At 44.1% G+C, this 922,746-nt stretch carries 876 protein-coding genes, 15 tRNA genes, 2 other RNA genes, 10 pseudogenes and 2 riboswitches (2 of these 905 running past the window's edge); of the genes and pseudogenes, 528 read left to right on the forward strand and 375 right to left on the reverse strand.

Going from position 1 to position 922,746, the window contains the following annotated elements; all coding sequences use genetic code 11:
• From GQ367_RS00920 to lpxC, 13 genes are all read left to right on the forward strand, one after another.
• Window positions 1-625, forward strand: partial view of a UDP-N-acetylmuramoyl-L-alanyl-D-glutamate--2,6-diaminopimelate ligase gene (locus GQ367_RS00920; protein ID WP_251370171.1) — the final stretch only. 926 nt of this gene lie to the left of the window's left edge; the window shows 625 of its 1,551 coding nt (coding positions 927-1,551); its start codon lies off the left edge, out of view; its stop codon occupies window positions 623-625.
• Between the two features lie 11 nt (window positions 626-636).
• A complete protein-coding gene (murF, locus tag GQ367_RS00925) occupies window positions 637-2,052 on the forward strand; it encodes a UDP-N-acetylmuramoyl-tripeptide--D-alanyl-D-alanine ligase (RefSeq protein ID WP_215291821.1) in 1,416 nt (471 codons plus the stop codon).
• On the forward strand, window positions 2,052-3,221 hold the full coding sequence (gene mraY, locus GQ367_RS00930) for a phospho-N-acetylmuramoyl-pentapeptide-transferase (protein WP_215290683.1): 1,170 nt from the start codon (window positions 2,052-2,054) through the stop codon (window positions 3,219-3,221). The genes murF and mraY overlap by 1 nt, the downstream gene beginning before the upstream one ends.
• 8 nt (window positions 3,222-3,229) lie before the next feature.
• Window positions 3,230-4,804, forward strand: coding sequence for a UDP-N-acetylmuramoyl-L-alanine--D-glutamate ligase (gene murD / locus GQ367_RS00935; protein WP_371818539.1), 1,575 nt, complete (start codon window positions 3,230-3,232; stop codon window positions 4,802-4,804).
• On the forward strand, window positions 4,801-6,066 hold the full coding sequence (gene ftsW, locus GQ367_RS00940; protein ID WP_215290685.1) for a putative lipid II flippase FtsW: 1,266 nt from the start codon (window positions 4,801-4,803) through the stop codon (window positions 6,064-6,066). The genes murD and ftsW overlap by 4 nt, the downstream gene beginning before the upstream one ends.
• Window positions 6,063-7,145, forward strand: coding sequence for an undecaprenyldiphospho-muramoylpentapeptide beta-N-acetylglucosaminyltransferase (gene murG / locus GQ367_RS00945; protein WP_215290686.1), 1,083 nt, complete (start codon window positions 6,063-6,065; stop codon window positions 7,143-7,145). The genes ftsW and murG overlap by 4 nt, the downstream gene beginning before the upstream one ends.
• Window positions 7,142-8,575 (forward strand): UDP-N-acetylmuramate--L-alanine ligase, encoded by a 1,434-nt coding sequence (gene murC / locus GQ367_RS00950; RefSeq protein WP_215290688.1) that lies wholly within the window; start codon window positions 7,142-7,144, stop codon window positions 8,573-8,575. The genes murG and murC overlap by 4 nt, the downstream gene beginning before the upstream one ends.
• A 4-nt stretch (window positions 8,576-8,579) precedes the next feature.
• Window positions 8,580-9,554: a D-alanine--D-alanine ligase gene (locus tag GQ367_RS00955; protein ID WP_215291825.1), complete on the forward strand. Its 975-nt coding sequence runs from the start codon at window positions 8,580-8,582 to the stop codon at window positions 9,552-9,554.
• Window positions 9,551-10,369, forward strand: a complete 819-nt coding sequence (locus tag GQ367_RS00960; RefSeq protein ID WP_215290690.1) for a cell division protein FtsQ/DivIB — start codon at window positions 9,551-9,553, stop codon at window positions 10,367-10,369. The genes GQ367_RS00955 and GQ367_RS00960 overlap by 4 nt, the downstream gene beginning before the upstream one ends.
• A gap of 5 nt (window positions 10,370-10,374) precedes the next feature.
• Entirely contained in the window at window positions 10,375-11,604 is a 1,230-nt protein-coding gene (ftsA, locus tag GQ367_RS00965) for a cell division protein FtsA (RefSeq protein ID WP_215291826.1), read from the forward strand.
• A 70-nt stretch (window positions 11,605-11,674) separates the two neighbouring features.
• Window positions 11,675-12,985 (forward strand): cell division protein FtsZ, encoded by a 1,311-nt coding sequence (gene ftsZ / locus GQ367_RS00970; RefSeq protein WP_215290692.1) that lies wholly within the window; start codon window positions 11,675-11,677, stop codon window positions 12,983-12,985.
• Window positions 12,986-13,174: 189 nt separating this feature from the next.
• Window positions 13,175-13,675, forward strand: coding sequence for a peroxiredoxin (locus tag GQ367_RS00975; protein ID WP_215290694.1), 501 nt, complete (start codon window positions 13,175-13,177; stop codon window positions 13,673-13,675).
• A 14-nt stretch (window positions 13,676-13,689) separates the two neighbouring features.
• Window positions 13,690-14,604: a UDP-3-O-acyl-N-acetylglucosamine deacetylase gene (lpxC, locus tag GQ367_RS00980; protein ID WP_215290696.1), complete on the forward strand. Its 915-nt coding sequence runs from the start codon at window positions 13,690-13,692 to the stop codon at window positions 14,602-14,604.
• Window positions 14,605-14,616: 12 nt separating this feature from the next.
• Here lpxC and GQ367_RS00985 read toward each other — a convergent pair whose 3' ends face one another.
• On the reverse strand, window positions 14,617-15,141 hold the full coding sequence (locus GQ367_RS00985) for a DUF721 domain-containing protein (protein WP_215290698.1): 525 nt from the start codon (window positions 15,139-15,141) through the stop codon (window positions 14,617-14,619).
• On the opposite strand from GQ367_RS00985, the gene secA reads away from it, so the two are divergent.
• Genes secA through GQ367_RS01005 form a run of 4 tightly spaced genes read left to right on the forward strand, consistent with a single transcriptional unit; the run spans window position 15,140 to window position 20,529 of the window.
• Entirely contained in the window at window positions 15,140-17,890 is a 2,751-nt protein-coding gene (gene secA / locus GQ367_RS00990; RefSeq protein WP_215290700.1) for a preprotein translocase subunit SecA, read from the forward strand. The two genes, GQ367_RS00985 and secA, sit on opposite strands and share 2 nt — an antisense overlap.
• 47 nt (window positions 17,891-17,937) lie before the next feature.
• Window positions 17,938-19,173 (forward strand): bifunctional glutamate N-acetyltransferase/amino-acid acetyltransferase ArgJ, encoded by a 1,236-nt coding sequence (argJ, locus tag GQ367_RS00995; RefSeq protein ID WP_215290702.1) that lies wholly within the window; start codon window positions 17,938-17,940, stop codon window positions 19,171-19,173.
• 38 nt (window positions 19,174-19,211) lie between these two features.
• Complete coding sequence (locus GQ367_RS01000; RefSeq protein WP_215290704.1) at window positions 19,212-20,078, forward strand: ATP-binding protein; 867 nt, start codon at window positions 19,212-19,214, stop codon at window positions 20,076-20,078.
• Between the two features lie 4 nt (window positions 20,079-20,082).
• The gene (locus GQ367_RS01005) at window positions 20,083-20,529 is read left to right on the forward strand and encodes an NUDIX domain-containing protein (protein ID WP_215290705.1); all 447 of its coding nucleotides are present in this window, start codon (window positions 20,083-20,085) and stop codon (window positions 20,527-20,529) included.
• Between the two features lie 9 nt (window positions 20,530-20,538).
• Here GQ367_RS01005 and zapD read toward each other — a convergent pair whose 3' ends face one another.
• The 7 genes from zapD to GQ367_RS01040 all read right to left on the reverse strand — a co-directional run bounded on the left by zapD (window position 20,539) and on the right by GQ367_RS01040 (window position 26,967).
• Window positions 20,539-21,288: a cell division protein ZapD gene (gene zapD, locus GQ367_RS01010; RefSeq protein ID WP_215290707.1), complete on the reverse strand. Its 750-nt coding sequence runs from the start codon at window positions 21,286-21,288 to the stop codon at window positions 20,539-20,541.
• A 53-nt stretch (window positions 21,289-21,341) separates the two neighbouring features.
• Window positions 21,342-22,013, reverse strand: coding sequence for a dephospho-CoA kinase (gene coaE, locus GQ367_RS01015; RefSeq protein ID WP_215290709.1), 672 nt, complete (start codon window positions 22,011-22,013; stop codon window positions 21,342-21,344).
• Window positions 22,001-22,456, reverse strand: coding sequence for an A24 family peptidase (locus GQ367_RS01020; RefSeq protein WP_251370174.1), 456 nt, complete (start codon window positions 22,454-22,456; stop codon window positions 22,001-22,003). Before GQ367_RS01020 ends, coaE begins: the two co-directional genes overlap by 13 nt.
• On the reverse strand, window positions 22,453-23,457 hold the full coding sequence (locus tag GQ367_RS01025; protein ID WP_215290711.1) for a type II secretion system F family protein: 1,005 nt from the start codon (window positions 23,455-23,457) through the stop codon (window positions 22,453-22,455). The genes GQ367_RS01020 and GQ367_RS01025 overlap by 4 nt, the downstream gene beginning before the upstream one ends.
• Entirely contained in the window at window positions 23,454-24,575 is a 1,122-nt protein-coding gene (locus GQ367_RS01030; protein ID WP_215290713.1) for a GspE/PulE family protein, read from the reverse strand. The genes GQ367_RS01025 and GQ367_RS01030 overlap by 4 nt, the downstream gene beginning before the upstream one ends.
• Complete coding sequence (locus GQ367_RS01035; RefSeq protein WP_215290714.1) at window positions 24,568-25,845, reverse strand: HlyC/CorC family transporter; 1,278 nt, start codon at window positions 25,843-25,845, stop codon at window positions 24,568-24,570. The genes GQ367_RS01030 and GQ367_RS01035 overlap by 8 nt, the downstream gene beginning before the upstream one ends.
• Before the next feature lie 132 nt (window positions 25,846-25,977).
• On the reverse strand, window positions 25,978-26,967 hold the full coding sequence (locus GQ367_RS01040; protein WP_215290716.1) for a polyprenyl synthetase family protein: 990 nt from the start codon (window positions 26,965-26,967) through the stop codon (window positions 25,978-25,980).
• A 195-nt stretch (window positions 26,968-27,162) separates the two neighbouring features.
• On the opposite strand from GQ367_RS01040, the gene rplU reads away from it, so the two are divergent.
• The 4 genes and pseudogenes from rplU to proB form a co-directional block, all read left to right on the forward strand.
• Window positions 27,163-27,474, forward strand: coding sequence for a 50S ribosomal protein L21 (gene rplU / locus GQ367_RS01045; protein WP_089515160.1), 312 nt, complete (start codon window positions 27,163-27,165; stop codon window positions 27,472-27,474).
• A gap of 21 nt (window positions 27,475-27,495) precedes the next feature.
• Window positions 27,496-27,756: a 50S ribosomal protein L27 gene (gene rpmA, locus GQ367_RS01050; protein WP_215290718.1), complete on the forward strand. Its 261-nt coding sequence runs from the start codon at window positions 27,496-27,498 to the stop codon at window positions 27,754-27,756.
• A gap of 83 nt (window positions 27,757-27,839) precedes the next feature.
• Entirely contained in the window at window positions 27,840-28,934 is a 1,095-nt protein-coding gene (obgE, locus tag GQ367_RS01055; RefSeq protein ID WP_215290720.1) for a GTPase ObgE, read from the forward strand.
• Window positions 28,935-28,961: 27 nt separating this feature from the next.
• A pseudogene (gene proB, locus GQ367_RS01060) lies at window positions 28,962-29,747 on the forward strand (glutamate 5-kinase); the annotation flags it as partial.
• A 29-nt stretch (window positions 29,748-29,776) separates the two neighbouring features.
• Here the strand turns inward: proB and GQ367_RS01065 are convergent.
• Both GQ367_RS01065 and GQ367_RS01070 read right to left on the reverse strand, forming a co-directional pair.
• Window positions 29,777-30,307, reverse strand: coding sequence for a CNP1-like family protein (locus GQ367_RS01065; RefSeq protein WP_215290722.1), 531 nt, complete (start codon window positions 30,305-30,307; stop codon window positions 29,777-29,779).
• Window positions 30,304-30,894, reverse strand: coding sequence for an RNA pyrophosphohydrolase (locus GQ367_RS01070; protein WP_215290724.1), 591 nt, complete (start codon window positions 30,892-30,894; stop codon window positions 30,304-30,306). The genes GQ367_RS01065 and GQ367_RS01070 overlap by 4 nt, the downstream gene beginning before the upstream one ends.
• A gap of 84 nt (window positions 30,895-30,978) precedes the next feature.
• On the opposite strand from GQ367_RS01070, the gene GQ367_RS01075 reads away from it, so the two are divergent.
• The gene (locus tag GQ367_RS01075) at window positions 30,979-32,712 is read left to right on the forward strand and encodes a proline--tRNA ligase (protein WP_215290726.1); all 1,734 of its coding nucleotides are present in this window, start codon (window positions 30,979-30,981) and stop codon (window positions 32,710-32,712) included.
• A gap of 96 nt (window positions 32,713-32,808) precedes the next feature.
• Here GQ367_RS01075 and ffh read toward each other — a convergent pair whose 3' ends face one another.
• Window positions 32,809-34,173: a signal recognition particle protein gene (ffh, locus tag GQ367_RS01080; RefSeq protein ID WP_215290728.1), complete on the reverse strand. Its 1,365-nt coding sequence runs from the start codon at window positions 34,171-34,173 to the stop codon at window positions 32,809-32,811.
• A gap of 20 nt (window positions 34,174-34,193) precedes the next feature.
• Between ffh and GQ367_RS01085 the strand changes: the two genes are divergently transcribed.
• The 5 genes from GQ367_RS01085 (at window position 34,194) to GQ367_RS01105 (ending at window position 41,020) form a co-directional block, all read left to right on the forward strand.
• On the forward strand, window positions 34,194-35,051 hold the full coding sequence (locus tag GQ367_RS01085) for an inner membrane protein YpjD (protein WP_215290732.1): 858 nt from the start codon (window positions 34,194-34,196) through the stop codon (window positions 35,049-35,051).
• Complete coding sequence (gene ampD, locus GQ367_RS01090) at window positions 35,048-35,857, forward strand: 1,6-anhydro-N-acetylmuramyl-L-alanine amidase AmpD (RefSeq protein WP_371818540.1); 810 nt, start codon at window positions 35,048-35,050, stop codon at window positions 35,855-35,857. The genes GQ367_RS01085 and ampD overlap by 4 nt, the downstream gene beginning before the upstream one ends.
• Before the next feature lie 298 nt (window positions 35,858-36,155).
• Window positions 36,156-39,107 (forward strand): ribonucleoside-diphosphate reductase subunit alpha, encoded by a 2,952-nt coding sequence (locus tag GQ367_RS01095; protein WP_215290734.1) that lies wholly within the window; start codon window positions 36,156-36,158, stop codon window positions 39,105-39,107.
• 56 nt (window positions 39,108-39,163) lie between these two features.
• The gene (locus GQ367_RS01100) at window positions 39,164-40,351 is read left to right on the forward strand and encodes a ribonucleotide-diphosphate reductase subunit beta (protein ID WP_215290736.1); all 1,188 of its coding nucleotides are present in this window, start codon (window positions 39,164-39,166) and stop codon (window positions 40,349-40,351) included.
• A gap of 357 nt (window positions 40,352-40,708) precedes the next feature.
• Window positions 40,709-41,020, forward strand: a complete 312-nt coding sequence (locus GQ367_RS01105) for a hypothetical protein (RefSeq protein ID WP_371818541.1) — start codon at window positions 40,709-40,711, stop codon at window positions 41,018-41,020.
• A gap of 209 nt (window positions 41,021-41,229) precedes the next feature.
• Here GQ367_RS01105 and GQ367_RS01110 read toward each other — a convergent pair whose 3' ends face one another.
• From GQ367_RS01110 to GQ367_RS01130, 5 genes are read right to left on the reverse strand one after another with little or no spacing between them, the layout of a single operon-like run.
• Complete coding sequence (locus tag GQ367_RS01110; RefSeq protein WP_215290738.1) at window positions 41,230-42,189, reverse strand: carbohydrate kinase family protein; 960 nt, start codon at window positions 42,187-42,189, stop codon at window positions 41,230-41,232.
• 48 nt (window positions 42,190-42,237) lie between these two features.
• A complete protein-coding gene (gene prmA, locus GQ367_RS08660; RefSeq protein WP_215290739.1) occupies window positions 42,238-43,782 on the reverse strand; it encodes a 50S ribosomal protein L11 methyltransferase in 1,545 nt (514 codons plus the stop codon).
• 28 nt (window positions 43,783-43,810) lie between these two features.
• Window positions 43,811-45,181: an acetyl-CoA carboxylase biotin carboxylase subunit gene (gene accC / locus GQ367_RS01120; RefSeq protein ID WP_089515173.1), complete on the reverse strand. Its 1,371-nt coding sequence runs from the start codon at window positions 45,179-45,181 to the stop codon at window positions 43,811-43,813.
• A 29-nt stretch (window positions 45,182-45,210) separates the two neighbouring features.
• Window positions 45,211-45,669: an acetyl-CoA carboxylase biotin carboxyl carrier protein gene (accB, locus tag GQ367_RS01125; protein ID WP_215290741.1), complete on the reverse strand. Its 459-nt coding sequence runs from the start codon at window positions 45,667-45,669 to the stop codon at window positions 45,211-45,213.
• Window positions 45,670-45,689: 20 nt separating this feature from the next.
• Window positions 45,690-46,229, reverse strand: a complete 540-nt coding sequence (locus GQ367_RS01130) for a TlpA disulfide reductase family protein (protein WP_215290742.1) — start codon at window positions 46,227-46,229, stop codon at window positions 45,690-45,692.
• Between the two features lie 64 nt (window positions 46,230-46,293).
• Here GQ367_RS01130 and mpl point away from each other — a divergent pair, with 64 nt between their 5' ends.
• The 6 genes from mpl (at window position 46,294) to mtgA (ending at window position 53,112) form a co-directional block, all read left to right on the forward strand.
• Window positions 46,294-47,712: a UDP-N-acetylmuramate:L-alanyl-gamma-D-glutamyl-meso-diaminopimelate ligase gene (gene mpl, locus GQ367_RS01135; protein WP_215290744.1), complete on the forward strand. Its 1,419-nt coding sequence runs from the start codon at window positions 46,294-46,296 to the stop codon at window positions 47,710-47,712.
• Window positions 47,713-47,787: 75 nt separating this feature from the next.
• Complete coding sequence (fabG, locus tag GQ367_RS01140; protein WP_251370175.1) at window positions 47,788-48,546, forward strand: 3-oxoacyl-ACP reductase FabG; 759 nt, start codon at window positions 47,788-47,790, stop codon at window positions 48,544-48,546.
• Window positions 48,546-50,657 carry a ribonuclease catalytic domain-containing protein gene (locus GQ367_RS01145; RefSeq protein WP_215290746.1) on the forward strand — a complete coding sequence of 704 codons (2,112 nt, stop codon included), beginning with the start codon at window positions 48,546-48,548 and terminating at the stop codon, window positions 50,655-50,657. Before fabG (GQ367_RS01140) ends, GQ367_RS01145 begins: the two co-directional genes overlap by 1 nt.
• Window positions 50,629-51,477: an energy transducer TonB gene (locus tag GQ367_RS01150; protein ID WP_215290748.1), complete on the forward strand. Its 849-nt coding sequence runs from the start codon at window positions 50,629-50,631 to the stop codon at window positions 51,475-51,477. Before GQ367_RS01145 ends, GQ367_RS01150 begins: the two co-directional genes overlap by 29 nt.
• Window positions 51,478-51,503: 26 nt before the next feature.
• Complete coding sequence (aroE, locus tag GQ367_RS01155) at window positions 51,504-52,412, forward strand: shikimate dehydrogenase (protein ID WP_215290750.1); 909 nt, start codon at window positions 51,504-51,506, stop codon at window positions 52,410-52,412.
• A gap of 4 nt (window positions 52,413-52,416) precedes the next feature.
• Window positions 52,417-53,112, forward strand: coding sequence for a monofunctional biosynthetic peptidoglycan transglycosylase (gene mtgA, locus GQ367_RS01160; protein ID WP_215290752.1), 696 nt, complete (start codon window positions 52,417-52,419; stop codon window positions 53,110-53,112).
• A 44-nt stretch (window positions 53,113-53,156) separates the two neighbouring features.
• Here mtgA and GQ367_RS01165 read toward each other — a convergent pair whose 3' ends face one another.
• The 3 genes from GQ367_RS01165 to pyrF are packed head-to-tail and all read right to left on the reverse strand — an operon-like array spanning window position 53,157 to window position 55,053.
• Entirely contained in the window at window positions 53,157-53,657 is a 501-nt protein-coding gene (locus GQ367_RS01165; protein WP_371818542.1) for a CinA family protein, read from the reverse strand.
• The gene (locus GQ367_RS01170; RefSeq protein WP_215290753.1) at window positions 53,654-54,199 is read right to left on the reverse strand and encodes a phosphatidylglycerophosphatase A; all 546 of its coding nucleotides are present in this window, start codon (window positions 54,197-54,199) and stop codon (window positions 53,654-53,656) included. The genes GQ367_RS01165 and GQ367_RS01170 overlap by 4 nt, the downstream gene beginning before the upstream one ends.
• 5 nt (window positions 54,200-54,204) lie before the next feature.
• The gene (pyrF, locus tag GQ367_RS01175; RefSeq protein ID WP_215290755.1) at window positions 54,205-55,053 is read right to left on the reverse strand and encodes an orotidine-5'-phosphate decarboxylase; all 849 of its coding nucleotides are present in this window, start codon (window positions 55,051-55,053) and stop codon (window positions 54,205-54,207) included.
• Window positions 55,054-55,217: 164 nt separating this feature from the next.
• Here pyrF and corA point away from each other — a divergent pair, with 164 nt between their 5' ends.
• Window positions 55,218-56,183 carry a magnesium/cobalt transporter CorA gene (gene corA / locus GQ367_RS01180; protein ID WP_215290757.1) on the forward strand — a complete coding sequence of 322 codons (966 nt, stop codon included), beginning with the start codon at window positions 55,218-55,220 and terminating at the stop codon, window positions 56,181-56,183.
• Between the two features lie 26 nt (window positions 56,184-56,209).
• Here corA and thiL read toward each other — a convergent pair whose 3' ends face one another.
• Window positions 56,210-57,244 carry a thiamine-phosphate kinase gene (gene thiL / locus GQ367_RS01185; protein ID WP_215290759.1) on the reverse strand — a complete coding sequence of 345 codons (1,035 nt, stop codon included), beginning with the start codon at window positions 57,242-57,244 and terminating at the stop codon, window positions 56,210-56,212.
• Between the two features lie 224 nt (window positions 57,245-57,468).
• Between thiL and GQ367_RS01190 the strand changes: the two genes are divergently transcribed.
• Together GQ367_RS01190 and GQ367_RS01195 are read left to right on the forward strand one after the other, a co-directional pair.
• The gene (locus GQ367_RS01190) at window positions 57,469-59,790 is read left to right on the forward strand and encodes an NADP-dependent malic enzyme (RefSeq protein WP_215290761.1); all 2,322 of its coding nucleotides are present in this window, start codon (window positions 57,469-57,471) and stop codon (window positions 59,788-59,790) included.
• A 126-nt stretch (window positions 59,791-59,916) separates the two neighbouring features.
• Entirely contained in the window at window positions 59,917-60,459 is a 543-nt protein-coding gene (locus GQ367_RS01195; protein ID WP_215290763.1) for a barstar family protein, read from the forward strand.
• Between the two features lie 91 nt (window positions 60,460-60,550).
• Here the strand turns inward: GQ367_RS01195 and GQ367_RS01200 are convergent, their stop codons facing one another.
• Complete coding sequence (locus GQ367_RS01200) at window positions 60,551-61,303, reverse strand: 16S rRNA (uracil(1498)-N(3))-methyltransferase (protein WP_215290764.1); 753 nt, start codon at window positions 61,301-61,303, stop codon at window positions 60,551-60,553.
• Window positions 61,304-61,443: 140 nt separating this feature from the next.
• Here GQ367_RS01200 and tkt (GQ367_RS01205) point away from each other — a divergent pair, with 140 nt between their 5' ends.
• The 17 genes from tkt (GQ367_RS01205) (at window position 61,444) to GQ367_RS01285 (ending at window position 79,310) form a co-directional block, all read left to right on the forward strand.
• Window positions 61,444-63,402 carry a transketolase gene (tkt, locus tag GQ367_RS01205; RefSeq protein WP_251370216.1) on the forward strand — a complete coding sequence of 653 codons (1,959 nt, stop codon included), beginning with the start codon at window positions 61,444-61,446 and terminating at the stop codon, window positions 63,400-63,402.
• 25 nt (window positions 63,403-63,427) lie between these two features.
• Complete coding sequence (gene gap / locus GQ367_RS01210; RefSeq protein WP_215290768.1) at window positions 63,428-64,444, forward strand: type I glyceraldehyde-3-phosphate dehydrogenase; 1,017 nt, start codon at window positions 63,428-63,430, stop codon at window positions 64,442-64,444.
• Window positions 64,445-64,565: 121 nt separating this feature from the next.
• A complete protein-coding gene (locus GQ367_RS01215; protein WP_215290770.1) occupies window positions 64,566-64,838 on the forward strand; it encodes a type II toxin-antitoxin system CcdA family antitoxin in 273 nt (90 codons plus the stop codon).
• Window positions 64,838-65,155 (forward strand): CcdB family protein, encoded by a 318-nt coding sequence (locus tag GQ367_RS01220; protein ID WP_215290772.1) that lies wholly within the window; start codon window positions 64,838-64,840, stop codon window positions 65,153-65,155. The genes GQ367_RS01215 and GQ367_RS01220 overlap by 1 nt, the downstream gene beginning before the upstream one ends.
• 217 nt (window positions 65,156-65,372) lie before the next feature.
• Entirely contained in the window at window positions 65,373-65,948 is a 576-nt protein-coding gene (locus GQ367_RS01225; RefSeq protein ID WP_215290774.1) for an outer membrane protein assembly factor BamE, read from the forward strand.
• An 82-nt stretch (window positions 65,949-66,030) separates the two neighbouring features.
• Window positions 66,031-66,840, forward strand: a complete 810-nt coding sequence (dapB, locus tag GQ367_RS01230) for a 4-hydroxy-tetrahydrodipicolinate reductase (protein WP_215291835.1) — start codon at window positions 66,031-66,033, stop codon at window positions 66,838-66,840.
• A gap of 124 nt (window positions 66,841-66,964) precedes the next feature.
• Window positions 66,965-69,595: a leucine--tRNA ligase gene (leuS, locus tag GQ367_RS01235; protein WP_215291836.1), complete on the forward strand. Its 2,631-nt coding sequence runs from the start codon at window positions 66,965-66,967 to the stop codon at window positions 69,593-69,595.
• Window positions 69,596-69,654: 59 nt separating this feature from the next.
• Entirely contained in the window at window positions 69,655-70,221 is a 567-nt protein-coding gene (gene lptE, locus GQ367_RS01240) for an LPS assembly lipoprotein LptE (protein WP_215290776.1), read from the forward strand.
• A 2-nt stretch (window positions 70,222-70,223) separates the two neighbouring features.
• A complete protein-coding gene (gene holA / locus GQ367_RS01245; protein WP_215290778.1) occupies window positions 70,224-71,306 on the forward strand; it encodes a DNA polymerase III subunit delta in 1,083 nt (360 codons plus the stop codon).
• A gap of 101 nt (window positions 71,307-71,407) precedes the next feature.
• On the forward strand, window positions 71,408-72,703 hold the full coding sequence (locus GQ367_RS01250) for a glutamate-5-semialdehyde dehydrogenase (protein WP_251370176.1): 1,296 nt from the start codon (window positions 71,408-71,410) through the stop codon (window positions 72,701-72,703).
• A 76-nt stretch (window positions 72,704-72,779) separates the two neighbouring features.
• Window positions 72,780-73,238, forward strand: coding sequence for a CopD family protein (locus GQ367_RS01255; RefSeq protein WP_251370177.1), 459 nt, complete (start codon window positions 72,780-72,782; stop codon window positions 73,236-73,238).
• Between the two features lie 67 nt (window positions 73,239-73,305).
• On the forward strand, window positions 73,306-74,739 hold the full coding sequence (locus tag GQ367_RS01260) for a class I SAM-dependent RNA methyltransferase (RefSeq protein WP_215290780.1): 1,434 nt from the start codon (window positions 73,306-73,308) through the stop codon (window positions 74,737-74,739).
• Between the two features lie 78 nt (window positions 74,740-74,817).
• Window positions 74,818-74,988, forward strand: coding sequence for a rubredoxin (locus GQ367_RS01265; RefSeq protein WP_088812539.1), 171 nt, complete (start codon window positions 74,818-74,820; stop codon window positions 74,986-74,988).
• Between the two features lie 82 nt (window positions 74,989-75,070).
• Window positions 75,071-76,375, forward strand: a complete 1,305-nt coding sequence (gene hemL / locus GQ367_RS01270; protein WP_215290782.1) for a glutamate-1-semialdehyde 2,1-aminomutase — start codon at window positions 75,071-75,073, stop codon at window positions 76,373-76,375.
• 2 nt (window positions 76,376-76,377) lie between these two features.
• Window positions 76,378-77,547 (forward strand): nucleotide sugar dehydrogenase, encoded by a 1,170-nt coding sequence (locus tag GQ367_RS01275; protein WP_215290784.1) that lies wholly within the window; start codon window positions 76,378-76,380, stop codon window positions 77,545-77,547.
• 3 nt (window positions 77,548-77,550) lie between these two features.
• The gene (locus GQ367_RS01280; RefSeq protein WP_215291839.1) at window positions 77,551-78,384 is read left to right on the forward strand and encodes a symmetrical bis(5'-nucleosyl)-tetraphosphatase; all 834 of its coding nucleotides are present in this window, start codon (window positions 77,551-77,553) and stop codon (window positions 78,382-78,384) included.
• 47 nt (window positions 78,385-78,431) lie between these two features.
• The gene (locus GQ367_RS01285; protein WP_215290786.1) at window positions 78,432-79,310 is read left to right on the forward strand and encodes a hypothetical protein; all 879 of its coding nucleotides are present in this window, start codon (window positions 78,432-78,434) and stop codon (window positions 79,308-79,310) included.
• Here the strand turns inward: GQ367_RS01285 and GQ367_RS01290 are convergent.
• Window positions 79,307-80,824: a deoxyribodipyrimidine photo-lyase gene (locus GQ367_RS01290; RefSeq protein WP_215290788.1), complete on the reverse strand. Its 1,518-nt coding sequence runs from the start codon at window positions 80,822-80,824 to the stop codon at window positions 79,307-79,309. The two genes, GQ367_RS01285 and GQ367_RS01290, sit on opposite strands and share 4 nt — an antisense overlap.
• A gap of 125 nt (window positions 80,825-80,949) precedes the next feature.
• Between GQ367_RS01290 and GQ367_RS01295 the strand changes: the two genes are divergently transcribed.
• The 6 genes from GQ367_RS01295 to GQ367_RS01325 all read left to right on the forward strand — a co-directional run bounded on the left by GQ367_RS01295 (window position 80,950) and on the right by GQ367_RS01325 (window position 85,283).
• Window positions 80,950-81,552: a YqgE/AlgH family protein gene (locus GQ367_RS01295; protein WP_215290790.1), complete on the forward strand. Its 603-nt coding sequence runs from the start codon at window positions 80,950-80,952 to the stop codon at window positions 81,550-81,552.
• Entirely contained in the window at window positions 81,552-81,923 is a 372-nt protein-coding gene (ruvX, locus tag GQ367_RS01300; RefSeq protein ID WP_215290792.1) for a Holliday junction resolvase RuvX, read from the forward strand. Before GQ367_RS01295 ends, ruvX begins: the two co-directional genes overlap by 1 nt.
• Before the next feature lie 86 nt (window positions 81,924-82,009).
• Window positions 82,010-82,522 (forward strand): bifunctional pyr operon transcriptional regulator/uracil phosphoribosyltransferase PyrR, encoded by a 513-nt coding sequence (gene pyrR, locus GQ367_RS01305; protein ID WP_215290808.1) that lies wholly within the window; start codon window positions 82,010-82,012, stop codon window positions 82,520-82,522.
• A gap of 100 nt (window positions 82,523-82,622) precedes the next feature.
• A complete protein-coding gene (locus GQ367_RS01310; RefSeq protein WP_215290810.1) occupies window positions 82,623-83,597 on the forward strand; it encodes an aspartate carbamoyltransferase catalytic subunit in 975 nt (324 codons plus the stop codon).
• A 174-nt stretch (window positions 83,598-83,771) separates the two neighbouring features.
• Window positions 83,772-84,422 (forward strand): carbamoyltransferase C-terminal domain-containing protein, encoded by a 651-nt coding sequence (locus tag GQ367_RS01320; RefSeq protein ID WP_215290812.1) that lies wholly within the window; start codon window positions 83,772-83,774, stop codon window positions 84,420-84,422.
• Window positions 84,423-84,521: 99 nt separating this feature from the next.
• On the forward strand, window positions 84,522-85,283 hold the full coding sequence (locus GQ367_RS01325) for a glycosyltransferase family 2 protein (protein ID WP_215290813.1): 762 nt from the start codon (window positions 84,522-84,524) through the stop codon (window positions 85,281-85,283).
• A gap of 42 nt (window positions 85,284-85,325) precedes the next feature.
• Here the strand turns inward: GQ367_RS01325 and GQ367_RS01330 are convergent, their stop codons facing one another.
• Together GQ367_RS01330 and GQ367_RS01335 are read right to left on the reverse strand one after the other, a co-directional pair.
• Complete coding sequence (locus GQ367_RS01330; protein WP_215290815.1) at window positions 85,326-85,913, reverse strand: recombinase RecT; 588 nt, start codon at window positions 85,911-85,913, stop codon at window positions 85,326-85,328.
• Window positions 85,910-86,866: a YqaJ viral recombinase family protein gene (locus tag GQ367_RS01335; RefSeq protein WP_215290817.1), complete on the reverse strand. Its 957-nt coding sequence runs from the start codon at window positions 86,864-86,866 to the stop codon at window positions 85,910-85,912. The genes GQ367_RS01330 and GQ367_RS01335 overlap by 4 nt, the downstream gene beginning before the upstream one ends.
• Before the next feature lie 71 nt (window positions 86,867-86,937).
• Here GQ367_RS01335 and GQ367_RS01340 point away from each other — a divergent pair, with 71 nt between their 5' ends.
• The 8 genes from GQ367_RS01340 to GQ367_RS01375 all read left to right on the forward strand — a co-directional run bounded on the left by GQ367_RS01340 (window position 86,938) and on the right by GQ367_RS01375 (window position 94,691).
• Window positions 86,938-87,171 (forward strand): helix-turn-helix transcriptional regulator, encoded by a 234-nt coding sequence (locus tag GQ367_RS01340; RefSeq protein WP_215290819.1) that lies wholly within the window; start codon window positions 86,938-86,940, stop codon window positions 87,169-87,171.
• A gap of 17 nt (window positions 87,172-87,188) precedes the next feature.
• Window positions 87,189-88,229 (forward strand): hypothetical protein, encoded by a 1,041-nt coding sequence (locus GQ367_RS01345; protein ID WP_215290821.1) that lies wholly within the window; start codon window positions 87,189-87,191, stop codon window positions 88,227-88,229.
• A 133-nt stretch (window positions 88,230-88,362) separates the two neighbouring features.
• Complete coding sequence (gene rfbB / locus GQ367_RS01350; protein ID WP_215290823.1) at window positions 88,363-89,433, forward strand: dTDP-glucose 4,6-dehydratase; 1,071 nt, start codon at window positions 88,363-88,365, stop codon at window positions 89,431-89,433.
• A gap of 10 nt (window positions 89,434-89,443) precedes the next feature.
• Window positions 89,444-90,466, forward strand: a complete 1,023-nt coding sequence (gene rfbD / locus GQ367_RS01355) for a dTDP-4-dehydrorhamnose reductase (protein WP_215290832.1) — start codon at window positions 89,444-89,446, stop codon at window positions 90,464-90,466.
• Window positions 90,457-91,011, forward strand: a complete 555-nt coding sequence (gene rfbC, locus GQ367_RS01360) for a dTDP-4-dehydrorhamnose 3,5-epimerase (protein WP_215290834.1) — start codon at window positions 90,457-90,459, stop codon at window positions 91,009-91,011. The genes rfbD and rfbC overlap by 10 nt, the downstream gene beginning before the upstream one ends.
• A gap of 65 nt (window positions 91,012-91,076) precedes the next feature.
• Entirely contained in the window at window positions 91,077-92,519 is a 1,443-nt protein-coding gene (locus GQ367_RS01365; RefSeq protein WP_215290836.1) for a mannose-1-phosphate guanylyltransferase/mannose-6-phosphate isomerase, read from the forward strand.
• A 25-nt stretch (window positions 92,520-92,544) separates the two neighbouring features.
• Window positions 92,545-93,681, forward strand: coding sequence for a GDP-mannose 4,6-dehydratase (gmd, locus tag GQ367_RS01370; RefSeq protein WP_215290837.1), 1,137 nt, complete (start codon window positions 92,545-92,547; stop codon window positions 93,679-93,681).
• A gap of 35 nt (window positions 93,682-93,716) precedes the next feature.
• Window positions 93,717-94,691, forward strand: coding sequence for a GDP-L-fucose synthase (locus tag GQ367_RS01375; RefSeq protein ID WP_215290839.1), 975 nt, complete (start codon window positions 93,717-93,719; stop codon window positions 94,689-94,691).
• A gap of 59 nt (window positions 94,692-94,750) precedes the next feature.
• On the opposite strand, the gene GQ367_RS01380 is transcribed toward GQ367_RS01375, so the two are convergent.
• Genes GQ367_RS01380 through aepX form a run of 3 tightly spaced genes read right to left on the reverse strand, consistent with a single transcriptional unit; the run spans window position 94,751 to window position 98,266 of the window.
• Window positions 94,751-95,851, reverse strand: coding sequence for a phosphonoacetaldehyde reductase (locus tag GQ367_RS01380; RefSeq protein ID WP_215290840.1), 1,101 nt, complete (start codon window positions 95,849-95,851; stop codon window positions 94,751-94,753).
• The gene (gene aepY, locus GQ367_RS01385) at window positions 95,841-96,965 is read right to left on the reverse strand and encodes a phosphonopyruvate decarboxylase (RefSeq protein ID WP_215290842.1); all 1,125 of its coding nucleotides are present in this window, start codon (window positions 96,963-96,965) and stop codon (window positions 95,841-95,843) included. The genes GQ367_RS01380 and aepY overlap by 11 nt, the downstream gene beginning before the upstream one ends.
• On the reverse strand, window positions 96,965-98,266 hold the full coding sequence (gene aepX / locus GQ367_RS01390) for a phosphoenolpyruvate mutase (RefSeq protein WP_215290844.1): 1,302 nt from the start codon (window positions 98,264-98,266) through the stop codon (window positions 96,965-96,967). Before aepX ends, aepY begins: the two co-directional genes overlap by 1 nt.
• A gap of 321 nt (window positions 98,267-98,587) precedes the next feature.
• On the opposite strand from aepX, the gene GQ367_RS01395 reads away from it, so the two are divergent.
• The 14 genes from GQ367_RS01395 to GQ367_RS01460 all read left to right on the forward strand — a co-directional run bounded on the left by GQ367_RS01395 (window position 98,588) and on the right by GQ367_RS01460 (window position 113,432).
• Window positions 98,588-100,321, forward strand: coding sequence for an ABC transporter ATP-binding protein (locus GQ367_RS01395; RefSeq protein WP_215290845.1), 1,734 nt, complete (start codon window positions 98,588-98,590; stop codon window positions 100,319-100,321).
• 69 nt (window positions 100,322-100,390) lie between these two features.
• Entirely contained in the window at window positions 100,391-101,137 is a 747-nt protein-coding gene (locus tag GQ367_RS01400; protein WP_371818554.1) for a phosphorylcholine transferase LicD, read from the forward strand.
• Window positions 101,134-102,120, forward strand: coding sequence for a glycosyltransferase (locus tag GQ367_RS01405; protein WP_215290849.1), 987 nt, complete (start codon window positions 101,134-101,136; stop codon window positions 102,118-102,120). Before GQ367_RS01400 ends, GQ367_RS01405 begins: the two co-directional genes overlap by 4 nt.
• A 59-nt stretch (window positions 102,121-102,179) precedes the next feature.
• Entirely contained in the window at window positions 102,180-102,842 is a 663-nt protein-coding gene (locus tag GQ367_RS01410) for a methyltransferase domain-containing protein (protein ID WP_215290851.1), read from the forward strand.
• Window positions 102,839-103,687, forward strand: coding sequence for a polysaccharide deacetylase family protein (locus GQ367_RS01415; protein ID WP_215290852.1), 849 nt, complete (start codon window positions 102,839-102,841; stop codon window positions 103,685-103,687). Before GQ367_RS01410 ends, GQ367_RS01415 begins: the two co-directional genes overlap by 4 nt.
• The gene (locus GQ367_RS01420) at window positions 103,677-104,861 is read left to right on the forward strand and encodes a glycosyltransferase family 2 protein (protein ID WP_215290854.1); all 1,185 of its coding nucleotides are present in this window, start codon (window positions 103,677-103,679) and stop codon (window positions 104,859-104,861) included. Before GQ367_RS01415 ends, GQ367_RS01420 begins: the two co-directional genes overlap by 11 nt.
• 4 nt (window positions 104,862-104,865) lie before the next feature.
• Window positions 104,866-105,795 (forward strand): hypothetical protein, encoded by a 930-nt coding sequence (locus tag GQ367_RS01425; protein WP_215290856.1) that lies wholly within the window; start codon window positions 104,866-104,868, stop codon window positions 105,793-105,795.
• Window positions 105,792-106,973 (forward strand): glycosyltransferase, encoded by a 1,182-nt coding sequence (locus GQ367_RS01430; RefSeq protein ID WP_215290858.1) that lies wholly within the window; start codon window positions 105,792-105,794, stop codon window positions 106,971-106,973. Before GQ367_RS01425 ends, GQ367_RS01430 begins: the two co-directional genes overlap by 4 nt.
• A complete protein-coding gene (locus GQ367_RS01435) occupies window positions 106,970-107,854 on the forward strand; it encodes an alpha-1,2-fucosyltransferase (protein ID WP_215290860.1) in 885 nt (294 codons plus the stop codon). The genes GQ367_RS01430 and GQ367_RS01435 overlap by 4 nt, the downstream gene beginning before the upstream one ends.
• 4 nt (window positions 107,855-107,858) lie before the next feature.
• A complete protein-coding gene (locus tag GQ367_RS01440) occupies window positions 107,859-108,986 on the forward strand; it encodes a hypothetical protein (RefSeq protein ID WP_215290862.1) in 1,128 nt (375 codons plus the stop codon).
• Complete coding sequence (locus tag GQ367_RS01445) at window positions 108,979-109,827, forward strand: glycosyltransferase family A protein (RefSeq protein WP_215290864.1); 849 nt, start codon at window positions 108,979-108,981, stop codon at window positions 109,825-109,827. The genes GQ367_RS01440 and GQ367_RS01445 overlap by 8 nt, the downstream gene beginning before the upstream one ends.
• Entirely contained in the window at window positions 109,820-110,968 is a 1,149-nt protein-coding gene (locus tag GQ367_RS01450) for a glycosyltransferase (RefSeq protein ID WP_215290866.1), read from the forward strand. Before GQ367_RS01445 ends, GQ367_RS01450 begins: the two co-directional genes overlap by 8 nt.
• 14 nt (window positions 110,969-110,982) lie before the next feature.
• On the forward strand, window positions 110,983-111,543 hold the full coding sequence (locus GQ367_RS01455) for a sugar transferase (protein ID WP_215290868.1): 561 nt from the start codon (window positions 110,983-110,985) through the stop codon (window positions 111,541-111,543).
• Window positions 111,540-113,432 (forward strand): nucleoside-diphosphate sugar epimerase/dehydratase, encoded by a 1,893-nt coding sequence (locus GQ367_RS01460; RefSeq protein WP_251370179.1) that lies wholly within the window; start codon window positions 111,540-111,542, stop codon window positions 113,430-113,432. The genes GQ367_RS01455 and GQ367_RS01460 overlap by 4 nt, the downstream gene beginning before the upstream one ends.
• Here GQ367_RS01460 and GQ367_RS01465 read toward each other — a convergent pair.
• The 3 genes from GQ367_RS01465 to GQ367_RS01475 form a co-directional block, all read right to left on the reverse strand.
• Window positions 113,397-114,359 (reverse strand): glycosyltransferase, encoded by a 963-nt coding sequence (locus GQ367_RS01465; RefSeq protein WP_215290870.1) that lies wholly within the window; start codon window positions 114,357-114,359, stop codon window positions 113,397-113,399. The genes GQ367_RS01460 and GQ367_RS01465 overlap by 36 nt on opposite strands.
• Window positions 114,360-114,568: 209 nt before the next feature.
• Window positions 114,569-115,777 (reverse strand): O-antigen ligase, encoded by a 1,209-nt coding sequence (locus GQ367_RS01470; protein WP_215290872.1) that lies wholly within the window; start codon window positions 115,775-115,777, stop codon window positions 114,569-114,571.
• The gene (locus GQ367_RS01475) at window positions 115,774-116,445 is read right to left on the reverse strand and encodes a glycosyltransferase family 25 protein (RefSeq protein ID WP_251370180.1); all 672 of its coding nucleotides are present in this window, start codon (window positions 116,443-116,445) and stop codon (window positions 115,774-115,776) included. Before GQ367_RS01475 ends, GQ367_RS01470 begins: the two co-directional genes overlap by 4 nt.
• 196 nt (window positions 116,446-116,641) lie before the next feature.
• Between GQ367_RS01475 and galE the strand changes: the two genes are divergently transcribed.
• Together galE and GQ367_RS01485 are read left to right on the forward strand one after the other, a co-directional pair.
• A complete protein-coding gene (galE, locus tag GQ367_RS01480) occupies window positions 116,642-117,655 on the forward strand; it encodes a UDP-glucose 4-epimerase GalE (protein ID WP_215291841.1) in 1,014 nt (337 codons plus the stop codon).
• A 27-nt stretch (window positions 117,656-117,682) separates the two neighbouring features.
• Window positions 117,683-118,981, forward strand: a complete 1,299-nt coding sequence (locus GQ367_RS01485; RefSeq protein ID WP_215290876.1) for a hypothetical protein — start codon at window positions 117,683-117,685, stop codon at window positions 118,979-118,981.
• A 100-nt stretch (window positions 118,982-119,081) separates the two neighbouring features.
• Here GQ367_RS01485 and GQ367_RS01490 read toward each other — a convergent pair whose 3' ends face one another.
• Complete coding sequence (locus GQ367_RS01490; RefSeq protein WP_215290878.1) at window positions 119,082-120,014, reverse strand: DUF6492 family protein; 933 nt, start codon at window positions 120,012-120,014, stop codon at window positions 119,082-119,084.
• 3 nt (window positions 120,015-120,017) lie between these two features.
• Window positions 120,018-120,362, reverse strand: a complete 345-nt coding sequence (locus GQ367_RS01495) for a zinc ribbon domain-containing protein YjdM (protein WP_215290880.1) — start codon at window positions 120,360-120,362, stop codon at window positions 120,018-120,020.
• Window positions 120,363-120,438: 76 nt separating this feature from the next.
• On the opposite strand from GQ367_RS01495, the gene waaC reads away from it, so the two are divergent.
• Both waaC and GQ367_RS01505 read left to right on the forward strand, forming a co-directional pair.
• Window positions 120,439-121,554 (forward strand): lipopolysaccharide heptosyltransferase I, encoded by a 1,116-nt coding sequence (gene waaC, locus GQ367_RS01500; protein WP_215290882.1) that lies wholly within the window; start codon window positions 120,439-120,441, stop codon window positions 121,552-121,554.
• A 37-nt stretch (window positions 121,555-121,591) separates the two neighbouring features.
• The gene (locus GQ367_RS01505; protein WP_215290884.1) at window positions 121,592-124,066 is read left to right on the forward strand and encodes a Tex family protein; all 2,475 of its coding nucleotides are present in this window, start codon (window positions 121,592-121,594) and stop codon (window positions 124,064-124,066) included.
• 229 nt (window positions 124,067-124,295) lie between these two features.
• Here GQ367_RS01505 and GQ367_RS01510 read toward each other — a convergent pair whose 3' ends face one another.
• Window positions 124,296-125,777, reverse strand: a complete 1,482-nt coding sequence (locus tag GQ367_RS01510) for a TolC family protein (protein ID WP_215290886.1) — start codon at window positions 125,775-125,777, stop codon at window positions 124,296-124,298.
• Window positions 125,778-125,941: 164 nt separating this feature from the next.
• On the opposite strand from GQ367_RS01510, the gene GQ367_RS01515 reads away from it, so the two are divergent.
• The 4 genes from GQ367_RS01515 (at window position 125,942) to GQ367_RS01530 (ending at window position 130,145) form a co-directional block, all read left to right on the forward strand.
• Window positions 125,942-127,228 (forward strand): efflux RND transporter periplasmic adaptor subunit, encoded by a 1,287-nt coding sequence (locus GQ367_RS01515; protein ID WP_215290888.1) that lies wholly within the window; start codon window positions 125,942-125,944, stop codon window positions 127,226-127,228.
• Window positions 127,229-127,249: 21 nt separating this feature from the next.
• A complete protein-coding gene (locus GQ367_RS01520) occupies window positions 127,250-127,996 on the forward strand; it encodes an ABC transporter ATP-binding protein (protein WP_305848919.1) in 747 nt (248 codons plus the stop codon).
• Window positions 127,993-129,213, forward strand: coding sequence for an ABC transporter permease (locus GQ367_RS01525; protein WP_215290889.1), 1,221 nt, complete (start codon window positions 127,993-127,995; stop codon window positions 129,211-129,213). The genes GQ367_RS01520 and GQ367_RS01525 overlap by 4 nt, the downstream gene beginning before the upstream one ends.
• Before the next feature lie 62 nt (window positions 129,214-129,275).
• The gene (locus GQ367_RS01530; RefSeq protein WP_215290891.1) at window positions 129,276-130,145 is read left to right on the forward strand and encodes an undecaprenyl-diphosphate phosphatase; all 870 of its coding nucleotides are present in this window, start codon (window positions 129,276-129,278) and stop codon (window positions 130,143-130,145) included.
• On the opposite strand, the gene GQ367_RS01535 is transcribed toward GQ367_RS01530, so the two are convergent.
• A complete protein-coding gene (locus GQ367_RS01535) occupies window positions 130,146-130,562 on the reverse strand; it encodes a polymer-forming cytoskeletal protein (RefSeq protein ID WP_215290893.1) in 417 nt (138 codons plus the stop codon).
• Window positions 130,563-130,678: 116 nt separating this feature from the next.
• On the opposite strand from GQ367_RS01535, the gene trmB reads away from it, so the two are divergent.
• The 3 genes from trmB to GQ367_RS01550 all read left to right on the forward strand — a co-directional run bounded on the left by trmB (window position 130,679) and on the right by GQ367_RS01550 (window position 132,752).
• On the forward strand, window positions 130,679-131,479 hold the full coding sequence (trmB, locus tag GQ367_RS01540) for a tRNA (guanosine(46)-N7)-methyltransferase TrmB (protein WP_215290894.1): 801 nt from the start codon (window positions 130,679-130,681) through the stop codon (window positions 131,477-131,479).
• A gap of 85 nt (window positions 131,480-131,564) precedes the next feature.
• The gene (locus GQ367_RS01545) at window positions 131,565-132,026 is read left to right on the forward strand and encodes an XRE family transcriptional regulator (protein ID WP_215290896.1); all 462 of its coding nucleotides are present in this window, start codon (window positions 131,565-131,567) and stop codon (window positions 132,024-132,026) included.
• A gap of 24 nt (window positions 132,027-132,050) precedes the next feature.
• Complete coding sequence (locus GQ367_RS01550; protein ID WP_215290898.1) at window positions 132,051-132,752, forward strand: nucleotidyl transferase AbiEii/AbiGii toxin family protein; 702 nt, start codon at window positions 132,051-132,053, stop codon at window positions 132,750-132,752.
• 23 nt (window positions 132,753-132,775) lie between these two features.
• Here the strand turns inward: GQ367_RS01550 and GQ367_RS01555 are convergent, their stop codons facing one another.
• Complete coding sequence (locus tag GQ367_RS01555) at window positions 132,776-134,167, reverse strand: NAD-dependent succinate-semialdehyde dehydrogenase (RefSeq protein WP_215290900.1); 1,392 nt, start codon at window positions 134,165-134,167, stop codon at window positions 132,776-132,778.
• A 472-nt stretch (window positions 134,168-134,639) separates the two neighbouring features.
• Between GQ367_RS01555 and GQ367_RS01560 the strand changes: the two genes are divergently transcribed.
• Complete coding sequence (locus GQ367_RS01560) at window positions 134,640-135,437, forward strand: transglycosylase SLT domain-containing protein (protein WP_215290902.1); 798 nt, start codon at window positions 134,640-134,642, stop codon at window positions 135,435-135,437.
• A 50-nt stretch (window positions 135,438-135,487) separates the two neighbouring features.
• On the opposite strand, the gene nusB is transcribed toward GQ367_RS01560, so the two are convergent.
• From nusB to GQ367_RS01600, 8 genes are all read right to left on the reverse strand, one after another.
• Window positions 135,488-135,982 carry a transcription antitermination factor NusB gene (gene nusB / locus GQ367_RS01565; RefSeq protein ID WP_215290904.1) on the reverse strand — a complete coding sequence of 165 codons (495 nt, stop codon included), beginning with the start codon at window positions 135,980-135,982 and terminating at the stop codon, window positions 135,488-135,490.
• A 30-nt stretch (window positions 135,983-136,012) separates the two neighbouring features.
• The gene (ribH, locus tag GQ367_RS01570; RefSeq protein ID WP_215290906.1) at window positions 136,013-136,504 is read right to left on the reverse strand and encodes a 6,7-dimethyl-8-ribityllumazine synthase; all 492 of its coding nucleotides are present in this window, start codon (window positions 136,502-136,504) and stop codon (window positions 136,013-136,015) included.
• A 49-nt stretch (window positions 136,505-136,553) separates the two neighbouring features.
• Window positions 136,554-137,687: a bifunctional 3,4-dihydroxy-2-butanone-4-phosphate synthase/GTP cyclohydrolase II gene (gene ribBA / locus GQ367_RS01575; protein ID WP_215290908.1), complete on the reverse strand. Its 1,134-nt coding sequence runs from the start codon at window positions 137,685-137,687 to the stop codon at window positions 136,554-136,556.
• A 119-nt stretch (window positions 137,688-137,806) separates the two neighbouring features.
• Entirely contained in the window at window positions 137,807-138,439 is a 633-nt protein-coding gene (locus GQ367_RS01580) for a riboflavin synthase (protein ID WP_215290910.1), read from the reverse strand.
• Between the two features lie 16 nt (window positions 138,440-138,455).
• Window positions 138,456-139,592, reverse strand: a complete 1,137-nt coding sequence (gene ribD, locus GQ367_RS01585) for a bifunctional diaminohydroxyphosphoribosylaminopyrimidine deaminase/5-amino-6-(5-phosphoribosylamino)uracil reductase RibD (protein ID WP_215290912.1) — start codon at window positions 139,590-139,592, stop codon at window positions 138,456-138,458.
• Between the two features lie 57 nt (window positions 139,593-139,649).
• A complete protein-coding gene (locus tag GQ367_RS01590) occupies window positions 139,650-140,258 on the reverse strand; it encodes a Tfp pilus assembly protein FimT/FimU (protein ID WP_215290914.1) in 609 nt (202 codons plus the stop codon).
• Complete coding sequence (locus GQ367_RS01595; RefSeq protein WP_215290916.1) at window positions 140,255-140,746, reverse strand: hypothetical protein; 492 nt, start codon at window positions 140,744-140,746, stop codon at window positions 140,255-140,257. The genes GQ367_RS01590 and GQ367_RS01595 overlap by 4 nt, the downstream gene beginning before the upstream one ends.
• Window positions 140,697-141,350: a PilW family protein gene (locus tag GQ367_RS01600; protein WP_215290918.1), complete on the reverse strand. Its 654-nt coding sequence runs from the start codon at window positions 141,348-141,350 to the stop codon at window positions 140,697-140,699. Before GQ367_RS01600 ends, GQ367_RS01595 begins: the two co-directional genes overlap by 50 nt.
• 379 nt (window positions 141,351-141,729) lie before the next feature.
• On the opposite strand from GQ367_RS01600, the gene GQ367_RS01605 reads away from it, so the two are divergent.
• Window positions 141,730-141,939 carry a BrnA antitoxin family protein gene (locus GQ367_RS01605; RefSeq protein ID WP_089515263.1) on the forward strand — a complete coding sequence of 70 codons (210 nt, stop codon included), beginning with the start codon at window positions 141,730-141,732 and terminating at the stop codon, window positions 141,937-141,939.
• Here the strand turns inward: GQ367_RS01605 and nrdR are convergent, their stop codons facing one another.
• Both nrdR and glyA read right to left on the reverse strand, forming a co-directional pair.
• Window positions 141,940-142,386 (reverse strand): transcriptional regulator NrdR, encoded by a 447-nt coding sequence (gene nrdR, locus GQ367_RS01610; protein ID WP_089515264.1) that lies wholly within the window; start codon window positions 142,384-142,386, stop codon window positions 141,940-141,942. It lies immediately after the preceding gene.
• 21 nt (window positions 142,387-142,407) lie between these two features.
• Window positions 142,408-143,655 carry a serine hydroxymethyltransferase gene (gene glyA / locus GQ367_RS01615; protein ID WP_215290920.1) on the reverse strand — a complete coding sequence of 416 codons (1,248 nt, stop codon included), beginning with the start codon at window positions 143,653-143,655 and terminating at the stop codon, window positions 142,408-142,410.
• Window positions 143,656-143,761: 106 nt separating this feature from the next.
• On the opposite strand from glyA, the gene GQ367_RS01620 reads away from it, so the two are divergent.
• The 8 genes from GQ367_RS01620 to queC all read left to right on the forward strand — a co-directional run bounded on the left by GQ367_RS01620 (window position 143,762) and on the right by queC (window position 149,968).
• A complete protein-coding gene (locus tag GQ367_RS01620) occupies window positions 143,762-144,520 on the forward strand; it encodes an SDR family oxidoreductase (protein ID WP_215291843.1) in 759 nt (252 codons plus the stop codon).
• Between the two features lie 54 nt (window positions 144,521-144,574).
• A complete protein-coding gene (gene tolQ, locus GQ367_RS01625) occupies window positions 144,575-145,231 on the forward strand; it encodes a protein TolQ (RefSeq protein WP_215290922.1) in 657 nt (218 codons plus the stop codon).
• A 17-nt stretch (window positions 145,232-145,248) separates the two neighbouring features.
• Entirely contained in the window at window positions 145,249-145,671 is a 423-nt protein-coding gene (locus GQ367_RS01630; protein ID WP_215290924.1) for an ExbD/TolR family protein, read from the forward strand.
• 40 nt (window positions 145,672-145,711) lie between these two features.
• Complete coding sequence (gene tolA, locus GQ367_RS01635; protein ID WP_215290926.1) at window positions 145,712-146,512, forward strand: cell envelope integrity protein TolA; 801 nt, start codon at window positions 145,712-145,714, stop codon at window positions 146,510-146,512.
• 28 nt (window positions 146,513-146,540) lie between these two features.
• Window positions 146,541-147,827, forward strand: a complete 1,287-nt coding sequence (gene tolB / locus GQ367_RS01640; protein ID WP_215290928.1) for a Tol-Pal system beta propeller repeat protein TolB — start codon at window positions 146,541-146,543, stop codon at window positions 147,825-147,827.
• Window positions 147,828-147,975: 148 nt separating this feature from the next.
• On the forward strand, window positions 147,976-148,452 hold the full coding sequence (pal, locus tag GQ367_RS01645; RefSeq protein WP_215290930.1) for a peptidoglycan-associated lipoprotein Pal: 477 nt from the start codon (window positions 147,976-147,978) through the stop codon (window positions 148,450-148,452).
• Between the two features lie 32 nt (window positions 148,453-148,484).
• Complete coding sequence (gene ybgF, locus GQ367_RS01650; RefSeq protein ID WP_215290932.1) at window positions 148,485-149,228, forward strand: tol-pal system protein YbgF; 744 nt, start codon at window positions 148,485-148,487, stop codon at window positions 149,226-149,228.
• Window positions 149,229-149,239: 11 nt separating this feature from the next.
• A complete protein-coding gene (gene queC / locus GQ367_RS01655; RefSeq protein ID WP_251370181.1) occupies window positions 149,240-149,968 on the forward strand; it encodes a 7-cyano-7-deazaguanine synthase QueC in 729 nt (242 codons plus the stop codon).
• A gap of 87 nt (window positions 149,969-150,055) precedes the next feature.
• Here the strand turns inward: queC and adk are convergent, their stop codons facing one another.
• The 6 genes from adk to GQ367_RS01685 all read right to left on the reverse strand — a co-directional run bounded on the left by adk (window position 150,056) and on the right by GQ367_RS01685 (window position 154,120).
• Window positions 150,056-150,721 (reverse strand): adenylate kinase, encoded by a 666-nt coding sequence (adk, locus tag GQ367_RS01660; RefSeq protein ID WP_215290934.1) that lies wholly within the window; start codon window positions 150,719-150,721, stop codon window positions 150,056-150,058.
• 144 nt (window positions 150,722-150,865) lie between these two features.
• Window positions 150,866-151,627 (reverse strand): 3-deoxy-manno-octulosonate cytidylyltransferase, encoded by a 762-nt coding sequence (gene kdsB, locus GQ367_RS01665; protein WP_215290936.1) that lies wholly within the window; start codon window positions 151,625-151,627, stop codon window positions 150,866-150,868.
• A gap of 20 nt (window positions 151,628-151,647) precedes the next feature.
• Entirely contained in the window at window positions 151,648-151,821 is a 174-nt protein-coding gene (locus GQ367_RS01670) for a Trm112 family protein (protein WP_089515273.1), read from the reverse strand.
• 72 nt (window positions 151,822-151,893) lie between these two features.
• Window positions 151,894-153,018 (reverse strand): tetraacyldisaccharide 4'-kinase, encoded by a 1,125-nt coding sequence (lpxK, locus tag GQ367_RS01675; RefSeq protein WP_215290938.1) that lies wholly within the window; start codon window positions 153,016-153,018, stop codon window positions 151,894-151,896.
• A 10-nt stretch (window positions 153,019-153,028) separates the two neighbouring features.
• Window positions 153,029-153,490 (reverse strand): biopolymer transporter ExbD, encoded by a 462-nt coding sequence (locus tag GQ367_RS01680; RefSeq protein ID WP_215290940.1) that lies wholly within the window; start codon window positions 153,488-153,490, stop codon window positions 153,029-153,031.
• 9 nt (window positions 153,491-153,499) lie between these two features.
• Complete coding sequence (locus GQ367_RS01685) at window positions 153,500-154,120, reverse strand: MotA/TolQ/ExbB proton channel family protein (protein ID WP_215290941.1); 621 nt, start codon at window positions 154,118-154,120, stop codon at window positions 153,500-153,502.
• Between the two features lie 295 nt (window positions 154,121-154,415).
• Between GQ367_RS01685 and xseA the strand changes: the two genes are divergently transcribed.
• Window positions 154,416-155,648 carry an exodeoxyribonuclease VII large subunit gene (xseA, locus tag GQ367_RS01690; protein WP_215290943.1) on the forward strand — a complete coding sequence of 411 codons (1,233 nt, stop codon included), beginning with the start codon at window positions 154,416-154,418 and terminating at the stop codon, window positions 155,646-155,648.
• A gap of 49 nt (window positions 155,649-155,697) precedes the next feature.
• Window positions 155,698-156,276 carry a superoxide dismutase [Fe] gene (sodB, locus tag GQ367_RS01695; RefSeq protein ID WP_089515277.1) on the forward strand — a complete coding sequence of 193 codons (579 nt, stop codon included), beginning with the start codon at window positions 155,698-155,700 and terminating at the stop codon, window positions 156,274-156,276.
• 112 nt (window positions 156,277-156,388) lie between these two features.
• Here sodB and GQ367_RS01700 read toward each other — a convergent pair whose 3' ends face one another.
• Window positions 156,389-156,874, reverse strand: a complete 486-nt coding sequence (locus GQ367_RS01700; RefSeq protein WP_089515278.1) for a YajQ family cyclic di-GMP-binding protein — start codon at window positions 156,872-156,874, stop codon at window positions 156,389-156,391.
• Between the two features lie 49 nt (window positions 156,875-156,923).
• Between GQ367_RS01700 and murB the strand changes: the two genes are divergently transcribed.
• Window positions 156,924-157,943, forward strand: a complete 1,020-nt coding sequence (murB, locus tag GQ367_RS01705) for a UDP-N-acetylmuramate dehydrogenase (RefSeq protein ID WP_215290945.1) — start codon at window positions 156,924-156,926, stop codon at window positions 157,941-157,943.
• 66 nt (window positions 157,944-158,009) lie between these two features.
• Here murB and GQ367_RS01710 read toward each other — a convergent pair whose 3' ends face one another.
• Window positions 158,010-158,900, reverse strand: a complete 891-nt coding sequence (locus tag GQ367_RS01710) for an AEC family transporter (protein ID WP_215290947.1) — start codon at window positions 158,898-158,900, stop codon at window positions 158,010-158,012.
• A 26-nt stretch (window positions 158,901-158,926) separates the two neighbouring features.
• On the opposite strand from GQ367_RS01710, the gene xerD reads away from it, so the two are divergent.
• Together xerD and plsY are read left to right on the forward strand one after the other, a co-directional pair.
• A complete protein-coding gene (gene xerD / locus GQ367_RS01715; protein ID WP_371818543.1) occupies window positions 158,927-159,922 on the forward strand; it encodes a site-specific tyrosine recombinase XerD in 996 nt (331 codons plus the stop codon).
• Entirely contained in the window at window positions 159,919-160,530 is a 612-nt protein-coding gene (plsY, locus tag GQ367_RS01720) for a glycerol-3-phosphate 1-O-acyltransferase PlsY (protein ID WP_251370182.1), read from the forward strand. Before xerD ends, plsY begins: the two co-directional genes overlap by 4 nt.
• A 95-nt stretch (window positions 160,531-160,625) precedes the next feature.
• On the opposite strand, the gene GQ367_RS01725 is transcribed toward plsY, so the two are convergent.
• Window positions 160,626-161,054, reverse strand: coding sequence for a universal stress protein (locus tag GQ367_RS01725; protein WP_215290949.1), 429 nt, complete (start codon window positions 161,052-161,054; stop codon window positions 160,626-160,628).
• A 129-nt stretch (window positions 161,055-161,183) separates the two neighbouring features.
• Window positions 161,184-161,594, reverse strand: coding sequence for a DUF2237 family protein (locus tag GQ367_RS01730; protein WP_215290951.1), 411 nt, complete (start codon window positions 161,592-161,594; stop codon window positions 161,184-161,186).
• A gap of 126 nt (window positions 161,595-161,720) precedes the next feature.
• Here GQ367_RS01730 and GQ367_RS01735 point away from each other — a divergent pair, with 126 nt between their 5' ends.
• Entirely contained in the window at window positions 161,721-162,164 is a 444-nt protein-coding gene (locus tag GQ367_RS01735; RefSeq protein ID WP_215290953.1) for a thiol-disulfide oxidoreductase DCC family protein, read from the forward strand.
• Between the two features lie 195 nt (window positions 162,165-162,359).
• Window positions 162,360-163,676, forward strand: a complete 1,317-nt coding sequence (locus GQ367_RS01740) for a tyrosine-type recombinase/integrase (RefSeq protein ID WP_215290955.1) — start codon at window positions 162,360-162,362, stop codon at window positions 163,674-163,676.
• A 2-nt stretch (window positions 163,677-163,678) separates the two neighbouring features.
• Here the strand turns inward: GQ367_RS01740 and GQ367_RS01745 are convergent, their stop codons facing one another.
• Together GQ367_RS01745 and GQ367_RS08665 are read right to left on the reverse strand one after the other, a co-directional pair.
• Window positions 163,679-163,864 (reverse strand): hypothetical protein, encoded by a 186-nt coding sequence (locus tag GQ367_RS01745; RefSeq protein ID WP_215290957.1) that lies wholly within the window; start codon window positions 163,862-163,864, stop codon window positions 163,679-163,681.
• Window positions 163,864-164,058: a ribbon-helix-helix domain-containing protein gene (locus GQ367_RS08665; RefSeq protein WP_215290959.1), complete on the reverse strand. Its 195-nt coding sequence runs from the start codon at window positions 164,056-164,058 to the stop codon at window positions 163,864-163,866. Before GQ367_RS08665 ends, GQ367_RS01745 begins: the two co-directional genes overlap by 1 nt.
• 74 nt (window positions 164,059-164,132) lie before the next feature.
• Here GQ367_RS08665 and GQ367_RS01755 point away from each other — a divergent pair, with 74 nt between their 5' ends.
• A complete protein-coding gene (locus tag GQ367_RS01755) occupies window positions 164,133-164,687 on the forward strand; it encodes a hypothetical protein (RefSeq protein WP_215290961.1) in 555 nt (184 codons plus the stop codon).
• Here GQ367_RS01755 and GQ367_RS01760 read toward each other — a convergent pair.
• Window positions 164,679-165,194: a hypothetical protein gene (locus tag GQ367_RS01760; protein WP_215290963.1), complete on the reverse strand. Its 516-nt coding sequence runs from the start codon at window positions 165,192-165,194 to the stop codon at window positions 164,679-164,681. The genes GQ367_RS01755 and GQ367_RS01760 overlap by 9 nt on opposite strands.
• A gap of 167 nt (window positions 165,195-165,361) precedes the next feature.
• Complete coding sequence (locus GQ367_RS01765) at window positions 165,362-165,661, reverse strand: hypothetical protein (RefSeq protein WP_215290965.1); 300 nt, start codon at window positions 165,659-165,661, stop codon at window positions 165,362-165,364.
• A 160-nt stretch (window positions 165,662-165,821) separates the two neighbouring features.
• On the opposite strand from GQ367_RS01765, the gene GQ367_RS01770 reads away from it, so the two are divergent.
• Genes GQ367_RS01770 through GQ367_RS01780 form a run of 3 tightly spaced genes read left to right on the forward strand, consistent with a single transcriptional unit; the run spans window position 165,822 to window position 167,158 of the window.
• Window positions 165,822-166,556: a hypothetical protein gene (locus GQ367_RS01770; protein WP_215290967.1), complete on the forward strand. Its 735-nt coding sequence runs from the start codon at window positions 165,822-165,824 to the stop codon at window positions 166,554-166,556.
• 11 nt (window positions 166,557-166,567) lie between these two features.
• Complete coding sequence (locus GQ367_RS01775) at window positions 166,568-166,828, forward strand: hypothetical protein (protein ID WP_215290969.1); 261 nt, start codon at window positions 166,568-166,570, stop codon at window positions 166,826-166,828.
• Between the two features lie 48 nt (window positions 166,829-166,876).
• Complete coding sequence (locus GQ367_RS01780) at window positions 166,877-167,158, forward strand: hypothetical protein (protein ID WP_215290970.1); 282 nt, start codon at window positions 166,877-166,879, stop codon at window positions 167,156-167,158.
• A gap of 42 nt (window positions 167,159-167,200) precedes the next feature.
• Here the strand turns inward: GQ367_RS01780 and GQ367_RS01785 are convergent, their stop codons facing one another.
• Window positions 167,201-167,662 (reverse strand): hypothetical protein, encoded by a 462-nt coding sequence (locus GQ367_RS01785; RefSeq protein WP_215290972.1) that lies wholly within the window; start codon window positions 167,660-167,662, stop codon window positions 167,201-167,203.
• 590 nt (window positions 167,663-168,252) lie between these two features.
• Here GQ367_RS01785 and GQ367_RS01790 point away from each other — a divergent pair.
• Both GQ367_RS01790 and GQ367_RS01795 read left to right on the forward strand, forming a co-directional pair.
• On the forward strand, window positions 168,253-168,909 hold the full coding sequence (locus GQ367_RS01790) for a recombinase family protein (RefSeq protein WP_215290974.1): 657 nt from the start codon (window positions 168,253-168,255) through the stop codon (window positions 168,907-168,909).
• Between the two features lie 310 nt (window positions 168,910-169,219).
• Window positions 169,220-170,026: a hypothetical protein gene (locus GQ367_RS01795; RefSeq protein WP_215290976.1), complete on the forward strand. Its 807-nt coding sequence runs from the start codon at window positions 169,220-169,222 to the stop codon at window positions 170,024-170,026.
• Here GQ367_RS01795 and GQ367_RS01800 read toward each other — a convergent pair whose 3' ends face one another.
• Entirely contained in the window at window positions 170,027-170,608 is a 582-nt protein-coding gene (locus GQ367_RS01800; RefSeq protein ID WP_215291847.1) for a site-specific integrase, read from the reverse strand.
• A gap of 304 nt (window positions 170,609-170,912) precedes the next feature.
• Window positions 170,913-171,869: a GlxA family transcriptional regulator gene (locus GQ367_RS01805; protein WP_215290978.1), complete on the reverse strand. Its 957-nt coding sequence runs from the start codon at window positions 171,867-171,869 to the stop codon at window positions 170,913-170,915.
• A gap of 75 nt (window positions 171,870-171,944) precedes the next feature.
• Here GQ367_RS01805 and GQ367_RS01810 point away from each other — a divergent pair, with 75 nt between their 5' ends.
• A complete protein-coding gene (locus GQ367_RS01810; protein ID WP_215290980.1) occupies window positions 171,945-172,628 on the forward strand; it encodes a DJ-1/PfpI family protein in 684 nt (227 codons plus the stop codon).
• A gap of 4 nt (window positions 172,629-172,632) precedes the next feature.
• Here GQ367_RS01810 and GQ367_RS01815 read toward each other — a convergent pair whose 3' ends face one another.
• Complete coding sequence (locus tag GQ367_RS01815; protein ID WP_215290982.1) at window positions 172,633-172,965, reverse strand: hypothetical protein; 333 nt, start codon at window positions 172,963-172,965, stop codon at window positions 172,633-172,635.
• 114 nt (window positions 172,966-173,079) lie between these two features.
• Window positions 173,080-173,328, reverse strand: a complete 249-nt coding sequence (locus GQ367_RS01820) for a hypothetical protein (RefSeq protein WP_215290984.1) — start codon at window positions 173,326-173,328, stop codon at window positions 173,080-173,082.
• 429 nt (window positions 173,329-173,757) lie between these two features.
• Here GQ367_RS01820 and GQ367_RS01825 point away from each other — a divergent pair, with 429 nt between their 5' ends.
• Window positions 173,758-174,201: a DUF6641 family protein gene (locus GQ367_RS01825; protein WP_215290986.1), complete on the forward strand. Its 444-nt coding sequence runs from the start codon at window positions 173,758-173,760 to the stop codon at window positions 174,199-174,201.
• A gap of 175 nt (window positions 174,202-174,376) precedes the next feature.
• Window positions 174,377-174,553 carry a hypothetical protein gene (locus GQ367_RS01830; RefSeq protein ID WP_215290987.1) on the forward strand — a complete coding sequence of 59 codons (177 nt, stop codon included), beginning with the start codon at window positions 174,377-174,379 and terminating at the stop codon, window positions 174,551-174,553.
• Window positions 174,554-174,583: 30 nt separating this feature from the next.
• Here GQ367_RS01830 and GQ367_RS01835 read toward each other — a convergent pair whose 3' ends face one another.
• Both GQ367_RS01835 and GQ367_RS01840 read right to left on the reverse strand, forming a co-directional pair.
• Window positions 174,584-174,973: a 4-oxalocrotonate tautomerase family protein gene (locus GQ367_RS01835; RefSeq protein WP_215290989.1), complete on the reverse strand. Its 390-nt coding sequence runs from the start codon at window positions 174,971-174,973 to the stop codon at window positions 174,584-174,586.
• Window positions 174,974-175,040: 67 nt separating this feature from the next.
• A complete protein-coding gene (locus tag GQ367_RS01840) occupies window positions 175,041-175,457 on the reverse strand; it encodes a MarR family winged helix-turn-helix transcriptional regulator (RefSeq protein WP_215290991.1) in 417 nt (138 codons plus the stop codon).
• A 158-nt stretch (window positions 175,458-175,615) separates the two neighbouring features.
• Between GQ367_RS01840 and GQ367_RS01845 the strand changes: the two genes are divergently transcribed.
• The 3 genes from GQ367_RS01845 to GQ367_RS01855 all read left to right on the forward strand — a co-directional run bounded on the left by GQ367_RS01845 (window position 175,616) and on the right by GQ367_RS01855 (window position 176,751).
• Window positions 175,616-175,906, forward strand: a complete 291-nt coding sequence (locus GQ367_RS01845; protein WP_215290993.1) for a hypothetical protein — start codon at window positions 175,616-175,618, stop codon at window positions 175,904-175,906.
• Window positions 175,907-176,008: 102 nt separating this feature from the next.
• Window positions 176,009-176,338: a multidrug efflux SMR transporter gene (locus GQ367_RS01850; RefSeq protein ID WP_215290994.1), complete on the forward strand. Its 330-nt coding sequence runs from the start codon at window positions 176,009-176,011 to the stop codon at window positions 176,336-176,338.
• Window positions 176,339-176,547: 209 nt separating this feature from the next.
• Window positions 176,548-176,751: a hypothetical protein gene (locus GQ367_RS01855; protein WP_215290996.1), complete on the forward strand. Its 204-nt coding sequence runs from the start codon at window positions 176,548-176,550 to the stop codon at window positions 176,749-176,751.
• A 222-nt stretch (window positions 176,752-176,973) separates the two neighbouring features.
• Here the strand turns inward: GQ367_RS01855 and GQ367_RS01860 are convergent, their stop codons facing one another.
• From GQ367_RS01860 to tsaE, 4 genes are all read right to left on the reverse strand, one after another.
• Window positions 176,974-178,368, reverse strand: coding sequence for a hypothetical protein (locus GQ367_RS01860; protein ID WP_215290998.1), 1,395 nt, complete (start codon window positions 178,366-178,368; stop codon window positions 176,974-176,976).
• A gap of 112 nt (window positions 178,369-178,480) precedes the next feature.
• Window positions 178,481-178,556, reverse strand: a tRNA-Lys gene (locus tag GQ367_RS01865).
• Between the two features lie 44 nt (window positions 178,557-178,600).
• Window positions 178,601-179,935 carry an N-acetylmuramoyl-L-alanine amidase gene (locus tag GQ367_RS01870; protein WP_215291000.1) on the reverse strand — a complete coding sequence of 445 codons (1,335 nt, stop codon included), beginning with the start codon at window positions 179,933-179,935 and terminating at the stop codon, window positions 178,601-178,603.
• Window positions 179,935-180,489, reverse strand: a complete 555-nt coding sequence (gene tsaE, locus GQ367_RS01875; RefSeq protein WP_215291008.1) for a tRNA (adenosine(37)-N6)-threonylcarbamoyltransferase complex ATPase subunit type 1 TsaE — start codon at window positions 180,487-180,489, stop codon at window positions 179,935-179,937. The genes GQ367_RS01870 and tsaE overlap by 1 nt, the downstream gene beginning before the upstream one ends.
• Window positions 180,490-180,522: 33 nt before the next feature.
• Between tsaE and queG the strand changes: the two genes are divergently transcribed.
• Genes queG through GQ367_RS01890 form a run of 3 tightly spaced genes read left to right on the forward strand, consistent with a single transcriptional unit; the run spans window position 180,523 to window position 182,766 of the window.
• The gene (gene queG, locus GQ367_RS01880; RefSeq protein ID WP_251370183.1) at window positions 180,523-181,653 is read left to right on the forward strand and encodes a tRNA epoxyqueuosine(34) reductase QueG; all 1,131 of its coding nucleotides are present in this window, start codon (window positions 180,523-180,525) and stop codon (window positions 181,651-181,653) included.
• 41 nt (window positions 181,654-181,694) lie between these two features.
• Window positions 181,695-182,402: an AzlC family ABC transporter permease gene (locus GQ367_RS01885; protein ID WP_215291012.1), complete on the forward strand. Its 708-nt coding sequence runs from the start codon at window positions 181,695-181,697 to the stop codon at window positions 182,400-182,402.
• The gene (locus GQ367_RS01890; protein WP_251370184.1) at window positions 182,395-182,766 is read left to right on the forward strand and encodes an AzlD domain-containing protein; all 372 of its coding nucleotides are present in this window, start codon (window positions 182,395-182,397) and stop codon (window positions 182,764-182,766) included. The genes GQ367_RS01885 and GQ367_RS01890 overlap by 8 nt, the downstream gene beginning before the upstream one ends.
• 38 nt (window positions 182,767-182,804) lie before the next feature.
• Here GQ367_RS01890 and GQ367_RS01895 read toward each other — a convergent pair whose 3' ends face one another.
• The gene (locus GQ367_RS01895; protein WP_215291014.1) at window positions 182,805-182,993 is read right to left on the reverse strand and encodes a DUF2892 domain-containing protein; all 189 of its coding nucleotides are present in this window, start codon (window positions 182,991-182,993) and stop codon (window positions 182,805-182,807) included.
• Between the two features lie 10 nt (window positions 182,994-183,003).
• Window positions 183,004-183,342, reverse strand: a complete 339-nt coding sequence (locus GQ367_RS01900; protein ID WP_251370185.1) for a helix-turn-helix transcriptional regulator — start codon at window positions 183,340-183,342, stop codon at window positions 183,004-183,006.
• A 196-nt stretch (window positions 183,343-183,538) separates the two neighbouring features.
• On the opposite strand from GQ367_RS01900, the gene GQ367_RS01905 reads away from it, so the two are divergent.
• Window positions 183,539-183,946 carry a heme-binding protein gene (locus GQ367_RS01905; protein WP_215291016.1) on the forward strand — a complete coding sequence of 136 codons (408 nt, stop codon included), beginning with the start codon at window positions 183,539-183,541 and terminating at the stop codon, window positions 183,944-183,946.
• Window positions 183,947-184,015: 69 nt separating this feature from the next.
• Entirely contained in the window at window positions 184,016-185,389 is a 1,374-nt protein-coding gene (locus tag GQ367_RS01910; protein ID WP_215291018.1) for a DEAD/DEAH box helicase, read from the forward strand.
• 49 nt (window positions 185,390-185,438) lie between these two features.
• Here GQ367_RS01910 and gluQRS read toward each other — a convergent pair whose 3' ends face one another.
• The gene (gluQRS, locus tag GQ367_RS01915; protein ID WP_215291020.1) at window positions 185,439-186,353 is read right to left on the reverse strand and encodes a tRNA glutamyl-Q(34) synthetase GluQRS; all 915 of its coding nucleotides are present in this window, start codon (window positions 186,351-186,353) and stop codon (window positions 185,439-185,441) included.
• Window positions 186,354-186,488: 135 nt separating this feature from the next.
• Here gluQRS and GQ367_RS01920 point away from each other — a divergent pair, with 135 nt between their 5' ends.
• Both GQ367_RS01920 and dnaE read left to right on the forward strand, forming a co-directional pair.
• On the forward strand, window positions 186,489-187,172 hold the full coding sequence (locus GQ367_RS01920) for an FkbM family methyltransferase (RefSeq protein ID WP_215291022.1): 684 nt from the start codon (window positions 186,489-186,491) through the stop codon (window positions 187,170-187,172).
• 56 nt (window positions 187,173-187,228) lie between these two features.
• Window positions 187,229-190,735 (forward strand): DNA polymerase III subunit alpha, encoded by a 3,507-nt coding sequence (gene dnaE / locus GQ367_RS01925; protein ID WP_215291024.1) that lies wholly within the window; start codon window positions 187,229-187,231, stop codon window positions 190,733-190,735.
• Between the two features lie 31 nt (window positions 190,736-190,766).
• On the opposite strand, the gene GQ367_RS01930 is transcribed toward dnaE, so the two are convergent.
• The 3 genes from GQ367_RS01930 to GQ367_RS01940 are packed head-to-tail and all read right to left on the reverse strand — an operon-like array spanning window position 190,767 to window position 193,414.
• Window positions 190,767-191,870 (reverse strand): glycosyltransferase family 9 protein, encoded by a 1,104-nt coding sequence (locus GQ367_RS01930; protein WP_215291026.1) that lies wholly within the window; start codon window positions 191,868-191,870, stop codon window positions 190,767-190,769.
• Window positions 191,871-192,656: a glycosyltransferase family 2 protein gene (locus tag GQ367_RS01935; protein WP_215291028.1), complete on the reverse strand. Its 786-nt coding sequence runs from the start codon at window positions 192,654-192,656 to the stop codon at window positions 191,871-191,873.
• A complete protein-coding gene (locus tag GQ367_RS01940; protein WP_215291030.1) occupies window positions 192,653-193,414 on the reverse strand; it encodes a glycosyltransferase family 2 protein in 762 nt (253 codons plus the stop codon). Before GQ367_RS01940 ends, GQ367_RS01935 begins: the two co-directional genes overlap by 4 nt.
• A gap of 39 nt (window positions 193,415-193,453) precedes the next feature.
• Between GQ367_RS01940 and msbA the strand changes: the two genes are divergently transcribed.
• The gene (gene msbA / locus GQ367_RS01945; RefSeq protein WP_215291031.1) at window positions 193,454-195,256 is read left to right on the forward strand and encodes a lipid A export permease/ATP-binding protein MsbA; all 1,803 of its coding nucleotides are present in this window, start codon (window positions 193,454-193,456) and stop codon (window positions 195,254-195,256) included.
• Between the two features lie 22 nt (window positions 195,257-195,278).
• Here the strand turns inward: msbA and rng are convergent, their stop codons facing one another.
• From rng to GQ367_RS01985, 8 genes and pseudogenes are all read right to left on the reverse strand, one after another.
• Entirely contained in the window at window positions 195,279-196,748 is a 1,470-nt protein-coding gene (gene rng, locus GQ367_RS01950; RefSeq protein WP_215291033.1) for a ribonuclease G, read from the reverse strand.
• 51 nt (window positions 196,749-196,799) lie between these two features.
• Window positions 196,800-197,444 (reverse strand): annotated as a pseudogene (locus GQ367_RS01955) (nucleoside triphosphate pyrophosphatase).
• A 26-nt stretch (window positions 197,445-197,470) separates the two neighbouring features.
• Window positions 197,471-197,914, reverse strand: coding sequence for a 23S rRNA (pseudouridine(1915)-N(3))-methyltransferase RlmH (rlmH, locus tag GQ367_RS01960; RefSeq protein WP_089515317.1), 444 nt, complete (start codon window positions 197,912-197,914; stop codon window positions 197,471-197,473).
• Window positions 197,915-197,943: 29 nt separating this feature from the next.
• Complete coding sequence (gene rsfS / locus GQ367_RS01965) at window positions 197,944-198,345, reverse strand: ribosome silencing factor (protein WP_089515318.1); 402 nt, start codon at window positions 198,343-198,345, stop codon at window positions 197,944-197,946.
• A complete protein-coding gene (gene nadD / locus GQ367_RS01970) occupies window positions 198,345-199,061 on the reverse strand; it encodes a nicotinate (nicotinamide) nucleotide adenylyltransferase (RefSeq protein ID WP_215291035.1) in 717 nt (238 codons plus the stop codon). Before nadD ends, rsfS begins: the two co-directional genes overlap by 1 nt.
• A gap of 8 nt (window positions 199,062-199,069) precedes the next feature.
• Entirely contained in the window at window positions 199,070-199,999 is a 930-nt protein-coding gene (hemF, locus tag GQ367_RS01975) for an oxygen-dependent coproporphyrinogen oxidase (protein ID WP_215291037.1), read from the reverse strand.
• A 13-nt stretch (window positions 200,000-200,012) separates the two neighbouring features.
• Window positions 200,013-201,287, reverse strand: coding sequence for a phosphoribosylamine--glycine ligase (purD, locus tag GQ367_RS01980; RefSeq protein WP_215291039.1), 1,275 nt, complete (start codon window positions 201,285-201,287; stop codon window positions 200,013-200,015).
• Between the two features lie 81 nt (window positions 201,288-201,368).
• Window positions 201,369-202,091, reverse strand: coding sequence for a YebC/PmpR family DNA-binding transcriptional regulator (locus tag GQ367_RS01985; RefSeq protein WP_215291041.1), 723 nt, complete (start codon window positions 202,089-202,091; stop codon window positions 201,369-201,371).
• A gap of 155 nt (window positions 202,092-202,246) precedes the next feature.
• Between GQ367_RS01985 and GQ367_RS01990 the strand changes: the two genes are divergently transcribed.
• The 6 genes from GQ367_RS01990 (at window position 202,247) to GQ367_RS02015 (ending at window position 210,516) form a co-directional block, all read left to right on the forward strand.
• A complete protein-coding gene (locus GQ367_RS01990) occupies window positions 202,247-203,302 on the forward strand; it encodes a site-specific integrase (RefSeq protein WP_215291043.1) in 1,056 nt (351 codons plus the stop codon).
• Window positions 203,303-203,400: 98 nt separating this feature from the next.
• On the forward strand, window positions 203,401-205,299 hold the full coding sequence (locus GQ367_RS01995) for a site-specific DNA-methyltransferase (RefSeq protein ID WP_215291045.1): 1,899 nt from the start codon (window positions 203,401-203,403) through the stop codon (window positions 205,297-205,299).
• Window positions 205,296-207,911, forward strand: a complete 2,616-nt coding sequence (locus GQ367_RS02000; protein WP_215291046.1) for a DEAD/DEAH box helicase family protein — start codon at window positions 205,296-205,298, stop codon at window positions 207,909-207,911. Before GQ367_RS01995 ends, GQ367_RS02000 begins: the two co-directional genes overlap by 4 nt.
• 7 nt (window positions 207,912-207,918) lie before the next feature.
• Window positions 207,919-208,368, forward strand: a complete 450-nt coding sequence (locus GQ367_RS02005; RefSeq protein ID WP_215291047.1) for a hypothetical protein — start codon at window positions 207,919-207,921, stop codon at window positions 208,366-208,368.
• Between the two features lie 688 nt (window positions 208,369-209,056).
• Window positions 209,057-209,410, forward strand: a complete 354-nt coding sequence (locus GQ367_RS02010; RefSeq protein ID WP_215291048.1) for a ribbon-helix-helix domain-containing protein — start codon at window positions 209,057-209,059, stop codon at window positions 209,408-209,410.
• Between the two features lie 2 nt (window positions 209,411-209,412).
• Window positions 209,413-210,516 (forward strand): relaxase/mobilization nuclease domain-containing protein, encoded by a 1,104-nt coding sequence (locus tag GQ367_RS02015; RefSeq protein ID WP_215291049.1) that lies wholly within the window; start codon window positions 209,413-209,415, stop codon window positions 210,514-210,516.
• 3 nt (window positions 210,517-210,519) lie between these two features.
• Here the strand turns inward: GQ367_RS02015 and GQ367_RS02020 are convergent, their stop codons facing one another.
• Genes GQ367_RS02020 through GQ367_RS02030 form a run of 3 tightly spaced genes read right to left on the reverse strand, consistent with a single transcriptional unit; the run spans window position 210,520 to window position 213,882 of the window.
• Window positions 210,520-212,307, reverse strand: a complete 1,788-nt coding sequence (locus GQ367_RS02020) for an ATP-binding protein (protein WP_215291050.1) — start codon at window positions 212,305-212,307, stop codon at window positions 210,520-210,522.
• 6 nt (window positions 212,308-212,313) lie between these two features.
• A complete protein-coding gene (locus GQ367_RS02025) occupies window positions 212,314-213,438 on the reverse strand; it encodes an SIR2 family protein (protein WP_215291051.1) in 1,125 nt (374 codons plus the stop codon).
• Between the two features lie 39 nt (window positions 213,439-213,477).
• Window positions 213,478-213,882, reverse strand: coding sequence for a hypothetical protein (locus GQ367_RS02030; RefSeq protein ID WP_215291052.1), 405 nt, complete (start codon window positions 213,880-213,882; stop codon window positions 213,478-213,480).
• A 306-nt stretch (window positions 213,883-214,188) separates the two neighbouring features.
• On the opposite strand from GQ367_RS02030, the gene GQ367_RS02035 reads away from it, so the two are divergent.
• The 3 genes from GQ367_RS02035 (at window position 214,189) to GQ367_RS02045 (ending at window position 216,229) form a co-directional block, all read left to right on the forward strand.
• Window positions 214,189-215,178: a quinone oxidoreductase gene (locus GQ367_RS02035; RefSeq protein WP_215291053.1), complete on the forward strand. Its 990-nt coding sequence runs from the start codon at window positions 214,189-214,191 to the stop codon at window positions 215,176-215,178.
• Between the two features lie 36 nt (window positions 215,179-215,214).
• Window positions 215,215-216,093 (forward strand): NAD(P)-dependent oxidoreductase, encoded by an 879-nt coding sequence (locus tag GQ367_RS02040; protein WP_215291055.1) that lies wholly within the window; start codon window positions 215,215-215,217, stop codon window positions 216,091-216,093.
• Window positions 216,094-216,143: 50 nt separating this feature from the next.
• Window positions 216,144-216,229, forward strand: a tRNA-Leu gene (locus tag GQ367_RS02045).
• Window positions 216,230-216,284: 55 nt separating this feature from the next.
• Here the strand turns inward: GQ367_RS02045 and GQ367_RS02050 are convergent.
• Window positions 216,285-216,506 (reverse strand): hypothetical protein, encoded by a 222-nt coding sequence (locus tag GQ367_RS02050; RefSeq protein WP_215291057.1) that lies wholly within the window; start codon window positions 216,504-216,506, stop codon window positions 216,285-216,287.
• 110 nt (window positions 216,507-216,616) lie between these two features.
• Here GQ367_RS02050 and GQ367_RS02055 point away from each other — a divergent pair, with 110 nt between their 5' ends.
• Together GQ367_RS02055 and GQ367_RS02060 are read left to right on the forward strand one after the other, a co-directional pair.
• Entirely contained in the window at window positions 216,617-216,955 is a 339-nt protein-coding gene (locus GQ367_RS02055; RefSeq protein ID WP_215291059.1) for a hypothetical protein, read from the forward strand.
• Between the two features lie 36 nt (window positions 216,956-216,991).
• Window positions 216,992-217,819: a 23S rRNA (adenine(2030)-N(6))-methyltransferase RlmJ gene (locus tag GQ367_RS02060; protein WP_215291060.1), complete on the forward strand. Its 828-nt coding sequence runs from the start codon at window positions 216,992-216,994 to the stop codon at window positions 217,817-217,819.
• Window positions 217,820-217,837: 18 nt separating this feature from the next.
• Here GQ367_RS02060 and GQ367_RS02065 read toward each other — a convergent pair whose 3' ends face one another.
• The 3 genes from GQ367_RS02065 to lptF all read right to left on the reverse strand — a co-directional run bounded on the left by GQ367_RS02065 (window position 217,838) and on the right by lptF (window position 221,193).
• Complete coding sequence (locus tag GQ367_RS02065; protein ID WP_215291062.1) at window positions 217,838-218,779, reverse strand: CysB family HTH-type transcriptional regulator; 942 nt, start codon at window positions 218,777-218,779, stop codon at window positions 217,838-217,840.
• 123 nt (window positions 218,780-218,902) lie between these two features.
• Window positions 218,903-220,063, reverse strand: a complete 1,161-nt coding sequence (gene lptG, locus GQ367_RS02070) for an LPS export ABC transporter permease LptG (RefSeq protein WP_215291064.1) — start codon at window positions 220,061-220,063, stop codon at window positions 218,903-218,905.
• A 2-nt stretch (window positions 220,064-220,065) separates the two neighbouring features.
• Window positions 220,066-221,193, reverse strand: a complete 1,128-nt coding sequence (lptF, locus tag GQ367_RS02075) for an LPS export ABC transporter permease LptF (protein WP_215291066.1) — start codon at window positions 221,191-221,193, stop codon at window positions 220,066-220,068.
• Between the two features lie 74 nt (window positions 221,194-221,267).
• Between lptF and GQ367_RS02080 the strand changes: the two genes are divergently transcribed.
• The 7 genes from GQ367_RS02080 (at window position 221,268) to GQ367_RS02110 (ending at window position 228,806) form a co-directional block, all read left to right on the forward strand.
• Window positions 221,268-222,818 carry a leucyl aminopeptidase gene (locus tag GQ367_RS02080; protein ID WP_371818544.1) on the forward strand — a complete coding sequence of 517 codons (1,551 nt, stop codon included), beginning with the start codon at window positions 221,268-221,270 and terminating at the stop codon, window positions 222,816-222,818.
• Window positions 222,819-222,821: 3 nt separating this feature from the next.
• Window positions 222,822-223,286 carry a DNA polymerase III subunit chi gene (locus tag GQ367_RS02085; protein ID WP_215291067.1) on the forward strand — a complete coding sequence of 155 codons (465 nt, stop codon included), beginning with the start codon at window positions 222,822-222,824 and terminating at the stop codon, window positions 223,284-223,286.
• Window positions 223,287-223,338: 52 nt separating this feature from the next.
• Window positions 223,339-224,118 carry a prolipoprotein diacylglyceryl transferase gene (gene lgt / locus GQ367_RS02090; RefSeq protein ID WP_215291069.1) on the forward strand — a complete coding sequence of 260 codons (780 nt, stop codon included), beginning with the start codon at window positions 223,339-223,341 and terminating at the stop codon, window positions 224,116-224,118.
• A gap of 69 nt (window positions 224,119-224,187) precedes the next feature.
• On the forward strand, window positions 224,188-224,880 hold the full coding sequence (locus GQ367_RS02095) for a GntR family transcriptional regulator (RefSeq protein ID WP_215291071.1): 693 nt from the start codon (window positions 224,188-224,190) through the stop codon (window positions 224,878-224,880).
• Window positions 224,877-226,163, forward strand: coding sequence for a malonyl-CoA decarboxylase (locus tag GQ367_RS02100; protein ID WP_251370186.1), 1,287 nt, complete (start codon window positions 224,877-224,879; stop codon window positions 226,161-226,163). Before GQ367_RS02095 ends, GQ367_RS02100 begins: the two co-directional genes overlap by 4 nt.
• A gap of 86 nt (window positions 226,164-226,249) precedes the next feature.
• Complete coding sequence (locus GQ367_RS02105; protein WP_215291073.1) at window positions 226,250-227,254, forward strand: tripartite tricarboxylate transporter substrate binding protein; 1,005 nt, start codon at window positions 226,250-226,252, stop codon at window positions 227,252-227,254.
• Between the two features lie 31 nt (window positions 227,255-227,285).
• The gene (locus GQ367_RS02110; RefSeq protein WP_371818545.1) at window positions 227,286-228,806 is read left to right on the forward strand and encodes a malonyl-CoA synthase; all 1,521 of its coding nucleotides are present in this window, start codon (window positions 227,286-227,288) and stop codon (window positions 228,804-228,806) included.
• 81 nt (window positions 228,807-228,887) lie between these two features.
• Here GQ367_RS02110 and GQ367_RS02115 read toward each other — a convergent pair whose 3' ends face one another.
• The 4 genes from GQ367_RS02115 to GQ367_RS02130 form a co-directional block, all read right to left on the reverse strand.
• Window positions 228,888-229,709, reverse strand: a complete 822-nt coding sequence (locus GQ367_RS02115; protein ID WP_215291075.1) for a sulfite exporter TauE/SafE family protein — start codon at window positions 229,707-229,709, stop codon at window positions 228,888-228,890.
• 10 nt (window positions 229,710-229,719) lie between these two features.
• Window positions 229,720-230,031, reverse strand: coding sequence for a hypothetical protein (locus tag GQ367_RS02120; RefSeq protein WP_251370187.1), 312 nt, complete (start codon window positions 230,029-230,031; stop codon window positions 229,720-229,722).
• 206 nt (window positions 230,032-230,237) lie between these two features.
• Window positions 230,238-230,588: a cell division protein ZapA gene (locus tag GQ367_RS02125; protein ID WP_215291077.1), complete on the reverse strand. Its 351-nt coding sequence runs from the start codon at window positions 230,586-230,588 to the stop codon at window positions 230,238-230,240.
• Window positions 230,585-230,821, reverse strand: a complete 237-nt coding sequence (locus GQ367_RS02130) for a hypothetical protein (protein ID WP_251370188.1) — start codon at window positions 230,819-230,821, stop codon at window positions 230,585-230,587. The genes GQ367_RS02125 and GQ367_RS02130 overlap by 4 nt, the downstream gene beginning before the upstream one ends.
• Before the next feature lie 13 nt (window positions 230,822-230,834).
• A riboswitch (cobalamin riboswitch) is annotated at window positions 230,835-231,061 on the forward strand.
• 82 nt (window positions 231,062-231,143) lie between these two features.
• Here GQ367_RS02130 and GQ367_RS02135 point away from each other — a divergent pair.
• From GQ367_RS02135 to GQ367_RS02145, 3 genes are read left to right on the forward strand one after another with little or no spacing between them, the layout of a single operon-like run.
• Complete coding sequence (locus tag GQ367_RS02135; protein WP_215291080.1) at window positions 231,144-232,979, forward strand: TonB-dependent receptor domain-containing protein; 1,836 nt, start codon at window positions 231,144-231,146, stop codon at window positions 232,977-232,979.
• Between the two features lie 4 nt (window positions 232,980-232,983).
• Window positions 232,984-233,943, forward strand: a complete 960-nt coding sequence (locus GQ367_RS02140) for an iron ABC transporter permease (protein WP_215291082.1) — start codon at window positions 232,984-232,986, stop codon at window positions 233,941-233,943.
• Complete coding sequence (locus GQ367_RS02145; RefSeq protein WP_215291084.1) at window positions 233,943-234,731, forward strand: ABC transporter ATP-binding protein; 789 nt, start codon at window positions 233,943-233,945, stop codon at window positions 234,729-234,731. The genes GQ367_RS02140 and GQ367_RS02145 overlap by 1 nt, the downstream gene beginning before the upstream one ends.
• A gap of 28 nt (window positions 234,732-234,759) precedes the next feature.
• Here GQ367_RS02145 and GQ367_RS02150 read toward each other — a convergent pair whose 3' ends face one another.
• The 6 genes from GQ367_RS02150 to metG are packed head-to-tail and all read right to left on the reverse strand — an operon-like array spanning window position 234,760 to window position 240,972.
• A complete protein-coding gene (locus GQ367_RS02150) occupies window positions 234,760-235,656 on the reverse strand; it encodes a cobalamin-binding protein (RefSeq protein WP_215291086.1) in 897 nt (298 codons plus the stop codon).
• Window positions 235,657-235,661: 5 nt separating this feature from the next.
• The gene (gene panC / locus GQ367_RS02155) at window positions 235,662-236,510 is read right to left on the reverse strand and encodes a pantoate--beta-alanine ligase (protein ID WP_215291087.1); all 849 of its coding nucleotides are present in this window, start codon (window positions 236,508-236,510) and stop codon (window positions 235,662-235,664) included.
• A 25-nt stretch (window positions 236,511-236,535) separates the two neighbouring features.
• Complete coding sequence (locus tag GQ367_RS02160) at window positions 236,536-237,372, reverse strand: ScpA family protein (protein WP_215291089.1); 837 nt, start codon at window positions 237,370-237,372, stop codon at window positions 236,536-236,538.
• Window positions 237,369-237,551 (reverse strand): DUF3460 family protein, encoded by a 183-nt coding sequence (locus tag GQ367_RS02165; protein WP_215291091.1) that lies wholly within the window; start codon window positions 237,549-237,551, stop codon window positions 237,369-237,371. The genes GQ367_RS02160 and GQ367_RS02165 overlap by 4 nt, the downstream gene beginning before the upstream one ends.
• 29 nt (window positions 237,552-237,580) lie before the next feature.
• Window positions 237,581-239,308 (reverse strand): SulP family inorganic anion transporter, encoded by a 1,728-nt coding sequence (locus tag GQ367_RS02170; protein WP_251370189.1) that lies wholly within the window; start codon window positions 239,306-239,308, stop codon window positions 237,581-237,583.
• The gene (gene metG / locus GQ367_RS02175; RefSeq protein ID WP_215291093.1) at window positions 239,305-240,972 is read right to left on the reverse strand and encodes a methionine--tRNA ligase; all 1,668 of its coding nucleotides are present in this window, start codon (window positions 240,970-240,972) and stop codon (window positions 239,305-239,307) included. The genes GQ367_RS02170 and metG overlap by 4 nt, the downstream gene beginning before the upstream one ends.
• Before the next feature lie 62 nt (window positions 240,973-241,034).
• Between metG and apbC the strand changes: the two genes are divergently transcribed.
• From apbC to GQ367_RS02255, 16 genes are all read left to right on the forward strand, one after another.
• Window positions 241,035-242,123 carry an iron-sulfur cluster carrier protein ApbC gene (gene apbC, locus GQ367_RS02180; RefSeq protein ID WP_215291095.1) on the forward strand — a complete coding sequence of 363 codons (1,089 nt, stop codon included), beginning with the start codon at window positions 241,035-241,037 and terminating at the stop codon, window positions 242,121-242,123.
• A gap of 3 nt (window positions 242,124-242,126) precedes the next feature.
• On the forward strand, window positions 242,127-242,648 hold the full coding sequence (locus GQ367_RS02185; protein ID WP_215291097.1) for a DUF3305 domain-containing protein: 522 nt from the start codon (window positions 242,127-242,129) through the stop codon (window positions 242,646-242,648).
• Window positions 242,648-243,328: a DUF3306 domain-containing protein gene (locus GQ367_RS02190; protein WP_215291099.1), complete on the forward strand. Its 681-nt coding sequence runs from the start codon at window positions 242,648-242,650 to the stop codon at window positions 243,326-243,328. The genes GQ367_RS02185 and GQ367_RS02190 overlap by 1 nt, the downstream gene beginning before the upstream one ends.
• Before the next feature lie 80 nt (window positions 243,329-243,408).
• Window positions 243,409-245,520: a 4Fe-4S dicluster domain-containing protein gene (locus tag GQ367_RS02195; RefSeq protein ID WP_215291100.1), complete on the forward strand. Its 2,112-nt coding sequence runs from the start codon at window positions 243,409-243,411 to the stop codon at window positions 245,518-245,520.
• Window positions 245,521-245,528: 8 nt separating this feature from the next.
• A complete protein-coding gene (locus GQ367_RS02200) occupies window positions 245,529-246,176 on the forward strand; it encodes a molecular chaperone (protein ID WP_251370219.1) in 648 nt (215 codons plus the stop codon).
• A gap of 215 nt (window positions 246,177-246,391) precedes the next feature.
• Window positions 246,392-246,589, forward strand: a complete 198-nt coding sequence (locus tag GQ367_RS02205) for a formate dehydrogenase (RefSeq protein WP_215291104.1) — start codon at window positions 246,392-246,394, stop codon at window positions 246,587-246,589.
• A gap of 110 nt (window positions 246,590-246,699) precedes the next feature.
• Window positions 246,700-249,621 (forward strand): formate dehydrogenase subunit alpha, encoded by a 2,922-nt coding sequence (locus tag GQ367_RS02210; protein WP_251370220.1) that lies wholly within the window; start codon window positions 246,700-246,702, stop codon window positions 249,619-249,621.
• Window positions 249,622-249,646: 25 nt separating this feature from the next.
• Window positions 249,647-250,276: a formate dehydrogenase FDH3 subunit beta gene (fdh3B, locus tag GQ367_RS02215; RefSeq protein ID WP_215291108.1), complete on the forward strand. Its 630-nt coding sequence runs from the start codon at window positions 249,647-249,649 to the stop codon at window positions 250,274-250,276.
• A complete protein-coding gene (locus tag GQ367_RS02220) occupies window positions 250,273-250,506 on the forward strand; it encodes a hypothetical protein (protein WP_215291110.1) in 234 nt (77 codons plus the stop codon). The genes fdh3B and GQ367_RS02220 overlap by 4 nt, the downstream gene beginning before the upstream one ends.
• A gap of 26 nt (window positions 250,507-250,532) precedes the next feature.
• Entirely contained in the window at window positions 250,533-251,576 is a 1,044-nt protein-coding gene (locus GQ367_RS02225; protein WP_215291112.1) for a formate dehydrogenase subunit gamma, read from the forward strand.
• 19 nt (window positions 251,577-251,595) lie between these two features.
• Window positions 251,596-251,883, forward strand: a complete 288-nt coding sequence (locus GQ367_RS02230; protein ID WP_215291114.1) for a hypothetical protein — start codon at window positions 251,596-251,598, stop codon at window positions 251,881-251,883.
• 69 nt (window positions 251,884-251,952) lie between these two features.
• Window positions 251,953-252,786, forward strand: coding sequence for a formate dehydrogenase accessory sulfurtransferase FdhD (locus GQ367_RS02235; protein ID WP_215291116.1), 834 nt, complete (start codon window positions 251,953-251,955; stop codon window positions 252,784-252,786).
• Window positions 252,770-253,366: a molybdenum cofactor guanylyltransferase MobA gene (mobA, locus tag GQ367_RS02240; protein ID WP_215291118.1), complete on the forward strand. Its 597-nt coding sequence runs from the start codon at window positions 252,770-252,772 to the stop codon at window positions 253,364-253,366. Before GQ367_RS02235 ends, mobA begins: the two co-directional genes overlap by 17 nt.
• A gap of 75 nt (window positions 253,367-253,441) precedes the next feature.
• Window positions 253,442-253,744, forward strand: coding sequence for a DsrE family protein (locus GQ367_RS02245; protein WP_215291120.1), 303 nt, complete (start codon window positions 253,442-253,444; stop codon window positions 253,742-253,744).
• An 88-nt stretch (window positions 253,745-253,832) separates the two neighbouring features.
• Window positions 253,833-254,402 (forward strand): dCTP deaminase, encoded by a 570-nt coding sequence (gene dcd, locus GQ367_RS02250; RefSeq protein WP_089515362.1) that lies wholly within the window; start codon window positions 253,833-253,835, stop codon window positions 254,400-254,402.
• 244 nt (window positions 254,403-254,646) lie between these two features.
• Window positions 254,647-256,896 carry an arginine/lysine/ornithine decarboxylase gene (locus tag GQ367_RS02255; protein ID WP_215291121.1) on the forward strand — a complete coding sequence of 750 codons (2,250 nt, stop codon included), beginning with the start codon at window positions 254,647-254,649 and terminating at the stop codon, window positions 256,894-256,896.
• 142 nt (window positions 256,897-257,038) lie between these two features.
• On the opposite strand, the gene argH is transcribed toward GQ367_RS02255, so the two are convergent.
• Complete coding sequence (gene argH / locus GQ367_RS02260) at window positions 257,039-258,469, reverse strand: argininosuccinate lyase (protein ID WP_215291123.1); 1,431 nt, start codon at window positions 258,467-258,469, stop codon at window positions 257,039-257,041.
• Window positions 258,470-258,504: 35 nt separating this feature from the next.
• On the opposite strand from argH, the gene hemC reads away from it, so the two are divergent.
• From hemC to GQ367_RS02280, 4 genes are read left to right on the forward strand one after another with little or no spacing between them, the layout of a single operon-like run.
• Complete coding sequence (hemC, locus tag GQ367_RS02265; protein WP_215291124.1) at window positions 258,505-259,458, forward strand: hydroxymethylbilane synthase; 954 nt, start codon at window positions 258,505-258,507, stop codon at window positions 259,456-259,458.
• A gap of 12 nt (window positions 259,459-259,470) precedes the next feature.
• A complete protein-coding gene (locus GQ367_RS02270; protein ID WP_215291125.1) occupies window positions 259,471-260,265 on the forward strand; it encodes a uroporphyrinogen-III synthase in 795 nt (264 codons plus the stop codon).
• A gap of 8 nt (window positions 260,266-260,273) precedes the next feature.
• Window positions 260,274-260,981: a uroporphyrinogen-III C-methyltransferase gene (locus tag GQ367_RS02275; RefSeq protein WP_215291127.1), complete on the forward strand. Its 708-nt coding sequence runs from the start codon at window positions 260,274-260,276 to the stop codon at window positions 260,979-260,981.
• Window positions 260,981-262,177, forward strand: coding sequence for a heme biosynthesis HemY N-terminal domain-containing protein (locus tag GQ367_RS02280; protein WP_215291128.1), 1,197 nt, complete (start codon window positions 260,981-260,983; stop codon window positions 262,175-262,177). The genes GQ367_RS02275 and GQ367_RS02280 overlap by 1 nt, the downstream gene beginning before the upstream one ends.
• An 18-nt stretch (window positions 262,178-262,195) precedes the next feature.
• Here GQ367_RS02280 and GQ367_RS02285 read toward each other — a convergent pair whose 3' ends face one another.
• A complete protein-coding gene (locus GQ367_RS02285) occupies window positions 262,196-263,587 on the reverse strand; it encodes an aldehyde dehydrogenase family protein (protein ID WP_215291129.1) in 1,392 nt (463 codons plus the stop codon).
• Between the two features lie 161 nt (window positions 263,588-263,748).
• On the opposite strand from GQ367_RS02285, the gene msrA reads away from it, so the two are divergent.
• Window positions 263,749-264,288 (forward strand): peptide-methionine (S)-S-oxide reductase MsrA, encoded by a 540-nt coding sequence (msrA, locus tag GQ367_RS02290; RefSeq protein WP_215291130.1) that lies wholly within the window; start codon window positions 263,749-263,751, stop codon window positions 264,286-264,288.
• Window positions 264,289-264,303: 15 nt separating this feature from the next.
• Here the strand turns inward: msrA and pdxH are convergent, their stop codons facing one another.
• Window positions 264,304-264,939, reverse strand: a complete 636-nt coding sequence (gene pdxH / locus GQ367_RS02295; RefSeq protein WP_215291132.1) for a pyridoxamine 5'-phosphate oxidase — start codon at window positions 264,937-264,939, stop codon at window positions 264,304-264,306.
• Between the two features lie 65 nt (window positions 264,940-265,004).
• Between pdxH and GQ367_RS02300 the strand changes: the two genes are divergently transcribed.
• The 7 genes from GQ367_RS02300 (at window position 265,005) to GQ367_RS02330 (ending at window position 272,016) form a co-directional block, all read left to right on the forward strand.
• Entirely contained in the window at window positions 265,005-266,909 is a 1,905-nt protein-coding gene (locus GQ367_RS02300) for a DUF294 nucleotidyltransferase-like domain-containing protein (RefSeq protein WP_215291134.1), read from the forward strand.
• A gap of 1 nt (window position 266,910) precedes the next feature.
• Window positions 266,911-267,549 carry a PolC-type DNA polymerase III gene (locus tag GQ367_RS02305; protein WP_215291135.1) on the forward strand — a complete coding sequence of 213 codons (639 nt, stop codon included), beginning with the start codon at window positions 266,911-266,913 and terminating at the stop codon, window positions 267,547-267,549.
• A gap of 162 nt (window positions 267,550-267,711) precedes the next feature.
• Window positions 267,712-268,008, forward strand: a complete 297-nt coding sequence (locus tag GQ367_RS02310) for a hypothetical protein (protein ID WP_215291136.1) — start codon at window positions 267,712-267,714, stop codon at window positions 268,006-268,008.
• The gene (locus tag GQ367_RS02315; protein WP_251370190.1) at window positions 268,005-268,583 is read left to right on the forward strand and encodes a tetratricopeptide repeat protein; all 579 of its coding nucleotides are present in this window, start codon (window positions 268,005-268,007) and stop codon (window positions 268,581-268,583) included. Before GQ367_RS02310 ends, GQ367_RS02315 begins: the two co-directional genes overlap by 4 nt.
• Before the next feature lie 99 nt (window positions 268,584-268,682).
• Entirely contained in the window at window positions 268,683-268,946 is a 264-nt protein-coding gene (locus tag GQ367_RS02320) for a DUF4212 domain-containing protein (protein ID WP_215291138.1), read from the forward strand.
• A gap of 2 nt (window positions 268,947-268,948) precedes the next feature.
• The gene (locus tag GQ367_RS02325; RefSeq protein WP_215291140.1) at window positions 268,949-271,066 is read left to right on the forward strand and encodes a sodium:solute symporter family protein; all 2,118 of its coding nucleotides are present in this window, start codon (window positions 268,949-268,951) and stop codon (window positions 271,064-271,066) included.
• 92 nt (window positions 271,067-271,158) lie between these two features.
• Window positions 271,159-272,016 (forward strand): ThiF family adenylyltransferase, encoded by an 858-nt coding sequence (locus tag GQ367_RS02330; protein WP_215291142.1) that lies wholly within the window; start codon window positions 271,159-271,161, stop codon window positions 272,014-272,016.
• Between the two features lie 22 nt (window positions 272,017-272,038).
• Here GQ367_RS02330 and cphA (GQ367_RS02335) read toward each other — a convergent pair whose 3' ends face one another.
• On the reverse strand, window positions 272,039-274,603 hold the full coding sequence (gene cphA, locus GQ367_RS02335) for a cyanophycin synthetase (protein ID WP_215291143.1): 2,565 nt from the start codon (window positions 274,601-274,603) through the stop codon (window positions 272,039-272,041).
• A 12-nt stretch (window positions 274,604-274,615) separates the two neighbouring features.
• Window positions 274,616-276,760: pseudogene (gene cphA / locus GQ367_RS02340) on the reverse strand (cyanophycin synthetase); the annotation flags it as partial.
• A gap of 172 nt (window positions 276,761-276,932) precedes the next feature.
• On the opposite strand from cphA (GQ367_RS02340), the gene GQ367_RS02345 reads away from it, so the two are divergent.
• The 5 genes from GQ367_RS02345 to ald all read left to right on the forward strand — a co-directional run bounded on the left by GQ367_RS02345 (window position 276,933) and on the right by ald (window position 283,593).
• Window positions 276,933-279,206, forward strand: a complete 2,274-nt coding sequence (locus tag GQ367_RS02345) for an ABC transporter ATP-binding protein (protein ID WP_215291856.1) — start codon at window positions 276,933-276,935, stop codon at window positions 279,204-279,206.
• Window positions 279,207-279,210: 4 nt separating this feature from the next.
• Window positions 279,211-279,675 (forward strand): DUF1854 domain-containing protein, encoded by a 465-nt coding sequence (locus GQ367_RS02350; protein ID WP_251370191.1) that lies wholly within the window; start codon window positions 279,211-279,213, stop codon window positions 279,673-279,675.
• Between the two features lie 7 nt (window positions 279,676-279,682).
• Window positions 279,683-280,828, forward strand: a complete 1,146-nt coding sequence (locus GQ367_RS02355; protein WP_215291149.1) for a hypothetical protein — start codon at window positions 279,683-279,685, stop codon at window positions 280,826-280,828.
• A gap of 279 nt (window positions 280,829-281,107) precedes the next feature.
• Window positions 281,108-282,481 (forward strand): amino acid permease, encoded by a 1,374-nt coding sequence (locus GQ367_RS02360; protein WP_215291151.1) that lies wholly within the window; start codon window positions 281,108-281,110, stop codon window positions 282,479-282,481.
• Window positions 282,478-283,593: an alanine dehydrogenase gene (ald, locus tag GQ367_RS02365; protein WP_215291153.1), complete on the forward strand. Its 1,116-nt coding sequence runs from the start codon at window positions 282,478-282,480 to the stop codon at window positions 283,591-283,593. Before GQ367_RS02360 ends, ald begins: the two co-directional genes overlap by 4 nt.
• A 78-nt stretch (window positions 283,594-283,671) precedes the next feature.
• Here the strand turns inward: ald and GQ367_RS02370 are convergent, their stop codons facing one another.
• From GQ367_RS02370 to GQ367_RS02380, 3 genes are all read right to left on the reverse strand, one after another.
• The gene (locus GQ367_RS02370) at window positions 283,672-284,658 is read right to left on the reverse strand and encodes a class 1 fructose-bisphosphatase (RefSeq protein WP_215291154.1); all 987 of its coding nucleotides are present in this window, start codon (window positions 284,656-284,658) and stop codon (window positions 283,672-283,674) included.
• A 13-nt stretch (window positions 284,659-284,671) separates the two neighbouring features.
• Window positions 284,672-287,284, reverse strand: a complete 2,613-nt coding sequence (gene pepN / locus GQ367_RS02375; protein WP_215291155.1) for an aminopeptidase N — start codon at window positions 287,282-287,284, stop codon at window positions 284,672-284,674.
• Window positions 287,285-287,347: 63 nt separating this feature from the next.
• The gene (locus tag GQ367_RS02380) at window positions 287,348-287,926 is read right to left on the reverse strand and encodes a TMEM165/GDT1 family protein (protein ID WP_215291156.1); all 579 of its coding nucleotides are present in this window, start codon (window positions 287,924-287,926) and stop codon (window positions 287,348-287,350) included.
• A gap of 198 nt (window positions 287,927-288,124) precedes the next feature.
• Here GQ367_RS02380 and GQ367_RS02385 point away from each other — a divergent pair, with 198 nt between their 5' ends.
• The 3 genes from GQ367_RS02385 to GQ367_RS02395 all read left to right on the forward strand — a co-directional run bounded on the left by GQ367_RS02385 (window position 288,125) and on the right by GQ367_RS02395 (window position 290,646).
• Window positions 288,125-288,553, forward strand: a complete 429-nt coding sequence (locus GQ367_RS02385) for a rubrerythrin family protein (RefSeq protein ID WP_089515387.1) — start codon at window positions 288,125-288,127, stop codon at window positions 288,551-288,553.
• A gap of 136 nt (window positions 288,554-288,689) precedes the next feature.
• Window positions 288,690-290,027, forward strand: a complete 1,338-nt coding sequence (locus GQ367_RS02390) for a heterodisulfide reductase-related iron-sulfur binding cluster (protein WP_215291157.1) — start codon at window positions 288,690-288,692, stop codon at window positions 290,025-290,027.
• Window positions 290,028-290,061: 34 nt separating this feature from the next.
• Window positions 290,062-290,646 carry a DUF3501 family protein gene (locus GQ367_RS02395; RefSeq protein WP_251370192.1) on the forward strand — a complete coding sequence of 195 codons (585 nt, stop codon included), beginning with the start codon at window positions 290,062-290,064 and terminating at the stop codon, window positions 290,644-290,646.
• A 96-nt stretch (window positions 290,647-290,742) separates the two neighbouring features.
• Here GQ367_RS02395 and GQ367_RS02400 read toward each other — a convergent pair whose 3' ends face one another.
• From GQ367_RS02400 to GQ367_RS02410, 3 genes are all read right to left on the reverse strand, one after another.
• Entirely contained in the window at window positions 290,743-291,441 is a 699-nt protein-coding gene (locus GQ367_RS02400) for a metal ABC transporter ATP-binding protein (protein ID WP_215291161.1), read from the reverse strand.
• The gene (locus tag GQ367_RS02405) at window positions 291,434-292,129 is read right to left on the reverse strand and encodes an ABC transporter permease (RefSeq protein ID WP_215291163.1); all 696 of its coding nucleotides are present in this window, start codon (window positions 292,127-292,129) and stop codon (window positions 291,434-291,436) included. The genes GQ367_RS02400 and GQ367_RS02405 overlap by 8 nt, the downstream gene beginning before the upstream one ends.
• Before the next feature lie 95 nt (window positions 292,130-292,224).
• Window positions 292,225-293,043, reverse strand: coding sequence for an extracellular solute-binding protein (locus tag GQ367_RS02410; RefSeq protein ID WP_215291165.1), 819 nt, complete (start codon window positions 293,041-293,043; stop codon window positions 292,225-292,227).
• Window positions 293,044-293,115: 72 nt separating this feature from the next.
• On the opposite strand from GQ367_RS02410, the gene GQ367_RS02415 reads away from it, so the two are divergent.
• The 5 genes from GQ367_RS02415 (at window position 293,116) to GQ367_RS02435 (ending at window position 297,787) form a co-directional block, all read left to right on the forward strand.
• The gene (locus tag GQ367_RS02415) at window positions 293,116-294,132 is read left to right on the forward strand and encodes a substrate-binding domain-containing protein (RefSeq protein WP_215291167.1); all 1,017 of its coding nucleotides are present in this window, start codon (window positions 293,116-293,118) and stop codon (window positions 294,130-294,132) included.
• A gap of 84 nt (window positions 294,133-294,216) precedes the next feature.
• Complete coding sequence (locus tag GQ367_RS02420) at window positions 294,217-294,603, forward strand: DUF2946 domain-containing protein (RefSeq protein WP_215291168.1); 387 nt, start codon at window positions 294,217-294,219, stop codon at window positions 294,601-294,603.
• Window positions 294,604-294,686: 83 nt separating this feature from the next.
• Complete coding sequence (locus GQ367_RS02425; protein WP_215291170.1) at window positions 294,687-295,265, forward strand: Crp/Fnr family transcriptional regulator; 579 nt, start codon at window positions 294,687-294,689, stop codon at window positions 295,263-295,265.
• Between the two features lie 49 nt (window positions 295,266-295,314).
• Window positions 295,315-297,273, forward strand: a complete 1,959-nt coding sequence (locus tag GQ367_RS02430; RefSeq protein WP_215291171.1) for a TonB-dependent copper receptor — start codon at window positions 295,315-295,317, stop codon at window positions 297,271-297,273.
• A 28-nt stretch (window positions 297,274-297,301) separates the two neighbouring features.
• On the forward strand, window positions 297,302-297,787 hold the full coding sequence (locus tag GQ367_RS02435) for a copper chaperone PCu(A)C (RefSeq protein ID WP_215291173.1): 486 nt from the start codon (window positions 297,302-297,304) through the stop codon (window positions 297,785-297,787).
• A gap of 106 nt (window positions 297,788-297,893) precedes the next feature.
• Here the strand turns inward: GQ367_RS02435 and ilvD are convergent, their stop codons facing one another.
• On the reverse strand, window positions 297,894-299,579 hold the full coding sequence (ilvD, locus tag GQ367_RS02440; protein WP_215291857.1) for a dihydroxy-acid dehydratase: 1,686 nt from the start codon (window positions 299,577-299,579) through the stop codon (window positions 297,894-297,896).
• A gap of 185 nt (window positions 299,580-299,764) precedes the next feature.
• On the opposite strand from ilvD, the gene GQ367_RS02445 reads away from it, so the two are divergent.
• Entirely contained in the window at window positions 299,765-301,012 is a 1,248-nt protein-coding gene (locus GQ367_RS02445; protein ID WP_215291175.1) for an aminoacetone oxidase family FAD-binding enzyme, read from the forward strand.
• On the opposite strand, the gene GQ367_RS02450 is transcribed toward GQ367_RS02445, so the two are convergent.
• Together GQ367_RS02450 and GQ367_RS02455 are read right to left on the reverse strand one after the other, a co-directional pair.
• Window positions 300,998-302,410, reverse strand: a complete 1,413-nt coding sequence (locus GQ367_RS02450) for an MBL fold metallo-hydrolase RNA specificity domain-containing protein (RefSeq protein WP_215291177.1) — start codon at window positions 302,408-302,410, stop codon at window positions 300,998-301,000. The genes GQ367_RS02445 and GQ367_RS02450 overlap by 15 nt on opposite strands.
• Window positions 302,411-302,441: 31 nt before the next feature.
• Complete coding sequence (locus GQ367_RS02455; RefSeq protein WP_215291179.1) at window positions 302,442-302,993, reverse strand: TIGR00730 family Rossman fold protein; 552 nt, start codon at window positions 302,991-302,993, stop codon at window positions 302,442-302,444.
• A gap of 103 nt (window positions 302,994-303,096) precedes the next feature.
• Here GQ367_RS02455 and crcB point away from each other — a divergent pair, with 103 nt between their 5' ends.
• Both crcB and GQ367_RS02465 read left to right on the forward strand, forming a co-directional pair.
• Entirely contained in the window at window positions 303,097-303,474 is a 378-nt protein-coding gene (gene crcB / locus GQ367_RS02460; RefSeq protein ID WP_215291181.1) for a fluoride efflux transporter CrcB, read from the forward strand.
• Between the two features lie 28 nt (window positions 303,475-303,502).
• Window positions 303,503-303,802 carry an antibiotic biosynthesis monooxygenase gene (locus tag GQ367_RS02465; RefSeq protein ID WP_215291183.1) on the forward strand — a complete coding sequence of 100 codons (300 nt, stop codon included), beginning with the start codon at window positions 303,503-303,505 and terminating at the stop codon, window positions 303,800-303,802.
• A 29-nt stretch (window positions 303,803-303,831) separates the two neighbouring features.
• On the opposite strand, the gene GQ367_RS02470 is transcribed toward GQ367_RS02465, so the two are convergent.
• From GQ367_RS02470 to GQ367_RS02485, 4 genes are all read right to left on the reverse strand, one after another.
• Window positions 303,832-304,713, reverse strand: a complete 882-nt coding sequence (locus tag GQ367_RS02470; RefSeq protein ID WP_215291185.1) for a transglutaminase family protein — start codon at window positions 304,711-304,713, stop codon at window positions 303,832-303,834.
• Between the two features lie 105 nt (window positions 304,714-304,818).
• Entirely contained in the window at window positions 304,819-306,120 is a 1,302-nt protein-coding gene (locus GQ367_RS02475; RefSeq protein ID WP_089515402.1) for a U32 family peptidase, read from the reverse strand.
• Between the two features lie 151 nt (window positions 306,121-306,271).
• The gene (locus GQ367_RS02480) at window positions 306,272-307,006 is read right to left on the reverse strand and encodes a pseudouridine synthase (RefSeq protein WP_215291187.1); all 735 of its coding nucleotides are present in this window, start codon (window positions 307,004-307,006) and stop codon (window positions 306,272-306,274) included.
• A 60-nt stretch (window positions 307,007-307,066) separates the two neighbouring features.
• Window positions 307,067-308,845 (reverse strand): cation:proton antiporter, encoded by a 1,779-nt coding sequence (locus tag GQ367_RS02485; RefSeq protein ID WP_215291189.1) that lies wholly within the window; start codon window positions 308,843-308,845, stop codon window positions 307,067-307,069.
• Between the two features lie 41 nt (window positions 308,846-308,886).
• Between GQ367_RS02485 and GQ367_RS02490 the strand changes: the two genes are divergently transcribed.
• Window positions 308,887-310,806 carry an ATP-binding cassette domain-containing protein gene (locus GQ367_RS02490; protein ID WP_215291191.1) on the forward strand — a complete coding sequence of 640 codons (1,920 nt, stop codon included), beginning with the start codon at window positions 308,887-308,889 and terminating at the stop codon, window positions 310,804-310,806.
• Between the two features lie 45 nt (window positions 310,807-310,851).
• On the opposite strand, the gene GQ367_RS02495 is transcribed toward GQ367_RS02490, so the two are convergent.
• Window positions 310,852-312,228, reverse strand: coding sequence for a ferric reductase-like transmembrane domain-containing protein (locus GQ367_RS02495; RefSeq protein WP_215291193.1), 1,377 nt, complete (start codon window positions 312,226-312,228; stop codon window positions 310,852-310,854).
• Between the two features lie 174 nt (window positions 312,229-312,402).
• Here GQ367_RS02495 and GQ367_RS02500 point away from each other — a divergent pair, with 174 nt between their 5' ends.
• The 4 genes from GQ367_RS02500 (at window position 312,403) to GQ367_RS02515 (ending at window position 316,183) form a co-directional block, all read left to right on the forward strand.
• Complete coding sequence (locus tag GQ367_RS02500) at window positions 312,403-313,371, forward strand: SLAC1 anion channel family protein (RefSeq protein ID WP_215291195.1); 969 nt, start codon at window positions 312,403-312,405, stop codon at window positions 313,369-313,371.
• A gap of 127 nt (window positions 313,372-313,498) precedes the next feature.
• A complete protein-coding gene (locus GQ367_RS02505; protein ID WP_215291197.1) occupies window positions 313,499-314,506 on the forward strand; it encodes a ChuX/HutX family heme-like substrate-binding protein in 1,008 nt (335 codons plus the stop codon).
• A gap of 54 nt (window positions 314,507-314,560) precedes the next feature.
• Window positions 314,561-314,919, forward strand: a transfer-messenger RNA (tmRNA) gene (ssrA, locus tag GQ367_RS02510).
• A gap of 109 nt (window positions 314,920-315,028) precedes the next feature.
• Entirely contained in the window at window positions 315,029-316,183 is a 1,155-nt protein-coding gene (locus GQ367_RS02515; RefSeq protein WP_215291199.1) for a hypothetical protein, read from the forward strand.
• Between the two features lie 13 nt (window positions 316,184-316,196).
• On the opposite strand, the gene GQ367_RS02520 is transcribed toward GQ367_RS02515, so the two are convergent.
• The 6 genes from GQ367_RS02520 to ompA form a co-directional block, all read right to left on the reverse strand.
• Window positions 316,197-317,411, reverse strand: a complete 1,215-nt coding sequence (locus GQ367_RS02520; protein WP_215291201.1) for a class I SAM-dependent methyltransferase — start codon at window positions 317,409-317,411, stop codon at window positions 316,197-316,199.
• Complete coding sequence (gene mnmH / locus GQ367_RS02525) at window positions 317,404-318,462, reverse strand: tRNA 2-selenouridine(34) synthase MnmH (protein ID WP_215291203.1); 1,059 nt, start codon at window positions 318,460-318,462, stop codon at window positions 317,404-317,406. Before mnmH ends, GQ367_RS02520 begins: the two co-directional genes overlap by 8 nt.
• Before the next feature lie 80 nt (window positions 318,463-318,542).
• Window positions 318,543-319,856 carry a chromate efflux transporter gene (chrA, locus tag GQ367_RS02530; RefSeq protein WP_215291205.1) on the reverse strand — a complete coding sequence of 438 codons (1,314 nt, stop codon included), beginning with the start codon at window positions 319,854-319,856 and terminating at the stop codon, window positions 318,543-318,545.
• Window positions 319,857-319,862: 6 nt separating this feature from the next.
• On the reverse strand, window positions 319,863-320,561 hold the full coding sequence (locus GQ367_RS02535) for an HAD family hydrolase (protein ID WP_215291207.1): 699 nt from the start codon (window positions 320,559-320,561) through the stop codon (window positions 319,863-319,865).
• Window positions 320,561-321,256: a bifunctional 2-polyprenyl-6-hydroxyphenol methylase/3-demethylubiquinol 3-O-methyltransferase UbiG gene (ubiG, locus tag GQ367_RS02540; protein WP_215291209.1), complete on the reverse strand. Its 696-nt coding sequence runs from the start codon at window positions 321,254-321,256 to the stop codon at window positions 320,561-320,563. The genes GQ367_RS02535 and ubiG overlap by 1 nt, the downstream gene beginning before the upstream one ends.
• A gap of 131 nt (window positions 321,257-321,387) precedes the next feature.
• The gene (gene ompA, locus GQ367_RS02545) at window positions 321,388-321,957 is read right to left on the reverse strand and encodes an outer membrane protein OmpA (protein ID WP_215291211.1); all 570 of its coding nucleotides are present in this window, start codon (window positions 321,955-321,957) and stop codon (window positions 321,388-321,390) included.
• A gap of 106 nt (window positions 321,958-322,063) precedes the next feature.
• Between ompA and gyrA the strand changes: the two genes are divergently transcribed.
• The 16 genes and pseudogenes from gyrA to cysM all read left to right on the forward strand — a co-directional run bounded on the left by gyrA (window position 322,064) and on the right by cysM (window position 339,416).
• A complete protein-coding gene (gene gyrA / locus GQ367_RS02550) occupies window positions 322,064-324,778 on the forward strand; it encodes a DNA gyrase subunit A (RefSeq protein ID WP_215291213.1) in 2,715 nt (904 codons plus the stop codon).
• Complete coding sequence (serC, locus tag GQ367_RS02555) at window positions 324,771-325,862, forward strand: 3-phosphoserine/phosphohydroxythreonine transaminase (protein WP_215291215.1); 1,092 nt, start codon at window positions 324,771-324,773, stop codon at window positions 325,860-325,862. The genes gyrA and serC overlap by 8 nt, the downstream gene beginning before the upstream one ends.
• On the forward strand, window positions 325,852-326,931 hold the full coding sequence (gene pheA, locus GQ367_RS02560) for a prephenate dehydratase (protein WP_215291217.1): 1,080 nt from the start codon (window positions 325,852-325,854) through the stop codon (window positions 326,929-326,931). The genes serC and pheA overlap by 11 nt, the downstream gene beginning before the upstream one ends.
• 16 nt (window positions 326,932-326,947) lie before the next feature.
• Window positions 326,948-328,084 (forward strand): histidinol-phosphate transaminase, encoded by a 1,137-nt coding sequence (gene hisC, locus GQ367_RS02565; RefSeq protein WP_215291219.1) that lies wholly within the window; start codon window positions 326,948-326,950, stop codon window positions 328,082-328,084.
• A 2-nt stretch (window positions 328,085-328,086) separates the two neighbouring features.
• Complete coding sequence (locus GQ367_RS02570) at window positions 328,087-328,968, forward strand: prephenate dehydrogenase/arogenate dehydrogenase family protein (RefSeq protein WP_251370193.1); 882 nt, start codon at window positions 328,087-328,089, stop codon at window positions 328,966-328,968.
• A 14-nt stretch (window positions 328,969-328,982) separates the two neighbouring features.
• Complete coding sequence (gene aroA / locus GQ367_RS02575; RefSeq protein ID WP_215291858.1) at window positions 328,983-330,293, forward strand: 3-phosphoshikimate 1-carboxyvinyltransferase; 1,311 nt, start codon at window positions 328,983-328,985, stop codon at window positions 330,291-330,293.
• A gap of 11 nt (window positions 330,294-330,304) precedes the next feature.
• Window positions 330,305-331,420: an NAD(P)/FAD-dependent oxidoreductase gene (locus GQ367_RS02580; protein ID WP_215291223.1), complete on the forward strand. Its 1,116-nt coding sequence runs from the start codon at window positions 330,305-330,307 to the stop codon at window positions 331,418-331,420.
• A gap of 74 nt (window positions 331,421-331,494) precedes the next feature.
• Complete coding sequence (gene cmk, locus GQ367_RS02585; protein WP_215291224.1) at window positions 331,495-332,166, forward strand: (d)CMP kinase; 672 nt, start codon at window positions 331,495-331,497, stop codon at window positions 332,164-332,166.
• Window positions 332,167-332,273: 107 nt separating this feature from the next.
• A complete protein-coding gene (gene rpsA, locus GQ367_RS02590; RefSeq protein ID WP_215291226.1) occupies window positions 332,274-333,950 on the forward strand; it encodes a 30S ribosomal protein S1 in 1,677 nt (558 codons plus the stop codon).
• 88 nt (window positions 333,951-334,038) lie between these two features.
• Window positions 334,039-334,344 (forward strand): annotated as a pseudogene (locus GQ367_RS02595) (integration host factor subunit beta); the annotation flags it as partial.
• Window positions 334,345-334,370: 26 nt separating this feature from the next.
• Window positions 334,371-334,610: a lipopolysaccharide assembly protein LapA domain-containing protein gene (locus GQ367_RS02600; protein ID WP_215291228.1), complete on the forward strand. Its 240-nt coding sequence runs from the start codon at window positions 334,371-334,373 to the stop codon at window positions 334,608-334,610.
• Window positions 334,611-334,616: 6 nt separating this feature from the next.
• The gene (lapB, locus tag GQ367_RS02605; protein WP_215291859.1) at window positions 334,617-335,828 is read left to right on the forward strand and encodes a lipopolysaccharide assembly protein LapB; all 1,212 of its coding nucleotides are present in this window, start codon (window positions 334,617-334,619) and stop codon (window positions 335,826-335,828) included.
• A gap of 66 nt (window positions 335,829-335,894) precedes the next feature.
• Entirely contained in the window at window positions 335,895-336,836 is a 942-nt protein-coding gene (gene rfaE1, locus GQ367_RS02610) for a D-glycero-beta-D-manno-heptose-7-phosphate kinase (protein ID WP_215291230.1), read from the forward strand.
• The gene (gene rfaD, locus GQ367_RS02615; RefSeq protein WP_215291232.1) at window positions 336,833-337,852 is read left to right on the forward strand and encodes an ADP-glyceromanno-heptose 6-epimerase; all 1,020 of its coding nucleotides are present in this window, start codon (window positions 336,833-336,835) and stop codon (window positions 337,850-337,852) included. Before rfaE1 ends, rfaD begins: the two co-directional genes overlap by 4 nt.
• 88 nt (window positions 337,853-337,940) lie before the next feature.
• Window positions 337,941-338,435 carry a ComEA family DNA-binding protein gene (locus tag GQ367_RS02620; RefSeq protein WP_371818546.1) on the forward strand — a complete coding sequence of 165 codons (495 nt, stop codon included), beginning with the start codon at window positions 337,941-337,943 and terminating at the stop codon, window positions 338,433-338,435.
• Between the two features lie 63 nt (window positions 338,436-338,498).
• On the forward strand, window positions 338,499-339,416 hold the full coding sequence (gene cysM, locus GQ367_RS02625; protein ID WP_215291234.1) for a cysteine synthase CysM: 918 nt from the start codon (window positions 338,499-338,501) through the stop codon (window positions 339,414-339,416).
• A gap of 35 nt (window positions 339,417-339,451) precedes the next feature.
• On the opposite strand, the gene mltB is transcribed toward cysM, so the two are convergent.
• Window positions 339,452-340,549: a lytic murein transglycosylase B gene (mltB, locus tag GQ367_RS02630; RefSeq protein ID WP_215291236.1), complete on the reverse strand. Its 1,098-nt coding sequence runs from the start codon at window positions 340,547-340,549 to the stop codon at window positions 339,452-339,454.
• Window positions 340,550-340,580: 31 nt separating this feature from the next.
• Between mltB and GQ367_RS02635 the strand changes: the two genes are divergently transcribed.
• The 3 genes from GQ367_RS02635 (at window position 340,581) to GQ367_RS02645 (ending at window position 342,669) form a co-directional block, all read left to right on the forward strand.
• Window positions 340,581-340,724 carry a hypothetical protein gene (locus tag GQ367_RS02635; RefSeq protein WP_215291238.1) on the forward strand — a complete coding sequence of 48 codons (144 nt, stop codon included), beginning with the start codon at window positions 340,581-340,583 and terminating at the stop codon, window positions 340,722-340,724.
• A 253-nt stretch (window positions 340,725-340,977) separates the two neighbouring features.
• The gene (locus tag GQ367_RS02640; RefSeq protein ID WP_215291239.1) at window positions 340,978-341,727 is read left to right on the forward strand and encodes an electron transfer flavoprotein subunit beta/FixA family protein; all 750 of its coding nucleotides are present in this window, start codon (window positions 340,978-340,980) and stop codon (window positions 341,725-341,727) included.
• Window positions 341,728-342,669 carry an electron transfer flavoprotein subunit alpha/FixB family protein gene (locus tag GQ367_RS02645; RefSeq protein WP_215291241.1) on the forward strand — a complete coding sequence of 314 codons (942 nt, stop codon included), beginning with the start codon at window positions 341,728-341,730 and terminating at the stop codon, window positions 342,667-342,669. It begins immediately after the preceding gene.
• A 75-nt stretch (window positions 342,670-342,744) separates the two neighbouring features.
• On the opposite strand, the gene GQ367_RS02650 is transcribed toward GQ367_RS02645, so the two are convergent.
• Both GQ367_RS02650 and GQ367_RS02655 read right to left on the reverse strand, forming a co-directional pair.
• Window positions 342,745-343,185 (reverse strand): hypothetical protein, encoded by a 441-nt coding sequence (locus GQ367_RS02650; protein ID WP_215291243.1) that lies wholly within the window; start codon window positions 343,183-343,185, stop codon window positions 342,745-342,747.
• Window positions 343,186-343,253: 68 nt separating this feature from the next.
• Entirely contained in the window at window positions 343,254-343,745 is a 492-nt protein-coding gene (locus GQ367_RS02655; RefSeq protein WP_215291245.1) for an META domain-containing protein, read from the reverse strand.
• Between the two features lie 78 nt (window positions 343,746-343,823).
• On the opposite strand from GQ367_RS02655, the gene rpsP reads away from it, so the two are divergent.
• From rpsP to GQ367_RS02685, 6 genes are all read left to right on the forward strand, one after another.
• Window positions 343,824-344,069, forward strand: a complete 246-nt coding sequence (gene rpsP / locus GQ367_RS02660) for a 30S ribosomal protein S16 (RefSeq protein ID WP_215291247.1) — start codon at window positions 343,824-343,826, stop codon at window positions 344,067-344,069.
• A 26-nt stretch (window positions 344,070-344,095) separates the two neighbouring features.
• Complete coding sequence (rimM, locus tag GQ367_RS02665) at window positions 344,096-344,662, forward strand: ribosome maturation factor RimM (RefSeq protein WP_251370194.1); 567 nt, start codon at window positions 344,096-344,098, stop codon at window positions 344,660-344,662.
• Window positions 344,663-344,682: 20 nt separating this feature from the next.
• Window positions 344,683-345,432, forward strand: a complete 750-nt coding sequence (gene trmD / locus GQ367_RS02670; protein ID WP_215291862.1) for a tRNA (guanosine(37)-N1)-methyltransferase TrmD — start codon at window positions 344,683-344,685, stop codon at window positions 345,430-345,432.
• 78 nt (window positions 345,433-345,510) lie between these two features.
• Window positions 345,511-345,897: a 50S ribosomal protein L19 gene (gene rplS, locus GQ367_RS02675; RefSeq protein ID WP_215291249.1), complete on the forward strand. Its 387-nt coding sequence runs from the start codon at window positions 345,511-345,513 to the stop codon at window positions 345,895-345,897.
• 91 nt (window positions 345,898-345,988) lie between these two features.
• Complete coding sequence (locus GQ367_RS02680; protein WP_371818547.1) at window positions 345,989-346,723, forward strand: CoA pyrophosphatase; 735 nt, start codon at window positions 345,989-345,991, stop codon at window positions 346,721-346,723.
• On the forward strand, window positions 346,720-347,664 hold the full coding sequence (locus GQ367_RS02685; RefSeq protein ID WP_215291251.1) for a CobD/CbiB family protein: 945 nt from the start codon (window positions 346,720-346,722) through the stop codon (window positions 347,662-347,664). Before GQ367_RS02680 ends, GQ367_RS02685 begins: the two co-directional genes overlap by 4 nt.
• Here GQ367_RS02685 and rsgA read toward each other — a convergent pair.
• The 5 genes from rsgA to GQ367_RS02705 all read right to left on the reverse strand — a co-directional run bounded on the left by rsgA (window position 347,642) and on the right by GQ367_RS02705 (window position 351,783).
• Window positions 347,642-348,601, reverse strand: coding sequence for a ribosome small subunit-dependent GTPase A (rsgA, locus tag GQ367_RS02690; protein WP_215291253.1), 960 nt, complete (start codon window positions 348,599-348,601; stop codon window positions 347,642-347,644). The two genes, GQ367_RS02685 and rsgA, sit on opposite strands and share 23 nt — an antisense overlap.
• 4 nt (window positions 348,602-348,605) lie before the next feature.
• Window positions 348,606-349,862, reverse strand: coding sequence for a M48 family metallopeptidase (locus GQ367_RS02695; protein ID WP_215291255.1), 1,257 nt, complete (start codon window positions 349,860-349,862; stop codon window positions 348,606-348,608).
• Window positions 349,863-349,968: 106 nt separating this feature from the next.
• Complete coding sequence (locus tag GQ367_RS02700) at window positions 349,969-350,781, reverse strand: hypothetical protein (RefSeq protein ID WP_251370195.1); 813 nt, start codon at window positions 350,779-350,781, stop codon at window positions 349,969-349,971.
• A 2-nt stretch (window positions 350,782-350,783) separates the two neighbouring features.
• Window positions 350,784-350,942, reverse strand: a complete 159-nt coding sequence (locus GQ367_RS08620) for a hypothetical protein (RefSeq protein ID WP_251370196.1) — start codon at window positions 350,940-350,942, stop codon at window positions 350,784-350,786.
• A gap of 52 nt (window positions 350,943-350,994) precedes the next feature.
• Window positions 350,995-351,783, reverse strand: a complete 789-nt coding sequence (locus tag GQ367_RS02705; RefSeq protein ID WP_215291257.1) for a hypothetical protein — start codon at window positions 351,781-351,783, stop codon at window positions 350,995-350,997.
• 265 nt (window positions 351,784-352,048) lie between these two features.
• On the opposite strand from GQ367_RS02705, the gene orn reads away from it, so the two are divergent.
• Both orn and GQ367_RS02715 read left to right on the forward strand, forming a co-directional pair.
• On the forward strand, window positions 352,049-352,633 hold the full coding sequence (gene orn, locus GQ367_RS02710) for an oligoribonuclease (protein ID WP_215291259.1): 585 nt from the start codon (window positions 352,049-352,051) through the stop codon (window positions 352,631-352,633).
• A 54-nt stretch (window positions 352,634-352,687) separates the two neighbouring features.
• On the forward strand, window positions 352,688-353,569 hold the full coding sequence (locus tag GQ367_RS02715) for an AEC family transporter (protein WP_215291864.1): 882 nt from the start codon (window positions 352,688-352,690) through the stop codon (window positions 353,567-353,569).
• A 59-nt stretch (window positions 353,570-353,628) separates the two neighbouring features.
• Here the strand turns inward: GQ367_RS02715 and mog are convergent, their stop codons facing one another.
• The gene (gene mog, locus GQ367_RS02720) at window positions 353,629-354,267 is read right to left on the reverse strand and encodes a molybdopterin adenylyltransferase (RefSeq protein WP_215291261.1); all 639 of its coding nucleotides are present in this window, start codon (window positions 354,265-354,267) and stop codon (window positions 353,629-353,631) included.
• 26 nt (window positions 354,268-354,293) lie between these two features.
• Here mog and pmbA point away from each other — a divergent pair, with 26 nt between their 5' ends.
• Window positions 354,294-355,646, forward strand: a complete 1,353-nt coding sequence (pmbA, locus tag GQ367_RS02725; protein WP_215291263.1) for a metalloprotease PmbA — start codon at window positions 354,294-354,296, stop codon at window positions 355,644-355,646.
• 62 nt (window positions 355,647-355,708) lie between these two features.
• Here pmbA and GQ367_RS02730 read toward each other — a convergent pair whose 3' ends face one another.
• Genes GQ367_RS02730 through GQ367_RS02740 form a run of 3 tightly spaced genes read right to left on the reverse strand, consistent with a single transcriptional unit; the run spans window position 355,709 to window position 358,085 of the window.
• Window positions 355,709-356,188: a dihydrofolate reductase gene (locus GQ367_RS02730; RefSeq protein WP_371818548.1), complete on the reverse strand. Its 480-nt coding sequence runs from the start codon at window positions 356,186-356,188 to the stop codon at window positions 355,709-355,711.
• A 13-nt stretch (window positions 356,189-356,201) separates the two neighbouring features.
• A complete protein-coding gene (locus tag GQ367_RS02735) occupies window positions 356,202-356,996 on the reverse strand; it encodes a thymidylate synthase (protein ID WP_215291265.1) in 795 nt (264 codons plus the stop codon).
• A gap of 12 nt (window positions 356,997-357,008) precedes the next feature.
• Window positions 357,009-358,085, reverse strand: coding sequence for an ABC transporter ATP-binding protein (locus tag GQ367_RS02740; RefSeq protein ID WP_215291267.1), 1,077 nt, complete (start codon window positions 358,083-358,085; stop codon window positions 357,009-357,011).
• Between the two features lie 18 nt (window positions 358,086-358,103).
• On the opposite strand from GQ367_RS02740, the gene GQ367_RS02745 reads away from it, so the two are divergent.
• Window positions 358,104-359,672, forward strand: a complete 1,569-nt coding sequence (locus GQ367_RS02745; protein WP_251370197.1) for an iron ABC transporter permease — start codon at window positions 358,104-358,106, stop codon at window positions 359,670-359,672.
• Here the strand turns inward: GQ367_RS02745 and GQ367_RS02750 are convergent.
• Window positions 359,669-360,712: an NAD(P)/FAD-dependent oxidoreductase gene (locus GQ367_RS02750; RefSeq protein ID WP_215291271.1), complete on the reverse strand. Its 1,044-nt coding sequence runs from the start codon at window positions 360,710-360,712 to the stop codon at window positions 359,669-359,671. The two genes, GQ367_RS02745 and GQ367_RS02750, sit on opposite strands and share 4 nt — an antisense overlap.
• Window positions 360,713-360,733: 21 nt before the next feature.
• Window positions 360,734-361,057 carry a ferredoxin FdxA gene (gene fdxA / locus GQ367_RS02755; RefSeq protein WP_215291273.1) on the reverse strand — a complete coding sequence of 108 codons (324 nt, stop codon included), beginning with the start codon at window positions 361,055-361,057 and terminating at the stop codon, window positions 360,734-360,736.
• Between the two features lie 163 nt (window positions 361,058-361,220).
• On the opposite strand from fdxA, the gene GQ367_RS02760 reads away from it, so the two are divergent.
• A complete protein-coding gene (locus GQ367_RS02760) occupies window positions 361,221-362,201 on the forward strand; it encodes a D-glycerate dehydrogenase (RefSeq protein ID WP_215291275.1) in 981 nt (326 codons plus the stop codon).
• Between the two features lie 49 nt (window positions 362,202-362,250).
• On the opposite strand, the gene GQ367_RS02765 is transcribed toward GQ367_RS02760, so the two are convergent.
• The 4 genes from GQ367_RS02765 to GQ367_RS02780 form a co-directional block, all read right to left on the reverse strand.
• Entirely contained in the window at window positions 362,251-362,568 is a 318-nt protein-coding gene (locus GQ367_RS02765) for a hypothetical protein (protein WP_215291277.1), read from the reverse strand.
• A 146-nt stretch (window positions 362,569-362,714) separates the two neighbouring features.
• The gene (glp, locus tag GQ367_RS02770) at window positions 362,715-364,010 is read right to left on the reverse strand and encodes a gephyrin-like molybdotransferase Glp (protein WP_215291279.1); all 1,296 of its coding nucleotides are present in this window, start codon (window positions 364,008-364,010) and stop codon (window positions 362,715-362,717) included.
• 33 nt (window positions 364,011-364,043) lie between these two features.
• Window positions 364,044-365,159 carry a GTP 3',8-cyclase MoaA gene (gene moaA, locus GQ367_RS02775; RefSeq protein WP_215291281.1) on the reverse strand — a complete coding sequence of 372 codons (1,116 nt, stop codon included), beginning with the start codon at window positions 365,157-365,159 and terminating at the stop codon, window positions 364,044-364,046.
• Between the two features lie 22 nt (window positions 365,160-365,181).
• Window positions 365,182-367,791: an Rne/Rng family ribonuclease gene (locus tag GQ367_RS02780; protein WP_215291283.1), complete on the reverse strand. Its 2,610-nt coding sequence runs from the start codon at window positions 367,789-367,791 to the stop codon at window positions 365,182-365,184.
• 392 nt (window positions 367,792-368,183) lie between these two features.
• Between GQ367_RS02780 and GQ367_RS02785 the strand changes: the two genes are divergently transcribed.
• From GQ367_RS02785 to GQ367_RS02800, 4 genes are all read left to right on the forward strand, one after another.
• The gene (locus GQ367_RS02785) at window positions 368,184-369,041 is read left to right on the forward strand and encodes an RluA family pseudouridine synthase (protein WP_251370198.1); all 858 of its coding nucleotides are present in this window, start codon (window positions 368,184-368,186) and stop codon (window positions 369,039-369,041) included.
• Complete coding sequence (locus GQ367_RS02790; protein WP_215291286.1) at window positions 369,038-369,913, forward strand: fumarylacetoacetate hydrolase family protein; 876 nt, start codon at window positions 369,038-369,040, stop codon at window positions 369,911-369,913. The genes GQ367_RS02785 and GQ367_RS02790 overlap by 4 nt, the downstream gene beginning before the upstream one ends.
• Window positions 369,914-369,918: 5 nt before the next feature.
• Window positions 369,919-370,578, forward strand: coding sequence for an HAD-IA family hydrolase (locus GQ367_RS02795; protein WP_215291288.1), 660 nt, complete (start codon window positions 369,919-369,921; stop codon window positions 370,576-370,578).
• An 82-nt stretch (window positions 370,579-370,660) separates the two neighbouring features.
• A complete protein-coding gene (locus GQ367_RS02800) occupies window positions 370,661-371,599 on the forward strand; it encodes a S49 family peptidase (protein ID WP_215291290.1) in 939 nt (312 codons plus the stop codon).
• Between the two features lie 12 nt (window positions 371,600-371,611).
• On the opposite strand, the gene GQ367_RS02805 is transcribed toward GQ367_RS02800, so the two are convergent.
• Complete coding sequence (locus GQ367_RS02805) at window positions 371,612-372,376, reverse strand: SAM-dependent methyltransferase (protein ID WP_215291291.1); 765 nt, start codon at window positions 372,374-372,376, stop codon at window positions 371,612-371,614.
• 9 nt (window positions 372,377-372,385) lie between these two features.
• Window positions 372,386-373,018, reverse strand: coding sequence for a Maf family nucleotide pyrophosphatase (locus GQ367_RS02810; RefSeq protein WP_215291293.1), 633 nt, complete (start codon window positions 373,016-373,018; stop codon window positions 372,386-372,388).
• 13 nt (window positions 373,019-373,031) lie between these two features.
• Between GQ367_RS02810 and GQ367_RS02815 the strand changes: the two genes are divergently transcribed.
• The 19 genes from GQ367_RS02815 (at window position 373,032) to nagZ (ending at window position 389,429) form a co-directional block, all read left to right on the forward strand.
• Window positions 373,032-373,628, forward strand: a complete 597-nt coding sequence (locus GQ367_RS02815) for a YceD family protein (RefSeq protein ID WP_215291295.1) — start codon at window positions 373,032-373,034, stop codon at window positions 373,626-373,628.
• A gap of 42 nt (window positions 373,629-373,670) precedes the next feature.
• The gene (rpmF, locus tag GQ367_RS02820; RefSeq protein ID WP_089515462.1) at window positions 373,671-373,850 is read left to right on the forward strand and encodes a 50S ribosomal protein L32; all 180 of its coding nucleotides are present in this window, start codon (window positions 373,671-373,673) and stop codon (window positions 373,848-373,850) included.
• A 66-nt stretch (window positions 373,851-373,916) separates the two neighbouring features.
• Window positions 373,917-374,954, forward strand: coding sequence for a phosphate acyltransferase PlsX (plsX, locus tag GQ367_RS02825; RefSeq protein ID WP_215291297.1), 1,038 nt, complete (start codon window positions 373,917-373,919; stop codon window positions 374,952-374,954).
• Window positions 374,955-374,966: 12 nt separating this feature from the next.
• Window positions 374,967-375,965 (forward strand): beta-ketoacyl-ACP synthase III, encoded by a 999-nt coding sequence (locus GQ367_RS02830; protein WP_215291299.1) that lies wholly within the window; start codon window positions 374,967-374,969, stop codon window positions 375,963-375,965.
• A 62-nt stretch (window positions 375,966-376,027) separates the two neighbouring features.
• The gene (gene fabD / locus GQ367_RS02835; protein ID WP_215291301.1) at window positions 376,028-376,966 is read left to right on the forward strand and encodes an ACP S-malonyltransferase; all 939 of its coding nucleotides are present in this window, start codon (window positions 376,028-376,030) and stop codon (window positions 376,964-376,966) included.
• A 72-nt stretch (window positions 376,967-377,038) separates the two neighbouring features.
• Complete coding sequence (fabG, locus tag GQ367_RS02840) at window positions 377,039-377,779, forward strand: 3-oxoacyl-ACP reductase FabG (protein ID WP_370624412.1); 741 nt, start codon at window positions 377,039-377,041, stop codon at window positions 377,777-377,779.
• 63 nt (window positions 377,780-377,842) lie between these two features.
• Entirely contained in the window at window positions 377,843-378,079 is a 237-nt protein-coding gene (gene acpP / locus GQ367_RS02845; RefSeq protein WP_089515466.1) for an acyl carrier protein, read from the forward strand.
• Between the two features lie 6 nt (window positions 378,080-378,085).
• Window positions 378,086-379,330: a beta-ketoacyl-ACP synthase II gene (gene fabF, locus GQ367_RS02850; RefSeq protein ID WP_215291303.1), complete on the forward strand. Its 1,245-nt coding sequence runs from the start codon at window positions 378,086-378,088 to the stop codon at window positions 379,328-379,330.
• Window positions 379,331-379,528: 198 nt separating this feature from the next.
• Complete coding sequence (locus tag GQ367_RS02855) at window positions 379,529-381,040, forward strand: DegQ family serine endoprotease (protein ID WP_215291305.1); 1,512 nt, start codon at window positions 379,529-379,531, stop codon at window positions 381,038-381,040.
• Between the two features lie 157 nt (window positions 381,041-381,197).
• Window positions 381,198-383,006 (forward strand): translation elongation factor 4, encoded by a 1,809-nt coding sequence (gene lepA, locus GQ367_RS02860; RefSeq protein ID WP_215291313.1) that lies wholly within the window; start codon window positions 381,198-381,200, stop codon window positions 383,004-383,006.
• Window positions 383,006-383,812 (forward strand): signal peptidase I, encoded by an 807-nt coding sequence (gene lepB / locus GQ367_RS02865; RefSeq protein ID WP_215291315.1) that lies wholly within the window; start codon window positions 383,006-383,008, stop codon window positions 383,810-383,812. The genes lepA and lepB overlap by 1 nt, the downstream gene beginning before the upstream one ends.
• A gap of 20 nt (window positions 383,813-383,832) precedes the next feature.
• Window positions 383,833-384,636: a ribonuclease III gene (rnc, locus tag GQ367_RS02870; RefSeq protein WP_215291867.1), complete on the forward strand. Its 804-nt coding sequence runs from the start codon at window positions 383,833-383,835 to the stop codon at window positions 384,634-384,636.
• 22 nt (window positions 384,637-384,658) lie between these two features.
• Window positions 384,659-385,564 (forward strand): GTPase Era, encoded by a 906-nt coding sequence (gene era / locus GQ367_RS02875; RefSeq protein ID WP_215291317.1) that lies wholly within the window; start codon window positions 384,659-384,661, stop codon window positions 385,562-385,564.
• 6 nt (window positions 385,565-385,570) lie between these two features.
• Entirely contained in the window at window positions 385,571-386,296 is a 726-nt protein-coding gene (gene recO, locus GQ367_RS02880) for a DNA repair protein RecO (RefSeq protein WP_215291868.1), read from the forward strand.
• Window positions 386,297-386,343: 47 nt separating this feature from the next.
• A complete protein-coding gene (locus GQ367_RS02885) occupies window positions 386,344-386,601 on the forward strand; it encodes a type II toxin-antitoxin system Phd/YefM family antitoxin (RefSeq protein WP_215291319.1) in 258 nt (85 codons plus the stop codon).
• A 10-nt stretch (window positions 386,602-386,611) separates the two neighbouring features.
• Window positions 386,612-387,016, forward strand: coding sequence for a type II toxin-antitoxin system VapC family toxin (locus GQ367_RS02890; RefSeq protein ID WP_215291321.1), 405 nt, complete (start codon window positions 386,612-386,614; stop codon window positions 387,014-387,016).
• A gap of 26 nt (window positions 387,017-387,042) precedes the next feature.
• On the forward strand, window positions 387,043-387,804 hold the full coding sequence (gene pdxJ, locus GQ367_RS02895; protein WP_215291323.1) for a pyridoxine 5'-phosphate synthase: 762 nt from the start codon (window positions 387,043-387,045) through the stop codon (window positions 387,802-387,804).
• Window positions 387,805-387,832: 28 nt separating this feature from the next.
• On the forward strand, window positions 387,833-388,273 hold the full coding sequence (gene acpS, locus GQ367_RS02900) for a holo-ACP synthase (protein WP_215291325.1): 441 nt from the start codon (window positions 387,833-387,835) through the stop codon (window positions 388,271-388,273).
• 79 nt (window positions 388,274-388,352) lie between these two features.
• A complete protein-coding gene (gene nagZ / locus GQ367_RS02905) occupies window positions 388,353-389,429 on the forward strand; it encodes a beta-N-acetylhexosaminidase (protein WP_215291326.1) in 1,077 nt (358 codons plus the stop codon).
• Window positions 389,430-389,433: 4 nt separating this feature from the next.
• On the opposite strand, the gene GQ367_RS02910 is transcribed toward nagZ, so the two are convergent.
• Window positions 389,434-389,619: a hypothetical protein gene (locus GQ367_RS02910; protein ID WP_215291328.1), complete on the reverse strand. Its 186-nt coding sequence runs from the start codon at window positions 389,617-389,619 to the stop codon at window positions 389,434-389,436.
• 193 nt (window positions 389,620-389,812) lie between these two features.
• On the opposite strand from GQ367_RS02910, the gene GQ367_RS02915 reads away from it, so the two are divergent.
• Both GQ367_RS02915 and GQ367_RS02920 read left to right on the forward strand, forming a co-directional pair.
• Complete coding sequence (locus GQ367_RS02915) at window positions 389,813-390,367, forward strand: YeeE/YedE thiosulfate transporter family protein (protein WP_215291329.1); 555 nt, start codon at window positions 389,813-389,815, stop codon at window positions 390,365-390,367.
• Between the two features lies 1 nt (window position 390,368).
• Window positions 390,369-390,899 carry a YeeE/YedE thiosulfate transporter family protein gene (locus GQ367_RS02920; RefSeq protein WP_215291331.1) on the forward strand — a complete coding sequence of 177 codons (531 nt, stop codon included), beginning with the start codon at window positions 390,369-390,371 and terminating at the stop codon, window positions 390,897-390,899.
• A 290-nt stretch (window positions 390,900-391,189) separates the two neighbouring features.
• Here GQ367_RS02920 and efp read toward each other — a convergent pair whose 3' ends face one another.
• Together efp and earP are read right to left on the reverse strand one after the other, a co-directional pair.
• A complete protein-coding gene (gene efp, locus GQ367_RS02925; protein WP_215291333.1) occupies window positions 391,190-391,750 on the reverse strand; it encodes an elongation factor P in 561 nt (186 codons plus the stop codon).
• A complete protein-coding gene (gene earP, locus GQ367_RS02930) occupies window positions 391,747-392,883 on the reverse strand; it encodes an elongation factor P maturation arginine rhamnosyltransferase EarP (protein WP_215291335.1) in 1,137 nt (378 codons plus the stop codon). Before earP ends, efp begins: the two co-directional genes overlap by 4 nt.
• On the opposite strand from earP, the gene uvrC reads away from it, so the two are divergent.
• Window positions 392,882-394,756, forward strand: coding sequence for an excinuclease ABC subunit UvrC (gene uvrC, locus GQ367_RS02935; RefSeq protein WP_215291337.1), 1,875 nt, complete (start codon window positions 392,882-392,884; stop codon window positions 394,754-394,756). The genes earP and uvrC overlap by 2 nt on opposite strands.
• A gap of 12 nt (window positions 394,757-394,768) precedes the next feature.
• On the opposite strand, the gene GQ367_RS02940 is transcribed toward uvrC, so the two are convergent.
• Window positions 394,769-395,092, reverse strand: a complete 324-nt coding sequence (locus GQ367_RS02940; protein WP_215291339.1) for a DNA-binding transcriptional regulator — start codon at window positions 395,090-395,092, stop codon at window positions 394,769-394,771.
• Between the two features lie 176 nt (window positions 395,093-395,268).
• On the opposite strand from GQ367_RS02940, the gene pgsA reads away from it, so the two are divergent.
• From pgsA to GQ367_RS02955, 3 genes are all read left to right on the forward strand, one after another.
• Window positions 395,269-395,847 (forward strand): CDP-diacylglycerol--glycerol-3-phosphate 3-phosphatidyltransferase, encoded by a 579-nt coding sequence (gene pgsA / locus GQ367_RS02945; protein ID WP_215291341.1) that lies wholly within the window; start codon window positions 395,269-395,271, stop codon window positions 395,845-395,847.
• Between the two features lie 130 nt (window positions 395,848-395,977).
• Window positions 395,978-396,053: transfer RNA gene (locus GQ367_RS02950), tRNA-Gly, on the forward strand.
• A 53-nt stretch (window positions 396,054-396,106) separates the two neighbouring features.
• A tRNA-Cys gene (locus tag GQ367_RS02955) sits at window positions 396,107-396,180 on the forward strand.
• A gap of 42 nt (window positions 396,181-396,222) precedes the next feature.
• Here the strand turns inward: GQ367_RS02955 and GQ367_RS02960 are convergent.
• Both GQ367_RS02960 and GQ367_RS02965 read right to left on the reverse strand, forming a co-directional pair.
• The gene (locus tag GQ367_RS02960; RefSeq protein ID WP_251370199.1) at window positions 396,223-397,065 is read right to left on the reverse strand and encodes an EamA family transporter; all 843 of its coding nucleotides are present in this window, start codon (window positions 397,063-397,065) and stop codon (window positions 396,223-396,225) included.
• Window positions 397,062-397,946, reverse strand: coding sequence for a LysR substrate-binding domain-containing protein (locus GQ367_RS02965; protein WP_215291343.1), 885 nt, complete (start codon window positions 397,944-397,946; stop codon window positions 397,062-397,064). Before GQ367_RS02965 ends, GQ367_RS02960 begins: the two co-directional genes overlap by 4 nt.
• Window positions 397,947-398,121: 175 nt before the next feature.
• Between GQ367_RS02965 and phnD the strand changes: the two genes are divergently transcribed.
• The 7 genes and pseudogenes from phnD (at window position 398,122) to GQ367_RS03000 (ending at window position 405,247) form a co-directional block, all read left to right on the forward strand.
• Window positions 398,122-399,000 carry a phosphonate ABC transporter substrate-binding protein gene (gene phnD / locus GQ367_RS02970; RefSeq protein ID WP_215291344.1) on the forward strand — a complete coding sequence of 293 codons (879 nt, stop codon included), beginning with the start codon at window positions 398,122-398,124 and terminating at the stop codon, window positions 398,998-399,000.
• On the forward strand, window positions 398,997-399,758 hold the full coding sequence (phnC, locus tag GQ367_RS02975; protein WP_215291346.1) for a phosphonate ABC transporter ATP-binding protein: 762 nt from the start codon (window positions 398,997-398,999) through the stop codon (window positions 399,756-399,758). The genes phnD and phnC overlap by 4 nt, the downstream gene beginning before the upstream one ends.
• 76 nt (window positions 399,759-399,834) lie before the next feature.
• A pseudogene (phnE, locus tag GQ367_RS02980) lies at window positions 399,835-400,606 on the forward strand (phosphonate ABC transporter, permease protein PhnE).
• A gap of 10 nt (window positions 400,607-400,616) precedes the next feature.
• Window positions 400,617-401,702 carry an iron-containing alcohol dehydrogenase PsrA gene (gene psrA, locus GQ367_RS02985; protein WP_215291348.1) on the forward strand — a complete coding sequence of 362 codons (1,086 nt, stop codon included), beginning with the start codon at window positions 400,617-400,619 and terminating at the stop codon, window positions 401,700-401,702.
• 52 nt (window positions 401,703-401,754) lie between these two features.
• The gene (gene phnA / locus GQ367_RS02990) at window positions 401,755-402,984 is read left to right on the forward strand and encodes a phosphonoacetate hydrolase (RefSeq protein WP_215291350.1); all 1,230 of its coding nucleotides are present in this window, start codon (window positions 401,755-401,757) and stop codon (window positions 402,982-402,984) included.
• Between the two features lie 37 nt (window positions 402,985-403,021).
• On the forward strand, window positions 403,022-404,452 hold the full coding sequence (gene phnY, locus GQ367_RS02995) for a phosphonoacetaldehyde dehydrogenase (RefSeq protein ID WP_215291352.1): 1,431 nt from the start codon (window positions 403,022-403,024) through the stop codon (window positions 404,450-404,452).
• Between the two features lie 411 nt (window positions 404,453-404,863).
• Window positions 404,864-405,247, forward strand: coding sequence for a hypothetical protein (locus GQ367_RS03000; RefSeq protein ID WP_215291354.1), 384 nt, complete (start codon window positions 404,864-404,866; stop codon window positions 405,245-405,247).
• 37 nt (window positions 405,248-405,284) lie between these two features.
• Here the strand turns inward: GQ367_RS03000 and GQ367_RS03005 are convergent, their stop codons facing one another.
• On the reverse strand, window positions 405,285-405,935 hold the full coding sequence (locus GQ367_RS03005) for a DsbA family oxidoreductase (RefSeq protein ID WP_215291356.1): 651 nt from the start codon (window positions 405,933-405,935) through the stop codon (window positions 405,285-405,287).
• Between the two features lie 195 nt (window positions 405,936-406,130).
• On the opposite strand from GQ367_RS03005, the gene GQ367_RS03010 reads away from it, so the two are divergent.
• From GQ367_RS03010 to GQ367_RS03030, 5 genes are all read left to right on the forward strand, one after another.
• The gene (locus tag GQ367_RS03010; protein ID WP_215291358.1) at window positions 406,131-406,529 is read left to right on the forward strand and encodes a DUF1924 domain-containing protein; all 399 of its coding nucleotides are present in this window, start codon (window positions 406,131-406,133) and stop codon (window positions 406,527-406,529) included.
• Between the two features lie 12 nt (window positions 406,530-406,541).
• Complete coding sequence (locus tag GQ367_RS03015) at window positions 406,542-407,006, forward strand: diheme cytochrome c (RefSeq protein WP_215291359.1); 465 nt, start codon at window positions 406,542-406,544, stop codon at window positions 407,004-407,006.
• Window positions 407,003-407,611 carry a cytochrome b/b6 domain-containing protein gene (locus tag GQ367_RS03020; RefSeq protein ID WP_215291361.1) on the forward strand — a complete coding sequence of 203 codons (609 nt, stop codon included), beginning with the start codon at window positions 407,003-407,005 and terminating at the stop codon, window positions 407,609-407,611. Before GQ367_RS03015 ends, GQ367_RS03020 begins: the two co-directional genes overlap by 4 nt.
• Window positions 407,612-407,704: 93 nt before the next feature.
• Complete coding sequence (locus GQ367_RS03025) at window positions 407,705-408,889, forward strand: GNAT family N-acetyltransferase (RefSeq protein ID WP_215291363.1); 1,185 nt, start codon at window positions 407,705-407,707, stop codon at window positions 408,887-408,889.
• A gap of 20 nt (window positions 408,890-408,909) precedes the next feature.
• Window positions 408,910-409,251: a hypothetical protein gene (locus GQ367_RS03030; protein ID WP_215291365.1), complete on the forward strand. Its 342-nt coding sequence runs from the start codon at window positions 408,910-408,912 to the stop codon at window positions 409,249-409,251.
• Window positions 409,252-409,263: 12 nt separating this feature from the next.
• Here GQ367_RS03030 and GQ367_RS03035 read toward each other — a convergent pair whose 3' ends face one another.
• From GQ367_RS03035 to GQ367_RS03050, 4 genes are all read right to left on the reverse strand, one after another.
• Window positions 409,264-411,570 (reverse strand): nitric oxide reductase activation protein NorD, encoded by a 2,307-nt coding sequence (locus GQ367_RS03035; protein ID WP_215291366.1) that lies wholly within the window; start codon window positions 411,568-411,570, stop codon window positions 409,264-409,266.
• 17 nt (window positions 411,571-411,587) lie between these two features.
• On the reverse strand, window positions 411,588-412,391 hold the full coding sequence (locus GQ367_RS03040) for a CbbQ/NirQ/NorQ/GpvN family protein (RefSeq protein WP_215291368.1): 804 nt from the start codon (window positions 412,389-412,391) through the stop codon (window positions 411,588-411,590).
• Between the two features lie 75 nt (window positions 412,392-412,466).
• Complete coding sequence (locus tag GQ367_RS03045; RefSeq protein ID WP_215291370.1) at window positions 412,467-413,846, reverse strand: ribulose-bisphosphate carboxylase; 1,380 nt, start codon at window positions 413,844-413,846, stop codon at window positions 412,467-412,469.
• Window positions 413,847-413,978: 132 nt separating this feature from the next.
• Window positions 413,979-414,890: a LysR family transcriptional regulator gene (locus tag GQ367_RS03050; RefSeq protein ID WP_215291372.1), complete on the reverse strand. Its 912-nt coding sequence runs from the start codon at window positions 414,888-414,890 to the stop codon at window positions 413,979-413,981.
• A 110-nt stretch (window positions 414,891-415,000) separates the two neighbouring features.
• On the opposite strand from GQ367_RS03050, the gene GQ367_RS03055 reads away from it, so the two are divergent.
• From GQ367_RS03055 to rpe, 10 genes are all read left to right on the forward strand, one after another.
• Window positions 415,001-416,062, forward strand: a complete 1,062-nt coding sequence (locus GQ367_RS03055) for a class 1 fructose-bisphosphatase (protein WP_215291373.1) — start codon at window positions 415,001-415,003, stop codon at window positions 416,060-416,062.
• 29 nt (window positions 416,063-416,091) lie between these two features.
• Complete coding sequence (locus GQ367_RS03060; RefSeq protein WP_215291375.1) at window positions 416,092-416,964, forward strand: phosphoribulokinase; 873 nt, start codon at window positions 416,092-416,094, stop codon at window positions 416,962-416,964.
• A 62-nt stretch (window positions 416,965-417,026) separates the two neighbouring features.
• Window positions 417,027-419,018: a transketolase gene (gene tkt, locus GQ367_RS03065; protein ID WP_215291377.1), complete on the forward strand. Its 1,992-nt coding sequence runs from the start codon at window positions 417,027-417,029 to the stop codon at window positions 419,016-419,018.
• A gap of 40 nt (window positions 419,019-419,058) precedes the next feature.
• On the forward strand, window positions 419,059-419,715 hold the full coding sequence (locus GQ367_RS03070) for an HAD-IA family hydrolase (RefSeq protein ID WP_215291378.1): 657 nt from the start codon (window positions 419,059-419,061) through the stop codon (window positions 419,713-419,715).
• Window positions 419,715-420,899, forward strand: coding sequence for a phosphoglycerate kinase (locus tag GQ367_RS03075; protein ID WP_215291379.1), 1,185 nt, complete (start codon window positions 419,715-419,717; stop codon window positions 420,897-420,899). Before GQ367_RS03070 ends, GQ367_RS03075 begins: the two co-directional genes overlap by 1 nt.
• Before the next feature lie 31 nt (window positions 420,900-420,930).
• On the forward strand, window positions 420,931-421,995 hold the full coding sequence (gene fba / locus GQ367_RS03080) for a class II fructose-bisphosphate aldolase (RefSeq protein ID WP_215291380.1): 1,065 nt from the start codon (window positions 420,931-420,933) through the stop codon (window positions 421,993-421,995).
• Entirely contained in the window at window positions 421,992-422,750 is a 759-nt protein-coding gene (locus tag GQ367_RS03085; RefSeq protein WP_215291381.1) for an HAD-IA family hydrolase, read from the forward strand. Before fba ends, GQ367_RS03085 begins: the two co-directional genes overlap by 4 nt.
• Before the next feature lie 111 nt (window positions 422,751-422,861).
• A complete protein-coding gene (gene gap, locus GQ367_RS03090) occupies window positions 422,862-423,872 on the forward strand; it encodes a type I glyceraldehyde-3-phosphate dehydrogenase (RefSeq protein WP_215291382.1) in 1,011 nt (336 codons plus the stop codon).
• Window positions 423,818-426,625: a phosphoenolpyruvate carboxylase gene (gene ppc / locus GQ367_RS03095; protein WP_215291383.1), complete on the forward strand. Its 2,808-nt coding sequence runs from the start codon at window positions 423,818-423,820 to the stop codon at window positions 426,623-426,625. Before gap (GQ367_RS03090) ends, ppc begins: the two co-directional genes overlap by 55 nt.
• Before the next feature lie 38 nt (window positions 426,626-426,663).
• Window positions 426,664-427,359, forward strand: a complete 696-nt coding sequence (gene rpe, locus GQ367_RS03100; protein ID WP_215291384.1) for a ribulose-phosphate 3-epimerase — start codon at window positions 426,664-426,666, stop codon at window positions 427,357-427,359.
• A gap of 9 nt (window positions 427,360-427,368) precedes the next feature.
• Here rpe and GQ367_RS03105 read toward each other — a convergent pair whose 3' ends face one another.
• On the reverse strand, window positions 427,369-427,713 hold the full coding sequence (locus GQ367_RS03105) for an HNH endonuclease (RefSeq protein ID WP_215291385.1): 345 nt from the start codon (window positions 427,711-427,713) through the stop codon (window positions 427,369-427,371).
• 84 nt (window positions 427,714-427,797) lie between these two features.
• On the opposite strand from GQ367_RS03105, the gene GQ367_RS03110 reads away from it, so the two are divergent.
• The 3 genes from GQ367_RS03110 (at window position 427,798) to GQ367_RS03120 (ending at window position 430,203) form a co-directional block, all read left to right on the forward strand.
• Complete coding sequence (locus tag GQ367_RS03110) at window positions 427,798-428,283, forward strand: LexA family transcriptional regulator (protein ID WP_215291386.1); 486 nt, start codon at window positions 427,798-427,800, stop codon at window positions 428,281-428,283.
• 2 nt (window positions 428,284-428,285) lie between these two features.
• The gene (gene umuC / locus GQ367_RS03115) at window positions 428,286-429,596 is read left to right on the forward strand and encodes a translesion error-prone DNA polymerase V subunit UmuC (RefSeq protein ID WP_215291387.1); all 1,311 of its coding nucleotides are present in this window, start codon (window positions 428,286-428,288) and stop codon (window positions 429,594-429,596) included.
• 70 nt (window positions 429,597-429,666) lie between these two features.
• The gene (locus tag GQ367_RS03120; protein ID WP_215291388.1) at window positions 429,667-430,203 is read left to right on the forward strand and encodes a hypothetical protein; all 537 of its coding nucleotides are present in this window, start codon (window positions 429,667-429,669) and stop codon (window positions 430,201-430,203) included.
• A 50-nt stretch (window positions 430,204-430,253) separates the two neighbouring features.
• Here the strand turns inward: GQ367_RS03120 and GQ367_RS03125 are convergent, their stop codons facing one another.
• From GQ367_RS03125 to GQ367_RS03135, 3 genes are all read right to left on the reverse strand, one after another.
• The gene (locus GQ367_RS03125; RefSeq protein ID WP_215291389.1) at window positions 430,254-430,634 is read right to left on the reverse strand and encodes a hypothetical protein; all 381 of its coding nucleotides are present in this window, start codon (window positions 430,632-430,634) and stop codon (window positions 430,254-430,256) included.
• Complete coding sequence (locus GQ367_RS03130) at window positions 430,631-431,899, reverse strand: MFS transporter (RefSeq protein WP_215291390.1); 1,269 nt, start codon at window positions 431,897-431,899, stop codon at window positions 430,631-430,633. The genes GQ367_RS03125 and GQ367_RS03130 overlap by 4 nt, the downstream gene beginning before the upstream one ends.
• 64 nt (window positions 431,900-431,963) lie before the next feature.
• Window positions 431,964-432,599, reverse strand: a complete 636-nt coding sequence (locus GQ367_RS03135) for an LON peptidase substrate-binding domain-containing protein (RefSeq protein ID WP_215291391.1) — start codon at window positions 432,597-432,599, stop codon at window positions 431,964-431,966.
• Window positions 432,600-432,662: 63 nt separating this feature from the next.
• Between GQ367_RS03135 and GQ367_RS03140 the strand changes: the two genes are divergently transcribed.
• The 3 genes from GQ367_RS03140 to GQ367_RS03150 all read left to right on the forward strand — a co-directional run bounded on the left by GQ367_RS03140 (window position 432,663) and on the right by GQ367_RS03150 (window position 433,383).
• Entirely contained in the window at window positions 432,663-432,872 is a 210-nt protein-coding gene (locus GQ367_RS03140; protein WP_215291392.1) for a DUF3820 family protein, read from the forward strand.
• 115 nt (window positions 432,873-432,987) lie between these two features.
• Window positions 432,988-433,155, forward strand: coding sequence for a hypothetical protein (locus tag GQ367_RS03145; protein ID WP_215291393.1), 168 nt, complete (start codon window positions 432,988-432,990; stop codon window positions 433,153-433,155).
• Window positions 433,156-433,164: 9 nt separating this feature from the next.
• Window positions 433,165-433,383 carry a hypothetical protein gene (locus GQ367_RS03150; RefSeq protein ID WP_215291394.1) on the forward strand — a complete coding sequence of 73 codons (219 nt, stop codon included), beginning with the start codon at window positions 433,165-433,167 and terminating at the stop codon, window positions 433,381-433,383.
• Window positions 433,384-433,398: 15 nt separating this feature from the next.
• On the opposite strand, the gene GQ367_RS03155 is transcribed toward GQ367_RS03150, so the two are convergent.
• The 3 genes from GQ367_RS03155 to GQ367_RS03165 all read right to left on the reverse strand — a co-directional run bounded on the left by GQ367_RS03155 (window position 433,399) and on the right by GQ367_RS03165 (window position 435,027).
• A complete protein-coding gene (locus GQ367_RS03155) occupies window positions 433,399-433,830 on the reverse strand; it encodes a hypothetical protein (RefSeq protein WP_215291395.1) in 432 nt (143 codons plus the stop codon).
• Window positions 433,831-433,930: 100 nt separating this feature from the next.
• Window positions 433,931-434,419 carry a low molecular weight protein-tyrosine-phosphatase gene (locus GQ367_RS03160; RefSeq protein ID WP_215291396.1) on the reverse strand — a complete coding sequence of 163 codons (489 nt, stop codon included), beginning with the start codon at window positions 434,417-434,419 and terminating at the stop codon, window positions 433,931-433,933.
• On the reverse strand, window positions 434,419-435,027 hold the full coding sequence (locus GQ367_RS03165) for an MOSC domain-containing protein (protein ID WP_215291397.1): 609 nt from the start codon (window positions 435,025-435,027) through the stop codon (window positions 434,419-434,421). The genes GQ367_RS03160 and GQ367_RS03165 overlap by 1 nt, the downstream gene beginning before the upstream one ends.
• A gap of 38 nt (window positions 435,028-435,065) precedes the next feature.
• On the opposite strand from GQ367_RS03165, the gene GQ367_RS03170 reads away from it, so the two are divergent.
• Window positions 435,066-435,833 (forward strand): hydroxypyruvate isomerase family protein, encoded by a 768-nt coding sequence (locus tag GQ367_RS03170; RefSeq protein ID WP_215291398.1) that lies wholly within the window; start codon window positions 435,066-435,068, stop codon window positions 435,831-435,833.
• A gap of 106 nt (window positions 435,834-435,939) precedes the next feature.
• Window positions 435,940-436,710, forward strand: coding sequence for a 2OG-Fe dioxygenase family protein (locus GQ367_RS03175; protein WP_371818555.1), 771 nt, complete (start codon window positions 435,940-435,942; stop codon window positions 436,708-436,710).
• A 17-nt stretch (window positions 436,711-436,727) separates the two neighbouring features.
• Here the strand turns inward: GQ367_RS03175 and GQ367_RS03180 are convergent, their stop codons facing one another.
• Window positions 436,728-437,333, reverse strand: coding sequence for a histidine phosphatase family protein (locus GQ367_RS03180; RefSeq protein ID WP_215291402.1), 606 nt, complete (start codon window positions 437,331-437,333; stop codon window positions 436,728-436,730).
• Between the two features lie 5 nt (window positions 437,334-437,338).
• The gene (locus GQ367_RS03185; protein WP_215291404.1) at window positions 437,339-439,918 is read right to left on the reverse strand and encodes a penicillin acylase family protein; all 2,580 of its coding nucleotides are present in this window, start codon (window positions 439,916-439,918) and stop codon (window positions 437,339-437,341) included.
• Window positions 439,919-440,048: 130 nt separating this feature from the next.
• Between GQ367_RS03185 and GQ367_RS03190 the strand changes: the two genes are divergently transcribed.
• From GQ367_RS03190 to GQ367_RS03220, 7 genes are all read left to right on the forward strand, one after another.
• Window positions 440,049-441,173 carry a TRAP transporter substrate-binding protein gene (locus GQ367_RS03190; protein WP_215291406.1) on the forward strand — a complete coding sequence of 375 codons (1,125 nt, stop codon included), beginning with the start codon at window positions 440,049-440,051 and terminating at the stop codon, window positions 441,171-441,173.
• 90 nt (window positions 441,174-441,263) lie between these two features.
• The gene (locus GQ367_RS03195) at window positions 441,264-441,851 is read left to right on the forward strand and encodes a TRAP transporter small permease subunit (protein ID WP_215291408.1); all 588 of its coding nucleotides are present in this window, start codon (window positions 441,264-441,266) and stop codon (window positions 441,849-441,851) included.
• Window positions 441,852-441,853: 2 nt separating this feature from the next.
• Window positions 441,854-443,782: a TRAP transporter large permease subunit gene (locus GQ367_RS03200; RefSeq protein WP_215291410.1), complete on the forward strand. Its 1,929-nt coding sequence runs from the start codon at window positions 441,854-441,856 to the stop codon at window positions 443,780-443,782.
• 189 nt (window positions 443,783-443,971) lie between these two features.
• Window positions 443,972-444,059: transfer RNA gene (locus GQ367_RS03205), tRNA-Leu, on the forward strand.
• A 26-nt stretch (window positions 444,060-444,085) separates the two neighbouring features.
• Window positions 444,086-444,694: a phospholipase D family protein gene (locus tag GQ367_RS03210; protein ID WP_215291412.1), complete on the forward strand. Its 609-nt coding sequence runs from the start codon at window positions 444,086-444,088 to the stop codon at window positions 444,692-444,694.
• Between the two features lie 12 nt (window positions 444,695-444,706).
• A complete protein-coding gene (locus GQ367_RS03215; protein WP_215291414.1) occupies window positions 444,707-444,844 on the forward strand; it encodes a DUF2256 domain-containing protein in 138 nt (45 codons plus the stop codon).
• Between the two features lie 22 nt (window positions 444,845-444,866).
• Window positions 444,867-445,127, forward strand: coding sequence for a TIGR03643 family protein (locus GQ367_RS03220; protein WP_215291416.1), 261 nt, complete (start codon window positions 444,867-444,869; stop codon window positions 445,125-445,127).
• A gap of 28 nt (window positions 445,128-445,155) precedes the next feature.
• On the opposite strand, the gene GQ367_RS03225 is transcribed toward GQ367_RS03220, so the two are convergent.
• Genes GQ367_RS03225 through GQ367_RS03245 form a run of 5 tightly spaced genes read right to left on the reverse strand, consistent with a single transcriptional unit; the run spans window position 445,156 to window position 449,283 of the window.
• Window positions 445,156-445,572, reverse strand: coding sequence for a biopolymer transporter ExbD (locus GQ367_RS03225; protein ID WP_215291418.1), 417 nt, complete (start codon window positions 445,570-445,572; stop codon window positions 445,156-445,158).
• Between the two features lie 2 nt (window positions 445,573-445,574).
• Window positions 445,575-446,288: a MotA/TolQ/ExbB proton channel family protein gene (locus GQ367_RS03230; RefSeq protein WP_215291420.1), complete on the reverse strand. Its 714-nt coding sequence runs from the start codon at window positions 446,286-446,288 to the stop codon at window positions 445,575-445,577.
• 4 nt (window positions 446,289-446,292) lie between these two features.
• Complete coding sequence (locus GQ367_RS03235; protein WP_215291422.1) at window positions 446,293-446,904, reverse strand: energy transducer TonB; 612 nt, start codon at window positions 446,902-446,904, stop codon at window positions 446,293-446,295.
• A gap of 17 nt (window positions 446,905-446,921) precedes the next feature.
• Window positions 446,922-447,734 carry a glutamate racemase gene (murI, locus tag GQ367_RS03240; RefSeq protein WP_215291424.1) on the reverse strand — a complete coding sequence of 271 codons (813 nt, stop codon included), beginning with the start codon at window positions 447,732-447,734 and terminating at the stop codon, window positions 446,922-446,924.
• A 28-nt stretch (window positions 447,735-447,762) separates the two neighbouring features.
• Complete coding sequence (locus GQ367_RS03245) at window positions 447,763-449,283, reverse strand: fumarate hydratase (RefSeq protein WP_089515524.1); 1,521 nt, start codon at window positions 449,281-449,283, stop codon at window positions 447,763-447,765.
• A 234-nt stretch (window positions 449,284-449,517) separates the two neighbouring features.
• On the opposite strand from GQ367_RS03245, the gene acs reads away from it, so the two are divergent.
• Together acs and GQ367_RS03255 are read left to right on the forward strand one after the other, a co-directional pair.
• Window positions 449,518-451,500 carry an acetate--CoA ligase gene (acs, locus tag GQ367_RS03250; protein WP_215291426.1) on the forward strand — a complete coding sequence of 661 codons (1,983 nt, stop codon included), beginning with the start codon at window positions 449,518-449,520 and terminating at the stop codon, window positions 451,498-451,500.
• Window positions 451,501-451,590: 90 nt separating this feature from the next.
• Window positions 451,591-453,648: a sodium:solute symporter family protein gene (locus GQ367_RS03255; protein WP_215291428.1), complete on the forward strand. Its 2,058-nt coding sequence runs from the start codon at window positions 451,591-451,593 to the stop codon at window positions 453,646-453,648.
• 5 nt (window positions 453,649-453,653) lie between these two features.
• Here GQ367_RS03255 and GQ367_RS03260 read toward each other — a convergent pair whose 3' ends face one another.
• Window positions 453,654-454,202 (reverse strand): DUF1415 domain-containing protein, encoded by a 549-nt coding sequence (locus tag GQ367_RS03260; protein ID WP_215291430.1) that lies wholly within the window; start codon window positions 454,200-454,202, stop codon window positions 453,654-453,656.
• A 41-nt stretch (window positions 454,203-454,243) separates the two neighbouring features.
• Between GQ367_RS03260 and GQ367_RS03265 the strand changes: the two genes are divergently transcribed.
• A complete protein-coding gene (locus GQ367_RS03265) occupies window positions 454,244-455,872 on the forward strand; it encodes an NAD(P)/FAD-dependent oxidoreductase (RefSeq protein WP_215291432.1) in 1,629 nt (542 codons plus the stop codon).
• A 2-nt stretch (window positions 455,873-455,874) separates the two neighbouring features.
• Here the strand turns inward: GQ367_RS03265 and GQ367_RS03270 are convergent, their stop codons facing one another.
• The 3 genes from GQ367_RS03270 to GQ367_RS03280 all read right to left on the reverse strand — a co-directional run bounded on the left by GQ367_RS03270 (window position 455,875) and on the right by GQ367_RS03280 (window position 458,273).
• Complete coding sequence (locus GQ367_RS03270; RefSeq protein ID WP_215291434.1) at window positions 455,875-457,218, reverse strand: DUF3422 domain-containing protein; 1,344 nt, start codon at window positions 457,216-457,218, stop codon at window positions 455,875-455,877.
• 181 nt (window positions 457,219-457,399) lie between these two features.
• Complete coding sequence (locus tag GQ367_RS03275) at window positions 457,400-457,852, reverse strand: rhodanese-like domain-containing protein (protein ID WP_215291436.1); 453 nt, start codon at window positions 457,850-457,852, stop codon at window positions 457,400-457,402.
• A gap of 112 nt (window positions 457,853-457,964) precedes the next feature.
• Window positions 457,965-458,273: a c-type cytochrome gene (locus GQ367_RS03280; protein WP_215291437.1), complete on the reverse strand. Its 309-nt coding sequence runs from the start codon at window positions 458,271-458,273 to the stop codon at window positions 457,965-457,967.
• 275 nt (window positions 458,274-458,548) lie between these two features.
• Here GQ367_RS03280 and GQ367_RS03285 point away from each other — a divergent pair, with 275 nt between their 5' ends.
• From GQ367_RS03285 to GQ367_RS03295, 3 genes are all read left to right on the forward strand, one after another.
• Entirely contained in the window at window positions 458,549-458,935 is a 387-nt protein-coding gene (locus GQ367_RS03285) for a DUF423 domain-containing protein (protein ID WP_251370201.1), read from the forward strand.
• 79 nt (window positions 458,936-459,014) lie between these two features.
• A complete protein-coding gene (locus GQ367_RS03290; protein WP_215291439.1) occupies window positions 459,015-459,590 on the forward strand; it encodes an Rrf2 family transcriptional regulator in 576 nt (191 codons plus the stop codon).
• A gap of 108 nt (window positions 459,591-459,698) precedes the next feature.
• Window positions 459,699-460,415, forward strand: a complete 717-nt coding sequence (locus GQ367_RS03295) for a Crp/Fnr family transcriptional regulator (protein ID WP_215291441.1) — start codon at window positions 459,699-459,701, stop codon at window positions 460,413-460,415.
• Between the two features lie 27 nt (window positions 460,416-460,442).
• Here GQ367_RS03295 and GQ367_RS03300 read toward each other — a convergent pair whose 3' ends face one another.
• From GQ367_RS03300 to GQ367_RS03320, 5 genes are all read right to left on the reverse strand, one after another.
• Window positions 460,443-461,246 carry an enoyl-CoA hydratase/isomerase family protein gene (locus tag GQ367_RS03300; RefSeq protein WP_215291443.1) on the reverse strand — a complete coding sequence of 268 codons (804 nt, stop codon included), beginning with the start codon at window positions 461,244-461,246 and terminating at the stop codon, window positions 460,443-460,445.
• A 3-nt stretch (window positions 461,247-461,249) separates the two neighbouring features.
• Complete coding sequence (locus GQ367_RS03305) at window positions 461,250-462,482, reverse strand: CaiB/BaiF CoA-transferase family protein (protein WP_215291445.1); 1,233 nt, start codon at window positions 462,480-462,482, stop codon at window positions 461,250-461,252.
• Window positions 462,482-463,468: a tripartite tricarboxylate transporter substrate binding protein gene (locus GQ367_RS03310; RefSeq protein WP_215291446.1), complete on the reverse strand. Its 987-nt coding sequence runs from the start codon at window positions 463,466-463,468 to the stop codon at window positions 462,482-462,484. Before GQ367_RS03310 ends, GQ367_RS03305 begins: the two co-directional genes overlap by 1 nt.
• A gap of 136 nt (window positions 463,469-463,604) precedes the next feature.
• On the reverse strand, window positions 463,605-466,610 hold the full coding sequence (locus GQ367_RS03315; protein WP_215291447.1) for an FAD-binding and (Fe-S)-binding domain-containing protein: 3,006 nt from the start codon (window positions 466,608-466,610) through the stop codon (window positions 463,605-463,607).
• A 10-nt stretch (window positions 466,611-466,620) separates the two neighbouring features.
• Complete coding sequence (locus GQ367_RS03320) at window positions 466,621-467,307, reverse strand: GntR family transcriptional regulator (protein WP_215291448.1); 687 nt, start codon at window positions 467,305-467,307, stop codon at window positions 466,621-466,623.
• Window positions 467,308-467,507: 200 nt separating this feature from the next.
• Between GQ367_RS03320 and GQ367_RS03325 the strand changes: the two genes are divergently transcribed.
• The 4 genes from GQ367_RS03325 to GQ367_RS03340 all read left to right on the forward strand — a co-directional run bounded on the left by GQ367_RS03325 (window position 467,508) and on the right by GQ367_RS03340 (window position 471,361).
• Complete coding sequence (locus tag GQ367_RS03325; protein WP_215291449.1) at window positions 467,508-468,692, forward strand: alanine--glyoxylate aminotransferase family protein; 1,185 nt, start codon at window positions 467,508-467,510, stop codon at window positions 468,690-468,692.
• 21 nt (window positions 468,693-468,713) lie between these two features.
• Complete coding sequence (locus GQ367_RS03330; protein WP_215291450.1) at window positions 468,714-469,127, forward strand: heme-binding protein; 414 nt, start codon at window positions 468,714-468,716, stop codon at window positions 469,125-469,127.
• A gap of 131 nt (window positions 469,128-469,258) precedes the next feature.
• On the forward strand, window positions 469,259-470,035 hold the full coding sequence (locus tag GQ367_RS03335; protein ID WP_215291451.1) for a ferredoxin--NADP reductase: 777 nt from the start codon (window positions 469,259-469,261) through the stop codon (window positions 470,033-470,035).
• Window positions 470,036-470,212: 177 nt separating this feature from the next.
• A complete protein-coding gene (locus GQ367_RS03340; protein WP_215291452.1) occupies window positions 470,213-471,361 on the forward strand; it encodes an MBL fold metallo-hydrolase in 1,149 nt (382 codons plus the stop codon).
• A 64-nt stretch (window positions 471,362-471,425) separates the two neighbouring features.
• On the opposite strand, the gene GQ367_RS03345 is transcribed toward GQ367_RS03340, so the two are convergent.
• Window positions 471,426-471,516: transfer RNA gene (locus GQ367_RS03345), tRNA-Ser, on the reverse strand.
• 44 nt (window positions 471,517-471,560) lie between these two features.
• Window positions 471,561-472,349 carry an enoyl-ACP reductase FabI gene (gene fabI, locus GQ367_RS03350; protein WP_215291454.1) on the reverse strand — a complete coding sequence of 263 codons (789 nt, stop codon included), beginning with the start codon at window positions 472,347-472,349 and terminating at the stop codon, window positions 471,561-471,563.
• Between the two features lie 58 nt (window positions 472,350-472,407).
• Between fabI and GQ367_RS03355 the strand changes: the two genes are divergently transcribed.
• From GQ367_RS03355 to GQ367_RS03375, 5 genes are read left to right on the forward strand one after another with little or no spacing between them, the layout of a single operon-like run.
• Window positions 472,408-474,291 carry an extracellular solute-binding protein gene (locus GQ367_RS03355; RefSeq protein WP_215291455.1) on the forward strand — a complete coding sequence of 628 codons (1,884 nt, stop codon included), beginning with the start codon at window positions 472,408-472,410 and terminating at the stop codon, window positions 474,289-474,291.
• On the forward strand, window positions 474,288-475,370 hold the full coding sequence (locus GQ367_RS03360; protein ID WP_371818549.1) for a microcin C ABC transporter permease YejB: 1,083 nt from the start codon (window positions 474,288-474,290) through the stop codon (window positions 475,368-475,370). Before GQ367_RS03355 ends, GQ367_RS03360 begins: the two co-directional genes overlap by 4 nt.
• Window positions 475,367-476,422 (forward strand): ABC transporter permease, encoded by a 1,056-nt coding sequence (locus GQ367_RS03365; RefSeq protein WP_215291464.1) that lies wholly within the window; start codon window positions 475,367-475,369, stop codon window positions 476,420-476,422. The genes GQ367_RS03360 and GQ367_RS03365 overlap by 4 nt, the downstream gene beginning before the upstream one ends.
• Window positions 476,419-478,044, forward strand: a complete 1,626-nt coding sequence (locus GQ367_RS03370; RefSeq protein WP_215291466.1) for an ABC transporter ATP-binding protein — start codon at window positions 476,419-476,421, stop codon at window positions 478,042-478,044. The genes GQ367_RS03365 and GQ367_RS03370 overlap by 4 nt, the downstream gene beginning before the upstream one ends.
• A gap of 46 nt (window positions 478,045-478,090) precedes the next feature.
• Complete coding sequence (locus GQ367_RS03375) at window positions 478,091-478,705, forward strand: C40 family peptidase (protein ID WP_215291474.1); 615 nt, start codon at window positions 478,091-478,093, stop codon at window positions 478,703-478,705.
• Between the two features lie 7 nt (window positions 478,706-478,712).
• Here GQ367_RS03375 and GQ367_RS03380 read toward each other — a convergent pair whose 3' ends face one another.
• A complete protein-coding gene (locus tag GQ367_RS03380) occupies window positions 478,713-479,558 on the reverse strand; it encodes a patatin-like phospholipase family protein (RefSeq protein ID WP_371818550.1) in 846 nt (281 codons plus the stop codon).
• 87 nt (window positions 479,559-479,645) lie between these two features.
• Between GQ367_RS03380 and GQ367_RS03385 the strand changes: the two genes are divergently transcribed.
• The 10 genes from GQ367_RS03385 to GQ367_RS03430 all read left to right on the forward strand — a co-directional run bounded on the left by GQ367_RS03385 (window position 479,646) and on the right by GQ367_RS03430 (window position 488,701).
• Entirely contained in the window at window positions 479,646-480,707 is a 1,062-nt protein-coding gene (locus GQ367_RS03385; RefSeq protein WP_215291478.1) for an extracellular solute-binding protein, read from the forward strand.
• Between the two features lie 27 nt (window positions 480,708-480,734).
• Window positions 480,735-483,203, forward strand: a complete 2,469-nt coding sequence (locus GQ367_RS03390) for a heavy metal translocating P-type ATPase (RefSeq protein WP_215291480.1) — start codon at window positions 480,735-480,737, stop codon at window positions 483,201-483,203.
• A 36-nt stretch (window positions 483,204-483,239) separates the two neighbouring features.
• Window positions 483,240-483,440, forward strand: coding sequence for a cbb3-type cytochrome oxidase assembly protein CcoS (ccoS, locus tag GQ367_RS03395; RefSeq protein ID WP_215291482.1), 201 nt, complete (start codon window positions 483,240-483,242; stop codon window positions 483,438-483,440).
• A 101-nt stretch (window positions 483,441-483,541) separates the two neighbouring features.
• Window positions 483,542-484,987 carry a cytochrome-c oxidase, cbb3-type subunit I gene (gene ccoN / locus GQ367_RS03400; protein ID WP_215291484.1) on the forward strand — a complete coding sequence of 482 codons (1,446 nt, stop codon included), beginning with the start codon at window positions 483,542-483,544 and terminating at the stop codon, window positions 484,985-484,987.
• A gap of 18 nt (window positions 484,988-485,005) precedes the next feature.
• Window positions 485,006-485,662: a cytochrome-c oxidase, cbb3-type subunit II gene (ccoO, locus tag GQ367_RS03405; RefSeq protein WP_215291486.1), complete on the forward strand. Its 657-nt coding sequence runs from the start codon at window positions 485,006-485,008 to the stop codon at window positions 485,660-485,662.
• A gap of 19 nt (window positions 485,663-485,681) precedes the next feature.
• Window positions 485,682-485,861 carry a CcoQ/FixQ family Cbb3-type cytochrome c oxidase assembly chaperone gene (locus GQ367_RS03410; RefSeq protein ID WP_215291488.1) on the forward strand — a complete coding sequence of 60 codons (180 nt, stop codon included), beginning with the start codon at window positions 485,682-485,684 and terminating at the stop codon, window positions 485,859-485,861.
• A complete protein-coding gene (gene ccoP / locus GQ367_RS03415) occupies window positions 485,858-486,781 on the forward strand; it encodes a cytochrome-c oxidase, cbb3-type subunit III (protein ID WP_215291490.1) in 924 nt (307 codons plus the stop codon). The genes GQ367_RS03410 and ccoP overlap by 4 nt, the downstream gene beginning before the upstream one ends.
• Window positions 486,781-488,241: a cytochrome c oxidase accessory protein CcoG gene (ccoG, locus tag GQ367_RS03420; protein WP_215291492.1), complete on the forward strand. Its 1,461-nt coding sequence runs from the start codon at window positions 486,781-486,783 to the stop codon at window positions 488,239-488,241. Before ccoP ends, ccoG begins: the two co-directional genes overlap by 1 nt.
• 14 nt (window positions 488,242-488,255) lie before the next feature.
• Window positions 488,256-488,444, forward strand: coding sequence for a hypothetical protein (locus tag GQ367_RS03425; RefSeq protein ID WP_215291494.1), 189 nt, complete (start codon window positions 488,256-488,258; stop codon window positions 488,442-488,444).
• Entirely contained in the window at window positions 488,441-488,701 is a 261-nt protein-coding gene (locus GQ367_RS03430; RefSeq protein ID WP_215291496.1) for a hypothetical protein, read from the forward strand. Before GQ367_RS03425 ends, GQ367_RS03430 begins: the two co-directional genes overlap by 4 nt.
• Window positions 488,702-488,792: 91 nt before the next feature.
• Here the strand turns inward: GQ367_RS03430 and fnr are convergent, their stop codons facing one another.
• On the reverse strand, window positions 488,793-489,542 hold the full coding sequence (gene fnr / locus GQ367_RS03435; protein WP_215291498.1) for a fumarate/nitrate reduction transcriptional regulator Fnr: 750 nt from the start codon (window positions 489,540-489,542) through the stop codon (window positions 488,793-488,795).
• Between the two features lie 115 nt (window positions 489,543-489,657).
• On the opposite strand from fnr, the gene GQ367_RS03440 reads away from it, so the two are divergent.
• The 13 genes from GQ367_RS03440 (at window position 489,658) to GQ367_RS03500 (ending at window position 503,853) form a co-directional block, all read left to right on the forward strand.
• On the forward strand, window positions 489,658-490,407 hold the full coding sequence (locus tag GQ367_RS03440; RefSeq protein ID WP_215291500.1) for a sulfite exporter TauE/SafE family protein: 750 nt from the start codon (window positions 489,658-489,660) through the stop codon (window positions 490,405-490,407).
• A 171-nt stretch (window positions 490,408-490,578) separates the two neighbouring features.
• Window positions 490,579-491,223, forward strand: a complete 645-nt coding sequence (gene scpB / locus GQ367_RS03445; protein WP_251370202.1) for an SMC-Scp complex subunit ScpB — start codon at window positions 490,579-490,581, stop codon at window positions 491,221-491,223.
• On the forward strand, window positions 491,216-493,102 hold the full coding sequence (locus GQ367_RS03450; protein WP_251370203.1) for a pseudouridine synthase: 1,887 nt from the start codon (window positions 491,216-491,218) through the stop codon (window positions 493,100-493,102). The genes scpB and GQ367_RS03450 overlap by 8 nt, the downstream gene beginning before the upstream one ends.
• A gap of 174 nt (window positions 493,103-493,276) precedes the next feature.
• Window positions 493,277-493,771, forward strand: a complete 495-nt coding sequence (gene rimP, locus GQ367_RS03455; RefSeq protein WP_215291503.1) for a ribosome maturation factor RimP — start codon at window positions 493,277-493,279, stop codon at window positions 493,769-493,771.
• Entirely contained in the window at window positions 493,768-495,243 is a 1,476-nt protein-coding gene (gene nusA, locus GQ367_RS03460) for a transcription termination factor NusA (RefSeq protein WP_215291505.1), read from the forward strand. Before rimP ends, nusA begins: the two co-directional genes overlap by 4 nt.
• Window positions 495,244-495,259: 16 nt before the next feature.
• The gene (gene infB / locus GQ367_RS03465; RefSeq protein ID WP_215291507.1) at window positions 495,260-498,031 is read left to right on the forward strand and encodes a translation initiation factor IF-2; all 2,772 of its coding nucleotides are present in this window, start codon (window positions 495,260-495,262) and stop codon (window positions 498,029-498,031) included.
• An 18-nt stretch (window positions 498,032-498,049) separates the two neighbouring features.
• Window positions 498,050-498,403: a 30S ribosome-binding factor RbfA gene (gene rbfA, locus GQ367_RS03470; protein ID WP_089516499.1), complete on the forward strand. Its 354-nt coding sequence runs from the start codon at window positions 498,050-498,052 to the stop codon at window positions 498,401-498,403.
• Between the two features lie 2 nt (window positions 498,404-498,405).
• Entirely contained in the window at window positions 498,406-499,353 is a 948-nt protein-coding gene (gene truB / locus GQ367_RS03475; protein ID WP_215291509.1) for a tRNA pseudouridine(55) synthase TruB, read from the forward strand.
• A gap of 28 nt (window positions 499,354-499,381) precedes the next feature.
• Window positions 499,382-501,202, forward strand: coding sequence for a translational GTPase TypA (typA, locus tag GQ367_RS03480; protein ID WP_215291873.1), 1,821 nt, complete (start codon window positions 499,382-499,384; stop codon window positions 501,200-501,202).
• Window positions 501,203-501,295: 93 nt separating this feature from the next.
• The gene (locus GQ367_RS03485) at window positions 501,296-502,192 is read left to right on the forward strand and encodes a pseudouridine synthase (RefSeq protein ID WP_215291511.1); all 897 of its coding nucleotides are present in this window, start codon (window positions 501,296-501,298) and stop codon (window positions 502,190-502,192) included.
• A 9-nt stretch (window positions 502,193-502,201) separates the two neighbouring features.
• Complete coding sequence (gene dusA / locus GQ367_RS03490) at window positions 502,202-503,284, forward strand: tRNA dihydrouridine(20/20a) synthase DusA (RefSeq protein ID WP_215291513.1); 1,083 nt, start codon at window positions 502,202-502,204, stop codon at window positions 503,282-503,284.
• Window positions 503,285-503,299: 15 nt separating this feature from the next.
• A tRNA-His gene (locus GQ367_RS03495) sits at window positions 503,300-503,375 on the forward strand.
• An 88-nt stretch (window positions 503,376-503,463) separates the two neighbouring features.
• Window positions 503,464-503,853 carry a cytochrome c5 family protein gene (locus tag GQ367_RS03500; protein ID WP_215291515.1) on the forward strand — a complete coding sequence of 130 codons (390 nt, stop codon included), beginning with the start codon at window positions 503,464-503,466 and terminating at the stop codon, window positions 503,851-503,853.
• Window positions 503,854-503,944: 91 nt separating this feature from the next.
• Here the strand turns inward: GQ367_RS03500 and GQ367_RS03505 are convergent, their stop codons facing one another.
• On the reverse strand, window positions 503,945-504,319 hold the full coding sequence (locus tag GQ367_RS03505) for a coiled-coil domain-containing protein (protein ID WP_215291517.1): 375 nt from the start codon (window positions 504,317-504,319) through the stop codon (window positions 503,945-503,947).
• Between the two features lie 132 nt (window positions 504,320-504,451).
• Between GQ367_RS03505 and GQ367_RS03510 the strand changes: the two genes are divergently transcribed.
• On the forward strand, window positions 504,452-505,339 hold the full coding sequence (locus GQ367_RS03510; protein ID WP_215291518.1) for a lipid A biosynthesis acyltransferase: 888 nt from the start codon (window positions 504,452-504,454) through the stop codon (window positions 505,337-505,339).
• Between the two features lie 42 nt (window positions 505,340-505,381).
• On the opposite strand, the gene lexA is transcribed toward GQ367_RS03510, so the two are convergent.
• The gene (gene lexA, locus GQ367_RS03515) at window positions 505,382-506,041 is read right to left on the reverse strand and encodes a transcriptional repressor LexA (RefSeq protein WP_215291520.1); all 660 of its coding nucleotides are present in this window, start codon (window positions 506,039-506,041) and stop codon (window positions 505,382-505,384) included.
• 56 nt (window positions 506,042-506,097) lie between these two features.
• Here lexA and GQ367_RS03520 point away from each other — a divergent pair, with 56 nt between their 5' ends.
• The 8 genes from GQ367_RS03520 (at window position 506,098) to GQ367_RS03555 (ending at window position 511,754) form a co-directional block, all read left to right on the forward strand.
• On the forward strand, window positions 506,098-507,075 hold the full coding sequence (locus GQ367_RS03520; protein ID WP_215291522.1) for an asparaginase: 978 nt from the start codon (window positions 506,098-506,100) through the stop codon (window positions 507,073-507,075).
• Between the two features lie 92 nt (window positions 507,076-507,167).
• Window positions 507,168-507,539 (forward strand): 30S ribosomal protein S6, encoded by a 372-nt coding sequence (gene rpsF / locus GQ367_RS03525; protein WP_089516507.1) that lies wholly within the window; start codon window positions 507,168-507,170, stop codon window positions 507,537-507,539.
• 21 nt (window positions 507,540-507,560) lie between these two features.
• Window positions 507,561-507,848, forward strand: a complete 288-nt coding sequence (gene priB, locus GQ367_RS03530; RefSeq protein WP_215291524.1) for a primosomal replication protein N — start codon at window positions 507,561-507,563, stop codon at window positions 507,846-507,848.
• Between the two features lie 12 nt (window positions 507,849-507,860).
• Window positions 507,861-508,139 (forward strand): 30S ribosomal protein S18, encoded by a 279-nt coding sequence (rpsR, locus tag GQ367_RS03535; protein ID WP_088812045.1) that lies wholly within the window; start codon window positions 507,861-507,863, stop codon window positions 508,137-508,139.
• 12 nt (window positions 508,140-508,151) lie between these two features.
• Window positions 508,152-508,604, forward strand: coding sequence for a 50S ribosomal protein L9 (rplI, locus tag GQ367_RS03540; RefSeq protein WP_215291526.1), 453 nt, complete (start codon window positions 508,152-508,154; stop codon window positions 508,602-508,604).
• A gap of 42 nt (window positions 508,605-508,646) precedes the next feature.
• Window positions 508,647-510,044: a replicative DNA helicase gene (gene dnaB, locus GQ367_RS03545; RefSeq protein WP_215291528.1), complete on the forward strand. Its 1,398-nt coding sequence runs from the start codon at window positions 508,647-508,649 to the stop codon at window positions 510,042-510,044.
• A gap of 73 nt (window positions 510,045-510,117) precedes the next feature.
• The gene (locus tag GQ367_RS03550; protein WP_215291530.1) at window positions 510,118-510,744 is read left to right on the forward strand and encodes a DUF47 domain-containing protein; all 627 of its coding nucleotides are present in this window, start codon (window positions 510,118-510,120) and stop codon (window positions 510,742-510,744) included.
• Window positions 510,744-511,754 carry an inorganic phosphate transporter gene (locus tag GQ367_RS03555; RefSeq protein ID WP_215291532.1) on the forward strand — a complete coding sequence of 337 codons (1,011 nt, stop codon included), beginning with the start codon at window positions 510,744-510,746 and terminating at the stop codon, window positions 511,752-511,754. The genes GQ367_RS03550 and GQ367_RS03555 overlap by 1 nt, the downstream gene beginning before the upstream one ends.
• A gap of 72 nt (window positions 511,755-511,826) precedes the next feature.
• On the opposite strand, the gene GQ367_RS03560 is transcribed toward GQ367_RS03555, so the two are convergent.
• From GQ367_RS03560 to GQ367_RS03575, 4 genes are all read right to left on the reverse strand, one after another.
• Window positions 511,827-512,390 carry a C40 family peptidase gene (locus GQ367_RS03560; protein WP_215291533.1) on the reverse strand — a complete coding sequence of 188 codons (564 nt, stop codon included), beginning with the start codon at window positions 512,388-512,390 and terminating at the stop codon, window positions 511,827-511,829.
• A complete protein-coding gene (locus GQ367_RS03565; protein ID WP_215291535.1) occupies window positions 512,371-514,050 on the reverse strand; it encodes a PhoH family protein in 1,680 nt (559 codons plus the stop codon). The genes GQ367_RS03560 and GQ367_RS03565 overlap by 20 nt, the downstream gene beginning before the upstream one ends.
• 116 nt (window positions 514,051-514,166) lie before the next feature.
• Complete coding sequence (locus tag GQ367_RS03570; protein WP_089516682.1) at window positions 514,167-514,631, reverse strand: peroxiredoxin; 465 nt, start codon at window positions 514,629-514,631, stop codon at window positions 514,167-514,169.
• 77 nt (window positions 514,632-514,708) lie between these two features.
• Window positions 514,709-515,083, reverse strand: coding sequence for an Mth938-like domain-containing protein (locus GQ367_RS03575; RefSeq protein ID WP_215291537.1), 375 nt, complete (start codon window positions 515,081-515,083; stop codon window positions 514,709-514,711).
• An 88-nt stretch (window positions 515,084-515,171) separates the two neighbouring features.
• Between GQ367_RS03575 and GQ367_RS03580 the strand changes: the two genes are divergently transcribed.
• The 7 genes from GQ367_RS03580 (at window position 515,172) to moaE (ending at window position 521,837) form a co-directional block, all read left to right on the forward strand.
• Entirely contained in the window at window positions 515,172-516,401 is a 1,230-nt protein-coding gene (locus GQ367_RS03580) for a pyridoxal phosphate-dependent aminotransferase (protein ID WP_215291539.1), read from the forward strand.
• Window positions 516,402-516,486: 85 nt separating this feature from the next.
• Window positions 516,487-517,797 carry a homoserine dehydrogenase gene (locus GQ367_RS03585; RefSeq protein ID WP_215291541.1) on the forward strand — a complete coding sequence of 437 codons (1,311 nt, stop codon included), beginning with the start codon at window positions 516,487-516,489 and terminating at the stop codon, window positions 517,795-517,797.
• 12 nt (window positions 517,798-517,809) lie between these two features.
• Entirely contained in the window at window positions 517,810-519,255 is a 1,446-nt protein-coding gene (thrC, locus tag GQ367_RS03590; protein ID WP_215291542.1) for a threonine synthase, read from the forward strand.
• 3 nt (window positions 519,256-519,258) lie between these two features.
• Complete coding sequence (gene mobB / locus GQ367_RS03595) at window positions 519,259-519,855, forward strand: molybdopterin-guanine dinucleotide biosynthesis protein B (protein ID WP_251370204.1); 597 nt, start codon at window positions 519,259-519,261, stop codon at window positions 519,853-519,855.
• A gap of 51 nt (window positions 519,856-519,906) precedes the next feature.
• Complete coding sequence (gene glp, locus GQ367_RS03600) at window positions 519,907-521,118, forward strand: gephyrin-like molybdotransferase Glp (protein ID WP_215291875.1); 1,212 nt, start codon at window positions 519,907-519,909, stop codon at window positions 521,116-521,118.
• Window positions 521,119-521,127: 9 nt separating this feature from the next.
• Window positions 521,128-521,385, forward strand: a complete 258-nt coding sequence (gene moaD / locus GQ367_RS03605; RefSeq protein ID WP_215291544.1) for a molybdopterin converting factor subunit 1 — start codon at window positions 521,128-521,130, stop codon at window positions 521,383-521,385.
• Between the two features lie 2 nt (window positions 521,386-521,387).
• Window positions 521,388-521,837, forward strand: coding sequence for a molybdopterin synthase catalytic subunit MoaE (gene moaE, locus GQ367_RS03610; RefSeq protein WP_089516518.1), 450 nt, complete (start codon window positions 521,388-521,390; stop codon window positions 521,835-521,837).
• A gap of 28 nt (window positions 521,838-521,865) precedes the next feature.
• Here the strand turns inward: moaE and dinG are convergent, their stop codons facing one another.
• Window positions 521,866-523,962, reverse strand: coding sequence for an ATP-dependent DNA helicase DinG (gene dinG, locus GQ367_RS03615; protein WP_215291546.1), 2,097 nt, complete (start codon window positions 523,960-523,962; stop codon window positions 521,866-521,868).
• Window positions 523,959-524,198, reverse strand: a complete 240-nt coding sequence (locus GQ367_RS03620; protein WP_215291548.1) for a GIY-YIG nuclease family protein — start codon at window positions 524,196-524,198, stop codon at window positions 523,959-523,961. Before GQ367_RS03620 ends, dinG begins: the two co-directional genes overlap by 4 nt.
• A gap of 95 nt (window positions 524,199-524,293) precedes the next feature.
• On the opposite strand from GQ367_RS03620, the gene clpB reads away from it, so the two are divergent.
• The 4 genes from clpB to aceA all read left to right on the forward strand — a co-directional run bounded on the left by clpB (window position 524,294) and on the right by aceA (window position 530,217).
• Entirely contained in the window at window positions 524,294-526,888 is a 2,595-nt protein-coding gene (gene clpB, locus GQ367_RS03625; RefSeq protein ID WP_215291549.1) for an ATP-dependent chaperone ClpB, read from the forward strand.
• Window positions 526,889-526,949: 61 nt separating this feature from the next.
• Window positions 526,950-528,161 carry an MFS transporter gene (locus GQ367_RS03630; RefSeq protein ID WP_215291551.1) on the forward strand — a complete coding sequence of 404 codons (1,212 nt, stop codon included), beginning with the start codon at window positions 526,950-526,952 and terminating at the stop codon, window positions 528,159-528,161.
• A 20-nt stretch (window positions 528,162-528,181) separates the two neighbouring features.
• Window positions 528,182-528,676 carry a ribonuclease E activity regulator RraA gene (gene rraA, locus GQ367_RS03635; protein ID WP_215291553.1) on the forward strand — a complete coding sequence of 165 codons (495 nt, stop codon included), beginning with the start codon at window positions 528,182-528,184 and terminating at the stop codon, window positions 528,674-528,676.
• Between the two features lie 242 nt (window positions 528,677-528,918).
• Window positions 528,919-530,217, forward strand: coding sequence for an isocitrate lyase (aceA, locus tag GQ367_RS03640; RefSeq protein ID WP_215291555.1), 1,299 nt, complete (start codon window positions 528,919-528,921; stop codon window positions 530,215-530,217).
• A gap of 81 nt (window positions 530,218-530,298) precedes the next feature.
• On the opposite strand, the gene maiA is transcribed toward aceA, so the two are convergent.
• The gene (gene maiA, locus GQ367_RS03645; RefSeq protein WP_215291876.1) at window positions 530,299-530,952 is read right to left on the reverse strand and encodes a maleylacetoacetate isomerase; all 654 of its coding nucleotides are present in this window, start codon (window positions 530,950-530,952) and stop codon (window positions 530,299-530,301) included.
• Between the two features lie 88 nt (window positions 530,953-531,040).
• Here maiA and GQ367_RS03650 point away from each other — a divergent pair, with 88 nt between their 5' ends.
• The 3 genes from GQ367_RS03650 to GQ367_RS03660 are packed head-to-tail and all read left to right on the forward strand — an operon-like array spanning window position 531,041 to window position 532,551.
• Window positions 531,041-531,469, forward strand: coding sequence for an HIT family protein (locus GQ367_RS03650; protein ID WP_215291557.1), 429 nt, complete (start codon window positions 531,041-531,043; stop codon window positions 531,467-531,469).
• A 15-nt stretch (window positions 531,470-531,484) separates the two neighbouring features.
• Window positions 531,485-532,123 carry an endonuclease III gene (gene nth / locus GQ367_RS03655; protein ID WP_215291558.1) on the forward strand — a complete coding sequence of 213 codons (639 nt, stop codon included), beginning with the start codon at window positions 531,485-531,487 and terminating at the stop codon, window positions 532,121-532,123.
• A 2-nt stretch (window positions 532,124-532,125) separates the two neighbouring features.
• Window positions 532,126-532,551, forward strand: coding sequence for a DUF1841 family protein (locus tag GQ367_RS03660; protein WP_215291877.1), 426 nt, complete (start codon window positions 532,126-532,128; stop codon window positions 532,549-532,551).
• Window positions 532,552-532,577: 26 nt separating this feature from the next.
• On the opposite strand, the gene rsxB is transcribed toward GQ367_RS03660, so the two are convergent.
• The 3 genes from rsxB to GQ367_RS03675 all read right to left on the reverse strand — a co-directional run bounded on the left by rsxB (window position 532,578) and on the right by GQ367_RS03675 (window position 535,953).
• Window positions 532,578-533,264 (reverse strand): electron transport complex subunit RsxB, encoded by a 687-nt coding sequence (gene rsxB, locus GQ367_RS03665; protein ID WP_215291560.1) that lies wholly within the window; start codon window positions 533,262-533,264, stop codon window positions 532,578-532,580.
• Complete coding sequence (locus GQ367_RS03670; protein WP_215291562.1) at window positions 533,257-534,588, reverse strand: polyhydroxyalkanoate depolymerase; 1,332 nt, start codon at window positions 534,586-534,588, stop codon at window positions 533,257-533,259. The genes rsxB and GQ367_RS03670 overlap by 8 nt, the downstream gene beginning before the upstream one ends.
• Before the next feature lie 168 nt (window positions 534,589-534,756).
• Window positions 534,757-535,953 (reverse strand): amino acid aminotransferase, encoded by a 1,197-nt coding sequence (locus GQ367_RS03675; protein WP_215291564.1) that lies wholly within the window; start codon window positions 535,951-535,953, stop codon window positions 534,757-534,759.
• A 49-nt stretch (window positions 535,954-536,002) separates the two neighbouring features.
• Between GQ367_RS03675 and uvrB the strand changes: the two genes are divergently transcribed.
• From uvrB to fdx, 9 genes are all read left to right on the forward strand, one after another.
• Window positions 536,003-538,105: an excinuclease ABC subunit UvrB gene (uvrB, locus tag GQ367_RS03680; protein WP_251370206.1), complete on the forward strand. Its 2,103-nt coding sequence runs from the start codon at window positions 536,003-536,005 to the stop codon at window positions 538,103-538,105.
• 2 nt (window positions 538,106-538,107) lie between these two features.
• Entirely contained in the window at window positions 538,108-540,153 is a 2,046-nt protein-coding gene (locus tag GQ367_RS03685) for a site-specific recombinase (protein WP_215291567.1), read from the forward strand.
• Between the two features lie 135 nt (window positions 540,154-540,288).
• Window positions 540,289-540,858: a Fe-S cluster assembly transcription factor gene (locus GQ367_RS03690; protein ID WP_215291569.1), complete on the forward strand. Its 570-nt coding sequence runs from the start codon at window positions 540,289-540,291 to the stop codon at window positions 540,856-540,858.
• A 79-nt stretch (window positions 540,859-540,937) separates the two neighbouring features.
• A complete protein-coding gene (locus tag GQ367_RS03695) occupies window positions 540,938-542,158 on the forward strand; it encodes an IscS subfamily cysteine desulfurase (protein ID WP_215291878.1) in 1,221 nt (406 codons plus the stop codon).
• A 59-nt stretch (window positions 542,159-542,217) separates the two neighbouring features.
• Window positions 542,218-542,601: a Fe-S cluster assembly scaffold IscU gene (gene iscU, locus GQ367_RS03700; RefSeq protein WP_215291571.1), complete on the forward strand. Its 384-nt coding sequence runs from the start codon at window positions 542,218-542,220 to the stop codon at window positions 542,599-542,601.
• Between the two features lie 2 nt (window positions 542,602-542,603).
• Window positions 542,604-542,927: an iron-sulfur cluster assembly protein IscA gene (gene iscA, locus GQ367_RS03705; RefSeq protein ID WP_215291573.1), complete on the forward strand. Its 324-nt coding sequence runs from the start codon at window positions 542,604-542,606 to the stop codon at window positions 542,925-542,927.
• Entirely contained in the window at window positions 542,893-543,426 is a 534-nt protein-coding gene (gene hscB, locus GQ367_RS03710; RefSeq protein WP_215291574.1) for a Fe-S protein assembly co-chaperone HscB, read from the forward strand. Before iscA ends, hscB begins: the two co-directional genes overlap by 35 nt.
• Window positions 543,427-543,441: 15 nt before the next feature.
• Entirely contained in the window at window positions 543,442-545,307 is a 1,866-nt protein-coding gene (gene hscA / locus GQ367_RS03715; RefSeq protein WP_215291576.1) for a Fe-S protein assembly chaperone HscA, read from the forward strand.
• Window positions 545,308-545,319: 12 nt separating this feature from the next.
• Window positions 545,320-545,658: an ISC system 2Fe-2S type ferredoxin gene (fdx, locus tag GQ367_RS03720; protein WP_215291579.1), complete on the forward strand. Its 339-nt coding sequence runs from the start codon at window positions 545,320-545,322 to the stop codon at window positions 545,656-545,658.
• A gap of 92 nt (window positions 545,659-545,750) precedes the next feature.
• Here fdx and lysS read toward each other — a convergent pair whose 3' ends face one another.
• The 4 genes from lysS to GQ367_RS03740 all read right to left on the reverse strand — a co-directional run bounded on the left by lysS (window position 545,751) and on the right by GQ367_RS03740 (window position 551,114).
• Complete coding sequence (lysS, locus tag GQ367_RS03725; protein ID WP_215291581.1) at window positions 545,751-547,280, reverse strand: lysine--tRNA ligase; 1,530 nt, start codon at window positions 547,278-547,280, stop codon at window positions 545,751-545,753.
• Window positions 547,281-547,325: 45 nt separating this feature from the next.
• Window positions 547,326-548,430, reverse strand: a protein-coding gene (prfB, locus tag GQ367_RS03730) for a peptide chain release factor 2 (protein WP_215291583.1) whose coding sequence is annotated in 2 segments (ribosomal slippage) — window positions 547,326-548,348 and window positions 548,350-548,430 — 1,104 coding nt in all. Because the reading frame shifts where the segments join, the coding sequence is not laid out codon by codon here.
• A gap of 9 nt (window positions 548,431-548,439) precedes the next feature.
• Window positions 548,440-550,185 (reverse strand): single-stranded-DNA-specific exonuclease RecJ, encoded by a 1,746-nt coding sequence (gene recJ / locus GQ367_RS03735; RefSeq protein WP_215291585.1) that lies wholly within the window; start codon window positions 550,183-550,185, stop codon window positions 548,440-548,442.
• Entirely contained in the window at window positions 550,182-551,114 is a 933-nt protein-coding gene (locus GQ367_RS03740) for a hypothetical protein (protein ID WP_215291587.1), read from the reverse strand. The genes recJ and GQ367_RS03740 overlap by 4 nt, the downstream gene beginning before the upstream one ends.
• Window positions 551,115-551,152: 38 nt before the next feature.
• On the opposite strand from GQ367_RS03740, the gene GQ367_RS03745 reads away from it, so the two are divergent.
• From GQ367_RS03745 to GQ367_RS03795, 11 genes are all read left to right on the forward strand, one after another.
• The gene (locus GQ367_RS03745) at window positions 551,153-552,424 is read left to right on the forward strand and encodes a lipoprotein-releasing ABC transporter permease subunit (RefSeq protein ID WP_215291589.1); all 1,272 of its coding nucleotides are present in this window, start codon (window positions 551,153-551,155) and stop codon (window positions 552,422-552,424) included.
• 10 nt (window positions 552,425-552,434) lie between these two features.
• Window positions 552,435-553,112, forward strand: a complete 678-nt coding sequence (gene lolD, locus GQ367_RS03750) for a lipoprotein-releasing ABC transporter ATP-binding protein LolD (RefSeq protein ID WP_371818551.1) — start codon at window positions 552,435-552,437, stop codon at window positions 553,110-553,112.
• Between the two features lies 1 nt (window position 553,113).
• Window positions 553,114-553,950: a TatD family hydrolase gene (locus tag GQ367_RS03755; RefSeq protein ID WP_251370207.1), complete on the forward strand. Its 837-nt coding sequence runs from the start codon at window positions 553,114-553,116 to the stop codon at window positions 553,948-553,950.
• A 5-nt stretch (window positions 553,951-553,955) separates the two neighbouring features.
• Window positions 553,956-556,433 carry a DNA internalization-related competence protein ComEC/Rec2 gene (locus GQ367_RS03760; protein ID WP_215291593.1) on the forward strand — a complete coding sequence of 826 codons (2,478 nt, stop codon included), beginning with the start codon at window positions 553,956-553,958 and terminating at the stop codon, window positions 556,431-556,433.
• 117 nt (window positions 556,434-556,550) lie between these two features.
• Complete coding sequence (locus tag GQ367_RS03765) at window positions 556,551-558,200, forward strand: CTP synthase (RefSeq protein WP_215291595.1); 1,650 nt, start codon at window positions 556,551-556,553, stop codon at window positions 558,198-558,200.
• A 33-nt stretch (window positions 558,201-558,233) separates the two neighbouring features.
• Entirely contained in the window at window positions 558,234-559,091 is an 858-nt protein-coding gene (kdsA, locus tag GQ367_RS03770; RefSeq protein WP_089516548.1) for a 3-deoxy-8-phosphooctulonate synthase, read from the forward strand.
• Window positions 559,092-559,109: 18 nt separating this feature from the next.
• A complete protein-coding gene (gene eno / locus GQ367_RS03775; protein WP_089516549.1) occupies window positions 559,110-560,396 on the forward strand; it encodes a phosphopyruvate hydratase in 1,287 nt (428 codons plus the stop codon).
• Window positions 560,397-560,429: 33 nt separating this feature from the next.
• A complete protein-coding gene (gene ftsB / locus GQ367_RS03780) occupies window positions 560,430-560,750 on the forward strand; it encodes a cell division protein FtsB (protein WP_215291597.1) in 321 nt (106 codons plus the stop codon).
• A 50-nt stretch (window positions 560,751-560,800) separates the two neighbouring features.
• Window positions 560,801-561,028 carry a hypothetical protein gene (locus GQ367_RS03785; RefSeq protein WP_215291599.1) on the forward strand — a complete coding sequence of 76 codons (228 nt, stop codon included), beginning with the start codon at window positions 560,801-560,803 and terminating at the stop codon, window positions 561,026-561,028.
• Between the two features lie 168 nt (window positions 561,029-561,196).
• Window positions 561,197-561,475 (forward strand): type II toxin-antitoxin system RelE/ParE family toxin, encoded by a 279-nt coding sequence (locus GQ367_RS03790; RefSeq protein WP_215291601.1) that lies wholly within the window; start codon window positions 561,197-561,199, stop codon window positions 561,473-561,475.
• A complete protein-coding gene (locus GQ367_RS03795) occupies window positions 561,475-561,798 on the forward strand; it encodes a HigA family addiction module antitoxin (protein ID WP_215291603.1) in 324 nt (107 codons plus the stop codon). The genes GQ367_RS03790 and GQ367_RS03795 overlap by 1 nt, the downstream gene beginning before the upstream one ends.
• Here the strand turns inward: GQ367_RS03795 and GQ367_RS03800 are convergent.
• Entirely contained in the window at window positions 561,795-562,775 is a 981-nt protein-coding gene (locus GQ367_RS03800) for an Hsp33 family molecular chaperone HslO (RefSeq protein ID WP_215291605.1), read from the reverse strand. The genes GQ367_RS03795 and GQ367_RS03800 overlap by 4 nt on opposite strands.
• Before the next feature lie 36 nt (window positions 562,776-562,811).
• Between GQ367_RS03800 and GQ367_RS03805 the strand changes: the two genes are divergently transcribed.
• From GQ367_RS03805 to GQ367_RS03825, 5 genes are all read left to right on the forward strand, one after another.
• The gene (locus tag GQ367_RS03805) at window positions 562,812-564,032 is read left to right on the forward strand and encodes a YbfB/YjiJ family MFS transporter (protein WP_215291607.1); all 1,221 of its coding nucleotides are present in this window, start codon (window positions 562,812-562,814) and stop codon (window positions 564,030-564,032) included.
• A gap of 27 nt (window positions 564,033-564,059) precedes the next feature.
• A complete protein-coding gene (gltX, locus tag GQ367_RS03810) occupies window positions 564,060-565,469 on the forward strand; it encodes a glutamate--tRNA ligase (protein WP_215291609.1) in 1,410 nt (469 codons plus the stop codon).
• 50 nt (window positions 565,470-565,519) lie between these two features.
• Window positions 565,520-565,595 (forward strand) — tRNA-Ala (locus GQ367_RS03815).
• A gap of 56 nt (window positions 565,596-565,651) precedes the next feature.
• A tRNA-Glu gene (locus GQ367_RS03820) sits at window positions 565,652-565,727 on the forward strand.
• A 7-nt stretch (window positions 565,728-565,734) separates the two neighbouring features.
• Window positions 565,735-565,811: transfer RNA gene (locus GQ367_RS03825), tRNA-Asp, on the forward strand.
• Window positions 565,812-565,888: 77 nt separating this feature from the next.
• Here GQ367_RS03825 and GQ367_RS03830 read toward each other — a convergent pair.
• Entirely contained in the window at window positions 565,889-567,268 is a 1,380-nt protein-coding gene (locus GQ367_RS03830) for a DEAD/DEAH box helicase (RefSeq protein ID WP_215291611.1), read from the reverse strand.
• 270 nt (window positions 567,269-567,538) lie between these two features.
• Here GQ367_RS03830 and GQ367_RS03835 point away from each other — a divergent pair, with 270 nt between their 5' ends.
• Entirely contained in the window at window positions 567,539-569,554 is a 2,016-nt protein-coding gene (locus GQ367_RS03835) for an ABC-F family ATP-binding cassette domain-containing protein (protein WP_215291613.1), read from the forward strand.
• 1 nt (window position 569,555) lies between these two features.
• Here the strand turns inward: GQ367_RS03835 and GQ367_RS03840 are convergent, their stop codons facing one another.
• Window positions 569,556-570,425: a transporter gene (locus GQ367_RS03840; RefSeq protein ID WP_215291614.1), complete on the reverse strand. Its 870-nt coding sequence runs from the start codon at window positions 570,423-570,425 to the stop codon at window positions 569,556-569,558.
• 173 nt (window positions 570,426-570,598) lie between these two features.
• Between GQ367_RS03840 and GQ367_RS03845 the strand changes: the two genes are divergently transcribed.
• Entirely contained in the window at window positions 570,599-571,069 is a 471-nt protein-coding gene (locus GQ367_RS03845; RefSeq protein ID WP_215291616.1) for a glycine zipper family protein, read from the forward strand.
• Window positions 571,070-571,110: 41 nt separating this feature from the next.
• Here GQ367_RS03845 and GQ367_RS03850 read toward each other — a convergent pair whose 3' ends face one another.
• From GQ367_RS03850 to trxA, 5 genes are all read right to left on the reverse strand, one after another.
• Window positions 571,111-572,490, reverse strand: coding sequence for an MATE family efflux transporter (locus GQ367_RS03850; RefSeq protein WP_215291617.1), 1,380 nt, complete (start codon window positions 572,488-572,490; stop codon window positions 571,111-571,113).
• Window positions 572,480-574,216 carry a glycosyltransferase family 39 protein gene (locus tag GQ367_RS03855; protein ID WP_215291619.1) on the reverse strand — a complete coding sequence of 579 codons (1,737 nt, stop codon included), beginning with the start codon at window positions 574,214-574,216 and terminating at the stop codon, window positions 572,480-572,482. The genes GQ367_RS03850 and GQ367_RS03855 overlap by 11 nt, the downstream gene beginning before the upstream one ends.
• Before the next feature lie 101 nt (window positions 574,217-574,317).
• Window positions 574,318-574,584, reverse strand: coding sequence for a type B 50S ribosomal protein L31 (locus tag GQ367_RS03860; RefSeq protein WP_089516560.1), 267 nt, complete (start codon window positions 574,582-574,584; stop codon window positions 574,318-574,320).
• 150 nt (window positions 574,585-574,734) lie between these two features.
• Complete coding sequence (rho, locus tag GQ367_RS03865) at window positions 574,735-575,997, reverse strand: transcription termination factor Rho (protein WP_215291620.1); 1,263 nt, start codon at window positions 575,995-575,997, stop codon at window positions 574,735-574,737.
• A gap of 175 nt (window positions 575,998-576,172) precedes the next feature.
• Complete coding sequence (trxA, locus tag GQ367_RS03870) at window positions 576,173-576,499, reverse strand: thioredoxin TrxA (protein ID WP_089516562.1); 327 nt, start codon at window positions 576,497-576,499, stop codon at window positions 576,173-576,175.
• Between the two features lie 103 nt (window positions 576,500-576,602).
• Between trxA and GQ367_RS03875 the strand changes: the two genes are divergently transcribed.
• Both GQ367_RS03875 and GQ367_RS03880 read left to right on the forward strand, forming a co-directional pair.
• Window positions 576,603-579,431: a PD-(D/E)XK nuclease family protein gene (locus GQ367_RS03875; RefSeq protein ID WP_215291622.1), complete on the forward strand. Its 2,829-nt coding sequence runs from the start codon at window positions 576,603-576,605 to the stop codon at window positions 579,429-579,431.
• Window positions 579,428-582,841 (forward strand): exodeoxyribonuclease V subunit beta, encoded by a 3,414-nt coding sequence (locus GQ367_RS03880; RefSeq protein ID WP_215291630.1) that lies wholly within the window; start codon window positions 579,428-579,430, stop codon window positions 582,839-582,841. The genes GQ367_RS03875 and GQ367_RS03880 overlap by 4 nt, the downstream gene beginning before the upstream one ends.
• Before the next feature lie 76 nt (window positions 582,842-582,917).
• Here GQ367_RS03880 and ffs read toward each other — a convergent pair.
• Window positions 582,918-583,015: signal recognition particle sRNA small type (gene ffs, locus GQ367_RS03885), an RNA gene on the reverse strand.
• Between the two features lie 39 nt (window positions 583,016-583,054).
• Here ffs and dnaX point away from each other — a divergent pair.
• The 9 genes and pseudogenes from dnaX to rlmD all read left to right on the forward strand — a co-directional run bounded on the left by dnaX (window position 583,055) and on the right by rlmD (window position 591,267).
• Window positions 583,055-584,731, forward strand: a complete 1,677-nt coding sequence (gene dnaX / locus GQ367_RS03890) for a DNA polymerase III subunit gamma/tau (RefSeq protein ID WP_215291632.1) — start codon at window positions 583,055-583,057, stop codon at window positions 584,729-584,731.
• A 39-nt stretch (window positions 584,732-584,770) separates the two neighbouring features.
• A complete protein-coding gene (locus tag GQ367_RS03895) occupies window positions 584,771-585,094 on the forward strand; it encodes a YbaB/EbfC family nucleoid-associated protein (RefSeq protein WP_215291634.1) in 324 nt (107 codons plus the stop codon).
• Between the two features lie 21 nt (window positions 585,095-585,115).
• A complete protein-coding gene (gene recR, locus GQ367_RS03900; protein WP_215291636.1) occupies window positions 585,116-585,742 on the forward strand; it encodes a recombination mediator RecR in 627 nt (208 codons plus the stop codon).
• A gap of 14 nt (window positions 585,743-585,756) precedes the next feature.
• Window positions 585,757-586,539 (forward strand): 5'/3'-nucleotidase SurE, encoded by a 783-nt coding sequence (gene surE, locus GQ367_RS03905; protein ID WP_215291638.1) that lies wholly within the window; start codon window positions 585,757-585,759, stop codon window positions 586,537-586,539.
• Between the two features lie 39 nt (window positions 586,540-586,578).
• Window positions 586,579-587,211, forward strand: a pseudogene (locus GQ367_RS03910) (protein-L-isoaspartate(D-aspartate) O-methyltransferase); the annotation flags it as partial.
• A gap of 41 nt (window positions 587,212-587,252) precedes the next feature.
• Window positions 587,253-588,053, forward strand: coding sequence for a peptidoglycan DD-metalloendopeptidase family protein (locus GQ367_RS03915; protein WP_215291642.1), 801 nt, complete (start codon window positions 587,253-587,255; stop codon window positions 588,051-588,053).
• Between the two features lie 2 nt (window positions 588,054-588,055).
• On the forward strand, window positions 588,056-589,015 hold the full coding sequence (rpoS, locus tag GQ367_RS03920) for an RNA polymerase sigma factor RpoS (RefSeq protein WP_215291661.1): 960 nt from the start codon (window positions 588,056-588,058) through the stop codon (window positions 589,013-589,015).
• Between the two features lie 63 nt (window positions 589,016-589,078).
• On the forward strand, window positions 589,079-589,912 hold the full coding sequence (locus tag GQ367_RS03925; RefSeq protein WP_215291663.1) for a 3'-5' exonuclease: 834 nt from the start codon (window positions 589,079-589,081) through the stop codon (window positions 589,910-589,912).
• A complete protein-coding gene (rlmD, locus tag GQ367_RS03930) occupies window positions 589,909-591,267 on the forward strand; it encodes a 23S rRNA (uracil(1939)-C(5))-methyltransferase RlmD (protein WP_215291672.1) in 1,359 nt (452 codons plus the stop codon). Before GQ367_RS03925 ends, rlmD begins: the two co-directional genes overlap by 4 nt.
• Window positions 591,268-591,329: 62 nt before the next feature.
• Here rlmD and GQ367_RS03935 read toward each other — a convergent pair whose 3' ends face one another.
• Complete coding sequence (locus tag GQ367_RS03935) at window positions 591,330-592,031, reverse strand: Bax inhibitor-1 family protein (protein WP_215291681.1); 702 nt, start codon at window positions 592,029-592,031, stop codon at window positions 591,330-591,332.
• Window positions 592,032-592,303: 272 nt separating this feature from the next.
• Between GQ367_RS03935 and ndk the strand changes: the two genes are divergently transcribed.
• The 15 genes from ndk (at window position 592,304) to rlmB (ending at window position 609,507) form a co-directional block, all read left to right on the forward strand.
• The gene (gene ndk, locus GQ367_RS03940; RefSeq protein WP_089516575.1) at window positions 592,304-592,729 is read left to right on the forward strand and encodes a nucleoside-diphosphate kinase; all 426 of its coding nucleotides are present in this window, start codon (window positions 592,304-592,306) and stop codon (window positions 592,727-592,729) included.
• Between the two features lie 12 nt (window positions 592,730-592,741).
• A complete protein-coding gene (rlmN, locus tag GQ367_RS03945) occupies window positions 592,742-593,899 on the forward strand; it encodes a 23S rRNA (adenine(2503)-C(2))-methyltransferase RlmN (protein ID WP_215291880.1) in 1,158 nt (385 codons plus the stop codon).
• Window positions 593,896-595,152, forward strand: a complete 1,257-nt coding sequence (gene ispG / locus GQ367_RS03950; protein ID WP_215291683.1) for a flavodoxin-dependent (E)-4-hydroxy-3-methylbut-2-enyl-diphosphate synthase — start codon at window positions 593,896-593,898, stop codon at window positions 595,150-595,152. Before rlmN ends, ispG begins: the two co-directional genes overlap by 4 nt.
• Window positions 595,153-595,240: 88 nt before the next feature.
• Window positions 595,241-596,506 (forward strand): histidine--tRNA ligase, encoded by a 1,266-nt coding sequence (hisS, locus tag GQ367_RS03955; protein ID WP_251370226.1) that lies wholly within the window; start codon window positions 595,241-595,243, stop codon window positions 596,504-596,506.
• Between the two features lie 10 nt (window positions 596,507-596,516).
• Window positions 596,517-597,161, forward strand: a complete 645-nt coding sequence (locus GQ367_RS03960) for a tetratricopeptide repeat protein (protein ID WP_215291687.1) — start codon at window positions 596,517-596,519, stop codon at window positions 597,159-597,161.
• Window positions 597,161-598,294 (forward strand): outer membrane protein assembly factor BamB, encoded by a 1,134-nt coding sequence (gene bamB, locus GQ367_RS03965; RefSeq protein ID WP_215291689.1) that lies wholly within the window; start codon window positions 597,161-597,163, stop codon window positions 598,292-598,294. Before GQ367_RS03960 ends, bamB begins: the two co-directional genes overlap by 1 nt.
• A gap of 68 nt (window positions 598,295-598,362) precedes the next feature.
• The gene (gene der, locus GQ367_RS03970) at window positions 598,363-599,715 is read left to right on the forward strand and encodes a ribosome biogenesis GTPase Der (protein ID WP_215291691.1); all 1,353 of its coding nucleotides are present in this window, start codon (window positions 598,363-598,365) and stop codon (window positions 599,713-599,715) included.
• A gap of 118 nt (window positions 599,716-599,833) precedes the next feature.
• Window positions 599,834-600,079: an RNA chaperone Hfq gene (gene hfq / locus GQ367_RS03975; RefSeq protein WP_215291693.1), complete on the forward strand. Its 246-nt coding sequence runs from the start codon at window positions 599,834-599,836 to the stop codon at window positions 600,077-600,079.
• Window positions 600,080-600,085: 6 nt separating this feature from the next.
• Window positions 600,086-601,309, forward strand: coding sequence for a GTPase HflX (gene hflX / locus GQ367_RS03980; RefSeq protein WP_215291695.1), 1,224 nt, complete (start codon window positions 600,086-600,088; stop codon window positions 601,307-601,309).
• Window positions 601,302-602,639, forward strand: a complete 1,338-nt coding sequence (gene hflK / locus GQ367_RS03985; RefSeq protein WP_251370208.1) for an FtsH protease activity modulator HflK — start codon at window positions 601,302-601,304, stop codon at window positions 602,637-602,639. The genes hflX and hflK overlap by 8 nt, the downstream gene beginning before the upstream one ends.
• A gap of 15 nt (window positions 602,640-602,654) precedes the next feature.
• Entirely contained in the window at window positions 602,655-603,554 is a 900-nt protein-coding gene (hflC, locus tag GQ367_RS03990) for a protease modulator HflC (RefSeq protein WP_215291881.1), read from the forward strand.
• Complete coding sequence (locus tag GQ367_RS03995) at window positions 603,554-604,720, forward strand: ATP phosphoribosyltransferase regulatory subunit (RefSeq protein ID WP_215291699.1); 1,167 nt, start codon at window positions 603,554-603,556, stop codon at window positions 604,718-604,720. The genes hflC and GQ367_RS03995 overlap by 1 nt, the downstream gene beginning before the upstream one ends.
• A 44-nt stretch (window positions 604,721-604,764) precedes the next feature.
• Entirely contained in the window at window positions 604,765-606,111 is a 1,347-nt protein-coding gene (locus tag GQ367_RS04000) for an adenylosuccinate synthase (protein ID WP_215291701.1), read from the forward strand.
• Window positions 606,112-606,235: 124 nt separating this feature from the next.
• A complete protein-coding gene (rnr, locus tag GQ367_RS04005; RefSeq protein WP_215291703.1) occupies window positions 606,236-608,713 on the forward strand; it encodes a ribonuclease R in 2,478 nt (825 codons plus the stop codon).
• Between the two features lie 62 nt (window positions 608,714-608,775).
• On the forward strand, window positions 608,776-609,507 hold the full coding sequence (rlmB, locus tag GQ367_RS04010) for a 23S rRNA (guanosine(2251)-2'-O)-methyltransferase RlmB (protein ID WP_370624440.1): 732 nt from the start codon (window positions 608,776-608,778) through the stop codon (window positions 609,505-609,507).
• An 11-nt stretch (window positions 609,508-609,518) separates the two neighbouring features.
• Here the strand turns inward: rlmB and tal are convergent, their stop codons facing one another.
• Window positions 609,519-610,478, reverse strand: a complete 960-nt coding sequence (gene tal, locus GQ367_RS04015) for a transaldolase (protein WP_215291707.1) — start codon at window positions 610,476-610,478, stop codon at window positions 609,519-609,521.
• Window positions 610,479-610,548: 70 nt separating this feature from the next.
• Here tal and rpiA point away from each other — a divergent pair, with 70 nt between their 5' ends.
• Window positions 610,549-611,241 (forward strand): ribose-5-phosphate isomerase RpiA, encoded by a 693-nt coding sequence (rpiA, locus tag GQ367_RS04020; protein ID WP_215291709.1) that lies wholly within the window; start codon window positions 610,549-610,551, stop codon window positions 611,239-611,241.
• A 69-nt stretch (window positions 611,242-611,310) separates the two neighbouring features.
• Here rpiA and GQ367_RS04025 read toward each other — a convergent pair whose 3' ends face one another.
• Together GQ367_RS04025 and argA are read right to left on the reverse strand one after the other, a co-directional pair.
• Window positions 611,311-611,583, reverse strand: a complete 273-nt coding sequence (locus tag GQ367_RS04025) for an oxidative damage protection protein (RefSeq protein WP_215291712.1) — start codon at window positions 611,581-611,583, stop codon at window positions 611,311-611,313.
• A 32-nt stretch (window positions 611,584-611,615) separates the two neighbouring features.
• Window positions 611,616-612,953 carry an amino-acid N-acetyltransferase gene (gene argA / locus GQ367_RS04030; RefSeq protein WP_215291714.1) on the reverse strand — a complete coding sequence of 446 codons (1,338 nt, stop codon included), beginning with the start codon at window positions 612,951-612,953 and terminating at the stop codon, window positions 611,616-611,618.
• 1 nt (window position 612,954) lies between these two features.
• Here argA and hrpA point away from each other — a divergent pair, with 1 nt between their 5' ends.
• The 10 genes from hrpA (at window position 612,955) to xth (ending at window position 626,492) form a co-directional block, all read left to right on the forward strand.
• Entirely contained in the window at window positions 612,955-616,893 is a 3,939-nt protein-coding gene (gene hrpA / locus GQ367_RS04035) for an ATP-dependent RNA helicase HrpA (protein WP_251370209.1), read from the forward strand.
• 40 nt (window positions 616,894-616,933) lie between these two features.
• Window positions 616,934-617,935 (forward strand): cytochrome D1 domain-containing protein, encoded by a 1,002-nt coding sequence (locus GQ367_RS04040; protein WP_215291716.1) that lies wholly within the window; start codon window positions 616,934-616,936, stop codon window positions 617,933-617,935.
• A 3-nt stretch (window positions 617,936-617,938) separates the two neighbouring features.
• The gene (locus GQ367_RS04045) at window positions 617,939-618,736 is read left to right on the forward strand and encodes a polysaccharide deacetylase family protein (protein WP_215291717.1); all 798 of its coding nucleotides are present in this window, start codon (window positions 617,939-617,941) and stop codon (window positions 618,734-618,736) included.
• The gene (locus GQ367_RS04050; protein ID WP_215291718.1) at window positions 618,733-619,701 is read left to right on the forward strand and encodes a sterol desaturase family protein; all 969 of its coding nucleotides are present in this window, start codon (window positions 618,733-618,735) and stop codon (window positions 619,699-619,701) included. The genes GQ367_RS04045 and GQ367_RS04050 overlap by 4 nt, the downstream gene beginning before the upstream one ends.
• Before the next feature lie 43 nt (window positions 619,702-619,744).
• On the forward strand, window positions 619,745-620,533 hold the full coding sequence (locus tag GQ367_RS04055; RefSeq protein ID WP_215291719.1) for an EI24 domain-containing protein: 789 nt from the start codon (window positions 619,745-619,747) through the stop codon (window positions 620,531-620,533).
• Window positions 620,523-621,347 carry a molybdopterin-binding protein gene (locus GQ367_RS04060; RefSeq protein ID WP_215291720.1) on the forward strand — a complete coding sequence of 275 codons (825 nt, stop codon included), beginning with the start codon at window positions 620,523-620,525 and terminating at the stop codon, window positions 621,345-621,347. Before GQ367_RS04055 ends, GQ367_RS04060 begins: the two co-directional genes overlap by 11 nt.
• 204 nt (window positions 621,348-621,551) lie before the next feature.
• Window positions 621,552-622,970, forward strand: coding sequence for a type I glutamate--ammonia ligase (glnA, locus tag GQ367_RS04065; RefSeq protein ID WP_215291721.1), 1,419 nt, complete (start codon window positions 621,552-621,554; stop codon window positions 622,968-622,970).
• A 30-nt stretch (window positions 622,971-623,000) separates the two neighbouring features.
• A complete protein-coding gene (gene glnL, locus GQ367_RS04070; protein ID WP_215291723.1) occupies window positions 623,001-624,131 on the forward strand; it encodes a nitrogen regulation protein NR(II) in 1,131 nt (376 codons plus the stop codon).
• A gap of 15 nt (window positions 624,132-624,146) precedes the next feature.
• Entirely contained in the window at window positions 624,147-625,592 is a 1,446-nt protein-coding gene (gene ntrC / locus GQ367_RS04075; RefSeq protein WP_215291725.1) for a nitrogen regulation protein NR(I), read from the forward strand.
• A gap of 69 nt (window positions 625,593-625,661) precedes the next feature.
• Window positions 625,662-626,492: an exodeoxyribonuclease III gene (gene xth, locus GQ367_RS04080; RefSeq protein ID WP_215291883.1), complete on the forward strand. Its 831-nt coding sequence runs from the start codon at window positions 625,662-625,664 to the stop codon at window positions 626,490-626,492.
• 3 nt (window positions 626,493-626,495) lie between these two features.
• On the opposite strand, the gene GQ367_RS04085 is transcribed toward xth, so the two are convergent.
• The 4 genes from GQ367_RS04085 to GQ367_RS04100 are packed head-to-tail and all read right to left on the reverse strand — an operon-like array spanning window position 626,496 to window position 632,637.
• Window positions 626,496-628,598 carry a M3 family metallopeptidase gene (locus tag GQ367_RS04085; RefSeq protein ID WP_215291727.1) on the reverse strand — a complete coding sequence of 701 codons (2,103 nt, stop codon included), beginning with the start codon at window positions 628,596-628,598 and terminating at the stop codon, window positions 626,496-626,498.
• Between the two features lie 59 nt (window positions 628,599-628,657).
• A complete protein-coding gene (gene folD, locus GQ367_RS04090) occupies window positions 628,658-629,509 on the reverse strand; it encodes a bifunctional methylenetetrahydrofolate dehydrogenase/methenyltetrahydrofolate cyclohydrolase FolD (RefSeq protein WP_215291729.1) in 852 nt (283 codons plus the stop codon).
• Window position 629,510: 1 nt separating this feature from the next.
• Window positions 629,511-630,134 (reverse strand): response regulator transcription factor, encoded by a 624-nt coding sequence (locus tag GQ367_RS04095; protein WP_215291731.1) that lies wholly within the window; start codon window positions 630,132-630,134, stop codon window positions 629,511-629,513.
• Between the two features lie 4 nt (window positions 630,135-630,138).
• Window positions 630,139-632,637, reverse strand: a complete 2,499-nt coding sequence (locus tag GQ367_RS04100; RefSeq protein ID WP_215291733.1) for a PAS domain S-box protein — start codon at window positions 632,635-632,637, stop codon at window positions 630,139-630,141.
• Between the two features lie 240 nt (window positions 632,638-632,877).
• Between GQ367_RS04100 and aceE the strand changes: the two genes are divergently transcribed.
• From aceE to lpdA, 3 genes are read left to right on the forward strand one after another with little or no spacing between them, the layout of a single operon-like run.
• Window positions 632,878-635,574, forward strand: a complete 2,697-nt coding sequence (gene aceE / locus GQ367_RS04105) for a pyruvate dehydrogenase (acetyl-transferring), homodimeric type (RefSeq protein WP_215291735.1) — start codon at window positions 632,878-632,880, stop codon at window positions 635,572-635,574.
• Between the two features lie 10 nt (window positions 635,575-635,584).
• Complete coding sequence (gene aceF, locus GQ367_RS04110) at window positions 635,585-637,210, forward strand: dihydrolipoyllysine-residue acetyltransferase (protein ID WP_215291737.1); 1,626 nt, start codon at window positions 635,585-635,587, stop codon at window positions 637,208-637,210.
• An 11-nt stretch (window positions 637,211-637,221) separates the two neighbouring features.
• Window positions 637,222-639,003 (forward strand): dihydrolipoyl dehydrogenase, encoded by a 1,782-nt coding sequence (gene lpdA, locus GQ367_RS04115; protein ID WP_215291738.1) that lies wholly within the window; start codon window positions 637,222-637,224, stop codon window positions 639,001-639,003.
• A gap of 169 nt (window positions 639,004-639,172) precedes the next feature.
• Here lpdA and GQ367_RS04120 read toward each other — a convergent pair whose 3' ends face one another.
• Complete coding sequence (locus GQ367_RS04120; RefSeq protein WP_215291740.1) at window positions 639,173-639,709, reverse strand: phasin family protein; 537 nt, start codon at window positions 639,707-639,709, stop codon at window positions 639,173-639,175.
• A gap of 116 nt (window positions 639,710-639,825) precedes the next feature.
• On the opposite strand from GQ367_RS04120, the gene GQ367_RS04125 reads away from it, so the two are divergent.
• The 3 genes from GQ367_RS04125 to GQ367_RS04135 are packed head-to-tail and all read left to right on the forward strand — an operon-like array spanning window position 639,826 to window position 642,692.
• Window positions 639,826-640,731, forward strand: coding sequence for a histone deacetylase (locus GQ367_RS04125; protein WP_251370210.1), 906 nt, complete (start codon window positions 639,826-639,828; stop codon window positions 640,729-640,731).
• Window positions 640,732-641,613 (forward strand): DMT family transporter, encoded by an 882-nt coding sequence (locus tag GQ367_RS04130; protein WP_215291742.1) that lies wholly within the window; start codon window positions 640,732-640,734, stop codon window positions 641,611-641,613.
• A gap of 59 nt (window positions 641,614-641,672) precedes the next feature.
• A complete protein-coding gene (locus GQ367_RS04135) occupies window positions 641,673-642,692 on the forward strand; it encodes a serine hydrolase (protein ID WP_215291744.1) in 1,020 nt (339 codons plus the stop codon).
• 14 nt (window positions 642,693-642,706) lie between these two features.
• Here GQ367_RS04135 and GQ367_RS04140 read toward each other — a convergent pair whose 3' ends face one another.
• From GQ367_RS04140 to GQ367_RS04175, 8 genes are all read right to left on the reverse strand, one after another.
• Entirely contained in the window at window positions 642,707-643,477 is a 771-nt protein-coding gene (locus GQ367_RS04140) for an IclR family transcriptional regulator (protein ID WP_215291745.1), read from the reverse strand.
• A 52-nt stretch (window positions 643,478-643,529) separates the two neighbouring features.
• Window positions 643,530-644,564, reverse strand: a complete 1,035-nt coding sequence (locus GQ367_RS04145) for a quinone-dependent dihydroorotate dehydrogenase (RefSeq protein WP_215291747.1) — start codon at window positions 644,562-644,564, stop codon at window positions 643,530-643,532.
• A gap of 21 nt (window positions 644,565-644,585) precedes the next feature.
• Window positions 644,586-645,323, reverse strand: coding sequence for an arginyltransferase (locus GQ367_RS04150; RefSeq protein WP_215291749.1), 738 nt, complete (start codon window positions 645,321-645,323; stop codon window positions 644,586-644,588).
• Window positions 645,320-646,060 carry a leucyl/phenylalanyl-tRNA--protein transferase gene (gene aat / locus GQ367_RS04155; RefSeq protein ID WP_215291750.1) on the reverse strand — a complete coding sequence of 247 codons (741 nt, stop codon included), beginning with the start codon at window positions 646,058-646,060 and terminating at the stop codon, window positions 645,320-645,322. The genes GQ367_RS04150 and aat overlap by 4 nt, the downstream gene beginning before the upstream one ends.
• Before the next feature lie 5 nt (window positions 646,061-646,065).
• Entirely contained in the window at window positions 646,066-646,638 is a 573-nt protein-coding gene (locus GQ367_RS04160) for an NUDIX hydrolase (protein ID WP_215291752.1), read from the reverse strand.
• 14 nt (window positions 646,639-646,652) lie between these two features.
• Window positions 646,653-648,476 carry an aminodeoxychorismate synthase component I gene (gene pabB, locus GQ367_RS04165; RefSeq protein WP_215291754.1) on the reverse strand — a complete coding sequence of 608 codons (1,824 nt, stop codon included), beginning with the start codon at window positions 648,474-648,476 and terminating at the stop codon, window positions 646,653-646,655.
• Window positions 648,477-648,479: 3 nt separating this feature from the next.
• Entirely contained in the window at window positions 648,480-649,031 is a 552-nt protein-coding gene (locus GQ367_RS04170) for a peptidylprolyl isomerase (protein ID WP_215291756.1), read from the reverse strand.
• A gap of 92 nt (window positions 649,032-649,123) precedes the next feature.
• Window positions 649,124-649,200, reverse strand: a tRNA-Met gene (locus GQ367_RS04175).
• A gap of 139 nt (window positions 649,201-649,339) precedes the next feature.
• Between GQ367_RS04175 and GQ367_RS04180 the strand changes: the two genes are divergently transcribed.
• The 4 genes from GQ367_RS04180 to radA all read left to right on the forward strand — a co-directional run bounded on the left by GQ367_RS04180 (window position 649,340) and on the right by radA (window position 654,205).
• The gene (locus GQ367_RS04180) at window positions 649,340-650,290 is read left to right on the forward strand and encodes an MBL fold metallo-hydrolase (protein ID WP_215291758.1); all 951 of its coding nucleotides are present in this window, start codon (window positions 649,340-649,342) and stop codon (window positions 650,288-650,290) included.
• Window positions 650,291-650,402: 112 nt separating this feature from the next.
• Window positions 650,403-652,304: a potassium transporter Kup gene (locus tag GQ367_RS04185; protein ID WP_251370228.1), complete on the forward strand. Its 1,902-nt coding sequence runs from the start codon at window positions 650,403-650,405 to the stop codon at window positions 652,302-652,304.
• A 42-nt stretch (window positions 652,305-652,346) separates the two neighbouring features.
• The gene (locus GQ367_RS04190) at window positions 652,347-652,841 is read left to right on the forward strand and encodes a hypothetical protein (RefSeq protein WP_215291762.1); all 495 of its coding nucleotides are present in this window, start codon (window positions 652,347-652,349) and stop codon (window positions 652,839-652,841) included.
• Complete coding sequence (radA, locus tag GQ367_RS04195) at window positions 652,841-654,205, forward strand: DNA repair protein RadA (RefSeq protein WP_089516619.1); 1,365 nt, start codon at window positions 652,841-652,843, stop codon at window positions 654,203-654,205. Before GQ367_RS04190 ends, radA begins: the two co-directional genes overlap by 1 nt.
• A gap of 20 nt (window positions 654,206-654,225) precedes the next feature.
• Here radA and prmB read toward each other — a convergent pair whose 3' ends face one another.
• From prmB to dapD, 3 genes are read right to left on the reverse strand one after another with little or no spacing between them, the layout of a single operon-like run.
• On the reverse strand, window positions 654,226-655,107 hold the full coding sequence (gene prmB, locus GQ367_RS04200) for a 50S ribosomal protein L3 N(5)-glutamine methyltransferase (RefSeq protein ID WP_215291764.1): 882 nt from the start codon (window positions 655,105-655,107) through the stop codon (window positions 654,226-654,228).
• Window positions 655,108-655,130: 23 nt separating this feature from the next.
• The gene (gene dapE, locus GQ367_RS04205; RefSeq protein ID WP_371818552.1) at window positions 655,131-656,288 is read right to left on the reverse strand and encodes a succinyl-diaminopimelate desuccinylase; all 1,158 of its coding nucleotides are present in this window, start codon (window positions 656,286-656,288) and stop codon (window positions 655,131-655,133) included.
• 22 nt (window positions 656,289-656,310) lie between these two features.
• Complete coding sequence (gene dapD, locus GQ367_RS04210; protein WP_215291766.1) at window positions 656,311-657,144, reverse strand: 2,3,4,5-tetrahydropyridine-2,6-dicarboxylate N-succinyltransferase; 834 nt, start codon at window positions 657,142-657,144, stop codon at window positions 656,311-656,313.
• A 122-nt stretch (window positions 657,145-657,266) separates the two neighbouring features.
• On the opposite strand from dapD, the gene smc reads away from it, so the two are divergent.
• From smc to ligA, 3 genes are read left to right on the forward strand one after another with little or no spacing between them, the layout of a single operon-like run.
• On the forward strand, window positions 657,267-660,782 hold the full coding sequence (smc, locus tag GQ367_RS04215; RefSeq protein ID WP_215291768.1) for a chromosome segregation protein SMC: 3,516 nt from the start codon (window positions 657,267-657,269) through the stop codon (window positions 660,780-660,782).
• Entirely contained in the window at window positions 660,782-661,849 is a 1,068-nt protein-coding gene (locus GQ367_RS04220) for a cell division protein ZipA C-terminal FtsZ-binding domain-containing protein (RefSeq protein WP_215291770.1), read from the forward strand. The genes smc and GQ367_RS04220 overlap by 1 nt, the downstream gene beginning before the upstream one ends.
• A gap of 6 nt (window positions 661,850-661,855) precedes the next feature.
• On the forward strand, window positions 661,856-663,859 hold the full coding sequence (gene ligA / locus GQ367_RS04225) for an NAD-dependent DNA ligase LigA (RefSeq protein WP_215291772.1): 2,004 nt from the start codon (window positions 661,856-661,858) through the stop codon (window positions 663,857-663,859).
• On the opposite strand, the gene GQ367_RS04230 is transcribed toward ligA, so the two are convergent.
• Complete coding sequence (locus tag GQ367_RS04230; RefSeq protein WP_215291774.1) at window positions 663,856-664,464, reverse strand: alternative oxidase; 609 nt, start codon at window positions 664,462-664,464, stop codon at window positions 663,856-663,858. The two genes, ligA and GQ367_RS04230, sit on opposite strands and share 4 nt — an antisense overlap.
• Window positions 664,465-664,716: 252 nt before the next feature.
• Here GQ367_RS04230 and GQ367_RS04235 point away from each other — a divergent pair, with 252 nt between their 5' ends.
• Genes GQ367_RS04235 through GQ367_RS04245 form a run of 3 tightly spaced genes read left to right on the forward strand, consistent with a single transcriptional unit; the run spans window position 664,717 to window position 667,194 of the window.
• Window positions 664,717-665,838 (forward strand): hypothetical protein, encoded by a 1,122-nt coding sequence (locus GQ367_RS04235; protein WP_215291775.1) that lies wholly within the window; start codon window positions 664,717-664,719, stop codon window positions 665,836-665,838.
• Window positions 665,838-666,707, forward strand: a complete 870-nt coding sequence (locus tag GQ367_RS04240; protein ID WP_215291777.1) for a hypothetical protein — start codon at window positions 665,838-665,840, stop codon at window positions 666,705-666,707. The genes GQ367_RS04235 and GQ367_RS04240 overlap by 1 nt, the downstream gene beginning before the upstream one ends.
• Window positions 666,700-667,194 carry an NUDIX hydrolase gene (locus GQ367_RS04245; RefSeq protein ID WP_215291779.1) on the forward strand — a complete coding sequence of 165 codons (495 nt, stop codon included), beginning with the start codon at window positions 666,700-666,702 and terminating at the stop codon, window positions 667,192-667,194. Before GQ367_RS04240 ends, GQ367_RS04245 begins: the two co-directional genes overlap by 8 nt.
• On the opposite strand, the gene GQ367_RS04250 is transcribed toward GQ367_RS04245, so the two are convergent.
• Together GQ367_RS04250 and map are read right to left on the reverse strand one after the other, a co-directional pair.
• Complete coding sequence (locus tag GQ367_RS04250) at window positions 667,191-669,755, reverse strand: [protein-PII] uridylyltransferase (RefSeq protein ID WP_215291780.1); 2,565 nt, start codon at window positions 669,753-669,755, stop codon at window positions 667,191-667,193. The genes GQ367_RS04245 and GQ367_RS04250 overlap by 4 nt on opposite strands.
• A gap of 11 nt (window positions 669,756-669,766) precedes the next feature.
• Window positions 669,767-670,615, reverse strand: a complete 849-nt coding sequence (gene map / locus GQ367_RS04255; protein WP_251370211.1) for a type I methionyl aminopeptidase — start codon at window positions 670,613-670,615, stop codon at window positions 669,767-669,769.
• A gap of 156 nt (window positions 670,616-670,771) precedes the next feature.
• Here map and rpsB point away from each other — a divergent pair, with 156 nt between their 5' ends.
• The 16 genes from rpsB to GQ367_RS04335 all read left to right on the forward strand — a co-directional run bounded on the left by rpsB (window position 670,772) and on the right by GQ367_RS04335 (window position 685,526).
• Window positions 670,772-671,521, forward strand: a complete 750-nt coding sequence (rpsB, locus tag GQ367_RS04260; RefSeq protein ID WP_215291782.1) for a 30S ribosomal protein S2 — start codon at window positions 670,772-670,774, stop codon at window positions 671,519-671,521.
• Window positions 671,521-672,402, forward strand: a complete 882-nt coding sequence (gene tsf / locus GQ367_RS04265; protein ID WP_215291784.1) for a translation elongation factor Ts — start codon at window positions 671,521-671,523, stop codon at window positions 672,400-672,402. The genes rpsB and tsf overlap by 1 nt, the downstream gene beginning before the upstream one ends.
• Window positions 672,403-672,496: 94 nt before the next feature.
• Window positions 672,497-673,207, forward strand: a complete 711-nt coding sequence (gene pyrH, locus GQ367_RS04270; protein WP_089516630.1) for a UMP kinase — start codon at window positions 672,497-672,499, stop codon at window positions 673,205-673,207.
• Window positions 673,208-673,218: 11 nt separating this feature from the next.
• On the forward strand, window positions 673,219-673,779 hold the full coding sequence (gene frr / locus GQ367_RS04275) for a ribosome recycling factor (protein ID WP_215291786.1): 561 nt from the start codon (window positions 673,219-673,221) through the stop codon (window positions 673,777-673,779).
• A gap of 22 nt (window positions 673,780-673,801) precedes the next feature.
• Window positions 673,802-674,578: an isoprenyl transferase gene (locus GQ367_RS04280; RefSeq protein WP_215291788.1), complete on the forward strand. Its 777-nt coding sequence runs from the start codon at window positions 673,802-673,804 to the stop codon at window positions 674,576-674,578.
• Between the two features lie 6 nt (window positions 674,579-674,584).
• A complete protein-coding gene (locus GQ367_RS04285; RefSeq protein ID WP_215291790.1) occupies window positions 674,585-675,427 on the forward strand; it encodes a phosphatidate cytidylyltransferase in 843 nt (280 codons plus the stop codon).
• 3 nt (window positions 675,428-675,430) lie between these two features.
• Window positions 675,431-676,630 (forward strand): 1-deoxy-D-xylulose-5-phosphate reductoisomerase, encoded by a 1,200-nt coding sequence (gene ispC, locus GQ367_RS04290; protein ID WP_215291792.1) that lies wholly within the window; start codon window positions 675,431-675,433, stop codon window positions 676,628-676,630.
• On the forward strand, window positions 676,627-677,697 hold the full coding sequence (locus GQ367_RS04295) for an RIP metalloprotease (protein ID WP_215291794.1): 1,071 nt from the start codon (window positions 676,627-676,629) through the stop codon (window positions 677,695-677,697). The genes ispC and GQ367_RS04295 overlap by 4 nt, the downstream gene beginning before the upstream one ends.
• Window positions 677,694-679,997, forward strand: a complete 2,304-nt coding sequence (gene bamA, locus GQ367_RS04300; RefSeq protein ID WP_371818553.1) for an outer membrane protein assembly factor BamA — start codon at window positions 677,694-677,696, stop codon at window positions 679,995-679,997. Before GQ367_RS04295 ends, bamA begins: the two co-directional genes overlap by 4 nt.
• Before the next feature lie 18 nt (window positions 679,998-680,015).
• Window positions 680,016-680,552 carry an OmpH family outer membrane protein gene (locus GQ367_RS04305; RefSeq protein WP_251370212.1) on the forward strand — a complete coding sequence of 179 codons (537 nt, stop codon included), beginning with the start codon at window positions 680,016-680,018 and terminating at the stop codon, window positions 680,550-680,552.
• Window positions 680,553-680,568: 16 nt separating this feature from the next.
• Window positions 680,569-681,636 carry a UDP-3-O-(3-hydroxymyristoyl)glucosamine N-acyltransferase gene (lpxD, locus tag GQ367_RS04310; protein WP_215291796.1) on the forward strand — a complete coding sequence of 356 codons (1,068 nt, stop codon included), beginning with the start codon at window positions 680,569-680,571 and terminating at the stop codon, window positions 681,634-681,636.
• 24 nt (window positions 681,637-681,660) lie between these two features.
• Complete coding sequence (gene fabZ / locus GQ367_RS04315; RefSeq protein ID WP_089516638.1) at window positions 681,661-682,110, forward strand: 3-hydroxyacyl-ACP dehydratase FabZ; 450 nt, start codon at window positions 681,661-681,663, stop codon at window positions 682,108-682,110.
• Between the two features lies 1 nt (window position 682,111).
• Window positions 682,112-682,912, forward strand: a complete 801-nt coding sequence (gene lpxA, locus GQ367_RS04320; protein WP_215291798.1) for an acyl-ACP--UDP-N-acetylglucosamine O-acyltransferase — start codon at window positions 682,112-682,114, stop codon at window positions 682,910-682,912.
• Between the two features lie 55 nt (window positions 682,913-682,967).
• A complete protein-coding gene (lpxB, locus tag GQ367_RS04325) occupies window positions 682,968-684,080 on the forward strand; it encodes a lipid-A-disaccharide synthase (protein WP_251370229.1) in 1,113 nt (370 codons plus the stop codon).
• Window positions 684,073-684,711, forward strand: a complete 639-nt coding sequence (rnhB, locus tag GQ367_RS04330; RefSeq protein ID WP_215289318.1) for a ribonuclease HII — start codon at window positions 684,073-684,075, stop codon at window positions 684,709-684,711. The genes lpxB and rnhB overlap by 8 nt, the downstream gene beginning before the upstream one ends.
• Window positions 684,708-685,526: an RNA methyltransferase gene (locus tag GQ367_RS04335; RefSeq protein ID WP_215289320.1), complete on the forward strand. Its 819-nt coding sequence runs from the start codon at window positions 684,708-684,710 to the stop codon at window positions 685,524-685,526. Before rnhB ends, GQ367_RS04335 begins: the two co-directional genes overlap by 4 nt.
• 26 nt (window positions 685,527-685,552) lie before the next feature.
• Here the strand turns inward: GQ367_RS04335 and GQ367_RS04340 are convergent, their stop codons facing one another.
• Window positions 685,553-686,377 (reverse strand): pyruvate, water dikinase regulatory protein, encoded by an 825-nt coding sequence (locus GQ367_RS04340; protein WP_215289322.1) that lies wholly within the window; start codon window positions 686,375-686,377, stop codon window positions 685,553-685,555.
• A gap of 117 nt (window positions 686,378-686,494) precedes the next feature.
• On the opposite strand from GQ367_RS04340, the gene ppsA reads away from it, so the two are divergent.
• The gene (ppsA, locus tag GQ367_RS04345) at window positions 686,495-688,876 is read left to right on the forward strand and encodes a phosphoenolpyruvate synthase (protein ID WP_215289324.1); all 2,382 of its coding nucleotides are present in this window, start codon (window positions 686,495-686,497) and stop codon (window positions 688,874-688,876) included.
• Between the two features lie 50 nt (window positions 688,877-688,926).
• Here ppsA and smpB read toward each other — a convergent pair whose 3' ends face one another.
• Window positions 688,927-689,385: an SsrA-binding protein SmpB gene (gene smpB / locus GQ367_RS04350; RefSeq protein ID WP_215289326.1), complete on the reverse strand. Its 459-nt coding sequence runs from the start codon at window positions 689,383-689,385 to the stop codon at window positions 688,927-688,929.
• A 27-nt stretch (window positions 689,386-689,412) separates the two neighbouring features.
• On the opposite strand from smpB, the gene GQ367_RS04355 reads away from it, so the two are divergent.
• The 10 genes from GQ367_RS04355 to GQ367_RS04400 all read left to right on the forward strand — a co-directional run bounded on the left by GQ367_RS04355 (window position 689,413) and on the right by GQ367_RS04400 (window position 699,560).
• The gene (locus GQ367_RS04355) at window positions 689,413-689,850 is read left to right on the forward strand and encodes a type II toxin-antitoxin system RatA family toxin (protein WP_215289328.1); all 438 of its coding nucleotides are present in this window, start codon (window positions 689,413-689,415) and stop codon (window positions 689,848-689,850) included.
• Complete coding sequence (locus GQ367_RS04360; RefSeq protein ID WP_215289330.1) at window positions 689,850-690,200, forward strand: RnfH family protein; 351 nt, start codon at window positions 689,850-689,852, stop codon at window positions 690,198-690,200. Before GQ367_RS04355 ends, GQ367_RS04360 begins: the two co-directional genes overlap by 1 nt.
• 43 nt (window positions 690,201-690,243) lie before the next feature.
• Window positions 690,244-691,707 (forward strand): IMP dehydrogenase, encoded by a 1,464-nt coding sequence (gene guaB / locus GQ367_RS04365; RefSeq protein WP_215289332.1) that lies wholly within the window; start codon window positions 690,244-690,246, stop codon window positions 691,705-691,707.
• A 19-nt stretch (window positions 691,708-691,726) separates the two neighbouring features.
• On the forward strand, window positions 691,727-693,334 hold the full coding sequence (guaA, locus tag GQ367_RS04370; protein WP_215289333.1) for a glutamine-hydrolyzing GMP synthase: 1,608 nt from the start codon (window positions 691,727-691,729) through the stop codon (window positions 693,332-693,334).
• A 26-nt stretch (window positions 693,335-693,360) separates the two neighbouring features.
• Window positions 693,361-695,256: a radical SAM protein gene (locus tag GQ367_RS04375; RefSeq protein WP_215289334.1), complete on the forward strand. Its 1,896-nt coding sequence runs from the start codon at window positions 693,361-693,363 to the stop codon at window positions 695,254-695,256.
• Between the two features lie 50 nt (window positions 695,257-695,306).
• Window positions 695,307-695,960 carry a 7-carboxy-7-deazaguanine synthase gene (queE, locus tag GQ367_RS04380; protein ID WP_215289335.1) on the forward strand — a complete coding sequence of 218 codons (654 nt, stop codon included), beginning with the start codon at window positions 695,307-695,309 and terminating at the stop codon, window positions 695,958-695,960.
• A 12-nt stretch (window positions 695,961-695,972) separates the two neighbouring features.
• Window positions 695,973-696,425: a 6-carboxytetrahydropterin synthase QueD gene (gene queD / locus GQ367_RS04385; RefSeq protein ID WP_215289336.1), complete on the forward strand. Its 453-nt coding sequence runs from the start codon at window positions 695,973-695,975 to the stop codon at window positions 696,423-696,425.
• Window positions 696,418-696,882, forward strand: coding sequence for a tRNA adenosine(34) deaminase TadA (gene tadA / locus GQ367_RS04390; protein WP_215289337.1), 465 nt, complete (start codon window positions 696,418-696,420; stop codon window positions 696,880-696,882). Before queD ends, tadA begins: the two co-directional genes overlap by 8 nt.
• A gap of 55 nt (window positions 696,883-696,937) precedes the next feature.
• Window positions 696,938-697,861: an LD-carboxypeptidase gene (locus GQ367_RS04395; RefSeq protein ID WP_215289338.1), complete on the forward strand. Its 924-nt coding sequence runs from the start codon at window positions 696,938-696,940 to the stop codon at window positions 697,859-697,861.
• A 91-nt stretch (window positions 697,862-697,952) separates the two neighbouring features.
• A complete protein-coding gene (locus GQ367_RS04400) occupies window positions 697,953-699,560 on the forward strand; it encodes an ABC-F family ATPase (RefSeq protein WP_215289340.1) in 1,608 nt (535 codons plus the stop codon).
• On the opposite strand, the gene GQ367_RS04405 is transcribed toward GQ367_RS04400, so the two are convergent.
• Both GQ367_RS04405 and GQ367_RS04410 read right to left on the reverse strand, forming a co-directional pair.
• Window positions 699,557-699,796, reverse strand: coding sequence for a DUF1289 domain-containing protein (locus tag GQ367_RS04405; protein WP_215289342.1), 240 nt, complete (start codon window positions 699,794-699,796; stop codon window positions 699,557-699,559). The genes GQ367_RS04400 and GQ367_RS04405 overlap by 4 nt on opposite strands.
• Before the next feature lie 25 nt (window positions 699,797-699,821).
• A complete protein-coding gene (locus GQ367_RS04410; protein ID WP_215289344.1) occupies window positions 699,822-700,139 on the reverse strand; it encodes a hypothetical protein in 318 nt (105 codons plus the stop codon).
• Between GQ367_RS04410 and GQ367_RS04415 the strand changes: the two genes are divergently transcribed.
• A complete protein-coding gene (locus tag GQ367_RS04415) occupies window positions 700,132-700,794 on the forward strand; it encodes a SprT-like domain-containing protein (protein WP_215289349.1) in 663 nt (220 codons plus the stop codon). The genes GQ367_RS04410 and GQ367_RS04415 overlap by 8 nt on opposite strands.
• An 18-nt stretch (window positions 700,795-700,812) precedes the next feature.
• Here GQ367_RS04415 and gloA read toward each other — a convergent pair whose 3' ends face one another.
• From gloA to mltG, 7 genes are all read right to left on the reverse strand, one after another.
• A complete protein-coding gene (gloA, locus tag GQ367_RS04420) occupies window positions 700,813-701,199 on the reverse strand; it encodes a lactoylglutathione lyase (RefSeq protein ID WP_215289351.1) in 387 nt (128 codons plus the stop codon).
• A gap of 53 nt (window positions 701,200-701,252) precedes the next feature.
• Window positions 701,253-701,672: a DUF3293 domain-containing protein gene (locus GQ367_RS04425; RefSeq protein ID WP_215289353.1), complete on the reverse strand. Its 420-nt coding sequence runs from the start codon at window positions 701,670-701,672 to the stop codon at window positions 701,253-701,255.
• Between the two features lie 73 nt (window positions 701,673-701,745).
• Window positions 701,746-702,459 (reverse strand): ankyrin repeat domain-containing protein, encoded by a 714-nt coding sequence (locus GQ367_RS04430; RefSeq protein ID WP_215289355.1) that lies wholly within the window; start codon window positions 702,457-702,459, stop codon window positions 701,746-701,748.
• A 57-nt stretch (window positions 702,460-702,516) separates the two neighbouring features.
• Window positions 702,517-703,296 carry a TatD family hydrolase gene (locus tag GQ367_RS04435; protein ID WP_215289357.1) on the reverse strand — a complete coding sequence of 260 codons (780 nt, stop codon included), beginning with the start codon at window positions 703,294-703,296 and terminating at the stop codon, window positions 702,517-702,519.
• A gap of 29 nt (window positions 703,297-703,325) precedes the next feature.
• A complete protein-coding gene (gene holB / locus GQ367_RS04440; RefSeq protein ID WP_215289358.1) occupies window positions 703,326-704,432 on the reverse strand; it encodes a DNA polymerase III subunit delta' in 1,107 nt (368 codons plus the stop codon).
• Between the two features lie 58 nt (window positions 704,433-704,490).
• Complete coding sequence (gene tmk, locus GQ367_RS04445) at window positions 704,491-705,174, reverse strand: dTMP kinase (RefSeq protein WP_215289361.1); 684 nt, start codon at window positions 705,172-705,174, stop codon at window positions 704,491-704,493.
• A 42-nt stretch (window positions 705,175-705,216) separates the two neighbouring features.
• On the reverse strand, window positions 705,217-706,260 hold the full coding sequence (gene mltG / locus GQ367_RS04450) for an endolytic transglycosylase MltG (protein ID WP_215289363.1): 1,044 nt from the start codon (window positions 706,258-706,260) through the stop codon (window positions 705,217-705,219).
• 50 nt (window positions 706,261-706,310) lie between these two features.
• Between mltG and GQ367_RS04455 the strand changes: the two genes are divergently transcribed.
• Window positions 706,311-707,330, forward strand: a complete 1,020-nt coding sequence (locus GQ367_RS04455; RefSeq protein ID WP_215289365.1) for a folate-binding protein YgfZ — start codon at window positions 706,311-706,313, stop codon at window positions 707,328-707,330.
• A gap of 14 nt (window positions 707,331-707,344) precedes the next feature.
• Window positions 707,345-708,193 carry an NRDE family protein gene (locus tag GQ367_RS04460; RefSeq protein ID WP_215289367.1) on the forward strand — a complete coding sequence of 283 codons (849 nt, stop codon included), beginning with the start codon at window positions 707,345-707,347 and terminating at the stop codon, window positions 708,191-708,193.
• A gap of 4 nt (window positions 708,194-708,197) precedes the next feature.
• Here the strand turns inward: GQ367_RS04460 and GQ367_RS04465 are convergent, their stop codons facing one another.
• The 3 genes from GQ367_RS04465 to GQ367_RS04475 are packed head-to-tail and all read right to left on the reverse strand — an operon-like array spanning window position 708,198 to window position 711,141.
• Window positions 708,198-708,884 (reverse strand): response regulator transcription factor, encoded by a 687-nt coding sequence (locus tag GQ367_RS04465; RefSeq protein ID WP_215289369.1) that lies wholly within the window; start codon window positions 708,882-708,884, stop codon window positions 708,198-708,200.
• Window positions 708,869-710,698, reverse strand: a complete 1,830-nt coding sequence (locus GQ367_RS04470; protein WP_215289372.1) for a 7TM-DISM domain-containing protein — start codon at window positions 710,696-710,698, stop codon at window positions 708,869-708,871. The genes GQ367_RS04465 and GQ367_RS04470 overlap by 16 nt, the downstream gene beginning before the upstream one ends.
• Complete coding sequence (locus tag GQ367_RS04475; RefSeq protein ID WP_251370123.1) at window positions 710,698-711,141, reverse strand: PaaI family thioesterase; 444 nt, start codon at window positions 711,139-711,141, stop codon at window positions 710,698-710,700. The genes GQ367_RS04470 and GQ367_RS04475 overlap by 1 nt, the downstream gene beginning before the upstream one ends.
• A gap of 90 nt (window positions 711,142-711,231) precedes the next feature.
• Between GQ367_RS04475 and GQ367_RS04480 the strand changes: the two genes are divergently transcribed.
• From GQ367_RS04480 to GQ367_RS04500, 5 genes are all read left to right on the forward strand, one after another.
• Entirely contained in the window at window positions 711,232-712,677 is a 1,446-nt protein-coding gene (locus tag GQ367_RS04480) for a YdiU family protein (protein WP_215289374.1), read from the forward strand.
• A 69-nt stretch (window positions 712,678-712,746) separates the two neighbouring features.
• A complete protein-coding gene (gene msrB / locus GQ367_RS04485) occupies window positions 712,747-713,133 on the forward strand; it encodes a peptide-methionine (R)-S-oxide reductase MsrB (protein WP_215289376.1) in 387 nt (128 codons plus the stop codon).
• Window positions 713,134-713,197: 64 nt separating this feature from the next.
• A complete protein-coding gene (locus GQ367_RS04490) occupies window positions 713,198-713,746 on the forward strand; it encodes a septation protein A (RefSeq protein ID WP_215289378.1) in 549 nt (182 codons plus the stop codon).
• A gap of 3 nt (window positions 713,747-713,749) precedes the next feature.
• Window positions 713,750-714,028, forward strand: coding sequence for a BolA family transcriptional regulator (locus tag GQ367_RS04495; RefSeq protein WP_215289380.1), 279 nt, complete (start codon window positions 713,750-713,752; stop codon window positions 714,026-714,028).
• 62 nt (window positions 714,029-714,090) lie between these two features.
• On the forward strand, window positions 714,091-714,897 hold the full coding sequence (locus GQ367_RS04500) for a peptidylprolyl isomerase (protein ID WP_215289382.1): 807 nt from the start codon (window positions 714,091-714,093) through the stop codon (window positions 714,895-714,897).
• A gap of 87 nt (window positions 714,898-714,984) precedes the next feature.
• Here GQ367_RS04500 and GQ367_RS04505 read toward each other — a convergent pair whose 3' ends face one another.
• The 3 genes from GQ367_RS04505 to GQ367_RS04515 are packed head-to-tail and all read right to left on the reverse strand — an operon-like array spanning window position 714,985 to window position 716,537.
• Window positions 714,985-715,872, reverse strand: coding sequence for a hypothetical protein (locus GQ367_RS04505; RefSeq protein WP_215289384.1), 888 nt, complete (start codon window positions 715,870-715,872; stop codon window positions 714,985-714,987).
• Window positions 715,873-715,931: 59 nt separating this feature from the next.
• Window positions 715,932-716,393 (reverse strand): hypothetical protein, encoded by a 462-nt coding sequence (locus GQ367_RS04510; RefSeq protein WP_215289386.1) that lies wholly within the window; start codon window positions 716,391-716,393, stop codon window positions 715,932-715,934.
• A gap of 6 nt (window positions 716,394-716,399) precedes the next feature.
• Window positions 716,400-716,537 (reverse strand): hypothetical protein, encoded by a 138-nt coding sequence (locus tag GQ367_RS04515; protein WP_215289388.1) that lies wholly within the window; start codon window positions 716,535-716,537, stop codon window positions 716,400-716,402.
• A gap of 166 nt (window positions 716,538-716,703) precedes the next feature.
• On the opposite strand from GQ367_RS04515, the gene GQ367_RS04520 reads away from it, so the two are divergent.
• Complete coding sequence (locus tag GQ367_RS04520) at window positions 716,704-717,654, forward strand: YqaJ viral recombinase family protein (RefSeq protein ID WP_215289390.1); 951 nt, start codon at window positions 716,704-716,706, stop codon at window positions 717,652-717,654.
• 17 nt (window positions 717,655-717,671) lie between these two features.
• A complete protein-coding gene (locus GQ367_RS04525) occupies window positions 717,672-718,331 on the forward strand; it encodes a recombinase RecT (RefSeq protein WP_215289392.1) in 660 nt (219 codons plus the stop codon).
• Here the strand turns inward: GQ367_RS04525 and GQ367_RS04530 are convergent.
• The 11 genes from GQ367_RS04530 to GQ367_RS04580 all read right to left on the reverse strand — a co-directional run bounded on the left by GQ367_RS04530 (window position 718,283) and on the right by GQ367_RS04580 (window position 760,981).
• A complete protein-coding gene (locus GQ367_RS04530) occupies window positions 718,283-718,531 on the reverse strand; it encodes a RodZ family helix-turn-helix domain-containing protein (protein WP_215289394.1) in 249 nt (82 codons plus the stop codon). The genes GQ367_RS04525 and GQ367_RS04530 overlap by 49 nt on opposite strands.
• Window positions 718,532-718,539: 8 nt before the next feature.
• Window positions 718,540-718,965, reverse strand: a complete 426-nt coding sequence (locus GQ367_RS04535) for a polymer-forming cytoskeletal protein (RefSeq protein ID WP_215289395.1) — start codon at window positions 718,963-718,965, stop codon at window positions 718,540-718,542.
• Between the two features lie 165 nt (window positions 718,966-719,130).
• The gene (locus GQ367_RS04540; protein WP_215289396.1) at window positions 719,131-719,544 is read right to left on the reverse strand and encodes a biopolymer transporter ExbD; all 414 of its coding nucleotides are present in this window, start codon (window positions 719,542-719,544) and stop codon (window positions 719,131-719,133) included.
• An 11-nt stretch (window positions 719,545-719,555) separates the two neighbouring features.
• Window positions 719,556-720,200: a MotA/TolQ/ExbB proton channel family protein gene (locus tag GQ367_RS04545; RefSeq protein ID WP_215289398.1), complete on the reverse strand. Its 645-nt coding sequence runs from the start codon at window positions 720,198-720,200 to the stop codon at window positions 719,556-719,558.
• A 55-nt stretch (window positions 720,201-720,255) separates the two neighbouring features.
• A complete protein-coding gene (locus tag GQ367_RS04550; RefSeq protein WP_215289399.1) occupies window positions 720,256-720,942 on the reverse strand; it encodes an energy transducer TonB in 687 nt (228 codons plus the stop codon).
• Between the two features lie 46 nt (window positions 720,943-720,988).
• On the reverse strand, window positions 720,989-751,450 hold the full coding sequence (locus GQ367_RS04555; RefSeq protein WP_215289400.1) for an autotransporter-associated beta strand repeat-containing protein: 30,462 nt from the start codon (window positions 751,448-751,450) through the stop codon (window positions 720,989-720,991).
• Between the two features lie 3 nt (window positions 751,451-751,453).
• Window positions 751,454-753,214: a ShlB/FhaC/HecB family hemolysin secretion/activation protein gene (locus GQ367_RS04560; RefSeq protein WP_215289401.1), complete on the reverse strand. Its 1,761-nt coding sequence runs from the start codon at window positions 753,212-753,214 to the stop codon at window positions 751,454-751,456.
• A 307-nt stretch (window positions 753,215-753,521) separates the two neighbouring features.
• Window positions 753,522-754,496, reverse strand: coding sequence for a LuxR C-terminal-related transcriptional regulator (locus GQ367_RS04565; protein ID WP_215289402.1), 975 nt, complete (start codon window positions 754,494-754,496; stop codon window positions 753,522-753,524).
• A gap of 683 nt (window positions 754,497-755,179) precedes the next feature.
• Window positions 755,180-756,130: a spermidine synthase gene (locus GQ367_RS04570; protein ID WP_215289403.1), complete on the reverse strand. Its 951-nt coding sequence runs from the start codon at window positions 756,128-756,130 to the stop codon at window positions 755,180-755,182.
• An 18-nt stretch (window positions 756,131-756,148) separates the two neighbouring features.
• Window positions 756,149-760,183 carry a phosphoribosylformylglycinamidine synthase gene (gene purL, locus GQ367_RS04575; RefSeq protein WP_215289405.1) on the reverse strand — a complete coding sequence of 1,345 codons (4,035 nt, stop codon included), beginning with the start codon at window positions 760,181-760,183 and terminating at the stop codon, window positions 756,149-756,151.
• A gap of 102 nt (window positions 760,184-760,285) precedes the next feature.
• Window positions 760,286-760,981: an ABC transporter ATP-binding protein gene (locus tag GQ367_RS04580; RefSeq protein ID WP_215289407.1), complete on the reverse strand. Its 696-nt coding sequence runs from the start codon at window positions 760,979-760,981 to the stop codon at window positions 760,286-760,288.
• 110 nt (window positions 760,982-761,091) lie between these two features.
• Between GQ367_RS04580 and GQ367_RS04585 the strand changes: the two genes are divergently transcribed.
• Window positions 761,092-761,700, forward strand: a complete 609-nt coding sequence (locus GQ367_RS04585; RefSeq protein WP_371818556.1) for an arylesterase — start codon at window positions 761,092-761,094, stop codon at window positions 761,698-761,700.
• A 25-nt stretch (window positions 761,701-761,725) separates the two neighbouring features.
• On the opposite strand, the gene GQ367_RS04590 is transcribed toward GQ367_RS04585, so the two are convergent.
• The 7 genes from GQ367_RS04590 to tig form a co-directional block, all read right to left on the reverse strand.
• Window positions 761,726-763,171: a sensor histidine kinase gene (locus GQ367_RS04590; RefSeq protein ID WP_215289409.1), complete on the reverse strand. Its 1,446-nt coding sequence runs from the start codon at window positions 763,169-763,171 to the stop codon at window positions 761,726-761,728.
• Window positions 763,172-763,286: 115 nt separating this feature from the next.
• Complete coding sequence (locus GQ367_RS04595) at window positions 763,287-764,702, reverse strand: peptidylprolyl isomerase (RefSeq protein WP_215289411.1); 1,416 nt, start codon at window positions 764,700-764,702, stop codon at window positions 763,287-763,289.
• 77 nt (window positions 764,703-764,779) lie between these two features.
• Window positions 764,780-764,855, reverse strand: a tRNA-Val gene (locus tag GQ367_RS04600).
• A 123-nt stretch (window positions 764,856-764,978) separates the two neighbouring features.
• On the reverse strand, window positions 764,979-767,405 hold the full coding sequence (gene lon / locus GQ367_RS04605) for an endopeptidase La (protein ID WP_215289412.1): 2,427 nt from the start codon (window positions 767,403-767,405) through the stop codon (window positions 764,979-764,981).
• A 249-nt stretch (window positions 767,406-767,654) separates the two neighbouring features.
• Window positions 767,655-768,944 (reverse strand): ATP-dependent Clp protease ATP-binding subunit ClpX, encoded by a 1,290-nt coding sequence (clpX, locus tag GQ367_RS04610; RefSeq protein ID WP_215289414.1) that lies wholly within the window; start codon window positions 768,942-768,944, stop codon window positions 767,655-767,657.
• Window positions 768,945-768,971: 27 nt separating this feature from the next.
• Window positions 768,972-769,592 carry an ATP-dependent Clp endopeptidase proteolytic subunit ClpP gene (gene clpP, locus GQ367_RS04615; RefSeq protein WP_215289416.1) on the reverse strand — a complete coding sequence of 207 codons (621 nt, stop codon included), beginning with the start codon at window positions 769,590-769,592 and terminating at the stop codon, window positions 768,972-768,974.
• 44 nt (window positions 769,593-769,636) lie between these two features.
• The gene (gene tig, locus GQ367_RS04620; protein ID WP_215289418.1) at window positions 769,637-770,968 is read right to left on the reverse strand and encodes a trigger factor; all 1,332 of its coding nucleotides are present in this window, start codon (window positions 770,966-770,968) and stop codon (window positions 769,637-769,639) included.
• A 257-nt stretch (window positions 770,969-771,225) separates the two neighbouring features.
• Here tig and mscL point away from each other — a divergent pair, with 257 nt between their 5' ends.
• Together mscL and GQ367_RS04630 are read left to right on the forward strand one after the other, a co-directional pair.
• A complete protein-coding gene (gene mscL, locus GQ367_RS04625; RefSeq protein ID WP_215289420.1) occupies window positions 771,226-771,654 on the forward strand; it encodes a large conductance mechanosensitive channel protein MscL in 429 nt (142 codons plus the stop codon).
• 9 nt (window positions 771,655-771,663) lie between these two features.
• A complete protein-coding gene (locus tag GQ367_RS04630) occupies window positions 771,664-772,011 on the forward strand; it encodes an FKBP-type peptidyl-prolyl cis-trans isomerase (protein WP_215289422.1) in 348 nt (115 codons plus the stop codon).
• A gap of 118 nt (window positions 772,012-772,129) precedes the next feature.
• Here the strand turns inward: GQ367_RS04630 and ispF are convergent, their stop codons facing one another.
• Complete coding sequence (gene ispF / locus GQ367_RS04635) at window positions 772,130-772,618, reverse strand: 2-C-methyl-D-erythritol 2,4-cyclodiphosphate synthase (RefSeq protein ID WP_215289424.1); 489 nt, start codon at window positions 772,616-772,618, stop codon at window positions 772,130-772,132.
• Window positions 772,615-773,385: a 2-C-methyl-D-erythritol 4-phosphate cytidylyltransferase gene (gene ispD / locus GQ367_RS04640; RefSeq protein WP_215289427.1), complete on the reverse strand. Its 771-nt coding sequence runs from the start codon at window positions 773,383-773,385 to the stop codon at window positions 772,615-772,617. Before ispD ends, ispF begins: the two co-directional genes overlap by 4 nt.
• Window positions 773,386-773,410: 25 nt before the next feature.
• On the opposite strand from ispD, the gene mfd reads away from it, so the two are divergent.
• From mfd to GQ367_RS04655, 3 genes are all read left to right on the forward strand, one after another.
• Window positions 773,411-776,965 (forward strand): transcription-repair coupling factor, encoded by a 3,555-nt coding sequence (gene mfd, locus GQ367_RS04645; RefSeq protein ID WP_215289429.1) that lies wholly within the window; start codon window positions 773,411-773,413, stop codon window positions 776,963-776,965.
• Window positions 776,962-777,813 carry a phosphoserine phosphatase SerB gene (gene serB, locus GQ367_RS04650; protein ID WP_251370124.1) on the forward strand — a complete coding sequence of 284 codons (852 nt, stop codon included), beginning with the start codon at window positions 776,962-776,964 and terminating at the stop codon, window positions 777,811-777,813. Before mfd ends, serB begins: the two co-directional genes overlap by 4 nt.
• 124 nt (window positions 777,814-777,937) lie before the next feature.
• Entirely contained in the window at window positions 777,938-778,144 is a 207-nt protein-coding gene (locus GQ367_RS04655) for a hypothetical protein (RefSeq protein ID WP_215289431.1), read from the forward strand.
• Between the two features lie 46 nt (window positions 778,145-778,190).
• Here the strand turns inward: GQ367_RS04655 and GQ367_RS04660 are convergent, their stop codons facing one another.
• From GQ367_RS04660 to GQ367_RS04690, 7 genes are all read right to left on the reverse strand, one after another.
• The gene (locus GQ367_RS04660; RefSeq protein ID WP_215289433.1) at window positions 778,191-779,372 is read right to left on the reverse strand and encodes an acetyl-CoA C-acyltransferase family protein; all 1,182 of its coding nucleotides are present in this window, start codon (window positions 779,370-779,372) and stop codon (window positions 778,191-778,193) included.
• Window positions 779,373-779,524: 152 nt separating this feature from the next.
• Window positions 779,525-780,883, reverse strand: coding sequence for a 30S ribosomal protein S12 methylthiotransferase RimO (gene rimO / locus GQ367_RS04665; RefSeq protein WP_215289435.1), 1,359 nt, complete (start codon window positions 780,881-780,883; stop codon window positions 779,525-779,527).
• On the reverse strand, window positions 780,884-781,438 hold the full coding sequence (phaR, locus tag GQ367_RS04670; protein WP_215289437.1) for a polyhydroxyalkanoate synthesis repressor PhaR: 555 nt from the start codon (window positions 781,436-781,438) through the stop codon (window positions 780,884-780,886). It abuts the gene before it with no gap.
• 88 nt (window positions 781,439-781,526) lie between these two features.
• Entirely contained in the window at window positions 781,527-782,267 is a 741-nt protein-coding gene (locus tag GQ367_RS04675; RefSeq protein WP_215289440.1) for a 3-ketoacyl-ACP reductase, read from the reverse strand.
• A gap of 40 nt (window positions 782,268-782,307) precedes the next feature.
• Entirely contained in the window at window positions 782,308-783,936 is a 1,629-nt protein-coding gene (phaC, locus tag GQ367_RS04680; RefSeq protein WP_215289441.1) for a class I poly(R)-hydroxyalkanoic acid synthase, read from the reverse strand.
• A gap of 127 nt (window positions 783,937-784,063) precedes the next feature.
• On the reverse strand, window positions 784,064-784,783 hold the full coding sequence (gene pgeF / locus GQ367_RS04685) for a peptidoglycan editing factor PgeF (RefSeq protein WP_251370125.1): 720 nt from the start codon (window positions 784,781-784,783) through the stop codon (window positions 784,064-784,066).
• 83 nt (window positions 784,784-784,866) lie between these two features.
• Window positions 784,867-785,892: an RluA family pseudouridine synthase gene (locus GQ367_RS04690; RefSeq protein WP_215289445.1), complete on the reverse strand. Its 1,026-nt coding sequence runs from the start codon at window positions 785,890-785,892 to the stop codon at window positions 784,867-784,869.
• Between GQ367_RS04690 and GQ367_RS04695 the strand changes: the two genes are divergently transcribed.
• Window positions 785,886-786,761, forward strand: a complete 876-nt coding sequence (locus GQ367_RS04695; RefSeq protein ID WP_215289447.1) for an outer membrane protein assembly factor BamD — start codon at window positions 785,886-785,888, stop codon at window positions 786,759-786,761. The two genes, GQ367_RS04690 and GQ367_RS04695, sit on opposite strands and share 7 nt — an antisense overlap.
• 53 nt (window positions 786,762-786,814) lie before the next feature.
• Here the strand turns inward: GQ367_RS04695 and alr are convergent, their stop codons facing one another.
• A complete protein-coding gene (gene alr, locus GQ367_RS04700) occupies window positions 786,815-787,918 on the reverse strand; it encodes an alanine racemase (RefSeq protein ID WP_215291891.1) in 1,104 nt (367 codons plus the stop codon).
• 50 nt (window positions 787,919-787,968) lie between these two features.
• Between alr and lplT the strand changes: the two genes are divergently transcribed.
• Window positions 787,969-789,318, forward strand: coding sequence for a lysophospholipid transporter LplT (gene lplT, locus GQ367_RS04705; RefSeq protein WP_215289449.1), 1,350 nt, complete (start codon window positions 787,969-787,971; stop codon window positions 789,316-789,318).
• Between the two features lie 45 nt (window positions 789,319-789,363).
• On the opposite strand, the gene GQ367_RS04710 is transcribed toward lplT, so the two are convergent.
• Genes GQ367_RS04710 through aceB form a run of 4 tightly spaced genes read right to left on the reverse strand, consistent with a single transcriptional unit; the run spans window position 789,364 to window position 792,774 of the window.
• A complete protein-coding gene (locus tag GQ367_RS04710; RefSeq protein ID WP_215289451.1) occupies window positions 789,364-789,912 on the reverse strand; it encodes a hypothetical protein in 549 nt (182 codons plus the stop codon).
• A gap of 27 nt (window positions 789,913-789,939) precedes the next feature.
• On the reverse strand, window positions 789,940-790,422 hold the full coding sequence (gene rimI / locus GQ367_RS04715; protein WP_215289452.1) for a ribosomal protein S18-alanine N-acetyltransferase: 483 nt from the start codon (window positions 790,420-790,422) through the stop codon (window positions 789,940-789,942).
• Window positions 790,423-790,440: 18 nt separating this feature from the next.
• Window positions 790,441-791,196, reverse strand: a complete 756-nt coding sequence (gene tsaB, locus GQ367_RS04720) for a tRNA (adenosine(37)-N6)-threonylcarbamoyltransferase complex dimerization subunit type 1 TsaB (RefSeq protein ID WP_215289453.1) — start codon at window positions 791,194-791,196, stop codon at window positions 790,441-790,443.
• Window positions 791,197-792,774 (reverse strand): malate synthase A, encoded by a 1,578-nt coding sequence (gene aceB, locus GQ367_RS04725; protein WP_215289454.1) that lies wholly within the window; start codon window positions 792,772-792,774, stop codon window positions 791,197-791,199.
• Between the two features lie 195 nt (window positions 792,775-792,969).
• Between aceB and GQ367_RS04730 the strand changes: the two genes are divergently transcribed.
• Window positions 792,970-793,140 carry a hypothetical protein gene (locus tag GQ367_RS04730; protein WP_180738109.1) on the forward strand — a complete coding sequence of 57 codons (171 nt, stop codon included), beginning with the start codon at window positions 792,970-792,972 and terminating at the stop codon, window positions 793,138-793,140.
• Between the two features lie 83 nt (window positions 793,141-793,223).
• Here GQ367_RS04730 and GQ367_RS04735 read toward each other — a convergent pair whose 3' ends face one another.
• The 7 genes from GQ367_RS04735 to scpA form a co-directional block, all read right to left on the reverse strand.
• Window positions 793,224-793,493: a type II toxin-antitoxin system RelE/ParE family toxin gene (locus GQ367_RS04735; protein WP_215289455.1), complete on the reverse strand. Its 270-nt coding sequence runs from the start codon at window positions 793,491-793,493 to the stop codon at window positions 793,224-793,226.
• Complete coding sequence (locus tag GQ367_RS04740) at window positions 793,477-793,701, reverse strand: DUF6290 family protein (RefSeq protein WP_215289456.1); 225 nt, start codon at window positions 793,699-793,701, stop codon at window positions 793,477-793,479. The genes GQ367_RS04735 and GQ367_RS04740 overlap by 17 nt, the downstream gene beginning before the upstream one ends.
• Before the next feature lie 132 nt (window positions 793,702-793,833).
• Window positions 793,834-794,295 carry a VOC family protein gene (locus tag GQ367_RS04745; RefSeq protein ID WP_215289459.1) on the reverse strand — a complete coding sequence of 154 codons (462 nt, stop codon included), beginning with the start codon at window positions 794,293-794,295 and terminating at the stop codon, window positions 793,834-793,836.
• Between the two features lie 8 nt (window positions 794,296-794,303).
• Window positions 794,304-796,301 (reverse strand): acetyl-CoA carboxylase biotin carboxylase subunit, encoded by a 1,998-nt coding sequence (accC, locus tag GQ367_RS04750; protein ID WP_215289461.1) that lies wholly within the window; start codon window positions 796,299-796,301, stop codon window positions 794,304-794,306.
• 17 nt (window positions 796,302-796,318) lie between these two features.
• On the reverse strand, window positions 796,319-797,851 hold the full coding sequence (locus GQ367_RS04755; protein WP_215289463.1) for an acyl-CoA carboxylase subunit beta: 1,533 nt from the start codon (window positions 797,849-797,851) through the stop codon (window positions 796,319-796,321).
• Window positions 797,852-797,878: 27 nt separating this feature from the next.
• On the reverse strand, window positions 797,879-798,820 hold the full coding sequence (gene meaB, locus GQ367_RS04760; protein ID WP_215291892.1) for a methylmalonyl Co-A mutase-associated GTPase MeaB: 942 nt from the start codon (window positions 798,818-798,820) through the stop codon (window positions 797,879-797,881).
• Between the two features lie 119 nt (window positions 798,821-798,939).
• Window positions 798,940-801,108 carry a methylmalonyl-CoA mutase gene (gene scpA, locus GQ367_RS04765; protein WP_215289465.1) on the reverse strand — a complete coding sequence of 723 codons (2,169 nt, stop codon included), beginning with the start codon at window positions 801,106-801,108 and terminating at the stop codon, window positions 798,940-798,942.
• A gap of 93 nt (window positions 801,109-801,201) precedes the next feature.
• On the opposite strand from scpA, the gene GQ367_RS04770 reads away from it, so the two are divergent.
• Window positions 801,202-801,846: a GntR family transcriptional regulator gene (locus tag GQ367_RS04770; RefSeq protein ID WP_215289467.1), complete on the forward strand. Its 645-nt coding sequence runs from the start codon at window positions 801,202-801,204 to the stop codon at window positions 801,844-801,846.
• A 115-nt stretch (window positions 801,847-801,961) separates the two neighbouring features.
• Here GQ367_RS04770 and GQ367_RS04775 read toward each other — a convergent pair whose 3' ends face one another.
• Window positions 801,962-802,312 carry a cytochrome c gene (locus tag GQ367_RS04775; RefSeq protein ID WP_215289469.1) on the reverse strand — a complete coding sequence of 117 codons (351 nt, stop codon included), beginning with the start codon at window positions 802,310-802,312 and terminating at the stop codon, window positions 801,962-801,964.
• A 15-nt stretch (window positions 802,313-802,327) separates the two neighbouring features.
• Window positions 802,328-802,678 carry a cytochrome c gene (locus GQ367_RS04780; protein WP_215289471.1) on the reverse strand — a complete coding sequence of 117 codons (351 nt, stop codon included), beginning with the start codon at window positions 802,676-802,678 and terminating at the stop codon, window positions 802,328-802,330.
• Window positions 802,679-802,902: 224 nt separating this feature from the next.
• Between GQ367_RS04780 and GQ367_RS04785 the strand changes: the two genes are divergently transcribed.
• Window positions 802,903-803,361, forward strand: a complete 459-nt coding sequence (locus tag GQ367_RS04785; protein WP_089515715.1) for a RidA family protein — start codon at window positions 802,903-802,905, stop codon at window positions 803,359-803,361.
• Between the two features lie 18 nt (window positions 803,362-803,379).
• Here the strand turns inward: GQ367_RS04785 and GQ367_RS04790 are convergent, their stop codons facing one another.
• Window positions 803,380-804,342, reverse strand: coding sequence for a sodium-dependent bicarbonate transport family permease (locus tag GQ367_RS04790; protein WP_215289473.1), 963 nt, complete (start codon window positions 804,340-804,342; stop codon window positions 803,380-803,382).
• Window positions 804,343-804,470: 128 nt separating this feature from the next.
• Here GQ367_RS04790 and GQ367_RS04795 point away from each other — a divergent pair, with 128 nt between their 5' ends.
• Window positions 804,471-805,367 carry a LysR family transcriptional regulator gene (locus GQ367_RS04795; RefSeq protein WP_215289474.1) on the forward strand — a complete coding sequence of 299 codons (897 nt, stop codon included), beginning with the start codon at window positions 804,471-804,473 and terminating at the stop codon, window positions 805,365-805,367.
• Window positions 805,368-805,439: 72 nt separating this feature from the next.
• Here GQ367_RS04795 and parC read toward each other — a convergent pair whose 3' ends face one another.
• On the reverse strand, window positions 805,440-807,788 hold the full coding sequence (gene parC, locus GQ367_RS04800) for a DNA topoisomerase IV subunit A (RefSeq protein WP_215291893.1): 2,349 nt from the start codon (window positions 807,786-807,788) through the stop codon (window positions 805,440-805,442).
• 77 nt (window positions 807,789-807,865) lie between these two features.
• Entirely contained in the window at window positions 807,866-809,857 is a 1,992-nt protein-coding gene (locus GQ367_RS04805; RefSeq protein WP_215289476.1) for a DNA topoisomerase IV subunit B, read from the reverse strand.
• Window positions 809,858-809,893: 36 nt separating this feature from the next.
• Between GQ367_RS04805 and GQ367_RS04810 the strand changes: the two genes are divergently transcribed.
• The 4 genes from GQ367_RS04810 (at window position 809,894) to GQ367_RS04825 (ending at window position 812,608) form a co-directional block, all read left to right on the forward strand.
• Window positions 809,894-811,114 (forward strand): CaiB/BaiF CoA-transferase family protein, encoded by a 1,221-nt coding sequence (locus GQ367_RS04810; RefSeq protein ID WP_215289478.1) that lies wholly within the window; start codon window positions 809,894-809,896, stop codon window positions 811,112-811,114.
• Window positions 811,111-812,364 (forward strand): MFS transporter, encoded by a 1,254-nt coding sequence (locus tag GQ367_RS04815; protein ID WP_215289480.1) that lies wholly within the window; start codon window positions 811,111-811,113, stop codon window positions 812,362-812,364. The genes GQ367_RS04810 and GQ367_RS04815 overlap by 4 nt, the downstream gene beginning before the upstream one ends.
• 11 nt (window positions 812,365-812,375) lie before the next feature.
• Window positions 812,376-812,513, forward strand: coding sequence for a hypothetical protein (locus tag GQ367_RS04820; RefSeq protein ID WP_215289482.1), 138 nt, complete (start codon window positions 812,376-812,378; stop codon window positions 812,511-812,513).
• A 20-nt stretch (window positions 812,514-812,533) separates the two neighbouring features.
• A tRNA-Arg gene (locus GQ367_RS04825) sits at window positions 812,534-812,608 on the forward strand.
• 6 nt (window positions 812,609-812,614) lie between these two features.
• On the opposite strand, the gene GQ367_RS04830 is transcribed toward GQ367_RS04825, so the two are convergent.
• The 4 genes from GQ367_RS04830 to GQ367_RS04845 all read right to left on the reverse strand — a co-directional run bounded on the left by GQ367_RS04830 (window position 812,615) and on the right by GQ367_RS04845 (window position 817,726).
• Complete coding sequence (locus tag GQ367_RS04830; protein ID WP_215289484.1) at window positions 812,615-813,922, reverse strand: TAXI family TRAP transporter solute-binding subunit; 1,308 nt, start codon at window positions 813,920-813,922, stop codon at window positions 812,615-812,617.
• 22 nt (window positions 813,923-813,944) lie between these two features.
• A complete protein-coding gene (locus tag GQ367_RS04835) occupies window positions 813,945-816,359 on the reverse strand; it encodes a DUF748 domain-containing protein (protein WP_215289486.1) in 2,415 nt (804 codons plus the stop codon).
• 56 nt (window positions 816,360-816,415) lie between these two features.
• Window positions 816,416-816,856 (reverse strand): hypothetical protein, encoded by a 441-nt coding sequence (locus tag GQ367_RS04840; protein ID WP_215289487.1) that lies wholly within the window; start codon window positions 816,854-816,856, stop codon window positions 816,416-816,418.
• Between the two features lie 429 nt (window positions 816,857-817,285).
• Window positions 817,286-817,726: a Rieske 2Fe-2S domain-containing protein gene (locus GQ367_RS04845; protein WP_215289488.1), complete on the reverse strand. Its 441-nt coding sequence runs from the start codon at window positions 817,724-817,726 to the stop codon at window positions 817,286-817,288.
• A 98-nt stretch (window positions 817,727-817,824) separates the two neighbouring features.
• Between GQ367_RS04845 and GQ367_RS04850 the strand changes: the two genes are divergently transcribed.
• The 4 genes from GQ367_RS04850 (at window position 817,825) to GQ367_RS04865 (ending at window position 822,242) form a co-directional block, all read left to right on the forward strand.
• Window positions 817,825-818,640, forward strand: coding sequence for an NUDIX domain-containing protein (locus GQ367_RS04850; RefSeq protein WP_215289489.1), 816 nt, complete (start codon window positions 817,825-817,827; stop codon window positions 818,638-818,640).
• A 14-nt stretch (window positions 818,641-818,654) separates the two neighbouring features.
• Window positions 818,655-819,233 (forward strand): nicotinamide riboside transporter PnuC, encoded by a 579-nt coding sequence (pnuC, locus tag GQ367_RS04855; protein ID WP_215289490.1) that lies wholly within the window; start codon window positions 818,655-818,657, stop codon window positions 819,231-819,233.
• Window positions 819,234-819,242: 9 nt separating this feature from the next.
• The gene (locus tag GQ367_RS04860) at window positions 819,243-819,827 is read left to right on the forward strand and encodes an AAA family ATPase (protein ID WP_215289491.1); all 585 of its coding nucleotides are present in this window, start codon (window positions 819,243-819,245) and stop codon (window positions 819,825-819,827) included.
• 22 nt (window positions 819,828-819,849) lie between these two features.
• Window positions 819,850-819,947, forward strand: a riboswitch (TPP riboswitch).
• A 36-nt stretch (window positions 819,948-819,983) separates the two neighbouring features.
• Window positions 819,984-822,242, forward strand: a complete 2,259-nt coding sequence (locus GQ367_RS04865; RefSeq protein WP_215289493.1) for a TonB-dependent siderophore receptor — start codon at window positions 819,984-819,986, stop codon at window positions 822,240-822,242.
• Window positions 822,243-822,254: 12 nt separating this feature from the next.
• Here the strand turns inward: GQ367_RS04865 and GQ367_RS04870 are convergent, their stop codons facing one another.
• Window positions 822,255-822,680 carry a GNAT family N-acetyltransferase gene (locus GQ367_RS04870; protein WP_215289495.1) on the reverse strand — a complete coding sequence of 142 codons (426 nt, stop codon included), beginning with the start codon at window positions 822,678-822,680 and terminating at the stop codon, window positions 822,255-822,257.
• Between the two features lie 132 nt (window positions 822,681-822,812).
• On the opposite strand from GQ367_RS04870, the gene GQ367_RS04875 reads away from it, so the two are divergent.
• From GQ367_RS04875 to GQ367_RS04885, 3 genes are all read left to right on the forward strand, one after another.
• Window positions 822,813-822,888, forward strand: a tRNA-Asn gene (locus GQ367_RS04875).
• Window positions 822,889-823,030: 142 nt separating this feature from the next.
• Window positions 823,031-824,413: a phage integrase SAM-like domain-containing protein gene (locus GQ367_RS04880; RefSeq protein WP_215289497.1), complete on the forward strand. Its 1,383-nt coding sequence runs from the start codon at window positions 823,031-823,033 to the stop codon at window positions 824,411-824,413.
• A 49-nt stretch (window positions 824,414-824,462) separates the two neighbouring features.
• Complete coding sequence (locus GQ367_RS04885) at window positions 824,463-824,939, forward strand: hypothetical protein (protein ID WP_215289499.1); 477 nt, start codon at window positions 824,463-824,465, stop codon at window positions 824,937-824,939.
• Here the strand turns inward: GQ367_RS04885 and GQ367_RS04890 are convergent.
• Genes GQ367_RS04890 through GQ367_RS04900 form a run of 3 tightly spaced genes read right to left on the reverse strand, consistent with a single transcriptional unit; the run spans window position 824,936 to window position 826,536 of the window.
• Window positions 824,936-825,514: a hypothetical protein gene (locus tag GQ367_RS04890; protein ID WP_215289501.1), complete on the reverse strand. Its 579-nt coding sequence runs from the start codon at window positions 825,512-825,514 to the stop codon at window positions 824,936-824,938. The genes GQ367_RS04885 and GQ367_RS04890 overlap by 4 nt on opposite strands.
• A complete protein-coding gene (locus tag GQ367_RS04895) occupies window positions 825,507-826,073 on the reverse strand; it encodes a hypothetical protein (RefSeq protein WP_215289503.1) in 567 nt (188 codons plus the stop codon). Before GQ367_RS04895 ends, GQ367_RS04890 begins: the two co-directional genes overlap by 8 nt.
• A complete protein-coding gene (locus tag GQ367_RS04900; RefSeq protein ID WP_215289505.1) occupies window positions 826,066-826,536 on the reverse strand; it encodes a hypothetical protein in 471 nt (156 codons plus the stop codon). The genes GQ367_RS04895 and GQ367_RS04900 overlap by 8 nt, the downstream gene beginning before the upstream one ends.
• A 164-nt stretch (window positions 826,537-826,700) precedes the next feature.
• On the opposite strand from GQ367_RS04900, the gene GQ367_RS04905 reads away from it, so the two are divergent.
• Window positions 826,701-827,651 (forward strand): hypothetical protein, encoded by a 951-nt coding sequence (locus GQ367_RS04905; RefSeq protein ID WP_215289514.1) that lies wholly within the window; start codon window positions 826,701-826,703, stop codon window positions 827,649-827,651.
• On the opposite strand, the gene GQ367_RS04910 is transcribed toward GQ367_RS04905, so the two are convergent.
• On the reverse strand, window positions 827,648-828,214 hold the full coding sequence (locus GQ367_RS04910; RefSeq protein ID WP_215289516.1) for a site-specific integrase: 567 nt from the start codon (window positions 828,212-828,214) through the stop codon (window positions 827,648-827,650). The two genes, GQ367_RS04905 and GQ367_RS04910, sit on opposite strands and share 4 nt — an antisense overlap.
• A gap of 312 nt (window positions 828,215-828,526) precedes the next feature.
• On the opposite strand from GQ367_RS04910, the gene GQ367_RS04915 reads away from it, so the two are divergent.
• Window positions 828,527-829,864 (forward strand): hypothetical protein, encoded by a 1,338-nt coding sequence (locus tag GQ367_RS04915; protein WP_215289518.1) that lies wholly within the window; start codon window positions 828,527-828,529, stop codon window positions 829,862-829,864.
• Window positions 829,865-830,413: 549 nt separating this feature from the next.
• Here the strand turns inward: GQ367_RS04915 and GQ367_RS04920 are convergent.
• Window positions 830,414-830,749: a hypothetical protein gene (locus GQ367_RS04920; protein WP_215289520.1), complete on the reverse strand. Its 336-nt coding sequence runs from the start codon at window positions 830,747-830,749 to the stop codon at window positions 830,414-830,416.
• Between the two features lie 133 nt (window positions 830,750-830,882).
• Between GQ367_RS04920 and GQ367_RS04925 the strand changes: the two genes are divergently transcribed.
• The 3 genes from GQ367_RS04925 (at window position 830,883) to GQ367_RS04935 (ending at window position 832,154) form a co-directional block, all read left to right on the forward strand.
• Window positions 830,883-831,323, forward strand: a complete 441-nt coding sequence (locus GQ367_RS04925) for a DUF6641 family protein (RefSeq protein ID WP_215289522.1) — start codon at window positions 830,883-830,885, stop codon at window positions 831,321-831,323.
• A gap of 90 nt (window positions 831,324-831,413) precedes the next feature.
• Window positions 831,414-831,779, forward strand: a complete 366-nt coding sequence (locus tag GQ367_RS04930; protein ID WP_215289524.1) for a DUF6876 family protein — start codon at window positions 831,414-831,416, stop codon at window positions 831,777-831,779.
• Window positions 831,780-831,794: 15 nt separating this feature from the next.
• Window positions 831,795-832,154 (forward strand): hypothetical protein, encoded by a 360-nt coding sequence (locus GQ367_RS04935; RefSeq protein WP_215289525.1) that lies wholly within the window; start codon window positions 831,795-831,797, stop codon window positions 832,152-832,154.
• Window positions 832,155-832,331: 177 nt separating this feature from the next.
• On the opposite strand, the gene GQ367_RS04940 is transcribed toward GQ367_RS04935, so the two are convergent.
• Together GQ367_RS04940 and GQ367_RS04945 are read right to left on the reverse strand one after the other, a co-directional pair.
• Window positions 832,332-832,847, reverse strand: a complete 516-nt coding sequence (locus tag GQ367_RS04940) for a hypothetical protein (protein WP_015421826.1) — start codon at window positions 832,845-832,847, stop codon at window positions 832,332-832,334.
• A 41-nt stretch (window positions 832,848-832,888) separates the two neighbouring features.
• Window positions 832,889-835,069: a heavy metal translocating P-type ATPase gene (locus GQ367_RS04945; protein ID WP_215289526.1), complete on the reverse strand. Its 2,181-nt coding sequence runs from the start codon at window positions 835,067-835,069 to the stop codon at window positions 832,889-832,891.
• Between the two features lie 98 nt (window positions 835,070-835,167).
• Here GQ367_RS04945 and GQ367_RS04950 point away from each other — a divergent pair.
• Window positions 835,168-835,311: pseudogene (locus GQ367_RS04950) on the forward strand (MerR family transcriptional regulator); the annotation flags it as partial.
• Here GQ367_RS04950 and GQ367_RS04955 read toward each other — a convergent pair.
• Window positions 835,295-835,480: pseudogene (locus GQ367_RS04955) on the reverse strand (MBL fold metallo-hydrolase); the annotation flags it as partial. The pseudogenes GQ367_RS04950 and GQ367_RS04955 sit on opposite strands and share 17 nt — an antisense overlap.
• Here GQ367_RS04955 and GQ367_RS04960 point away from each other — a divergent pair.
• Complete coding sequence (locus GQ367_RS04960; RefSeq protein ID WP_215289527.1) at window positions 835,439-835,678, forward strand: DUF1289 domain-containing protein; 240 nt, start codon at window positions 835,439-835,441, stop codon at window positions 835,676-835,678. The pseudogene GQ367_RS04955 and the gene GQ367_RS04960 overlap by 42 nt on opposite strands.
• Window positions 835,679-835,692: 14 nt before the next feature.
• On the opposite strand, the gene GQ367_RS04965 is transcribed toward GQ367_RS04960, so the two are convergent.
• Window positions 835,693-836,676, reverse strand: coding sequence for an MDR family oxidoreductase (locus GQ367_RS04965; RefSeq protein ID WP_215289528.1), 984 nt, complete (start codon window positions 836,674-836,676; stop codon window positions 835,693-835,695).
• Window positions 836,677-836,763: 87 nt separating this feature from the next.
• Here GQ367_RS04965 and GQ367_RS04970 point away from each other — a divergent pair, with 87 nt between their 5' ends.
• The 3 genes from GQ367_RS04970 to GQ367_RS04980 are packed head-to-tail and all read left to right on the forward strand — an operon-like array spanning window position 836,764 to window position 838,261.
• Window positions 836,764-837,066, forward strand: a complete 303-nt coding sequence (locus GQ367_RS04970; protein ID WP_215289529.1) for a hypothetical protein — start codon at window positions 836,764-836,766, stop codon at window positions 837,064-837,066.
• A 21-nt stretch (window positions 837,067-837,087) separates the two neighbouring features.
• Window positions 837,088-837,576, forward strand: a complete 489-nt coding sequence (locus GQ367_RS04975; RefSeq protein ID WP_215289531.1) for a flavin reductase family protein — start codon at window positions 837,088-837,090, stop codon at window positions 837,574-837,576.
• A 58-nt stretch (window positions 837,577-837,634) separates the two neighbouring features.
• Window positions 837,635-838,261, forward strand: a complete 627-nt coding sequence (locus GQ367_RS04980; protein ID WP_251370127.1) for a glutathione S-transferase family protein — start codon at window positions 837,635-837,637, stop codon at window positions 838,259-838,261.
• Between the two features lie 67 nt (window positions 838,262-838,328).
• Here the strand turns inward: GQ367_RS04980 and GQ367_RS04985 are convergent, their stop codons facing one another.
• The 8 genes and pseudogenes from GQ367_RS04985 to GQ367_RS08670 all read right to left on the reverse strand — a co-directional run bounded on the left by GQ367_RS04985 (window position 838,329) and on the right by GQ367_RS08670 (window position 848,272).
• The gene (locus tag GQ367_RS04985; protein WP_215289534.1) at window positions 838,329-841,364 is read right to left on the reverse strand and encodes an efflux RND transporter permease subunit; all 3,036 of its coding nucleotides are present in this window, start codon (window positions 841,362-841,364) and stop codon (window positions 838,329-838,331) included.
• Window positions 841,365-841,371: 7 nt separating this feature from the next.
• Window positions 841,372-842,511, reverse strand: a complete 1,140-nt coding sequence (locus GQ367_RS04990) for an efflux RND transporter periplasmic adaptor subunit (protein ID WP_215291894.1) — start codon at window positions 842,509-842,511, stop codon at window positions 841,372-841,374.
• A 169-nt stretch (window positions 842,512-842,680) separates the two neighbouring features.
• A complete protein-coding gene (locus GQ367_RS04995; RefSeq protein WP_215289536.1) occupies window positions 842,681-844,216 on the reverse strand; it encodes an efflux transporter outer membrane subunit in 1,536 nt (511 codons plus the stop codon).
• Window positions 844,217-844,360: 144 nt separating this feature from the next.
• Window positions 844,361-845,224 (reverse strand): pirin family protein, encoded by an 864-nt coding sequence (locus tag GQ367_RS05000; protein WP_215289539.1) that lies wholly within the window; start codon window positions 845,222-845,224, stop codon window positions 844,361-844,363.
• 30 nt (window positions 845,225-845,254) lie between these two features.
• Window positions 845,255-845,812, reverse strand: a complete 558-nt coding sequence (locus GQ367_RS05005; RefSeq protein ID WP_215289542.1) for a flavodoxin family protein — start codon at window positions 845,810-845,812, stop codon at window positions 845,255-845,257.
• A 2-nt stretch (window positions 845,813-845,814) separates the two neighbouring features.
• Window positions 845,815-846,237, reverse strand: coding sequence for a MarR family winged helix-turn-helix transcriptional regulator (locus GQ367_RS05010; protein ID WP_215289544.1), 423 nt, complete (start codon window positions 846,235-846,237; stop codon window positions 845,815-845,817).
• Between the two features lie 156 nt (window positions 846,238-846,393).
• Window positions 846,394-846,933, reverse strand: a pseudogene (locus GQ367_RS05015) (SIS domain-containing protein); the annotation flags it as partial.
• Window positions 846,869-848,272, reverse strand: coding sequence for a hypothetical protein (locus GQ367_RS08670; RefSeq protein ID WP_371818515.1), 1,404 nt, complete (start codon window positions 848,270-848,272; stop codon window positions 846,869-846,871). The pseudogene GQ367_RS05015 and the gene GQ367_RS08670, both read right to left, overlap by 65 nt.
• A 509-nt stretch (window positions 848,273-848,781) precedes the next feature.
• Here GQ367_RS08670 and GQ367_RS05020 point away from each other — a divergent pair.
• Entirely contained in the window at window positions 848,782-849,375 is a 594-nt protein-coding gene (locus GQ367_RS05020) for a hypothetical protein (RefSeq protein WP_215289546.1), read from the forward strand.
• A 133-nt stretch (window positions 849,376-849,508) separates the two neighbouring features.
• On the opposite strand, the gene GQ367_RS05025 is transcribed toward GQ367_RS05020, so the two are convergent.
• Genes GQ367_RS05025 through GQ367_RS05040 form a run of 4 tightly spaced genes read right to left on the reverse strand, consistent with a single transcriptional unit; the run spans window position 849,509 to window position 852,823 of the window.
• Window positions 849,509-850,048 (reverse strand): hypothetical protein, encoded by a 540-nt coding sequence (locus GQ367_RS05025; protein WP_215289548.1) that lies wholly within the window; start codon window positions 850,046-850,048, stop codon window positions 849,509-849,511.
• Window positions 850,049-850,083: 35 nt separating this feature from the next.
• Complete coding sequence (locus GQ367_RS05030) at window positions 850,084-851,460, reverse strand: efflux transporter outer membrane subunit (RefSeq protein WP_215289550.1); 1,377 nt, start codon at window positions 851,458-851,460, stop codon at window positions 850,084-850,086.
• An 8-nt stretch (window positions 851,461-851,468) separates the two neighbouring features.
• Window positions 851,469-852,425, reverse strand: coding sequence for an HlyD family secretion protein (locus tag GQ367_RS05035; protein WP_215289552.1), 957 nt, complete (start codon window positions 852,423-852,425; stop codon window positions 851,469-851,471).
• Between the two features lie 2 nt (window positions 852,426-852,427).
• Complete coding sequence (locus tag GQ367_RS05040; RefSeq protein ID WP_215289554.1) at window positions 852,428-852,823, reverse strand: DUF3302 domain-containing protein; 396 nt, start codon at window positions 852,821-852,823, stop codon at window positions 852,428-852,430.
• A 186-nt stretch (window positions 852,824-853,009) separates the two neighbouring features.
• Here GQ367_RS05040 and GQ367_RS05045 point away from each other — a divergent pair.
• A tRNA-Leu gene (locus tag GQ367_RS05045) sits at window positions 853,010-853,093 on the forward strand.
• Window positions 853,094-853,151: 58 nt separating this feature from the next.
• On the opposite strand, the gene GQ367_RS05050 is transcribed toward GQ367_RS05045, so the two are convergent.
• On the reverse strand, window positions 853,152-854,087 hold the full coding sequence (locus GQ367_RS05050) for a 3-hydroxyacyl-CoA dehydrogenase family protein (RefSeq protein WP_215289556.1): 936 nt from the start codon (window positions 854,085-854,087) through the stop codon (window positions 853,152-853,154).
• Window positions 854,088-854,384: 297 nt separating this feature from the next.
• Between GQ367_RS05050 and GQ367_RS05055 the strand changes: the two genes are divergently transcribed.
• The 5 genes from GQ367_RS05055 to GQ367_RS05075 all read left to right on the forward strand — a co-directional run bounded on the left by GQ367_RS05055 (window position 854,385) and on the right by GQ367_RS05075 (window position 859,867).
• Window positions 854,385-855,332: a TAXI family TRAP transporter solute-binding subunit gene (locus GQ367_RS05055; RefSeq protein ID WP_215289558.1), complete on the forward strand. Its 948-nt coding sequence runs from the start codon at window positions 854,385-854,387 to the stop codon at window positions 855,330-855,332.
• Between the two features lie 70 nt (window positions 855,333-855,402).
• On the forward strand, window positions 855,403-857,424 hold the full coding sequence (locus GQ367_RS05060) for a TRAP transporter fused permease subunit (protein ID WP_215289559.1): 2,022 nt from the start codon (window positions 855,403-855,405) through the stop codon (window positions 857,422-857,424).
• Complete coding sequence (locus GQ367_RS05065) at window positions 857,421-858,356, forward strand: dihydrodipicolinate synthase family protein (protein WP_215289562.1); 936 nt, start codon at window positions 857,421-857,423, stop codon at window positions 858,354-858,356. Before GQ367_RS05060 ends, GQ367_RS05065 begins: the two co-directional genes overlap by 4 nt.
• Window positions 858,356-859,141, forward strand: coding sequence for an SDR family oxidoreductase (locus tag GQ367_RS05070; protein WP_215289565.1), 786 nt, complete (start codon window positions 858,356-858,358; stop codon window positions 859,139-859,141). The genes GQ367_RS05065 and GQ367_RS05070 overlap by 1 nt, the downstream gene beginning before the upstream one ends.
• Before the next feature lie 9 nt (window positions 859,142-859,150).
• Entirely contained in the window at window positions 859,151-859,867 is a 717-nt protein-coding gene (locus GQ367_RS05075; protein WP_215289568.1) for a ribonuclease activity regulator RraA, read from the forward strand.
• Between the two features lie 54 nt (window positions 859,868-859,921).
• On the opposite strand, the gene GQ367_RS05080 is transcribed toward GQ367_RS05075, so the two are convergent.
• Together GQ367_RS05080 and GQ367_RS05085 are read right to left on the reverse strand one after the other, a co-directional pair.
• Entirely contained in the window at window positions 859,922-860,974 is a 1,053-nt protein-coding gene (locus GQ367_RS05080; protein WP_215289571.1) for an Ldh family oxidoreductase, read from the reverse strand.
• Window positions 860,956-862,092 carry a mandelate racemase/muconate lactonizing enzyme family protein gene (locus GQ367_RS05085; protein WP_215289574.1) on the reverse strand — a complete coding sequence of 379 codons (1,137 nt, stop codon included), beginning with the start codon at window positions 862,090-862,092 and terminating at the stop codon, window positions 860,956-860,958. Before GQ367_RS05085 ends, GQ367_RS05080 begins: the two co-directional genes overlap by 19 nt.
• A gap of 269 nt (window positions 862,093-862,361) precedes the next feature.
• Between GQ367_RS05085 and GQ367_RS05090 the strand changes: the two genes are divergently transcribed.
• Window positions 862,362-863,279: a 3-hydroxyacyl-CoA dehydrogenase family protein gene (locus GQ367_RS05090; RefSeq protein WP_215289577.1), complete on the forward strand. Its 918-nt coding sequence runs from the start codon at window positions 862,362-862,364 to the stop codon at window positions 863,277-863,279.
• A 34-nt stretch (window positions 863,280-863,313) separates the two neighbouring features.
• Here the strand turns inward: GQ367_RS05090 and GQ367_RS05095 are convergent, their stop codons facing one another.
• On the reverse strand, window positions 863,314-864,123 hold the full coding sequence (locus GQ367_RS05095) for a ferritin-like domain-containing protein (protein WP_215289579.1): 810 nt from the start codon (window positions 864,121-864,123) through the stop codon (window positions 863,314-863,316).
• Window positions 864,124-864,214: 91 nt separating this feature from the next.
• On the opposite strand from GQ367_RS05095, the gene GQ367_RS05100 reads away from it, so the two are divergent.
• Window positions 864,215-865,438: a nitrate/nitrite transporter gene (locus GQ367_RS05100; protein WP_251370128.1), complete on the forward strand. Its 1,224-nt coding sequence runs from the start codon at window positions 864,215-864,217 to the stop codon at window positions 865,436-865,438.
• 10 nt (window positions 865,439-865,448) lie between these two features.
• Window positions 865,449-865,655: a DUF1653 domain-containing protein gene (locus tag GQ367_RS05105; RefSeq protein ID WP_215289582.1), complete on the forward strand. Its 207-nt coding sequence runs from the start codon at window positions 865,449-865,451 to the stop codon at window positions 865,653-865,655.
• On the opposite strand, the gene GQ367_RS05110 is transcribed toward GQ367_RS05105, so the two are convergent.
• Entirely contained in the window at window positions 865,644-866,555 is a 912-nt protein-coding gene (locus GQ367_RS05110; RefSeq protein ID WP_215289585.1) for a DMT family transporter, read from the reverse strand. The genes GQ367_RS05105 and GQ367_RS05110 overlap by 12 nt on opposite strands.
• A 123-nt stretch (window positions 866,556-866,678) precedes the next feature.
• On the opposite strand from GQ367_RS05110, the gene GQ367_RS05115 reads away from it, so the two are divergent.
• Window positions 866,679-866,885, forward strand: a complete 207-nt coding sequence (locus GQ367_RS05115; protein WP_215289588.1) for a SlyX family protein — start codon at window positions 866,679-866,681, stop codon at window positions 866,883-866,885.
• A 17-nt stretch (window positions 866,886-866,902) separates the two neighbouring features.
• On the opposite strand, the gene aroQ is transcribed toward GQ367_RS05115, so the two are convergent.
• The gene (aroQ, locus tag GQ367_RS05120; protein ID WP_215289590.1) at window positions 866,903-867,352 is read right to left on the reverse strand and encodes a type II 3-dehydroquinate dehydratase; all 450 of its coding nucleotides are present in this window, start codon (window positions 867,350-867,352) and stop codon (window positions 866,903-866,905) included.
• A gap of 84 nt (window positions 867,353-867,436) precedes the next feature.
• The gene (locus GQ367_RS05125) at window positions 867,437-867,997 is read right to left on the reverse strand and encodes a YaeQ family protein (RefSeq protein ID WP_215289593.1); all 561 of its coding nucleotides are present in this window, start codon (window positions 867,995-867,997) and stop codon (window positions 867,437-867,439) included.
• A 51-nt stretch (window positions 867,998-868,048) separates the two neighbouring features.
• Between GQ367_RS05125 and GQ367_RS05130 the strand changes: the two genes are divergently transcribed.
• Window positions 868,049-868,372: a DUF615 domain-containing protein gene (locus tag GQ367_RS05130; protein ID WP_215289595.1), complete on the forward strand. Its 324-nt coding sequence runs from the start codon at window positions 868,049-868,051 to the stop codon at window positions 868,370-868,372.
• A gap of 26 nt (window positions 868,373-868,398) precedes the next feature.
• Window positions 868,399-869,025 (forward strand): YbhB/YbcL family Raf kinase inhibitor-like protein, encoded by a 627-nt coding sequence (locus tag GQ367_RS05135; protein WP_215289597.1) that lies wholly within the window; start codon window positions 868,399-868,401, stop codon window positions 869,023-869,025.
• 19 nt (window positions 869,026-869,044) lie between these two features.
• Here GQ367_RS05135 and GQ367_RS05140 read toward each other — a convergent pair whose 3' ends face one another.
• Window positions 869,045-869,977, reverse strand: coding sequence for a DMT family transporter (locus tag GQ367_RS05140; RefSeq protein ID WP_215289607.1), 933 nt, complete (start codon window positions 869,975-869,977; stop codon window positions 869,045-869,047).
• Window positions 869,978-870,115: 138 nt separating this feature from the next.
• Between GQ367_RS05140 and GQ367_RS05145 the strand changes: the two genes are divergently transcribed.
• Window positions 870,116-872,512, forward strand: a complete 2,397-nt coding sequence (locus GQ367_RS05145; RefSeq protein ID WP_371818516.1) for a YgiQ family radical SAM protein — start codon at window positions 870,116-870,118, stop codon at window positions 872,510-872,512.
• A 22-nt stretch (window positions 872,513-872,534) separates the two neighbouring features.
• Here GQ367_RS05145 and GQ367_RS05150 read toward each other — a convergent pair whose 3' ends face one another.
• The gene (locus GQ367_RS05150) at window positions 872,535-872,846 is read right to left on the reverse strand and encodes a DUF167 domain-containing protein (protein ID WP_215289611.1); all 312 of its coding nucleotides are present in this window, start codon (window positions 872,844-872,846) and stop codon (window positions 872,535-872,537) included.
• A gap of 45 nt (window positions 872,847-872,891) precedes the next feature.
• On the opposite strand from GQ367_RS05150, the gene GQ367_RS05155 reads away from it, so the two are divergent.
• Entirely contained in the window at window positions 872,892-874,181 is a 1,290-nt protein-coding gene (locus GQ367_RS05155; protein WP_215289613.1) for an amidase, read from the forward strand.
• Window positions 874,182-874,204: 23 nt separating this feature from the next.
• Here the strand turns inward: GQ367_RS05155 and GQ367_RS05160 are convergent, their stop codons facing one another.
• The 5 genes from GQ367_RS05160 to GQ367_RS05180 form a co-directional block, all read right to left on the reverse strand.
• On the reverse strand, window positions 874,205-874,930 hold the full coding sequence (locus GQ367_RS05160) for an LrgB family protein (protein WP_215289615.1): 726 nt from the start codon (window positions 874,928-874,930) through the stop codon (window positions 874,205-874,207).
• Window positions 874,917-875,270, reverse strand: a complete 354-nt coding sequence (locus GQ367_RS05165; protein ID WP_215289617.1) for a CidA/LrgA family protein — start codon at window positions 875,268-875,270, stop codon at window positions 874,917-874,919. The genes GQ367_RS05160 and GQ367_RS05165 overlap by 14 nt, the downstream gene beginning before the upstream one ends.
• A 9-nt stretch (window positions 875,271-875,279) precedes the next feature.
• Complete coding sequence (locus GQ367_RS05170; RefSeq protein WP_089515795.1) at window positions 875,280-875,813, reverse strand: gamma carbonic anhydrase family protein; 534 nt, start codon at window positions 875,811-875,813, stop codon at window positions 875,280-875,282.
• 100 nt (window positions 875,814-875,913) lie between these two features.
• The gene (locus GQ367_RS05175) at window positions 875,914-876,360 is read right to left on the reverse strand and encodes a DUF2721 domain-containing protein (RefSeq protein ID WP_215289619.1); all 447 of its coding nucleotides are present in this window, start codon (window positions 876,358-876,360) and stop codon (window positions 875,914-875,916) included.
• A gap of 101 nt (window positions 876,361-876,461) precedes the next feature.
• Window positions 876,462-877,607 carry an alpha-hydroxy acid oxidase gene (locus GQ367_RS05180; RefSeq protein WP_215289621.1) on the reverse strand — a complete coding sequence of 382 codons (1,146 nt, stop codon included), beginning with the start codon at window positions 877,605-877,607 and terminating at the stop codon, window positions 876,462-876,464.
• 85 nt (window positions 877,608-877,692) lie between these two features.
• On the opposite strand from GQ367_RS05180, the gene GQ367_RS05185 reads away from it, so the two are divergent.
• Window positions 877,693-878,427, forward strand: coding sequence for a pseudouridine synthase (locus GQ367_RS05185; RefSeq protein ID WP_215289623.1), 735 nt, complete (start codon window positions 877,693-877,695; stop codon window positions 878,425-878,427).
• A 95-nt stretch (window positions 878,428-878,522) separates the two neighbouring features.
• Complete coding sequence (locus GQ367_RS05190) at window positions 878,523-878,651, forward strand: DUF3149 domain-containing protein (protein WP_215289625.1); 129 nt, start codon at window positions 878,523-878,525, stop codon at window positions 878,649-878,651.
• Here the strand turns inward: GQ367_RS05190 and GQ367_RS05195 are convergent, their stop codons facing one another.
• The gene (locus GQ367_RS05195; RefSeq protein WP_215291896.1) at window positions 878,652-879,251 is read right to left on the reverse strand and encodes an isochorismatase family protein; all 600 of its coding nucleotides are present in this window, start codon (window positions 879,249-879,251) and stop codon (window positions 878,652-878,654) included.
• Window positions 879,252-879,325: 74 nt separating this feature from the next.
• On the opposite strand from GQ367_RS05195, the gene GQ367_RS05200 reads away from it, so the two are divergent.
• Window positions 879,326-879,724: a hypothetical protein gene (locus GQ367_RS05200; protein WP_215289627.1), complete on the forward strand. Its 399-nt coding sequence runs from the start codon at window positions 879,326-879,328 to the stop codon at window positions 879,722-879,724.
• A gap of 34 nt (window positions 879,725-879,758) precedes the next feature.
• Here GQ367_RS05200 and GQ367_RS05205 read toward each other — a convergent pair whose 3' ends face one another.
• From GQ367_RS05205 to acnB, 4 genes are all read right to left on the reverse strand, one after another.
• The gene (locus GQ367_RS05205; RefSeq protein ID WP_215289629.1) at window positions 879,759-880,391 is read right to left on the reverse strand and encodes a hypothetical protein; all 633 of its coding nucleotides are present in this window, start codon (window positions 880,389-880,391) and stop codon (window positions 879,759-879,761) included.
• Window positions 880,391-880,669: a hypothetical protein gene (locus GQ367_RS05210; RefSeq protein WP_215289631.1), complete on the reverse strand. Its 279-nt coding sequence runs from the start codon at window positions 880,667-880,669 to the stop codon at window positions 880,391-880,393. The genes GQ367_RS05205 and GQ367_RS05210 overlap by 1 nt, the downstream gene beginning before the upstream one ends.
• A gap of 2 nt (window positions 880,670-880,671) precedes the next feature.
• A complete protein-coding gene (locus GQ367_RS05215) occupies window positions 880,672-881,724 on the reverse strand; it encodes a nitronate monooxygenase family protein (protein ID WP_215289633.1) in 1,053 nt (350 codons plus the stop codon).
• A gap of 140 nt (window positions 881,725-881,864) precedes the next feature.
• Entirely contained in the window at window positions 881,865-884,450 is a 2,586-nt protein-coding gene (acnB, locus tag GQ367_RS05220; RefSeq protein ID WP_215289635.1) for a bifunctional aconitate hydratase 2/2-methylisocitrate dehydratase, read from the reverse strand.
• Between the two features lie 188 nt (window positions 884,451-884,638).
• On the opposite strand from acnB, the gene GQ367_RS05225 reads away from it, so the two are divergent.
• Window positions 884,639-884,788, forward strand: a complete 150-nt coding sequence (locus GQ367_RS05225) for a hypothetical protein (RefSeq protein WP_215289637.1) — start codon at window positions 884,639-884,641, stop codon at window positions 884,786-884,788.
• A gap of 30 nt (window positions 884,789-884,818) precedes the next feature.
• Here GQ367_RS05225 and GQ367_RS05230 read toward each other — a convergent pair whose 3' ends face one another.
• From GQ367_RS05230 to soxC, 15 genes and pseudogenes are all read right to left on the reverse strand, one after another.
• Window positions 884,819-885,241, reverse strand: a complete 423-nt coding sequence (locus GQ367_RS05230; RefSeq protein ID WP_215289639.1) for a thioesterase family protein — start codon at window positions 885,239-885,241, stop codon at window positions 884,819-884,821.
• A 49-nt stretch (window positions 885,242-885,290) separates the two neighbouring features.
• Window positions 885,291-888,383, reverse strand: a complete 3,093-nt coding sequence (locus tag GQ367_RS05235; RefSeq protein ID WP_215289640.1) for an efflux RND transporter permease subunit — start codon at window positions 888,381-888,383, stop codon at window positions 885,291-885,293.
• The gene (locus GQ367_RS05240; RefSeq protein WP_215289642.1) at window positions 888,383-889,264 is read right to left on the reverse strand and encodes an efflux RND transporter periplasmic adaptor subunit; all 882 of its coding nucleotides are present in this window, start codon (window positions 889,262-889,264) and stop codon (window positions 888,383-888,385) included. Before GQ367_RS05240 ends, GQ367_RS05235 begins: the two co-directional genes overlap by 1 nt.
• A 9-nt stretch (window positions 889,265-889,273) precedes the next feature.
• On the reverse strand, window positions 889,274-889,750 hold the full coding sequence (locus GQ367_RS05245; protein ID WP_215289644.1) for a DUF2244 domain-containing protein: 477 nt from the start codon (window positions 889,748-889,750) through the stop codon (window positions 889,274-889,276).
• Window positions 889,751-890,554: a sulfite exporter TauE/SafE family protein gene (locus GQ367_RS05250; protein WP_215289646.1), complete on the reverse strand. Its 804-nt coding sequence runs from the start codon at window positions 890,552-890,554 to the stop codon at window positions 889,751-889,753.
• Between the two features lie 4 nt (window positions 890,555-890,558).
• On the reverse strand, window positions 890,559-890,999 hold the full coding sequence (locus tag GQ367_RS05255; RefSeq protein ID WP_371818557.1) for a TIGR01244 family sulfur transferase: 441 nt from the start codon (window positions 890,997-890,999) through the stop codon (window positions 890,559-890,561).
• Window positions 890,976-892,076, reverse strand: a pseudogene (locus GQ367_RS05260) (YeeE/YedE family protein); the annotation flags it as partial. The gene GQ367_RS05255 and the pseudogene GQ367_RS05260, both read right to left, overlap by 24 nt.
• A 50-nt stretch (window positions 892,077-892,126) precedes the next feature.
• On the reverse strand, window positions 892,127-892,819 hold the full coding sequence (locus tag GQ367_RS05265; RefSeq protein WP_215289647.1) for a hypothetical protein: 693 nt from the start codon (window positions 892,817-892,819) through the stop codon (window positions 892,127-892,129).
• 6 nt (window positions 892,820-892,825) lie between these two features.
• Window positions 892,826-894,547 (reverse strand): thiosulfohydrolase SoxB, encoded by a 1,722-nt coding sequence (soxB, locus tag GQ367_RS05270; protein WP_215291898.1) that lies wholly within the window; start codon window positions 894,545-894,547, stop codon window positions 892,826-892,828.
• A 73-nt stretch (window positions 894,548-894,620) separates the two neighbouring features.
• Entirely contained in the window at window positions 894,621-895,229 is a 609-nt protein-coding gene (soxX, locus tag GQ367_RS05275) for a sulfur oxidation c-type cytochrome SoxX (RefSeq protein WP_215289650.1), read from the reverse strand.
• A gap of 17 nt (window positions 895,230-895,246) precedes the next feature.
• Window positions 895,247-896,047 carry a sulfur oxidation c-type cytochrome SoxA gene (gene soxA, locus GQ367_RS05280; RefSeq protein WP_215289651.1) on the reverse strand — a complete coding sequence of 267 codons (801 nt, stop codon included), beginning with the start codon at window positions 896,045-896,047 and terminating at the stop codon, window positions 895,247-895,249.
• A 64-nt stretch (window positions 896,048-896,111) separates the two neighbouring features.
• A complete protein-coding gene (gene soxZ, locus GQ367_RS05285; RefSeq protein ID WP_215289652.1) occupies window positions 896,112-896,423 on the reverse strand; it encodes a thiosulfate oxidation carrier complex protein SoxZ in 312 nt (103 codons plus the stop codon).
• Window positions 896,424-896,478: 55 nt separating this feature from the next.
• Window positions 896,479-896,934, reverse strand: coding sequence for a thiosulfate oxidation carrier protein SoxY (gene soxY / locus GQ367_RS05290; protein WP_215289654.1), 456 nt, complete (start codon window positions 896,932-896,934; stop codon window positions 896,479-896,481).
• A gap of 64 nt (window positions 896,935-896,998) precedes the next feature.
• Window positions 896,999-898,060 (reverse strand): c-type cytochrome, encoded by a 1,062-nt coding sequence (locus GQ367_RS05295; RefSeq protein WP_215289656.1) that lies wholly within the window; start codon window positions 898,058-898,060, stop codon window positions 896,999-897,001.
• Window positions 898,044-899,393, reverse strand: coding sequence for a sulfite dehydrogenase (gene soxC, locus GQ367_RS05300; protein WP_215289658.1), 1,350 nt, complete (start codon window positions 899,391-899,393; stop codon window positions 898,044-898,046). Before soxC ends, GQ367_RS05295 begins: the two co-directional genes overlap by 17 nt.
• A gap of 235 nt (window positions 899,394-899,628) precedes the next feature.
• On the opposite strand from soxC, the gene modB reads away from it, so the two are divergent.
• Genes modB through GQ367_RS05315 form a run of 3 tightly spaced genes read left to right on the forward strand, consistent with a single transcriptional unit; the run spans window position 899,629 to window position 902,385 of the window.
• Window positions 899,629-900,270: a molybdate ABC transporter permease subunit gene (gene modB, locus GQ367_RS05305; RefSeq protein WP_371818517.1), complete on the forward strand. Its 642-nt coding sequence runs from the start codon at window positions 899,629-899,631 to the stop codon at window positions 900,268-900,270.
• Complete coding sequence (locus GQ367_RS05310) at window positions 900,270-901,370, forward strand: ABC transporter ATP-binding protein (protein WP_215289660.1); 1,101 nt, start codon at window positions 900,270-900,272, stop codon at window positions 901,368-901,370. Before modB ends, GQ367_RS05310 begins: the two co-directional genes overlap by 1 nt.
• Window positions 901,371-901,380: 10 nt before the next feature.
• On the forward strand, window positions 901,381-902,385 hold the full coding sequence (locus GQ367_RS05315) for an MBL fold metallo-hydrolase (protein ID WP_215289662.1): 1,005 nt from the start codon (window positions 901,381-901,383) through the stop codon (window positions 902,383-902,385).
• Window positions 902,386-902,417: 32 nt separating this feature from the next.
• On the opposite strand, the gene GQ367_RS05320 is transcribed toward GQ367_RS05315, so the two are convergent.
• The 22 genes from GQ367_RS05320 to sdhC form a co-directional block, all read right to left on the reverse strand.
• Window positions 902,418-903,620 carry an O-succinylhomoserine sulfhydrylase gene (locus GQ367_RS05320; RefSeq protein WP_371818519.1) on the reverse strand — a complete coding sequence of 401 codons (1,203 nt, stop codon included), beginning with the start codon at window positions 903,618-903,620 and terminating at the stop codon, window positions 902,418-902,420.
• Between the two features lie 9 nt (window positions 903,621-903,629).
• Window positions 903,630-905,171, reverse strand: coding sequence for an amidophosphoribosyltransferase (gene purF, locus GQ367_RS05325; protein ID WP_215289664.1), 1,542 nt, complete (start codon window positions 905,169-905,171; stop codon window positions 903,630-903,632).
• Window positions 905,172-905,192: 21 nt separating this feature from the next.
• A complete protein-coding gene (locus GQ367_RS05330) occupies window positions 905,193-905,708 on the reverse strand; it encodes a CvpA family protein (protein WP_215289666.1) in 516 nt (171 codons plus the stop codon).
• Window positions 905,709-905,727: 19 nt separating this feature from the next.
• Window positions 905,728-906,450 (reverse strand): SPOR domain-containing protein, encoded by a 723-nt coding sequence (locus GQ367_RS05335; RefSeq protein WP_215289668.1) that lies wholly within the window; start codon window positions 906,448-906,450, stop codon window positions 905,728-905,730.
• A gap of 33 nt (window positions 906,451-906,483) precedes the next feature.
• Window positions 906,484-907,785 carry a bifunctional tetrahydrofolate synthase/dihydrofolate synthase gene (gene folC / locus GQ367_RS05340; RefSeq protein ID WP_215289670.1) on the reverse strand — a complete coding sequence of 434 codons (1,302 nt, stop codon included), beginning with the start codon at window positions 907,783-907,785 and terminating at the stop codon, window positions 906,484-906,486.
• Between the two features lie 14 nt (window positions 907,786-907,799).
• Entirely contained in the window at window positions 907,800-908,672 is an 873-nt protein-coding gene (gene accD / locus GQ367_RS05345; RefSeq protein ID WP_215289672.1) for an acetyl-CoA carboxylase, carboxyltransferase subunit beta, read from the reverse strand.
• Window positions 908,673-908,674: 2 nt separating this feature from the next.
• Window positions 908,675-909,472: a tryptophan synthase subunit alpha gene (gene trpA / locus GQ367_RS05350; protein ID WP_215289674.1), complete on the reverse strand. Its 798-nt coding sequence runs from the start codon at window positions 909,470-909,472 to the stop codon at window positions 908,675-908,677.
• An 8-nt stretch (window positions 909,473-909,480) separates the two neighbouring features.
• Entirely contained in the window at window positions 909,481-910,674 is a 1,194-nt protein-coding gene (gene trpB, locus GQ367_RS05355) for a tryptophan synthase subunit beta (protein WP_215289675.1), read from the reverse strand.
• Between the two features lie 10 nt (window positions 910,675-910,684).
• Window positions 910,685-911,362, reverse strand: a complete 678-nt coding sequence (locus GQ367_RS05360; RefSeq protein ID WP_215291901.1) for a phosphoribosylanthranilate isomerase — start codon at window positions 911,360-911,362, stop codon at window positions 910,685-910,687.
• An 11-nt stretch (window positions 911,363-911,373) separates the two neighbouring features.
• Entirely contained in the window at window positions 911,374-912,192 is an 819-nt protein-coding gene (truA, locus tag GQ367_RS05365; protein WP_215289677.1) for a tRNA pseudouridine(38-40) synthase TruA, read from the reverse strand.
• Between the two features lies 1 nt (window position 912,193).
• The gene (locus GQ367_RS05370; protein ID WP_215289679.1) at window positions 912,194-913,543 is read right to left on the reverse strand and encodes a FimV/HubP family polar landmark protein; all 1,350 of its coding nucleotides are present in this window, start codon (window positions 913,541-913,543) and stop codon (window positions 912,194-912,196) included.
• Window positions 913,544-913,547: 4 nt separating this feature from the next.
• Window positions 913,548-914,681 (reverse strand): aspartate-semialdehyde dehydrogenase, encoded by a 1,134-nt coding sequence (gene asd, locus GQ367_RS05375; RefSeq protein ID WP_215289681.1) that lies wholly within the window; start codon window positions 914,679-914,681, stop codon window positions 913,548-913,550.
• 62 nt (window positions 914,682-914,743) lie between these two features.
• Window positions 914,744-915,811, reverse strand: a complete 1,068-nt coding sequence (leuB, locus tag GQ367_RS05380; RefSeq protein WP_215289683.1) for a 3-isopropylmalate dehydrogenase — start codon at window positions 915,809-915,811, stop codon at window positions 914,744-914,746.
• Between the two features lie 24 nt (window positions 915,812-915,835).
• Window positions 915,836-916,483 carry a 3-isopropylmalate dehydratase small subunit gene (gene leuD, locus GQ367_RS05385; RefSeq protein WP_215289685.1) on the reverse strand — a complete coding sequence of 216 codons (648 nt, stop codon included), beginning with the start codon at window positions 916,481-916,483 and terminating at the stop codon, window positions 915,836-915,838.
• The gene (locus GQ367_RS05390) at window positions 916,483-916,668 is read right to left on the reverse strand and encodes a hypothetical protein (RefSeq protein ID WP_215289687.1); all 186 of its coding nucleotides are present in this window, start codon (window positions 916,666-916,668) and stop codon (window positions 916,483-916,485) included. Before GQ367_RS05390 ends, leuD begins: the two co-directional genes overlap by 1 nt.
• 18 nt (window positions 916,669-916,686) lie before the next feature.
• Window positions 916,687-918,099 carry a 3-isopropylmalate dehydratase large subunit gene (gene leuC / locus GQ367_RS05395; RefSeq protein ID WP_215289689.1) on the reverse strand — a complete coding sequence of 471 codons (1,413 nt, stop codon included), beginning with the start codon at window positions 918,097-918,099 and terminating at the stop codon, window positions 916,687-916,689.
• Window positions 918,100-918,111: 12 nt separating this feature from the next.
• Window positions 918,112-919,422, reverse strand: a complete 1,311-nt coding sequence (gltA, locus tag GQ367_RS05400) for a citrate synthase (protein ID WP_215289691.1) — start codon at window positions 919,420-919,422, stop codon at window positions 918,112-918,114.
• Between the two features lie 78 nt (window positions 919,423-919,500).
• Window positions 919,501-919,764 carry a succinate dehydrogenase assembly factor 2 gene (locus GQ367_RS05405; protein WP_215289693.1) on the reverse strand — a complete coding sequence of 88 codons (264 nt, stop codon included), beginning with the start codon at window positions 919,762-919,764 and terminating at the stop codon, window positions 919,501-919,503.
• The gene (locus GQ367_RS05410) at window positions 919,764-920,471 is read right to left on the reverse strand and encodes a succinate dehydrogenase iron-sulfur subunit (protein WP_215289695.1); all 708 of its coding nucleotides are present in this window, start codon (window positions 920,469-920,471) and stop codon (window positions 919,764-919,766) included. The genes GQ367_RS05405 and GQ367_RS05410 overlap by 1 nt, the downstream gene beginning before the upstream one ends.
• Window positions 920,472-920,489: 18 nt before the next feature.
• Complete coding sequence (gene sdhA, locus GQ367_RS05415; RefSeq protein ID WP_215289697.1) at window positions 920,490-922,268, reverse strand: succinate dehydrogenase flavoprotein subunit; 1,779 nt, start codon at window positions 922,266-922,268, stop codon at window positions 920,490-920,492.
• A 3-nt stretch (window positions 922,269-922,271) separates the two neighbouring features.
• Complete coding sequence (gene sdhD, locus GQ367_RS05420) at window positions 922,272-922,634, reverse strand: succinate dehydrogenase, hydrophobic membrane anchor protein (RefSeq protein WP_215289699.1); 363 nt, start codon at window positions 922,632-922,634, stop codon at window positions 922,272-922,274.
• Between the two features lie 9 nt (window positions 922,635-922,643).
• Window positions 922,644-922,746, reverse strand: the 3' portion of a protein-coding gene (gene sdhC / locus GQ367_RS05425) for a succinate dehydrogenase, cytochrome b556 subunit (protein ID WP_215289701.1). It continues 284 nt past the right edge of the window; the window shows 103 of its 387 coding nt (coding positions 285-387); the start codon falls outside the window, past its right edge; it ends in the stop codon at window positions 922,644-922,646.

Here is a 922,746-nt window from a genome sequence, read left to right on the forward strand (position 1 = left end):
TGAGGATGCTGGTTTGATTCAAACTCGCATGGTGGGTGCTTTTAATGTCAGCAATGCTTTGGCAGTGTTTGCTTGTTTGTTGGCTGGCGGAAAAACAATCAAGAGTGCTAAAAGTTCTATCGAGGCATTGCAAGCTGTTCAAGGACGTATGGAATTAGTCGCTCGAGCAACTGCTCAGCAGCCTATGGCAGTGATTGATTTTGCACACACCCCCGATGCTCTAGAGCAAGTTCTAAAAACATTGCGCGATATTGCAAAGCAAAGAGCTGGTCAACTTTGGTGTGTGTTTGGTTGTGGCGGTGATCGTGATCCACTGAAGCGACCAATCATGGGTCGAATTGCAGAAAGTATCGCTGATCATGTGATGGTGACGAGTGACAACCCTCGCAGCGAAGTGCCAGAAAAAATCATGGCTGATATCTTGAGTGGTTTCGAGGTGCCTGAGAAGGCGCAAGTGAATGCTGATCGCGCAACAGCCATCTTGCAGACAATCAGACAGGCCAAACCAGAAGATGTGATTTTAATTGCGGGTAAAGGTCACGAAGAAATTCAAGAGATCGCAGGTAAAAAACATCCATTCTCTGATCGAGTGCATGTGCAATTGGCCATGGGGGGTATCGCCTGATGAGCCTCAACATGCAATACATGCCTTTATCGATGATTTCAGAGTTTTTGCCAGATGCTCAGTTGTTGAACATGCCATCAATCGATCAAGCCATCAAGCGATTCATCAGCGACAGTCGACAAGTTGCAGCTGGCGATTTATTCATTGCCTTGCGCGGTGAAAAATTCGATGCGCATGACTTTTTAAGTGATGTGCAGGCCAAAGGAGCGATAGCTTGCTTGGTGAGTTCGGTTGAGAAATTACCTAAAGATTTTCCAGCGGTTGTGGTCAAAGATACTCAAGAAGCTTTGCAAACCTTATCAAGCAACTGGAAGCAGTACTGTAGTCAGCGCAATTTAAAGCAAGTTGTGATTGTTACGGGTAGCAATGGTAAGACAACTGTGAAGGGCATGATTCAAAGTATTTTTGAATCTGCTGTTGGCATTGATAAAGCGCTTGCGACCCAAGGTAATTTCAATAATGAAATTGGTTTGCCTTTGACGCTCTTGCGCCTTGATTTGAATCATGAGTTGGCGGTCATTGAGCTGGGTATGAACCATCCAGGCGAAACAGCCTTATTAGCAAGTATTGCAAAACCAACAATTGCATTGATCAACAATGCTCAGCGTGAACATCAAGAGTTCATGGAGACCGTTGACGCTGTGGCACAAGAGCATGCTTTGGCGATTAAGGCATTGCCTACAAATGGCGTGGCTGTTTATCCCGCTGATTCTGAATACAGTGTTTATTGGAAAAAAATATCTAATCAACGAACAGTGATTGATTTTGCATTTAATCAAACAGCGACTGTTTGGGGTGAGTGGCTTGATCAACCCACTGGTCTGATGGCGATTCATACGCCACAGGGTGACATCAAAGTGATGTTAAAGATCTTGGGAGATCACAACGCTTGCAATGCTGTTGCTGCATCAGCTGTGGCAATTGCGGCAGGGATATCGCCAGCGATGATTCAAGCGGGATTGGAGTCTTTCTTACCAGTCAACGGCAGAATGCAAAAGCATTCACTGAACAATGACATCACTGTCATTGATGACAGTTACAACGCCAATCCTGATTCTGTTCGAGCTGCCATTGATGTTTTATCCAATATCAAAACAGCTGCTTGGCTTGTTTTGGGTGATATGGGTGAAGTGGGTAATCAAGGGCCAGAGTTCCATCGCGAAGTTGGTCATTACGCTGGTGAAAAAGGCATTCAAAAATTATTTGCTTTGGGCGACTTAAGTAAAGAAGCTGTACTTGCTTATCAAGCGACTGCCACTCAGGGAAATGTGGCTCAGCACTTTGCTGATGTTACAGAGCTTTGCACAGAATTGAATAAATCATTGCACGCAAAAAAAAATCATGAAGAAGTGACTCTTCTGGTTAAGGGATCGCGCTTTATGCGCATGGAAAGAGTTGTTAAAGCTCTCGCAGAGGAGATGAACTGATGTTGTTATGGCTTGCACAATTACTACAAGATGACTTTGGGTTTTTACGTGTCATCAACTACATCACTCTCAGAGCCGTGATGGCGACCCTGACGGCTGGATTGATCGGATTGTTTTTTGGCCCTTGGGTCATTCGTCGTTTAACAGCCATGAAAGTAGGTCAAGCAGTTCGCACCGATGGTCCGCAAACTCATTTGGTGAAAACTGGAACGCCCACAATGGGTGGTGTGTTGATTTTGATTGGCATTGCGATCTCAACATTGCTCTGGGCTGATCTATCCAATCGTTTCATTTGGATTGTGTTGATTGTGACTTTGGGTTTTGGCGCTATTGGTTGGGTTGATGACTATCGCAAAGTTGTTTATCGCGATCCCAAAGGCATGGCCTCTAAAGAGAAATACTTTTGGCAGTCATTGATTGGTTTATTTGCTGCTATTTACTTGGCGTTCTCTGTTTCAGAAGTGAATAACCTAAAGGTTTTAGAACTTTTCATCAATTGGGTGCAGAGCGGTTTCTCAATTGATTTGCCAGCCAAATCAAATTTATATGTGCCTTTCTTTAAAGAAATCAGCTATCCACTGGGTGTGCTTGGTTTCATCGTTCTGACGTATTTAGTGATTGTTGGAAGTTCGAATGCCGTCAACCTAACAGATGGTTTGGATGGCTTGGTGATCATGCCGGTGATTTTGGTGGGTGCAGCATTGGGCGTGTTTGCTTATGTGATGGGTAACGCGATTTACACCAAGTATCTTTTATTTCCATACATTCCTGGCGCCGGCGAGCTGATGATTTTCTGTGGTGCCATGAGTGGCGCTGGTTTGGCATTTTTATGGTTCAACACGCATCCCGCGCAAGTCTTCATGGGTGATGTTGGTGCTCTTGCACTTGGTGGTGCTTTGGGCACTGTGGCTGTGATCGTGAGACAAGAAATTGTTTTGTTCGTCATGGGCGGAATTTTTGTGGCTGAAACAGTGTCCGTGATCATGCAAGTGGTTTGGTTCAAGTTCACCAAAAAGGTGTACGGCGAAGGTCGACGGATTTTCAAGATGGCACCTCTGCATCACCACTTTGAATTAAGTGGTTGGAAAGAAACACAGGTAGTGGTGCGCTTTTGGATCATCACCATTTTGTTGGTGTTGATTGGTTTATCTAGCTTGAAGTTGCGATAGGAAAAAGAGTGATTCAATTACAGCATCCATTTGGCAAAGAGCGCCCTCAGGCAATGAGGGTCTTGGTGCTTGGCTTGGGAGAGTCAGGCGCTGCCATGGTGCGTTGGTGTGTTGCTCAAGGTGCGAAGGTATCGGTGGCTGATACCAGATCCATTGAGCAGTTATCTGAGGGTGCGAAAAAATATCATCAAGTCGTCAAAGACTTGGGTGTCAAAGAGATTCATTTGGGTGGATTGTCTGCAGAGTTGTTGAACGCCACAGACGTGATTGCAATCAGTCCAGGTCTATCGCCATTGCAAGAGCCAGTTCAATCATTTTTAGCGAATGCTGCAGAAAAAGAAATTCCAGTGTGGAGTGAAATTGAATTTTTTGCTCAAGCGATTCAAGCATTAAAAGACGAACAAAACTACGCTGTCAAAGTGATTGCCATCACTGGTACGAATGGCAAAACAACGACCACGGCATTAACAGGCTTACTCTGTGAAAGAGCGGGCAAGTCTGTGGCAGTCGCAGGCAATATCAGTCCGGCCGCTTTAGATAAGTTATTGGATATCGAAGAATTGCCAGATGTTTGGGTTTTAGAGCTTTCTAGTTTCCAGCTTCAGCACACTTACAGTCTTCATGCGGATGCCGCGACTGTTTTGAATGTGACCCAAGACCATTTGGATTGGCATGGTGATTTTGAACAATATGCGGCAGCAAAGGCCAGAATTTTCAGCCCTAATACGATCGCTGTATTAAATCGCGATGACAACAGTGTGATGAATATGCAGTCTGATATGAATCGCACGATCACCTTTGGAGTTGAAGCGCCTACTGAAGAAGATGCATTTGGTGTATTCCATGATACGGCTGCTGGTGGTATCGATTGGTTGGTATGGGCTGAGCCTGATGCAGAAGCTCTGGAGCTAAAAGCAAAGCGTCGTCGCAAAAAAGCCGATGTGGATGATGAGCCTTTGAGGTTGAAGCGCTTGATGCCGGCAGATGCTTTGCGCATCAAAGGAAGACATAACGCAAGTAACGCCTTAGCAGCTTTGGCACTCAGTATTGCTATTGATATTCCGATGGGCCCTCTATTGCATGGTTTGCGTGAGTACAAGGGTGAGCCACATCGCATGCAGTCAGTGGCCATCGTTGAAGGTGTTGAGTACATCGATGATAGTAAAGGCACCAATGTTGGTGCTACCTTGGCTGCCTTGAATGGTTTGGGTCAGTCCGGCTCAGGTTCAGTATCAAGTGCAACGGCAAAAATCATTTTGATTGCAGGTGGTGAAGGCAAGGGGCAAGATTTCTCTCCATTGAGCCAAGCGCTTGCACGTCATGCCAAAGCGATCATTTTGATTGGTCGAGATGCGCCAGCCATCAGAAGTGCTATTGAATCATCGGGTGTTGCCATCCGTGATGCTGATACTTTGGAACAGGCCGTCGAATCAGCGGCTGAGATGGCGGAGTCAGGTGACTTGGTCTTGCTGTCACCAGCTTGCGCAAGTTTTGACATGTTCAAAGATTACGCGCACCGCGCTCAAGTCTTCGTTGATGCGGTGAGTGAGTTAGCTAGCTTGAAAGGTCAGGTGAGCGCATGATTCAATTCTTCAAACGTTTCAGTGCCAATGGCATCAGTGGTGTCAAAGGTGGCATCAAAGAAGGTTTCGAAGATTTTCGTTTGGGATTGCGTGACGCCACAACCGTGGTTCGTCCAACTCGTTCACGCATGATGGAATATGACCAACCATTGTTATGGGCTGTTTTGATTCTCGTGACATTGGGTCTTGTGATGGTTTATTCGGCATCGATTGCTTTACCCGATGGTCCTAAATATGCCAAATACAGCACCAGTCACTTTTTGGTTAGACATGGCATCTCTATTGCAATTGCTTTCACGGTAGGTATTTTTGCTTTCAAAGTACCTCTTAAAGTTTGGGATCGTTTAGCGCCCGCCATTTTTGCTTTGGCATTCATCATGTTGATCTTTGTTTTGATTCCAGGGGTTGGTAAAGGGGTCAATGGTGCAAAGCGTTGGATTCCATTGGGCATCACAAATTTCCAACCATCAGAATTGATGAAGTTAGCAGTTGTTTTATTTGCTGCTTGGTACACCGTCCAGCGTCAAGAGTATTTGCACACCTTGGTCAAAGGTTTGTTGCCGATGGGTGCTGCGGTGATAGCGGTGGGTGTCTTGCTGCTATTACAACCTGACATGGGTGCTTTCATGGTGATTGCCGTGATTGCGATGGGCCTATTATTTTTAGGGGGCATCAACGCCAAATTGTTTGGTGCGCTGACAGCTTTGGCCATTGGCAGTTTTGCATCCATCATCATCTTTTCTGAATTTAGAAGACAGCGGATTTTTGCTTACCTTGATCCTTGGAATGAAGAGTTTGCTGCTGGTAAAGCCTATCAATTAACACATTCACTCATGGCATTTGGCCGAGGGGAGTGGTTCGGAGTTGGTTTGGGCGGAAGTATTGAAAAACTTCATTACCTTCCAGAAGCGCACACAGATTTTATTTTGGCAGTGATTGGCGAAGAGTTGGGATTCGTTGGCGTCGCTGTTGTCATCGCAATTTTCTATTGGATTATTCGACGTGCATTCTTGATTGGTCGAACAGCTTTGCAATTGGATCGAAGTTTTGCTGGCTTGGTTGCAAAAGGCATTGCGATTTGGATTGGTTGGCAGGCGTTCATCAATATGGGCGTTAACTTGGGCATCTTGCCGACCAAGGGCTTGACCTTACCGTTTGTTAGTTTTGGTGGCTCAGGTTTGATGATGAACGCAGTTGCGGTTGCGATCTTGTTAAAGATTGACGTTGAGAACAGAGTGTTGATGAGGGGTGGCAAGTTATGACGCACTCACCCACCTTATTGGTCATGGCTGGCGGTACTGGCGGGCATATTTTCCCAGGCTTGGCTGTGGCTGAATATTTGCGTGAGCATGGTTGGAATGTTTCTTGGTTGGGGAATGCCAAGGGCATGGAATACCGCTTGGTGCCGCCTCGCGGTTTTGCTTTTGAATCCATTCAGTTTGGTGGCTTAAGAGGCAAGGGAATCAAAACATTGGTGTTGTTGCCATTTAATTTATTACGAGCATTTTGGCAAAGCATTCAAGTATTGCGTCGAGTAAAGCCCGATGTTGTGTTGGGCATGGGTGGTTATGTCACATTCCCGGCTGGAATGATGAGTGTTTTATTGGGTAAGCCATTGGTTTTGCATGAGCAAAATTCAATTGCTGGTTTAGCCAATAAAGTATTGGCCAAAGTTGCAGACAAAACTTTGTGCGCATTTCCAAATGCATTGCCGGGTGCTGTTTGGTTGGGTAATCCATTGCGTGCTGGTATGAGTCAAATTGAATCTCCACAAGCTCGTTACTCAGCAAGATCTGGTCGTTTACAGATTTTGGTGGTGGGTGGTAGTTTGGGAGCTGCAGCATTGAATGAAGTGGTCCCAGAAGCCCTTGCAAAAATCCCAGTTGAATCTAGACCATCGGTGATCCACCAAGCAGGTGAGAAACACCTTGATCAATTGCGCCAGAAATACGCGAGCTTGAATGTTGAGGCAGAAGTTGTGCCATTCATTGATGACATGGTGACAGCTTATGCAAAAGCAGATTTAGTGATTTGTCGAGCAGGTGCCATGACTGTGGCAGAAATTTCAGCGGTGGGCGTGGCCTCGTATTTGGTGCCCTTCCCATACGCTGTGGATGATCATCAAACGTCGAATGCAAAATTTCTTTCAGAGGCTGGCGCTGCTGTGTTGATGCCGCAAGCTGATATGACAACAGATTCATTGGCTGTTTATTTGCAAACAGTTGATCGCGCAGAGTTATCAAAAATGGCTGAACGCGCTTTGAGTCAGGCCAAGCCAAATGCAACCAAAGATGTTGCAGAAATATGTCAAATGTTATCTAAGAGAGCGGTTCAGTCATGAAGCACATTCTTCATCAAATTCATTTTGTCGGCATTGGTGGTGCAGGCATGAGCGGTATTGCTGAGGTGTTACTCAATCTTGGTTACAAGGTGAGTGGCTCAGACATGGCTGAAAGTGCAACCACCAAACGTTTGCGTGAGTGTGGTGCAGAAATCACCATTGGTCATCATGCCAAGAATGTGGGTAGTGCAGAGGCAGTTGTTATTTCAACAGCCGTTACTGGAGACAACCCAGAAGTCTTGGCTGCCCGTGCGGCGCGTATTCCAATTGTGCCAAGAGCTGTGATGCTGGGTGAGTTGATGCGCTTAAAGCAGGGCATTGCTATTGCAGGCACTCATGGCAAAACAACCACGACCAGTTTGTTGGCTTCAGTTTTGGCTGAGGGTGGTTTGGATCCAACCTTTGTGATTGGCGGAAAATTAACGTCTGCTGGTGCAAATGCACGTTTAGGCACTGGTGATTTTATTGTGGCCGAAGCCGATGAATCAGACGCATCCTTCTTAAACTTATTGCCAGTGATTGAAGTGATCACCAACATTGATGCTGATCACATGGACACTTATCAGCACGATATGGCTAAGTTAAAACAAGCCTTCGTGCAATTCACGCAACGCATGCCGTTTTATGGTGTTGCTGTGTTGTGCGTTGATGATCAAAACGTGCGCGATATTTTGCCGTTTGTGTCACAACCAATTCTTGGGTATGGCTTATCTGAAGATGCTGATGTGCGCGCTATTGATGTTGTTGCCGATGGTCCTCAGATGCATTTCACAGCCTTGCGACACACCGTGCGTCGTCATGGCGATACGCCAGGGCCATTGAAGGTCACATTGAATTTACCAGGCTTACACAATGTGCGTAACGCACTTGCAGCGATTGCCATTGCCACTGAGTTGGGTGTGAGTGATGCAGCCATCGTGAAAGCCTTGAAAGAATTCCACGGCGTTGGCCGCCGTTTCCAGCGTTATGGAGAAGTGAAGTTGCCTCAGGGTGGTACATGCACTGTGATTGATGATTACGGTCATCATCCTGTAGAGATGGCAGCAACACTCTCTGCAACCAGAGGAGCCTTCCCAGGCCGTCGATTATTGCTGGCATTCCAGCCACATCGTTACACCAGAACGCGTGACTGCTTTGGTGAGTTTGTGCGAGTTCTTCAAGGTGTGGATGCTTTGGCTTTAACCGAAGTTTATCCAGCGGGTGAGGCTCGAATTTCCGGTGCTGATGGAGAGGCTTTGATCAAAGCTTTGGCAAAGGCCAAAGAAGAAGGTCGCTTATTGGATGTTGCTAATACTAAATTTATAAAAGATGTGAATGAATTGCCGAATTTGGTGATGAGCATGGCGCGCGATGGTGATGTGATCATCACCATGGGTGCAGGATCCATCTCTGCTGTTCCAGGAAAGTTGGCGGGAGGTTCAAATGCCTAATCTGATGAATTGGAGCGAAGAAGTACAAAAAGATTTGTCACAAGTGAATGTTGCTGCCTTGGGCAAGGTCGGAGTGTTGCTTGGCGGTAAATCAGGTGAAAGAGATATTTCTTTGATGTCAGGCAAAGGTGTTTTAGATGCTTTGATTTCAAAGGGTGTGAATGCTCATGCTTTTGACCCAGGCCAACAAGCCATCACAGAATTAGCTGCGCAGAAATTTGATCGAGTCTTCATTGCCCTCCATGGTCGTTATGGTGAAGACGGCACGATGCAAGGTCTGCTGGAGCAAATGAATTTGCCTTATACCGGCAGTGGTGTATTGGCTTCTGCTCTTGCGATTGATAAACAAGCGACCAAGCGATTATGGTCCAGCTTTGATTTGGCCACACCTCGATTTGCAATGTTAAATGCCAAGAGTGATTGGCAAAAAATTATCCAAGATCTTGGACTGCCGATCATTGTGAAGCCAGCCAGAGAGGGATCATCTCTTGGTTTGAGCAAAGTCATGAAGGCAGAAGATTTGCCGGCAGCGTATGCATTGGCAGCGAAGCTTGATCGTGATGTGATGGCAGAGCAATGCATCATCGGTGAAGAGTTAACTTGTCCAATCGTGGGTGATGGCGAGAATGCGCGAGCATTGCCGGTCATCAGAATCGTGGCCCCAGACTCTAATTACGATTATCACAATAAATATTTTTCTGACGACACCAAATACTTGTGCCCAACAGGTTTGGATTTGGCGCTTGAGACAAAAGTACAAGAACTTGCTTTAAGTGCATACCGTGCCTTAGGCTGTAAAGGTTGGGGTCGTGCGGACGTGATGATTGATCAAAAGACCAATCAACCTTATTTATTAGAAATGAATACAGCGCCTGGTATGACTGGTCATTCATTGGTGCCAATGGCGGCCAAGGCAGCCGGTGTTGAATATGCTGATTTGGTGTTGTGGCTATTAAGCAAGGCAGGTATTCATTCATGAAATTCTTGCGCATCTTCTTCGGCTTTTTAGGTTCTATGAGTGCCACGGTGTTTGGCCCGATCTGGAATCACGCCAAGATGATGCGTGCGATGGCAAATTTCTTGTTATTGATTGCTTTGTTGGTGACGTGTGGATGGCTTCTATTCTGGTTAGGTCAAAAACCAGTTTTCACTTTGAATCACTTAACGGTTGAGTCACTCGATGGTCGTGAGCTCAAGCACGTGAATTTGCCAACAATTAAAACCCGTGCATTGGATCAAGTGAAGGGCAATTTTTTCACGATTCGTTTAGATCAAGCAAGACAGTCATTTGAAACGATGCCGTGGGTGCGTCGAGCCAGTGTGCGCCGTGAGTGGCCTAACGGAATTGTGGTCGCGATCGAAGAGCATCAAGCTTTGGGAGTGTGGGTTAGTGAAACGCCTAAATTGATCAATACCTACGGTGAAGTATTTATCGCAAATATGGCAGAAGCAGAGGACAGCGCTTCATTGTTGAGATTCAGCGGTCCAGAAGGAAGTAATAAAGAGGTCTTTAGAAAATACCAGCAACTGAATCTTTGGTTTGAGCCTTGGCAAGCAAGTGTGAAAAGTCTTGAGCTCTCTTCTCGTTATGCCTGGAAAGCCAAGTTGAGTAATAACTTGAATATTGAATTGGGTCGAGAGCTCGATGAGCGCGATGCAAAGCAGATTCAATTAAGTGTTGAGCGTTTGATTAAGAGTTGGCCACAGGTTCAAGAGAAATGGGGCCAACGAGTGGATTCAATTGACCTTCGTTATGCCAATGGCTATGCCATCAATATAGGAAAAAAACTGTGAGCGTTATCAGTAAAGACACAAAAGATTTAATTGTTGGCTTGGATATCGGCACATCCAAAGTGGTTGCTTTGGTGGCCGAGTTAAATCCAGATGGTCAATTCAATGTCGTGGGTCTTGGTCAAGTCAGTTCTAAAGGGTTGAAAAAAGGTGTGGTCGTCAATATTGAGGCCACTGTTCAGTCCATTCAAAAAGCTCTTGAAGAAGCTGAGGTGATGGCTGATCGTCGCATTGCGCAAGTGTTCACCGGTATCGCTGGAAACCACATTCACAGTTTTAATTCAACAGGCATGGTGGCAATCCGTGACAAAGAGGTTTCAGCAGGTGATGTTGAGCGAGTGATTGAAACAGCTAAAGCGATCAATATTCCAACCGATCAACAAATTCTTCACATCCTCACGCAAGAATTCATCATTGATGGACAAGAAGATGTGCGTGAACCAATTGGTATGAGCGGTATTCGTTTAGAGGTCAAGGTGCACATCGTGACTGGTGCTGTCAGTGCTGCGCAAAACATTGTGAAGTGTGTGCGCCGTTGTGGTCTAGAAGTGAATGATCTGATTTTGCAGCCTTTGGCTTCAAGTGTTGCGGTCTTGACTGAAGACGAAAAAGAATTGGGTGTTGTGTTGGTCGACATCGGTGGCGGTACAACCGACATCGCGATCTTCAGTCAGGGAGCGATTCGTCACACAGCAGTGATTCCAATTGCTGGTGATCAAATCACCAATGACATTGCAATGGCTTTGCGCACTCCAACCATCGATGCGGAAGATCTCAAAATTCATTTTGGTATTGCACGTCAAAGCATGGCCAATCCAAATGAAACCATTGAGGTTCCGGGTGTTGGTGATCGCGAAGCTCGGTCTATGTCACGCCAAGCTTTATCTGCAGTGATCGAGCCACGTGTTGAAGAGTTATTGAGTTTGGTTCGTCAAGTGGTGCGCGAATCAGGCATGGAAGATTTGGTTTCCTCAGGAGTTGTTTTAACTGGCGGCACGGCCTTGATGCCGGGAGTTGTTGAATTGGCAGAAGAAGTTTTTGCTAAGCCAGCGCGCGTTGGTTTCCCTGAGTACAAAGGACATTTGAGTGAAATTTTAAGAAGCCCAAGATATTCAACAGGCTTAGGTTTGTTGATGGAGGGGCGTGTGCAGTTAGTGCGTGGTCGCCGAGTTGCGCAATCTGGAACCATACAAAACATCGTGGCGCGCATGCGCGAATGGTTCATGGGAAATTTTTAAGAATTTAGAAGTATTAGAAGATTTTTAGTTTTATTTTTGTCGTCGTCAACCGTAGTTATAAGGAGGTAGTATGGAATTTGAAATGTTAGATGCAGAACCGGCGGGTAAGACCATTATTAAAGTGGTCGGCGTGGGCGGTGCAGGCGGTAACGCTGTGCAGCACATGATTCGTCGTGGTGTACAAGGTGTTGAGTTCATTTGCATGAACACAGATGCGGGTGCACTTCAACGTTCTAAAGCTGGCGTCAATATTCAGTTGGGTGCAACAGGTTTGGGTGCTGGTGCCAAGCCTGAAGTGGGTGCATCTTCTGCTGTTGAAGCTAAGGCACGCATTGCTGATGCATTGCAAGGTGCACACATGGTCTTTATCACAGCCGGTATGGGTGGTGGTACAGGTACAGGCGCAGGTCCGGTGGTTGCTCAAGTTGCCAAAGAAATGGGTATCTTGACAGTTGGTGTGATCAGCAAGCCATTTGATTTTGAAGGTGCAAAGCGCGGTAAAGTGGCTGAAGCTGGTGCTCATGAAATTGAAAACTATGTTGATTCATTAATTGTTGTTCTTAATGAAAAACTATTTGAAGTCATGGGTGAAGATGCTGAGATGGACAAGGCCTTTGGTTGTGCAGATGATGTATTGCACAACGCTGTTGCCGGTATCGCAGAAATCATCAACGAGCAAGGTTTGATCAACGTTGACTTTGAAGACGTTAAAACAGTGATGAGTGAGCAAGGTAAAGCCATGATGGGAACAGCCACTGTTTCTGGTATGGATCGTGCTCGTTTAGCTGCTGAAGCTGCTGTTGCATCACCATTGCTTGAAGGTGTTGATTTGTCAGGAGCGCGTGGCGTATTGGTGAACATCACAGCAAGCCGTTCATTGAAGTTGTCAGAGACTCGTGAAGTAATGGGCGCTATTCGTGGATATGCTGCTGAAGATGCCACAGTGATCTTTGGTACTGTTTACGATGAAAGCTTGGGTGATGCTTTGCGTGTCACAGTGGTTGCTACTGGTTTGAATGGTGGCAAGCGCAAAGAAAAGCAGCCTGAAGTTATTTGGCGTAATACACAAGCCACAGGCACTTATGATGCAGCACCAACCATGGCTGATTTAAGTACTTTCGCACCACAAAGTGCAACAGCAACCATGGCGATGGCAAATACAGCCAGCAACGTGAATGCCGCAAGCATGACTGCGCCAGCGATGCCGGTGGGATCTGCCAGTGATTACGCAAAATATGATGTACCAAAAGTGTTTCGCAGCAATCGTGAATCAAATGAGCCGCGTTTGGGCGCAAATAGCTCACCAGAAGCGCAAGCAATGATGGATAAGGGTGCTGATTACTACGATATTCCAGCTTTTTTACGTAAGCAAGCTGATTAAGAATTAGTCGTAATTAGAAAAAAGCATAAAAAACAATGGCATACAGATGCCGGTGGTAACGCGCCTCCTGCGAAATGACGACGCATGCGATACCATCGGTGTTCTGGCAAAAATAAATGCCAATAGTTATAAACAAAAATTACTATTTAAATTAGTTAATTTAAAGACCCTTATTGAATGGAGAAGACAATGATTGCAGTAGGACAACAACTACCAAATGCCACAATTCATGAATTTTTAGAAGTTGCTACAGAAGGTTGTTCTGTAGGACCAAATGCTTTTGAAGTGAGCAAATTAACAGCAGGTAAAAAGATTGTTATTTTTGGCTTGCCAGGTGCATTTACACCAACATGCTCAGCTCAGCACGTTCCAGGTTACGTGGCTAACTTTGATGCGATCAAAGCCAAGGGTGTTGACGAAATTTGGTGCTTATCAGTGAATGATGCATTTGTGATGGGTGCCTGGGGTAAAGACCAAAAGGTGAATGGAAAAGTTCGCATGATGGCTGATGGCGCAGCAGAATTGACTAAGAAGCTTGGTTTGGAATTTGACTTAACAGCTCGCGGTATGGGTGTTCGTTCACAACGTTATTTGATGATTGTTGATAATGGCGTAGTGAAGCATTTGGCCGTTGAAGCAGCTGGTAAGTTTGAAGTGAGTGATGCAGCTTCTGCACTAAAAGCACTTTAATCTACAGATAAATCATGTTGAAACAGCGCACCATTGCAGCCCCTGTAAAAACCGTTGGTATTGGATTACACACGGGCCGCAAGGTGACGCTTAAATTAATACCTGCACCAATTAATACAGGCATTATTTTTCATCGCGTCGATTTACCGAATGCCCCTGGCATCAAGGCTGATGCGCACTTGGTGACTGATACACGTTTGGCCACGGTGTTACAAAATGGTGACACCCGAGTTTCTACTGTAGAACATTTGTTATCTGGCTGCGCAGGTCTTGGCATTGATAACTTGATCATTGAATTAGATTGCGAAGAAGTGCCCATCATGGATGGCAGTGCGGCTTCATTTTTGTTTTTGATTGAATCAGCAGGCCTTCAAGAACAAGAGGCTCCACGTCAGTTCATTGTGATTAAAAAGCCAGTTGAAATTAGAGAGGCTGGCAAATTAGCACGCTTGGAACCTTTCGATGGATTCAAGTTAGATTTCACGATTGATTTCAAACACCCTGCAGTCGATAAGACTGGTCAAAGACATGTGATTGATTTTGCAGACAGCACGTATGCAAGAGAAATTGGAAGAGCTAGAACATTTGGTTTTGCTCATGAAGTAGAAGCTCTGCGCGAAATGGGTTTAGCTCGCGGCGGTAGTTTGGATAACGCGATTGTGTTGGATGAGCACCGAATTTTAAATAATGAAGAATTGCGCTATGACGATGAATTCGTGCGTCATAAGATTTTGGATGCGATTGGTGATTTGTATTTAGCAGGTCATCCGATTGTGGGCGCTTATATTGCTGAAAAGTCAGGTCATGCTTTGAACAATGCATTGCTCAGAGCTTTATTTGCAGACCCAAGCAGTTACGAAATAAAAGGCTTCGACGAAGCCAGCGCGCCAGAAGCTTATCAATTAAAAAATAAGCCTTTGTTTGCCTAAAAATTAGGCAAATCAGCCTTTTTCCCGATTTTTTAAGAGTTTTTCAACCGCGATCCGCAGCGGAGAACTTTCATCGAGCTGATTCATTAATTTAGACCAAGATTTTTCAGCGCTTGAGGGAAAAACAGGGGGTTTTTCAGTGCTTTGAACCTTGTTTGGGGCTGGTATTCCAAGCCCTCCAGGAGCCTGTTTAATGGCCAAAGAACGGGCTGGATAACCTTGTTCTTGAAGTTTTAAGAGTATTGAGGGGGCTTTTTGACTGATTCGGGTTGCAATGGCTGCATTTGATACCAACAAGGTCAATTGCCCAGTTTCATCTGAAAGGCCACCGGCTTTAACCAAGCCAATAGCCTTCTGAAGCCCATTTTGATTGAGGCTCAGGTCAATCGCTTGCTGAACTAAAAGATTGTTTTCTGCCCTTTGCAGGAGGTCTCCCAGAGGGGTATTTTTTTCAATGCAAGCTAATGCATCACGGGCATTCGCAGATGTCCGTCTGGGTGCTAAACTTTGAGGCTTAAATTTCCTCGCAAAAGTCATGGTTACTGGTCTTCTTAAGAAAATATTTGGCAGTCGAAATGATCGACTCTTAAAACAATATAAGCGCATTGTCGCTCAGATTAATAGTCTGGAGCAGGGCATTGCCTCGCTTGACGATGCTGCATTGCAAGCAAAGACAGCTGAATTCAAGTCAAAACTGGCTGCAGGCCAAACAATTGATGAAATCTTGCCAGAGGCCTTTGCGGTTGTTCGTGAGGCCAGCAAGCGTGTCATGAACATGCGTCATTTTGATGTTCAGATGATTGGTGGCTTGGCTCTTCACCAAGGAAAAATCTCTGAAATGAGAACCGGTGAAGGTAAAACCTTGACCGCAACTCTCCCTGTGTATCTGAATGCCTTAACAGGTAAAGGTGTTCACGTTGTGACGGTCAACGATTACTTGGCAGAGCGTGATGCTGAGTGGATGGCAAAGCTCTATAACTTCTTGGGTCTAAGTGTTGGCATTAATTTGTCACAAATGGAACATGAAGCTAAGAAAAAAGCTTACAACTCAGATATCACCTACGGAACAAATAACGAATTCGGTTTTGACTATTTGCGCGACAACATGATTCAAGAATTGGATCAGCGTGTGCAGCGTGGTTTGGCATACGCCATTGTTGACGAAGTTGACTCGATTTTGATCGACGAGGCTCGCACGCCTTTGATCATTTCTGGTCAAGCAGAAGATCACACAGAAATTTATGTGGCGATGAATGCATTGCCACAATATTTAACTCGTCAGTACGGCGAAGAAAAAGCAGATGGTTCAGGTGTCATCACCCCAGGTGATTACATCGTTGATGAAAAATCTCACCAAGTATTTTTAACTGAAGCGGGTCACGAAAAAGCTGAGATTGCTTTGGCTCAAATTGGTTTGATCAAAGAAGGGGAGTCTTTGTATGCTCCTCAAAACATCACTTTGATGCACCATGTGTATGCCGCTCTAAGAGCTCACACACTATTTAATAAAGATCAGCATTACGTTGTACAAAATGGTGAAGTTGTCATTGTTGATGAATTCACCGGACGACTCATGCAAGGACGTCGTTGGTCAGATGGTTTGCATCAAGCGGTTGAGGCAAAAGAGGGTGTAGCGATTCAACACGAAAATCGCACCTTGGCGACGATCACCTTCCAGAACTATTTCCGTATGTACAGCAAGCTCGCTGGTATGACCGGTACAGCTGATACAGAAGCTTATGAGTTCCAAGAGATCTATGGTTTGGAGACAGTGATTGTTCCTCCAAATCGCATCAACGCCAGAATTGATAGGCAAGATCAAATCTATCGCTCATCGATGGAGCGTTATAACGCTGTTATCAAAGATATCCAAGATTGCTATGAGCGCGGTCAACCGGTGTTGGTTGGTACCACATCGATTGAAAACTCAGAGTTGATTTCATCACTATTGGATAAGGCGAAGTTGCCTCATCAAGTATTGAACGCCAAGCAACATGCCAAAGAAGCTGAAATCATTGCGCAAGCGGGTCGTCCAAAGATGATCACCATCGCAACGAACATGGCTGGTCGAGGCACGGATATTGTGTTGGGCGGTAACGTTGAAAAACAAGCTGGCTTGATTGAGCAAGATGCTGCGATTTCTGCACAAGATAAAGCTGCTCGCATTAAACAGTTGCATGATGAATGGCAAGGTTTGCACGACCACGTGGTGAGTGCAGGTGGTTTGCACATCATCGGTACTGAGCGTCATGAAAGCCGTCGTGTTGATAACCAGTTAAGAGGTCGTGCTGCACGTCAGGGTGACCCAGGTTCATCAAGATTCTATTTGTCATTGGATGATGCTTTACTTCGCATCTTTGCTGGTGAGCGTCTGAAGTCCATCATGGATCGCTTGCGCATGCCTGAGGGTGAGCCAATTGAAGCCGGCATGGTGACTCGCTCAATTGAATCTGCACAGCGCAAAGTGGAAGCCAGAAACTTTGATATTCGTAAGCAATTATTGCAATACGACGATGTGGCCAATGATCAGCGTAAAGAAGTTTATCGTTTGCGCAATGAGGTTCTTGAATCAAAAGATGTTGGTGATTTAGTTGCCAACTTGCGTGAATCGTTTTTCACAGATTTGTTCCATGATCATATTCCTGCTGAATCTGTGATTGAGCAGTGGGACGTTGCTGGGTTGCAGCAAGTGTTATCGAACGATTGGGGCTTATCAGTTGATCTGCAAGCCATCATTGATGCTGCAGACACTATCGAGCCAGAAGATCTGCTTGCCAAAGTATTGGAAAGCGCTAAGAGTCTTTACGATGCAAAAGTTGAATTGGTCGGTAGAGAATCTTTTGCTAAGTTTGAATGTTCAGTGATTTTGTATGCTCTAGATACTTCTTGGAGAGAGCATTTAGCCGCTTTGGATCATTTGCGTCAGGGCATTCATTTGCGCGGCTATGCACAAAAAGATCCTAAGCAAGAATATCGCCGTGAAGCATTTGAATTATTTGCTCGCTTGCTAGACACAGTGAAGTTAGAAGTGACTCGCACCATCATGGTGGTCAGAATTGAAACTGCTGAAGAGTTAGAGCGTGCCTCAGAGTCCATCCAAGAAGATTTGGCGGATGTGAAGGGTGTGCAGTATCAACATGCCAGCGCTGATCAATCAGAGGATGAGCCTTCTGCACGTGCTGCTGCCCCTCAAGCTGCTCAGGCTGGCCCTAAGGTGGGTCGTAATGATCCTTGCCCATGTGGTAGCGGGAAAAAATACAAGCACTGCCATGGGCAGCTCAGTTAATTGAATGTTTGTTTGAATCATTGACTCATTTTTAGAGATAAAACACCATGCCAGTGAATTCCCCATTACCGATTGCCAGTGAATTAAGCCCTGTGAATGGTGTCCGTTTGGGGCATGCAGAAGCTGGCATTAAAAGACCTGGTCGTAAAGACGTTCTGATTATTGAACTCAATGAAGGTTCTAGCGTTGCTGGTGTTTTTACGAAAAATCGCTTTTGTGCGGCGCCGGTGCAAATTTGTAGAGAGCACTTGCAGGTATCAGCAAACAGTGGCGCGGATATTCGAGCATTGATCATCAACACAGGTAACGCCAATGCAGGCACAGGTGAGCCTGGTTATAAAAATGCGATGCGCACATGTGAAGAGTTGGCAAAGTTAATGGGTTTGAAAAAAGAGCAAATCTTGCCTTTTTCAACCGGAGTCATTCTTGAGCCTTTGCCAGTAGAAAAGGTGATTGCTGGTATGCCTCAAGCGATCAGCAATTTAAATTCGGATAACTGGTTCAATGCTGCTCATGCCATCATGACCACTGATACTCAGGCAAAAGCATATTCGAAGCAAGTTGAGATCAATGGTCAAGCCATCACCTTGACTGGTATCAGCAAGGGTGCTGGCATGATTCATCCGAACATGGCCACCATGTTGGGCTATGTGGCAACTGATGCAAAAGTATCGCCCGCTTTATTGCAGCAATTAACAACAGCCGCTGCTGATTTGTCTTTCAATGCCATCACGATTGATGGTGACACATCGACCAATGATTCTTTCATTGTCATGGCCAGTGGCGCAAGCCAAGTAGAGATTCCAGCTTCTGGTCAGGCACATGACATCTTCCGCCAAGCATTGATTGAAGTCTGTCAAAAATTAGCTCAAATGATTGTGCGAGATGGTGAGGGTGCGACTAAATTCATCACGATTCAGATTGAAGGCGGTAAGACCGATGCTGAATGTAAATTGGTGGCTGAAGCGATTGCTCACTCACCGTTGGTGAAAACCGCATTTTTTGCCAGCGATCCTAACTTAGGTCGTATCTTGGCTGCGATTGGCTATGCCGGTATTACAGATCTTGATGTTGGACGTGTGCAGTTATGGTTGGATGATGTTTGGGTTGCCAAAGATGGTGGCCGTCATCCTGAATATAAAGAAGAAGATGGACAGCGTGTGATGAAGCAAGCAGAAATCACGGTTCGCGCTAACTTAGGTCGAGGTCAAGCGACTCAAACTGTCTGGACCTGCGATCTATCTCATGAATATGTTTCTATCAATGCAGACTATCGCTCTTAATGCGATTCCGCTGAATTCACAAAGATCATAGGAAAGTCATGTCTGATAAGTTTGATCGCTTAGATAATCTATTGCAAAGACTTGATGAGTGGATGCCAAAATCTTTGACAGAAAAAGATTGGAATTCTGCGGTTGCTTTTAGGTGGCGTCGCAAAGATACGCTTTTGGGTAAGTTGGGCTATCTACAAGCTGTGCATCATATCTCTGGCATCACATTCAAAGATCTTCAGCACATTGAGCGTCAAACAGATCTCATTTATAACAATACCAAGCACTTTGTTGAAGGTAAGCCTGCTAATAATGTTTTGTTAACGGGCGCTAGAGGCACTGGTAAATCATCTTTGATCAAGGCTTCTTTGAATGAGTTTGCTGCGAAAGGTTTGCGTTTGGTTGAAGTCGATAAAGAACATTTAACAGATCTTGGTGACCTCACTGATTTGTTGGCAGCTCGACCTGAAAAATTCATCATCTTTTGTGATGACCTGTCTTTTGAAGATGGAGAGTCAGGTTATAAATCTTTGAAGTCTGCTTTGGATGGTTCTATTTCTGCGCAGGTCGATAATATTTTGATTTACGCAACATCTAACCGTCGTCATTTGTTGCCTGAGTACATGTCAGACAATGAGTCATACCAACATGGCGCTGATGGAGAGTTGCATCCTGGTGAGGTGGTTGAAGAAAAGATATCTTTATCTGAAAGATTTGGTTTGTGGATTTCTTTTTACCCTCCAAAACAAGATGAGTACCTTGATATCGTGGCGCACTGGCTCAAACATTTTGGCTTGAACGCAGAAAAAATTGCTGCAGCAAAACCAGAGGCTTTGATTTGGGCTTTGGAAAGAGGCTCAAGATCAGGACGTGTGGCTTGGCAGTTCGCACGCCATTGGGCTGGACAGCAGGATTAATACATTGACTGCTGAGCAAGAGCCGACATCATCTAGACCTGTTGTAGAGGTTGCAGTAGGTGTTTTGATCGATGGTGCCGGGGCTGTATTGCTTGGCCAGCGCCCAGAGGGCAAGCCTTATGCCGGTTACTGGGAATTTCCTGGTGGAAAAGTAGAGGCTGGTGAAACTCTTTTCGCAGCTCTTTCTCGAGAACTTCAAGAAGAAATTGATGTGCGCATTGATCAAGCAGATGAGTTCATGGTTTTAGAACATGACTATCCTCATGCGTATGTGCGCTTACATATTTGTTTCGTGAAGTCTTGGCAGGGTCAGCCACGTGGATTGGAAAATCAAGCGCTGGGATGGTTGAACATCAAAGATATTGATCAGCTTGGTATCGCAGGATTTGATCCTGTCTTACCTGCCACACTACCAATTTTAGAAAAGCTAAAGGGCTTAAAAGTTTTTTAGAAGTTATTTTTAGAAATTACAAAGAGATAGTTCAAAAGGAACATCTTCTGCAAAAGCTCGTGGCTTAGCTTCACCATCACAAGTCATGAAGCGAGTCCAAAGCATGTACTTGTTGGCACTGATTTCTGGAATCAAGTGTGATTGATGAATGCCAACACGCATCAATTGATATGTTTTACCAGAAAGCATTTGTTGGTAGGAGCCTTTAGACGCAAGCGTTTCAGCAGGCTTGCCTGAGCCTCTCAATAATTTTAAGAATAGCTGGCTGGCATATTTCCATGACATCAACGGCTCTACAAATTTCTTTAAATTCGCACGACGAATATTTGCGTCTGTAAATTGCCATGCGTAATACGCTGGTAAATCTACTGGGCTGGTGCCGCCTGGAATGCTCAAGCGTGAACGAATCAAATTCAACCATTCACTCTCTAAGATCTGAGCATTGGTCTTGCCGGTCTGATTAATCTTGCCCCAGATGATGTTCATTTCTTCAAGCGTGTTGAGCAAAGCATCTTGATCGATGTTGCTAGAGTTCTTTAAAGATAACAAACTATTTTTTTGGCGATCAAGTTCTTTCATAAGACTTGATTTCAAATCTGCGCGTGCAGTGATCTCGCCTAGGTCAAATAATATTGAAATGGCTTGATGCTGATCTCTTGCATCATCTTTTTCTACGAAGTACTCGAAACGATCAAAGAGGTACTCCAGTCTCAAAAGACTGCGCACCAGTTCATTGAAGGGGTATTCGTAAATAATCACAGATTCATATTCTAGACTGAAATTCTGTGATTTTTGGCAAAAAAAGAGCCTTTTTAACTACTTTTATGCCTCAAAAGTATTTGATGAAGTCGTTGGGCCTCAATCTTTAAATCTTCAATCCCTTGATTGTTTTCAATCACGTGATCGGCAATCACCAGTCTGTCATGACGACTGGCCTGACTGGCAATGATCTTTTGAATCATGCCTATTTCAAGACCATTTCTCTCTTGGACCCTAGCAATTTGCTGGGTTTCTGGGCAATCAACCACCACAATACAGTCCAAAGCTTTTGGGGATTGATTGATCCAAAAGCTCGATTCGACCAATAAAGGCACCACGTAAACAAGGTAAGCGGGGTTCTTGGCTTGATGTAGATCACTCAAGCGCTTGGTTTCTTGATAAATCAAAGGGTGGGTGATCTTTTCAAGCTTTTCTTTGGCTTTGGGGTCAGCAAAAACAAGCTCTCTCATCTTTTGCCTGTCTAAAGAGCCATCTTTGAGTAAAAACTCAGGACCAAAAGATTGCTCAATGGCGCTCATGGCCAAACCGTTGGCTTTGGTGATGTCATGAGCAATGAGGTCGGTATCGATGATGGCAGCACCACATTTCTCTAGTTCTGTGGCAACGGCACTTTTCCCGCTGCCAATACCTCCGGTCAACCCAACCCTTAAAAGATGAGAGGGATGAGCGGGGCTATTCGAAGAGTTGTTCTTTAAATCTGCCATAACAAAACAATGATGCCACCAAATGCAATAAAAGGACCAAAAGGAAATGCATGGCTGTGTTCTTGTTGATGGATTTTTAGCCATGCGTAGCCACCAATCAGGCCAGACAATGAGGCAATCAAAAGTATGTAAGGCAAACTTTGAATGCCTAAGCAAGCACCAAGGCCAGCCAGCAACTTTGCATCCCCCATACCAATGCCGTGATGTCCTCTGATTTTTAGATACAGCTGGTTCAGTGCGTACAGACTCAGAAAACCAAACACGGCTCCCAAAATAGATGATTCAGTATTGGCCCAAGCAAGCCCCAGGAAAATATTTGCGAGAAGCCCGTAAGCAATCAACCCATAGGTCAGGTAGTCGGGCAAGATAAAAGTCTTGAAGTCGATCCAAGACAGCATCAATAGTGCACCAATGATGATGATGGCGGAGAAAATTTCAATCAAAGAATCTGTCCCATTTCAAAAATTGGCAAATACAAAGAAATGACCAAGCAAGCAATGATAAGCCCCATGATGATCATCAGACATGGCTCAATGCTTTGAGCCAATTGATCAATCATGTGGTCTAAGTGATCTTCTTCTTGATTGGCGATATTGGCAAGCATTTGAGGTAAATCTCCTGAAACTTCACCCACTTTGATTAATTGAAGTTGCTCTTTTTGGCTTAACAGAGATTGTCCGGATATTTGCTTGATAGATTCTGAGAGTGACCAACCTTGTGCCAAGGAAACATTGATTTGTGCGCAAAAGTTAAAGCTGACCCAGTCATTTGAATGTAGGGCCGTTTGTTTTAAGGCTTCAAGAATCGGTACGCCTCGAGAAGTTAATAATGAGATATTCCGACTCCACTGAATCAGCAAAGAGCTTCTTCGAATCGACCCAATAATGGGAAGAGTCAGTAAGAGGTGATCAACCACCTGTTGCGTTTGAGTGTGACGTCTCCAAATGAAATGAAATACTCCGATGACACTTACAAGTGCAATCGCTACCATCAGAGAATAATTTTGCACCCAGTGAGAGCCTTGAATTAACAATCTGGTTGGCCAGGGCAGTTCTGCCTGAAAATTGGCAAACATATTTTCAAAGCTTGGTATCACCCATTGAAACATGGCCACTAGAACAAAGCTTGAGACAAAGAGAACGATGCATGGGTAACTCAGTGCTTTTTTAATCTTCTTTTGAAGCTTGATTTGTTTCTCAAGATAAATCGATGCTTGTGACAGGCTGTCTAAAAGATTCCCAGTGGCTTCTCCTGTTTGCATCAAGCTGACACAAAATGGATGAAGCCCCATTTTCGATAAAGAGTAAGAAAGACTGTTGCCATTGGCCAAAGATTTTTGGATGTTGGTAAGCCCCATCATTTGAATGGCATCTAACAAAGACAAACCAGACTTCAAGAGTGAATGAAGTTGTCTGATCAGGTGAAGTTGAGAAGCTTCTTTCATGCGATGTGACGCCTGATTTCATCTTCAGAGCTCATTCCTGACTCAACAAGAGTTTGCGCAGACTCTTTCAGGGTTGATATTTTTTCAGTGTGACATTGAGTTTGTATGGCACTTAAGGGAGCTTCGCTTTCAATCAGTTGTCGGAGTTGGTCGGATAGGCGCATGACCTGATGAACAGCCTTTCGACCATGAAAGCCACTACCGTTACAAATGGAGCATCCTGTTATCAGGTCTTTTGATGAATTTCTTGAGCAGGCTGTGCAAAAAATGCGCACCAATCTTTGAGCTGTGATGCAGTTGACATTGTTCGCAATGTCACCGTGCGAGCATCCCAATTGTTTTAATCTGAAGATTGCGCTGGGCGCATCGTTGGCGTGCAGCGTCGCCAAAACCAAATGACCTGTTTCTGCAGCTTGCAATGCAATCTTTGCTGTGACAGCATCTCTGATTTCTCCGACCATGATGACATCAGGATCTTGTCTCATCAATGCCCTTAATGCTACATCAAAGCGTAAACCTGCTTTCTCATTGATCGGAACCTGATTAATGCCCTGTAGTTGAATTTCAACAGGATCTTCAATGCTCGTGATGTTACGGCTGCCATCCATCAAATACTTGAGGCAGCTATAAAGCGTTTGAGTTTTGCCACTACCGGTTGGGCCGGTGACCAAGATCATTCCTTGAGCCTGATCAAGGCAGTGCAGTAAATGTTGTTTTTGAGTTTGATCAAGACCAATCTTATTGATATCAAGATCGTCTTCTTGCTTGCTCAAGACCCTTAAAACAATTTTCTCGCCATGCAGGGTGGGTAAAGTTGAAACACGGCAATCGATGTTATTGATCTGTGCGCTCTGCGAGCTGCTCAATAACATTTGACCATCTTGAGGCAAGCGTTTTTCAGAAATATCCAAGCGTGCCAAAATTTTGATCCGACTAGATAGTCGGTCATGCCAATGTGCAGGGGAGCTGTTTAAGTGACTCAGGCAGCCATCAACGCGCAAGCGCACATGGCTTACTCCGTTTTCTGGCTCAATGTGAATGTCGCTGGCTTTTGCCAGGAGTGCTTGATCAACAATGTCTTGCCAGTAATGAATGATGACATCATCTTGTTCAATCATTCGGCTGATAAATGCGAACCGTCTTAATGATCTGTTCATCCACCTGGATGATTTCCATGACCACACCGCCTATTTTGACGCTCACGTTGTTGTCGGGAATGTCTTCGAGTGTCTCAATCAATAAACCATTCAAAGTCTTAGGTCCATCGGTGGGAAGATCAAGATTTAAAAGACGATTCAAATCACGCAAACTGGCAGTGCCATCTGCAATGTAGGTCTCGTCTTCAGACCATTTTGTTTTGATCGCAAGGTCTGGCAGAGAGGTTGTGAATTCACCAATCAACTCTTCTAAGATGTCTTCAATCGTCACAAGTCCTTGAACAATGCCGTATTCATCGACAACGAGTCCAATGCGTTCCTGATTTTCTTGGAAGAATTGAAGCTGTTGCAAGACGGGGGTGCCACTTGGAATGAAATAAGGCTCGCTCAATAATTCTTTAAAGTTATCGTGCTGTAGATCTTCATCACCCAATAAGCTCAGAGCTTTTCTAACGGCCAAGATGCCAATCACTCGATCAGAGTCTTCATCGCAAACCGGTAGCTTGTTGTGATAACAGGTCTCTAGTTGATGGATTACATCTTCAATTGATTTTGAAAAATCGAGAACTTCCATGCGTGATCTTGGCGTCATCACATCATCCACCTTGATGCTTTCAAGGTTGAATAAATTAACCAAGATGCTTCTGTGTTTATTTGGAATGAAATGGGTTGACTCAAGAACGACTGAGCGCAATTCTTCTGGCGTCATTTGAGTGTTTTGATTTGCTTTTGTGTTCACTCTTAAAACTTTGAGTAAGCCGGATACAAATAAATTGATTAACCACATCGCGGGTTTTAGGATCACGATCAAAGGTCTGATCACCCAGCTTGTGAAAATAGCGAATCTTTCTGGATAAGTTGCGCCGATCACCTTTGGGGTGATTTCACAAAAAATAATGATCAATACAGCGGCAACACCCGTGCTGATTGAAAGAACGGAGGCGTTGTTGCCAAAAGCGTGCATGGCGATGGCAGTCAATAAAACTGGCAGGATCGTATTGACGACGTTGTTACCAATCAAGATGACTGATAACAGTTCCTCTGTTTTTGAAAGAAGTGTTTGTGTGTTTTTTGCTCCGCGATTGCCGCGGTTAGCTAAGTGCCGGATTCTGTGACGGTTGGCTGCCATCATGCTGGTCTCAGTGATTGAGAAAAAAGCAGAAATAGCCAAAAGTAAAATTACTAAACCAACTTGCGCCCACCAAGGCCAATCATTGAGCCACGAATCCATGAATGCTTTCTTAAGCAAAGAACATGAGGGTGACTATAGCAAACTAAACTTGGTTTGTATTGTTAAAGCCTTACAAATACTGGTGTGAAACGCTGATTCTCTTGTCAGAAAGATCTGACAAGGAAAAAAGACTTAGCTTGAGCGTTTCAGCGAGTAATCACAAAGATCGATCAAACTTTGTGTCGCTGCGTTTTGAGGGAAGCATTTCAAAGATTCTCTTGCCAATTGAGCTTCACGCAAGGCTGCAGCTTCTGTGTACTTGATGGCATCAGAATTCATGATCGCTTGGTAGACCTGTTGAAAGAGATCTTCGGGCAACTCTTCTGCTTGTTCAATCGCTGATCTGATCAAAGATTTTTGTTCGGGAGTGCCGTGATCGAGAAGATAAATCAATGGCAAGGTTGGCTTTCCTTCGCGCAAATCATCACCAGCATTTTTGCCCATCTGTTCTGCACTGGCGGTGTAGTCAAGAATGTCATCAACTAGTTGGAATGTGGCCCCGATGTGCTTGCCGTAAGCCTGTGCAGCAGCATATTGTTCTGGAGTGGCTTTTGCCAAAAGAGCGCCAAGAGCAGATGACGCTTCAAACAACTTGCCAGTTTTAAAGTGAATCACTTGCATGTAACGTGCTTCATTGACATCAGGATCGTGCATGTTCATTAACTGCAACACTTCGCCTTCAGCAATTGTGTTTGTGGCATCAGCGAGTATTTCCATGATTCTGATGTCGTTGGGCGCCACCATCATCTGAAATGCTCGTGAATATAAAAAATCACCCACCAAAACACTGGCAGCGTTTCCAAATGCAGCATTGGCTGTTGCTCTGCCGCGACGTAAATGAGACTCATCCACCACATCGTCATGCAACAAGGTAGCGGTGTGGATGAATTCCACCACGGCTGCCATGTCTAGATGATGTTTTAAGGGGGTGCCGTTTGAGATGGCCTGACTGGTTAACAGTAGGAGGGCCGGGCGTATTCTTTTGCCGCCAGCTTCAATGATGTAGGCGGAAATTTGATTAATCAGGGCTACTTCAGAGCTTAAGCGTGAGCGAATAACGTCATTCAGCGACTGCATATCGGCTGAAATAGGACTTAAAATTGTCTGTAAGTTAGTGCTCATTAACTATTTATACTTCCCTGTTTTTAACTCTTATTAGTTTAACTCATTGAATTAGTTAAGTTTTATTATAAAAAACATGAGAATGTCTCTTAGATTCATCTGAATTTTACTTTTTGACTAGAAATATAGCTAGAGCTATAATTTAGGGCTCTACACGGCACGGGGTCGTGTGGATATTTATAGAAAGATTTCAATATGTACGCGGTCATAAAAACCGGTGGCAAACAATACAAGGTTGCTGCTGGTGAAAAATTGAAAATAGAACAGATACCAGCGGATGTAGGCAGTGAAATCACTATTGACCAAGTTCTCGCCGTAGGCGAAGGCGAATCACTGAAGTTTGGTGAGCCATTGGTGAGTGGTGCAACTGTTAAAGCCACTGTTATTTCTCAGGGTCGTCATGACAAAGTGAAGATTTTTAAGATGCGTCGACGCAAGCATTACCAAAAGCGTCAAGGACATCGTCAGAACTTTACTGAGATTTTGATTAACACGATCAAGGCCTAATAGGCAGAGGCGGAGTAGAAAATGGCACAGAAAAAAGGCGGCGGTTCCACACGTAACGGCCGTGACTCAGAGTCAAAACGATTAGGCGTTAAAGTTTATGGCGGTCAAGCCATCAACGCAGGCGGCATCATTATTCGTCAACGCGGTACACGCGTTCACCCAGGTGTGAACGTTGGTTGTGGCAAAGATCACACATTGTTCGCATTGGTAGATGGTCATGTTCAATTTGGCGTTAAAGGTGCAGATAAGAAATCATTCGTTTCTGTACTTCCGACAGCTTAATTAGCCTTAACTGAGATAACGAAGAACATTCAGAACTCAGCATAAGGCCTCGCCAAATAGCGAGGCCTTTTTTATTGGATCTTATGAAATTTATCGACGAAGCTCGTATTGAAGTAGTGGCAGGCCATGGCGGCTCTGGAAGCGCTTCGATGCGTCGCGAAAAATTTATTGAATTTGGCGGACCAGATGGTGGTGATGGCGGTCGAGGCGGTAGCGTTTACGCCATCGCTGATCGAAACATCAATACCTTGGTGGATTATCGTTTTGCCAAAAAACATTTAGCGCAAAATGGTGAGCCAGGTAGAGGCGCCGATTGTTATGGTCGCGCAGGTGAAGATATTGAATTGCGCATGCCAGTGGGCACCATCATTCATGAGATGGATACCAATGAAGTCATCGCAGATTTAACTTATCACGGTCAGCGTTTGTGTTTGGCCAAAGGTGGAGCCGGTGGTTGGGGAAATTTACATTTCAAGAGCAGTACCAATCGTGCGCCAAGACAAAAGACCAGTGGTTTGCCTGGTGAAGAACACAAACTCAGATTAGAACTAAAGGTGTTGGCTGATGTTGGATTGTTGGGTATGCCTAATGCTGGCAAGTCAACATTGATCACAGCAGTCTCGAATGCACGACCTAAGATTGCAGACTATCCCTTCACAACTTTGCATCCTAATTTAGGTGTTGTGCGAGTAGGCGCTGAGCGAAGCTTTGTGATTGCTGATATTCCAGGATTGATTGAAGGTGCAGCAGAAGGTGCTGGCCTTGGGCATCGTTTCTTGCGACATTTACAGCGTACCAATTTGTTATTGCATTTGGTCGATATGGCTCCATTTGATGACAATGTCGATATTGTTGGAGAAGCCAAAGCGATTGTGAATGAGTTGAAGAAATACGATGAGTCTTTGTATGACAAACCTCGTTGGTTGGTTTTGAACAAGGTCGACATGATTCCTACTGAGGAACGTGCTACCAAAATCAAAGCTTTCATCAAGGCTTATGGTTGGAAAGGCCCTGTCTTTGAAATCTCAGCTTTGACTGGAGAAGGTTGCCAACAACTTTGTTATGCCATTCAGACCGATTTGGATGCTAAAAAAGCCCAGCGAGATGAGGCCGAAGAACATGATGCTGATCCTCGTTTTCAGAATCAAGATTTGGATGACGACGAAATTAACGACTAAAAAATATATGTATTCAAGGAGTGCCTGGTGAGCAAAGCAATACAAGATGCCGATTGCATCGTGATCAAAGTGGGTTCAACACTGGTGACCAATCGTGGTCAGGGACTTGATCATGCGGCGATTGGTCGTTGGGCTGCTCAAATGGCTGAATTGCGTGCGATGGGCAAGCAAGTGGTGATGGTCAGTTCCGGTGCGATTGCAGAGGGCATGCAACGCTTGAATTGGACCAAGCGTCCTACCGATATTCATGAATTACAAGCTGCAGCTGCTGTTGGTCAAATGGGTTTGGTGCAAGTGTATGAAACTTGTTTTGCTCAATACGGAATTAGAACGGCACAAGTGTTGCTCACCAATGCTGACTTGGCAGATGAGCAAAGAAATCAAAATGCACGCATGACTTTATTGACTCTTTTAAAGCATGGTGTGGTACCTATCATCAATGAAAACGACACAGTGGTCACTGATGAAATCAAATTTGGTGACAACGATACTTTAGGTGCTTTGGTGACCAATTTGATTGAAGCGGATGCTTTGATTATTTTGACTGATCAGGGTGGCTTATTCAGCGCTGATCCACGCAGCGATTCAAATGCACATTTGATTCAAGAAGCACAAGCGGGTGACCCTGCTTTAGAAAAAATGGCCGGTGGTGCAGGCAGTGATATTGGTAAAGGTGGCATGCTCACTAAGGTGTTGGCAGCAAAGGTTGCTGCTCAGTCTGGGGCTGACACTGTGATTGCTTCTGGTCTTGAAGACAATGTTTTGGTTCGTCTGGCTAAAGGAGAACCTATCGGCTCTCAGCTCACAGCTAAGAAGTGAGCAAGTCTAAATAAATCTTAAGCTTAAGGTTGTAGCAAAGGAATAATTTCTTTTGCGCTTCTGCGTGGAATCGCATTGTCACAAAAGGCATCCTTGACCAAGGCTGCGTGATAAGAGTTATAGCTGGTGTTCTTAATCACTTGCCAACGACTGTTAGCAGTTTTATGCCAAGCACCATCTTTTTGCATGGTCGCATACAGGCGCCACTCATATTTTTCGCAACGAATTCCTTCGTAACTAACTTGTTGGGCGCCACTGGGTGAAGTGATGACAACAACATAGCGAATCACTTCATCTTTGCCAAAAGCAATCGAAGGTGCATCTAAAGCAAATTTCAGTTGAGTAGTAGCTGAAACGTAAAAAGATTTGAGATCTTTTGATGGGGGTGCTGTCGGAATCTTGACTTCAGTCTCTTCCCAAAATCGAGGAGCATCCGGATCATTTTCATCTGCAGGATCAGCTGTTCTGTATTGAGCGTGAGCAGTGATGCTCATCATGACTGATAAGCTCAAAAGAACTTTAAAAATAGTCTTAAAAATTGAATGTTGGCTCAAGAGGGCTCCGAATCTTGTTTGGACTCATGTAATGGGGATTTATAAAGATCTAACGGTGAACCCCAAGGCATCATCATCATGCGCGGTCCGCGCGAGATATACCTGGCCAACTCCGATAAGGCCAATTCATATACTTCGCGTTTGAAATCAATCACCACATCCAACGGAATCCAATAAGGACTCCAGCGCCAAGCATCAAATTCTGGGTGGTCTGTGGCTCGCAAACAAACGTCGCTGTCACGACCCACCATGCGTAAAAGGAACCAAATTTGCTTTTGGCCACGGTAAGCTTGGCGTGTTGAGCGACGGGCAGTGTTTGCTGCAGATGGACGACGCAAAAACTCCTGTGGCACGTCATAACGTAGCCATTCACGGGTTCGTCCAATAATTTGGACGTGTTGCGGCTCTAGACCGATCTCCTCATGCAACTCGCGATACATTGCCTGCTCTGGGTTTTCACCGTGTTGGATACCACCTTGTGGGAACTGCCAAGAGTGCTGGCCAACACGTTTCCCCCAAAATACTTCGTTGCGTTGATTGAGTAGAACGATGCCGACGTTGGGTCTGTACCCTTCTCTGTCGAGCATATTCGTGCCTTAATCCTTTAATCCTTTAAAATCAATAAATTGATTATAGCTATATAGCCTATCCATTATTTTATAAAGTGAACCATGAAAGCCAGTCAATTTTTTATCCGTACCTTAAAAGAAGCCCCAGCCGATGCGGAAATCGTTTCCCACAAGCTCATGATGCGTGCTGGCTTGATACGAAAGCTGGGCGCCGGCATCTACAACTATATGCCTATGGGTCTTAAGGTTATTAGGAAGGTCGAGGGCATCATCCGTGAAGAGATGGACAAGGCTGGAGCCGTTGAGCTTTTAATGCCAGTGGTTCAGCCAGCTGAACTATGGCAAGAAACAGGTCGTTGGGACAAGATGGGCCCAGAGCTATTGCGCATCAAAGACCGTCATGACCGCGACTTTTTGATTCAGCCTACTTCTGAAGAAGTGGTGACTGACATTGCTCGTCATGAAATCAAGAGTTACAAGCAGTTACCCGTCAATTTTTATCAAATTCAAACAAAATTCAGAGATGAGCGTCGTCCACGCTTTGGCATCATGCGCGGTCGTGAGTTCAGCATGAAAGACGCTTATTCTTTTGACAGAGATGTTGAAGGCATGAAAGTGTCTTACGCCAAAATGTTTGATGCTTATACCCGTATTTTCCAGCGCTTAGGACTCAACTTCAGAGCCGTTAATGCAGATAACGGTGCCATTGGTGGCACAGGCAGTCAAGAGTTCCACGTGATCGCAGATACGGGAGAGGATGCCATTGCATACTGCCCAAGTTCTGACTATGCAGCAAATATTGAAACTGCAGAAGCGCTTTCATTGATTGCAAGCAGAGGTACTGCTACTCAAGCAATGGCCTTAACCCCGACACCTGGTCAGGTGAAGTGTGAAGAGGTGGCGCAATTCTTAAAGTGTTCGATTGAGAAAACAGTTAAGTCAATTGTCTTGGCGGTTGATCAAGAAGAGAGTGCGAAGCTATTTTTATTATTGATTCGTGGCGATCATGAATTAAATGAAATCAAAGCAAGCAAAGTGCCAGGCTTAACAGACTTCCGTTTTGCCACAGAAGCAGAGATCATTGAGTATTTTGGTACTCCTCCTGGCTATTTAGGCCCAGTGAAATTGAATAAGCCATTGACCATTGTGGCCGATAGAACAGTTGCCAATATGAGCGATTTCATTTGCGGCGCTAATCAAGAAGGCCATCATTTAACAGGTGTTAATTGGGGTCGTGATTTACCTGAGCCAATCGTTGCTGATTTGCGCAACGTGATTGCTGGTGATGCATCACCAGACGGTAAGGGTGTTCTAGAAATTTGTCGTGGTATTGAAGTGGGCCATGTGTTTCAGCTAGGTACCCGTTATTCAGAGTCGATGAATGCTGTTTATTTGGATGAAAAAGGTCAGTCTCAACCAATGGTGATGGGTTGTTATGGCATTGGGGTGACTCGTTTATTGGGTGCTGCGATTGAGCAACGTTTTGATGATCGCGGCATCATGTGGCCAGTATCGATTGCACCGTTCCAAGTGGTTTTGTGCCCAATGGGTTATGACCGTTCTGACATGGTTCGCGAAGCTGCTGACAAACTCTACCAAGACTTAATGTCTGCAGGCATCGAGGTGATCTTGGATGATCGCGGCGAGCGTCCAGGCGCGATGTTTGCAGATTGGGAATTGATCGGCGTGCCATACCGTGTGGTGATTGGTGAGCGTGGCTTGAAGGAAGGTCAGTTGGAGTTTCAAGCTCGCACCGATGCTGAGGCATCAGTGATACCAGTTGGTGATGTGGCTAAAAAAGTGACTGATTTGGTGAAAGCTCAATTAGCATCTTGAGGATTCATTCAAATCAAAAGTAAGGCCCACAAAAAAGCCAGATCATTGATCTGGCTTTTTGTTTGGATGCTTAAGTGAAAGTTAAGTGAAAAATATTTAGCGCTTGAACATATTCCCCATGCCCTTGGCTGCCATGCCGCCGAGCATCTTGGCCATCTTGCCGCCTTTGAATTGTTTCATCATGGATTGCATTTGTTCAAATTGAGCCAAGACACGATTCACTTCTTGTACTTGTACTCCCGCACCAGCAGCAATGCGACGTTTTCTACTTGCTTTAAGAAGTTCAGGTTTCCTTCTTTCTGCTGGCGTCATGCTGTCGATGATGCCTTGTGTGCGTGCCACTTGTTTATCAGCAACACTCATGTCTTGCTTGGCGGCTGCTTGCGCAAACTTTGCAGGTAACTTGTCAATCATGCTACCTAAACCACCCATTTGGCGCATTTGAGTGATTTGCATGCGGAAATCATTTAAATCAAAGCCACCCTTTTTAACTTTGTCAGCTAATTTTTGAGCTTGGTCAAAGTCAACATTCTTTTGTGCTTGTTCAACCAATGCCAGAATGTCGCCCATGCCCAAAATGCGGCTGGCCATTCGATCCGCATCAAATGGTTCAAGACCATCTAGCTTTTCGGCAACACCCGCAAACTTGATTGGCACACCAGTGATGTGTTGAACTGAGAGTGCCGCACCACCGCGTGCATCACCATCGAGCTTGGTGAGAATCACACCCGTTAATGGCAGTGCTTCGTTGAATGCTTTGGCTGTGTTGACAGCATCTTGACCCAACATCGCGTCGACCACAAAGAGTGTTTCGATTGGGTTCAAGATTTGATGCAAGGAACTGATTTCTTGCATCATCATTTCATCAATACCCAAGCGACCAGCCGTATCCACAATCAAGACATCGTGATAGTGGCGTTTGGCCCAGTCCAAAGCATCGCGCGCAATGTCTTTGGGCTTTTGGTTTTCATCGCTAGGAAAGAAATCTGCGCCAGCTTGCTCGCTGACCATTTGTAATTGTTTGATCGCTGCTGGACGGTAAACGTCGCAAGACACGGTCAACACTTTTTTCTTTTGTGTGTCTTTGAGCCATTTGGCTAATTTGCCAGCAGAAGTGGTTTTACCCGCACCTTGCAGACCTGCCATCAAAATAATGGCCGGTGGTTGAGCTGCTAAGTTGAGTCGACCCGCGCTTGGATTGCCCATGATCGCGGTGAGTTCTTTTTGAACAACACCCACCAATGCTTGACCAGGGCTTAAACTATCAAGAACCTCAACTCCAAGAGCTTTTTGTTTGATGTTATTGATGAGTTCTTTGACAACAGGGAGTGCAACGTCAGCCTCTAATAGGGCTAAACGTACCTCGCGAAGCATTTCGGCGGTATTTTCTTCGGTCAGTCTGGCCTGACCTCGCATGGTTTTAACCACACGACTTAAACGATCTGTTAGATTTTGAAACATATGAGCATTAAACTGTAGATATGAACATTTTAGGTCACCCCAGCTTCGCATGGATACCCAGCGCTTTATATTTCTTGTTTTTTTTACGAGAAATCAGGGTTTACTCGCAAAATTCTGAAAAGAATCAAGACTCTCCAGTGGTGTCGAGTCTTTCTCAATGGCTTTTATTGCCAATCTTAATTCTGCATGGCGTCACTTTGCATGAATCGATCTTTACTCAGCAAGGCTTTATTTTTGGTTTTGCCCAAGCCCTATCAACCATGGCTTGGATTGGGGTTACATTTTTTTGGTTTGAAAGTTGGTATTTGCCGATCAAGGGCTTAAGAGCCATCATTTTGTTGGCGGCCTGTGTCACAGCGATTTTGCCAGTCATTTTTTCTGGATCAGTACTATCAGCTCGCTCCATTGATGATCCATGGTTCAGAGCTCACTTCATCGTAGCGAATGTGGCCTACGGTTTATTGAGTTTGGCCGCGCTTCATGCCATTTTGATGCATTGGCAAGATCGTCATTTGCACATGCCAACTCATGACAAGGCCAATAGTTTTTTTGCTAAATGGGGTAATCGTTTGCCGCCATTGATGAGCATGGAAAGCATTCTTTTTAGAATCATCACCGTTGGATTTGCTTTGTTAACTTTGACTGTGTTCTCTGGATTGTTTTTCAGCCAAGCATTGTTTGGGCGCGCTTTATTTTGGGATCACAAAACAATTTTTGGATTCTTATCTTGGGTGATGTTTGCTGGATTGTTGATCGCACGTTGGCGTGTTGGCTTGCGAGGTTTAACAGCCGTTCGTTGGGTGCTGGGATCTTTTGCAGTTTTGTTGATGGCTTATGTGGGTAGTCGTTTTGTTTTAGAGGTATTGATCCAACGATGAAGTGGTTGCTCTTCACCTTGATCCTCACCGGTTTGATCATTTGGTGGCGTTATGCGCAAATTTCTCAAAACAATCGATCAAGTGCTAAGCCACAAGCAAAGCCAGCATCCAAGGCCTCATCTTCAGCCAAAACAGCGCAACCTAAAAATATGGCGCAGTGCCCCCATTGTGGCTTGAGGTTTCCGCAAGGTGAAGGAGTCGGTACCTATTGCTCTCGTGAGCATCGTTCCAGTATTGATCCTAAAGGCTGGTGGGGTGAAGCAGAGTGGATCAAATCACCAAACTATGATTCAAGACCTGAAGGGATTCCGGTTGAGTTGGTGTTGATGCATCACATCAGTTTGCCGCCAGGTCAATTTGGTGGAAATCACATTGCTGATTTTTTTCAAAATAAATTAGACCCCAAAGCACATCCTTATTTCGCGGAAATTGCCGATCGACAAGTGTCGAGTCATTTTTTGATTCGACGCGATGGTCATGTTCAGCAATTTGTATCAACTTTGAACCGTGCTTGGCATGCAGGCGTCTCTGATTATTTTGGGCGCCAGCGCTGCAATGATTTCTCAATTGGTATTGAATTGGAGGGCAGCGATGATGTCCCTTTTGGCCCAGCTCAGTACACGGCACTGAAAGAATTGGTCGCCGCTTTGCAAAAATTTCATCCAATTTCTGCCTATGCTGGTCACAGTGATGTGGCTCCTGGTCGAAAAACTGATCCAGGAATTCACTTTGAATGGCAAAGATTTGCTCAGGATGCCAATATCCCGACAAGGCAACTTCCCTACGGTCTTGAAAACAGAAATTAGGCTTTTCAAATGAGTCTTGCCTCATTGGGTTAGTAAGCACTAACCACCCAAATATTTATTCTAAAAAGCCCTAAAACGGTGCCAAAAAATCAATAAAAATTGGCTCAGATTAGGGATTTCGATAGGTATTTTTGACAAAAAATCCTTATCAAAATAATCATAAATACCCTATACTTAGTACCGTTGTCGCAGGAAAAACACTAAATGTAGTGTTCTTTACAGCGAATAGCCGTTGAAAAAAATCAAAAAAATAGACTTTTTACCCAATTAATACATATATATAGATACAGGAGTTCGAATGACCTACGTAGACCCACAAGTTTCAGGCCAAACATCTAATCCATTTTCTGGCCAATCAACTGGTCAAGTTAGTCAAAATCCTTCAGAGGGATTTGTGGCCGGTGGCGTGGGTGGTGCGCAAACAACACAACTCAGCGATTACAAAATCATTCGTCGCAATGGTTCAGTTGTAGCGTTCGAACCATCAAAAATTGCAATCGCTGTTACAAAAGCATTTTTAGCGGTGAATGGTGGCCAGGGTGCCGCATCTGCACGAGTGCGTGAGCAAGTAGAGCAATTAACCCAAGTGGTTGTGCGCGCTTTATTGCGCAGCCGTCCTAATGGCGGAACTTTCCACATTGAAGATATTCAAGACCAAGTTGAATTAGCGTTGATGCGCAGTGGTGAGCACAACGTGGCACGTGCTTATGTGCTTTATCGTGAAAAGCGCAATCAAGAGCGTGCAGCACAAGTGGCAGCTCAGCCAGTAGCTCCAATCGTTGATCACCCAGGAATCAACGTGAGTGACAACGGTGTGATCAAGCCATTGGACATGGTTGCATTACAAATGGTGATTCAGGCTGCTTGTGAAGGTTTGGGTAATGCAGTGAATGCAGAGCCAATCATCAAAGAAACTATCAAAGGTTTGTACGAAGGCGTGCCAATGGCTCAGGTGTATGACTCAGCTATTTTGGCCTCACGCACATGGATTGAAAACGATCCAGCCTACAGCCAGGTGACCGCACGTATTTTGATGCACACCATCCGTAAAGAAATCCTAGGCCGTGAAGTACCACAAGGTGCCATGGCTGCTGAATACATCAGCTACTTCCCACAATTCATCAAGCAAGGCGTGGATGCAGAGTTACTAGACAAGCGTTTATTGACTTATGACTTGGTTAAGTTGGGCGCCGCTTTGAAAGCCGATCGTGATTTGCAGTTCAACTATTTGGGCTTGCAGACTCTGTATGACCGTTATTTCTTGCACATTGAAGATCACCGCATTGAAATGCCTCAGGCATTCTTCATGCGCGTGGCGATGGGCTTGGCATTGAATGAAGTTAATCGTGAAGAGCGTGCGATTCAGTTCTATGAAATCTTGTCAACATTCGATTTCATGTCCAGCACACCAACCTTGTTCAACTCAGCTACATTGCGCTCACAGTTGTCTAGCTGCTACCTCACAACAATTCCAGATGACTTGGATGGTATTTACGAAGGTTTGAAAGAAAACGCTTTGTTGTCTAAGTTTGCAGGTGGCTTGGGTAACGACTGGACGAATGTGCGTTCTTTGGGAAGTCATATCAAAGGAACTAACGGTAAATCTCAAGGCGTTGTACCGTTCTTGAAGGTAGTGAACGACACAGCCGTTGCGGTTAACCAAGGTGGTAAGCGTAAAGGTGCAGTTTGTGCCTATTTAGAAACTTGGCACTTAGATGTGGAAGAGTTCCTAGAGTTGCGTAAGAACACTGGTGATGACCGTCGTCGTACGCATGACATGAACACAGCTAACTGGATTCCAGACTTATTCATGAAGCGTGTGATGGAAAAAGGCGAGTGGACATTGTTCACACCATCAACTTGCCCAGATTTGCACGATAAGTTCGGTTTGGAGTTCGAAAAAGCATATTTGGCTTATGAGCAAAAAGCAGCCAACGGTGAAATCAAGCCATTCAAGAAAGTTAGTGCCTTGGATATGTGGCGCAAGATGTTGGGTATGTTGTTTGAAACAGGCCACCCATGGATCACTTTCAAGGATCCATGTAACGTTCGCAGTCCTCAGCAGCACGTTGGCGTGGTTCACTCATCAAACTTGTGTACAGAAATCACTTTGAACACTAATGAGACAGAAATCGCTGTTTGTAACTTGGGTTCAGTGAACTTGGCTGTTCATTTGAAGGCAGATGCTAGCGGCAATTTAGTGCTTGATCACGAGAAACTCCAAAAAACCATCCGCACAGCGATGCGCATGTTGGATAACGTGATTGATATCAACTACTACGCTGTAGCTAAAGCTCGGAACTCAAACATGAAGCATCGTCCAGTTGGTATGGGCATCATGGGCTTCCAGGATTGCTTGCACATGTTGCGCATTCCTTACGCCAGTGATGCGGCGGTTCAATTCGCTGATGAATCTATGGAAGCTGTTTGCTATTACGCTTACTTGGCCTCAACAGAGTTGGCGGAAGAGCGCGGCACTTATGAGACTTACAAGGGTTCTTTGTGGGATCGCGGCATCCTGCCACAGGATTCAGTGAAATTGTTGGCTGAACAGCGCGGTGGCTATGTTGAAGTCGATATGTCTTCTAAGATGGATTGGACTTTGGTGCGTAATCGTATCAAGCAGTTCGGTATGCGTAACTCAAACTGTGTGGCGATTGCGCCAACAGCGACAATCTCTAACATCATTGGTGTTTCAGCTTGTATCGAGCCAACCTATCAGAACTTGTTTGTGAAATCTAACCTTTCAGGTGAGTTCACCGTGGTGAACGACTATTTGGTTCGTGATTTGAAGGCTCGTGGTTTGTGGGATGAAGTGATGATTGCCGACTTGAAGTACTTTGACGGCTCATTGTCAAAAATCGATCGCATTCCTCAAGATTTGCGTGATTTGTACGCAACAGCTTTTGAAGTTGAGCCTCAGTGGTTGGTTGAAGCTGCATCACGTCGTCAAAAATGGATCGATCAAGCTCAGTCATTGAATATTTACATGGCTGGTGCATCTGGTAAGAAGTTGGATGACACCTACAAGCTTGCTTGGTTACGTGGTTTAAAAACAACATATTACTTGCGCACGATTTCTGCCACTCACGTTGAGAAATCAACGGTCAAAGGTGGTGCTTTGAACTCAGTGTCAAACGGTGATCCAACTTTGGCAGCCGCTGCGGCAGCAGCAGCTGAAGCAGATGGTCCGGTTTGCACAATGCGCCCAGGCGATGCTGGCTTTGACGAATGCGAAGCTTGCCAATAAGTCGTATAGTTGATGCTTATAAAAATGCAATTTAAAAAGAATTTGGAGAACACATTATGTTGAATTGGGAAGAAGAGACGGCCGCAACACCAGTTGCAAAAGCAGCGCCAGTAATGAACCCATCTGTTACTGCGGAAAACAGCCCCTTGCCAAACCGCCCAATGCCGATGCCAATGTCATCAGCATCAGCTCCTTCAGCAACGATTGATCCAGAAGATGCTGCTGCTCGTCGCGTGAACGTGGCTGATAAGCGCATCATCAACGGTTCAACAGATGTGAACCAATTGGTGCCATTTAAATATAAATGGGCTTGGGAGAAGTATTTGGCTGGTTGCGCAAATCACTGGATGCCTCAAGAGATCAATATGACTCGCGACATCGCTCTTTGGAAAGACCCTAATGGTCTGACTGAAGATGAGCGCCGCATCATCATGCGTAACCTAGGATTCTTTGTGACAGCTGACTCATTGGCAGCCAATAACATCGTTTTAGGTACTTATCGCCAGATCACTGCCCCAGAATGCCGCCAATATTTATTGCGTCAGGCTTTTGAAGAGGCGATCCACACCCATGCTTATCAATACATTGTGGAATCTTTGGGTCTAGACCAGGCTGAGATCTTCAATGCGTACCATGAAGTGAAGTCAATTCGTGACAAAGATGAGTTTTTGATCCCATTCATCGATGTTTTGACTGATCCATCATTCAAAACAGGTACTCCTGAGAACGATCAGAAGCTATTGCGCTCACTCATTGTGTTCGCCTGCATCATGGAAGGTTTGTTCTTCTATGTTGGTTTTACGCAAATTTTGGCAATGGGTCGTCAAAATAAGATGACTGGTGCCGCAGAGCAGTATCAGTACATCTTGCGTGATGAGTCATTACATTGCAACTTTGGCATCGACATGATCAACCAGATCAAGTTGGAAAACCCACACTTGTGGACGCCAGAGTTCAAAGAAGAGTTGCGCGGTTTGTTCGAAAAAGCGGTTGAGTTGGAGTACCGCTACGCCGAAGACACTATGCCTAGAGGGGTTCTAGGCTTGAACGCGCCAATGTTCAAAGGTTACTTGCGCTACATTTGCAACCGCCGTTGCATGCAAATTGGTCTTGAAGCAATGTTCCCGAATGAAGAAAATCCATTCCCATGGATGAGCGAAATGATCGACTTGAAGAAGGAAAGAAACTTCTTTGAAACTCGCGTTATTGAATATCAAACTGGTGGTGCGTTGAACTGGGAGTAAATTTTTTTTAAAATAATTAATGACAACGCATCTCTTAAGTTGTACTATCACGAAAGTTATAAAAACACTAGGAGAAAAAACTGTTGATAGGTAGTAGCCAACAACACGGATTAAAACCGAAAACTCTGAATCATCAGAGCGAGTTGTCATCTATTTCTTTTGATAGTTCTAAACGTTCTTCTGACTTATTTAAAAAGCCGTCACCTGCAGAGGTCACGGCTTTTTTTCCAAGATTCATTAGCGTGCGACGTGTAGTGAGTGGCGCGCCGATGAATGGCTCGCTCACACGAAGTTGGTGTGGTCGGGTTTCTTTAATCAGTAGTATTAGTAAATCACTCTCACGTGAAGGAGTTTAATATGGCAACTGCCAAGAAAAAACCTGCTGCAAAGAAACCAGCTGCTAAAAAAGTAGCTGCAAAGAAACCAGCTGCTAAAAAAGTAGCTGCTAAGAAGCCTGCTGCTAAGAAAGCTGCTGCTAAGAAGCCTGCTGCTAAAAAAGCTGCTGCTAAGAAGCCTGCTGCTAAAAAAGCTGCTGCTAAAAAGCCTGCTGCTAAGAAAAAAGTAGCTGCTAAGAAGCCTGCTGCTAAAAAGCCTGCTGCTAAGAAAAAAGTAGCTGCTAAAAAGCCTGCTGCAAAAAAAGCTGCTAAAAAAGTAGTAAAAAAAAAGTAAGTAAGCCTGCTGCTAAAAAGCCGGCTGCTAAAGCTGCTCCTGCCTCAACAGCAAAGACAGTTTTAAATCCGGCTGCTGCTTGGCCTTTCCCAACGGGTTCTCGTCCTTAATTTATTAGGGACTGGTTCCCAGAGGGAATCAAACCCGCTATAGCTTAACGCCTTAGCGGGTTTTTTCTTTGGTAAGACTCTAAGTTTGTAGTCTAGGACTTAGTAGCTGTAGCCAAATGCTTGTTTGAACTGCATTTGAATGGCTTCTTGAGATGGGCAATGATTTTGAGGGCCTTGGCTGGCAATTTTGATGGAGCCCATCAAGCTTGCTAAGCGACCGGTCACTTCCCAATCAAATCCTTGCTCGATACCGTAAAGCAATCCACCCCTGAAAGCATCCCCGCAACCCGTTGGATCAATGGCTTTTCCGACAGGCACCACTGGAATTTCGATTTTCTTACCTTGGGTATGGATTTCTGCTCCTTGAGCACCTTTGGTGACAATTAAAGCTGAGACCCGTTCTGCGATCTTTTCTAAAGATAAGCCGGTTCTTTGAGCCAGCATTTCACCTTCATAGTCATTCACGGCCACATAGGTCGCTTGCTCAATGAAAGCCAAGAGTTCTTGACCGTCAAACATTGGTAAGCCCTGGCCTGGATCAAAAATGAATGGAATCTTTGCATCTGCCAATTGCTGACAATGTTCAACCATGCCTTGTCTGCCATCTGGAGCCACAATCGCAATTTTTGGCAATTCAAGTTGCTTCTTCTGGCGGAAATTGATCACCTCAGCCACTGTGTTCAGATGTGACTCACCCATGGCGCCGGGATGAAAAGCGGTGATTTGATTGTTATCACGATCAGTTGTGATCATCGCTTGAGCGGTGAAAGCTTCTGGTAATTCACGGATATGATCAGCGCTGATGTTGTATTTGGCTAATTGATCAAAGTAAGAGCCAGCATCGCCACCAACAGTCGCCATGATGATGGGCTCACCACCCAATAGTTTGTGGTTGTAGGCAATATTGCCAGCACATCCACCGAATTCTCGACGCATGCTTGGAACTAAAAAGGCAACGTTCAAGATATGAATTTGGTCTGCCAAGATTTGATCTTGAAAGCGACCTTCAAAATTCATGATGGTGTCGTAGGCGATAGAGCCACAAATTAAGCTAGACATAGAGTTCCTTGGGTGGGTAAATTGGTTTAAATGAATGAAATGTGCGGATTATTGGGATGATGTTTCCGTTGGCCTGTCATCAACATAGAGCAGGCGCACTCTAAATCCAGCAGCTTGTTGGGGTAAGCTCAAGAAAACATTGCTTGAGACTTCCTGAAGCGCTTGTGAACCCTTTGGAGTGATTTTGGCATTATCTTCTGGTAACCAATCTTGAGGGCTGAGAAGTTTCTCTGAGATCACCGCATCATTGGCATCCGTGATGGAGAGCATGACATGTGGCCAAGTGATGACCAAAGGCAATTTATTGCGGATTTGTAGTTCTAGTATTCCGGTGGCGGTTTGATTATTGCCAGGATTGATTTTTAGATTGGCTAATTCAATGGCCCAAGCAGAAAAGTCTCTTAAGGGGATGTCTTGGCAAGCAAACTGTTTGCAAAGTGACGCATCGATAGATTTGAATGCTTTAAACAAAGGTTCTTGAATACCAGCAGGCGCTTTGGAGATTTGTAGTGCAATGGCATGTCTACCAAGGTGCAATAGTTGTAAAACAATCACCACCATTAATGCAGCTAAGCTGACCCAGCCAAACGAAGTAAGAAATTGATTCTTTTTTGACGAGTTACCCGACTTGCTTAAGTTTTCGCTAGTTTTTGCTGTTTTTTTTTGAGTGTCAGAAGCTTGGCTTGTTTGATCTGAAGTTAATTGACCAGTTAAGCACACCCAACCATCACATTCACGCCAAACATGGAGTTGAATCCATGGTTGATAGGTTGCAATGACTTCTTCAGCTTGGCGCTCAAGAATGCCTGATAAAACAATGTGACCATTTGGTGCAATGCGCTGGCAAAGTGCTGGGGCAAGAACTTGAAGTGGATTGGCCAAGATGTTTGCAACCACCACATCGTGCTGGCTATGAGTGCTATCTTCTTCTGGCAATCTAAAGTCAACAGTTACTTCATTGCGCTTTGCATTATCTTTGGCGGAAATGACTGCTTGAGGATCAATATCAACCCCGAGAGCTTCACCGCAGCCCAAACGTTTGGCAGCAATCGCCAAAATGCCTGAGCCACAACCGTAATCTAAAAGTGTTTTTCTGGCTAAATCAGGGTGCTCTTCCAACCATTGCATGCATAACTTCGTGGTTGGATGACTGCCTGTACCAAAAGCAAGTCCAGGATCAACGGCCAAACAAACCGCGTTTGGATCATTGGGGGCATCGTGCCAAGATGGCACAATCCACAAACGTTGGCCTACTTGAATAGGTTCAAACTGTGATTGTGTGAGACGCACCCAGTCTTGCTCTTCAACACTTCTTTCTAGAGGTGCGCTGACCTGAAAGCCTGCTTCAGTCAGAGTTGAAGAAATTTCTGTAGCACTCAAACCTTGTTCATCAAAGAGCGCTATGACTTGAGATTGTTCCCAAGCTTGTCGATCAGGCGTTAGACCTGGTTCTCCATACAAGGGTTTTTCAGACTCAGTGTCGGCAGCTGCATCACTGACCGAAATCGATAGGGCACCCAATTCCATGAGAGCATCCCCGAGATCTTCTGCAAGATCTTCGGAGACGGTAAATACAAGTTCACGAAATGCCATGGAAGAGTCAGTAGCTAATGGCTATGAATTACTTCGTGTTGCCACGTTTTGATGCTGCTTGTTCCTCAAGCTTGTGCTCTAGGTAGTGAATGCTCGTACCACCTTGTTCAAACTTTGGATCTAACATCAATTCACGATGCAAAGGAATGTTGGTCAAAATGCCATCGATCGCAACTTCAGATAAAGCGATGCGCATGCGGCGAATCGCTTGTTCACGGGTTGCGCCGTAGGCAATCAATTTGCCAATCATTGAGTCATAGGTCGGTGGCACAAAGTAGCCAGCATAAGCATGTGAGTCAACGCGAATACCAGGACCGCCAGGCATGTGCCAAGATTGAATGCGACCTGGGCTTGGCATGAATTTCACAGGATCTTCAGCATTGATACGGCATTCAATAGCGTGGCCTCTGAATTCAATGTCTTTTTGACGGAAAGGTAACTTTTCGCCAGCCGCAATGTGAATTTGTTGTTGAACCAAGTCAATGCCAGTGATCAATTCAGTCACTGGATGCTCAACCTGAATACGGGTGTTCATCTCGATGAAGTAGAACTCGTCGTTTTCATATAAAAACTCAAAAGTACCCGCGCCGCGATAACCAATTTTTCTACAGGCTTCAGCACAACGCTCACCAATTTTGGCAATTAAGCGACGATCAATGCCAGGTGCTGGAGCTTCTTCAATCACTTTTTGGTGACGACGTTGCATAGAGCAATCGCGCTCACCTAAGTACACGGCATTTTTATGGGTATCAGCCAGAATTTGAATTTCTACGTGGCGAGGGTTCTCTAAGAACTTCTCCATATAGACTTCTGGATTACCGAAAGCACGACCAGCTTCTTCGCGAGTCATGTTGACCGCATTGATCAAGTGCGCTTCAGTGTGAACCACACGCATACCTCGACCACCACCACCGCCAGCGGCTTTGATGATGACTGGGTAACCAACTTTTTTAGCTGTGGCCAAAATTTCTTTTGGGTTGTCAGGCAAAGCGCCTTCTGAACCTGGAACGCATGGCACTCCTGAACGAATCATGGCTTGCTTGGCAGACACTTTGTCACCCATCAAGCGAATCGATTCTGCTGTTGGGCCGATGAACACAAAACCAGACTGTTCAACGCGCTCAGCAAAGTCAGCGTTTTCTGACAAGAAGCCGTAACCTGGGTGAATCGCTTGAGCATCGGTCACTTCTGCAGCAGAAATGATCGCTGGCATGTTCAGATAGCTGAGAGCTGATGGTGCTGGACCGATACAAACAGCTTCATCGGCTAATTTGACGTATTTGGCATCGCGGTCAGCTTCAGAGAAAACAACCACCGTTTTGATGCCCATCTCGCGACAGGCTCTTTGAATACGAAGTGCAATTTCGCCGCGATTGGCGATAAGAATCTTTTCAAACATTGGGTAACCTTTGTGAGCTTTAGCTTGAATTAGCCAATAATGAAAAGAGCCTGACCGAATTCAACGCCTTGGCCGTTCTCACACAAAATTTCTTTAACGACACCTGATTTATCAGATTCAATTTCGTTCAATAGCTTCATTGCTTCAATGATGCAAAGTGTTTGACCTTCTTTGACAGTGTCGCCAATCTTCACAAAAGAATCGGCGCCTGGTGTTGGAGAGCGATAGAAAGTACCGACCATCGGAGATTTGACTGCATGACCAGTTGGTTCTGCAGGAGCCGCTTCTGCTGCAGGTGCAGCCGCCGCTGGCGCTGGTGCTGCCGGAGCCGCTGCTGGAGCTGCGGCATAAACTTGTTGGACAGGTGCTGCGATTGGGGCTGGATTTTTAACGATTCGGACTTTGTCTTCACCTTCTGTTACTTCTAGTTCTGAAACGCCAGATTCGGCTACTAAATCGATCAAAGTTTTGAGTTTTCGTAAATCCATGATGCCCTTCCTGTAAATTTTTACTGAGAAGTGATTATAGCGTTATCTATCCATGAACTGAGCTCATCTTCGCTTATTTTGCCTAGTTTCGTCTTAATAATGGCTCCTTTGCGGTCTACCATCACCGTAAAAGGCAAGCCTGAGCTGGGATTTCCCATATTTTTAGCCCAAGTTGCCCCATCCAAACCGCCTAAAACAATGGGGTAGTTAACAGGGGTTTTTTCTAGAAATTCGCGTATGTTAGATGGTGAATCGACACCGATACCGACAAATAGAACATTTTTAGCGGCATATTTGGTCTGTGATCGCACCAATTCAGGCATTTCTTCAACGCAGGGCGGGCACCAAGAAGCCCAGTAATTGATGATGAGGATTTTTCCGCGCCAATCGGATGTTTGATGCATTTTTCCATCTGGGGAGCGCAATTCTCTGTTTAGTAATTCTTCGATAGCGGTATCGCTGGCTTTTTCGACCCTGTATTTATAGCTCGACAAACCCATGCCTAAAACTGCAGCCAGTGCTCCAGCGATCAAGATCAAACCCCATTGGCGTTTATTCATGTTTTTCTTTCCGTTTTTCAATGAATTACCTTATTTTGCACGGATGTTTGGATAAAATCTTGGCATGCATCTTCATATCCTAGGTATTTGCGGTACTTTTATGGGCGGTATTGCCGCCATCGCACGTCAGGCAGGTCATCGAGTGACTGGTTGTGACGCCAATGTTTACCCACCAATGAGCACTCAACTCGAGGCTCAGGGCATTGAACTGATCGAGGGATTTTCTCCAGATCAAATCTCTTTAAAACCCGACTTATTCATTATTGGTAATGTGGTTTCTCGCGGCAATCCATTGATGGAGGCCATTTTGGATCAAGGTCTTCCTTACCAATCTGGACCTCAATGGTTGGGTGAGCAGGTGTTACAGGGCAAGCATGTTTTGGCTGTTGCTGGCACTCATGGAAAAACTACCACGACTGCGATGCTCACTTGGATTTTGCAAGCGAATGGCTTAGAGCCTGGGTATTTGATTGGCGGTGTACCAAATAACTTCGACTTATCTGCGCGCTTGGGTAAAAAGACAGGTGATCAAGCCGATGCTCCTCATTACTTTGTGATCGAGGCTGATGAATATGACACAGCGTTTTTTGATAAGCGCAGCAAATTTGTTCATTACAGGCCACGAACAGCTATTTTGAATAACTTAGAGTTTGATCATGCGGATATCTTTGCTGATATCACTGCCATCGAAACTCAATTTCATCATTTGGTGAGAACTGTTCCAAGCGCAGGTCGTTTGATAGTGAATGGCGCTGAACAAAGTTTAGAGCGAGTGGTGCAGCGTGGATGTTGGTCAAGTCTAGAGCGATTTGCTTTACCCGAGCAATCAATCAAGACTCAAGATTGGTCTTTGATTGATACAACAAAAGATGGCTTCAAAGTCATATATAAGGGCCAAGAGGTCGCAGAGGTTTGTTGGGATGAGGATGCATCTGTCACTGGTCGACACAATCAATTGAATGCTTTAGCGGCCATCGCTGCTGCGCATCATGTGGGCATTTCTGCACAAAAAGCCGCGCAAGCATTGGGCACATTCAAGAATGTGAAACGTCGCATGGAAGTGATTGGCCGAGTCAATGGCATCACCATCTATGATGATTTTGCACACCATCCAACAGCGATCACCACCACGGTGGATGGCTTAAGACGTCGAGTAGGGCGTGATGCCAATACACGTATCTTGGCCGTACTGGAGCCACGTTCAAACACGATGAAGTTGGGCGTGATGAAAAGTCAGTTGCCTGATAGTTTGCAAGACGCTGATTTGGTTTTTGGTTACGGCTCAGCCACTGGTAAGGATGCATTGGGCTGGGACTTGAAAGAGTCTTTGGCGCCGCTCGGTTCAAAAGCTCAAGCGTTTGATGATTTAAATCTTCTCATGGCAGCAGTGAAGCAAGCAGCAAAACCTGGCGATCATATTTTGGTGATGAGCAATGGTGGTTTTGGTGGTGTGCACCGCAAGCTTTTAGAGTTGTTGAAATAAAAATTATTCTTTGATAGAAATTAATTCTTTGGTAGAGATTCATTCTTTGATGACTGAACTTAAGAAGGTAAAAAAATGACAAAAAATATGGCCAAGCGTTTAGAGAATAAAGTTTGCATCATCACTGGCAGCGCCAATGGTATTGGTTTTGCCACTGCACAAAAGTTTTGTGATGAAGGTGGTATTTCAATCATTTGTGACATGAATGACGCACAAGTTCAAGCGGCTGTTGATCAACTGAAATCGGCGGGTGGTCAGGCTGATGGCTTTGTGATGAATGTCACGAATCGTAAAAATATTGATCAGGTCGTGGCAGCAGTGATCGAGCGTTACGGCCGCATCGATGTTCTCATCAATAACGCTGGTATCACCAAGGATGCACGCTTGGTCAATATGACTGAAGAGCAATTTGATGCGGTGATCGATGTCAATCTAAAAGGTGTCTTTAATTGCACCCAGGCAGTTGTGCCGCACATGTTGCAAGCTGGACGCGGTTCGATTGTGAGCGCCTCAAGCGTGGTTGGTTTGTATGGCAACTTTGGTCAGACAAACTATGCCGCTACCAAATATGGTGTGATTGGTTTTACAACCACGTGGGCCAGAGAGTTGGGCCCTAAAGGCATCCGTGTAAATGCCGTTTGTCCTGGATTTGTGGAAACAAATATTTTGGCATCTATGCCTGAAGATGTTTTGAAAGGTATGAAAGATCGTTCATGGTTACGCCGCCTAGGTAAGCCAGAAGAGTTGGCCAATGTATACGCATTTTTAGCCAGCGATGAATCAAGTTACATCAACGGCATCGCCTTAGAGGCCAGCGGCGGGATATCTCTTTAATGCATTTGTTGTATGAGGATGGCGGCGACATAAAAATTGCCACCCTGATGGCTCAAGCCTCAGAGGGTGAAGCGTTGGCCGTTGAAAGTTTGGGCGGTAAACGTGGCAAGCTAAAAGCCAAAGATGTTTGGTTGCGTTTTGAAGATTCAAAACCAGAAGAGTTATTGGCATCAGCTAAAAAACAAGCTGAAGAGATTGATTTGGATTTTTTGTGGGAATGCGCTGGACCTGAAGAATTTATTTTCACTGATTTGGCCAAAGAGTATTTTGGTGAGACATCCAGTCATATTCAAAAAATCAGTTTGGCGCTGGCCTTGCACAGTGCCCCCATTTATTTTCGACGCAAGGGCCGCGGTCAGTTCATGCGCGCTCCAGAAGATCAGCTCAAAGCAGCACTCTTAGCAGTTGAAAGAAAAAAAGCGGAGTTGATCAAGCAAGAGTCATGGGAAGCTCAGTTAAAACTAGGTCAGTTACCCGAAGAGATCGCACCGCTGGTCAATGCTCTTTTATTCAATCCTGATAAAAACTCAATAGCCTATAAAGCTGTTGCAAATGCGGCGCAGACTTTAAAGGGTGGAATACCTGAGTTATTTTTAACTTGTGGTGTTTTGAGTTCTGCCTTGGCTTATCACGAAGGTAAATTTTTAAAAGAACATTTTCCGAAGGGTGTTGGTTTTCAGGTTCAGCTCCAGGCCAATGAGCAATCGGCTTGGGAGGAAGCGCTTCAGAAGCTACCTGTGGCGGATGTCAAAGCTTTTTCAATTGATGACGCCAGCACCACTGAAATTGATGATGCTTTTTCTGTGAGCACTCTTGATGTTGCAGGTATTGGTCAGTGTTACCGTGTCGGCGTTCATATCGCAGCACCTGCTTTGGCGATTCATCGAGGTGGTGCCTTGGATGAGGTGAGTCGAAAAAGATTGTCAACAGTCTACTTCCCGGGTGGCAAAATCACCATGCTGCCAGACGAAGTGATTGATGTGTTTTCTTTGCACGCTGCAGATTCAGCATCACTTGATTTACCTTTGAGACCCACGGTCTCTTTGTATGTGACCTTGAATGCTGACGGTCTTCCAATCTTAGAGGGTGACCATGCACCAGTAACCAAGGTTGAGAGAGTGCCGATGGCATCAAACCTTCGTTTGGATGATTTGGAGCATTTGATCACTGAAGAATCTTTGATGGATTCAAAAAATGCAGCAGCGATTCCTTATCAATGTGAGCTGAATATTCTCTGGCAATCCGCAAAACAATTGCATGCCAAGCGACAAGAGCAACGCCTTGCCAATGGATTGAAAGAGGAAGCCCTGGGATTACCAGATCCAACGGCATTACCGCGCGACTTTAATTTCAAGGTCACAGAGGGCGTGGTTGAAATCATGCCTCGTGGGCGAGGGTCGGTGCTTGATTCAATCGTTGCTGAATGGATGATTTACTGCAACAGCACGTGGGGTAACCAACTAGCCAGCCACAGCGTCCCAGGAATTTATCGTGCGCAAAAGGGCTGGGGCCCGCATCGCACGCGCATGCAAACAATGCCCGGACCGCACGAAGGTTTGGGAGTTGAGAATTACGCTTGGTGCACTTCACCACTGAGACGCTATGTTGATTTGGTCAATCAATGGCAATTGATTGCCATGGCACAACATGGTGTGACTGCCAAATTAGTTGCACCCTTCAAGCCAAAGGATGCTGATTTGATGGCGATTGCAGCTGATTTTGATGGCACCTATGCTGCTTATGGGGAACATCAAAATCAAATGGAAAACTATTGGTGTTTGCAGTATTTAAAGCAAAAGGGTTTGCCGTGGAGAGGTGTGGTGAGACATCTCAAGGAAGGGCAGGCTCGAGTCGAAGAAATTCCTTTGCGCTTGAGCGTTCCAGAATTGGCTGAGCAAGCAAGAGGAGCTAGGGCTGAAATTGAAGTGGTGGATATTGATTTCTTGGCTTTGGTGGCAAGTGTGCGTTACTTGGGTTTAATTCAATCTGATGCAATTGAAAATGAAGAATTAGATGAATTTGATGAGCTTGAGGGTGCAAAGAATTCTCAAGATGCTGATGCATTAAAAGCGGTTCCTGAAAATGATGTCAAGCCAAGTAACGCTGAATAAGTTTTTAAACATCGATTGGCAAGATTGGAAAAAGCCAATTGTTTATGCACTGCTTGCTTCATTTGTATTGCATGCAATCCTATTGGCGTTCAAGTGGCACGCTGAATCAGAGCAAGAGCGACGCTTAAAAACCCCGTTGAGTGTTGTGTTGGTCAATGCCAGCAGTCCAGTAGCACCTGTCAATCCAAAGCGATTGGCTCAAGTTAATTTAAATGGTGGTGGTGAGTTAACTGAGGGGCAAGCAAGTGCTCTGCGTCGTGCCGATCCCAAGTTGGCCGAACAGTTAGAGAAAATGCAGGCTGATCAAAAACGATTGCTGTCACAGGTTCAGGCCGGGCGAGAAAATCAAGCCAGTACTTTGCAAGGTAAAAGTAATTTAGCAACATCAGAATCAAATCCACTTGAAGCAGAGTTGGCCAAGCGTTTACAAAAACAAGGTCAGCAACCAAGACGTGCCACAGTCACTGCCACCAGTGCCAAATCAGTGGTGTTTGCACAGTATCACGATGCCATGCGTCGTCAAATTGAGGCCCACGGCACAACTCACTTTCCAAGGGTTGGTGATAAAGCTTTATACGGCAGCTTGGTCTTGATGGTCAGTGTTGATCAACGTGGCAGACTCAGTAAAGAGGGTGTGACAGTGATGAAGTCTTCTGGTAATCAGGAGTTGGATCGCCAGGCGATCGCCATCATTCGATCTGCGGCCCCTTTTGGGCGATTCACGGATGCGATGAGGCAGCAAATAGATGTTTTGGATTGGGTATCAACCTTTGACTTCACCAGAGATGGCGGTGAAGTAAAGCTAGATTTGAAAAATTGATACACTGACTCAAACAGATGAACACCATGAGCCAAGCAATGACTGATCAAGTGAACCCCAAGGATTACCCAGGCAAAGATGCCTACGCGGTGATTGGGAATCCTATTGCTCATAGTAAGTCACCATTGATCCATGAGTTTTTTGCAAAGCAAACTCAGCAAGCCATCCATTACGGTCGAATTTTTTCAGGGCTGGATGATTTTAAAAAAACAACCCAAGAATTTTTTGAGCGCGGTGGTAAGGGTTTGAATGTCACCATTCCGTTCAAGTTACAAGCCTATGAGTTAGCTCAACATAAAACGCCGCGTGCCCAGTCTGCACAAGCGGCGAACATGTTGTGGGTTGAAAACGGTCAATTATGGTGCGATAACTCTGATGGCGAAGGTTTGATGCGAGACTTGCGCCGCTTGTTGAAGCAGCGCTCTGGAGCTGCCTTGAATGGCATCAATGTTTTAATTTTAGGTGCTGGTGGAGCTGCGCAAGGGGTGATAGAGCCTTTGATGGGTGCTGGTGTTGCCAGCATCACCGTGTTTAATCGCACCCATGAAAAAGCTGAAGCGCTGGTCAAGCAATTCACGGGCTTGGCAGCTCAAGCCAAAGTTCATTTGAAGGCGCTGCCTTTGGTTGAGCTTAAGAGTGGCTCATATGATTTGATCATCAATGCAACTGCAACTGGCTTGAGTAACGAGTCACCAATTGCCAAAGATGTTTTGCAAGCCATCATTCATCCTGATACTTTGGCTTATGACATGGTTTACGGTAAAGAAACCTGTTTCATGCAAGATGCCAAAGCTCTGGGCATTCAGGCAGTCGATGGCTTGGGCATGCTGGTTGAGCAAGCGGCACTTGCTTTTGAAACTTGGCGTCAAAAAGATCTAGAGAAGACTCCCTTGGATATCAATGGCGCCATTGCTGCTGTGAGAGCCAGTTATTAATTCAATGAAATATTTGCGTTATTTCATCATTGTTTTTATTGCCAGTGTTATTGCTTTACAAGCTTTTTTCTTTATACAGATTCTTGCTTGGCAATGGGTCAATCCCAGTGTCACAGCATTCCAATTAGCCGAGCGTCATCGCTTATGTGGTTGGAGCACTCCTTATATCCATTCTTGTGAAATTAAACGAGAGTGGATTGAGTTTAAAAAAATACCCAAGCATTTAAAGCGTGCGATCACCATCAGTGAAGACAGTGATTTTTACCGTCATCCTGGTTTTGAGCCGCAAGCGATGAAAGATGCTTGGGATCGAAATCAAAAAAATAACAAACATTTAAGAGGTGGTTCAACCATCACGCAGCAACTGGCAAAAAACTTGTTCTTGTCTGGCGAGAAAAATTATGTGCGCAAAGGGCAAGAGTTCATCATCACCGGCATGTTGGAGTTGGTTTTATCCAAAGATCGTATTTTTGAGATTTATCTCAACAGTGTTGAGTGGGGTGAAGGGGTGTTTGGTGTTGCTGCAGCTTCGCAACATTATTTTGCAGTCAAGCCTGATCAGCTCAGTGTTGAGGAGGCGGCATCATTGGCTTCCGCTTTGCCGGCGCCTAAGTGTTATGACAAGGTGAAATATTGCAGTAAAGCCAGAGTGAATTTTCCGGCAAGGATTGATTTCATTTTAGAAAGAATGAATAAGTGATCTGCATTGCAAATGAATGCTGCAATATAAAAACTAGGCAGTGACTAGGCAACAACTAAGCTCAGAAGTTTTCTCAAAGAAAAATCGCAAGCTTGCTGACGTATCTGCTGACGATTGCCTTCAAAGTGTTTTGTTTCGCTGACTATCTGATCATTGGCTAAAGCCCATGCAAAACAAACGGTGCCGATTGGTTTTTCTGGACTGCCACCGGTAGGACCTGCAATCCCTGTGATGGAAAGAGAAAGATCGGAGCAGCTGTTTTGTTTGGCACCAAGAGCCATGGCGCGCGCCACTTGATCGCTCACTGCACCATGCTGCTCAATCAAGTTTTGTGACACATCAATGTCTTCAGATTTGGATTGATTGCTATAAGTGACATAGCCACGCTCAAACCACTCACTGGATCCTGTCAACTCGGTGATGCTGGCGGCCACCATGCCGCCTGTGCAAGATTCAGCAGTGCTGAGATGCCAGTTATTTTTTATGAGCACCCTTGCTAAATCTTGAGTGATCTCATGAAGATCAATGTTCTGTGGGGTATTCAAAATACTCTTACCCAAATGGCAATCACCAACAGTGTGGCGATGGCTGCCGCGATGTCATCAATCATCACGCCAAAACCACGCACCACCCAAGAAGGTATTTTTTTAGGTTGATCTAAGCGTTCAACCTTGGGTTGCCATGTTTTGAAATAACGATCAATCGTTTTGATCGGGCCTGGTTTGACCGCATCAAAAAATCGAAATAACAGAAATGCGCCTAGTTGACCCCAAATATCTGTTGGCATGATCATGAACAGAATCAACCAGAAAGCAATGAACTCATCCCAGACAATGCCGCCGTGATCAGGCACACCTAATTCTTCGCCGACCTTGCCGCAAATCCAGATGCCGGCAATCGCACCAATGGCAATGATCCATGCAATCGTGTGAGTCGAAAAAAGAATTTCAAATAATAAATAGAATGCCCAAGCGTAGAGAGTGCCGACTGTTCCAGGGGCTCTGAAGGAGAGGCCTGAGCCAAACCCAAAAGCTAAAGCACGCTCCGGTCTAGACCAAATCCAAGTGCGTTGCGGTTGAATATTCATTTGGTTTATTTAGCTTGTCGCAATGCATCGCGTGTGGCGATGGCAGCTTGTCTTGCAGCATCTGCAAAGTTTCCATCTTGACTCGCATACAGAATGGCTCTTGAAGAATTAATGATCATGCCTGTGCCAGGAGCGTTTGCGATCGTGCCTGCTTGAACCGTTGCAGGAATATCGCCACCTTGAGCACCGATGCCAGGAATGAGTAGTGGCATCTCGCCAACAATCTCACGTACTTTGGCAATTTCTTCTGGGAAGGTGGCTCCGACCACCAAACCTAATTGTCCGGTTTTATTCCACTGACTGCTGGCCAAGCGAGCCACGCGTTGGTAGAGCAACTCTTTGTCAGCTTGACCTTTTTCATTAACTTCTAAAAACTGCAAATCTGAGCCACCTGGATTGGAGGTGCGACACAAAACAATCACACCTTTGTTGGTGTATTTCAAATAGGGTTCTACAGAATCAAAGCCCATATAGGGGTTCACTGTCACAGCATCTGCTTGATAGCGATCGAATGCTTCGATGGCATATTGCTGCGCCGTGCTGCCAATGTCGCCACGCTTGGAATCTAGGATCACTGGCACTTGTGGGTGTTGATGATGAATGTGATCAATCAGCTGTGCCAACTGATCTTCTGCACCATGGGCTGCAAAGTAAGCGATTTGGGGTTTGAATGCGCAAACCAAATCGGCAGTGGCATCAACGATTTCTCGACAGAAAGCCAAAATAGCGCCACCTTTGCCCTTGATTGAAGCGGGAAACTGTTTTGGATCTGGGTCGAGTCCAACGCACAGCATGCTGTCTTGGCTAGACCAAGCATGGGCCAGTTGTTCGGTGAATAAAGGACGGTTTTTCATGGCTATTTCATCAATCTTTCATCTAATCACATTAATATCTCATGAAAATCTCTAAAGAATTGAATGTGATGCTTTAGTTTTCTCAGACTATAGGATAAACTCCGCGAACCCCTGTGGCTAACTCCTCAACATAAATAGTTGAAAAACAAGATCGGAGCCCCGGCATGATCAACCTATTCGTATTACAAAAAGGTCGCCTAGCCCAGGAGCAGGTGGATGACCGTCAAGAACTCCTAAAGCACCATAACCCTATTTGGATTGATGTTGTTGACCCTGAAGAGGAAGAGCTTCAGTGGATCAAAGAAGCCTTTGGCGTCTCCCTGCCCGAACTAGAAGATCTAGGCGATTTAGAAGCATCCGCTCGTTATTTCGAAGCGGAAGACGGCCATTTGCACATCCGCACGGATTTCATTTTGGATGATGATGAAAACCCACGCAACGTGCGAGTCGCTTTTGTTCTGACTGACAATATTTTGTTCTCGATTCATGAACAAGATTTACCTGTGTTCCGCTTGGTTCGCTTGCGCGCTCGTTTGCGCCCGGGCTCAGTGAGAAACGCTAAAGATGTTTTATTGGATTTGTACTCAACAGATGCTGAGTATTCTGCGGATGCTTTGGAAGAGGTTTATGAAAACCTTGAAGAGGCAGGTAAGCGCGTGTTAACCCACGACGTGACCGACAGTGATGCTGCTGGTGTTTTGGAAACAATTGCCAAAGAAGAAGATTTGAACGGCCGCATTCGTCGCAATGTGATGGACACGCGCCGCGCCTTGTCATTCTTGATGCGCAGCAAGTTGTTATCTGATGAGCAACAGGAAGAAGCTCGTCAGATTTTGCGAGACATTGACTCATTAGAAAACCACACGGCTTTCTTGTTCGACAAGATCAACTTCTTGATGGATGCCACCGTTGGTTTTATTAACATCAATCAGAATAAGATCATCAAGATCTTCTCCGTGGTATCGGTTGCTTTGATGCCGCCAACCCTATTGGCCAGCGTTTGGGGTATGAACTTCGAACACATGCCTGAATTGCGTTCGACCATTGGCTACCCAATGGCCATCATCGTGATGTTGATTTCATCAGCCATTCCTTTGATTTACTTCCGCAAAAAAGGTTGGATGAAGTAAGTGGTTATTTAGCTTGAGTACGGCAATTACTTAAAGTGATCAAAAGACTTTAAGTATTGCTCGCTCAGCGAACTCGAGAGTTCTTGATTATTACCATCGATCAGTCGGACCAATCTTTCAGTTCGCTCGGTGATCGATCCAATCTTAGTCAATGCAAGACCTAGGCGTGAAGCTAATTCTTCTATTTGCGCAGATTTTTCTTTGGCTGCCGTGAAACACAATTCATAGTCATCGCCGCCGGTCAATTGACATAAACGTTGTAGTTCAATGGATTTACCATTGAGGATCTTCGAACCTGGCACCTGGTCAATCAAAATATCTGCGCTGACCGATGATTGACGCAAGATGTGACTTAAATCACCCAGCAATCCATCAGAAATATCAATCGCTGCATGAGCAATACCAAGCAAGCTTTGCCCGAGTTCTGTTCTGGGGGTCGGGTTGTGCATGCGCTGACTGACTTCTGCAAACTCTTCAGTAGATAAAGACCACTCTTGACGCAAAGCGCCAAGACTCAGTCTGGCATCACCCACTTCATGGGAGACCCAAATATCGTCGCCGACATGAGCTTTATTTCGGCTCAAAGATTGATCTTTCGGCACTTGACCAAAAATCGTGATGCTGATGGTGAGTGGTCCTGCGGTGGTGTCTCCACCAATCAATTGACAATCATGTTCATTGGCCATGTCCCACAGGCCATTAGAAAAAGACTCTAGCCAGTCAACTTTGACTTCTGGCATGGCAATCGCCAGGGTAAATCCAAGGGGGCTTGCGCCCATGGCGGCAAGATCCGATAAGTTAACTGCCAAGCATTTGCGTCCAAGCAGATAGGGGTCTGCACCCACTAAGAAATGGCGGCCCTCAACCAACATATCCGTGCTGATCGCGATTTGTTGATGATTGCTGGGGTTGATCAATGCGCAATCATCGCCAATGCCCAATGCTATCCCTGAGTTTGGATGGTTGACTGAGCGCTGTTTAAAAAAGCGCTCGATCAAATCAAACTCTCCCGGCGTGCTGCTGGAGGGGGATGTGCGTGTTTGAGATTGTTCTTGACCCATGTATTCATTGTATGACCATTGCTCAAAAGGGATCTTCCCCCTACAAAATAAGGGTAGGAATCTGAGGGATTGGACGGTTTTGTCAGAACAGGACTAGAATCTAGCTACAAATTAAAAAAGTATCAAAAATAGTAAGACATAAGACTAAGAAACAAGAGCAAGAGACAAACATTCAAAATAAAACTCAACATACCCACTTTGTTTGGGATTGAAAGAATTATTCAATGACAACAGCTGACAATAAAAAAAGTTCTAGTGATCAACAAAAAGAAGCGCTTCGCAAAGCCGCTCTTGAGTACCACGAGTTTCCAACACCGGGCAAGATTGCCGTTACACCCACCAAACAGTTGACCAATCAACGTGACTTGGCTTTGGCTTATTCCCCAGGTGTTGCAGCGGCTTGTGAAGAAATCGTTAAAGATCCTAGCAATGCGTTTCGTTACACATCCCGTGGCAACCTCGTGGGTGTGGTGACCAACGGTACAGCTGTTTTAGGTTTGGGTGATATTGGTCCTTTAGCCAGTAAGCCTGTGATGGAAGGTAAGGGCGTGCTCTTTAAGAAGTTCGCCGGCATTGATGTATTCGATATTGAAATCAATGAAAAAGATCCTGATAAGTTAATTGAAATCATTGCCTCGATGGAGCCAACTTTTGGCGGTATCAATCTAGAGGACATCAAGGCTCCGGATTGTTTCTACATTGAGCGCAAGTTGCGTGAGCGCATGAAGATTCCAGTCTTCCATGATGACCAACACGGCACAGCGATCGTGGTGGGTGCGGCGATCATGAACGGTTTAAAAGTCGTTGGTAAAGACATTAAAAAAGTGAAGTTGGTGACTTCAGGTGCTGGTGCTGCGGCCTTGGCATGTTTGGATTTATTGGTTGACTTGGGTATGCCCATCGAGAATATTTGGGTGACTGACTTGGCGGGCGTGGTTTACAAAGGCCGCAAAGAGTTGATGGACCCAGATAAAGATCCATTTGCGAAAGAAACCAATCAGCGCACTTTGGCTGAAGTGATTGAAAAAGCGGACGTATTTTTAGGTTTGTCTGCAGGCGGTGTTCTAAAGCCTGAGATGGTGGCAAAGATGGCAGTAAAGCCTTTGGTTTTTGCTTTGGCCAATCCAACGCCTGAAATTTTGCCGGAAGAAGTGAAGGCTGTGCGTGATGATGCAATCATCGCAACTGGTCGCACGGACTATCCGAATCAAGTGAATAACGTTTTGTGCTTCCCGTTTATTTTCCGTGGTGCTTTGGATGTTGGTGCAACCACCATCACCCGTGAAATGGAAATTGCCGCCGTGACTGCGGTTGCTGAGTTGGCTCAAGTAGAGCAAAGCGATGTGGTTGCTTCTGCTTATGGCGCAAGCAATTTATCGTTTGGCCCAGAGTATTTGATTCCAAAACCATTTGATCCTCGTTTGATCGCCATCATTGCCCCAGCGGTAGCAAAAGCTGCGATGGATTCTGGTGTGGCTACACGCCCAATCAAAGATTTCGCGGCCTACAAAGATCAGTTGCAGCAGTTCGTGTACCACTCTGGCACGATCATGAAGCCTTTGTTCTCTGTTGCCAAAAAAGTTCCAATGGGCAATAAGCGCATTGTTTTCTCTGAAGGTGAAGATGAGCGCGTATTGAGAGCGGTTCAAGTGTTGATCGATGAGAAGATTGCCAATCCAATTTTGATTGGTCGTCCGGCAGTGATCACACGTCGCATCGAACGTTTTGGTTTGAGAATGACCCCTGGCGTTGATATTGAGATTTGTAACCCTGAGCAAGATGATCGCTATCGCGATTACTGGCAAAGCTATCACCGCATGACTGAGCGCAAAGGTGTGACAGAGTCATACGCTCGTTTAGAAGTGCGTCGTCGCAATACTTTGATTGGTTCTTTGATGGTTCAAAAAGGTGAAGCAGATGGATTGATCTGCGGCACGATTGGACAAACAGGTGCGCACTTGCACTACATCGATCAAGTGATTGGTCATGAAGCTGGTGCCAAGACTTACGGTGCCATGAATGCTTTGGTATTACCAGGTCGCCAAGTTTTCTTGGTTGATACGCACATCAATATTGATCCAAGTGCAGAGCAGTTAGCAGAGTTGACGATTTTGGCGGCTAAAGAGTTGCGTGCTTTAGGTATTGAACCAAAAGTAGCTTTGTTGTCACACTCTAATTTTGGTTCTAGTGATGCGCCATCAGCCATCAAGATGCGCGACACCTTGACGATTTTGCGTGAAAAAGCACCTGAGCTAAAAGTGGATGGTGAAATGCACGGTGATTGTGCTTTGGATGAATCAATCCGCAAATCAATCATGCCGGAGTCGACATTGAATGGCGATGCCAATTTATTGGTCTTGCCAAACATCGATGCTGCCAATATTTCTTATAACTTATTGAAAACTGCGGCAGGTAACGGTATTGCGATTGGCCCAATTTTGTTGGGTGCAGCAAAACCGGTGCATATTTTGACGCCATCTGCCACTCCACGCCGAATTGTGAACATGACAACCTTGGCAGTTGTAGAGGCAGCGCAGCAGAAATAACTCTTAAATCATATATGTGAGCGAATGCTCACATATTTATTTTAGTATATAAAACAATGGCTTACTAAAAATAAGCCATTGCGTCACTTGTTTTTGGGGGTTAAAAAGGGTACTCTACTCCCCATCATGACGACGAATATTTCAGAAAACAATCTTTACGGCCAGCCTGCTCTGGCCAATCTGAGCTCGTCTGTTGCTAATACACAGCCCTCAGGGCCAAAAACTGCGCCTACTTGGCGCACTGCCCTTGCCGCACGCGAAGCAGGCCCTACAGCCGCTTTACGCGCTGTACGCACCAATATTGTTCAATCGATTCGTGCATTTAGAACTGCTGACTTGATGGAAGCCGCGGAAGAACTGGGTAATCATTTCATTTATGCCAATGCAACCGAGGCCATCACCAAGTCAGAAGTCTTGGATCGAATTGCCAAGGGTTTTTATTTCCCAAGACAGCAGGCAAAAAATTTCGACAACTTATTGGATTCATTGACAACTTTGATTGACCGTTCTGGACCGCAGCCTGGTTTCGTGATCGTTCTTGAAGGTTTGCCATGTACTCATAAGTTTGACAAAGAAGCGCGTGAAACTCTTTTAGATGTTTTCAGAGACGCCGTTGAGTTCTGGGCTGATCGTCGCGTATCTTGCAGAGTTTTTTACTCGTTCGCGTGATTTCAATTCAGAGTTAAATCAAACCAGATCTAATCAAATCAAATGAAAAAGCCGCTTAATCACTAAGCGGCTTTTTTGTATCTTAGTTTTATTAAAACTGATTCCAAATCGTGTGGATTGCTGCCAAGGCCACAATGCCAGCCGTTTCAGTTCTCAGAATGCGTTGCCCCATAGATACCGGAATGAAGCCCGCTCGTTTGGCTTGCTCTTCTTCTGACTCACTCAAACCACCTTCAGGACCAATCAACAAGGTCAGGGCTTGAGGCGTGCAACGCTTTAAAACACTGAGCATCGCTTGATCAGCGCGAGGTGACAGCATGATGCGCAAGGCTTGATCATGTGGATTAAGACTGGCCAACCACAGGGGTAAATTTTGTACTGGTGCCAGCTGGGGAATCACTGTTCTGCCTGATTGTTCTGAGGCGGCCACCAGAATGCCTTCCCAGTGGATGCCTTTTTTGGCAGCACGTTCGCCATCGAGTCTCACCACTGAGCGCTCGGTGTGCAATGGAATCACAGAAGAAATGCCCAGTTCGACTGACTTTTCAATGAGCCAGTCCATTTTGTCGCTGCTGGCCATGCCTTGGGCCAAGGTGATGGGGGATTTTGTCTCGGTGCGGCGATTTTCTGAAATCTCAGAAAGACGGACAACCGCGGTCTTTTTATCCATGGCCACCAAGCAAGCATTAGCCGTTAAGCCTTTGCCATCAAAGACTTGGAATGTTTCGCCTGAGTCAATTCTACGAACCCGCAAATGATGGGCTAATTTGACATCCAGGATCATTTCATCGCTGATGTCGACGCCAGGTTTTGGCCAAGGGCCAGGAAGATAAAAATGAGACATAAAACAATCATAAGCGATGAGGCGCCAATGATAAAATGCTGAGCTTTGAGGGATAGAGACTTTTTCTGTGTTTTTGGCAGAAAAATGGCTTTCATCTAAAACAAGCCGCAGGGAAAAACATGTCGTCACAGCAAAAAAATATGGCCAATGCAATCCGTGCATTAGCAATGGATGCAGTTCAACAAGCCAATTCTGGACACCCAGGTATGCCGATGGGCATGGCAGAAATTGCGGTAGGTCTGTGGGGACAGCATCTCAAACACAACCCTAAAAATCCACTGTGGATGAATCGTGACCGTTTTGTTTTGTCCAATGGTCATGGCTCGATGTTGTTGTATGCCTTGTTGCATTTAACTGGTTACGACTTGCCGATGCAGGAGTTGAAAAACTTCCGTCAATTGCACAGCAAAACAGCGGGCCATCCTGAGTACGGCATCACACCAGGTGTAGAAACCACGACCGGTCCATTGGGCCAAGGTATTACAAATGCCGTAGGTATGGCTCTTGCTGAAAAACTATTGGCAGAAGAATTCAATCGTCCTGGTTTGGATATTGTTGATCATCACACGTATGTGTTTTTAGGTGATGGTTGCTTGATGGAAGGTATCAGTCATGAAGCGTGTTCGTTAGCGGGCACTTTAAAACTAAATAAATTAATTGCTTTGTGGGATGACAACGGTATTTCGATTGACGGCAAAGTGGTCAATTGGTTTGCTGAAGACACACCTAAACGTTTTGAAGCTTATGGCTGGAATGTGATTCGCAATATCAATGGTCACGATGCTGATGCAGTGGCTGCTGCGATTGCCAAAGCTAAAAATAGTGACAAGCCAACTTTCATTTGTTGCAAAACTTCGATTGGTCAAGGTTCTCCTAATTTGGCAGGTACTGACAAGGTTCACGGCGCTCCTTTGGGCGCCGCAGAGATCGCGGCAACACGTGCTGCAATTGGTTGGAATCACGGGCCTTTTGAAATACCTGCTGATGTTTATGCATCATGGGATGCAAAAATCAAAGGTGCTAATTTAGAAACAGAGTGGAACAGTAAGTTTGGTGCTTATCGCGCCAAATATCCAACAGAGGCGCAAGAGTTTGTGCGTCGTATGTCAGGTGAGTTGCCTGGTGACTTTGATAAAACTGTCAGTGCTTATTTAGAGACTTGTGCGCAAAAAGCTGAAACGATTGCGACGCGCAAAGCCAGTCAAAATGCGATTGAAGCTTTGGCTCCAGCGTTGCCAGAGTTCATGGGCGGTTCTGCTGACTTAACAGGTTCAAATTTAACCAACTGGTCAACTTGCAAAGCGGTTCGTGCAGACCAGTGGGGTAATCACATCAATTATGGTGTTCGCGAATTCGGTATGAGCGCTATCATGAACGGTATTGCATTGCATGGTGGTTACATTCCATTCGGTGCAACCTTCTTGACCTTCTCGGATTACAGCCGCAATGCTTTGCGCATGGCAGCATTGATGAAGTTGCGCAGCATTTTTGTGTTCACACACGATTCGATTGGTTTGGGTGAAGATGGTCCAACACATCAATCTGTTGAGCACGTGGCCAGCTTGCGTTTGATTCCTAATATGGATGTTTGGCGTCCTTGTGACACCACTGAAAGTGCTGTCGCTTGGGCCCATGCGGTGAAGCGCAAGAACGGCCCATCTAGTTTGATTTTCAGTCGTCAAAACTGTCCGTTTGTGAAGCGTGATGCCAAGCAAACTGAAGCAATCCAGAAGGGTGCTTATGTGATGCGTGATGATAAGAATGCCAAAGCTGTGTTGATGGCCACTGGTTCTGAAATTGCCATTGCCTTGGAAGCAGCAGAACTATTAAAGCAAGAGGGTATTGCGGTGCGCATTGTGTCAATGCCATCAACCACTGTGTTTGATCGCCAAACTAAAGCTTATAAAGATTCAGTGTTGCCAGCAGGCTTGCCACGCATTGCGATTGAAGCAGGTGTGACTGATTACTGGTGGAAGTATGCCTGCGCCGCAGTTCATGGCGTTGATACATTTGGTGAATCAGCTCCGGCCGGCGTGCTTTACAAGCATTTTGGTTTGACTGCTGAGTCAGTGGCTAAAACAGTGCGTCAATGTATTTAAAAGAATTTAGATAAAGGGAGTTGTTATGACGATTAAAGTCGCAATCAATGGTTATGGTCGTATTGGTCGCATGGTGGTGCGCGCGATTTATGAAGAGAAGCGCGATGACATCAAGGTCGTAGCGATCAATGGTTTGGGTGGTATTGATATCAATGCTCACTTGACACAATATGACTCAGCCCACGGTCGCTTCCCAGGTACTGTGGTGGTGGACGGTGATCACATGGTGATCAATGGTGACCGTATCAAGATTTTTTCAACACGCAATCCTTTGGAAACCAATTGGGGTGATTTAGGCGTTGATGTTGTTTTAGAGTGTTCTGGTGCTTTTACTTCAAAAGAAAAAGCCATGGTGCACATTCAGCAGGGCGCTAAGAAGGTTGTTATTTCTGCACCAGGCGGTAAAGACGTGGATGCCACGATTGTTTATGGTGTGAACCATCAAGTTCTGAAAGCCAGCGATCAGGTCATTTCTAATGCCAGCTGTACGACCAACTGCCTGGCTCCGATTGTTAAGCCTTTATTGGACTCAATCGGTATTGAATCAGGTTTGATGACCACGATTCACTCATACACCAATGACCAAGTACTAACCGATGTGTATCACAGCGATATGCGCCGTGCCCGTTCAGCCACGATGAGCATGATTCCAACAAAGACAGGTGCCGCCGCCGCTGTAGGTTTGGTATTGCCAGAGTTACAAGGTAAGTTTGATGGGTTTGCGATGCGCGTGCCAACAATCAACGTATCTGTAGTTGATTTGACATTCACGCCAAGCAAAGCCACAACAGTGGAAGAAGTGAATCAATTGATCAAGATGGCGAGCGAAAGCGGTCCATTGAAGGGCATCTTGGGTTACAACACCTTGCCTTTGGTTTCAATTGATTTCAATCATGATCCACGCCCAAGTATCTTTGATAGCACTCAAACTCGTGTGTCCAAAGATGGCAAGCTTGTCAAAATCCTTTCTTGGTATGACAACGAATGGGGTTATAGCTGCCAGATGTTGAATGCCACAAAGGCATTAATGGCTGCGAAGTAATTTTCTAAGCACCCGAATCAAAAAAGGCCTCATTGAAATGAGGCCTTTTTCTTTTGTTTAATTTGTTGTGTAAAATATACGCATATTTAATGCGCATAATAAATGTGTATGAAAGGGTGTTATGGCGATAGTCAAAGATACGTCAACTCAATACATCGTTGATCAAACAAACATTACAAAGAAAGCAACCAACTTGACCTTAAGTATTGATGTTATTGAAGATGCAAAACTATTGGGAATCAATATTTCTAAGGCTTGCGATGAGTTTTTGCGGGGTTTAATTCGGGAAGAAAAAACCCGTAAATGGCAGCAAGAGCACGCGGATTATGTTGCAAGATCTAATCAGATTGTGGAGGAGCGTGGCTTACCCCTTGAAGAATGGAGAAGCTTCTGATGGCAAGATTTGATGTGTATCGAAATCAGGGTAAAAGTAAGCAATTTGTTCCTTATTTGGTCGATGTTCAAAGTGAACTGCTAAGTCACCTCAATACAAGGATGGTGATACCCATGTATCACTTGAATCAATTTTTAGGGGTCAATATTCCCAAAGATCTATCCCCAATCTTTAAAATTGAGAATCATGAGTGCGTCTTACAAACGTCTGAAATGGGAAGTATTTTGTTGAGCGCTTTAAAGCATCGCGTCGATAACATAGCTAAAAAGCAACATGTCGTTACAGGAGCTATGGACATGCTTTTTCATGGTTTCTAATGGCGGCCTTTATTAAGTTGTTGAGTTACTGAGCTGATTACCCTTATTTTGGCCATTAATCACTGAATTCTGGGGTTTGACTCAGTCAAAATAACTTGGAACAAGTTAGACTGTCATTGATTCAAAAGCTTTTAAGCTAAGCCTTAACTCTTAAATTATTTAGGGAAATGTGCTTCTCATAGCGGTAAAATCAACTTTCTACAAGATACGGCTTACTATGCAAATGTACTTAAACATCAAAAATACATCAGGCGCTACTTTTACTCTAGGCAAGTGGGTCTTAATGGCTTGCGCCCTAGCAGGTTTAACTGCTTGCAAAAGTATGACGACTTTCTCTGAAGATTCCAAAAGCAAATTAGGTAAAGTTTTGAAACCATATCGTCCAGACATGGTTCAAGGCAACTTTATTTCTAAAGAGCAATTAGAAAGACTCAAGCTTGGTATGGATCGAGAAGAAGTCAAAGTAGTTTTAGGTACGCCATTGATCACCAGTGTGATGCACCCAAATCGTTGGGACTATGTTTTTGCATTTAAGCGTGGCGACACTCAATTAGTAGACCAGCGTCAAGTGACTTTGATTTTTGAAAAAGATTTATTGAAAAAAATCAATGCTGATGATCTACCGACTGAATATGAATTGATTGCAGAGATTGACGGCATCAAAGGTTCTCGTCGACCACAGCGCAAGGCTGTTGCGCCAGAGCTAGAAAGCCAGCATGCTGCTCCAACAGTGCAAACGATTCCAAACCCAACGCAAGGCGTTGGAATTCCACGTGGCGACACCAGAAATTGATCAAGGCCTTACTTTTAAGTAACAAATTTAAGAATCAAATAAGAACACAATAAAAATAAGCAGAGATATAAAAATGACAACTTTGAAATTTGCCATTGCAGGTGCTTCTGGACGTATGGGGCGCATGTTGATTGAAACAGTTCTAAATACGCCTGATGCTCAGTTGGTGGGTGCTTTGGATATTCCGGGTAGTCCGCAGCTTGGCCAAGACCCGGCAGCTTTTCTAGGAAAAAATACTGGCATCAAAATCACTGCAGATCTCAAAGAAGGTTTGAAAGACGCTGATTTTTTAATTGATTTCACAAGGCCTGAAGGTACTTTGGTTCACCTAGAGGTGGCGCAAACATTGGGCGTGAAGATGATCATTGGTACCACTGGATTTACTGATGTGCAAAAAGCAGCACTCAAAAAAGCCAGTGAAAAAATCGCGATTGTTTTTGCGCCAAACATGAGTGTGGGTGTTAATGCCACATTCAAGCTATTAGAAGTTGCTGCAAAGATATTGAATTCAGGTTACGACATCGAGATTGTCGAAGCTCATCACAAGCACAAAGTGGATGCCCCATCAGGCACGGCGATTGGTATGGGTGAAGTGATCGCCAAGGCTTTGGGTAAAGAATTAAAGGATTGCGCGGTTTATGCCAGAGAAGGTCATACTGGTGAGCGTGAAGAGGGCACGATCGGTTTTGCCACCATCCGTGGCGGCGATATTGTCGGTGATCACACGGTCATGTTCTGTGGTGATGGTGAGCGCATCGAAGTCACGCACAAATCTGCCAGCAGAATGTCTTACGCGCAAGGTTCTGTGCGAGCAGGTCGTTTTTTAGCCAATCAAACCAAGGGTCTTTTTGACATGCAAGATGTCTTGGGGCTGAAGCAAATCAAAATTTAATTGATTGCGAAATGATTTATTTGATTTGTTCGATGTATTAGATGTTCCATTCAGTACATTTTTAAGCAATTTTCATTCTTAAGAAAAATACAAGGGTCTTGTTTTGAGTTCAGAAGTGACAGCAGTGAGTAAAGATTACGATCACCGTGCCATTGAAGCTGCGGCGAATGCACAGTGGAAATCTGGCGATGTTTATCGCGTGGATGAACAGGCCAAAGATCAAAAAGGCCAACTCAAGAAAAAATACTACGCTTGCTCAATGTTGCCTTACCCATCTGGAAAGTTGCACATGGGCCATGTGCGCAACTACACCATCAATGATGTGATGACTCGCCAGTTGCGTATGCAAGGCTATAACGTTTTGATGCCAATGGGCTGGGATGCTTTTGGTATGCCAGCTGAAAATGCTGCGCTCAATAACAATGTGCCACCAGCTGCTTGGACATACGACAACATCGCATATATGAAAAAGCAGATGGATGCGATGGGTTTGGCCATTGATTGGTCTAGAGAAATCACCACCTGTAAACCTGATTACTATCGCTGGAATCAATGGCTCTTTTTGAAGATGTTGGAAAAGGGTGTGGCGTATCGCAAGACTCAGGTTGTTAACTGGGATCCGATTGATCAAACAGTCTTGGCCAACGAACAAGTGATTGATGGTCGTGGTTGGCGTTCAGGTGCTTTGGTTGAAAAACGAGAAATCCCTGGTTACTACTTGAATATCACAGCCTATGCTGAAGAGTTGTTAACTGGTTTGGAAGGTTTGGGTTGGCCTGAGCGCGTGAAGTTGATGCAGCAAAACTGGATTGGTAAGAGTTTTGGTGTGCGTTTTGCCTTTACTCATCAAATCAAAGATGACGCTGGTCAATTGATCCAAGATGGAAAAATGTTTGTCTTCACTACCCGCGCTGATACGGTGATGGGGGTGACTTTCTGTGCAGTGGCTGCAGAACATCCTTTGGCGTTACACGCTTCAAAAAATAACCCTGCTTTGGCAGCCTTCATTGAGAAATGCAAACAAGGCAGCGTGATTGAAGCAGATTTAGCGACTCAAGAAAAAGAGGGTATGCCCACTGGCTTGAAAGTCACTCATCCTTTAACTGGTGAAGAGGTTGATGTTTGGGTGGGTAATTATGTTTTGATGAGCTATGGTGATGGCGCCGTGATGGGTGTGCCAGCTCATGATGAACGTGACTTTGCATTTGCCTTGAAGTACAAGATTGCTATCAAGCCAGTGATGGCAATCGATGGCCAAACATTCAATGCCAGTGCTTGGCAAGATTGGTATGCGGATAAAGAAACTGTTAAGGCTGTTAACAGTGGCAAATATGATGGCTTAAGCCATTCCGATGCAGTGCACGCAGTGGCCAAAGATTTGGCTGCATTGAATTTAGGAGAATTGAAAACCACCTATCGCTTGCGCGATTGGGGTATTTCTCGTCAACGCTACTGGGGCACACCGATTCCAATCATTCATTGTGAATCATGCGGTGAAGTGCCTGTGCCTGAAAAAGATTTACCGGTTGTTTTGCCTGAGGATTGTGTTCCAGATGGATCAGGCAATCCGCTCAATAAGCGTGAAGACTTTTTAAAGTGCTCTTGCCCTAAGTGTGGCAAGCCAGCGCGTCGTGAAACCGATACCATGGATACTTTTGTTGATTCAAGCTGGTATTTCATGCGCTATACATCACCAGGGGCGAATGCCATGGTGGATGAGCGCAATGATTACTGGATGCCGATGGATCAATACATTGGCGGTATTGAGCACGCAATTCTTCACTTGCTCTATGCACGCTTCTGGACCAAAGTGATGCGCGATTTAGGTTTGGTGAAGTTTGATGAGCCATTCAGTAATTTGCTCACGCAAGGCATGGTCTTGAATGACACCTATTACATCGATGAGCTGAATGGTCGTAAAACTTGGATCAATCCTGATGATGTATTAGTTGAAACAGATGACAAGGGTCGTCCGGTATCAGCCAAACATAAAACATCTGGCAAAGCTGTGAACATTGGCGGTGTCGAGAAGATGGCCAAGAGTAAAAATAACGGGATTGATCCTCAGTCATTGATTGATCAATACGGTGCAGATACGGCTCGTTTGTTCACGATGTTTGCTGCTCCCCCTGAGCAACAATTGGAATGGTCAGGTTCTGGTGTTGAAGGGGCTTCGCGCTTCTTGCGTCGTTTATGGTCGTATGGTGCTTCTCATGCAGCAACGGTTCAACAGGCCAGTGACAAATTATCTGCAAACTTGACTGAAGCAGATCAAGCTTTGCGTCTTGAAATCCACAGTGTTCTTAAGCAAGCGAATTTTGACTACCAGCGCAAGCAATACAACACGGTGGTATCTGCCACCATGAAAATGCTCAATGCTTTGGAGCAAGCAAAGACGATCAGTCCTGAAGTGCGTCGTGAAACATTGGGTATTTTGTTAAGAGTTTTATACCCAGTGGTTCCGCACATCACTTTCACACTTTGGAATGCTGCCGGTTATGCTCAGCAATGGGGTGATTTATTGGATGCTCCATGGCCAGAAGTTGATGAGTCTGCCTTGGTGCAAAATGAAATCACCATGATGATTCAGGTCAATGGCAAGTTAAGAGGCCAAGTTTTGGTGCCAACTGATGCTGATAAAGCAAGTATTGAAGCACTGGCCTTGGCCAGTGAAGCGGCGATCAAGGCAATGGATGGTGCACCTGCTAAAAAGGTCATCATCGTTCCTGGCCGATTGGTCAATATTGTTATTTAATGATGATTGTCAACCATTGATTTTGAAACAGAGCATAAATAGAGCAAAATGAGCACATCATGAAAAAAACCACCTCCATTTATTCAATCGGGCGACGTCAGCTCTTAGGCGGTGGTTTATCAATTTTGGCCATGAGTGCTCTTAATGCTTGTGGTTGGCGTTTGCGCGGTAAAGTTGATTTACCTTATAAAAGCATTCTGATCAGTGGTAATTTGACACAAGAATTGCGCGATGACTTGGATATGTTGCTTCGAGTCAACGATATTCAGGTTGTTAAAGCTGCCAAAGATGCCGAGCTTATTCTTGAGATCATATCTGAACAAAATGCTCGGCAAGTGCTTTCTTATAACGGGGCAGGTCAAATCACTGCTTATCGGATCATTTCTAGGGTTGTTTTTAGAGCCTTTGATCCGAATGGGATTGAGTTGATGCCTGAATCAGATATTTATTTGACACGTGATATCGACTTCAATCAGTCCAATGTTCAAGCGTTTGATCAACAAGTCGCTGATTACGTCAAAGATATGCGCATGGATATTGTGAGTCAATTGATGCGCCGTTTGGCATCAATCAAGCAACTACCATCTAAACAAACTCCATCGGAGTCACAGCCAAAGAGTCGCTAAGTATGCAAAAGGCAGATGCTTTTGGCGCACATTTAGCACAAGCTAAAAAAACTGGACCGCATCCTCTATATGTGTTGTGTGGTGATGAGCCTTTACTTGTGATGGAGTTACAAGACCAATTGCGCGCCATGGTGATTGCTCATGGACACACCGAGCGTGAAGTGATGATGCATGAGAAAGGTTTTGATTGGTCAGCACTCATGAACGCAGGTCAAACCATGTCTTTGTTCGGGGATAAGCGTTATGTTGAGTTACGCATACCCACAGGCAAGCCTGGTCGCGATGGTTCTGATGCCATCAAACAGTTTTGCGCTCAGATTGATGCTCAAGTCAAAACTAAAGAACCAGTTGATACAGTGACCTGTATCTTTTTACCAAGAGTGGATTTTCAGACGCAGAAATCAGCTTGGTTCACTGCCTTGGACGAGTCTGCAATTGCGGTGCGCATTGACCCCATTGATAGAACTCACTTACCTAACTGGATTGCTGGTCGTTTGAAGCAGCAAAAGCAACAAGTTGAGGCTGGTGAAGCTGGACAACGGGCTTTGCAGTTTATGGCCAATCAGATCGAGGGTAATTTGATTGCGGCCCATCAAGAAGTTCAGAAGTTGGGTTTGTTATATCCAGAAGGAACACTCACAGAAGAGAACATCCGTGACGCTGTTTTAAATGTTGCCAGATATGATGTTTTTCAACTGACTGAATCATTGTTGGTTGGAGATTTGGCACGCTTTAATCGCATGGTCGATGGCCTAGAAGGTGAGGGTGAACCTTTGGTCTTGATTCTTTGGACAGTCACTGAAGAAGTGCGATTACTCAATCGACTGCGTCAGGCTGTTGATCGTGGTGACAATTTGCAAATGTTGATGAAGATGAATCGTGTTTGGGGTAATAAAGAGCGTTTAATTCCACAAGCCCTTCAAAGACTCAGCGCTGATCGTTTGCAAAAAGCTTTGATGGTGACCAGTGGTCTTGATCAACAATCCAAGGGTTTGCAAATCCGCAAAGGGGCCGGTCCGATTTTGGAAAAACTACCCAGTGATCCATGGGATGGTTTGAGGATGTTGGGACGCTTGTTTGTTTAGCTTTAGATGATAGAAGGTAGCACCTTCGGTTTATTTAAGCTATCTCCTTGAAAATCCTCAAGAATTCGTTCAAACCCCTGATTTCAGTTAAAGTAATGCCTATGAGCACCCAAAACAACACACATTCAGACGCAGTGACCCTGATGAAGGGCATTGGTCAAAAAGCCCGTGCAGCCTCGCGCGCGATGGCTCGTGCCAGCACAGCTTCAAAAAATGAGGCTTTGATGCACTTGGCAGCTTTGGTTAGAAAAAATGCAGAAGCTTTGAAAGTGGTGAATGCCAAAGATGTTGAGCGTGCAAAAGCCAATGGCCAAGATGCTGCTTTCATTGATCGTTTGACACTCACGGATAAAACTATCGCTACCATGGCTGAAGGTTTGGAGCAAATTGCCAAGTTATCAGACCCAATTGGTGAAATGAGCAATATTCGAAAAATGCCATCAGGTATTCAGGTGGGGCAAATGCGCGTGCCTTTGGGCGTGATTGGCATCATTTATGAATCTCGTCCTAATGTGACGATTGATGCTGCAGCCTTGTGCCTGAAGTCAGGCAACGCAACTATTTTGCGTGGTGGTTCAGAAGCGATTAATTCCAATACGGCATTGGCCAAGTTGATTCAAGAGAGTTTGTCTTTAGCAGGCTTACCATCAGACGCAGTGCAAGTCGTTGAAACAACTGATCGTGCTGCCGTGGGCGCCATGATCACCATGAACGAATACATTGACGTGATCGTGCCACGTGGTGGCAAGAGCTTGATCGAGCGTTTAATGGCGGATGCCAGAGTACCGATGATCAAGCATTTGGATGGTATTTGTCATACCTACATCGATGTCTTGGCTGATCCTACCAAGGCCATCAAGGTGTGTGATAACGCTAAAACTCAACGCTATGCTCCATGCAACACCATGGAAACATTGTTGGTGCATGAAGCTGCGATCAAAGATTCTTTATTACCTTTGTGCAAGATTTATCAAGACAAAGGTGTTGAGTTACGTGTTTGTAAAAAAACCAAGCAAGCTCTTGAAGCAGCGGGTGTGAAAAATTTGATCGATGCCACTGAGGAAGATTGGTCTACCGAATATTTGGCTCCAATTCTATCGATCAAAACTGTCAGCAATATGGATGAGGCGATGGAGCACATCAATCAGTATGGTAGTCACCATACTGATTGCATCATCACTGAAGACTATTCAGCGGGCATGCGTTTTTTAAGAGAAGTGGATAGTGCCAGTGTGATGATCAATGCCAGCTCTCGTTTTGCGGATGGCTTTGAGTATGGCCTAGGTGCTGAGATTGGTATTTCAAATGATAAGTTACACGCCAGAGGACCAGTTGGTCTTGAAGGTTTGACTTCAATGAAATACATCGTGTTTGGGCAGGGCGAAATCAGAACCTGAGTTAGAACTTGATAGTAAAAGTAGTAACGGTAGTAAAAATTAATATCAGAAATGTAAACCTAAAGGGATGGTTGAGATGAGTGATTCAGTGAATGTGGTGATGGGCAGTGCGTATTTGTATGTGAAAGCATTTCACATATTGTTTGTGGCTTCATGGTTTGCCGGTTTGTTTTATTTGCCGCGCATTTATGTGAACATGGCCCAAGAAACAAATCCTCAAGTTTTAGAGCGCCTTTTAGGCATGTCTTATCGCTTGTATCGCTTCATGACAATCTTGATGGTTCCTGCGGTTATTTTAGGTTTGATACTTTGGTTGTATTACGGCGTGGGTAAGGGCCCTGGCTCTGGTTGGATGCACGCCAAGCTATTCTTAGTGTTTGTCTTGTTGGGTTATCACCACGCTTGTGGTTCTATTTATAAAAAATTCAAAGCAGGCATCAATCAACGCTCTCACGTTTGGTACCGTTGGTTCAACGAAGTGCCAGTGATTATTTTCTTGATCGTGAGTATTTTGGTGGTGGTGAAACCTTTTTAAGCGACTAGCTAAAAAGAGTGAATCCAGCGTTATCAAATTTAATCATCAAAATATTCAAGGTTAATCAATGAAGTTTTTTATTGTGTGTCCACGTGGGCTTGAGATTCCTTTGGCAGAAGAGCTCAAGGAAATTTCTGAGCGCTCTGAAGTCAAAGCTCTAGGCGCATGGGTCATTGATCCCCCGCCATTAAATAACACCGGTGGTTTGGGTGTTGCGGGGCCAATGTCCGTGGCCTTGGCGATTAATTTGCATTCTCGGATTGCCAGTCGTTGTTTATTACAAATGACGCATGTGGCGTATCGCAAAGAAGATGATATTTATAAAGCTGCTCGCTCTTTGTCTTGGGAAGATTGGATCACTCCCGATCAAACCATGCGGGTTGATTTAACTGCGCATCGTTCGCCACTCACGAGCTTGAACTTTGTGACCCTCAGAATCAAAGATGCGGTGTGCGATCGTTTGAGAGAAGTCAAAGGCGCGCGCCCCAATATCGATACTGAATTGCCGGATGTTCGAGTGCAAGCCCATTTAACTGCGACTCATGCCACTATTTATTTAGATACCAGCGGCCAGTCTTTGTTTAAGCGCGGTTGGCGTGATGACAAAGGTGCTGCACCTCTGAAAGAGAATTTAGCTGCTGGTATTTTGGCTTTGACAGGATGGAAGCCAGAGCAACCTTTGTTTGATCCTATGTGCGGTAGTGGCACTTTTTTAATTGAAGCCGCTTATAGAGGATTAGGTATTCCATCTGGCTCGATACGAGCAGGGCTGATGAACCCTCAACAAGATGCAGTTCAATCTGCCCGGGCTCATAACCAAGCTGTGAAGTCTGTAGATAAATCTGAGCCTTCTAAATTTACCCGTTATCGCCCAACGCGTGTTGATTTGGTGGGCGCTGATCAAGGGTTTGGGTTTCAGAGATTGAAGCCATTCAATACGCCTGATTTAAAAAAACAGTGGGATGGTTTGTGTGAAGTCGCCAAGAAAAACATTGAGCAAGGTTTGGCCAATGCCAATAAGCTCAAGATGGCTGCTTGTGACATTAATGAGAACATGATCACAATTGTTAAGAACAATTGGAAGCGCGCTGGCTTGCCAGCGCAATCAGGTGTTCTATCGAATGTTCGTCAAATTGATGCCTTGGTGGCCAAGACACCGTTTGCTGAGCCAGGCGTGGTGCTCTTTAATCCGCCTTATGGTGAGCGTCTGGAGATCAAGGGTGGTCGTGATGGCAGTGAGCGTGTCAAAGGTCGTGGCGCGCGTGATGCTTTGCCAAAGAACAATAACTCGCCAGAGTTCATGGAGTTTCTGAATCAGTTCGGTAAGCATCTCAAAGATAACTTCCAAGGTTGGCAAGTGGATGTCTTAACAGCCGATATGGGTTTACCAGGTCAAGTGCGCATGAAAGAGTCTAAGCGTACGCCCTTATTCAATGGCCCCTTAGAGTGTCGCTTGTTCAGGTTTGATATGAAAAAGCCAGATGTTTTGAGTAAGTCTTGATCTAGGGCAGATCAATTTGTGGGACTTTGGCAGAAATGAGTTGAGTCCTAGTAAAATACAAAAAACAGGAAAGAGATCATGGAATTTAAAACTTATATGTGTTTGATTTGTGGCTGGGTCTACGATGAAGAGGCTGGCTTGCCTGATGAGGGTATTGCTCCTGGTACATTGTGGAAAGACGTACCAATGAACTGGACTTGTCCTGAGTGCGGTGCGCGCAAAGAAGATTTTGAGATGACTGTCATCTAAATCAACTAGATTCATAAAGCCACCTTCGGGTGGCTTTGAAGTTTTAAATGCATCATTTTTGATATTTAAAGAATTTAAAGATATGAGCAAAAACGAAGAGCTATTCCTCCGAGCCCAAAAAACCACACCAGGTGGCGTGAACTCTCCAGTGAGAGCATTCCGTCAGGTGGGTGGTGTGCCACGCTTTATCAAGCGTGCGCAAGGCGCTTATTTCTGGGATGCAGACGATAAGCGATATATCGACTGTATTGGCTCATGGGGTCCGATGATTGTTGGTCATGCTCATCCTGAAGTTGTGAAGGCTCTGCAAGAGGCTGCAGTTCATAGTTTTAGTTATGGCGCTCCGACTGAAGGTGAAATTGTGATGGCAGAGCGTATCTGTCAGTTGGTACCTAGTATTGAGCAAGTGCGTTTGGTTTCCAGCGGTACCGAAGCCACGATGAGTGCTTTGCGTTTAGCGCGTGGCTTTACTGGTCGCGATCTGATCATTAAATTTGAAGGTTGCTACCACGGCCATGCTGATAGCCTGCTGGTCAAAGCTGGTTCAGGTATGTTGACCTTTGCCGATAGCACACAAAATGCACCATCATCAGGTGGGGTGCCACAAGATTTGGTGAAACATACATTGGTGCTGCCATTCAATGATGTAGAAGCTCTTGAACTGGCGTTCAAACAAAATTCTGGCAAGATTGCAGCGCTGATTGTTGAACCAATTGCTGGCAATATGAATTTGATTCAGCCAAGCTCCGTCTTTGTTAAAGCAATGCGTGATCTCACTACCAAAGAAGGTGCTGTGCTGATTTATGACGAAGTGATGACGGGCTTTAGAGTGGCTTTGGGTGGCGCACAAAGTTTGCATGGCATCAAACCAGATTTAACATGCTTAGGTAAAGTCATGGGCGGTGGTATGCCAATGGCTGCCTTTGGTGGCCGTGCTGACATCATGAATAAGTTAGCCCCTTTGGGCAATGTTTATCAAGCAGGTACTTTGTCCGGCAATCCATTGGCAGTTGCAGCTGGACTAGCCAACCTAGACATCATCACGCGACCAGGCTTTTATGATTGCTTGACCACTCAAACTAAGAAGTTTGTGAATGGTATGCAAGAACGAGCCAATCAGGCAGGTGTTCCATTCTCGGTTGATAGCGTGGGCGGTATGTTTGGTTTGTATTTCTCTAAAGAGGTGCCAACGTCTTATGCTGCTGTCACTGCCAGTGATATTGAGGCGTTCAAGAAATTCTTCCACTTGATGCTAGACAATGGTGTGTATTTAGCACCATCTGCTTATGAAGCTGGCTTCTTATCAATTGCACACGATGATGCAGTTTTAGATGAAATGTTCAAAGCAGCAGAGGTCGCTTTCCACCAAATGATACACAAAGCCTGATCATGAAAATAGCCATCGCAGGTTTGGGTTATGTGGGTTTATCCAATGCAATTTTATTGGCTCAGTCTCATGAAGTGATTGCGGTTGATGTCGATGCTCGCAAAGTGACTGATTTAAATAATAAAATCAGCTCTATTGATGATGCTGATGTAGAGCATTACTTGGCCAGCAAGCCGCTCCAATTAAAAGCGACTCAGCAAGCGGATGAGGCTTATGCAGGCGCTCAATACATTATTGTTGCCGTACCTACTAACTATGATGTGGATACGAATAGTTTTAATACCACATTGATTGAAGCAGTCATTGCGAATGTTTTGAAAGTCAATCAGGCAGCAATGATTGTCATTAAATCAACGATTCCAGTCGGTTACACAAAAAAAGTTCGGCAACAGTTTGGGTATGACCGAATTATTTTCTCTCCGGAGTTTTTGAGAGAAGGCAAAGCTCTTTGGGATAACCTGCATCCATCAAGAATCATTATTGGGGATCAGTCAGAGGCAGCTCAAACATTTGGTCTGATGCTCAAGCAAGCAGCACTTAAACAAGACACACCACTTCTGTTTATGGATTCAACCGAAGCTGAAGCCATCAAGTTATTTGCGAATACTTATTTGGCCATGCGGGTGTCATTTTTTAATGAATTAGATAGTTATGCGCTCAGTCATGGCCTCAGCACCCAAAAGATTATTGAGGGAGTCTCCTTAGATCCTAGGGTGGGCATGTATTACAACAACCCTTCGTTTGGTTATGGCGGTTATTGTTTGCCCAAAGACACCAAGCAGTTATTGGCGAATTATGAGGGCGTGCCTCAGAGTTTGATCGGTAGTATTGTGCAAGCCAATGCGGTTCGAAAAGACTACATTGCCCAAGATATTCTTTCTAGAGAACCTAAGGTCGTGGGTATTTTTAGATTGATCATGAAGAGCGGATCAGATAATATTCGCGAATCCAGTGTGCAAGGCATCATGAAGCGTATCAAGGCCAAGGGTGTTCGTGTGATTGTTTACGAGCCTCTTTTAGATGGGCAAGACCATTTTTTTGGCTCAGATATTGTGGCTGACTTGTCTACATTTAAAAAAATGTCAGATTTGATCGTGGCAAATCGCTTATTTAAAGATATTCAGGATGTGCAGGAAAAAGTTTATACCAGGGATTTATTTGGGTCGGATTAGATGATGGATAGTATTTTTGCCATAGGTGATGTTCAGGGCTGCAATCAGCAGCTGAAGCAACTCATCAAAAAATTACCCAAAGACTCAAAAATCATTTGTGTGGGTGATTTGGTGAATCGTGGTCCAGATTCCTTAGGTGCTTTGCGAACCCTTAAGGCATTGCAAGAGTCGGGACAAGCAGAATGCATCTTGGGTAATCATGATTTACATTTGCTGGCAAGAGATGCCGGAATACGTGATCCCAAATCATTGGATACCTTGGATGACATCCTCAAAGCACCTGATCGAAAAGAATTGATTGATTGGTTAAGACATCGCCCGATGGCTTTGTACAGCGGCAAAGAAAACTTGAATACTCTTTTTGTGCACGCAGGTATTTTGCCGCAATGGAGTGTCACTAAAACTCTTGAGTTGGCCCACGAATTTGAAAAAGTCTTGCGTCATAAAAATTATGCCAAGTCCTTGGTTGAAATATATGGCAACACACCGAATCAATGGAATGACAAACTCAAAGGTGCAAAGCGCTTAAGGGTCATCATTAATTCATTTACACGCCTGCGCTTTTGCACTGCCAGGGGAGTGATGGAGTTTGAAAGTAAAGAGGGTGCTGGTGATGCCCCCAAAGGTTATATGCCTTGGTTTGATGTTCCGAACAGAAAAACTCAAGATGCCAAGGTTGTTTTTGGCCATTGGTCTACTTTGGGATTACTCAAGAAAAAAAATGTGGTTGGTTTAGATACTGGCTGTGTTTGGGGTGGTCAGTTAACTGCCATGTCCTTGGGCAAGAGACCACAGTTTATTCAGGTGCTTGGATTAAAAAGACCTGTACGTTATTAGGTGCTGTATGATTTTGTTGACTATTGCTAACTGGCTTGGAGAGCTTCTTGAAATATATTCGTTTTTTTAAAAATCCTCTTTTAATTATTGCTTTCATTAAGCAAAGAGTTAGGAAAATTCTATTTAGAGAATATATCAGCGCTCGAGGCAATAGATCAGAGAGCGATGATAACGGGCTATATATTTATGCTGTTCAGCGAGCCGTTAAAAGTTATAAATACTTTTCAACTTTTAAGCAGGATCCTGATTATCAAGCTATTCTCGAGCATGTTAGCAAAAAACAGGGGGAGGATTATCTTGATAGTGTTCGTAAAGATAATCCCTGCTTAATCAATAGAATCAATGATTTTAAGAAAAATGATTTGGTTGGCGGTCCAACTCTACATCAGTATCCTGAGGTTGGACTGATCAGCCCGACAACTTTGCGTTACACAAAAGTAGCATCAGATCTATTAAAATTTTTTGGGGACTCTGTCGGCGATAAGGTTGTAGAGATTGGCGCTGGTTATGGTGGCCAAGCCTTGATAAATGATATGACATTCAAGATTAAGGAGTACGAATTTTTAGATTTGCCGCCAGTTTTAAATTTGGTCTCTAAATATTTAGAGAGTCATATTCTTAATTGTGGATATAAGTTATCAACCCTTAATCAAAAGACCGGGGAAGACTCCTATGATTTAGTGATAAGTAATTATGCATTTTCAGAGCTACCCACACATTTGCAGATTAAATATATTGATAAAGTCATTAACCAGTGTCGTCGAGGGTATATGACAATGAATAGCGGAATGGGGAATGCTCATCAAATTAGTAAATTATCTTTAGATGAACTTAGGAAGCGCTTACCTAATTTTGAAATTTTCCCTGAGTATCCGCTGACGGCGCCTGATAATTACATTATTGTGTGGGGACATCACAGAGGTTAAAGATTTTTTTTGACTATTGAGTACCTAATTAAAGTATTTTTTCTCGCTTCATCATGGTGCACTATTGGTGGAGGATAATCTCGCCCCAAGCGAACTCCTGCAAGATCTAATTCAATATCACCTGCTAACCAGGGAGCATGAATCGCTTTTTTGGATAGTTTGGATAACTGGGGCAAATACTTTTTAATGAATTTACCCTCAGCATCAAATTTTTCAGATTGGGTGATAGGGTTAAAGATGCGAAAGTAGGGTTGTGCATCACAACCACTGGATGATGCCCATTGCCAGCCGCCATTGTTGGCTGCAAAGTCAAAGTCATTCAAGTGATCGGCAAAGTATTGTTCACCCCAACGCCAATCAATGCCTAAATCTTTGATCAAGAAGCAAGCCACGACCATGCGCAAACGATTGTGCATGTAGCCACTTTGATTGAGTTGATGCATGGCTGCATCAACCAATGGGTAACCAGTTTTACCCTCACACCAGGCTTTGAATAACTTTTGAGCTTTAGGACCGCTTTCCCAAACAATTTTGTCGTAATCGGGTTTGAATGATTGATGTCCGGCTGTGCTGTGGATCAGTGATTTTTTACCCAAAGTTGGAGCCAATCTTGGGTGATTGCTCAAAATCATGAAATAAAAGTCACGCCAAATCAGTTCTGATAACCAGATGGTGGCACCCATGCTGCCAGCCAACATTCTTTGGTACGCTTCGCGCACCAGCGCTCGAATAGAAATCGTGCCAAAGCGAGAGTGCACTGATAAATAGCTAGGTCCTTTGACCGCTGGAAAGTCACGGGTGGCATGGTATTGATCCATACGATCTAAGAACTGCTCAAATAGCTCCGATGCACCTGACATACCAGTGGGTAGATACGATTCAATGCCGGTGGGTTCAAAGCCCATTGATTCTAGCGATGGGAAAGGAAGATTTAATGGTTTTGGTATGGCTGCAAATTGGCCACTATCTAAATCAACAGCATGTGCATCAAGATCTGTGGCTTGTAGTTTTTTAAGCCAGGCATTTTTAAACGGTGTGAATACAGAGAACACTCCGCCTTGTCCTGTGAGTACTTGTTGATGCTCAAAGATCACTTGATCTTTATAACCATGAAAAGCAATAACTTTTGCTTCAAGTGCGAGTGAGACCAGGCGATCGCGTTCTATGGCTGCAGGCTCATAATCTTTATTGGTGTAAACCGCTTGAACACCTAATTCGGTGGCAAGCTGGGGAATGATGTCGATTGCTTTGCCATGACGCACAATGAGTCCGCCACCTTTGGTCTTGAGTTCAGTGTTGATTTCTTGTAATGATTGCCAAATGAAATCAATGCGGCGATCTTTTGTAAGGCCTCTATTCAAGAGGTGGGACAAAATGTCCGTATCAAATACAAATACCACCCAAACTTGCTTGCAAGCTTTTAGAGCCATGCGCAGGGCATGGTGGTCGTGAAGTCTTAGGTCACGGCGCAGCCAGACCAAGCCTTTTGAACCAGAGCTATTGCTAGCAGTCATATTTTTATCTCCTAAGGCATCATTATTGATGATTCATGATTCTCTATGCCTTTGATTGTCATTTTATAGAGATATCCAGTTTTATGGTTAGGGTGGGTAAGGCCTTAATCAGATAAAATCTGCTTATGACTCAAAAAACAGGAGATGTTCAGCATCTCGCCAATCAGTTCTTAATTGCTATGCCTGGCATGGTTGATGAGAACTTTGCTGGTTCTGTTATTTACCTCTGTGATCACTCTTCTACTGGTGCCATGGGCTTGGTCATTAATAAGCCCACTGATGTTGATTTAGCCACTGTTTTTGACAAGGTCGATCTCAAGTTAGAAATTCAAACCAAAGCCATTGAGCCTGTTTATTTTGGCGGCCCTGTCCAAACGGATCGTGGCTTTATCTTGCATGAACAAAAGCAGGGTGAGCACACCACTCATTACAACTCCTCGTTGAGAATCCCAGGTGGTTTGGCCATGACCACTTCTAAAGATGTTTTAGAAGAAGTGGCCGCTGGTCATGGACCCTCACGTTTTTTAATGACATTGGGTTATGCGGGTTGGAGTGCAGGTCAGCTCGAAGATGAAATTGCACGCAATGGTTGGCTAAATGTTCCAGCCCCTACAGAAGAAATGGCCCACATCATTTTTGATACCCCTGATGAATACAAGTATCAAAATGTTTTGGGTCTATTGGGCATTGATCTTGGTTTTCTTTCAAGTGATGCGGGTCATGCCTGATGACAAAAACCATCTTGGCCTTTGATTTTGGAGAAAAGCGCATTGGTGTTGCTGTGGGCAACACCATCACCAAAACCGCTGAAGCTTTGAAGATCATTCAAGAGAAAAATCAAGACGAAAAATTCAAAGCAATCGAGGCACTCATCCAAGAGTGGCAACCAGAATTACTGGTGGTGGGTTTGCCCACTCATCCGGATGGTGCGGAGCATGAGGTGACTCTAAAAGCTAAACGCTTTGGCAATCAACTGCATGGTCGTTTCCAAAAGGAAGTGGTTTGGGTCGATGAGCGCTATACCTCTGTTTCTGTTCAAGATGGGAATGATGCCTTGGCAGCTCAATTGATCTTGCAGCAGTATCTCGATACCCTGTAAGATAAAAACACAAGAAACATCAGAGTAAGATACTTGTATTGAGATTGTTGAATTAAAAGTAACTAGCAAACATTGAATGAAAGCTTATGTCATCCATTCCTAACGCAGAAGACCTTTATCAAACTCTTTTAAATCAATTAAAAGAGCAAAAGAGAATCAGTCCTGATTTTCAATTGGCTGGTTTGGCCAGTGGTGGTGCTTGGGTGGCGGAGCGCTTGGCCAAAGATTTGGGTTTATCTGCTCATGGCGTCATCAATGTGTCATTCCATCGTGATGACTATGCTGAAAAAGGCATCAAGGCTCTCAATAGCTCAGAGGGTATGTCCACCAAATTACCTTTCGAGGTAGAAGGTGCTCACATTATCTTGGTTGATGATGTTTTAGACACCGGTAGAACCGTTCGAGCAGCTCTCAATGAGTTATTTGACTATGGGCGTCCGGCCAAAGTTGATTTAGCCGTTCTGGCGGATCGTCATAGAAGACAGTTGCCAGTCGATGCGACTTTTAAGGGGGCTAAAGCCCAGGTGGAAGATGATCAGATCTTGGTTTTAGAGCAATTGGATGATGGGCGCTTTAGCTTTAGCGCCGAGGCTCAATAAAGAGTTAAGCGGAATCAATTAAAAATTCAGCTAATGAACGAAAAAGATAATAAAAAGACAACATAAGAACTAACAGAAAAGATTAAAATACTGACCTAAGATGCCAAAAACCTCTAAGACTGCCAGCCAACTACAGCTCAATGATCAAGGCGAGCTCACTCATTTGTTGACCTTAGAAGGTTTATCTAAAGAACATATTCTTCATATCCTCGATACGGCTCAACAGTTTGTGGCTGTGAGCGATTCAGATCGAGAAGTTAAAAAAGTTCCATTGCTGCGCGGTAAGAATGTTTTCAATCTTTTCTTCGAGAACTCCACTCGCACCAGAACCACTTTTGAAATCGCGGCCAAACGTTTATCGGCTGATGTTGTTAACTTAGATATTCAAACCTCATCAACGGCCAAGGGTGAGACCTTGCTCGACACCATTGATAATTTGGTGGCGATGCAAGCTGATATTTTTGTGGTGCGTCATAAAACCACGGGTGCTGCTGTTGAGGTTGCTCAACATTTACCACCGCATGTGCATGTGATCAATGCGGGTGATGGTACCAATCAGCATCCAACGCAAGGTCTACTGGATATGTACACCATGCGTCACTTCAAGCAAGATTTCACAAAGATCAAAGTGGCCATCATTGGTGACATTGTTCATAGTCGTGTGGCCAAATCAAATATTCATGCATTGACCACTTTGGGTTGCCCAGAGATCAGAGCGATTGGCCCTGAGAGTTTGTTGCCTAAAGACCTGAACATGATGGGCGTCAAAATCTACAACAACATCGAAGAAGGTTTAAAAGGTGTGGATGTGGTGATGACACTTCGTATCCAAAAAGAGCGCATGGAAGCTGGTCAAGTACCAGAAGGCGATGAGTTCTTTAAGCAATGGGGTTTGACCAAAGAAAGACTTCAATTAGCTAAGCCCGATGCCATCGTGATGCATCCAGGCCCCATGAACCGTGAAGTGGAAATCGCCAGTGATGTGGCTGATGGTCCGCAAGCAGTGATCCTCAAACAGGTCACTTTTGGTATTGCGGTGCGCATGGCCGTGATGTCAATCGTCGCTGGCAACTAAAACTCCTGTAATTAATCAGTTCTTTGACCATTTTCCGTTCACTCTAGAGCTATTATTTATAAAAATACGCCATTCAAGAAGCTTTATATACAGCCTGCCGCAGGAGATGCTGGAGGGGCTATTGGCGCGGCTTATACTGTTTGGCATAGATTGGGTGGTAAGCGAAGCTTCTTGATGAATCACTCCTATTGGGGACCACATTTTACTGCTGATCATTTGAAAAAATTGCTATTCAATTACACAAATCAGTTAACGGAGCAAGGATGCAAAGTCATCCAGTTTTTAGATGAGGAGAAGCTTTGTCAAAAGACAGCGGAAGCAATTTCAGAAGGTAAGGTTGTAGGTTGGTTTCAGGGGCGAATGGAGTGGGGTCCACGCGCTTTAGGTAATCGTTCTATTCTTGGCGATCCTCGTCGTGCTGATATGAAAGAAGTCCTTAACATTAAAATCAAACGCCGTGAATCGTTTCGTCCTTTTGCGCCATCTATTCTTTCCGAGGCTGTTGCTGATTGGTTTGAGCAGTACGATGATGTACCTTTCATGATGCAAGTATATCCAGTCCGTAAGGATAAATATCATTTTATACCTGCAGTCACACATGTGGATGGAACTGGGAGATTGCAAACTGTAAATTCCGATACAAATCCACGTTATCATCGATTAATAAGTACGTTTGGTAAGTTAACTGGCGTACCTATTTTGCTTAATACGTCTTTTAATGAGAACGAACCGGTTGTTTGTTGTCCTGAAGAAGCGATTGATTGCTTCCTTAGAACGAAAATGGATTTATTAGTTCTTGGAGATTCGATTATTTATCGAACTTAACCTGTTGAGTTTTTTTGGAATCTACAACTAAATTTTCATAAAAAAATATTAAGGAAGTCGATATGCGATGCTAGTCAAGCATTTCTGATGCTGTAAATAATGTCAACAAATATAAAAATCTCAATCATTACTGCTACTTATAATTGTGTAAATACATTGACTGACTGTTTTTCCGCAGTTTCTCGACAAGATTATTCAAATTATGAACATATAGTGGTTGATGGCGCAAGTACTGATGGTACAGTTGATTTGATTCATCAGAACATTCATCAAATCAAAGTTTTTACAAGTGCACCAGATAAAGGTATTTATGATGCCTTGAATAAGGGGCTAGCCCTGGCTAGTGGTGATGTTATTGGTTTTTTACATGCAGATGATTTATTTGCGAGTGATAACGTGTTATCAAAAATTGCAGCTGTTTTTGATGACCCATCAGTGTGTGCGGTATATGGTGATTTGCAGTATGTGAGTAAGAAAAATATATCTAATCTAATACGTTGCTGGAGGTCTAGCACATTTGATAAAAGTGATTTAGTTTGGGGTTGGATGCCGCCCCATCCAACACTATATGTTCGGCGTGAGTGGTATCAATATATAGGTGCCTTTGATATCAAATACCAAATTTCTGGGGATTATGTAAGTATTTTGAGGCTTTTTAGCCAGCCTGATTTTAAGTCTGTTTATGTGCCAATGGTTTTTGTTTTGATGCGTACGGGTGGGAAAAGTAATAGATCAGTTCGGGTAATCTTAAAAAAATCTATGGAAGATTGGCGGGCACTGCGTGCTTTTGGTTTTGGTATCTTTGGTGCTGTTTGTGCACTTTTATGGAAAAATATCAGAAAAGTCGAGCAGTTATGGTAAATGAATTTTAAATTTCACTTGTACTTAAAAGATATTGTAGATTTATAAATCTAACAATTTTTCTTTAAGTGCCATTACTTGGTTTTTGCTGGTTGAATTGATAGGCGTCATATTCATTATATTTTCTTTGTTGAGGCTATTTTGATAACGCTCAGAACTTGAAATATTAAATGCCAGTCTCGCACATTGCTGAATCACTCGATGTCTCAGCATGCGCCTTGGCATCTGTTGCCACGATGGGTGATCGGTTCTGACTTCTTCGAAGTATTCCTTGATTACAATAGGTAGGATTCGATCATTTCTATAGATGGTGCACTCCATCCATGAAGGAATGCCATCGATTAGTTCTGTGGAGTCTCTCAAACTCATCCCCGCATATTGAGGATGATGGTTGATAAGCTTGGACCAGCCATCAATGGTGATGAATGTTTGATAGCTCTGATCAGGTCCCTGAAGTAAAGAAATCTCATCCGATAGGGGATCTAACTGGTACTTATTGGCTAGTCTCAAAAGTTGTACCTGAGGATAAAGTGGTAGACCTAGGTGTTGATCTAACCAGAGTTGGATTTCTTCTGGATCAAGAGCCATTGTTTGGCAAAGGGTATTAATGGATTGTTGAAGTGCTTTCATGAGAGCTCCTTAATCACTAAGCGACGACTGTTCTGGATAGGTACTTGGTATTGATGGACTAAATCAGGATGTTCTTCAGAGAGTCTTTTGGCATCTAGCCTTAGTGAAGGTTTAGGTGCTTTCCAAGTGGCCAAGGTTTGACCATGGTAGGTCAGCACTTCCGCATCCTGCATCTGTCCCATGATGCTTTGCTTGATTTGGCTGATTTGTGCTTCATGGTGTTCTACTTGTTCATTAAGAGATTTGAGCTTCTTAATCAGTTCACAAGTCTGGGCAGAAGCCTCAACCGACTTACCCACCTTGGACTTGCCGAACAGCGTCTTATAGTCAGACTCAGAATTGGCTGGAGGAGGGATGTCTTTTAAAACATGGTTCTCCCAGAATGACTTGGCTCTTTCCAGAACCATCTGTTCTAGCTCTAGGTCTCGACTGATCTCATAGATCCTAAAGTCGGCATTACCAAATAGAACTGCTAGATCAGTTCGATCTATATTGGTGAGCATCATGTACCAAACACATTGCACTAAATAAGAGAGTGGTACTTGATCACTACCTGCTTCTCCCCACTCTGATTGAGTAAAAGGATTCGCTGTCTTACATTCCAGAATACGTGAGGCCATGAGGCGACCATCTTCAGCAATCAAGGGTAAATCACTAGACATAACAAACCGATCAATATGCCCATGCATATAGTCATACTCAGGATGAATCACCGCCGCATCATGAGTCGCCAAAGATAAACCAGTCGCTAGAGCATATTCATAAGCGACAAAGGATTCCGCAAATAGACCAAATCGAAGCGGTAAAGAATCCCTAACTGCAATCTCTTTACCAGTCTTCTCCATCCAAACATCCACAGCGCTGCGGTACTTCGATAAACCCAATACCGCGCCGACATCAGACCCACCTAGACTTTTAGCTCGCAACAGGGCAAAATCTTGATTATTAAGCATTTTTTATCCTCATATATAAAACAAAGTATTAAATATTGATAACTTTGATCTCATTATAAGGTACTTTTATCTTGATTACAAGTGGTCAAATTAAAGCGGCTCGCGCATTAGTTGATTGGACAGCTAGAGAATTGGCTACAAAAGCGGAAATAGGTTTTTCAACATTGATTCGTCTAGAGTCTGCTAATGGTGTGCCGGCTGGAAACATCAAAACTATTGATGCTGTAAAAAAAGCTTTAGAGGATGCAGGTATTGAGTTCATCGGCACTCCGGAAAATGGTGCTGGAGTTAGGTGGCGTAGCTAGGTGCTTAAAAGAACTATATGTCAATAAAGAAAAAAAGCGGACCCAAAACAATTGCTGGTAAAGCAGTATCTTCGAAGAATTCAACTAAGCACGGATTAACCACGCAAACACCATCATCGGTGAAAGAAAAAGAAATCGTTAGTGCTTATATTCAAGAATTAACTATCTACTACAAACCGGAATCTCCGCTAGAAAAAATACAAATTGAGCGTATAGCTATTTGTAAAGCAAAATTAGATCGGCTTTATGAAGTAGAGGGCTTGCAGTTAGATTTAGTTGTGGAAAAATTTATCCAAGACCCAGGTCAAATATTGGATCAAATCCCTATGGCTAGAGGTGCGACTAGAGGTATGGTCAAGGAATTGATTCAGTATGGTGAAATTACTTTACCCTGCAAATTAAAAATTAAAGATCTGGAGATCATTTGTGAGGAGATTATTCATCACAGAAAAAATGTTCTTAAGGAACCTGATTTAGAAGTCTATTGGCCGAATCTAACAAGGTTCTTAAAGTCATATAAACCCATTTATCTTTCAGACGCCAATAGCAACCTTCTTGAAAAATTAGCATTAATTTCTGAGGGGATCGAACATTCTTTGGGTCATCAAGATAAATATTTTGAGCGATATCAGGACCTCATTGAAATTGCTCTCAGATTAAAAGAGCAATCGGAGTCTGAATCTGAGGATGATTCTTTAAATGATGACCTTGAACTTGAAAAGTTAATTGAAGAAAAAAATGCGGTTCGAGAAGCTCAAAGACAGAAACGATACCCAAATAACAAAGAGCCAGAATTGGTGATTCCCCAAGAGCCGCTCATTGATCAAGAAAAGTTAACTCAGCAATTAAAATCATTTGCAAATTTATTAAGAATTCACAATTTGAGCCTAGAGGTTTATGAACAATATCAATCAATGAAAGAGTTGATGGTTCAAGGTGTTATTCTCCCCCAGAGAGAGTCGGACTTGTTCATGCGTTATCAAACAACGTTGGATCGCAGACTTTCCACGGCAATCGGTGAATTACTACATTTGCAAACAAAAAGAAATTCATCGTGAGTGATTCAAAAACACTGATTTTGCGAAACGAACTTCTTAAGTTATTGATTTTATTAAGTCCGGTTAATCGCCACTGCGTATTAGATCTAAATTCACAGCAGCTAATCAATAATGTTCGTCAAGGTATTGACCCATGATTTTGGTGACAGGTGGCGCAGGTTTTATTGGTGGGAATTTTGTCTTGGATTGGTTGGCTAATCCAAGTGCGGAGGGCATCGTTAATCTAGATAAATTGACCTATGCAGGCAATCTTGCCACTCTTCAATCTATATCCTCTGATTCGCGCCATGTGTTTATTCAGGGTGATATTGGCGATTATGAGTTGGTTCTCTCTTTATTAAGGAAGCATCAGATTCGTGCGGTAGTGAATTTTGCAGCAGAGTCACATGTTGATTGCTCAATAGACAGTCCTGTTAATTTTATTCAAACAAATGTTATAGGAACTTTTCATTTGCTAGAAGCCGTTAGAGCTTATTGGTCGGATTTACCACAGCGGCACCAAAAAAATTTCCGATTCTTGCATGCCTCTACTGATGAAGTTTATGGATCTTTGATGTCTGACGAAGCCCCATTTTTAGAGATAACGTCGTATAAACCTAATAATCCTTATTCAGCCTCAAAAGCTGCGTCGGATCATTTTGTGAGAGCGTGGCACCATACTTACAATTTACCAGTGATAACCACTAATTGCTCTAATAACTATGGACCATATCAGCATACAGAAAAACTCATTCCTTGCATGATTCAGAATGCGCTAACTGGACATGCATTGCCTATTTATGGTGATGGGCAACAGATTCGTGATTGGTTGCATGTGAAGGATCATTGCGTGGCCCTTCGTCAAATATTGGAAAGTGGTGTGGTGGGGCAGACATACAATATTGGCAGCAGGAATGAGAGGAAAAATCTGGAAATTGTGCGTATGATTTGTGCCTACCTAGATGAGCTTAAACCCAAGGTAAGTGGTGAAAGTTATGCATCTCAAATTTCTTTTATCAAAGATCGCCCTGGACATGATCAACGTTATGCAATAGACCCTAAAAAGTTAGAGGGTCAGTTGGGTTGGAAACCTACTCAAGATTTTGAGGAAAGTTTAAAGTCCACGGTGCAGTGGTATTTGGATCATCAGGAATGGGTTATTGAAGTTTGCAACTCTACTATTAAAAATAGTCCAAAGAGTTTTGCCAAATCTTTAGGCCAGTAAATATTCAAATATGGTCGATAACTTATATCAAGTCTCTGATAAAGCTAAACCAGTATTGGTATTCGGTCGTAATGGTCAAGTTGGGAGGGCGTTGCAAAGATGCTTCTCCAATCTTGATGTACCTGTTGTTTTTTTGGGGCGTGCAGAATGTGATTTGGCTAATGAAGATGAGATTATTAAGACATTAAATCTGTATCAACCTCAGGTCATCATTAATGCAGCAGCTTATACAGGGGTTGATAACGCTGAAAGCGAGCGCGAGCTCGCTTTTGCCATTAATGCGAAGGGGCCAGCAGTCATGGCGCATTACATGGTTAATGTGGCTCATGGTATTTTGGTGCATTACTCTACCGACTATGTCTTTGCTGATACAAAACAAACATCCTACTTAGAAACCGATATTGCAGGGCCTTTAGACCAGCTGAGTGTTTATGGCCAAAGTAAATTAGCGGGTGAAGAAGCCATTAAAAAAACTTTTAATTTGGCACATGATTCTGGAGATGGTAAATATCAAGAAAATTTTTCTAGATATTTCATTTTACGAACATCTTGGGTTTATGGTGATGGTGAGAATTTTATTCAGAAGATATTGCGCTTAGCTGGTGAGCAAACTCAACTCAAAATTGTGAATGATCAAATTGGAGTGTCTACCTCTGCTCAATGGTTAGCAGAAATGAGTGTGAAAATGATTGATTCAAATATTGAGTCTGGCATTTATCATGTGGTACCTGATGGTGAAACTTCTTGGTATGAATTGGCAAGATTCGTAATTGAGACAGCTTCGAGGTCTAGTGAGGGCATTGATATTAAGTTAACAAATATCTTGCCTGTAGCCACCGTAGATTATTCAATGCTGGCCAAGCGACCTCACAACTCTCGGTTAAATAATGTTAAATTCAAAAAAGCATTATCAAAGATAGCTTTTGTCGAACAATATCCTCAGTGGCAAGAACAGGTAAAGGCCTACGTTAAAGAAAGTGTTACCACCCCTCCACGAGCTGGTGAAGTTGATGGGATTTATGTATGCCAATAACTGTGATATCTACCAAAATACCTGATGTATTGATCATTGAGCCTAAAGTTTATGATGATGATCGTGGTTGGTTTTATGAATCATTTAATGAAAAAGAATTTTCAGCCGCTGTTGGATGCAACATAACTTTTGTTCAAGATAATCACTCATCTTCCAAGAAGGGTGTTTTGCGGGGTCTTCATTACCAAACTCAACAAACGCAGGCTAAGTTGGTGCGTGTCTGCCGTGGAATTGTTTTTTCTGTGGCGGTAGACTTACGCAACTCATCGCCAACATTTGGCCAATGGGTTGGGGTAGAGCTTTCAGATGAAAATAAAAAACAACTTTGGATACCAGAAGGCTTTGCCCATGGTTTCTTAGCGCTCTCTGATGAAGTAGAGTTCTTGTATAAGACGACTGATCACTGGCATCCCTCTAGTGAGCAATGCATTGTCTGGAATGATCCAACCTTGGATATTCAGTGGCCTCAGATTGGGATGGAGCTAATTTTGAATGCTAAGGATCAGCAAGGACTTTCTTGGAGTCAGGCTCCTAAATTCGATTAGGCTGAAAGCTTAATTTATATCGGTATTTGGCTTAAATCCTTTAATATTTCATATAAAATTTGGGGATGTCTAGTAATATCAAACCAGTTATTCTGTGCGGGGGTTCAGGTACTCGTTTGTGGCCACTTTCTCGCGAATCTTTCCCTAAGCAATTTGTTCCCTTAATTGGTGGTCAAAGTCTTTTGGGTTTAACCGTAGGGCGTGTCAAAAAGCTGGGTTTTCCTGTTTGCATTACAAACGAAGAGCATCGTTTCTTTGTTCAAGACTTATTAACTTCATCGCTTAATGGTGCTACCGATGCTGGCGCTAATGTTCTTTTGGAGCCAGCGGGTCGTAATACTGCTGCTGCCATGGCAAGCGCTGCTTTAATGCCAGGTATTGCTAGTTCAGATTTGTTGCTTTTTTTGCCATCAGATCATTTTGTGCCAGATGTTGATGCATTTATTTCAACGATGCAGTCCGGAGTTGATGCTGCTCGTTCCGGTTATATCGTTACCTTTGGTGTTCAGCCAACCTTCCCAAGCACGGCTTATGGCTACATTCAGCAGGGCAGCTGCATCAAAGACTTAAGTGCTAGCCCTAGTGCTAGTGCAGCTTATGCTGTGGAGCGTTTTGTGGAAAAGCCTCAGCTTGATAAAGCACAGGAGATGTTGTTGTCTGGCAATTATCTTTGGAATGCAGGTATTTTCTTGTGTCAGGCATCTACTTTGCTTGACGCCCTCTCTAAGCATGCACCAGATATTTTGCAGTCTTGTCAAGCAGCAATGCAGGTTGCCAAAGTTGATGGCTCTTTTGTCCGACCTAACAAAGAAGCTTTTTTAGCTTGTCGCTCAGAGTCTATTGACTATGCAGTGATGGAGTATTTTGACAAAGTCGCGGTTATTCCATTTAATGGCGCCTGGAGTGATGTGGGCAGTTGGAATGCTGTTGCTAACCTATCCCCAGCAGATGAAGCGGGCAATCGTATCAATGGTCAAGGTTTGGCAGTGCAATCAACCAACACCTATATCAATGCACCTCATCGACCTGTGGTGGCATTAGGCACATCGGATTTGGTGATTGTGGATACGCCCGATGCAGTTTTGGTGGCTTCCGCTGACAAGGTGGAGCAGGTGAAAGAAGTGGTGGCTCAGCTTAAAAAAGACGGTGCTTCACAAGCGGTGATGCATCGTCGCGTTGCTCGTCCTTGGGGTTGGTACGACTCTATTGATATGGGGGAGCGTTTTCAGGTGAAACGTATTGCTGTTAAACCAGGCGCCAGCTTGAGTTTACAAATGCATCATCATCGTGCTGAGCATTGGATAGTGGTCAAGGGTACGGCCAAGGTGACTAATGGCGAAGATGTTTTCTTACTAGAAGAAAATCAGTCGACTTATATTCCGATTGGGGCTAAGCACCGTTTAGAAAATCCAGGTAAAACAGACCTAGAGATGATTGAGGTTCAATCGGGGGGGTATCTGGGAGAGGATGACATAGTTCGCTTTGAAGATACCTACGGCCGTAGTTAAGAATTGGATTAAAGAAAATATAGATATGACAAACAACAAACAACAAAAAGTAGCTTTGATCACAGGTGTGACCGGCCAAGATGGTTCTTATTTGGCAGAGTTTCTATTGGAGAAAGGTTATGTTGTTCACGGCATTAAGCGCCGAGCATCTTTATTTAATACCGATCGAGTGGATCATCTCTATCAAGACCCTCATATCGATCATCGCAACTTTGTATTGCACTATGGTGATTTGTCTGATTCTTCCAATTTGACGCGCATCATTCAGCAGACTCAGCCTGATGAAATCTATAACTTGGGTGCGCAAAGTCACGTAGCAGTGTCTTTTGAATCACCAGAGTACACAGCTGATGTAGATGGTATGGGAACGCTTCGCATCTTAGAAGCCATTCGTATTTTGGGCCTAGAGAAGAAGACGCGTTTTTATCAAGCATCGACCTCTGAGTTATATGGTTTAGTTCAGGAAATTCCTCAAAAAGAAACTACGCCGTTTTATCCACGATCTCCTTATGCGGTAGCAAAGCTCTATGCTTATTGGATCACGGTCAATTACCGTGAGGCTTATGGCATGTATGCATGTAATGGTATTTTGTTTAATCATGAGAGTCCCCGTCGTGGTGAGACTTTTGTGACTCGAAAAATCACTCGTGGTTTGGCGAATATTGCCCAAGGTTTAGAGCAATGTTTGTACATGGGCAATATGGATGCGCTTCGTGACTGGGGTCATGCGAAAGATTATGTGCGTATGCAGTGGATGATGTTACAACAAGATCAACCTGAAGATTTTGTGATTGCCACGGGTATTCAATATTCTGTCCGAGAGTTTATTGCCAAGAGCGCAGCTCAGTTTGGGGTCACTCTTAAATTTGAAGGGCAAGGTATTGATGAAAAGGCAGTGGTATCCGCAATTTCTGGTAACGATGCACCAGCTTTGAAAGTGGGTGATGTGATTGTCAAAGTTGATCCGCGCTATTTCCGTCCTGCCGAAGTAGAAACACTGTTAGGTAATCCTGCTAAGGCTAAGCAAAAACTAGGTTGGGTGCCAGAGATTACTTTGGATGAGATGGTTCAAGAAATGGTGGCGCATGATTTGGAGCAAGCAAAGCAGCATGCACTACTAAAAGATCACGGCTATGCTGTTCATGTGGGTAAAGAGAATTAATCATGACTAGCTGATGAACCAGACTAATAAAAATTATGAGTATCAATAAAAACACTAAAATTTATGTGGCTGGCCATCGAGGCATGGTGGGCTCAGCCATTGTTCGTCAATTGCAGGCGAAAGGCTTCAATAATTTGGTGATGCGAACTCATGCAGAGTTGGATTTGACCAATCAACAAGCTGTTGCCGATTTCTTTCAAAAGGAAAAACCTGAGCAGGTTTATTTGGCGGCAGCAAAAGTGGGTGGTATTCATGCTAATAATACTTACCCAGCGGAATTCATTTATCAGAATCTAATGATGGAAGCTAATGTGGTTCATCAAGCTTTTCTGGCAGGCGTTAAGAAACTACTCTTTTTGGGTTCAAGTTGTATCTATCCAAAGATGGCACCACAGCCAATGGCTGAAGAAGCCCTGTTAACTGGCAAGTTGGAAGCGACTAATGAGCCTTATGCGATTGCTAAGATTGCAGGCATTAAATTATGCGAGAGTTATAACCGACAATATGGTCAATCACATGAGATTGATTACAGATCCGTGATGCCAACCAACTTATATGGGCCAGGTGACAATTATCATCCTGAAAATAGTCATGTGATTCCCGCTTTGATTAGACGTTTTCATGAGGCTAAAGAAAGTAATATGCCAGAAGTTGTCATTTGGGGTACGGGTACTCCGAGGCGCGAATTCTTGTATGTGGATGATATGGCTACTGCTTCTGTATACGTGATGGAATTAGATAAAGCCACTTATGATTTGCATACTGAGCCGATGCAAAGTCACATCAATGTTGGTGTTGGGTCAGATGTGATGATTAAAGAGTTAGCTGAGACTATTGGTAAAGCTATTGGTTATCGAGGAAAACTTTTCTTTGATTCAAGTAAACCAGATGGCACTCCTAGGAAGTTGATGAACAGCGCTAAAATTAAGGGAATGGGTTGGCGAGCTGAGGTTGATTTGTATGATGGTTTAGTTATTGCTTATCAAGATTTTTTACTTCAACAGACATAAAGTCTTATGCTCACAATTGGTGATATATTAATATTAACTCTAGCCTCGGAGACTTAGAATTATCTCAACGTACTCTTGAGTAGTATTTCTCTTAAATTTTCTGCTCCTAACCCGCAAAAATTATCTAATCTTTCGCGCGTTATCATCTTTTCTTGTAAATCAAGTAATTGTTGCTGGTTTAAAAATTTATTTATTCTACTTGGAAGCCCAAGACTCATTAGTAATTCTTGAGTACTCTTCAAAATTTCATGTGTGTAGCTGTCGATAGATAACTTAGTAAGGTTGTAACTAAGTAATGCTGGTAACGTAAAGCTACATGCTAGTCCATGGGGCACACCATAATGAGTTGTTAGTGGGTATGATATTGAATGTGCGAGAGCTGTCTTAGTTTGGCTTATTGCTAAACCGCTAAGTAGACTAGCATTTTGTAAATTTTTTCTTGCTTCAATCGACTGAGGTTTGTTTACTGCATCTAAAAGATATAGGTTGGACAGGCGCAATGATTCTGTTGCAAATAAACGAGTAATGGGCGTACAGTTTTTATTCCATAACGATTCTATCGCATGAGATATTGAATCTAAAGCAGGATAAATTGTGTTTTCTTCGTTTAGTGTTAGTGTTAATTTTGGATCGTATAGGGCGACATCTGAAAACATAAAATCACCCATTAAAGAATATTTTTTATTCTTTTCGTAATCCCAAATTGTTGCAAAAGGAGTAACCTCTGAACCGCTGCCAGAGGTGGTTGGTATTAAAGTTAGGGGTAAGCGATTTAACCAAGGCATTTTTATTTTTGATTGAAAGATATCAACCAAAGAAATATTTGTTTGGTTAGGCAGTAAAGCTACAGCTAATATTTTTGCTGAGTCTAGTACGCTTCCTCCACCTAAACCTATAACGTTATCAATATTTATTTTTTTAAGGTTTGAAATAGCAGCATCTAGGTGTTTAATATCTGGATTAGGTTTAACGTCATCCCATACTGTAATCTTATTGGGCCTCAGTATCTTCGAGATTGACTGTGCTAAACCTCTCTTAATGAATCCTTGTGATGTAACTAGTAACGTATGCTTTGAGTGAAGTGGAGTGGTTAGGCTGTCAATAGAGCTTGATATGATTTGAACGGGAACAAAATGTGACCATGCTGTTTTAAGAAGCATTTGCAGCTTTCATGAAAGCTAATTTGTTTTCTTCCGGGGTATTTTTTGGTCTGCCCAAATCATCTCTGGCACCGTTTTTTATTTTTAATTCCAAAAAACTTGGACCATCAGTATTTACTAGTTTTAACCAAGATTTTTTGAGACTTATCAAATCTGTCGCCAATTGGTAGTTTGAGTAACCGCAACCCTTTGATATTTTTTTAAAATCAAGGTTCCCTGCCACAGTGGGTTGCCCTCCGACTGACTCATGACAACCATTATTAAATAAAACGTGGATAAATTTATTTGGTTTATAGTTCCCTATCACTGGAAGTGAGCCCATGTGCATCAGGAGTGAGCCATCGCCATCTAGACATATGACACGTTTTTTGGGTTGGCCAATCGCAACCCCTAGGGCTATAGAAGATGTGTGCCCCATTCCGCCGACTGTTAAAAAATCACACTGGGCTTCATTTCTCTTGGATCTTAGTTCATATAACTCTCTAGATGTTTTTCCTGTGGTCGAAATAATTAGGTCATTTGAGGCGCATAAATTTAATAGCTCTGATAGAGCTTCTTCTCTTATTAAATTGGATAACCCAGCAGATTTTTTGGTGGATTTATATTTTGTAAATGTGTCTTTACATATGACTAATGCTACTGGACCATTGCGAGACTGCATGGTTTTAAATGTGGTCTCAAGAGTTTCTAAGATATTGGTGTTGGGATTAATTATCAAATATGGAATCTCAAGAGTGTCAAGTTGATGTAGTGTAATTCTGCCTTGTTTAATGTGTTGTGGTTCATCTGCTATTTCAGGTTCTCCCCGCCAACCAATAATGAGAAGAATCGGTATTTTATACACTTCAATATCGGCAAGTGATGTGAATGGATTAATTATGTTACCTATACCAGAGTTTTGCATGTACACGGCGGCCGTTTTACCAGTCGATAAATGGTAACCCATAGCTAGCGCCAAAGCATTTCCTTCATTTGCGGCAATTAGATGTTTTTGTTTTTCTACGTGATCGTCTACATAAGAGCAGAAACTTGAGAGTAGTGAATCTGGCACTCCAGCATAAAAGTTGACGCCATGCTTCTCTAAGTGATTAAAAAAGTCTTCTGGTGCGATCATTATTTTGTACCTGGAATTAATTCAAGAATATCCTTTATGGGTAAAAGGTGTGCGTCAGCTTCTGCAGATCTTGCATTTGTTAAAATTAATTTTGCGGTATTAAGCATGGCCGGGTAGGCGCTGCGCAGTAAGTGATTTGCATAAATAACAATATTTGCACCATGAGAGGTTAGTTCGTCTTCTGTAACCATGTTGTAGCTAGATGGAACAACAACTAAGGTTTTACGATTTGGCAATTGGTTATAGAGGTTGCAAAATTTAAAAATTTCATCGGGAGATGTTTTACGGCTGTGAATCATGATGCCATCTGCCCCAGCATCAAGGTAGGCCTTGGCTCGTATAAGAGCATCATCCATGCCCTTATCTAAAATCAAGCTTTCTATTCGGGCAATAATCATGAATTCGTCTGTTGCCTGAGATTGTTTCCCTACGCGAATTTTTTCGCAAAAATTAGAGATTTCATCCTGCGTTTGAATTACATCGTTTCCAAAAAGTGAATTTTTTTTGAGACCAGTTTTATCTTCAATTATGATTGCCGAAATTCCTAATCGTTCCAGTGTGCGCACAGTAAAAATAAAATGCTCTGCTTGGCCGCCTGTGTCGCCATCGTAGATAATTGGTTTGGTTGTAACTTCTAAGACTTCGTTTAGAGTGCTTATGCGTGCGCTAAAATCCACAGCTTCTATATCTGGTTTACCTTTAGCCGTTGAGTCTGTTAGACTGCTGCCCCACATGCCATCAAATTCACGTATAGTTCCATCGGGCAATGTAATCGTTGTATTTTCGATAATTAACCCAGTTAGCGCATTGTGTATATCAAGGAAACGTACTATTGGTTTAACTTGTAGGAGGCGTCTTAGGCGGTTGCGACGAATATCGGGAGTAGTCCCCATTTCCTTTAGTGTTTTTTGAATTGCGGTTGACGAGATTCCATCTGTATATGGCACCTCAATTAATTCCCCACCCCATTCTGCCAGAGTGTCAATAACTCGTTGACGTGTTTCACGCTGAATACCTTCTTTCCAATCGTCACCGTGAACAACAAAATCTGGTTTGAGAAGGCGTAAATTTGCAGAATAATCTAGCGTGGATTGAGTGATGACGTGACTAACACCTTTGATATTTTCAATGACCATCTTTCGTTGTTCAAATTTCATGAAGGGAAGGCGTTTATAGCTCGTAATTGCTGAGTCTGTTAGTAAGCCTACGGTTACTTCACCATATTGAGCAGCCACTTTAAGAATGTTTAGGTGGCCTGGATGAATAAGGTCTGCGCTCATGCCAACGTATACTTTTTTCATTGAGTTTTAATATTGAAGTTAATTTTTTGGTTTTAGGTGTGGGTGTGGGTGATAATTTCTATTATTTGGATAATATAAATATTTTTTCATTTTAATGGTAATGCAATTTCACTTAATTGTTGTGATGCATAATGAGCCTTTAATTGCGTATTGCTAGAGTTGGTTTGTCATTGGATATATACGCAAATCAGCAAGCCATTTTCGCACGATTTTTTTGATAGGGCACGATAATTTACTGTTGGTTAAAAAATGCTGAATTTCAATAGAATTATAAAGTTACTAACTCTCAAGGAAAAGCTACAGGCTTTATTGTTACTTATCATGATTATTATCATGGCTTTTCTCGATGTTATAGGTGTTGCATCAATCATGCCATTCATGGCTGTACTAGCTAACCCAAAGATTATTGATTCAAACCAACTATTACAATTACTTTATAAATCCCTGGGGTATGAAACTGCTAGTGGTTTTTTATTTTTTCTGGGAGCGGCTGTTTTTTTATTAATGGTGGTGTCTTTGGTTTTTAAGATGTTTACTAATTATGCGTTGATTCGTTTTTCTTTAATGCGCGAACACACATTAGCCATTAGATTAGTTAAGTTATATCTTAATCAGAGCTACGATTGGTTTTTATACAGAAATAGTGCCAATTTGGGAAATACAATTCTTTCGGAGCTCAATCAAGTTATTGGTGGCGCCTTTATTCCTTTGATGCAATTAATTTCAGGGCTAGCAGTTATCGCTGCTATGTTGTTATTTTTGATATTTATTGACCCCGTGCTTACTTTGATGATATTTGCATTTATGGGGGGTGTTTACATCATTTTATATTGGCTGATATCTTCGTATTTGGCAAGAATTGGTGAAAGAAGGCTATTTGCTAATCAGCAGAGATTTGGAATACTAAGCGAGGCATTTGGTGGTATTAAAGATATTAAAGTTGCTAACTTGGAGATCGAGTATCTAAAGAGATTTACTGAGCCCTCAAAAATTTATGCGAAGTATCAGTCAATTTCAGCACTTATTGGTCAATTGCCTAGATATTTTTTGGAGGTAATTGCCTTTGGAGGCATTTTATTAATAATACTTTTTCTTTTAAAAGAAACTGGGGATGTTGGTCAGGTGCTGCCGATTGCTACGTTATATGCTTTGGCTGGCTACAGGTTTATGCCGGCGCTTCAACAAATTTATGCCGCCAGCACTAGCCTCAAATTTACAAGTGCTTCATTGGATGCTTTGTATAAAGATTTCCTTGAGGTCTCAAAAGTTGAAAGTTCAATTTTGGCGCCCAACTCTATATCTAGGTTAGTGTTTAAAACTAAAATTTCAATAAATAATGTGTCGTATCGCTACCCCCAAGCAAACAATTACGCTCTGTGTGATATGACATTTGATATTTATGCTAATACAACAGTTGGTCTCGTTGGGGTTAGTGGTAGCGGTAAGTCAACTTCAGTGGATCTCATTATGGGTCTTTTGGAGCCTAGTTCTGGGTCTGTCTTAGTTGATGATGTAACACTTTCTAATCAAAATAAAGCATCATGGCAAAAATTGATCGGGTATGTTCCTCAGCAGATTTTCTTGGCTGATGACAGTATTGCATCAAATATTGCATTTGGGGTAAGGTCTGACCTAATTGATATTGATCTTTTGGCTCAAGCAGCAAAAATGGCAAATCTACATGATTTTATTATCAATGAGTTGCCTAATGGTTATGATACGTTTGTGGGTGAGAGGGGCGTTCGATTGTCGGGTGGTCAAAGGCAAAGAATAGGAATAGCAAGAGCACTTTATCGAAAGCCGAGTATTTTAATTTTGGATGAGGCAACTAGTGCGTTAGATAATTTAACTGAGCAAGCAGTCATGGATGCTGTTAATCAATTAAGTGGGCGATTAACTTTAATTTTAATTGCGCATCGGTTGTCGACCGTAGAGAAGTGTGATCAATTATTTGTGTTTGATCATGGAAAGATTGTTGCTCAAGGAAAATTTCACGACTTAGTTGAGCAAAGTCAGTTATTCCGATCCATGGTCAATCGTCACGTGGAGATTTAAATCATTAAAAGCGAAGATGACGTGATCAATTCAAGCGATATACCTATGTTGCGTATGAAGCAATTGCGTATGCTTGATGTTTTTGTTGATATTTGCAATAAGAACCATTTAAATTATTGGCTCGACTTTGGTACGTTATTAGGCGCTATAAGACATCAAGGTTTTATTCCTTGGGATGATGATGTAGACGTTTCTATGCCATTGAGTGACTATTATAGATTCATCGAGATTGCAGAAAAATATCTACCCGATGACATTTTCCTTCAAACACCACACACAGACCCAGGATTTAAGCAAGCATTCATTAAGCTACGTGATCATAATTCAACATTTATCGAGTTTCATGAGACGGGGCTAATGCCCTACCATCAAGGTATTTTTATAGATATATTTCCATCATATGAATACTCCAAAATTCCCACGTTGCTGAGAAAAATAATGCAACGCACTACGGTTTTTTCTCGTTACTTCTTATGCGTCACAAGAAAGAAGGTTTTTTTAAATTGGCCTCTATATCAATTTTGTAAATTATTTTGGTTTTTTGCTTCGTTATTTAAAAAGGTGGCATTTGGTCAAATTCCTGAAGATAATGGCTATATGTATGCTAGTCCGTTGACTAATTTGTATCCATTGGGCCAGTGTAATTTTGAAGGTAAAACATATAACTGCCCGGCTCTGCCTCATGAGCATTTGTCCGTTTTATATGGAAAGCATTACATGACTCCACCCAATGTCAGCAATCGAGTTCCTCATGCAAAGTTAATTCTACCTAATGAACCTTGCCCTCAGTCTAGATTAAAATTGAGCGTTAATTGAGTGATAAAGTGAATCATTTTGCACCGGTAGCTGTATTTGTATACAACAGACTTCAAAATACAATTGAAGTTATTGAGGCTTTAAGAAAAAATCGTTTGGCCATGCAAACAGAGGTTTATTTTTTTTCAGATGGCCCAAGACATAAAAAAGATGAATCTTCAGTTCAAGAAGTCAGAAATTATTTAAGATCGGTGAATGGTTTTAAAAAAATTCATCTAGTGGAGCGCGAACAAAATTACTATATTGAAAAAAACATAATTTTGGGTGTCACCTATGTTATTAATAAGCATGGGTCCATCATTGTTTTGGAAGATGATGGCGTGACTTCAGAAGACTTTTTAGAGTTTATGAATGGAGCCCTAGATTTTTATAAGACTTTTAAAAAGGTCATGCATGTTGCCACCTTTACCTTCATAAATATGCCAAATGGTTTTAATAAAACATTTTTTTGGCGCTACACTGAAAACACTGGCGGTGGTTGGGCAACTTGGAAAGATAGATGGGCTAAGTTTGAGTATTTTCAAACAAAAGAACAAGCATTGAGTTCAATGTCTGAGACTGAAAAGGACTGGGTTGAGATGTCTGGTGAATATAAGTGCTTAGATCTACTAAGGTTACAGCCTATACCTTGGGATTTGTGTTGGTATATTTCAGTTGCAAAAAATCAGGGCTTGGCAGTGCAAGCCCCCTGGGCCTTGACTGTTAATAATGGCCTTTATAACGGCACCCATTTTAATTTCTTTAATAGATTATTAGGGCGCAGCCCATTTGAAACTAATTTATCAGCACCACGAAAAATCATTTTTAGTGAGGATGTGGTCGAAGATAAGTATGCTCTTGGCCAACTTATCAAGTTTTATAAAGAAATGCAGAGTAATAAAAGGGCTAAGGCAATACATTTTCTGCTGAGAATATTAATCTATTTAAAAGTTACGAAAATAGTTAAGTTCATCTTGAAAATTTATAGAGGATCAGTCAGTTGAGATCATTCATACATGAATTAATTGACAGATATGATCCATCTAGAATATTTAGGCGATGGTTGACACGTAATTTCTTGAAGTCTAAATATCCATATCTCGTTTTAAATAAGCCCCATCCTATTAGTGAATGGTGTGGTTTTGACCGTGGCACACCAATGGATCGCTACTATATTGAATACTTTCTCGAGAGTCAGCAACAGTTGGTAAGGGGAGTATGTCTTGAGGTTTTAAATAACACTTATACGACTTATTATGGTGGTGATAATGTGCTAAGTTCTGATGTTTTAGATATTGATGCGTCTAATAGAAATGCAACGATAGTGGGTGATATTAGACAGCTTGATGCTGTTGATGATGAAACGTTTGATTGCATCATACTTACCCAAGTTCTTCAATTTATCGATAATTTAGATGCGTCGATAAGTGAGTGCAATAGAGTTTTAAAGACAGGTGGTGTTTTGTTGGTTACTTTGCCCGCAATTGGTAGGGTTGATTCTATTTCTGGAGTCCATGGAGATTATTGGCGGTTTACTACTGCTTCTGCAAAGTATATATTTGAGAAAAAATTTTCTAGAGATAAAGTTTTAATTAAATCATTTGGCAATGTTCGTTCCGCAATGTTGTTTTACGCCGGTATGGCTATTGAAGATATTTCAAAGAGTGTTTTAGATGTTGTGGATGAGAATTTCCCAATGATTATTGCTGTAAAGGCTATAAAGTGAAATTTTTATTGAAAGAATTATTTAAAAAAGTCCCATTTTTAATTTTTTTTTATAGACTTTTAAATAGGACAGCATATTTATTATTAGAATTGTGGAGGCTAATTGAATCTTGGTTGATAAAAAACACCCAGCCTTCTGCGATCATACTTTTATATCATCGTGTCGCTGAGGTTAAATCTGATCCTGCGAAGCTAGCAGTCACACCGATTTGTTTCGAACAGCACATAATTTTTTTGAAAAAAAATTATGAGGTCATTTCCTTAGAAGAGCTTATCGAAAGGTGTCAAAGTAACTCCTTAGTTGGCAAAGAGGCAGTTATTACTTTTGATGATGGTTACCAAGATAATTTAAATGTTGCTTTGCCTCTCCTTGAGAAGTACCAGGTACCTGCAACTATTTTTGTCACAACTGGAATGATAGGAGAGGTTCCGAATTTTCAGTGGAGTGCTGATTGCTTATCTGAAGATCAGCCAAGATATTTAACGAGTGATGAACTTGTTTTTTTAGCTAATCATCCTTTAATCAGCATAGGTGGCCATACCAAAAATCATGCCAGATTGTCCGACCTTAATTTTATTGATCAATACGATGAGATTTCCAGTAACAAAAAACATCTTGAAGAAATCATTGGCAAAGATGTAAACCTCTTTGCATATCCATATGGCAGATTTTTTGATTATGATCACAATAGTGTGAGAATAGCGCGACAATTAAATTTCATATGTTCTGCCGAAAATATGCCGGGTTTAATTACGTCTAAGTCTGACTTGTTTAGATTGCCTAGATTCAATGTCAGAAATTACACGATTGATGAACTCTCTAGGCTGGTTTTTCATGAAAGATAAATCTGGCATGATAAAACTATCAATAATAATTCCTTGCTTCAATAGTCAAAAAACATTGCTTGAGGCAGTTCAATCATGTTACATGCAAGGTTTTGATTTGCAAGATTTTGAGGTTGTTATTGTAGATGATGCATCCAGTGATGCAACAAAAGAAGTTATTGAGCAGCTACTAGATCAGTACTCAAATGTAAAAGCTTATTTTCATGATCAAAATATGGGTGGAGGGGCGGCAAGAAATACTGCGGTCTCAAGGTCAGTGGCGCCGGTAATATTTTGTTTGGATAGTGATGATATTTTACCTTCGGGAATGTTAAGAAAGATGTATGAGCATCTTCTGTCGAATAAATTGGACGGAATTTTATTTTCTGAGACAAGGTTCTTTGAAAAAAATATTAATGAAACTGAGGTGGTTTCCAATAAAGGAGTTGGTTCATTAATAACTTTTTGGGATTTATATGAAACGGGTTCTGGATTTTTAACCCAGGTTAATTTTATGTATACATCAAAGGCATTTGGTGTTCTAGGTGGTTATCCAGTTAGCCACGGTTTTGACACCCAAGGTTTTGGGTTTAATTTTTTAGCGCAGAATCTTAGAGTTGCAGTTTGTCCTGAAACTTATTATTTTCACAGACGACAGCAAGCAGGAAGTAAATCATATTATGAGCGTGAATATGAGAAGGGGTTGCTTTCAATTAATACTTACCTTTGCATTGAAAAGGCGCTCAACAGATTTGATGAAAACTTGATTTCTTTGATATTAAATTATGATATTTTTAAAAAAAATACACATGGAACAAATGCTAATCTTCATGATGCGATTGCTTATAGTTACAGGAATCGGGGCTTCGCTATAGCTAAAAATAACGATAAACGTAATGTTAGAGAGATTTTTATTCAACTATGCAATTTTTTGGATGGCGAAGATTATTTGTCAGCCAATGAGAGCTATGTAAAGTGCTTGAGATTGCTGGGTGTTGTTACGCCAATCATGCTCTTTATGCAATTAAGAATTGCCTATGGCCTAATGGGTGTCGGACTCCAAAACAGAGATAAATTTGCAATTAAATATTTGCTAGAGTTGAATGTTTTTCAGAAGAGAAGGATGAAGAGATTGCCGTCTTTTTTGATTAAGTTTAAGAATCTTTTAGTGCAATTTATTCCCAAAAATATATAAATATATGAATTATCCATTGCATCTGGATATTCCAGTTTTGGTAATTTTCTTTAATCGACCAAGTAAGTTAAAGGAGAACTTGCAGCAACTTTCAAAAGTAAAGCCTAGAAATATTTATTTTACTTGCGATGGTCCAAGAAATAATTCTAATCAGGATCTGGTTCTTATAAGGGAGTGCCAAGATTTAATTGACAATTATGTTACTTGGGAATGTACTGTAAATACCTATTATTCTAATATTAATTATGGTTGTGATGAATGGGTGCCTAGGTCTATCACATGGTTTTTTTCGCACGTTGATCGCGGTATTATTTTAGAAGATGATTGTCTTGTTGGGGAGAGCTTTTTTATTTTTTCTCAGGAGTTGCTTACTCTATTTCAAAATAATTCTAAAGTAATGAATATTTCTGCAGCTAATTTTCAGAGTGTAAAGTTCGGTGACGCAGATTATTACTTCTCAAAATACCCGGCTAATTGGGCTTGGGCTACATGGAAAAGAGCTTGGGATTTATACGATTCATCGGTTGAAGGATTGGATGATTTTTTTAAAAACACAAATAATTTATCCACCATCTTAAAATCTTCTTCTGAGAGAAAGTATTGGAGGAGATTTTTTTTGGGGCTTAAATCTGGCAAGTATACATTCTGGGATGCCAAATGGCTTTACTCAATCTGGAAAAATAATGCCTTGTCCATATCTCCAAACATTAATATGGTAAAAAATATAGGATTTGGATCTGACGCCACTCATACCCAGAATTTATCCGATGATATGAATATGAGGATTTCCGATTTAACATCCTCAATATCTCATCCAATTTTGCCTCTTGAAGTTAATGCAGATGCAGATTATTTGCTATTTAAAAATCGCTATAAGCCTAAGCTATTGGCTAGAATTAAATTTACTCTCTTGAGGATTTGGCGAGCATTATGAAGATCTTGACAATTAATGCTAGTGATAATTCAGTTGGTGGTGCTGCTAGGGTTGCCATAACTCTACACAAAGCTATCAACGATATTCAAGGTTCAAGGTCAGATATGTTTGTTGGTAGAAAATACTCAACAGATTGCCGAACAAAAGAAATCCACAGAACGTCTTTCTCGAAATATTTGGCCTATTTTCTTTCTAATGATATTGATTTTTTTTCAACAAAATACTTATTGAGAAGCCCTGAATTTATATCCGCAGACATTGTTCATCTTCACAATATTAATGGTTGGTATTTCAATTTGAAAACATTAATTGAAATGTCAAAACTGAAACCAATAGTTTGGACTTTACATGATTTTTGGGCCTTAACTCCTCACTGCTCAGCCACATCTAGCCGTGATCTTAGCAATGGCCTATATAAGTGTTCGAATGCATCTATTTATCCAAGTATGCTTTGGAATAATGACAGATACTTATCTTGGAGAAAAAGTAATTTGTATGGTGAATTGAGCGCTAATATTGTGACGCCTTGTTCATGGCTTAAAGACGCGGTGACTTTAACTTCATTAGGTAGCCAAGAGATTAGTGTTATACATAATGGGATTGACACAAATATCTTCCGCCCTTATACAGATTTATCAGATATTCGATCTGAGTTAAATTTATCTAACAAGCCCATTATTTTGTATGTCGGCGCCGTGCAAGATGAGAATTTAATTAAAGGTTTTTGTGATTTTGTTTGGATTTCAAAGAATTGGAAAGGTTGTAATGTTCAGTTTGTAGCCATTGGCGGCGAGACTGATGGTGTTAGGGATGGAATTCACTTTATTAAGAAAATAGCAGATCAAAAATTGATGGCCAAATACCTAAATGTCGCTACGGTATTGGTACTTCCATCTAGATATGAAATTTTCCCATTAGTCGTTCTAGAGGCTTTGGCATCTGGCACTCCAGTGGTTGCTTACGATGTGGGGGGGGTTAAAGAGTGCTTGGGTAATATTGAGGGCTGTTTTGTTGTTGAGAAGGAAAATAAATTGGCTCTTTTAGCTTCGGTGAGGCAAGCAGTAGAGGCAAATATTAGGTTAAGTGATAGGGTAACTCAGTTGATGGTTGATAAATTTTCATCTGAAATAATGGTTGCTCGGTATTTATCTTTATATAGAGAAATAATTAGTCAATGATATTAGTTAGATTGAATGGTGGTTTAGGTAATCAGCTTTTTCAGTATGCTGCAGGGTATGCCCTTGCAAAGAAGAATAATGTTGAACTAAAGATTGATTTGTCATCATATTCTGAAAATAGATCTAGGCTGCCTGAAATTTTGAAATTATCAATATCAGCAAAAATTGCAGATATTGATGAGGTTAGGCGGTACAGAAATCCTTATGGGATTATTTCAAAAGTAAAAAGATTTATATCTCAAAAAATATATAAAAAATACTATGTTGATTGGGAGCCAAGTGTGTTGAATAAGTCTGGAAATATATATTTAGACGGTTATTTTCAGAGTGATTTATATTTTAGTCACTGTACTCAAGATCTAGTACGTGAATTTCAAATATCGCAGCAAAGATTAGACAACATATCCGATACCATAAGTTTAATTCACGGCTTACCTAACTGCGTCTCAATTCATGTGCGAAGGGGGGATTACGTGACCGATCATAGGACCAAATTTTTACATGATATTTGCGGTAATTCTTATTTTGGGGAAGCAGTTGCAAAAATAGAAAGCATTCTTGAGAGCTGTAATTTTCTGGTATTTTCGGATGATATTGATTGGGTAATGAAAAACATGGATTTACCACAATCAACTCATTATATATCTGGGCGGACTCGTTATGATGGCAACGTTCTTGATTCTGTGGACGAGTTATATTTAATGAGTATTTGTAAGCATCACATCATATCTAACAGCACATTTAGTTGGTGGGGTGCTTATCTAAATTCAAGTGCTGAAAAAAGAGTAATCTATCCCAGTTTATGGAACAGAAGCTCATCTTTTAAGCATAGATATATTATTCCTACAACTTGGAATTCTCATAAAATAATAACTTATTAAAGATATGCTCAAAAATTTTTTTTGGGGTAGGGTGAATAACCACTATACAAATTACCTCGCTCCAATTGTTTTTTTACCATATTGTTTGGATGTTTTGCTTCATGTCTTTTTTGATGCTACTAGCATATTTAAGTCAATACATGGGGCTTTTGCAGTTTCTATATTGATTGCAATTGCACTTTATTTTTTCATGAAAAAAAATTGGCATATTAAATTTGATGTTGTGTCGATTTGGATTATCTTGATGATGTGTCAAGTAGCCTTATCAACAATTTGGAGTTTCCAGAATGTTGGGTGGTTCAATATAGTCTTATTTGTTTGCTTAACTCTGATTTATTTAAAAAGACCAAGCCTCGTTGAGATTGATTTTGCTGTCCAAATATTTATGTCATTGATGGGGTTATCAATATTGTTAAGTTTAATTTTCAGTATTAACGAGTGGGGCTGGACACAACATAATATTCGTCATCCATGGGTAAGATTATTGGGTTTTGAGATTAAGAGATTGGCTGGGCTTTTCCCTGGCCCTGGCATGCTAGGAATGACCTCTGCAATTCTATTAATATACAGCGCTGTTAATGTACAGAAAAGTACTTTATGTGCAATTTCTTTATTTGGGTTATTGTTGGCAGATTCAAAAGCCGCGTTCGTTGCAATTTTTTGTAGCGCTCTTTTACTTATTTTTTGTATGCGAGGTGATAATCATCGCCACAAAAATCGGTTAATTCTTATTGTTGTAGGTGTCATCATGTATATGATTGCAATTCCAGCGAGTCTCTCATTGGAAAGCAATGAACATCGTTTATCAATATGGGGTTTGTCTTTTTTGGGTGGTGGTTTGACTTCTGGATCTCACCAGGGAGAGTGGGGGGTGGCAAGCCATCATCATAATTTTATTTTAGATGCTATCTATCGAGATGGTTTTTTGTTGACTGCTATTTACACCCTGATTTTTCTTGTCATGTTAGTTTTTTTAAAACAAGCAACCAACAAGAGAAATTATTTATTTTTGAGTTTGCTTATGCCGGTTGTGGTTTATTCCATGTTTGACCTAGGCATTATTTGGGGCAAGCTAAATATTGCAACTATGACACTAATCCTAGCAATGCTTGGTGAGAGTTCTGATGACTAGTTGTAATTCAAACTTCGATCAAAAAAGAATATCTGTTAGTGTTGTAATTCCCTGTTATAGGTCAAGTCAAACACTTTGGCGAGCTATTAGCTCAATTAAGCGACAATCTGTATTGCCTTTAGAGGTACTATTGGTTGACGATTGTAGTGATGATAATGATGCTACATATCAGTTATTTCAAGAAATCAAGCTTGACGCAGAGAGGCATCGGTTATTTGATGTTGTTTTGCTGTCGCTCAGCGTCAATTCTGGCCCTGGCTGTGCCAGAAATCTTGGCTGGGACGCGGCTCGTGCTGACTACATTGCATTTTTAGATGCCGATGATTCATGGCATCCGCTTAAGCTAAAGATTCAATATGAATTTATGATCTCAAATAAAAATATTGACTTATGTGCACACGGATCGGTCTCAAAAGTTGGTGGCGAATCTACTTTAGGCATCTATGATGGGCATTATCCCACTAAGTCAGTTAAATTATTTCCTATGTTGTTTAAAAATAATATTGCTACTAGAACTGTAATGCTTAAAAATAATTGCAAGGAGAAATTTCATAATCTTATGCGTTACGCAGAAGATTATGATTTATGGCTGAGAATTATTGGCTCAGGTGGCCGGGTTGTATATCTTGATATTAATTTAGCTTATGTTTACCGGTCAGAGTGGAGTTCTGGTGGTTTAAGTGGAAATTTATGGGCTATGCAAGTGGGGGAAAGTAAGGCGCTATTTAATCTTTATAGGTGCAAAAAAATTTCCTTTCCAGTTTTACTTATCGCAGAAGTTTTTTCGTGGATAAAATTTTTACGAAGAGTATTCATTAAGAGAGTGATTGGAAATGAATAGCTCTAAATCAAAAATTTGTATTGTTTGCGCTACTCCCTTGACCGTTCATTTTTTCTTTAAAAGACATATTGAAGGACTTGCCAATTTTTCAGATGTAGATTTGCTCATCAACTTAAGTAATGAAAAATTTACGCCAGATATAGATTTGCCAATTAAGGTGATTGATTTTCCAATTACGCGTCAAATTAAACTTATTTCAGACATAAAAGTACTGCTTATATTAGTCAAGCATCTCATATTGAATAAGTATGATTTGGTCTGGGGTATTGGCCCTAAAGCTGGATTGATATCTATGCTGGCTTCTTGTATTTGCCGCGTTAGATGTCGTTTATTTATATTTCAGGGCGAAGTCTGGGCATCTAAACAGGGTATAGGTAGATTTTTATTGAAAAAATTGGATCGGTTGACGGTCCGTCTTGCCACTTCAGTTTTGGCGGTTGGATTTTCTGAGAAGAAATACTTGGAATCTCAGGGCGTAGCCAAGAAGGATCAAATTCAAATTCTTGGTTCAGGGTCAATTTGCGGGGTTGATTTAAAGAAATTTAACGTCAATCGAGATGTGAAGGAAAAGCTCAGGTCTGATTTATCTATTCAATTGCAGGCTCGAGTGTGCTTATTTTTGGGGCGCATCAACAGAGATAAGGGTATTTTAGATTTAGTGGATGCCTTTAAATTGGCTCATCAAAAATCACCCAATCTATTTCTATTGATCATTGGACCTGATGAATTCGGATTGAATCAACTGATTCAATCTGAGTTGGTTGGTTATGAAAACTCTTACAAAATATTAGATTTTGTAACTGATACGGAAAAATATTATTCAGTAGCAGATTTTTTCTGTTTACCCAGTTATCGCGAAGGTTTTCCTATCTCAATTTTAGAGGCGGCAGCATCTGGGATTCCAACGATTGGATCTGATATTTATGGAATCAATGATGCATTAATTAATGGCGTGACAGGTATTCAATTTCCGGTTGGTGATATCGCAGCATTAGCAAATTCCTTGTTGAAATTCTCTGATAACTCTGAATATTGTGAGGGATTAGGTATTTCAGCCAGGAATCGTGTTGTATTGAACTATGAGCAAAGTATGGTCTGCGATCGCTACGTCAATTTTATGAGGGAATTGCTTAAAAATTAGCGATAATCACGACTATGAAGAGATTCCTTGATATCTTATTGGTCGTACTTTTTGCCCCCATTTGGCTACCTGTTTATGGCTTGGTTTTTTTCGTGGTATTGATCAGCTCCGGGCTCCCTGTTATTTACTGGTCAAAGAGAGTAGGTAAAGACAATGTTATTTTCTTAATGCCAAAATTTCGCACCATGAAGCTTGGTACGCCAACAGTTGCTACAGATCTATTAGTCAATCCTCAGCAGTATTTGATTCCTTTGGGCGGTTTTTTAAGAAAAACCAGCCTAGATGAATTGCCGCAATTGATCTCTGTTATTAAAGGGCAGATGTCTATTGTGGGACCAAGACCAGCTCTATTTAATCAAGATCAGTTGATTAAACTAAGAAGTTCAGTGGGCGTTGATCTATTGAGGCCTGGTTTAACGGGATGGGCTCAAGTCAATGGTCGCGATGATTTAAGTGACCAGCAAAAAGTTACTTATGATCATGAGTATTTGCAACGTCAGTCATTGCTATTCGATATCAAGATTATTGGGTTAACTGCACTAAAAGTGATTAAAAGTGGCGGGGTGGCACATTGAGTAAAAAAAATACGCCAGCCTATTTGCAAAATTTATTCATTGAATTGCCTCGACCACTAAAAAAGACTTTTGTTTTAGTGGTCGATGGGTTCTTGATCTTGTTGGCGACATGGCTAGCCTTCTCATTACGTTTAGATAGTTGGGATGTTCCTAAAGACAGTCATTATTGGGCGTACTACTTGGCATTGGCTTTCTCATTACCAACTTTTATTGCTTTTGGCTTGTATCGAGCAATTTTTCGTTATGCGGGCCAATTTACCATTGTGGCCATTGCCAAGTCGTCAGCTCTTTATGGCGTTGCTTTATTTGTAACTCTGAATTTGTTCTTTAAGCCAGAAGAAATCCCTCGCAGCATTGGCATCATTCAACCAATCTTGGCTTTCCTAGTAGTAAGTGCTAGCAGGTTCTCGGCTAGATTTCTATTGGGTCAAGTTTATCGGAATATTTTTGCGTATCAAGAGAGGCCTAAAGTCTTGATTTACGGGGCTGGTCAATCAGGAAGGCAGGCTGCTTATTCAATCCGGGCTGCTGAGACCATGACGGTCGTCGGTTTTATTGATGACAATAAAACATTGCAGGGCGGTACGATTGATGGCTTAAAAGTTTATGGAGCAGAGCAACTCTTGCGATTAAAAGAAGTGGCTGGCGTGAGTGATGTTTTATTAGCGCTGCCTTCTACCAAAAGATCACGCAGAAGTGTAATTCTGGCCGAACTATCAAGACATCATGTGCACGTGAGATCACTTCCTAATCTAGCAGATTTTGCTGATGGCACTTTACACCTCAGCGATTTAAAGGAGGTAGATATTGATGATTTACTTGGTAGAGATGTTGCTTTAGAGCTTGATGTTAAGGACACGCTTCATCAAGGCAAAGTTGTTTTAGTTTCCGGGGCCGGTGGTTCAATAGGTAGTGAATTATGTCGGCAAATTATTCTTTTGAAGCCTAAGAAAATAGTTCTGTTAGATCACAGCGAATTTAATTTGTACACCATTGAGCAAGAATTGTCGGAATTCACTCAGCAGCAGGGCCTAAAAATTGATTTACTGCCTAAATTAGTGAGTGTTTTAGATTATAAGAACCTACATGATGTTTTAAAGGCTGAAAAAGTTCAGATTATTTATCATGCTGCAGCTTACAAGCATGTACCCTTGGTTGAATCTAATATCGCTACATCAGTTAATAACAATGTTTGGGGAACTCTGAATCTAGCCAAGATTGCCCTTGAATCGGGTGTTGAGAAATTTATTTTGATTAGCACTGATAAAGCTGTTAGACCAACCAATGTGATGGGAGCAAGTAAACGCATCGCAGAGATGATTCTTCAGTCTCTAGCAGATAGAGGTGCCAACACTTGTTTCTCAATGGTACGGTTTGGAAATGTGTTGGGATCTTCTGGTTCAGTGATTCCGCTGTTTAGAAAGCAAATCCAAGATGGGGGACCAATCACATTAACAGATCCCGAAGTTACCAGATACTTTATGACCATTCCTGAGGCTGCCCAGTTAGTTCTTCAGGCAGCTAGAATGTCTCAGGGTGGAGAGGTATTCATTCTAGATATGGGGCAGCCTGTAAAGATTTTAGATCTAGCCAAGAGGTTGATTGACTTATCAGGCCTTAGTTTTAGGGATGATAAGAATCCTCATGGCGATATAGAGATTCAGGTGACTGGGTTAAGGCCTGGTGAAAAGTTGTATGAAGAATTATTGATTGGAGATAACCCTGTATCTACCAATCACCCCAGAATCATGAAGGGGCTTGAAAATTTCATGGCTTGGGATCAGCTAGAACTACAGCTTGCTCAATTAAGCGATGCTATATTAATCAATGACGAATCTGCAATTAAAGGCCATTTAAGGACGTTGGTTGCTGGCTATGTCACGCAATAGACTCATTAATTGGTGAGCTATTTTTTGCGACGAGAAATTCTGTGAAAATAACTTGGATTCTTCAGCATAATTTTTTCTAAGTGCGGCATTATTGCTAATTTCAAACATGGCTAAACCAAGTTCATCGGGATTATCTTCAGTGAAAGAAATCAGTTTCCCTAATTTGCCATTTTGTAGGATATCTGTAGGCCCGGTTGGGCAGGCAAGAGAGATGATGGGGCATCCCAAGGCCATACCTTCCAGCAAGCTCACAGGAAAACCTTCTTCACGAGAGCTCATGACAAAACCACCTGCTTTAGCCAAGTAAGGGTGCGGATTGGTTTGGTAGCCTAAAAAGTAAACAGCTTCCTCTAAACCTAATTTTTTGCTCAGGTCAAGTAAATCAACCCTATCTTCACCATCTCCAATAATTGCCAATGACCATTTGCAACCAAGTTCACGGGCTTTTGCAAATGACCTCAGTAATAAATGAATGTTTTTTTGATGGGTGAGTCTTGCTACAGAAACAAAGTACTCCCCAGGGGTGAGGTTTTCTGGAAAATCAATCGAGCACGCTGATTTTTTTAGAAGCGAATCTAAGTCTACTGGATTGGGAAGTACAAGGAGCTTATCTTTGAGATGGGGCCATACAAAACAAGCTTCTTCATACATTTCATCGCAAAGAACAACTAGTTTTTGATAATGCTTGAGGCGTTCTCCAATACGGCGAAGCTTGTTTGTGCCACCATTTCTAAAACGTTTGGGTCTAAAGTGGAAAAACCCAATTTTGGGCGCACCAATTAGGTGTGCGGATCTCAATAGAGATAAATCATAGTCAACCACTATATCTGCATGATGCTGATTGATGTGTTTGGCAATCAGCTTATGAATTTCAAATAATCCAATGGCATCAAGTAACTTATGGGCGATGCTTTTTTTTCGATTCATGTGCAAGTTTCCCCAAAAGCTCGTGCGGGGAAGCGCGCAATCATGATTCACAGCATCACTAATTTCTGATAAAAATGGGCTCTTGTGGTCTAACTCATAAATTTGATGGAGGATGAATGTGTTATCTGCTCGTGGTAGTTCTAAAAGAATATTGGTCAGGGCACGCTCAATACCGTGCTTTCCAAAGACTCCAGTGTTGAAAAGTATTTTCATTTTTCGGATGCCAACATGGCCCCTAGCCAAAACCAAATAAAGTGACCTTCGTGAAAGGTTGAGAAGTGTGAGTTTGCAAGACTGGTGGCGCACCATCCAATCAGCACTGTTAAGCCAATCATGCGATAAGGTTGGCTGACATTTTTGGTGATAAAGGCTGAAAAGATGATTGCCAAAAGTGCTAAAAATCCAATCACACCTTGTTCAACCAATATTTTTAAAAATTGATTATGTGGATCATTGGTTTTTGTTGCTGCTGGGCCAGTCAGATCTTTGATTTCATTATCTAATCCAACGGCAAAAGCTCCCGTACCAATGCCCAAAACCGGATTCTTTTGAATCATTTCAATGCTGTGTTTCCACCAATAAGTTCTGACCCCAATAGATCCGGCGTCTCCAGAACTTCTGGGTTGAGTCATCTCTTGAATACCTTCTAAGATTCTATTTCTAGATTTTTCAGCAGTAACAAAGAGGCCACTGGACATCACAATACTAGCTATCAAAACTAGAGTTCTTTTCTTGACTGATAAATTCCTGGTTTGATAAATCAAAAAAGAAATCAAGCAAATGAATGTGATGACATAGCCACTCCTTCCGTGAGTGACCGTTAAAATATTGATAAAAAATATCAAACTAGTAAAATACAAGGCAATCGATTGAATGTCAAAGATTGGTGACTTAGATGCCTTGGTGAGGCAAATGAGCATGGCTATTCCAAAAAACATGCCTTGCGTCGCATGATTTTTGACAATGATTCCAGCGGAGGTTGTGTAAAAAAATGTACCTGGGAAGTTATAGCTTAAAAACGACCATGCTAAGCAAGCAATAGACGTTATAAGAAAAGTTTGAATTATTAAATCTTTGGATGCTGTTTTAAAAAGAGCTACATAAGCAAATGGCAATATGAGAATTTTTCTCCAGCCATTGACCATGCCCCAAGCTTCATTGGATGGAGCAATGCTGTAGATTGCAGCAATAATAATAATTGCATAAAAAAGTAGGGCTGTGATACATATGGGTGAATTGAGCGCCTTAATGAGTCGATTTCTTAATGTCTTAGAGCTGATCACACTCAGTATGAGTAGGCCTTCAAGGATGTTGACAACTGGGGCAGAGAAAAACAAAGCAATCGTTAGGCCAGCCGCAATCCATTGAGTGATTTTTACTTGTATATCTTCCAATGAATGAATGGCTAAAGTGTTCATATTTTCTTAAAAAAATTGATTATGTCGTAATACGTTTGAGGACAAGTTCTGCGCTTAAATTTTTTCCACTCAAACAGTAATCTGTTAACTGATGGACTTTTGCGGCTACGGTTTTTATCTAAGGTGGTGGGGAATAAGCCAAAGACACTGCCTTGGGTCACCAATGATTTTTTGGGCCAGTACTGTGTAATTGAGCAATCTTGATCAATTTTAACGGTTGCATGGTCGGCCGGTAATGAAATGCGGTGCTTTTCTAACCACTCCATCCTTAATTTTATGGCCGTTAGGTCGGTGATGTAGGCTTCAGCAGTCGGCATGCTTAATTCATACAGATCATCTTTGTATTTAAAGAATTCTTTGGGCACTTTGGTATCGGCACCACCTAAAAAAATTAGATAGCCAGGGCTGATGTTATTTGCAGCCCGTAATACATTTTGTAGCTTTGTTGAAAAGTTGTCATCAAGAACGACATCATCCTCAAAAACTAAAATTTGTTGATGCTTGTTGTGCAGGGCTTTTTTCCATGCACAAATATGTTTGAGCGTGATTGATTTGGCGGCTGGTGATAACGTTGAAGGTTGCGAAAAATATTGCTGATCAACGGCGTCGTTAATTGCGTATATGTCGTAATCAAAAATAAACTCAAACGCAAGTTGATGCTTTGCCATCTCTTGTCGGACATGGTTGATTCTGTCAGTGAATGTCTTGACAGATAAAACATAGATGGGCGGTAGTGAAATTGACACGTTTTAGGTTTTTGTTTGATATTCCAAGTATTATAAGTGATGAAAATGCTTGATTTAAGCAGTTTTTCAGGTAAGGCGACTTAAAGGTCCTAAATCCTGATTTGTCATTAATTTTGAGATATTTGCCATGATTTTGCTAACGGGTGCTACAGGTTACATTGGATCTCATACATGGGTTGAGCTACTCAATGCTGGACATGAGGTTATTGGAATTGATAATCTTTGTAATTCCAGTGAAAAGTTATTAGCTCGAGTTGAGTCAATCACCAATATCAAGCCAAACTTTATCAGGGGTGATATTCGGAATATTGATGTGCTTAGAAAAATTTTTCAATCTCACAATATTGATTGCGTTGTTCATTTCGCAGCACTAAAAGCCGTTGGCGAATCGGTTGAAAAACCCCTTGAGTATTACGATAATAATATTAATGGCTTGCTACAGCTTTTGCGGACATGCAATGAGTTCTCTTGTGAAAATTTTGTTTTTAGTTCATCTGCAACTGTTTACCACACTGAAAATAATCCGCCATATTTTGAAAATATGGCTTTAGGGCCTGTCAATCCCTATGGTTGGACCAAGATGATGAGTGAGCAGATTTTACGGAATTTTGAGGTTGCCTCTCTTTCCACTAGAGTTGCCTATTTACGTTACTTCAATCCTGTTGGAGCTCATGCCAGCGGTTTAATTGGAGAAAATCCATTAGGTGCACCCAATAATTTGATGCCTTACATAGCTCAAGTGGCCGTTGGTAGAAGAGAGCTTCTATCTATCTATGGCGGTGATTGGCCAACAGTAGATGGAACAGGTGTCCGTGACTACATTCACGTTGTTGATTTGGCAAAAGGTCACATGGCAGCAATTGACTATTTGACTCAGCAAAAGAAATCATTGACGGTTAATCTTGGAACGGGGGTGGGTACGAGTGTCTTGCAACTGGTGCATGCCTTTGAGATTGCAAGTAAGAAAAAAATACCTTATGAAATAGTTTCAAGGCGAGTTGGCGATATTGCTGTTTCTTACGCCAATACAGATTTGGCTAAAAAACTAATGGGCTGGTCGGCTCATATGGGTGTTGACCAAATGTGCCAAGATGTCTGGCGCTGGCAATCCAATAACCCTTCAGGTTATTGATTTAACTCGCCTGATGATACTGAGCTCATGAAAAAAAATTGGTTGATTATTTCTCACGCTTTCAATATGGATGGAAGGGCTGCCAGTCAAACCATCACTGATAAGATTCCTGATTTGTTGCATTCAGGAATCAATATTGAAGTTCTGAGTGCTAAGACTGGAGCTAAAGATTTAACCCTTAACCACATACAGCTTTTTCCATGGGGACCTTCTGCGCTGCGCTTTGACTTTAGGCACTTCATTAGTTTGCGATTTGGAAAAGGGCTTTTTTATCGAGTATCAACCGGATTAGCGGGAGCCTTGCTTGCCCCATTTGTTTTACTCGAAAAGTCTCTCATTGGACTTTCTAGCCAGTGGTCATGGTTTATGCCAGCTACTTTCGTGGGCATTTTCAAAGTTATTTTTGGGCGTGTTGATATTGTTTATTCGACGGGTGGTGCATGGTCTGCACATTTGGCAGGATGGTTAATAAAAACTCTAACTAATGTCACTTGGATTGTTGAAATTCATGATCCATTGGTATTTGCATCAGATCAGCATAAAAAAAGTATCGGTAGCCATCGCGATTTAGCGACACAAAAATGGCTTGAGTCAAAAATAGCTGATAAAGCTGATGTAGTCTGGTGGTTCACAAAAGGAGCTTACCAAGCCGCCTGCACAAGACATCCTAAATTCATAAAAACTGGTTTTTGTATTTTGCCTGGAGTGAAGCCGCCATTGGATATCTTTCATCAATACGAAAAGCGATTGTGTATGAGCTTTTCTCATTTTGGATCTTTATCGAGTACCAGATCATTAAAACCTTTTTTAAGCGCTTTACATAATTTTCTAAAAAAGTATCCTGAGCGGCTAAGCGAATTTTCTGTTGATGTATATGGCTCTGATTTGGATGAGCTCTCTAAAGAATATTTAAAGAATAATCTTTTAGCTTCTCTGGTTAAAGTACATGGGCGATTAGAGTTTAATCCTAATTCTGGAATGTCTGGACGTGATCAAATTTTAAGAAAAATGCATGAATCCGATGTTCTCCTTTTAATGCATGGCGATACTGATTGGTGTTCTGAATATATACCCTCAAAGGTCTATGAGTATTTTTATGCCAACCGTCCAGTATTAGCAGTGACACACCTTAATAAAGAACTGGATCAAATTATTTTGGATAGAAATGGGTATGTAGCTAAAACAATTGATCTTGATTCAATAGAGTTGGCAGTATTAAACGCTTATGAAGATTGGCGCATTAACAAAAAGTATCAACCCACTTATCCGCCATTTAATGTTACTGATTGCGTAGAAAAGATAATTGATCGAGTCGGATTGCTTTAATTACTTATGATGCCAGCACTCAGACAAAGAATAGTCATGCTTATGCTCTATACATTTTCTATCGAGTGGGTGAGGAAATTCTTTTAAATAATTTTCAAGATTAGATTTTGAATAAAGTATTGATGATTAAATTTAACTTAAATTTCAACTTTTTAAGTTGACGTTTACATCTTCGTAAAGTTCTGGAAAGTATATTTTTTTTACTTTTTCCAAAGTCTTCCCATGTTTGCCAGTTAGATTGATAGACCACGCCTAATGAATTTTTTGAAATATATTTTTCTGTGTATCCTGCAGCCAAATCTAGCCACATTTGATGCTCATAGTGATAGTGCTTAAATAGCTGTTCTCTTGGAAAGATTGGTATGGCTTGATATTTCATTAGGGATTCTCCGTACCATGTAAATTCAGATCCAACTTTAAGTACTGCATCTAAAAAACTCATGTTATTAGGGGATAGATAATGCATATCAAAAGATGCCCAAACTTTTTTATTCCATAAAAATGGAGCGTAGCCATAGTCATAGGTGATACCTGAACGCCCAAGTGCAGCTTGAATTGGATTTCTGTCGTTTAAGAAATTCTGTCTATTCTTCTTTGGGCCAAATCTATCTGTAGAAATTAATACGTCCTTACCTTCATGAATAATTGAGTACGGAATCTCATCGTGCACAATAAAATCAGCGATGTAAAAGTCCCGGAGAAATATGCAATCTGCATCAATTACTAAATAATTATCAGATATGCCAAGTCGCCAGAATTCAGATTTAATAACTTGCTGTCGTAGTCCACCCCTAATTGAGTAGATTTTATCTAAATCAATTTTTGGATTCTTTTTCAAAATATCTAGTTCGCTGAAAACTGTTACAAAGCTAGCTGGGATATTTTTTTTGAATAAATCTACCTCATCTTCAGGTACTGATATATACAGGGGGATTTGATCTTTATTATGTTTTTTTATGCTTTCAATCATTCTCAAAGTTCGATTTAAATCTTTTGAGAAAGTACAGCTATAAAGCACTATCTTTGCAGTCATTATTTAAACCCTCTTCATATACTCGGACTTAAGTAACATGCTCTGACCATCGACTTTGCAATCAATGTCATGGTCGCCGTCGACCAAGCGGATGTTTTTGATTTTGGTGCCACCTTTGATGACCAAAGATGAGCCTTTGACTTTTAGATCCTTGATGAGGCTGACTGTATCTCCATCATTCAAGATATTGCCATGAGCATCTTTATGTGTTCTTTTTTCTTCTACCTCAACTGATGGGTTGTTTGCTGACCACTCGTGCGAGCAATCAGGGCAAATTAAGTTTTCACCATCAGGATAAGTGTTTTCCATGCCGCAAACAGGGCATGCTGGGATTGAGTTATTAGGCATAAGGTGATTTTAGTCTTTTAAGCTTGGTCATTTGAAAAAACCTATGTGGTTTGGTATTTAAGCGAAAATAGAGCCCATGAAGATTTTGATCGTTAAATTGTCCTCTTTGGGTGATGTTTTGCACAATTTGCCCATGGTTTGGGATCTGCGCGCCAGATATCCAGATGCCCAAATTGATTGGGTGGTTGAAGAGGGCTATGTGGGCTTGTTAGAACCCCTTAAAACAACTATTGCTACTACTTCACTTGCCTCGTCTACTTTTGCTGGCATTGACCGCATCATTCCTTTGTCATTTCGTCGTTGGAAAAAGGCGTTAAAGCGCGGTGAATTCATTCGCAGCATTCAAGAGTACATCGCGTTCAAGGCGGATATTGCTGCTACCCCATATGATCTGATCATTGAAACCCAGGGTTTACTCAAGTCTGCTTGGGTAACCCATTTAGCCAATCCAAACAAGACTGCTTCAGTCTTTGGTTTGGCCAATCAAACCGAATTTTCTGGTTATGAGCCTTGGGCTCGTCGTTTTTATACTGATCCAGTACAAGTGCCGTTTCATTGTCATGCGGTTGATCGCTCGCGTTGGGTGACTGCCGCTGCACTTGATGTATCTGTGCCTGATCGGATCGCTTCACCTCCTCAGTTTTATCCGCCAGCCTATGTTCAGTCTTTAGTCGATGCTGCTAAGCTAGGTTTTGCATCCACTAGAGTGGATTTGGGGTTTGATGTTTCTAAGCCTTACGTGATGTGTTTTCATGCAACGGCTGGTAAATCTAAGCGTTGGTCAGATGATGCCTGGGTGGCTGTGGGTAAAGAGCTGATCGGGCGCGGTATACAAGTGATCTTGCCGTGGGGCAATGACAAAGAAAAAGAAGTCAGTCAGCAATTGGCGAAGGAGATGGCAGGTCAATACACATTGGCAGGCTTGGTTGGTTCTAAAGCAATTGTGCCGAATGCGTTTTCAATTGCTGATGCCTTTGGTTTGGTGGCAGGTGCCAAGATGACCATTGGTGTTGATACAGGCTTGACTCATTTATCTGCCATTTTAGGTATGCCAACGATTGAGTTGTATTGTGATTCTCCTCGTTGGAAGACTGAAGGCTATTGGTCTTCAAATATTCATAACTTGGGTGATAAGGGTGAGCCACCGACGACCCAGGAAGTTATCAATATCATCCAGTCTCACTTCTCTTAAATCACTTTTAATTAATCCCAATCATTTGAGTAAGCCCATGGATTTAAATTTGCCTTCGGCAGAGCAGATTGCTTTGCGCATTAATAACCAAATCGCCAAAGAAATGAAAGTGCGACCTCAGCAAATTGGGGTGGCTGTTGGTTTGATGGATGAGGGTGCTACGGTGCCGTTTATTGCGCGCTATCGTAAAGAGGTCACAGGTGGTTTGGATGACACACAATTGCGCAATATTGAAGAACGTTTACTGTATTTGCGTGAGCTCGAAGAGCGTCGTGTGGCGATTCTGAAATCAATTCATGAACAAGGTAAGTTAACCGATGCTTTGATGACATCTATTGGCGCTGCCGATACCAAGCAGACTTTAGAAGATCTTTATTTGCCTTATAAGCCAAAACGTCGTACCAAAGCGATGATTGCGCGTGAAGCAGGATTAGAGCCTTTGGCTCGAGCTTTGATGGCTGATCCTACTTTGGATCCTCAAGTTGAAGCTATTAAATATATCAATATTGATCCAGCTGCTTATGCAGCTCTCAGTGCTGAAGATATTAAGAAGTCTCAAGCTGGCGATGAGAGTGTTCATGGTGGTCAACCATTGGTGCCCGATGTAAAGACAGCTTTAGATGGTGCCAGAGATATCTTGGCCGAAGAGTTTTCTGAGATGGCGCCTTTGCTAGCCACGCTTCGTGACTTCTTGTGGTCACAAGGTTTGATGACGTCTAAAGTTGCTGATGGCAAAGAGATGGCAGAAGAGGAAAAGTTCCGTGATTACTACGCTTATTCTGAACCGGTTCGTTTGGTACCTTCACACCGTGCCTTAGCACTTTTTAGAGGACGTCAGTTAGGAGTATTACAACTCAAATTGTCCTTAGAAGATTCTCAGGAGGCACTGGTGCCTCATCCTTGTGAAGTGATGATTGCCAAGCATGTCGGCATTGAGTCATTGGGTCGTTCAGCAGATAAGTGGTTAGCAGAGGTATGCCGTTGGACATGGCGTGTAAAAACATCTTTATCTTTAGAAATGGCGCTATTCACACAATTGCGCGAAGCTGCTGAGACAGAGGCCATCAAAGTTTTTGCACGCAACCTCCACGAACTTTTATTGGCTGCTCCTGCTGGCCCGAAAGTGGTGATGGGGGTTGACCCTGGAATTAGAACGGGTTGTAAAGTGGCTGTCGTTGATGCCACTGGTAAGTTACTAGAAACTTCAACTATCTACCCACATGAACCGCGTAAAGACTGGGATGGTTCTTTGGCAGTCTTGGGAGCTTTGTGCGTCAAACATCAGGTGTCTTTGGTGGCCATTGGTAATGGCACTGCTAGTCGTGAGACTGATCGCTTGGTGAAAGACTTGATGAAACTTTTATCAGTCAAAAAAGGTGATCAAGATACTTTGCAGAAGATTGTTGTGTCAGAGGCTGGCGCTTCTGTGTACTCTGCCTCTGAATTAGCAGCCCTTGAGTTTCCGGAGCTGGATGTATCGCTTCGTGGTGCTGTGTCGATTGCGCGTCGTTTGCAAGATCCATTGGCAGAATTGGTGAAAATTGAGCCCAAGGCGATTGGTGTGGGTCAGTATCAGCATGATGTGAACCAATTTCAGCTGTCTAGAACTTTGGATGCTGTTGTAGAGGATTGCGTGAATGCTGTGGGTGTTGATCTGAATACAGCATCAGTGCCATTACTGTCCAAAGTATCTGGTCTGAATGCTGGCTTAGCCAGAAACATTGTTGCTTTTAGAGATAGCAAAGGTCGCTTTAATAATCGTGAGGCTTTGAAGGAAGTGCCGCGTTTAGGTGATAAAGCCTTTGAGCAAGCCGCAGGATTTTTGCGCATCAGCGGTGGTGATAATCCACTGGATCAATCTTCTGTTCATCCCGAGTCTTATCCGCTGGTTGAGAAAATGTTGAAGCAATTGGGTCAACCGGTGACTGAAGTGATTGGTAATAAAGAATTGCTCAAGAAAGTGGCTGCTAATGATGTGATTCAAAAGCTGGTGGATGACAAATTTGGTGTTGTGACCATCAAAGATATTTTGGCTGAGTTAGAAAAGCCTGGCCGTGATCCACGACCAGAATTTAAAACGGCGACCTTCGAAGACGGCGTGGAAGATATCAATCAATTGATCCCGGGCATGATTTTGGAAGGCGTTGTGACCAACGTGGCAGCCTTTGGTGCTTTCATAGACATTGGTATTCATCAAGATGGTTTGGTGCACGTCTCTGCGTTGGCAGATAAGTTTGTTAAAGATCCTCATGAGGTGGTTAAAGCCGGTCAAGTGGTCAAAGTAAAGGTGCTTGAAGTCGATGTGAAGCGCCGTCGCATTGGCTTAACGATGAAGTTGAATGATTCTGCACCGTCGAATGCTGCGGCTCGTTCACAGCCCGGCGAGAGAGTTAGTAATAATGGAGCGAAGGGTTCGGTAAAGCCCTCGAGTCAAAGACAGCAGGGTTCATCTGCACCAGTAGGGAATACTGCTTTTGCTGAAGCTTTTTCTAAGTTGAAGGCAAAAAACTAAGTTCATTAGGCCAACTTAAGAAGCTATTCTTAGAATTTTATTTACTAGAACAGGCGCTTATTTAGCTATCAAGACTTCAATTAATTGCACTTTAATGCAATTAATTGAAGGATGTTTTTGTACTATGATGCAATAATTGATTCATTAGTTAGCAATCGGTAACTAATGAATCAGAAGAAGTGATTTTTTTATTTTGTTACCGTTGGGTAATCTTTTTAATGCTTACTTCTTACTTCAATAAAGCATTCACAGCCTGTAGGTCTTCATCGCTAAGTACTGCTGCTTGAGCTTTGAGCTTGAGACCATTCAAGATGGTGTCATAACGGGCCTTCGCCAAGTCTCTGCGAGTCGTGAACAAAGTGTCTTGAGCATTCAGTACATCGATGTTGATGCGCACACCCACTTCGTAGCCAAGCTTATTAGATTCCAAGGCGCTCAGAGCTGAGATCTCAGCAGCTTCATAAGCTTTTACTTGAGCCAAACCATTGTTGAATCCTAAATACGCTTGGCGTGTGGTTTGCGCCACAGATCGACGGGTGTTTTCTAAGTCGGCTAATGCTTTATTTGCCAAGGCAGATTTTTCTCGAACCACAGATTGGTTGTAACCACCTGAGAAGAGCGGTACTGTCAATTGAATGATGGCTTGAGTTGAATAGGACCGAGTGTTGAGCATCGTGCCATCAGAGGAGAGAGTGTTTTCACTATCGCTATAGCCACGCTGACTAATAAAATCAACATAGGGTGCATGACCTGCATAAGCGCGCTGCGTTTCTTTCGTGGCCACTTCATACGTTAATTTGCTAGCAATAATGCTGTAGCTCACATCTTCAGCTTGTTTGACCCAATCCTGAATCGTCTGTCCAGGTTGAACTGCCACCACTTGTTGAACATTCACAGGAGTAGGCTTTTCACCTTTTTTAAGTTTGACTTTTCTGTCCTTGGCCACCGCATCAATTTTGGCCGTATTGCTCAATGATCTGAGTTGGGTGATTTGTTTGCCAGTGATTTGCTCTAAAGCACCACGTTTGATTGTTAAATCAGCTTCAGCAGCTAATTCTTGGGCAACCACTAAGTCATAACGAGATTGTGCTTCATGTGTGTCAGTGATGGTCGATGTGCCCACCTCAAAATTACGTTTCGCTTGTTCTAGTTGTTCTGCAATCAACGCTTTTTTATTTCTGGACAGATTTAAAGAGTCTTCGGCATTTAAAACATTGAAATAAGCTTCGGTGACTCGTATCACCAAATCTTGTTCTGCAGCGGCAAATTGAGCCTCTGAAATATTAGCGTTTAAGTCACCTTGTCTGAACTGTGCCCATTTGTCCCAACTAAAAAGAGGTTGGGTTAGTTTGACAGTCCAAGCTCTGGACATCAAATCATTGCTACGAGTTCCAAGTCTGGCATTGAAGACATCACTTTTTGTTTCGCTACCAGTTGCAACCACCTGAGGAGCTAAAACAGATAAACCTTGCCAACGTTTTTCTTTGCCGGCCATGTAACTGTATTTGGCAGCATTGAAAGTTGGATCATTGAAAGCCGCTTCACGATACAAGCTGAGCAAATCCAATACTTCAGTGTTGAGATTGTTTTGTTTGACTTGGGTGGCTGGATTACTTGTGCTTACCGTGCTGGGTGGCACAGTAGATACTGAGCCTTGAGCAAAGACTGAAAGACTGGCCACTGATCCTGCGAAAGCTAATGCAATCAGCATTACCAGCTTTTTTTGTGCAAAGTGCTGAGGAAGGCAAAGAGTATTTGATTTCATGCTGTCATTTTGCATCAAAAATGAGCTGTTTGCAGTTGAAAAACCCCACCCCGATACCAAATTTGACCTTTGTCACATGGATTTTCTTATAAAACCCTATACTTGCAATTATGAAGACTCTACTGAGCCGCCTTGGCAGTCAATTGAAAGCAAGGCTAGAACAATTCAAGACCTTTTTGCAAGCCCATGCGTGGTTTCGTCGAGGGGTTTATTTCACTCTAGCCGTTTTGGTGTTTTGGATACTTTGGAAGATATTGAGTTCAGTCTTTGGTTGGAGTGATCCAGAATATAAAACTGCTCGAATTGAAGAGGGACCTTTGGCTGTAACGATCAGTGCCAGTGGCACACTGAATCCTGTGAAGTCAGTGCAAGTGGGTACGCAAGTATCTGGCATGGTCCAAGAAATTTATGTGGACTTTAATGATGTGGTGAAAAAAGACCAAGTCATTGCACGGATTGATCCACGTGAATGGCAGGCTCGATTTGAGCAAGCTGAAGCTAATTACATTTTGGCTAAACGCAATCACGATAACAACATCAAACTGATTGAGAAAAAATTCATTTCTCCTGCAGCATTTGATCAAACTCTCAGCGCTTATAAAAGTGCCAAAGCTTCTTTGACGATGGCCAAGAAAGCTTTGGATGACACAGTGATTCGTTCACCCGTCAATGGTGTGGTGGTCAAGCGCAGTGTTGAGCGAGGTCAAACCGTAGCAGCCAGTTTGCAGGCCCCAGAGTTATTCATCATTGCGCAAAACTTGGCTGACATGCAAGTTGAAACAGCCATTGATGAATCAGATGTGGGTCGCATTGTGGAAGGTATGGCGGCGACATTCACAGTCGATGCGTTCCCCGGCAAGGTGTTTCAAAGTCAGGTCAAACAAGTGCGCAAGGCACCCATCAATGTACAAAACGTGATTACTTATACCGTTTTACTCAGTGCTCAAAATACTGATCTGAAGTTGTTGCCAGGAATGACTGCCAATACTTCGATCATCACAGAGCAAAAAGAAAAAGTTTTGCGTATCTCGAATGCTGCTTTGAGATTCAAGATGCCTAATACCAGTGGTTCGGCAAAGAATGAATCAGCCAATCTATCTAGAGGTTCAGGTGCGACAGGATCTACACCAGCATCTGCACCAATGACTGGTAAGCCATCTGCCATCAGGGATGTCAAAGTGACCACGCGTAAAGTTTGGGTGTTGGAAAAATCAGGCTTAAAAGATAAGCCTGTTCAAAAAACCATTCGTGTGGGTTTGAGTGACGGTAATGCCAGTGAAGTATTGCCAGGCGAAGATGCGGCAGCCACCCTGCAGGTGGGTGATTTGGTCATCATCGGCGTTTCTGGCCCAGGCAAAGCAGGCGCAAGTCGCCCCTCGGGTCCACGACTCTTCTAAAGACTGACAAAGACCAAGAGCATGACTTTGATCAAAACGCATCATTTGGTGAAAACCTATGGCGTGGGTGAGCAAACAGTTCAAGCTTTGGATGATGTGTCGATCACCATTGATCAAGGCGAATTTGTTGCGATTGTTGGTGCATCTGGATCAGGTAAATCAACTTTTATGAACATGATTGGGTGTTTGGATCAGCCGACCACTGGCTCTTATTTATTGGGTGGAGAAAATGTCGCCACCATGTCCAGTGATGAGTTGGCAGATTTACGCAATCGGCGCATTGGATTTGTGTTCCAACAATTCAATCTCTTGGCCAGAACTTCTGCCATTGAAAACGTTGCCTTGCCTTTGCTGTATGCCCGGGTAGGCACTTTGGCAGGACTCACCAAAGAGCAGCGGTATGAGCATGCGAAACAACGTTTAGAACAAGTGGGTTTGGGGGAGCGTCTTCACAACACACCCTCTCAGTTATCAGGTGGTCAGCAACAGCGAGTCGCCATTGCCAGAGCCTTGGTCAATGATCCTGATTTAATTTTGGCGGACGAGCCTACCGGGGCACTGGATTCTAAAACCAGTGCTGAAGTGATGGCGCTCCTAACGCAACTCAATCAACAAGGGATGACTGTTGTGGTAGTCACTCATGAACCTGATGTGGCAGCTTATGCATCTCGCACCATCACATTTAAAGACGGCAAGGTCTTAAGTGATACTCATCCAAATGGCAAGACTGACGGATCATCAACGACCAATTTGGGTGCTTTGTCATGAACTTACCGATTGCCCTTCAAGCACTTCGTGTGAACAAACTGCGTTCTGGTTTGACTATGCTGGGCATCATCATCGGTGTGGCTGCAGTGATTGTGATGATTGCCGTAGGAAGTGGTGCGCAAGCGCGGGTGAAAGAGCAAATTGCTGGCTTGGGTTCTAACTTGATGATCCTGTGGGCAGGCTCAGTGACAACCGCTGGTGTGAGAGGTGGCACAGGTACAGCACAAACTTTGGTTGAAGAAGATGCTTGGGCTGTCATGCGAGAAATATCAGAAATACAAGTGGCTGCACCTACGCAACGTGGCAGTGGACAGATTGTGTGGGGGAATACGAACTGGTTGGCGGCAATTGTGGGAGCCACGCCCGAGTATTTTGAGGCGCGTGATTGGGCTCTTGTGAGTGGCCGCTTATTTGAAGCTGGTGAAATGTCTAGTGCCGGCAAAGTAGCCATCATTGGTCAAACGGTTGCCAGAGAGTTGTTTGGTGACAATGATCCAGTGGATCAAATCATCCGCGTGCGCGGTGTGCCTTTCACCGTGATTGGATTGTTGGAGCGCAAAGGTCAAAGCATGATGGGGCAAGATCAAGATGACATCGTCATCATGCCTTTGTCCACTGCTCGTAACAAAATCTTTGGCGCTCTTCAGGGTCGAATTGGACGAGTCAGCTCCATTTTCATTAAAGCTCGTGAGGGTGTTGATATGAAAGAGGCTGAAGAAAAAGTCAGAGATCTTTTGCGTCAACGCCATCGCTTGAGTGGTAATACCCCAGATGATTTTTCTTTGCGTAATTTGACAGAAATACTTCAAGCCCAAGAAGCTGCCAGCAAAGTGATGGCCATCCTATTAGCAGCCGTTGCATCAGTTAGTTTGTTGGTGGGTGGCATTGGCATCATGAACATCATGCTGGTCTCAGTAACAGAGAGAACTCGAGAAATCGGTTTGCGTTTGGCTGTTGGTGCCAGAAGCAAAGATATCTTGTCGCAATTTTTGGTGGAAGCCATCACGCTATCTACCATTGGTGGTGTGCTGGGAATCCTATTAGGAGGCCTAGGAACTTGGTTGGTTGCTGAGTTGGCTGAATGGCCAGTGCAACTTTCAGTTCTGTCAGTGATCTTAGCGGTGGGCTTCTCTGCGGTGATTGGCATTTTCTTTGGCTACTATCCTGCTCGGAAAGCATCATCGATGCAGCCAATACAAGCCTTGAGATACGAATAAGCCTTTAAGAAAGTTGGTCAATAACAGTTCTTGCTGACGGATTAATTGTTTATCATCACTCCATGGATATCTATTTAATTCTTAAAGCAGTCATCTTGGGCTTGGTAGAGGGTTTTACTGAGTTTTTGCCAATCTCATCGACGGGTCATTTGATTTTGGTGGGTGACCTATTGGATTTCAATGACGACAAGGGCAAAGCTTTTGAGGTCATTATTCAGTTTGGTGCGATCTTGGCAGTTTGTTGGGAGTACCGTCAGAAACTCATCGGTGTGGTCACTGGTATTGCTTCAAGAAGAGCATCACAACGTTTTGCTGTGAATGTCATCATCGCCACAATTCCAGCCATTGTCTTGGCTTTGTTGTTTGGCAAATATATTAAGAGCGCATTGTTTTCTCCGATTCCTGTTGCCACGGCATTCATTGTGGGTGGCTTCATTATTTTTTGGGCGGAGGCTCGTCAAAAGAAGCTAGAGTCTGAAGTAGGTAATGGTGTATTGATTTCTCGAGACATCGATAGTGTGGATGATCTCAATTGGCGCGATGCATTGAAGATTGGTTTGGCGCAATGCGCTGCTTTGATTCCAGGCACTTCTCGCTCTGGTGCAACCATCATCGGCGGCATGTTGTTTGGCTTGCCAAGAAAAGTTGCCACAGAGTTTTCTTTCTTCTTGGCTATTCCCGTGATTGCAGGTGCAACACTCTATGAGTTAATCAAACTGCGTCATGTTTTAGGTGATGCTTCATGGAGTACTTTCGGTCCGACCTTGGGCATTGGCTTCGCAGTCTCTTTTGTGTCTGCCTTTGTGTGTATCCGTTGGTTGATCCGTTATGTGGCCACCCATGACTTTAGGGTTTTTGCTTGGTACCGAATTATTTTTGGAGTTTTAGTTTTGCTGACTGCTTGGACGGGCGTCGTCCAGTGGTCGCATTAATCAAGCTTTTAGATCTGATCTAAGTTGAGTTGATTGTGGGTTTCTAACTTTACGATTGGCTTGAAGCATCGTGCCTTCAATCACTGCACCAGTGGCGATGGTGAATGCTTCAGCGCTGATATCTCCGTGAACCACGGCACACTCAGATAAGACGATTAATTCTTTGGCAAAAATATTACCGATCACTTTGCCAGCGATATACGCTTTATTGCAATGAATGTTGCCTGTGACAACTCCACTTGGACCAACCGCAATCGAGCAAGGGTATTTGTCTGCTGGTTCTAAGTTCCCAAATACTTTGCCATCAATGCGTAGGCTGTCGTGCACAGTCATACGACCATGAATCACTGAGCTTTTACCTACCAAGGTATCAAAGCTCTCCATCCCTTCAGCGCGCGGTTTTTTCTTTTTAAACAAAATATGATAAATCTCTAATAATTGTCATAAGTATAAATCATTAGCTCTATGGGGAATAAGATTGGCCTTGGGGTGAGGATGGAAGGCAATGCAGCTTGGGAGATTAAAATAAGCGCATGTCAGAAAAGAATTCAGAATCTCCGCGTTTACATCAATCCTTTGAGCAAGCCAAAGAAGCCTTTGCTACAGAGTCTAAGGACTCTGAGCATTACTTGCATCGCATCAAGTCTTTTGTTTTACGCACCGGGCGTTTGACTCCTGGCCAAGCTCGCGCGATTGAAACCCTGGGCCCTGAATTTTTATTGCCCTTCACTGGTCAAGCCATTGATTGGGATAAAAGTTTTAAATCCAATTCTGCTGATCAAGCTGATTCAAGTAAGACGGCTAGACCAAAAATCCTTGAAATAGGTTTTGGCATGGGGGAGACCACTGCCAAGATCGCTGCAGCGAGAACTGCTGATGATTTTCTGGCCATCGAGGTTCATGAGCCAGGAGTGGGCGCATTACTTAAGTTAATAGGTGAGCAAGGGCTCACTAATTTAAGGCTCATGCGCCATGATGCCGTAGAAGTTGTTGAAAACATGATCCCAGAATCTTTTTTAGATGGTGTTCATGTTTACTTTCCAGACCCGTGGCATAAAAAACGCCATAACAAGCGTCGTTTGATTCAGCCAGAATTTGTATCACTATTAAGTAGCCGAATTAAACCAGGTGGCTATTGGCACTTGGCCACCGATTGGCAAGAATATGCTGAGCAGATGATGGAAGTGTTATCTGCAGAGCCTACCTTGGTCAATACTGGTGTCTTAGCAGGTGGGTATGCAGAACGTCCAACTTACCGCCCGGTGACCAAGTTTGAGAATCGAGGGATTCGTCTTGGGCACGGGGTTTGGGATTTGGTGTTCAAGAAAGTGTGATTTTAGGGCTTTCTTCGGTTCAAATCATATAAAATTGTTTCTTATTATATACAAATAGTTTATTTTGTATATAATAAGAAACATTATGGAATTAAATTACAAAGAATTTCTTCAGCAAGAGTTTTTGGCAAGTTTGGGCCAAAGAATCCTCTTGCAACGAAAAAAGCTAAAGGTGGCCGCTGAATCAGTTGCACTGGCTGCCGCAATTTCACGGATCACTCTTCACCGCATCGAAAAAGGTGAACCTGGTGTCAGTATGGGTGCTTATATGAGCGTCATCATTGCTCTAGGGTTAAGTTTGAGCATCCAAGAAGGGGCTCCCAAGCTGAATGATCTTGAGGAAGATAATCATCTCAGTGAAATTGCCATCAAAGATTACCCACAACTGAAGTTGATCAGCTGGCAATTAAAAGACGATGCAATTTTAAATGCTGTAGAGGCTAAAAATATGTATGAAAGAAATCAAAAGTACATACGGTTCAATGAAATGACAGAGCAAGAAAAAAAATTGATCAATCAATTGGGCATCGTGTTTGATGATCATTGAACATAGAAATAGGAAAACTTTTTAATGCAATTTATTCGAGACCATCATCAAAAAATTGCTCATGTACTCAGCGCGCTGAATCATGAAAAGCTAAGTAATGCTCACTGTTATTTCGGGGGCGGTACTGCTATAGCCCTGAAGTATGGTGAATACCGAGAATCGGTAGATATTGATTTCATGGTCTCTGATATTGATGGGTACAGGCAGTTGCGCAGCGATGCAACAGATCCAGGTGGCTTGGCTAATCTTTTTGCAAATGTTGGTCAGATTGATACCAGTCAAGATGTGAGAGCTGATCAATATGGCATCAGATCCGTTGTGACACTCATGGGGTCACCGATTCGATTTGAGATTGTCTTGGAAGGACGTATTTCATTTGATCAACCAAGTGATGCCGACAAAATACACGGTGTTCAATGCTTAACTGTGACAGACCTGATTGCCAGTAAATTATTAGCTAACTCGGATCGTTGGGGAGACGCTTCAGTATTCAGCAGAGATTTGATTGATCTGGTGATGATGAAATTCACCATTGATGAGTGGCGACGAGCTTTAGAAAAATCAAAAAAAGCTTACGGTGAATCAATTGAAAAAGATTTAATCAAGGCCTGTAATGCTTTTATTGAAAAGCCCATTCATGTTCAAGGCTGTTTATCAAAACTAAAAATTAACTTACCGCCAACGGTATTGGTCGATAAGGTCAGAGATTTGAAAAAGTTTTTTTGACTTAGTCATTGATTTGTCTGTTGTTAAAGCCCCAAGCAAACGTACTTCATTTCTAAGTACTCATCCATTCCCCAAACACTGCCTTCTCTGCCAAGGCCTGATTGTTTAACACCGCCAAAAGGTGCCACTTCATTTGAGATCGTGCCGGTATTCACGCCGACCATGCCAAATTCCAAGGCTTCAGCAACTCTCCAAATACGACTGATGTCTTTGCTATAAAAATAGGAAGCCAAGCCGTACTCGCTGTCATTGGCCATCTGGATCACTTCTAACTCTGATGTGAATGGAATCACAGCAGCCACAGGGCCAAAGGTTTCTTCTTCGGTGATCAGCATGCCTTTTTTTACGCCTGCTAATACAGTGGGTTCATAAAAGGTGCCACCCAAAGTGTGGCGCTTGCCACCAGTCATCACACGGGCGCCTTTTGCAACCGCATCTTGAACGTGTTGCTCAACTTTATCAATAGCTTGTTGATCAATCAATGGACCTAATTGAACGCCTTTATCTAATCCTGGACCAATCACCAAGCGTTTACTGGCTTGAGCCAGTTTTTCTACAAATGCATCGTGCAAGCTTTCGTGAACGTAAAAACGGTTGGTGCAAACGCAGGTTTGGCCGGCATTGCGGTATTTGGATTGCATGGCGCCACTCACTGCTGCATCTATATCAGCATCTTCAAACACAATGAAGGGGGCATGGCCACCGAGTTCAAGGGCCACCTTCTTAATAGTAGGGGCACATTGCTCCATCAAGATTCTGCCAACCGGGGTTGAGCCTGTGAAAGACAAATGGCGAACCAAAGGAGAGTCACAAAGGGCTTTGCCAATCGCTACAGAATTCTTAGCATCGGCTGTCACGATATTGATGACGCCATCAGGGATTCCGGCTTCTTTGGCCAGTTCTGCCAGTGCCAGGGCTGATAAAGGGGTTTGTTCAGCCGGTTTGATCACAATCGTGCAGCCAGCAGCAATGGCTGGGGCTACTTTGCGGGTGATCATGGCCAAAGGGAAGTTCCATGGGGTGATCGAAACGCAGACCCCAATGGCTTGCTTGAGGACCATCATGCGTTTATCAGACCAAGGGCTGGCAGGAATAGCTCCCATCACGCGCTTGGCTTCTTCGGCAAACCACTCAATGAATGACGCCGCATAAGTGACCTCACCTTTGGCTTCCATCAATGCTTTGCCTTGTTCTTCAGTCATCAAACGGGCCAAGCGATCGGCATCGCGGTTCATGAGTTCGAACCAGCGTCTTAATAGTTGCGATCTGTCTTTGGCAGTCTTTGCTTTCCAGGTAGGAAGTGCTGCGTGAGCCTGATCTACTGCGCGCAAGGCATCTGCTGGGGTCATGTTGGGGACCTGAGCAATGATTTGTTGATTGGCCGGGTTGTTTACTTCAAAGAATTGGTTTGTCATAGCTTGAGATTTTGCCCTAAGTTATTGAGTCCTTCTGCATCGATTGAATTTTTTGGATCATCGAGATGCTCTGATTCAAGACCAAGCACTCCAATTGAATAGCAGAATGAAAGATCAGTTAAAACCCTGAGATTTCAAGATGATTGAATCAATCTATGGTTTTTAATGCAAAAAAAATCACTAAATGTAGTTTTTTCAGAATATAAAATTAGTGCTCACTAACATAAAATTTACCCTTATACGTCAATGAGTCACCCACCTTATCCACAGGGGGTATGATTCTTTATACAGTCTTTTAATAACTAAAAATAGTGTAAATAATTTTCTATATGCTTGACAGTGTATATAACCTTTCCTAATATGCATCAACTCAAAGAGATGTTGCAGTGCACAATTTTCAATGCTTTAGTTGCTTTAGGTTTTAGGGCTTTACTTTGAATCAGTGAACGAAACACTTTTTAAGAAGGTAGAAATGAATACAAACACTTTGAAGATGGTTAACACAGGCATACAGGACAGAGACAGCTCTGCGCCCGTTGACTTGCTTTCTATTGCCAAAGCAAAGTTCAAGGGCGTGATGAGCTCCTTGGGCGTTCTAGCTTCCTTCATGGTCCTGGCCATGTGGATGAACCAGCCTTTGCGTGTTGAGTTGGCCTCTTGGCTGATCCCAGCTGAGGCTTATCAAATATTCCAGAGTAGTTTTGACCCTGTCCCATCTGTGGCGCCTCAAGCAGCCAAGATCCCAACAAGCTTGGTTGATGCAGAAGCCTTGGATGCAAAAATTCTAAAGTCTGGAGCAGAGCGTCAAGCTGTTGCTTCATACATATCTAGTAAATACAAGATCGCCCATTCAGCGAGCTTGGAGTTTGTTGATAAAGCCATGACAGTGAGTCGTGAGGTGGGTCTAGACCCAACCTTGATTTTGGCTGTCACAGCGGTTGAATCAAGTTTTAATCCTTTGGCCGAGAGCAAAAAGGGTGCCCAGGGTCTGATGCAAGTGATGACCCGGGTTCACGTAGAAAAGTTTGAGTTATTTGGCGGCCATGAAGCAGCCTTGGATCCAGACGCTAATATGCGTGTGGGTTCTTTGATTCTTCGTGAGTACATCGCCAAAGGTGGTTCATTACACGCTGGATTACGTTTGTATGTGGGCGCCTCATCCATCTTTATCAATGATGGTGGTTATGGCGAGAAGGTCTTGGCTGAAAGAAATCGTTTAAGACAAGCTGCAGCTTTGAGAATTGCTAGCTTAGGCCAGAGCCTTAATTAATTTAGTTGTTTTTGAGTTCTATCTCTAGAGCTGCTGGGCCCTTAGCGCTATTAGCGCGGCATCTCATGAGGTCTGAGTTCTTGGGCCAACTTATCTAGAACACCATTCACATACTTGTGGCCATCTGTGCCACCAAATACTTTAGCGAGTTCTACAGCTTCATTGATGGCTACCTTGAACGGTACGCTGATATCTTGAGCTAATTCAAAGGCAGCAATGAGTAAGGCGCCATATTCAACCGGTGACAACTCTTCCATTGGGCGATCAATATGTTTTTTGATGTGGTTTTCAAGGATGTCATAGTGGTTCACGACCCCAGAAAACAAATGATCAAATAATTCTTTTTGGGCTTTTTTAAAGCCAGGGTCTTCACCGAGTTGCTTGGAAATTGTGGCGTGATCTGCAAAGCCACCAGCTGCTTTGATCACCAACCATTGATAAACACCTTGTAGTGCGTATTCGCGTGCACGACGACGTGGCGTCAAAGACCGTTTCACCGTGACAGATGAAATCGGTTTATTGAGTTGTTGGGGATCAAAGTTCATAAGCTGCTAAATATTTATATTTGGTATTGATTAGTCTTCTTCAACTTCATCATCAGGTGTTAGGCCAATGGATAGGTTGGCCATTTCAACAGCTGTGCGTGCGCAATCACGACCTTTTTCAAGAACACGTGCTTGAGCTTGTTCATCTGTTTCACAAGTAAGAACACCGTTTGCAATCGGAATACCGTAATCAAGACCAACGCGTGAGATGCCAGCACCTGATTCATTTGAAACAAGTTCAAAGTGATAAGTTTCGCCACGAATCACTGCACCCAAAGCAATCAGGGCGTCAAACTCGCCACTCTCAGTGAGTTTTTGAAGTGCTAGAGGAATTTCTAAAGCACCTGGAACAGTTGTGATCACAATGTCAGGCTCAGCAACACCAAGAGCTAATAATTCTTTGACACAAGCTTCTGTTAAAGCCTCGCAAATCGGGGCATTAAAACGCGCTTGCACAATACCGATGCAAAGGTCTTGACCGTTTAAGTCTGCTTCAATTCGATCAATGTTGGTGAGTGACATAGGAACCTTTGTGTGTGGTGGTGATAAAACTAAAAAATACGAAAACTAATTATGTTGCTTGGTATGGCAAATGTCCGGTGACCTCTAAGTCGTAGCCGGCCATGGTTGGTAACTTACCAGGCTTGGCGAGTAACTTCATTTTACGGATGCCCAAATCTTTCAAAATTTGCGCGCCAATACCGTAGGTGCGAAAATCAGTTTTTCTTTGAGGGTTCACTGGGGCAATGCCGTCCAATTTACCCAGCTGATTGAACCAAGCATCCGTGTTCACGGCAGCTGTGCCGGCGCAATTCAATAAGACGATTGCACCAGCTTCACTCTCAGCTATTGTTTTAATCGCTTGAGCTACAGGCCATGAGTGGCTGGCAGATTCTGTTTCAAGTAAATCAAGAATGGTGGCGGGTTCATGAACGCGCACCAAAGTTTCTTGATTTGGATTTGGTTGACCTTTGACCAATGCCAAGTGCGCGCAACCTGTTGGACTGTCTTTATAAGCAATGCCTTGTAAAGGTCCCCATGGGGTATTGAATACGCGCGTGCCTTGACGGCTGATGATGCTTTCATTACGACTGCGGTAATGGATCAAGTCAACGATGGTACCAATTTTTAATTGGTGAGCTTTAGCGAATTCAACTAAGTCAGGTAAGCGAGCCATCTCGCCATCGTCTTTCATGATTTCACAAATCACAGCGGCTGGACTGCATCCTGCTAGTTCTGCTAAATCACAGCCTGCTTCAGTGTGACCAGAGCGCACCAAAACACCGCCAGCTTGCGCCATGAGCGGGAAAATATGACCAGGCATCACGATGTCACGAGGTTTGGCTGTTGGAGATACCGCCACTTTGACTGTGTGTGAGCGATCGGCAGCAGAAATACCGGTGGTAACACCTTCAGCCGCTTCAATCGATACCGTGAAATTAGTACCTAGAGCTGCGGTGTTATCACGCACCATCAAAGGTAAATTCAGTTGCTCGCATCGTTCGCGAGTCAGGGTCAAGCAAATCAAGCCACGACCATGTTTGGCCATGAAGTTAATGGCTTCAGGTGTGACATGATCAGCGGCCAGCACTAAGTCGCCTTCGTTTTCACGATCTTCTTCATCGACTAAAACGACCATCTTGCCGGCACGCATGTCGGCAATGATTTCTTCAGTAGAGGCGAGGGAATAGCTTGTGCTTGGCATAGAGCGGTGATTTTAAAGCTTTTTTGAGCGTATGCCGAGTTTTTAGCTATCTTTTAGCTGATGCACCCGCCTTTTAGTCGCTCAGGACTCACCTACGACTCATTCAAGCTTAATTTGGCTTAGTTGGGCTTTAGCATGCGCTCTACATAGCGCGCAATCAAATCAACCTCTAGATTCACTAAAGAGCCGGCCTTCAGGTATTGAAGGGTGGTGTTTTGAAGTGTGTGAGGGATGAGGTTGATGTGCATCAGGCAGCCATCTTTAAGATCCTCAACTTTGTTGACGGTCAATGATGTGCCATTAACAACGATCGAACCTTTGTAGGCCAAGTACTTGGCTAAAGACAGAGGCGCTTTGATGACCAAATGCCATGAGCCTTCATTGTTTTGAGATTCATTGGTTTTAATTTGTTCGACTTGTTCAAAAAGTGTCACCGTGCCCATGCCATCCACGTGACCGCTGACCAAGTGACCGCCCAAGCGATCATTGAAGCGCAATGCTTTTTCAAGATTGATGTGACCAGGTTTATCCAAGCCTGTGGTTTTATCCAAAGACTCTGCTGAGATATCGATCGCAAAATGTGAGTCAGTCATCGAAACCACAGTCATGCATGCACCTTGAAGCGCAATGCTGTCGCCCAATTGAACATCACCCATGTCTAATTTTCCGGCGTTGATGTGTAGACGAAAGCCATCACCGAGTTTTTCAACGGTATCGATGTGTCCGATTGCTTGAATGATTCCAGTGAACATAGGTTTTCTTTATAAGTTACTTTTTTATAAGGCGCAAGCGTAAATCATGGCCAATGGTTTGATGATCGATCATATCCCAAGCATCAACGCCATCAAGGCTTGTGAGAGCAGGTAGATTGGCCATGCCTTGAGCATCGCCTAAAAGTTTTGGTGCCATGTAGATCAATAGCTCATCGACGCAATTTTCGCGAAGCAACGAGCCATTGAGTTTGAAGCCCGCCTCAACGTGCACTTCATTGACGTGACATTTCTCTGCCAAGTAAGTGAATAAGGCGGATAAATCAACTTTGCCTTTTGGATTGGATGTGTCAGCCATTTTTACCAGGCGGACGTTCTTAGTTTTTAAAGCAGTTTCCATTTTTGAAAAGTGAGCATCATCCACTTGTCCGCAAACAACCAAGGTTTGACCACCGATGGTCTCATCCAAAATTTTTGCGTTGAGCGGAACTTCCAAAAATGAATCAATCAAGACTCGCATTGGTTGTCTTGCGAAAATATCTTTTGGATGAACGTCTCTGACATTCAATTGAGGATCATCTTCTTTGACGGTGCCGATGCCTGTGAGGATGCAGCAAGCTCTGGCGCGCCATAGATGACCATCGTGTCTGGCCTCTGCACTGGTGATCCATTGGCTCACGCCATTGTGAAGAGCGGTTTTACCATCGAGACTTGCAGCAATTTTCATGCGCACCCAAGGTTTCTTTTGCGTCATGCGTTTAATGAAGCCAGGATTGAGTTCCATGGATTCTTTTTCTAAAAGACCGCAACGCACTTCAATGCCTGAGGCTCTGAGTGATTCTAATCCTTGTCCTGCTACCAAAGGATTGGGATCCGTCATAGCGGCAATCACGGTTGATACTTTGGCAGCGATCAAGCTATCAGTGCAAGGAGGCGTGCGCCCATGATGACAGCATGGCTCCAGTGTGACGTACACCGTTGCACCTGTCACATCTTTGCCTTTCGCTTTGGCATCTTTGAGTGCATTGATTTCTGCATGGTCTGAGCCGACCACTTGTGTATGACCTACTCCCAGTATTTCGTTGTTTTTAACAATGACACAACCTACCCGAGGATTTGGGTTACTCACGAACATGGATTTCTTGGCCTCTGCCAAGGCCATGGTCATGTAGTCATGATCACTGGGGGTGTACATAAATAGTTTTAATAGAAAGCTGAAGGGATGCTTTATTTTAGAGGTGATTCAAATACTTTACAGACATTTTTGATTATCCCTATTGGGATTGCAGCTTCGCCAACGTCCACCAGGACCGAGAACCACATGCATTTGTAGCTGGGGGTACTGTCGGTGTTGCCAAATGATGCGATTGGCCACAAAGCCTCCATTGCTTAGCAGTGCCACATTGCCTGATTGAAAGCTGATGTGCCGAGCTTTATGCGGTGCACTCATGTCGGTGAATTGCTGACTGTCTTTCAATGAATCATGAGCTATCTGTATACGACCTTTTAAATGGCCACCATGCAAAGGATATTGCTTGAGTGTTTTAAATGCTTCTTCTGAAGAAAATACATCTTGAGTGATTTCCCAGCCATCAGACCAGTTTCTGAATTCATTATTACCCAGTGGTTTGAGTGTCACAGTTTGATTGGTTTGTCTTGATAGTTGCCGGGCTAATTGCGCATCTTGAATGAATGCTTGGCTGACTTCATCCAGTTGTAAGAGCGCAATTTGTTCGCTGAATAAATGTGTAGCAATCCCTGACATAGCAGCCATCATTGCAAGACAGATCAATACCTCGATCAATGTGAAGCCTTTAGTTGAATGATTGGCGAATCGAGTAAAAGCAGTTAAGGCAGTCAAGGCTTTTTCCATTCAAGGCGTTGCACGGTTCTCTCATTTTTTCTCGGTGTTGCAGATGCTTTTTTGGAACTTGAAGAACTTTCTTTTGGAACATCCACTCTGATGATGCTTTGGATTTTTGTCTTACCATACTGATGATCGGTGGTGGCTGTTAATTTGTAATGTTGACTGCTGATGCCAGCCTTGCTTCTGAAGTTCTTTGGTCGGGAGGTCTCCGTTTCAACCAAGTGATCAGCCTCAAGCCCCTGAGCTATCAATCTTTCAGCGCTGATTAACTTTTGCTCGGTTAGTTTGAAATTTTCTAAATATGATTTTTCACTACCCAGTATTCTGATCTGAGTGACAGTCATATTGAGGATGGCTGCTATGGATAGGGTGGTCAGCAGAATAAAGCTCAGCACACCGATCAATATGAAGCCAGTCGAGTCATTGATTGGTTTATGGATTGATGGCTGGATGACGCAAGGTGTAGATCTTTTCAAGTTCAAGTGAGTGACGTCCTTTCTGAAGTTTTAAATAAATTTTTACTGCTTTCACTTGTTTCCAGTGAGGATTGTTTTTGCTTGAGCGCTCGCTGATTTGATAAGGCTCGTACCACTGAATCAAACCATTCTCTTTGATGCCTGCTTGTATTTGCATTGATTGAATATGACCAATCAATGCGTCGTTCTGTAGTTGAGATTTTTTATTTTTGGTTTGTAAATACAGCACGCCATCACGTTGCTGATGGTGTCCTTGCATTTGCACAAAAAAGGCTCGGTAGTTCATCTCTTCTTCTTTGTTGGTGGTGAAGAACGCATCAGAGCTGTCCATGCTGGCCGAGCCTTTCCTGATCTGAAATTGACCTGCTTGAGCATTGCTCATCGATGCGCTGTCTTTGATCATTAATCGTGGGATCTTCGATCCTTTGGGATTGCTGGCCATCTGAATGGCTTCGCCCATCATTTGCAATGCTTGCAGAGCTTCACTTTGAAGCCTTGCTTTGGCCGCTTGCTGATCCAGTGAGGCATAAATTTGATGTCCTGATTGAGTTAGGCTCATCAGAATCAGACTGCCCGCGAGGCTGCTGATCAATATTTCTAAGAGATTCATTGATGGTCCTCATCCATTAGCGCTATTGCTAATTCGTGATCATCGCTCGCGTGCAGAATTTCTAGAAATTGAATCTCCAATTTAAGTGAGTGGCTGGTAAGAAATTGTTGTGTGGAAAAAATAACAAAGTAAGAGCCACTCAATAGGCCGAGCGCAATCAAAATTTCAATGAAGGTGAAGCCGAGTTGTTTAAAAGATGTGGTCGACGACATCAATCAATGATGCCAAGTCAGGACCTTCTTGAAAATCAGCTACGGATGATTGGCTTGTAGGAAATGTCTGAAAATATGAATGTAGTTAAAAAATAACTACAATTTATTTTTAGAATACCTAAAATTTAGGGTCGTTAATAAAAACTTTCATCCATAAAGGTGAATATATGCGTAAGAACTACGACTTCTCTGGGGCTAAGAAAAATAGTTATGCAGCTGCGCTTAAAAAACAAATAACTATTCGACTTGATGAGGACTCAATTTCATACTTCAAGGGAATCTCTGAAGAAGTTGGAATACCTTATCAGAGCTTGATTAATTTGTACCTCAGAGATTGTGCAACGTCTAATCGAAAATTAAATCTTAAGTGGGCTTAATTATTTAAGCTCTTTAAGCGCACTTTCGAATGACTCGATGTCTGCAAAGCTCTTGTAAACAGAGGCAAAGCGGATGTAGGCGACTTTATCAAGGCGCTTGAGTTCGCGCATCACAAGTTCACCTACTCGGTCGCTAGCAATTTCTTTTTCGCCGGTAGCTAGTAAGCGCTCTTCGATATTTCTGATCGCTTCTTCAACGGCTTCTGCGGAAACAGGGCGCTTACGCAGTGCAATGCCCATCGAGTCAACAATCTTGCTGCGATTGTATTCAACACGACTGGCATTCTTTTTAACAATGGCTGGGAGTGCCAATTCAGGACGCTCATACGTTGTAAAACGTTTATCGCACTTTTCGCAACGACGACGTCGTTTGATGACGTCGCCTTCCTCCGATACGCGAGTGTCTAGAACTTGTGTATCAGAGTGTTTGCAAAAAGGACAATGCATGAGCTTCTTTTATTCCCTGGATTAGTTGCTGTAAACAGGGAAGCGTTTGGTGAGAGCGGATACCTGCTCACGAACCTTAGCAATGTTGGCAGCGTCGTTAGGATTATCTAGAACATCAGCAATCCAGTTAGCCACTTGAATCGCTTCAGCTTCTTTGAAGCCGCGAGTGGTCATCGCTGGTGAGCCCAAACGAATACCGCTTGTTACAAATGGTTTTTCAGGATCGTTAGGGATTGCATTTTTGTTACATGTGATGTGCGCTTCACCCAAAACACGTTCTGCTTCTTTGCCAGTGATTTTCTTGGCGCGAAGATCCACCAACATCACGTGTGATTGTGTTCCTGAAGAAACGATGCGCAAGCCGCGCTTGATCAATGTTTGTGCCATTGCATTGGCGTTCACCAATACTTGCTTTTGGTACTCTTTAAAGCTTGGCTCTAAAGCTTCTTTGAAAGCAACAGCTTTAGCAGCAATCACGTGCATCAATGGACCGCCTTGCAAGCCAGGGAAGATGGCTGAGTTAATGGCTTTCTCGTGTTCCGCTTTCATCAAAATGATGCCGCCACGAGGACCGCGCAAACTCTTGTGAGTTGTAGATGTCACGATGTCTGCGTGAGGCACTGGGTTTGGATAAACACCCGCAGCAATCAATCCAGAGTAGTGCGCCATGTCCACCATGAAAATCGCACCCACTTCTTTAGCCACTTTGGCAAAACGCTCAAAGTCGATGTGCAATGAGTAAGCAGATGCACCAGCAATGATTAGTTTTGGTTTGTGCTCACGCGCCAAACGCTCCATCGCGTCGTAGTCGATTTCTTCACGAGCATTCAAGCCATAAGAAATGGCATTGAACCACTTGCCGCTCATATTAAGAGCCATGCCGTGGGTCAAGTGACCACCTTCGGCCAGGCTCATACCTAGAATCGTGTCACCAGGCTTTAAAAACGCTAAAAATACCGCTTCGTTGGCAGATGCGCCACAGTGAGGCTGAACGTTGGCTGTTTCAGCGCCATAAATCTGTTTCAAGCGATCAATCGCCAATTGTTCGGCAACGTCTACATACTCGCAGCCACCGTAATAACGCTTGCCAGGGTAGCCTTCAGCATATTTATTGGTTAATTGTGAGCCTTGAGCCTCTAAAACCGCTGGAGAGGTGTAATTTTCTGAGGCAATCAGTTCAATATGGTCTTCTTGACGCTTATTTTCAGCTTGGATGGCATCCCACAATGCGGGATCAGTTTTGGCCAATGTTTCACTACGTTTGAACATGATGTGGGCTTTCTATGGGAATCAAGTAATTTGTCGCAAGCATACGCTAAACTCTGCAGACCTAAATGATACAAAAAAACCAGTAAGGAGACCAAAAATGACTAAGTTGACAGTATTAGTGACAGGCGCCACCGCAGGCTTTGGCCAAGCGATCGCTAAGCGTTATTTGGCTGAAGGCCATAAAGTAGTGGCAGCAGGTCGTCGCGCAGACCGCCTAGAGGCCTTAAAAAAGTCTTTGCCAGCCGATCAGCAGGCCCGTTTACACACTGAAATTTTGGATGTGACCAATAAAGACATGGTTTTTGCCTTGCCAGCAAAACTGCCTAAAGATTTTGCAGGCGTGAATGTTTTGGTGAATAACGCTGGTTTAGCTCTTGGTTTAGAGCCAGCACACCGAGTTGATTTGGATGATTGGGAGCAAATGGTTGATACCAACATCAAGGGTTTGATGTACATGACACGCGCATTTTTGCCAGGCATGGTTGAGCGCGGTGCAGGCCATGTATTTAATTTGGGTTCTATTGCTGGTCGCTACCCATACCCAGGTGGCAACGTTTACGGTGGCACAAAAGCATTTGTGCGCCAATTCAGTTTGAACCTCAAGTCTGATTTATTGGGCACACCTGTACGCGTGACTGATGTTTCACCAGGATTATGTTCAGGCACAGAGTTTTCAAACGTGCGCTTCAAGGGCGATGATGAAAAAGCATCTAAGGTGTATGACGGTGTCCAAGCGTTGACTGCGACTGACATCGCTGAATCAGTTTATTGGGCATCAACATTGCCAGCGCATGTGAACATCAACGTCATTGAAATGATGCCAGCGTGTCAGGCATCTGGTCCTTTGGCTGTTCATCGCAAGTAATTAAACGAATCACCTCACTTAACCCTAAGTTCAACCCTACGGAAATTAACGCTTATGCACGCTACTCAAGATTTATCAATTCTGTCATTGATTTTGAACGCCAGTATTTTGGTGCAATTGGTCATGTTGTTATTGGTCGGTCTGTCAGTGGCCTCATGGACAATTATTTTTAGAAAAGGTTTGGCTCTTAAAGCGGTTCGTCAAGAGACGGAACGTTTCGAAAGAGACTTTTGGTCGGGTGGTGATTTGAATACTTTGCTTCAAGGTGCTATGCGCAATAAAGACCAATCAGCCAGTCTTGAGCGCATCTTTGAAAGCGGTATGCAAGAGTTTTTAAAGGGTAAAGAGATTGATGGGGCTCGACGCGCCATGAAAGCTGCTTACCAGCGTGAGATGGATACCTTGGAGGCGAACTTGCCTTTCTTGGCTTCGGTTGGTTCTGTATCACCTTACATTGGTTTGTTCGGAACCGTGTGGGGCATCATGAATTCATTCCGAGGTTTGGCCAATGTGCAGCAAGCTACTTTGGCCAGTGTTGCTCCCGGTATTGCTGAGGCATTGGTAGCCACTGCGATTGGTTTGTTTGCGGCGATTCCGGCGGTGGTTGCATACAACCGCAATGCAGCTGACATTGATCGCCTAGCGATTCGCTTTGAAACTTTCATTGAAGAGTTTTCAAATATTTTGCAGCGTCAACAGCAAGTTCGTTAAACGGAGATTGCTCATTCATGGCTAGTATCTCTAGAAAATCTGGTGGTCGTCGGCGCGCAATGGCTGACATCAACGTGGTGCCATACATTGATGTGATGTTGGTGTTGTTGGTGATCTTCATGGTCACCACCCCAATGGTCAATCCAGGCATTGTCAGTTTGCCAACAGTGGGTGGTGCACAAGTGCAACCAATGCCACCGGTCCTGATCAATATTTCTGCAGAAGAAGTTATCTTGATCAAGAGCGAAGGCAAGGCAGATAAAACTGTCACAAGAGCTGAGCTTGGTGCGTTTGCTCGTGAGCGTGCTGAATTAACACCTGATCAACCGATGGTGATTGCTGCCGATAAATCCATCAAATATGAGATTGTGATGGACGTGATGGCGCGCTTAAAAGAGAACGGTATCAAGCGCGTAGGGTTGGCAGTTAAGAGCAACTGACAAATCACTGAGAGATGAATTGAGCGCAGCAGCATTTCCAATGAATCCCCTTAGAAACCGAATTCAGGCAGAACCTGGAACCGGCAAAGCCTTTGTGTGGGCTTTGGGGATGCATCTTTTATTGTTTGGATTTTTAACCTTTGGTCTGAGTTGGAAAAGCCAAACGCCTGCTGGTCTTGAAGCGGAGATTTGGGACAATGTTCCGGTCATCAAAAGCGCTCCACCAAACATTGATCCAAAAATCGATGCTGATGAAAAAGCAGACATTGCTTTGAAAAAGAAAAAAGAAGCAGTGAAAAAGCCTGAGCCTAAAGAAGAGGTCAAAGCGGCTAAAAAAGTTGATCCAAAAGAACTACAAAAGCAAAAAGCTGAACAAGAAAAACTAGCCAAACAAAAACAAGAGCAAGCCAAAGAAAAAGCCAAAGCCGAAGCTGAGCGCAAAGAAGCCTTGGCGCAACAAAAAGCACGCTCTGATCAGTTGGCTCGCTTGAGGTCTGCTGCAGGTAAAGAAGGTGCTGCGGGTGGTCGAGGAGGTGTGGTTGGGGACGGTGTGGGTGGTGGCGGTAATGCCAAGCCTGGCTATGCAGACAAAGTGCGTAAAAAGATACTTCCTTTGATTGTGTTCAATCCATCTTTAGTAGCTGGCAATCCAGCGGTAGAGGTTGGCGTGGAGTTAGCGCCTGATGGCACAATCATGAATAGAAAAGTTTTAAAGAGCAGTGGTGATGCTGCTTGGGATCGTGCTGTTTTAAGAGCTGTTGATGATGCTCAAACTTTGCCTAAAGATGATGATGGCAAAGTGCCTAAACAAATACGTTTGACTTTTAAACCGAAAGATTAAATCGATTGATGAGATTGGTGAAGCAAAGATGAAGACAACACTGACTAAAAACTTTTTGATGATATTTGCTTTGATGGCATTTTCAGTTGGTGTCAAAGCACAAATGAATATTGAAATCACGGGTGTGGGTCAGTCGCTGTTCCCGGTGGCTGTGATGCGCTTTGTTGGTGAAAATCAATTGCCCGTCAAGGTAACGGATGTTGTTCGCTCTAACTTGACTCGCAGTGGAGCGATTCGAAATGTCGAGAGTGGCTCTGCTGAGTTAGGTTGGGACATCAACCCTGACTACAAGTCATGGTCTGCGCGTGGGGCTGATGCTCTAGCAGTTGGAAATGTCACCAAGTTATCAGATGGTCGATTTGAGATTCGCTATCGTCTATTTGATATTCGCAAAGGCGAAAGCTTGGGTGGTTTGGTTGTTACTGTGGGTGTTGAAGATTTGCGTTTGGCAGGTCACAAGATTGCTGATGACATCATTCAAAAGATTTTGGGTGAGCGCGGTATTTTTTCTACACGCTTATCGTATGTGATTCGTTCTGGTAAGAGCCATCGCTTAGTAATCTCTGATTCTGATGGTGAAAATGCCAAGCCTGCATTGGCAAGTAATGAGCCCATCATCTCGCCGAACTGGTCACCTGATGGCAAAAAAGTGGCCTACGTTTCTTTTGAGGCCCGCAAGCCAGTGATTTACGTTCATGAGTTGGCAACTGGGCGCCGCACGATTCTTTCTAACCAGAAGGGCAATAACAGTGCGCCTTCTTGGTCAGTGGATGGCAGTCAACTCGCGATGGCCCTATCAAAAGATGGAAATACACAGATTTATAAAATCAATGCCAATGCCACTGGACTTCAGCGTTTGACCAGAGGTTCATCCATTGATACAGAGCCACAGTGGTCGCCAGATGGCCAGTCAATTTATTTCACGAGTGATCGTGGCGGTAGTCCACAGATTTATAAGATGTCGACTGCCGGCGAATCCGCTGGTGCGGCACAACGGGTGACTTTTAAACATTCATTTGTGACAAGTCCGCGTTTATCCCCAGATGGTAAAAATTTAGCTTACATCGCTCGTGTGTCAGGTGCTTACCGTTTGCACCTTCAAGATTTGGCAACTGGCGAGGTCACACCTTTGAGTGATGGCGCCCGAGATGAAACTCCTACTTTTGCTGCCAATGGCCGATACATTCTTTACGCTACTCGCTCAGCAGGTAAGCCAGTATTGATGGCCGTATCAATTGACGGTAAAAATAAGCAAACCTTGAGTTTGCCAGGCGCTGACATACGTGAGCCTGCCTGGGGCCCATTTATGGACTAACTTTGCAAAAAGCAAAGTATTCATCTTAATTTGGTACGATAGGGCTTAATTCATCGAATTAAGCCTTTTTTGATGAAAATTAACCAATAAAAACAAGTAACTAATAAGTGCATAGATTAATTAATAAATATTTAGATAGGAGAAAATCATGAAACAATTTTCAATCGCTCGTCGTGCAACATTATTGTTGTCAGTAGCTTTGTTAACAGCTTGTGCATCTGGTGTGAAGTTGGATGACGTGAATGGTAAGGGCGGTACAGATTACAGCTCACAACCATGGAACGATCCTAAGAGCCCATTGTTTAAGCGCAGCGTTTACTTTGACTTTGATAGCTACGCTGTTAAAGCTGAGTACCAAGCAACATTACAGGCTCATGCTAATTATTTGAAGGCCAACAAAGATCGCAAGATCAAAATTGAAGGCAATACTGATGAGCGCGGTACAACTGAATACAATTTGGCATTGGGCCAACGTCGTTCAGAGGCTGTGCGTAAATCATTGTCATTGCTCGGCGTGCCTGATTCACAGATGGAAGCTGTGAGCTTTGGTAAAGAAAAGCCAAAGGCACAGGGTAGCAACGAAGCAGCTTGGAAAGAAAATCGCCGCGCTGACATCGCTTATTAATTGACTTAAATTAATTTAAGAAAAGAATACTCATGCAGCAATCAAAGTGCTTTAGTTTTCTGCACAAAACAACAGCGGCTTTGGCCGCTGTTGTTTTTGTAGGCCTATCTTTCACATCCACTGCTAGCTTTGCTTTCATGGAGGATGGTGAAGCGCGACGCGCTATTTTAGATTTGCGAGAACAGCTCTCGTCTAGTCAAAAAGCCCAAGTGGAACTGCAAGGTCGTCTTGACGAATTGAATCAAGAGACGGCTAAGTTACGTGGTCGTTCAGAAGTCTTGGAAAAGCAAGTTGAAGAATTAACTGCGCAACAGAAAACTTTTTATCAAGATCTTAATGATCGGATGAAAAAACATGAGCCTCAAGTGATGGAGATTGAGGGCGTTCAAGGCAAAGTTCAACCTGGTGAAAAAGAAGCCTATGACGCCGCTTTGAAGGCTTTTCAGGATGGTAATTTAAAGAGAGCTGATACAGGGTTTCAGTCTTTTGTTAAAAAGTACCCGAACAGTCCTTATTGGCCATTGGCTCAATTCTGGTTAGGTAATTCAGAGTACGCACAAAAAGACTATAAGTCAGCGATTGCAACGCTCCAATCGATGGTGAAACGCTATCCTTTGCATGGACGAGTGCCTGATGCACTGTTAACTTTGGCCAATAGTCAGATCGAAGCAGGGCAAAAACCTGCTGGTAAAAAGACCTTAGAAAATTTAATTGCCAAGCATCCAGATACTGAGGCTGCTGATTTGGCTAAACAGGCGCTCAAACGCTTGAAGTAATCGAAAATCGTATGTCCGTTAATTTTGAGATGATGCATGCCAGGAAGCCGAATGTTCCAGCCGTTGTTTTGTTATCGGGTGGTTTGGATTCGGCAACTGTTTTGGCGATTGCAAAAAAACTTGGTTACGCTGTCTATGCCTTGTCGTTTCGTTACGGCCAGAGACATTCTTCTGAATTAGATGCTGCGACAAGAGTCGCAAAATCTTTGGGTGCAGTGGAGCATCAAATCATTGATTTAGATCTGCGCCGCTTTGTGGGTGGTTCTGCTTTGACAGATGATGCCTACGATGTTCCAACCAGTCCTGGCGCCAACAATGAAATACCTATCACCTATGTGCCTGCGCGCAACACCATCATGCTCTCAGTGGCCTTGGGTTGGGCCGAAGCTTTGGGTGGTTTAGATATTTTCTTTGGCGCTAATGCGGTTGATTACTCTGGCTACCCAGATTGTCGGCCTGATTACGTGAAATCATTTGAAGCAATGGCCAATTTGGCCACCAAGGTGGGTGTTGAGTCTCATCAAGAGTCCACGCGCTTCAGAGTTCACGCTCCCATCATTCAGATGAGCAAGGCGCAAATCGTTCAAACAGGCATGTCATTGGGTGTTGATTTCTCTCAAACGGTGTCTTGTTATCAGGCTAATGCTGAGGGCTTGGCTTGCGGTCAATGCGAATCATGTCGCCTTCGCAAAGAAGGTTTCCAATCGGCGGGCATTCCGGATCCCACGCACTACCTTTGAGACTTTAGAAACTAGAATTTAAAAATAAAAGATAAAAAAGCCGGTCAAGCTAATGCTTCACCGGCTTTTTTATTAAGGCTTTTTGATTTATTTCAGTGCAGCAAAAACGCTTGCTGTGATGGCATCAACTGAACCAGTGCCTTCAATCTTGCGATAGGCAGGAGCTGGAACTTTCGCTGCTGGATCACCATTCTTAGACCAGCCAGAATAGTACTCAACCAATGGTCGAGTTTGAGCGTCATAAACATCTAAACGCTTTTTAACTGTTTCTTCTTTGTCATCTTCGCGCTGAATCAATTCTTCACCAGTTTCATCATCCTTGCCAGCCACTTTTGGCGGGTTGAATGTGACATGGTAAGTACGGCCTGAAGCAACGTGTACGCGACGACCGCTCATGCGATCAATGATGGCGCTGAAAGGCACGTCAATTTCAAGAACGTAATCAATCGGCACGCCCGCATCTTTCATCGCTTGTGCTTGAGGAATGGTGCGTGGGAAACCATCAAATAGATAGCCCTTGGCGCAATCAGCTTGAGTCAGACGATCTTTGACAAGACCAATGATGATTTCATCCGAAACCAAACCACCAGAATCCATGACTTTTTTAGCTTCGATGCCAAGCGGAGTGCCAGCTTTAACAGCTGCACGTAGCATGTCACCAGTAGAAATTTGGGGGATACCAAACTTCTCACAAATAAATTTAGCCTGCGTGCCTTTTCCAGCGCCTGGTGCGCCCAATAGGATCAATCGCATGGTTAACTCCCTTTTTATTATTGAATCAGGTAATACAAAATTTAAAAAAGTATAAGAGTAGGCTGATTGTTTGACAGCTTGCTGACTCTTTCTAATATCTGGGAGATTTTCCCATTATTTGCCCTTGAAGGCTAATTTTTGAGCCTAGGATTTACCCAGGCTGTTAAAAACCTGGCGAACTCGCTCTAAATCCTCAGCTGTATCAACGCCTGGGGGCGGGGCTTCATCAGTTAGTAAAACTTGTATAAGGTGACCATGCCACAGGGCTCTGAGCTGTTCTAAAGCTTCGGCTTCCTCGATGGGGGCTGGGGGAAGTTGCGAGAATTTCTTCAAAAAACTGGCTCGATAGGCGTACATCCCAATATGTCGATAACACTGCGCTTGGTATTGCTCAGGATTGCGACTAAATGGGATGGCGGAGCGTGAAAAATAAAGTGCCTGTTGAAACTGGTTCATGACCACTTTCACCACATTGGGATTGTTTACTTCGGCAAGATCATGAATCGCTAGAGCCGTGGTTGCAATCGATGCTTGAGGATGTTCTGAGAGTGTTTGTGCAACATCAGTGATCAAGTCTGACGGTATCAATGGTTCATCACCTTGTACGTTGACAATGATTTCATCATCTTGCAAATTGAGTTTGCTGACCACTTCACTCAATCGATCAGTGCCTGTTGGGTGATCTTTGCTGGTGAGCATCACATCTAAGCCATGTGCTTTACAGGCATCAAAAATACTTTGATCGTCAACCGCAATCACCACTCGTGAGGCCCCAGACATCAGGGCACGCTCTGCCACTCTGACCACCATTGGCTTGCCAGCAATGTCAGCCAATGGTTTGTTGGGTAAGCGAGTCGAGGCTAAGCGCGCAGGAATCACAACCAAGAATGGGGTGTTAGGCTTCATTGAGTTTTGCTTGTTTAGTTTTATTTGGAAGCGTTCAGTTCGCGTGCTTCATTCACCAGCATGACTGGGATGTCGTCACGAATTGGGAAGGCCAATTGATCGGCTTTGCAGATTAATTCATTGGTCTGGCCATCGTGATGTAAAGGAGATTTGCAAATTGGGCAGACCAAAATATCAAGTAAACGTTTGTCCATGATGTGTCAGCTAAAGAGTTATTGGATTATCTTAAGAAGCGGTGAATGAATCTAATGCTTTAAGTATTTGTGTCAAGGCTTTGGTCTTTTTAAAATCTCAACCATTTGTTCAACAAAGTCTTTTGGCAAATCCACCGTGATAGGCAAAATCCAGATACGCTCATCATCCTTATAGTCGTTGAGTTGTTTGCATTTTACGGCATCCTTCTCAGTGATGAGTATCACTTTCGCAGTATTTTCTTTGAATGGATTGGTGGCAAAGTCAAAATGATCTGGTAACGCCATTTCTTGAAACTTCAAACCAGTTGATCTCAATAAATCAAAGAATTTCTTCGGATTGCCCAAGCCTGCTGCAGCTAACAACTGTTTCTCAGAATCTTCGCTTGGATCGAGCAGTTGAGTGATTTCACTCAAAGCCATTCGATGACTTGGTGTTGCCAACTGATAAAGCCAATCGGTTTTAACGGGCAGTACAAAATTTGGGGCATCCTGAAAGTAGGGCGGCAAAGCTTTGCTTGTGTCTTCGGCGCCAACAATGTTCAAGGTGAAGTCGCGTGCACGCTGAGGTTTTTCTCGTAGCGGTCCGGCAGGCATCAGCCATTGATTACCTTCTCCTCTGGCATCGCGAACGACCAGTTCAATGTCTCTGCCACCTTCTCGTGCAGGCCAACGTTTCAGCTTGTAATGCTGAAGGCCATCATCACTGATGATCACATTCACATCAGGATGTTTGATCATCAATGCTTTTGCTGCATTCACGCGATGGCTGTGAACCATCACCGGAATTTTTTGATCAGCCAATTCTTGGGCCATATAGCAAGGCTCATCACCGTGCTCGATTGGTGAAGATTCTGGAGTGACTTCTTCTGGAGCTGACTGAGCATTTGATGAATTGCTTTGATAGCCACGAGAAATGATGCCTGGCTTAAAACCATGAAGATGCAAAGTTTTTGCAATGGCTAAAACTGTGGGTGTTTTTCCGGTGCCGCCAACGCGAATATTTCCAACGATCACCAGGGGCACAGAGATCGCTTCACTTCTAAGTATACCCATGGCATACAGAGCTTTTCTGAAGCCTGTGAGCCAGCTAAAAATAAGAGATGCTGGCCATAGCAAAAGCGCTTTTAAACCTCTTTTTTCCCAAAAGGTAGGCGCTTGAAGAGCTTGTGTGTTTTGAGTAATTTTTTGTTGGCTCATATTGCCAATGCTACTTTGACTTTGATTGAGTGGCAAACACGATGTTCGGCAAATTTGCATTGCGCGCGGCTTCCATCACTTGCATCACAGCTTGATGAGGCGCTTTACCGTCGGCAGCAATGATCACCATGGGGCCATTGTCGCCACCAGTGTTTTTTGCTGATTGACTCAAGCTTTGGGTCAGCTGTTCCATCGCTACTCGTTTGCCATCAATCGCTACTCGACCATCTGAAGAGATTGCAACAGAGATATCTTTTGGTTTGCTTTTTGATGCAGCACCTTCTGCAGCTGGCAAGGTGATTGATAGTTCTTGATAGCGTGTGAAAGTTGTAGAGATCATCAAGAAGATCAATATCACCAACAGAACATCGATGAAAGCAATTAGATTGATTTCAGGAGCTTGTTGCTGACTATTGGGAGCGCTTGATTTCCCTGAGGAAAAAAGGCTGCGATGATTTTGACGAAAGAGCATGAGGGCTAGTTATATGCTGTTCAAGTGAGCGAGTAATTTTTTTGCAGCAACATCACACTCACGTTGGCGCTTTTCAGCCATGGCTTTGAGACCTCTCCAACCTGCGTATGCTGGAATGGCAATTAACAAGCCAAAGGCGGTGTTATACAAAGCAATTGAAATACCGTTGGCCAATTGTTGAGGGTTGGCACCAACACCTTGCTGGCTGCCAAAAATTTCAATCATGCCAACAACCGTACCAAACAAGCCTAAAAGAGGCGCAATCGTTGCAATCGTTGCCAGGGCACCTAAATAGCGTTCCAACAAAATAGTGACGGATTCGGCGGCATCTTGCATCGCTGCAATGATTTTGTCCTCTGAGCCACCGTTTGCTTTTTCCAATAGGGCCGCAGCCAAAATCTGTCCAAGGGGCGCAGCATCTGATAATGCTTTGGTAGCGTCTTGAGCGGTTTTAGGCTGTTTTAGAGCCCCAGAACTGGCTAATTGGATAGCGCCTTCTAATAATTGGGGTGGTGTGATCCGTTTGGCCTGTAAAAACCAGATTCTTTCCAAAAGAATCGCCAAAGCAAGGATGGATGTGATCAATAAGGGCCAAACTGGCCAGCCAGCGGCAATAAGAATTGTGTACATACCCTATACTTTAAACGATGGAGTTGTGTGGGGCTCAAAGGTCTGTGGGAAAAAGCATCAAGCTTGTGGATAACTATGTGAAAAACTTTCTTTAAGATGTGTGCTAAGCCCTTGATTCTTGGTTGTGAGCTCAAATTTTCAAAAATTATAAATTGAATATTTATATTAAAATCAATAACTTGCATGATGGCGATTGATTCTGATCGGAGTTTAAGCAAAACACTCCAGTTTTTAATTGGCCCTGTGGATAGTTATTAACCGCGAAGCCATGTAGTTACTAATTTGACTTGGACAAATGACGGAAATATCAAAAGAAATTATCGGTGTTGGAGATCTGAACCGCGCAATTGCCAGTGTTTTGGAAGAGGGCATCGGTAGCGTCTGGGTTCGGGGGGAGGTTTCTAACTTCAAGGCTTATGACAGCGGACATTGGTATTTCTCTTTAAAGGATGCCGAAGGTCAAATTCGTTGCGTCATGTTCCGCGGTAGGAATGGCCAAGTAGGCTTTTTGCCCAAAGAGGGTGATTTGGTTGAAGTGGCCGCTAACATTTCTATATACGTTCCACGCGGAGACATTCAGTTAAACGTTGGCATGATGCGCAGGGCCGGTCAGGGTGGTTTGTACGAGGCCTTCTTGAAGCTCAAAGATAAGTTGAGTAAAGAGGGTCTGTTTGATGAGGATGCCAAGCGTTCGCTGCCCAAACACCCCAGACGCATTGCAGTGATCACATCACCGCAAGCAGCCGCCTTGAAAGATGTGCTCAGCACCTTGGCCAGGAGAGCGCCTCACATACCCGTCACAATCTTTCCAAGCTTGGTCCAAGGGGTTGATGCACCCCCAGCTCTGATCAAAGCCCTGGAGGCTGCTTATGCGGCTTCTAAAGTCGATGAGATTGATGTCATCCTCTTGGTCAGAGGTGGCGGCAGTATTGAAGATTTATGGGCATTCAATGATGAGGGCTTGGCCCGAGTGATTGCGCAATCGCCTGTTCCTTTGGTTTCTGGGGTCGGGCATGAGACAGATTTCACCATCGCAGATTTTGTGGCTGATTTACGTGCCCCAACACCAACTGGTGCCGCAGAGTTAGTCACCCCTGATCGACAAGCTTTGTTGCAAGACTTGAGTGCGCTTAGTCAAAAAATGTCGACGCGGGTGAGTCAAAGAATTGACAAAGAAGCGCAACGTTTAGATCAACTGTCATTGAGACTTTCTCATGCCTTGCCAAATGCTGATCGCATGAAAGAAAAGATTGAGCAATTAACAATGCGCTTAGATCAATCATGGCAGGTCAGGATCAATGCGTATTCAGAAAAACACCGCAGTTGGGCCAGTCATTTAGAACTTTTAAGCCCACAAAGAACCTTGGACCGTGGGTATGCAGTTCTTTTGAATAAGCAAGGTCAAGCTTTGCGTGATCCTAAGAGCATCGATCAAGGCGATCAAGTGGATGTTCATTTGGCCTTGGGCAGTGCTCAGATTGAAATATCAAAAGTGAGCCTTTCGGCAAAGATAATTTCAAAAGAATAGAATAGAGTTTTAGTTCAGTCACACCACTCAAAGATCAATAGGAGATTTTATGGAACACACATTGCCGCAGTTACCTTATGCACTAGATGCATTGGCACCACACATTTCTAAAGAAACTTTGGAATTCCATTACGGTAAGCATCATCAGACTTATGCCACTAACTTGAATAACTTGATCAAGGGCACAGAATTTGAATCAATGAGCTTAGAAGACATCGTGAAAAAGTCTTCAGGTGGTGTGTTCAATAACTCTGCTCAGGTTTGGAACCACACTTTTTACTGGATGGGTTTGAAGCCAAACGGTGGCGGTGCTCCAACAGGTGCATTGGCTGATGCCATCAATGCAAAGTTTGGTTCTTTTGATAAATTCAAAGAAGAGTTCACAAAGTGTGCGGTTGGCACATTTGGTTCAGGTTGGGCTTGGTTGGTGAAGAAGTCAGACGGTACTCTTGATTTGGTTTCAACCAGCAACGCTGCAACACCTTTGACAACAGACGCCAAGCCTTTATTGACTTGTGATGTTTGGGAGCACGCTTACTACGTTGACTACCGCAATGCCCGTCCAAAATATGTTGAGGCATTCTGGAACTTGGTTAACTGGGACTTCGTAGCAAAGAACTTTGCTTAAGGTTTGAATTTGAAGTTCTAAGTTTTAAGTTCTAAGCGCTAAGTAACATTAAACAAAAAACCTCTTGGTTGAATAGACCAAGAGGTTTTTTTATTGCTGAATTTTTTCTAAATTAGTCTCTGAAGTTATTAAAGTTCAGTGGAGCTTCCTCTACATCCTTGCGAAGCATCGCCATGGTTGTTTGAAGGTCATCTCTCTTAGCGCCTGTGACGCGCACAGCATCACCTTGAATGCTTGCTTGGACTTTGATCTTACTGTCTTTGATGATGCGGACAATCTTCTTGGCAAGTTCCGTGCTGATGCCTTTTTGAATTTCAACAATTTGCTTGAGCTTGTCGCCTGAAATCTTTTCAAGCTTGCCGTCTTTTAGAAAGCGCACATCCACATTGCGCTTGGCTAATTTGGCCAACAGCACATCACGCACTTGTCGTAACTTAAAGTCATCGTCACCAAAAAGAGTGAGTTCTTCACCTTTATGTTCAATTCTGGCATCAGAGCCTTTGAAGTCAAAACGCGTAGAAATTTCTTTATTGGCTTGTTCCAGAGCATTTTTTACTTCAATCATGTCTGGTTCACATACAACGTCAAATGAGGGCATGGGTCACCTAAAAATCAATTGAAAAGTTAATCACAGTTAAGATTGTGGCATGAAGATTGAATTAAATGCCACATTACGCGAACACAACACCTTTGGTTTTGATGTGTCTGCCCAATATTTGGTGCATTTGACCGAAGTTGTGGATGTGCCTGAATTGATTCAAAAAGCCCAAAAAGACAATGTCCCTTGGCAAATCTTTGGGGGTGGAAGTAATTTGGTGCTCGCTAAAGATTTGGCTGGCTATACCGGTTTGATGGAAATCAAAGGGCGCCAACTGTTAAAAGAAACTGCCACGCATTTTTATATTGAAGCGATGGCTGGTGAATCTTGGCATGAGTTGGTGTCTTGGTCTTTGGAAAATAACTATGAGGGGCTTGAGAATCTAGCCCTGATTCCAGGAACAGTGGGTGCAGCACCGATTCAAAATATTGGCGCTTATGGTTTGGAGTTGGCCCAAGTGTTTGATAGTCTTTGCGCGTTTGATACTTTGAGCAATAAGTTCATCAAGCTATCTAAAGAGCAATGTGATTTTTCATATAGAAACAGTGTTTTTAAAAAGCAGCCGGGACGCTATGTAGTTGTTTCAGTTTGTTTTGCACTTCCCAAAGAATGGAAGGCCAATCTTTCTTATGCAGAGTTGAATAAAGCTTTTCAAGATCAAGCAAAGGTTTGCGCCAAAGATATCTTTGAAAAAGTTTGCTCGATTCGTCAAGCGAAGTTACCAGACCCTCAAGTGATTGGTAACGCAGGTAGTTTTTTCCATAACCCTGTTGTGGGTTATCAGCAGCATCTTGAATTAAAGAAGCAATTCCCATTGATGGTGAGCTACCCAACTGATGCAAGTAATCTTGAAGGTGATTGGAAATTAGCTGCGGGCTGGTTGATTGATCAGTGCGGCTTCAAAGGTCAGCGTCAGGGCCATGTGGGTGTGTATGAAAAGCAAGCTTTAGTCTTAGTCAATCATGGTGCTGGCACGGGACTTGAATTACTTGGCTTGGCTGATGCGATCAAACAAAAAGTTAAAGAAACATTTGGTGTTTCTTTAACGATTGAGCCAATCATTTATTAATGATCTAAGATCTTGTTACTAAGTGCTAGATTGAAAAATCTGTTGATCAGAAAAAGATTTTGATGATTAAAGCAGCAGTAGCCACAGCGGTAGCGTGACTGCAGCAGCAATCGTCATGATTGAAATGCACACTGCCACCAAAGCTCCATCTCCACCCATCCGATTAGCTAAAACATAAGCTGTTGTGGCAGTTGGCATCGCAGCAAATAGCACTACACTGTTCAATTGCCCTTGAGACAAGCCCATGTAGCGACCCAGAATAATTGCCACAGCTGGCATGGCCAATAATTTAATCGCACTCCAATAAGCAATCAGAGCCCCATCTTTTTTGCTCTGAATCCACATCAAGCCTGATCCAACGGTGAGAAGGCCCAAGCCAATCGATGCCGCTCCTAGGCGCGACATGCTAAGAGCGATGGGTTCTGGCAGTTTTAAGCCTAGAACGTTGCTGATCAATCCCAAAGTGGTTGCGATGATCAAAGGGTTCTTTAAGAGCTCTTTGAAAATGTGAGATTCAGAATTTTTCGCCAAGGCCCAAACGGCAAAACCATTCGCGACTGGTACAAAGCATCCAGTGGTGATCGCCATCAATGCCACACCCTCTTCGCCAGCTAAGCGACCAGCCGCAGCAAAGGCGATGTAAGAGTTAAAACGAAACGCTGTTTGAAAACCTGATGACCAACTCATGGAAGATGGTTTGAAAATCCATTTAGCTGCAAAGCTAAGACCCATGGCGCTGAAAAAAGCCACAGCAGCAACCAACAACATATTGCTGGTACCGCCCCAATCAAAATAGGTTTGATTGATGGAGTGGAATAAAAGGGCAGGGAAAAGCACGTAATAAACCAGCTTTTCAACACTCTCCCAGACTGTTTTGTCTAAAACTGTGTAGCGCACCAGCAAGAAACCCAGCAAAATGAGCAGGAAGTCTGGAAGCAGTAAAAATGCAGGATTCACAGTGTCTCTTTTAGAATAAAAGCTCAATGGTAGTCAAAAAAACAACTTCTGGCAGAAAAACTGATATTGATCAGCAATTTCAGGATGATGCCCCTATGAGTAAAGTCTTGATCAGGAGCATGGAAGCTGTTGATATCTTCTGTGATGCTTGTTGGCTTGAAGATGGCTTATCTAAAAATACATTGAGTGCTTACCGACAAGATTTGAATATTTTTTCTAAATGGTTAGATGTTGATCGCCAAAAGTTTATTTACGATGCCAACGCGGCAGATGTGATGGCCTACATTGCTCATAGACGATCAGACAAAGCCACCACGGCCAATCGTCGTTTGACTGTCTTAAGACGTTTTTATCGTTTGGGTATTCGCAAGAATTTAATCAAGGCAGATCCCTGCCTTAATTTAAGAGCAGCAAAACAAGCGCCACGTTTTCCGAAAACACTCAGTGAGTCGCAGGTTGAATCTTTATTGGCCGCACCTGATTTAAATACAGCCTTGGGGGTTCGCGACAGAACCATGCTCGAGTTGATGTATGCCAGTGGTTTGCGTGTCTCAGAAATAGTTTCTTTGAAAACCATTGAAGTTGGTTTGAATGAAGGTGTTGTGCGTGTGGTCAGCGGCAAGGGTGGTAAAGAGAGATTGGTGCCTTTTGGGATGGAAGCTGCCACATGGTTAAAGCGCTATCTTGATGAATCAAGACCACAGCTTCTCAGCGCATCCAAACAAAACTCTTCAAGTCAGTATTTATTTTTAGCTCGTCATACTGGTGATGGTATGACGCGCCAAGCTTTTTGGCACATCATCAAGCGCTATGCCACGATTGCTAATGTCAATGTGCCTTTGTCACCACACACGCTGCGTCATGCCTTTGCCACTCATTTATTGAACCATGGGGCTGATTTGAGGGTGGTGCAATTATTATTAGGTCATGCAGATATTTCAACGACTCAGATTTACACTCACGTGGCACGTGAACGTTTAAAAAGTATTCATCAACAGCATCATCCAAGGGCAAGCATATGAACCAATTCATGTTCAGTGGTTTAGTGGTTTTAATGGCGTATTTGATCGGTTCCATTTCTTTTGCAGTGGTTATTAGCAAGCTCATGGGCTTGCCTGATCCGCACAGTTATGGCTCTGGTAATCCAGGGGCCACCAATGTATTGAGAACAGGTAGCAAGGCTGCGGCTGTGCTAACTCTTTTGGGTGATGCCGCCAAAGGATATATTGCTGTCATTCTTGCCAGAGCTTTGGTGGGGGTGGATATTGATTCTTGGGTCTTACCAGCTGTGGCCGTCGCAGCATTTATAGGCCATCTATTCCCAGTGTTTCATGGTTTCAAAGGTGGCAAGGGAGTTGCCACAGCCTTGGGTATTCTTCTGGCCATTAATTGGGTATTGGGACTCGCAACTCTATCAACTTGGTTGATCGTGGCAGTTTTCTTAAGATACTCATCTTTGGCAGCTTTGATCTCTGCTTTGTTTGCCCCAGTTTATTTTGTTTTCTTATTTGGCATTCAGCCAATGGCCATGGCTATTTTGTTGATGAGTGCTTTATTGATTTGGCGTCATCGCTCAAACATTGCAAATTTACTGAATGGCACTGAGGGTCGTTTGGGTAAGAAGAAGTAACAAAGTAGTAACAGTTAACAATGCATTAAAAAAGCCACTTAGTTGTCTAAGTGGCTTTTTGTTTACGAGCTTTGGTTCAGCTGTTTTGATTTTAATTATTTAATGATCAAAACTGGTTGCTTAGATTGAGCCAATACTTGAGATGTCACTGAGCCCATCACAAGACTCATCAAAGAGCTGCGACCATGAGAACCCATCACAATCATTTCTGCTTTGGCTGTTTTAGTTTCAGCGAGGATGGTGTCAGCAACGTGACCAATTTTTTGAACTAATTTATAAGGTACTTTTGCCTTATCTAATTTCGCTGTTGCTGCTTTGATCGCGGCTTTGCTCTGATCGGCGTACCAATCAGCGATATTTTTTTTGGAAATATATTGAGTAACTTCAGGTGGGATGACGTTTGGTTCAACGTGCAAAACGATCAAACCAGATCCTTTGCCTGAAAACATTGATGCATTTTGAATCAAATAATCAATTGCTTTGATGCTGTGCTTTGAGCCGTCAATCGATACAAGAACTTTCATTGAATCTCCTTTAGTTACTTTATTAACATTTCTACTATTCAATATTAAGCCATATTTATTCAATCTAATCAAAAGATTTGATTTTGATGCGGCTGATTCTTTTGGAGGCTTCTTTATTGAAAAACTTGATTAAATCAATGCATCTTTGACTGCGTATTGCTTGAGAGTTTCAAGGTCAACGTATTCAAGGGCATTGATGTGCGTGCTTTCTAGTTGTATCAGAGGAGCGCAGTTGGCTTCAAGTGCTTCTCTCCAACGATTCAAACACAAGCACCATTGATCGCCTGCCACGAGGCCAGGAAATGCCCACTCTGGCCGAGGGGTAATCAAGTCATTGCCTCTTTGAAGGCTGAATTGCAAAAACTCATCGGTGACAACCGCGCACACCAAATGACTGCCTTTATCTTGAGCGTCTGTTTTGCAACAGCCATCTCTAAAAAATCCTGTGAGTGGATCAAATGAGCAGGGAACGATGGGTTCACCAAACACATTGAGGGTGACTTCTTGGGATGCGTGATTGTGAGCTTGCTTCTGTGTCATGAAATTCAATCAATGTGTTAACAATGACACCAGTGTATTGGTTTTATTTTATTTGCGTGGTTACTCACTAATTTCACTGAAAGCCCCTAAAAGCGAAGGCCCTTAATAAAGATTACACTGATTTACATGAGTTCATCATCCCACTCTTCTGCCAATGCACCCATTCATTCACTGAAGCCATTCACGCTTTTTTATGATGGTGCTTGCCCTTTGTGTTTGGCAGAGATCACTTTTTTAAAGTCACGCAATCAAGCTGGCTTATTGAGCTTTGTGGATATTAATTCCGCGAACTATGATCCCCAAGCGGTGGGTGTATCTTGCAAAGAAGCTTTAGCCAAGATGTATGGCCAAGTAGAAGGTGAGACCCCAATCAATGGCGTGGCTGTTTTTGGTGAGGCTTATCGCAGGGCTGATTTGAAAATATTGGCCTGGATTTTTACGAGACCTTGGATGATGCCCATCCTAAAACCCAGTTATTGGTTCTTTGCCAAGTATCGGCACGGCATTTCTTCTTTATTAGGTCCATGCCTTTTGAGGTTTGTTAGAAAACGCTACCCAACTATTGACTAGTAATAATAAAAAAGCCCCATCAAACTGATGAGGCTTTTTGTATTCTGGTGGGTCGGGCGAGATTCGAACTCGCGACCAACGGATTAAAAGAAGACCAATCCGTTGGGTAGGTTTTTAGAACCCTATTCCTATTGGCTTTAAAGGGAGGTATACTAAAACCACTAAAGTAACCACTAAAGTCGTTCGAGTCCTATTTTGACTACCAAACCGAAAAAACCTATAAAAATCAAACCTAAAGGTAGTGGAGCTATTCCCGTACCCGATACGGTGGAGACGGTTCCTGGTTATCCAACCAAACTCAAATTCTTTAAGGTTTATTGTTCTCGGTACTATTGGTCCCGTGTTTACATCAACGGATCCTACAAAGTCCGTAGTCTGAAAACTGAAAGTCGTAAAGAAGCGATTAATTTGGCTAAAAAGTTCTATGAGGACTCGTTGGTGGGTGTTCGTACAGGTCAATCAAAGGCTCCCAAGAGTCGTACCTTCAGTAATATCGGAATAGCTTATTTGGAGTCCATTAATACGGCTGGAAATCGGGTATACAAAGACGATTCAAATAGGTTCAAAAAAGAACTGATTCCTCATTTTGGTGAAAAGGATATTGGTGAGGTTACAAATTCAGATATTTCTGACCTCATTAAGAAACTTCAAAACCGTGGACTATCACCAGCTACAGTCAATCACTACATCATCGTTCTAAGAAAAATCCTAAAATTTGCTTCTGATAACCGATTAATTCAGTCGATTCCGAATTTCCCAAGAATTAAGGGGAAAACTACATCGGTCACTAAGAGGGATTATTTCGATCAAAAAGAATATAAGACTCTCACGGATACAGTCGATAAGTTAGTTAAGAAAAAAGAAAAGGTTCGTGGGGTATTGATTACTGAAGAAATGAGATATTTGATTCAGTTCATGGTGAATACATTCATTAGACCGAGTGACCTTCGTGTTCTGAAACATCAACACATTAAGGTAATGATTAATCCTGACGAGCCTGATCCAAGATATAACAAATACCTTTTGTTAAGTCATCCAGCCACCAAGACTACAGATCAAGAGGTGGTGAGTATGTATGGAGCTGAAGGGGTTTATAAAAAGTTGGCTGATTACCAAAAGAAGAGAGGGTACGATAAAAATACAGACTATCTTTTTTTACCTGAATACAAGAATAGAAATACGATGATGAATATTCTGAGTCGGTTATTCAGAAAAATTGTTGAAGAGGCTGGAATCACTGGGGAGGGTGAAAAGCACACCCTCTATTCATTACGACATTCAGCCATTATGTTTAGATTACAGTTAGGTAATGTCAACACTTTACAACTAGCCAAAAACGCTCGTACATCACAAGCTATGATCGAGAAACATTACGCTTCCCGACTTACAAATTTAATGGGTCTTAAAGAGTTACATAGTTTTAAGTCAGTTCAAGAGGCTGATAAACCAGAAAAGTTAGGTAAGACAAATAAAGTGACTAAAGGTAGTAAATCTAAATCACCACCACAGTAGCTTTACTGTTTGGGCTCTGTGAAACGGTAAACGATTGGCTCGGGGATTTTTTGATCAAATCGATCAGCTTGTCTTTTGATATTGACATTCCTGTTTTCTGAACCTGTTTGGCTAATTGATCCGACATTCTTATCTTCCTTTTGCTTTTTCTTCTTATTAAATTCGACCCACTCTAAAAATCCCATCATCAGTAGAGCTCCTTTCTGACTTTAGAAAAGCCCTCTGGATTATTGAAATGCTCGTTATAGAAGCGTTTTAAAGCGTATCGAATGATTTCACTTCGGTTATGACCGAGTCGTTCACATAAAGAATCGAATCTCTTAACAAAATCTTCTGTAGTTCTTATCCCTAAAATTTGATTTCTATTTAAGACCTTTGACAAAGCCCCTCCTTGAGTTTTTGATGGTAATTCTATTTAGCTAATTTTTTACGTAAGTAATTCCGTCAAATAAATAAATGACAGGAGGAATTATGAAAAACAAGTTATTAGCTCAAGGAAAGATGTTTCGTCTATCTACGACACTTATATCTAAGGTGGAATTCAAAGAACTAATCAAAACTGGTCGAACAGGTGAACTGTACGATAGTCTTAAAACAACAAGGAACAACGAGAGCGACCTCTACGGGTTCTATCAGGTCGAAGGAAAGCCCTTGTTTGAAATAAAGGTGAACGAAGCTCCAATCGGTCTTAAAAAGGCTCTATTCACGAACTATGAAAGAACATATCTTCCAGTAATAGGCTCATCTAAGAAAAAGACGGGTACAGAAGAATTCTTGTATGTCTCAGAGAGTGGATTTAAGAACGGAAATTCAGAATTAGAGTTTGATGGTGACTTTGAGTCTAGAGAGCTTAAGTTCGAGTACAAAAGATATGGATTATTTAATGGAACTATCTTTACGATCATTAACCCAATCTATAAATATCAGTACTTTAACTACCTTTGGAATTGGTCCAGCTTCAGTTCAGACTACATCATCAGTACCAAAGGAAAACTTCATAGGCTAAATTGATTTACCTTTTAGAAGATATTTGACCCAGTCGATGGTGTGATCAGGTTTTACTTTTTCAACAAGAATCGATTGAATGGTATTAATAGAGTAAATATCTTTTTTAAGTCTTTTCTGTAAGTCATTACTATCAATAGACCAAAAACGATGAGACTGTGATTTTCTAATCGGTATTAAAGAGTGTATGTGATGTGGTTTATGTGAACGTGAAACTCTAAAAAATGAAGAATCATCTTTCTCGTAATAGAAAAATTCTTCAAAAGGAATGGCTAGTTCTTGGTTCTTCTGATTCGGTTCGATTACTCGTCTAACTTTATGAAGAACCCTAGTTTTATATTCTGAGCTCCATTTATTTGGTCTAGCTACTTTTCCACCAGACTTAAAAACTACAGTCATAGTAAATAGTTCCCATTCATGATTTTTAGATTCGAACCAATCAGACCAAGCTTTAGTTAGTTCATTTTTAGTAGGGTAAATTCGTTTCCACGGTTCTAAGTATTCAGATTTCATTCAATTCTTTCTATTTCAGTATTTTTAGATAAAGAAAGGTCATACCCCTTCTCGAAGTGGTTCTTAACTTTCAAGTTGTAAAGTGAGCTTCAGACTAGGGGATCATGTCCATCTATTAGTTCAAAACTCACTAAGGTATAACGACCGTAAAACTATTTATAAAAAAATTAATGTAGGTTTTCGTATCCTGGGTCATATGGAAGTTCATCTACAGAAAAAACCATATGTTCGAAAATAAACATCGAGGAAGGTAGCCTTCCTTTTTGGGTATCTTCAAGAAGTTCTTCATAAGCTAATCGATACGATTCGGAAAGAGGCTTTCCATCAAGTACAAAGTCATGAAGAAACTCGACTAATAATTTTTCATAATGGTCTCTCTTGGTTTTTATCTCACTTAAAAACCTGTGTTTCCGTTCAAATTCTTCCTGTTCGTAATCTGAACTGAAGTATTCACTTAAATTTCCCATGTTATTAATCCTATAAGTTAAATTTATTAAAAATATGATTTAAAACAATGATTTACATCGTTTAATTCATACCTCCATTATTTCAGAAAAGTGAATTAAAGCCGATTGTTGGATTAATTAAGATATTTAAAGTGTTATGAAAATTTGTTATATTTTGGGTATGAAAACGAATAAAAATTCCATCCAAAGAAACTTCCCCTATCAACACCCCACATTTGGTCGTGTAACCAAGATAAAACACCCGGATTCTTGGAAAAAAACGGTCTATTACTGGTGGTGGAGTTATTTAAAGAGAAATCAGGAGTATTTAAAGTGTTGTGAAGTTGGAGGAAAGGGAAAGCTCGATAAACTTTATCGGGACTTTGGTGATGTTCGATCTGACGATTTTCAGAAGTGGTGGTCTGAAGATGACCGTGGGGCTAATTTATTTTCGAACCCTGTAACTGAGTCTACTGTTCGTTTACTTGAAATTGGAGATGTCGTTACTGAAGAAAATCAACTAACTGTGAGCTTTCCACTTTCTCTTCCTAAAAGACACTTGAAGAAGAGATTGAACGATTTGTTAAAAAAGCACCATAAGGGTCAAAAGGGAGTTCAGCAAGCTAAGAAAAGTAAAGCTAAGTATCAATTTAAGGGTCAACCAAACCTCGAGGGTCTTGAGAGAGCTTTAAAGGTTTATGACCACCTTGAAGAGCTAAAGTTAAGGGGAGTAAAGAAGCCTCAATGGAAGGTGGCTATGGATTTAGATATTCTGAGAGATGAAGATCGACTAAAGCCTAGTGATTCACCAAAAGAGGCTGAAGCAAAGCGAAGAGTGATTACAGCTATTGTTGGAAGACTGAAGAGAAAAGCGAGTGATTCGGTAAGAAATACGAGTAAGGGTTTATTCCCTTAAAAGGATTAGATATGAATGATTTTAATTTTGAAGAAATTTCGAAGAAAAGTGATGAGGAATTGAAGAAGATATTAAGTTGGCTATCAATGGAGCCAATTATTAATGACCGTATTCAACATCGAGCTATTATTCAAGCGATGGTAATAAATCAAATACTTTTTCAAAGACACATTGATGGTGTTGAGAAAAGGGCTCGAACCGCACAAAGAGTATCCATTGGACTTGCTTTTTTAGCTTTGATTGTTTCAATCATATCAATTACATTCTCATAGTCTAGAGAAGACTATCCTTAAAAATAATTAACTTTAAGAGAGATTTATATGTCTGATTTTCTTATTCTTGTATTAGTTTTATTCATCATTTGGTTTGGTGTGGGTGTGATGAGAAAGCGTCTTTATTACGGTGAAGTTGAGGCTGTTATGAAGTCCAGAGGCTACCTACCAGAATCATTGATTCTGTTGATGGGTACGAGAGAGTATTGGCGTGCTCTTGAAGAATGTCGTAAGCGTGGAATGAAAAGTCACGAAGCTGCTTATAGTATTACGAGTTATTTTGATAAAAAAACTGAAGGTATTTCTCAATCATTAGACGGAATACTGTAGTTTCATATCATCAATAATGATGATATTTAAATAATCAATAATTTATTGATTATTAATACGGTTGTAGGAATCGATAAAGCCAAGCATGTTGAATGTTAGTAGAGAATTAATTTCAACATCAAAATTTATCAAAAAATGAACTTCATGGTTTTTTTCTAAAAGATCTGTTAAATCTTTTTCTGAATTAATTTTTAAAATAGTCTCACCTTCATGTTTGACACAAGTGGTCCGTATTCTTTTACTAACACCAGAAGTTTGAATTAACCAACCATCGATAACTTTGGTTGTGTCACAAATAACCGAAGGAGTAATGTAGTACATACACCCGTTATTACACACGTAACCAAACTCATAATTATGTTCATTCAATGTGTGAATATTTTTGTATGACTTACCTTCAACATAAATCCAGTAACCATAGGGTGTACGCTCTTTAGCTTCAATAGGGTATGAAGTAACTAAAAGTAAAAAAAATAAAATAAAACCAGTGATACTAATGTTCATCAGCCCAATCTAGCTGACGATTAAATTGTTTTCACTAAAAATTAGTGAAAAACTTTTTCACAATTTTGTTTTGATTTATCAATTTCTTTTAAATATAGTTTCTATAAATTATATTAAGAATGTCTCAGTGAATAGTTTTAGATTTCTTCAGTTCCTGAATGAGAGTGTAAGACAGCTACCAGTTAGTTCGTCCTTGATACCACTATTTGTGATTTGTATCACTCTTCATCACGATGAGACTGGTGATGATTTAACTCTGAAAACACTCTACTCTCGACTTTATATGTATAGCGATGTGGGAGTGAAAAATCACTTATCTAAGCTTAAGCTCAAGGGGTGGATTCAAATCAAGCCATCTAATTCTGATGGACGTGTTAAGTGTATTGTTGGGACAAAAAGATTACACGCTGCTTTTAATAAAGTAACAAAAGCTTTTATTAATAATCATTCTTTAAAGTAAACAACGCTACAGCGAGTCGAACGATCGTAAAAGACGCCCGAAAGCAGGTCTTACGTTTTCACGGCTAAGTTGTTGTCTTTAATTCAAAAAATTCCAATAATTCCTCCCGTTCATCTAATGGGAGAGGTTAATGTCTACTTACTACGGTTACATCAGGGTCTCAACCCTACAACAGGCTAATGATGGTGATAGCTTGGAAACCCAGCTCAAACAAATCAATTCGTACGCTTCTCTGAAGGGTTACGACATTCCCCAAGAGAACTTCATCACCGAGAGAGGTGTCAGTGGAAGCGTTGAGTTTGAAAAGCGTCCAGAGGGTCTAAAGCTCTTCGAGAAGCTCGAAACAGGTGATGTCTTAATCTTCTCTAAACTCGATAGGGCTTTTCGTAATACAAGAAATGCGTTGAACACACTTCATGAGTTAAAACTTCGTGGAGTTTCAGTTCACTTCATCGATTTAGGTGGTGATGTGACTAATGACGGTATTGGTTCAGTGATATTTACGATTCTGTCAGCTTTTGCTACTTTTGAAAGAGAGAGAATAGCTACACGTATTCGTGAGGTGAAACAAGTACAGAAGGCTGATGGAAAATTCCTCGGTGGATTTACTCGTTTCGGTTACAGGGTTGTTGAAGATAGACTTGAGAAGGATCTTGAACAACAAAAAATAATTAAAGAAATGAGAGATATGAAAAGACGAGGTATGAGTCTTAGAAGAATATCAAGTTGGTTAAATAAAACTCATTCAGTAAAAATGTCTCACTCAACTGTATCGACGTATTTTTGAGATTGAATTAATAAACGAGTTATATGTCTATTGACTTTGGTGTCTGAAATGAAAAAAGCACTTAAGTTTTCACTTTAGTGCTTTTTTGGTTGGCTCCCGTAAGAGCCTTGTACTGGTGGGTCGGGCGAGATTCGAACTCGCGACCAACGGATTAAAAGAAAAAATACACTAAAAAAACCTATATAAATCAACATTTAAATTCTGGTGTGTATCAAAGTGTGTAGTTAGCTTCTTGTTTTAATTGGTTTGTATTGAGCAAATACATAGACTAACTTAGTATGAATAAATCCTAATTTATTTGGAGTAATAAATGGCAACTCGTCGCTTATTCAAAACTGTTCCCAAATTTACAGCATATGAAGTTAAGCTGGCTGAGCTTTGTGCTATGGACTTATGGAGTGGCATTGATTACGAAACAGGCGAGGAGATGGAAGTTAGTGATGAAGAGTTTCTTGCTGATTTTGCTATTCCGTTTCAGTTGTTGAGAAAAAATCCAAAAACTAATAATCAAATAACTGAATTTTCAATAAGAAGGTTGATTAGGGTAGGAAAGATAAAAGCCGCATATCGTTCACAAGAGCCTACAAACTTTCAATCAGGCATTAAGACGATAGTGAAGAAAGTAATCCCTGTTTATGATGGGTGGCGAAATAAAACATTGAAGTTAACGCCAATTGGTTATGGAGAAAGAGTGACACTTGATTTAGGTGCTGGATTTGTTACTAATTCAAAGCCTTCGTTAAATGGAAATTATCGTATTGCTTTAGCTTCGCGTTTGTTGTTCTTTGCTGTACCAGATATGCTGTTGTTTAATTTTTCAAATGACTTGGCAGAGTCTATGTTATTTCAAAAGCGCCCACAAGCCGCAATACCCTACTTTATGGAAGCCTTACAGCAAGGACTTCTGGTTAATAGGACTTTATTCAATAAGCTTGAGTTGCCACCTTCTAAATTGCTTGGTACTGCTTTATGGAAGAGAATTAAGAAATTTAATTGGTGGCAAAGAAGAGTTTTGGATTTAGCCTTAATGCTACACTTTGGAGTTGTAACGGCTCGTCCAGCGTTAAGGACAAAAGCAAGAAGACTTACGGCTAAACCTAAAAAAGCAAAGATTTAATTAAGCTAGCTCAACAGCTTTACGCTTCATATCATCGTTTACATCTATGTAAGCCTGCGTTGTACTGATGTTCTTATGTCCAGCTAAGCTCATCAGTACACGCACCCCAACTCCTTTAGTAGCTAAGTTAGTAATAAAAGTGCGTCTGCCACTATGTGAGCTGGCACCATCAACCCCAGCTCGTTTATACAAGTAGTGGAAGAACTGGGTAAGTGTATTTGCTGTAAAGCCATCACTAGTGCGCTTTTGACTGTAAAAGAACTTAAGTGCTGGATTGGTATTGGAGGCACTCATTAAGCGTGTATATAGCTCCAACTCCTTGCGTAGCTTATCGCTAACAAATACAACCCTCGCTTCATTGCCTTTTGTTTGCTCTGCGGACAAGCGTATCTCGTTGCGTATATTGCCTTCTGCGTCTAATACATCGCTATTACGCAAACTAGCCACTTCACCTACACGCATACCACTTAAGTGCGTAGTCATTAGTAGCGCACGATTGCGTACGCTGTGCTTGCGTGTTGCTGTGTAATCTAAAACTCTGCGTAGTTCTTGTTGTGTAAGTGTTTTTGCTTGCTTTGACATAGTTTCTACCTCGTATGTAGTGTTTTGTATGTCATTAGTATGTTTTCTTTGTTTATCTATTCCTACCTCTTTTTGCTTGTACGCTGTCATTAAATAAAACCCCCAATATTCAAGTGGTTGCGTCATAAAGCTACGCAAATATAAGGAAATATGAATTTCCTTATATTGTTGTATTTATTGGTGTTGTGGCTTATTGACTACAGAATTGCGTATTGCGTATAGCGTATAGCGTCTATGCGCTGTTCAAGCTGTTCTCTGCTGTATTGCTATTAGCTGTGAGGCGTTATGCGCTTATAGCGTGGATTTAGTGCTGGTTAAGTTGTCTAAACAAATTTGGGCTAATGCCATTAAGCGTTTCAAATACTCTTGTTAATTGAGAAACGCTTGTAAAACCAGTTAGCTTTGCTATTGTTTTTAATGGGGCATTTGTAGACAGCATATCTTTTGCCATATCAATCCGTACAGACTTTACATACTGTGCTGGTGTAACTCCAAAGCTATCAAAAAACTTACGATAAAAATTGCGATGAGACATTTCAGCAATCTTAGCCATTACTTCTGCGTCTATGTGTTTTGAAATATTCTCTTTTATCCAATTTACTAATTCAATAAAAGGCTCTGCGTTTGATTGTGCTGTTAATACTGGGCTAAATTGTGACTGATAGCCAGGTCGCCTTGCGTATAGCACCAATCGTTGCGCTATTTGATTTGAAATTAAATTTCCATAATCATTAGCTACTATTTGTAGGCTCATATCAATGCCAGTTGTAACGCCAGCAGAAGTCCACACTCGTTTGTCATTTACATATAAAGCATTTGAATCAACTACTGCTGTTGGAACTTCTTTAGCTAATTTTTCGCAATAATTCCAATGCGTAGTAATACGCTTTCCATTTAGTAATCCCAATCTTCCCAATACATAAGCTCCTGTACATATAGAGCCATAGCGTTTTGCTTTAAGTGTATTTTTCTTAATAAGATTTGTTGCTGTTTTATCTTTAATTAACTCATCAATGCCATATTCATCTCCACCAGCAATTAAAAGAGTATCAATGTTTTCAATATTTCTTAGCGCAATAGTTTTAATTTCTAATCCACTACTACTTTTAATCATCCCACCTTGTGCTGATAAAAAAATGACTTGATAAACTTTTTTATTTAATGCGTCATTAGCAGATGAGAATACGCTGGCAGGACCGCTTACATCCAGTATTTGAAAGCCGTTAAAGGCAACTATGGCAATTACACGCTTTTTAGTCATTGGCACAAATTAACATAATATTGGCATTTCTGCCATCTTGTTTATCCGTACAATTTTGTAAAAGGAGAACTTGATATGAGTACTGAAATTAATATTGGTTTTTTGTTATTTCCAAATCTAACGCAATTAGATTTAACAGCACCAGCGCAAGTATTAAGCCGCATACCAAATGCCAAAATACATTTAGCGTGGAAAGATACTAACCCTGTCAAAACAGATGTTGGATTTAGCATTAACCCAACAACATCCTTCAATAATTGCCCACAACTTGATGTGCTGTGTGTGCCAGGTGGATTTGGTATTGGAGAGCAAATGATTGATAGTGAGACATTGGGCTTTTTACGCACTCAAAGTAAGAATGCCAAATACATTACTTCAGTTTGTAATGGTTCTTTAATACTTGGTGCGGCTGGGTTATTAAAAGGGCATAAAAGTGCTTGTCATTGGATTTGGAAAAAATACTTACATAAGTTTGGTGCTGAAGCTGTTGATGGACGGGTAGTAAGAGATGGCAAGCATATATCAGGTGGAGGTGTTACGGCTGGACTTGATTTTGCTTTTAATCTTGCTTCAGAATTGGCTGGTGAAGAAGTGGCTAAGATGCTACAACTTGGACTTGAATATGAACCACAACCACCATATGACTGTGGAACACCAATTAAAGCTGGTAATGAATTAGTTGAAAAAGTATTGGCACTACAGATTGAAAGAATTAAAAAGATTGAGTTGAATATAGAGCAAGCGTCTAAGGCAATTTGATAGCTTACTTTTTTATAGCGTTTTCAAGCGCCTTGTTTAGCTCTTCATAACGCTTATTGGCAAGTTTAGTTAAATGAACTTCTTTAAGCCTGCCGTCTTCTTTTGTAATCTTTAATTCAAGTAGGTTCTTATCAACAAGGCTTGATAGTGCTTTATGTAATGTTGCTTGTGATGCTATTTGATTGAGTGTGATTAAGTCTTTTACATATATTACTTTGTCAGCGTGTGTTTCAGTAGCAACTACATCCAAAAGCAATCTTTCATCATTGCTTAAGTTGTACTTCCTATTGCTTTCACTTAGCTTATTTAAGAACTTAAAGTAACTATCTTTTGTCATTTGTATATATTACTACTAATAGTTTGAGTTATTTTTAACATAGCTTCGCTAATTAAAGCTTCATTCAGCTTTAAGTGCTATCAGCAAAAGACAACTAAAGTCAGTAATGCTGTACTACGCTAAATCCCACAGCACATTGTCTGTGTCTTTCATTCCCAATTCTTTTGTTAAGTATTCCATCCAACCACTATCCACAATATCTACTTTGTGCTGTTCATCTAATTCTTGTACTCGTAGTTTTGCGTTGCGTACCAAACCATCCACTTCATTCCACTTCACATAGCTAGGCAAGTCACCAATAGCCATATGTAAATGTAAGTTCTTGCCTGTACGCTCACCTTCCACCACTACTAAGTATTTCAAGCCTTTTCCATAACGCTTTGCGCTACTACCAAACACTTGCTGGTTTAGCTTTTGTGTAAAGTGCCTAGCTATGCGTCTTACCTCGTCTTTGTCCAATTTCTGTATGTACGCACCATTAGCGTTTTTAACGAGATTGGACTGTTTAAGCGTAAGGGTTAAGGCAAGTGGATATTGCTTATGTAAGCTGTTTAACCAAGTGCGTGTAGCCTGCTTTTGCGTAGGCGTAGCAGTAGGGCAATAGGCTGTTTTTTGTCTAATTTGCTGTAGGTTCATATGTTTATTTAGCTATACCAAATAAAACCTATATATTTCCTGTTTTTTCTTATATAAATCATATACTTACAGAGATAGCAAATACTCACATTTAGGTAGGAAAAGGGCATAACTGACAGTACATTAGTAATTCCACATTATGAAAAGGAGTGAAAAATGGCTGTTTTGTCCAACTTAAAGCTAGTAGCTAGCAAAAAGCATCTAACAGTTGCGCCAGTAGTACAAAGACGCAATAAATTGATAGCAAAAATTCATCAGCAAATAGAGCTGTGTGAAGCGCAAAAGGCAGGTAATACCTACGCACCTAAAAAACTCAAAACCTATACCAATAAGCAAACTGGTGAGCGTATGACAGCAGAAGTAGCCAAAAGAGTAAGAGAATGGTTTTGGGTAAATGACGCAGGCAAGATTAATTTAGCAATTAAGTATGGCGCTAAAACACTTCCACTGAATAAGAAGGGTGCTAACGCAATTGAGCTTACAAATGGTGATGAGCTAATTGCTACGCTTAAGGAATTAAAGATTGCTACGGCAAATGGTGAATTTGATGATGCTATTACAGAAGTAAGTGAAGCAACAAGGCAGGGGTTTGGCAAATGAAGCAATACAGGCTATGGGTGCGCATTAATCAAACGCAAACAGCCAATACGATTGTGTTTGCTGACAATGCGTATATGGCAAAGCAATTAGGGGAAGCGCAGTATGGGGTTGGTAATGTGCTGAACTATACGGAAGTATGAGTAGTGCTTTAGTGGGGGTTGGGTTAAATACTTGTATGCGCTTTTACGAATTTGCCCACACCCCCACTATTAAACCTATCAAGCCAATGAACCCACAGCAATATCGCCTGTATAGCCTTAAGCGTAATAAAGAAAATGCCAACAAAGCGTACAAGGCTGAGAAGGATAGGCAGAAGATTAAGGCTGGGCAGGCGGAGTTGGCGAAGATCTAAATCTCTTGTGCTGCGTTTCGCGACACTTGTTTAGTGGTGATATCGATATTCCTGGGTCTTGCCACCATAGCCATAGCTGGCAGCTCTCACATCCTGAACGTAGATGTAACTCTCTTCATGAAGATTGCCTAGAATGCGTTCAAATCCTGCAAAAGCTTCTTTAATGTACTGAGCCTTATCATCCTTGGTATTGGTTTCATCGGTGATCTTGATATCAAAGTAAAAGCTATTCTTTCCTTGTTCACTTAATAGCTTGCCACCTACCATCCAGCAGTCTGGATCAGCATAATCAATAGCAATGGCAGTTACTTCCTTTTTCTTCCCCAAAATACGATGGGTGAGGTCTAGCAATAACTCATGAATAGCCTTGGTAGTCGCTGTATTCTTTTGTCCACTGACTTTGACGTTCAAGATTGGCATGTAATTCTCCTTTGGTTGATGATTTAAATAAGTTAGCTATGCAACTATTAGGGAAATAAAAAAATCCTTACTTCAGGGCGGAGCTAATGCCTCGAAGTTGTCCCACAACATCTTCAAAATGGTTTGTGCCCAGCATTTTCTTCAGGCGCTTGGTTACAGCCCCACTGGCGGCATTAATGGCATCCTTCATTTCCACAGCCTTTTTAGTCGGGTGGATCTCTTGCTCGCGGCCATCTTTCTCAGAGGCTAGACGTTTAATTAAGCCCAGACGTTCTAGACCATCTAAACCTCTAGTAGCAGTAGGGCGGCTGATATTCATCTCTAAAGCCAGCTTACTTTGTAATAGTGGGGCTTTATCTAAAACCACTCTAAGCATGAAGGCTTGTGATGGGGTGAGGCCAAAAGGTTTAAATGCGCTAGTCCATTCCCGCTCTAGCTGGCGAGCTAGGCTGGTGGTATTGAAATAGAGGCATTGTTCAAACATGGGAGTAGTGTAATGCAGATTAATTAGCTATGCAACTATATTGCCATAAGTGTCTCGAAACGCGACACTTGGCAGGCGCATGGCCCTAATAATCAGAGCTAGACAGTTATCGATTCCATAACTAAACTGGACCAATAGTTCTTCCGCCAAAGATTTTCATGAAATACCTCGTAACCCTAGGATCGCTGCTAGTGGCTGGATTAGTCAAGGCGGCAACAGAAGGGGTAGAAAAAGCCTTGGTGGCAGATATGGCTCCCAAAGGATTGGCAGGTACCGCATTTGGTTGGTTCAATTTAATTACTGGCCTGATGCTGTTTCCAGCTTCATTTATCTTTGGCTGGGTATATGAATCGATTGCACCGCTTTACGCATTCTTATTCTCTGGTGGTTGTGCGTTAGTTGCTTTTATGCTGATGGCGTTTTGGGTCTATACGAACGAGGCACCCTAGGCCCCGGTCGATTCTGCTCCGGGCCACAAAGAAACACCAAAACCACCTTCGTGTGGTTTTTTCGTTTATAAAATGAGATGAAATGTCACTTAGGAGATCTCTATGGTTTGGTTTTATCTTGTCATCGCCATAATTGCAGAAGTGATGGCAACTACTGCCCTGAAGTTCGCGGAAGGCTTCACGAAGCTAATACCCTCTGCATTGGTTGTGGTGGGGTATGCCGGCGCATTCTATTTTTTGTCTAAGGTTCTTAATCAAATACCCATTTCCATCGCTTATGCGATATGGTCCGGGGCTGGTGTTGCGCTGGTAGGAATAGTGGGTTGGATTTGGCTAGGACAAAAACTAGATGCTGGAGCTTTAATAGGCATCGGATTAATCATTGCAGGAGTGCTGGTGATTAATATATTTTCCCAAGCAGTGTCCCATTAAGAAGTAGGGCTTATTCGACACTATGTTTAATAAATTTTTCCAACTTTCTGATGATCAAATCAAGGATCTTTTTGATCATTTTCGAAATATAGGGATTTGTAGCGCCATCTTTGCCGCCTCAGATTGGCAATATTCACAAATTGGCCCTCTCAATTTAGGGCTGAGCATCTTCAGTTGGAGCAAGTTCATTGTCAAATCAGAGCTCAACAATGAGTGGATATATTTTAGGATTGGGATATAAGCAAATTATCACTGGCGGTTTATACGGATTTGCTGAAGGAAATTATATGAGCTACGGTAAAAAATCATTTTCTTCTAGTGCAACGTTGCCTGATGGCCGCCCTTTAAATTTAACCTTAAACCCCGATGCCAACGCCTACACATTATTGGTTGGCGTAGGTTATAAGTTCTAAATTTCAATTTCCCTTCCTTTTAAGCCACTGTTCGCAGTGGCTTTTTTATTTCCACAACTACAACACACCCTAAAATCGGAATGATATCCCCACCTCTAATGCTTCATAACTCTTATTACAGGAGATATTTAATTTGACGCAAAAAGCGTGGGTTTTTGGCGATTTATTGGGTAATTTATATTTTTATGAATGAGGGGATGGGAGGTATAGCGAGAATACTTTTTAGCGTTTGCGTTTATCAAGCTTAGACTCTATCTCTTTGAAGCTATAACGCTTCTTGTCATCGTCATCCAGCTCCATATCAATCAACTGTCTACTCTCATCACCACGCAATTGATGGACGGCTTTAACGGCGTCTAAATGTGAGTAGTGTTGCTCAATCATTGTTGTACTAGTACCCATCTGCTTAGCTAGTGTATGTATAGCAACCTTATCGTGCGTTAAGGCAAGCGTGGCATAGGTGTGGCGCAGACTGTAGAGAACACGCTTCTTATTTGTTATCAAATCTGTTTGTAGGCTGTGGCTAGTAAGGTAGTTATCAAATAGCTTGGAGAAGCTAGTAGGGCGTAGCAGTTTAGGTTTACGCTTTCTTTTAACCTTCTTCTCATCTATGTACTCTATGTAAGTAAAAATGTAATCAGTACATCCTTCCTTTATTAGCTTGGCTGGAGTTTTGCCATAGTTGCGCTGTGCTATTGCTTCTAATGCTTTTACAGTTGGTAATCTGCCAATTGATAAGCGTGAATCTGTTTTACTATCCTGTATGTTTAGGATGACTGTACGATTGGCATTGCTTATCTCTATCTCACTTCCTCTGTCGTCATACTCGTTGGGCTTTTCTATCACCCCAGTCTTTTTAATAACTGGGTACATTTTTAATTCCATCTGTGTCCACTTAAGCTCCAACAGCTCTTTGCCTGGTCGTGCGCCTGTATCTAGTAATACATAGACATAATCACGCAATAGCTTTCTAAGCTCTACGCTGTCAGCCCTACCTTTTTTAATCCACGCATCAAAATTACTCTTTAACGCTCTTGTTTCATCTAATGTAAATTCAGCACGCCTTTCGCTAGCTTTGCCTTTAGCTACTAGCTTAGGACGATTTAATTCCACCATATAACCTTTGTATATAGCTTCATCAAAAATCATCTTCAGTGCGGCATTGTGATTAAGAAGGGTGCTACGAGTGGGTTGCTTTTCCATCTTCTTAATTCGTGCTTTGTCTAAAAGCTCTAATTCTTTGTAGCCAATATTGTTTACAGCGAACTTACCTAATGTTGGGATGAAGTATTTGTCTATCGCTGTTATGTAGTCTTTGTATATTGCTTTGCCGTTGCCACTAGCCATCTCAGCTTTCAGCTTTTTAATGACAGCGTTGGCTATGTCCTTAAACCTGCGTGTAATGGGAGCTACATTAAGTTTCTTAAGCGTATTGGCTTCCACCAATATGTCGTGCGCTTTTGCTTTAGCGTCTGCTAAATCTCTGCTCCCTGTACTAGCCCTTTGCCAGCGCCCATCTACATTAAAACGGCATTGCCAAATAGCACTACGCTCACGCTGATAAACGATGAGTTTTCTAGCTATGAGGGTATGTGTGGTGGGCTTTTGAATGCTCATTTATCGCTCGCTAAGCCTTTAGCTTACAGGGGGTAGCGAAAATGGGCAATAGGTGTGTAAGCGGTGTGTAGCAAAAAGAAAAGCGCACTATTGTGCGCTTGTCCATACAGCTTGGTGGGTCGGGCGAGATTCGAACTCGCGACCAACGGATTAAAAGTCCGCTGCTCTACCGACTGAGCTACCGACCCAATCTTGCGAAAAAAAAGATTATAGCGGACTTTTTAAATTAGAGCTAGATTTGTCTACTTTTGGCCACTGGTGGGTTCTTGGCAAAGTAGCTGCGAACCCCTCTCAGAATGGCTTGGGCAATCTGTTCTTGGTACTCATGATCATTTAAGCGAGCCTCTTCTTCAGGGTTGCTGATGAATGCAGTCTCAATCAAAATCGATGGGACATCAGGTGCCTTGAGAACAGCAAAGCTGGCTTGTTCAACTTGTGGTTTATGTAGTTTTGCAAAGCCACCAATTTGTTTTAGAACGGCATCACCTAACTTCAAGCTGTCTTTGATTTGAGCGGTTGTAGACATATCAAGCAGTAATTGAGCGACTTGCTTGTCTTGAGTTTTGATATTAAGGCCACCAATCAAGTCAGCGCTGTTTTCTTTATTGGCCAACCATCTGGCTGCAGTGCTGGTGGCTCCTTGTTGTGAAAGAGCAAATACCGAAGCACCGCGTGCATGAGGTTTGACAAAAGCGTCCGCATGAATCGATACAAATAAATCTGCTTGAACACGACGCGCTTTATTGACGCGCACATGCAGTGGTACGAAGTAATCGCCATCGCGCGTTAGGTAGGAGCGCATATCAGGCTCTGCTTCAATCTTTTGCTTCAGTCTGCGTGAGATGGCTAAGACGATGTCTTTTTCTCGAGAGCCTCTCTTGCCGATGGCACCAGGATCTTCGCCACCATGCCCAGGGTCAATCGCAATGGTCAAAAGTCTGCGATGACTTGGCTTAGTTGCTTTGCTATCTGGCTTGCTATCAGATTGATTAGGTTTGATAGTTTCAGCTTTTTGAGATTCTCTTTTGGCAATCGCACCAATGGGATCGTCGGCATCCAAAGCAGCTTCTTTTTTTGCACTCTGGCGCACCAGCTCCATCAGAGGATCGTGAGCCACTGTTGGGTATAAGTCAAAGACCAAGCGATTTTGATAAGTGCCCACTGGATCTAAGGTAAACAACTGAGGCTGAATGCTTTCTTTGAGGTCGAAAACCAAGCGAACAACTTTGGGCTGAAATTGACCAACACGAACTTGAGCGATGTACGGGTCGTTGCTATTAACTTTTGCCACCAATTCTTTGATGGTGTTGTTTAATTCAAGACCTTCAACGTCTACAACTAGGCGATACGGGTTGGTGAGCAGTTGGTGGCTCACTTTTAGAACTTGATCGGACTCTAGGGTCACGCGCGTGTAGTCTTCCGCTGGCCAGATACGAACCGCCACCAGTTTTGCACCCCAAGCAATTTGACTAGGGCCTAAAAAGATGAGTGCGCTGGTTTGAGCAATTCTTTTGAGAAGCTCGCGTCGTTTCAATCTATTTGCTCGATTGCCACCAATGAATTTCATTATTCTTGAAATCCTTTGACCAGTTCGTCGCCAATGTCTGTTTGGCTGCTGATCATGAGTGATCTGGTTTCATCATCATTGGTCGATAAAGTGATGATCCAGTCGGCCAAAGGCAAGGTACCTTCTGCTTTTTCTGGCCACTCGACCATGCAAATGCCTGCTGCACTGAAGACATCTCTGAAGCCAGCGTCCATCCATTCTTTGGCATAACTCATGCGGTACAAATCAAAATGATGAAAGGGCAGGATTGTTTGTGCTATTTCATTTTCTGTGTTTTTTTGATTGAGCTTCACTTGGTAGGGCTCACACAAACCATAGGTAGGGCTTTTGACTTTGCCCATGTGACCTAATGAGCGAAGAATGTGTCTTGTCAGTGTGGTTTTGCCAACACCCAGATCACCCACTAAAGAAAAATGAAGAGCTTTATTCAAATGATTACTTTTGGCTTGGAAAAGATGTTGAATCTGTTGGGTAAGTTTTAAAGCAAACGCCTCTGTGTCTTGCTCAGAAGAAAGAGTTCTAGACGGAATCATCAGATGAGTATCTTTTGTCATTGGGCCCTACAATCTCATCATGGAGCAAAAATTGTGACTCAAACCCAAACAACCAAGGATGATTTCAACCAAGATATTTCTTGGTTGCGGCGCGAGGCCATCGACTTGGGATTTGGCGATATCAGAGTTTCTGACACAGATTTGAGTGTGGCAGGACCAAGATTGAAAGAGTGGTTGGATGCTGGACGTCACGGTGACATGAATTATATGAGGGAGCGCGCTCATTTGCGACTCAATCCTCAAGAATTGCAGCCAGGCACGGTTCGGGTTTTGACGGTTCGGATGGATTACCTGCCTGATACCTCTGAAATGCGCCAAGCAGTTGATTGGCGTAATAAAGAAATCACTCGTTGGGATGAGCCTTCCGAGGCGGTGGTGGCCATGTATGCCCGAGGTCGTGACTATCACAAGGTCCTGCGCCAGCGCTTGCAATCTTTGGCTGATGTGATTGAGAAAAAGATAGGCCCTTTTGGTTATCGGGTATTTGTTGATTCTGGCCCAGTCATGGAAGTTGAGTTGGCGAATAAGTCGGGTTTGGGTTGGCGAGGCAAACATACCTTGTTGCTCAATCGAGAAGCCGGGTCGATGTTTTTCTTGGGTGAAATCCTCGTGGATGTGCCATTCCCTGTTGATGAACCTATCACTAGTCATTGTGGTGAATGTTCTGCTTGTATCAATATCTGCCCGACCCAAGCCATCACAGCCCCTTATCAATTAGATGCGCGTCGTTGTATTTCATATTTGACGATTGAGCATCAAGGATCTATTCCTGAAGAGCTAAGACCCCTCATGGGTAACCGAGTTTACGGTTGCGATGATTGTCAGTTGGTTTGTCCTTGGAATAAATTTGCTCAACTAAGTTCAGTGCCTGATTTTTTACCAAGGCATGGTTTAGAGCATGCTGACTTATTGGATTTATGGTCATGGTCAGAGGAAGACTTTATGTCTAAGCACGAAGGCAGTCCAATCCGCAGGATTGGGTATGAGTCTTGGCGACGCAATCTTGCCGTGGGCATGGGCAATGCCCTCAGATCATCAAGCCTTGATGACGGTGCCAGAGAAAAAATCATTGGTGGTTTAAAGCAAGTGTTACCCAATGCCAGTGACATGCTGAAAGAGCACATTGAGTGGGCTTTGATCCAGGCAAGTAAAGTATCAAAATAGATCCAATAACTAAAAATTAAAAAACCAATAAACTGCATCCCATGAGTTTGAATAGAGACATCGTTTTAAAGGGCGCCAAAGACGCATTTGGAGCCCCTGCTGCTATTTTGTTTGCAGGGATGTTGGGTTTTGGTGCGATGGGGCAGGCCAATGGCCTAGATATTTGGCTAACCAGCGCCACCAGCTTTTTTATGTTCGCACTCCCTGGTCAGGTGGTGCTCGTCGAGTTGCTCGTCTTGAGTGCCTCGGGTGTCACGATTGCGATTGCTGTGACACTCACGGCCACGAGATTCTTCACGATGTGTTTAACGCTCTTTCCACAATTCCCTGAAAAGCAGCGCAGTTCTTTCTATTACTTGGTGGTCCATTTTGTGGCGATGACGGCATGGGCTGTGTCCATGAGAGATTTTCCAAAAATGAAAGCAGAGGATCGTCTTTCTTATTTCACGGGATTTGCTTTTGTATGTTGGGCTGTATCAACGCCAGCAACCGTGTTGGGTTACATGGTCGCAGGACAAGTACCAAGTTATATCAATTTGGGTTTGGTGTTCATTAATCCACTCTTTTTCTTATTGACCTTCACTGAAGTAAAGCCAAGAGGCAATCGCATCGCAATTTTATTGGGTGCCCCAATTGGCTTACTCTCATATTTATGGTTCCCTGATTACTCCTTATTGATCGCTGGAATTGTGGGTGGCACGATTGCCTACATGATTGATAAACACTTTAGGAATAAACAACATGCTTGAGCCGTCAGAACTAAGCACCATGTTCAATGATGCCGGTATGTGGGCTGCTTTGATAGCGGCTTGTATCGGAACTTATTTTTGGCGTGGTTTGGGTGTTTATTTCTCTGGAAAAATAAGCCAAGACAGTGAATTGTTCAAATGGTTATCAGCAGTCACTTATGCGATGGTGGCAGCATTAACCCTCCGTATTATTTTGTTGCCGGTGGGTTTGCTTGGCACTGTGCCAATTTATATTCGTTTGGCGGTGAGCATTGTGGCGCTCATCATCATGTATTCAAAACCAGGTGAGCGCATGATTCCAGCATTGCTGGTGGGAACTTTTAGTTTGGTGTTGTACGGATTGGTGATGAACTTTTTGGGTTGATCACCAACCGCATAGAGCTTTAAATCAATTAATAAAAATTAATCTTTTTTACAAGTTTTAATACCTAGTAATGGGTAGGCTGGGCAAAAACGAAACACGCCCGTAGCGATTGGCAATAAACCAATCCAACCCCAATTACCAATCACACCAATGATTGCCAAAACAACCAAAAGTGCTCCAATCACGATGCGTAAAGTGCGGTCAATTCCGCCGACGTTGCATTGCATAAACTTCTCCTTATTTGCCACAGTAGCTGGCGTACAACAATTCCATCACAGACATCGCGATGGGGCTCGAAATTGTGTAATAAATGTGTTTGCCATCTCGGCGTGTTGATACAACACCTTCTTCACGAAGCACGGCCAGTTGTTGTGACAAAGTGGGCTGTTGAATATTGGTGACTTCTTCTAATTCGCCAACGCGTTTTTCACCTTGGCTTAACTGGCATAACAACATCAAGCGATCACGATTGGCCAATGTTTTCATCATGCGACAGGCTTTGTCGGCGTTCTCTCTCATGGCAGCAATGTCAAACTGCATACTTTCGTTTGTTGATAGTTTTTCTTTTGCGTCCATCAAGTTCACCAATTGATTAATTAATTATTTACATTATATATTAATATTAACTATTCATTCAGATTAATAAAAGACTATCTTTGTCGCTGTTCTTCAAGGGTTCTTGGTTAAAAGAGACAGCTATTGGCGGACTAAAAGACCAATTTAAGGTATCGTACAAAGTCTTAAAAAACATAAATTTTCATAGGAGAGCACCATGCCAAGTCAAAAAGCTTATTTAAATCAATCAGATGTACAAAAAATATTGGCCGCGGCCAATGCTCATGCTGAGAAAAATAATTGGGCAGTATCAATCGCAGTGGTAGACGATGGCGGCCATTTATTGGGCTTCACACGCCGTGACAACTGCCCACCTGTGTCTGCTTATATTGCTCAAGAAAAAGGCCGTGCATCAGCTTTAGGACGTCGTGAGAGCAAAATCTATGAAGATGTGATCAATGGTGGTCGTTATTCATTTTTAAATGCCACAGCAGTTCTTCAAGGAACGCTTGAGGGTGGTGTGAACATCGTGGTCGATGGTCAAACGATTGGTGCTGTTGGTGTTTCAGGCGTTAAGTCAAATGAAGACGCTGAAATCGCTAAGGCTGGTATCTCAGCTCTTTAAGAAGCGATTAGTCAAGCAGTTAAGTAATAAATCAGTGCTAAATACTCACAGGCCTCATAATAGAGCCCTGTGAGTACAGAACAAACCAATACCCCCCCAAGTTTTACCGATTTCGGATTTTCCGAACCAATCCTGCGCGCTGTTTTAGAGCAGGGCTATACAACGCCCACGCCGATTCAAGCGCAAGCGATGCCCCATGTCTTGAAAGGTCAAGATGTGATGGGTGCTGCGCAAACTGGCACAGGCAAAACTGCCGCATTTGTTTTGCCGATTTTGCAAAACATTTTGCCTTTAGCCAGCAGCAGTGCATCTCCTGCTAGACACCCGATACGCGCTTTGGTTTTAACCCCAACCCGTGAGTTGGCAGATCAGGTGGCTGATAACGCATTTAAATACGCCAAGTACACAGACATCAGAACAGCCGTTGTGTTTGGTGGTGTTGATATGTCTGCTCAAACAAGTTTATTGCGCTCTGGTGTTGAGCTGTTGATTGCAACACCAGGTCGTTTACTAGATCACATTGGTCAAAAAACTGCGAATCTATCTCAAGTTCAAATTTTGATTTTGGATGAAGCAGACCGCATGTTGGATATGGGCTTCTTGCCAGATCTTCAGCGCATCATTGGTTTGATCCCTGCAAAACGTCAGACACTTTTGTTCTCGGCCACTTTTTCACCAGAGATTAAAAAATTAGCGCAAAGCTATTTGCGTGATCCAGTGACCATTGAGGTCGCAAGACAAAATGCTGCTGCAGATACGGTTCGCCAAGTGATACACATGGTGCCATCTGAGCAAAAGAAAGATGCGGTCATCAAAGTTTTAAAAGCCCGTATTCAGCAAGGTTTGACTCGTCAGGCCATCGTGTTCACCAATAGTCGTATTGGTTGCGGCAAATTGGCCAGTGCTTTAGAGCGCAGCGGTATCAAAGCTGGCGCGATTCATGGTGACAAGAGTCAGATTGAACGCATGCAAATCTTAGAGTCTTTCAAAAAAGGCACGATGGATGTTTTGGTTGCTACTGATGTGGCAGCACGAGGCCTTGATATTGCAGACATGCCTTGTGTGATCAATCATGAGTTGCCATTCAATGCTGAGGATTACGTGCATCGCATCGGTCGTACTGGTCGCGCAGGTGCTCAGGGTGATGCGATTGCATTGGTCGATGCTTCTGAAGAAAGACTATTAGCTGATATTGAGAAGTTAATGAATCGCAAGCTTTTACGTTTACCAGTACCAGATCCTGCCAATGGTCCGGCTGGAGATCCATTCTTCTATATGCCTTATCAAGCATCCGCTGCAAAAGACGAAAAACAATCAACACCTGGTCAAGCTGAAACAAGTGCTCAGGCGACAACTCAAACTGCCTCTCCGGCAACTAGCAAGCCATCTATTCAGCCTGGCGGTAAGCCAAGAGCTGCTCTATTGGGCGGTTTTAAAAAATAAGCTGTGGTTAAAGCTGCAGTGAAAGCTGCAATTAAAGCCACATTTAAATTTACAAGCAGGTTTTTCTGTAATGCTCAACAGCGGTTTCTAACCACTGTTTGATCATTGATTCGTTGATCATTGATTCATTGATTGTTGAATCGCTAAATTGAGAGCTATCAGAGCCCTGTTTAAAAAGTTCAGGCTCATCTAATCCCAAATGTCGCGCAGCAGCTTGAAGGGCTTCTAATGCTTCACCAGGGGTATTGCAAGCAATCGCAGTTGCATTGGTTTGTTTGCTGAGCTTCTCATGGTTGTCATCTCGCACCAAGGGCAGGTGAAGGTAATGGGGTTGAGGGTAGCCCAGTTGTTTTTGTAAATAAATTTGCCTTGCGGTGTTGTCCAATAAATCTTCACCTCTGACCACGTGTGTGATTCCTTGGAGGTAGTCATCCACAACCACCGCCAGTTGATAGGTGAATACTCTGTCTGAGCGCCTTAAGACAAAATCACCCACGGATGATTCAATCTCAGGGTCTGTGACCAATAAACGCCAAGCGCATGGTTCAGCGACCTCTTTTAAATTGCGGCAGCTTCCTGGGTAGACCAATTCACCATGCCGATCTTTCCTTTTACCCAAACGCAGTAATTGATCTTCGATTTGTTTGCGCGTGCATCGACAGCCATAAGCCTTTTTTTCTTGCAACAATTGATTCAATGCTGATTCGTAGAAATGGCTTCGTTTTGATTGATATTCAATCTCTTCATCCCAATGCAAACCGCAATTGAGCAGTTGTTGAATGATGATTTTGTCGGCGCCTGGAACGCACCTTGGTAAATCAAGGTCCTCGATCCTTAAAAGCCACTTTCCTTGATGTGCTCGGGCGTCAAGCCAACTGCCTAGGGCTGTTGCGAGCGACCCGGCGTGGAGAGCTCCTGTGGGTGAGGGTGCGAAGCGACCGCAATATTGGGATTTTAAGCTCATAAATTTTGTAGACGATGCCTACTTAGATAAAGCTGGTGAAATGTATTCTTTTTTAAGTTAAATGAGTTAATTTTACTAAGTAGTGCAGGTATGTTTTGGATGTATCATTGAACCATCTTACACAATACAAACACAATGAAAACATTTATTTCGGCTTTTCGAAAGGCTGTTCTTTCTCCCGCAAAAGCTAAAACTTCTTATTCCCAATTTGCTGAAGATTTAATTATTCAATTCGAATTAAAAGATCAGCAATCTGAACCAATTTATGTTGATGTTGGTTGCAATAATCCTCGCAGAGGGTCGAATACTTTTTTGCTTTACAAAAAAGGATGGAGAGGCTTGTTAATTGATTTGGAGTACGAAAAGATATTGGCTTGTAAATTGGCTCGACCTCGCGATAAAAGCATCCTTGCTGCAGTCAGTGATATTAAGGAGTTAGTTGATATATACAGTCAAAAATCTTTTTCTACCAACACCACAATTGCGCCAGAGTGTATTTCTGACACAAGTACTTATAAAAAGATTGGCCAAATTGAAACTAAAACATTAAATGAAATTCTTAAGGAAAATCAGATTCCTAAGTGTTTTTCATTTTTGAATATTGATGTTGAGGGGGTTGATTTTAAAGTTTTAAAAAGTCTCAATTTTGATGAATACCAGCCGGCTCTAATTTGTATAGAAAACTGGGATTCACGTGGGGGCATTGATAAGATAGTTGCTAGTGAAACACATCAATATATCGTCCAGAAAAATTACAAGTTATGTGCTTGGTCTGGTCTTTCAACTATCTATAAAAAAGATCCTAAGTTGTGTATTTAGGATTACCCGCATTGATTTTATTTTTTTGAAAGTATCTTTGAGTTTCTAGTTACCTAATGTCGCCTACCACTAACTTTGTTCATTTGCGTCTTCACTCCGAATATTCGATTGTGGATGGGGCTGTGCGCATAGATGATGCCATTGCTGCCGTGGTTAAAGATCAAATGGGTGCATTGGCTCTGACCGATTTGAGCAATGTGTTTGGTTTGGTTAAATTCTATCAAGCCGCACGCAAAGAGGGTATTAAACCTATTATTGGTAGTGATGTTTGGATCACCAATGCCGAAGATAGAGATAAACCATTCAGATTGCAGTTGTTGGTAAAAAGTCATCAGGGTTATTTGAATTTATGCGAGCTATTAACCAAGGCATCACTGACCAATCAATTCAAAGGTAGATCTGAAATTGATGAAACTTGGTTCAAACAGCATGCCGAAGGTTTGATTGCATTATCAGGTGCAAGGTTGGGCGATGTTGGACAGCATTTATTAGCAGCTCAACATGATGAAGCTGCTGCTTGCGCTAAGAAGTGGGCAAATTACTTTAAAGATTCTTTTTATATTGAAGTTCAGCGCGCCGGTCATCCTCAAGATGAGGCGCATCTTCATGAAGCTGTTCATTTGGCGAATGAACTTCAATTACCAGTAGTGGCAACGCATTCGATTCAGTTCATGAAGCCTTCTGACTTCAGGGCGCATGAGGCGCGCGTGTGTATTGCTGAAGGAGAAGTGCTCGGTAATCCTAAGCGCGCAAAAAAATTCACTTCTGAGCAGTACTTTAAAACGCAGGAAGAGATGCAAAAACTTTTTGCAGATTTGCCAGCAGCGATCACCAACAGTGTAGAAATTGCCAAGCGTTGTAATTTGTCATTGACCTTGGGCAAGCCTCAGTTGCCAGATTTTCCAGTGCCTGCGGGAATGACATTGGATGATTATTTAATGGAAAAAGCCATGGATGGCTTATCCAAGCATTTATTGCATTTGTATCCTGATGAGGCTGAAAGAGAAAAGCAGCGACCCAGTTATGAGGTACGTTTAAAGTTTGAGGCAAGAACCATTTCTCAAATGGGTTTCCCAGGTTACTTTTTGATCGTTGCTGATTTTATTAACTGGGCAAAAAATAATGGTGTGCCAGTGGGCCCTGGTCGAGGCTCTGGGGCGGGCTCTCTAGTAGCTTACTCCTTAGGGATTACCGATCTAGATCCATTGAGATACAACTTGCTCTTTGAGCGATTCTTAAATCCTGAGCGCGTCTCCATGCCTGACTTTGATATTGACTTCTGTCAGCACGGTCGTGATCGCGTGATTGCCTATGTAAAAGAAAAATATGGCAAAGATGCGGTCAGCCAAATTGCCACATTTGGCACGATGGCAGCGCGTGCGGCGATACGAGATGTGGGACGTGTTCTAGAGCAACCATACGGATTTGTAGATGGCATCTCTAAACTGATTCCTAATAAACCAGGTCAGCAAGTCACGATTGAGCAAGCCAAAAAAGAAGAAAAGCTTTTGGCTGAACGCGAGTCTCGAGAGGAAGAAGTTAAACAATTATTGGGTTTGGCTCAACAGTTAGAGGGCATGACCCGAAACGTTGGTATGCATGCTGGTGGCGTATTGATTGCTCCAGGCAAGCTCACAGATTTTTGTCCTTTGTATACCCAAGGCAGTAAAGATGGCAAAGAAGGTTCAGATTCTGGTGTGGTCAGTCAGTTTGACAAGGATGATGTTGAAGCGGTCGGCTTGGTCAAGTTTGACTTCTTGGGACTCACCACACTCACGATCTTGGATTGGGCTGAAAGATATATTCATCAGCTATACCCAGAGAAGAAAGATTGGCGTGTTGGTCAAGTGCCACTCGATGATCCTGCTGCATTTGAAATTTTAAAAAATGCCAATACGGTCGCAGTGTTCCAGTTAGAAAGCCGTGGCATGCAAGGCATGTTGCGTGAGGCAAAGCCTGACCGCTTTGAGGACATCATTGCCTTGGTGGCTTTGTATCGTCCAGGTCCGATGGATTTGATCCCATCGTTTATTGCGCGTAAACACGGCAAAGAACAAGTGCATTACCCAGACCCACGTGTTGAACCGGTTCTAAGAGAAACCTACGGCATCATGGTTTATCAAGAGCAGGTGATGCAGATGGCGCAGATCATTGGCGGTTATTCACTGGGTGGCGCTGACTTATTGCGTCGTGCCATGGGTAAGAAAAAGCCTGAAGAGATGGCTGAGCATCGTCAATTATTCAGAGATGGTGCTGGCAAAAGTGGACTGAAGGCTGATAAGGCTGATGAAACTTTTGACTTGATGGAAAAGTTTGCGGGCTACGGTTTTAATAAATCACATGCCGCAGCCTATGCATTGTTGGCTTATCACACGGCTTGGTTAAAGGCACATTACCCAGCTGAATTTATTGCAGCCAACATGTCATTGGCGATGGATGACACCGATAAAGTAAAAATACTTTACGAAGATGCCTTGGCCAATAAGATCAAGATACTTCCTCCAGATGTGAACACCAGTGTTTATCGCTTCATGCCATTGCGTGAAGATCCTCAAAATAAAGAGCAGGCAGCCACCATGATCCGTTATGGCTTGGGTGCTATCAGAGGTTCTGGCGAAGGTGCAATTGAACAAATCGTTCAGGCAAGAGCAGAGGGTCCTTTCAAAGACCTGTTTGATTTTTGCTCTAGATTAGATCGTCGCGTGGTCAACCGTCGCACGATGGAAGCTTTGATTCGTGCTGGAGCGTTTGATTCTTTGTATGGCGGTTTTGACTCTCGAGCAACACTCTTGGCTTCTTTGCCAAGAGCGATGGAAGCTGCTGATCAAGCAGATGCCTCTGCACAGCAAGTGAGCTTATTTGACATGGCGGGTTCTTCAGATGAGCATAAGCCAGAGTTGATCAAGGAAGATGCTTGGTTTGAGAAGCGTCGCTTACAAGAAGAAAAAGCTGCTTTAGGTTTGTATTTAACTGGCCATTTGTTTGATGCTTATCGTGAAGAGGTCAGTCATTTTGTGAGAACCAAGTTAAATCAATTGACCGAAGGCAAGGATCGCTTGATTGCAGGCATCATGACTTCCACCAGAAGCATGATGGGCCCACGCGGTAAATTAATGATTGCAACGATTGATGATGGTTCAGCTCAAATAGAGATGACCATTTACAGCGAGCTATTTGAACCCAATAGACATTGGTTGAAAGAAGATGAATTGATCATCGCTAAGGTCGGTGTCACGCCTGATAAATTTTCAGGGGGCATGAGGGTTGTTGCTGAATCAATCATGGATGTGACGACGGCACGTTTAAAGTTTGCCAGAAGTTTGCATGTACAGCTTCAGCAGGGCATTGATCTTCCTAGATTCAAGCAGCAGGTCAGTGCCTTTGCAGGCAAAAATCAACAAGGCTTGATGATGACCGCAGATGTCATTTCAAATGGAACTGCCTGTTTAGTTCAGTTCCCTGATACTTGGAAGATCTATCCTGATGATGAAAGTATCAGAAACTTGAGTGTGGCTTTGAATAAGTCAGGCGGGCAAGGGATGGTCGAAGTTAAGTACGCTTGATAAGGTACGCCTATCAGGCGTATTTAAGTTATTATTTAAAAGTAATACCGTAAGCGCTCACAGCTTCAAGAACTGATTTAACGGGTAAATTGATCAAGCAATCACTTCTGCTGTCAGGCTTATCTTCACAACCAGCTTTTCTGCACGGCACGCAATCTCCAGGACCTTGGAGTATGGTGACATTGCCAACCTTTTGAGTGCTGGCTTTTAATACATATGGTTGCTTACCAACAAATCCATTTGGCCATGGCCCAAAATTTGTGGGTGGTGTCGCGCCAAACAGAGTAATCGTAGGGGTGTTACAGGCTGCTGCTAGATGAGTGACTGATGTATCAACTCCAATATAAAGCTTGGCTTGGCGCAACAATGTGCCTAATTGATCTAACTTTAAGCGACCATCAAGATTCAAAATACTCTTTTTTGCAGAGTCACTCAATAAATCAATGATTGCTTGATTTAGTTCTCTATCTTGAGCAATTGGCGCTCCACTTAAAACAATTTGATGATTTTCGGATAGGGATTTAATTAGCTCCACCCAGTTAGCCAGTGGCCAGCGTTTATAAGCTGTCAAAGGTGTTGGGTGAATGACCACGAATGATTTTGATAATTTCGATTGAATTTCAGACGGTAAATCTACGGGTTTAGGTGGTCTCACTGATATTGGGTGGCCAAATAAGTCACTCTCGCTGACGAATGGCTCTAAAAGTCGAAGTTTTTCTGTGATCACGTGCTGGTGGAAATAGTTAACTTCAATGTTGTGAATTGATATCTTCTTTTTCCACCAATTTAATTTGGGTTCAACTGGAATTACACCCACGCGGTGTTTTGCAGCAATCAATCCATAGATATAAGCTCTGTCACTGGGCTGGGTGATGACGGCTAAGTCATATCGTTTAAATAATTGAAAGAACTGCTTGAGATAATCAATAAATGATAGTTTGGGTCTGGTTCCGATCAGTTGATGAATATCCGTGTTGCCGCTGAGCATCGACAAACTATTTTCATAGCCAAAGAAGTCGATTTGAGCATCTGGCCAAATTCTTTTGGCGGCTGAAATGAGTGGGGTAGTTATCAGCGTATCGCCAATTTGGCGTGTGGCAATGATCAGGATTTTTTTAATGTGTTTTTGACTCAATTAAGAATTCCCTTTTGCCAGAATTTTGGCTCGAACAATGGCTGCATTTTTATCTGCATTTTCCTTGTTAGCCATTTTGTGCCATAGATGCAACACCTCGGTACCCCAGGCGCCTGATTTTCTATTGATGCCATTTTGATACATCCTAAAAACAAAATCGGCGTCCTCATGACCCCAGCCAACGAGCGCTTCATCAAAGCCATTTATATCAATAGCATCTGATTTCCAACATCCTAAGTTACATCCTTTAATTCGACGCCATTGAAATTTTTTATATTTTCTGAGGGGGTGATCTGGAAGCTTAATAAATAATGGTAAAAATTTGTTAATTTGCTTCTTGATTAGATATTCAAAGGAATTTTTTTTAAATTCCGAAAAATTAAAAGATCTGTCACTGCAAATTTTTTCTGTAATTTCTTTCTCTAATAAAATTCTGCTGCCAGTGACAATAAAACGTTTTTCAGATAATCGTCGATGGCTTTCTATAAAATCTGGCTGAACGGCACAATCCCCATCTAGAAAAATAAGATAACTTCCCGTTGCGGACTGCATTGCTAGATTTCTAATTTTTGATAATCTAAAACCAAGATCTTCATGCCAAACATGCTTGATTAAATTCTTTGTATTTTTAATATGTCTTTCGATAAGAGATCTTGTTTCATCATCAGAGCCATCATCGGCAATAATTATTTCAAAATCATTGTCTGTTTGATACTCAAGAGACTGTAAAACTACGTCAAGCGCATCCGGCCTGTTGTAGGTGGCAATAATTACACTGATTTTCATTTGTTATTTTTATCGTGCTCTTCAATAAGCCATATTTTGACGTATTTGTAATAGCTTCCTTCAGCATTCGATATTGCTAAAGCAAGACCTTGAGGGCCATCCAAAAAACCTAAGCGTAAAAAATAGGTTCTGATGAATGCCCACACGGCATGCCAAAAAGCTTTGCAAACTGATGATCTTTTACCTTTTTTAAATGCTTGCTCGGCTGAAGCGCTTGAATAGGCGTCAATCTTTCTTAAGACTTGCGAAAAATCTCTAAAACTGTAATGTAAAAAGTGGTTTTTTAGTTTTCCACTCGATCCAGTGGGAAGCAGACGTTCATGAACCAAGTGATCAGAAAATTTTGCAGTGCCTCGTTTGAATAAGCGATCAACGTAATCTGGGTACCAGCCTGAGTGCTTCATGAAGCGGCCGCAGTACCAAGAAGAGCGCGGAATGGCATAACAATCTGCGGCATTGGCTGATGCCATGGTGGCCAAAATCTCTTGCTTTAGTTCAGGGGTGACCCTTTCATCCGCATCGATCGATAAAACCCAATCTTGTGTGGCCAAATTGAGGGCGCGATTCTTTTGTGGGCCAAATCCAGGCCAATCGGAGGTAATTTCAAGCTTTGCACCGAAAGATCGAGCAATTTCTTGAGTTTTATCGCTACTTTGACTGTCTACAACGATAATCTCATCTGCAAAAGAAACACTCTCAAGACAGTCCTTGAGATTGGCTTCTTCATTTTTAGTAATTAAGATGATTGATAGGCTCATAGAGCGATGTTAGCACCGGTGTAGGTTACGATTGAGGTTATGGATTCAAATAGCATTGAAATTAAGACGCAAACTGCGCTAACCCGCATTTTAAGGTATGCCTTGCCTCATAAGGTGGCTGTTGTTTTGGCATTGCTGGGTTTGGCGATTGTTGCTGCCACTGAAACAGCCATTCCAGCTCTTCTCAAGCCTTTATTGGATCGTGGCTTCAGTGGTAAGTTGGATGATAAGTTGTGGCATGTCCCAGCCTTTTTGGTAGGTTTGGCATTTATTCGAGGTTTTGCTCAATTTGGCTCGAATTACGCCCTAAGCCACATCACCAATTCTGTTTTGTTCAAATTGCGTGAACAAATGTTCAATCGCTTGTTACAGGCCCCTGCTGATTTATTCCAAAATCGCTCAGCAGCATCGCTCATCAATGCGGTGGTATTCGAGGTCAATGCAGTTCTTCAAGTGATCACCAGCATCGCGATGAACTTGGTCAGAGACAGTTTGACTGTCATCGGTCTGATGGCTTATTTGTTCTACCTCAACTGGCGCTTAACACTTTTAATTTTGATCATCTTCCCAATCATTGGTTTTATGGTGAAGTTGATCAATACGCGTCTGCGTAAATTGCACAAAGTCAGTCAAGATATGACCAATGAACTCTCCTATGTTGTTGAAGAGAGTGTTGGTGGCTATAAGGTTGTGAAGTTGCACGGCGGCCAGGCTTATGAAAAACAGCGTTTTGCGCTGATCGCTAACAAGCTTAGACGTTATTCGATGAAGATAGCTGTGGCCGGTGGTCTGAATCAACCCATGACTCAATTTGTGGCCTCGATTGCTTTATCAGGCGTGTTGTTGGTGGCTTTGTTCCAATCATCCATGGCAGAAGTCACTGTGGGTGGTTTTGTGGCTTTTGTCACAGCTTTAATTTTGATCATTTCTCCTTTGAAGCATTTGGCTGATATCAATCAACCTTTGCAGCGAGGCATTGCTGCGGCAGACATGATTTTTAAATTGATGGATCAGCCAATTGAAGAAGATTCGGTACGCAGGGGTGATGCAGTTAAGTTGGCAAAAGCCCGTGGTGAGCTTGAGTTCAAAAAAGTTGACTTTGGCTACTCTGGTGTGAGGGCTTTGGGCTCTGATGATGAGCAGGCTATCAAAGAAGTGCTAAAAGAGATTGATTTAAAGATTCCGGCCGGCGAGGTGGTGGCTTTTGTAGGACCATCCGGCAGCGGCAAATCTACTTTAGTAAATTTATTGCCACGCTTTTTTAATCCAACCAATGGTGCCATTCATTTAGACGGATTAAATATTCAGGACATTGATTTGAAGGATCTGCGTCGTCAAATGGCTTTTGTGAGTCAGGACGTGGTTTTATTCAATGACACCATTGCGGCCAACGTGGCGTATGGTGCTGCAAGCCATGAAGAGATTGATCGCGGCAGAGTTCATGAGGCACTGCAGGCTGCAAACTTAACTGAGTTAATCAGAGAGTTACCTGAAGGTATTGATTCTGAAGTTGGGGATAACGGTAATCGATTATCCGGTGGTCAGAGACAGCGTTTGGCGATTGCCAGGGCTATTTATAAAGACGCGCCTATTTTGATTTTGGACGAGGCCACTTCTGCTTTGGATTCTGAATCAGAGCGTCAAGTTCAAGAGGCTCTTGAGAAGCTCATGGAAGGTAAAACCACCTTGGTCATTGCCCACCGTCTATCGACGATAGAAAATGCCGATCGCATTGTGGTCTTAGATCATGGAAGAATTGTTGAGAATGGATCGCACGCTGAGTTGATTGCTCAAAATGGTCTGTATGCCAGCTTGCACCGCTTACAGTTCTCGCACGCTTAAATCTAATTAAATACAGTACGTTTTAACTTAAGACAATATCGTATTGCTCTTGATTGAAGCTTGATTCAGCCTGAAGGCGAATCGGCTTGCCGATGAATTCAATCAGCTGCGCAAGGTGTGTACTTTCTTCTTCTAAGAAGCGATCAATCACATCAGCGCTGGCAATGATTCTGAATTCTTTCGGGTTGAACTGGCGATGCTCACGCAATACTTCTCTCAAAATCTCATAGCAAATACTTTGAGCAGTTTTAACTTGGCCTTTGCCCTGACAAACTTCACAAGGTTCACATAAAAGGTGTGCCAATGACTCACGAGTTCTCTTGCGAGTCATTTCTACCAAACCTAATGAAGAGAAGGGGTTAGCAGACGTTCTGATTTTGTCTCTGGCCAAGTTTTTATTGAGTTCTTCTAGCACCGCGTCTTGATGTTCTTTGCTGTGCATGTCGATGAAATCAATGATGATGATTCCACCAAGATTGCGTAAACGCAATTGGCGCGCAATGGTTTGAGAGGCTTCTAAATTTGTTTTATAGATGGTGTCATCAAATGTTCTAGCACCTACATAACTGCCAGTGTTGACATCAATCGTGGTCATTGATTCTGTTTGATCAATCATCAAGTAGCCGCCTGATTTAAGGTCAACACGACGACCCAAGGCGCGATTGATTTCTGATTCTGTGTCGTACAGATCAAATAGAGGGCGTTCGCCACGATAAAGAATCAATTTAGATTCTTGGTTAGGCATGAAGTCTTTGGCAAATATTTTTAGTTTTTCAAAGTTCTCGGCAGAGTCAACGCGTATTTGACCGATGGCATCCGACGCCAAATCTCTTAATACTCGCTCAGCAAGGCTTAAGTCTTGATGAAGCAAGCATGGAGCGGGTATCTGCTTGCTGCCATCCTGAATCTTTTTCCAAGTAGCGCTCAGATATCTCAAGTCATTGGATAACTCTTGATCATCTGCATCTTCGGCGCTGGTTCTTAAGATGTAGCTGCCAGATTCGTTTTGGTAGTCAGTCAGTAAACCTTGAAATCTTTTCTTTAAAGCGTCACGGTCTTCAAGGTTTTCAATTTTTTGAGAGATGGCCACTTGTTGGCCATTGTCTTCTTGTGGCAAGAAAACCAAATTGCGGCCAGCAATGCTGATGTGAGTGCTCAAGCGAGCACCTTTGGTACCCAGCGGATCTTTTAGAACTTGAACCAAAATAGTTTGCCCATCGAACACCAGTTTTTCAATGGGGGTGTTATCGGGCTTGGAATTTTTTGGCATCCATAAATCAGCCACGTGAAGAAATGCTGCCTTATCTAAACCAATGTCCACAAATGCAGATTGCATGCCTGGTAGCACGCGCGTCACTTTACCTAAATAGACGTTACCAACAATGCCTCGACTTTGGCTTCTTTCAATGTGAAGCTCTTGCACCACTCCCTGAGCAATGATGGCTACTCGGGTTTCTTGAGGGGTGATGTTTACGAGGATTTCTTCGATCATGGTTGAAACTTATCAATCTATTGAGGCAGTGCGCAGTGTTTTAAATCAGTTTTAAGGCCTAAGAGAAAACTGTACACCAGTTTCATGCATGAGTTGAGAGGTTTCATAAAGAGGCAAGCCCATGATGCCGCTATAGCTGCCTGAGATAGTGCTGATCAAGCAGCCACCAATGCCTTGTATGCCATAAGCACCGGCTTTACCCATGGGCTCATTGGTGGAAATGTAAGCATCAATTTCCGCATCGCTGAGTGACTTAAAAGTCACTTGTGAGCTTGAAACAAGAAGTTTGGGTTGATCATCATTCATGTGAGACTTGCCCAATACAGCGACTGCTGTGTGGACTTGATGTGTTTTGCCGCTCAAGAGCTACAAGATTCTTTTGGCGTCCTGGTGATCAGCGGGCTTACCTAAAATGATTTCTTTGCCATCTTCCAGCATAAGTGCCACAGTGGTATCGGCGCACAAGATGGGCGCTAAATCTAATCCTCTGGCATGAAGTCGTTGTTTGGCAGCTGCTAGCTTTGCTAATGTAACGCGCTTCACATAAACCAAAGCTGGTTCATCAGGTAATTGGATTTCCAATGATTCGGCATCTTCGCTTGGGTCGGCCAGGAGTAATTGAAACTTAACGCCAATTTGCGTGAGAAGTTCTTGGCGGCGAGGGCTTTGAGAGGCCAGATAAATCAATGAGTGCATCACACTTACTTTTTAATGAGGCGCTCTTAAACGCGATGATAAGGATGGCCTTGCAAGATGGTCCACGCACGGTAAAGTTGTTCGACCAATAAAACTCTGGCCATGGCATGCGGAAGGGTCATGCTAGAGAGGCGAATCATCGATGCAGCTTCTTTTTTAAGCTCAGCATCCAAGCCATCCGCGCCACCAATCAATAATGCAATGTCTTTACCATCTTGGCGCCAAGCACTGAGTTGGTTGGCTAGGTCTTGAGTGGAAAGATCTTTGCCACGCTCATCCAAAGCAATGATGTGAACACCCTTTGGCAGGGCTTCACGTATTTTGATCGCCTCTTTGGCAGGGCTGATGTCTGGCTTGAGTTCTTTGATCTGAATCGCGCAATCTGCTGGCATGCGTTTCAGATAATCTTGGGTGGCAGTTTCAGCCCATGCGGGCATCTTGTGACCCACTGCAATGACCCAAAGTTTCATGATTGAAAAAGGAGTCTTAAACCTGAGGTTTAGTCGTCCTCATCATCCTCAGGTTCGCTGGCGAAACGTTTTGACTTATTGGCCTTGCTACCCAATTTAACGCGCACAGGCTTATCACCCCAAATGCCTTCTAGTTGGTAGTAAGAGCGCAGCATCGGTTGCAAGATGTGAACGATGATGTCACCACAATCGACCAACACCCACTCACCGGTTTCCATACCTTCAACAGAAATAACGTCACCACCTTTTTCTTTGACTGATTCCTTGACGGACATGGCCAATGATTTTGTTTGACGGTTGCTGTTACCGGTTGCGATGATCACGCGATCAAATAGATCGCTGATTTTGGTTGTATCAAAAACACGAATGTCTTCTGCCTTGACATCTTCAAGAGCATCAATGATCACGCGTTGTAATTTTGGAATATCCATTATTTATTTCTATAAAGACCTTTGGCTTCGATGTATTCGAGTACCAAGGGTGGTATTGCATCTGCCAATTCATCCCATGATGCGTGGTTGTAAAACCCATCACGAAGTTCATTGGAGGCAAGATTAATCTGCAGGCTTTGATCAAACAAAACATGTCCCTGTGGGCTCAATTGTAACAACTGAGGGTCTTGTGTCTGTTTATCTGAAAAAACGCTACCAATTGGGCTTTGATCTACCTGATTAGATGTGTGGGGACGGCTGGCAACCGCGATGTGTACGTAGTTCGGCAATTCTGGCCACTGATGCCAAGTTTTGATGTTTTCCCAGCTGTCGGCACCCATGATCCAGGTGATTGACGCCTGTTCGCCATAAAGTGCGCGCAGCTCTTTGGCAGTATCAATCGCATAACTCGGACCTTCTCTAGACATCTCTAGGGTGCTGATATCAATTTTTGTATATATGTGGTGATCCACAAATAAATCATGCAAGGTCTCGATCGCGTATTCGCTCATGGCCAAGCGATGCTTGGCGGAAGTGATGTCATTGCCTTTTTGCCATGGTTGTCCAGCAGGCATCCAGATGATGTGATCGAGTTGTAGCACTCTTGAAAAATGCTCAGCCAGACGCAAGTGACCCCAGTGAGGCGGATCAAACGTGCCACCCAAGATTCCGACGGATAAACGTTTCTTGCTGGCCATGTTATCCATGTTGCTCATGTTATCCATTAACGAGCAATCCAATCAATCGGTTTTAAGAAGTTGGTATAGAGCAGAGCCTCTGGGCTGTTAGCAGCTGGCTTCCAGTCATAGCCCCAGCGAACGATCGGTGGCATGGACATCAAGATGGATTCAGTGCGTCCGCCAGATTGAAGGCCAAACAAAGTGCCTCTATCAAAGACTAAGTTGAATTCAACATAGCGGCCTCGACGGAAGGCTTGGAATTCTCTTTGGCTTTCTGTGTAAGGGTCGTGTTGATGTTTCTTAACGATTGGTAAGTAGGCTTCTAAGAAAGCATCTCCGACTGAGCAAGTCATGGCAAAACTTTGATCAAAGCCTAACTCACTGAAATCATCATAAAAAATACCGCCAATGCCACGTGGTTCATCACGGTGCTTGAGATAAAAGTATTCATCACACCACTTTTTAAAGCGTGGGTGAAGTTCTGGCTTGTATGGATCTAATGCGTTTTTACACGTTTGATGAAAATGTTTGCAATCAGCTTCATCACCATAGTAAGGAGTTAGATCCATGCCGCCTCCAAACCACCAGACAGGATCCTTGCCTTCTGCTTGAGCAATAAAGCAACGTACGTTCAAGTGAACGGTTGGAATGTGTGGATTGCGTGGATGGAACACCAGTGATACGCCCATGGCTTCAAAGGCTCTGCCAGCAAGCTCTGGTCGGTGGGCTGTTGCTGAAGGTGGCATTGAATCGCCACGCACGTGAGAAAAACCAACGCCACCGCGCTCCAAGATATTGCCTTCTTCAAGAATCATTGAGCGACCATCGCCCTTGAGTTTGGCATCGGCTGGTTTTGTCCAAGAGTCTGTGGCAAAAGTTTTGCCATCAAGCTCACTCATGCCTGCAGTGATGCGTTCTTGTAAACCTAAAAAGTATTGACGAATTTGATCGACGTTGATGCTTGTGTTTGACATAGGATTTAATTAATTAAAGTGCGCGATAACCAATGTCGCGACGGAACTGTGCGCCATCAAATTGAATATGATCTAAGTGCGCATAAGCTTTTTGTTGGGCACCTTTTGTGGTGTGGTCTAAACCCACCACGCACAAGACTCGACCACCCGATGTTTTGAGCACGCCTTTATCCATTGTTGTGCCAGCATGGAATGTCACATGATCCACATCATCAGCAGGAATACCTGTGATCACATCACCTTTGCGCGGAGTCTCTGGGTAATTGTGTGCAGCCATCACGACGCCTAAGGCGATTCTGGCATCCCAATCTAATTCCACTTGATCAAGCTTGCCATCTACTGCGGCATCCAAAGCAATCAAGAAGTCGCTCTTGAGGCGAGCCATGATCGGTTGTGTTTCTGGGTCGCCCATGCGGCAATTAAATTCCAATGTTTTTACTTGACCTTTGCCATCGATCATCAATCCAGCATATAAGAAGCCTGTGAATGGAATGCCATCAGCTGCCATGCCTTTAACGGTTGGCATGATGATCTCTCTTAGAGCGCGCGCATGTATTTCTGGGGTCACCACGGGCGCTGGTGAATATGCACCCATGCCGCCAGTGTTAGGGCCTTGATCGGCATCCAGTAAACGCTTGTGGTCTTGACTGGTTGCCAAGGTCAAAACATTTTTACCGTCGACCATCACGATGAAGCTGGCTTCTTCGCCTTGTAAAAATTCTTCAATCACCACTCTGGCACCGGCATCACCTAATTTGTTATCAGACAACATCATGTCGATCGCACCGTGAGCTTCTTCTAGGCTCATAGCAACGACCACGCCTTTGCCTGCGGCCAAGCCGTCTGCCTTGATCACAATTGGTGCACCTTTGGCATCAATGTAGGCATGAGCTTCTTGGATGTTTGAGAAGGTTTGATACTCGGCCGTTGGGATTTGATGGCGTTTCATGAACGCTTTTGCAAAATCTTTTGAAGACTCGAGTTGGGCTGCTTTTTGAGTGGGTCCAAAAATACGCAAACCTTGGTTTCTGAAAATATCCACAATGCCGCCAGCCAATGGGGCTTCTGGACCAACCACGGTCATATATATTTGCTCGTCTTTGGCAAAGGCTGCCAAAGCATTTAGATCAGTGATGTTGAGGTTCTCAATGCCCATGTTTTTGGCAGCAGCTGTTGCAGTGCCACCATTGCCTGGAGCCACAAATACTTTTTGTACTTTTGGAGACTGAGCCAACTTCCATGCAAGAGCATGTTCACGACCACCAGAACCAATCACTAAAATTTTCATAAAAAAACTTTCAAAACCTATTTAAATATTGACTCGACAAATAATGACTCGATTAAGCTGAAGAATTGTTGTTTGTTATTGCTATTCCATGGATGCGTTGGTGAACACTTCTTGTACGTCATCCAATGACTCAAGAGCATCCAATAGTTTTTGCATTTTGAGAGCATCTTCACCAGACAAATCAGTTTCTGTATCAGGGCGCATCGTTACCTCACCCATCTCTGGAGAAAAACCTTTGGCAATCAAGGCATCTTTGATTTGTGAGAATTCATAAGGAGGCGTCACCACTTCAATCGAGCCATCTTCCTGAGGGATCACATCATCTGCACCTGCTTCTAGTGCAGCTTCCATCAAAGCATCTTCAGAAGTGCCAGGTGCAAAGAACATACGACCGCAATGCTTGAATAAAAAAGCAACTGAGCCATCGCTGCCCAAATTGCCACCATGTTTGGTGAAGGCATGACGAACTTCAGCCACTGTTCTGGTTCTGTTGTCAGTCAAAGCATCCACGATCACGGCAGCACCATTGAGACCGTAGCCTTCATAACGAATTTCTTCGTAGTTAACACCTTCTAGTGATCCTGTGCCGCGTTGAACTGCACGCTGCACGTTATCGTTGGGCATATTTGAGTCTTTGGCTTTATCAATCGCCAAACGCAAGCGAGGGTTGGTTGCAATATCACCGCCACCCATTTTTGCAGCCACTGTGATTTCACGGATCAATTTTGTCCAAATTTTGCCGCGCTTCTCGTCTTGGCGTCCTTTGCGATGCTGAATATTGGCCCATTTGGAATGACCTGCCATATAATTACATTTCCTATTTAAAATCAGTTACTTAGATTGCAGATTTCTTCTGAAAAACTCATAGAAACACAATAGAAACACACTACTTGAATCTTTTTATTTAGAATGAACCTCATTATCTCAAATTAAGCACCTCAAGACCAATGGAGTAAGACTTGGCAAGCATTAAAGAGCGAATCAATCCCCAGACAGGTGTTAAGACCTTTCAGGTCCAAATCCGAAGAAGGGGCTATCCACCGATTAGTAAAAACTTCCCTACAAGAAGAAAGGCTGAGAACTATGCCATTTCAGTAGAGGCAAAGGTTTTAAATAATGAGGTGATTAATCCGAGTGAGGCCAATAAGTGGACGATTCCAGACCTCATAGATTGGTACATTGAAAATCCCAACCCCCACAGGAAGCTCTCCACCAGAAAGCATTTTGATCGGTTGAAGTTCCTAAAAGAGGAATTTAAGAGTTTCACTGTTTTATCTTTATCAGCCAAAACACTCTCCAAATGGATTAACAAGAGGCTTCAGATTAATAAGCCCTCAACGGTCTATCACTACTATGTGGCTCTCAAAAATGCGATGGTTCATCATAGTGTTCAGCATGGATATACCCAAACTATCTTTGAGGTGGTGAAATGTCCCACCAAATCTGGCGAGAGAAATAGACGATTTAGCAGAGAAGAGACAAGGGTTTTATTCAAATCCATCAAACAACACAGCAAAATAAAACAGCAAGAAATGAAAATCTCGGTCTTGTTTGCTTTGGAGACTGGTTGTCGTATTGGTGAAATGCTCAAGCTCAAATGGGCACAGGTGAACCTAGAGCAACAATCTGTTGAGTTTTTGGCTGAAAACACCAAAACCAAAACAGGTAGGGTGATACCCATTACAAGTATTGCTAAAAAAATATTGCTGTGGATTAAGAGGCACCACAACCCTGAAAATGATATGAATAAGAGGGTGTTTCATTTTTGGCACTTAAATGAACATCACCTCAGTAGGCAGTTCCACATTTGTTGTGAAAGGGCTGATATTAAAGACTTGAGATGGCATGACTTAAGGCATGAAGCGACCACACGGTTTTTTGAATTTATTCACCCAGTAACAAAAACAACTTTATCTGTGATGGATGTAGCGACCATCACAGGACATAAGTCTGTGGATATGCTGAAAAAATATACCCACATTAATAATTCATCTATCACTCAGAAATTGTGGTGAGTTAAAGAGTGGAGAGAATGATTATTAGCTATAACAATGGCTATTTTTTATATAAATGAAATGTACAATTAATTGAAATTTGACAATCGGAATAAATAATGCAAAACCTATTAACTAACCTAACTAATCTACTATCAAAAGATAATAGGTTTATATCTGATGGCAAGCTCATTAAAAATAAAATTATTGAGTTGGCACTCAATCTTGACTCTCAATTGCTTAAGTTATTGCTTTCAGATAAGGAGATTAAAAAATCTTTTTTTGAAGAGGTTGATGGAACTGTTATTTTTGACAAGATTAAATTTCAAAAATTTGTTAGTAATAAGAATTTTTTACCTGATAGTTACACTAGTTATAAAAATAAAATCGGCTTAACTGTAGACGGTGATTTCATAACTGATGGGAAAGATGTGGTCGTCTCATGGCCATATAAAGACTGCCTGTTGGAGGGTGGACAAGATAAAGATGATGCAAAAAGATCAGAACAATTTTGGAGTGAGACTCTAGCATCAGACCAAATCGACAGATTGCTTTCGCCCAAAGTATTGGTTAATTTTAAGAAATTTACTAAGAATGGGGAGAGTAAGTTAACTGAATTTCAGGGAGGTGAAAGTCTTCTTGTTAAAGGGAATAATTTATTAGTCCTTCATACATTAGAAGATATTTATAGTGGAAAAGTTAATTTAATTTACATAGACCCACCATACAATCCTGATAGCAAAGCAAATACTTTCTCTTACAACAATAGTTTTAATCGCTCTACTTGGTTGACCTTTATGAAAAACCGATTAGAGGTTGCAAAGAGATTGTTATGTAAAGATGGCTCTTTAGTAGTAGCTATTGATGAAAATGAGCAAGCACACTTGGGTGTGTTGCTTAAAGAAATGTTTAGTGAGCATGAGGTGCATTGTATTACTGTCGTTCATAACCCAAGAGGTGTTCAAGGTACTAATTTTTCATATACACATGAGTATGCTTTTTTTGTAATCCCAAGAGGAAAGAAAATAATTTCATCAAGAAAAATTAATCAAGAAGATATTGAGTGGTCAAATTTTAGGAATTGGGGATCTGAATCTGAGAGAACTGATGCAAAAAATTGTTTTTACGGAGTAATTGTTGAAAACGAACAAGTGGTTGGTTTTCAGGATGTTTTAGTTGATTCAGAACATCCGACTCAAAATGTGAAAGATGGAGATAGGTGTTATGTATACCCTATTGATATTAACGGGGTGGAGAGGAAGTGGAGATACGCTAGGCAATCAGTAGATGAAATAAAACATTTATTGCGAGCAAAAAAAGTAAAGGGTGGTAGATATGAAATTGAAATTGGTAAGGATTTCGGTACTTATAAAACTGTTTGGCTAGACCCTAGATATGATGCTAATGAATATGGAACTAAGCTAATCAAGTCTCTAGTCCCAGACTGTAAGTTTGATTTCCCGAAATCTTTATGGAATGTTTATGACTGCTTGTATGCGGTAATTGGGGAGAATAAAGAGGCGATAGTTTTAGATTTTTTTGGGGGTAGTGGAACAACTGCTCATGCAGTGTTGGAATTGAATAAGCAAGATGGCGGAAATAGAAAATTTATTCTAGCGGAGCAGATGCACTATGTTGAAACTGTTACTCGAGAAAGAATCAAAAAGGTTGTTGAGAATAATGCTCAAGGCTCATTCATCTACTGTGAACTTGCAAAAGCTAATCAAAATTTCTTAGAAGATATTTCTGAATCGCAAACACCTAAAGAGCTCGTTTCTATATGGGAAAAAATGAAAAGTAATGCATTTTTATCTTATAAGGTAAATGTTAAGAGTATTGATAATACTAAGACAGAGTTCTCGGAGCTTGATTTCGAAAATCAAAAAAGGTTTCTCATGGAGGTGTTAGATAAAAATTTACTATATGTTCCTTTGAGTGAAATTGATGATGAGACATTTGGAATTGCTGATGAAGATAAATCTCTAAATCGTCAATTTTTCAAGGCAGTTAAAAGATGAGTGAATTAAAGACTCTTCACCAAATTCTTATTGAGGAGCTTGGGAAAAGAAGTATTGAGCAAGTTAGATTGCCCAGTTCTATTACTGGCAACCTTAATCCCGCATTCCCAATGCGACCATACCAAGAGAGTGCTTTTAAGTTTTTTACGAGCTATTGGAATGAGTCATTTGATGGTAAGCCTAGGCAAAATCATCAATTGCTATTCCATATGGCGACTGGGTCTGGTAAGACTTTAATGATGGCAGGATTAATTGCCTACTTGTACGAGAAAGGTTATAGAAATTTTCTCTTCTTTGTAAACAGTACAAATATTATTGATAAGACTAGGGATAATTTCTTGAATGCAAATTCTGGAAAGTATCTTTTTTCTGAAAATATTACTGTCGGAGATAAGAGGGTTGAGGTACGAGAGGTTAAAAGTTTTCAATCGGTAAATGCAGATGATATAAATATTGTTTTCTCTACTATTCAAGGGCTTCATATGGCTCTGAATGTCCCTAAAGAAAACACCCTGACTTATGATGATTTTGAAAATCAAAAAATTGTTTTAATTTCTGATGAAGCTCACCACATAAATGCTGATACTAAAAAAGGTAAATCAGTAGACCAAGATGAAATGTTTGAAACAATATCTTGGGAAGGTACGGTAGAAAGAATTTTCAAGGCTAACCCTGATAATTTAATGTTGGAATTCACTGCTACGGTAGATTTCAGTGATGAAAATCTAAGCGAAAAATATAAGCCAAAGTTAATATTTGACTACCCATTAAAGAATTTCAGAAAAGATGGGTACTCAAAAGAAGTTAAAGTTCTTCAGGCTGACTTATCCCCATTTCAAAGGGCTTTACAGGCAATACTTTTGAGTCAATACAGAAGAAAACTATTTGCTAAACACCGTAAAAATATCAAGCCTATTATTCTGTTTAAATCCAAGACTATCAAAGATAGCCAAGTTTTTTTTAATGAATTCAATGCAGGCATTAAAGGATTAACCCCTAAGACCCTTCATCAGATTAAAGCAGGGTCTAATGATGAAACAATTCTTAAAATATTTGATTACTTAGATGCCAATAAAATTTCTTTGGAAAATTTGATTGCCGAGCTTCAAGAAGATTTTTCGGAAGAAAAGCTTATTGTAGTTAATAGCAAAGAAGAGAGTGAAGAGAAGCAAATTGCAGTTAATTCATTAGAGTCAAATGAGTATCGTGCGGTATTTGCGGTTGATAAGCTTAATGAGGGTTGGGATGTTTTAAACCTGTTTGATATTGTCCGTCTTTACGATACTCGTGATGCTAAGTCTAATAAAGTTGGTAAAACAACAATGAGTGAGGCTCAATTAATTGGTCGTGGAGCAAGGTATTGCCCTTTCCAAATAAATGAAGATCAGCCATTGTTTGGTCGGAAATATGATGCCGATATTGAAAACGAACTCCGGATTTGTGAAGAGCTTTACTATCACAGTGCATACAATCCAAAATATATTCAAGAGCTTAATTCAGCACTTCAAGAAATTGGTATTAAATCTAAAGAGTCAAAAGTTAGAAAAGTTCAAATTAAAGAAAGTTTTAAATCAACCAGTTTATATAAGGCTGGGCATATCTTTTTGAATGAGAGACTTAAATACAGTCGTGATGAAATTAATGGTCTAGACAGTAGTTTAATTAGTCAACTACATCGTGTATCTCTGAGGACTGGATATACAAAAAATTCTGTAGCATTTGATTTGGAAAAAACTGATCGTGGAGCTAATAAGGTTAGCAAAGAGTATTTTTTGAAAAGCTTTGGCTCAATTATTCTTCGTAAAGCGATTCAGAGAATTGATTTCTATCAGTTTGACAACTTAAAGAAATACTTACCTAATCTAAAATCAATTACTGAGTTCATCAGTTCAGACAATTATTTGGGAAAAATTAAGATTGAAGTTACCGGGCTAAAAGAGCAGGTTGAGAATCTTGATGTTGAGACAATGCTTGATGCATCAATTCAAACTTTATCTTCAATATCTGAAATTATTTCTTCAGACAAAATTGAGTTTAAGGGTTCAAAATTATTTAAACCTAAGATGATTAATCAGATTTTTACTGATAAAACACTCAATTTTATGATTGATGATGGTGGCGATAAAGAGTTTGGTCGCTCTATGAGTAATGTTTCTGAGACTGCTTACCATTTAGATTTGTCAAAGAAAGCATGGTTTGCATTTGATGATTGCTATGGCACTAGTGAAGAGAAATTGCTCATTCAATATATAGATAAGAAATATGATGAATTAGCTAAAAAGTATTCTGAGGCTTATCTAATCAGGAATGAAAAGCATTTCAAGATATATGCATTTGATGATGGCAGGCCCTTTGAGCCAGATTTTGTTCTTTATCTAATTGGTAAGGAAGAAAGCGACACTGGACATTACCAAGTCTTTATTGAGCCGAAGGGCGGTCATTTGTTGCTTGCTGACAAGTGGAAAGAGGAATTTTTAAGTGTGATAAAAGATGATCATGCGGTTGAACAACTTTTTTCTAATAAGCACTATGTTCTTTGGGGGTTGCCATTCTTTAATCAAGCTGAAAGATTGACAGAATTTGATAAAGCTTTTCAAGAGCTTTTAGAGTAGTAAATTTATGAGTGCTTATTCTCCACAGCTTTTAAGTGAGTTTATGGAGATGATTCATTTCTTGAAATCTGAAATTTTAGCCATTGATGCTAATCTATCTAATCAGGTTATAACTCACGAGAATAAATGGCTGTATTCAAAAGGATTTGATTACGACTTTAATTTTTACGAAGATTTCACCCAAAAATTAAACACAAATTTAAATTTGGGAGGCGAGGATATTTTTTATTGCGACCAATTATGGGATTTCTTTAAAGAGAAATATGGGTTCTCGGTAAAAGAAATATCGCCTTTTTTCAATTCTGAGTATGTAAATTTTTATTTTTCTGATGATTACGAAGGCAAGGTAGAAAAAGTAAGATTCATACTAACCAAGTACAGAGTAGTAAAGCTTAGAGGCGACCTTTCGTTATCTAGTGAGTCTAAGTCCCCATCAAAAAATAATTTGAAAATTTGAAAATAGTTTATCTAAATAGGATTTGACATTTATTTTTAAATTTCTTATTAGTACAAAGTAGAGCTTTATTCGTCAATTTTGCTGAGCAATTTTCTCGTTTGGGGTTCTTGGTCTACTTGATATGTGTAATGTAGAGGCTCGGCAAAATTAAAACTGACTACTTCCTAATGGATAGCCGATTACACAGAAAGCAAGAGTAATAGACCCTAAGCCAGTACAAAGGGCAGAGTTAAAGAACTGCGGATAACTTAAGTGTTATGGGATTAGCAAACTGGCAAGCGAGAGCTGAATCTGGACCGTGCTAATGGGTGACAAGACACCTGAACCAGAGAGCGAGGGAAATCTTGAACTAACCTCCACTTTGATGGGTATAGGACCTCAAAGGTATAGCACTTCCACCAAATTCATTTGGGTAAAGGGGGGTGCTATACGTTTTCAGGTATAGCACTTTTTTAAGATTAGTCTTAATAGGTTTTGATTAATCCTAATGCAAAGCACTGTACTGCAACAGCAGTCCAAATATCTAGAAGAGATAAATCTCAAATTTAGATTAAATGAATAAATACCAGTGCGAAGCCTAGACCCCATAGGGGATTTTTACAAATGTAAAAATATTTGAACGGGCCAAAAACTTGATTTTTCATTTTTTTCTGCTTAACTGAATTAAGAACCTTAGCAAGGTTACCCAATGTCAGCACATAGATGGCTGAATTGGAATAGAAGTGGAGCAGAAATGAATAAAACAAAAAGACTACAAGTTCGTCTCACAGAAGAGGAAATCAACACCATCAAAGAAAGAATGGCTGATTTTGAGTATTCCAATCTCAGTGAATTTATACGAGATGGAGCATTAAAGCCAAGTAGAAAAAATAAAAGAAATATGGTGTCAATGATTTATGAGGTAAACAAGATTGGTGTCAATCTCAATCAAGCTATCCATAAATTACACCTCCAGCAGATTGACCATACTGAACTGCTAATAGCAATCAACCAAGCTAATCATCTGCTATCAAATGTTCTATGTGTGTATAGCAAATTATGATTGTGAGGATATTTGACCAAGGGCAAGGTTTGGGAGGGGTTGGTCATATCAATTACCTATTAGACCCACAATCTCACCAAGGCTATGAACCACAAGTGGTTTATGGGAATGCTGAGATTACCAAGAGCATCATTAGCACCATGCCAAGCCGAAGAAAGCATTCCTATGTGGCTGGGGTAATTGCTTTTAAGGATGATGAGCAATTAACAGAACAACAGCAACACAGCCTCATTCATCGCTTTATGGACACCTTTGCCCCATCTCATCAAGATGGAAAGATAAATTTTCTATTTGTTAGGCATCAAGATAAGGGAAATCTAGAACTTCATTTTGTGTGCCCTAGAACTTTATTAAATTCTAAAGGATTTGGGAGAGCATTTAATTTACATCCTCCCGGAAAATCAAATCAACTATTTTTTGAAAGTTTTACTAGATTGGAAAACTACCGACTTGGTTTTGACCAAGTGGATAGCAAGAAAATGACAACCAAGGATGTCGTTTTTTATCAAAAAGTATTTGATGATTTAAAACAAAAGAGAAGTGATTATTTGAGCAATCTTGACTTTCCTAAAAAATTTGTTAGTACAAATAGAAACGGAGGAAAGCAATATGGAAAAGAATCAAATACCACCTATGGAAAACGACTTGCTCACAAGAGCCATTTTGGAAATGGAGATTTATTTAAACAGTCTCAACAGCAGAGTATCTTTGGTAGAGCATTCAAACAATCAAGTGCTACATCAGCAAACAGCTCACATGAATTCAATCACAAAAATTCACAAGCAGTTACAGGACATCAAAGAGGCTATGGGAAAAATGAATGTCATTCTTACAGTTCATTCAAAGAGATTGGAAGAACTTCGTGGGAACAATTCAGGAGGGGGTTCGGCAGGTCAGACAACAGAACCAACACAGGAAGACGATTATCTACCTCTGGTTACCCGCAGACCCAAGGTTTAAATATTAATGAGGAGCTAAGAGTATTGGGCATGGCTCTTATTGATTGCGAGTTTAATGAGATGCCTGCAATTCAAGCACGAATTAATCAGCTAATGCGAGTTCGTCAAGAACTTGAATGTGAGCCAAAAAAAATAAAAATAAAGTAGTCATTAACTCCAAATTTTCACTAGATCAACATCTTCGCTGTCAGGCCTTTGCCCAAGATTCAATCGGTCAGCTTGAATTACTAATGGTAAATCAAAGGCTGTACCGGTAATAATGCACGCACCTTTTGGAAGGTTCGGTATCATATTTTTAGATAATGTATCAAGTGTACTTATTGTGTTTTCAAGCAAGAATAAATCCTTATCATTCACAAGTCTATGTATAAAGAAGTTATGTATTTGAGACATGATTGTTGGTGAAATATCGGCAGGCCTTTGACTTGATAACGTCAAAAAAAATCCGAATTTTCTACCTTCTTTAATAATTTCCTCAAAAAGTTCCAGCCTGTAGTCTTTCCATGACTCTTCTTCCCTTAATGATTGCTGGGAAAGGATATTGTGTGCTTCATCAATAATTAAATGAACAGTTTTATTAGGTGGGGTTGAAACAGAATTTTTATGAGCTGTGTAAAGTTGTTTTGCCACAAGCAGTGGGATAATTTTTTTAATTTCTTGGTGATTACATTTTCTAAGTGAAATGATGGTTAATAATTCTGACGTTGTATCATCATCTGTGAGGCTAATAACATTGCATAAGTTATCTGCTAATGATTCAACTCTTTTTAGAAGAGGTTGAATATGTTCAAATTGAACATATCCTGATATCAAGTCATTAACTAACTGTAGGTTAATTCTAATAATTAATTCATTAAAAAAGTTAATTTCTTCAAGTGAGATTTCACTCACCAAAGTTTCGCAAATACTTTCATAAGCATTAGAGCTACCGCCATTGAAGTAGCCGCTGTTGCCCGAGGGAGGATGATGAAAGACGCCGCTGTCGCTACGCCAAGATATCTCTGCTAACCTATCTTTTAGACCTTGATTACCAATAATTTCAGCTATTTTTTTTAGTAGGTCAATTGTTTCTTTTTTTGGGGATGTTGTTTGGAAATTTTCTTTAATAGTATATTTAATATAGTTTTCAAGGCTATTCGTATTATCGTTATATTTTAATTTTCGGCTGACCACTCTTCTTATAAATGGTGTTTGGGTGTTGGTGGTGGCTTTGAAAAGAAGAGATAGTGTTTCATGGTTCCAAAACTGATTAGAGTTTATGGGCAATTTGTCCCCATCTGGATTGCTAGAATCTAATTTGTAAATTTTTTTATTTTTTTGAGATGTTAATAATTGATTTCCGGTGTACTCACCATTGAAATCTAGAAGAACAAATTTACTTTTTCCCAACATTTTTTTTGATTTTTTATCAAAAAGTGTTGTGTAGAGTTTTGTTAAGGTATTTGATTTCCCGCTTCCTGTATTCCCAAAAATTCCAAGATGGCTATTAAAAACTAATTCCCAAGGAATGCTAATTGGAAAATTTTCTTTAATAAGATTTCCAATTGAAAAATCATCTGTTGTAAATTTATTGAAAATGGATTGAATTTGTTTTTGAGATGATAAAAAAACACTATCTTTTATCATGGGCAAATACTTAATGCCCTCTATAAATTTGTTGTTATCAAAGTAGCCAATTGGCTTTACCTCAACTTTTCTTATGTACTTGGGGGTGTCAGATATACCAGTGGATGACATTGAGTTCTCACTGAGGTACTCTCCCTCTACGACACATACAATATCTTTAAATCCCCTCTCAATTGTTATAAATTCTCGAATTGAGATTCCTTTGAAAATTTCCCCATTATTAAATATGAACTCTTTATTTGAGTCATCATTTATTCTCAAGGTGATTTTGAGACCCCTAACTTCAATGACCTCACCGACTTTTATTCTCATATATTTTTAAATATTAGTTAAGACTTCAGAGGTAAGCAATTCAAAATCAAGAGACTTTTCGGCCGAGTAAATATATTTGATATTTTTATAGCCATTAAATTTATCTTGCACATCCAGTAAGTCATCTTCATTATGGCAACAAATGAAAACTTGAAGTCCTGGGTTATAAAGTGATCTTTGAACTAATTTCAGTATGTGTTGGTCTGAGAATGAGAATCCAAAAGTAATTAGTACTGTATCTTTTTTTTCTAATTCGTAACTTAAAAGCCTTAGCATTTCATAGTAGTGCTCTTCAAAAATTGTTTCATGGAATTTCCACTTAGTAGGATTAACTATCGGTAATTTGTTGTAGCTCTCCATGAATTCTCTTGCAACACTGCTAAAAGAATTATCTATCTTAGAAGCATAAGTTTTGAAGTCATCATAAGTACTTTTGGGATTATTTAAGAGCTTTGAAAAGGGATCTAATATTGATGCATCAATAGTTATGAGGTTTTCTTTTTTTATGTAATCAACCTCAATTTTTCCTTCATTTTTTTTCCAGTAGCAAGAGCCGTGGAGGTGAATTAAATTGATTTGCGGAATTAGATGTGGAATGTCTGAGAATGTCCCAGATTGACGAAAATTTATATTAAAGTTTTTTACATCAAGGTATTTTTTTAAAAATCCCCTGGTGCCATCGTTTATAGATATGTTGTGGTTTTTTTCCGTTAGTATTTTGTCAGCTGTTAACTCGATAAAACCATCGTAATTTGTTGTAAAGAAGTTGCAAACAGGTTTAAGGTTCGCTCCTTTTCTAGAAAGCATGTGAATGACGATGCTTAGAAATTTTTCATAATTTGTAATCGTGCCAAGCTGTGATTCATTAAGATTATTGGAATCAAGCTCGATCATTGGTTGAATACATGTTTTGTAATAGTGCATGAACAGGAGAGCCCTGAGCCTAATCGTCTCATCATCATTGGCATCCCCGATTTGATTTGAGATGGTTTCTATTGTGTGATTTTTTCCATCAGATTTTTTAGCTTTAACACTTAAGGTTGGAAGCGAATCGGCTGAAGCTCCGGAGCCAAATAAAAAATTAATGTTCTGTTGATAAATTTCATCCAACTTTATGTTTGTATCAATCATCTCTTGCCTTTTAATTTGTTAATTGCAATGTGAAGTGAATTACACCTTGAGTATTTTTGTTAGTAGAGTTTTTTTATCTAAAGCTTGCTCTAAATTTGATTTCTGAATTATTGCAATAATAGGACGGCTTCTGAAAAGCCACCATTCTTTTTCTAAATGACCCTTTGTGGCTTTCTTTTGAGTTCGTGTCAGCCTATCGGGAATTTTTGCTATTTGTTGTTTAACTTGTTTTTTGCCGTGATTAGCTATGTAGTCAGCAAGGTGATAAATCGTCACCTTAATTCTTCCGCTATCTTTTGACCAAGGGATCGGAAAGTCATCGGCACTCCTTTTGTTGGCTTGCTCTCCAACACTCATTCCAATGATTTCAGAAATGTCTTGAGGGCTGAGAAGTACCTTGTCTCCAAATTTTCCTCGTAAATCATTGAGCACAATATCAAACAAAGAAACACACTAGAAACACACTATTTGAGTGATTTCCCCTGATTTGGACTGATTGCGAATGAGTAAAATTTGTCATTTATTTAAATAAAATCAATTACTTATATTTATTTTATTCAGGACCTATTTTTCAGCTAAAAATATATTTCACCCATTTGGAATGACCGGCCATAAAGACTCCCTGATAACTTTTATTGAATAATTGCTATATATTTAGCTAAGATTGTAATTTTAGGCAAATTAGCGCCTGATTAGCCAAAAAACTCAAAAATTAAGCAAAAAACTACTAAATAAAAACAGGAGACAGTCATGAGTGTGATTCAGTCAAAAGCCATCAAAATGATGCAAGTGGGTGGTCCAGAGGTTTTGCAGTGGGTTGATATCGAGGTTGCTGCCCCAGGCCCAGATGAAGTCAGGGTGGTGCATGAAGCCATTGGCCTGAATTTCATTGATGTTTATTTCCGCAAAGGCGTTTATCCACAACCATTGCCTGGTTGGCTTGGTATGGAAGCTTCAGGCGTGATTGAATCGGTTGGCTCCAATGTGAAACATGTCAAAGCGGGTGATCGCGTGGCTTACGCAGGTAAACCAGCTGGCGCCTATTCACAAGTGCGTGTGATGCCGGCTGAAATCGTGGTGAAGTTACCGGATGCCATTTCTTTTGAAATGGGCGCTGCCATGATGTTGCAGGGCTTAACGGTTAATTACTTGTTGACTGATAGCTACAAAGTGCAAGCAGGCGATACAGTGTTATTCCATGCAGCGGCTGGTGGTGTTGGCTTGATTGCGATGCAGTGGTTAAAGCTATTGGGTGCCACAGTGATTGGTACAGTGGGCTCAGAAGAAAAAGCAGCCTTAGCAAAATCATATGGTTGTGATCACACGATTCTGTATACGAAAGAAGATTTTGTGGCGCGCACCAAAGAGTTGACCAACGGCAAAGGCGTGAACGTTGTGTATGACTCGATTGGTAAAGATACCTTCATGCAATCTTTGGACTGCATTAAGCCACGCGGCATGATGGTGACCTATGGCAATGCCTCTGGTTCTGTGCCGCCGATTGATGTGGGTATTTTGGGTGTTAAAGGTTCACTGAAATTAACTCGTCCAACCGTGATGACTTATGCCCACGATCGAAGCTTGTTAGAGCCGATGTCTGCTGATTTATTTGACAAGGTGATGAGCGGCAAAATCAAAATTGAAATCAATCAACGCTATCAATTGCAAGATGCAGCTCAGGCTCATCGTGATTTGGAAGATCGTAAAACCACAGGATCCACGATCTTTTTACCTCGATAAAAATAACTTCATTCATCAACAAAGGTTTTAAATCAAATGAGCACGATTGCATTTATTGGATTAGGGAATATGGGACGTCCTATGGCTGGCTTTTTATTAAAAGCGGGTCATCAACTGCGTATTTACGCCAGACGTCCTGAGGTTTTTCAAAATGAAGCAAAACATTTGATTGAAGCCGGTGCTATTGCTTGTTCATCTCCTGCAGAAGCGGCCCAAGGTGCTGATTTCATCATCACGAATGTGATGGGCACCCAGGACGTGGCTGAAGTCTTGCATGCGGGTAGTGAGGCTGCTATTAAAACAGCGAAGCCTGGAGCCATTTGTATTGATCACAGCACGATTGATCCTCAGGGCGCCAAAGACATCGCTGCGGTTATGGCCAGTATAGGCGTGACTTATGTTGATGCGCCAGTGAGCGGTGGGGTTAAAGCGGCCACAGAGGGCACTTTGGTGATGATGATGGGTGGGTCTGATCAGGATGTGGCCAAAGTAAAAGAAATTGTGAAGAACTATGCCAAGACCATCACGCACATTGGTGGCGTGGGTCATGGCCAGGTGGCAAAGTTATGCAATCAGATTGCTCAAGTGATCAATATTCAGGGGGTTGCTGAATCTTTGCGTTTTGCTCAAGCCAATGGCGCTGACTTACAAAAAGTATTTGAGGCGATTTCTGGTGGCATGGCCGGTAGCCGAATGCTTGATTTGATGGGTCCTAAGATGGTGTCCAGAGACTTTAAAGCGGGCATTGAGGCAAGGCTTCATGCCAAGGATTTTTTCTTGGTAAAAGATGCTGCTACAAAAAGCCATTTAGACATGCCAGCCTTACAAACAGTGGCTGTGCAACTAGAAAAATTGATGGAGTCTGGGTGGGGCTACGATGACACTTCTTCACTTCTGAAGGTTCTTGAGGCATAATAGCGGTCTTGTTTGCAATTCATTGAAAATTGATGAGCAGCAACACACATGCCGCGGTGGTGAAATTGGTAGACACAGGAGACTCAAAATCTCCCGCCCAAAAGGTGTGACGGTTCGAGTCCGTCCCGCGGCACCAAACTTAAGTTACTTAAGTTGGCAATCTCAAAACACTCAAGCCACTCAAATCTTAATTACTCAAATAGTTTTTTGGCGTTAGCCATTGCCCATTCTTTTAAGTCGATATTTTCGGGCTTTGATAATTCGGCGTGCAATTGATCATGAAATTCAATTTCACCATCTTCACGGAATTTGAGAGGTAGTTCTTCGCCGTTATCAGGCAATTGGTCTGATACCCAACTGATCAAGTCGAGAAGACGCTCAGCTTTTGTATAAAAATCGTCCATCGCGTCCATTGATTTATATTTTATATAAATTGAAAGCCTAATACTAACATTCAGTTTGTTTATACAGGATGAGATTTTTTCTTTCAATTAGCTTCATGGGAGGGTTAGAATGAATAGCTATGAATCTCAATCAGAAAATTCGCCAATATTTGCTTTATCTAAAGCAATGTGACGAAGTAGATGCCAAATACAATTTGGATGCCACAGAGATCAAGCTCCTCAATGAAATTGCCACAGCTCTTTTAGCCGAGGACAGCTTAACCGTATCAGGAGCGCTGGCTTTAAAGAAAATTGCTTCTCCAGCGACTTTGCATGCTGCAATGAAGCGCTTGATTGTGAAAAATTTAATTGTGCAAGTTCCAGCGCAAGACTCGCGTACCAAATATCTTGATTTGAGCAAGTTGGGTTGGAAAAGATATTCTGAACTTTCTGCTATCTCGCCCACTGTTGCCAAGTAAGAAGTTCTTTCAAGCGATTTAATTTACACATATCCAATGCTTGCATACCGTCACGCCTTCCATGCTGGTAACCATGCTGATGTTTTAAAGCACTGCGTGCTCCAGCAAATTTTGCTCTACATGAATCAAAAAGATAAACCCTATTGGGTGATCGATACTCATGCTGGAGCTGGCATGTATTCACTTGAGTCAGAGTATGCGAACACCAAAGGCGAATATCACAATGGTGTGGCCCGCTTGCAAGGTCGTGATGATTTGCCGCCAGTATTGCAAGAGTATTTGGACTTGGTGAAGGCATGCAATAACAAAGGTGAGTGGACCTTGTATCCTGGTTCTCCTGAAATCATTCGTCGCACCATCAGAGCAGAAGACCGGATGCGTTTATTTGAGCTTCATCCAACCGATCATGATTTGCTTGCTGAACACTTTGATCGCGATCGCCAAGCAAAAATATTCAAGAGCGACGGCTTTGGAGCGCTCAAGGCTTTATTGCCGCCACCAACCAAGCGCGGTCTTATTTTTATGGATCCGCCCTATGAGATTAAAAGCGATTACGCCAAGGTGATCACTGCTCTTGAAGAGGGCTTAAGTCGCTTTGCTGAAGGGGTTTATGTGGTTTGGTATCCGATACTGACCAGAGGTGATCACATTCCACTGGTAGAGTCGATGAGAGCGCTTTCAGATAAAACCTTGAACGTTTCAATCACTGTTCAAGAGCCTGATGAAAGAGGCTTTGGCATGTTGGGCAGTGGTTTGTGTGTGATCAACCCACCATGGGTGTTAAAAGAAAAACTTCAAAACATCTTGCCTTATCTTGTGGATGCGTTGGCCCAATTCGATGGTGCTCATTACGAGCTTTCATAGCTTCGAGTTCGTAATCTTTTAGATTTGGTAATCAACGCTTTCACCCAACATGGCTTGATCCACTAATTTACGCGTCAAGCTTGGTGAAAATAATTCTATGAATGTGTAAACAAAAGAGCGCAGATAAGCATTTTGCTTGAGTGCAATTTTTGTCACATTGTTACCAAATAAATGTCCCGCCGGAATAACTCTTAAATTTTTATCGCGTTCTGCATCGTAGGCAACACCCGCCACAATACCAATGCCCATGCCTGTTTCAACATAGGTTTTGATTACATCGGCGTCAATTGCTTCTAACACCACGTCTGGTTTTAAATGTTTGCTATCAAATGCTTTATCTATTTTTGAGCGACCAGCGAATGCTTTGTCATAAGTAATGATGGGATATTCCACCAAGTCTTCAAGTGAGATGTTCTTTTTCGAGAGCAGAGGATGTTCGGATTGAACCGCGATCACGTGTTGCCATTGATAGCCTGGCAGTGTGAGCAAACCTTCAACATCTGAGACTCCCTCGGTAGCAATCGCGATGTCGGCTTGGTCATGTAGCAACATGTCTGCGATTTGCTGGGGGCTGCCCTGTTGGATGCTGACCCTGACTTTGGGGAAACGCTTGGTGAATTCTGTTAACACCTTGGGTAAGGCATACCTTGCTTGGGTATGGGTGGTAGCAATCACAAAGTTACCCTGGTCTTGAGCGGCAAAATCTTTGCCAACTCTCTTCAAACTCTCAACTTCTACTAGGATTCTTTCGATTGAAGTTAGTATTCGCTTACCTGGCTCAGTAAGGTTTCTAATCCTTTTACCATGGCGGCGGAAAATATCAACGCCTAATTCGTCCTCAAGCTCCAAAATCGCTTTGGATACGCCGGGTTGAGATGTGAACAAGGTTTTGGCCGCTTCGGTCAGGTTGAAGTTCTGACGGACAGCTTCTCTGACAAATTTGAATTGATGTAGATTCATGGCCGGATGCCCTTATATGTATTTAATCGTATATTAAATACATTCTATATGATTTTTAGAAATTAAGGGGTATGTGAGCTACTTCTTCTGCTGAAGGTGCTTTATTTGTACTTGTGGGACTTTTTAAACCTTAGAAATCCATCGAATGCCAGCAATCGCCAAGATGAAGTAAATCAGAGCGGGAATGACGGCGCTTAAGAATGGTGGCCAGGCTCCGAGTAAGCCAGCGTGTGAGAACAAACTATTAAACAACTGGAAGCTGATACCCAGCATGATGCCGCCGAAGACTTTATAGCCAATGCCACCAGAACGGGTTTGTAGGTAGGCAAAGGGTAGAGCCAATGCCAGCATCACCAAGATCGTGAATGGATAAATGACTTTTTTCCAAAAAGAAATGGCGTAACGTTGATAGTCTTGTTTGTTTTCTTGAAGATGATTGATGTAGCTGAACAAGTTAATGATGGATAGTCGATCAGGCTTGATCAACAAAGCACCCAATAATGCTGGACTGACTTCAGTTTCAATGTCTAAAGATTCAGCCCGCTTGATGGTGGTTGAGAAACTTGGATCCAAGCGATTGGATGAGTTGATTTCAGTGAAGCGTGTTTCGGTGACTTTATTTAAGCGCCAAACACCATTGCCAACGAATTGAACTGTTTCAGCAGTACGACTCAATAGGAGGCGATATTCGCCGTCAAACTCATACATTCGAAAGCCACGAATGATTTCGTTGGTTTCTAAAGAGCCCACATTAATGTAACGAATTCCTTTTTGAACTTGACCTCTGCCATCATCGCCTCTGAGCTTGTCTTTGATCCAAGCACCTGAACGAAACTCCAAAACTTCTTTGCCCTGATTAAGAGCGCTTAAGCGCACGTTCTTTGAAAAGCCTTCACTCATAGGGCCTAGAACTTCGCTCATTAACAAAATCAAGAAAGCAATTGGCACGGCAATCTTCATCAATGTCAGCAAGGCTTTTTGGGTATCAAGGCCTGCAATGCGCAAGATGGTGTATTCAGATTGTGCGGCCATATTGGCCATGACATAGATGCCAGCAATCAAGCCAGCAATCGGCATGATTTCAACCAGACGACTAGGCACTCTGAGCAGAACTGTGATGAATGCTAATAACACTGTGTAGGTGTTGGTGGTGTCACCCATCTCAGCAATGAAATCAAAAAATATGAACAATGAAATCAAAGCAAACAAAATAAAAACAAACGCCAAATAAATTTGTTTTGCTAAATAACGTTCGTAAACGAGTGGAAAGAGCTTATGCCACATATTTATTTCACCCCATTTTGTTTAGGGGAGCTTTTACTGAGAGTCCATTTTTTATAGCGACCAAGCAATGTGATCGATCTATTTTGGCGATAGATAATCAGAGTGAGGCCAATTAATGCAATCACCACATGAAGCAGCCACCATCCAATAGAGAATGAAAGCTTGCCTGTGCTGACCCATGCCTGCATTAATTTGAGCAAATTGGAATAAGTGAAATACAGCAAAACAGCCATGATCAGGGCTGTGTATCTGCCTCTGCGGGGGTCCATGTATGACAAGGGAATGGCGATGATGGCAAAAACAAATGCCATCAAAGGTAAGCCTATGCGCCAAAGGATTTCTCCAAGGTGTGTCTTATTGAGATCCTGAATCAATATCCACACAGGCAATGTTCTTGGACCATTGATGATAGGGTCCACCACTTTGTCTTGAAGCTTGACTGTGTATTTATCAAACTCAGTGATTCTGAAGTCGGTATTGCCGGGTGTTCCTTCGTAGCGTCTGCCAGTTGCCAGAATCAGTTGTTTTTCTCCAGCAGCAGTGTTTTGTATAAAGCCTTCTTTGGCCACGGCCACCAATTGACGCTCTTTGCCAAAGTCAGTGACGAACACATTGGTGATCACATCCGTTTCTGGGTTCATGCTTTCGATAAAAAACACACGATTGTTACCAGAGGATTCTCGGAATTGGCCAGGGGCTAACATTGAAATATCGTCGCGTTGCTGAAAGCGTTGTTTGATCGTCGCAGATTTTTCGCTGGCCCAAGGGGATGCAAAAATAGAAAGAACAGCAATGGCCACTGCAATGGGTGCAGTGAAATTTAAAATGGGGCGCAAAATCTTTAACAAGCTGATGCCTGCTGATTGCCAAATGACCATTTCAGAGTCTTTGTACCAGCGAGTCAAAACCATCAAAATAGCCACAAAAACTGATGCAGTTAATAAAATTGGCAGGTAATTGATCATTCCAAGGCCAATTAAAACCAGGGCATCCTTTGGGTTGGCGGTGCCACTTGCGGCATTACCTAAAACCCTGATCATTAAATTGGTTAATACAAGCGTGACCAAAACCATGAACACCACACCTGTGGTGAAATTGAGTTCTTGTCGAAGGGCTCTTTTAAAGATCATAAAAAGCGAAGCTGGGCGATAATGGTTGTTATTAGAAACTTGCCTTGAGCAAAGGTAAAGCAAAGGAAATCCACATGGAATGTAGCACGAAAGTATTTGGAGAGGGCGCTTTAGGAATAAAGGCTCAAATGTCTTCTGTCACTGCTTGCTTGGTATGGGCGTTTCCTGCCAACAGTATCAAGAATGCCAAAAAGTTATCGGGCGGCTTGGCGGCCCTGAATGCTGCTACTCATGGGGCGGTTGCAAGAGCCATTGAGAACAAAGATTTGGATACGACATCTGGCAGCACTCTTTTGCTCAATGCCACCGATGCATGGGCCAAATTGGGTCTTAAGGCTGATAGATTGTTGTTGATTTGTTGTGGTGAAGAGCCAAAGGTCAAGCCAAAGCAGGGCGCCAACAATTGTTCTAAATGGATTTCTGCTGGCCTAAAGTCTTTAATTGCCACCACCGCCAAGGATGCTGTTTGGGTGTTCGATGATTTTTCTGCCAAAGATGGTTTGACTCAAGTGCGTCTTTTGGTTCAATTGGCTCGTGAGCAAGTGTATAAATTTGGTGCACGCCATCCACAATTTAAAACCAAGCCTGCTGAAAAAGCTCCATCGCTTAAGAAGTTAGTCATTGCCAGTGGTGCAAAAAATAACAAAGCAGTGGCTGAAGCTGTTGCTGAAGGCCGTGCAATTGCCAACGGTATGGATCTGGCCAAAGACCTTGGTAACTTACCGCCTAATATTTGTAATCCAACATATCTTTCCACAAGTGCCAAAAAACTGGGCAAAGAGTTTGGCTTGAAGGTTGAGGTTTTGGGTCGCAAAGAAATTGAAGCTTTGAAGATGGGTGCTTTCTTAGCCGTGACTCAAGGTGCTGTGACTCCTCCTCAGTTCATTGAGATCCGCCATCAGGGTGGCCGCGCCACCGATGCGCCAGTGGTGTTGGTGGGCAAGGGCATCACTTTTGATACAGGTGGTATTTCATTGAAGCCTGGTGAAGGCATGGATGAGATGAAGTACGACATGTGTGGCGCTGCATCAGTGATTGGCACGATGCGTGCAGTCGCCGAACTCAAATTAAAAAAGAATGTGATTGGTGTTATTCCAACTTGCGAAAACATGCCTTCAGGTCAAGCCACTCGTCCTGGTGACATTGTCACCAGCATGTCTGGCCAAACGATTGAGATCTTGAATACCGATGCAGAAGGTCGTCTCATTTTGTGTGATGCATTGACCTATGTTGAGAGATTTAAACCTGCAGCAGTGATTGATATTGCCACTTTGACGGGTGCTTGTGTGATTGCATTGGGCGCAGTTCACTCAGGCTTGTTCTCAGATGATGATGCATTGGCTGAGAGTTTGTTGAGTGCTGGTCGCACATCGCAAGATACTGTTTGGAGAATGCCGCTGGACAGCGCCTACCAAGAACAACTCAAATCTAACTTTGCAGACATGGCCAACATTGGTGGGCGTCCTGCGGGCAGTGTAACGGCAGCTTGTTTCTTGGCCAGATACACTGAGAAATATTCTTGGGCGCATTTGGATATTGCTGGTACAGCCTGGAAGAGCGGTGCGGCCAAGGGTTCTACAGGTCGACCAGTGCCTTTGTTGGTGAACTATCTTTTGACAAAATAAGTCATGGCCAGAATCGATTTCCACAGTCAAGTTGACAACAAGCCTCTGTACAGTTGTCGCTTGATCAGAAAGATCATGTCAAGCAAGCATGAAGACTTACCCATGAGAAATATCGTGGTGGTGGGGTCTTCTACTTTTTTGAAAGAACTGGATCAACAACTTTGGTCTTTCAGCGCAACAGAATTTTTGCCACATGCCTGGGGTAAAGATGATGTTGCCAATGAAACACCGATTGTCTTTGTTGAGAGTTTTGAATCACCAGAGCTAGATCATTTACCTCATGGTGATGTCTTGATCCATGTGGGTCAAAATTTACCTGTTTCAGTAGAAGCGCTTGCGCAAAGATTTCCACGCATTGTTGAAATTGTTTCTACCGATGAAGCTGATCGTCAAGCTGGTCGTCAACGTTATAAAGCTTATCGCGATCAAGGTCATGAGCTGCATAACTTTGATCAAACAGGGCAATAACTAATTTGATGCCTATCAATCATTCAACACCTGACACTTTAAGAATATTCACATGGCATTGATGCACCCTCAGTTCGACCCGATTGCTATTAGCCTAGGGCCTGTTGCGGTCCATTGGTATGGTTTGATGTACTTATTGGCTTTTGCTCAATTTCTACTTTTAGGTAAGTTGCGCACCAAGCAAGCTCACTATCAGCACCTCAGTTACAAATACATTGAAGACCTTTTATTTGCAGGTGTGATTGGTGTGATTTTGGGTGGACGTTTGGGTTATGTGATTTTTTACATGCCTGCTCATTATTTAAGTCATCCATTGGATGCTCTCAAAGTTTGGGAAGGTGGCATGTCTTTTCATGGTGGCTTCTTGGGTGTGTTGGTTGCGATGCTTTGGGCCGCTAAAAGAAATAAGCAGACATTCTTTGAAGTCACAGATTTGATTGCTCCATTGATTCCGTTTGGACTTGCATTTGGTCGCTTGGGTAACTTTATCAATGGTGAATTGTGGGGAAGACCCACAGATGTCGCATGGGGCATGATTTTTCCGCAAGCTGGTGATATGTTGGCAAGGCACCCATCGCAGTTGTATCAATTCATGGGTGAAGGCATTATTTTGGGGGTTGTGCTTTGGTGGTACGCAAGCAAAGCCCGAGGAATTGGTCAGGTGTCTGGTTTATTCCTCTTAGGCTATGGCCTCTTTAGATTTTTAGCAGAGTTTGCGCGCGAACCTGATAGCTTCTTAGGACTCTTGAGCCTGGGGCTGTCGATGGGTCAATGGTTATCTCTGCCAATGATTGCTTTTGGTATTTATTTGCTCAGTCGCAAGACTCAATAAACTCAAGGGTTGACCCTTCTAACCCTAGGTAATTTCCCTTGATGAGGGTATTTACCAATGTATTCAATAATGTATACAAAATATATTGAGTACATGACCTTAAAAGTAGTTAAAACAGCCCTCTATGTCGAAGTCACCGAGCAATTGCGCTCGATGATCGCTGGTGGTGTTTTATCTCCCGGCACTTGGATCGATGAGCAAAAATTAGCAGAGCAATTAGGGGTCTCTAGAACTCCTTTCAGAGAGGCGATCAGAATTCTGGCGTCCGAAGGTTTGCTAAGAATAGAGCCGCGCCGCGGCTGCTATGTCACCGAATTAACTGAAAAAGATTTAGATGAAATCTTTCCTTTGATGGCAATGCTTGAAGGACGATGTGCGTTTGAAGCATCTTCAAAAGCCAGTGATCAAGAATTGAACGCCTTGGAGTTGCTTCATAAAAAACTCAAGGCGTATGCCAAAGATAAAGACATTGATCGCTACTACGCCACCAATCGAGAAATCCATGTGGCCATTCAGCATTTAGCGGGTAATGAGTGGTTGACGCAAATGGTTCATGATTTGAGAAAAATTTTGAACCTATCTCGTCATCGCAGCTTGCATCATCGCGGCAGAATTGAAGAGTCTTGTAAAGAGCACATGGCAGTGTTTGAGGCTCTGAAAGCAAGAGATGGCAAGAAGGCTGAGATCTTGATGAAAGATCATATCCAAAATCAACGTGAAGCATTAAGACAGCTCAAGTCAGAGCAGAGGTTGACAGCATGATTTTGGATAAGATGCTCAAAGCCAGGCACATGAGCAAAACCCTCAGTGCCACAAAGAAGTTGTTATCTGAGCGCGGAGAATCAAACGCTGCGAGCATGGCCAGTGATTTGATTGAAAACTTCAAAACGCTGGATGACGAACAAAAATCAGAATATTTTCTACATTTATCAGAAAAATTAAATCCAAGCCCCGCTGATGTGTTGAGCGCTGCTGAGTTGTACTCAAAGGACCCTAGCGCTGATAATTTTGTTTGGTTGATGAAAGTTTCTGAGTCACCAAGACAAGAACTGTTGCGCCGCTTGAATCGTGCCCCAGGCGGCACCCATATGATCATCGATATGCGTCATCAGGTGCTCAAGTTATTGCCGAAGAAGCCAGAGTTAAAAGCAGTTGATGCGGACATGCAGCATTTGTTGAATTCTTGGTTTAATCCAGGGTTCTTGAAAATGCACCAGGTGGATTGGAAGTCACCAGCGCATATTCTTGAAAAGATCATTCAGCATGAAGCTGTACATGAGATTGATGGCTGGGATGATTTGCGTCGTCGCTTGCAGCCGGATCGTCGTTGTTTTTCTTTCTTCCATCCTCAATTGCCAGATGAGCCATTGATCTTTGTGGAGGTGGCGCTGCTACCGGATATTCCAGAGTCGATTGCGCCATTGGTGGATAAGAAATCTTCAGCATTGGAGAGCAATCAATATAAGTGCGCTATTTTTTATTCGATCAGTAACTGTCAGCCGGGTTTGCGTGGGGTTTCGATGGGGAACTTTTTGATCAAGCGGGTGGCCGAGAGTTTGAAGAAAGAGTTTCCGTCGCTAAAGACTTTTTGCACTTTATCGCCAATTCCGGGCTTGATGGAGTGGTTGGGTTCGCATGCGGACTTACCCCTAGATCATTTGAAGCCTGCGGTTCTTGAAAAGTACCAAGAAGCCATAAAAGTCTTTAATTTAAAAGAGAAATCTTGGCATGATCGCTTGCAAAATGGGTGGCATCCAGATCTTTCATCTTTGAAGGAAAAAGAGGCCTTGATGGCTTTGTGCGCGATTTACTTGCTATATTACTCACCTCGAAGAGGCGGTAATTCTGTGGCCAAGTTCCATCTGGGAAATGGCGCAAAATTGCACCGCATCAATTGGTCCGGTGACTTATCTAAAAAAGGGATCAAGCAGTCTGCAGGTTTGATGGTGAATTACCTTTACGACCTTGATAAGGTAGAAGATAACCATGAACGTTTTGTGAATGGTGAAGTGATTTATTCAAGAGCAGTTTCGCAGTTGGTATGAGTTTTAGTTTGATTTAATCAGTAGTGATATTAGTAGCAACAGTTTTAAAGTTTTAGATAGTTTAATTAGAGTACGAGGAGACAAAAATGAAAAAATCAGTAAATGTAGTTGGTCGATTGACCTCAGTAGTGGGTGCAGTAGCAGCAGTTGCTGCAGTGGGCTTATCGATGGGCTCAACAGCTGTGATGGCTGATCCTAATTGGCCTAATAAGCCAGTCACGATCGTCGTGCCATTCCCAGCGGGTGGTGGTACTGATGCCTTCGCGCGTCCTTTGACAACCATGATGAACAAAATGACAGGCAAACAGTTCATTTTGGATTACAGAGCTGGTGCGGGTGGTACTTTGGGTGCTGCTATTGCTTCAAAGGCAGCTCCAGATGGCTACACATTCTTCATGGGTGCGGTTCACCACGCGATTGCACCATCTATGTACCCAAAACTAGACTACGATATTGAAAAGAGCTTTGTGCCTGTAGCTTTGGTAGCTGCTCCTCCACAAATCATCGTGGCTAGCCCAAAATTGCCAGTAAATGATTTAAAGGGTTTGATTGATTACGCTAAAAAGAATCCTGGTAAGTTGAACTTTAGTAGTGCTGGTAACGGTACATCACACCATTTGGCTGGTGAGCAGTTCAAGGATATGAGCAAGACATTTATCACTCACATTCCTTACCGTGGCGCAGGCCCAGCTTTGGTTGATTTGATGGCTGGTCAAGTAGACATCATGTTTGATGGTCTAGGTTCATCTGCTCAGCACATCAGAAGTGGCAAGATCAAAGCGATTGCAGTTGCTTCAAGCAAACGTAATCCAGCTTTCCCAAATATTCCAACTGCAACAGAAGCAGGTTTGCCTGGTTATGAAGTCAGTAGCTGGTACGCTTTGTGGGCACCAAAAGGTACTCCACAGCCTATCATCGACAAGATGACTGCAGAAGTAACAAAAGCCATGAGCACACCTGAGCTAAAAACAATTTGGCTAAATAACGGTTCAGAAGTTCCTACTTTGACTGGTGATGCATTCGGCAAGTTTGTTAATGCTGAAATCAAGCGTTGGAATCAAGTTGTGAAAGCCTCTGGCGCCAAGATGTAATTAGCATTTAACAATTTAAGTTGAGATTCAGATGAATTTATATGAGTTACTAGAATCCGGCTTTCCAAAAGATAAACCATCATGCGCGATTGAAACGCATGATGGTTTGTTTTATAGCTGGGATGATTTAGAAAAGGCCACATCAAAAATGGCCAACCTTTTGGCAAGTTTGCGCTTACCTCAAGGATCCCGAGTTGCAGTTCAGGTTGAGAAGTCACCTGAAGCACTCTTTTTATATTTGGCAACGCTCAAGGCAGGTTTGGTGTATTTGCCATTGAATACAGCTTATCAAGCTGCAGAGATTGAGTACTTTATTGGCAATGCTGAACCAGCGGTGATGGTCTGCAGCCCTAAGAATTTCTCATGGGTGTCTAAAGTTGCCTTCAAGGCAGGAACCAAGCATGTCTTCACCTTGGGTGAAGACCGCACGGGCACACTCTTGGATCGCGCAGCGACACAATCTGATAAGTTCAAAACGGTCAAGCGTGATGATGACGATTTGGCGGCCATTCTTTACACCTCAGGCACAACCGGTAGAAGCAAGGGTGCGATGTTGACTCATGGCAACTTGGGAAGTAATGCCGCAGTGCTGAAGAAGTTCTGGGCTTGGAAAAAAGGCGATGTTTTATTACATGCTTTGCCTATTTTCCACGTGCATGGATTGTTTGTTGCTTCCCATGGAGCTTTGCTCAATGGTAGCAAAATGATTTGGTTACCACGTTTGGATACCAAAGAGTTGATCAAGCATATGCCAAGATCAACCGTGATGATGGGTGTACCAACGTTTTACGTGCGCCTATTGTTAGATAAAGAATTCACCAAGCAAACGGTTAAAAACATGCGCTTGTTTGTTTCTGGTTCTGCTCCATTGTTGACTGAGACCTTCAATCTTTTCAAAGAAAGAACGGGTCACACGATTCTTGAGCGTTATGGCATGAGTGAAACAGTGATGTTGGTTTCTAATCCATATGAGGGTGCTCGTGTGGGTGGCTCAGTGGGCTTACCTTTGCCTAAGACTCAAGTTCGTATCACCAACGACGCTGGCAAGCTTTGTGGCGTGAATCAAATCGGTAGCGTTGAAGTCAAGGGCCCGAACGTATTCAAAGGTTACTGGCGCATGCCTGAGAAGACCAAAGAAGAGTTCACCAAAGACGGCTGGTTCAAAACAGGCGATGTTGGACGTTGGGGCGGTGAGACCAGCGCTGGCAAGGTTCCTGATAACTACCTCTGCATCGTTGGTAGAAGCAAAGACTTGATCATTTCTGGCGGTTATAACGTGTATCCAAAAGAGATTGAGAGTTTTATTGATGACATGGCTGGGGTTGATGAGAGTGCTGTGATTGGCGTGCCTCATCCTGACTTTGGTGAGGCTGTGGTGGCGGTGGTGGTTGCTAAGCCGGGTGCCAAGCTCAATTCAGATGCAATGATTGCTGATCTCAAAGGCAAGATTGCAAACTTTAAGGTGCCAAAGAAAGTCATCATTGTTTCTGAGTTACCTAGAAACGCGATGGGTAAAGTGCAGAAAAATATTCTGCGCCAAACTTATGCTTAAGCTTTAGATCTTTGATAAAGCGGTAAGAGTAGCAAATGCAAGGCCTTCTTAAGAAGGCCTTGTTCTTTTATAAAAACCTTTTTAGTAGAGACCCAAAGTGATCAGGCCTTTGTTGAGCATATAGGCTGATAGCGCGAACAGCACCAAGGCAAATACTTTTTTCAGTTGTGCCACATTGAGTTGGTGAGCCACTTTTGCGCCAAGAGGTGCTGTCACCACGCTCGCCAATGCAATACAAATAAGGGCTGGTACATAGATGTAACCAATGGAGCCGCTAGGAAGGTTCGGATTGCCATAGCCACTGATGATGTAGGCGATCGCACTGGCCAATGCAATTGGAAATCCCAGGGCAGCAGAAGTGGCAACCGCGTTGTGCATAGCGACGTTGCACCAGGTCATGAAGGGAACTGATATGAACCCGCCACCAGCACCAACCAAGCTGGATAAAAATCCAATGAAACTGCCAGCACCAAACATGCCAAGTTTGCCTGGTATGGTGCGACTTGGTTTAGGTTTTTTATTCGCCAACATTTGGTAGCCCGAGAAGCCAACAAATAAAGCAAAGATCAAAGAGAGCCAAGATGTTTTGAGTAGGGCAAATAATTTTCCGCCACCTAAAAGAGCGCCAATCAAGATGCCAGGCACTAAAAGAATCACGATGTCCCAACGCACTGCACCACGCTTATGATGTGCTCTCACGGAAGATAGGGAGGTGAAGATGATGGTGGCCATGGATGTGGCAATGGCTATGTGAACCACCACTTCAAGTGGAAAGCCATAGAGGGTGAATAAGAAGGTCAAGAAGGGCACCATGATCATGCCTCCACCAATCCCCAACAAACCTGCTGCAAAGCCTGTGAAACCGCCAAGAACTGCTAGTGCACCGATTTGAACAAGGGTCATTGATTACTCTTTATTTGAATTTATAAAATTGTTGATTGAGATAAGCCACTAAATCTGCTTCATCTTCCGGGAATAGGTCCAAGCGCAATTCTGTATTACACATGTTCACCATGAACTTAAGGCGTGCCGGATCTTTTACTTTGCGATCTGCTCGGGTGTAAATGATGTCGCCATTACCTAGACCAGATTTTTCAGCATGGCATTGGTAGCATTTGGCTTGATGAAGGGTTTTGCCATTATTGATATCTGCAGAAAATGCTGGTGATGCAATGGCTGTCAAAGCAACTGTCAAACTTACTGTGATGATGGATTTTTTAAGCATTGCAATCTCCAATTAAGTACAAATTAGATTCCCCACCTTGGCCGCTAGGCCGTCATCCTGAACCCAGTAGGTTCAAGGTGGCATGGCAATAATGTTTCGGGTGCATCAAGTCTTTCAGGGAGAGTATGACCCGAAGGCTGACTCTGTGAGTAACGAGACGCTCGCGCCCACACTATATGGCCCACGCCTGATGCTTGCGCATCGGTTCAAGGAACTATTGGCCTTGGCGCACCAGGTAGGGAAAGCATTTTCAGCGCAGAATCAACGGATGCTTCAATTTGATCAACCTTGCTTTGGATGGCATCGATTTGATCAAGGCTGGCACCAGGGTTTTCTGTGTTGCTGAGATTCATTTTTGCCGCTTGAAGGTCGCCCGCTAATTTGATAGCAGTCATGATGGCGGCACGTTCAATACTGCGATTACCAGCTGATAAAGCTGCTTCTAGTTGTTCGTCAACAATCGCGGCAGCAGCTCTTAAGCTGGTTTCATGTTCTGGCGTTGTGGAAAACGCAAACTTTTGACCTGCCAATGTAAGTTCAATGCGGTGTTGGCTCATTGCATATCCTTAGGGTGGACAGAAAGTAAGTCTAATTGGCCGGTATCCGCTTGGCTTGGTAGTTTTTCCAAGATTTGCTGAATACGTGCCTGAGCATCTTCAATCTTGGTCTCAAGGGCCAAGCGTTCTTTATGCGATTGCTCCACAGCTTCTAGTAAAGCCTTGGTTTTACCCTCTAGGCGCTCTAGACTGTCTTGCAAACGGCTATATGAATTGTTTGTAAGTTCTGACATAGGCATATTGTATATACTACTCTCGTTCTTAGGTGCTCTTGGAAGATAACAATCTACCAAAGTTAAACGGGAAACAGGGGTCTTATTAGTCTAAGGCTAAAGGATAACCTGTGCTGCCCCCGCAACGGTAAGTGAACGCACGCAAGTGCCGGCTCAATCGATATACCACTGGCTTAGGCTGGGAAGGTCATTGAGTTAGTTTCATGAGCCCGGATACCGGCCTGGAATGGTTAATTGAGTTACGGGGACGTTACTCGGTTATGAAGGTTCCGTGCTTGCGGGGGAACAAGCCAGCGACCATTGTTTTTTGAAAGTTCATCCTATGTTTACAAAACCAACCAAGGTTGCGCTCGCCTGCGCAGGCATTTTTGCAACCATCTCAACGGCGCAAGCTCAAACCAGCTCGGAATTTAATCCAGTAGTTGTGTCGGCAAGTAGAACCGAACAATCTTTATCAGATGTTTTGCCCTCTGTGTCAGTAATATCTAGAACCGACATTGATAAATCGCAGGCAACTAATCTAGCTGATTTATTGCAGGGTGAGGCAGGTTTTGAGTTTGGTAGAAATGGTGGCCCAGGTTCTATCACTTCTTTTTTCTTAAGAGGTCAAGATAGTAAGAACGTCGTTGTGATTGTTGATGGCGTTCGTTTAAAAGATGAGGTTACCGGTACTTCTCAAGTAGAAAACATCTCCTTGAGCCAGATAGAGCGCATTGAGTTACTTCGTGGTAATGCTTCAGCACTTTATGGGCAAGGTGCAGTAGGTGGCGTCATTCAAATCTTTACTAAAGCAGGTAAAGGCGACCCAAAAGCATACTCGTCAGTTTCTTATGGCTCCAGGAATACTTCCGATGTAGCGGTTGGTTATGGTGGACAGGTTAATGATTACAAATTTAACCTTGGAGTGTCTAGGCAAGAAACATCTGGATATTCAGCAATTAACTCTTCTCATTATCCTAATGCTAATTCTGATAAAGATGGTTATTTGAATAACTCCATGAGTGGCACTTTGTCAAAAAGTTTGGGAGCGGGGAATGAGATTGGCGTTAGATTAAACGCTACCTATGCCAAGCTTGATTACGATGATGCTTACGGAAGTAGAGCTGATCTTCACACTCAAACAAGTGCAAATTATTTAACAGGGCTTTATCTCAAAAATCAAATCAATGATCGATGGATATCTCAGCTTGATATAAATGCATCTCAAGTCGAAATAAAGGCGCATACAAATGGCGGTTTGAACACCAACAATGATACTCGTCAGAATCAGGTGCGTTGGTTCAATACCTATCAATATTCAGAAACTCAGTCATTCAATTTTGGTGCGGAGGATGTTAGGGCAAATAGTGTTGCAGTCAGCAGTTGGGCGAATAGCGATGCCTCTAGAAATGCGCGCGCCATTTTTGCTGGACACCAAGGTAAGTATGATCGCCTAACTTCGCAGTTGAATATTCGATATGACAATATAACCACGGGACAGGAAGCGACGACAGGTTTATTGGGTTTGGGATATCAACTGACTCAAAGTCTTAAAGCAGTTAGTAGTATTTCTAGCGGCTTCAATACTCCAACACTCTATGAGCAAACAGATACTCCAGCGTTGGTAAGTGAGAAGTATAAAAGTAGAGAAGTTGGATTTGTGCAAGCTAATCCACGTGGTTTGACGAGACTGGTTTACTTTAATACCTCAACGACAAATGCAATTTCATATACAGGGACTGGCTCTTGCAGCTCAGAATGTTATGAAAACATAGGTAAAGTTGAAAATAGGGGTTTTGAATTATCTTCAAAATTATCTTTAAGTGGATACATCTTAAAATTAAGTGCTGTTACTCAAGATCCTTGGGATATTTCAAATAATCGTCAGTTGGAACGTAGAGCTAAGCAATATGGTTCGGTCGATGTTAGTAGAGCAATTGGTTCTTATGACCTGGGTGCAAAGCTATATGGTTCCGCAGAGCGTACGGATCGAACAGGAGGTAGTGGAACTTTAGCCGGCTATTCAACTTGGTCTTTTTACGCTAGCAAAAAAATTGATAAAGAGTGGACGGCAAGACTTAAATTAGATAATGCATTTGACCGTGATTATCAATTAGCTTATGGATATAACACCCCTGGTCGCGGAGTCTTTGCTACATTGCAATATCAACCAAAGTAATTAAATGACCTCATCCAAAACCACTCTTTTTGTTTTGCTCGTGATTGCATCACTGGCGGCGATGGCTTTGGCTTTATCTATTGGCAGTGTCTCTAATGCAGACGCTGCCATCATTTACCAATTGCGCTTACCCAGAGTGTTGGCTGCATTTGCTGTGGGTGGTTTGTTGGCAATGTCTGGCAGTCTTTTGCAAGTCTTGACTCGCAATCCGTTGGCTGAGCCATCTGTTTTGGGTGTGTCTGGTGGGGCATCGGTGGGTGCTTTGGCTGTCTTGATGATGGGTGGTGCTGGAACTATTTGGGTTGCTGGTGGTGCTTGGATGGGGGCGATCGTTGTGATGCTCCTATTGTGGTTGCTGGTTGGTGGTTACTCCGCTCATCCATCGCGAATGTTGTTGGCCGGTGTCATGATTGCCACCGCCTGCGGTGCTATCAGCACTCTCATGATCACCTTCGCTTCGAATGTGGCCATGCCTGGCATGATTCATTGGCTAATGGGTGATTTGGACTCGGTCATCAGCCTTGAAGCTGTGGGCGCCATATTAGGTGTTTGGATATCTGTGTTGATTGTGGTGTGGAAGCTTTCTCCAAAAATCCATTTGCTTCAATTGGGCACTGATAAAGCTTTGACCTTGGGTGTTGATGTCTCTTATGTTCAATGGATGATGGTTTTGCTGTCTGCTTTATCAGCTGCTGCAGCTGTGTCGATCGCAGGATCAATCGGATTTGTTGGATTGTTGGTTCCTCATCTTCTGCGAGCATGCATCATTAAAAAACACGGCCCTGATCAAAAGTTCTTATTGCCTGCCTCTGCATTATTGGGCGGTACTTTTTTAGTTTTGGCTGATATGTTTGCCAGAACCATCATTGCTCCGTCTCAGTTACCAGTAGGCATCATCACCGCACTGATCGGGGTGCCTAGTTTCTTGTGGATCTTGTCTCGTTTTAGGCATTGGAATACATGATGACTACTCATTCTGTTGAAAATGTCAACATCGTTTTAGAAACAAAACATTTGGATGTTGAGGTTCCATGGCGACGCTTGGTCAAAGATTTAAATTGGCAAGTGAAGAAGGGTGAGCGCTGGTGTTTGATCGGTCGCAATGGCGCTGGCAAATCAACATTACTGAGAATCATTGCAGGCGTTCAAGCCAATACTTCTGTGGGTCAAATCAATTGGTTGGGACAGGCCTTACTCAGTTATAAGCCAGAAGAGCTTGCAAAGATTCGGGCTTATGCAGAACAGTTTCCGGTGAGTGGCGTGGGTCTAAGAGCCATCGATATGGTCTTGGCAGCCCAATGGCCATGGCATCTTGATGTTGCAGAAGAGATTGATCAAGCCCAAGCTGCTTTGCGTGCCTGTGATGTTGCTCACCTAGAAAACGCCCAGTGGCAAACCTTATCAGGGGGTGAGCGTCAAAGAGTTTCTTTGGCAGCATGTTTTGCGCAAAATACCCAAGCCATTCTGTTGGATGAGCCAACCTCTCATTTAGACATTGGTCATCAAGTAAGTCTATTAAAAACACTGACTGAAAGAAGTCAGTCATGTCATCAAACCATCATCGCAAGCTTGCATGAGATTGGTTTGATCCATCGAGGCTTCACTCATGCACTCTTGCTCATGAATGATGGCTCTTATTTGGCTGGGTCTTTATCTGAAGTGATTAATCCGATTAATTTGGAAAAATCATTGGGTCACCCGATTGCAACTGCGCAGACAGTTGAGGGTCAAGTCGTTTACGTCCCAGCTTGATAACTTAATAAATAACTTAGCGAATAACTTAGCGAAGTCGATTGATTTCAGCGCAGATCTTTTGGGCGCCTTGCATGATTCGAGGTGATGGCCTACTGATGATGTCGCCATCTAGATCAACAAATGCTTTGTTTTTCGTCGCAGCAAGCTGTGAGAAAGAAGTCCACATCGACCAATCGCTGCTCATTTTTTGATTGTCTACTGCGGTAAAAATAATTTCTGGGTTGGCTTTGATGACAGCTTCTCTGCTGACCGTTGGGACCAAAACTTTTTCATTCGCAAATAATTGCTCGCCACCACATAGTTGAATGATGTCACTGATGATGTGATCTTTGTTGAGTGTCATCAAGGGTTGTGCCCAGACTTGATAAAACACCCTGACTTTTCTTTGACTGATATTTGTTTGTTTGTTTTCAGTATTTTTGAGTTCTGTTATTTTGAGTCTAAGAACATCAGCATTCTTTTTGGCAATCAGGTCAGTGCCCAAGGCTTTGCCAATGGTTTCAATATCAGTAGCAATATCCAATAGCTTTTTAGGTTCCACAGCAATGAATTGCACATCTTTATTGAATGTCTTTTTGATTGATTGAATCTGAGATTCAGACATTCCACCTCGCCAGTAAATGATCAAGTCTGGGCGAAGTGATTTCATTTTTTCAAGATCAATTGATCTTGCATCGCTGGTGATGGGTAATTGTTTGACTGAAGTTGGATGGTTGCTGTAAGCGCTCACGCCCACGAGGCGCTCAGATCCTCCGGCCGAATCCACAAGCTCACTCAAATGAGGTGCTAGGGTGATGATGCGTTGTGGCTTGGGTTGTGAGCCTTCTTGTTTAGCAAAGCTGTCATGACTGCTAAAACTTATTGAGATGCCAAACAGTAGTTGAGAGGCGATCAATGCTATTGAAAAGCCTTGTGAGCGCATCTTGATCAGATTTCTAGGTTATCGATGAGGCGAGTTTTACCTAATTTGGCCGCTGCCAAAACAACCAATGGCTGATTGCTAGAAAGGTCAGCATCATTGGCGCTTAACAAGTCATTTCGTTTGCGCACAGAGATGTAATCAGGAACCCATCCTCTTTTGCTTAACTTAGCGCAAGCGTCTTGTTCGATTTTCAAGATGTCTGCAGCTGTTAATTTGCCTTGCAATACTTTTTCTTGGATTTCTTTGAGCGTTTGAATCAATTGCACAGCTTCTTGGCGCTCTTCTGTTGATAAGTAACCGTTTCTGGAAGAAAGGGCTAAGCCATCGTCTGCGCGCACTGTTTCTGCTGGAACAATGTCCACTGGCAGAGCTAATTGGCGACACATTTGACGAATCACCATCAACTGTTGATAGTCTTTCTTACCAAACACTGCCACCTTCGGTTGAACGCAAGAGAATAGTTTTAAAACAACTGTGCACACGCCTTGGAAAAAGCCTGGGCGGAATTCTCCTTCAAGTATCTTGCCTAGATTCTCAGGAGGTTCAACGCGATACTCTTGAGGCTCTGGGTACAAATCTTTTTCGGTGGGTGCGAACAGTACGTACACACCTTCTTTTTCTAGCTTCTCAACGTCTGCTTCAAAGGTGCGAGGGTATTTATCAAAATCTTCATTTGGCCCAAATTGCAGACGATTCACAAAAATACTGGCAATCACTGGATCGCCGTGCTGTCTGGCTAAGCGCATTAATGAAAGATGACCTTCATGAAGATTGCCCATGGTTGGAACAAACACTGCTCGGTTTTGGCCGCGCAATTGATCACGCAAATCTTGAATGTCGCTGATGATCTTCATGGAAAAATTTCTTTAGGGGGTGATGTTAGTTAGGCGAATATGCCAAACGCACATAAATAGGGGCGTACGGTTCAGCTTGAGTGATTTCAATCAAAGACTCCCTGGAGAGCTCTAGCATCGCAATAAAGTTAACCACTACCATTGGCGCACCTTGACCAGTAGCAATCGCATCTTCAAAGAGTTCAGTGAATTCAATGAAGCGCTCACCTTGCAAGCGTCGCAAAATGCGTGTCATGAAGTCACGCACAGACAATTGCTCACGGGTGATGGTGTGATGTTGATTGAGCTTGGCTCGATACAGAACATCTCTCCAAGCGGCTTGGATGTCATTTGGATTGATATCAGGCCAAGTAACCGCCACCGTGGTGTCAACGTGACCGTTGGCTTTGTAGAAGTCGCGACCGAGCACTGGCATCTTGTCGAGTTCTTGAGCGGCCAGTTTCATGCGCTCGTATTCAAGCAAGCGTCGAACCAATTCTGCGCGAGGATCTTCTACCTCTTCATCGCTATCAGCTTTTTTCATTGGCAAGAGCATGCGTGACTTGATTTCAATCAGCATCGCGGCCATTAAAAGATATTCAGCTGCTAACTCTAGGTTGGTGTGACGAATTTGTTCAATATAGCCAAGGTACTGCTTGGTTACCTCAGCCATTGGAATATCTAGAACGTTGAAGTTCTGTTTGCGGATCAAATAGAGCAAAAGATCCAGAGGACCTTCAAAAGCCTCTAGAAAAATCTCTAAGGCATCAGGTGGAATGTATAAATCAGAGGGAAGCTGAAATAAAGGCTCCCCATAGAGTCTCGCAAAAGACTCTGACATGCCATCAGTGACATCAGGGATGGCGGTAATTAAATCACTCATTGATAGACGTACGCTTTTTGCTTCACGCGAGCTGCTTTTTGGCGCTCTTGCTCTTCTGGACTGATTGGAGCTTTATCCCATAAAAGGGCGCGTCCCTCTTGCTGAGCCTGCTCTAGCTGAGGGTTTTGAGCTTTTAACTCTTCCAAAAAATGAGTGATATTTGATTTGTATTGGGCCATAGTTTGTCAATTGTAGCGATTTAACAGATTCAACTGCCTACATTTACCTTACAGGCCTCAGCGCTGAGCTTTTTAGCTCGTTCAAAGGCCAAATCCAGGGTTTCTAGACTGTTCTCTGGGTCGATCTCATCAATGAAGCCGCTGCGTACCATCAATGATGACGGTTGGCTGTTGGCGCAACAGACCAAGAGCTGACCACCATGTTTATTCAGAGAATTATTCAAGGCTTTTAAAGCATCAATACCGCTGGTATCAATATTGATCAATTGATGCATTTCCAAAATGATCACTTTTGGTTTTAAGCGATTTGGATCTTGAGGGTTGAATAAGTCTTCAACTTTATCGACCGCCCCAAAGAATAAAGATCCATAAATGCCATAAGCCTCAACACTGTTTTTTAAATCAAATGAATCATTCAGTGGTAAATCATCTTCATGGGCGAATGATTCTGGAAGCTCCAATTTTTCAATGCGAGTCAATGATGAAATTCTGTAGATAAAGAAAATGCACGCCAAGATAAGACCAACTTGCACTGCCACGGTCAGATCAAAAATGATCGTTAAGAAAAATGTGCCCAACAAAATCAATTGGTAGGTGATGTGGAATTGTTTCAAGCGTTTGAACTCAGTGCGATCAAACATATTCCATGCAATGTAGATCAAGATGCCTGCCAAGCATGGCATAGGAATATGGCTAGCAAAAGGTGCGGCAATGATCATGATCAATAAAATCACCACCGCATGAATCACCCCTGACACGGGTGTTTTTGCTCCAGCTTTGGCATTGGTCGCTGTTCTAGCAATGGTTCCTGTCACAGGTAGTCCGCCAAAGAATGGCACCACCATGTTAGCAATGCCTTGTCCCATCAACTCTTGATTAGGATCATGTTTATCGTCACTCAAGTTATCTGCAACTCTCGCGCACAGTAAAGATTCAATCGCTCCAAGAATGGCAATCGTCAGAGTTGGTGCAAACAGTTGTTTGGCTGTTTCCCAATCAAAGGCTGGGATTTTGGGGCTCGGTATTTGATTGGGAAGCTCACCAAAGCGACTACCAATGGTCTCTACAGGGATATCCAATACGTAAACCAAAATGGTGATCGACAGAAGGGCGACGATGATGCCAGGAACAAAGCTGATGGGGTGCCAAATGCGGGCGACTAAGGCGCTGACTTTGGGCCACAGAATGATCAAAGCCAAAGTGCTCAAAGCGATCGCAAATGCAAAGAGATTGGCGGTGTTGGCGTATTGATAAAACGCATGAATTTGAGAAAAGAAATCCGCCGGTAACTTCTCAACTTGTAAACCAAAGGCATCTTTGATTTGAGATAGACCAATCAATACCGCTATGCCGCTGGTGAAGCCAATGATGATGGCCACAGGAATGAAGCGAATCAAATTGCCCACGCGAAACAAACCCATGGTGAACAACAAAACTCCGGCAAAGAATGTTGAGAGTATTAAGTTGGCAACGCCGTATCGTTCAACGATCGCGTAAACAATCACGACAAAGGCGCCGGCTGGACCGCCAATTTGAACTTTACTGCCACCAAAGACTGAAATTAAAAAACCACCAATGACTGCAGAGATCAAGCCGGCTTCAGGTTTAAGTCCTGAGGCAATCGCAAATGCAATCGCTAAGGGAAGAGCAATGACGCCAACGGTGATGCCACTGCTTAAATCGCTGATAAATGTTTGGCTGTTGTAGCCCTTAGCGGCGTTGACGATTTTAGGTCGAAAACGCGCTAGGTTCATCATTGTTGATTGGCTGCGATGAGTTTTTCTATCATGACCGGATCAATTCTCGTCATCAAGTGCTGATAAGGATTGATCGCTTGCTTTGACGATAGGGACTTGTTCACATCATCCCAAGACATCGGTGGGATGTTGAAGAAACTTTCAACGCCTGCAGCCACATTTGGCACCACGGGTTTGAGGTACAAGGTCAAACGTCTGAAGGCTTCTAAAGTGATGCTACAAATAGTTTGTAGCTCTTGTTCTTTGCTCGGATCTTTGGCGATTTCCCATGGCTTGTTGCTGTCAACAAATCCGTTGACCAAGTCAGCTAATTCCATCACACGACGCAAAGCTTTCGCGTATTCACGTGTTTCGTATAGGTCAGCAATTTCATCTTTGGCATCGGCCAACTGACCGAGCAGTGGGTGACTCATCGCTGCATCATCAACGATGCCGCCAAAGCGTTTGACTAAGAATCCAGCGCTGCGACTTGCGATGTTGATGTATTTGCCTAATAAGTCACTGTTCACGCGCGCAGTGAAGTCTTGTAAGTTCAAATCCAAATCTTCCATGCTGGCATTCAGCTTGGCTGCAAAGTAATAGCGCAACCACTCTGGGTTCAAGCCACATTCAATCACGCTGTGGGCGGTGATGAAGGTGCCGCGTGACTTACTCATTTTTTCGCCATCAACCGTTAAGAAGCCGTGGGCAAAAACATTGGTAGGTGTGCGGTAGCCAGAGAAATGCAAAGTCGCAGGCCAGAACAAAGTGTGGAAATACAAAATATCTTTACCAATGAAGTGGTACTGCTCAGTGGTTGTGTCTGGTTTGGTCCATTCGTTGAAGTCCAAACCTTTTTGTTGGCATAGATTTAAAAAGCTGGCGTAGTAGCCAATTGGTGCATCTAGCCACACATAGAAATACTTGCCTGGCGCATCTGGAATCTCAAAGCCAAAGTAAGGGGCGTCTCTAGAAATATCCCAATCACCTAGTTGGCTCTCACCTGGCTCGCCGACCCATTCTTTCATTTTGTTGCGAGCTTCCACTTGCAGCGGAGTTTTAACCTGAGTCCACTCTCTGAGGAAGCTTTCGCAACGTGGATCAGATAATTTGAAGAAGTAGTGATCGGATACTTTGCGGATCGGTGTTGCGCCACTGACCACAGAGAAGGGGTTCTTTAGATCTGTGGGGGCGTAAGTCGCGCCACACTTTTCGCAAGAATCGCCATATTGATCTTTGGCGCCACACTTGGGGCACTCGCCTTTGATGAAGCGATCTGGCAAGAACATTTCTTTGACGGGGTCATAGGCTTGTTCAATGGCACGTTTCTCAATCAAGCCAGCTTCACGCAGCTTGATATAAATCTCTTCTGAAAGCGTCTTGTTTTCAGCGCTGTCTGTGGAATAGTAGTTATCAAAAGAGACTAAGAAATCATCAAAATCTCTTTTATGTTCTTTCCAAACATTGGCAATCAGCTCTTTGGGCGTGATGCCTTCTTTCTCAGCGCGCAGCATGATGGGAGTACCATGCGTATCGTCAGCGCCTACGTAATGAACTTCATGCCCGCGCATTCTTTGGAATCGAACCCAAATGTCGGTTTGAATGTATTCCACCAAATGACCAATATGTATTTGACCGTTGGCATAAGGTAGGGCTGAAGTGACTAAAATTTGGCGCATAGGCATGGATTTTAGTCTGCGGATATAGTTGAGAGCTGAAAAAACAAAAAAAGCACTAGGAGATAAGAGTGACGGTTACGGTAGAAAACATACAAAATGCGCTTAAAAGCGTTATAGATCCTAATACTGGCAAAGATTTGATTTCTTCTAAATCTGCTAAAAATATCAAGGTTGATGGCTCTGATGTGAGTTTGGATGTAGTTTTGGCCTATCCAGCCAAGAGTCAGATTGACCTTATACGAAAACTGGTTATTACCGCCTTGCGAGAGGTTCCTGGAGTTAAAAACGTCAGCACCAATGTGACCATGAGCATCGTGGCTCACACGGTTCAACGCGGCGTTAAGTTGCTTCCTAATGTAAAAAATATCATCGCCGTATCAAGCGGTAAGGGTGGCGTGGGTAAATCCACAACGGCTGTTAACTTGGCCTTGGCCTTGGCTGCAGAAGGCGCCACAGTAGGTATGTTGGATGCTGATATCTATGGCCCTAGTCAACCAATGATGTTGGGCATCACCGGTCGCCCTGAATCAATTGCTGAGAACACCATTGAGCCGATGGAAGGCCATGGCTTGCAAGCAAGTTCGATTGGTTTTTTGATTGACCCAGACAGTCCAATGGTTTGGCGTGGCCCGATGGTCACATCTGCGCTTGAGCAGTTACTTCGTCAAACCAATTGGCGTGATTTGGATTATTTGATTGTTGATATGCCACCAGGCACTGGTGATATTCAATTGACCTTGTCTCAAAAGGTGCCTGTCACAGGCGCTGTGATCGTGACAACTCCACAAGACATCGCTTTATTGGATGCTCGCAAAGGTCTCAAGATGTTTGAGAAGGTAGGCATTCCGATCATCGGCATCGTTGAAAACATGAGCATTTATGTCTGCCCTAACTGTAATCATCAAGAACACATCTTTGGTCAAGGCGGTGGTCAAAAAATGTGCGCTGACTACGGCGTTGATTTCTTGGGCAGTTTGCCTTTGAACTTGTCGATCCGTGAACAAGCTGACTCTGGTCGCCCAACGGTGGTGGCTGATCCTGATGGCGCTATTAGTGCTATCTACAAAGGAATTGCTCGCAAGATTGCGATTCAAGTGGCAGAGATGTCCAAGGACATGAGCAGCAAGTTCCCAAGCATTGTTGTGCAGAACACCTAAATCATGAAGCTAAAACTTGCCGTCGTGATGCGCAAAGACTTCTTGGATAACCCATGGCAGTCTTACCGCTGGGTTTTGGATGAAGTTGTGTATGACGTCGGCCAGTTCGCACATAAAACTCCTGACCATATTCTTTCTGATCGCCCTGCAATCTGTATGCGAAGCGATGAGAAAACGGAGCGATGGTTGTACACAGGTTTTGAAATTCAGTTGTACAAGGACGAAGCAGAAGGCTATTACTTAAATTCAACATCGACAAAGCCAGCATGGTTTGTGATGTGGCGTCTTGAAGATCATCCAGAGGGTGGTGATCCAATCGCCGTTCCTCACTTCTTGAGCATCAGCTACTACGAAGCGGGTCGTTTGCTGGATGGTGGTGAGACAGTTGAGAATGTTCCTTTGGATCCTGATACTGCAGGATGGTTGGCTAATTTTGTCGCAGAAAACTACAAGCCTGAACCTAAGAAACGTGCCCGTCCCGTTTCATTCAAGGGGGCGCACAGACCAAAGGATGAGGCGAGCTAATGGCTGGGTTTTTAAATCGTTGGTCGAAAAAGAAATTGGGCGCAGAGCCTGAGTTATCTCCTTCAGAGTTGGCTGAGAAGCAATCACTTGCGCAAGATTCAAAAGGTTTAAAAGATCCAGCATTGGGTGAGCAGTCATCCGAGAAAAATCTAGAGCCAGTGGCTGGCGCTGCCCAAGCACAGGAAGTTGCGCCAACGCTTGAAGATGTTCTCAAGCTTACCCAAGATTCTGATTTCTCCGCATACGTCAAGCCAGGCATTGATCCTGAAGTGCAAAAGGCGGCGATGGAAAAGTTATTTTCTGATCCTCGCTACAACGTCATGGATGGCTTGGACATTTACATTGATGATTATTCAAAGCCTGACCCAATTCCTCTAGAGATGCTCAAGAGAATGAATCAATCAAAAATGCTTGGTTTATTTAAAACAGCTGAAGAAAAGCTGGCGGATGAAGAGGCTGAGCGAATTGAAAGAGCCGATTATCACCAGCGTTTGAAGGTTTTGGAGGACAAGGAAGCTGCCGATGAGAAAGCCCTTGCTGATGCAAATTCGGAGACTGATGTAAGCCCTAGTGCTATAAATGCTGAAAATTCGGCAAAATCACCAGAATTGACTGATTCTCAAGAATCAACAGAAGTTCCGGTGGTGAAAGCAGAAGTTAAGACTCAAACAAAAACATAATTAGTTAATCGAACCAGGTCTAGGCCTGGTTATTGAATATAAAAAGCCAAGTGTTTTGATTAAATGGCTGAAGGTAGAGGATGACAAAGAAGACGCTCGTTTGTAGCTGTAATCAAACCATGCCCATTGATATCGTGCAGATAGCCAAAGGCATGGGTGTAGACAGTAAAAATATTTCACTCAGCAACGCCTTGTGTAGACAAGAGGTGGGCACTTTCATTTCGGCCTCTCAGGGTTCGGATGAGATTGTGTTGGCTTGTACTCAAGAAAAACGTTTGTTTGATGAGGTTGCCAGCGAACAAGAAAAGCCGCTGATTGCCCCAATTAAATTTGTGAACATCCGAGAAACTGGCGGATGGTCGGCAGATGCAAAAAATGCAATGCCAAAGATTGCTGCTTTATTGGCCATGGCCTCATTGCCAGAACCAGAGCCAGTCAATACAGTGAGCTATCAAAGTAGTGGCCGCGTATTGGTGATTGGCCCGGGGGATGCTGCCATTCAATGGGCTGAGCGCTTATCAAAAACCATGAGTGTTGGCGTGCTTTGCACCGATAAAGGTTCTTTGCCTCAGCTTCGCGAGTTTCCTGTTTATAGTGGCAAGATCAAAAACCTCAAAGGTTATCTTGGCGCATTTTCTGTTGAGTGGACTCAAGAGAATCCGATTGATCTTGAGTTGTGTACTCGCTGTGGCGCTTGTGTGGATGCTTGCCCAGAGAATGCGATCGATCTCAGTTATCAAATTGACTTGAATAAATGTAAGAGCCATCGCTCTTGCGTGAAAGCTTGTTCTGCAATTGGCGCTATTAATTTTGATCGTGTTGATACAAGCCGCACTGATTCATGGGATTTAATTTTTGATTTATCAAAAGATCCAATCTTGAAGATGAGTCAACCACCGCAAGGTTATTACGCTCCAAAATCAGATCCATTAGAGCAAGCCATCGCAGCATCTGAGTTGATGGGCATGGTGGGTGAATTTGAAAAGCCTAAGTTTTTTGCCTACAACGAAAAAGTGTGTGCTCATGGACGCAACGGCAAAGTAGGTTGCTCTGCCTGCGTTGATGTTTGTTCGACAAAGGCCATTGAATCTCAATTCAGAGATGGCAAAGGCACAGTCAAGGTCAATCCAAATCTTTGTATGGGTTGCGGCGCTTGCGCGACCGTCTGTCCATCGGGTGCGATGCGTTACAACTACCCAAGCGTTCCTTACCAAGGTCAGCAGATCAAAGTGATGGCCAAAGCTTATCAAGCTGCTGGCGCAAAATTGGCACCTAGTTTGTTATTGCACAGCAATGGCAAGGGCCAAGAGTTGATTCAATCTTTGGGTCGTCTTGCCGCCACAGATAAAGCCAACTTCAAAGGCTTGCCTGCTCATTTGATTCCGTTTGGTTTGCATCACAGTGCATCAACCGGTATGGACCTATGGTTAGGCAGTTTGGCTCATGGCTTTGGCCAGGTAGCCATTTTGTTGAGCGGTGAAGAAGCTCCTGAGTACCAGCAAGCTCTAAGCACTCAAGTGACTGTGGCTCAATCCATGCTCGAAGGTTTGGGTTATGCGAAAGACAGCATTGTTTTGTTGCAAGCTGACAATGCTCAAGCTTTAGAAAAACAAACGGCTGCTTTGTCTGCAAAGACAGCTTTGTGTCCAGCAGCAACCTTTGCATTCGCAAATGAAAAGCGTGAAACATTGGAGGCTGCTTTAGAGCATTTGATGTTGCATGGTTCAATCAAAGTCACGAATGAGAAGCCTTTGCTTTTAGCAGCTGGTTCTCCAATTGGTGGTGTGCTTGTTAATCAAGATGCTTGTACTTTGTGTATGTCTTGTGTGGGCGCCTGTCCAGAAAGTGCCTTGCGCGACAACCCAGATGCGCCACAGCTATCAATGATTGAGCGCAACTGTGTGCAATGCGGTTTGTGTGTTCAAACTTGTCCTGAAAATGCTTTGACATTAGCGCCTCGTTTGCAAACCACTGAGATAAGAAAAAAGACTGTTGTACTCAACGAAACAAAGCCGTTCCACTGCGTCAGTTGTGGCAAAGCTTTTGGTACGCTGAAAATGGTTGAGTTGATGGTTGGCAAGTTGTCCTTGCACGCCGCATTCTCAGGCGCAGCAACTGAACGTTTGAAGATGTGCAGCGACTGTCGCGTGATTGACATGATGAATAAACCTAACGATAACGATGTGGTCTGATGAGTGATATGGAAAAAAAATTAGATGAAGAAGTCACTTCTTTAAGTACTGACGGATTAGAAGAGGACGTTGCTCGCGCCGACCTTTATGGTTTATTGGCAACACTTTTCTATCAAGCCCCTGATGATGATTTGCTGCATCGTATTGCAGCATCTGCTGCCTATGGCACTGGATCAGAAGCCCCAGACACTGCAGCCTTGACTCAAGCGTGGGATGAGTTGGTCCGAGTTGCCTCATCATCTGCAGCCAAGGAGTGGGCGGATGAATATCAAGAGCTTTTCATTGGTATTGGTAAGCCAGAAGTATTTTTGTACGGCTCTTATTACCAGTCAGGCTTCATGAATGAAAAGCCACTCGTGCGCTTGCGTGATTCTTTGCAAGAGTTAGGTCTTGAAGCTGCTGAAAACATCACTGAGAGTGAAGATCACATTTCATCACTGAGTGAGGTGATGCGTTATTTGATCGCTGGAGATGATTTGGCAATTGCTAACCTTACTCAGCAGAAAAAGTTTTTTGATGAGCACTTGCGTTCTTGGGTCCAGGAATTGTGCGATGCAATAGAAGTACACCCTTTGGCCAATCATTACAAGTCAGTTGCCATGCTCGCTAAAGCCTTTTTTGAGGTAGAGGCTTATGCCATGGACATGGTTGAATAAAGTTATAAAAAATCAATATATTTTTTACTTAACCGTTTTTGCAAAAGGCTTGTTGATTCAGACTCAACAAGCCTTTTTGACTTAGGGAAACCCCTAGTCAAGTATTTGATTTGTCGTGTGCAAAAAAAATAATAAAGGTTTATAGTTAGACCATAAATGCAAGTGTTACTTTTGTAATTTAGTGGCAGATTGTTAAGAATTAATAGGAGATAGTTATGAGTGAAAACAAACACAAAGATTCGCGCAGAAAATTCTTTGTTACAGCAGGTGTTACTGCAGGTGCAGTAGCTGTTGTGTCTCAAACCCCATTGGGAACAGCGATTGCTGAGCAAGCCTCTACCATGATGGAAGATAGCAAGGGTTACAAGTTATCTGATCATGTCCGTAAATATTACAAAACTACACTCGTTTAATTTTTAAACGAGTGTTTTTTTATTTCTCTTGAATCTTTGAGGGTTTATCCATGAGTCTGATTCGTAAAACATCACAACAAGCAGTTGCTGCTTCTCGTCACTCTGCCCAAATGGTTGGCAGCTTAGCGCGCAGTTTGCAATCCGCGATCCCAATGATGGATCGTCGTACTTTCCTTAAGCGCTCAGGCGTTGGTGTGGGTGTGGGTTTAGCCGCATCTCAACTAACCTTGGTGCAAAAAGCCAAAGCTTCTGCAGGAGCAAAGGTTGACGGTAAGGGTAAGATTGAAGTTAAACGTACGGTTTGTACACACTGTTCAGTTGGCTGCGCCATTGATGCAGTAGTTGAAAACGGCGTTTGGACTCGTCAAGAGCCAGTGTTTGATTCACCAATCAACTTGGGCGCACACTGTGCCAAGGGTGCTGCGATTCGTGAACACGGTCACGGTGAGTTCCGCTTGAAGTACCCAATGAAGCTTGTGAATGGCAAGTACGAAAAAATCAGTTGGGATCAAGCGCTTGATGAAATCACAGCAAAGATGAAGAGCTTGAGAAAGACTTCAGGTCCAGATTCATTGTTCTTCATTGGTTCATCAAAGTACAACAATGAACAAGCTTACTTGCTACGTAAGTTCGTTTCTTTCTTCGGTACAAATAACACTGACCACCAAGCGCGTATCTGTCACTCAACAACAGTGGCTGGTGTAGCGAATACTTGGGGTTATGGTGCGATGACCAATAGCTATAACGATATGCAGAACTCTAAGGCTGCTATCTATATTGGTTCAAACGCTGCTGAAGCTCACCCTGTTTCTGTCTTGCATATGTTGCATGCCAAAGAGTCTGGCTGCAAGATGATCGTGGTTGATCCACGTTACACACGTACAGCAGCTAAAGCTGATCAGTATGTGCGTATTCGTTCAGGTTCAGATATTCCATTCTTGTTTGGTGTGCTTTATCACATCTTCAAAAATGGTTGGGAAGATAAGAAGTATCTTAATGACCGTGTTTATGGCATGGAAGATGTTAAGAAAGATGTTCTTGAGAAGTGGACACCAGCTAAAGTTGAAGAGGCTTGTGGTGTGCCAGAAGCTCAAGTTTTCCAAGTGGCTAAAACATTGCATGAGAACCGTCCAGGAACTATCGTATGGTGTATGGGTCAAACTCAGCACACGATTGGTAACGCGATGGTGCGTGCCTCATGTATTTTGCAGTTGGCACTAGGCAATATCGGTAAGAGTGGTGGCGGTGCAAACATTTTCCGCGGTCACGATAACGTTCAAGGTGCTACTGACGTTGGTCCTAACCCTGATTCATTGCCAGGCTACTACGGTCTAGCAGCAGGATCATGGAAACACTTTGCTGGTGTGTGGGGTGTTGATTACGAGTGGATCAAGTCTCAGTTTGCTCCAAACATGATGGAGAAATCAGGTACAACAGTTTCACGTTGGGTGGATGCTGTGCTTGAGAAAAACGATCTCATCGATCAAGACAATAATGTGAAGGGTGTGTTCTTCTGGGGTCATGCTCCAAACTCACAAACTCGCGGTCTTGATATGAAGAAAGCCATGGATAAGTTAGAGCTATTGGTTGTGGTTGATCCATACCCAAGTGCTACTGCTGCGATGGCTGCGATGCAGGTTGAAGGTGCTCAGGTTAATAAGGATCGTGCAGTTTATTTGTTGCCTGCTTGCACACAGTTTGAAACTGTTGGTTCAGTAACAGCATCTAACCGCTCAATTCAATGGCGTGAAAAAGTAATTGACCCATTGTTTGAATCAGTTCCTGACCACGTGATCATGCAAGCAATGGCCGACAAGCTTGGTTTTGGCAATGAGTTGTCAAAGAACTACAAGATGTTGAAGAGCAAGTTTGCTGGTAAAGAGTGGAAAGAACCAGAAGTTGAATCAATTTTGCGTGAAATCAACAAGTCTGTTTGGACAATTGGTTACACGGGTCACTCACCAGAGCGTTTGAAAGCTCACATGCGCATGATGCATGTCTTTGATGTGAAGACATTGAAGTCTAAGGGTGGTAAAGATCCAGTGACTGGTTACGATACAACTGGTGATTACTTCGGTTTGCCATGGCCTTGCTACGGTTCACCTGAAATGAAACACCCAGGTAGCCCAAATCTTTATGACACCAGCAAGCACGTGATGGATGGTGGCGGTAATTTCCGTGCCAACTTTGGTGTAGAAAAAGATGGCAAAACTTTATTGGCTGAGAATGGTTCTTACTCTAAGGGCGCTGACATCAAGACTGGTTACCCAGAGTTTGATCACGCACTTGTTAAGAAGCTTGGCTGGTGGGATGAGTTAACTGATGCAGAGAAAAAAGCTGCTGAAGGTAAAAACTGGAAGACGGACGTTTCTGGTGGTTTGATTCGTGTGATCATGAAGAACCACGGTTGTCATCCGTTCGGCAATGCTAAGGCACGTGCAGTAGTTTGGAACTTCCCTGATCCAATTCCACAGCACCGTGAGCCTTTGTATGGCACACGTCCAGACTTGGTTGCTAAGTACCCAACACATGATGACAAGAAAGCTTTCTGGCGTATGCCAACGCTTTACAAGTCAATTCAACAGAAGAACGTTGAAGACAAGTTGTATGAGAAGTTCCCGATCATCCTTACTTCAGGTCGTTTGGTGGAGTACGAGGGTGGTGGTGAAGAGACTCGTTCAAACCCATGGTTGGCTGAGTTGCAACAAGATAACTTTGTTGAAATCAACCCAGCGGCTGCTAACAAGCGTGGCATTCGCAATGGTGAATATGTTTGGGTTAAATCTCCTACAGGCGCAAAGATCAAAGTGAAAGCTTTGGTGACCGAGCGTGTTGCTGCAGATACAGCATTCATACCGTTCCACTTCTCTGGATGGTGGCAAGGTAAAGATATGTTGGATGCTTATCCAAAAGGTGCTGCACCGATCGTACGTGGTGAAGCTGTGAATACTGCAACAACTTATGGTTACGACAGTGTGACCATGATGCAGGAAACCAAGACAACAATTTGTCAGATTGAGAAGTTCGCTTAATAGCGGCGGAATTTAGGAGACGATAATGGCAAGAATGAAATTTATCTGCGATTCAGAGCGCTGCATTGAGTGTAATGGTTGTGTGACAGCGTGTAAGAATGAGCATGAGGTACCTTGGGGCGTTAATCGCCGTCGTGTTGTAACAATTAACGACGGTCAAATTGGCGCAGAGAAATCAATCTCAGTTGCATGTATGCATTGTTCAGATGCACCATGTATGGCTGTATGTCCAGTAGATTGCTTCTACAGAACTGATGAAGGTGTAGTGCTTCACGATAAAGATATTTGTATCGGTTGCGGCTACTGTTCATATGCATGCCCATTCGGCGCGCCACAGTTCCCAAGCGCTGGTACATTCGGCCTTCGTGGCAAGATGGACAAGTGCACATTCTGTGCTGGCGGTCCTGAGAAGAACGGTACTCAAGCAGAGTTTGAGAAGTATGGACGTAACCGTCTATCAGAAGGCAAGTTACCAGCCTGTGCTGAAATGTGTTCTACCAAAGCGTTGATTGGTGGTGATGGCGATGTGGTTGCAGATATTTTCCGCAATCGTGTTGTTAAGCGTCAATCAAATGGTAAAGCAGCTGGTGCCAACGTATTCGGTTGGGGCACTGCTTACGGTAAACCACAACAAGCTCCAGGAAAAAAATCATGATTAAAAGAATTTCTTTAACTGCAGCTTTAATCGCAACAACATTCACACTTGGGGCATGTTCTGAAGTGCCTCAAACTGTGGTTGCAGCAAAAAAAGGCGATGAAAAAGCTTATGTTGCTGCTGACAACAAATATGTTGAAAAGGGTTGGACTTCGGGTGATCAAGTTAGCTGGGAAAAACAGCTAAAAACTCGTAGCCAAGGTCAAGACGATTACGTTAAAGCTAAGTAAGTTACTCGAGTAATTTAGGAGACGGTATGAGAATTACAATAAGAAACTTACTCGCCAGCGTTGTACTTTCTGTAACAGCTTCAGTGGCATTTGCGCAGGGGGCAGCTCCTGCTGCAAAGCCACAAGTTGAATCTGTGAACATCTTGGAAGTAAATAAGGATGTTCAGGCTCAACGTGAGGCCGGTGAAAATAAACCTGGTAGCAATCAACCAATTTGGAAAAATGTTAATTCTGATGTAGCTCACACAGTTAATTTCCCGAACAAGGAAATGGGTGTGTTGATTCAGAAGTCTGGTCAGCAATGGCGCCTTATCCGTAACGGTGTGATCACTGTTTGGGGTGGTTGGTTGTTAGTGATCATGGCTGGTTTGATTACAACTGTGTTTGTGATCAAGGGTCAAATCAAATTGCACGAACCTAAGACTGGTCGCTTAATCAAGCGCTTCAGTGGTTTAGAAAGATTCTCACATTGGTTAATGGCGTTCAGCTTCTTGGCGCTTGCATTCACTGGTATCTTTATTCTTTGGGGCAAGTTCTTCTTGTTGCCAATCATGGGTGGTGCTGCTTACGGCACATTCTTGTTGGTGATGAAGAATATTCACAACTTCACAGGTCCTTTGTTCACAGTTAGCATCCTTTTATTCTTCGTCTTGTACGTTAAAGACAATATTCCGAATAAAGGCGATTTAACTTGGATAGCTTCATTTGGCGGTTTATTGTCAGGTAAGCACATCCCATCTCACCGCTTCAATGCTGGTGAAAAGATTTGGTTCTGGGGTGGTGTAACAGTTCTTGGTTTAGTTGTATCTGCATCTGGTTGGGTTTTAGACATGATTGTTCCGATTCCAGGTATCGAATACTGGCGCGGCACAATGCAGTTAGCTAACATCATTCACGGTGTTGCGGCAATTGTGATGACTGTCATGGCCATGGGTCACATTTATGTGGGCTCTATCGGCATGGAAGGTGCATTACAAGGCATGAAAACTGGTTACGTTGACGAAGCTTGGGGCAAAGAGCACCATGAACTTTGGTACGACGATGTCAAATCTGGAAAAATAAAATCATAAATCCACGAAAGAGATTCCTATGAAGAAATTATCATTACTACTCGTAACTTTGATGACATCAGGTTTGGTGATGGCTAAGTTACCTGCTCCAACTCCAGAAGCTGCAGCTGCAGCTGCTTTGGCTAAAGCTAAGGCAGATCATGCTGGAAAAGTTGGTAACTATCAGCTTTGCAAGTCACAAAATGATGTGGCCAATAAGTACAAAAAAGCCGGTGCTCCTGCCCCAGCAGCTTGTGCAAATCCTGGTCCATTTGTGGCTCCTACTGCAGCACCGGCTCCAGCCGCTGCACCAGCAGCTAAAAAGTAATCAGCTTTAAAATCCTAATCAGTAACTAAGGTATCTTAGTTACTGATTTTTTCTTTTAAAGAACTAACAGTGGTTAAATTATCCAAAGCCGTCGCCCCCTTGATCAGTGAAGTCAAAGTGATCGATGAGCAGGGCCGTGAGAAGCTCATTCATATTCCGGGTGAGCGACCGCTTACTATTTATTTGGATAAAAAAGAATTGGTCACTCTCATGACTCTTGGGGGTGCCCCAGAGGCTTTGATTTTGGGCTATTTGCGTAATCAACGCTTAGTTCCTTCCATTGATTACATTGAAAGTATTCAGGTCGACTGGGACACTGAATCAGCTGCTGTTACCACCAAGGGAAACACGGTTGATATTGAAGAAAAAACCAGCCGCAGAGTTGTGACAACGGGGTGTGGTCAAGGAACTATCTTTGGTGGAATCATGGATGACATTGACTCGATTCAGTTGCCGGAAAATGCTCAGATCACGCAACCTGCTATTCATGAAATCGTTGATCACATCAGAACCAGGTCATCAATTTATAAGCAGGCCGGCTCGGTCCATGCATGTGCGGTATTTAAAAACAATGGCAATAGTGTTGAGTTATTACACTTCATCGAAGATGTTGGTCGTCACAATGCGGTTGATTCAATCGCGGGTTTGATGTGGCTTGATGATCAGTCCGGCAATGATTTAATTTTTTATACCACTGGCAGATTAACCTCCGAGATGGTGATCAAGGGTGCTCAAATGGGCATACCATTTTTATTGTCACGCTCAGGCGTGACTGCCATGGGTTTGGAAATGGCCAACAAGGTCAATATGACATTGTTCGGACGCTGTAGTGGTCAGCATTATTTGGTTTATAGCGGCGTTAATCGTCTTAATACAAAGGAAGTAAATGTTCATACCGCGTGATGTGATTTCAGGCTTGGTGCTCTCTGGTGGTCAAGGTCGTCGAATGGGCGGTACAGACAAGGGCTTGCAGCAATTCAAAGGTGCGCCGATGGCGATGCACACGATCATGCGTTTAGAGCCTCAGGTAGATGTTGTGAAAATTAACGCGAATCGCAATTTGGCGGCTTATGAATCACTCGGTGTTTCAGTTTTGCCAGATGTGATTGGTGATTTTGCAGGCCCTTTGGCAGGTTTTCAGGCGGGCTTAGAAAACTGTGAACATCCTTATTTGGTAACAGTGCCATGTGATTCGCCAAGATTCCCGATGGACTTGGTTGAGAAACTTTCCGAAGCACTAATCATTCAGGATTTAGATTTGGCCTATGCAGCCACGATGGAGAATGGTGAACTAAGAACTCATCCGGTTTTTGCTTTGATGAAATCTTCAGTGACTGATAGCTTGTTGCCATTTTTATCAAATGGTGGAAGAAAGATTGATAAGTGGTTTGAAGCCATGAAAACAAATTACGTGGTGTTCGATGATGTTGCTGCTTTTGCCAATGTGAATACCGTGGAAGAGCTACGAGCACTTCAGGGCTAAGCTTTGAAGCGATTAATTTTGCAGCTTTGGCGCACGAGCGCTGACCAGCCCAATCTTGCAGCAACCCCCTTTTTAATGGCTAGCACTGCCGCGGCGATGAGTTTCGACGTTCAAATCCATGTAATTGGTTCGACTGTGGATTTATTCATCAAAGACAATCCTAAGAATCAGCAAATCGTGATTCCATCCAATCGACCTTTGTCTGCTTACATTGAGGATGCTATTCGTACGGGCGTAAAAATCAAGGTTTGCAGTACCGCTTTAAGAGATAGACAGCTAGAGCTTGGTGATTTGATTGAAGGGGTGAACGAGGTGATCGGTATGGTCACCATGATTGACCTTGCCACTGATTCAAATACGACCGTTTTGACTTATTAAGCCAAGGACAATTGACCGCGTCTAATAAAGAAATGGGCGGAGCATCTGAAAACAGGCAATTCAACTTAGATATGTCAAAATAGAGCTTATGACTATTAAATCTGACCGCTGGATCCGCCGCATGTGCGAAGAGCACGATATGATTTCCCCATTTGAGCCAGGCCAAGTTCGCCAGTCTCCTGAGGGGCAAAAAATCGTGAGTTATGGCACATCAAGTTATGGCTATGACATTCGTTGTGCAAACGAATTTAAGATTTTCACCAATATCAATAGCACCATCGTTGATCCAAAGAATTTTGACGATAAATCCTTCGTTGATTTCAAGGGCGATGTTTGCATCATTCCTCCCAACTCATTTGCCTTGGCGCGCACGGTTGAGTATTTCAAGATTCCAAGAAGTGTTCTGACAGTTTGTTTGGGTAAGAGCACCTACGCTCGCTGCGGCATCATTGTGAACGTGACTCCGTTTGAGCCAGAGTGGGAAGGTTATGTGACTTTGGAGTTCTCCAATACAACGCCATTGCCAGCTAAAATTTATGCAGGCGAAGGCTGTGCTCAGGTCTTGTTCTTTGAGAGCGATGAGATTTGTGAAGTGTCTTACAAGGACCGTGGTGGCAAATACCAAGGTCAGGTGGGCGTTACCCTACCAAAAACCTAAATAAGCCACATAAAGCGTGTAAAAGCCTGTAATGGCTTATTTAGTATGAGCAGTACTTAAAGCACCTAAATAGGTGCTTTTTTAATTGATTTGTCTGTCCATTCAAGGACTGAATGGCTAAACTAACCCTCTGGGGCTTATTTTTGTTGAAATAAATTCAGCGAAACATTGGTTTTATCGATATAGTCACGTTTTTAAGAAAAAACCCCCTTATTTCAGAGGGGTTGCTAGGTAGGGAGTTGATATGAAATTTCGTTTTCCTGTGGTCATCATTGATGAGGATTTCCGTACTGAAAATATTTCAGGTTCGGGTGCTCGTGCATTGGCACTTGCTATCGAAACCGAAGGTATGGAAGTTCTTGGTTTGACCAGTTATGGAGACTTAACTTCATTTGCTCAGCAAGCTGCCAGAGCCTCTTGTTTTATTCTGTCGATTGACGACGAAGAGTTTGGTGCAGGCTCAGCTGCTGAGATTGATTCAGCGCTTGAGGGTTTGCGTGCCTTTGTGATGGAAGTTCGTAAACGCAATGAAGAAATTCCAATTTTCTTGTACGGCGAAACCAGAACTTCAAGACATATTCCTAATGATGTTTTACGAGAGTTGCATGGCTTCATTCATATGAATGAAGACACGCCAGAGTTTGTGGCTCGTCACATCATTCGTGAAGCCAAGGTTTACTTGGATTCGTTGGCACCTCCATTCTTTAAAGCATTGACGCACTATGCTTCTGATGGTTCTTACTCATGGCATTGCCCAGGTCACTCAGGTGGCGTGGCTTTCTTGAAAAGCCCCGTGGGTCAGATGTTCCACCAATTCTTTGGCGAGAACATGTTGCGTGCTGACGTTTGTAATGCCGTTGATGAATTAGGCCAATTGCTAGATCACACCGGCCCTGTGGCTGCGAGTGAGCGCAATGCAGCCCGCATCTTTAATGCGGACCATTTGTTCTTTGTGACGAACGGTACTTCAACATCGAACAAAATCGTTTGGCACTCAACAGTGGCCCCTGGCGACATCGTGATTGTGGATCGTAACTGCCACAAATCAATTTTGCACGCCATCATGATGACGGGTGCTGTGCCTGTTTTCTTGATGCCAACGCGTAATCACTACGGCATCATTGGCCCAATTCCTAAAGAAGAGTTTGACTGGAAAACCATTCAGAAGAAAATTCAGAATAATCCATTCATCACTGATAAAAATGCCAAGCCACGTGTTTTAACGATCACCCAAAGTACCTATGATGGTGTTTTGTACAACGTTGAAATGATCAAAGAAATGTTGGATGGCAAAGTCGATACATTGCATTTTGATGAAGCTTGGTTGCCGCATGCAACTTTCCATGACTTCTATAAAGACATGCACGCGATTGGTAAAGATCGTCCACGTTCAAAAGAGAGCATGGTCTTCTCGACACAATCAACGCACAAGTTATTGGCAGGCCTATCTCAGGCTTCACAGATTTTGGTGCAAGACTCAGAGTCCAATAAGTTGGACAACGATTGCTTCAATGAATCATATTTGATGCACACATCCACAAGCCCTCAGTACGCCATCATTGCTTCTTGCGATGTGGCAGCGGCCATGATGGAGCCTCCAGGCGGCACAGCCTTGGTTCACGAGTCGATTGCAGAGTCTTTGGATTTCCGTCGCGCCATGCGCAAAGTGGATGAGGAGTGGGGCGCTGACTGGTGGTTCAAAGTTTGGGGCCCAGAGTATCTTGCTGAAGAAGGCATTGGCGAAAGAGATGATTGGGTGCTTCAGGCCGATGAACGTTGGCATGATTTTGGTAAGTTGGCTGCAGGCTTCAATATGCTCGATCCAATCAAGGCCACCATCATCACTCCAGGCTTGGAGATGGATGGTAGCTTTGCAGATACCGGTATTCCGGCCAGCATTGTGACCAAGTATTTGTCTGAGCACGGTGTGATTGTTGAGAAGACAGGTCTTTATTCTTTCTTCATCATGTTCACCATCGGCATCACGAAGGGCCGTTGGAATACCATGGTCACAACGTTGCAACAGTTCAAAGATGACTACGACAAGAATCAGCCTTTGTGGCGTGTTCTTCCAGAGTTTGTTGCCAAATATCCGCGTTACGAGCGCATTGGTCTTAAAGATCTGTGCCAGCAAATCCATCAAGTCTACAAAAAGAATGATGTGGCTCGCATGACCACGGAGATGTATTTGTCAGACATGATTCCTGCAATGAAGCCATCTGATGCATGGGCAAAAATGGCGCACCGTGACATTGAGCGCGTGGTCATTGATGACTTAGAGGGTCGTGTCACAGCGATGTTGGTAACACCTTACCCACCAGGTATTCCGCTGTTGATTCCAGGTGAGCGTTTTAATAAGCGCATCGTTGATTACTTACGTTTCACTCGTGACTTCAATGAGCAGTTCCCTGGCTTTGAAACCGATGTTCATGGTTTGGTCAAAGGTGACTTGAATGGTCGCAAAGAGTATTACGTTGACTGCGTTAAAGACTGATTTTTGATTGATTGAAAGATTGATCCAAGATTTGATTTAAAAACAAATTCTTCTTAGTTAAAAAATAGGCTCACTGTTAAAAGTGAGCCTATTTTTATTTGGTTTGTTACTTTATCTTTTACTTCGGGTGTTACTTTGTCTGTTACTTCAGGTTCTTGCGATAAGCTGCAATGGCTTTCTTTACTTGCTCTGGAGCGGTGCCACCCACATGGTTGCGGCTGTTGATAGATCCTTCAAGAGTCAAGACTTTGAATGCGTCCTCACCAATCAGATTGGCTTTATCTCCAAGGTCACACGCTGCTCTTAAGTCAGCCAAAGATAAGTCTGCTAAGTCGCAACCTTTGTTAGAGCATGCCTTCACAGCATGAGCAACAGCCTCATGAGCATCGCGGAAAGCCAAACCTTTTTTAACCAAGTAATCAGCTAAATCAGTAGCAGTTGCAAAACCTTGAAGTGCTGCTGCTCTCATCACATCTGCTTTGACTTGAATGTGCGGCACCATGTCAGCAAAAATACGCAAGGTATCGCGCAAAGTATCTGCTGAATCAAACAATGGCTCTTTGTCTTCTTGGTTGTCTTTGTTGTAGGCTAAAGGTTGGCCCTTCATCAAAGTTAACAAAGAAATTAGATTGCCGTTCACGCGACCAGTTTTGCCTCTTGCTAATTCTGGTACATCAGGATTCTTCTTTTGCGGCATGATTGAGCTGCCTGTGCAGAAACGATCTGGCAGATCCACAAAGCCAACCCTTGGACTCATCCAAATGATCAATTCTTCTGATAGACGTGAGATGTGTGTCATCACCAATGAAGCTGTGGCACAAAACTCAATCGCAAAGTCTCTATCTGAAACCGCATCTAAAGAGTTCTGGCAAACGCCATCAAAACCCAAGGTTTTGGCAACACGTTCACGATCAATCGGATAGCTCGTGCCTGCAAGAGCTGCAGCACCTAGAGGTAAACGATTGACACGCTTGCGGCAATCAGCCAAACGTTCAGCATCACGCGCAAACATTTCCGCATAGGCCATCACATGGTGACCAAAAGTGATAGGTTGAGCGACTTGTAAATGAGTGAAGCCAGGCATGATCGTTTCAGCATGCTTCTCAGCTAGACCAAGCAAACCTGAACGCAGGGCAGTCAGTTCAGATTGAATCTCATCAATTGCGCCACGCAACCATAAGCGAATATCTGTAGCCACTTGATCGTTTCTTGAACGACCAGTGTGAAGACGTTTACCAGCATCGCCAATGAGTTTAGTCAGGCGTGCTTCGATGTTCAGATGAACGTCTTCAAGAGCGAGTTCCCAAACAAATGAACCTGCTTCGATTTCAGAGCGTATCTCTGCCATGCCTTTTTGGATCGCCGCGAAATCTTCCGCACTGATGATTTTCTGTGCGGTCAACATTTCGGCGTGAGCCAAAGAGCCCTGGATATCGACCAAGGCCATGCGTTTATCAAAATCAACAGAAGCGGTATATCGTTGCACGAGTTCCGCCACAGGCTCTGCAAAGCGAGCCGACCAAGCTTGGTCTTTGTTGTCTAAAGAGTTCTTGTTTTTATCTAAATCTGCCATAAATATAAGTATATTGCCTCAAAGGCTTTATTCTTATGGTTATGACACAAATTTCTTATCCTAAAAAGCTGGTAATTGCCTCCCGAGAGAGCCGTTTGGCCATGTGGCAGGCTGAATATGTTCGTGATTGCTTGAAAAAGCTCTACCCAGACTGCGATGTCAGTATTTTGGGCATGACCACCCGGGGTGACCAAATTTTGGACAGAACCCTGTCCAAAGTCGGTGGTAAGGGGCTTTTTGTTAAAGAATTGGAAGTTGCCTTGGAGGAAGGGCGGGCAGATTTGGCCGTTCACTCTCTCAAGGATGTGCCGATGCAGTTACCGGTTGGCTTTGAATTGGCTTGCATCATGGAGCGTGAAGATGCCCGGGATGCCTTTGTTTCCAATGACTATGCAACTTTGGCTGATTTGCCTGCTGGGGCGGTTGTAGGAACCGCTAGCTTGCGCCGTGAGGCTTCGTTGCGTTCACGCTACCCTCATCTGAATATCCAGCCTCTGCGAGGCAATTTGGACACTCGCTTGGGTAAATTAGACAAAGGCGAGTACGCTGCCATCATTTTGGCGGCTGCTGGTCTTAAGCGCTTAGGTATGGCTGAGCGCATCCGCAGCTTATTGGCTCCTGAAGATAGTTTGCCGGCTGCTGGCCAAGGTGCTTTGGGCATTGAAATCAGAGCAGGAAGACCTGAGATGAATGATTGGCTGGCTCCTTTGAATCATGCCCCTTCAGCGATGGCTGTGACAGCGGAACGAGCTGTTTCTAGAGCTCTTGGTGGTTCTTGTGATGTTCCTTTGGCAGCCTATGCGATTTGGGAAGGTGCTGATTTTTTGTACCTTCGTTCCTTTGTGGCGAGTACAGATGGGCAAAGTATTTGCCGATCTGAAAAGAAGCTATCAATCAGTAGCATGAGTCATGCAGACAAGATGGGCTTAGAAGTTGCTGATGAGTTGATTGCCCAGGGTGCTAAAGATTTATTGCCGCCAAGAAATTAAGGCTTAAAACTCATGCCCAATATTGTTCTGACTCGCCCACTAGGACAGTCTCTAAGATTGGGAGAGTTATTGCATCGGAAGTTTCCGACGCTTGAACAAATTCAACTGCCTTTATTGGCAATTGTCCCCAATGAAAATCCAGCAGATGCCAAGCGTTTGAAGGATCTTTTACCAAGCACTGATTTAGCCGTTTTCGTGAGTCCTAATGCGGTTGAGTGTTCGATGCGCTTGTTGCAAGCGGAGTGGCCCAAAAATATTCCTATAGCGGTGGTGGGTGGTGGCAGCTTAGAGGCGCTGAGCAATCACGGCATCACGGCCCAGCATGGCTTCACAATCTACGCACCGAGCAATCCAAGTGAATGGGACTCAGAAGGATTGTGGAAGATATTGAATCAATCCCAATCATCTTGGTCTGGTAAGAACATTCTCTTTTTAAAAGGCATTGGTGGCAGAGCTTGGCTTGGTGAGCAATTTTTATTGCAAGGTGCTGAAATACACTCGATATCTACTTACAAAAGAGTTCCTCTAGCAGATGACTCGCCAGCTTGGCTGGGTTTAAAAAAATCAATCCCAAGCGATTCTATTTGCTTACTGACTTCTTCTGAAGCCGCACGACACTTTGCTCAGTTTTTAAAAGAAAACCCATCATGGGCAATGTCTTGGTTAAATGAAGCTATGATGTTGTGTACGCATGAGCGAATCGCTCAGGCATGTGCTGAACTTGGATTTGAAAATATAGATTGCTGTGCTCCAGGCGATGATTCATTGCTTGTGAAAATTGAACAATGGCACACCAATAAAAATTAGGAATTGAAATGGCTGCAGATCTCGATCAAGTGAATACCAAAACTGCTAAACAAGTCCAATCAGAAGCTTTGGGTAAAGGTTTATGGAGAGCCTTGTGGATCGCTATTGCCATTTGTCTTGTTTGGTTAGTGATCGAAGGGGGTTTTCGTCTTTATCACCGCCCAGCACAACTTGATGCCAGGGTTGTAGAGTTGGAGGCTCAGCTAGCTAAAGTATTAACCCAAGAAGCTGAAATCAATTTGGCCTTGAAGAGCTCCTTGGAGAATCAAAAAAATCTTGCTCCAGTGGCCAATCAGTTAAATCAATTATTGAGCCAAGTGGCTCAGTTGCCAATGAATGCATTGCCTGTGGCAGGGGCGCCAGCCATTGCAAGCACTGCCGGAACTCCGACTGTTGTTCAAAAAATCATGTCGGCGATTAAAGGATTGGGCGATCAGTTGATGCGCATTCAGGTGGTGGGTGATGTGAAGGATGTGGCGATGACTCCAGCTGCGCAAGATTTGATTCGTCAGCAATTGAGATTGCATTTTTTAAGTGCAAGATTGGCTTGGTTGTCTCAATTGCCCCAAGCAACGAGAGATGATTTGATTCAAGCAGAGCAATTGATTGCAAAACATTTTCAAGCGCAAGCAAGCTCAGTGGTGCAGATTCAAAAAAATATCAGTGAGCTTCGCACTGAAGTATCTAAATCAACTCCAGTGAATAAGGGTCAGTGATGATGCGCGGTGCATTGTGGTTGGCTTTCTTGTTTGCGGCTGCAGTCTTGCTGGCTTTGTTTGCCAGTGGCAATGCTGGTCATATCACCATTTATTTCCCACCTTATCGCTTAGATACTAGCCTTAATCTTTTTATTGTGGTGGTGTTAGGGGTGTTGATCGTCGGCTTATTAGCTTGGCGAACTTTTGCTGCAGTATTGGGTTTACCAAAGCAGGCTGCTTTGTATCGTCGCAAGCAGCGTGAAGCCCGTGCGATTGTTTTACTCTCTGAGGCCGTCGAAGATATCTTTGCGGGACGTTTTTCAAAAGCATTAAAAGCAGCAGAAGCTGCCAGTGTTAATCAAGCGTTATCAGAAACCGCTGCTTTATTGGCTGCTAGAGCGGCGCATCGTCTGAATCGATTTGACTTAAGAGATCAGTGGTTATCAAAAATACAGTCAGCCAATAAACAGCAAGCTCGCTTGGTAGCCATGGCTGATATGCAAATGGATTCAAATGATCCGGCGGGCGCACTGGCCACCATTGAGCAATTGCAAAAGGGTGGCGCCAGACAATTATTGGTTCAGCGAATTGCGCTTAAAGCAAATCAGCAGTTAAAGCGTTGGGAAGAAGTCTTAAGATTGAGTCATAGCTTGAGTAAGCGCGAAGCCATTCATCCAGTGTTGGCTCAAAAAACAGTGCAAGAAGCTGTGGCGAAATTGGTTCAAGAAAAATCAACTGATCATCAAGCACTTTTAGCTATTTGGAAGAATTTGCCAAAGGCTGATCGAAAAGTTTCTAGGGTTGCTCTGGTGATGGCCAAGGGATTATTGGCAGTTGGTCAGCAGGACATTGCTCGTGGCTTCATTGAAGAGTCTTTGGATGATCAGTGGGACGAGTCATTGATTGCTATTTATCCAGATTGCTTACCAACTGGATCGACGACTCTGAGCTTGGTTCAGAAGATAGAAGCTTGGATGATGAAGTACCCAAGTGAGCCTGCTCTTTCTTTGGCCTTGGCCAAAGTTTGTTTGGCTCAAAAACTATGGGGTAAAGCCAAGTCAAGTTTGCAAGGGGTGATCAAAGATCCAAAGACAAAACCTTTGCTTAAAGCCAACGCGCACATGAATATGGCAAAACTGCATGAGGCTCTAGAAGAGCCTCTTGAGGCTGCGACGCACTATCAGCTCGCTGCCCACATTTTTGCAGCTAGCTAAGGCATTTAGCTGTTTTAGTTAGCTAAGCCAGCGCAATAATCGTTCTGTGGTTTTGTTGTAAGGAGGGTGGGCCAGTTTGCTGCCCATCCAAGCTTTAATGCCGAGCAGGCCACGAACTTGAAGAGTTGGCTTGAGATGACTGAATGTGTCAAAGCCAGCTTGACCGTGATAAGCGCCCATGCCACTAGCTCCAATGCCGCCAAAAGGTATTTGTTCAATACCAGCTTGTATGAGTGTGTCATTGGCAGTCACACTGCCTGAGTGAGTCTTCGAGATCAAGTTTCTTAGTGCTTTTTTATCTTTACCAAACCAATAGATGCTCAATGGATGATCTTTTGAGTTGATGAATTCAATCACGTCTTCTTGGGATGACACGCCGATGATTGGCAAGATGGGGCCAAAAATTTCTTCTTGCATCACCAGGCTGTGAGGTGCAACTTGGGTCAGCATCACTGGGGTGAAAGGACGGTTTTCTGATTCGGGTAGAAGAGGGCTGACTTGGGCGCCTTTGCTTGTTGCATCAGAAACGAGTTGTTGCCAACGAGACAGTTGTTCTTGGTCGATTGGATGGGTCAGCTCAGAAGGATCGGTGAATAGAGTTTCAGCAGCTTTGACTAAAGCATCCTTTAGTTCTGGAATTAACTCATGCTTGATCAAAATGTAATCTGGGGCAACACAGGTTTGTCCGCCATTGATCAATTTGCCATAAATGATTCTTGTGGCGGCATCTGCTAAGTTAGCATCATGATTGATGACCACGGGTGATTTACCACCCAGTTCCAAAGTCAGCGGCGTGAGGTTCTCTGCTGCAGCTCGCATCACTCGCTTGCCAATCGCGGTTGAGCCCGTGAAAAATAAATGATCAAAGGCTAATTCTGAAAAGTCGCGAGCAACATCTTCTCCGCCGGTTGTCACGCAAAGCTCGAGAGGATGAAAGAATTCTCCGATGATGGTGGCAAGGTAGCCGGATGTCCTAGGAGAGCGCTCTGAAAGTTTGAGCCAAACTCTGTTGCCGGCAGCTATGGCTGAAATAGCAGGAATCAATGCCAGTTGAATCGGGTAATTCCAAGGGCTGATGATGCCAACCACTCCTTTGGGTTGGGCTTGTGCCCAAGCTTTGGATGGTTTTAGATGCATCGGCATAGAAATGTCGCGCGTCTTCATCCAAGACTTAAGATGTTTGATCGCGTATTTAGCTGCCTGACGCACCATAGCCAATTCAGTTAAGCGTGTTTCAACGTAGTGGCGATTGCCAAAGTCAGCATGAACCACTTTGCACAAGTTCTCTTCATATTTATCAATCATTGCCACCACACGCTCAATTCGCTCTTTGCGTTCAGCAAAACTGGGTGATGGGTCATGAGCAAAGGCTTGCTGCAAATCTTCAAGTTGTAATTGGAGAGCGTTCATGGAATTTTGGTGTTGATTGAATATGAGAAGTGAATATGAGAAGTATATGGGTAATTGATAGAACTAAGAATCAGGGATTTGACTAATACGGGTTAACTGAATGCCCCTGCTCCAAGCAGGTTAATGCTCAGAGGATTAAGATGACATCATTGAAATAGAGGATGAGCGTCATGAATCAAGAAGCAACATTGGGTGGCGGATGTTTTTGGTGTTTAGAGGCCGTTTATCAGCACGTGAAAGGTGTTCATCGTGTTGAGTCTGGTTACGCTGGTGGTAAGGCTTCTGATGCCAACTACGATGCAGTTTGCAGTGGAAGAACTGATCATGCAGAAGTGGTTCGTTTGGAATTCGATTCTTCTGTGATCAGCTTTAAGCAGTTGCTAGAAATTTTTTATGCCATTCATGATCCAACGACGCTTAATCGCCAGGGGAATGATGTGGGCTCGCAATATCGCTCAGTCATTTTTACTCATGATGAGACTCAAAAGACCACCGCTACGAACTTGGTGAAGCAATTAGAAGAATCTGGAATTTTTGGCAACGAGATTGTGACTGAAATTTCAGATTTGCCAATTTACTATCCGGCTGAAGAGTATCACCAGAATTATTTCAACTTACATCCTGATCAGGGTTATTGCGCTTTTGTGGTCAGCCCCAAGGTGGCCAAGTTCAGAGAACAATTCAAAGATCTTTTGATGTAAATCAATTAAATGTGATTAGGGAGCAAGGCGCTCAATTTTCCAGGCGTTTTGCTCGCGGGTGTAACGAATTCTGTCGTGCAAGCGAGAAGGTCTGCCTTGCCAAAACTCTGCAGCCTCAGGCTTGACCCTAAAGCCTCCCCAGTGAGGTGGGCGTGGTGGATTAAGCGCAAACTTAAGAGCATATTCTGCCGCTTTGGCAATCAATTCACCTCTTCCAGAAATCACTTTGCTTTGTGGTGAGGCCCATGCGCCAATTCTTGAGTCCAATGGTCTTGAGTGAAAGTATTCATCACTTTCTTTTTCAGAAATCTTTTCAACACTGCCCTCAATTCGAATCTGTCTTTCGAGCTCTGGCCAAAAGAATAAAAGGGCTGCGTGAGGATTGGCCAATAAAGCTTGGCCTTTGCGGCTGTCGTAATTGGTGAAAAAAACAAAGCCTTCTTGAGTCACTTCTTTGATTAAAACTATTCTGGCGCTGGGTTTGCCATTTTCATCAACCGATGCTACTGTCATAGCATTCGGTTCAGGTAATTCTGCATGCTGAGCTTGATCAAACCAAATCTTGAATTGATCAACTGGGTTGGCTTGAACATCCTCTTCAGAGAGGCTGCCTTTCATGTAGGATTTTCTGAGATCAGCTAGCTTTGTCATAAGAGAAGTATATATAGTCTTTGTTGGCTTTGCTGGATTGTGTTGGAACTAAAAGGAATGAATTGATGTCAATTGAAGTGCCAAAAGAGGTGACTCCATCAAGAAGCTTGGTCATGAATTTGCGTCAGCAGTTGATGCAGGTGATTCCTTTTTCTGAGATGAAAGCAGAGCACGTTGATTTTTTTATCAAATCAGCCAAAGAACATTACTTCGGCCCAGATGAAATCATTCTTGAACCTGCTAACGGAGAAGTAAAGCAATTATTTTTTATTCGTCAGGGCAGTGTTATTTCAAGACGAGGCATGGCGAATGAGGCTGGTGGTGCGCATGAGATTGAGGCGGGTGAATTATTTCCTGTGAGCGCAGCTGTTGCCGGTCGCGCTGTGACTGCGACCTATGCAGCCTTGGGCGATTGTTTTTGTCTGAGGATTTCTGTTGAGACCATGAAGGAGTTGGCTAACTTATCCAGCCCGTTTGCAGATTATCTAAGTCTGCGAATCTTGAAATTCTTAGAGCAGTCTCGCCAAGTTCTACAAAGAACATACGCCTCACAAATATTCTCTGAACAATCCTTAGAAACACCCCTTGGGCAATTGCCGCGCAAGAAGCCTTTGTTTGTCTCACCAGATACCCCGATCAAAGATGCTTTGACTCAAATGCATGAGCGTCGCGTTGGCTCAATTTTGGTGAGCAATCAACAAGATGGTTTATTGGGTATTTTGACTCGCTACGATATCTTGGGGCGTGTGACTATTCCGCAGATGAGTCTTGAGACGCCGATCAAAGATGTGATGACCACAGGCGTTAAAGCTTTGACCATCACTCATACAGCTCAGGACGCTGCTTTGATGATGTCCAAGTTTGGTATTCGACATGTGCCAGTGGTTGACGGCAAAGAGATTGTGAACATCATCTCTGAGAGAGATTTGTTTGCTACTCAACGTCTGTCTTTGAAAAACATCAGTACCTCTATAAGATCAGCCCCAGATTTATCGGACATGATTGTTTGCGCCAAAGACATCAGAAAGTTTGCGAAAAATTTAATTGGCCAAGGTGTTCAGGCAAGACAGCTCACAACCTTGATTAGTTACTTGAATGACGTTGTTTGCGAAAGATTGGTTGAACTCAATGCCAAAAAACATGGCTTGGATTTGAAAGAGTTCGCCTGGATTGCTTTGGGGTCGGAGGGGCGCTCAGAGCAAACGATTGCCACTGATCAAGATAATGCCCTGGTGTTTTCTGGGCAAGCCAGTGATGCAATCAGAGATAAGTATTTGAAATTCGCTCTTGATGTGAATCAAGCCCTGGATGCTTGTGGCTATCCTTTGTGTAAAGGCAATGTGATGGCAAGTAATCCAAAGATTTGCTTGAGTGAGGCTGAGTGGTTGGAACGATTTTCACACTGGATAGAGCATGGCTCACCTGAAGATCTGTTGAATGCAAGTATCTATTTTGATTTCCGCTTAGTGGCAGGTAATCCTGATTTGCTAGTAGAAATGAAAAATACCGTGATGCAAAAAGCCAAAGCCATTCCGAGATTCATTAAGTTGCTCGCTGATAACTCCTTGAACATGAAAGTGCCTATCAGTTGGCATGGCGGTATTGACACCATCAAGCTCGAAGACAAAGAATGCATTGATTTAAAACTTCATGGCACTGCCATTTTGGTTGATGCAGCCCGCATCTACTCACTAGCTCATGGCATTGGGGACACTAACACCAGAGACCGATTGATTGCCGTGGGTCTTGCTTTGAATATTCCAGAGCGTGAATACTTGGCTTGGGTGTCTGCTTTTGAGTTTTTACAAATGTTGCGTTTATCGGTGCAAATCGATTCGCATGCGATTGGTGGAAATTTCAATGCGCTCGAATTGAGTAGTTTGAATAACATTGACCGCAGAATTCTCAAAGAGTCTCTAAGAGCCACCAGAGATTTACAGCAGCGCATTGAATTAGATTACGGTCGTTAAGATGTTTTGGTTAAAACGCTTATTTGGGCAGGCTCCTGCCATCAATCAGAAACGCTGGGTTGTTTTGGACGTTGAAACCAGCGGTCTGGATCCAAGGCAGGATCATTTGCTGGCCATTGCCGCTGTGTGTATTCATTTGAACGATGATCAAAGCTTAAAAATAGATATTTTCGATAGTTTTGAAGCTGTCTTGAAGCAAGATTCAGCTTCAGATAAAGACAATATCTTGTTGCACGGCATTGGTGCTCAGGCGCAAATGACTGGTGAGGATCCGCAAGAGGTATTGCGAAACTTTGAGCGTTGGGCGGGGGATGCCCCTTTATTGGCTTTCCATGCAGCTTTTGATGAGTCGATGATTCAAAGAGCCTATCAATACCAGCTTGGACATAAGCTTAAAAATGCTTGGATTGACGTTGAGCCGCTGGTTTCAGCTTCCTACCCTGAGGTCAAGGCCAGATCCTTGGATCAGTGGATGGGGCACTTGGGAATTGAGTGTGCAGTGCGTCATCAAGCGGCTGCAGATACCTTTGCCACTGCTGAATTAATGCTTCAAATTTGGCCTAAGCTCAAGCCATTGGCGCCAACGATTGATTTGATTGAAAAATTAGCCCGAGAGTCCCGCTGGCTACCCCGAAATTAGGTTTGTAAGCCCCATAGCAAATACCTGTAAGTTTCGCTTAAGAAATTGATTTATATAAGAAAAATAGGGTAACTACTTATTCTCTCTTTACCCAAAGAAATCCATAGTACGCATGTTGATAGAAATGCCCCAATTAGGGGTGTAAATCCTTGAGGTAAGAATTTGATTCAGTTTTTGAATGTGTTGCAGTTGGTTTTGTATATCGGTGGTTTGGCTTTAGTGGGTCAAGCAATTCTTTATGCGATTGTTGGTAACAAAAGAGAAACCAATATGTTTTATCAATTGTTTGTGGTCTTGAATAAACCTTGGACATCGGTAGCCAAGTTAATTTCTCCAAAAATGGTTGCAGAGCGACACATCCCAGTAGTGGCTTTTTGTGTTGTTTCAGTTTTGTATATCGCAGTGACTTTGGCAAAAATCGAGCACTGCGTAGCGATAGGAATGGTTGGCTGTAAATGATGAAAATTGATCTTAAATGGCAATTACATAAGTGGCGCGGCATCACCTGGATCGTGTTTGGTCGCACTGCTTTAGCGATTGAGACATATGAAGACATGTTGGCTGATTACCCGAACGACACTTATGCGTTGGGTAGCTTGGCTCATCTTTACTCAGAAGCAGGTAATAAACAAGCTTCTATCAATATGTATAAAAAATTAGTGACCAAGCCAGATGCTCCTGCATTTGCTTGGTACAACCTCGGCTTTCAACAGGAAGAGATGAAGCAGGTAGCTGATGCTGAGTTTAGTTTCCGTCGTGCTCTTGAATTAGATGAAAAAATGGACTTAGCCTGGTATGGCTTGGGTCTAACTTTGATTCAACAGCAGCGCTTTGAAGAGGCAATTAAAGCCCTTAAGCGCAATACCCAATTGCAGCCTATGAGCCCTTACGCTTGGTATCAGTTAGCGCGGGTTCATATGGATCGTCAGGAACCTGAAGAGACGGTGAAGATCATTCGCCATCTCAAAGGGTTTGAGCCTAAATTTGCCGCTCAATTAGAGCGGGAGACTGGGCTTGAAGTGAAAGCTTCTTGACAAAACGCGGTTCGGTTGCAAGCCAGAGGTGAAATTCTGGTGGATCGCAAAGGGTTCCGGGGAAACCTGGTTTTAAAGTAACAACGAGGAGAAACTGTTATGCAATTAACGGAATCGCATCGCCAGTATTGGGCAAAAAACCTAAGAGTCACATCTATTTTGTTGGCTATTTGGTTTGTTGTCACTTACGTGGTTAGCTACATGGCTCGTGACCTAAGCTTTTCATTCTTTGGCTGGCCTTTCAGCTTCTGGATGGGCGCACAGGGTTCATTGGTCGTTTACGTTTTAATTATTGTCTACTATGCTCATTACATGAACAATTTAGACAAAGAGCACGGTTGTGCTGAAGAAGTGGAGGAATAAACATGGCTGGAATGACTCCTGATAGCGGTGGCAGCAGCATGTTCGAAGCTTCTTCGAACAAGGCTTTCAAACAACAACTTAACAAGGTTTACGCCTGGTACATTGGTGGTTTCTTAACATTTGTGATCTTGCTTGCAATTGCAGAACAAATGGGATTAACACGTCAATGGATTGGTTACGTATTCTTGGCAGCAACAGTATTCCTCTATGCCGGTATCGGTTTTATGAGTCGTACAAACGATGCTGCTGAGTACTATGTAGCGGGCCGACGCGTTCCTGCTATCTATAACGGTATGGCGACAGGTGCTGACTGGATGTCTGCAGCTTCCTTTATCGGTATGGCTGGTACTCTTTACTTAACAGGTTACAGCGGTCTTGCCTTCATCATGGGTTGGACAGGCGGTTACTGTTTAGTTGCTTTATTCCTTGCACCATATCTACGTAAGTTCGGTCAGTTCACTATTCCTGACTTCTTAGGTGCTCGTTATGACGGCAACATTGCTCGTTTCATCGGTATTTTTGCTGCAATCTTGTGTTCATTCACATACGTGGTTGCTCAGATTTACGGTGTGGGCTTGATCACAACACGTTTGACAGGCGTTTCATTTGAGCTAGGTATTTTCCTTGGCTTGGGTGGTATCTTGGTTTGTTCATTCTTGGGTGGTATGCGCGCTGTTACTTGGACTCAAGTAGCTCAGTACATCATCTTGATCATTGCTTACATGATTCCTGTGGTTTGGTTGTCAGTGAAACAAACTGGTTTCCCAATCCCTCAATTAGTTTACGGCTACCAGCTTGAAAAAGTGACAGCTCGTGAAGCAGAGTTGATCAAGGATCCAAAAGAGCTAGAAGTTATTGCGATTTTCAAAGAGCGTGCAGATGCTTTAGGTGCAAAACTTAAAGATATCCCAACAGCTCTAGCTGCTGATAAAGCTGCTGCAGAGAAGAAAGTAGCTGATCTAAAAGCTGCTAACGCTCCTGCTGCTGACTTGGCTGCTGCTGAAAAAGCATTGGCTGACGTGCCTAAAGACGAAGCTGCTGCAAAAGCTGCATGGACAAAAGCTCAAGCTGCTAATAATGCAAGAGCTAAGCCATTGGCTGGTATGCCACGTCACGCAGCGCAGTTTACTGGTGATCCAAATGGCGATGAAAAAGCAAAAGCTGCTTACGACACATCACGTCGTAACTTCTTGGCTTTGATTTTCTGTTTGATGGTTGGTACAGCTGCTTTGCCACACATTTTGATGCGCTTCTACACAACACCATCTGTGAAGCAAGCTCGTGAATCTGTGTCATGGTCATTGTTCTTCATCTTCTTGTTGTACTTCACAGCTCCTGCATTAGCAGTACTTGTTAAGTACGAAGTGTTCAGCGTTCTCGTTGGCACACCATTTGACAAGCTACCAGCATGGATTTCAAGCTGGGCAGCGGTTGATCCAACTTTGTTGTCAGTAACTGACATCAACAAAGACGGTATCTTCCAATTGGGTGAGATGAGAATCGGTGGCGACATCATCGTGTTAGCAACTCCAGAAATCGGTGGCTTGCCATACGTTGTTTCAGGTATGGTTGCTGCGGGTGGTTTGGCTGCTGCGTTGTCTACAGCTGACGGCTTGTTGTTGACAATTGCTAATGCTTTGTCACACGACTTGTACTACAAGATGATTAACCCGAATGCTCCAACAGCACGTCGCGTGTTGATTTCTAAAGCATTGTTGTTGGTAGTGGCTCTTGCTGCTGCTTATGTGGCTGCGCAAAAACCTGCGGACATTTTGTTCTTGGTTGGTGCTGCATTCTCATTCGCTGCTGCTGCTTTCTTCCCAGCATTGACTTTGGGTATCTTCTGGAAGCGTGCTTCTAAGTGGGGTGCTATTGTAGGTATGATCGGTGGTCTTGGTACTACTTTCTACTACATGATCACTACACAACCATGGTTGCGTGGCATATTCGGCGTAACATCACCAGTTGAACTTTGGTACGGTATCGCTCCAATTTCAGCAGGTGTGTTCGGTGTGCCTATCGGCTTTGCTTTGATTATTTTGGTTAGCTTGGTAACTCCAGCTCCAAATAAAGAAGTTCAAGAGTTGATCGACCACGTACGTTACCCAACTTTGAAGTAATCAGTTGATTCTTAATTGATGAAACATTGGTGATGCCCTTCGGGGCTCACATTGAAACCCGCCTCTCGAGGCGGGTTTTTTCTTATATAGTCATGGCTATGGATACAAATCAGAATACAAATCAAAATAGGCGCTTTGCAGGGGTTGCTCGTTTATATGGCGAGACTGGTTTGCAGGCCTTTGAGAGGGCGCATGTGCTTGTTGCTGGATTGGGTGGTGTTGGCTCTTGGGCAGTCGAAGCTCTGGCCAGAAGTGGCATTGGTGAGCTGACATTGATGGATTTTGACCATATTGCTGTGAGCAATGTGAATCGCCAGTTGCATGCGATTGAGGATAACTTCGGGAAGTCAAAATCAGAAGCCATGGCCGAGCGAGTCAGGCAGATTAATCCACTGATCAAGCTCAATATCATTGACGAGTTTTTAACGCCAGACAATTTGGATGCGTATTTGCGTAAGAACGCTGAGAACCCATATTTTGCAGTGCTTGATGCCACAGATGATGTCAAGATGAAGATTGCCTTGGCGGCCTATTGTGAGGGCAGAGATGAGCTTGGTAGGGTCAGGGTGGCTGAACAAAAAGAACAAGAAGTTACAAAACAATTAGGTAAAAAGTCTTTAACAATTCCGTTGATCATTTGCGGTGGCGCTGGTGGCAAGTTAGATCCAAGTCGTATCAAGGCAGCTGATTTGGCTAAAACAACTCAGGATCCAGTGTTGTCAAAAATTAGATATTCATTGCGCAAAGAATATGGTTTTAGTAGTGATCCTAAGAAGAAATTAGGTGTGACAGCGATTTACTCTGATGAGCCAAGGCAAGGTGTGGCCAGTGGAGGATTGTCTTGCGCAGGGTATGGTTCTGCTGTGACTGTTACGGCCACTTTTGGATTTATTGCTGCAGCTGAAGTATTAAAGCTACTGCAAAAGCAGCAGTCCAATTTGGAAAAATAATTAGTCAATAAATCGTTGGTGATCAATGAACGTTTTTCGCGATGTGAGCCAAAGACTCTTCAACCTGATCAACCAAAATAAGGCAAACGTCGCCTGCTTCAATTTGAGATAAAGCTTGGTCAATGGCTAAAAACTCGCCATGGAATTCTTGTATTTTTTTGACCTGCTTTGAAGCCATCAACCCTTCTCTCATGATGCCAATCACTTCGCCGTCTGGACGACCACGTTGGCATTGATCTTCATAGAGGATCACGTGATCGAAGTACTGTCCAAGGATTTCTGTTTGGCGTCGCAAGTCTTCATCACGACGGTCACCTGCACCACTTATAACAACCATGCGTTTCTTAGCAGGCATGTTGATAATCGTTTCTGATAGGGCTTTGATTGCATCTGGGTTGTGGCCGTAATCAGCAATCACAGTGGCACCCTGATGTTTGAATATATTAAAGCGACCAGGCACTGTTTGTGAGTCACTCACAAAGGTAGCCAATGCTTCAGCAATGGTTTCCCAAGAAATGTTCAGTGCCCATGCAGCACCAACTGCTGCTAGGACGTTTTCTACTTGAAAGCTGATGCTGCCATTGACCGTGACAGGTACTTGGTTCAAGTCAATGTGGAATTCTTTTTTACCTTCGCTTGCAACGATTTTGTTGTTTTCAACAAAAACCACGCGCTGACCTTGAGCGCGATGCTTTGCCATCACTGGGTGCTGTATATCTCTTGCGAAGAAAGTGACTTGGCCAGGGCAAGACTTTGCCATCTTGGCAACCATCGGGTCTGCTGCATTAAGAACAGCCATACCATTGCTGGCCACGTTTTGAACAATCACACGTTTAACAGCGGCTAATTCCGAAGTGGTGTTGATGTAATTCATGCCAAGGTGATCGCCTTCGCCCAAATTAGTCACAATTGCAACCTGGCAACGATCAAAGCCCAGACCCTCGCGCAAAATGCCGCCCCGTGCCGTCTCTAAAACAGCTGCATCAACGTCAGGGTGCATTAAGACATTGCGAGCGCTCTTAGGGCCGCTACAGTCGCCTGTGTCGATTCTTTTGCCATTGACATAAACGCCATCTGTGCCAGTATGGCCAACACGCAAACCTTGTTGCTCAAACATGTGGCTCATCAACTTAACCGTGGTTGTTTTACCGTTTGTGCCGGTCACTGCCACCACTGGAATTCGGCCATCATCTTCTTTACCAAACATGGTTGAAATAATGGCTTCACCAACTGGTCTACCTTTACCGTAAGAAGGATGCAAGTGCATGCGCAACCCTGGTGCGGCATTGACTTCAACAATGCCGCCACCTTGTTCTTCTAGTGGTCTATAAACGTTGTCACAAACCACGTCTACCCCACAAATATCCAAGCCAACCATTTGTGCTGCGGCAATGGCTGAAACAGCTAGGTCTGGGTGGACGTCATCAGTCACATCAGTGGCAGTGCCACCAGTGCTTAAGTTTGCATTGTTGCGCAAAGTGACGCGTAAACCTTTTGGAGGAATCGAGTCTGGAGTGAGTTGCTGATTCTTAAGAGTGGCAATCGCGATTTCATCGATGCGGATCTTGCTCAGTGAAGTGGCGTGACCATCACCCCTCAAAGGATCTTTGTTTACTTCTTCAACTAATTCGCGAACGGTATTTTTATTATTACCAATCACATAAGGCGGTTCGCGACGAGCGGCTGCTACTAGCTGGCCACCGATGATTAATAAACGATGATCATGTCCTGGCATGTAACGTTCAACAATTACTTCAGAAGAAATGGCTGAAGCTGCTTTGAAAGCAATCTCTATTTGTTCACGGTTATCAATATTGACAGCAACACCTTTGCCTTGATTGCCGTCCCGTGGCTTAACTGCTACAGGGGACTTGATTTCTAAATAAGCTTCCCATGCTTCTTCGGCAGTCGTCACGATTTTCCCCATGGGTACTGGCACGCCAGCAGCATGAAGTAAGTCTTTGGTTAACTGTTTATCTTGGGCAATTGATTCAGCAATCGCACTGGTAGTGCTTGTTTCAGCAGCTTGGATGCGGCGTTGCTTACTGCCCCAGCCAAGTTGAACCATGCTGCCTTCGGTTAAACGACGATAGGGGATGCCACGCGCAATGGCAGCTTCTACGATTGATCCAGTACTTGGGCCTAGGCGAATGTCTTCATCCAAATCTCTTAATTGCTTGAGGTACTCATCGAGGTGCGAGCCGTTATCAATCAGAGCTGAACGACATAACTTCATGGCCAAATCAAGTGCCAAACGTCCGACTTTTTCTTCGGTGTATTCAACGACGACAATATACACACCATCATCTGGTGTTGACATGGTTCTGCTGAAAGTGATCGGGCATCCTGCTTGAGCTTGTAAGTCTCTTGAGCAAACCTCTAAAGCATGAGCCAAAGAGACGGTTTCATTTTGTGTGTGTGGGCGCAATGGGCCGAGTTGTGGAAAGCGTTCACGCAAGCGAGTTTCAAAACCAGAAATATTGGTGATGATTTTTTCGTTTTCTTCGCACTTGACCAATGCCTCTAGAGAAGTGTGTTTGCCCCAAAAATTAGGACCTCTGAGAGCGCGTATGCGAATTAATTCCATGATTGACTATTGGTAAGTTTGAAGACCTGCAGCAATGATGTCTTTAGGTATGTTTAAAGACCATGCTGCAGCGACAGCAGCCAGTATGCTTTCTAGGGTATTGGTTTTGCTGCTGGCTTGTAAGAGAGGAATGCTGGCGGTGCTAATGAGTGAGTATTGATCAGTGCCCGTTGCCAAGATGATCATATTGTTTTCGGTGAACAGGGCCCGACCACCTTTTTGCAAATGTTTCTTGGTGTGTTCATTAGGTCCATATTTACTAAAGAAAATCACTTCACCATCTGATAGTTCAGCCATTTTGACGACTGCTTCATCATCGGCATTAAGAACGGTGCATCCCTTAGGTAATACAACGTCTACTTGAGTTCGTAAGACGTTATAAATTTGCTCTGGTTCAGTGATTGAGCATTCTGGCACCGTGTCTAGAGGATCAAGATTAGTCACCACACCAACAGTACAGCGATCGTATGCCAAACCTTCATTCAAAATTGTGCGGCTGTCGTTTTCAAAAACTGCGGCCTCAACCTGGCGGTTTAGCAAGATTCGATTGGCACTGATCCAGTTGGCACAATTGCCCTGGGTTTGGAGTCGATGATTGAAGAAGGCTCCCTTGCTGCAAGCTAAGCCTACTTTCATACCAGTCAATTGCATTAGGTGAGTGGTGAGTTGTGCCACCATGGTTTTGCCGCGAGAACCGGTGATGCCAACAACTGGAATTCGTCCATCCGCATTATTCGGGAAGAGGTGGTTAACGATTGCGGCACCGACTGGTTGCGGTTCACCAACACCAGGCTTAAGGTGCATGATTAAACCTGGGCCCGCATTAACTTCAACAATTGCGCCGCCTTGATCCTCAAGTGGCTTCGAAATATCTTCAGCCACGATATCAACGCCTGCAATATCTAAACCAATCACTCGTGCAGCCAAAGCGGCTTGTTCAGCAACCGATGGGTGAACCAAGTGAGTCACTTCAAAAGCCATGTTGCCTGAAGCTTGAACCAAAACATCGTGACCCGCCTTAGGGATTGAGTCCAAGGTGAAGTTTTGACGAGCAAGCTCTAGTTCTAATTTTGTATCAAATACAACAGGGCTCAACGGCAATATCTCTGCATCACCGCGGCGAGGATCGGTATTGATCTCTTCTTCAATCAATTCGCGGATGCTTCTTTTTCCATCACCCTTGGCCCAAGCTGATTCGCCTTTGGCGGCAGCCACTACTTTTTTGCCAACCACCAATAAGCGATGTTCATTGCCAGGAATGTAGCGTTCAACAATCACGCCACTGCCTTCTTTTAAGGCGTCGTCATAAGCTTTTTTAATCTGTGCTTGATCTGATAGGTTGGTGAACACACCCCTGGCGTGATTACCGTCATAAGGTTTGACCACCACAGAGCCATCGATGTCTTGAGCTGCTGCCCAAGCATCATCAGCGCTATCAACCATGCGCCCCTCAGGAACCTGAACGCCACATGAGGCTAAGAGAGATTTGGTTAAGTCTTTGTCTTTTGAAATGCCTTCAGCAATCGCGCTGGTCAAATCTGTTTCAGCTGTCCAAATTCTGCGTTGCTTATTGCCATAGCCCAATTGCACCAAATTGCCTTCAGACAATCTAGTGGCTGGAATCTTCTTTTCTCTGGCTGCATCAACGATGCAAGCGGTGCTAGGACCCAAATAAAGACTGTCGACCATGTCTTCAATTTCTTTGATGGCGGCTGGCACATCAAATGGACGATCTTCAATCGCTGCCATCACCAGGTCACGTGCGTGATAAAGCGCTTTTTCAGTGATCTTTTCATGCCAAGCACGAACCACCACTTTATAAACGCCACGCTTATTGGTCTCGCGAGCCTTGCCGAAGCCTCCTGGCATACCAGCTAGATTCTGTAGTTCGAGGGTCACGTGCTCAAGGATGTGTGCTGGCCAAGTGCCTTCTTCAAGTCTTTTGATGAAGCCGCCTCGTTCCTCGTAAGAGCAACGATGTTCAATCAGGCTCGGAAGCCAAGCCACCAGTCTGTCTGTGAAGCCAGGGAGGGTGTTCGATGGGTAGTCTTCTAGATCATGTATATCGACCCAGGCTTCTAAAACCGGGCGATAGGTCCACATGCTGGGTCCTTTAAGAACCTTTATATCTATGATTTCTATAGTTTTTTTAGTCATGTGGGGCTAAAGTGCCAAAAATACCTAATTGTACGTTGTCGTTTAACGCTTTGGGTAATCTTTGGTTGACAGAAAAAGGTAAATATTTTGATTGGCAAATTTGCGATAATTGCCGACAAATAAAGATATAAAGCCATCCTTGAACTCTACTTCTACCACCACCCCCAACGCTATTCATAGCCATCCCGATCCTTTGGAACGATTGCCCAAGGAGTGGAGCCACTCGGTGGCCCAGGCTTTGAATGCCAATGAGTCAGTAATTGCTGTTTTAGAACTGGATCTAAACGAACAGCTGCATTTTGCAAAAGGCTTGGTTTGCTTAACCAATCAAGGCTTGATTGCCAGCAAAGAACAGTCTGCATCTTGGTCAAGATGGTCTTTTTCTGAAGATCTGAAATTGCAGTTACATGATCATGCTGGCGTAGCAAATTTAGAGTTACTCAACCAATCTGGAAGATTGGCCAACTGGCGATTCACTTTGGCACAAAATCCTGTGGCCAATCGTCTGGTCCAAAATTTTCAGGTTGAGTTAGCTAAGTCTTTGGGTAAGTTCAATCCTGAGCTTGCTGAAACTTCGCAGCCTTTATGCCCAACTTGTTGGGTGCCGTTGCCTCCTGATCAGGATGAGTGTCCAGCTTGTAGTTCAGAAAACTTAAAGCCACCATCAACTTGGACCTTATTGAGATTATGGCGCTTTGCTAAGCCTTATAAAGGCCAGTTGTTCGCAGGCTTCGTTTTAACGCTTGCTTCTACTGCGGCCACCTTGGTGCCACCTTATCTGACCATGCCATTAATGGATGACATTTTGTTGCCTTATCAAAATGGTCAGGCCATCGATGTCAACTTAACTTTGCTTTATTTGGGTGCCTTACTCGGGGCTGCAATTTTGGCTTGGGTGTTGGGTTGGGCTAAAACCTATATTTTGGCTTTGGTAAGTGAGCGCATCGGTGCGGATCTTCGAACCACCACTTACCAACATTTGATGAAGCTGTCCTTGGAATACTTTGGCGGCAAAAGAACCGGCGATTTGATGGCTCGTATCGGGTCAGAGTCAGATCGCATTTGTTTGTTCTTATCAATGCATCTTTTGGACTTTGCCACCGATGTCCTGATGATTTTGATGACGGCAGTGATTCTAATTTCGATCGATCCTTGGTTGGCTTTGGTGACATTGATACCTTTGCCATTTATTGGGTGGGCCATCCATGTGGTGCGAGATAAATTGCGTTACGGCTTTGAAAAAATAGACCGCATTTGGTCAGAGGTCACGAGTGTGTTGGCTGACACGATTCCAGGTGTTCGTGTCGTGAAAGCCTTTGCTCAAGAGGAGCGTGAGTCTGATCGTTTTAGATTGGCCAATGAACATAACTTGGCGGTGAATGATCGAGTGAATAAGGTCTGGGCCTTGTTCTCGCCAACGATTACTTTGTTAACGGAAATTGGATTGTTGGTGGTTTGGGCTTTTGGTATCTGGCAAATATCACACGACGCCATCACCGTTGGTATGTTGACAGCTTGCTTGGCGTACATTGGGCGCTTCTACACACGTCTAGACTCTATGAGTCGCATTGTTGCTTTCACTCAACAGGCTGCTACGGCATCTAAACGTATTTTTGATATTTTGGATCACGTATCAAGCGTTCCAGAGCCGACTCAGCCGATCAAGTTAACAAAAGTAGAAGGTCTCATAGAGTTAAATAATGTGGGCTTCAGATACGGTAATCGTTCTGTGACGCGTGGCATCAATTTAAAGATTGCTCCAGGTGAAATGATTGGCCTGGTGGGTCACAGTGGATCTGGCAAGAGTACTTTGGTGAATTTAATTTGTCGTTTTTATGACGCGGCTGAAGGCACGATTCGTCTAGATGGCGTTGATATCCGTTCAATCGCTGTGGCTGACTATCGCAGGCACATTGGCTTGGTTCTGCAAGAGCCATTTTTGTTCTTCGGCACGATCGCTGAAAACATTGCTTATGGCAAACCAAATGCAACACGGGCAGAGATCATTGCTGCTGCAAGAGCCGCTCATGCTCACGAATTTATTTTAAGACTGCCTCACGGCTATGACTCTTTGGTTGGTGAGAGAGGTCAGTCTTTATCTGGTGGTGAAAGACAGCGTATTTCGATTGCAAGAGCTTTGCTAATCGATCCTCAAATCCTGATACTGGATGAGGCAACTTCATCAGTGGATAGTACGACTGAGAAAGAAATACAAAAGGCTTTGGATAATTTGGTCAAGGGCCGAACCACAATTGCAATTGCGCACCGTTTATCAACGCTGCGCAAAGCGGATCGCTTGATTGTGTTGGATAAAGGTCAAATCATCGAGCAGGGTGGACATGATCAGCTCATGGATTTAAACGGCGTTTATCGCCGGATGTATGACACTCAAGCAAGGCAAGCGATGGATGCGGTTGACGTAGAGTTGGGGGTGAAGAATGGGTAATTCTATGAAGAACTTCACCTTATCAAGAAACACGTTTGGTCAGTTGTGCTTGCGAACTGAGAGTGGGCAGTTGCATGAACAGGTTTTGCCAGTCAAGGCTTTCCCTATCAGTCTGCCAGAAGAATGCATTGCAATCGTTGATCGTGACGGCCATGAATTAATTTGGTTGGACAACTTAAATCAAGTCAGTGCCGACAATCAGTCAATCATCAAGGAAGAGCTCGCTAACAGAGAGTTCATGCCAGTTTTGACAAGGATTGCGGGGGTTTCATCCTTTGCAACTCCTAGTACTTGGACGGTTGAGACCAGCAGGGGTGCTACTCAATTTGTTTTAAAAGGCGAAGAAGATATCCGCCGTATCAGTAAAGATACTTATTTGATTTCTGACAATCATGGTGTTCAATACCTCATAGAAGATATTCAGTTATTGGATAAACATAGTCGAAGATTGTTGGACAGATTCTTATAAAAAAATAATGACAGCCAATCAAACCAATATTCACTTTGAGTCTCGTGGGATTGAGTTTGTTGTCAAGACCACCGAAGAGTTGAGTGCACTGCAGGTCACTATGCAAAAGCATCTGGAGGCACTTAAGTTGTGGCAGCATGTTGATGCAGTGATCTTGAGTGGTAACGATACTTATCAATGTGCTTATAAGCTAAAAGAGAGTGTCAGAGAGCAATGGGCACCTGCTTGGGATACCACTCGTTTGTATTCCACCATGGGCATTGATAGCCAAAAAAATAGTGAAGATTTGAATAAAGAAATCTTGGTTGCGATGTTAATGACAACCATTCCATTCACTTTTCCTAGTTTTGATGAGTTGGTATCAGCTATCAGCATTCGTCGTTATGTCGTTAATGCAGGCTTTAAGGCGGCATTGAACTTTGATACAGAGGCAGCTGAGAGGCCAACGGATTATTGGCATTATGACGAGGAAGAAGGATTTTTATTAAATAAAGGGCAGTCCATCATTGATGGACTGATCAAAGCCACTCAGCCTGAAAAAATGCAGAATGCCTATTCATTTTCCTGTTATCGGGCCACGGAGTATGTGGTCTTGCTGAGCATTGCGCAAGAGCTTAATGATGTGAATCCTGAGTTATTGAGGAGGATGGAGTTGCGTTCTGAGAGAAGCGCTATTCGTTCGGGTGAATTTCATGAAGCGCTGCTCAAAGAATACGGCACGCTTGAAAATCCGTTCCCTATGAAATATTACGTTCCTGGAGATCGTGTCTGGTTTCGTAATCCGGATGATCGATCTTCTGATGTCGCAGGTTATGAGGGTTCGTGGGTCATTTACTTGGGGCACAACTTATTCACCAATTTTTGGAAAAGAGATCAGCCATTCAGTTTGGAAACAAAGTGTTTAGAGGTTTACCACTGGCGTGACGGCGTCTTTGTTGGTGATGATGGTGAGCCACAAATGAATGAAGATGTTGTGGAGTCTTGTGTCAAGCAATCAATGGCAGACCCATCAAAGTATCAAATGATCATTGATCGAATGATGCGTTATAGAGATCCTCAGGGTGTTTATAAAGATGGGGGATGCATCGATGCATCGAGAGAATCTCCTCGCTACGTTCGCCCATCAACATCAGATTTAAATTTTTCTGATTAATTAATTTTTAAAACTCTTCTAAATTCATCCAAATTCCTTAATTATTTGGATTACATCCTTGTAGGAATCTTCTGATTTCTTTGTAGGAAACTTCCTATTTTCTCGTAAGAAAAATTTACGGCATTTCTCTCAAGCCTTGATTCTTATTGGCTATTGAAAATTTCGCATTGTTACTTTTCTTAAATTAGATATTTCATGCATTTTTGGGCCATATACAAGTAATTGATTGCCTCCTATTCTGCCTGTTCAATTTTTTGAATGACACAGTAGAGGTGAAAAATGGTTCATGACAACCATGGTTTAAAAAGAAGTCTTCAGCCACGACATATTCGTCTAATGGCTTTGGGTTCAACAATTGGCGTTGGTTTATTTTTAGGTTCAGCCACAGCCATTCAACTGGCAGGACCATCCATCATGCTGGGCTATGTTCTAGCTGGCTTGGTGGCTTTCATAGTTCTGAGAGCACTTGGTGAAATGGCGGTGCATGAGCCTGTAGCAGGATCATTTGCGCATTACGCGGGCAAATACATTGGTCCTCTAGCGGGCTATCTGGTTGGTTGGGGATATTGGACCTACTGGATTGTGGTGGGCCTAGCTGAAGTCACGGCCGTTGGTATTTACATGATGATGTGGTTCCCAGATGTTCCTCAATGGGTGTGGGCCTTGTCTTCATTGTTGGCCATGGGTGGTATTAACTTCGTGGCAGTGAAAGTTTTCGGCGAGTTCGAGTTTTGGTTTTCTCTCATCAAGGTAGTCGCGATTGTCACGATGATTGCGATGGGCTGTGGAATGATTTTCTTTGGCCTTGGTGTGGGTGGTGAGCCGATTGGTATAGCTAACCTTTGGCAGCATGGTGGATTTTTCCCTAATGGGGTGAGTGGTTTCTTGTTATCACTTCAAATGGTTTTATTTGCCTACGTTGGCATTGAGATGATTGGCTTATCAGCAGGTGAAGCTGAAAACCCAACAAAGACCATTCCTATGGCGATTGATTCATTGGCATGGCGCATCTTGATCTTTTACGTGGGAGCCTTGTTTGTTATTTTGGCGATCTTCCCTTGGCATCAAGTTGGTCAGCAAGGCAGCCCGTTCGTTGCGATGTTTGAGAGCATCGGCTTAAGAGAAGCGGCCGGCATCATCAATTTTGTGGTGATCACAGCAGCGCTTTCTTCTTGTAATGCGGGCATATTCAGTGGTGGTCGATTGCTCTTGGGCTTATCCAAAATTGGTAATGCCCCTCAAGCATTGGGTGAAGTGTCTAAATCAGGCGTTCCCATGAAAGCCATCCTCATGACAATTCTGTTACCAACACTGGGAGTTGCCTTGAACTATTTTGTTCCTGAGAAAGCATTCCAGTGGATCACTGCAGCGGTGACTTTGATTGGCCTATTGGTTTGGATTGCCATCCTATTCACGCAAATCCAATTTAGAAAATCTTTAACTCAAGTGCAAAGAGATGCCTTGCCCTACAGGGCAATCATGTGGCCATACGGCTCATGGTTTGCGATCTTCTTTGTGATGTTTGTCATTGGCTTGATGGCTTATTCAGAGTCGACCCGCATGGCGTTTTACGTTGGTCCTCCAATTTTGATTGGATTGACATTGTTGTATTTTATTTTTGGTCTACATAAGAAAGAAAGGAGTGCATCATGATTGTTGGCGTACCTAAGGAAGTTAAGAATCACGAGTATCGAGTTGGCTTAACACCCGATCAAGTCACCGAATTAAGGCTTTGGGGTCACCAGGTGTTGGTTCAAAAAAATGCGGGTGAGGCCATTGGTTTCATGGATGAGCACTATGTCATGGCCGGGGCTCAATTGGTTGATTGCCCAAGTGACATATTTGCCGAAGCTGAGATGATTGTTAAGGTCAAAGAGCCACAGCCTGAAGAGTGCAAGATGCTTCGCTCAGGACAGGTTTTGTTCACGTATTTGCATTTAGCTCCGGACCTTCATCAAACCCAGGCTTTGGTTCAATCAAATGCTATTTGCATTGCCTATGAGACAGTGACCAGTGCTAATGGCCGATTGCCTTTGTTGGCTCCGATGAGTGAAGTGGCGGGCCGAATGTCCATCCAAGCAGCCGCCCATCATTTAGAAAAGGCCAATGGTGGTCGAGCGTTGTTATTGGCTGGAGTGCCAGGTGTGCCTGCTGCTGATGTGGTGATTTTGGGTGCTGGCGTTGTGGGCAGTGCTGCTTTACAGATGGCGGTTGGCATGGGCTCCCGTGTGACCATCATTGATAAAAACCTTGATCGCTTAAGAGAGCTGGATGCTTTATACGGCAACAGAATTCACACCTTGTATTCAAGCACAGCCAATATTGAGAGATCAGTGTTGAGTGCCGATGTGGTGATTGGCAGTGTGTTGGTTCCAGGTGGTGCTGCACCAAAGTTGGTCACAAGAAGAATGGTGTCGGCCATGAAGTCTGGATCCGTCATTGTGGATGTGGCGATTGATCAGGGTGGTTGTTTTGAGACATCTCATGCAACCACACACCAAGAACCTACTTATCAAATCGATGATGTGATTCATTATTGTGTTGCGAATATGCCTGGTGCGGTTGCTAGGACCTCAACGATGGCTTTGACCAATGCAACGGCACCATTCGTGATGGAACTGGCCAATAAGGGTGCTCAACAAGCATTGATTGAAAATGCGCATTTGATGAATGGCTTAAATGTTTATCAAGGTCATGTCACTTGTGAGGCCGTTGCTTGTGCTCATGGGCTTGATTACATGGATCCGAAAACCATGATTCATTGATGATCTTGTCCTAAGAAAAAAGCCTCTGATTCAAATGGATCAGAGGCTTTTTTGTTGGGTAGGAGTTTGTGTAATTAACTAGGATCCTTGGTGGTATTTCTGAATTAAATCCACTTCATTTTTTGAGCCAAGCACAACAGACACGCGTTGATGTAATTTTTCAGCTGGCAAAGTCATGATGCGGTCTTTGCCGTTGACTGAAGCACCACCCGCTTGCTCAATCAAAAAGCTCATAGGGTTGGCTTCATACATCAAGCGCAACTTACCTGGTTTGCTTGGATCACGTTTGTCCCATGGGTACATGAATACACCACCACGGCACAGGATGCGATGCACATCAGCCACCATTGAGGCAATCCAACGCATATTGAAGTCTTTTTTACGAGCACCTTCAGTGCCTGCAAGACATTCATCAACATAGCGTTTCACGGGTTGATCCCAGTGACGCATATTTGACATATTGATGGCAAATTCTTTGGTGTCAGGCGAGATCGTGATGTTTTCTTTGATCAGTAAAAACTCATTTGTTTCATGATCGAGCGTGAACATGTGAACACCTTGACCAGTGGTATAGACCAATGTGGTTTGTGGACCGTAGACCACATAACCTGAAGCAACTTGATCGCATCCGGCTTGAAGAAAATCTTTTTCAGTTAATTCGCCAGCAGTTTGTTTTTTCAGGATTGAGAAGATGGTGCCAATAGAAACGTTCACATCAATATTGGATGAGCCATCAAGTGGGTCAAATAGTAGTAGAAAGCTACCATTTTTATTGGCAGGGAAAATGGTTTCCATTTCTTCAGAAGCCATGCCTGCCAATGTTGAATCTAATCCACAAGCCTCTAACAATATGTCGTTAGAAATGATATCCAGTTTTTGCTGAGTTTCACCTTGAACGTTGCCACTGCCAGCAGAGCCAATGATGCCAGCTAGTGCACCTTGCTCGACCTGTTTGGCAATTAATTTGCAAGCGTTGGCAACGGATACCAACAGTGATGCTGGAATCTGAGGATTCTTAGAGCCAAGCTCTGTGATGTATTTGGTAAATGTGGTGCCTTGCGACATATGTTTTTCCTGATTAACTATTGAGTGCCTTTTCAATGACTTCAGCCACGTCTGAGGACAAGTTATCTTGCTTAGCTATCAATTCTAGTGCTGATTTCATGTGAACTTGATAATTCGGGGCAAATTGTTTCCAACGATCAAGCCCCCTGGCCAATCTTGCGGCCACTTGAGGGTTGATTTGGTTGAGTTCAATCACGTGCTTGGCCCAAAACTCATAGCTTGCCGCTTCAGGCTGATGGAAGGCTCCCGGATTATTCATGCAGAAGGCATGAATCAAGCTTCTGACTCGATTTGGGTTTTTAAGGCTGAAATCTGGATGTTGACGCAAAGCCATCACATCTTTCAGTGCTGACTGAGGATTGCTTAAATCTGATTGCCTTGTTGCTTGTAAGGCAAACCATTTATCAATGACCAAGGCATCTGATTGGAATGTTTGGTGGAAATGTTGCAAGCACTTGGCGGCATGGCTTGATGCAAAGTTAACCATCACTGCCAATGCGCCATATCTTTCCGTCATATTGTTGGCAGTTTCATATTGCTTGAGAGCAAAATCGCCTGCACTGGCATGACCAGATTCTGAGAGCATGTGAAGTGCTAGATTTTTAAGTGAGCGTTTGCCCGCACTCATCGCATCTGGATTGAATTTCCCAGGTGTTTGATGGTGCTCGTAAGCCCATAGCCAAGCCTCTTGCAAATGATGGGCCAGTTGATGGCGTAATTTGCGGCGTGATTGATGAATGGCCTGTGGATCAATGACCTTGACTTGTTCATACAAGTAACTCTCAGCTGGCAGTGTGAATATCAGATCTTTGAATGCAGGATCCAACTGATCATCTAAGAGAATTTCTTTTAGGGTGGTGAGTAACTCTGATGTGAGGGTTTCACCATTCAGAATACTTCTCATGAATAGCTTTTGTGCAGCTTCCCAGCGGTTAAACGCATCATCATCTTGGCGTAGAAGCGTTAAGAGATCGGATTCTGATTGCTCAAAGTCCAACACAATCGGTGCTGAAAAGTTTCTATTGATCGATAGGGTGGGTTTTTCTTTCAATCCTTCGACTGTGATGGTTTGAGATGTTTGAGTGAGTTCAAATAATTGCTCTTTCGATGCTTTGCTTGAATCTGAGGATGATTCAGCTCCAAGTATTTTGTAGAGCAATGGAATGTGAAACGGATCTTTTGTATCTTGCCCTGGAGTGGCTGGACAAGATTGCGTGAGTTTGACTTGGTAGGTATTGCCTACAAAGCTCTCTTCAACTTTTACCCGAGGTGTTCCAGCTTGGCTGTACCAGCGCTTGAATTGGGTCAAATCCTTTTGATTAGCATCTGACATGGCGGAAACAAAATCATCACAAGTGACCGCTTGGCCATCATGACGTTTGAAATACAAGTCCATCCCTTTGCGAAAACCATCGCGCCCCAAGAGGGTTTGTTGCATGCGGATGATTTCAGCACCTTTTTCATACACAGTGACTGTGTAGAAGTTGTTGATTTCTTGATAGCTATCCGGTCTGATCGGATGGGCCATCGGACCAGCGTCTTCTGGGAATTGCACTTGACGAAGTAAGCGCACATCTTCAATGCGCTTGACTGCTTTGCCAGAAGCACTGCCCATTTGATCGGCTGAGAATTCTTGATCTCTGAAGACAGTCAAACCCTCTTTGAGTGAGAGCTGAAACCAATCTCTGCAAGTAACGCGGTTGCCAGTCCAGTTATGGAAGTATTCGTGTGCCACAACGCTTTCAATGTTGCTGTAGTCAACATCACTGGCAGTTTCTGGATTGGCAAGAACGAATTTTGTGTTGAAAATATTCAAGCCCTTGTTTTCCATGGCTCCCATATTGAAGTCGCCAACCGCCACAATCATGAATCGATCAAGGTCTAGTTCAAGGCCAAAGCGTTGCTCGTCCCATTTGATCGATGCAATCAATGAATCCATCGCGTGTTCAGTTTTATCTAGATCCTTTGCTTCTACCCAGACTTGTAAGAGCTTCTCTTTGCCAGATTGGCTTTTGATGGTGCGTTCAATGGCTTCTAATTTGCCAGCCACCAATGCAAATAAATAAGATGGTTTTGGAAATGGATCTTGCCAAATTGCGCTGTGCCAACCATTAGGCAGTTCCTCTTCTTTAATCAGATTGCCATTGGATAACAAAACAGGAAAATCTTTTTTGATGGCACGCAAGGTCACTTGGTAAGTGGCCATGACGTCTGGTCTATCTAGGAAGTAAGTGATTTTTCTAAAACCTTCAGCCTCACATTGTGTGAAGAAGTTGCCATTAGAAACATACAGCCCCATCAGAGATGTATTTTTCTCAGGAATGTTGGCGCTGGTGATACTTAATTCAAATTGATCAGGTAGGTTGTGAATAGTCAATGTGTGGGGCGTTAATTCATAGCCACGAATAATTTCACCATTAACCCTCACGCTGATGAGTTCTTGCTCTTCGCCATGAAGCACCAAGGACTGATCGGAGTTGCCTGCTGCTCGTTGAATCATCATTCGATTCACCACCATGGTCTTGGATGGGTTCAAGGCAATATCTAAGTCGACGGTTTGAATAGTAAAAGCCGGTGCCTTGTATTCGCTTCTTAGAAAGGTGATGGGGTTTTCTGTGCGGGCCATTCAATGTCTCTCAAATAATCTTTGGTTAAATAGTTAAAGCAATTCAATTGTTATTTTTGTTGATTAAAACTTCACAAATAATGTGATCACGCCAATACCGATGAAGATGACTGCGGCAATGCCATGCACCCATTTGATCGGTAGAGCTTTCGTGAATTTTTTACCCAGCCACACGGCAGGCGCATTCGCGAGCATCATGCCAACGGTCGTGCCCATCACCACGGCTAGCAAATCATCATAGCGTGCACCTAAGGCCACTGTGGCAACTTGGGTTTTATCGCCCATTTCAGCAATAAAAAATAGTGAAGTGGTGATCGTAAAGACTTTCCAAGAGCTGCTGGTTGGAGGAGCTTCTTCATCACCATCTAGCTTGTCTGGGATTAAAAGCCACAAACCTAGGGCGATAAAACCACCGCCCAGAATCCATTTCATGACTTCTGGGCTAATCCATGCAGAGATGGCGCTGCCCAAAAATGCGGCTAAAGCATGATTGAGGAGGGTGGCAATGAAGATGCCCCAAATGATGGCCCAGTGATGATCTTTGTATCTGGCAGACAACATGAGGGATAAAAGCTGGGTTTTATCGCCAATTTCGGCAAGGGCAACAATACTGGTTGCCAAGAAAAAGTAATTTAAATCCATTTAAAAACAATAGGTTAGTCGATTAATTCTATTTTAGTTAAAAACTATTAGAAAAATTAATAAATACAATTTAACTATCGAGTTGTTTTAGACATAAACTACGTCTGTCTAGTTAGATTGCTGTGTGTATTTGGATGACCAAAGCCATATAGCTATCGTAACCGACTTAGTATTTAAATCTATCGATAGGAGTAAAAAATGCCAACATTAAAAGGTAGTAAAACAGAACAGAGCTTAAAAGAAGCTTTTGCTGGTGAGTCAATGGCTAACCGCCGTTACTTGTATTTCGCGAACATGTGCGATATCGCTGGTGAGAACGACACAGCAGCATTGTTCCGTTCAACAGCTGAAGGTGAAACTGGTCACGCCCACGGTCATATGGAATTCTTGATCGAAGGCGGTGCAGGCGAGCCAGGTACAGGTCTTCCAGGCCGTACACCAAAAGAAGCTCTAGAAGCTGCTGTTCATGGTGAAACACACGAGTACACAGATATGTACCCTGGTATGGCTAAGACAGCCCGTGACGAAGGATTCGACGAGATCGCTGATTGGTTCGAAACTTTGGCAAAGGCTGAGCGTTCACACGCTAACCGTTACCAGAAGGCTTTGGATACATTAGGCGCGTAATTCGCTGATGTACTAAAGGCTTTTTAAGGATTCCTGGGATGCAAATCTCGGGAATCTCATAAAGAGTCTTAAGTGAAGTAAAAAAATTAAATTAACAAGTAAGCACACAAAATTAAAAATATAGAAGGTGAATAGTATGAGTCAGAGAGAAGGTAACTTAGAAGCCCCAACAAGACACGCCCTTGATTGGAAAAACCCTGATTTTTACAATGAAGAATCTCTAAACACTGAATTAGAGCGCGTATTTGATATTTGCCACGGCTGCCGTCGCTGCGTGAGCTTGTGCGGTTCATTCCCAACATTATTTGATTTGGTCGATGCCACTGAAGATGGTGAAGTTCATGGTGTTGATAAGAAAGATTACGACAAAGTAGTTGATCAGTGCTACTTGTGCGACCTTTGCTACATGACCAAGTGCCCATACACACCGCCACACGTTTGGAATCTTGATTTCCCACACTTGATGTTGCGTGCAAAAGCAATCAAACACAAGAAGGGTGAAACAACTTTCCGTGACAACCTATTGTCATCAACTGACAAGATGGGCAGCTTCGCTGGTATTCCAATTGTGACTAAAGCTGTTAATGCAGTGAATAGTACAAAAGTGATGCGCTCTGTGATGGAAACAACATTGGGTGTTGATAAGGATGCATGGATTCCTGAATATGCTCCACAAACATTCAAGCAAGTGGCTAAAGAGTCTGCAGCATGGCCAGTAAAAGCTGGTGAGAAAACACCTGGTAAGGTTGCTGTGTATTCAACATGCTTTATCAATTACAACGAACCAGGCATTGGCCAAGATTTGTTGAAGTTGTTGGCTCACAACGAAATCCCTTACAAGTTGGTTGAAAAAGAAGCTTGTTGCGGTATGCCAAAGTTAGAGATGGGTGACCTAGAGTCTGTTGCTAAAAACAAAGACATCAATATTCCACAATTGGCTAAATTGGCAAAAGAGGGATATGCAATTGTGACTCCAATCCCATCATGCACATTGATGTTCAAACAAGAGTTGCCTTTGATGTTCCCTGATGAAGCTGACGTTCAGTTGGTCAAGGAAGCCATGTGGGATCCGTTTGAGTACCTAGTGGCACGTAACAAAGATGGTTTATTGAAGAATGATTTCAAAGTTGAGTTGGGTAAAGTGAGTTACCACGTACCGTGCCACTTGCGTGTACAAAACGTGGGTAAGAAAACACTAGAAACTCTTCAAATGATTCCTGGTACAGAAGTGAATGTGGTTGAGCGTTGCTCAGGTCATGCTGGTACTTGGGGTGTGAAGAAAGAGTTCCACAAGACTGCTATGAAGATTGGTAAGCCAGTATTTAAAAACATGGCAAGCACTGAGCCAGATTTCATCAGCTCAGACTGTCAGTTAGCTGGACACCACATTGAACAAGGTATGGAAGAGGGCGGGATGAAGAAGTCACAAATGGCTCATCCAATTTCTCTTTTAGCTAAGGCATACGGCCTTTAATTGAATCGTTAGGAGTAGTTAGATGGAGATGACAATGGGTAAGATCAAGCGTGAAGATTTGCTATCGCTAGAAGCGTATTACAAAGCACGCCCTGAAATGCGTCTTAAGGCAATTGCTGAGCGTAAAAAGAGAACAGTGATTTTGGGTGAGCATCTCAATATGATTTTTGAGAACAAGTATTTGATGCAATACCAAATTCAAGAAATGCTTCGCGTTGAGAAAATCTTCGAAGATGAAGGTATTCAAGATGAGATGGAAACATACAATGCCTTGGTTCCTGACGGCACTAATTTTAAAGTGACCATGAAGCTAGAGTACGTGAATGAGGCTGATCGCAAGGTTGCTTTGGCTAAATTGATTGGTATCGAGCACCGTGTGTTCGTTGAGGTAGAAGGTCAGCCTCGTGTTTATGCAATCGCCAACGAAGATTTGGATCGTACAACAGCTGATAAAACTTCATCTGTTCATTTCTTAAGACTTGAATTAACTCAAGACATGATCAAGTCTTTGAAGGCTGGCGCTCAATTGAAGGTGGGTTGTGATCACAAGGAATACCCAGCTCATGTTGAATCTTTGCCTCCTGAGACTTTGGCTTCATTGATTGAAGATTTAGTTTAAGGAACGTGTTTGGCTTTAAAGGCCAGATAGTTAGTGAGATAAAAAAATGCCGCTGATGCGGCATTTTTTATTGGTGCTGGGATCATTGTTTCCAGCCTATTTCCAACCCAGTTCTCTAGCAATGAACTTTTTGGCTTGCTCTGTTTGTGGGTTTTTAAAAAAGTCTTCTGTATTGCAGGCTTCAAGGCATTCGCCTTGATTTAAGAAAATAACTTGATTCGCAAGAGCTTGAACTTGTCCTAGATGATGTGATGTGAAGATGACGCCGCATCCATCATCTGCCATTTGCTGAATGATGGCCTCTACCTGTTCGGTTGTGCTCGGGTCCAAATTGGCGGTTGGTTCATCCAAAAGAATCATCTTAGGGCGTTGACACTTGGCTCTGGCCAAACTCAAGCGTTGTCTCTCGCCAGCTGAAAGCTTTAAAGCAGATTGGTTTTTAAGATGCGTGAGTCCTACCAAAGCCAATGCTTCATCAATATCACTTTCGGTGATTTTGTGTTTGCCAAGACTGTCTTTAACAATCGCCATATTGGTTCTGACGCTGGCCTTAATAAGGGGCGTGTGATGCAGTACCAAAGCTGACTGAAGCTCTACCCAGCCAGGTTGATAAATGCCTGAATCTGCTTCTATTGCGCCATGTAAAAGTTTTAGCAGGGTTGTTTTGCCCGAACCATTGGGGCCGATCACTGCTGTGATGCCTTGTCTTGGAATTTTGGCTGAAATAGAGAGAATCTTGCGTTCATCACGATGAATCACAATATCTTTTAAGTCAATCATCAAGTCTTTATCCATAGCGGCGCTCAGCAAAAGATTTGATGACGGAGGTCAATAAATTCGCGAACAGCACTATTCCCAATAGAACCATGCCTAAGGCAAGAGCAAGGGGTAAATCACCTTTGCTGGTTTCTAATGCGATTGCAGTGGTCATGGTGCGTGTCACGCGATCAATATTGCCGCCCACGATCATCACAGCACCAACTTCAGAAATTGCTCTAGCGAAACCAGCAAGCAGAGCAATAGACAAAGAGAAGCGACAGTCCCAGACCAACCATTTAAGCTTTGCAGCGATAGGGAGTCGCAAGGCTGACATGGTTTCACCATGAATTCGCCAGCCATCCTCAATGATTTGGCGGGTGAGGGCAGCAATCAGTGGAGTGGTCAAAACAGACTGGGCCAAGATCATGCCTTTGGGGCTAAAGAGCCAATTTAAATCACCCAATGGGCCAGTTCTAGAAAGAAGTAAGTAAATAGCAACACCCACAATGACAGTGGGCACGCCCATGAGGCTATTTAAGATGACGATGACAATTTGCCGACCTGGAAAATTTTGTATTGCAACGAGGGCGCCAAGAGGCATACCTAAAACGCAGCCAATCACAAGAGCTGTGACGCTGACGTGCAAAGAAACAATCACAATTTCTAATAAATTGGAATCGAGTGTTTCTAAGAGGGAAAAAGCATCATGGAAGGCCGATAACATGGCGATAGCTTAATGGTTTTTTCGACCTCGTGTTGAAACGAGGTCGAAAGATATGACTATGTCAGATGAAGTTTATTAAGAGCTGCTAATAAACCTTATTTTTTGGCGTTAGGAAAAAAGCTTTGTTGGCCTTCAACCTTATAGCTGGCGATGGTTTGTTGTCCTTCGCTAGAGATGATCCAGTCAATAAATGCCTGGCCCTCAGCCTTTTTAACGTGAGGATGTTTGCTTGGGTTAACCAACATCACACCATATTGATTAAAAAGCTTTGGGTCGCCTTCAACAACAATGGCCAAGTCGCCTCTATTTTTAAATGTGAGCCAAGTGGCACGATCTGAAAGAATGTAACCATTCATGCCTGAGGCTGTGTTTAAAGCTGGACCCATGCCTGAGCCAGTTTCTTTATACCAAGACTCTGTCGCTGAAACCGTTACACCAGCACCTTTCCAATAGCGAAGTTCTGCAGCATGGGTGCCACTCTTGTCGCCACGAGAGATAAAGGTGGATTTAGCGCTTGAAATTTTTTGAAGAGCGGCTTGGATATCCTTGCCTTTGGTCTTTGCTGGGTCAGCTTTAGGGCCAATCAAAACAAAATCGTTGTACATGACTTCAATGCGTTTTTCAGCAAAACCTTCAGCGACAAACTTCTCTTCAGCTACTTTGTCGTGCACAAAAACCACGTCTGCGTCACCGCGACGGCCAATGTCCAATGCTTGGCCGGTGCCTACAGCAACTACCTTGACTTGAATGCCTGTTTTTTTCTCAAAGACAGGAAGTAGATGCTTAAAAAGACCTGATTGCTCTGTTGATGTCGTTGATGACACCACAATGCTCTTTTGAGCATGGCTCATCCCAATAGTGGAAAAAGCCAATACAGCTAAAGCGCTCATTTTTAAAATATTACGTCGATTCATCTTGTCTCCTTTATTAATATGGCTATATCATCAACAATCATTTAAACAATATCAATATGTAATTAGTTTCATATGCAAATTAAGATTAAGCCCAGTGTTTTTATTCATAAAAAACATAAAGTTCATACTGAACCAGTCGATTTGAGCTGGGTCGCTGGATTGCTAAGAGGCGTTCAAGATGGGCGCTCTTTGCAGTCAGCTGCTGAAATCATGGAGATGTCTTATAGAACCCTTTGGAATCGTCTAAAAGCAGCGGAGAAGGAGTTGGATTGCCGTCTTTTGATGAGTGTTAAAGGGCATGGCTCAACTTTGACCGAAGCTGCCAAAACTCTATTGTCTATTGTCGATGAGGTGGAAAAAGAATTTTCTGGGGTGAGTAAAGAGCAAGAAAAAAGATTGCAGCTTCACCTGGAGAATTTAAACAATGATGACCATAAGAAATGGTTACTTTGTGCAAGTAATGACCCCATCCTTGAAGACTCTGCTCAAGGAATTAATGCTTTTGAACTGCGAACCATGGGTTCAGGCCAAGCTCTTGAGAGATTATTATCAGGTGATGCTGATTTGGCTGGTTTTCATGTGCCAGACGATGACAGCATTTCTGCGGTTCGCAAGCGCTTATCCTCTGAAGGCATTCAGGCATACCCAGTCATGAGGCGCAGTCAAGGATTGATCGTTGCTAAAGGTAATCCTCTGGGTATCAAACAATTAAAGGATCTGGCACGACCTGAGATTCGTTTTATCAATCGTCAACGAGGTGCAGGTACCCGATTAATGCTAGATAAGCTCTTGGATGCCCAGGGCCTTCCGGCACAAAAAATCAAAGGGTATCAGCGTGAAGAGTTCACTCACAGCGCCATTGCAACGGCTATTTTGGCTGGCACTGCGGATGTGGGGGTAGGACTTAAAAGTGTTGCTATTGAGTATGGGTTGAGCTTTATTCCCTTGGGCGATGAGACTTATTTCTTGGCCATGTCACCCAGCTTGATTAAGCGCAGTGCGGTGAGTGAGCTCATCCGAAAAATACGTTCGGCAGCCGAGGAAAAGGCTGGGTATCAATCTGTGAAGCTCAGGCAAAAGAATAAGTAGTGAGTAAGTGGTAAATAAGTAGTTGCAAAAATTGATAAATATCAATTTTTAAGATTTTTAATAAATCATATAAAATCTTCGCTTATGGGAAATTCATTTAAACGCCACTTGTCACATTGGATCGCAGTCTTTGCGATTCTGATGAGCTCTGTGGCGCCTACGATTTCTCAAGCTGTGTCACTAGCTCAAAGTGGCCAGGGCATATCTATTGAGGTGTGTACTACCACAGGCATCCAAATGACACAGGTTATTGACGTCAGTGATGCCAGTAATGCCGATGAATCAACTCAGGCAAATGGCCATTGCCCTTTGTGTGTGGTTCATGGCAACTTCGCACTTCCATTAAATCACGAGCTTTCATTTGCAAAGCCTGTGAACAGTAATATTTATCCTCAGCTTTTCTATCAGTCACCTAAGCCTTTATTTGCTTGGGTTGCGCTGCCCTCCAGAGCACCTCCCCCACTCGTTTGATTCTTAAGGTCGGCAACTAATTTTTAGTTGCTCGGTATTGGAATGCGCACGTGCATTCAAAACAGATTCAATGCGAGTTCATCATGGAAAAAACCATACGTTTTAAGGCGGGAGATTTAATCTACTCATCAGGTCAGCTGGGACCTGCATATCAAGTGACATCAGGCACGATTCGTTTGGATCATGCCCATAAGAGTCATAAATCAGTTTTAGCAAATTTGGCTATCGCCGATGATTTGGTGGGTGCCGAGGTATTGCTTCGCAAACCTTACGCATTTCAGGCATATGCGCTGACTGATTGCGAATTAACAGTTTGGCAGCAGCCAACAGACTCATTGGCAGAAGCATTGGCAGAGCAACTGATTAAATCAAGTTTGCGTCAGTCTGATGTTGTTTCTTTGCGTTGCGGCTTGGCCATGGAAAGAATCATGAAATTCATTCAATTGGTCAGTTACAAAGGTCAAGCAGGCACTTCAAGCAATATCGCTTTACCGCCTTTAAAAGAAACTGCCGACATCACTGATTTAACTATTGAGACCGTGTGTCGTTGCATTGCAAGCCTCAGAAAGCAGGGCGTTCTTGTGCCTGTTCAAGGCGTGAGAGGCAATGTCAGAAATCAATTCACTTTCTCTAATCAATCTTTTGTGGCCATGGCTGCTTGATGATTGTTAGGGATCGCCGCAATAAATAATTTTTTACATAAGGAAAGCTATGAAGTTCGTTAAATTAACTCCAATCGCAATGGTTGCATCCATGATGATGACCAATGCTTTTTCAACAGAATCTGTATTAAATGATGTAGTCGTAACCGCATCGCCCATGACAACTCCTGTAACAGTCGAAATGGATCCTAAAGTTCCTCGTCAACCTTTACCAGCACATGATGGCGCTGACTTTTTTAAATCAGTGCCTGGTTTTAGCGTTATGCGTAAAGCTGGTACGGATGGAGAGTTAAGTTTCAGGGGTATGGGCGGTTCACGCGTCAATATTTTGGTGGATGACCAAAATATTTTTGGCGGTTGTAGTGCGCGTATGGATGCCCCAACCGCTTATATATTCCCAGAGGTGTATGACAAGGTAACAGTTGTGAAGGGTCCTCAGACAGTTTTGTATCCAGGGCATGGTTCGGCAGCGACTATTCGTTTTGAGAAAGAGCCAAAAACTTATAGCAAACCTGGTTACGATGTTCATGCCTCGGGATTGGTAGGAAGCTTTGGGCGTCATGATGAAGTAGTTGATGCAACAGCAGGCGATAAAGGATATTTTATAAATTTTTCTGGGTCAAATTCACATTCACAAGATTACAAAGACGGTAATGGCAATAAAGTACATTCTCAATACTCACGTTACAGTGCATCTACAACTTTGGGATTAACGCCTGATGACAATAAGCGTTTTGAACTAACAGCTTTAAGAAGCAATGGTTATGCGGATTATGCTGATAGAACAGTGGATGGAAAAGAGTTTTTAAGAGAAAACATTACTTTTAAATCTGAGATTAAAAATGTTTCAAATTTGATTGAAAAGATAGATTTTCAAATTTCTGATAACTATGTGGATCACACGATGCAAAGAGATGGTTTTATGAGTGGTGTAGCAATGACCGTCCGCCACAACACCAATGCTGCAAGAGTTTCATCCGTACTTAATTTGGCTGATACTCTAAAGGCTCAATTGGGTGCTGATTATTCAATTTCAACTCATTCAAATAACGGTATGACTGGTTTACCAGTGTTTTCAGACGATGCTGAATTAGAAAGTCATGCGGTTTTTGGGGAAATAACTAAGAAACTTTCTGATAAGGATTCGGTCATTGGCGGCGTTCGTTTGGAGCATTGGAGGGCCTATGATAATCAGACGAATAGTTCCACTAAGGGTGCTTCAAGATCAGATAGTTTAGCTAGTGGCTTTGCTCGATATGAGAGCGCATTGAGCTCAATCCCTAACGCTAAAGGATATGTTGGCCTCGGTCGTTCAGAGAGAATGCCTGATTATTGGGAATTAATTTCTAATTCTTCAGGTCAGCAATTTTTAACGCTGAATACTGAAAAAACTAATCAATTAGATTTTGGGGTAATTCAAAAAACTGACTCTAGTTTGATGTCCGCTTCATTGTTCTACAACAAAATTAAAGACTATGTGATGGTTGCGTATAGCAATAACTCGGCAACTGGGGTAAGTAACGTAGATGCTACAACTTACGGCGGTGAATTATCTGTAATTCAATATGTGATGCCTAAGTGGAAGCTTGGTACCAGCGTAGCTTATACACATGGAAAAAACGACACTTCTAATACCACTCTTGCTCAAGTTGCTCCATTAGAAGGGAGAATTTCTCTCAACTATGAGGATGGTAAATATACTCACGGCGGTGTTTTAAGATTGGTTGCGGCCAAAGATAAATACGATGCAAACAACGGCGGTATTGCAGGTTACGACATCGGTAAAACGGGTGGTTTTGGCGTATTTTCTCTAAATACAACATATAAACGTGATAAGCGAACCACTTTATCAGCAGGTATTGATAACTTGTTTGATAAAACCTATGCTGAATTTATCAGCAGAACCGGTACAGTAAGTGGCGTAACAGGTATGGGGTATGTTCCTAATACTCGTGTCAACGAACCTGGTCGAACAGCTTGGTTAAAAGCAACAATTGCACTTGATTGATAAAATATTTACAACTTAGGAGAAGTAAATGAAAAAAGTACTTAGTTCTGTATTCGTTGCAACAGCCTTTATTGCAACATCAGTATTCGCAAGTGGTAACGAAGTCAAAGTGGGTAACTTGAAGATTGAGAACCCTCAGGCAAGAGCAACTGTGCCTGCTCAAAAAATGAGCGGTGGTTTCTTGAAGATTGAAAACAAGGGTGGCGCTGATAAGTTGTTGTCAGCATCTTCTCCTGCCTCTAAGAGCATGGAACTACACACCATGAGCATGGATGGCAACGTCATGAAAATGCGTGAAGTCAAAGCCATTGACATTCCTGCAAATGGCACAGTTGAATTGAAACCAGGTGGTTTGCATTTGATGTTCATTGATCTAAAGAGCCAGTTGAAGCCTGGTCTGTCTGTACCTGTCAAACTCAAGTTTGAAAAAGCAGGAGAGGTTGAGGTTAAGTTTAAAGTCGGTGGTTTCCCAGCGCATGGCGAACCAGGACATGATCACTCAAAGCATCACTAATTCAGCAGCACAAGAAAAAAGCCGCATTCGTCTGAATGCGGCTTTTTTATTTCTTAAGTTAATTGATATTAATCTAACTTAATTTAACTATTAGATGAACTATTAATTAGTCTTCTAAGTTTCTATCAGTCACAGCACCTTTACTTGCAGAGCTGGCAAGGCGTGCGTACTTGGCTAAAACACCGCGTGTGTAGCGTGGCTTAGGTTGCTTCCAAGCAGCGCGACGTTTAGCAATCTCTTCATCGCTCACATTTAATTGAATCAATTGTGTGTGCGCATCGATCGTGATTGAGTCACCTTCTTGAATCAGAGCAATTGTGCCGCCCACGTAAGCTTCAGGAGCAACGTGACCAACCACCATGCCCCAAGTGCCGCCTGAGAAGCGACCGTCGGTGATAAGGCCAACTGACTCACCCAAACCTTGACCCACTAGGGCTGAGGTAGGGGCTAGCATTTCGCGCATACCAGGACCACCTTTAGGACCTTCGTAACGAATTACCATCACATCGCCAGCCACAATCTTGTTGGCCATGATGGCTGTCATAGCGTCATCTTCTGAATCAAACACTCTTGCTGGGCCAGTGATGCTTGGGTTCTTAAGACCAGTGATCTTCGCCACGCAACCTTCAGGAGAGATATTGCCTTTAAGAATAGCAAGGTGACCTTGAGCGTAAATCGGATTAGCCAAAGTCTTGATCACGTCTTGGTCAGCGCGAGGTACTGAAGGAACATCTTTCAATGTCTCAGCAATCGTTTTGCCAGTAATTGTCATGCAGTCACCATGCAACAAACCGCCATCCAACAAAATCTTCATGATTTGTGGAATGCCACCAGCTTGGTGCAAATCAGTAGCCAAATACTTACCAGATGGTTTCATATCAGCGATCACTGGAACGCGGCGACGCACACGCTCAAAGTCATCAATCGTCCAATCCACTTCAGCTGCACTGGCAATCGCTAAGAAGTGCAATACAGCGTTTGTTGAGCCACCAACGGCCATGATCACGCTCACAGCGTTTTCAATTGATTTTTTCGTGATGATGTCACGTGGCTTTAGATCATTTCTGATGGCTTCAATCAGTACGCGTGCAGATTCAGCAGCACTGTCCACTTTTTCTTGATCCACGTTTGACATGGTTGATGAGTATGGCAAGCTCATACCCAAAGCTTCAAAAGAAGAGCTCATGGTGTTGGCTGTGTACATACCGCCGCATGAGCCGCTACCTGGGCAAGCGTTTTGCTCAACGCCTTTGAAATCTTCTTCATTTAAACGACCGGCTGTGAATTCGCCCACGGCTTCAAATGCTGAAACGATGTTTAATTCTTTGCCTTTGTAGTGGCCGGCTTTGATGGTGCCGCCATACACATAAATACTTGGTACATTGGTGCGGGCCATCGCCATCATGCCGCCTGGCATATTCTTGTCGCAACCACCGACCACAACAACGCCATCTTGCCAAAGGCCGTTCACGCAAGTTTCGATTGAGTCAGCAATCACCTCGCGAGATACCAATGAGTACTTCATACCCTCTGTACCCATGCCCATGCCATCAGAGATGGTTGGTGTACCAAAAATTTGAGAGTTGCCGCCACCAGCTTCAATAGCTGCTACAGCAGCATCAGCGATGCGTTGTAAACCACTATTACATGGAGTGATGGTTGAGTGACCATTGGCCACGCCAATCATAGGCTTGTTATCAAAATCAGAATCTTTGTAGCCCATTGCGTAATACATAGAACGGTTGGGCGCACGTGCAACACCTTCAGTGATCATTCTTGAGCGCTCATTCATGCGCTTAGGCTTTTTTTGCTCTGACATACAGTATCTCCAAGGGCTAATTTTTAGCAATTTTGTGTGTAAACCGCTATTTTGCCTTTTTTCCAGACCGAACTCACGTTAAAGGGATAAAGCCTTCAAAATACAGGGTAAAGTTGAGTGTATTAATCAAGATTAGCCATAAAAGCAGAAAGAAATGAATGTCAGTCGAGCAAGCGAATAATTGGGATGCCATTGTTATTGGTGGTGGTGCGGCTGGTTTATTTTGTGCAGGCGTGGCTGGTCAATTAGGGCAGAAAGTCCTGGTTTTGGACCATGCTGAAGTTTTGGGTGAAAAAATCAGGATCAGTGGTGGTGGTCGTTGTAATTTCACGAACATGAATAGCTCGCCAGCCAACTTTCTTTCAATGAACCCTAATTTTGTTAAAAGTGCTTTATCCAGATATAAATCAAGTGACTTCATAGAACTGGTCAAGAGCTACAACATTCCATTTCATGAAAAGCACAAGGGTCAATTATTTTGTGACGTCTCTGCCAAGCAAATCATCGATCTTTTATTTGAAGAATGTAAAAAGGGTGGTGTGGTCATTAAAAACCCAGTGACAGTGACTAGCATTAAAAAGATTGACCAAGAGGAAGGTGCAACTCAAGAAAGCTATCCATGGTCAGTCGAGACATCTGCCGGGATTGAGAAAGCCAAGGCTATTGTGATGGCGACTGGTGGGCTGCCTGTGCCAGCCATCGGTGCCACTGACTATGCCCTTGATGTGGCCAAGCAATTCAATATGCCTGTGGTCAATGTCAGACCTGCTTTAGTTCCTTTGTCTTTCACTTCTGATGAGTTTGCTAATTTAAGTGAGTTATCGGGCTTGAGCGTTCCAGTGAAGGTGAAGTCTGGAACAAAGTCTCAGCGTTATGGAACGTGCCAATTTGATGAGGATTTATTACTCACGCACAAGGGGCTTTCTGGCCCTGCGATTCTTCAGGGCAGTAGTTATTGGCATGAGGGAGAAGCCATTCATATCAACTGGTTCAATGATGTTGATATTGATGAACTGTTTGAGGATGATGTTAACCGTTTGAAACTCACTGAAAACATTTTGGGTGCTGTGTTGCCACAACGCTTGGCCAAAGCATTTGCCGAGCAAAAGAATTTGATGGGGCGCAAGTGGGCTGAAGTTGGTAAGAAAGATCGTCAAGCTTTAAAAGACCTGTTGACCAATTGGGCGGTCAAACCTGCGGGCACCTTGGGCTGGAAAAAGGCCGAAGTGATGTTGGGTGGCGTTGATACAAAAGCCTTAGATGGTCAAACCATGATGTCTAAAGAGAATTCTGGTTTGTACTTTATCGGAGAGTGTGTGGATGTGACTGGTCATTTAGGCGGACACAACTTTCAGTGGGCATGGGCCAGTGGCTTTGTCTGCGCACACTCATTAGCAAGGAAATAAATCACCTTTTTGGGGAATGATCACATTTTCCCAATGTAATTCTTGTTTGATCACTGCTGCAAAATTTGAGCTTGCGTGAGATTCACCATGAATCACAAACACTTTAGCTGGGGCAGATTTAAATCCCTTAAGCCATCTCAACAAGCCTGCCTGATCAGCGTGAGCTGATAAGCCACCAATGGTGTGTACAGAGGCTTTAACAAACACTTCTTTGCCAAGCACTTTCACAGGATTTACTTTGTCGACCAAACGTCTTCCTAAGGTTCCCATGGCCTGAAAGCCTGTGATGACGATGGCATTTTGACTTTGCGGTAAGTTCCAGTTCAAGTGATGAACCACTCTGCCAGCTTCACACATGCCGCTGGCAGAAATAATGATGGCGCCACCTTTGATTCGGTTCAAGGCCTTTGACTCTTCTACATCCGCCACAAATTTAAGATCGACAGCTTGATGATTCTTAGAAAACCACTCCAAGGTATCTTGAGCTTGTTCATCGAGTTCATCAAAATACTTTTCAGTGAGATGAGTGGCTGCTGTGGCCATTGGGGAGTCTAGCCAAATGTTGAGGTGGGGCAAACGCTTTTGGCGAACCAGCTCAATCAACATCAAAAGTATTTCTTGGGCGCGACCCACGGCAAAGGCAGGCATCACAATATTGCCACCATGTTTCATGGTTTCTGAGATAACCGATACCAGCTCATCTTTGGTGTCATTTAGGGTGCGATGCAAGCGATCGCCATAGGTTGATTCAACTAATAGGATATCGGCAGATTCAATTAAATCAGGGTCTGGCATCAAAGGCTGACCAAACATACCCAAATCACCTGAAGCCACAACTCGTTTCTTTTTATCCTCTTGTTCAACATCAATCACTGCGATGGCTGAGCCCAAAATATGACCAGCATTTCTGAAGTGAGCTTGAATGCCATCGATGGGCTCAAATACTTGCCCATAGTCATAGGCTTTTAATTGGGCGAGACATTCGTTGGCTTGTTTGACGCTGTACAGTACCTGAGGTAAGTCACCGCGCCATTTGCCTAATTTTTGTTTTCTTTCGGCTCGCTCAAAATCACTTTCTTGAATGTGCGCACTGTCGAGCAGCAGAATCTTTAATAATGCTTGAGTTGCTTTGGTGCAATAGATGGTGCCTTTGAATCCCTCTGCACATAAGCGGGGAAGTAGACCGCTGTGATCGATGTGGGCATGAGTCAAAATCACAAAGTCAAGATCTGCTGGATTAAAAGGAAGGGCTTCTAAGTTTTTTTCATCAGCATCTCTGCCACCTTGAAACATCCCGTAATCAATCATGAAGCAAAACTTTTTGCCCTTGATTTCACCTTCAAGGTAATGGCGAGATCCAGTGACTTCTCCTGCTGCTCCGAAAAACTTGATGTGCATTCTTTTCCTATGGCCTGTTTGGCTTAATTGCTCAATTGCCTAATGATTGCTTGAGGGTTGTTACGATCGAATCAATGTCATTGATCACTACAGCGCCTTTGAGATGATCGCCATTCAAAAACCCATGTTCATCTGCCTGCTTTAAGAAAGACAATAACTGGTCGTAATAGTTACCCCAATTGGCAATGATGATTGGTTTATTGTGAGCTCCAACTTGTAGACCAGTCCAAACTTCAAATAACTCATCAAGAGTGCCAAGACCACCGGGCAAAATTAAAAAAGCATCTGATCTTTCCATCATCATGCGTTTTCTTTCGATGATGTCATCGACCACATGCAATTCAGTCAGTTGTTGTTGAATTGGTTCTCGTGAGGTCAGGCCTTTGGGGATGATTCCAATCACTGAGCCATTGGCTTCAATCGCGGCTTTGGCAACTGCACCCATCAGACCTAAACGGCCACCACCAAAGACAATGCCAAATCCTGCATAACTGAGTTCTCTACCGACTTCTGCAGTTTTAGCAATCATGTCTAAATTATTGCCGTCGCGTGAGCCGCAAAATATACAAATGTTTTTCTTCATGCCTCAAGGATAATCTACTTCGAACACCATTTTGAGTATAGGGGTGTCTCAGAGTAAGATTTAGGTATTGGTCATGTTGCCAATCAATATTCAAGGGTATTAAATGCTTTCATCCATTTTGGCAATCAGTGCAGGAGCTTCATTGGGAGCGGTTTTGCGCTGGCTGTTAGGCTTAGGCTTGAATGCTGTTTGGGCAACCATGCCATTGGGTACTTTGGCGGCTAACTTGATAGGTGCCTACTTGGTTGGTTTCTTGATGAGCCTCTTGGAGGCGCATGCAGGATTGTCAGCCGAATGGAAACTGTTTTTGATCACAGGTTTTCTAGGTGGTTTGACCACCTTCTCAACCTTCAGCGCGGAAGTGGTGGCTATTTTGCAATCAGGCGCCTATGTGCGTGCATTTGCCACTGTTTCACTTCACCTCCTTGGCTCGTTAGCTTTGACCATTTTGGGCATGGCTAGTTACCAATGGTTGAAATAATTATTTTAAAAACTCTAAGGACAAAAGAATGATTTTAGAAATTGTTGATATCAGTATCGATCCAGCTAAAAAAGCTGATTTTGAAAAAGCAGTGGCAGTGGGTGTTGCTGATGCAATTGCTCCAGCAAAAGGCTTTTGTGGCTACAAATTAAATGCTGGGATTGAAAAGCCAGGTCGTTATATTTTGATGATTTACTGGACTACCCTTGAAAATCACACGGTTGACTTTAGAGAGTCAGAAGCGTTTACGCGTTGGAGAGGTCATGTGGGACCATTTTTCTTGAGCCCACCAAATGTTGAGCACTTCACTTTGGCGCACAAGTCTTAATTGTTGTCTCAAATTATTGAGTTGAAGACTTAGGCTTTCTGAATGAGAGTTGTGATTTTGTGTGTCATTTGAACATCACACATATCCAACTCTCCGTAAATAGGCATCGCATTACTTGGGTCTGGCGCAGCTGCTAAAGGAATATGTCCTTCAGTGGCAAGTAGGCCAGAAGTTGGGTCGATGCCAACCCATCCAGCTCCTGGAATAAAGACTTCACACCAAGCATGAAGCTCCGCAACATTTTCTTGGCTTTCCGCAGGACTGTTTAAATTGTGCCAATCTGCGTTCGCCTCAATCAGATAACCTGAAACAAAGCGTGCAGCAATGCCCATGTGGCGGCATAACTGCACCAATAACCAAGTAGAGTCTCTGCAAGATCCAGAATTTAGTTGAAGCGTTTCTTCGATCGATTGAACGCCTGGTTCATGCCTAATCATATAGCGCACCCTATTGAAAACAAGTTGATTGAGGTAAACAACATATTCAATCGTGCGTCTTTTTTCTTGTGGGATGGTTTTGATGAATTCTTGAAGCAATGGTCCAGAAGGCTCAGTCTCTAAATATGGAGATAGACCAGCCATCAGGTTCGCATCGTATTTAAAAGGGTGGTGTTCAGCTGATGGTTCAACAAAAAAATCAAATGGGTTGATTGTTTGTAAGTCTGCCGTTAATTCAACATTGATTTCAAATGAATTGGTTTTTTCGGTAAACACCAATCTGGCCACGTGATTGGAAAAAGGATCTTGCTGCCAGTTAATGAAGTAAGTCGATGGCTTGATATTTAACTGATATGAGCTGATAGGTGTCCTGCAGTGAGGGGCAGGTCTCAGTTTGATCAATTGGGGTCCCAATTGAACTGTCTGGCTGTATTGGTAATGGGTGACGTGCTTTAGAGATACTTTCATGTTCATTCAATTATCAATGCAAGTCTTATGCCAAAGTCAGTCAGTTAATAAAAAAGGGCTTAAAAGAGTTAAGCCCCTTTAAGCCCTATCAGAATACCAGTCAATTGATGATCAGGCTTCCATGATTGGGATTTGCTCAATCTTAGATGCATTTTCTTGCTCAACATAACGCGCAATGAAGGCACCATTGCTGTTCATTGGAAGTTTTGCCCAAACTGTATAGCCTGCGCCCGGTACTACGCGCATCGGCTCACCTTTTTGACTGAAAATTTCTTCAATTACAAAGTCGGTATTGCCGCTTGGCTGAATGATTTCTAATTTATCGCCAACAGAGAAGCGGTTTTTCACTTCAATCTTGACCAATTGTTTTTCATTATCAACATCAATCACGTTGCCAACATAAAGGCTGCGACCTGAGAGTGAGAAGCCGCGCAAATAATTTTGCTGGTCTTTGTCTGGGTGACGGACATAGAAGCCATCGGTATAGCCGCGATTGGCCAAACCTTCTAGGTGACCCATCAACACTGGATTAAATGGACGGCCAGCCACAGCATCGTCAATTGCAGAGCGATAGGCTTGAGCTGTTCTTGCCACGTAGTAAGGGGATTTGGTTCTGCCTTCAATCTTGAAAGAGTCAATGCCCATTTCTGTGAGGCGTTGAACGTGTTCAATCGCACGCAAATCTTTTGAGTTCAAAATGTATGTGCCGTGCATGTCTTCTTCGATCGGCATCCATTCGCCTGGGCGATTGCCTTCTTCTAGAAGGTAGATGTCACCAGTCGCATCTTCATCAGCTTTGGCTACTTTGTAGTCCCAGCGACATGAGTTGGTGCATGTGCCTTGGTTAGGGTCGCGGTGGTTGAAGTAACCAGACAATAAGCAACGACCAGAGTAAGCAATGCACAAAGCGCCGTGAATGAATACTTCAACTTCCATTTCTGGGCAATCTTGACGAACTGCTTCGATTTCATCAAGAGACAGTTCTCTTGAGAGGATCACTCGGCTCACGCCGACTGAACGCCAAAACTTTGCAGCATGACCATTCACTGTGTTCGCTTGAACTGATAAATGGATTGGCATGTCTGGCCAGTTTTCTCTGACCAACATGATCAAACCAGGATCTGACATGATCAATGCATCTGGTTTAAGAGCAATCACAGGCTCCATGTCTTTGACATAGGTGCGTGTTTTTGCGCCATGAGGGAAGATGTTTGAAACCAGGTAAAAGTTCTTACCTTGAGCGTGAGCTGTCTCAATGCCTTCGCGCAAAACTTCAATGTTGCCAAAGTCATTATTGCGAACACGCAATGAGTATCTTGGCTGACCAGCATAAACAGCCGTCGCACCGAAGTCGAAGGCGGTATTGAGCATGGTCAGGCTACCAGCAGGAGCTAAAAGTTCAGGTGTTTTCATAGGGCGTATTTTAGGCGTTTTCAGGGCTTTTTGCCCGTTAAGCCAGTCTTTTGCCTAGGGGTATTTCAGATTGTGAGCAAAACAAGCGCTCAATCTGCTCAAAATACTTAAAAAAGAAGATAAAAGGCTTGGATCGATAGCTCTGAGCTATCTAGAATTTCTCATTGGGCCCCAAGTGGCGCCATTGGCCAACAGGGAGATTGCCCAGAGGTATTTGTCCAATACGAATGCGTTTTAGACCAATCACTTTTAAGCCAACCAATTCGCACATGCGACGAATTTGACGTTTTTTGCCTTCACGTAAAACAAAGCGCAATTGATCGGTGTTTTGCCAACTGACTTTGGCTGGCTTCAAAGCTTCATCATCGAGTTTCAAGCCATGATTGAGCAGTCGTAAACCTTCTGCAGTCAAAGTGCCTTCGACTCGTACCAAATATTCTTTTTCGATTGGGCTGTTTTCACCAATCAAAAGTTTTGCAATGCGACCATCTTGAGTGAGCACCAGTAAGCCGCTTGAGTCGATGTCCAAACGACCAGCAGGTGCTAGACCGCGGGTATTGAATTTGCCAGGAAGATTGGCTGACAACTGATGCACAAATTGATTTTCTGGTGTGATCAGAGAAGCAGCAGGTTTGTACTCTCTGTCTTCATCAAAGTGAGAGATATACCCAACTGGTTTATTGAGAATGATGGTGTAGCGACGAGCTTGTTGTGCAATCGCTGCTTTCTTTAATTCGATTTTTTGATTTGGAAAGGCTCTTGCGCCCAATTCGCTGACAACTTCGCCATCCACCAATACCAAGCCTTGCTCGATATAGTTATCAGCTTCGCGTCTTGAGCAAATTCCTTGCTCAGACATTAGTTTTGAAATGCGTACTTTTTCCACAGGGGTGATTATCGCTTACTTGCTGAGTCGTAGCCAAAATGATGGATGTCATCCAGATCATTAAGGCTGCGGAGTTTGACTGTTCTCTTTGAATGATTCAGTTAAGGCCACTTGAAGTTTGGTGTGAATCTTTATGAGTTGTTTGCGCAGCAAGTAAATCACTGTGCCCATCAGAATGGCTAAGATGAATAACATGCCCATCGGAGGCAAGATGCTTGAGCTCAGGGCGGACACCAAAACCATCAAAGAAACGATCGCTAAAACTGGCATCAATTGGGTGAAGAGCATTTGAGTGGCGATGGTGTCTTCAGACGAATGGTGGTTTGAGTGAAGCCTTGCATCAGCCAATAGCATGCCAAGCGCCTCTAGTTTTTTATAAATGGCAAACAAGAATGGCGCTGATAGCAGTAAGCTGGTGGCCCACATGAAGGCTTGTTGATAAATCTCAGTGAACCAAATCAAGTGGCCTGTGTCCACATAGCCATTGATAAAGGCAAATACTTTGGTGGCTGATAAGAACAGGGTGATGACCACACAAGCATTCACAAAAACGTGGAATGTGATTCTTCTGACAAAAGGCCTGATATCTGAACGCATTTGATCATCCGAGCGAATTTGACCAAGCCATTCTGAATATTGCACGAAGACATTTTTAATTGGATTGGGAATACGTTTGCCCATCCAATCACTCATTGGATCCGACCCTTTGATCAAGTAGGGGGTGAAAAGAGTGGTGATTGTTGAGACTGCCACCACGATTGGGTACAAGAAGTCGCTGGTCACGTTCAGTGTTAAACCAAGCGATGCAATGATGAATGAGAACTCTCCAATTTGAGCTTTACCCATGCCAACGCGCATCGATGTTCTGCCATCGTGGCCCGTCACAAAGGTGCCCATGCTGCATGAAACAACTTTGATGGCTATCACGGCAAAGCTGATGAGTGCAATCGGAAGGGCGTATTTCAAAATAACACCAGGATCTAAGAGAAGACCGATGGTCACGAAGAAAATGGCAATGAACATGTCTTTGACTGGTTCAATCAACTTTTCAATTGAATGAATATGGCGAGACTCTGCCATGATGGCGCCAATTAAGAATGCGCCCAAAGCAACGCTGTACTCCATCTTGATCACTAACAGACAAAAGCCAAAGCAAAGACCTAGCACTGTGACCAAGAGCATTTCTTTGCGATGAAACTTTGCCACCACATTCAATAGGCGAGGGATGAGCAAGATGCCAGCCGCCAAAGAAATGGTCATGAACAAAATCAGTTCACCAATGGTCATGGCCGCATCAACCGCCGCTAATTGACCGGTTGTGGCAATACCAGTGAGCATCACGATCAAGCTGATGGCTGCAATATCTTCAACAATCAAAATGCCATAAATGAGGTGGGCAAACTTTTCTTTCTTTAAGCCCAGTTCTTCAAGGGCTTTAACGGTGATGGTGGTTGAAGAGATCGCCATCATCGCGCCCAAGAAGATGGAGTCCATGGACGACCAATTAAAGAAGCGTCCAATTTCATAGCCAGCCCAAATGAGCAGCACAATTTGTGCAATGGCCGCCACAAAAGCAGTGGCCCCCACTTTGGCAAGCTTTCTCAAGCTAAATTCAAGGCCCAAGCCAAACATCAAGAAGACAACGCCAAGCTCCCCAAGGGTTTTAATCGTCTTCTCGTCAGAAATAAATGGAACAGCGGTCGTATATGGCCCGATAATGAGGCCCGCAATGATGTAACCCAAAACAACCGGTTGTTTTAGGTAATGGAAGATCACCGTGACCACGCCGGCAGTCAGCATGATGACTGCCAAGTCCTTGATGAAATCTACTCCATGCATATGATTGGTCTCTTTTTAAATTTAACCGCGATAATGTGATTATGGCTTTAATTGTTTTAAATGATGCAAAACTGGCTTTTGGCCACGTAGACCTGCTGGCGGGCACCCAATTTTCACTCGAATCCAGTGAACGGATTGGCTTAATTGGTCGAAACGGCACCGGCAAGTCATCCTTGCTCAAGATTTTAGCGGGTTTAGAAAAACTTGATGATGGCAGTTTGCAATACCAACAGGGCCTAAGAATGGCCTACGTTGCTCAGGAGCCAGTCTTTGATCCTGCTGAGACAGTCTTTCACGCAGTTTCTCAGGGGGTGGCTGAGGTCAAGGCTCTCAGAGAAGAATATGAGGAGCTCAGCGTCGCTGAGTGGAATGATGATTCCCATCATCGTTTGGATGAAATCCAATCTCAACTAGAGTCAATGAGCGGTTGGAATTGGGAGCAGCGCGTTCATGAAACCTTGGATCGTTTGCATTTGGATCCAGATGTTGCAATCGGTTCTCTATCAGGCGGTAATCGCAAGCGTGTGGCTTTGGCCCAAGCATTGGTGGCAGTGCCTGATGTTCTCTTCTTGGATGAGCCTACGAACCATCTTGATCTAGATTCAATCACTTGGTTAGAAGAGTTATTAAAAGCTTTCAAAGGTTCAGTGGTCTTGATCACCCATGACCGTGCCTTTTTGGATGCTGTGAGTACTCAAATCGTTGAGCTTGATCGAGGTATCTTAAGAAGCTATCCAGGTAACTTCACAGCATATGAAACTTTAAAAGAGCAAGAAATAGCTTCCGAGGCATTGGCCAATGCCCGAGCTGACAAATTGTTAGCCCAAGAAGAGGTTTGGATCCGTAAGGGGGTTGAAGCTCGCAGAACCCGAAGTGTTGGTCGTATTGCGCGTCTTGAAAAGCTGAGAGAAATACGAGCTGCACGAAGAGATGCCATGGGGCAGATCAAGTTATCAGTTGCTTCTGGTAATCGCAGTGGAAAGATCGTCGCTGATTTAGAAAACGTCAGCAAATCTTATGATCGACCGATTGTTAAAGACTTCACTGCCACCATCTTGCGTGGCGACAAGGTTGGCTTATTAGGTCCTAACGGAGCTGGTAAAACAACATTGCTTAAATTAATCCTTGGATCGATTCAGCCGGACAGCGGTACGGCCACAATGGGATCTCAAATTGATATTGCCTACTTTGATCAAATGCGCGAAGGTCTTGATCTGAATGCAACCCTGGAGGACTACATCAGTCCCGGCAGTGAATGGATTGAAATCAATGGCGCGCGCAAGCACGTTAAAAGTTATTTGAATGATTTCTTGTTCTCTCCAGAAAGAGCAAATTCACCTGTGAGTACTTTATCTGGTGGTGAGCGCAATCGACTCTTATTGGCCCGATTATTTGCCAGACCAGCTAACGTTCTGGTTCTTGATGAGCCGACCAACGATTTAGACATAGATACTCTGGAGCTCTTAGAGCAACTGCTACAAGATTACAAAGGCACTGTTTTCTTAGTCAGTCATGACAGGGCCTTTTTAGATAACGTCGTCACTTCAATCATTGCTTACGAGGGAGATGGCTTTTGGCGTGAATACGAGGGTGGCTATGAAGATTGGAAGATTCAGAAGAAGCGCTCAGAAGAATATCGAAGCAATCAAGCTGGCAGCACTGAGTCAACCAAATCTAAACCTTCTGCACCTGAGCCAACCAAAGAAACACCAAAGCCTCAAAAATCAACAGTACAAAAGTTAAATAGCAAAGAGCGAGCTGAGCTTGAGGCTATTCCTTTACAAATTGATGATCTTGAAAAAGAGCAAGCAAGTATCAGTGAAAGTTTGGGGGATCCAGAGATCTATAAAAATAGACCGGCTGATGTGATTTCTTTACAAGAAAATTTGAAAATCATTGAGAGCAAGTTAAGTTCACTGATGTCTCGTTGGGAAGATCTCTTGGAGCGTTCGAGTTCTTAAAGCGCTTAAGTACTTGAAGCTATCACGCTCTTGATTTACTAGGCATCAGTGAAGTGCGCCGTAGATAGCTGCTGCAAGAAGTGCAGCAGTTCCCAATAGAGTGCTGATCACACTGCGCTTATTTTTAGGATTCTTCTTTCCAAAATCGTATTGAAATTTTTCTGAATCAATATTCCCCAAGGGGGCGCCGAATTGATCAAGACTTATTTCAACAGAGTCGATCATTTCTGCAGGACCACAAATCATGAACTGTGCAGACTTCACATTGATTTGATGGGTGTTCAGTATTTTTTCAAGTGTGGTTGCATCCAGGACGCCCGTTAGACCCTGCCAATCCTTGCTTGGCTCAGATACTAGTTGAACCACTTCCAGGTTCCTGAACGATTCAAGATGAATCATCTCTTTGAGATTGACTGCTTGCTCCGCCACTCGATTGCCGTAAATCAATAAGATTTTCTTAGCCAAGACTTTTGGGTCTTGATCGCGCTCTATCTGGCGCAAGACGCTGATCATGGGCGCTATGCCAACCCCACCTGCAATCATCACCAGTTGATCATGCTCAACTGAAAGGGCCTCTGCACCAAAATTGCCATAAGGGGCATCGATGAATATTTTCTGACCAACTTGAAGTTGGCTGATTTGGTGGGTGAAGTCACCCACATCTTTGATCAAGAAGCTGATCTCAGAAGAGTCTTGTCTTGAGTAAGATGAGATGGAAAATGGATTCTCGGGCATGGGTGAGCTGCTGCCAATTTTTAGCCAAGCAAATTGACCACCTTGATAGTTGATCTTCTTTTCTTTGGAATGCTTGATCACCAGTTCCCAAATTTTTAAAGAAACTTGCTTGATTGATGTGACCTCATGAGCATTTTTATTTTGCACAAGAGGTTTAACGATGTAAGTCCAAGCAAGGCTCACTAGAGCAAGCCCCAACATGAACTGCCAATAAGATTTCATCCAATCTTCTTGGGCGTACCTGCCAGCATCAATGGTATGAAAAAAGCCAACGCCAGCAATGATGATCGCCAAGATCACATGACTCAATCTCCAAGCCTCGTAGCTGAGATCAGAACTTTTTCTCATGATTGCTAGGCCTACAAGGCAAATCAATGCAAACAAACTCAACATCCCTGTTAAACCTGAGGTGAGGGTTAAGCCAAGAAAATCTTGATGAGATGAGCTTGTCATCCAGATTGGTTGACTCGGGAGCGTGTACATGAAGGGGTGAAGCAATAAAAATACCAAAGCAGTTCTGGCAAATAATTGATGCACTTGTAAGACCCAATCAACGCCTAAGATTCTTGATAGCGATTTCACTCGTCCAGAGAGCCAAAACTCAATCAGAACTATGTTGAAGCCAATCATGGCGAAGCTTGAGGAAAGTTCATCAAGCCACGGTCTATTTGGCAGGTTGAGCATCATGGAGATACCCAGAGGTATTAGAACAATACTTAGGTAAATCAGTAAGCTGATGCAGCTCAACACATTTATGGTCATATTCCCATTATGATTGCGTACGAAAGTTATTTCTAGCAAAAATGATAAATTTAGAAAAATAAGAATACCAATCACTTAATCAATCACACACTGGTCGCCATGAGAACATTTTTAGCCGCACCCCCTGTTTCAGCATTTGCCATGGTCATGGGTTTATCTGGCTTATCTTTGACTTGGTCAAAGTTTTCTCATGTGGTTCAAATTGAGTTCGCTCAGCATGTTTCTCTTGCTTTTGGTTTATTGGCCATTGGCGTATTTTTGGTGCTTGCGCTCGGCTTACTCCGCAAGCAATTGCAGACCCCTGAAAAATTAGTCGAAGAGTGGAACCATCCTGTTAAGTCTTCATTCTTTGGCGCTATTTCAGTGGGTGTTTGTTTGTTGGCGGCAGTGATTGTTCCTTATTCATTTGAAGTGGCTGAGATTGTTTGGCTTTTGGGTGCAGGCTTACATTTAATTGCTTTGTTGGCTGTTGTTAACGCCTGGGTTCACCGTGAAAGTTTGCAAGCGGCTCACGCATGCCCCGTTTGGTTTATTCCAGCAGTGGGTAATGTGGTGATTCCTTTGGCTGGTGTGAAGCTGGGCTATTTTGAAATCTCATGGTTCTTTTTTGGCGTTGGTCTGATCTTTTGGGTGGTTCTTTTATCGTTGGTGATGCACCGTTTGATGTTTGTTCAACCGCCGTTGCCTGATCGTTTAAAACCAACCATGGCCATCTTTTTGGCCCCGCCAACAGTTGCTTTCTCATCATGGCTTTTGTTGACTCAAAGAACAGTAGAGCAGGGCCTTGATCCTTTTGCGCATATCTTGATCGCGATTGGATTTTTCTTTGCTTTCTTTTTGATCACGCAATTTAAAAAGTTTGCAAAACTACCTTTCTTTATGTCTTGGTGGGCCTATTCATTCCCATCAGCATCATTCACTGTGGCGGCATTTAACTATGCCTTGTTTGTGCCTGCCGCCATATATCTTGCTTATATTGCTTTAGCTTTTACAACCGTTTTGATTGTGGGTCTGTTCATCAGAACTTTGATGGCGATACACATGAAAGATCCTCACTGGGTTGATTGATCTTTCCCATACTGTCATTGTTGAGAATCATTCTCATGTAAGATGATGTTTGCAGTTCACTCATTTCGCACAAGCCAGCCGTTAATTCTCCTTTAGCAAGCCAGTGCCTATTTTTATAGGAGGGCTTATGTGCAGTACGTTTCACGATATTCGTAAAAGCTTTGCTTCGTTAAGAGTTGAAAAGAAACATCGCCATCGAGAAATCGCATCATTTCTAAATATCACAGAGCTTGAGTTGGTAGATTCTCATGTTGGAGTCACTAAGCTGGAATCAATCAAGACATCTCCCCATTTGGCCAGAGCCATTCGTTTAAAGCCATTGTGGCCAAACATCATTCAAGACATACAAGGCTTTGGCGAAGTCATGAGTCTGACCAGAAACGCTCACGCAGTTCATGAAAACTTAGCGTTTTATAAGCACACCTCTTCAAGTGATGGTGTGGGCATGGTGCTCTCTGACGAGCTCGCAATTCGTTTGATGTTTGAGCGGTGGGAGTATGGCTATCTTTTTGAAGAATGTAAATCCAATGCTCTACAGCGAAGCATTCAATTCTTTAATGAATTTGGAGAATCAGTTCATAAGGTATTTCTTTTGCCACACAGTCATCACTGGTATTTCGATGATCTTGCTAAAAAATGGGCTGACTCAAATCAAGATCCTGGGGTCAATGTTCAAGAGAAATCAGAGCATGATCAGTATCTAAGTAAAGGTGCTTTGGCCGAGATGATTGAGGGGCGCTACGCCGATCAAAATGAGTTGATAGGGTTTGATGAGGCGCAATTCTTATTGAGCTCTGTGGTGCAAGCCAAGCTGCCATTGATCATCGTTGTGGGAAACGATGGGGTGGAGCAATCTCATGATGGGGTGTTGGATGAAGTTCGAGAGCACAAAGAATGGTTGCATTTAAGTAATCAGCAATTCAATTGTCATTTGAATTTAAAGCGGATACCTAAAATTTTCATCAATCATCAATCTAGTCCATGCTTGATTGAGATGCTAGATGACAGAGGTCTTCCTGCGGCTTTGATTTCTCTTTCTGCCAAAGCCACTCTGGCTGATATAGAGGCTTGGGAGGATGTTCTGGAGCAAGCCAAAGTAAAGGAAAGGGCAACGGAAATGAGTCTTTTGGAATAAATGAGCGTCTTTTGGGTAAAAGGAATAAAATACAAAGACTGATATGCGTATATCGGGGCCGACATGGTTTCGACGTGGATTGCAAAGCATTGAGGGCATACCGAGGACCCGTCATCTCGTAAAACAATGGGAATGCAACAACTGCAAACGACGAACGTTTCGCACTAGCCGCTTAATTGCGGTTGCCCCTGAACTGATTCTCTCTTGGGTCAGCTAACGCAAGTTAGATCAGGGTCATTTACAAGAGATAAGGTTACATAATGTCACGATGTGTAACTCGAAAATTTAGTGAATCGCTAGTTTGTAACGTGTTGGTCCGTGACAGGCTGGTTAAACTAAATGACACAACTAAGTATGTAGAACTCTATGTGGAGGATTTACGGACGCGGGTTCGATCCCCGCCGGCTCCACCAATTAAAAAGCCTCATTTTCGGATGAGGCTTTTTTCTTTTATGGGGATATTGTGTATTTAAATTGATCGCGATTGGTGTCACAATCAGCTCAATTCAACCCCATTTTTTCATGAAGTTAAAAATATTCATCGTCTCTTTATTTGTATTAACTCAAGCACCGTTGGTGGCTGCTCAGGCTAATGGCGGTTTGATTTTTGAGTGCGGTGCAGAGAGGCTGACCCAATTAAAAAGTCAACTGAAGACCTATCAACAAGAATTGGGTGTCGATCCATCTGTCTATGAGGTTCATGAGAGTGGTGCTCGTCTTCGTTTGAGTTTGAAAGCCCCATCTATTTATGGAACCTTGTATTTACGTTGGGATCCCAAATACAACATCACTGAAGAGCGCATTTCTTTGCCAGATGCAAAAGGATTGACAGAGATTGAGACCGTTTCCAAAAAAGAAATTCTTTTGGCTCTGATGCACCAGGGAAGAGAAACAGTCTTTGCTGGAAATGCTTGTCACATTGATGCCCTTAAAGAGCACGTCCAAATTAGACAAATGATTGTGGCTTGGTCTGAGCATCTTCATTGGAGTTTTCCGGATGGATCTTCTGCCCAATGGAATCAGCAGTATTGGGATCGGGGTAATTTAAAACCAGGAGTTTCGCTGGATAAGGCCATGAGAGATTTTTTCATTCAGCAGGACAAGTGCTCAATTGGATGTTACACAGCCACCAAGATTGTCATTATTCAGGGAATCTTAGATTATTTTCGAAGAGTTAAAAAAGATGATGCGATGGCCGATGCCATCATTAAAAGACTTAAATCAGATGATGATGTTTTAGTTGGCATTGAGCCTGGTGCTATGTGGTCTTTTCAAAAGCCGATCAGTCCAGAAGAGCAAAAGCGTTTAGGCAAGCTTTTAAAAATTCAAACTCGGGTGGCACCTATGAATTTTGTGCCTGGAGATTGGGTTTACTTTGTGAATAATGATCCTAAATCATCTGATGTGGATGGTTATGAGGGATCTAACTCTATTTATATGGGCAGAGCTTCGTTCGATGATTTTTACAATGACAACGAGCATCATTATTTGTACAACGAAAAAATTCAGAATATCTATAACTGGCGCAATGGTGTATTCAGTCGTTCGCGTCACTTTCAGCGCATGCAAACACTTTCAGCAGAGCAACTTCATCAGTTTGGATTGAGTCCAGAGGAGGGCGGTTTCTTAGTCAAGAACCGCGCCATCCCCTACTTCTTTGGATTTGAGGCTTTTTAGGCCATGGGCTGATTTAAGCGCCCAATCTCCAAAGAGAAGTTACTTCAGCCGCTCTGGCGCGATACAAAGGATCTTGAGTGTCTAGCGCTTTGATGTGAGTTGGTCTGACATCATTGCGACCCAATACTTTTAATCCTGCTGCTTCAATCCATGACAACAACTCTGCACGTGTTCTTAAGCCTAAGTGCTCTGCTAGATCTGACAAAATTAACCATCCTTCACCATCTGGTGTGAGGTGATCTTTTAAGCCAGCTAAAAATCCTTTGAGCATTTGACTGTCTGGATCGTAAACCGCATATTCAATCGGTGAGCTCGGTCTTGCTGGCACCCATGGAGGGTTACAAATAATCAAGGGAGCCTGGCCTTCAGGGAAAAGATTGGTTTGCATCAGTTTCACTTGCTTACCAATGCCCAAACCTTCGATGTTCTCTGTGGCACATTCAATCGCACGTTCATCTTGGTCTGTTGCCACAATCTTTTGAATGCCACGTTTGGCCAACACTGCTGCTAGAACGCCTGTTCCTGTACCAATATCAAAAGCCAATGATTGCTTATTGATAGATGCGGGGAAAGGCGCTTTTTCTAATAAGCCGATGTACTCTGAGCGAACTGGTGCAAATACCCCGTAATGAGGGTGGATGCGCCCATCACCTAAATCTTTAAGGGCATCGAGTGCCATACCGTTCTTGCGCCACTCCAATGAGCCAATGAATCCCAGTAAATCTCTTAAAGACATCACGTAGGGCTCCGTAACAGAACCATAGACTGCCAAGCAAGCTTGACTCACATCCGGAGCTCTTCTGAGTCCAATGGTGTGATCAGGTTCGACTTGTATCAAAAGCATGCCGAGTGTTCGGCTTCTTTGTGACTGAGTGAGTCGGTGCTTGTGAAAAATTTCTGACATCGGCACTGCGAGGGGGATCACGCCTTCTTGCTTGTTCTTTGAAGACTTTAGATTGCGGATACTCTTCTTGGAAGGCTTATCTGCGCGGCGAGTCATCGCTTGAAGTAATTGCTTGGCATTTTGAAAGTCACCTCGCCAAATAATGCCTGTGCCTTCACAAGCTACACGGTAGGCTTCATCAGCGGTGAGTGTGTCGTCAGCGATGATCAGCTTTTTAGGTGGCGGAGTACCTTTTTCAGAGCGCCAGCGACAGGTGTGTGTGGTTTCGCCCTCATCCCAACTGATGGGTGGGTGAGCAGTTTCGTGAGAGATGGTTTTATGCATAATGGTGTCCCATCAATATTTGCTTGGCCAAGATATCAATTCCTTTGGCAGATAAGTCTGCAGTGTTATAGCTTGTGGCTGTTTCGTAATTCACATAATTGGAATTCTGTGAGCGACGGTAGAGGGCATCATAGTGCTGTTCTAGTAATTCACTCACCAATGTGGGCCACTGACCCTCTTCGGCCAGTGATTTCCAGTGAGCTAAAGTTTCTTTACTGTGCAAGTCCTTGAGGTAATCAATGGTGCTGATTAAATGCTGGGGGTCTTGAACAAAGTAATCGTAGTCTGAAATCAAGAATTCAACCCTGGCTTCAATGCTTGCCTCAATCTTGATGCAAGGACTTTTGCGCATGGTTTCCAATAAAACATCGGGCACGTGTAGGCTGCCAATTTTTCGACTTTCAGCTTCGACAAAAACGATCTTGCTTGTGTCAAATTTCTCCAAAGATTGAATCAGTTTCGTCTCAAACATTTTTTGACTTGGCTGAGGGATGTTGGGGATGTTCCCGAGAACTGAGCCCTTGTGAATCGCCAGTTGCTCTAAATCTAAAACCTGCGCGCCCAATTGATTCAGTTTTTCTAGAACACGGCTCTTGGCGCTACCAGTTTGGCCAGTGATCACCATGAAGCTGAATTGCTGAGGCAGGGTGTTGAGTTTGGTGACCACTTCTTTGCGGTAAGACTTGTACCCGCCATCCAAGATTTGAGCATTCCAACCAATTTGTCGGAGGATGTGCGTCATCGAGCCACTGCGTTTGCCGCCACGCCAACAGTAAATCAGAGGATTCCAGTTTTTAGGTTTCTCTTTAAATTCAGTTTCAATATATGAAGCAATTGTTTTTGCAATCAATGCTGCACCAACTTTCTTAGCTTCAAAGGGTGATGCTTGTTTGTACATGGTTCCAACCACGATGCGCTCTTCATTCGATAACACTGGACAGTTGATGGCGCCAGGAATGTGATCTTCTGCATATTCCGCAGGCGTGCGCACATCGATGATTTCATCGAAGCTTGAGCGCTCAAGGATGTCGGCGGTTATGGAGGATTTCATGAGTGATAAAGCACATAAGACAATTGAATGGGCTCAATTTTCCCATGGTATTGAGTAACAGTCTTAAATTATTGATTTATTTATAAAACAAATAGTCTGAAGCCTGCGAATAAAAGGCATAGACCAATGATTTGCATGATGGACCAGCGTCTCATCAATAAGAGATAAAGCGAGATTACCGTGATGCCAATGGAGAGTAGAGCAGGGGTTTGTGCAAAACCTTGAGGCCAATACACATGAATCATGAAGAAGCTACCCAGATGAAGAATCATGCCAACAACTGCTGCCGTGATGAATTTCAAGATTTGATTGAGCTTGTTATATTGTTTACTTGCCTCTACCAAAGGGGCGCCTAGCAAAATGAACATGAACGATGGCAAGAAAGTGAACCACGTTGCCACGATTGCTCCGAGAGCGCCTGCCCAAAATAGATTTTCAATGCCTAGCAACTCTTGTTTGAAGGAGCCCAAGAATCCTATGAATGCCACAATCATGATCAATGGACCAGGGGTGATTTCACCCAAAGCCAAGCCATCCAGAATTTGTGTTGATGTGAGCCATTGAAATTGTTCAACACTTGCTTGATGAACATAAGGTAACACGGCGTAAGCGCCACCAAAGGTCAAGAAGGCTGCTTTGGTAAAGAACCATGACATTTGGGTGTAGGTGTTGCTCCAGCCAAAGAGGCTGATCAGTAATGCAAAAGGTATTAACCAGAGAAGTAGGCCGAATAAACCAATTTTAAAAAATGCTGGATGACTTGGGTTGATTTGAGTGGCTTCAGAAACTTCGGTGGAGGTCTCTGGTCTTACTTTGTGATGAATGTATCCAGCCAAACTGGCACCAAGTATGACCAATGGGAAGGGAATGTTAAATACAAGTAAAGCTATAAAAGTAATCAAACAAACAGTTGTTAATGAAACGTTTGTGAGAGTTTTCTTGCCCATCTTGTAGGCGGCAAAAAAGATGATGGCGATCACGGCTGGTTTGATGGTGTCAAATAGAGTGATGAGCCATGCTTGCTGACCATAAATCAAATAGACCCAAGACAAGCCAATGAATAGAAGCAAAGAGGGCAGGATGAATAAAACGCCAGCGATGATTCCGCCCCAAGTGCGATGCATCACCCAGCCTAAGTAAGTAGCTAATTGCTGAGCCTCAGGGCCGGGCAAGAGCATGCAATAGTTCAAGGCATGAAGAAAATTATCTTCAGAAATCCATTTCTTTCTCTCGACCAATTCTTGATGCATGGTGGCAACTTGACCAGCGGGTCCGCCAAAACTGATGAAGCCAAGTTTGAGCCAAAACCAAAAGGCTTCTTTTAAGCTGGGAGTTGAAATAGAAATAGCGTGATTATTTGATGATTTGTTTTGAGTTGATTGAGATGGGTTCATGCTCAATCAACTGGCCAATAAGATGGCGCTTAATTCTGATGGGTGGTGGATGATGTGATCGGCACCCCATTCACTGAAGTGCTCATCACATCCACAATAGCCGTAAGCTGCAGCCACTGTTTTCATGCCGGCTGCTTTACCGGCTTCAATGTCTCTGAGGTCATCGCCCACATAAATGCAATTCAGTGGGTTCACCGAACAAATTTCTGCTGCTTTAAGAATCGGGGCAGGGTGTGGTTTTGCAAATGGGGTGGTGTCTCCACCGATGATGGCTTGACTACGTTTAGCTAAATTCATCAAATTCAGTAACGGGTGAGTCAAGCGCTCAGACTTGTTGGTCACAATGCCCCAGGTGATGGCGTGATTCTCAAGATCATCCAACACGTCTGACACCCCATCAAATAACTTGGTGTGTACGCAAATATCTTTTTCGTAGTTTGCTAAAAACTCAAGCCGAAGTTCTTCAAATTCTGGATGATCTTTATCGTATCCAAAAGCGCCAAAAATTAAGCCCCGAGCTCCTGCAGATGCGCGTGGGCGCAAAACTTCGTAAGGTAGGGGGTCTAAATTTCTTTTGATGCGCAGCAGATTGGCTGCTGCAACTAAGTCAGGTGCCGTATCAGCCAAGGTTCCATCTAAATCAAAAAAGACCCCTTCATACAGAGGCTTCTTAATTACATTTGATGGAGATGCTGAATTCGACATTAATTACTTTTCGTTGTTGCGATCATGTAATTAACATCAGTATCACGACCCAATGAATAAACTTCTGTGAATGGGTTGTAGGTCATGCCCATCAATTCAGTCATTTCTAAGTTGGCTTGACGCACAAACTGACTGAGTTCTGAAGGCTTGATGAATTTCTTGTAATCGTGAGTACCTTTAGGTAACAAGCGAAGGACATATTCAGCGCCAATGATGGCGAATAAATAAGACTTTGGATTGCGATTCAAAGTGCTGAAGAAAACATGCCCACCAGGCTTCACCAGAGTTGAGCAAGCTTGAATAATGCTCATTGGATCTGGTACGTGCTCAAGCATTTCCATGCATGTCACTACGTCATATTGGCCAGCTTCTCTTTGCGCCAAATCTTCGGCGCTGATCAATTCATAGTCAACCGCAACAGAGGTTTCTAGGCTGTGGAGTTCTGCGACCTGCAAAGCTTTTTTAGATAGATCGATGCCCTTGGTCTTTGCACCCATTTTGGCCATCGATTCGGCCAAAATGCCGCCGCCACAACCAACATCTAGAACTTTCTTGCCTTCTAGGGGAATGTGTTGATTGATCCAATCTAAGCGAAGAGGGTTGATGGCGTGCAAGGGCTTGAATTCGCTGGTAGGGTCCCACCAGCGATGAGCTAAAGCACTGAATTTATCTATTTCGGTTTGGTCTGCGTTCATGGCTCTATTCTAATCAAGTGACTAGAAGTTTGTTGAAAGCTTTGGTCAGCAGACTCTATGGACCGATGTGAAGAAAATGTGGACGTAAAAAAACCCGGCAGAACCGGGTTTTTAAGTAAAACTAAACTAAATTAGTTCTTACGTGTACCGATGGCTTCGATTTGAACGCGACGGTTCTTAGCGCGACCTTCTTTTGTCTTGTTATCAGCAACTGGCTGTGACTCGCCTTTGCCTTCAACGTAGATACGCTTAGCTTCAATACCTTTGCTTACCAAGTATTTCTTAACTGCTTCAGCGCGACGGATAGACAACTTCTGGTTGTATGCATCTGTACCGATTGAGTCTGTGTGACCAACAGCAACGATCACTTCAAGAGTCAAGCTCTTTACTTTGCCAGCCAAGCTGTCCAAGCTTGCTTTAGCAGCAGGCTTAAGTACTGATTTATCAAAATCAAACAATGCGTCAGCGTTCAAAGTAACCTTAGCGGCTGCTTTTGGAGCAGCTTTAGCAGCAATTGCGCCATCGCAACCTGGAGCAGCAGTCGCTGGAGTCCAGTTAGCATTGCGCCAGCAAAGTTCATTTGTACCGTTTTTCCAAACGATGCCTGTGCTGTTTACCCAGTTATCAACTGATTTTTGAGCAAAAGCGCTTGAGCTGATAGCGATACCAGCGATTGCAAGTAGTTGTAGTAGTTTTTTCATTTTTATTCCTCAAATTATCTGTGTGGAGGCCGATCCAAATTGGATACCCAGCATTTTAGCACTATAAATCATATAAATAACAGTCTGTGAGTGATAAAATCGCCTGATGGAAATTACACAAAATAACGCCGCTAAAGAGACACTCCCAATATCACTAGAAGACGAGATGCGTCGGTCCTATTTGGACTATGCCATGAGCGTCATTGTGGGCCGAGCTTTGCCCGATGTGAGGGATGGGTTAAAGCCTGTTCACCGTCGTGTTTTGTTCGCGATGCATGAGTTAAATAACGACTGGAACAGGGCTTACAAGAAGTCTGCTCGTATCGTCGGTGACGTGATCGGTAAGTACCACCCACACGGTGACTCAGCTGTTTACGACACCATTGTTCGAATGGCGCAGGACTTCTCCTTGCGTTACATGCTGGTGGATGGTCAGGGTAACTTCGGTTCTGTGGACGGCGATAACGCTGCGGCGATGCGTTACACGGAAATCCGTTTGGCGAAGATAGCCCATCAGCTATTAGACGATTTAGATAAAGAAACTGTTGATTTCGGACCGAACTATGACGGTAGCGAAAAAGAGCCATTAATTCTTCCAGCAAAAATACCTAATTTATTGATCAACGGATCATCAGGTATTGCTGTGGGTATGGCCACCAACATTCCTCCGCACAACTTAGATGAAGTTGTGTCTGCTTGTTTGCATTTACTCAATCATCCAGAGTGCACGATTGATGATTTGATGGAAATCATTCCAGCTCCTGATTTCCCAACAGCTGGAATCATCTACGGTATCCAAGGTGTTAAAGATGGTTACCGAACTGGTCGTGGTCGCGTGGTGATGCGTGCCAAGACTCACTTTGAAGACATGGAGCGCGGTTCACGTCAGGCGATCATCGTTGACGAATTACCGTACCAAGTTAATAAGAAGACTTTGCTTGAGCGCATCGCTGAACTCATTACTGAGAAAAAGGTTGAGGGTATTTCAGATATTCGTGATGAATCTGATAAATCCGGTATGCGCGTTGTGATTGAGCTAAAGCGCGGTGAAGTGCCTGAAGTTGTTCTAAACAACTTATATAAATACACGCAGTTGCAAGATACATTCGGTATGAACATGGTGGCTTTGGTGGATAACCAGCCACGCTTGTTGAACTTGAAGCAAATGTTAGATTGCTTCTTGTCACACCGCAGAGAAGTGGTGACTCGTCGAACTGTTTTCGAACTTCGCAAAGCGCGTGAACGTGGTCACGTTCTCGAAGGTTTGGCTGTTGCTCTTGCCAATATTGATGAATTCATCAAAATCATCAAGGCAGCACCAACTCCTCCTGAAGCTAAACGTGAATTGCTATTGAAGTCTTGGGACTCTGAAGTTGTGCGTGAGATGTTGGCGCGTGCAGAAAAAGACGCGCCTGGTGGCCGTAATTCATTCCGTCCTGAAGATTTGGATCCAGCTGCTGGTATGCAGGCTGATGGTTTGTATCGTTTATCAGAAGGTCAGGCTCAAGAGATTCTACAAATGCGCTTACAGCGCTTAACAGGTCTTGAGCAAGACAAGATTGTTGGCGAGTACAAAGAAGTGATGCTTGAGATTGCTAATTTATTAGACATCTTGGCTAAGCCAGAACGCATCACAGTGATCATCACTGAAGAACTCCAAGCGGTTCAAGCTGAGTTTGGTCAAGCGGGTAATGACACAGGTCGTCGTTCACGCATTGAGATGAATGCGACTGAGTTGTTCACAGAAGATTTGATCACTCCACAAGATTTGGTTGTTACTTTGTCACATGGCGGCTATATGAAGAGCCAGCCTTTGTCTGAATACCGTGCGCAAAAACGCGGTGGTCGTGGCAAGCAAGCGGCTGCAACCAAAGACGAAGACTGGATTGATACCTTGTTCGTTGCCAATACCCATGACACGATTTTGTGTTTCTCAGACCGCGGCCGTATGTACTGGTTGAAGGTGTGGGAAGTTCCACAAGGTGGTCGTGCATCACGCGGTAAACCAATTGTGAACATCTTCCCATTGGTTGAAGGTGAAAAAATCACAGTGATTCTTCCAATCAAAGCCTACGAAGATGACAAGTACGTGTTCATGTCAACTCGCAAAGGCGTGGTGAAGAAATCACGTTTATCAGATTTCTCTAATCCACGTAAGGCCGGCATCATTGCTGTTGACTTGGATGAAGGCGATCATTTGGTAGGTGCTGCGATCACAGACGGTCGTCACGATGTGATGTTGTTCTCTGATGCTGGTAAGGCGGTTCGTTTTGATGAGAACGATGTACGACCAATGGGTCGTACAGCTCGTGGTGTTCGCGGTATGAATTTGGATGCTTCACATGAAGTGATCGCCATGTTGGTGGCGCCTGCTGAAGTTGAAGGCCAAACAAATGCTGTTGATGAGAATGGTGCTCCATTACCAGGCAGCGTGCTAACTGCAACTGCTAACGGTTACGGTAAGCGCACACCAATCGCAGAGTACACCCGTCATGGTCGCGGTACAAAGGGCATGATTGCAATCCAAACCAGTGAGCGCAACGGTAAAGTTGTTGCAGCTGTTTTGGTGTCAGAACAAGATCAAATCATGTTGATCACAACGGGTGGTGTGTTGGTTCGCACGCGCGTTGCTGAGATTCGTGAAATGGGTCGTGCAACACAAGGTGTGACTTTGATCAACGTTGATGAGGGTACCCAGTTGTCAGGTTTACAGCGCATTGCTGAAAGCGATGATGACGAAGGTGACGATGAATCAGCCGATGAAACAGTGGATGGTGTAGCGACTCAAGAAGATGAGGGCGGGGAGCCGGACAATGTTTGATCGCCGCGTTTTTAACTTCGCACCAGGGCCAGCAACGCTTCCTGAAGAAGTTTTAAAACAGGCCGCTGATGAAATGCTCAACTGGAATGGTTTGGGCATGGGTGTGATGGAAGTCAGTCATCGTGGCAAGCCGTTCATGGCTTGTTACGAAGAGACTTTGTCAGACCTTCGTGAGTTGATGAATATCCCTGATAACTACGCTGTGCTGTTTTTGCAAGGCGGTGCTATCGGTGAGAACGCAGCGATTCCAATGAACTTGATGCCTTTGGCGAAAAATGATCCCAAGGCAGATTTCATTGTGACTGGTATCTGGACAGAAAAATCTGTCAAAGAAGCCGCTAAATATGGTCAAGCCCATGTGGCTGCATCAAGTGCAGACAATGGCTTTACCTCTATCCCAGACCAAGCAACTTGGCAGTTATCAGACGATGCTGCTTACGTACACATTTGTTCTAACGAAACTGTGGGTGGTGTTGAGTTTCAACATGTTCCTAAAGTGAATAAGCCTTTGGTCGCTGATGTCTCTAGCAATATTTTGTCGAGAGTTTTCGATATCAACGATTTTGGTGTTTTGTTTGGCGGCGCGCAAAAAAATATTGGCCCAGCTGGATTGAGCATCGTGATTGTGCGCAAAGATTTATTGGGTCATGCAATGCCTATCACGCCAATGGTGTGGGATTGGGCGAAGCAGGCTGAAAACGATTCAATGCTGAATACGCCACCAACTTATAGTATTTATTTGGCTGGTTTGGTGTTCAAATGGTTAAAGCGCCAGGGTGGTGTTGCAGCCATGGAAAAGCAAAATATTGCTAAATCAAATTTGCTTTACGGTGCGATTGATTCAAGCAGTTTGTTCACCTCAAAAGTGGATGCAAACTGTCGCTCACGCATGAACGTTACTTTTTATCTAAAAGATGAGAAGTTAAATGACGCTTTTGTAGAAGGTGCTGCTAAGCAAGGTTTGATGAATATCAAAGGTCACAAGAGTGTTGGCGGAATGCGCGCCAGTATTTATAACGCTATGCCAATGGCTGGTGTGCAAGCATTGGTTGAGTACATGAAGGAGTTTGAACGTGGCTGCTGATGATAAAGATTTAGCTCCTTTGCGCGCTCGGATTGATTCTATAGACCAGCAGCTTTTAGAGTTGCTGGCGGCTCGTGCCGAAGCTGCTCAAGCAGTTGGCAAAATCAAGCATGATGTGAATGCCCCAGTTTTTCGTCCAGAACGTGAGCGTCAAGTCATTGATGGTTTGATTGCAAAAAATAAAAGTCCTTTAGCGGCTGATGGCATCACTTATATTTGGCGAGAAATCATGTCCGCATGCCGAGCCTTGGAAGCCCCAGTTCGCGTTGCTTATTTAGGGCCTGCTGGTACGTTTTCAGAGCAAGCTGCGTTCGCTCAGTTTGGACAGTCGATCAGCAAAGTTCCTTGCTCAAGCATCGATGAGGTGTTTCGTGCAGTGGATGCTGGCGCAGCTGATTTCGGTGTTGCGCCCGTTGAGAATTCATCCGAGGGCGCCATTTCAAGAACATTGGATTTGTTACTAGACACTGATTTAAAGATCACTGGTGAAGTGGCTTTGGCCATCAAACATCATTTATTGACCAAATCAGGAAATTTGGATGGTGTGACACGTGTGATGGCTCACCCTCAAGCTTTGGCACAGTGCCAGCGTTGGTTATCAAGCAATGCCCCTAAATTAGATCGTCAAGCGATGAGCAGTAATGGGGAGGCAGCCAAGCTAGCAGCTCAAGATCCAACGGTTGCTGCCATTGCTGGTGATTCAGCTCAGCAACAGTATGGCTTGCAAGCAGTGCAAAGTCAGATTCAGGATGACCCACATAACCGCACACGTTTTGTGATTGTGAGCCACGGCTCATGTCAGCCATCAGGTAAAGACCAGACTTCAGTCATTCTTTCCGTTAACAATAAACCTGGTGCTGTGCATCAGTTATTGGCACCTATGGCAAAGCATGGCGTTTCAATGAATCGCCTTGAGTCACGTCCAGCGAGACGCGGCACTTGGGAGTATTTCTTCTACATCGATATGGATGGTCATGCCAATGACCCAAAGGTTGCTGCAGCATTGTCTGAGTTACAGGCTGAAGCAGCGTTTTTCAAGAACCTAGGGTCTTACCCACGCAGTCATTAATTAAGAGAGATTGATCATGGCCAACGACGTTGGACAAAGCGCCGAGCAATTGATTGGGCTTAAGCACGTAAGAGACATTGCTCCTTATGTTGGTGGTAAACCCATCAGTGAAGTTGCTCGTGAATTTGGTCTTGATGAAAACAAGATTGTTAAGTTAGCTTCTAATGAAAATCCTTTGGGTATGCCAGAGTCAGCAAAGAAGGCGATGGCAAAAGCGGCTGAAGATTTAGGTCGTTATCCAGATTCCAATGGCTTTGAATTAAAAAATGCCTTGGCAACAAAACTAAGTGTGCCTGTTGAGTGGATCACTCTGGGCAATGGCAGTAATGACATCTTGGAGTTAACTGCCAGAGCCGTTGCGCAAGAAGGCGATGAAGTTGTTTTCTCAAAGCATGCCTTTGCGGTATACCCATTAGCTACTCAAGCGGTTGGTGCAAAAGCGATTGAAGTTGCAGCAACAGCTGATTTTGGCCATGACTTGCCGGCAATGTTAAAAGCCATCACCGCTAAAACTCGCTTGGTGTTTGTGGCCAACCCAAACAATCCTACTGGAACATTTTTAAAAGCTTCTGAGATTGAAGCTTTTTTACAAAAAGTGCCAGAGCATGTGGTGGTCGTGATTGATGAGGCTTACAACGAATTTTTAACGCCAGAACAGCAATACGATGCGATTGCTTGGGTCAGAAAATATCCGAATGTGATTGTTTCAAGAAGTTTTTCAAAGGCCTATGGATTGGCTGGTCTGAGAATTGGCTATGGCATTGCACAAAACAACATCACTGATTTATTGAATCGAATTCGTCAGCCCTTCAACGTCAACAGCTTGGCTCAGGCGGCTGCGATTGCGGCATTGGCTGACAGCGCATTTTTAAAGAAATGCTATGACCTGAATTGTGCCGGTTATGCGCAGCTGACCAAGGCATTTGATTCAATGGGCTTGTCCTATATTCCATCATCAGGCAATTTTGTTTTGGTGAAAGTGGGCGATGAGCCTAATGCTGGTGCTAAAGTTAATTTAGAGCTTTTAAAAGCGGGTGTGATTGTGCGTCCTGTGGGTAATTACGGTTTGCCTCAATGGTTGCGCATTTCTATTGGATTGCCTGAGGAGAATCAGGTATTCATCGAAGCGCTCAAGAAAATACTTGGGCGATGACCATGACTCAAAATACTTCAGTAGTAAAACCTTTAACTCTAGGCATTGTTGGAGTTGGTTTGATTGGTGCTTCAATTGGTTTGGCACACAAACAAGCCAAAACCTTTGATAAGGTTTTAGGTGTTGGTCGTTCTGAAGCAAATTTGAATGAGGCCATCAAGCTTGGAGCAATTGATCAAGCAGTGAGTCTTGAACAGTGCGCGAAAGAAGCGGACGTGATCGTGGTGTGCGTGCCTGTTGCGCAAACCTTCAGCATCCTTCATGCGATCGAGCCTCATCTCAAACAAAATGCATTGATCACTGATGCTGGTAGCACCAAGACCGATGTGATCATGGCAGCTAAAACTGCTTTGGGTGACAAGGTGGCGCAATTTATTCCAGCTCATCCAATCGCGGGTGGAGCGCAACATGGTGCGAGTGCTGCCAAAACAGATTTGTATCAAGGTAAAGAAGTGATCATTTGCCCATTGCAAGAAAATGCACCAGGTGCAGTGGATGCAATTAATGAGTTTTGGTTAGGGACTGGTGCTAGTACGCACCGCATGTCTTCTTTGCAGCATGACGCTGTCTTTGCAGCCATTTCTCATTTGCCCCATGTTTTATCTTTTGCCTTGATGTTGCAGGTGGCTAATTCAGAAGATGCGAATGTCAAATTAGGTCATGCTGGTGCTGGTTTTAGAGATTTCACAAGAATTGCGGCTTCAAGCCCTGAAATGTGGCGCGACATCAGTTTGGCCAATAAGAAGGCATTATTAAAAGAGCTGGATCAGTATCTCAATCTGACCAAGCAATTAAGAGATTTGATTGCCAAGGAAGACAGCGATGCTTTATTGAAAGCTTTTACGCGCGCCAGTGCTGAACGCCAAAAGTGGGAAGGTCGTTGATGAGTTCTGGTGTGATTGAATTTGTTGAATTAGGTCCATACATCAAGGCTGAAGGAACGGTGGCTTTACCTGGTTCAAAAAGTATTTCTAATCGAGTCTTACTTTTGTCAGCTCTGGCATCTGGAACAACTCGCTTAAAAGGATTATTGGACGCTGATGACACGCAAGTGATGCGTGCCGCATTGAAAACCTTAGGTATCAAGATTGATGAGACCGATGGTGATTGCGTGGTTCAAGGTTGCTCAGGCCGCTTGCCAAATCAAGAAGCAGATTTATTCATGGGTAATGCGGGTACTGCGATTCGACCTTTGACCGCTGCTTTGGCTATTCTGGGCGGTGACTACCGTTTACATGGCGTGCCGCGCATGCATGAAAGACCGATTGGTGATTTGGTCGATGGTTTGCGAATGGTGGGTGCTCAAGTTGCTTATGAGCAACAAGAAGGGTATCCCCCACTGAAGATCTCTAAAGGAACGATACGTACCAATGAATTAATCAAAGTCCGTGGTGATGTTTCTAGCCAGTTCTTAACAGCCTTGTTGATGTCCTTGCCACTCGTTGCTAAAAATGAAATTTGTATCGAGGTGATGGGTGAGTTGATCTCAAAACCTTACATTGATATCACCTTGAAGTTGATGAATCGATTTGGCGTTGATGTGCGTAATGACAATTGGCAGAAATTCTATATTCCAGCCAATGATGGTCAACCGTACTCCAGCCCAGGCACGCTGTATGTTGAAGGAGATGCTTCTTCAGCATCTTATTTCTTGGCGGCTGGTGCCATTGCACAGGGTCCTGTCAGAGTCACTGGTGTTGGTAGAAACAGTATTCAAGGCGATGTGGCTTTTGCTGAGGCGCTCAATCAAATGGGTGCCAATGTGATGGCGGGTGATGACTGGATTGAGGTCAGAGGAGTCGATACACCCAGTGGAAAGTTGCAAGGCATTGAGCTCAATTGTTTGGCAATACCTGATGCGGCGATGACTTTGGCTGTGGCAGCTTTGTTTGCTGAAGGATCGACCAAGCTAACAGGTATTGCAAGCTGGAAAGTCAAAGAGACTGATCGCATTGCTGCGATGGCCAATGAGTTACGAAAAGTTGGGGCAATTGTTGATGCTGGTGATGATTACATTCAAATCATTCCGCCAAAAAACTGGCAGTCTCCAGCTCAAGGCATTGATACCTATGATGACCATCGCATGGCGATGTGTTTTTCTTTGGCTACTCTCGGGCCTTTGCGAATCAGGATCAATGATCCTGCTTGCGTGGCAAAAACATTCCCAGAGTATTTCAAAGAATTTTCTCAAATTGCACAATCAATTTAATTGAATCAATCATGAAAACCGAACATGACTTTGAATGCGACGTCATCGTTATTGGTGCAGGAGTGATTGGTCTGGCGGTCGCCAGAAAACTTCAAATGGAAGGTCGTGAGGTCATTCTTTTAGAAAGGAATGATGCTTTTGGCATGGAAACCAGCTCCAGAAATTCTGAGGTGATCCATGCAGGTATTTATTACCCGGCAGGTTCTTTGAAGGCACTTCATTGTGTGCAAGGCAAACAAATGTTGTATGCCTATGCGAAAGAAAGATCAATTCCTCATCAACAAATTGGCAAGTTGATTGTGGCCAGTCGTGAAGAAGAGTTGGCCAAGCTAGATGGTTATATTAAGGCGGCCCAAGTGAATGGTGTGCATGACTTGCGTCATGTCAGTAAGGCTGAGTTAAATGAGTTAGAGCCAGAGGTTCATGCTCATGGCGCTGTGTTATCTCCAAGCACTGGCATCATCGACAGTCATGCTTTGATGCTTTCACTGTTAGGTGATTTTGAAAATGCTGGTGGAAATTTTATTGTTAATTCACCGGTTGATTCTGGACGCGCTGTATCGAACGGCATTCAAATTCAATTGGGTGACGCTGATCAAAGTTTGATATTGGCTAAAACCGTCATCAATGCTGCTGGTTTATATGCCTGTGATGTTGCACGCTCAATCGAAGGGATTCGAGAGTCGGCAATTCCTAAACCTTACTATGCGATTGGCCATTACTTCACGATGAGTGGCAAGAGTCCATTCAAGCATTTGATTTATCCAGTGGCCGGTCATGGGTACCTGGGTGTTCATGTCACTTTAGATATGGGCGGCCAAGTTCGATTTGGACCTGACATTGAGTGGATTGATTCAGTGGACTACGCCTTTGATGATTCTCGTCGCCAACGTTTCATCGATGCAGTCGCTCGCTATTACCCAGCAGTACTTAATAAAGAAGTGAACCCTTCGTATACCGGAATTCGTCCAAAAATCAGCGGGCCCCAAGATCCATCGGCTGACTTTTTGATACAAACTGAGCAAGAACATGGTGTTCCAGGATTGATTAATTTGCTTGGTATGGAATCCCCAGGTCTCACTTCTTGCCTATCAATCGCTGATTTTGTGGCTAAATTGCAGCATTGATCATTTCACATTAAGAAATATTTATACTCATTAAAAGCCTTCCCCCAGGCTTAAAAACCTAAAAATCATCAAAAATGACCCAAAACACCAATACATTAATCCCCGTGATCGCAATCGATGGACCAACTGCCTCTGGTAAGGGAACGGTTGCTCAATTAGTGGCTGAGCACTTGGGATATCACTATTTGGACAGTGGGGCGCTCTATCGTTTGGTTGGTTTGGCCAGCTTCAAGGTGGGTGTTTCAACAGCCTCTGAGCCTGATTTAATCCCCATTGCTGAAAATTTAAATGTTAATTTTCAAGGAGATAGAGTGTTTCTTGCCGGTGAGGATGTCACGGATCAAATACGCCAGGAAGAGATGGGTAAGCGTGCTTCCGAGGTTGCTGTTCATACCGGCGTCAGAAATGCGTTGATCTCAAGGCAGCGAGCTTTTAGGCAAAAACCAGGGTTGGTGGCGGATGGTAGAGACATGGCGAGCGTCATTTTTACGGATGCGGCCACCAAAGTCTTTTTAACTGCCAGCGCTGAGGCGAGGGCTGATAGACGCTATAAACAATTGATAGCTAAGGGCTTTTCTGCTAATATTCAGGTCCTTTTGCAGGATTTACGTGAACGGGATGCGCGCGATGCAAATCGCAGCAATTCGCCACTAAAGGCTGTTGAAGGGGCTCATCACCTCGACACCACGTCAATGACGATCGAAGAGGCGGTGAATCAAGTTCTGAAGTGGCATCAAGCTTCTTAAAAAGCTCGAGGTCACCAAGGAAAACAAGGAGCCAGTCCTTGCCACGCGAGTACTGGTATGTGCAATCTAACCCGTCGAGTCTTTTGACGGCTTTATAGTGAAAACTCATGTCTGAATCTTTTGCAGCTCTATTTGAAGAATCCCTAGCCCGCTCTAATATGAAGGCTGGTCAAGTTATTTCCGCTGAAGTTGTGCGTATTGATCACAACTTTGTGGTGGTAAATGCCGGTTTGAAATCTGAAGCTTTTATCTCTGTTGAGGAATTCCTTAACGATCAAGGTGAAGTTGAAGTTCAACCAGGCGATTTTGTTTCTGTAGCGATTGACGCTTTAGAAAACGGTTACGGCGACACAGTGTTGTCACGTGACAAAGCGAAGCGTTTAGCTTCTTGGTTGAACCTAGAGAAGGCCTTGGAACAAGGCGAACTCGTTACTGGCGCTGTAACAGGCAAAGTAAAAGGTGGTTTGACTGTGATGGTGAACGGTATTCGTGCCTTCTTGCCAGGTTCTTTGTTGGATACACGTCCTATCAAGGACACGTCTCCATACGAAGGCAAAACAATGGAATTCAAAGTTATTAAGCTTGATCGCAAGCGTAATAACGTGGTGTTATCTCGTCGCGCAGTGGTTGAAGCTAGCCAAGGTGAAGAGCGCGCTAAGTTGCTTCAAAATCTTAAAGAAGGTACTGTTGTTCAAGGTATCGTTAAGAACATCACTGACTACGGCGCGTTCGTGGATCTTGGTGGTGTTGACGGCTTGTTACACATCACTGACTTGGCATGGCGTCGTGTTCGTCACCCGAGCGAGATGTTGACTGTTGGTCAAGAAGTAACAGCAAAAATTCTTAAGTACGATCAAGATAAAAACCGTGTGTCATTGGGCATCAAGCAATTAGGCGATGATCCATGGGTAGGTATCGCACGTCGTTACCCACCAAACACACGTTTGTTCGGTAAGGTAACTAACTTGACTGACTACGGTTCATTCGTTGAGATTGAAACTGGTATCGAAGGTTTGGTACACGTTTCTGAAATGGATTGGACAAATAAGAACGTTGCGCCAAGCAAAGTTGTTCAGTTGGGCGTTGAAGTTGAAGTGATGGTTCTTGATATTGATGAAGACAAGCGCCGTATCAGCTTGGGTATGAAGCAATGCAAACCAAATCCATGGGATGAATTTGCTCGTGCACACCAAAAAGGTGAGAAGTTAACTGGCGCGATCAAGTCAATCACTGACTTTGGCGTGTTCATTGGCTTGCCAGGTGGTATCGATGGTCTAGTTCACTTATCAGATTTGTCATGGCAAGAGACTGGCGAAGAAGCTGTTCGCAAGTACAAAAAAGGTGACGAAGTTGAGACAGTTGTTTTGGCTATCGACGTTGAGAAAGAGCGCATCTCATTGGGCATCAAACAGATGTCAGGTGACCCATTCAACAACTACACATCTACTAGCGACAAAGGCAGCATCGTTGACGGTACTGTGAAGAGTGTTGATGCTAAAGGTGCTGTGATTTTGTTGGCTGATGAAGTTGAAGGCTATTTGCGCGCTTCAGAAATCTCAACAGATCGCGTTGAAGATGCCCGTAACTTGCTAAAAGAAGGTGACGCTGTGAATGCAATGATCATCAATATTGACCGTAAGTCACGCAGTATCAATTTATCTATCAAAGCTAAAGACAGCGCTGATCAGCAACAAGCCATGAGCAAGTTGCAGAGCGACGGTAATGCAGGTACCACGAACCTTGGTGCATTGCTAAAAGCTAAGATGGACAATCAGGGTAGCTAAAACTACTTTGGTGTAATGTATCGGGAAATCCCCGCTCTTTTTAAGGGTGGGGATTCTCAAAACCAATAAAAAAGAATATTGTTGAGTTATGGACGATTTAGAACGCAGTGATTCATCCACAATCACCCGATCAGAATTGGTAGAGCGATTGGCTCAGGCATTCCCACAGCTATTGCCGCGGGATGTAGAGTTGGCCGTTAAAACATTGCTTGACACGATGTCACAAGCATTGGCTGAAGGTAAGCGAATCGAGTTGCGCGGCTTCGGTAGTTTTGTGATGCACCACCGTCCACCACGTCAAGGACGAAACCCTAAATCTGGTGAAGCTGTCATGGTTCCTGCTAAGCATGTGCCACACTTTAAGCCAGGCAAAGAGTTGCGTGAGAGGGTTGATTTCCCTAAGAAAGACGACTCTAAAGAATGACCGCTTTTCTGAATGCCGCATTCAGAGCATTGCGGATCATTGGCAGAATCCTTATTTTCATATTTTTAGTATTGCTAGCAATAGGCAATACCCATCAAGTTAATTTTCACCTCATCCCGGGTATCCAATGGGACCTTCCGTTGATACTGGTTTTATTCATCGCATTCATAACGGGCATCTTGCTGACCTTGCTCAGTGGTTTGACGATTCGCCGTTCACAACAAGATCGTAGATAAATCGTGTTGCAGATAGAAACCTGGTGGTTATTCGCTCTCCCAATTGTTTTTGCTTTGGGCTGGGTGGGTGCGCGCTGGGACATGCGTTTAGAGAAGCGTGAAAATGAAATTGAACGTTTGGCTCAGCAGAAGTCAACCTTCAAAGGTTTGAATCTTTTGCTCAATGAAGAGCCTGACAAAGCCATTGATGCCCTGGTTCAAATTGCACAATTAGATCCTGAGACCACTGAATTGCACTTCGCATTGGGAAGTCTGTTTAGAAGAAGGGGTGAAACTGAGCGCGCTATTCGTGTTCATCAACACTTGGCAAACAGAGATGATTTGCCATCAAGGCATCGTGACCATGCGGCTTATGAATTGGGACGTGACTTTTTAAGAGCTGGTTTATTAGATCGCGCAGAGACTTCTTTGAATCGCGTGAGTCCGCAGAGTAAGTTCGGTATTCCTGCTAAAGAAAGTCTTCTTGAAATGTACCAAGTCGAAAAGGACTGGGCTAAAGCCATCGTGGCTTCTCAAGAGTTAGAGTCATTGCAAAACAAGGGTCGCGAAAAAGAAATTGCTCACTTTCATTGTGAATTAGCCGATGAAGCCTTGCGTCGACAAGATCTTGCTACTGCTTCTAAGCACATTGCTTTGGCGATGCAAACGTCTCCTAATCATCCACGCGCGATCATTTTGCAAGGCGATTGCTTGGTGGCGCAGAATCAAGCAACTCAAGCCATTGAGGTTTGGTCGCAGATTGCAAAAAATCATCCGGCATATTTGCATTTATTGGCCAATCGCTGGATCAAAGTGCATCAACTACTTGGCAAGGTTGAAGAGGGTCTTCAAGTCCTCGTAGACGCTTTAGAGACACAAGCTGGTGGAGAGTTGTTAGACATCACTTTCAAGCATGTGATGACCTTGCGTGGCGTACCCCAGGCTGAAACTTTGATGACAGAAGTGATGCGCCACACACCAAGTTTGAGTGCTATGGCCTTAAGAGCTCAGGCTCGTTTGACCATGGCTGAAGTGGCACAAGATACTAAAGCAGCCCAAGAATTCAAGGCATCCTTGGACTTGTTGAAACAAAGAACCAATACGCTGGCTCGCTATACCTGCGGGAATTGTGGATTCAGGGCCAAACGTTTTTATTGGCAGTGCCCAGGATGCAATCATTGGGAAGCTTATTCTCCAAGACGTGGTGAAGGATCTGCTCCTTCTGGCCCATCGATGTAAGCCTGATATATTGACCTAATAAAAACAATTTAAACATTCAAAATATTTAAAAGAAGATTAATCGCCATGGACATTCAACTTTCTTCATCAGATATTCAAGCATTCAAAAAGGCCCGCCTATTGATTGTGGGTGATGTCATGTTGGATCGTTATTGGTTTGGTGATACTGAAAGAATTTCTCCAGAAGCTCCAGTACCAGTTGTTTTAGTGAGCAAAGAAGATGAGCGTTTGGGTGGTGCTGCTAACGTTGCCAGAAATGCCGCAAGTGTAGGTGCTCAAATTTCAATATTGGGTGTTGTTGGCGATGATGAGCCTGGTAAAGTGGTTGAGCGCTTGTTACAAGAGCAAGGTGTTAAAAGTTATTTGCAGCGCGATCCCAGCTTAAGAACTACGGTCAAATTAAGAGTGGTTGCTCGTCAACAACAGTTGATTCGTTTGGATTTTGAAAAAGCTCCGACCCATGAGGCTTTGTTGAGTAAATTAGAGCAATTCCAATCTTTGCTAAATGAAGTGGATGCAGTGATCTTCTCTGATTACGGTAAGGGCGGATTAACTCATGTCACCCAAATGATTGCTGCTGCAAAGGCAGCTGGTAAGTTTGTGCTTGTGGATCCTAAAGGCGATGATTACAGCAAATACCAGTCGGCCTCAATGATCACACCTAATCGGTCAGAACTTCGTGAAGTTGTTGGACGTTGGAAGGATGAAGCTGATTTAACCCAAAAAGCACAATCATTAAGAGAAAAGCTAAAACTTGAGGCTTTACTTTTGACCAGGTCTGAAGAGGGTATGAGCTTGTTCACAGCCAAGGGCGTTGAGTATGTCAAGGCTCAAGCCAGGGAAGTATTTGATGTCTCAGGTGCTGGAGATACAGTGATCGCGACTATGGCGGTAGCCTTGGCCGCAGGTTGGGCGCCTGCTAAGGCCATGGCTTTAGCAAATAAAGCCGGTGGTATCGTGGTGGGTAAACTAGGTACTGCAACTGTTTCATTAGAGGAATTGCAATGACATACATTGTGACTGGCGCAGCAGGATTTGTTGGCGCAAATATTATTCAAGGTTTTAATGCCCGAGGCATTAAAAATATCATTGCTGTTGATGAGCTAAATCCAGCTGATAAATACCGCAATTTGGCTGATTTAGAGATTGCTGATTATTTCGATAAATCTGAATTTTTGTCAGCTTTTTCCAAGGGTCATTTTGGTAAGGTCACAGCCGTGTTTCATGAGGGTGCTTGTTCAGACACCATGGAAACTGATGGCCAATACATGATGGCGAATAACTACCGTTATTCAATTGATCTATTGGACATTTGCACCGAACATCACGTACCTTTTTTATATGCATCATCTGCAGCCACCTATGGTGGTTCTGATGTGTTTAAAGAGGATCGCCAATTTGAGAAGCCATTGAACGTTTACGGCTATTCCAAGTTTTTGTTTGATCAGGTAGTTCGTCAGCGTTTACAAGACGAAGCCACAACCGCTCAAGTGGTTGGGTTCAGATACTTTAATGTTTATGGACCTAGAGAATCACACAAGGGTCGCATGGCTTCAGTTGCTTTTCATCATTACCATCAATTCATGGAATCCAATTTGGTTAAATTGTTCGGTGAATATGATGGCTACAAAGAAGGTGAGCAAAAGAGAGACTTTGTTTCTGTAGAAGATGTGGTCAAGGTGAATTTATTTTTCCATGATCACCCAGAAAAAAGTGGCATATTTAATTTAGGCACCGGACGTGCACAACCATTCAATGATGTGGCCAAATCAGTGATCAACTCTTTGAGAAAAATCCATGGGCACGCCGAACTCTCTTTGTCTGATTTGGTTGATGAAAGATTGCTTGAGTATGTTCCTTTCCCGGAAGCTCTGAAAGGCAAGTACCAGTCATTCACCCAAGCTGATTTAACAAATTTGAGAGCTGCAGGCTACAAAGACGACTTCCTAACGGTTGAGCAGGGCGTCAGCAAATACATGGCATGGTTGTCAGAAAATTCTGATTTTCTTGCACAGCCCATGTAAGCATTAAAAAAACGTCAACCACCGGTTGGTCGACTCGTTATGAAAAAGCTCCATCAATCGATGGGGCTTTTTCTTTAAAGGAGTCTGAATGTTTTCAAAAGTATTACAACCAATTATCAATTTCATCATGGCAGCTTTTGTGGGCCTGTTTTTATTCAGCGGTCATGCCTTGGCAAAGGTGGAAATTAATTCAGCCGATCAGGCAGCCCTGGAGTCTGTTCGAGGTTTGGGCCCATCGAAAGCAAAGGCTATTTTGCTTGAGCGAAAAAAGAATGGGCCATTCAAGGATTCGGCTGATTTACATACCAGGGTCAAAGGTATTGGTGAGAAAACCGTTGAACGCTTGATGCAAAATGGTTTAACGATCAACAATAAAACTGTTGCTGCACCAAATAAAGACAAGTCCAAGAACAGCGCCAAAGAAGCCTCTTCTAAAAGATCTTCAGATAAAGAAAAAGAAGGCGCCAAGAAAGCGAAGTCAGAAAAAGCCAGTTCAGAAAAACCAGCGAAGCAAAGTAGAAAAGCTAAAGAAGACACAAAGCAAGGCAAGCAAAATAATCAGAGAGGTAAAGAAGCTTCCTAAGCCCATAAGCTTATAAGGAATTGGCATATGACCTTGTTCAAAATACATTAAGATAGGGGTCATATGTCTACTTCACGTCCAAACTATCCGACCATTGCCCAAACTGTTGGCCATACACCATTGGTGCGTTTACAGCGCATACCTGGAGCAGGCAATGCAGAACGAAACAACGTTATTTTGGGCAAGTTAGAGGGTAATAATCCAGCTGGATCGGTCAAGGATCGACCAGCTTTATCCATGTTCATGCGCGCTGAAGAGCGTGGGGATATCAGTCCTGGCGATACCCTGATTGAAGCAACCAGTGGTAACACTGGTATTGCCTTGGCTATGGTTGCAGCCATCCTGGGTTACAAGATGATTTTGGTGATGCCTGAGAATCAAAGTATTGAGCGCCGTCAAAGCATGGCAGCTTATGGCGCTGAATTGATTCTGACTCCGGCCACAGGTGGCATGGAGTATGCAAGAGATTACGCTGAGCAACTACAAAAAGATGGCAAGGGGAAAATCCTTGATCAGTTTGGCAATAAAGATAATCCCAAGGCTCATATTGAATCAACAGGTCCTGAGATTTGGGAAGATACCCAAGGTCAAGTGACGCACTTTGTTTCAGCGATGGGTACCACAGGAACAATCACTGGTGTTTCGGTCTATCTCAAAAAGAAGAACGCAAATATTCAAATCATCGGGGCTCAGCCAGAAGACGGTTCTCAAATACCTGGTATTCGTAAGTGGTCTCCTGAATACATTCCTAAAATCTATGCTGATGCAAAGGTTGATCGCATTGAATACGTGAGTCAAGCTGCGGCTGAAGACATGGCCCGTCGATTGGCAAGAGAAGAAGGTATCTTTTGCGGTATCTCGGCAGCAGGAGCTTTGGTAGTAGCTTTGAGGGTTGCGGAGAGAATTGAAAACGCCACGATCGTTTTCATTGTCTGTGATCGCGGTGACCGTTATTTATCAACAGGCGTTTTTCCAGCTTAACTAAATTTGCTTTAGCCTTAAGCGTTTAATTGACTTTATCTGCTGACTGACTTGTTGCTTGATTTGCTGCCAGACGTGCCTGTTGAATTACTTTTTTTCGCAGCTTTGTTAGGTTTCTTTTTCGTCTTCTTAGCAACATCATTGGCCGGTTTAGGATCATCTAAAGCTTCAGCAAACTCCGCGACTGATTGAGCATAAAAGAAGCTGCGGTTGTAATCGCAGATGGCTAAGAAGTTACGCAGACCAATCACGTAGCGAACATCGGTGCCGCCATTATTGGCAGGGCTTGGTAAGTCAACGATCAAGCTTGGTGTGTTTGCAGGTAGCGAGCTTTGTTTCATTAAGCCTTGATTGATCAGATCGCCTAATTGAAGCTTTGCTTTTGGTTCGCCATCAGCCAAACGTGTGGCATTGTCTTGTGCGGTTTGAGTGCTCTCAATCTCAAGATAAATAGGCTCGTCTTGAACCCAGCCATGCACTTTTAAGAAGTTGGCAACGCTGGCAATCGCGTCTTGTGGCGAATTTCTTAAATCGATCTTGCCATCTTTATTGCCATCCACAGCAAAGCGCCTAATGCTGCCCGGCATGAACTGAGGTAAACCAATGGCGCCTGCATATGATCCAGTTTGGTTTAAGCAAGCTTTGAATGGTTTTTCTTGGCGGTTCTCTGCCCAACAAAGCAAGATTAAGTCTTCTAACTGATTCTTGAATAAAGTTTCTCTGGCTATTTTGTTAGGGGTGTTGGGGTAGTCGAATCCAAGGGTGCTGAGAGAGTCTCGAACAGAGAAGCTTCCCATGTGGCGACCATAAATTGTTTCAACGCCGATGATGGCAACAATGATCTCTGCTGGAACACCAGTCTCTTTTTCAGTTTTTTCAATGAAAGAACGATGGGTTGACCAAAACTTTTGACCAGCAGCTAAGCGCCTAGGTTCAACAAATCTGCTGCGATAGACTTTCCAGTTCTTTTGAAAGCCTGGAGGTGGTGGCATCACCAATTTCTTAATGGAGGGAATTGCTTTTGTATCTTCAAAAGCACGCTTTAGATCACTCATCGGAATTTGATGATTTTTAGACACCATCTCTAAAAAAGCTTGCAAGGAGTCAGGGTTGATGGACTCTGCTTGGCTCATGATTTCCGCTGAGCTGTTGTTCTGATTTGGTGTGGCTGATTGGCTGGAGTTTCCGCCGTTGAGATTGGCGCAAGATGCTAAAAAGATGGCCGAGGCTCCTCCAAGTATCAGCTTGGAAAATCTGTGTGTGAGTGATGTGGTGTTATTCAAATCGGATATGTCTTTGGTGCTTTAAGGTAAAGGGTTATTAGTAGCATTAAAACAGTATTTTATGACTCTAATCAATCGGTACTTTCCTCATAATTCCAGAAATCCTTAGCTAACATGCCCTCATGAGCCTAAAGCTCACTTTTCAGTGTGAGAACTTTTTAGGCATATTAAAATAAGCGCATTAGATAAGTTATTAAGCAAACCCAGTCGGTAAATCAAAATAGTTTTAATTTTTGAAATGATTGGACTTTTGTTAACAATAAAAAATAAGAGTTTTTATGAAAATTTTGGTGGCTGTTAAACGTGTCGTTGATTACAACGTCAAAGTACGAGTCAAATCTGATCAATCAGGCGTTGATATTGCAAACGTCAAAATGAGCATGAACCCATTTGATGAAATTGCGGTTGAAGAAGCTGTCCGTCTTAAAGAGGCGGGCCTTGCAACCGAAATCGTTGCAGTTTCTTGTGGCTTAACTCAATCTCAAGAAACCATTCGTACGGCCATGGCCATCGGCGCTGACAGAGGCATCTTGGTTGAAACAGATGCCGAGCTACAGCCTTTGGCAGTCGCTAAATTATTAAAGGCCATCGTTGATAAAGAGCAGCCTGATTTAATTATCTTGGGCAAGCAAGCGATTGACGATGACAGCAATCAAACGGGCCAAATGTTGGCCGCTTTATTAAATATCTCTCAAGCAACCTTTGCTTCAAAAGTTCAGCTTGCTGATGGTAAGGCAGTCGTTACTCGTGAGGTGGATGGCGGTTTAGAAACTATTTCAATTAAGTTGCCTGCTGTGATTACCACAGATTTACGTTTGAACGAGCCTCGCTACGTCACATTGCCTAACATCATGAAAGCGAAAAAGAAGCCACTGGATATTTTTAAGCCAGAGGATTTATCTGTTGATGTTGCGCCGCGCATCACAACCATCAAAGTATCAGAACCGCCAGCGCGTAGTGCTGGGGTGATGGTTCCAGACATCAAAACGTTGGTGGATAAACTTAAAAATGAAGCAAAGGTGATCTAAATGACTATTTTGTTAATAGCAGAACACGACAACCTTTCTCTAAAGGCTGCAACTCTTAATACCGTCGCTGCAGCTCTTGCATGCGGTGGTGATGTGCATGTTTTAGTTGCTGGACATCAAGCCGATGCCGCGGCTCAATCAGCATCATTGGTTTCTGGGGTAACAAAGGTCATTCATGTGGATGCGCCGCATCTACAACATCAGCTGGGTGAAAACTTGGCCGAGCAAATTTTGGCTCTGACTTCAGGCTCTGCTTACTCTCATATCTTGGCACCAGCCACGGCGATTGGTAAAAATACTTTGCCAAGAGTGGCAGCAAAATTAGATGTGGCTCAAGTATCTGATATCACCAGGGTGATCAGCGCTGATACTTTTGAGAGACCTATTTATGCAGGTAATGCCATCGCCACAGTTCAATCTCGCGATGCTATTAAGGTGATCACTGTGCGAACCACTGGATTTGATCCAGTCGCCAATACTGGTGGAAATGCTGCGATTGAAAAAATCACTGCCGTTGCTGATTCAGCAATCTCTGCATTTGTTTCTAAAGAAATTAATCAATCTGATCGTCCAGAGTTGTCCGCCGCAAAAGTGGTGGTGTCTGGTGGACGTGGTTTAGGTTCAGCAGAAAAGTACCAAGAATTGCTTGAGCCTTTGGCTGACAAATTGGGTGCTGCTTTAGGCGCATCTAGAGCAGCTGTTGATGCTGGTTATGTGCCCAATGATTATCAAGTAGGACAAACTGGAAAAATCGTAGCGCCGCAGCTTTACATTGCTGTTGGTATTTCAGGAGCTATTCAGCACTTGGCCGGCATGAAAGATTCTAAGGTGATTGTTGCGATCAACAAAGATGCTGATGCTGCTATTTTCAGTGTCGCTGATTATGGCCTTGTGGCTGATTTGTTCACAGCAGTGCCGGAGCTGATCAAAGAATTGGGTTGATCATTTGGCTGATCGAAGTTCCGATCGAAGTATTAAGCAAAGAGTGAGGTTCACTCACTCTTTGTTTTTATCTCTTTACTGAGATATCTTTTTGGCGGCTTCGAATTGACTGAGGAAGTGTTGTTCGAAGGCAATCGCTAAACCAATCATCAAAATGGCTGCGCCAATCATCAAAGAAGCAATCACACACAAAATAACCAACCAGCCTGAAGAGCTTTTTTGCCCACTGTTGGCATTGAACTGAGCATCCCATCTTTCATCAGGCCGCAAACCAAAGACGATGGTGGTTAGCCAACTCGCTTCTAATGCAATAAATCCAGCAGCGGCCAAAATCCAACCCAAGGCAGAAGACATGTCACTGGCCCCTAATAACTTCCAGCCCAAGATGCCTGCAAACAAACTGACCATTTGCAACCAAGCCCATGGACTGCCAAGACCTTTTAGATAGAAGACGTTGAAACCAGTGCCTGGAAAGAAAAGACCCAAGGCGCAAAAGAGAAGTTTATTTTTATGCATGGACTTATTGTATTGATTTAATTGGCCAGCGTTAAAGCCTCTGTATTAAATCCCCTTTATTAAATCCCTTATTTTTTAAGTGAAAAACTCAAAACTTCATTGTCACGGGTCATGATCAAGAGTCGATCACCATCACGCACCATGCTTCGGTAGTTACTTAAATAACTTAAAAATTTATATTCCAATTCGGAAGTAGCAGGATCGCAGGCTTTGCGGGTGCTGGCTATTTTTTCTAAGACGAACCCTTTGTCTCCTAGTTGAACTTGAGCGGTGTAGAGGTTGCAACCGGAGTAACCACTGACAGATTTACCATCAGGTGAGAAGTTAATGCTCACAGGGGTCTTATTTTCACCATGTGGAATTGATCTTTGACGGGTTTTTCCATCATTAGGGCTGGTGTAATGCCATCTGATCAAGCTCCATTGGCTGGCTTGGACATCTTGAATGGCTGGAGCGTTCACGGCGTTACAAGGGGGCATGACTTGGGCGCAGGCACCCAAAAATAAGCTGGAACTGGCCAAGAGTGTCAAAAACAGGGTCGATGGTCTTAAATTAGTCATGCTTACCTTTAAATTTTGGTCTTCTGGGCAATTCTGCGATAGAATACGTGGTTTATTTCAGCATTGTAAGGAAATCACATGGTCGTCATTCGACTCGCACGTGGCGGTTCTAAAAATCGTCCATTCTTTAGCATCGTAGCTACTGACAAACGCAATCGCCGTGACTCGAACTTTATCGAGCGCATCGGTTATTACAATCCTAGCGCAGTAGAAACTGAACAAGGTTTCCGCGTTGCTCAGGATCGTTTGACATATTGGCAAGGCGTTGGTGCTCAGTTGTCACCAACAGTAGCACGTTTACTTAAGGGTGCTCCTAAGGCCTAAGTAAGTCTTGGTTGATGGAGGCTCTCATGAGTACTGCAATGAAAAGTACTGCAACGAGTTCTCCATCTGACCTAGTTCTTGTCGGGCATGTGCTCGACGCTCAAGGGATCAGAGGTTTGGTGAAAATCAAGCCTTATTCAAAAGAGCCCTTAGCTTTATTCTCAGCGCCGCTAGTTTGGTTATCTAAGCCTCCAGCCTTGGCGGACTTGGCTCGACCTATGGCAGTTAAAACTGCTAAAGAACACAGTGGGCAAATCCTTCTCGGACTAGAAGACATCAATGATCGTGATCAAGCCCTTGCCATCAAAGGCATGGCGGTTTACGTCAGTCGTGCTGACTTTCCTGAAGAGGAAGACGATAGTTTTTATTGGGTAGACCTGATTGGTTTGCCTGTGATCAATGAGCAAGGCCAAAAATTGGGCTTGGTGGTTGATCTGATGGACAACGGCGCACAATCTATTTTGTGTGTACGCCTTGAAGGACAAAAAGAAGATCGATTGATCCCATTCATTGAATCCGTCATTAAATCAGTCAACAAAGATGCCAATGATCCAGAACGTCAAATCGTTGTGGATTGGCAACTGGACTGGTGATTTCTTTATCTGATGAAGCCATGCGTTTTGACCTTGTAACCATCTTTCCTGAAATGTTCTCTGCATTGACCTCTTGGGGGATCACGGGCAGAGCTTTTGAGCAGGGTTTGGCCAGCATTCACACATGGAACCCAAGAGACTTCACACAAGACGCCAGACGAACTGTTGACGATAGGGCATATGGTGGTGGCCCTGGCATGGTCATGATGGCAAAACCCTTGGATGATGCGCTGGATGCTGTGGCAAAAGATCAGGAAAAATCGGCTAAAAAAGGCCCGGTGATCTTGTTGTCTCCTCAAGGTGAGCGATTTACTCAGAAAAAAGCCAAATATATTAAGGATTTAGGCGTTGTGACCCTCTTATGTGGGCGTTACGAGGCCATTGACCAGCGTTTGGTGGAGCGCCGCGTGGACGAAGAGCTCAGTTTGGGTGATTTTGTGGTTTCTGGAGGTGAAATACCTGCCATGGCGGTGATGGACGCTGTGATCCGTTTAATCCCTGGAGCCCTTGGAGATGCTGATTCTGTCGCCCAAGATAGCTTTATGGAGGGGCTTTTGGACTGTTTTCACTACACCAGGCCCGAAAATTATGAAAATTTATTGGTTCCGGACGTGCTTTTAGGCGGACATCACGCTAAAATAGCGGATTACCGTCGGAAACAATCTTTGGAGCTGACGTTAAAGCGACGACCTGATTTAATTATTCAGGCACGTCAGCAAGGCTTGTTGAGTTCTGCAGATGAAGCTTTTTTAGCCTCATTGCAAAAATAAGACAGGGTTTTAAACCGCATCCTCTACCAAGTCCGTTTATTCGGAATACAACGTTGGTACGATGCTATAGGAGTTGTAATGAACATTATTGAATCAATTGAGCAAGAAGAGATTGCTCGTCTAACAGCCAACAAAACGCTACCTGCGTTTGCACCTGGCGATACAGTTGTTGTAAGCGTTAACGTGGTTGAAGGTACTCGTAAACGTGTGCAGGCTTACGAAGGTGTTGTGATTGCTAAACGCAATCGTGGTTTGAACTCAAGCTTCATCGTTCGCAAGATTTCATCTGGCGAAGGTATTGAGCGTACATTCCAAACTTACTCACCATTGATCGCTAGCATTGAAGTTAAGCGTCGCGGTGATGTACGTCGTGCTAAGTTGTACTACTTGCGTGATCGTTCTGGTAAATCAGCACGTATCAAAGAGAAGCTACAAGCTCGCACAAAAGAAGTTGTGGCTGAGTAATCAGTTTCAACTTTTATACAAAGGCAGCTTAGGCTGCCTTTGTGCTTTTTAGAGCGCTAAAAAATATCTGGCTTCAGATAAACTAGACCTCATGTCACGTTCAGCAGATCATTCACCTAAAACCATGGCGACTTCTCAAGCTATTTTTGATCCGCGAGAAGTACCGATTGTGTCTAGGGACAGTCATATGCCTGCCATTGAGCAAGCTTTATTGAAACCCGATGCATTGCGCTTGAGGTTTACCCAGGAGAAGCACTGGGAAGCTGAGGTGACCGATGAAAACCGAGCAGCCTTGGCCAGAGAAGGATCGGTCAGAGCAGGTCGTGGAGATGCTCTAACGCCTGCTGCAGTGTTGATTCCACTGATCATGTATGAGAATGAATTAAAAATTCTCCTCACACAAAGAACAGCCCATTTGCATGATCATCCTGGGCAAATTAGTTTTCCTGGAGGACGTTCAGACCCTCAAGATGGCTCAGCCACAGAGACTGCTTTGCGTGAAGCAGAAGAAGAGATTGGGCTGCCAGCCAGCAGAGTTGAAATACTCGGTTCATTGCCCCATTACTTGACTATCACAGGCTATCAGGTGACCCCTGTGGTGAGCCTAGTCGACGCAGGACATTCTTATACGGCCGATGAGTTTGAAGTGGCTGATATTTTTGAGGTGCCGATGGAGTATTTGATGAACCCACATCATCATGAGCAACGGATGTGGGAAAGCCCACAGGGCTATCGTCGTTTTTATGCAATGCCCTATGAAAATAAGTTCATTTGGGGAGCAACTGCGGGTATGCTACGGAATCTTTATCACTTTTTAAAAGCATGACATTTTTCTCATTACTCTTCGCGCTCATTGCTGAGCAATACAAGCCAGTTGAAAAAAATCACTGGGTTCATCGCATCACCCATGGTTGGTTAGACTTTATTGTCAAAAATATCGACACTGGCGCAGAGCGCAGTGGCCGTTTGGCCTGTGTGGCGGCTATGATTCCTCCGGTTGTTTTGGTATTAGCCATCCACATTCTTTTGCTAGCCACTCAACCGATGTTGGCGTTTGTTTGGAATGTTTTGATTGTTTATTTATTTTTAGGATTTAGACAGTTCAGCCATCCATTCACTGCCATTCATGAAGCCTTACTTGAGCGTGATTTAGACACTGCGCGACAACTGCTGGCCGAGTGGCAGGGCGCAGGTCTTAATACGGAAACCATGAGCGAATCAGAAGTGATTCGTTTGACTCTTGAGCAAGCCATCATTGGCGCTCATCGTCATGTCTTTGGACCAATCTTTTGGTTCATGTTGCCTTTTGGCCCTGCAGGAGTTGTTTTATATCGCTTAAGTGAGACGGCAGCCCAACGTTGGCCTGCTCAAGCAAGTAGTTCTTTGGCAAGCGCTGCCAGAAGTTTGTTCCAGATCATTGATTGGATCCCTGTGCGTTTGACTGCGATTGGCTTTGCGATTGTGGGCAATTTTGAAGACGCGATTTACGGCTGGCGCTTTCATTTACGCAAGTGGAGCAATGAACTTGAGGCCATCATTTTGGCTGCGGGCGCCGGTGCATTGGGTGTTCGTTTAGGTGCACCACTACCTGAGCCAGACAGTGACGAAGCTTTGCGCATGGCTGAGTCAGGCGAGCCGCCTATTTATGATTTGGGGATTGAAGCTTCTTTGCGCAGTCTGCGTTCTGCCGTTGGTTTGGTTTGGCGCGCAGTGATTCTTTGGCTAACGCTAATTGCTTTGATGACTATTTCAGTTTGGCTTGGATAGTATCTGCATTGTGAGATTCATGGCGCAGTTGACGGAATAAATCCACTCGCTGCGCTGAAATTGTTCCAGCATCTACAGCAGCTCTGACAACGCAGCCAGGCTCATCACCATGGCTGCAGTTATGAAACTTGCATTTCCCTAGCAAGGGTCTGAACTCAATAAAAGCATGTTGAAGCTCGCTCTCTGAGAGATGAGCTAAACCAAACTCCTGAAACCCTGGTGAGTCGATCAGTGCGCCAGTAAAAGAGTTGGTAGAAGTGCTTTCTTTAGCGGGTGGTAAATCGTAATACCGACAAGCTGTGGTGGTGTGTTTGCCACTGTCTAACTTCTTGGAATGCTCTTGAGTCTGGGCGGCGGCATCAGGAATTAAAGCATTCAATAGGGTGGATTTACCCATGCCTGATTGACCAACCAATACTGATACACGACCCTGAACATGCGGTAGTAAAGCTTCTACTGATGCGGGATCATGTTTCACCGACATTTCGTGAACAGGGTATCCCATCGCAATGTACGGCTCGAGCATCTTGCGTGCAGCCGGTAATTTGTTAGGAAGATCGCATTTATTAAGAATGATTCGAGGAATGATGCCTGCAGTTTCAGCAGCGATCACTGCGCGACCTAAAAGGTCTGGAGAGAATCCTGGTTCAGTGGCAAGTACGATCAAGATCTGATCGACATTGCTCGCAATTGATTTACTCTTGTAAGCATCTGAGCGGTACAAAAGATTTTTACGCTCAACAATTTTTTCAATCACTGCTTGCTCAGGGCCAGTCTCTTGAACTTCTAAGATGTCCCCAACGGCACCTAAATGTTGTTTGCCGCGGGAGGTGACTTGATATAAAGCTTGTGGATTGATATCTGCTTCACCCTCTATTGCTCTAGCCAAATAATGTCGGCCATAGGATGCAACTAGGAGGGCTTTGAATGATTTCATCAAACTATCTTACTGCCATGCTTTGCAAATGAGCAATGCGCAAAGGAGCTGGTGGGTGAGAATCATAAAACTTTGAATACAGTGGATCAGGTGTGAGCGTTGCTGCATTGTCTTGATACAACTTGACCAAGGCGGTGATCAGATCATTGGCGGATGATTTTTCAGCAGCAAAAGCATCAGCCTCATATTCGTGTTTGCGAGAGCCCATGCTGTTGATTGGCGTTAAGAAGAAGCCAAATACAGGCAAGACCAAGCTGAACAATGCCAATGCCAAACCAGCGTTATAGCCATTCATATCAGGAGTTATTCCGAGGCTCAAGTAGAACCAAGCTTTGGTTGAGATCCATCCCAATAAGGCGAGCACTAAAAAGCTCAAGGCGAATGACTGAATCAAACGCTTGCGAATATGTTGGCGTTTGAAGTGTCCTAATTCGTGAGCTAAGACCGCTTCAATTTCTTGTGGGTTCAAACGTTCAATCAAAGTATCAAAAAATACAATTCGTTTCGCTTTGCCCATACCCGTGAAGTATGCGTTGCCATGAGCACTGCGCTTACTGCCATCCATGATGAAAAGACCTTGGCTGGTGAAGTCACAACGCTTGAGTAGGTCTTCGATGCGATCTTTTAATGGACCATCTTCGAGTGGTTTAAATTTATTGAATAGAGGGGCAATGAAAGTGGGGAATAACCACAATAACAATGCATTGAAGCCCACCCATACAAACCAAGTCCAGACCCACCAATACTGACCGGCTTCAGTCATCAGTGTTAGAACAATCCACAAGAGTGGGAGACCTATGGCAAGACCCAACAAAATACCCTTCAGCATATCTGCGAAGAATAAGCCTGGAGTCATTCTATTAAAGCCAAATTTTTCTTCGATGCCGAACTGACGGTGCCATGAAAATGGTAAATCAATGATGCCTGTGATCAAGCTGATTGAAATCAATAATGCGATTTGCTGAGGAACACCAGGCCCCAATAAATCCAAAGTGAAGTTGTGCAGTTGTTGTAGACCACCCAGCAGGGTGAAGCCAATCAAAATAGCAACAGATAAAGCAATTTCAAATAAACCAAGACGTAATTTGGTCATGGTGTAATCGGCTGCTTTGCGATGATCGGTGAGTGTCACTTTGCTAGCAAATTCTGCTGGGACCTCATCGCGATGCAATGCAATGTGTCGCATATGGCGCGAGGCCAAATAGTAACGAGTTGCAACACTGAGGGCCAAGCCCAAAAGAAAGATCAAAGTGAATGTCATGAGTTTGCTAAAAATGTTGAGAATCTACTAAAAGATTCTAAATAATGAAGCTATTTTTACACAACTATGACGTCAGGTATTAAAGGGCCTACCGGTATTGCTGGCATTAGAAGCTGGCTGCTATGCCGATTGAAGTACCTTTAACATTTTGACCAAATTGGAATCGGAACATCAAGCGAATTCTTGTCAGGATTGGTTCTGATTCACGTCGATCTAGTTCAATGCCCGTACCAACAGATGTCAGTGAATTAAAGCCAAGCGATCCACGCATATCACCTAAAAATTGGGTGTGAGCCAATTCAAGTACATGGCGAATCGGGATGTCAAAAAAACTCATCGATGTGGGCGTTCGACTGCGAGACCACAAACTTAAGCTTTGGGAGTCAGAGTGGCCTCTGACTGCAGCTGAACTGTCGAAACTGTTTAATGGAATATAGGTGAAGCGAGCCTCAAAATCGATTTCTCGCTCAGGTTTGTAGTCTTCGTAATCCAACATCAATGAGCCGCCGGCGCCATACACATTCATGCGACCCCTGTTTAAAAAATCAAAGTTCTTGCCGGTTCGATCTTCAAGTGCTCGATTAAAGATGGATGCGTCACTTTCTAGATGACCGAGTGTTACATTGAATATCGGGCGGAAACGCAATTCTTTCGTGACATTAAAGTCCCAGCCAATGCCACCTGTTCCAGAAACGCTGTTCCAACGAACGGGGAGTAGGGTTGGTGACTCAGCAGTGCCAGCATTAAAAGATGGGTCGTATCGATTGATTGCAACGGTACCTTCCAAGTAAAGCGGTACTTGTTCACTGATTCTGTCGCCACCACCAAAAGAAATCATTTTTAAGGCAGGATTGTTGGTTGCTTTATCTGTGATGGACAGAGAGCCCGTGGTGACGTCAGGCGTCAAAGAGTAGCCCATGATCACATCATTGAGTTGGCTTTTTTCTGTAAATCTTCGGTAAAGCTCAAAACAGTTTGTGCGCCAGCAAAGCAAGCATGCGCTGCTCCACAGATGATGAGGGCTTTTAAGCTAGCAAGGATGAGGCTGTGATGGCGCAAAGTCATTGGTTGAAGTAACAATCAGAAATACTCGTGATGAAGTATTTTAACTTCTGGCAACTAAGTTATTTTTCTAAAAATTAAAGCCTACGCCAAAGCTAAAGCCACCCAGTTTAGTTTTTTGTAAAGGCTCGCCTGCTTTCATATCGTAATAGAGGGCGCGATAGCCAAGCATCACATCTCCCCAAGGGTAGGCTTTTCCAATGCCAATCAGTGCTTGCCATGTCATGTCAGTCTTACCCTCTTGACCTCCCATATCGAAATAAAAGGGTGTGTACCAGTCTGTTGCTTGAATTCTTGAGCGACCTTTAATGCCGATGACAGGATCTGTTGCGCGCGCTCTTTTAGATAGGGATATGCCATCTCGATCAGTTGCTTGAAAATCAATGTGCCAATCCGCTTTGACATTCACTGTTCTAATGCCTGCCAAGGTATCTATAGATAATTGCGGCTCATGCAACACGTTATAAGAAACTGCGCCAGTGAAGGTTGTTAATTTGATGGTAGCTGTTGAAGAGTTAGATAGGACTCCCTGGCCTCGCACATGTTCATCAGTTAACTCTGCATGTGCCGCATCTGCGAGAAACCCCCAGTTACCATAACGAGCTTGCCCAGAAATCATCGCGGCACCAGATAGATGCTTAAGAACGTCACCTGCCGTTATGTCTGAAGATGAATTTGTTTCTGGAAGTGGGGCTTCAGTGCTTATGCCTGGTAACCATGCATAAGGTGTCAGGGAGAATTTCCACTCATTGGTGATAGGTGCAATTGGGTTGGTGCTGTCTTTGCTTTGAGCATTTACTGCGAAGGAGAGGCTGGCGCATAGACCAAGACAAGCAGTTTTGATATATTTAATTTTCATGAAATTAAGCGTGATTTTGTTGGGCAAATTAAAGCATAGCGAGCGAAATACACCATTAGCTCTGAGGTGAATGCCTGGTATTGATCACTGAGTTAATCCTTGGAATTCTTAAAATGGGACAATCGCCCCACAGGTGTAATAATCACCAAAATACTGTTTTATTGAGAGATATTCTTGTTTTGCATGAAATCTCATGAAACTCAATAAAATCAAATGATTGACAGTAATGATCCGCAGTACAAATAACAGGAATCAGTAAAGACAAATGAGCACAACCAGAAAAAACGATCGCTTGGTGTGGGTAGATATGGAGATGTCGGGTCTTCAGCCAGAAACAGACCATATTTTAGAAATTGCCATGATCGTGACAGACGGGGATTTGAACATTGTTGCTGAAGGACCTGTTTTGGTGGTTCACCAAGAGGATGCTGTTTTGGATCGCATGGATGCTTGGAACAAAGGCACTCATGGTAAATCTGGTTTGATTGATAAAGTGAAGGCGTCTACCTTGACTGAAGCCGATGTTGAAGCAGAGTGCTTGGCGTTTTTAAAGCAACATGTGAAATCAAGTATTTCTCCGATGTGCGGTAATACCATTCATCAAGATCGTCGCTTCATGAATCGCTACATGCCTAAGTTGGAGGCTTATTTTCATTATCGAAACATCGATGTTTCAACAATTAAAGAATTATGTAAGCGCTGGCAACCTGAAATCGCTAAAGGCTTCTCAAAGCAACAAGCGCACACTGCCTTGGCTGACATCATTGAATCAGTAGAAGAGTTGCGCTATTACAGAGAAAAGCTATTCATTCCAACCGTTGGTGATGAGCCAATCGTTGAGGGTAACTAATAAGCCATAAAAACAATTCAATAAAAGAAAACCATGCTCGCTCAAGACGCCAATATGTTTTTAAGAATCGCCGCCATCATCACGCCAGTGGTGTTGATCATTTTGGTGGGTTGGTTGTATGGTCGCAAAGCTCACCCTGATATGTCAGGCATCAATCGCGCAACGCTGGATGTGATTGCACCACTCTTAGTTGTTTCTGCGTTTGTGAGCAAAGACTTTGAATTATTAGATCAGTGGAGCTTGTTGCTGTGTGGTGTTGCTGTGGTTTTAGGTTCAGGCATTTTGGCCTGGCCGATTGCCAAGATATCTGGCATGGATCCTAAAACATTTGTGCCTCCGATGATGTTCAATAACTGCGGCAACATGGGTTTACCTTTGGCCGTGTTTGCTTTTGGTAGCGCTGGACTTGCTCCGGCTGTGGCATTGTTTGCGATTTCTAATCTGATGCACTTCACTTTAGGAGTCAAGCTGGTGAACCCTAGAGCATCAGTGAAAGGTGTTTTTGCAAATCCGATGGTGATCGCCACCATACTGGGTGTCTTCCTTTCGAGCACCAAACATCTTTACACCTTGCCAGAGCCTTTGTATCAATCAATCAAATTATTGGGTGATGCCACAGTGCCCTTGATGTTGTTCTCTTTGGGTGTGCGCATGAAGGATGCCAATCTGAAGCATTGGCGTGAAGGATTCTTAGGCGCTGCGATTTGTCCAATTGTGGGTTTGACTGTCGCATTGATCATTGCACCCTTTGTTGAAATGACTGATCTTCAAAGAGGGCTTTTGTTTGTATTTGCTAGTTTGCCGCCAGCGGTTTTGAATTTCTTGGTGGCTGATCGCAACAAACAAGATCCTGAACTTGTTGCCTCGATTGTTTTGCTCGGCAACTTATCAGCCATGATCTTCGTGCCTATCGGCTTGTACCTTGGCTTGAGATAAGAAGCAAGAAGCAAGAAGCAAGAAGCTCAAGCCAAGTCAAATTTGCTTACTGCGTTAAATTATTTTGCTCTGATTGCTGATTTAGGGCGGAATGCTTTGATCACAGTTTCATTGGTCTCTACATAAGGGCCGCCGATCAAATCAATGCAGTAAGGCACGGCTGCAAAAATACCTGGAACGATTGATTTGCCATCGGCATCCTTCAAGCCTTCCAAGGTTTCTTGAATTGCTTTTGGTTGTCCCGGTAGATTGATGATCAAAGCTGCATGGTTCTCGATTTCTCGAAGGGCGACGACCTGCCTAGACAAAATGGCTGTAGGAACGAATTTAAGGCTGATTTGGCGCATTTGTTCGGCAAAGCCTGGCATCTCTCTACTCGCAACTGCCAACGTTGCCTCGGGCGTCACATCTCTTCTAGAAGGCCCTGTGCCTCCAGTAGTTAAAACCAAGTCGCAACCAACCTCATCCACGAGTTCTTTGATCGTTTTAGAAATCAATTCTTTTTCATCAGGAATCAAGCGAGACTCCATGTGCCAAGGGGAGGTCAGGGCTTTAGCAAACCAAGATTCAAGGGCTGGAATGCCTTCATCTTGATAAACCCCGCTGCTGGCACGGTCTGAAATTGAAATCAAGCCAATCCAAATTTCATCTGGATGTTGGCGTTTTGTATTTTTAGTATTGGTATTTTTTGCACTCATACGTCAATTCTAGCTATGATTGCGGAATGTTTTCACATTCACCCACACAATTACAAGAATTAGTCTCTTATTTATTGGCTGAAGCCAAGGCTTTGGGGGCTACAGATGCCGCCGCAGAGCTTTCTGAGGGTAGTGGCTTATCGGTCTCGGTGCGCAAAGGCAATATCGAAACCATTGAACAAAATCTTGATAAGCAAGCTGGTGTCACGGTGTTCATTGGTCAAAGACGCGGCAATGCTGGTACCAGTGATTTTTCAAAAGAATCTCTCAAGGCCAGTGTTCGAGCCGCTTTTCACATTGCGCAGCACACGGCCGAAGATGATTGTGCTGGATTGGCTGAAGCCGATCTACTAGAAAAAAATCCCAAAGATTTGGATCTTTACCATCCTTGGAACATCAATACTGCCCAGGCTGTAGAAATTGCCAGAGATGCTGAGCGTGGTGCTTTTGCTGTGAGTAAAAATATCACCAACAGTGATGGTGCTACTGTGTCTGCACAGCAGTCACATTTCATGTTGGGTACGAGCAATGGTTTCATGGGTGGCTATGCCATCTCTCGTCATTACATTGCCTGCACTCCTATCGCCAGTGCAACAAGCAAAAAAGGCGCTGCCATGCAGCGTGATGATTGGCACACAACGGCTCGTGCTCCAGAAGATATGGCCAAACCAGGGGACGTTGGGGCTTATGCTGCCAAAAGAGCTTTGGCAAGATTGGGTGCACGCTCGATCTCGACCAGAAATTGCCCAGTTTTATTTGAGGCACCATTAGCAGTTGGTTTGGTGGGTGCTTACGTGCAGGCCACGTCTGGAGGAGCTTTATACAGAAAGTCCAGCTTCTTGCAAGACAGCTTGGGTAAAACCATTTTTCCTAAACACATTGATCTATTAGAAGAGCCACACATTCCTCGTTTAACAGGCAGTGCACCATTTGATGAAGAGGGCGTTAGAACACGTTCGCGCAAAGTGATTGATGCAGGTGCTGTGCAGGGATACTTCTTGTCTACTTACTCTGCCAGAAAGTTGGGCATGCAAACCACTGGTAATGCAGGTGGTTCTCATCAACTGCAATTCAAAAGCCGCTTAACAAAAGCATCTGATGACTTACCAGCCATGTTGAAGAAAATGGGCACTGGTTTATTGGTCACTGATTTGATGGGTCAGGGTGTTAACTATGTGAACGGTGATTACTCACGCGGTGCTTTTGGATATTGGGTTGAGAATGGTGTGATCGTTCATCCCGTTGAGGAAATCACGATTGCCGGCAACCTCAAAGACATGTTCAAGCAAATCGTCGCTATTGGTGCAGATACTTTGGTGCGTGGCACCAAAGAGACTGGCTCAATACTGATTGAAAATATGACGGTGGGTGGTCGTTAATTCAGCAATCAATTGCTTGCTAAATTTAACTAAGCAAGCTGACTGACTTCTTGAGTGAATTCTTAAAGCTTGCTGGTGTAAGTCACAAAGGCGTACGTCAAAGTGCCATTGTTGTGTTCTTCTCTTGAGACCTCTTCCCAGAGCATGTCGTCGACATCAGGGAAAAATGCATCGCCATCAATCTCGATATCCACTTCAGTGATGATGAGTTTATCGACATACATCAACGCTTCATCATAAATTTGTGCGCCACCGATGATGAAGGCTTTCTCAACACCAGAGCAGGCATCAATCGCATCCTCTAAAGATGTGAATGTTTCTGCACCTTCGGCTTTGAATTCTGGATTGCGGCTCACAACAATATTGCGTCTGCCAGGCAATGGGCGACCCAAGGATACCCAAGTGTTGCGACCCATGATGATGGGGCAACCCAAGGTGGTATTTTTAAAGTGCTTGAGATCTTCTGGTAAATGCCAAGGCAGTGTGTTGTTCACACCGATCACGCCATTTTTGGCGCGCGCAACAATGATGGCTAATTCCACAACAATCCTTTGATTAAATGGCTACAGGAGCTTTGATGGGGTCGTGGTGTTGATAACCAACGAGCTCAAAGTCTTCGTATTCGTAGTCAAAAATAGAAGCAGGTTTGCGTCGAATGTTTAATTTTGGCAAAGGCAATGGTTGACGCGATAACTGAAGATTCACTTGTTCCATGTGATTCGAGTACAAATGGCAATCGCCACCTGTCCAAATAAATTCACCGGGCGTTAAGCCTGCTTGCTGAGCAATCATGTGCGTCAACAAGGCATAGCTGGCAATATTAAAAGGCACGCCCAAGAAAATATCGGCGCTGCGCTGATAGAGCTGACAAGATAACTTACCGTCAGCCACATAAAACTGAAAGAAAGCATGGCAAGGTGGTAAAGCCATGCGAGGGATTTCAGCAACGTTCCAAGCTGAAACAATTAAACGACGTGAATCAGGGTTATTTTTAATCTGATCCATCAACTGACTGATTTGATCAACGTGTTCGCCATTTGGTGCTGGCCATGAACGCCACTGATAGCCATAAATTGGACCGAGTTCGCCATCTTCTTTGGCCCACTCATCCCAAATACTCACACCACGTTCTTTTAACCAGTTGTTGTTGGTGCTGCCTTGCAAAAACCAAAGCAGTTCAATGATGATTGATTTGAGGTGTAACTTTTTAGTCGTTACAACAGGAAATCCCTCTTGCAAATCAAAACGCATTTGATGGCCGAATACTGAAACAGTGCCCGTGCCAGTGCGGTCTGATTTGTGGGTTCCTTTAGCCAAAACATGGCTCATGAGATCTAGATATTGCTGCATATCAGAATTCTACTACTTGCTAAAAGTAACCACGTGATCGGCCACTAATTTAATGCCGATTTTTTCGCCAATCGCATGATTATGGTGACTTGGGACCATGGTCAGCAGGCGTTGTCCAGAGTCAAGTTCAACTGTGTACAAAAAGTCTCCACCACGAAAGGCTTTGGTGATCACTTCGGCTTGAAGCGGGCTGTCATCATCGTGAACAATGTCGTCGGCACGCAGAAGCACATCCACTTCTTCATTCGGCAAGCCGTAGCTTGCTTGAGGGAGTGGTAGCAAGCCCAATTCAATTTCTACTGAAGGACCTGGTTTGGTAACCCCAGGCACAAAGACGCCGTAACCCACAAAGTCAGCCACAAAACGAGTGGCAGGGCGGTGATAGAGGTTGTAGGCGCTGTCCCATTGGACTAGGCGACCATCGACCATCACGCCCACATCATCGGCAATTGCAAAAGCTTCAAATTGATCATGCGTGACCAACAACGCTGTTGTGCCGTTGGCTTTGAGAATGTCTCGGACTTCTCCTGCCAAGCGCTCACGCAAATCCACATCTAAATTGGAGAATGGTTCATCCAAAAGTAATAACTCTGGTTCTGGGGCCATGGCACGAGCCAAAGCCACACGTTGCTGTTGACCACCGGACAGTTCATGTGGATAGCGATATCCAACATTATTTAGACCAACACGCTCTAGCCATTCCTCTGCTTTGTGCAAGGCTTCTTTTTGGCTTAAATCTCTTAGACCAAAGGCCACGTTCTGAGCATTGGTTAGGTGAGGAAACAGGGCGTAGTCTTGAAAAACCACGCCAACTCGCCTTTTTTCTGGGGCGATTGAGAAGTCTTTTGAGCTAACAATTTGCTTATCAAGTGTGATCGTGCCATTTTGGATGGGCTCAAAACCACAAATTGCTCTTAAAACTGTGGATTTACCGCACCCTGAAGGCCCAAGTAAGCAGCCAATCTTGCCATGATCCAAATGCATGCTCAAGCCTTGTACGACATGGTTCCAGCTACCAGATTTCTCACCTGGATAACCCACATCAATGGCCTCAATATTTAAATGAATTGGTTGCGTATCGATAATCATTCTTATAATTATCCCATCTTGCGACCACGAATAACACCCATACTCTTATCTTTGGTATTGGCTTTGCCAATATTGGGGATTTTTGCCGCGCTGCTGAGCCCTCAGTCCAGCAGTGGTGACGTGCTTGCACACCTTTTAAGCACAGTCTTGCCAGGGTATGCCTGGACCACCTTGGTGCTGGCTTTAGGGGTGACCGTTGGGGTTGCCAGTATGGGCATCATCACAGCCTGGTTGGTGGCCACCTGTGAGTTTCCGGGTAAAAGAATCTTCGAATGGGCCTTGATTTTGCCTCTGGCGATGCCAACTTACGTGATGGCTTATGCCTACACTGATTTCTTCCAATTCTCAGGCCCTATTCAAACATTGTTAAGAGACTTGTTGGGCGTTGATCGATTGCCTTGGTTCCCTGAGCCAAGATCTCTGTGGGGCGCCATTTGTGTGTTGAGCTTGGCCTTGTACCCATATGTTTATCTTTTATGCCGCACAGCTTTTTTAGAGCGCAGCCCTCGTTTAATTGAAGCAGCGCGAACACTGGGTGCTGGACCTTGGGGAGCTTTTTGGCAAGTCGCTTTACCGATGGCAAGACCAGCCACCATGGCAGGTGTTGCTTTGGCATTGATGGAAGCAGTGGCTGATTACGGTGCCATGTCTTACTTCGGTGTGCAAACCATGACCACTGGTATCTACAGAGCTTGGTTGAGCATGGGTGATCGCATGGCAGCCGTGCAATTATCTGCAGCCTTGTTGGGCATCATTTTTTTACTGCTACTGTTAGAACATGCCAGTCGTCGAAAAATGCGCTTTGCTGCCAGTGGCCAACGCTTTAGGCAAATCAAACCTTGGCGTCTGCAAGGAAAATTGGCTGCTTGGGCAAGTTTGGCGTGTTTATTGCCTTTGTTGTTTGGTTTTATTTTGCCAGTCATCATCATGGCGTATTTAGCACTTTCAAGTGGCGAGAGTTTGAACGAACGTTATTGGAATTGGTTGGGTAATACCATCACCTTGTCCACGCTCACTGCGATTTGTGCTGTTGTGATTGCCGTTTGGTTGGCTTACAGCGCAAGACTTGCTAAGGGTGGATTGCAACAAATGGTGAATCGCATGGTCAGCTTAGGGTATGCCGTGCCTGGAGCTGTTTTAGCCGTTGGTATTTTGGTCTTGTTGGGGCAGCTTGATATTGCTTGGTTGATTTCTGGGTCGGTGGTGGTTTTGGTTTATGCGTATTTGACTCGCTTTTTATCTTCCAGTTTGCAAACAGTTGAAGCTGGCTTGAGCAAAATCACGCCGAGCATGGATGCCAGTGCCATGAGTTTAGGATCTGGCCGCTGGGAGTTATTGAGAAAAATTCATTTACCACTGTTGCGCCGCAGTTTATTAACAGCGGGCTTGCTTGTATTTGTCGATGTGATGAAAGAGTTGCCGGCAACTTTGGTGTTGCGACCATTTAACTTTGACACCTTGGCTGTTGTGACTTATCAGTTAGCATCTGATGAGCGTTTGGCTGAAGCAGCTTGGCCGGCTTTGACGATTGTGTTGGCAGGTCTTCTGCCGGTGATCATTCTATCGAGAGCAATGTCTAAAGACTAAGCTTGTGGCGTGACGCCAAGAATTTCATGAAGTTTGGGTGATGTGGTTGTGTATTGCAGGTGTATTACTTGTCCTGGGTAAATGTGAGCAGCGCATCCATAAGCAGCCAAGGTTGCTTCATGAAAACCACAAACAATTAATTTCTTTTTTCCAGGGTATGTGTTGATATCGCCCACCGCAAAAATACCAGCAGTGCTGCTTTGAAATTTTTCTGTGTCTACCAATACCTGTTTATTTTCTAAATCGATGCCCCAATCAGCAATGGGTCCTAACTTTGGTGATATACCAAGTAAAGGAAGAAGGGCATCTAAAGACAGGTGATGCGTTTGCCCATCAAAGTCTGCGACTTCTAGGCTGATTATTTTTTCATCACTTGCTTTGAAGTTGGTGACCTGTCCTACTTGAACCTTGATCAAGCCTTCGGCGCACAATGTTTGAAAGCGCTGAATCAAGGATTCATCAGCTTTAAAAACATCGCGTCTATGAACCAAGGTGACGCTTTTAGCAGTTCCAGCTAATGCAACAGCGGCCTCTAGGGCAGCAGTTTCCCCGCCATTGATCACAACATCTTGCTGGGCAAATTGCTTGGCTTGCTTGAATTTATAAAATACTTGGGTGTCTTCATGTGCATCGATGCCAGGCAATGCTAATTTGCGTGCTTTGAATGCACCCACACCTGCAGAAACAATGATGACCTTACTGATGAATGTTTCTTGAGATGTTTGCACATCAAAACGACCATCGGCGCGTTTTTGTACCAGAGTGACTTCTTGATTGAAGTGGGCGGGTGTTTGTAGAACTTTGATTTGCTCTTGCAAGCGATCAATCAATTCTTGACCAGTGCAAAAAGGAATTCCAGGAATATCGTAAATAGGTTTGTCAGCGTAGAGTTCAACACACTGACCACCGGCCTGAGGCAGGGCATCAATCAAATGAGCTTTGATGCCCAATAGGCCTAACTGAAATACTTGATAAAGACCAACCGGTCCTGCGCCGATAACAATTGCATCTGTTTCAATCGTTGCTTGTTTATCTGACACAGGATCTTTCTAAAAAGTACTTTAGCGAACTAACTCGCTTAATTTGTTTTTCTTATCTTTCCAGTCATCGGCATCAGCCAAACCTTCTTTTGACTTTGTGATCGATGGCCATTTAGCTGCAAGTTCAAGATTGAGCTTGATATAAGCTTGTTGATCGCCTGGTACATCATCTTCGGCATAAATGGCATTGACTGGACATTCTGGAACGCAGACTGCGCAATCGATACACTCATCAGGATCAATGACTAAGAAGTTAGGACCCTCACGGAAACAATCCACTGGGCAAACATCAACGCAATCGGTGTACTTACAACGAATACAGGCTTCAGTTACAACATAAGTCATGGCATCAATCTCAAAGAAGATGAAAACCGATATTTTATCTTAGACGGGGAAAAATATTGCAGATAGCCTTATTCTTAGGCGTGTCATCGTCATTTCTATGTGATTTAAATCAATGACATACAATAAAGAAAATCAATAAAACGTATAAAAATAGGAGACAAATATGTCACAAAATGCACAAAAACCGAAGATTTTGGTGGCACGCGCCATTTTTCCAGATCTTTTGGCTGAATTAGAGAAGGTGGCCATCGTTCAATCTAATCAAGAAGACCATCTTTGGAATGCGGCTGATTTGAAAGCTGCTTTGGCCGATAAGGATGCAGCGATTGTGTCAGGCGGTGAGCGCGTTGATGCAGACATTCTGAAAGCTTCTCCAAATTTAAAAATTGTTTCAAATATTGCAGTCGGTTACAACAACTTAGACATGCCAGCATTCAAAGCGGCCAATGTGATGGCCACCAATACACCAGATGTGTTGACAGACACCACAGCTGATTTTGGTTTTACTTTGATGATGGCAACAGCGCGTCGCGTCACTGAAAGTGAGCAATGGTTAAGAGCCGGGCATTGGGCTAAGTTCTCAATTTGTGATGCGCCACTATCCATGGACATTCATCACTCGACTTTGGGCATCATGGGCATGGGTCGCATTGGTCAAGCAATTGCCAAACGCGCACGCGGTTTCAATATGAATGTGACTTACTTTAATCGTTCACGTTTGTCTGAAGATTTAGAAAAAGAATGCGGTGCAACTTATGTTGATCGTGAGACTTTGCTCAAGCAATCTGACCACATTATTTTGGTCATGCCTTACACCCCAGAAAACCATCATCTCTTTGGTGAAAAAGAATTGAATTTAATGAAGCCGACTGCAACCCTTGTGAACATTGCGCGTGGCGGCATTGTTGATGAGCTGGCTCTTGCCAAGGCTCTTAAAGAAAATAGAATTTTTGGCGCAGGCTTGGATGTGTTCGAGGGTGAACCGAAAGTGATTCCAGAGCTATTGGCATTGAAGAATGTGGTGTTAGCTCCGCACATGGCAAGCGCCACAGAGAAAACCAGAAGAGCGATGATTCAGTTGGCGATCAAAAATTGTTTGGCTGGTTTGAATGGTCAGACACCACCAAATTTATTGAAAGCTTGAAGCTAGAACGATTTCAATCGAAGAGATTTCAATCAAGTAGATTAAAAAATTAATCTTGAGCGCTTGGTGTTTTGGTGTCATTGATGGTGGTTTCTTTAACAGCCACCTCGATGCCACCAAATCTATCAGCCACCCAGTTGTAAACTTTGCATGCTAACCACAGCAAACCAAAGCCAACCAAAGCATTCAGAATCAATGCTGAAATCACTGTGAAACCAGGCAATTCACCATCTCTTACAAAAGCAACAAAGAGAGCCAACAAAACAATCGGTACTGAAAAACTCAAATACACCAACACCAATGTCTTGGCCGTATGAAGAGGGTCGACATACACAATTTCTCTTTTGGTGTATTTGGTGCTTGGCATTTTATTTTTCGGTGAAAAGTGAATAGTGGTTGAATTGCACGCAATTCTATACCAAATCTTAAATTAATGTTGCGTTGCAATAAGGCTACTTCACAGCTTTTTGTGCTTTAAAACCCTTGCTTCAAAGTCTTTACTATGGGTTTTGTTTAAACCAAGCCCTCAAACAAAACCACCCCAACCGTATCGCCCGCTTGGATGTTTTCTTGATCGTGGGCCAAAACAATGAAGCAATCTGCTTCACTCATTGAGCGCAGAACCCCTGATCCTTGCGCACCTGTGATGCGAACCGTTCTATTGCCGGTGGCATCGGTAGATAAGATGCCACGTTGGAATTCTGTGCGACCTGGTCGTTTGCGGATTGCTTCGACCGTTTTTGCTTGCATCATCGGTGGCGCTACTTGAGTTGCACCACTCATGGCTAATAAAGCATTTCTGACAAATTGATAGAAGGTCACCATTACGGCCACGGGGTTGCCCGGTAAACCAAATAAAACCGCGCGATGTTGATCGCCTTGAATTGAACCGAAAGCCATTGGTCTGCCTGGACGCATGGCAATCTTCCAAAAGCTCACGTCCCCCAGTTCGCGCATGATCTGCTTGGTGTAATCTGCTTCACCAACCGAGACACCGCCAGAAGTGATCACAGCATCACAAGTTGCTGCCGCTTTGCTGAAGGTGGCACGCATCGCATCTGGATCATCTTTCACAACACCAAGATCATGAAGCTCAACATTCAAGCGACTCAACATACCAAAGAGTGTGTAGCGGTTGCTGTCGTATACGCAGCCATCATCCAATGGTTGACCAATCGAGCGAAGCTCATCACCAGTTGAAAAGAATCCAACCTTGAGGCGGCGCTTGACTGTCACAGAGCCAATGCCTAAAGAAGCAATCAATCCTAAATCAGAGGGTCTGATGATCTTCCCAGCACACAAGGCTGCTTGACCAATCGATAAGTCCTCACCTTTTAAGCGACGGTTATCGCCTGCTCTGATCACAGAAGATTGAAACTGAATCTGGTCGCCATCAACTTTGACTAATTCTTGAGGAATGGTGGTGTCACAGCCAGCAGGCATCACGGCACCTGTCATGATGCGAACGCATTGACCTTGAGTGACCACGCCTTCAAATGCATTACCAGCAAAGCCTTTGCCGATCATCGTTAAAGAGGTCACACCATCTTTAACAATCGATGCGCCGCTAAAAGCATAGCCATCCATGGCTGAATTATCAGCAGAGGGCACATTGATCGGGGAGATGATGTCATTGGCTAGAACACGTCCCAATGAGTCATAGATGGAGACTGTTTCTGTTTCAAGGGCCAATGAAGCTGGTCTGACAAAGTCATCAACGATTTTTTTTGCGACTTCAACCCGCAGTGATTCTGGGTCATAGTCAGACATGCAGGTGACTACTGAATTAAGTGTGGGTAATGAGCTCATCTAAATATTTATTGTTTTAGCTGATGAAAATACTTAGCCACCGATGTAAGACATCTCAACTTTGCGCTTACCTTCCATTTCTGGAGAGCCGCGCAGTTCAGAATATCGATCGGTGCGATGAGACCAAACCTGCGCAATGGCATTGCTGATCTCTAAATCTGATTTACCAGCACGAAGCAAGGCCTTTAGATCATGACCTTCGGTGGCAAATAAACATAAATACATTTTTCCCTCAGTGGATAAGCGAGCTCTTGAGCAATCTTTGCAAAAGGCTTGAGTCACACTGGAAATCACGCCAACTTCACCAGATCCATCAACATAGCGCCAGCGCTCAGCGACTTCACCTGGGTAATTAGGATCGATGTTGGTCAATGGAAACGTTTCATGAATCTTGGCAATCACATCAGCAGAAGGTAGAACTTCTGTCATATCCCAACCATTAGATGCGCCCACGTCCATGAACTCAATGAAACGCAAAATCACATCACTGCCTTTGAAGTACTTCGCCATTGGAATGATCTCGTGATCATTCGTTCCCTTTTTTACAACCATGTTGACTTTGATATTTTTAAAGCCAACTTCACGAGCTGCTTCAATGCCATCTAAAACATCGCCCACTGGAAAGCCAACATCATTCATCTGCTGAAAAGTTGTATCGTCTAAGCCATCTAGACTGATGGTCATTCTGGTCAAGCCAGCATCTTTCAAAGCTTGCGCTTTTTTACGCAATAAGCTGCCATTGGTGGTCAGAGTTAAATCCAATGGTTGACCACTCAATGTTTTGAGAGAGGCCAGCATTTCAATCAGTTTTTCAATGTGTTTGCGAAGCAGGGGTTCGCCACCGGTTAAGCGGATTTTTTCAACACCATGCTCAATGTAGATTTTGGCCAAACGAACGATCTCTTCAAAGCTTAATAGATCCCCATGAGATAAATAGGGGTAATCTTTATCAAAGACCTCTTTGGGCATGCAATAAGTGCACCGAAAGTTACAGCGGTCGGTGACTGAAATTCTTAAATCATGAAGGCGTCGCCCACGGGTGTCGGCTAGCAGGCCATTAGGATTCAACAGCTGTTCCGGGATAACCGGAACATGGCTGTCTATTTTTCTTTGGCGCTCATCAATGAGGGGTATGACTCTTTCTGACATAACCCTCATTGTAGAACTAAGTTCACTTTTCGATGGTTTGTTCTTTTCCGCCAGTTTCTACTAGAACCATAGGGCCAGTTGAAACTTCAACAGGTGGCTTTGGCTCACGTGGCGGGTGTGAGATCACTGGCTCAGCAGCAATTTGCACACGAACTTCTTCTAATTTCTGGTTGTCTGTGTTAACCCATACCATTCCAGCAGACTCAATCACTGAAGTCAGTTCAGACGTTTTTAATGGCTGAAACTCAACTTTTGGCAATGGAGCAGGTGCTGGAGTTGTTGCGGCTACTGGAGCTTCAACAGAAACAGCTGCTGGTGCAACTACTGCAGGTGCAACAACGGCTGGTGCTGGAGATGCTTCAGCCACAACTGCTGGTGCTGTTGGAGCAACTGGAGCAGGACTTGAAGTCTCAGTATTCATTGAAGCATTAACTTCAGATGAAGTCACTGCTGCAGCGACTGCAGCCACTGCAACTGTTGCTGCTAGATCTGAGCCATCAACGTTCGTATCTTGAGTGTTCTCTGGACGGTCTGCGCGATCGCGACTGCGGTTACGGCCACGACGGTTGCGACCACGACGACGCTCATCACCTTCACCAGCTTCTGCATTCTGCGGAACTTCAGCATGAGTTAACAAATCTTTTGCTTGATCTGCTTTCGCATCTTGATTGGCTTCAGGTTTATTTTGACGCTGTTGATTGCGGCCATTGCGTTGATTTGGTTGACGCGCTTCTTTGTTGTCAGCCTTCTCTTCACCATCGCGTGGCGTTTGATTGCGCTCGCCCGCTTCATTCTTGTTGCGGTTATTGCGATTACGGTTATTGCGGTTGCGGTTATTGCGATCACCATTTCTATCACTGGCTTCACCACGACCGCGGCCGTTGTTTGGACGCTTCTCAGTAGACTTAACTTCTTCTTTGGCGCCAAATAGTTTCTTGATGAAACCAATCAAACCACCAGAGGATTGCTTTTCACCAGCCACTTTGCGCTCTGCGCGTGGAACGCTGGCAGGAGCAGGTTGGCTTGGTCTCACACCTTTAACTGCCGCTTCTTGACGTGGCTTGGCTTCTTCAGCTTTGCGATTCAAGATCGTGTCAGACTCAAGTTCTTTGCTGGCTTCATCGGCCATGGCGTAACTTGCTTTTGGATCATCTAAACGAGGATCGTCATGGCGTAAACGCTCAAGCTTGTAGTGAGGTGTTTCTAAGTGTTTGTTTGGCAAGAGCAAGACGTTCACTTTGAAACGACTTTCAATCTTGATCACTTCAGCACGTTTCTCGTTGAGCAAGAATGCCGCAACGTCCACAGGTACTTGACAGTGAATCGCAGCAGTGTTTTCTTTCATCGCTTCTTCTTGAATGATGCGAAGAACTTGCAGAGCTGAAGACTCAGTGTCACGGATGTGACCTGTGCCATTACAACGTGGGCAAGTAACGTTACTGCTTTCTGATAGCGCAGGGCGCAAGCGTTGGCGTGATAGTTCTAAAAGACCAAAGCGTGAGATTTTGCCCATTTGAACGCGAGCACGGTCGTGACGCAAAGCGTCTTTCAAGCGTTGCTCAACATCCTTTTGATTCTTCGAAGACTCCATGTCGATGAAGTCGATCACAATCAAACCACCCAAGTCGCGCAAACGCATTTGGCGAGCCAATTCGTCTGCAGCTTCTAAGTTTGTTCTAGCAGCTGTTTCTTCAATGTCTGAACCACGGGTTGAGCGAGCAGAGTTCACGTCCACAGAAACCAAGGCTTCTGTGTGGTCGATCACAATCGCTCCACCAGATGGCAGGGTCACTGTACGAGAGTAAGCGGTTTCAATTTGGTGCTCAATTTGAAAGCGTGAGAACAAAGGCACATCGTCTTGGTAACGTTTGACGCGTGACATGTTGTCAGGCATCACCACAGACATGAAAGAGCTGGCTTGTTCGTAAATTTCATCGGTATCGATGAGGATTTCACCGATATCTGGCTGGAAGTAGTCTCTGATGGCTCGGATCACCAAGCTAGACTCTAAGTAAATCAATAGAGGAGCTTGATTGCCGTTAGCAGCTTCATCGATCGCTGTCCAAAGCTGCATCAAATAGCTCAAATCCCACTGTAATTCTTCGGCACTTCTGCCAATTCCAGCAGTTCTGGCAATGATGCTCATGCCATCTGGAACTGTTAATTGGCTCATGGCTTCGCGCAATTCATTGCGGTCTTCGCCTTCAATACGACGAGAAACGCCACCACCTCTTGGATTATTTGGCATTAGAACCAAATAACGACCTGCTAAAGAGATAAAGCTGGTTAAAGCAGCGCCTTTATTGCCACGCTCTTCTTTTTCCACCTGAACGATGATTTCTTGTCCTTCGCGCAAAGCATCTTTGATGCCTGCTGAGCGAACGTCAATACCGTCCTTGAAATAAGCTCTTGAAACCTCTTTGAAAGGCAAAAAGCCGTGACGCTCTTCACCGTAGTTCACAAAGCAAGCTTCTAAAGAGGGTTCAATGCGTGTGATCACGCCTTTGTAGATATTGCCTTTACGTTGTTCACGTCCAGTTGTCTCAATATCAATGTCGATCAGTTTTTGACCATCAACAATGGCTACGCGCAGCTCTTCTTGCTGGGTAGCGTTAAATAACATTCGTTTCATTTAAATCTCCGTCCTGCAGCCAGGCAGCCATCGCGGTGAGCGAAACGGAATTGAAGGGATTGCGCGAGGCAATCTCTGTGATGTCAAACTTCACTACACTCGCTGACTTATTCTTCTTTGCGGGTCAGCGTGCGCTTAAATTCTTTTATCTGTTTCGCAGTTCGCGGCACTATGCCAGCCAACTTTGCGTCTCATTACATCAGGGGAGAGGCGAACCCTGGAAATATTTTTGGCTATTTCAAACCCAGCTTGGGGCGCTACCATGCAAACAATAAATTTGATGTTGCGCAGCAAGATAGGTCATTATATGTCATATGAACAGTAATTCGGTAACCCAACACATTGTTTTATTTGAGGAAGCTGGCCAAAGGCTAGATAATTTCCTGTTTCGCATGGCAAAAGGGGTGCCAAAGACCCATATTTACCGAATTATTCGCTCTGGCGAGGTCCGGGTGAATAAAAAAAGAGCTGATGCCAGCCAAAAAATCCAAGAAGGGGATGTTTTACGCCTGCCTCCATTGCGCGTTTCTGAGGTAAAAGCCCCTACAAATGACTTCATTTCGAAGAAGATAAATGCAGAAATAACAATTTTGCATGAAGATGACAGCATTTTAGTGGTAGATAAGCCCTCGGGGATTGCTGTGCACGGTGGTTCAGGGGTCTCTTTGGGCTTGATTGAGGCCATGAGGGCCCAAAGACCAGACGCGAAGTTCTTAGAGTTAGTCCACCGCTTGGATCGAGATACCTCGGGTATTTTGATGTTGGCCAAGAAACGCAGTGCTTTGGTCCACCTTCACGAGCAAATACGTGAGGGGAAGATGGAAAAGCGCTACTTATTAATAGTGCATGGTCAATTGCCAGTCAGTAGTAAATCAATTCCACTCAAATACCCATTACTTAAATACTTGCTGCCCAACGGCGAGCGTCGAGTCAGAGTTGCCACGGATGGTGGTCAGCCAAGCCATACCAATATCCGGGTCAAGGCTAATTATCGTGATGGCCTATGCAGTTTGGTCGAAGCTCAGCTTAAAACGGGTCGTACCCATCAAATCCGGGTGCATTTACAAACCTATGGTCACCCTATTTTGGGTGACGACAAGTACGGTGACCAAGAATTAGATAAAGTATTGAAACCGAAGAGACTATTGCTGCACGCAAGACATTTATCATTCATTCATCCTAAAACAGAAGAAAAGATGACTTTCGAGGCTGATATCCCCGAAGCATTTGAAAAAATGGAGACAACATGAAACTAGCCGCTTACCAATATCAATCAGAACAATACGTGGGGGTTATTTCTCAAGATTTGCAAACAGTCACGCCTTACCAGTTGAGCAAAGAAGAAGCTGCGCGCGGCGCATTAGCCATCATTGAGTTGATGGCTGAAGAAAAACCTTTGCCTGCTTTGGGTTCTGCTGTTGCGCTAAAGGATGTTTGTTTATTGGCCCCAATTCCTAAGCCAAAGAGAAATATTTTTTGTGTGGGCAAAAACTATTTAGATCACGTCAAAGAAATCAAAGACAGTAAATTGGGTGAGGCGCAGGGTGCCATGGCTAACTTGCCGAAGAACCCGGTGGTGTTCAGTAAAGTGCCTGAGTCTGTGATCGGCCCCAAGGTTGGCATTGATAGTCATCCTCACGCAACCGAGGAAATGGATTACGAAGCTGAGCTAGCAGTGGTGATTGCTAAAAAAGGCAAAACCATCAGTCAAGCTGATGCGATGAAATATATCTGGGGATACACCATCATCAATGACATCAGTGCTCGCGACGTTCAAGCCAAGCATGTGCAATTTCATTTGGGTAAAAGTTTTGATACTTTCTGTCCGATGGGTCCATGGTTGGTTTCTGCAGATGAACTCGATTCTTCCAAAGCATCCATCAAGTGTTGGGTGAATGGCGAATTAAGACAAGATGCCACGACTGAATTGTTGATCTTTAATATACCAACCATCATCGAGGCAATTTCAAAAGGCATGACCTTGTATCCGGGTGATGTGATTGCGACTGGTACTCCTAGTGGCGTAGGGATGGGATTTAAGCCTCCTCGCTTTTTGAAGAAGGGTGATACCGTCAAGATAGAAATTGATGGCATTGGCACTTTAGAAAACCCAGTGATTTAAGGGTATTGATGTCGCTTCGTTATGAATTAATTGTTTGGGATTGGGATGGAACCTTGATGGACTCCACACCCACCATCGTGCGTTGTATTCAAAGTGCTTGCAGAGATTTATCTTTACCAGTGCCTGATGATTCGATGGCAAGTTTTGTGATTGGCTTGGGCATTCAAGAATCATTGCGCAAAGCTTGCCCAACTGTTTCAGTTGATGATCATTACAAATTAATTGATCGTTTTAGATTTCATTACTTAAGCAAAGATCATGAATTAAGTTTGTTTGAGGGCGCCAAAGATTTGTTGCATCAATTAAAAGATCGAGGGCATCTGTTGGCGGTCGCAACAGGCAAAAGTCGCAAGGGCTTGGATCGCTCTTTGGGTTTTCATCAATTAGAAAAGGTGTTTGCAGATTCACGCACACCCGATGAGTCAAGATCTAAGCCTCACCCTGCGATGTTGTTGGAGTTGTCTGAATCGCTGATGGTGCCGATGGACAAAGTACTCATGATTGGTGACACAACCCATGACCTAGGTATGGCCAATGCGGCAGGAGCTGATGCGGTAGGAGTGACTTATGGCGCACATCCAGAACACGTTTTGAAAACGGAAAATCCTTTGGCTTGTGTCAAGAATGTTCAGGAATTATCTGAGTGGTTAGCAAGTAACGCATAAAAAGATTAAGCTCTTGTATGTGCCAATCAAATTCACTGTATTAGTTGAATTGAATTAGTTAGATTAATTAAGAAAGTAAGTCATGTCTGATGAAAAAGTCTGGGAAAAACAGGCCTTAGAACATTTGTTATTAGAGAACCTCAAGGAACAGCGTCGTGGTCGTCGCTGGAGAACAGCTGTGCGCATGATGACATTGCTTGTTTTTGTCGGCGTTGCGATCAATTTGTTTGATATTGATTTGGGTGGCAAATCAAATCTAGGTAAGCACACGGCTTTGGTTGATTTGCAGGGCGAGATCGCGCCTGATACAAAAGCCAGCGCTGATGCAATCAATGCTTCATTACAAGCGGCTTTTGAAAACTCTGAGAGCGTTGGTGTGATTTTGCGCGTCAACAGTCCCGGTGGTTCTCCAGTTCAGTCCGGCATCATCCATGATGAAATGTTGCGCTTGCGCGCCAAGTACCCTGAAAAATCATTGCACGTGGTGGTTGAAGAAATTTGCGCATCAGGCGGATACTACGTCGCATCTGCTGCAGAAAATATTTATGTTGATAAAGCCAGTTTGGTGGGCTCTATCGGCGTGATCATGAATGGCTTTGGAGTCACTGGTTTGATGGAGAAGCTCGGGATCGAGCGTCGTGCTATCACTGCTGGAAAAAATAAAGCTTTGCTAGACCCATTCAGCAAACAAGATCCAAAGCAAAAAGAATTTGTTCAAGGGATGATCGGTGAAGTGCATGAGCAATTCATCAAGGTGGTGCGCGATGGGCGTGGGGATCGTTTAAAAGAAACTCCTGATATGTTCACCGGTTTGGTATGGAATGGCGCCAAGAGTGTTGAGTTAGGTTTGAGTGATGGCTTGGGCAGTGTCGATGGAGTGGCGCGCGATGTGTTCAAAGCGTCAACGATTGTTGACTACACCATGAAAGATAATTTGGCTGAGCGAGTGGCCAAGCGTTTCGGCGCCGCAATGGGCGAGGGCGCTACCAGGGTATTGATGTACGGCGGTCAGTTGCGCTGACCTCAGTCAAGACTAAGCCAGAATCAAAAAAACAGCTGGTCGTTGATGAAGAGCTTGGAGTAATCCAGGCTCTTTTTTTATCTGCGCTTGCCAAGCACTCACAGTTTTAGAAATCACCAGAGCATTGGGCAAACTCAAATCTGCTGCTACACACATTTGGGTATTGCCTTGCAATGACTGCAGCATTGCTTCAATCATGGCTGCGTTGCGATAAGGAGTTTCAATCCACAATTGAGTCTGGTGCTTTCTCTTAGACTCTTGCTCTAATTGTTTGAGTGCAGCAGTTCTTTCTGGTTCTTTCACGGCAATGTAACCATGAAAAGCAAAGCTTTGACCATTCATGCCAGATGACATCAATGCTAACAATAAAGAATTCGGACCAATCAAGGCTCTCACTGGAATGCCCATTTGATGAGCGGTATTCACAACATCAGATCCTGGGTCAGCAATTGCTGGAAGACCCGCTTCAGACATCAAGCCCATGTCGTGGCCCTCGAGTAATGGCGCCAGCATTGCTTTTAAATTGGTGGATCCATGAGAGGCATCTTTTCCGGGACCACGCCATTCGGTCATCTGCATTTCTTGGATGGGGCAGATTAATGGTGATTGTGTGCCAATAGCCTTTAATAAAGCTCTGGCAGTTTTTGCGTTTTCAACAATCCAGTAGCGAAGCTGGGAAGCTTGCTCGATTGTGTCGCGAGGCAAGACATGCTTGAGCTGAGATTCGCGATCATCATCTCCCAGGGTATTTGGAATTAAATAAAGAGTGCCTGACATTTTTATTTTTTATTGATTTAGAGGAATAGAAAAGCCTGCGTCACGCAAGAGAGTGCAAACCGTTATCAGGGGTAAACCTATCAGGGCGGTTGGGTCATCACTTCGGACATGTTCTAAAAGACAAATACCGAGGCCTTCTGATTTAGCGCTGCCAGCACAATCGTAGGGAGTCTCTGCCAAAAGATAAGCTTCCAAAACAGCATCGTCGAGTTCTCTGAATTTAACTTCGGTGATGGCGTTCACTGTTTTTGCGGATCCTGCGTGAGCCACGCAAACAGCTGTGTGAAATTTGACTGTTTGGCCGCGCAACTTTTGTAGTTGTGCCATTGCATTTGCATGGTCACCTGGTTTGCCCATGGCAGCACCATTTAAATCAACTACTTGATCTGAGCCAATCACGTAGGCCGATGGATTTGAGAGTGACACTGCCAAAGCTTTGGCTTGAGCCAAACGAATGGCCATCAATTCTGGGGTTTCTTTGGGTAAGGGTGCCTCATCCACTTCTGGAGAGATGGTTTCAAATGACAAACCCAGGCGGCCCAGCAATTCTTTTCTGTACTTAGAGGTGGATGCCAAGATCAATCTTTTGCTTTGATTGGCAGAATTCTTGGATAAATTGCTTGGGTTCGGGGCGGCACTCATTTATGCTTTCGGTATGAATTCAAAAAATATGACACCCCACATTTTGCCGAATAATGCCAAGGACCTTCAATCCATCGATATGCGGTCTGGGCAGACTTACATCGGCCAGGGGGTGCTAGAACTATCTCACTTTCCTCGATTGTTACAGGAAATGACGGTTGAGGCTAATTTCCAGCCTTCAGGCCTTCATTGGGAGATGAGTACTTGGTTTGAGGAGCGTTTGGGAACAATTCCTATGCAATACATGCACTTACGTCTAGCGCTTGATTTGCCTCTGACCTGCCAAGCCTGTTTGCAGCCTTATATGGAGTCTTTGGACTCAGACCGTGATTACATCCTTTTTGAGACTGAAGAAGAGGCTGAAGCCTGGGATTTTGATGAGGAAAATCAAGATGCTGAGGATGCTTTGGTGTCCTCTGAGACCTTTAATCTATTGGAAACCATTGAGGAAGAGCTGCTTTTGAACCTGCCTTTGATCGCCAAACACCCCTTGGGCGATTGCAAGCCAGAAGACCTCCAAAAAGTGACTAAAACACTTAAATCGGGGTCAGAAGAGATCATCATTAAGAAGCCCAATCCGTTTGCAATCCTAGAAAAGCTCAAGAAATAATGACTTTATGCTAGAATCTCGGATTCGTTTAGGAGTAAAAACATGGCTGTTCAACAGAATAAAAAATCACCGTCAAAGCGTGGCATGCACCGTGCTCACGACTTCTTGTCTGCACCTTCATTGGCAGTTGAGCCAACGACTGGTGAAGCTCACTTACGTCACCACATTAGCCCAAATGGCTACTACCGTGGTCGTAAAGTTGTTAAGACTAAGAACGACTAATTTCCTCACTGGAAAAGATCAAGCGGCACTTCCAGTGGCCGCTTTTTTCTTAAATAACAATTTTTCATGAGCGTCACGCTAGCAGTTGATGCGATGGGTGGAGACCACGGTCTAGTGGTCACAGTACCCGCCAGCACAGGCCTTCTGGCAGAGTTGCCAGATTTACATATAAGACTCGTCGGTAACGCTGATTTAATCAATCAAGCGTTAGCTCAAGTTCCCTCTGAAATAAAGAGTCGGATCACGGTCGTCCATGCTTCTGAAGTTGTCACGATGGATGATTCCATCGAGGTGGCTTTGCGTAAGAAAAAAGACTCATCGATGCGTGTGACTGCTGAGCAAGTCAAAGAAGGCTTGGCACAAGCCGCTATTTCAGCAGGCAATACGGGCGCCTTGATGGCGATCTCTCGTTATGTTTTAAAAACCTTGGATGGTATTGATCGTCCTGCGATTGCCGCAGTGATGCCTAATCAATTGGGCCGAGGCACGATTGTTTTAGATTTAGGCGCCAATGCTGATTGTGAAGCGATTCACTTATTGCAATTCGCACAGATGGCCGATGTGATGGCCAGAGCCGTGGATGGCATTGCCAACCCTACGATTGGTCTTTTGAACATTGGCGAAGAAGTGATCAAAGGTAATCAAGTGGTCAAAGAGGCTGGTGAGTTATTGCGCCAAAGCAGCTTGAACTTCTATGGCAACGTGGAAGGCAATGACATATTTAAAGGCACGACCAATATTGTGGTGTGTGATGGTTTTGTTGGAAACGTGGCGCTAAAAACCAGTGAAGGTTTGGCGTACATGATTTCTGGATTGATCAAAGAAGAATTTAGTCGTAATTGGATCAGTCGTTTGATGGCTTTGGCAGCAATGCCAGTTTTATTGCGTTTCAAAAAGCGTGTGGATCATCGTAATTACAATGGTGCAGTGCTCTTAGGTTTGCGTGGCTTGGTTTTAAAAAGCCATGGCTCAGCCGATAAAAAAGCATTCACAACTGCTTTGCGCAGAGCGTATGAAGGTGCTAAAAATAATATGGTTGGAAAAGTCGCTGATGCATTCATGGTGACGCATGCAACAAACTCTAGTAATGAGACCGTGGCATAAGGATTCAATTCAATGACTCAACTGACACAGCGATACGCAAAGATACTAGGCACAGGCAGCTACTTGCCAGCCAACAAGGTGACCAATGCCCAGATCACTGAAAAACTTGCCAAAGATGGCATTGAAACCAGCGATGAATGGATTTTTTCAAGAAGCGGTATCAGTGCACGTCATTTCGCTGCGCCTGATCAGCTCACGAGCGACCTTGCTTTGGAAGCTTCTAAAAAAGCGATTGAAGCAGCTGGCATTACTGCGAATGACATCGATTTAATTATTTTGGCCACATCAACGCCTGATAATTTAGGTGGCTTTCCAAGCACTGCGTGTGTGCTTCAAGATAAATTAGGTATCACCAATCAATGCGCAGCATTTGACGTTCAAGCTGTTTGTTCAGGTTTTGCATACTCTTTGGCAGTGGCTGATAGTTTTATTCGCAGCGGCATGCATAAAAAAGTATTGATCGTTGGTGCAGAAACATTCTCAAGAATTTTAGATTTCAAAGATCGCGGTACATGCGTGCTCTTCGGCGATGGAGCTGGAGCAGTGGTGGTGGGTGCGAGTGATGAGCCAGGTATTTTGGCTGCTGCTATGCACGCCGACGGGAGTCATCGTGACATCTTGTGCGTGCCAGGAAGAACTGAGCACGGTGCTTTAGAAGGTTCTGCCTTTTTGAAGATGGACGGTCAAGCAGTATTTAAATTGGCCGTCAAAGTTTTAGAGCAAGTCGCACAAGAAGTTCTAACAGCTGCCAAACTAACACCTGCAGACATTGATTGGTTGATTCCTCACCAAGCCAATATTCGTATCATGGAAGGCACTGCCAAAAAATTAGGTATTGCCTTGGATCACGTGGTTGTGACTGTTCAAGATCATGGCAACACATCGGCTGCATCAATTCCATTGGCACTCGATACAGCGATTCGTGCAGGTCAAATCAAGCGTGGACAAAACCTTCTGATGGAAGGTGTGGGTGGTGGTTTCACCTGGGCCGCTGCAGTCGTTAAATATTGATCGTGATCACCTCAATTAATTACATAAGTTCAATCACTTAAAAAAATATCACAGGAATTTTCATGAAATTTGCATTTGTATTTCCAGGTCAAGGTTCTCAAGCAGTCGGCATGCTAAATGCATGGGGCGACAACGCTGAAGTCAAAAGAACTTTGGATGAGGCTTCAGAAGCTTTGGGTGAAGACATTGCAAAATTAATTTCAGAAGGTCCTGCTGAGGCACTTTCTTTAACGACCAATACACAGCCCGTGATGTTGACTGCAGGCGTTGCTTGTTATCGCGCGTGGATTGCTGCAGGTGGTCCTGCTGCATCAGTGATGGCTGGCCATAGCTTGGGTGAGTATGGTGCTTTGGTTGCTTCAGGGGTGATTGAATTCAAAGATGCTGTGCCCATGGTGAGATTCCGTGCGCAAGCGATGCAAGATGCCGTGCCAGTTGGAACAGGTGGCATGGCCGCTATATTAGGTTTGGATGATGATGCCGTTCGTAAAGCATGTGCTGATGCGCAAGCAGCCACTGGTGAAGTGGTTGAGGCTGTGAACTACAACGCTCCAGCGCAGGTCGTGATCGCTGGTTCAAAAGCAGGTGTAGAAAAAGCTTGTGAGCTTGCCAAAGAAGCTGGCGCAAAACGTGCTCTGCCTTTGCCTGTGTCTGCACCGTTTCATTCATCATTACTCAAGCCGGCATCTCAAAAATTAGAGACTTACTTGGCTGATAAAACATTCAAGGTGCCAAACATTGATGTGATCAATAACGTCGATGTGAGTGTCTTAAAAGATCCTGCAGCCATTAAGAATGCCTTGGTTAGACAAGCAGCAGCTCCAGTGCGTTGGGTTGAGACTGTTCAAGCAATTGCAGCCCTTGGCATCACTCACGTGGTTGAGTGCGGTCCTGGAAAAGTATTAACAGGTATGACCAAGCGTATTAATGGTGATTTAAATGGTTTGGCTGTTTATGACCCTGCCACGATGGCTGAAGTCATGGCTGTCATTAAAGCGTAAAGATTAGAGATTAAAAATCAACGATCAGAGTTATCTATCTGATAAAGCATTGAACTTAGTTTGGGAGAAATTGTGAGCACATTAACTGGACAAATTGCCTTGGTCACTGGCGCATCTCGCGGTATTGGCCGTGCCATTGCCATGGAATTGGCAAAGCAGGGCGCTGTGGTGATTGGCACTGCAACAAGTGAATCAGGCGCTAAAGACATTGATGCGGCATTAAAACCAACCGGTGGTGCTGGTGCAGTTTTGAACGTGAACGATGCGGCTGCTTGTGAAGCACTGATCGATAGTATTGTTAAAGAACGTGGCGCTTTGAATATTTTGGTGAATAACGCTGGTATTACCCAAGATAACTTGGCGATGCGCATGAAAGACGAAGAATGGTCATCGGTGATTGATACCAATTTAAGCGCTGTTTTCCGCTTGGCCAGAGGTGTTTTACGCCCAATGATGAAGGCCAAAGGCGGTCGAATCATCAACATCACCTCCGTGGTGGGTAGCAGCGGTAATCCAGGTCAGGCCAATTATGCTGCTGCAAAAGCAGGTGTGGCTGGTATGAGCCGAGCTTTGGCCCGAGAAATCGGAAGCCGAAATATCACCGTTAACTGCGTGGCGCCAGGCTTTATTGACACAGATATGACCAAAGCCCTCTCAGAAGACCAACAAAATTCACTAAAAGCGAATATCCCCCTCCAACGCCTTGGAACACCCGAAGATATTGCCCATGCGGTAGCATTTTTGGCGTCTCCAGGGGCTGGATACATCACGGGAACAACACTTCATGTGAATGGCGGACTGTATTTGAGCTAATTTGGTCAAATAAGCTGATAAAATCTCTTTTCAATATTTTTACAACAACCCTTGGGGGATTAAATGGATAACATCGAACAACGCGTTAAGAAAATCGTAGCCGAGCAATTGGGCAAAGACGAAGCAGAAATCAAGAATGAATCTTCTTTCGTTAATGACTTGGGCGCAGATTCTCTCGACACAGTTGAATTAGTAATGGCATTGGAAGATGAATTCGGCATCGAAATTCCTGATGAAGAAGCCGAGAAAATCACGACTGTGCAATTGGCTATCGATTTCGCTAAGTCCAAGCAAGGCTAATTAGCTGTGAGCCAGAATAAAGGGCAACGCCGGGTAGTTATTACCGGACTAGGCTTGGTTTCACCAGTGGGTAATACCGTTGGTGATGCTTGGGAAAATTTATTGGCGGGGCGCAGTGGTATTGCCACCATCACTAAATTTGATCACTCTGGCTTAGGCGTGCATTTTGCCGGCGAAGTAAAGGGCTTCAATATTGAAGACTATATTTCTGCTAAAGAAGCTCGCCATATGGATACTTTTATCCACTATGGCATTGCTGCCGGTACGCAAGCCTTTAAAGACTCTGGTTTAGAAGTTACAGAAGCCAATTCTGAAAGAATTGGCGTTTTGGTGGGTTCAGGCATTGGTGGTTTGCCAATGATTGAAGAAACCCACACTGAATATACTAATCGCGGCGCTCGCCGTATTTCACCGTTCTTTGTGCCAGGTTCAATCATTAATATGATTTCTGGCCATTTGAGCATTAATTTGAATCTCAAAGGTCCTAACGTTGCTGCTGTCACTGCCTGTACAACAGGTTTGCACAGTATTGGCTTGGCTGCCCGTTTGATTCAATATGGTGATGCGGATGTGATGATTGCTGGTGGTGCTGAATCTACGATTTCTCCTTTGGGAGTCGGTGGTTTTGCTGCAGCCAGAGCGCTATCAACTAGAAATGATGATCCAGCGACTGCTTCTCGTCCTTGGGACAAAGACCGTGACGGTTTTGTTCTAGGTGAGGGGTCTGGCGTGATGATCCTCGAAGAATATGAACATGCCAAAGCTCGCGGCGCAAAGATTTATGCTGAATTAGCCGGTTTTGGTATGAGTGGTGACGCTTATCACATGACTGCTCCAAACATGGATGGTCCGCGTCGTTGCATGGTCAATGCATTGAAAGATGCTGGAGTTAATCCTGATCAAGTGAACTATGTGAACGCCCACGGTACTTCAACACCATTGGGTGATAAAAACGAAACAGATGCCCTCAAAGCAGCTTTGGGCGAAGCTTCAAAGAAGGTGGTTGTGAACTCAACCAAATCAATGACCGGTCACTTATTGGGTGGTGCTGGTGGTTTAGAGTCTGTTTTCACTGTTTTGGCTTTGCATCATCAAAAATCTCCGCCGACTATTAACATCTTCAATCAAGATCCAGAGTGCGATTTGGACTACTGTGCCAACACTGCTAGAGATATGAAGATCGATGTGGCCGTTAAAAACAACTTTGGCTTTGGTGGCACCAACGGCACCATTGTTTTCCGCCGTATTTAAAAGACTCAATGAATAGTCCAGATATTGCTGGGTTATCCATCAAATAAAGCCTCCTAACTCTGTTGGAGGCTTTATTGCTTTAAGACCATTGAAAATAGACTAAAAATACTCATATAGAAGCTCATTAATAACCATGCTCAGATAGTATTTAAAGGCTTTCCTGCAAATACTTCCTGAATGCTCTAAAGTATCAAGACCATGAAAAAAATCATTTCTGCTTTAACTCTGTCTGTGGCAGCAAGTTCTTTGCTAGTTTTGCCAACTTATGCCCAAAATAATTCTGGGAAAGCCGCTCCGGTGGCGAGCACAACGAGCTCGCCAGCCGCCGCAAGTGCTGTGCGTTCATATCCAGACTTTGTTGATTTGGTTGAAAAAGCCAATCCTGCTGTGGTGAATATCCGCACGACAGAAAAAGTGAATGTTCGTCAAGCTTCAGGCATTCCTGGCATGCCTGGTTTAGATGAAGAGCAGGCTGAGTTTTTTCGCCGCTTCTTTGGTATTCCTTTGCCAACACCAAAGCAACCAGGCCCGAACAATCGTAAACCTCAGCAAGAAGAGCAAAACCGTGGCGTTGGTTCTGGCTTCATCATTGAGAGCAATGGTTTCATTTTGACGAATGCACATGTGGTTGAAGGTGCAACAACAATTTATGTGACCTTGACCGATAAGCGCGAATTCAAAGCCAAATTGATCGGTGCTGATAAGCGTACTGATGTGGCTTTGGTAAAAATTGAAGCAACTGGTTTGCCACGATTAACCATCGGCGACTCTTCAAAGGTGCGTGTTGGTGAATGGGTGCTTGCGATTGGTTCACCGTTTGGTTTGGAAAATACAGTGACCGCAGGCATCGTGTCTGCCAAGAGTCGTGATACAGGTGATTACTTACCATTCATTCAAACTGATGTGGCTGTGAACCCAGGTAACTCTGGTGGTCCGCTATTGAACACTCGTGGTGAAGTGGTGGGCATTAACTCACAGATCTTTTCACGCTCTGGTGGATACATGGGTATTTCTTTCGCGATCCCGATGGATGAGGCGATGCGCGTTTCGAATCAATTAAAGGCCAGCGGCAAAGTCAGTCGTGGTCGTATTGGTGTGGCAATTGCAGAGGTCAGCAAAGAGGTTGCAGAGAGCTTAGGATTGCCAAGAGCACGTGGCGCCTTGATTCGTAACATCGAAGTGGGTGCGCCAGCGGACAAAGCAGGGCTTGAGCCTGGCGATGTTATTTTGAGTTTTGGGGATAAACCAATTGAAAAATCATCGGACTTGCCAAGAATTGTTGGAGATACAAAACCAGGCACGACTTCACCAATCATGGTGTGGCGCAAGGGTGCTCAAAAAGAATTCAATATCACTGTCGCTGATTTAGAGCCTACTCCAAAGACAGCTGCTAAAAAAGCTGAACCAGAAGAAGCGACCTCCACTAAGAATGCATTTGGAGTGGCTGTGATTGATTTATCTGAAGCTAAGAAAAAAGAGTTATCACTCAAAGCCGGTGTTGAAATTACTGCGATGGCTGAAGATGGTGTCTTATCAAAAGCGGGCGCAAGAGTGGGTGATGTGATTGTTCGTTTAAGTGATGTGGACATCATCGCTGCCAAGCAATTTGAGATTGCCATGAAGGCCGTGGCAAAAAACAATAGATCCGTGGCAGTATTTATTCGCAGAGGCGATAGCACCTTGGTGATTCCTGTCAAACCAGGAAAATAAACCTAAAACGATTGTTTTAGATCAGATAACCCTTTAGTTTTAATCACCTTTATTGGAAATCGGGGGGAGACCCCCGTTCCGACTACAATAGAGGTTAGAGGCGTCTTATTGCAGTGCAATATGGTGTTGCATTGCGGCAAGCCGTTTTAAGGAATCCATGGACCATATACGTAACTTTTCTATCATTGCCCATATCGACCACGGAAAGTCGACCCTAGCAGACCGAATTATTCAGCTATGTGGTGGCCTTTCAGATCGCGAAATGGAAGCTCAAGTCCTTGATTCTATGGACATTGAGAAAGAGCGCGGCATCACAATCAAGGCCCAAACCGCGGCTTTGAGCTACAAAGCCCGCGACGGTAAAATTTATAACCTCAACTTGATTGATACCCCAGGACACGTCGACTTCTCTTATGAGGTCAGCCGATCATTGTCTGCTTGTGAAGGTGCTTTGTTGGTAGTTGATGCCAGCCAGGGAGTTGAGGCTCAAACAGTGGCCAACTGTTACACAGCCATCGAATTGGGTGTGGAAGTTGTGCCTGTTTTAAACAAAATTGATTTGCCTCAGGCAGATCCTGATCGCGCCAAACAAGAAATCGAAGATGTGATTGGTATCGATGCCACCGATGCTGTGTCTTGTTCAGCAAAAACTGGTTTGGGCGTCCAGGATGTTCTTGAAGATTTAATTAAAAAAGTACCACCACCAAAAGGTGATGCGACTGCACCTCTCCAAGCATTGATCGTTGATTCGTGGTTTGATAACTACGTGGGTGTGGTGATGTTGGTGCGTGTGATCAATGGCACACTCAAACCAAAGGATAAAGTTTTGTTGATGGCTTCAGGTACTCAACATTTGGTTGAGCACGTTGGAGTCTTCACACCAAAGTCAGTGGATCGCCCTGACTTATCTGCTGGACAAGTGGGTTTCATCATTGCTGGTATCAAAGAGTTGAAAGCTGCCAAGGTGGGTGACACAGTCACGCACGCGCCAGGTCAACAAAATAGAACTCCAGCATCTGCACCTTTGCCAGGCTTCAAAGAAGTTCAACCTCAGGTGTTTGCAGGTTTGTACCCGGTTGAATCAAATCAATACGATGCCTTGCGTGAATCTTTAGAAAAATTAAAGTTAAACGATGCGGCTTTGATGTACGAACCAGAGGTATCTCAAGCCCTTGGCTTTGGTTTCCGTTGTGGCTTCTTGGGTTTATTGCACATGGAGATTGTGCAAGAGCGTTTAGAGCGTGAGTTCAACATGGAACTCATCACGACTGCCCCAACCGTGGTTTACGAAGTAGACCTCAAAGATGGTTCAAAGATCGTGGTGGATAACCCATCAAAAATGCCAGACCCAAGTCGCATTGAAGTGATCATGGAACCAATCGTGGTCGTGAACTTGTTCATGCCGCAAGAGTATGTTGGCGCAGTCATCACCTTGTGTACAGGTAAGCGTGGCATCCAGATGGATATGCAGTATGTGGGCCGTCAAGTGAAGTTAACTTATGAGATGCCGATGGCTGAAATCGTGCTCGATTTCTTTGATCGCTTAAAGTCAATTTCTCGCGGTTACGCATCAATGGACTATGAGTTCAAGGAATACCGTGCATCTGATGTGGTCAAGGTAGATATCTTGATCAACAGTGAAAAAGTCGATGCTCTATCGATCATCGTTCACAGAAGTAACAGTCAATACCGTGGCCGTGAAGTTGTCGCCAAGATGCGCGAGATCATTCCTCGTCAGATGTTTGATGTGGCGATTCAGGCGGCGATTGGCAGCGGCATCATTGCTCGTGAAAACGTGAAGGCCTTGCGTAAAAACGTGTTGGCCAAGTGTTACGGTGGTGACATCACTCGTAAGAAGAAATTATTAGAGAAGCAAAAAGAAGGTAAGCGCCGCATGAAGCAGGTGGGCAGTGTGGAAATTCCACAAGAAGCCTTCTTGGCCATCTTGCAAGTGGAGGATAAATAATGAACTTCGCTTTGATACTTTTGATTTTGTCACTTGTGACGGGTATTGCCTGGGCTGCTGATAAGTTGGTGTTTGCTCCAAAAAGAAAAGCGGCAGGTATTGATCGCATGCCTTTGTGGGTGGAGTACACGGCCAGCTTTTTCCCTGTTATTTTTGCCGTATTCTTTTTGCGCTCATTCTTGTTTGAGCCTTTCAAGATTCCATCAGGTTCGATGATTCCTACCTTGATGATTGGTGATTTTATTTTGGTAAATAAATTCACTTATGGTGTTCGTTTGCCAGTCATCAATAAAAAAGTGATTGAGATGAATTCGCCAGAGCGCGGTGATGTCGCTGTTTTTCGCTTTCCTAAAGATGAATCAGTTGATTACATCAAACGTGTGATTGGTTTGCCAGGGGATGTGATTTCTTACCAGGGTAAGCGCTTGACCATCAACGGCCAAGAGTTTCTGTCTGAAGCCAAACCTGATTATCTCGATCCCGAAAGTATGATTTATGCAAAATTCTTTAAGGAGACATTCCCTAAAGAATTCGGCGGCCATTCTTACAATGTTTTAAATCATCCTGAGCGTCCTGCTGGTGTCTTCATACAAGATCGTTTTCCTTATGCGGAGAACTGCACTTACACCATGACTGGTGTGACTTGTACAGTGCCAAAAGGTCATTACTTTGTGATGGGTGATAACCGAGATAATTCAGCAGACTCCCGCTTTTGGGGCTTTGTTCCTGAAAATAATTTGGTTGGTAAAGCCTTCTTTGTTTGGATGAATTTAGGCGACCTTAAACGCATTGGGCGTTTTGAGTGAGTAAGGTAGCCAAGAGCGATATGACTCCTCGCGCACCTCTAGACATCAAACTCTTGCAGGAGCGTTTGGGTTATACGTTTCAAAAGCCTGATTTATTGATGCAGGCTTTGACTCATCGCAGTCACAGCAAAAAGAACAATGAGCGCTTGGAGTTTTTAGGTGACTCAGTCTTGAACTGCACCGTTGCTGAGATGCTGTATGAGCGTTACAGTGATTTGGATGAGGGTGATTTATCCAGAGTTCGCGCTAATTTGGTCAAGCAACAAGCCTTGTATGAAATCGCTCAAGCTTTGCAACTCTCTGACTGCCTTCGTTTAGGTGAGGGTGAGCTCAAGAGTGGTGGCTTTAAGCGCCCATCGATTCTGGCAGATAGTTTTGAAGCGATTGTGGGAGCCATCTTTTTGGATTCTGGCTTTGAGGCCTCTAAAAAAGTATTGAGAAAGTGGTATTCGCAAATTTTGGAGCATGTGGATCCAAGAACCTTGGGTAAAGATGACAAGACTCTCTTGCAGGAATACCTTCAAGGGCATCAATTACCGTTGCCTATCTACACGGTCGTTGCAACCACGGGCGTGGCCCATAATCAACAGTTTGAAGTTGAGTGCTCCATTCCAAGTTTGAAGGTCACTCTCAACGGTAAGGGTGCGTCTCGTAGAGCCGCTGAGCAAGCGGCTGCCAAGTTATCTTTAGAGGCTGCCCAAAAGATTGTTTCTCAATCTGGCAGAAAGCCTAAAAAGACAAAAGCAACAAAAAAGAAAGCATCTTTAGTCACGGCTAAAGATCCTACAGATGATCAACTGAATTTGAAGTTGAAATCAGAGTAAAGTAAAAATCAAGGAATAGTCGATGTCATTTCGATGTGGAACCGTAGCACTTGTAGGTCGCCCAAACGTAGGTAAGTCAACCTTGCTCAATGCATTGGTGGGTCAAAAAGTCAGTATCACCTCACGCAAAGCTCAAACAACACGTCATCGCATTTTGGGTGTTAACACCACTGAGACAGCGCAATATGTTTTGGTTGATACACCGGGGTTCCAGACAAAATATAACAACGCCATGAACAAAGTGATGAACCGCACGGTGAAAACCACCATGGCGGATGTGGACGTGATTCTTTTTGTGGTGGAATCAGGTTACTGGAGCAAGGCGGACGAACAGGTGCTTGAGATATTGCCTAAAAATATCCCAGTGGTTTTGTTGGCTAACAAATTAGATGTATTTGCTTCAAGAGCAGATGCCCCAGAAGATCGCGATCAAAAGCTATTTACCTTCATGCGTGAGATGAGTGAGAAGTTTGAGTTCTCAGAAATCATTCCCATGACAGCCAAAAATACCGATGATGTGAAGCGTTTGTTAGGATTATTAGAGCCGTACTTGCCTGAGCAAGAAGCGATTTACGAGCCTGATATGTTGACGGATCGCAGTGAGAAATTCTTGGCTGCTGAGATTTTGAGAGAAAAAGTATTTCGTCACACAGGCGATGAGTTGCCCTATGCCAGCGCTGTGATCATCGACCAATTCAAGATGGATGGAACGATGCGTCGCATTGCTGCCACGATTTTGGTAGACCGCGATAGTCACAAAGCCATGGTGATCGGTGAAAAAGGTGCAAAGTTGAAGCGCATCTCCACTGAGGCTCGCCAAGACATGGAAAAGCTTTTTGATGGCAAAGTGTTTTTAGAAACTTGGGTCAAGGTCAAGAGTGGTTGGGCAGATGATCGTGTGATTCTGCGTGAGCAGGGCATAGAGTAATCCACCATCATGTCGACTCGCGTCAACGATGAACCTGCCTTTGTACTTCACAGTATTCCGTACAAAGAAACCAGTTTAATTCTTGATGTATTCACGCGCTCATATGGGCGCATGGCTTTGATTGCCAAGGGCGCAAAGCGCCCTCATTCTGTCTTGCGACCAGTCTTACAGCGCTTTCAACCTTTGGCTGTCTCTTGGAGCGGTAAAAGTGAGCTGCGCACCATGACCAAAGCAGAGTGGTTGGGTGGTGTTCCTCCATTGGTGGGCGATGCTTTGTTGTGTGGCTTTTATCTCAATGAACTTTTGGTTAAATTCATTGCCAGAGAAGACTCTTATGAAGACTTATACGAAGAGTACGCCAAAACAGTTCATTTGCTTGGGCAAGATCCTAAAGAGCTTGAACCTATCTTGCGCCCCTTTGAATTAAGTTTATTAAAGGAAGCGGGCTTTGCCGCGGCTTTGAATTTTTGTATTGATACTCAAACTACTCCTGAAGAAGATGAGCACTACGTTTATCAGCCAGAGAGAGGTATTCGCAAGCTTCAAGCTGATGACCCAGGACATTGGCCTGTGATGACAGGCAAACATCTGCTCTGTATGAATGATAAAAACTATCAAGATCCAGAAACCCTGATTCAAAGTAAAGCGCTCACACGATTCTTGTTAGGTCTGCACTTGCCCGATCAATCCATGATGACGCGGCAGATCTTGATTGATTTGAAAAAAATCTAAATTTCTGTATAATGACTAGTCATCTAACTAGTCATATGGGGTTTAGGATGAAAAATAACTGGCAAGTTCAGGATGCTAAAGCCAAATTTAGCGAGTTTTTGAATGCATGCTTGAGTCAGGGGCCTCAAATTGTCACTCGTCGTGGCGAGGAGGCAGCTGTTCTTGTACCAATAGAAGTTTGGAATCAACTAAAAGATAATGCTCGACCAACATTAAAGTCATTGCTGTTGGCTGGTGGTCCCGGAGTTGACTTAGATTTACCTGAGAGAGGAAGGTCTAAGCGCCGTCCAATTGTTAAACTTTAAAAGATTATTCATGTACTTACTTGATACAAATGTTATTTCTGAATTTAGGCGCACAAAACCACATGGTGCTGTTCTGTCTTGGTTAACTAATACGTCTGATTCTGAGTTATTTATCTCTGCAGTGAGTATTGGTGAGATTCAATCTGGAATTGAAAAAACCCGTGAGCAAGATTTAGTTAAGGCAAAAATTTTAGAGGAATGGTTAAATCAAATAGCTGGCCTGTATAGTGTTTTGCCAATGGATGGAAATGTTTTTCGAGTGTGGGCTCAATTAATGCATAGACAATCTGATACTGTGATTGAAGATGCGATGATTGCAGCTACAGCATTAACTCATCGTTTAACAGTAGTTACTAGAAATGTTAAAGACTTCAAAAGATTTAATGTTGATATCCTAAATCCTTTTAAGATTTAGACAATAATTTATTGAATGGTTCATAAATGCTAAAACCTAAAAACATCATCGATCTAGGTATCAACATTGACCACGTTGCCACGCTCAGAAATGCGCGAGGCACGCACTATCCGGATCCTCTCAAGGCTGCTCAATTAGCAGAAGAGTATGGCGCTGATTTGATCACATTGCATTTAAGAGAAGATCGTCGCCATATCAAGGATGCTGATTTGATCGCTATGCGCCCCTTGATTAAGACTCGCATGAACTTAGAGTGCGCTGTCACGCCTGAGATGATTGAGATTGCTTGTCAGGTCAAACCTCATGATGTTTGTTTGGTTCCAGAAAAGCGTCAAGAGGTGACAACTGAAGGTGGTTTAGATGTCATTGGCAATTTTGACAACGTTAAAAGTTCTACCCAACGCCTATTGCAAGCTGGCATCACTGTTTCAATTTTCATTGACCCTGATGAGCAGCAAATCACGAAAGCCAAAGAAACTGGTGCCACAGTGATTGAATTGCACACAGGTAAATATGCTGACACTTCTGGAGCTGAGCAAGCCAAAGAGTGGGAGCGTATCAAGACAGCGGCCAAATTTGCATATTCAATTGGTTTAAAAGTTAATGCAGGCCATGGTTTGCATGAAGGTAATGTTGAGGCAATTGCTGAAATATTAGAAATTGCAGAACTGAACATTGGGCATGCGATTGTGGCTGAGGCTGTCTTTAAAGGTTGGAAGGCTGCGATCCAAGACATGAGAACTCTTATGCTAAATGCCCGCCAACGTGCCATGAACCAGAAGCATTGATCCTAGATATTAAATAACGATAACCATCATGATCGCAGGCATTGGAACAGACCTATTAAAGATTGATCGCCTGAAAGCGGCTTATCAGCGCACCAATGGCCGCTTGGCTGAGCGCATTCTTGGACCTGATGAAATGCAGGTCTTCAAAGGACGTTTGGCTCGCAATGAATCCAGAGGCATGGCTTACTTAGCAACGCGTTTTGCTGCCAAAGAAGCTTTCTCAAAAGCCATTGGTTTGGGTATGCGCAGCCCGATGTCTTGGCGAGCCATGCAAACCTTGAATGATCCGAGTGGCAAGCCCATCATCAAGTGTTCTGGTCGCTTACAAACATTCATGGAAGAGAAGTTCTTCACAGCTCAAGTCAGCATCACCGATGAAGTTGATATGGCCATGGCCTTTGTGATTGTGATTTATGGAACCCCTGTTGTCTCTGGTGTGACTGATCCAAAAGATCTTTCTGGCTCTTGATCTTGTAATGACAAAATTGATCAAATAAATAAGCAAATAAACAAATAAACAAATAAATAAATCATTCATCTAAAACTATATGAGCAAATTAAATTCATTCAAAGCAGGCCCCATCGTTCTTGATGTTCTTGGCAAAACTCTTAGCAAAGAAGATATTCGCCGCATTGCTCATCCTAAAACTGGCGGTGTGATTTTATTTGGACGTAATTATCAAGACAGAGCCCAGTTAACTGCTTTAACCAAATCCATCAAGGCGATTCGCAGTGATGTGATGATCAGCATTGATCATGAGGGTGGTCGTGTGCAGCGTTGCAGAACCGATGGCTTTACACATTTGCCTGCTATGAAAAAGTTGGGTGATATTTGGGTGAACTTCGGCAAGAAAGCCACCGCAGAGCACGCTTTAAAGGCCATGGAGGCTGCAACAGCAGCTGGCTATGTGTTGGCAACAGAATTAAGAGCTTGTGGCGTGGATTTTAGTTTCACACCTGTGTTGGATTTGGACTTTGGTCGCAGTGGTGTGATTGGTGATCGTTCGTTTCATCGTGACCCACAAATTGCAGCCACACTGGCTAAGAGCTTGAATCATGGTTTGCAATTGGCGGGCATGGCGAACTGCGGCAAACATTTTCCAGGACATGGTTTTGCCGAAGCAGATTCGCATGTGGCCATTCCTGTCGATGAGCGTTCTTTGAAGCAAATCATGAGTGATGATGCAAAACCTTATGAGTACTTAGGTCTTGGTTTGGCATCAGTGATGCCAGCTCACGTCATTTATCCGAAGGTTGATAAAAATCCAGCAGGCTTTTCTAAGATTTGGTTACAAGATATCTTAAGAAAGCAGTTACAGTTCACTGGTGTGATTTTTAGTGATGATCTATCGATGGAAGGTGCTTCAGTAGCTGGAAGCGTGGTCAAAGGCGCTAAGCTAGCTCTTCAAGCAGGGTGTGATCAAGTGTTGATTTGTAATCGCCCGGATTTGGCAGATCAGTTGCTCAATGAACTGACCTATGATGAAAAAGCGTATCAAGTGTCACGCGCAAGGGTTCAGAAATTGATGCCAACATCTGTTGCGATGTCTTGGGCGGAGTTACAAGCCAGTCCGGATTACCTAAGAGCAAAGCAACTTCTTAAACAGCTGAAATTGATTGCTTAAGGGATTAAGCGGGCCTGACTCTAGCGGTCAATGATTCGGCGCCGCCACGATCTTCTAATTCAGATAGACGCAAGGCTTCATGCTCGAATTCAATGATGCCGGAGGTGAGGCGGTTGCGATCCAATGAGATCACATACGTCCAAACCAAACTGCGGTCTTTTCTTTTAAATACGTCGACTATTTTTTTCATAGTTAGGCTTAATAAAGCTCCTTTTAAACTACCAATAAATTAACACAAACTACTAGATATAGTTATAAGTGTTTCCCATAACCCTAGCTATTGTGAAACTTACACCCTAGATTGACATTTAAGCCATTTTTAATATATATTAATATATATTGTTGTTGAATAAATTAATAAGTACTTAAAAAGGAAGGCAAAAATGTCAGAACAAGTCCAAAACAAGGGTGGGGAGTCCTCTGGTTGGAGTCCTTATCTAGCTGGAGCATTGGTGGGGCTCTTGGCAATCATTTCGGTTTACCTCACCACGACTTTGATGGGTAAGTCTAACTATCTAGGAGCTTCAACAACGTTTGTGAGAGCGGCTGGTTTGTTATTCCAAAGTGTGGATCCAGCTCACGTTGCTGAAAATGCTTACTACCTCAAAGAAAAAGTGAAGGTGGATTGGCAGTTCATGATGATCATCGGTATTTTCTTTGGTGCCTTGATTTCTTCATTGATGGATAAAAGTTTCAAGTTAGAAGCAGTTCCACCAACATGGGAAAAACGTTTCGGTGCGTCGGTTGGTAAGCGCGCCATTTTTTCATTCTTGGGTGGCATTGTTGCAATGATTGGCGCACGCATGGCCGATGGTTGTCCAAGTGGTCACGGATTGAGCGGCATGATGCAGCTTTCCATGAGTTCATTCATCGCCTTGGCTTTCTTCTTTGGTGCCGGTGCTTTAGTTGCTAACTTGATGTACAGAAAGGGGCAATAACATGTCTACAGAACAAATATTAGGATTGGTGACAGGTATCTTTTTTGGCTTCTTATTGCAAAAAGGCCGTGTACTTCGTTACGACAAACAAGTGGGTGCAATGCTGTTTAAAGACATGACGATTTTTAAGTTCATGTTGTCAGCAATCATCGTGGGTATGTTTGGTATTTTGGCCATGCATGACATGGGCATCATCAAACTCAGCCATAAAGCCATGAACGTCGGTGCTATTTTGGTGGGCGGCTCATTGTTTGGTATTGGTTGGGCAGTGATGGGCTTTTGCCCAGGCACATCGGTTGGTGCGATTGGTGAAGGCCGTTGGCACTCTGTATTTGGTGCGATTGGCATGATTGTGGGTGCTGGTATTTATGCTGAGTTATTCCCATTCTTTAAATCCACCGTTTTATCTTGGGCTGATTTTGGCAAGATTGGTTTGCCTGAAGTATTGGGTATCAATCACTGGGTGATTGCTGTGATTTTCACGATCATCACTTTGATCATGTTCAGATGGTTTGAGAAAAAAGGCATCTAAGCACATCAGCTTTAAAAAATAAAAGCCACTGCATGGGTGACAATCTATGCGGTGGCTTTTTATTTTCTTGCACTCTTTTGGCTCATGAAAACAAATCTTCTCGTTGAGTTATCCACAGAAAATGTTGATAACTACTGTTGAATTCAACTGAAACCTTCTCGATTCAAGATGCTAGGTTGTTTGCTTAAAAATTAATCAATATGCACCAAAGAAAAAACCACTCCGCAGAGTGGTTTTATTCTGATTTTTTACACATTCAATCAATTGGATTGAATGCCTAACAACATCAATTAGTTAGCGCGGCTGCGGTATTCGCCAGTGCGTGTATCGATCTCGATCTTGTCACCTTCGCTGCAGAACAATGGAACTTGTAGTTCGTAGCCTGTAGCAATCTTTGCATTCTTCAATACACGGCCTGAGCTTGTGTCGCCCTTAACAGCTGGCTCTGTGTAAGTGATTTCACGAATAACAATGGTTGGCAATTCAACAGACAATGCTTTACCTTCGTAAAAAACTACTTCAACTGGCATCGCATCTTCTAAGTAATTCAAGGCGTCACCCATGTTGTCTTTTTCAACTTCATACTGGTTGAATTCTGTGTCCATGAATGCATACATTGGATCTGCGAAGTAAGAGTATGTGCACTCTTTGCGCTCCAAGATCACAACTTCAAATTTGTCATCAGCTTTAAAAATGCCTTCGTTAGGTGCTTCGGTGATCAAGTTCTTGAACTTCATCTTCACCACTGCAGCATTACGACCTGAACGGCTGTATTCTGATTTCTGAATCACCAAAGGTTGGCCATTCAACATTACAACGTTACCTACGCGGAGTTCTTGAGCAATTTTCATCGCGATATTTCCTGAGATTTCACAAAGTCTAAGATTTTACCCTCTAAATGACCTAAAGCTACTAACTTATCGGCCCAGTCCTTGGAATGCTGGGTCAAAGCATTTAAATGAGGCCACCAGCCTTCAGCGGGAGCCCATTTCATGGCTGACATGCCAAAAGCTCTCAATTCGGGGGAGGCGCCTTCAAAATAACGGTCTAAAAACGCTTCTAATTTGATTTCATGAGCCAAATCAGACTGCGGATAGATGTCCCAAATGAATGGTTTGCCTGCCCATTGGGCGCGAACAAAAGAATCTTCTCCACGGACCAAGTTCATGTCGCAAATAGATAGTAGGTAATCGTAGTCCTCTTGAGGGATGAAGGGCAGTTGAATTAACTTCACTGCCGAACCTTCTAAAGAAAATACTTTTTGTGTTGCAGCTGACACATTTTGATCTGCACACAAAAACACGTCGACCTGATCACCATGAGCAAAGGCAGTTTGGTTTACTGAGCTGAGCCATGCATCCAAAGGCGCTTGTTTGTAATTGAAAACAGATATTTTTTTAGATGCAGGTCGACATGACTGAAGCACCAAAGCCAAAGAGTTGGGCGGTGATGTCTTTTTATCAGAAGTAACTTCGTGCCAATCACCTAAGAGCACACCACCTGTTTTAGGGGTGAAGCCTGGGAAATAAAAATACTTGTTAAGCCCATTGTTTTGTGGCGATGGCATCAAGTGCATGTCGTCTGCCCAAGTTTCTGCCGTGAGGTATTCAAGATTGATCCAAATCGGTGCCTGATTAGACGCCTTTTGAACCATGGCCTCAATATAGGGTTGCGGTAAGTGACAGGCAAAGGCCTCAATCACCACATCACCCACTGAAGCTAAAACAGCTGGTGATTCAGCAGCGGACCAAGGTAAGACCTCGATGCCTAAACTTGCCCCATGAGCCACGGCATCTCCATGGGCGATCACATTTAAAACATTTAAATCATCGCAAAATAAACGAATACGACTATCATCACATTCAACAGAACTTACAGTATTAACAGATGAGGACGATAATCGTGACAAGGCCCTGGCCAGACGCCAGCAAACACCAGCATCACCATAGTTATCGACGATTTGACAAAAGATATCCCAACGCATGTCGAATGAGACCCCTGAATCCCTCTTAAATGATGTTAAAAAATTACCTGGTTTGCCAGGTGTTTATCGCTTTTTCGATGAAGCAGGACAAATCTTATACGTTGGCAAGGCCAAAGACTTAAAAAAGCGCGTCAACAGTTATTTTCAGCGCAATCTGTCATCGCCGCGCATTGAGCGCATGGTCACCAGAATTCGTTCATTAGAGACCACAGTTACTCGCACAGAAACCGAAGCTTTGATTCTAGAGAACAATCTGATCAAAGAACTGTCACCGCCATTCAACATCTTATTCAGAGATGATAAGTCTTACCCGTATGTGATGCTCTCTGGTCATCAGTATCCACGTTTGGCTTATTACCGTGGCCGGGTGGATAAGCGCCATCAGTATTACGGACCGTTTCCGAATTCATGGGCGGTTAGAAACAGCATTCAGATTCTGCAAAAAGTGTTTCAAATAAGAACCTGTGAAGACACTATTTTTAAAAATAGAAGCAGACCTTGTTTATTGCATCAGATCCATCGGTGCAGTGCGCCTTGCGTGGGCAGAATCACCGAGCAAAATTATGCTCAAGACATCCAAAAGGCTGTTCAATTTTTAGAGGGTGATCACGCCAGTGTCATGGCCGAGTTCGAGCAGGCGATGCAGTCCTACAGTGACAACATGCAGTTTGAACAAGCTGCCATGATGCGCGACCGAATCGCTGATTTGTCACAAGTGCTACAACAACAATCCATGGACACTGTGGCTGATGGTGAAGGCGATGTTGATATCTTGGCCATTGCGATGAAGGGTGGCTTGGCTTGTATTAATTTGGCCATGGTGCGAGGTGGTCGTCATTTGGGTGATAGAGCTTACTTTCCAAAAATGGGGCGCTTCAAAGAAGATGCCATGCCCAATAGTGATGAAGTCATGCAAGCATTCATCACCCAACACTATTTGAGTGATGACGCTGAATCTTTGAAGCTCATTCCTAAAGTCATGGTCATTCAAGACTTCAGTGATTCTCCAGAAAATGATGAGTTACAAGAGCTTCTAAATTCCAAAGCCAATAAAAAGGTACAGATCCTCAAGCAACCGCAAGGTCAACGCAAGCATTGGTTGATCATGGCGCAGAACAATGCTGAATTGGCTTTGACGAAACGACTCACAGAAGCTGGTGGGCAAGAAACCAGAACGCGATCATTGATTGAGGTGCTCAACCTTGATCTTGAAAATGCTGAAGATTTGCGCATTGAATGTTTTGACATCAGCCACACCTCAGGTGAAGCCACTCAAGCCAGTTGTGTGGTTTATCAAAAGCACGACATGCAAAGTGGCGAGTACCGCCGCTTTAATATCAATGACATCATTCCAGGTGATGACTATGCGGCGATGCGCCAAGTGCTTCACAGGCGTTATGCCAACTTTCAAGAAATACCTCCTGAGAAACAGCCTCACATTGTTTTAGTCGATGGTGGTAAAGGGCAGGTCAGTATGGCCAAGGAAGTCTTTGATGAATTGGGTTTGGATATTCACATGATTGTCGGCATTGCCAAAGGTGAGGGTAGGAAAGTTGGTTTAGAAACTCTCATCTTTGCTGATCAACGTGAACCCATGACCCTCGGCTTAGAAAGTCCTGCACTTTTGCTCACTGCTCAAATCAGGGATGAGGCTCATCGTTTTGCTATTACTGGCATGAGGGCCAAGAGACAGAAAACCAGAAACGTCTCGCGCCTAGAAGAGATTGAAGGCATAGGGGCTAAGAGACGTCAAAAACTTTTGGCTCGATTCGGTGGACTAAAAGGCGTCACCAGTGCCACCATTGAAGAGCTTCAGCAAGTGGAAGGTATTTCAAAGGCCTTGGCTGAGATTATTTATAAACAATTGCACTGATGCATCACTGATTTACAAAACTGCTTCAAGTCCTTTTCTTTCTAGTAAGTGAAGTAGTTTTAGTGATGAGCCACTCGGATGCTTTTCTCCAATTTCCCATTTTTGAACTGTAGACAAGCTGGTATTTAAAACTGCTGCCAGTACGGATTGACTCAGATGCAATTGGCTTCTGAGTTTACGAATCTTTTTGCTGTCATAGTCAGGTATTGGCTGCAGGCACAGCAAATTGTATTTATGCATTTTTCTTTTATCTATAAAGCCTAATTCATGTAAGTCATTTGCTGTTTCATGAACGGCGGCCAAGATGTCTGTTTTAGCCTTCACTTTACGGACCATGGCAAATCTCCTCTAATTTTCCTGCTGCAATAACTTCTTTGATCTGGGATTGATAACTTGTTTACTATATCACTTAGTCATATAGTAGTTAGAAGGGTTATTTTTGGATGAGGTAAATCTTATTGAATAGCGCTTCAAAGTATCTCAAGCATAAGAAATTCCTTTATCCTAGCGTCATGCCCTTTAATTTACCGATCTTCCTCACTTGGTTACGCGTTGCGACCATACCTTTGGTGGTTGGTATCTTTTACTTGCCTGAATCTTGGTTGAGTATTGATGAGAAAAACCTGTGGGCAACTATTTTCTTTGTGGGTGCAGCCATCACAGATTGGTTAGATGGTTATTTGGCTCGTAAGTGGGGTCAGGTATCTGCTTTTGGCGCATTCTTAGATCCAGTCGCAGACAAACTCATGGTGGCCGCAGCTCTTTTAGTACTTCTTAACTTTGATCGTGTAGAAGTTTGGGTGGCATTGGTCATCATTGGTCGCGAAATCACAATCTCAGCTTTAAGAGAGTGGATGGCTCAAATTGGCGCATCGAAGAGTGTGGCCGTGCACTTTGTGGGTAAGCTCAAAACAGCTGCCCAACTGATAGCGATTCCATTCTTGCTCTTTAACGACACATTGTTCAATCTATTCCATACCAAAACGATTGGTAAGCCTTTGATTTGGATTGCTGCTGTTCTGACAGTTTGGTCGATGTTCTATTACCTACAGAAGGCTTGGCCGATGATCAAGGCCAAAGCGGACCTTTGATCAATTAATGATTAAAAGTCAGTAAAAACAACGACTTTGATATGGGTAGTAGCCATAGCCTAAGAAAGATAAAAAGCCCATTTATTTGACATGGGCTGAAATTATGGTAAAGTAACGGTCTTGTTGTTATGCGGGATTAGCTCAGTTGGTAGAGCGATACCTTGCCAAGGTATAGGTCGAGAGTTCGAGCCTCTTATCCCGCTCCAAATTACGAGGGAAGCTTAACCAGCTTCCCTTTTTAATTTAACAACTCATCCCCGGCGGGATGGCAGAGTGGTTATGCAGCGGCCTGCAAAGCCGTGTACCCCAGTTCGATTCTGGGTTCCGCCTCCAAAAACAATTAAATTGTTCAAATATTTTTGTGACTTTTTTTAATTAAGTTGAAAACCTTATAGCCATAGCGCCAAGAACAATCATAAAAATACTTAGTAAACGTCGGCTGTTGATTTTTTCATTTAAAAACCAAGCTCCAAATAAGATAGCAAAAAGAACAGATGTTTCTCTAAGTGCGGCGATTGCAGCAACAGGCGCTACAGTCATGGCCCACAATGCGATAGAGTAAGAGGTGATTGATGCGGAAGCACCCCCAAGTGCATAAATCCACCGCTTTTTTGCATATTCAAAGGCCACTTTCTTTTTAAGTAAAAATACCCAAGCACAAAACAACCAACCATCAATGGCAAATAAGGATGCAATATATTGAATGGGATTTTCAGAGATTCTTATGCCAGCTGCATCTGCTAGGGTGTAGGATGCAATCAAAATTGCATTAAGCATCGCGATTAGGATTGCATGCTTGTGTCGCATCAAGCCTGCTGAAATCCCAATTAATATAACTCCTACGCAAATTAAAAAAACGCCAGACCATCCCCAAATACTCATAGTGCTTTCGGGGATAATAAAATAAGATCCAATAGCCACAAACAAAGGGGCAGTTCCTCTCATGAGGGGGTAGGCAAGACCCAATTCCCCATGGTGATAAGCGTTGGCTAACGTGAAGTAGTATCCCAAATGTATCAACACTGAGATAAGTAAAAATGGCCAGCACTCCTGAGGAGGTGCTCCAAAATAAAACGCAATTGGCATTGCAATAATTGAGCAAAATAAATGTATTAAGCCGGTTTCTAAAGTTTTATCGGTACTTGATTTTACGGAAACATTCCATCCCGCATGAAGCATTGCACCAGCAAGAACTAATAAAATAAGTTGCCAAGTCATGGTAATGAGCCATTATCTATTTTTAATTTTGAAACTATTTCTAAAAATGCTTTTACAAGTCGAGCATCCTTTCTTTCTTTGAGACAAACGACATGAGCATGCGTATAGATTGATGCGTCAGAAAATGGAATTTTACAAATATCAGGATCAGGAATGTACTCAAATTCTGAAACTACACTAACCCCAATTCCCTTAATGACTGCTTCGCGAATTGCTTCTCGACTTCCAATTTCCATCATAATTTTTGGATACACTTTCTTTTTTCGACATAATTCGTCAAAAGCTTTTCTAGTGGTTGAACCATCCTCTCTCAAGATCATAGGCTCATTGTTAAGTTCGTTAAGCTTGATTGTTTTTTTATTGGCAAATCGATGATGCTTGTTGACAAAAAGAACAATGGGGTTTGTGCTGTAGGGCGTTGATAGAAAAGTGGGATCATCTGTGAAGTGTGCCAGCACGGCAATGTCCGCATCATAGTTTTTAACCATATTTAGAACGGACTCAGAGTTACCAACTTGCACTCTGACTTTAATGTCAGGAAATTTTTTATTGAAGCTGGTTAGCATCTCAGTGACATGAAAAGGTCCTACTGCGCTGATAGTTAGTTGACCAGTTTTTAAATCACCTGCATCTTTCAAAAAGTGAATGGCTTCATCTTCAATAGCAAATATTTTTTGAGTTAGGGTAAATAATTTATCTCCGAGTGGAGTAAGTTTTACTGAATGCCCCTTTCTAACAAACAGCTCAATTCCATAAGATTCCTCAAGAAATCTAACCTGAGTAGTTACTGTGGGTTGGCTGATATGTAGTAATTTTGACCCTCCAGTAAAACCACCAGCCTTTGCTACCGCATGGAATGACCGTAATTGTGTCAATCTCATCAAATTTCCTTTTTAAATGCTGTTGTGCACCAATTTCAGTATAGATTTTTTGAATACCTTTGTACTAATAAATGAATTTGTCCTATATATTTTTACCTTATAGAGTTCAGCAGTGGCAAGAAAAATTTGAAATAAATTTGGTGTGGCTTTGTTTACTCAATCTAGGAGAAGGATTATGAAAGTCAGAAATTTGTTTTACAAGACACTTTTTAGTTTTTTAACTGCAGGGTTCTTAGTCAGCCCTCTTGTTGTTCATGCGCAACAAAAAGAAATAACAATCGGACTGATACCATCCGAAGATTCCCGGGCAATGATTGCGCAAAGTAAAGCCATGATGGATAAATTATCTGCTGCCCTTGGAATGCCGGTAAAGCCATTTGTTGCTGCTGATTACAACGGAGTCATTGAAGCGCTTCGGTCTAAGAGATTAGACGTAGCATATTTAGGACCTTTTTCTTATGTTCTAGGTGCAACTATTGCTCCAATAGAAGCTTTTGCTGTAGCTGAAACAAAGAAAGCTGGTAGAACTTCTTATCAAAGCGTCATCATTGCTCATAAAGATAGTGGCATTAAATCGCTTGATGACCTGAAAGGTAAAACCTTTGCTTTTGTTGATCCAAGTTCAACTTCAGGCCATTTATTTCCTAAAGCTGGATTAATTAAATCAGGATTTAATCCTGATAAAAATCTTGGCAGAGTGATTTTTTCAGGATCTCATGATTCAAGTGCTATTGCAGTTCAAAATAAGAAAATTGATGCAGCAGCCGTTGCCGATCGAATTCTAGATGCCGCAATTTCAAAGGGAATAGTCAAAAAAGAAGATATTGTGATTGTCTGGAAATCAGATCCAATTCCAGAGTCACCAACGGTATGGAGAAAAGATCTTTCACCAGAATTGAAAAATAAAATTCAGGCGGCATTCCTGGAAGTTAAGGATATTCCTTGGTCAGATCAGGGAACACTTAACGGATTTCATCCAACCAATGATGCTGCTTACGACATTATTCGTGATACAGCCAAAATTTTAAATCTTGATTTGAAGAAAATGAAATGATTGAAATTAAAGGCTTAAATAAAAATTTTGGAGATTTTGCAGCGCTTTCTGATATCAATTTATCGGTAGCTCAAGGTGAATTCTTGGTTATTCTAGGGCCTTCTGGGGCAGGTAAGTCTACTTTACTACGTTGCATTAATAGGCTCACAGAACCCAGCAGCGGAAAAATCATAGTTTGCGGACAGGAATCATCCTCCGATTCTGCAGGTTTAAGAAAGCTAAGATGTAATGTTGCAATGATTTTTCAGCATTACAACGTGGTACCTCGTTTAATGGTCTTGAAAAATGTTTTAACTGGAAGGCTTGGTTCTATGCCATCTTTTCTTTCCTTGTTTCAAATTTTTCCTAAAAAAGATGTAGAGATAGCAAGGCAATGCTTAAAAAGGGTTGAATTATTAGATAAGGCTAGACTCAGAACCGATACATTGTCAGGTGGGCAAAAGCAACGTGTTGGCATTGCGCGAGCTCTAGCACAAAATCCTAAAGTCATTTTGGCTGATGAACCAGTAGCTAGTCTAGATCCAAAAACATCAAGAACAGTTCTTAATTATTTAAAACAGGCAAGTAGCGATTTGGGCATTGCAGTTATTTGCAATCTACATCAAGTTGATTATGCAAAAGAGTTTGCTCAAAGAATTGTGGGTGTTTCTGCTGGAAGGATAGTCTATGACGGGCCACCTGAGGAGTTAACAGATGAAATACTCCAAATCATTTATCCAGATGGTGACACATCAGTTGAATCACCACTTAACGACTGAGATTGTGCAAAATTTAAAAGGATAAAAAATGAAATTTGGAAGATATAACTTACTGCTTAATCCGCCTGCAGGACGTATGGGTTGGGGTATTTATTTGATTATTGCGCCCTTGGTAATTGTTGTTCTGGGATGGGCTGCTGATGGCAGCAAATTAAGTCTAGCTGAGCTAATTAAAGGTGGGCCTTGGGTTGTTGATTTTTTGACAAGAATGCTACCCCCCTAATTGGGGATTTGCTGAAAAGTTAGTAACGCCGGCTCTGGAGACTATTCAAATTGCAATTTGGGGTACTTTGTTGTCGATAATTTTGGCCACACCCCTATGTTTTATGGCAGCCAGAAACATAGCTCCCAATACTTTTATTTTTCATTTCGTAAGGCAAATTTTTAATATATCTCGAGGTATTAATGAAATTATTTTGGCATTAATTTTTGTGGCTGCAGTAGGTCTTGGCCCATTTGCTGGAGTCATTGCACTCGCTATTCATGGCGCAGGTATGCTGGGTAAATTTTTTGCAGAATCAATTGAGGAGATTGATCAAGGTCCTATTGAGGCTCTTAGATCTACTGGAGCTGGGCCATTACAAGTAATTATTTTTGGTGTTATTCCTCAGGTAATTACTGCGTGGATTGCAGTATGCCTTTATAGATTTGAAACTAATTTACGTCAAGCAACCGTTCTTGGAATGGTTGGCGCTGGAGGGATTGGTTTTGAATTGGTTGGCAGCATGAAATTATTCCAGTATCAAGATACTGCAATGTGCATTGTCGTCATTATTGCAATGGTAATGATTGCTGATTTAACTTCTAATAAATTACGTCATTTGATTCAACAGGGCAATCGAAAATAATAAGGTTTTTATGAGTCGTCAATATCACAATCCAGTAAAAATTTATTTTGGTATCGGAGAGTTACAGAATCTAAAAGCGATTCTTAATGGCAGGAAAGCCTATTTAGTAATTTTTCCAGAAGCCAGAAATCTAGGCTTACTTGAGAAAATACAAAAAATTCTAGGAGATCTGTTAATTGGAATTGAAGAGAATGTATTTCCTAATCCAGATGTTTCTAATCTTAAAGAAGGTTATCATAAATTTTGGGCAAATTATTCTGATGCCAATGTTATTTTGGCAGTTGGCGGTGGAAGCGTGATTGACACAGCAAAATCATTAATGGTTGGAACAAAAAATAAATGTTTTGATGACCTTGTTAATTTGTTATCTAAGGGAAGTTCTTTTGAACCGTATGAAGTAAGACCGCTTATTGCTATTCCAACAACTGCCGGTACAGGCAGTGAAGTGACTCCTTGGGCCACTATTTGGGATAAAGAAAATAGTAAAAAATATTCATTGCATTTGCATGAAACATGGCCCGAAGCTGCGATCATAGATCCACAGCTCATGCTTAGCTTACCTGGGGGTGTCACTTTGCAAAGTGGCTTAGATGCTCTATCTCATGCCCTTGAAGCTATTTGGAATAGAAATGCTAATCCGATATCTGATACTTTTGGAGTTTCAGCTGCAAGGGATGTAATTAAAGTTTTACCAAAGTTAATGCTTGATTTAAGTAATGTTCATCTGCGAACAGACATGGCTCTTGCCGCTCTAAAGGCTGGAATGGCATTTTCAAATACTAAGACCGCTTTAGCGCATTCTATTTCATATGACATGACCTTGAATCATGGATTGCCTCATGGTATTGCATGCTCATTTACGTTGCCAATGGTCTTAAGTAAGGCAATTGGCCACAGCTCTGATAGAGATTTAGTTCTTAGTCAAATTTTTGACTGCTCGATTCAAAAAGCACCAGAAAAGCTACTTAATTTTCTGCACGAACTTGGAGTGAAAACAGAATTTCATGATTATGGAGTCTCCGCATTAGAGGCCAATCTAATGATCAATAAAGCATTGGAAGGTGTTCGCGGGAAAAATTTTATTGGTGCAATTTAGTGAGATTTTTATTAATAACTAACTTTTTAACAAGAATTAATTGAGGAAAATCATGAAGAATCCAATTGAAGTAAACGGAAGGGTGTATCAATGGATGCAGGAGCCTTTAGTTGTTGTATGTATAGATGGATGTGAGTTTGACTATTTAGCGGAGGTTGTGAAGACTGGTAAAGCCCCCTTTTTGAAAAGTATTTTAAAAGATGGGTATGCATTTAAGGGGGATTGCGTAGTCCCATCATTCACAAATCCAAATAATCTCTCAATTGTCACAGGTCAACCTCCGAGTGTTCATGGTATCTGCGGTAATTTCTTTTTTGATCCCGATTTAAAACAAGAAGTAATGATGAATGAGGTTAAGTATTTGCGAGCTGAAACTGTGTTGGCAAAGTTTTCTCAACAAGGCGCAAAGGTTGCTGTTATTACTGCAAAAGATAAGCTACGAAAATTACTTGGTCATCAAATAGTTAATGGAATTTGTTTCTCATCTGAAAAGGCTGATCAATGTACGGTTGAAGAAAATGGCATTTCAAATGTTCTTGAAATGGTTGGTCTTCCGCTTCCTTCGGTATACAGCGCAGATTTATCAGAATTTGTTTTTGCGGCGGGCGTTAAGATCATGGAATCATCTCGCCCAGAGTTGATGTACTTATCAACTACTGACTATATTCAACATAAGTATGCGCCAGGTACTGATGGGGCTAATAATTTTTATATCATGATGGATCGTTATTTATCTCAATTAGATGCTTTAGGTGTGACTATTGCAATTACAGCTGATCATGGAATGAATGCAAAAACAAAATCAGACGGCACGCCTAATGTGATTTATTTGCAAGACTTAGCTGACCATGTTGTTGGACAAGGCAATGCGAGAGTTATTTTACCAATTACGGATCCATATGTTGTTCATCATGGTGCATTAGGTTCCTACGCTACGATTTATATAGATAAAGTTCATCAAGAAAAGTTGATAAACAATCTCAATTCAAAGGCAGGCATATTTAAAGTTTTAAATAATGCGGAAGCCTGCGCTGAATTTGAACTTCCTAATGACCGAGTGGGTGATCTAGTTATCGTCTCTGACAAAAATGTTGTTCTAGGTACTTCGGAGTCGAGACATGATTTATCTGGTCTTGATGCTCCTTTGCGGTCTCATGGCGGGATTTCTGAGCAAACGATTCCTTTGTTATTTAATCGTCGACTCAATAAGCAGCCTTCAAAGCGCATGAGAAATTTTGATATTTTAGATCTTTCTTTAAATTGTTTGGATGCGCGTAGCTAACTACTTTTGGTTAACTTAATTTAATTGGATTATAGGTATGAATATGTCTGTGGTTGAAGAGGCTATGCGCATTGAAGGAAAAAAAATTATTGGAAAACAATTAATTAATGTTTTTAATCCCTTTGATAATTCTTTAGTTGGAACTGTTGCCAAAGCATCGTTAGATGATATTAACAGGGCCATTAAGTTTGCAAAATCATATAAATGCACACTAACAAGATTTGAAAGAGCTGAAATCTTAAAGTCCGCAGCAAAATTACTTGCGGAAAGAAAAGAAGAGGCTTCAAATTTAATTACTCTTGAATCTGGTTTGTGTAAAAAAGACTCCTTATATGAAATTGGTCGTGTATCAGATGTATTAAATTTTTCTGCATCGGAGGCCCTTAAGGATGATGGTCAAGCATTCTGGTGTGATTTAACTCCGCATGGAAAAAAAAGGAGAGTTTTTACACAGAGAGACCCTCTGTTGGGCGTAATTACTGCAATCACACCGTTTAATCATCCAATGAATCAAGTGGCTCATAAGGTAGCTCCATCAATTGCTTCTGGTAACCGAATGGTATTAAAGCCATCTGAAAAAACTCCTCTTGCGGCATATTTTTTGGCTGATATATTGTATGAATCAGGATTACCTCCTGAAATGTTACAGGTATTAAATGGTGATCCATCTGAAATAGCGAATCGATTAATTACACATCCTGATGTTGATTTAATTACATTTACGGGTGGTGTTGAGATTGGTAAAAAAATTGCTAGCATTGCCGGATACAAAAGGTTAATTCTTGAGCTTGGCGGAAACGATCCTTTGATTGTTATGGAAGATGCTGATTTAGATGAGGCATCTTCGTTAGCTGTTAATGGATCATATAAAAATTCAGGTCAAAGATGTACTGCCGTTAAAAGAATTATGGTTCATGAATCTGTTGCTGATGAGTTTGTTCATCTTTTGGTTGAAAAATCTAAATCATGGTCATATGGCAATCCCATGGATTTAAATGTAGATATGGGAACAGTTATTGATGAGGATGCCGCGATCCTTTTTGAATCAAGAGTTAATGAGGCAGTTAAGTCCGGAGCTGTTTTACTTCTTGGCAATCATCGCAGTGGAGCCTTGTATTCACCCACAGTTTTAGATAGAGTAAAGCCTGAGATGGACATAGTTAAATTTGAAACCTTTGGTCCTGTATCCCCCGTGATCCGCTTTAAAACAATTGATGAGGCTATTCATTTGGTTAACAGTACTGCTTTTGGTCTCTCCTCAGCAGTTTGTACAAATCGCCTTGATTACATCACAAAGTTTATTTCTGAATTACAGGTTGGTTCTGTGAATATTCGTGAAGTTCCAGGATATCGTTTGGAGTTAACTCCGTTTGGTGGAATCAAGGATTCCGGCCTAGGTTACAAAGAGGGTGTGCAAGAAGCGATTAAGAGTTTTACCAATATTAAAACTTTCAGCTTGCCTTGGTAGATTTATTGCAGATTATTGAGAATCATTTTAAAAATCATGGGGTACTCAAAATAGCCTAGATTTTCTATTATTATTTTCGTTTTATGTGGACTTGGGTATAGCTTTTTGAACTGTCGGTTTTCCCGACATTTGTCATGGCTCCAAGTGTCGATGCCGTTCGACATCCAGTACATTCCATTTGATGCCAAGTTCGAGTCTGTAAATTGGACATCGAACTTTAGGCATGGTTAGACCTTGTAAAAAATACTGTTATAAATCATCACGATATCTGCAAAGCCGTGTACCCCAGTTCGATTCTGGGTTCCGCCTCCAGTTTTCTCAAACACCCACTTCAAAGTAGACTCAAGCTAAACTACGAACCTCAAAAGTTTGTAATTGATTAAGCTCATCCACCTATTGATAGTCCAAAAAATGAAACTAAAACTAACTAGCCAATTACTTCTGATTGATTTGGTATTGCAGTTATTGCCGGTCGCCTACTTTGCTTTTAGTTCACCATCATTTGCGGAAAATAGTCTAAACGGTCCATTGGTCCAGGCAGCTTTTTACTTATTCATCATTTGGAAAATATCTAGCGGAAGTAACGCGGCCAGATATCTATTCTTGGCTTACACGCTTGTGATTTTCTTGCCATTGAGCGTGCTGTTCTTGATGCAGAGTAGCAGTGTTGGTATGGCTCTACTTGTATTGATTCAAATAGCTATCAAGGCTTATTGCGTGTACCAACTATTTTTCACGCCAACAAAGTTGGCTTTCAACAAAGTTGAAGAAGAAAGTGAATTTCCTAAATTCTGATGATCAGCATTTCTGCTGATCATTAAATTTCACTTAGTTACTTGATCAGTTGCTCAAAGGCGCTGATCAGTGACTCTGGTTCTTGGGCGCCTTGTAGTAAATATTCTTCATTAAGAATCAGTGACGGCACTGACTGAATCCCCAAGTTCTTATAAAACTCTTCTTCAGCTTTAACTTCTGCAGTGAACTCATCACTGGCTAATATTTCAGCAGCTCTGTCTTTATCCAGTCCTGCTCGTACCACAGCGTCTAAAACATTCTTTTCATCATCAAGGCTAACAGCTAGAACAAAATAAGTATTGAGCAGCTCTTTTTTCAGAGTCGCTTGTTTCTCAAGATCACATTCATTGGCAGCCCAATAGAGCAAGCGGTGACTATTGAAGGTGTTGTAAACACGTTTGCGACCATCTGGATGGAACTTGAACCCAGCTTCAAGAGCTCTGGCTCTGATCCGTGCTTGATTGGTTTTCACCTGTTCAAGACTCAAGCCATACTTTTGAGTTAAATGTTCCATGGCATCTTGGCCACCAGGAGGCATATGAGGATTCAGCTGAAAAGCACGAAAGTGAACTTTAAAATCTACCACAATCTCTAACTGAGCCATGGCCTGGGATAAGTTGCCGAAACCAACGGCGCACCAAGGGCAGGCGATGTCGGAAACAAAGTCGATGGTGATAATTGGTTTCATGAAAAATTAGATATGTAGGAACATTTATACATTCTACTGATGATTCGTAATCATTACCTTCACTACATCTATAGCAAATCCCTCTTTTTATACTTTTTTTGTTCAATTAATGGCAATTCCTCGCTGAATAGCCGTTTTGTTAAGACTCTCTTAATCTTGATTTTTTAGATTATTAACATTGAAGTGAGGTGCGTTATGAAAAATAGCTTAATTAAGAAAACTTTATGGATTTTATTGGGTGCTTGTTGCACAAGTACGTGGGCATTGGATGCAACTACGCTAGAAAAGCAATATGCGGCCCAAGCCAATCAGGCACCATCTGTTTCGAGAGGTGAGCAGTTCTTTCAGTCCAAACATGGCAAGGAATGGAGTTGTGCGTCTTGTCACAAATCTCCACCCACTAGCGATGGGCTTCATGCTTCTACAAATAAATCAATAGCTCCTTTAGCCCCGGCTTTCAATGCCAAAAGATTCACGGATGAAGCCAAGGTCAATAAATGGTTCAAAAGAAACTGTAATGATGTCTTGGGAAGAGAGTGCACAGTTGTAGAAAAAGCAGACGTCATGGCTTATCTAAATTCCTTGAAGAAATAATCAGAGCCCACCATGAAAAAAACTTATCAACAATTAGCCACATTCATTTTGATTACTTTCTCTTCAACTCTTTGGGCAGATGGAAACATGCTGCCATTAAAAATCCCAGAAAAAGTGACCACAGAGTGTGCTAGTTGCCACATGCTGTATGCCCCAGGTTTTTTACCCAAAGAATCTTGGCTCAGAATCATGGGGGGTCTTGATAAACACTATGGTACGGATGCTTCATTAGATCCTCAGTCTGTAAAAGAAGTTTCTCAATGGTTGGTGCAATACTCAGGAACATACAAGCGTGTCAATGGTGCACCTCCCAATGATCGTGTCACTGAAGCTGCTTGGTTTGTCAAAAAGCACAGAAAGATATCAGAGCAAACCTGGAAAAGAGCCAGCATCAAAAGTAAGGCTAACTGTATGGCTTGTCATACAACTGCCGACAAAGGGCAGTATGACGATGAGTTTGTAAAGGTGCCTCAATGATTCATCAATTATCAAAAAGAATGATGTCTTGGGATGCCGCAGTCATGGTGTCTCATTGGCTCTTAGCCATATGTTTTCTGGGGGCCGTTATTACTCAAGACAGTGAAAAGTTTCGCTTAGCTCATGTCACCATGGGATACACCATGTTTGGCTTGGTTGTTTTTCGTCTTATCTGGGGAATTATTGGCGGGAAGTACGCCAGATTTAGCACTATTTTTCCAAGACTTAAAAAAGTCATGACTTATCTTCGCTCTTTATTCACTTCTCAGCCAGAAAAGTTCATTGGGTTTCATGCCGTTGGTTTTTTAACTGCTTATATCCTATTGGCGGTCATATTGATGGTGACCATCAGTGGCTATTTGGTCTATGAAGAGATTGGGCCTGATTTATTTGAAGATCTTCATGAAACCTTGGGTAATTTACTCATGGCCATTGTTGCGATTCATGTGGGCGGTGTATTAATTCATGCCGTATTAGAGAAAATCAAAGCTAAAGTCTCACTTCAATCAAACGCCTTACCTTCTCGAGTAAGGCCCTACAAATGGATGGCTGGAATCATTTTGATGGCCGTGACATATTTCTGGATGACGCAAATCAGACTTTAAATTGAGGGTGGCTAAGACCATGCGCTAATTTGCATGGTCTTAAACTACAATCAAATGCTGTTTTCACTCCTTTAGAAATCACAGCCAATAAAAGTGCCTGCAAACAATAGCTTTGAATGTCGTGTTCTCGATAGCATTCATCTGGTCTCAAAAGAGAGTTGGAATCATCTTTTGGGGAAAGACGCGACGCCTTTTTTGCGCCATGAGTTTTTAAGTGCCCTAGAAGATTGCGCTTGTGTGGGTGGCAACACTGGTTGGCAAATAGCGCATCTGGCCATTTACGATGCTAGTGATAAAAGCCCCATCGGTTTGATGCCGCTGTATCTAAAAAGCCATTCTTACGGTGAATACGTTTTTGATTGGTCTTGGGCTGAAGCCTACCAACAGCATGGGCTGGCGTACTACCCTAAAGCTCTTTGTGCCATACCATTCACGCCAGTCAGGGGTGCGCGCCTACTGGTTGGTGAGAGTGATCGTGCGGATGCAATAAAAATTCAGCTGGTCGAGCAATTAAAACAATTGTTGGTGCAAAACGACATCTCGTCAGCGCATGTTTTATTTGCTGATCAAGACACTCAAGAGCTTCTGTTGAAGCAAGGTTTTATGGCCAGAGATGCTGTCCAGTTTCATTGGAAGAACCATGCTTATCAAAGCATGGATGACTTCTTGAGTCAGCTCAATATGAAGCGCCGTAAAAATATTCGAAGCGAACGTTCTCAGGTGCAAAAATCAGGCATATCGTTCCGGCATATTGATGGCCCGGATGCTGCTGAAGAAGATTGGGCATTTTTCTACCGTTGCTACGCAAACACGTATTACGAACACCGCTCATCACCTTATTTGAGTGAATCATTTTTTCAAATGCTGGCCCAATCCATGCCTGAAAATCTTCATCTGATTGTGGCGCATAGAAATGAGCAAGCAATTGCCGCCTCTTTGCTCTTCGTTGATCATTCGGGAAGTACTAAAACTGCTTATGGTCGATATTGGGGTGCATTGGAGCATGTGCCTTGCCTACATTTTGAAACAGCCTACTACCAAGCGATTGAATATTGCATCAGTCATGGTATTGATGTTTTCGAAGGAGGGGCTCAGGGTCAGCACAAAATGGCCAGGGGGTTCATGCCCGTCAAGATGCAATCTGCGCACTGGATCAAAGACCCTGAGTTCTCAAAAGCAGTTGAGCGTTTTCTGGCTCGAGAGAGCAGTGGGATTGAAAACTACATTGATGAACTGGCTGAACACTCTCCGCTTAAAGCAAGTGGCGTGACTCTATAAATATTTGCTAAAGTATGATGATGTTCAAACAATATTCCATGCATCGATTGAGTCAGCAAATTGCTTTGCTGGGATTGGTCTTGCTAAGTGGTTGTGCCTCTTTGACGCCACAGCAGATCACTGAACGTGTCGATGCCATGAGTGACTTTCAGCTTTGCTTAGGAGCGCAAACAGGTCTGGATAGCAGAGCGTTTGATTTAAATGATGTGATTGTTACTGCTGCTAAAGATCGTATCGCGCAGCGCAAGCTCGATTGTTCTAGCAAGCATGATGAGATCGTGCGCTTTTTGGTGACATCTCTTAAGCAAGAACAGAAATACCGAGAAATCTATTTCCCTAGATCGGGTTTTTGGCGTTTTTAAAATATCAATAAGTTAAGCCGTCAAACTCATGAACACCTTAGGTAGCTGTTCTGGTAACTTTTCGAGTTGATCAATGATGGTGTATTTCTTTCCAAAAATATCTGCTACATACTCATCAGCTTGAGGATCTAAGTTGATACAGTAGGTATAAATGCCTTCATTGCTTAATTCTTTCACTGACTGTCGTGCATCTGCAATCAGTATGTTTTCATCTTTTACATCTATGTCAGACGGTTTTCCATCTGTTAAAACCAATAATAATTTTTTGTCTGCTGTTTGTTGATTTAAATAATGGGCTGCATGACGCATGGCAGCCCCCATCCGGGTTGAGTAGGATGCTTCCATAGCTGCAATTCTAGCTTTTACATCATCGTTCCATTGCTCACTAAAGCCCTTAATATGCATATAGTTCACATCATGCCGCGTATTTGAATTAAATCCAGCAATCGCAAATGGATCGCCTAGCTGTTGAATTGACCATGCCAGCAGAGAAACTGCTTCTTGACTAAGTTCTAAAATTGTTTGACCTGAGCCATGTACTTTTTCATTCAAAGATTCGGATAAATCCAATAGCACCATCACAGCAATATTTCGACCATTGCTTTTATGGCTCATGTTGATCCTTGAGTCAGGTTGTGTACCTGTCTTTAAATCAATCAATGATCGTATGGCTATGTCTAAATCTAATTCGCTTCCTTCTTCTTGGTAGCGTACCCGAGTTTTATCTTGAGGCTTTAATAAATCTAATAACTTTTTTAAGCGTTTAGCTAAATCACGATGTTTTTCTAGTAAACGATCGACATCTATAGATGCTCCAGAAGGATGTAGGCGCTCATATAAACTCACCCAGTCTGGCCGATAAGTTTGGGAGCTCTCATCCCATTCTGGGTAATGTCGGGGTGGTAAATGATGAATCTCCTCACTCTCAACGGAAGATGATTTCTTATCAAACATCTCTTCATCATCACTCAACTCATAAAAATTCCACATGTGACGATTGTCATCTCGGTAATCGACTTCGGTATTCTCAAAATAAACATTAGGTAATTGATCGCTTTGAAGTCGAGTTTTTGCAACAAAAGATAACGCTAAATTTGAGATTTCGGCGGTACTAGATTGGCCTTGTTGCATCAGTGTTAAAAACTTTTCTCTGTATTCAGTAATTGCTGGGCAATCAAAAAAATTATCAGTGCTATCTTTACACTCAGTGCGATGATTCATGATGGCCCAAGATAGAGTGGCTAAACGATGGCGAATGCAAGACTCTTTGCTTGAATCGCAAGCGCCTTGATCTGGATTTGGGTGTAAGGCTCTAAAAATACTTCTAATTCCTGGATACCGTTGCATCACCAAATAATCAATGCGGCAATCTTCAAAAAACTCAATAGCCATGCGCTGAAGCGGACTAAAGTTATCTGCAAAGATAGCTTGAGTCCAAAGACGATGTCCAGCCATGTGTGCTAAAGCAGCACGATAACGATTAATGCCACTGACTCCTGCGCGTGCAACATATACATCTGGAAGGCGGATGCCTTGATCGTCAAAATAAGGGCTTAGCTGCTTTGTTTCCTCTAGACTTGTCGAAAATGGGATTAAGTAATCGCTGTCTTCCCAAAGACCTAATAGGTATAAATCTAACTCTTTGATGTGGTCTACCAATAGCGTGCCGTACCGTTCTCGTTGCACAACAGCTAAGCTATCGGCTGAACGAAGACTAAAAAACTCTTTTTGTTGTTCTGGGTGATGATGATAATTTTTAATCCCATAGTTGACCCAATGTTTCAATCCTTCAATCGAGAGAACTTCGAGTAGACGAGGGGATGAGTTAAAAAACTCAGGAAGGCTTGGGCTGGCATAGGTCTTGTGGATGCCATGAATCGATGTGCTGGTACGATTCATATGGTCAATGGTGATTTCCAAATAATCTTTTAATTGATCTTCAGATGGCAATCTTCTAGTAATCGCCGCCAGTGATTGCAATAAATTATTAATGGCTTTGCTGTTGGGAGACTTCCAAATCAGCTTGATGCAATCCATCACCTTCGATAAAGATCTTTCGCCAATGATTGCGGCAACCTGAGGCCATTCTTGTAAAAATATCAACAATGGTTCTGGGCCGCGCCCCATTTTCCCTAAAAATCTTCCGGCCTCAATATAAGCATTGATTCCCGTATCACTTAGAATGGTTTTGGCTTCTACTACGCAATCATGAAATACATCATCCACCTGTGGAAAGCGACAATCCAAAGCTTCCCGAAATTTCTCAAGTTCATTCGAACAGATGCTTGGGAATGGCTGGATTGAAGAAGATATCGTCATAATATTGCCAGAAATGATTAAGCAAATATGGCTTCAATGGCATGTATTAAAGTCGAGCTAATATCAGCATCATCAGTCACGGGACGAACCAGTGACATTTTGCAAGCATCATGAGGATTGATTCCTTGCTTGATCAATGTTGCTGCATATACCAATAAACGAGTGGAGATGCCTTCATCTAAACCATGACCTTTGAGCTTTCTGGCTGTGCGCGCCAGTTGCACTAATTTTCTAGAGGTTGCTTCATCTAAGTTTGTCTCTTTTGACAGAATTGCCGTTTCAGTGTCTGCGTCAGGGTAATCAAAATCAAACCCTACAAATCGTTGTTTGGTTGATTGCTTCAAATCCTTCATCAAGCTCTGGTAGCCAGGGTTGTACGAAATCACCAATTGAAAATCTGGGTGAGCAGCAATTAATTCGCCCCGTTTATCTAAGGGTAGTTGGCGGCGATGATCGGTGAGCGGGTGGATGACTACAGTGGTATCTTGTCTTGCCTCGACCACTTCATCTAAATAACAAATAGCTCCCATGCGAACCGCCATGGTTAACGGTCCATCTAACCAACGCGTGCCATTTGACTCTAATAAATAACGGCCCAATAAATCAGAGGCAGTCATATCTTCATTGCACGCTACAGTAATTAATGGTTTGCCTAGCTTCCAAGCCATATACTCCACAAATCTTGATTTTCCACATCCAGTGGGACCTTTGACCATGACAGGTAAACGTGCTTGGTAGGCTGCTTCATACAACGCAATCTCATTGGCTTGCGGTTGATAGAACGGCTCTTCTGTAATGATGTAGTTTTGATTTTCTGGCATATAAATACCTTCTACTAGATAAAAAGCCTCCCAATTGGGAGGCTTTTGGGTTGAGACATACAGTGAATAAACCTCTTACTTGTGAACGCCCAATTTCTCGCGCCAGCCTGGATAAATTTTGTCTGCATCCGCTGGGAAAGACTCAAATGCGCGCGCAAATTCTTTATGTTCTTTTGCATACTCAATTGGATCGGCGCCTGATTTCCAGCATTCATAAGACTGACGAAGAGAAATGGCACCTGCTGCTGGAGAGTCAATGTGGCCATATGATCCGCCGCCGGCTGTATTAATCACGTTGCCGTGGCCCAGGTTCTCAAAGAACGCTGGTAAACGCAAAGCATTCATACCGCCAGAAATAATTGGAGTGGTTGGTTTCATGCCATACCATTTTTGGAAGTAAACAGGACCTTGCGCCTCATCGCGCTCAATCATATAAGCGATGATGCGATCATCATTTTCACCTTCCATCTTGCCAAAGCCCATCGTGCCAACGTGGATGCCTGAGGCTCCTTGAAGACGGGACATCTTAGCCAAGACAAAAGCTGTATAGCCACGTTTAGCTGATGGGGAGGTGACGGCACCGTGACCTGCGCGGTGGTAGTGAAGATATTGATTTGGATATTGGCGGCGTGCAGTTGTCACCATGCCAGGACCACCAACGTAACCGTCAACTAGAAACGCGACCTTGTCTGCATCTGGGCCAAATGTTTCAAGAATGTAATCCGCACGAGCACACATTTCAAAATGGTCATCCGCTGTGATGTTTGCGGAGAATAATTTAGCTTGACCAGTTTCATCTTGTGCACGTTTCATGGCATCAACCACTAATGGCATTACTTTTTTCAATGGGCAGAACACTTGATTGCCTTGTGGCTCATCATTTTTGATGAAATCACCACCAAGCCAGAATTGATAGGCTGCTTTAGCAAATGGCTCAGGACGTAAACCTAATTTTGGTTTGATGATTGTTCCAGCGATATAGCCACCATCTTTGATTGGGCGGCCAAGAATACGCCACATATCAGAAATATCTTTTGCCGGACCATCAAATAATTGAATCACGCGCTCAGGAACGTAGAAGTCATGGATCTTTGCATGCTCAATATCACCCATGCCTTGGTTGTTTCCAATTGCAAGCGTTAGGAATGACACCAACATCATGCGACCGTCTGTGATATTTCTATCAAAAAGTTCGATTGGATATGCAATGCGCATATCTTCTGTGGCTTCATCGATGTAATACACCAAAGCATCGACGCCACGTGTGAAGTCATCGGTGGTGCTTACTTCAACGTTTGTTCCAGTTGATGATTCAGCTGCAAAATGGGCGGCTGCTTCAAGATAGCCATAACCGGCTTTAGGTTTCATTTTGTAAGCAACCAAAATATGATTGCCGTTTTTAATCAGATCCTCTTCCTTGAGGCTTAAGTCTGCATAACGGTTTGATTGATCCATTGCTCTACTCCATTGGTTTGGTTTGTCAGCGAGTTTCTTGGCTCGTTGACGTCACTATACGAATGAAATAGCATAAGTAATATTCATTTATTTTTCTTAACATATAAGAAAAAACTTATGATAAATCTTGGTCTAAGCCCAAACCTCAATTCGTGGACCTGCCTGCTCAATCACAAACTCCTTAAAGGCTAAGGCAGCGGGGGGCAGTTTCTTTTGGGCGCGATGAGTAATGTACCAGTGACCAATATGGGGTAGCCCCATAATATCTAACAGCACAATATGACCTGAAGCTAATTCATGGCGAACGGTTCTCAGAGATAAAAAGCTTAAGCCCATGCCTGCCATAACAGCTTGCTTGATGGTTTCATTGCTCGGCATTTCCATCGCAATTTTCAGTTGCACGCCATGCTGTTGAAACATTCTTTCCATTGCCTGGCGGGTTCCTGAGCCGATTTCTCGCACAACAAACTCTTGGTTTGCTAAGTCTGAGAATTTAGCTTGCTTGCGTCGCGATAAAGGGTGGGTAGGACCCGAAACAATCGCCATCGGATTGGTTGCAAAGGGCGTTGCAATGCAATCCATTTCCTTTGGAACGCGTCCCATGATCACCAAATCAACTTCGTTTCTTGCAAGCATCGCCAAAATACTCTCGCGGTTATCAATTTTTAATGTAACTTTGATGCCAGGCAACATTTTCCGGAACTCAACTAAGAGCATCGGTACGAAATATTTGGTGGTACTCACAATACCCAAAGATATATGACCTTGACCTAAATTCAAGTGGCTTGCCATGACAGCTTCTAAGTCTTTTAACTCTGAGATTGCTGCTTGTGCCCGCTCTAAAAACTCCAAGCCAGCGCTGGTCAATTGAATATTGCGACCTATCGGTTCAAGCAACGGTAAGCCAAATGCATCTTCTAATTGCTTGATTTGCATCGAAATAGCGGGTTGAGTCACAAATAGGTTTTCAGCTGCTTTGGAGATTGATTTCTCCTTGGCAACTTCAATGAAAGTTTGTATTTGCTTAATGGTGTACGGACGCATGCCTAATTATCAGTCAAAGCTTATGAATAAGTAAAGATTTGTGATTGGATTTTATGTGTCTATATGGCTACATTAAATCCATAAATTAAATATGGGTATAGGGAAATATTATGCATTTAGGGAGAACCACATTATCAAAGTTTTTGATTCAGCAACTTCAGGCTGAAGGTAAAAGTGACTTGGCCGCATTGTTGGTCGATGTGGCTGCTGCTGTCAAAGCAATTTCAGCAATGACAGCGAAAGGGGATTTGGCAGGTATTTTGGGTAGTTTAGAAACTCAAAACATCCAAGGTGAGACTCAAAAAAAATTAGATGTTTTATCTGATCAGGCATTTATCAATACCTTTCAGTTAGGTGGTTTGATCGCGGGTTTGGCTTCAGAAGAAAACGATGATCCCATCACTGTTACTGATCCAGACAAAAAAGGCCCTTTCTTAGCAGTTTTTGATCCACTCGATGGTTCCTCAAACATTGATGTGAACGTTTCTGTGGGTTCAATCTTTTCAATTTTGGAAGCACCTAAAGGTCGTGATCCAGTGATGGCCGACTACTTGCAACCAGGCACCAAACAGTTAGCAGCAGGTTATGCCATTTATGGTCCATCGACCATGTTGGTGATCACAGTGGGTAAAGGCACCCATGGATTTACTTTGGATCGTGAAGTTGGTAACTTTATTTTGACTCACGCCAATATTGAGATTCCTGCTGATACCGGCGAATTTGCGATTAACACCAGTAATGAACGTTTTTGGGAGCCACCGATTCAGCGCTATGTTGCTGAATGCAAAGCCGGCAAAACTGACATCCGTGGTCGAGACTTCAATATGCGTTGGATCGCATCCATGGTGGCCGATGTGCATCGCATCTTGATGCGTGGCGGTGTGTTCATGTACCCACGCGATACCAAAGATGTGAGCAAGCCAGGTCGTCTGCGCTTGATGTATGAAGCCAATCCTATGAGCTTTGTGATTGAACAAGCCAAAGGCTTGGCCTCCACAGGTCGTCAACGCATCATGGAAGTGACGCCAGAAAATATTCATCAACGTATTCCTGTGGTGGTGGGCTCACGCAACGAAGTTGAGCGCATTGAAAAGTATCACCACGAATACGACACCGGTGCGGATCAGAAATATTCCTCACCTTTGTTTGGTGACCGCTCCCTATACCGTTAATCCGTTAGAAATAAATCTGGAGAGAAAAAATGTCTGTTAAATACCCAATTGTTGCTGTGACAGGTTCATCAGGTGCTGGCACAACAACGGTGATGAAAAGCTTCCAACATATTTTTAGACGTGATGGCATTAAAGCCCAGGTGCTTGAGGGTGATTCAATGCATCGCTATGATCGCATGTCTATGCGTGAGCAAATGAAAAAAGAGTTGGAGAAGGGTAACAATCACTTTAGTCATTTTGGTCCAGAAGCCAACTTACTGAAAGAGCTTGAAGGTATTTTTCAAACTTTTGGCGAAACAGGTAAAGGTAAATACCGTAAATACATTCACGATGCTGCTGAAGGTGCAGAGTTCAAACAAGATCCGGGCACTTTTACTCCATGGAAAGACATGGAGCCAGGCGCTGATCTATTGTTCTACGAAGGTTTGCATGGTGCTTATGTGGGTGAAGAAGCCAACGTGGCGAAACACGTTGACCTATTAGTGGGCGTGGTGCCCATCATCAACTTGGAATGGATTCAGAAATTACACCGCGATCAAAATATGCGCGGCTATTCTCAAGATGCGGTGGTTGACACCATTCTTCGCAGAATGCCTGACTACATGAAACACATTTGTCCACAGTTCTCAAAAACACATGTGAACTTCCAGCGTGTGCCAACCGTTGACACATCTAATCCATTCATTGCTAAAGACATCCCAAGTGCGGATGAGAGCATGGTAGTGATTCGTTTTGCTAATCCAAAGGGCATTGATTTCCCATACCTCATTTCAATGTTGGATGGCTCAATGATGACTCGTCCAAATACCTTGGTGATACCAGGTGGAAAAATGGGCTTGGCCATGCAATTGATTTTTACGCCGATGATTTTGCGCTTGATGGACATGAAGCGTCGCATTTAAGTTCGTGTCAAAAAGTAAATAAAGCAATATTAACAAAGCCAATTAACACTGAAAGAAACAACATGACTGCAACTAAAACCACTGATAGACAGCTTGCCAATGCTGTGCGTTTCTTGGCCATTGATGCTGTAGAAAAAGCCAAGTCAGGTCATCCTGGCGCACCGATGGGCATGGCTGACATCGCAGAGGTTTTATGGCGTCAATACCTTAATCACAATCCAGGCAATCCTAGTTGGTTTAACCGCGATCGTTTTGTCTTGTCGAATGGTCACGGATCAATGTTGCTTTACGCGTTGTTACATTTGACAGGTTATCCGGTAACGATTGATGACTTAAAGCAATTCAGACAATTGCACAGTAAAACAGCTGGTCATCCAGAGGTTGGCATCACTCCGGGAGTAGAGACAACCACTGGTCCATTGGGTCAAGGCATTGCTAACGCAGTGGGTATGGCCATGGCAGAAAAATTACTGGCACAGCGCTTTAACCAACCTGGCCATGAAATCATTGATCATCGCACTTGGGTATTTTTAGGCGATGGTTGCTTGATGGAAGGCGTGAGCCACGAAGCTTGCTCATTGGCCGGTGTGTGGGGCTTGAATAAGCTCACCTGTTTTTATGATGACAATGACATTTCAATTGATGGTCATGTGGGTGGTTGGTTCAGAGATGACACCGCAGCACGTTTCAAATCATATGGCTGGAATGTGATTGGACCGATTGATGGTCATGACAGCGCTCAAATCAAAAAAGCAATTGATCAATCGCTTCAGTCTGATCGTCCGACGATGATCATTTGTAAAACGACTATTGGTTGGGGTTCTCCAAACATGGCTGGCACACATGATGTTCATGGTGCTGCTTTGGGTGCCAAAGAAGTTGAGGCTACACGTGCGGCATTGAACTGGCCACACGCTCCTTTTGAAATTCCAGACGACATCAAAAAATCATGGAATGGCATCACTAAAGGGGTGACATTAGAAACTGCATGGGAAAAATTATTCTCAAGCTATGCCTCAGCTTATCCAGAAAAAGCCAAGGAATTAAAGCGCACTATTCGACAAGAATTACCAACTAACTGGGAGCAAACTAAAGCCTCATTGTTGTCTTTGATGAAATCTATTGAAGCTCCGACAGCCACCAGAAAATCTTCACAACAGTCTCTGGATGTATTGGTAGCAGGTATTCCTGAATTACTCGGCGGTTCCGCTGACTTAACAGGTTCAAATTTAACTGCTGGCAAAACCAGCAAGTCTTGGCATCAGAACCCAGATGACGCAGCCAACTATATTTCTTATGGTGTGCGTGAATTTGGTATGAGCGCCATCATGAATGGTATTTGCTTGCACAAAGGATTGATTCCTTATGGTGGTACTTTTGCTGTTTTCTCAGACTACTCTCGCAATGCGATTCGCATGAGTGCCTTGATGAAGCAGCGAGTGATTTACGTGTTGACACATGACTCAATAGGTTTGGGTGAGGATGGTCCAACGCATCAACCGGTTGAACATTTAAGTAGTTTGCGTGTGATTCCTGATCTTAATTTATGGAGACCATGCGATGGTTTAGAAACTGCTATTTCTTGGATTCATTCAATTGAACGCCAAGATGGTCCATCCGCGATGTTCTTGTCTCGTCAAAACTTACCGCAATACGCCGCTGATCCACAGCGTGAAGAAGGTATTCGCAAAGGCGGTTATGTTTTGTCACCTGCCAATGGTAAGCCAGAGGCTGTTTTAATCGCCACTGGTTCTGAAGTTTCTTTGGCGATGGAAGCGCAACAAAAATTACGTGCCATGGGCAAAGAGGTGAGTGTGGTGTCCATGCCGTGCACTACTTTATTTGACCAACAGGATCAAGCTTGGAAAGACTCAGTTTTGCCACCGAAAGTTAGACGATTGGCGATTGAAGCAGGTCATGCTGATTTCTGGAGAAAGTACGTTGGCTTGGAAGGCGATGTGGTTGGTATCAATCGTTTTGGCGAATCAGCCCCAGCACCTTCAGTTTATAGCTACTTGGGTGTGACGGCGGATCGTTTGGCATCACTCGTATAAGTCGCTTGTAAAAATTAATTATTGAATATAAGGAATCACCATGGCCTTAGTGATGTATGACTTAGACGGTACTCTGTTAGACACTGCCACAGAAATTACACAGGCAGTTAATCTGACTTTGTTGGATTTTGAGTGCCGAGGTGTGGATGAGAGTGATGTACGTCGCTGGATTGGTCATGGTACAGGTTGGTTGATGCAACAAGCCTGGGCTGCTTCAGCTGGTCAAAAAAATGAGCCATGGGAAAAGGTCATGGAGCGTTTCATTGTGCACTATCAAGAAACCGCCGGTACATCAAGTACGCCATTTCCTAAGGTAATTGAGACGCTAGAGAAAGTAAAAAGTATTGGTGTGAAACAAGCAATTGTGACCAATAAAGAAACTCGTTTTACCGATCGAGTATTGGCTGCTCATGATTTAAAGAAATACTTTGACATGATCATCTGTGGCGACACTTTGCCGGTGAAAAAGCCTCATCCTGGCGTGATTGAACATTGTTTAAATGAATTGCATACCTCAGTGGGTCACAGTTTATTTATTGGCGATTCAGAAATTGACGTTGCTACAGCAAAAGCTGCTGGCGTGATTTGTTGGGCCGTACCTTATGGTTATAACCACGGTCGCCCGATCAGCATGGCTGATCCAGATCGCTTGGTGCCAGATATTTCAGATGTGCCAAATTATTTCAGGGGAATTTGATGAATTTCTTGAGAATGTCTGATGTGTCGTTGGCTGGAAAAAAAGTATTTATCCGGGCTGACTTAAACGTACCGCAAAATGATGCCGGCGTGATCATGGATGACACACGTATTCGTGCATCGATTCCTGCGATTCAATATGCCCTTGATCAAGGTGCTGCTGTGATGGTGACATCTCATTTGGGTCGTCCAGTGGAGGGTGAGTTTTCTCCTGAAGATACTCTGGGCCCGATTGCCTTAAGAATTGCCGACCTCTTGGGTAGAAAAGTTCCTTTGGTTTCAAATTGGGTGGAAGGTGGCGTCAAAGTTGGACCAGGTGAAGTGGTGCTTTTAGAAAACTGCCGCATCAACAAAGGTGAAAAGAAAAATGATGACGAGTTGGCCAAGAAAATTGCCAGCTTGTGTGATGTTTATGTGAATGATGCATTTGGTACAGCTCACCGTGCCGAAGCCACTACGCATGGCGTAGCAAAATATGCCAAGGTTGCCTGTGCAGGCCCCTTGATGGCTGCTGAATTAGATGCTTTAGGTAAAGCTTTGTTGAGCCCACAAAAACCATTGGTGGCGATTGTTGCTGGCTCAAAGGTGTCAACGAAATTGACCATCCTAAAAACATTGGCCAACAAAGTAGATCAATTGATTGTGGGCGGTGGCATTGCCAATACTTTCTTATTGGCCAAAGGTCTACCCATTGGTAAGTCATTGGCTGAGCCTGATTTGGTGAATGAAGCCAGAGAAATCATGGCCATGATGGAAGCTCGCGGTGCTGAAGTGCCAATTCCAACAGATGTGATTGTCGCCAATGAATTCTCAGCCCAAGCACGTGCCAATAAAGTCATGGTTGATCAGGTTCAAAACGATGACATGATTTTAGACATTGGGCCTAGAACTGCTGCCAAGTTAGCCATGATCATTTCAAATGCTGGCACCATTGTGTGGAACGGACCAATGGGTGTATTTGAAATCGAACAATTTGGAGGCGGCACCAAAATGTTAGCAGCTGCTATTGCTCACTCACCAGCATTCACGATTGGTGGCGGTGGTGACACATTGGCAGCCATTTCTAAATATGACATCAGTAATCAAATTGACTATATCTCTACTGGTGGTGGAGCCTTCTTGGAATTTTTAGAAGGTAAAACCTTGCCAGCAGTCGAGATACTCACTCAGCGCGCTACTAAATAATAAAACCCACACTATCTATTAAGGAACCAACATGGCCCTCATTTCACTTAGACAATTACTCGATCACGCTGCAGAGAACCAATATGGTTTGGCAGCTTTCAACGTGAACAACATGGAACAAATCCATGCCATCATGCAAGCTGCTGATGAGTTAGACAGCCCAGTGATTTTGCAAGCTTCTGCAGGCGCTCGTAAATATGCAGGTGAGTCATTCTTGCGTTTGATGGTTCAAGCAGCCACAGAGCAATATCCGCACATACCTGTATGTTTACATCAAGACCACGGTTCATCTCCTGCGGTTTGCCAAATGTCGATTCGCAGCGGATTTTCAAGTGTGATGATGGATGGTTCTTTGCGTGAAGATGCAAAAACACCAGCGACCTATGAATACAACGTTGATGTGACCAAGAGAGTAGTAGAAATGGCACACGCCGTGGGTGTTTCTGTAGAAGGTGAGTTGGGTTGCTTGGGCTCATTAGAGACAGGCACGGCCGGCGAGGAAGATGGCGTTGGCGCTGAAGGTGTTTTGGATCATTCTCAGTTATTGACAGATCCGGATGAGGCTGCTGAATTTGTTAAAGAAACCCAAGTAGATGCTTTGGCGATCGCGATTGGTACCAGCCATGGCGCTTATAAATTCAGTCGCCCTCCGACAGGCGATATCTTAGCAATTGATCGTATCAAAGCGATTCATAAACGCATTCCTAATACCCACTTAGTGATGCATGGTTCATCAAGTGTGCCGCAAGAATGGTTGGCGACCATTCGTCAATACGGTGGCGATATCAAAGAAACCTATGGTGTGCCTGTTGAAGAAATCGTTGAAGGTATTAAAAATGGCGTTCGTAAAGTCAATATTGACACAGACATTCGTTTGGCGATGACGGGTGCGATGCGCAAACTCATGGCAGAAAAGCCAGAAGAGTTTGATCCACGAGCTTTCTTTAAAGTGGCAACAGCTGCAGCCCGCGGTATCTGTCACGATCGTTTCATTTCATTTGGTAGCGCTGGTCAGGCGTCAAAAATTAAGACAGTTGCATTAGATACGATGGCAATCAAATACACCAAAGGCGATTTAGAGGCAGTTATCAAATGACCTTTTCTTGCATGATTAAAGACGGCAACATCGGCAAAAGTTTGGTTAACTTAAGAAACTACGATGTTGTCCTATTTGATTTGGATGGCACGATTGCTGAAACTGAAGCTATCGGCCATTTGCCTGCATTCAATTGTGCATTTTCAAGACATGATATGGAATGGGTCTGGAGTGGGGATCAATACAAAGACCTTTTAAAGGTTGCCGGTGGCTTTGAGCGTCTTAAAGCTCATCGTGCCGTTCTTGAATCTTCTGGAAAAACCAAACAGTATTACAACGACGCTTTTTTAAAACAAGTGCATCAAACAAAAAATGAGATTTATGCACGTTTAATCGACACAGGGATTGTTCAGCCGCGAGCTGGATTCTTTGAATTAATTAAAAAAATATGGAATCTCAATCGTCAGTGGGGGGTTGTCACAACCACCAGCCAATCAAACTGGGACAGTTTATGGAAAGCTTCGATTGAGAGTCGCATTGATTTACATCCAAAGATCATCGTTTGTGGGGAAAAAGTAAAGAATAAGAAACCCGATCCAGAAGCATATTTATTGGCGGCCGATCAACTCAAGATTCATCCAACAAAATGTTTGGTGATTGAGGATTCAGACAATGGTGCGCGAGCTGCACATGCAGCAGGAATGGATTTCATCGGGGTGAAAAGTCACTTTTTTGCTGATGATGAATTTCGTCACGCCAAAATGATTGTTCCTGAATTGAGCAATATTGAATTTGAGTTGAGTAACCTGTATTAACGCAGAGTCATAAAACTAAAACGAAATTAGTTAAAAAATAAATAACAAAGAAGTAACAAAGAAGTAACAAAAAACTAAATAAGATATTAATAGTCATTGAATGAGGGATGTATGCTGAAGATTGCAATTAACGGTTATGGTCGTATTGGTCGCATGGTGGTTCGCGCGATTTATGAAGAGAAGCGCGATGACATCAAGGTCGTAGCGATCAATGGTTTGGGTGGTATTGATATCAATGCCCACTTGACCCAATATGACTCAGCCCACGGTCGCTTCCCAGGAACCGTGGTGGTCGATGGTGATCACATGGTGATCAATGGTGACCGCATCAAGATTTTTTCAACGCGCAATCCTTTAGAAACCAATTGGGGTGATTTAGGTGTTGATGTTGTTTTAGAGTGCTCTGGTGCTTTTACTTCAAAAGAAAAAGCCATGGTGCATATTCAGCAGGGTGCTAAGAAGGTGATTATTTCTGCACCAGGCGGTAAAGATGTGGATGCTACGATTGTTTATGGTGTGAACCATCAAGTGCTTAAAGCAACTGATCAGGTCATTTCCAATGCCAGCTGTACGACCAACTGCTTGGCTCCGATTGTTAAGCCTTTATTAGACTCCATTGGTATTGAATCAGGTTTGATGACCACGATTCACTCATATACCAATGACCAAGTGCTAACCGATGTATATCACAGCGATATGCGCCGTGCCCGTTCAGCAACGATGAGCATGATTCCAACAAAAACAGGTGCTGCCGCTGCTGTCGGCTTGGTATTGCCAGAGTTGCAAGGTAAGTTTGATGGTTTCGCGATGCGTGTACCAACAATCAACGTATCCGTGGTTGATTTGACATTCACGCCAAGCAAAGCCACAACAGTGGAAGAAGTGAATCAGTTGATCAAGATGGCGAGCGAAAGCGGCCCATTGAAAGGCATCTTGGGTTACAACACTTTGCCTTTGGTATCCGTTGATTTTAATCATGATCCACGTCCAAGTATCTTTGATAGCACTCAAACCCGCGTTTCTCAAGATGGTAAGCTGGTCAAGATATTATCTTGGTATGACAACGAATGGGGATACAGCTGTCAGATGTTGAGGGCAACCAAAGCACTGATGTCTGTTTAATTAATTTGGATAGTAAAGACCAGCCACTGATTGAAGACATCCGACTTTTGGGTCGGATTTTAGGTGATACGATTCGAACCCAAGAGGGCAAAGATGCCTTTGAGAAAGTTGAATATGTTCGTCGCTTGAGCGTTGCTTATCGCCGTGATGCCAATGAGTTGGCTGGTAAAAAATTAGAAAAGTATCTTAAGAAACTTAAATCAGATGATGCGGTCTCGGTCATACGTGCATTTAGTTATTTTTCACATTTGGCTAATATTGCTGAAGACTTGCATCGTATTCGGCGCCGCAAGGCCCGTGAGCAAGAGGGTTGGATAGGTCTTAAAGGCCAGGATGGCTCACTTGAAAAAAGTCTATTCTTATTAAAGAAGCAAGGACTCAAAGCCAAAGAGATCAAGGAAGCCATTGATGGTTTCCATATTTCGCCTGTATTGACAGCCCACCCCACGGAAGTTCAGCGCGCTAGTTTATTGGATGCTGAAAGAGATATCTTGGACTTGCTGGCTCATCGTGAGTTTTTGACGCACCCAAGAGATCTGCTCAGCAATGAAAAGCTCTTGCGTGCCAAGGTTTCACAGTTGTGGCAAACGCGTTTATTGCGTTTTTCTACTTTGACTGTGCAGAATGAAATCGATAACGTCTTATCCTACTACCCGCGCACTCTCTTAACTGCTGTGCCGCGCTTGTATGAAGATATTGAAGATTTATTGAATACAGATCAAATTGCTCCAATTCTGAAAATGGGGCACTGGATTGGTGGTGATCGAGACGGCAATCCCTATGTGACCAAAGACACCATGACTTATGCGCTTAAAAGGCAGAGTCAGGTGATTTTCAAGTATTACCTCAATGAATTAGAGTTGCTGGGCAAAGAACTGTCTATGTCGACGCGTTTGGTGCATGTGAGTCCAGAGCTCCAGCAATTAGCAGATCAGTCAGGTGATACGCAAGAGCATCGCATGGATGAGCCTTACCGCAGAGCTTTGATTGGTATTTATCGACGTTTGATGGCAAGTACCTCGCGCTTATCTCAACAGACTGTTGCCGAATTTACTTCGGCGGCGCGCTTGGGTGAGGGGCGGCCTTACAGCACAGTTGATGAGTTCATTCATGATTTGGTGACCATTAAAAATTCTTTACTCGATCATCATGGTGATTTGATTGTTCATTTGAGATTAAAGCAATTAATCCGAGTGGCAACCGTCTTTGGATTTCATTTGGCCACTTTGGATCTTCGCCAAAGCTCTGACAAGCATGAGATTGCCGTTGCTGAGTTGCTGGCAAAATCAAAAATTGAAAAAGATTACTCAAGCTTGTCAGAAGAGGATAAGCGCGCTTGTTTGATCAAGGTCTTGTCTGATCCTCGCCCCTTAAAATTGCCTAATACAGAGTATTCGAATCAGACACAAACTGAATTGGATGTTTTTGCAGCAGCCAAAACTATCATTCAAGCGTATGGTCGAGATGCGATCAAGCAACACATCATTAGTCATACAGAATCTGTCAGCGATTTATTAGAACTCCTGGTTTTGCAGAAAGAAGCATCGTTGCTCGAAGGCTCCTTGAGTAAAGGACGTCTAGCATTAATCCCTGTGCCTTTGTTTGAAACCATTCATGACTTGCAGCAAGCTGCTTTGATCATGAAGGAGTTCTATGAGTTGCCTCATATTGCCGCTTTGATTGAGCGCAGCGGACAGGTTCAAGAAATCATGTTGGGCTATTCGGATAGTAATAAAGATGGCGGTTACTTGACCAGTAATTGGTCTTTATACCAAGCCACTGAAGAATTAGTTCTACTTTTCAAACAATATCAAGGCATCAAACTGAGGTTGTTCCATGGTCGTGGTGGTACGGTTGGTCGTGGTGGTGGCCCCAGTTATGAAGCGGTTCTTTCCCAAGCCCCAGGATCAGTGGCAGGTCAAATTCGTTTGACAGAGCAGGGTGAGGTGATTGCCAGCAAATATTCTCATCAAGACATGGCCACACGAAATTTGGAAGCTTTATTTTCGGCAACCTTAGAGGCCACGCTGATTAAAAGCAAACATCGCATTCCTGAAACTTTTAAATCCATTGCTCAGCAATTGTCGGCTTCGAGTAATCGCGCTTATAAGCAATTGGTTTATGAAAACAAAGGCTTTGCTGATAATTTTTTCGCCATCACACCTATCAGTGAGATTGCGCACTTAAATTTAGGATCAAGACCTGCTTCACGCACCGGTAGTCGTCGCATTGAAGACTTGCGTGCGATTCCTTGGAGTTTTTCTTGGGGTCAAAGTCGCATCATGTTGCCGGCTTGGTATGGATTTGGTTCGGCGATTGCTGAATTTTTATCTAGCAATAAAGTTAAAAATCGTCAGCAGCTAAGAAAAATGTATGCCGAGTGGCCATTCTTTAAATCATTGTTATCCAATATGGATATGGTGATGGCTAAAGCTGATATGGGTATTGCTAAGCGTTACATGACGCTCAATCCAGATTGGCGCGTTGGCAAAAAAATTGCTGAAGAAATTGAACAAGAATGGCACCTCACTGTTCAAGCACTAGAAATCATCACTCAAGAAAAACAACGCTTGAGTAATAACCCAAGTTTGGCAAGATCAATCAAGCATCGCTTTCCTTACATTGATCCACTGAATCACTTGCAAGTAGAACTTATCCGACGTTGGAGAAATGGTCAGCAAGATGACCGAACTCGTTTGGGTATTCATTTAAGTATCAATGGTATTTCTGCTGGATTAAGAAATACAGGTTAAGAAACATTCGTTATTAAAACAATCACAAGGATCCCATCATGAATCAGTACCTCATTGCCCCATCTATCTTGTCAGCAGACTTTGCTCGCTTAGGCGAAGAAGTTAGCAATGTCCTGGCTGCTGGAGCTGATTGGATCCACTTTGACGTGATGGACAACCATTACGTGCCCAATCTCACGATTGGTCCTTTGGTATGTGAGGCGATTCGCTCACATGCTGTGAAAAATGGTCAGCCAGCCTGTATTGATGTTCACTTGATGGTTGAGCCAGTCGATCGCATCGTTCCGGACTTTGCCAAAGCAGGTGCTAATTTGATCAGCTTTCACCCAGAAGCCAGCTCTCATGTTGATAGAACTTTGGGTCTTATCAAAGACAGCGGTTGTCAAGCAGGCTTGGTGTTCAATCCAGCCACTTCTTTGCATCACCTAGACTATGTGATGGATAAGTTAGATTTAGTTCTATTGATGTCAGTCAACCCAGGCTTTGGTGGTCAATCTTTTATTCCAAGTACTTTGGATAAATTGCGTGAAGCCAGAGCCAAGCTACAAGCGTATAAAGCTAAAACAGGTCGCAAGATTCGCTTAGAAGTTGATGGCGGCGTGAAAGTCGACAACATCCGTGAAATTGCTGCCGCTGGTGCTGATACGTTTGTTGCTGGCTCTGCCATTTTTGGCAAACCTGATTACAAAGCGATCATCGACAAGATGCGTGAGGAACTTGCAAAAGTTGCATAAGAAATCAATTCATTTTTTGATTTGATGACTCTTGGAGGTGCGTTGGTAAAAATCATGAGGCTTGGATTGCACCCAAGCAATGAATTTTTGCATCTCCGCTTTTTCTTTGATGGCTTCGGCCGTATTCAATTCTCTGGCTAACTGCGTTTCTGTGAACAAAGCGTGTATTTGCCTGTGGCAAATACGATGCAAATACTCAGTTGCTTTTCCACCTTTTGATTTTGGAACAAAGTGATGCGCATCTTTTTGCGAGCTTGGGATTGGGCGATCGCAAATAGGGCAGACAAGTTCAGTGACCGAAATTTCTTTCGGAAACGTGTCAGCCAGTAGTTTTTGACGGATTTTCCCCAACATGATGGGGTCTATCTTAATGTTGGAATAACAAATTTGCTGAATCCGATTAAATTCATATATACTGTATAAATATACAGTACTATTATGACTCAATCGATCAATCAACTTCTTCATCAAACCAGCTTGAGCCAAGTTCCTCAAGGCTTGTTGGCTGATTTATCGGTGAATGAGACGCCACTCATCATGCACCCATTATCAGCAGGATTTCCAAGTCCTGCGGCTGATTATGCGGCTGATGGATTGGATTTGAATAGCTATCTGATACAGAATAAGCCAGCCACTTTCATGTTTACTGTGAGAGGTGAATCAATGATTGTGGCTGGCATCCATCATGACGATAAGGTGGTCGTTGATCGAGCCTTAAAGCCGAAACACAAAGACATTGTGGTGGCGGTGGTCAATGGTGAGTACACGATCAAGCGTTTGTACAAATACAAAGGACTCATTGAATTGCGTCCAGAAAACCCTGACTACCCCAACATCACATTCAGTGAAGGCCATGAGCTACAAATATGGGGTGTGGTCATTGGGGTGGTCAGACGTTATTCAAGTAGTTCATCTCGAGTTTGATCATGAGCTCCGCCAGTCAACATTCCACCCATGCACCATTGTTTGCTTTGGTGGATGTGAATAATTTCTATGTGTCTTGCGAAAGAGTCTTTGCCCCTCAGTTAGAAAAAACACCCATGGTGGTGCTGTCCAACAATGATGGTTGTGCAGTGGCACGCAGTGCTGAAGTCAAAGCCTTGGGTGTCAAAATGGGAACGCCTTGGTTTCAGATGAAAGACTTGGCCAAGCAGCATGGCATCCTGGCTTGTTCATCCAATTACACTCTGTATCACGACATGAGTCAGCGCGTGGTGGAGATACTGCGACAGTTCACGCCCAAGCTGGAGGTCTACAGCGTGGATGAAAGCTTTTTGCAAATCGAATCTGTTTTAAATGCTCACGAATCTCCCACTCATTTAGGTGCTGAGATCAAGCAGCGTATCAAGCAGTGGACTGGTTTGCCAGTGTGTGTGGGCATTGCGCCGAGTAAAACATTGGCCAAGTTTGCTAACCACTTGGCTAAAAAAAATCCATCGTTCAATGGCGTTTGTGATTTAAGCAATATGCCAAAACAAGAACTCTATCAATGGATGAGTGAGGTATCTGCTGCTGAAGTGTGGGGCATTGGTCGTAAGATCGCCAAACGTTTAGAGGGCATGGGCATACACACAGTGCTGGACCTTGTTCAGATTTCGCCACAAATGATGAGATTGCAATTTGGGGTGGTGATTGAAAGACTTTGTTACGAATTACGTGGACTCTCTTGCTTGGCTCTCGAGGAGGTGGCGCCACCCAAGCAACAAATCATTGCTTCTAGAAGTTTTGGCAAATTAGTGTTGAGCTTAGATGAGTTGGCTGAATCAGTTGCGACACACACAGCCAGGGCTGCTGAAAAATTAAGAGAACAAGAGTCATTGACCAGTTCAATCAGTATCTTTGTTCAGACCAATGTGTTCATGAGAAATGAGCCACAGTACAGTCAAAGCATTCAAATACCTTTGGCGCATCCAACGGATGACACCTTGGTGTTGACTGAAATGGCCATCAAAGGACTGAAAGAAATTTATAAAAAAGGCTTCAGATATAAAAAGGCTGGCGTGATGTTAGGTTTGATGACTGATAAGCCATTACTTCAGTCTTCATTGTTTGAAGATCATCAGGCCAAAGGAAAGTCCGTGCGCCTCATGAAAACGCTAGATTCAATTAATGCGCGTTATGGAAGTAAATCTTTGCGTGTTGCTGCTACAGGCACAGATGAATCTTGGAAAATGAAGTCAGAGAATGTTTCGCCTAAGTACACCAGTCATTGGGATCAATTACCCTTTGTCAATTAGGGGGATATGGGCCCTCAGCTAAATGTCACCACTTCTGCTAAATTAAATTTTTAAATTTAAAGCGAACATCATGAAATTCTCCCTGGGTCACATTGCTACTTTATGTAAATACACGGGCATCAGTTTTATTGCTGGAGCGGTGACTCATGGCGCATTCAGCGAACAACGATCAATGATCACTGCTGCTATTGGTGTTGCTATTTATTTGATTGCTGGTGTTTTAGAGAAAATCTCAAATCCTCAAACAAGCAACACATGGACTAATTTATTGGCCATCGGTGTGATTGCATCTGTGGGCCTAGGTTTTTTTACAGGTGGCCTTCAGCATTTCCCAGATTCTCCAGATAGAAGCTTATGGGTTGTACCTGTTGGATTCTTAATGAGTTTGATCGCAGTGTATTGGATGGAGGGAAGACCCCATACAAAGATCAAAGGAGTTCTTATCTACGGCAGCATCAGTGTCATCATTGTCACAATCGCTTCCATCTATGCAGCCAATTACTTCAAAACTCATTCATCTGCAGGTGGACATGCTCATGGTGCCGCTGAAGTATCTTCAGAAAAAGATACAAGCAAAGAGCACGATCATTCAACTCATAAGCATTGATACAGCATCTGGATAGCATCAATGCTTGTGTAACTCATGGGCTTCTTAAATCAGGGAGCCTGAGTAATCAATTCAGGTTTGACCACCCGAATTCTTTCGTCAACGTAATAGCCACCGTATTCGGTGTAGCGCAAATAAACAGTTGAGCATTCTGGGCATTGATCGACTGTGCATCGATTGTATGGATGAAAGCCAACAGCAATCGGAGCGTTCTCTGACCAAATGGTGGTGCCATTAGGGTGGTGCTCATCCCAAATTTCTTCTGCATCAGGATGCTGGAGTGTGCCGACTGTCTTCAAGCTATAACGATCAAAGGTACTCAGAATTGTTTCCCAACAAGAGAAATCATGTGAAGCACAATTTGAGCACTGCTGATCATGTTGTTCTGAGGTCAGAGCCAATAATTCTTGAGCATTTAAAACTGGAATCATTGGTTTTCATTTCTTAATGAGTGCAATGCATAAATGGCTGGAATTGCATAAATGAAACAATAGGCAGCAGGGCCCCAAGTCCATGCATTGATCTCAAGTAGCCAGGCTGTGACCATTGGTGCTGTACCGGCAAATAGAGCAACTGCCAAGCTATAACCAATCGCAAACACTGAGCAACGTTGTTCAGGTTTGACCAAGCGACTGATCAGAATGCCTTGAGCACCAAACAGCAACATCACTGGCGCCACGATCAAAGATTGACCAATCGCTAGACCTACAACCCCACCGAATTGAGAAGCCAGTATCGCAGGAATACACAAAATGGCACCGGCCCAAGTGGCATACCAAGTGATCTTGATTCTGCCAATCTTATCGGCCAACCAGCCACCTAGAACAACCAAAGGAATGCCCACAAATTGAATCGCAGTCGCCACCGTGTTGGCTGATTGCATCGAGCCACCATGTTTGGCGGCGTAATCAACAAAATAAACAAACTGAACATAAAACAGCACATTCGAAAAAGAAATAAGAGCTGCAATTTGTACTAAGACTTTCCAACCTTGTGCCACTTCTTTTAAGCGCAGGGCAATTAAAGCAAATAATTCTTTAAAGCTAAGCTTGTGTTGGATGGCAGTCTCAAGGGTCTCAGGCATATGAGCTCTTAGCTTCCAGCCAGCAATCGCCACCAAGGCTCCTAAAAGAAAGGGTAGGCGCCAAGCCCAATCGTTCACAGCACTTTCGCCAAACACAAAAGCGGTGAGGGCTGCTATTAAAGAGCCTAAGAAAAATCCCAGTAATGCTCCTGCGTGAGCAATACCAGACATCAAACCTTCTTTACCTTGCGGAGATGCTTCGGCTGCATACACCATGCTGCCGGTGTATTCACCACCAATCGAAAAGCCCTGGGTCATGCGAAGAAACAGAAGTGCATACGCAGCGATGGCACCCACCTGAGCATAGCTTGGTAGCAATGCCACCATGAAACTGGCCACACCCATGATCATGATGCTCCAGATCATCATTTTTCTTCTGCCGAGCAGGTCTCCAACTGGACCCAAAATCAAACTGCCAATCGGTCTTGCTAAATAACCAATGGCAAAAATGCCAAATGAAGCAACTGTTTGCAGAGTGGGATCGCTGGCTGGGAAGAAGACCTTGCCAAGAGCTGTTGCGAAATAACCATAAATGGCAAAGTCAAACCATTCCAACATATTGCCAGTAGCTCCAGCAAAAGCCGCGGAATAACGTTTAGGAATAATGGCCATGATTACCCATCAATATAAGTGATGTATTTATTCTATTAGACGACTGCGGAATCCAGGGGAAAAACTAAGACTGGCTTTGGCCAGTCATTTCTTCAATTAACTCTTTCACTAAATCAAGGCGAATTTGTGCGTTATCAATGCTCAACAGATGGTGCTTTTGTGCTGGTGATAGCGGCAAGATTTCGCACCAGCGATTTGCCACCCACCCACATTGCTCCAAATCATAAGGTTGGCTGAATGGCATTTGATCTTCACGCACACCTTTTTTCTGCAAAGATGCAATGATGGCGCCTAAGTTATCGGCCAGTGTTTTGTGCTCAGCTTGGATTGGGTGATTGGCATCTTCAGATAAAAATTCGACTTCGCCCATCCACAAGCCATTTTTCTCTTGTTGACTTTGATGTACTTTAAATCGTCTTGTGCCGCGACATTTGATGAAAAACAATGAAGGCTGTGGCGCATCAAAATAAGTGATATCTACCAAAGTACCTGTCGGGAAGAAGACCGTGGGTTTGTCACTGGGATCCACAACCTCTTTACCTTCGTCCAAAGTAACAATGCCAAAGTTAGTTGAATTGGCCACACAGTCTTTGACCATGTCCAAATAACGAATCTCAAAAATCTTCAAGTCCAATGCGCCAGAGGGGTAAAGCGTCTGGCCAAGAGGAAATAAAGGAATGGTGGTGAGTTTGGTTAACATGAATCCATTGTATTAAAGACTGAAACAAATTGCTGATCGCAATCCTGTTTTAGTATCATGGTCATGACTCCCGAATCCTTAGAAAAATTGATCAGCATGAAAATGCCTTTTGGTAAGCATGCCGGGAAATTGCTTTGTGATTTACCAGCCAACTATTTGTCATGGTTTGCTCGCGAAGGATTTCCGCGAGGCGAGATAGGGGAGTTGTTACATTTGATGCACGAAATTGATCACAATAACTTGCGGCATTTGCTCACCCAATTAAAAAAGTAACCCTTTCATTGCCAGGTAAGAATTACCTTTAAATAAATCAGCTATTTCTGACGGGTTACTTCCTGCAAATTCAGATCGACTGAATTCATCATGGTTTCTTTTAGGAGAAAACGAGATGGAGATGATCATCAGAAACATTGTTAAAAAATCACCGAGCAAACGAAGCAAAAAAGCATCAAGCAGAAGAAGCTCTGGTGTTATATCTAAAAGTATCAAGTTAGCAAAAAGTGCGAGCTATGGTTTGGGTAAATTAGCCACCTTGGTTTTCATCGGCAGACTATAAGGTCATGTCATGAGCCAGGCGATGTGCGAGTTATTGGTTGATAAATTGATTAATTCTGATGAGTTAGGTGAAATCACGGAAACCATTCAGGTGGGGGTAGAGTCAGGGCAAGGTATTTGGCAACTCTTGATGGATAACCCCATCGTTTTTGGAATGGTGATGGGAGGTGGCGTGGCCACCTACATCAGAAAATGGTTCTTCAAGCGTTATAGAGGTGTCTCGCGCTGATATTCACATGCCTTTTTAGCTCTCCAGACAAACCTCTCCGGGCTTATAGCCTAATGTTGGCCGCATGCAGACATGAATGTCATAGCCAAATTGAGCAATTGCGTGAAGCAACCTAAAAGTATTGATCTTTTTTAGATCGCCTTTGTATAGGGCCAGAGTCTCTTTGATGGGGAATTGAATCTTCTCTGCCAATATTTTTGGATTTGTTAATTTATCGAACTTTATTTTTCTGTAGAGGTCTTCAAATAACAAAGCCTTGAAGTCATCCTCTCTTTTAATTAGTTCAATTAAGCGAATATCAACGATTTTTAAGTTTTCTTTAGGCTTGTTACTGGATTTAATATCGGAGTCCTTGATGCCATGCTGTCCATCATGATGACAAGTAAGGGTAAAAATATGGGACTGTGATGATTCTGATGTGGGTTGATCTTGTAGATAAATAGACATGGACACTCTCGAGTAAATTGAACTAAGAGCTTGCCTGAAATTTTATTTTTTTAAAATCAGAAAAGGTTGATTTGTTTGTAAGAAATTTCCTACAAATAACTCATGAAGACTGTGTAAGTCTCTGCCTTACATGATCAAGTAGACCATCGCAAGCATTCTCGACCAAATCAAGAACTTCTTCAAAGCCTTCGCTACCCTTGTAATAGGGATCTGGAACAACGCTGGCCTGATTAACTTTGCAAAACTCGGTTAAGCGTCGGATCTTATGTTTTTTATTCGGAGGGCAGCGCTGTTCTGTCAGCGCATAGTTTTCCCAATCCATCACGAGCAATAAATCATAGTGATCAAAATCTCGATCATCGAGTTGTCTCGCTGCCAAATCTGATAAGTCATAGCCACGCTTGAGTGCATGTGTTTGAGAGCGAGCATCTGGTGCCTCGCCTACATGGTAGGCATGGGTTCCCGCAGAGTCTACTGTCACTTGATGAGATAGGCCTGACTCTTCAATGTATTGACGAAATACCCCATGGGCTGTTGGGCTTCTGCAAATGTTGCCCATGCACACAAAGAGAATATTCATCGAACTCATCAAAACAAATCCTTTTGCGACTCTTTGCGCAATAAAAAATGATTCTGTTGCTGGATGCTCATTTCTCTGCGACCAGGCGTGACGATGATGGCATCACCAGCTTTGATGCTGCCGCCTTTGTGAACTTTAAGATACCAACCGGAGCGAGTGGATTGAATCATTGCTTTGGATGCACCTTTATAGCCCATGCGCGCATTGAATTTAAAGCAGGGCTCTCTTAATTTGACAACCTCTAGTTCAACATCACCAATCTGCCAGTTATCACCGACCCAAACCGCATCTTCAGAGAATCCTTCAATACTGAGATTTTCGCCAACAAAACCAAAACCAATTGGGTTGGTCCTTTTTGCTTCTCTGCTGAGTAGTTCATTCCAGAAAGGGTAGTGTTCACTTGGGTAGGCATAGATGGCTTTCTCTAGCCCGCCATGCACACTGAAGTCAGCTTGTTCATCGCCATCTAAACCAACGGTTCTGACTTTGATGCTGATGGGCTTATCTAAAGAACTGACAATCTCTTTTTTGATGCCTGAATTGACCACGCGATGATCGGGATGGTCAATGCCAAACAATGGAGCAATCTTGCCTGTGGAAATTGAAATGATGCGCATGCCATAATTAAATCACTGAATTGATAATTAGGTCATTTATGCCTCGTTTTGCCGCCAATCTCTCCTTGCTCTATGCACACCTGCCTTTCTTGGAGCGGATCAAGGCTGCAAAAGATGATGGCTTTGAAGCCATTGAATGCCAATTTCCATATCAAGAGAATTCAGGCGCGGCCCTAAAAGACATTGCAGCGTCTATGGCGCAGCTTGAGTTACCCATGGTGCTGCATAACTTGCGCGGTGGTGATTGGGCTAAGGGGGATCGAGGCTTGGCATGTCATCCAGCCAGGGTCGATGAATTTAGGAGCGGTATTCCTGATGCTATTGCCCATGCTCAACAGTTGGGAGTTAAACAATTAAATTGTTTGGCAGGAATATTGCCTGAGGGTGTGAGTATCAATGAAGCTCAAAAAAATTTTGTGGAAAATTTAACTTATGCAGCAGAAGAGTTAAAAAAAGCTAATCTCAAATTATTGATTGAACCCATCAACACATTTGATATGCCGGGGTTTTTCTTATCCAGCAGTCAACATGCTTTAGAAACTATCATGGCGGTTCCATCGAACAATCTTTATCTTCAATACGATGCCTATCATGCCCATCGCATGGGTGAAGATATTTTGGATATAGAAGATCTGATGCCTTTTATTGAGCATATTCAAATTGCAGATCATCCTGGCCGCCATGAACCTGGCACAGGGGAAATCAATTACGCTGATTTCTTCATGCTTTTGGATGATTTAGCTTATGAAGGTTGGGTTGGTTGCGAATACAAAGAACTGCACCAGGCGAATTTTCTAAAAGCTTGATGGCGCTGCTTCATTGCGACAAATAAGGCTTTGCCCACAAGTGGGGCATTCAGAGGATAATGAATATCCAAGAATTTATTGAGCCATTACTAAGCCATACCTATCAATTTCTGACATGCTATTAGACCCACCACAATCATCGCTGGCCTCTGTGCCAACAGCTATTCAAGATAATGGCTATGTCGTTTTATCTCCTGAGCAGTTTTTCGAACTCTCACAACATCATTTGACTGAGTGGCAAGACTTATCTTCCACTTGGAAAAACTTGCCAGCCGATGCGTATTTAAAAGATGGTGGTCGTTATCGTCAAAGAAGGCATGCCAGTTTTGTGATTCAAAACAATGCGGTCACATTGGCTCCTCATCGTGCCCACTGGCAACCGGTGTCATATAACGCATTGCATGGTGGCATTGATCGTTGGTTTGAGCCATGTGAAGAAACGTTTGCCAATTCAGCGGCACTCAAAGACTTTTTATTGAACTTGGCTCTTCAGTTTGATCAGACACAAAAAAATCTTGATGTATCCAAGCCTTGGTTCATTGAGGTTCATCAATTCAGAATTGATACAACTGATGGTATTGGCCGACCAACACCCGAGGGTGCTCATCGCGATGGTGTTGAGTACGTGGCTGTTTTGATGCTTGGACGTCACGGTATCAAAGGTGGTGAAACCAGGGTATTTGAATCGAATGGCCCGCAAGGTCAGCGCTTTACTTTACAAAAGCCTTTTAGTTTGTTGCTGCTCGACGATGCTCGTGTGGTTCATGAAACCACACCAATTCAACCAATCGATCCTAAAGCCTTAGAGCAAGGATGGCGAGATACCTTGGTGGTCACCTACAGACGTGGTGGCTTTCAAGACAGCCCCAGTTCTTAATCTGGAGGATCCTTGCCTCAAGGGTGAGGATGGTTGATCAGTTGATGAGACAGGTACTGACCTGATTGATTGACTTTCACCAACACCATGCTGCCAGAGCTTAATGATTGTCCTGCAAAGGCTTGGATATTCACTTGATGCGTGACCATGATCACCGGTTTGCGCGGTGATACTTTTAAGAGTTGTGCAATTTTGTTTTGAGTTAAGCGTGTTTGCTCTTGACGACTGCCACGATTTTCAAAGAATGATCCAAGGCCTGCCTCAACTTGAATAGCGCCTTTATTTAAAAGAGCGGCAGTGTCTTTGCAGCGACACCAAGGACTGCTAAAAACTTGCGCACTCTCAATGCCTTGAGTGGTCAACCATTGCCCAATCATCTTGGCTTGAGTCTTACCAGTGGCGCCTAGATTTCTTTGAGTGCTGCAATCATTCAAGTTATATCCGTCAGGGTCGCTATAGCCTGGCGCATCAGCATGACGCATCATCAAAACATAAGAACCAGTTTCTAGATCTTCTTTTAAGCCAGCATGAGTTAATTGACTGGCTGCCAAGAGAAAGCAGCTGAGTAATAAACAACTTAGTCGAATTTGCCAACCTTGCCAACTTTGAGAAATACTTTTCATAGCAATCACTTTCTTTTTATTTCTTTAGCTTCTTTTTCTAAGCGTTTTTTGTTTTCAGCTGCAATGCTCAAGTCAGGTTTCAAAACTGAGGTATGAACAATTTTGCTCGGGTTCATGGTCAAGGGTACATATTCTTGTTTAGCCCATGCGTTTGCGTAGCTAGAGTAATGACGATTATTGACCCAACCTGATTGCCCGGTTTGGTAAATAAATTGAGACTGATCTAAATTGGATAAGTCATAGATGGCACGCATACTCGCTGCTTTGTTCACTGTGAATGGGTTGCTAGCATTGCCTAAGTCCATGAAACCCAAATTCACTGTGAATGCATCGCCTGGAGTGGGGCGGGTGATCTCAAATTTATTTTTCAATAAAGATACTTTGCTGAATGGACGATGTTCTGAAACAGCCACGTGCACCTCACCCCATTTCCAAGATTGAGGTGATCCACCCATGCGCTTGCTCAAATCTTCTAAGGCTAGAGTGAAGGCCTCATCGATGATGCTTTCACAGGTTTCAACTTCTGGGGTGCTTGGTTTGTCACACCAAAATGCTGCTTGAGTATTGCCTGCTTGATGCATCTTCATGATGTGATGAAGGCCCGAGCGAAAATCTCTTTTGCCATATTCAATTGCGAAGCTTTTGCCAAGCTTGTCTGCGAACATCAAACGTGTTGACTGATGAGCCCAGGCGTTATAGATGGTCGCGCCTGCACTATCAACACTCATCTTGCCGTCAAAGTTTGCAATGATGTTTTTTGCATCACTGGCATATTTATGAGTTGAATTAGCAGCTTGCAACAAGGGAATTAAATCGACTGCAGACAATGAAAGAGCATCAGCTTGAATGGCTTTCATGCTGGCCACATCATGTTGATCGGTGGCATTGATCAATTGTTCAATGCGTTGATGGCGGTAAGGCATGTGCCAATCTGTGGTCAAAGGATGTGGATCGTTAGCAGTGTGTACGCGTTGATTGGCGGTGGCGATGAATGAGCTTGAAGGATTGGTTTCTTTGGGTAAATCATCTTTACCAAAATAAGGTCCCCAATCGTATTGAGCATCCCAGCCAAGGGCTGGTGCTGTTCCAAACAGGCCTTTACCTTTTGTTCTTTTGGGGGCCACACCTGCAGCGCGGTAAGCAATCTGACCATCTTTATCAGCCATCACCACGTTTTGCATAGGGGAGTGATAATTTTTCAGCGCACTCTTGAACTCTTCCAAGTTTTGCGCTTCATTCATTTGGAATCCTGCCTTTAAGGTTTGATTTCCAACTTCTAGTGCAGTCCAACGCAGGGAGATGGCAAATTTATCTGTGTTGATCAAATCTTGCGCGCGTTGATAAGCATCTGAGATAACAGGGCCATGCCTGGTTTCTCGGCTTAAAAACTTCAGAGGCTCTTGGCCTTTGATGGCAATCGTTTCTTCTCGAAGTACAAAATTTTCAAAACCTTTGGGTGTTTTGTATTGCCCCGGATTATTTGGATCCAAGGCTTCAATGTACAAATCTTGTACATCAGGATCCGTATTAGTGAAACTCCATGCCACCTGGGTGTTGTGACCCAGAACCACGCCAGGTATGCCTGGCAAAGTGGCTCCAATGACATTTAATTTCGGTGCTTGAATATGAGCAAAGTACCAAATAGCGGGAGTGGTTAAACCCAAATGAGGATCATTGGCTAGTAAGGGTTTACCGCTGACAGTTTTATTACCTGCAATCGCCCAATTGTTGGATCCAATGCCTTCTGAACCACCTGGTAAAAAGTTTAAAAAGTCTTTTTCTTTTTTATCTTCTTTTTGAGCATGTTCTTGTCGAGAGTCAGTGCCTGAAGATTTAGTCTTCGCCGCTGGTTTTTCTTTGAACAAACCTAAATCGCGATACATCTTGGCGAAATCAACCGAAGTGGCTGGTGCTTCGCCCGGATAGGGCGGTAAGGCCTGCCAAATATGTTCAGTGCTCATGGTGGCTGACATCTCAAGGCGCAAAAACTCTTTATGCCAATTGCCCCCAAGATCCAAGGCCATCATCAATGACCAAGCCACAGAATCAGCCGGACCCCAATTTCCAGGCTTGACCCCTAGGATCATGAACTCAGGTGGTAGTGCCCAGCCAAGGCGAGCAAAACCCTCATTCACGCCATCGACATAAGCTTGGATGTGGCGTTTATATTCAATGGGGTAATTTTCATATTGCTTTTCAGCGGCGCGACGTATTCCTAGAGTGCGTATGAATTTATCAATCGCTACGGTGTCTTTGCCAAGGATTTCAGACAATTTTCCAGAGGCTAGGCGGCGGTTGAATTCCATTTGCCAAGGTCTCTCAGTGGCATGCAGAAAGCCCAGGGTGTGCCATGCATCCTCTTGGCTGGCTGCCAAGACGTGGGGCAGGGCGTGCTCATCAAATTTAATGGTGACCGGAGCGCTGATCCCAGGGGTGATTAGCTCCGCATCTAACTGATCTTTGGTCGACAAGAAGTACACCACCATGGCGCTGAGAGCGGAAATCAGTAAAAGTACCAAAATTAGCAGTAGGCGGCGCCAAAAAATTCCTCGGCGGGGTCTTTGATTTGAAGCTCCAAGATACATATTAGGTAAAACCCCTAGCAAAAATAACGTTTATATAGGTGCGTATTTTTTCACAGAGTGCTAAATTAATCTCATCTTGCGAAATATATTCTCAAGGTTGGTAGATCTGTTCATAAAAGAGGAGACTTAAATGTCAGAAAAGAAAGTTCAATCACGTCGTAAATTTATGGCCACGTCAACAGCTGCTGCTGCTGGCGCTGGTGCACTTGGCTTCCCAATGATTGCAAAAGCGCAAACAGTTAACTTGCGCTTCCAATCAACATGGCCTACTAAAGATATTTTCCATGAGTACGCTACAGACTTCTGTGACAAGATCAACAAGATGTCTTCAGGTCGCTTGAAGATTGAATTGTTGCCAGCTGGTGCTGTTGTACCTGCTTTCAACTTGTTGGACGCTGTAAGTAAAGGTACTTTGGATGGTGGCCACGGTGTGGTTGCTTACTGGTACGGTAAGAGCCCAGCGTTAGCGCTATGGGGATCAGGTCCAGCTTTCGGTATGGATGCCAACATGGTTCTTGCATGGCACGAATACGGCGGTGGTAAGGCGATGTTGGAAAGCATCTACAAATCATTGAACATGGACGTTGTGTCATACCTATATGGCCCAATGCCAACACAGCCACTCGGTTGGTTCAAGAAGCCAGTGACTAAAGCTGCAGACATGAAGGGTCTAAAGTACCGTACGGTTGGTCTTTCAATTGACATTTTCAAAGACATGGAAGTTTCAGTGAACGCCTTGCCAGGTGGCGAGATCGTTCCAGCGATGGACCGTGGTCTATTGGATGCTGCTGAATTCAACAATGCTTCTTCAGACCGTCTATTGGGCTTCCCAGACGTTTCTAAAGTATGTATGTTGCAATCATTCCACCAAGCTTCAGAGCAGTTCGAAATTCTTTTCAACAAGAAGAAATTGGACTCTATGCCTGCAGAATTGCGTGCGATGATCAACGTAGCGGTACAAGCTTCTTCAGCAGAAATGAGCTGGAAAGCCATCGATCGTTACTCAAAAGACTACATCGACATGCAACAGAAGCAAGGTGTTAAGTTCTACAAGACACCTGACCCAATCTTGCGTGCTCAATTAACTGCTTGGGACAAGATCATTGCTGCTAAATCAACAGAAAATGCTGATTTCAAGCGTGTTCTTGAGTCTATGCGTACATTTGCTCAGCGTGCTTGCCGCTGGCAGAACGATACAAGCGTTGATTACAAGATGGCTTACAACCATTACTTTGGACCTAAGAAGAAGTCTTAATCCTTTGTTTTGATGTAAGATAAGCACCCACCTGGTTATACTGGGTGGGTGTTTGTTGTTTAGTACCTATAAAAATAATTCGAGAGACATATGCAAAAATTTTTATTGTCTGTAGATCGTTTATCTACCAGGGCTGGTCAGATTTCAGCCTTTGCGGTGGTTTTGTTAACTGCCATGATTTGCTGGGAAGTGGTCTCAAGATACATTTTCAATAGCCCTAATGACTGGGTTTTTGATATTTCTTACATGCTTTACGGCGTTTTGTTCATGATGGCAGGTGCTTATACCTTGTCAAAAAATGGCCACGTGCGCGGTGACGTTCTTTATGGTTTTTTCCAGCCAAGAACGCAAGCAGCCTTAGATTTATTGTTGTATTTCGTGTTCTTCATTCCAGGCATCATCGCTTTGGTTTACGCTGGAGTGAACTTTGCTGCTGATTCACTTGCAATCAATGAGCACACCACTCAAACGGCCAATGGCCCTCCTTTGTATCCGTACAAGATGATCATTCCGATCGCTGGTGGTTTGTTGTTGATCCAGGGGTTTGCAGAAATCATTCGTTGCATCATTTGTCTCAAAACTGGCGAATGGCCAAAGCGTGAGCATGATGTGGAAGAAGTGGACGTTGATAAATTAAAAGCCATGGTCAGCCATGAAGATGAAAAGAAGGGCGCTTAACCATGCGTAAGGAACTTTATTTCGGTTTTAGCATCATGGCTGCCATTGTTGTTGGCACAGTGATTGCAATGCCATCATTATCAGAAATGACCAACGGTCATTTAGGTTTATTAATGCTCAGTTTGGTGGTGGTTGCCATCATGATGGGTTTCCCAACAGCCTTTACCTTGATGGGTATGGGCATGATTTTCGCTTTGTTCTCATACCTTAACCAAGGTGAAGGTACTGGGCAGGCAATCGATAGAACTTTAACTTTGATGGTTCAGCGTGCCTTCTCGGTCATGACCAGCGACGTTTTGATCTCCATCCCTTTGTTTGTGTTCATGGGCTATTTGGTTGAACGCGCTAATTTGATTGAGAAGCTTTTCAAGAGTTTGCATTTGGCCTTGGCTAGATTGCCGGGTGCTCTAGCTGTAGCAACATTGGTGACATGCGCTATCTTCGCGACAGCAACAGGTATTGTTGGTGCTGTGGTTACTTTGATGGGCTTGTTAGCTTTGCCATCAATGTTAAAAGCTGGTTATAGCGTTAAGTTATCTGCTGGTGCGATCACAGCTGGTGGTTGCTTGGGTATTTTGATTCCTCCATCAGTGATGTTGATTGTGTATGGTGCAACAGCTGGTGTGTCAGTGGTTAAGTTGTACGCTGGTGCTTTCTTCCCAGGTTTGATGCTAGCTTCTTTGTACATTGGTTACGTGATCATTGTGGCCAAAATCAAACCTGAGCTTGCTCCTCCAATGCCTGAAGAAGATCGTCGTGTTCCATTAACACCTCCTTCAGAAATTTTTGCTAAATACAGTCAGAGAGCATTGCCTGGATTGTTGGCAGTGATGAAGGGCCGTGCTGCAAGCAATATGAGCTTGGGTGAGTTGTTCAAGCAGTTCGTGATCATCATTGGACCATTGGTTTTCTTCGCGGTTGTGATGACTGCGATGTACGGCTCTGCCACTAAACCAGTTGAAGTATTTTCTACAAACGTAGAAATGGTCAGTGATGGCGGCATGATCAGCTTGGAATCTGCTGAAGAATCAAGTCAGCCTGAGGCAGAAGGCGTTGCTTTGCCACCAGGTGCTGAAGAAGAGAAGGTAGCTGCTAAAGCTGCTCCTAATTCACAAAACCTTTCATCATCAGGCATGTCAGAATTACCTTCAGGTGATGCTGTTGCTGCTGAGCGTGCTCCTGTTCCAATGTGGTACTGGATCACCTTGGGTGTTGGCTTATTGATTGGCGCCTTGTTCTATTACACATTGACCCTTAAGCGACTAGAAATTTTCAAAATGTTATTGGGATCATTCTTCCCATTGGCAGCTCTTATTTTGATTGTTTTGGGTGCGATCGTATTTGGCTTGGCAACGCCAACCGAAGCAGCTGCACTAGGTTCATTCGGTGGTTTTGTTTTAGCATGGGCTTATAAGCAACTGAATATGGAAGTTGTGAAAGAGTCTGTGTTCTTGACAGCCAAAACAAGCGCGATGGTTTGTTGGTTATTCGTGGGCTCATCGATCTTCTCAGCAGCGTTTGCTTTGCTGGGTGGTCAAGAGTTGATTGAGAAATGGGTTTTAAGTCTTGGACTAACAACAGTTGAATTCTTGATCCTTTCGCAAGTCATTATTTTCTTGTTGGGTTGGCCACTAGAGTGGACAGAGATCATTGTGATTTTTATGCCGATCTTTATTCCATTATTGAGTCACTTCCAAGTTGATCCATTGTTCTTTGGTTTATTGGTTGCTTTGAACCTTCAAACTGCGTTCTTGTCACCACCAGTGGCGATGGCGGCTTTCTACCTCAAAGGTGTGGCGCCTCCTCATGTGACGCTAAATCAGATCTTTGCAGGCATGATGCCGTTCATGGCGATTCAGGTTGTGGCGATTGTGTTGCTATACACATTCCCTGCAATCGGTATGTGGTTGCCAGGCGTGCTCTATAAGTAAACAAGAGCACCACTGCAAGTTGTATCAAATCAACAAACCCCGCTTTTTGCGGGGTTTGTTTTTAATGTATGTAAAATGCTGACTTCGTTACAAAATAACGAATAAGTAGATGTGATGTTGAAGTGATTTAGAAGTAAAGCAGATGTAAAAAATTACAACTATTTACGTCTACAATGACAAAAGTACTATGCCCGAGTGACGAAATAGGTAGACGTAAGGGATTTAAAATCCCTCGGCTTAAACAGCCGTGCCGGTTCGATTCCGGCCTCGGGCACCAGGCTTCTTAACAGCTAGGTGCTTTTGATGACAACAGTAAAAACAAATTTATCGTTTCAAAGAATGACCGCTAAAACTCGGCAGAGGGTGGCGGTTTTTTTATGCCTGAGCCTTTTGGCGACTGTGTCATGGTGGCAGAGCGTTCAGGCGGAACCTCAGCCTGCCGAAATCTTGGCCATTTACTTCACGCCACCTGCTGGCGCAGCCTCAGGTTTGATCAAGCAAATTGATGGCTCTAAAAAATCAATCAAAGTCATGGCTTATGGCTTCACAGCCACAAACCTTGCAGAGGCCCTTGTGAGAGCTAAACGCAGAGGGGTTGATGTCGGGCTCATCCAAGATGAAAAAAGCGCCCAAAACAACCGTGAGACCTTACCAATCCTATTGGCAGCTGGCATTGACGTGCGCAGTGATGGTAAGCACGCGATACAGCACAATAAAGTGATGTTGATCGACGATGACATCGTGATCACAGGCAGTTATAACTTCACCAATTCGGCGGAAAAACGCAACGCTGAGAACATCATGATCGTGCGCTCAAGTTATGCTGCCAAAAGATACGCTGACAATTGGAAGACTCACTGGGAACATTCTGAAAAAGTCACTGACTTACCACCTCAGAAATCAAAGCGCTAATCCAGACTTATTATGAAGATGCGCAAAAAATCAGAGTTACCCACCAAGGTCTGTTTAACTTGTGGCCGACCTTTTACTTGGCGCAAAAAGTGGGAAAAAGTTTGGGAAGAAGTGAAATATTGCTCAGACCGCTGTCGAGCAAAGAAGTGATTCTGTTAATACAATCACTGACATGAAGAAACCTATCATCGCACCAGCAGATGTATCGCGCATCATTGAAATGGCTTGGGAGGATCGCACGCCATTCGATGCCATCATGCAAACCTATGGTTTAAATGAATCTCGGGTGATTGATTTGATGCGCCAAGAAATGAAGCCCAGTTCGTTTCGGATGTGGCGTAAACGCGTCACAGGGCGGGGTACCAAACATGCTGCTTTGCGAAGCGGGGAAGTGAAACGGGCTTACTGCCCAACTCAGTACAAACCTAGATAAACATTTGAATCAAACTTCAAATCAAAGTTTAGTTAGGCTCTGTCACAAATCCTAATTTTGTTAATCCTGAACGTTTCGCAGTTGATAAAACTTGCGCCACTGATTCATAACGAACATTTTTATCCGCTTTGAGTTGCACTTCAGGTTGTGGCGACTTCTTCGCTGCTGTTTGAGCGTAAATCGACAAGGTATTTAGATCGATGGGAGAGTTGTTCCAAAATACTTGGCCATTCGCGGCAATGCTGAGATTGATTGATTCAGGTTTAACGTCATTGCGTTGACTGCTGGCTTGTGGCAAGTCTACTTTGACGGCATGCTGCATCACCGGAATCGTGATCATGAAAACAATCAATAACACCAACATCACATCCACCAAAGGTGTCATATTGATTTCAGCCATCGGTGGGCTGTCATCTTCTCCGATTGGTTCGTTACCAAAGGCCATGATTAATCCTGAGAGCTGATGCGAGTATTGCCAGAACTACCAACTGTGGCACCAGTGATGAAGTAGGCATACAAGTCATTACCAAAGCGATTGAGTTCAGCAATTAACACTTTATTGATGCGGCTGATGGCGTTGTAGCCCAATACTGCTGGAATCGCCACTGCCAAGCCCAAGGCTGTCATGATCAAGGCTTCACCAATTGGGCCAGCCACTTGGTCAATCGTGGCAGTGCCTGAGGTGCCAATACCCACCAAGGCATGGTAAATACCCCATACAGTGCCAAACAAGCCAATGAAGGGTGCTGTGGCGCCTGTTGAAGCCAAGAATGTCAAACCTTGTTGAAGGCCACCCACAGATTTATCAATACTGATTTTCAAGCAACGTGTGAGCCAATCAGACGCATTGATCGTTTGATTCAGTTCGCTGCGTGCACCTGATTGTTGATTGTGATGTTGCATCGCCTCTTGGGCACTGTTAGCAAGATCGCCATAGGGATTTTGGTCTGTGCTCATTTGACCAAGAGCCACATCAAATGATGGTGCATGCCAAAAACATTCAACTTCTTTGGCCATTTTTTTAACTTTATAAAGTGCTAAAACTTTGGTCAAAATGATGACCCAAGAAACAATCGACATCACCAACAAAATGATTGCAACGGTTCTGGTGACAGCGTCGCCTTGTGCCCACATATTGGCAAGGCCAAAAGTTTGATTCATTCAATTACTCCAAACGGAAAATATAAGGTTGTATAGCCGTTACTTTAATCGCTTTACCAAATTCTATAAAGGGTTTGCAACGCACGCGCATGCCTGCATCGAGTGCAGCTTGATCTAAGCGATGAATGCCACTGCTTTGTGCAAGGGCTACTTTTTCAACAGCGCCAGATTCATTGATGAATAAACGCACCAATGTTTTACCTTCTTCACCCATGCGTCTCGATAGGTTTGGGTAAAAGGGCTCTGGAACGCTGCATTGAGCTTGGCTGATGGAAACTGTTTTGGGGTCACCGGTGCTGCTGCCACCTAAGCTAGAAGCTGGTAATGAGGATTCTTGGTTTGGTGGTGTGAAGCTGCCCGTGGTTGTAGTGATGGGGGTGGGAGTGGCTTCCACTTTCTTTTTTTCAACTGGTTTGACTGGGGTTGGTCGAGGCACCGTTGATTTTTCTTTTTGAGGATTTGCATCCAATAAATTAGCAACAACTGTATCACCCATGTTTGACGCAGATTTTGTTCGATCCATCCCTGACTGAAATCCAACAATCAGTAATAAATGCATGAACACCACAAATGCAGCGATCTTATTTGCAAGGATCCAAGTTCTTAGGCTCTGCATGATGATCTAAAACAGGGCTAAGAGATAAAGACTGTGGATGTTTGAACGCTGTGTTGCTCAAAGGCCGCAGGAATTAGTTGCTTGGCATTAGCCGATAGGGCTTCAGCATCCAATGTGGAATACAAATGAATGATTCTTGGTGGAGCTGATTGCAACAGATGATGCTCTTCTAATTTACGACACAGTTGTTTAACCACAGCCTCGCTGGTATCGATAATTTCAACTTCAGGGCCAAGGATTTTTTTAATCAAAGGCGCTAAAAAAGGGTAGTGGGTACAACCCAAAACCAAAGTATCAATTTGAGCTGCTTGCATCGGTGCTAAGTGCTCGCGCAACAAGGCTTCTGTTTCTGCTGTATCCAAGGCTCCAGACTCAATCAATGGCACTAAGCCTAAACCAGCTTGAGTGATTAATTTGCAATCGTGATCAAGACCTTCTAAGCCGTCTAAGAGCGCTTTGAATTTGTCACTTTTTAAAGTGTTCTGAGTCGCCAAAACACCGATCTTATGATTTTGACTTTTATGAACGGCTGGCTTCACCCCAGGCTCAATGCCAATGATCGGGATTGCAGGCATTTCATGTCGGATGTGGGCAATGGCTTCAGCAGTGGCCGTATTGCAAGCAATGATGAGTGCCTGGCATCCTTCGCGCACTAACCAGTGACACAAGTCCAAGCTTCTGGCTGCGACCCAGTCACTGGATTTCTCACCGTAAGGTGCGTTGGCTGAGTCAGCTAAATAAACGTAATGGTGCGAGGGCGCTTGGCGCAGGGCTTCGCTCAGGACGGTCAAACCACCGATGCCTGAATCAAAAACCCCAATCGTCGCCAAGCTTGCTCGCTATCCTAAAAGAGTCGACTTAAGCTTGAGCGACTGGAATTTTTCCAATCTTCGCTTGCCACTCTTTAGGGCCTGTGTTGTGCACAGAAGTACCGGTTGAATCAACCGCCACTGTCACAGGCATATCTTGAATGGTGAATTCGTAAATAGCTTCCATGCCTAAATCAGCAAAGCCAACCACTTTCGATTCTTTGATTGCTTTTGATACCAAGTAAGCAGCGCCACCAACAGCCATTAAATAAGCAGATTTGTGTTTCTTGATTGCTTCAATTGCTACTGGGCCACGTTCTGCTTTACCCACCATTGAGATCAAGCCAGTTTCAGCCAGCATCATCTCGGTGAACTTGTCCATGCGCGTTGCTGTTGTTGGACCTGCAGGGCCAACCACTTCATTGCGCACTGGATCCACAGGACCCACGTAATAGATCACACGATTCTTGAAGTCGACTGGTAGCTTTTCGCCTTTGGCCAACATGTCGGCAATGCGCTTGTGAGCAGCGTCACGACCCGTCAACATCTTGCCGTTTAACAAGAGAGTTTGGCCTGGTTTCCAGCTGGCCACTTCCTCTGGTGTGAGTGTGTCTAGGTTAACGCGGGTTGATTTTTCTGTGTTCGGTGTCCAAGCAACATCAGGCCATTCTGAAATTGATGGAGGCGTTAATACAGCTGGGCCATCGCCGTGCAAATGGAAGTGCACGTGGCGTGTCGCTGCACAGTTAGGAATCATCGCCACAGGCAATGAAGCGGCATGTGTTGGGTAATCCATGATCTTCACATCAAGCACTGTTGTTAAACCACCCAAGCCTTGCGCGCCAATGCCAAGAGCATTGACCTTGTCCATGATCTCTAAACGTAATTCTTCAATACGAGTTTTTGGACCGCGGGCAATTAATTCATGAATATCTACTGGAGCCATCAAAGACTCTTTGGCTAAAAGCATGGCTTTTTCTGGTGTGCCGCCAATGCCGATACCTAGAATGCCAGGAGGGCACCAACCAGCACCCATGGTCGGCACAGTTTTAACCACCCAATCAACGATTGAGTCAGATGGGTTCAACATCACCATCTTGCTCTTGTTTTCTGAGCCACCACCTTTGGCCGCACAAATCACTTCAACGCCATCACCTTCAACGATTTCATAATGAATCACAGCTGGTGTGTTGTCTTTAGAGTTAGTACGCTTGCCAGCTGGATCTAATAAAACTGATGCGCGTAATTTGTTGTCTGGATGGTTGTACGCACGGCGCACACCCTCATTGACCATTTCTGAAACGCTCATTTTGGCGTCCCATTTAACGTTCATGCCAACCTTCAAAAATACCACTGCAATACCAGTGTCTTGGCACATAGGACGCTTGCCTTCAGCGCACATACGGCTATTGGTCAAAATTTGGGCAATCGCATCCTTGGCAGCCGGGCTTTCCTCGCGCTCATAGGCTTTGCCTAGGGCCGTGATGTAATCCAAAGGGTGGTAGTAAGAAATGTACTGAAAACCATCAGCGATGCTCTGAATAAAGTCGTCTTGGCGAATTGCACTCATAATTTTTTTATAAAGGTTTGAAAGATAGCTATTTTACCTAGGGAAAGTGGCACTTTACAGATATCGTTTATATGTTTATCTTAAGTGTTTGAGGAAATAGGGCTGATATCCCTGTGGCCCCTAGGGGTAACCCTGATGAGGGCTAAAGTTTATGGCAGTTGTCAGTCAATTGTCAGTCCGCAAGCCTAATCTCGAAAATTGTCTAAAACACTGCCTAGAAAGTAGGAGAAAAGTATGTCCGGTATGGAACAAATGTTGGTAGAAAATCGTGTGTTTAACCCACCAAAAGCATTTGCTAAACAAGCAGCCATCACAAGCATGGATCAATACAAAGCGATGTGCAAAGCTTTTGATAAAGATTTCAATGGTACTTGGGCACGTTTGGCAAAAGAAAACTTATTTTGGAAGAAGCCATTCACCAAAGTTTTGGATGAATCAAAGGCTCCTTTTTACAAGTGGTTCGAAGATGGTTTAACGAATGCTTCATATAACTGTATCGATCGCAATATCAAAAATGGCATGGCTAAGAAAACTGCCATCATTTTTGAAGCAGACGGCGGTGAAGTTTCAAAAGTAACTTATCAAGAATTGCATGACCGTGTAGCAACGTTTGCTAATGGTTTGAAAAAACTAGGCATCAAAAAAGGTGACCGCGTTGTTATCTATATGTCGATGTCAATTGAAGGTGTTGTGGCGATGCAAGCTTGTGCTCGTATCGGTGCGACCCACTCAGTGGTGTTCGGCGGATTCTCAGCCAAATCATTGCAAGAGCGTATTGTGGACGTGGGCGCCGTGGCTTTGATCACAGCAGACCAACAATTACGCGGCGGTAAAGCATTGCCATTGAAGACCATCGCTGATGAAGCTTTGGATTTGGGTGGTTGCGAGAAGCTCAAGCACGTGATTGTTTACAAGCGCACTGGTGGCGATGTGCCAATGAAGGCTGGTCGCGACAAGTGGATGCATGACGTTTCTGCTGGTCAACCTAAAGTATGTGAGCCAGAGTGGGTGAGCGCAGAGCATCCTTTGTTCGTTCTTTACACATCAGGTTCAACAGGTAAGCCAAAAGGCGTTCAGCACTCAACAGGTGGTTACTTGTTGTGGGCGATGTTGACAATGAAGTGGACATTCGATTTGCGCGACAGTGATGTGTTCTGGTGTACGGCTGATATCGGTTGGGTCACAGGACACAGCTATATCGCTTATGGTCCTTTGGCATGCGGTGGTACACAAATCGTTTTCGAAGGTGTGCCTACTTATCCAAACGCCGGTCGTTTCTGGGAAATGATTCAGCGTCACAAGGTATCTATTTTCTACACAGCCCCTACAGCGATTCGTTCATTGATCAAGGCTTCTGATACAGATCCTACAGTTCATCCGAAGAAATACAACTTGAAGAGCTTGCGTATCTTGGGTTCTGTCGGTGAGCCAATCAATCCTGAAGCATGGATGTGGTACTACAAGAATATTGGTGGCGAGAAGTGTCCGATTGTGGATACCTTCTGGCAAACAGAAACTGGTGGTCACATGATCACGCCATTGCCAGGTGCAACCCCATTGGTTCCTGGTTCATGCACATTGCCATTGCCAGGCATCATGGCAGCGATTGTGGATGAGGCTGGTGGTGATATGCCTAATGGCCAAGGTGGTATTTTGGTTGTGAAGCGCCCATGGCCTTCAATGATTCGTAACATTTGGGGTGACCCAGAGCGCTTTAAGAAGAGCTACTTCCCGGAAGAGTTGGGTGGTACTTTGTACTTGGCGGGTGACGGCGCGATCCGTAACAAAGACACTGGTTACTTCACGATCACAGGTCGTATCGATGACGTGTTGAACGTTTCAGGTCACCGCATGGGCACGATGGAAATCGAATCATGCTTGGTTGCTAATCCATTGGTGGCTGAGGCTGCCGTGGTTGGTCGTCCAGACGACATGACTGGTGAAGCGATTGTGGCCTTCGTGGTGCTTAAAGGTAAGCGCCCAACAGGTGACGATGCGAAAAAGATTGCAACAGACTTGCGTAACTGGGTAGGTAAAGAGATTGGCCCAATCGCCAAGCCAAAAGAAATTCGTTTTGGTGATAACTTACCTAAGACACGTTCAGGCAAGATCATGCGTCGTTTATTGCGTGTTTTGGCAAAAGGTGAAGAAATCACTCAAGACACTTCAACGCTTGAAAATCCAGCGATCTTGGAGCAGCTCAAGCACGCTATTTAAGTTTCCTTGACTAGCATCATCTTGTAGTAATTAAGGCCGGTTACCTAACAGTACCGGCCTATTTTCTTAGGTCTGAGTCATAATCTGCATATGGAGATTCGGTCTGAATCAAAAAAGATAGGTTTTTACTACTTGCTGTTCACGGCAGGTTTTTTGCTATTTGTTTACTTCTTAGGTTTGCTTGAGCAGACCAGTGGCTCAGGTATTTGGCTGGGCTATGTTTTCTTATTTGTAACCATTGCTATTTATGCCAGCATTGGACTCATTTCCCGCACCTCTGATATCGGTGATTACTATGTCGCTGGCCGCAAGATACCCGCCATTTTTAACGGTATGGCAACCGCTGCAGATTGGATGAGTGCTGCCACCTTCATTGGCTTGGTCGGTATTTTGTTCAGCTCTGGATATAAGGGTCTCGCATTCATTGTTGGTTGGACGGGTGGCTTTTGTTTGGTGGCGATGTTAATAGCCCCATACATTCGTAAGTTTGGCTCCTACACCATCCCAGATTTCTTATCGATACGCTACAGTCAAGGCAAAGAGGGTGGCAGTAAAGCCGTCAGAGTTGTGGCGGTTGGTGCAACCATCATTTGTTCATTTGTTTATTTGGTGGCTCAAATTCAAGGCGTTGGTTTGATTGTCAATCGTTTCATTGGCGTTGAATTTGGGGTGGGCGTCTTCTTTGGTTTGGCAGGTATCTTGGTCTGCTCTTTCTTGGGTGGAATGCGAGCAGTGACCTGGACTCAGGTGGCTCAGTACATCATTTTCATGATTGCCTTGCTCTTGCCATTGAGCATGATCTCCTACAAAAAGCACAATTCAATTTTTCCTCAGGCAAGCTATGGCAAAGTACTTGAGGAAATTGAGTTTCACGAAAAAGACTTCGAAGTTACTGCAGAAGAGAAGAAGGTTCGTGATTACTATTTAAAGCAATCAATGCTTTTAGACAAAAAAATAAAAGCATTACCAGACTCCTATTTTGAAGGCAAAAAAGAAGCTGAGAGGAAGTTGCAAGAAGCGCGTACCAGCCAGATTCCTCTCAAAGAATTGAAGGCCCTTGAAAAGAGATTCAATGAGTTCCCCAAAGATCCTGGCAGTGCTTATGAGCTTTGGCAGACTCAGAAAAAAGATGCCCAGCTCAAAAGTCAAACGGCCATTCCATCGATGGACCCATCATCCAGTAAGGGTGTGGGCGATTCCAGCCTCGATCAGTTGAATTTTGTTCTTCTTATTTTTTGCTTGATGTTTGGTACGGCCAGCCTGCCTCATATCTTGACGCGTTATTACACGACCACCGGCGTATCAGCAACGCGCTATTCAGTTTTTTGGACTTTGCTATTTGTTGCCTTGTTCTATTTCAGTGTTCCAGCTATGGCAGCGATGGTGAAGTTGGAGCTATTTAAAAATTTGGTGGGGATTTCCTATGCGGATTTACCGAGCTGGATTTTGAATTGGCGAAAATTAGATCCGCCAGTTTTATCAATCATTGATATCAATGGAGATGGCTTCGTTCAGTGGGCAGAACTTTCAATTTCTCCGGACATGATCATCTTGGCTGCCCCAGAGATTATGGGATTGCCTTATGTGATTTCTGGTTTGGTTGCTGCAGGAGCTTTGGCAGCCGCTTTATCAACAGCCGATGGCTTGTTATTGACCATTGCGAATGCGATTTCACATGATGTCTACTATCACCTGGTCAACAAAAGCGCTTCTCATCAGCGACGCGTCACGGTAGCAAAAATTGTTCTATTGGGTGTTGCCTTATTTGCGGCCTACGTCACATCACTGCGGCCTGGAGATATTTTGTTCTTGGTCGGCGCTGCTTTTTCATTGGCAGCGTCCAGCTTTTTTGCGGTGTTGATTTTGGCTGTTTTCTCAAAGAGAATTAATCAATGGGGAGCGATTGCCGGCATGCTCACAGGATTCTTTGTGAGTGGTACATATATCGCACTGAATTACCCCTTTGTGTCACGTATCACTGGCGTGTTTGGGGAGCGTTGGTTTGGTATTGACCCAATTGCATCTGGTGCGTTTGGTATCCCTGCAAGTTTTATAGCTGCATTCGTGGTCTCATATTTGACTAAAGAGAATCCGCCTGTGATTAATCGTTTGGTGGATTACTTGCGCGAGGCTCGGTCTTCGGTTTAAGCAACTTATTTTTTAGGGAATAGCTTTTCCCAGCCATCCGTACCAAGCTTTTCCATGGTTTGCATATTGGTTTCAAAAATAGCTTCAGCTTCTGGAAATGCTTTCACTGCTTCGTCGATGCTGTCCTCGCGAATCAAATGCAGGGTCGGGTAAGGGGAGCGGTTGGTGAAATTTGTGATGTCATCAATGTCGGTGCCTGCAAATTGGTATTGAGGATGAAAGCTCGCAATCTGTAACTCCCCATCCAAATCCAAGTCTTCTAATAATTGATCCGCTAATTCTAGAAAATCGTTGTAATCAAGAAAATCATTCAATACATCTGGATGAATCAATAAAGTCGTGTCTGTTTTTTCGCGAGAAACCTCAGCTAAAAATTCCAACTCTTGAGCCAGGTCTTCTAATAATCCCTCGACGGTTGTGGCTTCACTCACCACATACTTGATTTGCTCTTTGACGTGCACCGCTTTAGCAAAAGGGCAAAGGTTCAAACCAATCACGGCTTTGATTAGCCAATCCTGAGTTTCTTGAATAATTTTGCTGGCATTTTGGGACATAGTTTCCAATTTCTTTGACAGATTGTGTATCGTATAGCCTTATGATTCGTATTACAGAACTGCGTTTGCCCATTGAGCATGCTCCAGAGGAGCTTGAAGCCGCTATCTTAAAGCGTTTGGGCATCTCTTCTAAAGATTTAGTTGATTTTATAGTTTTTAAGCGCAGTTATGACGCTCGTAAAAATATTGCCTTGGCCTTCATTTACACCATTGATGTTTCTGTAAAAAATGAAGAGGCTATTCTGACTAAGTTCGGGCATGATCAACATGTGCGACCCTCTCCTGACACCAGTTATCACTTTGTGGCTCAGGCAAACAGTCAGTCAGACAATTCATTATCAGAACGACCTGTGGTGATTGGCTTTGGGCCCTGTGGCATTTTTGCTGCTTTAGTTTTGGCTCAAATGGGGTTTAAACCCATTGTTCTTGAGCGTGGCAAACAAGTGCGAGAACGCACCCAAGACACCTGGGGTTTGTGGCGTAAAAATGTTCTCAACCCAGAATCCAATGTTCAGTTTGGTGAAGGCGGTGCAGGCACATTCTCGGATGGAAAGCTTTACAGTCAAATCAAGGACCCTAAGTTTTATGGTCGTAAGGTGATTCAAGAATTCATCAAAGCGGGTGCACCTGAAGAAATTGCATACGTTGCAAAGCCGCACATTGGCACCTTCCGCTTGGTGGGTGTTGTTGAAAAGATGCGCCAAGAAATCATCAGCCTGGGTGGTGAAGTGCGTTTTCAACAAAAAGTCACAGGCTTTGAGATCAAAGATGGTGAGATGGCAGGCATTAATTTGGAGAGTGGTGAAAAATTGGCCGCTCGTCATGTGATCATCGCGCTTGGTCACAGTGCGCGCGATACTTTCAAGGCATTACATGAGGCTGGTGTTTATATTGAACCTAAACCTTTCTCAGTTGGCTTTAGGATCGAGCATCCGCAATCATTGATTGATCGAGCTAGACTCGGACCGCACGCAGGCAATCCTTTGATTGGAGCAGCCGATTACAAGTTGGTACACCATGCCAAAAATGGTCGAGCGGTTTATAGCTTTTGTATGTGCCCTGGTGGAACTGTTGTGGCCGCCACTTCAGAAGAGAACAGGGTAGTCACCAATGGCATGAGTCAATACTCTCGTAATGAGCGCAATGCTAATGCAGGTATTGTGGTGAACGTTGACCCCGAGGATTACGGTGGTAGTGCTGAGAACCCCTTGGCAGGCATTGATTTTCAAAGAGCGCTTGAGTCCAAGGCTTTTGAGCTGGGTGGCAGGAACTACGAGGCACCTGGTCAATTGGTGGGTGACTTTATTGCTGGTCAGACATCGACTGAGTTTGGCAAAGTCATTCCGTCTTATAAGCCAGGTGTTCATCTAACTGATTTGGCGCAGGCGTTGCCTGATTTTGTGATTGAAGCGATGCGAGAGGCTTTGCCTGCATTTGAGAAAAAGATCAAAGGCTTTGCCATGCACGATGCTGTTTTAACTGGCGTAGAAACCAGAACTTCCTCACCTTTGAGGATTACCAGAGGAAGCAATTACCAGAGCTTGAACGTCAGGGGCTTGTACCCGGCTGGTGAGGGTGCAGGTTATGCCGGCGGTATTTTGTCAGCAGGCGTAGACGGCATCAAAGTTGCCGAAGCCTTGGCCTTGGATTTGGTCAAGCAACAATCCTAAGGCTATCTTTTACTAAATCTTCTCTTTCTGAGTTTATTCAAGGCGTAGATGCCATAAGCAATGATTGGTGCCGATGCGCCACCAATCAACTCTGCAGGCACCATGAAGCCCAGTTCCTTTACGCCTTTGGCCATATAGATGATCAAGCTGACCGCATAATAAGTTAATACTAGTACGGACAAGCCTTCGACTGTTTCTTGCAAGCGAAGTTGTAATTTGGCGCGACGGTCCATGCTAGCCAATAGTTCTTGTGTTTGACTTTCATTGACGTATTCGATGCGCGTTCTCAAAATTTGAGTGGTGCGTGAAATACGATCGGACAACTCACGCAAGCGACGTTGAGTCCATGAGCAGGTGCTCATCGCTGGAGCAAAACGGCGATCCATGAATTCAGACAAGGTTTGCACACCCGGTAAAGAGGTCTCATTCAACTCCGTCAAATTCTTTTCTACCAATTGACTGTATGCCTCTGCGGCAGTAAAGCGTAGACCATGCTCTGAAATCCATTCTTCAATTTTCGAGGCCAAGGCCGAAATTCGCTCTAAAAACTCACCGTCTTGATGGTGGCTTGAGTCATCTTGACCTCGTGCCATTGAAATTTGTTTTGATAATTCAGATAACTCAGCTTCGGCATTGCGCAAAGGTCCGGATAAGCTTTTAGCAACAGGGAATGCCAACATCGAAGCCATGCGGTAAATCTCAACTTCAGTGATGCGACGTGCCACACGACCTGCTTGACGAGAGCCCATGCCTACATGAGGCACCAAATATGAAATATAACCATCCTCATTGACTTGTAAATCAGTCCAGATTTGAGCTTTTTGAGTGCTAAGAATCGTACTGCCCAGGATGGTGCTTCCCGGGAATAAGTTAGATACTTCAGTTGCACCTGAAAATAATGGTCGATCTTCAAAGGCAATATCAATCGCTGAAATCCTAAGGCCTCCCGCCTCATGAATAGGGGGGACATTCAAGCTAGCAAGAAGTTGATTCACATCAGCTTCAATCTTTTCACGTGTCAGCATCGGTGCATCATTGATGAGCTCTGCTTGCTGGACGATTGCTGAGATTGAAGAGAACTCACCGTGAAGTTCCCATTTGATAATGACGCGATGAGGAGCTGGCTTTAATTCAATGATTCGAAAAGTTTGACCATGGTTGGGGTCAATTGCTTGCTTCGATTGTGCGCTGAGTGAGTTCACCCAATCCATTTGCTTTTGGCGATCTGTGCCACTGAGCATAAAAGCTTGATTAAGGATGCGATCCCTTGGCCAAAGAGCCACTGGTGGGCGGGCATGAACCTCTTCGTGAAGAACCGTTCTTAGTGGATGATCGTATGAACGCATGCCCAATCTCTTTGCAATGAAAATAATAGACGTAATACTATCATTCGGAGCTTGTGAAGCCGACTTTCTTTGTCCTTAAAAACAATAAAACCTTCCGGGGGAAGGCTTTGTGAGTCTATGAACTGCTTGGATGCTTCAATCACTCAATGAGAGAAGGGTATCTTATTGGGTGATTGATGTCTTAGTGACTTCTAGATTGCCCAGCTGCTCTTTGATTTGCTTTTAAGCCACCTTTAGCTTTCCATTCTTCAAAGCCACCTTGCAAGATTCGTAAATTGTCATAACCTGCCATGCGCAAGGCAAAACCTGCTTGTGCAGATAAGCTGCCTGTGTTGCAGTAAATCAGAACTGACTTGTTCTTGGGGATTTCATTACGCTTATTCAATACTTGGCGCCACTCGATGTTCACGGCGCCTGGAATATGGCTTTTATCAAATTGGCCTTTGTCGCGAGCATCAATGATGAACATCTTTTTATATTCCTCTTCTGGAATTTGCTCAGCAAAAATGACGCCACCACCATAGTCAACAAAATCAAGATAACCAGCCATTTCATCGATCACGATGGCTTTGTTATCGGCTATGGCCAATGAAGTGTTGAAGACAATAAACAGGGTAAAAATAAATTTAAACATGATGATCAAAAATATATGGAATTTTTTAGAATAAATATTGAGGGCAAATAATTAGTGAGCAAAAAAAATGGCTGGTGGATACCAGCCATCTTCATAAGAACAGCTTGGCTAATTACTTAGCGCCGTCCAAAATCCATTTAACAACTGTCTTAGCATCAGCTTCGCTGATAGCAGCGTTGCCTGGCATTGGGATTGGACCCCAAACACCTGAACCACCAACTTTTACTTTCTTAGCTAATTTGTCAACAGCGTCAGCCTGACCTTTGTATTTAGCAGCGATGTCTTTGTATGAAGGGCCAACTACTTTTTTGTCTACAGCGTGGCAACCCATACAAGCATTTTTGCTGGCGATTTCTTTTGATGCAAATGCTGGTGCAGACACCATCAATGCAGATGCTACTAATGCGCTAATCAATTTCATGTGTTCTCTCCAAGTGATTACAAAACTACCTAACTAAATGAAATTATAAAAATGACTGTTCAAAAAGTTAAGAGGGTATTAATACTTAGCTGTTAGCAAAAACCACTAAGTGATTAGCACCTAAGTTGTTATTTTAGCCAAACATTTTACTTTTCGCAGATTTATATTTTCTGCATTGATATGGCCCTAATAAAGAGGGTTTTAATGACCTTAAGGTTTGATTTAAATCATGTTTTGTATGCCCAGTAACAGTAAGATGTGGGCTAGGAGATTTTATGAACAATATCAATCGTTGGTTTCTTGGCTTTGCTGCTTTGATGGGCGCAACAGCAGTCATGGCGGGAGCATTTGCGGCTCACGGCATTCAAAAAGTGATTCAAAACCCATACTTGATCCAGGTGTTTCAAACAGCTGTTTTGTATCAAATGTTTCACACGCTGGCTTTGCTCGGGGTGGTGGCTTTGATGATCCAGGGAAAGCCTAATAGAGCCCTCAGTATTGCTGGGGTCCTCATGATTGTAGGAACCGTGCTTTTTTCAGGCAGTCTTTATGTCCTTGCCTTGGCTTCTTGGGCAGTTGGCATGATCACTCCCGTGGGTGGTTTCTTCTTAATTGCTGCTTGGTTTACATTGGGCGCAGCAGCAATTACTTATAAAAAATAATTAATTAAAGAGTTCCATAAATTCATCCCAAATCATGGGGGAATTAACAAACTTTATTGATTTATGCTAGATTAGAACCATGAGAGTTGCTACCAAAGGTCGTTACGCTGTTATTGCAATGGTTGATCTAGCGAATTTTTTCGCATCCGATCAGCCTAGCCAAACTTTGGCTTCAATTAGCTCAAGACAAAAAGTATCTTTGAGTTATTTGGAGCAGTTATTTGCCAAGCTGCGTCATGCTGGCTTGGTTGATAGCATGAGGGGTCCTGGCGGCGGCTATACCTTGGCCAGAAATCCAAAAGATATCTCTGTGGGCCAAATCATTTTGGCAGTGGATGGCATCATGCCTGAGCAGCAAGATCAACAATTGGCTTGCCACGCACTATGGGATACCTTGCATCATGAAATGCTGGGTTACATGAACTCCGTTTCACTCTTTTCTCTTTTAGATCCTGAAACAGCTAAACAAATTGCGGCTGGTGTTAAATCAGGCAAGACCCAGTTTGAAGCTGTTGCAAGTACTTCATTGAAGAAAAAGGCTGGTAAAGCAGTCGCTAAAGCACCTGTTCTGAAAAAGAAAGCCAAGCCTGGCCCGGTGGTGAGCTCAGTATTTAACTGGGGATCTTATTTACTCAAGAAGAAGAAAACAGCTTGACGATTGCTGTTTCCTTTTTCGTTTGACCAAGTACTACCTTCCAATTTTTACGTGCAAGCAGGTTTTCTCTTTCCTGTGTAACATCATCAGAGCTTAATCAAGGGTGTTATGAAAGAAATCGAAGTCAAAGTCGCTTGGCAGGGTCAAAGTGATTGCCAAAATTGCTCAATACGAAGTTCAGTCTTATTCGCTGAATTAAATGAGGATGACTTTGCCAAGATTCATGCTCCCATAGATGATTTCCATTTTGAGGCTGGCGCAAAAATATACGAGCAATCTGCCCAAGGCCAGCATGTCTATACCTTGCGCAAAGGCTTTATCAAGTTGTTACATCTTAATGAGGATGGCACAGAGAGAATTGTTCGCCTGATCAAGCAAGGTGATTTGTTTGGTATGGAAGCCCTGTTATCAGCTCCTCATGAAAATGCCGCAATCGCTTTGACTCCTGTGCACCTTTGCCGCTTACCGGCAAGCTTAATACTTAGTTTGGGTGAAGAGTCTCCACGTTTACACCGTCAGATGATGAAGAAGTGGGGCGAGGCATTGTCTCAATCTGAAACTTGGTTTTCACAGCTTAATACTGGACGAGCTGATTTGCGGATTGGCCGATTTTTATTGGCTTTGGCCAAAGAAGAGAATGGCCTAACGCGTTCACCTTTATTCAAGCGCGAAGACATGGGCTTAATGATGGATATCAAGTTGGAGACTGTGAGTCGATCTTTAGCAAGTTTGAGCGAAAAAAATCTCATCACAGAAGTCTCACGATCTTACGTCAACATTCCCGACCTAGAGAAACTCAAGAAATTCTGTCAGCAGGGTGCTTGAGCTAAAAATTTCAGCTCAAGATTCCAATCAAGACCCTTGCCAACGAGGCGGTCTTTTTTCACCAAACGCTTGAACACCTTCCTTGAAATCAGAGCTGCCATAGCAGGCTTTGATTAAATCATCGCAATCAGGTAATTGATGTTGATGGATTCGGCTGATCGTCAACTTGGATGAGCGAATAGTTAAGGGTGCCAAATGCATGACTTTTTCAGCCATGGTTCTGGCAATTGATTCAAGTTCTGTACCATCCGCCACAGTGTGAATGTAGCCAGAAGAGAGCAATTCATCAACCTTGATTAGTTCTGCCAATATCAACATTCGTTTGAGTGTTGGGATCCCTAAGTGGGCCGTCAATCTTGCAATATTGGTTGGCGATAAACAGTTGCCCACTGTTTTGGCAATCGGTGCGCCAAAGCGTGCACTTGGATCGGCAATTCTAAAATCACAAGCGGTCGCAATTGCGAGGCCACCACCAACAGCCAAGCCATCGATGATGGCAATGGTTGGCATCGGAAGTTGTTCTAGGGCATCAATGTGAAGATCAATCAATGCTTCGTAGTCAATGCCATCCTGACCATCTTTGAATGATTTGAATTGTTCAATGTCAGTGCCTGACACAAACGACTGCCCACCAACTCCTCGGAAAATCACTGCTTTGATGGTTTTGTCAGTGTGAAGTTTTTCACAAATGGTTTTTAGGTCGCCATACATCGACCAGGTCATCGCATTTCTGGCAGCAGGGCGATCAAAAGATACCCAGGCAATCGCACCATCAATCTTTAGATGAACTTTTCCTGATGCGTCCGGGTTAACTGTATTTGTATCGCTCACGAATCATTGCTCCACTGAAAACGCGCCGTCTTGTTCAAACACTTTGATTTGATCAGCGGTAAATCCTGCCTCTTTTAGAACTTCATGCGTGTGCTCACCGAGCAAAGGAGGGTGGCGACGAACTTGTTGAGGTGTGCCTTGCATCTTCACAGCAAAACCAATATTAGGAACTTTGCCTTCTAATGGATGATCAATTTCTATCTTCATTTGACGATGTTGGCCGTGCTCGCTGGCAAAGGCTCTAGGGTAGTCCAAGATTGGACCTGCTGGAATACCTTTGGCCAGTAATTCATCGATCCAAACATTGGCGTCTTTGGCAGCAAAAGACTTCTCTAGTTCATCGATGATGTATTCACGATTGGCTAAACGATTGGAAATTGTTTTGCAGAGATCATCATTGAATAAATCATCGCGCTCCAAGATCTCACATAATTTTTGCCAAAGCTTGTTATTCGTTGCGCCCATCACAAAGTATTCATTCTTTGCTTTGACGGCTTGGTAGGGTGCGCTCATACGATTAGCGGTGCCCAAAGCAACAGGAGGTTTGCCGGTGCCCCAATACTCAGCGGTATCCCAAATTGAGAAAGCCAAAGCTGAGTCAAACAATGAGGCGTCAATGTATTGACCTTGCCCTGTATTCTTAGCGCCAATGTAGGCTGACAAAATGCCATAAGTCGCAAATAGTGCGCAACCGATATCGGCCACTGGCACACCCGCTTTAACAGGTCGGCCATCACCATGACCCGTCATGGCCATCACGCCTGACATTGCTTGAGCCATCAAGTCAAATCCTGGGCGATCTGCCCAAGGACCGCTTTGACCAAAGCCAGAGATGCTGGCATAAACCAAGCGAGGATTAATTTTGCTTAAAACTTCGTAAGAAACACCTAATTTTTTCATGACCCCTGGTCGATAGTTTTCAACCAAGATGTCGGCATCTTTGACTAATTCAAAAAGAATTTTTTTGCCTGCATCAGATTTCAAATTGATCGTGATGCTGCGTTTATTGCGATTCATATTTAAAAAGCCCATGCTATCTGGGCCTTTCATTTTGAATCCCATTGCGCCCCGTGTTTGATCCCCAGAACCTGGAGGTTCTATTTTGATTACATCAGCCCCCATGTCTGCCAATAGCATGCAGGTGTATGGGCCAGCCATTACTTGGCTGATATCTAGAACTTTCACGCCCACCAGGGGCAGTGGGCGTGAAGTTACTCCAGTTTGGGGTGATGTCATTACTCAGCCTTTACGTTCAACTCTTTAACAAGTTTTGAGTACTTGGTGAGTTCAGCTTTTAAGAATGCTGAGAACTCATCTGGTGTTTGAGGACCAGCTGTTTGCAAACCTTGTGCATCCAAAGTTGTTTTGTTCTTTGGGTCGTTCATAGCAGCACGAACCGCAGCATCAATTTTTGCAACCATATCTTTAGGCATATTTTTTGGACCCATCACTGAGTACCAGTTAGTCACTTCAAAACCTTTGATGCCTACTTCTTCAAATGTTGGAACATCTGGAAGAATTGACAAACGCTTCGGTGTTGAAATAGCCAAAGGCTTTAACTTACCAGCGCGAATGTGTGGCAATACTGGTGGCAAAGTATCAAAGTTCATGTTGATCTGACCAGCCATCAAGTCAACAATCGCTTGACCACTGCCTTTGTATGGCACGTGATTCATTTGAACTTTAGCAATCTTTGAGAACAAAGCGCCAGCCAAGTGCTGTGTGCTACCGATACCTGATGAACCGTAAGTCATTTGACCTGGATTGTTTTTTGCCAAGCTAATAAGCTCTGGAATATTTTTTGCAGGAATTGATGGATGTAACACTAGTACGTTAGGTACATAGCCAACATAAGTGATTGGTGTGAAATCTGTACCAGCATTAAATGGCACTTTTGGCAAAACAAATGGAGCGATCGCATTTGAATTTGAGTGACCCATCAACAATGTGTAGCCGTCTGCTGGAGACTTCGCCACAACGTCTGCACCAATCGTACCAGCAGCGCCAGCTCTGTTTTCAATGATGATGTTTTGGCCTAAGATTTCGCTCATTTTTGGTGCTAATGCTCGCGCCACAATGTCTGTGCCGCCACCTGGAGCAAAGCCTACTACCAAACGAATTGGTTTATTTGGCCAAGCTGCTTGAGCTAAAACTGGGGATGCCAGTACTGAAGTTGTTAATGCGGCCACGGCTGTGGCAATGATTTTACGTCTTGTGTTCATGATCTCTCCTCGTTGAACAATGATTACTACAGTTCTAAAAACTTACCCTTACTTCTAGTTACATCAAACTACAAATACATAAGTACAAAAAATTAAAACTTTTACAGCAATACAAAATCAAACAAACACTAAAAATCTACTTCAAATGCATTTCCAAAATTCGTGCTACGTGCAATGCTTCTCTGTCAGCACCATCTTTAATTTGATGGCGGCAGCTTGAGCCGTCAGCCAAAACAATCGCATCAGGCGCTTGGCGAATCGCAGGGAGTAATTGCAACTCAGCCATTTGCAAAGAAACTTGATGATGTTCACTTTCATAACCAAAGCTACCGGCCATGCCGCAGCATGAAGACTCAATCAACTGTGGTTGAGCCTGCGGAATCATTTTGAGTAATGTGATGATTGGTTTAACGGCATCGAATGACTTTTGGTGGCAGTGACCGTGCAACAAGATTTGTTGCTCACAAGCTTTTAGTTCTGGAGCAAAGCGACCAGCATTTGCTTCTGAAACTAAAAACTCTTCAAATGTCTGACTGCCTTTGGCCAATGTTTTGGCTGAATCATCAAAACCCATTACCAAAAACTCATCGCGCAAAGTCAAAATGCAAGAAGGCTCTAAGCCAATGATCGGAATATCCTTCTCTGTGTAGCGCGAGAAAGCATCCAATAATTCTTGTGCGCTGGCACGAGCCTCATCCACCATGCCACTGGCCAAATAAGTTCTGCCGCAGCAATAGTGACCTTGCTTTTTCTGAGGAATGTGAACGGTATAGCCGCTGGCCTCAAGAACATTGACCGCTGCTTTGATATTTTCTGTTTCAAAGCAACCGTTGAATGTGTCTGCCCACAAAACCACAGGTTTGGCGCTGGCGAACAATGCTTCTTCGGTGTTGCCGATCATTGAGCGCCAAGCTGTGTCACGACGCCAAGTTGGCAAACTGCGTTTGGCTGATATCTGTGTGAGCTTTTCACCTAAAAAGGCCAGGCCAGGAATCTTATTCCTTAAGTTCAACATAAATGCCAAACCAGGGATGGCTGCAATGTGATGAGAGTAGCGTGGTAAATGAGCAATCAAGCGATCTCTGAGAGTCCAGCCATGCGATTTTTTGTAATGGCTCAAATACTCAATCTTCATTTTTGCCATATCAACGCCAGTAGGGCACTCTCGCTTGCATCCTTTACAGCTGACGCATAAATCAAAAGCTTCTTTGACATCTTCTGATAAGAAGGCATCTTTACCTAATTGATTCGATAGGGCTAGGCGCAATGTATTGGCGCGACCTCTGGTCAAGTGTTTCTCATCACGGGTCACTCGATAGCTAGGGCACATCGTGCCAGCATCAAACTTGCGGCAATGACCATTGTTGTTACACATCTCAACAGCTTTTGCAAAACCACCACTAGGATCGCCGCCTGTTCCAGGTGCTGTTGTTTTTTCAGTCACTGGATCATTTTGCACATCCCAGTTTGACCAGTCCAAAGAGGTCTTGAGTGGAATCACACGGTATGTTTGAGGAAATCTGAACAAAGACTCATCATCCATTTTTGGAGGGTTGATGATCTTGCCTGGATTAAACAAATTATTTGGGTCAAAAGCGTGTTTGATTTCGCCGAGTGCTTCCGTTAACTTGGGACCAAATTGCCACTGGATCCACTCACCGCGACAGATGCCATCGCCGTGTTCGCCACTGAAGGCACCTTTATAGCGTTTGACCAATGCAGCTGCTTCTTCAGCAATCGCACGCATCTTCTGTGCGCCACCGCGACGCATGTCTAGTATCGGGCGAACGTGCAGGGTACCCACAGACGCATGGGCATACCATGTGCCGCGCGAGCCATACTTTGAGAACACTTCGGTGAGATCTTGGGTGTACTCAGCCAGGCTCTCCAAAGGAACAGCGCAGTCTTCAATGAAGCTCACTGGTTTGCCATCGCCTTTTAAGCTCATCATGATGTTCAAACCAGCTTTGCGAACTTCCCATAAATTCTTTTGAGACTCCGCGTTAATCATCTCTACCACGCAACCAGGGTGGCCTAAGTCAGCCATCAAGGTGACCAAGTCTTTAACTTTTTGTTCAAGAGGGGTGAGTTCTTCACCAGAGAACTCCACCAATAAAATAGCTTCAGGAGTTTTTCCTGCGACATCAATCAAAGCAGTTTCAATCACTGATTTAAATGCAGGGTTGCTGCGTGATAAATCAATCATGGTGCGATCGACCAATTCAACAGCGGATGGCTTTAATTTAACAATGTGCTGTGCGCTGTCCATCGCTTCATAGAAGCTGGTGAAGTTAACCACGCCCAAGGTTTTATGTTTTGGTAGTGGCGATAGTGCAAGGCGCAATTGTTTGTAATAGGCCAAGCTGCCTTCGCTGCCGATCAAGAGGTGAGCTAAATTCACCTGACCGTCTTGTGTGTAAGGGCGCTCACTTTGATTATTGAATATATCTAAGTTGTAACCTGCAACTCGGCGCATCACTTTGGGCCACTTCGCTTCAATCTCTGCTTGATGCTGGTGTGCCAATGATTGAACAAATTGACCAAGCTCTAAGGCTTTGCCACTGGCATTTTTCATTAAACCAAATGAAGCTTCTTGACCATCGGCCAACCAAGCATCAACGCCTAAGACGTTGTGAACCATGTTGCCGTAGGCAATTGATCGACTGCCGCAAGAGTTGTTACCGGCCATGCCGCCAATGGTTGCTTGTGCAGCGGTTGAGACATCAACCGGATACCAAACTTGGTGTTTTTTGAGGGCTGCGTTCAGGTGGTCCAGCACAATGCCCGGCTGAACATCCACATACCCTTGCTCAAGATTGATATCTAAAATATTTCTGAAGTATTTGGTGTTATCAATCACCAATGCAGGACCTGTTGTTTGACCACATTGACTGGTGCCGCCACCGCGAGGCAAAACAGGAATACCAAGATCAGCAGCAATTTGAATTGCTGCAACAATGTCTTGTGCAGTTTTTGGCACAAAGACTGCCACTGGCATAGTTTGGTAAATAGATGCATCGGTGGCATAGCGCCCACGACTGGCCACATCAGTCATCACCTCGCCAGACGTTTCAGATTCAAGCCGCTTGGCTAGAAACTTGGTGTCAATCATGACTTCTTTGTATGCGAGTGGTTTGTTCATGCTTTGATGCTCATGCTTTGACTGAGTGAGATAAGTTTTCTGAATCCATCAACTGAATCACCACATCACGTTTGTTCATCACGTGATTCATCATGACTCGCTTCATGCGCGCACCGTCTCGCGCCTTAAGTGCATCAATCATCTCTTGGTGTTCGCCCACAGCTTTTTCCCATTTCACTTCATCTTGGTTTGAGCGAAAGCGCAAAGCCTCAATGCGCGCATTGACTTGAACAAACAATTGACTCAAGACAGGGTTGGCTGCTGCTGTGTTGATAGCGTTATGTATTTTTAAATTTAATCTGTAGTAGCTCGATAAATCACGGCGAGCATAAGAGGCCATCATTTCATAATGCATGGCCTCAAGTTCTGACAGGGCAGCATCGGTGATGTTTTGAGCTGCTAATTCGCCAGAGAAACCTTCAAGATTAGCAATCACATCAAATGTATTGATCACATCCTCTTTGCTTAATTGAACGGCAATTGCGCCACGGTTGGCGATCAGTTCAACCAAGCCATCTGCTGCTAAACGCCTGATCGCTTCACGAATTGGGGTGCGAGACACATTGAGTTGCTCGGCCAGTTCACGCTCATTCAATTTGCTGCCAGGGGCAATTGCACCCTCAACCAATAAGCTACGCAGTTTCTGGAAGGTGATTTCGTGCAAATTTTGCGAATTTAGTTGAATTACGGATGCCATCAATAAAACCTATTTTTGTATACACATTTAATATAACCGATAGGGATTTTAAAAAGAAGGGCAAAAAACCCATTATTTACCTAGTATTTACCACTATAGGGAAAGTCATGAGCAATATTTTTTGCATACAAAAATGCAATTTCTCAAAAAATGACTTACACTTTCATCACGACTAACAAAAATACCGAGTGAGACCAAACATGCTAAAACTTGATAATCATTCCTCTGGACGCCACTTTTTGCACATTCCAGGCCCAAGTCCTGCGCCGGCACGTGTATTAAGAGCAATCAGCTTTCAAACCATCGACCATCGTGGTCCTGAGTTTGGTCAGTTGGGTCTGAAGTTATTGGCGGACATGCAGAAGATTTTCAAGACCAAGCATCCTGTGATCATTTACCCATCATCTGGAACGGGTGCATGGGAAGCAGCTTTGGTAAATACTTTGTCAGCCGGTGACCACGTGTTGATGTATGAAACTGGTCAATTCGCGACTTTGTGGCAAAAGTTGGCTGATCGTTTGGGCATCAAAACAGAATTCTTAGGTAAGCCAGGTGCAGAAGGTTGGCGCTATGGTGTTGATGCAGCCATGATTGAAGAGCGCTTGAAGGCTGATACTTCACACCAAATCAAAGCGGTGTGTGTGGTTCACAACGAAACATCCACTGGTGTGACTTCAAATATTGCAGCAGTCAGAAAAGCCATCGATGCAGCCAAGCATCCTGCTTTGTTGATGGTGGATACGATTTCAGGTTTGGCTTCAGCTGATTACCGCCATGATGAGTGGGGCGTTGATGTGACTGTGAGTGGTTCACAAAAAGGTTTGATGTTGCCACCAGGTTTGGGTTTCAATGCCTTGTCACCTAAAGCATTAGAAGCAAATAAAACAGCTAATTTGCCAAAAGCATTTTGGGCATGGGACGAGATTCTAGAGTCCAATAAAACTGGCTATTGGCCAACCACACCGTCTACTAATTTGTTGTACGGTTTGCATGAAGCCTTGGACATGATTTTGACTGAAGGTCTAGACAATGTATTTGCCCGCCATCAACGTTTGGCCAAAGCATGTCGTGCAGCGGTTGAGGCATGGGGCTTAGAGGTTCAATGTAAAGACCCAGCCGTTTATTCACCGGTATTGACTGGTGTGGTCACGCCTGAAGGTGTGGATGCTGACAAGTTAAGAAAATTGATTCACGAAAGATACAACCTTTCATTGGGCACAGGTCTTGGCAAAGTCAAAGGCAAGATGTTCCGCATTGGCCACTTGGGTGACTGTAATGAATTGGCCTTGTTGGGCGCTTTGAGTGGTTGCGAAATGGGTATGAAAGCATTTGGCATCAAGTTAAAAGGTAGTGGAGTTGTGGCAGCACAAGACTTATTGCTTTAAAAGATTGGGGATGGAGGAGACATGAAACAAAAACCATACCTCACCAAAGCAGACGTTGATGTGTTGTTGCAAGCAGCGAATGATTTTGCAGATAAAAACCAATTCGCTGTTTCCATTGCGGTTGTGGATGACGGCGGTCATCTATTAGGTTTTACGAGAAGAGATGACTGTCCGGCTGTCTCAGCTTCAATCGCTCAAGAAAAAGCCCGATCTTCAGCTTTGGGCAGAAAAGAAAGCAAAGCCTACGAAGACATGATCAATGGTGGGCGCATTGCCTATTTATCAGTACCTGTCTTGCAGGGAATGTTAGAAGGTGGCGTGAACATTGTTCATGATGGTCACACGATTGGGGCGATTGGCGTTTCTGGCGTTAAATCGAACCAAGATGCTGAAGTGGCCAAAGCAGGCATTGCTGCGTGGCAAGCCCAGCACTGATCCAAATCAAATAAAGTCTTATCTTTCGGTCAAACTGAGCCTCAACTCAGGTAAGAACCGCCGAAGAAAGCACTGAAGCGTTTAAAATACTAGGCTATTAGAAACATCGAAGAAACCTAGAGCAAAAAACCATGGCCAGTTACAACACCGAAACAGTTCTGAGCGTTAAGCATTGGAACGACACATTATTTAGCTTCACCACCACCAGAAATAAAAGCCTGCGCTTTCGCAATGGTCATTTCTTGATGATTGGCTTAGAAGTTGAAGGCAAGCCTTTGGTGAGAGCCTACAGTGTGGCGAGTGCCAACTACGAAGAGCACCTTGAGTTTTTAAGTATCAAAGTTGAAAACGGCCCATTAACTTCACGTCTACAAAATATCAAAGTAGGAGATCCTATTTTGGTGAGTGAAAAGTCTGTTGGTACTTTGGTGATTGATGATTTGAATCCTGGTAAGAATCTGTACTTGTTCAGCACTGGCACAGGTTTAGCGCCATTCATGAGCATCATCCGCGACCCTGACACTTATGAACGCTTTGAAAAAGTGGTGTTGATCCATGGTGTGCGTTTGGTCAGCGAGTTGGCTTATGAAGATTACATCAAGAACGAATTACCGAATGACGAATTCTTGGGTGAGATGGTTCGTGAAAAATTGATTTATTACCCAACAGTCACAAGAGAAGCATTCAAGCACACAGGTCGTTTAACCACTGCGATTGAAAATGGTCAATTGTTCAAGGACATTGGTTTGCCACCATTGGATCCGGCGAATGATCGCGGCATGATTTGTGGCAGCCCATCCATGCTCAAAGAGATTTCAGAAATGCTTGATGCCAAAGGTTTCAAGGTGTCACCAAGCCTTGGTCAATTGGGTGACTACGTTTACGAGAGAGCGTTTGTGGAAAAGTAAAAATATCTTTTCTAGAAAAAATAAAATGCCCTCATTTGAATTAAATCGAGGGCATTTTTATTGATACTTGTCTTATATATTCCTATTTAACTCATTTATGCTGCACTGCGAGTTGACCCGTTTATTTTGTTTAAGTATGCTGATTTTCAGTAGTTAAACAAACCGAATGAGGGATATATGCGAAACAATGACGATAAGCAGTATCTAGGTAGTTTTGGACGAAGAAAAATTATGCGTGCTGGCACATATTCAATTGCCGCACTTGCCTCAGGAGGTTTGTTTGGATCGCGTATAGCGATTGCAAAACCTTTGGGCACTAAAGTTCCTGAAGTTGATCGCTTGGCAGTTAGAGTGGTGACGGATTCTTATCATCACGCATTTGAACGATCGACCAAGATTGGTTCTCTTGAAATTCAAAGATTTGGTTTCAGTGTTACTAAAGAGCCACCCAAGCGTACCTTGCAAAATGAATGGGGTCTCGCTTGGCACATCGAATCTCAACAGGGCAATGAGACCAAGCAAGTATTGTTTGACTTTGCCTACACATCAGAAACACTTTTAAATAATATGGGATTATTAGGCATTGATCCATCTAAGCTTGATGCCATCGTTCTGAGTCACGGCCATTACGATCACTTTGGCGGTATGGTTGGATTTCTGCAGGCCACCAAAGGAAAGTTAAAAAAAGACTTACCTTTCTATCTGGGCGGAGAGGAATGTTTTTGCACACGTGAGTTGAATGTGCCGGGTAACCCTGGAAACTTCGGCGCAATGGATCGTGAGGCAATTAAACAAGCTGGTTTGGTTGTTACCTTTGCAGGTAAGCCTTCGATATTGGCTTCGCATGGTTTTACAACTGGCTTTATTCCAGCGGAAAGTTTTGAGAAGGTTTTATCGCCAACTCGGATGTCTGTTGGAATTCAGTTGGGATTAGGTTGTGCACCTGAGAAAGTGAATCCAGCGAAAAAGACTGCCACATCTGTTCCTGATGATTTTGAACATGAGCAAACCACCATTTACAACGTTAAAGGCAAAGGTTTGGTGATCATGACGTCCTGTGGTCACCGTGGTGTAGTTAATACTGTGAAAGCTGCGATCAAGGTGTCAGGCATTAACAAAGTTCATGCCATCATGGGTGGATTCCACTTGGCTCCTCATGCTCCTGAGTATTTACAGCAAACCGTGGCCAGTCTCAAGGAATTTAATCCAGACTTTTTAATACCGATGCACTGTAGTGGAGAAGCATTTATCTCAATGGCGGCGGCTGAGTTTGGACCTAAATTTATTCGTTCTTCGAACGGCTCACGTTATATTTTTAACGCTTAAGTAGCACTTTGTAAAAAACCTCAAAAGTGTGTTGATGCACTTTTGAGGTTTTTTCTTTTATAACTGGCGGAGAAAGCGGGATTCGAACCCGCGGTAGGCTATGAACCTACGCACGCTTTCCAGGCGTGTGACTTAAACCACTCATCCATCTCTCCGTGCAAGAGCGTCATTATACGCCCCTGTGTTTTTAATGGATGGCTTACTCAGCCTCGGCCATACCGCCTACAACGTGGCTAAAGCCTCCGTCTACGTAGGTGATTTCGCCAGTGATGCCGCCTGCTAGGTCAGACATCAAGAATGCAGCAGCATTGCCAACGTCTTCAATGGTTACGTTGCGACGCAAAGGAGCATTCGCTTCAACGAAATCCAAAATCTTGCCAAAACCTTTGATGCCTGAAGCAGCCAAAGTCTTGATTGGGCCAGCAGAGATGCCGTTACAACGAACACCTTTAGGACCTACTGAATTGGCTAAGTAACGCACGCTGGCTTCAAGTGATGCTTTTGCCAAGCCCATGGTGTTGTAGTTAGGCACCACCATTTGTGAGCCAAGGTAAGTCAAAGTCAATAAAGCTGACTTGTCGTTCAACATTGGTAGCGCAGCTTTGGCCATTGCAGGGAAGCTATAAGCTGAGATGTCATGAGCAATCTTGAAAGACTCTCTTGAAAGACCGTCTAAGAAGTCACCAGCGATGGCTTCGCGTGGGGCAAAGCCAATGGAATGGATCAAACCGTCGAATTTGGGCCATGTGGCTGATAAATCGGCAAAAAGCTTGTCAATTTGCTCATCACTACCCACATCGCAGTCAAAAATCAGGGTGCTATTGAATTCAGAAGCAAATTCAGTGATTCGGTCTTTAAAACGATCGCCCACGTAGGTGAAGGCTAATTCTGCGCCTTCGCGGTGGCAAGCCTTGGCAATGCCATAAGCGATTGAACGGTTAGAAAGTAGACCTGTTAGGACGATTTTTTTACCGGTTAAGAAACCCATTTTTGCTTCCTTTTTTCTTTTTGCTGAATTTGTGAATGTCTAATTACAATTGTCACACATGCAGATGATTAGACCCTTACTTTTACCCCTCATTTTAAGCTTGTCAGTTTTGACGGGGTGGAGTGTCTCAACAGCTGCCTTGGCCGCTCACGGCTTTGCCCAGTATGGCGACTTGCAATATCCCCCTGGCTTTAAGCATTTTTCATATGTGAATTCAAATGCTCCCCAGGGTGGAACTTTGTATCTTCCTAATCCTGATCGCAGGACCAGTTTCGACAAATTTAACCCTTTTTCAATGAAGGGTGTTGCTGCACCAGGCGTTGCTCAATTGATGTTTGAAAGCTTGTTGATTGGTAGTGCTGATGAGGTGGCTTCTTCTTATGGGCTTTTGGCAGAAGATGTCAGTTTGGCTAAAGATCAATTGAGTGTGACTTTTCGCTTAAACCCATTGGCCCGCTTTAATGACAATTCTCCGGTATTGGCCAAAGACGTCAAATACTCTTTTGACACTCTGATGAGTAAATTGGCCAGCCCGCAATTCAGAACAGTTTATGCGGATGTCAAACAAGCTGTGATCCTGTCTGAGCGAGTGATTCGTTTTGACTTTCATCGTAAAAATACCGAGTTGCCACTGTTGGTTGGATCAATGCCTATCTTCTCTGAAAAATGGGGCAAGGATGCACACGGTGCCGGAAAACCATTCAATCAATTCACTTTTGAAAAACCAATTGGCAGTGGCCCATACTTGATCGAGAGTTATGACATTGGTAAAAACATCGTGTTCAAGAAAAACCCAGAGTATTGGGGCGCCAAACTGAATGTCCGCGTTGGCTTTTTTAACTTTGAAAAAGTTTCTTATCGTTTATACAAAGATGACACGGCAAGGATAGAAGCTTTCAAAGCAGGTGAGTTCGACACATTGGTTGAGTACCGAGCCAAGAACTGGGCCAAGAGTTATGTTGGACCTAAGTTCAGGGATGGCACTTTAAAAAAACAACATTTCCAGCATCGCAACGGAGCGGGGATGCAAGGCTTTGTGATGAATACGCGTCATCCGATATTTAAAGATCAGCGTGTTCGTCAAGCTTTGACCTTGGCATTGGATTTTGAGTGGATGAACCGTCAACTCTTTTATGGTCAATACCACCGCATTGACAGTTACTTCTCGAACAGTGAGTTGGGCGCCTCTTTTGAGGCCGGTGGTTTGCCAAGCGCCCAAGAGCGAAAATTATTAGAGCCTTTGCAAAAAGCCTATCCTCAGCATTTCCCAAAGAATGCATTGGGCCCAATGCTCTTGCCTGTGAGCACTGAGGAACCTTCAAGCTTGCGCCAAAACCTCAGAAAAGCCAGAGAGTTACTCGCACAAGCTGGTTGGGTCTACAAGGATGGCGCTTTAAGAAATGTCCAAGGACAAGCATTTCGTTTTGAGTTCATGGACGATGGTGGTGCCATGTCTCGTTTGGTGTCTGCGTATGTGCGCAATCTTGAAAAGCTTGGTATGAAGGTGGATATTAGAACCACTGATTACGCTTTATATCAAAAACGTCTAGAAGAATTTGATTTTCAAATGACCAGCATGAAGTTCCCTGATTCGCAAAGTCCTGGTAATGAATTGTGGGATCGTTATGGCAGTCAATCTGCCACTACCAAGGGATCCGACAATATTCTTGGGGTGCAATCTCCCGTGGTTGATGCGTTGATCTCATCGATTGTGAAAGCGCAGACCAGAAAAGATCTGATCACGGCCACCAGAGCTTTGGACAGAGTATTGACTCACAGCTATTACATCGTGCCGCATTGGTACAGTGCCACGCATCGAGTGGCATATAAATCAGATATGGGGTTTTCAATCCCGCCGAATTATTTCGCAGCTGAATCATGGATTCTTTCCACCTGGTGGCGCAATCCTCCGTCAAATTCTCAAGCAGGAGCTGGGCGATGAACAGTGCTTTGTGGAGATACATTGCTCGAAGAATCTTATTGATGATTCCAACACTGTTGGGCGTCATCACTTTGACATTTGCAGTAATTCAATTTGTACCAGGCGGTCCTGTTGAGCAAATGATGTTAGAGCTCAAAGGTCGGGGTGATGCCAGCGTTGCTGCGGTTGAATCATCAGGTGGTGGTAACTTTTATCGAGGTCGCCAAGGCATTGATGAAGAGCGTCTGAAAGAAATCAAAGCGCTGTATGGATTTGATCAGCCTCTTTGGGAGCGTTACGTCAATATGTTGGGTCGCTTTGCCATGTTTGATTTGGGCCAGAGTTATTACCAACACAAAAGTGTGGGAGATCTTGTTTTGTCAAAAATGCCTGTCTCGATCAGTTTGGGGCTTTGGACATTTTTGATCACGTATCTGATATCAATTCCATTGGGTATTAAAAAAGCGGTGCGTGCTGGTACTCGTTTTGATACGGCAACCAGTGTGGTGATTTTGATTGGCTACGCCATCCCAGGATTTGTATTGGGTGTTCTATTACTGGTTCTGTTCGGCGGCGGTAGTTTCTTCCAGCTATTTCCTCTAAGAGGTTTGACTTCAGATAACTGGGCAGAGCTCAGCTTGATTGGCAAAGTCATGGATTACTTTTGGCATTTGGTTTTGCCGATCACTGCATCCGTGTTGGGTAATTTTGCCGTGATCACCATGCTCACCAAAAACTCTTTTTTAGAAGAGATACGCAAGCAATATGTGATCACTGCCAGAGCCAAAGGTTTGAGTGAAGACAAGGTGCTTTGGAAGCATGTCTTCCGTAATGCGATGATTCCTTTGGTCACAGGTTTCCCTTCCGCGTTCATTGGAGCCTTCTTCACGGGTTCACTGTTGATTGAAACTTTATTCTCTCTAGATGGCTTGGGACTCTTATCTTATGAAGCGGTCATGAAAAGAGACTATCCAGTGGTTTTAGGTACTTTGTATTTATTTACCTTGATTGGTTTATTCACCAAATTAATTTCTGACATTGCTTATGTCTTGGTCGATCCCCGTATTCAGTTTGATAGTCAATCGGGAGGGCGCTCATGAAAAAGGGATGGCTTCACCAATTGAAAGAAAGTGATCAGTGGGCTAGATTCAAGGCCAATCGTTTGGGCTACTGGAGTTTGTGGATCTTCACCAGTTTGTTCGTCTTGAGTTTATTTGCCGAGTTGATTGCCAATGATCGACCCATCTTGGTCAGCTACCAAGGGAGCTTGTATGCCCCGATTGTGAAGGATTATCCGGAAACCACTTTTGGTGGAGATTTCCCAACACCCACTGATTACCTAGATCCTGACATTAAAAAAACATTCAGCAAAAAAGGTAATTGGGCGATTTACCCCTTGATCACTTATCGCTACGACACACTCAATTACTTTGCCAAGGAACCAAACCCAGCTTCTCCATCGCGAGACAATTTATTGGGAACTGATGATCGAGGCAGAGACGTGGTAGCGAGGTTGATTTACGGTTTTCGTTTATCAGTCTTGTTTGGTTTGTGTCTCACCATCATCGGTGTGGCCATTGGCGTATTGACTGGCGCAGTGATGGGCTACTTTGGCGGCAAAGTGGATTTGGTTTCTCAGCGCATCATTGAGGTTTGGAGTTCCATGCCTGAGCTCTATTTGCTGATCATTTTTGCATCGATCTTTGCGCCGAGCGTTGGTTTACTGATCATCTTGTTGTCTCTTTTTGGATGGATGGGTTTATCGGATTATGTCCGTGCAGAGTTCTTGAAAAATAGATCTTTGGAATATGTCAGAGCAGCTCAAGCGCTCGGTTTATCCAGTCAACAAATCATGTGGCGCCACATTCTGCCAAACAGCTTAACGCCCGTGATCACATTTTTACCATTCCGCATGAGTGGCGCCATTTTGGCTTTGACGAGTTTGGACTTTTTAGGTTTGGGTGTTCCTGCAGATCAGGCCAGCTTGGGTGAGTTGTTAGCCCAAGGCAAAGCCAACTTAGATGCTTGGTGGATTTCTTTATCGACCTTTTTGGTATTGGCGGGTACTTTGATGCTATTGACGTTCATGGGTGATGCCATGCGTGATGCCTTTGACACGCGCCGTGCGAAAGCAGTGAAGGTGGCAGCATGAGTCAACAGGATTTCAATTTGATTGATATCAAGCAGCTGAATTTGAGCTTTGGGCGAAAAACCGTCATCAGCAACTTCAGTTTAAAAATCAATGCGGGTGAAAGAATCGCCATTGTTGGAGAGTCAGGTTCCGGTAAAACCTTGACCGGTCTATCGATCATGGGTCTTTTGCCTGAAGGCGCGAACATCACTGGTGAAATCAATTGCCAAATTAATCAGAAGTCGCAAAACTTATTGGCATTGAGTGAAGCTGAAATGCGCAGTATTCGTGGCAAAGACATTGCCATGATTTTTCAAGAACCCATGACTGCTTTGAACCCACTTTACACAGTGGGCAACCAGATCATGGAGGCGGTCCAGTGTCATGAACCTACTCTGAGCAATTCTATTTGCCAGCAGCGCGCCATTGAACTTCTTGAAAGAACAGGGATCCCTCAGGCCGCAGAGCGTTTTTCATATTACCCACACCAACTCTCAGGCGGTCAACGTCAGCGCGCGATGATTGCGATGGCCTTGGCTTGTAAACCAAGACTGTTGATTGCGGATGAACCAACCACAGCATTAGATCCTAGCTTGCGGATTCAAATCTTGGATTTATTAAAGGATTTGCAAGAAGACGCGAAGTCACATGGTGGTATGGCTGTGATTTTGATCACTCATGATTTGAATATGGTGCGTCATTTTGCTAACCGTGTGGCGGTGATGTATCAAGGCAAGTTATTGGAGTGCAAATCAACCGAAGAAGTTTTTAGCCATCCGGATCATCCCTACACTAATAGTTTGGTCAACAGTAAGCCAGTGCGTAACGTCTTACCTGTGGTGCCGATTGCGCCAGTGTTGCTCAAAGCAGAGCAGGTCAGCGTTGCTTATCCTCAGGCAGGCAAGGGCACTTTTGGTGGAAACTTCGGCCGAGGTATTGCGCAATTCATCAGAGGTTTTCATTTTTCTGATTTATGGAAGCGTGAATACCAACAAGTCGTTAAAGATGTGAGCCTTGAATTGCGCCAAGGTGAAACCTTGGGTTTGATTGGCGAATCAGGTTCGGGTAAATCAACTTTGGCCATGGCTCTTTTAGATTTGTTGGGCCAAACGGGTGCCAAAGTATCTGGTCAGGTTGAAGTCTTGGGGCATGATTGGCTCAAGTTAAATACAACTGAGCGCAGTCGTCTAAGAGCTTCGTTTCAGGTGATCTTCCAAGATCCTTTTGGCTCATTGTCACCGCGCATGACTGTTGGACAAATCGTTGGTGAGGGCTTGTCTTTGCATCAGGCAGATTTATCAGCTGATGCGAGAAAAGCAAAGGTCATCGATGTTTTAAAAGAGGTTGGTTTGGATCGGACGGCTTACAGCAGGTATCCCCATGAATTCTCTGGTGGCCAAAGACAAAGAATCGCGATTGCTCGGGCACTGATCTTAAAGCCCCAAATACTGGTTTTAGATGAACCAACATCGGCTTTGGATGTCACTATTCAGAAACAAATATTGGCCTTACTTTCAGATTTACAGCACAAATACAATATGGCTTATCTATTGATCAGCCACGACCTTGAGGTGGTGGAAGCCATGTCTCACCGAGTCATTACCTTGAAAAAAGGTAAACAAATCAAGCATCAAGAGCTATAAACCAGGATTTGGTTGTAAGCTATTGTTCAGGTTATAATTGAGCTTCATGTCAAAAATACACCGCAAACTCCTTGCCGCCGTGGTTTTACTGGGTTCCCTTCAAGTGGGGCCGGTATTTTCTCAGTCTTTGACTGAAGAAGAGCCATTGCCCAAGACATTTGCTTCATCAGTCTCATCAGTTTCAACAGCTGTTGTTGATAAAACAGAGTCATTGATCAATAACGCCATGCAGTTGATTGGTGTGCGTTATCGCTGGGGTGGTAATACGCCTCAAAGCGGTTTGGATTGCAGTGGTTTTGTGCGTTATGTATTTAACGACACCTTCGGTTTTTTATTGCCTCGCAAATCAGCTCAAATGAGCAAAGTTGGTTTAGAGATTGGCAAAGAAGAGTTGCGTCCAGGTGATTTGGTCTTCTTTAACACCATGCGCCATGCTTTTTCTCATGTAGGTATCTACGTTGGTGACAATAAATTCATTCATGCGCCATCGAGAGGTAAATCCATTCGTGTGGATGACATGACCAAGGTTTATTGGGAAAAGCGCTATAACGGTGCACGTCGTGTTGAGAACACCAATGGCTTTGATGTGATGTCAGAAGAGCAGCGTCAACAGTTATTGATCGACTTCCAAGAGCGCTTGGATAAAACTGGTCGTCTTTAATTCTTTCTTAGATTTTCAGTAAGTTCTTTATTTGCGATATCTGTCTCATCGCAGATTCCTCACCGGCCAAAATAGCGGCATTCCTCGATTTAAAGTCAGTGCCTCTCATGCCTTTTAGTTCTGGCTGAATCACCACGTGAGCAAGATCTAATTCAAAAGTATTGATGCTTTTACTCATGATCGACGTTGTGTGTAAAAGAATGCCCAAGCTTCCAGAGCTGTCTTGAGAGCTTGGTTCGGTTGATATGTTGACCGCAATCACAATATCAGCACCCATTTGTTTGGCATATCTCACTGGCACAGGGGATACCAAACCACCATCCACGTACTCGCGACCTTGAATGATGGTGGGTTGGAAAACTCCCGGAATGCTACAAGATGCTCGAACAGCTTGACCCGTATCGCCTCGCTGGAACAAAACCCCGTTACCTGTTTGTAAATCAGTGCCAACAATGCCTAGAGGCATTGCTAAATTTTCAATCGTTTGATTTTTTACCAAGCGATTCACCATGGCTTGAAGTGCATCACCTTTGATCATTCCACCAAATCGACCGGAGAAGGGGAGTGCCCAATCCGTGATGGCTGCTTCGTCTAGTGACAAAGCAATTTTTTGCAATTCAGTGCCTCGATATCCTGATGCGTATAAAGCTGCGATCACGCTGCCAGCGCTGGTACCAACCACTAGATTCGGAAATATGCCTTGAGATTCAAGTGCTTTGATGACACCGATGTGAGCAAAGCCTCTCGCAGCTCCACCACCCAAAGCCAGGCCAATAACTGGTTTTTTAGGCTTAATCGTAGAGCAGGACGTCAAACCTCCGATTCCAAGAGCACCTAAACTGATCAGGGTCAAAAAGCTGCGTCGAGAATTGTGATAATATAGATGATAATCATTCTCAATTGTATTTAAATCATTATCTGGATCGGAGTTCTTATTCATATGTTGTCGACTAAAAAATCTCTATTGGCGATTGTTTCTTCTTTTGGCTTAATTACTGGCCTAACGACTGTAACACCAGCATTATCTCAGCCATCTCAGATTTTGAACTTATATTCTGCGCGTCATTACCAGACTGATGAAGCTTTGTATGCTGAATTCACCAAACAAACAGGCATCAAGATCAATCGCATTGAGGCAGATGACAACGCGCTTTTAGAGCGTTTGCGCAGTGAGGGTAAAAATAGTCCAGCAGATGTGATCCTATTGGTTGATGCAGCAAGACTTTGGCGCGCTGAAATTGAAGGCTTTTTCCAGCCTATTCAGTCAAAAGTATTGGATACAAGGATTCCTAAAAACTTCCGCTCGAATGACATTGGTCAGGGCAGTCAGTGGTTTGGTTTCTCAAGCAGAGCTCGCGTGATTGTTTATAACAAAGCCAGCATGAACCCAAAAGATGTTGATACCTATGAAAAATTAGCTGACCCAGTGAATAAAGGCAAGGTTTGCACTCGTTCAGGTTCTCATCCTTATATGTTGTCATTGATTGGTGCGATGTATGAACGTCAAGGCGAAGTAAAAACAGAAGCTTGGGCTAAAGGCATGGTGGCAAATATGGCTCGAGCACCAAAGGGTGGTGATACTGATCAAATCAAAGCAGTTGCTTCAGGTGAGTGTGGTGTGGCGTTGACCAACTCCTACTATTTGGCGCGCTTGATGCGTTCTACAAAACCAGCCGATCTGCAGATTGTGGCAAAAGTTGGTTTGATTTGGCCAAACCAAGCAAGCTCTGGTGTTCACATGAATATTGCTGGTGGTGCTGTGGCGAGTTACGCCCCAAATAAAGCAGCTGCAATTAAATTCCTTGAGTATTTATCGAGTGATTCTGCTCAGCAATACTTTGCTAATGGCAACAATGAGTGGCCAGTAGTGAAGTCTGTAAAAACCAGCAATGAAGCACTAAATAAGTTGGGAAGCTTTAAACAAGAGAATATTTCGATTGCATCTATTGGTAAAAATCAAATTTATGCACAAAAAATATTGGACAGAGTGTCCTATAAGTAAAAAGAAAGCCTAGAATCTCAGGCTGAGATGAATACTAAGCCTGAGACCCCACTTTCAATCGGTGACTGCTATCACTGCGGCGGCGATCTAACCAGCGAAAACCACTATGAGGCAACGCTTGGTGGATCGCCTCGTTATTTTTGTTGTGCGGGTTGTTTGGCGATTGCGCAAACAATTCATGGTCAGGGTTTAGAAGCCTTTTACGCACGACGCATTCCGCTGGGTCTTAAGCCTGATGATCTTGGCCAATTAACGGATCAAGTTCCTGATGCTCTTTTAGCCTACGACGACCCAGTCTTGATGGATCGATTTACGCGAGCTTCATCAGAATATGCGGGCGAAGTTGAAACCACCTTGCGTTTGGAGAAGATTCGCTGCGCTGCCTGTGTCTGGTTGAATGAGCAACATTTGAAAAGATTGTTTGGAGTCAAGGACGTACAAATCAATTATGTGACTCAGCGTGCCACGGTCAGATTTAATCCTAAGGAAGTGAATCTATCGACATTGCTTCATTCGGTTGAGCAAATTGGTTACGAAGCCTGGCCTTTTGAACCTTCGATGAGTGCTGATCTGGCTAAAAAAGAACGCCGTCATTTATTGATGCGATTGGGCGTTGCTGTGTTGGGGATGATGCAAGTCATGATGTATGCCTGGCCGACATACACAGGTGCTGATGATCTTCTTGTCGAGCAAGAGTTGTTATTGGGTTGGACGAGTTGGGCTTTGACTGTTCCAGTAGTTCTTTATTCTGCAGGCCCTATGTTCGTGGTTGCTTGGCACAGCATTAGAAATTTTCCAAAGACGGGCATGTTGGGTATGGATGTGCCTGTATCGCTTGCAGTTGCATTGGCTTTCATAGCAGGCACCATCAGTTTGGTCTTCGGTGTTGGTGAAAGTTATTTTGATTCCATCACCATGTTCATTGCATTTTTACTGGGAGCAAGATATTTAGAATTGTTGGCCAGACAAGACGCACAGGGTGGCGCAGAAGCTTTGGCAAAACAATTGCCTGCCACTTGCGATCGATTTGAAGATTATGCAAATTCTGAAGTTATTAAATCAGTACCGGTGGTCAGGTGTGTGATTGGTGATGTATTGCGTATTGCACCCGGCGATGTGATTCCAGTCGATGGTGTTCTGCTCTCAGGTGAGGCAAGTTTGAACGAAGCGATTCTCTCCGGAGAATCTCGACCAGTGTCTAAAGAAGTTGGTGATGTTCTGTATGCAGGAAGTCACAACATTGTGAGTCCGATTGTGATGCGCATCACGGCTTTGGGTCAGGGCACAAGAATCGCAGGCATTGCTTCACTGCTTGATAAGGCTCTCTTAGCAAAACCTCAAGTAGTTGGCTTAGCAGAAAAGTGGGCTGGTTATTTTGTTGTGTTCTTGATGGCAGCAGCGGGGCTGACTGCAATTGCTTGGTATTTCTTAGACCCTCTTAAAGCTTGGGAAACTGCTGTAGCTGTGTTGGTGGCAAGTTGTCCATGCGCTTTATCTTTGGCCACGCCTGCTGCGATGGCTGCGGCTCAAGGCGCTATTACAAAATTAGGTTTACTGGTGGTCAGAGGTCATGTCATGGAGACTTTGGCCAAGGCAACAGATTTAGTGATTGATAAAACTGGCACTCTCACCACAGGCCATCCTGAATTAAAAGCTATTTTGTCTTTGCGTTCTGGTTATACCGAGCAACAAGTGTTGGCAATTGCTGCGGCCATGGAGTCTGGGCAAAAGCATCCTTTGGCTTTGGCAATTTTAGAAGCTGCACAAAAACGAGACATTCAGCCGGTCATCTTAAGCGAAGCGCCAGTGAGTGAATTGGGCAAGGGTTTGCGTTCAGGTGTTTATCAATTAGGTGCTCGTCAGTGGTTAAGTCTTGAGCCTATTCTGGTGTCCCAAGAAAACGAACAAGCCAGCTTGGTGTATTTAAAAGATGATCAAGGATTGTTGGCAGTGTTTGCTTTGTTGGATACGCCAAGACCAGGCGCTATGGAATTTATCAAGCAAGTTCAGGCAAGAGGTATTCAGGTTCACCTGTTATCAGGTGATGATCCGCAAACTGTTGCATGGTGGGCTCGCTACTTTGGTATTGATCATCATCAGGGTGGGGCCTTGCCCGAAAATAAGTTTTCATTCAGTGAAGCGCTGCAAAAAGAAGGTAAGGTAGTGTGGGCTGTTGGCGATGGTGTGAACGATGCGCCATTTTTAGCGAAGGCCAATGTCTCCGTTGCTGTTGGTAGTGGCGCACCTTTGGCGCAAGCTGGAGCTGATGCTGTGTTGACCACCGAATCATTAAAACCTTTATCGCAAGCTTTAGATCTTGCAGATAAAACCAAAATCATCATGCGCCAAAATTTAATTTGGGCTTTTGTTTATAACGTGGTTGCCATACCGATTGCAATGATGGGCTTGGTCAATCCATGGATCGCAGGAATAGGGATGAGCTTATCCTCTTTAGCGGTCACATTGAATGCTTGGCGTTTAAGAAAAACTCGCTAATAAGCCCTATGAAAATTAATGAGCTAGACTAGTTATATGGAAAGTCTTTATTTACTCATCCCAATGTCTTTGGTTGTGATTGCTGTGATTGTTCTGATTTTGTATTGGGCAGTTAAGGGCGGCCAATTTGAAGACTTAGAAGGTCCAGGCCATTCAATTTTGATGGATGATGATGTTTCACCCAATCGTGTCGTAGACAAAACATCCACAAGCACTTCAGTTAATCAAAAAGATTAATCTTTAGTCCCAAAACTTGACCTACATCAAGGTCATTCCTCCCTTCGATTTTTATAATCGCGACAGGATCAATCGGCTTTTAGGCTAGTAAGGGAGAAACCATGGGGTTAACCGTGGGTAACACACAAGACAACTTTAACTACAAAGTTGTTCGCCAATTCGCTTTGGTAACAGTGCTTTGGGGCATTGTGGGCATGTTGGTAGGGGTCATTTTGGCGGCACAGCTAATTTGGCCAGATATCACCATGAATATTTCTTGGTTGAGCTATGGTCGTTTGCGCCCATTGCACACCAATGCGGTGATTTTTGCCTTTGGTGGTAGCGCATTGTTCGCAACTTCCTACTACATCGTGCAACGTACCTGTCAGGTTCGTTTGTTCTCAGATAAGTTGGCAGCCTTCACATTTTGGGGTTGGCAAGCAGTGATTGTTGCTGCAGCGATTTCATTGCCATTGGGCATGTCAACGTCCAAAGAATATGCTGAATTAGAGTGGCCGATTGACGTTTTGATCACTTTGGTTTGGGTTGCTTACGCTGTGGTGTTCTTTGGCACAGTGATCAAGCGCAAAACAAAGCATATTTATGTGTCTAACTGGTTCTTTGGTGCTTACATTCTGACGATTGCCATGTTGCACATTTTCAATAACTTGGAAATGCCAGCAAGTCTATTCAAGTCTTACTCTGCTTATTCAGGTGCACAAGATGCGATGGTTCAGTGGTGGTATGGCCACAATGCCGTTGGTTTCTTCTTAACAACAAGCTTCTTAGGCATGATGTATTACTTTATTCCTAAGCAAGCAGAGCGTCCAATCTATTCATATCGTTTGTCTATTGTTCACTTCTGGGCATTGAACTTCACGTATATGTGGGCAGGTCCTCACCATTTACAACACACAGCCTTGCCTGACTGGACTCAATCTTTAGGCATGGTGTTCTCATTGATCTTGTTGGCACCTTCATGGGGCGGCATGATCAACGGCATCATGACTTTGTCTGGCGCTTGGCACAAATTGCGCCGTGACCCAATCTTGAAGTTCTTGATCACCGCCTTGTCTTTCTACGGTATGTCTACGTTTGAAGGTTCAATGATGTCTATTAAGACTGTGAATAGCTTGTCTCACTACACAGACTGGACCATTGGCCACGTGCACTCAGGTGCATTGGGTTGGGTAGCGATGATCACGATTGGTTCTATGTATTACTTGATTCCACGTTTGGTGGGTCAAAAAGAAATGCACAGCACCAAATTAATTGAATTGCATTTCTGGATTTCTACAATTGGCGTGGTTCTTTACATCGCCGCGATGTGGATTGCTGGAGTGATGCAAGGTTTGATGTGGAGAGCCTTCCAACCAGACGGTACTTTGACTTACAGCTTTGTTGAATCTGTAAAAGCAACTTATCCGTTCTATGCAATTCGTTTATTGGGTGGCGTATGTTTCTTGTCAGGTATGTTTGTGATGGCCTACAACGTGTTGAAGACAATTCGACACAAAGAGTTTGTAGATGCGCCAATTCCAACAAGTAACTTGGCAGCTGCCCACTAAGCCAAAGGAGAGATCACTATGTCTGATAATAAAAAATTCTTCTCTCACAACACGCTCGAAACTAATGCGGGTTGGTTGATTGTGATGACTGTGGTGGTTGTGGCCATTGCTGGTTTGGTACAGATCGTGCCATTGTTTTTCCAGCACTCAACGACCAAGCCTGCTGAAGGCGTAACGCCTTACTCTGCACTTCGCTTAGCAGGTCGCGATGTGTACCAAAGAGAAGGTTGTGTTGGTTGTCATTCACAACACATTCGTACTTTGCGTTCAGAAACTGAGCGTTATGGTCCTTACTCTGTTGCAGGTGAGTCTGTATTTGATCGCCCATTCTTGTGGGGTTCAAAGAGAACTGGTCCTGATTTAGCTCGTGTGGGCGGACGCTATTCAGATGATTGGCACCGCATTCATTTGCGCAATCCTCGTGACGTGGTGCCTGAATCCAATATGCCTGGATACCCATGGTTGGCAAAAGCACCTGCGAGCAATGTGGGTGATATCTCTGCACACATGAGAGCCATGAGCCGTTTGGGTGTTCCGTACACAGAAGAAGAAATTGCGAATGGACCAAAAGAGCTTGAAGGCAAGACTGAAGAAGATGCATTGGTTGCTTACTTGCAAGGTTTGGGAACCAATCGCCGTGCGGTTGACCCAGTTAAAACAACGGCAGCTCAGTAATTTCAAATAAGAGATAGCAATGGAAAACATCGTGCCGTATCTATCAGCCACATCAACCGTCTTGGGTTTGGTGTTTTTTGTGGGCATCGTTTGGTGGGCATGGTCTGCCAATCGACGTGCTGCAAATGATGAATCGGCACAGTTACCGTTTGATCTCCCAGATGAATATAAGAAAGATGATAAGAAGGATCAATCATGAGTGATTTTTTCAGTAGTGGGTGGGGCATTTATATTGCGCTCGTAACGGGCGTGGGCATCATTTGGTGTCTGTATTTATTATTTTCTCAACGTAAAACCAATGTAACGTATGAGGCTGATGGTTCTGTGGCCGATACAGGGCACGTTTGGGATGATGATTTGCGCGAGTTAAATAATCCATTGCCACGTTGGTGGATGTGGATGTTCGTGTTGTCATGTGTATTTGCCATCGTGTACTTGGTTTTGTATCCAGGTATGGGTACTTATGAAGGTGCTTTGGGATACACAACACGTTCTGCTCATGATTCATCTGTTGTTCAAGCGAATCAACAGTTAAAGCCTATCTATGCGAAATATATGGACATGGATGCCAAGCAAGTGGCTGCTGATCCAGCTGCTCGTGAAATGGGTCAACGTCTTTTCTTGAACCATTGTGCTCAATGTCATGGATCTGATGCTGGTGGCTCTAAAGGCTTCCCTAATTTGGCAGACACTGATTGGTTATATGGTGGCGACACTCAAGACATCAAACAAACATTGGTTGCTGGTCGTGCTGGTGTGATGCCTGCCTTTGCTCACCTAGAAAGCACTCAAGTTTCAGATGTGGCTAACTATGTGCGTAACTTATCTGGTTTGGCCGCTGATCAAATCAAAGTGGGTCGTGGCTCTGAGGTTTACAAAGCCAATTGCGCAGCATGTCATGGTGCTGAAGGCAAGGGCATGGCTGCCATGGGTGCTCCTAACCTGACTGATAAAGTTTGGTTATATGGTGGCTCAGAGGCCAGCATCGTTGAAACAGTTTTAAAAGGACGCAACGGTATGATGCCAGCTCATGACACTATTTTGACCCCAGAAAAAATTCATTTGCTAACAGCTTATGTTTGGGGTTTATCGAACGTTAAAGATAAAGTCAGCAAATAATGTCAAATGACTTCCTAGCGGATGAGAGTGGCTCACAGAACACAGTTGAGCTATCTCTCTACGAAGTAAGACGTAAAATTTACCCCCGCTCAGTGAGTGGGGTTTTTGCCAAGTGGCGCTTAATATTAGTTCTTGCGACACAAATATTGTTTTATGGCTTACCTTGGGTGCAGTGGAATGACCGTCAAGCGGTTTTATTCGACTTGGTATCTCGTAAGTTTTACATCTTCGGTTTGGTTCTTTGGCCGCAAGATATTATTTATCTGACTCTTTTGCTGATCCTTTCAGCATTAGCACTTTTCTTATTCACAGCGGTTGCTGGTCGTTTGTTCTGTGGATACGCTTGCCCGCAAACGGTCTACACAGAAATATTCATGTGGATAGAGCGCAAGATTGAAGGCGATCGTTTTGCACGCATTCGTTTAGATGGTCAAGAGTGGCCTTGGAACTTCACTAAATGGCGCATCAAAATAACCAAACATTTCTTGTGGATTTTGATTGCTCTTTGGACTGGATTTACTTTTGTTGGTTATTTCACACCAATCAAGGTATTGAGTGCTGAACTGATTGCATTCACCTTAGGCCCTTGGCAGGCATTCTGGTTATTGTTCTATAGCTTTGCCACTTGGGGAAATGCTGGCTTCATGCGTGAGCAAGTTTGTAAATACATGTGTCCATACGCACGCTTCCAAAGTGTGATGGTTGATAAAGACACATTTGTTGTTACTTATGACAAAACGCGTGGTGATCCACGAGGTAGTCGAGCAAAAGCTGCTAACCACAAAGAGCTTGGTTTAGGTGATTGTGTTGATTGCAGTATCTGCGTTCAAGTATGCCCAACAGGCATTGATATTCGTGATGGCTTGCAATACATGTGTATTGGTTGTGGCGCGTGTATAGATGCCTGCGATCAAGTGATGGACAAGGTTGGTTACGATAAAGGTTTGATTCGTTACACGTCTGAACGAGCCATGCTTGAGCACATGGACAACAAGAAGGCAAGACATTACATTTTTAGACCACGTGTACTGGTTTATATCGGGATCATGTCTGTGTTGTTGATCGCATTTGCAAGCTCAGTGTTTCTGCGTAATCCTTTGAGGGTTGATGTGATGCGTGACCGGGGTGCTTTGGCTCGTGAAATTGAAGGCACCAAGATAGAGAACGTTTATCGCCTCCAAATCATGAACTCTTCTGAAAACCAAATGAATGTTCGAATTGTTGCGACTGGTTTACCAGGCATGCAAATTTTGAGTTCTCAGGGTAAAGAAATTACTGAAGTTGTTGTGAATCCATCAAGCAATCTGTTGATACCAGTGAAGGTCAGAGTAGCTATTGAAGACGTTAAAACGGGCACTCATCCAATTAGTTTTGATATCGAAGCAAATGAAAATGGACCTAACGCCTCTAATACTTTAAGAGTTCGTGGCGAGAAGTCTAGTTTTATTGTGCCAAGGTAAGAATAGGAGACTGTATGTCAAAAGAATTAGATACAAAACCATGGTGGAAGCAGTTGTGGCCATGGTTGATCATCAGTGGTCCAGCGATTGGTGCAGTTGGTGCTGCCATCACTATTTGGTTTGCGTTCACTCAGGACGTTGATCAGACGATTCGTGAAGGCGTTGTTAAACAAGGTTTAAAGATAGAGCAGGTGACCAAATGAAGTGCCGTTTATGGATGTGGATTTTGTGGCCATCTTTCTTGGTGGGTGGAATTGCCGAAGGGATATTTTTTACTTTGGTGCAGCCAGAGGATTTGGTATTTTTAGATCAACCAATCACGGCTTCTAAAGAGGCTGTTTATACGATTGGTTTTTTCATTTTTTGGTTATTGTGTGCTCTATCAAGTGCACTGACCATTTATATCTTGCCTGGATCAGTGTGTGATCTGAATGAAAAAGCAGATGGTGGATTGCTGTAAATAGTTAAGTAATCAAATTGATTTAATAAAAAAGCAGCTTTAAAGCTGCTTTTTTACTGAGTTAAAAGATGTTGGAATATTTGTTGATTGATTAAGTGTGAGCGGCGCAATGAATGGCGCTTGATTTACCGGTCAACTCGAGTAGGCCATTCATATCAATCAATTTGATATGACGTTGTTTGATTTGAATGAGGCCTGATTCACTGAAGCGTGAGAACAAACGGCTCACTGTCTCTAACTGAATACCCAAATAACTACCAATTTCTTCACGGCTCATGCGCAAGTGATATTCGCTGGGCGAATAACCTCTGGCTGCAAGACGATCTGAGAAGTTCAATAGGAAGCTCGCCAGGCGCTCTTCAGCTCGAAGACTGCCCAATGAAAGAAGGTGACGTTGATCTTGAGTTAATTCTTTACTCAAGATGCGATGAAATTGTTGTTGAAGTGATGGAATTTGTCTTGCTAAAGTTTCAAATTCGTTGAATTTAACAACGCAAGCCTCGCTGTCTTCGAGAGCGATTGCATTTGATTGGTATTGATTGTTACCAATACCATCTAAGCCAAGCATTTCACCTGGTAAATGGAAGCCTGTGATTTGTTCGCGACCATCAGGAAGTGCGTATTCTGTTTTTAGAGAACCAAATTTAATGCCATAAACAGCACTCAAGGTGTCACCTTGGCGGTAAAGAGCATCACCTTTTTTTAAACGGACTCTCTCAGTGACCAATGAATCGATCCTATCAACTTCTTCAACGCTTAAGCCAACTGGAAGACAAAACTGTCCTAAAACGCAAGTTGAGCATTTGTTGGCAGGGTTTGTGGTGGCGATAGGATTCATCATTGTTTACTTTATATGAATATAACTAGTTTGCTTTACATCAATGCAGCTTAAGTAGACATTGGTACTATTCTATAACTTCGCATTCAACAATACCACTTAGGAATTTTCGGTAAGTATGGTCACATCCACGTTATTTCTGACGATATTTATCGGGGCCTTGGTCAGTGGTTGGCATTGCGCTTTGATGTGCGGTGGCATTGCTGCTGGTCTAGAACGAGCCAAGCAAAATCCTTCAGCAGACGGAAATGCAGCTACTTTGCGTTTTATTTCCAGAAAACAACTCATTTATGAGCAGTTATTGACTCATATGGGCAGAATCACCAGCTACGTCTTATTAGGTGTTTTGGCTGGAACTTTGGGTTTTCCATTGTGGCAGCAAGGTTGGTTACCAGTTCAACGAGCATTATTTGCGGTAGCGGCGCTGATTTTTCTATTCCAGGGCTTTCTTATTTTGACTAAAAATAAGTCCAAATCCTCTTCGTGGGAGGTGTGGCTCAACACCAAAACAGCTACTTTATGGTCAAAACTATCAAAATCACTTCAAAAGCCAGGTCATAAACCACATTTTTTGGTGGGTCTCGTGTGGGGTTTGGTTCCCTGTGGCTTGATTTATAGCATCTTGCCTTTGGCCTTTTTATCTGGGGATGGCGTCTCAGGAGGCTTATTAATGTTGGCTTTTGGCTTGGGAACATTGCCCAATCTTTTGCTCATCACTGGTTTTTCAGCACGCTTGGCAGCGTGGGGGCATCAGGCTTGGACGCGCTATATGGCTGCGGGCTTGATGATTTTTACAGGACTATTTGGTCTTTACAGGGCCTTCACCTTGCCTGATGCGCTTCTCAAAGGTGGTTTTTGCATTGGCTAGAGTTTGAATTACAATAGCTCCCTAGTTGGTTAAATAATAATGATGTGATTTCTGGTATCTCTTAGCCAGACATCCTTAACCCAAATATAAACAGATTCCCTTTTTAAATTTATGACTCCTGAACAGCTCAAGCTGGTGCTTGAAACTGCACTCTTATGTGCAGATGAACCCATGACAATGAACGATTTGCGTCGTTTGTTTTTAGAAGAACTTTCTGCAGAGGAGTTGAATGAGGCTTTATCTCAGATTCAGGCAGATTGGGCAGAAAAGGGCATGGAGCTTTTAGAGCTTGCGACGGGCTGGCGTTTTCAAAGTCGTTTGTCGATGCGTGAGTATTTGGATCGCTTGACGCCTGAGAAGCCACCGAAGTACTCAAGAGCTGTGATGGAAACTTTGGCCATCATCGCTTATCGTCAACCAGTGACGAGAGGTGAGATTGAAGAGATTCGTGGCGTGACTGTGAGCTCAAATGTGGTGAAACAGTTAGAAGATCGCGGTTGGATTGAAGTAGTGGGTCATAAAGACACCGTCGGACGTCCTGGTCTATACGCCACAACGCGCCAATTTTTAAATGATTTAAGTTTGACCACTTTGCAAGAATTGCCAATGCTCGATGATGCTTCAGCTCAAGCTGAGTCTGTGGCTCAGCGAGTGATGGAGTTTGAGGGTGAACCAACAGTTGCTCCTGAAGGCGCTTCAGACGTGACTGATGTAGCTGACACATCAAACGACCAAGTGTCGACACCAACTGAAGTAAGTGATGCTGAAGTTGATGCTAACGATACGCAAACCAATAACGAAAAAACTAATGACTAGTCCTGAATTTGAATCTGAACAGCCCGCCAAAGTGGATGGGCAAGAGGCTGGTGAAACTAGCGAGACTCGACCAAAAAGAACCAGTCGCAGTCCATACAACAAGACGCGCAGCAGACGTCCACGCGATGAAAATGCGCCCGCCGGTGATCAGCCTGCAAATGACAATCAAGTGACTGAAGCCGGTGCTGGTGACCAACCAGCAGTGGAGGGTGAGCAAGCAGCAAGATCTCCTCGCGGTCAGCGTCCTCCAAGAGGTGATCGTGGTGATAGGTCTGCCAGAGGCCCAAGAAATAAAGGTAATAACGGTGACAGAGGTGACAGAACAAATCATCCTTCACGTCATCAAGAAGCCAAAGCCAGTCCGGTCAGCGAAGAAAGCCAAGCTTTATTTGCATCCGTGGTTTCTGGGGAGTTTGATGCCACATTGGACACGCCAGAAGTTGAAACAGAAGTGACTCATGACATGGTCGCTCAAACATTGGCTGAATTAGAGACCGAGTCTCATTCATCTGAATCAGAAACAAAAGAAGCTCAAGCTGAAGAAGATGCAATGCCAGGCTTGCAGTTCTCTAGTGTTGATGAACTGCCATTAAGTTTGCGTGATGAAGTTTGGTCTGATCTTGATGATGTCGATGAGGAAGGTTTCGACGAAGACACTGTTAAGTTGCACAAGGTTCTAGCTGATGCTGGTATGGGCTCTCGCCGTGACATGGAAGACCTGATCATTCAGGGTCGTGTTTCTGTAAACAGTATGCCGGCGCACATTGGCCAACGTGTTGGACCAACGGATCAAGTCAAAATCAATGGCAAGATGGTTCATCGCAAGATTCAAACAAAACCACCGCGCGTGATTCTTTATCACAAGCCGGCGGGTGAGATTGTTAGTCAATCAGATCCAGAAGGTCGTCCAACCGTATTTGATCGCTTGCCAAAAGCTAAGCAAGGTCGTTGGATTGCAGTGGGTCGTTTGGACTTTAATACTGAAGGCTTGTTGTTATTCACAACTTCAGGTGAGTTAGCGAATCGTTTGATGCACCCTCGTTATGGTGTTGAGCGTGAATACGCAGCACGTATTTTGGGTGACTTAGAGCCAGAGCAAGAAAAGCTTTTAAAAACAGGTATCAATTTAGATGACGGTGTTGCTAAATTCTTGCGCTTAGTCAGTGGTGGCGGAGAAGGTGCTAATCGTTGGTATCACGTGGCATTAACAGAAGGTCGTAACCGTGAGGTTCGCCGCATGTTTGAGGCGGTTGGCCACATTGTGTCTCGTTTGATTCGAACACGCTATGGCTTGTTTGTTTTGCCTCCAAGATTGCGTCGTGGTCGCTGGGAAGAAGTTCCATCAGATCAAATTGTGCAGCTCATGAGAATGGCTGGCTTGAAAGTTCCTCAGGGCATGGGTGAAAAATCTCGCCGTGATCCACGCGAGGGCGGCAACCGTGCCCCACGTGAACACAGTGGCGGTCAACCTGATCCAATGCAAACCTCAGTGTCTTACTGGGGATCTAAGGACGCATTAAGACAAGCATCCAACACCAACCGCTTTGCTCAAGGTCATGCAGATGATCGTGGCGGCAGATACAAGGGCAGCAATGGTGGTGGAAGAGGTAAACCAGGTCAGGGTGGTAAGCCTGGTCAAGGAAAGCCAGGTCAAGGCGGTCGCTCAGGAGGTTTTGGGCAGCGTCGTGACGAGGATAGTCAAGCTGGCGTGCACCACGGTAGTGCATTTGGCAGTGGCGCTGATAAACCTCGTTCTGGTCAAAAATTCGGTAAAAAAGGTCCAGGTCAGGGCGGTTCTCGCTCCGGTCAGGGGCAAAATCGCTCTCCAGGTGGTAAACCTGGGGGTAAATTTGGTAAAAAGTTCTCAAAACCGAGCTAAATTGTCAGTAAAGCTAGGGGATATCCCTTGGCAGGACTGGCAAGTTCTTATATAATTCAACTGTTTAGTAGTTCCGGCTAAAGTTGCGTTCAACGTAGGTCGGGCATGTTCTTTTTGTTTAGGAATATGGGCTATATGCCCATTTTTTTTTGGTGAAAGAAAACGTAACAGTCGATGGCGAACGAACAAGTTCTGATTGCTGACGCTCTTAAGAGCCTGGGGTACCTACTCGTTGATATCGAACGAGAAGGTCGTGGCTTATTGCGCGTCACAATTGAAAACGTTGATTATGAGCGTCCGATTGATATTACTGATTGTGAAAAAGTAAGCCGTCATCTGAATTACAGCTTGCCTGTAGATAACGTTAACTACGATCGATTGGAAGTTTCTTCACCAGGCTTGGACCGACCTGTAAAAACAGTAGCTGACCATGTCCGATTCATGGGCTTGGAAGCAAACGTTAAATTACGCGTCGCACATGCTGGCCGAAAGAATTATGTAGGTGTTTTGCAGGGCTTGATCAGTGGTGACGCTGATTCTGTTGATGCCAAGTTGGGTCTGTTAATTAAAAACACAGATGGCAGCGAGGCAATGTTTGAATTTACTCTGGCCGAGGTTGAAAAAACTCGGTTGGTTCCCGTAGTTGATTTCAAAGGAAGAAAATCATGAGTCGTGAAGTCCTCATGCTAGCTGACGCTTTAGCACGCGAGAAAAACGTTGAACGAGATATCGTATTCGAAGCACTTGAGATGGCCTTGGCCTCTGCAAGTAAGAAACGTTACGAAGAAGATGTGGATATTCGCGTTGCCATTGATCGCAACACTGGCGAATATGAAACATATCGTCGTTGGTTGGTGGTGCCTGATGAGGCCGGTCTGCAAGAGCCAGACAAAGAGATTCTTTCTTTTGAAGCCAAAGAACAAATTGCTGACATTGAAATCGGTGACTTCATTGAAGAGCAAGTTGAGTCTGTTGCTTTTGGTCGTATCGGTGCGCAAACAGCTAAGCAAGTGATCTTGCAGCGCATTCGTGATGCTGAGCGTGAGCAGATTTTGAATGACTACTTAGAGCGTGGCGAAAACGTCATGACTGGTACTGTGAAGCGTGCTGACAAAAATGGTTTGATCATTGAGTCTGGCCGTGTTGAAGCCTTATTGCGTCGCGATCAAATGATTCCAAAAGAAAACTTGCGCAGCGGTGACCGCGTGCGTGGTTTCATTTTGAAAGTAGACCGTGAAGCTCGCGGTCCACAAATTGAGTTATCAAGAACAGCTCCAGATTTCTTGATCAAATTATTTGAGAATGAAGTTCCTGAAATGGAACAAGGTTTATTAGAGATCAAGGGCGCCGCTCGTGATCCTGGTATCCGTGCAAAGATTGCAGTGGTTGCCCACGACAAGCGCATTGACCCAATTGGTACTTGCGTTGGTGTGCGTGGCACACGTGTGACAGCGGTTCGTAATGAAGTTGCTGGCGAAGCAGTGGATATCGTTTTGTGGTCTGAAGATCCAGCGCAATTTGTAATTGGTGCTTTAGCGCCTGCTCAAGTTCAATCAATCATGGTGGACGAAGAGAAGCATGCGATGGACGTGGTTGTTGATGAAGAAAACTTGGCGATCGCCATTGGCCGCAGTGGTCAAAACGTTCGCTTGGCCAGTGAATTAACTGGATGGCACATCAACATCATGACTCCTGAAGAGTCTGCTCAGAAGACTGAAGAAGAATCAGAAAAAGTACGCGCTTTGTTCATGGATAAGTTGGACGTGGACCAAGAAGTTGCGGATATTTTGATTGAAGAAGGCTTCAATAGTTTGGAAGAAGTTGCATACGTGCCTTTGTCAGAAATGCTAGAAATTGATGCATTTGATGAAGATACGGTAAATGAATTGCGTACTCGCGCACGTGACTCGTTGTTAACGATGGAGTTGGCAAAAGAAGAGCGTGTTGAAGAGGTATCGCAAGATCTACGTAGCTTAGAAGGTATGACTACGAATCTTGTTGCCAAATTGGCGGAAGGTAATGTCCATACCCGTGATGACCTAGCGGAATTGGCTGTTGATGAGTTAGTGGAAATGACTGGCATCAACGAAGAAGACGCAAAAGCTCTCATTATGAAAGCTCGTGCACACTGGTTTAACTGATTCATAAGGGGTTCGCATGGCGACCACGACCGTAGAAGATTTGGCAAAAGAACTGAAGCGCACTCCAGCAGCATTGCTGGAGCAGCTTCAGGCTGCCGGAATTAATAAAACAGCAGCGGAAGATAAGCTGACTGAAAAAGATAAAACGAAATTGCTTGAGCATTTACAAGTGGCTCATGGTTCGGATACTGCTGCACGCAAAAAAATTACATTAACTAAGCGTGAAACAACTGAGATTCGCCAAGCAGACTCTGCTGGTAAAACTCGCACTGTTCAAGTTGAGGTTCGTAAAAAGCGCGTATTGGTCAAGCGTGATGAATCTGCTGCAGAAGAGCCAGCACCAGAGGTTGAAAAGCCAGCCAAGGTTTCAGTGGAAGCTGCACCAGCTAGCATTTTGGATGATGCTGAGTTAGCAAAGCGTGAAGCTGAAGCCAAGCGTCAAGCTGAGTTATTGGCTCGTCAAGAAGCTGATATGCAAGCTGAGATGGATCGCAAAGCTCGCGAAGAATCTGAAAAGGCTGAAGCAAAAACAAAAGCTGCTAAGGCTGATAAAAAAGAAAAAACAAGCGCTGAAGAAGAAAAAACTAAAGCTGAAAACGAAGAAAAAGAAAAGGTAGCCGCTACTGCAGCTGCCAAAGTTCGTGATGATGAATTGGAAAGCATTCGCGTGCGTCGCGCCAAGGCTGAAGCTGAAGCTTTAGCGATTCGTGACATGATGAATGCGCCAGCCAGAGTTCTTAAGGCTGCCAAACCACCAGAAGAAGAAAAGAAGGGCACTCTTCACAAGCCAGTCAAGGCTGAGGGTGCAGATGACAAGAAAAAAGATAAAGTTAAGCCAGGTGCTAAAACGATCAAATCAACCGAGTCATCTTCGACTTGGAATGAGGATGGTAAGAAGCGCGCTGGCGGATTAAAAACTCGTGGTGACACAACCGGTGGATCAGGTAACTGGCGCACAGGTGGTGGCAGAAGAAAAAATCAACAGCAAGCATCTGATGTGCCAACTAACTTTGTTGCGCCAACTGAACCAGTGGTGAGAGATGTTCATGTTCCAGAAACAATCACTGTTTCTGAATTGGCTCACAAGATGTCAGTAAAAGCAGCTGAAGTAATTAAGTTGTTGATGGGTATGGGCCAAATGGTTACCATCAACCAAGTTTTAGACCAAGACACAGCGATGATCATCGTTGAAGAGATGGGTCACAAAGCTTTTGCTGCTAAGTTAGATGAGCCAGATACAGATCTATCAACTGAAGCGCATGATGCTGAGTTGATCACAAGACCACCAGTGGTTACTGTGATGGGTCACGTTGACCACGGTAAAACATCTTTGTTGGACTCTATTCGCCGCGCCAAGGTTGCATCAGGTGAAGCGGGTGGTATCACCCAGCACATTGGTGCTTATCACGTAGAAACTCCACGTGGCATGATCACATTCTTGGACACGCCGGGTCACGAAGCCTTTACGGCAATGCGTGCTCGTGGTGCTCAAGCGACTGACATTGTTATTTTGGTGGTGGCTGCAGATGACGGCGTGATGCCGCAAACCAAAGAAGCGATTGCCCATGCTAAGGCAGCGGGTGTGCCATTGGTTGTTGCAATCAACAAAATTGATAAACCAGATGCCAATCCAGATCGCGTCAAGCAAGAGTTGGTCGCTGAAAGTGTTGTGCCTGAGGAGTACGGTGGTGATTCACCGTTCATTCATGTTTCAGCAAAAGCTGGCACAGGTATTGATGAACTTTTAGAAAACGTTTTATTGCAAGCTGAAGTTCTTGAGCTAAAAGCTCCTAAGGATGCAGCTGCCAAGGGTCTTGTGATTGAGGCGCGCCTTGATAAAGGTAAGGGTCCAGTTGCAACTATCTTGGTTCAATCAGGCACATTGCGTCGTGGCGATATGATTTTGGCGGGTTCATCTTTTGGTCGTGTACGTGCCATGTTGGATGAAAACGGTAAGCCTTGTAATGAGGCAGGCCCATCGATCCCAGTTGAGATTCAAGGTCTATCAGAAGTCCCAGCAGCCGGTGAAGAGGTGATTGCAGTTGCTGATGAGCGCAAAGCTCGTGAGATCGCTTTGTTCCGTCAAGGCAAGTTCCGTGATGTGAAGTTGGCGAAACAGCAAGCTGTGAAACTTGAAAGCATGTTTGAAAACATGGGTGAAGGCAGTGTTGAAGCTAAGAGCTTGCCAATCATCATCAAAGCAGACGTTCAAGGTTCTCAAGAAGCTTTGTCACAGTCATTGCAGAAGCTTTCAACTGCCGAAGTCAAGGTGGTGATTGTTCACGCAGCGGTTGGTGGCATCACTGAAACTGATATCAACTTGGCCGTAGCTTCTAAAGCGGTTGTGATTGGATTTAATTCTCGTGCTGATGCATTGGCTCGTAAGTTGGCAGAAGCCAATGGCGTAGACATTCGTTACTACAACATCATCTACGATGCTGTTGATGAAGTGAAGGCTGCGATGAGCGGTATGTTGACGCCAGAGAAGAAAGAAGAAATCACTGGTTTGGTTGAGATTCGCCAAGTGATCCAAGTATCTAAGGTTGGTTCTGTTGCTGGTTGTATGGTTCTTGAAGGTATCGTCAAGCGATCATCACGCGCACGTTTGTTGCGCAACAACGTGGTAGTTTGGACTGGCGAATTGGATTCATTGAAGCGTTTCAAAGATGACGTCAAAGAGGTGAAGGGTGGTTTTGAGTGCGGTTTATCACTTAAGAATCACAACGACATCCATGAAGGCGATCAACTAGAGATATTTGAAGTTACAGAAGTGGCAAGAACACTTTAATAGCTTTATACAACAAACATGCCCGTAAAAAATCATCGCAATCAACGTGTGGCCGACCAAATCCAAAGGGATTTGGCCGAGCTCATTCCGCGCGAGATTCGTGATCCGAAAGTCGGCTTGATCACATTGCAGGCAGTTGAGCTAACAACCGATATGGCGCACGCAAAAATCTTCTTCACAGTTCTTGGAGCTGAGCCGGAGAATGCGTTGGCAGCTTTGCGTGAAAAAGCTGGTTACTTACATTCATTGCTGTTCAAGCGTTTGCACATTCACACAGTCCCGACTTTGCATTTTCATCATGATGAATCTGTGGCTCGTGGCGTTGAAATGTCACGTTTAATAGATCAAGCTCTGCGCGACGATAAGGCTTAATCATGCCCCAAGGTATTCACGGGGTGGTTCTTCTGGATAAGCCAGAAGGAATCAGCTCACAAACTGCAGTCACGATTGTCAAGCGAGCATTTGATGCGGACAAGGCTGGGCATACGGGTACTTTGGATCCTATGGCCACTGGTTTGTTGCCGGTGTGTTTGGGTGAAGCAACAAAATATTCACAAGATTTATTGGATGCAGATAAAACTTATTTAGCAACCATCAAGTTCGGTGAGAAAACCTCTACAGGTGATGCAGAGGGTGAAGTGATTGAAGTTAAAGAAGCTAATTTTGATGTGACGGATGCCTATCTTTTGCAAGAAAAATTAGCTGAAGTGGCATTGAAGTTCACGGGTGAAATTGCACAGATTCCTCCGATGTATTCAGCCTTGAAGCGTGATGGTAAGCCTTTGTATGAATATGCCCGCGCAGGTGAGACATTGGAGCGAGAAGCAAGGATGATCACGATTCATTCATTGAAATGGGTGGATGTGTCATGGCCAGTGGCTCAATTAGAAGTTTCATGCAGCAAAGGAACGTATGTCAGAACCTTGGCTGAGGATATTGGTGATTATTTAGGTGCCGGTGCTCATTTGATTGGCTTGCGCCGCGAAAAGGTGGGCCATTTGAGTTTGGGTCATGGTGTTACTTTAGAAACCGTCAAAAATAATCATCAAGAAAACAATATCAAGCCTGAGTATTTACTGCCAGTAGATGCTCTCGTACAAGACCTCAACTCATTGGGGCTTACAAATGAAGAGGCAGATCGCTTGCGTCTTGGGCAAAGAGTCCCAGTCAGTAAAGCGGGTAGTAATGAAGAGTTAATGAGGATTTATCGCGGCACGATTGAATCTTGTAATTTTATGGGTACCGCAGACTGGCGCAAGGGTGTATTGCACCCACGTCGTTTGATTGCCCAAGCAGCAGCAGTAACGAATTTAACCAATTGAAAAAAGTGAAAGCAGAACCATGAGTAATATTCGCGCCTTAAGAAACATCGCCATCATTGCCCACGTTGACCACGGTAAAACAACCTTGGTGGATCAACTACTTCGTCAATCAGGCACATTCCGTGACAACCAACAGGTTGCTGAACGTGTGATGGACTCAAATGATATTGAAAAAGAACGTGGTATCACGATCTTGTCTAAAAACTGTGCGGTGGAGTATGAAGGTACTCACATTAACATCGTTGACACCCCAGGACACGCTGACTTCGGTGGTGAAGTTGAGCGCGTTCTATCGATGGTTGATGGTGTGTTGCTATTGGTTGATGCTGTTGAAGGCCCAATGCCACAAACACGTTTCGTGACAAAGAAAGCTTTGGCACTTGGCTTGAAGCCAATCGTGGTGGTTAACAAAGTAGACCGTCCAGGTGCGCGTATTGATTATGTTGTGAATGCAACATTTGAACTATTTGATAAATTGGGTGCAACTGAAGAGCAGTTGGACTTCCCAGTTGTTTACGCATCAGGTTTGGCTGGTTACGCAGGTTTGACACCTGAAGTGCGTGAAGGAACCATGGCTCCTTTGTTTGAAACGGTCTTGAAATATGTGCCGATTCGTGACGAAGATCCAGAAGGTCCTTTGCAATTCCAAATTTCTTCAATTGATTACAACAGCTATGTTGGAAAAATTGGTGTGGGTCGTATCAGCCGCGGTACTGTTAAAGCTGGTCAATCAGTTATTTGCCAAAACGGTCCAGATGGCACGCCATTCAATGGTCGTGTAAACCAGGTATTGAAGTTCCAAGGTCTTGAGCGTGTTCAGGTGGATCAAGCCGCTTCTGGCGATATCGTTTTGATCAACGGTATTGAAGATTTGGCGATTGGTACAACAGTGTGCGCACCAGATAAAGTTGATCCATTGCCGATGTTGAAAGTGGATGAACCAACTCTAACGATGAACTTCATGGTTAACACCAGCCCATTGGCTGGACGTGAAGGTAAATTCATTACCAGCCGTCAGATTCGTGATCGTTTGCAACGCGAGTTAAAGTCAAACATGGCTTTGCGCGTGAGCGATACAGATGATGACACTGTGTTTGAAGTTTCAGGTCGCGGTGAATTGCATTTGACTATTTTGATTGAAAACATGCGTCGTGAAGGTTACGAGCTTGCAGTTTCTCGTCCTCGCGTGGTTTTCCATGAAGAGAATGGCGTCAAAACTGAGCCGTATGAAAACTTAACGGTGGACGTTGAAGACACTACTCAGGGTGGTGTGATGGAAGAGTTGGGTAAACGTAAGGGTGAATTGCAAGACATGGTGTCTGACGGTAAAGGTCGTACACGTCTTGAGTACAGAATCCCAGCGCGTGGCTTGATCGGTTTCCAGGGCGACTTCTTAACGATGACTCGCGGAACTGGTTTGATGAGCCACACATTTGATGCTTACGGTCCAATGAAAGAGGGCATGGTTGGCGAGCGTCACAATGGCGTATTAATTTCTCAAGACGATGGTGAAGCAGTTGCTTATGCTTTGTGGAAGTTGCAAGATCGCGGCCGCATGTTTGTGGTTCCTGGTGATGCACTTTACGAAGGTATGGTGATTGGTATTCACAGCCGTGACAATGATTTGATCGTTAACCCAATCAAGGGTAAGCAATTAACCAACGTTCGTGCTTCAGGTACTGATGAAGCTGTGCGTCTTGTGCCAGCGATTCAAATGTCTTTGGAGTATGCGGTTGAATTCATTGCAGAAGACGAGTTGGTTGAAGTCACACCTAAGAGCATCCGTATCCGTAAGCGCTACTTGAAAGAGCATGAGCGTAAGAAGGCAAGTCGCGAAACAGCGGCTTAATGGAACGCCATTGAACCTAGGTAAGATCAATAAAGCCGCAACCATCAAGTTGCGGCTTTATGGTTTCTGAAATAGCAAAAAATACCAACTATCATGGACATTAAAAACGGCGTTGGCCCTAGTAAAGTATTTATTAAAAATACTGAAAAAGCCCATGTCTATTTAATTGATTTTTTAGTTGAAAAATTCTCTCAGATTCCAAAAGAAGAATGGCTTAAGAGAATGGATCAAGGCCTCGTTCTGGATGAGGAGGGCATCCCTCAGTCTGCGAGCGATCAGTGTCGAATCAATACATTCATCTACTATTACCGAAGTATTGAAGTAGAGGAATCAATTCCGTTTCAGGAGTTAATTGTTTATGAAGATGATCATTTACTCATTGCTGATAAACCTCATTTCTTACCTGTTACCCCAGCAGGGCATTACTTACAAGAAACACTGCTCGTTCGCCTAAAAAATAAAACAGGCATTAAAGACTTAACCCCAATCCATAGAATCGATCGTGAGACTGCTGGCTTGGTGGCATTCTCAAAAAGGGCCCAAGATCGTAATCTCTATCAAGTTTTATTCAGAGAGCGTCAAATTAAAAAGACTTATGAAGCGATTGCGCCTTATCAAGAACATCTGAAGGATCAATTCCCAATCGAGCGTGTGAGCAGAATTGAAGAGTCTGATATTTTTATTCAGATGCAAGAAGTTTCTGGAGAATCTAATTCAGACACGGTCATTCAATTATTGGAGGTGAGCAAGCCGTGGGCCAGATATCAGCTTGAACTTGGTACTGGTAAGAAGCATCAATTAAGGGTTCATATGAATGCTTTGGGGATGCCAATCAAACATGACAAGATTTATCCGAACATCATTGCACAACCGAAAGTGGGTAAAGACTTCTCAGAGCCATTGCAACTTTTAGCCAAACAACTGAGTTTTAAGGATCCTGTGACTCAGTTAGAACATGAGTTTCAGAGCTCGTTTGTACTTTCTCTATAAAATCACGTGATGTCGAATAACACCAAACGCATAGCCGTTGCCCCGATGATGGATTGGACTGATCGTCAGTGCCGAACATTCCATCGAAGCCTCACCAAAGAAGCTGTTCTTTATAGCGAAATGGTGACCACTGGTGCTTTGATTCATGGCGATGTTCCAAGACACCTTGATTTTGATGAAGTGCAGCACCCGGTTGTTTTGCAGTTGGGTGGCAGTGAGCCACAAGACTTGGCAACTTCAGCAAAGTTGGCTCAGCAGTGGGGCTATGACGAAGTTGATTTGAACTGTGGCTGTCCATCAGAAAGAGTTCAACGAGGATCATTTGGTGCTTGCTTGATGGCTGAGCCAGACTTAGTGGCGGATTGTGTGAAGGCCATGGTGGATGCTGTTGATATGCCCATCACTGTGAAGCACCGCATTGGCTTGAATGAAATGAACGTTCAAGATAATCAAGCAGACTATCAGTTCACTTTGGATTTCATTTGTAAAGTGGCTCAGGCAGGGGCTAGTCAGGTGACTATCCATGCCCGCAATGCAATTTTGAAAGGTCTTTCTCCAAAGGAGAATCGAACCATTCCTCCATTGCGTTACGAGATTGCCAAACAATTGCGCATAGATGCGCAAAAGCACTTTCCTCATTTAAAAGTTTTGCTGAATGGCGGCTTAGAAAATAATGGAGATATTGCGCGCTATTGGAATGACTTTGATGGATTCATGATTGGCCGAGCCGCCTATCACACGCCTGGAATGATGTTGGACTGGGATGAAATGTTATCAACCGAGGGCCAGGCTTTTGGCCACTTCTTTGGGGTGGATCAATGGAATCGCATCACTGAAGAATTGATCGGTCAATGTACACGCTGGCTCAAGCATTGTGAAGCCACTCAGCAAGTCTTCCATTTGGCGGCCATTACCCGTCATATTCTGGGTTTGGCTCACGGCAAGGGTGGTTCAAGGCAATGGCGTAGGAAGTTGTCGGACTATCGTTTATTGAGCGCGGTCAAGACGGAGCAAGACATTCGCGCCTTTTTTGAGGACGCCAATCGGGAGCTCAGAATGTATGTTGAACATGACGATCAGGACAGGTTATAATCTTACTTCTCTACGGTGGCTGTAGCTCAGTTGGTAGAGTCCAGGATTGTGATTCCTGTTGTCGTGGGTTCGAGCCCCATCAGCCACCCCAAATTCAAAAAGCCCCTGTGGAATATAACCATCGGGGCTTTTTCATTAAATTCAATTAAGATACCCAATAGATTTCTAATGAGGCTGCCATGAAACTTTCTAAATATGTCCCTGTGATTATTTTTTCAACGCTTTTGCCAAGTATTGTCATGGCTAATGGCGAAGCTACTTATAAGCAAGTGTGTATGTCTTGCCACTCATCCGGTGTGGCTGGAGCGCCTAAAGTTGGTGATAAAGCCAAGTGGGCTCCCTTGATCAAAGAAGGGCAGGCGATTTTGACTGCGCACGGCTATGTTGGGGTGAGAGGTATGCCAGCCAAAGGTGGTAAGCCTGATTTGAGCGTTGATCATTTTGCAAAAGCCTTGGTGTATATGGTTAACCAATCAGGCGGTACCTGGAAAGATCCTGATGCTAAAACTTTAAAAGCAATTGATCTGGAAATTGAAGCGCGCAAAAAAGAATTAGCAAAGAAAAAGTAAAACAAGGTCTTTAAGTATTACCAAACAAGAAAGGGCTTCACTGATTTGAAGCCCTTTTTTATGGTCTGATGAGTGGTGCGCTTTTAAAGTTCTAAGGATTCTGATGGAAGTAAATCATCAGGCTAATTAATATGGCTGCGATGGATATTTGACTGATGATTGTTCGGTGAGTCAGTTTATGAGCAATCCGATTTTCAAGATTTTCCATTTCTCGAGCAATATCTTTTCTGAGTTCTCTAAGGCCGTTCAATAGATGATTGGTCTGTGTTCTTAGATCTTTAATTTCACCCCTTACTTCTTTGATATCGCTTTTTAATTCGTTGCGTACTTGATGTAACTCCTCTTTTGTTGCTAGATCTGTTTGATTTTTTGATAAATCATTCATTGCATGGCTGAGACTACAGGCCTGAGCGTTGTTAAAGCCATTGGCTTCAAAAGTCTCTTTGAGTTTTAGGGTGTCGATCATAGGGTCTCCTTTGTTGCTAAGGTAATAATTTATGTTATTTATAAGTAAATGACAAATCAACAAAAATGATGGTGACTAAGTTGTGAGGTTATTAAACGCTGAATAGTGTTGCGTTCATGAGAAAATCTCTTTGTGAAAACTTTTTTTAACATCTTGGCCCACGGCTTTTTATGGATCTTGACGATCGTTCCTTATCGTTGGACGGTGGCTATTGGTCATGCCTTAGGATCTATCGCGCCTTTATTCTCAAAGTCACGCGTCAAGATTGTGAATGCCAATCTAAAAGCTTGCTTTCCCAACTTGAGTCAAGAAGAGAGGGATGTATTAGCAAAGAATCACTGGCGTTTGTTGGGTAGAAGTTTTGCTGAACGCGGCCGTCTTTGGTTGGGAAGTGCTGAATCAATCAATCAATTTGTGACTGTGTATCCCGAGGTGGATATGAACGATGGTAAGCCACGTTTGTATGTCAGCATGCACATGGCAGGCATCGAGGCTGGTTTGATTGCAATCACCATGCACCTCAAAAAAATCAAAGCAGCACCGGGTATCACTTTGTATGTCTTTATGAAAAACGATTACTTTGAGCCGCGCATAAAAAAATGGCGCGAACGTTTTGGTGCAAAGATGTTACTCAGAGAAAGTCATGGTCGTGAGTTGATCCGTGAGGCACGCAAAGGCACCTTCGTATGTTTATCTCCTGACATGGATTTGGGTCGAAGAGATTCTGAGTTTGTGCCATTTTTTGGCGTATCAACCAACACAGTGTTGTCTGTTTCAAAAATGGCCAAGCTAGCAGGTGCTGAAGTGTGTCCAATCTTCACGACCTTGCGCGCAGATCAATCAGGTTATGACTGTCACGTCGGTAAGCCTTGGCCAAACTTTCCAAGCGATGATCCTGTGGCAGACACAGTTCGCATGAATCAGTATTTTGAAGAAGTGATTAAGCCAAGAATTCCAGAGTACTACTGGATACACAAGCGCTTTAAGAATAGACCTGAGGGTGAGCCGTCTATTTATTGAAAATTATTTAATGAGTTCTTAATAAATAATTTCAAGATGTGATCAAAGACCGCCTGGTCTGATCAAACCAACAGCAAGACCTTCAATCGTGATTTCGTGACGACGTGGGTCAACAATGATATTTTCAAAATCAGGATTTTCAGCAATCAATTCAATTTTGATTCCGTGGGGACCTTTGGATTGTGACCAACGCTTCACAGTCACTTCGTCATCGAGACGCGCAACAACCACTTCACCATTTCTGGCTTCAGTGGTTTTCTTAACCGCCAAATAGTCACCATCCAAAATGCCTGCATCTCGCATACTCATACCGCGAACTTGCAAAAGATAATCTGCACCTTTATCAAATAAAGATGGATCACAAGGAATTTGTTTTTGAATATGTTCAACTGCCAAAATAGGGGAGCCAGCAGCAACTCGACCAATCAATGGCAAAGTGAGTTGTTGTAATGCGGCCAAAGGCAAATTCATTTGCTTGGGTAGTTTGATGCCACGTGATGTGCCTGGTGTTAACTCAACGTATCCTTTGCGAGCTAAGGCACGCAAATGCTCTTCAGCCGCATTCGCTGAAGCAAAGCCTAGTCGGGTCGCAATTTCAGCACGTGTCGGTGGAAGCCCACTTTTAGAAATGGCATCGGTGATCAAACCAAGGATTTCCTCTTGGCGGGCTGTTAACTTCGGTTTTGCTGTAATTGCATCCATGCTGTGATTCTATACAGTGATTTCATAACTTGCAATACCCATTGATAATGTTTTTTATGAGTACGCAATATTTATTACTTTTGGGCACAGGTGGAACCATCGCAGGTTTGGCCATGGATGCTCAAAAACCTCTCAATTACGTAGCCGGCCAGTTGCCGGTTGAAGGTCTTTTGGAAAAGGTTCAAGAAAGTCTTGAGTTTGGTGAGGTGCGCACGGTTCAGGTAGCCAATATCGACAGTCGAAATATGACTGAAGAGCTTTTAATCAAGCTTGGTTGGGCTGTTAAGGCGGGGCTGGAGAACGATGAGGTTTCAGGGATTGTGATCACCCATGGCACTGATACCATGGAAGAAACAGGTGTTTTTCTACATGCCACCCTGGGTAAGCTGGCCAGTCACTATAAAAAAGCAGTGGTTTTGACTGGCGCCATGCTGCCAGCCAATGCTGACCACTCCGATGGGCAAACCAACTTAAAGTCAGCCTTGTACCTGGCCAAAGAGGCTCGTGGCCTCCAACAGTTCGGAATTCTGGCCGTGATGGCAGGAAAACCTTGCTTGGCAAGAGATTTGTCTAAGCAGCATACGCATGCCCTGGATGCCCTGGTGGTCAATGCCCGTGAGTTAGATGGCCCGATTCATAAAAGGCAGGCAGACCTTCAGTTACCTGCCCAAGCATCATGGCCCTGGGTGGAGATTGTGACCAGTCATGCCGGCGCCTCAGGCAAGTTGGTTGATTTGTTGGTTGCTCAAGGTGTGCAAGGCATTGTGGTGGCAGGAACAGGGCAAGGCAGCGTAAATAAAGTCTTAGCTGATCAGCTGATTCAGGCAGCTTTGAACGGTGTAGCGGTCATTAGATCCTCAAGGGTAGGTGCAGGAGCTGTATTTTCTGAGATTCCAGAGCCTGATACGGCTTGGAACTGGCTGTCTTCCAGGGATTTGAACCCTGCCAAGTCCAGAATTGCCCTCCAGTTGGCACTTTTGGAGGCAAATTCCCGTAAAACTGACGATTGGCAGAGTATTTTTGCTACAATCTAAGGCTGTAGTTTTTTTACCTTGTCACACTGGTCAATTACCTAAACAGAGGTAGTTGAGACGCCCAGGTGACTTTTATCCATAAGGAGTAATTAATGCGTCATTACGAAATCGTTTTTATCGTCCATCCGGACCAAAGCGAGCAAGTACCTGCCATGGTTGAAAAGTACACAAGTACTATTACAACTCAAGGTGGCAAAGTTCACCGCGTTGAAGACTGGGGTCGTCGTCAGATGGCTTACATGATCGACAAACTTGCTAAAGCTCACTACGTTTGCATGAACATCGAGTGCGGTCAAACGACTCTTGATGAACTTGAGCACGGCTTTAAGTTCAACGATGCTGTATTGCGTCACTTGGTTATCAAGACAAAGAAAGCTGAAACAGAGCCTTCAATCATGATGAAGCAAGTTGAACGTGAAGAAGCTCGTAAAGCTCTTCAAGCAACGGAGGCGCCTGCTGCCTAATAGGCACTGAGCGGGTTTGGGTTGAATCATTTCATCCTAACAGCCGCCCTTGTCGCTCGGGAAGCTCTTAGATATACCCCTGCTGGAGTCCCTGTGATTGAATGCCTACTAGAACATAGTGGCGAAGTTCAAGAAGCAGGACATGCAAGGTTAATCAAAATGAGTCTTGAAGCGATGGCCATCGGAACAGTGCATCAAAAACTGGATCAGATGGAGTTGGGGAGGTTGGCTAGATTTGAGGGATTCTTAACTCATAAAAGCCTGCGCAGTCAGCGACTCGTCTTTCATATCACGCATATTGAATTGTAAAAAGGAAACATCATGGCATTTGTAAAAAAAGGTGATGACCGCAAGAACAAGCGTCCAGCACAAAACCCATTATTTAAACGTAAGCGTTTTTGCCGCTTCACAGCTGCAAACGTTGACCAAATTGATTACAAAGATGTAGACACACTACGTGACTTCATCGGCGAAAACGGCAAGATCACTCCTGCTCGTTTGACTGGTACAAAAGCTTTGTATCAACGCCAATTAGAGACAGCTATCAAGCGCGCTCGTTTTTTAGCCTTGATGCCTTTCACTGACCAACATAAGAAATAATCAGGAGTCACTATGCAAATTATTCTCCTAGAAAAAGTAGCTAACCTCGGTAACTTGGGCGACGTTGTTCGCGTTAAAGACGGTTTCGCACGTAACTTTTTGATCCCACAACGCATGGCTCGCCGTGCTACAGCTGCAGCGATTGCTGAGTTTGAATCTAAGCGCGCTGAATTAGAGAAGCTAGCTGCTGAGAAATTGGCTGCTGCTCAAGCTGTTGGCGCTAAGTTGGGTGGTCTTGTTCTTGAAATCAGACAAAAAGCTGGCGTTGATGGCCGTTTGTTTGGTTCAGTAACAAACCATGACGTTGCTGACGCTTTGAAAGCCAAAGGTTTCACGATTGAGAAAGCTTCAGTTCGTATGCCTACAGGTCCATTGAAGATTGTTGGTGACCATCCGTTATCAGTTGCTGTTCACACAGACGTAGTTGTTGAAATTACTGTCCAAGTGATTGGCGAGCAAGCTTAATTCATCTTTAATTGTTTGATATCTCTCTGATATCATCAGTTCATGGTTGATTTAGCTGTACAAGCTTTAAAAGTACCTCCGCATTCCGTCGAGGCCGAGCAATCGGTACTCGGCGGTTTGCTTTTGGACAACTCCGCCTGGGATCGGGTGGGGGATATCCTCACGGAAAAAGATTTCTACCGTCCTGATCATGGTTTGATTTATCGCGTCATTGGCAAGTTGGCCAGTGAAGGCATGCCAGCAGACGTGATCACGGTCGCAGAGGCCATGAAAACCCAAGGTGGTGGTGAGTCGATTGGTATTGATTACCTCAATGCCTTGGCTCAATCAACGCCCAGTGCCTCAAATATTCGTGGTTACGCTGAAATTGTGCGTGACCGCAGCGTTCTACGTCGCTTAATTCAAACTTCAGACCAAATCGCTGGCACTGCATTCACTCCCGAAGGTCGTTCAGTTAGAACCATCTTGGATGAGGCTGAATCCAGAATCTTGGCGATTGGCGAAGAGGGTAACCGCGGCAAAACAGATTATTTTGAAATTGCCCCATTGTTGACTGAAGTGGTGAGCCGCATTGATGAACTCTATCACCGTCAAGGTTCAACCGATGTGACAGGTGTGGCAACGAGCTTTGTGGATTTAGATCGTCAAACCAGTGGCCTACAAAAGGGTGACTTGATCATTGTGGCCGGTCGTCCATCGATGGGTAAAACCAGTTTCGCGGTCAATATTGCTGAGAACGTTGCCCTCAAAGAAGGTTTGCCTGTATTGATTTTCTCTATGGAGATGGGCGCCTCACAGTTAGCCTCCCGTATTTTGGGTTCTGTTGGTCGTATTGACCAATCACGCATGAGAACTGGTAAGTTGTCTGAAGATGAGTGGCCAAAGATCACTGAAGCCATTTCTCGTTTGAATGAAGCCAGCATAATGATTGATGAGACTGGTGCATTGAGCAGTCTTGAGCTTCGCGCCCGAGCCAGACGTATTGCCCGCAAATGCGGCACACTCGGTTTGATCGTGGTGGATTACCTTCAATTGATGAGTGGTAACAGTGGTGGCGGTAGTTCTGAAAACCGCGCGACTGAAATTTCAGAAATCTCCAGATCTCTAAAATCATTGGCCAAAGAGTTGCAGTGCCCAGTGATTGCTTTATCTCAGTTAAACCGTGGTCTAGAACAGCGTCCAAACAAACGCCCAATCATGTCTGATTTGCGTGAATCTGGTGCTATTGAGCAAGATGCCGACGTTATTTTGTTTATTTATCGTGATGAGGTTTATCACGCAGATACAACAACGGATAAGGGCATTGCTGAAATCATTTGCGCCAAGCAGCGTAATGGTCCGATTGGCACCGTGAAGCTCAGCTGGCAGGGTCAATTCACTAAGTTTGATAACTTGGCATTGGGTCAAGGCCAGTCATCTGGCGGATACGAACCCTTCTAACTCTTTTTCTGGTTCACCGAATCAAATAGACTAAAATGATGACACTTTTGTGTCATGTCATATAAGGATGTTTATGCTCGGTCGATTCATGCCTAAAGAAGAGAATTTCTTCGAGTTATTCAACGAACATATTGCGCTTTGCGTTCAGGGGTCTAAAGACCTTTATAAGCTCATCAATGACTTACCAAATGCCCCAGAGCACGCTCGTGCGATTCAGGCATCTGAGAAAAAAGCGGACAAAATTACCCACGAAACCATTGATTTGCTTCATAAGACCTTCATTACTCCATTGGATCGCGATGAAATCCATAAGTTGATTACCACGATGGATGATATTTTGGACTTGATGGAAGATGTGGCTGAAGTTATTCAGCTATACGATGTAACTCAAGTTACTCCAGAGGCTGTTGAATTAGCCCGAATTTGTGAAGCCTGTTGCGAAAGAGTTAATGCTGCAGTAACCAAGCTGCATGACATGAAAAACGCCAAGGATATTTTGCGAATTTCGACTGAAATTGACATGCTTGAGTCTGATGCTGACCGGGTGATGCGTTCTGCGTTATCTAAATTATTCCGCGAGGAAAATGATTTCAAACGCTTGATGAAGTTAAAAGCGGTTTATGAGTTACTTGAAACCATCACTGATAAATGTGAGGATGTGGCGAACATCCTTGAAGGCATTGTTCTGGAAAACGCGTAATGACTCCAGTGGAAATGAGTATTTGGGTTGTAGCCTTATTAGTGGGCTTGGCCTTGCTATTCGATTTTATGAATGGCTTCCATGATGCTGCTAATTCAATTGCCACAGTTGTATCGACTGGGGTTTTAAAGCCACAGCATGCAGTTGCTATGGCCGCATTTTTTAACTTCATTGCTATCTTGGTGTTTCAGCTAAAGGTTGCTGCCACGGTAGGCAAGGGCACGATTGATCCATCGATTGTTGACCACTATGTGATCTTTGGGGCTTTAGTTGGAGCAATTGCCTGGAACATCATCACTTGGTGGGGCGGTATTCCTTCAAGCTCATCTCACGCTTTGATTGGTGGCTTGGTCGGTGCGGCATTAGCAAAGTCTGGTCCAACAGCATTAATCACTGCTGGCGTGCTTAAAACCGTTGCATTTATCTTAGTTTCTCCTTTGATGGGTTTTATATTGGGATCCTTGTTGATGCTCCTGTTCTCCTGGCTCTGCTTCAGAATGTCACCAGCCCACGTTGATCGCTGGTTCAGGAGATTACAGTTGGTCTCTGCATCAATGTACAGCTTGGGTCATGGCGGTAATGATGCTCAAAAAACCATCGGTATTATTTGGTTACTGTTGTTAACTGGTGGGTACATGTCAACAACTGATTCATCACCTCCAACTTGGGTGATTGTTTCTTGTTATGTAGCGATTGGTTTAGGTACTTTGTTTGGTGGCTGGCGCATTGTTAAAACCATGGGTCAAAAAATCACCAAGTTAAAACCATTTGGGGGATTCTGTGCTGAAACTGGTGGCGCTATGACCTTGTTCATGGCCGGTGCCTTAGGTATTCCAGTATCAACCACGCACACCATCACTGGCGCAATTGTTGGTGTTGGTTCTGCCCGCCGTATGTCATCTGTTCGTTGGGGATTGGCTGGCAGCATTGTTTGGGCTTGGGTTTTGACAATTCCAGCATCAGGCTTGATGGCTGCTGCGGCATGGTGGATTGGTAAGCAAATTCTCTAAGATATAACGCGAAAAAATGCCCCAATAAAAAAGCCTGATTGATGATCAGGCTTTTTTAATTAATGAGATCAATTACTTCTGCACAACGCGCCTGGCCTCGGTATATCTGTTGGACCAGTAAGGCGATGTGATTTTCTCTAAGCGCACAGTGCCACCTTTGGATGGGGCATGCACAAAGCGTCCTTTGCCGACGTAAATGCCAACATGCGAGTGCGGACCACCTTGGGTATTAAAAAATACCAAATCGCCTGGGGCAGGGGTTTGGTTGCCCAATGATTGACCAACTTTGCCAATTTCATCGGTTGTTCGCGGCATTTGTTTGTTGGCGGCATTCTTATAAACATAAGCAATTAAGCCGCTGCAATCAAAACCACTTTTAGGGGTGTTGCCACCGTAACGATAAGGAACACCAACCAAACCAATCGCCGCAATCGAAATATCTTCAAGGCCAGCGCTGACTTCTTTATCAAAATCAGGCAGTGATGAAAATCTCGGCAAGCTTGCGCACGCAGTCAAAATGCTGCAGCTGCCAAATATCAATAAGCTTCTTTTGCTTTGTTCAAAGCACAATGAAAAAGAAGGCGAGAACTTCCTCGCCTTCTTAAGCCATGATTGATTAAAGAGCGTCTGCTGCATGATCCGCAAGACGTGAACGCTCTCCGCGTGCCAAGGTCACATGACCGCTGTGACGCCAACCTTTGAAACGATCCACCACATAAGTTAAGCCTGATGAACCTTCTGTGAGGTAAGGTGTATCAATCTGAGCGATGTTACCCAAGCAAACGATCTTGGTTCCTGGGCCAGCACGAGTTACCAAGGTCTTCATTTGTTTAGGCGTTAAGTTTTGCGCTTCATCAATGATCAAAAACTTACTCACAAATGTGCGACCACGCATAAAGTTCATGCTCTTCACTTTGATTCTGGAGCGGATCAATTCTTGGGTTGCTGCTCGACCCCATTCGCCAGCGCCATCTTCATTGCGATGAAGCACTTCCAAGTTGTCATCAAATGCACCCATCCATGGCTGCATCTTTTCTTCCTCAGTACCTGGTAAGAATCCAATGTCTTCGCCAACTGGTACTGTGGCTCGGGTGATGATGATTTCGTTGTAGCGCTTGCTATCCAAGACTTGCTCAAGGGCTGCAGCCAGGGCCAATAGAGTCTTACCAGTACCAGCTTGACCCAATAAAGTAACAAAATCAATATCAGGGTTCATGAGCAAGTTCATCGCAAAATTCTGTTCGCGATTACGTGCGGTGATGCTCCAAACATTGTTCTTTTGGTGAGAGAAATCACGCAAGGTTTGAAGGAGTGCAGTTCTTCCTTGTACTTCTCTGACTTGGGCATAAAAGGGAGTGCCGCCATCAGAGTTTTCTTGATAGACAAACTGATTGACCATCATGTGAGCAACGGTTGGGCCAGTGACTCGATAGAACATTGTTCCTGACTTGGCATCACTCCAGCTCTCCATATCTTTGCCATGCTTTGGCCAAAAATCTACAGGCAACTGAAGTATTCCTGCGTACATCAAGTCACGGTCTTCAAGCACTTGGTCGTTGAAGTAATCTTCTGCAGGCAAGCCCAAAGCGCGGGCTTTGATACGCATATTGATATCTTTTGATACCAACACCACTTGTCGATCTTTACGGCTTTGCTGAAGCTCTCGCACAACGCCTAGGATCATGTTGTCTGCTTTACCGGTTGGTAGACCATCGGGCAGGGTGATACTGTTAAGTTGAGTCTGGAAGTACAGGCTACCTGTGGCATCTTTATTGCCTAATTTATTTAGAGGAATACCTTCCTCTAGAACACCACTGGTGTTAGCTACTAATTGATCAAGTGAGCGACTCACGGTTCGGGCATTGCGAGCAACTTCACTCATACCCTTTTTGTGGTTATCCAACTCTTCAAGCGTCATCATTGGCAGATAAACATCGTGCTCTTCGAAGCGGAACAGGGCTGAAGGGTCATGCATCAACACGTTTGTATCAAGAACAAACAGGCGGATGATGCCATCATCAGGTATTTTTCTAAGGCGTGTTGCGCTCTTGGCTGTTGGAGCAGATGATTTCTTGTTAGATTTACTTGGAGCGCGCATTTTTTCAATGGCAATGTCTGCCAATGATTGCGAGTCATCCGCTTCTAGGTCTAGGCTGACTGAGCTTTCTACTAATTCTGTTACTTCATCTACTTCTTCAATTTCAATTCTTTTTGGACGTTTCTTTAACTCTGCTTTTGGTTGACGGCTGATGTTTACTTTATCTGCTGCTTGAGTGGGGATTGGTGGCAGAGGCATTCCGGAGGTCTCCTAAAAAAGAAAAAACCGCCTACCTGGTGGTTGGGCGGTTGATAAGGTAAATGTAGTTTTGTGCATCTAAGTGATAACTTATCCTAGTTTTTGTGACATTGCAATCATAAATCGATGGCAGCCTTTAAAACATCTTGAACGTGTCCAGGAATCTTGAGTCCACGCCATTCGTGACGCAAAACACCTTCTTCATCAATTAGGAATGTGCTGCGCTCGATGCCGCGAACTTGCTTGCCGTACATGTTCTTCATTTTCATGACGCCAAACATTTGGCAAAGAGTTTCTTCGGTGTCTGCCAGTAACTCAAAAGGTAGTTCAATCTTTCTTTTGAAGTTCTCGTGTGACTTGAGGTTATCTCTAGAGATGCCGACAATCAAGGTGTTGGCTTTTGTGAAATCATCAATCGCATCTCTGAACTCCATTGATTCAACGGTACAACCAGGGGTTGAATCTTTTGGATAGAAATACATGACCACTTTGCGACCCTGACAAGCGGTTGGAGTGAAAACCAGACCGCTGGTTGCTGGAATCTCAAAGTAGGGGATTGGTTTACCAAGTGCTACGCTCATTCAGTCTCCAGATTTTTTATTTATGCTGCTTTTAAGCATATTTATATCAGACTTATGTAAAAAGTCGATTTTTTTAATCACTTTTCAATCAGTAAAGCAGCCACAACTTTGCGACCCTCAGCCATGAGGACGTTATATGTACGGCAAGCAGCCTGCAAATCCATGGTTTCTAGGCCAATATTGCGGGCAATCAAGGGGGCTATCAGCGCTGCCTGAGGGAATCGGATCCGTTGGCCGCTGCCGAAAATGACCACTGCAGGGTCAAGTTTGGCAATTTGTTCAAAATCCTCGGTTTTGATGTCCTCAAAACGAGTGCAAGACCATTCAATCACGGGGCTTTCAGGCGATAAAAGCAAGGATTGGGTGTAACGCTGGGCGTTGATTTCGATGTAATCAGGGCCGTATGCTGAAACTGTATTCAAAGAGGGCTGCTTATCCGGTTGTAGTTTCACGTTAAATCGCCTCAGGCTCTGTCATAATTACAAAATTATAGATAAATTAAGACGTTATAGTATTCCTATACGTCCCTAAGTGATTATTGTGAAAGAAATTAAGAAATCCTCCAAATTAAACAACGTTTGTTACGACATACGTGGCCCCGTTCTTGAGCTCGCTCAGCAGATGGAGGAAGAGGGTCAAAAGATCATTAAGTTGAACATCGGTAACGTGGGTGTTTTTGGCTTTGATCCTCCTGAAGAGATTCAGTTGGACATGATCCGTAATCTGCCTAATTCAGCTGCTTACTCAGATTCCAAGGGAATTTTTTCAGCTCGCAAAGCGATCATGCATTACTGCCAAGAAAAAGGCATTCAAGGCGTGACCCTGGATGACATTTATACAGGCAACGGCGCTTCAGAATTAATTGTTTTAGCCATGAATGCTTTGTTAAACGTTGGCGATGAAGTTTTGGTGCCAGCACCTGACTATCCTCTATGGACAGCAGCGGTGAGTCTTTCAGGCGGAACACCTAAGCATTACTTGTGTGATGAGGCTCAAGATTGGTCTCCAGACATTGCAGACATCAAAGCAAAAATCACGCCTAAGACCAAAGCGATTGTGGTGATCAACCCAAATAATCCAACGGGTGCTTTGTATGGTGATGACGTTCTAAAAGAGGTCATTGCTTTGGCCCGTGAACATGGCTTGATCATTTTTGCTGATGAGATTTACGACAAGACTTTATTTGATGGTGAAAAGCACACATCCATTGGTGCCTTATCAACTGATGTAGTGACGGTTACCTTCAATGGTTTATCAAAGAATTACCGCGCATGCGGCTACCGCTCTGGTTGGATGGTGGTGTCAGGGGATAAGAGCGGTGCTAAAGATTACATCGAAGGCTTGAACATGCTTTCATCCATGCGCTTGTGCGCTAACGTCCCTGGTCAAAACGCCATTCAAACAGCTTTGGGTGGATATCAAAGCATTGATGACTTGGTGGCAGAGGGTGGTCGTTTGCGCCGTCAACGAGATCTTGCTTGGGAGTTGGTCACAAAAATACCGGGTGTTACTTGTGTGAAGCCAAAAGCAGCTTTGTATTTGTTCCCTAAGTTGGATCCTGAAATGTATCCAATCGAGAATGATCAAGAATTCATTGCAACCTTGTTGCGTGAAGAGAAGGTTTTGTTGGTCCAGGGCAGTGGCTTTAATTGGCCAAAGCCAGATCACTTCAGAATTGTTTTCTTGCCGCACGAAGATGTCTTGCGTGAAGCGATTTCAAGGCTTGCTAAGTTCTTGGAGCGTTATCGCCAAAAATACGGCAAAAAATAAGCTGATTTCTTCCAGGTATCAGCAGTAACAAATTAGCAGTCATAAGATTTTATTTTCACCTTTAATTTAGTAAGAGTTTTTAGTTATGAAACCTATTCAAGTTGGCCTTCTAGGCATCGGTACTGTTGGTGGCGGCGTGTTCAATGTGCTTGATCGCAATCAAGAGGAAATCACTCGTCGTGCTGGTCGTGGCATCAAGATTCACACGGTTGCTGACCTTGATACCAAACGCGCTGAAGAATTGGTCAAAGGCCGCGCAAAAGTTGTTGGTGATGCCAAGCAAGTTGTGAATGATCCTGAAATTGACGTTGTGGTTGAGTTGATCGGTGGTTACGGCATCGCTAAAGAATTGGTATTGGCAGCTATCAACAACGGCAAGCACGTTGTGACGGCCAATAAAGCATTGTTAGCGGTTCATGGCAATGAAATTTTTGCAGCTGCGCAAGCCAAGGGCGTAACCGTTAACTTTGAAGCGGCCGTTGCTGGCGGCATTCCAATCATCAAGGCTTTGCGTGAAGGTTTGACGGCCAACCGTATCGAATGGATTGCGGGCATCATCAACGGAACTACCAATTTCATTTTGTCTGAGATGCGCGACAAAGGCTTGGACTTTGATGTTGTTCTAAAAGAAGCTCAACGTTTAGGTTATGCCGAGGCAGATCCTACTTTTGATATTGAAGGTGTTGATGCGGCTCACAAGGCCACCATCATGAGTGCGATTGCCTTTGGTATTCCGATGCAGTTTGATAAGGCTCACGTTGAAGGCATCACCAAACTCTCAGCAATCGATATTAAATATGCTGAGCAATTGGGTTATCGCATCAAACTATTGGGCATCACCAAAAAAACCAAAGATGGTATTGAATTGCGCGTTCACCCAACCTTGATTCCAACCAAACGTTTGATTGCCAACGTTGAAGGCGCTATGAATGCAGTTCAAGTGATGGGTGATGCTGTAGGAACAACTCTTTACTACGGTAAGGGTGCGGGCGCAGAGCCAACGGCTTCTGCTGTGATTGCAGACTTGGTCGATGTGGCCCGTTTACAAACAGCTGATCCTGAGCACCGTGTGCCACATTTGGCATTCCAACCTGGTTCGATGGTCAATACGACCATCATGCCGATGGGTGAAATCACAACCAGCTACTACTTACGCTTGCGTGTTGCAGACGTAACAGGAGTTTTGGCTGACATCACTCGTATTTTGGCGGACAACAGTATTTCAATTGATGCCATGTTGCAACGTGAGGCAGGCGATGGTGAAAACCAAACCGATCTAATCATGTTGACGCATGAGACAAAAGAGAAAAATATCTTGGCAGCTATTGCCAAGGTTGAAGCTTTGAAAACTGTTGAAGGTTCAGTCACAAAAATTCGTTTAGAAAACTTAAGTTAATTAAATTACGCAATGCACTACATTTCAACCCGTGGTCATAACGCCCATCAAACATTTTCAGAAATCCTTCTAGGTGGCTTAGCCGCAGACGGAGGTTTGTATTTACCAGTTAAATACCCTCAGGTCACGCCTGCTCAATTAGATGCATGGCGAGGATTGTCTTACGCTGATTTGGCATTTGAGGTTTTAAGTCTCTATTGCGATGACATCCCTCAAGAAGACCTCAGAGCTTTGGTTAGAAAGACTTATACGGCTGAGGTTTATTGCAATGGTCGTACTGATGATTCGGCAAAAGACGTTACACCGATTCATTGGTTAGGTGATGAGCAGGGTACTCGCTTAGGTTTATTGAGTTTGTCGAATGGTCCAACGCTTGCATTCAAAGACATGGCGATGCAGCTTTTAGGTAACTTGTTTGAGTACACCTTGAATAAGCAAGGACAAGAGTTGAATATTCTGGGTGCCACTTCAGGTGACACTGGTAGTGCTGCTGAGTATGCGATGCGTGGTAAAAAAGGTGTGCGCGTTTTCATGCTCTCACCAAAAGGAAAGATGAGTGCTTTCCAGGTTGCGCAGATGTACTCCTTGCAAGATGAGAACATTTACAACATTGCGATTGATGGTGTTTTTGATGATGCTCAAGACATTGTTAAAGCAGTCAGCAATGATCATGAATTCAAAGCCCGCCAAAAAATTGGCACGGTTAATTCAATCAATTGGGCTCGTGTGGTGGCTCAAGTGGTTTATTACTTCCAAGGCTATTTGTTGGCCACCAAAAACAGCACAGAGAAAGTTTCATTCTGTGTACCTTCAGGTAACTTCGGCAACGTTTGCGCAGGTCATATCGCTCGTATGATGGGCTTGCCAATTGAAAAGTTGGTAGTAGCAACTAATGAGAATGACGTTTTGGATGAGTTCTTTAAAACTGGTGTTTATAGAGCGCGTAAATCTGCTGAGACATTCCACACCACCAGCCCATCGATGGATATTTCCAAAGCAAGTAATTTTGAACGCTTCATCTATGACTTGATGGGACGTGACGCTGCAAAAACTGCGCAAATGTTCAAGGATGTTGAAACCAAAGGTGGTTTTGATTTGTCACAAGACCCTGTGTATAAAAATATCGCTCAATATGGTTTTGTTTCAGGCAAGAGCACGCATCTCAATCGTCTAGACACAATCAGAGACATTCATGCGAAATACAGTGTCTTGATTGATACGCACACAGCTGATGGTGTGAAGGTTGCCCGTGAATATCTGCAGACCAATGTGCCCATGTTGGTTTTAGAAACAGCGCTTCCAATCAAGTTTGCCGAGACAATCGAAGAAGCGATTGGCAGAACGCCTGATCGCCCAGCATCATTCATTGGCATTGAAAACAAGCCGCAGCGTGTGGTTGATATGCCAGCAGATGTGCATCAAGTAAAAGACTTTGTTGCTGCCCACACGGGTTTGTGATTGATGAGCCAAGCCCAGAATCAACAAAACGCTTCAATGGCATCTTCTTTAAGGGCCAACCCTACACCTGTGGTTGGTTTTGTTGCTTACTCTGGCACTGGTAAAACAACATTGATTGAGCAGTTGATCACATTTCTGACTCAACGAGCTTATAAAGTAGCGGTCATTAAACACACGCATCATCACTTTGATATTGATAAGCCTGGTAAGGATTCTTATCGTCACCGAGAGGCTGGTGCCGCTGAAGTTTTGATGGTGTCTGATCAAAGATGGGTGTTGATGCATGAGCTCAGGCAAGCTGCTGAGCCCACCATTGAGGAACAGTTAAGCAAGTTATCTCCTTGCGACCTCGTCATCGTTGAAGGGTTTAAGAACGCAAATATTCCAAAAATTGAGTTGTGGCGTTTTGAGCACGATGAGTGCGCATCCAATCCAGTGAAAGCCAATCAAGATCAATTTATTCAAGCCATTGCTTACCCAGGTGGCATGGATGCTGTGCACAAGCCAGATCTAACCAGAGACATCCCAGTGCTTGATTTGAATGACATTGAGCAAGTGGCTCAGCAAGTCCTTTCAATGGCTGGTGTTTTAGCAAAATAAGCCTAAAACCATTAGACTAAGCCCATGTCGCAAGCCATGAACAAACCTCCTATGAAAACTGCTGCTGAGGCCCTTGAGCATCTATTGTCTCAAGCAAAGCCAATGGCAGAGGTTGAAGTGGTGAGCACTCAAGATGCTTTGGGAAGAATTTTGGCCACGGATATCCTCAGTCAAGTCGATGTTCCTCCGATGAACAACACCCAGATGGATGGTTATGCCGTTCGTGTGGCGGATATTCAAGCAGCGGGGCAAAGTTTTATTGTTTCTCAACGCATTCCTGCTGGTCATGTGGGCACAGAGCTCAAGTCTGGCACGATCGCCAGAATTTTCACGGGTGCCACCATTCCACCTGGTGCAGATGCGGTGGTGATGCAGGAAGATTGTCTGGTCAATGGGGACCAGGTCACTATTCAAGAAGTTCCTAAGCAAGGTCAATGGATTCGCTTGCAAGGTGAAGATTTAAAAGCAGGGGGCGTGGCCTTGAGCAAGGGAACTTATCTCAGAGCTCAGGAGTTGGGTGTTGCTGCCTCTGCTGGATACCATCAGTTAACAGTGACCAAGAAAATCAAAGTAGCGGCTTTTTTTACCGGGGATGAATTAACTCTCCCAGGTCAGCCACTAAAGCCTGGTGCTATTTACAACTCTAACAGAGATACTCTGTTGGCATGCATTCGTTCTCTGGGCTGTGAAGCAACAGACTTGGGTATCGTGCCTGATACCTTGGAAGCGACTCGAGATGCTTTGCGTCGTGCCAGTAAAGATCATGATTTGATCATCACTTCTGGTGGTGTGTCAGTCGGTGAAGAAGATCATATCAAGCCAGCGGTGACTGCTGAGGGTCGTCTTGATATGTGGCAAATTGCCATCAAGCCAGGTAAACCATTGGCATTCGGTGCGGTTAAAAAGCAGGGTGCTGATCGCTTGGAAACTTGGTTCATGGGATTGCCCGGTAACCCAGTTTCTAGTTTTGTCACATTTCTATTATTTGTTCGTCCTTTCATTGCCAAGTTGCAGGGAAGATCTCATGCAAATCCACCAGTGATCATGATGCGAGCTGACTTTGATTGGCCCAAGGCTGATCGTCGCAATGAGTTTTTACGGGTGCGCATCAATGCCCAGGGCGGCTTAGATTTATTCCCGAATCAAAGCTCAGGTGTTTTAACCAGCGCTTCATGGGCGGATGGTTTGGTCGATAATCCGCCACTTCAAGCCATCAAGCCTGGTGATATGGTGAAGTACATCCCTTTTTCAGGAATGATTTAAGCTATTGCTATGAAAATAACGATTAAATTCTTCGCCTCTTTGCGTGAGACCTTGAAAACATCTGAAGAGCAGTTTGATGTTCCTGCATCCGTTAAAACTTTGACGGAATTGCGTCATCATTTGATGGGCAGGGGTGAGTCATGGTCTGAAGCATTGGCCGAAGGTAAAGCGGTGCGCATGGCTTTGAATCATCAAATGGTGGAGGGTGATACAGCACTGATTGATCAGGCTGAAGTAGCTTTCTTCCCTCCAGTGACGGGCGGATAAACATGCCAGTTCGCATTCAAACTGAAGATTTTGATTTATCACAAGAGATCAAACAATTAAGAGCTGGTGATGCACGCGTTGGAGCAGTGGCTTCATTTGTTGGTACTGTGCGAGATCGCAACGATGGTTCTGAAGTCGCTGCGATGACTTTAGAGCACTACCCAGGTATGACTGAAAAGTCTCTTGAGGAAATCATTGAAAAAGCCAAAGCACGTTGGGATATTTTTGATGTTTTGATCATTCATCGAGTGGGTCCTTTGAATATTGAAGATCAAATCGTTTTAACGGCTGTGACCAGTGCTCACCGTGGTGAAGCTTTTGCCGCTTGTGAATATGTCATGGACTACCTCAAGACTTTGGCGCCATTTTGGAAAAAAGAAGATACCCCTGAAGGAGCTCGCTGGGTGGATGCACGCCTGAGCGATGATGAAGCTCTGAAGAAGTGGCAGTAATAGCAATTCTTCTAAACACTCAAACAAACTACATCAAGCGTTTAAATGGCGGCAAGCCCGCTAGTATTTTTTTGCCATAAGGTTTGGTTTTCAATCGTTTATCTAAAACGATGATGGTGGCGTGGTCAGTTTCAGTTCTGATGCCACGTCCCACCCATTGTTGCAACTTCAAAGCCACCGCAGGAACGCTGATTTCGTAAAAAGGATTGCCTTGATTCTTTTCAAGCCATTCTGATTTGGCTTCTTCAACCGGTGAATCGGGTGGTGCAAATGGTAATTTGGTGATCAAGACGGTCTCACATAATTTTCCAGGAAGATCCAAGCCTTCACCAAAGCTCTGCATGCCAAATAAGATGCTGCGATGACCATCCTTGATGCGTGACTCATGCTGGCTAATCAATTTATTGCGAGGCATATCACCCTGCATCAAGACATCTTGTAAAAAATCATCAGGCAAGTCTTCGTGAACTTGTTTCATTTGCTTTTTGGATGTGAACAATACCAAGGCGCCATGCTTCAAATCTTTTAGCTGCTTTGGAATTTCATCAGAAAGTTCATCCGTGTGTCCTTGGGCGTTCGCAGTGGGGCAGTTGATCATTTCTGGAACGATGAAAGTGCCTTGCTGCTCGTAATTGAACGGGGATTCTGCTTCTAATGTATTTGTCTTTGGAAACCAGTTCAAGCCACTTTGATTTAAGAAGTATTGAAAGTCACCCATGGTTCTCAGTGTTGCAGAGGTTAGGACGGCCGCGGAACTGGTGGACCACAATGTCTGAGCTAAATTTTGAGCGGCACTGATAGGAGAGGCGTGAAGCTTGAAGTCAAAGGTAGAACCTAGGTCTTGCCACTCCACCCATTTGGCGATTGGAGGGTTGGCATCTGCTTGCATCAAATGCCAAGTGTTCGATAGATTTTCAGTTTTAGATTGATAACTGCCGATTTCTAAAATTGCAGGGCTGAAGGAATCTTTATCTATGCTGTTATTTCTTTGATCGTTGAGTTGTTGCAAAATTTTACCGATCCGATTATTCAGCGAGATCGCCAGTGGCCCAATGGTTTCTGCATAACTTGAGAATTCAGGGCTTAGTTCGCCATTTTTAAAGCGATGGATCGCTTGCTCATGAGTCACAAAGTTGGCCAACCTCAATGAGTTGATCATTTGCTTGGTGTGCATGATCAAGTCTTCAACATGAGCATGAACCTCTTCCACAGTTTTTCCTGAAGAGTCTGGCAAAAGAGCGTCTGCGCGCAAAACTGCGGCCATGATTTTTTCTAACCATCTGGTGCTGGCAATTAATCCTACAGATGAAGCAAAGTGCTTGATACCAACTTGAGGAAGATTATGGGCTTCATCAAAGATATAAAGCGTTTCTGATGGATCTGGAAGAATCTTTGAGCCCGAGGCAATCGTTGAAATCACCAAATCATGGTTGGCGATGATCACATCTGCTTTGACCAAATCACGTCTGGCATTGAAATAAGGGCAGACATTGAAGCGTTGGCAATGCCTGCCCAAGCAAGAGCTTCTTTCTGCAGCAATTCTGGGCCACATGCTGTCAGTGATTTCTGGTGGAGCAGTATCTTTGTCGCCATTCCATGAGCCATCATTTAAGCTAATCAGGGCATCTGCAAAACTATCTTTATCTTGTTCTTTTGGTGGACCGTCCCAGTTGGCGTCTTCAAAAAGAGCTGTTTGCTTGGTTTTGCCGCTGACTTGTTCTAAGCGGATATTGCACACATAACGACTACGACCTTTGGCCAGGGCATATTCAAAAGAGATGGGTGATAAATCTGCCAAATTAGGCAAATCTTTTTGCATTAGCTGCTCTTGCAGTGCGACTGTCCCGGTACTGATGATCACGCGCTTGTTGAGTAGCTTGCTGAAGACAATGGCTGGAATCAGATAGCCAAGTGTTTTACCCACGCCGGTTTTGCCTTCAACCACCAATATATTGTCACCATCTCGGACGTCTTTAGGGCTTTTGGCTTGGCTCAAGGTTTGAGCAATGTGGGCAAACATTTGTTCTTGGCCCACTCGAGTCTTAAAGCCTGGCCAATTTGCTTGAACGGCTTGGTAAAACTCTTGGATTTTTTCCTGGATGTCTTTGAGGTTCTCGTTACTCACGCAAAAAATCCTGGTTTGAGGTTTTTAGGGAGTTTTTTGATCTGGCTTTCAGCTTTGGAGGCCTCAGAACGATTTTCAAAAGCCTGCTGGGCAATCAATCTGACGGGGCTTCTACCACGGGTATATTTGGCGCCAGTGCCGTTGTTATGAGCGTTGATACGGTTCTCCAGGTCATTGGTGATGCCAGCGTAGTAGCTTCCATCAGAACATTCCAAGAGATATAAACACCATGACATCCCTCTATGATAAAGCCAGCAATTTATTTGATCTAAATCACTTGAAATTTAGGCATATGTACCCACATACTGAACATAGATAATGGGAGATATCCATGAGATTAGATAAATTAACCAGTAAATTCCAAGAAGCTCTGGGCGAAGCCCAAAGCCTGGCTTTGAACGCTGATAACCAATACATCGAGTCCGAGCATGTCCTATTGGCGATGTTGCAGCAATCTGATAGCACCGCTAAATCACTCATTAACCGAACCGGTGGTAACGCCCTTGCTTTGGAAAAGGCATGCCAAGCTTTGCTTGCTAAGTTACCTCAAGTGCAGGGCACGGGGGGTGATGTTCAAATTGGCCGCTCTTTGGCTGCACATTTGAACTTAACTGAAAAGGAAGCTACCAAGCGTGGCGATGATTTCATTGCAGGCGAACTTTTCTTATTGGTCTTAAGTGACGATAAGGATGACCTTGGTAAGGCGATCAAGGCTGCTGGTATTACCCGTAAAACTTTAGAAGCTGCCATTGAGGCAGTTCGTGGAGGACAGTCTGTGAATAGTGCTGATGCTGAAAATCAACGTGAAGCTTTAAAAAAATACACCCTCGATTTAACTGAGCGTGCGCGCTTGGGTAAATTAGATCCTGTCATTGGTCGCGATGATGAAATTCGTCGCGCGATTCAGATTTTGCAACGCCGTACTAAAAACAACCCAGTTTTGATTGGTGAGCCGGGCGTGGGTAAGACAGCGATTGTTGAAGGCTTGGCCCAAAGAATCATTGATGGGGAAGTGCCTGAAACTTTAAAAAATAAACGCGTTTTAGTTTTAGATATGGCCTTACTATTGGCTGGTGCCAAATACCGCGGAGAATTTGAAGAGCGTCTTAAAGCTGTTTTGAGTGATGTTGCCAAAGATGAAGGACAGACGATTGTTTTCATCGATGAAATACACACCATGGTTGGCGCAGGCAAATCTGAAGGTGCCATGGATGCAGGCAATATGCTGAAGCCTGCCTTGGCTCGTGGAGAGTTGCATTGCATTGGTGCCACAACATTGGATGAGTATCGCAAATACATTGAAAAAGATGCAGCATTAGAGCGTCGCTTCCAGAAAGTCATGGTTGGTGAGCCAAGTGTTGAAGACACGATCGCTATCTTGCGTGGCTTACAAGAAAAATATGAGTTGCATCACGGTGTAGAAATCACAGATCCTGCAATTGTTGCAGCTGCTGAGTTATCTCATCGATACATCACCGATCGCTTCTTGCCAGATAAAGCCATTGATTTGATTGATGAGGCCGCATCTCGCATCAGAATGGAAATTGATTCAAAGCCAGAGGTCATGGATAAGTTAGATCGTCGCTTGATTCAATTGAAGATTGAACGTGAGGCGGTGAAGAAAGAAAAAGATGAAGCTTCTCAAAAGCGTTTGGCGCTGATCGAAGAAGAGATCAAGCGTTTGGGCAAAGAGTACGCAGACCTTGAAGAAATCTGGAAAGCAGAAAAGGGCGCTGCTCAGGGCACTGCTTCAATCAAAGAAGAGATTGATAAAGTTAAATCTGAAATCGTCAAATTACAACGTGATGGCAAGTTAGAAAAAGTTGCTGAACTGCAGTATGGCAAGTTGCCAGAACTGGAAGGTAAATTGAAATCAGCTGCTGTTGCTGAGGCCAAGGGTTCTACTTCTAAACACAAATTATTGCGCACTCAAGTGGGCGCTGAGGAAATCGCTGAGGTGGTCTCAAGAGCCACAGGTATTCCTGTATCAAAAATGATGCAAGGTGAGCGTGACAAGTTATTGCAAATGGAAGACTACTTGCACAATCGAGTGATTGGTCAAGAAGAAGCTATTACAGCTGTTTCTGATGCTATTCGCCGCTCACGCGCTGGCCTATCTGATGAAGGCAAGCCTTATGGCTCATTCTTGTTCTTGGGCCCAACAGGTGTTGGTAAGACAGAGCTTTGTAAAGCGCTGGCTGAGTTCTTATTTGACAGTGATGAGCATTTGATTCGCATTGACATGAGTGAATTCATGGAAAAGCACAGTGTGGCTCGTTTGATTGGTGCGCCTCCAGGATATGTGGGTTACGAAGAGGGTGGTTATTTAACTGAACTCGTTCGTCGCAAACCTTATAGCGTCATCTTGTTGGATGAGGTTGAGAAGGCTCACCCTGATGTGTTCAACGTCTTGTTGCAGGTCTTGGACGATGGTCGCATGACGGATGGACAAGGTCGTACTGTGGACTTTAAAAATACTGTGATCGTGATGACCAGCAATTTAGGTTCGCAAATGATTCAGTCAATGAGTGGCCAGCCACAAGAGAAACTCAAAGAAGCTGTGATGGGCGATGTGAAAGAGCATTTCCGACCTGAGTTTTTAAATCGTATAGATGAAATGGTTGTGTTCCATGGCTTAGACCAAAAGAACATTGCTGCGATTGCCAAGATTCAGTTGCAACGCTTGCGTGATCGTTTGGCGAAGATGGACATGTTGCTAGAGGTCAGTGACGCTGCACTTGCACGGGTATCTGAGGCCGGTTATGACCCAGTCTTTGGGGCAAGACCGCTGAAGAGGGCGATTCAACAATACATTGAAAACCCAGTGGCTCGATTGATTCTGGAAGGCAAGTTTGGTCCTAAAGCCATTGTTCCAGTAGACGTTGATAAAAATGGGGCATTCATGTTTGATCGGGTTGTCCATTAAGCTAACCCCAGGCTCTAAGCAAAATCTAGCAGCCTGATTCAATCAGTAGTAACATCGGCCAATGACTATTCGCAGAGACGCGGAGGTTATTGGCCTTGTCAGTGTGGCCCATGGCACCTCCCATTTTTATCACTTAATTCTTGCGCCATTATTTCCATGGTTGAAAGTTGAATTCGGGCTCAGTTACGCTGAGCTTGGATTCTTGATGACCATGTTCTTCATCGTCTCAACCATCATGCAAGCTGCTGCTGGTTTTTGGGTTGATCATTCAGGCCCTTTAAAAGTTCTTTTCTTCGGTGTTGCCATGTTGGCTATTTCAGCCATTGTCTTGTCCTTTTCAAGTGGCTATTGGAGCTTGTTATTTGGTGCTTGCTTAGCAGGTCTTGGCAACGGTGTATTTCATCCGGCTGATTACACCTTGATCAATCGTCGAGTTTCACCAGAGCGAGTCGCTCATGCTTATTCAATGCATGGAGTTTCAGGGGCTCTTGGTTGGGCTGCTTCGCCAGCAGTACTGGTAGCCGTCACCACCTTTGCTGGTTGGCGCCAAGCCTTGTTGGTTGCGTCAGCGATTGCCTTTGTGATGTTGGCTGTTCTCTACTGGAGACGTCATGTCTTGATGGGCTCTCAAGAACAGCGTGATCTTGAAGAGACCGCCAGAAAAAATTCATCCGCACTGTCTTTTGATTATTTGAAGTTGCCGATGGTGTGGATGTGTTGGGGATTTTTCTTTTTAAGTGCTTTGGCTTTGAGTGGCGTGCAAAGTTTCGCGCCAACGGCCATGCAGTTGCTTTATGACTTACCCATTGCATTGACCACTACCGCGTATTCATCTTATATGTTGGCCAGTGCTGGTGGTATGTTCCTTGGTGGCTTTGTGGCAACTCGAGCACGCTTCCCAGAGAGAGTCATCGCGATTGGTTTTATTTTAGGTAGTTCTATTTCAGTTCTGATTGCCATGACTGTGGTGTCAGGTTCGACCATGATGAGTTTGTTCACCGTGATGGGTTTTTGCGTGGGCATTGCTGGACCATCAAGAGACTTGATGATTCGTTCAGCGACTCCGAAAGAGGCTTCTGGCCGGGTCTTTGGCACTGTTTATTCAGGTCTTGATTCAGGTTTGGCGATTGGTCCATTGATGTTTGGTTTATTGATGGACTGGAAGTTGGTGCCAGGAGTTTTCATCTTGATTGCTGCATTTTTAATGATGGCCTTGCTCACTGCCTACCGGGTAGGTGAAAATAATCGCTCTGTAGAATTAAAAAACGCTTAAAGATATTTTTGGAGAGAGCCATGAGTTTTGCCACCACTGATCTATGTGATGCTAATGAAGATTTGATTGCAACTGGAGTCCTGCGTGTTTGTGCACCCGGTTTTCGTGCATTTGGTGGCTTATCTAAGTTCAAGGGTCCAGCAGTCACTCTCAAGGTGTTTGAAGACAATACCTGGGTCAGAACTATCCTAGATGAGCCTGGTCAGGGAAGGGTATTGGTCATCGACGGTGGTGGCTCTATGCGTTGCGCCTTGGTTGGCGGTAATTTAGGTGTATTGGCAGAGAAAAATAACTGGGCAGGCATTCTGGTCAATGGCTGCGTGCGTGACACATTGGAGCTGGCCCAAGCCAAAGTGGGCATCAATGCGTTGGCCGTTCATCCGCAGAAAAGCGTCAAACGCAATGTGGGTGAGCGTGACCTGACCATTGATATGGCAGGCACAACGGTCAAACCTGGCGACATGATTTATGTGGATCAGGATGGGGTATTGGTTGCAGACAGACCCCTTGATTAACTGATTTATGTAAATTTGCTAAGTGTTGCATGTCATTGCAACTGATGATTTAGCATTCCACAATATAAAATACATCTCCTAAGTCATTAATTTAATTGGGATATATATTCTTTGTCCTAGTCAAATTAATCCTTGCAATCTTGTTCACAAGTACATACACTCTTATATAAGACATAAGACACAGCAATTTATATCTATATGTCTTATGGGCACATATTTTTGTTATTTAACGGGAGAGAAACATGTCAACACGTCAACAAGAAATCGATGCATTGCAAAAAGATTGGGATACAAACCCACGTTGGAAAGGTATCAAGCGCGGTTACACAGCAGCTGATGTAGTTCGTCTACGCGGTTCATTCCAGATTGAGCACACATTGGCTCGTCGTGGCGCTGAAAAACTATGGAACTTGGTTAACAACGAGCCGTACGTTAACTGTTTAGGTGCTTTGACTGGTGGTCAAGCAATGCAACAGGTTAAAGCTGGCGTTAAGGCAATCTACTTGTCAGGCTGGCAAGTTGCTGCTGATAACAACACATACTCATCAATGTATCCTGATCAATCTTTGTATCCAGTTGATTCAGTACCTAAGGTTGTTGAGCGTATCAACAATACTTTCCGTCGTGCTGATGAAATCCAGTACTCAAAAGGTATTGAAAAAGGTGACAAGGGTCACATTGATTGTTTCGCTCCTATCGTTGCTGATGCTGAAGCTGGTTTCGGTGGTGTATTGAACGCATTTGAATTGATGAAGGCCATGATCAAGGCTGGTGCTGCTGGTGTTCACTGGGAAGACCAATTGGCTTCAGTGAAGAAGTGTGGTCACATGGGCGGTAAAGTGTTGGTTCCAACACAAGAAGCTTGCCAAAAGTTGATCGCTGCTCGTATGGCTGCTGACGTTTGTGGCGTACCAACATTGGTGATCGCTCGTACAGATGCTGAAGCTGCTGACTTGTTGACATCAGACTACGATGAAAACGATAAGCCATTCTTGACTGGTGAGCGCACTGCTGAAGGTTTCTACAAGACTAAGAAGGGTATCGATCAAGCGATTTCACGTGCGATTGCTTATGCTGAATACGCTGACTTGGTATGGTGTGAGACTGGTACACCTGATCTTGAATTTGCTCGCAAGTTTGCTGAAGCAGTTCACGCTAAGCACCCAGGCAAGATGTTGGCATACAACTGCTCACCATCATTTAACTGGAAGAAGAACTTGGACGACGCAACAATTGCTAAGTTCCAACGTGAGCTTGGTGCGATGGGTTACAAATATCAATTCATCACATTGGCTGGTATCCACTCTATGTGGTACAACATGTTTGACTTGGCTCAAGACTACGTTGCACGCGGTATGTCTGCTTATGTTGAAAAAGTTCAAGAGCCTGAGTTCGCAGCTCGTGATCGTGGTTACACATTCGTATCACACCAGCAAGAAGTTGGTACTGGTTACTTCGACGAAGTAACAACAGTGATTCAAGGTGGTGCTTCATCTGTAACAGCCTTAACTGGTTCTACAGAAGAAGAGCAGTTCCACTAAGCAAGTCATTGATTTGGGCGTATCCCGCCTGAGTTGATAGCCCGGCCAAAAGCCGGGCTTTTTTATTGCCTAAAATCTTTTTTATGACTTATTGGGATAGTCTGTTTGAGCTTCCCAAGAAGCTTCAATGAAAGCTGGTAATTTCATGCATTCATCAAATACTTGTTGAATCTTTGTGAAGTTACTTAGATCGCAGTTGCTTGCTTTGGCATTCATGATCTGCGGAATCAAGCACACATCAGCCATACTGATGTCATCACCAAGACAGAATTTTCCTTGGCGTGCTTGTGTTGATAATGTCTTTTCTACGCCAGCGAGTCCAACTTCAAGCCAGTGTTTAGTCCATGAGCTTTTTTGATCGTCGCTTAGCTTTAATTCTTTGTGCAAGTATTTCATTACCCGCAAATTATTCAAAGGATGAATGTCGCAAGCAATGTCCATGCTCAAGGCTCTGACCCAAGCTCGCTCCTCAATATTCTTTGGCAACAAGGCGGGTGTTGGATGAACTTCCTCTAAGAACTCAATGATGGCCAGTGATTGGCGCAGAACATGAGAGTCATGCTCTAAAACGGGGACCAGATCCTGGGGGTTTTTGGCTGAGTAGCTTGGCAGGTGCTGTTCGCCGCCTTGCTTTAAAAGGTCCACAGGGATGACCTCATGGCTTAGGTTTTTAAGATTGAGCGCAATTCTGACTCTAAAAGCCGCTGAGCTTCGCCAATAGCTAAATAATTTGATATCCATGAGTCATTCATTGTTTAAGTTTTACTCAGTTTATATCTAGAAAAGGTTTTCGTCTTTATCTGAATTAAGCGAAAATAAGACCATGAATACAAATTGTCCTTTGTGCACCTCTGATGGTGGTGAGCTAATCTGGAAAAATCACGAGTTACGTGTCATTTTGGCCAATGAGCCAGAGTTACCTGGCTTTTGTCGTGTGATTTGGAATGAGCACGTCGCTGAGATGAGTGATTTGAGTCTCGATCAGCGCGGTCGTTTATTGCACATCATGTTCTTAATTGAAAAGACGATGCTGGAGGTCATGCAGCCCAATAAAGTGAACCTCGCTGCTTTAGGCAATATGGTGCCTCATCTTCATTGGCACATCATTCCTAGATTCAAAGAAGATGTGTTTTTTCCAGGATCTGCTTGGTCTGAGAAACAAAGAGAAAGCAATGCTGCGCATCTTCAAAAGCAGTTAGTCAAAGTTCCTGTGATGGTCAAGCGTTTGCAAGATCTTCTAGGCCACGCTTAAGGTTGATAGGTTTCAATGAATCCACAAAAACGCTTGGCTTTTTTTGAGGCACTGAAAAGCAACAATCCGAAGCCGACCACGGAACTTGAGTACACCACGCCTTTTGAATTATTAGCAGCTGTTTTATTGTCAGCTCAAGCAACAGATGTATCAGTCAATAAAGGTACCAGGGTTCTTTTTCCAGTAGCGAATACTCCTGAAGCAATTCATGCTCTTGGTGTTGATGGCTTGATACCTTACATTCAGCACATTGGGTTATTCAAAACCAAAGCCAAGCATTTGATAGAAACCTGTCGCCTCTTGATCGAGCGTCACGGAGGAGTGGTTCCTGAAGATAGGGAAGCTCTAGAAGCGTTGCCAGGGGTTGGCAGAAAAACAGCCAATGTCATTTTAAATACGGCGTTTGGTCATCCGACCATGGCAGTTGATACGCATATCTTCAGGGTGTCTAACAGAACTGGATTAGCGCCAGGCAAAGATGTCTTGGCTGTTGAGATGGCATTGTTAAAGCGAGTGCCTAAGGATTATCTGATTGATGCTCATCATTGGTTGATTTTGCATGGCCGCTACACCTGCAAAGCTAGAAGCCCTGATTGTGCAAAATGCATTGTTGAGCCATTATGCTCATTCAAAGAAAAGAATTTCTCGATATGAGTTTGTTTAATCCCAGCAAAGAAGAAGTCAGGCAGTTTTTTTGTGAGGCCTGGGCCAAGCAGCAGCGCTCTGGCATTCTCACGCCCATGGAATCCATCGCCGCCAGATGGATGGTGGAGCATCCTGAGTATCACGGCATCTTGAGTGATCTTGAATCTGCCAAAGAGGCTGAGTACACCCCTGAAAAAGGACAAACCAATCCTTTCTTACACCTATCCATGCACATGTCGATTACTGAGCAGGTGCAAATTGATCAGCCACCTGGTATTCGTGAAGCCAGCAAGCAATTGTCGATCAAATTAGATTCTGAGCATGAGGCTCAGCACAAGATCATGGAATGTTTGGGGCAGGTTCTTTGGAATGCTCAAAGAGATGGAACTCCACCAGATATGGTGGTTTATGTTGAAGCCATTAAAAAATTACTTTAGTGTTGCCCGTCTAGCAAGTCAGGTGTTTAGCTAGATGACTGAAGTTTTTCTTGAGCTCTGGCCATGGCAGCCGCAATGATGGCACGCTTGCGTTCAATCTCAGATTTCTCATCTTCAGTTTTGGCATTTTCAAGATCAAGAGCCTTGGATTTATTTTTAGCCTTGAGAGCCAAGCGGCGGATATTGTCTAGTTCTTCACGTTCCAATCTCTTTTCACGAGACTCATAACGATTTCTAGCTAGATCAGCTAGCTCCTGACTCCAGGCATCCCAGCCAGTTGCTTTTCCGGTGACAGGAACCATGGTGATGCAATCAACTGGGCAGGGTGGAATGCAGAGATCACATCCAGTACACCATTCATCAATCACCACGTGCATTTGCTTTGATGCTCCGACGATGGCATCAACTGGGCAGGCCTGAATGCAAAGCGTACAACCAATGCATGCCTTTGACTCAATCAGAGCGATTGAACGAGGGCGCTCTTCGCCATTGTGAGGATTGAGTTCTAAAACTTCTTTGTTAAGTATTTTTGCTAAACGCGCAATGCCTTCTTGTCCGCCGGGTGGGCACTGATTGTGTGGCGCTTCGCCACTAGACATGGCTTTTGCATAAGCCCTGCAGTCAGGGTAGCCACATTTGGTGCATTGAGTTTGAGGAAGTGCGGCTAATAGACGATCCGATAGGTCATCAAGACCGTCTATGGCTTTATGCATTCTTTGCAGCAGGTTTTCTAGCGGCTACTTTTTTAACAGCAGGTTTCTTGACTGCTTTTTGCACAACAGCTTTACTTCCCTTGATGGCGTGTTTGCGAATGAATTGTCCTACTTCTGGGTAGACCATTTCACGCCAGCGACGTCCAGAGAAAATACCGTAGTGACCAGCACCTTTGACTTCGTAGTGCTGTTTTTTACTATCAGGAATATTTTTACATAAGCCGTGAGCAGCTTTTGTTTGACCACTACCTGAGATGTCATCCAACTCGCCTTCGATGGTCAAAAGGGCTGTGCCTTTGATGTCTTGCGGCTTAACTAACTTGCCGCCAACAAACCATTTACCAGTTGGTAAAGAGTGGTCTTGGAAAACTGTTTTGATGGTGTCTAGGTAGTAAGCTGCATCCATGTCCAACACAGCGTTGTATTCATCATAGAACTTGATATGGGCTTGAGCATCTTGCTTATCGCCCTTGACCAAGTCTTGGAAATAATCCCAATGAGACTGAACGTGGCGATCTGGGTTCATTGCAACAAAGCCGGTGTGCTGAAGGAAGCCTGGGTACACACGACGTCCTGCACCAGCATGTGGGGGTGGTACTGTGAACACCACATTGTTTTCAAACCATTCATATGATTTGTTAGTAGCGGTTGAGTTCACCATGGTTGGGCTCTTGCGAGCATCAATCGGACCACCCATCATCGTCATGGTTCTTGGTGTTACTTCACCATTCGAAGCCATCAATGAGATAGCGCCTAATACCGGTACTGTTGGTTGGCAAACGGATAGAACGTTCAAATCTTTTGCGCCAATCTCACGGATAAAGTCTTGGATGTAATGAACGTAGTCATCCAAAGAGAAGCTGCCATCTTCAAGAGGAACTAAGCGAGCATCGACCCAATCAGTGATGTAAACCTTGTGATCTTGTAGCAATGTACGAACTGTGTCGCGCAAGAGTGTGGAGTGGTGACCTGATAAAGGCGCCACGATTAAAACCACTGGATCTTGCTTGAGTTTTTTAATGACATTGACGTCATCAGAAAAGCGTTTAAAGCGAACTAATTTACAAAATGGTTTATCAACCACGGTAAATTCGTTGATGGCAACATTCTTGCCATGCGCCATCACTGTTTTAATTTTGAATTCTGGCTTCTCGTATTCTTTACCTAAACGGTATAGAAGCTCATATCCAGCAGCGATTCTGGTGGCTGATGGAAGAAGTGAGAGTGGATTGCTGGGATTAACAAAGGTCTTTGCTGTTGCCTGAGCCCATGCTGTCAAAGGTTGAAGCAAGGCTTTTTGGAACTCTTGATATTGATACAGCATCAGTTAATCTCCCGAAATCTAAAAATGTCCAAAACGGAGTTAAGGACTGGTGTGCCATTAGGCACTTTTTACATTAGCTAGATTATCCCTAAAAATATCAATTTGTGCAATGCAACATTTTGATGCTGGGAGCACCAAAATGTTGTCTAAGACATTGATTTAAAACGATTATAAAACTGAGGCAATCGCTTTGGCCACGCCATCAATATTCTTGCTATTGAGGGCTGCAACGCAGATACGACCAGTAGAAACAGCATAAATGCCGTATTCCTCACGTAGACGATCCACCTGATCTGATGTCAAACCAGAGTAGGAGAACATGCCTCTTTGGTCGTTAACGAAGCCAAAATCACGTTTTGCACCAGCTTGGGCCAATTTGGTCACCAAAGAATTGCGCATTAATTTGATGCGATCGCGCATTTCTGCCAACTCTTGCTCCCACATGGCGCATAGTTCTGGGGTATTTAGGACCGTAGCAACCACCGTACCACCATGAATTGCTGGGTTGGAGTAGTTAGTGCGAATCACACGCTTTAACTGTGACATCACGCGTGTGGACTCATCTTTGCTCTCAGTAACAATCGATAGGGCACCAACGCGCTCACCGTACAAAGAGAAAGACTTTGAGAATGAGCTAGAAACAAAGAAGCAAAGGCCTGATTCAGCAAATAGGCGAACCGCAGCACCATCTTCATCAATATTGTCTGCAAAACCTTGATAAGCCATGTCCAAGAAAGGAATCAATTGCTTGGCTTTGCAAATTTGCACAATTTGCTTCCATTGATCCACAGACATGTCCGCGCCCGTTGGGTTATGGCAGCAGGCGTGCAATAAAACCACTGATTTGGCTGGAAGAGCCTCTAAAGACTTAACCATGCCTGTAAAGTTCACGCCACGTGTTTCAGGGTCGTAATAGGTATAGTTTTGAACAGGGAAGCCAGCGTTTTCAAAGATGCCGCGATGATTTTCCCAGCTTGGATCGCTGATAGCCACCACAGCATTAGGCTCTAAGCGCTTGATAAAGTCAGCGCCAATCTTGAGGGCACCTGTACCGCCAACTGCCTGGGCAGTTACGACACGACCAGAGGTCAAAATCGCAGAATCTTTACCAAACAAGAGGTTTTGTACCCCTTGGTTATAAGCTGCAATACCTTCAATGGCTAAATAGCCACGGGCGGCAGATTTTTCCATCATGATCTTTTCTGCAGCCTGTACGGCACGCAATAATGGGATCTTTCCATCATCGGTGAAATACACGCCAACCCCAAGGTTTACCTTGGTTGCACGGCTGTCAGAGTTATAGGCTTCATTGAGGCCAAGAATGGGGTCACGGGGGGCAAGTTCGACGTTTGAAAAGAGGCTCATAGTATGAAATATGTCAGAAAGTTCAAGCAAGCCTAGAATGATAGCCGAGATGCCAAAAAAGACAGAAAAAAAATCAGAAATTCAGACTGAAAGCCCTCCAGAAAACATCATTCGTTTTCCGGGTTCCCCCTTCCTGCTTCACCAGCCATTTCCACCCGCTGGAGATCAGCCTGAGGCCATTGCTCAGTTGGTGGAGGGGATTGAGGATGGCTTGATTTACCAAACTCTTTTGGGTGTTACTGGTTCAGGTAAGACCTACACCATGGCCAATACGATTGCGCGCTTGGGTCGTCCGGCCATTATTTTTGCTCCTAATAAAACACTCGCAGCTCAGCTATACAGTGAGTTCAGAGAATTTTTTCCGCAAAATGCCGTTGAGTATTTTGTTAGTTACTACGACTATTACCAGCCTGAAGCGTATGTACCGACCAGAGATCTTTTCATTGAAAAAGATTCTTCGATCAATGAGCACATTGAGCAAATGCGATTGTCAGCCACCAAGAGTCTTTTAGAAAGACGTGACACGATCATCGTTTCAACTGTTTCTGCCATTTACGGTATTGGTAATCCGGGTGATTACCATCAAATGGTTTTGACTGTTCGTCAGGGAGATAAGTTAACTCAGCGCGACATCGTGACACGCTTGATAGCGATGCAGTACGAGCGCAATGACGTAGATTTTTCAAGGGGTACCTTCCGAGTTCGAGGCGATACCATCGACGTGTTCCCAGCGGAACACAATGAGCTGGCGGTGCGGATTGATTTGTTTGATGACACGGTGGACAGTCTTCAATTTTTTGATCCATTGACCGGCAGAATTCGTCAACGCATTCCACGCTTCACGATTTATCCAGGCTCGCACTATGTGACCCCTCGTGAAACTGTCTTGCGAGCGATTGAAACCATCAAAGCAGAATTGCGTGAACGGTTGGATTTCTACATCAAAGAAGGTAAGTTGGTGGAAGCTCAGCGTTTAGAGCAGCGCACACGTTTTGATCTTGAAATGTTATCTGAGTTGGGTTTCTGTAAAGGCATTGAAAACTACTCAAGACATTTGTCGGGCGCCAAGCCAGGCGAAGCACCGCCAACATTGGTTGATTACTTGCCGCCAGATGCGCTGATGTTCTTAGATGAGAGCCACGTTCTGATAGGTCAATTGAACGGTATGTATAACGGCGATAAAGCTCGTAAATCAACCTTGGTTGATTATGGCTTTCGCTTGCCATCAGCGATGGATAACAGGCCGTTGAAATTTGAAGAGTTTGAGACGAAGATGAGGCAAGTAATTTTTGTCTCAGCCACTCCGGCTGCCTATGAAGAGCAGCATGCCGATAAAGTGGTCGAGCAGGTTGTCAGGCCGACCGGTCTTGTGGATCCTTTGATTGATGTAAGACCGGCTTCCACTCAAGTTGATGATGTGCTGAGCGAGATACATGCACGCATCAAAGTGGGTGAGCGCGTGTTGATCACGACTTTAACGAAACGCATGTCAGAGCAGTTGACTGATTTCATGTCAGATAACGGTATCAAGGTGCGCTACTTACACTCTGATATTGATACTGTTGAGCGTGTAGAAATATTAAGAGATTTACGTCTGGGTGTTTTCGATGTATTGATTGGTATCAACCTCTTGCGCGAGGGCTTGGATATTCCAGAAGTTTCTTTGGTGGCGATTTTGGATGCTGACAAAGAAGGCTTCTTGCGTTCAGAAAGAAGTTTGATCCAAACGATTGGTCGAGCGGCCAGAAACGTGAACGGTAAAGCGATTTTGTACGCTGACAAGATGACCGATTCAATGAAAAAGGCCATCGGTGAAACTGAGCGCCGAAGAGCCAAGCAAACTGAGTTCAATCAATTGCATGGCATCACGCCTAAAGGGGTTGTGAAGCGAATCAAAGATATCATTGATGGCGTTTATGACGTTGATGAGAAGCGTCAAGAGCTAAAATATGAACAAGAAAAAGCTCACTATGAAGATATGAGCGAAAAGCAGTTGGCCAAAGAAATAAAGCAGCTAGAAAAGATGATGGTTGATCACGCAAAGAACCTTGAGTTTGAGAAGGCTGCGCAAACAAGAGATCAGCTATTGAAGTTGAAGGCGATGGTTTTTGGCGCTGAGTTACACGACACAATTCAATTGAATGGAAATTAGGCATGTTTGGGTTTAAAGATTTTCGCCGTTTGTGGGCGCGCTGGAAAGAATCAAGGGATGCCTCGCAAGCATTAGATACTTTATTGCTCGTACCAGATGACACCGCTGACTTGGCTGATCGGAATCGCTGGGTAGTTGAATTGGCCTACTGGTTGCGCCGCACAGAAAAATCAACAAAAAATAAACCAACTACAACGTTAGAGGGTCATCCAGAGCATGCGCGCTTAAGATCATTTTTAAAGATCCTTGAGCAACGACCAGATGTCAAATTAAAGATTGCAAAGTTGATACGCAGTGTTTTGCGAGACAACGATGCGCTTTCATTGCTTTGTGACACAGGGGTTGCGACCAAGCCTAGTTTTTGGGGGGAGATCACTGAGCGTTTGCGCAATCATTTGATTTCGCCGCCACCGAATAAACCAGAGCTCACAGTTTTATTTGCTCTTGGCTTTGTTGGGCCTCATGACGCCTCTTGGGTTCATGATTTAGATGAAGATTTATTGCATTCACTCTATGAGTTAACTCATTATCAAGAAGATAAGTCTGATGGCAATAACTTGTTCAAAGACATGTCTGAAGCCATCATGATCTTGATCAGTTACATCAGTTCTGCTGGTTTGAGTTATTCAGTTAGATCAAGACTTCGTGGGGTCAGTGGTCAGGATTCACCTTTTTATCGCTTAGGTAAACTGGCTGAAGACATTCTCAAAGCAGGACCTCACTTAAATGAGCCTACTTATCAAGCAACATTAAAAGAATTTCACGATGTATTGAATGCTTGTTACATTGCCTGCGATGATGTTTATGCTCATCTTGATGAGAATGGCGTTTCTGTAGAAACAGTCTTTCAAGTTGAGACCATGCGCTTGCGTTTAGCAAGAGTAGAAACATTGTTAGAGGCTTGGCTTCATCGTGATCAGACACAATTATTTGCCAAGTTAACAGCAGATTTGATTCTGACTGTTCAAGGTCATCGCAGTATCAAGCGCCTTGCAGAACAAACATTTGCTTTGTTATCAAGAAAAATGGTTGAGAGAAGTGCTGAGACTGGTGACCATTACATTGCGGGTAGTCGAAAAGAATATTTTTCAATGCTCAAAAAATCTTTGGGCGGTGGCGCGATTGTTGCTGGCACGGTTTATTTGAAGTTTCTGATCACCAACCTTGGCTTGGTTCGTTTCTTTGAAAATATTCTTTTGACAGTTAACTATGCTGGTAGCTTTTTATTAATTCAATTTGCTAATTTCACTTTGGCCACCAAGCAGCCGGCCATGACAGCGCCTGCTCTGGCGCAGTTATTAGACGACGTTAAAAGCAAAGAAGGTCTAGATCGTTTTGTTGATCGAGCCATGGCTTTGATGAGATCTCAGGCGGCATCTATTTTTGGTAACTTGGCAATGGTTGTTCCTGTAGTGATCGCCATTCAGGTGGCCATCATCTTGTTGATGGGGCATGCAACCATGAACCCAAGCAAGGCCACTCATATTTTCGATACTGTTTCACCATTCAGTGGAGCATTTTTATTTGCTGCTTTCACGGGTGTACTTTTATGGCTTTCAAGCGTGATTGCTGGTCTGATCGATAACTGGTTTGTTTTGCATCGCATTCAAGATGTGATTCGTTACAACCGCAGAATCACGATGGTGTTTGGTGACATCAGAGCTGCAAGGTGGGGGCAGTGGTGGAGAGACAATATTTCAATTGTTGCGGCTAACGTTTCCTTGGGCTTTTTATTAATCTACGGTCCAACCTTTTTAGGATTCCTAGGGATTGGCATGGAAATCCGACACATCACACTTTCTGCTGGACAGTTTGCAGCTGCTGCCACAGCCCTTGGATGGAAAACATTCTTGATGTCTGGCTTCTGGTTGGGTATTTTTGGTGTTTTATTGATCGGTGCCTTCAATGTACTGGTCAGCTTTTCTTTGGCTTTCAACATGGCTTTGCGTTCAAGAGATTTGCCAACTTTGGATAGAAGGCGCCTTTATGTGGCCGTCAGAAGAAGAATCAAGGCTGATTTCAAGTCTTTGCTATTCCCACCTAAATAATTGATTTTTATGATTTATTTATCTGGTGGCTTAGCATTAACTAGTACTTGAGCAGTTTAATTGGGTATCTGATAAACTTGAGCACAAGAGTCAGGTATTAAACGTTTCAACAACCCAATATTGATGAGGTAAGAGATGAGACTAACAACCAAAGGACGTTTCGCTGTCACTGCAATGATTGATTTAGCCCTGCGCGAATCTCATGGACCAGTAACGCTTGCCGGCATTAGCCAAAGGCAACATATTTCATTGTCATATTTAGAGCAGCTGTTTGGCAAATTACGCCGCTTTGATATTGTTGAAAGTACCCGTGGGCCAGGTGGTGGATATACCTTGGCGCGCAGAGCAGACCAGGTCACAGTGGCTGACATCATCATTGCTGTTGATGAGCCATTGGATGCAACGCAGTGCGGCGGCAAAGGTAATTGCCGTGGTGAAGATGCCGGTCATGGTCGTTGTATGACGCATGATTTATGGACCAGCTTGAATCAAAAGATGGTTGAGTACTTGAGCTCAGTGTCATTGGCTGACTTGGTCAAGCAACAAGAAGGCAGAGTCCGTGTTGGGGACATTCGTGAGAGCAAGATAAAAATTGAAGCTCCAAGAGCCTCTAAGACATCTGCTGCAAGCGCCAAAAAAGAAGTTGAAGCTAAGAAAAAGCCATTGGCAAATTCAGTATTCACTTTTGCCCAGCAAATTAATTGATATTAGATGTATTCACAGAATAACTAAAAAGATATTGAGATAAAAGGAAACAAACATGTCATCACCTAAACCAGTACCTATGTTTAGTCCAGAGCACTTCCCAATTTACATGGACTACTCAGCCACAACACCAATCGACCCAAGAGTGGTCGATGTGATGATTCCTTATCTTCGCGAACAGTTCGGTAACCCAGCATCACGCAGTCATGCTTATGGTTGGAGTGCGGAAGAAGCTGTTGAGAATGCTCGCGCAGAAGTTGCAAAATTGGTGGGTGCAGATCCGAGAGAAATCGTTTGGACCAGTGGCGCTACTGAAAGTAATAACTTGGCTATCAAGGGTGCAGCTCACTTCTACAAAGAAAAAGGCAAGCACATCATTACAGTTAAAACAGAGCACAAGGCAGTGTTAGACACTTGTCGTGAGTTAGAGCGTGAAGGTTATGAAGTTACTTACCTTGATGTATTACCAAATGGTTTGATTGATTTTGAAAAATTCAAAGCGGCTGTTCGCCCAGACACCATCGTTGTTTCTGTGATGTTTGTGAACAATGAAATTGGCGTGATTCAAGATATTGCCAAGATCGGTGAGTTCTGTCGCGAGAAGGGCATTGTGTTTCACGTAGATGCAGCCCAAGCCACAGGCAAGGTTGCGATTGATTTGCAAACCCTCAAAGTTGACTTGATGAGCTTTTGTGCTCACAAAACATACGGACCAAAGGGCGTGGGCGCTTTATTTGTACGCCGTAAACCACGTATTCGTATCGAAGCTCAAATGCATGGTGGTGGTCATGAGCGCGGCATGCGTTCAGGTACTTTGCCAACACATCAATTGGTCGGCATGGGTGAATGCTTCCGCATTGCTCGTGAAGAAATGACCACTGAAAACGAACGCATTCGTATGCTAAGAGATCGTTTGTGGAATGGCTTAAACCAAATCGAAGAGGTGTACCTCAACGGTGATATGGATCAGCGCATTCCGCATAACTTGAACATCAGCTTCAATTATGTTGAAGGTGAATCCATGATCATGGCTTTGAAAGACATTGCCGTGTCATCAGGCTCTGCATGTACTTCAGCATCATTGGAGCCATCTTATGTATTGAGATCATTGGGTCGCAATGATGAATTGGCACACAGCTCAATTCGCTTCACGATCGGTCGCTTTACAACAGTAGAAGATGTTGATTTCACGATTGAATTGGTGAAAGGCAAAATCGCAAAATTAAGAGATTTGTCACCGTTATGGGAAATGTATAAAGATGGTATTGATTTAAATACGATCCAATGGGCTGCACATTAATTTTTATTGATCAATCAATAGTATTTAAAGATAACTGAGAAAGTAACTGAGGAAATAAAATGGCATACAGTGAAAAAGTAATTGAGCATTATGAAAATCCACGCAACGTTGGATCCTTTGAAAAAGGTGATGACCACGTGGGCACAGGCATGGTCGGCGCACCAGCTTGCGGCGATGTGATGAAGTTACAAATCCGCGTGAATGATCAAGGCATCATTGAAGATGCTAAGTTCAAAACTTATGGTTGTGGTTCAGCGATTGCCTCATCTTCTTTGGTAACAGAGTGGGTCAAAGGTAAGACTTTGGATCAAGCGCTTGAAATCAAGAACGCTGCGATTGCTGAAGAATTGGCTTTGCCACCGGTAAAAATTCACTGCTCTATCTTGGCTGAAGACGCCATCAAAGCAGCAGTGGCTGACTACAAAGAAAAGCACGCTAAATAATCATGGCCATTACTCTGACAGAGAAAGCTGCTAAGCACATCACGCGTTATATCGAGCGTCGTGGCAAAGGCGTTGGCTTGCGTCTTGGGGTGAGAACAACTGGTTGTTCAGGGCTTGCTTATCAACTTGAGTATGTTGATGAAATTTTGCCTGAAGACACCATGTTTGAATCTCTAGGGGTCAAGGTATATGTTGATCCTAAGAGTTTGGCTTATTTGGATGGCACAGAGCTTGATTATGTGCGCGAAGGCCTGAACGAGGGATTTAAGTTCCAAAATCCTAATGTAAAAGATGAGTGTGGTTGTGGCGAATCTTTCAGGGTTTGATGATTACTTTTCCTTATTTCAGCTAAAGCCACAATTTAAGATTGATAGGCAGGCTTTGGAGTCTGCTTATTTGACTGTGCAACAGAAGGTTCATCCTGATATGCATGCTCAGGCCAGTGATTCTGATAAGCGCGTCTCAATGCAGTTATCAGCTTTGGCTAACTCAGCCTACCGAACGCTCATGAACCCCATTCAAAGGGGTTTGTACATGTGTTCAAGAAATGGGGTTGATCCTCAGTTAGAAACAAATACTGCGATGCCTGCTCAATTTTTGATGCAGCAGATGGAGTGGCGAGAGACTTTGGATGATGTCAGAGATCAGCCTTCTAAATTGGATGAGTTGTACAAAGAAGTAGAACAAACAAGAGTGAATTTATTAAAAGAAGTAGAGCTTGCGATTGATGAGGCCAATGATTTTGACTTGGCAGCAAAGCAATTACGAGCTTTATTGTTCATTGATAAATTCGGTGCAGAACTAGAAGACGCAATATCAGCATAAACAATAAATAAAAATATGGCCTTATTACAAATTGCCGAACCTGGTCAATCACTTGCTCCTCATCAGCGCCGCATCGCTGTTGGTATAGATTTAGGAACAACCAATTCATTGGTTGCCGCCATGAAAAATGCTCTGCCTGAGGTTTTGGGTGATGAGCAGGGAAGAAAGTTATTGCCTTCAGTGATTCGTTACTTGCCAGGTGGAACCACTCAAGCAGGCTACCAAGCATTACAAAATGCCAATGGCGACCCAAAAAATACCATTATTTCAGTGAAGCGTTTCATGGGCAGAGGTCTTTCTGATATCGAGCATGCTCAAACAATGCCCTATGAATTTATTGATGCTCCTGGGATGCTCAAGATCAAAACGGTCTCTGGTGAAAAAAGCCCAGTTGAAGTTTCTGCAGAAATCTTAGCCAGATTACGTCAACGTGCCGAAGACTCTTTCGATGATGAAATCGTTGGCGCCGTGATCACTGTGCCAGCTTACTTTGATGATGCTCAACGTCAAGCCACCAAAGATGCCGCTAAATTAGCCGGAATTGAGGTTTTACGACTCTTGAATGAGCCAACCGCTGCTGCTATTGCCTACGGCTTGGATAACGCCTCCGAGGGCTTGTATGCTGTGTATGACTTGGGTGGTGGAACATTTGATATTTCGATTTTGCGTTTAAGCAAAGGTGTTTTTGAGGTGCTATCCACAGGTGGAGACTCTGCCTTGGGTGGTGATGACTTCGATCATCGTTTGTATTGCTGGGTTCTAGAGCAAGCAAAGTTACAGTTGTTGTCTGATAAAGATACCCGCTTATTACTCACAGCATCCAAAGAAGTTAAAGAGCAGTTGAGTAAAAACCCATTGGCGCGTGTGCATGCGACTCTGAGTGACGGCACAACGATCAACGTTGGCATCAGTCAGGCTCAGTTCTTTGAGTTAACCCAACACTTGGTTAACAAAACTTTAATGGCTGCTAAGAAGGCCCTTAGAGACGCTGGTTTGACTGCGGAAGAAATCAAGGGTGTGGTCATGGTTGGTGGCGCCACTCGCATGCCTCATGTTCAAAGAGCAGTGGGTGAGCTATTTGGTCAGACACCGTTGACTAATTTAGACCCCGATCAAGTGGTTGCAATGGGTGCTGCTATGCAAGCTGATTTATTGGCAGGCAATCAACAAAAGGGAGATGAGTGGTTGCTCTTGGATGTGATTCCTCTCTCCTTGGGTGTTGAAACCATGGGCGGCTTGGTTGAAAAAATCATCCCACGCAATACCCCGATTCCAGTTGCAAGAGCTCAAGATTTCACGACCTTCAGAGATGGTCAGACGGCTTTGGCTGTTCACGTTTTACAGGGTGAGCGCGAAGTCGTTGATCACTGCCGATCACTGGCTAAGTTTGAGCTCAGAGACATTCCTCCGATGGCCGCAGGTGCAGCCAGAATTCGAGTCACGTATCAAGTGGATGCGGATGGCTTATTGTCTGTAACTGCCAGAGAGCAGCATTCAGGGGTTGAGGCTAACATCAATGTGAAGCCTTCTTACGGTCTTTCTGATGTGGATATCACCACCATGCTTCAAGATGGCTTTAGTCATGCTGCTGATGATGTGCAAGACAGAGCTCTTCGTGAAGAATTGGTGGATGCGAAGCGTTTGATTGAAGCGGTAGACGCTGCTTTGGCTGAAGATCAGCACTTGCTTGATGAAGATGAGCTAGACATCATCAGTCGCAAGTTAAAAGCTCTTAAGGACTTGATTGAGTCAGCAAAAGACACTCAGGTATTGAGACGTTCAGTGGAGTCATTGTCAAAAGCAACCGATGATTTTGCTGCTCGCAGAATGAATGAAAGTATCAAAAAAGCGTTGTCTGGTAAAAAGATAGAAGAAATTTAATAGGAATTAAAAATGCCACAAATTGTTGTTCTTCCTCATGCTGATTATTGTCCTGAAGGTGCTGTACTAGAGGCTTCTCCTGGTGCCACTATTTGTGAAGCATTATTAGAAAATGATATTGAGATCGAGCATGCATGTGAGATGTCATGTGCTTGTACAACTTGCCATGTGATTGTGCGTGAAGGCATGGCCAGCTTGAATCCTTCCGATGAAGCTGAAGATGATTTACTTGATCGTGCCTGGGGCTTGTGTCCTCAATCACGCTTATCTTGCCAAGCGGTGGTTGCTCAGCAAAATTTGGTCATTGAGATACCGAAGTACTCAATCAACCATGCCAAAGAAAATCATTGATCTTCGGTATGAGAGATTGAAGTAAAGAGAAGCTGAAGCATCAGATGTAAAAAAGGGACCCTTGGGTCCCTTTTTAATTTCGCTTCTTATGTTTAATCTTCTTTTCTCAAGTGCGGGAAAAGAATCACGTCTCTGATGTTTGGTGAGTCAGTGATCAACATCATCAAGCGATCGATACCAATGCCGCAGCCACCAGTTGGAGGCATGCCGTACTCTAAGGCGCGAATGAAGTCTGCATCAAAGTACATCGCTTCCTCGTCGCCAGCTTCTTTTTGAGCAACTTGCGCATGAAAGCGAGCGGCTTGATCTTCTGCATCATTTAACTCAGAGAAGCCATTGGCAATCTCACGGCCAGTAATGAATAACTCAAAGCGCTCTGTGATGCCTGGTCTTGTGTCGGATTCTCTGGCCAATGGGCTGACTTCAATAGGGTAGTCAATAATGTAAGTTGGTTCCCATAGATGCTCTTCAGCAGTAGCTTCAAACAAAGCCAATTGAAGAGCTCCAAGGCCAGCATTTTTAAGAGTTGGTCCATTGATGTCTTCGCCAGACTTTTTAAGTTCTTGACGGACAAATTCTTTATCTTCCAATTGAGCAGCGGTGTACTGTTTTTTCGATAAAGGCGCGTATTTAAGAATTGCTTCAGCAATGGTTAAGCGTTGAAATGGCTTTGATAAATCTAACGGTTTACCTTGGTAAGTCAAATTCGCAGTGCCCTGAGCATCAATCGCTGCTGCTCTGATGAGCTCTTCGGTGAAGGTCATGAGCCACTTGTAGTCTGTGTAGGCTGCATAGAACTCCATCATCGTGAATTCTGGATTGTGTCTTGGGCTGACACCTTCATTGCGGAAGTTTCTGTTAACTTCAAAAACACGTTCAAAACCACCAACCACCAAACGCTTCAAATAAAGCTCTGGAGCTATGCGCAGATACATTTCCATGTCTAAGGCATTGTGATGGGTGATAAATGGTTTTGCAGCTGCGCCACCTGGGATTGGGTGAAGCATCGGTGTTTCAACTTCCATGAATCCCGCATCTTGCATGTGATGACGTATTGAAGACATCGCTTTGCTGCGAGCCAAGAAGGTTTGGCGTGTTTCTGGAGAAACGATCAAATCAACATAACGTTGACGGTATTTCATTTCCTGATCTGAAAGGCCGTGGAATTTATCAGGAAGAGGGCGCAATGATTTTGATAAAAGACGCAAATCTTTTACCAGGATCGATAGTTCGCCTTTATTGGTTTTGAAGATGACGCCTTCAGCAGCGATGAAGTCACCCATGTCCCAATGCTTAAAGGCATTGTGCGCATCAGCACTTGCATCAGCATCATTGATGTAAAACTGAATTTGACCTGTGCGATCTTGAACAGTCGCAAAACTGGCTTTACCCATCACACGCTTGAGCATCATTCGACCAGCCACTTTGACCGTGATGTTTTTCTCAGCTAAATGCTCTTTGCTGATTTCACCATAGTGCTCGTGTAAGTCGGCAGCATGATGTGTGGGTACAAAATCGTTGGGGAATGCCACACCATTTTTGCGCAATTGAGCTAATTTTTCGCGACGTTCTGCAATGATGTGATTTTCATCGACGATGGGCGTTTGTTCTTCTTGACTCATGATGTTTTCGCTAACAATTGAATGGTGATTAAATAATGTTGATGGTTAAACGCCTTGCTTTAAGCTGGCTTCAATGAATGGATCTAAGTCGCCGTCTAAAACTTTTTGCGTATTGGATATTTCTACGTTGGTTCGAAGATCTTTAATACGGCTTTGATCTAGAACATACGATCTGATCTGGTGACCCCAGCCCACATCGCTCTTGGTGGCTTCTAGCTTGTCTTGCTCTGCTTGGCGTTTACGTAACTCATGTTCATAAAGGCGAGACTTCAACATAGACATGGCTTCCGCACGGTTTTTATGTTGGCTTCGATCGTTTTGACACTGCACCACAATACCGGTTGGTACGTGAGTCAAACGAACCGCTGAGTCTGTTTTGTTGATGTGCTGTCCGCCAGCGCCTGAGGCACGGTAGGTATCCGTACGAATATCCGCAGGATTGATGTCAATCTCAATAGAGTCATCAACTTCTGGGTAAACGAACACACTCGTGAATGAGGTATGACGTCCATTGGCTGAGTCAAATGGTGATTTGCGCACCAGGCGATGCACGCCAGTCTCTGTTCTTAAATGGCCGTATGCGTATTCACCATCAATTTTGATCGTGGCGCTTTTAATGCCAGCCACATCACCGTCTGAGACTTCTAGCACTTCAGCTTTAAAACCTTTGCGCTCACAGTAACGAAGGTATTGGCGCAACAACATGCTGGCCCAGTCGCAAGCCTCAGTTCCGCCGGCTCCTGATTGAATATCAATGAAGCATGAGCTCGGATCCATTGGATTGCTGAACATGCGTCGGAACTCAAGTCCTTCGACTTGTTGGCGCATGCCATCTGTATCGGCTTGAATCGATAGAATTGTTTCGAAGTCACCTTCCTCTTTGGCCATTTCAAATAATTCTTGGCTTGAGGTGATGTTGTCCGTCAGAAAATTAATAGTGCCTACGACACCATCTAAAAGCTTTTTTTCTTTGCCCAGGGCTTGGGCTTGCTTAGGATCATCCCAAATTTTGGGATCTTCAAGGGTTTGATTAACTTCGACTAAACGTTCTGCTTTGTTGTCGACGTCAAAGATACCTCCGAAGCTCAATCGTACGAGTACGCAGGTCTTCGAGGGTGTTGCTGATGAGATTTAATTGTTCGGCTTCCATGGTCGGCAATTATAAAGGGTCATCGAGAGCTTCTATGTGTAATTGAGCTCTGGCAACCCCCTGATAATGGTCCGTAACGACTCGATAAGCCAATCTGGCAGGGTTTGGCAGGGTCGCATTTCTGGAAAACCAAATGCCGTTGAAGGCTTTGGGATGACTTGAACCATTGGAATTAATGGCTTTTAACTGAACTCGGAGGTGTTTTTCTTGAATCAGGGTTTGAGTTAGCACTTCAAACTCACCAACAAATACTGGGGCAGGAAATCCTTGGCCCCAAACTTCATTGGCAAGCATGGTGCCAAGTTCTGGGTCAATGAATTCTGGGTCGAGCTTGCCATCGTGAGCCAGTTGTCGTTGGAGTACTTCTGGTGTCATCAAGCTTTGAGCCACTTCTTCAAAGCAAGCTTTGAATTCCTCAAAAGAATCTTCTTCAATCGTCAATCCCGCAGCCATGGCATGACCGCCAAACTTCAAAATAAGATCTGGATGCTTTTTAGAAACCAAATCCAAGGCATCTCTCAAATGAAATCCTTGGATGGATCTGCCTGAGCCCTTGAGAACGGCTTGTCCAGATTCTTCTCCTGGAGCAAAAATCAGGGTGGGGCGGTGGAATTTTTCTTTCAATCTTGATGCAACGATGCCAATCACGCCTTGATGCCATGTTTCATTGGCCATGCACAGGGTGGCCTGGTCACCAACTTGTATATCTACTAAGCTGGCCAATGCAGTTTCTTGCATACCCGCTTCAATGGTTCGGCGTTCGCGATTCATGCGATCAAGTTCGTGAGCTAATTTCAATGCTTCCTCTGGCGATTCAGAAAGCAAACATTGAATACCCAATGACATGTCAGCCAATCGGCCGGCAGCATTTAAGCGAGGACCCAAGGTGAATCCAAGATCAAATGAGCTCGCACGATTGGGGTCTTTCCCAGCAGCGATGTAAAGAGCCCGAATACCCGCTTGCATTTGCCCACTTTTAATTCTTTTGATGCCATTGGCAACCAAGATGCGATTATTTCTATCCAGAGATGCAACGTCCGCAACAGTGCCAAGCGCCACTAAATCTAAAAGGTTTTCAAGGCGTGGTTGAGTTTCTGCCGAGAAGGCACCACGAGCACGAAACTCAGCGCGCAATGCAATCAATAAATAAAACATCACACCAACCCCGGCAAGCGCTTTACTTGGGAAAGTGCAATCAGGTTGATTGGGGTTCACAATCCAAGCGGCTTTTGGTAATTGATCGGCAGGTAAGTGATGATCTGTGACCAAGACTTCAATACCTAATTGTTTTGCTCTTTCAACACCGGCAACGCTGGCGATGCCGTTATCAACGGTGATCAAAATATCTGGTTTATCAGGAAGACCGGAAACCAAATCGACGACCTCCGGTGTCAAGCCATACCCCAAGGTGAAACGATTAGGAACAAAGTAATCAATATTGATGTTCCAGGGTGCACCCAAAGCTCTTAAACCTTTGAGGCCGACGGCGCACGCTGTTGCTCCATCGCAATCATAGTCAGCAACAATCAGTAATTTTTTACCTGCTTCAATCGCATCAGCTAAGTATTTCGCTGCTAATTCACAATTTTTAAGCTGTGCAGGTGGGATCAGGTTCTTGAGTTCGAGTAAAAGTTCTTCTGGTTTTTCAACGCCTCGAGCAGCAAACAATTTTGCCAATACTGGGTGAGTGCCACTTTGCTCAAGCCAAGCGGCACTTTTTTCTGAATATTGGCGCTCTTTGAATTGAATGGTCATGAGCGAAGCATATCCTGAAGTGATCCGACGACTGGTTTTTTCCAAAGGGCAAAACCTTTTTTAGGCAGTTGTTCAATGGTGATTGTTCGAGATCTTTCTTGACCTTCTGGAAAGTCGATCAATTCAATTGCTTTAATCTCATGATTGATCAATGCTTCATTTGCCTTTTGCCAAACAGTGCTCAACTCCGGGTCAGAGGCTGATAGCAATGAGATCGTGTTGGCCAAACTCAATTCATTCAGTGAAGTGGTGTGGGGCTTGTTCAGGTGAGATGCGAGCAAGTTCAGGCATCCATCAGAACTATGCCACTGCTTGGCGTCTAAGAGCCTCTCGTTGGGTTTGATATCAGTCAGCGTGCCATTGCCGCTGATCCACACAGAGTTAATGCTGAGCATGCCTTCAGCTTGTCTGGCTTCATTGACTGGGTGGTTGAACCAAATCATCTGAATCTCGTTTTGCCATTTGCGCCATTGTCGAGCCACACCTTCTTGGCTTGTATCGGATGGCATCCAATGATCAATATTGCGACCCTCTGCTTGAGAAGTGCTGACAGTTGATAAGGTTTGAAGTGCTGAAGATTCAATGAACCATTTATGAGGCTTGCTTCGATGAGTGATAGAACTCATTTCTGCAAAAATATCTTTCACTGATTCAAATAGGTCATCAGCTTCTGATGCTTTGATATCTAATATTTGAGTGCTCGTTAAAACCAAGTGATCTCTGGCGGCATGAATATGAATGGGTTCAATGCGAGCAATACATATATTTGGGTCAACAGTAACTCCATGCGATTGGAGTTCCAATGGCGCACTGGCATTCTGCTTACCCAGTAAAAACTTCTCATAGGGCAGGCCACGGTCAAAAGATTCTTGATCTTGGCTATCGGCAATAACGAGGGTGTATTTCATAACCTTGATTTTAGGTGGCATTTAGACCTTCTGTCCAAGAGCAAGCTAAACTCTTTCATATGAATATTTGGCCGATTGAACTCGAAATTGCATGGCGCTATACCAACGCCAGGAGAAAAGGCGGAAAAAACAAGGAAACAGGCTCTAAAGACGGGTTTTTGTCATTTATATCGTCTGTATCAATGTTGGGTATTGCCTTGGGTGTGGCGGCTCTGATTGTGGTTCTATCGGTCATGAACGGCTTCCAAAAGGAAGTTCGTGATCGGATGCTGTCTGTTTTATCTCATGTAGAGATTCATGCCCCGACAGGTTTGGGTGAATGGCAGCCTTTATTAGCCAAAGTTCAAGAAAATAAACGTGTGACAGGTGCTGCACCGATGATCATGTCTCAAGCATTGATCAGCCGAAGTGATGTGATGCGCGGAGTGGCACTTCGAGGCATTGATCCTGAATTAGAAGGAAAAGTATCTGATATTCCAAAACACTTTATTCAAGGACAAATCAGTGGTTTAAAGCCTGGTGAATTTGGTTTGGCTTTGGGAGCGGAGTTAGCTGGAATCTTAGGCGTGCAATTGGGTGACCGCATCACCATCATGGTCCCTGAAGGCGATATCAATCCTGCAGGCATGACGCCACGGATGAGAGCCTTTAAGTTGATTGGCATCATCGATAGCGGTCATTATGAATTTGATAGTACTTTGGCCGTGGTTCATTGGAAAGATGCGGCCGCTTTATTGCGATTGGATGGTCCATCAGGTTTGCGTCTGAAATTAGATGATATGCAGCAAGCCGCAAAAGTGGCCGATCAACTTTCTATGCAACTGCCTGGTTTGTGGGTCAAAGATTGGACAAGACAAAATAAAAATTGGTTTGCCGCTGTTCAAACTGAAAAACGCATGATGTTCATCATTCTCACCTTGATCATTGCAGTGGCCGCATTTAACTTGGTCTCAACACTGGTGATGACTGTGACTGATAAGCGAGGGGATATCGCCATTCTTCGCACCATGGGTGCCAGTGCTGGAATGATTCAAAGAATTTTCTTTGCTCAAGGCTTCATGATTGGTGCCATTGGCACTTTGGGTGGAATCATCTTGGGCTTGCTGATTTCATTGAACATCGATGTGATTGTGCCTAGCTTGGAAGCAATCTTCCGTGTTCAATTTTTACCTCGTGACATTTACTTTATTTCTAGCTTACCTTCCGATGTGAGAAGCAGTGACGTGATCACGGTGGGTTTGATGGCATTCATTCTTTCTCTTTTGGCAACTCTTTATCCAAGTTGGAGAGCAGCCAAAATTCAACCGGCTCAGGCCTTGCGTTATGAGTGAGGGACTGAATATGAACATGGCATTAGTAGCTAAAAATATTTCCAAAACTTATGGAGAGGGTGACTTGGCTGTTCAAGTCCTTCATGACATCAGTTTGGAGCTTGCAGTTGGTGAAAAATTAGCCATTGTTGGAGCCTCGGGATCTGGCAAGAGTACTTTGTTACACCTGTTGGGTGGCTTGGACCATGCCAGTCAAGGTGAAGTCATTTTGGCTGGTCAGTCTTTGGCTCGTCTCTCTGAAGCTGACCTGAATAAGTTGCGCAATCAACATTTAGGATTCATTTACCAATTCCACCATCTCTTGGCTGAGTTCAGTGCATTGGATAACGTGGCCATGCCATTGCGTATCAGAGGCATCGATAATGATGAAGCCAGAGTTGTTGCCAAAGAGATGCTTGCGAAAGTAGGTTTATCCCATCGAGTTGATCATCGACCAGCTGCGCTGTCAGGTGGAGAGCGTCAGCGTGTCGCAGTTGCTAGAGCGTTGGTCACCACCCCAAGCTGCGTTTTGGCTGATGAGCCTACCGGAAACTTGGATGCTGAAACCGCAGACACTGTATTTGATTTGATGTTGGAGATTGCCAAAAGTCAGGGCACTGCATTTGTGATTGTGACCCATGATCCATTGCGTGCAGCAAGATGTGATCGTGTTTTACGTTTGGACCATGGCGTATTGAAGGCTCATTAACGTGGCCTTGTGTTTAGATACCCATTGCCATCTTGATGCCGATGAGTTTGGGCTTGATCGTGATGCCGTGATTCAGCGTGCAGCGCAAGCGGGGGTCAGCGGCGTGTTGTTACCCGCCGTGCGAGCAAAAGATCATTTATCTGTAAAAAATCTAACTCATCAAGCTGCTCAACTCATGCCGGCAAGTTGTTATACCTTGGGCATTCATCCGATCTTCACCCCTGAGGCAAAAGAATCAGATTTGGATGTTTTAAGACGTGCAGTGATTGAAGCCTTGGACGACCCTCGTTTTGTTGGAATCGGAGAGATTGGCTTGGATTATTTTTTGCCTGATCTTGATGCCAACCATCAGTCATTCTTTTTTGAAAAACAACTCGATCTTGCCGAAGAATTTAATCTGCCAGTAATTTTGCATGTGCGTCGTTCTCAAGACGCTATTTTGAAAGCTTTGAGACCGAGAAAAATCATCGGTGGTATTGCCCATGCATTCAATGGCAGCTTTCAGCAGGCAGAGCAGTTCATCAAGTTAAATTTTGTGATGGGTTTTGGCGGTGCGATGACATTCCCCAGAGCTCTACAAATTAGACGCTTGGCCAAGGAGTTGCCTTTCGAGAGTCTGGTTCTTGAAACGGATGCACCAGACATTCCTCCTGCTTGGTTGGCAAAACAAGTAAGCCATCGTAATGAGCCTGCTGAGTTGGTGGAAATTTCATCAGTTCTTGCAGAGATCCGTTCTTCGTCGATCAGTCAAACTCAATCTATCTGTGCCAATAACGCTTTGCGCGTGATTCCTCGCTGGGCAACATTGCTTGCTCAGTTGCCTCTCTCTAAAGACTAGATAACTTGCGCTTTTTATTAACGGCATTCATTGCCGGGGAATCTCTTTTACTTTTTTTGCCGCAGTTGCCCAAGGGCGATGTGTGGGTGAAGCTCAGTCTATTGATTGGTTGCTTGCTAATTTCAATCCATCTGATCAGTTATTTAAAGATGACTGCCATGCCCAAAGTAAGACTTTGTTTATGGGTGCTTGTTTTATTTTTATTGGGTTTTTCTTGGTCTGCTTATCTAACTCATACACGCTTGAGCAATGATTTACCTTCAGAGTTAGAGGGTGTTCCATTGTTGGTGACTGGAGTGATTGATGGCTTGCCTCATCAAGGTGATCAGTCATTGAGATTTTCATTAAAAGTTGAAGAGGCGATTCATGAAGATGAATTAATCAAGATTGATCTAAAAGATTTTCCGAATCGACTTTCATTAGGCTGGTATCCGGGTTGGCGAGGCGAGGGAGTCTTGCCTGATCTAAAGCCGGGGGAGCGCTGGCGTTTGCCGGTTGTCCTTAAAAGAGCTCATGGCCTCATGAATCCTCACGGATTTGATTTTGAGCGTTGGATGTTTCAACAAGACCTAGGAGCAACTGGTTCTGTGAAGGCGAATGCAAAGGGTTTGCCAAGATCCTGGAAACCAAGTCTCTTAGCTGACTTCCATTTGAGCTTTACAACTTTTGTTGAATTAACTCGTTGGCATTTGCGTGAACGCATCAAGCGATCAGCTCCTGAAGAGGCTCCCTATGTTGGGGTATTGATTGCTTTGGTGATGGGTGAGCAAAATGCAATTCCTCAAGATGATTGGCGTGTCTTCAATGCAACTGGCATTGGCCACTTGATTTCTATTTCTGGTTTACACGTCACGATGTTGGCTGGTATGGGTGCTGCCTTGGCCAATCGTTTGTGGCGTCGTCGTTCACTGCCCATGTTGTGCGCAACTCAAAAAGTATCTGCATTGAGCGGTTTCCTTGTGGCATTGATCTATACCTGGCTGGCAGGTTTTCAGATTCCTGCTCAAAGAACCATGTACATGGTGGGGGTGGTGGCCATCGCTCTTTGGACGGGGCGAATCACGCGAGCATTTGATATTTGGTGGTGGGCTTTATTTGTAGTGCTCTTCTTAGATCCCTGGGCTGCCTATACACCTGGCTTTTGGCTTTCATTCGGTGCTGTGGCAGCGATTTTGTTTGCCATGCCTGGCCAAGATGGCCTGTCTGAATATGGTTACAGTCGTTCTCAAAAATGGTGGCAGTCATTCAAGGAAGCTACTCGCGTACAAGCTGTTGTCACGATTGCTTTATTGCCTTTAACTCTTTATTGGTTTTCGCAGTTCTCAGTGGTTTCTCCTTTGGCCAATGCATTTGCTATTCCATTGGTGAGTTTTATTGTTACCCCTTTTGCGATGCTGGGTGCTGTTTTGCCTTCGCCCATCAGTGATGGATCTTTATGGATCGCGCACTCATGTATGGAATTCGTGGCTTGGTTTTTAAAACCAATGTCATCATGGTTTTGGTCTGTTGCTTACTTGCCGCAACCAAGCATTTTATTTTTTGTGATTTCTACTGCCGGAATTATTTATGCTATCCGTCCTGGCCCATTGGCATTGACTTATAAAAGTCGGCTGATGGGGTTGTGCTGTTGCTTGCCTTTACTGTGGCCTAAGATTCCTGATGTGGCTCATGGCGACTTTAAGGTCACAGTTTTAGATATTGGGCAGGGCACTGCTGTTTTAGTTGAAACGCACAGCAAACGTTTGCTTTATGACACTGGTCCAAAAACATCCCCTCAATCAGATGCTGGAGAAAGAAACGTTTTGCCATTTCTGAGAGGTGAGGGTATTTCATTCATCGATCGAATGGTCATCAGTCATAAAGACACTGATCATGTTGGCGGCGCCTTGAGTCTGATGAAAAGTATCACCTTTGGTGATTTATTGGGAACCTTGCCGGAATGGCATTTTTTGGTCGATAAGGCCAAGAATTCTCAGATACCAGCTTTGCCATGCCAAGCTGGTCAGAGCTGGGCTTGGGATGGGGTTTTATTCAAGGTTTGGCATCCAGGTCCTGAGATGACATTTGCCAGTGTTCATCATTCTGGAAAACCTAATGCAATAAGTTGTGTCATTGAGGTGACCAATGGGCATTACTCATTTTGGCTCACTGGGGATGTTGAGCGAGGGGGCGAGGCAATCATTGCTAATGAGTACAAGCCCTCCAATGAATTGACATCTATTTTGCTCATGCCGCACCACGGCAGTGCGACTTCTTCATCCCCAGTATTTCTTGATGCGATCAAGCCGCATTGGGCTGTTGCTCAAGCGGGTTACCGTAATCGATACCGTCATCCCAATAAGAAAGTAATGGAGAGATACATTGAACGTGAGATTCCAATGCTTGAAACTATTCATACGGGGGCTCAAATCTGGGAATTCAAAGGAAAAGACTGGTCTAGAAAAGACTGGCGTGAGATTCAGCGCAGATCTTGGCATCAGTAATAAGCAAAGACCCAGTCTGGTAAAGGCTTTCTAGCCTAAAAAGATGTTTTAGGACGAAATTTCGAGCATTCTTTCTGGGTATCGCTATAATTGCGTATTACCCACTAAGCATATTCGATGACTAAATTCATCTTTGTTACTGGTGGTGTGGTTTCTTCCCTCGGGAAGGGTATCGCAGCCGCCTCCTTAGCCGCCATTCTTGAATCGCGCGGCCTAAAAGTCACCCTCTTAAAATTAGACCCATATATCAACGTCGACCCCGGTACGATGAGTCCTTTCCAGCACGGAGAAGTATTCGTTACGGAAGATGGCGCTGAAACCGACCTTGATTTGGGCCATTATGAGAGATTTGTATCTGCCAAGATGCGCAAGAGCAATAACTTCACCACTGGTCAGATTTACGAGTCTGTGATTCGTAAAGAGCGCCGTGGCGAATATCTAGGTAAGACTGTGCAGGTGATTCCGCACATCACCAATGAAATCCAGAGTTTCGTTGAGCGTGGCGCTAAAGCCAGTCATGATGGCCATGCAGATGTGGCTATTTGTGAAATTGGTGGCACGGTGGGTGACATTGAGTCTTTACCGTTTTTAGAAGCTGCTCGCCAAATGAGCTTGAGATTGCCTCAGGGTGATACTGCCTTTGTGCATTTAACTTTGGTACCTTACATTGCAAGTGCAGGTGAGTTGAAAACCAAGCCAACCCAGCACTCAGTTCAAAAGTTAAGAGAAATCGGCATCATGCCAACAGCGTTGTTATGCCGTGCAGATAGACCGATCCCTGAAGATGAGAGAGCCAAGATTTCTTTGTTTGCGAATATGCGCGAACAAGCAGTTATCTCAGTTTGGGACGTTGATACGATTTACAAGATTCCACAAATGCTCCACGAGCAGGGTTTGGATGAGTTGATTTGTCATGAATTACGCATTGATGCTAAGCCTGCCAATTTATCTGTTTGGAATGGTTTGGTTCACAGCCTTGAAAATCCGAAGCATGAAGTAACGATTGGCATGGTTGGTAAGTATGTTGACTTAACAGAGTCTTATAAGTCATTGATTGAGGCCTTGCGTCACGCTGGTATTCACAATGAAACAAAAGTTGGTATTCGTTATATCGACTCTGAGAATTTAGATGGTGGCGATGTTTCAAGCCTTGCTGGTTTAGATGCTATTTTGGTGCCTGGTGGTTTTGGCAAGAGGGGCACTGAAGGAAAGATTGCAGCCATCAAGCACGCTCGTGAGAACAAGATCCCTTACCTTGGTATTTGTTTAGGTATGCAGTTGGCCGTGATTGAGTTTGCTCGTCATGTGGCTGGTTTGAAGGGCGCTAACAGTACTGAATTTGAGCCGAACGGTCCTCATCCGGTTGTGGCATTGATCACTGAGTGGATGGACCGCGAAGGTCGTGTTGAAAAACGTGATGAAGCTTCAGATCTGGGTGGCACTATGCGCTTGGGTTCACAGCGTTGTCCAGTTAAAGCAAATACTTTGGCTGAAAAGATTTATGGCTCAGAAGTTAATGAGCGTCATCGCCATCGTTTTGAAGTGAACAATGTGTACGTTCCTAAACTAGAGTCTGCTGGCATGATTATTTCTGCAAGAACTCCTAATGAGTCTTTGCCAGAAATGATGGAATTGCCAAGTAGCATGCACCCATGGTTCTTCGGTGTGCAGTTCCATCCGGAGTTCACGTCAACTCCAAGGGATGGCCACCCATTGTTCTCTGCATTCATTAAAGCAGCCTTAACCCAAAAGGGTATTGCAGTTTGATCTGCACAGTATTAAAGAATTAAGGAGTTAGCCATGAAACTATGCGATTTTGAAATTGGTCTTGATAAGCGTTTCTTTTTAATCGCTGGCACGTGCGTGATTGAATCTGAGCAAATGGCCATGGACACAGCAGGTCAGCTAAAAGAAATCACGAGTGCTTTAGGCATTCCATTTATTTACAAATCATCTTTTGATAAAGCCAATCGCTCTTCAGGAACTTCATTCCGTGGCCTTGGCATGGAAAAAGGTCTTGAGATTCTGGCCAAAGTTAAAAAAGAAATTGGCGTGAACATTTTGACTGATATTCATGAAGTTGATGAGATCAAACCTGTGGCTGCGGTTGTTGATGTATTACAAACACCAGCGTTTTTGTGTCGTCAAACTGATTTCATTCGTGCTTGCGCTCAAAGCGGTAAACCAGTGAACATCAAGAAAGGCCAATTCTTAGCCCCAGGCGACATGAAGAACGTGATTGATAAAGCCAGAGCTGCTGCTAAAGAAGTTGGTTTGTCAGAAGACATGTTCATGGCATGCGAGCGCGGCGCGTCTTTTGGTTACAACAATTTAGTGTCTGATATGCGCAGCCTTGCCATCATGCGCGAAACCAATGCTCCGATTGTTTTTGATGCCACGCACTCTGTGCAGTTACCTGGCGGTCAAGGCACCAGCAGTGGTGGTCAACGTGAGATGGTTCCTGTTCTAGCTAGAGCAGCTGTAGCAGTTGGTGTGAGCGGTTTGTTCATGGAAACTCACCCAAATCCTGCTAAAGCCCTATCAGATGGACCGAATGCAGTGCCGTTGAACCGCATGAAAGAATTACTCGCCACTTTGGTGGCTTTGGATGACGTTGTTAAAAATGGCAACGTTTACTTAGAAAAAGATTTCAAATAATTTGTTAAGGGAAAAGTCATGAGTGCAATCGTTGACATCATTGGACGTGAAATATTAGATTCAAGAGGCAATCCTACTGTTGAGTGTGATGTATTGCTTGAGTCTGGAGTGATGGGCCGTGCTGCGGTACCTTCAGGTGCATCAACTGGTTCACGTGAGGCTGTTGAGTTGCGTGATGATGAGCCAGGTCGCTACCTTGGAAAGGGTGTTCTAAAAGCTGTTGAAAATATCAATACTGAAATCGCTGAAGCAGTGATGGGTCTTGATGCCAGTGAGCAGGCCTTCCTTGATCGCACTTTGATTGATTTAGACGGTACTGACAATAAATCACGTTTAGGCGCTAATGCAACGTTGGCTGTTTCTATGGCTGTTGCCCGTGCAGCTGCTGAAGAAGCTGGTCTGCCTTTATACAGATATTTTGGTGGTTCAGGTGCTATGCAATTGCCGGTACCAATGATGAACATTGTGAACGGTGGTTCACACGCCAACAACAGTTTGGATATTCAAGAGTTCATGATCGTGCCTGTGAGCATGACGAGCTTTCGTGAAGCCGTGCGTTGTGGCGCAGAGGTTTTCCATGCCTTAAAGAAAATCATTCATGACCAAGGCATGTCTACATCTGTTGGTGATGAGGGTGGTTTTGCACCTAACTTCAAGAGCAATGAAGAGTGTTTGAACACGATTCTTCAGGCGATTGAAAAAGCTGGTTACAAGCCAGGTGAAGATGTTTTATTGGCTTTAGATTGCGCTGCCAGTGAGTTCTACAAAGATGGCAAATACGACTTATCTGGTGAAGGTCTGCAGCTGACTTCAGTAGAGTTTGCTAACTACCTTGCCAACTTGGTTGATAAATATCCGATCGTTTCAATTGAAGACGGTATGCACGAGGGTGACTGGGAAGGTTGGGCAATCTTGACTGAGAAGTTAGGCAAGAAAATCCAATTGGTGGGTGACGATTTATTTGTAACCAACACCAAGATCCTTAAAGAAGGTATTGAGAAGAACATTGCTAATTCAATTTTGATCAAAGTGAACCAAATTGGTACTTTGACAGAAACTTTTGCAGCGATTGAAATGGCTAAGCGTGCTGGTTACACAGCTGTGATCTCTCATCGTTCAGGTGAGACAGAAGACAGCACGATTGCTGATATCGCGGTTGGTACAAATGCAGGCCAAATCAAAACTGGTTCATTGTCACGTTCTGATCGTATTGCCAAGTACAACCAATTGATTCGTATTGAAGAAGACTTGGGGGATATTGCAACGTATCCTGGCAAGTCAACTTTCTATAACTTACGCAAGTAATTTTAGAAACCCATACCGGAATAGAGAGCCCAGATGCGCATCGTTGTATACGGCATGTTGGCTCTCTTGGTGATCATTCAGTACCCATTGTGGTTAGGCAAGGGCGGTTGGCTGAGAGTTTATGAGCTTGACCGCCAAGTATCTAAACAAATGGAAAAAAATGATGCGCTTGCAGCACGTAATGCCAAGCTGTCAGGTGAAGTCAAAGACCTCAAAGATGGTACCAAAGCGATTGAAGAGCGCGCTCGCGCAGAGCATGGCATGAGCAAAGAGGGCGAGGTCTTTGTGCAGGTGGTTCCTGGTAAAAAGCCAGCGAATGACCCTGCTAAGGATGAGGCTTCAAAAGCCAAGTAATATTTTTTCGTACAATTACTTATGATTAATATAAATAATTGGAGCAAGCAATGACTACAAAAATTTTAGTTTTTAACTTTGAAGGTTATTTAGGCAGTTGCCAATTTGAGCCTGACTCAAAAACTTATCATGGCAGGATTTTGGGCATTAAAGATTTAGTTACGTATGAGGCCTTAAATAGCGATGATTTGTATGAAGAATTCATTGCATCAGTAAATGACTATTTAGAGACTAGCCTTGAACTCAACAGATTGCCTCAAGAGTCACAGATTCATTGACTGAAAATAACTAATCTGAAATCACTTTTCATACAAATTAGCAAGCTAAAAAACTCCCTAAGCACCACCTAATTAGCTGAAGTCTCTTGAGTAGTACCCTTGTTCAATCCCTGTAATGTTTTTCATTACATGTAATGTTATGCATTACAATATAAATTATCAAAATAAATGATTCAATCTTTTAAGCATGGTGGCCTACGTCTATTTTTTGTTAATGGGTCGTTGAGAGGTATCCCCGCCGCTTACTCAGGAAAGATTTCTCGTTTATTGGATAGCTTAGATGCTGCATTGCTACCTGAAGATATGAATGTGATTGGTTTTAGATTCCATGCGCTCAAAGGAACAAAAAAGGGTGTCTATTCGGTTAGTGTTTCAGGTAATTGGAGAATCACATTTAAATTTGATGTGAATGGCCCATTTAACGTTAATTTAGAGGATTATCATTAATGAAGAGCATTAGAAATCCATCTCGTAAGCCAACTCACCCGGGAGCTGTTTTGCGGGAAGATGTCATGCCTGAGCTGGGTATCACTCAGGCTTCTTTCGCTAGTTATTTGAGGGTAAGTCGCCTGACAGTATCGGAGATCCTCAATGAAAAGCGAGGTATCAGCCCTGAAATGGCAATGCGAATATCAGCAGTTGTTGGTGGAAGCCCAGAAATGTGGCTTCGCATGCAGGAAGCTTTAGATTTATGGATGGTTGCGCAAAAGTTTAAGAAGAATCCTAAAACAGCACCCAGACCCTTAAAGCAAATGCTACTTGTAGCCTAATGCTTTGAGCTTGGAGCTTGTTTTACTGCATCAACAATCGTCGGGCTGGCAAAGATCTGTTTGCAATCAACAGCATCAAAAATATAAATCTGACCACAGAAATCACAATTGGTTTCAACCGCATCTTTTTCTAAAAGAATGCTGTTCACTTCTTCTTCGCCAAGCATTTTGAGCATGTCGGCGACCTTGATGCGAGAGCAGCGGCATCCAAACTTAATCGGTCTTTCATCAAAACTTCTCACTCCATGATGGGCTGACTCATCAAGGTACAAGCGATTCATCAATACCTTGGGTTCAAGACTCAAGAGTTCTTCATTGGTGACTGTGTCTGAGAGCATCTGTAGTCTGGACCAACCTTCAGCAGCCATCTCGTCATCCATCTTTAGTTGGCCACCCATATTAGGCAATCTCTGTAGCAATAAGCCCCCACAGGACTCTTCGTCGCTGGCTAACCACAAGCGGGTCTCTAACTGCTCAGAGTCTCGCATGTACAAAGTGATCGCTTGGGCAATGCTTTTGACTGGCTCTCCATCGTCACTCAAAGCTACGATGCCTTGGTAGGGGTTTTGACCTGGTTTGCGATCAGCGGGATCTAATGTGATCACCAATCGACCTTGACCATCGGGATTAATCAAATCTGACAAATTGGCATCATCGGGAAGACTGGATAGATCAATGTCCTCATTCAACTTCGCGGTTGCTCGAATCACCAAATGTTCATTGCACTCTAAAACCAATAAACGAACTGCGCCATTCCCCTGAGCTTGAATGATCATGCTGCCATTGAACTTAAGAGTTCCGCACAAAAGTACGCCAGCAGCCACCAAGTCACCCAAAAGCTTTTTAACGGCGGGTGGGTAGTCTTTGCGGGCCAAAATGGCTTGCCAAGAATCTCTGATATTGACGATTTCGCCGCGCACAGGCGCACCATCAAAAACAAAGACTTGGAGAGAATCTGGGGAGTATTTATCTGTCATAACGTATATTGTAGAAACTTTATGAAATGACGCACTGTGTTTTCAAATAAACATCCATTTTTAACCGCTTTATCCCTTGCCTTGGGCTCTGCCATTGCTTTGGGATTGGCGCGCTTCTCTTATGGGCTTCTATTGCCTGTTATGAGAGAAGATTTGGACTGGTCTTACTTGGTCGCTGGCACCATGAACACGGCCAATGCCTTGGGTTACTTCATTGGAGCCCTCAGTTCTCCAGCCATGATGAGGCGCATGTCGGTGCATCACTTCTTCATATCCTCAGCAATCATCACGGGTGTCTTTTTGTTTCTTTCTGGCTGCACAGATCAAACCAGCTTGCTTTTTATCTATCGTGTGATTGCGGGCATTGCTAGTGCCTGGATCTTTGTCGCAGGAGGCGTGCTGATTTCTCAATTGGGCACCATTCACGCTAATAAATCAGGTTTGATGTTGGGTATCTTCTACGCAGGGCCTGGACTTGGTATTGTCTTATCCAGCGTGATCCTCCCGTTCTTTAATGATTGGGGCGTAAAAATATCTTGGGATCACTCTTGGCAGTTATCTTGGTATGCCTTGGGTATCTTGTGTCTGATATTTACTTTGATATTGGTTAAACCAATCAGCTCAATCCCGGCCATTCCGCCAAAGCCAAGTGGAGATTCTGGAACGCCTCTTAAGTCGTATGTACCAGCATTGATGGGCTATTTTATGTTTGGCGTGGGCTATATTGGTTATATGACTTTTGTGGTCGCATTGCTCAAGCAATTGGGTTTGAGTAGCTCAACGCTCAATATCTTTTATGCCATCTTGGGATTTTCTGTCATGGCATCTTCTCGTTTATGGGCGCAGATGTTGGATCGCTTCAAAGGCGGCCAATCTTTGGCTATTTTGAACACGCTTCTTGGTATAGCCAGTTTGATTCCTGCATTGATTGCAATCTATGACATTCCTTTGAGTAATTTGATCTTATTGAGCATCTTTGGATCAGGCGTTTTGTTCGGGGCAGTTTTTCTTTCTGCGGTTGCATCGACCACAGCCTTTGTGAAACACAATATGCCAGCTTCTGACTGGGTTGGAGGCATCACCGCCTTCACCAGTATCTTTGCCGCTGGCCAAATCATTGGCCCAACCATCGCGGGTTGGATTTCTGATGGGCAGGGTGGTTTAGCGCGAGGATTGCTTTTCTCTGGCTTGGCTTTGCTTCTTGGTGGTTTGATCGCCACAAGGCAGAAGCCATTAAGCAATTCTGCTGAAAAATAAGCCTTTTATCTCGCCAATGAGATAATCATGTTTATGACAGTTAGAACACGATTTGCACCAAGCCCAACTGGCTTTATTCACCTAGGTAACCTTCGAAGCGCTTTGTATCCGTGGGCTTTTGCTCGCAAGATGAAAGGCGACTTCATATTGCGTATTGAAGATACCGATCAAGAACGTTCAAGCCAAGAAGCTGTTGATGTGATCATCGAAGGCATGAGTTGGTTGGGTCTTGATATTGATGAAGGCCCGATCTATCAAATGCAACGCATGGATCGCTATCGCGAAGTCATTGCGCAAATGCTCAAAGATGGTTTGGCTTACCCTTGCTACATGAGTGAGGAAGAGCTCAATGCCTTGCGTGAGCAGCAAATGGCCAATAAAGAGAAGCCACGCTATAACGGTTTTTGGCGTCCTGATGCTGGCAAGCAACTGCCAACACCGCCAGCAGATATCAAGCCAGTGATTCGCTTTAAAAACCCCATCGGTGGCAGCGTTGTGTGGGAGGATGCGGTCAAGGGTCGTATTGAGATCAGTAATGATGAGTTAGATGATTTGGTCATTGCCCGTCCTGATGGCACGCCTACTTATAACTTCTGCGTGGTTGTTGATGACTTAGATATGAAGATCACTCATGTGATTCGTGGTGATGATCACGTTAACAACACCCCAAGACAAATTAACATTCTTCAAGCACTTGGCGGATCATTGCCAATTTATGCTCACTTGCCAACCGTGTTAAACGATCAAGGCGAGAAAATGAGTAAACGTAATGGCGCTATGAGCGTGCGTGATTACGAGCGTGATGGTTATATGCCAGAAGCTGTTCTTAATTATTTGGCACGCCTTGGTTGGTCTCATGGAGATGCAGAGGTATTCACCAAAGAACAGTTCGTTGAATGGTTTGATTTGGATCATTTGGGTAAATCGCCAGCCCAACACAATCCTGAAAAATTACTTTGGTTAAATCATCAGTACATTCAGCAAGCTGATGCGGCTGATTTGGCCAAGCGTGCATTGCCGTTTGTTGAAAAATTGGGCATTAAAACTGATGTTGGCCCTGATTTTGTGGGGGTGGTTAACATCCTCAAAGATCGGGCAAATACCCTGATTGAGCTGGCTGAAGGCGCTAGATTGTTCTATATGGACAGGCCTAATCATTCCGCAGCTGATCGACAAGCCAATATCCCTGAATCTGTCCATCCGGTCATCAGTGATCTGATTGCTGAGCTAGAAGCTGGGGATGGCTCAAAAGCAGCTGTTTCAGGCGCTTTTAAAGCTGTTTTGGCCAAACATGGCCTAAAAATGCCAGCTTTGGCCATGCCAGTGCGTTATGCCATGTTTGCCACGACCCAAACTCCAGCCATTGATGCAGTTATCTCTTTGATTGGTATAGAAGAAACAAAACAGCGCTTGCAAAGCGGGATAAAAATAGGCTAGAATTACGGTCTTGATTGCTTGAGCTTACTTTTTTAAGATCATCTAATTAAGGGGCTATAGCTCAGCTGGGAGAGCGCTTGCATGGCATGCAAGAGGTCAGCGGTTCGATCCCGCTTAGCTCCACCAGTAAGCTTAGATCGAAATGTAGTGAAGTAGTGAAATTGCAGTACCGTAAGTCCAGGGTCCCCATCGTCTAGAGGCCTAGGACACCACCCTTTCACGGTGGGTACCGGGGTTCGAATCCCCGTGGGGACGCCAAGTTTTTGGAGCGGTAGTTCAGTTGGTTAGAATACCGGCCTGTCACGCCGGGGGTCGCGGGTTCGAGTCCCGTCCGCTCCGCCAACAAAAAAGCCCTTGTTTTTAAACAAGGGCTTTTTTTATTTCTTTCGCCTTTTAACTTTTTGCACTACTCAAATCAATTACTTGCTACTGCTACTTCTTCTGGCAAATTGACCTGGTTTTTGAGTGTTCATCTTGCGATGAGTTTTCTTCGGGGCAGTGATGGTTGAATCTGATGGCTTCACCTGACCGCTGCGCTTGGTTTGATTGGCACCTCTTGGTGAAGCAGCATTGTGTCTGGCTTGCCCATGTCTTGCTTGACCAGATTTTTGCTGGGCTTGCTGACTTCGTAATTGGATAGGTTGAGCCACTGCGTTAGGGTCTGGTTCAAAACCAGGAACAACTTCTCTTGGCAAACTTTGTTTGATCAAGCGCTCAATGTCTTTCAGCATATCGTGCTCATCAACACAGACGAGTGACACAGCAACACCATTAGAACCAGCTCTGCCAGTTCGACCAATGCGGTGAACATAATCTTCAGGCACATTCGGTAAGTCGTAATTGACCACGTGGGGCAATTGGTCAATATCAATGCCTCGCGCAGCAATGTCGGTTGCTACCAAAGTGATGATCTTGCCAGCTTTAAAGTCTGCCAATGCTTTGGTTCTTGCGGTTTGACTCTTATTGCCGTGGATTGCCATGGCACTGATGCCATTACTTTCTAATTGCAGAACCAATTTATTAGCGCCATGCTTGGTGCGCGTGAAAACCAAAACTTGCTTCCAGTCATTGGACTTGATGAGATGCGCTAGCAGTGGGTGTTTGTTGCCACGATCCACTGGGTGCATTAATTGTGTGATGGCTTCATTGGTGCTGTTGCTTCTTGCTACTTCAATCAATGAAGGAGAGTTCAATAAATCATTAGCAAGCGCTTTGATCTCTGTAGAGAAGGTGGCAGAAAACAATAAGTTTTGACGTTGCTTAGGAAGTGCAGCAAGGATTTTCTTGATATCTCGTAAGAATCCCATATCCAACATTCTGTCGGCTTCATCAAGAATTAATATCTCTACGTGCTGTAAAGAAATCGCGCCTTGACCCATCAGGTCTAAAAGACGTCCTGGTGTTGCCACCAAAATATCTAAGCCAGCTTGAATAGATTTAATTTGTGGATTTGCTCCAACGCCACCAAAAATAACCGCTGATTTGAGCTGCGTGTATTTGCCATAAGTTTGAACAGAGGCATGTACTTGCGCAGCAAGTTCACGAGTTGGAGTCAGTATCAAGCCACGCACTTGTCGGCGACGGCTGGTTTGATTCACAGGAGAAGTTAAGAGGCGCTGTAATACTGGTAGCGTGAAGCCTGCAGTTTTACCAGTGCCAGTTTGAGCAGCTGCTAATAAATCTCCACCATTGAGAATGGCTGGGATTGATTGAGCTTGAATAGGGGTTGGCGTTGTATAGCCATGTTCGTTAATTGCTTTAAGGATAAGTTCAGATAAACCAAGATCTTTGAATTGCATAGGTACCAATAGAGTGATGACCTGTGCTCAGCAAAAAGTAATTTTTGGAAGGTCAATGAATGAACTGCTTAAGAAGAAATGTAGAGCGCAGTTATGAATGCTTACTGATGCTATTTTAGTTCATTGCGCCTTGAATGTCCTATTTATCTTCACTTTGGGGCGATCTCATCAGTTAAAATAGCGCATTCCTTGGATATTCACCGATTATTTCTGGTGAACCATGAAATTATCAATTAACAACCCAGCAGTAGCTGGTATGACTGCTGAAAAATGATCACCTTAAACAATGTATCCCTGCGTCGTGGCGCTAAATTATTGCTTGATAAAGCAACGGTCACGCTCAATCCGGGGGAGAAGGTTGGTTTGGTCGGGCGTAATGGCGCTGGTAAATCAACTTTGTTTGCATTATTGAATGGCACCTTGCATGAAGATGGCGGTGACTTTTCTATTCCTAAAGTATGGCGCATGGCCCAAGTGGCTCAAAACATGCCAGAAACTGAAGAGTCTGCCACTGAGTTCGTGATTGCTGGCGACACTCGCCTGATTGAATTAAGACAAGCGCTAGAAGCTGCAGAATTAGCAGAAGATGGTATGGCCATGGCGCATGCTCACGTTGACTTGGCAGATGCTGGTGAACATGACGCAACATCCAGGGCGCAGGCACTGATTCTTGGTTTGGGTTTTAAGGTCAGTGAACTTGATCAGCCAGTGAACAGTTTTTCTGGTGGTTGGCGCATGCGTTTGCAATTAGCACGTGCATTGATGTGCCCATCGGATTTATTGTTGCTTGATGAGCCAACCAATCACTTGGACTTAGATGCTTTGGTGTGGTTGGAAGCATGGTTGAAGCGCTATGCCGGTACCATGATTGTGATTTCTCATGATAGAGAATTTTTGGATGCCGTGACCAATGTTACCTTGCATATTGAGCATGCCAAATTGAATCGTTACGGTGGCAATTACAGTTCGTTCGAACTCATGCGTGCTCAACAATTAGAGTTGCAACAAGCATCCTTCTCAAAGCAACAAGAAAAAATTGCCCACCTACAAAAGTTCATCACACGCTTTAAAGCCAAAGCGAGTAAAGCCAAGCAAGCGCAGAGTAGAGTCAAAGCTCTTGAGCGCATGGAGAAAATTGCTCCTGTGTTGGCTGATGCTGAGTTCACTTTTGAATTCAAAGAACCACAAAATTTACCGAACCCTATGTTGGCCATCAGCGATGCAAGCTTTGGTTATCAGGTTGATGGTTTTAATAAAGTCATCATCAAAGATGTCAATAAATCAGTCTTAGCTGGTCAAAGGATTGGTATCTTGGGGGCAAACGGCCAAGGTAAATCGACCTTGGTTAAAACCATTGCCAGAACCATGCCTCAACTTGCAGGCACAGTGACTGAGGGCAAGGGTTTGAACATTGGTTACTTTGCTCAGCAAGAGTTAGATGTTTTAAGGTCTGATGACAATCCTTTAGAGCACATGATTCGCTTAGCCAAAGACTTGGGTCCAAATGCTGCTGAATCTGGTCGTGAGCAAGATTTGCGTAACTTCTTAGGCACGTTTAACTTTGCTGGTGATATGGTCAAGCAAGCAGTCGGAACCATGAGCGGTGGTGAGAAGGCTCGCTTGGTTTTGGCGATGATTGTTTGGCAGCGACCTAATTTACTTTTGCTAGACGAGCCAACCAATCACTTGGATCTTGCAACCCGTGAAGCTTTATCAATGGCCTTGAATGAGTTTGAAGGCACTGTGATGTTAGTCAGCCATGATCGCGCCTTGCTGAGAGCCGTTTGTGATGAGTTTTGGTTGGTGGGTCGTGGAGAAATCAAGCCATTTGATGGTGACTTGGATGATTACCAACGCTACTTGCTTGAAGAGTCTAAGAGACTGAGAGAAGAAGCCAAGGTAGAAGAGGCTAAAGTTATTTCTGGGGGTGTCTCTGCGAGTGTTTCTGAAGTTGCTAAGCCGGCTGTCAATATTGCCGTGGAGCCAGTAAAAAAACCAGTGGTTCAAACCAGTGAGCAAAGAAAATTAGAATCTGCCAAACGCCAAGAGATCAATGCCCGCACCAAGCCTTTGAAAAAGCAAATTGATCAAGCTGAAAAATCAATGGCGCAGCTTCAAGCAGAGAAGACTCAATTAGAGTCAAAGTTATTAGAGCCAGTGTCTCCGCAAGAAATTGCGGATATTGGTAAGAAGCTCAAAGTGATCAACGATGAGTTAACTGCGCTTGAAGAAAAATGGCTGGGATGGACTTCTGAGATAGAAGCCATTGAATCTCAAGTATCTTAAATTAGAAAAACTTGGTGTATCTTAAAAAGATGCGGTGCTTATCTTCAAGTGCTGCATTGTTGTCAATGTCTTGACCATATTGCAAGGTGAAGCGGCCAATAGATGAGTTTCTGATAGCGCTGAGTTGATAGCGATGTGATTTGATAGAGTTATTTCGAGCTCCGCCATTAAAAATAGTTTCTCCGCCTTCAGAATAGAAATAAGCAGCAGCAAAACTATATTGCTTGTTCAAGTGGTAAAGAAAACCTGTTTGTGCGCTATATAAAGCTTTTTGCTCCAAAGTGCCAACTGTGTTTGATAGGCGACCCGCATCATTTTTTCCGAACCACAATGTATCAAACGCACTCATCCAATCTAAGTCGGGAGCGATTCTGGTTTGATAGGCAATTTGACCTGCCCATCGATAACGATTCTCGCCCATATTGATGTCTCGACCACTCGAATAACTACCAGTTGGTGTGATCAAATATCCCGCAACTCCCACATAGGTCTTAGATGCTCTATCAACATAGGGCCAGTAGGCAAAAACCAGAGTGGTGTCAATCATGCCGTTATCAGCAGGAAGAGAAGCATAGGCCCCAGATGGATCATTTCTGCCAGTGCCTGTGTGAAGATAGAACAAGGCAGGTTGCTTATTGACTTCAAAAGCTTGGGTATAACGAAATTGCACCTGATTTTGATCGATTCTTGCGTTACTAGCACCAACTCGTTCAGCATTCAAATAAGACAGTTGAACGCTGCGCAAACCAGGAGGTGGTGCAGTGGCATCACCAGGTTGAAGATCGATTGCCCAAGAAGACATAGAAAAACCAGAAGCCACGGCGAATGTGGCAAGTGCAATGGCCTTTGATTTCTTAGCTAATTGATGCATTTTGAATGTAAATTTTTGAGATGGCACATTCTATACTTTTTTGTAACTGACATAAACGATGTCAACTGCGATGTCATCCTATTTGCTGATCAATCGTTAAAGGAAGAGAGGCATCGTTTATGATGACACTGTTAACGCCGGTATGTGCGTCGTTGGTTTGATAAAGGATTGATATGCATCGTGATTTTAAAAAAATTAGCTTGATTGCTTTGATGGCCGCCACATTGGTTGGTTGCGCATCGACACCAGTTGGTCCAAGCTTGGTCATCATGCCAGCGCCTGGTAAGCCCTTTGAGATCTTCCAAAAAGATGATCAAGAGTGCCGCACATATGCTCAAAATTCACTGAACACAACCGCCGATGAGATCGCTGCTAAAAATACGGCAAAAACAGCCATCATTGGCGCTGCAGTTGGTGCTGTAGCAGGTGCGATGGCTGATGGCGGAAGTGCTCGAAATGTGGGTACTGGTGCTGCCGTTGGTTTATTGGGTGGTGCAGCAATGGGTGCTACTGGCGGTAATGAGTCAGCCAAAGAGGTGCAACGTCGTTATGACATCGCTTACCAACAGTGCATGTATTCAAAAGGTCATCAAGTGCCAGGCTACTCTATTCAAAAGCCTGTTGAAGCCGCACCTAAAAAATAAGTTCTCATCAATGTTTATTTGATGAATCAATTGAGAGAGGGTTAAGCCTCCACTGGAGGATGCTCTCTCTCAAATCTCTTGGCAGTTCTCTTGAATAAAATGATCAAGAAGGTGGCTGCAATAGCCAAACTTAAACTGTTGGCAAACCAAAATCCTTGAGCGCCCTGAAGTATCTCTGGCACATTGCCACTCAAGTTAAAACCTAAAATATATCCACCGCCAAGTCCAACACCCCAAAGTGAGAGAGCGTAGATCCACATTGGCCAAAAAGCCACACGATAGCCTCTCAAAATAAATGCGGACGTTACTTGTAAGGCATCAAAGATTTGATAAAAGGCAATGAATAAAAATAATGGTATTGCCATTGATCGAACATCTGCAGATGGGGCGTATAAATCAAGCAAGGGATATCTAAAAATCCAAACCAGCAAGCCAACCAAAACACACAAGGTTGTTGTGAAGACCAATGATGACCAACCAATCTCTTTTGCTAAAGTTGGTTTATCTGCACCTAGTGACTGTGCCACTAAAGTCGATGTAGCAATAGATAATGACAAAGGCAGCATGTATAAAACAGTCCCTAGATTGGCCACAATTTGATGGCCTGCCAAAGGCACAGTTCCTAATTTAGCAATGAACAGCGCCATAAAAGCGAATGATGTCACTTCAATGAGATAGCTCAAACCGATTGGTAAGCCCAACTTTAGGAGCGTGCCAATCTTATGAATGTCTGGTCGGCTGAACTGTTTGTAAACACCAAAAATTTGATAAAACTTGCCTCGATAAACGATGACTAACATCGTCAAGAACCAAAGCCAATTGATGATCACAGTTGCTAGAGCGCAACCTGGACCCCCCATGGCATCAACGCCAAAGCCACCGTAAATTAGCCAAGCATTGAGAGGAATCTTTAAAAATAAACCACCGATTTGTAACCAAGTGACCACTGCAGGTTTAGAAATAGCATTATGAAAAGCCACCAGCACTCTCATGGCTAAACTGGCTGGTAAGCCCCAGGCAACGATCTGTAAATACAAAATGGCTTTTGCTTCAACTTCTGGGCTTGCATTGGCGATTGATAAAAATACCCCAGGGTTCATCAAAATCATCATGCCAAAGATGCTCAGGCCAAGGGATAGCCACCATCCTTGCCTAACTTCTTCACCAATCTCAGGGAAACGTTTGGCACCAAATAATTGACCAGCAATCGGTGCTAGGGCAGAAATAACTCCAGTCAAGCCCACATAAATACTGATAAAAATAGAGCCTGCCATTGCAAGGGCTGCAAGGTCATCAGTGGAGTATCTTGCCACCATGGCAGTGTCCATCACGCCAAAGGCAATCACAGCTAATTGGCCAACCAATAGTGGACCAGCTAATGAAAGTAGGCGGGGGATGTCTCGCTTAAGATTACTGAGCATGACTCAGTACTTTGTACAGTCTTAATCGTTCAGAACGATCACTCACGCGACGATCTTCCCAAATCAGTTCAAGGCTCTTGTTCAGTCTCTTAGCAGTCTTGCGTGCTTCGCCAGGTTGATTGCTGATCCATAGATCGCAATGAACATCATCTTTGAACTTTAATTTTGTGAAGTAAACAAATGAAGCCAATTGACCATCACCCAAATGCATTGAATTGATGCAAACAGATTGCGAAGGCACCACTTGAATTAAACGTTGTGCAACATCACGATATGTTTTTGCATAGTTGATGGTGGGTAGCCAAAGAGTCATCAGCAATACCCAGGTTAAAGTTGTACCAGCTGCAGAAATGACCACTGCACGCCAAATTACTTTTGGAGCTCTTGATGTTCTCCACTTAACAACGCTCACCCACAAAATGGTTACTGCGATGGCTGCAATCAATGCTAACCAGCTAAATTCTGGAACAAAGCCGGGGACTTTCTTGGCAATGTTTCTTGCTAGACCTGCTGGCAAGTTGGTTGTCATCGCAAACCACATGACCCAAATAAAAGCACCAACCAATGTGAAGGTGAGTAAGGCAAACCAATCAATGAAGCTGATCACGCTTCGCTTAATGATAGGAAGGCTGAAGCATGCCCAGATAACCAAGGGTGGAATGATCAAGAGCAAAGATTGTTCGCTGAGAGCCTGCAAATGTGTTTGATAAACCAATACGGCGATCACAATGCCAAGTGGTAAAGCCATATTAGGATTACGAATGCCGCCCAATGGATTGTTGGCACCTTTGCGCCAAAACCAAATACTCCACAATGCCAATGGCCAAACAGGCCAGGCATAGAGCGGTAAGTTTCTGGCTAAAAAGCCCGATGACTTAGCTGAAATAACGATCTGCATTGCATCATTGCTCCACCAAGCTTGCCAAGCAGTTTGCATTTGACCGGTGGTCAAGTCTGAGATCCACCATAGAAATGGCCAAACGCTGATACCTAATAATGCAATTAACCAAGTGCTGGCCAACCATTTGGGGTGAGGCTTGACCTCGCATACGATCAAAGAAATGATCAGGCCGATAAAAATCAACACAAACAACCAAAGTGATGCCGATAGGGCAATGACTGCTAAACCAAGACCTGTCCATAAGCCACCTTGCAGAGGTTTATCTAAACCGCGGACCATGCCATATAAAACAGTTGATACACCTAATAGTTGAGCAAGCGCTGGAGTGGTTTCGTGAGCGCGCAATGCCAAACCAATACAGGCCAAGAAAATCATGAGAGCACTGTCAGCCAGTGTTCTGCCATAGTCTCTTGCTTGCGGTTGGCCACCTAAAGCAAATGCAGTTGGTTGAACTTCCGGACGACGTCCTAATAAGTAAGCAGCGTGCCAGATAGCCGTACAGCTCAAGAAGAAACATCCAGCCGAATAAAGACCTGCGGCGTTTGTTGGCCCCACCACAGGACCAAATAAGCCAATCAAGCTGGCACCTAACCAGTAGGGCAGTGGGCCAGCTAGGATCTCAGTTCTGCCATCAATGTGAGGTAGTAGCCAATCGAGCCATGAGCCATTGGCCAAGGTCCACATGGCCCCAAAACCAGCGGCATCATCATTTTTCCAAGGGTCTCGACCAAAGATCCCCAAGAGTCCGTAAATAGCCGTGATCAACACCAAAACAAAGCGAGGCAATGTTGATGTGGCAGCAGCAGTTAATCGGATGGATCTCATGGAGCTTAAATTTTGACCTGATTAGACAAAAATGAATAGCCTATATGTAAAAAAGGCAGCGTGAGCTGCCTTTTATGATTTCATTGGTAAAGCTGAAATTCTTAGGCAGTTGTTTTGCCTGTAGCTTTTGTACCAAACTTCTGACGGAATTTCTCAACACGACCAGCTGTATCCATGATCTTCTGAGTGCCAGTGTAGAAAGGGTGTGACTCTGAAGAAGTCTCAATCTTAGCCAATGGATACTCTTTACCATCTTCCCACTTGATTGTTTCTTTAGTGTTGATAGTAGAGCGTGTTTTGAAGCTGAAGTTGTTTGATACGTCTAGGAAAACAACTTCTTTGTAATCTGGGTGAATGCCTTGTTTCATTTAAATAGTCCTTTAGCCTGGTAGCCGCCCATCGAAGAATGGGTACTTGCCTGAATTAAAACGAGAATTGTAGCAAAAAATACTAGATATGGGCTTGTTTTGGGCAAAACTGACTGGAAAACCACATTTTCAGCCAGTTTTCACCTGAAATTAGCCCCCGCGACGCATCAATTCAAAGAATTCAGCGTTATTTTTAGTGGATTTGAGCTTATCCACGATGAAGTTCATCGCTTCAATGTCATCCATGTCTGAGATCAGTTTACGTAGAACCCAGATCTTCTGAAGAATTTCAGGCTTAATCAATAGCTCTTCACGACGAGTGCCTGACTTATTCAAGTTGATCGCTGGGTAAACGCGGCGCTCTGCAAGACGGCGTTCCAAATGAACTTCCATGTTGCCAGTACCTTTGAACTCCTCGTAAATCAAGTCGTCCATACGGCTGCCTGTTTCAATCAAGGCTGTTGCAATGATTGTCAAAGAACCACCTTCTTCAATATTTCTGGCTGCACCAAAGAAACGCTTCGGTCTTTGTAGAGCATTCGCATCCACACCGCCCGATAAAACCTTACCTGATGAAGGCACAACCGTGTTGTAAGCGCGGGCCAAACGAGTGATTGAGTCCAACAAGATGATCACATCACGTTTCATTTCAACCAAGCGCTTGGCTTTTTCAATCACCATTTCTGCTACTTGTACGTGGCGCACAGCTGGCTCATCAAACGTTGAGGCAACAACCTCACCTTTAACAGAGCGTTGCATCTCAGTCACTTCTTCTGGACGCTCGTCGACCAATAAAACAATCAACACTGCATCAGGGTGATTGGCTGAAATAGCGTGAGCAATGTGCTGCATCATCACTGTCTTACCAGACTTAGGTGATGCTACTAATAGGGCGCGTTGACCAAAACCAATCGGTGAAATCATGTCAATGATTCGACCAGTTAGATTCTCTTCAGCCTTGATGTCGCGCTCAAGAAGCATCGGACGATCTGGGTGAAGAGGGGTTAAGTTTTCGAACATGATGCGGTTCTTAAGCGCCTCAGGAACAATGCCATTGATCTTGTCTACTTTGACCAAAGCAAAGTAACGTTCACCTTCCTTGGGTGTTCTAACTTCACCCTCTACAGCATCACCGGTATGTAAGTTAAAGCGGCGAATCTGTGCTGGAGAGATATAAATGTCATCTGTAGAAGCCATGTAAGAGGCTTCAGGAGAGCGTAGGAAGCCAAAACCATCAGGCAGAACCTCTAAAACGCCATCACCGAAGATGGTTTCGCCACCTTTGGCACGTTTTTTAAGAATTGCAAACATCAACTCCTGCTTGCGCATGCGTTGGGTATTTTCAATTTCTAGGCCAGTGGCCATTTCAAGAAGGGCAGATACGTGTAGTGCTTTAAGTTCGGTGAGATGCATGTGTGTGGAGTTAGGCTAAAGCCTCAAAGAAAGAACAAGATTTTGGAATGTTTGATTAGAACAGGACGTTCTATCAGCTGTTGGGGGAATTCTACACCCTAAATTAAAAAAAGAGCAAATAAAGTGGTCAAGCAGGATGAGGAGCTCTTTAGGTGAGCTCCTCAGATATCAATATTTAGATATGGCTATCCAAAAATGCAGTCAACTGAGACTTAGACAAAGCGCCAACCTTTTGAGCAGCTACTGTGCCATTTTTGAACAAAATCAAAGTTGGGATACCGCGGATACCAAATTGAGCTGGAATACCTTGGTTTTCATCAACGTTCATTTTTGCAATTTGTACCTTGTCGCCATACTCTTTGGCAACTTCCTCAAGGATTGGGCCAATCATTTTGCAAGGACCGCACCATTCAGCCCAGAAGTCGAGCAAAACGGGTTTATCAGATTTCATCACATCTTGATCAAAAGATGCATCACTCACGTATTTAATTGCGTCACTCATAAGAGTCCTTTGGTATTAATTGTTTTAATTATGATTGGTTGTAAATCTCATTTTTTGATAATTCACCAATAACAAGCAATATATTATCAATAAGTGCTTCTTTGTGCATACTTCTACTTCAATGCCTTATTTCAAACACCACCTTTTAACCCCAGATGACCAGGTATTAAATACCTTGGCTGATCTCGTTTGGACGGTGACCAAGGAAGAGCAGCGCAGTCCATTGGTGATTTTGAGTACATCAGGCCCTGCATACAGCTTAAGACAGGCTCTTGAAAAGCGTCGACCATCTGCATTGCCTTCAAATTTGGTGTTTTTGCCTAGAGTGCTCGGTCTGGCTCAATGGTTAAAGGAAACCCCTGGTTTAAAAGCAGAAGGTGTTCAGAAAACTGATTTAGAGCGTTGGTATGAGGTGTATCGAGCTTTAAGCGATAGACCGCAGTTAAGTTCTTTGCTAATGGATAGTTCCGATGCCTCTAAATGGTCATTAGCTAAGAAAGTCATTGAGGTCTGTGATTTGCTATCAGACGCTACCTTGAGTGTTTTTGATGAAGTGCTTGAGTCTGCTTTGAGTCATGCCATTGCAGAGGTATATCAAGGAGCCTCTAAACAGATTGTTGAAGTTGAAGCGCGCATCGTATTGGCGTTTTGGGAGAATCTGAGTAGTGCACAAGATCCTGTGGTGAGGCAGCGGCGAGCCATGGGCTTGAGAATTGCTCAAATCAAGCAAGTAATGAGTGATCCTCAACATACTCTTAATGACTCTCCGCTTATCTTTATTCAAACTGCACAAGCCAGCCCTGGTTTTGAAAAAGCAATTGAGCAAGTTTGGCAAGCTCATGCATCAGTAACAGCGTTCCACCATTGTTCGCTGGATTATTCAAATGTGGCACTTTGGCCAGAGTGCTTAACTGGTGTAGATGATCCAAAAGCAGTGATTCAAAAGAATCGCGATGGCTTTTTTGATGCAGACCAGCAGGCCTCCCAACGTGATCGCCGCATTTTCAAGGCTCAGGGTTTTGAGGATGCTGCTTGGCAGGGCGCCGGCGCGATAGAGAAATTATTACAAGATGGACATCAGCACATTGCATTGATAGCGCAGGATCGTTTGGTCGCTCGTCGTATGAGGGCGTTACTGGCAAGATTTGGTGATGGTTTATCAGTGCATGATGAAACTGGTTGGAAGCTATCAACCACCAGAGCTGCTGCATCTGTGATGTCTTGGATGGATGTGGTTCGTCATCCACCTGGTCCTTCTTCTGTTGAGTTAATGGATTTTCTGAAAAATCCTTACATCGATTGGTCGGTGTTTGGAATTGTTCATGATCAAGCTTCTGATTGCTTGAGCTTCCTAGAGCAACGCTTGATTGAAGCAGATGTCAGAGGATCTTGGTCTGGTTTCATCTTGGCTCTAGATTCTGATAACGATGAAACAAATACTTTGGTCAGCATCATTCGCAAGCTTAAAAGCCAAAGCAACCGCTGGCAATCTGCATCTAACTCTTGCCTTGCTTGGTTAGATCTCCTTGAACAAGATTTACTTGATTTAGGCATGTCTGCGGCACTATCTCAAGACATTGCGGGTCAGCAGCTATTGGCGTCGCTATCTCCGATGAGGCTTTTGAATCAACATCCCATGAAGCAGGTGGAGTGGTTGTCTTTGTTAAGTTCGATGCTGGAAGATGCCAGTTATATTGAAAGCAATCCGCGGCAGAGTGCCAGCGTCACCATCTTGCCGCTCAGTGCTACACGTTTGAGACGATTTGATGCTTGGGTCATGGTGGGGTGCGATGACACTCAGTTGCCATCACTATCAGACAGTCCGATGTTTTTATCGGCACAACTCAAAAAATTATTGGGCTGTAAAACTCAAGAAGCTGAATTCATTCAGCAAGCGATGGATTTATCTCAGCTGATGATGTCTCATCAACACTGGCGAATGATTTGGCAGTCGGTGGGCGCCACTGGCGAACCAAGGCAGCCATCGCCATGGCTGCAAAGACTCTATGTCAATCATGCGGAGCTATTAAAAGACAAGCTTGAGGTGCTGCCTACAGCCTATGAGGCAAAGCCCATCAGCCAACCAAAACCAAGTTTGCCTAATAACTTTATCAAGCCAGCAAGCATCAGCCCAAGCGCTTATCGAGCTTTAAGAGAATGTCCTTATCGTTATTACGTGACCAGATTGTTGGGACTCAGAGAGCGGAGTGGCTTGGATGCCGAAGTTGATTTGAGTTTGGTGGGGAAAACACTTCATGCTGCTTTGTATGATTTTTATCATGGCTTAAAAACTCAAGTACTTGAAACAGACAACATTTACGAGCGCACCAAATTATTAAAGCAACGTTTGTATGCCATCTCTCATAAACATTTCAAACCATTGCTTGAGGTGGATGGGCGATGGTTGGCTGCATGGATCGAGTGGGAGACTTTGATTCCATCATGGATTGATTGGCACATTCAACGTGAGCAATCTGGATGGTTGTTCCATGATGGTGAAAAGCAGGTTGGCTTTGATTTGCAGACTCGTTTTGGTGAAATACGTGTTTCAGGGTTTGTTGATCGTTTAGATATTCATCCGCAAAATGGCGTTGAAGTGATTGACTACAAATTCAGCAGTAAGAACTCAATCACCAAAAAGAAAAACAATCTCCAAGATGATCCTCAGTTGGTCATTTACGCTAAAGCAGTGAATGAACATGACATGGTGAATCTTCAACCCACAACCACCGCCTCATGGATTTCTGTGAAGGAAGATGATGCGCGTGTTGAGGTTGACGATTTGCAAAGCGAAATGAAAGAACTTCCAGCGCAAATGATCGCTGATATTGAATCCCTTTGGGGAGGTTCTCCAATGGCGGCAAGCGCACCCGATAGTATTTGTCAGTATTGTCAGGCACGGGGCATTTGTCGCAAAGGAATGTGGTCATGATTGATCAACTGATCCTTGATTCATGCGATCCCGATCAATCGGTGGTGGTCGAAGCTTGCGCTGGTAGTGGCAAAACATGGCTGCTGGTATCGCGCATCATTCGATTATTGCTGGCTGGCGCAAAGCCCAGTGAAATTCTTGCCATCACATTCACTCGTAAAGCAGCTCAAGAAATGCGTGGGCGTTTGGACCAGGTTCTTTTGCAGTTTGCTAATTGCCCAGAAGAAGAGCTCATTGGGGAGCTATTAGCTCGCGGATTATCGGCAGAAAAAGCCAGATTGGCCATGCCTAAAGCCAGAGTATTGTTTGAAGAAGTTTTATCAGACCCTCGTCCTTTGAATGTTGAAACTTTCCATGGTTGGTTCAGTAGTCTTTTGCGTGGCTCACCCCTTGGTTCTGGAGTTCCTCAGGGTTTGAAACTTCGAGACGATTTCAAAAGACTACAAGACGAGTGTTTAGAGGATTGGTGGACAAATTTGCCATCAAACAGCAACACCGCTGTGCGTGCTGCTTATGAGCTTCTTGTGAAAGAACTAAAAGCCAATAATGCCAATGACCTCTTGATTGGCTCAAAAGGTTTTTTAACTGTTAAAGCAGAGTGGTGGAGTTATCTAGAGGATTGTAAAAAGCAGGGCGCGAATCCAATGCAAGCCATCAGTGATCGCTCTGATTGGTTGGCAATTCAAGATCCACTCAAAGTCATGTTGGATGATTCTCAAGCATTGATGAATTTGATGAGCTTGGCCAGCCACTTAAAAAATGGTGGATCGAATGATCAAAAGTATGCCAATGCAATTGATGATGCGCTTAAGAAACAAGCTCATGGTTTTTCAGCAGACGATGTGGCTGCGGCTTTAAGACCGGCTTTCTTGACTGCTGAATTTGAACCTCTGGCTAAGTTGTTGGCGTCTGAGGCTGTAAAAAAATCTCTCAAGCAACTGAGTGATGCTCAAAACATAGAACAGCAAATCAATAACACCCGGCAGACCTGGGCGCAAGCCATGTACGACCATTATTGCTGGGAGGCTGATCACCGGGCTCACCGAATTCATCAAGCGTGGATCACCATCGGTGTGGACATGTTGAGACACTATCAGGCAAAAAAAGAAATCATGCGGGTTCAGGACTTCTCTGATCTGGAGGCTTACACCGCAAAATTAATGCTCAAATCAGATGTGGCTAATTATTTGCAAGCCAGACTCGACGCCAAGTACAAACATTTGCTCGTCGATGAGTTTCAAGACACCAATCCATTGCAGTGGCAGATTCTCCTGTCTTGGTTAAATGCCTATGGTGAAGAAGAGAACAGGCCATCCATCTTTTTGGTCGGAGATCCTAAGCAATCAATCTATCGTTTTAGACGAGCAGACGTTCGTTTATTCGGTGAGGCTAAAAATTACTTGCATAAACAGTTCAAGGCCAAGATCCATTCTTTTAATAAGACCCGACGCAATAGTTCGGCAGTGATCAAGGCAGTGAATAATGTTTTTGCTTTGTCGGATGTGCCAAAGAATTATCCATTTCAATCTCAAGAGCGAAATCCTGGCGCGAAAGATAGTTATGGCCCAGGTGAAGTCTGGCGCTTACCTTTGATTGGTTCGCAAGAAATCAATCAACATCAATCAAGAAATGCTCTTGAACATCCGTTTATTGATGTTGCCAAACAAACAAAAGCGCAGCAAAGTTTTGATGAAGCTTTGCAGGTGGCTCAGTTAATTCAAGAAATCAAAAAACAGAAAAGTGCTAATTGGGGAGACTTTTTGATTTTGCTGAGATCAAGGACTCATCTCGCGCAAATTGAAAGAGCCTTTAGGGCGATGGGTATCCCATGCGATAGCCCAAGGCAAGGGGGATTGTTGCGAACCCTTGAAGCTGAAGACATGGTGGCCTTGTTATCTGTTTTGATCACGCCTGGCGATGATCTGGCGCTGGCCCAAGTGTTGCGTTCTCCCATCTATGGATTGACTGATGAAGAGCTATTGGCTTTGTTGACAGCTAAGCAATCTCAAGAGATTCATTCTTTATGGCAATTGATTTCATCTCCTGAGAATCCAAAGCATCAGATTTATTTAGATATCTCAGCTTGGGCTGAGTTGTCTAAAAAACTGCCTGTTCATGATTTACTCGACCATATTTATGCTGAGGGACAAATTCGTTTGCGTTATGCAAGCTCCGCACCAAACTTGCAGCGCGATCAAGTGCTATCAAACTTAGATGCATTCTTATCTCTGGCACTCAACCTGGATGGTGGACGTTACCCAAGTTTGTCTAGATTCATCAATGAGTTGAAAAAAATCAAACGTGGTGCTGAGGAAGAAAGTCCGGATGAAGGCGAATCATCAGGCGAAGATGATGTTGATGAAGAATCTGAGATATCTGAGAAGCGCGTCAGAATTCTGACCATTCATGCTGCCAAGGGTCTCGAATCTCGCTTTGTCTTCTTGATGAACACCAACACAAATAAGTCTGGCAAAGATAATGTGGGTGTCTTGATGAACTGGTTGCCGGGCAGTGATGCGCCTGATCATATTTCCCCAACATTTTCCGCAAAGCCCAAAGATCCAGCCCGTGAATCTTTGAGAGAGCAAGAAGATCAAATTGCTCAAATCGAAAATTGGAACCTTCTCTATGTTGCTTTGACTAGAGCAAAAGAGGCTGTGTATATATCTGGAGCTGCGAATAAAGGCGATCCAAAGGGTGATGCCGCAATTGCCAAAAATAGTTGGTATGACCGCTTAGCAAGAGCTGGGGTTGATCTGATGCCTGATTCGTTAGAGTCAGAAATTAATCTTCTTGATCAAAAAATAAGTCCGGTAACTGCTAACATCAATCACTCTTTTGAGTCATTTCAGTCCTTTGCTGATTTCAATGTTTCTTGGCGCGGCGAAGCCAATAGAAGTATCCGTTTTGATGAAGAGTTGGTCAGCGTTGATCAGCAACGCATGATTGATTTAGGTGTGGCTTTCCATGCTGTGATGGAACATGTCATGCGGACTGGCATTCGCAATTCATCAGAAATGCCAAGTGCAGAAGAAATCACTGCTTGGCTCAATATCAGCGCCGAGTTGGCAATGAAGGCAAGGCACTGTGCTTTGAATGTTCTGAATTCAACTAAAACCAAGAACTTTTTCTTTAATCCAGCAATTCAAGCTTCATGGGAGGAGTTGGATGTTGCTGACTCAAATGGAAGATTGCTGAGGATTGACCGACTGATTGAGTTACCTGACCAGTTGATTATTTTGGATTACAAACTTTCTATTCCAGACCCCGCAAGCGAGCTATTCACTCAATACGATGCTCAGATGAGTACTTATAGAAAGTGTGTGGCTGGTTTGAGGTCGGATAAGTCTATAAAAACTTATTTATTGGGCGCAAACGGAGATGTTTTAGAGATGGGTTCTGCTAAATGAACCAGGCAAATAGACAATCAATCGATTGGGAATTGTCAGAAAAACCCCTAAAAACCTTGATTAAACAAGTTAGTAGGTGGACGAGCCTGACCCTCGGCACTGGCAGTACTTGGCTTTGGCTGCTTCGTTCCCGACCTGACCAGGTTACCAAGCCACCATGCGAGGAGGCCCGTCCTCTGACATTCTACTGCCTTCTACTTGTAGAATGACAATATGACTGCATTAGCTTTAGCCCGAAAGTGGCGCCCAAGAGATTTTTCAACCTTAGTTGGCCAAGAACACGTGGTCAAAGCTTTGACCCATGCCCTTGATCAGCAACGCTTACACCACGCCTGGTTATTCACGGGCACTAGGGGGGTTGGTAAAACAACGATTTCTCGTATTTTGGCCAAGGCCCTCAATTGCACAGGTGCGGATGGTCAAGGTCAAATGACTTCACAGCCTTGTGGCAAGTGCCCAGCTTGTACTGAAATTGATGCTGGAAGATATGTCGATTACATAGAAATGGACGCGGCGAGTAATCGTGGTGTGGATGATATGGCTCAATTGCTTGAGAAAGCCATGTATGCACCAAGCAGTGCCCGATTCAAGGTCTACATGATTGACGAGGTTCACATGCTCACGGGTCATGCATTCAATGCAATGCTGAAAACCCTGGAAGAGCCACCGCCTCACGTTAAATTTATCTTGGCAACCACTGATCCACAAAAGATTCCTGTGACAGTTTTATCGCGTTGCTTGCAATTCAATTTAAAACAAATGCCAGTGCCTTCAATTGTTGAGCATTTAGAAAAAATTCTAGAGTCTGAGCAAGTTAAGTCTGACATTGGTGCATTGCGCATTTTGGCCAAAGCAGCCCAAGGCTCGATGCGTGATGCTTTATCTCTAACTGATCAGGCAATTGCTTATGCTGCAGGACCAGTGAGTGAATCTGCTGTGCGTGCCATGTTGGGTACATTGGATGAAACATATTTAATCCAAATTTTGGATGCTTTGAGAACTGGTGATGGCGCCTCATTGATTGCGATTGCAGACGAAATGGCTGCCAGAAGCTTATCTTTCTCCTTGGCGCTCCAAGACCTTGCTTCCTTGTTACAAAAGATTGCCGTGGGTCAAACAGTGCCATCAGCAGTTTTAGATGATTGGCCTGAAGCATCAGAAGTCAGACGTTTGGCCACTCAGTTTGGCAAAGAAGATATTCAGTTGTATTACCAAATTGCTATCACCAGCCGTCCAGATCTTTCTTTGGCACCCGATGAGCAAACTGGTTTCACCATGGCACTTTTGCGCATGTTGGCTTTTAAACCGGGTGATGGTTCGGGTTCAGTTAAATCTAGTCAATCAAATCAAGCGCCAAGAGCAGGTGGAACTTCTATCAGTTCCGCTGCCAAAGCAGCTGCAGCACCTAAGATGGCTACAACAGCTGCACCAGTGGCACCAGTAGCTCCGGTCGCCTCAGCACCTCAATCAACAGCTCCAAAATCATCTCCTGTGAGTTACAACTCAGAAGATCCAGATTGGCAATCATGGATGAAGGCTTTGCCGGTGAGAGGTTTGTTGCAACAGTTGGCATTTCAAACTGAACTGCAAAGCTGGAATGAGCAGGGCGATACAGTCAAAGCAACTGTGATCGTAGGCATGCCTCAGCTTGCGAGTAAAGAGAACGTCTCGCGCTTGCAAGAAGCTTTATCTAACCACCTTGGTAAATCTGTCACGATTTTGATTGAGACAGGTAAAGCAAATCATTCCATCGCAGCTGTGGAGGCAAAGATCAAGCAAGAAAAACAAGAGGGTGCGGAAGAGTCGATTGCCAACGATGATTTTGTCAAAACGATTCAGGCTGAATTCGGTGCCACAGTTGTTCCTGGCAGCATTCGTCCCATTCAATAATTACTTATAAAACCAAATATTCATTCGGAGAAATAAAGCATGATGAAAGGTAATATCGCTGGCTTGATGAAGCAAGCTCAGCAGATGCAAGAAAACATGAAGCGCGCTCAGGCAGAGCTTGAGGCTCTAGAAGTTGTTGGTCAGGCCGCGGGTGGCTCTGTCAAAGTAACGATGACAGGTAAGCACGCATTGAAGCGCGTTGAGATTGCTGACACTGCCATGGATGACAAAGAAATGCTTGAAGACTTATTGGTGACTGCTTATGCAGATGCTTATCGTCAAATTGAGCAGGTATCAAGTCAAAAGATGTCTGGTGCGACGGCTGGTATGCCAATGCCACCAGGCTTTAAGTTGCCGTTTTGAGATTGTTAGCGAATAGTCACAATGTCAGAAAATAGATCACCTGATCAAGCTCAAGATGCTTTGCAGCGAATGGTGCAAGCTTTGAGAGCATTGCCAGGTGTCGGGCCGAAGTCTGCGCAGCGAATGGCTTTTCATCTTCTGCAGCATGATCGCAATGGTGCTGCGGTACTGGGCCAAAGTTTGCTGGATGCGGTCAACCATATTCAGCATTGTTCATCGTGTAACACTTTTTCAGAGTTAAATATTTGTAGCACTTGCGCTGATGAGCGACGTGACCCAAGTATTTTGTGTGTGGTTGAAACTCCCGCGGATCAATTGATGGTTGAGCAAACCTTGACTTACAAAGGTCTGTATTTTGTCTTGATGGGCAGACTTTCTCCATTAGACGGTTTGGGTCCGAATGAAATTCATTTGGATCGATTGATTGAGCGCGTTGAGAAAAGCCCTGTGCCAGTTAAGGAGGTGGTGTTGGCAACCAACTTCACCAGTGAAGGTGAGGCCACTGCCCACTATATTGGTGAAATCATGAAGGTGCGCAACATCAAAGTATCAAGAATTGCCAGAGGTGTTCCAGTGGGTGGTGAGCTCGAGTATGTTGATGCCAGCACCTTAGCAAGAGCGATGATGGATCGTCGCTCAGTCAGTTAATTTCTTAGGATTTCATGCACATTCTGATCGCAAACGATGATGGTTATCTGGCTCCAGGTTTATTGGCCTTAGTGAATGTTCTTCGCCCGTTAGGCAAGATCACCGTGATTGCTCCTGAGCAAAATCACAGTGGCGCATCTAACTCTCTGACTTTGTCTCGACCATTGACGGTCAATCGCATGGCTGGTGGTGACAGAGATAATTTTTTGTATGTGAATGGCACTCCAACTGATTGCGTGCACATCGCTTTGACTGGTTTGCTAGATTCAAAACCTGATTTGGTGGTTTCTGGTATCAATCAAGGTGAGAACATGGGTGAAGATGTTCTTTATTCAGGCACCGTGGCTGCTGCCATTGAAGGAGTGATGTTTGGTATTCCAGCGATAGCTTTTTCTCAAGTAGCCAAAGGTTGGGCAAGACTTGATGATGCTGCTCAAATCGCCAGAGACATCGTGATGCAACAGATCAGCTCTCCCGTGGATGGAAGTTTGGCTGCAGGTCAAAAACCTACCTTACTCAATGTGAATATCCCAAATCTTCCTTATGAATCTCTCAAGTCATGGAGAGTGACGAGATTAGGTAACAGACATCATTCGCAAAATGTCATCATGCAAAATAATCCGCGTGGTGAGCCTATTTATTGGATCGGACCTCCTGGTGATGCACGAGATGCAACCGAAGGAACTGACTTTCATGCAATCAATCAAGGGCAGGTGTCTATCACTCCTTTGCAATTGGATTTATCCCATTTGCAAACACGTGAAAAAATGATCCAGTCTCAGTGGCAAAAAAATTAATTTAATAGGTTGTTTGTGGTTAAAAAAGATCCCATGTTCGATAAGGCACGTCTTCAATTAGCAGAAAAAGTTGCTGCTAGTGGGGTGCGTAATCGTCAGGTATTAGAAGCAATTGCGACTGTGCCACGCCATGCATTCATTGATCATGCGCTTGATGCAAGAGCCTATGAAGATTCAGCTTTACCGATTGGACATCAGCAAACAATTTCAAAGCCATCAGTGGTGGCTCGCATGGTTGAACTATTGATGCGCCCCAAGAAAGACCTTGGTAAGGTCCTGGAAATTGGTACTGGCTGTGGCTATCAGGCGGCTATTTTGAGTTTGCTTGCCCAAGAGGTTTATTCAATTGAGCGAATCAAGCCTTTACATGAGCAAGCCAGGGCAAAGCTAAGACCTTTCAGAATCCCTAATTTGCGCCTTGTTTATGGAGATGGCATCCGAGGCTTGCCACAAGCCGCTCCGTTTGATGGAATCATCCTGGCAGCAGCTGGTTTGGGTATCCCAGACCCACTATTAGACCAATTGGCTATTGGCGGTCGTTTGGTGGCTCCGGTCGCTAAAAACGAAGAAGAGCAGCAATTGGTTGTGGTCGAGCGGGTCAGTTCACAGCGTTATCAAAGAACTGTTCTTGAAGAAGTATTTTTTGTGCCTTTACAATCAGGTATTGTGTAATTTAATCGCTGTTTAATTGTGTTTTTTACTGCTGTGAGCTTATGAATTTCCCCCGTTTATTGATTGTTACTTTGGCCATTTCGACTGTTGTGTTTCAGTCGGGTTGCGCAACGCGCTCTGCACCCGCACCTGTGGTTGATCGTTCTGGTGGTAAAGGTGCAAGCCTTGAACCAGTGCAGGCAGGTTTCTATCGTATTAAACGCGGCGACACTTTATTGAGAATTGCCCTAGATCATGGTCAATCTCATCGCGACATTGCAGAGTGGAACAACATTGCAGACATGAATCAAATTGAAGTTGATCAAGTGATTCGTGTGGTGCCTCCAAGATCAGCTAAAGCAATGACTTCGAAAGTTGAAGTCAAGCAAGAAAAGCCAAGCGCAGCTAAAGATGTTGTGAAGCCATCGGACAAAATGAAAGATGAGAAGCTGGCGAAGAACGAGACTAAGGTAGAAAAGTCTAATGATGTTGCTTCTGATGCTGGCATCAAGCTTTCTTGGCCATCAAAGGGCAATGTGGTTGATCGCTTTGACGAAGGTAAAAATAAAGGTATTGATATTTCCGGTAAATCTGGCGACCCAATTCAGGCCGCTGCAGATGGCAAAGTAGTTTATGCCGGTAATAGTTTGAGAGGTTACGGTAATTTGGTGATTGTGAAGCATGACAACACTTATTTAACAGCCTATGCTCACAATAAAACCCTTCTTGTTAAAGAGGGTGACAGCGTTAAGAAAGCCCAAAAAATTGCTGAGATGGGTAATACCGATGCTGATCAGGTGAAATTGCATTTTGAAGTTCGTAAACACGGCAAACCTGTTGATCCAATGTCTTATCTTCCTTGAGTATGACCAAATCATTAGACTCAGATAACAGCTCATTCAATGACTTTTCTGAGCTAACTGATTTAAACAGTCAAGAGCTGGATGCGGACGAATTAAAAGAAGTTTTAGCTGCCGAATTGTCTGCGGATCTCGTGCAGCGCTACTTACAGCAAATCTCCAGTAAACCTTTATTCACCCCCGAAGAAGAACTCAAGGTCGCTACTCAGGCTCAGGCTGGTGATTTTTCAGCAAGACAGGCCATGATTGAGCATAACTTGCGTTTGGTCGTGAGCATTGCCAAAACCTATATGCATCGCGGTTTACCTTTGCCTGACCTCATTGAGGAAGGTAACTTGGGGTTGATGCATGCTCTTGAGAAGTTTGAGCCTCAGCGTGGCTTTAGATTTTCAACCTACGCCACTTGGTGGATCAGGCAAAGTGTCGAGAAGGCTTTGATGAGCCAAGTTAGAACTGTTCGTTTGCCTGTTCATGTCATTAGAGAAATTAACCAGGTACTAAGAGCTAGACGTTTTTTAGAGCAAGCTTTGGGAGCTGAAGGCAGATCTCCAGACCTTGAAGACATTGCCAGTTTGACTGGGAAATCTTTAGAAGATGTTGCTGATGCTCTAGCTTTGGCAGAGCACACCACATCGTTAGATGCGCCGCGAGATTTAGATCCTGGCTCGAGCCTGCTCGATTTTATTTCTGATGACCGCAGCGCCTCTCCTGATCAGGAAGTTGAGAAGTCTCAGCTCGAAGAGATGTTGAGGAACTGGCTTAAAAATTTAAAGGAAGATCAGCGCATGGTGATCATCAGGCGTTATGGCCTCGATAATCAAGAGCCGGCAACCTTGGAAGGTCTTGCGAAGGAGTTGAGTTTGTCGAAAGAGCGTGTTCGTCAAATCCAGCAAGAGTCTTTGATTAAACTAAAGAAACATTTATCGAGTCATGGCTTGGATAAAGGTTCAGTTCTTGATGATTGATCCTTGTTTCTTGCTTGTGACCCTAACAAATGAATCTAATCAATAAAGAGAAAGATATTTTTCATGGCTGGCGTATTAGTTTTTGACATTGAAACCATTCCTGATGCAGCTGGCATCAGGCGCTTAGAAAACATACCTGATTCAGTGTCAGATGAAGAGGTTGTTAATCAAGCGCTGGCTATTCGCAAAGAAAAGACTGGCAGTGAATTCATGCCCTTGCATTTGCACAAGGTTGTGGCAATTTCATGCGTCATTCGGCGAACCACCAAAGACGGTTCTCCTCAATTCAAAGTGGGCAGTCTTGGTGATGCAGGAAGTTCTGAAAAAGAAATCATCCAAGCATTCTTTGACTTGATTGAAAAATACACGCCTCAGTTAGTTTCTTGGAATGGCAGTGGCTTTGACTTGCCTGTGTTGCATTACCGCGCTTTATTGAATGGGGTGGTGTCTTCTAGATATTGGGAGATGGGTGAGAGCGGTGATAGTGATAGCAGAGACTTTAAGTGGAATAACTACATCAGTCGCTATCACATGCGCCACATTGATTTGATGGATTTGCTGGCAAAGTTTTCTGGCCGTGCCAATGCACCTCTAGATGCTTTGGCGAAGCTCTGTGGTTTCCCTGGAAAGATGGGGATGGATGGTGGCCAGGTCTGGCAGGGTTTTTTAGATGGCAAGATCAAAGAAATTCGCGATTATTGTGAAACTGATGTTGTGAATACTTATCTGGTCTATTGTCGTTTTCAAAGAATGCGTGGTGGAGTTTCTCCTGAGGAATATGAAGAAGAGATTCAGTTTGTTAAAAATGAATTACTCAAAGAGTCTAAAACTCCCAATGGCGCTTTTTGGCAAGAGTACTTGAGTAATTTTTCTACAGATTCAAAAGATAGCCTGTGACCAGAGTCATTGTTGAATCCCTGAACCTTGAAGCTCAAGGTGTTGCTAGACCATTGGATGAAAATGGTAAGCCTGGAAAAGTCGTATTCATTGACGGGGCTTTACCTAGGGAAGATGTTGAATTTCAATCTTATAAAGTCAAAAGTAAATTCGAGTTAGCCAAGCTCACCCATATTTATAAAACATCATCGAGTCGCGTCACTCCAAAATGTCCTTCTTTCAATGAATGTGGCGGTTGCTCCATGCAACATTTGGACGCTAGAGCCCAATTAGCGATGAAGCAAAGAGTGTTGGAAGATAACCTGAAGTACTTGGGTCGCGTCCGTCCCGAGGTCATGTTGCGTCCCATATCAGGACCCACTTGGGAATATCGCTATCGTGGCCGCTTATCCATCTTCAAGATTCCTAAAGGTCGCGTGCTGGTTGGGTTTCATCAGAAAAAAGGTAGCCGCATCACTGACATGTTGTCTTGCGATATTTTGCCAGCCCATGTTTCTGATTTATTGCCCCGTTGGAGAGAGTTGATTTCTCAGCTATCGATTCCTGGTGAGCTTGCTCAATTAGAGTTTGCGATTGGCGAAGGTAAAACACCAGGTTCTTTGACCACAGCTTTTGTTTTAAGACATTTGGAACCATTGAGTTCTGATGATCAGCAAAAACTGATTAATTTTTCACAAATCCAAAACATTGATATGTGGCTTCAACCTGCCGGTCTCGACAGTGCCTATCCACTGCATCCTGCAGAGAGTCATCTTTGTTATCGACTTCCAGAGTTTGATATTGAAATGCCCTTCAAGCCAACGGACTTTACCCAGGTTAATCATCAAGTGAATAGGGTGTTGGTCAGTAAAGCGATTCAGTTGTTGGCACCACAGTCTTCTGATCGTGTACTTGATTTATTTTGCGGTATTGGCAACTTCACTTTGCCTCTGGCCAGAAGGGCTGCTGAAGTTTTTGGTATTGAGGGCAGTGATGAGTTAACCAAGCGAGCTAAAGAAAACACTGTTCACAATCATTTGGGAGAGCGAGTTAACTTTGCTTGTAGCAATTTATTTGAAGTGACCCCAAGCGTTATTCAGTCTTGGGGCAAGGCTGATAAATGGTTGATTGATCCACCTCGAGATGGGGCGATGGCTTTGGCAAACTCTTTGGCCTTGATGGCTAACTCAGGTAATTCTGAAGAAAAATCTTATTTGCCAAAACGCATTGTTTACGTCTCTTGTAATCCTGCTACTTTAGCTAGAGATGTCGGCATTTTGGTGGGGCAAGCGGGCTATCGCTTGAAAGCGGCTGGTGTGATCAATATGTTCCCGCACACCTCACATGTTGAATCGATGGCTGTTTTTGAGCGTTAATTCATAGAGCTTCAAATAAAAAAGGCCAGCAATGCTGGCCTTTTCGTTTTATCGGTTGGAATTTACTCGCGGTCGCCACCGAAGATACCCAACAATGCTAGCAAATTGCTGAACACGTTGTATACGCTCAAGTAGATACTCAAAGTTGCCACCACATAGTTTGTTTCACCGCCGTTGATCACGCGCTGTACGTCAACCAAAATGAATGCAGAGAAGATCGCAATCGCTACAACACTGATTGTGAGCATCAAAGCAGGCATTTGAAGCCAAATGTTAGCCACTGAAGCAAGAATCAACAAAATCACGCCGATGAATAACCATTTGCCAAGACCTTGTGACAAGTCTTTCTTAACGGTGCCAGCCAAGCTAGCCATGCCCGCAAAAATCACCGCAGTGCCACCAAAGGCTGTCATGATCAAGCTTGCGCCATTGCTGAAGCCTAGGATTGAGCCAATCAAGCGTGAGAGCATGAGACCCATGAAAAATGTGAAGCCCAGCAATAGAACAACGCCTAGACCAGAATCTTTGTTCTTTTCAATTGCCCAGAAAAAACCGAAGGCGATCGCGAAGAATGCGATCAAACCAATGAAAGGGCTTCCAGCAAAGAGTGAAAATCCTGTCGCAACACCAATCCAAGCGCCCAAAACTGTAGGCACCATTGATAACGCTAAAAGTGCGTAGGTGTTACGTAACACCCGGTTGCGGACCTGAACGCTGGATGTAGCGCCGCTATTTCCAAAACCATAAGTGTTTAAATCGCTCATTGAAACTCCTTTATGTATAAACATGACTCGTCCACCACTGGACTCGTACTCTAAGTATAGACATTTCCCATGAATTTCAAGGGGGAATTCGATTGTTGATAGCCGAATAGGGGTGTTTTTAAGCTTTTTTGCCTCTAGAGCCGTATTTTAGCCACTTGATTTTGGGACTTTTCCTTAAAAATCAACGCTTTTAGCTATTTCTTCCTCGGGAAATCCCTGACGAACACTGTATAATTTGGGGTTTTTAATCTATCTATCAATGGAGTTTATTCATGGCAATTGAGCGCACCCTTTCTATTATCAAACCTGATGCAGTAGCGAAGAACGTTATTGGTCAAATTTACGCTCGTTTTGAGTCTGCTGGCTTGAAAGTTGTTGCTGCCAAGATGGCCCATCTTTCACGTCAAGAAGCTGAGCAGTTCTACGGCGTTCATAAAGAGCGTCCTTTCTTCAAAGACTTGGTTGATTTCATGATTTCAGGCCCAGTGATGATTCAAGCTTTGCAAGGTGAGAACGCTATTGCTAAGAACCGTGAATTGATGGGTGCAACAGACCCTAAGAAGGCTGACAAAGGTACGATTCGTGCTGACTTTGCTGACAGCATTGATGCTAACGCAGTACACGGCTCAGACGCTCCTGAAACAGCTGCGGTTGAAATTGCATTTTTCTTCCCAGGCATGCAAGTTTTCTCACGTTAATTCATCCCATTGATTGACTCACGCATCAACTTACTAAACTTTGATCCTGAGGGAATGAGCGATTACATCGCGTCCCTCCAGGAGAAACCGTTTCGTGCTCAACAGTTGATGCGCTGGGTTCATCAGCGCGGTGAGGCTGATATCGCCCAAATGAGCGACTTGGCCAAAACATTCAGAGCCACGCTTGCTGAAAAAGCTTGCGTATCGGCTCTACCAGTTATCAGTGATCAGCAGGCATCTGATGGCACCCGTAAGTGGTTGTTAGATGTTGCTGATGGCAATGCAGTTGAAATGGTTTACATCCCTGAGGATGATCGAGGCACTTTGTGTATCTCTTCTCAGGCGGGCTGTGCGGTGAACTGTAGTTTTTGTTCTACAGGCAAGCAGGGCTTCTCAAGAAATCTTACGCTCGGTGAAATTATTGGTCAGTTGTGGATGGCCGAGCACACTTTGCGCAAAGAACCTGGCGCGATCAAACGAATTGATAGTTACGACGGTACGCCGCTTGATGAGCATGAAGGCAGGGTTATCTCCAACGTGGTGATGATGGGCATGGGCGAGCCTTTGCTCAACTATGAGCCCGTGGTTGGTGCGATGCGTTTGATGCTAAGTGACAACGCTTATGGCTTATCACGTCGTCGCGTGACTTTATCTACCTCCGGTGTTGTTCCCATGATGGATCGATTGGCGAATGACTTGCCGGTGGCATTGGCTGTTTCATTGCATGCGCCCAATGATGCACTGCGTGATGAGTTAGTTCCAATCAATAAAAAATATCCGCTGAAAGAGTTGATGGCAGCTTGCATGCGTTATTTGCCATTTGCTCCGCGAGATTTTTTAACATTTGAATATTGCATGTTGTACGGCGTTAACGATTCTGATGAGCATGCGAAAGAGTTGGTTGAGTTACTCAAGAAGATTCCTTGCAAATTGAATTTGATTCCGTTCAATCCTTTCCCTGATTCAGGCCTGAAGAAATCAAGTCCTGCGCGCGTGCAAGATTTTGCCAAGCGCCTCATGGATGCTGGAATCATCACAACTGTTCGTAAAACTCGCGGTGATGATATTGCTGCTGCCTGCGGTCAATTGGCCGGCGATGTTAAAGATCGCACCAATGTAAAGCAAAGAATGCAGGTGGTTAAATTTGAAAAAGGAGTCACTCGTTCATGAGCTCGAGTCCTGTTTCACCAGTAAAAAGAAGAGTTAGTCAGCAGTCCATCATTGAATGGGCTGGTCAAGTTGTCACAGTAGGTGGTGATGCGCCAGTGCGCGTTCAATCCATGACGAACACCGATACTGCCGATGTCATTGCCACAGCCATTCAGGTGAAAGAGTTGGCCAGGGCTGGCTCTGAAATTGTGCGTATCACGGTGGATACTCCAGCTGCAGCTGCAGCTGTTCCTGCGATTCGTGAGCAATTGGACAAGATGGAAGTTTATGTTCCATTGGTTGGTGACTTTCATTACAACGGCCACACCTTATTAAAAGATCATCCTGACTGTGCGCAGGCTTTATCTAAGTATCGAATTAATCCAGGTAATGTTGGTCAAGGCGCTAAACGTGATGTGCAGTTTTCGCAAATGATTGAGATGGCTTGCCAGTACAAAAAGCCGATTCGCATTGGAGTGAACTGGGGAAGTCTTGATCAAGATTTGTTGGCAAAGCTATTGGATCAAAATGCCGCCAGCTCAAATCCTAAAGAGTTGCGTGAAGTGATGGCTGAAGCTTTGATTCAGTCTGCTTTGCAATCAGCAGCAAGGGCCGAAGAGTTAGGTTTGCCAGGCAATCAAATCACCTTGTCTTGTAAGGTGAGCAATGTTCAAGATTTGATTTCTGTGTACAGAGATCTTGCTGTGCGCTGTGATTACCCATTGCATTTAGGTCTGACTGAGGCGGGTATCGGAAGCAAAGGAATTGTTGCTTCAACTGCTGCGCTTTCAGTGTTGTTGCAAGAGGGCATTGGTGACACGATTCGTATCTCGTTGACGCCTGAGCCAGGCGCGCCCAGAGAAAATGAAGTGATTGTGGCCCAAGAGATTTTACAAACGATGGGCTTGCGTCATTTCACGCCGATGGTGATTGCTTGCCCAGGTTGCGGTCGTACGACCAGTACTTACTTCCAAGAGTTGGCTTCACGCATTCAGTCCTATTTGCGCCATCAAATGCCTATTTGGAAAAAGAATCACCCAGGTGTTGAATCGATGAACGTGGCAGTGATGGGCTGCATTGTGAACGGCCCAGGTGAGAGCAAGCATGCCAATATTGGTATTTCTTTGCCAGGCACTGGAGAGTCACCAGCTGCACCTGTATTTGTTGATGGGGTCAAAGTTAAAACCTTGCGCGGTGACAAGATTGCCGAAGAGTTTCAATTGATTGTTGATGAGTATGTGAAAAACACATATCAAAACAAAGTGAGTGGGTAAGAATATGAGCCAAGAAAATAATCAAGAAAAAGGCCAAGAAAAACAAGTGGCCCAAAGTAAACAAAACAAAATCACTGGTGTGCGTGGCATGAATGACATGCTTCCTGCTGAGGCACCACTATGGGCTCATTTAGAGCAGTCTATTCAGAGTTTGGTGAGAGCTTATGGTTATCAACAAATCCGTACGCCGATCGTTGAGCAAACAGCTCTTTTTAAGCGAGGCATTGGTGAAGTCACTGATATCGTTGAAAAAGAAATGTACTCTTTTGAAGATGGTCTTAATGGTGAGCAGTTAACTCTTAGGCCTGAAGGAACGGCTGCTGCTGTGCGAGCAGTGATTGAACACAACATGCTTTATGAAGGCCCAAAGCGTCTTTGGTACACAGGCCCGATGTTCAGACATGAGCGCCCACAGCGTGGTCGCTATAGACAGTTTCACCAATTAGGTATTGAAGCACTTGGCTTTGCTGGTCCTGATATTGATGCAGAAATTATTTTGATGTGTCAGCGTTTATGGGATGACTTAGGTTTGTCAGGTATCAAGTTAGAGTTGAATTCACTTGGCCAAGCCAATGAGCGCGCTGCTCATCGAGATGCTTTGATTGAGCATTTTAAAAAGCATGAATCTGAGCTCGATGAAGATTCAAAGCGACGCTTGGTTTCAAATCCATTGCGCATTCTTGATAGCAAGAATCCTGCAATGAAAGCAATCGTTGAATCTGCTCCGCAAATTTTGAATTATTTGGGTGAAGAGTCTCTCAAGCATTTTGAGGGTGTGCAAAAGCTATTGAAGGCCAATAATTTGCCATTCACCATCAACCCTCGTTTGGTGAGAGGTTTGGATTATTACAACTTGACCGTCTTTGAATGGGTCACGACTGAGCTAGGTTCTCAAGGAACAGTTGCAGGTGGCGGACGCTATGACCCTTTGATTGCTCAGATGGGTGGAAAAGCTGCTCCAGCATGTGGTTGGGCCATGGGCATGGAGCGCGTGATTGAATTAATGAAAGAGCAGGGCTTGACCAGTGATTTAGAGGCTGGATGCGATATTTATATGTTGCACCAAGCTGGTGAAACACTGGAGCCTGCTTTTATCTTGGCCGAACGTTTGCGCAGTGCTGGTCTAGAAGTTGTCTTGCACTGCTCTCCCGATGGCGAGGCTGCCAGCTTTAAGTCACAAATGAAAAAAGCAGATGCCAGCGGTGCCGCATATGCGATTATTATTGGACCTGATGAATTGGCCGCCAATCAAGTTCAGTTAAAAGATCTTCGTCGTGATGGTCAGCAAATCACGGTCTCAATGGATAATTTGGTTGATGAAGTCATTAACCAACTAGTCAGCACTTCAGAATAAGAGAGTAACTATGCATTTCAATCTAGAAGAACAAGAACAGTTAGCCGAGTTAAAGGCTTGGTGGAAGCAATACGGTAAGTGGTTGATCGCGATACTTATCGTTATTTTGCTGTCTTACACTTCATTCACTGCTTGGAATTGGTGGCAAAACAGATCTTCTCTTGCTGCTAGCAAGCTTTATGACACTTTGTTGGTCTCTGCGCAAAAGCAAGACGTCCCAGGAGTTCTAAGAGCTACCAAAGATTTGCAAGATCAATATTCTTCAACCAGTTACGCCGGTATGGCTGGATTGGTTGCCGCTCAAGTTGCCAATACTTCAGGCGATATGGGTGCTGCTGAGCAGCAGTTGCGTTGGACCATGTCTAAGGCTTCTTCAGATGCTCACCGCGATGTTGCGAGAGCCCGCTTGGTTTCTTTATTGATTGATAAGCCTGATTTTGCTGACGCCGAAAAAGTGGCCAGTGCTTCCGTATCAACAGCTTTTGAACCATTGTTGCTCGAGAGACGTGGCGATGTGCAGTTGGCTCAACAGAAAACGATTGAAGCTCGTCAGTTTTATCAACAAGCTTGGGATAAGTTGGCCAAGAACCCTGATGCTGCCGATGAAGCAAAACGTTTATTGAAAGTTAAATTAGATGCTGTTGGAGGTCGTTAATGACTAAATCTTTATCTAAACTTGCATGGGCTCTCTTAGCCATCAGTTTTTTGGCCTCATGCTCAAGCGTTAAAAAGCGTGAGCCTGCTTCATTGACCAAGGTGGATGACAAAATTTCTGTTGCCTCTGTTTGGTCCACAAGCGTTGGCAAATCTGATACGTTTGTGATGCGACCTGTTTTGGCTGGTGATTATTTATACACTTCAGCTGGCAATGGCACCATTTCAAAAATTGAGGTTCTAACTGGTAAAGCTGCATGGCAAGTGAAAGCTCCTTCAGAGATTTCATCAGGCCCTGGCAGTGATGGCAGCGTGGTTGTGGTTGGTTCAACCAAAGGTCTTGTTTACGCCTACGACTCAACAGGTCAGAAGATTTGGGAAGAAAAGGTGGGGGCTGAGGTTTTGACTGAGCCTCTAGTTCTTGGTGGTATTGCTGTGATTCGTACCATTGACAACCGTTTCATCGGCTTGGATGCAAAAACAGGAAAGCGTCGCTGGTCTTATGTGCGCCCTCAAACAGCATTAGCACTTAGAAACAGTTTCCCGATGGTCCCAGTTGCTGCAGATGCTTTTGTCACAGGCTTTTCTGGTGGCAAGATTGGCGTGATTGGTCTGTCTTCTGGCAGTCTTTTGTGGGAAGCATCTTTGTCTTACCCTAAGGGATTCTCAGAAATTGAACGCATGACAGATGTTTCAGCTAGACCAACCGTTTTGGGTCGTCGTTTATGCGCTGTTGCTTTTCAAGGCAGAATTGCTTGCGGTGATTTGAGTAGCGGTAATTTGACTTGGGCAAAAGATTTCTCAAGTCATACAGGTACAGCTCAATCACAAGATTTTGTCTTTGCTGCCGATGAAAAATCACATGTGGTGGCATACAGAGCGGTAGATGGCGTTGAGGTTTGGCGCAACGAGACCATGACTTGGCGCGATGTTGGCGAACCTTTGGCGGTTGGCCGTGTAGTTGTGATGGGTGATAAGCAAGGCTATCTTCATTTCTTAGAGCAAAGCAGTGGCCAAGCGATTGCCAGAGTTCGTGTTGATAGCAGCGGCATCAGTGCAGCTCCAATTGTTGCTAGTGGATTGTTGATCATTCAAACCCGAGGCGGCACTTTGTCTGCCTATCGACCTAATTAAAAATGTCTGCCTGAGTTTGGCTGCGATTAAAAAATCAAGTCTTACTCAAGCAGAAACTTAAAGAATCTATGAAACCAGTTATTGCCATTGTTGGCAGACCAAACGTTGGTAAATCAACACTATTTAATCGCTTGACGCGCTCGCGTGATGCGTTGGTGGCTGATTTTTCTGGCTTAACGCGTGATCGACATTACGGCAATGGCCGTGTGGGTGAGCGTGAGTTCATTTGTATTGATACGGGTGGTTTTGAGCCTGTTGCTAAAACAGGTATCTTGGCTGAAATGGCCAAGCAAACCAAGCAAGCGGTGGTTGAAGCCGATGTGGTGATTTTCTTGGTTGATGCTCGTTTGGGCATGGCACCTCAAGATCGAGTGATTGCTGATTTTCTTCGCAAGACTGGTCGCCCAGTCATTTTGGCAGTCAACAAAGCTGAAGGCATGGCGCATGCCACAGTCACAGCAGATTTCTATGAATTAGGTTTAGGTGAGCCGGTAGCTATTTCATCAGCACACGGTGATGGCGTGCGTTACATGATTGATGATGCTTTGGATGCATTGGGCTTGCCTGATGAACCTGAAGAAGATGATCGCACAGACAAACCGATGCGAATTGCTGTGGTTGGTCGACCAAACGTTGGTAAATCAACATTCATCAATACTTTGATTGGTGAAGAGCGTGTGATTGCGTTTGATATGCCTGGCACAACCCGAGATGCCATTGACGTGCCATTTACCCGCAACGGTAAACCTTACGTGATGATCGATACGGCTGGACTTCGTAAGCGCGGCAAAGTATTTGAAGCCATTGAAAAGTTTTCAGTGGTTAAAACATTGCAGGCGATTGCTGATGCCAACGTGGTGATTCTGATGTTGGATGCACAGCAAGATATTTCAGAGCAAGATGCTCATATTGCAGGCTTCATTGTGGATGCTGGTAGAGCATTGGTATTAGCAGTGAATAAATGGGATGGCATGGATGATTACGAAAAAGAACGTGCCAGAACAGACATTGCTAGAAAACTGCGTTTCTTAGACTTTGCCAACGTTCATCCGATCTCTGCAATCAAAGGCTTTGGCATCAAAGAATTGTTCAAAGATGTCGATGCAGCCTTTGCTGCAGCCATGTCTAAGATGCCGACTCCTAAATTGACCCGCATTTTGGAGGAGGCTGTTGAGTTTCAGCAACCAAAGCGTGTTGGTATGTCCCGTCCTAAGATGCGTTATGCGCACCAAGGTGGTTCAAACCCTCCGATTGTTGTGATTCACGGCAATGCTTTGAGTGGTGTGACGGATAGCTATCGTCGTTACCTAGAGGGGCGTTTTAGGGAGGCCTTTAAGTTACGAGGAACTCCATTGAGACTTGAATTTAGAACAGGTCAAAACCCTTTTGTTGACTCGGATAAAGGCAAGAAAAAGAAGTGAAAGGCACTTTTTATCTAGCTTAGTTAAACTAAAGGCTAATCAACTGACAACAATGATTAACTGAGACTATTTTTATAGAGTAAGACTCCAAACAACCAATAAGAAAGAAGGAGCAGGCATGAACAATAATAAAGGCCAACTTTTACAAGATCCATTTTTAAATGCTTTGCGCAAAGAGCACATTCCCGTATCCATTTACTTGGTGAATGGTATTAAATTACAGGGAAATGTTGAATCGTTTGACCAGTACGTGATTCTTCTTCGTAATACTGTGACTCAAATGGTTTACAAGCATGCTATTTCAACTGTGGTTCCTGCTAGAGCGGTAGAGTTCCGTGCGGATGAGGGAACCCCAGACGCTTAACTTCTTATGCAAGCAGTTAAAGCAGCCCTTATTGGGATAGATCCAGGCGGTAAACCTGACTTTGCAGATAGTATGGCGGAGTTGGGACTTCTCGCATCCAGCGCTGGATCACAGCCAGTGATGACAATGATTGCCAAGCGATCAAAACCAGACCCAGCCCTTTACATGGGTTCGGGCAAAGCCACAGAACTAAGAGAGCAGATGGAGGCCAATGAGGTTGAATTGGCAATTTTTAATCATGCGCTTTCACCCGTTCAGCAACGTAATTTAGAACGTCACTTGCAATGCCATGTGATCGATCGAACTGGCTTGATTTTAGATATTTTTGCTCAAAGAGCTAAGAGCCATGTGGGTAAGACCCAGGTGCAACTTGCGAATGTTCGTTATCAAGTATCCAGATTGGTCAAAGCTTGGAGTCACTTGGAGCGTCAAAAGGGTGGTATTGGTATGCGTGGCGGCCCTGGTGAGACGCAAATGGAATTAGACCGAAGGATGCTTGAAAACAAAGCCAAGCGTTTACAAGCTGAATTGGAAAAATTGCAAAAGCAGCAGGCAACCCAGCGCCGCTCCAGAGAAAAGGGCGGGGTATTTTCAGTATCTTTGGTTGGGTATACCAATGCTGGTAAATCTACTCTCTTCAATGCTTTGACCAAAGCTGGTACGTATGCCGCAGACCAATTATTTGCAACTTTAGATACCACCTCAAGAAGGGTTTATTTGCCTGAGATTGGTAATGCAGTGGTTTCTGATACGGTTGGATTTATCCGAGATCTTCCTCACCAGTTGGTGGAGGCTTTTAGGGCAACCTTGGATGAAACCGTGAGAGCTGACTTGTTGCTGCACGTGGTTGATGCATCAAGTTTTGACCGCGAACAACAAATGATTGAAGTTGATAAGGTTTTGACTGAAATTGGTGCAAACGAAACCCCTCAGCTAGTTGTGGTTAATAAAATCGACCAAGTCCCTGCTCTAATGGAGAGAGGTCCTGTTATACGCTATGACAGAAATGGCAAGGTTGCAGCAATATACATATCTGCTAAAGAAGGCATTGGCTTGGATTTACTCCGTCAAACATTGGCTGATTTAGCAAGGAACACTGATAGAATGAAGGCTCCTGTAGATGAGGTTCCTTCTGTTGCAGAATTAAGTTCACAGGCCCCAGTTAAACGCTGGGAATCGTTAGATGTTTTTCATACTCGTACAGGAATGTATTCTCCCTTCGATGCGTAAATTACTACAAATATTCTCTGTTAATGATCCCGGTTGGGGCAATAACCATCAGTCAGGCCCAGATCGTGGCCGTGATGAAAAAGACGCGACTCCACCTCGTCAAGAGGAAAGACCTCGTCAACCTCAAAAACAAGATGGCCCGCCTGATTTAGATCAGTTGTGGACAGACTTCAATAACCGTTTGAATAATTTATTCAAAGGTAAAGGTCAAGGCGGCGGTAATAATCAGCCACCATCATCCAGGGGTACTGGCGGTGATGGCATGAAGTCAGGCATTGGTGCTGGAGTTGTGGTTTTAGTCGCAGTGGTTGTTTGGGTATTTAGCGGCTTCTTTATGATTCAAGAAGGTCAGACTGGCGTGGTTTTACAGTTTGGTAAATACAGTTATACAACCCGTCCTGGTATCAACTGGCGCATGCCTTGGCCTATTCAAACTCATGAAGTGGTGAACCTGTCATCCATTCGTTCAGTTGAGGTGGGTAGAGCTAATTTGATCAAAGCATCAAATCTCAAAGATTCTTCAATGTTGACTGAAGACGAAAACATCATTGATGTGAAGTTTGCTGTTCAATACCGTTTGAAAGATGCTTCTGAGTATTTGTTCAACAACAAAGATCCAGATGCTGCCGTTGTTCAATCTGCTGAAACTGCTGTCCGTGAGATTGTTGGTAAAAGCAAGATGGACAATGTCTTGTATGAGAACCGCGAAAAGCTCGCGATTGATTTGAATGCATCTATCCAGAAAATTTTAGATAGCTACAAAGCTGGTATTTTTGTTACCAGCGTGACTGTACAAAACGTACAACCTCCAGAGCAAGTTCAAGCAGCATTTGATGATGCTGTGAAGGCAGGTCAGGACCGTGAGCGTTTGAAAAACGAAGGTCAGGCATACGCTAACGACATCATTCCTAAGGCTCGTGGTGCAGCAGATCGCTTGATGCAAGAAGCCGAAGGTTATAAGGCCAAAGTGACTGCGACAGCAGAAGGTGATGCAACTCGTTTCAAGTTGATTCAAGTTGAATACGCTAAAGCTCCTCAGGTCACTCGTGAGCGCATGTACATTGATGCTATGCAAGAGATTTATAACAACGTGACAAAGGTCATGGTTGATCAGCGCTCAAGCAATGGTTCTTTGTTGTATTTGCCGTTGGATAAGTTGATTCAGCAAGTGGGCCCAAGCACTGGCCCAACGCCATTGCAGACTTCAAACACCATGGCGAATACACCTGCCAATACTTCATCTCCTAACCCTAACTCACCAATTGTGAATCCTGCAGCAGTTCCTGCTGAAAGAAGAGATACATCTGGTTTGAGAAGCCGTGAACGATAGGAGATAAACAGAATGATGAATCGAATTTTCCCAATTGTTGCTGGCTTGTTCATTTTGATCGGCCTTTTATCCTCGACTATATTTATTGTTGATCAACGTCAGTACGCCGCAGTTTTCGCCTTCGGAGAACTAAAGCGCGTGGTTGAAGAGCCTGGCTTGCAATTTAAATTACCGCCGCCATTCCAGAGTGTGCAATTCTTTGAACGCCGCATTTTGACTATTGACACTCCAGATGCAGAGCGTTTTATCACTGCTGAAAAGAAAAACTTACTGGTTGACTCTTTTGTGAAGTGGCGCATTGTTGAGCCACGTAAATTCTTTATCAGTTTTAGAGGCGATGAGCGCATGGCTCAAGACCGTTTGAATCAGTTGGTTAAGTCAGCCTTGAACGAGGAGTTCACCAAGCGCACAGTTCGTGAATTGATCTCTGAGCAGCGTGAGCAGGTCATGCAGAATATTCGTAAGAAGGTTGCTGAAGAAGCCGCTGATATTGGTATTGAGATTGTTGATGTGCGTTTAAAGCGAATTGACCTATTGGCAGAGATCAGTGAATCTGTATTCCGCCGAATGGAAGCAGAGCGCAAGCGTGTGGCCAATGAACTTCGTTCAACAGGTTCTGCTGAGTCTGAAAAGATCCGAGCTGATGCTGAGCGCCAACGCGACATCATTCTTTCAAGAGCCTACCGTGATGCTCAAAAAATCAAGGGTCAGGGCGATGCAAGAGCCACTGCTTTATATGGTGAAGCATTTAACCGCGATCCTCAATTTGCTCAATTTTATAGAAGTCTTGAAGCCTATCGCAGTAGCTTTAAAACCAAGCAAGACTTGATGGTCATGGATCCAAGCTCTGAGTTTTTAAAATTCATGAAGGGTAGCAGACCACAATCTTCAAATTCTAATGCGGCGGCCAAGTAATGAATCGCTGGTTATTACCTGAAAATATTGCGGACATCTTGCCTTCTGAGGCAAGAAAGATTGAAGATTTACGCCGAATTCTATTGGATCGTTTTCAGGCCTACGGCTATGAATTGGTCATGCCTCCGATGTTGGAGTATTTGGATTCATTACTGACTGGTTCAGGGCAAGATTTGAATCTGAAAACCTTTAAATTGGTTGATCAGATTTCAGGCAGAACCTTGGGCTTGCGTGCAGACATGACCCCTCAGGTTGCCAGAATCGATGCACACCTTCTCAATCGCCAAGGGGTTACTCGCCTTTGCTACGCTGGATCAATTCTTCACACCCGAGCTGCTGCTGGCTCAAGTTCTAGAGAGCAGTTGCAATTAGGTGCAGAGATTTACGGTCATTCTGGTTGGGAAGCCGATCTTGAAATCCAGGCTTTATTAAATGACGTCCTTAATTTGAGTCAGGTTGGTGAAATCACCCTAGACATGTCTCACGCCGGTCTTTTGACAGCCATTTTGGGTGATTTTTCACCGAAACCAGAGTCTTTAGAAGCTCTTTACTCTGCATTACAGACCAAAGATTTGCCTTGTTTGAACGAGGTGCTATTGGATTGGCCATCTGAGGTTAAATCAGCGGTTTTGGCCTTGGCCAATCTGAGCGGTTCGCCTAAAAAGGTCTTGGATCAGGCTCGTCAAAATTTACCTAAAACAGCTTCTGTAAAAGCTGCTTTGGATGAGTTAGAGCGTCTTTGTGCGGCCGTGGCAGAGTTGCCAAACAGCCCAAAACTGAACTTGGATCTTTCAGATTTGAAGGGTTACCAATATCACAGCGGTGTGATGTTTGCGGCTTATGTTGAAGGTTTGCCAGTCGCTATCGCCCGTGGTGGTCGTTATGACATGGTAGGCAAGGCTTTTGGTCGCTCACGTCCTGCCACAGGTTTTTCATTAGATATCATGACGTTAGCTCGTATTTCTAAGAAAGACTCTAGAAAAACTGCCATCCTAGCCCCTTGGTCCAATGATTCAACATTGAGTCAAGAGATCGCTCAATTGCGCTCTCAGGGTCAAGTTGTGATTCAGTTATTGCCTGGTCACGAGCAAGATGGCGATGAATTTCATTGCGATCGAGAGTTAGTGAATCAAAAAGGTGCATGGGTCATTAAGACAAGAGCGTAAAATGCTCGTTTGCACAATTTCTAATTAATTTTTACTTGGTTCCTATGTCTGTACAGAAATCTAGCGGTAAATCCGGTCGTAACGTTGTTGTGATTGGCACCCAATGGGGTGATGAGGGTAAAGGTAAGATTGTTGACTGGTTAACGGATCATGCTGAAGGCGTGGTTCGCTTCCAAGGTGGTCACAATGCTGGTCATACCTTGATCATCAATGGTCAAAAAACCATTTTGCGTTTAATTCCATCTGGAATCATGCGTCCGGGCGTGACTTGCTACATCGGTAACGGTGTGGTTTTGTCTCCTGAAGCTCTGTTTAAAGAAATTGGTGAGCTTGAGGCTGCTGGCGTTGATGTCCGCTCACGTTTGAAGATTTCTGAGGCAACTACCTTAATTTTGCCGTACCACGTGGCGATTGATCATGCGCGTGAAGCTAAGCGCGGTAATGCAAAGATTGGTACAACTGGCCGCGGCATTGGTCCAGCTTATGAGGATAAAGTGGCTCGCCGCGCCCTCAGAGTTCAAGACCTATTCTTCCCAGAGTCTTTCGCTGAAAAATTAAAAGAAAACCTCGAATATCACAATTTCGTATTAACTCAGTACTTCAAGGCTCCTGCCTTGGACTTTGCTGAAGTTAGAGACAGCATGTTGAGTTACGCTGATCAGTTGCGCCCATTGGTGGCTGATGTTTCAAGCGACTTGGATGCGGTTCAAAAAGCCGGTAAAAACCTATTATTTGAAGGTGCGCAGGGCGCATTGTTGGATATCGACCACGGTACTTACCCATTTGTGACATCTTCAAACTGTGTGGCTGGTAATGCGGCTGCTGGTTCTGGTGTTGGCCCAGGAAGCTTGCATTATGTGCTTGGTATTACTAAAGCTTATTGCACACGCGTAGGTTCAGGTCCTTTCCCAAGCGAACTTTACGATCACGCCAATCCTAAGGCTCAAGACCCAATTGGTCTGCGTTTGGCTGAAGTTGGCAAAGAATTTGGCTCTGTGACTGGCCGTCCTCGCAGAACTGGTTGGTTAGATGCTGCAGCATTGAAGCGTTCTATCCAGATCAGTGGTGTGACAGGCCTTTGCATGACAAAACTAGACGTTCTAGATGGTCTTAAAGAGCTACGTTTGTGCGTTGGCTACAAGTTGGATGGTAAAACTTTGGACGTTCTGCCACGTGGTTCTGATGCGGTTGCTAGATGTGAGCCAATTTATGAGACTTTCCCGGGTTGGTCTGAGACAACCGTGGGCATCCAAAAGTGGGATGAATTACCAAAAGCAGCTCAAACTTACCTAAAGAGAGTTGAAGAAGTGGCCTGTGTTCCTATTGCCATGGTTTCAACAGGTCCAGACCGGAATGAAACGATCTTGCTTCAACACCCATTTGAGGCTTGATCAGCAAATCGGCATCCAGACAAAACGGCGCTTAAGGCGCCGTTTTTCTTTGCTGATAAAAGAATTTCTACGGTAGTTTTGATAAATTATTATGAAATGACACATTCTTATAAGACAATGGGGTATGACTAAAAAAAGTACTAAAGGGACATTGGCTCTATCTGAGTCAAAGGCAAAAAATCTCCCAGAAAAGCAAGGCACGGTGCAAGGCCACCGAGATGGATTTGGATTTGTTATTCCTGATGATGGTGGTGAGGATATCTTTTTAAATGAGCGCGAAATGTCGCGTGTCATGCATCACGATAAAGTGATCGTGAGAGTATCTGGGGTTGATCGACGCGGTCGCCCAGAGGGTCAAATCAGCGAAGTGCTCATGCATGCCAATCAATTTGTGATTGGTCGTTTATTGAATGAAAACGGTGTTTTGATTTGTGCGCCTGAAGATAAAAGAATTGGTCACGATATTCTGATTCCACCCAAAGGGCAGGGCAGCGCCAAATTGGGTCAAGTTGTTTCTGTTGAGATCATTGATTATCCAGATAGTTATCGCCAAGCGGTTGGTCGAGTGGTTGAGGTCCTCGGTGAGATTGATGACCCTGGCATGGAAATTGAAATCGCTGTGCGCAAGTACGGTGTGCCTCATTTATTTTCTCCAGCTGCTGCCAAAGAAGCAGAGGCATTGCCTGATGAAATAAGAGATGAAGATCTAGAGGGTCGCATTGATCTTCGGGATATTCCTCTGGTCACGATTGACGGTGAAGATGCCCGTGACTTTGATGATGCTGTTTACTGTGAGCCTGTGACATGGGGTAAAGAGAAAGCATGGCGCTTGATTGTTGCAATCGCCGACGTTTCTCACTATGTCAAACCAGGTCATCCGCTAGATACCGACGCTATCAGTCGTGCCACATCTGTTTACTTCCCGCGCAGAGTCATACCAATGCTGCCGGAAAAGATATCGAATGGTCTGTGCTCGCTAAAGCCTGAAGTTGATCGCTTGTGCATGGTTTGTGATGCGGTGATTGATGTTCATGGTGAAGTGCAGGCTTATCAATTCTACCCAGCGGTGATGCACTCAGCACAGCGCTTCACTTACAACACGGTATGGGAAATTTTAAGTAATTCAAATGGCCCGGAAGCGGCAAGATTCAAGCACCTTAAAAAGAATCTTGATCGCCTATACAGTCTTTATAAAGTTTTGCGCGCTGCAAGAGATAAGCGCGGTGCGATTGATTTTGAGACGACTGAAACTCAAATCATCAGTAATGCCTTGGGCAAGATTGAACGCATTGAGCCAAGAGTTCGTAATGAGGCTCATCGAATCATTGAAGAGTGCATGTTGTCAGCCAACGTCTGTGCTGCAGACTTCTTAGATAAAAATGGCCATGCCTCATTGTTCCGTGTGCATGCTGAACCATCTGTTGAAAAGCTATTAACGCTCAAGCAAGTATTGAGAACGGCTGGTTTAAATTTGGGTGGCTCTGATAAGCCAAGACCTAAAGACTTTGCTAAATTGATTGAAGAGATCAAGCCTAGACCTGATGCGAGCATGCTTCAGTCCGTGGTATTGAGATCAATGCAACAGGCGGTGTACCAACCAGATAACTATGGTCACTTTGGTTTGGCATATCCAGCCTATGCTCACTTCACCAGCCCAATTCGCCGTTATCCAGACTTATTGGTTCATCGCGCCATCAAAGCTATTTTGGCGAAGAAAACTTATTCACCAAGCATTCCGTCGGACGTGGTCTTGAACTTGGCCATGCCTAAGAGCGGCCCTGGTCGAGTCAATGCCGCCAATGCCAAGAAGTCTCATGAAGAAGGTAAGTTAAAACCGGCGGCTAAAACAGCTCGTGGTTCCAAAGCTAAGCAAGAGGCATCAACTGCTATGGCAGCATGGGCTCAACTCGGAGTTCACTGCTCTTCAAATGAGCGTCGAGCAGATGAAGCTTCACGAGATGTTGAGGCATGGTTGAAGTGTTACTACATGCGTGACCATCTTGGTCAAGAGTATGCTGGCACGATCACTGGTGTTGCAACGTTTGGCCTATTTGTTCAATTGGAAAGCTTGTTTGTTGAAGGCATGATCCACATCAGTGAACTTGGCGGTGATTACTACCAATACGATGAGGCCAGACAAGAGTTGCGTGGTGAACGTACCGGCATTCGTTACAGACTAACTGATCGCGTTCATGTTTTGGTCAGTCGAGTTGATTTGGATGCTAGAAGAATTGAGTTCAGTTTGGTCAAGCCAAACAGTGATAGAAATGGTATTGCTGGCGTTGGGGCAAGTGATCGTTTCTCAAAGGTTGATCAAGGTCGAGGTAACAAAACTGGCCGACATCCTGGAGCAAAAAAATCGTCAGGAAGATCTCACTCTAGTTCAAGATCCAATCCAAGCTCAAGCGCTGCTAGCGCTGGCGTAAGAAGTTCTCGAGGAGCTTCTGCAGAGGCTGCTGGTGGTTTATCATCGCCACCTACTAAATCAGCAGGCGCAGCCAAGAAGAAAACCACTGCAGCCAAGGCTGGTAAAAAACCCAAAAAAGCAAGCAATGCCAAATCAAAAGGGCATGAGTTAAGTGTTCGTAAAGGTCGTCGTTAATGTCAGATAGAGATTCAAAAAAAGACCAATCGCCAAGACAACATGGTGGTGATGGTAAGCAAATGATTTTAGGTTTTCATGCCGTGATTGCAAGATTGCGTCAAGATCCTGAGTCATTGAGAACAGTTTATGTTGATCCTGCAAGACGTGATCGCAGAATGCAAGACTTCATTAAATCTGCTGAACCGATTTTAGGTAGACGTTTGCATCAGGCTGATACAGAACGTTTGAGAACTTTGGCAGGCAATGATCGACACCAAGGAGTGGTAGCCTTTGCCGATACCATTTCTAAAGTTCAAACTTTGGATGAGCTATTGGATGCTCTGAGTGGCCCAGCACTGTTATTGATTTTGGATGGCGTGACTGATCCTCATAATCTTGGAGCATGTCTTCGAGTGGCGGATGGTGCAGGCGTTGATGCTGTGATCGTGCCTAAAGATCGCTCCGCGCATTTGAATGCTACCGTGAGTAAAGTTGCCAGCGGTGCTGCTGAGACCATGCCTTTGATTGCTGTTACTAATTTGGCTAGAACCATGCGTGAGCTTCAAGAGGCTGGAGTTTGGCTAATCGGAACAGATGATCAAACTGAAAAAACACTCTATGACATGGATTTCACAGGCCCAGTAGCTTTGGTGATGGGTGCTGAAGGTGAAGGCATGAGAAGGTTGACCAGAGAAACTTGTGATGCACTTGTCAAAATCCCGATGATGGGTGGCGTGGAGAGTTTGAACGTCTCCGTTGCCAGTGGGGTTGCTTTGTATGAAGCACGTCGACAGAGAATGCTAAAAGCTTAAAACTTCATCGTTTAACTGGCGAGAACCTTTTCTAGTTTTTCAATATCAGCACAGAATAAACGGATACCTTCAGAAAGTTTTTCTGTGGCCATCGCGTCTTGATTCAACTGATAGCGAAACGATGCCTCATCAGCCTTGATGACATTCAATTGAAGAGCTTTTGCAGCTTCTTTGGCATTTTGAGCTGTTAATGCTGGAGTGAGGTTCGCAGAGTTGGCTTGAAGTTCAGCAAGAAGTTCTGGGCTGATGGTCAATAAATCACAACCAGCCAAATGAGTGATTTGACCAATATTTCTAAAGCTTGCACCCATGACTTCAGTAGGGATGTCAAAGGTCTTGTAATAGTTATAGATGCTCTTCACAGAGACAACACCTGGATCATTGGCGCCTCCATGAACCTCGTCCTGCCATTGGCTGCCCAGAGACTTTTTGTGCCAATCCGTGATGCGTCCAACAAATGGAGAAATCAATTGAGCTTTTGCATCCGCGCAAGCCACTGCCTGAATCAAGCTAAACAAAAGGGTCATATTGCAAGCGATGCCTTCGGCTTGAAGGGTTTTCGCCGCTTGAATGCCTTCCCAAGTACTTGCTATTTTGATGAGCACTCGTTTTTTAGAAATGCCATTGGCCTCATAGGCTGTGATGATTTCTCGGGCCTTTTTAATGGTGCCTTCCGTATCAAACGATAAACGCGCATCGACTTCAGTGGAGACGCGGCCAGGAACGATTTTTAAAATCTCAATACCAAAAGCCACTAGCAAGGCGTCGATCACTTGATCAACCGGTTTGCCTTTATTTTTAGCTTTAACATCAGCAATCAAAGATTGATAGCTTGGAAGTTGGGTTGCTTTTAGAATCAGCGATGGGTTGGTGGTGGCGTCTTGAGGTAAAAAAGCTTGCATGCGCTCAAAGTCGCCCGTATCTGCAACCACGGTCGTGTATTGTTTTAATTGTTCAAGTAATGTGCTCATGGTCTTATTTTAGAATGCTTCTCGAATAATGCTGTAAATTAACTCTAATTAATCATATAAACAGGTTCACATGTATACCCAAGATCAACTTAAGGCAATGGTAGCGGAAGCCGCCAAGGATGAAGTCCTAAAAAATATGGCTCCTGGCGGTATTTTAGGAGTTGGTACGGGATCTACCGCTAATTTATTCATCGACGCCATTGCCCCACACAAAGCCCACTTTGCAGGCGTTGTTTCAAGCTCACAAGCCAGTACGGATCGTTTACAGAAGCATGGCTTTAAGGTCTTGGATAGTAATACAGTTAAAAGTCTACCGATGTATGTCGATGGCGCGGATGAGATTGATCCTCATGGCCACATGCTCAAAGGCGGTGGTGGTGCCTTGACCCGTGAAAAAATTGTGGCTCAATTAGCTCAATCATTCATTTGCATCTGTGATGGCAGCAAACAAGTGGATGTGATGGGTAAATTTCCACTACCGGTTGAGATTATTCCAATGGCCCAGGCTCAAGTGGCTCGTGAGTTAGAAAAGTTGGGTGGAGTGGTGACGCTCAGAAAAGTGAAGGGGTCTGAGTCGGTTTATGTGACTGATAACCAAGCTTGGATTTTGGATGTGGCTGGTTTATCAATCAAGGATCCAGTAGCCCTTGAATCTCAAATCAATCAGATACCTGGTGTTGTGTGTAATGGCCTATTTGCCAGAAGAAAAGCCGATGTTCTTTTGATTGGTGAATCTGCTGGGGTGCGTCGTCAGACGTATTAAAGTCTAGATGCTTTAATAAAAAAAGGACGCCGAGGCGTCCTTTTTGCTAAATAGATTCTTTAGGAATCTTTACTTGTTCTCTGGCACGTAACCTTGAACACCATCAGCGCCATCACCATAAAAGTATTTCTCAACTTGCTTGAGCAAATATTGACGCGCACGAGTGTCTGCCATATTGAGACGATTCTCATTGATTAACATGGTTTGATGCTTCAACCAACCAGCCCAAGCTTCTTTAGAAACTTCTTGCCATAGCTTCTTACCTAAATCGCCTGGCATTGGTGCGAAATCTAAGCCTTCAGCTTCTTTGTTCAACTTAATGCAATGAATCATGCGAGCCATCTTTTACCTCTTTAACTAATAAATTATTTGTATCAAATATTTTTAATCAGAACCATTGATTTACGTTCCCAGTTATAGAGCTCTTTACGCTCTGCTGGGAGATCATCAACGCTGGCTCTGACAAAGCCACGCTTTAAGAACCAGTGCTCGGTTCTCGTTGTCAAAACGAATAGTTTTTTTAGTCCTGCCGCTTTGGCTCTGGCCTCGATGCGTTTGAGCAATCTTTCGCCATCCCCTGATTCTTGTGCTTGAGGATCAACCGCCAAGCAGGAGAGTTCACCCAAGCCATTCGAGTAAGGGAAAAGTGCGGCACAGCCGAATAAAACGCGGTCATGCTCAATCACTGAGAAGTGAGTGATGTCACGCTCAATCGTGTCACGGCCACGTGCCACCAAAATACCTTCATCTTCTAGCGGTTCAATCAATTGCAAAATGCCGCCGACGTCGTCCAAATTGGCTTCTCGCAAATGTTCGATATCAGATGCTGCAATCATGGTGCTGATACCGTCATGCGTGAACAATTCTTCGAGCAGAGCGCCGTCACGATCATGAGGCAGTAGGTGCACACGGCTCACTCCAGACTTGATGGCGCGAATCGCGTTTTGTAACAGCACTTTCAGATCCGCATCAGCCAAAGTTAAGCCACTGATGTGATCTTCTAGCTGGCGTAATGAAAACTCTTTGATCAATTCACCCTCGAGATCAGTAATACCGTTGTATTCAGTTAAGAAAATCAACTTATCAGCTTTAACTGCCATGGCAGTAGCTGTGGCCACATCTTCATAGGCAATATTGAAGGCTTGACCTGTTGGAGAGAATCCAAGAGGTGACATCAAAACAATTTTGTTGTTTGTTAATGAGTGGGCAATGGATTCTGAATCCACTTTGCGGACCAATCCTGTGTGCATGAAATCAACGCCATCAACAATGCCCACCGGTCTGGCAATGATGAAGTTGCCAGAAATCACAGAAATACGTGATCCGGCCATCGGAGTATTCGGTAAACCCTGGCTAAACGCAGCTTCAATGTCTAGGCGCAATTCGCCAGAAGCTTCTTTCGCGCATTCAAGAGCCGCAGGATCGGTGATCCTGTATCCGCTCATGGCACCTGTGCCGTAACGGCTAGAAACTTTTCTTAAATCAAGCTGTTCTTGGACCTGTGGGCGTGAACCATGGACCAATACAATCCTCATGCCCATGGCATGAAGCATGGCCACATCCTGGATCAAGGCCTCTAATCCACCTTTTTGAACCAATTCACCCGCAAACCCGATAACAAAGGTTTTGCCACGAAAACTATGGATGTAGGGAGCTACATCACGTAGCCACGCAACGAAGGGAAAATTATTTTGTACTTGATTTGTAGGCATAGTGGAAAATTATAGGGTGCAACCAGAAAAAATAACCAAACTTTTAAAAATTGAGTTTCCCGAAAGCTTACCTGTCTCTGGGCAGAGGGAGAAAATCACTCATGCTTTAGAGCAGAACCAGGTCATCATTGTGTGCGGAGAAACCGGTTCTGGCAAGACCACGCAGTTGCCAAAGATCTGTTTGGCTATGGGGCGCGGTCGGGCGAATGGCACTGGTCAGTTGATTGGGCATACCCAGCCACGGCGTATTGCGGCCACTTCTACAGCCAAACGCATTGCTCAAGAGCTGGGAAGCCCCATTGGCGAAGATGTGGGCTACCAGGTGCGTTTTTCAGACAAAACCTCTGCCACCGCCTCAGTCAAACTCATGACAGACGGCATTTTATTGGCTGAAACTCAACGAGCCCCCTTATTAAAGGCTTATGACACCATCATCATTGACGAGGCCCATGAGCGCAGCCTGAACATTGATTTTCTGTTGGGCTATTTAAGACAGCTTTTACCTAAGCGTCCAGACTTGAAGGTGATTGTGACGTCGGCAACGATCGATGCCCAGCGTTTTGCTGAGCATTTCGGCTCCAAAGAGCGCCCAGCACCAGTGATTGAGGTCAGCGGTCGCCTCTATCCAGTTGAGCTTCGCTATAGACCGTTGCAAGAGCCAGGCAAAAAGGAAGTCAAGGACATTCCTGAGGCTGTTGTAGAAGCAATTTCAGAGCTATGGCGGGATGGTGCAAACGGAGCGGGCGATATTTTGGTATTTCTGCCCGGTGAGCGAGAGATCAGAGATTGTGCAGAGACTATTCGTAAAGATCATGTACTGAACCAACGCTTCCATCCAGATGTTTTGAGTCTATTTGCCAGACAGTCTGTGGCTGAGCAAGAGAGGGTTTTTCAGGGTGGGGGTGGTCGTCGCATTGTCTTGGCCACCAACGTCGCTGAGACATCATTGACCGTGCCAGGTATTCGCTTTGTGATTGATGCAGGCTTGGCAAGGGTCAAGCGCTATTCCTATCGCAACAAGGTTGAACAGCTCCAGGTAGAACCCATTTCACAAGCGGCCGCTAATCAGCGTGCTGGTCGATGTGGACGTGTATCAGATGGTATTTGCATCCGTTTGTATGACGAGGCTGATTACAAGGCCAGACCAGCTTTTACCGATCCTGAAATCTTAAGAAGCTCTTTGGCTGCCGTGATCCTTCGGATGCGCGCCTTAAAACTTCCAAAGATCCAAGAATTCCCATTCATTGAGGCACCTTTGGGTCGGGCCATCGCAGACGGAGTTCAGCTTCTAGAAGAGTTGGGTGCCATGGAGTCTGATGGACCAAGGCAGGGTGCTTTGACACCGATTGGTAAGCAATTAGCTGCCTTGCCATTGGATCCAAGAGTGGGTCGTATGCTTTTGGCTGCCAAAGAGCACCAAGCGCTCAGAGAGGTCTTGATCATTGCTACGGCCATGGCCACTCAAGATCCAAGAGATCGTCCAATGGAGTATGCCCAAGCAGCCGACACAGCACATAAGATCTTTGCTGATGAAAGATCTGAATTCTTATCATTTGTTAAGTTGTGGGATTGGTATCAGCAGGCACTCGTTAACAAACAAAGCAATCGACAATTAGAAAACCTATGTAAGACTCATTTCATCTCGCCAAGAAGGATGCGTGAATGGCGAGATATTCATGGACAGCTCCATCGTTTATTGATTGAACAGGGTTGGAAAGAAAACCAAACGCCAGCGACATTTGAGCAGATACATCTTTCTTTACTCACAGGTTTACTGGGTAATATTGCTAAAAAAGCGGATGATGAAAAACATGGTCCAGGCATTTATGAGGGTGCTCGCGGCATCAAACTCAATATTTGGCCAGGATCAACGATTGGTAAAAAGGCAGGGGCATGGATCTTAGCTTCAGAACTGGTGGAGACCAGTCGCCTTTTTGCAAGAACCATTGCGAAGATTGAGCCACAGTGGGTAGAGAAAGTTGCCAGTCATCGCATTCAAAGATCTTGGAGTGATCCATTTTGGGATTCTCGCCAAGGTGAGGTCATGGCGCACGAGCGCGGCACACTTTATGGCTTGCCCATTTATCACGGCAGAAAAATACGTTTCTCACCAAAAGATCCTTTAGAGGCTCGCCACATTTTTATCCAAAGAGCTTTGGTAGAGGCTGATTTGTTTGGGCAGGCTGAAGTTGCTCAGGCGCAAAAGCAAGGCGGGGCTATTGGCGCTTTCTTTTGGCATAACTTAAGCCTTATTAAACAAATCGAGGCACTCGAACACCGCTCTCGTCGACAGGATGTCTTGGTGGATGATCAATTGTTGTTCGCCTTTTACGATCAGCAGTTACCTAAAACTGTTTTTTGCAAAGCGACTCTTGAGGCGTGGCTCAAAGAAGATCCTAAGAATGGCATCTCTCTCAAACTAGATAAATCAGATTTGATGAGGCATGAGGCTGCAGGGGTGACTTTGGATCGCTATCCAAAAACCATGAAAATGGCGGGCACTGAGTTGCAATTGAGTTATCACTTTGAACCTGGTAGTCCCAAAGATGGTGTGACGATGGTGATTCCTTTGACTTTGCTCAATCAAATTGATCAACGTCGCTGTGAATGGCTGGTTCCCGGTTTGGCCACAGAAAAAACTCAGCTCTATCTCAAATCATTGCCGCAAAAATTGCGTCGTTACTGTGTACCTTTGCCTGACTATGCCAAGAAATTTGTAGAGCGCACTTCAGAGAAAAATACTTTTGGTGAAGGTGATTATTTAGATGCCTTGATTGCTGATATACGTGAGCAAACTCAAGTGCAAACCCAAAGAGCTGATTTCCGACCTGAGAATCTACCGCTTCATTGTTTTATGAACTTCCGTTTGGTCGATGAGTATGGGCGTCAGATTGATTTGGAGCGCAACCTGGGTAAATTGAGAGCAGAGCATTCTCAGGCAGCCAGAGAAGTCTTTCAAGAGGTTGCTGCGAGCGCTGTTGATCAGTTGCTGACTGAATCAAAGAATGCTGGTTCTAAAGCGCCATCATCGTCTGTTCAGGCTGCCAAGGAATCAAATACCAAAGCTGCAATGTCTCAAACAGACAATATCAAAGATTGGTCTTTTGGTGTTCTTCCGGAAATGTTGGAAATTAAACGCGGTAAACAAAGTTTGTATGGTTACCCAGCATTGCTTGATCAGCAAACGCATTGTGATATCGAGGTTTTTGATGATCCGGAGGTTGCAAGAAAAGCACATTTACAGGGGCTTAGAAGATTGTTTGCGCTGCCCATGCGAGAAACCATTAAGGCTTTGCATAAACAGTTGCCTGGCGCAAGAGATTTAGGACTGCTCTTCATGAACATTGGCAATGCTGAAGACTTGATCACGCAGGTCATTGATTTGGCTATTGAGAGGTCATGTTTGATGGAGCCATTGCCAACAAATGCCGATGAGTTTAAGCAACGACTTGATCTTGGTAAACCAAAGTTGGCCTTGATTGCCCAAGAGATCGGTCGACACGCTTTGAGTGCACTTCAAGCTTACGCTGATTTACAAAAACGCATGGCTCAGTTAAAGGCTTTATCTGCAAATGCTCATGCTGATGTATCAACTCAAATCCAACAACTGATTCACCCTAAGTTTGTCAATCAGACGCCTTATGAATACTTGGTGCATCTGCCAAGGTATCTCAAAGCAGCTTCGATGCGCATTGATAAGATCAGACTCAATCCATCAAGAGATGCTCAGTTGCAACAAGAGTGGCAATCATTGCAGCAACCTTGGATGAAGCTTCTTGCTGCACAAAAGGCGTATGGCGCTTCCGTTGATCCGCGTTTGAATGATTTCAGGTGGCAGTTAGAGGAGTTGAGGGTGGCTTTGTATGCCCAAGAGCTCAAGACGCCAACCCCAATGTCCTCAAAACGTCTGCAGAAAATCCTAGATAGTCTTAAAAAGTAATCTTCTTTCCTTTTGGTATTTTGGGTCTTAAAATCCCAAAATGCGTAAATCAATCAATTTAGCCCCCATTCTTTCTTCTTTTTTAACTTTGGCGTTCTTGATGCCTGGGTTAACGGTTCATGCTGCTGATCCTGTCAAGCGCACAGCGATTGTCCTCAACTCAGGCGAGGCCAGCGTCAGTCTGATTGATATGGATAAGAGGGCTGTTTATAAAACCTTTCCAATTGGAAAAGAACCTCATCACTTGATGATCACCCCGGATCAAAAATCAGTGTTGGTCGCAAATGCTGCTGGTGATGATGTTGTTTTTCTAGATCCCAAAACTGGTGATGTTCAATCACGCCTGCCTAATATTGTTGATCCTTATCACATTGGCTATTCACCTAATAAGAAGTGGTTTGTTGCTGCAGGCAACCGATTAGACAGGGTGGATATTTATGCCGCCAAAAATCAAGAATTGAAATTGGTAAAAATTGTGAAGGCAGCCAAGACACCAAGTCATATTGCGTTTACCAGTGATAGCAAACTAACCTTTGTGACCTTGCAAGATTCTAATGAGCTGATTGCGATTGATTTAGCCACCCAAGAAATAGTTTGGAGAATGCCAATTGGAAAAATGCCTGCTGGTGTTTGGATGACCCCTGGAGATAAGCATCTGTTAATTGGTTTAACTGGGTCTGACTTGGTGCAGGTGGTTGATTGGAAGCAGCAGAAGATTGTCAAAGAAATTAAAACTGGCAAAGGCGCTCATAACTTTAGACCTTTGGGAGATAAGCGCCATATCTTTTTAACAAACCGTGTTGACTCAACCATCAGCATCATTGACATGGATAAGTTGGAAAAAGTGGCTGACATCAAAGGCTTACCATCTGGTCCTGACTGTATGGATGTCACAGCTGATGGCAAAGAGTTGTGGGTGACATTTAGATTTGCTAAGAAAGTTGGCATCATTGATATCGCCAGCCGCAAGCTGGTCACAACGATTCCGGTTGGGAAAAGTCCTCACGGTATTTTCTTTCACTCGAATGCTGCTTGGGAGTAATGCTTGAGCTTCATCACCAGTCCTTGCACTCAGTTAAAAAAAATAGCGCTTGTCTTGTTATTTTCAACCAGTGCTCATGCATCGACTTGTGAAAAACCCATTTATCTAACCTTTGACACTGGCAACATGGATGTTGCTGAGTATGTGGCTGGGGTTTTAAAAAAGCATGATGTCAAAGCCACATTTTTCTTAGCCAATGAAAAAACCAAGCGCGGTGATTTTTCTTTGGATGACTCATGGTCTGAGTTTTGGAAATCACTGAAAAAAGATGGTCATGCTTTTGGTAATCACACTTACCACCATACTTACTTCGTTAAAGATGCAGAAAATAACTCTGCTAAGACAAGACCTCAATTTGGCCCTCATGCTGGAAAAATTATTACCACCAACCAAAGTGCTTTATGTAGTGAATTGCAGTTGGTGAATGATCGTTTTCAGAAAATGACAGGCTCTCCATTGAATAAAATTTGGCGAGCTCCTGGCGGAAAGGTATCCTCGAATTACGTGGAGATGGGTCATATTTGTGGCTATACCCATGTTGGCTGGTCAGAAGCTGGTTTTTTGGGGGATGAATTAAGTTCTGAGAAATTCTCAAATCAACATCTTCTAGATAAGGCTCTGAAATCTCTAAAGCCAGGAGATGTCGCCATGGCTCATCTGGGGATATGGTCTAGAAAAGACCCTTGGGCCCCAGCAGTTTTAGAGCCTCTCATTGTTGGCTTGAAGAAAAAGGGCTATTGTTTTGATACGGTTTTAGGGATTCAGCAGCATCGGCAAATTTCTAGAATAATGAGGCCATGAACACCTTATTTGCCTGGTATGCCAGCACCCAAGAGTGGTTGATGCAGGAGTTAGTTCTGCCACTTCTTTATGCCTTTGATGGAATGGGCCATGCTGACGATGCCATTGGTGGTCTGGATTGGTTCATGTTGGGAGTGATCCAAGTTTTACTGATTGCCTTGGTACTTCGTCCCCTTGAGAGTTTTTGGCCTGCTGAAGTTAAACGTGCCAATCAGCAAAAATTATCAAAAGCTGTTTGGTCAGATGTTGTTTACACACTGATTCATCGCTTGGGTATTTTTAAGCTGGCCTTGTTTTTACTTTTCTCAGGCATGTTTTTTTGGTTTGATGCGCAACTGCATGATTTGCGTTTCATTCAGCTTAATGTCGAGACATGGATTCCACAAATCACATCCATTCCTTGGGTCAGCTTTATTGTCTATTTGATCATTTTGGATTTTGCTGAATACGTTTACCACCGTGCATCACATCGTTTCAATTGGTGGTGGCAGTTACATGCCTTGCATCATAGCCAGAAAACCATGACTGTCTGGAGTGATAACCGTAATCATGTGATCGACGATTTAATGCATTCAGCGGTATTTGCTTTGATTGCGCTGGTGATGGGTGTGGAGCCCATTCAGTTCTTATGGCTTGTGGCCATCAGCCAATTAATTCAAAGTTGGCAGCATGGCAATTTAAAGTTTGATCATGGTTGGTTCAAATATGTTTTGATTTCACCGCAATTCCATCGCTATCACCATGCAATTGGCTTGGGCCATGAAGCACCAGGTAAACCGGGTGTTTTAGGAGGTTGTAATTTTGGGGTGTTATTTCCTTGGTGGGACATGCTATTCAAAACAGCCATTTTTTCAAAAGAGATTCATCCAACGGGTGTTAGAAATTTAGAAGTCTCTGAGAATCTGGCGATTCATCAGTGGCAGGGTTTCAGACATTCTTGGCGAGAGCTTAGAAAATTATTTTAATGAAGCAGTAAAGGATTTTGTGTTTAGAGCTCTTGGTTTATCGATGATTGGCTTAATGCATCCAAAGATGCTTTGGTTGAGCTTGCGACCTTTTTTATTTGTCAGCGTGGCATGGGGCATCTTGTTTTTCTTTATTTGGGAGCCCACCTTAGAACTCATCAGAGTTTTTATTACCACTTCATTTTTAACAGCATGGATTGCTGATGTGATGTCTGCAACAGGGTGGGATGAAATCAGGGCGGTGATGGCGCCATTGTTACTGGTCATGGTTTTAATTCCTTTGATCACGATTTCCTTGTTGGTGTTTGTTGCCTTTACATCCATTCCTGGTGTGATCAAACATCTTTCAAAGCAGTCGCAGTATCAATCTCTACATCAAGCAAATGTTGGCGGTGTTTGGGGAAGCATTGTTTATGCATTGATATCCATTGTGATTTGCTTTTTATTTTTGTTGATTACTTTGCCTATTTGGTGGATTCCTCCCATGGTGGCCATCCTGCCGCCATTGCTATGGGGTTGGCTGACCATGAGGCTCATGAGCTATGACGTGTTGGCGCTTCATGCGAGCGCAGAAGAACGAGATGCATTGATTGCTGAACATCGTTGGCGCTTATTAGCCATGGGCATAGTCTCTGGGATGTTGGGCGCTGTGCCCACATTCTTTTGGGCAACATCCGCCATGGCTTTTATCTTTTTCCCAATTGTTTCCTTCTTTGCTTTGTGGATTTATTCTTTGGTTTTTATTTTTTCAGCACTATGGTTTGCCCACTATTTATTAAATGCATTGCGTGAATACCGAATGACTAATGGAGTTGTATTAAATGACGCATAAAAAGTTCAGACTCATCGTTGTAGGCGATGAAATTCTCTCTGGTAAGAGACAAGATAAGCACATGTCAAAAATGATTGAGCTTCTCAGTGAAAGAGGCTTATCGCTTCATAAAGTTGAATATGTGGGTGATGATCGAGAGTCGATCACAGAGGTTCTAAAGAAAAGTTTTGCAACAGATGATGTTGTTTTTAGTACGGGTGGTATTGGCTCAACTCCAGACGATCACACCAGACAGTGTGCGGCAGCTGCTTTGAATGTTCCTTTGGCCTTGCATCCAGAAGCGAAGGAATTAATCACGCAACGCATTAACACCATGGCTGAGGGTGATGCAGATAAAGCCAAGCTAACAAATCCAGACAATGTTTTACGCATGAAGATGGGGGAGTTTCCGCTTGGTAGTGAAATCATTCCTAACTCATACAACCTGATTCCTGGATTTCGCATCAAGGAGCATCATTTCCTACCGGGCTTTCCTGTGATGGCTGCACCAATGATGGCCTGGGTATTGGATGAACTTTATGCAGATTTGTTTCATTTGACTGATTTTGTTGAGAAGAGTTTCATCATTCCATTGGGTATGGAGGCTAGCTTGACCACCTTGATGGAGGAGATTGAAGCCACACACAGTGGCGTTAAAGTCTTTAGTCTTCCTTCAGTCGGTGACCCTCGCAAGGGCGGGGTTTTTGCCAAGCGTCATATTGAGCTTGGACTTAAGGGTTCTTTATCTGAAGTTGATAAAGCTTTTCCCTTTCTGAAGCAAGGTGTTTTAAAATTAGGCTTCGAAATTCATGAATTGCCCCAAGCTGGTGATTAATGGTGAATTTGCCTGAAATTAGTGCATTTGTGCACCAAAAAAGGGCATTTGAGTGATCTGCAGTGGGTTTATTGACCTAAAATGCTGATAAGTAAATGAAGCATGTCTTTTGGCATGCTTTGTGCATAGTTTTGTAATAAGCGGGTTGCATCTTCCATGAAGGGTGATGTGACTGATTTGAGATCGTACCAACAGGAGATTTGCATGACAACGAAGACCGTCGCTGATGTAATGAAGCTTGCGAAAGAGAAAGAAGTTACTTTTGTTGACTTCCGTTTTACAGATACCAAAGGTAAAGAGCAGCACGTTTCAGTGCCAGTGTCTCACTTTGATGAAGATAAATTTGAGAGTGGTCATGCATTTGACGGCTCTTCAATTGCTGGTTGGAAAGGAATTGAAGCATCAGATATGTTGTTGATGCCAGATCCAGTTACAGCTTATATCGACCCATTCTATGAAGAGCCAACATTGGTTCTTTCATGTGACGTTATCGAGCCATCAGATGGCAAAGGCTACGACCGTGATCCACGTTCTATCGCTAAACGCGCAGAAGCATATTTAAAGAGCACTGGTATTGGTGATACAGCTTTCTTTGGTCCAGAGCCAGAGTTCTTCGTTTTTGACAGCGTAACTTGGGGCAACGACATGCAAGGTTGTTTCTTCAAAGTTGAATCTGAAGAAGCACCATGGTCATCAGCAACAACTTTTGAACATGGCAACACAGGCCACCGTCCAGGTAAAAAAGGTGGTTACTTCCCAGTTGCTCCTGTTGATACATTCCAAGACATGCGTTCTGAAATGTGTTTGATTTTGGAATCTCTAGGTATTCCTGTTGAAGTTCACCACCATGAAGTGGCTGGTCAAGGTCAAAACGAACTAGGCACAAGATTTAGCACATTGGTTCAACGTGCTGACTGGACAATCCTACAAAAGTACGTGATTCAAAACGTTGCTCACGCTTACGGCAAAACAGCTACATTCATGCCTAAGCCAATCGTTGGTGACAACGGTTCAGGTATGCACGTTCACCAGTCTATCTGGAAAGATGGTCAAAACTTGTTTGCAGGCAATGGCTATGCAGGCTTGTCAGACTTAGCTTTGTACTACATCGGCGGTATCATCAAGCACGCACGTGCATTGAACGCTATCACTAACCCAGGTACAAACTCATACAAGCGTTTAGTTCCAGGTTTCGAAGCTCCAGTTAAGTTGGCTTACTCAGCACGTAACCGTTCTGCTTCAATCCGTATTCCACACGTGGCAAATCCAAAAGGTCGTCGTATCGAAACTCGTTTCCCAGACCCATTGGCTAACCCATACTTGTGCTTCTCAGCATTGATGATGGCTGGTTTAGATGGTATCCAGAACAAGATTCATCCAGGTGAAGCTGCTGACAAGAACTTGTATGACTTGCCACCAGAAGAAGATGCAAAGATCCCAACAGTATGTAACAGCTTGGATCAGGCATTGGATGCATTGAATGCTGACCGTGAGTTCTTGACTCGTGGTGGTGTATTCACAAACTCAATGTTAGATGCGTACATCGAATTGAAGATGGAAGAAGTTACTCGCTTCCGTATGGCTGCTCACCCAGTCGAATTCGATATGTACTACTCACTCTAATCGAGAGACTAGAGAAGGTAGAGCGCAGATATGTTGCGCAAACCAAGCAAAGAAGGGGCAGCAGTAGCTGCCCTTTTTTCTCCTCACAGTGTTTGGGATGAGTTTCCAAATGCCATTCTGATCGTTGATTACAGCCATCAGATGGTGGTTTATGCCAACCCCGTAGCAGAAGTGAGTTTGGATATTTCTAGCAAATTGCTAGAAGGCATGAACTTGCATGATTTATTTGGTCACAACCCAGAGCTTTTACAGATGCTTGAGGCCATCAAGACCGAAGAAGTCGCATCTCAGCGCCAAGATTTGATCTTAAATTCAGGGCCGGCGCGAGCCGATCATGATCCCATCAATGCTCACGTTGTGGTTGGAGCACTCAATCACCCCGATTTGCTCTTGATTGAATGGTTTCCCTTAGAGCAGCAATTACGAAGTGAGCGCGATGATCGTTTGGTTCAGCAGGTAGAAGCTAATAAGACTTTGATGCGTAACTTAGCCCATGAGATTAAGAATCCTCTGGGCGGTATCAGAGGCGCGGCACAGCTTTTAGAGTATGAGCTGCCTGATAAATCTTTACATGAATACACTCAGGTCATCATCAAAGAATCTGATCGACTTCAGAGTTTGGTTGATAGGTTGCTAGCACCCCATAGAAAGGCACACATTGATGATTTCTTGAACATCCATGAAGTGCTTGAACGAGTCAGAAGCTTGGTGTTAGCCGAATTTCCAAGCGGTTTAAAAATCAAGAGAAATTACGATATCAGCTTGCCTGATCTTTTAGGTGATAAAGAGGCCTTGATTCAAGCTGTATTGAATGTGGTTCATAACGCAGCTCAGGCCTTAAGAACCAGGATCGAGCAGGGTGATGCTGAGATAGAACTCAGCACCAGAGTGGTTCGCAATGTCACTATTAACAAGCAACGTTACAAACTGGCATTAGATTTGCATGTCATTGATAACGGACCTGGCATACCTGATGAAATCAAGGACAAAATCTTTTTTCCTTTGGTCTCAGGTAAAGAGGGTGGCAGTGGTTTGGGGCTGACTTTGGCACAAACCTATGTGCAACAGAATTATGGTTTTATCGGTTGTACCAGCAAGCCTGGAACAACTGACTTTCAAATGCAATTACCTTTCCGCTTAAAAGCGGAAGGAAAACAATAAGAATCGGATGTCGATATGAAGCCTGTTTGGATTGTGGATGATGATCAATCAATACGTTGGGTGCTTGAGAAAGCATTGCAGCGCGAAAACATGCCTTATCGAAGTTTCACCAATCCTCAAGATGTTTTAGATGCTTTTGATAACAAAGAAGAGCCACAGGTTTTAATCTCTGATATTCGCATGCCAAGGGGTAATGGCATTGATTTGTTACAACAGGTCAAAGCTGAGCATCCGCATGTGCCTGTGATCATCATGACGGCTTATTCAGATCTTGATTCCGCTGTTTCTTCTTTCCAAGGTGGCGCTTTTGAATACATCACCAAACCTTTTGATATTGCCAAATCTATTGAATTAATCCGCCGTGCGGTTGATGAAAGCTTGAGATTGCAAAATCAAACACAAGATGGTGTTGTGCGCATGCAAGAAACCACTGAGATTCTTGGTCAAGCTCCCGCCATGCAGGATGTCTTCAGGGTCATTGGGCGCTTGTCTCAATCTAATGTGACTGTTCTCATCACGGGTGAATCTGGCACTGGTAAAGAGCTTGTGGCCAGAGCTTTGCATAAACATAGTCCAAGAGCGGGTGGGCCTTTTATTGCTTTAAATACGGCAGCCATTCCAAAAGATTTACTTGAGTCTGAATTGTTCGGCCATGAACGAGGCGCCTTCACTGGCGCACAAACCATGAGACGTGGTCGTTTTGAACAGGCTGAAGGTGGAACTTTATTTTTAGATGAAATCGGTGATATGCCATTTGATCTTCAAACAAGGTTGTTACGTGTACTGTCGGATGGTCATTTTTACCGAGTTGGTGGCCATGATTCTCTTAAATCGAATGTGCGAGTCATTGCTGCAACCCATCAAAATCTTGAGGCACGTGTTGCTGAAGGCTTGTTCAGGGAAGATTTGTTCCATCGTTTGAATGTGATTCGTCTGCGCTTGCCATCATTGAGAGAGCGCAAGGAAGATATTCCATTATTGGCTCGTCACTTCATGCAAACCTCTGCTAAATCTTTGAGCATGGATGCCAAGCGTTTGTCAGATGACGCCTTGTTGGCTATTTCTCAATTACCATTTCCAGGTAACGTGAGACAGCTAGAGAATTTATGTCACTGGTTGACCGTGATGGCGCCAGCACAAGTGATTAGTGCTCAAGATTTACCGCCAGATGTCATCGAAATAGGCGCAGATCTTCCTGAGGGAGTGACTGCTGAATTGGTCACTACATTTAAATCAGCAAACGCTGGTGATTGGGAATCTGGCCTTGCATTGTTGGCCAAGCAATTATTACAAGATGGTAGCCGAGATGTTTTCAATATCTTAGAAACTAAGTTTGAAAAAGCTGTTCTAACAGCAGCCTTGGAGGTGACCAGAGGTCGTCGCGTTGAAGCCGCAGAGCGTTTGGGTATTGGCAGAAATACGATCACCAGAAAACTTCAAGAACTTGGTATCGATACCTAAATTATTCGACCAACTTGATAGCGTTCATAATAGAGCGATTATTGTGAATTAAATCTACTTATGTCCGCTATTCGTCTTGCTACTTGGAATGTCAATTCCATCAAAGTTCGCCTTCCTCATCTTTTGCAGTGGTTAGCTGCACAAGAAGCTCTTAAGGCACCCATTGATGCTCTTTGTTTGCAAGAACTCAAACTCACAGAAGATAAGTTTCCGTTTGCTGAGCTGGAAGCTGCCGGCTATTACTCTTTGGTAGCAGGACAAAAAACGTATAACGGTGTTGCCATTCTTTTACGCAAATCATCTTTGGCTGCAATAGCTCAAGATGTGCAAACTGCATTTTTATCGCCTGTTAAAAACAACCCTAAATTTCCCGATGAGCAACAACGTTTGCTGGCTGCAACGGTAGCTTTTAATGGCAGGGCTCCGATCAGAATCATTTCTGCTTATTTTCCAAATGGGCAAGCGCCAGGCACAGAAAAGTTTGCCTACAAGTTGGATTGGTTGGCTGGTCTTCATGATTGGCTCAGCGAGGAAATGGAAGAGCATTCAAGAATTGCATTGCTGGGTGACTACAACATTGCCCCTGAAGATCAAGACGTTCATGATCCGAAAGCATGGGAAGGGCAGAATTTAGTTTCTCAAGATGAGCGTGATGCTTTCTCAGGTCTCATTGAGATGGGGTTTTACGATAGCTATAGGCTCTTTGAGCAGGCACCCAAAAGCTTTAGTTGGTGGGACTACCGGATGATGGGTTTCAGAAGAAACGCTGGCGTTCGTATTGACCACATTCTTTTGAGTGAAGCATTGAAAAATGACTGCATCGCAAGCTCCATTGATAAAACTCCGAGAGCTTGGGAGCAGCCATCTGATCACGCTCCTGTGATTACTACTTTAAGTTAACTCTTAAGCTAAACCACCATGCCTTAAAAGGGCATCAATTTCTGGCTCTCGGCCTCTGAATGCTTTGAATGATTCAGCAGCGGAGCGACTACCGCCAACTTCAAGAATTTCTTGTCGGTAGCGCACACCTGTGGCTTCATCCAAAATGCTGCCAGTCTTCTTAGCGGCTTCTTCAAATGCCGCATAGGCATCTGCAGAAAGTACTTCAGCCCACTTATAGCTGTAGTAACCAGCTGAATAACCGCCTGCAAAAATATGGCTGAATGTATTGGGCCATCTAGATAGATCAGACTGCTTGATCACATGAATTTGATCGTTGATTTGTCTTGATAGCTGCAAAATATCTTCAGGTTTGGCTGAGTGCGCATCAAAGCTTGAATGCAGGCGCCAGTCAGTCAAAGAAAATACTAATTGCCTTAGAGTGCCCATCCCGTTTTGGAAGTTCTTTGCCGCAATCATTTTTTCATATAGAGATTTTGGCAAGGTTTTGCCTGTCTCTACATGAGATGTCATTTTTTCTAAAACTTCCCATTCCCAGCAAAAGTTTTCCATGAACTGACTAGGTAGTTCTACAGCATCCCATTCAACACCATTGATGCCTGAAACACCCAAGGATCCAACCTGAGTCAACATGTGATGTAAGCCATGGCCACACTCATGGAACATGGTGATCACATCATCATGGCTGATCGTTGGTTGTTTTGTAACACCATTGACCGTTACAGGGGCGGGGAAGTTGCACACCAAATAAGCCACAGGCGTTTGGATTGTTCCATTAGGGAGGTTTCTTCTACCTCTGGCATCGTCCATCCAAGCGCCGCCACGTTTTCCAGGTCTTGCGTATGGATCTAAATAAAAATTGGCCAGTAGTTTTCCAGCTTTACTCAAGACTTTGAATGATTGGACATCTGCATGCCAAACTGGCAGAGAGTCCTTCTCAATTTTTACCCCAAACAGAGTTTGCACAAGTCCAAACAGGCCATCTAGAACTTTTGGTAGTGGGAAGTATTGTTTGACATCGTTTTCAGAGAATGCATAACGAACTTGTTTGAGCTTTTCAGATACAAAAGCCATGTCCCATGGTTCAAGTGATGAGATATCTAAATGTTCCTTGGCAAAAACTTGCAATTCTTCCCAGTCTTTTTGACCGTGAGATTGAGCTCTTTTGGCAAAGTCACTTAAAAATTGATCGACCTCTGCAACAGTCTTCGCCATTTTTGGCGCAAGACTGAGAGCGGCGTAATTTGCAAAGCCAAGCATCTTGGCTTCTTCATCTTTTAGACGAAGTTGCAAAAGCATGTTGTTTGTATTGTCCCAATCTGCTTTGCCACTTCCAAACTTCTCAGATAACTCTGAGGCTCTGGTGACATAGGCTTCATAGAGTTTTTTTCTGAGTGGTCTATTTTCAGAAAACTGCATGACTGGAAAATACGATGGGAAATGCAGGGTAAACGCCCAGCCAATCAGATTTTTTGACTCAGCCGTTTGCTTTGCCGCAGCAATCGCATCTTCTGGCAAACCAGCTAAATCTTGTTCATCCGTGATCACATGCACGAAGAAATCTGTTGCGTCTAAAACATGATCAGAAAATTCTTTGGATAGCTGAGCCTGTTGGTCTTGGATCTCAGCGAAACGAATTTTTTGATCATCTGATAATTCTGCGCCGCCCAAACGAAAATCTCGTAAAGAATTTTCAATGACTTTGCGTTGTGCATGATCAAGTTGTGCAAACTCAGCGGATTGGCTCAAAGCCTTATATTTTTTGTACAACTCTAGGTTTTGACCAAGATTTGTCCAAAAAGAGGTGACCTCTGGCAGCATTTCTGCATGAGCTTTTCTAAATTCTGGGGTATCAGCAACACTGTTCAAATGACTAATCACACCCCAAGCACGCCCGAGATTCTCAGTTGCATCTTCAAGCGGTTCAACCAAGTCTTCCCATGTTGCAGGGGTCGATGGTTGTAACGATAAATCAACCGCCTTTTGCGCTTCAGTTAATAACTGTTCGATAGCGGGTTTGATATCTACAGCTTTGATAGAGCTGTATTCAGGAAGGCTTTTGCCAAAGGCGAGCAATGGATTGAGTATTGGATTATTCATACTCATTATTATGTCCTGAAATTGAAAAAAGTTCAGGCGAAAAAAGGCTTACGCCCAAAGGGTCTTTAAGCTTTGACTCTTTCGGCGGCCTCAAGCGTATTCAGTAGAAGCATGGTGATTGTCATTGGCCCAACACCACCTGGAACAGGGGTGATTGCGCTGGCAACATACTTCACTTCATCAAAATCTACGTCGCCACAAAGCTTGCCATCAGGTAAGCGATTAATACCAACGTCTATGACCACTGCGCCACTTTTAACCATGTTGGCTGTGATCATTTTAGGTTTACCGGTAGCAACAACCAAGATATCTGCTTCCTTGGTGTGGGCTGTCAAATCTTTGGTTTTGCTGTTGCAAATAGTGACTGTTGCACCAGCTTGCAAGAGCAACATGGCCATTGGCTTACCAACAATATTGGAGGCGCCAATCACCACGGCTCTAGCGCCTCTGATTGGGTAGTCGATGCTTTCAAGCATTTTCATGCAACCATAAGGGGTGCATGGTCTGAATAGGGGTGCGCCAATCATCAAAGCGCCGGCATTTGCCACGTGAAAGCCATCAACATCTTTTTCAGGGGCAATGGCTTCAATCACACGGTGGCTATCAATGTGTTTTGGTAATGGCAGCTGAACCAAAATGCCATGAATATTCTTATCGTGATTCAATTCATTGATTCGGGCAAGAAGAGCTTCTTCACTCAAATCAGAGGGATGTCTTTCCAGAATGGAAAACATGCCAACATCTTCACAGGCTTTCACTTTGTTTCTAACGTAAACCTGGCTAGCAGGGTCTTCTCCCACCAATAAAACAGCTAAACCAGGCTTCACACCTTTAGCTGTCAAGATGGCAGTTTTAGCAGCAATCTCTAATCTGATTTTTTTGGCAAGAGCGTTGCCGTCAATGATTTGTGCAGGCATATTAATTATTGGATTCAGATAGGGCGAGTCTTAGTAAATCTGCAACAGTATTCACATTGAGCTTTTCCATGATATTGGCGCGGTGGGCTTCAACTGTTTTGATTGAAATATTTAAATCGTCGGCAATTTGTTTATTTAAACGTCCAGCAACAATTCTTTCAAGAACTTGTTTTTCTCTACCAGTAAGTTTGCTGAGCAAGTTCTGGTTATTCTTTTGAGTATCAGCTTTCGCATAGTCAACCCTGGCTCTGGCAAGCATTTTTTCAACCAATACCTTCAATTCTGATTCTTTGAAAGGTTTCTCAATGAAATCAATGGCTCCCTTTTTCATGGTGGAAACCGCCATTGAAACATCGCCGTGACCAGTAATGAAAGAGATTGGCATAGGGATGCCTTCTGCTAAAAGACGCTCTTGAAGCTCAAGACCTGACATGCCTGGCATGCGCACATCCAGAATTAAGCAAGAAACCGTTTCCTTATGATCTCCCTGGAGAGCTTGAAGAAACCTCTCAGCGCTTGGCTGGCATTTAACAGAGTAGCCATTGCTTTCCAATAGCCACGTCAATGAATCTCTCACAGCTTCGTCGTCATCAACGACATAAACAATTTCAGTTTTGTTGTTCATATGCTTATTTATCCAAGGGAAGTAGTATTGTAAAGGTGCAGCCCGGGGCGGGTTGATCTTTTTGCGAGGCATTGTTTTCTGCCCATAGGCGGCCGTGATGGGACTCAATGATGGAGCGGCAGATGTTCAAGCCCATGCCCATGCCATCATGTTTGGTGCTAAAGAATGGCTCATACAATCTTTCTAGGGCATCTTCAGGAATTCCAGGCCCCTGATCTATGACACGAATTCTTAGCATGGCTGGCGATACGGATTGATCAATATCAACCACAAGATTGATCAACTTTGAAGAATTCACTTTGTTGGGGATATTTTTAATGGCATCGATAGCATTTTTTAATACGTTCACCAATACTTGTTGAATCAGAATTGGGTCTAAAAAGACTTTGGGCAAGTTATCTGCAAAAGAGATGCTGATTTGAACGCCATAACGTTGCGCCTCAATTTCAGCAAGTCCAACTGAATCTTCAACAATGGTTGCCACATTGACCATCACGCTTTGAGGCTGACTTCTTTTTACAAACCCTCTGATACGTTGAATAATTGTGCCTGCACGATGAGCTTGATTGGTTGCTTTTTCAATCGCAGGCAAAATATCTTTTTCGATGTCGATGTTTTGTGAAGATTTCAATCTATTGGCTATGCCTGTGCAATAGTTTGAAATCGCTGCGAGCGGTTGATTCAATTCGTGTGCCAAAGAAGAGGCCATTTCACCCATGGTAGTTAAACGGCTTGAAAACTGAAGCTTCTCTTCTTGTTCTCTGGTTTGATCTTCAGCTTTTTTTCTTGAGGTGATGTCTGTGGCAATGATCAGCTGTGCCAAGTGACCATCGACCCAAGAAATATATCTGCGTCTGACTTCATACCAAAGTTTGTTTTGATTGATTTGAATTTCTCTGAAGTCAGATTGTGTTGGTGTTAAGGCGGAGGCAGGTAGTCCAGCAAAGCCATCCACGCTATCGATGTCTAATGCTCCCATGTCTTCTGGATCTATTTCATGACCTGCCAAGTCAAGGTGAGCTTTTGTTGTATTGCCAAAAGTCTCTCGGTAATATTTATTGGCAAATAAGAGTTGGCCACTTTGTAGCGAAATAACTGACACTGCAGCATCAAGACTTTCAAGAACGGTGGTGAAGCGTTCTTGCGCCAATGCCAATTCTTGTCGAGCTTTGATAGGTTCTGAAATATCAACAATTGAGCTGATCCATCCAGATTGCTGACCTTTTTCATCAATCAACGGGGATACAAAAGTTCTCGAATTGATTTTGACGCCATTTTTCTTTTGTAAGACCGCTTCAAAACCAGCTTTTGGTGAATTACCTTTTAATGCAACAGCCATCTTCTGGGTTAACTCAGGAACTAACTCGGAGGGCCAAAAAGGAAAGGGTGGCGACATGCCAATAAGCTCATGCCGTGTCCAGCCGGTCATTTCACAAAAGGCTGGATTCACATAAGTGATCTTTCCTTGCATGTCATGCGCTCTCATGCCAATCGTGATGGATTCTTCCATGGCGCGCCTGAAGTTAGTTTCAGTTTGCAAATCTTTTTGAATTGAGTAACGTTGAGACGTTTGCTTCCAAACAGACCATAAACTCCATAGAACAAAACCACTCAAGCCGATCACCAGCCAAAGCAATGTTCGATACGTTAGATTGGTAGGTGGCGGGTATGTGCTGACGTGTAAGGTCAGTGGGATTGGTGTTTTATCTAAAGTCACGCTGTGCTCTAAAGATCTTGAGCTGGTTCGTTTGGGGTTTGAGCTCACCAATTCTTTACCTGAGCTATCTAATAGTGCAAAACGATACAAGCCATTTAATTCACTTGGGACCATGTGCTGCAGAATTCTCTTTCCTGAGTAAAGAGTTGCAATACCACCCGTCACCGCCCCATTCTGAATGATGGGGGTTACATGCCAAAAAACATATTGTCTGTCTGTATTTGAATTTTCATTTTCGGCTGGATGGAAGCCCAGCATTCTTCCGTAAGTGGCTTTGTTCGACTCCGCCGCCTCGGAAAAAATGGCGTTTAATTCTGTGTCGAGTACAGATTTAATCGAGGTTCTTTCTGACCACTTTGAATAGCTTGGGTTATTCGGCAGAGTGGCGATGCGATTTTGTCTGCTATCTAACCAGCGTAATTGCAAAATTTCTGGACTGTCTTGAATAAGCTTGGTGGATAGTTTTAAAAAAGAGGATGGGTATTGAGCTTGATTAGCTGAGTTACTGATCTCGCGACTCAATTCCAGGATCGCATCTTCATTGGCAGCAAATCTCAACATGATCCTTTGTTTGGCAAAGGCACTTTCACGATAGAGCGTGTATTGCTGCTGGTTTTTATCTTGGTAATTCAGTGTCCATAGAATCAATCCCATGGCGCATGTGAATAGCACGATTGCCAATACCGGTATGTATAAGAATGCATAAGATCTCGCTCTTTGTTTCAGAGCTTTCGTTCTGTACTTCTTAATGGTTTGGCCGAGATATTGGTTGATTACGTTTTTCAAATGAATACTTATTAACTAAGGGAAAACCATGCAATCTTAGAGTGTAATTCCTGTCGATACCGAAGCCCTTAATTTTTTTCTGTTTTTGCCCCATATTGCCACGCAACATAATTCCATATAGTGATAAATAACTTCGTTATATGAAATATTCCTTGCTCAGCTAACCTAGCGTTTTTAGAATTTGAATAAGACAAAAAGGGCTTAGCCCTATTATTAGAGCGAAGTAACGAGGAGACATGCATGGCTGATCTACCACAACAACAAAATGGGGCTAATGGCTCTCAGGATATCGATCCGATCGAAACCAAAGAATGGATTGATGCGTTAAATGGCGTCATCCAACAAGAGGGTGTTGATCGCGCAGCCTTCTTAATTGATGAGCAGATTTCTCATGCACGTGTGAGTGGTGTGGTTCAGCCATTCCACGCTGAAACTCCTTATATCAATACGATTCCGGTAGAGCAGCAAGCCAAGCTTCCTGGTGATCAAGAGATCGAGCACAAGATTCGTTCTTACACTCGTTGGAATGCCATGGCGATGGTCTTAAAGGCCAACAAAGACACCAACGTTGGTGGACATATTTCATCGTTTCAATCAGCGGCCACTTTGTACGACGTCGGTTTTAACCACTTTTGGCACGCACCTTCTGATAAGCATGGCGGTGATTTGGTATTCGTCCAAGGTCACGTTGCAACGGGTGTTTATGCCCGAGCTTATATGTTGGGTCGTTTAACAGAAGAGAATTTAAATAACTTCCGTCAAGAAGTTGATGGCAAAGGTATCTCAAGCTATCCACATCCTTGGTTGATGCCAGATTTTTGGCAGTTCCCTACAGTATCGATGGGCTTAGGCCCGATCATGGCTATTTACCAAGCTCGCTTCATGAAGTATTTGCAAGATCGTGGCATGGCCCAAACCGAGGGAAGAAAAGTTTGGGCTTTCTTGGGCGATGGTGAAACAGATGAGCCTGAGTCATTGGGTGCCATTGGTATGGCTGGTAGAGAAAACTTAGACAATCTTTGTTTTGTTATCAACTGTAATTTGCAGCGTTTAGATGGCCCAGTGCGCGGTAACGGAAAAATCATTCAAGAACTTGAATCTGAATTCAGGGGTGCTGGTTGGAATGTGATCAAACTAATCTGGGGTACTCATTGGGATGCTTTGTTTGCCCGAGATAAAAAGGGTATTTTGATGAAGCGTCTTGGTGAAATCGTGGACGGTGAGTACCAGACCATGAAAGCCAAGAGTGGTGCATACGTTAGAAAGATTGTTTTCAATACACCTGAATTAGAAGCTTTGGTTGCTGACTGGAGCGATGAAGATGTTTGGAATCTTAATCGTGGTGGTCATGATCCACATAAAGTCTATGCAGCATTCCACGCAGCAGCTAATCATAAAAATCAACCCACCGTTATTTTGGCCAAAACCATCAAGGGTTACGGCATGGGTGGCTCAGGCCAGGGCATGAACATTGCTCACCAAGCCAAGAAAATGAATATCGAAGACATCAAGGCATTTAGAGATCAATTCAAGATCCCAGTGCCTGATGACAAGTTGGAAGAGTTGCCTTTGGTCAAGTTTGAAGAAGGCAGCCCTGAATTGAATTACATGCGCGAACGTCGCATGGAGTTAGGTGGCTATTTGCCACAGCGCAGAGCCAAAGCAGAAAGCTTGGAAGTACCAAAGCTTGAAGTATTTGCCCCATTGCTTGAGGCAACTGTTGAAGGTCGTGAGATTTCAACAACGATGGCTTTTGTACGTATGTTAAACATGGTTGTGAAAGACAAGACCATTGGTAAGCGTGTGGTGCCGATTGTTCCTGATGAATCTAGAACTTTTGGTATGGAAGGTATGTTCCGCCAGTTAGGCATTTGGAATCAATTGGGTCAGCTTTACACACCGCAAGACCATGATCAGTTGATGTTCTACAAAGAGGACAAGCACGGTCAAATTTTGCAAGAGGGTATCAATGAAGCTGGTGCGATGTGTGACTGGATAGCTGCAGCTACATCCTACTCAACACACGGCGTACCAATGTTGCCGTTCTATATTTTCTATTCAATGTTTGGTTTCCAGCGCATCGGCGATTTAGCTTGGGCTGCTGGTGATATGCGCAGTCGTGGTTTCTTGTTGGGCGGTACTGCGGGTAGAACTACATTGAACGGCGAAGGTTTGCAGCACGAAGATGGCCACAGTCATTTGTGGAGTGGTGCGATTCCAAACTGTATCAGCTATGACCCAACCTTTGCTTTTGAATTAGCTGTGATTATTCAAGATGGTATGCGTCGTATGATGACGAATCAAGATGATGTTTATTACTACATCACTTTGATGAATGAAAATTATGCTCACCCAGCAATGCCTAAGGGTGCTGAGAATGACATCTTGAAGGGCATGTATCGCTTGACCAGTGTGGGCGATGCAAAAGCCAAGCTAAAGGTTCAGCTCTTGGGAAGTGGCACGATCTTCCGTGAAGTAATTGAAGCTGCCAACATGTTGCGTGATGATTGGGGTGTTGCTTCTGATATTTGGGGTTGCCCAAGCTTCACAGAATTAGGCCGTGATTGGAATGCCGTCTCACGTCAAAACATGTTGAACCCAACTGATAAGCCAGTTCTTTCTCATGTTGAAAAAATGTTGAAAGACACAACAGGCCCAGTGATCGTTGCTACGGACTATGTGCGTTTGTTCCCAGAACAAATCAGACCAGCTATTCAGAATATCGGTAAGAGATACACCGTATTGGGCACAGATGGTTATGGTCGCTCCGATACTCGTGAGAAGCTTCGCCATTTCTTTGAGGTGGATCGTCGTTGGGTCACAGTTGCAGCCCTTAAGACATTGGCTGATGAGGGTCAGATTGATCACAAGAAAGTTGCTGAGGCTATCAAGAAGTACGGCCTTGATCCTAAAAAACCAAATCCAATGACTGTGTGAGGAAACTAAGATGAGCCAAGTGATAGAAATCAAAGTTCCTGATATTGGAGATTATGACGGCGTTCCAGTGATCGAGGTCCATGTAAAACCTGGTGATGTCGTTGAAAAAGAGCAATCTTTGGTGACTCTAGAATCAGATAAAGCCACCATGGATGTTCCTTCATCTCATGCTGGCGTGGTCAAAGAAGTCAAAGTAAAAGTAGGCGACAGCATCTCTGAAGGTCATGTGGTGATTCTTTTGGAAGAATCAGGTTCTGCATCAAGTCAGGCTGCCCCAGCAGCGACTGCTCCAGTTGCGCCACAAAAAGCAGCCGCCCCAGCACCAGCTCCAGCTTCTGCTGGTTTGGTGAACGTCAACGTTCCTGATATCGGTGATTACAAAGGCGTGCCCGTGATTGAAGTTCATGTGAAGCCTGGTGATGTTGTAGATAAAGAACAATCGTTGGTGACCTTGGAATCAGATAAAGCCACCATGGATGTTCCTTCTTCACATGCTGGTGTGGTCAAGGAAGTGAAAGTAAAAGTTGGAGATAGTATCTCTGAGGGTGATTTAGTGGTAATTTTAGAATCTTCAGCTGCAGGTTCTTCATCAGTTGCAGTAGCAACTAAAGCTCCAAGTGCTGCTCCTGCAGCAGCTTCTCAAGTAAGTGCTCCAGCACCGGTTAAAAGTGCGCCTCAAGCATCAGCACCTCGCACTGAATCTGTTCCAGCAACCGGTGCAATCAGTCATGCAAGTCCATCTGTTCGTAAATACGCCAGAGAACTTGGCGTTGACGTGACGAAGGTGATTGGTACTTCAGCAAAAGGCAGAATTTCTCAAGAAGACGTTCAGGCTTATGTGAAAAATATCATGACTGGACAAGCGGCATCTCCAGCGGGTGCTCCTGTAGCAGCATCTGGTGGTTTGAATTTATTGCCATGGCCAAAGATTGATTTCAGCAAATTTGGTGAAACAGAAACCAAGCCGCTGTCACGTATTCAGAAATTGTCTGCTGCTAATCTATCTCGCAACTGGGTCATGATTCCAGCAGTGACTTATCACGAGGATGCTGATATCACTGATTTAGAAGCGTTCCGTGTGATGACCAATAAAGACAATGAAAAGCAAGGTATCAAAGTCACCATGTTGGCCTTCTTGATTAAAGCGGCTGTTAATGCTTTGAAGAAGTATCCAGAATTTAACAGTTCATTGGATGGCGACAATTTGGTGATGAAGAAATACTTCCACATTGCTTTTGCTGCCGATACGCCGAATGGTTTAGTTGTCCCAGTTGTGAAGAATGCCGATAAAAAAGGTATTTTTGAAATTGCAAAAGAAACTGGAGAGTTGGCCAAGCTTGCGCGTGAAGGCAAATTAAAGCCTGATCAAATGCAAGGTGCTTCATTCACGATCTCTTCTTTGGGTGGTATTGGTGGCACTTACTTTGCACCAATCATCAATGCTCCAGAAGTTGCTATTTTGGGTGTTAACAAAGCCAGCATGAAGCCTGTTTGGGATGGCAAACAGTTTGTACCAAAATTAATTTGCCCATTGTCACTCACAGCAGATCATCGCGTGATTGATGGTGCCTTAGCAACAAGGTTCAACGTTTATTTGGCAGAGTTATTAGCTGATTTCCGTCGTGTTGTTCTTTAAGGAAAATTGATATGCCTACAATAGAAATCAAAGTTCCTGATATCGGCGATTTTCATGATGTGCCCGTGATTGAAGTTTTAGTTAAACCGGGTGATCAGGTTGAAAAAGAGCAAGCACTATTGGTGTTGGAGTCTGACAAGGCGACCATGGAAGTGCCAAGCGAGCAGGCTGGCAAAATTGTTGCTATCAGTGTGAAGATTGGTGACAAGATCAATCAAGGCATGGTGATTGCTACCCTTGATGTAGCAACTGATGCTCCTAAAGCGGCACCTGCACCATCAGCAGCGAAAGAATCTGCACCTAAAGTAGAGGCGCCTCGATTGAATGTTCCTGCAGCAGGTTCTTATACTGGAAAAGTTGATCACGAATGTGACATGCTGGTCTTGGGTGCTGGCCCTGGTGGTTACAGTGCAGCATTTAGAAGTGCTGACTTAGGTATGAATACCATCATCGTTGAACGTTATGCAACCTTGGGTGGTGTTTGTTTGAACGTTGGTTGTATTCCATCAAAAGCTTTGTTGCACACAGCTGCCATCATGGATGAAGTTAAAGCTATGGCAGCGCATGGTATTTCATACGGTGAGCCAAAGATTGAAATCGACAAGTTGCGTGCTCATAAAGAAACCGTGATTGGTAAGTTAACGGGCGGTCTTGCTGGTATGGCCAAAGCTCGTAAAGTTAAAACAGTGCGTGGTATTGGTCGATTCTTAGATGCTTATCACGTTGAAGTTGAAGTAACTGAAGGTGACTCTAAGAAAACCAATGGTCAAAAGGAAGTGATTCGTTTCCAAAAAGCCATTATTGCTGCAGGTAGCCAAGCTGTGATGTTGCCTTTCTTGCCAAAGGATCCAAGAATTGTTGATAGCACTGGTGCATTAAAGCTTGAGAAAGTTCCCAAGCGAATGTTGGTCATTGGTGGAGGCATCATTGGCTTAGAAATGGCGACTGTCTACAGTACTTTGGGTAGCAAAATTGACATTGCTGAAATGTTAGATGGTTTGATGGCTGGTGCAGATCGTGATTTGGAAAAGGTATGGGAGAAAGTGAATGCCCCGCGTTTTGACAACATCATGTTGAAGACGCGCGCCAGTAAAGCTGAAGCAAAACCAGACGGTATCCATGTGACCTTCGAAGGTGAAAAAGCTCCGGCAACTCCTCAGGTATATGACCTTGTTTTGGTTGCAGTTGGTCGCACGCCAAATGGTAAGAAGTTAGATGCCGATAAAGCTGGCGTGGCGGTTGATGAGCGTGGCTTCATTCCTGTTGATAAACAATTGCGTACGAACGTTGATCATATTTTTGCCATCGGTGATTTGGTTGGTCAACCTATGTTGGCTCATAAAGCGGTTCATGAAGCTCACGTCGCGGCAGAAGTTGCAGCAGGGCACAAGGCTTTCTTTGATGCCAAGCAAATTCCATCTGTGGCTTACACAGACCCAGAAGTGGCATGGGCTGGACTCACGGAAGAACAATGTAAAGCTCAAGGCATTGCTTATGAAAAAGGTTTGTTCCCATGGGCAGCCAGTGGAAGAGCGATTGCTAATGGTCGCGATGAAGGTTTTACAAAGTTGTTATTTGATAAAGAAACTCATCGCATCATTGGTGGCGGCATTGTTGGTACCCATGCTGGCGATTTGATTGGTGAAGTATGTTTGGCCATCGAAATGGGTGCAGATGCTGTTGATATTGGTAAAACAATCCATCCACATCCAACACTTGGTGAATCTGTTGGTATGGCTGCTGAGGTGGCTCATGGTACTTGCACAGATTTGCCGCCCACCAAGAAAAAATAGTTAGCTGTCGGAGTTAACTCTCACAGTCTCCAGGCATAAAAAAACCCCCGCGCGAGGCGGGGGTTAAAAGGTACTTGTAGATTAGATCTAACTGGGTACCGAGGAGACAACTGTTACTACATCAATTCTTTACATGCCACTATGATGATTCATATGGCTTGCATGTTGCTTACTTCTTGCCGCGAGCAGCTTTAACAGCTGTATTAGCTGCGGCATTGAAGTTGTTCTGTGCCAAATCTACCGCTTGCTTGATAGATTTTTGAGTTGTTTCATAGGCATTGTTTGCTGCAGCCATGGCTTGTTTGATAGCCTGGATCGTTGCTTCTGAACCAGCTGGGGCATTCTTTGAAAGCTCTTCAACCATGCCGTTCATGCTGCCACTGCTTTTCTTCAACTGTGACTCAGCTACAGAAGTGAATGTTGTTTGAGTTTCGTTAGCAATGTTGTAAAGATGACGGCTATAAGACATGATCTTTTCTGCTAGAGGCTGAACCATACCAGCTTGCATAGCCATTAATTGCTGTGCATCACGCACTGAAAGGGCTTGCTTTGCATTCTGTACGTTTTCAGTCATTGCAGTCTTTGCTACTGCCATATTCAATTCAACTAATTTCTCAACGCCTTCAAAGGCTTTGTTCGTTAAATTCAATAATGTTTCTAAGTTAGCTTTGTTTGCTGCTGCGATTTGTTCTGGGGTTAATGTCATGATTTCTCCAAGTAATTTAAAGGGTGAACAATAAATGTTGCACTGCACAAATTGAAGTATATGTCTTAAATACCTTAAGTCAAGCCCACATTGTGAAAAAAAGGCAAAATCAGGGGGTGAAAGCCTTTTATACCGACCATTTTGTCCTTCCACTCCCAGCTGGACACCGTTTCCCGATGCAAAAGTACCGCTTATTGAGGGATCAGGTAGCGTTATTTGATGGTTTGGAGCTTAAAGAGCCTGAAGCTGCCAGTTATGAAGATTTACTCAGAGTTCATGAGCAAGGCTATGTTGACCGAGTCATTCAGGGTCAATTAAGCCCAGCTGAAATCCGAGAAATCGGCTTTCCATGGAGTGAACCCATGGTTGAAAGATCTAAAAGATCTGCAGGAGCAACCATTCAGGCATGTATGAGCGCTATCAAGGATGGGGTTTCAGTCAATCTCGCTGGTGGCACGCATCACGCATATTCTGACAAGGGCAGTGGCTTTTGTGTCTTCAATGATGCTGCGGTCGCTTCAAAATATCTTCAAAGCTTAAAAAAAATGAATGTCGCCATCATTGATCTCGATGTTCATCAAGGCAATGGCACAGCAGCTATTTTGGGTAAAGACCCTAGTTGCTACACACTGTCTCTTCATGGAGAAAAGAATTTCCCCTTCAGAAAAGAGTCGAGTCATCTGGACGTGGGGCTCACCGATGGATGTTCCGATGATGAATATTTACTTCATCTGACCCATGCGCTGAATCAGATGGAGTCTGAATTCAAGCCTGATATGTTGATTTACCTGGCAGGCGCAGATCCTCACGAAGGTGATCGGCTTGGGCGTTTGAAGTTAAGTCTTCAAGGCCTATGTCTGCGAGATCAAATGGTTTTGGACTTTGCTAAAACACATGACATACCAATTGCGATTGCAATGGCAGGTGGGTATGGCATCAATATTGAAACAACGGTTGAAGTACATGCTCAAACCGTACAATTGGCTCTTCAACTATTTAAACAATTAAAGGCCAAAAAATAAATGAGTAATTCATGGATTCGATTTTTAACGCCATGGATTGCGCCAATTTTTGTGATCATTTGGAGCACGGGTTTCATCATTGCTCGTTATGGCATGCCTCATGCTGAGCCAATGACATTTCTGAGCATGCGCTTTTTAGGTGTGCTGATTTGTATGATCCCAATTGTGCTGCTCTGGAAAGCCCCTTGGCCAAGACAGTCACAAATCATCCACATTGCGATTGCCGGCATACTCCTGCAAGCTGGTTATTTAGGTGGCGTATGGGCTGCTGTTCGTGAAGGAATGTCTGCAGGACTAACAGCTCTGATTGTGGGTCTACAACCAATTCTGACCGCCTTATTGGCATCTTGGGTGGCTGAAAGAGTGCGACCTGTTCAGTGGCTTGGCTTGGTGATCGGATTATTGGGAGTTGGTTTGGTTGTTTGGGCCAAGATTGTCATGATTGGCTTCAGTGATTTAAGTTTTATATTCATCATCATTGCATTGTTATCCATCACTGCAGGAACCCTTTATCAAAAAAGGTACTGCCCACAGTTTGATTTGCGTACCGGCTCGGTGATTCAATTTGTTGCTTCAGCAGTCGTTTGTGTGCCACTCATGATGATGTTTGAAACCAGAGAAATTGCTTGGGTTCCAGAATTGATATTTTCATTGTTGTGGTCCATATTGGCTTTGTCGATTGGCGCCAGTTCTTTGTTATTTGTGATGATTCGACATGGAGCAGCGACCAAGGTCACCAGTTTGATGTATTTGACCCCTCCCACCACAGCATTGATGGCATGGTTCTTATTCAATGAGCCAATCACATGGACAATTGGCCTTGGGATAGCCCTGACCATGGGGGCAGTTTTAATGGTCAATAAAGCCTCATCAGGCAAGTAATACCTTATCATGTCATTTATTCACTAAAACTAACTAATTAAATAGCTTAGAAGAGACTGATGATATTTAGAAGTAATTTGTTGCGTAAATTGATGGTTGGATTGTTGAGCAGTTCTTTGTTGCTTGGAGCACAAGTGTCTTTTGCTCAAAGTGCAAGTAATAAACAAACAACCCAGCAGGCGGCCAAGAAAAAAGTAGCCCCAAAGAAGCAAAAACAAGTTAGAACATCTACCACTCGAGCTAAGTCTGCAAAAGCTCCTGATGAAAAGCGACCATCATTTGCTGCTGCCATGGGTTTGCGTGGTAATCAGGATGACCTCAATTTAAAGTCGAGCGTGGCGTTGATCGTTGATCGTCAAACACATGAAGTATTGTTTGAAAAAAATGCTCATGCAGCATTGCCAATTGCATCCATCACCAAATTGATGACATCTTTGGTTGTGCTTGAAGCTCAACTGCCATTGGATGAAACAATCGTGATTGAGCAATCAGATGTGAATGCTTATCCTGGCCGCACTCGCTCTCGAGTAACCCAGGGAGCTAAAATGTCGCGCGAACAAGCCATGCTTTTGTCTTTGATGTCTTCTGAGAATCGAGCATCACAGGCCTTGGGCAGAAATTTTCCTGGTGGCATACCAGCCTTCGTTGATGCGATGAATGCCAAAGCAAAGTTACTCGGCATGAGTCAATCTAAATTTGCAGACCCTACAGGTCTATCCAGTGAGAATGTTTCTAGTCCAGAGGATTTGACTCGTTTGGTTGAAGCGGCTTATCAATATAAAGTCATTAGAGAGTTTTCAACTAGACCTGATTACAGCATCATGATCGGTAAGCGCGAACAAAAGTTTGTTAACACCAATCGCTTGGTCAGGGCCAGTGATATGGACATCGGACTTCAAAAGACTGGTTACATCTCTGCTGCGGGCCGTTGTTTGGTGATGCAAGCCAAAGTTGTTGGCCGTGATGTGGTGATGGTGTTTTTGGATTCTGTTGGTACGCAGTCTCGTTTTGCTGATGCTGTGCGTGTCAGAGAGTGGTTGGAAGCCAACCCAAACCCTGAATCAATCAGAAAGCTTTAATTAAACAGAGTAATTTAAGAGGACTTAAGGCTTGGTTTGTAGCCCAAGCTTTTTGAGATCTGCATCGCAGTATCTTTGAGTGACTTGAGCCATTCATCTTGCATGCGCTCAGTGGGTGCTGATAAAGATAGACCGGCAACTAATTTGCCAGTGTCATCCAAAATGGCTGCAGCCATACAACTAACACCCAATTCTAATTCTTCATCATCTCGGGCATGCCCAACACTTTTTACCAAATCTAATTCTTTTTCTAACTGTGCCAAATCGTTGATACTATTTTGAGTATGGCCATTCAAGCCTGTTTTACTCACATAATTTTTCAACTTCACAGAATCATCATCAGCCAAGAAAAGTTTACCGACTGAAGTTAAATGAAGTGGGGCTCTGCCACCGATGGCGCGAACCACTTGCATGCCTGATCTCTCACTATAGGCACGATCGATATAAACAATTTCATCACCTTGTCGAACAGACAGGTTAACTGTTTGACCTGTGAGCTTATGCAAGGCTCTCATTGGTAATTGAGCAGCATCCCTGACAGATAGTCGAGCCTTCACCAAATTACCTAATTCAAGAAGTTTTAAACCTAAGCGATAGGTGCCACTGTCTGCACGCTCAACTAAGCGGCAGGCAACCATGTCATTCAAAATTCGGTGAGCAGTAGAAGGGTGCAAATCAGTTAGCTCAGACAGTCTTTTAAGACTCTGGGCTTCGTCACTATCTGCGAGGGCATCCAGAAGACTCATCATGCGGTCCAAAACCTGGATAGCTGTTCTGCTTGTCATGCCGCCATTTTAGCCCTAAATGTGCCAAATTGCACATTATGAAAAGAGAAGCTTAAAATCCGCCTTTTAAAGCCTTTGCGCAGTCAGAAACCAGCTTAGGACCTTTATAAATCAAGCCACTATAGAGTTGGACCAGGCTGGCACCTGCATTGATCTTGTCTTTGGCGTCTTGGCCAGACATGATTCCGCCGACGCCAATAATGGGGACTTGACCCTGAAGGGTGCGGTGCAGCTCTTGGATCACATGATCGGAAGAACCTTTGACTGGTGCCCCGGAAAGACCACCTGCTTCATTACCAAACGGTAAGTGCGCCACTAAATCACGGGCAATGGTGGTGTTGGTCGCAATCACGGCATCAATCTTATTTTTGATCAGCAATTCTGCGATGGTCTGAATCTGATCCAAGTCCAAATCTGGAGCTATTTTTAGGAAGAGCGGAACTTCTTTCTTGTGCAGGTCGCTCAGTACCTTTTTTTCTTCGGCAATCGCGCTTAACAATGAACTTAATTCATCAGCACCTTGCAACTGTCTTAGATTCTTTGTGTTTGGTGATGAAATATTGACTGTGATGTAGGAGGCAATGTCGTACACCTTTCTCATGCAAATGAGATAGTCATCAGCAGCTGATTCAATTGGAGTCGTGGCATTTTTGCCAATGTTTAAACCTAATACTCCGCCACTTTGCCAAAAATCAGATTTCCTCACGCGTGACACACATGCGTCTACGCCATCATTGTTAAATCCCATGCGATTGATCAAGCCTGATACTTCTGGAAGGCGAAACATTCTTGGTAAGGGATTGCCAGCTTGCGCTTTAGGAGTCACTGTGCCAATTTCTATAAAACCAAAACCCAAATCAGCCAAAGCATCAATGTGTTTACCGTCTTTATCCAATCCTGCAGCAAGACCGACGGGGTTGGGTATTTTTAAGCCGCAAAAAGTTCGTTCATCGCGAGCAATCTTTTCTTGCGATAAAAAGCCCAAGCCAAGAGCGTGTACTTTATCGAGGGTGTTCAAAGTCAAGTTATGCGCACGTTCAGGGTCCATGGCAAATAAACAAGGCTTGACGAGAGGGTAGAGATTCATCAGTGTTGGATCTTTAGGTAATTAATTGCGTTGCCACACATCGTTGACCAATATTTCTAATGGTTCAAACTGTGCTTTGTATGACATTTTAGGGCTTTCTTCAATGTAGTAGCCCAAGTACAAGTAGGGTAACTGAAGTTTTTTGGTTTGTTCTATTTGCCACATGATCGTGAATGTTCCATAACTGGCGCTTGGAACACTTGTATCAAAGAAGGTGTACACGGAAGACAAGCCACTTTGAACAATATCAATGATGCTGACAATCCTTAACTTGCCTGGCTCTTCACCATCAGGGCCATCTCTGAATTCAATCATGCGACTGTTCACTTTACTTTGCAGTAAAAACTGTTTGTATTGATCTTGATCATCGGCATCCATGCCGCCATGAAGATGGCGATCATGTTGGTAGGACATGTAGAGATCGTAGTGTTCTTGAAAAAATTCTAAATGACCAATTTTTACTTCAAGATTCTGATGTTTTTTAAATGCTCGTTGTTGATATCGCTTGGGTTTGAAGCGTTCAACATCAACGCGACAGGCGATGCATGCTTTACAGCCATCACAGTAAGGTCGATAAGTGTATAAACCACTGCGACGAAAACCACTCGCGACTAATTCACCATAAACATCAGCATGGATCAAATGAGTAGGCGTTGCTACTTGAGAACGTGCTTGATGATGCGCTAAGTAACTGCACTCATAGGGAGCAGTTGCATAGAACTGAAGGGTGGTGAAGGGGAGTTCTTTTAATTTACTCATGCCGGTTGGCTTAGCCAATGTTGCAAAACACTCTTATTAAAACTCCAAATGGGATTAATTGCAGTAGTTTTCTCGCGCACATGGTTTAAAAATTCTGTGCGTGGAATCGGATATCCACCCAATGAACTCAAATGTGCTGTTTCTTGCTGGCAGTCAATCATCTCGATGTCTTGGGCAATCGCCCAGGCGCATAGGCTTGCAAGAGCAATCTTTGAGGCTCCTGTTTTTTGAGAAAACATAGATTCACCAAAAACCATTTGACCTAAATTAACGCAATACAAACCGCCAACACGTTGACCTTGATGGAAAACTTCAATGCTGTGTGCATTGCCTTGCTCATGTAATTGGCCGTAGGCATGCATGATGGCGTGTGTGATCCATGTGCCATCTTGACCTGATCTAGATTGTGTTGCACAGGACAGAATGGTCGCATGAAAATCATCATCGACCTTTACTTGCCAATCCTGATCGATCAAGACATTCTTAATTTCTTTTTTGAAATTCTTGCTGATTTTGAAGTTTTTCGGTTTAAGCACCATTCTTGGATTTGGCGACCACCACAAAATGGGTTGCCCATCTGAGTACCAAGGGAAGATTCCTTGTTGATAGGCACGCAGTAATTGCTCTGCGCTGATCTCTTCACTGATGGCTAATAGACCAGGAACTTCTGGATCGGGGTCGGCATCACTCCAAGGTGATGGAAATGGATCATTCGGTTGGAGCCAGGAGAGACCCATGTTGATCAATATTTCCGATCAATGCGTTCATCGTAGCCAACATCATCCAGATGAGTCGCAATCTTATCTGCCTGATTAAGGCGACCAGAGTTTTTATCCTGAAAATACCATTCAAGCGTTTTTCGAACCGTTGGAAATGCCAAGTCATCCCATGGAATATCTTTTTCGGCAAACAATTCGACTTCTAAACTTTCAACTCCAGCTTGATATTTAGGCTCCATGAGTTTTGCTAAATAGAATAAATGAACCTGTTCAACGTGTGTGACATTCAACAAAGAAAACAAAGGGCCGATTTCAACGCTTGCACCTGCCTCTTCAAGCGTTTCTCGTTTAGCGCCATCCTCGGTGCTTTCTCCAACTTCTAGAAAGCCTGCGGGTAAGGTCCAGTAGCCAAGCCTTGGCTGTATGGCTCTTTTACACAAAAGGACTTTATCTTGCCAAACTGGAATAGTGCCCACCACGTTGCGTGGGTTTTCATAATGAATGGTTGCGCAGTCTGAACAAACGTGCCTCTCCCTCGTGTCGTCGAGAGGAGTTTTCAAGGTCACGGTTGAACCGCATTTTGGGCAGTAATTCATTGCATCATTATCGTTTAATTTGTGGTTTTCACGATGCCACGCAAGGCATTGGTGAAAATCAATTCTTCGGCATTCAAGACATCGAAACGAGTGATATTTTGCTCAATTGCTTTGTAGTTTTGATCCTTCAAGATGATTGATCTCATCACTCCAGGTAAGCATCCAGATAAAAGCGGGGGTGTTAGCCATTGACCATCTTTTTTGATAAAGATATTTGATCTGCCGCCTTCAGTCACAAACCCTTGTTCGTTCATGAATAAAGCATCAAAGGCACCCAATTTTTCAGCTGCTAGCCACGCTTGGTCATACAGTTTGCGGCGCGTCACTTTGTGTCCCAATAATTGATCAGTGGAAGACATCGTTGTATCAGTTGCTAAAAGATCACTGGCCCAAAGAACAGGGCCTGGATCAAGATTCTGAATCACAGCTGTTTTGACGCTGAGTAGTCCTTCTGCTGATAAATCTAAGCGAAGTCTGTGTATTAAATTAGCATCAAGCTGTGAACAAGTCTCTTGTATCAAATGAATCGCTTTGTTTGAATCAAATTGAATTTTTAATTCGATAGCAGATTTGAAGATTCGTTCAAGGTGCATGTCCATGTGACAGGCTTGTCCTTGTTCTATGCGAATTGTTTCGAATAATCCAATGGGTTCAGATTGATCTTGTAAGGCGTATAAAAATCCAGCTTTGGTTTGGCACTCATGCCATTCATCCGCGCTTTCAGAATCAATGGTGATGCCACCGCCAACGCCCATTTGAAAACTTTGATCCTTTGCAAGCTCCAAGGTTCTGATCACAACGCTCATCCCAAGGTCACCTAATCCAGCTTCTGAGCTCGGATCAAACCAGGCAATAGCGCCACAGTAAAGATTCCTTGGTGCTGACTCTAAAGATTGAATCAACTCCATCGTTCTCTTCTTGGGGGCTCCTGTGACGGAACCACATGGAAAAATAGCAAGAAGTAATTCTTTGAGTCTTAAATTTTCTTTAGATTTTGAGCTGATGGTTGATGTCATTTGTAAAACATCACCATGCTGCTGCACTTCAAATAAATTGGGCACTTTAACTGTGCCTGGCATCGATATTTTGCTTAAATCGTTGCGGAGTAAATCAACAATCATGACATTTTCAGCACGATTTTTAGCATCATCATGAAGCTCTTCAGAGCTGCTCTCGCCAACCTTTGCCGTGCCTTTCATGGGCTTGGTCATCAAGGTGTTATTTGATTTCTGTAAAAACCATTCAGGGGAGCAAGATAAGACCCAGCCATTTGGATGATCTATATAGGCACCGTAAGGACCTGGTTGTTTTTGTCTGAGTATCTCGTAGGCTTTGAGCGGTGAGCCGTTCAATTGGCCATTGATTCGGTAGGTGTGATTGACTTGATATGTATCGCCAGCCTTGATCCACTCTTGAATCTTAGAAATATCTTCTTCAAATTGTTCTTGAGTGATGCTATTGCTGGTGTTCGTAATAGGCGGCTGATCGGCTGCTTGATTAACTGATGGAATGAGTTCAGCTTTGAGCCATTGACTCACTTGCTCTTTGCTGAGCTTTTGAACATCTTTAAAAACCCAAGCTTGCACCCAAGGTGTCTTAGATTTTTTTGGTGTTAAACCTAAAAGGTATTCGCCAAGCTCATAACTGAAACAAGTAACTACGTGATACTGATTATGAATGGCTTGTTCAATTTCTGCGAGTGCTGCATCAAGATTGCCAGCATTGCTTGCTTGTATGTTCTTTAACGGAGACTGATACAGCCTGCTACTTGGATTATTGCTTGAGCTTTGAGCATCATCGAGCAAGATGGTGCAAGAGAGATGCTCAAAGTCAGCCATCGATTACTTGCCTATAACTTTAGCGCTATTGATCACAATGGTTGTGCTTGGCACATCTGCAAAAGGACGCTTACTTACAGTGCTCACAGCCTTGATCTTGTCGATCGTTTCTGTGCCTTTGATCACCATGCCAAACACGGCATAACCATGACCATCTGGACGAGGGAAATCCAAGTTCTTATTGTTCACAACGTTCACAAAAAACTGTGCAGTTGCAGAATCAGGGACATTGGTTCTTGCCATCGCAATTGAATAAACCACATTGCTCAAGCCATTATTTGATTCAAGCGGAATTGGGGCCTTGGTTGGTTTCTGTTGCATGTCAGGAGTAAACCCACCGCCTTGCACCATGAAGTTGTTGATCACGCGATGAAAAATCGTGCCGTTATAAAAACCACTGTTCACATAGCCCAAGAAATTCTCAACTGTCTTTGGTGCTTTTTCAGGATTCAGTTCAACAACGAAGTCACCCATGCTTGTTTTGAATTCAACCTTGGGACCTGCAATGCTAAGAGTTGATGCAGTCAGGAGAAGAGCGGCTAATAGTTTTTTCATGGAATGAGTCAGTTTTATTGGAAAGTCTAAGTATGCCAAATATATTGAGGTAATAAAAAAGCCCCTCAAGTGCATGAAGGGCTTTATAAATTTGGTTGCGGGGATAGGATTTGAACCTATGACCTTCGGGTTATGAGCCCGACGAGCTGCCAGACTGCTCCACCCCGCGTCTGAAGAATGAAACTATATCAGGTTAAACCCTAAATAGCAAGGAGAACCTGGCTTTCTATCCAGTAATCCCATGTCTTTTAAAGAAAAAATTAGACTAAGTAGCTTATTTCTCATATTTGTTATGTGAAAATCCGCACATGCAAAAACATCTGACTTATGCCCAATTAGTCGCTCCTGGCATTTACTGTGTTGACACTGGATTTGTAAGAGAGCAGTTTGATGCCAGTTATATGGTGATTGATGGTGATGAAGTTGCCTTCATCGACGTGGGTACCAATTACTCTATCCCCAGATTTTTAACGACCCTGGATGAGCTTGGCTTAAAGACCCAGCAGGTCAAATACATTGCTTTGACTCATGTTCATCTTGATCATGCTGGTGGTGCCGGTGAAATGATGAGAGCTTGTGATCAAGCTCAGTTACTTGTTCACCCCCGCGGTGCTAGACACATGATTGACCCGAGTGCTCTTAGAGCAGGAGCAGTAGGTGTTTATGGAGAAGAGATCGTTGAGCAATCCTATGGCCAATTGTTGCCAGTTGATGCTGCCAGAGTTGTAGAAGTGGGTGAGGGTCATCAAATTCATTTGGGTGGCAGAACACTTCATTGTTTAGATACACCTGGCCATGCCAAGCACCATATCGCCATTTGGGATCCTATTAGTCGGGGTGTTTTCACCGGCGACACGTTTGGTCTTTCATATAGAGAGTTTGATACGGCTGAAGGCGCCTTCATCATGCCGACCACAACCCCAATTCAGTTTGATCCTGAGGCTCTGAAGGACTCAGTTTTGCGAATTTCAGCTCTGAAGCCTGATTGTCTATTTCCGACCCATTTCAGCCGAATCAATGGTGTTGAGCGCTTAAAAGGTCTTTTTTTAGAACAATTGGATGAAATTGTTGTTTTAGCGAAACAATTAAAAGATGATGCTAATCGTCACGCAATGCTAAAGGATGGAATGGCCAAGATTCATATAAATCATTTAAAAACAATGAATTGCAAACTTACCGCTGCTGAAATCACTGAATTTCTTAAGATTGATTTAGAGCTCAATGCGCTTGGAATTTGCCATTGGCTGGATAAGTCATAGTTTGGGCTTAATTAATGTTGCGTCGCAATATGGTCGGCATATAATAAAAACATCATTTATCAGGGAGTGACTGGTGTCCATCAGTAATCCGGAAAATTCACAATCGTCTTTGTTGAAGCCAGTTGAGCTTCATGGCCAGGATGGCCACCATAAAGGCAGTACTGCAGCTTTGGCTATTGCAGCTATTGGCGTTGTTTTTGGTGACATTGGCACAAGCCCTTTGTATGCGCTGAAGGAATCATTCAGCCCAAGTCATGGCATCCCATTCAGTCAAATGGCCGTATTTGGCATCATTTCAATGATGTTCTGGGCAATCTTGTTAGTGGTGACCTTCAAATATGTTCACTTTGTGATGAGGGCAGACAATAAAGGTGAGGGTGGCGTGTTGTCTTTGATGGCATTAGCACTTCGATCACTTCAGTCAGGTAGTAAATCATATTTAACAGTGATGATGTTAGGCATGTTCGGTGCTTGCATGCTCTATGGTGAATCTGTCATAACGCCAGCCATCTCTGTTTTGTCAGCAGTGGAAGGTTTAGAAATTGCCACGCCCGAAATGAAGCGTTTTGTGATTCCAATCACCGTCACCATTTTGTTCGCATTGTTCGTGATTCAGAAATATGGCACGGCAGCCGTTGGTAAGTTGTTTGGTCCTATCACCATTGCATGGTTCATTTCACTGGCAGCCTTGGGCCTTTATAACGTCATCAAAGCGCCTGAAATCTTCAATGCCATTAACCCAATGTACGCCATCAGCTTTATTGGCGAACATACCTTGATGGCATTCATCGTCATGGGTTCAGTGGTTTTGGTGGTTACTGGTGTAGAGGCTCTTTATCTAGATATGGGCCATTTCGGTCGTCGCCCGATTCGTTACGCTTGGTTATTTTTAGTCTTGCCAAGTTTGCTGATGAATTACTTTGGTCAGGGCGCTTTGCTCTTATCCAACCCTGAGGCCATTAAAAATCCTTTTTACTTGATGGTGCCTGAGTGGGCCCTGTGGCCGATGGTGGGCTTAGCAACAGCCGCCACTGTGATTGCATCTCAGGCTGTTATCTCAGGAGCATTCTCATTGGCAAACCAAGCCATTCTTTTAGGCTTCTTGCCTCGCATGGGTATTCGTCATACCTCTGATAACGAGAGAGGTCAGATTTACATTCCAGTAGTGAATTGGTCACTCTTGATCATGGTGCTATTCACCGTGATTGAGTTTAGAGAATCAGGTAATTTGGCAGCAGCTTACGGCATATCAGTCACCACCACCATGTTGATCACCACCATTCTTTTGGCGATCGTGATGCGTCGTGAGTGGCACCTTAATCCTATCGTCATTGCTTGTTTGATCGCAGCTTTCTTGGTGATTGATTTGACATTCTGGACTGCCAACTTGATCAAGTTAAAAGATGGTGGTTGGTACCCATTGTTGATTGGTGTGATTTGTTTCACTTGTCTCATGACTTGGTACAAGGGTAGAAAATTACTGCGCGATCGCATTGTTAATGAATCTATTCCATTAGAACCATTCGTCGCTGGACTATTGGCTCATCCACCTCATCGAGTTGAAGGCACGGGAGTCTTTTTAACGGCTCACATCGATTATGTTCCTGTGGCGATGCTACATAACCTCAAACACAATCGTGTCTTGCATGAGCGCGTTTTCTTCTTGAAGTTAAGTATTTGGGATGTCCCTTATGTGAATGATGAAGAGCGTCTAACGCTCAAAGACATGGGTGGTCAAGTTTATTTGGTTCGCTCAGTGCACGGGTTTAAGGAAACGCCAGACATCAACAAAGTATTGGCGCTGATTGAGGCTCAATATCAACTGAAGTTTGATTTGATGGAAACATCCTTCTTCTTGGCTCGGGATACGGTTGTGTCTTCAAAGTTGCCAGGAATGGCTTTGTGGCGTCAAAGGTTGTTTGCTTGGATGTTCCAAAATGCCGCAAAACCCTCAGACTTCTTCCAAATCCCAACCAATAGGGTGGTGGAGCTCGGTGCCAAGATAGAAATTTAAGTTTTTTAGGCATAAAACGCTAATGGCTTTATCCTTAGGCTTATGAGCTATTACAGAATTTCACTTGGCGTCTTTTTCACCTCATTGTCATTGCTGACAGTGACATCTTTTGCCGGTCCAGCAGAGCTTGCTGAGCTTACGGAAATCGAAAAGAGTCAAAGTAATCTTAATCTTCAAAAAGATTGGGCTAAATACCGCTTAGAGAAAAAACAGCATGATTGTTACGACAAATTTTTCACGACCCGCTGTCTTGAAAAAGCTCGTTTAGAACATCGTCAAGAAATCAAAGAAATTCGTGCTCAAGAGATTCCAATGCGTGAAAGAGAACGTGTTCTTAAATCCATGATCAAAGATGAGCAGGATGAACAAAGAATTAAGGATCGCAACGATCCTGCCAAGGCAAAGCAGCGCGCTGATAATGTTAAAAATTATGAGCAAAAACAGTTGGATCAAACCAAACGCGAAGAAGATCTTGTGAAAAAACGTGCTGATTCAGAAAAGCGTGCTCAAGAAAATAAAAAGGCCAATCCGCTCTAATGGCGAAAATTAAATCTGTTTATGTTTGCCAGGCTTGTGGAGGTCTATCAGCCAAGTGGCAGGGGCAGTGTCCCAACTGCGAGGCTTGGAATTCCATGGAAGAAACTGTGGAAGACAAGCCTTCAACTAATCGCTTTCAAAGCTTGGCAAAAGCTGCACCAAAACAAAAACTATCCGTTATAGAAGCTGAGGATTTACCGCGCATCAGCACAGGTGTTGATGAGTTTGATCGGGTGTTGGGTGGTGGTTTGGTCACTGGTGGTGTTGCATTGATTGGTGGAGACCCTGGTATTGGTAAATCCACTTTGCTTTTGCAAGCGCTCGCAGCAATGAGTGCTAGAGGTGATTCTGTTCTTTACATCAGCGGGGAAGAGTCCGGCGCGCAAATTGCTTTGAGAGCAAAGCGCTTGGGAATACAGGCTCCTGATCTAGAAGTATTGGCAGAAATCCAGCTAGAAAAATTATTGGCGACCATTGAATCAGCCAGACCTACTGTGGTTGTTGTTGATTCGATACAAACCGTTTATTCAGAAGCTTTGAGTTCAGCTCCTGGTTCAGTGGCTCAGGTCAAAGAATGCGCAGCCCAACTGACACGCTTGGCCAAAACAACAGGTGTTTGCATGATCATGGTGGGCCATGTCACCAAAGAAGGTAATTTGGCAGGCCCTAGAGTCTTAGAACACATCGTTGACACAGTTTTGTATTTTGAAGGCGATACGCACTCATCGTTTAGGTTGGTTCGAGCCTTTAAAAACCGTTTTGGTGCTGTGAATGAATTGGGTGTTTTTGCCATGACCGATAAAGGTCTTAAAGGTGTGGCGAATCCATCAGCTTTATTCTTGTCGCAGCACGATCAAATCGTTCCTGGTTCTTGTGTGTTGGTGACGCAAGAGGGCAGTCGACCATTGTTGGTTGAGATTCAAGCATTGGTGGATGCAGCCCATGTTCCCAATCCACGCAGATTGGCTTTAGGTTTAGAGCAACACCGTTTGGCCATGCTTTTAGCCGTACTTCATCGTCATGCAGGCATTGCTTGTTTTGATCAAGATGTCTTCTTGAATGCGGTAGGTGGTGTAAAAATCACCGAGCCAGCAGCTGACTTGGCAGTTTTATTAGCTATCCAGTCATCCATGAAAAATAAAGCATTGCCAAAGAATTTAATTGTCTTTGGTGAGGTTGGTTTGGCTGGAGAAATCAGACCATGTCCAAGAGGTCAGGAGCGTCTCAAAGAAGCTGCCAAGTTAGGCTTTAAGCAGGCCATCGTTCCTAAGGCCAATGCCCCTAAAACAAACATACCTGGCTTAACTATTTTTGCTGTTGATCGAATTGATCAGGCCATTCAAGCCGCCAGAAATCTAGAGTGACGAATCTATAGTTTTTTAGATTAAAGGTCTTCTGCTTGAATCAGTAAGACCTGATCGTCGCCGGCAGAAACTTCTAGCCATGTGACTGGGATCTCAGGAAATGCATCGGAGAAGTTTTTAGCTTCATTCCCAATCTCAATCACCAAAGCGCCATCAGGTTTTAAATAATCTTTGGCATTCGCAATGATTTTTCGAACGATGTCCATCCCATCAACTCCACCGGCCAAAGATATTTCTGGTTCAGCGTGATATTCAGGTGGAAGGTTGGCCATCGATGTTGCATTTACATACGGTGGATTGCAAATGATCAAATCAAATAAATTTTCTTCATTGGGTGAGGGCAAGGATTCAAATAAATCACCTTGGTGAATCTCGATTTGTTCACTGAGATTGTGGCGGTCAATATTCTTAGCTGCCAATGACAAGGCTTGCATGCTGATATCAGATCCTGATACTTCTACATCTGGGCAAGATAGAGCCATCAAAATCGCCAATGAGCCATTGCCAGTGCAAAGGTCTAAGACTTTGGCGCTTGGAGGTAACCAAGGCTCTAAGTGACCATCGACAATTAACTCTGCAATGAATGAGCGCGGTACGATGCTGCGTTCATCGCAATAGAATGGAATGCCCATCAACCAAGCTTCACCCAAGATGTAGGCCAAAGGTTTGCGGCTGGTGATGCGCTCAAGAGCCCAAGCATTGATTTGGGTGAGCAATTCAGGGGTGATTGGTGTGTCTAGAGCTTCTGCAGCGTCTTCAGGAGGAAATCCTAATGCTGTTGCAATGATCCAAAGAGCTTCGCTTTGCGCATCAATGGCGCCATGACCATAATTCAATCCAGCGAGATCTAATTTCTCGGTCAGCTCTTGCCAACAAACTTCTAAAGTTAAATCAGTATTCATGAATGTGTTGAATAAGTTAAAGCTTAAGCAATTAACTTTTCTAAAACACCTTTGTAAATATTTTTAAGTGGCTCGATATCGGCAAGCTCAACACGTTCGTTGATTTGATGAATGGTGGCATTACGCGGTCCAAATTCAACTACTTGAGGGCAGATCTTTGCAATAAAGCGAGCATCGCTGGTGCCGCCAGTTGTGGAAAGCTCTGCGGCCACATTTGTTACGGCCTGAATGGATGCTTGCATGGCTTGAGACAGCTCGCCTGGTTGCGTCAAAAATGGCTCACCACTCAAATTCCATTCGATCGTGTAATTCAATTGATGCTTTTTAAGGATTGCTTCGAGTTTCTCTTTTAGTTTGTCAGCTGTATTTTCAGTTGAGAAACGGAAATTGAAATCAACCACTACCTCGCTTGGAATAATATTGGTGGCACCAGTTCCTGCATGGATGTTAGAAACTTGCCATGCGGTTGGTTGGAAGTGAGCATTCCCCTGATCCCAAGTAACGCTAGCAAGTTCAGCAAGAGCAGGAGCCAATAAGTGAATCGGATTTTTTGCCAAATGAGGATAGGCAATATGACCTTGAACACCAATCACTTTTAATTTGCCAGACAAAGAACCACGACGACCATTTTTGATCGTGTCTCCTAATTGATCAACCGAGGTTGGCTCACCGACCACGCAGTAATCTAAACGTTCACCACGTTTCTTTAATTCATTACAAACAATCACGGTGCCATCGTGCGCTGGACCCTCTTCATCGCTGGTCAATAAAAAGGCAATTGAGCCTTTGTGATCAGGATGTTGTGCTACAAACTCTTCAGTGGCCACCACAAAAGCAGCCAATGAAGTCTTCATATCTGCGGAACCGCGACCATATAAAAAACCATCTTGCTGAGTTGGTTGAAATGGATTTGAAGACCACTTATCAAGTGGACCCGTTGGCACCACATCAGTGTGACCAGCAAAGCTCAACAGTGACCCTGTTTTACCCAGACTGCCTCTTTTAACGGCCCATAAATTGGTCACCCTGAAGTGATCAGGACCACTCATCATGGTTTCGCATTCAAAACCAATCGCTTTGAGTCTATTGGCAATTAGGTCTTGGCAGCCACCATCGGCAGGCGTTACAGAATTCTGAGAAATCAGTTGTTCTGTTAAGAATAAGGTTGAGTTTGTAGTCACGATTAATCTTTAATGAGTTAGCTTAGTCTCTTAATAGATCGTTAATAGCTGTTTTAGCTCTGGTTTGAGCATCTACCTTCTTAACGATGATGGCTGCATAGAGGCTGTATTTACCGCATGCTGATGGCAATGAGCCAGGAACAACCACTGAGCCAGCTGGTACACGACCATAGTGAACTTCACCAGTTTCACGGTCATAAATCTTGGTGCTTTGACCAATGTACACACCCATTGATAAAACAGCGTTTTCTTCAATCACAACACCTTCAACCACTTCAGAGCGCGCTCCGATGAAGCAGTTATCTTCAATGATCACTGGACCTGCTTGAACAGGCTCTAGAACCCCGCCGATACCAACGCCACCTGAAAGGTGAACATTCTTACCAATTTGGGCACATGAACCAACAGTTGCCCAGGTGTCAACCATCGAACCTTCATCCACATAAGCGCCGATATTGACGTATGAGGGCATTAAAACCACATTTTTGCCAATAAATGAACCGCGACGAGCTGTTGCCGGTGGAACTACGCGGAAACCGCCTTTGGCAAAGTCTTCAGCCGTGTAATTAGCGAATTTGGTTGGAACTTTGTCGTAAAACTGTGGGAAACCATTGGTGCCATTGGCTGACATCACCTGGTTGTCTTCTAAGCGGAAAGAGATCAAAACGGCCTTTTTAACCCATTGATTCACATTCCATTTACCCACTGATTGACGCTCAGCAACGCGAATAGACCCGTCATTTAAGCCAGCTAATACGGTAGCCACTGCCTCGCGAACCTCTTTTGGGGCTGCTGAAGGTGATAGGCTTGCGCGGTCTTCCCAGGCTTGATCAATGATGTTCTGTAGCGTTGGCATAAACTCTTTTTCCTTTAAAAATAACAAGTAATAAGCCTAGATTATATCTGTCGACTCCAGGAAGTGCTCTTTCTATCCCTACCTTGGTATCATCACAATGATTACATTAAAAGAAGTTAGCCGTGCGACTTAAATCTATAAAACTTTCAGGGTTCAAATCCTTCGTAGATCCTACTCATTTCGAGCTTCCAGGCCAATTAATTGGCGTTGTGGGACCGAACGGTTGTGGTAAATCCAACATCATTGACGCTGTTCGCTGGGTTTTAGGTGAATCGAGGGCCAGTGAATTGCGTGGCGAGTCCATGCAGGACGTTATTTTTAATGGCTCAGGCCAAAGAAAGCCTGCCGGTCGTTCAAGTGTTGAGTTGATATTTGACAACACCGATGGTCGCGCCGCTGGTCAATGGAGCACTTTTGCTGAATTGTCAGTCAAACGTGTGCTGACTCGTGATGGAGCTTCTAGCTATTACATCAATAATCAAACGGTCAGACGTAAAGACATTCATGATATGTTCATGGGTACTGGTTTAGGTCCTCGTGCTTACGCCATCATTGGTCAGGGCATGATCTCAAGAATCATTGAAGCCAAACCAGAAGAGTTACGTGTTTTCTTGGAAGAGGCTGCCGGTGTATCTAAGTACAAAGAGCGTCGTAAAGAGACTGAATCTCGTTTGGAAGATACCAGAGAAAACTTGACCCGAGTAGAAGACATTCTGCGTGAGTTAACTCAGAATCTCACCAAGCTAGAGGGTCAGGCTCAAGTTGCTGAAAAATACAAAGATCTGAATACCCAGATGACACAGCAACAACAATTGTTGTGGTTGGTTCGTCAGACTGAAGCAGGTAAAGAGCAAGAGCGTCACGCCAATGCCATCAGAGATTCTCAAGTTCAACTAGAAGAACAAACAGCTAAGCTGCGTCATGCAGAAGCTGAATTAGAAGAATTAAGAAGTTCTCATTACACATCTCAAGATTTGGTTTCAACGGCTCAAGGTGAGCTTTATGAAGTGAATGCTGAAGTGGGTAAGCTTGAGAATGAGATTCGTTATGTTCAAGAATCACGTGCACGCCTACAGCAACAGATTTCAGATTTGCAAGCGCAGTTATCTCGTTGGTCTTCACAAGAAGTGGCTGCTGCAGATGCATTGCGTCAAACCAATATTGATTTAGAGTCTGCTCGCGAAAACGAAGAGCGTTTCTTAGAGGCTCTTCATCAGGTTCAGGAGAAGTTGCCAGCGCACGAAGTAACTTATTTAGAAACACAAAAAGCTTTGGATCAAGCGCGTGAAGCTGTGTCCTCAACTGATCAGCGTTTAGCAAGTTTGGCTGAGAGAGTTTTGGCTGCTGGTCGTCAATTAGATCAACTTCATCAACGTCAAGAGCGCTTACAAGCAGACTTATCTAGTTTGGTAAAACCTGATGCTGAGGCTCTTAGCTTGGCTACTGATCGCCAAACCATGGCTCAGCGCAAGGCTGATGAAGCCCAAGAAGTTTCTGAAGCAGCCAATGTGAGTGTTCCAGAAGCAGATGCGACGCGACAAAAAGCTCAGCAGACATTGCAAGAATCTTCTGCGGCATTGAGTCAAACGCAAGCTCGTCTCAGTGCGTTGCAAGCATTGCAAGAAAAAGTTCAAGCTCAAGCCAAAGTTGGTCCGTGGTTAGAGCAAAAAGGCCTCAATAAAAAACAACGCCTATGGCAAGACTTGCAAGTTGAAAAGGGTTGGGAAACTGCTCTTGAAGCTGTCTTGCGTGAGCGAGTCACTGCTTTACAAGCGGGCGATTTGAATGAGGCTGTTCGTCTTGCACAAGATGCGCCGCCATCTCGTTTGGCTTTCTATTCTGGTAACGGTGTTTCTAATTCAGATTCAAGCGTCAACGGTTTGACCAGTTTGATGAGCCGTGTTCAGGTCAAAGACTCTGGCATTAAAGCTGTGATCCAAGAGTGGTTGGGCAATGTTTATATTGCCGATAGCTTAGAAGACGCCATGCGTCGTCGTGAACAGCTACCTCAAGGTGGCGTTCTTTTGGTCAAAGAAGGGCACATTGTTAGTCGTGTGAGTTTGCAGCTCTATGCCGAAGACTCAGAGCAAGCTGGCTTGTTGGCTCGTGGTCAAGAAATTGAAAACTTAGACTTACAGTTAAAAGCTCAGCAATTGATTCTTGATGAAGCTCAGAGTGAAGCCAACAGAGCGCAGTCTGCCTATCATCAAGCACATCAGTTAGCCCAGCAGGCTCGCCAAACGGCTGAGCAAGCTGTGAGAGAGGCGCACAACCTAGAGGTTGAGCGTTTGCAATTAGCTCAGGCTGATGAAAAATACAGAAGCAGAGCAGATCAAATCAATCGTGAACTTGATGAGCTCACTCAGCAATCTGCTGAACTTCAATCAATCAGAGATGAAGGTCAGGGCGAGCTAGACCGTGTTCAAGATGAAAAAGGTGTGCATGGCGATAGTTTGACGACAGCACAAGACGCTTATCAAGCAGCACAGCATGCTCTTGAGCAAGCTCGTGAAGCTTTGCGTTTGTCTGAGCGTGAAGCAAGTGAAGCATCTTTCAATACAAGAACATTGGTTCAAAGAATCAGTGATCTAACGCGTGATCAACAGTCTGCACAACAACAGGTGGGTGACATCCAAGTGAGCTTGGGCAATTCTCAAGAAGAGTTGCATGGCTTGTCTGATGAAGCTGCCCAAGATGCTTTACAAAACTTATTGATTCAAAGAAGCGCCCGTGAAGCTGCTTTGGCAAATGCCAGAACAGAAATGGATGCTATCTCCCATCGTTTGCGCGAAGGTGATGAGGCACGTTTAACAATTGAGCGCAGTTTGCAACCTTTGCGTGATAAGGCGATGGAGCTTCAACTCAAGGAGCAAGCGGCTCGCTTGAACGTTGAGCAATTTGCAACCATGTTGATGGATGCTGAGGCCAATGTTGAGGAATTGCAAGCACGCCTAACGCCTGACATGAAGGTCAGCACTTTGCAATCTGAAGTGAACAAGCTTAACCAAGAAATTCAAGGTTTGGGTCCTGTGAACATGGCGGCTCTTGAAGAGTTGGCCAGTGCGCACGAGCGTAAGACGTTCTTGGATGCTCAATCAGCTGATTTGAATGAAGCGATCAATACATTGACGGATGCTATTTCAAAAATTGACGCTGAAACGCGTGAATTGTTGCAAGGCACATTTGATCAGGTGAACGAACATTTTGCGAAACTATTCCCAGACTTATTTGGTGGCGGAAACGCCAAGTTGGTGATGACTGGTGAAGAGATTTTAGATTCTGGTGTTCAGGTGATGGCTCAACCGCCAGGCAAGAAGAATTCAACCATTCATTTGTTGTCAGGTGGCGAAAAAGCTTTGACTGCGATTGCTTTGGTCTTCTCATTGTTCCAATTGAACCCAGCCCCATTCTGTTTACTGGATGAGGTTGATGCTCCATTGGACGATGCGAACACGGGTCGTTATGCTGACATGGTTGCAAGAATGTCTAAAAATACTCAATTCGTCTTTATTTCACACAACAAGATCACCATGGAAATCGCTAGCCAATTGATTGGTGTCACGATGCAAGAGCAGGGTGTTTCTAGAATTGTTGCCGTTGACTTAGAGGCTGCGGCAACGATGGTGGAGGCTGCTTAATGGTTTGGTTCACTGAACTTGCTACATCCTTAGGGTTGTCGGATCTTCAGTTATCTCTTGGACTAATTGGTTTTAGTCTATTAGTCCTTGTCATGATTTATAACGCGATGCGTATTCGCAAGTTAGACAAGAGTGAATCGATGGACAACTCCACGGATTCATCGGAACCAAGTTTTTCATCGGTTGATACAGTCCTGGGCAAAGCTGAGCCAAGTCTTGGTGGTGCTGGTGGCCAAGTAATTCATTCTCAAGCTGTTTTGGCAAAGATTGATCCTTTGATCGATTGTGTTGCCACATTGCGTTTACCGGAGCCTATCACTGGTCAAGAAATTTTGAGTCAGCTATCTGACTGGCCAAAAAATACTCAATTTACCTGGCTACATGAAGGCTTGAGCACGGATGGTGTTTGGCAATCAATTTCGCCAGAGCTGAGTTTTACGGAACTCCAGTTGGCGATTCAATTGGCCAACAGATCTGGCCCTATTGGCATGGTTGATTTGTCAGACTTTATTTCCAAAGCTCAATTGCTATCAAATGCTTTAGATGCTGAGTTAGATTTGGCTTCTCACAATGAGGTCATCGAATCAGCTAAAAGTTTGGATGATTTTGCTGCAAAGTGTGACATTCAATTGGGCATCACCGTTGTTCCCAAAAATGGTTTGTGGAGTTTGATGACTATTCAGAATGTGGCTAATAAAGCTGGATTCTTGTTGTCACGCGATGGTCGTGAATATCAGCGTGTTGTTTCCGATATGGTCATATATAAGTTGATAGCTGATCAAGCCAACTTCTTGCGCGATGATTTAAGTCAGTCAAATGTTCAGTATGTGACATTGCTGTTAAATCTTCCTCACGTATCTTATGAGATGACGCCATTTCAATTGATGCTGGATGATGCCAAGCTTTTGGCTGAAGCGCTCAACGGTCATTTGGTGGATGATGCTGGAAGGCCATTGGTTGATGAGGCTATCGTTGCCATCAAGGAACAGCTTGAAGAGATTTATCAGGCGATGATGGTTCAGGGTATTCCTGCAGGTTCTGCTGCTGCAAGCAGACTTTATTCCTAGGTCCTTATGGCTGATTCGGCCCGATATGCCTGGCTGAAAGACGAGTTGGCAAGCTTGGATCATGCCTACTACGTTCTTGATGACCCCAAACTTCCCGATGTTGAATACGACAAGCTCTACCGAGAATTGTTAGCTATTGAGCAGGAGCATCCTGATTGGATCACTTCTGATTCACCATCACAAAGAGTGAGTGGGCAAGCCAGCGATCTTTTTTCTGAAGTCAAACATGTGGTTCCGATGCTTTCTTTGAATAATGCATTGGAAGACAAAGAGGCTGAGGCTTTTGATAAGCGTTGTCGTGAGGGATTAAATTTAAGTGCTGTTGAATATGCTGCTGAACTCAAGTTTGATGGTTTGGCCATATCTTTGCGTTATGAAAATGGTCTTCTAACTCAAGCCGCCACACGCGGTGATGGTTACAGTGGTGAGGACGTCACAGCCAACATCAGAACAATCAAGGCGATCCCTTTAAAACTTAAAGGTGCTTCACATCCAAAAGTCTTGGATGTTCGAGGCGAAGTCTTTATGAGTCATAAAGACTTTGAAAGTTTGAATCAAGCTGCCATCAATAAATCTGAGAAAACTTTTGCCAACCCAAGAAATGCGGCAGCGGGTAGTTTGCGTCAATTAGATCCTAGAATCACTGCGCAACGGACCTTGTCTTTTTATGCCTACGGTATTGGTCAATGTGAACCGTCAATCTTTGTACCTAAAACGCATTCTGAATTATTAGATCTCTATGCATCTTGGGGTTTGCCTGTTTGCGAACATCGCGCAGTCGTTCAATCGATTGATGGCTTGATGGGGTTTTATCAGTCGATTGGTGCCTTGCGTGATCAATTGCCTTATGACATTGATGGGGTGGTTTATAAAGTTAATTCAAGAGAACTGCAAGAAGATTTAGGCTTTGTTTCAAGAGCGCCCAGATTTGCTGTGGCTCATAAATACCCAGCCCAAGAGGCTCTGACAACTGTCTTGGGTATTGATGTCCAAGTGGGTCGAACTGGGGCGATCACACCAGTAGCCAGACTTTCACCGGTGGTGGTTGGTGGCGTGACTGTTACCAATGCCACTTTGCACAATGAAGATGAGGTTCGTCGCAAAGATGTTCACATTGGCGATACCGTGGTGGTTCGTCGTGCAGGTGATGTGATTCCTGAAGTTGTTTCAGCCATCAAAGAGAAGCGCCCATCTTCAGCGATTGCTTTTGTCATGCCCACATCTTGCCCGATTTGCGGCTCTCATATTGAAAAGCCAGAGGAAGAGGCTATTGCAAGATGCAGTGGTGGGTTGTTTTGCCCAGCTCAGCGCAAGCAAGCGCTTTTACACTTTGCTCAACGCAGAGCGATGGATATTGATGGCTTAGGTGAAAAAATTGTTGATCAGTTAGTCGAACAATCCATTGTAAGAACTCCAGCCGATTTGTATCGCTTGGGCTTAATGGCTTTGGCCAATTTAGACCGAATGGGTGAAAAGTCGGCTGAGAACTTACTTCAGTCAATTGAAAAATCCAGAAAAAATACCTTGGCTAGATTTATTTTTGCCCTGGGGATTCGTCACGTTGGTGAGAGCACCGCCAAAGATTTGGCCAAATACTTTGGGCAGATTGAAAAGCTCATGGTTGCCAATGAAGAAGAATTACTTCAGGTCAATGATGTCGGTCCCGTAGTCGCAAAATCATTGCTCAGTTTCTTTAGTGAATCTCATAACAGAGAGGTTGTTGAGCAATTATTGGCATCTGGCATTGAGCTTGAGGTGGAAACCTCAACGATCAACCCAGAATTACTTGGTAAAACATTTGTTTTGACGGGAACATTACCCACCATGTCGCGTGATGAAGCAAAAGCTCTGTTAGAAAAGGCTGGAGCAAAAGTTGCAGGATCTGTGTCTGCCAAAACACATTATGTGGTTGCTGGTGCTGATGCTGGAAGCAAGCTTGAGAAAGCTCAAGAGTTAGGTGTTGCAGTGATTGATGAGGTTCAGATGTTGGCTTTACTTCAATCTAATTAGCTAGCAATACCTTTGTCATAATCATCCGCAAAAGCGTGATTAACATCACTGTGGCCTTGTTCATCAGCTCTCACCGCAATCACAACATCACGTAGCATGGCATTAGCAGGCAAATTCCAATATTCGATTGCAATGGCTGGCGCAGGGATGTTTAGTTCAGGATTGGCATCAATTTGCGCAAGATAATCTGTGTAACTGATCACAGCCTCTTCCTCGAAATAGCCGACGATGCGGTGCGCTGTTCTTGGGAAAAAGACATAAATAAAGAAAAACAAATGCCAAAACACTGCTTGAGCAATCAAGACAATCATTCGCTCAAGCCAGTTTGGCTTTGCAACTTCAAGGAATGTCATGAGATGCATGCGCTCATTTTCTGCTTCAGCCAATAGTGTGCGAATCTTTGGTCCATAACCTGTTTTCATTTGGCGCAGACTTTTAAGATGTGTCCACATACCCGCAACCATTCCTGGAACGGCCGCCACTGTCTCAAGAACCACAGCTCTGTGACCATATCGACCGCTGAAAAATGTGTCTGCAGTCCATCTTAGTAACAGGGTGAATCTTTTTGCAACTCGATCGCTAAGGCTTGAAGGATTGTGTCTCATAGCTTATTTCCTATAGGATGTTTAGGCAAGGCAAAAAGCATTGTGCTTAAAAGTAAGACTGAAACGACTGTAGCATATAAAACAGGCTATTGTTGAGCTATTTAAACAAATTAGAGAGTGCTTAAAAAGACTACAAAATAAGAATTTTGTAGGAAATTTCCCACGTAACTTTCAGAAAATTCCTACACTTTACTGCTGTAAAAATACCTTACTAGATATTTATTATTTTTTCTTTTGAGCGAGGAAATAATTTTGGAAAAGAGAGAGGTATTTTTTAAATCAATAAATTCTGTAAACAACTTGCCAAAAGATTCTGTTGCAATTGTTGTTACGCATCTTGTTGAGGATGCTAGGGTTTTTTTAAAAATATTAGGAGAGCAATTTACAAAGCTAATAATAATTCCAAAGCATAGCTCCAAAACACATACAACAATTGATGATTACTCTAAATATGGGCTGATGTTAGATGTATCAAGATTTCAAATTGATCAAGAACCAGAATCTTTTTTTAGAACATTAGATTCGCACATAAATACTAAACAATTCATAATTTTTGATATGGGTGGTTATTTCTCATCGCAAATTGCGTATTTAAATGATAGAAAAAATAAATTTTTGGGAGTAATTGAAGATACAGAAAATGGTCACTTAAGATATCAAAAGGCCTTAAAAAACCCAAACAAACCAACATTTCCAATTATTTCAGTGGCAAGAAGCACTCTTAAGGATCCTGAAGATATATTAGTTGGCCAGGCAATTGCATTTTCAATAGAAAAAATTCTTAGGTCCAGATTGGAGGTATTGGTTGGAAAAACAGTTCTTGTGATTGGGTATGGAAAGATTGGAAGTGGAATTTGTGCGGCATTAAAAGGTAGGGCTTCTCATATTTATTTCTTTGATGAGGACCCAATTAAAACTGTTAAAGGATTGGCATCTGGTATTCAGAGCGGAGAAAGAGATATTTTGATCAAAAGTGCAGATTTAATTGTATCTGCTACTGGGAATAAAGCCTTAAGCAAGAAAGATTTAGACAATTTTAAATCAGGAGTGTATATATTTTCGGCAACATCCTCTGATGATGAATTCAATACTTGTCTACTCGAGTATTTTGAGGATGATTCTTCAGGCGGAAATCATCAAAAGCCAAAAAATCTCTTAAAAAATAAAGTAGCGTATTTATTTAACAAAGGTAACTCTGTTAATTTTATTGATGGAGGTGTTGTTGATAGATACATTGAGTTAGTGCAAGCCGAAATGATTTATGCGGCATCAATAATTCTGCAAAAAGAATTGGGCGTTATTACTCAAATAAAAAATGAAGAAAAAAAATTTATTGCTGAAAAATGGCTTAATAAATATTTCTTTAAATATTGATGGATTCTTTATTTGTTATTGCTGTCGCTTGTTTTTCAAGCTTATCCAGAGCTTCTATTAATGTAATAGATCGCTGGCAATTTGCTTATAAGAAAGAATGTGTAATTCAAATTACCTTTTTTAACAACTTGTTTCCAGTTTTTCTTGCAGTGGTCTGCAGCCTATTACTTGGTTACGGTAATTTAGTTTACAAAAATATTTTTTGCTTAGATGCATTTTTTTTTGGGGCAATTATTCAAGTTGTTGCTATTACTTTTTCATATGCAATTAAGAAGTATGAGTTGTTGAAAGTCACTCTCATGACCAGGGCATCAGACTTTTTTATGCCAATAATCTTTGGATTTATTAGTGGATTTCACAACATAAATCAAATAGCAGTTCAGCTGATTGGCTTTTTAATTACAGTCCCTTTGTTTTTGAGGTTTAAAATTTTTGAGCTTAATTCCTTATACTTTCTTGTACTTATTGTATTGGGAGTTACTGCTCAGGCAATTTTTGGTAAGTATTTTATGGGAAATTATTTTTCACATAATAATTTTGAAGGGCTAATTTTTTTTACTATTGGGGTAATTTTCTGGAGGACCATCTGGACATTACCAATGTTATTTTATAAATTTAAAACGCTAAATTTTTCTATTGCTCTATTAAAAATTACTTTACTAAGATCAATTTTGACTTTGGGGACTCAAATATCTTTTATTTACACTATCAATTCAATTTTTGTAGATATTGCTCTCCCAATTTTGAATTTAACGGGTTTATTTTCCATCGTACTTGCTAGTTTATTGATGAAGGAAAAATTGGGTGATCATGTATTAGGATTAATTTTTCTTACATTTCTTATTTCAGGGGTTGCAAGTTATGTTTGATATCAACAAGTTTATAAATCTTTACTTTCAAAGGGCAAATAAACTGAATTTATACATTGATCCAAAATTCAATTCTATTTATAAGTCCAGTCAATATGATTTTCATTTAACAGCCAGTGGCATAGTTATCAGAGATGATTCTGTTTTGCTGATTTTCCACCGCTACATTAAAGAATGGTTTCAACCTGGCGGACATATTGATGATGGTGAATTGCCACATATTGCTGCTCAAAGAGAGGTTCTTGAGGAAACTGGATGGCAAACTTCATTGCTTGGAGATGATATTCCTGTAGATATTGATATTCATCTGATACCTGAAAACCCTCTTAAAGCACAGCCAGAGCATTGGCACATTGACTGTGCGTTTTTGCTTAATCCCATTACACAATCATCTCCCTCAGATCCTGAGGTTTCCAAATGGTTCAGGTTTGCTGAAGTATCTAATGAGAGAATTAAAAGAGTGATTAACTTGGCAGAAAAAAACTAAACTGCTAAAGCATCCAAGATCTCTGTTTCAAGTTGGACTTGTATTTTTGAATCTTTGGACAGGTTGTGTCCATCTAACAAGAATACGTCCTCGATGCGCTCACCCAATGTATTGATTCTGGCAGTATGAAGAGAGATATGGTGCTCAGCCAAAATCTTGGCTATCGCGTAGAGAAGTCCTGTCCTATCGTTGGCGGACACAGATAAGACATAGTATTGTCCGCGCTCATCAGCCCTGAGGCTCACGCGAGGTTGAATGGGGAAGCTTCTTGATTGTCTTGATAGGCGACCCTTGCTAGGATTTGGCAGTGGAGCGCTTTGTTGAAGCATTGCAGCCAAGTCATGCTCAACCAGTTGAATGATGTCTCGATAATGACCTCCTTCACGCAACATATTCGTTCCAGAAATCTGGAAAGTGTCTAAAGCATAGCCATGCTGTGTCGTATGAATCTTGGCATCTAAAATTGAAAAACCCTGTTGATCAAAGTAAGCGCAAATCCTAGCAAATAGATCTACTTGATCCTTCACATAAACACCAACCTGCAAACCTTCACCAATTTGAGATAGACGCGCTCTCACAATTGGCTCGGAATAATTCACACGACCATGCAAATGTTTGGTGAGCCAAGCGATATCACTGGGTTCATGTCTTAAAAAGAAAGAAATATCTAATTGTTTCCAGAGATTCTCATGAGCATCTGCTTGAAGACCAAACAGGCGAAGCATTTTTTTTGCCTCTGACTGATTTTGTTCTAACTCAGAGCTAAGATCGTGTTGTTCGCCACCAAGAATTCTCAAAGTGAGCTTGTATAAATCTTCTAGTAGTTTGCCTTTCCAAGCATTCCATACTTTGGGGCTGGTTCCTCTGACGTCTGCGACGGTCAATAAGTAAAGAGCCGTTAGGCGTCTTTCTGTCTTTACCTTCTTGGCAAACGCCTTGATCACATCTGGATCGCTGATATCTTGTTTTTGTGCAACTTGGCTCATGGTCAAATGCTCAGCAACCAACCACACCAATAAATCAGTATCTTCCTTATTCAAGCCATGCTGTTTACCAAATAGACGAGCATCTTTTTTACCAAGATCTGAGTGGTCACCACCGCGTCCTTTGGCAATGTCATGGAATAAGGCTGCTAAGATCAAGAGCCATGGCTTGTCATAGTTGGCAGCCAGTTGACTACAGAATGGAAACTCGTGTGTGTGCTCCACAATCCAAAAGCGTCGCACATTGCGCAGCACCATCAAGATGTGTTGATCGACTGTGTACACATGAAATAAATCATGTTGCATCTGCCCAACGATCCGCCTAAAGGCAGGTAGATAACGACCCAAGACACTGGTTTGGTTCATTAAGCGGAATGCATTTGTGACGCCTTGAGGTTGGCGCACAATCTCCATGAAATATTCTCGGTTTTCGGCTTGCTTGCGCCATTCAGCATTCATGAGATTTCTGGCGTTATACAAACCTCTCAGTATTTGCGCTGAGAATCCATTCACTCCTGGAGTTTTTGTATAAAGCAAAAAAGCCCGCAAAATTTGATTGGGGTGTTTCTCAAATAAGTTTGGATCCAAGATATCCAGCAAACCTTGTTTCTCAACAAAATGCTCTGAGACTGGTCTGGTGATTCTGGATTCTTTAGGGAAAAGAATCGCCTCAATATTTTGTAGCAGAATTTCATTGAGCTGGGTCACCGCTTTAGCGGCCCAGTAATACTTCTTCATGATCTTTTCGCTGGCACGAGTGCCATTCTCTGAGGTCAAACCAAATGATTCGGCGAGCTGTGTTTGCAAATCGAACACCAAAACATCTTGACGTCTCTTGGCAACCAAGTGCAATTGAGTACGCAAGGTTTGTAATAGCTTTAGATTCTTATTGATCTCTAATGATTCACGCTTGGTCAACAGACCTTTTTTATGTAAATCGGAAAAGCTATTTCCCAGCTTGGCAGCTTTGGTCATCCATAGAATCACTTGCAGATCTCTTAAGCCACCGGGGCTTTCTTTGCAGTTGGGTTCTAAGGAGTAGGGTGTGTCGTTGTATTTGTGATGTCTTTGACGCAGTTCTGATAACTTCGCTTGATAAAACGCCTTGGCATCCATGGCAGCGTCAAATTGCACCAAGAATCGACGGTAGAGTTTTTTATCTCCACCAACTAGACGTGATTCAAGAAGTGCGGTTCTAACGGTGATATCAGCTGCTGATTCTTCTAAACACTCTTCGATATTACGTACCGATGAACCAATCTCTATGCCAAGATCCCAACAGCGGGTAATGAAGCTTTCAATTTTTGGGGTAGCTATGGCCAATTGATCAGCGCTGAGCTTTTCAGAGAGGAGAACCAGGATGTCAACGTCGGAATATGGATATTGCTCCGCTCGACCAAATCCACCTACAGCCACAAGAGCCGCATACTCATCCAAACCATTTTCTTGCCATGCCAACAACAATTGCTGATCTATGAGCTGGCAAATATCTTTGGTTAATTTGTGGACGTTTAAATCTTTTTTGAACTCTTCAAAGCGAGCCTCGCGACGAGTTTTAAGAGTTGCAAGGGTGTCCATTTTTACTGGATTTACGGTCTGAACTTAAGATTGCTAACGCACGCAGGTGGCGGAGGGCTGCCTGCTGAATAGGTCAACACCTCAACGCCCGTTGGAGTAACCAAGCATGTGTGCTCCCACTGAGCAGATAAGCTGCGATCTTTGGTCTTAACCGTCCATTGATCAGGCATGGTTCTGATATCTCGTTTACCAGCATTAATCATGGGTTCAATCGTGAAGGTCATGCCTTCGTGGAGTTGCTCACCCAAACCTGGTTTGCCGTAATGCACGATTTGGGGTTCATCATGGAACACTTGTCCAATGCCGTGACCGCAATACTCTCTGACCACTGAGTAACCTGCATTTTCTGCATGAGTTTGGATTGCATGACCAATGTCGCCCAAAGTGCAGCCTGGTTTGACTTGAGCAATCCCCAGCCACATGCACTCGTAAGTGATTTGTGAGAGTCTTTTGGCCAAAATTGAAGGTTCGCCAATCGAAAACATTCGGCTGGTATCGCCATAGTAACCAGTGGGGGTGATCACGGTGATATCAAGGTTGACCACATCGCCATCTTTGAGTATCCGATCTCCTGGGATTCCATGGCAAATAACGTCATTGACCGAGGTGCAGATGGATTTCGGGAAGGGTGGATAGCCTGGAGGCTGGTAATTAAGGGGTGCTGGGACTGTTTTTTGAACATTGACCATGTAATCGTGGCAAATCTGGTCAAGTTCCCCAGTGGTAACGCCTGCCTTGATAAATGGTGTCACATGGTCGAGTACCTCGCTGGCCAAGCGACCAGCTTCACGCATACCGGCAATGAATTCTTCAGAAGTGGGTTTTTTAGTTTCAGTCAACATACCCCGATTATCCAGCATAAATTCATTGTTTTCATGGCTTTAATACGATTTTTAGGGTAGAATACGTTCACTGTTTCAGATGGTCTGGAGCAGAATCACGAACCAAGCCGTCCAGGGTGGCACTTTTTAGTGCAGTCAGGACTTGGTTCTAGACACAACCCTTAGGAGATTTACATGTCAGTGACTATGCGTCAAATGCTAGAAGCCGGTTGCCATTTTGGGCACCAAACTCGCTTCTGGTCACCAAAGATGGCCCCTTATATTTTCGGTCATCGCAACAAAATTCATATTATTAACCTCGAAAAAACACTTCCAATGTTCTTGGAAGCGCAAAAGTTCGTGCGTCAAGTAGCTTCAAACCGCGGCACTATTTTGTTCGTTGGTACAAAGCGTCAATCAAAAGAGATCATTGCTGAAGAAGCAACTCGTGCTGGCATGCCTTACGTTGATGCTCGTTGGTTGGGCGGTACATTGACCAACTTCAAAACAGTTAAAGGTTCTATCAAGCGTCTTAAAGACATGACTGCTGCTCGCGAAAATGGCGATTGGGAGCGTTTGTCTAAGAAGGAAGCTTTGACAACCAGTCGTGATATCGAGAAATTAGAGAAATCATTGGGCGGTATCCAGGATATGGCTGGCACACCTGATGCGATTTTCGTGGTGGACGTTGGTTACCACAAGATTGCTTTAACAGAAGCTAAGAAATTAGGCATTCCTGTTATTGCCGTTGTTGATACAAACCACTCACCTGAAGGTGTTGATTACATCATCCCAGGTAACGACGACTCAAGCAAAGCGGTTGCTTTGTATGTTCGTGCGATGGCTGATGCTATTTTGGAAGGCAAAGCAAACGCAGTGAACCAAGTGTTAGAAGCTGTTAAAGGCGACGCTGACGAGTTCGTTGAAGAAGGAAAGGGCGAGTAATGGCTGCAATTACTGCTGCAATGGTTGGCGAACTACGCGCCAAAACTGATGCTCCAATGATGGAGTGCAAGAAAGCCTTGACTGAAGCTGATGGCGATATGGCTAAAGCAGAAGAAATTCTGCGTGTAAAACTTGGAAGCAAAGCTGGTAAAGCTGCTTCACGTGTTACAGCTGAAGGCGTTATCACTGCATTCATCAACGGTACAACTGGCGCATTGCTAGAAGTTAACTGCGAAACAGACTTTGTTTCTAAGAATGATGACTTCTTGGCATTGAGCAATGCTTGTGCTCAATTGGTTGCTGAAAAGAATCCAGCGGATGTGACTGCTTTGTCTGCCTTGCCTTACTCTGGTAAGACAGTTGAAGAAGTTCGTGCTGAATTGATTGGCCGTATCGGTGAAAACATGTCATTGCGCCGTTTCACACGTTTTTCAGGTGAGAACAAGTTAGTGTCTTACTTGCACGGCACACGCATTGGTGTGATGGTTGAATACACTGGTGACGATACTGCTGCTAAAGACGTGGCCATGCACATTGCTGCGATGAAGCCAATTGCTTTGTCTTCAGCAGACGTGCCGGCTGACAAGATTGCTACAGAGAAGAGTGTTGCTGAACTTAAGGCTGCTGAATCAGGCAAGCCAGCGGAAATCGTCGCTAAGATGGTTGAAGGCTCAGTTCAGAAGTACTTGAAAGAAGTTTCTTTGTTGAATCAAACTTTTGTTAAAAACGACAAACAAACTGTAGAGCAAATGTTGAAGGCTGCTAACACAACCATCAAGAGCTTTACGATGTATGTTGTAGGTGAAGGTATTGAAAAGCGTCAAGATGACTTTGCTGCTGAAGTTGCTGCTCAGGTAGCTGCTGCAAAAGCCACGGCCTAAGTAGTTCTTGTAGTTCAAAAAGGCACGGGGCTAAAACCTTCGTGCCTTTTATACTTTTGTAACTTGATGAATGCTAAATAAAGAGAGACTGACCATGCCAGCTTATAAAAAAGTTTTGCTCAAACTATCAGGTGAAGCCTTAATGGGCGATGACTCTTACGGTATCAACCCAGGCACCATTGATGCCATGGTCGCTGATGTCGCTGAGGTAGTGCAAACCGGTATTCAGTTAGCCATCGTGATCGGTGGCGGTAACATCTTTAGAGGCGTTGCTGGCGGTGCAGCTGGTATGGATCGCGCAACTGCTGACTACATGGGCATGTTGGCAACAATGATGAACGCATTGGCACTGCAAGATGCGTTGCGTCAAAAAGGTGTTGAAGCCCGCGTTCAATCAGCTTTAAGAATGGATCAGGTTGTAGAGCCTTATATCCGACCTAAAGCCATCCGTCATATGGAAGAAGGCAAGGTGGTGATTTTTGCTGCTGGAACGGGTAATCCATTCTTCACCACTGACACTGCTGCTGCTTTGCGTGGCGCAGAAATGGGTGTTGAAGTTGTTTTGAAAGCAACCAAGGTAGATGGTATTTACACCAGCGATCCCAAGAAAGATCCAACAGCCACTCGTTATGACACCATTACTTTTGATGAAGCGATCATCAAAAATTTACAAGTCATGGATGCAACAGCATTTGCCTTGTGTCGTGATAGAAAACTACCCATCAAAGTTTTTTCAATCCTCAAGCCTGGCGCACTGAAACGCGTTGTGATGGGTGATAGTGAAGGTACTTTGGTACACGTTTAAAAGGAAACATCATGTCTGCTAATGAAATTAAAAAAAATACAGAACAAAAGATGACCAAATCAATTGAGTCATTGAAATCTAATTTGCAAAAAATCAGAACTGGTCGTGCTCACCCAGGCATCTTAGAGCAGATCAACGTTGATTACTATGGCAATCCAACACCCTTAGCTCAGGTAGCTAACTTAGGTTTGGCTGATGCTAGAACTTTGACTGTTCAGCCTTGGGAAAAGAACATGATGGGCGCGGTTGAAAAAGCGATTCGTGAATCTGACTTAGGTCTTAATCCTGCCACTCAAGGCAACATCATTCGTGTACCAATGCCAGCATTAACTGAAGAGCGCCGCAAAGAATTGACAAAGGTAGTCAAAGGTGAAGGCGAAGATTCAAAAATTGCTGTGCGTAATCTAAGACGCGATGCAAATGAATCATTGAAGAAGCTAGCGAAAGATAAAGAAATTTCAGAAGATGATGAGCGTCGCTCACAAGATGAAGTTCAAAAAATGACAGATCGTTTTGTTGCTGAGATTGACAAGATCATTTCTGAAAAAGAAAAAGAGATCATGACCGTTTAAGCCAAGCTTAAATAGTCTTTATATGGTCAAAAAAACCAATCCCTCACACATCAGCACAACTTTGGCTGTGCCTGATGTGGCGAGCATTCCCAAGCACCTTGCCATCATCATGGATGGCAACGGTCGATGGGCGACAAAACGTTTTCTGCCAAGAGTTGCTGGGCACTCACAGGGGCTTAATACCGTCAGAGAAATCGTCAAAGAGTGTGGTGATCTGGGTGTTGAGTATTTAACTCTTTTTGCTTTTAGTTCTGAAAACTGGCGCAGACCTGCCGAGGAAGTTGGTTTTTTAATGAAGTTATTTTTGACTGCATTAGAAAAAGAAGTTTCTCGTCTTGATAAGAACAATGTGCGCTTAAGAGTGGTGGGTGATCTTACCAAGTTTGATGAGCAGATCCAGGAGCGAGTCGTGCAAGCAGAAGAAAAAACTGCTCACAACACGGGTCTTAATCTCACCATCGCCGCAAACTACGGTGGTCGCTGGGACATGTTGCAAGCAGTATCAGCTTGCTTGAAAGCAAATCCGGGTCTAAGCCCTGAAGGAGTCACTGAGGCTTTGTTAACACCTCATTTATCCATGTCGTATGCACCTGAACCTGATTTATTCATCAGAACGGGTGGCGAGCAAAGAATCAGTAACTTTTTACTCTGGCAGTTAGCTTATACAGAGCTGTATTTCACAGACTTGTTGTGGCCTGACTTTGATGCCAAAGCGCTACAAGCATCTTTTGCTTGGTACCGAGAGCGTGAGCGACGTTTCGGTCGAACCAGCGCTCAAGTGATAGATGCGGAAAAATAGAATAGCATGTTAAAAACCAGAGTCATCACAGCAATCGTACTTTTAGGTATTTTCTTACCAGTGCTCTGGTTTGCGCCCTTGATTTATTTGGGAGCATTGATTGCCATCGTTATCACTTTGGCAGCATGGGAGTGGTGGAGATTGTTGTTTCCACAAAATCAACGCAGGGCATTCTCATACGCAGGCTTGTGCCTCCTCAATTTAGTTGCTTGGTTGATGTATGCCGACATTGAAGCCGTCAAAATTCTTTTGTGGCTTACCTTGGGTTTTTGGTTGCTGGTGGTTCCATTCATCATGAAGCAGTCTCTTCAGTTGAATCTTGTTTCTTGGCGCTGGCCTTTGGCCGCGATTGGCTTATTCATTCTGCCAGCCTGTTGGTTTGCTTTGATGCATTTGCGTGCAGTGAGCATGGCACTATTCTTATCAGTACTTGTTTTGGTTTGGGCTGCTGACATCGGCGCTTATTTTGCTGGTAAAGCATTTGGTAAACACAAGCTGGCAAAGAATTTAAGCCCTGGCAAATCCATCGAAGGCGCTGTCGGTGGTTATTTATTGGTGATGGTACTTGGCATTCTTGGAGCCACTTTATTTGCGGATCATCCTTATACCCAAGGCAATTTCTTTGCTTTGATTCAATCCTCTTGGGGATGGTTGGGGATGATTCTTGTGACAGCTCTATGTGTTGCCATGAGTATTCAGGGGGACTTGTTTGAGTCACAAATGAAACGTGTTGCTGGAGTTAAAGATAGTAGTGCGTTGCTGCCTGGTCATGGTGGTTTTTTAGATCGCATTGACGCGCTTCTTCCTGTGTTGCCGCTGGCTGGTTTAATCATTTTGATGGCGAGCTAAACCATGAGACATATTTGCGTTCTTGGCTCAACCGGGTCGATTGGAGTGAGTACTCTGGATGTGATTCGTGCCCATCCTGATTTATTCAAAGTTGAATCTTTGACCGCGCATTCAAATATTGAGCTTCTCGCAAAACAATGCGCAGAATTCAAACCAACAATGGTGGTGGTTGGCTTTGCAGAAGCCGCCAGTCGTTTGAATGAGCAATTAAAGTCTATGGGTTTAACTGTGACAGTTGATCATGGTGCAGAGGCATTGGTCTCTGCCTCAACATTGACTTCTGTTGATACGGTGATGGCAGCAATTGTTGGAGCAGCCGGCTTACTACCAACCATAGAGGCTGCAAAACTAGGTAAGCGTATTTTATTAGCCAATAAAGAAGCCTTGGTGATGGCTGGTGATATCTTCATGTCAGCGATTGCAAGCAGTGGTGCTGAGCTTTTACCAATTGATAGTGAGCACAATGCCATTTATCAATGTTTGCCGGATGCGAATACTTCCAATGGGGGCTCTCGTGGCCGGTACTCTTCTTTGGGCGTAAAAGAAATTTTGTTAACGGCTTCAGGTGGCCCGTTCAGAAATTATTCTTTAGATCAGTTAAGGAATGTCACGCCCGATCAAGCGTGTGCCCATCCTAACTGGGTCATGGGGCGAAAAATTTCAGTCGATTCAGCGACGATGATGAACAAAGGCCTTGAAGTGATCGAGGCTCATCATTTATTTGAATTGCCTGCAGAACAAATCAAGGTCTTGATACATCCTCAAAGCGTGGTTCATTCAATGGTTAGATACATTGATGGTTCTGTGATTGCACAGCTTGGACAGCCTGATATGAAAACGCCGATTGCTTATGGCTTGGGTTGGCCTTTAAGGATTGATGCTGGGGTTAAAGAATTGGATTTCACGACTGCTCATGATTTGAGTTTTGAACCAGTTGATTTGAACCGTTTCCCTTGTTTGTCTCTGAGTTACCAAGCCTTATCTGTTCGTGGCTTAGCTCCAACTATTTTGAATGCTGCCAATGAAATTGCAGTTGATGCTTTCTTGAAGAAAGAAATTGGGTTCACGCAAATTTCAGAATTGGTTGAGCGCGTTTTAAATCAAACGCAGGTCAGTGGGGCGATGAGTCTTGATGGCATTCTTGAGGCAGATAGAATCGCTCGTCAAGAAGCACTAAGCATTGTCAAAGGATTGACTAGATGACAGTTATTTGGAGTTTATTAGCCTTTTTGGCTGCCTTAGGTTTGTTGGTGAGCTTTCATGAGTATGGCCATTACAGCGCTGCAAGGATGTGCGGTGTCAAAGTATTGAGATTTTCAGTGGGCTTCGGTAAGACCATTTGGACCTACCAAAAAACCCCTGAATCTACAGAATGGGCCCTGAGCAGTTTGCCTTTGGGCGGTTACGTCAAAATGGATGAAGAATCATTCAGAAGCCAAAAGCTCTGGAAAAGATCATTCATTGTGGCTGCTGGTCCTTTAGCAAACTTCATTCTCGCTATCGTCTTTTTGACGATTTTATTTGCTTCAGGCGTTCCTCAAATCCCTTCTAAATTAGTTGAGCCCGACAAAACCAGTGTTGCCTATGAGGCTGGTATTTATGCCGGCGACACTGTGATTGGCTGGAAATCGGATGGTGACGACTCTTTTAGGTCGATTGCTAGTTGGAATCAGCTCAGATGGCGCTTAATGGATGCTGTGACCAGTTCTGAAGGCTTCGTTGTGAAGGTCAAAACTTCTCAAGGAGTGGAGCAAGACGTTGTATTTAAAGCAGAAAAAATGCCAATTCTGACGCCAGATACCGATCCATTGGCAAAATTAGGCATAAAACCTGATGTGAGCGAGCCAATTGGCATTTTTGAGCTCAAATTGGGCATTTTCGAGGCGATTACTGTCGCAAGCGAAAGAGTTTGGGATATCAGCGCCATTTCTGTTCGCATGTTGGTGGGTATATTCACCGGAGAAGCTTCGATCAAACAGATCGGTGGGCCTTTGAGCATCGCTGATATGGCTGGTAAAACAGCCCAAGTTGGCTGGCAGTCTTATTTGGGGTTTTTGGCGATGATCAGCATCAGCCTAGGGATTCTGAATTTGATCCCATTACCCATGCTAGATGGTGGTCAGCTACTGTATGATGGATGGGAATTGTTGTCTGGAAAGCGAGTTTCAGATGGCGTTCAAAATGTATTGCAAAGAGTTGGTATGGGTAGCCTCCTGTTTTTAACTATATTGGCTTTGTTTAACGATATTTCTAGATTGTTTTTACGTTGAAAATACATCATAAATTTATTAAGACTCCATTGGCTGCGATTGCAGTCAGTTTGTTATCAGCTCCATTGATGGCCGCTGATCCATTTGTAGTCAAAGATATCCGCGTTGAAGGTTTGCAACGTGTAGAGCCAGGTACGGTTTTTAGTTATTTGCCGGTGAGAGTAGGCGAAACTTTCACTGATGACAAGGGTGCTGATGCAATTCGCGCACTCTATAACACTGGCTTTTTTAAAGATGTGAAAGTTGAATCTGATGGCCAAGTGTTGGTTGTTAGAGTTGAAGAGCGTCCAGCTGTTTCACAACTAGAGTTCACTGGCATTAAAGAGTTTGATAAAGATGCGCTGAAGAAGTCTCTTAAAGCCGTTGGTGTAGCAGAAGCTCGTTATTACGACAAAGCTTTGATTGATAAAGCTGAGCAAGAACTCAAGCGTCAATATATTTCTCGTGGCTACTATGCTGCAGAAGTAATCACCACTGTGACACCTGTCGAGCGCAACAGAGTAGCCATCGTGTTCAACGTTGATGAAGGTCAAGTATCAAAAATCCTTCAGGTCAATATTGTAGGCAATTCTGCATTCAAAGAAAAAGAGCTGCGCGAAGAAATGCAGCTATCAACACCTAACTGGTTGTCTTGGTATACCAAGAATGATTTGTATTCCAAGCAAAAGTTAACCGCTGACTTAGAAGCAATTCGTTCTTTCTACCTAAATCGTGGTTACTTAGAGTTTGTGATTGAATCCACTCAAGTTTCAATCACGCCAGATAAAAAAGGTATTTACCTCAATATCAACATCAGAGAAGGTCAGCAATACAAAGTTGCCTCAGTGAAGTTGGCTGGTGAGTTATTGGGCAAAGATGAAGAGTTGACCAAGCTAGTTAATTTAAAAGTTGGTGATGTGTTCTCATCAGCCAAATTGACTGAAAGCACCAAAGCGATTGCTGATAAGTTGGGTGCCTATGGTTATGCTTTTGCTGCTATCAACCCACAACCTAATTTGCAAAAAGACAAGCAGGTTGTTGATCTTGCTTTGATTGTTGATCCAGGTAAGCGCACCTATGTTCGCAAGATCAATATTTCAGGCAATAACAAAACACGTGATGAAGTGATTCGTCGTGAGATGCGTCAGCTAGAGAGCTCATGGTTTGATAGTGAAAAGCTGAAGCTTTCTAAAGATCGTATCAATCGCCTTGGCTATTTCACAGACGTGGAAGTGAATACTGAAGATATTCCTGGTACATCGGATCAAGTGGATGTGGGTATCAAGGTTGCAGAAAAGCCAACAGGTTCATTGAGCCTAGGCGCCGGTTTCTCATCAACTGATAAGTTGATTTTGACCGCTGGTATTTCACAAGAGAATGCGTTTGGTACAGGAACAAGTATTGGTTTGAATGTCAACACAGGTAAGACCAACCGAACTTTGGCTATTTCAAACTACGACCCATATTTCACTGAAGACGGCATCAGCCGATTCACTGAGTTGTACACCAAAACTTCGCGTCCTTTGTATTACACAGGCGATGAAGAGTACAAGATTGTTACAACTGGTGGTAGCTTTAAATTAGGCGTGCCGTATTCTGAGGTTGATCGCGTTTTCTTCGGCTTGGGTATTGAGCAGTTGAACATGGAGACATCGATCAATACACCAACAAGCTACCAGAGCTATGTTGATGCCTACGGCAAGAGCAATATGAACGTACCCTTCACCATTGGTTGGTCAAGAGATGCAAGGGACAGTGCTTTGATTCCATCTCGCGGCACATATCAACAGGTGAATTTCGAGTGGGGTACACCTGTTGCTGATTTGCAGTACTACAGAGCCTACTACCAGCACCAGTATTTCTGGCCATTGTTCAAAGGCAATATTTTGTCCTTTAACGGTGAGATTGGTTATGGCGATACCTACAGTAATAAGCCATTCCCTGTGACAAAGAACTACTTCGTGGGTGGTATTGGCTCAGTCAGAGGTTATGAACCAGGTTCTTTAGGCCCAACAAATACTAATAATAACGGCACTGTGACACCGATTGGTGGAGCGTCTAAATTGGTTGGTAATATCGAATATACTTTCCCAATTCCTGGGTCAGGTGTGGATAAAACCTTGCGCTTATTCAGCTTCTTTGATGCTGGTAACGTATATGCGGACACACCAGACTTCTCAGGCTTGAGAACATCGTATGGTTTTGGTTTATCTTGGATCTCACCATTAGGACCGTTAAAATTTAGTTATGGTTTCCCATTGAGCAAGAAACCTGAAGATCGTTTGCAGCGTTTCCAATTCCAAATTGGTACCGCGTTTTAATACTTGAAGGATATGTTTATGAATCGTTTTGCTAAGAAGTTCTTTCAATCTACTGTGATTTCAGGTTTGGCGTTGAGTTTGTTTTCTGCCTCAGCAATCGCTGCAGATGAAAAAGATTTCAGTGGCCGTATTGGTGTTGTTAATTCTGAGAGAATTTTCAAAGAATCTAATATGGCTAAAGCCAGCCAAACAAAATTACAAAGCGAATTTGCTAAACGTGAAAAAGATTTGCGTGATGATGCTCAGAAAATTAAAACAGCGGCAGAGCGCCTAGATAAAGATGCAGCAGTGATGTCTGATACTGATCGTGTGCGTCGTCAACGTGAATTGGCTGATGCTGATCGTGAGTTGCAACGTAAACAAAGAGAATTCACAGAAGATGTGAATCAGAGAAGTTTTGAAGAGCGTTCAAAGATTGCGCAAAAAGCCAATCAGGCTCTGAAGGCTGTTGCAGAACAACGTAAATTAGATTTGATTGTTCAAGAAGCTGCTTACGTTAATCCAAAGATTGATGTCACAGAAGACGTCATCAAAGCGCTTAATAACTTACGTTAATTATTAAGAGATTCATATGCCATCGATTGCTGAGTTAGCCGAACGCTATTCGGCTCGCTTAGCGGGCAGTGGGGATAAACTTGTCTCAGGTTTAGCCCCTCTTACTCAAGCCAACCAGTCTCAGCTGGCATTTTTGGCAAACCCTCTGTATCGCAATGATGCTCTTATCAGCCAAGCTGCTGGTTTAATTGTTTCGGAATCTGATTTCGACTATTTACAAGAACACTCAGAAAATAAAAATCGCAGCTATCTTGTGACCAAGAATCCTTATGCATTATTTGCACGGATTGCCCAAGAGTTTGCAAAATCAGCTGCTCCTACATATGTACCTGGCATTCATCCAAGTGCAGTGGTTGAGGCTGGTGCAATGGTTGCACCTTCAGCCCATATTGGACCTCTTTGTCATGTGGCCAAGGGCGCTACGATTGGTGAAAGATCAGTTCTGGTTTCACAAGTTCATGTGGGTGCAGATGTTTCTATAGGTGCAGATGCCTTGATCTATCCCAATGTTTCAATTTATCAAGGTTGTCAGTTAGGTGCTCGTAATATCATTCATGGTGGAACCGTGATTGGCTCTGATGGTTTTGGCTTTGCTCCTGATCTTGCCGCTGGTGAGTGGGTCAAAGTGCCTCAAACCGGTAGAGTGCTGATTGGGAATGACGTTGAAATTGGATCTAATACATCCGTTGACCGTGGCGCATTGGCGGACACTCAAATTGACGATGGTTGCAAGATTGATAACCTGGTCCAGATTGCCCATAACGTTCATGTTGGTGCTCTTACAGTCATTGCTGGTAATACAGCAGTGGCAGGAAGTGTGACCATTGGAAAAATGTGCATGATTGGCGGCTCTAGCAGTATTGCAGGGCATTTGAATATTGCCGACCGAAGCACCATATCTGGCGGCACAACCATCATTCGTTCGATTGATCAGCCAGGCCAGCACTTCACGAGTATTTTCCCCATGCTGCCTCACGCAGATTGGGAAAAGAATGCTGCTATTTTGCGCGGCTTAGATAAAATGCGTCAGAAGATCAAAGATTTAGAAAAACAGATTCAAAGCATCATTGCAGATAAGAAATAAACGTAAAAAGAGAAAAGGCCATTCATGAGCGAGCTAGTTAATTTTGATATCAACCAAATCTTGAAGATGCTTCCGCATCGCTACCCATTTTTATTGGTTGATCGTGTGCTTGAGTTAGAGGCTGGTCAGCGTGTCAAAGCATTAAAAAACGTCACCATGAACGAACCTCATTTCACGGGCCACTTCCCAGAATTTCCAGTGATGCCAGGTGTTTTGATTCTTGAAGCTTTGGCTCAAACGGCAGCATTGCTCACATTTGGACAAGATTCAGTGGATGACTCAGTTTATTTCTTTGTTGGCATTGATAATGCACGCTTCAAGAGACCAGTGACACCAGGTGATCAATTGATTTTGAATGCATCGATTGAAAGATTCAAAGGCGGTATTTGGAAATTTAAAACATTTGCCACCGTCAATGATGTAGTGGTGACTGAAGCTGATTTGATGTGCACTATTCGTAAAAAGGAAGCCTAAGATGGCTTTGATTCACCCTAGCGCAATCATCGATCCAAAAGCAGAAATTGCTGAGGATGTTGAGATTGGTCCTTATGCCGTGATTGGTCCGAATGTCACCATTGGGCGCAAAACACAAATTGGTGCTCATACAGTTGTTGAAGGGCACACAACCATTGGTGTTGAAAATAGAATTGGTCACTTTGCATCTGTGGGTGGGGCACCTCAGGATATGAAATACCGTGGTGAACCAACCAAGTTAGTGATTGGTGATCGTAATTTAATTCGTGAATTCACAACTTTACACACTGGCACCATCCAAGATCAAGGCATCACCAAAATTGGTAATGACAATTGGATCATGGCTTATGTGCATATTGCTCATGACTGCGTGGTTGGAAATAACACAATCTTTTCAAATAATGCACAAATTGCTGGTCACGTTCATGTTGATGATTGGGCTATCTTGGGTGGTATGTGCGGGGTTCATCAATTTGTTCGTATTGGTGAGCATTCAATGATTGGTGGTGCTTCCAAGTTAGTCCAAGATTTGCCACCGTACGTGATTGCTTCAGGCGCTGTTGCTGAACCTCATGGTTTGAATGCCGAAGGTTTGAAGCGTCGCGGATTTAGTCCTGAGGCTATCACTGCTTTAAGACAAGCGTATAAGCTACTATACAAACAAAATCTGAGTTTTGAAGAAGCTAAAAAAGCCATTGCAGACTTGGCTGCGGAAAAGCAAGCAACTGAAGCAGAGACTGCAGAGAAACTAAGAATATTCCATGACTTTATCGCCGCTTCACAGCGCGGCATTGCCCGCTAATCATTTGACAGAAAACGCATATCTAGCATGTGTGGCTGGAGAGCCATCGGGGGATATGCTTGCTGCAAGTGTTCTGCAAGCAATCCAAGAGTCTTCTGATCTAGCAGGCCTTAAGACCCGCGGCATTGGCGGACCAAAAATGGTGGCAACTGGTTTTGAAGCCCTGTGGCCGATGGAGACTTTGGCTGTACGTGGCTACGTTGAAGCCATCAAGCAATTGCCCGCCATTCTTTCAGTCAGAAATGCTTTGATCAAAGAATTAAGCTTGCATCCACCCAAAGCATTTTTGGGCATTGATGCACCAGACTTTAATTTGGGTGTTGAAAAGAAACTCAAAGCTGCAGGCATTCCAACGATTCATTTCATCAGCCCGTCTATTTGGGCATGGCGTGGTGGGCGCATCAAAGGCATCAAAGAGTCTGTGGATCACATGCTGTGCATCTTTCCATTTGAAACAGCTATTTATGAAAAGGCTGGCATCAATGCGACTTATGTAGGCCATCCATTGGCTTCGAGTATTCCGATGGTGCCTGATTCAGCGGGCGCTAAAGCAAAATTAAAGATTCAAACAGGCAATGCTTTGGTGGCAGTTTTACCAGGCAGTCGTCAGTCAGAGATTAATTTGATTGGCCCTGGATTTTTTGACGCCATTGCTCAGATGTTTATTCAATATAAGCAGGGTATTGAATTCGTTGTTCCAGTGGCTACCCCAGCTTTAAAGCCAGCCATCCAGGCCATGGTAGATAAGCTCTTGCAACAACACCCAAATATCACTTTGCATTTGTTGGATGGTCAGGCCAGCTTGGCATTAGAAGCTGCTGATGTTGTTTTAATTGCCAGTGGTACTGCAACTCTAGAGGCAGCTCTTTGGAAAAAGCCTATGGTGATTTCTTATAAGGTTCCAGCTATCACTGCATGGATCATGAAGCGTCAGGCTTATTTACCTTATGTGGGATTGCCGAATATCTTGGCACAAGAATTTATTGTTCCAGAGCTATTGCAAGAAGCAGCTACGCCACAAGCTTTAGCAACAGCCACCTTGAATTGGCTTGATAAGCCACAAGAAGCGACTCGTTTAAAAGAACGTTTTACTGAGATGCATCAATCTTTGCTCATGCCAACAGGGACCTTGGTAGCCAAGGTCATAGCGGAAGTCATCAATGACTGATTGGAACGCACCCAACCCGCTCTATGAGTGGACGTGTGGGGTTGATGAAGCAGGGCGCGGACCTTTGGCTGGTTCTGTGGTTGCAGCAGCAGTCGTGCTTGATCCTGCCAAACCAATCGCTGGATTAAAAGATTCAAAAAAGCTCACTGCCAAAGTTCGCGATGAGTTGTACGACATCATCATCAGAGATTCAAAAGCCTGGTGCATCGCAGAAGCCAGTGCTGTAGAAATCGATTCGATCAATATCTTGCAAGCCACGATGCTGGCCATGAAGCGCGCCATTCAAGGTCTGGAAAAAACATTGGGGCGTTTACCAGATCGTGCCTTGATTGATGGCAACCGCTGCCCAAAAGTGAATATTTCAATGGAAGCGATTGTTAAGGGTGATACCAAAGTGGCAGCTATTTCAGCAGCATCGATTTTGGCCAAGGTCACCAGAGATCGAGACATGCAAGCCTTGCATGATGCTTATCCTGTCTATGGCTTTAATCAGCACATGGGATATCCAACACCAGTCCATCTTGAGTCTTTAAAACTTCATGGGCCATGCCCACAGCATCGCAAAACATTTGGTCCAGTCAGATTGGTGATTGAAACCAAAGGCAACTTAGGGGAAACTAAGCTCCTATGAAAGATGCTAAATATTTAAGCTCAGCAGACAATCCTTTGATCAAGAGACTAAAAGTCTTGCTTGAGGGTGGAGCCAAAGCCAACAAAACCAGACAAGATCTGGGTCTCGCCGTTTTAGAGGGTGTTCATTTAGCCCAAGCATGGTTGGCCTCTGAGGATTTAGTAGAGTTGTTCACGACTGAATCAGGGCTTGCGCAGGCAGAAATTGCTGCTGTCATTGATATGCAGTTGGCGGTAGTGCCAAATACAGATCTTTATATCCTAGATGATGCTTTATGGAGAAAAATCTCTGACTTAGAAAATGGCCCGCCGATCATGGCATGCGTCAGAATTCCTAAACATGACTTCCCTGTAAAGCAAAGTGATGACGTTTTAATTTTGGATGGCGTTCAAGATGCCGGTAATGTTGGCTCTATGATGAGAACTGCAGCTGCTGCAGGATTAAGCTATGTGGTCTGTTTGAAAGGTACTGCACAAGCTTGGTCACCAAAAGTCTTAAGGGCTGCAATGGGAGCTCATCGGCATTTAAAGATTTTTGAAGCTTGGTCTTTGAACATGGTGCGCGAGAAAATTAAGCTACCTTTGATAGCAACAAGCCTAATGTCAGATCAAGATCTCTATGACTTAGGAGATGATTTACTTGATCCTCATGCCTGGGTTTTTGGTAATGAGGGTGGTGGGGTTGACCCAGAGCTCTTGGCCATCTCGCGATCCGTATTAATTCCTCAAGACCCTTGCATTGAGTCTCTCAATGTCGGAGCTGCTGCCGCTATCTGTTTATTTGAGATGCGCAGAGTGCGTCGGGAAGTCAAGTAAGCAGCTCACCGACTGGCAATTACTTTTTAGTAATTGCTTCGATCCGGATTAATCTCTTGCAAGATCGTTGTTGCAATTTCTTCAATAGATTTATTGGTGGTAGATAGCCAAGGAATTGCTTGCTTGCGCATCATGGCTTCAGCAGCGCTGACTTCATACCGACAATTCTCAATTTTTGCGTAATTACTACCAGGTCTGCGCTCATTTCTGATTTCAGATAGACGCATGGGATCAATCGTTAACCCAAATATCTTTTTACGAAACGGTATTAAATCAGGTGGCATCTGATTTCTTTCAAAATCATCTGGTATCAATGGATAGTTGGCTGATTTAAGCCCGTATTGCATTGCCAGGTAGAGGCTGGTCGGGGTTTTTCCACTGCGTGATACTCCCACCAAAATAACATCTGCGTCCGCCAAATTCTGATTGGATTGGCCATCATCATGTGCCAAAGAAAAGTTAATGGCTTCGATCCTGTTTTTATAGGATTCAGTATCTGCATTGTTATGAAAGCGACCAATTGCATGGGTTGACTTAACTCCAAGAGCTTGCTCAAGTGGCACGATAAAAGTTTGGAACATGTCCATCATCACGCAATTGGCTTCTGAAACAATTGCATTTACTTCTGAGTCAACCAATGTTGTAAAAACAATCGGTTGAAGACCAGAGGATTTGGCGTAATCATTGATTTCTCGAACAGCTTGATGCGCTTTATCAACAGTATTAATAAAAGGCATTCTGACTTGCCTGAATGGCAACTCAAACTGCGCCAAAATTGATTGGCTAAATGTCTCGGCAGTGATGCCCGTGCCGTCTGAAACGATGAAAACAATGCGTGGTTTTGAGCTCATATTTTTTTGAAGATAATAATGTTCAAAGGATACAATATAACTATTGAACTTGCGGCAGGTTTTGTTCTGTCCATCCGCCGCTTGCACGACCGGTTTCCCATTACTAAGAGAGTTGTTATGTCCAATCCAAACCATGCAAATGCATACGTTTTACCCTTTGAGGACCTGCGCATGTCTGACGTTGAGTCAGTCGGCGGTAAGAATGCCTCATTAGGCGAGATGATTTCTCAGCTCAACGCCTCTGGCGTTCGAGTTCCAACAGGTTTTGCAACCACCGCTTTGGCCTTCAGAGATTTTCTTGTCTATAACAAACTGACTGAACGCATCAATGATCGTTTAGATAAATTGAATGTGGATGATGTTAAAGAGTTGGCAATTGCTGGCGCTGAAATTCGTTCATGGGTCGAAGAGGCTCCTTTTCAAGAACGTCTAGAACAAGAAATTCGTCAAGCTTTCAAAACTTTGGATGCTGATGGCAAAGGTTCTTTTGCGGTTCGTTCTTCAGCAACAGCTGAAGATTTGCCAGACGCTTCTTTTGCTGGACAACAAGAGTCATTTTTAAACGTTGTTGGTATTGAAGATGTTTTGCATCGCATTCGTGAAGTATTTGCATCCTTGTACAACGATCGCGCAATTTCTTATCGTGTTCACAAGGGCTTTGCTCACGCTGAGGTTGCTTTATCAGCTGGCATTCAGCGCATGGTTCGCTCTGACAAGGCATCGTCTGGAGTGATGTTCACTTTGGATACTGAATCAGGCTTCCAAGACGCTGTGTTCATCACATCTAGTTACGGTTTGGGTGAAACAGTGGTACAGGGCGCAGTGAACCCTGATGAGTTCTACGTATTCAAACCTACTTTGGCTGCTGGTAAATACGCCGTTATTCGCCGCAGTTTGGGTTCTAAATTAATTCAGATGCAATTCACAGCTCCTGGTGAGCCAGGTCGCGTGAAAACTGTGGATGTTCCACTTGAGCAGCGTAATCGCTATTCGATCTCGGATGATGATGTGGCTGAGTTGGCTAAATACGCCATGATCATTGAGAAGCACTATGAGCGCCCAATGGATATTGAGTGGGGCAAGGATGGTATTGACGGCAAGATCTATATCTTGCAAGCACGTCCTGAGACGGTGAAGAGCCAAGCTCAAGGCAAGGTTGAAATGCGTTACAAGCTCAAAGGTCACTCAACAGTTTTAACAACTGGTCGTGCGATTGGTCAGAAGATTGGTACAGGTACAGTGCGCGTTGTGAAAGACGCCAGTGAAATGGATCGCGTTCAACCAGGTGACGTATTGGTTGCTGATATGACAGACCCTAACTGGGAGCCTGTGATGAAGAGAGCTGCTGCGATTGTGACAAATCGTGGCGGTCGTACTTGTCATGCTGCGATCATTGCCCGCGAATTAGGTGTTCCTGCTGTGGTTGGTTGCGCAGATGCCACCATGGTTCTCAAAGATGGTGCGGTGGTCACAGTGTCATGTGCTGAGGGTGATGAGGGCCGTATTTATGACGGTCCGATTGAAACTGAAGTGACTGAAGTTAGTCGCGGTGCCTTGCCTGAGATTCCAGTCAAAATCATGATGAACGTGGGTAACCCACAATTGGCATTTGATTTCTGCCAGATTCCTAATGGCGGCGTTGGTTTAGCTCGCTTGGAATTCATCATCAATAACAACATTGGTGTTCATCCAAAAGCCATTTTGGAATATCCAAACATTGATTTGGATTTGAAGAAGGCTGTTGAGAGCGTTGCTCGTGGCCATGCAAGCCCTAAAGCTTTCTATGTTGATAAGTTGGCTGAAGGTATTGCAACGATTGCTGCCGCCTTCTATCCAAAGCCAGTGATTGTTCGTATGTCTGACTTTAAGTCAAATGAGTACAAAAAGCTGATTGGTGGATCACGTTACGAGCCGGATGAAGAAAATCCAATGCTTGGTTTCCGTGGCGCGTCTCGCTATATCTCAGAGGATTTTGCTGAAGCGTTTGCGATGGAATGTGAAGCCATGAAGCGTGTTCGCAATGACATGGGTTTGACCAACGTTGAAATCATGATTCCATTTGTGAGAACCGTGAAGCAAGCTGAGAAGGTGATTGGTCTTTTGGGTCAGCATGGTTTGAAGCGTGGTGAAAACGGCTTGCGCGTCATCATGATGTGTGAGATTCCATCCAATGCAATCTTGGCTGAAGAGTTCTTGGAGCACTTTGATGGCTTCTCAATTGGTTCAAATGACTTGACTCAATTGACTTTGGGCTTGGATCGTGACTCTGGCATGGAGCTTTTAGCGATTGACTTTGATGAACGTGATCCAGCTGTTGAGTTCTTGGTTGCAAGAGCCATTGAAACTTGTCGCGCCAAGGGCAAGTACATTGGTATCTGCGGTCAAGGACCTTCAGATCATCCAGACTTTGCACAGTGGTTGATGAAGAAGGGCATTACTTCAATTTCATTGAACCCTGACAGTGTGGTTGATACTTGGACTTTGCTTGCTAAGAAATAATTAAGTCAGTTTTTGACTTAAGTTAACGCAAAGAAAAAAGCGGACTGTGATCAGTCCGCGATTTTGGAGCCCGAACGCATGATTCGGGCTTTTTCTATTTGCCAATCGCGATCTTTCGTTGCATCCCGTTTATCGTGTTGCTTTTTACCTCGGCCAAGACCAATTTCACATTTCACCCGACCTTTGGAGAAGTGAAGGTTGACTGGGACTAAGGAGTAGCCTTTTTGCTCGACTTTACCGATGAGCTTTTTGATTTCAATGGCATTGAGCAAAAGCTTACGAGTTCTGCCTGGGTCGGCTAATACATGCGTTGAAGCTGAAATCAAAGGGCTGATATGACAACCAATGAGATAAATTTCGGCATTTCGTATCACAACATAAGCCTCTTTGATTTGGGCGCGACCTTCCCGAATGGCTTTTACTTCCCATCCTTGTAAGACCATGCCTGCCTCAAATCGTTCTTCGATGAAATAATCGAAGAAAGCTTTTTTGTTGTCTATGATGCTCATATATTTATATCGTTAGAATACGAGATTATGGCAGACGTATTTAAGACAGTACTCATTCAGCACTCAGCAGAGAGAATGTATAACTTGGTGATTGATGTGGCCAAGTACCAAGACTTTCTTCCCTGGTGTGGTGGGGTTGAGATTTTTGAGCAAACAGAAGAAATTCTGGATGCAAAAATACACATCAAATTTAAAGGTTTGGAACAGTTTTTCCACACCCGAAATACCAATGTCAGGCCAAACTCAATTGATATGACCTTTGTGGACGGGCCCTTTAAGAAGTTTCATGGTAATTGGCGCTTTACCCCTCTAAAAGAGAATGCTTGCAAGATTGAGTTCCAACTTCATTATGAATTTGAAAGCCTTTTGCTTGAAAAGATCATTGGCCCAGTGTTTGGAATCATTGCCGGAACATTTGTGGATGGATTTGTGAAGCGTGCTGATCAAGTCTATGGAGCGCCCTGATGCCTATTTTGGGCTTATTGCTTTGCGATAGTCGCTCAGGACAACCTGTCTTGAGCGATGTTCAGGTGACCTTTCCCCTTGATCAGCCTGTGACTGTTGGGCAAGCCCTGATTCAGCTGGGTATTGCAAGCTCACCAAAAGACCCTGAAATTGCCAGAAAAGGGTGCTTTGGGGTCTTTGGCAAACGCAAGGATTGGGACAGTCCTATTTACGAGGGTGATCGCTTGGAGCTATACAGCCCACTGCTGATTGACCCAATGGCAGCAAGGCGGAAAAAGGCTCATCAGAACCAAGATGCCAAATTGCAAGCCAAAGCTGCAGACCGAAAAGGGCGTTTTTTGAGCAAATAATCATAAAACCTCTATAATTCGCTTTTGCGCATAGGGGTTTTGCATGAGGCTCATCCAAAAAGCACTCACATTTGACGACGTGCTTCTCGTTCCCGCTTATTCAGCGGTTCTTCCACGTGATACTCAGTTGGGTACTCAACTGACACGCGATATTTCGATCAACATCCCATTGGTATCAGCTGCCATGGACACAGTCACAGAAGGCCGTTTAGCCATTGTGATGGCCCAAGAGGGTGGTGTTGGCATTATTCATAAGAACTTAACGCCTGCCGAGCAAGCTCGTGAAGTTGCCAAGGTCAAGCGTTACGAATCAGGTGTTTTAAGAGATCCGATCACCATTTCACCGGATATGACGGTTAGAGATGTGATTCATCTGTCTAAAGAACATGGTTTTTCAGGCTTCCCGGTTTTACAGGGCAAGAAAGTTGTTGGCATCATTACCAACCGTGATTTGCGCTTCGAAGAAGATTTGGACGCCAAAGTCAGCGAAAAAATGACTCCTAAAGACCGTTTGGTCACTATCAAAGAAGGTTCTCCTCCTGAGGAAGCCAAGCGTTTGATGAACAAACATCGTTTAGAGCGAGTCTTGGTTGTTGATGACAATTTTGAGTTGCGCGGTTTGGTTACAGTTAAAGATATTTTGAAAGCCAAAGAACATCCTTTGGCGAGTAAAGATGGTCGTGGTCAATTGATTGCTGGTGCCGCTGTAGGTGTTGGTCCAGACAACGATGAGCGCATTGAGCTCTTGGCTAAGGCTGGTGTGGATGTGATCGTGGTGGATACCGCTCACGGCCACAGTCAAGGTGTTTTAGACCGCGTTAAATGGGTTAAAAAGAACTATCCTCAGATCCAGGTGATTGGCGGCAATATTGCCACTGGTGAAGCTGCTAAAGCATTGGTGGCTCACGGTGCGGATGGCGTTAAAGTGGGTATTGGCCCTGGTTCAATTTGTACAACTCGTATTGTTGCGGGTGTGGGCGTGCCTCAGATTACTGCGGTTGTGAATGTTTCTGAAGCCTTAAAAGGTACAGGTGTTCCTTTGATTGCTGATGGTGGTATTCGCTACTCTGGCGATATTTCAAAAGCTTTGGCAGCAGGCGCTCATTGCGTGATGATGGGTGGTATGTTTGCTGGTACTGAAGAAGCACCAGGCGAAGTTTTCTTGTACCAAGGTCGCTCATATAAGAGCTATCGTGGCATGGGTTCTGTAGGCGCCATGAAAGATGGTGCAGCAGATCGCTATTTCCAAGAAGACAACAGTGCCAACGTCGACAAACTCGTTCCTGAAGGTATTGAAGGACGTGTGCCTTACAAAGGCAGCGTGTTAGCCATTGTTCATCAGTTAACTGGTGGCATTCGTTCTTCTATGGGTTATTGTGGCTGCAAGACAATTGATGAATTACACGAAAAAGCAGGATTCGTTGAGATCACTTCAGCCGGTATGCGTGAGTCTCACGTTCATGACGTGCAAATCACCAAAGAAGCGCCCAACTACCATATCGACTAATTAGCCACTTAGGATTACTGTGCACGACAAGATTTTAATTTTGGACTTTGGGTCCCAAGTGACCCAATTGATTGCAAGACGGGTGCGTGATTCACGCGTTTATTCTGAAATCCATCCGTACGATGTAGATCCAAGCTTCATTGAAAAGTTTGTCAAAGAGCAGGGTTGCAAAGGCATTATTTTGTCTGGTGGTCCAAGTTCTGTGACAGAGGGTGATACACCTCGTGCACCGGAAATTGTTTTCAATCTTGGCGTACCAGTGTTGGGCATCTGTTATGGCATGCAAACCATGGCTGCTCAGTTGGGTGGCAAAGTAGCCACAGCAGAGTCATTGGGTAAATCTCGTGAGTTTGGTTACGCTGAAGTGCGTGCCCGTGGACACACAAAATTATTAGAAAACATTCAGGACTTCACAACGCCAGAAGGTCATGGCATGTTGAAGGTGTGGATGAGTCATGGTGACTCTGTGACTGAGTTGCCAGCAGGCTTTAAGTTAATGGCATCTACAGACTCATGTCCTATTGCTGGCATGGCTGATGAGGACCGTCGCTTTTATGCTGTTCAATTCCATCCAGAAGTAACCCATACCATTTTGGGCACAGCAATCATTGAGCGCTTTGTGCATCAAATATGTGCCTGCAGTACTGATTGGGTGATGGGTGATTACATCGCTGAAGCGGTTGAAAGTATTCGCAAACAGGTTGGTAGTGATGAAGTAATTCTAGGTTTATCTGGTGGCGTTGATTCAAGTGTTGCTGCAGCCTTGATTCATCGTGCCATTGGCCAACAATTGACCTGCGTGTTTGTTGATCATGGTTTGCTTCGTTTGAACGAAGGCAAGATGGTCATGGACATGTTTGCTAAGAATTTGGGCGTGAAGGTGATCCATGTGGATGCGACTGCTCAGTTCATGGGTGAATTAGCTGGTGTTTCTGATCCAGAAGCCAAGCGCAAGATTATCGGCAAAGAATTTGTTGAGGTTTTCCAAGTTGAATCAGGCAAGATCAAGAATGCAAAATGGTTGGCTCAAGGCACCATTTATCCTGATGTGATTGAGTCAGCTGGTAAAGGTAAGAAAGGCGCTCACACCATCAAGAGTCACCACAACGTGGGCGGTTTACCTGATGACATGAAGCTTTCATTGCTAGAGCCTTTGCGTGAACTATTCAAAGATGAGGTTCGTGCCTTGGGTGTTGCATTAGGTCTACCTCCAGAGATGGTCTATCGTCATCCTTTCCCAGGCCCTGGTTTGGGCGTGCGTATTTTGGGTGAAGTTAAAAAAGACTTTGCCGATTTATTGCGTAGAGCCGATGCCATCTTTATCGAAGAGCTGCGCTCAACCATTGATGAAACCAGCGGCAAGTCTTGGTATGACTTAACCAGCCAGGCTTTTGCTGTGTTCTTACCAGTTAAGTCAGTGGGTGTGATGGGTGATGGTAGAACGTATGAGTATGTTGTGGCATTGCGTGCTGTTCAAACTCAAGACTTCATGACTGCTCATTGGGCGCATTTGCCACATGACTTATTGGGACGCGTTTCCAATCGAATCATCAATGAAGTGCGCGGCATCAATCGCGTGGTGTACGACATCAGCGGCAAGCCACCAGCAACAATCGAGTGGGAATAACAGGGAATCATTTCCCTGGTTTTGGCATGAGGGTTCTCAGTCTCATTCCACCCATGACGCAGTTAAATACGCCGTATCCATCTACGGCGTACATCACTGGTTTTTTACGTTCCCGTGGTATCGATGCAAGACAGGATGATTTGGCACTGTCTTTGGTCTTAAGCTTCTTCTCTAGAGAAGGCTTGGCAGAGGTTCATGAGGCAGCCCTGTCAATTCCTGAAGAAGATCGCAGTGCGACCATTAACTTCTTCCTAGATTATTTTGAAAATTATCAAAGCAGCATTGAACCCACCATCAAATATTTGCAGGGCGGTGACAGTACGCTGAGTCACCGTATCAACAGTCGTTCATTCTTGCCAGAGGGTCCAAGATTTCAGGCCTTAGATTCTTATGAGGATGATGGGTCTGGTGATTCTCTTTCTTGGGCATTCGGTGCCTTGGGTGCTGAAGATCGAGCGCGCCATTTAGCGACACTTTATTTGAATGATTTATCGGATGTCTTGCGTGATGCGGTTGATGATCGCTTTGAGTTTGTCCGGTACGCTGAATCGTTGGCAGGCAGTCAGCCAAGTTTTGATCCATTAGCAAATGCTTTGAAAGCAAAGCCAACCCTGATGGATGAGCATTTGCGATCTTTGACCATCGAGCAAATTGAAAAGCACGAGCCCAATCTGGTGTTACTTTCTGTACCTTTCCCGGGATCGGTTTATGCGGCCTTGAGAATTGCTCAAGTGATCAAAGAGAAATACCCATCGATCAAAATTGCTTTGGGTGGTGGCTATGTCAACACTGAATTGCGAGAGTTAACAGAAGCAAGAGTATTTGATTATGTTGATTTCATCACATTAGATTCTGGTGAACGTCCATTATTAGCCTTGATCGAACACCTGAATGGCAAACGTGGCATCAATCGTTTGGTTAGAACTTTTATCCGTAATGAAACAGGGCAGGTGCAATACATTCAGTGGGCTGAACCTGATGTGCCTTTTGAAGAGGTTGGCACAGCCACTTGGGATGGTTTGCCTTTGGGTTCTTATTTATCACTCTTGGACATGCTCAATCCAATGCACCGTTTGTGGAGTGATGGCCGTTGGAATAAATTAACAGTCGCCCATGGTTGCTATTGGAAAAAATGCAGCTTTTGTGATGTCAGCCTAGATTACATCTCTCGCTATGAAACTGCATCAGCATCATTGCTGGTAGATCGCATTGAACAAATTGTGGCTGAAACAGGACAAACAGGTTTTCACTTTGTGGATGAGGCAGCGCCACCAAAAATACTGAAAGCTTTGGCAGAAGAGTTGATTCGGCGCAAGGTGGTGATTTCTTGGTGGGGCAATATTCGTTTTGAAAAAACCTTCACGCCAGAGCTTGCTGAGTTATTAGCTGACAGTGGCTGTATCGCCATGTCCGGAGGCTTGGAAGTTGCCTCTGATCGCTTATTGGCTTTGATGGAAAAAGGGGTGACTGTTGAACAGGTGGCACGTGTGACCAAGAGCTTCTCTGATGTTGGCATCTTGGTTCATGCGTATTTGATGTATGGCTTTCCAACACAAACTGTTCAAGAGACTGTGGATTCATTGGAGTATGTGCGACAGTTATTTGAAAACGGCTGTATCCAGAGTGGCTTCTTTCATCGATTCACCTGCACAGTTCATTCTCCTGTGGGTAAAAATCCCAAGGCCTATGGTATTGAATTAATTCCACTGCCAGAGATCACTTTTGCCAAAAACGATATTGGTTTCATAGATCCAACCGGCACTGATCATGATGCCTTAGGGCAGGGCTTGAAGAAGGCTATTTATAACTACATGCATGGCATTGGCTTTGAAGCAGACATCAGAAGCTGGTTTGATTTGCAAGAGCCCGTGCCTAAGAGCACTGTCTCAAGGCAATTTATTGCCAAAGCTTTACAACTGTGACCCCCAGATATTCTTTACAATAAGCAATATTGCAAAACCTTTAGGATTGAATGACTTACAGTGTTAAAGAGATCTTTTTGACGCTTCAGGGCGAAGGTGCTCACGCTGGTCGTGCGGCAGTTTTTTGCCGTTTTAGCGGATGTAATCTCTGGTCTGGTCGAGAAGAAGATCGCGCTACGGCTGTTTGCCAGTTTTGCGATACGGATTTCGTTGGCACTGATGGTGAGGGTGGCGGTAAGTTTGAATCTGCAGAGCTCTTAGCCCAGGCCATCAATCAAATGTGGGGTTTTGGTGACCCGCATCACAAATATGTTGTCTTCACGGGTGGCGAGCCATTGCTACAGCTTGATGATGTTTTGATCAACGCTCTTCATGCACATGGTTTTAAGATTGCTATTGAAACCAATGGCACGATCCGAGTACCGGCCGGAATCGATTGGATTTGCGTGAGCCCCAAGCATGGCTCAGATTTAGTTCAAGTCCAAGGCGATGAACTTAAATTGGTCATCCCTCAAGCTGGACATGCAGGGCAGCTGCCTCAATTATTGGCTCGTTTTGAAAAGATGTCGTTCAAGCATCATTTTTTACAGGCTCTAGATGGCCCAAATAAAGAAGCCAATACAGAATTAGCCATTAAAATCTGTCAGTCACGCCCTTTATGGCGTTTAAGCACTCAAACACACAAGTTATTAGGTATTCGCTAGGCAAGCGCGATCATGAATAAGAAAATTGAAATCACCCGTAAATTAGAGTTCGACGCTGGTCATCGCATACCGCACCATGATGGCCATTGCCGTCATATTCACGGGCACCGCTATGTGATTGAAGTCACTTTGATGGGTAATGTGTTGAATCATCAAGGTCATGGTGATGATGGCATGGTTTTGGATTTTGGCGATATCAAAAAAATCACCAATGATGCCATTGTTCAACAATGGGACCACGCCTTTTTAGTAGCCAAAGAGGATGTGGCTTTGGTTAATTTCTTGGCCACCATCCCTGGCCACAAAACTGTTGTCATGAACTCCATCCCAACGGTTGAAAATTTGGCCCAAGAAGCATTTGCCACTTTAGATCCGATTTTTAAAGACAGATTTGGCGGTCGCTTGAATCTCAGTCGTTTGCGTCTATACGAAACTCCTAATTGCTGGGCAGATGTTCATGCCTAATGAGCAAGATGCAGAGTTCATGAAGATGGCTCTGATGCAAGCTCATCTTGCGCGCGACGCTGGCGAGGTTCCAGTAGGGGCTGTTCTTGTGGCAAACCAGCAAGTCATTGCCACTGGACATAATCAGCCCATCGGTCATCATGATCCCAGTGCCCACGCTGAGATTGTGACTTTGAAAGCTGCTGGTGCAGCTTTAGGTAATTACAGATTGCCTGAAACAACCCTTTACGTTACCTTAGAGCCTTGCATGATGTGTTGTGGTGCCATCATGCACGCCAGGGTCTCTCGATTAGTTTATGGTGCATCTGATGCTAAAACAGGTTGTGTGCACAGTGTCATGAAGCTCTTTGACAATACCCAGCTAAATCACCATACAATGGTTGAAGGTGGCGTGTTGGCAGATGAATGCGCTCAAGTATTGAAAGATTTTTTTAAAGAACGCAGAACTAAAGCTTGATTAAAAAATTCAATAAGTAAATTTAGATAGCTAAACAAGTAAACAAATACGTTTTATGAAACTTCACCTCATCGCTCCTTCAGGATCATTGCCAGACCCTCAGGTTTTGGCCAATGGTGAGGCTTGGTTTAAAAAGCAGGGCATTGAGGTTAAAAATCTTGCGTGCGGTAATAGACAATTTCAGCGATTTGCAGGCACCGATCAAGAACGTTTGGATGAGATCAATCAGTTAGTCAATCTCTCACCTGATCATGTGGTGATGTCTTTGCGTGGTGGCTATGGATTAAGCCGCTTGCTAGATCGAATCGATTGGCAGGGGATCGCCAAGCAAGTCAAACAAGGTTTAAAAATTGTTGGTCACAGTGACTTCACAGCTTTTAATTTAGGCTTGTTTGCTAAGACGGGCGCCCCTAGTTTTGCTGGCCCAATGTTCAGCTATGACTTCTGTGGTGATGTATCTGAACTGACCTGGAAACATTTTCAAGAGGCGATGACCAAGTCATCGATTGAGATTGAAGTGGTCGCCCCGCAAGTCATATCCTCATCGATTGGTATTACTGCTGATGACAAAGCTATTCTATGGGGTGGCAATCTCACGATGTTGACTTCACTCTTAGGCACGGAGTTCTTTCCTTCCAAAGATCAAGTCAAGGGTGGCATTCTGTTCATCGAAGACGTGAATGAACACCCTTACAGAATAGAGCGCATGCTTCATCAATTGATTGATACTGGTTATTTGGGTCAACAAAAAGCTGTATTGATGGGTGATGTTTCATCCTATCGCTTAAGTGATGTGGATCGTGGCTATGACCTCAATGCAGCCATTGACTCGATCAGACTGCGATTAGGCAAGCAAACTCCAATATTGACTGGCTTGGCCTTTGGGCATTGTCCTGACAAGCTAACTCTACCAGTAGGTCGCTATGCCAGCCTCTCGGCTTCATCAGATGCTTTCATTTTGAAGGCAAATTGCGCCTGATTCAGGTCTTGCAGCAGTTTCTCGGCTTTACCCCCATGGATTGGTTAAAATAGACGACTTTGGTCCTCTCACACTTTTACAGGCTAATAACGTGCTTTCAGCAGCAAATATCACCATGCAGTTCGGGGCGAAGCCCTTATTTGAAAACATTTCAGTCAAATTCGGTGGCGGTAATCGCTATGGTTTGATTGGTGCAAATGGTTGTGGCAAGTCCACATTCATGAAAATCCTTGGTTCGGATCTTGAGCCGTCAGCCGGTAACGTTTCTTTAGAGCCAAATATTCGCTTGGGTAAATTGCGCCAGGATCAGTTTGCCTATGAAGATAAGCGTGTGTTAGATGTGGTGATGATGGGCCATGAAGACATGTGGAATGCAGCGGCTGAGCGTGATGCGCTTTATGCCAATCCAGATGCCACAGATGAAGATTACATGCGTGCAGCAGAACTAGAGACTAAGTTTGCTGAGTACGGTGGTTACACAGCAGAAGCCAGAGCAGGGGAGTTGCTTTTAGGTATCGGCATTCCGACTGAGCAACACAATGGCCCAATGAGTGAAGTAGCTCCTGGTTGGAAATTGCGTGTACTTTTGGCTCAAGCATTGTTTTCTGATCCAGATGTATTGTTGCTCGATGAGCCAACCAACAACTTGGACATTCACTCGATTCATTGGTTGGAAGATATTCTGAACGCCAGAAACAGCACGATGATCATCATTTCTCACGATCGTCACTTTTTGAACGCTGTTTGTTCACACATGGCCGACATGGACTTCGGCACATTGACGGTCTATCCAGGCAATTACGATTCATACATGTTGGCTTCGATGCAAGCCAGAAGCCAGCAGTTGGCAAACAATGCCAAGGCCAAAGAAAAGATTGAAGAACTTCAAGCCTTTGTGCGCCGATTCTCTGCGAATGCTTCTAAAGCACGTCAAGCAACCTCTCGCCAACGTCAGTTAGAGAAAATTGAAGTGGCTGAAATCAAACCATCTTCAAGACAAAATCCATTCATTCGTTTTGAGTTTGAAAAGAAATTACACAACATCGTTGTTGAATGTGATGCTTTGAGCAAAACTTATGAACGCAATATTTTCAAGAACTTCAAGTTGATGATTCGCCCTGGCGAAAAAGTTGCCATCATTGGTGAAAACGGCGCTGGTAAAACAACATTATTGAAATCAATTTTGAGTGAAAAGTTTGGCGGTATCGCAGTTGATGCTGGCACAGTGAAGTGGTCAGAGAATGCTGATGTGGGCTATATGCCTCAAGATACCAGCGAGTGTTTCCCGCAAGACATGACTTTGTTGGAGTGGATGGGGCAGTGGGGCAAGCCGGGTGATGATGATCAAATCATCAGGGGCACATTAGGCCGCTTGCTGTTCTCTGGCAACGATATTGGTAAGTCAGTGCGTGTGATTTCTGGTGGTGAAAAAGGTCGCATGATCTGGGGCAAGCTCATGCTTCAGAAGCACAACATCTTAGCGATGGACGAGCCTACCAACCACATGGACATGGAATCGATTGAAAGCTTGCAAACATCTTTGGAAAAATATGATGGCACAGTGATCTTTGTTTCTCATGACCGTGAATTCATCACAGGTTTGGCAACAAGAATTCTAGAAATCAGAACAGATGGAACGGTGGCAGAATTTGAGGGCTCTTATGAAGAGTACTTGGCGAGCCAATCGATCGAAGGTTAATCTTTTCTAACGAAGCGCATGGCAGTGGCTTCATGAGTGATGCGGGTCCAAATGACCTGCTTTTCTTCTGGAGTCATGAAAACCCAGTTACAAACTTCAAGAGCAGTTCTTCCGCAACCTTGGCAGACTTCATCAAACAAAGTTGAGCAAATGCCAATGCAAGGAGAATCCAGATTATCTGGGTTAATTGCTAAGGGCACAGCAGGGCTTGAATCTGGATTATTTGAGTTTGTCATTGGGTTTTACATGTAACTGCCGTATTTATAACGCTTGGCATTGAAGAGTTTCACTTCCTCTTGTCCAAGCACCAGTTTTAGGAATAAAACTGATAGCAGATAGTTCGGCCTTACCTGAGCAGTTTAGATCAAAATAACTGATCGGACCTAAACTGCCACAGAAGTTGTAGTTCTGTTGATTTACCTTCATCGATGAACCTTCTAAAATCATCGTGAGTGGTTTTTCATCTGGATTACTTGGGTCTTTTTTGCAGTGCCAAGTAACGTAGTCATTTCTATCGCAGGCTGTGATGGCCAGTGATACAAGAAGATAAATAGGTAATTTTTTTAAAAACATGTCCACGAATATAGCTCAATCTCATACAACCCGTGAATCTTGGCTTCAGGCGGCCGTTCATTCTCTAGAACCGATTTTTTCAAAAGCTGGTTTTGCGATTCCACCGGTCAAGGTCTCTTGTGGTTGGCCAGCTTCTAGCAGCCCAAGAACAACCCTTGGACAGTGTTGGCCAAAAGAGCGCTCTGGTGATATGGTCAATGAGATCTTTGTTTCTCCAAAGATTGAAGATCCTGTCGAAGTGCTTGATACCTTGGTTCATGAGCTATGTCATGCGGTGGATGATTGTCACAGTGGTCACGGTGAAGACTTTAAAGAAATCGCACATTGTGTAGGTCTTGAAGGTCCAGCAAGAAGTGCGCATGCCACTGAAGAATTAACAGTGCGCTTGATGATGATTGCAGAAAGACTAGGGCAGTACCCACACAAAGCCATCGTTTTTCCACCGCCAAGAGCCAACAATACGCAAAAGGCCAAAGCCAAATGCGGGCAGTGTGGTTATGAAGTGAGCTTACTTAAGAAATGGGCCAGCATGGGTGCGCCAATATGCCCTAAAGACAATGTTCGTATGGAAGAAGTTGTTACAGACTTGATCTCTGAAACTCCAGAAGAAGAGTTTGCTCGCAAAGAGAAAGAAAAAGAGATCAAGCGCGCCGTTTGCTAGTGCAAATTAGCCAGTAGATTAGCGCTGGATCAATTCAATCTTGTAGCCATCTGGATCTTGAACAAAGGCAATCAATGTATTGCCACCTTTGACCGGTCCAGCTTCACGAGTAACATTTCCACCAGCTACTTTGATGTCTTCACAGGTCTTATAGATATCTTTAACGCCAATGGCAATATGGCCATAGGCAGTGCCCATCTCATAATTGCTAACACCGTGGTTGTAGGTGAGTTCAATTTCAGCCTGTCCTGAGATATTGCCTTGTTCATAGCCTACAAAAGCCAATGAATAATCCATACCAGGGCGCTCAGTTGTTCTTAACAAGTTCATGCCCATCACTTCGGTATAGAACTTGATAGATCGTTGTAGATCGCCAACTCGAAGCATGGTGTGTAGTAATTGCATGGTCATTCTTTCTTTGTTGTGAAGCTTAAGTTCTTATATTTTAAAAGGCGTATTTAAATATACCAGCGCAAAGTTGGTGCTGATCCTCTTTGGAACCAAACAATGGCATTTTGTTTGAAGTGACGGGCTAATTGATCCGCCTCACCAAGTTCAATTCCCACCACTAATAGGCTCTTTTCTATCCAAGCGCCCTTTGGATCTCCGCCTTGACCAAAGTAATAGGGTAGTTGCTTTTCCTGGATGAGAGTTTCTAACTCCTTCATCCGTGCTTCATTCTCTTTTTCATCAATGCGCTGCCCGTTTGGATTACTTGCTGTGATGAAACATGCAGATGATCTCTCATGCTTGGTCAATAGTTCTTCTATTTGTTGATTTGGTTCATCGATCTTAAAACTAACATCAAGATCTCCGCCTGACACGCTAGGGACCACAACTGAGTAGTGGGCCATTCGGTAGATTTCTTGGATATTCATCTTTTTTTACTTAGGCCAATATATTTTATTTAACATAATAATGATTATGCGAATAAATGATTAATATAACGGATTACTTGATTTGAGACTTATATGGCTTCTTGTATAGCTTGAGCCACCTTGATTTAAGCCCTGCAGCAATCTCAGTTTGATTGTGTTGTTCTGCAAAATCAATCGCAGTCATCTTCACGTTATTCATCTTGGATAAATCCGCATCACGATCAAGTAATAGCTTCACTACCTCAATATGTCCACCACGAGCAGCCATCATCAATGCCGTCGTACGGTTTGGGCTTTCTGGATCCACATAAGCGTTCTTATCCAACAAATAAGCCACGATCTTTAAATGACCATTGGTCGCTGCGTAATGCAACGCTGACCAACCAGGCTTATTGATCTCAACTTGGCGTTTTTCGACCAAATAACGGACTAGTTCCTCTGAACCAGTAAAAGCAGCCAACATAACGGGTGTTTCACCAGCTAAATTGGGTCTTTCTAGGTCAATCGACGGTGTATCAATTAGTAATTTGGCAACATCTAAGGACTTTTCAGTGATGGCAATGGTCAACGCTGAATTGCCTTTGTCATCCATGGCATTGGGGCTCATGCCGCTAGATAGAGCTTTTTTAACAGCTTTAACATCATTGAACTTCACATCACGCAAAAAGCTGTCTACTTGATATTGCTGTGCTTGCGGCAATGTAGCCCCAGGCGTTTGAGCATTAGCCAATGTACCGGATAATGAAATTAACGATAAAAAACAATACGTTGCAATATTTTTATACATTCAGGTTTAACTTTAAGTTTGGTTCAATCTATGTATTGAGGCCGTTATTTAGCAAGTTTAAATAGGGGCTTTGAAGAGTGTTTTGAAGTTATGAGTCGTTGCTTTGGCAAGCTCTTCCACGGTGACGCCCTTCAAGTTCGCCACGAACTCTGCCACATGAGATACCCAAGCTGGTTCATTTGTTTTACCTCTGTGTGGGATGGGTGCCAAATAAGGAGAATCTGTTTCGATCAAGATTCTCTCTAAAGGAACTTGTTTACATGTTTCTTGAAGATCTTTGGCACTCTTAAAAGTCACAATGCCTGAAAACGAGATATAAAACCCAAGCTCCATGGCTGCTTGTGCAACCTCCCAGCTTTCAGTAAAGCAATGCATGACCCCTGCTACTTTGCTGGCACCCTCTTCTTTCAGAATCTTGATGGTGTCTTCAGATGCAGAGCGGGTGTGAATGATCAAAGGCTTATTGACCTTCAAAGCAGCACGTATGTGCGTGCGAAAGCGCTCTCTTTGCCACTCCATCTCTTCATAGGTTTTGTCGCCCATGCGATAGTAATCAAGACCGGTTTCACCAATGGCCAAGATCTTCGGGTGTTGAGCCAATTCAACCAACTGCTCAACCGTTGGCTCTGGAGTGTCTTCGTAATCAGGATGGGTGCCAACCGTGGCGAATAAATGATCGTGAGCTTCGGCTAAAGCCAGGACATTCGGAAAGTCAGGCATGTCCACTGAGATGCACAAAGCATTTTGAACTTTAGCTTCTTTCATGCGTGCCAAAATATTCGGCAAGTCTTCCTTGAAGTCCGGAAAGTCTAGGTGGCAATGAGAATCAACAAACATAGATTGAGAGCTTCCAGTTAATCTTTAAATTAATCTTTAAATATTTCTTGATAACGAATCAAGAGTGCTTCTATTTGAACTCTATTAGCCAAAGCGTGCAGCTCATGGCGTCTGGCATTCAATAAAATCTTCCAATAATCGGACAGCTTATGACTTCTAGCGGTTTTAGAACAAAGTTCTAGTGATGAACGTCTGGATGGGTAATAACGTATTTGCCCTGCATTTTGCTGACTCATTAAATCAGCCGTCCAGCGCTCTAAAGTCACCAATAACTCAGACATGGGGGCTTTGTGAATTGCTTCTGCCGTTTGCAACCAATTGATTTGAGAGCCCTCGCCCAAAGCTTTGAGCAGTGGCTCAGCAATATCTTGTGCTGACTCCTCTGCTCCAGACAAACCTAATAAACGATCTCTGGCGTCCATGACTGCTCCACCCGCTTCACTCAATACTTTTTCAATCTCAGCTTGACTGGCTTTGATGCCTGCCGATGCCAACTCAGTTGCTAACCAAGGCAAAGATACTTCTGCTGAAGGTCTTCCTAAAGCCAGCAATCGACAACGAGAACGAATCGTTGGCATGATGCGATCCAAACGATCACTGACCAAGATGAACAATGTGCTCTCAGGCGGCTCCTCGAGAGTCTTTAATAAGGTATTGGCTGAAACAGAGTTCAATGTTTCAACTGGGTTGATCAGGACCACCCTTTGAATACCACGATGCGGTGAGGTTGTAATGCCCTCCAAAGCATCTCTTATTTGCTCTACTTTAATCACTGAGCTGGCTTTTTTATCCGCTTTCTCAGAATCGTCTTCTACCTTTTTCCTGCCTTTTTTGGGCTTTTCATCTAAACCATCGTCCCCTGCCATTTCTTCATGGGGCAATAAATGGGCTTGGCTCTCTGGAACAATCCCCAAAAAGTCAGGGTGATTGCCTGTATCAAACCAATGACAAGCTTCACACTGACAACAAGGTTTTATCCCTTGACTAGTTTCGCAGATCAAAGCTTTGGCCAAATGAAGGGCAAAGTCCATCTTGCCAATCCCGGTTTGTCCATGCAACAGGATGGTATGAGGCATGTTGGCCAGATTCAATTCAGACCAAGCTTGCTCAAACCATGGATGAAGGGATTGCTTCATAGGCAATGTTTATGCAGAGCGTTATAGTTAAAATTAATGATAAATATATCTATATTAATCATATATTTGAAATAGCTTCTTGAAGTATCTTCCAGATAACCTCTTTGCTTTGACTAGCATCAATCAAATGAAATCTTGCTGCATCATCTTGGGCGCGACGCAAGTATTCAAGTCTGACCTTCTCAAAAAAGTCGGTATTCAGTTGTTCAAACTTGTCTGGATCTCGCGCAGCACTGCGACGAGATTCTGCGGTTTGACTTGGCAGGTCAAATAAGAAAGTCAGATCTGGTTGCAAGACATAACGCTTCCCTGCCCCATCTCCAGAATCATTGTTAGCCAAACGCATCTGAACCCATACTTCCAACTCATAAAGTTTGGCCAAATCCAAGCCTCGGCCCCCACCTTGGTAGGCGAAACTGGCATCAGTAAATCTATCGGAAATCACAATCTTGCCCAGAGCCAAGGCAGGCTCAATCACAGTGGCCAAATGCTCTCTGCGGGCGGCAAACATTAACAAAGCCTCAGTTTCAAGATGCATGGGGTGATGCAAAAGAATCTCTCGCAGCTTCTCACCCAAAGCAGTACCGCCCGGCTCACGGGTCAGAACAATCTCATGCTTGGGGTATTTTTTGCCCAACTCATCAGCAAATGCCTGAATGTGCGTGCTTTTTCCGGCACCATCAATGCCTTCAAAGGAGATGAATAAGCCTGGCGCATTGTTGGAATGAGTGAAAAGAGACATGGATAAATTGGGTCTAGGCGTGAATATAGGTATTTTGGGGGATTACTTTTTTAACTGATACTTTCTAACAGCTTCATTATGCGCTACCAGGGTCTCTGAAAAAGCACTCCGGCCATCGCCCTTGGCAACAAAGTAAATGGCTTTTGAGCTACTTGGCTGAGCTGCGACTATTAAAGAGTTCTTGCCTGGCATTGCAATCGGGGTGGGCGGCAAACCATAGCGTGTATAAGAATTGTATGGGCCGTCTTTTAAGAGGTCTTTTTTTCTGAGGTTGCCATCAAAGGATGCGCCCAAGCCATAAATGATGGTGGGATCGGTTTGAAGCTTCATGCCTATTTTCATGCGGTTATTGAATACAGCTGACACCAAACCACGATCATCCGGGTGACCAGTCTCCTTTTCAATAATAGAGGCCAACTTCAAAAGATCATAAGGTGACTTGACGGGTGAGCCCTCATGGCGCTTGCTCCAAGCATCATTCAAATGATCCTGCATGGCTTTGTATGCCTTTTGGTAGATTGATGTATCGGTATCACCGGGCTCATATACATATGTATTTGGAAAAAACAAACCCTCAGGATGAGCTTCTTTGGCCTCAAGCTTGCTCAGCAGCTGTTTGCTTGACCAAGCCTTGGCTTCCTTTTTTAGTTCAGGCTGAGCATCAATGGCTGCCTTGAATTGCGCAAAGGTCCACCCTTCAACCAATGTCACGCCAAGTTTGACGCTATCTCCCTGAGCCATTTGAGCAAGGACAGAGGCCAAACTTGCGCCCTTGGGAAAGTCGTAAACGCCGGCCTTCAAATTTTTTGCAAAGAAAAATAATCTGGCGACCAATTGAACTCGCCAAACAGACACATCAAGACCTTGGGCGGCCATTTGATTGGCAACGCTGGTCACGTTTGATTTTGGATTAATTTTTACCCTGAGCACATTCTGAGGAATGTTTTGTGATGCAATCGATGGTTCTTTAGGGACCGCAGGCGCCATGAAAGCCACATAAGAAATCATGAGCACAAGGACCAAACCACCTATCAGGGTTAGCTTGAGTAAAAACTTAATAAAATTAGGTATATAAACAAAGTTCATAGAGCTATATGATAAAAGCTTATTGATGAAGACAACTAAAAAACCATAATATGGCGCATACCAGTAATAACAACTCAAATACCTGCTTCACACCACTCAAAGACTGGTCTTGTATCAGTGTGATTGGGTCTGATGCAGTCGATTTTTTACAAAATCAACTCACCAACAGTGTTAAATCCATAGCGAATACTCCAGCAGCTTCAATCGCTACCCCTCATCAACAAAATCGCTTTGCTGGTTACTGTTCTGCCAAGGGTCGTTTGATGGCTAGCTTTTGGATTACCCGCCAAGACACTTCTGTGGGCGGCGAGAATGTTGAAGCCACAGAATCACAGCCCGCTTTTTATTTATTCATATCAAAAGACTTGGCAGCTACTTTGGCCAAACGCTTGAGCATGTTTGTCTTGCGCTCCAAGGTCAAGGTACTTGATTTGACAGAATCAATGGATATCTATGGTTACGCTGCAGAAACGAATGAGTCCAGTGGTGCCAAGGATGAATTGGCAGCAATGGTTGCTATGCCAGGAGTCATCGCTGCTGAACTACCGCCCGTTAGCATCAACCAAGTACAAACCAAACGATACCTTTTGGCTGCACCAAAAAATCAAACCATGGGTGAGATCCAGGATTCAGCCTTACAAGCTTGGAATTGGCTAGAGATCCAAAGTGCCATTCCAAGAATCACTCAAGCAACCTTTGAGCAATTTGTGCCACAAATGATCAATATGGAATCTTTGAAGGGTATTGATTTTCAGAAAGGCTGTTACCCAGGTCAAGAAGTTGTGGCAAGAAGCCAGTACCGCGGCACGATCAAACGTCGCTTGCAGGTGGCTCATCTGAACCACTCTGAAGCGATTTTGCCGGGAGCTGAAATTTTCCACAGTGATGATCCATCTCAACCCTGCGGCATGGTTGTTTTGGCAGCGCTTCATCCTTTGGTCAATAACCGCATGGATGTTCAGGTGGAATGTAAATTAGAAGCCCTTCAATCTGGGTCTGTGCATTTAGGTTCAGCCACTGGTCCTGCATTGAGCTTCGCAGCATTGCCCTATCCTTTGATTGAAATATAAGTTAAAGCGATAGCATGTGTTTAGTTCTGACCTCATGGCAATCGCACCCAGACTACCCTTTGGTGGTTTTAGCCAATCGCGATGAGTTTTATGAACGAGCCACGGATGCCATGCATTGGTGGCAAGATCATCCTCATATTTTGGCTGGTCGAGATCTTGCTGATGTCAAAGGACAAGCTGGCACCTGGATGGGCTTCAGTAAAACGGGACGATTTGCGGCTCTCACCAATGTTCGAGCTCCCAGTGAAAAGAATCCAGATACTCCAACCCGCGGAGAAATAACCGCCAGCTTTTTAAAAAGTGATCAAACCCCAGCCCAGTTCATCTCATCTCAAGGTCCAAGCTTTGCTCGTTATAACGGCTTTAATTTGCTTGCAACTGATCTGTCAAAAGAAACACCCTCCTTGGTTTGGTTCAGTAACCGAGTGCAAATGGGTCAATCTTTGCGCCCCAGAAAAACCATGAACCCTCAAGCACTGACGCCTGGCATTTATGGTTTATCCAATGGCATGCTCGATATGCCTTGGCCAAAGGTTCAACACCGCGTGGGTGCCTTTGCTCAATTATTAGCGATGGATACAGGGCAATTTAAACGCGCTGAACACTATTTGCGCATGATGGAAGATATGACCCAAGCTCAGGATGAGTACTTGCCTCAAACCGGGGTTTCTTATGAATGGGAAAAAGTCCTATCTTCAGCCTTCATCAGAACCCCTAACTACGGCACACGATCCAGTTCATTGATTCGGGTGCGCAAAGATGGTCACTTTGAAGTGATAGAAAAGCGTTTTGATGCAGATAAAGAGATTGGCACTCAACAATTTGAGGGGCGCCTTGAAAACTTCCTAAGCGCCCGGGTTTAGTGACTCACACTAAATCAATGCCCTGCACCAACTGATAGCCGTATTTATAGAGCGCCTTGATGGTCACACCTTCAGCACCCGCTTCTGCCATCTTTTTACGTAATCGGACAATCTGAACTTCTAAAGTCGCTTTTGGCGTATTAGATGTATTGCTGCTGACTTGATTAAGTAACGATTCAAAATCTAAGCGTTGTTGATCTGCTTGAAGCAAGGCTAACAAAATGTCCAAATCGATCTTACTCAAAGAAACTGTTTGAGATCCTTTCAAAGTGGCGTTCTTTTCATTCAAGATCAAGTTGCCACCAAGATCTTTGTATCTCAAAATACGTTTAGACAAACTAGAGACTGCCGCCTGCAATTCAGTGATGGCAATCGGCTTGGGCAGATAAATATCAGCGCCCGCTTCATACCCTTGGATCTTATCCATCTCAGAAGATCTGGCAGTGATCATGATAATGAAGGTGTCTGGATAGCTTTCTTTGATTCTTTTGGCAATGCTCAGGCCATCTTCGCCAGGAAGATTTAAATCCAAAATCAATAGTTCAAAAATAGTCTTGCTCGATGCCGCATCAAGCTCATAAGCATCACGAAATCCTTGTGCAAGATAACCTTTCTCCAACAGGGCATCAAGCAACATTTCACGGAGTACATCGTGGTCTTCAACCACGGCGATATTTATTTTGGAAGACATAGAATGAATTTTACCCAACCACTCTTCGGTTGATAGGTGATTGAACCGTTCAACATCTCTGTTAAGGCCTTCACCAAATAAAGACCTAGACCAGAGCCACTTATGTGATGGGCGTTTGAACTGCGATAAAACTTATCAAAGACCACATCACTGGCAGGCATCCCGGCAATATTGGGCAAATTACTGATGGTCATGATGACTTGTTCGTCACTTTCTTTGAATTCAACAGAAATGACGCTTTCCTCTTTTGAATACTTCAAAGAGTTTTCGATTAGATTGCCCAGAATGATTTGAACTAAAAATGAATCCGACTGAATCTTCAGATCAGACGGCATATCTAACTCAAAACGATGGGCATTAACTCCCAATAATGATTGAACTAACTCACCGAGATTCACCTCTGTTTTTTGTATCTCATAAGATCCTTGATCCAAGCGACTCATTTGTACGGAGCGATCAATGATTTGATTTAAGTCGGTAATGGCTTTATTTGCATGCGATTCATAGCGATTGTTTTTCAAACCTGAATCAACTGCCAACTTGATGACCGCCAAAGGTGTTTTTAATTCATGAGACAACATGGCCATGAACTTCGACTGTCGTTCATTCTCTGCTCGCTGGGAGGCAATTTCTTGATTAGAAATCAAGGCACGCTTCTCTAATTCAATCAACTGTCTCTCTTGATAGCGCAAATCAGACACAAGCAAAATGAACATCAAAATTGAAAATGCAAAGCCATTGAGCAGACTGGCATACAGACTGATCTCAACGCCATTGATCAAGCCCAAAGGAGGTGCTACAGCAAATAAAATACTGAACACCAAAGCAGAGTAAACAAAAGCCACCGCCGGTCCATTTGGGATCTGTGGCTTCTTCACATAGATAAACAAAGCCACATAAGCAAAAATCAAGGTGCATGGCATCATCAAAAGTAAAGATGAAGACAATGCCAATTGACGGTCATAGAACAAATAAATCGCGTACAAAGATATATACAAGACAGTCACAAAATTGAAGGTGCGATTAATAATTTTTTGATTCAGTAAATTTTTCAGCAAACTGCGATGGAATAAAACACCCGTAAAAATATGAGTGATCACAAAAATGCCGAATAATAAGTCCATTGCCAAAGGATGATTCGGCAAAATGAAACGCGGCATATAGCCAGTGAATGAACTCACGTAAATCAATTCAGCAAATTCAAAAAGAGCAAACAGGCGCCAATGGATTTGCTTGCTCAACCAACCAATCGTGCTTGAAATCAACATCAAAATAATCAATGAGCCAAAATAAATGCCGAGCAAAGTGTCGCGCCGACCTTCCAGTTGAGAGAAATGCTTTTGTGTCACAACTTCCAAACTCATCAAACTGGTGCTGGTGGTTTGAAGTCTTAAGTAAATGTCATCCTCAGCCTGTGGGTGAAGATTAAAACTCAGGGCTGTGTTTTGGTTGTCTCTTTCAGCAAAAGGATAGCGATCGCCCGTGCTTGAAATCACCCACTGCTGCCCCACTCGTTGATACAGAGTCACTTCATCCAAATACGTTGGCAAAATGCGTAAGACCAAACCTTCTTGATCTTGTTTAGCTGCTTTCTTATAAGAGACTTTGATCCAAATGGGGTGCTTGGAATAGCCTTTGGCCAATAGGTGCTGAAATGGCTCAAAAGGTGATTGCGTGACCTGCTCGATCACTGCCTGACCTGAGTTATCAATCCAATGAGCCTGGCTCTGGATTAAATTGATCCCCTGATTGGCTGATGCATGCCAACTGATCAAGCCAAGCCATACCAGGGCAATGAATTTACTCAAACGCATTATTTTTCTTCTTTAGAAGCTCGTTTTGAAGGCAATTCTTTAAAGTACTTGAAGGTCGCACTGCCCATGCAGCAAATACGATCACGTTCATCGTAGAGCTTGGCTTCCACAAATGCCATGGTGGGTGTTGCATGAACTGTTTTGGCTGCTACTCTCACAATGCCCTGAGCAGCTTGCATGAAATTAGCTTTTAATTCGATGGTGACCACGCCGCGACCAGCCTCATCAGAAGCTCTAGCGGCGACAGCCATGCCAACATCCATCAAGGTCAACAAAACCCCGCCATGGGCCACTTCCCAACTATTGTTGTGCTCAGGCTTAAGAGATAAAACGACCTCGCCCTCACCTAGTTCTGCACGCAGACAGCGCACACCCAGTAGTTTTAAGAAGGGAACATCCAGTTCCACGCCCAGTTCTTTAAGTTGTTTTTGATCCATAGCCATATATTAATCGGGGTTATCACGGGCTTAAAGATCTTTTCTGCAAATAATTCAAAAGCTACCTAGAATGAGGTATTAGAAAAAATAACACTTATGCCCTTTCATTTACCTGCCAGTGACTCTTTAGCCCTGGTTCAAAACCTCCAACCGACCCCTATTCCAGACCCATATTGGGTTGGTTTCTCTGAGAGTGTTGCCAAGAGTCTTGGTATACATACCCAAGACGGTTTACCAAAGGATTCAGCTTGGCTTCAAGTTTTGGCCGGCAATCAGACGCAGGTTGGCGAGCATGCCTTTAGTCCCTATGCGACTGCCTACAGCGGTCATCAGTTTGGAGTTTGGGCTGGTCAATTGGGTGATGGTCGGGCAATTTACCTGGGCGATGTGAATGGCCAAGAGCTTCAGTTAAAGGGAGCAGGCAAAACAGCTTATTCAAGAATGGGGGATGGTCGAGCTGTCTTGCGCTCATCGATCCGAGAGTTTTTATGCAGTGAAGCCATGCATGCTTTGGGCGTACCAACCTCACGTGCTTTAGCAGTGGTTGGTTCAGACATGCCGGTGTTTCGTGAGACCAGAGAAACCGCCGCTGTTTGTGCACGAGTAGCTCCGAGCTTTTTACGCATTGGCCACATTGAACACTACGGCCAGAATCACATGCATGAAGAATTGCGCCTGACTCTCAATCATTTGATTGAGCATCACTACCCTGATTGCGCCAACAGTCCCACGCCCTATTTAAGCCTGCTTGAGCAGATAGCTTTACGGACCGCCCGCATGGTGGCCCAATGGCAATCCCTGGGCTTTTGCCATGGGGTTCTCAATACGGATAACACCAGTTTATTGGGTCTGACATTGGACTATGGTCCCTTTGGATTTTTAGATACTTTCCAGATAGATCACATTTGCAATCATTCTGATCATGGTGGTCGTTATGCCTATCACCGCCAAGCAGAAGTCTTGCATTGGAATCTATATTGTTTGGCCAGTGCCATGCTCGAGACCTTGCAAGAAGAGTTGCATTCTGCACTGGGCTTGGACCAAGAGGCGTCGATTGAAAAAATCAAAGACACCTTGGACCATTACAACCGCGAGTATGCCAACCATTGGCAAGGCTTGTTCAGACAAAAATTAGGTTTAAGCATTCAACATCAAGAGGATGTGGCTTTACTCGAAGAGCTCTTACAAGGGCTGCACCACAATCAACTCGATTACACCTTGTTCTTTAGAAATATTTCTGAAGGTCAAGATGTACCAAAGTCATTAGATGCATGGGCAAAGAAATACCAGGAGCGCTTGAGCCTTGAAAAGCAATCAGTGGACCAACGCTTAGAACAGATGTGCCGGATCAATCCCAAGTATGTCTTGCGCAATCATTTGGCGCAAAACGCGATTGAATTGGCACAAAAGAAAGATTTCTCTGAAGTGGCGCGTTTATTGAAGATTCTAGAAAATCCCTATGAATCTCAAGCAGTGTCTGAAGACTACGCCATGGGCCCACCTCCTGAATTAGCCCACGTGGCCATCAGTTGCTCTTCATAGGATCTTTAGCCGTTTTCCGCACATTACTTCTCTAACAATCACTCGTACAATCACTCGTACAATCAAACCATGAAGAAAACTGATCAAGAGTACCAGGCCACACTCAGTGATATTGAGTACCGCGTCACGCGCCAAGCAGCCACAGAACATCCTTTTACGGGTCGCTATTGGGATCATTGGGATGCTGGCAAGTATGACTGTGTGTGCTGCGGCACCCCTTTGTTTGCCTCAGATACCAAGTTTGATGCTGGTTGTGGTTGGCCTAGTTATTTTCAACCTCTAGAAGCAGAGGTGATTGCTGAACACAAGGACATGACGCATGGCATGATCCGCACGGAAGTGCGTTGTAAAAACTGTGATGCTCATTTAGGGCATGTGTTCGAGGACGGTCCTGCCCCAACTGGATTAAGGTACTGCATCAACTCAGCTTCGTTAAAATTCAAGGATGAGACTTGATCAGGTTTTTCTGACTCGTCGCACCTTTAAATGATTCTTAGAATTAATAGTTAAAAAGTGATTTATGAAATTTTTATTTGATTTACTGCCGGTTATTTTGTTTTTCGTCGCATTCAAGATGGCAGACATCTATGTGGCCACTGCTGTTGCCATCATTGCCACGATTGCTCAAATTGGTTGGTTAGGTCTGAAATATCGCAAAGTTGAACCCATGCAATGGGCCAGCTTAGGTTTGATTGTTGTCTTCGGTGGCTTGACTATTGGTTTGCAAGATAAGACTTTCATTCAATGGAAGCCAACTATTTTGTATTGGTTATTTGCTGTGGGCTTATGGGCCAGCGTGACCTTTTGGAATAAGAATTTGATTCAGGTCGCCATGGGCAAACAAATACGCTTCAAGCCTGAAGCTGATCAACAACTTTGGCCTCAATTGAATGTGGCTTGGAGTTTGTTCTTTTTGTTCATGGGTTTACTGAACTTATATGTTGCTTATCAATTTGATGAAGCCACTTGGGTGAACTTTAAGTTATTCGGCGGCATGGGTCTTTTGTTTGCCTTTGTAGTGGCCCAAGGCTTTTGGTTGAATAAGTTCATTGATCAAGAGGAAGCCTGAGCCATGGACACATCTAACTCTACAAGTCGCAATGGTCGTATCGATAAATATGAGGTGGCTCTCAAGCAAGCTCTGCCAATCGATTCATTAAAGATTGAAGATGAAAGCCATTTACACGCTGGTCATGTGGGCGCTCAAGGGGGTGCTGGACATTATCGTATCTTCATCAAGACCCCTGCTTTCAATGGTTTGACCCGGGTACAGCAACATCGCCTGGTGTATGATGCTTTATCGGCTTGGATGCCAGATGAGATCCATGCTTTGGCGATTGTGATTCAGTAGTTTTGTAGGGTTTATGCAGTAATTAATTGGCTTTTTAACTTATTCAGAATATCTAAAACATCATGAAGAAATTACTCCCAACTTTGGCCCTTTCAATGGCTGCCACCATGACCATCACTAGCGCTTTGAGCACCCCAGCTTTTGCACAAAATGCGGCTGTGGTTAATGGCAAAGCCATTCCAAAAGCAAAGTTAGATAAATTGATCACCAATTCTGGTCAAGGAACTAATCCAGAGCTACGTGAGCGTGCGCGCGATATGTTGATCACCCGTGAGTTGATCAATCAAGAGGCCATCAAACGTGGTTTGGTGACTAATGACAATATCCAAGAACAATTAGAGCAAGCTCGCTTGAATATCTTGGTGGGCGCAGTATTTGAAGATTACATCGCTCGTGATGGTGTGTCTGATGCAGAACTCAAAGCTTCTTATGAGCAAATCAAGACCCAATTTGAAGGCACTGAATACAAAGTCCGTCATATTTTGGTTGAAAAAGAAGCTGATGCCAAAGCGTTGATTGCGAAAATCAAAGCCGGTGAAAAGTTTGAAGATTTAGCCAAAGCCAGCTCTAAAGATCCTGGTTCCGCTGTGAATGGTGGCGACTTGGATTGGATGACGCCGCAAGCCTTAGTGCCTGAGTTTTCTAAAGCGATGGTGGCTTTACAAAAAGGCCAGATGACTGAGAAGCCTGTGAAGTCACAGTTTGGTTTCCATGTGATCCGTGTGGATGATGTGCGTCAAGCCAAAGTTCCTGATTTGGCTGAACTAAAGCCTCAATTGATTCAAATGATGAGTCAAGATCAAAACTGGCAACGCACCAAGTTTGATGAGATGCTTAAAAGACTTAAGTCCAAAGCAAGGATTCAGTAAATAAATAATCAGCGTCACAATTGTGACGCTGATTTACTTCTTATCGGTCTCAAAACTAGCATAGTTCGTTTTGCAAACTATCCTATTTCAGCGCGATTCAACATCCTCACGCTCAATCTGAGTAACCTCACCAGTGATTTCAGATTCAAGATCAACCAACTCGATAGACTTTGAGTTCACTGATTGTTCATGCTGGACCATAGCAGCTAGCGCTGTCAATCCCTTAATGAGTCGATTTTGGAAATTTGTGGCATATCGCGTGCTCTTATCCAAATCCATGACTTTCAACATCATCTCTGCCCTGATACCATCCACAATTGTTTGATAACGATCGGGGTCACTGCCCCACTTCAGGTAATAAATATAACTGTTATCAATTTCAGCAATCAAAGCCTTTAAATTGAGCAATGGTGTTGCCAGCTTATAACGCTGTCCTAAAGCATTGATAAAAATAGTCCCTGTAGGAGTCCCAGCTAAAACGTATTTATATAAATCTGGATACTCTTGAGAAACGTGAGCAGACAGTAATTCACGATAACTGTCAATGTATTGCTTTGCCTGACGATGAGCCTTGCTAATCAGTATCGCCTCTTCTTTGTGGTACTGACCTTCTTCATCCATGAAGTACCAATTCGGCACACTCATATATTCAACAGGAGAAAATCTTGCGCGCTTACAAAAATCGGCGGCAATGTCCAAGGATTGCATGACACCTTCAATTTGCATCCGTTCTGCGTACATCATTCGCTCCATGCCTATTTGACATTGTTCAATCGATCTTAATATCAACTGTCGACTGGGATCATAGGCATTCCACTGTTCAGTGAGTTGATCGAGTTGCTCTTGCTTCTCAGCTCGGTTCTCCCACGGCAAGAGACCTTTAGCAAAAATTGATGCTTTGCGCGCGTTCTGTGATGACTTACTCTTACCTTCTACAGTTTTTGGTCCAGTAGACTGACCTTTTTTCGTGTTCATATTGAACCTCCATCGTTAAAAGGTCCAATATAGGAATAATCCTTTTGATAGTACCCGGATTAAATCAAAACCCTAAAAATCGAGCCACGTCTTTCGTATATTCTGAGCATTCTTTTGCAATATGAACGATAAAAATCAAGGTTATCCTCAACATTGGCATAGCCTTCTGCTGTAAAAATAGCCTGAACCATTATGACAAATGGTGTTGGATTGAATCCTCGGTTATTGATTACTGGAAAATCAGAAAAACCAATTCGCCAAGCTCTGAATAAAGCACAAATAATCAAATATCTCAGAGGCTTTTCACTAGGACGACCCCTCGCTTTTTTTACCACCCTATAGGGCATCCATTGCTTCAGGATGGGGCAGAAATAATGATCGGGTCTTTTTTTTCTGTGGCGTCTTGCGATTCGAACAGCTCTGATGATGACTCGTTCAGCGTCATCTAGTTTGGTTTTGGGAAACCCAGCCGTTTTGAGAATAAAGCGAAGCTCAAACCTTTGTAAGAAGTCTGAAGTCATGATTATCTATTTCTTCCAGCGAACTCCAGCTTGTGAATCTGGTGAACCGATAAATTCAATGCCGGCATCTTCAAGAGTTTTTCTCAATAATTCAAGAGTTTTTGCTTGTGCATTTGGAACCCCATCTTCAGATTCTATTCGCATTAAAGTCGAAAACCCTACACCCGACTTTTCGGATAGCTCTTTTCCAGTCCACCTTAAAAGGGATCTTGCAGCTCTAATTTGATCACTTGTAATCAAGTAATTGTTACCTTATAATGAGTAATAGTTACTCAAATAAGAGTTTCTATTACTTAACTTGGAGAAAATAATGCTTAATAATCAAGATTTTGCACTGTTACGCGCTAAAAGTCTAGGTGGTTCCGACATAGGGGCAATATTGGGATTTAGCCGGTATCGGTCTGCAGTGGATGTATGGATGGAGAAAACTGGGCGAGTCAACAATGATGCTGACAGTTTGCCCTTGAGATTTGGTAGTTTCGCTGAGGAATTTGTTGCCAGTGAATATACTCGATCGACAGGCTTCAATCTGGTAAACCATCCAAAAGCACTGGTTCACCCAAAGTATGACTATATGCATGGTCACATTGATCGATTCATTAGTGAGAAACCCACCATCTATGATGAATCTGGCTCATTGATCGCAACACGCATTTTGGAATGTAAAACAGCTAATCCATTCACAGCCCATGAATGGGGTGACCTAGGATCAGACCAGGTACCGATGGCGTATTTAACTCAGTGTCTTTGGTACATGGCCATCACAGGCATTGAACAAACTGATTTAGCCGTATTGATGGGCAATACTGATTTTCGAATTTATGAAATTCATCGAGATCTTGAGCTTGAAGAAATGATCTTCGCACGCGCCAAAGATTTTTGGGAAGAGCATGTGCTTAAAGATATTGCCCCTCCCGCACAGCGCGAGTCAGACTTGAAATTATTATTTCCACAATCAAAACCTACCAAGACAGTTGAAGCAAAACACGGAACTTGCGAACTCCTTGCCAAATTAAAAACAATCCAGACTCAGGTGGAAACCTATGAGCAAGAGATCAATCAAATCAAACTGAGCATCATGGCTCAAATGAAAGACGCTGAGGTTTTGACCCACCAAGGACAGGTAGTGGCCACGTGGAAGAGTCCAAAACCTTCCATGAAAATCGACACTAAAAAATTAGCTGAAGATCATCCAGACATCATTGCACCCTATCATGTTCAAGTTGCAAATAGTCGGCGCTTTGTCATCAAAAACCAATGAGAGGCCAAGTTATTAATATGCATACATTACAAAAAAACATTGAGAGAACTTCAAAGCAATTGAATATTGACGCCGATGAGCTGCAATTGTGGCTGGACCAGCACATGGGACTCACACCATATACCCAAGTCCAACTTTTACGCATGGCGGCCAAGTATCAACTCGACCCCCTCTCTGATGAGATCGGATTGATGGATACGATCGAAGGGCATCAAGTCTTCATCACAATTGATGGCTGGATCAAGATCATTAACGAGCATGAACACTATGCGGGCATGAGTCTTAGAGAATCAACGACAGTCAGTCATGAAGTTCCAGAATGGATGGAGTGCACCATCTATCGTAATGACAGAATCCTTCCAATAGTGATCAAAGAATACTTAGAGGAAGTCTTGACCGATCACCCTTCTTGGCAAAAAATGCCACGTCGCATGTTAAGACATCGAGTGATTCAACAATGTGCAAGAGTTGCTTTTGGAATAAGCCTATCTGATCCTGTAGAACATAAGAAGTCATCGGCTCATAATCTTTCTGAGAAAATTCATTGCTCAACGAAATTTAGAGGAGAATCACAGTCTAGATCTGCAGTATTAAAGGAGCGGTTGAGTCAAAAATCTAGTGGTGAATCTCATGTCGAACTTGAATCTAAAAATTCGTACTCGTCTAAACCAAGATAGCGCCCTACTTTTTTTGCCACTTGAACTTTATGATGAGCTGAAAAGAAGTTAGAGGTTTCGCCATTTTCTAATTGAATGATATGTTTAGCGACCAAGGCGCACTCTTTTGCTAACTCAGCTTCTGTGAGGTTTTTATCAGTCCTGGCTTTTTTTAAATTATCACCATTGATGATTGGTAATGGCTGAGTATGTTGTGGCAAGAGCATTTTTATTTTTTGAATGGGTATTTAATTTGACTCAATAAATCTTTGGCCTCAGTGACTTCTTGAATCTCGCCTGTGTTTTCAATTTTCTTGACCATGAGGCCCAAAATTTCAGCTCCATGCTCAATGCCTAATAGGCCATAGTGAATGTCGCCTTTGACTCTCGATGTTTCATGGAGTTCGCATTTTTCGCGGGCATAGATATTGCCATCGACTTGTCCATTAACCAGAACTCGATGAGCTCTCACATCGCCATGAACCAAACCTGTATGGCCAATGGCAACAGTGACTTGATTGTCCAGAGATGATTCAATCGAGCCTTCGATCGTGCCATCTAATCGAATGCTTTTATTGACCACCATACGACCTTCAATTCTGGTGGCGGCGCCAATCAATGTATCAAAGGACTCTAAAGAGTCCGATGAATTCATTTTTTTAGTTTTATTGAATAGCCCCAAAACGTGTCCTCGATACCATCATATTGAATGAAGTATCAACAATGTAGGGCTTTGTAGGCTTATTGGCAATTAGCCATAGAGTCAATTAAATCAATAACTTATGATGCTAAGCAGCAAGCTTATAAGACTTATAAATAGTTACTTGCCTTTAGCGGGCACACTCACAAAAGACATCTTGGTCACACCATTGGCTTGGGCAATGGCCATGATTTCAGCTACACGGCCATAAGGAACTGCTTTATCAGCACTCACCTGCAATTGAAACTGGGGTGTCGAGGATTGTTGCTTGAGCTCTGAAGCCAATTGTTGATCGTTGATGGCATTACCCTGAAAAGTCAGCTGCCCACTGGCTTCAACCACCAGTTGTGCATTTTTGGCTTGGTCTTGCTGAGCGACCGCTTGTGTTTTTGGCAGATTGACCTTCATGGATTGCGGCACGATCATCGGCGCCGTAACAATGAAAATCACCAACAATACCAACATCACATCCACCAAGGGCGTGACATTAAGCTCTGCCATCATTCCGTCATCAGATCCACTTTTTGATTGCATGGCGCTCTCTTTTATTTATTCGACTGATGAAATTCACGGGAGGCCAAACGCAAGAAGTCTTCGGTGAAGCCATCAAGCTCGGTGACCCAGATCTTCATTTTGCGCAGGAAGTAGTTATAGAAGACAACGGCTGGTAAAGCTGCCGCAATACCAATGGCTGTGGCAATCAAAGCTTCACCAATCGGACCTGCCACTACATCGATACTGGCTTGACCGCTGGCACTGATGCTTTGCATGGCGTCCATGATGCCCCAAACGGTTCCGAACAAGCCAATGAATGGCGCGGTTGAACCAATCGAGGCCAGTTCAGCCAAGCCCTTTTCATGACGACGCAGGATTTTCTGAATTTCTTGTCTCATGGGGCGCTCAAGCACTTCATGGATTTCTCCAGCGAACTTTAGGCTGCCTGGATTTCTCTGATATTCAGCAAACTGCTCAAAGCCAGCCATGGCGAGCCCTGCCACATCGCCTTTTGCATCGCTTGCAATGGATTGGCCCTTCTCCCAACTATCAGCGTTCCAGAAAGTTTGGCTGAACTCTTGGGTCTCCGCGGCAACCTTTTTCAAGAGTTTGAGCTTCAGAATTGCAATTGACCAAGTAGCAATCGACAAGACAATCAAAACAACTAAAACCGAATGAACGATCAATGAATCCATGGTGCTCTTTCTTTATTGATTAATTTCTATACTTGATAATTTATTTATAAATACTTTAACGATTTTTTAGACTAAATGTAATAGGTATTCTCACGGCTTGGGTGATGATCACGCCGTCTTTTCTAGCGGGCGTGAACCTCCACTGCCTTACAGTTGTTAAGGCTGATTGATCTAGCATGTCATTTCCACTACTTTCCGAAATCCTCACTTGCCCTGCTCGTCCATCAGGCAGAACTTCAGCGATCAGAATGACCTTGCCTTCAATTCTGGTTCTAAAAGCTAATGGCGGATATGGTGGCTTGGGGTTTTGAAGATAAGCCGCTTTGTAGTCAGCATCAGCTGTTGGAGCAGAAGCCACACCACCAGAACTCGGCGCTGCCGGCTGAGCACTTGATTGTGGAGCTTGAGCTTGCACTGGTATAGCGGGCGCATCTATATCTTTTGTAGGTGGCGGTGTTTTTTCTTTTGGAGTTTCTTTTTGAGTTGGCGCAGGCGTAGGTTTTGCTTGACTGACTGGACCACTGGATGCTGGTGGCGCAGCCCCTATTTCAATGGTGATATCAGGTCGTTTATTGAATTTGAAATCGGGCAATCCAAAAGTAATCAAAAGGAAAATGATCACATGTATGGAAATTACAAATCCTAAAACTCGATAGGATACCTTTTTAGGTAAAGCAGAGAAATCGGGCTCACCACCAGATTTCAATGGCCCTGATTGCTTGGATGATATGAGTGAGGGCATCTAAATTTTTATGCAATTATTTTTAATTGACCATGAGTTAATACCATCACAAAGCAACGGCACAATTTTCATCGACTGCAGCATCACATTTAATTTCATCTCCAGCATCTTCCATGCCACCGACACTGACCTCGGCGACAACATCATCATTTGCAATATCGGTAGATTTATTTCTTAGCTGATTTTTAATGTCAGTTAAGAAGTTCAGTAGATTTGAAGGAGGAATGATTTGATCGTAATCAATGCCGGACGCTGCAAATGCTGATTCAGCGGCAGCACTCAATGAACCACGCCCCAAATCAAATAATAAACCATGTGAATTTGCACTGTTTTTAATACTGATAGCATTTGCATCAAGCCCCACACTGAAATTCACATTGCCATTATCTGTGGTTGTGAACTTCTGCAACTGATTCGAGCCAGTAGCACCCAAGATAATGTTGTTGGCTGTGTAGGATTGATCACCAGAGGTTGTCACATTGCCTTCAATTGAGATAGTTCCTTTAAAAGTAGCTGGGTTAGTACCAATATCACCCACTTGTGATCCACCAGTTGTTAGCTGAGTTCCAACAACTGCCTCAAAAGATGCCAAAGCTTGTGTGCCACCGATATCACCCTTGAACAATAAAGTTGGTGGTATTGAATTATCGACAGCAATCGCTAGTGCGTGCAAGGTATGGGTATTGAGGGTTGAATCATCAATAGTGCCATTAAAGATAATGCTTGGATCAACCGAAATTAAAGTTCTAATTAGGCCATTGGTACCATTGTTACCAATGATGACTGCTCCTGTATAAATTTGATTTTCAAAAGTCATGATGTCTGCTTTGATTTCAATACGTGCAGCAGTCACTCTAAGTGTGTATAAGTTCGTATTATTATTATTGAAGTTGGCATACAAGCCACGATCAGAACCAACTCGTTCATTAAATACGACCGTTCCGCTTCCGGCGTTGATCAATAAAGATCTTTGATTTACTTTTGAATTAATGCCTGCAGTAATCGTGCCATTAAATGTGATATTGGAATTGGCCACATCAAGGCGTGTATTGCCATTAGCAGCTAGCTCTAAATTACCGTTATAGGTTTGCGATCCCCTTGTATAAATGCCACTATGAAGAATCAGGTTGCCATTTACGTTCAGTGATGGCAATTCAAAGGAACTATCCATGCTTAATCTGCCGCCATTAGAAATAAGTGAGCCAGAACCAAGAGCCTCAGACATTGCAAAAATCCCAGAGCTAGCTAAATGTAATCGAGATGAATTAATCTGAGTATTACCGGTATAAGCCACATTATTACCACTGATCGTTAAAGTGCCAGTACCCTGTTGATTGATTGAACCAGCGCCAGAGATTTCATTAGCTAAAGTGAATGCTGTGCTGAGGTTGAAAACCAAAGTACTGTTGTTGTTGATCGCGCTGGTTGGTTTATTAGCATTCTCTGCAGTAGTTGCATCAAAGTTAACCGTAAATCCAGCCGGTATCACCACGTTATTTACGTTGGAGCGCAGTGGCACAGCATTATTGGCCCAGTTAGCAGCGGTTGACCAATTAGTATCACTGCCCGCCCCTGTCCAGGTTGCTGTATTTAATTGATTGATTGTTAATCTGCCTGGTGCATAGGTAATGACGTAATTTGATAATCCAGAACCAGTGGCCATGCTAGCAATGATGCCGTTTGTAGATCCTTCATAAATACCCGCATCCTGCAAGGCTGGTGTGATTTGATTGCTATTCTGCTTCAAGGTCACTGATGAAACTGAATCGCCGTTAATCAAGCCCACAGGTGTGAAACTTGTATTACCAAGATTCAGTGATGTGCCATAAGTTGTTGATTGATTATTGGCAGTGATACTCAAGGCCTTTTGTGTGATAGCTAAGTTACCAGGTAAATAGGTAATGTTGTAATTGCTAGCTAAGAAGCCGCCAGTACCAGTGGCCAAGCTTGGTTCGATTTCGTTGGCATAACTAGTATTGACCACTTGAGTGGTGCTTGCAGCATAAGTATTAGCGCTTGTTAAAGTCACCGCAGTTGCTAACTCACCTGTTGCAAATGTACCCGCTGTTTTGGCAAAACCTGTTGAACCTAAACTTAATACATCACCGTATACCTTCGTGCGATTATCTGCTATCAAAGTAATTGCACGACGATCAACTACTAAGTTACCGGTGACATAGGAGAAGTCATATCCCAAACTTGAGCTTGCATTTGATGGCGTCAATGTATGAGTATTAGCAACATAGAAGCCAGATGATGTGATTGTTGCGGGAGTTGTTACAGCGGCCGCATCAATAATTGATTGAGCAAGTGTATCACCGTTCTTGTAAGCGCTGACCGTGCTTGTGAAAGTTACAGCATTGCCATAAGTGATGTTTTTGTCATCAGCTGTGATGGTTAATACTGGTTTTTCACGATAGATGGCATGAGCGCCACTACCTAAAGCTGCGCTGTAGCGTGTCGCATCTTCATCGCTGTTGTATCGGAATTTACCTGTACCAGATCCTACCAATGAAGTAACTCCAGTAGAGTCATCGATACTTCCTGTCATCAACGTGATGCGACCATTGGTGCCGGTAGCAATGGTCGCTCCACCAGAAATAATGATGTTGCCACCAGTGGTCACACCGGCAGCAGCGGCTTTACCTGCATTGATGAAGACCGCATTCACACTCGTATCAGTGGTGCTAATGTTTTGGGCAATGGTCAAATCGCCAGAAATTGTTTCAAGATGCACCGTACCTGAAGAATGGATACCAGTTGGGTTCACTGTACCCACACTCAAGGCTTGACCATTAGCAAAGAAAAGGTTGCCAATGCGGTTATTAGTATCGCCCGCTGCAAGCGTTGAAAGAGCATTATTAGTGTGGTTCAGATTAAAGTTTCCAGAACCCATGAGCGCAAGGCCATTGGCAGTTATTGCGACTGATTGAGTAACAGAACCAGAAGCGAATAAATAGAGATTGTCATTTGAGGCAGTAACAGCGGCATTCAGTGCAATATCTTGGGCATAAACTCTGATCGGACCGTTGATGAGCGTTGTTGATCCTACTGTGATGTTTGATGTATTACCTACTTTGCCCAAAGTCAAAGATGTGAGGCTTGTGCCATATGTATAGCTTGTGGTGATGGCACTGGTAAAGCTTGGTGAAGAAGGTTCAATCACCAATGCGCCATTACCCGTGAAACCAGATGTTGAAGGTGCCGCATCATTCTTGAAGATCAATGTGCCAGCAACTGCCGTTGACCCAGTGTAATTAGCCAATCCTGTAAGCGTCAGCGCATTTGAACCAAGCTTATTAAAGCTTCCTGATCCTGAGATGGCGTTGGCGATCGTTAAATCATCAGATCTTTCAACAGACAAGGTCGCATTATTAACGATCGCTCCAGCGCCAACATTACCAGCACCAGATCCTGAACCTAAGCGAAGGATGCCTGAAGTGATGGTTGTGCTGCCACTATAGCTATTGTTAGCAGTCAGAGTTAAACGGCCAGAACCTAATTTGGTCAGACTACCAGAGCCACTGATCAAGCCAGCATAACTTGCCTCATCAGATCTGTTGAACCAAACTTGTGATCTGTTTGAAGTAACAACGTCACCTTGCAAGCTACCACTGGTAATGCCATTACCAATTTGCAAGACCCCAGCAATTAACTCTGTTCCACCTGTATGGGTTGCTGCTCCACCAATTCTTAACTCACCTAAATCACGCGAGCTATTCAAAATTAGTTTGCCTGAACCAGATATTGAACCATTGAGGGTCAGGAAGTGAATAGCATTAATCTCTGAATTAGCACTTAAGGTAATAGAACCATTCAAAATTTCACCAAAACCATTACTTGCGACAAGTTTGCCGCCATTCAAAATGATGTTGTTATCAATTTCAACCATATCAATTTGAACCGTTGCGCCAGAATCAATAGTCAAAGCACCGCTACCAAAAATGGTGGCTGTCATCGTGCCAGCACCGCCATTGAGGTAACCAGCTTGCACTGTTGTGCCACCAGAGTAGGTGTTGCTCTGACCAGAGAAATTCAACTGCCCTGCCCCTGATTTAACCAAAGGTCCAGTTCCAGTAATCACGCCACCATAAGTTGCCTCAATACCACCCATGACCTCAATCACACCACCATTGGCATTGTTTATTTGGTTTAACTGAATACCGCGATTGGCATGAATGGTGATGAAATTAGAAGCGCCACCAGTAGCCAATCGAAGTGTGGCGCCATCCTGAATCACTAAATGAGCTGGTGTTGGAGTGGATGGAGCCGTACCTAAGTTGCTATCGCTAAGGATCAGCAATGTGCCACCAAATACCTTGGTTGTTCCAGTGTATGTATTGGCACCTGACAAGGTGAAGATTGAGCTGCCATTTTTAGTCAATGAACCAGCACCGCTCATCACACCACTGTAGCTTGTGTTTGAGCTGCCATTGATTGTCAATGCAGCATTCAAGTTAACCAAGCCTTCGCCAGCCAAAGAAGTAATGGTGTCATTAGCAGCAATAATGTATGTAGCACCTGATGCAACCGTTACTGCAGTGGCGTTATCCAATGTTCCAGTGACATTCAGAGTACCGGCATTGATGGTGGTGCTACCTGTGTAGGTATTTGCAGCACTGAGCGCAAGACTGCCTGAGCCAGACTTAACAAAGTCAAACGCTCCAGAAATAACCCCCGATGCTGATGATGAAGCACCCATACTCAGCGTGACATTTGAACTTAAGGCAATCGCGCCGTTATAAGTTTGCGCACCGCTGGTTGTTACATTAGCGCCTAGGTTAGATGTACCTGAGACTGACAAGCTGGCTGCATTGGCAATATTAGCGTTTAGATTCAAGTTGCCCGTGATGGCAATCGCACCTAAACCACCGTTTGTATCACCACCAACAACACCGTTGAACTCAACTTCACTTGTACCAACATTTAATGTAAGACCGCGAGTTTGAGAAGCTGCACTATTAACAATGTCGCTAAATGTGATCTGACTATCAGTTGTGCTCAATGTGCGGTTAGCACCAGATAGAGTCACAGGGCCTGTGTAAGTCTGAGTACCAGTTGTTGTGACGTTAGCATCCAGGCTTGAGGTACCTGATACAGATAAGCTAGCGGCACTAGCGATAGTGTTATTAACACGCAAGTTACCAGTGATAGCGATAGCTCCTAATCCACCATCAGTAGCATCACCCACGATAAGGTTGAACGCAACATGGCTAGTACCAACGTTGAGCGTGAGACCACGAGGATGAGAAGCTTCGCTATTAACAGTACCGCTGAAATTGATCTGACTATCAGTTGTAGTTAATGTGCGATTACCGCCTGAAAGAGTCAAAGCACCAGAATAAGTTTGTGTACCTGTTGTTGTGACGTTTGCACTTAGATTAGATGCTCCGAAGATAGAGAAGTTAGCAACGTTGATGATTGCACCATCGATATCAGCTTCACCTGTGATTGTGAAGCTATTGCCAGCACCATCCACTGTTGAAACTGTATGAATCCTTGCGCCAGTCAATGTGCGGTGACCACCAGATAGGGTCACAACGCCTGTATATGTTTGATTGTCACTTGAGCTGATGTTAGCTGCAATAGTCGATGTGCCAGACACACTCAACGTTGTGATGCCACTAACAGCACCATTAAATACTCCGGCACCTGTAATCACATAAGAATCATTACCAACCCATGTAGTGCTATTGGTCACTGTTCCAGCAGTAATGTTTGTGTCACCAAGAGCCAAGCTATTACCAACTGTTCCTGTAAAAGTAACATTACCTGTACCAACGTTAGCGCTAAAGGTGCGAGCACTTGTCGCACTGTTTAATGTGCTGCTAAATACTAGATTACTACTTGTTGTCGTAAATGTTGTGTTGGTGCCTAAAGTAACAGCACCGTTATACGTCTGATTACCGCTGGTAGTGATTGATCCGCCATTGATCGCCGTAGTTCCCGTTCCGCCACTGAAACTGGCGGCTGCCATCGTGCTACTGATCGTTGTTGTACCGCTCGTGGTCAGGCTAATTGCACCTAAAGGAGTTCCAGAACCCACTGCACCAGTAAAGGTCACACCACCAATACCACTTGATACGGTTAATGCACGAGCACTGCTATTGCCCAAGCTTGATCCAAAAGTAACCAAACTATCCGTTGTTGTTAAGGTTGTATTAGCACCTAAGGTCACTGCACCTGTATATGTTTGTGTGCCACTTGAGCTGATGTTAGCTGCAATAGTCGATGTGCCAGACACGCTTAATGTTGTGATGCCACTAACGGCACCATTAAATACTCCAGCACCGGTAATGTTGTAAGAGCCATTACCAACCCATGTATTGCTATTGGTCACTATTCCAGCGGTAATACTTGTATTACCAAGAGCAACATCGTTACCAACTGTTCCTGTAAAAGTAACATTACCTGTACCGACGTTAGCGCTGAAGGTGCGAGCACTTGTCGCACTGTTTAATGTGCTGCCAAATACTAAATTATTGTTATCTGAAGTAAATGTGGTGTTAGCACCCAAGGTGGCCGCATCGTTGAAGGCTTGAGCACCCGCAGTTCTAACTGATCCACCGTTGATCGCAACAGAGCCTGGGCTGTCAGTTGTCACACTAGTCAATGCCGCACCCACACCACCAACAGTGCCACCAAAGGTAGTTACGCCAGCAGTATTAACTGTCAGACCAAAAGCGCCATCTACTGTATTAGATAGATTAATGGCTCCACTAGCGCTGCTACCATTACTTACCAAGGTTGTTGCAGCACCTAAAGTCACTGCACCGTTATACGTCTGAGTGCCAGTGGTGGTGATTGATCCACCATTGATTGCCGTTGTTCCAGTTCCACCACTGAAACTTGCAGCTGCCATCGTATTGCTGATTGTTGTTGTGCCAGTGGTAGTTAGGTCAATTGCACCCAAGGCAGTTCCAGAACCCACTGCACCAGTGAATGTCACACCACCACTACCACTTGATATCGTTAATGCACGAGCACTGCTATTGCCCAAGCTTGATCCAAAAGTAATCAAACTGTCCGTTGTTGTTAATGTTGTATCAGCACCTAAAGTAACAGCACCTGTATAGGTTTGTGTATCACTTGAACTGATGTTAGCTGCAATAGTCGATGTGCCAGACACACTCAACGTTGTGATGCCACTAACAGCACCATTAAATACTCCGGCACCTGTAATCACATAAGAATCATTACCAACCCATGTAGCACTATTGGTCACTGTTCCAGCCGTAATGCTTGTATTACCAAGAGCCAAGGTATTACCAACTGTTCCTGTAAAAGTAACATTACCAGTACCAACGTTAGCGCTGAAGGTGCGAGCACTTGTCGCACTGTTTAATGTGCCACCAAATACTAGATTGCTGCTTGTTGTTGTAAATGTTGTGTTGGCGCCTAAAGTCACTGCACCGTTATAAGTTTGTGCACCTGATGTGGTGATTGATCCGCCATTGATTACTGTGGTTCCGGTTCCGCCACTGAATCTGGCGGCTGCCATCGTATTGTTGATTGTTGTTGTACCAGTGGTGGTTAGGTCAATTGCACCCAAAGCAGTTCCAGAACCCACTGCACCAGTGAAGGTCACACCACCACTACCACTTGATATCGTTAATGCACGAGCACTGCTATTACCTAAGCTTGATGCAAAAGTAACCAAACTATCCGTTGTTGTTAAGGTTGTATCAGCACCTAAAGTCACTGCACCGTTATAAGTCTGTGCGCCTGATGTGGTGATTGATCCACCATTGATTGCCGTAGTTCCCGTTCCGCCACTGAAACTGGCGGCTGCCATCGTGCTACTGATCGTTGTTGTACCGCTCGTGGTCAGGCTAATTGCACCTAAAGGAGTTCCAGAACCCACTGCACCAGTAAAGGTCACACCACCAATACCACTTGATACGGTTAATGCACGAGCACTGCTATTGCCCAAGCTTGATCCAAAAGTAACCAAACTATCCGTTGTTGTTAAGGTTGTATTAGCACCTAAGGTCACTGCACCTGTATATGTTTGTGTGCCACTTGAGCTGATGTTAGCTGCAATAGTCGATGTGCCAGACACGCTTAATGTTGTGATGCCACTAACGGCACCATTAAATACTCCAGCACCGGTAATGTTGTAAGAGCCATTACCAACCCATGTATTGCTATTGGTCACTATTCCAGCGGTAATACTTGTATTACCAAGAGCAACATCGTTACCAACTGTTCCTGTAAAAGTAACATTACCTGTACCGACGTTAGCGCTGAAGGTGCGAGCACTTGTCGCACTGTTCAATGTGCCACCAAATACTAAATTATTGTTATCTGAAGTAAATGTGGTGTTAGCACCCAAGGTGGCCGCATCGTTGTACGTCTGAGCGCCCGAGGTTGTAACTGATCCACCATTGATAGCAACAGAACCTGGACTGTCAGTCGTCAAGCTTGTCAATGCCGCACCCACACCACCAACAGTGCCACCAAAGGTAGTTACGCCAGCAGTGTTAACAGTCAAAGCAAAGGCGCCATTCACGGTATTGGCTAAATTAATGGCACCGCTATCGCCGCTACCACTGCTTGTTAAGGTTGTATCAGCACCCAAAGTAACAGCACCGTTATAAGTCTGTGCGCCTGATGTGGTGATGCTATTGGCAAGTGTTGAGACACCACTGACTGTTAGAGCAGATGTGCCAGCAGTGTTAGTAATGCTATTAGCAGCAGCCATCGTCAAAGTAGCCACCGTCTGGCTTACTTGAAGATCCCAAATCGCAGCATTAGTCATAACCACATCAGTAAGAGATGACAAGCTACCAGTCAATCTCAAAGTACCGGCATTGATGTTGGTGTCACCTGTGTAGGTGTTGGCATTGCTCAATACCCAAGCACCAGCGCCCTCTTTGACTAAGCTGGTCGTTCCAGATGAAGCGTTTACCAATTTAGGGGCCAGTAAATTACTTGAAGTTTGGCTGCCCTTGAGTGTCAATGTGCGGTCGCCATTACCACTCAGAACTAAATCACCTGTATTGCTAAAGCTCAATGTTCCAGTGCCTGATGCATCCAAGGTGGCACCATTAGTACCGATCGTGAATAAACGGTCTGTTGTTGCAGTGGCGCCGGTGTATTTCAATGTGCCACCATTGATAATCAAGTTAGAAGCTGCATTGGTTGATGCACCAATGTGACTATTGCTGCCACCATTGGCCAAACTTGCAACACTCAAAGTGCCACCATTGATCACTGTGGCACCTGTGTAACTGTTATCGCCACTCAGAGTTAATGTGCCATTACCTTCTTTATAAACAGAACCTGATCCAGAAATAACTTGAGAGTAGGTTAAATCGTTAGATCTGTTAAAAATTAATGATCCGTTATTTAGAACAGCGCCAGGAAGAACACCTGTTTCACCATTAACTCCTACCCAAATAGATCCAGATGTGATGGTTGTGCCACCAGAGTAATCGTTGCTAGAGTTGGTGATGAACAGTGGACCATGCAAATCAACGCTATCACCTTTGAACAGCTGACCAGATCCAGTGATCTTCCCTGCAATCTCCATCGTCATGCGATTGCCAATTAATGCTCCGCCATTGAAGCCTGTATTCAAGATGGTGACTGTGCCGGTGAGTTTTGCACCTGCGTAGCCACCATCAAAGTCAAATGGAGTTCCTGGGCGGCCATTGGCAATCGCACCGGTATAGACGCTTGAAATTTGTCTACCAAAGCCAGCAACATCGATATTGTTAGCAAGAGTGCGGCCCACCAAATTCAAACTAGCGCCATCATTGACAACCACCAGCCCTGAGCCAAAAGCAGTGCTTGTTGCGCCATTGATATTTCCTGCATCAACACCAGCTGCTAATTCGCCTGCATTGATGCTTGTGTTACCTGTATAAGTATTGGCATTGCTCAATACCCAAGCACCATCGCCCTCTTTGACTAAGCTGGTCGTTCCGGATGAAGCGTTTACCAATTTAGGGGCCAGTAAATTACTTGAAGTTTGGCTGCCCTTGATTGTCAATGTGCGGTCGCCATTACCACTGAGTACTAAATCACCTGTGTTGCTAAAGCTCAATGTTCCAGTGCCTGATGCATCCAAGGTGGCACCATTAGTACCGATCGAGAATAAACGGTCTGTTGTCACAGTGGCACCGGTATATTTCAATGTGCCACCATTGATGATCAAGTTTGAAGCTGCATGGGTCGATGCGCCAATGTGGCTATTGCTGCCACCGTTGGCCAAACTTGAAACACTCAAAATACCGCCATTGATCACAGTAGCACCTGTGTAACTGTTGTCACCACTCAGAGTTAATGTACCTGAACCAGATTTAGTGATGCCATGAGCGCCAGAGATAGTTCCTGATAAAGTTAATTCAGAGCCGCTAACCACAATGAAGCTATTAGCACCCAAGGTCAAAGTACCGCTCAAGGAGCTTGTTCCGGTGCTTGTGACCAAAGAACCACCATTGATGGTCAATGCTTCACCACCAAGAACAATGTTTTGCAAATCGAGCGTTGCTCCATTGGCAATGGTTGTGCCATTGGCTGTTGTGCCTAAGCCATCGATATGAGTGATGATCAATGTGCCACCATTGATGGTCGTTAACCCACTGTATGTATTTGCTGATGTTAAGGTTTGTGTACCTGTTATTAATGTCACTGCACCAGTGCCACTAATCTCACCAGCAAAACTGTCGTTAGCGGCGGAGATGGTCAGAGTTTTGTTTCCAAGAAGAACGTCACCAGTATTAGAACCAGACAAGCTCTTGATACTTGCGCCACTCGTGGTACCACTGATATCAAATATGCCATTCGCAACTAATTTAGCTGATGTAGCAATTGAACCACCACTCGTTAATGACAATGTGCCAGCTGTGATGGTTGTGGCACCTGTGTAATCATTTGTGCCACTGAATGTCTGATTACCTGAAGTCAATGTGACTGGACCAGCGCCGCTGATCACGCCAGCAAAACTGTCATTGGCGGCGGTAAGTGTGAGAGCTTTCTCGCCAAGGACAACACTACCAGTGTTTGAACCAGCAAGGCTCTTAACACTTGCCCCACTGGTCGTACCACTGATGTCAAATGTGCCGTTGGCCACCAACTTAGCTGATGTGGCAATCGAGCCACTGCCCGTCAATGCCAACTTACCAGCGTTGATGGTGGTCATTCCGGTGTAACTGTTATTTTGATTCGTTAAGATCAAATCACCCGCGCTAATTTTTGTGAGTGTGCCGTCGCCTGAGATAACACCACCGATGGTTAACTGATGACCGGCTGCGATATCTATGTTGTTGCTACCAGTTAAAACAATGCCCCCACTCCAACTGCTGGTAGAGTCTTTGAGTGTGCCGCCGTTCATGATCAAGTTTTCGCCAACCACTGCAACGCTGTCTAAATCAAGCGTTGCACCACTGGCCAATGTGGTTGAACCAGCACTTGTGCCTAGAGCGTTGGCATGAGTGATACGCAAAGTACCAGAAGAAATGGTTGTCGCACCAGTAAAGGTATTGTTACCGCCGAGTACAAATGATCCAGAGCCTGTGACAGTGATGCCAAAGTCTCCAGAAATAACCCCGTTAATGGTGACTACCTGACCAGAACCTGCTTCAAAAGTACTATCAGCAGTTAAGCTGATAGGACCAGATAGAACACCGTTCAACACACGACCACCATCAACGACGACAGTTTCTTCAACTGTCAGACTGTTAAGGTCTAAAGTGGCGCCAAGATTGACTGTTGTAGTAGCACTTGAACCGTTGGCTCCCAATCCATTAGCATGGCCTAGTTTGAGAGTACCAGCCGCAATGGTGGTGGCACCACCATAAGTATTGTTACCGTTGAGTAGTAATAGTCCACTACCCCGCTTAGTCAAAGTAACGCCAGAACCAGCAATGATTCCACCAACAGAACTTGATCCAGCATTGGTAATCGATATTGCAGAGTTATTAGCTAAAGTTAACGCACCGGCAGTCAATGCATCGGTAGAAATTGTCAAACCTGTCAAAGGTGCAGTGTTACCAAGAGCATTGCTCAAAGTCACATCACCTGTGCCATGAGTTGTGATTGTTAAGTTTCTAGCGCCATTGATAGTGCTAGCAAAGCTGACATTGCCATTGCTGGTTGTCGTCAAATCTGAATTGATGCTGAGGGTTACTACACCTGTATAAATTTGGTTGCCTAAGGTAGTGATGTTGCCGCCCAGGTTGCTAATGTCAGAAACTTCTAAGCTGGCTGCGTTAGTAATATTGTTATTTAAATCTAGGTTACCAATGATGGCGATGGCACCCAAGTTGCCGTTCGAAGCACCGCCGACAATACCGTTAAATTCAACTTCACTAGTGCCAACATTCAAATTTAAAGTACGAACTTCAGTAGCTTTGCTGTTAACAATGTCACTGAAAGTAATCTTGTTATCCGCAGTAGTTAAAGTTGTATTAGCCCCTAAGGTAAGAGCTTCACGATAGGTTTGAATACCCGTTGTTGTGACAGACCCACCGTTGATGACGATTGTTCCTGAACCGGTACCTGCTCCAACAACCAATGAGTCTGTTTGAATGCTATTCGCATAAACAGCTCCACCCAAAGTCGTAGCGCCTGAGCTATTGAAGACCAAATCACCTAATTTATCTGTACTTGTTCCTATCGCACCGACAGTAATAGCGCCGCCGCCAGATGAAACAGTTAAATCTTTACCAGCACCCGTGATGCTTGAACCAAAGCTAATTTGGTTATCAGTACTTCTGAAGGTCGTATCAGCACCTAAAGTTACGGCACCTGTATAAGTCTGTGCACCTGATGTGGTGATGCTATTAGCCAATGTTGAAGCACCACTCACTGTTAAAGCAGATGTGCCAGCATTGTTAGTAATGCTATTGCCACTTGCCATGGTCAAGCTTGCTACTGTTTGTGCAACTTGAAGATCCCAAATCGCAGTATTGGTCATGATCACATCGGTAAGAAATGACAAGCTACCGGTTAATAATAAAGTACCTGCATTGATGTTTATGTCACCGGTGTAGGTATTATCACCAGATAGGGTCAGTATGCCAGAGCTGTTATGAATTAAACGACCAGAACCTCTGATCTCTCCAGCAAATGTGGTTGAAGCGCTGCCGCCAATTGTTAAATCATAAGTATTAATGTTAGCTAGGCCACTGCCAGATATAGATGCAATCGTATCGTTGCTACCTAAGTTATAGCTCGCACCTGCAGCTACAGAAACATCCGTAAGATCTGACAAGCTGCCAGTGATGTTTAATTCACCTGCATTGATATTGGTGTCACCAGTGTAAGTATTGACACCAGATAATTGAAGGACGCCACTACCAACTTTAGTGAGTGAGCCAACGGCGGCATTGGCATTAGCTATCACACCACCGTAAACAAGAGTCTTGCTTGCATCAATATCAAAAGTTCCGCCACTCGCACCTAAGCTGATGCCACGCTTGCTATCAAGAGTGACATCATTGGTGACCAATAAAGTGCCGCCATTGATGTTCAATGAATTTGCAGTTGTAGTGACTGGTACAGCACCTAAATTGTCATCAGCACTGATTGAAACAACGCCCGCATTAATGTTAGTTGGACCTGAATATGTATTTTGACCACTCAACACCAAAGTACCTGCATCATTTTTAGTCAAATGACCGGCACCAGCCAATACACCAGCAATCGTATTTGTTGTGCCAGTCACTGGTGCAACAGTCACACCAGTGGATGCTGTCAGCGTTGTTCCAGCACTTGTATTTAAGTTAGCAAGATTGATACTTGTGCCAGATAAAGCACCATTACTTAGATTGAGAGAACCGCCACTTAAGGTTGTGATGTTGACAGTACCAGCCTCAGCCAAACCTGAGAGATTAGATTGATTAAAAGTGACTGTTGTACCAGCTGGAATAATCACAGCAGATACGTTGCTGAGATCTGGAACTACACCAGTAATAGCGTTATTAGATGTTAGAGCCCAGTTAGCTGGATTAAACCATTCAACTGATGCACCACCCACCCAAGTAACGGAGGCTTGACGATTGATGGTACTTGTAGAGTTGCCATTTCTTATGACCGTATAGTTATCGCCATTATTACCATCGTTGATAGTAATAGCGTCTAAGGTGACGACTTTATTACCAGAGCTAACATTTTTATTAGCAAAAGTAATGGTTGCTGCTGTGACAGTGTCACCATTCTTAAGCCCTGCTTTCAGAGCAATCAAATCATCGCTTGAAGCCGTATAGGTAAGATTACCGTTGTAATCTTTTGTGACGGTTGGCGCATTGATAGAAATTACATATTTATTAACAGTGAGTGTATTTGGCGTATATGAAATGTTGTAGTTGCTCAAACCAGAGCCTATGGCATCACTAGCGATGATTTCGTTAGTGTAGGTGCCGAAGAATTTAGTTGCTGGAACTGTTGTGTTATCACCATGCTTCAATGTGACACCACTGATACTGTCAACTGATTCAAGACCCGATTGGCTGAAAGCCGTTGTGCCTAACGTTAGCGCAGTACCGTAGTCGGTTGAACGAGAATTAGCTGTAATCGTTAAAGCTTTGGCAGTAATTGTTACTGGCGCACTTGAGTTATCTAAAGTTGCTGGCAATTGATAGTTAGATGCTAAACCACCAGAACCATCAGTTGCATCTGCCAAAGTGATGGCATCTATGAACTTACCTGATGTTGTGACATTACGATCATTGACCGTTGCACCTGTGTAGGTCAACTTTTCTGAACCCACACCGGTTGTGATCAAGACTTTACCTGTCAAAGATAGGCCGCCGTCATAAACTTTCGAGGCTGATAAACCAACTGTTTTCTTACTAATCGTCACACTGTTATTGGCGCTATAGCTTGATGCTGGTAATACATAGTTACTTGCGGCCGTTGTGCCAGTGCCACCAGTCAAAGCCAAAGTTCCCAAGTTGACAAACTTATTACTTGTAGCAACGTTGGCATCATTGGCAGCAGCGTTGCCTAGAGTAAAGGCGATACTTGCACCACCTACACCGGTAATGTTGATTTGTTGATCAGTCAGCTCAGTGTTGCCGTTGTATGTTTTTGTCGCTGCCACTTTGGCGGTAGCGGCATTAATAGTCACCGTATTGTTATCACTTGAGCTGGATGCTGGTAATACATAGTTGGTAGCCGCCGTTGCATCAGTTCCGCCAGTCAGCGACAAAGTTCCAAGGTTGACAAACTTGTTACCTGTAGCGACGTTGGCATCATTGGCAGCAGCCGTACCGATGTTAAAGTCGATCAACGCTCCACCAACACCAGTGATGCTGATGTGTTCTTTTATCAGTCCAGTGTTGCCGTTGTAAGTTTTTGTCGCAGCAACTTTTGCAGTCGCAGCATTGATTGTTACAGTGTTATTGTCACTTGAGCTAGATGCTGGCAATGCATAGTTACTTGCGGCTGTTGTATCTGTGCCACCGGCCAAACCCAAAGTTCCTAGGTTGACAAACTTATTACCTGTTATCACGTTGGCATCATTGGCAGCTGCCGTACCGATATTGAAGTCGATAACCACTCCACCAATACCCGTGATGCTGATTTGTTCTTTAACCAGATTAATGTTGGCATTGTAAGTTTTTGTCGCAGCAACTTTTGCAGTCGCAGCATTGATTGTTACAGTGTTATTCGCGCTGTAGCTAGAGGCTGGTAGCACATAGTTACTTGCAGCGGTTGCATCAGTTCCGCCAGTCAGCGCCAATGTTCCAAGGTTGACAAACTTATTACTTGTAATCACATTGGCATCATTGGCAACGGCGTCGCCTAAAGCAAAGTCGATTGCCACTCCATTAACGCCCTTGATACTGATTTGTGGTTTGCTCAGAGTTGTATCACCATCGTATGTTTTTGTCGCTGCCACTTTGGCGGTAGCGGCATTAATAGTCACCGTATTGTTAAAACTTGAGCTTGAAGCAGGCAGCACATAGTTACTTGCGGCCGATGCACCAGTACCACCACTCAGCGCCAAGGTTCCCAAGTTTATAAACTTATTATTTGTAGCGACGTTGGCATTATTGGCAGCAGCCGTACCGATATTAAAGTCGATCAACGCCCCACCAATACCCGTGATGCTGATTTGTTCTTTTATTAGATTAATGTTGCTATCGTAAGTTTTTGTCGCTGCAACTTTTGCAGTTGCAGGATTCACTACAAATGGTTTGGCATCACCGGCTAAGAATCTCACGCCGGGTGCGCCAGCCAATGCAAAGTTTCTGGGCGTGAGCTGAAGATTGTGTGAATGAGCATTAAGGGTCGAGCTCAAAGTGGTATTAATATCAATTGTTCCAGTAATACCAGCAATATTGACATCCATCGAGCTTGCTCCAGCCGTGAATGTTTGCGCAGTTGTCACCGTTGATAACAGTGGTGGAATATATAAAGAGCCATAAGATGAGGCGCTGGTTGAATACCAGAAGCTCAGTGCGCTAGCAGTGCCGTAGGTGCCTGTTTGATTATCAACAATCGTTAAATAGATATATGGAGGGAAACCTCTGAAGATGATGTTGTAGCCAGCAGTCGTAGGCTTGGTTGCTAATGTTGTGTTGTATGCAGCTGTGTTGTTATTTAACTTACTTTCAACGTAAGCCTTAATGTCTGAGCTCTCTGTCAAACCACCAGTGTAGAAGTTGGCAGCACCGCCATCACCTACAGTGAATGTTGGTGAATCAACTAAAAGAATGTTATTAGTTGTCGTTCCAGCAGCAGTAGCACTACCAGCTGCTAAGAGTAATGCAGGATCATCTGCTGTTTTAGAAGTGCTTGTAGTTTCTATATCTTGAGAAATTGTTAAATTGCCAGTAGTTCTGATGTTGATTGCGCCAACAGCATTGATACCGTTATAAGTTAATACAGAACCAATCTCTAAGTCACCTGTGTTAACAATTGTGAGCGCTCCGATACCTGAGGCAGCTGCAATAGTGCGAAGTGAATTGCTGGAGCTGCTGAGTGTGATTGCCTTATCACCGATCAGAGCCAAGCCATGGGTGCTGCTTGTAATTGCCCCAGAAATGGTGATTGCACCAGTCGAACTACCAATACTTGAAACACTTCCTAAAAGAACGGCTCCAGCGTACGTCGCTGTAGAGCTGCTAGAGTTAGTCAAAGCACCTGCCGCACTCACGCCAGTACCGTTCAAAGTAAGGGCTTCTGCACCGCTAACATTTTGACCATTGAGGTCAAGTACTGCACCATCAGCAACAGTAGTGCCTGCTACTGTAGTACCGAGAGCTGTAGCACTTCCAAGGAGGAGAGTGCCCGTGCTAATCGTTGTTGCACCTGCATATGAATTGTTGCCCGAGAGTGTCAGCACATTGCTGCCTGCCTGGGTTAGGCTACCCGATCCAGAGATGGCATTTGCAACAGAGAGGTTATCGGTTCGGTTGAATATCAGAGAGCCGTTATTAGTAACTGAATTGGTGCCTAAAGTACCCGTTGTTCCGCCATCACCGATCTGCAAAGTACCGGCACTGATAGTTGTGAGTCCAGAGTAGCTGTTATTAGCTGATAGAGTCGCTGTCGATGTTTGCTGCTTTGTGAGAGTACCCGTTCCACTGATTACATTGGCAATAGAGAAAGCATTTGTACGGTCAAGAATCAACGCACTATTGTTCGTCACCGTGCCCGAACCTAGGGAGCCAGTATTGGTTGCATTACCCACCTTCAAGGTACCAGCGGTAATTGTTGTATTGACATAGGTATTCGTGCCAGTCAATGAAACCGTCCTGCCCGTTGCATTAAGGGTTATCGAGCCAGTACCGCTGATATCACCACTCAATACGGCAGAAGTATTCAGCGTCAATGTGCCGCTGGAATTAAATCTATGTATAGCATATCCAGTTGCTGAACCAGAACCATCAGTGACGGAACCTCCTGCATTTGAACCGTTAGATGATCCCAAATAGCGAACAATGACGACACCAGAGCCACCAGCACCTCCAGATAAACCCTCCCAATCGCCACCACCACCGCCGCCGCCCGTGTTGGGTGCTCCATCTAAACCTCTACCATTATTTGCATTAGCGCCTCTACCGCCACCACCCAAGCCACCTTGGCCCGCTCGCGCAACATCCTGCGTTTGATTGTTATTATTTGGTCCGCCGCCGCCGCCGCCGCCGTAATAGGTTGATATACCAGTGATTAAATTAATTACGCCATTTCCGCCATTACCACCCATGGTATTTTGGCCTGATAAGCCAGGATAACGAGCGTTGTATGCGGCCTGGGTTAAACCAGGTGAACCAACTTCCCCCGCACCGCCGCCACCTGCTGCGGAGGTTCCTGATGCTGTACCTGGGCCAGTGCCGCCTGCAGATCCTTGTGAGGCAGCTCCAGCTCCGCCTAAGACATCTGCACCTGCACCACCGCCAGAGGCACCAGCCAAACCTGCATTCATGGCTCGGCCACCACCACCACCACCGCTGGCAGTTACACCATTAAATACTGTTGATTGACCATTACCACCATTTGAACCGCTATTTGAAGGAGCACCAGCTGTTCCGCCAGCACCAATGGTTACAACATATGAAGATGAGGCAAGATCTGTCGCTTGATAGACTACACCACCTGCACCACCACCGCCAGATGAACCGCCGCCACCGCCGCCCACAATCAGGTATTCCGCGGCATTATCAAAATTGATCGTCACGGTTCCACCAAGAACCATATTGTTGGCAATTTGCGTAACAGAGCGACCCAGGACTAAGGTTGCATCCGCTGATATGGTTAAGGCACCGCTACCAGCAGAGGTGTTGTTGTATAAGCCAAGCGTACCGGTTGACAAGGTCGTACCGCCACTATGGGTATTGGCTGCAACAAGGTTGAGACGACCGGCACCTAACTTGGTCAATGTGCCACTACTACTCAATGCGCTTAGGAAATTGATTGTCTGACTATTGGTATCAATGCTGTATGCCTGACTAGCGGTCGAGCTAAAACGCCCAGAATAATCCGTTGTGTTGTCCGCAGTGTATTGCAGCGTGCCGCCACCAAAGCTGATCGTGCCAGATGAGCCAATGGCATTTGCTGAATTTAATCTTAAGGTACCGGCATTGATATTGGTGCCGCCGGTGTACGAATTATTACCCTGTAGTGTCAAGGTACCAGCACCTAACTTCGTTAAAGCACCACCGCTACTGCTCAAGTTAGAAGCTAATGTGACATCTCTGCTATTGGTGTCAATTCGGTAGGCCTGATTGGAGGCATTACTAAAACGAGCTGAATTATCTGCTGTGTTGTTCGCGGTGTATTGCAGCGTGCCGCCACCAAAGCTAATCGTGCCAGATGAGCCAATCGCATTTGCTGAGTCTAGCCTTACGGTACCAGCATTGATGTTGGTGCCGCCACTATATGAATTGTTGCCCGAGAGTGTCAGCACATTGCTGCCTGCCTGGGTTAGGCTACCCGATCCAGAGATGGCATTTGCAACAGAGAGGTTATCGGTTCGGTTGAATATCAGAGAGCCGTTATTAGTAACTGAATTGGTGCCTAAAGTACCCGTTGTTCCGCCATCACCGATCTGCAAAGTACCGGCACTGATAGTTGTGAGTCCAGAGTAGCTGTTATTAGCTGATAGAGTCGCTGTCGATGTTTGCTGCTTTGTGAGAGTACCCGTTCCACTGATTACATTGGCAATAGAGAAAGCATTTGTACGGTCAAGAATCAACGCACTATTGTTCGTCACCGTGCCCGAACCTAGGGAGCCAGTATTGGTTGCATTACCCACCTTCAAGGTACCAGCGGTAATTGTTGTATTGACATAGGTATTCGTGCCAGTCAATGAAACCGTCCTGCCCGTTGCATTAAGGGTTATCGAGCCAGTACCGCTGATATCACCACTCAATACGGCAGAAGTATTCAGCGTCAATGTGCCGCTGGAATTAAATCTATGTATAGCATATCCAGTTGCTGAACCAGAACCATCAGTGACGGAACCTCCTGCATTTGAACCGTTAGATGATCCCAAATAGCGAACGATGACAACACCGGAACCGCCCGCGCCGCCGGCCCAGTTTGATGTACTGTGTCCACCTGCACCGCCGCCACCACCAGTATTAGCTGTAGCATTCGTACCATTTGTGGCTTTACCGCCCGCCCCACCGCCACCGTTACCACCATTACCAGCAGTACCTGTAGAGTTATTGCTCAGCCCGCCACCGCCACCGCCGCCATAAAAAACTTGGGAGCCAGAGATACTTGATGGTAATCCAGTGCCACCGTTACCACCCGACGCATTGGTTGTTGTTGTTCGAGTTGCATTTGAACCAGCTGTACCGGCACCACCACCCCCACCACCAGCCCAGCCACCATCACAGCCGTTACAACTTACACCAGTTCCGCCTGCATTTCCCTGACCGGTAGTACCTGCAAATCCAGCAGAATAATCTGAACTTGTACCACCACCAGAACCACCTGATGTTGCATCACCAAACCAACCACCACCACTTCCACCACCTTCAGCAGCTGTGCTGAGGAATGATAATGAACTGTTACCGCCTTTTGTTGGAGCAACAGAGGCTGTGGCGCCACTACCACCATCACCAACCACCACCGTTACGCTTGCGGCATCGACATCTGAGTTTCCAGTAAGCACGCCACCCGCACCACCACCGCCGCCATGCCGTGAACCGCCACCACCACCGCCTGCAACTATTAAATATTCCACGGCATTATCAAAATTGATCGTCACGGTCCCGCTGAGAACCATATTGTTGGCAATTTGCGTAACAGAGCGACCCAGGACTAAGGTTGCATCCGCTGATATGGTTAAGGCACCGCTACCAGCAGAGGTGTTGTTGTATAAGCCAAGCGTACCGGTTGACAAGGTCGTACCGCCGCTATGGGTATTGGCAGCAACAAGATTGAGACGACCGGCACCTAACTTGGTCAATGTTCCACTACTACTACTCAATGCGCTTAGGAAATTGATTGTCTGACCATTCGTATCAATGCTGTATGCCTGATTAGCCGTCGAGCTAAAACGTCCAGAGTAATCGGTTGTGTTGTTACCGGTGTATTGAAGGGTACCGCCACCAAAGCTGATCGTGCCAGACGAGCCAATGGCATTTGCTGAGTTTAATCTTAAGGTACCGGCATTGATATTGGTGCCTCCGGTGTACGAATTATTACCCTGTAGTGTCAAGGTACCAGTACCCAACTTCGTTAAAGCACCACCGCTACTGCTCAAGTTAGAAGCTAATGTGACATCTCTGCTATTGGTGTCAATTAGGTAGGCCTGACTGGAGGCATTACTAAAACGAGCTGAATTATCTGCTGTGTTGTTCGCGGTGTATTGCAGCGTGCCGCCACCAAAGCTAATCGTGCCAGATGAGCCAATCGCATTTGCAGAATCAAGGCTTACGGTACCAGCATTAATGTTGGTGCCGCCGCTATATGAATTATTGCCAGATAAGGTCAGGGTATTAGTTCCTACCTTAGTCAATGCAAAACCACCAGATATTGCTTCGCTCAATGTGATGTTGCCAGTTCCGCCAATACTGCTTGCAGTGTTGAGTGTTATCAAGCCAGCATAAGATGCAGCACTTCCTGTACCCTCTGCACTATTAATCAACGCCCCCGCAGTACTGAGGCCGGTTCCATTTAGCGTTAATGCTTCGGCATTGACAATTGTTTGACCGTTGAGATCTAAAACTGCGCCATCGGATACTGTTGTACCAGCCGCTGCTGTACCGAGGGCAGTAGCGTTAGCTAAACGCAAAGTACCGGCACTGACTGTAGTTGTACCCGTATATGAATTAGCACCCGACAGTATTAAAACGCCATTACCTAATTTAGTTAAGACACCACCATTGCTACTTAAGGCAGTTGCCAATGTAATGGTTTGGCCGTTTGTATCGATGCGATAGGCTTGATTATTGGCAGTACTAAAACGAGCAGAGTAGTCTGTTGTATTACTAGCAGAGTGCTGTAGCGTTCCGCCACCAAAATTGATCGTACCAGCAGTACCAATCGCACCAGCAGAGCCAAGATTCAGAGTTCCTGCTGATAGCGAAGTGCCACCGCTGTAGGTGTTAGTGTTCGATAGAACCAGAATGCCAGTGCCTGTTTTGGTAAGGGCATTTGTACCTGAAACAACTCCTGAAAGTGTCAGTTGGGAGCCAGCAACGCTTACGGTGCTGTTGGCGTCTAAAGCAACTGTGCCGCCAAGGCTAGATGTGCCGGTAGAGGTAGCTAAGGTTCCTCCATTCAGAGTAATTGCTTCTGCGCCCACTGCCACATTACGAATATCCAGCGTTGCACCACTTGCTACCGTAACGCCACTGGCAGTTGTACCAAGACCGGAGATATGGCTGATGGCAAGGGTTCCATCGCTAATTGTTGTAGCACCGGTGTAGGTATTATTGCCCGAGAGAATCCATGTGCCAGCATCTACTTTAGTGACTGAACCAGTCGAAGTACCAATGATGGATGTGATTGAACCACCCTGCGCACCACCCAAGGTCAAATCATAAGCACCTGTGATCGTGCCAGCATTGCTTAAAGCAATCGTGCCGGTTTCACCAACAATCAAAGTGTCATCAGCTAATGTGAGCAAACCACCAAAAGTAGCAGCACTTGATGAAGTGTTGATCAGTGCACCGCCCGAGCTGATACCTGTGCCTGAGATGGTTAAGGCTTCAGCATTGCTGACGTTTTGACCATTTAGATCAAGCACAGCGCCCAAAGCAACAGTCGTACCAGCTGCAGCAGTACCTAATGCTGTGGCATTGCCTAACTTAAGAGTACCAGCAGAAACAGTGGTTGTACCTGCATAGGAGTTGGCGCCAGAAAGAGTCAAATGTCCTGCCCCAGACTTGATTAAATTACCAGAACCAGAAATAGCTCCGCTAATTAAACTATCGTTTGCAGTCGTAGAGACATCTAAATTGTTAGATGACAGATTTGTGGTGCCAGTGATACTTACTTTGTTTGCTGTAAGTTTCACGTTTGGACTTGGCGAACCTACAAAAAGGTTAGCCAAAGATGATGTAGTCGAAACATCATCAATTGCAAGCGAACCACCCACTCCCTTTGCGCCATTAGAATCGTAGGATCCGGCGACAAATACAAATTTGTAATCTGCAGGAGATATGCCTGTAGGTAGTGTAAATGTTGCAGTAGTCCATGTAGATCCTGCATCTGTGGTTGCCCCCGTACTATTGAGAATAGTTCTTGTTGTTCCATTCGCAACGTTTAACAAATAACCAAAAGCGTCATAAGCATCACCTCCTGCAATAGCCTGCCAACGGAATGACACCGTATCTCCAGCCGACAAGCTTACCGTTCCATCACTGATAAGATAAGGACCACGAACAGTACAGTAGCCTTGCGCACAGTTACCTGAACCCGTACTCATTTGAATAGAACCACTGACAATCGATGTTGCTCTATTAGTTGCTGCAAATGAGCCAACGTAAGTGGTGGTATTGGTATTGGTATTTGATCGCAATGAAGTTGGATCAGTGGGACTTGTAAATCCTCCAATTTGGGTTGTTCCTAGGTATACGCTTGTATTAGAGTATGACCAGTTTCCAAATCCGCCAGAGAAGTCTCCATTAACAAACTGCGCGACACCTGCTACACCAATAAATAAATTATTGTTATAGATCTGGTTTCCTGTAGTAATAATATTTGCATTCAGATAGCTTGCACCTGAGGCACCAACAGTGATTGAAGACAGCGGAGTAGTTGCACCAACATCAGCATTAAAGATCAACATACCAGCGCTACCAATGTTTGCTGAAAAATTAAAAGCTCCGTCGACTTTATCTTTAAATGAAATGCTCTCACCGGTAGATAGGGTCATATCAGAAATCAACGTTACCAAACCGCCATATACCTGAAGACCACTGGTTGTAATGCTATTGCCAATAGTTGATGCGCCGCTGATATTCAGAATAGATGTTCCAGCACTTCTAATAATGCTATTTCCACTGGCCATCGTTAACGTTGCAATTGTTTGCGTCGCCTGAAGATCCCAAATAGCATTGTTGGTCATCACCACGTTAGAAGCAGATGATAAATTCCCGGTCACTACCAAAGTGCCGCCTGCAATATTGGTATTACCCGTATAAGTGTTAAGTCCTGTTAGGGTTACAGTGCCTGCACCAGATTTAGATAAAGCCACTGAAGCACCACCAGCTAAAACTGCTGAGATTGAATGATCAGTCCCGCTTGATGGATTTAATGTGTAACCCGAACCTGTTAATGTATTACCTGCCGCGCCAACAGTAATAGAGCCAGATGTCAAAGTAACTGCTCCAACTGTTTCAGTTAAATCATTTAAGGTCAAAGTACCACCATTAACTGTAACGGCGCCAGCATCAGCAAGAACAGTGCCGGTTGTTGAGCCTGCACGATCCAAGGCAAGCGTACCGCCGGTAATTGTTGTGCCACCCGTATAAGTATTAGCACCTGTTAGGGTCAAGCTACCACTTCCTGACTTAGTGATTGCAACTTTAGCTGTACTACCGTTTTGAATCACGCCAGTAAATGTTGTTGCCGTAGTTGTCGTGCCCGAAGTTAATGTCGCAGTATCAGTTCCGACTGCAGTGTTTGTGATGAAACAAATCGTGCAGGTGCCGGCAATTGTTAGCACCGTCTCATTAAATCCATTCAGGTCTAAAGTACCTGCGCCGTTACTAAAATCAATTGCTGAACTGTCAGAGATAACTCCTGACGCACCTAACTTTAAAGTGCCCGCACTGATCGTAGTCGTACCCGTATAAGTATTAGCACCTGTTAGGGTTACAGTGCCTGCACCAGATTTAGATAAAGCCACTGAAGCACCACCAGCTAAAACTGCTGAGATTGAGTGATCAGTCCCGCTTGATGGATTTAATGTGTAACCCGAACCTGTTAATGTATTACCTGCCGCGCCAACAGTAATAGAGCCAGATGTCAAAGTAACTGCTCNNNCAACTGTTTCAGTTAAATCATTTAAGGTCAAAGTACCACCATTAACTGTAACGGCGCCAGCATCAGCAAGAACAGTGCCGGTTGTTGAGCCTGCACGATCCAAGGCAAGCGTACCGCCGGTAATTGTTGTGCCACCCGTATAAGTATTAACTCCTGTAAGGGTTACAGTGCCTGCACCAGATTTAGATAAAGCCACTGAAGCACCACCAGCTAAAACTGCTGAGATTGAGTGATCAGTCCCGCTTGATGGATTTAATGTGTAACCCGAACCTGTTAATGTATTACCTGCCGCGCCAACAGTAATAGAGCCAGATGTCAAAGTAACTGCTCCAACTGTTTCAGTTAAATCATTTAAGGTCAAAGTACCACCATTAACTGTAACGGCGCCAGCATCAGCAAGAACAGTGCCGGTTGTTGANNNGCCTGCACGATCCAAGGCAAGCGTACCGCCGGTAATTGTTGTGCCACCCGTATAAGTATTAACTCCTGTAAGGGTTACAGTGCCTGCACCAGATTTAGATAAAGCCACTGAAGCGCCACCAGCTAAAACTGCTGAGATTGAGTGATCAGTCCCGCTTGATGGATTTAATGTGTAACCCGAACCTGTTAATGTATTACCTGCCGCGCCAACAGTAATAGAGCCAGATGTCAAAGTAACTGCTCCAACTGTTTCAGTTAAATCATTTAAGGTCAAAGTACCACCATTAACTGTAACGGCGCCAGCATCAGCAAGAACAGTGCCGGTTGTTGAGCCTGCACGATCCAAGGCAAGCGTACCGCCGGTAATTGTTGTGCCACCCGTATAAGTATTAACTCCTGTAAGGGTTACAGTGCCTGCACCAGATTTAGATAAAGCCACTGAAGCGCCACCAGCTAAAACTGCTGAGATTGAGTGATCAGTCCCGCTTGATGGATTTAATGTGTAACCCGAACCTGTTAATGTATTACCTGCCGCGCCAACAGTAATAGAGCCAGATGTCAAAGTAACTGCTCCAACTGTTTCAGTTAAATCATTTAAGGTCAAAGTACCACCATTAACTGTAACGGCGCCAGCATCAGCAAGAACAGTGCCGGTTGTTGAGCCTGCACGATCCAAGGCAAGCGTACCGCCGGTAATTGTTGTGCCACCCGTATAAGTATTAACTCCTGTAAGGGTTACAGTGCCTGCACCCCCTTTTGTAAGGGCGCTCAATGTTCCAGAAATAGCGCCGCTATATGTCGATGAACCAGATTGAGTAATAGTTAGGCTTCTGCCATTGGCCAATGATATTGAACCAGAACCAGATAAAGCGCTTGTTGTGATTGTAATGTCACCTGTAGACGAATTGCTTGTACTTAAACTACTATTTAGAACAACCTCACCGCCATGAATAGTAATTGGCCCGGCTACCGTAAACGTTTTATCAGTGAAATTCTCGGCATGTGAATGGCAAATGGAGCACGCGTTAAAAGTAATAGAACCATTTTGTCGATTGGAATGTCCAAATGTAAAAGAGGATTGTGTCTGAAGAAATTGAAACCAGCTGGTATTGAGTCCTTGGAGCGTGCTGCTACTTCTGAAAGTAATACCGCCAAGACCGTAAATATCAGGTATGTTATCAACAGAACTAGTGCTCCACGAATATGAAGCCCCTTCCAAGATAGCATTTCCCGTGCCAGCATCATACGAAAACCAGTCAATATTTAGTTCGCCGGTACCATTACCATCACTATCTGCATTGATGTGAAGATTCCCACCGCGGGTTCTTATTGCCCCACGCGCGATGCCCGAGTTTGCTGCTGTAGTAAAACCATTTAACGCAAAAAGATTCAAATCCCCCGTGGCGTTAATTGCGATCCCAATTCCGAGGGTGATCTGATTGGCTGATATTGAAACCGGCCCCTTAATATCAATAGTGTTATTCACGGTAACGTTTCGCGCATTAGACGTTACATACGCGGTATCGCCCGCAAGTCCGGTTCCGGTATAAGTGCCGATACTCAAACCACCTAAACTACTAGGGTTGTTAACTGTAACTCCCGGAATTGGGTTACTCAATGCCCCCCAACTTATGTCTGAGACCCAATTCTGTCCAGATGGCGGCGCAACAGTTAGTCGACCAGTAGTTTGAACAACAATATTAAATCCACCGTTTAATGAACTAGCATCACCGACTATCAAGGAAATATCACCAGAACCTGCATTGAGCGTTCTGTGTGCGCCGATAGCACCGATTGACGGAGCTCCTGCTGTTACAAAACCATCGGATGCAACTAGATGTATGTCTCCACCTGCAGTTGAGATATCGCCGTAAAGATCTATTGCGTAATGATTAGCACTGCCGTCTGACATCGCCAAACCATTACCAACAGTCAAACCATTCCAAGTGGTAGTTCCAGATCCACCGCCAACCCAAAAGTGGCCACCATTAGTTGTAATATTACTTAGCGCAGGACCTCTACTACCACCACCATCTGACTCAACCCAAATGATTACGTTAAGCTTTGCATTAGTACTTGTGATAGTTCCCGAATTGATACCAGCTGTAGCTTTTAGGGTAAGAGTTCTCTCACTGCTACCTGTGTATCTAATTTCAGAATTGTTGTGGATTTCATAATTAGCACCGGTTCCAGTTGTGATGATCAGATTGCTATTGTTCAGTGCATTGTTAATTGCATTCGGATGAATCTGGGTCCAGCCACCACTACCTCCTGGTTCATAAGTAGGTCCGATGGCACTGGCTGAACCACTAGTTGTAATTTCAATATTGCCTGGGTCTAGTAACCAGTCACCAGCTGTGCCATCCGAGGCCTTTGTATCAACAACTATTTGGCTAAATAGTAAAGCTGCGCCTGAAGTTTCGACCTTTCCACCCAGACCTCCTTGGCTACCGCCTTTTGAATATATAGATCCTTGAGCATCAGTGATCGAATGACGATTAGTGATGTCACTCCATAAAACCACTACACCACCGTCACCATTGATCTTGGCGCTGGCATCAATCATGGCACCAGACTTCATGGTGACTGTTATTGATTGATGAATGTCTCGATTTGGGAAGACTCTGATTATTTCGTTTTTACCAGCTTGCCAATCACCACCTACTAATACAGATCCACCACCTAAATTACCGGTGACATCGATGAGTGTGTTGCTATCTAGAAGAATGTGATCTGCGGTTAAGAGAACTGTTCCGCCAACAGTGGCACCAGTCGCTTGGATGGTGCTGTTAATTGTGAGGCTACCTGAGTTAGAAGAAATCTCAACCGTACCTCCGCGACCATTACTTCCATTAGTTTGAATAACTGAATTATCAAAAACAATGCCTTGATATTGAGAGTTCAAATAGATTTGACCACCTTGCTCACCATTTGCTTTTAATGTTGAGTTATTAATCAGTAAGTCATTTTGTGTATCAATGTTGATTTGATTGATATCTTGATTACTTATATTCTGCCCAGATACATCAATATTCGTCTTATCTAAGATCACAGAAATAGAAAACGGCAATATGCCATTATCTGCATTATTGCCGATTAAGATTCTGCCACCCTGGTTTAATCCTTTTGCCTCGATATTTGAGTTAGTGATTAATGTGTGATTAGTGGCGGATATTCCAATAGAACCACCCCGGCCATTTGAACCGTTGGTTTGGATTAATGCATTTTGTAGGATTAAGTCACCAGAGTTGGTGAATATTTGAATGTTGCCGCCATTATTTCCGTTGGATTGAATAATAGCGTTATTGATGTGTATATCGTCGGCTTGGGAGATATTAATCTCTCCACCACGACCATTACCACCATTTGTTTGGATTAATCCTTCAATCGTGATAATGCCAGTGCCATTAGCACTTAATGTGATCGCGCCACTATTGGTGTCACTTATTACATTGTTCGCTTCTAATCTTCCGCTTGATGCCAAGGTTAACTCATCCGCTGTGATGCGGATGGTTCCTACTGTGGTATTACTTGTTGTTGCGTTACCTGTGACGCTGTTAACCGTAACCTGGGTCCTTGAGTTAACCGTGATGGCGCCATGGAAGTTAAAAATGTTCGCCAGAATGTTAACCAATGGATTGGCTCCTGCCCCAACGATGCTACCGTAACCTGTAACTGAGTTAACCGCTGTGATCGTAACCTTGTTCACTTCGATACTGCTGTTTTGGGCCAGGTTAACGTTTTGTGCCTGGATCACCACTTCTAAGATTGAATCCGCTGCCTGATTGATGACACCATAGTTGTAGAAGGTCCCATCTGCCAAGAAAGTTAAGATTGTTTTGACGCCACCAGTTTTACTGATGGTTACGCCTTGTTCAATCGTGAGGTTACCGCTGCCGTTCTGGGTACAGCTACCCCCTGAACAAACATTGCCCTGCACCTGAACTGTGACGTTATTGTTCTGCAAAGCATCGCTGATTACTTGAGCAAATCCTGTGGTTATTAGCAGATCCATAGGATCCAATAGCCAAGTACCGGCTTTGCCTAGGATGTTTCTAGCAGATGTGTCTACTTTGGTCTTGCTGCTGATCTCTAGGACTTCCTTAGAGCTGGTGTCAATGAAGCCGCCGTTACCGCTGGTCTTGCCCCCCTTGGCTTCAAGCACACCTGAGACTTGGGTCTTCTTTTCTGAGAGGACAATGATCTGACCGCCATTGCCTTGCTCTTTGGCATTGGCCTTGATCTTGCTGGTATCGGCTAGAGAAATGGTGTTGCCTTTGATGTTGATCTGACCGCCGTTACCGGTATTGCCCTTGGCGTTGGCCATGATGGCGCCTGAGTTCTGGACGTTATCAGCCAAGATCTCAATCACACCACCGTTGTTGACCATGGAGCTGGTGCTGATGCGGCCGCTGTTCTTGATGACTGAGCCCATGAGCTGAGCGGCTGAGTTAGCGGCGATCACGACCATGCCGCCATCGACCTGAACCAAGCGTTTGTTCTCAATCAAGCTCTTGTAGGCTGAGGCATCGACCTTCACCGTCATGAGTTGATCGCCACGGAAGTCCAGAGTGATCTGTGTACCGCTGGCTAAAGCCACTGCGTTAGCTGCTCCGCCCTTGGCCAAGATGTAGCCTTCGTTGCGCACTTCAGGAGCGAGTAAAGCGATATAGCCCTTAGGGTCTTTGGTTTGAAGCTTGCCGTAGTTGATCACAGCGCCTTTACCATTGCCTTTGAAGGTGCTCTTGCCTTCCATGAAGTCTTTGTCATTGATGTCCATCGTGGTGGCCACGATGGCAGCAGCGTCTACCTGAGAACCTTTACCAAAGACCACGCCATGGGCGTTAGAGATGATGACTTTGCCATTGGCATTGACCATACCGTCAATCTGCGAAGCAGTGGCTGAGACCACGCGGTTATGGATCACGGCCTGAGCATTCGGCTGCACAAACTCAACCTTGGCGTTAGCACCTACGTTAAAGCTTTGCCAGTTGACCACTGCGCGCTGGCTAGCCTGAACCACGTTCAAGGTATTGCCTGATTGCTGGATGGTGGCTGAACCCGCTGCCACTTGACCACCTGTGGGCAGAGCATCTGCAGCGATTGGGGCTGATTGCGCAAAAGCTCCGCCAGCGGCCATCAAGGCAGCACTGAAGAGGAAGTTTTGGCTGAGCTTATTCATGAATCAGAAGATCCACTGGGCTTGAGCCCAGATGTAAGCACTCTTCGATCTGCCGTCATTGTTAACGCCAACCCCACGAATGTTGTAGAGAGGGTTATGGCCAAGCTTCCAGGCAATCGAAGTACTAAAAATAAAATCTTTATCCGCCCTTTTTAGACCTAAACCAATGCCTTGCAAAGAGTAGGAGTTATCAGCATTGGTGCCAACGCTGGTTGGTGTCACACCCTTGCTGGCGATGTAAGTGGCCTTGTTGCGGAATTGTTGGACAAAGCCCGCATCGTAGAAAATACTGCCAACGAATTTATCTTCCAACTGTTGCTGAATTTCAATGTTGATCATGGCGCCTTGGCTACCACCAGCCTGAGAGCCGGGGTAGGCACGGATACCATTCGGGCCACCCAAATAGAACCTCTCGGCTGAATCAAGGTCAACCGAAGCAATTTGCCCAGAGATAGCGATAGATAAGATCGTCTTGTCTGGCACCAACTGCTGATTGCGAGAAGCGTTTAAATTAATTTTTGTAAAAGTTTTAGGCGTATTGACTGCATAGTCTGGAGTCTGAGAACCAACGGTGAGATGCCCTTTGGTCAAGGTGGCAGATGCTGAGTTGACACCACCACCCGCCCAGCCATCAAAGCGATTACCAGAGAGCGTGAAGACCATGTTTTCTATGCGGTAGTCACTGGTGGCTTCACCACTTTGAACCGCCTTATTGATGTACATCTTTCTATCGCCACCCATCGAAAAATTGGCATTGGCACTAGGACTTCTGAGCAGTGGATAGCTGAGGTTCATGCCGATGGTTTTGGCACGACCAAAGCTAGCAGCTTCGTTTTTCGGAAAAGCGAATTGACCGACGTTTTCAAAGTCTAGGTAGCTACCAGTCACAGAGGCCCTGAGACCATCACTGTTTAACGGAACCGAGTAGCTGGCCACAGAGTAGTCAGAGCCTGAAGATTTGATGTTGCTGGCTGATAGTTGATCGCCAAAAGTACCAGGGTTATCGAATGTGACATTGATGATTCGCTGCCCCATGCCGGTGCTGCGATTACCGTAGTTATTGGCTTCTAACCTACCTCTCACTGGCTTGGTATCGACCAAAGAAACTCTCAAATCAACATCGCCTTCGTTTTTACCAGGCTCGATTTGAGTTGCTACCGCAATGCCTGGGGTCTCGTTGAGGATGTAGATGGAGCGTTCAATATTTTGCGTTTGAACAATCTCTGAAAGTCTGTTGGCATCAGTCACGTAACGTCTTGCGCGGTCCTCAGTGAAGCGTGATGGACCATTGGGCATGTCGATGTGAACCGCACCCAGCTTGGCTTCAAGGACCTTGAGGATGATGATGCCATCCGTGATTTTTTGTGGGGGTACTGAAACTTGCGCGAGCTTACCCTGCGTTTGATACAAGGCTGCAACAGTGTCTGCGGCCTTTTGCAAGTCTTGGAAAGCCACCGTTTGACCTAGCCAAGGCTTCAATGATTCTTTGATGAGCTCTTCTGACAAAGACTTGTTGCCGTCGATCCTAAAGCCTTTGATGGTGACCCTGACCTCACTAGGCTTTGCCTCTTGAGGCTTGGGCTTGACCGTTGGAGCTTTAGGTGTCGGTAGAGGCTGCAACTGAGGCATCTGTTTTTGCAGTCCCTGCTGAAGTGCACCCGCATCAGGAGCTCCTGATGGGAGTGGGTTTGGAGCCGCATGCGCGAGCGCCGTCATGGCTGTAAAGCCAATAGCTGCAAGGTGATGGGTCCAACGAAGATTCATTTTTTCTCTGTTTTTTGCAAAAATTGCTCTGAAAACTCTTCCAGAGCGGGCGCGCGCATGCTATTTTAGTGGGATTGAAACTGTTTTGCAAAAACAAAAGCTTCTAAGTTCTTGAATTAATTGAACTTCCTACAAAAACCTACAGAAAAAATGTAGGGCTTTTTTTGATTGTAAGAAGATAAAAACAACATCGATTCAAGTTAACCAAGTAATATTTCATCGAAATTCAGGAAAAGAATGAAGGTTAAGAAACAAAAAAGCCACCCGAAGGTGGCTGTAAATTTACTTTTTCTTAACTTTTAAAAAGTTAACTCTTAGTAAAGAGATCTTGGCTATCAGTTTCGGGTGGTAAAGTTTGATTAGCTTCTTTACTTTCTTGAACTGGGGCTGCCTTAGTGATTAACTTTTTAAGCTCTTCTGGCTTTTTCATACCTAACTTACCAGTCATTCTTGAACGATGTACCTTAACACTAGCTTCTGATGAGTTAAGGATGCTAGCAATCTCGCCATTCTTCTTACCCTCTACTGCCAAGAAGAAAACTTCACGCTCTTTATCAGTTAACTTTTCTAATAAAGCCAGCTTTTCTGTTTCTGTTAATAAATCAGGGTTAACAGAAACCGTTTCAGTGGTATCGGCTTTCTTATTAATAGACTTTTCTTTAACTGGTTTATCTTCTTTATTAAAGAACGAGGTTTTTTCTGTAGATTTATCCTTGGCTGGAGATTTATCAGCCAAAGCTGGTTTTACTAATCCATTCTTAATTAATAGGTCTTCTGAGATTTGTAGTGACCAAGCAATATTGGCAACCAGTGTGGCGCCTAAATTAATCAGACTTGTCCAGTAAACCACCTCTGAAGTGACAATAATATAGTCACCACCTTTGGCTGCTAATGCACCTAAAGTTAATAATGCCATGAATACACCCTGAACCCAAAAGACACCGCTGATTAAAAGGATGTATTTACTTCTGGTTTGGAGTGCCTGAACACCTGCAAACCACCCACTATATATAAGTGTCGCAGAAACTGGAGCCAATAGAATGGCTTCAAGGCTTCCCAATGGGGCTTGGAATAATCTGCTGAAATGGAATAAGGTGGCCGTTAAAGCCACGCCCCCCAAGCATATTAATGAAGCTTTTTTGGGTAATGCATATCCAGACCATATACCTAAAGAGCTTAAAGTCACCAAACTACCCAGTAATACTGCGATTGGGCCTGCTACCCAGGTATGAGGTAATGGATCTGCGATATTAAGCAGCGTTACGATGTAACCAAGGCCCATCAGTAGGTAACCAGCGGCCCACAGGTAAGCTGAGAAGCCTTTTTTTCTGAATAGAATCAACTGTGTAACAGCGAAAGCAATGGCTATGAAGCCTGTTAAGTAGATGGTTGTAACGTTATCTAGAGGTAACATGATTAACCTTAACCTTTTTGTTAATTTAAAGAACTGTGAAATTTACCTTAATTAACTTAATTGGTAAATGTTTTCTTTGGTTAATTTTCCAATGTTTTGCGGTGTTTTGAGGCTTCTATTGCTCTTATTTCTATCTTCTAGTTCTATTTTTAGTGTTTTAGATGCCCTCCTTTATCTTGATTGGTCCTTTATATGGATTGGTCCATCATGTGTATCAGCCCTTTATATGCCCCACCTTATTGATGGATGATTATTTCCAGTTCTTTGGTTTACTTAATTAAGCGCATTAACTTCCTAATTAATATCTACGTCCTGATCTTTCTAAGCTTTCTTTTATTAACTTGTTAATTAGTTATTCAATTTTTAGGTTTTCAGGATGTTTATGAATTTCACTATGAATCACTATTTTTGGTGATTTTTACATTTTTAACGTAATGTTTGCCTTGACGCATTTAAAGAGTCCGTTTTTGAGTTGATTTCCAATAGACGTAAAAAAAGCCACCCTTGGGTGGCTTTTGGAAAGTTCTCACACTAAGAGAAAAAGATACTATCTATAAAGATAGGTAGTTTTCTTGTCGGGCATTCTCAGATCTGAGTCCAGGCACCCAGGTTTTGGTGGGTAATCCATATTTCTTCTCTAAATAGGCTGCTCTAGCCTTCACATCAGTCCAGTCAACTTCCAGATGAGGTCCTTTGAAAGCAATCACGACGATATTGCAGTCATGCACTTGCTGAAAGACCATGACCCGATTGTTAAAGGCATTACATATATTGATGATGTTTGTTTTGTAGCTCTTATGGTTACCAAATAGATTGACCGTCATGACCCCAGGTTCTTTGAGACTGTCATAACAACCCTGATAAAACTCTGGAGAGCTCAAAGCTGGGCCTCTGGCAGTGGCATCGTATAAATCTACTTGGAGTAAATCGATGCTTTCTTTATTTTTCTTATTGGTGACATATTTCAGGGCATCGGTTTGCAGCACATTGAGGTGTTGATTGGATGGCGGCATATTGAACATCACTCTGGCCGCCACAATCACCGCAGGATTGAGGTCAATCGCCGTGACTTGAGCCTTTGGGAAATGCTTATGAGCAAACTTGGTCAATGCACCCGTGCCCAAACCCAACTGAACCATGTGAAATGGTTTTGCATCACTCGTTTTTTTATTTTTAACTTGTTTATTGTTTTTATCTCTATTGTCGTCAGCTTGCTTCAGTCTTTTGTCATTCGGATCTAAGAAGAGTAAGCCAGCCATCATTTGTTGGGCGTACTCTAGTTCAATGAAGTCTGGCTTATTGATGCGCATGGCGCCTTGTACCCACCAAGTTCCAAAATGTAAAAAGCGCACACCATTCTCTTCAGAGAATGTAACCGGTGCAAATGTTGGTTTGGGATCTTTTTTGTTGACTGTTTTTTTTACTTGTTTGCTAGCCATCGAAGCCTCCGATAAAAGAATAAGGCTCAACGCTTGTTGAGCCTTATCAGATAGTTTTTGCATTGATTTAATGCTTAAGGCTTATTTAGTCCAAGCCCTGGCATTACGGAACATGCGCATCCATGGACTTGCACCATCAGCGATGTCATGCCATTGCTTTGGAGCCCAACTCATCTGTGCGGTTCTAAAGACTCGCTCAGGATGAGGCATCAAGACTGTGAAACGACCATCCGGGGTGGTCAGGCCAGTAATGCCCTCTGGTGAACCATTCGGGTTCAATGGATAAGTCTCGGTTGTTTGTCCTTGGTTATCGACAAACTTAAGAGCCACCAAGCCTTTGGCTTTTGTTTGGTCCTTGTTACCTTGCTGACTGAAGTTGGCAAAGCCTTCACCGTGAGCCACAGCGATTGGTAACTGACTGCCCGCCATACCTTGCAAGAAGATCGATGGTGATTGGGTGACTTCAACCATCACCAAGCGTGCTTCGTATTGTTCAGACTTGTTGCGTGTGAACTTAGACCATGTATCAGCACCTGGAATGATGCTGGCCAAGTTAGACATCATCTGACAGCCATTACAGATACCTAAACCAAAGGTGTCTGGACGATTGAAGTAGGTTTGGAATTGATCTTTGATCGCTGGATTGAACAAGATAGATTTTGCCCAACCTTCACCCGCACCCAATACGTCACCATAACTAAATCCACCACAAGCCACCAAGCCCTGGAAGTCTTTTAGGTTGACTCGTCCCGCGATCAAATCACTCATGTGCACGTCATAGCTTGAGAAGCCAGCCCAGTCCATGGCATACGCCATCTCTAGGTGTGAGTTAACGCCCTGCTCTCTGAGGATCGCGACTTTAGGCTTGGCACCTTTGGAAATAAACGGTGCTGCCACATTGTCACTTGGATCAAATGTGAGTTTAGGCTGCATGCCTGCATCGGCCAAATTATCGACAAGATTGTTTTCGCTATCGGCGCAATCTGGGTTGTCACGCAAACGCGCGATCTGCCAGCTGGTGCTTTGCCATAGTTTTTGTAAAACATGGCGTGGCACATCCAAAATCTTCTTCGCATCGCGCCAAATTTCTACTTGGCCTGTCGTGTTTGGCTTGGCAACCACATGACTGCAGCTGTATAGGTTGTGTTGCTTGAGGATGTCAAAGACGGTATCACGGTGTTCACGTTTCACCTGAATCAAAGCACCCAGCTCTTCATTGAAGAGTGCTCTCAAGGTCAAATCATTTCTTCTGCCAGATACTTGCTGAGCCCAATTCTTAGCATCACCAAAATCAGATTCGTGATCTTTATCAAGTACCAACATATCCACATTGAGCGAAACACCAACGTGTGCTGTGAATGCCATTTCAGTGGCGGCTGCAAATAGACCACCGTCTGAACGGTCGTGATAAGCCAAGAGCAATCCTTGACGGCGCATGCTAATGATCGCTTTTGCTAGATTCTTTAGATCCTCTGGGTCATCTAAGTCTGGTGTGCTTTGACCAGCTTGGTCGATCACTTGAGACAAGATACTGCCAGCCATGCGGCTCTTTGAACGACCTAAATCAATCAATACGATTTCTGTATCAAGTGCTTGACCTTGCTCATCTTTGATTTGCAACAAAGGAGTCGTTGTTTGGCGTGTATCAACCACAGGCGCAAACGCTGAGATGATCAATGAAACAGGAGAAGTGACTGATTTCTTTTCAGCAGTTTTTTCATCATCCCATTGCGTGCGCATCGACAAGGAGTCTTTGCCCACCGGAATAGAAATACCCAAAGCTGGGCAAAGTTCCATGCCAACTGCTTTAACAGAATCAAATAATTTGGCATCTTCACCAGGATTGCCACAAGCAGCCATCCAGTTAGCAGATAGCTTGATGTCTTCAATACTGTCAATATCGGCTGAAAGAATATTGGTGATCGATTCAGCCACCGCCATGCGGGCTGCTGCTGGTGCGTTCATCACTGCCAATGGAGTTCTCTCACCCATTGACATGGCTTCGCCACGATATCCCTTGAAGTCCATCAAGGTCACAGCAGCATCAGCGACTGGCACTTGCCACGGACCAACAAATTGATCGCGGGCGTTCAAGCCACCCACAGTTCTGTCACCAATCGTGATCAAGAATGATTTGCTGGCAACGGATGGGTGTTGCAAAACCCAGCTCGCCACTTGATCCAGCTTGACATCGGTGAGATCAATCTCAGGCAGTTTCTTTTCAAGACGCTTAACATCCCGGTGCATGCGCGGTGGCTTGCCCAACAGAACTTCCATCGGCATGTCGATCGGTAGACGCTCGTCTTTACCTTCAGCTTCTTTGGTGTCAACCAAGAACAACTGGCGCTCTTTGGTTGTTTCACCAACGACTGCGATTGGGCAACGTTCACGATCACACATGGCCTGCAAAATTGGCAGGCTTTCTTTTGCAATCGCTAATACATAACGTTCTTGAGATTCATTGCACCAGATTTCGGCTGGACTCATGCCGCTTTCTTCAAGTGGCACTTTACGCATATCAAAGGTGGCACCTAAACCAGCGCCATCAGCCAATTCTGGGAATGCATTCGATAAACCGCCCGCTCCCACGTCATGAATAGAAACAATTGGGTTCTTCTCACCCATTGCACGACATGCGTTGATCACTTCTTGAGCACGGCGTTCAATTTCTGGATTGCCGCGTTGTACTGAATCAAAGTCCAAGTCAGCAGTGTTCGCACCAGTGGTCATCGAGCTCGCAGCTCCGCCACCCATACCAATGCGCATACCAGGACCACCCAATTGAACCAAGAGGTAACCAGGTTTGATTTCTTTTTTATGGGTATGACCATCATCAATGGCGCCAATACCACCGGCGATCATGATTGGCTTGTGATAACCGCGACGCTCACCATCAATGGTTTGCTCAAACACGCGGAAGTAACCACCTAGATTAGGACGACCGAATTCATTATTGAACGCCGCACCACCCAAAGGACCTTCGATCATGATTTGCAATGGAGAGGCAATGCGCTCAGGCTTGCCATATGATTCTTGATCCCATGGCAACTGACTGCCCGGCAAGTTCAAGTTCGATACTGAAAAACCTGACAAACCTGCTTTTGGTTTACCACCAATACCAGTGGCACCTTCATCACGGATCTCACCACCGGAACCGGTTGAGGCTCCAGGGTATGGGGCAATTGCTGTTGGATGGTTGTGCGTTTCTACTTTCATGAGCGTGTGCGTCAAACGTGTTTGCTTCACATACTCTTGCTGTTCATTTGGTGCCCATACTTCAGCCTCACAACCAACCATGATGGCGGAGTTGTCTGAATAAGCCACCACCGTGCCTTTTGGTTGCAACTGGTGGGTGTTGCGGATCATCGCAAACAAAGACTTGTCTTGCTCTAGACCATCAATGGTCCAAGTGGCATTAAAGATCTTGTGACGGCAATGTTCACTGTTGGCTTGTGCGAACATCATGAGCTCAACGTCACTAGGATTACGGTTCAATTTTTTGAAGTTTTCAACCAAGTAGATGATTTCATCATCAGACAAGGCCAAGCCCATGGTGGTGTTGGCTTGTTCAAGAGCGGCTTGACCGCCTTTGAGAATATCGATGCGTGTGAATGCTTTGTCGCTCAAGGTTTGATAGAGCTCGGCTGCTGACTCAATCGATGGCAAGGTGATTTCTGTCATGCGATCATGGATCGCGGCCAAAACTGCTTGGCGCTGAGCTTCGTTCAAAGCTTTTTTACTGGTCCAGAAAAACTGCACACCGCGTTCGATGCGCAGAACATTCAAACCGCAATGATGGGCAATGTCAGTGGCTTTACTGGCCCAAGGAGAAATCGTACCAATGCGAGGGGCTACAACTGCGTGATCTTGTTTACCAGCAAACAAGCCTTTGGCCTCGATCAATTGGAATGGTTCACCATAATTTAGTAAGCCGGCCAAAACCTGCTGGTGATCACCTGAAAGTTCAGCATCAGACCAGACAAAATGCACAAATTGCGCTTGGATTTGAGTGAGCTCGACGCCTTGCTCAGATAAAGAGCTTAAAAGACGCTGTTGGCGAAATTGAGAGAGGGCTTGAGACCCATTTAGGCTTAAAAAACGACGATTTGCAGGCATCCGAAGATTATAAAACGAATGGCATTCTTGCTATTGTTTTTAAAGCTATTTTTTGCAGAAATGCCCTATTAATCTAGGCACATCAAGCATCTTCAGGCTTCTTTAGTCTGAAGCGACCACCCGGCCGTTGTTTAAAACCATTTGACGCTCACAGCGGCTGGCCAAGGCCATGTCATGGGTGACCAAAATCAGGGTTGAGCCCAGTTCTTGGTTGAGCTGGAACAATAATTGGATGATTTTTTGGCCATTTTGCTCATCCAGACTGCCTGTAGGCTCATCGGCAAACAAAATGTCTGGTTCTGTGACAAAAGCACGAGCCAAAGCCACGCGTTGCTGCTCACCACCCGACAACGTCTTTGGGCGGTGCTTGAGGCGCTCAGATAAACCCACCTTTTCTAGCCAAACTTGAGCTTTGGCAGCAGCTTCGGCTCTGGGCATGCCGGCCAGTTCCAAAGGAAGCTGAACGTTTTCCAAAGCAGTTAAATGATCAATCAATTGAAATGACTGAAATACAAAACCCACGTGTTGCGATCGAATTTGGGCTCGTTGGTCTTCATTGGCAGCCGAAATATCACGATTCATCAGCAAAACCTGGCCTTTGCTTGGTGTGTCTAGGCCAGCCAAGAGGCCCAACAAGGTACTTTTACCTGAACCGCTGGCTCCCACAATCGCCAAACTTTCACCCTCAGCAACTGAAAAATTAATATCGTGCAAAATAGTCAGAGGACCATCCACCGTATCCACAGTTTTCGCCAAATGTGAAACTTCTAGAACGGTTTGAAGTGTTGTTGCATGCATAGGAGCTTAGTTTGAGTAGTGTTTTAAGTGGTTTGATTTATTTAAATAATCGTTCAGGTTTTAGATCTGTGGAGCGCAATCGCTATCTGGCACCCATCACTCACATGGTAATGGTGTTTACTGTCTTCTGCATGGCTCTTTTGAATAGCCCCACTGTCATGGCGCAATCTTCAAAAGTTTTGATTGTGGGCGATAGCCTCTCCGCCGAGTATGGTTTGCCTCGTGGCACTGGCTGGGTCAAGTTACTCGAAGATCGTTTAAAGAAAGACCATACAAGCTGGCAAGTCGTTAATGCCAGCATCAGCGGAGAAACCACGGCCGGTGGCCAAACCCGTTTGCCTCTATTGTTAAAAACCCATCAACCCAAAGTGGTCGTGATTGAGTTAGGCGCCAATGATGCATTGCGTGGTTTACAACTACCAGCCACTGAACAGAATTTAAGAAAAATGATTCAGGCATCGAAGCAATCAGGTGCCAAAGTTTTATTGCTGGGCATGCGCATTCCACCAAATTATGGCCAGGACTACACCAATAAGTTTTTTGGCATTTATGGCAAGTTGGCATCAGCAGAACAAGTAGAGTTACTACCGTTTTTCTTAGAGCGCGTAGCGACTCGCATGGATTTGTTTCAGGCAGATCGGATTCATCCGAATGTGATGGCGCAAAGCATCATGCTTGAGAATGTTTGGCCCAAGTTAGAGCCTCTTTTAAAGCCTTAAGTCTTAACTCTTAACTCTTATATCCTTAAGTTCCAACGCATTCAATTGGTAACTGAATCAAGAATTCAGCGCCACCAAATGAAGACTGCTGGTAACTGATGCGGCCTTGGTGTCTATCAATGATGTGCTTACATAGCCACAAGCCCAAACCCATGCCCTGCTTTTTATTGGTTTTCATCAAGTCAAAAATACTGGCCTTTAATTGATCAGGAATGCCTGGGCCATTATCAGAAACTTTTAACTCCACATAATTGCCAAATACTCGGGTATGGATGTTGATTTCTTTATTTGACTGATTTGAATTGGCAAGTGCCTCAATCGAGTTGTTTAATAGATTGATCAAGACCTGACTGATTTCATTGTTATTCAATGGAATTGATTGGTTCACATTCAAATCAAAATTTAAGTTGATGTTCAGGTCGCGTGTCTGAGGCACGATGATCGGTTTTACTTGTTCAATCAACTCATCCAAATGCACATCACTTGTTTTGATTTCTTCTTGCCTGAAGATATCTCTCAATGTAGAAACAATTTTGGCAATTCGATGATTGTCTTGCTGAATACTGGTGATAACTTCTCTCAGGCCACCAGGATCAGTTTTTCCCTCATTGAGTTGGCGCTGAATGTATTCAGTATTGAGACTGATAGCCCCCACAGGTTGATTCAGCTCATGGGCAATCGATGCTGAGAGCGCACCAGTGGCCGCAGTTTTATTAGCAATCAACAGAGATGAAATCAAACCTTCACGCTCCTCGAGAAGCGCCTTGATTTGAGCATTCTCAGTGGAGCTTCTCTCAAGACCAATCCTGGCACTTAATTCACTCTTCATCAGGCGTTGGTACAAATAACTACTGACCGCAATGTAAATCAAGAGGTGTGCGCTCAAGCTACCCCAAAGAATGAAGGTGCTATCAAATTGAATCAATTGGGTCACACCTCTTGTGTGATTTATCAGACCATAAACACCTACAGAAAATGTAACAGCCAAACTTACCAACACAATGCCCATCAAAACCTTAAGACCAAAACTTTGATCCTTCTTTAGCAATCGGGTTAACTCATTAACCTCCCAAATTGAAAGTATCAAAATCGGAATCGACATAAAGCCAGTTCTGATTGCAAAACCTGCGCCACTTTGTCGCAACACTTCATAAATGATGATGGATATCAATGAAAATGCTGCCGCCACAAGCAAACCTGAGCGAGTGATGTCAACACGCCAACTTCTGAACAAGAGCACTAAAAGTACCATTGAACTCAAAAAACAAAAATTGGCAATCGTCAGTGAAAAACCGAATAAATAAGGCGAAACCGTCCAAACAATAAAAGCTAAGGCTCTCAACAAAATGGATGCCTGCCAATACACCAAATTCTTATCTTTTTTATATCCCGATGGCGTGATCGTGCTGACGTACAAACCGACTAGCATCAGAGCTAGTAGTGAGAAGAAGATTTGATTGGCGGCTTGCATGCTGGGATTATGACTTATTTAGAATTGATTGAAAGTCTTTTATCCATGAAAAAAGCCACTTCTGATTTGAAGTGGCTTTTTAGGTCATGTATTTAGTTTTCTATTTGCTCAATGATTACTTCACAGAGTTAACTTGCTTAACACCGGCACGATCTTTTACGCTTTCAAAATAAGCAGCTGCTTCAGCTTGGGTGCTGAGATCAGCCACCTGTCTGGCTTGATTGGCGCGTAATTTTTGATCTGATTGGCTTGGTTGCTGCACTTTGTTCACTCGGTAAATGGCAAACCCACCATCATTCGCTTGGGCACTGACCACTGCTGGCAATTGTTTTGCGTTCGCCGACATCACAGCATCCATACCGCTGGCAGTCAGATCTGCTGGTTTATTGCGAGATACCCATTTGGCAGAACTAAAACCTGCTGATTCGCTTGGGTTCTTTTGAAGTGCTTCAAATCGTTCTTGACCAGTCTTGATTGCCAACTCTTGAGCCATTCTGAGTGACACTTGTTTTTTCACGTCCGCCTGAATCTGAGACAAAGGCAAAGCAGCTTGTGGCTTGTGAGTTGTGACACGGGCAGAAATGATCTTTCCTGGTGATAACTCTAGGGCTTCAATATTGCGACGATTTTTAACTGCATCATCAGCAAAGATGGCTGCCAATAATTTAGGGTTGTTGAATGGATGATCTGCTGGAGCCCCACGCAAACCACCGCGAGTGATGTTGCTGGCTTTTTGAATTGGCAAACTCAAGCGATCAGCCACTGGCTTCAAACTATCAGCCTGCTCATAAGCCATGTTGGCGAACAAATCTGCTTTTTCTGCGAATTTTTTAGGATCTGCCTTCGCATCACCTTGCAAGATCACGTATTCAACTTCAACGTTCTCAGGAGCTTGGTAAGCATTGATATTACTTTGATAGAAAGACTCAATGTCTTGCTGTGATGGGTTCACTTTAGAAACAAAGTCGTTTGGTGAGAAACGCAAAGCTTGAACTTCACGCTCTGTTTCAAAGGCAATGGATACTTGCTCAGCCACTTTTCTTGAACCAATGCCTGTAGCAACCACGGCTGTTAGAACATGACGCGTCATCAACTCATAACGACGACCGTTTTCAAATTGGTCGACCGTTAGATTATTACTGGCTAGGAGCTTTTTATAACGCTCAGCATCAAACTGACCATTGTTATAAAGCGCTTTGATTTCTGGAATTTGTGTCAAATCACGAGCCAAGGCTTCAGGACTGATAGAAAGCTTGAGGGCCTTCATTTCATAAGCCAAAAGGCGTTGTTGAACAATTTCATTCAAAACGGCTTGTTTGAATGGCACGCTGTTGACCATCGCTGAATCAACACGACCTTGCTGTTGCTGCAAACGATCAGCTCTTAACTTCACCGCATTATCAAGTTCTTGACGGGTGATGGCAGCACCATCTACTTTGACCAAGGCTGAGTCTTTGCCAATGTCTTGCATGTAACTCTCAACGCCCAAAAAGACGAAAGATGGCAAGATGAGCAAAAGTAACAGCCCCATCAGTATTTTTTGGTACTTACGGATCGATTCAAGCATGAGTGTGTGGTGTTGACGTAGAAAAAGTCAGAAGAAATCTGTGGTGGGTGCTGACGGGGTCGAACCGCCGACATTCGCCTTGTAAGGGCGACGCTCTACCAACTGAGCTAAGCACCCACAGAGAAACGAGAGTATACAGTACCTTCATTCCCACTGCAAATTTTTCAGACTATTTGGTTAAACAAGTCCTTCACACAATGGCCTTATCAGCCATTGTGTGAAGGTTCTTTAATACAAGTATTAGTGCTTGAGGACATCCCCTGAGCTGGCTTGAGCAGATTTACTTGCTTCAGCAGCTTTGGCGATTTCTTCAGCGGTTAGCTCAGGCAAGGCTTCTGGCATTTTTTCTAGCGCCAATTCCAAGACTTTATCAATCCATCTGACGGGCACAATCTCGATCGCGTTTTTAACGTTATCAGGAATGTCGGTCAAATCTTTGATGTTTTCTTCAGGAATCAAAGCCAACTTGATACCACCTCGGTGAGCTGCCAATAGTTTTTCTTTCAAGCCACCAATCGGCAAGACTTCCCCACGCAAGGTGATTTCACCGGTCATGGCCACATCGGCTCTGACTGGAATGCCCGTTAAGACTGAAACCAAAGCGGTAGTGATCGCAATACCGGCTGATGGACCATCCTTCGGTGTGGCTCCTTCTGGGAAGTGAATGTGAATATCTTTCTTTTCAAAAGATTCTTCAGTGATACCCAATTTGCGACCACGTGAACGAACCACTGAGCGTGCTGCCTCAACAGACTCTTTCATCACATCGCCCAATGAACCAGTGCGAATCGTGTTGCCCTTACCTGGCATCACAGCCGCTTCAATGGTCAATAGATCGCCACCCACCTCAGTCCATGCCAAACCAGTGACTTGACCCACTTGGTTTTGCTTAGCAGCTAGACCGTAGTCATAGCGACGCACTGATAGGAACTTGTCCAAGTTCGAACCATCGACTTTGATCGGTGCAGCTTCTTTTTTGAGCAACAGTAGCTTGACCACCTTACGGCAGATTTTGCTGATCTCACGCTCAAGCGCTCGAACACCTGCTTCGCGGGTGTAGTAACGAATGATGTCGCGAATCGCTGATTCATCCACTGCAATTTCACCAGCCTTCAAACCATTGCCTTTGATTTGCTTAGGCAATAGGTAGCTCAATGCAATGTGAGTTTTTTCGTCCTCGGTGTAACCCGCCAAACGAATCACTTCCATACGATCAAGCAAAGGACCTGGAATGTTCAAGGAGTTTGAAGTCGCCACAAACATCACATCTGACAAGTCGTAATCGACTTCAACATAGTGATCTTGGAAGGTGTGGTTTTGTTCTGGATCTAAGACTTCAAGCATCGCACTTGCCGGGTCGCCACGGAAGTCCATGCCCATCTTGTCAATCTCATCTAACAAGAACAATGGATTGCGCACACCGACCTTGGTCAAGCTTGACAAAATCTTGCCTGGCATTGATCCAATGTAGGTGCGACGGTGACCACGAATTTCTGATTCATCACGCACGCCACCCAAGGCCATGCGCACAAACTTGCGGTTTGTGGCACGAGCAATCGATTGACCCAAAGATGTTTTACCCACACCAGGAGGGCCAACCAAACATAGGATTGGAGCCTTCACTTTTTCAACGCGCTGTTGAACTGCGAGGTATTCCAAAATACGTTCTTTGACTTTGTCTAAACCATAGTGGTCTTCGTTCAATACTTTTTCAGCATTGGTTAAATCATTATTGACCTTGCTCTTTTTCTTCCAAGGCAAGTTCACCAATGTTTCGATGTAGTTACGAATCACTGAAGCTTCAGCTGACATCGGAGACATCAACTTCAATTTCTTCATTTCTGATTCAGCTTTTTTCAAAGCTTCTTTAGGCATCTTGGCAGCTTTGATGCGTTTATCGAGTTCTTCGATATCAGCACCCTCTTCGCCTTCGCCCAATTCTTTTTGAATGGCTTTGACTTGTTCATTCAAGTAGTACTCACGCTGACTCTTTTCCATTTGACGTTTGACACGTCCACGGATGCGTTTTTCAACTTGAAGAATGTCGATTTCACTTTCAAGGTGGGCCAAGATCGCTTCTAGTCTCTCAACCACGGTTGGCAACTCTAGAAGCCTTTGCTTCTGATCCAACTTGATTGGCAAGTGTGAGCAGATGGTGTCGGCCAAACGACCAGCATCATCGATGCCTTGCAAAGTCGCAAGGATTTCTTGAGGAATCTTTTTATTGAGTTTGACGTATTGATCAAACTGAGACACTACCGCACGACGCAAAGCTTCAATCTCTGGCACTTCGCTGCTAGCGATTGCTTGAGGCGTGGCTTCACACATGAAGTATTCCAAACTGTCTTCAACATTGGCAACATCCGCACGTTGAGTTCCCTCAACGAGGACTTTGACGGTGCCATCAGGCAGCTTGAGCATTTGTAGAATCTTGGCAATACAGCCCACTGTGTACAAATCTTCCACAGCAGGTTCGTCTTTGGCAGCTGTTTTTTGAGCAACCAATAAGACGCTTTTGCCAGTTTCCATGGCAGCTTCAAGAGCTTTGATAGATTTAGGTCTACCCACGAACAATGGAATCACCATGTGCGGGAATACCACCACATCTCTTAGCGGCAACAATGGCAGCTGGATGGGTTCAGAAGGAAGTAACAAGTCACCAGGCATGGTTTATCTCCAAAATGTGTGTTTGTATTTTCCTACGTAGTAAGAATACATTGAATTTGGGACTGTTTTGCTCAAAAACAAGGGTAAAAACTAAGAAAATTGAGAAAAAAATGCATTTTTCTCATGTTTTCATCAATTTTTTCTTTCCCTAAGACTGTTTTTGGGAGGAAAAATGAAAAAACCCCCTATTTAGGGGGTTTTTTCTGATTAAACAGTATTAAATACTATATTTAGTTCAATCAGAAGTTCTTAGGAAGCAGCCTTCTCTGATGCTTCTTGATAGAGCATCAAAGGCTTGCCATCACCATTGATGGTGCTTTCATCGATGACCACGCGTTGAACGTTTTCTAGGCTTGGTAAGTCATACATCACGTCCATCAAAGCGTGCTCGATGATTGATCTCAAACCACGAGCACCTGTTTTACGGGCAATCGCTTTTTTAGCGATGGCACTCAATGCATTAGGACGAATCTCTAATTCAACGCCTTCCATATCTAACAAGGCCTGGTATTGCTTCACCAAGGCATTGTTAGGCTCTGTGAGGATCTGAACCAAGGCAGCCTCATCTAATTGAGCCAAGGTGGCTACCACTGGTAAACGGCCAATCAATTCTGGAATCAAACCAAACTTGATCAAGTCTTCGGTCTGAACTTCTTTGAGTAGTTCAGAGATAGAACGGTCATCTTTGCCACGCACTTGAGCACCAAAACCGATACCGGCTGTGACTGTGCGTTGCTGAATCACTTTTTCTAAGCCATCAAAAGCACCACCGCAGATAAATAGGATGTTGGTTGTGTCGACTTGCAAGAAATCTTGATTAGGATGCTTGCGACCACCTTGTGGAGGTACGGAAGCCATGGTTCCTTCAACAAGCTTTAAAAGTGCTTGCTGAACACCCTCACCTGATACGTCACGTGTGATCGATGGATTATCTGATTTGCGTGAAATCTTATCGATCTCATCGATGTAAACGATGCCCTTTTGTGCTTTTTCAACGTTGTAGTCACAAGCTTGTAAAAGCTTTTGAATGATGTTCTCAACGTCTTCACCAACATAGCCAGCTTCAGTCAAGGTTGTGGCATCAGCGATCACAAATGGTACGTCTAATAATCTTGCCAATGTTTGAGCCAATAATGTTTTGCCTGATCCTGTCGGACCAACCAACAAGATATTGCTCTTGGCTAACTCAACACCGTTGTGAACAGTTTTTTTGTTTTTAGCAGCACCAGTGGTTTCAATGTGCTTGAGGCGCTTGTAGTGGTTGTAAACCGCTACTGCCAATTGTTTTTTGGCATGATCTTGACCGATCACATATTGATCAAGACTTGCACGGATTTCATGAGGTGTTGGCAGACCTTCGCGAAGATCGGCTTCAGGCATTTGGCTGATTTCTTCAGTGATGATATCCGTGCATAAATCAATGCACTCATCACAAATAAATACAGAAGGACCAGCTATTAATTTTTTAACTTCGTGCTGACTCTTGCCACAGAATGAGCAATAAAGAGGCTTCTCAGTTGAATTGGTTGTATCGCTCATGAGTGAACCTCCTGACTATCTTTTAGATTAGCGCTTTTCGATCACTTGATCGATGAGGCCGTATTCTTTGGCTTGCTCTGCTGACATGAAGTTATCACGATCTGTGTCTTTAGCAATCGTTTCAATCGTTTGACCTGTGCGATCAGACAACACTTTATTCAAACGTTCACGCAAATAAAGAATCTCGCGAGCTTGAATCTCAATATCAGACGCTTGACCACGTGCACCGCCTAAAGGCTGATGAATCATCACACGTGAATTAGGCAATGAGAAGCGCTTGCCTTTTGTTCCAGCAGCCAACAAGAATGCGCCCATGCTCGCCGCCATGCCCATGCACAATGTGCTGACATCCGGCTTGATGAACTGCATCGTGTCGTAAATAGCTAAACCAGCAGAAACAGATCCACCTGGAGAATTGATGTACAAAGAAATGTCTTTCTCTGGGTTTTCGCTTTCCAAGAAAAGCAATTGAGCAATGACCAAATTAGCTGTTTGATCATTGACTTCACCTACCAAGAACACCACACGCTCTTTCAATAAGCGTGAATAAATGTCATAAGCACGCTCACCACGACCAGATGTTTCGACGACCATTGGAACCATGCCCAATGCTTGTGTATCTAGTGCGCTATTTTGTGTGTGGTTCATATTCTTTTTGTCTCCAGGGTATCCATCAACAGCAATACAAAAAATTACATCTTGCTGAGTTCTTCAAAGCTTACTGCTTTTTCTGATACTTTGGCTAGACCTGTCACATAAGCCACCACATTGTTCTCTAAAACAAGGGCTTCAACATCGGCCAAACGCTTCGGATCGCTGTAATACCAACGCATCACTTCTTTTGGATCTTCGTAGCTGGCTGATTGCTCTTCGATTTCAGCTTTGATTTGTTCTGGCTTAGCTTCTAATGATTGCTGCTTGACCAATTCATTCAAGATCAAACCAAGCTTCACGCGCTGTTCCGCTTGTGAAGTGAATAGTTCTGCAGGAATCGGAGCATCTTTGGCATTAGGTACACCACGAGCTGCTAGGTCTTGACGCGCATTGGCAATCAAACGCTCTTGCTCTTGTGCAACCAAACCTTTAGGCACTTCCATCTCACAAGCTTTTGTCAAAGATTCCATGACTTGGCCTTTTAACAAAGTCTGTGTGCGACGAGCTACTTCACGCGTCAAGTTTGTACGAATTTCTTCGCGCATTTTGGCAACGCCTTCAGCAACGCCCAAAGCTTTTGCAAGCTCATCATTCACTTCTGGCAAATGAGGCCATTCAACTTTTTTCATTGTGATGGTGAAGTCAGCTGTTTTACCAGCCACGTCTTTACCGTGATAGTCAGCTGGGAAAGCCAATGGGAAAGTCTTCTCTTCGCCTGCCTTTAAACCCAAAGCCGCAGCTTCAAATTCTGGCAACATGCGGCCTTCACCCAATACAAACGCAAAGTTCTCAGCTTTACCACCTGAGAACTCAACGCCTTCAATCTTGCCCACAAAGTCAACTGTGACTTGGTCACCAGTTTGAGCTGCTGTATTAGCACCACCATTGCCATGCTCACCAGCCTCACCACGCACATGGTAGTGAACACGCTGTTTGCGCAAGATGTCTAAAGTCTTGTCGATTTCACCATCGTTCACATCAGTTGTATGACGTGTGATTTCTACTTTTGATAGATCACCGATCTTTACTTCTGGGAATACTTCAAACTTAGCGTCATAAACGATTGGATCAGCTGTCATGTCGCTCTTTGGCTCAAGACTTGGCTGACCAGCAATTTTCAAACCTTCTTTTTTGCTGATATCAAAGAATAATTTAGAGGCATGGTCAAACTGAACTTCAAAGTCCACTTGCATACCGTATTGGGCTTCAACCATCTTCATGGGAACCTTGCCAGGACGGAAGCCTGCCATCTTTACTGTTTTTGACAGTTTTTGTAAGCGCGCAGCGCGTGCTTTTTCAGTATCAGCTTTTGGAAAGCTTAAAGTAATTTTACGGTCTAAATTGCCGAGGTTTTCAATCGTTACAGACATGCTGGTATCCCGTTTAAGCTAATAAAATTAGGGGTTTAGGAAGCAACCGCTCAAGGGTTTTTCCGCCACCACTAGTGAAACACTACAAAAGCTCACTATTCTACATGATGGGCGGGCCAAAAGGACGTCTTATGATTCAGTGGTTTGTGGGGTTTAAGGGGCTTTTAGCGCTTATCTCCTTGAAGCGGATTGGCATTCATAGCCAATCTAGCTAAACTACGCAGCTTATTGATTTAGCAGACAGAAAGAGCAGCAAGATGAAGATGATTCAAGAATTCCGCGCCTTTGCGGTACGAGGCAATGTGATTGACCTGGCCGTTGGTGTGATCATTGGTGGCGCTTTTGGCAAAATCGTTGATTCTGTTGTCGGCGATGTGATCATGCCATTGGTGGCATGGTTGATTGGTGGCAAATTAGATTTTTCTAATTTATTCATTGTTTTAGGCAAAGTTCCTGAAAATGTCCCAATGACCTTGGATGCTCTCAAAAAGGCCGGCGTACCATTATTTGCCTACGGTAACTTTTTGACCATCACCCTCAATTTCGTGATTTTGGCCTTCATTATTTTCCAAATGGTCAAAATCATTAATCGCATTAAACTTCAGGACGAAGCAGATGCACCACCACCTCCAGTACCTGAAGATATTCAGCTACTAAGAGAAATCAGAGACAGTTTGAAAAAATAAGGATAGAAGATGATCACCACTCCATCAGGTTTGCAGTATGAAGACACAGTTGTAGGATCTGGCGCAGAAGCCACCAAAGGTCAATATGTGTCAGTTCATTACACAGGTTGGTTGTATGAGAACGGCCAAGCAGGTTCAAAATTTGATTCAAGCAAAGATCGCAACGATCCTTTTGAGTTCCCTTTGGGCGGCGGCATGGTCATCCGTGGTTGGGATGAAGGCGTGCAAGGCATGAAAGTTGGCGGCACACGTCGCTTGGTGATTCCATCTGACTTAGGCTATGGCGCATCAGGTGCTGGTGGTGTGATTCCACCGAATGCAACTTTGCTATTTGAAGTGGAGTTGTTGGCTGTTTAAGAAATGATTAAATTTCTGATTCAATAAAAAAGCCTCGATTAGTCGAGGCTTTTTTATTTGTTGCTGTTCTTCTATCTTTTTCTTCTATTTTTTCTTTGAGTTTTTCTTAAGGCACTGTTTAATTTTTCACGATCAAAGCAACTGCTTGCACAGCAATGCCCTCGCCCCTACCAAGATGACCGAGCTTTTCATTTGTTTTAGCTTTGACATTGATGTGATCAGATGTAACACCCAAATCACTGGCAATGTTCTTAACCATCTCAGGTATGTGTGGCGCCATTTTTGGTGACTGACAAATGATGGTGGCATCCACATTGCCTACTGAATATCCTGCTGCTTGCAGTAATGACATGGTGGCACGGAGCAAGACGCGACTGTCTGCACCTTTATAACGATCATCCGTATCAGGAAAGTGTCTACCAATATCACCCAAGGCTGCAGCTCCTAAGAGTGCATCGGTGATGGCATGCAGTAAAGCATCGGCGTCTGAGTGCCCCAGTAGACCTTTGTCATTAGGAATCTTCACACCACCTAAAATCAAATCACGACCAGCCACCAATGCGTGAACGTCGTAACCTTGGCCGATTCGAAATGCGCTGCTTGTCATTGATTCTCTTTCTTTTGAGAGTGATGGGTCAAGATTTGATCCATCAACGCCCAATCTTGTGGGTATGTGACTTTGATATTACGCCATTCACCTGGCACCAACAGTGGTTCACAACCAGCACGCTCCATGGCGCTCGCTTCATCCGTGACTTCAAACTTGTTTTTAATGGCGGCTTCTAATGCTTCAGTCAAAGCCATCAAACGGAACATTTGTGGTGTCTGAGCTAACCACAAGCCATCTCTTGGCAATGTTTTACCAATGCATTGAGGGTTTTGTGGAGAAATGAGTTTCAATGTATCAGCCATGGGCATGGCCAAAATGCCACCACTGACATAAACGTGTTCTGTGACCGCTTGAATCAAACGTCTGGCCGCCTCAATCGTTAAACCAGGGCGGGCGGCATCGTGCACCAAGATCCAGGCATCTTGATCAATGCCGGCTTTTGTCATGGCTTTCAGGGTATTAACAACCGTATCAGCTCTTGTGGCTCCACCCGTTGTGCTCAGGTGAAAGCGAGAGTCCTTTGGCCAGGATGCATTGGGCTGCTCTTGGGGCAATTCTTTACTTTCCTCAGAAACACCCACCCAAACAGAGCCAATTTCAGACATTGATAAGAAGGTCTTGATGGCGTGAAGCGCCATTGGCTGACCTGCCAACAACTCAAATTGTTTGGGTTGCTTCAAACCCATGCGACTGCCAGTGCCAGCACAAGGAATCAGAACATGCAGCTTGGGCATCGAATTTGGAGGGGTTTCGGCTAAATTCATCCCTCAATTCTATAATGTCTAGCTTATGCAGAAGTTATCGGCTGAAATATTGGCCAAAACTAGTTCGGTGACATGGTCACCCCCCCTACCCGGACCAAGGGATGGGCAGCGCTTTACCTTGAGCGGCTTGAATGGTTCTTCTGATGCTGCGGTGATTGCCCAACAGGCCTTGAATCATCGTTCAGCCTTTTCTGTGATGGTCATCATTTGTGCCAGTGCTTTAGATGCTGCGCGCTTGCATGAAGAAATCCCCGTTTTTGCTCCTGAGCTGACGGTCAGGTTGTTGCCAGATTGGGAAATCCTCCCATACGATGCCTTCTCGCCTCACCAAGATTTGGTGTCTGAGCGCTTAGCCACCCTTCATGAATTACTGATTGGTCATTGCGATATTGTTTTAATGCCTGTGACTACCGCCATACAAAAGCTCGGCCCGCCAAGTTTCTTGGCTGCTCATACTTTCTTCTTTAAGAAGGGTGATAAGTTAGACGAGATGGCCTTGCGTTTACAGCTTCAGCAAGCAGGCTACGATCCAGTCAGCGCTGTGGTCCGTCCTGGCGAATACAGTTTGCGTGGTGGCTTGATTGATTTATTCCCAATGGGATCTGCCCTACCTTATCGCTTGGATTTGTTCGGCGATGAAATTGATCAAATCAGATCGTTTGATCCTGACACTCAACGCAGTTTGTTTCCTGTGCAAGAAGTGCGTTTATTGCCAGGTCATGAATTCCCGATGGACGAAGAATCACGCACAGCGTTTCGTGGACGTTGGCGCGAAGTATTTGATGGCGATCCAAGCCGCTGCAGTATTTATAAAGATATGGGACTTGGCATCCCTAGTGCGGGCATTGAATCTTATTTGCCACTGTTCTTTGAAAGCACTGCCACGGTCTTTGATTACTTACCACTGGCCAAAGGCCCAGTTTGGTTAGGCATTCATGGTGAACTAGAAAGCCAAATCAAAGGTTTTTGGCAAGACACGCAGCAGCGTTATAACTTTTTAAGTCACGACTCTTCAAGACCAGTTTTGGCCCCAAAGCAACTCTATCTAGAAAACGATGAGTTGTTTGCTTTATTAAAGCCTCATGCTCGTTTGGTTTTACAGAAAGAAAGTGCTGCAGGAAGCGACAGTGAAAATACCGAAGTCAGCGAGCGAAGCTTTTGGAATTTGCCTGACATTGCTGTGAATCGCAAAGATGCGGATCCAATTTCCAAGCTCAAACATTTGATCAACAATACCGAATCACGGGTTTTGATCAGTGCCGATAGTGCCGGCCGTCGCGAAACCATTCGTCAATTGTTTGAAGAGAATCAGTTAAAGACTCATTCATCAGACTCTTTGGCTGAATTCATCGCCTCCGATGTGCCCTTATCGATCACTCACAGTGCGATTCATGATGGCTTTGTGGCAAGTCATGCCAAGATCATTGTGATCACTGAATCTGAGTTATTTGCTGCAAGTGCCAGAACGAGACGCAAAGGTAAAGACAAAGAAGCCAGCAACGTTGATACCTTGGTCAAAGATTTATCTGAGCTCAAGGTCGGCGATCCAGTCGTCCATGCTGAGCATGGCATTGGTCGTTACCAAGGTTTGATTTTGTTGGATGTTGGTAATGGCGAAGAAGAGTTTTTGCATTTGTTGTACGCACACGCTGCCACCTTGTATGTTCCAGTGGCTCAACTACAACTGATCTCTCGTTATGCAGGCTCTGATCCAGAAACAGCGCCTTTGCATCAATTAGGCTCTGGCCAATGGGAACGCGCCAAACGTAAAGAGGCTCAACAAATCAGAGACACCGCTGCTGAGCTTTTGAATCTATACGCTCAACGTGCATTGCGCAAAGGTCATGCCTTTGAATTTTCTGCTCATGACTATGAAGCCTTTGCAGAGAGTTTTGGCTTTGAAGAAACGGCTGACCAAGCAGCTGCGATTGCTGCTGTGATCCAAGACATGACCAGCGGAAAACCAATGGATCGTTTGGTATGTGGTGATGTGGGCTTTGGTAAAACTGAAGTCGCTTTGCGTGCCAGTTTCTTAGCGGTGATGGGTGGCAAGCAAGTGGCCATCATGGCCCCAACCACCCTCTTGGCTGAGCAACACGCTGAGACCTGGAAGGATCGCTTTGCTGATTGGCCTGTGAAGATTGTGGAACTGTCTCGCTTTAAAACCACCAAAGAGATCAATGCAGCGCTGGAAGCGATGGCCAAGGGTGAAGCAGACATTGTGATTGGCACACACAAACTGTTCTCAGCCGATGTGAAGTTCCCGCGCTTAGGCTTGGTGATCATCGATGAAGAACATCGATTTGGTGTTCGCCAGAAAGAAGCACTCAAATCTTTGCGAGCTGAAGTGGATGTCTTAACTTTGACTGCCACCCCCATTCCAAGAACCTTGGGCATGGCTTTGGAAGGCCTGAGAGATTTTTCCGTCATTGCCACAGCACCGCAAAAGCGTTTGGCGATCAAAACTTTTGTGCGCAGAGAAAGCGATGGGGTTATTCGTGAAGCTGTGCTTCGAGAAATCAAACGTGGTGGTCAGGTGTACTTCCTCCACAATGAAGTAGACACCATTGAGAACCGCAAGCAGTCTTTAGAGAAACTATTGCCTGAAGCACGCATCGTGGTGGCTCATGGACAGATGCATGAACGCGATCTAGAGCGTGTGATGCGTGACTTCGTCACACAGCGCGCCAACATTTTGTTGTGCACCACCATTATTGAAACTGGTATTGACGTGCCAACCGCTAACACCATCATCATGCACCGTGCTGATAAGTTTGGCTTGGCTCAGCTGCACCAATTGCGCGGTCGCGTTGGACGCTCTCACCATCAAGCCTATGCCTATTTAACAGTGCCTGATCCAGAGGCCTTGACCAAGCAAGCAAAGTTGCGCTTGGATGCGATTCAGGCAATGGAAGAATTGGGTTCTGGTTTCTATTTGGCGATGCACGATTTAGAAATCCGTGGCGCTGGCGAAGTATTGGGAGACAAACAATCAGGTGATATTTCTGAAATTGGTTTCCAGCTTTATACAGAGATGCTCAATAAAGCAGTTAATTCTCTAAAGAATGGCAAAGAGCCTGATTTGATGGCACCAATGGAAGTGATCACAGATATCACTTTGGGCGTTCCTGCTCTTTTAACCAATGATTACTGCCCAGATGTTCATGAACGCCTCTCACTCTATAAGCGCTTAGCCACAGTGAGCTCCTTTGAAAAGCTCATGGATATCAAAGAAGAATTGGTGGACCGCTTTGGTGATTTACCAGAACAAGCCCAATCATTATTTGAAACTCATCGTTTGCGTTTGAATATGGCTGTGTTGGGTATCAAGAAAATTGATGCCAATCCAGCTCAGATCACGATTCAGTTCATCCCCAACCCACCGATTGATCCGATCAAGATCATTCAGTTGGTGCAAACCAATAAACGAATCCAGCTCAATGGCCAAGATAAATTAAAGATTTTGCCAGCCGATAAAGAAGCATTCATTACCTTGGCTCAACGACTTGAGGCGATTCGACAATTACTCAAGCATTTGAGCGATACTGCTATAAAACCTGAAACACTAAAAACATCATGATGCACATTGCCCTATTCCATCAAGACGCCATTGCCGATCAACTCATCTGCGAGATTGAAAAATCTCACACAATCGTTTCTGTTGACAAAAAGACTCCAAGAACTGCAGTGCTTGAATTAAAAGAAGCATTGAATATTGAGCATCGTGCCCAACTTCGCAATTTAGGTGTTTTGCATCAGACTGATGTTGGTTTTTTACCTAAGCATTTCAAAGGCTCAGACATCAAGGTCTTGGCCATGGACATGGATTCAACCTTGATCAATATCGAGTGCATCGATGAGATTGCTGATGCCGTAGGAAAAAAGAAAGAAGTATCAGAAATCACAGAAGCTGCGATGCGCGGTGAAATCAAAGATTTCAGCGAAAGCTTGCGCAGGCGTGTGGCCTTATTAAAAGGTGTTCCTGCTTCTGCTTTGGACGAAGTCTTCTCTCAACGTTTACGACTCAATCCAGGCGCCAAAGAATTGATAGCTGGCGCACATGCCAAAGGCATCCACACCCTTTTGGTTTCTGGTGGCTTTACTTTCTTCACACACAAGCTTCAAGCTCAGTTGAATTTATCTGAAACTCATGCCAATCAATTAGAGATCATTGATAGCTTCTTAACTGGTCAAGTATTAGGCAATATCGTTGATGGTGCAGCCAAAGCAGCTTATGTTGAAGCGCGCTGCTTAGCACTGGGTGCTAATAAACATGCTGCTATCACTATGGGCGATGGCTCGAACGATTTGCCGATGATGCATGGCGCTGGTTTATCCATTGCCTACCGTGCAAAACCAATTGTGAAAGAAAAAGCTGATTTGGCTTTTGATCATGTGGGCTTGGATGCCTGTTTAGATCTTCTTTAATTGAATATGCCGTAAACAATCTGAACACATAAACGTTAATTAATCAGAACCCCTGCTTCTATGAAGCGGGGGTTTTGTCCTTATTGGGCTTCATAAATTAACAAATATGACAAAAAGGATTTATATGAAGAAAGAAAAATTACCTAAGATAAAACGTATAACAGTTGATATGAATGATCCTTCAACATTTCCAAAATCGAATATGAATAGAGAATTAATTGATGCAACCTCCGAGGAAGATATTGCCAAGCAGATTATTGAGGATGATTTAGAGGCTCAAAGAGATGCTTTACTCTTTAAAAAGAAGAATGAAAAAAGCCGCTCTATTTGAGCGGCTTTTTATTTGAGACTGCTTGTTATTACTGATTGATTTTTGATCAGAGACGCTCAAACACCACGGCAATACCTTGTCCGCCACCGATACACATCGTTACCAATGCATATTTGCCGCCAGTACGATGTAATTCATAGATGGCTTTGGTTGCAATGAATGCACCTGAGCAACCCACTGGGTGACCCAATGCAATCGCTCCACCGTTTGGATTGGTCTTCGTCATATCAAGCTCTAGACCTTTTGATACAGCAATTGCTTGCGCTGCAAAAGCTTCGTTAGACTCAATCACGTCCATCTTATCGATGGTCAAACCAGCGCGCTTCAAAGCAATCTTAGAGGCTGGGATCGGGCCTTCGCCCATGATGTCATTTGGCACACCAGCCAATGCATAAGATACCAAGCGAGCCATTGGTTTTTGACCTGCCTTGGCTGCCGCATCAGCAGAAGCCAACACAAAGAAGGCTGCACCGTCATTGATACCAGAGGCATTACCTGCAGTCACCGTGCCGTCTTTTTTGAAGGCTGGCTTCATCTTGCCAAGGCTTTCCATCGTTGTACTTGCCTTAACGTGTTCGTCGGTATCAAACACCACATCACCCTTGCGAGTTTGCATGGTGATTGGTGTGATTTGTGACTTGAAACGACCTTCTGCAATCGCAGCAGTCGCACGACGATGAGATTCAACAGCGAGAGCATCTTGCTCTTCACGAGTGATGTTCCACTTAGCCGCTAGATTTTCTGCAGTGATACCCATGTGACCTGCACCAAATGGGTCTGTCAATGTTGACACCATCAAGTCAATCATCTTTGTATCACCCATACGAGCACCAGTTCTCATGGCAGGCGCACCATAAATACCGCGTGACATCACTTCAACACCACCACCAACACCGTAGTCGCAATCACCCAACATGATCGCTTGTGAAGTGGTTACGATGCCTTGCAAACCAGAACTACACAAACGGTTCACAGCCATCGCCACTGAATCCATTGGCAAGCCTGCTTGAATCGCTGCTACACGTGCAACATACGGGAAACGTGATTCTGTCGGAATACAGTTACCAACAGTCACATAGTTAATTTGTTTAGGATCGACTCCAGAGCGGTTCACCGCTTCTTTCATGACCGTACCAGCCAGTTCAGCAGGCTCCATGCTGCTCAATGAACCACCAAAACCACCAATCGCAGAACGAACTGCGCTAAGAACGACTACATCACGTGCCATCTGGAACTCCTTGAGTACTTAAATAATTATTATGAATAGAAAGAACTAGTCTGTAGGGCTAATCTTACGAGTAACTGTCTAAAACAAGCAATTAAAGAATTCTAGGGGTAATCACCCATGAAATGCCCTAGATATATAGGGAAAAGGGCTAATTACAGCTGAGCAATCAGGTCGTGACCCTGAGTTTGTAGCACTGTGGCTTTGACAAAATCACCGACTTTGTACTTTTTAGAAATCTTGTCAGTTGGCAATAAATGGACCAAACCATCGATCTCAGGAGCATCAGACTGGCTTCGACCAATGCCACCTTTTGAGCTGACTGAGTCGACCAGGACTTTGATGCGCTTACCCACTTTTGCTTGCAAAAGTTGGGTGGAGATTTCTTCAGCGACTTCCATGAATCTCGCTTGACGCTCGTTTCTGAGTTCATCAGGCAAGGCACCTGCCAATTCATTGGCTTTAGCACCCTCCACTGGAGAGTAAGCAAAACAACCAGCGCGATCAATTTTGGCTTCACGCATGAAGTCGAGCAAGTAATTGAATTCTTCTTCTGTTTCACCAGGGAAACCAGCAATGAAAGTACTGCGAATCGTTAATTCTGGACATGCTTTACGCCATGCTTGTATGCGATCAAGATTCTTTTCGCCACTGGCAGGTCGCTTCATGCGCTTTAAAACATCAGGGTGCGCATGCTGCATTGGGATATCTAAATAAGGCACCACACCACTGCCTTCATCGGCAAAATTTGCCATCAATGGCAAGATGTCATCCACGTGTGGATAAGGATAAACATAATGCAAACGAACCCATGCACCGTGCTGACGAGCTAACTTGCCCAAGGCCTCAACCATGTCAAACAGTTTTGCCTTGACTGGGCGACCATCCCAAAACCCAGTGCGGTATTGAACATCAACACCATAGGCACTGGTGTCTTGTGACACCACCAATAATTCTTTAACACCCGCCTCAAACAAATGTTGCGCTTCTAATAAGACATCGCCAATCGGTCTTGAAACCAAATCACCACGCAAGCTCGGAATAATGCAAAACGTGCAGCGGTGATTACAACCTTCAGATATTTTTAAATAAGCGTAATGCTTCGGCGTTAACTTGATACCAGCCTTTGGCACCAAGTCTGCAAATGGATCATGCTCTTTAGGTAAATGCTGATGCACCACTTCCAAAACTTCATCAGCGGCGTGCGGACCTGTGACAGCCAACACTTTCGGATGAACAGAAGTAACCACATCAGAGCCATCAGCGTTTTTCTTGGCACCCAAACAACCCGTAACAATCACCTTGCCGTTTTCAGCCAGAGCTTCACCAATCGCGTCCAAGCTTTCTTGAACGGCTGAGTCAATGAAACCACAAGTATTCACGACCACCAGATCAGAGCCTGCGTAGTCTTTAGCGATTTCATAACCTTCAGCGCGCAACTGCGTGACGATGCGCTCAGCATCCACTAAAGCCTTAGGGCAACCTAAGGAAACAAAACCAATCTTGCCGCTCAATTATTTATCGCTCTTATTGGGGGGTGTGAAAGGAAAACCAGTGAAGGCACTCGCTGGATCTTTCATCTTCTCTTGCATTTGCGTGAAAAGATTTTTACTTTGCTCTACGTAGCTTCCCATCATTTGTTGCATCATGGGATTTTGCACGTTCATGAACTGCGCCCAACTCTCAGGAGTAGCACCACCTTGCTTTGACTGCTCTGCAAACTGCGATTGCATATCAATGAAGGATTGAATATTTTTCTCTAACATGCCACCCACCACGCCTTGCATGGAGTGACCATAGAAACGAATCATTTGAGACAACATGGGTGTTGTGAACAAAGGCACACCACCAGCCTCTTCTTCCAAAATGATTTGTAACAAAATAGCCCTGGTCAAATCTTCTTCAGTCTTAGCATCCAAGACTTTGAATTCTTCATGCGCCAATACCAAGCTCTTCACATCCGACAAGGTGACGTAAGTGCTTGTTTGGGTGTCATACAGGCGACGATTAGGATACTTCTTAATCGTTCTTACACCTGCAGATTTGGCGGATTGTTTTTTAGTGACCATATTTAGTAAGTTGGGCTTGATTACCCATATTGTATGTGTAAATCAAGCCCTTCATTGTTGCGCTGCAATATACTTTTTTGTATATTGTTTAGCCCATGTGTAAACCGCCGTTCAATGAGAAGTCTGCACCAGTGGCAAAACCACCCTCATCTGAGGCGATCCAAGACACAATCGATGCGATTTCATCAGGGGTTCCAAGGCGTTTAACCGGAATGGTGTTGATGATTTTCTCAAGAACATCTTCGCGAATCGCTGTGACCATGTCTGTGCCAATGTAGCCAGGAGAAACCGTGTTCACAGTCACACCCTTAGCAGCTGTTTCTTGAGCTAAAGACATTGTGAAACCATGGATACCAGCTTTAGCAGTGGCGTAGTTAGATTGGCCAAACTGACCTTTTTGACCATTCACAGAAGAAATACTGATCACACGCCCCCAACCTGCTTCAACCATGCCATCAATCACTTGCTTGGTCACATTGAACAATGAGTTCAAGTTGGTATCGATCACTGCGCGCCAATCTTCTGGAGTCATCTTACGGAACACGGTGTCACGAGTGATACCCGCGTTGTTCACCAAGACGTCCACTTTGCCAAATTCAGCTTTTACTTTGGCGAATGCGGCAACAGTACTATCCCAGTCACCCACATTGCCTTCAGATGCTGTGAAATCAAAACCTAGGGCTTTTTGCTCAGCCAACCAACGATCTTTACGTGGTGAATTAGGACCGCAACCAGCGATCACTTTAAATCCATCTTTGGCCAAACGCTGACAAATTGCGGTACCAATACCACCCATACCACCCGTTACATATGCAATCTTCTGACTCATGCTAACTCCCTTTTAATTCGATACTTGAACAATAAAACGATTAATCAATGGCTTTTTCTTTGACGTAAGAGCCAGGTGCTTTTTCTAAAACTTTGTATTTCGTGTTGCCGTAATTTTTTGGCGCTGCTTTTTTCTTGCCGCTCAATGGTTTTAACCAATCAGTCCAATCAGTCCACCAACTACCCGGTATTTCTTTAGCTCCATCAAACCATGCATCAGCTGTGGCTGGTGCCTTGGAGTTTGACCAATAATTGCGTTTTTTCTTAGCGGGCGGATTAATCACACCCGCAATGTGCCCAGATGCACCCAAGACAAAATGAACTTTGGCGCCCTTCAAGAGCTTGACGGATTCATAAGCAGACCACCAAGGAACGATGTGATCTTCGCGTGATGCATAGAGATAGACAGGGCATTTGATTTTGCAAAGGTCTACTTTTTCACTACAAATGGTTAACTTGCCAGGAACTTTGAGTTCATTTTGTAAATACAAATGTCTTAAGTACCAAGAGTACATGGCACCAGGCAAGTTGGTCGAGTCACCATTCCAATACAAGAGATCAAATGGTGGTGGTGAGTTACCTTTTAAGTAGTTATCAACCACGTAGTTCCAAACCAAATCGTTGGGGCGCAAGAATGAGAATGTGTTGGCAAGTTCTACGCCACGCAACATGCCGCATTTGCCACCGCCCTTGCCACCAATGCTGTTCTCTCGAAGAGAAACTAAAGCTTCATCAACAAAAACATCCAAGATGCCTGTGTCAGAGAAATCTAATAAGGTCGTCAATAAGGTCAAACTGGCCGCTGGATGCTGATCTTTTGCTGCCATCACTGCCAAGGCAGTGGCGGTGATCGTGCCACCCACACAGAAGCCTAGGATGTTGATTTGCTTTTGACCACTGATGTCTTGAACTGTTTCAATGCCATGAACAGCCGCACCAATGTAATCATCCCAAGTGGTATCAGCCATACTTGGATCTGGATTTTTCCAGGAGATCAAATAAACGGTGTGCCCCTCCTCAACCAAATAGCGCACCATCGAACTCTCAGGCTGCAAATCCAAAATGTAATATTTATTAATACATGGCGGGATCATCAAGTACGGACGTTCATACACTTGTTCTGTCAGTGGCTTGAATTGCAGAATCTGGAATAACTTGGTTTGATAAACAACGGCGCCCTCAGCGGTCGCCACGTTCTTACCTACTTCAAAGGCTGTCTCATCAGTTTGCGAAACCTTGCCCTTACCCAAATCTTGCAAAGCATTCAAAATGCCTGTTCGCAAAGATTCGCCTTGGGTATCTATCAAACGTTGCTGAGCTTCTGGATTAGTTGCCAAGAAGTTAGCCGGTGACATGGCATCAATCATTTGCTCGATGCTAAAACGTATTCTTTGACGCACCTTGGCTTCTGCCTCAACAGCATCAGCCAAATTTAATAAATGACGAGAATTCAACAAATAGAAATTAACCGTGGCTTGGTTCCATGGGTTTTGCCAAGCTTCGCCTTTAAAACGACGATCATTGATGGGCGTCCCTGTTGGATTGGCCCATAGTTCCGATAGGTCTTTGGCGTATTGCTTTTCAATCTCAACCAACTTTTCTGCTGGAATCAAAGCCATGTGCTGAGGGGCGAGGCTTGGCCCTGATCCAAAGCCTTGCGAGTTCAACATAGAAATCCCTTAAATAGAATGTATTTGACCTAAGTCTAATAGCCCTATTCTGAGGGTTTATGAAGAAAATCGTTATAAGAATTAACCCTATCTGAAACTTCGCCGAAGCTTACTGAGGCTTGAGTGACTAGGTTTTTTGAGATTCGTCTATCCAGATGAAACTACCCATACGACCAGTTTTTTGATCACGACGATAAGAGAAGTAATCCGGATTTTGTACGGTGCACTCACCGCCACCTTCAATGAAATCAATACCCAGGGCATTTAAACGCAAGCAGGCCAAGCCATAGATATCGGCCAGATATTTACCCTTTTCTTGCAATTGTTCAAAGCAAGCAGCACTTGCTGGGTTCTGTGCGATGAAGATGTCTCGTACTTCACTGCCCACCTCAAATGCATGCGGACCAATCGCAGGCCCTAAATAGGCGAGGATTTCATTTTGAGTTTGAGTTTGAGTGTGATCACCTTGTTTGGCTCGCATCAAAGCAACAGTTTGTTCAATCACACCGGCAGCCAAACCTCGCCATCCAGCATGCGCTGCGCCAACAACTTTGCCATCTCTGCTAGTGAGTAAAACCGGCAAACAATCGGCTGTCATGATCGCCAGAACCCTACCAGGGTTGGTGGTGACTGAGGCATCAGCATTTGGTATCCCACTGTGATGCAGATCAGCATCAATGACCTGGGTACCGTGAACTTGATTTAACCAAACTGGTTCATTGGGCAAAAGTGCTTTGAGAGCATCACGGTTTTTTTGGACCACCACTGGATCATCACCCACATGCGAACCAAGATTCAGACTATCAAACGGTGGCTGACTAAAGCCACCATGACGATTAGTGATCATAGTTTTGATCTGTTTGGGCGCTCCCCAATGAAGCAGTTGAATGGATGAAGTCATCGAGTGTTGTGTTGGTGTCTTGGTCTTGATTAGTCGTCCAACTCATCCCATACAGGATGCAAGTCTTTATCTGTCATGCCTAAGCGCAAGCCTAAATCAAGCATGTCTTCAGGAATAGGCGCTTGCCAAAGGATATCCTCTTTGGTACTCGGATGTTTGATCCCAAGAACTGTGGCATGCAATGCTTGCCCTGGTCTTGAAAAGACTAGCTGAGCAGCATCTGCTGGCACCCTCTTTTTATAGACCGGATCTCCCACCAAAGGATTCCCCAAAGATTCCAGGTGAACCCTGATTTGGTGAGTTCGGCCAGTTTCTAAGCGACACATCACCAAAGAGACTTTGGTTTTACCGAAATCTTGGGTATTCAGGTTTCTGACATGCGTCACGGCTGGCTTACTGGCTGACCCTGTCAGTAAAGCCATTTTGAGTCTGTCCCTTGGATCACGACCAATCGAAGCGTGCACGGTTTGAGATCTGACCTCACCCCAGGCAAATGCCAAATAGCGGCGAATCACTTGGCGAGACTGTAATTGTCTTACCAGATCTGTTTGCGCTTCCAAGGTCTTCGCAACCATCAATAAACCTGATGTGTCTTTATCCAGACGATGAACAATGCCCGCTCTTGGAACACCAGCAATCGATGGGTATCTAAAGAGCAAGGCATTCAATAGAGTGCCTGACCAATTGCCAGCAGCAGGATGAACCACCATACCCGCGGGTTTATGGATCACCAAGAGTTCAGAATCTTCATAAATGATGTCTAAAGGCAGGTCCTCGGGCAAATAAGCTTGTTCTTCAGCGCTGGCCTGCGGGATCACTGTGATTTGATCGCCAGCCTTGGCTGAATATCTGATTTTGAGTGTTTCCCCACCAATTGTGACAAAACCATCCTCAATCCAAGTTTGGAGACGATTACGAGAATGTTGAGGTATTAATTGGGCCAAAACCTTATCTAAGCGCTCTCCTGCCAAACTATCTGGCACAACAACTGCAATAAAGTCTTCCTCATCGATATAATCGGAAGTATTGTTCTCAGGAGAATCTGGTAATGCCAAAATTGGATGCCTTTCCATCTATTAATAACGCTAGTTTAAGTCGCATTGGCCAAAGACTTGCGACTTCCATTGCCAGCGTTTGTATTCTTGGGTCTGCTGCCCTACTCAGTGGTTGCGCTGGTGATGCCAACGATGAAACTGCCGGTTGGTCACAAAACAAATTGTATGTTGAAGCCAAAGACGCTATGGATGGTGGCGATAACGCTAAATGCGTGAAGTATTTCGAGAAGCTTGAAGCGCGCTATCCATTTGGTCCTTACGCTCAGCAATCACAAATCAACGTGGCTTATTGCCATTGGAAAGATGGTGAATTGGCTCAGGCCATCACCGCTGTTGATCGCTTTTTGCAGTTACACCCAGGTCACCCTAGTGTTGACTACGCATACTACTTAAAAGGATTGATCACTTTTAACGACAACATGGGCTTTATGGGTAAGCTCACTGGCCAAGATTTGAGTGAACGTGATCCACGTGCGGCTCGTGATGCGTTTGAAGCCTTCAAAACTTTGACAACTCGTTTCCCAGAGAGCAAGTACACCCCAGACGCTTTAGATCGCATGCGCTACATTGTGAATTCATTGGCGGACAGCGATGTGAACACGGCCCGTTACTACTATCGCCGTGGCGCTTATCTAGCAGCAATCAATCGTGCACAACGCGCTATCACTGATTACGATCGTGCCCCAGCGACTGAAGAAGCTCTGTACATTTTGCACAAATCTTATGAAGCATTGAACATGAAAGATTTGAGCAACGATGCTTTGCGCGTTTTAAAGCTCAACTTCCCTGAGAGCCAAATCTTAGTGACTGGCAAAAGAACTGGCGCAGATGAAGTCAAGGCTTCTTGGTGGCAAATCTGGCGCAAGTAATTGGCTGATTTATATCAGTCAATTAACTTTAAAAGTTTGAGAGTTCGACCTTCTTACTGACGTCGAACTCTTGGAGCAACCGCGCATAACAGCTCATACCCAATTGTGCCGGCTGCCTGAGCCACTTTATCCACGGGCAAATGCTTGCCCCACAACTCAACTTTGCTACCCACTTGAACATGAGGCATGTCTGTCACGTCCACAGTGATCATGTCCATCGACACTTGCCCTGTCATCAAACAAACCTTGCCGCTGCTCAAGCCATCAGCACCAGCGACCCATACCGGGGTGCCATCGGGCGCATGTCTTGGATAACCATCCGCATAACCACAAGCAATAATCGCGATCCGAATCGGTACATCAGTGCGATATCTAGAGCCATAACCAATCGACTGCCCAGCCTCAAGGTGTTGAATCCCTATAACTTCAGAATGTAATGACATGGCCGGCTGCAATTGGGCTTCTTGTATATCTTCATAGCGCCCAGAAGGCGAAGCTCCATAAAGCATGATGCCTGGCCTCACCCAATCAGAATAAATGACGTGGTGATGCCACAAAATGGCCGCCGAGTTAGACAAGGAAGTGGCCCCAGCCAATCCTTCCTTGGTTTGATTAAAGAGTTCAGCTTGCTGATCAACACTCGGCGTTCTATCAATGTAATCAGCATTTGCAAAATGGGTCATATGGGTTAAGTCATAACCAGCCACATGCAAACGGTGATAAGCCTCACGGTATTGCGCTGGGATGAAACCCAAACGATTCATACCAGTGTTCATCTTCAGATAAATATTAGGCAGGCGAGCGGATGAACGCGCCTCACTCAAGGCCTCTAACCAATCAATTTGATTGAAGTCATGAACCACACAGTCGCACTTCAAGTCTGTGGCGGTGAAGATATCTTCTTGAGCAAACAAACCTTCCAACAACAAAATGGGGCCAGTCCAGCCTTTTTCTCTCAAAGCTTTCGCCTCAGCCAAATCTAATAGAGCAAACCCGTCAGTAAGTGACAAGCCTTTTAAAGCAGGTTCCAAACCATGGCCATAAGCATTGGCCTTGACGACTGACCAAACTTTAGAGCCAGGCACCAGCTGCCTGATGCGCTCAAGATTGTGACTTAAGGCATCAGTGTGAATATGGGCATATATCGGTCTTGACAGAAAAATCTCACTTTCGTGTTTTAATGGCATTTCATAACTGAATTGTACGAATGAAACCAGGTTTTTACACAATTATGGCGGCGCAATTTTTTTCGTCGCTCGCCGACAATGCGCTCTTAATTGCTGCCATTGCGTTGTTATACCAACTCCAGGCTCCAGCCTGGATGACTCCGCTTCTAAAACTTTTCTTCGTTCTTTCCTACGTTTTACTTGCTGCCTTTGTTGGCGCCTTTGCTGACTCACGCCCCAAGGGCAATGTGATGTTTTGGACCAACAGCATCAAAGTGCTTGGTTGCCTTGCCATGCTCTTCACTCTACACCCTTTGGCCGCTTATGCGATCGTGGGTTTTGGTGCTGCAGCCTATTCACCTGCCAAATACGGTATTTTGACTGAATTACTTCCGCCTGAAAAGCTGGTCGTGGCCAATGGCTGGATTGAAGGTTTGACGGTTGGCTCAATCATTTTGGGCACAGTCTTGGGCGGTGCTTTGATTTCTAACAAGCTCTCAACTAGCTTGCTTGGCCTTGATTTACCATTTTTAGACACTGGTATTGATACCCCTCCAGAGGCCGCCATTTGTGTGATTGCCTTTATTTATTTGATTGCAGCTGGCTTTAATTTAAAGATTCCAGACACTGGAGCCAGATACCCTCAACAAGAAAAAAATCCTATTCGCTTGATCAAGGATTTCAAGCACTGCTTTGACACGCTTTGGAAAGATCGCTTAGGTCAAATCTCTTTATCTGTCACCACACTCTTCTGGGGCGCTGGCGCAACACTTCAATTCATCGTTCTGAAGTGGGCTGAATCTGCTTTAGGCATGAGCTTGTCTCAAGGTGCGATCTTGCAAGCAGTAGTTGCATTCGGTGTGGCTGGTGGATCTATCTGGGCCGCCTCACGCATTCCACTGAAAAAATCTCTGAGCGTTTTGATTTACGGTGTGATGATGGGTGCTTTGGTGATGGTCATGGCGATTTATAACCGTGACTTATTACCTGATGTTGTTCTTGATTTGGGCTTATTCCAGATTCCACTCTATTTATTGATCGCCTATGTGTTCTTGGCAACCATTGGTTGGTTGGCTGGTTACTTCGTCGTGCCGATGAATGCTCTTTTACAGCACCGTGGTCACGTCTTGTTATCAGCAGGTCATTCCATCGCCGTTCAAAACTTCAATGAAAATCTTTCTGTATTGGGCATGCTCTGCTTGTATGCCTTATTGATCTGGTTGGATGTGCCTATCTCAATCGTGATTGTGATGTTTGGTAGTTTTGTTTGCTTGGTAATGATTCAGATCATTCGTTGGCACAAACGCAATCAAGCTGAATATGATTCACTGCACCTGATTGGCGAGCACAAGCATCCGTCCAATTCTAAGACTGCAGTAAGACCGCATTAATCCCTAAGGCCTCCCTAAGGCCTTTTAGGCCAAGCCTCACATTATTTAAATCAAAGATCTCGCTAAGAGTAAGTCTTGCCAAGTCTTTGCTTTGTCACTTGGCTTCTTTAACAAGTGCTCTGGGTGATACGTTAAAACCAGCGGTAACTCATCTTCTGCCTGCTCTAACGAGTGCACAGCACCTCTTAACTCCTCAAAGCCATCGTCCAGTTGTAATAACTGTCGTCCCATCTGAGAACCCATGGCGATCACCACTTGTCCATTTACTTTTCCAGCCAAGGCTTCTGTACTGCTGAGTAATTGAATAGTGTTTCTACTCAACATCAATGAGGCCAAGATTTTGTCAAACAACAAAGCAGCATCGCCCGAGAGTTGATCAACAACAAACGTCCACACCACTTCTTGATTCTCTGAGTATGACTGTGTCATTTCAGTTGGGGAAGCATTCGGATTGCTGGCTTTTGGCTGCCGCTCTTGTGGATTTTCTTGTTGAGCTTGCACAGGACTTGGCTCACCATTGCCCTGGCTCTCAACTTCATTTTTTAGCACCCAGGTACTGATGCCCATCTCATTTAAATAATCAGCTTGACTCATTGGCTTGATAGCTCTTTCTGTATTCGATCAGTTGGATGGTGCGTGCAATACTTTTTTCATGACTTTGGCATCTTCACGACCACCATCTTTTAAAGGATAGTAATCCTTTCTGATGCCAATTTCCTGATATGCAAAACTTTCATACAAGGCAATCGCTGGAGCATTACTCACTCTCACTTCCAAGAAAATATCCTGAAATGATTTTGCTTGCGCAACGTCTTCGATGACCTTCATGATTTTCTTCGCCAGACCTTGTCTTTTAAACGATGGATGCACCGTGATGTTCAGTAGCTGCAATTCATCCAAAGCAGGCATCAAAACACAGTATCCCAACAATGAGTCAGGCTTTTCATCGTCTACTGATAATTGACGCAAACAATAAGCCCAATAACCCGCCTCAAGTGAGTCGGTGAAGTTACCCAAGGTCCAAGGTGACACATGACTTTGTTGCTCAATCTCCACGACTTCAGTTAAGTCACGCAAGGCCATTGGCAAAAGACGCAGATCCATGACTTAATTCAATGCCTTTTAAGATTTCTCTTGATTAGATTTTTCGAGCTCGCGCTCGGCAATCGTTTGAGCCACTTTATCGCGCACATAGATGGGCTGCAATTCTGCCGCGCTGACTTGTAGACCCTTTTCCAAAGCATCCAAGCCTAGTCGAGCAATTGATCTTGCATGAGGGACCGCAGTTTCATCGATGGCCATGGCTTGTTGCCTGATCGCCAACATCTCCTCTGGATAGGCAGTCACCGCATTCCCCATCAGAGCAAAAGCTGTGGCTGGAATATCTATGTCTTTGGGTGCGGAGAGATAAACATCATCCTGGCGCTCTGGCAAACCATTTGCTTGCACCAAATAACGGGCCCAATAGACTTCGCTCATGCGCGCATCAACAGCCACAATCACTTGATCGTTTTCTTTGAGCTTGAGTTGATGAATGCCCTCAAGTGCCACCGCATCTAAACAAACGATGGGCAAACATGGCAGATCAGCAGCAAAGGCCATCCCTTGACCAATGCCCACACCAATCCTGATGCCTGTGAATGCGCCAGGACCAATCCCTACCGCAATCCCTGTCAGATCTCTGAAGCTGAGCTGAGCCTCTTCTAAAAGAGCCTCCACCCAATCCAAAGCATGTTGACTTGATTCAGGGCCAAGATTTTCATGGCGCACCAGGTCCCCAGATGACAAAGGGGACTGCGGTTGACCCGAGCCCCCTTGTGGGTTGACCAAGGCCACTGAACACCACTGTGTCGAGGTGTCGATGGCCAGTATCGTCAATTAGATTTCCTCGTACAAAGGCAATGTCAAGAATTCTTCGAACTTCTCGCCAGTACTCATCACGTCAAAAATCTCAGCAGCGCGATCCCAAAGACCTGTTGCACCGCTTGCTTTAACTTTTGGCAACTCTTCAGCGATCAATTGACGAACTAATTCAACTGTTACTTTTCTACCGTCGTCCAAAACACCCTTTGGTGAACGGATCCACTGCCATACTTGTGAACGGCTGATCTCTGCAGTAGCAGCATCTTCCATCAAGTTGTGAATTGGTACACAACCGTTACCAGCCAACCACGCACCTAAGTAATGAATACCCACGTTGATGTTCATGCGCAAACCAGCTTCAGTGATCGGTGTTTCTGGTTGGAAGTTCAACAAGTCAGCAGCCGTTACATTCACTTCAGGTTTTTGCTTTTCAAATTGGTTTGGACGATCGCCCAATACTGCTTTGAATTCAGCCATAGAAGCTTCAACAAGACCTGGGTGAGCTACCCAACCACCGTCGTAGCCATCAGTTGCATCGCGCTTCTTGTCATTGATGATGCCTTGCATAGCAATGGCATTTTTCTCTGGATCGTTCTTGATTGGAATCAATGCACTCATACCGCCCATTGCTGGTGCGCCACGGTGGTGACATGTCTTCAATAGCAATAAAGCATAAGCACGCATGAATGGAGCTGTCATGGTCACTTTTGCGCGATCAGCCAAACAGAAGTTTTTGTCTACTTTGAATTTCTTGATGCAAGAGAAGATGTAATCCCAACGACCAGCATTCAAACCAGCGCTGTGCTCACGCAACTCATAAAGAATTTCGTCCATCTCAAATGCAGCCAAAATAGTTTCAATCAACACAGTGGCTTTGATCGTGCCACGTGGGAAACCTAATTCGTCTTGAGTCATGCAGAAAATGTCATTCCACAAACGCGCTTCTAAGTGGCTTTCCATTTTTGGCAAATAGAAATATGGGCCTGCACCACGTGCCAACTGTTCTTTAGCGTTGTGGAAGAAGAACAATGCAAAGTCAAAGATACCGCCAGAAACACGTTGACCATCAACAGTCACATGCTTCTCATCCAAGTGCCAACCACGTGGGCGAACTTGCAATGTAGCAATCTTGTCATTCAACTTGTAGCTCTTGCCGTTTTGCTCAAGGCTTAGTTCGCGACGAATCGCTTTTTTCATGTTGATTTGACCTTGAATCTGATTCGTCCAGCTTGGGCTGTTTGAATCTTCAAAGTCAGTCATGTAAGAGTCTGCGCCTGAGTTAAAGGCATTGATCACCATTTTGGCATCTACTGGGCCAGTGATTTCAACGCGACGGCACTGCAATGCTGCAGGAATCGGAGCAACTTTCCAGTCACCCTCACGAATGTGTTTTGTCTCAGCCAAAAAGTCAGGTTTTTCGCCAGCATCTAAACGCTTGGTACGCTCAATACGTGCCTTTAGGAGTTCTTGACGACGTGGTTCAAAAGCGCGGTGAAGTTTGGCGACCAAAGCCAAGGCTTCAGGAGTCAAAATCGTTGCAAATTCTGGGGTTACTTCGGCACTGATGGCCATGCCTTGTGGCAAGTTAGACATAAAAAACTCCTGTAAAACAAATAGTTATGGTTATAAGTACGTAATGCTTTTTCTTGCAAAACCAACATTATGCCTTTTGAAGGAAAAATTGTCCCAAAAGGCTTGTTGAATAAATGATGATTTTATTGATTCAAGGTCAACCAAACGTAAAACTCACGCGTTAATGGCATAAGGACACTTTTATAGGAGCCTTCTGTGAGATACGGTTTTAACCATTTATCTGATGATGAATTTCTAGTTTTGTGTAAAGAATTGAATAAAAACAAGGGGTTACTCTTGATTGGTAAAATCAAAGAGTTGCCGCCAAAGCTCGCTGCTTTTGCAGAATGGCGCAAGGGTCTGAGCTATATGCAAGCCTACGCATGATCAAATTTATAAAATAACTAAAAAACTTAGACAAAAAAATTAGAAACACTCAATAAAAAACCGCCTGATTAGGCGGTTTTTTATTACCTATAAATCTCCTTGCGATTTCCAATGCGTAGAACAAGTATGCAAACTGTTTTATCTTGAATGCTTGCAATGATCCTATAGTCACCAACACGGTACTTCCAGAACTCTCCGAGAGTTTCTCCTTTTAACGCTTCACCTATTTTTCTTGGGTCGGCTTGAGTAGCAAGCCTCGTTTTTAAAAATTTAAGTATTCGTTTGGCTATCTGGGGATCTAACTTTCCTAATTCTTTTTTTGCTGCTGGGTCAAATTCAATCTGCCAAACCAAGTTCGCGCTCCAGTTGGTTTAGTTTAATTGTCTTTGTTTTACCCTTTTGGATGTCGCCAAGTCGCTTTTCCGCCAAATAGAGATCTTCAAGATCATCTATATATTCCAAAATTGCCTCGCGCGCATAAAAGGTTTTCGTACGACCAGTTTTTTTAGCTAAATTTCCAAGCCTTGATTCAATTTCTTCAGGTAATCGAATTGCTAACATAAGTCCTCCTTCTTTTGCTATACAAGTATAGCATTTAATATACTAGGTGAAAGTTGAGTTTTGAATGAAAAACGCCGTGCTTGGCAGCACGGCGTTTCGTATTTTAATGGCCCTAAGAAATGGTCTTTAGGTCTAAGTTAAGGCGGCAATAACCTCAGGTGGTGCTTGAACCAATTCGATCAAAACACCCTCACCCCCAATTGGGAACTCTTCGTTACCTTTGGGGTGTAAAAAAGTGATGTCATACCCTGCTGCACCTTTTCGAATACCGCCCGGTGCAAACCTCACGCCATTGGCAGTCAACCATTCAACAGCAACAGGTAAGTTATCCACCCATAAACCAATGTGATTGAGTGGGGTTGTGTGCACAGCAGGTTTCTTTTCTGGATCGATGGGTTGCATCAAATCCACTTCCACCTTGTGTACACCCTTGCCCATGACACAAATGTCTTCATCTACGTTTTCACGTTCAGATTTAAATGTGCCAGTCACTTCCAGACCAAACATATCAACCCAAAGCTTTTGAAGTTTGGTTTTGTCTGGTCCACCAATAGCGACTTGTTGAATGCCCAAAATTTTGAATGGTTTAGTCATTTGCTGACTCACTCAAATCTTAGAATTTCTTGATCAACCGCAAGACTCTCACCTTTGGCAGCCATCACTGCAGCAACTACGCCATCCTGAGTTGCAACCAAGACGTTTTCCATCTTCATTGCTTCAATGGCTGCTAAGCGCTGACCCGCTTCAACTTTTTGCCCAACTGTCACAGCCACATCAACCAATAAGCCAGGCATTGGAGATAACAAGAACTTAGACATATCAGGTGGTTCTTTGAATGGCATTAGTTTTTGCATTTCAGCAGCTTGTGGTGTTAGCACCATGCTGTCGACTCTCACGCCATCAAACTGCAAGCGATAGAACATGCCCATGCGTTCAACTTGAAGCGCGATCTCACGGCCATTAACCGTTGCTTTGTAAATGATCTGACCAGGATTCCAATCTGAATCAATTTTATAAACTGAACCATCCACAGTGACTTCATAACCACGAGCAGTCTCATGAATTGAAGTTGCAACGTAATCCATCTTGCCAGCTTCACCAGCTGCAACCACGAATTCAGTTGGGATTTTGACCTCGTGACCTTCAAGCTGACCGTAAATACCAGCCGCACGATCCAAGTAGCGACGATGAACGGCCGTTGCCAATGCATCCATTAATTTTGGATCTTCCGCTTTAACATCCGACGCTCTAAATCCATGAGGGAACTGTTCAGCAATGAAGCCCGTGTTGAAATCACCAGAAATGAAACGTGGGTGCTGCATCAAAGCAGCTTGGAATGGGATGTTTGAGTGAATGCCACGAATCACGAACTCATTCAAAGCAGCGCGCATTTTGGTGATCGCATCCAAACGATCTTTACCGTGCACGATCAATTTTGCGATCATGGAGTCGTAGTACATCGGAATCTCACCACCCTCATACACGCCCGTGTCCACACGCACACCATTCACCTCTTCAGGCGGCTGGTATCTGACCAAACGGCCGGTCGATGGCAAGAAGTTACGGTATGGATCATCCGCATTGATGCGGCACTCCATGGACCAACCATTGCGCTGAATGTCTTTTTGACCAAATGATAATTTTTCACCAGCGGCTACTCGGATCATCTGCTCAACAAGATCCAGACCTGTGATCGATTCAGTCACAGGGTGCTCTACTTGTAAACGAGTATTCATTTCCAAGAAGTAGAAAGACTGGTCTTTACCAACTACAAACTCAACCGTACCAGCTGATTGATACTTCACAGCTTTGGCCAAGGCCACCGCTTGATCACCCATCGCTTTGCGAGTTTCATCACTAATGAATGGGGATGGTGCTTCTTCGATCACCTTTTGGTGACGACGCTGAATCGAACACTCACGCTCCCACAAGTAAACGGCGTTGCCATGAGCATCACCCAATACTTGAATTTCAATATGACGTGGCTCTTCAACAAATTTCTCGATGAACACACGATCATCACCAAAGCTGTTGCGGGCTTCATTCTTACAAGCTGAGAAACCTTCAAAAGCTTCTTTATCGTTAAAGGCAACGCGCAAACCTTTACCGCCGCCGCCCGCTGATGCTTTGATCATCACTGGATAACCAATGCCCTTGGCAATTTCTACCGCAGATTCAGGCGCATCAATCGCGTCGTTGTAACCAGGAATCGTATTGACCTTGGCTTCATTGGCTAACTTCTTAGAGGCGATCTTGTCACCCATCGCAGCAATAGAATAATGCTTAGGTCCGATGAAAGTAATGCCCTCTTCTTCCAAACGCTTAGCAAATGCCTCATTCTCAGATAAGAAACCATAACCAGGGTGAACCGCTTCAGCACCAGTGTCTTTACACGCCTTGATGATGTTATCCATCACCAAATAGGATTCGCGTGAAGGAGCTGGGCCAATACACACAGCTTCATCAGCAAGTTCTACGTGACGCGCATCTCGGTCGGCTTCAGAGTAAACCGCTACAGTTTTGATGCCCATCTTACGAGCAGTTTTAATCACGCGGCAAGCAATCTCACCACGGTTAGCAATCAGAATCTTCTTAAACATGTTCTTGTCCTAATCGATTAAAGGGGGATGTTGCCGTGTTTGCGCCAAGGATTTTCAATATCCTTGTCTTTGAGCATGGCCAAAGAACGGGCAACACGTTTACGAGTTTCATGAGGCATGATCACGTCATCAATGTAACCACGACGACCAGCCACGAACGGATTAGCGAACTTGGCTTTGTACTCTGCTTCACGCTCGGCTAACTTGGCAGGATCACCTTTTTCTTCACGGAAAATAATTTCCACAGCACCCTTCGGACCCATCACCGCAATTTCAGCTGAAGGCCAGGCAAAGTTCACATCACCTCTGAGGTGTTTTGAAGCCATCACGTCATAAGCACCACCATAAGCCTTACGTGTGATCACTGTGATTTTTGGCACTGTGCATTCTGCATACGCGTACAACAGCTTGGCACCGTGCTTGATGATGCCGCCGTATTCTTGTGAAGTACCTGGCATGAATCCTGGCACATCTACAAAAGTAACCACTGGGATATTGAAGGCATCGCAGAAGCGCACAAAGCGAGCTGCTTTGATAGATGATTTGATATCCAAGCAACCAGCCAAGACCAATGGTTGGTTCGCAACGATACCGACTGTTTGACCCTCGATACGCGCAAAACCAATGATGATATTTTTCGCATAGTCAGGTTGGATCTCAAAGAAATCACCGTCATCAACCGTTTTCATGATCAGCTCATGCATGTCATAAGGCTTATTGGCGTTATCTGGCACCAATGTGTCTAATGAATAGTCCAAGCGCTCAGCCGAGTCCGCGCCTTTACGCACTGGTGGCTTTTCTTTATTTGATAAAGGCAGATAGTTAAAAAAGCGACGCAACATCAAAATCGCTTCAACATCATTCTCAAAGGCTCGATCACATACGCCTGATTTGGTTGAATGAGTGATGGCACCACCCAACTCTTCTGCCGTCACTTCTTCATGAGTCACGGTCTTCACAACTTCTGGACCAGTCACAAACATGTATGAACTGTCTTTGACCATGAAAATAAAGTCAGTCAATGCTGGTGAATAAACGGCACCACCAGCACTAGGACCCATGATCAAAGAAATTTGAGGAATCACACCTGAAGCAGATACGTTGCGCTGGAAAATCTCCGCATAGCCACCCAAAGAAGCCACACCTTCTTGAATACGTGCGCCACCTGAGTCATTCAAACCAATCACTGGAGCACCGACTTTCATGGCTTGATCCATGACTTTACAAATCTTCTCAGCGTGAGCTTCAGACAATGAACCACCGAACACAGTGAAGTCTTGTGAATACACAAAGGTCAAACGACCATTGATCATGCCGTAGCCAGTCACCACACCATCACCAGGTACAGATTCATTGGCCATACCAAAGTCTGTACAACGGTGTTCGACGAACATGTCCCATTCTTCAAAAGAACCTTCGTCCAATAACAACTCAATGCGCTCACGGGCCGTCAACTTGCCTTTACCGTGTTGGGCATTGATGCGCTTTTGACCGCCACCTAAGCGAGCCTGTTCGCGCTTTGCTTCTAGTTGTTTAATGATGTCATGCATAAAATGCTCTCCCTTGTTTCTTAATCTTTACTTCATTAAATCTAATAATCTTCTGGCAGCCACTGAAGCTGCCATAGTTCCCTGATTCACTGCTTCACTTAATTCTGGCAATAGTTTTTGTACTTGCGCATTGGCTTTGAAGTTTTGTCTTAAACCCGCTTCGATGCGTTCCCACATCCATGCTTGCGCTTGTTGTTTTCTTCTCAAAGCCAAATGACCATGCTTGGTCTGAATATCTTTGAAGGTGTTGACCATGTCCCAAAATTCAGTAATGCCTTCAGACTTCAAAGCACTCATGCGCATCACCTTCGGATGCCAAAGAGATTCATCATGGTGAGCATGCTCAGGATTGCCATGCATGCTGAATAAGCGCAATGAACTCATGATTTGAACTTGCGCTCTGGTCGCAGCATCTGGGTCTAAATCAACTTTATTGATAACCACCAAATCAGCCAATTCCATCACGCCCTTTTTAATGGCTTGAAGATCATCGCCTGCATTCGGTAGTTGCAAGAGAACAAACATATCTGTCATATTGGCAACAGCTGTTTCGCTTTGACCAACACCGACTGTTTCAACAATCACCACATCATGGCCAGCCGCTTCGGCAACCAACATGGCTTCACGAGTTTTCTCTGCCACTCCACCAAGATTGCCTGCTGAAGGTGTGGGTCTGATGAAAGCTTTTTCATTGACCGATAAAAATTCCATGCGGGTTTTATCACCCAAGATCGACCCACCAGAAACTGTGGACGATGGGTCAATCGCTAAAACAGCCACGCGATGGCCCTTGCTGATCAGATACAAGCCGAGTGCTTCGATAAAAGTGGATTTACCAACACCCGGAACACCAGAAATACCCAATCTAAAAGATTGACCACTCTTTGGCAAAATGGCATTGAGCAAATCATCAGCCCTTAAACGATGATCAGGTCTGGTGGACTCCAACAAGGTGATGGCTTTGGCCATGGCTCGGCGTTGAGCCGATCCAGGTTTGGCATCAGCACCACAGATGGCATCAACGAGTATTTGATCTTCTGTTTGCACGCTGGTCTTTTTAGCTATTTATTCGCTGATCAATGATTGGCTTATTTTTGAGCCAAACGAATTTGCTCTAGAACATCCTTGGCCGATGCTGGAATCGGTGTACCAGGGCCGTAGATGCCCTTCACGCCAGATTCGTACAAGAACTCATAGTCTTGACGTGGAATCACACCACCCACAAAGACGATGATGTCATCAGCACCCTGCTTTTTTAGTTCCTGAATGATGGCCGGCACCAATGTTTTATGACCTGCTGCCAAAGTAGAAATGCCCACCGCATGCACATCGTTCTCGATGGCTTGGCGCGCACACTCCTCTGGCGTTTGGAACAAAGGTCCCATATCAACGTCAAAGCCTAAATCTGCAAAAGCCGTGGCCACCACTTTGGCACCACGGTCATGACCGTCTTGACCAAGTTTGGCGATCATCACACGTGGGTGACGACCCTGATCTTTAGCAAATTCAGCGATTTCTGTTTTTAATTTTTCCCAGCCTTCTGCTGAGTCATAAGCAGCTGCATACACACCAGTCACCTTTTGAGTATCGGCGCGATGGCGCCCGTAAACTTTTTCCAATGCATCAGAAACTTCACCCACGGTTGCGCGCAAACGAATGGCATCGATTGCAAGAGCCAATAAGTTGCCTGTGTTGTTTTCTGCTGCGGCTGTCAGCGCATCCAAGGCTGCCTGAACTTTTTTACTATCACGCTTTGCTCTAACGTCTTTTAAACGAGCAATTTGTGAATCACGAACCTTGTTGTTATCGATATCTAAAATATCAATCGGATCTTCTTTGCCTAGCTTGTATTTATTAACGCCAACAATCACATCTTTGCCAGAATCGATACAAGCTTGCTTTTCAGCTGCGGCTGCTTCAATTTTTAGTTTTGCCCAACCACTTTCAACCGCTTTGGTCATGCCACCAATGGCTTCAACTTCTTGAATGATGTCCCATGCCTTATCTGCCATGTCTTGCGTGAGCTTTTCCATCATGTAAGAACCAGCCCAAGGATCGATCACATTGGTGATGTGAGTTTCTTCTTGAATGATCAACTGGGTATTACGTGCAATGCGTGAAGAGAACTCAGTTGGCAAGGCAATCGCTTCATCAAATGAATTGGTGTGCAATGACTGTGTGCCACCGAATACTGCGGCCATCGCTTCAATCGTGGTTCTGACCACGTTGTTATATGGATCTTGCTCTGTGAGTGACCAACCTGAAGTTTGGCAATGTGTTCTTAACATCAATGACTTAGGGTTCTTCGGATTGAACTCCTTCATCACACGCCACCACAACAAACGAGCAGCTCTTAATTTCGCTACCTCTAAATAGAAGTTCATACCGATGGCAAAGAAGAAAGATAGGCGACCAGCAAAGCCATCGACATCCAAGCCTTTGCTCAAGGCAGTTTTTACGTACTCTTTACCATCAGCAATCGTGAAAGCCAATTCCAAAGCTTGGTTCGCACCCGCTTCTTGAATGTGATATCCAGAAATAGAGATTGAATTGAACTTCGGCATCTTTTGAGATGTGTACTCAATGATGTCGCCAATGATGCGCATTGATGGCTCTGGTGGGTAGATATAAGTATTACGCACCATGAACTCTTTCAAAATATCATTTTGAATAGTTCCTGATAACTGATCCTGGCTCACGCCTTGTTCTTCTGCTGCGACCACATAGCCGGCCAAAATTGGCAATACGGCGCCGTTCATGGTCATCGATACGGATACTTTGTCCAATGGGATTTCATTGAACAAAATCTTCATGTCTTCTACTGAATCGATTGCCACACCCGCTTTACCCACATCACCCGTCACACGAGGATGGTCAGAGTCGTAGCCACGGTGAGTTGCCAAGTCAAAAGCAACTGAAACACCTTGACCACCTGCAGCCAAAGCTTTGCGATAAAACGCATTGGATTCTTCTGCGGTTGAAAAACCAGCGTATTGACGAATCGTCCAAGGACGAACGGAGTACATCGTTGCCTGAGGGCCGCGCACAAATGGCTCAAATCCAGGCAAGGTATTAGCGAACGGTAAACCTTCGGTGTCGGCGGCTGTATAAAGCGCCTTTAATTTAATGTCATCGGGAGTGTCCCAACCCAAAGCATCAACATTGCCATTAGGGGCAGATTTGGCTGCAGATTTTTCCCAAGCCTCAAGACTAGGGTTAGAAAACTCGGGCCATGGGCTCTTTGTGGTTTTGCTCATTATTTCTCCACCGATACATTTAACAGATTAATGATATTGAAACTCTTGGGCTTGACACATACCTGACAAAAGTGATTAAATGAATTCATAATTATGAATTCAAAAATATCATTAGCACCAAGGCCATTGTACGAGGAAGTCGCCGAAAGGTTAAGAAATAGTATTTTCTCGCACGAGTACGCCCCGGGAGCCTGGATCGACGAACAAGCGATTGCCGCTGAATACGGCATCAGTCGCACGCCTATGCGTGAAGCCATCAAGGTCTTAGCGGCCGAAGGCTTGATCACCATGAAAATGCGCCGTGGCGCTTACGTCACAGAAGTCAGCAAGGCTGATTTGAACCAAATTTTCACCGTACTCGCCCTTCTTGAAGGCCAAGCCTGTCGTGAAGCAGCCACCAAAGCCACCGAAAAACAGTTAGAGGCCTTAGATTCGATTCATTTAAAGCTAGAAAGAGCTGCAGCAGACCGAGATTTAGATGAGTTTTTCACTATTAATCAGTCTTTTCACGAAAAAATCCAAGAAATCTCTAACAATCCATGGATGAAACGCACGATCGATGATTTGAAGAAAGTGCTCAAACTTCAGCGCAGAGACTCTTTGAGTAAACGCGGCAGAATGGAAAGCTCACTTTTAGAGCACCGCAAGATACTCTCCGCCCTTTTAGCCAGAGATCCTGATTTATCAGAAAAGTTGATGAAAGAGCATTTCTTACAGGGTCAGCTGGCTGCGAAATAAATATCAAATCAGTGAGTCGACCTTATCTAATTCATCCTATTTAAGTCACCTTATTTAAATCACAACTAACAAAAAAGCCGCTCAAGAGCGGCTTTTCATTTTGGTAGAAGATTAATTACTTCTTGACCACGAAACTACCAGGCAAGCTGGCGATGTAAGCAGCCATATCCTTCAAATCACGATCTGAGAACTGAGCAACCTGGCCAGCCATGATGGCGTTATTGCGGCCAACTGTTGGGTTATTAGTCACTTTATAAGCTCTCAAAGCATAGTAAAGGTAATCGGCATGCTGACCAGCCAATTTTGGATATTCAGCCACAACTGGCTTGTTCATGCCTTCACCGTGACAAGCTGCACAGTTACCTTTGACCAAAAGCTCCTGACCTTTTTTAAGGTCGGCAGCTTGTGCAGATACTGTAGTCATTGCGATAGAGGCCGTTGCGATAGCAATCAAGATACTTTTCATGTCGACTTCTCCCGCTTATTTCAATTTATTGATAGGTGTTGCTGATGTCTGAGCAGCGTAGTAAACCGCTAAGTCAGCCATGTCTTGATCTGTTAATGAACCAGCGATGCCTCGCATGGTTGGGTGCTTACGCTCGCCCTTTTTGTATGCTTGCAAAGCAGCCAGAATATATTCAGCATTCTGACCACCAATCATCGGCACAGTATAGATTTCTGGAAAGCTAATGCGGTAGCCAGGAATTGCATGGCAACCAATACACATCGCTACTTTTGATTCAGCAGCTTTAATATCGCCCTTAACGCCTTGGGCATTCACAGTACCAGCCAAAGTCATGGCGGCAACAGCAACAGTTAGTAGTTTTTTCATAGTGACCAAATATTGAGTTAGATCAAAAATTTCTTCGATGCGAGTATAGCGGATGAGAGGCAAAAATGGGTTCAGAAATGACACTTTTTAAGTAATTTTTCCAACAAAACATGCCTTAAAGCACAAAATACTTCAAATCAACTACAAACTTCATGAAATATTAGTTTTACTAAGTCATGCCTTTGGGCTCGCAATACAATGACGCATTAATTAGGAGAATCTTGATGTCGACAATCGCACAACGCTTAAAAGAACTTCAGATTGAATTGCCAACTGCTGGTGCTCCAGCCGCTGCTTATGTGATGTCAGCTCAAACTGGCAACACCCTCTTTCTATCTGGCCACATCGCTAAAAAAGATGGCAAGCCATTGGTGGGTAAATTAGGTTTGACTATGAACACTGAAGAAGGCAAATTGGCAGCGCGCAGTATTGCGATTGATTTGATGGCGACCATGCAAGCTCATCTGGGTAATTTGGATCGTGTGAAGCGCATCGTTAAAGTGATGAGCTTGGTTAATTCAACAGAAACATACACAGAGCATCATTTGGTGACGAACGGTTGCTCTGAATTATTGTTTGAAGTTTTTGGTGAAGCTGGCAAACACGCTCGCAGTGCCTTTGGTGTGGCACAGATCCCTTTGGGCGCTTGCGTTGAAATCGAATTAATTGCTGAAGTTGAGTAAACCTCATCAATTTATTTTTTACTTCACAAAGTAACTAGCTATCCAAATATAAGCCGGTATCCCCACGATGATGTTCAAGGGGAATGTGATGCCCAATGAAGTGCCCATGTACAAAGCGGGATTAACTTCGGGCATCGCGTGACGCAAGACTGCTGGCACAGCAATGTATGAAGCACTGGCTGCGAGAATCATCAACAAGACCGTATCACCCAAAGCAACACCAAACATCAAACACAATCCCAAGGCCACCATTGCATGCACTGGTGGCGCTATGAAGCCATACAAAAAGGTGATCGGTGGCTTGCCTTTTAGTTCAGCAATACTTCTGGCAGCAACCAAGCCCATGTCGAGTAAGAAGAAAGCCAACAATCCTTTGAACAAGTCGATTGAGAATGGCGCCATGACTTTGAGTCCAGCATCACCAGAAATGATGCCAACCATCAAAGATCCTAAGAGCAATAATTGACCGCCGTCCGTGAATGATTCATGAAGGATTTTTCCAATGGGTGTATGCCCTGTTTTATCACCCGAACGCTGCAACCGAATTCTGTTGGCCAACACAATTGCAATGATGATTGCTGGTGATTCCATCAAGGCCATCGCTGCAGCCATATGACCGCCATAAGCAATCCCATTTTGATCGAGGACTTGAGTGGTTGTGATGAAGGTCACTGCACTCACCGAACCGTAGGCAGCAGCGATCGCTGCTGCGTCTAATTTATCTAACTTTTGCTTGAGTAAGTTGTATCCAATCAAGGGCACTGTAATTGCGAGACCGATTGCCAAACCAAGGCTGATCGCAATCTCTGCGGTGAAACCAGATTGATTAAGAGCAAAGCCCCCTTTCAATCCCAAGGCCATGAGCAAGTAAAGGGACAAGAAACGAGATATTTGCTGAGGAATCTCTAAATTGGAACGCACCAAACCGGCAAATATGCCGAAGATGAAAAACAGAATGGATGGGTCCAGTAGATTCGTCATAAGGTTTCCTTTAGTCGCCATGATAAAAACGGTCATACATAAAGTAAAATCGTATTTATGATATAAATACATAGATAAAAGTCTATGACCACTATGATCACCATGACCACATCTGCGAGCCAAAACCCATGAATATCACCTTCAGACAATTGCGCCTTTTCTTAGCTCTTGCAGACACAGGAAGTGTCAGCGCTGCCGCCAGGGTTCTTCATGTGACCCAACCCACCGCTTCGATGCAGTTAAAGGAAATCACGGAAGCCGTGGGCTTACCTTTGTATGAGGTGGTCTCCAGAAAAGTCTATTTGACTGAAATGGGTCAAGAATTGGCTAGATCTGCCAGAGCCATTGTGGGCGAATGGGAAAACTTTGAACAACAAGCTGATGGCTTAAAGGGCTTCACCAGAGGAAAACTCAAGGTGGCCGTGGTCAGTACTGCCAAATATTTCATCCCAAGATTATTGGGAACGTTTTGTGCGAAGTACCCAGACATAGATATTTCTTTGGAGGTATTGAATCGTGATGGCGTGGTGAAACGTCTAGAAGAAAACTTGGACGATCTTTACATCATGTCTCAACCACCTCTGAACTTGGATATTGAAGATGAAATCTTCATGCCCAATCCTTTGGTCTTAGTCGCCCCAAAACATTCACCAATGGCTAAGAAAAAAATAATCGATATTTCCAGCTTAAAAGACGAACAATTTATTTTTAGAGAAAAAGGCTCTGGCACGAGGATGGCCATTGATGCTCACTTCAAGAAATTGAAGTTCAAACCAGATGTGAGGCTAGAGCTTGGCAGCAACGAGGCGATCAAAGAAGCTGTGATCGGTGGCTTGGGATTGGCAGTTTTATCAAAGTACTCATTGAGTGAAGCGAACACTCAAAATGAAGTTGCGATTTTGAAATGCGCTGATTTTCCAATTGAAACAAGTTGGCACATCGTGAGACCCAAAGGCAAAAAACTCTCACCGATTGCCAGTATCTTCAAGAAACATCTATCGGAGCAAGCTAAGGCTTGGAGATAGTGAGAGTCTAGTGAGAGTCTCGCAACTCTCACTACTTATGACTCTAACCGACCAAATTTAAAACTCGCTGGTTTATTGCGCAGTCAACTTGGCATCTTTGAGCTTAGGCTCTAATGCATGTCCCTTGCGAGCACGATTGGCTGTGAATGATTTCAAAGTCTTCGCATCAAGCGCAGCTTCCGTTGGCTTACCTGCTCTACCAAGACCAGAAATGACAGCACCGGATGGACCCACTGCAATCGCAGACTGAAGGCGCTCAGCCTTATCAAGATCCATCAAGATCACACCCTTGCCACCTGTTGGTAAACGCTTCAAATCATCCAATGAGAAGACCAAGAGTCGTCCGTTTTCAGATAAGCAAGCCACTTGCTTCATGCCCTCTTGAACTTTTGCTGGGGCCAATGGCGCATCGCCTGGTGCAAATTTAGCATCAACACCCACAAATGATTTACCCGCCTTGTTACGTGTCGTCATATCTGCCACATTCGCCAAGAAACCATTGCCTGATTTCATCGACAACAAGAGCAAGTCGTCATTGTGTCCGGCGTAGTAAGCCACCATCTGAGTACCGGCCGCTAAGTTAACAAAACCTGTCAACGGAGAACCATCACCTCTGGCACCTGGCAAATCTGAAACAGGCACGGTGTAAACACGACCATTGCTGCCAAAACCGAGAACAACGTCGGTGGTGCGGCACTCAAAAGTGCCATACATACCATCGCCCGCTTTGAAGCTGAATTGCTGCGGATCATGCTCATGACCTTGGCGAGCTCTGACCCAACCGCGTTGAGAAACAATCACAGTGACCGGCTCATCAATCACCTTGGCTTCAGCAACTGCTTTTTTCTCTTCCTGAATCATGGTGCGACGCTCATCACCGAAGGTCTTCATGTCAGCTTCGATTTCTTTGACGATGCGTTTGCGCATATTACTATCGCTGCCCAAGATACTTTCTAAGTCTTCTTTTTCAGCATTGAGTTCTTTGAGCTCTTGTTCAATCTTGATGGCTTCTAGTCTTGCTAACTGACGCAAGCGAATCTCTAAGATATCTTCCGCTTGACGCTCAGAGAGTTTGAACGCTGTCATCAAATCAGCTTTAGGCTCATCACTGCCGCGGATGATTTTGATGACTTTATCAATATTGAGAAGAACTAATTGACGTCCTTCTAGGATATGAATGCGGTCATTGACTTTGGTCAAGCGGTGCTGAGTTCTGCGTGTCACTGTTGCAACACGGAACTCGATCCACTCACTCAAAATCTCGCCAAGACCTTTTTGGCGTGGGCGACCATCATTGCCAATCATCACCAAGTTGATCGGCGCATTGGACTCTAGTGAGGTATGAGCCAACAAGGTTGTGACGAATTCATTCACATCAATGTTTTTGGTCTTTGGCTCAAATACCAAACGAACCGCAGCGTCCTTGCTTGATTCATCACGCACAGAATCTAATAAGCTCAAAATGGTTTGCTTGAGATTGTTTTGTTCAGGCGTTAAGGTTTTCTTACCAACTTTGACTTTAGGGTTGGTGAGTTCTTCAATTTCTTGAAGAACTTTTTGTGTTGAAGTGCCTGGTGGCATTTCAGTCACAACCAACTTCCATTGGCCGCGAGCCATGTCTTCAATCACCCAACGGGCTCTGACTTTTAAGCTGCCACGACCTGTTTGATAGATTTGTGAAATTTCTGCATGAGAAGAAATGATTTGCGCGCCACCCGGGAAATCAGGGCCTGGTACGTATGACATCAATTCTTCATGAGAGATTTTCGGATTCTTCATGAGTGCAATGGCTGCACTAGCGACTTCTTTTAAGTTGTGTGACGGCACTTCTGTGGCCATACCCACGGCAATGCCTGAAGCACCATTCAAAAGAACAAACGGCAATCTTGCTGGGAGCAAACGAGGCTCTTGCATCGAACCATCGTAGTTAGGAATGAAATCAACCGTGCCCTCATCGATCTCATCTAAAAGCAAACTAGCAATCTTAGTTAAGCGAGCTTCGGTGTATCGCATCGCCGCAGCACCATCGCCGTCTCGTGAACCAAAGTTACCTTGGCCATCGATCAATGGATAGCGCAATGAGAAATCTTGTGCCAAACGCACCAAGGCGTCATAGGCAGATTGGTCGCCGTGCGGATGGAATTTACCCAACACGTCACCAACCACACGCGCGCTCTTCACTGGTTTTGCATCAGCACGCAGATTCATTTCATTCATCGCGAACAAAATGCGGCGCTGAACTGGTTTTTGACCATCAGCTACTTCTGGCAGAGCACGGCCCTTCACCACGCTGATGGCGTAGTCAAGATAAGCACGCTCGGCATATGTTGCCAGCGTCAATGAATCAACATCAGCCGTGTTCGGCACCACTCGTGGTGCCGTCGCTACAGCCTCAGCATCGGTATCAGATTCATCGCCCATATCAGCAAATAAATCTGGTTCTTGATTCGGATTGTTTTTCTTTTTACTCATTCGGTATTTTTCTTAATTCTTAAGACTTAAATGTCTGCTTCAACTTCATTGCCGCGTTCTTCAAGCCATGTTTTGCGAGCACCTGATTCAGATTTGCCCATCAACATGTCCATGGTTTTAACTGTTTCAACTTCACCCAATGCACCTTCAGTAACTGGCAATAAACGACGAGTATCAGGATTGAGTGTTGTGTCCCAAAGCTGTTCAGCGTTCATCTCACCCAGACCTTTGAAGCGGCTGATTTGCCAACTACCTTCACGCAAACCTTCTTTGCGCAATTTATCTTCAATGGCTTTTAGTTCACCTTCATCTAAGGCATATAGTTTTTGCGCAGGCTTTTTGCCGCGTGCCGGAGCATCCACACGGAACAATGGTGGGCGTGCAATGTACACGTGACCGCGCTCCATGAGTTTCGGGAAGTGTTTGTAGAACAAGGTGAGCAGCAATACCTGAATGTGCGCGCCGTCCACGTCCGCATCTGACAAGATACAAATCTTGCCGTAACGTAAATTACTCAGATCCGGCTCATCATTATTACCGTGCGGATCCACACCAATCGCAACAGCAATGTCATGAACCTCATTGTTGGCAAACAAGCGATCACGCTCGGCTTCCCACGTGTTCAAAACTTTACCGCGCAAAGGCAGAATCGCTTGGTATTCTTTATTGCGCCCCATCTTGGCTGAACCACCGGCAGAATCGCCCTCCACCAAGAAGATTTCGTTCATCGCGATGTCTTCGCTTTCGCAGTCAGTCAATTTGCCTGGCAGAACTGCAACACCTGATGATTTTTTCTTTTCAACTTTTTGACCAGCGCGAGTTCTTGCTTGAGCTTGTTTGATCACAAGCTCGGCTAATTTTCTGCCGTAATCCACATGTTGGTTTAACCAAAGATCTAATGCAGATTTTACAAATCCAGACACCAAACGCACAGCATCACGAGAATTCAAACGCTCTTTGATCTGCCCTTGGAACTGCGGATCCAATACTTTGGCTGATAAAACAAAAGAAGCGCGCGCAAAGACGTCTTCAGGCATCAATTTAACGCCCTTCGGTTGCAAAGCATGAATGTCAATGAAGCTTTTCACAGCATTGAATAAACCATCACGCAAACCACTTTCGTGCGTTCCACCGGCAGGCGTTGGAATCAAGTTCACATAGCTTTCGCGAACCGGCGCACCTTCTTCGGTCCACGCCACCACCCAGCTAGCGCCTTCACCTTCAGCAAATGAATCTTCACCTGCACGATTAGGATCGGCAAAGTGCTCGCCATCAAACGCTGGAATAACCACTGGACTATGGCCACTTTGTGCCATGGCTTCATCCAAGTAGCCTTTTAATCCTTGGGTATACAACCAAGTTTGTGGCTCGCCACCCTTCTCTTGAATGAGAGTGACTTTAACGCCAGGCAATAGAACTGCTTTTGAGCGCAATAATCGTTGCAACTCAGCCATTGGGATCTGTGCGCTGTCAAAGTATTTGCCGTCTGGCCATGCTCTGACACGGGTACCGTTGGGACGATCGCCCATTGGTGCAATTTTTGTTTTAAGTGGCTCAACCACAAAGCCGTGTTCAAAAGCCAAGGTTGAAATTTGTTTGTCACGCCAAACAGTCACTTCCATGCGCTTTGATAGCGCGTTAGTGACAGAAACACCCACACCGTGCAAACCCCCTGAGAAAGCGTAGGCTCCACCAGAGCCTTTTTCAAACTTACCGCCAGCATGAAGCTGCGTGAATACCAATTCAACAACGGGACGCTTCTCTTCTGGGTGCATGCCCACTGGAATGCCTCGACCATCATCTTCGACACTCACGCTGCCATCCGTGTGCATGGTGACCACGATGTGGTGACCATGACCACCCAGGGCTTCATCCGAGGCGTTATCAATCACCTCTTGGATCATGTGCAATGGATTATCAGTCCGGGTATACATACCTGGACGCTGTTTGACCGGTTCAAGTCCCTTTAGAACTTTGATCGACGATTCGCTGTATTGATCTGTTTTTTTAGTTGCCATGGCGAAGAATTGTATCCACATGCGAAAATGACTTCCATGGGAGCACTTAATCACCTTCGCGTTTTAGACCTCAGTCGAGTCCTGGCAGGCCCCTGGTGTGGGCAGAACCTGGCAGACCTGGGAGCCGATGTAATCAAGGTTGAGAGGCCAAAAGCAGGAGACGATACCCGTCAGTGGGGCCCTCCTTTTTTGAAAGATTCTAAGGGTCAAGATACTTCAGAAGCAGCCTATTATTTGGCCATTAATCGCAATAAAAGATCGATTACTTTGGATATTTCGACCCCAGAAGGTCAAGAAATCATCAAAAAACTGGTTTTAGAGACCGATGTGGTGATTGAGAACTACAAAGTGGGTCAATTAAAGAAATATGGCCTGGATTATGAGAGCCTCAAAAGCCTTAAAAAAGACCTAATTTATTGTTCTATAACGGGTTTTGGTCAAACGGGCCCCTATGCCCACCGCGCTGGTTATGACTTCATCGTGCAAGGCATGGGTGGTTTTATGAGTGTCACTGGTGAAAAAGAGGATTTGCCTGGTGGCGGCCCTCAAAAGGCCGGCGTGGCCATCGCTGATATTTTTACAGGGATGTATGCCACTTCTGCCATTTTGGCGGCTGTGGTACATCGAGATCGTACCGGCGTGGGTCAATACATTGACTTGGCCTTACTGGATGTTCAAGTGGCAACCATGGCCAATGTGGCGAGTAATTATTTGGCCAGTGGCGTGGCTCCCAAGAGCTGGGGCAATGCCAGCCCGAATATCGTGCCCTATCAAACATTTAAAGCATCTGATGGTTGGATCATTGTGGCTTGCGGTAATGATGGTCAGTACCGTCATTTTGTAAAAGCTGGTGGCCAAGAAGAATTGGCAGACGACAGTCGTTTTGCAAGCAATCCAGAGCGCGTTCGACATCGCGATACTTTGGTGCCGATCTTGAGCGCCATGGTGGCCAAGAAAACCAAAAAAGAATGGATCGATGCTCTAGAGCAAGCAGGAGTACCGTGTGGTCCGATCAATAACTTTGAAGAAGTCTTTGCAAACGAACAAGTGATTGCAAGAGGCATCAAGATGGAAATGCCTCATGCCAAGGCTGGCAAAGTTCCTTTGGTGCGCAGTCCGATGCGCATGAGTGAAACACCCGTGGTTGAAAATCGACCACCGCCTCTATTGGGTGAACACACGGATGAGATTCTGAAAGAACGTTTGCAAATGAGTGATGCAGAGATACAAGCACTGAAAAATAAAGGCGTTTTATGAGCATTGCAACAAACGAGAGCACAGCAATCAGTCTCACCAAAGTATTGCTTGTTGGCGGCTTGATTGTGTCTCTGGCCATGGGCATTCGTCATGGCTTTGGTTTATTCAATTTACCGGTCACCCAAGCCAATGGTTGGGGAAGAGAAACGTTTGCTCTTGCGATCGCACTGCAAAATTTGGTGTGGGGCATGACGCAACCAATATTTGGTGGTTTAGCTGATAGATTTGGTGGTTATAAGGTCATGGTCTTAGGTGGCATTTTGTACACACTAGGGCTGATTGGGTCAGGCTTATCAACCAGTAGCTTGGGCTTTGTGATGACAACGGGTGTAGTGTTAGGTTTGGCTTTAGCTTGCACCACTTATAGCGTTGTGTATGGCGTGATTGGCCGCAACTGTCCGCCCGAGAAACGCGTTTGGGCCATGGGCATTGCGGCTGCGATGGGTTCATTTGGCCAGTTCTTGATGATTCCAGTTGAACAAGAACTGCTGACTCATTTTGGCATCCAAAACTCTTTAATTATTTTGGCGATCTTAACCAGTTTCATCGTGCCCTTGAGTTTGATTCTTCGAGAGAAGAATTACCAGCCAGCACAAACTGGCAGCGATCAAACCATCGTGCAAGCAATCAAGGAAGCTTTTGGACAACGCAGCTTTCAGTTATTGATCTTCGGTTATTTGGTGTGTGGCTTTCAAGTGATCTTTATTGGTGCTCACTTAGCTCCATATCTCAAAGACATGTCTGCGACTTATCCTGATGTGGGTCGTCCTGAAGTGGCGACCATTGCTTTAGCACTGGTGGGCTTATTCAATATCTTTGGAACTTACTTTGCAGGCAAGTTAGGCCAGAAATTTCCGAAGCATCTTTTATTGGCTTTTATCTATGGGGCAAGAGCCATCGTGATCGCAGGATTTATTCTTTTGCCATTAAGCCCAGTGACTGCTTATTTATTTGCAGCATTGATGGGTTTCTTGTGGCTCTCAACTGTGCCACTCACCAATGGTATCGTTGCCCACATTTTTGGCGTGAAGTATTTATCGATGTTGTCAGGCTTTGCATTTTTCTCCCATCAAATCGGCGGCTTTATGGGCGCTTACTTGGGCGGCTATTTATTTGATGTCACGGGCTCTTACAACATCGTGTGGATCATCGCGATTGGTTTGAGCATTGTTGCTGCTCTTGTGAATCTTCCGATCAAAGAAAAAGAATTGGTGAGAGCTCCACAAAGCACTGCCACTGCAATGTCATAAATAAGATTGAGATGATGTCATTTTTCCAACGCCCCATCGTGATCAAAGCATTGATTTTGGTATTGTTGGCTTTGGTGTTTGCTGCTTACTTAAGACCTGAGATGATGGTTGATGTGGCGAACACCCTACTAACCCTCTGCGGATGGTAAGCTAGCGCCCTATTTCAGTTCTCGCCATAGTACAGTGGATAGTACAACTGCCTCCTAAGCGGTAGACACAGGTTCGATTCCTGTTGGCGGGACCAAACAAGTCACTTGCCTAATTTATCTCCGACCATCTGCAAGTACATTCTCAATTCATAAACCTTCACAGCATATTTTTTCGGCACTCTCATAGCCAATGCTTGGGATTGCAGCGCCTGCCATTCTTCTTGCCATGATTTTTTAGGATTGGCTGCCACTGCTAATTCAAGAACTCGCAATTTTTTATAAACCGCAGAGGTCTTCGCGTCCACACCCATAGCAATTAGCTTGGGTAAAAAATTAAATAATGGAATCAAGATGGCCAATAAAGGCAAGATGATACGAATCGCTCTTTCAACCCAAACCACACTCCAAAATGGTAAGTGACGGTGCAAGAAAGATGGTCCAGTTTTAAGATAATGTTTTGCATCATCATTGTGTGGCCAAGCAAAGCCATTTTCTGAGGGATAGTCACTTTCTTTTTGTAAAAGACCCAACTGACTGATGCTTGCATCCATGGCTCTCATCAAAGGTGTGATCAAGGCAGGATGGATGTCTTCACTGACAGCCAGAGCTGCTGGAGCCGCCAATATAGAGATGTCTTTGCGAGGAAGATCCTCCGCCAAGTTGATCACCCCCCTTGGAACTGTTACTTTCTTTAAAAAAGGTAGGCGAACCGTATAAGCATCGGCTTGCTCAAAACTCATCACTGCTAAGTTGGGGCTACGCAGATATTCCAAAACAATTGGTGCCTGTGGGCCACTGACCAACATCACTGCATCTAGCTCATTGGCATTCAATGCTTTGAGGCTTTGTGAAGCCGTGAACTCTTTGAGCTTGATGGTCGGCTTCTCTGACTTCACATCCACTTGATTGAGCTCTAACAACTTCAATCCCAAGTCACGTGTGCCACTGCCTGGCATTCCAATGGACAGTGTTTTATTTTCTAATTGCGTAATTTTTGTGAGAGGCTCTTTAAAGGCTGACTTGCGATAGAAAATCCAGACCTGCTCATCAAAAACGGAAGCTAAAGCAGATATGTTTGGGTTCTCAGAGACTTGACCAACTCCCCCTTGCAGAATTCCGACATGGAATTTTGAATTGGGCTGATTCAAACGTTCAATGTTTTCTAAACTGCCGGCTGATGGCAAAACTTCTAAAGTGATTTTTTCTTTGGCGAGCTCTTTCGCTAACTGTTGCCCAAAACGGTAATAGAGACCATTCTCAGCCCCAGTTGTCATCACAATCTTTTTAGGTGGCGTTGGCACCAAAAACCAAATCAACAAACCCAGAAAAAGAATGATCAAGACCGGCAGCGCGTAAAGCATTGGCGGTTCAAGTAAACGCTGGGTGATTTGTTGGAATTGTTTTTTCATGGTGTTTAAGATTTAAATCGAATTATTTACTGACCAAAGAAATGCCTAAAGGAATGCCGGCATCTTCAGCCTTTACTTCTTGTGCTTTACCGACTCTAACTCGGTCTTTCATATCAGGTGAGTTTTTCAAGAAAGCATCTCGCGCATTATTTGCACGAGCATTGGCTAGAGCAATCAAGCGAGCTTCGTTGATGTTTTGAGCTTCAATCAATTCTTTGCGCAGGGTTTCCCAGCGAGCTGGTGTATTGGGTAGCTTGAATAACTGTTGAGCCAGTTTGATGCGCCCCACTTGGGATCCATAAGCAGATTTAAGACCGCTTTGGACACGCGGGTCTGACAAGCTAGGATTAGGCAGTGGTTCACTCTCTTTTAGCTTGAATCCTGCTGCCAATAGGATGGCACGATCAGCATTGACTCGGGCCAACTCTTGGCGGTCTATTTGTGGATCATAAGTGCCATAAAACTCAACGATGGCATTTGATTTTTTCTCAAGTAGTTTTGCTACTTTTTCTAATTTTTCCTGCTCAGGAGGCGTGATGACACTCTCACCTGCGCCAGTGTAAATGCCATCCAAGCCCTCCTCGCCAAACAATGAAGCCAAAGCCCTGAATGGTGCTGTAACGATACTGGATAGAACATTGCGCAGAGCTTGCCAGAACAAATGGCCCATGCTGAATTCTGGTGAATCAACATTGCCTTTGATCGGAATGTTGACATCAATCATGCCATCAGAGTCCTCCAGGACAGCAATAGCCAAGCCAATGGGTAATTTCATGCCTTTGAATTCAGGAACTTCATCACCCAATTTGATCTTACGAATCACAAAACGATTTTTACCGATTAGCTGACCCTCTTTGGCCGTGTAGCGCAGATCAACATCAATGCGCCCATCATCAATTTGATAGCCTGCAAAAGTCATGGCATACGGATTAATGCTGTTGAGTGGTAGGTTCTTAAAGCTCAAAGAGACATCTGAGTTTCTTCTTGGATCTTCAAACGCAGCCTGCCCTCTCGCGCGCAAACTGCCGCTTTTATCAACCGCGCCATCCAAAGCGATGGTGGCGTATTGCCCAGGCACGTTACTAACACCTAACAAAGAACCATTGAGTTGATTGATATTGGTTTTAAAACCAGGTTTCATAGATGCATCTGAAAAATACATCCTGCCTTGATTGACTTTGATTGCTTTGATATCAACCTCAAAGGCTGGCTTGCCTGCCACCTTACTGACTGGTGCTGCCCTTGGTGTACTTGGCGTCGTTGTTCCAGGCGCTACTGCTTGATTTTTCATGAACAAACGACGGAAATTACTGAACTTATCTTCACCAATTGAGAATCTGGCCAAAGGCTGAGTAAGAACCAATTCTTGAATGCTGAAGCGCTGTTGCTGTTTTTCTAAAAAATCGAGTTCAAATTTTGAGAAATAGGCTTTTTTCCAACTGAGCAATGGGTCTTTTTCTTTAGGCTCGTAAATCGCTAACTCAGCAAAATCAAGATCACCCAAAATAGCCCAACCACGTTGATTGGTTTTTAACTTAAGTTCTGCACTGACCGACCCTTTGTGAGTGGTCAACTTCTCATTAGCAGGCAATAAGGCAACAAATGGGGCCAAAGGCAGATCTTTAAAAGTAACACTTCCATCAAGATCTGATTTTTTCAAGTCATAGCTGAGTTGGCTGCTCAAAAGAGCGTCTTCAATCTTCAAATTGATCTTTAGATCAATTTTTTCTTGAGCGGTCATATCCAAGTGACCTCCCACTCCAAGACTGGCGAGTTTGAGGCGGTTGGCAGAACCAGGAATGGCTAAATCAACATTCTTTAAGTTCAAGAGATAGTCACTTTGCACACCGCGAGCACCGCTTGGGGCATAGTTGGCAAATTCTTTAGCCTGGAATTGAACATCCTTGAAAACATAGTCTGTTTTTTTGATGCTGTCCTTGATGGCAATTTGACTATTTTTTAGTTCAAACTGGTCAATCTCTATTTTTAGAGTCGATGGTTTTGCAACAGGTTTTTTTAATGCCTGGATGGCCTTGATAAGCTCAAGGAAATTCCATTGAGCAACACCCTGCTTGCTGCTTGTGCGTTGCAAAAAGATTTGGGCTTGGTCAATCTTGATTTCAGATAAATGAATCCGACCAATCAAGGCATGAATGAATTCAGCATTGATGCTGAGATGCGCAATATTGAGTAGCGGGAGTGCTGCTTGCTTTGAAGCAGACTCTTTTGATACTTTTAAGCCATGGATATCAACTTTAAGAACCCATGGTGAAACATCAATGCTTTCATAGCTGATCTGATGGCCAATGCTCTGGCCATATTGATCAACCGCATTTTTAATGATTCCTGGCAGAAAGATGGCCAAACCTGCCCAGAAAATCAAAATCAGGGCTACAAATGCCAGCCCGGCCCTGATGATTATTTTTTGATATTTCATACCCAAATAATAAATTGACTTGGCGTCTTTGGGATGAATGTTTTAAAGCTTGCTTCTTATTTGGTGACTGGGGGAATCACAGTACTCCTTGGAGCCACTGTCAACATCACATTGGCTTTTCCACCAAAGCCACCTTCTTCGATTTCAATGGTCGCAGTTCTGTCTTTTTTGATGAATACCAAGATGCTATTTTTTGATTTGGTTGAAGAAACCAAAGTCCAACCTGCTTTTTGGAATTGATCTCTAAAGAATGTGAAGGTTTCATTGGCATTTTGCGCTGAAGTGATCGCGACACGACCCGCCCAGCCGTCGCCACTGCCCAAAATCAATGAATTTTCATTGTTAATGCGTGCGCCGCCTGGCATAGGCATTTCACCTAACAATTTTGACTGAATATCCTGAACTGATTCACCGTCGGCATTTTGTAATGGGGTTGTGCCACATGCACTCAATCCCAAAGAGATGGTGATGATGGAACTGATGAGTAGTTTATTCATGGCGAGCTTTCTTCAATTCATAATTTTCTTAAATTAGGATAAGGATACACCCAGTCACTGAAATCTTTGATTGATTTGAGCGTGACAATTCTTATCAGAGATTTGTCATTTGAATATTTGAAATACTTGAAAGAATTTGAAAGTGTGTTAGCTGAATTTCTGTTTGCTTAACAAAAAACTATTGTGAAATTTTTTCCTTAATAATTTTCCCGAAAATAATTTAGTTGATCAATGTCAATAGGTGAAAAAATTTATTTTGCGAAATTTTTTTCACAACTTATCCACAGTTTGTGTGGACTACTTGATCGCAAATTACAAAAAGTCCTTATTTGATAATGGTGGAGCTGGTCTGCTTAAAAATTAGGCAGCAATGAATTGCGCCCATGCTTGATTGATACTTTTTGTAATTTGTCTGTCATAAATACTTTTTTAATTAGCTTGACAAAGAAAAATCTCGCCGGCCTTCTCTTCAATTTGCAATTTAATCAGGCGCGATCCATGTGGACATGGTCCAGAAATACATTCACCGGTATCAGGTAAATATTGCGCATCGTGCGATGCACAAATGATGGCTGTTTTGTCATTTGTGAAGAATTGACCTGGTTGCCAATCCAGTTCCATTGCCACATGAGCGCAACGATTCAGATAAGCGTGTGCCTGACCATCAAAACGAATCACAAAAGCGGGCAATGTTTCATCTACACGATGGTCAATTGATCCAACCATGCCTGCAATGTCAGAAGTTCTGACCATGAAACGAAAGCCTTCCTCTTGATCTTGAATGCGATCACTAGGGCAAATGCAATGACCGGCCTGAATCAGAGGTTCAAAGTCATCTTCAGAGGCGTTGGTCTGATCGGTTGAGGACATGAGCTGGCTTTCAGTAAATATAAGTTAAATGGTGATTAATCTAGGCTTGATGACCTGCTTTAGCAGATAATCTAATAATATTAAGAAATATTGTAGACATGTCATTAATTTCAGCAACCACCAAAGCAGCTTTAGAAGAGCTTTTAGAAACTGCCCTGCGCCCTGCGCCAGCAGATTGGTTAGGGATTCGTTTTCGGGGGCAGATGATTGGCTATATCCAGCCAGATTACATCGCAACGATCAAATCTTATATTGAAGATACAGAGACCCCAGCCCTAGCCCTTTTTGGGGAGCATTTGCTTCTTGAAAATCTCCCCCCATTTTTACTGAGTCAAGAATTACAGGACTTGGCTGAGTTTTTAAAGAAGCAAGGTTTGGCTCCGGGTTGGCGCAATGAGTCTTATGCCTGGTTAGACGAGCATGGCCATGAGCGCTTCAGAATGGAACGTGCAGTATTTCGATCATTAGGCCTTCACAGTCGTGCCTGCCATATCAATGGCCACACTGCTAATCAAGAGATGTTTTTGGGGATGCGCAGTGCTGATAAAGCCACCGACCCTAATATGCTTGATAACTTAGCGGCTGGCGGAATGAGTGCTGATGAAACTTTGCAGCAATGTGTGATCCGTGAGCTTTGGGAAGAAGCCGGTGCTCCAACCGAGATTGCTCGCATGGCTGAACCAGTGGGTCACATCCACGTGGGACGCGTGGTTGAGCCAAAAGGTCTTCATGACGAGAGTTTGTATACCTACGACCTCTTATTGCCTGATGACTTTGAGCCAAAGAACATGGACGGTGAAGTTTCAGGTTTTATCAAAGTTCCATATGCTCAGGCGGCTGATTTGATCTTAGAAGGCGCCTTAACGCCTGATGCGGCAGCGGTTGCTGCAGATTTTCTTTTAAGAAAATCCTAAGTCTTTAAGACACCATGGAGATCATTGCTTTTACGCTGTCTCTGATTTGTGTGGCTCTCAATGCCTATGGTCACATCTTGACTTGGCCTCTGATGATTGCCAGTTCCGCTGCTTATGCCTGGGTGTTTCAAGATGCCAAATTATTTGGTGATGCTTGGTTACAAGGTGTTTTTATCCTTTTGGCGATTTATGCCTGGAAAACCTGGTCAAAAAGTACTCAAACTGAGGGAACGAGCAACAGTTCAAGCAGTTCATTCAAAAGAATGCCACGCAGTTGGCCTTTGATTGCTAGTTTTTGCTGGTCAGCTCTGTTTTTGATCATTCATTATCTGTTGGTGAACCACACCAGCTCAGATGTGCCACTCATCGATGCTTTTTTAACAGCCGGTAGTTTGTTGGCCACTTATATGAGTGCGCAAAAGTGGCTCGAGAATTGGTTGGTGTGGATTTTTGTGAACAGTCTTTATATTGCTTTGTACATTTATAAAGATTTGCATTTGACTGCCCTGCTGTATGGTCTCTTTATTGTTCTTGCAATCCTTGGTTGGGTACAGTGGTCTAAGAAAATCAAACTCAGCAAATTGACTCAGTGAGCCAACAGCATGACTAATATTTTAAGAATCGCGATCGTGGGCGCTGAGTGCAGCGGCAAAACAAGTCTGGCTCAAAGTTTGGCGAATGCTTTTTCCAAAGAATATCCCAGCGCCTATGTTCCAGAGTACTTAAGACTGTTTGTCGATCAAGAAAACCGAACCCCACGGACAGATGAGCAAGTAGGTATTGCACAAGAGCAGCAAGCATTAGAGCGCACGGTTGCCAATGACCTGATCAAGCAACACAGCAAGCCAGAGTTTGTTTTACTTTTTTGCGATACCACCCCTCTAATGACATGTATCTACAGTGAGGTGGTTTTTGGGGGTACAAATCCTGAGCTCATGAAGATAGCTCAAGCCCATGACTATGATTTGACGATTTTTACCCAAATAGACTTCCCATGGCAAGAAGACGGTCTGCAACGCGATGGCCCAGTGGCACAGACCAAGGTTCATTTCAGGGTCAAGGCCCGCTTAGAAGAGCTTCAGATACCCTATGAATCAGCCTTTGGAGATCCAGGGCTGAGGTTACAAAAGACCCAAGATAGTGTCAGGGCTTTATTAGAGAAGCGCAAAGCTCAAAAATCCATATAATCACTGTTATCTAGTTGTTTTAGATATTAGCTCGGGGTCCTGCATCTTTGATGTGGGTGAGAAATACCCGTTGAACCTGATCTCGATAATGCGAGCGCAGGGAAGCGTCCAAACCGCATCCCCAACTCGCCATCGTTTATATAAGGAGTACTGACGATGGCTTATACGCCAAAACTGAACCACATTGCAGGTGCATGTGCCCTGCTGTTTTTTATCAACTCACAGACATTTGCTCAATCTGAGACGCAGTTATCACCGGTGGTGGTGACTGGTGAGACTGAAAATCTAATCAGCCAAGAAATTCAAGCTGGATTTGGTGGCAAGTGGATTGACCAAACCAAATCAGTCAACACTGTTACTCGTGAACAAATTGATAAAACCATGGCTCAAAAAACGAGTGAGGTTTTGAAAAATGATTCTTCAGTTCAGGCGAACTATTCCCCTCTAGGTTATTACGAATCCTTCGCAATCCGTGGTTTTGGATTAGATTTTGGAACGGCCTATCAATTAAATGGCATGCCCTTAGCTGCTGAAGCGCACATACCTCTTGAAAACAAAGAACGAGTTGAGGTTATCAAGGGGGTTTCTGGTGCAGAGACTGGTGCGATTTCACCTGGTGGCTACATTAACTTTGTAACTAAAAGACCTACTCACATCAATAGCGCAACTGTTGGCTATGGCGAAAGAGGAACTTTTTCACAGGCTGTCGATTTTGGAAGATGGCTTAATCAAGAGAAAACATTAGGCATTCGATTAAACGCTGCTAACGAAACAATCAAGCCTTATGCCAAGGAAGCAACGGGTGATCGTAAATTTGTAAGTGCTGCAATTGACGCCTCTTTATCATCAAGAACTAAGATTGAAACTGATTTTGACTATCAAAAGAAAAGTCAGTTTACGCAACCAGGATGGCAACTATTAGGTGGCACGACCCTACCTCAAATCAATCCCGAACAAGTTTTAGCCATTCAACCATGGAGAAAGCCTACAACTACTGAACAAACGAACTTTGGCACAAGGCTTACGCATGAATTAGAGAGTGGCTGGAAGTTAAATACTGGATATCAAATTAGCAGAATTGTTACAAGTGACAATAGTTCGTTTCCGTGGGGATGCCGGGAGAATTTAGCTGGTACTTTTAATTACGATAGCGTTAGCGAATCTTACGGAAAATACCCTGTCAACTCAAATAATTTCTGCAGCAATGGTGACTTCACTATCTCTGATTTCCATAGTGACGGTGAGATCCACCAAAATCAACAAGGTAAATTTGAGCTATCAAAAAAACTTTTTGCCAATGACGTAGAACACTATTTAAATATTGGTGCATCAAGATTTCATAGAAGAGTAGCTCAGCCAAAGTATGTTTGGACAGACGCCCGTGAGGTTGGAGGTAAATATGGTAACTATTACGATAACGATCCAGCCGATACTGTCATACCTAGTGACTTTGCTTATGGAAACATTTATACCTCACCAAATGGCGCCAGCATTTATCCAAGCGCGGCGACATATCCCAGTGTAGATAAATTTGGATATTCAAATACTCAGGATAGTATTTATATCAACAACAAAATTGATCCGAAAAATTCTTATGTTTATTTCATTTCTGGAAAAATCATTAACAGTCGGGAAGAATGGGCAACACCATATAAGCTAGGTAATTCAGATGATATTAAATTTTTACCAAGCTTAGCAGTACAAAAAAGAGTTAGCGCATCTGACGTCATCTACACATCTTATGCAAAGGGACTTGAGCTTGGAGGACGCGCTCCTATTATTGCTACCAACGCCAATAGCGTCATGCCTATTAAAGAAACGCAACAATGGGAAATTGGTTATAAGTCTTTAATAACAAGCAATCTTCAATCAAGCATTGCTTTATTCGAAATATCAAAGCCCTACGAATACACCACAACTCTCAATGGAAACTACGATGAATTTGTTCAGCGTGGCACTCAAAAACATACCGGCCTTGAACTTGGCTTGAGTGGACGAGCAACAAATCGCTTAAGCATTCAGACTTCAGCCATGGTGATTGATGCAGTTACAGAGGGTACCGGCGATCAATTTGATGGAATGAAAGCCATGAATGTACCTAAATTCAAGCTCTCAACCTTTGCGAGCTATCGCCTACCAAGCCTTGAGCAAACCGCCTTAAATGGAGGTTGGGTCTATGAAGGCAGCAAATATGCAAAACGAGATAATTCTGTAAAAGTTCCGGGATACCATCGATTTGATGCTGGCTTAAGTCAAAACTTAAAGATGAATAACACTAAAACGACTCTGAGCTTGTATGTAGAGAATCTTTTCGACAAGGGCTACTGGCGAGATGTAAGTGAATATCTTGGTGATGCATACCTTATCCCTGGAGCACCGCGCATTATTAGAGCAACCGCTAAATTTGACTTTTAATCTCTAGCAGCTCTAGAGGATCAGCCGCATCTCTACGTGAGGGATGCCGGCCTCATCGAAGATGGGACCAAAAGGTTCAAAGTCTTCTTTGGCATAGAAAGCAATCGCATGAGTCTGGGCGTGCAAGATACATTCTTGTACGCCCTTTTCTTTTGCAGTTTGGATTAATGCCTTCAAGATACTTTTACCTATGCCCTGGTTTCTTCTTGAAGATTGAACAGCCATGCGTCCTATTTTGGCAATGTGCCCAGTAATGATTAATCGCCCTGTTCCAACCGTTTGATTATCTGCAGTGGCAATAGCATGCCAAGCAAGCTCATCAAACTCATCCCACTCCATCTCTTCAGGAACTTTTTGCTCGATCACAAAGACTTCGTAACGCAAAGGTTTAACCAAACTTTGCGCCTCAGCCCAATTTGTTATCGATAATTCAATCATCAGGGTACAAAATAAATAAGTTAATCATATAGATAGGATAAAGCCCCAGAAGCAATATGTTTCAAGGCATATTAGAGCAAACTCAGGGCGAATTTGGCATCTAATAAAAATCAGGCTATAATCTTGGTCTATTCCTCGATAGCTCAGTCGGTAGAGCGCCGGACTGTTAATCCGTAGGTCCCTGGTTCGAGCCCAGGTCGAGGAGCCAAGAATTAGTAGCAAAATCAATAGCCTGCAGCGATGCGGGCTATTTTTTTACCCCAAAATAAACTTAGCGCACTCTTAGCACACTTCAATTTCAAGTTTGATGCTAATATTGCTATAAATTAATAGCCCAAAAATACATCAAAGTGCCAGCCAATCAGGACTCTAGCGTCATACTGCGTAAAAAGGAATTGCGCCTTTTTCGTCGTAATCGTTCGGGCTTTTGGCAAGTACATTACAAAATCGGGTCTAGTAAAACTTGGTACCGTAAAACGACTGGAACTGACGATTTAACCGAGGCAACACAGATTGCCGAGGACATTTATCACGAAGCCAGAGTCCTGGATAAACGAGGTCTGGCTGTCGTTAGCAAGAAGTTCAAAGCCGTTGCTGAAGTCGTCAGCCAAAGGCTTAAAGGAGAAGTAAAGGCAGGTACTGGGAAAAAGAGTTATGCCGACTATTACCGCGCCATTGATGGCTACTTAATCCCCTACTTTGGTAAGTTCAACGTAGATCGAATAACACCCGATGTAATCTCAAGTTTCCATCGCTGGCGTACTGAAAAGGTCGGCTACGAGCTTAAGGCTTCGACTCAAAATAACCATAATGCCGCCCTCAATTGCGTATTTGATTACGCTGTTGAAAAGAAATACATGACTGAAGCGCAGCGCCCTAGTCTTAAAAATACAGGTGAAGCAACTACAAGCCGTGGGATCTTTAGTACCGATGAGCTAATTGAACTTCAGACATTTATTAAAGGCTGGGCTCATGCAACCAAGAATGTTAAAAGTCAGCAGCTTCGTGAGCTATTGAGTCTTTACATTACTTTTATTGCATGTACTGGAGTGCGTCCTGGTACAGAGACGAAAGAGCTTAAGTGGAAGCATATTGAATTTATTCAAAAGCCCACAATGCGAGTGATACACATTACATTGCCACAAGGTAAAAACGGCAGCAGACAGCTCATCGCTAGAAATGAACTTTGGCCACTTTTAGATAAGCTACGTGAATTACAACCAGAGTATGCAAACCTAACGCTAGAAGAATTGGTCGCTAAGAAGGAAGATAAACTTTTGTTCCGCATGCGAAATGGTGAAAGGCCCTACGACCTCGTTGGCACTTTTGCTGATTGCCTAGAAGCTGCCGGCATGAGTAAGAGTGATAAAGATGGCAAATCACGAAGTTTGTATAGCTTGCGACATTACTACGCAACACAGAGAATATTAGATGGACTTGATTTTGGGCAGCTAGGCAAGCAAATGGGTACGAGCATCCCGATGATTGAGAAGCACTATAGCCACCTAAAACCCTTAATGATTGCAGAGCAATTAGCCGGTGACATTCCTAACGATAAAACAGCGCAGGCTGATGAAATCCTGCGCTACATGAATCCAAGCCCAATTCGTAATGACGTGATTAGTCTGGTTGGTGCAACTACAGGCGTTTATTTACCCTTAGTCGAAGCTAATCCAAAAGCCACCAAAGAGCTCAAAGACGAGCTCAACAAATCCCTGGCGAAAGTAAGTTGATGACAAAAGCACACGACTTTCAAAATTACCTCACGGCTATGGTGATCTGATGACTCCATTTATTCAAACCTTCTTTGAACGTAAAGCCAATGCTGCTCTCACGCAAAGCCTAGAGCGAGCTTGTGACTTATCGCATTTCAAACAAGTCAAAACTAGGTTGGAAGCTAGCGAGGATTTAAGCAAGGAACTGCCGCAACTTAAGAAGCTAGCAAAGAAAGATGCTCTAGCGGCAGTAAAGACCTTGATTAAGCGCTGCGATTCAGACTTAGCTGGCTATTGGAATCTACCTAAAGCTGCAAAAGCCAAAGTAACCGTTAGCCACAAGTCATTTAAAGGCGAATTAGTGCCTCGATTTATTGCAACTTATCAATTTGCTACTAAATTGGGTAAAGTAGAAATTAAGATAATCACGCAAGGAAGATATGTGTTTGTATCGCCTAATTCCGAGGATGTAAAAAAGGCCAACGCGGAGTTGGCCTTTAGGGATGTTGAAAAACAATTAAGTCTGGCTGGATTCAGTAGCTAATTCAAAACTTTATGCCCATTTTCGGAGAGCATGCTTTTTAGTTTATTAATTACATTCTCGTAATTAACTGGATCCATATCCCTCAGGGTGGAAACCATGGGGATAAGCTGTAGGACTGCGTCAGGGCTAAATTTCTTCTTTAGCACACTCCATTGCATAACCATTGCCATGAAATGTTCCAAATAAAAAATTGCCGTTGTGCAGGCACACTCCTCTTGGCTAAGAATAATTTCATCGCCAGAATACGAATAAAGAATAGCTTCAGTTTCACTGCATACATGAATTGGAGCGGGAAAAATAAATCCTCCCACATTCATAATTGCCCAATCCCAGATTAAGTGGTCGTCAAGCTCACGCCGCATTGGATTATTTTCGATAAAGCAGTTGTAATGAATCATGGTTTCTACTGCACGAACCATGAATGACATTTTTTGGAGGTCCTTATCGCCTGGTTTGCAATTGATAGAAATGGGAATTTTTTGCCATTCGAGATCAATACCTGGCTGACCTTGAAAATTACCACCAGTCATTTTTGAGGGATGTTGGTGCACATGAATTTGTAGATAGTTACTCATGAAACTCTCCTTTGGAATTTACAGAATGGTATGAATAAGCAGATTGATTATGAATCTCGCTTAAAGATAGATCGGTCAATAGAGGTGAAAATTTCTTTGGCTCACCGGTATCGGTAATATCAGCAAGATCCACTTCGCAAATAGATGAAATTAGAATTGGCCCCACAAAGGCTCCGCACTGGACATATGCAGTATCGTTGGCGCAGGTACCATAAAAAGTCTTTCGACCATCTGCCATTAAGACCATATTTGTCACTTTGACCCAGAAACGCTCTCCGATTGCATCTACATCATGCCATTGAGCGGCAACCTTAATATACACGCCAGAGGCTACCAATTCGCGATCCTCAATCATAGGAACCCAAAAAGTATCGGGGTGACGGGCGTGAATATCATCAACGTTATACAGATCAAACTCAATATATTGAGATGGGCCGATATGAGCACAACACTTACTACGTTGGCGAATAAGTACTTCAGCAATCTCATCAATCTCGAAATAGTGGTTAGTAACTTCTAGCTGAGGATTCTTATGTAATTTATTTAACGATTTATACATTATTTTCTCCATTTTTAAATTCGGCTACTTGATATCCATCTGTATAGAAACCGTTTTCGAGGTCCATATCACAAATATTTGAAATGCAGATTGGGCCGATAACGGCTCCTTCAAGCAATTGATCTGTTGAATACTCTGTAACAGCGTAAAAAATCTTTTCCCCTGCTGGCAAAATATCAACCAAAGAAACGCGGACCCAAAAAACTTCGTCTTCCCCTTGCGCCCAATTAGCATGAAGCTTGATGCAATCACCTAAAACTACTTGATTACGCATAACACGATCTGGAATATCAATTTTATTTTTATAAAACTGCTGCATGTAATCTGCATCATGCAAATCAAAGATCTTGAAACCGCCACTTTTATCTACGGAAATTGTCCGATTACGTGGTCGGCGCAAGATTTCGTAAAGGCTTTGTTCGTCTACAACTTTTTTAAGAATCTGTAGTGAATCCATTTTCATATCATTTCCTTTGTTTAGTTAAATTAAAAATTTGTAATACAAGATGCTGCGCACTTTTAATTAGTGCGAAACATTTACTGACTGAATTGTTAAAGAGCTGACTGTCACGCATAAAGGCACTTAAAAAGTTGCTGTAGCGATGACGAAAACAAGTTGTTTGCGCCATGAATTCAGTATCCTTATTACTAACTAATTTCTTTAGTAGTAGAATTGTTTTATTGAATTTTGTTAGTACTTTTATGATGAAAAAAAATAAAAAAATCCATCCAGCAAGATTTGCAAGAAGGCAACAGGAAATACAGGCGGAGATCTGGACCACTTACCTGCGCTTTAGTCCTAGTTATGAAATCGCTCGTCAGATTCGAGCTAAAGAATTGCCCAAGAGCTCCCTTAAGAAGATGCCTGCGGACTTTGGTAAGGTGTTACAGGTTTATGACGATTTTGGTGACGTTAGGTTTATTGATTTTCCGAATTGGTACTTTGAAAATAGACGCAGAATATTTGGCGTTATGCCGGAGACCCCACACATCTCCACCATTACCAGGCTTCAAAAAGGCAAAGAGCGTGAATTAGATAAGATTGCCAATGATTTTTTCAAATTCAATGTGATGCATGGTTTGGATATGCGCCAGCGGATCAATCTGGTTGCCATTCCACTTGATAAGAAAAAGTCTGAGTTGATGAAGGAGTTTTCTGAGTACTTAGATAAACACGGAGCCAAAGCACCAGATCCAGAGGACACCAAATACATTGGGTTAAAAGGGCTGCAAACAAGAGCTACTATCAATGCGCTCAAGGTAATATGGCTTCACGCCTATATGCCTAAAGCACCACTTTGGGAGATTGGCGCTATATCAGACGTTAGCAAAACCTTTAGCATGAAACTATCTAGCTTAAAAAAGACTAGCGGCAATGAAGATGCAAGATACCTAATGACTATTACTGTAGCAAAGCTATTTAAGCGAGCACTGCTCATTGCGGAAAATGCCGCTTACGGCCGCTTTCCCTCTGATAAACCCACTTCCAGCACCTTAGAGTTTGACTGGCAATCGTTAACCAAGCTATTGCAACAGAGAAAAACCAAGTTAAAGCTCCAGCAGGAGCACTACTTTTAAATTAACTCCACAGCATTGCGCAGCATGTCTGGCCTAGTGTCGATATAGCGCTGTGTAGTACTCATTTGACTATGGCCAGCCAGCTGCATCATTACTCTGACTGATACGCCCTTCTCGCTTAAACGAGTTAAAAAGCCCCTGCGCCCACTGTGGCTGGTAGCACCGTCTAAGCCAGCTTGTTTATATAAGCCACTCACAATGTGCGTTAGCGTATTCGGTGTAAAGCCATCGGCACGCAAGGTCTTAAACAAGGGCTTTTTTGAATCAACACAAGGATATTGGGCAATATATTTGGCGATAGCGCTTTGCATCCGCTCCGATAGCAAGACCACCCTACTTTTATGGCCTTTGGTCTGCTGTGCTGAGAGTCTAATTTCACTACGAATCGCGCCATCACTAGCCATAACATCGCCATAACGCACTGCAGCGACCTCCCCGATACGCATCCCTGCCCAGTGCGTTAACAGCAATATCGTTTGGTTACGCAGTCCGTGATTGGTAGTACCTGCATAGGCTAGTACGCGATCAAACTCTTCATCGGTGAGTGTTCTTGCTTGTGTCATTTACATCCTCCGTCAACAGTATTTACTTAGTTCTATTGTGTTTTCAGATCAGTTAAATTCCTACCGATCTTGGCAATATCATGGCAAATTGGCGGTTTTTATGGCCAGTTTTCGGTAAAAATTCCCGCTTTGTTTTCAAGCGGTTACAAGGTCTCAACACAAAATACATGTTATGTGTTGAGACCGTAGAGCTTCAAAGACCGTAGCATTTGAGCCACGGATTAGGCCATGAACAACAACTTTCCTTGGCTTAAGTGGCTAGAGTAAGATTTACAAGTATTACTTTAAGTAACACTTACTTGCGAGCTAGCGATGATCATTAAACAATTCAAAACACAACAAGAGCGTGTAGATTACGTTTTAAAGGCGTCTGCAGCACGTAACGCAGAAATCGAAGCTCAACTGGCTAACGAACCTAAAAAGCCCGCTAAAACCACGCCTAAAAAGCAGCAAAAAGTACTAAGCAAAGCAGCCCAGCAGCGCTTAGAGAAGGAACGCCAAGAAGCAGCCAAATCCAAGGTAGAAAAACTGGCTGAAAGCATTAAAAATCGTAGCACCATCGCTGCCAAACACAGCAGCGTGGTTAAGCAAGTTAATACCGTTAAAACACGTAATATCCCTGTAAAGAAGGCTAAAGTTAATCCTATTAAGAAAGTAAAGCAGCAAGCGCCTATGGCTCACACCAGCGATTACGAGGTTTTTGAGGCTCGCATTGCCCAGCGTGACAAACAGCAACATCATCTACTTAAACAAGCCGAAACCATCCGTAATCGCCTCGCTAAGCTATCTGATCGTGAAAAAGTCAAAACCACAGAAGGTTTGCGGGACTGCTATGGCATTTATGAGTTTATTGAATCTAGCAAAGAAGGTGACCTGCTCTATGACATCATCCGCAGCTATTTCAAAGCTACGCTAGAGCCTATACAAAGCAATACGCCTAATGAAGCACTACTAGTGCGCTTTATCTTTAGCAAGAAGTCCAAGAAGCAAATCAGCGAATACGCCACGGTACTTCGCTATGCACGGGAAACCGGCATTGCTAAAAATGACTTTGTGAAGTGGTACGACGATACAACGCAGACTCGAATACTCTCATTGGCCCGCAAGAGCTCCTCAGCCGATAGCCAAGAAAAACTCAAACGCGCCAAGATCGCACTGCTGCGTTACTTTGATATTCAAGAAGAGTGGCCATTAGGCCACTTTGACTACCCAGAGTATTTGGCAAATCGACAGGTTCACTTACCTGATGAACTGATGTTCGTCATTTGTCGTGGTTTTCGTAAGTTCAATCGCGATGTGCACTTTGATCCCGACAATCCGGGCGCTACTCGTGTTCCCATGGCTCAAATATCGGCGCTCCACTTTATTCCACCCAATATCGATGTGATCAATGATGTGATTACTCGCCTAGCGAGATCGCTAGCGCCATATATCGATGAAATTGAGGAGCAAGTTACGCAAAAGACCGAACAAGTCTGGGCTAATGACATGACAAACTTACTCATGGAACGAGAATTAGGCTCTGCTTATAAGTCCGCAGATCGTTGGGCCAATCGGATGCAAGCATCTATCGCTGAAGATCAAGTGGAGTTTGAAAAAACACGTAAGAAGATCCAAAAGCTACGCAATCAAGCACGTAAGTCGGTATAAAAAGGTTATGTAATACCAAAAAATAGCGCTGCATTTTTTTGTGGTGGAGTACTTATGCTTTCAAGGTGGTGATTTTAAACCCCTATTGATGAACTATAGCCACACGTCATAGAGCGAACTAAAGTTCGCTAGTGCCGCAGTAATGTTCATTCGCTCTCGCTCACTCACATTACTTTGCACTTATTTTCTATAGTTGATTTAAAGCCGCTAGCTACGCAGTAGCTAGTGGTGCTGTCTAGTTGATCTAGATTAAGTGAACGAGCGACGGCTATAGCAGAAGACCGAAGTCTTGTTGCTATTAACCGCCATCCGCATAGTATTTGATCTGAGTATCGTTTCACTACACGACCGTAACAGAGTTAGTTTGGAGACTGATGTATTAAAACTCCCAGCCGTTTTTACACGTGCTGCTCTGCGGCATCACCTATTAGTCACATGCTGTTACGGGCAACATGTGTAGGACGGGGTCATTAGCCTCTTATTACAACCCGCGTTTTTGCCATTTTTTAACGAGCGACTTACTCGTGCCGTTCTAACTAACCTGGACTTTTAATAGTTCTTAGCGACCTTACGTAGCGCCTGCTTAGCAATATTCATTACTTTAAAACATCGCCCTAATGCCATTGTTTTTCGCCTTTTAACCCACCTTACTTCACTGATAAATCTATTGAGGAATTTCAACTGCTCTTGGCTTAATAAGTAGGCATGCTGCTTAACTGCAGTATTAGCCATCTTTAATGCCTGAAATGCTTCTTTTGATCCAATATGCAAATCCCTAACACCCACACCATTTTCACTAAGCCAACGATTACTTAACCTAGTATCAACATCGATCTTGCGCTCGATAGCGCATTGCTTTGCAGTGGGCTTCTTTTTGTAGTTCATGAAAGTATTTAGTCTTCTGAACAAGGAATGTGAATTTTTTCTGGTTTATTTGTCCAAACTAAAAATACCGGTTGTCCAACAGCATTTATCGACAATATTGTTGTGTTGCCCTATCAACTTTATGGAGAACATGATGGCAACCTTTGAAAAACTCAAATTTGTAGCAGCAACGAAACCGATTCACCAGCCACCTATCGTTCAGCGTCGTAATAAGCTCATTGGCAAGATCTGGGAGCAGATCGAATTAGTCAAAAGCCAGGCCAATGGCACCCAGCTAGAAATCAAAAAATACAAGACCGTTAAAGACGCTACTGGTAATAGCCAACGTATCGCTGTGAATAAGCGCATTAAGCCTTGGTGGTATCAAGACATTGATGGCAAGTTATGCATCTCCATTCGCTATGGCAGCAAGATCGTGGAACTCAAGCGCGGCATGCCCAGTATTCAAGTGGCTGACTTTGAGGGCTTGTTAGAGAGCTTAGAAATCATCAAAACTGAGGTAGGCAATGGCAGCTTTGATCAAGAGATTGAGCGGGCTAGCGGCGCACTTAAGGCCAACTTTAAAACTAAATAATTCCACCAAACGAGTCAAAATCGCAGGGTTTTGACTCGTTGAGAAGTGTTACTTAAGGTAACACTTGCTCACTTATGAGGCATAGCAAAAATGAATTCTTCAAAAACTCACGTTTTGAATCAATTGAGTCAATTTACTGGCACCGAGTTCTACTACCCCTTATGGCCTAAAGTCTTACTAACCGATGGCACCAAGTACCTAGCGGAAACCGTGGGTTGCTACTGGCTAATGGACGCCATAGCCAGCCATGTCATGCACTTAGGCAGCAATGAGGGCTTTACTAGCTGTAGCCTAACTTGCACCAATGGTTCAGGTAACTTAACCATTACCGATGGCAACGGCAATGTACTAGCTAAGCAACGCATTCCGTATACAGACTTTCCATTTAATGAGATTAGCTTATATGCTTGTTTAAATGAAGATAAGTGGGTGATTTTGCTGCCTAGTGAATACTAGGCACTAAATACTGGTATGCGATTTTTTGAATTCCAAACACCCAAAATACAAAAGCCCTTAAGTCCAGCACAAGCACGAATCAAAGCTCTTAAAGATCAGGCTGAAAGAGCACAAGCAGCAGTTAAAGCTGAGCGGGCTAGACAGAAGATCCAAGCTGGACAAATGGACTTAGCTAAAGTTGAAAGTACCCATAGAAAGAAGTCTCAAAGCTATAAGACTATCTACAAAATGAATAATCCATATACCGCCTGGGTGTCTGCGGGCACTTATGGCGACTTTAATAACGCCCTATCTATGGCGCTAAGAAAGAAGAAAGCTGGCGCTGTTGCTGTGCAGATTGTGGATAACGCTAAGATGGTGGTTTATTCGTCCTAAGTGCTCTTTGATTTTGAAAACCACAGGATTTTCGGAGCAACCGTCTAACACTTCGTTGCTCCAAACGGCTTGATAAGAGAGTAAGTGTTACTTAAAGTAACGCTTCATTAGTTAATGACCGCCATCGATCCAAAGCAGACCTTGGTGTATAAGTTTAATAACTCATCCTCCAGCCAGTTACCACCTTGACCGATCCATCCACATATAGTTCTGTTGCATCATTTGGTTCATCATGTTCTGCTGCATACCCATGTATTGATCCATCATGTATTGGCGTTGCTTTAACTGCTCAGGCGTTAATTTAGAGTAATAAGGGCCCATACCATTCCAGCCCATCGTTGGACCCATCATGTGTCCACCCATCATGCCGCCGTTACCACCACAACAACCCATCATTCCCGAACCCCACATGCCTTGCATCATATTCATGTTGCTCTGCATCGCGCTCCAATGAGCTTGCATCAGTTTTTGTCTTTCTTGTGAATCTTGAGTAGCACGAATCTGATCCATCTGCTGTTGCATCTTTTTAAAGTTCTCTTGAATTTGAGCGGCTTGCTTATCAAACTCCGCTACATCAATATTTTTTTGTTGTGTCTGTGTGGCTTTAGTGCCTGCCCCTGCTGTTTGCGCCAAAACGGGCGCACTTAATAAAACACCCAAACTTAAAATCGCAACACATCCTAGCTTTTTCATCTCAGTACTCCTTGAGTTAAATGCTGAATATTGACTACTGTCTAACTTCTTAATAACCGCAATCCATTTGCCACTACTAGCAAGCTCGCACCCATATCCGCAAATACCGCCATCCACATCGTGGCTTGCCCTGTAAAGGTAAGCACAAGGAAGATAGCCTTAATGCCTAGAGCAAGAACAATGTTTTGAGTCAGAATTAGAGCGGTTGATTTGGATAGCCGAATAAAGGTAGCAATCTTGCGTAAATCATCATCCATTAGCGCAACATCAGCAGTCTCTATCGCAGTATCGGTTCCAGCCGCCCCCATCGCAAATCCAATACTTGCTCTTGCTAAAGCGGGGGCATCATTAATGCCATCTCCAACCATGCCTACCTTTACATTGGGATCCTTTTTTAGGCGACTGTCAATTATTTTGAGCTTATCTTCAGGCAATAAATTACCCACAATTTCATCGACACCCACCTGCTTACCTATTGCCTTGGCGGTGTGCTCATTGTCACCAGTGAGCATGATGGTAGTCACACCTAATTGGTGAAGCCCATCAATAGCCTGCTTGCTTGTTTCTCTAACAGTATCGGCTACCGCAATAATGGCTAGAACCTCTGTTTGGTTGGTAAGCAATACGGCCGTTTTGCCTTGCTGCTCGAGTGGTAATAAACGATTCTCAATATCATCAGAGCACAAACCCAATTCTTCAATCAGTCGATGATTGCCAAGGTAATACAAATTACCCTCAATAACGCCTTTGACACCGCGACCCAGAATCGCCTCAAAGCTATCTACAGTCATTAAATCATTCTTTTGCTCTTGATTAGCATGGGCAATTGCTAGAGATACGGGATGATCAGATCGTGCTGCAAGACTGATGGCAATTTCGTGAATATGCTTGTCATTGCTACTTAATGCAAAAAAGTCCGTTTGTGCAGGCTTCCCGTAGGTTAGTGTCCCTGTCTTATCTACTGCTAAGACCTTCATGCTCCGTCCTGCTTCTAAAAAAGCGCCTCCTTTAATTAAGATGCCTTTTCTTGCAGCGGCTGCTAAGCCACTCACAATCGTTACTGGTGTTGAGATCACCAAAGCACAAGGGCAGGCAATCACTAACATGACTAATGCTTTATAGATCCACTCTTGCCATGACTGCGCCATTAACAATGGAGGCAAAACAGCGACTAACACCGCAAGCAAAAAAACAGCTGGCGTATAGATCTTGGCGAATTGATCAACAAAACGCTGGGTGGGCGCACGACTTCCTTGCGCCGCTTCTACTGCATGAATAATTCGAGCTAGCGTTGAATGAGTCGCTTCTGCAGTAACTTTGTATTCGAACGATCCTGTCTGATTTATCGTTCCCGCAAATACCTCATCGCCAACTATCTTATCGACGGGTAGGCTCTCACCCGTGATTGGCGCTTGATTTACTGCCGAGTTACCACTTATTAATATGCCGTCTAAAGCTATTCGCTCTCCAGGACGCACTCGAACTAAAGCACCTAAAGCGATAGCCTTTACATCCGTTAGCACCCAAGAGCCATCGGCTTGCTGAACGGTTGCGGTTTCAGGGGTGAGGTCTAATAAGCCACGAATCGCATTACGAGCACGATCTAATGACTTGGCTTCAATTACTTCAGCTAGAGTAAATAAGAACATCACCATGGCGGCTTCTGGCCAACTGCCAATCGCCATCGCGCCTGTGACTGCAATTGACATTAAGGCATTGATATTGAGATTGCTATTCTTTAATGCAATCCAGCCCTTTTTATAAGTGGTCAGGCCCCCCGAAGCAATTGAGGCGATTACTAGAGTGATGACAATCCACTGATTACCAAGTTGCAGCAATTCCATAATTTCAGCCAAGGTTGCAGTGATACCTGCAACAGCTAATGGCCACCAATTGGTTTTAGGCATAGGCTCAATCGAGCCGCCCTTTGTAGAAGTCTCACCACTTTGTAGCACCGCCTGCATTCCAATTGAACCCAAAGCGGACTCGATAGCGTCAAGTGAGTTGAGATTGTGACCAACCGTGAGCATCCTTTGCATTAAGTTAAAGTCCAGCGACTCAATGCCGCTTACACTCGCTAGCTTTTTGCGAATAAGCGCCTCTTCAGTTGGGCAGTCCATATTTTCAATGCGATAGATGGCCTTATTCTTGCTCCGTATCTCAGAAGCCTTTGTCACAGGGGTTGATGTAGAACAACTACAGGAGGTATTGCATTCGCTCATAGCGGAAACCTAAATAATGAAGACATAGAACATTTAACACCCTATAGTAACTATAGAGTCAAGGGATTAGAATAAAAATGTAAAAACTTGGAGGTCAAATGAGAATTGGTGAACTAGCAACAGCCACAGGCACTCAAGTGGAAACTATTCGGTTTTATGAGCAAGAGGGTTTGTTAGCAAAACCGGCTCGATCTGAGGGTAACTTCCGAATCTACGGGGATCAGCACCTGCAACGCCTTCAAACTCATCGCGAAGCAGCCATAGGTTGATGTGGTCCAAAGCAAACGGCAGGCGCATCCGCAACCAACGAACACCAGGTGCGACCTCCATTGAACTCCCCACTTCCGGCAAAGCATCGGCTAAGGGATAATGAATAGAACTAAGATCGCTGGATTGGTTTTTGGTATTCATTTTTTCTATTCTAGGTTTGCTTTGACAACAGTTCCATCACCTTGCATCAACTGGTGCGACATCAACCCTGAAAATGGTTTTTGCCGTGGCTGCTATCGCACGCTATCGGAGATTGCAGACTGGTCGGAACTTTCTAACTCTGACAAGCTTGAGGTCTGGGAAAAACTGGAAACACGCAAACCTCAAGCACCACAGTAGGCATTATTAATTGCTTATTTATTGACATCCACAATTAAGCGGCCGCGCACATTGCCCGCCATCAGCTCTGCCGCATATTTAATGGAATCCTCTAAACTAATTTCGTGAGAGATCTCCTCTAAAGTTTTGAGATCAACCAATTTACTCAATTGCTCATAAGCAGCAATGCGTTTTGCTTTTGGCACTGTCACACTATTAATGCCATACAAAGTTACACCACGCAAAATGAATGGCGCAACAGTTGATGGAAAATCCATCCCTTGAGCAAGGCCACAAGCGGCAACCGCACCATCGCTCTTGGTTTGAGCGCAGGCATTTGCTAATGTATGACTACCAACGCTATCGACTACTGCTGCCCAACGCTCTTTTGCTAAAGGCTTACCAGGAGCCGAGAGTGCGGCACGATCAATCACTTCACTCGCGCCCAATTTCTTCAGGTAATCAGCCTCAGACATGCGCCCAGTACTGGCAACAACCGTAAAGCCCAACTTGCTTAGAAGAGTAATGGCAAAGCTACCTACCCCACCTGCAGCGCCAGTCACTAAGACCTCGCCATCACTTGGCTTCAATCCATGCTTTTGCAAAGCCATCACACACAGCATTGCTGTGTAGCCAGCAGTACCAATAGCCAGGGCCTGCTTAGCAGTAAATCCCCTTGGCAAAGGAATGAGCCAGTCCGACTTCACGCGTGCTTGCTGAGCCAGTCCACCCCAATGACCTTCACCAACACCCCAACCATTGAGCAACACCATGTCACCAGCCTTAAATTCTGGGCTAGCGCTCTCTAAAACTTCTCCAGCGAAATCAATACCTGGAACCATGGGAAAGCTACGCACCACCGGACCCTTGCCGGTAATGGCTAGACCATCTTTGTAATTTAGCGTGGAATAGAGCACCTTAACTCTGACATCGCCCTCCGGAAGACTTGCCTCATCGACCTGTGCGATCTCGGCGCGGTAGCCTTGATCATCCTTATTTACCAAAATAGCCTTGAACATATCTCTTCCTTTTAAAAGCGCTGCATTCTCCACAGCAAGTGCGTAATAGGTTTATCCTAACGAGCATTGCTGATTATGGAGGTTTCCATGAAAAAAATTCTACTATTAACTGCGGTTTCTGGCTTAGCGCTAGTCGGATGCTCCTCAAGCCAAATTAATATGTCAATGGGCAATATGCGCCTCATTACCTCCAGCGCAGCACCTCAAGACGTGATGGACTTTGCCAATACGACTTGTAAGAATGATTTCTACCAAGGCGCAAGCTTCCTTTCCAAGGCCGGCAAGGAATATCGCTTTAAATGCGTTAAACCTGAAGAGAATGAAATCCTGAACCCAATTCCAGGCACAACTATTCCCGTCGATGCGCCCGCTCCGACTGCAGCAAAGTAAGCCACTAAATAAGCAAACAAGATGACCCCATTTACTTCCCAAGAGCTCCGCAAAGGCTTTTCCTCCTTTGCAACTGGGGTCACAGTCATTACCTGCTTAGATGCTGACCAGAATGCTCACGGCATCACCATCAGCTCATTCAATACTGTTTCACTAGAACCGCCACTTATCTTGTGGAGCCTCAAAAAGCATTCACGCTTAATGCCCCATTTTGAAGTGGGTCACAAGCAGTTAATTCATGTCTTGGAGCGCTCACAAGAAGCAATGGCAATGCACTTTGCCACTGTAAAAGAAAATCAATTTGTGAACATCCCCCATAAGCTTGCAGAAAGCGGACTTACCCAAATTGAAGGATGCTGCGCATACTTTGAGTGTGAAACTGTTTCTGTTCATACCGGTGGCGATCACAACATCATCGTTGCTAAAGTACTCAACCTAAAGCACACCCCAGAAAGTCACCCACTCATATTTGCACACAGCAAATTTATGGGCCTAGATTCATCACTTTAAAAATACCAAAATAGGAATTCTCATGATTCGCTTATGGGGAAGAAAAAGTTCCATCAATGTGCAAAAGGTCTTTTGGTGCCTTGCGGAGCTAGGACTAGAAGAGAGTAAAGATTTTGAGCGCATTGATGCAGGCCTTCACTTTGGCAAAAATCGCACCCCTGAATTTCTAGCACTCAACCCCAATGGCTTAGTCCCGACTCTGCAAGACGGTGATCTTGTACTCTGGGAATCCAATACCATCTTGCGATATCTGGTTCGTCAGTACGATAAGTCGAAGCGCTTTCCAACAGACATCACTAGTCAGTACCAATCTGAGAAGTGGATGGATTGGCAACTAGGTACGATGTGGCCAAGTTTGCGCGTTGCCTTTCTTGGGCTAACTCGGACACCTGAAAACGAAAGAAACTACGAGGTCATTCACAAGGCATATCAAGATACCAATGCTTTGCTCGCACTACTTGATCAACAGCTGGCCAATCAACGTTATTGCTCAGGAGACTCTTTCAATATTGGGGATATTCCACTAGCGCTCTGTGTAAGTAGATGGATTCTATTAAATGAAACCTTTCCAGAGCAAACTGGGCCACGTTTTTCTTTGCAGAACGTCGAAGCATGGATGCAACGCATAGAGGCGGAAACCAAGTACAGCGTAGTTGCAGAAAAAGAGCTCAATATTGTGAAGTAAGTCAGAAGCTCCAATTGAAAAGGGTGAACTGAGTTCACCCTTTTTCTTTAACCATTTGCGGAATAAATTACTGTTGCTTAAATTTCTTCTGATGGTGATCTGCACCAATAAACAAGTACATCGCTGGCACTACAAAGAGCGTAAACAGAGTGCCGATCGATAAACCAGTAAAAATCACGATACCCATCGATTGACGGCCAGCAGCGCCGGCGCCAGAGGCAATGACGAGAGGCACCACACCCAATACCATCGCTGCAGTAGTCATCAGAATCGGGCGCAAACGCACACTACTTGCTTCTACGATAGCGTCCAACTTACTGCGGCCAGCCTCTTGCAGCTCATTGGCAAATTCCACAATCAAGATTCCGTGCTTACTGATCAAGCCCATCAACGTAACAAGTCCAACCTGGGTATACACGTTCAAGGTTGTAAATCCAAGGTTGATAAAGATAAGGGCGCCAAACAAGGCAAGTGGCACCGAAACCAAAATCACGATCGGATCACGGAAGCTTTCAAACTGTGCAGCCAAGACTAAGAACACGATCAAGATCGCAAAGAACATTGTCACCAAGAAACCGCCTGACTCCGCCATGAACTGGCGGGATGGGCCGGCGTAATCCATGGTGTAACCATTGGGTGCGACTTCTTTCAAAGTTTGACGCATGAACTCGAGCAAATCGGCTTGAGAAATAAATGGTGTACTCACACCAGAGATCGTTGCAGAGTTGAGCTGCTGAAAGTGATTGATGGATTGCGGTACTACTTTTTGCTTAATCGTTGCAATCGTGCGTGCCTGAATCATCTGTCCACTAGGCGTACGGATGTAGTAATCCAAGATCTGATCCGGATTTAAGCGGTCCACTTGCTTTACTTGTGGAATAACGCGATAGGAACGGCCAGCTACAGAGAAGTAATTCACGTAACCGCCACCCAAAGCAGCGGATAGCGCGCTACCCACCTGCTGCTGAGTCATACCTAGTGCGGCAACTTTTTCACGATCAATTTCTAAAACGTCTTGCGGCTTATCAATCTTCAAATCTGAATCCACGAAGAAGAAATTTCCACTGCGACGAGCCTTATCTAAAACTGCCTGAGATACTTCGTTGAGCTGCTCGTAAGACTCAGTAGTGTTGATGACCACCTGAACCGGCAATCCCTGCGCACCAGGCAAAGCTGGGAACTGGAAGGCTGCTACGCGAGCGCCTGCGATCGTATTCCACTTGCTTTGCATATCTTCTTGAAACTTCGTGGCATTACGACTGCGTTGATCCCAATCCTTAAGCAATACACCACCAAAACTACTGGTTGGACTGGTGATCTGGAACATCTGCTCATACTCAGGCTCTGCTGCTGATATTTGATAAATCTGATCAGCGTAAGTCTGCATCTGATTAACTGTACTATTGGGTGGGCCCGAAGCCTGCATCAACACAATACCCTGGTCTTCTGTTGGTGCTAATTCAGCGCGGGCAGTGGCGTAAAGGTAAGCAACTCCACCCAATAAAATCACGCCCATCACAATGATGACCTGCCAAGTACTCAAGAGTTCACGCAAAGTGGTTTGATAGCTGTGGTGTACCTTATCAAAAATACGATCAATCTTCTGTACAAATGAAGAAGCTTCTTGCTCTTCAGTAAAGATGCGTGAGCACATCATCGGAGAGAGCGTTAACGCAATCAATCCCGATACCGCTACGGCACTAGCCAAAGTAAAGGCAAACTCGGTAAAGAGCGCCCCCGTTAAGCCGCCCTGGAAGCCAATTGGGATATAGACTGCGATCAACACAATCGTCATTGCCAAAATTGGACCGCCCAATTCACGTGCGGCAATTAAAGAAGCCTCTAGCGGGGACTTGCCCTCCTTCATATGACGGTCAACGTTCTCAACCACAATGATGGCATCGTCCACGACCAAACCAATTGCAAGCACTAGAGCTAACAGTGTCAGCAAGTTAATGGAGTAACCCAATACCTGCATTAAGAAGAATGTGCCAATTAAAGAGAGTGGCATCGCAATCACAGGAACTGCAACTGCACGCGCACTTCCTAAGAAAAGGTAAATCACCACTGTCACAATCAATAGCGCTTCTAGTAAGGTAGCCACTACTTCATCAATCGAAGTGGTAATGAACTTAGTAGAGTCATAAACTACTTTGCCCGACATACCGGTTGGCAACTGCTTCTGAATATCTGGCACCGCGGCACGAACACGTTCAGCTACATCAAGCAAGTTCGCCTGAGGCGCGACCTTGATGGCAATAAATACTGAGCGCTTGCCACTAAATGCGACATTGGTGTTGTAGTCCTCGGAGCCCATGCTCACGGTCGCGACTTGATCTAAATAGACAATATTGATGCCATCTTTTTTGACAACCAATTTGCGGAACTCATCGAGCGTATGTAGATCTGTACCAGCCACTAAGTCCACAGCAACCATGTCACCTTTAGTGCTACCGACCGCTGATAGGTAGTTATTGGCGGCCATCGCGCTATAGACATCATCAGCACCCACACCCAGGCCAGCCATCTTCTCGCGGTCGAGCCAAGCGCGTAGAGCAAACTTTCTGCCGCCAGTGATTTCAGCATTTTGGACGCCATCTACAGCATCCAGCTTTGGTTTAACTACCCGCAACAAGTAATCCGTGATCGCATTGTTCGGAATGTCATCGCTATAAAAGCCCATGTACATCGCCGCAGTCGACTGACCAATTTGCACAGTCAATACCGGTTGCTGAGCTTGGGGTGGCAGTTGATTCTTGACCGAGCTAATCTGCGTCTGAATTTGGGTTAATGCAGCATTGGAATCGTAATTAAGTTTGAGAGTAGCGGTAATCGTCGAAAGACCGCTCACGCTCATTGATGACAAATAGTCGATACCTTGAGACTGAGCAATCGCCGTCTCTAATGGTTGCGTAATAAACCCAGCAATCGTCTCAGGATCAGCACCATAGTAGGCAGTTGTAATGGTAACAATCGCATTTTGGGTTTGTGGATATTGATTGACCGGCAACGATCCAACAGCCTTCAAACCAAACACTAAGACAAGCGCACTCACTACCAGCGAGAGCACTGGTCTACGAATAAATATGTCAGTCCAATTCATCTAGGACTTATTCCTGTGGCTTCGGGTTTGGTGAGTTCGAAGGCAACACTTTGTTATTCACAATCAGTGGTGTACCGTTCTTCAACTTGAGCTGTCCGCTGGTGACAACCGTAGCGCCCTCTTCAACACCTTTGAGAATCGCCACTTGGTCGCCACGTGTTGGCCCTGTAGTCACAAAGACTTGCTGGGCCTCAAGCGTAGGCTTGCCCTGCTTATCCTTCTTACCGGTTGGCTTGGCAATAAAGATTGTCGAGCCGTAAGGGTTATAAGTCACGGCAGTTTGGGGCAAAGTCAGCATTTTCACTTCATCACCCAGCTTGATATTCACATTCGCAAACATGCCCGGCAAAATCTTCTTATCTGGATTAGCCAATTGAGCTTCAATCTGAATATTGCGCGTATTGGTATCGACCTTCGGACTGACTGCAGTAATCTTGCCAGTGAAACTCGCATCTTTGAATGCGTCAGTCGTCACTACAATTTCTTGGCCCACCTGAATCTGCTCAGCATTGCTTTGGGGGAGATTGAAATCCACAAAAATAGGATCTAAGGTTTGAAGCGTGAGCAACTTATCACCTGGGTTAACAAACTGACCAGGATTAATCATCACAATGCCCACACGGCCACTAAAGGGGGCCTTTAAGTTCTTTTTGGCAACTAAAGCCGTTTGTTGCTCTACCTGAGCTTGCTTGGACTTTGCGTCTGCTTTGCTTGTGTCAAATACGTTCTTACTAATCGCCTGAATCGCCAACTGCTGTCTATCGCGTTCATTAATGACCTTAGCTAAATCTGCCTGAGCCTTCAATGAATTCAGTTGCGCAACATCAGAAGCATCATTCAACTTAATAAGTAGGTCACCTTCTTTTACATCCATGCCAGATTTAATAGGCACGGTTTGTACAAGGCCACCGATTTCAGTGCTGAGATCTACGCCTCTAAATGCGCGCACATTACCAACGCTAGAGAGCTTAGGCTGCCATGCAGTGGTCTCTACTACCATCGTGGAGACGGTTGCCGGGGGTAATCCCATGCCAGCAATGAAGTGCTTGATCATGAAAGTCTTGAGTTGATTAAACCCAAAGATCAAGCCCAGCAACAAAAATACGCCACACAACATAATGGTCATGCGTCGACCCAAAGGAGTCATCGATTGCAATTTGGCGTTGACCTTACTGCGCAAGAAGCGTTCGCGTAAACGAAACCAAAAGCCTTTGACCTTTTCCCAGAGTGCAATAAGCCTCTCGCGCAGTTTCCACTCAACCGCCTTAGCAAGCATCCAAGCCCACAAGGCAACTGCAGCGGCAGTGACTTTGGTTTTAATTGTTTCCAGAAGTTTCATTTTGATCTTTGTTCGCTATGGCTTTTGGTTGAAAGGCTGGGCCGGTACGATTCCACCAGCCGCCGCCTAATGCTGCAAATAATGCTGCTGTGTCAGAGAATCGAGTTGCTTGCGCAGAAACCGATTTGACTTTAGCAATTTGATATTGATTTTGATAATAGAGAACAGCCAAGTAACTTGCAGTGCCCAACTTATATTGCTGCTGCACTAACTCTAAAGTTTCATAGGCGTAACGCTCTGCGTCTGATGCAGACTTCAACGCTTGGGCACCGGTCTCTAGAGCGCGTAAGGAATCTGCCACTTCTTGAAATGCTTTGAGCACAGTTGCTTGATATTGATAAACTGCTTGCTCATAATTAGCAATGGCGCCACGGCGTTGTGCCAATAACTGACCACCCTGAAACAGCGGTTGGAAGATGCCGCCAGCAATGGACCATAGAGTGGCGTTCGGCCCAAACAAAGCTGCACTAGTGAGTGCCGCAGATCCAATGGCGCCCGTAATATTAAATTGTGGCAATAAATTAGCGGTAGCTACACCTACCAAAGCATTCGTCGCCTTGAGTTGTGCTTCTGCCGCACGTACATCTGGACGTTGACGAACAAGACTTGAAGGTACTGACAGTGGCAACTTCTCTGGTAAATGTAGAGACCTCAAATCAAACTTAGTGATGTTGGCATTACTAGGCAACTCACCCACCAAGACCGCTAACTGATTGCGCGCAAACGAAAGATTGCGTTCGTAAGTAAATAAATCTACTTGCGAGTTAGACACTAAAGTTCTTTGTGATGTCACGTCTACTCTTGAGACTGTGCCAATGACTAATTGCTTTTCGGTAACTTCGGCTAAATTAGTTTGCGCCTTAAGAATTTCTTCTGTGGCTTGCATTTGTGCGCGCAAAGCTGCTTCACGCACAGCGCTAGTGACAATGTTGGCTGTCAAGGAGAGATATGCGCCCTCCAACTGAAACTGAGCAATCTCTGCTTGCGCTCTCGCACCCTCAACTGCTCGGCGCGCACCACCGAAAACATCTAGCTTATAAGTGACGTTTACAGAAGCGTTATAGAGGTTGTAGGTATCTGAACCATATGGCAAGCCATAAATAGCGGAGGGTTGGAGCTGACGAACTACGCCACCATTCAAACCAATCGCTGGAAAATACTGCCCACCAATTTGTGCACTGACATTTTCTTGGCTAGCGCGCAGGGCCGCATCAGCTGCGCCTAAATTTGGGTTTTGCTGCAAAGCTTTTTTGATCAATACATCAAGCTCTGGAGACTTAAATAATTCCCACCACTGAGCCTCAATATCCGCACCCTCAACAAACTCTTGATCAGTACCGCCTGGAACACCAGGCGCAGTAGCTAGTTTTTTAGAAAGGGTAGTCTCGGTATAGGTAGAGGTATTAGGAGCATCAGGCTGCTTGAAGTCAGGGCCAACGGCACATGCAGAGAGAAACCCCGCGGATAACAACGGAAGCCAACGCAAAATAAAGAATTCTTTTGAACCAAACATGTACTGTGACAAATTTCCTTTTCTACAGCAGATATTTGAACATACTTTTCTAATCCAGTCTGTGTAAAGCCTTAATTTAACTAATGAATTTTTGCACAGCTGAGTGTAGAAGTCAAACGGATTTTTTAGGCTACAGCCACATTCTTAGTGGGTAATTTTTCCAAAACCACCGCTATTGAAATCTTGCATTGCCTGAGCAATTTCTTCTTTGGTATTCATGACAAATGGGCCGTAACCCACTATGGGTTCATTAATAGGTTCGCCACTCAGCAGCAAGGCAATGGAGTCTTCCAGCACATTCACTTGAATATCTTGACCTTGATTACTAAACATCAGCATCTGAGCATCTTTAGCAAGCACGCCCTCACCCGCCTCAACGGCGCCCCTCAGCACAACCAGGGAAGTATTCCAGCCCTCAGGCACAGGAATAGTTGTTGAGCCCTTCTTCAACTTCAGGTCAATCACATTGAGAGGAGTAAAGGTATTGGCTGGCCCCGTATGGCCATCAAACTCTCCAGCAATAATGCGCGCTTGTCCTGTGCCACCCTTTAAATCAATCGTAGGAATCTGTTTATCCAGAATGGCTTGATAGCCTGGCTTGGTCATTTTGAGCTTTGCTGGCAAATTCACCCACAACTGCACCATATTTAGAGTGCCACCTTTTTTGGCAAAGTCTTCAGAATGAAATTCTTCATGCAAGATGCCAGAGCCGGCCGTCATCCACTGAACATCTCCAGGGCCAATCGTGCCACCCTGACCTGTGGAATCTTTATGCGCTACTTCACCTTCATAAACAATGGTGACCGTCTCAAAACCACGATGAGGGTGTGAGCCCACGCCCTTACGCTCAGTTGTTGGGGGAAACTCTGCTGGACCTGCATAGTCCAGCATCAAGAATGGACTCATTTGCTTGCCGAGGTCTTGATAAAAGAACAAGGTGCGCACAGGAAAACCGTCGCCTACCCAGTGACCTCGATCATTTCCTTGCAAACCAACGAGTTTTTTCATGATTCCCCCAATTTCTTTCAGATAAAAAGCTTACTTAGCCTTTACTTCAGCGGCAATCTTGGCAATACGCTCACCATAGAGGCGTGCTGTTTCTAAATCGCCCACATTTACTTCATCAGCACTTGCGTCTGAAGGTGTCTGCATCATCGCGCCAGCAGAAGAGCCAACATAGTTCACATCATCACGCTTCGCAGCCTTGGAGTTTGAAGGCATCAAACCAGTACCAACCCAAATACCTGAATGCTGCATTGCTAGAGTAAAGAAGTAATGCAAGGTGGAATGCTTATCGCCGTTCATCGTGGCAGAATTTGTAAAGCCACCGAATACTTTATCTTTCCACTGTTGTGAAAACCATTGCTTAGAAGTAGCATCAGCGAACTTCTTAAACTGCCAGCTCACAGTACCCATATAGGTTGGCGAACCAAATACGATGGCATCAGCAGTATTGAGTGTTTCCCACTGCGCATCGCTGATATTACCTTCGGCATCAATTGCTACTAAGGTGGCATTCGCACCTTTGGCGAGGGCTTCAGCTTGTTTAACAGTGTGACCATATCCACTATGAAATACAACAGCTACTTTAGTCATGATTATTTCCTTTGAAAAATTGATTTAACTTCTTTTAAAACTGTCACCGCTTGTTCAATTTCTTTTTTACTTAACTTCCCGAAAGCTTTGCCTAGATATTCCACATGCTCCGGAAATATCTTCTTAAATAATTTGTCGCCACTTTTGGATAAACCAATCTTGTAGCTTCGTCCATCATCAGCATTGATAAACTTTTCAATGAGGCCTTTGGCCTCCAGTCGCTCCAGAACGCCCGTCATGGTGCCTTTGGAAACAAGCGTCTTATCCCCCAGTTCCTTGCAAGTCATCGGGGGCTGATTGCCTAGCGTCGCAACAATATCGAACTGAGTGGTTGTTAAGCCTATCTCTTTGATATGCGCTCCAGAGTACGCTTCAAAGGCTTGATAAGCCTGAACCAATTCCTTAACTAGCGATAGGTGATTCATCAAAGTACCTCAATTTAGTCTGTATGCGTACTATTTTAGTACTAGCTCGTACTAATAACAAGGCCCTACAGATTCAAGGGAATAAACCCAGATAATTGGCTTACGCCCAGGTTAATGAAATTACTTGGAATTTTGAGGTGAATCACCCCAGAGAAATTACTCGACCGTAACGCTCTTTGCGAGGTTGCGTGGCTTGTCAACATCGGTACCTAGGGCACAAGCGGTGTGATACGCCAGTAGCTGTAATGGAACTACATGGAGGATTGGGGAAAGTTTGCCGTAGTGCTCAGGCAAACGAATCACATTGATGCCTTCGCTACTAGTGATCTCGGTATCTTGATCTGCAAAGACATACAGCTTACCGCCGCGGGCTTTGACTTCCTGCATATTGGACTTGAGTTTTTCTAGCAAGTCGTCGTTAGGGGCAACTGTGACTACCGGCATCTTCTCTGTAACGAGTGCAAGAGGGCCATGCTTTAACTCACCTGCTGGATAAGCTTCAGCATGAATATATGAAATCTCTTTTAACTTAAGTGCGCCTTCAAGGGCAATTGGGTAATGCATGCCGCGACCCAAGAACAAAGCATTTTCACATTTAGCAAATGCAGTACTCCAAGCCATGATCTGTGGCTCAAGCGCTAATACCGCATGCAAAGCTTTTGGTAAATGGCGCAAGTCGCGCAAAAGCTCTTTTTCTTGCATTCAATTCAAACAATATATTGAGGATATATAAAGCTCTTTTCTCCCCCTGGCTAAGAACCTGAAGAAGTAGGCTTCGATCGACTTCCCTTGCATCCTCACCATCTCTGAACATGAATGAAATTTGAGGTGATGTACCTTTCAAAATTACATCTTCTTGATTGATTACAGCCAAATTGAAGGGAACGGTAAACCTGCTATTAAACTGAATGACTACCTCTTCCCACTGCGTCCGCTCAGATCTTGCAGCCTCAATAGAACGCTGCATCACTTCTTTTGCTAACTTGTATTGGGCAATAAAGCCCCTAGTCAAATCTTTATGTGTACGCAAGTAAGCAAGCCAAATGCTTTTTTGAAACTCAGGATAGTTAGATAATTCAGAAACTACATCCTTGTTGTCTAATAAATAGTCTCGAAATTCACGCAGCTCCTTTGTTGTGAGTTTTTTATCAATTTCATTAAATTTTTTATTCAACTCATCGTCAGAAAGGATTTTCTTTTTTTCCTCATCAATCCTGCCGGCCAACTCATCTGAAGTCTTAATCTCCTGCTTATTACCACCGTTATTTAGATTAATTGAATGTTTAGCGTTAAAAAAACCATTTTCAAGTAGATTTTTTTGAATAGTAGTAGCGTGGTAGTAGTTGAAATTTTTGGAAAGAATTGGTGAATTTGCTACTAGTTCATTGTATTTTTCAATGTATTCGTTAAGCTGATTCTTGATAGCGCCAGAATCAAGAAGGGTTATAGTTTTATCGTTGAAAATGCTGGCATAGCTAAGTTTTGAAAATCTCTCGTTTGGCAGCGCATCCAACTCGCCTTCTAATGACTCAAGACACTCAAATAAAGAGCTAGACTTAAAGCATCTAACTAACTCACCTTCCGGGGTCATATTTCTACCGGTTAATCCAGATATCTCCTTTAAAGCTTTGAGTAGGTCACTTCTTTTCTCATCAATGCTATCTAAGGCTGCGTCGTAGCCTTTTTTTATCTCCGCATTTACTAAAAGCAAAGATGTTTTTGTAGATGCGTAATTTTGTTCATACGGCTGAATTACAAGAACGGACTGAGCACCCAAATCAGCACCATCCTGATCTTTAATTTCTCTTATTGATTTTCTATCCTTGTTAATTTGGTCACTAGAATCTACGCCGTTAACCAAATCAATAAATGTTTTGGCTAGCGATGTTTTCATAAATCCATTTGGCGCATAAATCGAATACGCCCTAGATTTTTCGAATATAAATTCATGGTTAAGACTGCCAATTCCATAGCAGTTTTTTATATTTAGAGCTACTTTTTTCAATTTAATTCTCGCTTTTATGACCTTATTCATATTAACCACTGGTCAACTCTTACGCCAGCTATTCCTATGTTTTTAAGAACTATTTCCACTGTGATTTATAAGTTTTCTAAGTGCTATGGTTTAACTGATGCAACGGCTTGTCTAATGGCTTGGAATTTTTGTAAGAGCTCCTTGCTGTAAACAAATGCAGCAATTTATAGGCGTTAATTTACGTAAACGCGAATTTAGTAATAGACTCTCGACAGTTTTTAGTTACTCCGTTGAAGCAGCGTTTTAGCGCACTTCATAGCGCACCGAGGTTTAACGGGCGTAACCGCTTGTATTAGTTGGGGATTTTTTAAGGATCCTTTGCTGTTAATCCGTAGGTCCCTGGTTCGAGCCCAGGTCGAGGAGCCAAATAAGAAAGCCTCTGAATGAAAGTTCAGAGGCTTTTTTCTTGCCCTAACCCCTGATAATCAATAGCCATAGAGCCCATTCATAAAGCGGGTTGAAGGTGTTACATTAAGAGAATATTTCAACTAAAACACCTAGGAAACTCCATGACCGCACAAAAAATCAGCATAAGCTTATTAACAGCCTCTCTTCTTGGCCTATCTTCATTGGCAGTGGCTCAATATGACTACCCTGTTGATAAACCAGTTGCCGGAGCAGCTGCGGGTGAACTTGGTCAAATTTATAGCGGCATCGTGACAAAGATTGATGCTAAAAATCGTGTTGTGACGTTTAAAAGCAAAGAAGGTTTATTGGACATCGTTGCTGGCCCTGAAGTTAAGAACTTTGCCCAGATCAAGGTTGGCGATCGTTTAGATGTTCAATATGCATTGGCTGTGGCCATTGAATTAGTTAAAACCAAGAACAATGATGTGCGCGGCCGTGAAGTGACAACAGATACACAGACAGCTCCAGCTGGTTCTAAACCTGGTATGGTTACAACCAATATTGTTAAAACAACAGCGAGTGTTATAGCGATTGATCAAAAGAAACAAATCGTGTCACTCAAAGGTCCTAAAGGCAATGTGGTGAATGTCAAGGTTGAGAATCCAGCCCTCTTAAAAGGCATCACCACCAAGGATCAAGTGTATGTGACTTATGCTGAAGCAGTGGCTGCAGTGGTAAGCGCACCTAAGAAGTAACTCAAAGAGCTCTAGAAACTCTTCCTGAGCTTTCTACTGTTGTAATAAAAAATGCCTCTGAATCTCAGAGGCATTTTTGTTTTTATTAATTGCTCTTATTAACTTCTTGTTAACTTCTTTTTTACCGACCTAATTACTTGCCCAAAAAGATGTCTTTGAACTCTTTTTCACCAACGGCTTTTTGAACCGTGAAGTAGGTCAAATAGTGAACGATGATGAGCCAGTAGATGAAGGCAATCATGATCAAGTTTTTAGGCTTGGCATGGCCAAACTCTAATACACCCTCCAAGAATGGCTTGCCATGCAGCAAGTAACCCTCAATACCAAGAGCATTGGCATGCAAAATCATGACTAGGACCACATAGATCAATGAATGGCCAATCAAAGGCCAGAAAATAGGTTTGCCTTTGTTAACCTTAATCGGCATCAGAAGCTCTACTGTGATCAAGAATTTACCCACAAAGGCTGCCTTGATGAGAGCCACAGTGATTGAGAACATGCTATCCGCGCCATCAACCCCAAAGTGCAACATTTGCGATTGGTTATATAAGCCAATGGCATAAAACCAAATGGTGAAATAACCAGTGGCAATCAGAAACTTCTTAGTTTCATGAAGAAAGCCATGTTTCATTTTTTCCCAACGGGACATTGTTTCAGTAGATGGTGTGCTCACACTTGACTCCTAAATCTAATAATTACTGGTGGCTTTTAAATGGCTGGGCCACCCAAAGATAAATACAAATTAATGCGTTGCATTAAAACTTCTAACTGGCCCTGCTGCTCATTTGATTGAGCCGCATTGGTTCTTATTTTTTGTTGTAAAACTTGGCGCTGATCGATGCGACCAATGACAAATTCAGCATCTGTGCTTTTTTGAATATTTTGTTGTGATTGATAGATTTGATTGAGTTCTGCATAACGCGCACGCCAAGATTGCTCGCCTGATAAAGCAGATTCCACTTCTCTGAAGGCGTTTAATCCAACTTTGGCATACGTGGCAAAAGCTTGTTCAAGCTCAGCTTGCCTTGATTCAACTCTTGCCTCCAAGGCGCCGCCAGTGAATATTGGCAAATTAACCCCAACACCAGCACTCGGATTAGATGAATCTGTCTTCAAAACAAATACTTCACTGCTGATTCTGCCAAAGCCTGCTGTCAAACTAATTTTAGGCAAGCGTGTTGCTTCTGCTTCTTTCACATTAAATCTAGCTGCATCGACTCTGGCCGCAGCAGCCACAATGTCCGGACGTCTCTCAAGTAAATCAGATGGCACCCCTGCGTTGATGGCTGAGGGGGCTTTAGGCAAGCTTTGATTTTTTAGTGGTGTTCCAACGGGGTAACGACCCACCAAGACATCCAAGGTTTTTAGATTTTGCTGACTGGCGTTCTTTAAATTGAAAGCCAACTCTTTGGCTTGCGCAAGGTTGATTTCTGCATTGAGGATGTCTTGCTTGGAAGCCGCACCAATTTTTTCCCGTTGCTTCACGTGCTCCAAGATTTTTTCTTGATGCTGAGCTGATTCATTGGCAACTTGCGCTTGGATGTTAAGAACGCGAGCAGACCACAATGTTTTGGCCAAATTAGCCATGAACGATAGCTTGGCTGATTCTTGATCTGCTGCAATGGCTTTGGCGTTTTGCTCAGCATTGGCATAGCTTGCCCTGACGCGACCCCAAAGATCAATTTCCCAATTGGCTCCAACGTAATAACCAGACGTGCCAGATCCATCCAAGCCCATCTTAGAACCTGTTTTACCTTGCACACCTGCGTTAGGATAAAAAGAACCGCCCACAGCCTTCATCATCGCTTCTGCTTGGTCTAGTCGTGCGGCATAAATTCTGAAATCGGGTGCTGATTGAATCGCCAACTTTGCCAACTCGGTTAATTCAGGATCATTGAATGAATCTACCCAAGCAATGCTTTGAAAAGCTTGATGATTGCCGGCTTTGTATTGAGCAGGCAACTGTTGCCCAGGCAATGCACGATCAAGCAGCTCAGATCTTTTGATCGGCTCACCAATGGAACAAGCACTCAGAGCCAACAGCAGGCTGAGGGACAAATACTTGCTGATAGCGACTTTATCCATCGATCTCATCAATGCAATTTCGGAACAATGTAGTTAAGTTTGCTATAAACACGCAACATGACTTTTCTAACAAAATGTAAGAAGCTCATGTTGTCTGTGTAGATCGCACCATGACCTATGGCACCAGCAGCAATTAATTCTGTGTGACTGCCCTCTTCAAGAATCAACTTCACCGGGAAGCGATTTGGAACTGCTGGTCTAACACCTGTTTGAGGTAAATCGCCACTGGCATTTACTTGACCCTGACGTTGAGCCCAAATCACGCTTTCAACTTTTGCTTTGTAAATTTGGCCAGGATTGGTTGGGACATAAAACTCTGCTTCATGCCCCGGCTTGATTTGATGAAGTTCATTTTGATGGAACAACATGAATACTTGTGGATCATCTTCCAGGAAGCTCATCGCGGCACGCAATGGTGTTGGCACCAAGAAAACACCTGGGCGCAATTGCGCATTAACGACCGTGCCATTGTTGGGTGCACGCACAACGGTTTGCTCAAGCTCCCAATAAGAATTGTCGGCCTTCTCTTTTAACTCGTCGTAATCAGCTTCTGCTTTTTCAAGGTCAAAGCGATTACCTGATCCTGTTTTAACCAAAGCACGATGTTCATCGACTCGTTTTTTAGCCAACTTGAGTTTGGCATTTAGAGCATTGACTGAAGCTTGATAAGGCTCAGGATCGATCTTGAATAAAACATCGCCCTTTTTGACGCGTTGATTATCAGTCACACCAACTTCAATCACACGCCCTTTGACTTGAGGAATGATGGGCACCTCGTGGCGCGTGACTCTGACATCTGAACTACTTGGGGCAAAGATGTTCATGAGCAAAATCATGATTAACACGAATACAACTGGCGTCACAAAAACAATGATCTTGGCGCGCTTATTCCATGGATAGAGTTTGCGTTTAAAAAATACCCACCAAACAACTAGAGCGTAAAGAACGATGATGATTTCTAACATGTCTATTCCTTAGCGCCGTTTGAGAGAGATCTCTTTTCAGCTTCTGCAAGAGACTGAACCTGCTCTTTTGATAAAGGCACGATGGTAGGCTTCAGGTGCGCCCACACAAATGCGATTGGCCAGAACAAGCCACCTGAAAAACGTGAAACCATGCACATTGCATGAATCGCTTCTTTTTGTGGATGCTGACGTTTTTCAGCAATCTTGCTAGGTAAATAATGAATTTGCCAATAAGCGATGCCAAGAACAATCGGAATGATGATGATCGCTATCCAAGAAAAGATATCGGCCAAGGTGTCTACAAAGCCAGCGGCACAAGCATGCCCTGCCATGAGCAATAAAAAGCTTGCTCCAAGGGAGCGTATCAGCAAATGAGGTTGTGAGCGCAAATGACTCATGTGTCTATTCCAGCTAATAAAAGTGAACTAATTATCCGCTAAAAATTCCTAAATTTAACAGTGGCTTACTCGATTTTTGTTAGCTCTAGGGGGTACTTCATGGGTGTTTAGCCGTCAAATTGAGAAGCTCACTTATTTTCTAGTACAATATTTGGCTTAGCTGATATGAAATTCAATGTCAGATATGCCCTGGTGGTGGAATGGTAGACACGCCGGTCTTAGAAGCCGGTGCCGAGAGGCGTGAGAGTTCGAGTCTCTCCTGGGGCACCAAATCAAAAAGCTTGTTTCTTTGCAAAGAGAAACAAGCTTTTTTCATTTGAGGAGGCTTTTATCGGCAAATATCTTCAATGTCCTTTTGAATGATTTTCAGACCAGCCTTGAGAATCGTGTCATAGCGGTTGCGCTCTACCTTGATGGTCTCTGGCGTCCAAGAATAAAAACCTTGTGAGGTTTTCATACCGTAATGATTATTTTTGACTCTGTCGGTCAAACACTTGGCAGGAGTTGCATCATTGCACAAAGATGGGTAAATACTGGCGCCAGCAGCCGTATGGATCTCAACACCAGCATGATCACGTTGCATCACAGGACCGGCTGCTAAATACCTGAACCCAAAACCAAATCGAACCGCGTTATCGATATCTTCTGGCGTGGCAATGCCTTGATCGATCATTGAAAAAGCTTCACGAGACATGGCATGTTGCAATCGATTGGCCAAGAATCCCGGCAAATCCTTATTCACCCTGACCGGCACCATCAAGCAGCGTGTCATGATCTGGAATAAATCATCCATCACCGCCTGGCTGGTCTTCTCGCCTTTGATGACTTCCACGCAAGGCACTAAATGCGCTGGCATGAAGAAATGCAAACCAATCATGCGACTGGTGGTCGATAAGCCCTCTGCAATTTGGCTGATAGGAAAGCTCGAACTGTTGCTAGCTAAGATCGTGTGCGCATGCGCCAATTGATCTAACTGCTTGAACAACTCTTGTTTGAGCGGTAATTTTTCTGGAATACATTCCACGACCAAATCAACGCTCGGCCAAGCCACATCTTTGAGGTCTGCATGAACTGTGATGGGCTTATCTGGCTTGGCATATCGGAGCTCTTTGATTTGAAATTCAAAGTACTGAGGTAAAAATGCTCGACGCTCTGTACCTGCTTCAATGATTTCTACAGCATATCCGCCTCTTAAAAAAACTAGGGCCACATCTGCACCCATGGTGCCGCCACCCACGATCACTACTTTTTTACTGGTTGTCATGTTTGCCTCGATATTTTTATTTAATTATTTTGTTTACGTTTTTGTTTGATTCTATTTTGATTTGTTTTTATTACTCTATATAAATTTTGTATCTGAAATGTAAACCAGTTTTGATCATATTTCAGGGATATTTATGACAGAGTACTTGCTCTTAAATAGTGCATTTTTTTATTTAAAACCAATTGACTAGTGATAACCCTAGGTAATCCCAAAAACATGGAGCAAAAAGAAAAAAATAGTGCTAAATTTTCAGTACGGTATTAAATACTTTTTGAATAACAAACCGGAGACAAGAGAATGAAAATTGCAAAACTTTTAGCTGTACTTCTATTCAGCTCAGCTGGCATTGCAGCTGCGCAAAGCATTTCAGTAGGCACTGGTGGTACTGGCGGCGTTTACTACCCAATGGGCGGTGGTTTAGCTTCAGTTCTTTCTAAGCACGTTCCTGGTATGCAGGCAACAGCTGAAGTAACTGGTGGCTCAGTTGATAACATCAACTTGATTGGCACAGGTAAGCCATACGTTGGCTTCTCAATGGCTGATGCTGCTAAAGACGCTATCGAAGGTCAAGGCAAATTTGCAAACAAGAAAGTTGAACTCCGCACTTTATTGGTTCTTTACCCTAACCGCATGCACGTTGTGACCACAGAAGCATCAGGCATCAAAACAATGAAGGATCTTAAAGGCAAGCGCGTCAGCACAGGTTCACCTGGTAGCGCCACTGAAGTGATGGCTTTCCGTTTGATCGAAGCTGCTGGCTTAGATAAAGACAAAGACGTGAAGCGTGAGCGCTTGAGCGTTGCTGAATCAGTGAATGCAGTAAAAGATCGCAAGATCGATGCATTCTTCTGGGTGGGCGGTCTTCCAACAGCTGGTGTGACTGACTTAGCCAATACTCCAGGAACAAAGATTGTGATGGTTGATAACGCTGCTGAAGTAGCTGCCATGAACAAAAAGTATGGCAACCTTTACTACGCAGACACAATTCCTAAGAGCGTTTATGCAGGCATGGCAAAAGACAATCAAGTATCAGCTGTAGCGAATATCTTGGTTGCTAGCGCATCAATGCCTGATGACCAAGCTTATAAGATTGTTAAAGCTGTTTTTGATCATCAAAAAGAGTTGATTGCTACTCATACTGAGTACTCAAGCATCACCATTGGCATTCAGAAGCCAGGCAACAGCTCAGTACCGTTCCACCCAGGTGCTGTCAAGTACTTGAAAGAACGCGGCGCCAAGTTCTAAAAAAATATTAGAAAAATAATACAAACTACCCAAGCATCCCTTGGGTAGTTTTCCATTGAGCGAGACAAGCATGATCCAAGATCAAAACCCTGCATTGGACGAAAAAACCCAACAGGAAGTAGAGTCATTGATTCGTCAAGAAGAAGGTGATTCTCATCAGTACAAAGGCTTTTTGGCCGTTTTCTTAACTTTGGCAGCAGTGGTAATGTCGCTGTTCCACTTATATGCAGCTTATTCAATTGTTCCCACATTGCAATTGCGCGTGGTGCACGTTGGTTTTGTTTTAGCTATTTTGTTTTTATCATTCCCGATTGCAGCGAGATTTAAAAATCGCTTGATGCTTTGGGACATAGTATTAGCAGCACTAGCCATCGCTACGGCTTTTTATGTTTTGCAAGGCGGCGATGATTTGGCTGATAGAAATACAGCCCCTCTTCAGCTAGACATTATTTTTGGCATTATTTTTATTTTTCTGATCCTAGAAGGTATTCGCCGTACCAACGGTTTAATTTTGCTTTCAGTCACTTTGTTGTTTTTATCCTATGCACTATTTGGTAATTACTTGCCAGCGCCTTGGACTCACAAAGGGTATGAGATCTCTCGTTTGGTAGGTTATATGTACATGACCCTAGAGGGCGTGTTTGGAACAGCGGTCGACGTTTCAGCCACCTTGATCATTCTCTTCACTATCTTTGGTGCATTTTTACAGTTCACCAATGCAGGTAAATTCTTTATCGACTTTGCTTTCAGTGCCATGGGTGGCAAATCCTCAGGCGTTGGTAAAACGATTGTTCTTTCTTCATTTTTGTTGGGTGGTCCATCAGGTTCTGGTGTTGCCACAACAGTGACTGTTGGTACCGTTGCTGCTCCGATGTTGAACAAAGTTGGCTACGATAAAAATGCAGCAGGCGGTCTTTTGGCAGCTGGCGGCTTAGGCGCCATCATTTCTCCTCCAGTTTTAGGTGCTGCAGCTTTCTTGATTGCTGACTTTTTAAAGATTTCTTATTTAGACGTGTTGTTGATGGCTTGTATTCCAACCATCCTTTTCTATCTTGGCTTATTTGTCATGGTTGAAATTGATGTCAAAAAATACAATATGTCAGCGATCAAAATTGAAAAGGTTGATACCGCTTGGAATTTAGCTAAGAAGTATTGGTTCCACTTCTTCTCTTTGATTTCAATCGTGGTATTTATGCTGATCGGCTTTTCACCAGTAATGTCAGTATTCTGGGCCACAGTACTTTCAGCATTGACCAGCATGTTAAGAGCTGACACAGCCATCTTGCCTTGGGATCTTTTCAGTGGCAAGCAGTCATTCATCAAGTCCTTTTATGAGTCTAACCTGATCAAGGCTTTGGCCAATGGTTCTTCTGGTGTGATCAGCATTGCTGCAACCTGTATCGGCGCTGGTTTGATTGTAGGTACTGTGACTTTGACTGGCTTAGGCCTGAAGTTCAGCTCAATCATCATTCAGTTGGCTGATGGCTCGTTGTTGTTGACAGCCATTTACACAGCCATGATTGTTTGGATTGTGGGCCTTGCGGTTCCTGTGACAGCGTCTTACATCATTTGCGCTGTGATCACAGCCCCTGCTCTGATCAACTTGGGCGTGCCTGCCTTCGCAGCTCACATGTTCATTTTCTATTACGCTGTTTTGTCTGAAGTATCTCCTCCGACGGCTCTTTCACCATTTGCTGCTGCCGCTATTTGTAAAGGTAATCCTTATAAGACCACCTTGCAGAGTTGGAAATACGTGGCTCCTGCGATTTTGGTGCCATTCATGTTTGTTTTAGATAAGTCTGGCAGCGCCCTCTTGTTGATGGGTTCAACCAAGGCATTGGCTAATGCAGATTGGCTACAAATTGCTTGGGTGAGCTTCACGGCTGTGGCCGGTGTGATTGCTTTAGCAGGCGGTCTACAAGGCTGGTTCTTGGCCAAGACCAATTTATTTGAACGCTGGGTTTTGATTTTGTCTGGCGTTGCATTGGCGTATCCATCTAATTACTCAGATATTGCTGGCTTTGTGGGCTTTGCTTTGGTCGTGGTGATGCAGATCATCAGAAATAAAAAATCTGCGGGAGCGCCGGCATGAGTCAATTTGATCGCAATAGTCGTGGCGTTTATTTAATTGCCGTCACGCCTTTCAAAGAAAATGGTGCCCTTGATTTAGAGAGCACCGACTCCATGGTCGATTTTTATTTGGAATGTGGTATCACTGGTCTGACGATTCTTGGCATCATGGGTGAAGCCACCAAGTTGACTGCTGAAGAATCAAAGACTTTTGTGGCTCGCGTTTTAAAGCGTGTGAATGGTCGAGTTCCTGTGGTAGTGGGTGCATCAGCCCCAGGCTTTGCCCCCATGAAAGAATTGACCACTTCAGTGATGGACATGGGTGCCGCAGGTGTGATGGTGGCACCTCCATCAACGCTGCGCACGGATGATCAAATCACAGCTTACTTTGACATGGTCAATGAAACATTGGGACCTGATGTGCCATGGTGTCTGCAAGATCATCCTGTTTCAACAGGTGTGCAGATGTCAACACCTGTGATTCTTAAGATCTTAAAGAACTCCCCTAATTGCGTGATGCTCAAGCATGAAGATTCTCCCGGACTAAACAAACTGTCCACAATCATCGCTACGATTGCCAAAAAAGAGATTGAGCGAGTCTCGATTCTGACTGGCAATGGTGGCGGCCTCTTCTTGACTGAAGAAATGATTCGTGGTGCGGATGGTGCTATGACTGGTTTTGCTTATCCTGAAATGATGGTTCGTGTTTGTGAGTTGTTTGCAAAAGGCGATATTGAAAAAGCATGTGATGTTTATGATGCTTATCTACCTTTGGCCAAATATGAACAGCAAGCCAATATTGGCCTAGCCGTTCGTAAACACATCTTGGCTGAACGTGGCGTGATTGCATCAGCCGCTGTTCGTAAGCCAGGTCCAAAACTATCCCCAGCAGATATCAAAGACATTGAACGATTAACGATTAGACAAACAAAACGATTAAAGGAAATTGAATAATGGATTTAGGCATTAAAAACAAAACGGCCTTGGTGTTTGGTTCCGGTAGCGGTTTAGGCCGTGCAATGGCCGTGTCATTAGGTAAAGAAGGTGCAAAAGTAGCTTTAGCTGGTAGAAACGTTGCAAACCTAGAAGAAACTGCAAAAATCATTAAAGCAGCAGGCGGTCAAGCCTACTGTATCGCTTGGGATTTAGCGAATTTGGGCGCGATCGATGCTTTGTTCACACAAGTGGAAAAAGATCTTGGTCCTGTTGATATTTTGGTCAACAACACGGGCGGCCCTCCTCCAACACCTGCGGCTGGTCAACCAACTACCTTATGGATTGAAAAGTTCCAAGAGATGGTTCTTTCAGTGATTGCCATCACTGATCGTGCCATTCCTGGTATGAAACAACGTGGCTGGGGTCGCATCATCACCAGCACATCATCAGGCGCCATCACCCCGATTCCTAACTTGGCGATTTCTAATACCTTGAGAGCTTCTTTACATGCCTGGTCTAAAACCTTGGCTCGCGAACTTGCTCCTCACGGCATTACTGCCAACATCATCGTTCCAGGCAGAATTGCCACAGACCGTATTCGCTTTTTGGATGAATCACGCGCCAAACGTGAAAACAAATCTGTTGAAGATATTGAGGCAGATAGCTTGAAATCAATCCCTATTGCCCGTTTAGGTCGTCCTGAAGAGTACGGTGACACTGCAGCGTTTTTAGCCAGTCAGTCAGCTTCTTACATCACTGGTTCCGTGATCCGTGTGGATGGCGGCAATATTCCTAATATCTAAGAGTCTTTTATGAAAACACCAGTTCAAGCATTAGATCCGAAAGTGATCGAAGTACTTTCAAAGGTGACCACAGCCACGCTGACCACCATGTTGATCAAAAAAGGTTTGCGCAATGTATGGTTGCGCGGCAGCATGCCGCTCAAACCAGGCCAAGGCAGAATCGTTGGTCGCGCCTTCACTTTGCGCTTTGTCCCAGCTAGAGAAGATCTGGCAACACCTGCATCTTGGTCATCTCCAATTTCGACCAGAGCTGCGATTGAAGATATGCCAGCAGGTTGTATTGCTGTGGTTGATGCGATGGGCGTGACTGATGCTGGTATTTTTGGTGATATTTTGTGTCAACGCATGAAACAGCGTCAGGTGGCTGCTTTGGTCACTGATGGCGTGGTTCGTGACGTGGCTGGCGTCCTAGAAACAAAACTACCTGTCTGGTGCAGTGGCGTTGCAGCCCCTCCCTCAGTCACCAGCTTGACCTTCGTGGCTTGGCAAGAACCGATTGGCTGTGGTGGTGTGGCGATTTTCCCGAATGATGTGATCGTGATTGATGATGACGGTGCAGTTTTGATACCGGCTGACCTTGTGGATGAGATGGTTGCAACAGCACCTGAGCAAGAGAATCTTGAATCTTGGATCATGGAGCAAGTCAGAGGCGGCGCTGCTCTTCCTGGTCTGTATCCACCCAACGAAGAAAACAAAGCGCGCTACGAACAATCTAAAAAGAAATAATCAACAAAACAGCTGATACCTCTTTTTAGATTGTGATGATTTAGTACGCAGGGTTTAGATAGTAGGAACACCCAAACTTTGCGCACATTCATTCAATGCTGCGCGTAATTCAGGAGACAAAGGAATACCCTCTTGGCTCCTTTTTTCTTCTGTGGCTTTTGCACCCTCACCTGGCACTCGAATACGATCAACACCTGGCAAAGTTTTGGATGCGTGTAATTCATCAACCACACGACCAACTTCACTTAAGAAGTAATCTTGCCCCATGAAGAAGTCTGGATTGATAGCGACCATGGTTTGACCAGTATTGGTCACCGTGCTGCTGTCCTTGTTGAAGTCCACCACATTGCTGCCCATGGCTCCACCATTCATACAACCAGCCAACATACCAATCATCAACGCCAAACCATAACCTTTGTGGTCACCAATCGGCAACAAAGTACCTTCAGTGGCTTTTTTAGGATCAGTGATAGGCTGACCTTGTTGATCGATCATCCAGCCTACTGGCATGGCTTCATTCTTTTGTGCTTTGACTTTGATTTTTCCAAAAGCCGTAACCGTCGTTGCCATGTCCAAAATCACATGAGGTTTACCGTGACCTGCTGGCACACCAAAAGCGATTGGATTGGTTGATAGCAAGCGGCTTGAACCACCTGTAGGTGCCATGTGATTGGCACTACCCACTGCCAAATAAATACCCACCAAGCCTTCATCAGCAATTCTGTTCACATAGTGTGCGCCAGCGCCTGAGTGGTTGCCGTTATTTGATCCGACCCAGCCAATCCCAAACTCTTTGGCTTTTTTAATGGCCAATTCAGTTGAGTGAGACATGACCAAGTGACCTAAGCCATTGTCACCATCAAGCAAGGCCATCGGACCACTGTCTTTGATGGTTTTGATATTGGCGTGAATGTTCATGCCGCCTTGTAAAAAGCGCTGAACATACTGAGGCATCCGAAACAAACCATGCCCATCAGCCCCCACCAAATCTGCTCTGACAATGTATTCAGCAGCAATCAGAGTGTCTTCATGAGGCATGCCCAGTTTGGCAAATACCTCCTGAACGTATTGCTTTGCTCTGGCAGGACTTATTTGATTGTGGTCCATGTATCTTTTCCAATCGCATATTTTTTCACGGCCTTCTCATCGAAACCAAAACCAAGACCTGGTGTGGTGTGCAAGATCAAGTCGCCATCTTTGAATTTCAACTGTTTGTTGATCAAACGTCTGAAATTCAAGACCTGATCATCCACGAAGAATTCAACGAAACGTGCATTGGGTGTTGCTGCTACCAATGGAGCATGCAAATCATGGAACCAGTGTGGGCTCAAAGTGATGCCTTTGACATCAGCATAGGCGGCAATCTTGCGCCACTCTGAAATACCACCACAAACGGCTGCGTCTGTTTGCAATATCTCTGCCCCACCTTGCTCGACCAAGTCACGATGACGCCAACGCCCTACTTCAATCTCACCCGTAGCAATGGTGATGGTGGTGAGTTTTGCTAAACGTGCATGAAGGTCGATAGCATCCGGTGAAAAAGGTTCTTCCATCCAGTATGGGTTGTATTGCTCAAAGCGCTTCATGTATTCCATGGCCGTTGGGATATCACGCCAAGCATTGTTGGCATCCATGGTCACGATGATGTCTGGTCCAACGGCTGATCGAACAGCCTTCAAACGAGCCTCTTCTTCTTTAGGGCTCAAGCGACCGGTTTTCATTTTGACGGCTTTGAATCCTAACTTCACATAACCTTCCATCTCTTTACCAAGCTTGGCAGGTGTTTTGCCATCCAAGTAATAGCCGCCACTGGCATAGGCCGGAACACGATCATTCACAAACGAGCCCATGTAACGATGCAAAGGCAAATTGACTGAATGGGCATTCAAGTCCCAAAGTGCGATATCCAAAATAGAGATGGCGCGCATCACACTGCCTGAGCGACCTTGCAAGATCGACTCGGTGTACATTTCTTGCCAGATACCTTCCGTGCGATGACTGTCTTGGCCAATCAACTTTGGCGCAAAGAGTTGCTCAACAGCTAGTTTGACCAATTCTCCTGCAGCACTACCAACATAGCAAAAGCCAATACCTTCGTGACCATCTTTGCTGCGTACTTTAACCAAACAGTAATGTCTCTCAGAAACTGTTCTTGTAGAAAAAGATGTCACATGATCAAGTGGAACACTAACGGCTGTGACTTCAACGGATTGAATAATAGGCATGTCTGTCTCTCTATTTTTTTATATTTAATGGTGTTACTTATTCTTCACATGGCACTTCAAATACTTAGAAAAATCTTATTAAATATAAAGACTTCCTGATTTGTAATGCAAGCTATATCCTAGTCCGATTAGGCAATAAAACAAAGCGGTTTTTGACCTCAAAGACTCAGTTAAAACCCTAATAAAACAGACTCCATCAGCCTTTTGGCTAACAACATCATTCTGCTGACTTAGGTATGATGGAAGACATAAAAATAATGGAGACAAGCATGAAAAAAGTGGTTGTTTTAGGCACAGGCACCATGGCACTTGGCATTGCTGCAGGTTTCATCAGCAGCGGCTATGGCGTGATCCTGTTAGGTAGAAATGATGAACGCGCTAAATCCGCCGTTCCTGAAATCATGGTCTTGGCCAAGGGCTTGAGTTCAGGTTTAATTTCAACTGATCAGATTCAAACTGGTGCCATTGAAGATTGGTCTGACTGGTCAGATGTGGCATTGGTGCTTGAAACAGTGACTGAGAATTTAGCCCTTAAACAAACCATCTTTGCTTCATTGGATAGAAGAGTTCCGATCCATATTCCGATTGGCAGCAATAGCTCAGGCTTCCCCATCAGTCAGATCAGTCAAAGTTTAAAAACAGCCCAGCGCATGTTCAACATGCACTACTTCATGCCGGCACACATCGTGCCATTGGTCGAGGTTGTTTTAGGTAAAGCATCTGATCCGTCAATGGCAAAAAAGGTGTGCGAATTATTTGAAGAAACGGGCAAGAAACCAGTGTTGGTCAATCAAGACATTCCAGGGTTTTTAGCCAACCGTATTCAGCATGCTCTGATGCGTGAAGCTCTTGCTCTGGTCAACGATGGCATTGCAACCCCTGAGGATGTTGATACAGCGGTGCGCTACAGCTTTGGCTTCCGTTATGCAGCAGTTGGCCCTATGACCCAAAAAGAAATTTCTGGATGGGAAGGCATGGCGATTGCCGCGAAAGAAATTTATCCAAGCTTGTCTAACAACACAGAGATATCACCTTGTTTGAATAAGATCTTGAAAGAAAAAAAGTTCGGGATCAAATCAAAAGAAGGTTTTAGAAAATGGTCAGATGAAGAAGCTTCTGAGATGAAGCGTAAATATGAAAAACGTTTGAAAGCCGCTTTTGATGTGTTGCAAATTGAACCGGACTAAGTTTTAGAAATTTTCAACTTTTGAAATTTTAAATTTAGTTTGTTTCAGTGATTTGTAATGCAGCTAATTCTGCATCCGTGAAACCAGCTGCTTTTCTGGCTGCGTAATTGAACGGGCCTCTGAGTTTAGGAGCCTCATATTTCTCAACCAACTCTGCATAAGTAGCAATGGGATCGAGGCTTTGCTGATCACAGAGGTAGTTGAACCAGCGATTACCAATTTCAACATGTCCGATTTCGTCATTCAAAATGATCTGAAGCAATGCCACGGCTTCTTGATCATGGGCTTGTGACAGCTTCTCTTGTATCGGCGGCAAGGCATCTAAGCCTCGGCTTTCCATGGTTCTTGGCACCAAAGCCATTCTGGCCAAAATTGATTCTGTGGTTTTAGCAACCATTTCCCATAAGCTGTTGTGTGCAGGAAAATCACCATACTTAAATCCACTTTTATGAAGATGGCGATTGAGTAAATCAAAGTGATAGGCCTCTTCAGCTGCCACCTTCAACCAATCTTCGTAATATTCTTTCGGCATATTAGGAAAACGCCATACGGCATCTAAAGCCAAATTGATCGCATTGAACTCAATATGAGCCAAGGCATGGATCAATACTGAACGTCCCTCTTCCGTCACCATCGAACGGCGCTTGACCAAGCCTGGATTGACCAAAATGGGCGAAGCAGGTCTACCCGGAATCTCAAAGCCAGCCTCGGTAAAATGATCTTCAGCATTGATGGCAATGCCACCTTGCAGATATTGCTCGCGCAATGCAATCACCGCCGGACCCTTTTCAGAAGGGTCGCAAAGGCTCAGTAATTGAAGGGCTTGAGTACGAAGTTCAGGCATGGATGAGATTCAAATAAATAGAATTCAATTATCCATGAATACCTATCTAGGGATAAAATCATTTTCACTATAACAATTAAAAACTACTATTTTGACCACCTACTTAATGCTCTTAACTCAAGCACTCTCCCTTCTGGGATTTGCTTGTTATCCATCGGCCTTGACCATCATTCAGGCCGAATGGAACTTGAGTAATTTTGAATCTGGGTTTTTAGCCAGCAGCTTTTTCCTTGGCTATGTGATGGTCGTTCCTATTGCCACCACCCTCACTGATCGCATCGATACCCGTCAAGTTTATTTGGCTGGCGGTCTCACTGCTGGATTAGGTTTACTGGGTGTGGGATTTTTTGCTAATGGCTTTTACTCAGCTCTGTTCTTTTTGATGATTCATGGCGCAGGTCTTTCCGCCATGTACATGCCTGGCTTAAAAATTATTTCTGATCGCGTGACCACTGGTGAAATCACCCGTCACATTTCTTTTTACACGGCATTTTTTGGACTTGGCACGGGAAGTTCTTATTTGTTATCTGGAGTGTTAATCCGAGAGTTTTCTTGGTCATTGGCATTCATCTTAATTGCCATCGGTCCAATTTGTGCCGGCACCCTCGCTTGGCTTGGCACTAAAGCACTTCCTGGCGAAAAAGGGATTTTTGATATTCAAATGAAGTTGAGTGATGCCTTCCCCGTGGCTCGCTGGAAAAAAGTATTGGCTATGAAAGAAGCGGTTGGCTATATGTTGGGTTACAGCGCCCACACGCTCGAGCTATTTGCGACACGTGCTTGGTTGGTGGCATTCTTTACTTTCTGCGCATCGATTGCCGCTCCTGAGCAACCATTTTTGATCAGTGCTACGCTGATCGTGGCTTTGGTGAACATCATTAGTATTCCGGCCTCAATCCTCGGCAATGAAATGGCTCTCAGAGTAGGTCGTCATCGCTGGGTGTATTGGGTCATGATTGGCAGTGCTATCAGCGGTATTACTTTGGGTATGTCCGTGGATTCTCATTGGACAGTCATTGTTGCCCTGGCTTTTATTCACGGGATATTTGTGATGGCAGACTCTGCCACTCTAACTGCTGGTTTGGTCATCAGTGTTCCACAAGAGATCAAAGGAACAGCGATGGGTTTGCATTCTTTGATGGGCTTTGGAGCAGGATTGGTGGGCCCCGCTCTATTCGGGGCAACTCTGGATATCAGTCGTTACTTAGGCTATGGCGGTTGGGCAGCAGCTTATGCATCAATTTCCGTTTGGGGATTGCTATTTATTTTTTATACTCAATTTTCACTTTGGAAAAATAAGAGAGTCACACAATGAGAATCACCCAATGATGCGCGAAACACACCCAAGCTTATTTCCCATCGGTAGTCAGTTACGTCATAAGAAAACAGGTGGCTTCTATTTGGTGATCGGCTTAGCCAAGATTGAAGCCACTCTGGAGATGGCCTATGTCTATGAATCTATGCAAACCCATGACTACTGGGTTCGACCTCAAGCAGAAATGGAAGATGGTCGTTTTGAATTAGTCAGCTGATGATTTCTTCAAAGAAGAAATCACAATGCCCGCAACAATCATCATAAATGCTAAGCCGTGAAACAACTCAGGCGGCTCTCCAAGTAAAGCAGCCGACATCAAGGCAGTGAACAAAGGAATCAAGTTCGCAAAAAATGCTGCCATTGCAGGGCCTGCTGCTGTCACACCTAAACCCCAACAACGATAAGCAATCAGCGATGGTGCAATTGCCACGAAGATCAATAGTGCGATGGTTGATTGTGTGAACTCAAACACCACGGCATCAGCAGCCCACTCAAAACCCAAGAAAGCAGTTGACCAAAAAACACCGAATAGCACTTGCGCCAATAAAAATTCAGCCCAAGGCCATTGGCGTTCAGTGCTCTTACCTGGACGGCTCAACATCCAACTATAAAAGCCCCATAAGATGGTCGCCAAGAGAATGTACAAATCACCAATCACCAGTTGTATATCTAGGATGCTGGATAAGTCACCACGGGTTAAAACAATCACAACCCCTAATAAAGAGATCAAGGCGCCCATCATTTGTTTGAACTGCGCTGCCTGTTGATAGAACAACGCACCAATGATGATCATCCACATGGGCATGCTGCCACCAATCAAGGTCACATTGATGGGGGTTGATGTTTCTAAAGAGAGGTATAGCAGTGCGTTGTACGAACCCACACCAAGCAAACCAAGCCAAAGGAAGCGGATTTTGTTTTGCCAAATAGGACTGTCAGACTTAAACAGTTTCCAGGCAATCGGCAATAAGATCAGTCCAGCCAACAGCCAACGCAAGGTATTGAGCATGATGGGTGAAATCTCCCCAACTGCCAAACGACCCACAATGGCATTACCTGCCCAAAGAATTGTGGGCAATACCAAATAAAAGATAACGCGGGGCGTTAATGGGTTCATTCTTTGACTGTGACCATCGTCAGATGACTAAAGATGGCGATGCTAGCATGCCTGACCTCTGATTTAGCAGATTGCTCATTTTGCCGCTCTTAGGTATCCTCACCTTATTACCAGAAGGTCATCATGAATCAAGACGAACGCATCACCAACTTAGAAATCAAACTGAGCTTTTCTGAAGACTTGCTAGAAGAGTTAAATCAAACTGTCTTCAAGCAACAGCAACGCATTGAGTTATTGGTGAAGGAAATACAAGCGCTGAAATTACAAATGGCCAGCAATATGCCTTCTGATGGGAACAGTCCTCGTGACGAGATACCGCCCCACTATTGATCTGCGCTAGGCTGCGATCAATTCTTTTGAGCCAAACCTTCCATGGCCAAAACGTAGCCCTGAATACCAAAGCCCACCACAATGCCTGCAGCCACTGGTGAAATGTAGGAATGATGTCTGAATGCTTCACGAGCATGCACATTTGAGATATGTACCTCAATCACAGGTAAACCACTCATCGCTGCAATTGCATCATGCAAAGCAACCGATGTGTGAGTGTAGGCGCCCGGATTAAACACAATACCCTGTACCGTGCCTGCGCGGTGAGCCAAGCCAGCTTCCTGAATCTTGTCGATCAACGGGCCTTCATGATTACTTTGTAAAAACTCAACGTCAAAACCCAAGCGCTTAGCTGTGTCTTTACAAAGAGCTTCCACATCCGCCAAAGTACTTGAGCCGTACTTTTCTGGCTCACGTGTACCCAAGAGGTTCAAATTAGGACCGTTAAGGACAATGATTTTTTTCATGATGTTTGAAGTATAGCGCTGATAAATTGCTTATTCCAAGCACTTCTGGTGGATTTTTTTAATCTGAATTAAGACTATCCAGGTCTATTTCCAGCGCTCACAGGTCACCTCGATGGTGCCTTGGTGGCTACTTAGCATCAAGTGACCGTCTTGAATGGTGGCCTGTATTTGCATGCTGCGTTCAGCCCAACGTGCTAACTCTTGAGAAATATCAGAGGGCACCCGGTACACGGATAGTTTGTCCATGCGGGTGAGTTTGTTCTGAATACCCTTCCACCAGACTTCAGCCGCATGATGGTAGGCGTAGACCACAACCTTGTCTGATTTTGAGCAAGCGCGGCTCAAGGGCTTTTCTTCCGGTTGACCAACCTCCACCCATAAACGGGTTTGCCCCGTGAAATCCTTTAACCAAACATCTGGCTCATCGGGATCTGACAAGCCAGCCCCAAAGACCAGTTGACCATCCCCCTGACAAAGGTCATTCAAAAGATGGGCATTGAAGGACAAAGCCAATAAACGCATCATCATGCGCTCATCGGTTTCGCTCGGATGCCTGGCCAAAGTTAGGCTGTGGTCAGCGTAATACGCATGATCAATATCAGCGACTGAGAGAGTGACTTTGAAGATGGTGGATTTAATGGCCATGAATGTTTCGGTTTTCTGTGCAATTTCACAGGAGTCTGCGAAAATACCATTATGAAGCAATCAAACACCCCTGAAGAGTATTTGGCTCCGGAAAAGCCCAGTAAATCTGAAATAAAGCGTCGATTAGAGGCCAGACAGTATCTTGCTGAAGAAATCAGTCAGATGCCTGATAAATGGAAACAAATGCCAATACCCGAACGCCTTCTAGATGCTCTTAAAGAAACACCCAATGTGAGAAGCCATGGCGGCATCAGACGTCATATTCAGTATTTGGGCAAAATCATGGGTGCTATGAGTGAAGAAGAAGTGGATGGCATCAAACAAGCCTTGATCAGCATCGTGGGGCCTAAAAAAGCCAGTAAGATGAAAATCTAAATTGTTGTCATTGATTGGGGAGCTTTATGAAAGTCACTAGTTCAAGTTTTCAAGATCAGTCAGTTATTCCAGGTCAGTTTGCTTTTGCGATCAAAGATCCAAGCACTCACATCACCTTGTCAAGCAATCAAAACCCTCACTTGGCTTGGTCAGACTTTCCTAAAGACACACAGTCATTTGCATTGATTTGTCACGACCCAGATGTTCCAAGCAAAGGCGATGATGTGAATCAAGAAGGCAAAGTAGTACCAGCCAGTTTGCCGCGAGTCGATTTTTATCATTGGGTCTTGGTGAACATCCCAAACTCAGTACAAACAATTGCTGCTGCTAGTCACAGTAATGGCATTACTGGTAAAGGTAAATCAGCACAGCAGAGTCCGGTGGGTACAGCAGGCATTAATGACTACACAGCTTGGTTCAAAGGCGATGCCTCCATGGAAGGTCATTACTTTGGCTACGACGGCCCTTGCCCGCCATGGAATGATGAGATCAAACACCATTATGTTTTCACAGTCTATGCTTTGAATACTCCGAGCATTCCTCTCACTGGTCCATTCACCGGTGCAGAGGCATTGGCTGCAATTAAACCTCACATCATTGCTCAAGCAAGTATCACGGGCATTTACAGCTTGAACCCAAGTGTCGCGATTTAATTAAATAGTTTTTAGTAAATTACTCAGCCTCGGCCAACTCAGGTCGAGGCTGATTTTTTTGAGTTTGCATGGTAGCCAGAATTGCCACCCCACACAGCACTACTGTCATACCTATGACTTGAATGATGGTGATTTGTTCACCCAAGAAAAACCAACCAAGAAATATCGTGGCGATTGGTCCCAACATACCCGCCTGAGCAGTCAAACCAGATCCAATTCGATTCACTGCAATCATCACCAAGAGCATCGGCATGAAGGTACAAAATAAAGCATTGAATAAACTCAACTGATAAACCTCAGGCACCTGGGTCCATAAATGTGTGGGATTCAAGATCAATGCTTGAGCAGTACTGAAAAATGTGGATGATGCACTGGCATAAGCGACCAAACGAATGCTGCCCACCCTCCCCACAATCTCTCCGGCAAAGATCAAATAGACGGCATAAGAGATTGCGCTCAGAAATACCAACATGCCACCCCAAGCAATCGATGGCCCCATGGTGTGAAGATCATGAGAAAACACAATGATCACTCCTGCGTAGGCAAGAACCAAGGCCAACCACTGTTGAGTTTGTATTTTCTTTTTTAAGAAAAGCATTGAGATCAACAAAACAATTGTTGGGTTGAGATAGAGAATGATTCTTTCTAATCCAACCGTGATGTATTGCAATCCCAAGAAGTCCAAGTAACTTGAAAGGTAATAACCCACAAAACCTAAAAAGATGATGCTCAAGATGTCGCGCTTGGCCATGGGCGATGGTTGATGATGGCGTGATGACCACCACACTGCTACCCAGAAGAATGGCAAAGAAAAAAGCATCCTCAAAGACAACACGGTGGCTGAATCAACCCCATATTGATAGCAAAGTTTGACCACGATGGCTTTGGCCGAAAAAAGAATGGATCCCAATCCAGCGATTAGCAGTGAACTTAGCAGGAAGGATCTTTGCATGCCTTGGACTTTATAGGGGCTTTATATGGTTTTGCAGCTTAAGTGGCAAAAGAGTGACCTGAGGCATTCAATTGTCATGAACAAACAGGCCTTAGTTTAAACGAGCAGAAAGTGCTTAAAAAGCCTAAAATACAGCCCGTGAACGCACCTTTCAATCCCTCTCTAATACCCAGCTCACCAAGATTAGATTCTTACCCAAAATATTGGGCTGAATGTTTTGGTACAGCCCCCTTCTTGCCAATGAGTCGAGAAGAGATGGACAAGCTTGGTTGGGATAGCTGCGACATCATCATTGTGACTGGGGATGCTTATGTGGATCATCCAAGTTTTGGTATGGCCATTATTGGTCGCTTGCTTGAAGCACAAGGCTTTCGTGTCGGCATCATTTCTCAGCCGGACTGGCAATCAGCCGATCCGTTCAAGGCCTTAGGTCAACCCAATTTGTTTTATGGCGTAGCCGCTGGCAACATGGACTCCATGATCAATCGTTACACGGCTGATCGCAAAGTTCGTAGTGATGATGCATACACAGCTGGTGGCATGGGTGGTAAGAGACCTGATCGTTGTTCATTGGTTTATGCCCAACGTTGTCGTGAAGCCTATGCTGATACCCCTATAGTTATGGGGGGTATTGAAGCCTCCCTACGCCGAATTGCACACTACGACTACTGGCAAGACAAGGTACGTCGTTCTATTTTGATTGATGCAAAAGCGGATATCTTGCTTTATGGCAATGCTGAAAGAGCTGTGGTTGAAATTGCTCATCGCTTGGCCAAAGGTGAAAAGATCGCCGACATCAATGACATTCGTGGCACGGCGTTTGTTAGACGTCACCCTGCTCCAGGTTTCACAGAAATTGATTCAAGCACGGTTGATATCCCTGGCGTAATAGATGCTCCTATCAATCCATACCTCACTCCTGATGAGCAGGCCAAAGAACAAGGCACGAGTTGCAAAAAGACCGATGGCACACTTGAAAAAGAACCAGCCGTTCAAGCCATCACCGTTGTACCAACTGCCAGAAAACGTTTAGAACGTGACACAACCGTGATTCGTCTTCCAAGCTATGAAGCCGTGAAGCGTGATCCAGTGCTTTATGCACACGCCAGTCGCGTTCTACATTTAGAAACAAATCCAGGTAATGCCCGTGCATTGGTGCAGCAACATGGTGAAGGCGCTTCTGTCAGAGATGTTTGGTTGAACGCTCCTGCTGTGCCACTGACCACCGAAGAGATGGATTCAGTATTTGATCTACCTTATGCCAGAGCACCCCACCCATCGTATGGCGATGCCAAGATTCCAGCGTGGGACATGATTCGTTTCTCCGTGAACATCATGCGCGGCTGTTTTGGTGGTTGTACTTTCTGCTCTATCACTGAGCACGAAGGTCGAATCATTCAAAATCGTTCATCTAACTCAATCATCAAAGAGATTGAAGATATTCGCGATAAGGTCCCAGGCTTCACAGGCATCATTTCTGACTTGGGCGGCCCAACTGCCAACATGTACCGCATCGCTTGTAAATCGAAAGAGATTGAGGCGCACTGCCGTAAACCATCGTGTGTTTATCCAGATATCTGTCCGAACCTCAACACTGATCACACACCGCTGATTCAGTTGTACCGCCGCGCCAGAGCTTTGCCTGGCATTAAAAAGATTTTGATTGGTTCAGGTGTTCGTTATGACCTCGCGGTTAAAGCACCGGCATACATCAAAGAGCTTGTGGCTCATCACGTGGGTGGCTATTTAAAGATTGCCCCTGAGCACACCGAGCAAGGTCCTTTATCGAAAATGATGAAACCTGGCATGGGCGCTTACGATAAGTTCAAAGAGTTGTTTGATAAATACTCTAAAGAAGCAGGCAAAGAACAGTATTTGATTCCTTACTTCATTGCAGCCCACCCAGGCACAAGCGATGAAGACATGATGCATTTGGCAATTTGGTTGAAGAAGAATGGTTTTAGAGCTGATCAAGTTCAAACTTTCTACCCTTCTCCAATGGCAACAGCTACTGCCATGTATCACACCAATAAAAATCCATTGCGCAAAGTCACGCGTGACAGTGAAACAGTGGACATTGTCAGAGGCGAAAAGCGTCGTCGTTTACACAAAGCATTCTTGCGTTATCACGATGCCAATAATTGGCCTTTGCTAAGAGAAGCTTTGAAAAAAATGGGTCGCGCTGATTTGATTGGTAATGGCAAGCATCATTTGATACCAAACTATCAACCGACCACGGATGGCAGCTACCAAAGTCCGCGTCGCAAGAACTCTTCAATGGGTCTGGCTGGCGGTAAGCCGTTTGGCAAACCTGCGGCCACAGCCGTTGTTCACAATCCAAGAGATTTCTCTGTTCCTCAAAAACCTGGTCGCGGCAAGATCATGACCCAACACACTGGTTTACCGCCACGTGCGACGGGTGTTAAGACTGGTGCCAAAACCACAGGCAGCGTTTCTGGTCGCCCAGGCTCAGCCAGAGGCTTAAGCACTGGCTCAAAGCCTGGTGTAAGAGCGTCAATCAATAAAAAGAAGTAATCACACCACAAAGATTGCTTGATTAGACCAGTAGGATGGTCTTTAACTGATCGGCCGTGAGTCCTTGAACTCTGACTCGCTTGAGTCGACTTAAGTCACCAGCCAACAATTCAATATTGGTTCGACGAATCTCCAACTTTTTGGACAACCACTGAATCAACGCCTCATTGGCCTTCCCTTCAACGGGTGGGGCTGCCAATCTTAGTTTGAGTCTTCCATCATGCTCACCCTGAACCTCGGTTTTTTTAGCACCTGGCTGGCAATGCAAAGCAATGATGAAGCTATCGGCAGAATCGCTATCGATACTTATCCATGCAGGTAATGAATTGTTCATACGATGATTGAAGCACAAATGATTGTTCAGAGGTAAGATTTAGCCATGAAAAAAGCATACCAACTTTCAGCCACTGAAGCTGCCAAAAAAATTCAGGCTAATCAATTAAGTTCTGAAGAACTACTTCGCTCTTGTATCGAAAGAATCGAAGACAAAGAATCTTCTACTCAAGCGTGGGTAGAAACGAATTTTAAAGCGGCTCTAGATAGAGCCCGTTATCTGGATCGTTCTGCCAATCAAGGTTTACTTCATGGCCTGCCATTTGGTGCCAAAGACTTATTTGACACCCATGACTTTCCAACGCGTTATGGCTCCCCTATTTACGAGAACAATCGTCCCAACAGTGATGCTGTGCACATTTCATTGATGCGACAAGCGGGTGGCATTTTGTTAGGCAAAACTGTTACCACTGAATTTGCTACTTTTAAGGGTGGCAAAACCAAAAATCCTCACAATCCTGAATACACCCCTGGTGGCTCATCCAGTGGCTCTGCTGCTGCCGTAGCCGATGAGATGATTCCGTTGGCCACAGGCAGTCAAACAGCTGCATCAGTGATCAGACCGGCTGCTTTTTGTGGCGTGGTTGGATACAAGCCCACTTATGGAAAAATCAGCTTGGGAGGCGCTAAAAGCTTGTCTCCTTCTTTAGACACTTTGGGTAGCTTTAGTCGAACGGTTGAAGATGCCGCTTTATGTGTGGCTGCGATGTCTGGTGATACTGAATTAGCCAAAATCGATAAGCTCAGAAAAAAACCTCGCATTGGCACTTGTCTGACCTACGATGGTCATTTGGCCTCTGCTGATACGGTTGCCGCCATCGCCCATGCAGCTCTTTTGGCCGAAGATCTATTCAAAGTCTCAGTCCCTGAGATCAAGCTGCCAACAATCTTTAAAAAGATGTCAGATCTGCAAGGCAGAATCATGTGGTCAGAGAGTGCTCGCAGTTTTTCTTTTGAGCAAACCAATCATGCAGAAGAGTTGAGCCAACAGTTGCGTGGCCTGATCAAACAAGGTGCTGCTATTTCTTATGAGCAATACAACGCAGACTTAATAGTGGCGGAACAAGCGCGCACGTCCATTGATCAATTATTGAGCAATGAGATTGATGTGATCATTGCACCAAGTGCGATTGGCGAAGCACCTCATGGTCACACTTCAACAGGAGACCCCATCTTCTGTCGAGTTTGGACCTTGATGGGTTTACCGTGCATCACGCTGCCATTATTCAAAGGACCCAATGGGATGCCAGTAGGTGTTCAATTGGTGGCTCGAAGAGGCAGAGATCGTCTCTTGTTATCAGTCGCTGATGCTCTACTAAAAGCCCATCAAGCTTAAATATTGATGCTTGATGCTTAATCCTAGATATAACTCTTTAAGAGTGGGATGAGCAAAGCGCCCAAGATGCCGTGCAGACCCATGGCTAAACTGGCATAAGTGCCAGCTTCTGGATGAACGGCAAAGGCTCTTGATGTGCCAATGCCGTGAGCTGCCACACCAATAGCAAAACCACGTTGCCACCACTGCTTCATCCCCAAGAGGTTCAGAATATGACTGCCCAGAATGGCGCCAATGATGCCAGTGATCACTGCAAACACAGCGGTCAGCGTTGGTGATACTCCTAAGCGCTCAGCCACACCCATGGCAATCGGTGCAGTCACTGATTTAGGATAGAAGGCACCGATGATGGCACTATCAGCCCCTAAGAATGTCGCCACACCAACAGCACTGACAATCGATACAACACCACCACACAGTAAAGCAATCAATAATGGGAACACACGAGACTTGAGCGCTGCCACACCTCGGTAAATTGGAATGGCGAGTGAGACAGTTGCGGTACCCAATAAGAAGTGCACAAACTGAGCGCCCTCAAAATACTTCTGATACGGCATATCTACCAAATACAAAGCCAGAGCCACCAAGATAACGGCAATTGCTACGGGATTGGCCAAAGGATTGCGATCAGTCTTTTGATAAAAGAAGCTGCCGACTTGATAAGCAGTCAAGGTCAGGATCAAAGCAAATAAGGGGCTACCAGAAAGGTAGACCCAAATTTCTGCGATCTGAAGGTCATTGGGATTCATGAGAATCCTTTTTTGAAATGAAACGCAGGACAACCGCAGTCACCACAATGGTTGCCACCACACTCACCAACAGAGCAGAAATCACAGCAAACGCGTTGGCTTTAAGCTGAGGTAAAAATAAAATCACACCCACAGCGGCTGGAATAAATAAAACGCCCAAATGCTGACTGAATGCATCTGAGACCAATGCCAAAGATGGATTAACGTGTCCTTTGATGATCAAGAAAATCAACAAAAAGACCAAGCCTAAAACAGGGCCAGGAATGATGGGCAAGAAGAAATGTGAGATCAGCTCTCCCAAGCCTTGCCACAATAGTATTTGGACTAATCCAGGAATCATCGTGATGACTTAGGATTTACTTGGAAGCTCAACAAGATGGGCTTTGAATAAGTTCTTTTTAGCCACGTAGTTTTCTGCACTCGCTTTAAGACCGGCAATAGCTTCAGGCGTGAGTTCGCGAACCACTTTGGCAGGCGAGCCTAAGATCAAAGAGTTGTCTGGAAATACTTTGCCTTCAGTGACCACTGAGCCAGCACCAACCAAACAGTTCTTGCCAATCACAGCGCGATTAAGCACTACCGCTTGAATACCAATCAAAGAATTTTCACCAATTGTGCAGCCGTGCAACATTGCTTGATGGCCCACTGTCACATTTTCAGCCAAAGTCAAAGGGCAGCCCATGTCCGTATGCATCACTGTCCCTTCTTGGACATTGCTGCCCTTGCCAACTGTGATGGGTTCATTGTCACCACGAATCACCACTCCAGGCCAGACACTCACATCTTCATTCAAAATCACATCACCAATCAATGTGGCTTCTTTGGCAACAAACGCTGACTCATGAATTTGCGGAGCTTTGTCTTTGTATTGGTAGATGGTCATGATGTCTTCTTTCTTTTTTGTCTTTATCTTTGTATTGATATTTTTATTTGTTGTTTATTTATTGTTAATTTTTTATTTCATTTGAATCTGGAAGTATGGATCAATTGTGCGGCTTCCAGCGGATCGAGTAAGAGGCAATCAGCACCTCAATCAAAAGAGATATCAGAGCCAAAATGAATGAGCCGATACCAGCCACAAATGTATAGAGAACAAATGCTGACACCATTATTCTTCCACTGCTTGTTTCGGCGAAAAATAATTCCAAGATAGTTAGACCAATCATGATGGCGCACAAGACCAAAAAGATCATTGAGACATTGATGAAACGTCCACGCGTGGCAATGTTCTTTAATTCTTGATTGTAAGAATCTTTAATTGATTGCTTAAGATGCTCATCCATGAGCTCCTTATGAAGCACTCGAGATCGGTCAATCACGCGAGCCAAGCGATGGGTCAAGGCACCAATCATGCCTGCCACTGCAGTTAATAAGAAAACAGGCGCTACAGCCAATTGAATGCTGTCGCTAAGGGTGCTGGGATTCATCATATAAGTGAATATACCGCAGGTCAGGCAATCTCACCAAATAGAGAGAAAATAAGCGACCTAGGTCGCTTATTTTCAGTGAATATCAGCAAAGAACAGGCTATTTAGAAAGTGCCTGGGTACAAGATATCTTTGGTGACGTTTTGAATATCTCTGTGTCCCGTGAAGGCCATGGTGATATCCAATTCTTTATGAATGATTTCAAGACACTTGGTCACGCCAGCCTCACCCATGGCACCAAGACCATACAAGAAAGGACGACCAATCAAAGTGCCTTTAGCGCCTAATGCCCAAGCCTTCAAAACATCTTGGCCTGAACGAATGCCGCCGTCCATCCACACTTCAATGTCTTTACCAACCGCATCAACGATGCCAGGCAAGGCCTGAATACTTGATACTGCGCCATCTAACTGACGACCGCCATGGTTAGAAACAATCAGAGCATCGGCACCAGAGTTAGCAGCCAAACGAGCATCGCCCTCGTCCAAAATACCCTTGATAATGAGCTTGCCACCCCAACGCTTTTTGATCCATTCAACATCACCCCAATTCAAGCCCGGATCGAACTGCTCAGCAGTCCAAGACGATAAAGATGACATATTGCCGACACCCGTGGCGTGACCAACGATGTTTCTGAAGGTTCTGCGCTGCGTGCCCATCATGCCCATGCACCAACGAGGCTTGGTCATCATGTTGATGATGTTTGCAATGGTTAGTTTCGGTGGCGCAGACAAACCATTTTTTAGGTCTTTGTGACGCTGACCCAAGATTTGCAAATCAAGTGTTAAAACTAAAGCAGAACAATTGGCTGCTTTGGCACGATCAATCAAGCGCTCGATGAAGCCACGGTCTTTCATGACATAAAGCTGGAACCAAAAAGGCTTGGTGGTGTGTTCAGCCACATCTTCAATCGAGCAAATGCTCATGGTGGACAAACAGAATGGCACGCCAAACTTTTCAGCAGCTTTAGCAGCCAAGATCTCACCATCAGCGTGCTGCATACCAGTTAAGCCAGTTGGAGCCAATGCCACCGGCATAGCAACTTCTTGACCAATCATTTTTGTTTTGGTCGTTCTGTTTTCCATGTTCACAGCTACTTTTTGGCGCAGCTTGATCTTTTGAAAGTCAGATTCATTTGAGCGATAAGTAGACTCAGTCCAAGAACCAGAATCTGCATAGTCATAGAACATCTTAGGTGTTCTTTTTTTATGCAAAATGCGCAAATCTTCAATATTGGTAATAACTGGCACTATCATCTCCTCAGGGATTCAGTATTTACAGCCAGTTAGGCTGTAATATTTCGCTTTTCACCATTATAGGTACTCTTTACTCAGCATGGCAAAACCTCTTTCTTTAGAAAAAATCCTCTTTAGCCAAGGGTTTGGGACCCGTCGCTACTGTAGCGACCTGGTTTACGCTGAACTGGTCAAGGTCAATGGTGTATTGGCGGAGGACCCTGATGAAAGAATCCCAACCGAGAATCTTCAGCTTGAGGTGGATGGGGAGTCATGGGAGTTTCATGAAAAAGCCTATGTGGCATTTCATAAGCCAGTCGGCTATGAATGCTCCCATAAAACCAGCCATCATCCAAGTATTTACGGCCTACTGCCCCAGCCTTTGGTTGAAAGAGGTATTCAATGTGTGGGACGCCTAGACCATGACACCACTGGCTTGATCTTGATGTCAGATGATGGTCAGTTCATTCACCGCATGACCACACCCAAAAAGAACATTGGCAAGGTGTATCAAATCACAGCAGCGGATGATTTAACTGAAGGACAAATTCAACATCTCTTAAAAGGAGTTGTTTTAGATGATGATCCAAAACCATGCTTTGCCAAAGCCTGTGTGCAGCGCTCAAGCAGAGTTCTAGAAATGACGATCGTTGAAGGACGCTATCACCAAGTCAAACGCATGATGGCAGCCGTGGGCAATCATGTCGCTCAATTACATCGATTATCAATTGGTGAATACACCCTACCCCAAGACCTTCCCGAAGGCGAATGGCGCTGGCTTTACCCTGAAGACCTGAAACAGCTATCCACTAGCCTCGCCGAAGATAAAACTTGAAAGTTTCTTGAGTTACATCAAAGAGAACATTCAAGATTAGCTCTAAAGTAAAACTTATAGATGTGACTAATTAAGTTTTATATAAGGGGTTAAGAATGTTGGGCGAACTATTTGGGTCTTTTGCAGGACAGTTAAGTTTATTGATCATCTTAGCGATGATTGTCACCGGCATTGTGATGGTGAGGGTTGTCCTAAAAAAGATGGACGAAACCTCACCAAAATAATCACTTGATGAGCGCCAAACCCTCTTTGAATTGAGGGTGCTCACAAGACTGTAAGAGCTCAAAGACAACCATTTCTGTTGTCACGAGCTCTGCGCCATTAGATGCCAAGCGATCAAATGCGGCATCACGATTAGCTTCAGTTCTAGAGCTGCAAGCATCAGTCACAACCCACACATCAAACTCTTCGTCGAGTAAACCCAAGGCAGTTTGCAATAAACAAACATGGGCCTCACATCCTGCGATCAAAATCGTGTTTTTCTCACCTTGATCATCCTGCTTGCGCTGAATGTGCTTAGGCAAACTTCTGGCATTACCCATAGGCTTTGGTGGAGCTCTTAACTCATCGACCAAGCCATCCGCACAAGCACCAAAATACATCTTGGTGAGAGTCTTTTGACAAAGAGATTTCAACTGAGCATCGTTAGGCCCTAATTTTTCTGGGTTTTGCTCAGTACCAATGATGGGTAGTTTTAATAGTTTGGCTATTTTTGCCAAGCGCACGGCATTGGCCAATACCTGGTCAGCCTGATGGATCACCGGCATCAATTTGCTTTGATAATCAATCAGAACCAATTGGGTTTCGTCTGCGTTTAAAAGTATGGACATAATGAGTAATGCTTCTTTAAGATGAATACGTGGTATTTTCTTATAAAAAGAGACCTAGGAGTAATAATTTGTTCGCAGCTTTCTTGATCATCATTCCTTTGATTGCCTTTATTTTCTATATCAGGGCTATCAGCAAAACCATCAAAGCCATTGACCCAGAGTACAGGAGTCAAGCGCCTGGGATGGCCTGGTTACTGCTCATCCCTATTTTCAATGTGATTTGGTTCTTTTTCTTACTCAAATCAATCAAGAATGGCTTTCTTAGGATGTATGAAAACAGAAGAATTAATCAACCCATTGATACTGGGTATGCCTATGGCATTGCCATGGGTTGTTGTTGGGCAGCATCATTCATACCCAAATTGATTTTTGTTGCTTTGATCCCGATGTTTGTATTTTCAATACTTCATTGGACCAAACTCAATAATGCAAGGAAGCGCTTGAGCGACGAGCTCACTCAAAATTAATTAGAGTATTTTTAAGATATCTTTGGTGACTTTGTCACTGATTTTTCTTTAAATGAATTTGCGCGGTCATCTTGCCCGCAAAGATCATATCTAATTGAACGCCATCAATACCCTGAGCAACTTGGACGCCGTCTTGCGCAACAGGAAATGTTTTTTCGAGCGTCAGCATGTTTTTAGGCCAATCAACTCGCAAGACCGCACTCATTGGCAAGTAACCATCAAAATACCGACGCATCAAAGGACCAGCATTCAACATGTATTGTTCTTGCGACACCTTATCCAAAGCCCTTGATTCCAAATCAATGCAAATGGATGCCCCACGCTCAACATCAGTGAGAGTCACACGATTGTCTTTAACTTCCGCAGAGTTCATTTTTTCTAAAGACTTGACGGTGATCTTTTTGATTCTATTTTCATTAAAAACAATTACCACTTTTCTGATGGGATCTAATTGACGATGGCAAGTGGCAATGGTCACAATTCCAGAGTCCAAACTTTGTGGACTGATCTTCACCCTTGATTCATAGCTATAAGCACCAGGATCAGGACGGGTTTTTAAATATTTGATTTCACCCTCATTGGCAATATCAGAAAACTCTAAGGCTGAAATTGGACTGACTGTCAGCATGGTCGCTGCACAAATAATCAATTGCAGATGTCGTTTCATCATGGATTTTCCTTGGAGTGATATTGCTGAACTTTTTCCAACCAAACCTTCAAAGCATTGGCCAGATCTTTTTTACTGAAGGAGCAACTCTCCTCTGTGAAGAGCGATGAAGACTCAACCCTGGATAAAACATTCTCAAGGGCTACGCTGTACTTCTCGGGCAACTGACTATCTTTACAAAAGATTCGAAATGCCTGAATCAATTCAGTTGAAGGACCTGTGCCACGCAACCAAGCTTGCAATTGATCTTCAACATGCCGAGAGTTCTGAATACTCACGCTTAGCTCCCTGCCGCTTGATATTCATTCGATAAGCTTGCCATCAATTCAGCCACTGACATAGCGCGAGCTCTGGCATATTCAGTGCCAGCCCAAAGGCTTTGGTAATCGCCTTGATCATTTTGTGCTGCCCATTGCCTCATCGGAGCCGTCATATTGTTTTGCACAGGAAATGGTAAATAAGTTTTACCTTCCATCAATGACATGTATTTATTTTTCACGCCTTGCGCTGGACGACCTGAGAAAGCCCTGGTGAATGCGGTTCCTAATTCAGGCTGCGTTAATACAAATCGACGATGAGCAGGACTTGAGCCTGCCTCTGCAGTCACCAAAAATGCAGTGCCCATTTGCGCTGCTGATGCACCAGCTTGAATAATGTTGCGAACATCATGGCCATCCATGAGACCTCCAGCCGCGACGATGGGTATTTGAAGATGCTTGTCCAGCTCTTGAACTAAATCTCTGACGGATAGTTGTTGATCAACACCATGGGGATCAAAGATGCCCCGATGTCCACCAGCTTCAATTCCTTGAGCCACCACAAAATCAACGTCCGCTGATTGGATCATCAAAGCTTCTTCCAAAGAAGTGGCGGTAACACCTACACTGATACCTAATGAATGGGCTCTTTCAATAAGCTCTTGAGGTGGCAAACCAAAGTGAAATGTCAGCACCTCTGGTTGGTGGACCCAAATAGGCTCAAGCATGCTTTGTAAATCTGGAATGTATGGTGACTTTGGAATAGCCACAGTCACACCCAATGAATCCACCACATCTTTTAAGTCACTCAAGGCCTGCTGCTGCTCAAACTCTGCAGGCATGACTGGCTCTTTAAATACAAAAAAATTGGCATTAATCCTGGTCTTGGGTACTTTTTTGATGAGTGCTTTGGTGGCACGCAAATCAGCATCGATTTTTTTTGGACTCGAATAGGCAAAACCAAAACTGCCCAAACCTCCTGCATCAGAGACAGCTGATACCAATGCGGGCGTGTTCACCCCACCTGCCATTGGCGCTTGTATCACTGGAATTGTTAAGTCAGAAAACTTGAACATGTCATGCATCAATTAAGAAAGTATCACTAGCATACCCGTTCATGATGATTTTTTCAGCCAAGATGAAAAAAGGGGCTTTCCGAAGAAAGCCCCTTAGATTAACTGCTTGGTTTTAACTTAAGTTCTTACCTAACTAAGCCTTAAGCATCCACTGTTTTTGCTACATCACTGAAACCTTTGATTTGATCAAAGTTCATGTATTTGTAGATTTCAGCTCCGCTTGCATTGAGAACGCCCATGTCAGCCATGTACTCTTCTTTGGTCGGGATGCGACCCAATCTAGAGCAAATAGATGCCAATTCAGCTGAACCCAAGTAAACAAATGTGTTTTTACCTAGACGGTTCGGGAAGTTACGTGTTGATGTTGACATCACAGTAGCACCTTCGCGAACTTGTGCTTGGTTACCCATACACAATGAACAACCAGGCATTTCCATGCGCGCACCAGCACCACCTAAAACACCGTAGTGACCTTCTTCTGTTAGCTGTTGTGCGTCCATCTTAGTTGGAGGAGCAACCCACAATTTCACAGGAATATCACGCTTGCCTTCAAGTAGCTTAGAAGCAGCACGGAAGTGACCAATGTTGGTCATGCAAGAACCGATGAATACTTCATCAATTTTCGCGCCAGACACTTCAGACAATGTCTTCACATCATCTGGGTCGTTTGGACATGCCACGATTGGCTCATGAACATCGGCCAAATCAATTTCAATCACTGCTGCGTATTCAGCATCAGCATCACCTTTGAGTAGCTCTGGTTTTGCCAACCATGCTTCCATCGCCTTGATACGACGACCCAATGTACGTGCATCAGAGTAACCATTAGCAATCATCCACTTCATCAATGTGATGTTGCTGGTCATGTATTCAATGATTGGATCTTTGTTCAAGTGAACTGTACAACCTGCCGCAGAACGCTCAGCAGATGCATCTGACAATTCAAACGCTTGCTCAACTTTGAGATCAGGCAAACCTTCGATTTCTAGAATGCGTCCAGAGAAAATGTTTTTCTTGCCCTTCTTCTCAACTGTCAACAAACCTTGCTTGATCGCATACAAAGGAATTGCGTTGACCAAGTCACGTAATGTGACGCCTGGCTGCATTTTGCCTTTGAAGCGAACCAATACAGATTCAGGCATATCCAAAGGCATCACACCAGTGGCTGCAGCAAACGCTACCAAACCTGAACCTGCCGGGAATGAAATACCAATCGGGAAACGTGTGTGAGAGTCACCACCTGTACCAACTGTATCTGGCAACAACAAACGATTCAACCATGAGTGAATCACACCATCACCTGGACGCAAAGCAACACCACCACGGGTGCTGATGAAGTCAGGCAATTCATGGTGCATCTTCACATCCACTGGTTTTGGATAAGCGGCTGTGTGGCAGAAAGATTGCATCACCATGTCTGATGAGAAACCTAAACAAGCCAAATCTTTTAATTCATCACGAGTCATTGGACCAGTCGTGTCTTGAGAACCCACCGTTGTCATCTTAGGCTCACAGTAAGTGCCCGGACGAACGCCCTTGCCTTCTGGCAAGCCACATGCGCGACCAACCATCTTCTGCGCCAATGAGAATCCTTTACCAGAATCAGTAGGATTGGTTGGCAAGCGGAACAATGTTGATACTGGCAAGCCCAAAGCTTCACGAGCTTTTGCTGTTAAACCACGACCGATGATCAATGGAATACGGCCACCGGCACGCACTTCATCAAATAGAACATCTGACTTCACTTTGAACTCAGCGATTACTTTGCCGTCCTTGAGCGCTTTACCTTCATAAGGACGCAACTCAATCACATCACCCATGTTCATGCTGTTAACGTCAAGCTCAATCGGCAAGGCGCCAGCATCTTCCATGGTGTTGTAGAAAATCGGAGCAATCTTAGTACCTAAACAAACACCACCAAAACGCTTATTAGGAACGTAAGGAATGTCTTCACCTGTGAACCACAACACTGAGTTTGTGGCTGACTTACGTGATGAACCTGTACCAACAACGTCGCCAACGTAGGCAACCAAATTACCTTTGGCTTGTAAAGCCGCTAATTGCTTGATCGGGCCAACCTTGCCAGGCTCTTGAGGCTCGATGCCTTCACGTGGGTTTTTCAACATCGCTAATGCATGCAATGGAATGTCTGGGCGGCTCCAAGCATCGGGTGCTGGAGACAAATCGTCTGTGTTTGTTTCGCCTGTTACTTTGAACACTGTCAAAGTCATGCTTTGTGGAACTTCAGGACGGCTTGTGAACCATTCAGCATCTGCCCAGCTTTGCAATACAGCCTTAGCGTTGGCATTACCTTTATCAGCCTTTTCTTTAACGTCATGGAATTGATCAAACATCAACAATGTTTTCTTCAATCCTTCAGCAGCGATACCGCCCACTGTGGCGTCATCCAATAAATCAATGAGTGGAGAGATGTTGTAACCACCAAGCATCGTGCCTAGCAACTGAGTTGCGGTCTCACGTGAGATCAATGGTGTTTTTTCTTTGCCAAAAGCAACTGCTGCCAAATATGAGGCCTTGACCTTCGCTGCATCATCCACACCAGCTGGAACGCGGTGAGTGATCAACTCAACCAAAGTTGCATCTTCACCTTTTGGTGGATTTTTAAGCAACTCAATCAACTCGCCAGTCTGCTGAGCTGACAATGGTAGTGGTGGAATACCCAGAGCTGCACGCTCGGCAACATGATCACGATAGGCTTTCAACATGGTGTTTCCCTCTCTATATAGGCAAATAACAAGCAATCTTTAAGACTTATATCTTATATAAGACTTAGATATCTGGCAAGAGATTGCACTTCATATAATGACAAAATAGCCTAAATTAGTTGCTAATACATGAATAGGCAGACTAAAATAAAAAAATCATATAAATCAATGATTTAATTAAATTAATAATGAAGAAAACAGACCTTTACAAGAACGCGGGATTGGCTGTAGCCAACCAAATGAAGAATTCAGCTCCGAAGCCAAAGGGTGCGAATAAAAAGAATTCTGAGAAAAAGCTCAACCCCCTCTTAGCCTCTTTATTGAAAAAGCCAGAGTAAGCCCTCCCGGGTTTCTGATTTATTGAGTTTTTAGATAGCCAACTTGGCTTTTAATTCAGGCGGCCAAGAAGCCGCTTTCTGGGTCTTAAAGTCGACCCAAACAATCGTTGCACCTGATGTTGCTCGAACAGTATCAGGGTCATTTGCCAAAGACATCACATTGAAGGTATCCAAACCTACCCGCGTCGGGTTAGCAATATAAGTCTTGATCACAAGATCTGCTGGGTACTCAACAGGCTTCATGAAGTTGCAAAAGGCATTCACCACCACAACGCCCTGCTCATCTTGAGCAAAGTTCAAGCCTAGACTATCCAACCAATTGATGCGGGCTTGTTCGATATAACGAAAGTAAACCGCGTTGTTCACATGACCAAAGGCATCCATATCACCCCAACGAATTGGGATGATGGATTCATGAACGAATGTTTTTTCTTCAGGAATTGGAATACGCATATGAATGAATCTTTAAATGATCAATTTGTTTTCTTTATTAGACTTTATCTTAAGCCGTATTTTTATCAATCTTGAACCAAGCGGCATACATCGCTGGCAAGGCCAACAAAGTCAAAGCAGTTGCTACCATCAAGCCACCCATAATGGCAATCGCCATCGGACCCCAGAAGACGCTGCGTGACAAAGGAATCATCGCCAAGACTGCGGCTGCGGCTGTCAAGATGATCGGTCTGTAACGCGTGACACAAGCATGAATGATCGCCTCTCTGGCTGGCATACCTGCAGTGCGCCCCTGTTCAATTTGATCAATCAAGATCACTGAGTTACGCATGATCATACCCAGCAAAGCAATGAAACCTAGCAATGCAACAAAGCCAAACGGCTTATTAAATAGTAGCAATGTCAAAGCCACGCCTGAGATGCCCAAAGGCGCTGTCAAAACAACCAAGAAGGCTCGTGAGCTACTACGCAACTGAATCACCAACAATGTGAAGGTGATGAACAGCATCACCGGAATACCAGCGTTGATGGAATCTTGGCCGCGTGAACTTTCTTCCACAGAGCCACCGATATCAACTTTGTAACCAGGTGGCAATTTAGCCATCAATGGTTTGAATTCTTTGTACAACTCTTCTGTCGCTGTAGGACCCTGAACACCAGGGATCACATCCGCTTGAAGAGTGATGGCGTATTCGCGATTCTCACGCCAAATTGTGGCCGGCTCCCACACCACGTTCACGGTCGCAATACGACCCAATGGGATTGATTGACCGCCCACGGTGGTCAACATGGTTTCATTCAGGTCGCTGGTTTGATTGCGCTCTGCACGAGGCAAACGCAAAACAATCGGCGCCAACAAATCACCTTCACGATATTGTCCAATCGTGACCCCGCCAAAATGACTGGCCAGTGTTTGCGCAATCACTTGGGGTGGTACACCTAACTCACGAGCTTTTGCAGCATCCACATCAATTTTGGCCACTGCTTGGTTTTCATTCCAGTTATCTTTAACGCCATAAACAATCGATGACTGACGCATCACCTCTATAAAGCGATTTGCCTCAGCTCTTAGCTTGATCGGATCATCACCTGTGACCCTGAATTCCACTGGATAAGTCACAGGCGGGCCATTCGGTAACAATTTAACGCGCAGTCTTGCTTCAGGAGCGGCATCATCCAAAATGCGAGGCAAGACTTGGTTGAGGCGATCGCGATGACGCAGGTCAGCCACAATCACAGCTTGTGCAGCATTCGATCTTGGGAAAATAATATCTAAGGGTAAAAAGAATCGAGGTGCGCCATTACCGACCCACATCGTGACAGATTGAACACCTTCTTGCTCCAAGATTTTTGCTTCTATTTTTTTAGCGGCAGCTTCAGTGGCTTCAAAACTAGAACCTTCAGCCAAAAATATATCAACCAAAATTTCAGGGCGAGATGAATCCGGGAAAAATTGTTGTTGCACTTGACTCATGCCAACAATGCCCAACACGAATGTTGCAATGGTTGCCATGATGGCTTTTTTGCGATGATCAATGCACCATGCAACCACCACCTTGAAACGCTCATAGAATGGGGTATCGAAATGCTCATGCTGGGCACCCTCAGGAGTGGCATGAGCTGGCTTCTTTAATAGCAAGAATCCCAAGTACGGCACAAACAAAACTGATACAAACCAAGAGATGATCAGCGCAGCAGCAGTCACAGCAAAAATAGCAAAGGTGTATTCACCCACCGCTGACTTGGCAATACCAATCGGCAAAAAGCCAACCGCTGTGATCAAGGTGCCCGTTAACATCGGCATAGCGGTCAGCTCATAGGCAGCTGTCACAGCCTTCATGCGATCGTAGCCCTCTTCCATCTTGCGCACCATCATCTCTACAACGATGATGGCATCGTCGACCAAAAGACCCAAAGCAATGATCAATGAGCCTAAAGAAATCTTATGTAATCCAACACCCGCCAAATGCATCACCAAGAAGGTCACTGCCATCACCAAAGGAATGCTGATGGCCACCACCAAACCAGGTCTTGGATCGATTCTCCAAGGATGACGATGTAAACCCAGGGCCAACAAACTCACTGCTAACACGATGATCAATGCCTCAAACAAAGTCATCAAAAATTCTTTTACTGAGCCAGCAACAACTTTGGGTTGATCCTGAATCAAAGACAAGGTCACACCCGCTGGCAGATCTTTTTCAATGAACTGACTGGCTTTGGTCAAAGTTTTACCAAGCTCAACAATGTCTCCGCCCCTGGCCATGGAAATACCCAAGGCCACCAACTCTTCACCCTGAAAACGAACTTTGCTTTGCGCTGGATTAATCACATCACGGCGAACCTGAGCAATATCACCTAAGCGAATCGATGCGCCTGAAGGAGCACGCAATGGCATGGCCTGAATATCAGCAACGTTCTCAAAGGGACCACCCACGCGGATGGGCATTGAAAAAGAATTTGATTCAATATTTCCACCACTTTCAATGGTGTTCTGCTGATTCAATTGCTGTGCCACCACTGCTGGCGATAAACTATACTGAGCCATCTTTTTACGCGACAACTCAACGTAAACCATTTCATCTTGTAAGCCATAGACGTTTACTTTGCCAACGTCTTTCACTTGTAATAAGCGTTGTCTGATTTGAGTTGTGAAGTCTCTCACTTCACGGGGCGTATAACCCTTTGCAGACATGGCATAAATAACACCATATGTGTCACCAAAATCATCATCAAAATAAGGGCCCTGAACACCCATGGGTAAATATGATTTTGAATCATTTACTTTTTTACGAACGGTGTAAAAAAGATTGGGGATCTCTTTGGCAGGCGTGCTGTCTTTAGCAAAAAAGATGATCATTGATTCGCCGGGATGCGAAAAGCTGCGAATCTTGTCAATGCTTGGAACTTCTTGCAGAGTTCTCTCGATCTTATTGGTGACTTGATCAGACACCTGGATCGCTGTAGCACCTGGCCAGATGGTACGAATCACCATGGCTCTGAAAGCAAACGGCGGATCTTCGTCTTGGCCTAACTGGAAATAAGAGCCAATGCCCAATAAGACCAAGGCAATCATCAAATAGCGCGTTAGCGCACTATTTTGAATCGCCCAGCGCGATAAATTGAAACGATCAGGACTCATCACTGAGCCTTTTCAGCGATAGCGATTCTGACTTGTTGACCTTCACTCAGAGCATGCCATCCGGTGGCAATCACGATATCACCCGCCACCAAGCCACTCACCAATTCAGCCGATTGATCATCAATCTTTCCCAATACAAGTTTGACTGCGCTGATTTTTCCTGTGGATTGCGATCCCTGATCAAGAGTTAACTTGTAAACACTCACGCCATCACTGTGTATCGCAGTAGTTGGAATCTTGAGTGAAGCTTTGGAAGTGTTTTTGGCATTGCTATTGATACTGCTATTATTTTTTTCAATCTTCTTACTTATTTTTTGTGTGATGATTTTTCCAACCACGTCTTGATTGCTGACCACTTGTCCAACAGCGATACTCATCTGAGCAACCTTGCCCGCATCTAAAGCTCTTAAAGTAACAAAGCCGATGTTCTCAATGGATTGTTCGTATTTGGCACGAGCTGATTCAATGGTTGCCACACGACGATCGAATTCAGAGGCTGAGATGAAGTTTTTGTTTTTTAAATCGGTGTATCTTTTAAAGTCAGCTTCAGCTGATTGAAGCTCTGCTTTTGCCGCACGGTAACTGATCATCACTGATGACTCAGAAGACACGCTGTTAGGAATGATGCGCGCCAATGATTGCCCTGGTAAAACTACATCACCTGATTTGACAAGAACTTCCATGACCTTGCCACTGGCATCAAAGCGAAGAGCTCCAGGATCCTTGATAGCCTCATTCTGTAATACAACTTCATTAGCCTGACCCATTACCACCACTTTCACCAATCTGGGTAGAGGCTCCTGATCAGGACCTTTGCCACAGGCTGAAAAAATAAGGATCGATACAATCAGTGCAAGTAATTTAAAAGGCTGTCGGTTCATCTCGCCATTTTAATGCAAGCAAAGCCTCAATGCCTGTCTGATTTCTTTGGCTAAATCATGTCTTTTTTCAGCCAAAATGAATTGGCCAATCGATATGGTTTGCGCGCCACTTTCTAAAATCACCAAATCATTTTTTCGGTCATACAAAGACTCAGGGTCTTTGACTCTGACCCACGGGGCATTCCATTGCGTCAGGGTTTTCTTGTACCCCATGTTCAACTCAATGATTAATTCAGAATTGTGCAAAGTGATTTTTTCGTAATCCCTGGCATGCCTGGCATAGATCAGTAATGCAATGCCTAAGACTGATAATTCAATCAAAGTGAAAGGCACAACCATCCAGGCGCCAATCCACCAAAAATATGCGGTGATCAAGCCTGAAAAACACACCATGGATAAATAGAAGATGCCCACTTGCTTGGGCGTAAATGAGCAGTTACGCCTCATCAACCAGACGGTTTTAGCTTGAGGAAGTTCTGTATTCATTTAAAGGATTAGTTTGATCAGCATAGCAATGGCAACCAAGATAGCAAAGATTGCAAAAGTTTGCTGAATCCTTGGTCCAGAGATGCTCTTGACGAGTTGTCGACCAATCAATAATCCAATGATAGATCCAAGAGAAAATGGCCAAGCCAAAGCCCAATCCATGGCTCCATAGAAATTAGAAAAAATCACACCACCCGTTGAGATGATGGTGAGAACGCCCAAAGACGTTGCCACAATTGATTTGATCGGTAGATCTGTGAATTTCCTCAAAGCCGGAACGATGATGAAACCCCCACCCACACCTAATAGACCTGAGAAAAATCCAGCAAGCGCTCCCGAACTAAAAAGTGCTCTGGCACAAGGCAGCGTCCAAGTGAGCTTGCCGATGGTTTGATCGAGCTGGCATGGTGGGCCAAGTTTCTCTTCAATACCGGCTAATTCTCTGGTAGCTTGCATCCACATATTCCTAGCCACCAATAAAAGAATCATGGCAAAGATCAGGACCAAGGGCCAATTAGGTAGTTGGTGCGCCAACCAAATGCCAAGGGGTGACAAAATCAAGCCGGCACAAGCAATTAAAAGAGCTGCCTTGTACCTCAGTATCTTGGCCCTGAAACCAAGATAAGCGCCCAAGCCAGAAGACAAGGCCACCGCCAATAATCCGATTGGGGCAGCTTGCGCGACATTTAAATGGAGAAAAAATCCTAGGAGGGGCACAGACAAAATGGCCCCACCAGCACCCGTCAGACCTAACACCACCCCGACAAAAATGCCAAGAGCGATTCCGATGAGCGTTAATTCCAACTAATTAACCAACTTGTTGAGCCAACATGTACAAGTTAGTTGATCTGGCGCCTGAACGACAGAAAGCCAAAATAGGACCAGGCATGGTCTCAAGCAAGCGAGACATCTCTTGTGCTTGCTCTAAAGTAATTTGACCACTGACCACTGGCAAATAGGCGTAATTAAGACCCAGCGCTTTGGCTGCAATTTCAATTTCCGCATTCAAGGGTTGCTGAGGACCTGCTTCACCATCGGGACGGTTATTGATGATCGATTTATAACCTTGACGAGCGATTTCAGAAACATCGTCCGCAGTGATTTGACCCAAAGTACCAAATTGATCAGTATGACAAGCGATTTGAAGTGGCATGCCACATCCTCCAGTGTTTGAATGTTGATTTGAATGATTGCTTCCGATGACTGGCTCACAAGGCGGTGGAAGCATTCTCCACTGCAAATACTTCATGGCTAAAACTGCACCCACAATGAAGCCTGCGACTGCGATGAATGAACTAATCGCCAAAGTTGAAATGCCGGTCAAGCCTTGACCAATTGTGCAACCAAAAGCAGTCACACCACCCACTCCCATCAGCACACCACCAAGCAAATGATTGCCAGTGTCTTCTGCATTTCTGAAGGTTTCTAAATGGAAGGTCTTGGTAACAAGCGAGTAGATAAATGAGCCAACGATCAAACCTAATACTGAGGAAATACCTAAAGTTATTTTTCTGCTGGCATCACTGAAGAATGTCAGCCACTCAATCACGTAGGCATAAGGTGCTACGTAAGTTAAGCTTTCCATGCGGCCGCTGTTGGTCGCCACAAAAACTTCTTCCAAAGTATTTGGATCTTCAGCCACATAGCCCAAGACCCCTGAAATCCACCAAACCAATAAAACAGCTCCGCCAACACCAAAACCCGCCAAGAGATTATTCAGACTCCAGAATTCTTTTTTGATCAGCGCAAACAATATCAATGCACCACCGATGATCAACGCCAAGCTGATTTGCAAAGTATCTTTGGCCATGCCCATTGACTGAGCCAATATGCTTGGCAAATCTTGTTGCGTTGATAAAGTAATGAACACAGTATCAGTTGTGTTGACTCTTACAACACCAAACACACCTCTTAAGGTCATATAAGACGATAGAGCCAAAGTCAAAAAGACCACCAAAGACTTCAGATTACCTGAACCAATGCGTAACAATGTTTTGCTACCGCAGCCTGAGGCCAAGACCATACCAAAACCAAACATCAGGGAACCGACAATGGTGGATAACCAAGTTAAGCGTGAACCGGTATAGATGGATTTACTCACATCAATGATCCCCATGGAGGTCATGAAACCTATACCAACAATCGCAACACCCATGGCTAAAAGCCACTGACGCATGCGGGTCCACTCGCCCATGATGGCAATATCAGTGATGGCCCCCATGGTGCAAAAGCGTGTTTTTTGCAAAACAATGCCCAAAAGGACGGTCACCACAAACGTGGACCAAATAACGGTGCTTGAGATGGAATTTAAGTTAATTTCAGGCATAAATAGAGGTTTTACCTTTTAAGCCTGACATTTTATGGCATTTTTGGCGATTAGCCTTGAGCTTGGTCTTTTGCTGGTACTTTTAGGTACTCTTGATCGCTGAAGCGTGGCACCCAATTGGGCTTGTAAATCACAAAGACAGCCAGCAACATGCCTGACAAAGACCCCTCTGTGAATGACAAAACAACCAGGGTCACAAACCAATCCACCAAGTCCATCGATAAGCCAAGGTTGGCTGGCCAAAAAGCTTGGTGCCAAATCATCAAACAGACAGCCGGAATAATCACACTCAGCACGCCGGCCACGTAACCGTGACCAAAGATGAAGATAAAGAGGTGCTTAGGTAGACATCCGCCAATTAAGCGCATCACACCACAAGCGCACATCGCAGGCAGAACACCCAAGACTAAAAATTGATGCAAAGCGTGGTTCAAGGTCCATGAAGAAGCCAAGGCAACAATGGTCGTTACACCAGCGAGCATGACAATGGCAGGACGTAAACCGTACATGGCCACCAATAAAGATGCGCCAAAGAATTGGAACGATAAACCGATGAGTGCTTCAGTGGCCATGCCTGGCATGTAAGCACGAATGTTCCAGGCCAAACCAAGAGCTAAGATGCCACCCAATACAGAGTTAATCACCTGAGGCCTGATCAATACTCTCCAATGATCATTGGAGAAAGCCCAGAACAGAACAAGACCAGATATAACAAGAGATATGCTGGTCATGTTCATGGTCATAATGGTTTATGCAGCGAACCCTGGGTTTCCTTTGGCACCCTCAATGATTGGCATATTGAGTTGCTTCGCTTTAACCGTCTTAATGTCGCGAAGGTATTTAGCCACGACATCCCAAATTGGCTCACCACCAGCAGCTTTTGCTTCTTCAGCCACAGGAGCCCAACCAGCCACTTTGTAAGTCTTATTTGGATCAATCAACTTACCATTGAGTGTCATGTTGCTGATGCGCTTATTCGCTTCACCCATTGGATTGATTGAGTACTGAAGACCACCCACACGCACCATGTCACCACCTTGTTGGTAGTATGGATCTGGGTTGAACAAGTTGTCAGCAATATCTTCAAGAACTGTCTTGATCATGTCACCCTTCATCATGGTCACAGTGGTCCATGGATAAGTGATCGCAGTTTGATCAAGCACGTGTTCCATCGTGATCGCCTGACCTGGTAACAATGAAGTACCCCAACGGAAACCTGGTGAGAATGCAATCTCAGCATTCTTCACAGCCATCAAACCATCCAAAATCAACTGGTCGAAGCTGCCGTTGAAGTTACCGCGACGGTAAAGAGTACCCTCTGTGATCGCAAGCTTTTCACCCAACTTTGTTTCGTACGGAGCACGAACTCTGTCGATCAATTTATTCATCGCTGGATCAGCAGGAATCATGTCTGAGAAAACTGGCAACAACTTGTAGCGGAAGTCAGCAATCTTGCCTGCGTTCACTTTGAAATCTAGAACACCTAAATACTTGCCGTTTGAACCAGCATTCGTTACCAATGTAACGCCACCTGGGTTCTTCACTTTCACTGGTGTTGGTACGCCATCGTGAGTATGACCACCGAGGATCGCATCGATACCAGTCACACGACTTGCCATCTTCAAGTCAACGTCCATACCGTTGTGAGAAATCACAACAACAACTTTTGCACCCTTGGCACGAACTTCATTGACCATCTTCTGCATGTTGTCGTCTTGAATACCGAAGGTCCAGTTCGCTACCATGTAACGTGGGTTAGCAATTGGTGTGTACGGGAAAGCTTGACCGATCACGGCCACTTTCACACCATTCATTTCACGAATCACATACGGATCAAATACCTGGTCACCGAAGTCATTGGTTTTGATATTTTGAGCCAAGAATGAAATCTTGCCTTTGAAATCTTTTTCAACAATCTCTTTCACGCGATCTTCACCAAGAGTCATCTCCCAGTGTGGCGTCATGATGTCTACACCCAAAGCCAAACATGCATCAACCATGTCTTGACCATTGGTCCACAAAGCAGTGCCCGAACCTTGCCATGTATCACCACCGTCTAATAGCAATGCGCCTGGACGGCTGCCCTTCATTTTCTTGACCAAAGTAGCCAAGTGAGCGAAACCACCTACTTTGCCGTAAGTAGCCGCTGCTTTTTCGAAATTCAAATACGTGAAGGCATGAGCTTCTAATGTATTTGGTTTGATATTGTGAGCTTTCAAAAGATGCTCACCCACCAAGTGAGGTGTCTTACCAAACTGATCACCGAAACCTAAGTTCACATCTGGTTCACGGAAGTAGATTGGTTTTAATTGTGCATGGCAGTCAGTGAAGTGTAGAAAGTGCACATTACCAAAACGAGGCAAATCATAAAACTTGTTGGCTGCTGATTGTGCTTGCGCGTAATCAGTATTAAGGGCCATACCACCCGCTGAGGCAACTGCTAATACTTGTAAAAACTCTCTACGATTCATTGACATAAAAAACCTTATTAAAAAATAAAAAGGCCGCTAGACACGATGGCATAGCGGCCCAACTTGTTACAAATTACTGATTAACTGGTGATGCTGGATCCAACAAAAGAGCCATCACGTGACGCATCTGCTCTTCATTCAACAACTTGAAGTGGCCGATACGTGGCATGTTGCTGCAAGCGTTATAGGCTTTAGCGTTATAAATCTTGCCCCAAGTGTATTGAACCACTGCATCTGTGTTGCCACGAATCTTGCCGTAGTTCCACAATGATGGGCCAATATTGCCGTGAGAAATTTCTTTCTTGTTGATCTGGTGACAGTTGTAGCAACCACCACCAACAGCTGAACCAGCTTTGTCTGACCAAGTAGCACCACGGCCGCTTTGAGCAATCTTCTCGCCCTCTTTCCAGTCGCCTAGGTACTTGCCATCTGAAGGTTGTTTGATCGTAGCCATGTTAGCTTTTTCAATCGCTTCACGCTTTTTAGCATCGCCCTTACCCAATAAAGCAGCAGGTTCTGAGCAAAACTTTTGCGTGTCATCACGATCAAGACGATCTAAACCAGCTTGACCTTTGGCTTGGAAACTTGCCGCATGATCTTTTTCAAATTTACTTTGAGCCATCACGGATGTTGAAGTTACAACAACCAAGGCTGCAGAAATCATTAAATGTAATTTTTTCATTATTTATCTCCCGCGACTTAGCGCTTCAATCCTGGTGTGTTCATAATTCCGTCTTTGGCTTTAGCACCCATGTAGACAGATAGCGCAATGGTTACATCAGAGATGTAAATTGGCTCTGGGAAGCGCTGTTGACGGTAGCAGTCGTTCAAGCGACGCTGCATGGTCCAGAAATTGCCGCTTGATACGCGATAAGCTGGCCAGTAACCAAAACCTAAAGCAGCACCCTTTTGCTCAGTGATGTTAGGCAAGTCTTGCAAACGAATACGCTTACCGTCTTCACCGTGGCAAGAAGCACATGAGAAGTCCATTGGGCCACCTTGGTAGAAGAAAGCCTTCTCACCCATGGCGTACATTTCTTTCTCTTTTGGATGCTTCACAGGCACATTGATTTTCATGCCTTTTGATGCAGTCACAACATAAGCAACAACTGCCTCAACATCTTTACGCTTACCTTTTTCAAAGCCAGCTTTGATGATTTCTTGAGCGTCATAGCCTTGTAACTTTTCCATACAAGTGATGATGCGTGACTCTAAGTCTTGCACTTTATTAGTATCTTTAAAATAACGTGGCAATTCAGCTGAAGCGCCCTTCACAACACCTGGACCTTTTCCAAGATCACACTTTTCAAGCGTTGCATTTTTAGGACCCATGGGTTTTTTCCACAAATCTTCACCAGCTGCTTCATACAATTCTGAAGGATTGCCATCAGCAATCATTTCACGGTATTTCGCAATATCATCCGTCGCGCTTTGAGCCATGGCAAAACCTGCCACCATGCTTAAAGAGACTAATAAAGCACTACTTATAGCTTTTTTCATTATCTGCTCCTCTTATTGACAAAAACCCGTCAACTTTGAAATTGACGGGCTTCTTATTTTCTTATTAGCTTACTTTTGCTTTATCTGTGCGAGTGTCGTTCTTGTTATCTACCCAAGTTACGCTAACCTCATCACCCTTAGCGCCGCCCTTGAACTTGAAGTTCAAGAATGGATCTTTAGAAACAGCTGGGCCAAACTCGCCGTGGAACACTTGCTTACCTTTGCAAGTTGCTGTGATTGTTGTGATGTGGTGAGCTGGAATAACTTTTCCAGATGAATCTTTACGCTGACCTGTTTCCATGTCGTGCTTCATCAACACTTTAACGTCAACAATACCGCCAGTCTCTTGGGCGCGTACGCGCATTGGATCTGCCATTTTTATTTCCTTTCAGTACAAATATGATTAGTTATGTGAATTGTGTGAGGGGGAATTAACCGCCGCAACCACCCAAAGTCACCTTAACTTCTTTAGTAGATACAAACCACTTACCATCAGCCTTCACCAAAGCGTGAACGTTTGATGTTTGACCCATCTTGACACGTGAAGCCACGAACGGCTCTGTGTCAGCAGTCATGATGAATTGAGCAGCCAATGCACTTGGATTCTTCTCAACCAAAATAGCGATTTGTTGTGTTTTTGCCATTGATGTTGTTACGCCTACAGGCACAACTGCACCGTTTTCAGCAATGTCAGGAGCATTGATTGTGATCGCGCCAGACTTGTCAGCTGAAGAACCGCCTAAAGACTTAAGTACGTCATCCAATGTTTTACCTTCAAAAGCAGCTTTGTTCCATGTTGCAGCTTCTGCTTGAGAAATAAGACCTGTTGCAGCCATCAAACCGATTACTGCTGTCAATCGCAGCGCTTCACGACGTTTTTGGTTCATACGAACTCCTTCTAAAAAAACTAACTATCAAAAATAATAATTTCTACCTGGCAATCTTACATCTTTATTTGCCAGAAAGCATCCATTTCACCATCACTTCAATATCAGCATCAGAGACGTGAGCATGTGGCGGCATTGGGATTGCACCCCAAACACCAGCACCACCAGCCTTCACTTTTGCACTCATTTTCTTAACGGCATCTGCTTGACCCTTGTACTTGGCGGCCACTTGAGCAATCGATGGTCCGATGGCATGAGATGCTGGAGCATGACAAGTGGCGCAATTGTTTTTCTTGAACAATGCGTCAGGTGATAGCACTTCAGCCGCAACCGCGCTCACAGTCATCATGCCCTTACCCGGCAACTTACTGACTGGTGGCTTCGTTGTATCAACACCACGATATGGACCGAATGGTCTATTTTGCAATGCAAGATTTTCATGGGCATTACGAGCATAGTCAGGCAATGTCGATCCAATCGCCACGTGCTTTGTACAGTTAGACATACAAGCAGTTGCTTTAACGTCTGGTGTACCGCGCTCAGTCCACATGCCGTGAGCTTGAGTCATACCATTGCGGTTAGGCATCAACTTTTGAACTTCAGCAATGTTCTTGTCGCTTAACGTGAAATCATCAGGAACGATCTCAGCCATGGCCAAGATGTAACCCAATACAGCGTATGTGTCATCTGGTGTCAAAGTTCTTGGGGCATTCCATGGCATTGCACGGTAGATGTAATCCCAAAGCGTTGAAACAGTAGCAACCTTCATCAAAGTTGTACGCTGCGGCTGTTTGTCGCTCAACAATGAAGCCACACGACCAGTTTTCATATCTTCTTTAGTAGTTCCACCAACAATCGGCGTGAACACTTCATTAGATTCGCCAAAAGTACCGTGACAAGATGCGCAACGACCTTCCCATACTTCCTGACCACGCAACGTATTACCAGAACCAGCCGGTAAACCTTTGAAGTCTGGACGAACATCGATGTCCCAAGCAGCTACTTCAGCTTTGGTCGCTTCACGACCAACACCAGTGTACTTAGACTGAGCAATACCTTCAGCAGTTAGGCCTAGCGCCAAACCTGCCAATACCAAAGTTTTAGTTAAATTAGCCAACTTGAACATTGCTCAACTCCCCGTTCGTATCAAGCTTCCATGCTTGGATTGCATTGTTGTGATAAATGGAACGTGTACCACGAACTTCTCTTAATTGTTTGATCATTGGCTGAACATAGCCAGTCTCGTCTGTTGCACGTGACATCAAGATGCCAGGTGAACCATCCCAAACCCAGTCAAGGTTAAAGCGAGTGATCGCCTTAGAAAGAACTGGAGTCTCAAGACGAGCTCTGCGCCAGTTATTACCACCATCAACTGATACGTCCACATGTTTGATCTTGCCGCGACCAGACCATGCCATACCGCTGATGTTGTAAAAACCTTTGTCTAGCAATTGCTGACCACCAGATGGTGTCGTGATCACAGACTTACATTCTTGAATAGTTGTGTACTGACGATGTAAACCACTTGGCATCAAGTCGATGTAGTGAACTGCTTCGTCTTTAGCTGCATATGGCATATCGCCTACTTCAATACGACGCAACCACTTCACAGAGCTCACACCTTGAACACCAGGAACCAATAAACGCAATGGGTAACCGTTCTCAGGGCGCAACATTTCGCCGTTCATGCCCCACACAACCAATACGTCTTTAAGCGCCAAGTCCATTGGAATAGTTCTGGTCATACCTGAACCATCGCCGCCTTCAGCTAGGATGTATTTACCTTTCTTAAGATCAGCACCGCACATATCTAGCAATACTGAAAGAGGCACACCTGTGAATTCGCAGCAAGACAACATACCGTGGGTGTACTGCACGCTTGGCACAGCAACGTTACCCCACTCTAAACCTGTGTTAGCGCCACACTCAACGAAGTGAATGCGTGACACGCTTGGTAAACGCATCAAGTCGTCCATCGTGAACACTTTTTGCTGCTTAACCAAACCGTTCACCATCAAGCGATGTTGCGCTGGATCGATGTCATACCAACCTTGGTGATGACGCTCGAAGTGCAAACCGTTCGGCGTGATGATGCCGAAGAAACCTTGCAATGGTGCGAAGGCTACTGAAGCAGCAGACACACGAGTCAAGCCAGGAGACTCACGGCGCTGAAGAGGAGCTTCCCACTTAGATGGCATGCCATATGGGTTCGCAGCAACTGGCTGACCTAAAGTCGTCTGCCACGTTTGCTTTTCCAAAATAGCTTTTTCACCATCAGCGGCAATAGCTGAACCAGCAGCTGTTGCACCCAATGCTGTTACAAAACTTTTACGTAAGAAACCACGACGTGTTTCATTCAGACCATGCTCATAAACTTCATCAGCAAATTGCTGAGTCACAAAGTTTTCTGGCGCACGACGCAATCTACCGATTGGTGTTGTTTTACTCTTAACTGTCACAAGGACCCCCCAAGATACATGCAAAAAAAATACTTAAATTAGTACTGTTGAATATCTTTTCAACTGAGATGTGTCATTATTCACTTTTATAGATTGTTTTGGAATATCTAAATTATGAAAGTGTTGATATTTTTTTTGATATCGAGGGTATTCACTAATCAAAAAATACTGACACTTAATGCATCTAACTAACTATTGACCACTTCTCGTAAACACTTATTTTTTATAGCTAACTATGACGATTGATACGCAAGCACTGCTACTGACTCTGAAGCTTGCATTTTTTACTCTGCTCTTTTTAATTCCATTTGGCATATGGGTTGCATATCGTTTGGCGAACATGCAAAAAGGTAAGTCATTTTTAGAAGCCACGCTTGCCCTGCCTTTGGTTTTACCTCCAACAGTTTTAGGTTATTACTTGTTGGTGAGCTTCACCAACGTCACGCTTTTTAATCAACCATTGACCTTCACATTCACAGGCTTGGTGATTGCCTCAATTATTTTTAATTTACCTTTTGCAATTCAACCAATTCAACGCGCCTTCGAAGCTATTCCTCAAGACATTCGCGAGGCTGCTCAGTGCAGCGGCTTAAATCCTTGGCAAGCATTTAAATTAATTGAATTGCCGCTGGCATGGCGCGGCATTGTGAGTGCTGCAGTGATCACCTTTGCACACACCTTGGGCGAGTTCGGCGTAATCTTGATGATTGGGGGATCGATTCCTGGTGAAACAAAAACGATTGCCATTTCAATCTATGACAGCGTGCAGAACATGGATCATGCAAGCGCCAGTGGCATGTCATTACTTTTGTTAATCATTTCATTGTTAGCAATTACCTGGAGCTATCAATTGACTGGCAAGAAGCGAGCAGCCTGATGTTAAAAGTTCAACTACAACGCAGCACAGGCTTTCCGATGCGCATTGATTTTGAATGCGCTCCTGGCGAACTGCACATCTTGGTAGGTCCATCGGGCAGCGGCAAAACCACCACCTTGCGCAGTATCGCTGGCCTATCCGATGTGTCAGGATTAATTCAGTGCAAAGATCAAGTATGGCTGGACAGCGCCAATAAAGTTTTTGTGCCAACTCATCGCCGCTCCATTGGATTTTTATTTCAGAACTACGCCCTCTTTCCACACCTCACAGTTTTAGAGAATGTTTCGATTCCTTTGATAGGTCGTAAGCAATCGACTCGTGATGAAGCATTTCGTTGGTTAGAGCGATTACGCATTGCCGATTTAGCCAATCGCTTGCCGCATCAAATCTCTGGCGGTCAGCAACAACGTGTGGCACTGGCTCGTGCATTAGCCAGAGATCCTCATGCCCTGCTTTTAGATGAGCCGTTCTCAGCAGTTGATGCACCGACTCGTCAAAATCTTTATGAAGCGCTTTCTGAACTTCGTCAGGCAGTTTCATTGCCTATCATTCTCGTGACGCATGATTTGAATGAAGCGATTCGATTGGGTGATCAAATCACGGTGATTGATCAAGGCAAGAGCTTACAAACTTCAGATCCACATCACTTGCTGGATAAACCTCGCAATGCACGCGTGGCTGAGTTGGTTGGCAGCCCTAATTTATTTGAGGGTCTTTATGACCAAGGTCGTTTGTCATGGGGCAAACGTGGCTTGAGTTTATCGATTAAAGATAAAGGCAAGATCAAAAAGCCAACTGAAGTGGCTTGGGTGATTCCAAGTCACAGTATTGAAATACTCAACTCAGAAGAACAAGCCAATCAACAAGCTGATACTTGCAAAATTAATCTAATTGACTGCACGGTTGCAAGAGTCAGACAATTGGGTCAGATGGCTGTGGTGTATTGGCAAGTCAATGATTGTGACGATCAAATTGTTTGGCAAGCATCATCAAGCGAATTAAGAAGATTGGGCATTGAAGTGGGCGCACAAAAGAAGATTTATTTAGACCCTGAGCAAATCCACATCATGCCTATCAAGTTTCACCTAAAAAATACATAAGCGAGGTTGTATGACAAGCCATGACCGCAGAAATGTTCTAAAACTTTCCTTAGGCGCCGTGGGTCTTTTAGCTTTGCCTCAGGTCACCGAGTTTGCCAGAGCTGCTGAAGATTTTATTCGTGGACCTCGCATCAAAGATCACCCAATCAAACAACTCAGCAAACATGTGTGGATGATCCACTCTCCCGATGGATTTCCAACCCCTGAAAACCAAGGCATGATGGCCAATATCACTTTTGTTGATACGGCCAAAGGCATTGTGGTGATTGATACAGGCGCCTCTGTACAAATTGGCGAAATGGCCATCAGGATGATGAAGACTTTCACCAAGAAGCCTGTGATTGCCATATTTAACTCGCACTATCACGGAGATCACTTCTTGGGCAATCAAGCCTTTGTTGAAGCTTATGGTCCTATGCCTATTTATGCTCACCCGCACAGCATGAAAGAAATCAAAGGTGTTGAAGGCAATGCTTGGAAGAATTTAATGGAGCGCTGGACCAATCAAGCAACAGCAGGAACCAAAGTGATTCCACCAACGCATGTTGCAAACAATGGCGATGTATTCAAGTACGGAGATGTCACCATCAAGGTTCATCACTATGGCATTGCGCACACGCCTGGCGATATCTGCATGGAAATTGTTGAAGACAAAGTCACTCACGTTGGCGATATTGCCATGGATGATCGCATCGCTAATATGGATGATGGTTCATATGTAGGAACTTTCAAAACATACAAGGCATTGACCCAAGCAGCAGGAGCACAACTTTGGATTCCAGGACACGGCAATGCTAAAAAAGAATTGCTCGCTGAATATGGTGAGTTCATGTCAGGTATTTATGAGACATGTGTCAAAGCTGTTCAGGATGGTGTAGACCCAAGCTCAGCGAAAAACCTAGTACTGAAAGACCCTCGCGTGATGAAGTATGCAAAACGCACCAAAGGATTTGATGGAAATATCGGCAAATACACAAGTCTTGCCTACCTAGAAGCAGAAAAGGAAGCTTTTTAAGCTTCCTCTTTTATTCTGATTCTCTTGATGACTTACTTGCCTAGACCAGGCAGTAAGTCATTTTTAATATCTTCGATATTTTCTAAGCCTACTGCAATCCTCACCAAACTATCCGTGATACCTGCTGCTGCACGCGCCTCTGGTGAAACGCGCACATGCGTGGTTGTGGCCGGGTGAGTAATGGTGGTTCTTGTGTCACCCAAATTGGCGGTGATTGATAAGAGCTTGGTGCCATCAATGACTTTCCAAGCGGCCTCTTTGCCACCCTTCAATACGAATGACAAAATCGGACCACCCATTCTTTGCTGCTTCTTAGCTAATTCATACTGTGGGTGTGAAGTTAAGCCTGGGTGATACACACGCTCAACAGATGGATGCTTTTCTAACCAAGTCGCTAATTCAAGCGCTGATTGGCTTTGCTTTTCCAATCTCAAATTCAGAGTCTCTAAACCTTTGAGTAAAACCCACGCATTGAAAGCAGAGAGTGTAGGTCCAGCAGTTCTGACATAAGGGAACACTTTGCCCAAAACAAACTCTTCAGTACCAACAATAGCGCCGCCTAGAACACGACCCTGACCGTCCAAGTATTTGGTGGCCGAATGAATGATCACATCAGCTCCTAGCTCTAATGGCTTTTGCAGGGCTGGCGTACAAAAACAGTTATCCACCACGTAAAGCGCCTTGGCAGCTTTAGCAATTTCTGCAATGGCAGCAATATCACCCACCTCTGTTAGAGGATTGGATGGCGTCTCTAAATAAAATAGCTTGGTATTAGGTTTAACAGCCGCCTTCCAAGAATCGAGGTTGGCCATGTCCACGTAAGTTGTTTCAATACCAAACTTACTCAAAATAGTGTTGAACAGCTGAATGGTTGCGCCAAACACGGAGCGTGAACAGATCACGTGATCGCCCGCTTGTAAATGTGACATCGCCACAGTCATGATCGCTGACATACCTGAAGAAGTAGCAATACATGACTCGCCTCCCTCAAGCGCTGCCAAACGATCTTGGAACATCGCAACTGTTGGGTTGGTGAAACGAGAATAAATAAACCCTTTTTCAGCATTCGCAAAACCATGCGCAGCATCCTCTGCACTGTCAAAGCAAAAACTGGAGGTTAAAAACATGGCTTCAGAGTGTTCATTGAACTCTGTACGACGCACGCCTGCACGCACACCCAAAGTGTCGGCGTGCAGGTTTTTGATGTCCAAAGGTGCTCGTTTTTTATCGCTCATGACTCAATACTACTCTTGAGAGGCTAAATGTAAATGTAATTGTGAGCGAGCCAAGTCCGTTGCCTCACCCTGCTGACGATCTGCCAATGCCTTAGGAGTGTTTCTAGAAGCTTCTAGAGCATCCAAATAAGACTCGGTGATGTCGCCTGTGATGTACTTACCGTCAAAGCAAGAAGCATCAAAATTGGTGATCGCAGGGTTGATATCTCTGACCGCTTTTTTGAGATCTTCAACGTCTTGGTAAATGAGTTCATCAGCACCAATCAGCTTGGTGATCTCTTCATGGGTTCGACCATAGGCCACCAATTCACTGCGAGTTGGCATATCAATGCCATAGACGTTTGGAAAGCGCACAGGAGGTGCAGCAGAGGCAAAGATCACCTTCTTGGCACCAGCATCGCGCGCCATTTGCACAATCTCATAAGAGGTTGTGCCACGCACGATCGAATCGTCCACAATCAGCACATTCTTGTCTTTGAACTCTAAGCGCATCGCATTGAGTTTTTGACGCACTGATTTTTTACGCATCGCTTGACCAGGCATGATGAAGGTACGACCCACATAGCGATTTTTAAAGAAACCTTCGCGGTATGGAACACCTAATAACTTGGCCACCTGCATGGCTGCTGGGCGGCTTGAATCAGGGATAGGCATCACTACATCAATTTGTGAGACGTCGGTTTCTCGGGCAATTTTTTCTGCTAAGTAATTACCCATCAATAAGCGCACGTCATAAACGGTCACACCATCGATGCATGAATCAGGTCTTGCCAAATAAACGTATTCAAAAATACATGGATTGAGCGTGGCATTTTCTGAGCACAACTTGCTTTGGAATTGGCCATCTTGACCTATAAAGATCGCCTCACCAGGTGCCACGTCTCTAACAAATTTGAAACCCAAGCCTTCTAGAGTCACAGACTCAGAAGCAATCAACCATTCAGGACCATTCGGTGTGTCCATGCGACCAATGCACAGCGGACGAATTCCGAATGGATCACGGAATGCCAATAAACCATAACCAGCGATCAAAGCAACCACTGCGTAAGAACCTTTTAAACGCTCTTGCACTTTTGTCACAGCAGTAAATGCTGATGCAGCATCTAAAGCGATGCTGTCTGTGGCGCGCTGAAGTTCATCAGCCAACACGTTCAATAAAACTTCTGTGTCCGAATTCGTATTGATATGGCGGCGATCACGGTAGAACATCTCATCACGCAATGCAGGTGCATTGGTGAGGTTGCCGTTGTGAGCCAAGATGATGCCGAATGGTGCGTTCACATAAAACGGCTGAGCTTCTTCTTCACTGCTCGCTGATCCTGCTGTTGGGTAACGAACCTGACCGATACCAGCATTACCTGGCAAGCTACGCATATTGCGTGTTCTGAATACATCACGCACCATGCCATTGGCCTTATGCATGCTAAATGAACTGCCGTTCATGGTAGCTATACCAGCGGCATCCTGACCGCGATGTTGCAAAAGCAACAATGCGTCATAGAGCAACTGATTCACTGGACTATTGCCAACCGCCCCGACAATTCCACACATAAAAACCTCTATCTTTTAAAACTACTTCTTCAACTGCTCAGACACCTGAGCAGCCCATTCATCCGGTAACCAAGCTTGAGCCATGCCAGTGAGCAATTCAATTGCTGGCAAGGTCCAAGCTTTGCGCCATTCAGTTGTTTGAGTTGCCCCCGTCAATGACAAGAGACTGCTCAACACAACGATGACCAACAAGCCTCTTAAGAGGCCAAAAGCAAAACCTAAAAAACGATCCATCGGACTTAATCCAGCTTGCTGCATGAGTTTGGCTAAAAAACGTCCAATCAATGCACAAATGATCATCGTCACAATGAACAAAATCACAAAACCAAGTGCTAACTGAGTCATCTCTCCACCTGGCACACCACTTAACCACTCTTTGGCCAACCAAGTGGCATAGTGATAAGAAATCCAAGAGGCAGCAACCCAAGCAATCAAAGCAAAAACTTCTCTGATCAAGCCACGCCAAATACCCAACAGCGCTGAGATAACGAGCACTGCAAAAAAAGCTATATCAACGACAGTGAAATGCATGTTCATGATTGTTTAGATCCGTTCATCACTGTGGCTTTTGCTCAATAATTTTAGGACTCAAACCGACATACTTGATCTTCTTCTCAGCAGCTTCGGCACTCGCTCTATCTGCATACGGACCAGATCTCAATAGGTGGAGTTTGACGCCTTCCTTATTGGTTCTGATTTCAATGTAGCTACTGACTTTTTGTTCTGTTAATTTCTTTTGCCAATTCTTCACGCGCTCCTCTGATGAGAAGGCGCCAATTTGAACAATGAACTTGCCGTTGGGGGTCACTGCTGCATTCGCTGCCGCAGGACTTGCTGGCGTACGACTCTCAAGAATCGATAAAACTTCCTCGCCCTTATCCAATGACTTAGCGACTGAAGTTGGTTTATCAGTCTTAGCCTCTTCTTTTTTGGCTTCTTTAGTTTCTTTAGAGTCTTTGCTGTCTTTATTTTCTGCTGATGTCACAGGTGCAGATGGTGTGGCTGAATCGGTGGCCTTGGTCTCTTTAGCCTCTTTAGGCTCTTCAACCTTCTTCTCGTCTTTTGCTCCAGGCTGAATGATCTGGATGGCAATGTCGTTGTTGTATTGCTTTGGCTTAGAGTCAAAAATGATAGGTAGACCTGCGACCGCAACCGTTACCAAAAAGACTGCCCCAATTAAGCGATGTCTGGCTTTTTGACGTTCTGGATCTTCTGTTAGACCATCCTCAACGGGCGTGTTGTTTTTACTACTTGGGCGGTTAAGGAAAGGTAGGCGCATCAGCTAAGTTATATGTTCAAAGTTGTGTCATGGTTAATGAGCTTTTGCATTTCGATAGGCCAGAACACCAGCAACGGTGTAAAAGGATCCGAATACCGATATTCTATCACCCTCACCCGCCTTTTTTAAGGCTGATTCATAGGCCAAAGCAGGACTTGAGAAAACCTCGATCCCAGAGTCAGCTCCCTCTTTGAAGCCCAAGGATCTTATACGTGTCGCCAGGGATTCTGCAGAGGCCGCACGAGGGGTTGGAAGATCGCAAAAATACCAAAAATCAATCTTATCCATCATGGGTTTCAAGACCCCATCAATGTCTTTGTCCGCCATCGCACCAAAAACTGCGATCGTATAGGGGTGGTAAGCCATGTTCTCAAGGTTTTGTGCCAAGGCAGCGCTTGCATGAGGGTTGTGAGCCACATCCAAGATGATCGTGGGTTGTCCAGGTAGAACCTGAAAACGCCCTGGAAGTTCAACCCAAGCCATGCCGTTTCTGATTTCTTGAGCCCCAACCGGTAATCTGTCCCTAACAGCGATCAGAGCAGCGATCACTGCGCTGGCATTGAGTAATTGGTTGGCGCCCCGCAAAGCTGGGTAGCCCAAGCCTGAAAAACGCTTGCCGCGCCCTGCCCAACCCCACTGCTGTTTATCACCCTGAAAGTTATAGTCTTTACCCAATAACCATAAATCAGCGCCTATCGATGCAGCATGATCAATCAAAGATTGAGGCGGCACGGGATCTGCACAAATGGCAGGTTTATCAGAACGGAAGATGCCCGCTTTTTCAAAAGCAATTTTTTCTCGGGTGTCGCCAAGGTATTCCATGTGATCTAAATCGATGCTGGTCACAATCGCACAATCAGTGTCAATCATGTTCACAGCATCCAAGCGACCACCCAAACCAACTTCCAAAATGACCGCATCCAAATCGGCTGTTGCAAATAAATGCATGATGGCCAAGGTGGTGAACTCAAAATAAGTCAGCGTGGGTGCATCAGGCAATGAAGCTCTGGCTAATTCGACTGCTCTGAAGTGCTCAAGCAAGAGTTCATCACTCACGTTCTCACCGTTCACACGGGCACGTTCATTGAATGACAGTAAATGAGGAGAGGTATGGCAACCAACTTTATAAGACGCTGCTAATAAAACGCTTTCTAACAAAGCGCAGGTAGAACCTTTGCCGTTGGTGCCACCAACAGTAAAAACCACCGCTTGGAAATTTAATTGAAGAGCTTCTTTAACGCGCGTGATGCGCTCCAAGCCCATATCGATCCCAACGGGGTGGGCTGTCTCTAGGTGCTGGAGCCAATCATCTAAATTGTCAAACGTGGCAGGCAAGTGAAGCTAAGGTCTTAAACGACAGAATCTGTTGGCAACTTCAACAACAGTGCCAATAAATCAGCAATCTCTTTGCGCATTTGGCGACGATCAACAATCATGTCAATGCCACCCTTTTGCATCAAGAACTCTGAACGCTGGAAGCCCTCAGGTAATTTTTCACGAACAGTTTGTTCAATCACACGCGGACCAGCAAAACCAATCAAAGCTTTTGGCTCAGCCATCACCACATCACCCATGAAAGCAAAACTGGCTGAAATACCACCCATGGTTGGGTCGGTCAGAACGCTGATATACGGTAATTTTGCATGAGCCAGCTTCACCAACATCGCATTGGTTTTAGCCATTTGCATCAATGACAACAAACTCTCTTGCATACGAGCACCACCCGTGGCGCTGATACAAATGAACGGTACTTTTTGTTCCAAGGCCATTTGGGCACCGCGCACAAAACGCTCACCCACCACAGAACCCATTGAACCGCCCATGAATTCAAATTCAAAGCACGCCACCACCACAGGGATGGTGTGAATTGATCCAGCCATGACGACCATCGCATCTGTTTCGCCAGTTGAATCCATCGCATCTTTGATGCGATCTGGGTATTTCTTGGTGTCCTTGAATTTCAGAGCATCGACTGGCAACACTTCTTGACCAATCTCATGACGACCTTCTAAATCCAATAATTTATCTAGGCGCTCACGAGCATTGATACGCATGTGATGGTCACACTTAGGACACACATGCATATTTGACTCTAAGTCATTGCGATATAAAACAGCTTCGCATGACGGGCATTTGATCCACAAACCCTCAGGAACGCTTTTGCGCTGCGCAGGGTCAGTGTGTTGAATACTTGGGGGGAGAAGTTTATCAATCCAGCTCATATTTATTGATCCAAAGCCTTACGGATATCCTTTAGAAAGTCTTCTAGTGATTGTACTCTCTGTGCCGGCACCGCTTCCTCTAAAAGCTGAACGATTCGACTACCAATCACAACTGCATCGGCTGTTTTACCAATAGCCACAGCGGACTGGGCATCCCTGATACCAAAGCCAACTGCAATTGGCACTGAAGATGCTGCTCTGATTTGGGGAATAATCCCTGCCACTGCCTGCGTATCCAAATTAGCCGCTCCAGTGACGCCCTTGAGTGACACATAGTAGATGTAACCAGCGGCCACTTTGCCAACCTGATCAATGCGCTCTTGCGATGAGGTCGGTGCCAATAAGAAAATAGGGTCAATGCCAGCTGCTTTACATTGCTTGGCGAAGTCTTCGCATTCCTCTGGTGGATAGTCCACCACCAAAATACCATCAACTCCTGCATCTTTAGCAGTTCTGACAAATGTTTCAGTGCCCATGTGCTCAATCGGATTGGCATAACCCATCAAGACCACTGGGGTGTGATCGTTGGTTTGGCGAAATTGTTTGACCAATTCGATGCAATGCTTGAGTGTGGTGCCGTGAGACAAAGCTCGCTCTGAAGCTCTCTGAATCACAGGGCCATCAGCCATTGGGTCTGAGAAAGGAACTCCTAACTCAATGACATCAGCGCCACCACGCACCAAGGCGTGCATTAAATCAAGGGTGATACCTGGTTCAGGATCACCGGCAGTGATAAACGGCACAAGACCTTTGCGGCCCTGTGCTTTTAATTCAGCAAATACTTTTGCAATCTTTGACATCTATATTCCTAAAACTTCAAACCTGATTCTTGAGCAACGGTGTGCATGTCTTTGTCTCCCCTTCCCGATAGATTGATCAAGATTGATTTATCTTTCGGTAAGGTTGGGGCCAATTTACATGCGTAAGCGATGGCGTGACTACTTTCTAGCGCAGGAATGATGCCTTCAATTTGACAGCAATCATGAAACGCCTTGAGTGCTTCATCATCCGTTACAGCGACATATTCCGCACGCTTAGAATCTTTCAACCAAGCATGCTCAGGACCAACGCCTGGATAGTCCATACCAGCTGATACTGAATGCGTCTCAGCAATTTGGCCGTTTTCATCTTGCAACAAATAGGTGCGGTTGCCGTGCAACACGCCTGGTGTTCCAGCAACCAATGCTGCTGAATGTGCCTTGGTGTTCAAACCATAACCAGCTGCTTCAACACCAACTAGTTTCACATTCGGCACATCGATGTATGGATAGAAAATACCCATGGCGTTTGAACCACCGCCCACGCAAGCCATCACGTAATCAGGTTGACGACCAATCATTTCTGGCATTTGTACTTTGCACTCTTCACCAATCACACTTTGGAAATCTCTCACCATCATTGGGTATGGATGAGGACCTGCCACCGTGCCGATGATGTAGAACGTACTTTCCACATTGGTCACCCAATCGCGCATCGCTTCGTTCAAAGCATCTTTAAGAGTTTTGGTACCAGATTCAACTGGCACAACCGTCGCACCCAAGAGTTTCATGCGATAAACGTTTTGAGCTTGGCGGGCCACATCGATAGAGCCTTGATAAACAATGCACTCTAATCCCATGCGGGCACAGATGGTGGCTGTTGCCACACCGTGCTGACCAGCACCTGTTTCAGCAATGATGCGTTTTTTACCCATGCGCTTGGCCAACATCGCTTGACCAATCACGTTATTAATTTTGTGTGCGCCCGTGTGGTTCAAATCTTCACGCTTCAAATAGATTTGTGCCCCACCCAACATCTCACTCCAACGTTTGGCGTGATACACAGGCGATGGGCGACCCACAAAGTGTTTTAACTCTGAATGGAATTCAGCTAAAAATTCTGGGTCATTTTGATACTTGGCGTATGTCTCTTTGAGCTCAGTCAAGGCATACATCAAAGTTTCAGAAACGAAGACACCACCATAGGGACCGAAATGACCTCTGACGTCTGGAAAATCATACATAGTGTTACCTCTACACGAATGAGATGCCTTGATCGGCATCCCGGACTGCTTGAATAAACGCCATCATTAGTTCAGGGCTTTTTTGACCTTTTGCCACTTCAATGCCACTCGACACATCCACAGCACAAGGTTTAAGGTGTGCAATACCCTCGCCCACGTTGTGCGTGTTCAATCCACCACTCAAAACGACCCGATGCGCGTTTTCTTTTGTCCATGTGTCCGGTATCAATGACCAATCAAATACATGCCCACCCCCACCGTAGCCCTCAACGAAGGCATCCAGTAAAAAGCCGGCTGCATCTGCGTATTGTAGAGAAAATTCAGATAAGTTGAAGTCCGCCTTCATTCTGGCGGCTTTCAGCCATGGCATGCCCTGGGCGATCTCTTTACAGCGCTCTGGGGTCTCATCCCCATGAAACTGCCACAAAGTGGTGGGAACACGCTCCTGGATCCTCAAAACCTCTTCATCCGTTGGGTTGACCACCAAAGCCACAGCATCCATCCCGCCAGGCATACGAGCAATCAAGGCCGCTGCCATTTCAGGGCTGACATACCGGGGGCTTGGCTCATAAAAGACAAATCCCAGGGCATCCACCCCCATAGAAACAGCCGCGTCCACATCGCTTGAACGAGTAAAACCACAGAATTTGATTCTGGTTTTGTCAGCGGTTTGCTTAAGTAAGCCCATCAAGTGCCTGACTATCCTAAAAGATTGATCGGTAAAAAGCTATTGGCCAAATTCGGCTCAGGAATTTCGAACTGTTCTGGGTATCCTACCCTAAGAAGATAAAGTCCATCAGCCATGAAGGTGGCACCGGCCAATTGACGGTTTTTTGCTGCTAGCAAACTGCTCATCCAGGTGACCGGTTCTTTTCCAGTGCCAATCAAGAGCAGACTACCCACCAAATTACGAACCATGTGATGCAAGAAAGCATTGCCCCTGAAAATAAAGTAAACCCATGGGCCATTTTCAATCACGGACACTTGGTACAAAGTCTTGATCGGAGTTTTACTTTGACATTCAGACGAACGAAATGAACTGAAGTCATGCTCACCCACCAATACCTGGGCAGCTTCATGCATGGCAGGCACATCCAAAGTTTTACCCTTTGGCAAACTTAAAAAGCCTGCTTTACCGTGCACGAGAGGTGAAGGCGTTGAACCAGTTAATAAGGCATAGCAATAGCTTCGCTCGAAAGCCATGTAGCGGGCATCAAAATGATCAGGCACTGGCTTGACCCACTGAACTGTGACACTTGGGGGCAAAAAGGCATTGACCCCTTTGACCCAAGAAAGATCGGGTCTCACCACTTCAGTATCAAAATGAACCACCTGACCCAAAGCATGAACTCCCGTGTCGGTTCTTCCTGCTGTGATGGTTTTAACGGGCTCATTGTTGTCACCAATGAAGCGACTCAAGGCTAACTCTAGGTGATCTTGAACGGTTTGGCCGTTACTTTGGGTTTGCCAACCAGAGAAAGCAGACCCGTCATACTGCAAACCCAAGGCAATGCGCATGCTATTTGGATGAGAGTTGATTGACTTCAGCCATCAATGATTTGGCTTGAATGGTTAGTTCAGGATCAATCTGATTGCTCACTGCCAACACTTCCTGAATCGCTTCTCTAGCTGCAGAAAAATCTTCAATGGTGATGTAGGCTCTAATCAGATTTAGTTTGACACGAAGACTTTCAGCACTCGGCAAAGAGCCAGAGTTTTGAGAAGCGGTCGCCGTAGGTACGAGATTTAAATCAAGCGATGCGAATAACTTGGCTGCTTGTTCAGGAACTGCATTTGACTGGGTATTTAACTTATTAGCAGAACTATCAGACTGACCAACCTTCTTTGCCTCACTCTTAGAAAGCTTTAACAAAACTAAAATGGCCAAGAAGACAAAAATGGCAATCGCCAAAGGACCTGTTTGATTTTTCCAATCAATCGCATCGGTATTTACTTGTACTGATCCTTGGTTTTGCATCAACTTCTTAAGATCAGCAATATTTTTTTCTAATTCAACAATTCTTTGTTTGGCTTCAGACAAAGCTTTTTCTTGAACCAGTAATTCTTCCATGCGACGCTTGGCTTCACCCTCTAGACCAGCAGCAGGACCCACCTTTAGTCGATCACCAATCGCGGTTGATGCTTTATCTTTACTTGAAGGCAGTGCACTTAAAGGTAAATCACCTTTGCCTGAGCGATAGGCTGCATCTGCGGATTGAGCGATTTCTTTGGCCTCTTGCTTAGGCACACTCTTGATCATGGCTTGGCTAGGCATCTTTAATTCTGCACCTGCCATCAAGCGATGAATACTGCCGCCTGCGAATGCTTGAGGATTTGCTCTGTACAAAGATATCAATGCCTGATCTAAGCTAGCTTCATCAAAGTTCGCTACAAGCTTGCTGGCGATTTCTGTCAACGTATCCCCAGCCTTTACTTCGACACTGGCTTGATCTGCCACCATCAAGGTATAAACACGACGCACCAAACCAGCAGACCAACGAACTTCTACCAAGGCATCCAAAAAGATTTCATTGGTGGCTAATTTCAATACTTCATCTGAAGTGATCTTGATTGCCACCGGCTCTTCTTTTGAGCCCTTCAATACCGTGACTTTTAATTGAGCTTGGGCAGCTGACGACGTGATGCCCAAACGTTGGTACATCTCAGGACTGGCCAAAGCCGCCTGAATGTCTTTGATCGATGAAAGCTCAGATGGGTCAACTTGAATCGAAATTTGCGCTTGCAGCGGTTCACCCACTTTTGATTGAATGCTCAAGTTGCCTAAATTCAAGGCAAGAGCTTGCCCAGCAAAAATTGCTGAGATCAACCCAAGTGCTAGACGATGAAAACGTGGCAAGAGCGCAATCAAGAAATTAACGCTCCAACAAAATGCGCAACATACGGCGCAATGGCTCAGCAGCGCCCCATAACAACTGGTCGCCCACTGTGAATGCGCCCAAATAATCAGGACCCATGGCTAATTTATGCAAACGTCCTACTGGCACAGTCAAAGTACCAGTCACTGCTGCTGGAGTTAAGTCTCTCTCGGTGGTTTCACGATCATTTGGCACAACTTTGACCCAATCGTTAGCACCAGCCAAGATGCCTTCGATATCGCTCAAAGGAATGTCTTTTTTGAGCTTGACGGTCAAGCCCTGTGAGTGACAACGCATTGCGCCAATACGCACACACAAACCATCAATTGGAATGCTGCCAGCAGTTCTGAATGGTGGGTTACCTAGAATCTTGTTGCACTCAGAGCCACCCTTCCACTCTTCTTTGGTTTGACCATGCTCAACAGGCACATCAATCCATGGAATCAAGCTACCAGCCAAGGCTGTGTTGCGGAAATTCTTTTTCGGGAAATTAGCTGAACGCATGGTTTCAGCAACTTTGCGATCAATATCCAAAATGGCAGATGCAGGATCAGCTAATTCTGTTTTAACTGCATCGTGCAAAGCGCCCATTTGAGATAACAACTCACGCATGTTCTGAGCACCCGCCCCAGAAGCTGCTTGGTAAGTCATGGCACTCACCCACTCGATAGCGCCTTCGCGGAACAAACCGCCCATCGCCATCAACATCAAACTCACTGTGCAGTTACCACCCACCCATAAGTTGCCACCTTTGCTGATAGCAGAATCGATCACTGGGCGGTTCACTGGATCCAAAATGATCACAGATTCATCAACCATGCGCAATGAGCTGGCCGCATCAATCCAATGACCTTTCCAACCAGCAGCACGAATCTTTGGATAAATCTCTTTGGTGTAATCGCCACCTTGGCAAGTGATGATGATGTCACAACGCTTCAACGCATCAATATCATCAGCTGAGTAAAGTTTTTTCTCATTCTTAGCCATCGCAGGCGCTGGTCCACCAGCATTGCTCGTGCTAAAAAAGACTGGCTCAATGAATGCGAAATCGCCTTCGTCTTGCATGCGCTGCATCAAGACACTGCCAACCATACCGCGCCAACCTACTAAACCAACCAATGGAGTTGCCATCACCACACCTATATTTTTAAAAAGTTTTTGTTAATTTTGTTAATGAACCTGGGGTATCTATCTTACAGAGCTTTTAGAACTGCTTCGCCCATTTCTTTTGTGCCCACCAATTGGCAGCCAGCTGTCTTGATATCACCCGTTCGATAACCCTGAGCCAAGACTTTTTGCACGGCAGCCTCAATGCGATCAGCTTGGTCAGCCATACCCAATGAATAACGCAACATCATGGCCGCAGACAAAATGGTCGCCAAAGGATTGGCAATGCCCTTACCCGCGATGTCAGGCGCTGAACCATGACTTGGCTCATAAAGACCTTTGTTGTTTTTATCCAATGAAGCAGATGGCAACATACCGATTGAGCCAGTCAACATCGATGCCTCATCCGACAAGATATCGCCGAACAAGTTACCAGTGACCACCACATCAAATGCTTTTGGTGCCTTGACCAATTGCATGGCAGCGTTATCCACATACATATGACTGAGTTCAACCTCAGGATATTCTTTAGCGATGAGCGTCATGACTTCTCTCCACAACTGTGAAGTCTCAAGCACGTTTGATTTATCAACACTGCACACGCGCTTGTTACGCTTTTGTGCCGCCTGAAATGCCACATGAGCAATGCGCTCTACTTCAGGCTCTGAATAACGCATGGTGTCAAAACCTTCGCGTGTGCCAGGGAATAAACCATCTGTAGCAGTACGAATACCCTTTGGCATGCCAAAGTAAATATCACCGTTCAACTCACGCACGATCAAGATGTTCAAACCAGCAATGATTTCTGGTTTTAAGCTAGATGCTTCAGTCAACTCTGGATAGCAAATAGCTGGTCTTAAATTAGCAAACAAACTGAGGTGTTTGCGTAAACCAAGAATGGCTTGCTCAGGACGTAGTTCACGGGCCAAGGTGTCGTACTTCCAGTCACCCACTGAACCAAACAAAATCGCATCAGCTTCTTTTGCTAACTTCAAAGTATCTTCAGGCAAAGGATGCCCTTTGGCCTCATAGCCAGCACCGCCCACTGGGGCAGTTTCCATTTCAAAGGATTCGCCCAAGGCATTCAAGACCTTCACTGCTTCTGCAATGATTTCAGGACCAATGCCATCACCTGGCAATACTGCAATCTTCATGTCAAACCTTTAAACAGGAAAAAATTAAGGAAGCTTTGTCGCTAACCAAGGCATGCGCAGAACTCTCTCAGACTCATAGGCCTTGATTTTGTCTGCGTGTCGCAACGTCAAACCAATATCGTCCAAACCATTGACCATGCAATATTTTCTAAATGGAGCGATATCAAAATCATAAGCGCGATCATCTGGCGCAATGACTTGTTGCTTTTCTAGATCGATGGTTAATTGGTAACCATTGAATGCTGCTGTTTCATTGAACAAGTGATCGACTTGTTGTGCAGATAAAACAATTGGTAACAAACCATTTTTGTAACAGTTGTTAAAAAAGATATCTGCAAAACTTGGAGCAATCACTGCTCTAAAACCATACTGCTCTAAAGCCCAAGGAGCGTGTTCACGAGAACTGCCGCAACCAAAGTTTTGACGAGCCAAAAGAATGCTGCCACCTTTGTAGCGAGATTGGTTCAAAACAAAATCAGGATTGATTGGGCGGTTAGAACAATCTTGACCAGGCTCGCCATGGTCTAAGTAACGCCATTCATCAAACAAGTTTTGTCCAAAACCAGTTCTTTTGATTGATTTCAAAAACTGTTTTGGAATGATGGCATCGGTATCCACGTTCTCGCGATCGAGCGGAACAACCAAGCCTTGGTGAACTGTGAACTTATTCATTATTTAACCGGTGTAACAACCACGCCAGAATTTGAAGCATCATTGCCAGAATCAGATTTCTTAGATGTATTTTTATCAACAACACTTCCCAAGTTCTGAAGATCTTGGCCGATACCAGAAATCGTATTGCAAGCCATCAATGAAGTAGCCATCAAACAAGCAAGTACTAATTTTAAATTTCTCATATTTATTGTCTCCAGGGTTTACGCTATTTTACGAACATCTACAAAGTGGCCTTCTAAAGCTGCAGCTGCAGCCATCGCAGGGCTCACCAAATGCGTTCTTCCACCATTACCTTGGCGTCCCTCAAAGTTACGGTTGGATGTTGAAGCACAACGCTCACCTGGCTCAAGACGATCAGCATTCATGGCCAAGCACATGGAGCAACCAGGCTCACGCCACTCAAAGCCAGCGGCCTTGAACACACGATCCAAACCTTCGCGTTCAGCTTGCTCTTTCACCAAACCAGAACCAGGAACAACCATGGCCAACTTCACAGTCGGCGACACCTTCTTAGCAATTCGCTCAACCACCCTTGCAGCCGCGCGGATGTCTTCAATACGACTGTTGGTGCAAGAGCCGATGAATACTTTATCAACCATGATGGCTTCAATGGCTGTGTTTGGCGTTAATGCCATGTAGCTGAGCGCTCTTTCCATGGCCTCACGCTTGACCGGATCTTTTTCTTTTTCAGGATCAGGTACTTTGTCTTCAATCGATAAAACCATTTCTGGTGAAGTACCCCAAGTCACTTGAGGTTTGATGTCTTCCGCGCGTAATTCAACCACTCGGTCAAATTGTGCGCCTTCATCGGTATGTAATTTTCTCCAATACTGCAAAGCTTGACGCCAAGCCTCACCCTCTGCTGGAGCATAAGGACGACCTTTGACGTAATTGATCGTTGTTTCATCAACACCCACAATACCTGCGCGCGCACCAGCTTCGATCGCCATGTTGCAGACCGTCATACGACCTTCCATGGATAAAGCGCGAATTGCTGTACCAGCAAATTCAATTGTGTAACCAGTGCCACCCGCAGTACCAATCTTGCCAATGATGGCTAAAACGATGTCTTTAGCAGAACAACCCAAAGGCAATTGACCTTCGACTCGCACCAACATGTTTTTACTTTTCTTCATGAGCAAAGTTTGCGTGGCCAACACGTGCTCAACTTCTGAGGTGCCGATACCAAACGCCAATGCACCAAACGCACCGTGCGTACTTGTATGAGAATCTCCGCAAACCACTGTCATACCAGGCAAGGTTGCGCCCTGCTCCGGTCCAATCACGTGCACGATGCCTTGACGCTTATCGTGCATCTTGTATTGCGTGATGCCAAATGAATCGCAGTTTTGATCCAAGGTATCAATTTGCAAACGCGATACAGGATCTTTGATGCCTTCAGAACGATCTGTTGTAGGAACGTTGTGATCAGACACCGCCAAATTGGCTGAATTTCTCCAAACTGGGCGCTTCGCTAAAGACAAACCCTCAAAGGCTTGAGGGCTGGTTACTTCGTGCAATAACTGTCGATCAATGTAGAGGACGGTCGTACCGTCCTCTTCCATATGAACCACATGGTCATCCCACAACTTGTCATACAAAGTACGTGCCATGAATTTTCCTAATTAACGCTTGGCGATCGGCTGAACAGTGCGTGTTGGGCTACCAACAAACAACTGACGTGGACGACCAATCTTGTATTCTGAATCAGTGATCATTTCTTCCCACTGTGAAATCCAACCCACTGTACGTGCAAGAGCAAAAATACAAGTAAACATCTCTGTTGGAATACCTAATGCACGCTGAACGATGCCTGAGTAGAAGTCTACGTTTGGATACAGCTTGCGGCTCACGAAGTACTCGTCTTCCAAAGCAATCTTCTCAAGTGTCATTGCCAACTTGAACAACGGATCATTCTCAAGACCTAATTCCTTAAGAACTTCGTAGCAAGTTTCACGCATCAATTTAGCGCGTGGGTCAAAGTTTTTGTAAACGCGGTGACCAAAGCCCATCAAACGAACGCCAGAGTTCTTGTCTTTAACTTTAGCAATGAACTCGTCAATCTTCTCAACGCCATCGTTGGCTTGAATCTCTTCCAACATCTGCAAGCAAGCTTCGTTAGCGCCGCCGTGAGCAGGACCCCACAAGCAAGCCACACCAGCAGCAATCGCAGCAAATGGATTGGTGCCTGAAGAACCAGCCAAGCGGACCGTTGAAGTTGAAGCATTTTGCTCATGATCAGCATGCAAAATAAAGATACGGTCCAAAGCTCTGACCAACACATCATTCACCTTGTACTCTTCACAAGGAGTTGCAAACATCATTTGCATGAAGTTAGCTGTGTATGAAAGATTGTTCTTTGGGTAAATCATTGGCTGGCCAACTGAATACTTGTAAGCCATCGCAACCAATGTTGGCATTTTTGCGATCAAACGAATTTGTGACACTTCACGTTGGTGAGCATCATTGATGTCCAAACCATCATGATAGAAAGCAGCCATCGCACCAACCAAACCTGTTAACACGGCCATTGGGTGCGCGTCACGGCGGAAGCCGCGCAAGAAGAATTGCATTTGCTCATGAACCATCGTGTGGTGCATGACCAAGTCATCAAATTCTTTCTTTTGAGCTGCATTTGGCAACTCGCCTTTTAATAATAAATAGCAAGACTCTAAGAAGTCACAGTTAGTGGCCAAATCTTGGATCTGGTAACCGCGATAAAGCAACTCACCTTTATCACCATCGATATAAGTGATCTTTGAGTTACATGAAGCTGTAGACATAAAACCTGGGTCATAAGTGAACTTACCCGTTTGACCATAAAGTTTGCGAATATCAATCACGTCAGGGCCAACAACACCCTTATAAATTGGCAACTCAATGGCTGGTGTGCCATCTGAGAACGATAACGTGGCTTTTTCATTTGTAGCGTTCATTTTTTCAATCCCTTATACGCGTTTTTTGTTTTTAGCAAACTAACAAGTTTTATTCCCAGCAACTTCTTGTAGAAATGATTAATTTCTAACTGGGCGCAACATGGCTAGGACACGATGCACACCTTCATTCGCAAGTTCCCCCTCCGGTTCCTTGCGACGCAGCAACAAATCCATCAAGTCATTGTCACTAAGATCCAACAAAGTATTGAGAGGCCCTAAGTCATCCTCTTCAATCTGATCATGAAAGCGCTCGAAGAAGCGCTCCATCATCAAATCATTTTCTAACAAACCTCGTCGCGCACGCCAACGCAAGAGCGACAAGGTTTCAGATGGTATCGGCATTAAACAGCTCGTCGAACCATTAACTCTTTGATCTTACCAATCGCTTTTGTTGGGTTCAATCCTTTAGGACAAACGTCCACACAGTTCATGATGGTGTGGCAACGGAACAAACGGTATGGATCTTCTAAGTTATCCAAACGCTCAGATGTCACCTGATCACGGCTGTCAGCGATGAAGCGATATGCTTGCAACAAACCAGCTGGACCCACGAACTTATCTGGGTTCCACCAGAACGATGGGCAAGATGTTGAGCATGAAGCACACAAGATGCACTCATACAAACCATCCAACTCTTCACGCTCTTCTGGGCTTTGCAAACGCTCTTTCTCTGGCGGCGGAATATCGTTCACCAAATAAGGACGAATCGAGTGGTATTGCTTGAAGAACTGAGTCATGTCAACGATCAAGTCACGCACCACTGGCAAGCCAGGTAGTGGACGCAAAGAAATCTTCTTTGGCAAAGTCAACATATTGGTCAAGCAAGCCAAGCCATTCTTACCATTGATATTCATGGCATCAGAACCACAAACACCTTCACGGCAAGAGCGACGGAAAGACAAAGTCTCATCCATCTTCTTTAGCTTCATCAACGCATCTAACAACATGCGCTCAGAACCATCCAACTCCACTTCATAACTTTGCATGCGTGGCGCTGCATCGACTTCTGGATCGTAACGGTAGACTTCAAATATACGTGTATCGCTCATGTTTCTTCCTTAATACTTTTAGAAAGTACGAACTTTTGGTGGAATAGATTCAACGGTTAGCGGAGTTAACTTCACAGGCTTGTAATCAAGCTTGTTGCCTTCGCTGTACCAGAGTGTGTGTTTCATCCATTGCTGGTCATTACGCTCAGGGTGATCATCGTGCGCATGTGCGCCACGACTTTCTTTACGAGCAGCAGCTGAAATCATTGTGGCATTTGCAGCTTCAACCAAATTCTCTAATTCAAGAGCTTCGATACGAGCAGTGTTGAACACTTTTGACTTGTCTTTCAAGTGAATGCTCTTCGCGCGCTCAGTGATTGTGCCCATTTTGGCAACGCCGCCATCCATGAGTTCTTGAGTACGGAATACGCCGCAATGTTTTTGCATCGTACTGCGAATGTCATTGGCCACATCTTGTGTGTACTCACCAGATGTTGAGTTGTCCAATTTCGCCAAACGTGACAATGAACTATCAGCAGCATCCGCTGGAAGTGGTTTGAACTCTTTTTGTTTCAATGCTGTCTCAACCACGTGATTACCAGCAGCGCGACCAAACACCAACAAGTCTAACAATGAGTTAGTACCTAAACGGTTGGCACCGTGCACTGATACGCAAGAGCACTCGCCCATCGCATAAAAACCATTGATCACTTCGTTTGGATTGCCATTCTTAGGCGCAACTACTTGGCCATGAATATTGGTTGGAATACCACCCATCTGATAGTGAATTGTTGGCACAACTGGAATTGGATTCTTCGTCACGTCCACGTTAGCGAAGTTGATACCGATCTCATAAACAGATGGCAAACGCTTGTGAATCGTGTCGGCGCCCAAGTGGGTCAAGTCGAGTTCGATGTAGTCTTTGTTTGGACCACAACCACGACCTTCTTTGATCTCTTGGTCCATACAACGAGAGATAAAGTCTCTTGGTGCTAGGTCTTTAAGAGTTGGTGCATAACGCTCCATGAATCGCTCACCAGAGCTGTTCAAAAGAATCGCACCTTCACCACGACAACCTTCGGTCAACAACACACCCGCACCAGCAACACCGGTTGGGTGGAATTGCCAGAATTCCATGTCTTCTAGTGGTACACCAGCGCGTGCTGCCATACCCATACCATCACCTGTGTTGATGAAAGCGTTGGTTGAAGCTTGCCAAATACGGCCAGCACCACCCGTTGCAAACATCACGCACTTGGCCTGAAGAATATGAACTTCTCCAGTTTCCATTTCTAAAGCAGTCACACCAACCACATCACCTTCAGAATCACGAATGATGTCTAGTGCCATCCACTCAACGAAGAAGTGTGTCTTGGCGCGCACGTTGCGTTGATAAAGTGTGTGCAATAAAGCATGGCCTGTACGGTCCGCTGCAGCACAAGCGCGCTGCACAGCTTTTTCACCGTAGTTCGCAGTGTGACCACCGAATGGACGCTGATAAATAGTGCCATCTGGATTACGGTCAAAAGGCATACCGTAATGCTCTAACTCATAAACAACTTTTGGAGCTTCACGACACATGAACTCGATCGCATCTTGGTCACCCAACCAGTCAGAACCTTTGACTGTGTCAAAGAAGTGGTAGTGCCAATTGTCATCACTCATGTTACCCAATGAAGCACCGATACCGCCCTGCGCTGCCACTGTGTGTGAACGTGTTGGGAAAACTTTTGAGAGAACTGCAACGTTTAGGCCAGCTTCAGCCAATTGCAATGAAGCTCGCATACCGGCACCGCCGGCACCAACGATAACAACGTCAAAACGACGTGTAGGTAATGCTGTCTTGATGGCAGCCATGCGTTACACCCTCCAAAGGATTTGAGCGGTATAGCCTAAACAACCAATTAGCCATAACGCGGTTAATACGTGCAGTGTCAAACGGATGCTCACTGGCTTGATGTAATCCATCCAAATGTCGCGAACACCAATCCATGCGTGATACAACAAACTCATGATGGCCAGCAATGTGATCAACTTCATGATCTGGTTGGCGAATAAGCCAGACCAAGCTTCATACGTTGCATCACCTAGCAAAAATGACACCAACAAAATTAATGTAAAGACAATCAAAATGACTGCTGTCACACGTTGCAACAACCAGTCTTTAAGGCCGTAATGGGCACCAACAACGATGCGCTTTGGTCCGATATTGTTATTAGCCATGTGGATTCCTTAAAACAAACCAAATAGCTTGGCAGCACACACCGCTGTCAAACTCAAACTAACCACTAGAACACCCACAGCTGATTTAGCAGCTGAGTATTTATCAATACCT

It is taken from the genome of Polynucleobacter sp. MWH-CaK5 (assembly GCF_018687615.1).
GTDB lineage: Bacteria > Pseudomonadota > Gammaproteobacteria > Burkholderiales > Burkholderiaceae > Polynucleobacter.

What these genes read in the sequence shown, in the direction of transcription:
- murF (WP_215291821.1), top strand. Translation starts at nt 637, where the DNA reads ATGCAATACATGCCTTTATCGATGATTTCAGAGTTTTTGCCAGATGCT.
- mraY (WP_215290683.1), top strand. Translation starts at nt 2,052, where the DNA reads ATGTTGTTATGGCTTGCACAATTACTACAAGATGACTTTGGGTTTTTA.
- ftsW (WP_215290685.1), top strand. Translation starts at nt 4,801, where the DNA reads ATGATTCAATTCTTCAAACGTTTCAGTGCCAATGGCATCAGTGGTGTC.
- murG (WP_215290686.1), top strand. Translation starts at nt 6,063, where the DNA reads ATGACGCACTCACCCACCTTATTGGTCATGGCTGGCGGTACTGGCGGG.
- murC (WP_215290688.1), top strand. Translation starts at nt 7,142, where the DNA reads ATGAAGCACATTCTTCATCAAATTCATTTTGTCGGCATTGGTGGTGCA.
- GQ367_RS00955 (WP_215291825.1), top strand. Translation starts at nt 8,580, where the DNA reads ATGAATTGGAGCGAAGAAGTACAAAAAGATTTGTCACAAGTGAATGTT.
- GQ367_RS00960 (WP_215290690.1), top strand. Translation starts at nt 9,551, where the DNA reads ATGAAATTCTTGCGCATCTTCTTCGGCTTTTTAGGTTCTATGAGTGCC.
- ftsZ (WP_215290692.1), top strand. Translation starts at nt 11,675, where the DNA reads ATGGAATTTGAAATGTTAGATGCAGAACCGGCGGGTAAGACCATTATT.
- GQ367_RS00975 (WP_215290694.1), top strand. Translation starts at nt 13,175, where the DNA reads ATGATTGCAGTAGGACAACAACTACCAAATGCCACAATTCATGAATTT.
- lpxC (WP_215290696.1), top strand. Translation starts at nt 13,690, where the DNA reads ATGTTGAAACAGCGCACCATTGCAGCCCCTGTAAAAACCGTTGGTATT.
- secA (WP_215290700.1), top strand. Translation starts at nt 15,140, where the DNA reads ATGGTTACTGGTCTTCTTAAGAAAATATTTGGCAGTCGAAATGATCGA.
- GQ367_RS00985 (WP_215290698.1), bottom strand. Translation starts at nt 15,141, where the DNA reads ATGACTTTTGCGAGGAAATTTAAGCCTCAAAGTTTAGCACCCAGACGG.
- argJ (WP_215290702.1), top strand. Translation starts at nt 17,938, where the DNA reads ATGCCAGTGAATTCCCCATTACCGATTGCCAGTGAATTAAGCCCTGTG.
- GQ367_RS01000 (WP_215290704.1), top strand. Translation starts at nt 19,212, where the DNA reads ATGTCTGATAAGTTTGATCGCTTAGATAATCTATTGCAAAGACTTGAT.
- coaE (WP_215290709.1), bottom strand. Translation starts at nt 22,013, where the DNA reads ATGGCAGATTTAAAGAACAACTCTTCGAATAGCCCCGCTCATCCCTCT.
- GQ367_RS01025 (WP_215290711.1), bottom strand. Translation starts at nt 23,457, where the DNA reads ATGAAAGAAGCTTCTCAACTTCACCTGATCAGACAACTTCATTCACTC.
- GQ367_RS01030 (WP_215290713.1), bottom strand. Translation starts at nt 24,575, where the DNA reads ATGATTGAACAAGATGATGTCATCATTCATTACTGGCAAGACATTGTT.
- GQ367_RS01035 (WP_215290714.1), bottom strand. Translation starts at nt 25,845, where the DNA reads ATGGATTCGTGGCTCAATGATTGGCCTTGGTGGGCGCAAGTTGGTTTA.
- GQ367_RS01040 (WP_215290716.1), bottom strand. Translation starts at nt 26,967, where the DNA reads ATGAGCACTAACTTACAGACAATTTTAAGTCCTATTTCAGCCGATATG.
- rplU (WP_089515160.1), top strand. Translation starts at nt 27,163, where the DNA reads ATGTACGCGGTCATAAAAACCGGTGGCAAACAATACAAGGTTGCTGCT.
- rpmA (WP_215290718.1), top strand. Translation starts at nt 27,496, where the DNA reads ATGGCACAGAAAAAAGGCGGCGGTTCCACACGTAACGGCCGTGACTCA.
- obgE (WP_215290720.1), top strand. Translation starts at nt 27,840, where the DNA reads ATGAAATTTATCGACGAAGCTCGTATTGAAGTAGTGGCAGGCCATGGC.
- GQ367_RS01070 (WP_215290724.1), bottom strand. Translation starts at nt 30,894, where the DNA reads ATGCTCGACAGAGAAGGGTACAGACCCAACGTCGGCATCGTTCTACTC.
- GQ367_RS01075 (WP_215290726.1), top strand. Translation starts at nt 30,979, where the DNA reads ATGAAAGCCAGTCAATTTTTTATCCGTACCTTAAAAGAAGCCCCAGCC.
- ffh (WP_215290728.1), bottom strand. Translation starts at nt 34,173, where the DNA reads ATGTTTCAAAATCTAACAGATCGTTTAAGTCGTGTGGTTAAAACCATG.
- GQ367_RS01085 (WP_215290732.1), top strand. Translation starts at nt 34,194, where the DNA reads ATGAACATTTTAGGTCACCCCAGCTTCGCATGGATACCCAGCGCTTTA.
- ampD (WP_371818540.1), top strand. Translation starts at nt 35,048, where the DNA reads ATGAAGTGGTTGCTCTTCACCTTGATCCTCACCGGTTTGATCATTTGG.
- GQ367_RS01095 (WP_215290734.1), top strand. Translation starts at nt 36,156, where the DNA reads ATGACCTACGTAGACCCACAAGTTTCAGGCCAAACATCTAATCCATTT.
- GQ367_RS01100 (WP_215290736.1), top strand. Translation starts at nt 39,164, where the DNA reads ATGTTGAATTGGGAAGAAGAGACGGCCGCAACACCAGTTGCAAAAGCA.
- GQ367_RS01105 (WP_371818541.1), top strand. Translation starts at nt 40,709, where the DNA reads ATGGCAACTGCCAAGAAAAAACCTGCTGCAAAGAAACCAGCTGCTAAA.
- GQ367_RS01110 (WP_215290738.1), bottom strand. Translation starts at nt 42,189, where the DNA reads ATGTCTAGCTTAATTTGTGGCTCTATCGCCTACGACACCATCATGAAT.
- prmA (WP_215290739.1), bottom strand. Translation starts at nt 43,782, where the DNA reads ATGGCATTTCGTGAACTTGTATTTACCGTCTCCGAAGATCTTGCAGAA.
- accC (WP_089515173.1), bottom strand. Translation starts at nt 45,181, where the DNA reads ATGTTTGAAAAGATTCTTATCGCCAATCGCGGCGAAATTGCACTTCGT.
- accB (WP_215290741.1), bottom strand. Translation starts at nt 45,669, where the DNA reads ATGGATTTACGAAAACTCAAAACTTTGATCGATTTAGTAGCCGAATCT.
- GQ367_RS01130 (WP_215290742.1), bottom strand. Translation starts at nt 46,229, where the DNA reads ATGAATAAACGCCAATGGGGTTTGATCTTGATCGCTGGAGCACTGGCT.
- mpl (WP_215290744.1), top strand. Translation starts at nt 46,294, where the DNA reads ATGCATCTTCATATCCTAGGTATTTGCGGTACTTTTATGGGCGGTATT.
- fabG (WP_251370175.1), top strand. Translation starts at nt 47,788, where the DNA reads ATGACAAAAAATATGGCCAAGCGTTTAGAGAATAAAGTTTGCATCATC.
- GQ367_RS01145 (WP_215290746.1), top strand. Translation starts at nt 48,546, where the DNA reads ATGCATTTGTTGTATGAGGATGGCGGCGACATAAAAATTGCCACCCTG.
- GQ367_RS01150 (WP_215290748.1), top strand. Translation starts at nt 50,629, where the DNA reads ATGATGTCAAGCCAAGTAACGCTGAATAAGTTTTTAAACATCGATTGG.
- aroE (WP_215290750.1), top strand. Translation starts at nt 51,504, where the DNA reads ATGAGCCAAGCAATGACTGATCAAGTGAACCCCAAGGATTACCCAGGC.
- mtgA (WP_215290752.1), top strand. Translation starts at nt 52,417, where the DNA reads ATGAAATATTTGCGTTATTTCATCATTGTTTTTATTGCCAGTGTTATT.
- GQ367_RS01170 (WP_215290753.1), bottom strand. Translation starts at nt 54,199, where the DNA reads ATGAATATTCAACCGCAACGCACTTGGATTTGGTCTAGACCGGAGCGT.
- pyrF (WP_215290755.1), bottom strand. Translation starts at nt 55,053, where the DNA reads ATGAAAAACCGTCCTTTATTCACCGAACAACTGGCCCATGCTTGGTCT.
- corA (WP_215290757.1), top strand. Translation starts at nt 55,218, where the DNA reads ATGATCAACCTATTCGTATTACAAAAAGGTCGCCTAGCCCAGGAGCAG.
- thiL (WP_215290759.1), bottom strand. Translation starts at nt 57,244, where the DNA reads ATGGGTCAAGAACAATCTCAAACACGCACATCCCCCTCCAGCAGCACG.
- GQ367_RS01190 (WP_215290761.1), top strand. Translation starts at nt 57,469, where the DNA reads ATGACAACAGCTGACAATAAAAAAAGTTCTAGTGATCAACAAAAAGAA.
- GQ367_RS01195 (WP_215290763.1), top strand. Translation starts at nt 59,917, where the DNA reads ATGACGACGAATATTTCAGAAAACAATCTTTACGGCCAGCCTGCTCTG.
- GQ367_RS01200 (WP_215290764.1), bottom strand. Translation starts at nt 61,303, where the DNA reads ATGTCTCATTTTTATCTTCCTGGCCCTTGGCCAAAACCTGGCGTCGAC.
- tkt (WP_251370216.1), top strand. Translation starts at nt 61,444, where the DNA reads ATGGCCAATGCAATCCGTGCATTAGCAATGGATGCAGTTCAACAAGCC.
- gap (WP_215290768.1), top strand. Translation starts at nt 63,428, where the DNA reads ATGACGATTAAAGTCGCAATCAATGGTTATGGTCGTATTGGTCGCATG.
- GQ367_RS01215 (WP_215290770.1), top strand. Translation starts at nt 64,566, where the DNA reads ATGGCGATAGTCAAAGATACGTCAACTCAATACATCGTTGATCAAACA.
- GQ367_RS01220 (WP_215290772.1), top strand. Translation starts at nt 64,838, where the DNA reads ATGGCAAGATTTGATGTGTATCGAAATCAGGGTAAAAGTAAGCAATTT.
- GQ367_RS01225 (WP_215290774.1), top strand. Translation starts at nt 65,373, where the DNA reads ATGCAAATGTACTTAAACATCAAAAATACATCAGGCGCTACTTTTACT.
- lptE (WP_215290776.1), top strand. Translation starts at nt 69,655, where the DNA reads ATGAAAAAAACCACCTCCATTTATTCAATCGGGCGACGTCAGCTCTTA.
- holA (WP_215290778.1), top strand. Translation starts at nt 70,224, where the DNA reads ATGCAAAAGGCAGATGCTTTTGGCGCACATTTAGCACAAGCTAAAAAA.
- GQ367_RS01250 (WP_251370176.1), top strand. Translation starts at nt 71,408, where the DNA reads ATGAGCACCCAAAACAACACACATTCAGACGCAGTGACCCTGATGAAG.
- GQ367_RS01255 (WP_251370177.1), top strand. Translation starts at nt 72,780, where the DNA reads ATGAGTGATTCAGTGAATGTGGTGATGGGCAGTGCGTATTTGTATGTG.
- GQ367_RS01260 (WP_215290780.1), top strand. Translation starts at nt 73,306, where the DNA reads ATGAAGTTTTTTATTGTGTGTCCACGTGGGCTTGAGATTCCTTTGGCA.
- GQ367_RS01265 (WP_088812539.1), top strand. Translation starts at nt 74,818, where the DNA reads ATGGAATTTAAAACTTATATGTGTTTGATTTGTGGCTGGGTCTACGAT.
- hemL (WP_215290782.1), top strand. Translation starts at nt 75,071, where the DNA reads ATGAGCAAAAACGAAGAGCTATTCCTCCGAGCCCAAAAAACCACACCA.
- GQ367_RS01275 (WP_215290784.1), top strand. Translation starts at nt 76,378, where the DNA reads ATGAAAATAGCCATCGCAGGTTTGGGTTATGTGGGTTTATCCAATGCA.
- GQ367_RS01280 (WP_215291839.1), top strand. Translation starts at nt 77,551, where the DNA reads ATGGATAGTATTTTTGCCATAGGTGATGTTCAGGGCTGCAATCAGCAG.
- GQ367_RS01290 (WP_215290788.1), bottom strand. Translation starts at nt 80,824, where the DNA reads ATGACTGCTAGCAATAGCTCTGGTTCAAAAGGCTTGGTCTGGCTGCGC.
- GQ367_RS01295 (WP_215290790.1), top strand. Translation starts at nt 80,950, where the DNA reads ATGACTCAAAAAACAGGAGATGTTCAGCATCTCGCCAATCAGTTCTTA.
- ruvX (WP_215290792.1), top strand. Translation starts at nt 81,552, where the DNA reads ATGACAAAAACCATCTTGGCCTTTGATTTTGGAGAAAAGCGCATTGGT.
- pyrR (WP_215290808.1), top strand. Translation starts at nt 82,010, where the DNA reads ATGTCATCCATTCCTAACGCAGAAGACCTTTATCAAACTCTTTTAAAT.
- GQ367_RS01310 (WP_215290810.1), top strand. Translation starts at nt 82,623, where the DNA reads ATGCCAAAAACCTCTAAGACTGCCAGCCAACTACAGCTCAATGATCAA.
- GQ367_RS01320 (WP_215290812.1), top strand. Translation starts at nt 83,772, where the DNA reads ATGAATCACTCCTATTGGGGACCACATTTTACTGCTGATCATTTGAAA.
- GQ367_RS01325 (WP_215290813.1), top strand. Translation starts at nt 84,522, where the DNA reads ATGTCAACAAATATAAAAATCTCAATCATTACTGCTACTTATAATTGT.
- GQ367_RS01330 (WP_215290815.1), bottom strand. Translation starts at nt 85,913, where the DNA reads ATGAAAGCACTTCAACAATCCATTAATACCCTTTGCCAAACAATGGCT.
- GQ367_RS01335 (WP_215290817.1), bottom strand. Translation starts at nt 86,866, where the DNA reads ATGCTTAATAATCAAGATTTTGCCCTGTTGCGAGCTAAAAGTCTAGGT.
- GQ367_RS01345 (WP_215290821.1), top strand. Translation starts at nt 87,189, where the DNA reads ATGTCAATAAAGAAAAAAAGCGGACCCAAAACAATTGCTGGTAAAGCA.
- rfbB (WP_215290823.1), top strand. Translation starts at nt 88,363, where the DNA reads ATGATTTTGGTGACAGGTGGCGCAGGTTTTATTGGTGGGAATTTTGTC.
- rfbD (WP_215290832.1), top strand. Translation starts at nt 89,444, where the DNA reads ATGGTCGATAACTTATATCAAGTCTCTGATAAAGCTAAACCAGTATTG.
- rfbC (WP_215290834.1), top strand. Translation starts at nt 90,457, where the DNA reads ATGCCAATAACTGTGATATCTACCAAAATACCTGATGTATTGATCATT.
- GQ367_RS01365 (WP_215290836.1), top strand. Translation starts at nt 91,077, where the DNA reads ATGTCTAGTAATATCAAACCAGTTATTCTGTGCGGGGGTTCAGGTACT.
- gmd (WP_215290837.1), top strand. Translation starts at nt 92,545, where the DNA reads ATGACAAACAACAAACAACAAAAAGTAGCTTTGATCACAGGTGTGACC.
- GQ367_RS01375 (WP_215290839.1), top strand. Translation starts at nt 93,717, where the DNA reads ATGAGTATCAATAAAAACACTAAAATTTATGTGGCTGGCCATCGAGGC.
- GQ367_RS01380 (WP_215290840.1), bottom strand. Translation starts at nt 95,851, where the DNA reads ATGCTTCTTAAAACAGCATGGTCACATTTTGTTCCCGTTCAAATCATA.
- aepY (WP_215290842.1), bottom strand. Translation starts at nt 96,965, where the DNA reads ATGATCGCACCAGAAGACTTTTTTAATCACTTAGAGAAGCATGGCGTC.
- aepX (WP_215290844.1), bottom strand. Translation starts at nt 98,266, where the DNA reads ATGAAAAAAGTATACGTTGGCATGAGCGCAGACCTTATTCATCCAGGC.
- GQ367_RS01395 (WP_215290845.1), top strand. Translation starts at nt 98,588, where the DNA reads ATGATTATTATCATGGCTTTTCTCGATGTTATAGGTGTTGCATCAATC.
- GQ367_RS01400 (WP_371818554.1), top strand. Translation starts at nt 100,391, where the DNA reads ATGCTTGATGTTTTTGTTGATATTTGCAATAAGAACCATTTAAATTAT.
- GQ367_RS01420 (WP_215290854.1), top strand. Translation starts at nt 103,677, where the DNA reads ATGAAAGATAAATCTGGCATGATAAAACTATCAATAATAATTCCTTGC.
- GQ367_RS01425 (WP_215290856.1), top strand. Translation starts at nt 104,866, where the DNA reads ATGAATTATCCATTGCATCTGGATATTCCAGTTTTGGTAATTTTCTTT.
- GQ367_RS01430 (WP_215290858.1), top strand. Translation starts at nt 105,792, where the DNA reads ATGAAGATCTTGACAATTAATGCTAGTGATAATTCAGTTGGTGGTGCT.
- GQ367_RS01435 (WP_215290860.1), top strand. Translation starts at nt 106,970, where the DNA reads ATGATATTAGTTAGATTGAATGGTGGTTTAGGTAATCAGCTTTTTCAG.
- GQ367_RS01440 (WP_215290862.1), top strand. Translation starts at nt 107,859, where the DNA reads ATGCTCAAAAATTTTTTTTGGGGTAGGGTGAATAACCACTATACAAAT.
- GQ367_RS01445 (WP_215290864.1), top strand. Translation starts at nt 108,979, where the DNA reads ATGACTAGTTGTAATTCAAACTTCGATCAAAAAAGAATATCTGTTAGT.
- GQ367_RS01450 (WP_215290866.1), top strand. Translation starts at nt 109,820, where the DNA reads ATGAATAGCTCTAAATCAAAAATTTGTATTGTTTGCGCTACTCCCTTG.
- GQ367_RS01455 (WP_215290868.1), top strand. Translation starts at nt 110,983, where the DNA reads ATGAAGAGATTCCTTGATATCTTATTGGTCGTACTTTTTGCCCCCATT.
- GQ367_RS01465 (WP_215290870.1), bottom strand. Translation starts at nt 114,359, where the DNA reads ATGAATCGAAAAAAAAGCATCGCCCATAAGTTACTTGATGCCATTGGA.
- GQ367_RS01470 (WP_215290872.1), bottom strand. Translation starts at nt 115,777, where the DNA reads ATGAACACTTTAGCCATTCATTCATTGGAAGATATACAAGTAAAAATC.
- GQ367_RS01475 (WP_251370180.1), bottom strand. Translation starts at nt 116,445, where the DNA reads ATGGCAAAGCATCAACTTGCGTTTGAGTTTATTTTTGATTACGACATA.
- GQ367_RS01485 (WP_215290876.1), top strand. Translation starts at nt 117,683, where the DNA reads ATGAAAAAAAATTGGTTGATTATTTCTCACGCTTTCAATATGGATGGA.
- GQ367_RS01490 (WP_215290878.1), bottom strand. Translation starts at nt 120,014, where the DNA reads ATGACTGCAAAGATAGTGCTTTATAGCTGTACTTTCTCAAAAGATTTA.
- GQ367_RS01495 (WP_215290880.1), bottom strand. Translation starts at nt 120,362, where the DNA reads ATGCCTAATAACTCAATCCCAGCATGCCCTGTTTGCGGCATGGAAAAC.
- waaC (WP_215290882.1), top strand. Translation starts at nt 120,439, where the DNA reads ATGAAGATTTTGATCGTTAAATTGTCCTCTTTGGGTGATGTTTTGCAC.
- GQ367_RS01505 (WP_215290884.1), top strand. Translation starts at nt 121,592, where the DNA reads ATGGATTTAAATTTGCCTTCGGCAGAGCAGATTGCTTTGCGCATTAAT.
- GQ367_RS01510 (WP_215290886.1), bottom strand. Translation starts at nt 125,777, where the DNA reads ATGCTGATTGCATTAGCTTTCGCAGGATCAGTGGCCAGTCTTTCAGTC.
- GQ367_RS01515 (WP_215290888.1), top strand. Translation starts at nt 125,942, where the DNA reads ATGAAGACTCTACTGAGCCGCCTTGGCAGTCAATTGAAAGCAAGGCTA.
- GQ367_RS01520 (WP_305848919.1), top strand. Translation starts at nt 127,250, where the DNA reads ATGACTTTGATCAAAACGCATCATTTGGTGAAAACCTATGGCGTGGGT.
- GQ367_RS01525 (WP_215290889.1), top strand. Translation starts at nt 127,993, where the DNA reads ATGAACTTACCGATTGCCCTTCAAGCACTTCGTGTGAACAAACTGCGT.
- GQ367_RS01530 (WP_215290891.1), top strand. Translation starts at nt 129,276, where the DNA reads ATGGATATCTATTTAATTCTTAAAGCAGTCATCTTGGGCTTGGTAGAG.
- trmB (WP_215290894.1), top strand. Translation starts at nt 130,679, where the DNA reads ATGTCAGAAAAGAATTCAGAATCTCCGCGTTTACATCAATCCTTTGAG.
- GQ367_RS01545 (WP_215290896.1), top strand. Translation starts at nt 131,565, where the DNA reads ATGGAATTAAATTACAAAGAATTTCTTCAGCAAGAGTTTTTGGCAAGT.
- GQ367_RS01550 (WP_215290898.1), top strand. Translation starts at nt 132,051, where the DNA reads ATGCAATTTATTCGAGACCATCATCAAAAAATTGCTCATGTACTCAGC.
- GQ367_RS01555 (WP_215290900.1), bottom strand. Translation starts at nt 134,167, where the DNA reads ATGACAAACCAATTCTTTGAAGTAAACAACCCGGCCAATCAACAAATC.
- GQ367_RS01560 (WP_215290902.1), top strand. Translation starts at nt 134,640, where the DNA reads ATGAATACAAACACTTTGAAGATGGTTAACACAGGCATACAGGACAGA.
- nusB (WP_215290904.1), bottom strand. Translation starts at nt 135,982, where the DNA reads ATGAACTTTGATCCCCAACAACTCAATAAACCGATTTCATCTGTCACG.
- ribH (WP_215290906.1), bottom strand. Translation starts at nt 136,504, where the DNA reads ATGTCACTCACCAACATTGATCGAATTGAAGCAGACTTAAACGGTCAA.
- ribBA (WP_215290908.1), bottom strand. Translation starts at nt 137,687, where the DNA reads ATGCCAAGCACAAGCTATTCCCTCGCCTCTACTGAAGAAATCATTGCC.
- GQ367_RS01580 (WP_215290910.1), bottom strand. Translation starts at nt 138,439, where the DNA reads ATGTTCACTGGAATCATTCAAGCAATCGGACACATCGATACCGTTGAA.
- ribD (WP_215290912.1), bottom strand. Translation starts at nt 139,592, where the DNA reads ATGTACACCCCCAGTGATCATGACTACATGACCATGGCCTTGGCAGAG.
- GQ367_RS01600 (WP_215290918.1), bottom strand. Translation starts at nt 141,350, where the DNA reads ATGAATCTCTTAGAAATATTGATCAGCAGCCTCGCGGGCAGTCTGATT.
- GQ367_RS01605 (WP_089515263.1), top strand. Translation starts at nt 141,730, where the DNA reads ATGCGTAAGAACTACGACTTCTCTGGGGCTAAGAAAAATAGTTATGCA.
- nrdR (WP_089515264.1), bottom strand. Translation starts at nt 142,386, where the DNA reads ATGCATTGTCCTTTTTGCAAACACTCTGATACACAAGTTCTAGACACT.
- glyA (WP_215290920.1), bottom strand. Translation starts at nt 143,655, where the DNA reads ATGTTCAAACGTAGTGAAACATTGGCCAAAACTGATCCCGCATTGTGG.
- tolQ (WP_215290922.1), top strand. Translation starts at nt 144,575, where the DNA reads ATGCACGCTACTCAAGATTTATCAATTCTGTCATTGATTTTGAACGCC.
- GQ367_RS01630 (WP_215290924.1), top strand. Translation starts at nt 145,249, where the DNA reads ATGGCTAGTATCTCTAGAAAATCTGGTGGTCGTCGGCGCGCAATGGCT.
- tolA (WP_215290926.1), top strand. Translation starts at nt 145,712, where the DNA reads ATGAATCCCCTTAGAAACCGAATTCAGGCAGAACCTGGAACCGGCAAA.
- tolB (WP_215290928.1), top strand. Translation starts at nt 146,541, where the DNA reads ATGAAGACAACACTGACTAAAAACTTTTTGATGATATTTGCTTTGATG.
- pal (WP_215290930.1), top strand. Translation starts at nt 147,976, where the DNA reads ATGAAACAATTTTCAATCGCTCGTCGTGCAACATTATTGTTGTCAGTA.
- ybgF (WP_215290932.1), top strand. Translation starts at nt 148,485, where the DNA reads ATGCAGCAATCAAAGTGCTTTAGTTTTCTGCACAAAACAACAGCGGCT.
- queC (WP_251370181.1), top strand. Translation starts at nt 149,240, where the DNA reads ATGTCCGTTAATTTTGAGATGATGCATGCCAGGAAGCCGAATGTTCCA.
- adk (WP_215290934.1), bottom strand. Translation starts at nt 150,721, where the DNA reads ATGCGATTGATCCTATTGGGCGCACCAGGCGCTGGAAAAGGCACGCAG.
- kdsB (WP_215290936.1), bottom strand. Translation starts at nt 151,627, where the DNA reads ATGAAGCCTAACACCCCATTCTTGGTTGTGATTCCTGCGCGCTTAGCC.
- GQ367_RS01670 (WP_089515273.1), bottom strand. Translation starts at nt 151,821, where the DNA reads ATGGACAAACGTTTACTTGATATTTTGGTCTGCCCAATTTGCAAATCT.
- lpxK (WP_215290938.1), bottom strand. Translation starts at nt 153,018, where the DNA reads ATGAGCCAACAAAAAATTACTCAAAACACACAAGCTCTTCAAGCGCCT.
- GQ367_RS01680 (WP_215290940.1), bottom strand. Translation starts at nt 153,490, where the DNA reads ATGCTCTTTCGTCAAAATCATCGCAGCCTTTTTTCCTCAGGGAAATCA.
- GQ367_RS01685 (WP_215290941.1), bottom strand. Translation starts at nt 154,120, where the DNA reads ATGTACACAATTCTTATTGCCGCTGGCTGGCCAGTTTGGCCCTTATTG.
- xseA (WP_215290943.1), top strand. Translation starts at nt 154,416, where the DNA reads ATGACGGAAATATCAAAAGAAATTATCGGTGTTGGAGATCTGAACCGC.
- sodB (WP_089515277.1), top strand. Translation starts at nt 155,698, where the DNA reads ATGGAACACACATTGCCGCAGTTACCTTATGCACTAGATGCATTGGCA.
- GQ367_RS01700 (WP_089515278.1), bottom strand. Translation starts at nt 156,874, where the DNA reads ATGCCCTCATTTGACGTTGTATGTGAACCAGACATGATTGAAGTAAAA.
- murB (WP_215290945.1), top strand. Translation starts at nt 156,924, where the DNA reads ATGAAGATTGAATTAAATGCCACATTACGCGAACACAACACCTTTGGT.
- xerD (WP_371818543.1), top strand. Translation starts at nt 158,927, where the DNA reads ATGGTAGTCAAAAAAACAACTTCTGGCAGAAAAACTGATATTGATCAG.
- plsY (WP_251370182.1), top strand. Translation starts at nt 159,919, where the DNA reads ATGAACCAATTCATGTTCAGTGGTTTAGTGGTTTTAATGGCGTATTTG.
- GQ367_RS01725 (WP_215290949.1), bottom strand. Translation starts at nt 161,054, where the DNA reads ATGAAAGTTCTTGTATCGATTGACGGCTCAAAGCACAGCATCAAAGCA.
- GQ367_RS01730 (WP_215290951.1), bottom strand. Translation starts at nt 161,594, where the DNA reads ATGACACAGAAGCAAGCTCACAATCACGCATCCCAAGAAGTCACCCTC.
- GQ367_RS01735 (WP_215290953.1), top strand. Translation starts at nt 161,721, where the DNA reads ATGAGTTCATCATCCCACTCTTCTGCCAATGCACCCATTCATTCACTG.
- GQ367_RS01745 (WP_215290957.1), bottom strand. Translation starts at nt 163,864, where the DNA reads ATGATGGGATTTTTAGAGTGGGTCGAATTTAATAAGAAGAAAAAGCAA.
- GQ367_RS01755 (WP_215290961.1), top strand. Translation starts at nt 164,133, where the DNA reads ATGACAGGAGGAATTATGAAAAACAAGTTATTAGCTCAAGGAAAGATG.
- GQ367_RS01760 (WP_215290963.1), bottom strand. Translation starts at nt 165,194, where the DNA reads ATGAAATCTGAATACTTAGAACCGTGGAAACGAATTTACCCTACTAAA.
- GQ367_RS01765 (WP_215290965.1), bottom strand. Translation starts at nt 165,661, where the DNA reads ATGGGAAATTTAAGTGAATACTTCAGTTCAGATTACGAACAGGAAGAA.
- GQ367_RS01770 (WP_215290967.1), top strand. Translation starts at nt 165,822, where the DNA reads ATGAAAACGAATAAAAATTCCATCCAAAGAAACTTCCCCTATCAACAC.
- GQ367_RS01775 (WP_215290969.1), top strand. Translation starts at nt 166,568, where the DNA reads ATGAATGATTTTAATTTTGAAGAAATTTCGAAGAAAAGTGATGAGGAA.
- GQ367_RS01780 (WP_215290970.1), top strand. Translation starts at nt 166,877, where the DNA reads ATGTCTGATTTTCTTATTCTTGTATTAGTTTTATTCATCATTTGGTTT.
- GQ367_RS01785 (WP_215290972.1), bottom strand. Translation starts at nt 167,662, where the DNA reads ATGAACATTAGTATCACTGGTTTTATTTTATTTTTTTTACTTTTAGTT.
- GQ367_RS01790 (WP_215290974.1), top strand. Translation starts at nt 168,253, where the DNA reads ATGTCTACTTACTACGGTTACATCAGGGTCTCAACCCTACAACAGGCT.
- GQ367_RS01795 (WP_215290976.1), top strand. Translation starts at nt 169,220, where the DNA reads ATGGCAACTCGTCGCTTATTCAAAACTGTTCCCAAATTTACAGCATAT.
- GQ367_RS01800 (WP_215291847.1), bottom strand. Translation starts at nt 170,608, where the DNA reads ATGTCAAAGCAAGCAAAAACACTTACACAACAAGAACTACGCAGAGTT.
- GQ367_RS01805 (WP_215290978.1), bottom strand. Translation starts at nt 171,869, where the DNA reads ATGACTAAAAAGCGTGTAATTGCCATAGTTGCCTTTAACGGCTTTCAA.
- GQ367_RS01810 (WP_215290980.1), top strand. Translation starts at nt 171,945, where the DNA reads ATGAGTACTGAAATTAATATTGGTTTTTTGTTATTTCCAAATCTAACG.
- GQ367_RS01815 (WP_215290982.1), bottom strand. Translation starts at nt 172,965, where the DNA reads ATGACAAAAGATAGTTACTTTAAGTTCTTAAATAAGCTAAGTGAAAGC.
- GQ367_RS01825 (WP_215290986.1), top strand. Translation starts at nt 173,758, where the DNA reads ATGGCTGTTTTGTCCAACTTAAAGCTAGTAGCTAGCAAAAAGCATCTA.
- GQ367_RS01830 (WP_215290987.1), top strand. Translation starts at nt 174,377, where the DNA reads ATGCGCTTTTACGAATTTGCCCACACCCCCACTATTAAACCTATCAAG.
- GQ367_RS01835 (WP_215290989.1), bottom strand. Translation starts at nt 174,973, where the DNA reads ATGCCAATCTTGAACGTCAAAGTCAGTGGACAAAAGAATACAGCGACT.
- GQ367_RS01840 (WP_215290991.1), bottom strand. Translation starts at nt 175,457, where the DNA reads ATGTTTGAACAATGCCTCTATTTCAATACCACCAGCCTAGCTCGCCAG.
- GQ367_RS01845 (WP_215290993.1), top strand. Translation starts at nt 175,616, where the DNA reads ATGAAATACCTCGTAACCCTAGGATCGCTGCTAGTGGCTGGATTAGTC.
- GQ367_RS01850 (WP_215290994.1), top strand. Translation starts at nt 176,009, where the DNA reads ATGGTTTGGTTTTATCTTGTCATCGCCATAATTGCAGAAGTGATGGCA.
- GQ367_RS01855 (WP_215290996.1), top strand. Translation starts at nt 176,548, where the DNA reads ATGAGTGGATATATTTTAGGATTGGGATATAAGCAAATTATCACTGGC.
- GQ367_RS01860 (WP_215290998.1), bottom strand. Translation starts at nt 178,368, where the DNA reads ATGAGCATTCAAAAGCCCACCACACATACCCTCATAGCTAGAAAACTC.
- GQ367_RS01870 (WP_215291000.1), bottom strand. Translation starts at nt 179,935, where the DNA reads ATGAAATTCATTGGTGGCAATCGAGCAAATAGATTGAAACGACGCGAG.
- tsaE (WP_215291008.1), bottom strand. Translation starts at nt 180,489, where the DNA reads ATGACAAAAGATACTCATCTGATGATTCCGTCTAGAACTCTTTCTTCT.
- GQ367_RS01885 (WP_215291012.1), top strand. Translation starts at nt 181,695, where the DNA reads ATGAGTTTGAATAGAGACATCGTTTTAAAGGGCGCCAAAGACGCATTT.
- GQ367_RS01890 (WP_251370184.1), top strand. Translation starts at nt 182,395, where the DNA reads ATGCTTGAGCCGTCAGAACTAAGCACCATGTTCAATGATGCCGGTATG.
- GQ367_RS01895 (WP_215291014.1), bottom strand. Translation starts at nt 182,993, where the DNA reads ATGCAATGCAACGTCGGCGGAATTGACCGCACTTTACGCATCGTGATT.
- GQ367_RS01900 (WP_251370185.1), bottom strand. Translation starts at nt 183,342, where the DNA reads ATGGACGCAAAAGAAAAACTATCAACAAACGAAAGTATGCAGTTTGAC.
- GQ367_RS01905 (WP_215291016.1), top strand. Translation starts at nt 183,539, where the DNA reads ATGCCAAGTCAAAAAGCTTATTTAAATCAATCAGATGTACAAAAAATA.
- gluQRS (WP_215291020.1), bottom strand. Translation starts at nt 186,353, where the DNA reads ATGAGCTTAAAATCCCAATATTGCGGTCGCTTCGCACCCTCACCCACA.
- GQ367_RS01920 (WP_215291022.1), top strand. Translation starts at nt 186,489, where the DNA reads ATGAAAACATTTATTTCGGCTTTTCGAAAGGCTGTTCTTTCTCCCGCA.
- dnaE (WP_215291024.1), top strand. Translation starts at nt 187,229, where the DNA reads ATGTCGCCTACCACTAACTTTGTTCATTTGCGTCTTCACTCCGAATAT.
- GQ367_RS01935 (WP_215291028.1), bottom strand. Translation starts at nt 192,656, where the DNA reads ATGAAAATCAGTGTAATTATTGCCACCTACAACAGGCCGGATGCGCTT.
- GQ367_RS01940 (WP_215291030.1), bottom strand. Translation starts at nt 193,414, where the DNA reads ATGAGCCTATCAATCATCTTAATTACTAAAAATGAAGAAGCCAATCTC.
- msbA (WP_215291031.1), top strand. Translation starts at nt 193,454, where the DNA reads ATGGATTCAAATAGCATTGAAATTAAGACGCAAACTGCGCTAACCCGC.
- rng (WP_215291033.1), bottom strand. Translation starts at nt 196,748, where the DNA reads ATGATCGAAGAAATCCTCGTAAACATCACCCCTCAAGAAACCCGAGTA.
- rlmH (WP_089515317.1), bottom strand. Translation starts at nt 197,914, where the DNA reads ATGAAACTTTGGGTCATTGCAGTGGGTCACAAGATGCCCGCATGGGCT.
- rsfS (WP_089515318.1), bottom strand. Translation starts at nt 198,345, where the DNA reads ATGGATATTCCAAAATTACAACGCGTGATCATTGATGCTCTTGAAGAT.
- nadD (WP_215291035.1), bottom strand. Translation starts at nt 199,061, where the DNA reads ATGAGCAACATGGATAACATGGCCAGCAAGAAACGTTTATCCGTCGGA.
- hemF (WP_215291037.1), bottom strand. Translation starts at nt 199,999, where the DNA reads ATGTCAAACACAAGCATCAACGTCGATCAAATTCGTCAATACTTTTTA.
- purD (WP_215291039.1), bottom strand. Translation starts at nt 201,287, where the DNA reads ATGAAAATTTTAGTGATTGGTTCTGGTGGTCGTGAACATGCTCTTGCA.
- GQ367_RS01985 (WP_215291041.1), bottom strand. Translation starts at nt 202,091, where the DNA reads ATGGCAGGTCATTCCAAATGGGCCAATATTCAGCATCGCAAAGGACGC.
- GQ367_RS01995 (WP_215291045.1), top strand. Translation starts at nt 203,401, where the DNA reads ATGCAAAACCTATTAACTAACCTAACTAATCTACTATCAAAAGATAAT.
- GQ367_RS02000 (WP_215291046.1), top strand. Translation starts at nt 205,296, where the DNA reads ATGAGTGAATTAAAGACTCTTCACCAAATTCTTATTGAGGAGCTTGGG.
- GQ367_RS02005 (WP_215291047.1), top strand. Translation starts at nt 207,919, where the DNA reads ATGAGTGCTTATTCTCCACAGCTTTTAAGTGAGTTTATGGAGATGATT.
- GQ367_RS02010 (WP_215291048.1), top strand. Translation starts at nt 209,057, where the DNA reads ATGTCAGCACATAGATGGCTGAATTGGAATAGAAGTGGAGCAGAAATG.
- GQ367_RS02020 (WP_215291050.1), bottom strand. Translation starts at nt 212,307, where the DNA reads ATGAGAATAAAAGTCGGTGAGGTCATTGAAGTTAGGGGTCTCAAAATC.
- GQ367_RS02025 (WP_215291051.1), bottom strand. Translation starts at nt 213,438, where the DNA reads ATGATTGATACAAACATAAAGTTGGATGAAATTTATCAACAGAACATT.
- GQ367_RS02035 (WP_215291053.1), top strand. Translation starts at nt 214,189, where the DNA reads ATGAGTGTGATTCAGTCAAAAGCCATCAAAATGATGCAAGTGGGTGGT.
- GQ367_RS02040 (WP_215291055.1), top strand. Translation starts at nt 215,215, where the DNA reads ATGAGCACGATTGCATTTATTGGATTAGGGAATATGGGACGTCCTATG.
- GQ367_RS02050 (WP_215291057.1), bottom strand. Translation starts at nt 216,506, where the DNA reads ATGGACGCGATGGACGATTTTTATACAAAAGCTGAGCGTCTTCTCGAC.
- GQ367_RS02055 (WP_215291059.1), top strand. Translation starts at nt 216,617, where the DNA reads ATGAATCTCAATCAGAAAATTCGCCAATATTTGCTTTATCTAAAGCAA.
- GQ367_RS02060 (WP_215291060.1), top strand. Translation starts at nt 216,992, where the DNA reads ATGCTTGCATACCGTCACGCCTTCCATGCTGGTAACCATGCTGATGTT.
- GQ367_RS02065 (WP_215291062.1), bottom strand. Translation starts at nt 218,779, where the DNA reads ATGAATCTACATCAATTCAAATTTGTCAGAGAAGCTGTCCGTCAGAAC.
- lptG (WP_215291064.1), bottom strand. Translation starts at nt 220,063, where the DNA reads ATGTGGCATAAGCTCTTTCCACTCGTTTACGAACGTTATTTAGCAAAA.
- lptF (WP_215291066.1), bottom strand. Translation starts at nt 221,193, where the DNA reads ATGATCTTTAAAAGAGCCCTTCGACAAGAACTCAATTTCACCACAGGT.
- GQ367_RS02080 (WP_371818544.1), top strand. Translation starts at nt 221,268, where the DNA reads ATGGAATGTAGCACGAAAGTATTTGGAGAGGGCGCTTTAGGAATAAAG.
- GQ367_RS02085 (WP_215291067.1), top strand. Translation starts at nt 222,822, where the DNA reads ATGGCCAGAATCGATTTCCACAGTCAAGTTGACAACAAGCCTCTGTAC.
- lgt (WP_215291069.1), top strand. Translation starts at nt 223,339, where the DNA reads ATGGCATTGATGCACCCTCAGTTCGACCCGATTGCTATTAGCCTAGGG.
- GQ367_RS02095 (WP_215291071.1), top strand. Translation starts at nt 224,188, where the DNA reads ATGTATACAAAATATATTGAGTACATGACCTTAAAAGTAGTTAAAACA.
- GQ367_RS02100 (WP_251370186.1), top strand. Translation starts at nt 224,877, where the DNA reads ATGATTTTGGATAAGATGCTCAAAGCCAGGCACATGAGCAAAACCCTC.
- GQ367_RS02105 (WP_215291073.1), top strand. Translation starts at nt 226,250, where the DNA reads ATGAAAAAATCAGTAAATGTAGTTGGTCGATTGACCTCAGTAGTGGGT.
- GQ367_RS02110 (WP_371818545.1), top strand. Translation starts at nt 227,286, where the DNA reads ATGAATTTATATGAGTTACTAGAATCCGGCTTTCCAAAAGATAAACCA.
- GQ367_RS02115 (WP_215291075.1), bottom strand. Translation starts at nt 229,709, where the DNA reads ATGACCCTTGTTCAAATCGGTGCACTAGCAGTTCTTGGCGGTTTCACA.
- GQ367_RS02120 (WP_251370187.1), bottom strand. Translation starts at nt 230,031, where the DNA reads ATGCTTAAAAAATCCATCATCACAGTAAGTTTGACAGTTGCTTTGACA.
- GQ367_RS02125 (WP_215291077.1), bottom strand. Translation starts at nt 230,588, where the DNA reads ATGAGCCAACACCGCATTGAACTTACATTGGCAGGTCAAAAGTTTGCG.
- GQ367_RS02130 (WP_251370188.1), bottom strand. Translation starts at nt 230,821, where the DNA reads ATGTCAGAACTTACAAACAATTCATATAGCCGTTTGCAAGACAGTCTA.
- GQ367_RS02135 (WP_215291080.1), top strand. Translation starts at nt 231,144, where the DNA reads ATGTTTACAAAACCAACCAAGGTTGCGCTCGCCTGCGCAGGCATTTTT.
- GQ367_RS02140 (WP_215291082.1), top strand. Translation starts at nt 232,984, where the DNA reads ATGACCTCATCCAAAACCACTCTTTTTGTTTTGCTCGTGATTGCATCA.
- GQ367_RS02145 (WP_215291084.1), top strand. Translation starts at nt 233,943, where the DNA reads ATGACTACTCATTCTGTTGAAAATGTCAACATCGTTTTAGAAACAAAA.
- GQ367_RS02150 (WP_215291086.1), bottom strand. Translation starts at nt 235,656, where the DNA reads ATGCGCTCACAAGGCTTTTCAATAGCATTGATCGCCTCTCAACTACTG.
- panC (WP_215291087.1), bottom strand. Translation starts at nt 236,510, where the DNA reads ATGAAGATCATCAGCGACATTCAAGATTTGCGTGATCAATTGCGCGGC.
- GQ367_RS02160 (WP_215291089.1), bottom strand. Translation starts at nt 237,372, where the DNA reads ATGAGTGATTTAATTACCGCCATCCCTGATGTCACTGATGGCATGTCA.
- GQ367_RS02165 (WP_215291091.1), bottom strand. Translation starts at nt 237,551, where the DNA reads ATGGCCCAATACAAATCAAATATCACTCATTTTTTGGAAGAGTTAAAA.
- GQ367_RS02170 (WP_251370189.1), bottom strand. Translation starts at nt 239,308, where the DNA reads ATGATGAACCTAGCGCGTTTTCGACCTAAAATCGTCAACGCCGCTAAG.
- metG (WP_215291093.1), bottom strand. Translation starts at nt 240,972, where the DNA reads ATGCCTATGCGCCAAATTTTAGTCACTTCAGCCCTACCTTATGCCAAC.
- GQ367_RS02185 (WP_215291097.1), top strand. Translation starts at nt 242,127, where the DNA reads ATGAAGCTAAAACTTGCCGTCGTGATGCGCAAAGACTTCTTGGATAAC.
- GQ367_RS02190 (WP_215291099.1), top strand. Translation starts at nt 242,648, where the DNA reads ATGGCTGGGTTTTTAAATCGTTGGTCGAAAAAGAAATTGGGCGCAGAG.
- GQ367_RS02195 (WP_215291100.1), top strand. Translation starts at nt 243,409, where the DNA reads ATGACAAAGAAGACGCTCGTTTGTAGCTGTAATCAAACCATGCCCATT.
- GQ367_RS02200 (WP_251370219.1), top strand. Translation starts at nt 245,529, where the DNA reads ATGGAAAAAAAATTAGATGAAGAAGTCACTTCTTTAAGTACTGACGGA.
- GQ367_RS02205 (WP_215291104.1), top strand. Translation starts at nt 246,392, where the DNA reads ATGAGTGAAAACAAACACAAAGATTCGCGCAGAAAATTCTTTGTTACA.
- GQ367_RS02210 (WP_251370220.1), top strand. Translation starts at nt 246,700, where the DNA reads ATGGTTGGCAGCTTAGCGCGCAGTTTGCAATCCGCGATCCCAATGATG.
- fdh3B (WP_215291108.1), top strand. Translation starts at nt 249,647, where the DNA reads ATGGCAAGAATGAAATTTATCTGCGATTCAGAGCGCTGCATTGAGTGT.
- GQ367_RS02220 (WP_215291110.1), top strand. Translation starts at nt 250,273, where the DNA reads ATGATTAAAAGAATTTCTTTAACTGCAGCTTTAATCGCAACAACATTC.
- GQ367_RS02225 (WP_215291112.1), top strand. Translation starts at nt 250,533, where the DNA reads ATGAGAATTACAATAAGAAACTTACTCGCCAGCGTTGTACTTTCTGTA.
- GQ367_RS02230 (WP_215291114.1), top strand. Translation starts at nt 251,596, where the DNA reads ATGAAGAAATTATCATTACTACTCGTAACTTTGATGACATCAGGTTTG.
- mobA (WP_215291118.1), top strand. Translation starts at nt 252,770, where the DNA reads ATGTTCATACCGCGTGATGTGATTTCAGGCTTGGTGCTCTCTGGTGGT.
- GQ367_RS02245 (WP_215291120.1), top strand. Translation starts at nt 253,442, where the DNA reads ATGGCTAGCACTGCCGCGGCGATGAGTTTCGACGTTCAAATCCATGTA.
- dcd (WP_089515362.1), top strand. Translation starts at nt 253,833, where the DNA reads ATGACTATTAAATCTGACCGCTGGATCCGCCGCATGTGCGAAGAGCAC.
- GQ367_RS02255 (WP_215291121.1), top strand. Translation starts at nt 254,647, where the DNA reads ATGAAATTTCGTTTTCCTGTGGTCATCATTGATGAGGATTTCCGTACT.
- argH (WP_215291123.1), bottom strand. Translation starts at nt 258,469, where the DNA reads ATGGCAGATTTAGATAAAAACAAGAACTCTTTAGACAACAAAGACCAA.
- hemC (WP_215291124.1), top strand. Translation starts at nt 258,505, where the DNA reads ATGGTTATGACACAAATTTCTTATCCTAAAAAGCTGGTAATTGCCTCC.
- GQ367_RS02270 (WP_215291125.1), top strand. Translation starts at nt 259,471, where the DNA reads ATGCCCAATATTGTTCTGACTCGCCCACTAGGACAGTCTCTAAGATTG.
- GQ367_RS02275 (WP_215291127.1), top strand. Translation starts at nt 260,274, where the DNA reads ATGGCTGCAGATCTCGATCAAGTGAATACCAAAACTGCTAAACAAGTC.
- GQ367_RS02280 (WP_215291128.1), top strand. Translation starts at nt 260,981, where the DNA reads ATGATGCGCGGTGCATTGTGGTTGGCTTTCTTGTTTGCGGCTGCAGTC.
- GQ367_RS02285 (WP_215291129.1), bottom strand. Translation starts at nt 263,587, where the DNA reads ATGAACGCTCTCCAATTACAACTTGAAGATTTGCAGCAAGCCTTTGCT.
- msrA (WP_215291130.1), top strand. Translation starts at nt 263,749, where the DNA reads ATGAGCGTCATGAATCAAGAAGCAACATTGGGTGGCGGATGTTTTTGG.
- pdxH (WP_215291132.1), bottom strand. Translation starts at nt 264,939, where the DNA reads ATGACAAAGCTAGCTGATCTCAGAAAATCCTACATGAAAGGCAGCCTC.
- GQ367_RS02300 (WP_215291134.1), top strand. Translation starts at nt 265,005, where the DNA reads ATGTCAATTGAAGTGCCAAAAGAGGTGACTCCATCAAGAAGCTTGGTC.
- GQ367_RS02305 (WP_215291135.1), top strand. Translation starts at nt 266,911, where the DNA reads ATGTTTTGGTTAAAACGCTTATTTGGGCAGGCTCCTGCCATCAATCAG.
- GQ367_RS02315 (WP_251370190.1), top strand. Translation starts at nt 268,005, where the DNA reads ATGATGAAAATTGATCTTAAATGGCAATTACATAAGTGGCGCGGCATC.
- GQ367_RS02320 (WP_215291138.1), top strand. Translation starts at nt 268,683, where the DNA reads ATGCAATTAACGGAATCGCATCGCCAGTATTGGGCAAAAAACCTAAGA.
- GQ367_RS02325 (WP_215291140.1), top strand. Translation starts at nt 268,949, where the DNA reads ATGGCTGGAATGACTCCTGATAGCGGTGGCAGCAGCATGTTCGAAGCT.
- GQ367_RS02330 (WP_215291142.1), top strand. Translation starts at nt 271,159, where the DNA reads ATGGCTATGGATACAAATCAGAATACAAATCAAAATAGGCGCTTTGCA.
- cphA (WP_215291143.1), bottom strand. Translation starts at nt 274,603, where the DNA reads ATGGAATTAATTCGCATACGCGCTCTCAGAGGTCCTAATTTTTGGGGC.
- GQ367_RS02350 (WP_251370191.1), top strand. Translation starts at nt 279,211, where the DNA reads ATGAAGAACTTCACCTTATCAAGAAACACGTTTGGTCAGTTGTGCTTG.
- GQ367_RS02355 (WP_215291149.1), top strand. Translation starts at nt 279,683, where the DNA reads ATGACAGCCAATCAAACCAATATTCACTTTGAGTCTCGTGGGATTGAG.
- GQ367_RS02360 (WP_215291151.1), top strand. Translation starts at nt 281,108, where the DNA reads ATGGTTCATGACAACCATGGTTTAAAAAGAAGTCTTCAGCCACGACAT.
- ald (WP_215291153.1), top strand. Translation starts at nt 282,478, where the DNA reads ATGATTGTTGGCGTACCTAAGGAAGTTAAGAATCACGAGTATCGAGTT.
- GQ367_RS02370 (WP_215291154.1), bottom strand. Translation starts at nt 284,658, where the DNA reads ATGTCGCAAGGCACCACATTTACCAAATACATCACAGAGCTTGGCTCT.
- pepN (WP_215291155.1), bottom strand. Translation starts at nt 287,284, where the DNA reads ATGGCCCGCACAGAAAACCCCATCACCTTTCTAAGAAGCGAATACAAG.
- GQ367_RS02380 (WP_215291156.1), bottom strand. Translation starts at nt 287,926, where the DNA reads ATGGATTTAAATTACTTTTTCTTGGCAACCAGTATTGTTGCCCTTGCC.
- GQ367_RS02385 (WP_089515387.1), top strand. Translation starts at nt 288,125, where the DNA reads ATGCCAACATTAAAAGGTAGTAAAACAGAACAGAGCTTAAAAGAAGCT.
- GQ367_RS02390 (WP_215291157.1), top strand. Translation starts at nt 288,690, where the DNA reads ATGAGTCAGAGAGAAGGTAACTTAGAAGCCCCAACAAGACACGCCCTT.
- GQ367_RS02395 (WP_251370192.1), top strand. Translation starts at nt 290,062, where the DNA reads ATGGGTAAGATCAAGCGTGAAGATTTGCTATCGCTAGAAGCGTATTAC.
- GQ367_RS02400 (WP_215291161.1), bottom strand. Translation starts at nt 291,441, where the DNA reads ATGGATAAAGACTTGATGATTGACTTAAAAGATATTGTGATTCATCGT.
- GQ367_RS02405 (WP_215291163.1), bottom strand. Translation starts at nt 292,129, where the DNA reads ATGTTATCGGCCTTCCATGATGCTTTTTCCCTCTTAGAAACACTCGAT.
- GQ367_RS02410 (WP_215291165.1), bottom strand. Translation starts at nt 293,043, where the DNA reads ATGAATCGACGTAATATTTTAAAAATGAGCGCTTTAGCTGTATTGGCT.
- GQ367_RS02415 (WP_215291167.1), top strand. Translation starts at nt 293,116, where the DNA reads ATGCAAATTAAGATTAAGCCCAGTGTTTTTATTCATAAAAAACATAAA.
- GQ367_RS02420 (WP_215291168.1), top strand. Translation starts at nt 294,217, where the DNA reads ATGGGAAATTCATTTAAACGCCACTTGTCACATTGGATCGCAGTCTTT.
- GQ367_RS02425 (WP_215291170.1), top strand. Translation starts at nt 294,687, where the DNA reads ATGGAAAAAACCATACGTTTTAAGGCGGGAGATTTAATCTACTCATCA.
- GQ367_RS02430 (WP_215291171.1), top strand. Translation starts at nt 295,315, where the DNA reads ATGAAGTTCGTTAAATTAACTCCAATCGCAATGGTTGCATCCATGATG.
- GQ367_RS02435 (WP_215291173.1), top strand. Translation starts at nt 297,302, where the DNA reads ATGAAAAAAGTACTTAGTTCTGTATTCGTTGCAACAGCCTTTATTGCA.
- ilvD (WP_215291857.1), bottom strand. Translation starts at nt 299,579, where the DNA reads ATGAATGAGCGCTCAAGAATGATCACTGAAGGTGTTGCACGTGCGCCC.
- GQ367_RS02445 (WP_215291175.1), top strand. Translation starts at nt 299,765, where the DNA reads ATGTCAGTCGAGCAAGCGAATAATTGGGATGCCATTGTTATTGGTGGT.
- GQ367_RS02450 (WP_215291177.1), bottom strand. Translation starts at nt 302,410, where the DNA reads ATGCACATCAAGTTTTTCGGAGCAGCAGGAGAAGTCACTGGATCTCGC.
- GQ367_RS02455 (WP_215291179.1), bottom strand. Translation starts at nt 302,993, where the DNA reads ATGAAGAAAAACATTTGTATATTTTGCGGCTCACGCGACGGCAATAAT.
- crcB (WP_215291181.1), top strand. Translation starts at nt 303,097, where the DNA reads ATGCTTTCATCCATTTTGGCAATCAGTGCAGGAGCTTCATTGGGAGCG.
- GQ367_RS02465 (WP_215291183.1), top strand. Translation starts at nt 303,503, where the DNA reads ATGATTTTAGAAATTGTTGATATCAGTATCGATCCAGCTAAAAAAGCT.
- GQ367_RS02470 (WP_215291185.1), bottom strand. Translation starts at nt 304,713, where the DNA reads ATGAACATGAAAGTATCTCTAAAGCACGTCACCCATTACCAATACAGC.
- GQ367_RS02475 (WP_089515402.1), bottom strand. Translation starts at nt 306,120, where the DNA reads ATGAAAACACCTGAACTTTTAGCTCCTGCTGGTAGCCTGACCATGCTC.
- GQ367_RS02485 (WP_215291189.1), bottom strand. Translation starts at nt 308,845, where the DNA reads ATGCATGGAGTAGATTTCATCAAGGACTTGGCAGTCATCATGCTGACT.
- GQ367_RS02490 (WP_215291191.1), top strand. Translation starts at nt 308,887, where the DNA reads ATGGCTTTAATTGTTTTAAATGATGCAAAACTGGCTTTTGGCCACGTA.
- GQ367_RS02495 (WP_215291193.1), bottom strand. Translation starts at nt 312,228, where the DNA reads ATGATGCTCAACCTGCCAAATAGACCGTGGCTTGATGAACTTTCCTCA.
- GQ367_RS02500 (WP_215291195.1), top strand. Translation starts at nt 312,403, where the DNA reads ATGAGAACATTTTTAGCCGCACCCCCTGTTTCAGCATTTGCCATGGTC.
- GQ367_RS02505 (WP_215291197.1), top strand. Translation starts at nt 313,499, where the DNA reads ATGTGCAGTACGTTTCACGATATTCGTAAAAGCTTTGCTTCGTTAAGA.
- GQ367_RS02515 (WP_215291199.1), top strand. Translation starts at nt 315,029, where the DNA reads ATGAAGTTAAAAATATTCATCGTCTCTTTATTTGTATTAACTCAAGCA.
- GQ367_RS02520 (WP_215291201.1), bottom strand. Translation starts at nt 317,411, where the DNA reads ATGCATAAAACCATCTCTCACGAAACTGCTCACCCACCCATCAGTTGG.
- mnmH (WP_215291203.1), bottom strand. Translation starts at nt 318,462, where the DNA reads ATGAAATCCTCCATAACCGCCGACATCCTTGAGCGCTCAAGCTTCGAT.
- chrA (WP_215291205.1), bottom strand. Translation starts at nt 319,856, where the DNA reads ATGAACCCATCTCAATCAACTCAAAACAAATCATCAAATAATCACGCT.
- GQ367_RS02535 (WP_215291207.1), bottom strand. Translation starts at nt 320,561, where the DNA reads ATGTCGAATTCAGCATCTCCATCAAATGTAATTAAGAAGCCTCTGTAT.
- ubiG (WP_215291209.1), bottom strand. Translation starts at nt 321,256, where the DNA reads ATGAACGCAGACCAAACCGAAATAGATAAATTCAGTGCTTTAGCTCAT.
- ompA (WP_215291211.1), bottom strand. Translation starts at nt 321,957, where the DNA reads ATGAAAAAACTACTACAACTACTTGCAATCGCTGGTATCGCTATCAGC.
- gyrA (WP_215291213.1), top strand. Translation starts at nt 322,064, where the DNA reads ATGGAAATTACACAAAATAACGCCGCTAAAGAGACACTCCCAATATCA.
- serC (WP_215291215.1), top strand. Translation starts at nt 324,771, where the DNA reads ATGTTTGATCGCCGCGTTTTTAACTTCGCACCAGGGCCAGCAACGCTT.
- hisC (WP_215291219.1), top strand. Translation starts at nt 326,948, where the DNA reads ATGGCCAACGACGTTGGACAAAGCGCCGAGCAATTGATTGGGCTTAAG.
- GQ367_RS02570 (WP_251370193.1), top strand. Translation starts at nt 328,087, where the DNA reads ATGACTCAAAATACTTCAGTAGTAAAACCTTTAACTCTAGGCATTGTT.
- GQ367_RS02580 (WP_215291223.1), top strand. Translation starts at nt 330,305, where the DNA reads ATGAAAACCGAACATGACTTTGAATGCGACGTCATCGTTATTGGTGCA.
- cmk (WP_215291224.1), top strand. Translation starts at nt 331,495, where the DNA reads ATGACCCAAAACACCAATACATTAATCCCCGTGATCGCAATCGATGGA.
- rpsA (WP_215291226.1), top strand. Translation starts at nt 332,274, where the DNA reads ATGTCTGAATCTTTTGCAGCTCTATTTGAAGAATCCCTAGCCCGCTCT.
- GQ367_RS02600 (WP_215291228.1), top strand. Translation starts at nt 334,371, where the DNA reads ATGACCGCTTTTCTGAATGCCGCATTCAGAGCATTGCGGATCATTGGC.
- rfaE1 (WP_215291230.1), top strand. Translation starts at nt 335,895, where the DNA reads ATGGACATTCAACTTTCTTCATCAGATATTCAAGCATTCAAAAAGGCC.
- rfaD (WP_215291232.1), top strand. Translation starts at nt 336,833, where the DNA reads ATGACATACATTGTGACTGGCGCAGCAGGATTTGTTGGCGCAAATATT.
- GQ367_RS02620 (WP_371818546.1), top strand. Translation starts at nt 337,941, where the DNA reads ATGTTTTCAAAAGTATTACAACCAATTATCAATTTCATCATGGCAGCT.
- cysM (WP_215291234.1), top strand. Translation starts at nt 338,499, where the DNA reads ATGTCTACTTCACGTCCAAACTATCCGACCATTGCCCAAACTGTTGGC.
- mltB (WP_215291236.1), bottom strand. Translation starts at nt 340,549, where the DNA reads ATGAGCCAAGCAGAGTCCATCAACCCTGACTCCTTGCAAGCTTTTTTA.
- GQ367_RS02640 (WP_215291239.1), top strand. Translation starts at nt 340,978, where the DNA reads ATGAAAATTTTGGTGGCTGTTAAACGTGTCGTTGATTACAACGTCAAA.
- GQ367_RS02645 (WP_215291241.1), top strand. Translation starts at nt 341,728, where the DNA reads ATGACTATTTTGTTAATAGCAGAACACGACAACCTTTCTCTAAAGGCT.
- GQ367_RS02650 (WP_215291243.1), bottom strand. Translation starts at nt 343,185, where the DNA reads ATGCATAAAAATAAACTTCTCTTTTGCGCCTTGGGTCTTTTCTTTCCA.
- GQ367_RS02655 (WP_215291245.1), bottom strand. Translation starts at nt 343,745, where the DNA reads ATGACTAATTTAAGACCATCGACCCTGTTTTTGACACTCTTGGCCAGT.
- rpsP (WP_215291247.1), top strand. Translation starts at nt 343,824, where the DNA reads ATGGTCGTCATTCGACTCGCACGTGGCGGTTCTAAAAATCGTCCATTC.
- rimM (WP_251370194.1), top strand. Translation starts at nt 344,096, where the DNA reads ATGAGTACTGCAATGAAAAGTACTGCAACGAGTTCTCCATCTGACCTA.
- trmD (WP_215291862.1), top strand. Translation starts at nt 344,683, where the DNA reads ATGCGTTTTGACCTTGTAACCATCTTTCCTGAAATGTTCTCTGCATTG.
- rplS (WP_215291249.1), top strand. Translation starts at nt 345,511, where the DNA reads ATGAACATTATTGAATCAATTGAGCAAGAAGAGATTGCTCGTCTAACA.
- GQ367_RS02680 (WP_371818547.1), top strand. Translation starts at nt 345,989, where the DNA reads ATGTCACGTTCAGCAGATCATTCACCTAAAACCATGGCGACTTCTCAA.
- GQ367_RS02685 (WP_215291251.1), top strand. Translation starts at nt 346,720, where the DNA reads ATGACATTTTTCTCATTACTCTTCGCGCTCATTGCTGAGCAATACAAG.
- rsgA (WP_215291253.1), bottom strand. Translation starts at nt 348,601, where the DNA reads ATGAAATCATTCAAAGCCCTCCTAGTTGCATCCTATGGCCGACATTAT.
- GQ367_RS02695 (WP_215291255.1), bottom strand. Translation starts at nt 349,862, where the DNA reads ATGACATTCACTTTGATCTTTCTTTTGGGCTTGGCCCTCAGTGTTGCA.
- GQ367_RS02700 (WP_251370195.1), bottom strand. Translation starts at nt 350,781, where the DNA reads ATGGGCTACTCTTTGACGCCTGACGTCACCACGGGCTCTCTGTCCATC.
- GQ367_RS02705 (WP_215291257.1), bottom strand. Translation starts at nt 351,783, where the DNA reads ATGAAAATTAAATATATCAAAACTGCTTGTCTTGGTCTATGCGCCAGC.
- orn (WP_215291259.1), top strand. Translation starts at nt 352,049, where the DNA reads ATGAGCACAACCAGAAAAAACGATCGCTTGGTGTGGGTAGATATGGAG.
- GQ367_RS02715 (WP_215291864.1), top strand. Translation starts at nt 352,688, where the DNA reads ATGTTTTTAAGAATCGCCGCCATCATCACGCCAGTGGTGTTGATCATT.
- mog (WP_215291261.1), bottom strand. Translation starts at nt 354,267, where the DNA reads ATGAGTGCAAAAAATACCAATACTAAAAATACAAAACGCCAACATCCA.
- pmbA (WP_215291263.1), top strand. Translation starts at nt 354,294, where the DNA reads ATGTTTTCACATTCACCCACACAATTACAAGAATTAGTCTCTTATTTA.
- GQ367_RS02735 (WP_215291265.1), bottom strand. Translation starts at nt 356,996, where the DNA reads ATGCAGCAATATCTAGATCTCATGAGCCATGTTTTGGCTAAAGGAACC.
- GQ367_RS02740 (WP_215291267.1), bottom strand. Translation starts at nt 358,085, where the DNA reads ATGATTATCGATACGCAACCAATTCATTTAAATATTGAGGCCATTGAT.
- fdxA (WP_215291273.1), bottom strand. Translation starts at nt 361,057, where the DNA reads ATGACTTATGTTGTAACTGAAGCCTGTATTCGTTGTAAGTACACCGAT.
- GQ367_RS02760 (WP_215291275.1), top strand. Translation starts at nt 361,221, where the DNA reads ATGTCACAAAATGCACAAAAACCGAAGATTTTGGTGGCACGCGCCATT.
- GQ367_RS02765 (WP_215291277.1), bottom strand. Translation starts at nt 362,568, where the DNA reads ATGCCAAGCACCAAATACACCAAAAGAGAAATTGTGTATGTCGACCCT.
- glp (WP_215291279.1), bottom strand. Translation starts at nt 364,010, where the DNA reads ATGAGCTCATTACCCACACTTAATTCAGTAGTCACCTGCATGTCTGAC.
- moaA (WP_215291281.1), bottom strand. Translation starts at nt 365,159, where the DNA reads ATGTCAGAAAGAGTCATACCCCTCATTGATGAGCGCCAAAGAAAAATA.
- GQ367_RS02780 (WP_215291283.1), bottom strand. Translation starts at nt 367,791, where the DNA reads ATGAAACGAATGTTATTTAACGCTACCCAGCAAGAAGAGCTGCGCGTA.
- GQ367_RS02785 (WP_251370198.1), top strand. Translation starts at nt 368,184, where the DNA reads ATGGCAAAAGGGGTGCCAAAGACCCATATTTACCGAATTATTCGCTCT.
- GQ367_RS02790 (WP_215291286.1), top strand. Translation starts at nt 369,038, where the DNA reads ATGAAACTAGCCGCTTACCAATATCAATCAGAACAATACGTGGGGGTT.
- GQ367_RS02800 (WP_215291290.1), top strand. Translation starts at nt 370,661, where the DNA reads ATGTCTGATGAAAAAGTCTGGGAAAAACAGGCCTTAGAACATTTGTTA.
- GQ367_RS02805 (WP_215291291.1), bottom strand. Translation starts at nt 372,376, where the DNA reads ATGTCAGGCACTCTTTATTTAATTCCAAATACCCTGGGAGATGATGAT.
- GQ367_RS02810 (WP_215291293.1), bottom strand. Translation starts at nt 373,018, where the DNA reads ATGAGTGCCGCCCCGAACCCAAGCAATTTATCCAAGAATTCTGCCAAT.
- GQ367_RS02815 (WP_215291295.1), top strand. Translation starts at nt 373,032, where the DNA reads ATGAATTCAAAAAATATGACACCCCACATTTTGCCGAATAATGCCAAG.
- rpmF (WP_089515462.1), top strand. Translation starts at nt 373,671, where the DNA reads ATGGCTGTTCAACAGAATAAAAAATCACCGTCAAAGCGTGGCATGCAC.
- plsX (WP_215291297.1), top strand. Translation starts at nt 373,917, where the DNA reads ATGAGCGTCACGCTAGCAGTTGATGCGATGGGTGGAGACCACGGTCTA.
- GQ367_RS02830 (WP_215291299.1), top strand. Translation starts at nt 374,967, where the DNA reads ATGACTCAACTGACACAGCGATACGCAAAGATACTAGGCACAGGCAGC.
- fabD (WP_215291301.1), top strand. Translation starts at nt 376,028, where the DNA reads ATGAAATTTGCATTTGTATTTCCAGGTCAAGGTTCTCAAGCAGTCGGC.
- acpP (WP_089515466.1), top strand. Translation starts at nt 377,843, where the DNA reads ATGGATAACATCGAACAACGCGTTAAGAAAATCGTAGCCGAGCAATTG.
- GQ367_RS02855 (WP_215291305.1), top strand. Translation starts at nt 379,529, where the DNA reads ATGAAAAAAATCATTTCTGCTTTAACTCTGTCTGTGGCAGCAAGTTCT.
- lepA (WP_215291313.1), top strand. Translation starts at nt 381,198, where the DNA reads ATGGACCATATACGTAACTTTTCTATCATTGCCCATATCGACCACGGA.
- lepB (WP_215291315.1), top strand. Translation starts at nt 383,006, where the DNA reads ATGAACTTCGCTTTGATACTTTTGATTTTGTCACTTGTGACGGGTATT.
- rnc (WP_215291867.1), top strand. Translation starts at nt 383,833, where the DNA reads ATGACTCCTCGCGCACCTCTAGACATCAAACTCTTGCAGGAGCGTTTG.
- era (WP_215291317.1), top strand. Translation starts at nt 384,659, where the DNA reads ATGTCATTTCGATGTGGAACCGTAGCACTTGTAGGTCGCCCAAACGTA.
- GQ367_RS02885 (WP_215291319.1), top strand. Translation starts at nt 386,344, where the DNA reads ATGAAAAATAACTGGCAAGTTCAGGATGCTAAAGCCAAATTTAGCGAG.
- GQ367_RS02890 (WP_215291321.1), top strand. Translation starts at nt 386,612, where the DNA reads ATGTACTTACTTGATACAAATGTTATTTCTGAATTTAGGCGCACAAAA.
- pdxJ (WP_215291323.1), top strand. Translation starts at nt 387,043, where the DNA reads ATGCTAAAACCTAAAAACATCATCGATCTAGGTATCAACATTGACCAC.
- acpS (WP_215291325.1), top strand. Translation starts at nt 387,833, where the DNA reads ATGATCGCAGGCATTGGAACAGACCTATTAAAGATTGATCGCCTGAAA.
- nagZ (WP_215291326.1), top strand. Translation starts at nt 388,353, where the DNA reads ATGAGCAAATTAAATTCATTCAAAGCAGGCCCCATCGTTCTTGATGTT.
- GQ367_RS02910 (WP_215291328.1), bottom strand. Translation starts at nt 389,619, where the DNA reads ATGAAAAAAATAGTCGACGTATTTAAAAGAAAAGACCGCAGTTTGGTT.
- GQ367_RS02915 (WP_215291329.1), top strand. Translation starts at nt 389,813, where the DNA reads ATGTCAGAACAAGTCCAAAACAAGGGTGGGGAGTCCTCTGGTTGGAGT.
- GQ367_RS02920 (WP_215291331.1), top strand. Translation starts at nt 390,369, where the DNA reads ATGTCTACAGAACAAATATTAGGATTGGTGACAGGTATCTTTTTTGGC.
- efp (WP_215291333.1), bottom strand. Translation starts at nt 391,750, where the DNA reads ATGAAAATTGCTCAAGAACTCCGCGTAGGTAACGTTGTAATGTTGAAT.
- uvrC (WP_215291337.1), top strand. Translation starts at nt 392,882, where the DNA reads ATGTCGAATGAGACCCCTGAATCCCTCTTAAATGATGTTAAAAAATTA.
- earP (WP_215291335.1), bottom strand. Translation starts at nt 392,883, where the DNA reads ATGCGTTGGGATATCTTTTGTCAAATCGTCGATAACTATGGTGATGCT.
- GQ367_RS02940 (WP_215291339.1), bottom strand. Translation starts at nt 395,092, where the DNA reads ATGGTCCGTAAAGTGAAGGCTAAAACAGACATCTTGGCCGCCGTTCAT.
- pgsA (WP_215291341.1), top strand. Translation starts at nt 395,269, where the DNA reads ATGCCCTTTAATTTACCGATCTTCCTCACTTGGTTACGCGTTGCGACC.
- GQ367_RS02960 (WP_251370199.1), bottom strand. Translation starts at nt 397,065, where the DNA reads ATGACTTGGCAACTTATTTTATTAGTTCTTGCTGGTGCAATGCTTCAT.
- GQ367_RS02965 (WP_215291343.1), bottom strand. Translation starts at nt 397,946, where the DNA reads ATGAGATTGACACAATTACGGTCATTCCATGCGGTAGCAAAGGCTGGT.
- phnD (WP_215291344.1), top strand. Translation starts at nt 398,122, where the DNA reads ATGAAAGTCAGAAATTTGTTTTACAAGACACTTTTTAGTTTTTTAACT.
- phnC (WP_215291346.1), top strand. Translation starts at nt 398,997, where the DNA reads ATGATTGAAATTAAAGGCTTAAATAAAAATTTTGGAGATTTTGCAGCG.
- psrA (WP_215291348.1), top strand. Translation starts at nt 400,617, where the DNA reads ATGAGTCGTCAATATCACAATCCAGTAAAAATTTATTTTGGTATCGGA.
- phnA (WP_215291350.1), top strand. Translation starts at nt 401,755, where the DNA reads ATGAAGAATCCAATTGAAGTAAACGGAAGGGTGTATCAATGGATGCAG.
- phnY (WP_215291352.1), top strand. Translation starts at nt 403,022, where the DNA reads ATGAATATGTCTGTGGTTGAAGAGGCTATGCGCATTGAAGGAAAAAAA.
- GQ367_RS03000 (WP_215291354.1), top strand. Translation starts at nt 404,864, where the DNA reads ATGAAACTAAAACTAACTAGCCAATTACTTCTGATTGATTTGGTATTG.
- GQ367_RS03005 (WP_215291356.1), bottom strand. Translation starts at nt 405,935, where the DNA reads ATGAAACCAATTATCACCATCGACTTTGTTTCCGACATCGCCTGCCCT.
- GQ367_RS03010 (WP_215291358.1), top strand. Translation starts at nt 406,131, where the DNA reads ATGAAAAATAGCTTAATTAAGAAAACTTTATGGATTTTATTGGGTGCT.
- GQ367_RS03015 (WP_215291359.1), top strand. Translation starts at nt 406,542, where the DNA reads ATGAAAAAAACTTATCAACAATTAGCCACATTCATTTTGATTACTTTC.
- GQ367_RS03020 (WP_215291361.1), top strand. Translation starts at nt 407,003, where the DNA reads ATGATTCATCAATTATCAAAAAGAATGATGTCTTGGGATGCCGCAGTC.
- GQ367_RS03030 (WP_215291365.1), top strand. Translation starts at nt 408,910, where the DNA reads ATGTTCAAACAATATTCCATGCATCGATTGAGTCAGCAAATTGCTTTG.
- GQ367_RS03035 (WP_215291366.1), bottom strand. Translation starts at nt 411,570, where the DNA reads ATGACGATATCTTCTTCAATCCAGCCATTCCCAAGCATCTGTTCGAAT.
- GQ367_RS03040 (WP_215291368.1), bottom strand. Translation starts at nt 412,391, where the DNA reads ATGCCAGAAAATCAAAACTACATCATTACAGAAGAGCCGTTCTATCAA.
- GQ367_RS03045 (WP_215291370.1), bottom strand. Translation starts at nt 413,846, where the DNA reads ATGGATCAATCAAACCGTTATGCAGACTTAAGCCTCAAGGAAGAGGAT.
- GQ367_RS03050 (WP_215291372.1), bottom strand. Translation starts at nt 414,890, where the DNA reads ATGCGTCCGTACACCATTAAGCAAATACAAACTTTCATTGAAGTTGCC.
- GQ367_RS03055 (WP_215291373.1), top strand. Translation starts at nt 415,001, where the DNA reads ATGCATTTAGGGAGAACCACATTATCAAAGTTTTTGATTCAGCAACTT.
- GQ367_RS03060 (WP_215291375.1), top strand. Translation starts at nt 416,092, where the DNA reads ATGTCTGTTAAATACCCAATTGTTGCTGTGACAGGTTCATCAGGTGCT.
- tkt (WP_215291377.1), top strand. Translation starts at nt 417,027, where the DNA reads ATGACTGCAACTAAAACCACTGATAGACAGCTTGCCAATGCTGTGCGT.
- GQ367_RS03070 (WP_215291378.1), top strand. Translation starts at nt 419,059, where the DNA reads ATGGCCTTAGTGATGTATGACTTAGACGGTACTCTGTTAGACACTGCC.
- GQ367_RS03075 (WP_215291379.1), top strand. Translation starts at nt 419,715, where the DNA reads ATGAATTTCTTGAGAATGTCTGATGTGTCGTTGGCTGGAAAAAAAGTA.
- fba (WP_215291380.1), top strand. Translation starts at nt 420,931, where the DNA reads ATGGCCCTCATTTCACTTAGACAATTACTCGATCACGCTGCAGAGAAC.
- GQ367_RS03085 (WP_215291381.1), top strand. Translation starts at nt 421,992, where the DNA reads ATGACCTTTTCTTGCATGATTAAAGACGGCAACATCGGCAAAAGTTTG.
- gap (WP_215291382.1), top strand. Translation starts at nt 422,862, where the DNA reads ATGCTGAAGATTGCAATTAACGGTTATGGTCGTATTGGTCGCATGGTG.
- ppc (WP_215291383.1), top strand. Translation starts at nt 423,818, where the DNA reads ATGGGGATACAGCTGTCAGATGTTGAGGGCAACCAAAGCACTGATGTC.
- rpe (WP_215291384.1), top strand. Translation starts at nt 426,664, where the DNA reads ATGAATCAGTACCTCATTGCCCCATCTATCTTGTCAGCAGACTTTGCT.
- GQ367_RS03105 (WP_215291385.1), bottom strand. Translation starts at nt 427,713, where the DNA reads ATGTTGGGGAAAATCCGTCAAAAACTACTGGCTGACACGTTTCCGAAA.
- GQ367_RS03110 (WP_215291386.1), top strand. Translation starts at nt 427,798, where the DNA reads ATGACTCAATCGATCAATCAACTTCTTCATCAAACCAGCTTGAGCCAA.
- umuC (WP_215291387.1), top strand. Translation starts at nt 428,286, where the DNA reads ATGAGCTCCGCCAGTCAACATTCCACCCATGCACCATTGTTTGCTTTG.
- GQ367_RS03120 (WP_215291388.1), top strand. Translation starts at nt 429,667, where the DNA reads ATGAAATTCTCCCTGGGTCACATTGCTACTTTATGTAAATACACGGGC.
- GQ367_RS03125 (WP_215291389.1), bottom strand. Translation starts at nt 430,634, where the DNA reads ATGATTCCAGTTTTAAATGCTCAAGAATTATTGGCTCTGACCTCAGAA.
- GQ367_RS03130 (WP_215291390.1), bottom strand. Translation starts at nt 431,899, where the DNA reads ATGGCCATTATTCCTAAACGTTATTCCGCGGCTTTTGCTGGAGCTACT.
- GQ367_RS03135 (WP_215291391.1), bottom strand. Translation starts at nt 432,599, where the DNA reads ATGTTAACCAAACTCACCACCATTCCTTTATTTCCTCTTGGCCAGACG.
- GQ367_RS03140 (WP_215291392.1), top strand. Translation starts at nt 432,663, where the DNA reads ATGACTCCCGAATCCTTAGAAAAATTGATCAGCATGAAAATGCCTTTT.
- GQ367_RS03145 (WP_215291393.1), top strand. Translation starts at nt 432,988, where the DNA reads ATGGAGATGATCATCAGAAACATTGTTAAAAAATCACCGAGCAAACGA.
- GQ367_RS03150 (WP_215291394.1), top strand. Translation starts at nt 433,165, where the DNA reads ATGAGCCAGGCGATGTGCGAGTTATTGGTTGATAAATTGATTAATTCT.
- GQ367_RS03155 (WP_215291395.1), bottom strand. Translation starts at nt 433,830, where the DNA reads ATGTCTATTTATCTACAAGATCAACCCACATCAGAATCATCACAGTCC.
- GQ367_RS03160 (WP_215291396.1), bottom strand. Translation starts at nt 434,419, where the DNA reads ATGAGTTCGATGAATATTCTCTTTGTGTGCATGGGCAACATTTGCAGA.
- GQ367_RS03165 (WP_215291397.1), bottom strand. Translation starts at nt 435,027, where the DNA reads ATGCGCATCATTTCAATTTCCACAGGCAAGATTGCTCCATTGTTTGGC.
- GQ367_RS03170 (WP_215291398.1), top strand. Translation starts at nt 435,066, where the DNA reads ATGCCTCGTTTTGCCGCCAATCTCTCCTTGCTCTATGCACACCTGCCT.
- GQ367_RS03180 (WP_215291402.1), bottom strand. Translation starts at nt 437,333, where the DNA reads ATGAAAAGTATTTCTCAAAGTTGGCAAGGTTGGCAAATTCGACTAAGT.
- GQ367_RS03185 (WP_215291404.1), bottom strand. Translation starts at nt 439,918, where the DNA reads ATGTATCTTGGAGCTTCAAATCAAAGACCCCGCCGAGGAATTTTTTGG.
- GQ367_RS03190 (WP_215291406.1), top strand. Translation starts at nt 440,049, where the DNA reads ATGTCAGAAAAGAAAGTTCAATCACGTCGTAAATTTATGGCCACGTCA.
- GQ367_RS03195 (WP_215291408.1), top strand. Translation starts at nt 441,264, where the DNA reads ATGCAAAAATTTTTATTGTCTGTAGATCGTTTATCTACCAGGGCTGGT.
- GQ367_RS03200 (WP_215291410.1), top strand. Translation starts at nt 441,854, where the DNA reads ATGCGTAAGGAACTTTATTTCGGTTTTAGCATCATGGCTGCCATTGTT.
- GQ367_RS03210 (WP_215291412.1), top strand. Translation starts at nt 444,086, where the DNA reads ATGACAACAGTAAAAACAAATTTATCGTTTCAAAGAATGACCGCTAAA.
- GQ367_RS03215 (WP_215291414.1), top strand. Translation starts at nt 444,707, where the DNA reads ATGAAGATGCGCAAAAAATCAGAGTTACCCACCAAGGTCTGTTTAACT.
- GQ367_RS03220 (WP_215291416.1), top strand. Translation starts at nt 444,867, where the DNA reads ATGAAGAAACCTATCATCGCACCAGCAGATGTATCGCGCATCATTGAA.
- GQ367_RS03225 (WP_215291418.1), bottom strand. Translation starts at nt 445,572, where the DNA reads ATGGCCTTTGGTAACGAACCAATCGGAGAAGATGACAGCCCACCGATG.
- GQ367_RS03230 (WP_215291420.1), bottom strand. Translation starts at nt 446,288, where the DNA reads ATGAATCAAACTTTTGGCCTTGCCAATATGTGGGCACAAGGCGACGCT.
- GQ367_RS03235 (WP_215291422.1), bottom strand. Translation starts at nt 446,904, where the DNA reads ATGCAGAGCCTAAGAACTTGGATCCTTGCAAATAAGATCGCTGCATTT.
- GQ367_RS03245 (WP_089515524.1), bottom strand. Translation starts at nt 449,283, where the DNA reads ATGAGTGCAATTCGCCAAGACGACTTTATTCAGAGCATCGCTGATGGT.
- acs (WP_215291426.1), top strand. Translation starts at nt 449,518, where the DNA reads ATGTCCGGTATGGAACAAATGTTGGTAGAAAATCGTGTGTTTAACCCA.
- GQ367_RS03255 (WP_215291428.1), top strand. Translation starts at nt 451,591, where the DNA reads ATGGAGATTCGGTCTGAATCAAAAAAGATAGGTTTTTACTACTTGCTG.
- GQ367_RS03260 (WP_215291430.1), bottom strand. Translation starts at nt 454,202, where the DNA reads ATGTCCCAAAATGCCAGCAAAATTATTCAAGAAACTCAGGATTGGCTA.
- GQ367_RS03265 (WP_215291432.1), top strand. Translation starts at nt 454,244, where the DNA reads ATGATTCGTATTACAGAACTGCGTTTGCCCATTGAGCATGCTCCAGAG.
- GQ367_RS03270 (WP_215291434.1), bottom strand. Translation starts at nt 457,218, where the DNA reads ATGCGTTCATACGATCATCCACTAAGAACGGTTCTTCACGAAGAGGTT.
- GQ367_RS03275 (WP_215291436.1), bottom strand. Translation starts at nt 457,852, where the DNA reads ATGTTTAAATTTATTTTTACCCTGTTTATTGTCTTCAACACTTCATTG.
- GQ367_RS03280 (WP_215291437.1), bottom strand. Translation starts at nt 458,273, where the DNA reads ATGAAATTGATTAGCGCATTAGTAGCATCTGCATTGATGGTGTCTGCA.
- GQ367_RS03285 (WP_251370201.1), top strand. Translation starts at nt 458,549, where the DNA reads ATGAACAATATCAATCGTTGGTTTCTTGGCTTTGCTGCTTTGATGGGC.
- GQ367_RS03290 (WP_215291439.1), top strand. Translation starts at nt 459,015, where the DNA reads ATGAGAGTTGCTACCAAAGGTCGTTACGCTGTTATTGCAATGGTTGAT.
- GQ367_RS03295 (WP_215291441.1), top strand. Translation starts at nt 459,699, where the DNA reads ATGAAAGAAATCGAAGTCAAAGTCGCTTGGCAGGGTCAAAGTGATTGC.
- GQ367_RS03305 (WP_215291445.1), bottom strand. Translation starts at nt 462,482, where the DNA reads ATGACATCACCCCAAACTGGAGTAACTTCACGCCCACTGCCCCTGGTG.
- GQ367_RS03310 (WP_215291446.1), bottom strand. Translation starts at nt 463,468, where the DNA reads ATGAACACAAGACGTAAAATCATTGCCACAGCCGTGGCCGCATTAACA.
- GQ367_RS03315 (WP_215291447.1), bottom strand. Translation starts at nt 466,610, where the DNA reads ATGAACAAACCACTCGCATACAAAGAAGTCATGATTGACACCAAGTTT.
- GQ367_RS03320 (WP_215291448.1), bottom strand. Translation starts at nt 467,307, where the DNA reads ATGGCATCCGTAATTCAACTAAATTCGCAAAATTTGCACGAAATCACC.
- GQ367_RS03325 (WP_215291449.1), top strand. Translation starts at nt 467,508, where the DNA reads ATGCTAAAACTTGATAATCATTCCTCTGGACGCCACTTTTTGCACATT.
- GQ367_RS03330 (WP_215291450.1), top strand. Translation starts at nt 468,714, where the DNA reads ATGAAACAAAAACCATACCTCACCAAAGCAGACGTTGATGTGTTGTTG.
- GQ367_RS03335 (WP_215291451.1), top strand. Translation starts at nt 469,259, where the DNA reads ATGGCCAGTTACAACACCGAAACAGTTCTGAGCGTTAAGCATTGGAAC.
- GQ367_RS03340 (WP_215291452.1), top strand. Translation starts at nt 470,213, where the DNA reads ATGCGAAACAATGACGATAAGCAGTATCTAGGTAGTTTTGGACGAAGA.
- fabI (WP_215291454.1), bottom strand. Translation starts at nt 472,349, where the DNA reads ATGGGTTTCTTAACCGGTAAAAAAATCGTCCTAACAGGTCTACTTTCT.
- GQ367_RS03355 (WP_215291455.1), top strand. Translation starts at nt 472,408, where the DNA reads ATGCAGATGATTAGACCCTTACTTTTACCCCTCATTTTAAGCTTGTCA.
- GQ367_RS03360 (WP_371818549.1), top strand. Translation starts at nt 474,288, where the DNA reads ATGAACAGTGCTTTGTGGAGATACATTGCTCGAAGAATCTTATTGATG.
- GQ367_RS03365 (WP_215291464.1), top strand. Translation starts at nt 475,367, where the DNA reads ATGAAAAAGGGATGGCTTCACCAATTGAAAGAAAGTGATCAGTGGGCT.
- GQ367_RS03370 (WP_215291466.1), top strand. Translation starts at nt 476,419, where the DNA reads ATGAGTCAACAGGATTTCAATTTGATTGATATCAAGCAGCTGAATTTG.
- GQ367_RS03375 (WP_215291474.1), top strand. Translation starts at nt 478,091, where the DNA reads ATGTCAAAAATACACCGCAAACTCCTTGCCGCCGTGGTTTTACTGGGT.
- GQ367_RS03385 (WP_215291478.1), top strand. Translation starts at nt 479,646, where the DNA reads ATGTTGTCGACTAAAAAATCTCTATTGGCGATTGTTTCTTCTTTTGGC.
- GQ367_RS03390 (WP_215291480.1), top strand. Translation starts at nt 480,735, where the DNA reads ATGAATACTAAGCCTGAGACCCCACTTTCAATCGGTGACTGCTATCAC.
- ccoS (WP_215291482.1), top strand. Translation starts at nt 483,240, where the DNA reads ATGGAAAGTCTTTATTTACTCATCCCAATGTCTTTGGTTGTGATTGCT.
- ccoN (WP_215291484.1), top strand. Translation starts at nt 483,542, where the DNA reads ATGGGGTTAACCGTGGGTAACACACAAGACAACTTTAACTACAAAGTT.
- ccoO (WP_215291486.1), top strand. Translation starts at nt 485,006, where the DNA reads ATGTCTGATAATAAAAAATTCTTCTCTCACAACACGCTCGAAACTAAT.
- GQ367_RS03410 (WP_215291488.1), top strand. Translation starts at nt 485,682, where the DNA reads ATGGAAAACATCGTGCCGTATCTATCAGCCACATCAACCGTCTTGGGT.
- ccoP (WP_215291490.1), top strand. Translation starts at nt 485,858, where the DNA reads ATGAGTGATTTTTTCAGTAGTGGGTGGGGCATTTATATTGCGCTCGTA.
- ccoG (WP_215291492.1), top strand. Translation starts at nt 486,781, where the DNA reads ATGTCAAATGACTTCCTAGCGGATGAGAGTGGCTCACAGAACACAGTT.
- GQ367_RS03425 (WP_215291494.1), top strand. Translation starts at nt 488,256, where the DNA reads ATGTCAAAAGAATTAGATACAAAACCATGGTGGAAGCAGTTGTGGCCA.
- GQ367_RS03430 (WP_215291496.1), top strand. Translation starts at nt 488,441, where the DNA reads ATGAAGTGCCGTTTATGGATGTGGATTTTGTGGCCATCTTTCTTGGTG.
- fnr (WP_215291498.1), bottom strand. Translation starts at nt 489,542, where the DNA reads ATGATGAATCCTATCGCCACCACAAACCCTGCCAACAAATGCTCAACT.
- GQ367_RS03440 (WP_215291500.1), top strand. Translation starts at nt 489,658, where the DNA reads ATGGTCACATCCACGTTATTTCTGACGATATTTATCGGGGCCTTGGTC.
- scpB (WP_251370202.1), top strand. Translation starts at nt 490,579, where the DNA reads ATGACAATGAACGATTTGCGTCGTTTGTTTTTAGAAGAACTTTCTGCA.
- GQ367_RS03450 (WP_251370203.1), top strand. Translation starts at nt 491,216, where the DNA reads ATGACTAGTCCTGAATTTGAATCTGAACAGCCCGCCAAAGTGGATGGG.
- rimP (WP_215291503.1), top strand. Translation starts at nt 493,277, where the DNA reads ATGGCGAACGAACAAGTTCTGATTGCTGACGCTCTTAAGAGCCTGGGG.
- nusA (WP_215291505.1), top strand. Translation starts at nt 493,768, where the DNA reads ATGAGTCGTGAAGTCCTCATGCTAGCTGACGCTTTAGCACGCGAGAAA.
- infB (WP_215291507.1), top strand. Translation starts at nt 495,260, where the DNA reads ATGGCGACCACGACCGTAGAAGATTTGGCAAAAGAACTGAAGCGCACT.
- rbfA (WP_089516499.1), top strand. Translation starts at nt 498,050, where the DNA reads ATGCCCGTAAAAAATCATCGCAATCAACGTGTGGCCGACCAAATCCAA.
- truB (WP_215291509.1), top strand. Translation starts at nt 498,406, where the DNA reads ATGCCCCAAGGTATTCACGGGGTGGTTCTTCTGGATAAGCCAGAAGGA.
- GQ367_RS03485 (WP_215291511.1), top strand. Translation starts at nt 501,296, where the DNA reads ATGGACATTAAAAACGGCGTTGGCCCTAGTAAAGTATTTATTAAAAAT.
- dusA (WP_215291513.1), top strand. Translation starts at nt 502,202, where the DNA reads ATGTCGAATAACACCAAACGCATAGCCGTTGCCCCGATGATGGATTGG.
- GQ367_RS03500 (WP_215291515.1), top strand. Translation starts at nt 503,464, where the DNA reads ATGAAACTTTCTAAATATGTCCCTGTGATTATTTTTTCAACGCTTTTG.
- GQ367_RS03505 (WP_215291517.1), bottom strand. Translation starts at nt 504,319, where the DNA reads ATGATCGACACCCTAAAACTCAAAGAGACTTTTGAAGCCAATGGCTTT.
- lexA (WP_215291520.1), bottom strand. Translation starts at nt 506,041, where the DNA reads ATGGATGCAATTACAGCAAAACCGAAGTTAACAGCCCGCCAAGAGGAA.
- GQ367_RS03520 (WP_215291522.1), top strand. Translation starts at nt 506,098, where the DNA reads ATGAGTACGCAATATTTATTACTTTTGGGCACAGGTGGAACCATCGCA.
- rpsF (WP_089516507.1), top strand. Translation starts at nt 507,168, where the DNA reads ATGCGTCATTACGAAATCGTTTTTATCGTCCATCCGGACCAAAGCGAG.
- rpsR (WP_088812045.1), top strand. Translation starts at nt 507,861, where the DNA reads ATGGCATTTGTAAAAAAAGGTGATGACCGCAAGAACAAGCGTCCAGCA.
- rplI (WP_215291526.1), top strand. Translation starts at nt 508,152, where the DNA reads ATGCAAATTATTCTCCTAGAAAAAGTAGCTAACCTCGGTAACTTGGGC.
- dnaB (WP_215291528.1), top strand. Translation starts at nt 508,647, where the DNA reads ATGGTTGATTTAGCTGTACAAGCTTTAAAAGTACCTCCGCATTCCGTC.
- GQ367_RS03550 (WP_215291530.1), top strand. Translation starts at nt 510,118, where the DNA reads ATGCTCGGTCGATTCATGCCTAAAGAAGAGAATTTCTTCGAGTTATTC.
- GQ367_RS03555 (WP_215291532.1), top strand. Translation starts at nt 510,744, where the DNA reads ATGACTCCAGTGGAAATGAGTATTTGGGTTGTAGCCTTATTAGTGGGC.
- GQ367_RS03560 (WP_215291533.1), bottom strand. Translation starts at nt 512,390, where the DNA reads ATGCAGCAGACGCTCTTTAATCAATCATGGCTTAAGAAGGCGAGGAAG.
- GQ367_RS03565 (WP_215291535.1), bottom strand. Translation starts at nt 514,050, where the DNA reads ATGCCTCTGCCACCAATCCCCACTCAAGCAGCAGATAAAGTAAACATC.
- GQ367_RS03570 (WP_089516682.1), bottom strand. Translation starts at nt 514,631, where the DNA reads ATGAGCGTAGCACTTGGTAAACCAATCCCCTACTTTGAGATTCCAGCA.
- GQ367_RS03585 (WP_215291541.1), top strand. Translation starts at nt 516,487, where the DNA reads ATGAAACCTATTCAAGTTGGCCTTCTAGGCATCGGTACTGTTGGTGGC.
- thrC (WP_215291542.1), top strand. Translation starts at nt 517,810, where the DNA reads ATGCACTACATTTCAACCCGTGGTCATAACGCCCATCAAACATTTTCA.
- mobB (WP_251370204.1), top strand. Translation starts at nt 519,259, where the DNA reads ATGAGCCAAGCCCAGAATCAACAAAACGCTTCAATGGCATCTTCTTTA.
- glp (WP_215291875.1), top strand. Translation starts at nt 519,907, where the DNA reads ATGAAAACTGCTGCTGAGGCCCTTGAGCATCTATTGTCTCAAGCAAAG.
- moaD (WP_215291544.1), top strand. Translation starts at nt 521,128, where the DNA reads ATGAAAATAACGATTAAATTCTTCGCCTCTTTGCGTGAGACCTTGAAA.
- moaE (WP_089516518.1), top strand. Translation starts at nt 521,388, where the DNA reads ATGCCAGTTCGCATTCAAACTGAAGATTTTGATTTATCACAAGAGATC.
- GQ367_RS03620 (WP_215291548.1), bottom strand. Translation starts at nt 524,198, where the DNA reads ATGTCATGGTGTTTATATCTCTTGGAATGTTCTGATGGAAGCTACTAC.
- clpB (WP_215291549.1), top strand. Translation starts at nt 524,294, where the DNA reads ATGAGATTAGATAAATTAACCAGTAAATTCCAAGAAGCTCTGGGCGAA.
- GQ367_RS03630 (WP_215291551.1), top strand. Translation starts at nt 526,950, where the DNA reads ATGACTATTCGCAGAGACGCGGAGGTTATTGGCCTTGTCAGTGTGGCC.
- rraA (WP_215291553.1), top strand. Translation starts at nt 528,182, where the DNA reads ATGAGTTTTGCCACCACTGATCTATGTGATGCTAATGAAGATTTGATT.
- aceA (WP_215291555.1), top strand. Translation starts at nt 528,919, where the DNA reads ATGTCAACACGTCAACAAGAAATCGATGCATTGCAAAAAGATTGGGAT.
- GQ367_RS03650 (WP_215291557.1), top strand. Translation starts at nt 531,041, where the DNA reads ATGAATACAAATTGTCCTTTGTGCACCTCTGATGGTGGTGAGCTAATC.
- nth (WP_215291558.1), top strand. Translation starts at nt 531,485, where the DNA reads ATGAATCCACAAAAACGCTTGGCTTTTTTTGAGGCACTGAAAAGCAAC.
- rsxB (WP_215291560.1), bottom strand. Translation starts at nt 533,264, where the DNA reads ATGCATAAAGCCATAGACGGTCTTGATGACCTATCGGATCGTCTATTA.
- GQ367_RS03670 (WP_215291562.1), bottom strand. Translation starts at nt 534,588, where the DNA reads ATGCTGTATCAATATCAAGAGTTCCAAAAAGCCTTGCTTCAACCTTTG.
- GQ367_RS03675 (WP_215291564.1), bottom strand. Translation starts at nt 535,953, where the DNA reads ATGAGCCTCTTTTCAAACGTCGAACTTGCCCCCCGTGACCCCATTCTT.
- uvrB (WP_251370206.1), top strand. Translation starts at nt 536,003, where the DNA reads ATGCCAAAAAAGACAGAAAAAAAATCAGAAATTCAGACTGAAAGCCCT.
- GQ367_RS03685 (WP_215291567.1), top strand. Translation starts at nt 538,108, where the DNA reads ATGTTTGGGTTTAAAGATTTTCGCCGTTTGTGGGCGCGCTGGAAAGAA.
- GQ367_RS03690 (WP_215291569.1), top strand. Translation starts at nt 540,289, where the DNA reads ATGAGACTAACAACCAAAGGACGTTTCGCTGTCACTGCAATGATTGAT.
- GQ367_RS03695 (WP_215291878.1), top strand. Translation starts at nt 540,938, where the DNA reads ATGTTTAGTCCAGAGCACTTCCCAATTTACATGGACTACTCAGCCACA.
- iscU (WP_215291571.1), top strand. Translation starts at nt 542,218, where the DNA reads ATGGCATACAGTGAAAAAGTAATTGAGCATTATGAAAATCCACGCAAC.
- iscA (WP_215291573.1), top strand. Translation starts at nt 542,604, where the DNA reads ATGGCCATTACTCTGACAGAGAAAGCTGCTAAGCACATCACGCGTTAT.
- hscB (WP_215291574.1), top strand. Translation starts at nt 542,893, where the DNA reads ATGAGTGTGGTTGTGGCGAATCTTTCAGGGTTTGATGATTACTTTTCC.
- hscA (WP_215291576.1), top strand. Translation starts at nt 543,442, where the DNA reads ATGGCCTTATTACAAATTGCCGAACCTGGTCAATCACTTGCTCCTCAT.
- fdx (WP_215291579.1), top strand. Translation starts at nt 545,320, where the DNA reads ATGCCACAAATTGTTGTTCTTCCTCATGCTGATTATTGTCCTGAAGGT.
- lysS (WP_215291581.1), bottom strand. Translation starts at nt 547,280, where the DNA reads ATGAGTCAAGAAGAACAAACGCCCATCGTCGATGAAAATCACATCATT.
- recJ (WP_215291585.1), bottom strand. Translation starts at nt 550,185, where the DNA reads ATGACCATTCAATTCAAAGAGCGCCAATATTCAGAAAAAAGTGCCGCT.
- GQ367_RS03740 (WP_215291587.1), bottom strand. Translation starts at nt 551,114, where the DNA reads ATGCCACCTAAAATCAAGGTTATGAAATACACCCTCGTTATTGCCGAT.
- GQ367_RS03745 (WP_215291589.1), top strand. Translation starts at nt 551,153, where the DNA reads ATGAATATTTGGCCGATTGAACTCGAAATTGCATGGCGCTATACCAAC.
- lolD (WP_371818551.1), top strand. Translation starts at nt 552,435, where the DNA reads ATGAACATGGCATTAGTAGCTAAAAATATTTCCAAAACTTATGGAGAG.
- GQ367_RS03765 (WP_215291595.1), top strand. Translation starts at nt 556,551, where the DNA reads ATGACTAAATTCATCTTTGTTACTGGTGGTGTGGTTTCTTCCCTCGGG.
- kdsA (WP_089516548.1), top strand. Translation starts at nt 558,234, where the DNA reads ATGAAACTATGCGATTTTGAAATTGGTCTTGATAAGCGTTTCTTTTTA.
- eno (WP_089516549.1), top strand. Translation starts at nt 559,110, where the DNA reads ATGAGTGCAATCGTTGACATCATTGGACGTGAAATATTAGATTCAAGA.
- ftsB (WP_215291597.1), top strand. Translation starts at nt 560,430, where the DNA reads ATGCGCATCGTTGTATACGGCATGTTGGCTCTCTTGGTGATCATTCAG.
- GQ367_RS03785 (WP_215291599.1), top strand. Translation starts at nt 560,801, where the DNA reads ATGACTACAAAAATTTTAGTTTTTAACTTTGAAGGTTATTTAGGCAGT.
- GQ367_RS03790 (WP_215291601.1), top strand. Translation starts at nt 561,197, where the DNA reads ATGATTCAATCTTTTAAGCATGGTGGCCTACGTCTATTTTTTGTTAAT.
- GQ367_RS03795 (WP_215291603.1), top strand. Translation starts at nt 561,475, where the DNA reads ATGAAGAGCATTAGAAATCCATCTCGTAAGCCAACTCACCCGGGAGCT.
- GQ367_RS03800 (WP_215291605.1), bottom strand. Translation starts at nt 562,775, where the DNA reads ATGACAGATAAATACTCCCCAGATTCTCTCCAAGTCTTTGTTTTTGAT.
- gltX (WP_215291609.1), top strand. Translation starts at nt 564,060, where the DNA reads ATGTTTATGACAGTTAGAACACGATTTGCACCAAGCCCAACTGGCTTT.
- GQ367_RS03830 (WP_215291611.1), bottom strand. Translation starts at nt 567,268, where the DNA reads ATGCAATTCAAAGATCTTGGTTTATCTGAACTTATCCTTAAAGCAATT.
- GQ367_RS03835 (WP_215291613.1), top strand. Translation starts at nt 567,539, where the DNA reads ATGATCACCTTAAACAATGTATCCCTGCGTCGTGGCGCTAAATTATTG.
- GQ367_RS03840 (WP_215291614.1), bottom strand. Translation starts at nt 570,425, where the DNA reads ATGCATCAATTAGCTAAGAAATCAAAGGCCATTGCACTTGCCACATTC.
- GQ367_RS03845 (WP_215291616.1), top strand. Translation starts at nt 570,599, where the DNA reads ATGCATCGTGATTTTAAAAAAATTAGCTTGATTGCTTTGATGGCCGCC.
- GQ367_RS03850 (WP_215291617.1), bottom strand. Translation starts at nt 572,490, where the DNA reads ATGCTCAGTAATCTTAAGCGAGACATCCCCCGCCTACTTTCATTAGCT.
- GQ367_RS03855 (WP_215291619.1), bottom strand. Translation starts at nt 574,216, where the DNA reads ATGAGATCCATCCGATTAACTGCTGCTGCCACATCAACATTGCCTCGC.
- GQ367_RS03860 (WP_089516560.1), bottom strand. Translation starts at nt 574,584, where the DNA reads ATGAAACAAGGCATTCACCCAGATTACAAAGAAGTTGTTTTCCTAGAC.
- rho (WP_215291620.1), bottom strand. Translation starts at nt 575,997, where the DNA reads ATGCATCTCACCGAACTTAAAGCACTACACGTATCTGCCCTTCTTGAA.
- trxA (WP_089516562.1), bottom strand. Translation starts at nt 576,499, where the DNA reads ATGAGTGACGCAATTAAATACGTGAGTGATGCATCTTTTGATCAAGAT.
- GQ367_RS03880 (WP_215291630.1), top strand. Translation starts at nt 579,428, where the DNA reads ATGATTGATCAACTGATCCTTGATTCATGCGATCCCGATCAATCGGTG.
- dnaX (WP_215291632.1), top strand. Translation starts at nt 583,055, where the DNA reads ATGACTGCATTAGCTTTAGCCCGAAAGTGGCGCCCAAGAGATTTTTCA.
- GQ367_RS03895 (WP_215291634.1), top strand. Translation starts at nt 584,771, where the DNA reads ATGATGAAAGGTAATATCGCTGGCTTGATGAAGCAAGCTCAGCAGATG.
- recR (WP_215291636.1), top strand. Translation starts at nt 585,116, where the DNA reads ATGTCAGAAAATAGATCACCTGATCAAGCTCAAGATGCTTTGCAGCGA.
- surE (WP_215291638.1), top strand. Translation starts at nt 585,757, where the DNA reads ATGCACATTCTGATCGCAAACGATGATGGTTATCTGGCTCCAGGTTTA.
- GQ367_RS03915 (WP_215291642.1), top strand. Translation starts at nt 587,253, where the DNA reads ATGAATTTCCCCCGTTTATTGATTGTTACTTTGGCCATTTCGACTGTT.
- rpoS (WP_215291661.1), top strand. Translation starts at nt 588,056, where the DNA reads ATGACCAAATCATTAGACTCAGATAACAGCTCATTCAATGACTTTTCT.
- GQ367_RS03925 (WP_215291663.1), top strand. Translation starts at nt 589,079, where the DNA reads ATGGCTGGCGTATTAGTTTTTGACATTGAAACCATTCCTGATGCAGCT.
- GQ367_RS03935 (WP_215291681.1), bottom strand. Translation starts at nt 592,031, where the DNA reads ATGAGCGATTTAAACACTTATGGTTTTGGAAATAGCGGCGCTACATCC.
- ndk (WP_089516575.1), top strand. Translation starts at nt 592,304, where the DNA reads ATGGCAATTGAGCGCACCCTTTCTATTATCAAACCTGATGCAGTAGCG.
- ispG (WP_215291683.1), top strand. Translation starts at nt 593,896, where the DNA reads ATGAGCTCGAGTCCTGTTTCACCAGTAAAAAGAAGAGTTAGTCAGCAG.
- hisS (WP_251370226.1), top strand. Translation starts at nt 595,241, where the DNA reads ATGAATGACATGCTTCCTGCTGAGGCACCACTATGGGCTCATTTAGAG.
- GQ367_RS03960 (WP_215291687.1), top strand. Translation starts at nt 596,517, where the DNA reads ATGCATTTCAATCTAGAAGAACAAGAACAGTTAGCCGAGTTAAAGGCT.
- bamB (WP_215291689.1), top strand. Translation starts at nt 597,161, where the DNA reads ATGACTAAATCTTTATCTAAACTTGCATGGGCTCTCTTAGCCATCAGT.
- der (WP_215291691.1), top strand. Translation starts at nt 598,363, where the DNA reads ATGAAACCAGTTATTGCCATTGTTGGCAGACCAAACGTTGGTAAATCA.
- hfq (WP_215291693.1), top strand. Translation starts at nt 599,834, where the DNA reads ATGAACAATAATAAAGGCCAACTTTTACAAGATCCATTTTTAAATGCT.
- hflX (WP_215291695.1), top strand. Translation starts at nt 600,086, where the DNA reads ATGCAAGCAGTTAAAGCAGCCCTTATTGGGATAGATCCAGGCGGTAAA.
- hflK (WP_251370208.1), top strand. Translation starts at nt 601,302, where the DNA reads ATGCGTAAATTACTACAAATATTCTCTGTTAATGATCCCGGTTGGGGC.
- hflC (WP_215291881.1), top strand. Translation starts at nt 602,655, where the DNA reads ATGAATCGAATTTTCCCAATTGTTGCTGGCTTGTTCATTTTGATCGGC.
- GQ367_RS03995 (WP_215291699.1), top strand. Translation starts at nt 603,554, where the DNA reads ATGAATCGCTGGTTATTACCTGAAAATATTGCGGACATCTTGCCTTCT.
- GQ367_RS04000 (WP_215291701.1), top strand. Translation starts at nt 604,765, where the DNA reads ATGTCTGTACAGAAATCTAGCGGTAAATCCGGTCGTAACGTTGTTGTG.
- rnr (WP_215291703.1), top strand. Translation starts at nt 606,236, where the DNA reads ATGACTAAAAAAAGTACTAAAGGGACATTGGCTCTATCTGAGTCAAAG.
- rlmB (WP_370624440.1), top strand. Translation starts at nt 608,776, where the DNA reads ATGATTTTAGGTTTTCATGCCGTGATTGCAAGATTGCGTCAAGATCCT.
- tal (WP_215291707.1), bottom strand. Translation starts at nt 610,478, where the DNA reads ATGAGCACATTACTTGAACAATTAAAACAATACACGACCGTGGTTGCA.
- rpiA (WP_215291709.1), top strand. Translation starts at nt 610,549, where the DNA reads ATGTATACCCAAGATCAACTTAAGGCAATGGTAGCGGAAGCCGCCAAG.
- GQ367_RS04025 (WP_215291712.1), bottom strand. Translation starts at nt 611,583, where the DNA reads ATGGCTCGCATGATTCATTGCATTAAGTTGAACAAAGAAGCTGAAGGC.
- argA (WP_215291714.1), bottom strand. Translation starts at nt 612,953, where the DNA reads ATGCCTACAAATCAAGTACAAAATAATTTTCCCTTCGTTGCGTGGCTA.
- GQ367_RS04040 (WP_215291716.1), top strand. Translation starts at nt 616,934, where the DNA reads ATGCGTAAATCAATCAATTTAGCCCCCATTCTTTCTTCTTTTTTAACT.
- GQ367_RS04050 (WP_215291718.1), top strand. Translation starts at nt 618,733, where the DNA reads ATGAACACCTTATTTGCCTGGTATGCCAGCACCCAAGAGTGGTTGATG.
- GQ367_RS04055 (WP_215291719.1), top strand. Translation starts at nt 619,745, where the DNA reads ATGATTGGCTTAATGCATCCAAAGATGCTTTGGTTGAGCTTGCGACCT.
- GQ367_RS04060 (WP_215291720.1), top strand. Translation starts at nt 620,523, where the DNA reads ATGACGCATAAAAAGTTCAGACTCATCGTTGTAGGCGATGAAATTCTC.
- glnA (WP_215291721.1), top strand. Translation starts at nt 621,552, where the DNA reads ATGACAACGAAGACCGTCGCTGATGTAATGAAGCTTGCGAAAGAGAAA.
- glnL (WP_215291723.1), top strand. Translation starts at nt 623,001, where the DNA reads ATGTTGCGCAAACCAAGCAAAGAAGGGGCAGCAGTAGCTGCCCTTTTT.
- ntrC (WP_215291725.1), top strand. Translation starts at nt 624,147, where the DNA reads ATGAAGCCTGTTTGGATTGTGGATGATGATCAATCAATACGTTGGGTG.
- GQ367_RS04085 (WP_215291727.1), bottom strand. Translation starts at nt 628,598, where the DNA reads ATGAGTATGAATAATCCAATACTCAATCCATTGCTCGCCTTTGGCAAA.
- folD (WP_215291729.1), bottom strand. Translation starts at nt 629,509, where the DNA reads ATGCCTGCACAAATCATTGACGGCAACGCTCTTGCCAAAAAAATCAGA.
- GQ367_RS04095 (WP_215291731.1), bottom strand. Translation starts at nt 630,134, where the DNA reads ATGAACAACAAAACTGAAATTGTTTATGTCGTTGATGACGACGAAGCT.
- aceE (WP_215291735.1), top strand. Translation starts at nt 632,878, where the DNA reads ATGGCTGATCTACCACAACAACAAAATGGGGCTAATGGCTCTCAGGAT.
- aceF (WP_215291737.1), top strand. Translation starts at nt 635,585, where the DNA reads ATGAGCCAAGTGATAGAAATCAAAGTTCCTGATATTGGAGATTATGAC.
- lpdA (WP_215291738.1), top strand. Translation starts at nt 637,222, where the DNA reads ATGCCTACAATAGAAATCAAAGTTCCTGATATCGGCGATTTTCATGAT.
- GQ367_RS04120 (WP_215291740.1), bottom strand. Translation starts at nt 639,709, where the DNA reads ATGACATTAACCCCAGAACAAATCGCAGCAGCAAACAAAGCTAACTTA.
- GQ367_RS04130 (WP_215291742.1), top strand. Translation starts at nt 640,732, where the DNA reads ATGAGTAATTCATGGATTCGATTTTTAACGCCATGGATTGCGCCAATT.
- GQ367_RS04135 (WP_215291744.1), top strand. Translation starts at nt 641,673, where the DNA reads ATGATATTTAGAAGTAATTTGTTGCGTAAATTGATGGTTGGATTGTTG.
- GQ367_RS04140 (WP_215291745.1), bottom strand. Translation starts at nt 643,477, where the DNA reads ATGACAAGCAGAACAGCTATCCAGGTTTTGGACCGCATGATGAGTCTT.
- GQ367_RS04145 (WP_215291747.1), bottom strand. Translation starts at nt 644,564, where the DNA reads ATGAATCTCTACCCTCTCGTCAAGCCTTGTTTATTTGCCATGGACCCT.
- GQ367_RS04150 (WP_215291749.1), bottom strand. Translation starts at nt 645,323, where the DNA reads ATGAGTAAATTAAAAGAACTCCCCTTCACCACCCTTCAGTTCTATGCA.
- aat (WP_215291750.1), bottom strand. Translation starts at nt 646,060, where the DNA reads ATGGGTCTCTCCTGGCTCCAACCGAATGATCCATTTCCATCACCTTGG.
- GQ367_RS04160 (WP_215291752.1), bottom strand. Translation starts at nt 646,638, where the DNA reads ATGAATTACTGCCCAAAATGCGGTTCAACCGTGACCTTGAAAACTCCT.
- pabB (WP_215291754.1), bottom strand. Translation starts at nt 648,476, where the DNA reads ATGGCTGACTTTGAGCATCTCTCTTGCACCATCTTGCTCGATGATGCT.
- GQ367_RS04170 (WP_215291756.1), bottom strand. Translation starts at nt 649,031, where the DNA reads ATGAAAAAACTATTAGCCGCTCTTCTCCTGACTGCATCAACTCTTAGC.
- GQ367_RS04180 (WP_215291758.1), top strand. Translation starts at nt 649,340, where the DNA reads ATGCAAAAACATCTGACTTATGCCCAATTAGTCGCTCCTGGCATTTAC.
- GQ367_RS04190 (WP_215291762.1), top strand. Translation starts at nt 652,347, where the DNA reads ATGAGCTATTACAGAATTTCACTTGGCGTCTTTTTCACCTCATTGTCA.
- radA (WP_089516619.1), top strand. Translation starts at nt 652,841, where the DNA reads ATGGCGAAAATTAAATCTGTTTATGTTTGCCAGGCTTGTGGAGGTCTA.
- prmB (WP_215291764.1), bottom strand. Translation starts at nt 655,107, where the DNA reads ATGAATACTGATTTAACTTTAGAAGTTTGTTGGCAAGAGCTGACCGAG.
- dapD (WP_215291766.1), bottom strand. Translation starts at nt 657,144, where the DNA reads ATGCCAACGCTACAGAACATCATTGATCAAGCCTGGGAAGACCGCGCA.
- GQ367_RS04220 (WP_215291770.1), top strand. Translation starts at nt 660,782, where the DNA reads ATGGTTTGGTTCACTGAACTTGCTACATCCTTAGGGTTGTCGGATCTT.
- ligA (WP_215291772.1), top strand. Translation starts at nt 661,856, where the DNA reads ATGGCTGATTCGGCCCGATATGCCTGGCTGAAAGACGAGTTGGCAAGC.
- GQ367_RS04230 (WP_215291774.1), bottom strand. Translation starts at nt 664,464, where the DNA reads ATGAGACACAATCCTTCAAGCCTTAGCGATCGAGTTGCAAAAAGATTC.
- GQ367_RS04240 (WP_215291777.1), top strand. Translation starts at nt 665,838, where the DNA reads ATGGATTCTTTATTTGTTATTGCTGTCGCTTGTTTTTCAAGCTTATCC.
- GQ367_RS04245 (WP_215291779.1), top strand. Translation starts at nt 666,700, where the DNA reads ATGTTTGATATCAACAAGTTTATAAATCTTTACTTTCAAAGGGCAAAT.
- GQ367_RS04250 (WP_215291780.1), bottom strand. Translation starts at nt 669,755, where the DNA reads ATGGACACCCTTGCAACTCTTAAAACTCGTCGCGAGGCTCGCTTTGAA.
- map (WP_251370211.1), bottom strand. Translation starts at nt 670,615, where the DNA reads ATGCTGGATAATCGGGGTATGTTGACTGAAACTAAAAAACCCACTTCT.
- rpsB (WP_215291782.1), top strand. Translation starts at nt 670,772, where the DNA reads ATGTCAGTGACTATGCGTCAAATGCTAGAAGCCGGTTGCCATTTTGGG.
- tsf (WP_215291784.1), top strand. Translation starts at nt 671,521, where the DNA reads ATGGCTGCAATTACTGCTGCAATGGTTGGCGAACTACGCGCCAAAACT.
- pyrH (WP_089516630.1), top strand. Translation starts at nt 672,497, where the DNA reads ATGCCAGCTTATAAAAAAGTTTTGCTCAAACTATCAGGTGAAGCCTTA.
- frr (WP_215291786.1), top strand. Translation starts at nt 673,219, where the DNA reads ATGTCTGCTAATGAAATTAAAAAAAATACAGAACAAAAGATGACCAAA.
- GQ367_RS04280 (WP_215291788.1), top strand. Translation starts at nt 673,802, where the DNA reads ATGGTCAAAAAAACCAATCCCTCACACATCAGCACAACTTTGGCTGTG.
- GQ367_RS04285 (WP_215291790.1), top strand. Translation starts at nt 674,585, where the DNA reads ATGTTAAAAACCAGAGTCATCACAGCAATCGTACTTTTAGGTATTTTC.
- ispC (WP_215291792.1), top strand. Translation starts at nt 675,431, where the DNA reads ATGAGACATATTTGCGTTCTTGGCTCAACCGGGTCGATTGGAGTGAGT.
- GQ367_RS04295 (WP_215291794.1), top strand. Translation starts at nt 676,627, where the DNA reads ATGACAGTTATTTGGAGTTTATTAGCCTTTTTGGCTGCCTTAGGTTTG.
- GQ367_RS04305 (WP_251370212.1), top strand. Translation starts at nt 680,016, where the DNA reads ATGAATCGTTTTGCTAAGAAGTTCTTTCAATCTACTGTGATTTCAGGT.
- lpxD (WP_215291796.1), top strand. Translation starts at nt 680,569, where the DNA reads ATGCCATCGATTGCTGAGTTAGCCGAACGCTATTCGGCTCGCTTAGCG.
- fabZ (WP_089516638.1), top strand. Translation starts at nt 681,661, where the DNA reads ATGAGCGAGCTAGTTAATTTTGATATCAACCAAATCTTGAAGATGCTT.
- lpxA (WP_215291798.1), top strand. Translation starts at nt 682,112, where the DNA reads ATGGCTTTGATTCACCCTAGCGCAATCATCGATCCAAAAGCAGAAATT.
- lpxB (WP_251370229.1), top strand. Translation starts at nt 682,968, where the DNA reads ATGCTTGCTGCAAGTGTTCTGCAAGCAATCCAAGAGTCTTCTGATCTA.
- rnhB (WP_215289318.1), top strand. Translation starts at nt 684,073, where the DNA reads ATGACTGATTGGAACGCACCCAACCCGCTCTATGAGTGGACGTGTGGG.
- GQ367_RS04335 (WP_215289320.1), top strand. Translation starts at nt 684,708, where the DNA reads ATGAAAGATGCTAAATATTTAAGCTCAGCAGACAATCCTTTGATCAAG.
- GQ367_RS04340 (WP_215289322.1), bottom strand. Translation starts at nt 686,377, where the DNA reads ATGAGCTCAAAACCACGCATTGTTTTCATCGTTTCAGACGGCACGGGC.
- ppsA (WP_215289324.1), top strand. Translation starts at nt 686,495, where the DNA reads ATGTCCAATCCAAACCATGCAAATGCATACGTTTTACCCTTTGAGGAC.
- smpB (WP_215289326.1), bottom strand. Translation starts at nt 689,385, where the DNA reads ATGAGCATCATAGACAACAAAAAAGCTTTCTTCGATTATTTCATCGAA.
- GQ367_RS04355 (WP_215289328.1), top strand. Translation starts at nt 689,413, where the DNA reads ATGGCAGACGTATTTAAGACAGTACTCATTCAGCACTCAGCAGAGAGA.
- GQ367_RS04360 (WP_215289330.1), top strand. Translation starts at nt 689,850, where the DNA reads ATGCCTATTTTGGGCTTATTGCTTTGCGATAGTCGCTCAGGACAACCT.
- guaB (WP_215289332.1), top strand. Translation starts at nt 690,244, where the DNA reads ATGAGGCTCATCCAAAAAGCACTCACATTTGACGACGTGCTTCTCGTT.
- GQ367_RS04375 (WP_215289334.1), top strand. Translation starts at nt 693,361, where the DNA reads ATGAGGGTTCTCAGTCTCATTCCACCCATGACGCAGTTAAATACGCCG.
- queE (WP_215289335.1), top strand. Translation starts at nt 695,307, where the DNA reads ATGACTTACAGTGTTAAAGAGATCTTTTTGACGCTTCAGGGCGAAGGT.
- queD (WP_215289336.1), top strand. Translation starts at nt 695,973, where the DNA reads ATGAATAAGAAAATTGAAATCACCCGTAAATTAGAGTTCGACGCTGGT.
- tadA (WP_215289337.1), top strand. Translation starts at nt 696,418, where the DNA reads ATGCCTAATGAGCAAGATGCAGAGTTCATGAAGATGGCTCTGATGCAA.
- GQ367_RS04395 (WP_215289338.1), top strand. Translation starts at nt 696,938, where the DNA reads ATGAAACTTCACCTCATCGCTCCTTCAGGATCATTGCCAGACCCTCAG.
- GQ367_RS04405 (WP_215289342.1), bottom strand. Translation starts at nt 699,796, where the DNA reads ATGACAAACTCAAATAATCCAGATTCAAGCCCTGCTGTGCCCTTAGCA.
- GQ367_RS04415 (WP_215289349.1), top strand. Translation starts at nt 700,132, where the DNA reads ATGTCCACGAATATAGCTCAATCTCATACAACCCGTGAATCTTGGCTT.
- gloA (WP_215289351.1), bottom strand. Translation starts at nt 701,199, where the DNA reads ATGCAATTACTACACACCATGCTTCGAGTTGGCGATCTACAACGATCT.
- GQ367_RS04425 (WP_215289353.1), bottom strand. Translation starts at nt 701,672, where the DNA reads ATGAATATCCAAGAAATCTACCGAATGGCCCACTACTCAGTTGTGGTC.
- GQ367_RS04430 (WP_215289355.1), bottom strand. Translation starts at nt 702,459, where the DNA reads ATGTATAAAAATATTGCAACGTATTGTTTTTTATCGTTAATTTCATTA.
- GQ367_RS04435 (WP_215289357.1), bottom strand. Translation starts at nt 703,296, where the DNA reads ATGTTTGTTGATTCTCATTGCCACCTAGACTTTCCGGACTTCAAGGAA.
- holB (WP_215289358.1), bottom strand. Translation starts at nt 704,432, where the DNA reads ATGAAGCAATCCCTTCATCCATGGTTTGAGCAAGCTTGGTCTGAATTG.
- tmk (WP_215289361.1), bottom strand. Translation starts at nt 705,174, where the DNA reads ATGTCTCTTTTCACTCATTCCAACAATGCGCCAGGCTTATTCATCTCC.
- mltG (WP_215289363.1), bottom strand. Translation starts at nt 706,260, where the DNA reads ATGAACTTTGTTTATATACCTAATTTTATTAAGTTTTTACTCAAGCTA.
- GQ367_RS04455 (WP_215289365.1), top strand. Translation starts at nt 706,311, where the DNA reads ATGGCGCATACCAGTAATAACAACTCAAATACCTGCTTCACACCACTC.
- GQ367_RS04460 (WP_215289367.1), top strand. Translation starts at nt 707,345, where the DNA reads ATGTGTTTAGTTCTGACCTCATGGCAATCGCACCCAGACTACCCTTTG.
- GQ367_RS04465 (WP_215289369.1), bottom strand. Translation starts at nt 708,884, where the DNA reads ATGTCTTCCAAAATAAATATCGCCGTGGTTGAAGACCACGATGTACTC.
- GQ367_RS04470 (WP_215289372.1), bottom strand. Translation starts at nt 710,698, where the DNA reads ATGCGTTTGAGTAAATTCATTGCCCTGGTATGGCTTGGCTTGATCAGT.
- GQ367_RS04475 (WP_251370123.1), bottom strand. Translation starts at nt 711,141, where the DNA reads ATGGCTATGGATCAAAAACAACTTAAAGAACTGGGCGTGGAACTGGAT.
- GQ367_RS04480 (WP_215289374.1), top strand. Translation starts at nt 711,232, where the DNA reads ATGCCCTTTCATTTACCTGCCAGTGACTCTTTAGCCCTGGTTCAAAAC.
- msrB (WP_215289376.1), top strand. Translation starts at nt 712,747, where the DNA reads ATGAAGAAAACTGATCAAGAGTACCAGGCCACACTCAGTGATATTGAG.
- GQ367_RS04490 (WP_215289378.1), top strand. Translation starts at nt 713,198, where the DNA reads ATGAAATTTTTATTTGATTTACTGCCGGTTATTTTGTTTTTCGTCGCA.
- GQ367_RS04495 (WP_215289380.1), top strand. Translation starts at nt 713,750, where the DNA reads ATGGACACATCTAACTCTACAAGTCGCAATGGTCGTATCGATAAATAT.
- GQ367_RS04500 (WP_215289382.1), top strand. Translation starts at nt 714,091, where the DNA reads ATGAAGAAATTACTCCCAACTTTGGCCCTTTCAATGGCTGCCACCATG.
- GQ367_RS04505 (WP_215289384.1), bottom strand. Translation starts at nt 715,872, where the DNA reads ATGAACACGAAAAAAGGTCAGTCTACTGGACCAAAAACTGTAGAAGGT.
- GQ367_RS04510 (WP_215289386.1), bottom strand. Translation starts at nt 716,393, where the DNA reads ATGACTTCAGACTTCTTACAAAGGTTTGAGCTTCGCTTTATTCTCAAA.
- GQ367_RS04515 (WP_215289388.1), bottom strand. Translation starts at nt 716,537, where the DNA reads ATGCGAATAGAATCTGAAGATGGGGTTCCAAATGCACAAGCAAAAACT.
- GQ367_RS04520 (WP_215289390.1), top strand. Translation starts at nt 716,704, where the DNA reads ATGCTTAATAATCAAGATTTTGCACTGTTACGCGCTAAAAGTCTAGGT.
- GQ367_RS04525 (WP_215289392.1), top strand. Translation starts at nt 717,672, where the DNA reads ATGCATACATTACAAAAAAACATTGAGAGAACTTCAAAGCAATTGAAT.
- GQ367_RS04535 (WP_215289395.1), bottom strand. Translation starts at nt 718,965, where the DNA reads ATGAATTCATCGGACTCTTTAGAGTCCTTTGATACATTGATTGGCGCC.
- GQ367_RS04540 (WP_215289396.1), bottom strand. Translation starts at nt 719,544, where the DNA reads ATGCAATCAAAAAGTGGATCTGATGACGGAATGATGGCAGAGCTTAAT.
- GQ367_RS04545 (WP_215289398.1), bottom strand. Translation starts at nt 720,200, where the DNA reads ATGGATTCATTGATCGTTCATTCGGTTTTAGTTGTTTTGATTGTCTTG.
- GQ367_RS04550 (WP_215289399.1), bottom strand. Translation starts at nt 720,942, where the DNA reads ATGCCCTCACTCATATCATCCAAGCAATCAGGGCCATTGAAATCTGGT.
- GQ367_RS04560 (WP_215289401.1), bottom strand. Translation starts at nt 753,214, where the DNA reads ATGAATCTTCGTTGGACCCATCACCTTGCAGCTATTGGCTTTACAGCC.
- GQ367_RS04565 (WP_215289402.1), bottom strand. Translation starts at nt 754,496, where the DNA reads ATGGGCCTTGGTTACATCGTAACGCTGCTTAATATCGCAGATCCATTA.
- GQ367_RS04570 (WP_215289403.1), bottom strand. Translation starts at nt 756,130, where the DNA reads ATGCAAAAACTATCTGATAAGGCTCAACAAGCGTTGAGCCTTATTCTT.
- purL (WP_215289405.1), bottom strand. Translation starts at nt 760,183, where the DNA reads ATGCCTGCAAATCGTCGTTTTTTAAGCCTAAATGGGTCTCAAGCCCTC.
- GQ367_RS04580 (WP_215289407.1), bottom strand. Translation starts at nt 760,981, where the DNA reads ATGCATGCAACAACACTTCAAACCGTTCTAGAAGTTTCACATTTGGCG.
- GQ367_RS04585 (WP_371818556.1), top strand. Translation starts at nt 761,092, where the DNA reads ATGGTGTTTACTGTCTTCTGCATGGCTCTTTTGAATAGCCCCACTGTC.
- GQ367_RS04590 (WP_215289409.1), bottom strand. Translation starts at nt 763,171, where the DNA reads ATGCAAGCCGCCAATCAAATCTTCTTCTCACTACTAGCTCTGATGCTA.
- GQ367_RS04595 (WP_215289411.1), bottom strand. Translation starts at nt 764,702, where the DNA reads ATGGGGCTGTTACTTTTGCTCATCTTGCCATCTTTCGTCTTTTTGGGC.
- lon (WP_215289412.1), bottom strand. Translation starts at nt 767,405, where the DNA reads ATGCCTGGTGACTTGTTACTTCCTTCTGAACCCATCCAGCTGCCATTG.
- clpX (WP_215289414.1), bottom strand. Translation starts at nt 768,944, where the DNA reads ATGAGCGATACAACCAATTCAACTGAGAAGCCTCTTTATTGCTCATTC.
- clpP (WP_215289416.1), bottom strand. Translation starts at nt 769,592, where the DNA reads ATGAACCACACACAAAATAGCGCACTAGATACACAAGCATTGGGCATG.
- tig (WP_215289418.1), bottom strand. Translation starts at nt 770,968, where the DNA reads ATGTCTGTAACGATTGAAAACCTCGGCAATTTAGACCGTAAAATTACT.
- mscL (WP_215289420.1), top strand. Translation starts at nt 771,226, where the DNA reads ATGAAGATGATTCAAGAATTCCGCGCCTTTGCGGTACGAGGCAATGTG.
- GQ367_RS04630 (WP_215289422.1), top strand. Translation starts at nt 771,664, where the DNA reads ATGATCACCACTCCATCAGGTTTGCAGTATGAAGACACAGTTGTAGGA.
- ispF (WP_215289424.1), bottom strand. Translation starts at nt 772,618, where the DNA reads ATGACAAGCAGCGCATTTCGAATCGGCCAAGGTTACGACGTTCACGCA.
- ispD (WP_215289427.1), bottom strand. Translation starts at nt 773,385, where the DNA reads ATGAATTTAGCCGAAACCCCTCCAAATTCGATGCCCAAGCTGCATGTT.
- mfd (WP_215289429.1), top strand. Translation starts at nt 773,411, where the DNA reads ATGCAGAAGTTATCGGCTGAAATATTGGCCAAAACTAGTTCGGTGACA.
- serB (WP_251370124.1), top strand. Translation starts at nt 776,962, where the DNA reads ATGATGCACATTGCCCTATTCCATCAAGACGCCATTGCCGATCAACTC.
- GQ367_RS04655 (WP_215289431.1), top strand. Translation starts at nt 777,938, where the DNA reads ATGAAGAAAGAAAAATTACCTAAGATAAAACGTATAACAGTTGATATG.
- GQ367_RS04660 (WP_215289433.1), bottom strand. Translation starts at nt 779,372, where the DNA reads ATGGCACGTGATGTAGTCGTTCTTAGCGCAGTTCGTTCTGCGATTGGT.
- phaR (WP_215289437.1), bottom strand. Translation starts at nt 781,438, where the DNA reads ATGGTCACTAAAAAACAATCCGCCAAATCTGCAGGTGTAAGAACGATT.
- GQ367_RS04675 (WP_215289440.1), bottom strand. Translation starts at nt 782,267, where the DNA reads ATGAGTCAGAAGATTGCATATGTAACGGGTGGTATGGGTGGTATTGGT.
- phaC (WP_215289441.1), bottom strand. Translation starts at nt 783,936, where the DNA reads ATGTTGAACTCGCAAGGCTTTGGATCAGGGCCAAGCCTCGCCCCTCAG.
- pgeF (WP_251370125.1), bottom strand. Translation starts at nt 784,783, where the DNA reads ATGATCACTAATCGTCATGGTGGCTTTAGTCAGCCACCGTTTGATAGT.
- GQ367_RS04695 (WP_215289447.1), top strand. Translation starts at nt 785,886, where the DNA reads ATGCCAAAATTGGATGCCTTTCCATCTATTAATAACGCTAGTTTAAGT.
- lplT (WP_215289449.1), top strand. Translation starts at nt 787,969, where the DNA reads ATGAAACCAGGTTTTTACACAATTATGGCGGCGCAATTTTTTTCGTCG.
- GQ367_RS04710 (WP_215289451.1), bottom strand. Translation starts at nt 789,912, where the DNA reads ATGAGTCAAGCTGATTATTTAAATGAGATGGGCATCAGTACCTGGGTG.
- rimI (WP_215289452.1), bottom strand. Translation starts at nt 790,422, where the DNA reads ATGGATCTGCGTCTTTTGCCAATGGCCTTGCGTGACTTAACTGAAGTC.
- aceB (WP_215289454.1), bottom strand. Translation starts at nt 792,774, where the DNA reads ATGTCTAACTTGCCACAAGGCATGGCCATCAGTGCCGAAGTAACCCCA.
- GQ367_RS04740 (WP_215289456.1), bottom strand. Translation starts at nt 793,701, where the DNA reads ATGTTAGCAATTCGATTACCTGAAGAAATTGAATCAAGGCTTGGAAAT.
- GQ367_RS04745 (WP_215289459.1), bottom strand. Translation starts at nt 794,295, where the DNA reads ATGACTAAACCATTCAAAATTTTGGGCATTCAACAAGTCGCTATTGGT.
- accC (WP_215289461.1), bottom strand. Translation starts at nt 796,301, where the DNA reads ATGTTTAAGAAGATTCTGATTGCTAACCGTGGTGAGATTGCTTGCCGC.
- GQ367_RS04755 (WP_215289463.1), bottom strand. Translation starts at nt 797,851, where the DNA reads ATGCATGACATCATTAAACAACTAGAAGCAAAGCGCGAACAGGCTCGC.
- meaB (WP_215291892.1), bottom strand. Translation starts at nt 798,820, where the DNA reads ATGGCCAAAGCCATCACCTTGTTGGAGTCCACCAGACCTGATCATCGT.
- scpA (WP_215289465.1), bottom strand. Translation starts at nt 801,108, where the DNA reads ATGAGCAAAACCACAAAGAGCCCATGGCCCGAGTTTTCTAACCCTAGT.
- GQ367_RS04770 (WP_215289467.1), top strand. Translation starts at nt 801,202, where the DNA reads ATGAATTCAAAAATATCATTAGCACCAAGGCCATTGTACGAGGAAGTC.
- GQ367_RS04775 (WP_215289469.1), bottom strand. Translation starts at nt 802,312, where the DNA reads ATGAAAAGTATCTTGATTGCTATCGCAACGGCCTCTATCGCAATGACT.
- GQ367_RS04780 (WP_215289471.1), bottom strand. Translation starts at nt 802,678, where the DNA reads ATGAAAAAACTACTAACTGTTGCTGTTGCCGCCATGACTTTGGCTGGT.
- GQ367_RS04785 (WP_089515715.1), top strand. Translation starts at nt 802,903, where the DNA reads ATGTCGACAATCGCACAACGCTTAAAAGAACTTCAGATTGAATTGCCA.
- GQ367_RS04790 (WP_215289473.1), bottom strand. Translation starts at nt 804,342, where the DNA reads ATGACGAATCTACTGGACCCATCCATTCTGTTTTTCATCTTCGGCATA.
- GQ367_RS04795 (WP_215289474.1), top strand. Translation starts at nt 804,471, where the DNA reads ATGAATATCACCTTCAGACAATTGCGCCTTTTCTTAGCTCTTGCAGAC.
- parC (WP_215291893.1), bottom strand. Translation starts at nt 807,788, where the DNA reads ATGGGCGATGAATCTGATACCGATGCTGAGGCTGTAGCGACGGCACCA.
- GQ367_RS04805 (WP_215289476.1), bottom strand. Translation starts at nt 809,857, where the DNA reads ATGGCAACTAAAAAAACAGATCAATACAGCGAATCGTCGATCAAAGTT.
- GQ367_RS04810 (WP_215289478.1), top strand. Translation starts at nt 809,894, where the DNA reads ATGGGAGCACTTAATCACCTTCGCGTTTTAGACCTCAGTCGAGTCCTG.
- GQ367_RS04815 (WP_215289480.1), top strand. Translation starts at nt 811,111, where the DNA reads ATGAGCATTGCAACAAACGAGAGCACAGCAATCAGTCTCACCAAAGTA.
- GQ367_RS04820 (WP_215289482.1), top strand. Translation starts at nt 812,376, where the DNA reads ATGATGTCATTTTTCCAACGCCCCATCGTGATCAAAGCATTGATTTTG.
- GQ367_RS04830 (WP_215289484.1), bottom strand. Translation starts at nt 813,922, where the DNA reads ATGAAAAAACAATTCCAACAAATCACCCAGCGTTTACTTGAACCGCCA.
- GQ367_RS04835 (WP_215289486.1), bottom strand. Translation starts at nt 816,359, where the DNA reads ATGAAATATCAAAAAATAATCATCAGGGCCGGGCTGGCATTTGTAGCC.
- GQ367_RS04840 (WP_215289487.1), bottom strand. Translation starts at nt 816,856, where the DNA reads ATGAATAAACTACTCATCAGTTCCATCATCACCATCTCTTTGGGATTG.
- GQ367_RS04845 (WP_215289488.1), bottom strand. Translation starts at nt 817,726, where the DNA reads ATGTCCTCAACCGATCAGACCAACGCCTCTGAAGATGACTTTGAACCT.
- GQ367_RS04850 (WP_215289489.1), top strand. Translation starts at nt 817,825, where the DNA reads ATGTCATTAATTTCAGCAACCACCAAAGCAGCTTTAGAAGAGCTTTTA.
- pnuC (WP_215289490.1), top strand. Translation starts at nt 818,655, where the DNA reads ATGGAGATCATTGCTTTTACGCTGTCTCTGATTTGTGTGGCTCTCAAT.
- GQ367_RS04860 (WP_215289491.1), top strand. Translation starts at nt 819,243, where the DNA reads ATGACTAATATTTTAAGAATCGCGATCGTGGGCGCTGAGTGCAGCGGC.
- GQ367_RS04865 (WP_215289493.1), top strand. Translation starts at nt 819,984, where the DNA reads ATGGCTTATACGCCAAAACTGAACCACATTGCAGGTGCATGTGCCCTG.
- GQ367_RS04870 (WP_215289495.1), bottom strand. Translation starts at nt 822,680, where the DNA reads ATGATTGAATTATCGATAACAAATTGGGCTGAGGCGCAAAGTTTGGTT.
- GQ367_RS04885 (WP_215289499.1), top strand. Translation starts at nt 824,463, where the DNA reads ATGACTCCATTTATTCAAACCTTCTTTGAACGTAAAGCCAATGCTGCT.
- GQ367_RS04890 (WP_215289501.1), bottom strand. Translation starts at nt 825,514, where the DNA reads ATGAGTAACTATCTACAAATTCATGTGCACCAACATCCCTCAAAAATG.
- GQ367_RS04895 (WP_215289503.1), bottom strand. Translation starts at nt 826,073, where the DNA reads ATGTATAAATCGTTAAATAAATTACATAAGAATCCTCAGCTAGAAGTT.
- GQ367_RS04900 (WP_215289505.1), bottom strand. Translation starts at nt 826,536, where the DNA reads ATGAAAATGGATTCACTACAGATTCTTAAAAAAGTTGTAGACGAACAA.
- GQ367_RS04905 (WP_215289514.1), top strand. Translation starts at nt 826,701, where the DNA reads ATGAATTCAGTATCCTTATTACTAACTAATTTCTTTAGTAGTAGAATT.
- GQ367_RS04910 (WP_215289516.1), bottom strand. Translation starts at nt 828,214, where the DNA reads ATGACACAAGCAAGAACACTCACCGATGAAGAGTTTGATCGCGTACTA.
- GQ367_RS04915 (WP_215289518.1), top strand. Translation starts at nt 828,527, where the DNA reads ATGATCATTAAACAATTCAAAACACAACAAGAGCGTGTAGATTACGTT.
- GQ367_RS04920 (WP_215289520.1), bottom strand. Translation starts at nt 830,749, where the DNA reads ATGAACTACAAAAAGAAGCCCACTGCAAAGCAATGCGCTATCGAGCGC.
- GQ367_RS04925 (WP_215289522.1), top strand. Translation starts at nt 830,883, where the DNA reads ATGGCAACCTTTGAAAAACTCAAATTTGTAGCAGCAACGAAACCGATT.
- GQ367_RS04930 (WP_215289524.1), top strand. Translation starts at nt 831,414, where the DNA reads ATGAATTCTTCAAAAACTCACGTTTTGAATCAATTGAGTCAATTTACT.
- GQ367_RS04935 (WP_215289525.1), top strand. Translation starts at nt 831,795, where the DNA reads ATGCGATTTTTTGAATTCCAAACACCCAAAATACAAAAGCCCTTAAGT.
- GQ367_RS04940 (WP_015421826.1), bottom strand. Translation starts at nt 832,847, where the DNA reads ATGAAAAAGCTAGGATGTGTTGCGATTTTAAGTTTGGGTGTTTTATTA.
- GQ367_RS04945 (WP_215289526.1), bottom strand. Translation starts at nt 835,069, where the DNA reads ATGAGCGAATGCAATACCTCCTGTAGTTGTTCTACATCAACCCCTGTG.
- GQ367_RS04960 (WP_215289527.1), top strand. Translation starts at nt 835,439, where the DNA reads ATGAATAGAACTAAGATCGCTGGATTGGTTTTTGGTATTCATTTTTTC.
- GQ367_RS04965 (WP_215289528.1), bottom strand. Translation starts at nt 836,676, where the DNA reads ATGTTCAAGGCTATTTTGGTAAATAAGGATGATCAAGGCTACCGCGCC.
- GQ367_RS04970 (WP_215289529.1), top strand. Translation starts at nt 836,764, where the DNA reads ATGAAAAAAATTCTACTATTAACTGCGGTTTCTGGCTTAGCGCTAGTC.
- GQ367_RS04975 (WP_215289531.1), top strand. Translation starts at nt 837,088, where the DNA reads ATGACCCCATTTACTTCCCAAGAGCTCCGCAAAGGCTTTTCCTCCTTT.
- GQ367_RS04985 (WP_215289534.1), bottom strand. Translation starts at nt 841,364, where the DNA reads ATGAATTGGACTGACATATTTATTCGTAGACCAGTGCTCTCGCTGGTA.
- GQ367_RS04990 (WP_215291894.1), bottom strand. Translation starts at nt 842,511, where the DNA reads ATGACTCCTTTGGGTCGACGCATGACCATTATGTTGTGTGGCGTATTT.
- GQ367_RS04995 (WP_215289536.1), bottom strand. Translation starts at nt 844,216, where the DNA reads ATGTTTGGTTCAAAAGAATTCTTTATTTTGCGTTGGCTTCCGTTGTTA.
- GQ367_RS05000 (WP_215289539.1), bottom strand. Translation starts at nt 845,224, where the DNA reads ATGAAAAAACTCGTTGGTTTGCAAGGAAATGATCGAGGTCACTGGGTA.
- GQ367_RS05005 (WP_215289542.1), bottom strand. Translation starts at nt 845,812, where the DNA reads ATGACTAAAGTAGCTGTTGTATTTCATAGTGGATATGGTCACACTGTT.
- GQ367_RS05010 (WP_215289544.1), bottom strand. Translation starts at nt 846,237, where the DNA reads ATGAATCACCTATCGCTAGTTAAGGAATTGGTTCAGGCTTATCAAGCC.
- GQ367_RS08670 (WP_371818515.1), bottom strand. Translation starts at nt 848,272, where the DNA reads ATGAATAAGGTCATAAAAGCGAGAATTAAATTGAAAAAAGTAGCTCTA.
- GQ367_RS05020 (WP_215289546.1), top strand. Translation starts at nt 848,782, where the DNA reads ATGACCGCACAAAAAATCAGCATAAGCTTATTAACAGCCTCTCTTCTT.
- GQ367_RS05030 (WP_215289550.1), bottom strand. Translation starts at nt 851,460, where the DNA reads ATGGATAAAGTCGCTATCAGCAAGTATTTGTCCCTCAGCCTGCTGTTG.
- GQ367_RS05035 (WP_215289552.1), bottom strand. Translation starts at nt 852,425, where the DNA reads ATGTTAGAAATCATCATCGTTCTTTACGCTCTAGTTGTTTGGTGGGTA.
- GQ367_RS05040 (WP_215289554.1), bottom strand. Translation starts at nt 852,823, where the DNA reads ATGAGTCATTTGCGCTCACAACCTCATTTGCTGATACGCTCCCTTGGA.
- GQ367_RS05050 (WP_215289556.1), bottom strand. Translation starts at nt 854,087, where the DNA reads ATGACAACCAGTAAAAAAGTAGTGATCGTGGGTGGCGGCACCATGGGT.
- GQ367_RS05055 (WP_215289558.1), top strand. Translation starts at nt 854,385, where the DNA reads ATGAAAATTGCAAAACTTTTAGCTGTACTTCTATTCAGCTCAGCTGGC.
- GQ367_RS05060 (WP_215289559.1), top strand. Translation starts at nt 855,403, where the DNA reads ATGATCCAAGATCAAAACCCTGCATTGGACGAAAAAACCCAACAGGAA.
- GQ367_RS05065 (WP_215289562.1), top strand. Translation starts at nt 857,421, where the DNA reads ATGAGTCAATTTGATCGCAATAGTCGTGGCGTTTATTTAATTGCCGTC.
- GQ367_RS05070 (WP_215289565.1), top strand. Translation starts at nt 858,356, where the DNA reads ATGGATTTAGGCATTAAAAACAAAACGGCCTTGGTGTTTGGTTCCGGT.
- GQ367_RS05075 (WP_215289568.1), top strand. Translation starts at nt 859,151, where the DNA reads ATGAAAACACCAGTTCAAGCATTAGATCCGAAAGTGATCGAAGTACTT.
- GQ367_RS05080 (WP_215289571.1), bottom strand. Translation starts at nt 860,974, where the DNA reads ATGGACCACAATCAAATAAGTCCTGCCAGAGCAAAGCAATACGTTCAG.
- GQ367_RS05085 (WP_215289574.1), bottom strand. Translation starts at nt 862,092, where the DNA reads ATGCCTATTATTCAATCCGTTGAAGTCACAGCCGTTAGTGTTCCACTT.
- GQ367_RS05090 (WP_215289577.1), top strand. Translation starts at nt 862,362, where the DNA reads ATGAAAAAAGTGGTTGTTTTAGGCACAGGCACCATGGCACTTGGCATT.
- GQ367_RS05095 (WP_215289579.1), bottom strand. Translation starts at nt 864,123, where the DNA reads ATGCCTGAACTTCGTACTCAAGCCCTTCAATTACTGAGCCTTTGCGAC.
- GQ367_RS05105 (WP_215289582.1), top strand. Translation starts at nt 865,449, where the DNA reads ATGATGCGCGAAACACACCCAAGCTTATTTCCCATCGGTAGTCAGTTA.
- GQ367_RS05110 (WP_215289585.1), bottom strand. Translation starts at nt 866,555, where the DNA reads ATGAACCCATTAACGCCCCGCGTTATCTTTTATTTGGTATTGCCCACA.
- GQ367_RS05115 (WP_215289588.1), top strand. Translation starts at nt 866,679, where the DNA reads ATGAATCAAGACGAACGCATCACCAACTTAGAAATCAAACTGAGCTTT.
- aroQ (WP_215289590.1), bottom strand. Translation starts at nt 867,352, where the DNA reads ATGAAAAAAATCATTGTCCTTAACGGTCCTAATTTGAACCTCTTGGGT.
- GQ367_RS05125 (WP_215289593.1), bottom strand. Translation starts at nt 867,997, where the DNA reads ATGGCCATTAAATCCACCATCTTCAAAGTCACTCTCTCAGTCGCTGAT.
- GQ367_RS05130 (WP_215289595.1), top strand. Translation starts at nt 868,049, where the DNA reads ATGAAGCAATCAAACACCCCTGAAGAGTATTTGGCTCCGGAAAAGCCC.
- GQ367_RS05135 (WP_215289597.1), top strand. Translation starts at nt 868,399, where the DNA reads ATGAAAGTCACTAGTTCAAGTTTTCAAGATCAGTCAGTTATTCCAGGT.
- GQ367_RS05140 (WP_215289607.1), bottom strand. Translation starts at nt 869,977, where the DNA reads ATGCAAAGATCCTTCCTGCTAAGTTCACTGCTAATCGCTGGATTGGGA.
- GQ367_RS05150 (WP_215289611.1), bottom strand. Translation starts at nt 872,846, where the DNA reads ATGAACAATTCATTACCTGCATGGATAAGTATCGATAGCGATTCTGCC.
- GQ367_RS05155 (WP_215289613.1), top strand. Translation starts at nt 872,892, where the DNA reads ATGAAAAAAGCATACCAACTTTCAGCCACTGAAGCTGCCAAAAAAATT.
- GQ367_RS05160 (WP_215289615.1), bottom strand. Translation starts at nt 874,930, where the DNA reads ATGAATCCCAATGACCTTCAGATCGCAGAAATTTGGGTCTACCTTTCT.
- GQ367_RS05165 (WP_215289617.1), bottom strand. Translation starts at nt 875,270, where the DNA reads ATGATTCCTGGATTAGTCCAAATACTATTGTGGCAAGGCTTGGGAGAG.
- GQ367_RS05170 (WP_089515795.1), bottom strand. Translation starts at nt 875,813, where the DNA reads ATGACCATCTACCAATACAAAGACAAAGCTCCGCAAATTCATGAGTCA.
- GQ367_RS05175 (WP_215289619.1), bottom strand. Translation starts at nt 876,360, where the DNA reads ATGATGAATCCCAGCACCCTTAGCGACAGCATTCAATTGGCTGTAGCG.
- GQ367_RS05185 (WP_215289623.1), top strand. Translation starts at nt 877,693, where the DNA reads ATGGCAAAACCTCTTTCTTTAGAAAAAATCCTCTTTAGCCAAGGGTTT.
- GQ367_RS05190 (WP_215289625.1), top strand. Translation starts at nt 878,523, where the DNA reads ATGTTGGGCGAACTATTTGGGTCTTTTGCAGGACAGTTAAGTTTATTG.
- GQ367_RS05205 (WP_215289629.1), bottom strand. Translation starts at nt 880,391, where the DNA reads ATGAAACGACATCTGCAATTGATTATTTGTGCAGCGACCATGCTGACA.
- GQ367_RS05215 (WP_215289633.1), bottom strand. Translation starts at nt 881,724, where the DNA reads ATGTTCAAGTTTTCTGACTTAACAATTCCAGTGATACAAGCGCCAATG.
- acnB (WP_215289635.1), bottom strand. Translation starts at nt 884,450, where the DNA reads ATGTTGAAAGCCTATCGTGATCATGTTGCCGAGCGTGCAGCTCTGGGT.
- GQ367_RS05225 (WP_215289637.1), top strand. Translation starts at nt 884,639, where the DNA reads ATGAAGAAAACAGACCTTTACAAGAACGCGGGATTGGCTGTAGCCAAC.
- GQ367_RS05230 (WP_215289639.1), bottom strand. Translation starts at nt 885,241, where the DNA reads ATGCGTATTCCAATTCCTGAAGAAAAAACATTCGTTCATGAATCCATC.
- GQ367_RS05235 (WP_215289640.1), bottom strand. Translation starts at nt 888,383, where the DNA reads ATGAGTCCTGATCGTTTCAATTTATCGCGCTGGGCGATTCAAAATAGT.
- GQ367_RS05240 (WP_215289642.1), bottom strand. Translation starts at nt 889,264, where the DNA reads ATGAACCGACAGCCTTTTAAATTACTTGCACTGATTGTATCGATCCTT.
- GQ367_RS05245 (WP_215289644.1), bottom strand. Translation starts at nt 889,750, where the DNA reads ATGAATACAGAACTTCCTCAAGCTAAAACCGTCTGGTTGATGAGGCGT.
- GQ367_RS05255 (WP_371818557.1), bottom strand. Translation starts at nt 890,999, where the DNA reads ATGAAGTATTTGCAGTGGAGAATGCTTCCACCGCCTTGTGAGCCAGTC.
- GQ367_RS05265 (WP_215289647.1), bottom strand. Translation starts at nt 892,819, where the DNA reads ATGACCATGAACATGACCAGCATATCTCTTGTTATATCTGGTCTTGTT.
- soxB (WP_215291898.1), bottom strand. Translation starts at nt 894,547, where the DNA reads ATGAATCGTAGAGAGTTTTTACAAGTATTAGCAGTTGCCTCAGCGGGT.
- soxX (WP_215289650.1), bottom strand. Translation starts at nt 895,229, where the DNA reads ATGAAAAAATTACATTTAATGATTTCTGCAGCCTTGGTTGTTGTAACT.
- soxA (WP_215289651.1), bottom strand. Translation starts at nt 896,047, where the DNA reads ATGAAAAAAGCTATAAGTAGTGCTTTATTAGTCTCTTTAAGCATGGTG.
- soxZ (WP_215289652.1), bottom strand. Translation starts at nt 896,423, where the DNA reads ATGGCAGATCCAATGCGCGTACGCGCCCAAGAGACTGGCGGTATTGTT.
- soxY (WP_215289654.1), bottom strand. Translation starts at nt 896,934, where the DNA reads ATGAACCAAAAACGTCGTGAAGCGCTGCGATTGACAGCAGTAATCGGT.
- GQ367_RS05295 (WP_215289656.1), bottom strand. Translation starts at nt 898,060, where the DNA reads ATGTTCAAGTTGGCTAATTTAACTAAAACTTTGGTATTGGCAGGTTTG.
- modB (WP_371818517.1), top strand. Translation starts at nt 899,629, where the DNA reads ATGACGATTGATACGCAAGCACTGCTACTGACTCTGAAGCTTGCATTT.
- GQ367_RS05310 (WP_215289660.1), top strand. Translation starts at nt 900,270, where the DNA reads ATGTTAAAAGTTCAACTACAACGCAGCACAGGCTTTCCGATGCGCATT.
- GQ367_RS05315 (WP_215289662.1), top strand. Translation starts at nt 901,381, where the DNA reads ATGACAAGCCATGACCGCAGAAATGTTCTAAAACTTTCCTTAGGCGCC.
- GQ367_RS05320 (WP_371818519.1), bottom strand. Translation starts at nt 903,620, where the DNA reads ATGAGCGATAAAAAACGAGCACCTTTGGACATCAAAAACCTGCACGCC.
- purF (WP_215289664.1), bottom strand. Translation starts at nt 905,171, where the DNA reads ATGTGTGGAATTGTCGGGGCGGTTGGCAATAGTCCAGTGAATCAGTTG.
- GQ367_RS05330 (WP_215289666.1), bottom strand. Translation starts at nt 905,708, where the DNA reads ATGAACATGCATTTCACTGTCGTTGATATAGCTTTTTTTGCAGTGCTC.
- GQ367_RS05335 (WP_215289668.1), bottom strand. Translation starts at nt 906,450, where the DNA reads ATGCGCCTACCTTTCCTTAACCGCCCAAGTAGTAAAAACAACACGCCC.
- accD (WP_215289672.1), bottom strand. Translation starts at nt 908,672, where the DNA reads ATGAGCTGGATTGATAAACTTCTCCCCCCAAGTATTCAACACACTGAC.
- trpA (WP_215289674.1), bottom strand. Translation starts at nt 909,472, where the DNA reads ATGTCAAAGATTGCAAAAGTATTTGCTGAATTAAAAGCACAGGGCCGC.
- trpB (WP_215289675.1), bottom strand. Translation starts at nt 910,674, where the DNA reads ATGTATGATTTTCCAGACGTCAGAGGTCATTTCGGTCCCTATGGTGGT.
- GQ367_RS05360 (WP_215291901.1), bottom strand. Translation starts at nt 911,362, where the DNA reads ATGGGCTTACTTAAGCAAACCGCTGACAAAACCAGAATCAAATTCTGT.
- truA (WP_215289677.1), bottom strand. Translation starts at nt 912,192, where the DNA reads ATGCGCATTGCCTTGGGTTTGCAGTATGACGGGTCTGCTTTCTCTGGT.
- asd (WP_215289681.1), bottom strand. Translation starts at nt 914,681, where the DNA reads ATGGCAACTCCATTGGTTGGTTTAGTAGGTTGGCGCGGTATGGTTGGC.
- leuB (WP_215289683.1), bottom strand. Translation starts at nt 915,811, where the DNA reads ATGAAGATTGCAGTATTGCCAGGTGATGGCATTGGTCCTGAAATCATT.
- leuD (WP_215289685.1), bottom strand. Translation starts at nt 916,483, where the DNA reads ATGAATAAGTTCACAGTTCACCAAGGCTTGGTTGTTCCGCTCGATCGC.
- GQ367_RS05390 (WP_215289687.1), bottom strand. Translation starts at nt 916,668, where the DNA reads ATGAGAAATTTAAAATTAGTACTTGCTTGTTTGATGGCTACTTCATTG.
- leuC (WP_215289689.1), bottom strand. Translation starts at nt 918,099, where the DNA reads ATGGCACGTACTTTGTATGACAAGTTGTGGGATGACCATGTGGTTCAT.
- gltA (WP_215289691.1), bottom strand. Translation starts at nt 919,422, where the DNA reads ATGAACGCTACAAATGAAAAAGCCACGTTATCGTTCTCAGATGGCACA.
- GQ367_RS05405 (WP_215289693.1), bottom strand. Translation starts at nt 919,764, where the DNA reads ATGCCGATACCATCTGAAACCTTGTCGCTCTTGCGTTGGCGTGCGCGA.
- GQ367_RS05410 (WP_215289695.1), bottom strand. Translation starts at nt 920,471, where the DNA reads ATGAGCGATACACGTATATTTGAAGTCTACCGTTACGATCCAGAAGTC.
- sdhA (WP_215289697.1), bottom strand. Translation starts at nt 922,268, where the DNA reads ATGGCTGCCATCAAGACAGCATTACCTACACGTCGTTTTGACGTTGTT.
- sdhD (WP_215289699.1), bottom strand. Translation starts at nt 922,634, where the DNA reads ATGGCTAATAACAATATCGGACCAAAGCGCATCGTTGTTGGTGCCCAT.